Below are 915,335 nucleotides of genomic sequence, written 5' to 3' on the forward strand. Positions count from 1 at the left end.
ATCGCCATGGTGTCGATCCTTATTGGTAAGGAGTCAATTAACTAGCGTCAAATTTAAACACATGGCCATGTGATATCACAACGGGATTTTCTGCCCACGCACGAAGCCTGCGATCTTTTCTCTCCGCTGGCATCCAGCAGGAAATGAAAAGATCGCAGGCTTCAGGGGTCAACGTGATTCAATGTTGGGTCTTGTGATCCAGTGCGGCGTAGAAGTTGGCGCTCTGTTGCAGGTATTTCTCGGTGTAGCTTTGGGTGCGGTTTTTCTTGTCGCTGATTTCGATGCTGGCACTGGCTGGCAATGCCACGGTAGCAGAGATAGCGGAAGCGGCAATAACGGAGAAGAGATTCAGATTCATGGCGGTAGTCCTCGGATTCAGTTTGCTGATTTGCCCGGTGGGGCCGTGAAGCAAACTTACGCGCCGAGGCGCCTCGTCTTGAAATGCTTTGTAATACTAGCGACTATCAGTCTCTTTGATACAACGGCGAAGGCCCCGTGAATCGGGGCCTCCAGCTTACTGACGAACCATGAATTTCAAGTCGCTCGGCGCATCCATCGCCAGCTTCTGGACGGTTTTACCCAGCAGGCCGGTCTTCGGATCACGCTCGATGATGACGATCTGGTTGCTCTTCTGGTTGGCCACCAGGACAAATTTTTCACTCGGGTCGAGGCTGAATTCCCGAGGGTGGTCGCCCTCGACAGAGCGCCGCTGAAGCTCTTTCAGCGTGCCAGCCGCCGGGTCGATGGCAAACACCACCAGTTCGTTGGTGGTGCCCCGATTACTGACGTACAGGAACTTGCCGAACCTGGACGCATGCAGCGCTGCCGCCGCTTTACCCGGCTGGGGCTTGCCGACGGCGAGGTCGACCAGTTGACGCTGGGTAAGGCGACCATCCTGGTAATCGAACACCGCAACCTGGGCGGTCATCTCCATGGTCAGCCAGGCGTGCTTGCCATCGTTGCTGAACAGCAGGTGACGCGGCCCGCTGCCCGGCGGCAACTGCACGAATGCCGGATCGGCAGGCGTTAGCGGCAGCTCGGGGTTGGCTTTCGGGTCGTAGCGATAGACGAATACCTTGTCCGCCCCCAGGTCGTTGGCAAACACATACTTGCCGTCCGGCGAAGGCACCGCCGAATGCACGTGCCCCGACTTTTGCCGCTCAGGGTTGACCCGACTCGGCTGATGGCTGCCCGACTGCACCACCGGCGCCAGCTTGCCATCCGCCCCCACCGGCAGCACGACCAAGGTGCCGCCCGGGTTTTCCAGAACGGAGTAATTACTCACCAGCAGATGCTGGCCGTCATGGCTCAGGCTGGAATGAGTCGGCTCGTTGCCCAGGGACTGGACCTGATTGATCAGGCTCAGTTCATGGGTCTTGGGGTTAACGGCGTAACTGCTGACCTTGCCCACCGGGTCTTTCTGGCCCGGGCCGTTTTCGTTGACCACGAACAGCCGGCTCAGGTCCTTGGAAAGGGTCAACCAGGACGGGTTGTCCGTCTTGATCACCTGCAGTGGCTTGGCGTCGAGCTGGCCGGTCCGGCTGTCGAACTGCATGCGGTAGATGCCCTGGCTCTGGTCCGCCGTGTAGGAGCCCACCAGCAATTGATAGTGCTCGGTGGTTTCTGCCTGGACGCCCATGGCGCCCACGCTGCCGGCCATCAGCAATGGCCAGAAACTACGCATCTTCATGCTCGGAGTCCTCGTCGTCGTGGCCGCTGGTCGCCTCCACGCATTCCAGATGGTGATCGCCCGAATCACTGGTGATCACCCAATGTTTCGAGGCTGTGTCGAAAGTCGCGGCCTGCATCTGTGCCGGCGTGAAGCGCCAATGCTCGAGGGTGCGGCCGTTCATGCATTCGACGTGCAGTTGGTCCTGCTCGTCGAGGGAAAAATCGAAAGCGTGCAGCCCGTCGATGATCAGCATGTCGCAGTGTTCGAGGGCTTGCAGCAGAGTGTCGGTCGGGGCAGTCATGGCGATCAGTCAGTCATTGGGAAAGGCGGCATGATAACCCAATGTCAGAGTGGGGCTTGGGCCATAAGGTTCGAAAGCGGTGCTGGCCGACCTATCGCTTTCGCGAGCAGGCTCGCTCCCACAAAGAATTCATACCCACCAGAAATCCCCTGTGGGAGCGAGCCTGCTCGCGAAAGGCCGGCGCATTCAACATGAATGCAACGGCCTGTTCAGCTCCTCAGAGCGCCTCGCGCCCCGGCACGCCATCTACCAGCCGCAGGATCCCCAGCGGGTTGGCATTCTTCAACGGCTCTGGCAACAGGCTGTCGGGGTAGTTCTGGAAGCACACCGGACGCAGGAACCGATCGATCGCCAGCGTGCCGACCGAAGTGCCACGCGCATCGGACGTCGCCGGGTAAGGCCCGCCATGGACCATCGAATCGCAGACCTCCACACCGGTTGGATAACCGTTGAGCAAGATGCGGCCGACCTTCTGCTCCAGCAGCGGCGTCAGTTCGCCGAACCGTTCGAAGTCTGCCGGTTCGCCAATGATCGTGGCGGTGAGCTGGCCGTGCAGGCCATGCAGCGCAGCGCTCAATTGCGCCTGGTCCGCCACTTCGACAAACACCGTGGTCGGGCCGAAGACTTCTTCCTGCAACGCCTCGTCACCGTTGATCAACAGGCTGGCGTCAGCCTTGAACAATTGCGGTTGCGCCTGGTTGCCTTGCTGCTCGCGACCGGCCAGGTGTTCGATGCCTGGGTGGGCCAGCAATTTTTGCAGGCCTTTGCCATAGCTTTGCAGCGTGCCGGCATTGAGCATGGTTTGCGGCGCCTGGTCGCCGATCAGCGCAGCCACCTGCTGGGTGAAGGCAGTGAACTCAGGTGAGCGGAGACCGATCACCAGGCCAGGGTTGGTGCAGAACTGACCGCAGCCTTGCACCACCGAGGCGGTCAGGTCGCGAGCAACACTTTCGGCGCGCGCTTGCAACGCTTGCGGGAGGACGATCACCGGGTTGATGCTCGACATCTCGGCGAAGACCGGGATCGGCTGCGGCCGCGCGGCCGCCATGTCGCACAGGGCACGCCCGCCTTTCAGGGAACCGGTGAAGCCGACGGCCTGGATCGCCGGATGCTTGACCAGCCACTCGCCGACGCCACCGCCGTAGATCATGTTGAACACACCGGCCGGCATCGAAGTCTTTTCAGCCGCGCGAATGATCGCATCGGCCACATGCTCGGCGGTGGCCATGTGGCCACTGTGGGCCTTGAATACCACCGGGCAACCGGCGGCCAGCGCGGCAGCGGTGTCACCGCCAGCGGTGGAGAATGCCAAAGGGAAATTGCTGGCGCCAAACACGGCCACCGGACCGAGACCAATGCGGTACTGGCGCAGGTCCGGGCGCGGCAGCGGCGTACGCTCCGGCAAGGCCCGGTCGATGCGCGCGCCGTAGAAATCGCCACGGCGCAAGACCTTGGCGAACAGGCGCATCTGCCCGCTGGTGCGGCCGCGCTCGCCCTGGATCCGTGCGGCCGGCAATGCGGTTTCGCGGCAGACCACGGCGACGAACTCATCACCCAAGGCGTCCAGCTCATCGGCGATGGCATCGAGAAATTCGGCCCGGCGCGCCGCGCTCAGGCTGCGGTAGGTTGGATAAGCCGCCGCGGCGGCCTTGGCGGCGGCGTCGACTTCTTCCGCCGTGGCCTGGACGAAATCATGCGGCAAGGCCTCGCCGGTGCTGGCGTCGAAACTTTGCAGGCGAGTCTGGCCGGCCGCGCTGCGGGCGCCGCCGATGTAGTTGTGGCCAAGGATCTGGTTCATCGCAAGTCTCCTTTTAAAGTGTGCCGATAGTACCTGGGTTGAACACCGCGTCTACCGGGGCAATGCCGTTGATCAGCGGTGCGCCGAATTCGGCCTGGCTGATTTCGAACACGTCCCCCGGCTGGGTGCGGATGCCGTCGGCGAACGACAGCGTCGCGGTGCCGAAGAAGTGAACGTGCACGTCCCCGGGGCGCAGGAACTGACTGTACTTGAAATGGTGGAACTCGAGGTTCTCGAGGCTGTGGCACATGTTCGCCTCGCCGCTGAGGAATTCGTTCTGCCACAGCACTTCGCCGTTGCGCAGGATACGACTGGTCCCGGACAGATGTTGAGGCAGTTCGCCCACGCGAAGTTCCGGGCCGAAGCTGCAACTGCGCAGTTTCGAATGGGCCAGGTACAGATAATTCTTGCGTTCCATGACGTGATCGGAAAATTCGTTGCCCACCGCGAAGCCGAGCCGATATGGCTTGCCGTCGTGACCGATGACATACAGGCCGCTGATTTCCGGCTCCTCGCCAGCGTCTTCGGCAAAGGGCGGCAGCGGGAACGGATGGCCAGGACGGACGACGATGCTGCCGTCGCCCTTGTAGAACCATTCCGGCTGAACGCCAGCCTGCCCGGCGGCGGGTTTGCCGCCCTCCACGCCCCATTTGAAGATGCGCATGGTGTCGGTCATGGCGCTCTCGTCGCCAGCCTGTTGGTGCATCTTGTCCCGGGCCGAGGCGCTGCCCAGGTGAGTCAGGCCGGTACCGCTGACCAGCAGGTGCGCCGGGTCCGGGTGATCCAGCGGCGGCAGGATGCGCAATTCGCTCAGCAGTTGCGCATAGTCATGGCTCGCTCCCAGGCCCAGGCCGTCGACCTGTTGCTCAAGCTTGACGCCCGCCTCGATGGCGGCCAGCGCCAGGTCGCGCACCGTCGTGGCGCCCTGCACTTCGCGCACCTGCTCGCCGTCAACTACACCGACGCGGCGTTCGCCGTTACTCAATTCGAACTGAACTAAACGCATGGGTTTCTCCCTGTAAACAAAACTTGAATATGAACGCCGAATCGCTTTGCAGGCTTTTTGTGGCGAGGGAGCTTGCTCCCGCTGGGGGGCGAAGCCCCCCTACTTTCAAGCGCCGAATTCATTCAGGCAAAACACATCGCCCCTATTGCGACTGCTGCGCAGTCGAGCGGGAGCAAGCTCCCTCGCCACAAAAGCTGCAATAAATCAGCTACGCGTCGCCCCGCGGGCGCTTGCCGCGAACTGGTCAGCCGGTAACACGTGCTTGCGTTCGAGCAAGCGATAGACCACCCCGGTCAATACCAGCCCGAACACCATCACGCACGACAGGAAGTACAGCCCGGACGCCAGGTTACCGGTGTATTCCTTCAAGGCGCCGATCACGAACGGGCCGATGTAGCCGCCCAGGTTGCCTACCGAGTTGATCAAGGCAATGCCCGCCGCCGCGCTGGCACCGGCGAAGAACCGTCCCGGCAAGGTCCAGAACACCGCCGTGCAGGAAAACAGTGCAAACGCCACCAGGCACAACGCCGCCAGTTGCAGCACCGGCACGGTCAACCAGGCACTGAGGAACAGACCGATGGCGCCCAACACATACAGCACGGCCAGGTGACCGTAGCGGTCGTTCAGGCGGTCGGAGCTGCGAGGAATGATCAGCAGGCCAATGATGCCGAAGATATACGGCACGGAAGAGACAAAGCCGGTCACCAGGTCACTGCCGCCGAACTGCTTGATCAGCGTCGGCAGCCACAGCCCCAGGCCGTAGATACTCAGGGTCACCGGCAGGTAGAACAGCGCCAACAGCAGGACGCGCTTGTCCTTGAGCGCATGCAGCGGGTTGCCATGACGGGTCTGGCCGTATTCTTCCAGGTCCTTTTTCAGCTCACCGGTCAACCAGTCCTTCTCGGATTGGTCCATCCATTTGACCTGTTGCGGGCCGTCCGGCAGATAACGCAGCACCGGCCAGGTCAACAGCACCGCCGGCAGGCCGATGACGATGAACAACCACTGCCAGCCGTGCAAGCCGAGGATGCCGTCCATGCCCAGCAAGCCACCGGAAACGGGGCCGGTGATCATCATCGCAATGGGCTGGGAAAGAATGAACAGCCCGAGGATCTTGCCGCGATGGCGCACCGGGAACCACTGGGTGATGTAATACAGCACGCCCGGAAAGAACCCGGCTTCGGCCGCGCCCAGCAGAAAGCGCATCACGTAGAAACTATAGGGCCCCTGCACAAAAGCCATGCCGATGGTGATTGCGCCCCAGGTGATCATGATCCGGGCAAACCAGCGCCGCGCACCGAAGCGCTCCAGCATCAGGTTGCTGGGAATCTCCAGGAGGAAATAACCGATGAAGAACAGGCCCGCGCCGAGGCCGTAGGCGGCGTCGCCGATGCCGATGTCCGCGCCCATGTGCAGCTTGGCAAAGCCCACGGCGGAGCGATCCACGTACGCGATCAGGTAAAGCAGGATCAGGAAAGGAATCAGTTTGAGTGTGATGCGACGTATAAGCCGCAATTCCTGGCTCATGGGACCGGTCTCCGATTGTTGTTGTTATAGAACCTCGGGGGATTTCTCTCGCGACTGACCGCCAGGACAACCCCTCCGTTAAATCGGACTATATAGTAATACTATTTACCCAACAACACTTCCAAACGGCGTAAATTGCGCTTATGTTACGCTTCAGCTCGAACAATATAGTCATACAATAAGAGAATCGATCATGTCTGATAAGAAACCCTCCCTGCGCTCGGCCCAATGGTTTGGCACCGCCGACAAAAACGGCTTCATGTACCGCAGCTGGATGAAAAATCAGGGCATCGCCGACCACCAGTTCCATGGCAAGCCGATCATCGGTATCTGCAACACCTGGTCGGAGCTGACACCGTGCAACGCGCATTTCCGGCAGATCGCCGAGCACGTCAAGCGCGGCGTGATCGAGGCCGGGGGCTTTCCGGTGGAATTCCCGGTGTTCTCCAACGGCGAATCGAACCTGCGCCCCACCGCCATGCTGACCCGCAACCTGGCGAGCATGGACGTGGAAGAGGCGATTCGCGGCAACCCGATTGATGGCGTGGTATTGCTCACCGGTTGCGACAAGACCACTCCGGCCCTGCTGATGGGCGCCGCCAGTTGCGACGTGCCGGCCATCGTCGTCACCGGCGGGCCGATGCTCAACGGCAAGCACAAGGGCCAGGACATCGGCTCGGGCACCGTGGTCTGGCAGCTGAGCGAACAGGTCAAGGCCGGAACGATTACCATCGATGACTTCCTCGCGGCCGAGGGCGGCATGTCCCGCTCGGCCGGTACCTGCAACACCATGGGCACGGCGTCGACCATGGCCTGCATGGCCGAGGCGCTTGGCACTTCGCTGCCGCATAACGCGGCGATCCCGGCGGTGGATGCGCGCCGTTATGTGTTGGCGCACATGTCCGGCATGCGCGCCGTGGAAATGGTCCGCGAAGACCTGAAGCTGTCGAAGATCCTGACCAAGGAAGCTTTCGAAAACGCCATCCGCGTCAACGCCGCCATCGGCGGTTCGACCAACGCGGTGATTCACCTCAAGGCCATCGCCGGGCGCATCGGCGTGCAACTGGACCTGGACGACTGGACCCGCATCGGTCGCGGCATGCCGACCATCGTCGACCTGCAACCGTCCGGACGCTTCCTGATGGAAGAGTTCTACTACGCCGGCGGCCTGCCTGCCGTGCTGCGTCGCCTCGGCGAAGCCAATCTGATCCCCCACCCGAACGCACGGACGGTGAACGGCAAGAGCCTCGGCGAAAACACCAAGGACGCGCCGATCTACGGCCAGGACGAAGTCATTCGCACCCTGGACAACCCGATCCGCGCCGACGGCGGCATCTGCGTACTGCGCGGCAACCTGGCGCCATTGGGCGCAGTGCTCAAGCCGTCCGCGGCCACCGCCGAACTGATGCAGCATCGCGGTCGCGCGGTGGTGTTCGAGAACTTCGACGAGTACAAGGCGCGGATCAACGATCCGGAGCTCGACGTGGATGCCGACTCGATCCTGGTCATGAAGAACTGCGGGCCGAAGGGTTATCCGGGCATGGCCGAAGTCGGCAACATGGGCTTGCCAGCCAAACTGCTGGCCCAGGGCGTGACGGACATGGTGCGTATTTCCGACGCACGCATGAGCGGCACCGCCTACGGCACCGTGGTGCTGCATGTGGCACCGGAAGCGGCGGCCGGCGGGCCTTTGGCCGCAGTGAAAGAAGGTGACTGGATCGAACTCGATTGCGCCAGCGGCCGCCTGCACCTGGACATCCCCGACGCCGAACTCGCCGCGCGCCTGGCCGACCTGGCGCCACCGCAGCAATTGCTGGTCGGTGGCTACCGCCAGCTGTACATCGACCATGTGCTGCAAGCCGACCAGGGTTGCGACTTCGACTTCCTGGTGGGCTGCCGCGGCGCCGAGGTGCCGCGTCACTCCCATTGACGCCCCATCCCCTGTGGGAGCGAGCCTGCTCGCGAAAGCGTTGGACCAGCGGCATTCATGTCGCCTGACCCACCGCCTTCGCGAGCAGGCTCGCTCCCACAAGAAGCCTGCACTGACCTTAAGAAATCGCACTAGCGACCCGCCCTTGCCGCGCCTGCTATCATGCGCAGCACCCCTCGCACACAGGATCGCGCCGCTCCCCATGGATTACCGCAAACCCTCCGACCGCAAGAGCATGCACGCGCGCATCGTCCAGGAACTGGGCATGCAGATCGTCTCTGGCCGCTTCAAGCCCGACGACAAACTGCCCGCCGAAGCCTTGCTGTGCGAAGAATATGCCGTCAGCCGCCCGGTGCTGCGCGAAGCCACGCGCGTGCTGGTCGCCAAGGGCCTGGTGTATTCGCGGCCGCGAGTGGGCACGGTGGTCAAGCCGCGTCGGGAATGGCACATGCTCGACCCCGATGTGCTGCACTGGCTGATGCAGAGCAGCCCGCAGAACGAGTTCTTCGGACTGCTCACCAGCGTGCGCAGCATCATCGAGCCGGCCGCTGCCGCCCTCGCCGCGCAATTCGCCACCGACGCCGACATCGCCGCCATCAGCGAAGCCTACCAGCGCATGGAAGCTGCCCCGACCCCGGAAGCCCTCCTGCAACCGGACCTGGACTTTCACAGCCGCATAGCAGACGCCACCCACAACGACCTGCTCGCCAACCTGTGCAACATGCTGTCGGTGGCCATCGCCGAAGCGCTCAAGCACTCCAACCAACGACCCAACCTGCACGAGCTGGCGATGCCACGGCACAAGGCGATCCTCACCGCCATCGAGAACCGCGATGCCCTCGGCGCCCGCCATGCCACGCTAGTGCAACTGGATGACGCCCGCAGTGCGCTGAATGTCGTGCTGGGCAGCGATCCCGCCTGATTCACCGCCGATTTTACTGAAGCCCTTCACAAACCTGCACGCCTGGCGTTCAAGGGTGCGGTACCTATGTACCGCACGCCTGGGACAGTCATGGCGATACTGCGCTAGTCGTCATCCTGACGACCATGGGTTTATGAAAAGGAACTTCACATGGCATCGCCTTCCCCGGCTGACAACGCCAACACACAGGCACAGAACGTCAGCCTGCAATTTGCCGATCGACCCACCTTCGAGCAGGTTGTACTGAGCACGTTTCAGCAGGCTATTCGAAAGGAATACCCCTGGAATGCGCTCAACCTGTCCAAGGTGCTGTTGGCAACTCCCGACAGGGCCTCTAAAAGCTGGACGACTACCCGCCTCATGACGCTCGTCCTCGATTACCTGGCTACCGGCACGCCCATCGACTTCGAGGAGTGGAGCGAGCGTGGCTGTTTCCTTTCCGAAACGATGCCGCACCGTCTCAAGCTGGACGCGCAGGACATGCTCACGCTGAAAAAGCTGCTACTTGAACTGCCTTGGACAGTACCGATCGGATTCGAGGATGCGCTGGTCCGCTACTGGAATGCCGACATTGATCCCCATCAAGGCTCCAGCCGCTGGAACTGGCTCAGCGGTGCACTGCGAAACCTGTTGCAGACCCGTGGCTTGCAGCAACCAGGGCTCAGCGCCCCGGCACGTGAGATGCTCGACCAGATCACCCGCCGGCCTGTCAGCAAGCAACACTTGCGCGCTAACGGTCAGGCCAGCGTCTACGCCTACAGCCTGGAAAGCACGCTCGTTAAAGACGCTTCCCGTTCGGTCATATACGGTAGCGAGATTCTACTGACCCGCACCACCGAAGGTGGGACCCTCCTGCTGCTATGCAGCCCTGGCAGCGCCGTCAAACCCTTTGAATCGCTGGAAGACTTTCACCGTCACTGGAGTGAACTCATCGCCAGCCGGTACCTTGTCGACACCGTCACTTGCACACGCACCGAGATCGTTGGCAACGTGTTCGAGACCCAGGCAGCACTGATCCTGGAGCAACAGCTGGCCGACCTCCGGGCGGTGGAATTGCCTTCCCGCGTCGGCTCACAGCACCTGCGTGCGCTGTACCACGAACTGAGCGACCCGGCCCGCTACCTGCTTGACACCCCATACCCCTCTCCTCAGATGTCGAAGCTCATTGCACCGCTGGTGCCCGAATGGTTGAAGGAAGCGTCCGTTGTCGATCAGACCAGACACCAGCATTACTGCCTGGCGTTGGCCTGCGCCAAGAAACGCAGTCCAGGCCAAACCTTCCTCAGCGATATCGAGAATATCCACTCCTTCACGTCCCAAGCCCTGCTTGAGCGCATGGGTCGAACAAACGATAGCTCGTCGACCAAGGCCCAACCCTCCCGCTACAACCCCGACGACGTGCTACTGACTTTCACCGTGGCGGCGGGCCTCCCCGGTACGATCGGGATTGTCGAGAAAAAATCGATGAAACTGAGCGAACTGGCCATCCGCAATCTCGTCGCCCGCCCCAGTGGAGACCCGATCCTCAGCCATCGCCTGGGCCTGATCCTGCCCGAATGGTTGACCCCGGACTACATCACCCGCCAGGGCGGGTTGATTGAACAGGTCGACATCGGCACCGCCTACCCCCGATATCTGCAGCAAAAGCTGTTTGACGATTTGCCTACCCTGCGTCAACAGAGATTCGCCGACCAGGTCCCGGCAGAGCTGCTTCTCGAAGCGCTCAAGCAAAAGCTCGACCACCAGAACAGCATGACCCGTCAAGGCCTGGACCTTCTCGAAGCCGTCCTTCAAGCCGATGTCGAGGAACAACAGGTCGACGGTCGTCCGGTGGTGATTCGTCCCCTGGCCTTTCTGCGTAAGCCGAAGGCGCGACCTGATGTTGTGACGAATATGTTCATCATCGAACCGCAAGCCGTCGAAACGGGACCACACCTGCTGTATCGCCCGCTTCACTCGCCCTCGTTGATTGAGTTCCCGACACGCCAGGCGCTGTTGACTGCCATTGGCCTGGACGGCGAACTGCAGACCAGCGTCTTGACCTGGTTATCGGATACCGCACGTCCGGTGTACGCCAATGGAGGGTTCCTGGAGCCACATATCGTGCGCTTTCTTCCAGGCGATGAATTCGCCCCTTTCGAAAAGCCGACCCCGGCGACACTCGCAATCGGGGGTGACAACGACGAGTTGTTGCAATTCCTGCACAACGGCAAGCTGATGGAGTATCTCTACGGCAGTAACGCCCGAGCCCTGGTCGCCCAGGCCGACAGGGATTCGGTGTCCAACGCCGAGAGCCGCTGGGCTATCCTTCTCGAGGGAGGCGGGCTGCTGTTCAACACACTGTTGGTGCCTATCCTGCGCGGCCCATTGATAAGCGTCGCCTGGTTATGGAACGTGATCGCCGTCGCCGGGCAAGACATCCCGGCCATGCAGAGCGAAGATCCGACAACGCGGGAGCTCGCTACCGTCGACTTTCTCTTGAACTTCGCCATGCTCGGACATCAGGCGTTGTCCCTCGACGAGCCTGTTCGCAAGCCACTGCCCCACGAACTGGAAGACCAGGCGATGCGTGCGCCTGCGCCGCGCATCGTTCCCGAGCAATGGCCCAAGCCGGCCCTGCCAGACGTCATCGAAGGCCCCGTCTACCTGCCCGGGGAACACGCCCAAGCTGCTTTTGAGCACCTCGACTTCAGTTTCGCCAGCGCCCGTCGGCGCCTGACGCCGGAGCAACGCACCCGCCTGCAGCGCCTGACAGTGCAGCGTCCCGCAGTGATGCCCGCTGCCCTTCCCTCTGGCCCTTATACCGGCCTTTATCTGATCCATAAAAAATGGCATGTCGTGGTTGAGGGCGAGTTGTATCAAGTCGACACATGGGACAGCACCGTACAGATCGTCGACCCGCACGACCCGGCACGCAGGGGGCCGGCGCTAATATCGGACGGCCACGGCAACTGGTCCTTGGACCTGGGCCTGGGCCTGCGTGGCGGGATGCCGCCCAAGCGCGTGGACGAACAACGTCGTCTCAACGAAAAAAGAAAAGCGGAAATCGAGGCGGAAACCACGGAGTTCTTTGTAAAAATCAAAGAGCGGGGTGACAGACTGGACGTCATTGGCAACCTGCTGGAGGCCGAAGAGCTTCGCACGCCCCCTGATGAGGGGCGCATTGCGTTATTTCGCAATCGCTACTACTTGCTGCTCAAGGAAACGGCCGACGCCGGCCTGAAGTTACTGAGCAACGAACCCGAACTCATCAAGATGAATAAACCAATCACCCCCGACAACATTATCTCGATCACCGCGTCGTTGATCGAAAGTGGTCGCGTAGCCATTTCCCTCGTCCGAAAGGATATGCGAGCCCTGAGCGCCGCTCACTCTTCCTTCGTAGGGTCGTTGTCGCAAAAACTCCTGACGGCAATCGCTGATGATCCACAGGGCTATCTGAGGTTCGCCGCGCAGTTGTACGAGTTCAATACCCGCTCGATTTATTGGCTGGAGATGGAACACAGTTCGCTGGACACACTATTGAACCGGGGAATCAAGGGTCGGAAGGAGTACGATCGCCTGACCCGTGATCGCCCAGTGGCGAAAGCCGCTTCTTTGGCTACCAAAGCGTTTCAGGCGACCTTGGGCGCAATGCTGGCTTCGCGCGGCGAGAGCGAAACGAGCGAGCGCTTGCAAAGCATCAGCGGTCCGCTGATGGAACAAGTTCAATCCCACTCCACGCTATGGGCGTACGATTTTTCGGAACGGCTGGAAGTACTGGAGAGCCTGTCCGAACACTATGGCAAAGCCCTGGATGCCTTACAGATCGTAAAAACCCTTCACGCCGATGAGATGGACCTGCCTTATTTCGACAGGCTGGTGACGTTGGTCGAGGGCTTGTATCAGGAAGCCTCCCAGGAACTGGCCACGGAAATAAAACCCGAACCGAAACCGCGCGTGCGAGCGCCTAAACGCGCCGGGACACCTGCCGGGCGCCCTCGGAAACAAGTGATACGAACCCGCCACAACGGTGTACTTGTTGGCGACCTGAGACCTGCCGGAGAAACGGTATTGGTCGGAGGCGAGACCGCCGCCGGCACAACCTTGCAAATAGATGTCGTTGAACTGCGCTCCGAAAACGATAACCAGTTGCTGGGCACCTATTCTCGCCATGAAGATGCTTGGGATCTCGTTGAGGAACAGCGCCCGGCTCCTGCGCTTGAAACCCGACCAGTGCGCGAACTCAGAGGCACCGCACGAAAACTGCTCGGGCAACTGGAACAACTTCTGAAGAAGTCAAAAAGCTACAAGGATCGGTGCCGGTATCCGCAGGAAATCGAAGAGATCATGAGCAACGAGGCAAATCGCTTTCGCAAAATCGCCGAGAAGCTGGAACAAGCCGTCAAGGCATCCACAACGGCGCCCGATCCGCGAGACCAGACCTTGATCGAGGAACTGACAAAGGCCGCCACCCGCCTCGCAGCCCAGGGCGGCTACCTGCGCACCGAGCTGAGCCTGAAACTGCCGCCCACCGCCGGCAATCTCCAGTACCTGCTCGAGAAGGAACTAATACAAATTGCTCTGATCGATCGTCGCAAAGCCATGAGCGGAGTTCGCAAGGACTTCATCCAGGAATATGCAATCAACGACCGAAACGGCTTTACCCTCTGGTATGCCCATTTTCACTATGAAAAGGCCGACACCCCGAAAGCCGACTACAGCGTTGCTCACGTGAAAACCAACGAACAACGGAAGGAAAGCTACTATTCAATGCTGTCCAAAGCTGAAGGCCCCTACGCCGTCGTGAACGTGCATCGCGGCCAGATCGGCAAACCTCTGGCGCAACGCTGGTTCTTGCCCCTGGACCAATAATCGCTGAGCTATCGGCACGTTTGTCCGAAGCCGGATGCAAAAAGCCGCAACCTCAGGTTGCGGCTTTTTCGGTCCAGCGTCCGGTCAGTGAGCAAACAACGAATTGCCCTTCTGCCCCGCCAGCTTTTCCGGCTTGATCAGGAACCGCGCCAGCGCGGGCAGCAGCCACAGCGCGCCGAACATGTTCCACAACAGCATGAACGTCAGCATCAGGCCCATGTCCGCCTGGAACTTGATCGCCGAGAAGATCCAGGTGCAGACGCCGATGGCCAGGCACAAGCCGGTAAACAGCACCGCCTTGCCAGTGGATTTCAGCGTCTGGTAATACGCCTCCTGCAACGGCAACCCGGCCCGCAGGAAACTTTCCAGGCGGCTGTAGATGTAGATGCCGTAGTCCACGCCGATCCCTACGCCGAGGGCTACCACCGGCAGTGTCGCGACCTTCACGCCGATGCCCATGAACGCCATCAGCGCGTTGCCCAGCACCGAGGTCAGCACCAGTGGCAGGACGATGCACAGCGTCGCTGCCCAGGAACGGAAGGTGATCATGCACATCGTCGCCACGCAGATATACACGAGGATCAGGATGGTCAATTCCGACTCCTTGATCACCTCGTTGGTGGCCGCCTCGATCCCGGCGTTGCCGGCGGCGAGGATGAACTCCAGGCCATCGCGGTTGTGCTCCTTGGCGAAGTCCTGCACCGCCGTCACGGCGCGGTCGAGCGTCTCGGCCTTGTGGTCGTTGAGGAACACCAGCACCGGCGCCAGGGAACAGCTGTTGTTGTACAGGCCGTCGGCCCGGGCAATGGAGCTGTTCAGTACATCAGGGTTGCGCGACAGGGTTTCCCATTTCAGGTTGCCCTCGTTCATGCCCTTGATCATCTGCTTGGACACGGTCACCAGGGAAATCGCCGACTGCACGCCCTCGGTGTTCTGCATCTTCCACATCAGCTCGTCGATGGGCGCCATGGCTTCGTAGCGCGAACAGCCTTCGGCCTTGGTCTTGACCATCACCACCAGCACATCGGAGCTGGTGGAATAGTTGCTGATGATGAAGTTGTTGTCCTGGTTGTAGCGCGAGTCCGGACGCAGTTCCGGCGCGCCCTGGTCGAGGTCGCCGATCTTCAGGTTCTGGCTGTACCAGAGGCCGCCGCCAAAGGCGAGCACGGCCAGGGCAATCGATACCGGCGCGACCTTGGCGCTGGCAAAGTTCGACAGCAGGCGCCAGAACGGATGTTCGCGGGTCGCATCTTTCTTGCTGCGCTCGACCGCGCGCTTGCTGATACCGACGTAGGAAATCGCCACCGGCAGCAAGATCAGGTTGGTGAACACAATCACCGCCACGCCGATGGACGCGCCGATGGCCAGTTCGCGAATCACGCCGATGTCGATGATCAGCAAGGTGATGAAGCCGACGGCATCGGCCAGGATCGCGATCATCCCAGGCAGGAACAACTGGCGGAAGGTCCGCCGCGCCGCCGTCAAGGCGTTGTCCGCCTCGCTGGACTGCAAGGCGATGCCGTTGATTTTCTGTACGCCGTGGGAAATGCCGATGGCGAAGATCAGGAACGGCACCAGCATCGAATATGGATCCAGGCCGAAACCGGCCGCGTGCATCAGCCCCAGTTGCCAAACCACCGCCACCAGGGTGGTGCTCAATACCGCAACGGTGCTGCGCATGCAGTTGGTGAACCAGTACAGCAGGATCAGGGTGATGACGAAGGCGACGCCGAAGAACAGCACCACCATGACCAGGCCATCGATCAGGTCGCCAACTTTCTTGGCGAAGCCGACGATGTGAATCTGCACATTCGGGTTCTGCGCTTCGAACTTGTTGCGGATCTTGTCTTCAAGCTCGTGGGAAAACTTCCGATAATCGAGGGCGAGCAATTTGCCTTGGTCTTGCGGGTCGGGATAGGACTCCAGCAGCGGGATATCGATGATGCTCGATTTGAAATCGTTCGCCACCAGGCGCCCGACCTGGCCGGACTTGAGCACGTTGTTGCGCAGCAGGTCGAGGCTGTCGGCCGAACCGTTGTAACTCTGCGGGATCACCTCGCCACCGGCGAAGCCCTCCTCCGTCACTTCGGTCCAGCGCACGCTCGGGCTCCACAGCGACTTCAGGCCGGAGCGGTCGACGCCGGAGATGTAGAAGACCTCGTCGTGGATCTGGCGCAGGGTCTCCATGTACTCCTTGGAGAAAATATCCCCGTTGGTAGCTTCCACGGAAATCCGTACCGTGTTGCCCAGGTTCGCCAGGTCATTGCGGTGTTCGAGCATCTTCTCGATGAACGGATGCTCGAGGGGAATCATTTTTTCGAAACTGGTGGACGGCCGGATCAGCGTGGCCTGCCAGAACAGGAAAATGCTGACCAGCAGGCAAATGATGATCACTGCCGGGCGGTTGTTGAAAATCAGGCGCTCGAGGAACGTCGCCTTGTCTTGGTGATGACTGCTCATGGGGTCCGCCTTCTTGTTATTGTGCCCGTCTGACAGGCCCGGCTCATTTGCTCAGTTCGGCGCCAGTGGGCGTGGTAGCGCGTACGCCACCCTGTCCCGCCAGGATCAGGTTGCCGTTGCCCGCCGCCGTGACGGCCGCCACGGAAATGCGATCCGGACGGTTGAACACGCTGAAGGTCACGCCATCATCGGTGCTGCGAATCACGCTGCCGCCGTTGCCGACGATCACGATCGAGCCATCCGGCAACAGCGTCGCCCCCGACAAGCCGAATTCCAGCGCGCCACGGGCCGCCTTCAGCTCGACCTGCTCCCAGCTGTCGCCGAAATCCGTGGAGCGATAGAGATTGCCGCGCAGGCCGTAGGCCAACAGGGTCGAAGGCTGGGCGGTGCCGATGGCGCCGAACAGCGAGCCTTCGTACGGACCTTCGAGTTTTTCCCAGGTCTGCCCCCGGTCGGCGGAGCGGAACATGCTGCCGGCCTCGCCGACGATGAACAGCCCGGCGTCTTTTACCGCGGCGATAGCGTTGAGGTGATATTGGTCTTCATTCTCGAGCCGGTCGCTGGCCTGCTCCCAGTGCTTGCCGCCATCGGTGGTCGCGTACAGCGCACCGTAGGCGCCCACGGCCAGGCCATTGCTGGCGTCCTTGAACCAGACGTCGAGCAGCGGTGCTTCACGGGTGAGGTCTTCGAACTGCTTGGTCCAGGTGGTGCCGCCGTCCTCGCTGGCGAGGATCTGCGCGTCGTGCCCCACGGCCCAACCGTGCTTGTCGTCGACGAAGAAGACTGCGGTAAGCAGTTGGCGGGTCGGCACCTTGGCCTGGGTCCAGGATTTGCCCTGGTCATCGGAAAAGACGATATGCCCACGGTCGCCGACCGCGACCAGGCGCTGGCCGGCATGGACCACATCGAGCATGAGGGTTTTGCTGGCCTTGGCCGATTCGACGGAATAGATGACATCGGCCGTCGACGCTGCAACCGCCAGCACCGGCGCCGACAAAACGGCAGAGCCCAGCAGCGAGAGCGCCGAGACCAGCAGCGCAACTCTGCGCAGCACTGGCGGGCGGCAGCGGCCCACAGCCATCACAGGCTCACTCATAGACCTTTCCCCCATTTATTATTGTTATGGCTTGGTACGTTGCAGTCCTGAAGCATAGTCCTGAAACCTGCAATCTAGAGCCACTTCGCAAGCTGGACCTATCCTATCGGGCTTTCGAAAGGTCTGACAATCGACGCCACGTTATCTTTTGTTAACCGGGGGGATATCGGCCAAGGGTGAATCAGAAGACATTCGCGAGGGTGATGGATGTGGCGAGGGAGCTTGCTCCCGCTGGCCTGCGAAGCAGGCCTGATCTTGATTCGTTTCGCCAGTGAAGGCAGGTAAACCAAGAAAAGGGAGTCCTTCGGCCTCCAGCGGGAGCAAGCTCCCTCGCCACAAAAGGCAATGCGAAGCCTGGTCAAGCCAGGCTCTTGCTCACCACTTCAAACACATCGGCCGACAGCCCACCGGACGCCAGGATGCGCTCCAGCTCACCCTTCATCAGAGCCTGGCGGGCGCTGTCGTATTTGCGCCAGCGGGTCAGTGGCGCCAGTTGCCGCGAGGCGATCTGCGGGTTGAAGGCGTTGAGCTGGATCACCAGGTCCGCCAGGAAGCGATAACCGGAACCGTCGGCGGCGTGGAAGTTGATCAGGTTCTGCCCGGCGAACGCGCCGACCAGTGCCCGCACCTTGTTCGGGTTCTTGATGTTGAACGCCGGGTGCTCCATCAACGCCTTGACCCGCGCCAGCCCACCCGGCAGCGGGCTACCGGCCTGGACGCTGAACCATTGGTCCATGACCAGCGGGTTGCCCTTGAAGTTCTCCGCGAACACTTCCAGGGCCTTGGCCTTTTCGGTCTCGAACGGCGAGTTGACCAGCACCGCCAGCGCCGTGAGGCGCTCGGTCATGTTGTCGGCGGTGTCGAACTGTTCAAGCGTGGCGCTCAACACTTCGGGCTTGTCGGTCAGCATCAGGTAGGACAGCGCGATGTTCTGCAACGCACGCCGCGCGAAGTGCTCGGCCTCGGCCACGTACGGCGTGCGCCGGGACAGGTCGCGGTTGGCCTCGTAGCGCAGCCACAGGGCTTCGAACAGGTTTTCGGCCAACTGCCGACGAGCGAATTCGCGGGCGGCGTGGATCGCCTCGACGTCCGCCACGTCGCTGATTTCGGTCAGGTAGGCTTCGCTTGGCAGCGAGAGCATTTCCGCGACCATCGCCTGATCCAGGGATTCATCCGACAGCACGCTGCGCAAGGCGCTGACCAGCCGAGGGTCGAGCACCAGGCTTTCGCCTTTCTGGTGCTGGCCGATCAGTTCCTGCAAGACCTGCACCGACAATTGCTGGCCGGCGTCCCAACGGTTGAAGCCGTCGCTGTCGTGTTGCATGAGGAACATCAGCTGATCACGGTCGTACGGGAAGCTCAGCTTCACCGGCGCCGAGAAGCCGCGCAGCAACGAAGGCAGGGGCTTTTCAGCGATATCGACGAAGGTAAAGGTCTGCTCGACCTCGGTCACCGAGATCACCCGGGTCGTGCCACTCGCCGCCGCTTCGCCGCTCAGGCGCAGTGGAATTTCGGCGCCATTGCTGTCCAGCAGGCCCAACTCGACCGGAATCACGAAGGGCAGTTTCTCGGCCTTGTCCGGCGTCGGCGGGCAGCTCTGGCGGAACGTCAGGCTGTAAGTCTTCGCCGCGGCGTCGTAGGACTCGCTCACCGCCAGCCGTGGCGTACCGGCCTGGCTGTACCAGCGTTTGAACTGGCTCAGGTCGACGCCATTGGCATCCTCCATGGCCTTGATGAAATCGTCGCAGGTCACGGCCTGGCCATCGTGGCGCTCGAAGTACAGGTCGCTGCCCTTGCGGAAGCCTTCGGCGCCCAGCAGGGTATGGATCATGCCGACCACTTCCGAGCCCTTTTCGTACACAGTCAGGGTGTAGAAGTTGGAAATCTCGATGAAGCTGTCCGGGCGCACCGGGTGAGCCATTGGGCCGGCGTCTTCAGCGAACTGGTGGGTACGCAGGTACGCCACGTCCTGGATGCGCTTGACCGTGGCCGAGTTCATGTCCGCCGAGAACCCGGCGTCGCGGAACACCGTGAAGCCTTCCTTGAGCGACAGCTGGAACCAGTCGCGGCAGGTCACGCGGTTGCCCGACCAGTTATGGAAGTATTCGTGGGCGACGATCGCCTCGACCCGCTGGTGCGCGGCGTCGGTGGCGGTTTCGGCGCGGGCCAGTACGGCGCTGGAGTTGAAGATGTTGAGGCCCTTGTTCTCCATCGCGCCCATGTTGAAATCGTTGACCGCGACAATCATGAAGATGTCCAGGTCGTATTCGCGCCCGTACACCTCTTCGTCCCAGCGCATCGACTTCTTCAGGCTGGTCATGGCGTGCTGGCACTTGTCGATGTTTTCCGGCTCGACGTAAATGCGCAGCGCCACGGTGCGCTCGGTCATTGTGGTGAAGGTGTCTTCGACGCACCACAGGTCACCGGCCACCAGGGCGAACAGGTAGGCCGGCTTCTTGAACGGGTCTTCCCAGGTCGCCCAGTGCCGGCCGTCTTCCCCAGGGCCGCTGGCAATCGGGTTGCCGTTGGAGAGCAGCACCGGGTAGCTGTGCTGTTCGGCGACCACGGTGGTGGTGAACTTGCTCATCACGTCCGGGCGGTCGAGGTAATAGGTGATCTTGCGAAAGCCTTCGGCCTCGCACTGGGTGCAGAACATGCTGCCGGATTTGTACAGGCCTTCCAGGGCCGTGTTGGTTTCCGGATGGATGCGCACGGTGGTATCGACGGTGAACGCCTGGGCCTTGGGCTGCAAGGTCAGGTGGCTGTCATCCAGTTGGTAGTCGCCCTGCCCCAGGTCGGCGTCGTCGAGCTTGATCGAGAGCAATTCCAGCTGCTGGCCATCGAGCACCAGCGGCGGCAATCCGGCGCCGCGCTCGGGGTTGCGGCGCAGCACCAGTTGCGCATGGACCAGGCTGTGGTCCTCGAACAACTCGAAGGTCAGGTGCGTCTCGTCGATCAGGTATTCGGGCGCCTGATAGTCCTTCAGGTAGATCATCTTCGGTTGTTCGGTGCGCATGGGTCGAATCCTTCTACTGATGCACGGCGAGCTGGTAGGCCGTGTATTTACGAATATTGATCACGCCGGTGTCGAAAATCAGGTATTGGCCCTTGATTCCCAGCAGCGTGCCTTCGGCGATCGGGTCCTTGTCCAGGTTGAAGCTGACGATCTTCGCCGGGTACTGCTGCACCGGGTAACGGATCTCGATCGGTTCGACGTCCGCTATGGTCTGGATCGCCTGCAAGCCGAATCGTTCCTGCAAACCCTGCAGGCCCTGGGCGCAGCTTTCAAACAGTGAATCACGGATCTGCCGCAAGTCCACCGCCGCTGCGTCGCCCTTGAGCAAGGCGCGCCAGTTGGTCTTGTCCGCCACCTGGCTGCGGAACAGGTCTTCGACGAAACCCGACTGCTGGCGGGTGGCGACCCGCAGGATCGGCAGCGCCTGGCTTGCACCCTGGTCGAGCCAGCGGGTCGGCAGTTGCGTGGCGCGGGTGATGCCGACCTTAACGCCCGATGAGTTGGCCAGGTAGACCACATGATCGGTCATGCAGAACTGCTCGCCCCAGGCCGGGTCGCGACAGGTACCCGCCTCGAAATGGCAACGCTCGGGGCTCATGATGCAGAGGTCGCATTGGGCCAGTCTGGTCATGCAGGGGTAGCAATAACCCTGGCTGAAACTGGTCTTGGTCCGCCGTCCGCAATGGGTACAGTGGATCGCACCGAGGTATTCCAGGCGGATCCTGCTGCCGATCAACGGATTGACCGGCACCTCGACATCGCCCAGGCGAAAGGCGTATTGAACGGTCGGCCCGTCAAGGCGTGCCGACATCTTGCTGATTGCACCGCGGCCAATCTCGATCAATGGATGGCGTCCGACTTGAACAGGATATTCGGCACGACGGTGGCTTTCGACTGGCATTCCTGCGGGCCCATATAGCCGGTGCGCTCTTCTTCGGGCAGGTTCTGGATTTCCCAGGCGATCATCGCTTGCAGCGACAACTCGCGCTGCTCGGCGGTGAGCTTGTTGCCGTCGGCCCATTTACCGATTTCCACCGCCAGTTTCAGGCTGCGGTAGATGTCGGGGGTGATGTTGTTGATCATTTCGTTGAAGGAAGACATGGGTTCTCCGCGCAATTGCGCATTCTCAAAAGGCACAGGCGCCGATCAAAGGGCCATTTTACGGCGGGCGAACAGCCCGCCCAACAAGCCCGTGAAGCAGCCGACGAGCAGCCCGCCGACGTGGGCTGCGTTGGCGATCTCGCCGAAACCGATCAACGAAACCAGCCCGGACAGGCACAACAGCAACCACACCAGCATCATCACCAGCACCCCACGGGGCAAGTGATAGGCCGGGTTCGGTGCGAGCAGCTGGTAGATCCAGCAATGGCCCAGCAGGCCGTACAGCACTCCGGACAGCCCGCCGAACAGGGTCGCGCCGCTGAACAGGTACTGGGCGAAATTGGACACGAGGCTGAACAGCAGCGTCAGCCCCAGCAGGTTGATCCCGCCCTGGCGCGCTTCGATCCGGCGTCCCAGTTCCCAGTACCACATGCCATTCATGGCGATGTGCAGGAAGCCGAAGTGAACCAGCATTGGCGTCACCAGCCGCCACCACTGCCCCGCCGCGAGGCTGTCGGCCAACGGCGTGAACTGGATGTAGTCGCCGACGACGCGAAACTCGAGGAAGGTCAACCAGCGCAGGGTTTGAAGATTTTCCCCCAGCAGGGTCACGGCACTGACGATCAGGCTCAGCAGCAATATCAGGGCGGTCACCGGACTGCGGGCCAGTTGCTGGACGAACCCTGCCCGCCGGGACGTGCTGCCGGTGTCAGGCAGTTCCAGCTGTTGCTCGGGATCGCCGGCGGGAAAACGCTCGTACAACGAACGCACGTTTTCGCTGATTTCATCCGGCACCCAGAGCACCTGCTCGCCCGCCTCTTCGCTGACGCGATGAGGCACCTGCATGCGCTGCAGCAGCTTGACGAAACCGCTCAGGTCCACTGCCAGGGGCAGGCGCAGGACGGCGACGACGCTCATCGCCCCATCTCCGGCCGCTCGACATCGACCCAGACGAACTTGTGCGGGTCCAGACGGGTTTCCTGGTCGAGCCGATAGGCGACCAGCTTGCCGTAGAGCACCGCGCTGTAGTCCAGGCAGGCCAGGTTCGGGCGGATCGGCGCCGGTTTGCCGCTGCGCCAATAGTGGCCGACGAACAACATCGGCTCATCGACGCCATACCGCAGCAGGTTGTTTTTTTCGTCCGGTGACAACGGTGTGCGGGCCACCGGCTCCGGCAATGCGTCGGGCTGGAAGACGATGTCGCCGTAGGTCTGCGGGTTGTCTTCCCAGAATTTGGTGCGAAAGAACGCGCGGGTCAGGCCGTCGCCGCCCGTCAGGGTCATGCCATGGGGCAGGCGCATGTCGGTGCCGCGCAACAGGCGATCGAACACTGTGCAGGCAAAACTGCCCGATTCGGCCGAAGCCTGGAGAAAATGCTCGTCGATGCAGCCTTCCGGGAACAAGCCGCGCAATGGCTCGATCAGGCCGGCGTCCCAGCAGGCGTGGACGACCCGGAAGCGCCCGGCGTCGACAAACAGCGGCAGCTCGTAGAACCACTTGAGAAAATCACGCCATTCACCCGGGTGCTGATCGAACTGGGTCAGGGTTTCGTTGAGCAAGCGGGCATGGCGCGGCGTGTGTTCGCGCACGTAGCGCTGGCCGCTGCCCGGCAATGCCGGGGTGCTCCAGCCCAAGGCATTGAATTCGTGGTTGCCCATGATGCACAGCGCCTGGCCGGCCACGACCATGTCGTGGACGATGTGCAGCGCCTCGCGAATCCGCGGGCCCCGGTCGATGATGTCGCCGAGGAACACCGCCATGCGCGAAGGATGTCGCCAGGCCCCGGCCTGCTTGCGGTAACCGAGTCGGTCGAGCAGGTGTTCCAGGGTCAAGGCGCATCCGTGCACATCGCCGATCAGATCGTAACTGCGCGCGGGATCGAGCATCAGTCGCCTCCACCCCCCAAACGACTGCCCCAGCCGAGCTTGGTCCGGCAGACTTCGTAGTAGTTGTGATCCAGCGGATGGATCAGGCGCAGCTTTTGTGCCTTCTTGCTGACGGTGATGGTGTCACCCGGCGCGCAGGTGAAATGGTTCTGGCCGTCACAGGACACTTGCGGGTAGATCTGCATATCCTTGGACACGACGATTTTCAGCTCACTGTTGCCATCGACCACGATGGGTCGCCCAGACAAGGTATGGGGGTACATGGGCACAATCACAATAGCGTCGAGCTTGGGATGCATGATCGGGCCACCGGCCGACAGCGCGTAGGCGGTGGAACCGGTCGGGGTGGCGACGATCAGGCCGTCGGCCTTTTGGCTGCAGACAAACTGGCCGTCGATGTACAGCTCGAATTCGATCATGCGCGTGGATTTGCCAGGGTGCAGCACCACGTCGTTGAGCGCATCGCCCTGGCCGATGGCCTCGGCGTGACGGCGCACCTCGGCTTGCAGCAGGAAGCGGTTTTCCACCAGGTAATGGCCGTCCAGCACCTCGGCGACCTTGATCTCCAGCTCGTCAGGGCGGATATCGGTGAGGAAGCCCAGGCTGCCACGGTTGATCCCCAGCACCGGGATGTTGTGCCGCGCCAGGGCCCGGGCGGCGCCCAGCAGGCTGCCGTCGCCACCGACCACGATGACCATGTCGCAGACTTCGCCGAGCATCTTGCGCGACGACGTCTGCAGCCCGTGGCCCGGCAGCACTTCGGCGATGGTATCTTCGAGGATCACGTGCAGGTGCCGCTCCAGGAGGAAGCGCTTGAGACGGCGAACGGTGTCCAACACCTGGGAACTGCCCAGGCGACCGATGATGCCGATATTGCGAAATTGCTCCATGAGGCTCCTGCGAGGTCTGCGACGGGCGAAAAACCCGATTATGGGCGAAACCGCGCCGTAGACAAAATCCTTTAAGCCTTCAGCGCAACGGCTATGCTCGCAACATGATCCTGTTTCCCGAATTGCTCGACCTGCCCCGCCGCCTGCGCCATCCCGAAGTACGGGACCTGGCGTGGGTCATCGTCGCCCCGCCGATGCTCATCGACACGCCCTGGCCCCAGCGTCATCCGCTGGCGGGCAGCGGCTGGGTGCAGCAGCCCCATCGCCTGGAACACTGGTTGCGCGAACTGGACCGCGACAGCTATCCGTTGTTGCAGTGCCTGTCCCAGGGGCGCACGCGGCGCCTGGGGCTGTATTACGAAAGGCTCTGGCAATTTGCCGTGCAGCATGCGCCGGGCATCGAACTGATCGCGGCGAACCTGCCGATCCGGCGCGAGGGCCATACGCTGGGCGAATTGGACCTGCTGCTACTCGATAATGAAGGCGTGCATCACCTGGAGCTGGCGATCAAGTTGTACCTGGGCCCGCAACAAGGCAACGGGCGCGATACCGCGCAATGGCTTGGGCCCGGCTGCCATGACCGACTCGACCGCAAGCTGACGCATCTGCATGAGCACCAACTGCCGATCTCGGCACGCCCGGAAAGTCGCGAGGCCTTGGCAGCGCTGGGCATCGAATCGTTTCGCTCGCACCTTTGGCTCGGCGGCTATCTGCTCTATCCCTGGCCGGGCGAGGCCGAACCGCCGAGCGGTGCGCACCCCCGGCATTTGCGCGGCCGCTGGTTGCACCAGCGGGACTGGCCCGGATTCGTCACCCAGCGCCCGCCAGGGCGCTGGCAGCCCCTGCCCCGCGCGGCCTGGCTGGCCCCGGCCCATTACCCGGCTGACCAGGTCTGGACTGCCGGACAACTGGAGGCCTGGCGAACCGCCCTTGATCCCATGGCGCCGGCGCAACTGATGGTGCGCCTGACCGAAAATGCCGAGGGTGAATGGGAAGAAGCCGAGCGGGCGTTCCTGGTGGCGGATCTTTGGCCGGATGTGCCGGGTAATGGTTGAGGTTTGGGGGGGCTATCAGGGCCCCTTCGCGAGCAGGCTCGCTCCCACATCTGGAATGCATGTCCTTGGAGGAATCAATTCCCCTGTGGGGGCGAGCCTGCTCGCGAAGGCGTCGCCACGGCCTAGAGCGACAACCGCACCGCCAGCGCCGCCAACGTCACCAGCAACACCGGCACCGTCAGCACAATCCCGACCTTGAAGTAATAACCCCAACCGATGCGGATATCCTTGCGCGCCAGCACATGCAGCCAAAGCAAGGTTGCCAGGCTGCCGATCGGAGTGATTTTCGGCCCCAGGTCACTGCCGATGACGTTGGCGTAGATCATCGCCTCCTTGACCACGCCAGTGGCCTGGCTGGCATCGATGGACAAAGCGCCGATCAGCACCGTCGGCAGATTGTTCATCACCGATGAAAGCAGCGCGGTCAACAGCCCGGTCCCCATGGCCGCGCCCCACACCCCATAACCGGCGAAGCCATCGAGCCAGGCGGCGAGGTAGCCGGTGAGGCCGGCGTTGCGCAGGCCATAGACCACCAGGTACATGCCGAGGGAAAAGATCACGATCTGCCAGGGCGCTTCTTTCATCGCCTTGCGCGTGGAGATCTTGTGTCCTCGAGCCGCCACCGCCAACAGCAGTGCAGCGCAGACCGCCGAAATCGCGCTGATGGGGATGCCCAGCGGCTCCAGGGCAAAGCAGCCCAGCAAAAGGATCGCCAACACCACCCAACCGGCATAAAAAGTTGCCGTATCGTGGATGGCGCTTGCCGGGTCGTCCAGCTGCTGCGGGTCATAGTCGCGCGGGATATCGCGACGAAACAACCACAGCAGTATCGCCAGGCTGGCCGCAACGCTGACCAGGTTCACCGGCACCATGACCGAAGCGTAGCGGTTGAAGCCGATGCCGAAGAAATCCGCGGAAACGATGTTCACCAGGTTCGATACCACCAGAGGCAGGCTGGCGGTATCGGCGATGAAACCGGCGCCCATCACGAACGCCAGGGTCGCCGCCGGCGAGAACCGCAGGGCCAGCAACATGGAAATCACGATAGGCGTCAGGATCAGCGCCGCTCCGTCGTTGGCGAACAATGCCGAGACCAGCGCCCCGAGCAACACCATGAACGCAAACAGCTTGCGGCCGCTGCCTCGCCCCCAACGGGCCACATGCAACGCGGCCCAGGCAAAGAACCCGGCCTCGTCCAGCAACAGGCTGATGATGATCAACGCGACGAACGTACCGGTGGCATTCCAGATGATCTGCCACACCAGGGCAATGTCCCCGACCTGTACCACGCCGCTCAGCAAGGCCAACAGTGCACCAAGGGTGGCACTCCAGCCGACGCCCAACCCCTTGGGCTGCCAGATCACCAGCGTTATGGTCAGCAGGAAAATCAATGACGCGATGAGCATGCGTTACAGCCTTGAAAGAAAAAGAAAAAACCAGCAGCAGGACGCCACTGCGCCAGCGAACGGCGAAGATAGGGAGTTTCGGATATTCGGTAAAGCAGGAATTGAATGGCTTATGTGGTCATGGATGCACTTGTGGCGAGGGAGCAAGCTCCCTGGCCAGGGGTTTCACGGTGATATCAAACCTTCTTATGCTGCTCCACCCACTTGCCATAGGCATCGATGAACTTCTGCAAAAACGGCCGCACCGATTCCGACAGGTTGCCCGCCTCGTCGAACGCCGTTCCCGCACCGCTCAGGTAGGCTTCCGGTTGTTGCATGCAAGGCACGTCGAGAAAAACCAGGGATTGGCGCAAATGGTGGTTGGCGCCAAAACCGCCGATGGCGCCGGGTGAGGCGCTGATCACTGCGCCCGGCTTGCCGCTCAGGCAACTCTGACCGTAGGGGCGCGAGCCGACATCAATGGCATTCTTCAGCGGGGCCGGCACCGAGCGGTTGTATTCCGGTGTCACGAACAACAACGCATCCGCCGCGCCGACCTTCTGGCGAAACGCGGTATAGGCCGCCGGCGGCGAGACGTCGATGTCTTCGTTATAGAGCGGCAGCTCGCCGATTTCGACGATTTCCAGTTTCAGGTTGGACGGCGCCAGGTCCGCCAGGGCCAACGCGACCTTTCGGTTGATCGACGCTTTGCGCAGGCTGCCCACTAAAACCGCCACTGTGTAGACATTACTCATGAGAGGCTTCTCGACTATCGGCTCAAAGGGAGCCTGTAGTTATAGATGATCGGCACCACAATTGGACCAGTGGATCACCTAAAACCTGCCAACCGGACTATTTTTTTACTGTAGGAAAACTTACCGCACTTGACCAAGGTCTACAGAACCGCAAATCGAGTGATCTATTTTCAGAGGTTCCAAGCAATGGCAGCAGTACTTGTCGGACAATTTCATGCACGGGACGCCGAAGGTCGCGTCTATTCGGTGCATGAATTCCAAGAATCAGACCCGTCACAAGACGGCATTGGCAAGGATGTCATCACTTATAAGCTGGCCATTGGAGATCGGGTCAACAAAGTCGACGAGGACACGTTCCTCCTAGTGCAATCCGGCATCCACTTGACCCGCGAGCCTGAAACGCCACGGCAGCCTCAGGCGCCAGTCGAAACGCAGATCGCTCTATAACTGTTTGCATGAGCAGAAGTCGCACCCGTAATTGGGTTAGGATTCAGCCACTCAATGGCTTACCTGCCTAATACGGACCTCTTGCATGCGTTTACGCCACATCGAAGTGATCCAGGCGCTGCTGCAGACTGGCCACCTGGGTACCGCGGCCGAATGGCTGCAATTGCCGGTGGCCGAAGTCGAGTCGATCCTGCGCGATGCGGAGGCCCAGCTCGGTTTCATGCTGTTCGCCAGCGTGCGCGGACGCTTGCAGGCGACGCGCGAAACCCTGGACTTACGCGAAGGCATCACGCGGCTGTACGACACCCTCGAACCGATACAGCGAATGGCCGCCAGCCTGAAGCATTATCAGGCGCCGCCCCTGCGCATCATCTGCACCCCACCACTGGCCCAACAGCTGTTACCCCTGAGCATTGCCGCCCTGCGTCGGCGCCATCCGGATGCGCCGTGCACCCTGCTCAGCCAGCCGACCCGGGAAATCGTCAAGAGCCTGCTGCTGCGTGAAAGCGATTTGGGCCTGAGCCTGCACGATCCCGAACACCCCGACATCGATTGCCAGATGATCGCCCAAGGCAAACTGCAGCTGCTGGCGCCCCATGGCTGGCTGCAACCACGACAGAAATACGTGTCGGTTCAGGATCTTGCGGGCCAGTCGCTGGTCGGGCTGGAGGGGCATGATCCGCTGAGCCCGGCGTTCGACCACAAGCTTGGTGCACTGCGCCCGGCGCCGGTGGTGCAGATACGCGTGCAGACTCATCAGATGATGCGGGCAATGGTCGAGGCCGGCGAAGGCCTGGCGATTGTCGACCCGTTTACCGCCTCGGGGGCCAGGGGCGGCGACCTGGACATCTGTCCGGTATCGCCGGCCGTGCCCATCTGCCTCTATGCATTGAGCCTGAACGGTGCCACGCCTTCACCGGCGGTCCAGTCGTTGCTGGAACGGATCACGGAACAAGCCGAGGCGTTGCTGAACCACTGACCGTCATGCCCAGCGGATCGTCAAACAACCGGTACCAGAACAGCGCCACCTCGGCGGTGTGCCGGTCAATGCCGCGATAGCGCAGGTGATCGATGCCGCCGAGCACATAGCCGCAGCGCTCGTAAAGCCGGCAGGCGCCCAGGTTGTTGTTCTGGGTTTCCAGCATGATGCCCGGCAGTTTTTTCTTGCGGCTCCAGAACTGGGCCACATCGAGCAAGGCCTTGGCTACCCCATGCCGGCGAGCCGGGGCATGCACCGCCAGCTCGTCGATATGGGCATACCCGTTCCAATTGGTGCTGACGACCAGATGGCCGACCGGTTGATCGTCCAGGTAGGCCATGAAGATTTCGCTGTCCGGGGCATCGCGAAAACTGCCGAACTCTTCAGGGTCGATGCCGTAGCACTTGCGGTAGGGCACGATCGGCGTCACCGGCCACTGGCTCACCGGCCGGCCGATCTGCGCCGTGCCATAGACGCTGACTTCGAAACTGAAATCGCTGCCCCAGATATAAGCGGCGAAGCCGTCATCGGCGACGCGCACCGACAGGCCGGGGTGCTTGGGATTCATGACCGGTTGCATACTGGGGAAGGTCCTCATTCCTTGAGACAACCAACGGCGCGAAGCCATCCATTGCCCTTGCTTGTCGAATCTTCACACGTCACGCGGATAACCATGGCCTGCCTTTACTTCAAATTGGAAGGTATTGGCGATTGCGCCGAAAACTGCATGAGGAAAGCTCTTGTGGGAGCGAGCCTGCTCGCGAAGGCGTCGGCACATTCGACAGTTGCCAATTGACCCAGCGCTTTCGCGAGCAGGCTCGCTCCCACAGATATCTCATCAACTCGCGGCAGCCTGCGCCTCGACCAATTGCGTCCACAATGCCGGGGCACCGGCGGACTTGGCGATGGCTTCCAGACGCGCGGCATGTTCGGCCAGGTCGCTCTCGCTGGCGCGGATGATCCGGGCCGGCTTGCGGTCTGCCGGCAAACGCCGGATCTCGCTCGCCTGGTTACCCGAACCTTCGCCGGTGCCATTGCCGTCAGACGCATTGCCGGCCAGGGACAGACTGGTCTGACCGCCAGTCATGGTCAGGTAGACGTCGGCGAGGATCTCGGAGTCGAGCAAGGCGCCGTGCAGCTCACGACCGGAGTTGTCGACCCCGTAGCGCTTGCACAAGGCATCAAGGCTGTTGCGCTGGCCCGGATGCCGCTCCCGCGCCATCATCAAGGTATCGAGGATAGTGCAATGCCGGGTGATGTCGGCCCGGTCGTGCTGGCCCATCAGGGCGAATTCGTTGTTGATGAACCCGACGTCGAACGCCGCGTTATGGATGATCAACTGCGCGCCCTGGATGAATTCGAAGAACTCATCGGCTACCTCGGCGAAACGCGGCTTGCCCACCAGGAATTCGTTGGTGATGCCGTGCACGCCAATGGCACCCTCGTCGCTTTCGCGGTCCGGTTGCAGGTAAACGTGGAAATGACGACCGGTCAGGCGTCGACCAATCAGCTCGACACAGCCGATTTCGATAATCCGGTGACCGTCGGTCACCGGCATGCCGGTGGTTTCGGTATCCAGTACTACAGATCTGTTGGCCATCAGTGTTCAGCTCTCAAACGGGCAGTCTTGCAAAAGCGCGGATGTTAGCACGCTATTCGGTGGGATAAGCCCGGGACCGCTTTTGGATCAAGCCTGCTTGTACCCCCTCACCTCATCCACCCCACGATTGGCCAACTGGTCGGCCCGCTCGTTGCCGTGGTGGCCGATGTGCCCGCGCACCCATTTCCAGGTGACGTTGTGGCGGTTGACCTGCTCGTCCAGCAGCTTCCAGAGATCAGCGTTCTTGACCGGCTCCTTCGCCGCCGTTTTCCAGCCGCGCTTCTTCCAGTTGGCCATCCACTCGTTGATGCCTTTCATTACATACTGCGAGTCGGTTACCAGCAGCACATCACATGGCCGCTTGAGTTCTTCCAGGCCGCGAATGGCGCCCATCAGTTCCATGCGATTGTTGGTGGTATTGGCTTCGCCGCCCCAGAGCTCCTTTTCCACGCCCTTGCACACCAGCAACGCACCCCAGCCACCCGGGCCCGGATTGCCCTTGCAGGCGCCATCAGTGAAAAGTTCTACGCTATCGCTCATGCCAATCTATCCAGAAAAAATGCAAGGCCCACCGGCCGGGAACGCTCGACGCCCGAAGCCGAATGCCGGCCAGAACCATTGGAAATAAAATTTACGGCTCGATGTGACGCCGATTGACCTTGGCCATCGGCAAGGGAATCAGCTTGCCCACCGGCTCACGCCGCGCCTGGCGTACCGGGCGCAAGCCGACCACGATCTTGCGCGCCACCAACAGATAGAAGCCGCCGCCGGACAATTGCCAGTCACCGGCCTTGCGCTCCCAGCCGGCCAGACGGGCCTGCCACTTGGGCGACGCAAGCGGCGGACGATAGCACCCGAAGCGGCGTTTCTCCAGCGCGAAGCCCAGCAGGTTGAGCCAGTCGCCCACTCGCGAAGCCGAGATGCAACGGGCTTGGCGCAGCGCGTCGCCGGCGAATACATGACGCAGCCCCCAACTGCTCCAGGGGTTGATGCCGACAATCAACAAATGGCCACCGGGACGCACGCTGCTGGCGGCCTCGCGCAACAGGCCATGGGGCGACAGGCAGAAATCCAGGCCGTGCTGCATGACCACCACGTCGGCGGCATGCTCGCTCAACGGCCAGGCCTGCTCCTCGCAGACGATCTCCACGCCAGGCAACGGCGCGCCCAGGCGTACGTTGCGCTGCACCTGCGGCGCCGACGGTGGGGTCTGCGCCGAGGGGCCGTAATGCACCAGGTAGCCGCCGAAGAACCGGCCCAACTCGTCTTCGAGCATGCGCCGTTCTTCTTCCAGCAGGAATTGCCCGACAGGGCCGGACAGCCATTCACGGGCGGAACTGATCAATGCCAGCCATTCAGGATCAGCCTGAGCGAACGCTTCATCGGTCATTGCATTCTCCAACGCGCCAGGAAGTTCTAAGATGCGCCTTTGTTTTGAGCTTGGCGAATTCAGCGATGATACAGATCAGTGCCCTGCCCGCGTTTACCGATAACTACATCTGGTTGTTACAGGATCACTCGACCCGGCGCTGCGCCGTGGTCGACCCGGGCGACGCCGCCCCCGTACGGGCCTGGCTCGACGCCCATCCGGGCTGGGTCCTGAGCGACATCCTGGTCACTCATCACCACCATGACCATGTCGGCGGTGTCGCGGCGCTGAAAAGCGCGACGAACGCCACCGTCTACGGGCCGGCCAGCGAAAACATCCCGGCGCGGGACATCGCCCTGGAGGACAACGCCAAGGTCAACGTGCTGGGCCTGGACTTCGATATTCACGCCGTGCCCGGACACACCCTTGGGCATATCGCCTACTACCATCGCGGCCTGCTGTTCTGCGGCGACACGCTGTTCGCCGCCGGTTGCGGCCGGCTCTTCGAGGGCACGCCCGAACAGATGCACCACTCCTTGAGCCGCCTCGCCGCACTGCCCGACGATACGCTCGTCTACTGCACCCATGAATATACCCTGAGCAACCTGAAGTTTGCCGTCGCGGTCGAGCCGGCCAACCCGGACGTTGCCGCGCGCCTGGAGAAAGTCACCGAGCAGCGCGGCCAGGGCGTCATCACCCTGCCGTCGACCCTGGCTCTTGAAAAGCTCACCAATCCGTTTTTGCGCACCTCTGAAACATCCGTTAAAGAAAAAGCAGACGAACGGAACGGCCAGCGTAACCAGACGGCGAGTGAGGTTTTTGCGGCCTTGAGGGCCTGGAAAGATAAGTTCTAAGCCCGCTATCAATTGATACAAAAATTCTGAATGGTTGACCTGTTGGGGTGCGCTTCCTAGAATCGGCCGACATTTTTGCCCGGAACTTACTTCCAGCCAATGTCGTCATCTATCCGCAGGTCCGTCCAGTCAGACACATTGACCCGCTTGGCTCAAGCCATCGCGGTGGCTGTGTCCGCCACGCTGGCCGGCTGCCAGAGCACCAGCCAGGTGCCGCAGGCCGATGTCGCGCATACGCCGAATATCGCCGCGCGAGCCAAGCAAAAACCCGTCTGGCTGACGGAAAAACCCAGCCCGCAAGTGCCCCAGGACGTCTGGGAACGCATGCGCCAGGGCTTCCAGCTGCAGGAAACCGCCGGGGTCAACCCGCGCATCGAGCAGCAGCGCCTGTGGTTCGCCAGCAATCCGTCCTTCCTGGAAAACGCCGGCGAGCGCGGCAGCCTGTACATCCACTACATCGTCGAGCGTCTGGAAGAGCGCAACATGCCGCTGGAGCTGGCGCTGTTGCCGGTGATTGAAAGCGCCTACAACCCGATGGCCTATTCCCGCGCCAACGCGGTGGGCCTGTGGCAGTTCATCCCCTCCACCGGGCGTTATTTCAACCTGCGCCAGACGCGTTTCTACGACGGACGTCGCGACATCACTGCGTCGACCACGGCCGCCATGGATTACCTGACGCGCCTGCATGACATGTTCAATGGCGACTGGCTGCTGGCGCTGGCGGCCTACAACGCCGGTGAAGGCACGGTCAGCCGGGCCATCGAGCGCAACGAAAAGCTCGGCCTGCCCACCGACTACTGGAACCTGCCTCTGCCCAGCGAAACCCAGGCCTACGTGCCGAAGCTGCTGGCGCTGTCCCAAGTGGTACTGGCCCCCGATGCCTACGGCGTGAACCTCAACCCGATCGCCAACGAACCCTATTTCCAGGTCGTCGAGATCAACCAGCGCATGGACCTCTCCAAGGTCGCAGCGGTGGCGAACATCGACGAAGACGAGCTGTTCCAGCTCAACCCGGCGTTCAAGCAACGCACCACCGTCGACGGCCCACAACACCTGCTGGTCCCGACCTCCAAGGCACAGTTGCTGACCGCCAGCCTGTCAACCATGCGCCCGGAAGAACTGATCAGCCCGCGCTCGCTCAAGCCGGTCTTCGAAAACGCCGATGACAGCGAAGTGGAAGGTGTACGGCGCAGCTACCGGGTCAAGCGCGGCGACAACCTGGCCCAGATCGCCAAGGCCAACAACGTCCAGACCAAGGACCTGCAACGCTGGAACAAGCTCAGCGGCAACAAGCTCAAGGTCGGCCAGACCCTGGTCATGCAGGACGTCAAGGCCACCAAGGCAACCAAGGCCAGCGGCAAACGCATCAACACTGTCGTAGCCGCCAAGAGCAACGAACAGAAGAAGCAGACCCAATACAAGGTCAAGCAGGGCGACTCGCTTTACGTCGTTGCCAAGCGCTTCAACGTCGAAATGCAGCACCTCAAGCGTTGGAACCCGCGCATGGGCAAGGCGCTCAAGCCTGGACAGATGCTGACGGTCTATTCCCCACACTGACACCGGGGCTCTGGCGAGGAGCTTGTTGTGGCGAGGGAGCTTGCTCCCGCTGGGCTGCACAGCAGCCCCAAAAGCAGCGACTCAATTCACCTGTCACACCGAGGTGCCAGGTCACGGGTTGCTTCGCAACCCAGCGGGAGCAAGCTCCCTCGCCACAAAGGCACTCTCGCCATGGATCCAGGTAATCCAGCGCTTTGAGCCCCCGCCTTTTTCCTGCCGATACAAGCTGTTACTGTACAGGCCATAAAAGCCCAAGCCGCCTGGATCGGATCTCAGACTTGATACGTCCCCTCCTCCTGTTCCTGATCAGCCTGGCCTTGAGTTCCCCCGCCGGCGCCACCATCAGCGAAAGCCATGGCTATGCGCAATTCGGCACGCTCAAGTACCCGGCCAGATTCACCCACTTCGACTGGGTCAACCCGCAAGCGCCCAAGGGCGGCACCTTGCGGGTCATGGCATTTGGCACCTTCGACACACTCAATCCATATACCTTCAAGGGCAGCAGTCCGGTCTCAACGGCAAATTTCCTGCAATACGGCATCAATGAATTGAACGAGCCGTTGATGGTTGGCACCGGCCAGTACGCACCGTCCGGCGACGAACCGACGTCGAGCTACGGCTTGATCGCCCGATCCGTGGAATACAGCGAGGACCGTAGCTGGGTGGTGTTCAACCTGCGGCCGGAGGCGCGGTTCCATGACGGCGTGCCGATCACGGCTTATGACGTGGCGTTTTCCTACAGGACGCTGCTCAAGGAAGGTCATCCGCAATACCGCACCAACCTGCAGGAAGTGCTGCGGGTCGATATCCTCAATCCGCTGAAAATCCGCTTTGTCTTCAAGCGTGCGGGCAATCCCTTGCTGATCCTGCGCCTGGGGGAACTGCCGGTGCTGCCCCAGCACTACTGGAAAGACCGCGACTTCAAGGCGACCACCTTCGAGCCTCCCCTGGGCAGTGGCCCTTACCGCATCACCAAGGTGCAGCCCGGCCGCCAGTTGGTCTTCGAACGGGTCAAGGACTACTGGGGCAAGGACCTGCCGGTCAATCGCGGCAAATACAACTACGACCGCATGGTCGTCGAGTTCTACCGCGACAGCGAGGTGGCCTTCGAAGCGTTCAAGGCCGGTGAATTCGATATCTACATCGAACACCAGGCCAAGAACTGGGCCAACGGCTACAACTTCCCGGCGATCAACCGTGGCGATGTGATCAAGGCGCAGATTCCCCATCAGATTCCGACCCAGACCCAGGGCCTGTTCATGAACACCCGGCGCAGCACCTTCGCCGAGGTCAAGGTGCGCGAAGCCCTGGGATTGATGTTCGATTTCGAATGGACCAACCGCACGCTGTTCAGCGGTGCCTACAAACGCACACTCAGCTATTACCCCAACAGTGAATTTTCCGCCACGGGCCTGCCCGTGGGCCACGAATGGCTGCTGCTCAAGCCCTATCGCGAACAATTGCCGCCCCGGTTGCTGACCGAACCCTTCAGCCTGCCTCGCACCGACGGTCGCGGCGTTCCGCGCGAGACACTGCGCAAGGCCCTGGGCCTGTTGAAAGAAGCCGGATGGACCCTCCACGGCCAGCACTTGCTGAACGCCGACAAGCAGCCCTTGCGCTTCGAAATCCTGTTGGTGAACCCGAACCTGGAGCGCATCCTCCAGCCCTACGTCGAGAACCTCGCCAGCATCGGCGTCCAGGCCCGTCTACGCACGGTGGACCGCGCCCAGTACAAGCAGCGCCTGGACCAGTTCGATTTCGACATGATCCTGCTGACCCTGAGCCAGACCCTCAGCCCAGGCCTTGAGCAATGGCAGTATTTCCACTCCAGCCAGGTCGGGATCAAGGGCAGTAAAAACTATGCGGGCATCGCCAACCCCGTGGTCGACCACCTGCTGGAGAAGCTGCTCGCCGCCCAGACTCGCGACGAACAGGTCGCCGCCGGCAAGGCCCTGGACCGCGTGCTGCTATGGCAGCATTACTGCATTCCCAACTGGTATCTCAATTATCATCGCCTGGCGTACCGCAACCGGTTCGCCTTCGTCACTACGCCGCCCTACACCCTGGGCCTGAGCGCATGGTGGCTGAAATCTTCGGAGAAAGATCAATGAAGCCTTTACGCGCTCTGCTTCTGCAGGCCGGCGGTCTGTTATTCGCCGGACTGGCCTGTGCCGCGCCGCAGCACGCCTTGACGTTGTACAACGAGCCGCCAAAGTACCCAGCCGACTTCAAGCATTTCGATTATGTAAACCCGGATGCCCCCAAGGGCGGGATATTCCGTCAGGGCGGGTTTGGTGGCTTCGACAGCCTCAACCCGTTTATCAGCAAGGGCGTACCGGCCGAGGATATCGGCCTGATCTACGACACCCTGGCCAAGCAAGGCCTCGACGAGCCCTTTACCGAGTACGGCCTGATCGCCGAAAAGATCGAGAAGGCCCCGGACAATGGCTGGGTGCGCTTCTATCTGCGCCCCGAAGCCCGCTTCAACGACGGCCATCCGGTGCGCGCCGAAGACGTCGTGTTCAGCTTCGAGACCCTGACCAGGGACGGCGCACCGATGTTTCGCGGTTATTACAACGACGTCGCCGAAGTCGTCGCCGAGACGCCACTCAAGGTCCTGTTCAAGTTCAAGCACACCAATAACCGCGAGCTGCCGCTGATCCTCGGCCAATTGCCGGTATTGCCCAAGCACTGGTGGGCCAACCGCGACTTCAACAAGGGCAACCTGGAGATCCCCCTCGGCAGTGGCCCCTACCGGGTCACCGAAGTGAAGGCGGGGCGCTCGATCCGCTACGAGCGCGTCAAGGATTACTGGGGCAAGGACCTGGCGGTCAACCGCGGCTTCTACAATTTCGACGTACTGACCACCGATTACTACCGCGACAACACCGTGGCGGTAGAGGCGTTGAAAGCCGGGCAATTCGATTTCTGGCTGGAGATGGCTGCCAAGAACTGGGCCAACGCCTACAACATTCCCGCCGTCAGCGAAGGCCGCCTGATCAAGGAACAGATCCCCAACGGCAACCCCACCGGCATGCAGGGTTTTGTCTACAACCTGCGCCGCCCGATCTTCCAGGACGTGCGGGTGCGCCAGGCGTTGAGCCTGTTGCTGGACTTCGAATGGACCAACAAGCAGTTGTTCCACGGTGCCTACGCCCGCACCCGCAGCTATTTCGAGAACTCGGAAATGGCCGCGACCGGCCTGCCCGGCGAAGACGAATTGAAGATTCTCGAACCGCTGCGCGGCAAGATTCCCGAACAGGTTTTCAGCGAAACCTTCCAGCCGACGGTCTGCGATGGCAGCGGCATGATCCGCGACCAGCAGCGCAAGGCCTATCAATTGCTGCAGGAGGCCGGCTGGCGCATCGTCGACGACAAGATGGTCGACGCCCAGGGCAAACCGGTGGTGCTGGAATTCCTCCTGGCCCAGACCGAATTCGAGCGGGTGCTGCTGCCCTTCAAGCGCAACCTGAGCGACCTCGGCATCGAGCTGGTGATTCGCCGCGTCGACGTGTCCCAGTACATCAACCGCGTGCGCTCCCGGGACTTCGATCTGGTGGTGGGCAGCTTCCCGCAGTCCAGCTCGCCGGGTAACGAGCAGCGCGAGTTCTGGATGTCGGCTGCCGCGGACAAGCCTGGCAGCCGCAATACCATGGGCCTGAAGGACCCGGCCGTCGACCAGTTGGTGGAACAGTTGATCAACGCCGATTCGCGCAAAAGCCTGGTAGCCCATGCCCGGGCGCTGGACCGGGTGCTGCAGTGGGGCTACTACGTGATCCCCAACTGGCACATCAAGACCTGGCGCGTGGCCTACTGGAACCACATCGGTCACCCTGAAATCACCCCGACCTACGACATCGGCACTACCACGTGGTGGGTCAAACCGGACATCAAGCCGGCCGAAGAAGTGGAAAAACAAGTGATCGAGCAGCAAGTCGCCGCCCCTGTGAGCGTGGAGTAACCCGATGCTGGCTTATATTTTTCGGCGCCTGCTGCTCATCATCCCGACCCTGTTCGGCATCCTGCTGATCAACTTCGTGATCATCCAGGCCGCGCCCGGTGGGCCGGTGGAACAGATGATCGCCAAACTCGAAGGTTTCGAAGGCGCTACCAGCCGCATCGCCGGCGGCGGCGCGGAAGTGTCGGTGGCCGGCTCCTCCTACCGCGGCGCCCAAGGCCTGGATCCGGCACTGGTCAAGGAAATCGAGCGCATGTACGGGTTCGACAAGTCGGCCCCCGAACGCCTGTGGATCATGATCAAGAACTACGCCCGCCTGGACTTTGGCGACAGCTTTTTCCGCGACGCCAAGGTCATCGACCTGATCAAGGAAAAGATGCCGGTGTCGATCTCCCTCGGGCTGTGGAGCACGCTGATCATGTACCTGGTGTCGATCCCGCTGGGAATTGCCAAGGCCACGCGGCACGGCAGCCATTTCGACGTGTGGACCAGCTCGGCGATCATCATCGGCTACGCGATCCCGTCGTTCCTGTTCGCCATCCTGCTGATCGTGGTGTTTGCTGGCGGCAGCTATTTCGACTGGTTTCCGTTAAGGGGCCTGACGTCAAACAATTTCGAGGAACTGAGCCTGGGCGGCAAGATCCTCGATTATTTCTGGCACCTGGCCTTGCCTGTCACCGCCCTGGTGATCGGTAACTTCGCCACCATGACGCTGCTGACCAAGAACAGTTTCCTCGATGAAATCAACAAGCAGTACGTGGTCACCGCCAAGGCCAAGGGGCTGACGCGCAACCGGGTGCTCTACGGGCATGTATTTCGCAACGCCATGCTGCTGGTGATTGCCGGTTTCCCTTCGGCGTTCATCGGGATCTTCTTTACCGGCTCGCTGCTGGTGGAAGTGATCTTCTCCCTCGACGGCCTTGGCTTGATGAGCTTCGAAGCCGCCATCAACCGTGATTATCCGGTGGTCTTCGGCACACTGTTCATCTTTACCCTGCTGGGGCTGGTAGTGAAACTGATCGGCGACCTGACCTATACCTTCGTCGATCCGCGTATCGACTTCGAAAGCCGGGAGCATTGAGATGAACCTCTCCCCTCTCAATCGTCGCCGTTTCGAACTGTTCAAGGCCAACAAGCGTGGCTGGTGGTCGTTGTGGCTGTTTCTGTTCTTGTTCGTGCTCAGCCTGGGCGCCGAGCTTATTGCCAACGACAAGCCACTGCTGGTGCACTACGACGGCGGCTGGTACTTCCCGGCCCTGAAGCGTTACCCGGAAACGACGTTCGGCGGCGAATTCCCGTTGGAGGCCAACTACAAGAGCCCGTATATCCGCGAGTTGCTCGCCGCCAAGGACGCCTGGGTCGTGTGGGCACCGATTCCATTCAGCTACCAGAGCATCAATTACGACTTGAAGGTCCCGGCCCCGGCACCGCCCTCGTCGGTGAACTGGCTGGGCACCGATGACCAGGGCCGCGACGTGCTGGCGCGGGTCATCTATGGCTTTCGCATCTCGGTGCTGTTCGCGCTCACGCTGACGGTGCTCAGCTCGATCATCGGGGTGATTGCCGGTGCGTTGCAGGGCTTCTATGGCGGCTGGGTAGACCTGGCCGGCCAGCGTTTCCTGGAAATCTGGTCCGGGCTGCCGGTGCTCTATCTGCTGATCATTCTCGCCAGCTTCGTCCAGCCGAACTTCTGGTGGCTGCTGGGCATCATGTTGCTGTTTTCCTGGATGAGCCTGGTGGATGTGGTGCGCGCCGAGTTCCTGCGCGGGCGCAACCTCGAATACGTGCGCGCCGCGCGAGCGCTGGGCATGCAGAATGGCGCGATCATGTTCCGCCACATCCTGCCCAACGCCATGGTCTCGACCATGACCTTCATGCCGTTCATCCTCACCGGCGCCATCGGCACCCTCACCGCCCTGGATTTTCTCGGTTTCGGCCTGCCGGCCGGAGCACCATCCCTCGGCGAGCTGGTGGCCCAGGGCAAGTCCAATCTGCAGGCGCCCTGGCTGGGCATCAGCGCATTCGCCGTGCTGGCGATCATGCTGAGCCTGTTGGTGTTCATCGGCGAGTCCGCTCGCGATGCCTTCGATCCGAGGAAGTGAAATGAACCAGGACAATCTGATCGAAGTACGCGACCTGGCGGTGGAATTCATCGTTGGCGAACGCCGCCAGCGCGTGGTCGAGGGCATCAGCTTCGACATCAAGCGCGGCGAAACCCTCGCCCTGGTGGGTGAAAGCGGCTCGGGCAAGTCGGTGACGGCCCATTCGATCCTGCGCTTGCTGCCCTACCCGCTGGCCCACCACCCGACCGGGACCATCCAGTACGCCGGCCAGAATCTGCTGGGTCTCAAGGAAAAGACCATCCGCCATATCCGTGGCAACCGGATCGCGATGATCTTCCAGGAGCCGATGACTTCCCTGAACCCGCTGCACTGCATTGAAAAACAGCTCAATGAAGTGCTCGGCATCCACAAGGGCCTGACCGGCAAGGTCGCCACCCGTCGCTCCCTTGAGCTGCTGGAACTGGTCGGCATCCCCGAACCGCACAAACGGCTCAAGGCGTTGCCCCACGAACTGTCCGGTGGCCAGCGTCAGCGGGTGATGATCGCGATGGCCCTGGCCAACGAGCCGGAACTGCTGATAGCCGACGAACCGACCACCGCGCTGGACGTCACCGTGCAGTTGAAAATCCTCGATCTGCTCAAGGATTTGCAGGCGCGCCTGGGCATGTCGCTGCTGCTGATCAGCCACGATTTGAACCTGGTGCGAAGAATTGCGCATCGCGTATGTGTCATGCAGCGCGGTTGCATCGTCGAACAGGCATCGTGCGCAGAGTTGTTCCGCGCGCCGCAACATCCGTACACTCGGGAATTGCTGGCCGCCGAGCCCAGCGGCAACCCGGCGACCAACGTGGTCGGCCCGCCGCTGCTGGAGGTCGAGGACCTGAAAGTCTGGTTCCCGATCAAGAAAGGCCTGTTCAAGCGCACGACGGATTACATCAAGGCGGTGGACGGAATCCGCTTCAGCCTGCCCCAGGGCCAGACCCTGGGCATCGTCGGCGAGAGCGGTTCCGGCAAGTCCACGCTGGGGCTGGCGATCTTGCGGTTGATCGGCAGCCAGGGCGGGATCCGCTTCGAGGGCAAGCAGCTCGACAGCCTGTCGCAGCAGCAGGTCCGGCCGTTGCGCCGGGAGATGCAAGTGGTGTTTCAGGACCCGTTCGGCAGCCTGAGCCCGCGGATGTGTGTGAGCCAGATCGTCGGCGAAGGACTGCGGATTCACAAGATCGGCACCGAAGCCGAACAGGAACAAGCGATAATCGCGGCATTGAAGGAGGTAGGCCTGGACCCGGAAACCCGGAACCGCTACCCCCACGAATTTTCCGGAGGGCAACGGCAGCGCATCGCCATTGCCCGGGCCCTGGTGCTCAAGCCGGCGTTGATTCTGCTGGACGAACCAACGTCGGCCCTGGACCGTACCGTGCAACGCCAGGTGGTGGAGCTGTTGCGGTCATTGCAAACCAAGTACAACCTGACGTACCTGTTTATCAGCCATGACCTGGCTGTCGTCAAAGCGCTGAGCCACCAGTTGATGGTGGTCAAGCATGGCCAAGTGGTCGAACAAGGTGATGCCCGCAGCATATTCGCCGCGCCGCAACACCCCTATACACAGCAGTTGCTGGAGGCCGCTTTCCTGGCCCCGACAACTGCCGAATAACCTGAAAGAGGAGCAACACATGGGTTTTCTCGCCGGTAAGCGCGTACTGATCGTCGGTGTCGCCAGCAAGCTGTCCATCGCATCCGGCATCGCTGCCGCCATGCATCGCGAGGGCGCTGAGCTTGCCTTCACTTATCAGAACGACAAACTCAAGGGTCGTGTCGAAGAGTTCGCGCAAGGCTGGGGTTCGAGCCCTGAGCTGTGCTTCCCGTGCGACGTCGCCAGCGATGAAGAAATCGCCAAGGTCTTCGAAGAACTGAGCAAGAAGTGGGATGGCCTGGACTGCATCGTGCACTCCGTGGGCTTCGCCCCGGGCGACCAACTGGATGGCGATTTCACCGAAGCCACCACCCGTGAAGGTTTCCGCATTGCCCACGACATCAGCGCCTACAGCTTCGTGGCCCTGGCCAAGGCCGGTCGCGAGATGATGAAAGGCCGCAACGGCAGCCTGCTGACCCTGTCGTACCTGGGCGCCGAGCGCACCATGCCGAACTACAACGTCATGGGCATGGCCAAGGCCTCCCTGGAAGCTGGCGTTCGCTACCTGGCCGGCTCCCTGGGCCCGGACGGCACCCGCGTGAACTGCGTATCGGCCGGCCCGATCCGCACCCTCGCCGCTTCCGGCATCAAGAACTTCCGCAAGATGCTGGCCGCCAACGAAGCGCAAACCCCGCTGCGTCGCAACGTCACCATCGAAGAAGTCGGCAACGCCGGCGCCTTCCTGTGCTCGGACCTCGCGTCGGGCATCAGCGGTGAAATCATGTACGTGGATGGCGGCTTCAACACCACCGCCATGGGCAACATCGAAGAGTAAATCTTCGCGTTGCAATAAAACGCCGCTTGCCCTGGAAAGGCCAAGCGGCGTTTTTTATTGCGGCTTTGGGGGGATGGCCAACAACACGAAGGCAAAGGCGAGCAGGAACAACAACGCCGCTATTAATCCGGACACGGCGTCATACAGGTAGGCCAAGGAGACCAACACCCCCAGGAGCGACGTTAAAACAAGGGGAATATTGGCAAGCGCATACACGCTGATACGCAGTCTGAAAGACCGGCGCCTGAGAAACCGCTGGGCGATACTGCCTATTCCGGTCAGGGCCAATGATGCCGAGGTCAATATGATCAACAAGACCAGGTAGATCGAAACAGCGGGCACACCCCGGGTGTCGTTGAGATCTCCGGGATTCTCCACCACGCTGTCTACGGGAAAGAAAAACAGCAGTGCACAGGCCGCCAATAGGCAAAGGATAGCGGCGCCCAGTCTTTTCTCGCTGCGTATCATGGTGGGTCACCTTGAAAAATTGATCGGAAGCTCGCCGGTAATTCGTATTTCATAGTCCTGCGCTCGGGCAACGCGCCCCACTTGATGCAGTGCCGTGGTCGCTTTTTCATCAAATACCGAACGATGATTGCTGGCATTTGCATCATAACGATCCGAAAAAGCCTTGGCAGTCCCTGTAAACGACAGGCTACCTGAGGTGTTACGGATCACCTGACCGGTTATTTGAAGCGTGATGTTTCCAAGGTAGATCCTTGCGATATTCGAATCCTGAGCCGTGGAATAGGGAACCCTCATATTGACACTGGTTACCCCTACTCCCGCGGTATTGATAATCGCCATCAGGTCGGGAATCTTGTTCGGTGCTGGGCTGATTCCAATTCTGTCGAGTCGAACGCTTGCAGGTTTGCCCTTGCCAAGTAACCAATGACCGATAGCTTTGAAGGGTGTGAACACGCCTCCGGAAAACTCCTGCTCGACCGCCAGCTGTTCAATGGCAGTTATCTTGGTTCCTTCTTTAACTCCCAGCTTCCAAGCGTCTGCAGTGCCAAGCCCGGGATTCTTCAGCATTAACAGATCAGAACCATGGGCAACCTTCAAATCACCAATGATGAAGCCGTCCAAGCCATAACGAACCGGTCGATTATTGCGCATGGCTACGAGATGACGTCCAAGCATCTGAGGCCAATGACCCCGTTCGTAAGCCACGTTGCGCTCTTGGATCATTTTTCCAATCATCGCCAGCGGCGCAGGGAATGGGAGCCCCCTTCCACTTCCGCGTGACGTGCCAAATTCTTCGGGATAAACAAATGTCAGGGGCAATTCGTTATTCATAAGGGGTACCAGTCAGATGGAGGTAAGGCTGCGGTCATGGGTCTGCAAACATGATGCAAAGCTCATTCTGCGTACCTCCGCTCCCCCTTGTGCGGTACATATATATAGCGTCGCGTCGGCTACCTGCATCACTGCTGAATGCCTCCAAAGTGGAGCTGGACCATTCATCCCACAATGCATTTGCGCCATCCGAAGCATCCAGGAAAAACACAAAATCCTGTGGGAGCGAGCTTGCTCGCGATAGCGGTGCATCAGTCGACGGGGATGCTGAATGGGCTGTCCTCTTCGCGAGCAAGCTCGCTCCCACAATGGAGCTGCGCCACTAGGAGCATCCAGGCACAACACAAAATCCTGTGGGAGTGGGCTTGCTCACGAAAGCGGTGGATCAGTCGACGGGGATGCTGGATGGGCTGGCCTCTTCGCGGGCAAGCCCGCTCCCACAGTGGTTCTGCGCCATCCGGAGTGTCAGGCACAACTCGAGACCGTGTGGGAGCGAGCTTGCTCGCGAAGACGGTGGGTCAGTTGAGGGTGATGTCGGGGGGCAGCTCAATCAGTTTGGGCTATTGCGCCGCCCCTGCTTCTGCGCATACATCGCCGCATCCGCCTCTGCCAGCAGGCTGTCGATCGACTCATGCCGCTCGGGGTCATATTCGATCTGGCCCACGCTGAAATCGATGTCATAGCCGCGCTGCAACGTTATGTTGCGCTCGTCGAGCATTTCCCTGAGCCGTGCCATGATCGCCGTCGTCTCGACATGGGAAGCGCCGGTGAGCAGGGCGACGAACTCGTCGCCGCCCATGCGACCGATCACGTCGCTTTCACGAAAGGCAATGCGCAATACGTCGGCGAACGTCTTCAGCGCGCCGTCACCCTCGGCATGCCCGAAGCGATCGTTGATCGGCTTGAAGTCGTTGAGATCGAAAAACAGCAGTGTCGCCGGCCGCGAAAGACGGCTGCAGACACTCAGCGCGTGCTGGGCCAGCGTCATGAAACCGCGCCGATTGGACAGCAGCGTCAGTTCATCCATGCTGGCCATCTGCACGGCGACCAGCTCCTGCTCGGCCATGCTCGCCAGATCGCGCAGCAGCTCGCGTTCGTCGTCGTTGAGGGTGCGCGGCCGGGTGTCCAACAAGCACAGGGTGCCCATCTTGCTGCCATCATCCAGCCCCAGCGGATGCCCGGCATAGAAGCGGATGCCAGGTTGGCCCTTGACCAACGGATTATCGTGGAACCGCACGTCCTGTTCCGCGTCGCAAATCTCCAGGATCTCGTCCTGCAAGATCGCATGCCCGCAGAACGACACCTCGCGCGGGGTCTCACTGGCTTCCAGGCCGGCGCTTGACTTGAACCATTGCCGATTGGCATCCACCAGCGACACCAGGGCGATCGGCACGTTGAACAGACGCCGGGCAAGACGGGTAAGGCGGTCGAACCGCTCCTCGGGTGGGGTATCGAGCAGCTTGAGCGACTGCAATTGTTTGAGGCGAACGGCTTCGTTGTCAGGTTTGCCTGGCGCAAGCATCGGTAACTCCGTTGGCGGAACTCATCAGAGTCTAGCCCAGACCGGAACAAACTCGAACGGGCATTTTCCGGCACGGACGCATACACTCAGGCACAGCCAATAAAACAGGACATTGCCTGATGAAGCCCGCCAACCACGACGCCGCCCCACGCTTCTGGCGCGACGCGGCGCTGCCTTTCATCGAGGCCCGGGCCATCGCCGATGGGCGCAAGGTCTGTTATTCGCGGCATTCCCATGATCACTTTTCCATCGGCGCAATCACCGCCGGACGCAGCACCTACCTGCACGAACAATCGCGGTTCCAGGTCCAGAGCGGCACGGTAGTGCTGATGAATCCCGGCGACGTCCATGCTTGCAATCCGATCGACGATCAGCCCTGGTCTTATGTGATGCTGTATGTCGATACCCAATGGCTGGGGGATCTACAACGCCGTATCGGCTTTGACCCCTCGCTGGACTTCCAGGCATTCGGCACAACCCATAGCCGTGATGTCGCGCTTTTCTCCGGCCTGTGCGGGCTCTACGAAACGCTGGTGGCTGAACATATCGATACCAGTGGCAAGCAAGTCGCCGCCGAAGTGTTTTTCACCGATCTCCAGCATCGACTCAACCCGGCCGGACGCCCGGAGCGTGGCAGCCACCCGGCGCTGATGCGGGCGGCGCAGTTCATTCACGACCATTGCACCGAAGCCCTCAAGCTCGAGGATATCTGCGCCTTCGCGCAGCTTTCGCCATCCTATTTGAGCCGGGCTTTCAAGCGCCACTACGGCATGACACCGCATGCCTTCCTGATCAACCGGCGCATCCAGTTCGCCCGCCGTCAACTGCGCGAGGGCAAGCTGATTGCCGATGTGGCGCTGGACAGCGGGTTTGCCGATCAGGCGCACTTCCAACGGGCGTTCAAGCAACACCTGGCGGCTACCCCCGGGCAGTATCGCGGCTGATATAGCCACTTGACTCCGTGGCGAGGGAGCTTGCTCCCGCTGGGCTACGCAGTAGCCCCAAAACCTGGCGACTGCTGCGCAGTCGAGCGGGAGCAAGCTCCCTCGCCACAAAAGCTCTGCCAGTTGGACACCTCATCAGACTCAAGGCAACAACAGATACACCGCGCTCGCCACCAACAACGCCGCCATCAATCGATTGAACAGGCGCATGGTCGCCGGGTTACCCAGCCACGTGCGCAGAAAGCTGCCCGCATAGGCCCAGCAACCCACCGAGACGTAGCAGATGACCAGGTAGATCGCCGCGAACTGCCACACCAGCCGCGCCTCGCCGTCAGCCACGAAGGCGCCCATCCCCGCCACGCAAGCCAGCCACGCCTTGGGGTTGAGCCACTGCATCAACGCACCATGGAACATCGAAGGCGCGCGCCCCTCGTCCCGGTCACCCAGCTCGCCGTTGTCCACCGCCAGTTTCCAGGCCATGTACAACAGGAACGCCACGCCAGCCAGTTGCACCACACGCGTGAGCTCAGGCCAGCGCTGCAATACTTCATGCAACCCCAATCCCATCAAGACCAGCAGCAGGACGAACCCGAGGGTGGCGCCGGCGACATGGCGCAAGGTTGCGCGAAATCCATATCGGGCACCGGAGCTGAGGGCGACGATATTGACCGGGCCCGGAGTAATGGAAGCCACCAGGGCAAAGGTGGCCATGGAAAATATCAAGCTCATCACATATCTTCTTCAGTTCAGGAAAGAGGCCCCAAGGTAAAGGGGCCGCCTGCTCGGGTATTGAAGAAAACTGCCTTTGTCGTCGAGCACTTCCGCTTCATTTTTTTACGCAAATTTTACGCGGCAAGCGATTCACCAAATCGATACTGGGCAGCTCTTTGAATCAGGCGTCATCCATGTCTATAGCGGTTCTGCGTCTCATCGGTTTCATCCTCGGGATTTTCCTGATCACCCTTGCGATCAGCATGGCGATTCCGCTGTTTACGCTGCTGTTCTACGGGCGCAACGATGACTTGTCGGCATTTCTATGGTCGAGCCTGATCACCTTCGTCTGCGGTGTGGCACTGGTGGCCCGTGGAAGGCCGGACCACGTCCAGATGCGCCCCAGGGAAATGTACCTGCTCACCACCGCCAGTTGGGTAATTGTCTGCGCATTCGCCGCCCTGCCGATGGTGTTCATCCAGCACATCAGCTACACCGATGCATTTTTCGAGACCATGTCGGGCATCACCACCACCGGCTCGACCATCCTGACCGGGTTGGATAGCGCATCGCCCGGCCTGTTGATCTGGCGGTCGATGCTGCACTGGCTCGGCGGAATCGGCTTTATCGGCATGGCCGTGGCGGTCCTGCCGCTGCTGCGGGTCGGCGGCATGCGGCTGTTCCAGACCGAATCTTCGGACTGGTCGGAGAAAGTCACGCCGCGCTCTCACGTCGCGGCCAATTACATCCTGTGGATCTACATCGGCTTGACCGCTCTCTCGACGTTGGGGCTGTGGCTTGCGGGGATGACGCCTTTCGAAGCGATCAACCATGCGATGTCGCTGATTTCCACCGGAGGCTTTTCCACCTCCGATGCGTCCCTGGCGCACTGGCCCCAACCGGCGGTTCATTGGGTGTCAGTGGTCGTCATGATGGCCGGATCGCTGCCCTTCACGCTGTATGTCGCGACATTGCGGGGCCATCGGCGCGCCCTGCTCAAGGACCAGCAAGTCAGGGGCTTCATCGGCTTCCTGGTCGTTACATGGCTGCTGGTGGGTACCTGGCTGAGCCTTAACAGCGATCACGCGTGGTGGGACGCGGTCCGCATCGTGGCGGTCAACGTTACCTCTGTCGTCACGACCACTGGCGTGGCGCTGGGTGACTACACGCTGTGGGGCAGCTTTGCCCTGTTGCTGTTCTTTTACCTGACGTTCGTCGGCGGCTGTTCGGGATCAACGGCCGGGGGCTTGAAGATTTTTCGCTTTCAAGTCGCCAGGGTGCTGCTGATGGGCAGTTTGAAGCAGCTGATCCATCCCCGGGCGGTGATCCAGAAGAAATACAACAACCATCCCATCGACGAGGAAATCGTTCGTTCGCTGCTGACGTTCTCGTTCTTCTTCACCATCACGATCGGCGCCATCGCCCTGGGTCTGGCCCTGATCGGCCTGGACTGGACGACCGCCTTGACCGGTGCCGCCACTGCCGTCTGCAACGTGGGTCCGGGCTTGGGCAACATCATCGGCCCGGCCGGCAACTTCTCGACCTTGCCGGATGCGGCAAAATGGCTGCTGACCATCGGCATGCTGCTGGGACGGCTGGAAATCCTGACGGTGCTGGTGCTGTTCACGCCGGTGTTCTGGAAGTACTGACTCGTCGAACAGGACTGAACGGCAGACGAAAAAAATCGCGAGGCCCGGAAACAGGCCTCGCGATTTCATTCAAGCAATCAGCGGTCGTTCTTCATCGATGAACGGGTCGCGTTGCTCAAGCCCTTGGTGTTATGGGTGCCCGGCGTAGCGGCGGAAATCGCCGAGGCCTTGGTCAAGCCGCGAGTATCACGGTCCTTGGCAATGGCGGACGTCGCCGACGCCTTGCTGGCGCGATCGGTGCGGGTGGTGCCGGTGTGCTTACCGCTCAGGCCATGATCGCGAGTCCGAGTACCGGCGTGATCACTGGCCAGTCCTTTGCCGTGGCCGCTGGAGTCGCTGGACTTGCCACCGTTGCCATTGCCTTGCCCGCCGCCCACGCCGCCACCGTGGCCGCCGCCATTCCCTCCGCCATTGCCGCCACCGCCTCCATTACCGCCGCCACCGCCGTTGCCACCGCCCGCGGCATAGCTCGAACCGATAGGTGACAGGTCGGCAGGCAACAAAGCCGAGGCGCCGAGCGCCAAGGCACAGACAGCTACGGCGATGAGGGATTTCTTGTGTTTGGACATGATGTCTCCGAAAGACAAAAACAGCGGGTGAACCTCTAAGACTTGAAGGTTCAATTTTTGTTCGCGGGCGTCCGACCAAATGATCATGAATTCATTGTCGATTTTTCGGTGGAGTCGTCCCGGCCACGGTTCTATGCTCTGCCCATGAACCTACATCACTCGCTGCTTCCGCCCCACGCCGAGATGGTCCGCGCCATGCTCGAACGAGACACCACCTACGAGGGGGTGTTCTTCACCGCGGTCAAGACCACCGGTATTTTCTGCCGCCCCAGCTGCACGGCACGCAAGCCGAAGCCGGAGAACGTCGAGTTCTTTGCCCACGCCGACGAGGCGATGTCCGCCGGTTATCGGGCCTGCCTGCGTTGCAAGCCGCTGGATGCCGCCGCCATCGCCCCGGACTGGATCCAGGCATTGCTCAAAGCCGTCGACGCCGAGCCAGACCTGCGCTGGACCGACGCCCTGCTGCTGGAACAAGGCATCGAACCGCTGAAACTGCGCCGCTGGTTCAAACAGCATTTCGGCATGACCTTCCACGCCTACCTGCGCACTCGGCGCCTGGGCATCGCCCTGGGCGGGATAAAGGAAGGCGCCTCGATCGACAATGCGGCGTTCGACTCCGGCTATGAATCGCTGAGCGGGTTTCGTGATGCCTTCGTCAAATCCTTCCACATCACCCCCGGCCGCGCCGGCCTCAGCGAACCCTTGCTGTTTACTCGCCTGACCACGCCATTGGGGCCGATGCTGGCCATGGCCGAACGTCGCGGCCTGGTATTGCTGGAGTTTCTCGATCGCCCGGCCTTGACCAGGGAGCTGGAGGAACTGCAGCAACGCTACGGCTACACGGTTGCGCCGGGCCACAATGCGCATCTGCAACAGATCGAAAGCGAGCTGGCCGACTATTTCGCCGGCAAGCTCACGGTTTTCAACGTCCCGTTGCACATGCCTGGCAGCGCCTTCGCGGCCAGGGTCTGGGCCGAGCTGCAGAAAATCCCCTACGGCGAAACCCGCAGCTACGGCGTCGTCGCCAACGCACTGGGCAGCCCTGGCGCCAGCCGCGCCGTGGGCCTGGCCAATGGACAGAACCGCCTGGCCATCGTCATCCCTTGTCACCGGGTGATTGGGGCGGATGGCTCTTTGACCGGCTATGGCGGCGGTCAGCCGCGCAAGGCGTTTCTATTACGGTTGGAGCGAGCCGCGGTGCAGGTTTCGTTGCCTTTGGCGTTTTGACTGATGGCGGCGCCTTATCAGCAAGCGAGCACTTTCCTGGCAGGCCTGGACGAAGACTGGCGGCGCCATATCGAGTCGATCGGTCCTTGCCTTCTGCAACCCAAACCGGCCCGGGATCCGTATGAGGCGCTGATGCGGGCGATTGCCTATCAGCAACTGCACGCCAAGGCCGGGGATGCGATCATTGGCCGGCTGCTCGGGCTGTACCCATCGGGGACGTTTCCCGGGCCTGAGCAGATACTGGCAACTGATGCAGCGCAATTGCGCGGTTGTGGATTTTCAGCCAGCAAGATCGCCACTCTCCAGGGTATAGCCCAGGCCACGCTGGACGGCATCGTGCCGGATTACGCCACGGCGCAGGCCATGGACGATGAAGCACTGATCAAGCGCCTGGTCACCCTGCGCGGCGTCGGACGCTGGACCGTGGAGATGCTGTTGATCTATAGCCTGGAACGGCTGGATATCCTGCCTGCGGATGATTTTGGGGTTCGCGAGGGTTATCGGCGGCTCAAAGTGCTGGAAACCCAACCGAGCTCCAGACAGATGAGCGAAATCGGCCGGGCCTGGAGCCCTTGTCGGACGGTGGCGGCGTGGTACCTGTGGCGGGTGCCCAAGTGATGTTGGCTTGCAGGGATGCTTTCGCGAGCAGGCTCGCTCCCACAGGGGATTTGTGGACTTCCCGATTCCAATGTGGGAGCGAGCCTGCTCGCGAAGGCGTCCGCACATTCAACATAAAATCAACCGGCAAAAAACGCCGACCGTCTAGGCTGTACTGAACCATTTCCAATCCACCGGAGGTTCCCATGCACCTCGAAGGATCCTGCCACTGCGGCGCCGTGTCGTTCAGCCTGGACAGCAGTCACCCCTACCCTTACCAACGTTGCTACTGCTCGATCTGCCGCAAGACCCAGGGCGGCGGTGGTTTTGCGATCAACCTGGGGGGAGACGCCACGAGCCTGAAGGTGCAGGGTCGCAAGCACATCTCGATCTACCATGCGCGGCTCAAGGACGAGGGCGACAAACGCGCCCACCGCAGCAGCGCCGAGCGGCATTTCTGCTCGCTGTGCGGCTCGGGATTATGGTTGTTCAGCCCTGAATGGCCGGAATTGATCCACCCTTTCGCCTCAGCCATCGACACGCCGCTGCCGGTGCCGCCGGAACGTACCCATCTGATGCTGGGCTCCAAGGCGCCATGGGTCGAGGTCGAGGCGCGCTCGGGCGACCAGCAGTTCGACGTGTATCCCGAAGAATCGATTGCCCGATGGCATGAACGCCTGGGTTTGACCCTTTGAGATGCAGCGCGGCTTTGGGCCCTATCGCGAGCAAGCTCGCTCCCACAGGGGATTCGGGATGGATTCAGGATTTGTGTTCAAAGAGAGTCCAATGTGGGAGCGAGCTTGCTCGCGATGGCGCCGTCATGAACACCACAGTTCCTAAAGCGCAGGCACACCACTGTGGAAGCGAAACTCCACGTCCACTGATTCGATCAACTCGCGCTCCGCCTCGCGGACCCTCTCAATGACCTGGGCAATATCCTTGGCGTCGCCATACTGGTAGGCCAGTTTCAGGTAACCCTGAAAATGTCGGGCCTCGCTTTTCAGCAGGCCGAAATAGAACTTGCCCAGCTCCTCGTCCAGATGCGGCACCAGGGCCTCGAAACGCTCACAACTGCGGGCTTCGATAAAAGCGCCGACCACCAGGGTGTCCACCAGTTTCACCGGTTCGTGGCTGCGCACCACTTTACGCAGGCCCGAAGCGTAGCGCCCGGCGGAGAGCTGGCGCAGGGCGACCTTGCGTTTTTTCATCAAGCGCATGACCTGCTCGTGATGCACCAGTTCTTCCCGGGCCAGGCGCGACATCATATTGATCAGGTCGACATGGGAGTGATATTTGGCGATCAGACTCAAGGCAGTGCTGGCGGCCTTGAATTCACAGTTCTTGTGGTCGATCAGCAACGTTTCCTGGTCGGCCAGCGCCGCCTGGACCCAGGCATCGGGGGTGCGGCAGCCGAGGAATTCGTGGATTTCGGGAAGGATCATGAGACTCACGGGCAAAGGTAGTCGAGCGAAGGGCGCCGATTATACCGGCCTGCCCCCAGACCACCAGCCACCGGCGTTGATATGCATCAAGTCGACGAGCCGTCCAGAACAACTATAGTTGAGCAACGCCGTGCCTTTTCATTGCTGGAGACGCCGATCATGCAAGCCATTCGCAGCATCCTCGTGGTCATCGAACCCGAACATTCGGAAAGCCTGGCACTCAAGCGCGCCAAACTGATCGCCGGCGTGACCCAGGCCCATTTGCACTTGCTGGTCTGCGACAAACACCATGACCATGCCGGGATGCTCAGCGTCCTGAAGGCCGCACTGGCGGCCGACGGCTACAGCGTGACCACCGAGCAGGCCTGGAACGAAAGTCTCTACGAAACCATCATCGACGTGCAGCAGGCCGAAGGCTGTGGCTTGGTCATCAAGCAGCACTTCCCCGATAGCCCCTTGAAAAAAGCCCTGCTGACCCCGGCCGACTGGAAACTGCTGCGCCATTGCCCGACCCCGGTGCTGCTGGTCAAGACGTCGGGATCCTGGAAAGACCGGGTGATTCTGGCCGCCGTCGACGTGGGCAATGCCGATGGTGAGCACCGCCACCTGCACTCGACGATCATCGACCATGGCTACGACATCGCCCTCCTCGCCAAGGCGCACCTGCATGTCATCAGCGCCCACCCGTCGCCGATGCTCTCGTCCGCCGACCCGACCTACCAGCTCAAGGAAACCATCGAGGCGCGCTACCGTGAGCAATGCCGGGCGTTCCAGGCCGAATTCGACATTGATGACGAGCACCTGCATATCCAGGAAGGCCCGGCGGACGTCTTGATTCCATACATGGCCCACAAGCTCCAGGCCGCTGTCACCGTGATCGGCACCGTGGCCCGCTCGGGTTTGTCAGGGGTGCTGATCGGCAACACCGCCGAAGCCGTGCTCGATACGCTGGAAAGCGATGTGCTGGTGCTCAAGCCGCAGGAGGTGGAGGACCATCTGGTGGAGATGGCGGCAAAAGAATAAAAGGCTTGGGCGATCAAGCTCTTGTGGCGAGGGAGCTTGCTCCCGCTCGGCTGCGCAGCAGACACCTGGGTTTTTCAGGTTCAAAAATTATTCGGATCAAGAGCGAGGGTCGCGTCGCAACCCAGCGGGAGCAAGCTCCCTCGCCACAAGAGCTACTGGGTACAAAGCAACTTGCCACACATAGGGCCTGTCAGCCGCCAATCGCATCCTTCAAGAACCCCGGCGCGATGTAGCGCTGGTAATGCGCTTCGGATAGGAGGAAAAATTCCCGATCAATGGCATCGCGCAGGTCGGGCAGTTCCCAGTCGCGAAATTCCGGCAGCAGCACCATGCCGTACGCTTCCAGGTTATTGATCACCCGTGCGCCCCGGGCGATCAACTGATAGGCCCAGCAATATTCCGACTGGTGCGGCACGAAGCGGATCTTGCGCGATTCCAGTTGCTGGCGCAGCAGCTGCGGGTCGAAAACCTCCAGCTTGGCCACCATCACCTGCACCAGCAACTGCTCGAGCCGCAACCACACCGCGCGCTTTTCCTCTTCGTTGTAGCCGTTCCAGTGAATCACTTCGTGGTGGAACCGCTTGCAGCCACGGCACACCAGGTCACCGTAGACAGTGGAACAGAGGCCGACGCAGGGGGTCTTGATGAGCTGGTTGGGCATAAGGCAACGCACACGCAAAAACAGGACAGGCCGGCATGTTAGCCCTTTGTCTAAGATTGATCACCCCTCAAACTTCCAGGCTCAACTTACCTTTAATTTTTTTTTCCCGTAGAATCAGCCAGCCTTTTAAGGCGCCAATGTCCGTTAGAAGCTGTTTTCAAAGCGTCACGAGCACAGTCGTTCCTTCAGAGCGGTGTTGGCGAAGGGTCTTTCCAGCGGGGAAAGCCCAACGCCAACCCTCATCAGCTCCCGTTCTGCAGGCGTAAAACTTTGAAAGCAGCTTCTGTGAGGAACTCCGGCAATTCTGGCGTGGAGGCCCAAAAAGCCCCCTGACGCGCATGAGTGCCGTGAGTTTCTGGATGAGCGTCCCGGACACCCATTTGGGACCACTGATGAGGGTAATAACTGTGCTTGAAGCCTACCGCAAACATATCGAAGAGCGCGCAGCACTGGGTATCGTTCCCCAGCCGCTTAACGCCGAACAAACCGCAGGCCTGATCGAGCTGCTGAAGAATCCCCCGGCTGGCGAAGAAGCTTTCCTCGTTGACCTGATCACCAATCGCGTTCCGCCTGGAGTCGACGAAGCCGCCTACGTCAAGGCCGGTTTCCTGTCCGCCCTGGCCAAGGGCGAAGCCCAATCCCCTCTGATCGACAAGAAGCGCGCTGTAGAACTGCTCGGCACCATGCAGGGCGGCTACAACATCGTGACCCTGGTAGACCTGCTGGACGACGCCGAACTGGCCCCGGTCGCCGCCGAAGAACTCAAGCACACGCTGCTGATGTTCGATGCCTTCCACGATGTGGCGGAAAAAGCCAAGAACGGCAACGTCCACGCCAAGGCCGTCCTGCAATCCTGGGCCGATGGCGAGTGGTTCAAGAACCGCCCGGTGCTGGCCGACAAGATCAGCCTGCGGGTCTTCAAGGTCACCGGCGAAACCAACACCGACGACCTGTCCCCTGCCCCTGACGCCTGGTCCCGCCCGGACATCCCGCTGCACGCACTGGCCATGCTGAAAATGGCTCGCGACGGCATCGTGCCCGATGAGCAAGGCAAGACCGGCCCGATGAAGCAGATCGAAGAGATGCGTGGCCAAGGTTTCCCGATCGCCTACGTCGGTGACGTGGTCGGTACCGGTTCCTCGCGTAAATCCGCCACCAACTCGGTGCTGTGGTTCTTCGGCGACGACGTCCCGTATGTGCCGAACAAGCGCGCCGGTGGTTTCTGCTTCGGCAGCAAGATCGCGCCGATTTTCTACAACACAATGGAAGACGCCGGCGCCCTGCCGATCGAATTCGATGTGTCGAACATGCACATGGGCGACGTGATCGACCTGTACCCGCATGCTGGCAAAGTCTGCAAGCACGGCACCGATGAAGTCCTGACCACCTTCGAAATGAAGACCCCGGTCCTGCTTGACGAAGTCCGTGCCGGCGGCCGTATCCCGCTGATCATTGGCCGTGGCCTGACCGAAAAAGCCCGCGCCGAGCTGGGCCTGCCGCCTTCGGACCTGTTCAAGAAGCCTGAAGCGCCGGCCGAAAGCACCAAGGGCTTCACCCTGGCGCAGAAAATGGTCGGCAAGGCTTGCGGCGTGACCGGCGTTCGCCCGGGCACCTACTGCGAGCCGAAGATGACCACCGTCGGCTCCCAGGACACCACCGGTCCGATGACCCGTGACGAACTGAAAGACCTGGCGTGCCTGGGCTTCTCGACCGACCTGGTGATGCAGTCCTTCTGCCACACCGCGGCGTATCCGAAGCCGATCGACGTGACCACCCACCACACCCTGCCAGACTTCATCATGACCCGTGGCGGCGTGTCCCTGCGTCCGGGCGACGGCATCATCCACAGCTGGCTGAACCGCATGCTGCTGCCGGACACCGTCGGCACCGGTGGTGACTCTCACACCCGTTTCCCGATCGGCATCTCGTTCCCGGCCGGTTCCGGCCTGGTCGCCTTCGCCGCCGCCACCGGCGTGATGCCGCTGGACATGCCCGAGTCGATCCTGGTGCGTTTCAAGGGCAAGCTGCAACCGGGCGTCACCCTGCGTGACCTGGTCCATGCGATCCCTTACTACGCTATCCAGAAAGGCTTGTTGACTGTCGAGAAGAAAGGCAAGAAAAACGCCTTCTCCGGCCGCATCCTGGAAATCGAAGGCCTGGAAACCCTGACCGTCGAGCAGGCTTTCGAACTGTCCGATGCCTCGGCAGAACGTTCGGCCGCAGGTTGCACCATCAAGCTGTCCAAGGAATCGATTGCCGAGTACCTGAAGTCGAACATCACCCTGCTGCGCTGGATGATCGGCGAAGGCTACGGCGATGCCCGCACCCTGGAGCGTCGTGCCCAGGCGATGGAAGCCTGGCTGGCCAACCCGGAACTGCTGGAAGCCGACAAGGACGCCGAGTACGCGGAAATCATCGAAATCGACCTGGCCGACGTCAAGGAGCCTGTGCTCTGCGCGCCGAACGACCCGGACGATGCCCGCCTGCTCTCCAGCGTTGCTGGCGAGAAGATCGACGAAGTGTTCATCGGTTCCTGCATGACCAACATCGGTCACTTCCGCGCTGCCGGCAAGTTGCTCGACCAGGTCAAGGGTCAGCTGCCAACCCGTCTGTGGCTGTCGCCGCCGACCAAGATGGACGCTCACCAGCTCACCGAAGAAGGCTACTACGGCATCTACGGCAAGGCCGGTGCACGGATGGAAATGCCGGGCTGCTCGCTGTGCATGGGTAACCAGGCGCGCGTGGAACCGAACTCCACCGTGGTCTCCACTTCGACCCGTAACTTCCCGAACCGTCTGGGTGACGGCGCGAATGTCTACCTGGCTTCGGCTGAGCTGGCATCCGTGGCGTCGATCCTGGGTCGCCTGCCGACCGTCGAGGAGTACATGGAATACGCCGGCAAGATCGACAGCATGGCAGCGGACGTATACCGCTACCTGAGCTTCGACCAGATCGCCGAGTTCCGTGAAGCGGCTGCCAACGCCAACATCCCGGTCGTTCAAGCGTAAAGCTTAAAGCGCACCACTGAAACGCCGCCCTTCTTGCGAGGGGCGGCGTTTTTTTATGCCTTGGGATTTGATGCAAGCTGACAGACCGCTTTCGCGAGCAGGCTCGCTCCCACAGGGATTTTTGTGGCCGCTGCAATTTTGGCAGACAACCCAGAACCCATGTGGGAGCGAGCCTGCTCGCGAAGGCGGCGGCACAGCCAACATCCCTACCGACTGAACCACCGCTTGCGCGAGCAGGCTCGCTCCCACATAAACGCAGGTCAGGCCATGAGGGAATAGACCAACGCAGTGATCGCCACCAAGCCCACCGACACCACAAAGACATTCGACGCCTGACCACGATAGCGGGCCATGGCCGGGACTTTGCGGATGGCGTACATCGGCATCAAGAACAGGATGGCCGCGATGACCGGACCGCCCAGGGTTTCGATCATGCCGAGGATGCTCGGGTTGAGGGTGGCGACGATCCAGCACACCACCAGCATGAACGCTGCGGTCAGCCGATCGAGGGTCTTGGGTGCCGGGCGGCGGCCGCTCTTGACGACCAGGCCCTTGAGGCCCTCGCTGGCGCCGATGTAGTGCCCCAGGAACGACTTGGAGATCGCCACGAAGGCAATCAGCGGTGCCGCGAAGGCGATAGTCGGGTTGCTGAAATGGTTCGCCAGGTACGACAGGATCGACAGGTTCTGCGCCTTGGCCTCGGCCAGTTGTGCCGGGGACAGGGTCAGCACGCAACTGAACACGAAGAACAGCACCATCACCACCATCAGCACATGGGCACGCGACAGGATCTGCGCGCTGCGTTCCTCGGCGTTGGCACCGTAGCGACGCTTCTGGTCCACCGCGAATGCCGAGATGATCGGCGAATGGTTGAACGAGAAGACCATCACCGGAATCGCCAGCCACAAGGTGTGCAGCAGGGCCGAAGGTTCAGGCACCGTGGACGCCTTGGTGAGGATGCCGCCGTTCCAGTGCGGGATCAGGAACACCGCCAGGAACAGCAGCGCCACGATGAACGGGTAGACCATCAGGCTCATGGCCTTGACGATCGCTTGTTCGCCGCAGCGCACCACTGCCAGCAGACCGAGGATCAGCACCAGTGACAACACGGCCCGGGGCGGCGGCTGGATCTGCAACTGATGCTCCAGGAAACTGCCCACCGTATTGGTCAAGGCCACGCTGTAGATCAGCAGGATCGGGAAGATTGCAAAGAAGTACAACAGCGTGATCAACGCGCCGGCCTTGATACCGAAATGCTCTTCCACGACCTCGGTAATGTCCGCGCCGTCACGGCCGGACAACACGAAGCGGGTCAGCCCACGATGGGCGTAGAAGGTCATGGGAAACGCCAGCACAGCCAGGATCAGCAACGGCCAGAAACCACCGAGGCCGGCATTGATCGGCAGGAACAACGTGCCGGCACCGATGGCGGTGCCAAACAGGCCCAGCATCCAGGTCGTGTCATGGCGACTCCATTCGCCGAGGGTGGCGGGGGCTGTCGTTTCAAAGCGCTCTTCAACGCTGTTGGCCTGATCATTCATCCGGTCGGATCTCCGCATTCCGGTCATATGCACCCGGCCGGGACGAGTCGGAAAAATCCGACAGGCAGCGCCCCTGGCCGAAACAGGGGCGCGATTGTCCGGGATTCATGAACAGAAGCAAAGACTTAGCTGAGGAATGGTTATCCGGAGCAGATCATGGACAGAAAAATTGTCCCCCACATTCCTTGTGGGAGCGAGCCTGCTCGCGAAGAGGCCCTTCATGTAACACCTCACTGCCTGAACCAGCGTCTTCGCGAGCAGGCTCGCTCCCACAGGGAATGTGCCAGCCAAAAATGAAATACAAAAAGCCCAAGCTACACCTCCCTGCGGCCCCTACAATCAGGTTGAATATCAAAATCGCCCGCGCCCACAGGAGCACAGCATGACCGCAACCGTTCTGGTACTGGTTGAAACCGTCAACGAATACTTGCCGATTCTCGAACGCCAGGGCTATCACCTGGAACTGGCGCCTACGCCAGCCGAACGCAGGACGGCGATTTTCGAACACGGCGAACGGTTCAGCGCGGTGCTGACGCGCGGCCCCCTGGGTCTGACCGCCGAGGAAATCGACGCCCTGCCCAACCTGAGGATCATCTGCGTGATCGGCGCCGGTTATGAGCAAGTGGATCTGCAAGCCGCCCGCAACCGAGGCATCGTGGTCTCCAACGGCGCCGGGGTGAACGCCTCCTCGGTGGCCGACCATGCCATGGCCCTGCTGCTGGCGCTGGTGCGGGACGTGCCTCGGTCCGACGCCGCCCTGCGCCGTGGCGAGTGGCCGCGCCAGATGCGTCCCTCCCTGGCGGGCAAGCACCTGGGCGTGCTGGGACTCGGCGCCGTGGGCATGGCGATCGCCAAGCGTGCCGCCCTGGGTTTCGACATGAGCATCAGCTACCACAACCGGCGGGTTCGCAGCGATGTCCCGTATACCTTTTGCGCCACGCCAACGGAATTGGCCCGGGTCTCGGACTTCCTCATCGTTGCCACGCCTGGCGGCCTGGACACCCGGCAATTGATCACCCGACAAGTCCTGGATGCCCTCGGTCCCAATGGCTATCTGGTCAACATCGCCCGGGCCAGCGTAGTCGCCACCGCCGATCTCGTCAGCGCCCTTGAACAGCGGCGAATTGCCGGGGCGGCACTCGATGTGTTCGACCACGAACCGGAGGTGCCCGATGCCTTGAAAAGCCTGCCAAACGTGGTCCTGACGCCGCATGTGGCCGGGTTGTCGCCGGAAGCGAACCGGGCGATGGTGGAACTGGTGGGCCAGAACCTGACCGCGTTTTTTGCCGGCGAACCGGTATTGACCCCGGTGCCATTGCCTGACAGGCAACGTTGACTCGACCGATACGAACCCTGCATCCGTGGTGGCAGCTCATCAGGTCCGCTGATTACCCAGCAACACGCTGACCTATAAGACCCCGGCGTGCTTGTGACGCCTCCCAAGCGCCATTAGATTAGCCAATGATCGATGGCCTCCAAAATAAGCAGAAGGGATAAGCATGGCAGTTACTGATCAGTCCACCCGCGTGCGCGACGGTGAAGAACTCGATGCCAGCCTGATCGACCCGTACCTCAAGGCTCATATTCCTGGCCTGACCGGCACGCCGCTGATCAGCCAGTTTCCCGGCGGTGCGTCGAACCTGACCTACCTGCTGGAATACCCCGAGCAGGAGTTCGTGCTGCGGCGCCCGCCGTTCGGCCACAAGGCCAAGTCCGCCCACGACATGGGCCGTGAATTCCGCATCCTCAATCAACTGCGCGACGGCTTCCCGTACTGCCCCAAAGCCTACGTCCACTGCACTGACGAATCGGTGATGGGCGCCGAGTTCTACGTGATGGAACGAGTCAAGGGCATCATCCTGCGCTCCGAATTGCCGCCGGAGCTGGGTTTCGATGCAGCCCGCACCGAAGCCCTGTGCAAGAGTTTCATCGACCGGCTCGTCGAACTGCACCGTGTTGACTACACCGCCTGCGGCCTGGCCGACCTGGGCAAGCCCGAAGGCTACGTGGCCCGGCAGATCCGCGGCTGGAGCGACCGTTACGAAAAAGCGCTGACCCCCGATGCGCCGAAATGGACGGCGGTCAAGGCATGGCTCAACGACAAGATGCCCGCCGATCATCCGACCTCCAGCATCGTCCACAACGACTACCGCTTCGACAACGTCATCCTCGACCCGGACAACCCGATGCAGATCATCGGCGTGCTGGACTGGGAGCTGACCACCCTCGGCGACCCGTTGATGGACCTGGGCAACAGCCTCGCCTACTGGATCGAAGCCGACGACCCGGGGCCGGTACAACTGATGCGCCGCCAGCCCAGCCATGCGCCGGGCATGCTGACCCGCCGAGAGTTCGTCGACTACTACGCCGAGCGCGCCGGAGTCCGCATCGACAACTTCGACTTCTATTACACCTATGGGCTGTTCCGCCTGGCCGGTATCGTCCAGCAGATCTACTACCGCTTCTTCAATGGCCAGACCCAGGACAAACGCTTCGCGCAGTTCGTTCAGATGAACAAGCTGCTGGAGCAGATGAGCCTGCAAGTCATCAGCAAATCCACGCTCTGAGCGCACCTATAACAAGGAAACAGCATGTCCAAGACCCAGTTGTTCGACCTCGACGGCAAGATCGCTTTCGTTTCCGGCGCCAGCCGCGGCATCGGCGAAGCCATCGCCAAACTGCTGGCCCAGCAAGGCGCCCACGTGATCGTTTCGAGCCGCAAGCTCGACGGCTGCCAGCACGTCGCCGATGCGATCATCGCCGCTGGCGGCAAGGCCACCGCGATCGCTTGCCACATCGGCGAAATGGAGCAGATCAGCCAGGTGTTCGCCGGGATTCGCGAGCAGTTCGGGCGCCTGGACATCCTGGTGAACAATGCGGCCACCAACCCGCAGTTCTGCAATGTGCTGGATACTGACCTGGGCGCGTTCCAGAAAACCGTCGATGTGAACATCCGCGGCTATTTCTTCATGTCGGTGGAAGCCGGCAAGCTGATGCGCGAGAACGGCGGCGGCAGCATCATCAACGTGGCGTCGATCAATGGCATCTCGCCGGGCATTTTCCAGGGCATCTATTCGGTGACCAAGGCCGCGGTGATCAACATGACCAAGGTTTTTGCCAAGGAGTGCGCGCAGTTCGGCATCCGTTGCAATGCCCTGCTGCCGGGCCTGACCGATACCAAGTTCGCCTCGGCGCTGGTCAAGAACGACGCCATCCTGAAGACCGCCCTGGCGCAGATCCCCCTCAAGCGCGTGGCCGACCCGAGCGAAATGGCCGGCGCGGTGTTGTACCTGGCCAGCGATGCGTCGAGCTACACCACGGGCGTGGCGTTGAATGTGGATGGCGGGTTCTTGTCCTGAGGATATTTCCCTTGTGGGAGCGAGCCTGCTCGCGAAGGCGTCAGGTCAGTCGACCTCAATGTTGACTGAACTATCGTCTTCGCGAGCAGGCTCGCTCCCACAGGAATCAGTACCGAGAATAAAATGAATATTTATTCCAGTATTTGCAATTAGAGAATATTTATTCCATAAAGAGCCTTCTGAAAATAACAATTCAAAGGGCTCTTTCTCATGCGCGAACTCGGCATCGGTCTGATTGGCACCGGCTTCATGGGCCGTGCCCATGCTTTGGCATTCCATAACGCCAAGGCGGTGTTCGACCTTCCCCTGAACTTGAAACTGGCGGCCCTGGCCGACGCCGATCCGCTACGTGCGCGCCAATGTGCACAGAGTTGGGGCTTCGAGACGGCTCACAGCGACTGGCAACAACTGATCGACAACCCGAACGTCCAGTTGATCGCCATTACCACGCCCAACCATCTGCACTTTCCGATGGCCATGGCCGCGTTGGCGGCGGGCAAACCGGTCTATTGCGAAAAACCGCTGGCGGTCTCCCTGGAACAGGCCGAGCAGATGCACCAGGCGGCCAAGGCTGCTGGCGTGGTGACACGCGTCGGCTACAACTATCAGCACAACCCGATCATCCGGTTGGCGCGGGAAATGATCCAGCGCGGCGAGCTGGGGCAGATCGTCAGCTTCCAGGGGGAATTCAGCGAGGACTTCATGGCCGACCCGACCTCGCCATGGTCCTGGCGCTGCGAAGCCGAGCATGCCGGCGGCGCCCTGGCTGACTTGGGCAGTCATTTGCTGGCCATGGCTCGTTACCTGCTGGGCGCTGTCGATTCGGTGTGTGCCGACAGCCAGACCGTCCACAACCGGCGTCCGGCCAGCGCCGGCGCGATCGAACAACGGGTCATTGCGGTTGACGATCAGGTCCAGGCGCTGCTGCGCTTCACCAGCGGCGCCCGGGGCTCGGTGAGCAGCAGTTGGCTCAAGCACGGCTACAAGAACCACTTGAGCTTCGAGATCAGCGGCACCCTCGGGACGCTGGCCTTCGATCAGGAACGACTGAATGAACTGCACCTGTGCCGCGCCGGCCAGGCAGGTTTCCAACGACTATTGGCCGGCCCCGACCTGCCGGGCTACGCCGCCTTCAGCCCGGCGGCCGGGCACCAGCTGGGGTACAACGAATTGAAGACATTGGAAGTCCAGGAGCTGGTCATGGCCCTCGCGGGCGATGGCGGCAACGGGACGGATTTCGAAGAAGCCTGGGAAGTGGAACGACTGGCGGCGGCAATACGCGTGGCGGCGCGGGAGGAGCGTTGGGTACAAGTGCAGTCGCAATGAAACTCGCTTCTGTGGCGAGGGAGCTTGCTCCCGCTGGGTTGCGCAGCAACCCCAGAGAATTGGGAGGTAGTTGACCTGACACACCGAGGTGAATGGTTTTAGGGCTACTTCGTAGCCCAGCGGGAGCAAGCTCCCTCGCCACGGTGCTCAGTTTTGAGCTTTTAGTTCAACCAACCGCCCCGCCAGCGTCTTGGCCTGGCTCGCCACATCTGTCACCGCCGTGCTTTCCCACCACATCCCCCGCAATGGCGGGCCCATGGCGAACAGGCGCTCGGCGGGGTTGCCTTGGGCGTCCAACACCGCGCCATCTGCACGCGCGGCGATACCCAGTGCCAAGGGACCGGGCTGGACCAAGCCTCGTGCCAGCAACTGCTGCGGCAACGGTCGCGCAACCCGGCGCCAGTCGTATTCGATACCACTGGAGTTGATCAACGCGGCGCCCTGCACCACTTCCAGTCCAGCCTCGCCCCGTCGGCGAATGTTGATTGCCACTGATCCTTCGCCAGCCGATACCAGCCCCTTGTACGACGCCGCCTGAATCCGCAACCGCCCTTCCCCATGCAGACGCGCCACCAGTTCCGCGCTCAACGGTGGCGAACGATGGTGGTGGCTTTCCCACCACGGCCGCACATGCCGGACGAACTGTCGACGTTGCACGTCGCTGGCCTGGTTCCACAAACGCCCGATGTGCGCGCGAACGGTATCCAGTGGCGCCTGCCAATCAATCCCCTGGGCTTGCGCCTGACGGCATTGCTCGCGCAGCGCCCGCATCAGCTGCAATGGCGATCGCAGATCATGATCTTCAGCAAGGAAATCCACCCAGGCCGGTGGCTGGCGACGCACGTGAGGCAACAGGCCATGGCGGGAAAACACTTCGATCGGCCCACGGTGCCCGGCCTGCTCCAAAGACACCACGGCATCGACCATGGTCAGTCCCGAGCCAATGATCAGTACCGTGGACTGCGGATCAAGATGGCGCATCGCGGCCACATCCCAAGGATCGAGGGCTGCGGCGTTCAAGCCGCTGGATTCGGTCTGCGGGGTGCGCGCCGCCGGGAACATGCCGGTGGCCAGCACCGCAAAACGGCCATGCAAGACCTGGCCGTCGCCCAGCGTCGCCATCACGCCACCGTCGGCAAGCCGCAGGTCCACGGCTTCCCCGCGCACATGCTCGGCGGTCGAACCGTTCTGTGCGCCCGATTCGCGAGCTTCGGCCAGACGTTGCTGTACGTAGAGGCCAAACATTCCTCGGGGCGGAAACAGCTCGCTGATCGGCACGTGTTGCTGATCCGACTCGGGCCAGCCGCCGGCTTCGATGAACGTGGTGAGCCATTGGGTCAAATCGTCGGCGTTGTCCGGGTCGACACTCATGCGCGCCGCGTTACCGTTCAAGGTGTGGCCCAGCTCCACCGCGCTGTAGGCCTCGCCCCGGCCCAACTCGCTGCGCGGCTCGACAATCAACACCTCGCGTTGGCCTGGCAGGCGCAGCAGTTGCGCCGCCAACATGGCACCGCTCAGGCCACCGCCGATGATCAGGACATCGGCGGAACGGGGAATCGAGGTTGGCACGTCAGTCATCGAACGCTTCCGTCATGAAAACAGCGGTTATCGTTCGCAGCTAAAGGCCCTGACGGGGCGCCGAAGCAACGGAACGACGAGATGCTACCTTACTGCCATCGCCTGATGCTCCGGAAGCGTTCTTTGGTAGCACTCGCGGTGCAATGGAAGTTCAGATCACCACATTGCGCACGAACCGCGCCGCCACCAAATCGTTGTTGCGATAGGCATGGGGCTGGTTGCTGGCAAACATGAAAAATTCACCGGCCTCGATTCGACGCTCCTCGCTGCCCAGCAGTAGCGTCAAACAACCTTCGAATACATAAAGCTGCTCGCTCCAGCCGTCCGCGTCAGGCTCCGAGACATAATGCTCGCCGGGCTCCAGGCGCCATTCCCAAAGTTCCACTTCGCGGTTGGCGGTGGCCTTGGCCAACAATACGGCTTTGCTGCCTGGAATCACGCCGGCCCAGGCCAGCTCATTGATACGGCTCGGGTCGCGGGCATCCGGAGCCTGGATCAAATCGCTGAAGGCCACATCCAACGCTTCGGCGACACGGTCCAGGGTGGTCAGGCTGACATTTTTTTCGCCAGCTTCGATGGCGACCAGCATCCGTCGACTGACCCCGGACAGCTCGGCCAGCGCCGTCTGGCTGAGCTGCGCCGCATGCCTCAGACGGCGGACGTTCTGGCTGACATGTTGCAGGACGGAGGCCCGCTGGCTGTTTTCTTTGTGCACTATATTGCTCATCTGCCGGGGTTGCGCATTATACTGCCCAACTTCGGGCGCATTGTGCGTCCGCCTCAAGTAGCGCGCAAGGTCATGGCATCGTTGAACTCCCCGCAAGCGTCCACCCGTATCCCAAAATTCAGCAAGGCCGAGTGCGTGCTGGTGCTGATCACCATGATCTGGGGCGGAACGTTCCTTTTGGTGCAGCACGCCATGACCGTCAGCGGACCGATGTTCTTCGTAGGCTTGCGCTTCGCCGCGGCGGCCGCGTTTGTCGCATTGTTCTCCTGGCGGCACCTGCGGGACCTGACGCTGTTTGAGCTCAAGGCCGGCTGCTTCATCGGCGTGGCAATCATGCTCGGCTATGGCCTGCAAACCGTCGGCCTCCAAACCATTCCCAGCAGCCAGTCGGCCTTCATCACCGCCCTCTACGTACCCTTCGTGCCGTTGTTGCAATGGCTGGTGCTGGGCCGCCGGCCAGGGTTGATGCCGAGCATCGGGATCATGCTCGCGTTCACCGGGCTGATGCTGGTGTCCGGCCCGGCCGGCGCGTCACTGAATTTCAGTCCGGGGGAAATCGCCACCCTGATCAGCGCCATCGCGATCGCCGCCGAGATCATCCTGATCAGCGCCTATGCCGGCCAGGTGGATGTGCGCCGGGTGACCGTGGTGCAACTGGCAAGCACGGCGGTGCTGGCATTTTTGCTGGTGGTGCCGACCCGGGAAGTGATGCCCGGCTTTTCCTGGCTGCTGCTGATCAGCGCAGTAGGCTTGGGCGCGGCCAGCGCGGCGATCCAGGTGGCAATGAACTGGGCCCAGAAAAGCGTCTCGCCGACCCGCGCCACGCTGATCTATGCCGGCGAGCCGGTGTGGGCGGGTATTGCCGGGCGCCTGGCCGGCGAACGGTTGCCGGCGATCGCCCTGGTGGGCGCCGGGTTGATTGTGGCGGCGGTGATCGTCAGTGAGCTGAAGACTCGAAACAAAGGTGTTGTCGAGGTGGACAAGCTGTTTGAGCGGGAGCAGTGAGCCTTCGTAGCTTTTACCGGTCACAAGCGTGTGATGCCGGTCAACAACAAATATCGGCGAGCAAAAACTCTGTGGCGAGGGGATTTATCCCCGCTGGTCTGCGCAGCAGACCCAAAGCAGGAGACTCCATTGACCTGACGCACCACGTCGGCAGATTTCGGGGCCGCTACGCGACCCAGCGGGGATAAATCCCCTCGCCACAGGTTATAGGTAGAGCTAAAAAGTCAGGAAAATCCACCTACCTTGTAGGATTCTGCGACACCCTGGCGGTTGGTGATCCGGAATACGCCACGTATGATCCCGGACATCCCTTGCCGAATAGAAGCCTATGTCACTGATAGTTCTATTGCTTTTGCCCTTTATCGGCAGCTGTGTCGCGGCGCTGTTACCTCATAACGCCCGTAACGCCGAATCGCTGCTGGCCGGCTTCGTAGCCCTGGCCGGCACTGTTCAGGTGGCCTTGTGGTACCCGCAGATCGCCGATGGCGGCGTAATCCGTGAACAATATGATTGGCTGCCGAGCCTGGGCCTGAATTTCGTGCTGCGCCTGGATGGCTTTGCCTGGCTGTTTTCGTTATTGGTGCTGGGCATCGGCACGCTGGTGTCGTTGTACGCCCGCTATTACATGTCGCCGGACGATCCGGTGCCACGTTTCTTCGCATTTTTCCTGGCGTTCATGGGCGCGATGCTCGGGCTGGTGATCTCCGGCAACCTGATCCAGATGGTGTTCTTCTGGGAACTGACCAGTCTGTTCTCGTTCTTGCTGATCGGCTATTGGCATCACCGCGCCGACGCCCGACGCGGCGCCTACATGGCGTTGATGGTGACCGGTGCCGGCGGGCTGTGCCTGTTGGCCGGGGTGATGCTGCTCGGCCATGTGGTGGGCAGCTATGACCTGGACAGGGTCCTGGCCGCCGGCAGCCTGATTCGTGACCACGCCCTCTACCCCGTCCTGCTGCCGCTGATCCTGATCGGCGCCTTGAGCAAAAGTGCTCAGTTCCCCTTCCACTTCTGGCTTCCCCACGCCATGGCCGCACCCACACCGGTGTCGGCGTACCTGCACTCGGCAACCATGGTCAAGGCCGGTGTCTTCCTGTTGGCGCGGCTGTGGCCGTCATTGTCGGGCAGCGAGCAATGGTTCTATATCGTCGGCGGCGCGGGGGCCTGCACCCTGGTGCTGGGCGCCTACTGCGCGATGTTCCAGAACGACCTCAAGGGCCTGCTCGCCTACTCGACCATCAGCCACCTCGGGCTGATCACCCTGCTGCTGGGTCTCAACAGTCCGCTGGCGGCGGTGGCGGCGGTGTTTCATATCCTCAACCACGCCACGTTCAAGGCCTCGCTGTTCATGGCCGCCGGAATCATCGACCACGAAAGTGGCACGCGGGATATCCGCAGGCTCAGCGGCCTGGTGCGACTGATTCCGTTCACCGCCACCCTGGCGATGGTCGCCAGCGCGGCGATGGCCGGGGTGCCGTTGCTCAATGGTTTTCTGTCCAAGGAGATGTTCTTCGCCGAGACGGTATTTATCTCAGCCACCGCCTGGGTCGAACTGGCGTTGCCGATCATCGCCACCATCGCCGGCACCTTCAGCGTCGCCTACTCCCTGCGCTTTACCGTGGACGTGTTCTTCGGCCCCACCGCCACCGACCTGCCTCACACGCCCCATGAACCGCCACGCTGGATGCGCGCGCCGGTCGAGCTGCTGGTATTCACCTGCCTGCTGGTGGGGATTTTCCCGGCCCAGGTGGTCGGCTCGTTGCTGGCCGCCGCCGCACTCCCCGTGGTGGGCGGCCCGCTGCCCGAATACAGCCTGGCAATCTGGCACGGGCTGAACGCGCCCATGCTCATGAGCCTGGTGGCGATGGCCGCGGGCATCGTCCTGTACCTGCTGCTGCGCAAGCAATTCAAGCAAGGCCAAATCAAGCATCCGCCGCTGATCGGCCGCCTCAGCGGCAAGCGCCTGTTTGAACGCTGCCTGGTGCTGATGATGCGCCACGGTCGTCGGCTGGAGCGCAAGATCAGCACTCGGCGCCTGCAGGCGCAATTGTTCCTGCTGGTACTGGCGGCGCTCCTGGCCGGGTTGATCCCGATGTTGCACAGCACGCTGGTCTGGGGCGACCGGCCGAAGATTCCCGGCTCCGTGGTGTTCGTCACCCTGTGGGTACTGGCAATCGCCTGCGCCCTGGGCGCGGCCTGGCAAGCCAAGTATCACCGTCTCGCGGCGCTGACGATGGTCAGTGTCTGCGGCCTGATGACCTGCGTGACCTTCGTCTGGTTCTCGGCACCGGACCTGGCCTTGACGCAACTGGTGGTGGAGGTGGTCACCACGGTGCTGATCCTGCTGGGGCTGCGCTGGTTGCCCCGACGGATCGAGGACGTATCGCCCCGGCCCAACAGCGAACGGCGCGCGCGCATCCGACGCCTGCGGGACCTGCTGTTGTCCGGCGCGGTGGGCGGCGGCATGGCGCTGCTGTCCTATGCCATGCTGACGCGCCAGACCCCCAACGACATTTCCTCGTTCTACCTCAGCCGCGCGCTGCCTGAAGGCGGCGGCAGCAATGTGGTGAACGTCATGCTGGTGGACTTCCGCGGCTTCGACACCCTGGGGGAAATCACCGTGCTGGCGGCGGTGGCGCTGGCGGTGTTCGCCCTGCTGCGGCGCTTCCGTCCACCGAAGGAAAGCATGCAACTGCCGGCGCAACAACGCCTGCTGGCGCCGGACGTGGTTACCGACCTGGTCAACCCGCGCCACGCCAGCGATACCGCGCTGGGCTTCATGATGGTGCCGTCGGTGCTGGTTCGCCTGTTGCTGCCGATTGCCCTGGTGGTGTCGTTCTATCTGTTCATGCGCGGCCACAATCAACCCGGCGGCGGTTTCGTGGCCGGGCTGGTGATGTCGGTGGCGTTCATCCTGCAATACATGGTCGCCGGCACCCAGTGGGTCGAAGCGCAGATGAGCCTGCGACCGCTGCGCTGGATGGGCACCGGGCTGCTGTTCGCCAGCGCCACGGGGTTGGGCGCGCTGGCGGTGGGTTATCCGTTCCTGACCACGCATACCTGGCATTTCGAATTGCCGCTGCTGGGGGATATTCACCTGGCCAGCGCGCTGTTCTTCGACATCGGCGTCTATGCCGTGGTGGTCGGTTCGACCCTGCTGATTCTCACTGCCCTGGCCCACCAGTCAGTGCGCGCCCACAAGCCGGGCCTGCACGCCAAACCCGTCGCCCCTCTCAAAGGAGCCAACGCCTGATGGAAGAAGTCATCGCAATCGCAATCGGCGTATTGGCCGCCTCCGGTGTCTGGCTGGTGCTACGGCCGCGGACCTTTCAAGTGGTCATGGGCCTGTGCCTGCTGTCGTATGGCGTCAACCTGTTCATCTTCAGCATGGGCAGCCTGTTCATCGGCAAGGAGCCGATCATCAAGGACGGCGTACCCCAGGACCTGCTGCACTACACCGATCCGTTGCCCCAGGCCCTGGTGCTGACCGCCATTGTGATCAGCTTCGCCATGACTGCGTTGTTCCTGGTAGTCCTGCTCGCGTCCCGGGGCCTGACCGGCACCGACCATGTGGACGGTCGGGAGCCGAAGGAATGACGTTGACGCCACACTTGATCGCCGCGCCCATCCTGCTTCCGTTGCTGACCGCCGCGGTGATGCTGATGCTCGGCGAGAAGCACCGCCCGCTCAAGGCGCGGATCAATCTGTTCTCCAGCCTGCTGGGCCTGGGCATCGCCGTGCTGTTGTTGCGCTGGACCCAGGAGCAGGCGCTGCCCGCGTCCATTGGCGTCTATCTGCCCGGTAACTGGCAGGCGCCGTTCGGCATCGTGCTGGTGGTCGATCGCCTGTCGGCGCTGATGCTGGTGCTGACCGGGATCATCGGCGTCTGCGCGCTGCTGTTCGCCATGGCCCGTTGGGACCGGGCCGGGGCGAGTTTCCATGCGTTGTTCCAGATTCAGCTGATGGGGCTTTATGGGGCCTTCCTCACGGCGGACCTGTTCAACCTGTTCGTATTTTTCGAGGTGCTGCTGGCGGCGTCCTACGGCTTGATGTTGCATGGGTCGGGCCGGGCGCGGGTGTCGTCGGGGCTGCACTACATTTCTATCAACCTGCTGGCCTCGTCGCTGTTCCTGATTGGCGCGGCCCTGATCTACGGCGTCACCGGGACCCTGAACATGGCCGACCTGGCCCTGAAGGTGCCCCTGGTGCCGGAAGCCGACCGCGGCCTGCTGCACGCCGGCGCGGCGATCCTGGCGGTGGCGTTCCTGGCCAAGGCCGGCATGTGGCCGCTGAATTTCTGGCTGGTGCCGGCCTACAGTGCAGCCAGTGCGCCGGTGGCGGCACTGTTTGCGATCATGACCAAGGTCGGCGTCTACACCATCCTGCGGCTGTGGACCTTGCTGTTTTCCGGCCAGGCCGGCGCCTCGGCCTATTTTGGCGCTGACTGGCTGGTCTACGGCGGCCTGGCGACTATCGCCTGCGCGGCCATCGCCATCCTCGCCGCCCAACGCCTGGAGCGCATGGCCAGCCTGAGTATCCTGGTCTCGGCCGGCATCCTGCTGTCTGCCATCGGTTTTGCCCAGCCAAACCTGGTGGGGGCTGCGCTGTTCTATCTGGTGAGCTCGACCCTGGCGCTGTGCGCGCTGTTCTTGCTGGCCGAGTTGATCGAGCGTTCACGCTCGGCCAATGATCTGCCGCTGGAAGACGATCTCGACAGCCTGCCGCGCCCACTGGAATCGCTGCAGCCGCCCAAAGGCATCAACCTCGACGACGAACAGAAAGCCGTAGTCGGCCAAGTGATCCCCTGGACCATGGCCTTCCTCGGCCTGAGCTTCATCGCCTGTGCGCTGCTGATTATCGGCATGCCACCGCTTTCGGGCTTCATCGCAAAACTCGGGCTGCTCAACGCGTTGCTCAACCCCCAAGGACTCGGAGCAAGTACCGACACGCCCGTCTCTGCCGCCGCCTGGGGCCTGTTGGCGCTCTTGATCCTGTCCGGGCTCGCCGCGCTGACCGCCTTCTCACGCCTGGGCATCCAGCGCTTCTGGACGCCACAGGAGCGGCCGTCGCCACTGTTGCGGCCGTTCGAATGCGTGCCGATCATCGTGCTGCTCGGCCTCGGAATCGCCCTGACCTTCAAGGCCGAGCCGGTGCTGCGCTACACCCAGTCCGCCGCCGATGCGCTGAACACACCTGAACATTATGTGATGGCGGTGCTTGCCACCCGCGCCGTCCCCAACCCACAAGCCGACACCGAAGTGCAGGCGGTGCAACCATGAAGCGCCTGTTTCCCGCACCCTGGTTGTCGCTGGCGTTGTGGCTGCTCTGGCTGCTGTTGAACCTGTCCGTCAGCGCCGGCCATCTGCTGCTGGGCGCGGCGCTGGGCTTCCTGGCGCCATTGATGATGCGTCCACTGCGGCCGCGGCCCATTCGCATCCGCCGGCCCTGGGTCATGCTGCGGCTGTTCCTGCTGGTGGGGCGCGATGTGCTGGTATCCAACCTGGCCGTCGCCTGGGGCGTACTGAATGCCGGACGCCGCCCGCCTCGCTCGCTTTTCGTCAAGGTGCCGCTGGACCTGCACGATGCCAATGGCCTGGCGGTGCTGTCTATGATCACCACGGTGATTCCCGGGACGGTCTGGTCGGAGCTGGCGCTGGACCGCAGCATCCTGTTGATGCACGTATTCGATCTGGAGGACGAAGGCGCATTCATAGCGCACTTCAAGGCCACCTACGAGCGCCCGTTGATGGAGATTTTCGAATGAGCCCGTTGCTGTCCAATGCCATCCTGCTGAGCCTGTTCCTGTTCTCCCTGACCATGGTCCTGACGCTGGTGCGCCTGTTCAAAGGCCCCTCGGCACAGGACCGGGTCCTGGCCCTCGACTACCTGTACATCGTCGCGATGCTGATGATGCTGGTGCTGGGCATCCGTTATGCCAGCGACACCTACTTCGAGGCCGCGCTGCTGATCGCCCTGTTCGGTTTTGTCGGCTCGTTTGCCCTGGCCAAGTTCCTCTTGCGTGGCGAGGTGATCGAATGAACGTCGAGCTGTCGATGTGGGTGGAAATCTCAGTGGCGATCTTGCTGGTGGCCAGCAGCCTGTTCGCCCTGCTCGGGGCAATCGGGCTCGTACGGTTGAAGGATTATTTCCAGCGCATGCACCCCCTGCCCTGGCGTCGACGCTGGGCGCCTGGTGCGTTGCCCTTGCCTCGATCATCTACTTTTCCGCGATCAAGTCCGGGCCGGTGTTGCATGCGTGGTTGATACCGATCCTGCTGTCCATCACGGTGCCGGTGACCACCCTGCTGCTGGCCCGGGCGGCATTGTTCCGCAAGCGTATGGCCGGCGATGACGTGCCGGCGGAGGTAAGTAGCCGCAAGAACGACTGACAAACCGGCCTTTTTGTGGCGAGGGAGCTTGCTCCCGCTGGGGTGCGCAGCAGCCCCTGGATCTATCACCTCGGTGAGTCAGGCTGATTGGTGTTCAGTCTTTTTTGGGGCTGCTGCGCACCCCAGCGGGAGCAAGCTCCCTCGCCACGGGGTTGTGGTTGTATTCAAGCCCACGCCACCGTCAGCAACCCCGCCCCCAGCACGACACACAACGGCGAATAGACCCAGGTGTCGAGCCGGGCAAACGTCGAGCCCTTGACCTCCTTGAAGAAGCCCACCAGGTTCGACTCGCCAATGGCCCGGGCGAACATCAGCAAAGCAATCGCACTGATCAGCCATTGCAAGGCGCGATGAGTGACGGGCGGCGAAATCAGCCCGACCCGCAGGCACACCAGCAGCGCAATCATCAACAGCGCCAGGGCCACCAGCAGCGTCAGCCATCCCGACGGGTTGAACGCCGGTCGCAGCGTGTCGCCCTGCTTCACCGGAACCTGCGGTACCACCGCCAGGGCTGCCCAGCGCCCACCCAGGGCCCAATACAAATGAAACAAGCTGATGGTCGCAAACACTGCGACCAGCGACCGAGCCAATAAAAGCGTCATTCGCCAGCCTCCTGAAAAAGGTTGAACAATCATCCTAGCTTGAATCTGACATTTCGCTGGACGGGCACAGGTTGCCAGGTTCCAGCGAATGACGATTTGCCCGGGATCAACTGTTCAACAGGCTGGCATCACCAAGTTTTACAGCCCCGCCGCGACTTTGTCGGCGACGTCCTTGGGCAACCAGGCCTGCCAGACCTGTGGGTGGGCCTTGAGGAACGCCTCGGCGGCTTCGCGGGGCGGCGTGCGTTTCTCGCTCATGTCGGCCAGGGCCTTGTTCAGCGGCTCGATGGGCAGGTCGACCTTGCCGAAGAACTCGGCGATGTCCGGATGCTGCTTCTGGAACGGCACGGACACACCGATCGACAGCTTCGAGGCCAGGGAGCGAGTCGGTTTCGGATTCGGATTGTCGGCGTCGGTCAGAGTCTTCCAGGCCTCGGCATCGAATGGCGGTTCTTGCAGTTGCACCAGTTTGAAACGCCCCAGCAACGGCGTGGGCGACCAGTAGTAAAACAGGATCGGCTTGCCACGGCGGATCGAAGAAGTAATTTCCGCATCAAGCGCGGCCCCGGAACCGCTGCGGAAATTCACGTAGCTGTCGGAAAGACCATAAGCCTTGAGTTTCTGCTTGTTGACGACTTCGGACGTCCAGCCGATGGGGCTGTTGAGGAAGCGCCCCTTGTCGGGGCTTTCAGGATCCTTGAACACATGTTTGTAGCGCGCCAGGTCCTCGACGCTGCGCAGGTCCGGCGCGAGCGGCTTGATCCCCTTGGCCGGGTCGCCCTTGATGACGTATTCCGGCACCCACCAACCTTCGGTCGCGCCCTTGACCGTATCGCCCAGGGCAACCACCTTGCCCTCGGCCTCGGCCTTGACCCACACCGGGCTGCGCCCCGCCCACTCTTCACCGATCACCTGGATATCGTTGTTGGCCAGGGCGGTTTCCAGTGTAATGGTGGTGCCCGGTAACGTGTCGGTCGATAACCCGTAGCCTTTTTCGACGATGATCCGCAGGATGTCGGTGATCAGGCTGCCACTTTCCCAGTTCAGGTCGGCAAAGTGGATCGGCGCCGAAGCAGCAGCGGATGCCGGAAGTGGCGAAACCAACACAGCGAGGGTAGTGGCGCAGGCCGCCAGCCACTGTCGAACTCGTTTCATGCTTGATACCTCATGCCGGACACAGCAATAACCGAACGGCGTTGCGAAGCGAACGCAAGCCTGTGAATAGTTCAGTCATTTGACTGTAGCCAAGGTTCCAGCAACAGCCTTTTAAAAAACTGTCAAAGGTATGAGGAGGCCGAAAAAGATTCAGAGCCATGCGCCATTTCCCAATGGGCGCGGACTGACTATTCGCTGGCCTTGAACGTCACGAGTTCGCCCTTGCGCCATTTAGCGGCCTTGGCGGTGACCGCTTTCAGCGTCTTGGTCAAACCTTCCTGCAACTGTTCGTGGGCCGCGAAGACGGTCAACACGCTGTGGCCTTCCTTGAACAGAATTGCATGGCCATCGGCAGTCGTGACGAAGGCATAGTCACCGAGGCCATAGACCGTCAACTTGATTTCACGAAAACGGATTTCAAACTTGCCACCCTCGCGACTTGGCAATACCGCCGCGCGAAAATGATCACCGACCTTGAGTTCAAGCCGAGGTTTGTCATCAACCACCAGCGCCGATTCCGTATCGAGTTCGGCAACATAGATGCCTTCGGCGGTTTGTTCGGTGATATAGACAAAACGTGACTGGAATTGCTTGACCAGCTTTGCCCGAAGGTCACCCAGTACAAATAACGCGTGCATGTCGAGATTACTTACTGCCAAGGAAACATCCCCATCTTTGAATGACCCGCCCTGAAAGACGGACCACGAGAACCCGCAAGGTCGCAATGACCTGTAGTTGAATTCGAATTGAACGACGCGCCCAGACCCGAGCGAGAGAAGACTAATGGATTGCCACTCTCGCTGCCTTTCCCCGCGATCGTCAGAGGCTGAAGGAAAACGCCACTCTGCGCATCGGAAAAGGTGGGACTACTAACTTTAGGGAAATTTCTCAGTTAAAAAAGCATTTTTCTGACATCGAGGGCAAAAAAAATTGCTTTAGATAGGCACAGCCGTCCACACGGCGCCGTCGATTCTAGAGCAGCCGATGGCGCGCAGACTACTCGAAACAACCGGCAATTCGTCGGTAAACCATGAAAAGGAATTCCCATGGGTACTTCCCCAACGTTGCTCCGCCCCCTTGATTCGCGTATTGCCCAAGCATATGAGCGCCCTGGTGCCGAGAACCACCTCGCAACGGCCCAGATCCTGCCGCGATACCGAGTCGTCCTGGCCGGGACGTGTTTTTTCCATATCGAAGAAACGGCGACTGGACGTGTAAGAGGTTTCCGCGCCGATCATAACGAAGCCTGCTACCTGGCCAGGCGCCTCGAACAGAGCGCTTGCGTTTTATCCGCACCCCGTCCATGACTTAACTCAGCCGCCGACCGGCAACTGCTGCCATACTGGCCGCCCAGCGCAGGCCGCCATCGATTGGCGGCCTGCGCACAATAAAATGACTTTGAAGGGAAGGCGCGACGTGACGGAATTGGATATCGGCGAATTTTTCATCCGGGGCGAAGCCAGAGAGGTCGAAGGCGAGTTCCAGGCCGTCATTGTGATGCGCGCCAAATCACCTTCCAACGCTGTCACTTACCACCAGGTGGAGAAGGATCGCTGGTTCAAGACTACGGAGATTGCTGCCGAAGCCGCCAGGGATGCGGCAAAGGCATTGAAGCTCGCCGTGGATGAAGGTGCGTTGAAAGCTTGAAATCGATCGAACTCCTGACGACTGCCTGGCCTCAGATAAGGGAAGCAACCGAGGCGCCATGACGGCGGCAGTCCAGAGGAGTCCTGCAACATGGAACAACCATCACACGAGCTCAAAACCCTGTTTGATCAATTGGGCCTGCCTTCGGAAGGCAGTGCCATCGACGACTTCATCATGGCACACCCGCTGGATCCGAACACCAAATTGGTCGATGCGCCTTTCTGGTCGGACCAGCAAAGAGACCTGCTGCGCGAATGGCTACTCGCCGACGGTGAGGAAGCAGTGCTGGTGGATCAACTGAATGTGCGCTTGCACGACGGCAAGTAACCTCAAGACCACCGCTAACTGCTCTCGTGGCGAGGGAGCTTGCTCCCGCTGGCCTGCGCAGCAGGCCCATGATTTGCGACTGCTGCGCAGCCGAGCGGGAGCAAGCTCCCTCGCCACAAGAGCTCTTCCCACCGTAGCGTTGAGGCTCAGCGCGGCTTCTCGGGTTTGTAACCCAACCGCAACCCACCCCAATGACGCCCCTTGAGCATGATCGGCACCGACAGGTCATGCATCAGTTCCCCGGTGTCACGCGTATAGGTTTGCAGCAACACCGGCTGCTGGTGGCTGCCGCAGCGAATCCCGGTTCGATCGGAAAACTTGCGCTTGGTGCGGTTGCTCAGCGTGTCCACCTGGGGATCGCCGGTCAGCGGCTGGCAGAAGGCGTTGTTGTGGGTCGGCACATAGCCTTGCTGGGTACAGGCAATCGCAAACACCAGGCCTTCATGCCGGGCGAGTAGCGGTTCCTGGATGGCCGGCAGTACCTGATCGGTGTAGCGGTCAAAACGGGTCTGGAACTTGGCCGGGTGGGTATTGGGGATGGGCTGGTAGTTGCGGTCGAACAGGTCTTCGAGGCTGATACGGCCCTGATCGATATCCGCTTCGAACTGCGCGGCAATCCGGCTAGCGCCTTCGCGGGCCAGGTCATAGACCCGCTGGTGGTAATCATCGAGGCCCACCTCGGCCAAACGCTCGCTGATGGTTTCGGCCTGGCCTTCCATCTGTACGGCCGCCTCGGCCAGGCGCTGGGTCTGTTGATCGCTGATCGCCAGATCGCTGCGCATCTGCTCGATGGCATGGAACAGACTGTCGAGCTGCTCGCGGTTGGTATCGGTGCCTTGGGCGATGGCGCTGACCTGGGTTTCGACACCCGCGGCGAGCCGGGCAATGTTCTCCAGGTGTTGGCCGGTGTGCTCGACTTGCTGCACGCCGCTGTCCAGGTCGCCAGCCAGTTGCCGGATCTGTTCAACCACCTGCGCAGTGCGCTGCTGGATGTCCGCCACCATCACCCCGACCTCGCCGGTTGCCGCGGCGGTGCGCCCGGCCAGGCCGCGAACCTCGTCGGCCACCACCGCGAACCCGCGGCCATGCTCACCGGCCCGGGCCGCTTCGATGGCGGCATTGAGCGCCAACAGGTTGGTCTGGCTGGCGATCGATTGAATCACCAGGCTCACGCGCTGGATTTCGTCGCTGCGCACGCTCAGTGCTTCGATCAACTCACGGCTGTCATTGGCGCGCTGGCTGAGCTGATGCATGCGGCTGATGGATTCCACCAGTTCGCTGCGCCCGGCGACACTGCTGCGATGGGCCTCGCTGGCCGCGCCCAGCGCCTGCTGGCTGAGCTGCGAGGTGGCCTGCTCGGTCGCGATCATCGCCTCGGCATTGCTGACGATCTGCGCCGCGGCGCCCAGCTGCGACTGGACCTTGCCGGCCAATTGCTTGACCGAATAGGCCACCCCCGCCGCCGACAGAGCGTTATGGCTGGTGGTGTAGGAGAGATCGCGGGTCAGCTCGGCCAGGCTGTCGCTCGCCGCTGGCGCGGGAGTACTGGCCAGGCGTGAGCGCAGACGTGGCAACCAGACGATGAGCAGCGCCAGCGGCAGGCCCAGATACAACGACCAACCGCCCAATGTCATGCCGCAAAGCAGCAAAACCAGCGCGACGCTTTGCAAAGTCGGCGCAACCCAGCGCGCCGTGCCACCCGCCGCGGGCACCGAGGCCGACGCTGCCGCCGCCAGAGATCCGTCTGTCGCCATGTTTGTCACCCACATTTCTCATTGTTATGCACGCATTAAACGCCACTACAAGGCCATTATCCATGGTCCATTAGTCGTGTTTTTTGCATCAGCTCAATGAGCATAGGCGAACAGGCGAAAGCAAAAAGATCGCAGCCTCCGAAAGAAGGCTGCGATCTTTTTCTGGAACGGAATCAGGCCTGACGCTGGTGCTTGTCGATCTGTTCGTGACGTTCCTGGGCTTCGATGCAGTACTTGGTGGTCGGGCTGATCAGCAGGCGCTTGAGGCCGATCGGCTCGCCGCTGTCGTCGCACCAGCCGAAGCTTTGGTCGTTGATGCGGTCCAGGGCCTGCTCCAGTTGCGGCAGCATGCGTTGGTCGCGATCGATGGCGTTGACCAGCCAGGTGCGCTCTTCTTCCACGGAAGCGGCGTCCGCCGGGTCGGCCGGGGTGTCCAGGCTCTCAATGGCGATTCGGTTCTGTTCGATGCGCTCGTGGGTTTCGACCTTCATGTTCTGCAACAGCTTGGTGAAGTAAGCCAGTTGCTCGGCATTCATGTAGTCATCCGCCGGCATGGCCAGCAACTTTTCCTTTGTCATTGATATCTCTATAAAAAAACGTGCATTAAGGCGAATTATGGAGCGTCCCGCACCGGACTTGGTACGAAAGGCGCCTGCGTGACTTCTCGTACCCGTCCTGAGCCGCCACGCTCATCGGGAAGGCGCCGTTTATTCCAAGCGCCACCCGGCACTCAATTTACGAGGGGCGGCAGTCTAAGGCCGAGTTGGGGTGTCAGCAACCGAAAACATGGGGAAAATGTCCGACAACCGCTTCAAATGCTGCCTCGACAGGCTTCTACCGGCCATCGGAGTGCGTTTATAACAAGAAATTCGCTGCAATGGCTGTATTTAGAAGACAAATGGCAACGCCACGCGGGTCAGGCGTGGCGCTTTGTCGCATCGGCAGTGACCTAGCGCTTGAGTTTGCGCTTGTTGCGGTATTGGTCGATGACCACAGCGACCACGATGATCAGCCCCTTGATGATGTCCTGGATATAGGCGTCGACACCGACAAAGGTGAAGCCGCTGGCCATCACCCCGAGGATCAGCGCGCCGATCACCGTCCCGGTGATGCGCCCCACCCCGCCGGCCAGGCTGGTGCCGCCGATCACCGCCGCGGCAATCGCGTCCAGCTCATAGGACATGCCCATGCCCGCCTGCCCGGTCGCCGCACGCGCCGAAGCCACCACGCCGGCGAGTCCCGCCAGCAGCCCGGCGATGCTGTAGACAATCACCAGATGACGCTTGACGTTGATGCCCGAGGTCCGCGCCGCCTGCATGTTGCCGCCGATGGCGTAGGTGTATTTGCCGTACTTGGTGTAGCGCAAGGCAATGTGAAAGATCACCGCCACCACCAGGAAGATGATCACCGGCATCGCGCCATGACCGATGGCCGTATAGGAATCAGACAGCATGCTCACCGGCTGGCCTTCGGTGTAGTACCGCGCCAGGCCACGGGCCGAGACCATCATGCCGAGGGTGGCGATGAAGGGCGGGATGCCGGTAAGGGCGATGATGCTGCCGTTGATTGCCCCGGCCAGCAGCCCCACGCCAAGCCCCGCCACTACCGGGATCCACACCGGCAAGTCGGTCAGCGAGGGAAACACCGCCCGGGCGAAATCCGAAGTCTGGGCCAGGCTGGCGGCAATCATCGCCGACAACGCCAGTACCGAGCCGGATGACAGGTCGATGCCGGTGGTGATGATCACCTGGGTCACGCCGATGGCCAGCAGGCCGATGATCGACACCTGCAGGATCATCAGCACCAGGCGCTGCGAATTCATCAGGAAACTCTGGTCGCGCATGATCCAGCCGAACATCTCGAACACCAGCCCAATGCCGATCAGCACCAGGAAAATGCTCAGTTCCGTCGGCAACCGTCGACGCGTCCTGGCCGGTGCGGCCGCGGGTTTGTTTTCCAGTATCGCGTTCATAGCCATTTACCTTTGTTATCTGGGCGGACGGGCAATCAGGACAGGCCCGACGCCAGTTGCATGACTCGTTCCTGGGTCGCTTCGCTACGGTCGAGGGTGCCCATCAGGTCACCTTCGTGCATCACCATGACCCGGTCGCTCATGCCCAGCACTTCGGGCAGTTCCGAGGAAATCATGATGACCGCCATGCCTTCGCTGGCGAGGTAGGAAATGAGTCGGTAGATTTCCGCCTTGGCGCCAACATCGATACCGCGGGTCGGCTCGTCGAGGATCAGGATGCGCGGGTTGGTCATCAGCCAGCGGGCCAGCAACGCTTTCTGCTGGTTGCCGCCGGACAAGGTGTCGATGCACTGCTCGAGGGACGGCGTCTTGACCCGCAGTTTCTTGCACATTTCTTCGCACAGCGCGCGCAGGGCTTTTTGCTGGATGAAGCCGTTGCCGACGTAATGGGGCAACACCGCCATCTCCATGTTTTCCAGCACCGACAGGCAGGGAAACAGGCCGCTGAGCTTGCGGTCTTCGGTCAACAGGGCGAAGCCCTTCTCGATCGCCATGTGCGGATCGGTGATGCGCACCGGCTCGCCGTCCAGCAGCATCTCGCCACCGGTGGCCGGGGTCACGCCAAAGATCGCCTCGGCGACATTGGTCCGGCCCGAGCCCATCAACCCGGCGATGCCAAGGATCTCGCCGGCATGCAGGTCGAACGACACGCCTTTGAAGATACCGTCCAGGCTCAGGTCGCGTACCGACAGCACCTGATCGCCGATGGGCTTGTCCCGCTCGGGAAACAACTGGCTCAACTCGCGCCCGACCATCATCGAGATCAGGCTGTCGCCGTCCATGCTGTCGGCCCGTTGCAGACCGATGTAGGCACCGTCACGGAACACCGCCACCTCATCGGCGATGGCGAACACTTCATTCATCTTGTGGGTGATATAGATGATGCCCTTACCCTGGGCCTTGAGGTCGGCGATGATCGAAAACAGATGCGCGACTTCCGTCTCGGTGATGGCCGAGGTCGGTTCGTCCATGATCAGGATGTCCGAGTCATACGAAACGGCCTTGGCGATCTCCACCATCTGCCGCTCGGCGATGCTCAGGTTGCCCACCTGCTCCTCGGGGTCGAGCTTGATTCGCAAGCGCTCCAGCAAGCGCGCGGTGCAGCGGTGCATCTCACCGTGGTCGATCATGTGCAGGCCGTTGAGCTGCTCACGGCCGATCCAGATGTTCTCGGCGATGCTCATGTGCGGCATCAGGTTCAGTTCCTGGTGGATCATCGCGATCCCGGCCTGCAAGGCCGCCAGCGGGGTGTCGAACGTGATCGGCTTGCCGCGCAGGCGCAGCTCACCGGCATCCGGCTGGTAGATGCCGGCAATGATTTTCATCAGCGTGGATTTGCCTGCGCCGTTTTCGCCCATCAAGGCCAGCACCGAGCCGGGGCGCACCCGCAGTTGCACGTCGGACAGGGCCACCACGCCGGGAAAACCCTTGCTGACGTTGACGACTTCCAACAGGTACGGTTCGTCAGGTAATGCGCCCGGCTGGAAAGTCGCCGCCGGGGCGCTCGTAGCAGTCGCTGATGCGAACATGGTCAGGTACTCCCTCGGCAAGATCGGCGCGGCGACCTTGCCTGTTTATTGTTGTGATGGAACGGGTGGGACGTCACTTGAACTGATCGACGTTCTCCGGCGTGATCAGGCGATACGGCACCACGACGGATTGCATCTTCTCGCCCTTGGCCATTTTCACCGCCGTGTCGATGGAGCCATCGGCCTGGCCCTTGGCGTCCTGGAACACCGAGACCGCCATCTCGCCTTTCTTGATGGCGTTCAAGCCATCCGGCGTGCCATCGACCCCGGCAATCAGGACGCTGCCCTTCTCTTTGCCAGCGCCCTTGAGCGCCATGGCGGCGCCGATGGCCATCTCGTCGTTGTTGGACACCACGGCCTGGAAGTCGCGGCCCTGGGTCAGCCAGTCATTGACCAAGGTCATGCCCTTGTCCCGCGACCAGGTGCCGGTCTGTTCCTGTTCGATCTTGATGCCCGGGTACTTGGCCAGCACTTCCTTGACGCCCTTGGTGCGGTTGGTGGTGGAGTTGTTGGCCAGGTCGCCCAGCAAGATCACGATGTCGCCCTTGCCGCCCATCTTGTCGGCCAGGTATTGCATCTGCATGCGCCCGGCTTCCAGGTCATCGGAGGCCACGGTGACTACCCCTTCCGGCAACTCCAGATCGTCCGGGCGGCGGTTGACGTACACCAGCGGGATGCCCGCGGCCACCGCGGCCTTGGTGATGCGCTGGGTCGCGGCGGTGTCCACGGGGTTGACGATGAGCGCATCGACCTTCTGGCTGATGAAGCTTTCCACCTGGCTGAGCTGCTTGACCACGTCACTGCGTGCATCTTCGAATTGCAGGGTGACGCCGTCCGGCAGGGACTTGGCTTTCTTGTCCATGGATTCGCGCAGGTAGGTCAACCAGGTGTCATCGAACTGGGACATGCTGACGCCGATCTTCAGGTCCGCCAGGGCAACGCCGCTGGCGAACATCAACGACAGGGCCAGCGAGGCAATACGGGTCTTGGTCTTCATGAACGGTCTTTCTCCACATTTTTGTTGGTCTTATGGATAAGGCGTGACGGACTTCAGGAACGCGGCAAACGCACGATCGGTGCGCCGGGCATGCAGCACACCACGGCGCCCTTGCGCTGGATGCACAGGGATTCGAAAAAAGGAAGGATTGCGGACAGGCGCAAGGGCAGTGGCAGGTGAAACGCAGAGCGGTTGAAGGTTTTCATCGACGGTACCTGGCTGTGTTTCTTGTTTTTGTTTAGTTCGTCGTTCATTCAAGCCGAGCCTGGATAAACACGAACAGGGTTGTCGGTCACCTGGAATCGACTTTATTGGAAAATATTTTCCATATCAACTGATTTTAGAATTTTATTCGTTTTTTGTTCCATGACCAACGGGCGTGGATAAATACACCACGTTGCCCTGCTCCGCGCTTTGCCTTGCAGCGTCCAGGACACGGGTCGTGGCCAGGGCGTCGCGAGCGGCGACCGGCAGCGGCCCGTCGCCCTGCAAGGCGGCCTGGAGACGCTGGTAGAACGCCAGCCAGCAACCGCGTTCCGAGGCCACGCGCTCGCGCTCGGCACCGTGTTCGAACCAGCCCCAGCGCCGGTGCTCCTCGGCGCCCCAGCGCTCGCCTGCGATGGCCGGGCTCAATCCCGCCAACGCCTGGGCTTCCTGCCCATCGAGGCCTTCGACGGTATAGCAGCCTTCGCTGCCACTGACCCGAAAGCGTGGGCGCGGCGCGTCCTGCAGGCAACTGCCGCGCAAGTGCGACACGACGCCGTTGGCGTGGGCCAGCGACATGAAGAAGCCGTTGTCGTAGGCCTGGTCCGGCTGTCGATAATCCAGCTCGGCGTAAACCCGCAGCACCGGGCCAAACAATTGCAGTGCCTGGTCCACCAGATGGCTGCCCAGGTCCCGCAGGAATCCGCCGCCGCTGCCTTTTCCCACTGAGGTCGGCGAGTAACGCTCGATGCTGGATTCAAAGCGAATGACCTGCCCGAGGGCGCCGGACGCGAGCAATTTGCGTACCGTGAGGAAATCCGAATCCCAGCGCCGGTTCTGGTAGACGCTCAACGGCACGTTGCGCCTTTCGGCGGCCAGCACCATCGCTTCGGCCTGTGCGGCGTCTAGGGCAAAAGGCTTATCGCTGACCACCCCCACGCCGTGCTCGATGGCTTCCAGTACCAGCGCCGGACGCGCTTCCAGCGGCGTGGACACCACCACCGCATCGACGCCGGCCGCCACCAGTTGCGCAAGGCTGTCGAACGCTTGGGCCTGCGGATGCTCGCTTGCCAACTGCTGGCGCCGCTCGGCGGAGCGGGTTACCACGCCGACGAAGGTAGCCCCCGGCAGGCTGCTGATCAGCGGCGCATGGAAAAAACGCCCGCCCTTGCCGTAGCCTACTAATCCGATTCGCATGAAAGCCCCTTATGTAGATGCAACTCCTGTGGGAGCGAGCCTGCTCGCGAAAGCGGTGGATCAGACATATTAATGCAGGCAGACCCGACGCCTTCGCGAGCAGGCTCGCTCCCACAATTTGACCGAGTACCTTCAGCGTAAACGAGGTCGACTGTGGGAGCGGGCTTGCTCGCGAAGGCGGCGGTAATTTCAACATTGATGTCGACTGACAATACGCCTTCGCGAGCAAGCCCGCTCCCACGGGAAAATGGTGCTCAGCCGTAGAACCGTGGCCGTTCGGGCAGTTCGACCTTGACGATCTGCCCGCTCTGCTGCGCTTCGATACACGCGTCCGCCGCCACCGCCGCAGCGAACCCATCCCAGGCCGAGGGGCCGCCCACCTGGCCGGCGCGCACGCCGTCGATGAAGGCCTGCAGTTCGACGTCGTAAGCGCCGATGAACCGGTCTTTCCAGTCCATCAGGATCGCATTGGAAAGCTTGGCGCCGCTGCGCAGTTGCACCTGGGACGGTTCTGGCAGCCTGGCGATGCCGGTCTCCCCCACCACTTCGCACTGGATGTCGTAGCCGTATTGGCAATTGACGAACACTTCGACGTCGATGCGCGTGCCCTTGGCGGTTTCCAGCAGGACGATCTGTGGATCGCGCAAGTGCGCCAGGGCCTTGCTGGTCTTGCGTGGAAACACCACCTGCACCGAGACGTAATCGTCGGCCAACAGCCAGCGCAACACGTCCAGCTCGTGAATCAAGGTGTCGGTGATGGCCATGTCGGTCTTGTAGTTTTCGCCCACGCTGGGGTTGCGGTGGGCACAGTGCAGCATCAACGGCTCGCCGATCTGTCCGCTGTCGATCACCGCCTTGAGCGCCCGATAACCTTCGTCGTAGGGGCGCATGAACCCGACCTGTACCAGGCGCTTGCCGTGGGCCACTTCGGCCTCGACGATCCGGCGGCAACCTTCGGCGGTAACGGCCAACGGCTTCTCACAGAACACCGGCTTGCCGGCGGCGATGGCCGCCAGCACGAATTCTTCATGACTTGGCCCCCAGGACGTGACGAGGATCGCCTCGACGTCCGGCGCCTTGATCAGTGCATGGCCGTCGGGATAGACCTCGGCGGTCAACTTCAGGTCGGCCACCACTTTCGCCGCTTGCACCAGGTTGATGTCGGTCACCGCGACGACCTGGCTGTTGAGCAACGTCTGGCTGCAACGACGGATATGGTCCTGGCCGATGGCCCCGGTGCCGATGACGCCCAGCTTCAAAGACATGTGGAACTCCTTTCGTAGGGTTGGGGCAATCAGTATTGACGGGCCTTGGCCAGTCGTTCGTTGAGGGTCTTGGCGACGGCATCGGTACGGGCGCTGGTAGAGACTTGCGCCACGCCGACCCGCCACCACGACAGGTACTTGTGGATCATGGTCTTGGGCAGGACCTTGATGTCGATCAGCGTCGAGACCGTCTGGAGTCGGGCGTCGGCCAGCGCGGCGTGCAGTTCCTCCAGTGTCTTGACCTTATAGGTCTTGCAACCGTAGGCCGCCGCGCTCATGGCGAAATCCACCGGCACGAAGGCGCCGTCGAGCTTGCCCGTCTCGGGGTTGCGAAAGCGGAACTCGGTGCCGAAGCTGTCCATGCCGTGTTCCATCTGCAGGTTGTTGATGCATCCGAACGTCATGTTGTCCAGCAGCACCACATTGATCTTGCGGCGCTCCTGGATCGAGGTGGCAAGTTCGGAGTGCAGCATCATGTAGGAGCCATCGCCCACCAGCGCGTAGACCTCTTTGTCCGGCTCGGCGAGCTTCACGCCCAGGGCGGCATTGACCTCGTAGCCCATGCACGAATAGCCATATTCGACGTGGTAGGTGTTCACGCCCTTGCTGCGCCAGCTGCGCTGCAAATCACCCGGCAGGCTGCCGGCGGCGGCGACGATGACGGCATCATCGGCCAGGGTTTCGTTGAGGGTGCCGAGCACGCGGCTCTGGGTCAGGCAGGATCCGGTGAGCTCGATGAACTCGCGAAACACCGCCGGGTCCATGTGGTCGTTGATCTCGGGGACGAAGTCATCAGCCTGGAAATCGGCCTGGTAGACCCGGTCCACTTCCGCCTGCAACTGCGTCTTGGCATCGGCGATCTGCCCGCCCCATTCGGCGCGATAGGCGCCCATCGCGGCGGACAAAGCCTCAAGCCCCGAACGCGCATCGGCGAGCAGTTGCACACCGTCGAGCTTCAAGGCATCGCACGGGCTGATGTTGAGGTTGAGAAACTGCACCTCGGGATGCTGGAACAGCCATTTCGACGCCGTGGTGAAATCGCTGTAGCGGGTGCCAACGCCGATGATCAGGTCCGCTTCCTTGGCCAGCAGGTTCGCCGCCAGGCAACCGGTTTCGCCGACGCCGCCGACGTTCAATGGATGAGTGGAGACCACGGCGCTTTTGCCCGCCTGGGTTTCGGCGAAGGGGATGTCGAAACGCTCGGCAAAGGCCTGCAACGCGGCGTTGGCTCCTGAATACCTGACGCCACCACCGCAGATGATCAACGGCCGGCGCTTGCCCTTGAGCAGCGCCAAGGCATCGCCGAGCATCGCCTCGGTGGCCGGGCGACGGTCGATGCGGTGGACACGTTTTTGCAGGAAATAATCCGGGTAATCGTAGGCCTCGGCCTGTACATCCTGGGGTAGCGCCAGCGTCACCGCGCCGGTTTCGGCCGGGTCGGTGAGCACGCGCATCGCCTGGATCGCGGCGGTCATCAATTGCTCGGGGCGGTTGATCCGATCCCAGTACTTGCTCACGGCCTTGAACGCATCGTTGGTGCTGATGCTCAGGTCATGGAACTGCTCGATCTGCTGCAGCACCGGGTCGGGTTGGCGGCTGGCGTAGACATCGCCGGGCAACAGCAGCAAAGGAATGCGGTTGGCCGTCGCGGTGGCGGCGGCGGTCAGCATGTTCGCCGCACCGGGGCCGACCGACGAGCTACAGGCGTAGATCCTGCGCCGCAGGTGCTGCTTGGCAAAGCCGATGGCGGCATGGGCCATGCCCTGCTCGTTGCGGCCCTGATGGACCACCAGGTCGCCGCTGTCCTGCTCCAGCGCCTGGCCCAGGCCCAGCACGTTGCCGTGGCCGAAAATGGTAAACACCCCGGCGACGAACTTGCTCTGGACGCCATCGACCTCGATGTACTGGTTATCGAGGAATTTCACCAGGGCCTGGGCCATGGTCAGTCGTGTTGTGGTCATGCTTGCACCTTGTCTGGAATGCAAATCCGGAGAATTGCCCGATCCCCTGTGGGAGCGAGCCTGCTCGCGAAAGCGGCGTGTCAGGCGACATAAGTGTTGAATGTACTGCCGCCTTCGCGAGCAGGCTCGCTCCCACAAAGGGATCTTCATCAGGGTCGATAACGGGCTCAGGCCTGCGACGAGCCTTGCAGGTGGCTCATACTCGCCCCCAGCGCCTGGCGGATATCGGCCAGTTCATGGACGCTCTCGGCAAACGGCTCGAAGGACAGGTAACCCTCGTAGCCACCGGCCCGTAGCGCCTCGATCTGCTTGGCATTGCCAAGGATGTCAGCCTCGCCCACCAGCACCCGGTGGCCGTCGCGAATACTTGCCAACGGTGCCTGCGCATCCTCGACGCCGGAGATGTGCACCAGCCCGGTCAGCTCGGGAAAAAATTCCTCCTCGCCGGCCAGGTGATGGTGAAAGGTGTCATGCACCAGGCGGAACACATCCAGCCCGCCGATGGCCTTGATCGCCTCCACCGCCGCGCGTTTGCGCCGCAGCGAGCACTCTTCGAAACCCAGCGGCTCGATGAAGCCGTAGATGCCGAAGGCGCGCAGGATCGGCGCCAGCTCACTGAGCGCGGTGCGCAGCCCCGCCGCGCGTTCGGCGGCGTTGCGCGGGTCGGCGCGGTCGTTGAGCGGGCACATCACCAGCCCCTCGGCGCCGCACTCGCGGGCGTAATCAGCCAGGCGCACGGCCTGGGCGCGGCGCTCTTCATTCCATACGTCGAACGGGTACAGGGCGTTGATCGACAGCACCTTGACGCCGCGTTCGTCGCACAGCTCACGGACCCGGGCGGGCGGCATGCCGTCTTCGATCTCGACGCCCTTGAGGTCATTGCGGATCTCGATGGCATCGGTTTTCAACGCCAGCGCAAGATCGATGAAAGCGGGCAGCGACAGGCGCGGGGCAACCATTCGGTTCAAGGCAAAACGCAGGGGCTTGTTCATTGTTGTTCTCCCTCCGGCATTCATGGAAATGGGTTATTGAGCAGTGGGCATGCTGAATTCGGGACCCTTGGCGATGCTGTCCGGCCAGCGCTGCATCACGCTCTTGTAGCGACTGTAGAAGCGCAGGCCTTCCTCGCCATAAGCGTGGTGGTCACCGAACAGCGAGCGCTTCCAGCCGCCAAAGGAGTGCCAGGCCATGGGCACCGGAATCGGTACGTTGATACCGACCATGCCGACCTTGATGCTGCGGGCGAATGCCCGGGCGATGCCGCCGTCACGGGTAAAACACGACACGCCATTGCCGAATTCATGGGCGTTGATCAGCGCGACCGCCGTGGCGAAATCCGGCACACGAACGATCCCCAGTACCGGGCCGAAAATCTCCTGCTGGTAGATGCTCATCTCGGCAGTGACCTGGTCGAACAGCGTCGCCCCGACAAAGAACCCCTGCTCGGCCCCGGGCACCTTGAAGCCCCTCCCGTCGACGATCAGCCGCGCGCCCTCGGCTACGCCGGAATCGATGAAACCTTCAACCTTGGCCTTGTGCTCGGCAGTCACCAGCGGCCCCATGTCGGTGCCGGGCTGCTGGCCATTGCCGACCTTCAACTGGTCGATGCGTGGCAACAATCGCGCGATCAGCTCATCGCCGACGTCACCCACCGCCACGGCGATGGAGATCGCCATGCAGCGCTCACCGGCCGAGCCGTAAGCCGCTCCGATCAGCGCATCCGCCGCCTGGTCGAGGTCGGCGTCGGGCATGACGATCATGTGGTTTTTCGCCCCGCCCAGGGCCTGCACGCGCTTGCCGTTCGCGGTGCCCTGCTGGTGGATGTATTCGGCGATGGGCGTCGAGCCGACAAAGGAGATCGCCTCGATGTCCGGGTGCTGCAACAGCGCATCCACCGCCGTCTTGTCGCCCTGGACCACGTTGAACACGCCATCCGGCAACCCGGCCTCGGTCAATAACCGAGCCATCAGCAGACTGGCGGACGGGTCGCGCTCCGAAGGCTTGAGGATGAAGCAGTTGCCCGCCACCAGCGCCAGGGGAATCATCCACAGCGGCACCATCACCGGGAAGTTGAATGGCGTGACCCCGGCACAGACGCCCAAGGGCTGGCGCAGGTTCCAGTTGTCGATGCCACCGCCGATGTTGTCGCTGAAATCGGTCTTGAGCAGGCTCGGCGCACCGCAGGCGTACTCGACGATCTCGATGCCCCGGGTGACTTCGCCATGGGCATCGGAGAGTACCTTGCCGTGCTCGCGGCTGATGATCTGCGCCAACTCGTCGTGGTGGCGGTCAAGCAGCTCCTTGAACTTGAACATCACCCGGGAACGGCGCAACGACGACTGCTCGGACCAGCCGGGAAAGGCCGCCAGCGCCGAAGCCACCGCTGCCTCGACGGTACCCGGTTCGGCCAGCGCCACCCGGGCCTGCACCGCGCCGGTGGCGGGATTGAAGACGTTGCTGAACCGCGCGGAGTCGTTGCTGTGCACTTGACCGTTGATGTAATGGCCTATTACCGGGGTGTCGCTCATTGTCCTGGTCTCCGTTGGAATGTTCGAATTCAGAGGTCGAGCAGCCAGCTATGCTGCGGATCGTTATGGAATTGCCAGACCCGCTTCGGACCGGCCATGACGTTCAGGTAATACGACTCGTACCCGTAGGGCACGCTGACCGGGTGGTAACCCTTGGGCACCACGACCAGATCGCTGTTTTCCACGGCCATGGCCTGGTCGATGCTGCGATCGTCGGTGTAGACCCGCTGGAACACGAAGCCCTGGGAGGGGTTGACCTGGTGGTAATAGGTCTCTTCGAGAAAGCTCTGGTGCGGCAAATCGTCGGTGTCGTGCTTGTGCGGCGGATAACTGGACGAATGCCCCGACGGCGTGCGCACTTCCACCACCAGCAGCGAATGGGCCGGCTCGCTGTCCGGCAGGATGTCGCAGACGTAGCGGGTATTGGCGCCCTTGCCGCGCACGCTGCGCTTCATGCTCTCGGGACGGATCAGCCGTGGGCCGTACGCATTCGGCGCGCCGCCCGGCGCGGCGCACACCGCCACTTGCACATCGCTCAACGCGGTGATCTGGGCCTGGCTGCCGGGCGGCAGATACGCGGCGTAAGGGGATTTGTCCTCGAATACCGACTGGCGATCGCCGAGGTTGTCCCAATCGAAGGCGCCCTGCCCCGGTGCTTCGCCCTTGAGGTTGATGCGGCCGCTGAGCAGTACCACGCACAATTCCCGGTCTGCGGCGGCCACCGGCAGGCTTTCGCCAAGGCTCAAGCGGTAGGCGGCAAAACCGACGTATTCCAGCGCGTCGCGTGGCAGTTCAACCATGGTCCGGTCGCTGGGATTGCTCTTGATCAGCAGGCTCATGGCGCAGTTCTCTCCTGCAACAGGGCACGCAGGGTGTCGTAGCCTTTCTTGGCATAGATATAACTCGGCGCCACCGCCGGGTCCTGCTCGGCTTCCACCACCAGCCAGCCCTGATAATCGGCAGCCAGCAGGACATCGAGCAACGCGGCGAAGTCGATATCGCCATCTCCAGGCACGGTGAACGTGCCGTTGATGATGCAGTCGGGAAAGCTCCAGAGGTTGTTGCGCGCCAACTGCACCACGGGTTTGCGCACGTCCTTGAAGTGCACATGGCAGATGCGCTCGATGTGTTTGCGCAGCACCTGCAGCGGTTCGCCGCCGCCCATGTAGCAATGGCCCGAATCGAACAACAGGCCGACCTCGCTGCCGGTCAGCGCCATCAGCTTGTCGATGTCCGAAGGCGATTCAACGTAGGCGCCCATGTGGTGGTGGTAGGCCAGGCGCACGCCTTGAGACAAGGTGAAGCGGGCCAGCTCGGTGAGCTTGTCGGCATAGGCCTGCCAGGCCTCGTCAGTGTGAAAGCGTGGCCGCTCGATCAACGGAATGCGCTGGCCCTGGATCGAATCGGCCACTTCGCCATAGACCAGCACCGTTGCGCCGTTCTGCGCCAGCAGCTCGACATGGCTGGCGATGGCGTCGATCTCCTCGGCCGCCGAACGACGCGCCAAGCGACTGGAATACCAGCCGGAGACCAGCGCCAGGTCGTAAGGGCGCAACACGTCGCCGACGCCCTTGGCGTCCTTGGGAAACTTCCCATTGAGCTCGAAACCTTCATAGCCGATTTCCTTGCCTTCGCTCAACGCCGTGCTCAACGGCGTCTCGCCGCCCAACGATGGCAAGTCGTCGTTGCTCCAGGAAATCGGGTTGATGCCAATTCGAATAGCGGGCATGGCTGCACCTTTTGTTGTTTTACATAACCAGGGCGGCGAACCCCTGTGGGAGCGAGCCTGCTCGCGAAAGCGGTGGGTCAGTCACATCAATGCTGCAGACCCGGCGCCTTCGCGAGCAGGCTCGCTCCCACAGGCTCAGTGTTCACAATCTTTGACTTCCTTTAACTGCGCGCGGCGCGCCAGGCCTCGATCAATTCCACAAACCGGCCCTGCACATCCCGGATCAGCGTTTCATCATCGATCTCCCCGGCCAGCCAGGCGCGGCTCGGTTCCTGGAAGATCGTCCGGCCCACGGCAAACCCTCTGCAAGTGCTGCTCTGGCTGGCCTGGCGAAAGCCTTCGGCCAACGCGGCCGCAGGGGCGTTGAGGCCCAGCAGCACCACGCCACGGCAATACGGATCGCGCTGCTGGATCAGCTCATCAAGTTGTTTCCACTCATCGCAGGTCTGCGCCTCGATTTTCCACCACGCCGGGAAAATACCCAGGTTGTAGAGCCGCTTGAGCGCCCGATACAGCACGTCCGGATGGGCCGATGGATGATCCTTGGGCGGAATGACCTCCAGCAGCAATTCATGACCGCTGACCTGGGACGCCTTGTACAAGCCCAACAACTGCGCTTCCTGCTCCAGGCGCAGCAGCGGCTCATCGTCAGGATGAAATTGCACCAGGCATTTGATGATCTGCTCTTGTGGCCAGGCAATCAGGTTGCTGCCGATGGAACGGCCGTGTTCGAACGCCAGCGGCCGCGAGCCCTGCACTTCCACCGGCCGCGCGACCCACCAGCCGCGCCCGGTGGCCGCATTCAGGGAATCCTGGCCGAAACGCTGGTCGGCCAGCAGACCGACATCCGCCTCGATGCCCTGGCGTTGCAGGTCAGCCTCGACCCGCTCCACGGCCTGGATGAACAGTTGCTTGAGCTCGCCGATGCTGTCGAGGCCACGACCGCCCCGCTGGGCCAGTTCCACCAACTGCCAGCGATGGTCAAAGGCAAAGATGAACAGCTGTTTCCAGACCCTGCGCGGCACGCTGACCTGATGCAGCCGTTGCAGCACGACATCCTGGTCAGGGCGGGTGATCGGCACCGGGCTGGCAAACAGGTAATCGAGCTCGGCCCGGGTCGGCATCGCCGGGGCACAGGCATGACGCGACACCACCAACCCGCCACAGGCGTTGGCCAACTGGCAGCAGCGTTCATCACTGGCGTCTTCCAGCCAACCGGCGAGGAAACCCGACATGAACGCGTCGCCCGCGCCCAACACATTCAGCACCTCGACCCGCACGCCGGGGTAAATGGCGCCGTCTTCCAGGCGGTTCGGGATATCGCCATGGATCACCGTGCAACCTTGCGGGCCAAGCTTGACCACCAGGGTCGCCGCCGTCAGCGAGCGCACCGTACGCAGCGCGGTCAGCAGATCTTCGCTGCCACCGGCGATCAAAAACTCTTCTTCGGTGCCGACGATCAGGTCGAAACGCGCCAGGATGCCTTGTACGTGCTGGCTGACCTTGCGGTCGGCGACAAAACGGGTCTCGCCATCAGCCTTGGGCGCCAGGCCCCAGAGTACCGGGCGGTAATCGATATCGAGGATACGTTTGACCTGGTGCGTCTGCGCATAGTCCAGCGCCTGAATGCTGGCCTGGTAGACGCTGTCGGTGGAGAAGTGCGTGCCGGTGATCAACAGCGCCTTGCTCGAGGCGATGAAAGCTTCATCGATGTCCTCGGCCCGTAGCGCCATGTCCGCGCAATTTTCACGGTAGAACACCAGGGGAAAGGTCTCGCGGTCCTTGATGCCGAGCAACACCATGGCTGTCAGTCGCTCGGGGTCGACCTTGATGCCGCTGACGTCGCAGCCTTCGCGCATCAGGGACTCCACCAGAAAGCGCCCCATATGATCATCGCCCACCCGGCTCAGCATCGCCGACCGAAGCCCGAGACGGGCCGTGCCAAAGGCGATGTTGGCAGATGAGCCACCCAGGTACTTGGCGAAGCTCGAGACATCCTCAAGCCGCGCACCGACTTGCTGCGCGTAGAGATCGACGCCCAGGCGCCCCAGGCAGATCACATCCAATTGACGTCCACTGGCAAAACGAGTCTGGCCCATGCTGGCTCCTGTTATTTTTATCAGCCTGCGCTTGACGCCGGAACCGACGCCAACGCTTTGGTGAATGCAGACTAAAACGAGCGAACGGCAATAATCAATATTTTTTCCATAAATTTTTATAGTGGAATATTTTTTCCAATAGACTGTTACTTGGCCGGACCAGACGCGGTGCATCGTTTCAGCACGGCTCACAACTGCGCGCGCTCATGATTTTCCCCGCGGCTACGCTGTAGACTGCGACCAGCCAACCTATTGTCGAGGACCAACCCGTTTCCCAGGGCGTCCTATAAGAACAAGCCAGAAGGATTTTCTATGACCCGCCCCGATCTGCCGGTGCCGTCCGAGAGCGCGTCCGAACCCGCCCTCCCCAGCCCACCGATCAACGCCGAGCGGCTGCTGCAATTGATTACCGAGGAGTACGAAGGCCTGCCGCGCCAGCTCAAACGCATCGCCAGCTACATGAGCCAGCAAAGCGACCGGATCATGGTCGATCGCATCAGCGACATTGCCCGGGAGTGCGAAGTGCACCCCTCGGCCATCGTGCGTTTTTCCCAGCGCTTCGGCTTCAGCGGGTTCAGCGAAATGCAGGCGCTGTTTCGCGAGGCGTACACCCACAAGACCACGCCGGTGCAGAACTACCAGCAACGCATTCGCAGCATGATCGCCAACAAGTCGCAGAAGGCCAGCGCCGGCGATCTCGCGCGCGAATGCGTCAACGCCACCCTGTCGGGCATCGAGCGCCTGGGGTTGGAACTCGACGACGAGGCGTTCGAAAAAGCCGTCGACCTGGTGGTCAACGCCGATAACATCTACGTCGTTGGTGTGCGGCGCTCGTTCGCGGTGGCCGATTACCTGGTCTATAACCTTCAGCACACCAACAAGCGCATTCACCTTGTGTCGGGCCTGGGCGGCAGTTATCGCGAGCAGATGCGCAGCGTCCGGGCCAATGATCTGGTCATCGCCATCAGCTTTACCCCGTACGGCAAGGAAACCCAGCACTGCCTGCGCATCGCCCAGCATCACCAGGCCAAGACGCTGATCATCACCGACAGCAACCTGTCGCCCCTGGCCAAGCGGGCCAATGCGGTGCTGCTGGTGAACGAAGGCAGCTCGTTCGCCTTTCGCTCGTTGAGCGCCACCCTGTGCCTGTGCCAGGCGCTGTTCATCGCCGTGGCCTATCGGCTTGAACTCAAGGTTGATGAAATCCATGAACAGGTCGGATTCGAAGATTGAGCCCGACCTGAAATAAACCGCTGAAGGAGAAGCCATGAAGCTGATCGGCATGCTGGACTCGCCCTATGTGCGACGCGTCGCCATTTCCGCGAAACGCCTGGGGATCGCCCTGGAACACCAATCGGTTTCGGTGTTCAGGCATTTCGAGCAATTCCAGCGCATCAACCCGGTGGTCAAGGCCCCGACCCTGGTGCTGGATGATGGCTCGGTGTTGATGGACTCGACCTTGATCATCGATTACCTGGAAACCTTGGCCGGGCCCGGGAAGAGCCTGATGCCGAGCGATCCGGGGCAACGGTTGCAATCGTTGCAACTGATCGGGTTGGCATTGGCGGCGTGCGAAAAATCGGTGCAGATCTATTACGAACGCACTTTGCGCCCAGCGGAAATCCAGCATGAGCCGTGGCTCGCGCGAGTGTCGGGCCAGTTGCTGGCGGCATATGGCGAGTTGGAAAAGGCATTGGTGAAACAACCATTACCCACCGATGGCTCGCTCGACCAGGCCGGCATCAGCGTTGCGGTGGCGTGGACCTTCACCAACCTGTTGGTGGCCGACCAGGTGCAAGGCAAGGCCTTCCCACAGATCAGCGCGTTTACCGCTTATGCCGAAGGCCTGGAAGCGTTTGTCAGTACACCGGTGGTGGAATAACCTTCCACAGTACAAAACCTGTGGGAGCGAGCTTGCTCGCGATGGCGGCACCCCAGTCACCATCGATGTCGACTGTCCTGACGCTATCGCGAGCAAGCTCGCTCCCACAAGGGATTGTGGTGAACAAAAAAATCCTGTTCAACCGAAAAACACTGTGGGAGCGAGCCTGCTCGCGAAGGCGCCAGTGCATCGACATTCGCGTTGACTGGCACGCCGCTTTCGCGAGCAGGCTCGCTCCCACACAGGAATTGTGCTTGACGAAAAACCTGCGACCGACCAAAAAACAATGTGGGAGCGAGCTTGCTCGCGATGACGGCACACCAGTCACCATCGATGTCGACTGTCCTGACGCTATCGCGAGCAAGCTCGCTCCCACAAGGGATTGTGGTGAACAAAAAAATCCTGCTCAACCAAAAAACACTGTGGGAGCGAGCCTGCTCGCGAAGGCGCCAGTGCATCGACATTGGCGTTGACTGACACACCGCTTTCGCGAGCAGCCTCGCTCCCACACAGGAATCGTGCTTGACGAAAAACCTGCGACCGACCAAAAAACAATGTGGGTTCGACCCGGCTCTCAGGCCGGTTGCATTTTCCTCGGCTCTGCAACCGCCGCCACTTCAAACCGGTCCGCCAGGAACGGTGTGATGTCCAGCGGCAACGGCTCGTCGTTCACCAGTTTGTCCAGCAGCACCCCGGTGATGGCCGAGGTCAGGATGCCGGTGCGAAAATGCCCGCAGGCGTTGAGGTAGCCCTCCACGCCGCGCATCGGCCCGAGGATCGGCAATTCATCCGGTGAGCCGGGACGCAGGCCGGCCCAGGTGCGTTTCAGGTTGATGTCGGCCAGTTGCGGGATACACCGCACCGCGCCTTGCACCAACCCCTCGATTTCAGGGTAGGTGGTGGTCACGTCGAACCCTTTGTCTTCCGTGGTGCTGCCGATCAGGATCTCGCCGTTGTCCTTCTGCGCCACATAACAATCGCTGGTGGTCAGGCATCCTCTGAGGATTTTCGGCAGGCGCTCGGTCAGCAGGATCTGCCCCTTGACCGGCTTGACCGGAATCCGCACGCCCGTCGCCTGCTCGCTCAAGTCCGCCGCCCAGGCGCCGGCAGCATTGATCAACGTCCGGCAGTTGAACGTGCCGGCTTCGGCGGTTTTCACCCCTGTCACCCGACTGCCGTCACGTAATACGTCAGTCACGTTGGTATTGAAAAACAGATCAACGCCATTTTGCCGCGCGCCCTCGGTGTAGGCGTCGGCCAAGCGGAACGGGCTGACCTGGTGGTCGCAGAGAAACTCCAGCGCACCCAAGGCCTCATGGCTGACACTCGGCTCGGCCTCGCGCAACGCCGCCTGGTCGAGCCAGCGCACCTGATCAGCCAGGTGCGGAATGCAGGCGACAATGTGTTCGGCGTAGGAGCGGTCCTCATCGTCATAGATCACGAACTTGAGCCCGGTCTCTTCAAATTTGAAATCCATGCCGTGACGCTCGATCAGTTCCCTGTGCAACTGCGGATACATCGCGTTGGACTGCAAGGCGAAATCGAAAAACGAGTCGGGCAGGATATGCGGCGTGCTGGCATCCACCGCCACGGCGGCGCCTTGGGCCTGGCGCTTGCGGTTGGCCGACATCATGCGGAAAAAAATCACCCCACAGCCCAGCCCCACCGATTCGCCGATGGCCCACAGGCCGCCGGCCGACGCGCGGGTGGCGTTGCCTGGACGCTTGGCATCGATCAGGGCGATCTTCAGGTGCTTGCGCTTGGACAGTTGATAGGCGCACGACGCCCCGATCACCCCCCCACCGGCGATCACTACGTCATAGTGCCTGATCATGGGATACCGCCTCCGGGTCGTCGTTCTGGAACGCAGAGAAAGGAATCGGATCGATCGGAAAACGTGGCCGTAGCCAGCCCACATCGGTCCGTCCGGTAGCTTCGCGCAGGCGGTCGCTGCAGTAGCCGACACACAGGCGACCCTGGCAATCGCCCATGCTCACCCGGGTGCGCATTTTCAGGCTGGCCATGTCTTGCACGCCCTGTTCAAGGGCGCGGTCGATGTCCGCGCGGGTGGCGTGTTCGCAACGGCAGATCACCGTATCGGCGGCTGGCAGCGCGGTTTGCCCGGCGCCGCGCCGGGTGTAGCGATCAACGGCGGCGCGAAAACGAATGATCCGGTCCAATTGGGCCTGATAGCGCCTGCGGCGCTCCAGCGCCGTGGCCTCATCCAGGACATTACGCTGCAGCAGGACCGACAATGCCGCGATGCGCCCGCTCAACATGGCCGCTTCACCGCCGCGGATCCCGCCCATATCGCCCGCCAGGTGGATATGCGCTTCGCTGCTGCGCTGCCAGGCATCGGACACGGCGCGCAGGTAGCCGTCCTCGCTGAAGCCATGGTCAAGCCCCATCTGCTGGCTCAACTGCGTGCGCGGGATAAACCCGTAGCCGACCGCCAGCGTCTCGGCCGGCAGCTGTTCGGCCTGTCCAAGGTCCGGTTTCCAGTCGGCGGAGTAAGGCGCAACGGTCACGCTGCTCAGTTCACCCTCGCCCTCGGCGCGCACCACGCCCCAACCATAGCGCACCCGGATGCGGTGCCGCTTGAGGTACGCCAGCATGCCCAGGCCATCGAGAAACAATTGCGGTTTGTTCAATAACGCCAGGCTTTCCTTGGCGATCCTGCCGAAGGCACAGGCTTCGTAGACACCCGCCACGGTGACGCCCGAGGCGTGCAGCTGGCAGGCCACCAATGGCAGCAACGGGCCGGTGCCGGCAATCACCACCGGGCTCGGCGGCTTGACCACGCCACTCTTGATCTGCAACTGCAGGCCACCGAGCATCATCACCCCCGGAAGCGTCCAGCCGGGGAACGGCACACTGCGTTCATGACAACCGGCTGCCAGGATCAACTGGGAATAGGCCACTTCCCGCAAGCGCTCATCGCCGTCCAGCAGCATCAGGGCCCGGAACCCCTCGGCACCGATGACCCGACTGCCCAGTCGCACATCAATCAGGCCGGCGTTGCGCTGGAATTCCCCATGGAGCTTTGCCAGGGCCTCACTGTAGCGCGCCCCCAGGTAGTCCAGGCTCACGCCATCGCGCAACGGCCCGCGGTACACCACGCCGCCCAGGCGTGGCGCTTCTTCGAGCAGCGTGCAACGCAGACCATTGGCGGCCAGCTCGATGGCCGCCGCCATACCCGCCGGCCCGCCGCCGACAATCACCGGATCGAGGTTCATGGCGCCTCCGTTGCGGCGATGCGATTGGCCCGGGTTTCGATCTGCATGCCCGGTTGCACCAGCGTCTGGCAGGCCCGTCGCTTGTGGCGGCCATCGATCCTGACGAGGCAGCATTGGCAAATGCCCATGCCGCAGTAGGCACCGCTGACCTGGCCGTGGTCGTTGCGGGCCACCTGGCGTTGGCCCATGGCCTGGATGACGGTGAGTACGGTCTCACCCTCGGCGGCGTCGACAGTCTGGCCGTCCAGGCGAACGCTCATGTCGGCCCGTTTCAGCGGTTGAATATCGAATTTACGGCGTAGAACATTCTGGGAGTTGATCATGCGACTCATCCTTAAGGTTCAGTAGGTCTCGGCTCCTTGCGCCACTTGCCACCAGCTTCTCGTCAGTGCCCGCCAGCGACAGCGCGGCGGAACACAGCGAGGGACGCAGCATGATGGTGCGTGCCGGAATATGTTAGGGATTATTTGTGACGAAGTATTGATCCAGGCCAGGGAATGCATTTGCCGGCGCCCATGAACTTTTTTTCAGAAAGCCGACAGGTAATCTTTGGCAGAATGCTGCGCAATAGCTCCACTTCCCAACCGGTAACGCCCATGAACCGTATCCTGACCATCGAAGACGACGCCGTGACCGCCCGTGAAATCGTCGCCGAACTGACCCGCAACGGCCTGGACGTCGACTGGGTCGACAACGGCCGCGAGGGCCTGGAACGGGCTGTCAGCGGTGACTATGACCTGATCACTCTCGACCGCATGCTGCCTGAACTCGACGGCCTGGTGATCGTCACCCAGCTGCGCAGCATGGGCGTGGCCACGCCGATCCTGATGATCAGCGCCCTCTCCGATGTCGACGAGCGGGTGCGTGGCTTGCGGGCCGGTGGCGACGATTACCTGACCAAGCCGTTCGCCACCGACGAAATGGCCGCCCGGGTCGAAGTGCTCCTGCGCCGCAACAACGGCGCCCGCGAGCCGGAAACCGTGCTGCGGGTGGCGGACCTGGAGCTGAACCTGATCAGCCGCGAGGCCAGCCGCAACGGCCAGTTGCTGAGCCTGCTGCCCACCGAATACAAATTGCTGGAATTTCTGATGCGCAACAGTGGCCAGATCCTCTCGCGCATGATGATTTTCGAAGAAGTCTGGGGTTATCACTTCGATCCGGGCACCAACCTGATCGACGTCCACATCGGTCGCCTGCGCAAGAAGATCGATCCGCCGGGCCTGGAACCGCTGATTCGCACGGTACGAGGCTCCGGCTATGTCATTGCTGAACCCCGCTAAGGGCTGGCGCTCCTCCAGCAGCCGCCTGCTGGCGCTGTACAGTTCGCTGTTCGTGATCTGGAGCGCGATCCTGATGGGGGTCATGTATTACGAGGTGTTCGGCTACCTCGACAGCCTCGCCAAGCATTCCCTGATGCAGCGCCAGCACCTGTTCGCGCGCATCCATGGCGAACAACTGGAAGACGCGCTCATGGCCAGCCTGTCGCTGGATGAACGCGGCGTCGACGCCTACGGCCTGTTCGACCCGCAGCTGCGCCATCTGAGCGGGCCGATCCAGCACATCCCCGCCGACCTGCCGCTGGACGGCAAGATCCATATGCTCGGTGGCTGCGTCGACTCCGACGACCCGATGATCCCCTCCGACAGTTGCGACGCGGTCGCGACCCGGACCCAGGACGGCCGCTGGCTGGTGTTGGCGCGGGACAACGGCTCGCTGTTCGCCGTGACCCGCATCATCCTGCACGCGCTGCTCTGGGGGGTCTCGTTGACTATCCTGCCGGGCATCGCCGGCTGGCACCTGTTGCGACGTCGACCGCTGCGGCGTATCCGCGCCTTGCAGGCCAGCGCGGAAGCCATCGTCGCCGGCGACCTGACCCATCGCCTGCCGCTGTCGAGCCGTCGCGATGAACTGGACATGCTGGCAGCCATCGTCAATGCCATGCTCGATCGCATCGAACGGCTGATGAATGAGGTCAAGGGCGTCTGCGACAACATTGCCCATGACTTGCGCACCCCGCTGACGCGCCTGCGTGCCCAGCTCTATCGCATCCAGCAGGAAGCGGCGGACGGCTCCCCGGAGGCGTTGCAGATGGATCAGGTGATTGCCGAGACCGATACGCTGATGGCGCGGTTTCGCGGTCTGTTGCGGATTTCGGAACTGGAGGACCAGCAGCGCCGCTCCGGTTTCGTGCGTCTGGATCCGTTGCAGTTGTTGCAGGAACTGCATGACTTCTATCTGCCGCTGGCCGAAGAACGCGAGCTGGTGTTCAAGCTGGAAGTGCCCGACACCCTGCCCTTGCTCAACGGTGACCGGGCATTATTGTTCGAGGCGGTGTCGAACCTGTTGAGCAACTCGATCAAATTCACCCCATCGGGCGGCGAGGTGATCCTGCGGGGCGTCGACCAGGGCGACAGCAGCCGCATCGAAGTGCTCGACTCAGGCCCTGGCATTCCCGAGGCGGAACGCAAGGCGGTGTTCCGGCGCTTCTACCGCGCCGAGGGCAGCAGCCAGCACGGCGGCTTCGGCCTGGGCCTGTCGATCGTCGCGGCGATTGTCACGCTGCACGGGTTTACGCTGGAGGTGGATCGCAGCGAGCTGGGCGGGGCGCGGTTGGCGCTGGATTGTCGGGCGACGTTGCTTTGATTACGCAGTCCCATTGATGACGCGGTCTCCGTGGCGAGGGAGCTTGCTCCCGCTCGGCTGCGCAGCAGCCGCAAGCTGTTAAACGCGATGTGCCTGGGGACTGCCGATTCTACAGGTTTGGGATCGCTGCGCGATCCAGCGGGAGCAAACTCCCTCGCCACCGGGGATCGCGTCGGTCTTATGGATCAGGCCGGATCGCTGCGATGCAGCGGCGTGTTGTACAGCTCATAGCGCAGTTCATCGATCAGCTTGTTCAAGCCTTCCTCGGAGCGGATGCTGTCGACGCTCATGCCGCTCACCACCAGGTCGACCTCGCCGCTTTCCTGACGGTACAGGCGAATGGTCAGGGTGCCGTCGCCGTTGAGGCTGCATTCACAGGCCAGTGGCGCAAAGCTTTGCTCGAGACGGGTACGTAACGGAGCCAGATGGGTCATCTATGCACCTCAGCTTCGAAGGCGCAAATGACCGGTGGCCGGCCTCCTGGCTCCCATAGACGTCCTGTCGATCTCACACTTGAAGGGTTTGCTGCACATCGGGGCGTATTCCTTGACTGTTTCGTGGGGACGCGGCGTTCAACAGCAATGCCGCACCCCTCCAGCCTAAGGAGGTTATAGCCTGCGCAGAACCTGAATTTGCACCAGAATACCAGGTGCATTTGCACTGGCTATCATGGTGCCTTTATCCGCCATTCGTTCGCGAACAAGCCCCGCTCCCGCGCCCAGACAATCGCCTCGCTACGACTATGGACGTCGAGTTTCGAATACAGCGTCGCCACGTGATTGCGCACGGTGTTGGGGGCCAGCTTCAAGCGCGCGGCGATCTCCTTGTCCGCCAGACCCTCGCAAATCAGCCCCAGTACGTCACGTTCGCGGGCGGTCAGCTCGGTGAAAGAGGTCGTCGGGGTCTGCGCATTGATGCTCTTCACATTGGCCAGCTTTTCGATCAGGGTGCGGCTGAACCACGACGCGTCCTTCATCACCTCTTCGATGGCCGCTACCAGCTCCAGCTCCGAGCGCTTGCGTTCGGTGATATTCATCAGCACCAACAGGAAACACGGCTTGTCCTGGATGATGACGGTATCGGCCGCCACTTCGCAGTCGATCTGCTCCCCGCCTTTCTTGTGCACCTTGACGTCGACCCTGGACACGGTGGCAGTCTTTTCCAGGCGCCCGAACAACGTCGCGGCCGCTTCCTTCTCGAGGAAGCCGATCTCCTCCACGGTCTTGCCCAACAGCTCTTGGCTGGCATAACCCGTCGCCTGGAGGAAGGCCTCGTTGATTTCCGCCAGTTGCAGCTCGGCGCTACAGATCAGCGTCGGCACCGGTGACAGCCGGAACGACTTGGCAAAACGCTCCTCGCTCTGGCGCAGCGCCGTTTCGGCCTTGCGCCGCGGCTCCATGTCCATGAACGAAAACAGCATGCAGTCTTCATCGTGCAGGTCCAGCGGCTGGCCAGCGACGATCACCTGTTTGCTGGTGCCATCGGGCAAGCGCAGTTCGGCCTGCATCTGCGGGATTGTCGCGCCCTGCCCCAGGCGCTCGACGGCCAGGTCGCGCTTTTCGGCAGCCTCGAGCACATCCAGTTCATACACCGAACGCCCGATCACCTCTTCGCGGCTGTAGCCGGTCATTTCCAGGAAACCCGCGTTGACCTTGATATAGCGCAAATCGCTGAGACGGCAGATCACCGCTGGTGCCGGGTTGGCGCCGAAGGTTTTCTCGAAGCGCTGTTCGGCGCTGGCCCATTCCGTGGCATCGCTGAGAATCAGCACCAGGTATTCCGGCTCGTCGTTGCGGTCGGTCAGCACCATGCTGCGGATGCGGTGCACCCAGGTGCGGTCCGGATCGGCCACCGGCGTCACCTCCACCAGCACATCGCTGAATTCGTCGCCGCGGGCCACGCGGGCGATGGGATAGTTGTCTTCGGGCAGCGAATGGTTGTTGCGATAACGCAAATTGAAACGCCGGGCGTACTCCTTGGCGTTGGTGCCCAACTCGCCAAGCTCCTCGACTCCGTGCATGGTCAAGGCCGCTTCGTTGGCCCAGGCAATCGTCTGGTCGACTTCGATCAGCATCACGCCATCCGATAGCCCGGCGATGATCTGCAGCAGTTGGCGGCGATTGGTATCGGTGCTCGGGACTTCCAGATTCATTGGATCTCCGTGGGGGTCAGAAACGCATGGAGGTTACGACTCCTGCACGCGTGACGCGTTCCCTGTGCAGGAAACGGCTTTCTTCTGCGGGTCATTGCTGTTCGGCGGCCGTGTCGATGCTCACCACCACCGACATCCCTGGCCGCAGGCGTTCACTTTCGGGCTGGTCCGGATCCACGGTGATGCGAACCGGAACGCGCTGGGCAATCTTGACGAAATTGCCGGTGGCGTTGTCAGCCTGCAGCAGGCTGAACTCGGAACCGGTGGCCGGGGAAATGCGTTCGACATGCCCCTGGAAGCGGCGATGGCCGAGGGCATCCACGGTGAAGCTTGCCGGCTGACCGACCCGTACCTTGTCCATCTGGGTTTCCTTGAGGTTGGCGATCACCCACTTCTGGTTCGGCACCAGCGCCATCAACTGCGCTCCGGAATTGACGTAGGCGCCCAGACGCACGCCTATCTGCCCCAGCTGACCGTCCCGTGGCGCCAACACGCGCGTGTTGGACAGGTCGATGCGCGCCAGTTGCACCGCCGCCTCGGCGCTGGCGACAGCGGCTTCCAGGGAGCCGCGGTTGACGATGACGGTTTGCCGGTCCTGACGGGCAATTTCCAGGCTGGCCTGGGCCTGGGCGACGGCTGCGGTGGCTTGGGCGCTGGCGGCGCGACTGATATCCAGTTCACGCCTGGACACCGAACCGTCCTTTATCAACGCCTCGTTGCGGCGCAGGTCGGCGGCGGCTTTGTGGGCCTGGGCCTGGCTGTCGGCCAACGCGGCCTGGCGCAGCTTGATGCTCGCCTCGGCGCTGTTGCGCTGCTGTACGACGTTGGCCAGGGCCGCCTGTTGCACCGCCAGTTGCGCCAGCGCCTGGTCGAGCCGTTGCCGGTAGATGCGGTCATCCAGGCGCACCAGCAGATCGCCGGCCTTGACGAACTGGAAGTCCTGCACCGGGACTTCATGGACATAACCACTGAGCTGTGGCCCGATGATCGTCACCTGCCCGCGCACCAAGGCATTCTCGGTGGTTTCCACGGCGCTGCTGAACGGCGGCAATTGCCAGGCGTAAAGCACCACCAGCACGCCGACAATCGCCACTGCGGCGAATCCGAGGGATGAAAGCATCCGCACTCGCAGGGAGCGCGGTTTTGTCGCCGGAGCGGCAGGAGGCGCCTGGTCTTCCGGCGTATCGGCGATGGCGTTGGTGGTCGTGGTGGTCGGCTCGGTCATGAAGAGGTGGCACCGCTGGGTTGTGTCGAAGGGGCAGGCGCTGCGGCGGCGGGCTGGGTAGTGCTCATCAGCCACAGGGCACGAATGGAAATCCAGATCATGGTCAGCACGGCGATCACCGCGATCAGCATGAACACGTCGTTATAGGCGAGTATGTTGGCTTCGCGGGTAGCGGCCGTGGCGAGGCTGCGAAGGCCTTGCAGGTGACGCAGGCCCGGATCGGCGATCAGCGAACCCACCGCCGAACCGCCGCTGTCCACCCGCGCGGCGACGCGAGGATCGAACTGACTCAGGTTCTCCACCAGATGGCTGGAATGAAATTTCTCGCGCACCACCTGGAACGTGCCGAGCACCGCGGCCCCTACCAGGCCGCCGAGGCTCTGGCAGATCCCGAACAGCACGGAAAAACTCACCAGGTTTCGCGGGTTGGTCAGCACATTGCGCACGCCCAGGATCATCGTCGGCCCGAGAAAGAACGTGCTGCCGAATGCCAGCAGGAACTGGCTGAAATACATGTTTTGCGGACGGCTCAGGTTGTTCGAATAACTGTCCATCACCGACCCCGTGGCCATCAACGCCAGGGAAATGATCAGCGGCATGAACAGGTGCGCCGGGTTGATGGTCAGCGCGCTGGTCACCAGCCCGGCGATACTGCCGATCAGCATCACCACGTAAAGGCTGTGCATCTGCTGGCTGCTCATGTTCAGCGCTTGCAGGAAACCCACCGCCCCGGTGGATTGTTCCGAGGTCACCATGCGGATCAGAATCACCGCCAGGGCCAGACGGATCATCACCCCGCTGCCGAGCCAACGCGTCATCAACATCGGATTGCTGCGGTTGTGTTCGATCGCCAGGCCCGCCAGGATCAAGACGATGGAAGCCGCCGAGGCCACGCCGATCCATGGCGCTTCCAACCACCAGTCGATGCGCCCCAGCGACAACACCGCGCACAGCAAGGCGACGCCGCTGGCGAGCACGGTGAAGGTCAGGAAGTCGAGTTTTTCAAAGGTCTTGAAGCGATCACCCGGCGGCAACTTGAGCAGCAGCACGCAGCCCAGCGACAGCAGCGCCATGCCCAGCTCGAACAGGTACAAGCCGCGCCATTCGGCGATTTGCAGCAGGTCTTCAGAGAACAGCCGGGCCATTGGCAAGGCCAGTTGCGAAGTGCCCAGGCCCAACACCAGCGCCTTGAGCCGCCACTTGGCCGGGAAAGCCTGGACCATGTAATACAGGCCCAGGGAACTGAGGGCCGCACCCACCATGCCATGGGCCGCACGCACGGCGATCGCCGAGTTCAGGTCGTTGACGAACAGATGGCCGAAGGTCACCAGCGCATAGAGCGCCAGGAACACTTCGGTGAACGCGCGCAAGCCGAACTGCTGACGAAATTTCACCAGCAGCAGGTTCATCGAGACGTTGGTCATGACGTAGGCCGCGGGCAACCAGGCCATCTCCGCCGTGGTGGCGCCCAGGGACCCTTGCAGATAGGGCAGATTGGCGATCACCAGCGAATTGCCCAAACCCCCGGTCAACGCGACCAGCACGCCAACCAGCGCGTAGGCAAGCCGCTTGGGCGTGGGATGCAACGGCGTCGAGGGCGAACCGGGCAGCGTCGGCCGTTCGTGCGGCTGCCAGGCGCGCGGGGTGTAGTGATCCATTCAAAAACCTTGCGGGAACATAGCGACAATAGGTCGCTGGAAACTTTCCAGATGCCTGTTCGACGACAAGGAACGCCAAGAAGTGCCGCAGACACTTTCGTGGCGAGGGAGCTTGCTCCCGCTGGGCTGCGCAGCAGCCCCATCACTGAGAACTCGGTGCCGCTGATGCGGAATCTTCAAGAGGGGCTGCTACGCAGCCAGCGGGAGCAAGCTCCCTCGCCACGGATCGAGATGGTTCAGGCGTCGCTGCCAGAGCCTGCCGCTTTCGAGCGGGCGCGATCCTTGGCGGCCTTGGCCTCGGCGGCGAGGCACTCCAGGCAGAACTGCTCGGCGTAAGACATCAGGATTTCGGTAGTGTCGCCCTTGATCGTACGCGAGCCCGCAAGAATGTAGCGCATGCGTTTTTCAGTGACGCCGATGCGCAAGGCAATCCAGGCCGGCGTCTGGCCGATGCGGTCGACGAGTTTGTTGGCGTATTCGGTGGAGTGGTTGTAGCGCTCGGCATTGGGGAACATAGGGGGTCCATGGAGAGTTGAGGCAGAGCGGCAGGTTACTCCTTTTCGTGCGGTGGGCTTGTTTTTAACCCAACCTTGAGCCGCCTGCGAGCAGTCACAAGGTTGGATATGCCTGAATGCAGGGCTGCGACGCAAGGGTCTATGGGCCAACCCATCTATCCCTGACTGTCCCAGCTTGTCCGAGGACATTGACTTGGCAAAGGGTGATGTAATAACCCTGACCTGCCTCTAGATTTTTAAATGTGTATTGGGCATAGGTAATGGGAAGTAACGTTGATTCTACTGCTGAGCCAACAGGTTTGCCTTTGTTGTCAGCTTTATAAATACAGACTTCATAATTTACGCCGTGAGGCGTTCTTTTCGTCCAGCCGACCGTTATGCTGTCCTTCCCGCTGAAACCAGAGCGTTCCGAACCAACAAAACTTGGCGCACCAGGAACAGGGGCCGCACCTGTATTGCCAGAGAACAGCGCACTTTTCGACTTCAGCCCTGTACTATCTACCGCATAAACCGACCCTTTGAAAGCTCTATCAAAGCCCAGCTTAAAAGAAACGTGCGGCCACACCACATAGCTGTCCTGATGGTGTGCCGTTTTAGTTTCTCCGTTGACGACGGCGACATAATGGGAAACTGCAAAATTATCGGTAGACTTAAAGGACACGACCAAAGATCGACTGTCCGGGTAGTATTTACTCCCCACCACTGGCGTAGAGGGAGGGGTGAGTGATGCCTTTCTTATATTGGACTCGATGCAATTCTGTACGATATTTGTAACTTCAAAAAAATCGACATTGATAATATTGGCTTTTTTTAGCCACTCCGAATCTGCGGAGAACCACTCGTTAATGGCCGCTCCGATTTTTTCCGGGCCGTAGAGCTTGGAATACTTGACAACTTGCAGTGAGCGCAAATGATCCGGCGGGTAAAGGCTGTGTATTGTCTTCCCAATATATTCCCTTACCTCAGCCAAGCGGGGCAGGTCCTTACCGACCCAATCACTGCGGACATGCCCCCAGAACATAGGGCCGCTCACCTCTCCCCAAGCAAGTATGATATTTCTTCCAGGATACCGCAGATTTATTTCTTTAAGAGTCAGATCTTTGGCTGCGGGGGGAATCAATAGGTCAGACAAGCCATCCACGAGCTCACTTTTTATAGCCTCCCACCAAAACTCTCCAAGTTGTGAATCTGTGTGATTGAGATCAAAAATAATGATTTCATTATTTCGAGCACCCCCCTCGGTTAAAAACATTCGGCAATCGTAAATTAGATTTTTAGGGTTCTACTTGACTCGATAGGCCCGTGATAGAAGTTGAATGCAACGGCACCATGGTACCGGTGCATACGCAGGCGCAAGTCCAACACGCGAATACCACGCTTTAGCTGGTAATAGAAGGAGTCTTCTTGACAGGCAACCCATCCCTCTTCAAAGCCGCCCACTCCTTTTTTATCCACTCCCGCGTTATGCGCAGAAGGAAGTGCCAACTGGTGAAGTTTAAGAGTGCCGAGAACCTCCCTGTTGTCGGTCATCCAAGTGTCTGTTCTGTGGGCGAATGGTGCAATTGAATTTGACATGCTTATACCCTCTTTGCGGCGATTAAAGTTAGTCCTCCCTACTACAGACTCCCATAAAATTGGTAACTGCCGAGTGGACAAGCATCCAATCTAAGCGCAATGCCGCAGGAGCGATACCGTTAGACATAAGCTGATTTTATTTTAATATTCCAGAACTGATCGCGAGTTCATTAAGTGCGGGTATACATTTTCCAACAAGTGCATACGGTCGTTTTCCGCGAGATACAAACGCGGTGGCGAGGGAGCTTGCTCCCGCTGGCTGCGTAGCAGCCCTGGAAGATATGGCAATGAGGACATCGCCCGGCCATTCGACTAATGTCTTAGACCGGTCATCGCACAACCAGCTCGCTCAGCGGAGCCTTTCCAGGCCAAGGCAGCATGCCCTTAAACGTTGGAGACACCCATACCAACGGCTACCGGCAAGAAAAATCGCAGTAATGGCCAGTTGACAAGAATCACCCGCCACCAAATAATCCCTGCCATGTTGTACGACGACGTATAACAGATAAAAACAACAAAAAAGCAAGGGAGCGTCAGAGTGAGCACACGTGTCCGTTTTTCGCCCAAGAACCGTCCAACCCGTCCTTTTTCCCCATCGAATGTCGCCCTGGGCCTGATCAGTTGCAGCAGCCTGGCCATGTTCCTGCCCATGACTGCCAGCGCCGCAGGTTTTGTCGATGACGCCAAAGCCACGCTGAATCTGCGCAACGCCTATTTCAACCGCAACTTCGTCAACGACGCCGCCGCCCAAGGCAAAGCCGAGGAATGGACTCAAAGCTTCATCCTCGACGCCAAGTCCGGTTTCACCCAGGGCACGGTCGGTTTCGGCGTGGACGTGCTCGGCCTGTACTCGGTCAAGCTTGACGGCGGTCGTGGCACCGCCGGCACCCAGCTGCTGCCGGTGCACGACGACGGTCGTCCGGCCGATGACTTCGGCCGTTTGGGCGTGGCCCTCAAGGCCAAAGTCTCGAAGACTGAATTGAAAGTCGGCGAGTGGATGCCGGTGCTGCCGATCCTGCGTTCCGACGACGGCCGCTCCCTGCCGCAAACCTTCCAGGGCGGCCAGGTCACTTCCACTGAGATCAACGGCCTGAGCCTCTATGGCGGTCAGTTCCGTGGCAACAGCCCGCGCAACGACGCGAGCATGGAAGACATGTCGATGAACGGCCGCGGTGCCTTCACTTCCGACCGTTTCAACTTCGGCGGCGGCGAATACGCCTTCAACGAAAAACGCACCCAGGTCGGCGTCTGGTACGCGGAACTGTCCGACATCTACCAGCAGCAATATTTCAACCTGACCCACAGCCAACCCATGGGCGACTGGACCCTGGGCGCCAACCTGGGCTACTTCACCGGCAAGGAAGACGGCAGCGCCCTGGCCGGCGATCTCGACAACAAGACCGCGTTCGCCATGCTCTCCGCCAAGTACGGTGGCAACACCTTCTATGTCGGCCTGCAGAAAGTCGGCGGCGATGATGCCTGGATGCGCGTCAACGGCACCAGCGGCGGCACCCTGGCGAACGACAGCTACAACTCCAGCTATGACAACGCCAAGGAAAAATCCTGGCAGCTGCGCCATGACTTCAACTTCGCCGCTGTTGGCGTGCCGGGCCTGACCCTGATGAACCGCTACATCAGCGGTGACAACGTGCACACCGCCACCGTCGATGACGGCAAGGAATGGGGCCGCGAGACCGAGCTGGCGTACACCGTGCAGAGCGGTGCGCTGAAGAGCCTTAACGTAAAATGGCGTAACGCATCGATTCGTCGCGACTTCAGCACCAACGAATTCGACGAGAACCGGATCTTCATCAGCTACCCGATTTCGCTGCTGTAACGGAAGGATTCAGCCTGGGCGCATCCCATGGCAATCTACGGCAAGGACGCCGTTCCAGAGCGGTTCGTCGATCAAACGTTGACAAGGCAGCAGAAGGATAAGGATATTCGCCCTCGGTCGTACGACAACTTATAACAACTGTACCTCTCACTGTTTGCTCAGGTAATGCCATGACCACGACACAGATTCGCCACCCTTTCAATCGCTTGCTGTTGACCGGCGCCGCCGGCGGCCTTGGCAAAGTCTTGCGCGAACGCCTCAAGCCTTACGCCCGCCACATTCGCCTGTCGGACATCGCCAACATGGCGCCGGCCATCGATGAAAGCGAAGAAGTGGTGCCCTGCGACCTGTCGGATAAACAGGCCGTGCACCAACTAGTGGAAGGCGTCGACGCCATCCTGCATTTTGGCGGTGTGTCGGTGGAGCGTCCGTTCGAGGAGATCCTCGGCGCCAACATCAGCGGCGTATTCCATATTTATGAAGCCGCGCGCAAGCACGGCGTAAAGCGCGTGATCTTCGCCAGTTCCAACCACGTCATCGGTTTCTACAAGCAGGACCAGACCCTCGACGCCCTCTCCCCTCGCCGTCCGGATGGCTACTATGGTCTGTCCAAGTCCTACGGCGAAGACATGGCCAGTTTCTACTTCGATCGCTACGGCATCGAGACCGTGAGCATCCGCATCGGCTCGTCGTTCCCGGAGCCGCAGAACCGCCGGATGATGAGCACCTGGCTGAGCTTCGACGACCTCACCCAATTGATCGAATGCTCGCTCTACACGCCGAAAGTCGGCCACACCGTGGTCTACGGCATGTCCGCCAACCGCGACGTCTGGTGGGATAACAGCCAGGCCGCGCACCTGGGCTACCAGCCCAAGGACACTTCGGAAATCTTCCGCGCCAAGGTCGAAGCCCAGCCAATGCCGGCCGACGATGACCCGGCCAGGATCTATCAGGGCGGCGCCTTTGTTGCCGCTGGCCCGTTCGACAACTGATTCGCCTGTTTCATGGGATACACACGAACCAAGGAATCGCCATGCAAGCCGAATTGATTGTTGATGCACGCAACGCCGTCGGGGAAAGCCCTGTGTGGGTCCCCGAGGAGAACGCCTTGTACTGGGTGAACATCCCCAGCGGCGGTCTGCAACGCTGGAACGCCAGCAGCGGAAAAATCCAGGGCTGGGAAGCCCCCGAAATGCTCGCCTGTATCGCCCGTCACCAGGACGGTGGCTGGGTCGCGGGCATGGAAAGCGGTTTCTTCCGCCTGCACCCCAATGACGACGGCAGCCTGGACAGCGAACTGTGCGCCAGCGTCGAGCACAACCGCACCGACATGCGCCTCAACGATGGCCGCTGTGATCGCCAGGGCCGTTTCTGGGCCGGCAGCATGGTGCTGAACATGGGCGCCAACGCCGACGAAGGCCGGATGTACCGTTTTGACGCCGGGCAAAGCAGCCCGGTCGAGCCACAGCTCAGCGGTTTCATCGTACCCAACGGCCTAGGCTTCAGCCCCGACGGACGGACGATGTACCTCTCCGATTCGCACCCGTTGAGCCAGCAGATCTGGGCTTTCGACTACGACATCGACAGCGGCACCCCGTCCAACCGGCGCCTGTTCGTCGACATGATGCCGCTGGCCGGTCGCCCCGACGGCGCAGCAGTGGATGCCGAGGGTTGCTACTGGATTTGCGCCAATGACGCCGGGCTGATTCACCGCTTCACCCCGGACGGACGTCTCGACCGTTCGCTGGAAGTACCGGTGAAAAAACCGACCATGTGCGCCTTCGGCGGAAGCCAGCTCGATACCCTCTTCGTCACCTCGATCCGTCCGGGTGACGACAATGATCCGCAATCCCTGGCCGGCGGCGTGTTCGCCCTCAATCCCGGCGTCAAGGGCCTGGCTGAACCTGCTTTCGGAGGACGGAAACACTCCGCGAACTGATCTGCTTTGCCGCTTCACATCGATAGACATAAAAACAACAACACTGGAGATTGACCATGAATTTCAAACGCACGCTTCTGATCGCGGCCCTGCCCCTGGCCTTCCTGGCGCAGGCGGCACACGCACTCGATATCAAGATCGCCGACATCCACCCCAAGGGCTACCCGACCGTAGTCGCCGAGGAATCCATGGGTAAAACTCTCGAAGCAGAGAGCAAGGGCGAACTGAAGTTCAAGTTTTTCCCGGGTGGCGTACTGGGTTCCGAAAAAGAAGTCATCGAGCAGATGCAAGCCGGCGCGATCCAGATGTCCCGCGTCAGCCTGGGCATCGTCGGCCCTGTGGTGCCGGACGTGAACGTGTTCAACATGCCATTCATCTTCCGCGACCAGGCGCACATGCGCGCCGTCATCGACGGTGAGGTCGGCGATGCGATCCTCGACCGGATCACCAACTCCGAATTCGGCCTGGTGGCCCTGGCATGGATGGACGGCGGCACCCGCAACCTCTACACCAAGAAGCCGGTGCGCACGCCCGAAGACCTCAAGGGCATGAAAATCCGCGTCCAAGGCAACCCGATGTTCATTGAGATGATGAACGCCATGGGCGGCAACGGCATCGCGATGGACACTGGCGAGATCTTCAGCGCCTTGCAGACCGGCGTGATCGACGGCGCGGAAAACAACCCGCCGACCATGCTCGAGCACAACCACTACCAGAACGCCAAGTTCTACAGCCTGACCGGTCACCTGATCCTGCCTGAGCCGATCGTGATGTCGAAAATCACCTGGAACAAGCTCACCCCAGAGCAGCAGGACATGGTGAAAAAAGCGGCCAAGGCTGCCCAGGCTGAAGAGCGCGTGCTGTGGGACAAGAAGTCCGCCGCCAGTGAAGAAAAACTCAAGGCCGCCGGCGTCGAGTTCATCACCGTCGACAAGAAACCTTTCTACGACGCCACCGCGCCGGTCCGGGCCAAGTACGGTGCTCCGTATGCCGACCTGATCAAGCGCATCGAAGCTGTCCAGTAAGGCCTCTCAATCTGTATTCATGAAACGGCTGGGCGCGCCTGCGGTTAAAAGGCGCGCCCGGTTACGGTGGAACCCGATGAAGAATTTGCTGCTGCGTATCAACGACACGATTTACATGACTTGCATCTGGGTCGCCGGCCTGTCTGTCCTCGCCGTTGCGCTGATGATCCCTTGGGGCGTGTTCGCCCGCTACGTCCTCGGCACCGGCTCAAGCTGGCCGGAGCCCACCGCGATCTTGCTGATGATCGTATTTACCTTCATTGGTGCTGCTGCCAGCTACCGCTCCGGCTCGCACATGGCCGTGGACATGGTCACCAGCCGCATGCCCCCGCATTTGCAAACCCTGGCTTCGGTGTTCACCCAGCTGTTGATGGCGGCGGTATGCATTTTCATGACTGTCTGGGGTGCCAAGCTGTGCATGACCACCTGGAACCAGTTCATGAGCGCCATCCCTACCCTGCGCGTTGGCATCACTTACATGCCGATCCCGATCGGTGGGTTCCTGACCCTTATTTTTGTCCTGGAAAAACTCTTGCTGGGTGATCAAAGCAAGCGTCGGGTCGTGCAGTTCGACCTGGTTGAAGAAAACGAAGGTGCCGTTTAATGGACGCTCTGATTCTGCTGGGCAGTTTTTTGCTGTTGATCCTGATCGGCATGCCGGTCGCCTACGCGCTGGGCGCTGCCGCCCTGATCGGGGCATGGTGGATCGATATTCCGTTCCAGGCCATGATGATTCAGGTAACGGGCGGGGTGAACAAGTTCTCGCTGCTGGCCATTCCGTTCTTCGTCCTGGCCGGCGCGATCATGGCCGAGGGCGGCATGTCCCGCCGCTTGGTGGCATTCGCCAGTGTGTTGGTAGGCTTCGTGCGCGGTGGCCTGTCTTTGGTCAACCTCGTGGCCTCGAGTTTTTTTGGCGCGATCTCCGGCTCCTCGGTGGCCGATACCGCCTCGGTCGGCTCGGTGCTGATCCCGGAAATGACACGCCGGGGCTATCCGCGTGAATACGCCACCGCCGTCACTGTCAGTGGTTCGGTACAAGCGCTGCTGACACCGCCCAGCCACAACGCGGTGCTGTACTCCCTCGCCGCTGGCGGCACCGTCTCCATTGGTTCGCTGTTCATGGCCGGCATCGTCCCCGGCATCATGATGAACCTGTGCCTGATGGCGCTGTGCCTGGTTTTTGCGAAAAAGCGCAATTACCCCAAGGGCGAAGTGATTCCGCTCAAGCAAGCGTTGAAGATCTGCAAGGAAGCCATGTGGGGCATGATGACCCTGTTCATCATCCTTGGCGGCATTCTCTCGGGTGTGTTCACCGCCACCGAATCGGCCGCGATTGCCGTGGTGTGGGCGTTCTTCGTGACCATGTGCATCTATCGCGACTACAAGTGGAGCGAGTTGCCGAAACTGATGCACCGTACGGTACGCACCATCTCCATCGTGATGATCCTGATCGGCTTCGCCGCCAGCTTCGGCTACATCATGACGCTGATGGAGATTCCGGCGAAGATCACCACCGCGTTCCTGACACTGTCGGACAACCGCTACGTGATCCTGATGTGCATCAACGTGATGTTGCTGCTGTTGGGCACCGTGATGGACATGGCGCCGCTGATCCTGATCCTGACGCCGATCCTGATGCCGGTGATCGTCGGCATCGGCGTGGACCCGGTGCAGTTCGGCATGATCATGCTGGTGAACCTGGGTATCGGCCTGATCACACCGCCGGTGGGCGCGGTACTGTTCGTCGGTTCCGCCATCGGCAAGGTGAGCATCGAAAGCACCGTGAAGGCGCTGCTGCCGTTCTACGCCATGCTGTTCCTGGTGCTGATGCTGGTGACCTACGTTCCTGCCATTTCGCTGTGGCTGCCGAATCTGGTGTTGTAACCCCAACAGTGAACAAGCCCTCTTGTGGCGAGGGAGCTTGCTCCCGCTGGACTGCGCAGCAGGCCCCTGCGGTGTCAATCGGGGCGTCTGCTTCGCAGCCGAGCGGGAGCAAGCTCCCTCGCCACAAAAGCTTTCAGCCCTTACAAAAAAGACGCCGCCATGACACCACCTCTCCTTCATCTCGAAGACGAACTCACCCGCCTCACCCTGGCCCCGCACCTTGGCGCCAGTCTCGTTGAATGGACATTGCGCAGCACCGGAGCTCCGCTGCTGCGCCCGCCCGCACCGCAAGCACTGGAAAACCGCCTGCCGGGAAAGCTCGGCTGCTTTCCGTTGATCCCCTGGTCGAACAGGATCGCCCAAGGCGGTTTCGATTGCCCGGGCGGCTGGCTCGCCCTGGAAGCCAACAGCCCCAACGATCCCTTTCCGATCCATGGCAGCGCCTGGCAGCAGCCCTGGCAGATTACCGAACGAACTGATCAGGAAGTCTTGCTGCAGTTGGACAGCCAAACCCCGTTCGCTTATTGCGCCAGCCTGCGGATCCGCTTGAGCGGCGGCCAACTGCAAATCGCCCTGCACGTCACCCACATGGCCGAACAGGCTGCCTGGCATGGGTTGGGCTTGCATCCGTATTTGCCACGCACCGCCGGCACTCGCCTGCAAACCCGTGCCAGCGAAGTCTGGATGTGCGACGCCTCGAAACTGCCAACGGAACTGAGGGATATTCCCTCGGAGTGGGATTTCCAGCAACTTCGGTCATTGCCCGACACCCTCGTCGACAACGGCTTCGGCGGCTGGAACGGACGATGCCTGATCCAGCAACCGGACCTGGGTTATGAACTGGAATGTCGCGCCAGCGGCAGCGAATATTTCCTGTTGTACTGCCCCGTCGGTCTGGATTTCTTCTGCATCGAACCGGTCAGCCATCCGGTCAACGCGCATCACCTGCCAGGACGGCCGGGGTTGCGCTTGCTGGAGCAAGGGCAGTCGGTGGCGTTGGGGTTTTCGATGCAGTGCCGGGAGTTATAAGCACCACGCGATCTACGTGGCGAGGGAGCTTGCTCCCGCTGGCCCGGTCCGACGCCTCGGGCGAAGCAGGCCCATCCATTATCAAGCCTGGCGTCTGCTTCGCAGCCGAGCGGGAGCAAGCTCCCTCGCCACAAAAGCCTTCTCCTGCGCTAAGCCCGCAACAACATGAACCCCGCCACCGCCAGACACACCCCGGCAAACCCCACCTGCAACGCCCGCGCTGGAACCTTCGTCGAGAAGCGTCGCCCCAAAGTCATTCCGACGATGCTCGCCGCAATGAACGCCGCCCCTACCCGGTCGATGCTGACCCCGGCATGAAACGCGCCCACCACGCCGATCAACGAAATCAGGCTGATGACCATCAAGGAGGTGGCGACAATGCCGCGCATCTGCACGTCGGTCAGTTGCTTGAACGCCGGGACGATCAGGAAACCGCCACCCACCCCCAGCAGGCCCGAAACCATGCCCGTGACCGCGCCCAACGCCGACAGCGTGGCGGTGCAGCGGGCGGTCCAGGCCAGGCGCCCGGTCTGCTGATCCAGCATGCAGTTCTTCTGGCCCCAACTGGCCGCGCCGTGGTCGCTGGGTCCCGGCTGCGGGGTTTCTCGGCGCAGCATGCGCGCCGCCACCAGCACCATCAGCAGGCTGAACAGAATCATCAGGATTTTTTCTGAAAGCTGGTGGGCGAAATAGACACCCACCGGCGAGAACACCGCGCCCAGCAGCGCGATGAGCAAGGCCGCGCGGTAACGCACCAGCCCATGGCGCAACCCATCGATGGCGCCGACAGCTGCGGCGCTGCCCACCGCAAACAACGCCACCGGCGCGGCCTGGGTCATGCTCCAACCCAGGCCCAGCACCAACGCCGGCACGGCCAGAATTCCGCCGCCCGCCCCCGTCAGGCCAAGGATCAGGCCCATGATCACACCAAAAAAACTTGCCAGTAACATAACCGTCTCTCAAGCCGCGCACGCCTGTTGTCAGGCGTGATCGCATTTGCAGGACGCGGTGGCCCTCACTTAAGCTGCGGACCATATGTTGTAAGTCCCAAGCGTTGCAACTGGCTATTCATAGATTGGTCTATGACGAGGGAGCTTGCTCCCGCTGGGCCGCGTAGCAGCCCCTTTCATGAGTTCTTCCCGCACAGGTTCGTTGTCATGCCCGCGCAGATCCAAAGCTTCCTCGACCCCGCTTCAAAGACCTATACCTACGTGGTTTATGAACACGCTGGCGGGTCCTGTGCGGTGGTCGACCCGGTGCTCGACTACGACCCGGCGTCAGGCCGCAGCGGCACGGAGCAGGCCGATCGGGTGATCGCTTTCGTGGCTGAACACCAGTTGACGGTGCAATGGCTGCTGGAAACCCACGCCCATGCCGATCACTTGTCCGCCGCTCCTTACCTGCGGGGAAAACTGGGCGGCAAGATCGCCATCGGCGAATCCATCCATCAGGTACAGAGTGTCTTCAAGACGCTGTTCAATCTCGAAGCGCAATTTGCAGTGGATGGTTCACAGTTCGACCACCTGTTCGCGGCCGACGAATCTTTTTTTATCGGCAACCTCAAGGCCACCGCGCTGCACGTTCCCGGCCACACCCCGGCGGACATGGCCTACCTGATCGATGGCGATGTGATCCTGGTGGGTGACACGCTATTCATGCCTGACGTGGGCACTGCCCGCTGCGACTTCCCTGGCGGCAATGCCTGTCAGCTCTACGCTTCGATCCGCAAGCTGTTGGCCTTTCCTGCCGGCGTTCGACTCTACGTTTGCCACGATTACCCGCCGGAGGGCCGCGAGCCCCAGTGCATGAGCACCGTGGGCGAGCAGCGCCAGCACAACATCCATGTTCGCGACGGCATCGACGAGGCCGCGTTCGTGGCCATGCGCACCCAGCGCGACAAGACCCTGGGCATGCCGACGCTGCTGTTGCCGGCGATCCAGGTGAATGTGCGGGCGGGCCACCTGCCGCCGGCGGAGGGGAATGGCGTGACCTATCTGAAGATTCCGATCAATCAGCTTTAGCAGCTTGGGGCTGCTGCGCCCGAGGCGTCGGACCGGCCCAGCGGGAGCAAGCTCCCTCGCCACGGTGGTGGGTCTGCTGGTTGTCAGATGCTGAATGGGCCGACGCCTTCGCGAGCAGGCTCGCTCCCACAGGGATCGGCGGTTATCACAGTACCCGGCGACACCATAAATCCAATGTGGGAGCGAGCCTGCTCGCGAATGCGGTGCGTCTGCTTGCAGGATGTTGAATGTGACGGCCCCTTCGCGAGCAGGCTCGCTCCCACAGGAGGGGCGCAGCCTTTCAGGTGCCCAAGGTCAAGCCATTGGCTGGCAGCGGCAACGCGGTCTTGTAGCGCACCTGCTTGAGGGCGAAGCTTGAGCGGATGTTCGCCACGCCGGGGACTTTGGTCAGGAAATCCATCATGAACCGCTCCAGCGACTGGATGGTCGGCACCAGCACACGGATCAGGTAATCCGGGTCGCCCGCCATCAGGTAGCACTCCATCACTTCCGGCCGGTCGGAGATCGCCTCTTCGAAATGCTGCAGCGCCTCTTCCACCTGTTTCTCCAGGCTGACATGGATAAACACGTTGACGTGCAGGCCCAGCAGGTCGGCATCCAGCAGGGTGACCTGCTCGCGAATCACTCCCAGCTCCTCCATCGCCCGGACCCGATTGAAGCACGGCGTCGGCGACAGGTTGACCGAACGGGCAAGGTCGGCATTGGTGATGCGGGCGTTTTCCTGAAGGCTGTTGAGAATGCCGATGTCGGTGCGATCCAATTTGCGCATGAGACAAAATTTCCTGTTTCTTATCGTTGTGCAGATTTTTTATCTGCAAATCATCTAAACAGCAAGCCAACAGAGAAAAAAATTCTTCTACGTCGAGCCTATGATTGTTGTAGGACAATTTCCCACCTACCCAGGGAAATTCGTCAGCTAGCGCGCCCACTACAAGAAATTCACAAGATCGAGCGTAGAAAGCCATGAACCCAGCGTACGAACCGCTACGCCTGCACGTCCCCGAACCTTCGGGCCGTCCCGGCTGCAAGACCGACTTCTCCTACCTGCATCTGACGGATGCCGGCACGGTGCGCAAACCTCCCATCGACGTCGAACCCGCCGACACCGCCGACCTGGCGCGCAGCCTGATCCGCGTGCTCGACGACCAAGGCAACGCCTTGGGCGAGTGGGCCGAGAATGTCCCTGTCGAGATTCTGCGCAAGGGCATGCGCGCCATGCTCAAGACACGCATCTACGACAACCGCATGGTCGTCGCCCAGCGCCAGAAAAAGATGTCGTTCTACATGCAGAGCCTTGGCGAGGAAGCCATCGGCAGCGCCCAGGCCCTGGCCCTGAACATCGACGACATGTGCTTCCCGACCTACCGCCAGCAAAGCATCCTCATGGCCCGCGACGTGCCGCTGGTGGACCTGATCTGCCAACTGTTGTCCAACGAGCGCGATCCGCTCAAGGGCCGGCAGTTGCCGATCATGTATTCGGTCAAGGACGCCGGTTTCTTCACCATTTCCGGCAACCTCGCCACCCAGTTCATCCAGGGCGTGGGCTGGGGCATGGCCTCGGCGATCAAGGGCGACACCAAGATCGCCTCGGCCTGGATCGGCGACGGCGCCACCGCCGAATCGGACTTCCACACCGCCCTTACCTTCGCCCACGTCTACCGCGCCCCGGTGATCCTCAACGTGGTCAACAACCAGTGGGCGATTTCCACTTTCCAGGCGATTGCCGGCGGTGAAGCGACTACTTTCGCCGGACGCGGCGTTGGCTGCGGCATCGCCTCGCTGCGGGTCGATGGCAACGATTTCATCGCCGTCTACGCCGCGTCGCGCTGGGCCGCCGAACGGGCTCGCCGCAACCTCGGCCCGGCCCTGATCGAATGGGTCACCTACCGCGCCGGCCCGCACTCCACATCTGACGATCCTTCGAAATACCGCCCCGCCGATGACTGGAGCCACTTCCCGTTGGGCGACCCGATCGCGCGCCTCAAGCAGCACCTGGTGAAGATCGGCCAGTGGTCCGAAGAGGAACACGCCGCCGTCACCGCCGAACTCGAAGCCGAGGTGATCGCCGCGCAGAAAGAAGCCGAGCAGTACGGCACCCTCGCCGGCGGGCAGATTCCGAGCGCCGCGACCATGTTCGAGGACGTCTACAAAGAGATGCCGGAGCATTTGAAGCGCCAGCGTCAGCAGTTGGGGATCTGACATGAACGATCACAACAACAATATTGCGTTGGACACCGCCATGACCACTACCACCATGACCATGATCCAGGCGCTGCGCTCGGCCATGGACGTGATGCTCGAGCGCGACGACAACGTCGTAGTGTTCGGCCAGGACGTCGGTTATTTCGGCGGCGTGTTCCGCTGCACCGAAGGCCTGCAGAACAAGTACGGCACCTCGCGGGTATTCGACGCGCCGATTTCCGAAAGCGGCATCGTCGGCGTGGCCGTGGGCATGGGCGCCTATGGGCTGCGGCCGGTGGCCGAGATCCAGTTCGCCGACTACGTCTACCCGGCGTCGGACCAGATCATTTCCGAAGCCGCGCGCCTGCGCTATCGCTCGGCCGGCGAGTTCACCGCACCGATGACCCTGCGCATGCCCTGCGGCGGCGGCATCTATGGCGGCCAGACCCACAGTCAGAGCATCGAGGCGATGTTTACCCAGGTCTGCGGGCTGCGCACCGTCATGCCGTCCAACCCCTACGACGCCAAGGGCTTGCTGATCGCCTCCATCGAAAACGATGACCCGGTGATCTTCCTTGAACCCAAGCGCCTGTATAACGGCCCGTTCGACGGTCACCATGACCGCCCGGTAACGCCGTGGTCCAAACACCCGCAGGCGCAAGTGCCCGACGGCTACTACACCGTGCCGCTGGACGTCGCCGCCATCACCCGTCCGGGCAAGGACGTGACGGTGCTCACCTACGGCACCACGGTCTACGTCTCCCAGGTAGCAGCCGAAGAAACCGGGATCGACGCCGAAGTCATCGACCTGCGCAGCCTGTGGCCGCTGGACCTGGACACCATCGTCAAATCCGTGAAGAAGACCGGCCGTTGCGTGGTGGTCCACGAAGCCACCCGCACCTGCGGTTTCGGCGCCGAGCTGGTGTCGCTGGTGCAAGAACATTGCTTCCACCATCTGGAAGCGCCCATCGAGCGTGTCACCGGTTGGGACACCCCCTACCCGCACGCGCAGGAGTGGGCGTATTTCCCTGGGCCGTCCCGTGTGGGCGCGGCGTTGAAACGGGTCATGGAGGTCTGAATGGGCACGCACGTTATCAAGATGCCGGACATCGGCGAAGGCATCGCGGAAGTTGAATTGTCGGTGTGGCACGTCAAGGTTGGCGACATGGTGGTCGAGGACCAGGTGTTGGCCGATGTCATGACTGACAAGGCGATGGTGGATATCCCTTCGCCGGTGCATGGCCGGGTCATTGCCCTCGGTGGTGAGCCGGGTGAGGTCATGGCAGTGGGCAGCGAGCTGATCCGCATTGAAGTGGAAGGCGCCGGCAACCTGAAGGAATCGGCGCAATCGGCGGCACCGGTGGCCAAGCCTGAGCCCGTCGCGAAGCCTGAACAGGCTTCCAGACCCGAGCCTGTGACGGAAAAACCCGTCGCCGCTCCCCGCCCGGCCCAAGCGGCACAGGCGCCGGTGGCCCGTGAACCCGACGAGCGCCCGCTAGCCTCGCCGGCCGTGCGCAAACACGCGCTAGACCTGGGTATCCAGCTGCGTCTGGTCCAGGGCAGCGGCCCCGCCGGGCGAATTCTGCATGAAGACCTGGAGGCTTATCTGGCCCAGGGCCCGTCGTCCCAGGCCAAGGGCGGTTCGGGTTATGCCGAACGTCACGACGAACAGCAGATCCCGGTGATCGGCATGCGCCGCAAGATCGCCCAGCGCATGCAGGAAGCCACCCAGCGCGCCGCCCATTTCAGCTACGTCGAGGAAATCGACGTCACCGCCCTGGAAGAATTGCGTGTTCACCTGAATGAAAAACACGGCGCCAGTCGCGGCAAGTTGACGTTGCTGCCGTTCCTCGTGCGCGCCTTGGTCGTGGCGCTGCGGGATTTCCCGCAAATGAACGCCCGTTACGATGATGAAGCCCAGGTCATTCACCGCTCCGGCGCCGTGCATGTCGGCGTCGCCACTCAGAGCGACGTCGGCCTGATGGTGCCGGTGGTACGCCACGCCGAGGCCCGCAGCCTGTGGGACAGCGCGACGGAAATCTCGCGCCTGGCGACAGCGGCCCGCAACGGCAAGGCCAGTCGCGACGAATTGTCCGGCTCGACCATCACCCTGACCAGCCTTGGCGCGTTGGGGGGCATCGTCAGCACGCCGGTGCTGAACCTGCCTGAAGTGGCGATCGTCGGCGTCAACAAAATCGTCGAGCGGCCCGTGGTGATCAAGGGCCAGATCGTGATCCGCAAGATGATGAACCTCTCCAGTTCCTTCGATCACAGGGTGGTCGACGGCATGGACGCGGCGCAATTCATCCAGGCCCTGCGTGGCCTGCTCGAACAACCCGCCACTTTGTTTGTGGACTAATCATCAATGGAGCAGGCATGCAAACTTTGAACACCAAACTGCTGATCATCGGCGGCGGTCCTGGCGGTTACGTGGCGGCGATCCGCGCCGGCCAACTGGGCATTGAAACGATCCTGGTGGAAGGCCAGGCGTTGGGCGGGACTTGCCTGAACATCGGCTGCATTCCGTCCAAAGCGTTGATCCATGTCGCCGAGCAGTTCCACCAGACCCGCCATCACAGCCAGGGCTCGGCCTTGGGCATCACCGTGGCGGCGCCGAGCCTGGACATCGGCAAGAGTGTGGAATGGAAGGATGGCATCGTCGATCGCCTGACCACCGGCGTCGCGGCGTTGCTGAAAAAGCACAAGGTCCAGGTCATTCACGGCTGGGCCAAGGTGATCGATGGCAAGACCGTTGAAGTCGGTGACACCCGCATCCAGTGCGAACACCTGCTGCTGGCCACCGGTTCGAAAAGTGTCGAGCTGCCGATGCTGCCGATTGGCGGGCCGGTCATCTCGTCGACCGAAGCCCTCGCCCCCACCTCGGTGCCCAAGCATCTGGTGGTGGTCGGCGGCGGCTACATCGGCCTGGAGCTGGGAATCGCCTATCGCAAGCTCGGCGCCGACGTGAGCGTGGTCGAGGCCCAAGAGCGGGTCCTGCCGGCCTACGACGGCGAGCTGACGCAACCGGTGCACGAGGCGCTCAAGCAACTGGGCGTGAAGCTGTACCTCAAGCACAGCGTCGAAGGCTTCGATGCCCAGGCCAGCACCTTGCAAGTGCGCGATCCCAACGGCGACACGCTGAACCTGGAGACCGACCGCGTGCTGGTGGCGGTCGGACGCAAACCCAACACCCAGGGCTGGAACCTCGAAGCGCTGGACCTTGCGATGAACGGCTCGGCGCTGAAAATCGACAACCGGTGCCAGACCAGCATGCGCAATGTCTGGGCCATCGGTGACCTGAGCGGCGAACCGATGCTAGCCCACCGGGCCATGGCCCAGGGCGAAATGGTCGCCGAGCTGATTGCCGGCGAGCATCGGGAATTCAACCCGATGGCCATCGCGGCAGTGTGCTTCACCGATCCGGAGGTGGTCGTGGTCGGCAAGACGCCGGACGAGGCCAAGGCCGCCGAAGTCGATTGCATCGTGTCGAGCTTCCCGTTCGCCGCCAATGGCCGGGCCATGACTCTGGAATCGAAAAGCGGTTTCGTCCGGGTCGTGGCGCGCCGGGACAATCATCTGATTATCGGTTGGCAAGCGGTCGGTGTCGGCGTGTCGGAGCTGTCCACGGCGTTTGGCCAATCCCTGGAGATGGGCGCGCGGCTGGAAGACATCGCCGGCACCATCCACGCCCACCCGACGCTGGGCGAGGCCGTGCAGGAAGCGGCGTTGCGGGCATTGGGGCATGCGTTGCATCTCTAGACGTGTAGCGCATCTGTAGGCATGAGTTTCACCTGTGGCGAGGGAGCTTGCTCCCGCTGGGCCGCGAAGCGGCCCCCAATCCAAGCGACGGGATCATTCAGTCACACCGCGTTGACCGGATTACGACTGCTTCGCAGCCGAGCGGGAGCAAGCTCCCTCGCCACGGGGACTCGACAGAAAATCTGCCTGTTGCCTATCTCTCAGGCTGCGAAACACCCCCGGAATGAAGTATTGTTGTCCCCATTAAAAAACGTCAGAAGCCTTGAACCGTTTCGACGGTTGTCAGGAAATAGAGGGTGTCATGGGTAACGAGAGCATCAATTGGGACAAACTGGGCTTTGACTACATCAAGACCGACAAGCGCTATCTGTCGCACTGGCGCGACGGCGCCTGGGATGCGGGCACCCTGACCGACGACAATGTGCTGCACATTAGCGAGGGTTCCACTGCCCTGCACTACGGCCAGCAATGCTTCGAAGGCCTGAAGGCCTATCGTTGCAAGGACGGTTCGATCAACCTGTTCCGCCCGGACCAGAACGCCGCCCGCATGCAACGCAGCTGCGCGCGCCTGCTGATGCCACATGTCGACACCGAGCAGTTCGTCGAAGCCTGCAAGCAAGTGGTCCGCGCCAACGAGCGCTTCATCCCGCCGTATGGCACCGGCGGTGCGCTGTACCTGCGCCCGTTCGTGATCGGCGTGGGTGACAACATCGGCGTGCGCACCGCGCCCGAGTTTATCTTCTCGATTTTCTGCATCCCGGTCGGCGCTTATTTCAAGGGCGGCCTGACCCCGCACAACTTCCTGATCTCCAGCTTCGACCGCGCGGCCCCGCAAGGCACCGGCGCGGCCAAGGTCGGTGGCAACTACGCCGCCAGCCTGATGCCCGGCTCGCAGGCCAAGAAGGCCAGTTTCGCCGACTGCATCTACCTGGACCCGCTGACCCATTCGAAAATCGAGGAAGTCGGCTCGGCCAACTTCTTCGGCATCACCCACGACAACAAATTCATCACCCCCAACTCCCCTTCGGTATTGCCGGGCATCACCCGCCTGTCGCTGATCGAACTGGCCAAATCGCGCCTGGGCCTGGAAGTGATCGAAGGCGACGTGTTCATCGACAAGCTGTCGGAGTTCAAGGAAGCCGGCGCCTGCGGTACCGCAGCCGTGATCACGCCGATCGGTGGTATCAGCTACAAGGACAAGCTGCATGTGTTCCACAGCGAAACCGAAGTCGGCCCGATCACCCAGAAGCTCTACAAAGAGCTGACCGGCGTACAGACCGGCGACGTGGAAGCACCCGCGGGCTGGATCGTCAAAGTCTGACCCAGACACCTCGGTAGCAAAGGCTCGCTCCCACAGGGATTACCGGTGTCCAGAAATCCTGGATTCACCTCAAATCCACTGTGGGAGCGAGCCTGCTCGCGAAAGCGGTGGGTCAGCTTGCAGATATGTTCAATGTGCAGGCCCCTTCGCGAGCAGGCTCGCTCCCACAGGGATTGCCGGTGTCAGAAATCCTGGATTCACCTCAAATCCACTGTGGGAGCGAGCTTGCTCGCGATGGCGCCTGTGGGTACGACATCGACTTCCGCATTGACCCCGAACCGCCCCGCCATTTCCCTGCGTCCGCAGGCCGTCAATGTCAGGGCCCGGCTGTCCAGGTCCTGCCGTACCCATTTGCGCTTGATCGCCAGTTGCAGCAACGCCGCGCCCAAGGCACCGCCCAGATGCGGTCGGCGCATGCTCCAGTCCAGGCACGGGCAGGCGAACCGGCGTCGTTGAATCATCAGCGTAGAAACGTCCATGCCTAGCCCTTCAAACAGCACTTCGCCGGATTCACTGAGCCGATAGCCCCGCCCTTCCACCTCCACCAGCCACCCGGCTTCCAGCAAGCGATCATGCAGCCGCACCGCCAGCGTACCGGCCATGTGGTCGTAGCAAGTGCGGGCGAACTGCAGGCGATCCGGCGTGCGCGGCGTGAAGGTCGGCCTGGCGCCCTGGCCAATCATCATCAACGCCTCCAGAGCCTCGGCTACGCGCTGGTCGGCGAGGCTGTAGTAACGATGGCGCCCCTGGACGTGCAAACGCACCAAGGCGAGGTCCTTGAGCTTCGCCAAGTGCGCACTCGCGGTGGAAGCGCTGACCTCGGCAATCGCCGCCAACTCCGTGCTGGTGCGGGCGTGGCCGTCCATCAGCGCGCAGAGCATTCGGGTGCGGGCCGGTTCGGCAATCGCTGCGGCCACCTGGGACACGCCCATGTCATGGTGTTCTGCGTTCATATTTCGCTCCCGGACGAATCAAGCCATGCATCGACTGGAGATAGTAGCAACACTTTCTCCACCACGAACGAGGCTGCGCTTCATGGACCCGATCACTGCCGCGACTCACGCTGATCCCTACCCTTACTACGCCAGCCTGCGAGCCAACGGAGGATTCGGTTTCGACGCGCATCTGAAACTCTGGGTCGCCAGCAGCGCCGAGGCGGTGTGCGCGGTACTGCATCATCCCGATTGCCATGTGCGCCCTGCTGACGAGCCGGTGCCCAAGGCAATTGCCGATGGCCCCGCCGGCCAAGTGTTCGCACACCTGATGCGCATGAACGAAGGCGAACGGCAGCGCTGTCCGAGGGCGGCGATTGCGCCGCGGTTGCAGGACATCGATCCGCGCCAGGTCGAGGCATTGGTCAGGGCACGCTTGCTCAGGGAGGGCGCCGCAGGTCTGCACCAGGCGCAGTTCGTCGGACCGGCCAGCGTGGTGGCGGCATTGCTGGGTTTCAACCCGGCGGAGAGCCGCCTGATCAGCGAATTGACCGCAGACTTCGTCGCCTGCCTGTCACCCCTGAGCCAGGTGAAGCAGCTTGAAGCCGCGCACCGGGCCAGCGAGCAGTTGATGAGCCTTTTCCAGGAACGGATCGAGGCACAGGACATCCCCTTGTTGAGCCTCATGTGCCAGGGCTTCGAAGGCGCCGCCCCGGACAGCCGGATCGCCAACCTGATCGGCCTGCTCTCGCAAACCTACGAAGCCACGGCGGGCTTGATCGGCAATGGACTATTGGCGTTAGCTCGCGACCCCGCTTTACATCAGCAAGTTCGGGACGATCCCAAACAGATCGGCGCGTTGCTGGCTGAAGTGCAGCGCTTCGACCCGGCGGTGCAGAACACTCGACGCTTCATCGCCATGCCCTGCGAAATCCTTGGCACTGCGCTAGAACCGGGAGATGTGGTACTGGTCCTGCTGGCTTCAGCCAACCGCGACCCGCAGCTCAACCCGCAACCGGACGCCTTGCTGCTGGCTCGCGCCAACCGCCGCAGTTTCAGCTTTGGCAGCGGCCGCCATGAATGCCCTGGCCAAGACTTGGCCATGAACATCGCTCGGGCCACCGTGGAAACAATCCTTGAGCGCAATCCACGCCTGGATCGGTTGAGCTGGTGCTATCGCCCCTCGGTCAACGGGCGCATCCCGCTGTTCAGCAATCGGTGATAAAAAAAGGCGCCATCAATCGTCGCGGGTCAGCACTTCCAGCAGCTCGATTTCAAAAACCAGGTTGCTGTTGGGCTTGATGTGAGCGCCCATGGAGCGCTCACCATAGGCCAGATGGGCCGGCACCAGCAGCTTGCGCTTGCCGCCGACTTTCATCCCCATCAGGCCGATATCCCAGCCCTTGATCACGCGACCGGTGCCGATCACGCATTGAAAGGGCTTGCCACGACTGTAGGACGAATCGAACTCGGTGCCGTCCTCGAGGGTGCCGCGATATTGAGTGGTAATCAGCGCTCCTTTGACTACGCTTTTGCCGTCGCCCGGTTCCAGGTCGATGATTTGCAGCTCTTCATTCATGGCGTTATTCCCGTGTGATCCAGGCGCGGGTTTTCGCAGAAATCCGCGCGACAGGCAACCTTTTGCGGCAAAGGGGAACCGCAACGGCCACTTCGGTTCACATGGGTATCGACCCTGCATTTTCAGATAAGGACCTTCTGATGATCGACTCTCGTCCGCTCCACGGTTTCATTCCGCCTTATATCCTCAATCGCATCATTGCCCATGGCTCCGAACAGCAACGTTCCAGCGCCTTGGGCACCCTTACCCACGTCAAGAATCTGCGCCACAACCCTGGCCCGCCGAGCAATCCACCCGCCGCGGCGAAACTGCCCAGACCCGGCAAGGCCGGTCATCCACAGCGCAGCGTGCACGACGCGCAGAACACCATGGAGTTGCCCGGCCAGCCGGTACGCCTGGAAGGCCAGGCGGCCAGCGGCGACCCGGCGGTGGACGAAGCGTATGACGCCCTCGGCGCCACCTATGAGTTTTTCTGGAAAGTGCTCGGGCGCGATTCCATCGATAACAAGGGTTTTGCCCTGGTCGGCAGCGTGCATTACGGCCAAGGTTATGAAAATGCCTTCTGGAACGGCGCGCAGATGGTGTTCGGTGACGGTGATGGCGAGATCTTCCAGCGTTTCACCCGCTCCCTGGACGTGGTGGCCCATGAACTGGCCCATGGCGTCACCGAAAGCGAAGCCGGCCTGATCTATGCCAACCAGTCCGGGGCGTTGAACGAGTCGATCTCCGACGTGTTCGGCGTGTTGGTCAAGCAATTCGTATTGGGCCAGACCGCCGACCAGGCCGACTGGCTGATCGGCGCCGACCTGCTCACCGACAGGATCAACGGCGACGGCCTGCGCAGCATGTCCAACCCTGGCACCGCCTACGATGACCCGCTGCTGGGCAAGGACCCGCAACCCGGGCATATGCGCGAGTTCGTCATTACCCGTGAAGACAACGGCGGCGTGCACATCAATTCCGGCATTCCCAACCGGGCCTTTTATCTGGTGGCAACAACCCTGGGCGGATTTGCCTGGGAAAAGGCCGGGCGAATCTGGTATGACACTTTGTGCGACAGACAACTGGCCAACGACGCCTCCTTCAGTGCGTTCGCCCGCCTGACCGTCGAGCATGCCCGCCAGCGTTTCGGTGAGCGGGAAGTGCAAGCGGTGCAGGATGGCTGGGCGCAGGTAGGCGTCGACCTGAACGAGGAGAACGGATGAAAACCCTTCCAGACCTTGATGATAAAGCCGTGGTCAAGCTGTCACGCCAAGGTGGCGTGGCGGCCATCCATGCCCTGACCCGCCCCCGGGAAATAGAATTCGCCCAGTGCGATATCAACCAGCGCTCGCGTATCTGCTCGGTGCTGGAGGGCTGCCTGCCGCTCACGTCCTCCACGCCGGGTCGGGGCGACCAGCGGTATTTCCAGATCGAGGTACGTTATCGGGCGAACGACCAGGATGACGAGATGGTGCTGCAGGTGCCCGAGGACCGGGCACCTGGCGAGTTGGTCCACCTGTGGGACAAGGGCGAGGTACTCTGAGGGTCTAGCGCGTGGCGGGAACGATCTTGACGATGGCGCCGGACACGGTTTCGATCAGCAGGTACTTGTCGTCGATCTGCACCCATTGCTGCTCGTCGGTCGGCTGCTCGAGTTTCTTCTGCTTCCAGTCCTTCATGGCCCTGTCCGCGCGCTGATAGTCTGCCGGTACCCGGTCATTTTCCACCAGCCGGCGGCCATTGCTCGGCGAATGCTCAAGGGCGTCTCCGGTTTTCTCGACCGCTTGCGCAACGGGCCCAAAGGCTCCGAGGCCGGCGATCAGGACCAGTCTGGCGATCAAGGTTGGTTTACGCATAAAAAACTCCAGTTATTCAAGGTACTGAATCTGGGACTGCACTGGCGGCGAATCATTCCTTTTTCCATGAACCGCATCCCCGTGGCGAGGGAGCTTGCTCCCGCTGGGTTGCGTAGCAGCCCCAATCCAGACGGCGCGGTCGTTCAATGACATTGCATTTACCGCGCTTACGACTGCTGCGCCCGAGGCGTCGGACCGGCCGAGCGGGAGCAAGCTCCCTCGCCACGGGTCCGCCATGGCATAGTGGCGAACTCCTGGACCACGGACCTCGCCATGACCTCTTCTTCCCCCGCCCTCAAGGAAATCTTCAACGCCGCGCGCCTTGAACACATCGCCAGCGAAATGCGCGCGGTGTACCCGGCCTTCGATGCCAAGGCGTTCTTGAACCTGGCCAACGACGGATTGGCCGAATTGTCGGTCATGCAGCGCATGGCGCGGGTCAGCGAGTGCCTGCATGAGGTCCTGCCGCTGAGTTACGAAGCCTCGCTGGAGGTGCTGCGGGCCGTGGCCCCGCGTGTGAACAGCATGTTCGTCAGCATGTTCCTGCCGCACTATGTCGCCTCCTACGGTCGGCACACCTTCGAGCTGTCGATGGACGCGCTCAAGTATTTCACTCGGTTTGGCTCCGCTGAGTTTGCCGTGCGGCATTTCCTGCGCGACGACCTGACGCGCACCCTCGGGGTCATGCATGACTGGGCGCTGGACGCCAACGAGCACGTCCGCCGCCTGGCCAGCGAAGGCTGCCGGCCGCGCTTGCCTTGGTCGTTTCACCTGGAGCCGATCCAGGCCAACCCGGAACTCGCCGCCGGAATCCTTGATGCGCTCAAGGCCGACGACAGCCTGTACGTACGCAAATCCGTCGCCAATCACCTGAACGACGTGACCAAGCAGCATCCCGATTGGGTTCTGGAGCGGATCGAAGGCTGGCCATTGAATGATCGCCATAGCGCATGGATTGCCCGACACGCCCTGCGCAGCCTGATCAAGCAAGGCAATCTGCGGGCACTGGCGGTTATCGGCGCGGGCGCCAGGGCGCAGGTGGAAGTTTCCGAGCTGCAAGTGACGCCAGCGGTGATTCGCCTGGGCGAGCCCATCACCTTGTCGTTCAAGGTGCAGTCCACGGCCGGACAAAGCCAGCGCCTGGTGATCGATTACGCGATCGACTATGTGAAAGCATCCGGCGGCACGTCAGCCAAAGTGTTCAAGCTGAAGACCTTCGACCTGCCCGCCCTGGCTTCTGCCAGCCTCAGCCGTTCCCAGCAGATTCGCGAGCTGACCACCCGCCGGCACTACGCGGGCCGGCATGCGGTCCATCTGCTGATCAATGGCGAACGGCTGGGCAGTACCGCGTTCGACATCGTTCCCTGAGCGATCGCCTCAGGCCATCTCGACGCGTCGGGCCTGGCGGATGTTCTTCAGGAAGTGTTCGGCCGGCTGCGGGTGCCCCAGCAGATACCCCTGCAGCGAATCGCAACCCAACTGGGTGAGGAAGTCCTGTTGCACGTCGGTCTCCACGCCTTCGGCAACGATCCGCAGGCCCAGGGCCTGGCCGAGGGCGACGATGGCCGAGACGATGGCCGCGTCGTCACTGTCGTGCTCAAGGTCTCGTACGAAACCGCGATCAATCTTCAGTTCATTGGCCGGCAGGCGCTTGAGGTACATCAGGCTCGAATAACCGGTGCCGAAGTCGTCGATGGACAGGTCCACCCCCATGTCCGAGAGCTGTTGCAGTACCGTCATGCTCGCGTCCGCGTCGCTCATGGCGGTGGTCTCGGTGATTTCCAGGGTCAGGCTGTTGGCCGGCAGGTGGTGCGTCTCCAATGCCTTGGCCACGCTCTGCACCAGACCCGTATGGCAGAACTGCAACGCTGACAGGTTCACCGCGATACGCCAATCGGTGTAGCCCAACACGTACCATTCGCGCATCTGCCGGCAGGCTTCGTTCAGCACCCATTCGCCGATCGGGATGATCAGCCCGGTCTTTTCCGCCAGGTCGATGAAAGTGTCGGGCATCAGCAGGCCCTGGGTCGGATGGTTCCAGCGCAGCAGTGCTTCGGCGCCCACCGGGCGGCCTTTCGCTGCGTCGAACTTGGGCTGGTAATAAAGGCTGAACTGGCGCTGTTCGACCGCGATGCGCAAATCCTGCAGCAGTTGCAGTTGCCGGCGGGCGTTGCTGTTCATCGAGGCGTCGAAAAAGCTGTAGCCATTCTTGCCGGCACCCTTGGCGTGGTACATCGCCGCATCGGCATTCATCAGCAATTCATCGGCGCTCTGGCCATTGCCAGGGTACAGCGCGATACCGACGCTGGCGGAAATCTGCAGGTCATGGTCGGCGACCCGGAACGTGCGACCGATCAGCCCGACCTGACGCGCGGCCAGGCGCAAGGCGTCGTCCGGCTCGGCCAGTTGCACCAGCAGGACAAACTCGTCACCACCGATCCGCGCCAGGGTGTCCTGGCTGCGCAGGTCTTCACGCAGACGCAGCGCGACGTCCCGCAGCAACAAGTCACCCATGTGGTGGCCAAAGGCATCGTTGACCGGTTTGAAGCCGTCCAGATCGATGAACATCAGGGCGAAACAACCGCCCTGCTCTTGCACCAGGTGCATCGCCTGGCCGATGCGATCCGCCAGCAAGACCCGGTTGGGCAGGCCGGTCAGGGGGTCGTGCAGGGCCAGTTGGGTCAGTTCGCGATTGGCCTGGGTCAAGGACCTGGCCAGTTCCGCGGTACGGGCTTCCAGGCGCGCATCGAGGATCGAAGTCAGCAAGGCAATCGCCAGCACCGCCAAGGTGGTGATCAACACCAGGTTATCCAGGCCCTTACCGCTCAAACCGTCCAGGGAACCGCAGAAACTGCCTTCGCTGAACTGCGCCGCGGCCATGCCGGTGTAGTGCATGCCGACGATGGCAGCGCCCATCACCACGGCGGCACCGGCGCGAGCGAGACGTACATGAGGGGTGTTCTGGCGCAGGTGAAAGGCGATCCATAACGCCGCCGCGCACGCCACCACGGCTATTACCAACGAGGCGCCGAACAGCGTCGGGTCATAATCGATACCCGGCTGCATCCGCAAGGCCGCCATACCGGTGTAGTGCATGGCGCTGATGCCAGTGCCCATCACCAGCGCGCCGAACACCAGCTGCCAGGCCCGTAGTTGTGGCTGGCTGACCAGCCAGAGGGCAAAGCCGCTGGAAAGGATGGCGATCAGCAGCGACAACGCAGTAATCGCCACATCGTAGCCAAGCTCCACCGGCAAGCTGAACGCGAGCATGCCGATGAAATGCATGGACCAGATGCCCACCCCCATCGCCAAGGCACCGCCCGCCATCCAGAAGTGCACGGCCCGGCCCTGGGCAGTGGTAATGCGCCCGGTCAGGTCCAGCGCGGTGTAGGACGCCAGGATCGCGACAAACAGGGAAATCGAAACAAGGGCGGGGGAATAACTGCCGATGAGCATGGATTTTCTCGTGGCCAAAAGGCCGAACTGCATCCATGCCTGGTTGAAAAGTCGGCGATTGTACACAATTGGTACGGCAGTGCACGAACCAAACATCAAAAAGCCATCACCGGCGGAACATTTGCGACGAAAGACACTTCGCCATCGCGATCAAGCTCGTCCATACACAAATCCATGTGGGAGCGAGCCTGCTCGCGAAGCCGGCAGTCGCCGCAAATGAAGAACCCGAGCCTGAACTGCTTCGGCTAAGATCTGATTCATACTCCCCGGCATCCCCCCGCCACAGTGAGCTCCCATGCCCCGCCTCACCCGCACTCACCCGCGTCTTTCCTGCGCCACGGTCATCGGCCTGGCGGCGGGCCTGCTGATCCCTGCGGATTCGATCATCGGCAAGGTCCTGATCGGCTGGAACGTCGGGGTCTGGACCTACCTGGCGCTGATGTTCTGGCTGACGGTGCGAGCCAAGGCACCTGACGTCAAGCGCATCGCCGAAATCGAAGACGAGAACGCCGGGCTGGTCCTGCTGATGGTCTGCATCGCGGCCTTGGCGAGCCTGGCGACCATCACCTTCGAACTGGCCGGCAGCCGCGACCTGCAAACCGCAGGCAAGCTGCTGCATTACGGTTTCACTGCATTGACCGTGATTGGTTCATGGCTACTGATCGGGGTAATTTTCAGCGTGCACTACGCGCGCCTGTATTACACCTGGTCCGGCAAGGAGCCCGCCCTGCGTTTTGCCGAGGGACTGACCACGCCGAACTACTGGGACTTCCTGTACTTCTCTTTCACCATCGGCGTGGCGGTGCAGACTTCGGACGTGGGTGTTGCGACGCGGCAGCTGCGCAAGATCGTGTTGGCGCAGTCGCTGATCGGGTTTGTGTTCAACACCGCGATCCTGGGGTTTTCGATCAATATTGCGGCGGGGTTGTTTGGCTGAAGGGGCGCCACTTTGTGGCCCAGCGGGAGCAAGCTCCCTCGCCACAGGAGGTGATCAGCAGGTTGGGGGTAGCCAGAGCCGGAAGCGTGCCCCGCCCAGCGGCGAGGCTTCGACCGTCAGGGTGCCGCCCTGGGCTTGCAGGGCGCGGCGGCTGATCGCCAGGCCGAGGCCGAAGCCGCCCGTGGCGCGATCACGGCTGCGGTCCAGCCGGTAGAACGGCTCGAATACCCGCTCACGCTCGCTGTCGGGAATGCCGATGCCGTCATCGTCGACCCAGATTTCGCAGCCTTGCTCGCTGACCAGCACCCCCACCTGGATGCGCCTTTCGCAATAGCGCATCGCATTGCGCAGCAGGTTCTGCAAGGCCCGGGCGGTGAGGCGCGGGTCGAGCTCGAAACGCTCCAGCGCCCCGTGCAGCAAAACGTCGATCACCACCTCCGGCGCCGCCAGGTCCTCATCGAGGCTGCCGAGGATGCTGTCGATGAACTCGTCCAGCGGCACTTCGACCCGCTCCGGCAGGCGCTCGGGGTTCTGCAGGCGGCTATAGGACAACAGCTCCAGCACCAACTCATCCAACTCTCGAATGTGCGCCACCAACCCTTGCAGACGCTCGCGGCTGGGCGCCGGCAAATCCTCGGACAAGGCCAGTGCCAGGCCGAAATCGAGCCGGGTCAACGGCGTGCGCAGCTCATGGGAGACGGCATTGAGCAGATCGCGCTGCTGATTGAGCAGGTTCTCGATATCGCCCGCCATGGTGTCGAAAACATGGGCCAGGCTGCCGATGTTGGAGCGCGGCGCGATATGCGTGCGCTCACCCAGGTGGCCCTTGCCGAAACGCTCGGCGGTGCGCTTGAGCCGCTCCAGGTCGCGCCAGTGCGGCCGCAGCCAGAGCAGCAGACAGCCGAGCATCGTCGCGCCGATCAGCACGTTGATGCTCCAGTACAGCCAGCTGACATCCGCCGGATCCGGGGGAACGATCATCTTGACCGCGGTGCGCCCATCCAGCGGCGCGGCCGCCAGGGTTCGCCAACCCCAGTCGCCGATGCGCACCACATTCTCACCGCGCCGCAGACGCGCCTGCTCGGCGGCGGTGAAATCCGCATCATCGGTGGCGGCGAGCTCGATGCGCAGCGGCTCGAACTCCTTGTCCATCTGCGCTGCCAGCGCCGGCCATTGCGCGCTGGGCACGGCGCGAAACTGCTTGGCCATCAAGGTTTGCAGGCCACGGGAATAGTCCAGGTTGTAAGTCTGGAAGCGCTCATGGAACAGGCGGATCACCAGTTCCGGCATCAGGTAGATCGCCGCGCTGTAGGAGACGATGGTCACAAGATAGAGGCGAATCAGCAGTTTCCACATCGATCAGCATTCCCACTCGGAACGGCTGAACAGGTAACCCTTGCCCCACACGGTCTTGATCTTGCGCGCCTCGCCGGCGTTGTCGTCGAATTTGCGCCGCAGTTTGGAAATGGCCACGTCCACCGAGCGATCGGTGCCGTTGAATTCGATGCCGCGCAAGCGCTGCAAGATCTGGTCGCGGCTGAGCACCTCGCCGGAGTGCCGGGCCAGCACCACCAGCAGGTTGTACTCGCCGCTGGACAGCTCCACCGGTTGCCCGCGCCAGGTGACGGTGCGCTCGGACAGATCGATGCACAGGTTGCCCATGACGATGCGATCGTTGACCGTTTGCGGTTCGGTGAGGCTACTGCGCCGCAGCAGGGTGCGTACCCGCGCCAGCAATACCCGCGGCTCGCAGGGCTTGGTGACGTAGTCATCGGCGCCCATTTCCAGGCCCAGCACCTGGTCGTGGCTGTCGTCCCGAGCGGTGAGCATCAGGATCGGCAGGGTCGCCGAATCGGCGCGCAGCAGACGGCAGACCTGCAAGCCATCCAGGCCCGGCAGCATCAGGTCGAGGATCACCAGGTCCGGCGGATTGGCCCGTGCCCGCTCACGGACGTGATCGCCACGGTTGAGGACGCTGACCTGATAGCCGTTGCGCTCCAGGTAGCTGGAGATCAGTTCGCAAAGGGCGGCGTCGTCTTCGACGAGGAGGATGTTGGGCATGGGGTGGTCCAGAAAATACGGTGGCGCCTGGGCGGGACTCATCGCGAGCAGGCTCGCTCCCACAGGGTTTCGGTACGCAGCAAAAACCGTGTGGGAGCGAGCTTGCTCGCGATGGCGGTCCTACAGGCGCAAGAAATCTCAAGCCACCAAGGATATACGCCGGCGCCCGTGGTCGAGCAAAACCCTTACACAATTTCACACAGCTTCTACAAAACTTCACCAATCGACCTGCAGCAAGACCGCCGCACACTCGACGATCCGCCGGCACGCATCCGCCAATTGCACTTGGTCGACCACCAGGCCGATCCGGATATGCCCCGCCGCACTCGGCCCGAACGCCTCGCCCGCCAGCACCGATACGCCATAGCCGTCCAGCAGGCGCTCGGCAAATGCCTGGGCGGCGAGACCCGTCTGGCGCACGTCGACCATCACGAACATCCCGCCATCGGGCCGTACTGGCCTGAGGCCCGCACGCCCCTCCAGCGCCGCGCACACCAGGTTACGGCGCTGGCGATATTCCTCGCGCATCCGCGCCACTTCAGGCAGATCCCGCTCAAGGGCAACCTGGGCGGCGCGCTGGACGAAGTCCGGCAGGCCGAACAGCATGCACAGCGACAGGTTGGCCAGATGCGCGGCAAGGGACTCGGGGCCGATGGCCCAGCCGATGCGCCAGCCCGTCATGGCGTGGGATTTGGACAGGCTGTTGAGGGTGGCGGTGCGCTCGGCCATGCCCGGCAGGCTGGCCGGGCTGATATGTTCGCCGTCATAGAGCAAGTCGCTGTAGACCTCATCGCTGATCAGCCACAGGTCATGCTCGATGCACAGTTGCGCCAACGCTTGCCAGGTGGCCAGCGGCAGGCTGGCGCCGGAGGGATTGTTGGGGCTGTTGAGCAGCATCGCGCGGGTACGCGGCGTGATCAGCCGGGCCACGTCGGCCGGCTCTACCCGAAAAGCGTTTTCCGGACGCACCGCCACCGGGACCACTTTCGCCCCGCAGGCGCCAAAGACCGCTTCGTAAGTGACGTACATCGGTTCGGCGACAATCACCTCGTCGCCGGGGTCGAGCAGGCACTGCGCGACCGCGAAGACCGCACACTGGGCGCCGGGCAGCACCGTAACGTGCCCGGCGCCCACCGCTTGGCCGCAACGTTGCTGGTGGTGCCGGGCGATGCTGGCGCGCAAGGCATGCAGGCCACGGGTATCCGAATAATGCGTATCCCCCGCCCGCAGGCTGGCGACGGCGGCCTCGACAATGGCCGGTGGCGTGTCGAAATCCGGATCGCCCACCGACAGCAACAGCACCTCCCTGCCCTGTTCGCGCATGGCCAGCGCCCGGTCATGGATCTGCCAGGCGGCGGCGCCGTCGCCGGTGATGCGTTGGGTCAAGGCTGAAAAGCGCATGCATTGCTCCTGTTCGCGCGGTATCCAGCTTCAACCCTATCTCAAATAACGAAGCGCGCCACCGTCGCATTCAAACCCACCGCCAGGCGCGACAGTTCGTGAGTGGCGTCGCTGGTCTGTTGCGCGCCGCTGGCCGATTGGGTCGCCAGATCACGGATGTTCATCAGGTTGCGGTCCACTTCGCGGGAGACCTGGGCCTGCTCTTCGGATGCGCTGGCAATCACCAGGTTGCGCTCGTTGATCTGGTGGATCGACTGGGTGATCTGTTCCAGCGCCACACCGGCGCCACGGGCCAGCTCCAGGGTGCTTTGGGTGCGCTGGTTGCTTTGCTGCATCGACTGCACGGCCTGGCCGGTGCCGTTCTGGATGCCGGCGACCATTTTTTCGATCTCCTGGGTCGATTGCGCGGTGCGATGGGCCAAGGCACGGACTTCGTCGGCCACCACCGCGAAACCACGTCCGGCCTCCCCGGCCCTGGCGGCCTCGATGGCCGCGTTGAGGGCCAGCAGGTTGGTCTGTTCGGCGATGGCGCGGATCACGTCCAGCACCTTGCCGATGTCGCGGCCCTGGACTGCCAGGCCCTCGATCATCGCGGCGGTGGCTTGTACGTCGTGGGTCATAGTCTGGATCGCATCGACGGTCTCCACCACTCGCGTGCGCCCTTCCCGGGCCGCCTGGGTGGACTGGTTCGAGGCTTCGGAAGTGGACACCGCGTTGCGGGCAACCTCCTCGACCGCGGCGGTCATCTCATTGACGGCAGTGGCCGCCTGCTCGATTTCGCTGTGCTGCCGTTGCAAGCCACGGGAAGACTCCTGGGTGACGGCACTCAACTCTTCAGCGGCGGCGCCCAGCTGGGTGGCGGAACCGGCAATCTGCTCGATGGTCTGGCGCAGGCTGCCCTGCATGGCGCCCAAGGCCTGGAGCAATCGCGCAGGTTCGTCCTTGCCGTCGTCGACGATGACGGTGACCAGATTGCCGCTGGCAATGGTCCGGGCTGCTTCGAGCGCTCGGTTCAGCGGCGTGACGATGCTGCGGGTCAGGAGCAAGGCCAGCAACACGGTCGCCAGCGCGGCGATGACCGAGACGACGATGATGCCGGTGATGGCGCTGGTGTAATAGTCGCCAGCCTTGGCCGATGCTTCGCTGGCGCTGGTCACGTTGAACTCGATGAGTTTGTTGAGCTGTTCGCCCATCAGGTCGGTGCCTTCCTTGATCCGTGTATTGATATGGGCGCGCAGCTGATCAATCTTGTCCTGACGCGACAGCTGGAGCATTTCCTGCTGGGCCTCGAGATACTTTGCAAGCGTCGCGGAAAAAGTCTTGTACAGCTCGGCCTCTTGCGGGGTGGCCGGCAGCGCCGCATAGCTGTTATTGGCCTTGTGCAGTTTTTCCACCAGCACACCGATGCGCCCGTCGGCCTCTTTCAGGCTGGCCGGGTCACGGTTCACCAATATGCGAAACGAGAGGATGCGCATGCGCAGGACGCTTTCCATCACACTGGCCAGATGGCTGACGCTGGGCACCTGGGTCTGTTCCATGTCCACCGAGGCCTGGCGAATGACCGACATGCGATTGGCGGCGAACACGCCGAGGACGACGACAAGCAGTGCGATGACAGTGAAGCCGAGAAAGGCTCTGGGGGCGATATTCAAGCTGCGTAGGGACATGGGAAGACCTCGGATGGTGGTCGAGCGTCCATGCCGCCGGCGTATTGTTTGGGATAATTGTGGGTACGCCTGCCTCGTTATCGGCCCGACTTGAGGCTTTTGCAGGGGGAGATGGAAAATATTCCGTGATGTCAGCGGCGCGAAGCCGCGATTGACGCCCCGGCCTCGCCCATGGTCTCCTGTCGGCCTAGTTACGGGTGCCCTTCACAGGGTGAAACGGGAAACCGGTGAATCGTGTGCTTTACTCCAAGGCCACGTCAGTCCGGTGCTGCCCCCGCAACGGTAAGCGAGCGAAGCGTCGAATCCACTGTGCCTTGGCATGGGAAGGTGACGCTTGCAGGCAAGGCTTCGGCCCAGCCCCTCGCGAGCCCGGAGACCGGCCCATGACTCAAGCTCAACAAACCCGCGGTGGGCGGGCGCTGTTCGAATTCTGGCGAGCCCTCGCCCGGATTTTCATTGCGCTCGCTTCCCCGCCGACAAATCCGAGGGAAGCGCCATGTCGACCATCAGCAGCACCGCCCGTACTACCAGCAGCACTGTCACCCTGAGCCAGCGCCTGAGCGCGGCTGTCCTCGCCTCGATCCTCGGTGCGGGCCTGGTCTACTTCGCCGGTTTCTCCCACATCGAAGCGGTGCACAACGCGGCCCACGACACCCGGCATAGCGCCGCGTTCCCGTGCCACTGAGACCTGACGACATGATCAAGCGTATCGCTCGGACTGCCGGTTTCAGCGGGCTGCTGGCCGCCCTGCTGTTGACTCTTCTACAAAGCCTGTGGGTCGCGCCGCTGATTCAGCAAGCCGAAACCTACGAAAAGGCCCCCGCCAGCGAAATCCATGAACATGCCTCGGGCGCTGCCCACAGCCATGACGACGAAGCCTGGGAACCGCAAGACGGCTGGCAACGCCTGCTCGCCACCACGGGCGGCAACCTGGTGGTCGCGGTGGGTTTCGCCCTGATGCTGGCGGGCCTGTACACCTTGCGCGAGCCGACGCGTACGTCCCAGGGCTTGCTTTGGGGACTGGCCGGCTACGTCACCTTCGTCCTCGCGCCAACGCTTGGCCTGCCACCGGAGCTGCCTGGCACGGCGGCGGCTGAGCTGGCCCAGCGGCAGATGTGGTGGATCGGCACGGCGGCGTCCACGGCGGTCGGCATAGCCCTGATTGCCTTCGGCCGGCAGTGGCTGCTGAAGCTGCTGGGTGTTGCGACGTTGCTGGTGCCTCACGTCATCGGCGCGCCGCAGCCTGAAGTCCATTCGATGCTGGCCCCCGAGGCGCTGGAAAGCCAGTTCAAGGTCGCCGCGCAACTGACCAATGTCACGTTCTGGCTCGCCCTGGGCCTGATCAGCGCCTGGCTGTTTCGCCGTGGCGCCCAGGCTCGTCACGACGCATGAATAGCGGGCCGATCCTGGTGGTCGGCCTGGGCTGCCAACGCGGTTGCCCGGCCAGTGCATTGCGGGCATTGCTTGAGCAGACGCTGCTGGCCCATGGCATTGCGCTCGATAATGTACAGGCCTTGGCCAGTATCGATCTCAAGCACGACGAACCGGGCCTGCTGGAGCTGGCCGAGCAATTGGCGCTGCCACTGACCTGCTTCACTGCCGAGCAGTTGGCGGGTTATCAAACCCAGCTCAGCCAGCGTTCCCGGGTCGCCTTCGAGCGTACGGGCTGCCACGGCGTCGCCGAAAGCGTCGCCCTTGCCCTGGCCGATCAACTGGGCGATTCGCCCGCGAGACTGCTGATTACCCGCCAGAAAAGTGCGCAAGCCACTCTGGCATTGGCGGCAGCTTCGTAACCCTCGATAATCGCCGCCGGAATCATGAGCGATGCTCATGCAAGGCCCTTTTCTACAGGAACCGGTCATGACCGTTTACTTCATCGGTGCCGGCCCCGGCGACCCGGAACTGATCACCGTGAAAGGCCAGCGCCTGATCCACCGTTGCCCGGTGATCATCTACGCCGGCTCCCTGGTGCCGGCGGCCGTGCTTGAAGGCCACAGCGCCGAACAGGTGGTCAACAGCGCAGAGCTGCACCTGGAACAGATCGTCGAACTGATCAGGATCGCGCATCTGAACGGCCAGGACGTGGCCCGGGTGCACTCCGGCGATCCAAGTCTGTATGGCGCCATCGGCGAGCAGATCCGCTGCCTGCGGGAGCTGGACATCCCTTTCGAAATCGTTCCGGGCGTCACCGCCACCTCAGCCTGCGCGGCCCTGCTCGGCGCCGAGCTGACGCTACCGGACGTGTCCCAGAGCGTGATCCTGACCCGCTACGCGGACAAGACCGCGATGCCCGCCGGGGAAGAACTCGCCAGCCTGGCGCAGCATGGCGCAACCATGGCAATTCACCTGGGCGTCAATCACCTGGAAAAAATAGTCGCCGAACTGCTGCCCCACTACGGCGAGGATTGTCCGATCGCGGTGATTCACCGGGCCACTTGGCCGGATCAGGATTGGGTGGTGGGTACGCTGGAGGATATCGCCGGGAAGGTCCAAGCCAAGGGCTTTCGACGTACGGCGCTGATACTGGTGGGGCGTGTGTTGGGCAATGATGTGTTCAGCGAATCATCGCTGTATCGCGCCGGGCATGCGCATCTGTACAGGCCCTGACTCGTCGATATGGAGCGAGGTGGGAGCGAGCCTGCTCGCGAAAGCGGTGGATCAGCCGGCAACGATGTCGAATGTGCCGGCCCCTTCGCGAGCAGGCTCGCTCCCACGCGACTGGTGGTGCCCGCCGGAATCGTGACCCTGACCCGGATCCTGTGGGAGCGAGCTTGCTCGCGATGACCATGGCACACTCAACATCAACGCAAGCTGACCCACCGCTATCGCGAGCAAGCTCGCTCCCACAGGGATCGGCGGCGCCTCTAAGATGGCATGCTGGTCGCAGAAGCTTTTGTGGCGAGGGAGCTTGCTCCCGCTGGACCGCGTAGCGGTCCCCTGGCGACTCACGCGTCAATCACGGAAGGCGCGCGGGTTGCCTTGCGATTGCTACGCAATCGAGCGGGAGCAAGCTCCCTCGCCACAGTGTTCTGCACGCAGCTAGCACCTATCAGTAGTAGGCGTTTTCTTTCTGCGTGTGGTCGGTCACGTCGCGCACGCCCTTGAGTTCCGGGATGCGCTCGAGCAAGGTGCGCTCGATGCCTTCCTTCAGGGTCACGTCAGCCTGGCCGCAGCCCTGGCAACCGCCGCCGAACTGGAGCACGGCGATGCCGTCTTCCACCACGTCGATCAGCGACACCTGGCCGCCGTGGCTGGCCAGCCCCGGGTTGATCTCGGTTTGCAGGTAATAGTTGATGCGCTCGTTGACCGGACTGTCGGCGTTGACCATCGGTACCTTGGCGTTCGGCGCCTTGATGGTCAGCTGGCCGCCCATGCGGTCGGTGGCGTAGTCGACCACCGCATCGTCCAGGAAAGCTTCGCTGAACGAGTCGATGTACGCGGTGAAGCTCTTGAGCCCCAGCGCGGTGTCTTCGGGTTTTTCTTCTCCCGGCTTGCAGTAGGCAATGCACGTCTCTGCGTACTGGGTGCCGGGCTGGGTGATGAAGATGCGGATCCCGATACCCGGGGTGTTCTGCTTGGACAGCAGGTCGGCCAGGTAATCGTGGGCGGCATCGGTAATGGTAATGGCGGTCATGGAAACTCCTCGCAGGCTTGCCGGCAGTTTACGCCAATCATCGCGCCGGACAAAGTCCCAGTATTTTTGTCAGGAAAGCAGCCGACCGCGCAAGGGCGCGAAGCAGCAACTGCCGGGCGAGGTCGCGCTTGATCCGCGCCATCTTCGCTGCGCTCAAGCCGTAGGTGATGTAGGTCTTGTTCACGATCCCCCCTGCACCGGCCAGAGCCGGTAATGGATCGGGCCGGCACCGCTCGAAAACATGAGCGAAATTCATGCAAAAGCCCCGCGTGATCAAATCCTGCACAGGTTTGCTATCATTCCGGCCTTCGTAATGGTCTTTTTTCCAGGTAGTCCTATGTCTGATCGCAGCGCTCGCCTTTATCTTCTCCAGCAGGCCCTCAAGGAACGCATCCTGATCCTCGACGGCGGCATGGGCACGATGATCCAGAGCTACAAGCTGGAAGAGCAGGACTACCGTGGCAAACGCTTCGCCGACTGGCCGAGCGACGTCAAAGGCAACAACGATCTGCTCGTGCTGACCCGCCCCGACGTGATTGGCGCTATCGAAAAGGCCTACCTGGATGCCGGCGCCGACATCCTCGAAACCAACACCTTCAACGCCACCCAGGTGTCCCAGGCCGACTACGGCATGCAGGGCCTGGCCTACGAGCTGAACCTGGAAGGCGCGCGCCTGGCCCGCAAGGTGGCGGACGCCAAGACCCTCGAAACCCCGGACAAGCCGCGCTTCGTCGCTGGCGTGCTCGGCCCGACCAGCCGCACCTGCTCGCTGTCGCCGGATGTGAACAACCCCGGCTACCGCAACGTGACCTTCGACGAGCTGGTGGAGAACTACACCGAAGCCACCAAGGGCCTGATCGAAGGCGGCGCCGACCTGATCCTGATCGAGACCATTTTCGACACGCTCAATGCCAAGGCCGCGATCTTCGCCGTGCAAGGCGTCTATGAAGAGCTGGGCATCGAGTTGCCGATCATGATTTCCGGCACCATCACCGACGCCTCCGGCCGCACCCTCTCCGGCCAGACCACCGAAGCCTTCTGGAACTCGGTGGCCCACGCCAAGCCGATCTCCGTCGGCCTGAACTGCGCCCTCGGCGCCAGCGAACTGCGCCCGTACCTGGAAGAACTGTCAAACAAGGCCAGCACCCATGTATCGGCTCACCCCAACGCCGGCCTGCCCAACGAATTCGGCGAATACGACGAGCTGCCGGTGGACACCGCCAAGGTCATTGAAGAATTTGCCCAGAGCGGCTTCCTCAATATCGTCGGCGGTTGCTGCGGCACCACCCCGGCGCACATCGAAGCTATCGCCAAGGCCGTCGCTGGCTATGCTCCACGGCAGATTCCCGAGATTCCCCGGGCGTGCCGCCTGTCGGGCCTGGAACCGTTCACCATCGATCGCAACTCGCTGTTCGTCAACGTCGGCGAGCGGACCAACATCACCGGCTCCGCCAAATTCGCCCGGCTGATCCGCGAAGACAACTACACCGAAGCCCTGGAAGTGGCGCTGCAACAGGTCGAGGCCGGCGCCCAGGTGATCGACATCAACATGGACGAGGGCATGCTCGATTCGAAGAAGGCCATGGTGACCTTCCTCAATCTGATCGCCGGCGAACCGGATATTTCCCGCGTGCCGATCATGATCGACTCCTCCAAGTGGGAAGTCATCGAAGCTGGCCTCAAGTGCATCCAGGGCAAGGGCATCGTCAACTCCATCAGCATGAAGGAAGGCGTCGAGCAGTTCATCCATCACGCCAAGCTGTGCAAGCGCTACGGCGCCGCCGTGGTGGTGATGGCCTTCGACGAAGCCGGCCAGGCCGACACCGAGGCGCGCAAGAAGGAAATCTGCAAGCGCTCCTACGACATCTTGGTCAATGAAGTCGGCTTCCCGCCGGAAGACATCATCTTCGACCCGAACATCTTCGCCGTCGCCACCGGTATCGAAGAGCACAACAACTATGCCGTGGACTTCATCAACGCCTGCGCCTACATCCGCGATGAACTGCCCTACGCGCTGACCTCCGGTGGCGTGTCCAACGTGTCGTTCTCGTTCCGTGGCAACAACCCGGTGCGCGAGGCGATCCACTCGGTGTTCCTGCTGCATGCGATCCGCGCGGGCCTGACCATGGGCATCGTCAACGCCGGCCAACTGGAGATCTACGACCAGATCCCGGTGGAACTGCGCGACGCGGTGGAAGACGTGATCCTCAACCGTACACCCGAAGGCACCGACGCCCTCCTCGCGATCGCCGACAAGTACAAGGGCGACGGCAGTGTCAAGGAAGCGGAAACCGAAGAATGGCGCGGCTGGGAAGTGAACAAGCGCCTGGAGCACGCGCTGGTCAAGGGCATCACCACCCACATCGTCGAGGACACCGAGGAATCGCGCCTGTCCTTCGCCCGCCCGATCGAAGTGATCGAAGGCCCGCTGATGGCCGGCATGAACATCGTCGGCGACCTGTTTGGCGCCGGCAAGATGTTCCTGCCCCAGGTCGTCAAGTCCGCCCGCGTGATGAAGCAGGCCGTGGCGCACCTGATTCCGTTCATCGAAGCGGAAAAAGGCGACAAGCCAGAGGCCAAGGGCAAGATCCTGATGGCCACGGTCAAGGGCGACGTCCACGACATCGGCAAGAACATCGTCGGCGTGGTGCTGGGGTGCAACGGCTACGACGTGGTCGACCTCGGCGTGATGGTGCCGGCGGAGAAAATCCTTCAGGTGGCCAAAGATGAGAAGTGCGACATCATCGGCCTGTCTGGCCTGATCACACCGTCCCTGGATGAAATGGTGCATGTGGCGCGGGAGATGCAGCGCCAGGACTTCCACCTGCCGCTGATGATCGGTGGCGCCACGACCTCCAAGGCCCACACCGCCGTGAAGATCGAGCCCAAGTACAGCAATGATGCAGTGATCTACGTCACCGACGCCTCCCGCGCCGTGGGCGTGGCGACGCAGTTGCTGTCCAAGGAGCTCAAGCCGGCGTTCGTCGAGAAGACCCGCCTGGACTACATAGACGTGCGCGAGCGCACCTCCAGCCGCAGCGCCCGCACCGAGCGCCTGAGCTACCCGGCGGCCGTGGCGAAGAAGCCGCAGTTCGACTGGAGCAGCTACCAGCCGGTCAAGCCGACTTTCACCGGCGCACGGGTGCTGGACGATATCGACCTGAACGTCCTGGCCGAGTACATCGACTGGACGCCGTTTTTCATTTCCTGGGACCTGGCCGGCAAATACCCGCGCATCCTCACCGACGAAGTGGTCGGCGAAGCGGCCACCGCGCTGTACGCCGATGCCCGGGCGATGCTGCGCAAGCTGATCGACGAGAAACTCATCAGCGCTCGCGCCGTGTTCGGCTTCTGGCCGGCCAACCAGGTGCATGACGACGACCTGGAAGTCTATGGCGACGACGGCAAGCCACTGGCGCGCCTGCATCACCTGCGCCAGCAGATCATCAAGACCGACGGTAAGCCGAACTTCTCCCTGGCCGACTTCGTCGCACCCAAGGACAGCGGCGTGACCGACTATGTCGGTGGCTTCATCACCACCGCCGGCATCGGTGCCGAAGAAGTCGCCAAGGCCTACCAGAACGCCGGCGACGACTACAACTCGATCATGGTCAAGGCCCTGGCCGACCGATTGGCCGAAGCTTGCGCCGAATGGCTGCACCAGCAGGTGCGCAAGGAATATTGGGGCTATGCCAAGGATGAGCGCCTGGACAACGAGGCGCTGATCAAGGAGCAATACACCGGCATCCGCCCTGCCCCCGGTTACCCGGCCTGCCCGGATCACACCGAGAAAGCCACCCTGTTCCGCCTGCTCGACCCCGAGGCCAGCGAACTGAAAGCCGGACGCAGCGGCGTGTTCCTCACCGAACACTACGCGATGTTCCCGGCGGCGGCGGTCAGCGGTTGGTACTTCGCCCATCCCCAGGCGCAGTATTTCGCCGTGGGCAAGATCGACAAGGACCAGGTCCAGAGCTACACCGCGCGCAAGGGCCAGGACCTGAGCGTGACCGAACGCTGGCTGGCGCCGAACCTGGGCTACGACAACTGATCAGGCGCCACTGAAAAGATCGCAGCCGAGGCACGCTGCGATCTTTTCCCTGGGGTTGTCTATGCTTGTCCCAAACCCATGGCAGACGAGGGATTTATGGACGATCCAGTCGACAACAAGCCGCCGACTCTGTTGCAGATGATGCACAGCGTGCTGGCCGCCGCTTTCGGCGTGCAGAGCGGCAAGAACCGCGCCCGGGATTTCACCCACGGCAAGCCGAGTCACTTCGTGATACTGGGAATCGCGTTCACGGTGATCTTCGCCTTGACCCTGTTTGGCATCGTCAAGCTGGTGGTGCATCTGGCGGGGTTGTGACGCCCTCCAACATCACACACATACCCCTGTGGGAGCGAGCCCGCTCGCGAAAACGATAGTCCAGTCGATGATGATGTCGACTGACACATCGCTTTCGCGAGCAGGCTCGCTCCCACAATGGGTTATGCGTGGATTGGGAGGTTATTGATGACTGACCCAGAACACCGCCGTGCCCACCACCAGGATAATCAGGAACAGAATGGCCCAGGCATCAACGGTACTGTCGCTTTTCCTTGCTTTGGTCGGATTACTCATTGCATCGCCTCTTGTCGGTTTTGTAGGTGATTGCATAGGGACTCGACCACAGTTAAGACGATGATTGCCCGTACGACAAATGTGGGTTAGCCAATAATCGAAGGCATTAGTCGATTTGGTTCTTTACATATACTCAAACATCACTTTTGCGCATAACTCAAAACAGGTATCTTGCACCGGCTCCTCTAGGAGTGCGCGGCCGTGCGCGCAGAATTGCCGAGGCAGAACCCGATTTCAGCGAGCCAACCTGCAGCTGTTTCTGATCGGCCCAAGCCTGAGAACGAGACTTATATGTACGTATATGACGAGTATGATCAGCGGATCATCGAGGACCGCGTCAAGCAGTTCCGTGATCAGACCCGACGCTATCTGGCAGGCGAGCTGAGCGAAGAAGAATTCCGCCCTCTGCGCTTGCAGAATGGCCTGTATATCCAGCGCTTCGCCCCGATGCTGCGCGTGGCGGTGCCTTATGGCCAGCTGACCTCGCGCCAGGTGCGCAAGCTGGCCCAGATTGCCCGCGACTATGACAAGGGCTACGCCCACATCAGTACCCGGCAGAACGTCCAGTACAACTGGCCTGCCCTGGAAGACGTGCCCGAGATCCTGGCGGAACTGGCCACCGTGCAGATGCACGCGATCCAGACCAGCGGCAACTGCCTGCGCAACGTGACCACCGACCAGTTTGCCGGCGTCGCGGCCGACGAACTGATCGACCCGCGCCCATGGTGCGAGATCGTTCGCCAATGGACCACGTTCCACCCGGAATTCGCCTACCTGCCGCGCAAGTTCAAGATCGCCATCAATGGCTCGACCTCGGACCGCGCGGCCATCGAAGTCCATGACATCGGCCTCGAAGCGGTCTACAACGCCGCCGGCGAGCTGGGCTTCCGCGTGCTCGTGGGCGGTGGCCTGGGCCGTACGCCGGTGGTCGGCGCGTTCATCAACGAGTTCCTGCCATGGCAGGACCTGCTGAGCTACCTCGACGCCATCCTGCGGGTGTACAACCGCTACGGGCGTCGCGACAACAAATACAAGGCGCGGATCAAGATCCTGGTCAAGGCCCTGACGCCTGAAGTGTTCGCTGAAAAGGTCGAGGCCGAAATGGTCCACCTGCGTGGCGGCCAGACCACCCTGACCGAAGCCGAAGTCCATCGCGTGGCCAAGCATTTCGTCGACCCGGCCTACAAGGCCCTGGACAACCAGGACGCCGAACTGGCCGCCCTCGACAAGGAACACCCGGGCTTCGCGCGCTGGCGGACACGCAACACCCTCAAGCACAAGAAACCGGGCTACGTCGCAGTGACCCTGTCGCTGAAGCCGACCGGTGTCGCACCGGGCGATATCACCGACAAGCAGATGGACGCCGTTGCCGACCTGGCCGACCGCTACAGCTTTGGCCAGCTGCGCACGTCCCACGAGCAGAACATCATCCTGGCGGACGTTGAACAGAGCCAGTTGTTCACCCTGTGGGGCGAGCTGCGCGAGCAAGGCTTCGCCACGCCGAACATCGGCCTGCTGACCGACATGATCTGCTGCCCGGGCGGGGATTTCTGCTCGCTGGCGAACGCCAAGTCGATTCCGATCGCCGAGTCGATCCAGCGCCGCTTCGACGACCTCGACTACCTGTTCGACATCGGCGAGCTGGACCTGAACATTTCCGGCTGCATGAATGCCTGCGGTCACCACCACGTCGGTCACATCGGCATCCTCGGCGTGGACAAGAAAGGCGAGGAGTTCTACCAGGTCTCCCTCGGTGGCAGCGGCAGCCGCGACGCCAGCCTGGGCAAGATCCTCGGCCCGTCGTTTGCCCAGGATGACATGCCGGATGTGATCGAGAAGCTGATCGACGTGTACATCGAACAACGTACCGAAGACGAGCGTTTCATCGACACTTATCAACGTATCGGCATCGACCTCTTCAAGGAACGCGTCTATGCAGCGAATCATTAAGAACAACGAGGTCATCGACGAAACCTGGCACTTGCTGCCCAAGGACGCGACCTTCGATGGCATTTCCAACTGCGACGACCTGATCGTGCCCCTCGCCCTTTGGCGCGACCATGCCCATGCGCTCAAAGCCCGTGATGGCGGCCTGGGCGTGTGGCTGGATGCCGACGAAGAAGCGGAAGAAATCGGCGATGACGCCAATCAGCTCCAGGTCATCGCACTGAACTTCCCGGCCTTCACCGACGGGCGCAGCTACTCCAACGCGCGCCTGTTGCGCGAACGGTATGGCTTCAAGGGTGAATTGCGCGCCATTGGCGATGTGCTGCGCGACCAGTTGTTCTACATGCGCCGCTGCGGTTTTGACGCCTTTGCCCTGCGTGCCGACAAAGACCCCTATGAAGCCCTCGAAAGCCTCAAGGACTTTTCGGTGACCTACCAGGCGGCCACTGACGAACCGTTGCCGCTGTTTCGTCGTCGCTGATAGTTGAAGTATGAAAAAGCCCTGATCCGGGTGTACCGGGTCAGGGCTTTTTTGTTGCCGATTTTGAGCCCACCTCAAAACCACCGTGGGAGCGGGCTTGCTCGCGAAAGCGGTCTGACATCCAAGCATTTGTCGACTGATACGCCGCCTTCGCGAGCAAGCCCGCTCTCACACAAGCTCGCTCCCACAGGAGACAATGTTGGAGCGACTTCAGTGGACTACCAGAACCGCTGCTGCGTCAGGCGGCTCCACCAGCTCAGCAGCACCCGGTCCACCGAACCGCTGGCCGCCATGCCGATGCGCTCCTGCAGGCTTTTGCGTTCGGCATAGTGCAGGTGATAGAGCTCGGCACCCTTGGCCCGTTCGGCCAGGTATTCATCGCTGGTCTTGAGCTCGTCCACCAGGCGTTTCTCCAGCGCGGCGACACCGAGCCAGACCTCGCCGGTTGCCACTTCATCGATAGCCAGTTGCGGGCGGTAGTTGGACACGAAGTTCTTGAACAGCTCATGGGTGATGTCCAGGTCCTCCTGGAATTTTTCCCGGCCCTTCTCGGTATTCTCGCCAAACACCGTCAATGTGCGTTTGTACTCGCCGGCGGTCAGCACTTCGAAATCGATGTCGTGCTTCTTCAGCAGGCGATTGACGTTGGGCAATTGGGCCACGACGCCGATGGAGCCGAGGATCGCGAACGGGGCGCTGATGATCTTCTCGCCGATGCACGCCATCATGTAGCCGCCGCTGGCTGCAACCTTGTCGATGCACACCGTCAGCGGCACGCCGGCCTGACGGATCCGCGCCAGTTGCGACGAGGCCAGGCCGTAGCTGTGGACCATGCCGCCACCGCTTTCCAGGCGCAGGACTACTTCGTCCTTCGGGGTCGCCAGGGTCAGCAGCGCGGTAATTTCGTGACGCAGGCTCTCGGTGGCGGAAGCCTTGATATCGCCATCGAAGTCCAGCACGAATACCCGGGGCTTGGCCGCCGGTTTGTCTTTCTGTTTCTTCCCGGCTTTTTCAGCCTTGCCTTCGCTCTTGCGCAGCGCCTTGAGCTGGTCCTTGTCCAGCAGCGTCTGCTCCAGACGCTCACGCAAGCCCTTGTAGAAATCGTTGAGCTTGCTGACTTGCAACTGCCCGGCCGACTTGCGCCGTCCCTTGCTGCGCAACGCAGCAAAACTGGCCATGACCACCAGAATGGCGATCACCAGCGTCACCGTCTTGGCCAGAAAACCGGCGTATTCGACAAAAAACTCCACAGCGACTCCTTAAATGCAATGCGCCACTGAACGCAGGCGCGTAACGGTCCCAGCATACCCATGCGCCTGCCCCGCTGCCAGCCATGAAACCTGCTGTTACCGTAACGCGGGTGAGTCCGGACGGGCCTGTAACGGTCATTTCAAACGAGCGTATGTTTTTTCGTTGACAGCCCCCCGCCATCCTCATAACCTCGCCAAACCTTCAACGTACCGGGATGACGCGGACGTGGGCAGCATTTATCTGATACGACATGGCCAGGCCTCCTTTGGTGCGGATGACTACGATGTCCTTTCGCCCAATGGCATACGTCAGGCCCAAGTGCTCGGCGGCCACCTGGCGGAGCTCGGCGTCGTGTTCGATCGCTGCCTCTCGGGCGACCTGCGTCGCCAGCAGGACACCGCTATCGGCACGCTGGGCGCGATGTCCGCTGTCGGGCTGCCGGTTCCCGAGGTGGAAATCGACGCGGCGTTCAACGAATTCGATGCCGACGCGGTGATCCGCGCGCTGCTCCCGGACATGCTGCCCCAGGAGCCCGAAGCGCTGCACGTCCTGCGCAACGCGGCGCAGAACCGCGGAGAGTTCCAGCGCATTTTTGCCTTGATCGTCGAACGCTGGCTCAGCGGCCAGTATGACCCGCCCGGGCTGGAGAGCTGGCTGGGCTTTGTCGAGCGGGTCCAGGCCGGCCTGCACCGCATCCTCGAAAAGGCCGACAAGACCCACAGGATCGCCGTGTTCACCTCCGGCGGGACCATCACCGCCCTGCTTCACCTGATCACCCAGATGCCTGCCCGGCAAGCTTTCGAGCTGAACTGGCAGATCGTCAACACCTCGCTCAACCAACTGAAATTCAGAGGCCGCGAGGTGGCCCTGGCTTCCTTCAACAGTCATGCGCATCTGCAACTGCTGAAGACCCCGGACCTCATCACCTTCCGCTGAGGCCGGATTACTTGCAGACCCTTGCTGTACCACTCAAATAAGGATCGAAACAATGACCTCCGTAGCCGACGCCGTAAAAGCCATGCAAGCCAAGTTCAACCCAGCCGCCGCTGCCGGCCTGGACCTGGTATTTGGTTTCAATATCACTGACGAAGGCAAGCAGTACGCCCTGATCGTCAAGGATGGCACCTGCGACATCCAGGAAGGCGAGAACCCCGACGCCAACTGCACGCTGGTCCTGGACAGCCAAACCCTCAAGGACATCGTCAGCGGCGAAACCGACGGCATGCAAGCGTTCATGGGCGGCAAGCTGCGCGTTGAAGGCGACATGATGCTGTCGATGAAGCTGTCCGAGCTGTTCCCGTCCTGAGATCGGGTCGCGCCCTGGCTGTAACCAGATCCCGCCCTTGTGGCGGGATTTTTGTTTTTCGCGAGCAGGCTCGCTCCCACAGGGATGTGGATGGTATCGGATAGCTGGGCCAGCTCTTACAATGCCCGCTCCACCCGCTTCGGCCCGACCATGGACATCGACCTCGCCCGTACCTTCCTGGAAATCGTCCGCCACGGCAGCCTCGCCGCTGCGGCGCAAAAGCTCCACGTCACCCAGACGGCGATTACCGCCCGGGTACAAAAGCTCGAAAGCCAGCTCGGCTGCGCGCTGTTCGTGCGTAACCGTGCCGGCGCGCGGTTGACCGCCGACGGCGAAGCCTTCGTGGTCTACGCCAACCAGCTCGTACAGACGTGGGAGGCCGCCCGTCGGGACCTGCCGCTGCCCGAGGGTTATCGCAATGTCTTGCATCTCGGTGGCGAGGTCAGCTTGTGCAATCCCCTGATGCTTGCCTGGGCGGGTGAGCTGCGCCAGAAAATCCCCGGCCATGCCCTGCGCATGGACATCCGCGACGGTGAAAAGCTCTTGCAGCAACTGGAGCTGGGTCTGCTGGATGCGGCGGTGGTCTATCAGCCCGAGTACTGGCCACGATTGCAGGTGGAGCAGTTGCTGGAGGAAAAACTCATCCTGGTGCGCCTGGCCGCTCGCCCCGAGCCCTACGTGTACATCGACTGGAGCGCGGACTTCCGGCGCCAGCACGACACGGCGCTTCCGGACAAGGCCAAGGCCGCCGTGACCTTCAATCTCGGTCCACTGGCGCTGCAATATATTCTGGAAAACGGCGGTAGCGGCTACTTCCGCACCCGGGTCGTGCAGAGCTACCTGGACAGCGGCATTCTGGAGCGGGTGCCCAAGGCACCGGAGTTCAACTACCCGACCTACCTGGTGTATTCCAGGGACCGCGATTCGGCGGCATTGCAGCAGGCGTTCGAGGTGCTGCGGGGGATCGTCAAGGCTGGCAGCGACTGGTCCCAGCGCTGGGATCCGCTGGGTTGACAGATCAGGGTGGGGCCGCTTCGCGGCCCAGCGGGAGCAAGCTCCCTCGCCACACAAGCGCTTTTTGTCAGAAGGCCCTTTGCAGAACAAAGGGCCCATACAACCTGGTTGGACTACGCCCGCATCAATTCGGCGATCTTGTCCTTGGTCTGCAAGCGTTCTTTCTTGAGTGTCTCCAAAGCAGGATCGGACAGCGTGACGGGCGGCTTCTCGGCATTCACGACCTCGGCATCGATTCGCGCATATTTCTTGAGCAATTCGTCGAGCGTCGGATCCTCGCTACGCTTCTGCTGGATGTGGTCTTTTGTGCAATCAAGATCCTGGCAAAGATCATGGGACACCGGCATGGAGCACCTCCTTTGGTTGGTTCGGTGGCGAGTGCTTTTCATGGCACTGCCTGTCACCAGCATGGCCTTGCCGGTCGGCTTCTGTCGACCGCCAATCCGACCAGCGGTGACCGTTCGTCGTGCCGCGCCGCGCTCCGATCAAACCTTCGGCCCCTTCCCGCTCTCCATTGAACAGTGACCACAAGAACACTCGTACAACCTGTGTGGAGACTTACCTATGGACAGATTTACCCTGCGTCAACTCGGCCTGGCAGTTGCCTTGAGTACCAGCATGGGCATGGCATGGGCCGCGACGTCCAACGACTTTGTCGATAACGCGGCGGCCAATGGCATAGCGGAAATCGAAACCAGCAAACTGGCGCTGCAAAAAAGCCAATCGGCGGACATCAAGGAGTTCGCCAACAAGATGATCACCGACCACACCAAAGCCAACGAAGAGCTGAAGGCGCTGGCGCAAAAACACGACATCGAAGTACCGGATGACACCACGCTGATGAAAAAGGCCAAGGCCAAGATTCTCGATGTGCGTGACGAGTCCTTCGATCCAGCCTTCGCCAACAACCAGGTGATGGCCCATGAAGAAACCATCGCCCTGTTCAAGAAGGAAGCCGAGACCGTCACCGACGACAAGAAGCCCGGCAATACCGAACTCAAGGCGTTTGCCCAGAAAATGCTGCCCGACCTGCAGCACCACTTGGAAATGGCCAAGAAGCTCCAGGCCGCGCATCCTAGTAAATAACTCAAAGCGATGCATGAAAAAGCCCGACTCTCGAGTCGGGCTTTTTGTTGGCTAGCTGTCGGCGGTATCGATGTCGGCGTCGGTCTTGTCGCCGGGGCCAGGTCGATCCGGCTCTGGCTTGAAGCCAGGGCTGTAGGTGTTGTCGTTGTCCTGGTGATGTTGTTTCTGATCGACCTCGCTGGCAGCGCTGTGAGCCTGGTGCGTTCCAGCCGGACCGGCGGGCGGGTTGCCCGGCGCTTGGGGATCGACGGCCGGATCGTTACGCGAAGACTGGGTCTGCGTCTGGCCTTGTTGCTGGGTATTTGCAGGATCGCTCATTGGACACCTCGTTCATGACAGGGCCGGTTCAATCGACGGCCTTGGTTATTCGAAGGTGGCAAGGCGGCTGGGTTCCATTCTTTTGCAGCATGCTCAGCCGCCCAGTACCGACCTGACCATCCGTGTCAGCGCATCCGGGCTATAGGGTTTACTCAGCAGATGGGTGTCAGGGCTCAACTGATGATTGCGCGAGATGATGTCGCGGGTGTGCCCGGACGTGAACAACACCGGCACCGGCGGGGACTGGACTTTGGCCCAGGCGGCCAGGTCGGAGCTCTTGATCAGCCCGGGCATGACCACGTCGGTGAAGATCAGGTCGACCGAGATGCCCTCCAGCAACAATTTCATGGCCTCGTCGCCATTCGCCGCGGTCAGGGTCCGATAACCCGACAGCTCGAGCAATTCCACTGAGGCACTGCGCACGTCATCGTTGTCCTCGACCACCAGGACGGTTTCCTGCAAGCCCGACTGATTCGTGCGGTGGTGCGTCTGCTCCTCCGACTCGGGCCTATGGCTGCGCGGGAAGTACATGTGCACCTGGGTGCCTTCTCCCGGACGACTGGAAATCTCGATATGGCCGCCGCTCTGCTTGACGAACCCGAACACCATGCTCAAGCCGAGTCCGGTACCGTGGCCGTCGGTCTTGGTGGTAAAGAACGGCTCGAAAACCTGCTTGAGGACTTCAGGCGCCATGCCCGCGCCACAATCGGTCACCGACAGCCGTACGTAATCGCCAGCCGCAACACCTTTACCGGCGCATGATGACTCATCCAGTGCGATGTTCTCTCCGATCAGGCAGATGGTCCCTTCGCCGCCCATGGCATCGCGGGCGTTGATCGCCAGGTTCAACAGGGCGTTTTCCAATTGGTTGCGGTCGACATGGATGCACCAAGGCTCATCCGGCAACGCCACCTCGATCTGGATGGTTTCCCCCAGTGCCCGTTGCAACAACTCGCCCAGGCCATCGTAGATGCGCCGTGGATTGTAGACGGCCGGGGACAAGGGCTGGCGCCGGGCAAAAGCCAATAGTTGCGATGACAGCTTGGCGCCTCGCTCCACGGCTTCAATGGACGCCCCGACTCGCCGTTGCACGTTGGGATTGTCGGGTTCGTGGCGAGCCAGCAAATGCAGGTTTCCACCGATCACCTGGAGCAGATTGTTGAAGTCGTGGGCCACGCCCCCCGTAAGCCCGCCGATGGCCTCGAGCTTCTGCGATTGGCGCAACTGTTCTTCAGCCGCCAGCCGCGCCTGTACTTCATCGGCGACGCGTTGTTCCAGCTCGCGGGTGAACTTGAGCAACGACGCTTCGGCAGTCTTGCGCTCATTGATGTCAATCAGCACACCGGGAAAACGCAGGGGCTTGCCCAACGCATCGAACTCGCAGCGGCCGCTGGCCAGCACCCAGAGGTATTCGCCCTCACCACGGCGCACACGGTATTCGGCGCTGTAGGGCGCGCCCGTGCGCACCGTCAGGTCGACACGTTGCTCCACGTCGGCAAGATCATCCGGATGGATGCGCTGGCGGGCAATCTCGATGGGCAGTGCATCCAGCGAACATTCGGGCGGATAGCCGAACGTACGGGCGAAACGCTCGTCGCCGGACAGTGTGTCGGCCGGGATATCCCAGACAAACGAGCCCAGCAACGGCCCGGCCGAGAGCGCCAACTGAATACGCTCGTTGACCGCACGGTAGCTGCGTTCCGCCTCTTGTCGGGCCCGCTCGCTGAGCACCAGTTCGGTGGTTTCCACGACGATCGCCAGGACGCCAGCCGGCGAATGATCATCGTCGGGCACCGGGCTGTAATAGAGGTCCATCCAGACGTCTTCGGGCTTGCCGTCGCGCAGCAATACCAGTTCCTTGCTACGGTAGGACAAGGTGCCGCCAGCCAGGCACACGTCGAGTACATGGCGATTGAATTCAGCGACTTCCGGCCAACCCAGCTCCACCGCGCGCCCCAACAGGTACGGGTGACGGCCGCCGGCAAACTCGGCATAGGCATCGTTATAAATCATGAAGCCCTGGCGGCCCCACAACATGACCATCGGCAAGGGCGAAGCCAGCATCAACTGGACAGCGCTGCGCAGGCTGGCGGACCAGTGCTCGATCGCGCCCAGATCGGTGCGACTCCAATCGTAGGCCCGGATACGTCGGGCCATCTCACCGTCCCAACCGGGACACCCGTTACTCTGGGATAAGAACTTCATGGAACGACTCTCACCTCAAACTACCAGCAGGGAAGCGGCATACCACAAGTCCCTTGTGCTAGTGCTTCGAGCGCGGGGTTGGCAATTGGTTCATGCAGAAGCCTTTGCGCCGGTCCTGTCTGGTCCGGGGGACAGGGTGAACACCGTGGCGAGGGAGCTTGCTCCCGCTCGGCTGCGCAGCAGTCGTAAAAAACCCGCTGTTATCCAGATGTATCCTGCTGAATGGTTTTGGGGCTGCTGCGCAGCCCAGCGGGAGCAAGCTCCCTCGCCACAGGGTGCTGTTCAGCGGAAATCGCGGCTGCGCACATTGATGCCCGCCAGCAATCCAGTCAGGTCGCTCAGGCGCCCGGCGATCAGGTGCCGGACCTCGCCGACACTCTCCCAGCGCCCGTCCACCCGAAGCAATTGCGAACCCACCAGAACCTTGCGTTGACGCTCGGCCAGGTCGCGCCAGACCACCACGTTGAGGTTGCCGAATTCATCTTCCAGGGTGACGAAGGTCACGCCACTGGCCGTGCCCGGGCGCTGGCGGCCGGTGACCAGCCCGGCGACGCTGACGTTGCGACCGTGTTCCACCGCTTGCAATTCCCGCGAACTGCGGCAGCGCCGGGCGCGCAATTCGGGACGCAACAAGGCCAGCGGATGCGGCCCCAGCGTGGTGCCCAACGTGGCGTAGTCGGCGAACAGGTTCTCCCCCACCGTGGGCGTCGGCAAGACCACGGGCGGTTCCTCCTCGCTGGGCAAACCGGCGAACAGGCCCAGTTGTTTTTGCACCCCGGCGATTTCCCAGCGGGCACGGTGACGATCGCCGGCCATACCGCGCAACGCGCCGGCGTCGGCCAGTTGTTCCATGGCCCGGGCATCGAGTCGAGCCCGTTCGGCAAGGTCCGCCACATCGCTGAAAGGCCGCTGCCTGCGAGCCGTCTCGATACGGCGGGCATCGTCTTCACGAAAGCCCTTGATCAGGCGCAAGCCCATGCGGATCGCCGGCTGCCGACCCTCCAGGGGTTCGAGGCTGGATTCCCAGTCGCTGGCGCGCACGTCCGTCGCACGGATCTGCAAGTGATGCCGGCGGGCATCCTGGAGGATCTGGTCCGGGCTATAGAAACCCATGGGCCAACTGTTGATCAGGGCGCAGGCGAACGCCGCCGGCTCGTGGCATTTGAGCCAACTGCTGGCGTAGGTCAGCAAGGCGAAACTGGCGGCATGGGATTCCGGAAAGCCATAGTTGCCGAAGCCCTTGATCTGCTCGAAGATCTGCGCGGCGAACTCGGGCGTGTAGCCGTTGTTCTTCATACCTTCTGCCAGGCGCTCGCGATGCGGCTCAAGGCCGCCGTGGCGTTTCCACGCGGCCATCGAGCGACGCAACTGGTCCGCCTCGCCGGGCGTGTAGTCCGCCGCGACGATAGCGATCTGCATTACCTGTTCCTGGAACAACGGAATGCCCAAGGTGCGACCCAGCACTTTTTTCAGTTTTTCCGAAGGATAAGTGACGGGCTCTTCGCCATTTCGTCGCCGTAGATACGGATGCACCATGCCGCCCTGAATCGGTCCCGGCCGTACGATCGCCACCTCGATCACCAGGTCGTAATACTCCTTGGGCTTGAGCCGGGGCAACATCGCCATCTGCGCCCGGGATTCGATCTGGAACACGCCGATGGTGTCGGCGCGGCTGATCATCTCGAACGTCGCCCGATCGTCCTTGGGCAACGACGCCAGGGTATGCCGCACACCCCGGTAACGGGCGATAAGGTCGAAACAGCGGCGGATCGCGCTGAGCATGCCGAGGGCGAGGATGTCCACCTTGAGCAACCCGACCGCATCGAGGTCGTCCTTGTCCCACTGGATGATGGTGCGCTCGGCCATCGCGGCGTTTTCCACCGGCACCAGGGTGTCCAGCGGTTGCTGGGAAATCACGAAACCGCCGGGGTGTTGGGACAGGTGCCGGGGGAAGCCGATCAGTTGCCGGGTCAGGCTCAGCACCCGGCGCAACACCGGGCTGTCCGGGTCGAAACCGCCTTCGCGCAAGCGGTCCAGGGGCGGCGCTTCATCGCTCCAGCGCCCACAGCAATCGGCCAGCGCATTGACCTGGTCCGGCGGCAGGCCCAAGGCCTTGGCCACATCGCGCACCGCCCCGGCGCCGTGGTAACTGCTGACCACCGCCGTCAACGCCGCGCGATGCCGGCCGTAACGCTGGAACACATACTGCAAGACTTCTTCGCGGCGCTCGTGTTCGAAATCGACATCGATATCCGGCGGCTCATTGCGCTCGCGGGACAGGAAGCGTTCGAACAACATGTCCGTCCGGCTCGGATCGATTTCGGTGATGCCCAGGGCGTAGCACACCGCCGAGTTGGCTGCCGAGCCTCGACCCTGGCAAAGAATGTGGCGGCTGCGGGCGAAACTGACGATGTCTTGCACGGTGAGGAAATAGCTGTCGTAGCCCAGTTCGGCGATCAGCTTCAATTCCTTGTCGATCTGCACGCGCACCTTGTCTGTCACGCCGTTCTCCCAACGCTCGCGCAGGCCGCGCTCGGTCAATTCCCGCAGCCAGGACGCCGGATCGTGACCCTCGGGCACCAGCTCGCGGGGGTATTCGTAGCGCAACTGGCCGAGGTCGAACGTACAACGCCGGGCGATTTCCAGGGTTTCATCGAGCAAGGCACGCGGGTAGAGATCGGCCAGGGCCTGCAAGCTGCGCAGATGGCGTTCGCCGTTGGGGTGCAGGCGCTGGCCGGCCTCGGCCACGGTGACGTGGTGACGGATGGCGGTCATGGTGTCTTGCAAGGCGCGCCGACTTCGCACATGCATATGCACATCACCGGTGGCGACAGCGGGAAGGCCCAGGTGTCCGGCCAACGCGAGCAAGTCCGCCAGCCGCTGGCGATCGTCCTGGCCGCAATGCAACTGCACGGCCAGCCATAGTCGCGTTTTGAAGACCTGTTGGAGCCAGCGCCCCTGCTCCTCGGGCGCCTTGCCTTCGGGGATCCACAGCGCCAGCAAACCCGGCAGAGGTTCGTCGAAGTCTTCCCGGACGATGCGATAACAGCCTTTCTCGCTACGCCGCCGGGCGCGGGTGATCAGCCGGCACAAGGTCTGGTAGCCCTCGAGGTTCTCCACCAGCAGCACCAGTTTCGGGCCGTCCTCGACCTGGATTTCGCTGCCGACGATCAGTTGCAGTCCAAGCTCCCTGGCGGCCTGCCAGGCCCGGACGATCCCGGACAGGGTGCATTCATCGGTAATCGCCAGGGCCGCATAACCCTGCTCCTTGGCGCGGCGACACAATTCCAGGGCGCTGGAGGCGCCGCGCTGGAAACTGAAGTTCGACAGGCAATGCAGCTCGGCGTATTCGATGCTCATGCGAACCAGCCCTGGAGCCACAACGGCCCGCCCTCGCCCACCGGTCGGTAGGCCCAGCCGCGTTGCCCGGCGCGGGTTTCGATCAGGTAGTAATCGCGGCGCACGTCGGCTCCGTCCCACCAGCCGGACTCGATGCGCTCCGGCCCCATGAGGATTCGCGCCTGGCCCTCAGGTAACGCCTGGGGCTCGCCGAGCAGCCAGCCGGGACGCTGGATTTCCTCGCGCAGCGGGCATGCCTGTTGCCGCGGCTGGGGAATCATCTGCCAGGCGCACTCGGGTCGATGATCGTCTCCGAATCCCAGCCCCAGCACGGCGTCATCCCCCAGGCGCGCCCGCAGCCGTTCGCGCAGTTGTTCCCAGGGCAAGGACTGTTGAGGACGCTCGTCGAACAACTCCAGGCGCTGGGGCACGAAGCTCGGCAGGTTGTCGGCACACAAGCGAAAGCCGCGCACTGGCGCCTCGACCTGTACCTGTTCAAGACGACCACGGGCCAGTTCGAACAGCATCGAAGGCTCTCGCTCGGCGCTGAGCAGGCCGACCTTGATCACCGTGTCCGGCAGACCGGCGTGTTCCAGATGCAAGTCGAAGCGCTGCACACCGCTGTCGCGCCCACACAGGAAAGCCGACAGGTCACCGGTCAACCGGCGCAGCGGAAACAGCAACGCCTGGTGGGACTGCACGTCGTAATTGAGTTCGATGCGCACATCAAAACGGTCCGGGGGCAGGTAGAACGACAGCGCCAGGGTACGACTGCCCGTCAGCGCGTCGAGGTGCTTGAGCACATCGGCCTCGAAGCGCCGCGCCAGGGTGTGCCGAGGCAAGGCCCGGATCTGATCCAGGCGGCGCAGGCCCATGCGCGACAGTGCCGTGGCGACGTCGGCGGCCAGGCCGATGCGGTCCACCGGCATTTGCGCCAGGTACGCTTGCAAGGTTTCGCCATCGGGCACGACCAGGGCGTCATGGGCATTGGCCAACATCCGCGCCGCCACGGGGTTGGGGGCGGCGACGATGCGATGGCGGAAGCCCAGTTCAGTCAGCTCGGCCCGCAACCGAGCCTCGAACACCGGCCAGGGCCCGAACAGCCCCAGGCTCGATTCGATCTCGAACAGCACCGTGCGCGGGTAATGCACGCTGACCTGGGAACTGAAGCGGTAGGCCCAGGCCGCCAGGAATTGTTGCCAGTGCTCGATCTGCGCCGCGTCGTATTCGGCCGTGGCGAACCCTTTGCTCAGGGCCTGGGCGGCGGTCATGGTCTGGCCGGGCCGCAAGCCCAGGGCGCGCGCCGGCTCATTGACCGCTTGCAACACCCGGCGCTGGGCCGGACCGGTCAACAGCGCCAGGGGCTCGTCGGGATCGGGGCGCTGGCGCAGCGCGGCGTCCAGCGCCAATTGCGGGAAAAGGATACAGACCCAGCGCATCGCAACCTCAATGCCCCGTGTGCGTGGTGAACGCAATCGGCGCCGAACGGGCCAGGCCACCCCGGGACTTGAGCACCCGCAATTGTGCCGGGCGAGCATCGATGGCGATGCGCAAGGCCGCCGGGGATGGGTTGATCGCTTCCTGGATCGAGCGCCAGGCGAACGCCAGGGTCTGGCCGGTTTCCGCCGCGACCTGCAAGCGGCGCAAGGCCCGGTCATCCGCCTGGCGCGGCCAGCACAGCACCGCACCGCAACTGCCCGAACGCAGGCATTGCTCAGTGGCCCACAAGGCATCCCGCGGGTCGGCCTGGATGATCGACAACTGGCGCAGGTCCACCCCGGCATTTCGCCAGGCCTGGGGATAGGGTACGAACGGCGGCGCCACCAGCACGATGCGTTCCCCCGCCGCCGACAGCCGCGCCAGGGTCGGCCACACCAGTTGCAACTCGCCCACGCCCGGCGCGCCGATGAGGATTTCCGTCAACGCCGCGTCCGGCCAGCCACCACTGGGCAATGCCGCGTCCAATGCAGCATGACCGGTGGGCTGCGGGCTGGCGGCCGGCGGCGCAGGCCGGCCTCTCCAGACCTGGCCGCCATTGAACAGCGTGTCCAGCGCAACGACGGCGCCCATCAGCCTTGTCTCACCAGGCCACAGAACACGCCTTCGATCGCCAGGTCCTGGTCGGCTTCGACGATGATCGGCTGGTAGGCCGGGTTGCGTGGCAACAGGCGCACGCGCTCGCCGACTCGCTCGAAGCGCTTGATGGTCACTTCACCGTCCAGGCGCGCCACGACGATCTGCCCGTTGGCGGCCTGGGGCGTACGTTGTACACCGACCAGATCGCCATCGAGGATACCGTCCTCGATCATCGAATCGCCCTGGACCCGCAACAGGTAATCCGGCGCCTTGGTGAAAATCGCCGGGTCCAGCAACAAGCGGCTGTGGACCTCGGCATCGGCGCCAATCGGCAGGCCGGCGGCCACCCGACCCAACACCGGCACGTCCAGCAGCTCGGGGCGCGGCGGCTGGTTCAGCAGCCGGATGCCTCGGGCCTGGTGCGGATTGACTTCGATGAAACCGGCTTCGGTCAACGCCAGCACATGCTTGCGCGCCACGCTGCGGGAGGCGAAACCGAACGCCTCGCTGATTTCAGCGAGGCTGGGAGACTGGCCCTGCTCGGCGATGCGTTCGCGGATGAAGGTCAGGATGGCGGTACGGCGGGGAGTGAGAGTCGTCATGGAGTACATTTGTACTCCTGTCGGTTTTGCCTGACAAGCGCCGCCAGTCAGTTCATGCGGTGGCCTTGTTGGGGTGTATATCCATTTTTTGGTAACGGCTGCTTATGGTTCCGCCCTTACGGCGGGTCACTTTTATGAAGCGTAAAAGTAACCAAAACGCTTTTGCCCCACCACTCGGCACCTCGCCTGGGCTCGGTGTGCCCTCACTCCGGCATTGCTCCGTAGGCCCGCCGCGAGGCGGCCTTCGAGCCGACCTGGTTTGGTGGGTTTTGCATTTCCTCTGTGGGAGCGAGCCTGCTCGCGAAGGCGGTGGGACAGCTTGCATGGATGGCGAATTTGTTGTTTTCCCCAAAAAAAGGATAAACCCGTGGCGAGGGAGCTTGCTCCCGCTCGGCTGCGCAGCAGTCGTAAAAAACCTGCTGGTGTCCGGATGAATCCTGCTGAATGGTTTTGGGGCTGCTGCGCAGCCCAGCGGGAGCAAGCTCCCTCGCCACGGGGTTCATCGTCGTCTTTGAACAACATTCCTCCCGAGTAGGAGAATTTTTGCGAGGGCTTCAACACATTCAACATCCATGCGAGCAGTCCCACCGCCTTCGCGAGCAGGCTCGCTCCCACAGTTAGATCGGGGTATAGCTGAAGAGATGATCTTGATCTTGATCTTGATCTGGGGCGCCCCGTTAACCACGCTGGCCGAACGCAGGCATTGCGCAGTGGGCATCCCGGCATGGATGCCGGGATAGCCGCGCTGGGCCAAGGATGGCCCTTCGCGGCGGGCCCACGGAGCAATGCCGGAGTGAGGGCATGCCGAGCCTAAGCGAGGTGCCGAGTGGTGGGGCGAAGCGTTTTTGGTTACTTTTGGCGCTCTTCCAAAAGTGACCCGCTGTAAGAGCGGAACCATAAGCGGCCGTTACCGAAAAAACGGATATGTACCCAATCAGACCGCCTTCGCGAGCAGGCTCGCTCCCACAAAGAATCTCCTACAAAGAATCTGCGAACAGTTGGATTCAACTAAAAACCCGCCAGATAAGCCCAGGGAAAAATCCCCCGCTCGTGCCCATCACTGAACACCAGCTGAACCCCATACCCCTGGGCATTGACCTCAACCACACGCACCCAGGCATCGACCTGAACCGTCAACCCTTGCAGGCGAAACGCTCGGCATTGGGAACACGGACATTGCCTGCGTAGCTCAACATGGTCCAGCCGTTGCTCGCGACCATCGGGCCAACTCAGCCGCAACTGGCCCTTGTCCCGGGAATTGCCGATCGTCAACGGACTCATTGCAACTGGCCCAAGGCGATGCGCACGGCCTTGCGCACTTCAGGGTCGCCATCGTCCCGGGCTGCCTGCAAGGCGGGGATCGCTCCCGGATCGTTCAACTCGCCCAACGCCAACGCCGCTTCCTTGCGCAGATTGCTGATTCGATGGCCCAGGGTTTCGATCAGTGCCGGCAATGCCTGGACATAACGCAAGCGGCCAAGACTGCGGGTGGCGCGCAGGCGCACTTGCCAGTAATCATCATCCAGGGCATCGATCAGGGCCGGGCCGGCGTCGGCGTGACCCACTTTGCCCAGCGTGGTGGCGGCCTCTTCACGCACCGTCCAGGCCGGGTCGCGCAGGGCCTGGCGCAGCGCCGGCAAGACTTGCGCATCCGCAGCCAGGCCCAGGGCGCCGGTGGCCGCGCGGCGCACTTCGCTGTCCGGGTCGGCGCTGGCGAGCTGGGCCAGGGCCGGCAGAGCCTCAAGCTGCTTGAGCCAGCCCAGCACGCCAACCGCCTCGCGACGCACGCCGGCATCGGCGTCGACCAGGGCCGCGATCGCAGCCGGTGCGGCAGCGCCCAGGCGCAACTCGCGCAAGGCGCGGAACGCAGCGATGCGCACGCTGGCATCCGCGTGGGTGGTCCAAGGCAATATCACCTCCCCCGCCGCCTCGCTTTTGAGCAGGCTCAGGCTCTGGGCAGCCGCGGCCTGCACGGTCGGGGAGGTATCGGTCAGGGCCTGGCACAGGGCCGCGACCACCGGCGCGTCCTCCCAGGCTTCGAGCAAGCGCGCGGCTTCGGCCCGCACCTCGGCGCTGGGATCCTCGGCCAGACGGTCTACGAGCCACAGCAGGCCTTCGGGTTCCTCCAGGTCAGCCAGTTCGATCAGGGCGATGCGGCGCACCCCGGCGTCGTCGTCCGTCAGGCGTGGTTGCAGGGCAAGAATGTCATCGTTGTCGGTGTTTTCGAATAGAGAAGTCATAGGGCAAATCGCGGCAAGGAGGTTTCAGGAGGAAGCCCGAGGGGATTGAGGCGCGGCAATTGCCGGCCGTCTTCATGGCGCAGCAGCTCGAGGCAATGGCGTTTCAATCGGGAAAATTCAGGACGGATGACCAGGTCGGTGGTTCGTGGCCGGGGGAAATCCAGGCGCAAGTCCTCGATGATCCGGCCCGGGCGCGGGCTCATCACCAGCAAGCGATCAGCGAGGAACAACGCCTCGTCGATGTCGTGGGTGACGAAGACAACGGTGGTGCGGATGCGCGTCCAGATGTTCAGCAGCAGCTCCTGCATGTTCAACCGGGTCAACGCATCCAGCGCGCCGAAGGGCTCATCCATCAGCAACAGGCGCGGGCGGTTGACCAGCACCCGGGCGATCTCCACCCGTTGCTGCATGCCGCCAGACAATTGGTCCGGCCAGTGCCCGGCGAAACCTTCCAGGCCCACCAGGGCAAGGATTTCATCGGCGGCCCGGTGTCGTTCGGCCTTGCCCTGGCCGCGCATCTTCAGGCCGAAGGCGACGTTGTCGCGCACACTGCGCCACGGAAACAGGGTGTGCTGCTGGAACACCATGCCGCGCTGGGGCGACGGCCCGGCCACCGGCAGCGCATCGACATGCAGCGTGCCGGCACTGGGTCGCAGGTGCCCGGCGAGCGCGCCGAGCAACGTCGATTTGCCGCAGCCGGACGGCCCGAGGATGCAGACGAACTGGCCCGCCTCGATCTGGCAATCCAGCCCCTGCACTGCTTCGAAAGCCTGGGCGCCCTGGCCCAGGACAATGGATAACTGGCGGATATCGATCCGCCCTTCAGGGGTTTGCATTGCGCTCATCAGGCTTTTCCTCGGGGTCGGTGCCAAGGCGTGAACAGCCCGCCCAGGCGCTTGATCAACAAACTGCTGCCCATGCCCAGCACGCCGATCAGCAACATGCCGACGACAATGTCGGGGTAGTTCTGCACGGTGTAGGACGCCCAGGTGTAGTAGCCGATGCCGTACTGGCCGGCGATCATTTCCGCCGTCACCAGGCAGAACCAGGACGTGCCCATGCCGATAGCGAGGCCGGTGATGATGCTCGGCGCGGCGCCCGGCAGGATCACCTCCAGCAGGATCGCCCGGCGCCCTGCCCCCAGGCTTTTCGCCGATGCGACCAGGCGTCGGTCCACCCCTTCGACGCCGTGCACGGTGTTGAGCAGGATCGGGAACAGCGCACCGGTGAAGGTGATAAACACCATCGACAGTTCCGACGAGGGAAACATCAGGATCGCCAGCGGGATCCAGGCCACCGCCGGAACCGGCCGCAGCACTTCCAGCGGTGGCAGCAACAGGTCCTCGGCCCACCGGGAACGGCCGATGGCCAGGCCCAGCGCCACGCCCACCAGCAACGCCGCGCCATACCCGGCAAAGACCCGGCCCAGGCTGCTGCCCAAGTGCCGAACGAGATTGCCCGACTCGCCCAGGCCGAGCGCGGCCTCGATCACCGCCAGCGGGGCCGGGACGTTGGCGAAGGTCACCAGGCCGAGGTCCCAGTGGCCGTTGGCGGCGAGCTGCCAGAACAGCAGGCAGAGCAACAAGGAAGCGGCTCGCAGGAGCCAGCGTTTGGGTGATGGATGCACTGATTTCCCCTCAGTTATGGAGATCCCTTGTGGGAGCGAGCCTGCTCGCGAAAGCGCTGTATCAATCAAATCAATTTCAACTGATCTGACGCCTTCGCGAGCAGGCTCGCTCCCACAGGTTTGCTTTCGGTCGAGTCAGGTCAGCGGGCGGCGACTGCCTGGGTGGTGGCTTCGGTAAAATCCAGGACCTTGCCGCCCTCGGCCGTGGCAAATTGCTCAGCCTGCCCTTTCAACAGGAACGCGCTGAGTTGGCCCTTGGCATCGCTGGCGAACCACGCCTGCTCGGCCAGCAGCTTGATTCCGCTGTCGCTGGCCTGGGCGTAGACGGCGCGGATGCCCTTGCCTTCCTGTTTGAGATTCGCCAGCGCGGTGAAGGCCGATTGCGCCGAGGCGTAATGACGCACTGTCGGCTCGCCGCGTACCCAGATCTGCGCCACATGGCGGGGATCGGTAATGGGCTGGCCGGTCAAGGCATCGGGGTTGCCAAGGGGCGTCTGGGCGTAATTGCCCAGTTGCGCGGCGTAATCGAGGTTCGACGCCTTGAACGCGGCGCGGATGTACTGATCGTCGATGAAGGTGTTGAGGTCCAGGCCGCGATCAGCCTTTTTCAGCAATTTGAGGGTGTCGATCGCGGTGCCGACGGCTTGCCGGTATTCGGGTTTCCAGGTCAGGTCGCGGGTCTGTACGCCCAGCGGCCCGTGGAACAGGTAATTGACCTCGGCATCCACCCCGGTGACCTTGGCGATCAGCTCGCTATATTTCTCAGGCTCGGCGGCCAGCAACTGATTGGCCTCGATGGTCGCGCGCAAATAAGCGACGACGATTTCCGGGTACTTTCTGGCATAGGCCTGATCCACCAGCGCGCCGTGGAAAGTCGGCGTCCTGGCCTGGGCACCGTCGTAGATCTTGCGGGCGAAGCCGCGGCTGGGGAACAGTTCGGCGAACGGTACGAAATCGGCGTGGGCGTCGATCTTGCCAGCTTGCAGCGCCGAGCCGGCGACCTCCGGCGGCTGGGCGATGATGTTCACGTCCTTGAGCGGATCCCAGCCCTGGGCCGCGACGGCTCGCAGCAACATGCCATGGGCGGTGGAAGCAAACGGCACGGAAATCGTCTTGCCCTTGAGCTCGGCGAGGGACTGCACGCTCGAGGCGCTGGGCACGACAATGCCGTTGCCGCTGCCCTGGGTGCTGCCCGACAACACGCTGATGAACAGGCTGTGCTTGCCGGCCGTCTCGAACGCCACGCCGTTGAACGCCCCGGGGAAGTCGGCCATGGCGCCGAAGTCGAGTTTGCCGGCGACCATCTCGTTGGTCAGCGGCGCGCCGCTGGTGAAGTTTTTCCACTGGATGTCGTACTCGGCGTCCTTGTACGCACCGTCGTGGGGCAGGTATTTGTCCAGCAGGCCGAGCTCTCGGATCAACAACCCGCCGGCGGCGCAGTTGATGGTGGTGTCCTGGGTGCCGATGGCAATGCGGATGGTTTCTGCCTGGGCAGGCAAGGTCAATGAAGCCAGTACCAGACCGGCCAGCGCTGCACGCAATAACATGGGTGTGTCCCCTCGAATCATTGATTGGATGTTCGTCTCCGCCACGATCAGGGCGCGGTGGGAAACGAGGGGTGTTCCGGTTTTAGCGTCCGGAGTGGCCGGATGGCTTTTTTTGGGGCCTGCGGTGGCCTCTTCGCGAGCAGGCTCGCTCCCACATTGGACCGAGTCGCCGCTGAAAAACTGTGGGAGCGAGCCTGCTCGCGAAGGCGTCTACTCAATCACCGCAGCAAATAAGGAATCTCCACTTTCACCGCCCCCGTCGGGCAGTCCTTTTCACAGGGCATGCAATACCAGCATTCATCGAACGCCATGTAGGCCTTCTGGGTGGCCGGGTTGATCGCCAACAGGTCCATCGGGCAGACATCGACGCAGACCGTGCAGCCCTTGTGGGCGATGCATTTGTCCTCGTCCACGGTGACAGGGGCATTGGAGCGGAAGAAGATTTCCTGGGGTTGATAGGCCATGGGCATTCTCTCTGGGTGTAGGGCTCACGCCGCGTCGGCACCGAGCCGAAGCCGGTCGTAGGCCTGCAGTTCGTCGGCATCGAGGGCGATGATGTAGGGCTCGACGGCTTTTTTGAACGAGGTCATCGCGCCGTCCTCGCCTTTCTTCAAATGGCAATGGCAGAACCAGTCGCTGTCGTTGCGTTGCGGATGATCGACCCGGTAGTGGTACAACCCCCAACGGCTTTCGGCGCGAAACAGCGAGGCGCGGGCGGCCATCTCGGCGCAATCGCGGATTACGCTGACTTCCATGGCGCGCATCAGTTCGTGGGCGTTGTGGGCCTTGAGCTGATCAAGGTCGCGCTGGATATCGCTGAAGCGTTGCAGGCCGATCTGCATTTTTTTGCTGACCTTCGGCGGTTGCAGGTAATCGTTGACGAAGCGGCGCAACTTGTATTCCACCTGGGCCGGCGGCAGGCCATGCGCACGGTCGAGCGGCGCGTAGACGCGGTTTTGTTCCTGCTCGATCTGCTGAGTATCCAGTGCCGAAAAATCCTTGCCAGCGACAAAGTCCGCCGCGTTCTGGCCGGCAAACCAGCCGTAGGTGAACGCGCCGAGCATGTAGTTGTGCGGCACTGCCGCCATGTCGCCCGCCGAGTACAAACCCTTGACCGAGGTCTCGGCCCGCTCGTTGACCCACACTCCAGAAGCCGAATGACCGCTGCAGAAGCCGATCTCGGAAATGTGCATCTCCACCATCTGCGTGCGGTAATCGGTGCCCCGGTTGGCGTGGAACTGCCCGCGACTGGGGCGCTCGTTGCTGTGTAGGATTTCCTCGATGTTCTGGATGGTTTCCTCGGCCAGGTGATCGAGCTTGAGGAACACCGGACCGTTGCCGCCTTCGAGCTCCTGGTGGAACTCCCACATCATCTGCCCGCTCCAGTAGTCGCATTCGATAAAGCGCTCGCCCTTGTTGTTGGCGGTGTAGCCACCCAGCGGGCCGGTGACGTAAGCGCACGCCGGGCCGTTGTAATCCTTGATCAAGGGATTGATCTGGAAGCACTCCAGGTTCGCCAGCTCGGCCCCGGCGTGATAGGCCATCGCATAACCGTCGCCGGCATTGGTCGGGTTCTCATAGGTGCCCATCAGGTAGCCGGAGGCCGGCAACCCCAGGCGCCCCGCCGCGCCGCAGCAGAGGATGACGGCCTTGGCCTTGATCACATGGAAGTCGGCGGTGCGGCAGTCAAAACCCATCACACCGTTCACCGCGCCCTCCCCGTCGGTCAGCAACCGGGTGCAGACCAGCCGGTTGGTGATGCTGACTCGCGCCCGTTTCAACTGGCGATAGAGGACTTTCTTGATGTCGTGACCTTCCGGCATCGGCAGCACATAAGCGCCCATGTGGTGAACCTTTTTCACCGCGTAATCGCCGGTTTCGTCCTTCTCGAACTTCACGCCCCAGCGGTCCAATTGCTCGATCGTTTCGAAGCTGTGGGTGGCGTAGGCGTACACCGCCGCCTGGTTGACGATGCCGTCGTTGGCGATGGTGATTTCCTTGGTGTACTGCTCGGGCGTCGAATGGCCCGGGATAATCGCGTTGTTGAGCCCGTCCATGCCCATGCTGATGGCGCCGCTGCGCTTGACGTTGGCCTTGTCGACCAGCAACACGCGCAGGTCGCGGTTGCGCTCCTTGGCCTTGATCGCCGCCATGGGGCCGGCGGTGCCGCCGCCGATGACGACGATGTCATATTCCTGTTCGAGGATATTCCTGGAGCTCTGGGTCATGCCTGCGTCCCTTTTTGCCGGTCGATCCGCAAGCGATACTGGAAGGCATCGCCACGGTAGTAGAGGTATTCGAAGTCCAGCGGCTGGCCGCCGGCGTCATGGGTCAGCCGTTCGATGCGCATGACCGGCGAGCCGGGCTCGACGTCGAGTGCCTGGCACAAGTCGCTGTCGGCCAGCACCGCATCGATGGCAAGGTCGGCGTGACCGAGGGCCAGGCCACAATCGTTTTCCAGGATCAGGAAGATGTCGCGGGTCACCAGGTCGGCTTTTTCCAGACGCTCGCCGAGGGCCTTGGGCAGGTAGGTGATTTCCAGGGAAACCGGCTCGCGGTTGATCAGCCGCACCCGCTTGATCTGCGTTACCACGTCGCCTTCCGCCAGCTTCAGGCGCTCGGCCACCGACTTGTCCGCCGGGATGAACTTGAAACTGCGCAGGCGGTTGATCACCTCGTAGCCACGACCGGTCATGGACTCGGCCAGGCCCTGCAGCGTGCTGACGTTCTGGAAGGTCTTGGGCTTGGCGACGAACGTGCCTTTGCCATGGATCTTGAAAATCAGCCCTTCCTTTTGCAGGTCGCCCAAGGCCTGGCGCACGGTGATGCGGCTGACGCGAAACAGCGCGCCCAGCTCGCTTTCCGAGGGCATCTGGCTGCCTTGCGGGTATTCACCGTCAAGAATGCGCGCGCGCAGCACGTCGCGCAGTTGGGTGTGCAGCGGCACGCTGCTGAGGGAAAGAAGGTTGTCAGGCATGGGTAGCAGGTCACTTGTCATAACGAGTTATGACGTGATCTTAGGGAAAGCACTCGATGCTTGAGAAATACCGTTTGGACATAACCTTAGAGCCGGGTCAGGGCAACAGCAGCCCTTGCTCGCGCTCGCACAACTGCACCACGTAATCCCACAACACCCGCAACCGGACGGACTTGTGCAGCTCGCGGCGGGTGCTGATCCAATAGCTGCGGCGGATGGTTTCGTCCGGCAGCAGCGGCACCAGGGTCGGGTCGCTGCTGGCCATGTAGCACGGCAGCACGGCGATCCCCAAGCCCGAGCGAGCGGCCTGTTGCTGGGCAATGACGCTGGTGCTGTGGAACACCACGCGAGGGTTTCGGCAAAAGCTGTTGAGGAACATCAGCTCCTGGCTGAACAGCAGGTCATCGACGTAGCCGATCCAGGCATGGCGGGCCAGATCCTCGCGACTGCGTAACGGTGGCGAACGGTCCAGGTAAGCCTGGCTGGCGTAGAGCGCCAGGCTGTAGTCGGTGAGCTTGCGCGTCACCAGCAGGTCGGCCGCCGGGCGTTCGAGGTGAATGCTGATTTCCGCCTCGCGGTTGAGGATGCTGACAAACCGCGGCACGGCCACCAGTTCCACTTCAAGCCCCGGATAGCGCTGGAACAAGCCGTCCATGCGACTGGCGAGGAACATGATGCCCAGCCCTTCCGTCACGCCGAGGCGGATCTTGCCCAGCGGCGCGCTGGATTGAGTGATGTCTTCCTGGGCCAGCAACGCGACGTTTTCCATGGCCTCGGCATGCTTGAGCAGCGCTTCTCCGGCCGGAGTCAATTCATACCCTTGGGCGTGCTGGACAAACAACGCAGTGCCGAGGCTTTTCTCGATCGCTTCGATGTGACGCGCCACCGTGGCATGGGTGGTGTTGAGCCGTCGCGCGGCCGTCAGCAGGCGGCCGCTGCGTTGCAGTTCGAGGAAGTAGCGCAGGTCATTCCAGTCGAACATGAGCCATCCTTGAATCGCCTGAAGTCATGACTGTTCATAAACGCACAGCCGCTGCGCAAAAACTAACATTCTTTTGACGAAAACTAACAACTAGGATGAGTCCCACAAGAACAAAAAACGAGGTCGCGAATGCAACCTGTCGTCGATGAATACGATTACGTGATCGTGGGCGCCGGCCCTGCCGGCTGCCTGCTGGCGAACCGGCTTTCGGCCAATCCGCAACACCGGGTGCTGCTGCTCGAAGCCGGCGGGCGGGACAATTATCCGTGGATCCACATCCCGGTCGGCTACCTGTTCTGCATCGGTAACCCACGCACCGACTGGTGCTTCAAGACCGAAGCGCAACCCGGCCTGCAAGGGCGCGCCTTGAGTTATCCGCGCGGCAAGGTGTTGGGCGGCTGTTCGTCCATCAACGGCATGATCTACATGCGTGGCCAGGCGGCGGACTACGACGGCTGGGCCGCCGAAGGCAATGTCGGCTGGGGCTGGAAGGATGTGTTGCCGCTGTTCCGGCAGAGCGAAAATCACTTCGCGGGGGATTCCGAGCTTCACGGCGCAGCCGGCGAATGGCGAGTCGAACGCCAGCGCCTGTCATGGCCGATTCTCGATGCCTTCCGCACCGCCGCCGAACAGAGCGGCATCCCCAGCGTCGAGGATTTCAACGGTGGCGACAATGAAGGTTGCGGCTACTTCCAGGTCAACCAGAAAGCCGGGGTGCGCTGGAACGCGGCCAAGGCCTTCCTCAAACCGATTGGCAATCGCCCGAACCTCACGGTGCTGACCGACGTCGAGGTTGATCGGGTGTTGCTGCGTGACAACCGCGCCGACGCCGTCAGCGCCCGCTGGCAGGGCAAGAACATGAGCTTCAGGGCGCGCAAGGAAATCGTCCTGTGCGCCGGCGCCGTCGGCTCGCCGGGCATCTTGCAGCGCTCCGGGATCGGCCCGCGCAGCCTGTTGCAGCGTCTGGGCATCGGCGTGCTGCATGAACTGCCCGGCGTCGGTGGCAACTTGCAGGACCACTTGCAACTGCGGCTGATCTACCAGCTGGAAAACGCCCGCACCCTGAACCAGATCGCCGGCACCCTGTGGGGCAAGATGGGCATGGGCCTGCGTTACCTGTACGACCGCAGTGGCCCGCTGTCCATGGCCCCCAGCCAACTCGGCGCGTTCGCCCGCTCAGGATCGGAACAGGCCTCGGCCAACCTCGAATACCACGTCCAACCGTTGTCCCTGGAACGTTTCGGCGAACCGCTGCACAGCTTCCCGGCGTTCACCGCGTCGGTGTGTGACCTGCGCCCGATGAGCCGTGGCCGCGTGGACATCCGCTCGGCCGATCCTCATGAGGCGCCGTCGATCCAACCCAATTACCTGAGCCATCCCGAGGACCTGCGGGTCGCTGCCGACGCCATCCGCCTGACTCGACGGATTGTCGCCGCGCCGGCCCTGAGTGCTTTCAAACCGGTGGAATACCTGCCAGGCCCGAGCCTGCAGACCGAGGAAGAACTGCACCAGGCCGCCGCCCGCATCGGCACGACGATTTTTCATCCGGTGGGCACCTGTCGCATGGGCCAGGACGGCGATGCGGTGGTCGATGCACAACTGCGCGTCCATGGCATCAAGGGCCTGCGCATCGCCGACGCCTCGATCATGCCGCGCATCACCTCCGGCAACACCTGCTCGCCGACGCTGATGATCGCCGAGAAGGCCGCGCGGATAATGCTTGAGCCGGCCGCCGTGGGCGCTACGCTGCAGAAGGAGCCCGCCACGGTCTGAAAATCGCCGAGTTCCATGTGGGAGCGAGCCTGCTCGCGAAGGCGCTGTATCAGTCAACATTGTCATCAACTGATACACCGCCTTCGCGAGCAGGCTCGCTCCCACAGGTTGAAAGGAGTGTGATCCAAGGAAGTGTGTCAAATCAGGAGACGCCCCAACCCGGCGTCGACAGTGGAACAACAAAAACAATCACTGTGAGGGATACCGCTATGTCTGAACATGTTCAGCCCCTGGAAGCCACGCGCAGCGCAGGCACCAGCCAGGAAACCCAGAAAGTCATCTTCGCCTCGTCCTTGGGGACGGTGTTCGAGTGGTACGACTTTTTCCTCTACGGCGCCCTCGCGGCGGTGATCAGCAAGCAATTCTTCGCCGGGGTGAACGACACCACGGCGTTCATTTTCGCCCTGATGGCTTTCGCCGCCGGTTTCATCGTGCGGCCCTTCGGGGCGCTGGTGTTTGGGCGGCTGGGGGACATGATCGGGCGCAAGTACACGTTCCTGGCAACCATCGTGCTCATGGGCCTGGCGACCTTCTGCGTCGGCCTGCTGCCCAACTACGCGAGCATCGGCATCGCCGCGCCGATCATCCTGGTGGTATTGCGCATGCTCCAGGGCCTGGCCCTGGGCGGTGAATACGGTGGCGCGGCGACCTATGTGGCCGAGCATGCACCGATGGGCAAGCGCGGCTTTCATACCAGCTGGATTCAGTCCACCGCGACACTGGGCCTGTTGCTCTCGCTACTGGTGGTGCTCGGTTGCCGTTACTTCACCGGTGACCAGTTCGAAGTCTGGGGCTGGCGCATTCCGTTCCTGCTGTCGATCCTGCTGCTGGGCATCTCCACCTGGATCCGCCTGAGCCTGCACGAGTCGCCGGCCTTCCTGAAAATGAAAGAAGAAGGCAAGTGCTGCAAGGCGCCAATCCGCGAGTCCTTCGGCAAGTGGGAAAACCTGAAGGTGGTGCTGATCGCCCTGTTCAGCATCAATGCCGGGCAAGCGGTGACCTTCTACGCCGCGCAATTCTACGTGCTGTTCTTCCTCACCCAGTTTCTCAAGATGGACCCGGCCCTTGCCAATAGCCTGTTGATTGTCAGCGTGGTGATCGGCGCGCCGTTCTTCATCTTCTTTGGCTGGCTGTCGGACAAGATCGGGCGCAAACCGGTGCTGATGATCGGCCTGCTGCTGGCGACGGCGTTGTACTTTCCGATCTTCAAGACGCTCGCTCATTACGCCAACCCGGCCATCGACCTGGCGAGCCGCCAGGCGCCGATCACCGTCGTCGCCGACCCGGCCACCTGCACCTTCCAGTTCGACCCGGTGGGCAAGGCGCGTTTCGACAGCCCTTGCGACAAGGTCAAGACCTTCCTGGTCAAGCAAGGCCTGCCCTACACCAGCGTCGCGGCACCGGCCGGCAGCACCGTGCAGGTCAGCGTCGGCGACGTGAAACTTGAAGGCTACGACGAAGCCGCCCTGCGCGGCGCGGTAACCCTGGCGGGCTACCCGCAACAAGCCGACGCCCAGCAGATCAACCGGCCGATGATCGTCGCTCTGATCGTGGCGCTGATCATCATTTCGGCGATGTGCTACGGCCCGCTGGCGGCGCTGATGGTCGAACTGTTCCCGACCCGTATTCGCTACACCTCCATGTCCCTTCCGTACCACATTGGCAACGGCTGGTTCGGCGGTTTCCTGCCAACCGTGTCGTTCGCCCTGGTGGTCTACACCGGGGATATTTTCTACGGTCTGTGGTACCCGGTGGTAATCACCGGCGTGAGCCTGGTGGTGGGCATGATCTGCCTGCGGGAAACCCGCAACGTCGATCTGGATACCAACTGAAAACCGCCCGTGGCGAGGGGCAGGCCCCCTCGCCACGGCACTCAGAAGCGCGCCTTCACCGTCGCGGTGAAATTGCGCGGCTCACCGTAATAGTTACCGAAGCTTTCGGTGCCGATGGTGGTGTAGTAGCGCTTGTCGAACAGGTTGTTGCCGTTGAGCGCTACCGACCAGGTGTCATCGATGCGGTAGCCGATCCGACCGTTCCACACCGCATAGCCGGCCTGGGTGATCTTTTCACCGCTAAGCGGCGATACGCGGAAATTATCGCTCTGCGCATTGACCCCGGCGCCGACGCTGAACCGCTCGAAGGCGCCACCGAGGGCGTAATCGCCCCAAAGGCGCAGCACGTGGCGCGGCACATAGCTGTTGAACGAACCGCCATTGAGGCTGCTGTCGATGTCGTCCAGGGTCTTGGTCTGGGTGTAGGTATATCCGGCGAGCAGTTGCAGGCGCTCGATGACTTCGCCGCTGATCTCGGCCTCGAAGCCCTGGGCGCGGACCTTGCCAGCGTTCTCGTAGCAGTAGCCGTCCGATGAGGCGCAGGTGGAGTTGTAATCCGTCTGAGCCTGATCCTTCTGCACGGTGCGGAACAGGTTAAACGCCGTGTTCAGGCGCCCTTCGAACCACTCACCCTTGATCCCCAGTTCATAACTTTCGCCCACCAGCGGCTTGAGCGCCGAGCCGCTTTGCGAGCGGTAGTTGCCTTGGGGCGTGAAGATATCCGAATAACTGGCGTAGGCGGTCAGGTGTTCGTTGAGATCGAGCAACACGCCGGCAAATGGCGTGACCTGGCCGGTCTCGGTGCTCCTGGCGTGTTCCGTACCGCCGGTGAGAAATACCGAGTCGCTCTTGGAGCTGTACCAACTCACCCGACCGCCGACAACGAAGGTCAACGGATCCGCCAGCTTCAGGCGCAACGTGGAATACACGCCTTGCTGTTCGGTGAGGGTCTTGACCGGCCCGCCGCGGGTCGAATTATCAATGAAATAGCTGTCGTCCGGCTCCGGGATGTGCCGATCCGGGTCGAAGACGTTCTGCTTCTGCGGCAACAAGGCGACCGAATAGAAATCATCCTTGTCCGAACGACTGGCGTTGACTCCGAAGATCAATTCATGTTGCTGGCCGAAGGCGTCGAACTTGCCGTCCAGGTAGGCGTCGAGGCCGTAGTCGACCTGATCGTAGTCATACAGGCTGCCCAACAGATTGGTGGTAGAGCCCCCCGGCGTCACCGCACCCGATGCAAACGCGTATTTGGTGTCCTGGGTGTTTTTTGTGTAGACGCCTGCGACTTTCACGGCCCAGTCATCGTTGAGCTGATGCCGCAGGTCGCCGAAGACCGTGGTCCGTTGGCTGCGCCAGGTGTTCCACGACGGGTCCAGGCAAGTGGAACGGCCGAGTTTCAGGTCGCTGCCATTGCGGTAGCGTGGCAGCCCGCCCCAGCAAGGGCTCGCGTCGACATCCTCGTACGCCACGCCCAGGCCGAGCGTGGTGTCGGGTGCAAGGTCCATATCCAAGGCGCCGTAATAAACCTGATCCGTACGCCGGGCATCGTCGTAGAAGTAGCGCCGGCTCTGCTCGGCGATCACCGCCCTGCCCCGCACGGTGCCGGCCTCGTTCAACGGGCCACCGGTATCGACCTGCCCGCGATAATTGTCCCAGGTGCCGCCCGAGAGGCTGAGTTCAGTCTGCGCCGTGGCCTGGCCGCGCTTGCGGACGAAATTGACGCCACCGGACGTACCGCCGGATCCCTTCATCATGCCGGCAGCGCCGCGCAGGACTTCGACCCGGTCGTAATAGGCCATGTCACTGCTGAAGCTGTCGGCCTGGACATAGCTGTTGCCCATGTCCAGCGGCACGCCGTCGTACTGGTATTGGCCGGACATCCGGAACCCGCGGGAATAGAAATACTTGCCGCCCATGGTCGAGTCGTAGACGGTGATACCCGGGGTCTTTTCCATCACCTGCTCGATGGTGTTCAGGTTCTGATCGTCGAGCATCTTGCGGGTGATCACGGTGACCGATTGCGGCGTTTCGCGCAGCGAATGCTCGCCTTTGCCTATGGTCACCGCCCCAGTGGTATAGGACCCGCTGTTTTCGGTGGTTGCCGTGAGCAGTTGGCCGTCGATGGTCGTGGTGCCGAGCTCCAGCGCCGAGCCGGGCGCAGGTGCGGTACGCAGCCGGTAGGTCCCGTTGGCCTGGGGTTCGGCTTGCAGGCCGCTACTGCCGAGGATGCGCGCGAAACCTTCGGCCACGCCAAAGGAGCCTTTCAAGCCTGGCGACCGCAGCCCCTGCAGTTGTGCGGCATCGAACGAAATCGCGACGCCGGCAAGGCTGGAGAAACGCGTCAGCACATCCACCAGGGTGCCAGCGCCGATATCGTAGGCCTGCGCCGAGTGTTGTGGCACCGAAGCCTGCGCAACCGGACTGGCGTACGCCGCCCAGGCGCCGAAAGACGTGGCGGCCAAAAAACCGATTTTCATTGCGATTGCCAGACGACCTGGCGTGTTCACGCGAGACATTTGTCCCCTCCCCCCAAAACAGTCAAGAAAACTCACTGAGGGATGAGCCGAACGATGCCGAGGAAAAGTGCAAAGACATTTCAACCGGACCAACGTGAGCGCGTCGGCCTTGTCAGGCACGCGACACCTGGACCCAGAACCGGCTGTAGCGAGTCACGCGCAACGAGAAACCGGTTTCGAGTGCCGCCAGGGCAAGATCGGTATTGTCGATGGGAAAAACGCCGGAGACTTTCAAGTCGCCGATGGCCGGGTCGCAGCGCAATATTCCCGTGCGATAGCGGGAAAGCTCCACCAGCAAGGCCGACAGCGGGCGGTCGATGGCGATGATGCTGCCCTGTTGCCAGGCACCCACCGATACATCATTGGCGCGCAACGCACCCAGCGACCGACCGGTGAAGCCCAGGCGATCACCCGCGTCGACCCGCTGGGCTGGCCCGCCGCTGCGCAAACTGACTTGCACGGCCTTCTCCAGCACCGCCACCTCACCGCCGTCGTCCTGAGCGCGGACGATGAATCGCGTCCCCAGGGCCAGCACTTCGACTTGGCCAGTGACGACCTTGAATGGCCGCTGCAAGGGATCGACCCCGGTCGTTACGAGAATTTCGCCCCACAACAGCGTCAATGTCCGCTGGCGGCCATCGAAACGGACGTTTACCGAGGTGTCGGTGTTGAGCAGCAGCGTGCTGCCGTCCACCAACTGGAACTCACGCCGCTCGCCCACGCCGGTCCGGTAATCGCAAAGCAGGTTCTGTGCGGTCTCGCTGCGCCAGCCCAGCCATCCCAGGCAGCCGGCGGAGGTCAGCAGCAAGGCGCTGCGCAGCACCTCTCGACGAGGTCGGCCAGGGTGGGCACTCAAGGTTGGCGCAGCCAATGCGCCCGGCACGCTGGCCATCTGTTCCGATACCGCCGCCATGCGTTGCCAGGCCTGCTCGTTCAGCGGATCCGCGGCCAGCCAAGCCCGCCATCCGTCCCGCTCCGCATCAGTCGTCGTGCCGGAATGAAGCCGGGCATACCATTGCGCCGCGACACGGATGGCCTGCAATTGCTCGGGCGACACGTTCATGCGAGCTGCAACTGGATTTGCATCAGACAGCAGTGTTCCATGGCCTTGGCCATGTGGTTGTTGACCGTACGTACGCTGACGCCGAGGCGCTCGGCGATCTGAGGGTAGGTCAAGCCGTTGAACTGCGAGAGGATGAACGCCTGCTTGACCTTCGGCCCCAGGCCTTGCAGCAGCCGATCGATTTCCATCAGGGCCTGGAACAGGATCGCCTGCTCTTCCAGCGATGGCTGCTGCGCTTCAGGCATCGCGGCCAGCGCTTCGAGGTACGACTGCTCAAGGGAACGGCGGCGAAAGAGATCGACCAGCAGCCCTTTGGCGATCATCGACAGATAGGGCCGCGGCTCGCGGATATCCAGTGCCGAGCGCGCCTTGATCACCCGAACGAAGGTATCCTGGGCCAGGTCCGCCGCATCGAAGGTATTGCCGAGGCGCTTGCGCAGCCACCCCTGAAGCCAACCATGATGGTCGCAATACAGATCGTTGACGGCGCTGCGTAGGGACAGATCGTGGGCGGACATGACAATGGAATAATTCGCGACTGATAATGACTCGCATTGTCATCGTAGCGACCGCCGTATTGCAACCGGATGAGAGCGAAAAAACCTGCCGTGGCTTCAGCCTGATCAGTGAACCGAATGGCTTTTCACCGTACTCTCCACCAGATCGAGCATCTGTCCCAACGCCCATGGCTTGGCGATGAACGAGGCCTGGTGCTTGATCCCCGCGCTTTCCGGCGTCTCGAAGCCCGACATGATCAGCAGCGGTATCTGCGGCCAGCGGTCCCCGGTCAGGTTGGCCAGGTCCGCTCCGTCCATCGCCCCGGGCATGGTGATATCGGTCAGCAGCAGGTCCACATAGTCGGCGCTCTCCTCCAGGAACGTCAGCGCTGAATCCGCGCTTTCCCGAGGCTCGACGACAAACCCTTCCTCTTCCAGGATTTCGCACAGAAACTCCAGGATGGTCGGATCATCCTCAACGACGAGAATCAAACGTGTGGTCGCCTGTCCGTTGCCCTTCGGCATCGAATTCATGAAAGTGACTCTCCTTGATTCCATTAGCTTGCTTTGCGGTTTCAGCCGCTCTGCAAGTTATGAGCGACGCCCTTGCGAGAAATTCATTCTGCTTGTGCAGACAACCGCCGGGCGTTGCGCCAAACGGCCCGTTGCAACGCAGCGCAACGTTTTATCTGTATATCCATACAGATAAAGCTTGCCGCGACGCCGATCCCTGACCATGCTAGCGCCCCATGAAACCTGCTTAGGAAGAGGCGTTATGCGGCTGTACCTGTGTGAAAAACCGTCCCAGGCCAAGGATATCGCCGCGGTGCTGGGCGCCACGCGACGCGGCGACGGCTGCTGGCTGGGCGCAAACGTCACGGTCACCTGGTGCATCGGCCACCTCCTGGAGACGGCCCCGCCCGACGCCTACGATGCCCGCTACAAGCGCTGGGTACTGGCCGACCTGCCCATCGTGCCGGCGCAATGGAAGATGACCGTCAAACCGAAGACCGCCAGCCAGTACAAAGCGGTCAAGCGCTTGCTGGGCGAGGCAACGGAACTGATCATCGCCACCGACGCCGACCGCGAGGGCGAAATGATCGCCCGCGAACTGGTCGAGCATTGCCGCTATCGCGGGCCCATCCAGCGCCTGTGGCTGTCGGCGCTGGACGAAGCATCGATCCGCAAGGCCCTGGCCGCCCTCAAGCCCGGAGCGGAAACCTTCAACCTCTACCACTCGGCCCTGGGCCGCTCTCGGGCCGACTGGCTGATCGGCATGAACATGAGTCGCCTGTTCACGCTCCTTGGGCGTCAGTCCGGCTATCAGGGCGTGCTGCCGGTAGGCCGCGTGCAGACACCGACTTTGCGGCTGGTGGTAGACCGGGACCGTAGCATTGCCGATTTCGTCCCGGTCGCCTACTGGGCCATCGACGTGCGACTGAGCCACGCCGGCACGGCCTTCACCGCCCAGTGGCGCGCCGATCCGGATGCCTGCGACGACCAGGAGCGCTGCCTGAACCAGGCCCTCGCCCGCGATGCGGCGCAAGCCATGGGCAATGCCGCTACCGCCAGGGTGATCAAGGTCCGCACCGAACGGCTGCGTGAGGCCGCGCCGCTGCCGTTCGACCTGGGCACGCTGCAGGAGGTCTGCTCGAAGAAGCTCGGCCTTGGCGCTCAGGAAACCCTGGACATTGCCCAGTCGCTCTACGAAACCTACAAGCTCATCACCTATCCGCGCAGCGATTGCGGTTTCCTGCCCTTGAGCCAGCACGGCGAAGCACCCGCCATTCTCGCCGCCCTCGCCCAGGCCGACCCGGGGCTTGCGCCGCTGCGCGAGCACCTGCAACCGCAACGCAAATCCCGCGCCTGGAACGATGCCAAGGTCAGCGCGCACCACGGCATCATTCCCACGGCCGCGGCGAAGAACCTCGACAAGCTCGCCGGCAAGCAACGGGCCGTCTATACGCTGATTCGCGCGCGCTACCTGGCGCAATTCCTGCCCAACCATGAATACGACCGGACCCAGGCCGACTTCGATTGTGCCGGCCAGGCCCTGCGGGCCGTCGGCAAGCAGATCATCGAACCCGGCTGGAAACGCGCCCTGCCCGAAGCACTGGCACCCACACGCGGCCGCGAAGCCCCCGCGCCACAAACCCTGCCGCCGCTCGCCGAAGGCCGCGATTGCAATGTGGACGAGGTGATTCCCAAGGACCTGTGGACCCAGCCGCCCAAGCCGTTTACCGAGGGCGACCTGATCAAGGCGATGAAGAATGTCGCCAAGCTGGTGGAGGACCCGCTGCTCAAGCAGAAGCTCAAGGACACCACCGGCATCGGCACCGAAGCAACCCGAGCCTCGATCATCCAGGGTCTGCTCGATCGTGGTTACCTGGTGAAAAACGGCAAGGCCCTGTCCGCCACTCCAGCGGCGTTCAGCCTGATCGACGCGGTGCCTCGGGCGATCGCCGACCCCGGCACCACCGCCATCTGGGAACAGGCCCTGGACATGGTGCAGAGCGGTGAGATGAGCCTGGAAGAATTCGTCACGCGACAAGCCGCCTGGATGAGCAAGCACGTCGCCCGCTGCCAAGGCATGAGCCTGACCATCAACGGCCCGGCCAGCCCCGCCGGACGTGGCGCGGCGCCGTGGAAGAAAAAACGCAAGCCGGCCAAGCGCAAGGCCGACGGCGCACCGCGCAAAGCGGGCAAGGCCAAGGCCACCTGAACCCACTGAGTCCCTTCGTGGCGAGGGAGCTTGCTCCCGCTGGGCTGCGAAGCAGCCCCAAGTAACCTCACACGATATGCCTGACACAACGCATGCGCCTTTTTGGGGGCCGCTTCGCGCCCCAGCGGGAGCAAGCTCCCTCGCCACGGGAAACCAATCGCAGCTGGTTTTTCATACCCAAACCATTTTGTCCGACAATATGTAGTGACCAAAAATAATCACTACAAAACCGTTGACGCCTCCGATTTGCCCTTGCATGATGCAGACGTCTCCCCGATCGGGAGTACGGTAAATGTTTGAGCAAGCTCGTCTGACCGCCGAGCTGTTTTTTTCGATAAGGGACTGCCCACAAGGCAGATTGAAGGTGCTGACCTGGCAAGACCGTCCGGTAACAAGGACGAGAAACGCTGGCGATCAATCCTCATGACGCATGGGCTCGACTGTCGAAAGTCGACACTGACCTGAAGATTCCTCGCTGTTTCTCATCGTTGTAGCGCATTTGCGTAGCAGCCCTTCGATAACACTACACAACCGATGCACGACCCCGTCGGATTTGACGGACGAGCGCTGACGACCTGTTTTCGGTAGCAGGCAGGCAATTACCGAACAGCGAAGTTTTGCGAACCACCAGACAGATCAACCAAATGGTCAAGGGGCTTACACATGAATCTGAATAATCAACCATCTATTGATGAACTGGCTCGCATGTTCGCAGCACACAAGGACACCCTGGATAGCCATATCCTGTGGATCAGCAAGACTGGCCAGGTCCATATGGACTGCCTCTCGCCTTTCACCCAGGAAGAAGAATTCGAAAAAAGCCAGGAAGACCTGTGTGCCCGGCTGAAGATGTACCGTCGCGGCCAGGGCTACGTCGGCAAGAAAGCCGCCGCTGACAAGGACTTCATGGGCCGCGTGCTGCAAACGCTGACCCAGGCCTGGCAATCGGTGCAGAACTCTGCCGAGGTCCGGGTCATCGACCGCCTCTGCTGACATTCCACAAACACAAAGGGCCCGCTCCTGCATCAGGAGCGGGCCTTTTTTTGGCTTCTAGAAAACCGACCAGCCGATCCGTTGGCTGAGCAGTTCCAGCGCGGCCATGCCGGCCAGGGAGTTGCCGGCGGTATTGAGTTCCGGCGACCAGACGCAGACGCTGAACTGCCCGGGCACCACCGCCACAATCCCGCCGCCCACGCCGCTCTTGCCAGGCAGGCCAACGCGATAGGCGAAGTTGCCGGCCTCATCGTACAAGCCGCTGGTGGCCATGATGGAGTTGACTTGCTGGGTCTGGCGAGCGCTAAGGATCTGCTCACCGCTGTGCTTGCAAAAACCATCGTTGGCCAGGAAGCAGAACGCCCGAGCCAGGTCGATGCAGTTCATTCGCAGCGCGCAATGGCTGAAATAGCTGCGCAACACCGCTTCCACGTCGTTATGGAAATTGCCGAAGGACTGCATCAGATAAGCCATCGCCGCGTTGCGGGCGCGGTGCTGGTATTCCGACTCGGCAACCTTGCCGTCTACCATCACTTGGGGATTGCCCGACAACCGTCGGACGAAATCGCGCATCGACAACGCCGGAGCGGCGAAGCGTGACTGGTTGATATCGCAGATCACCAAGGCACCGGCGTTGATGAACGGATTACGCGGCCGCCCGCGCTCGAATTCCAGTTGCACCAGGGAATTGAAGGGCTGGCCAGAGGGCTCATGGCCCAAGCGCTCCCAGATGGCTTCGCCGGAATGCTCGATGGCCTGCACCAGGCTGAAAACCTTGGAAATACTCTGCACCGAGAACGGCGTCTCGGCATCGCCCGCGCAATAGATTTCGCCATCGTTGCTGTACACGGCAATGCCGAGTTGATTGGCCGCCACGGTGCCGAGGGCAGGAATATAGTCGGCCACCTTGCCCTGACCAATCAGGGGGCGAACCGCATCGAGGATCTCGTTCAACAGTGATTGCATGTGCGCAGGGGTCCGGTCATTCCCCGTTCGAGTGCGGGGATACAGACGCTAGACGCTGGTGGGTGGGGTCAGAGCACACTGAGTTGCCCGAAAAAAACCGTGGCCAGGAGCGTGGGCGCTTGTCGTGAAATCCTGCGGTCTATAGTCAAGGATCAACCCGCAGGAGGTAACCGATGCGCCAGATCATGCAAAAGGAACCCTGGTGGGCCGCGCCGCCCCGGCCTGGGCAGGATGAAAGTGAATTGGAATGGGGCTGGCTGGTGGTCTACAGCGAAGGCGAGCCGCGTTTCGAGTTCATCAAGGAGCGTCCCACGGACGAACAGATCCGTCAGCGCAAAGGCTGCCGGGTCACGCTCGGGTCCGAGTGACCGCGCTCATGGTTCGATGACAGGCAGGAACACCGGTCGGTTGCTCAGGTCTGCCGCCACCAGGCTATCGTCGATTTGCCCAGCCAGGTAGTACACCGCCGCCATGACGCCGCTGAGGGGATGCTTGAGCGATTTGAACCACGCTTCGTCGAACGCCGCGCTCAGGCTTTTACGGATCTGCGCTTCCATTTCCGGCCGTTCGCCCTCATGGATGATCGCCCGGATGCCCGCCACGCCTACCGAGATCAGCGCCCCTGCCGCCTTCCCGGCGACGGCCGCCGCCGCACCGGTCGCTCCTCGCGTGGCGAACTGCGCCTCGATTTTTTCACTGGTACGTTGCGCCACCGTGGCAATCACGGCGTCCGACGGACCGGAACCGGTGTCGGCGGCTTTGTCGACATGATCGATCAGCGCCGCATAGGCCGGCAGTGTATTGAGCGGTTCGGTGTGGACCATTTCGTACAACGTTGCGTTGCGCGTCGCTGGCGGTCCCAGGTTGATGGCCGTTATTGCGTGCAGACGTCGATTCATCAGTTCGGACGGGATTCGGTGCCGTTGCGCAATGACCTGGACCTGTTGGTTGAGCAGGCGCAGGTAATACCCCGTCGCGTTGGCCCGGATCGCCTCGGGATCGATTTCCACCGCCACCGGCTCCAGCACTTGCTCGCGATATTGTTCCTGCAGGTAACCCGCCAGGCGCCTGGACGACGAGTCCGCATCGCCCTTGGCGCTTGCCGAATACCAACTGACCTTTACGGCCAGCCACTCCTGGGTCCAGTAGCTGCTGAACCAAGGGATAAATGCAGCCTCGGTGCGCTGGTAGACCAGCACTCGCCAATGTTCCATCGATCCGCGCGCATAGAGTTCGGCTTGCTCGGTGGCGCTTTTCGACGCGGCGATGATCTGCCGGTCCGCCTGCCGCCAGGTGTCCGGCGCAATCACCACCGGGGCGACCTGTTGGCCGCGCTGCGACGTGGCGCACCCCGCCAGAACGAGCATCACGGCCAGCATCAGCGAACGCCGCACGATTGCGCCACCTTGGAATCTGTCATCCACGGAGCTGAGTATAGATCCATGGAAACAGAACCAGGCGGAACACCCAAAAACCGTGGCGAGGGAGCTTGCTCCCGCTGGGGCGCGTAGCGGCCCCTCGACCAGGCGATCCAATGAGTGAAATTGACCGGGTCGCCTGCATTGGGGTTGCTGCGCAACCCAGCGGGAGCAAGCTCCCTCGCCACGAGTCGCGGTCGTGTCAGTTAAAACCGGGTGAAGTGCTCGAATTGCCAAGCATCCGCCGCGCCGTCCTCGGACGGTTTATGCGAAGTGCCACTCGGCGTCCAGTCGGTGCGCTGCCCCACCAGAGTGCCGAGGTAGGGCCTGGCGACTTCCAGCACCCGCTCATGGTCCAGCTGTTCCGGCTCGACGATGCCGCGATCCGGATGCTCAACCGCCCAGACGATGCCAGACAGCACGCCTGCCGCCACCTGCAAGGTGGTGGCACTGTTGAAAGGCACCAGCGCGCGAGCTTCGTCAATGCTCAGCACCGAGCCAAACCAGTAGGCATTCAGCTCATGCCCCATGAACAACACCCCCAGCGCATCCGCACCGCCGCTGTCGATTTCGCCGTTGAGGATGCGCTGCCGGGCTTGGGTTTGCCAGCCGCGACCGATCAGCTCGTGGACCGAGAGCAAGGCGTCGTTGCAGGGGTGGTAGGCGTAATGCAGGGTCGGGCGATAGATCAGACGACGCTGGTCCTTCACGGTAAGCAGGTCGGCTGTGGAAGCGGTTTCATGATGGGTGATCATCAGCCCCAGGCATGGCCCGCCCAACGGCGTCCAGGTCTTGACCAGCACGCTGGCGCTCTGGCGTGCCAGGTAGATCGCATTGCGACTGCCGAAGCGATGGCGCCGGGCAGACGCTGGCCAGGTTCGCTCATGGCTGCCCCATGCCAGCTCCGCCGGTTGGCTGCCTTCACTGATGAAGCCCTCCACTGACCAGGTGTTGACGAACTCGTCGTCCTCCTTGGGTTGCCGGGAACGCTGGGTATCACGCTCGGCAAAATGGATCACCTTGATCCCCAATTCCATGCATAACCTGGCCCAATCGACACCGGCGCGGCGCTGAGGTATCGGATGCTCCAACTGCACCGCCAACTCCACCAGGCCGGCCTTCAGCAAGTGAGTGATCAAGCCCGGATTGGCCCCGTGAGCGACCACCGCCGTCGGCCCTCCGGCCAATTTCTTGCGCAGGCTCAGGACCTGATAACGCAGCGCGTAATTGGTGCGATGGGAAAAATCCAAGTGCGGATCGTCATATCCGCCGGCCCACGGTTCGACACAGGTATCCAGGTACAGGGCGCCCTTGGCGCAGGCATATTCGATAATGGCCAGGGAGCTGACTTCCACCGAAAGATTGACGATGAAGTCACCGGGTTTGACCCAGCGATCCAGCGTCTGCGCGAAGGTTTGCTCGGTCAATGCCTTGCGGACAAAACGGATCCCCCGATCCTTGAACCAGAGGTTCTGGTCGATCACCGGCGCGATCACGGTAATTTGCCTGACCTCGATATGGTCCTGCCCCAGTACCAATGGCAACGTGGCCCGGGCGATGGAGCCGAAGCCGATGAAGACCAGGTGGCCGCTGAACGGAACCTGATGGATCATGTGCCGCCTCCTTGAGGGTTTACCGCGCCTGGAAATAACCAAGGCTGCCGTGAATCCCGACAGATACGGCGCGGGTCTCCCCGCGCCGTATCATTGCCGATTTACGAGGTACCCAGGCCGCCAGACAGATCCGCGCCGGAATGCGCGTGCCCGGTGGCCGGCGCAGCGCTTGGCTCGTCACGGTGCTCGGTGGTCTTGCTCACCGTATCGCGGACCGTTTCGTAGCCGTCGCGGGCCTTTTGCTTGGCCTTGTCGGCCAAGCCGGCGCTGGTCTTGCCCATTACCCGCTGTTCGGTCGACGTGCTGGGTAGGGCTGCTCCGAGCATGGCGCCCAAGGCGATACCCGCTGCCGCCATCATCAGCGGTTGCTCCTTGAGCAGTCGGCTGAACTGATCGCCCAGATCCTGGGAACCGTGGGCCAGACGGTCGCCTGTCTGCGTGGCGCTATGCCGTGCATTACGGGCGCTCGCCCCCAGGCCATCAGCCAGATGCGACGCCTTGTCCTTGAGCTGATGAAACCCTTCGCGTAAGGAGTTGGTGGTGTCATGCAGATGACCGCGGGCGCTGTCCAGGCCACCGGACAGCCCCTCGCTCCAGCCATTGGTGTCCTGGTCGGGGCCAACGCGATAACCGACCCGGGGCGGGTGGTTCTGGCCGAGCATCAGCCAGCACAAGCCGACCGTGGTCAGCACGGTTGGCACCGGATTGTTGCGCACCGTCGTGCCCAGGTTGCCGAAAAATTCGGCGCCATTGCCTTTCACCATGCCCAAGGCCTGGTCAAGCATCTGCCCCGGCGTGAACTTGCTGCCCAAGGCATCGACGATGTGGCTGATATGGGCGCGCTGTTCGTCGATCTCGCGCTCGATGGTCTCCGGGCTCTTCTCCGCTTCAGTCTTCAATTCATCCTTCATGAGGCTTTCCTCCGCAGGGCTTCCTGGTCTTTGTGCATGGCATCGAGCGTTCGGTCAGGCTTGAAATGGGAAGGCTCGAATTGCTTCTTGCCGGACTGGACCATGACAAAACCGATGATCATCACCACCACGCCGACAATCAGCGCGGCCAGCCACGGCGCCATCATCGTGCTCAGGCCATACACCACTGCCATCAGGAGGATGATGAAGCCGGCCATCAGCACCATGGCGCCCCCGGCCACTGCGGCGATACCTGCCTTCAGGGTGTTGAGGCTCGCCTGGAATTCAGCCTTGGCCAGCGCCAGCTCCTTGGTAAAGAGCGAGGGGACTTCGTGGGTCAGTTGCCGCAGCAAGCCCATGACCGAGGCATCGTTTTCGGGCGTCGAGGCGCCGGCGGAACGCTGGATATCCGGGTCTGGTCGATTCATCACAATTCTCCTCTGGTATTGGCCGAGCCCGGCAACGAGCCGGTGGCGGAATCACTGGGATGGTCCTGAACGCTGGGTGAAGTCGGGGTTACGCCGGTGGCGAGGCCGCTGCTGGTCCCTGCCCCCGGACCGATAGGATCAGGCACAGGGTCAAAGGGGTGGGCGTCAAAGGGTTCGGCGTCGAAGGGCTGGGCGCCGAAACCTTCGGCGGCTGGATCCGACTCCGTGGAGGCAGGGCTTTGCACTTCGGTGGTGATCGGCGAGGTGCCAGCCTTGAGGAAACGCGACAGCCCAAACCCCACCGCAATACTGCCGGCGAGAAACAGGCCGGGGTTATCCCGCGCCAGGCGAGAGCCATCGTGCAGCAGCTCTTCAGCGCTCTTGTTGCGCAGTTTGCTGGCCAGGCCGCTCATGCTGTCGGCCATGTCCGCCAGATAATGCGACAAGCCAAGGGTGTCGTTGGCTTCAAGCTCGGACATCGCGGACTTCGCGCCACGCGCCAGTGCATCGATCTGGTCCGCCGCGGTATCGCGGTACTGGCCGAAATGCGCATCGGCCTTTTCGCGGGCGCTGCCGATGGCTTCGTTAACGTCCTCCTTGATGTGGTTCAGGGATTCTTCAGGTCGTCCCTGGTTTGCGTTACCGCTTTGTCGCTCGGTGTTGTTGTCCGGGATAGTCATGTCTGTCCATCGCCTCCGTGATGAAAAACTCAACATCAGGCAAGCGCCGAAACGTTGCCTGGATAAGTGCCTCTCAGAACAAGTGACGGGACGCGCGGGAGCGTAGTTCCAACGAGTTTTATTGTCAGACGCTGTGCGGTCGTTGGGGGCGTTTGGCTGGGTTTCGCTTAAAAAAAATCGGGCATTGGGTGAACACCAATGCCCGATTCAACACTGCACCCGTGGCGAGGGAGCTTGCTCCCGCTGGGTTGCGCAGCAGCCCTGAAAATTCCTGCGTCGACAAAAACCTGGGCCTGCTGCGCAGTCCAGCGGGAGCAAGCTCCCTCGCCACAAGAGCTCGTCAATTCAACCTCAGGTTTCCATCGTCGCCGCCTGGTTGCCGCCCTGCTCGGCGATTTTCGAAAGTTTCTCGTCGGTGGCTTTCTCTTCCTTGAGCGTCGCCAGCAACAAACCGACCACTTCATCGCCCAGGTTCAAGTGCTTGGCCATGGCGATCAGCGTGCCGTAGCTGGCGATTTCGTAGTGCTCGATCTTCTGCTGGGCACCGATCAGCCCTGCATCGAGCACTGCGCCTTTTTCGATTTCTTCGATCAGCTCCTTGGACTCTTCCACCAGCCCTTCCATGGCAATGCATTTCATGCGCTTGAGCTTGATACCCGCCACTTCGACAAGGGTGTCGATGCGTTCGATCTGGCCTTGGGTTTCTTCAAGGTGATCGTTGAAGGCTTGCGCCAGCAAGGGGTTGGTGGTGGCTCGGGCCATACGTGGCAGGGCACGAGTGATCTGCTTTTCGGCGCTGTAGACATCGGACAGTTCGTGAATGAACAGGTCCGTCACGGTTTTTCTGGCCATCTCGGCATCCTCCTTCGGGTTGAAGTGGTGAAGCGCCGCTTCACCTTCATCAACACTGACCCGGAGCAAAATGCGGATGTTCAAGAAAATCCGTGCACGCCTGGACAGAGGGTTTCGAGTGCGCTTTAACCCAGCGCGGTATCGAGGAACATCATCACCGCAAAGCCCATCATCAGGCCCAGGGTCGCGGGTGTCTCGTGACCGTTGCGATGGGTTTCCGGAATGACTTCATGGGACACCACGAAGATCATCGCCCCCGCCGCCAGCCCGAGGCTGATGGGGTAAGCCACGGCCACGCCCGAGGACATGCCCAGGCCGATCACCGCGCCCAGCGGTTCCATCAATCCCGAACCGACCGCGATAAGTGCGGCCCGCAGGGTGCTGATCCCGGTCACACGCAGCGCCATGGCAATGGCCAGGCCTTCGGGGATGTCCTGGATCGCGATAGCGGTGGTCAGGGGCAGACCGACCTTGAGATCGCCATTGGCAAAGCTGACGCCGATGGCCATGCCCTCCGGCAGGTTGTGCAGGGTGATCGCGAGGACGAACAACCATACCCGGTTGATGCGCTTGGCCTCGGGACCGCGGCGCCCACTCAGCTCATGTTCGTGGGGCACGAAGCGGTCGAGCCCGACCATCAGCGCGACGCCCAGCGCCAGGCCGATAACGACCACCAAGGCAGCAAGCAACTGGTTGCCGCAAATGATCTGCGCAGCCTCGATCCCCGGTAATATCAGCGAAAACGAGCTGGCCGCGAGCATCATCCCGGCAGCGAAACCGAGCATGATGTCCTGGGTCCGCGACGAGATATCGCGTAGCACCACCGCCATCATCGCCCCCAGCGCGGTAGCGGCAAAACCGGATAACCCACCCAACGCCGCATAGCCGAGGTGTTGACGATCTGCCCCCACCAGGGCGTTGTAGCCGCTATACAGCAGCAGTACGGCGACCAGTGCCAATCCCAGCCAGAAGCTCACGCCCAGCAGCAGGTTGTTTTGCACAGGATCAAGCCAGGTACGCCAGGGCGATCGGATCCGGGAGGTGGGCTGGTCCATCAAAGGTCCTTGTTGATTTGGCCGTGCAATACCCGACCGCCGAGCGCATTGGCAGAACGATCGGGCGGAATTTTCGGGCGGGGGGGCAAGGCCCCCTCGCCAACTTCTTACAGTTTGTCACCTTGCATCCCCGAACCCAAGTCGGCGCCCGTGGTGGGATTGCTTTCAGGATTGGACATCGTCCGCGCCTTCATGTCCATCAACAGTGCCTCGTCCTTTTCACTCAACTGCACGCTGGCCAGGCCATCGCCGCCGTCGACCGCTGGCGTCGGGTTCTCGACGTACTCCCAATCGTCGCCCTGGTTCCATGGACCGCGTACGGTAGGTTCACCCTGGGACATGTTGAAGTACACGTTGGTGAACTCCGGCATGCCTGGCAGTTTGCCTTGCGGGAAGTTGGGCTGGATGGAATGCAGGGCTTTTTCGAACGACAGCTGGTGGGCGATTTCCCGGGTCATCAAGAAGCCCAAGGCTTCTTTCACACCAGGATCGTCCGTGACGTTCATCAGCCGTTCATAAACGATCTTCGCCCGGGCCTCGGCGGCGATGTTCGAACGCATGTCCGCCGTCGGTTCGCCGATCGTATCGATGTAGGCGGCGGTCCATGGCACACCGGCCGAGTTGGTCAACGGCGAGCCGGCGCCATACAGCACGCTGGTGATGTGCGAGTCATTGCCGGCCCCGTTGATTTCCCGGTACAGCTGGCCCTCCTGCTCGACGCCTTCAGCCATCTTGCCCTTGGCACCCTTGTTCAGCATGACAATGATCGAACCGATCACCTCCAGATGGCTGAGCTCTTCGGTGGCAATGTCCATCAGCAGGTCCTTGCGGCCCGGATCATCTTCGGACAAGGCCTGGGTGAAATAGCGCGACGCCGCCGCCAACTCGCCCTGGGCGCCGCCAAACTGTTCAAGCAACAGATTGGCCAGTCCTGGATTGGGCTCAGCGACACGCACGGTATATTGCAGTCGTTTGTTATGTACGAACATGGTAAAACTCCTCGTTCAGGACACAGTTCATGAGAACACTGCCGGCGGCAGGCCCATGAAAGTCAGAAGAAGTTAAACGAATAAAATTTGTTTTTTATTCAAGGCAGAAGACGAATGGTAGTTGCAAGCGACCCAAACTCATCCAAGCCTTTATATATTGAATCATTCAACGAAGCCGGGCATGACATGACCGACATTGGATAAAACTGATGGTGAGGCCGGAACAGACCCCATGCCATCGGCATGGGGCCTGCAGAGACCACGGGGACATTACGATTTACGACCGCCACCGTGGCTGTTTTCACCGCCTTTCTTACCGGCTTCAGAAGCTTTTTCCCGGTCGTTGGCAAAGTTGCCACCCGACGCCTGGCCACCTTTGCGGCCTGCTTCAGAAGCCCGTTCAGGGTCATTGGCAAAGTTGCCACCCGAGGCTTGACCACCTTTGCGGCCGGCCTCTGCGGCACGTTCCGGATCGTTGGCAAAATTGCCACCCGACATATGGCCACCCTTACGGCCGGCCTCGGCTGCGCGTTCCGGATCGTTGGCGAAGTTGCCACCCGATGCCTGGCCGCCTTTCTTGCCGGCTTCCGATGCTTTCTCACGATCGTTAGCGAAATTGCCAGGGTTGTTATTGCCTGTATTTGCCATTTCATTCACCTCGTTAGTTGCTATTTGCGAACCCCGTTGGCTCGTACTTATTCGGAAAACCTGAACCGCTCAAGGTTTGAAGAAAGTTCTTCAAACGGCGACGAACGGTCATCGTCTTATTTATATACCGCTGCGCTTGGCATGTATTGAAATCGGCTATCGCACAAGCGGCGACCAATTAACAACAGCAAGTACCAAACAATGTAGGAGCGAGCCTGCTGGCGAAAGCCGTAGAAAGTTCAGCATTCATATCGAATGATAAATAGCATTCGCGAGCAGGCTCGCTCCCACAGGGGCCTACTCCAAACCTCAAAAACAGTGCGTGTCTTTCCACGCTGTCCGCCAAGGGCCGGATGGCGCCAGCACCCCATTGCACCGGTCTCGTCACCCAGGCCGCGCGCCGTTCCAGGAAGCCAAAACTCGCGAGCTGCCGGTGTTGTCTTGCACCACCGCACTGACCGGCTTGCGGTGTCCGGGCACCCTGTCGCCGATGCCCGGATAAAGCGATGTTCAGGGTGAAATCGGATCGCTGGCCGGGAACGTTTCCTCCAGCGCTTCATCCAGTTGGTTATTGGTAATGTCCCGCTCGCCGACCTTGCCACTTTGTTCACAATGACAATCCGCCGCCGGACATGGCTCGCCATTCGGGTGTTGCTCTGCGCAGGCCTGGCTGCAATAGGCCTCGCCGTCATGATTGAACACCCGCTCGGGATCTACCTCGCAATGGCAGCCGGGGCAGCCACACTGCAGTTCGCTCATGTTTGTCCTCCAGGGGTCCGGTGTCGTCAGGATCCCACCAGTAATTGAACTTCAAGGTTGGCCGCCGCGACGCCGTGCTTCGCTACATACACTTCGTCGGTCCAGCCTTTGGTCAGGTTGCGATAAGTCTGCGTGCCAAGGGCCGCTCCGCTGTTCCATTCAATGACATCGCCAATGTCGACATCATTGGCGGGCCCTAGCTCAAGCACCGTATGGCCGTCTTCTTCCGCCACATAGACGCCCACCCTGGCACTCTGTCGATTGATGGCTCTAACCTCACCGGTGGTCTGCTTCATACCTGTCCTCTTTGCGGTTGATGGCAGGTTTGGCGCGGCCGAACCGTGCCGGGCCGCGCCTCGCATTGCACCTCAGCGCTTGGCTTCGGTATGCGGATTGGCCGAACGCTCAAGGAACGCCTGGGTGATTTCCGGCAGATGATCGCGCAGCCATTCAGCCATGGCGATTTCCTGCGGCAGAATCTGCTCGCAGGCCTTTTGCGTTTCCACATCGCCGGCCACTTTCGCCGCTTCGATCAGCACCGTGTACGAAGCAATTTCCAGGTTCTCGAAGACGTAGCCACTCATGGCGCCCTTGACCACTTCGTCGCTCATCGCCATGCCACCCATGGCTTGACCGAACGCCATCAGCTTGCCGGCCATGTCCTTGAGCATCGACGGGCTACCGCCCAGGCGCTGGATGCATTGTTCCACCAGCTTCTGCTGGCCGAGCGTCTCTTCGATGTGCTGTTCGATCCGCGCCTTGAGCACGGGGTAGTGCTCCAGCCGCTCGGCCTGGGCCTTGAGCATTTTCTCCGCTTGCTGTTCCATGGCATGAGCGTCGTTGAGCCAATCCAGCAGGTTCTCTTTAGGGGTTGCCATTTACCTTCTCCTTAATCAGTGTTCATCGACGCACCGCAGTGCGAGAGCGCTGAAATACCGCACATAAGGTGGATGTCGCGCGCGCCGGGAAAGTTTGAACAATCACCTTCGGCGGGCGACGAAAGGCGCTTGGCGAAGCCGATGCTACCCTCAAGGAATCCAGGCCAGCGGAGTACACCCATGCCCGACGATCTACACCGTGACCCCGTCGAACAATTGCACGAATACCTGACCGGGCGGCGCTTCCTGGTGCTGACCGGAGCGGGCATCAGCACGCCGTCCGGCATACCCGATTACCGGGACAGCGACGGCGTGCGACGGGGCAGGCAACCGATGATGTACCAGGAGTTCCTCGCCAGGCCCGAAGCGCGACGGCGCTACTGGGCGCGAGCGATGCTGGGCTGGCCACGCTTGCGCCAGGCACGGCCGAACCAGGCCCATGACGCCTTGGCGGCGTTGCAGGGGCAGGCGCGCATCAGCGGCTTGATCACCCAGAATGTCGACGCCTTGCATGACCGCGCCGGCAGCCGCGATGTCATCGAGCTGCACGGCAGCCTGCATCGGGTGCTGTGCCTGGACTGCGGCCAGCCGAGCGAGCGGCAGCAGATCCAGTTATTGATGGAGGACCAGAACCCGTACCTGGCCGGTGTCGATGCGGTGCAAGCGCCCGACGGCGATACCTTGCTGGACCCGGCCTTCGAGGCCCGCTTTCAAATCCCCCGTTGCCCGCATTGCGATGGCGAACGCTTGAAACCCGACGTGGTGTTCTTTGGTGAAAACGTCGCCGCCGCTACCGCGACTCGCGCCACCGAGGCAGTCGGGCAAGCGGATGGATTGCTGGTGGTGGGTTCATCGCTGATGGCGTATTCGGCCTTTCGCCTGTGCCGGGCGATCAAGGATCAGGGCAAGCCGCTGCTGGCGATCAACCGCGGCAAGACCCGCGCCGATGAGCTGTTGGATCTGAAGGTTGAAGTGGCTTGCGAAGACTTGTTGCCATTGCTGATCTAAAGACCACGGTGCGCTCTGTGGGAGCGAGCCTGCTCGCGAATGGGGGCGGATCAGTTGCGTGATGTTGACTGAACCGCCGCTATTCGCGAGCAGGCTCGCTCCCACACGGGACCATGCTCATTTCGATATCACCTGCGCGCCCATATCCTGATCCCTGAGCGTATCGAACATCGCCTGGGCCGCCGCCGACAACTCATGACCCGGCTTGGTCAGCACGCCGATGGCCCGCTCTATTACCGGATCGCTGAGGATGATGCAGCGGGCACCCAGCTCGTGCATCTGGCCGACACACAGGGCCGGTACGGCGCTCACGCCCAGGCCGCTGGCAACCATCCGCCCGACTGTCGCCAATTGATGGCTTTCAAACTCGACCGGCAATTTCATGCCGCGAGCGTGCAGATGCTCTTCGAGCATCACCCGTACCGTCGAGGGTCGTTGCAAGGTGATGAACGGCTGCTCCAGCAGCATTTGCCAACGGATCTCGCCGAGCTTGGCCAGCGGCGAATCCAGCGGCACCACCGCGACGAAGCGATCCAGGTACAACGGCGTGAACGCCAGCGACGAACTTTGCATCGGCTCGAACGCAACGCCCAGTTCCACGTGACGATCACGGACCATTTCCAGCACCTGCTCATTGATCACGTCGTTGACTGTGACGTTGACATTCGGGAACCGGGCGCGGAAGGTCTTGAGGATCGGCGGCAGCAGGTTGCCGGCAAACGAGGGCATCGCCGCCAGCGTCACGCGGCCGCGCTGCAAGGTGAAGCGCTGGCGCATTTCATCCTCGGCGTTTTCCCAGTCGGCCACCAGGCGGCGTGCCAATGGCAGCAGCGATTCACCCTCGGGCGTCAACGCCACGTTACGGGTGTTACGACTGAACAGGCGACCGCCGAGCCCTTCTTCCAGGGCCTTGATCGTCAGGCTCAGGGCCGATTGGGACAGATGTAGCCGCTCGCCGGCGACGGCGAAGCTCAGGCTCTGGGCCACGGCGAGGAAGGCGCGGATTTGCTTGAGGGTCATGGTCTTGGCGCTCAGATATCAACTATTGAGTTTTATCAATCAATCACACGTAAAAATCAACTTAACAAATATATGACTTGGCGCAACACTGCATTTCATTGCGACCCCACTCAAGAATAAAAGAGGTGTCTATGGCAGGTTTCGACAAACGCGTGAGCTCCTATGAGGAAGCGCTTGAGGGCTTGAAGGACGGCATGACTGTCATTGCCGGCGGCTTCGGCTTGTGCGGTATCCCGGAAAACCTGATCGCCGAGATCAAGCGCAAGGGCACCCGCGATCTCACCGTGGTTTCCAACAACTGCGGCGTCGACGGTTTCGGCCTCGGCGTGCTGCTGGAAGACCGGCAGATCCGCAAGGTAGTCGCCTCCTACGTGGGCGAAAACGCCCTGTTCGAGCAGCAACTTTTGAGTGGCGAAATCGAAGTCGTGCTCACCCCTCAAGGCACCCTCGCGGAAAAAATGCGTGCGGGTGGCGCTGGCATCCCGGCCTTCTTCACCGCCACCGGCGTCGGCACGCCAGTGGCCGAAGGCAAGGAAGTGCGTGAGTTCCATGGCCGCCAGTACCTGATGGAAGAGTCCATCACCGGTGACTTTGCCATCGTCAAAGGCTGGAAGGCGGACCATTTCGGTAATGTGGTCTATCGCCATACCGCGCAGAACTTCAATCCGCTGGCCGCCACGGCGGGCAAGATCACCGTGGTCGAAGTCGAGGAAATCGTCGAGCCCGGCGTGTTGGACCCGGCGCACATCCATACGCCCGGCATCTACGTCGACCGGGTCATTTGCGGCACGTTCGAAAAGCGCATCGAACAGCGCACCGTGCGTAAGTGATCCCCTGCCCCCGGCCCGAATGAAGGAATAACACCATGGCACTTTCCCGCGAACAAATGGCTCAGCGCGTCGCCCGCGAAATGCAGGACGGCTACTACGTGAACCTCGGTATCGGCATCCCGACCCTGGTCGCCAACTACATTCCCGAAGGCATGGAAGTCATGCTGCAATCGGAAAACGGCTTGCTCGGCATGGGCGCGTTCCCCACCGAAGCCGAAGTCGATGCGGACATGATCAACGCCGGCAAACAGACGGTCACCGCGCGCATCGGCGCTTCGATCTTTTCTTCGGCCGAATCCTTCGCCATGATCCGTGGCGGCCACATCGACCTGACCGTACTCGGCGCGTTCGAAGTCGACGTCGAGGGCAACATCGCGTCGTGGATGATTCCCGGCAAGCTGGTCAAGGGCATGGGCGGCGCGATGGACCTGGTGGCCGGTGCCGAGAACATCATCGTCACCATGACCCATGCGTCCAAGGACGGTGAGTCGAAACTGCTGCCGCGCTGCAGCCTGCCGCTGACCGGCGCCGGTTGCATCAAGCGCGTACTGACTGACCTCGCCTACCTGGAAATCCAGGACGGCGCCTTTATTCTCAAGGAACGTGCCCCAGGCGTCAGCGTCGAGGAAATCGTCGCCAAGACCGCCGGCAAGCTGATCGTGCCGGACCACGTACCTGAAATGCAGTTCGCTGCCCAGTGAGGAGAGATTCGATGCAAGAAGTCGTGATTGTCGCCGCTACCCGTACCGCCATCGGCAGCTTCCAGGGCTCGCTGGCTGCCATTCCCGCGCCGGAACTTGGCGCCGCGGTGATCCGTCGCTTGCTGGAACAGACCGGTCTTTCCGGCGAGCAGGTCGATGAAGTGATCCTCGGCCAGGTATTGACTGCTGGTTCCGGACAGAACCCGGCGCGCCAGGCGTCGATCCTCGCCGGCCTGCCCCATGCCGTACCAGCACTGACCCTGAACAAGGTCTGCGGCTCGGGTCTCAAGGCGCTGCACCTGGGCGCCCAGGCGATTCGCTGCGGCGATGCCGAAGTCATCATCGCCGGCGGCATGGAGAACATGAGCCTGGCCCCGTACGTGTTGCCAGCGGCCCGCACCGGTTTGCGCATGGGTCACGCGAAGATGATCGACAGCATGATCACCGATGGCCTGTGGGACGCGTTCAACGATTACCACATGGGCATCACCGCCGAGAACCTGGTGGACAAATACGGCATCAGCCGCGAGGCGCAGGATGCTTTCGCCGCGGCGTCCCAACAGAAAGCCGTCGCCGCCATCGAAGGCGGTCGTTTCGCCGATGAGATCACGCCGATCCTGATTCCCCAGCGCAAGGGCGATCCGGTGGCCTTTGCTACTGACGAGCAGCCCCGCGCCGGTACTACCGCTGAATCCTTGGGCAAGCTCAAGCCGGCCTTCAAGAAAGACGGCAGCGTCACTGCGGGCAATGCGTCCTCGCTCAACGATGGCGCCGCCGCCGTGATCCTGATGAGCGCGGAAAAAGCCAAGGCGCTGGGCTTGCCGGTATTGGCAAAAATCAGTGCCTACGCCAACGCCGGTGTCGACCCGGCCATCATGGGCATCGGCCCGGTCTCGGCCACCCGTCGCTGCCTGGACAAGGCCGGCTGGTCGCTGGATCAACTTGACCTGATCGAAGCCAACGAAGCCTTCGCCGCCCAATCCCTGGCTGTCGCCAAGGAACTGCAATGGGATATGGACAAGGTCAACGTCAACGGCGGCGCCATTGCCCTGGGCCATCCGATCGGGGCATCGGGTTGCCGGGTGCTGGTGACGCTGTTGCATGAAATGATCAAGCGCGACGCCAGGAAAGGCCTCGCGACACTGTGCATCGGCGGTGGCCAGGGCGTGGCTCTCGCGCTGGAACGGGCGTAACCGGCAACAGGCAAAACGGTGGCTGCGCGGACCCACGATATCCGCGCGATCACTGGCAGCAGACCGGCGCAACTTTGGTTGCGCCGGTTTTTTTTGCCTGCACCGACCCCGTGGCGAGGGAGCTTGCTCCCGCTCGACTGCGCAGCAGTCGCAAAACCGGCTGACGCGATCAGACTGCGGGAATGCAAGGGGCCTGCTGCGCAGGCCAGCGGGAGCAAGCTCCCTCGCCACGGGGGATTCGCCATTGCGCCGAATTCGTCAGCGCCTGCAATCGAATGTGGGAGCGAGCCTGCTCGCGAAGGCGGTGGGTCAGTTTGCATTGATGTTGAATGTGCCGGCCTCTTCGCGAGCGGGCTCGCTCCCACACAGGTTCTCTGACAGCCGCGGAACTCGATAACACCCAAGATCCATGTGGGAGCGAGCCTGCTCGCGATGGCGACAGACCAGGCGACGCGGATCCTTCAGGTTCCTGCGCCAAACCGGTCGCGGCTGTTGGTCAGGTGCAGCCACATGGCGGCGCGGGCGGCGTCGGGGTCCTGGCGCTGGATGGCGTTGAAAATCGCCTCGTGCTCCAGGTTTGCAAACTGCGCCAGCTTGCCCAGGTCCGCCTGGCCGCGTTCGGCCATGTTCACCCGGGTGCGGGGGATCATCGCACTGCCCAGGTGCTGCATGATCTCGACAAAACAGCTGTTGTTCGTGGCCTCAGCAATCAACAAATGAAAACGCCGGTCAGCCTCGACGCAGCTGTCGTTGTTGTTGAGCAAGCGCTGATAATCATCCAGCGCCTGACGCATCTGCTGCAATTGCTCCTCACTGCGGCGCTGGGCCGCCAGCGCCGCGGCCTGGGTTTCCAGGCCCAGGCGCAATTCGAGAATCCCGCGCACGCCCGCAGCGGTATCGACGTTGAGCCTCAGCCCCTGCTCTCCCGTCTGCTCCAGCACAAAAGTGCCGATGCCATGGCGAGTCTCCACCAACCCCGAGGCCTGCAATTTGGAAATCGCCTCGCGCACCACCGTGCGGCTGACCCCATGCTCGCGCACGAAAGCACCCTCCGACGGCAGTTTCTCTCCAGGCTTCAACTGCCCCAGCAGGATGCTCTGGCTCAACTTCGCCACCAGGTCATGGGCCAGGTTGTGGGTGCGCTTGCGCAGAGGCGTTTGAGTGTCTTGCTGCATGTGCCACGGGTTCCTTGAAAACAGGCTCGTCGATCCTACCATCCGCCGCGTCGGAGTTGTTTGCGGATGCAGGCCAACTTGTATGACAACATCCAATATCACGCTGGCTTAATCCTGGAAAGCTCACCAGGCGTTTGGTGTCTCAACACATGACCAATCCGGCCACAACCTAATCATAGCCAACATACACAGTATAAGGATGGCCACATCCAATCCAATCGTGCTCAAAAACTGCTTGTCAGACAAAAAAATCAACTTGTATGATGTCTATCAACATCGGCACCTGCACGATGCCCCGCATAAAAATAAACAGTGGGAGAAAATCCAGTGAACTCATCCAGCCTCAAGGCAGATGCCGGCGCGGATCCGGTGCTGTCCTCGGCCATATCCAAGGTCAAGCGCCACATCCTGCCGCTGTTCGTCATCATGTTCATCGTCAACTACATCGACCGTGTGAATATCGGCTTCGTCCGTTCCCATATGGAGCACGACCTGGGCATCGGCGCAGCCGCCTATGGTTTTGGCGCCGGCCTGTTCTTCATCGGCTACGCGCTGTTCGAAGTCCCGTCCAACATCCTCCTGCAACGCATCGGCGCCCGTATCTGGCTGACACGCATCATGCTCACCTGGGGCCTGGTGGCGGCAGGCATGGCCTTCATCCAGAACGAAACCCACTTCTACATCCTGCGTTTCCTGCTGGGTGTGGCCGAAGCCGGTTTCTTTCCCGGCGTGATCTACTACTTCACGCGGTGGCTGCCCGGCGTCGAGCGCGGCAAGGCCATCGCGATTTTCCTCAGCGGCTCGGCGATCGCTTCGCTGATATCCGGCCCGCTGTCGGGGCTGCTTTTGCAGATCAACGGCATGGGCATGCATGGCTGGCAGTGGATGTACTTCATCGAGGGGATGTTTTCGGTCTGCCTCTGTGTGTTCGTCTGGTTCTGGCTGGACTCCAAGCCTCACGACGCCAAGTGGCTCAGTCGCGACGAGCAGGATGCGCTGGTCAAGGCCATCGACGATGAACAGGCGGCCCGTGAAGCGGCGACGCCGATCAAACTGTCGATCGGCCAATTGCTCAAGGACCGTCAGATCATCCTGTTCTGCCTGATCTATTTCTTTATCCAACTGACCATCTACGCGGCGACCTTCTGGCTGCCGAGCATTATCAAAAAGATGGGCGAGCTCAGCGACCTTCAGGTCGGCCTGTTCAATTCGATTCCCTGGTTGCTGTCGATCGTCGGCATGTACGCCTTCGCCTCGCTGTCGGCCAAATGGAAGTTCCAGCAGGCCTGGGTTGCCGCTGCCCTGTTGATCGCTGCGGCAGGCATGTTCATGTCCACCACCGGCGGGCCGATCTTCGCTTTCGTTGCGATCTGCTTCGCGGCCCTGGGTTTCAAGTCCGCCTCTTCGCTGTTCTGGCCGATCCCCCAGGCCTACCTGGACGCACGGATCGCCGCCGGTGTCATCGCGCTGATCAATTCGGTGGGCAACCTCGGCGGATTCGTCGCCCCGACTACTTTCGGCCTGCTTGAGCAGCACACCGGCTCGATCCAGGGCGGGCTCTATGGCCTGGCGGCCACGTCGATCATTGCCGCGATCATCGTGTTTGCCGCGCGCAATACGCCCAAGCCGAAAACCCTAAAGCCTTCCACCGACCCGGCTACCAGTCACGCCTGACCACAACAATAACTCAAGGATCCGTACACGATGACTACCCAAGAAACCAGCAAAGCCCCGATCATCACCAGCATGCAAGTAGTGCCCGTGGCTGGCCACGACGGCATGTTGCTCAACCTCAGCGGTGCCCATGGCCCGTTTTTCACCCGCAACATCGTGATTCTCAAGGACAACGCCGGGCATACTGGCGTGGGCGAAGTGCCCGGCGGTGAGCGCATTCGCCAGACACTCGAAGATGCTCGCTCACTGGTGGTCGGCAGCCCCATCGGCACCTACCAGAAAATCCTCAACAGCGTACGCCAGGCCTTTGCCGATCGTGACGCCGGCGGTCGCGGCCTGCAGACCTTCGACCTGCGTATCACCATCCACGCCGTCACCGGCCTGGAAGCTGCGTTGCTCGACCTGCTCGGCCAGCACCTGGATGTACCGGTCGCCGCCCTTCTCGGCGAAGGCCAGCAGCGCGATGAAGTGAAGATGCTCGGCTACCTGTTCTACGTCGGTGATCGCCAGCAGACCGACCTGCCCTACCGCAGCGAACCGCAGGCTGAAAATGACTGGTTCCGCGTACGCCACGAAAAAGCCCTGGATGCTGACGCGGTGGTACGTCTGGCCGAGGCGGCCCACGCGCACTATGGCTTCGAGGATTTCAAGCTCAAGGGCGGCGTGCTCAGGGGCGATGAAGAGATCGAAGCAGTGACGGCGTTGGCCGAGCGTTTCCCCCAGGCGCGCATCACCCTGGACCCGAACGGCGCCTGGTCACTCAAGGAGGCCATCCGCCTGTGCCGTGACCAGCACAAGGTGCTGGCCTATGCCGAAGACCCTTGCGGTGCCGAGAATGGTTATTCGGGTCGTGAAGTCATGGCTGAATTCCGTCGCGCCACAGGCCTCAAGACCGCCACCAACATGATTGCCACCGACTGGCGCGAAATGGGTCACGCGATTACGTTGCAGTCGGTCGACATTCCCTTGGCCGATCCACATTTCTGGACGATGCAGGGTTCGGTGCGGGTGGCGCAAATGTGCAATGAATGGGGCCTGACCTGGGGCTCCCACTCCAACAACCACTTCGATATTTCCCTGGCGATGTTCACCCACGTCGCGGCCGCCGCGCCGGGCGACATCACCGCCATAGACACTCACTGGATCTGGCAGGACGGCCAACGGCTGACCAAGGCGCCCTTGCAGATCCGCGGTGGCTGCGTGCAGGTGCCGAAGAAACCGGGGCTGGGGATCGAGCTGGACATGGACCAGTTGGCCAAGGCTCATGAGTTGTACAAAGGCATGGGACTTGGCGCGCGGGATGATTCGGTGGCGATGCAGTATCTGATCCCGGGCTGGACATTCAACAACAAGCAGCCGTGCCTGGTTCGCTGAGAAGTATAAAACCTTGTGGGAGCGAGCCTGCTCGCGATTGCGGTGGTTCAGTCACATCGATGTAGACTGACCCTCCGCTATCGCGAGCAGGCTCGCTCCCACAATGGCCCGGTGTAAATCTGGCTTGATTCCCACCGCTGTTCCCGTGGCGAGGGAGCTTGCTCCCGCTCGGTTGCGCAGCGACCGCAAAATCTTGGGGCCGCTGCGCCCGAAGCGTCGGACCGGCCCAGCGGGAGCAAGCTCCCTCGCCACGGTCATCACTGCGTTGATACCTCGGCGAGTAGTTATCCCTCCGGTCGCAGGATCAGCACCGCCAGCGGCGGCAGGTTCAGTTCCAGCGACAGCGCCTGGCCATGGCTGGGGATCGCCTCGGTGGAGGCACCGCCGCCGTTGCCATAGTTGGAACCGGCATAGGTGTCGGCATCGCTGTTGAGCAATTCCACCCAGCGTCCGCCAAACGGCACGCCGACCCGATACGCCTCGCGCGGCACCGGCGTGAAGTTGGCGACCACCAGTACCGGCCGGCCATCCTTGCTCCAGCGCAGCCATGCATAGACACTGTTGACCGCATCGTCACCAATCAGCCATTGGAAGCCTTGCGGCGCATCGTCCTGGTCGTGCAGCGCCGGTTCTTCGCGATAGAGCCGGTTCAGGTCGCTCACCAGCTTCTGCACGCCCCGGTGCTCGGGGTATTGCAGCAGATACCAGTCCAATTGCTGGTCATGGTTCCACTCGCGCCATTGGCCGAACTCGCAGCCCATGAACAACAGTTTCTTGCCAGGATGGCCCCACATGAAGCTCAGGTAGGCGCGCAGGTTGGCGAATTTCTGCCAGCGGTCACCAGGCATCTTGTCGATCAGCGAGCGTTTGCCGTGGACCACTTCGTCATGGGAAATCGGCAAGACAAAACGCTCGGACCAGGCGTAAACCAGGCCGAAGCTCAGTTCGTTGTGGTGATGAGCGCGGTACACCGGGTCCTGCTGGATGTAATGCAGCGAATCGTGCATCCAGCCCATGTTCCATTTGTAGGCGAAACCCAGGCCGCCCTGTTGCGTGCTCTGGCTGACACCCGGCCACGCCGTGGACTCCTCGGCAATCACCAGCGCGCCGGGCGTCTCCAGTGCAACCACGTCGTTGAGGTGGCGTAGGAAGTCGATGGCTTCCAGGTTCTCCCGTCCGCCGTGGCGGTTGGGTACCCACTCGCCGGCCTTGCGCGAATAGTCGCGATACAGCATCGAGGCCACCGCATCCACCCGCAGGCCGTCGACATGGAAATGCTTGAGCCAATGCAAGGCCGAGGCCAGCATGAACCCATGGACTTCGGTGCGCCCGAGGTTGTAGATCAGCGTGTCCCAATCCTGGTGGAAGCCTTCCAGCGGGTTGCCGTATTCATACAGCGCGGTCCCGTCGAACTGGGCCAAGCCGTGGGTATCGGTCGGGAAATGCGCCGGCACCCAATCGAGGATCACGCCGATATTGGCCTGGTGGCAGGCGTTGACGAACGCGGCGAAATCATCGGGCGAACCGAAACGCGCGGTTGGGGCAAATTGCGACAGCGGTTGATAGCCCCACGAGCCGCCAAACGGGTGTTCCATGATCGGCATCAGTTCGATGTGGGTGAAGCCCAGGTCCTTGACGTAGGGAATCAACCGCTCGGCCATTTCATGCCAGTTGTACTGCCGGGAAACCTCACCCGCCTCGTCGATTTCGCACTGCCAGGAACCGGCGTGCAACTCGTAGATCGACAGCGGCGCACCTGGTAGCTGACGCTCGCGTCGGCTTTGCATCCACTCGTCGTCTTGCCACTCGATTTTCAACGGCGCGGCGACCTTGGATGCCGTGTCCGGCGGCATCTGGGTGGCCAGGGCCACCGGGTCGGCCTTGAGCGGCAGGATACCGTGGGCGCCGAGGATTTCGTATTTGTAGCCTTCACCCGGACCGAGCCGCGGGATGAATATCTCCCACACGCCGGACGGATAACGGATGCGCATTGGATGCCGGCGCCCGTCCCAGACGTTGAAGTCCCCCACCACCGACACCCGACGCGCGTTCGGCGCCCAGACCGCGAAGCGCACACCGTCGACGCCATCGACCGTCTTCAGTTGCGCACCGAGGCACGCGCTGAGGTCGCGGTGATTGCCTTCGGCGAACAGGTAAAGATCCATCTCCCCCAGCAGCGGGCCGAAGCTGTAGGGGTCTTCGGCAACCTGCTCGCCGCCCGCCCAACGGGTGCGCAGCAGGTACGGCTGTGCGCGGTCGAAATGGCCGACGAACAGGCCCGGCGTTTCGGTGGCCTGCAATTCGCCCAGCTCCTCGCCGCCGTCACGGGCGAGCACATGCACGCTCAACGCACCGGGCAGGTACGCGCGGATAAATTGTCCGCCCGCCCCGTCGCCATGCGGGCCCAGGATCGAGAACGGATCTTGGTGTTCGGCGCGCACCAGCGCGTCGATGTCGTGGGGGGCCGGCAACAATGCCTCTTTGGCCTGCCCCTGGGTTTCCTTGTTCGAGACGCTCATGATTCTCTCCACTAAATCGGTCCGGCTAAATCGGAAAAGGGTTGCAGCCCACTCAACAGCCCGTACAGACCGTGCAACGGCACGGGCAGCCAGGCGGGGCGATTCTCGGCTTCATAAGCCACTTCATAGGCCGCCTTCTCCAGGCCGAACAACGCCAGCGCGGCGTCCTCGCCTTCAGCATCCTTCCATTCATGGGCAAGACTAGCTGCCGCTAGCCGATACGCCTCGACAAATGCCTGGCGGGCCTCAATCAAATAGCGGTCGGCAACCCGTTTGCGCGCCGCATCGGCGTCGGCCGTGGTGTCCACGGTGTGCAGTTGGACCGCCATCGCTGCCGCGTAATCGAAGGAACGCAGCACGCCGCTGACGTCCTTGTACGGGCTGTGCTTGCCACGCCGCTCATGCAACGGCCGCGCCGGCTCACCCTCGAAGTCGATCAGGTAGGCGTCGCCCTTGATCACCAGCACCTGCCCCAGGTGCAGGTCGCCATGCACGCGGATACGCAAGCCACCGGTGGCCTTGCCGGCCAGTTCCTGGACATGGGCGAGCACGGTTTTCCTGTGTTCCAGCAAGCGTGCGACCATGGCTTGGTCCGCCGGGTTCAATTGCCCCTGGTTCTGCTTGAGCAGACGCAAGGCGTTTTCCACCTGGGCGACAACGTCCTTGCCGATCGCCTGGGCCTCTTTGGCGCTGGTGGCCTGCGGCGCGAAGTCCGGGTTGTCGGTGGGCTGGGCAAGCACCTTGTGCATTTCCCCCAGACGCTGGCCGAGCATGCCGGCGAAGTCCTTCAGCTCGCCCAGGGCGTTGTAGTGCTGTTCCTGTTCGGACACCGCGTCCGCCAGTTCGTCGCGCAAGGCGCGCTCGAGGTTGTTCTGGGTCCATTCCCACGCATCACCCTGATTGCTCAGGTAACCCTGGGCGATCATCAGCAGCGCATCCTCGCCCCTCGCGTCGCGGCGAATCACCGAACCCAGCAGCGGCGAAATATTGCTGAAGCCGGCAGCGGTCAGGTAAGCACTCATCTCCAGTTCCGGATGCACGCCCGACGCCACCTTGCGGATGAGCTTGAGCACTAGGCTGCCGCCAACCACCACCGAACTGTTGGACTGCTCGGCGGACAGGTAGCGCACCTCCGGCTCGGCGCCAAGGTTCAGCGCCGCCAGGCCTGCGGTGGGTTCAAAACGCAACTCGCCATCGGCGCACGGCAATACCGTGTTGGCCTGGATGCCTTGCATCACGGCTCGCACGAAGCTCTCCAGGGTGAACGCATCGGTAATCAGCCCGACCTGACGCCCCCGGCGGACCCGCGATAAGGCCAGTTGCTGGGGCAGCGCCGGGCCCACCTGGTCCTCGGCCAACAGACCGAATGGCAGTTGATAGCGCAACGTCTGACCGGCGCTGGTCACGTCGATTTCGCTCAACAGCACAGGCCGTTGCGGATCACCGAAGCGCACGCCATAGACGATGTCGACTTTCTCGATGGCGCTGTCCTTGCCGGCGAACCAGCGACGGTTCTGCAGCCAGCTTGGCAGAATGCTCTGCTCCAACGTCGTGCGTGACGGCGCCTCAAGCAATTCTTCCAGGCGCTTTTTCAGTACCAGCGTGGTGAAGTCCGGCAGGCTCTGGGCAGGTTCCACATGCCAGCTCGGCATCTGGTTTTCCGCCGCCAGGGCGAACCAGTAGAAGCCGTACGGTGCCAGGGTCAGGAGGAAATTCAACTGGCCGATGGGCGGGAAGGCATTACCCCCGAGCATTTCCACCGGGACCATGCCGGCATAGGCCGACAGGTCCAGCTCCGCCGCCTGGGCGCTACGTGAAACGTTGGCGACGCAGAGAATGATTTCATGCTTGCCATCCGGGCCGGTGTACTCACGGGTGTAGGCAAGGATCCGGCGGTTGCTCGGCGACAGCATTTTCAGCGTGCCCCGGCCGAAAGCCTTGGACTGCTTGCGCACCGCGAGCATTCGACGGGTCCAGTTGAGCAGCGAATGCGGGTCGCCGGCCTGGGTCTCGACGTTCACCGAGAGGTAGCCGTACTGCGGATCCATGATCGGCGGCAGCACCAGACTCGCCGGGTCGGCGCGGGAGAAACCGCCGTTGCGGTCGATGGACCACTGCATCGGCGTGCGCACGCCGTCGCGGTCACCGAGGTAGATGTTGTCGCCCATGCCGATTTCATCGCCGTAGTACAAAGTCGGCGTACCGGGCATCGACAGCAGCAAACTGTTGAGCAGTTCCACACGGCGACGGTCGCGCTCCATCAGCGGCGCCAGGCGACGGCGAATGCCCAGGTTGATCCGCGCCCGGCGATCGGCCGCGTAGTAGTTCCACAGGTAGTCGCGCTCCTTGTCGGTGACCATTTCCAGGGTCAGCTCATCGTGGTTGCGCAAGAAAATCGCCCATTGGCAATTGGCCGGAATTTCCGGCGTCTGGCGCAGGATGTCGGTGATCGGGAAACGATCCTCCTGGGCCAGCGCCATGTACATGCGCGGCATCAACGGGAAGTGGAACGCCATGTGGCATTCGTCGCCATTGAGGCCTTGAGCGTCGACATCGCCAAAATACAGCTGGGTGTCTTCCGGCCACTGATTGGCCTCGGCCAGCAGCATGCGGTCGGGGTAATTGGCGTCGATCTCGGCGCGGATCAACTTGAGGACGTCATGAGTCTCGGGCAAATTTTCGTTGTTGGTGCCGTCGCGCTCGATCAGGTACGGAATCGCGTCCAGGCGCAGGCCATCGATGCCCATGTCGAGCCAGTAGCGCATCACCGACAGCACGGCCTTGATGACCTGCGGGTTGTCGAAGTTGAGGTCCGGCTGGTGGGAATAGAAGCGGTGCCAGAAGTACTGGCCGGCCACTGGATCCCAGGTCCAGTTGGACTTCTCGGTATCGAGGAAAATGATTCGCGTGCCGTCGTACTTGTGATCGTCATCCGACCAGACGTAGAAATCCCGCGCCTTCGAGCCCTTCTTGGCCTTGCGCGCGCGCTGGAACCAGGGATGCTGGTCCGAGGTGTGGTTGATGACCAGCTCGGTGATGACCCGCAGGTTGCGCTTGTGGGCCTCGGCAATGAAGCGCCGCGCATCGGCCATGGTGCCGTAGTCGGGGCTGACGCCACGGTACTCGGCGATGTCATAACCGTCATCGCGCCGGGGCGAAGGATAGAACGGCAGCAGCCAGATGGTGTTGACGCCCAGGTCGGCAATGTAGTCGAGCTTCTCGATCAGCCCAGGAAAGTCGCCGATCCCGTCGTTGTTGGAGTCGAAATAGGATTTGACGTGGACCTGATAGATGACCGCGTCCTTGTACCAGAGCGGGTCATTGATAAAGGTGGCAGACCGGGGTTTCTTGGCCATTTGCAACTCCTGAAAATTCGATAAAACCGCTGGACTGGCTGGCGATATCTACGTGGCGAGGGAGCTTGCTCCCGCTGGGCTGCGAAGCGGCCCCCTGAGATCACGACTGCTGCGCAGCCGAGCGGGAGCAAGCTCTCTCGCCACAAGAGCGATCACTGAAATCGCTTACACCTCACGCCACGCTGATCCGCCAGATCCCGAACGGCTGGTATGCCGGGTCGATCCGCATGAACTGGTACTTGCCGTACCAGGTCCAGCGGTGGCCGTTCATCAAATCCTCGCCCTGGGTCTGGGCATCGTCCGGCAGGCCCATTTCCCACAACGGCAATTCGAAATTGGCTTCCTGGACATTGCGCGGATCGAGGCTCACCGCCACCAGGATGAAGTTGCTGCCATCCGGCGTGCGCTTGCCGAAGTACAGGATGTTGTCGTTCCAGGCGTTGTAGATCTTCAGCCCCAGGTGCGTGTGCAGCGCCGGGTTCTGGCGGCGGATACGGTTGAGCTGAGCGATCTCGGCGATGATGTTGCCCGGCGCGGTGAAATCCCGTGGCCGAATCTCATACTTCTCCGAATCGAGGTATTCCTCCTTGCCTGGCACCGCTGCTGATTCGCAAAGCTCGAAGCCCGAATACATGCCCCACAGGCCCGACCCCATGGTCGCCAGCGCGGCGCGAATCAGAAAACCGGCGCGCCCCGACTCGTGGAGGAACGCCGGGTTGATATCCGGCGTATTGACGAAGAAATTCGGCCGGTAGCATTCGCGCAAAGGCGACTCATTGAGCTCAGTGAAATAGGTCGCCAGTTCGGCCTTGGTGTTGCGCCAGGTAAAATAGGTGTAGCTCTGGGAATAACCGACCTTGCCCAGCCGCGCCATCATCGCCGGTGTGGTGAAGGCTTCCGCCAGGAACATCACCTCTGGGTACTGCGCGCGCACATCGGCGATCAGCCACTGCCAGAACGGCAACGGCTTGGTGTGGGGATTGTCGACGCGGAATATCTTCACGCCCTCGTTGACCCAGCCCACCACGATGTCGCGCAGTTCGGTCCACAGGCTCGGTATCGCATCGGCGGCGTAGAAATCGACGTTGACGATGTCCTGGTATTTTTTCGGCGGGTTCTCCGCGTATTTGATCGTGCCGTCCGGCCGCCAGCTGAACCAGCCCGGATGCTGCTTGAGCCAGGGGTGGTCCTGGGAACACTGGATGGCGAAGTCGAGGGCGATTTCCAGGCCGTGATCGGCTGCGGCGGCCACCAGGCGGCGGAAATCCTCGCGAGTGCCCAACTGCGGGTGAATCGCCTCGTGCCCGCCCTCCTCGCTGCCAATGGCGTAAGGGCTGCCCGGATCGTCGGGGCCGGCGGTCAGGGAGTTGTTCGGACCTTTGCGGAAACTGCGCCCGATCGGGTGGATCGGCGGGAAGTACAGCACGTCGAAGCCCATGTCCTGGATCACCGCCAAGCGCGAATGCACGTCGTTGAATGTGCCGTGGCGGCTGGGATCATCGGTGATCGAGCGAGGGAACAACTCATACCAGCTGGCGAACTCGGCCCGTTCGCGTTCCACGTCAAGCGGATATTCAGGACTGACGCTCAGGTAAGGCCGATGGTCGGCCAGCGACATCAGGTCCGCACTGCGTGGTTCAAGGAACAGGGCGACCTGTTCTTCCGGTAACAGACTCGAAAGCTGCTGGTGCAACTCGGCCAGCTGTTCGCTCAATTCCCCATCGCTGCGCTCGGCAGCCTGTTGCACGTGATTGCGACCCTCCTGCAGCTCCAGGCTGATGGGGACCCCGGCGGCGAATTTTTTTTCCAGCTCGTAGCGGAAGCTGGCGAACTGATCAAACCAGGCCTCGATGCAAAACACGTAGCGGCCGACGGCCGGTAGGTTAAATTGACCGCGCCAGCTGTTGTTGCCCAGCTCGGTCATCACTTCGCTGTTCCAGATATCGTCTTCCAGCGCACGCCAGCGGATCCGCACAGCCAACTTATCGTGGCCATCGGCAAACACCTTGCTGGTCACCGTCACGTCCTGTCCCGCCAGGGCCTTGGCGGCAAACTGCCCGCCATCGATCACCGGCATGGTGTTTTCAATCGCAATACGTGGCAATAACAACGCCTGGGACAACGGCAGATGCGGGTTGTACGCCAGGTCATTTGGCTGTTCGGCAGTCATCGAGCATCGCTCCTTCTACGCCCCATGGACGCGCTTGTGGCGGTAAAGGCCCAATGGGTCCCTGATTTAACTCACTTAAGCTCCGAACCGGACCGGCGACCAAAAGTTCAGCACGATTTACTGGCCGGCACCGGGGAATCAAACCCGTCGGGCCATGGTCAACCAGACAAGCACGACTCAAGCCACATCCACCCCGGAGGCCCGATCGAATGACCATTCCCATCCCGGCCGAAACACCCGATCCGAACATCGACGACCCAATCCTGCCGCCACCCGGTCCGGATCCCGAGCCGATTCCAGAGAAAGACCCACCGCTGGACCCGCAACCGCCTCTGGGGGACCCGCCGAGCGAGGCGCCGCCGGAGCGGGTTTGACAAATTAGCTTAGCTATCCATCGGCGAGAGGCGAACGCCGCGTCAGCGAGCGCCCAACATGACCGTTCGTCGCCTCGCCTAATCAATCACGTAAAAAAATAATGTTTCACAAGTAAGAGTTTTCCTACCAGAAATCCAAGTAATAGACGCACAAATTAAATATCAAGAGTGTGCAATTGCTTGTATCTTCATAAAAAACCACAGCCGTACGTTTTTATTTCCTCTCCTTCGCCTTGAGCCTCCCAATATTTGCCACAAAAGCTCATCAGAAATTTCTCATGAGCATGAAGGATTCGTCCTACAAGATAAAAAAATCGAAATTGCAATATAACGACCCTTCCTTTAAATATTGAGCAGCCAATATTTTCGTTGGCTGTTTCACTCAAGGAAAGAGGCGCTCAACATGAAAATGACTAACAAGAAAACCGAAAAGCTGGGCGAAGTAATATTCGCCTTCACTGACGATTTTGGCAGTACACCACATACGCAAAGTGTAGGCGGCTCAGGCAGCGCTGGTGGTTGTGGCGGGAGCGGCGGCTGTGGAGGTGGAGGCGGATGTAGCGGTGGCAGCGGAGGTAGCGGGGGGTGCGGAGGTAATGCAGCAACTCAATCCGATAAGCACTAACTTTAAATAGGCACATGCCCGGGTCTTTGAGCGACCGCAACGCCAAAGACCCGTCTGAGAATCGATCATGAAATTAAGCCTGTATAACTACGAGCTGTTAAATTTCAACGGCGCGAACGCTATCATTTCGGAAAAGGGGGTTGCTCGCATCGACTCCCCCGCAATGTTCAAACTACTTAAAGAACTGAAGACGGTGGAGCACATCTCCAGAACCGAGCTCGACGATCTTTCTTCAAACCAAAATTTAGACCCAACGAATGCATATGAATTTCTAAAAACAGCCATCCGTATAGAGGAAGAGAAAGACATCCATCACTTTAACTCCACATTGATCGCCCACGACTGGGGAGAAACGTCTAACCTAGAAAAAATCCTATCCGGTGAAATCGAAAACTTGAAGGTATGCGACCTACAGAATTTCGCCCCCAGCAGCCTTAATGGGCACAGGCGTTACGTCATAATATTATGTTCACATTATAACTACACAGCCATAAAAAACCTGTATTTCAACATAGCAAAACAGTGGCCCACATCGGCAATCAGCGTCTGTTATGGAAACGCAGACCTATTCCATCTAAGCCAACCTTATATTCCGTCAATAGGAAACCCTTGCCATTTCTGCACGATCGACAAACTGATCAGCAATGAAATGCACTCAAGCTCAAACAACACATGGACAAAACTACTCGATTTTTGCAAAGCTCAAAGCATTGATTTGCCCAGCGCGAAACTAACCTTACTCCAAAAATCATTATTGTTAGGAGCGATCGCCAGGGCGATCCGCCTGGTTTCCGGTACAACCATGACTCGTAAGTACCAAGAGAACGTTCTGCGAGGGACAACAATCAATATTAGTGATGGTCAGATTACTCAAGTCTCGGCAACACATTGGCATTCATGCGACTGCTTGAGCATAGCCCAATGAAAAATATACCTCACGATTACTACCTTCGATTCTTGGATCCCTACGTTCACGATGAAGTGTTAGACTTCCACACAAAAGGAAACTATATCCTTCACCCAGCTTTTCAGCGGGCAACCCATTTGCACTCGCTCACCGAAAAACAATTATCAACTTTAACCGGAAATGAATTAAAGCTATACCCCGATATCAACCTCCAAATTGCTATAGGTCAGGGCAATAATAGTGACCCAGCCCTAACCAGAAACGAGTCAGCGGATTTTTTTTGTGAGACCGATATCGATTTTAAAACCGTAGAAAAACTTGTCACTCCCTTAACAGCCTTGCAAACCAACAATAGCAAACGTGGCTACCCTAGCGCCGGAGCATTATATCCCGTCGAAGTATTTGTCTGCTCACTGGGGCAGAACAACGGAGGCTGGCCCTGCACCGAAAAAATATTACACCTGTTACCTAGATCAAAAAAATTCGAAATCGTTTTGGGTACTGAAAATATAGACAACCTCAGAACAGCTATCTTGCCGGAAGGTAGCAACATTGGATCGCCTAGCATAGCCCTGATATATACCGTCTATTTGCCAAAGGTGTTATTCAAGTACCGTCATCGGGGTTACCGTCTGGCAACAATGGAAATAGGGTCCATCTACATGCTCATGGAGCTAAGCGCAAAATCCCTGAATTTGCGCTGCCGCCCTTGGTCAGCTTTCACCGATACGATGCTGTGCAAAGCGCTCAAGTTAAATCCAGCGCTCTTTGTTCCGATGTGCGTGCATTACATAGGACAGTCGAATGAACATTTACAATAGAGAACACCAACTCATTTCCGCTCAGCTCACCTACCAACCAGCCAACTTAACAAATTTTCCTTCTTCGGTGGAAATCTCTGACGCATGGAATCATGGCGGTTCGGGTGTGGGAAATGGCGCTAGAGCGCTTAGATCCGCGGTCGGTGAGTTTTACGAGCGCCGACACTTCTATAGAGACGTGGTTCCCGACCTTACCGGGGGCCTGGACTACTCCCTAGAGGAAGCAGAGATATTGAAATTCATTCAGGCATTTATCCAAACTCACAAGCAAAATGTTACTCAACCAAATCTCACCTCTCACCAATACAATTTAAGTCAGGTTTTCCGAGCATCAAATCTATCTTCTTGCCATATCCCCACCGCATGCATTGCATTGAGTACAACACGAACTGAAACAGAAAACTCTATATACCCTTTACGCGACACGTGTGGGTGTGCATTTGGCTGGCACCCGGAACAAGCCATATTTGGCTCAATCAAAGAATTTCTTGAGAGGCAATTTCTAACGAGGTTCTGGCTTACCGGTGACTGCATAAAAATAATAGAGACTTCGACAGCATCATCTGCTCTAGCAGGGACCTGTACTGAAATGCTATGCAAAGCCCTTATGCTCAGTGGTGAACTATCTTTTATTGACATATCGGATACTGAATATTCTGGCGTCTGCATCTTGGTGGTTTACGGGCATAAAAGTCCCCAGCACAATGTTCAATATTGCGCAGGAATGGCTTATGCGGCGACCCCAAAACTGGCAATGGAAAAATCCTTGCTGGAACTTTGGCAGACCTATAGATTCATCGACGCCTTTATCGCCACGGAACAAAAAATGGAGGAAATCCGTGACTCTTATCTCAAACATTTCCTGCAAATCAACAACTATAAAACATATAAAATCATCACTTCAGTGCGCTCCAGCGCTTCCGTACCGCCCGCCCCCTTTCAACAGCCGCTTTGCCTAAAATCCCTTTTAAAAGACCTTACCAAACATCAAGCGCTCGGCTATATATATTTAAAAATGATTCCAGTCGGGGATCACTTCGGATACTGCAGCAAGTTTATTTCGCCCGACTTTTTTATGCATATGAACAACTCTCAAAATATCAACCTCGACAATCTCTATTCACGGACTTTCCTCCATGAAATACAAAAAGATCGTAAAGCAAGAATGGTTCCTTTCCCATAGGAAAACACCGATGCGCAACCACATATACCTCCGATCAGCGATACTAGCTCGTCTTTTTTTAAAAGAGCAACTCAAGGAACCCACTGCCATTCTATGGACGATCATCTCTCCCAGCCTATTGTTCTACCTGCTTAACTACACAAAGAAATATGAACAAACTCAACATCTCGATTACGTAGCGGACAGTGCATGGTTTTACGCTTACGTTGCGGCAAGCGTCGGCCTGTTCGGTTTTTCGCTCTACATCATCGGCAGAAGAGAAAGCGGATTTATTCGCTCATTTATATACACTAGCCATTCAAAAATAATTTTTATGACAGGACAATTTCTGTCCTATTCCTGTATAGCACTTATTTATTGTTGTATTTTTTATGTAATAACGAAAAACCTGTGGAATAACTTGGATGTTTTCGAGCTATTCAACATTGTACTGAGATTCTATGCTTGCTTTTTGATCTTCTGCTCGCTAGGACTAGTACTAACTTTACTTCCAATAAATTTTACCAACTCGAATACGCTTTTTTCTGCCCTTTTATTTACCATGATTGCTTTAGGCGTTGCCAGCCCAAGCGCACCTGCAGAAGGTAACTCCATGCTCCAACTATTAAGCAGTCTAAATCCTTTGCATGTAGCCTACAAAATCATGCGTGATGGGCTTGGAGAGAACATCCACATATTGCTGATCTCCACTGCCATCCTGGTGTGCACATTTTTATTTTCCATGAAGTATCTGAGAATAAACCCAGTATGGAACCGTTATTAATGCGTTCATTAGAAGTCAAACAGCTTAATCTCAGCTTCCCTGACAAGGAACTGTTTCGTAACGCATCTCTGCGTATTGAAATGGGTTCCATTACTGGAATCCTTGGACCCAACGGATCCGGAAAAACTACATTATTTGACATTCTGTGCAAGGTTAAAAGTAGCCAACAATGGAAAATCAATAGCACTTTTCGGACTCAATTGTATTTATCTCAGATTATCACCACCCCTCCGGTGTTACGCATGCATGATATATTCACGATGGCTACGGTGCTCAGTTCTGATAGAAAACCCACCCAGCAATGTGCATTAAACAAAATCGAGAAGTGGTGCCCAGAGCTGACTGAGCGCTATAAGGAAATATGGAAAAAGAAATCTGCGATTTGCAGCTATGGAGAAAAGCGTTGGTTCTTTACCCTTTCGCTTTTGGCGCTAGAGCCAGAGCTGCTCATTCTCGATGAACCAACAGCCGGTATTGATCCAGAATTCCGCCATTACACATGGCAATGCTTAAAGCAAGCTGCGCAGGAGGGAGCAGCCATTGTCGTATCCTCACATAACATTGAGGAAGTCACGGCACACTGTGATGTCTTTTATATGATCAGTGGATGCCAATTCATAAAGTTCCACTCGGGGGAAGAGTTCACATCAGCGTTCACCGCCAACAGCCTGGACGAAGCTTTCATTAGGGCAGCTGTAATTAAAACCCCAGTTGCTACTTAGGCTCTTTTTCCAGAGCCCGAACAATCATCGGCATCACACTGAAAATCGCCAGCGCCAGCACCGTACTGAGCAACGCTGTCGCTTCCCGGCCCAATCCGGCGGCAACGCCGATGGCGGCGGTCATCCACAGGCCGGCGGCGGTGGTCAGGCCTTTTACGTGGCTTTCGTCGCCATTGTCGTTTTTCAGGATGGTGCCGGCGCCGAGGAAGCCGATGCCGGCGACGACGCCCTGGATCACCCGGCTCATCGCGTCGGCCTGGGAACCGGACATCTGCGGCACCAACACGAACAGCGCGGCGCCCAGCGCCACCAGCATATGGGTGCGCACGCCGGCGGCCTTGCCCTTGTGCTCACGCTCGAACCCGAGGATGCCCCCCAGCAGTGCAGCCATTACCAGGCGCACCGTCACCCGTGTCATCTGCTCGGTATCGGTGATGTCGGCGAATTCAGCTTGCAGGGTTATCCAGACTTCATCCCACCACGATTCCATGGACCTTCCTCTCTTCACTCGATAAATGATGGACCACAAGCGATGCGAGACGTGCGACCGACCGCTGATCAGCCGCAACGAACCCTGCCGGCGGCACGCCACCTAACGTTCAGACATTGAAGGAAGGAGCATCAACATGACTGTACGAATCGATGACAACCGGACCTGCCACTTCGACACCCCCAACGGCCAGGAACAGCGACCGGCGAGCGAGTTGACGATCATTACCGACCCGGACAAGGCCATGTCAGCCGTGGAGCTCAATGGCGGGCGGGTCTACCTGACCGAGGCGGAAGTGGATGCCCTGACCGTGGCCGGAGCGGCTGACGGACGGCAGAACCTGAAGGCGACTGACAGCGACTCAGTGATCTGACTCCACGTGGCGAGGGAGCTTGCTCCCTTGCCATAGGAGGGGGTTGTTCGGTCATCTCCGGGTGCATCAAAGTGTCGCAGGGCCGGGGCCGCGCGGTATCTGATCCGGTTTTTATCCCGCTACCTGAGTCTGTTATGCAAACAGTTCGATGGTCATAGTGCTCCGGCCAGATAGCGGCTGATGAGCGACCGACCATGAGCGAAAGAATCCCCGCCCAGTTGATACAGACCTTCGACCCCGCAGCCACGAGAATCAGGGCCAGGACTACCGACAACCTGATCCACACCCGTAGCTTCAGCGGTTTGTTTCGTACCCTGCGCATCAGCGGTGCCGGCGTCCTGTTCCTGCTGTTCTTCGGCACGGTTTGGCTGGACTGGAACGGTCGCCAGGCAGTGCTCTGGGATCTTTCCGAGAGCAAATTCCATATTTTCGGCGCGACCTTCTGGCCCCAGGACTTCATCCTGCTCTCGGCGTTGTTGATCATTGCCGCGTTCGGCCTGTTTGCGATTACCGTGTTCGCCGGGCGCGTGTGGTGCGGCTACACCTGTCCTCAAAGCTCATGGACCTGGATCTTCATGTGGGTCGAGAAGATCACCGAAGGTGAGCGCAACCAGCGGATCAAGCTGCAAGCCGCGCCGTGGGGCGTGAACAAACTGCTGCGACGCTCGGCCAAACATACGTTGTGGCTGGCCATCAGCCTGCTCACCGGCCTAACGTTCGTAGGCTACTTCACCCCGATCCGGCCGCTGGCGGAAGAGCTGCTGACCCTGCAAATGGCTGGCGTCAGTCTGTTCTGGGTGGTTTTTTTCACCGGGGCGACCTACCTCAACGCCGGCTGGCTGCGCGAAGCTGTGTGCATGCACATGTGCCCTTATGCGCGGTTCCAGAGCGTGATGTTCGATAAAGACACATTGACCATTTCCTACGACGTGGCCCGTGGCGAAATTCGCGGACCGCGCAAACGCGATGCGGTCCCGGCCAACATCGGGCTGGGCGACTGCATTGACTGCCAGATGTGCGTACAGGTCTGCCCGACCGGCATCGATATTCGCGACGGTCTGCAAATGGAATGCATCGGCTGCGCGGCCTGCATCGACGCCTGCGATTCGATCATGGACAAGATGGGCTACGCCCATGGCCTGATCAAATACACCTCCGAACGTCAGCTGCAAGGCGGCAAGACTCACCTGCTGAGACCACGGCTGGTCGGCTACACGGCGGTATTGATGGTCATGATCGCTGCGCTGGCCCTGGCACTGGTGGAGCGGCCAATGGTGTCGCTGGATGTGAGCAAGGACCGTGGCCTGTTCCGTGAGAACAGCCAGGGCCAGATCGAAAACATCTACAGCCTGAAGATCATCAACAAGACCCAGCAACGCCAGGCGTATCAATTATCGCTGGCGGACAGAGACGGTTTCGTCCTGCAAGGCAAGACCCAGTTGAGCCTGGCACCCGGGGAAATCGTCGACGTGCCGGTTTCGGTGGCGATGCTCAGCGAACGGCCCATGAGCGGGTCCCAGGAAATGACGTTCAAGGTTGCCGACAGTGATGAGCCAGACATTTACAGCGAAGCAAAAAGCCGTTTTGTAGCACCGATGAATCGGTGAAGCCTTAAGATGTGCCTTGTGATCGCGATGGCGGAACGCCAGACGACCTCAGCGTTGAATGTGCAGGCCTCATCGCGAGCAAGCTCGCTCCCACATTTAAAAACGCGAACCACGCGTTATTCCAAACCGGGCCTGCCATGAAACGCTACGAAAAATTCGCCGACGATATCGCCGAACTGATCCGCTCCGGCATGCTCGGGCCGGGCCAACGGGTGCCGTCGGTGCGCTACGCCAGCCAGACCTACGGCGTCAGTCCGTCCACCGTGTTCCAGGCTTATTACCTGCTGGAGCGACGTGGTCTGATCCGTGCCCGGCCGCGCTCCGGCTACTTCGTCAATCATCACGCGCCGAGCCCGTTCTGCGAGCCGGTCGCCAGCAGTCAGGTCCACGAATCCACCGAGGTCGACGTCAGCGAACTGGTATTTTCGGTGCTCGACTCGATCAAGGATCCGACGACCGTACCGTTCGGCTCGGCATTCCCCAGCCCGACGCTGTTTCCCCTGCAACGCCTGTCCCGCTCGTTGTCCAGCGCCACGCGGGACATGGATCCGCGCGTAGTGGTCACCGACATGTCGCCGGGCAACCCTCAACTGCGCCGCCAGATCGCCCTGCGCTATATGGTCGGCGGGCTGATGCTGCCCATGGAGGAACTGCTCGTCACCAACGGCGCCCTGGAAGCATTGAACCTGTGCCTGCAAGCCGTGACCGAGCCGGGCGACCTGGTGGCAATCGAGGCGCCCGCGTTCTATGCCAGCCTGCAAATGCTCGAACGGCTGAAACTCAAGGCGGTGGAAATCCCCGTCCACCCACGCGACGGCATTGATCTCGATGTGCTGGAACAGACGCTGGCGCGCCATCCGGTCAAGGCCTGCTGGTGCATGACCAGCTTCCAGAACCCGATTGGCGCGACCATGCCCGAAGCGCGCAAACAAGCCCTGGTCGAACTGTTGCGTCGCTACCAAGTGCCGTTGATCGAGGATGATGTCTATGCCGAACTCTACTACGGCCAGCAGGCTCCCAAGCCGGCGAAAGCGTTCGACACCGAAGGCCTGGTGATGCACTGCGGCTCATTCGCCAAGAGCCTGGCCCCGGGCTACCGCATCGGCTGGGTCGCCGCCGGGCGCTACGCCCGGAAGATCGAGCGACTCAAGCTGATGACTTCACTGTGCGCCTCGATGCCGGCCCAGGCCGCCATCGCCGATTACCTGCAGCATGGAGGCTACGACCGTCACCTGCGCAAGTTGCGCTACGCCCTGGAGGAACAGCAAAGCGCCATGCTCGCCGCCATAGCCCGGTACTTTCCGGCGCAGACTCGGGTGAGCCAGCCGGCGGGCGGGTACTTCTTGTGGCTGGAGCTGCCGGAGCAGATTGATTCGCTGAAACTGTTCCAGATGGCTCTGGCGCAAGGCATCAGTATCGCACCGGGGCCGATCTTTTCAGCGACCCGGCGCTTCAGGAACTGTATTCGCCTGAACTATGGCGGGCCCTGGACCGATGTGTCGGAAAAGGCCATGGAGACGTTGGGGCGGATTATCCGGTCGTTCTGAGTGCGATGTTGCCCTTAGGATTGCTATCGCGAGCAAGCTCGCTCCCACAGGGGATCGCATTCCAATGTGGGAGCGAGCTTGCTCGCGATGGCGCCAGAACAGGCAACCCAGGATCAGCGCCCGCCCCCCAGCTCCACAAACGTCCCGGTCGCATACGAAGCCTTGTCGGACAGCAGCCAGATAATCGCCTCGGCCACTTCGTCCGGACGTCCGCCCCGGGCCATGGGGATCGCCGATTCCAGCTTGCTGACCCGCTCCGGATCGCCGCTGAGGGCATGGAAATCGGTGTAGATGTAGCCCGGGCGGACCGCATTGACGCGAATACCTTCGCCAGCGAGCTCTTTGGAAATGCCGACGGTGAAGCTGTCCAATGCGCCCTTGGAAGCCGCGTAGTCGACATATTCACCCGGTGCGCCCAAGCGGGCGGCAACCGAGGAAACGTTGACGATGCTGCCGCCCTGCCCGCCATGCCGGGGCGACATGCGCAGCACCGCCTGCTTGGCGCACAACATCGGCCCGAGCACGTTGGTCTTCAGGATCTTGAGCATGCGGAACTCGGACATTTCATCGAGTCGGGACTTGTGGGCAACCGTACCGGCGTTGTTCACCAGGGCGGTGACGCGGCCCAGCTCGGTGTCCACGCGGTTGAACAGGCCGACCACTTCGTCCTCGATGCTCACGTCGGCCCGCACCGCAATGGCCTGCGCGCCCTTGGCACGGATCTGGGCGAGCACATCCTGGGCGGCGTTTTCATCCGACTGGTAGTTGATGCAGATCCGATAGCCCAGGTCGGCCGCCAACAACGCCGTGGCCGCCCCGATCCCACGCCCGCCACCGGTGATGACGATGACTTTATCCACGCTTGCTCTCCCGTTTCCAGGCAAATACGTCGGGCCCAAGGATAGCGTTGACTCGACGATTTGCACAACGCGACCGGCCTGCCGGGGCGGGACGCTGCTTAGCGGGCGAGAGCCCGCAGGTCCAGGCGCCCGTCCAACTGCGGCGGGCACCAGTAGTAACCACCGGTAATCGGCCGACTCATGCGATACAGGCCATCGGTAATACCGTCCTCCAGACCGCTCATGCGCCGCAATTGCGCCTCGAAGGCGTCCAGGGAAAAACCGAACGCCAGGAACATCAGGCCAGCGCGGTCACCTTCGATCCAGGGCATGGAACGGCGTACGACAAAAGCCTCCGGAGCAAAGCTTTCCTGGGCCGTGCGCTTGACGTGGGCAGACTCAGGCGCATCTTCGAGCTCTTCGTTATCGCTCAGGCGCCGGCCCATGATGTTGTCTCGCTCATGGGGCTGCATCGCGGCGAAACCGTCCAGGTCATGCTGCCATTGCTGGATCGCAGCAAAACTGCCACCGCGCAGCCCGTCGTTGCCCTTGGCCAGGGCGGCGGCCACGGCCGCTTCGTCGTGAGGGTTTTCGGTGCCATCTTCGTAGCCGGTCAGGTCGTGGCCGGTCATGTGCCGAAAGGTTTCGTTCATCTGTACCAGACGCAATGCCGGCGCCAATGCCGCTTCGATGGCGCGACTGCGGTGCATCAGCTCGCCCCGGTCCTCGCCGTGCAGCCAGCACCAGAGCGCGTGCTGGGTCGAAGGGTTGTCCACGCCGACGCCCGCCAGCGCCGGGAACGCGCGCAAGCCTTCGACCTTGGCGCCCAGCGCCTGGACCAGCGACTCGCCAAAGCCGACTACCACGCGGCCATCCAGTTGCAGCAACAGCTTGTCGATCGCAGCCGGCAGTGCCTCGACCGATTCCAGGGCAAAAAACAGATGACGGGCCTGAGGCGGAACAGGGGTGGCGAGAATGCCGGGCTGGTAGTAACTCATGGGAACTCCTTTGGAAAGAGCCGCGAGTTTACCCGGCGGCCGCCGCTTTGTGTGGTTTGGCTTGAGGCCGGTCGCGTCAGGCCGCCGGGCTTTTTGTAGGAATGCTCCCGCATCCTCGTGGGACCACTCTGAACCTGGCCTCTACTCGATGGCCTCGGATTGCCCGACAGCGGAAAACGTCCTAGATTGACCGCCCTCAAGGAGAGCTAACGAGAGCGGTCCAGATGCACATTGCCAAATCGATACTCGCCGGGACTTTTGCCCTGGCCTGCGGGACGACCCCGGGCTTCGCCCAGGAGCGCATTGAAGACACGGTCAATGCCGTTATCCAACCCTTGATGAAAGAGCAGGACATCGCGGGCATGGCCGTGGCGATCACGCACAACGGCCAACGCCGGTTCTTCAATTATGGCGTTGCCTCCAAAGACACCAGAAAAGCCGTCACCGAGCAGACCCTGTTCGAAGTCGGCTCGATCAGCAAGACCTTTACCGCGACACTCGGCGCCTACGCCCAGGCCCAGGGCAAACTGCAGCTGTCAGACCTCACCGGTCGCTACGCTCCCGAACTGCGCGGCAGTGCCCTTGAAAACGCCCGCCTGCTCGATCTCGCCACCTATAGCGCGGGCGGCCTGCCGTTGCAGTTTCCCGACGATGCCGACCATCCCGACCGGATGTTCGGCTACTACAAATCCTGGAAACCGCTCTACCCGGCCGGCACCCAGCGGCTCTATTCGAACCCGAGCATCGGCTTGTTCGGCTTCCTGGCGGCCCGCAGCCTGGGTCGACCCTTTGATGAGGTGATGGAACAGACGCTGATGCCCGGGCTGGGCCTCAAGCACAGCTACGTACAAGTGCCACACAATCAAATGGCAACCTACGCCCAAGGCTACGCCAAGGATGGCAAGCCTGTGCGGGTCGGGCCTGGCGCGCTGGCCTCTGAAGCCTATGGGTTGAAGATCAGCTCAGCGGACCTGATCCGGTTTGTCGAGGTTAATCTGCGACCCGGGAAACTGGACGCGGATCTGCAGCGAGCCGTTGCTACGACACACACAGGTTTATACAAGGTTGGAGGGATGCACCAGGGGCTGGGCTGGGAGTTCTACCTACCTCCGCTCACCCTTGATGGCTTGCTCGCCGGCAACAGTCCACAGATGGCTTTGACGCCGCAAAAGGCCGAGCCGCTCACCCCACCGCTCCCCACGCCCGACGGCGCCTGGATCAACAAGACAGGGTCGACTAACGGTTTCGGCGCATACGCAGCGTTCGTCGCTGGAGAGGACTTGGGAATCGTCATGCTGGCGAACAAGAACTACCCGATTGAAGAACGCGTGAGAGCCGCGCACCAAATCCTGATGGCATTAGAAGCGCGCTGAGATGCTTTTGTGGCGAGGGAGCTTGCTCCCGCTGGGTCGCGAAGCGGCCCCAAATCTTTCAGACGATGAGCCCGGAAAAAGCATAGGGCTGCTACGCAGCCCAGCGGGAGCAAGCTCCCTCGCCACAGGGGTATCGTTGCTTTCGGGAATCAGTCATCCAACGGTTTCGGCGCAGCCGCAGGCTTGGTCGCCTTGCCCGGCTTGGTGCCTTTGGCGTCCTTGGCCGGCTCGGGTTCCGGCGCTGGCGGTGGGGTGGGCGCCGTGGCTTGTTTTTCCGCCTCGGGCAGCTTGTCGACGGTATCGAACAGTTCCTTCAGTTCGATCGCGCCGGAATGCTCAAGCTTCTTTTCCCCGTCCTTGCCTACCAGGATGATCTTGGTCTGCGCTCCCGCTCCCAGCTTGAGGGAACGGATCAACGCCATGGTGCTTTGCGGGTCGAGGTCTTTGCCATCACGCTGGCCGATGGTATTGAGCACGGTATAGAGCACCATGTTGCGCTCCGAAAAACCCTGCTTGCCCGCCGGCTCGTCCAAGGCTTTCTTCAGGCTGACCCACGCAGGATCGACAGAACTGGGCGCAATGACAATCACAGGCCGGGACTTGCCCACCTCCGCTACCAGGGGTGAGTCGCCATCGGCGGCGAACAACGGGCCGGCGATGGCCAGCAAGGTAGCGAAGGTCAACGACCGAATAAGCATGCGCCTCTCCTTTTGATAATTACGCTGTACTGATTGCACATGGCGGCGATTGTTCCGCGAGAGTCGCCCGATACTGCTTTTGCCTGCCTGAAGCTTAGGCCAACGGACCCATAGCGCAACCACGGCAGGCCTGCTTCAGAGGCCAAACGGGAAGGTGTCTTCCTCGCGCTCCAGCGTGTGCGGCGTGGGCAACGGCGTGACGGCTTCGGTCTGCTCGAACCAGAGCCAGGCGTCGAACTGCTCGGCCAGTACCGCTTCGAAATAATGACTCTGGCGTTCGGTTTCAGGGCGGTAGATCACCCCGATGGCGCGTTCGAGCAACGGCTCGGACAGCACCTCCAACAACGCTTCGTCCGGGTCGGTCCGCCAGTCCGTAAGCGATGCGCGCACACCCGCGAGCGAAAACTCCCGCTCCCAACTGCCGGCCAGCGCCGGCACCACCTGCTTGATTTTCATCGGCGCGTCCCAATCGTCGGCCGCCGCCACGCTGCCACGGTCGGTCCCCATGCCCAGCAGCACCGCGCCACGGCCATAGGCCATTCGACACAACTGGCCGATGTTGAACTCACCCTCCCAGCCCATTCGTGTCGCGGCGGCGTTGCCGATGTGGGAGTTATGCGCCCAGACGATCGCTTTCGCATCGGGCCCGCGATGCTCCAGCAGGCTTTGCAAGGTGTCGAACATGTGCCGGTCGCGCAGGTTCCAGGATGACTTGCCGCCGCGATACATGGCGCGGTAGTACTGTTCGGCGGCGCGTACGACCCGGGCGTTCTGCACCGCGCTGAAGAAGCCCTCGTCATCCTCGATCAACGGATCAAGGCGCTCGGCGAGCAGCGTGTTGAGCTGTTCGACCACGGCGTCTTCGCATGTCGCCAGGTTGCCGCGCTCGGTGAAATGGCCATACAGCGCCGGGTCATCATGCCAGGGCGTCAGGCAGCCATAACGATGGCGGGCGTCACGGGCCAGGTGGGGATGGCTCTTGTCGAGGTAATCGAGTACCTCGTCGATGGAGTGGCGCAGACTGTAGACGTCCAAGCCGCGAAACTCCACGCGGCGAGCGTCAGGCTGGCCGAGGTTGTAGCGGCGCAACCAACGTACAAAGTCCTGGACGTCGGTGTTGCGCCACATCCAGCTGGGAAATCGGGCGAATGCCTGCTGCTTCCAGGCCGAGGGCCCCAGGTCGCGCACGCAGCGGTCGATTTGTCCAGCGTCGGGCCAGTCAGCCTCGACGGCAACAATGCCGAAGCCGTGATTCGCGATCAGGTGCCGGCTGATCGCAGCGCGGGTGCGGTAGAAATCATGGGTGCCGTGGCTGGCTTCGCCGATCAGCACGACCTTGGCGTCGGCGAAGCGATCAAACATTTCGCCAAAGCTCGGGCTGTCCTCGGCAGGCAGCGGTTCGGCGTGACGGCGCAGGATGTCGGCGATATCGGTGCGCGGTTCGGCGCGACGACGGCGCAGGCGTTGCAGCAGATCTCTGGCTGGGCTGTTCATGGATCGAGGCCTCATCAGTACCTGGTTTACAGGTATGACTATGCCGAGGCAGCCATGACTCCGACCAAATCAGAACGCGAGCTTGAAACCGATCATGGCCAACATCACCGCCAGGCAAGGGCGCAGGAGCTCGTCGGAAATGCGTCCCGACAAGTGGCTGCCCAGATAGATGCCCGGCAACGAACCAATCAGCAGAAAGCCGAGGATGTGCCAGTCCATGTTGCCCATGCTTGCATGGCCAAGGCCCGCGACCAGGGTCAACGGCACGGCATGGGCGATTTCGGTGCCGACCAGGCGCTTGGTGACCAGGAACGGATAGAGGATGAACAGCGCGACGGTGCCCAGGGCGCCGGCGCCGATGGAAGTCAATGCGACCATCGTGCCCAGCACCAGGCCGGTGATGACAGTCAACAGGTTGAGCCGCGAGCCACTGGGGTTGTAATGGCCACCGGCGCGGTCATGGGCAAACTGCAGCAGGCGCTTCTTGAACAGGATTGCCAGGGCGGTGGCGAACAGCACGAAGCCCAGGGCTTGCTTGATGACCGCGTTCATCGCGTCGGGAGAACTGTTCAGGCTGCTGAGAAACCACAGGGTCAGCCCAACCGCCGGCACACTGCCCAAAGTCAGCCAACCGGTGATGGCCCAGTCAATATTGCGGTTTTTCGCATGGACCAGCACGCCGCCGGATTTGGTAATCGCCGCGTACAGCAGGTCAGTCCCCACCGCCGTCGCGGGGTTGATGCCGAACCACAATAAAATGGGCGTCATCAGCGATCCGCCGCCGACGCCGGTCATCCCGACGATGAAACCGACCACCAGTCCCGCTACGACTAAACCGACATTACCGAAATCCATCAAACCCGTCTCAGCGCGACCGCATGAAAAATCTGGCCGCGAGCATAGCGATTTTTCTTATAACTCCCTATATCGATGTGATCTATGTTTATTCCATTTGCACGACGCAGCTACTGGACAGGCAGGAAATTGAGAAACAGCAGACTCTGCGCATAATTCAGGCCGATTCGCCGATAGCGCTCGTCCAGCATCTGGGTCAGCAGGTCGAGGCGCGCGACGATCTTACCGAACTCCACGGCAAAGCTCAGATTGCTGCCCTCCTCCGAGATTTCATTGGAGAACAGCATCGGCGTGCCGTCCTTGTTCTGCCGCTGGCCCAACAGCCACGTGGCTTTCTCGATGTTGCGCGCCGCGTTGCTGACGAAGCGCGGATCGATGGTGTCGGTCATGTAGAACTCGAGACGGTTGCCGTGAGCCGTCACCAGCATGCTGCCAATGGCATAGATGAACGCTCCGACCCGGTCACCGAGAAACTCGGGACTCATCGCGTAGCTCAGCGCTGCCAGGTCCTTCCTGTTGCCCAGGACCGGCAAGGGTTGCTGCTGTTCAATCGCCTCGCGCACCTGTTTCACGGCGATACGGGCATCGAGAAAGCCGGATTTGCGCAGTTCTTCCGGGTTGCGCAGGTAGAGCTTGTGCATCAGCAGGTAAAGGCTCTGCAGGTTGTCATGCATCGACAGCGTGGCCATGCGGTCGACGCTGGTCTGCAAGAACTCCTGGGGCCTGGCATTGCTGAACTGGGTAACCATGTCCTGGCCTTGCTGATGGCTGCATCCGCCGCTGAGCATCAGCAACAGGCTCGCCAGCAGCAAGCCGCAGCGACGTGGCAAGACCCTCACGGAATGTAAGACAGCGGCCATCGAATCTCGGTCTGGGCATGGGGAAACGGTGGGGAATCGCCGTTTCCTGGCCATGGATAGAGCGGCAAAAACCGTAAAAGTGCGGTAGCGGCCATGAAAGTGCACGTTTGGCCAAGGCTCGCCTCGCTCAATTAGTCTTACTTTTTAATTGATAAATCTCGATTTATAGCTATAAATCCCTTCCCCACCCTTAAATAGAAAGACTACTGAACAGAAAAACCTTCATCGCTGTCCGACAGGTAACGGACTCGACCACGTTAAAAACAACAACAAAACAACAGGAAAGGAAGGTCACACCATGCTTGAATCCAGACATCTGCTCACGGCCCTCGGAGTCTCTCTGATGATTGCCACCTCTGCCCAGGCCGCCGGCCTGACCAATGAACGCGTTGCCTTCGGCAAGACCAACGACGGCACGCCGGTTGAAAAATATGTACTGCGCAACAGCCACGGCGTCGAGGCGACCGTCATCACTTACGGCGGGATCCTCCAGTCACTGATCGTGCCGGACAAAAACGGCATGACTGCCGACATCGTGCTCGGCTTCGACGACGTGCAGGGCTACCAGAAGAACGGCAACGTGTATTTCGGCGCGACCATCGGTCGCTTCGGCAACCGTCTGGCCGGCGGTGCGTTCGAGCTGGATGGCAAACGCTACCAGGTGCCGCAGAACGACAAGGACAACTCCTTGCACGGTGGGCCGCAAGGCTTCGACAAGCGTGTCTGGAAGGCCGAGCCGAGCAACGGCAAGGACTCGGTAGGCGTGACCCTGACGTATGTGTCGGCGGACGGTGAAATGGGCTTTCCCGGCAACCTGAAGACCGACGTCACCTACAGCCTCAACGACCAGAACGAATTGCGCATCGACTACAAGGCCAGCACCGACAAGCCGACCGTGCTGAACCTGACCAACCACAGCTATTTCAACCTGGCCGGCGCCGGTAATGGCGACATCCTCAAGCAAGTCGCGACGCTGCACGCGTCCCACTACACACCGGTGACCGCCAAGCTGATCCCCACCGGCGAGCTGGCGCCAGTAGCCGGCACCCCGTTGGATTTCACCAAGCCCACGCCCATTGGCACGCATATCAAGGCGGATCATCCGCAGCTGAAATTTGCCGAACCAAAACAAGGCGGCTTCGATTTCAACTGGGTCCTCGACGCCAAGGGCGACGTGAGCAAACTCGCCGCCGACGTCCTGGATCCGCAGTCGGGCCGGCGCCTGCAGCTCTACACCAGCGAGCCGGGCGTGCAGTTCTACACCAGCAACTTCCTCGACGGCACGATCAAGGGCAAGCAAGGCAAGGTCTACCCGCACTGGAGCGCGTTTACCCTGGAAACCCAGCATTATCCCGATTCGCCAAACCAGCCGTCCTTCCCTACCACGCGACTTGATCCGGGCCAGACCTACACCCAGACCATGGTGCTGAAGTTCTCGGCCGAGTAATCCTGCCACCCACCGATCGTTCCCGCCTTATGCGCGGGAACGATCAAGGTTGGAACGCCTGGTCTATCCTGCTGCCACACGCTGTATCGACCAGCACGACAGGAGATGTGCATGAGAACTGTGGAATTGGCCGGCGTATCCGTACCGGTAATCGGCCAGGGCACCTGGCGGATGGGTGAGGAACCGTCCCATCACAAGAAAGAAGTAGCTGCCCTGCGCCTGGGCATCGAACTGGGCATGAGCCTGATCGACACGGCCGAAATGTATGCCGAGGGCGGCGCCGAGCAGGTCGTTGGCGAAGCGATCACCGGGCTACGCGACCAGGTGTTCCTGGTGAGCAAGGTCTACCCGCACAATGCCAGCCGCAAAGGCATTCCGTTGGCCTGCGAGCGCAGCTTGCGGCGCCTCGACACCGATTATATCGACCTCTATTTGCTGCACTGGCGCGGCCAGTACCCACTGGAGGAAACCGTCGAAGCGTTTGAGCGCCTGCGCGAAGAAGGCAAGATCGGCCGCTGGGGCGTGTCGAACTTTGACGTCGACGATCTGGAGGAGCTGGCCTCGCCGGTCTGCGCTACCAATCAAGTGTTGTACAACCTGCAAGAACGCGGCATCGAATTCGACCTACTGCCCTGGAGCCAGCATCAGCGCATGCCGGTCATGGCCTATTGTCCGGTCGGCCAGGGCGGGCATTTGCTCAAGGACCACACCCTGCAACAAATCGCCGAACGCCACCGCGCGACGCCGGCACAGATCGCCCTCGCCTGGCTGCTGCGCCGGGACAATGTCATTGCCATCCCCAAGGCCGTGCAAGCTGAACACGTGCGCCTGAACGCCGAAGCGGCGAATCTGCAGCTTGAGCCTCAGGATCTGGCGGCATTGGACCTGGTGTTCCCGCAGCCACAGGGCAAGCAGCGGTTGGCGATGGTTTAGTCCACTCGAACGCCGTGGTGATGAGCGCGCCCTTATTCCAGCGGCGCGCTCTGTGGCGAGGGAGTTTGCTCCCGCTCGGTTGCGCAGCAACCGCCAGAAACTCAGGGCCGCTACGCAGCCCAGCGGGAGCAAGCTCCCTCGCCACAAGCGCATCCCTGCGGCCAACAATGTCGATCAGAACAACCCCATCTGCCCACCGATCAACGTTGAAAAATCATCATCCACAAACGGCAGGATCGCATCCGCCACCGGCTGCAGCTGCTTCGTCACGTAGTGGTCATAGTCAATCGGCGCGCTACGGATTTCCAGCGGCTCGGGGCCGGCGACGGTGATGACGTAGCTGATCCAGCCGCCATTCTGGTATTGCCGTGGCCGGCCCTGGCGCTCGTTGAACTCGTCGGCCAGCCGCGCGGCCCGCACATGTGGCGGCACGTTGCGCTCGTAGTCGTCCAGCGGACGACGCAGGCGCTTGCGGTAGACCAGGCGTTCGTCGAACGCGCCGGCCAGGGTCTGCTGGACATAATCGCGGACGTAATCCTGATAGGGCTGGCGATGGAAGATCCGTCCATACAGTTCCTGCTGGAACTGTCGGGCCAGGGGCGACCAGTCGGTGCGCACGGTCTCCAGGCCCTTGTAGATGATTTCATCGCTGCCGTCGGCACGGGTCACCAAACCGGCGTAGCGCTTCTTGCTGCCCTCCTCCGCGCCGCGGATGGTCGGCATCAGGAAACGCTTGAAGTGGGTTTCGAATTGCAGCTCCAGCGCGCTTTCCAGTTCGAACTCTTCTCGTACGTGATCACGCCACCATTGGTTGACGTGAGCGACCAGCTCCCGGCCGATAGTCGCGGCTTCTTCCTGGCCGTGGGCGCGGCGTAACCAGACGAAGGTCGAATCGGTATCGCCATAGATCACCACATGGCCCCGCGCTTCGATCAGTTGCCGGGTACGCTGCATGATCTGGTGGCCGCGCAAGGTGATGGACGACGCCAGGCGCGAATCGAAGAAACGACAGCCACTGGAGCCAAGCACGCCGTAGAACGCGTTCATGATGATTTTCAGTGCCTGGGACAGCGGCGCGTTGTGTTCGCGCTTGGCGGTTTCCCGGCCGTCGGCAACCCGCGCCACGATGGCCGGCAGGGAATGCCGGGTGCGCGAGAACCGCGCCCCGCGAAAACCTGGCACCGACTCGGTGTCGTCCGGGTGGCGCAGGCCTTCGATCAAGCCCACCGGGTCGATGAGAAAGGTGCGGATGATCGACGGATACAGACTCTTGTAGTCCAGCACCAACACCGATTCGTAGAGCCCCGGCTGGGAATCCATCACAAACCCGCCAGGGCTGGCCTCCGGCGGGCGCTGGCCGAGGTTCGGCGCGACGAAACCCTGGCGATGCATCAGCGGCATGTACAGATGCGTGAATGCCGCCACCGAGCCGCCGCTGCGATCCGCCGGCAGGCCGGTGACGCTGGCCCGTTCCAGCAGGAACTTGAGCAGCTCGGTCTTGGCGAAGATACGCGTGACCAACTCGCAATCCTTGAGGTTGTAGCGAGCCAGGGCCGGTTTGTCCTCGGCGAACATGCGGTTGATTTCGTCCATGCGCTGGTACGGGTTGTCGATGGACTTGCCCTCGCCCAACAGGGTCTGGGCGACGTTTTCCAGGCTGAACGAAGGAAAACTCCAGGTCGCCGAGCGCAAGGACTCGATCCCATCGATGATCAACCGGCCAGCCGCCGAGGCAAAAAAATGGTTGTTGCGCGCGCCGTGCTCGCGCCATTGCATTTCTTCCCCGCCACGGCCAAGACGCAGCGGCACGGCCAGGCGGCGGGCGTGTTCATGCAACACGCGCAGATCGAACTGCACCAGGTTCCAGCCGATGATCGCGTCGGGATCGAAGCGGGCGAACCACTCGTTGAGTTTCTTCAACAGCGCCGCGCGGGACTCGCAGTATTCCAGCTGAAAATCCACTTCACGATCATCGCCATTGGGCGGCCCGAGCATATAGACCTGGCGCTCGCCGCAGCCCTCCAGGGCAATCGAATACAAATCGCCCTGGGCGGTGGTTTCGATGTCCAGGGACACCAGCCGCAGCGGTGGCCGGTAGTCGGGCGCGGGTTTCATCTGGGCATCCAGGAGCAAGCCATCGGCTGAGGGCGTGCCGCCGAACCAGACCGGTGCGGTGATGAAGCGCTCCATCAGGTAGCGTTCCGGCGGCCGGACGTCGGCCTCGAATACATCCACGCCAGCCCGCCGCAATGTCGTGTCCAGCCGCATCAGTTGCGCATGTTGCCGGCAATACAGGCCGAGCACCGGGCGGTGCTCGAAATCCAGCAGGTCCAGGGGCCGCAACTCGACATCCTTCTCGCCCTGCAACAGCGCCTCGACATGGCCACGCTGGATCTGCGGCACGAACGCCACCGACGTCTGCACCGGCAGGCGCACGCGCCGGGGACCGGCATCCGTCGCCAGCCAGAACTCGACTTCGGTGCCCGCCGGGGTATCGCGCCAATGCCGGGTCAGGACGAAGCCCTGCTGTAGATCCACCGCTGAAACCTCGAATTTTGCGTGTTACGCATTCTACCTGACCTGGGACTTCACCTGCCCTTGGATCTGCTTTCGTGGCGAGGGAGCTTGCTCCCGCTGGGTCGCGCAGCGGCCCCCCCTGTATCTGCCTGACACACTGGGTTGTCATGGCTTTTTTAGGGTCGCTACGCAGCCCAGCGGGAGCAAGCTCCCCCGCCACGACAGCGCGCCACAATAAAATCAGTGGTTTTTCACCATCCATGACGGTTTTGGACGGCTGACTGCCGCTTTACCGCTTGCTCTGCGCCGTTGGGTCTACGATTCTTGAACCACCCGCAAAAACAACACCCGAGGCTTCCCCATGAAAACCGTCGCGCAGTTGCTCCGGATAAAAGACGAGAAAAACCAGCAAGTGCACACCATTTCCCCGGATGACATGGTCTTGCAGGCCCTGATGCGCATGGCCGAGAAAAATGTCGGTGCCTTGCTGGTGGTCAAGAACGATGAAGTGCTGGGCATCATCAGCGAGCGTGACTATGCGCGCAAAATGGTCCTGCACGGACGCTCTTCGGTGGGCACGAAAGTCAGCGACATCATGGTTTCGCCCGTGATCACGATCGATCCACACCAGAACGTCGAGACCTGCCTGAGCATCATGACCGAGAAACACCTGCGGCATTTGCCCGTGGTGGAAAACGGCAAGCTGGTCGGCCTGTTGTCCATCGGTGACCTGGTCAAGGAAGCCATTGCCGAGCAGGCGGACCTGATCAGACAACTGGAGCAATACATTCGCGGCGAATGATTGGCTCGGGCGGGTTGCTCATTCTCGACTCACTTCTATATTGAAGGAGTTGCCCCCGCCGAGCATCCTCATGGCCGTTACCGACCGACTGATCATTTGTGAACATTGCGATGCAGTGTACGAGCCGGTTGCGCTCGCCCCGCATCAAAAAGCCTCGTGCGTGCAATGCCATGCAGTGATCCAGCGCTACAACGGCCTGACCATCGAACAGCGCCTGGCCCTGACCATCACGGCAGCGGTGCTGTGGGCCTTCGCCAATGTCTATCCGGTGATGAGCATCCGCCTCCAAGGCCTGAGCAACAGCGCGACCCTGTGGGATTCGGTCGTGGCCCTGAGCCAGGGGCCCATCACCTTCATCGCCCTGGTGGCCGCGGTCGCGATCATCATCGCTCCGGCGTTCCAGTTGGCGCTGCTGCTCTGGGTGCTGGGCTACGCCCATTCCAACCGGCGCGCCCCGGCCTTCAACCTGTGCATGCGCAGCCTGGAAACCCTGCGACCGTGGAGCATGCTGGAGGTGTGCTTGCTGGGAGCCCTGGTGGCTGTCATCAAGCTTGCCGGGTTGCTGGATGTGCTTCCCGGTATCGGTCTGTTCGCCCTGGCGGCCTTGAGTCTGTTGATGATCCGCATTGCCGGTCGCGATGTGCGCGACCTGTGGAACACCCTGTGAACGCCGCAACGCCGGGCAATCCGCCCCGCGCCAGCGATCTGAACCTGTGCCTGTGCCACAGCTGCGGCCTGGCTTGCGACATGACCGACGAACCTGACACCTGCCCACGCTGCGATGCCGCCCTGCACCGGCGCAAACCCGATACCCTGACTCGCACCTGGGCCTACATGCTGGCGGCACTGGTGTTCTACATCCCGGCCAACCTGCTCCCGGTCATGAACACCCAGATGCTCGGCGACGGTGCGGACAGCACCATTATCAGCGGCGTTCTCGAGTTCTGGCAGAGTGGTGCCTGGGACATCGCGCTGATCATCTTCATCGCCAGCATCGCGGTGCCGGGCATCAAGTTCGTCGTGCTGACGTTGCTGCTGGTGACCGTGCAACGGCGCAGTACCTGGGCCCAGGTGCAGCGCGCCAAGCTGTATCGGCTGGTCGAAGTCATCGGCTACTGGTCGATGCTTGACGTGCTGGTCGTGGCCCTGGTGGCGGCACTGGTCAAGTTCCAGGCCCTGAGCGACATCGAACCGCGACCGGGGATCCTGTTCTTCGGCCTCGTGGTGCTCTTTACCATGCTGTCGGCCATGAGTTTCGACCCGCGGCTGATCTGGGACACCCAACCATCCGAGGAGGTCATGGATGAAGTCACAAGCCACTGACGGACAACCCGCACCGGGCCGTGCCCATGTCTCCACCCGCCGCTGGACCGTGTCGCTGGTGTGGATCGTGCCGATCATCGCGGTGCTGGTGGGCGTGTCCCTGGTGGTCAATAACTGGCTGCAGGAAGGCCCGACCATCACCATCACCTTCAAGACAGGCGAAGGCCTGACCGCCAACAAGACCCCGGTCAAATACCGCAATGTGGTCATTGGCCAGGTCACCGACGTGCAACTGAGCGACGATCAGAAGAACGTGACCGCCACGGTCAAGCTCGCCAAGACCGCCGACACCTTCACTCATGAAGACTCGGTGTTCTGGGTGGTCCGGCCGCGGATTGGCGCGGGCGGGATCTCCGGGATCGACACCTTGCTGTCGGGGGACTTCATCGGCGCTGACGCCGGTCATTCGAAAGTGCGCGCCAAGTCGTTCACCGGCCTGGAGGCTCCGCCACCGATCACCTACGGCGAACCGGGCAAACGCTTTACCCTGCATTCACAGGACCTCGGTTCGCTGGACATCGGCTCGCCGGTGTACTTGCGCAAGATTCCGGTGGGCCAGGTGGTGTCCTACGCATTGGACGCCGATGGCAAAGGCGTCAATATCGAGGTGTTCATCAACGCGCCAAATGACGCCTACGTCACCGAGAACACCCGGTTCTGGAACGTCAGTGGCGTCGACGTGAACGTCGGCGCCAACGGTTTTGCGGTCAAGACCGAGTCGCTGTCCGCCCTGCTCGTCGGCGGCATTGCATTCCGGGCCCCGGAATACAGCCCCAACGACACGCCCGCGGCCGAGGACAAGGATTTCGAACTGTTCGCCGACCAGCAAAGCGCCCTGGCCCCGCCCAGTGGCAAGGCGCAGTACCTGGCCTTGCGCTTCGACCAGGCCTTGCGCGGATTGCGCGTCGGCGCCCCGGTGGAATTCCTCGGGATCGAGATCGGCCGGGTGGTCTCCATGAACCTGGACTTCGACGAAAAGCAGCGCACGTTCCCGGTCAACGTAGGAATCGTGATCTACCCGCAACTGCTCGGCAAGGCCCACGAGAAACTGCTCAAGTCATTGAACTACGACCCGGAAGACGAAGCCGCCGCCGCGCGCCTGGTCGGCAGCTTCGTCGAACGCGGCCTGCGCGCCCAGGCCCGCAGCGGCAACCTGCTGACCGGGCAGTTGTACATTTCGCTGGATTTCTACCCCAAGGCCGAGAAAGTCGCGTTCGACCTCGCCGCGCGCCCCCTGCGGATCCCGACTATCCCGGGCAGCCTCCAGCAGTTGCAGGAACAATTGCAGACGGTGGTCGAGCGCATCAACAAGCTGCCGCTGGAAAGCATCGCCAGCAACCTGGACGGTAACCTCGTGGAGCTGCGCAAGGGCCTGTCGCAATTCAACAGCAAGACCCTCCCGGGCGTGCAAAGCACCTTGCAGGACGTGAGCAAGACCTTGCAGTCGGCGAACTCGACCCTGGCGGAAGATTCGCCGCAGCGCGAACAATTGACCCAGACGCTGGATGACCTGGGCCGAATGTCGCGTTCGCTGCGCGAGCTGTCCGATTACCTGAGCCGACACCCCGAGTCGCTGCTTCGTGGCCGTCCGAAAGATGCTCCGGCGCAGAACCTTACCTTTCCGGTGAAAGAATGATCACAGGAGCACGCCCGATGCCGCTGATGCTGAAATGTTCGTTGATCGCCCTGGCGCTGCTGCTCGGTGCCTGTCGCAGCGATCCCATCCACTACCACACCCTGAGCCCGGTCCAGCCGGCTGGTCAGGCGCGTGCAGGGGTGGATATCCAGATCGAACAACTCAGCGTCCCGCCGCAAGTGGATCGCACCCAGATGGTGATTCGTCAGGGCGACAGCGGTCTGGCGATCCTGGAAACCGAATGGTGGGGCTCAAGCCTGGCGGATGAACTACGCAGCAGCCTGGACGAGCAATTGAGCAACCCCGGGGCCCCCAGGCGGCTGTTGCGGGTGGAGGTGCAACGCTTCGACTCGATCCCCGGCCGCTATGCGCGCATGGACGTGCAATGGCGCTTGCGTAGCCATGGCAACGAAGCTCAGGCCGTTACCTGCCGCAGCAGCCTGCAGACACCGGCTGGCGGCAGTATCGACGACCTGGTGAAAGGCCATCAGCAGAACGTTCGACAGCTTGCAGAACTCGTCCGCCAGGCCGCCTCGCGCAGTGCGTGTCCCTGATTCATTCGGGCCAGTGCAATGAAAGCACTGGCGCGACTCGCGGATGGCGGTCGATGCGCTCCAGCAGGGCGTAGAACTCAGGACGGGCACTGAGCATCGCTTCGCGGGTTTCGACCCACTTGGTAATCACCGCCGCCAGGATATCCAATGCACCGGGCTCGGCACCGCCGAGGAAAGGGCTCGCAGGAAACTGGTCGGCAAACAACGCCCAGTTGCGATACAGACGTTGCTTGGTGCCCGCCACCAATCGCTCCCGAGCAGCGTCGTCGGCGTCGGGCAGCCAGCGCTGCGGAAAATCGATGATGCCGATCGGTGTATAGCAATTGGCGGCGATATACACCAGGCCGCGTATGACCTGCGCACGCTGGGCCGGATCATCCGGCAGCAGTTTCGATTCCGGAAAAGACAGCCCCAAGTGAATCAGGATCGCCGCCGCCTCGGTGAGCACCGAGCCGTCCGGCAATTGCAGGGTCGGGACCTGCTTCTGTGGATTCAGGGCTTCGAGTTCCTTCGCCGCATCGTTGTCCTCGGTCGAATAGGTATCTACCCGGCGGTAAGGCACGCCGCAAAGATCCAAGGCGACCTCCACGGCAGAGGAACCGGATTGGCTGTGGCCGAATAACTGATACATGGACTGGCCTCCTTCAAAAAGGGATTCAGGTCGGTAGAGCGCACCGGTGCCCCAGTGTTCCATCAACCTGGCTGACACCAACCCGGCGAGCTATCACCGCCATCGATGTTCACCATCACGTCAATGAAGTTCTCACGATCGGTGCCCGGCGCAACAATGGCCCCACACAAACCAACGCACCCCGGAGCACACCATCATGAAACGCCAAATCATCCTCAGCCTCGCTTTCTCCGTTCTGGCAGCCAACGTATTCGCCGCCACTTCCCAGCCCGTCGTTGCCGAAGGCGGCTCTGACCGACTGATCGAAAACCGTGTTGCCGAAGGCGGTGCCGACCGTCTGCTGGAACGCCGCATCGCCGAAGGTGGCTCCGACAAGCTGATCGAAAACCGTGTTGCCGAAGGCGGAGCCGATCGTCTGCTGGAACGCCGCGTTGCCGAAGGTGGCTCCGACAAGCTGATCGAAAACCGTGTTGCCGAAGGCGGTGCCGACCGTCTGCTGGAACGCCGCGTCGCCGAAGGTGGCTCCGACAAGCTGATCGAAAACCGTGTTGCCGAAGGCGGTGCTGACCGTCTGCTGGAACGCCGCGTTGTCGAAGGTGGCTCCGATAATTTGGCCAAGAACCGCGCATGAATTGTTACCACCGCGCTGCAAGATCCTTCAAGCCATCACAGTAGAAGCCCGGCCTCATCCGCCGGGCTTTTTCATGGCCGAAGATTCAGCGCCCCGAAGCCCGCGTCATGCACCGCTGATACCGCTCGTCCACGCGCTTGGCAAACCATGCAGTGGTCAGCTTGCGAGTGATTTTCGGACTCTTGAGCACGATGCCCGGCAACACCGCCCGAGGCAGCGGCTTGCCCTCGGCCTTCTCGGCCAATTCGAACACCCGCTTGTAGAGCTTGCTGTCCTCGAACGCCAGGCTGTCGCCCAGTTCCAGCTGATCGCGGATGGTCGGGTTGCGCATGCCCAATGACTTGCCCAACGTGCGCACCGCCAGCTCCGTGCTGCCGGGCATGATCGAATCAGGCAGGATCAAATCACCGTCCAAGGCCAGCGTAATGCCCGAAGCGCGACTCACCGCATGCTGGAAGGCCGCGTTGCGACTGGCATACCAGCCAGCATTAAAATCGGCGAAACGGTACAGCGGCTCGGTATAACTGACGGGATACCCCAACAAATGCGCGATGCCGAAATACATCCCTCCGCGACGACTGAACACTTCCCGACGAATCGAGCCATCCGCCGTGTAGGGATAATCGCGCGCATTGGCCTGGGCAAAGGCGATGCTGACCTGCATCGGCCCGCCCGTATGCACCGGGTTGAAGCCATCGAACAGGGTTTTGCCGAGCGGCACCATGCCGATGAAATCATCAAAAATTGCGCTGAGTTCCTTCTCGCTGCGCGCCGCGTTGAGGCGGTCGCTGTAGCTTTTGCCATTGGACGAGCGCACCTGGAGGGCGCCGCTCACCAGAAACCCGGGGATGCGTAGCTTCGCCGCCCGGCGATCGATTTCCTGCCGGGCGATCTTGCCCAGCCCCGGCACCGCGGGATCGGCCTGGAAGGTCGACTCCTGCTCGGTCACCGCCAGCACCGAACAGATGTTCTGGGTCGTTGGCGGGATCTGCTGCGCCGCAAACGCCACGTAGATGTCCGTGGCCCAGCCCTCCCGATCGGCGGTCTTGGCCGGCAATAAGCGCACGATCTGCGCCTTGACTTCGGCAGGCTGGCGCTCAGGCTCCTGGGCCTGACGGCTGCCGCAGCCGGCCAGGGCCAGCAATGCGGCAAGAGTGATCATCAGTCGAGTGAAATGCATGGTGCTCCATCAGTTCCCTTGTTCGGGAGCAACCATACGATCAAAAACCTGTGGAGGCTACTGATGCAAAGCGAGCACAAACCTTGTGGGAGCGAGCTTGCTCGCGATGGCGGTGTGTCAATCACCCCAAATGCTCGATGATGGACCGCTATCGCGAGCAGGCTCGCTCCCACAGGAGTAGTGCTGGCTCAGATCCCGCTCAGCGCCAGATCCATCGCGAAGTAAGTGAAGATCAGGTCCGCCCCTGCCCGCTTGATCGCGCCGAGGCTTTCTCGCACGACTCGGGCTTCGTCGATGGCGCCGGCCTGTGCGGCGAACTTGATCATCGCGTACTCGCCGCTGACCTGGTAGGCCGACAATGGCAGGTTCGAGGCCTCGCGGATGTCGCGGATGATGTCGAGATAGGCCCCGGCCGGCTTGACCATCAGTGCATCGGCGCCCTCCTGCTCGTCGAGCAGCGACTCGCGCAGGGCTTCGCGGCGATTCATCGGGTTCATCTGGTAGCTCTTGCGGTCGCCTTTCAAGGCGCTGCCGCCGGCCTCGCGGAACGGCCCGTAGAGCGCGGAGGCGAACTTGGTGGAATAGGCCATGATCGCCGTCTGGCTGAAGCCCGCGTCATCGAGCGCCTTGCGAATGGCCTGGACTTGCCCGTCCATGGCCGCCGACGGCGCGATGACATCGGCACCGGCGCGTGCCGCCGCTACCGCTTGTTTGCCCAGGTTGATCAGGGTTCGGTCGTTATCGACTTCGTGACCGTGCAGCACGCCGCAGTGGCCATGATCGGTGTACTCACAAAAACAGGTATCGGACATCACGATCATTTCCGGCACGGCGTCCTTGCAGATTCCGGCCATGCGTGAAACCAGGCCACGCTCGCTCCACGTGTCGCTGCCGTCGCTGTCCAGATGATGGGACACACCAAAGGTCATCACCGCCTTGATACCGGCACGAGCATACCGCTCGATTTCCCCGGCCAGCTTCGATTCCGGGATACGCACCACGCCGGGCATGCTCTTGATCGGCACGAAATCGTCGATTTCCTCTTCGACGAAAATCGGCAGTACCAGATCATTCAAGGTCAACTCGGTTTCCTGGAACAGGTTGCGCAGGCTTGCATTGCGACGCAGACGGCGTGGGCGGGCTGCGGGGAACTGACTGGACATGGGACTCCGGAGGCGAAATGGAACACGAGACAAAGCTTATGCCCTGACCAGGCAGGGCACAAACGCCGACGCAGGAACAGAGTGTTACCGGTCAGGCAATAATCCACTCACGACGTCAGCGCGCCGTTGCTGCACGTCACCCGATTAGCGGGTCATTCCGGAATCTTCAAGCCACGCGCCACCGCCGGCCGCGCCAGGAAACGTTCCAGCACCCGCGTCACGTTCGGGAAGTTCTGGATACCCACCAGATCACCGGCCTCATAAAAACCAAGCAGGTTGCGCACCCATGGGAACGTGGCGATATCGGCGATGGTGTAGCGCTCGCCCATGATCCAGTCGCGTCCTTCCAGACGTCCGTCCAGCACCTTGAGCAGGCGCTTGCTTTCCTCGACGTATCGGTCGCGCGGCCGTTTGTCCTCGTAATCCTTGCCGGCGAACTTGTTGAAGAACCCCAGCTGACCGAACATCGGCCCGATGCCGCCCATCTGGAACATCAGCCACTGGATCGTCTCGTAGCGCGCCGCCGACTCCTGGGCGAGCAGCTGGCCGCTCTTGTCGGCCAGATAAATCAGGATCGCTCCCGATTCGAACAACGCCAACGGCCGATCTCCCGGCCCATGGGGGTCAAGAATCGCCGGGATCTTGTTGTTGGGATTGAGCGAGAGGAACTCGGGGGACAGTTGGTCATTGTTGCCAAAGTCCACCTTGTGCGGCTCGTAGGGCAGACCGATCTCCTCCAGCATGATCGACACCTTCACGCCGTTGGGGGTCGGCAGGGAATAGAGCTGGAGCCATTCAGGGAACTGGGCGGGCCATTTCTGGGTGATGGGGAAAGGGGTCAGGTCGGGCATGGCATGGGTTCCATGGATCAGTCGGAAAGCCCAAGCATAAATCAGCTGAGCAGGCTTTGGGGCCTTTGAACACAAGCCTTGGCTCTTGAGGGACAGCGCCTCTTTCTTAATTCCGCAACATCCTGTCGCTAACATTCGCTGCGTCCCTTGGCGGGACGCCGCTACAGTGCCCGGCATCAACCAGGATCGCCCCCAGGATCGAACCAAAGAAGCAGCGGGGACTCTGAGAGATGCCCCGAGCAATCGAAGCGGCCATAACGACAGGGAAAACACCCGGAGCCAGAGGCTTTGCGGTGCCGGGGTTTGTCAGCCTGAATCGAGAAGACAAAGACGTATATCGATGATCAACCCACTGAAGTTCGCCCAGTTGAAACGCCGTCCATGGCTACTGCTACCGACGCTGCTCGTGACCTGTGGGCTGGTGCTGTCGCTGGAATCCAGCGTCAGCAGTGCCCAGCCCGTCGACGGCGTGCAGACGCTGGTGTTCCTGCGCCACGCGGAAAAACCGGTCGGCGGCCTCGGCCAACTCAATTGCCAGGGGCTGAACCGCGCCATCGACCTGGCCACCCTGCTGCCAGAAAGATTCGGCGAAGCCGACTACGTGTTCGCGGCCAATCCGACCCGTAACGTCGAAGAGGGTGAGCTGGATAATTCCTACAGCTACATTCGCCCCTTGATGACAATCAGCCCCAGCGCCATCAAGCTCGGCCTGCCGGTAAACATCGAGTATTCAGCCAACGACACCAGTGACCTGGCTGATGAATTGATGCAGGACAAGTACCACAACTCCACTATCTACACGGCCTGGTCCCACGGCTACCTGCCGGAACTGATCAACAAGGTCGCGGGTGAAGCGGTGGGCAAGCGGCAGACCATCACCGATGACTGGGCATCGAGCGATTTCGACTCCCTGTATGTACTGACCCTGACCTGGCACAACGGCAAGGCCAGCCTCACCAGCCAAAGCTACAAGCAAGGCCTGGATAACGGGCAGAAGACCTGCCCGACGTAATCTGCCAAGGATTACTGTGGGAGCGAGCCTGCTCGCGATGGCGGCGTCACGGCCAAAGAAGATGTTGAATGTGCTGGCCTCTTCGCGAGCAGGCTCGCTCCCACAGGAAATCGATGGTGGACGCAGAATTTGTGAGCAGCCGCAGATCCATGTGGGAGCGAGCCTGCTCGCGAAGACGGCAGCACATCCAACATCCCCCAACTGACCCAGCGCTTTCGCGAGCAGGCTCGCTCCCACAGCAAATCGGTGGTGGACGCAGAATTTGTGAGCAGCCGCGAGCCCTTGTGGGAGCGAGCCTGCTCGCGAAAGCGGCGGGTCAGCCAATGAGGGGGTGACTGACCGGATGCCTTCGCGAGCAGGCTCGCTCCCACAGGTTGTGTGCCAAGACTTGAGTTTTATCCTTCCCGAGCGGCGCGTTCACGCAGATATTCCAATACCGCCGCCTGCTCCCCGACAAACTCTATGCGCCCGCCCTTCTTTTCCCGCTGGAATACATACATCGGGTCGTAGTACTCGCGCAGCAAGCCTTCGATCCAAGCGCGATGCAGGTCGACGGCGCCGCTGGCGGCCTGTTCGGCCAGGGCGGCGTCCATGATGTCCAGCAATCGCCGATGGCGATCGCCACCCAGGCGTTTGTGGATGTTGTCCAGGCTCGCCAGCAATCGTTCGCCAAACAGCGAAAATCCTTCGTCGCCATGGACCTCGACAAACTCGGCGCAGAGGTTGATCACGTAGTCGCGCAGGATCCGCTCGACCCGCCGCTCCAGGCGATCTTCCAGCCAGACCATCGGCACCTGTTGCATGCGCTGGTACAACGGCAACGGCAAGGCGCAGCTGCCGACCATGCGGCTTTCATCCTCCAGCACGAATTGCTCGATGCCGGCGGCACGCTTTTTCAGCACATCCACCGCCAGCAGGTTTTCGAAATCGATATTGGAAGGCTGCCCGGTCGCACGCTTGCCGAAGCTCGAACCGCGATGATTGGCATAGCCTTCCAGGTCCAGGCCGTTATTGAGTTGCGTCAACACCTCGGTCTTGCCGGTGCCGGTCATGCCGCCCAGCAAGACCAGGTCGCACTGAGCGACCGCCTGGTCGATGGTGCCCAACAGGAACGTACGCATCGCCTTGTAGCCCCCGCCGACTCGGGGGTATTCGATGCCCGCCTCGTCCTTGAGCCATTGCTGGACGATCTGTGAGCGCAAGCCACCGCGAAAGCAGTACAGCAGGCCATCAGGATGGGCCTGGGCAAATTCGGCCCAGGCCTGGATGCGTTGGGCCTTGGTCTCGCCGCTGACCAGTTGATGCCCCAGGACAATGGCGGCCTGCTGTCCCTGCTGCTTGTAGCAGGTCCCGACGCGTTGCCGCTCGATGTCGGTCATCAACGGCAGATTGACCACGCCGGGAAACGCGCCCTTGAGAAATTCCACCGGCGCGCGAGTGTCCATCATCGGGCGATCATTGAGGAAAATATCGCGGTAATCGGTGATGTCGTTGGGCATCAAGACACCTCGACCGCGTGGCTCTGTCGCTCGACCAGTTCACCAATCGGTTCCAGCGCCAGACCCAGTTCAACGGCGACACGCAGGAACTCGCTCTCCCCTTCGGGTGTGACGGCAATCAGCAGGCCGCCGCTGGTCTGCGGGTCGCACAGCACTCGCTTGTGCAGCTCCTGGACGCGACCGACCTTGCTGGCGTAGCTGTCATAGTTGCGCAATGTGCCGCCCGGTACGCAGCCTTGATCGAGGTAGTACTCGACGCCTGGCAGGCGCGGCACCGCGTCGTAGCGGATACGCGCGGTCAGTTGGCTGCCATCGGCCATTTCCACCAGGTGCCCGAGCAAGCCGAAACCGGTGACATCGGTCATCGCCGTCACGCCATCGAGCTTGCCGAAACGGCTGCCGGGCTTGTTCAGCGTGCACATCCAGTCTCGGGCCAGGCCCACGTCGGCGGCGCGCAGCTTGCCTTTCTTTTCCGCCGTCGTGAGGATGCCGATGCCCAGGGGTTTGGTCAGGTACAGCCGGCAGCCAGCGGTGGCGGTGTCGTTGCGTTTCATGTGGCGCTTTTGCACAAGGCCCGTCACTGCCAGACCGAAAATCGGCTCGGGCGCATCGATCGAGTGCCCGCCCGCCAGGGGGATGCCTGCCTCGTCGCACACCGAGCGGCCACCGCGAATCACCTCGCGCGCGATTTCCGGGGCCAGCACGTTGACTGGCCAGCCGAGGATCGCAATCGCCATCAGTGGATCACCGCCCATGGCATAGATATCACTGATGGCATTGGTCGCGGCGATGCGACCGAAGTCGAACGGATCGTCGACGATCGGCATGAAGAAATCGGTGGTCGAGACCACGCCGCGCTCCTCGTCGATGGCATAGACCGCCGCATCGTCCCGGGAAGCGTTCCCGACCCACAGGTTGGGATCAAGGTTTTGCGCACCGCTGCCGGCCAGGATCACTTCCAGCACCTGGGGCGAAATCTTGCAGCCGCAACCGGCACCGTGGCTGTACTGGGTCAGGCGAATCGGCTCGCTCATGGGCATACCTCTCGTAAGTCAAGGTGGCCGATTCTAGCAGCAACGCCAGCCGTTCACTGCCGGTCACGACCAGTCGGCACTCATCCGACGGAATTTTTCCGTTGCCAACAGACTCACTTGCACATTAGCCGAGCCTTCATCCGGGAGATTGCCGATGGACTTGAACCCACGCGTGGACACCCACCTCGATTACGGCCTCGACACGCTGTTCGGACGCGAAACCAAAAGCGTCGACTGCCAGTTCGATGTCAAGCGTCTCGACGACGGCGAGCCGCCATGGTTCGCCCTGCATGTACGCCCACCGCTGCCCGAAGACCTGGCAAAAGCCCAGATCGTGGTGTTCAGCGTAGAAGGCCGGCGCATCAGCGGCATTGTCCGACGTACCGAGCGCCTGGCCGATGACAGCCTGCAACTGGACGTCGAACCGGACTGAGCCGTTCAGGTCTGCCGCGTACTGCTGCGATACATGAACACCAGCGCCAGTGCCAGGCAGGCCATGGCCAACAAGCGGCTGGCGGACAGTTCGACAGGTGGATTGCCCAGCCAGCCGAAGTTGTCGATCAGCATGCCCATGGCAAGTTGCCCGACGATGACCGCGACGGTTGCCACGGCTGTGCCGACTCTCGGCACCGCGCCGACCATCACGATCATGTACACCACACCAAACAATGCGCCGCTGAGCTGCCATTTCGGCACGTCCAACAGGCTTACCGCATGGGCCGGCTCGAAAAACACGGTCAACAGACCGGTCACCACCGTGCCGACCGCAAAGGTCAGCAGACTGCTGCGCAGTACGCCGACCGTCTCGCCCAGACGCCCGTTGATGGCAGCCTGGACGCTCAATACCGCGCCGGCGGCGACAACCACCAGCAATAACAGGATCACGCTCATATCAACCTCGGGCAATCAGGACAAGGGCCACGACAATCAACGCCAACGCCAGCCAGCGCTCGCGGTTGACACGCTTGCGGCTCGCGCCGAACCAGCCGAAATGGTCGATCAGCACGCTTTTGCCGACCTGTCCGGAGAGAATCGCGATCATGGTCATGGCAATGCCGATGTGCGGGGTGGCGAGCGTCAGTACCACCACGTAAATCGGCCCCAGGAAGCCACCGATCAATTGCCAGCGCGGCAACTCATTCAGGGCCGGGCCTCGTTGCGGACCGCTGAGCAACAACAGCAGGAACAATAGAGCCGCGCCAACGCCAAAGATGCTCAACGTTGCCCACAGATGACCGACCTGGACACCGAGCGGCCCGAGCAGACCGGCCTCCACCGATAGCCCCATGCCCGCCAGGATCACCAGGGGTAGCAGGAGCCAGCGCAGGAAAGTCCGGGGTGGCGCGGCATCCGCTACCGCTGCGGCGGAGGGGGTGGATGTTGATTGCATGAGATAAACCTGCCTGAAAAGAAACGACGGGCATTATCGGCTGGCGCTGTTGTGCGATAAATGGGAGCATTCCGACAACTCTTTTGCGCAACACGCACAGCGGATTCCCATGCACGGTCTTGATGAACTGGGTTTCAAGGCACTCCGATTGTTCGTCGCGGTGCTCGATCACGGCAGTTTCTCGGAAGTCGCGCGGCGCGAGGGGTTGGCGCCCTCCTCGATTTCCCGGCAGATCCAACTGATGGAGCAGGCGCTGAACCAGCAGTTGCTGTATCGCCATACCCGCGCCGTTTCGCCCACCGAAGCCGGCCGCCTGCTCGGGCACCATGCACGCTTGCTGCTGGTGCAACTGGAGGAAGCCGAACAGGCCTTGCAGGAACAGCACAGCGAACCGGCCGGACTCGTGAGGATCAACGCCCCGGTAGTCTTCGGACAGCGCCACCTGACGCCCTGGCTGGGACAACTGTGCGAGCGCTACCCGAAGCTGCAGTTGGATCTCCAGCAGACCGACAGTTACGTCGACCCGCTGCAGGAAGGTGCCGATCTGCTCTTTCGCATCGGCCCTTTGCACGATTCGAGCATGCAGGCGCGGATCATCGCGCCGCACCGTTTCCAGATCGCGGCCAGCCCCGCCTACCTGGCCCACCACGGCGTTCCACAAAAACCCGACGACCTGGCGGCCCATCACTGCCTGGCCTACAAAGGCGTAGCCGGGCAACAGCGCTGGTTTTTCCGCAAGCCGGGTCAAGCCTGGATACGCTACAGCGTGAGCGGGCCGATCACCGGCAACCACGCCGACACCCTGACCCAGGCCGCCGAACAAGGCCTGGGCCTGGTGATGTTTCCGTCATGGCTGATCGGCGAAGCCGTGCGCAACGGCACGCTGGTACCGGTCCTGGGCGATTACGAAGCGTCCAACAGCCTAGAACCCCAGCAAATCGCCATCCTCTGGCCCGGCAGCCGACGCCTGTCAGTGAAAGTGCGCACGGTGATCGATTTTTTCCTCGAGTGTTTCGGCGAAGTGCCCTACTGGGACCGTCCTTGACCGCCGCGCGAGGCTCAGTCGCACCGTCCGGATCACCGCTGTCACAGGCAGACTTGCTCCAGCCCGTGATCAGCGGTGTGGAGTCAAACGCGCCAGCCATGGGATCATTCGCCTTCAAGCACGACCATCCGTGGAGAATTCAATGTCATCGCTGAGTAAACAGGCCGCTGTCCTGCTGCTGACGGCTATCACCAGCCTGGTCGCATTCCCGGCCCTTGCCGCCCAGCCCAAGAAACCCGCGGCGCAAGCGCCGGCCCAGAAGGTTTCGATGCTGGGCGGCAAGTTCAGCTTCACCCTCCAGGGCTTCACGGCGACGCCCTTGTCAGCAGGGGACGTGGCGCAGGGAACCGCCGGGGCGAGCGGTACGATGTACAGCAATGCCACCCGCAAAACGGTGGTGATCACGGCGGAGAACACCCTGGTTGACGGGGCAAATGTAAACGATAACGACGCAGCCTTCCTGGACACGACCTTCGCCGATTTCGCGGTCCAGAAGACCAAGGCCCTGCCGGATGCCAAAATCCTCGGGGAAAAGAGCCTGACCCTGAAAGCCACCGGCCTCGGCCTGCGCCAGCTCGACACCCGGGCCACCCAAGGTGGCGGGCCCACGTTGGACACTACCCTGATAGGGGCTTCCGGCACGCGCATGGCCGTGGTGCAGATCATCTCCAGGGCGAGCGACCAGGCCGGTCATGAGGCATTGGTCAAGCAGATCGCCAGCGGGAAGTGACGGGCCGGTGCGGTGTGCCTGGTGGGCCCCATTGCTGCATTCGCGAGCAGGCTCGCTCCCACAGAGAAATTTGGCATGCTCGAAAACAGAGGCTCACCGCCGTCGAACTGTAGGAGCAAACCCGCCCCCACAGGAATCCGGCTGGATCAAGGGTTGAGCCGCTCCAGCCAGGCCCGCAGGTCCTTCACTTCCTGCGCGCTGATGTTGTGACCAAGCCCCGGATATGCGTGGAATTCCGGTTCCAGGGCCAGGGTCTTGAGGAACGTGTCAGCGTCGGTGCCGTCGTGGTAGGGAATGATCGGGTCCGCCGTGCCGTGGCCGATGAACACCGCCAGATCCCGGCGCGATTCATCGGGCGTCAGTCCGGCGCGCAACACCGAAAGAACTCGCCCGCCCATCGCGGCAATGCCGCCGACGGCTTCGGGGTGTCTCAGGGCTACCTCGTAGCTCATCATCGCGCCTTGACTGAAACCCACCAGGTAGACGTTGCTCGCATCGGTCGGGTATTTGGCCCGAGCCTTCTCGATGAATTCCAGGAGCATCTGGCCGCTGGCCTTCAGGTCTGACGTGTCACCTTCATAGGCGCCCTCGCCTTTCCTGGCAAACCATTGGTAGCGCCCCGGCTCCATCGACTTGGGTGCCCGCACCGAAAGGTAGTTGTAGTGCTTGGGCAGTTCGTCGGCGAGCGTCAGCAGGTCTTCTTCATTGCTGCCCGAACCGTGCAGGAAAATCACCAGCGGCCGGTTCCTGGCCTGCTCATCGGCGCGGGCCAGGTAGTTGAGTGGCAAGTCGGTATGCAGCGACGGTTGGGCCTGCGCTCCGGCAGACACCAGCAGCAGAAACAGGGCGAACGCTTTGAACATCGGTCTTCCTCCAGCATTGGATAACCGCACGGTGACGACCGTGCGGTGAGGTAGACAGCACTTATCAGTCGTTGATCAATTTCCCCGCCCGAATCGGCTCACGTCCGGCGACTTTCGCCTGCCAGATGCCCGGCTGGGTATAGCGCCCGCGATCCAGGGCGAACAGTACGCCGCTGGTGCCGGCGCGGACCGTGGTCACTCGGTCGTTCAACGGATCGACCACTTCGAACAAAGCATCGCCCCGCTCCACCCACTCGCCAGCGTCGCGCAGGAAGCTCACCACGCCATGGTGCGGGGCAAACAGGTATTCGGTGCCTTCGAACGGAAAACCCTCGCAGCATTGCGCCGGCGCGGCCGGCCAGTCACCGCCGATGAGTCCCTGTTCGGCGAGAAATCCGAGGATGGCCTCGCAATTCGCCCGGGCCTGCTCCACCCGGGTGTCGCCCATGCTGCCCAGTTCCAGCGTCGTCGCCAGGTTGGCCGCCGGAATGGCCGCTTGCGGAAAGATCCTCGCCAGGCGCAACCAGGGCGTGGAACAGGACTCATCGAACGAGCTGCCGCCGGAATCTTCGCACAACAACGCCACACCGGCCCTCAGCCGCGCGGCCAGCGAGCGCCACTGCGGCCATTGTTGCGGCAACGCGTACAAGTGAATGGCGGCCTCGAAATCGCAGTGCAGGTCGAGAGTGATGTCGGCGTCGCAAGCATGGCGAAGCAACAGCCGATGCATGGCTTCGAGTTGCGAAGGTGGCGCGGGTAGTTCCTCGAGCACCTCGGCCATGGTTTGCCGGATCAAGGTGACGTTGGCAGCCGGATCGTCGCCCAGACGAGCCCCGATGCGCTGCGCCACCGGGGCACTGAGTTCGACGAAGGAACGGTTGAAATTTTTCCCGCTGCCCAGCTCGAAACGCCCCATGTGAGCACTCTGCAGATGCTGGTCCAGGCCGATGGGATTGGCCACCGGCACCAGTTCGATCACGCCTTTGAGCAGGCCGCGGGACTCAAGGTCGCTGAGCCGCTGTTTCAGTTCCCATGCCGTGCGCATGCCCGGCAGTTCATCGGCGTGCAGGCTGGCCTGGATGTAGGCCTTGCGCGGGCCATGGCCGAAACGAAACACGCTGAGCCGGCGCTCCGTGCCCAGGTGGCTCCACGGCAGGGTATGGTCGATGCGTTGCATTGGCACTCCAGATATCGGTTCTCGACAGGCTCAGGGTAAAACAATCGCCCATGAAAAAGGTGGCCGGCCGGGTCAGCGGCGGGCCACCTGTTTCCTTCAGCGATTAATGCCCATAGACGTCAAAGGCGAAGTATTTGTCCTGCACCTTTTTGTAGGTGCCATTGGCGCGGATTTCGCTGATGGCGGCGTTGAATTTGTCCGCCAGGGCCTTGTCACCCTTGCGCACCGCGATGCCGGCGCCGCCGCCGAAATACTTGGCGTCTTCATAGGTCGGCCCGACGAAGGCAAAGCCTTTGCCGGCGGCGGTTTTCAGGAAACCTTCGTCGAGGTTGACCGAGTCGGCCAGCATGGCGTCGAGGCGACCGGCGACCATGTCCAGGTTGGCTTCCTGCTGGGAGCTGTAGCGCACCAGGTTGATCCCCGCCGGGACCAGCACTTCGGTCGCGAAGCGGTCATGGGTACTGGCGCGCAACACGCCGACTTTCTTGCCCTTGAGTTCGGTCAGCGGGTCCTTGACGTCCGTACCTTCCTTCATCACGAAACGCGCCGGGGTGTGGTAGTACTTGATGGTGAAGTCGACGTTTTTCTTGCGGTCATCAGTGATGGTCATCGACGACAGGACCGCGTCGATCTTCCTCACCTTCAGTGCGGGAATCAGCCCGTCGAACTCTTGCTCGACCCAGGTGCATTTGACCTTCATCTGCGCGCACAGGGCGTCGCCGATATCCACATCGAAGCCGGTCAGCTTGCCATCAGGGGTTTTCATCGAAAAAGGTGGATAACCGGCCTCGATCCCGAGGCGGATCGGCTTGGCGTCTTCGGCCACGGCCGACAGGGAGAGTACGGACAGTGCCAGGGCACCGAACATGACAAGCTTCTTCATTTTTGCTCCTGAGTGCGCAGGTTTTTTTGATCGTTATGGGCAGATTCGGAAACAGCGTTCGGTCAGCGAGAACCGAAGTGAGCGGGAGTCTAGAGGGGCACTCGGGAGCGGAATTGCGTATAGGCGACAAATAGTTATAGAGATAGAGAGCATTTGCAAAACCGAAAGCAGTCAGCCCTTGTGGCGAGGGAGCTTGTTCTCACCCCAAGGAGGACGCACCGTTCAACAATCGCAGCTGACCGCCTGCTCCGTCACGCGCTCCACGGAACCGGTCAGGCGGAAACCTTCGTCGAGCCAGCCCATGACACCACCGATCATTTCCTTGACCGGGTACCCCAGGGTCGCCAGGCGCACCGCAGCCTTGTTGGCGCCGTTGCAATGCGGCCCCGCGCAATAGACCACGAACAGGGTGGCCTTAGGATAGGCCGCAAGCGCCTCGGCAGTCAGCGTGCGGGTCGGCAGGTTGATCGCCCCGGGCACGTGCCCGCGTGCATAGGCCTGCGGCCCGCGCACATCAACGAGGACAAAATCGATCTCACCGGCGTCTTGGCTGGCACGTACGTCGGAACAATCGGTTTCGAACATCAGGCGCCGGCTGAAATGCTGCAGGGCAATGTCGGACGGCGCAGCAGGCACTTCGCGAACAGGGCTGGTCATCATGGTTTACTCCAGGGACGGATAAGGGCTTGGAGAGACTTTATCCACCCGCCGCCAACCGCTACAGTGGCGTACAAGACACTCTGTGGGAATTTTCCGCCAAATGCAGCCTACCCCTGGCCTCGTCGCGATTCTCGCCTACGACGGACTGTGCACGTTCGAATTCGGCGTCGCCGTCGAGATATTCGGGCTGGCACGGCCCGAGTTTGATTTTCCCTGGTATGAACACCGCATCGTCGCTGTCGACGACGGCCCGATGCGCGCCATGGGCGGCTTCCAGGTATTGGCCGATGGCGGCATGGAGCTGCTCGACAGCGCGCGAACCATTATCGTGCCGGGCTGGCGCAGTCGCAGCGAACCGCCCTCCGATGCCCTGCTCCAGGCCTTGCGACGAGCCCATGCCCGTGGCGCTCGCCTGTTGTCGATCTGCTCGGGGGCTTTTGTCCTGGCGGCCACCGGGCTGCTTGACGGCTTGGGCGCCACCACGCATTGGCGCTACACCGACGAACTCGCCGACAGCTACCCGACCATCGAAGTCGATCCCGATGTACTTTATGTCGACTCCGGCCAGATCATTACCTCGGCTGGCAGCGCGGCCGGCATCGATGCCTGCCTGCACTTGGTGGCGCGGGATTTCGGCGCCCAGGTCGCCAATGCCGTGGCGCGCCGGCTGGTCATGCCGACCCAACGCACCGGTGGCCAGGCGCAGTTCATTCCCTCGCCGGTCAGCCGCACGCCGCGCAGCGATTTGTCCGGCGTCATGCAATGGGCCCGGGAACGTCTCCACGAGCCGCTGGGAGTGCGCGACCTGGCCAGTCACGCCGCCATGAGCGAACGGACCTTCCTGCGTCGCTTCACCCAGGCTTGCGGCCTGTCGCCCAAGGCCTGGCTGCAACATGAGCGCCTGGCACGGGCGCGGGAATTGCTGGAAAGCACGCAAGACAACACCGACAACATTGCCCAACTGTGTGGCTATCGTTCGGTGGAAAGTTTCCGGGTAGCGTTTCGCAACGTGGTGGGGCTGGCGCCGTCGGTGTACCGGGAGCGGTTTGGGCGAGGGTGACGACGCCTTCGAGGTTCTCCGTGGCGAGGGAGCTTGCTCCCGCTGGGTTGCGCAGCAACCCCGATGCACAAGATGGCTGATGTCTTGCGCCTGCTTCGCAGTCGAGCGGGAGCAAGCTCCCTCGCCACGGGTTGATCCGCACCATCAGGGTTTGCGCAACAAATACGTATCCATGATCCACCCGTTCGCCTGTCGCGCCGCCTTGCGGGTGCGTTCGATGTCGTCGGCCACGTCCCCCAGCCGTCCGGCAATGAGCAATTCATCCGCCATTCCCACGTAGGCGCCCCAATAGATCTGCGTATCAGGATCGTTGACCTGGCGATACGCATCCTCGGCATCAAGCATCACCACCGTGCTCGCGGCATCGCCAACCTGGCCCGCCGCCAGCCTGCGCCCCGTGGTGATCTCCAGCGAGCCGCCGATACTGTTCAACGGCACCTTGTGTCGCGCCGCGAGGGCCTGGACGCTGGTGATCCCCGGAACGACATCGAACTCGAAGACGCAGCGCCCCGAATCAAGGATCGCCTGCAGGATGCGCAGGGTGCTGTCGTACAGCGAAGGGTCGCCCCACACCAGGAAACCGCCACGCTGCCCGTCAGACAATTGCTCATTGATCAATCTTTCGAACGTTGCCTGCTTCGCCCGGTTAAGTGCCTCGACACTGGCCGTGTAGTCCAGATCCTCGCGCTGGCGCTCGGGACTGCCGGCTTCGACAAAGCGGTAGGTGCGATCAGTGATGTAGCGGCGACAGATGTCGCGACGCAGGTCCAACAGCGCGTCCTTACCGGGCCCTTTGTCCATCAGGAAAAACACATCGACCTGATTCAGGGCCTTCACCGCTTGCATCGTCAGGTGATCGGGATCACCGGCACCGATGCCTATCACCGACAATCTCTTCATGCTTGCGGCTCCCGGCCAGGCCCCTGGGTGCGAAATCGCCATACCCCGTTGAAACGCAACTCAGTGACGGAAAGCGATTCGATGTCGATCCGGTGGAACATGCCCAGCGGGCAACCCAGTACGTTCAGCAGGGCAGCGCGAATCACGAACGGATGGGTAACGGCCAGCCAGTGGCCCGGAGTGTGTTGCAGCGTCGTCAGCCAGTTGCCGACCCGGCGACATACCTCGCTGACGGACTCGCCGCCGTGGGGCGCGGCGTCCGGATCGTCATGCCAGGCTTGAAGGTATTCCGGCTCCGTCTTGAGCAACTCATCGACAGACATCCCGCGCCAACGCCCGAAATCACAATCAGCCAACGCCTGGACCACCTGCGGATCGTCGCCCAACAGCGCCGCGGTCTGGCGGGTGCGCAGCTCTGGCCCGCAAAGCAGGCGGCGGACGTTCCGGTATTCATGGCCGATCTCGGCACGCGTCGCCAGCCAGCCGGCGTCCAGCGGTTCGTCCAAGCCGAAACGTGCATCTTTCTGGGCGGCGGTGCGGGCATGGCAGATCAGGGTAAGGCGAGTGGCTTGCACATTGGATACTCAGTCTGTCGGACGGCTCAACACAGCAACCCTCCCGTATTTTCTTGTACAACACCTTATATGAAATCAAATAACCCGGACAAAAAGGCGGTATGTCTGACACAGACGGGAGCGATAGCTGACATACATTGGCGTTCCAACCAAACCCTTGCCCTACAAGGCCTCTACGTGACTTGAGGCTTTTTAAACGGAAAGTAAAAACCTCTGGACACGCGACACCTGCTACCCAAATACTATTTTCGGCGCTAGAAAAGAAACCAGCACTCATCCCGGCAAGGAGCACGGATGCCTCTCTTCAGAGACCCGATCACTGATCCGTGCCTGGCTATGATGCTATCGGTACACAAGGTCATATGTGCCCTGTATGGCCGGGCGCCGTCCGACGCCTTGCCCCAGGCGCTGTCACCAGCCGAACTTTGTGAGCACTATGCGTGAATCCATTGAATGTGCCGAATCGGGCCTCTATACCAAGCCTGCTTTCCGGTTGCTGCGTGAAGACTCCGAGCATCCATTGTTGCTGGTTTGCGAACATGCCAGCCGCTACATTCCTGATGCACTGAACGACCTGGGCCTGGATGAAACCGCCGCTCAGGAACATATTGCCTGGGACATCGGTGCGCTGGCCCTGGCCGAGCGGCTGTCCGAAACCCTCGGCGCGACCTTGCTGTCGGCCAACTATTCAAGGTTGTTGATCGACCTGAACCGTCCGCTTCACGTCGCCGACAGCATTCCGGCGCAAAGCGAGATCTACCAGATTCCTGGCAACCAGTCCTTGGATGACGCTACGCGCGCGTATCGCCAGCGGTGCCTCTTCCATCCATTCCATGATCAATTGCGCGCCTTGATCGACCAACGCCTGGCCGACAAGCGGACCGTGCGAGTGGTCGGCATCCACAGTTTCACCCCGGTGTTCTACGGCCAGCCGCGGGCCCTTGAGGCCGGGGTATTGTTTGGCGAAGCCCGGGAATATGCCCAGCGCATCGTCGACGGGTTAGCGCGCCATTCGCTGCGGGCCGCCGGCAATCAGCCCTATAAGGTCAGCCCGTTGAGTGACATGACGGTTCCAGTCCACGGCGACGGCCGCGGCCTGGATTCGGTGCTGATCGAAGTGCGCAACGACCTGTTGCGCAGTTCCGAATCGGTGCGGACCTGGAGCGCCTATCTCGCGCCGCTGCTGTAACGCGACCGTGTCAAATCTCTGCTACAAGCTTCAACGCGTGGACATCGACAGTGATCGTCAGGCCCGGCACCTCTCGGCGGGCTCTTTGAAACAGGAGTGTTATCCATGCTGGCTTTACGTCCAGTTCAGTTAACCGATTTGCCGCAGTTGCAGCAGCTGGCCCGCGACAGCCTGGTGGGCGTCACCTCGCTTCCCGACGACACGGATCGCCTGCGAGACAGAATCCTCAGCTCATGCGCCTCGTTCGAAACCGACGTGCAACGCCCCGGTGCGCAGAATTACTTTTTTGTCCTGCAGGACCTGGTGTCGAGCCGCCTGCTGGGCTGCTCGGAAATCGTTGCGGCCACCGGTTGCGACGAGCCGTTCTACAGCCTGCGCAACCGGCCGTTTTCCAGCGAGTCCCGGGAGTTGAACATCCAGCATGGCGTACCGGCACTGTCGCTGTGCCAGGACCTGAATGGCCAGACGCTGCTGCGCGGCTTTCATATCGACGCCGCATACGTGCACACGGCGCAATCGCAATTGTTGTCCCGCGCCCGGCTGATGTTTGTCGGCGCCCATCCCCAACGCTTTGCCGACTCGGTGATCACAGAGATCGTCGGGTACAGCAGCAAGGAAGGCCATTCGCCCTTCTGGGATGCCATCGGTCAGCACTTTTTCGACCTGTCCTACACCGAAGCCGAACGATTGTGCGGCCTGCAGAGTCGGACCTTTCTCGCCGACCTGATGCCGCAATACCCGATCTATGTCCCTATGTTGCCGCCTCAGGCCCAGGCTTGTATCGGCCGGATCCACCCCGACGGCCAGGAAGCCTTCGACATTCTCGAACGCGAGGGTTTCGAAACCAATAGCTACGTGGACATCTTTGACGGGGGGCCGACGATGCACGCCCGGGTCGCGAACATCCGCTCGATCATTCACAGTCGCTCGGCCGTCGTGCGTCCGAGCCAGCAGGTTGACGCCACGGGGCGCTACCTGGTGAGTAATGATGGCCTGGGTAATTACCGGGCCATCATCGCCGACCTGGACCTTGACGCCGAAGGCTTCGTGCGCCTGTCCCCTGACATGCTGGCAGCGCTTGAAGTTGCCGACGGTGACCGGGTCCGGGTGGTCAGCCTATGAACTGCAATCGATTGCGCATCGTGCGACAGCGTCCCGCCCGGCCTGTAGAAGGAGGCGCTTCGTGGTAGTCCGCCCGGTTGCCCTGACCGACTTACCCGCATTGATGGACCTCGCCCGTTGCGCCGGCCCTGGGTTCACCAGCCTGCCGGCCAACGAGGAGCGCCTGGCGCACCGGGTACGCTGGGCCCAGCGCACCTTCGCCGGACAGGTCGAACGGGCGGACGCCGACTATCTGTTCGTGCTTGAAGACGATGACCGTCAGGTAGTGGGTATCAGCGCTCTCACTGGCGCAATCGGACTGCGCGAGCCCTGGTACAACTATCGGCTCGGGGTCACGGTCAGCTCGGCGCCCGAGCTGGGCATCCAGCGGCATATTCCGACGCTGTTCCTCAGTAACGAGATGACCGGGCAGTCGGAAATCTGCTCGTTGTTTCTTCATCCCCAGCACCGTCGCGGCCATAACGGGCGCCTGCTGTCCCTGGCGCGCCTGCTGTTCGTGGCGGAGTTTTCCGGGCTGTTTGGCGATAAGCTGATCGCCGAATTACGCGGCCACGCCGATGAACAAGGTTGCTCGCCGTTCTGGGACAGCCTGGGACGACACTTTTTCCAGAAGGACTTCAGCCACGCCGACCAGTTGTCCAGCATGGGCAACAAATCCTTCATCGCCGAGCTGATGCCCCGCCAACCGCTGTACACCTGCCTGCTCACCGAACAGGCCCAGGCCGTGATCGGCAAGGCTCACCCCAACACCGAGCCGGCCTTGAAGATCCTTGGCGATGAGGGTTTTTCCCATAAAGGGTACGTGGATATCTTTGACGCCGGCCCGGTGATCGAAGCGCCGGTATCGAACATCCGCAGCGTCCGCGACAGCCAGTCGCTGACGCTGACCATAGGCACCCCGGACGAACGGGCGCCGGTCTGGCTGATTCATAACCGGCGCCTGGAAAACTGCCGCGTCACCAGCGCCCGGGGGCACCTGCACGGCCAGGGCCTGGTGGTCGATCGCCTGACCGCCAAACGCCTGCAAGTACAACCGGGCGACACGGTGCGCGCCGTGCCGCTGTTCAAACAGGATCGCCAGGCGGTGGCGGCATAGCGGCGCGGCGCCTGCCATATCTCACGGGATCGACTTCGGCCAGCCTGTCCCTGTAAATTCGTCATCATCCTTGGCCGTCCCGCGTGATAGCTTTCCATCCTTAGGCGTTGACACTTTTGCTCAAGCCCTTCCATTCCATTGGTGGAACTCATATGTCCAGGCTTTCCCATCAAGATTTGCGTCGAAATTTCCGCCAATTGCTGGCTTCCACAAATTGCTACCACACAGCGTCAGTGTTCGATCCGATGTCGGCGCGCATTGCCGCCGACCTGGGTTTCGAGGTAGGCATCCTTGGAGGCTCGGTAGCGTCACTGCAAGTATTGGGCGCGCCGGATTTTGCCCTGATCACCCTCAGCGAATTTGCCGAGCAGGCCACCCGCATCGGACGCGTCGCGCAACTACCGGTGATCGCCGACGCCGACCACGGCTACGGCAACGCACTGAACGTGATGCGTACCATCATCGAGCTCGAACGCGCCGGCGTGGCGGCGCTGACGATTGAAGACACCTTGCTGCCGGCACAATTTGGCCGCAAATCCACCGACCTGATCAGCGTGGCCGAAGGCGTCGGCAAGATTCGCGCGGCTCTGGAGGCGCGGGTCGACTCGGAAATGGCCATCGTCGCCCGCACGAACGCGGGGATTCTGCCGGTCCAGGAGATCATCAGTCGCACCCGGCAATACGAGCGCGCCGGCGCGGACGGCATTTGCATGGTAGGCGTGCAGGATTTCGAGCATCTGGAGCAGATCAGCGAGAACCTGAACGTACCGCTGATGCTCGTGACTTATGGCAACCCGCTGCTGCGCGACGATAAACGCCTGGCTGAACTGGGCGTGAGAATCACGATCGACGGCCACGGCGCGTATTTCGCCGCGATCAAGGCTACCTACGACAGCCTGCGGGAACAGCGTCAGATCTTCACCCAGGCGTCAGACCTCAGCGCCACGGAACTGACCCACACCTACACCCAGCCCGAGGAATATATCCGTTGGGCCGAGGAGTATATGAGCGTCAAGGAGTGAGCTGATTCATCGACCTGGAGGCCGCCATCGCGAGCAAGCTCGCTCCCACAGGGGCTTGCGGTGAGCGCCAATAATACGTCCACCGCACAAACTCTGTGGGAGCGAGCTTGCTCGCGATAACAGTCTCAGCGTGAACGAGCTTCAGCGCCCGCTACGCAACATCTCCTTGGGCACATACTTGCCGACCTCGAACTTGCCGATAGCCGCCCGATGGACCTCATCCGGACCATCGGCCAGGCGCAGCGTGCGCTGCATGGCATACATGTAGGCCAGCGGGAAATCGTTGGAAACCCCGGCCCCGCCGTGGATCTGGATCGCCCGATCAATGACTTTCAAGGCCACGTTCGGCGCGACGACCTTGATCTGGGCGATTTCGCTTTTGGCCACTTTATTGCCGACCGTGTCCATCATGTACGCCGCCTTCAAGGTCAGCAGGCGCGCCATGTCGATTTCCATTCGCGAGTCGGCGATCTTGTCGATGTTGCCACCCAGGCGCGCCAGCGCCTGGCCAAACGCGGTTCGACTGATGGCGCGCTGGCACATCAATTCCAAGGCACGCTCGGCCATGCCGATGGAGCGCATGCAGTGGTGAATCCGGCCCGGCCCGAGGCGACCCTGGGCAATTTCAAAGCCGCGTCCTTCGCCCAGCAAGACGTTTTCGTACGGCACCCGCACGTTATCGAACAGCACTTCGGCGTGGCCGTGAGGTGCATCGTCATAGCCGAACACCGGTAGCGGCCGGACGATTTTTACCCCGGGGGTGTCCACCGGCACCAGGATCATCGAGTGCTGGGCGTGACGAGGTGCGTCGGGATTGCTCAGGCCCATGAAGATCAGGATCTTGCAGCGTGGGTCGCAGGCGCCCGAGGTCCACCATTTCTTGCCGTTGATGACCCATTGATCGCCGTCACGCTCGGCACGGGCAGCCATGTTGGTGGCGTCCGACGAAGCAACGTCCGGTTCGGTCATGGCAAAGGCCGAACGAATCTCGCCCCGCAGCAGCGGTTCGAGCCAGCGCTGCTTTTGTTCCTCGTTGGCGTAACGCACCAGCACTTCCATGTTGCCGGTATCCGGCGCCGAACAGTTGAACGGCTCCGGGCCCAGCAGCGAACGCCCCATGATCTCCGCCAGCGGTGCATATTCCAGGTTGGTCAGGCCGGCCCCCAACTCGGACTCGGGCAGGAACAGATTCCACAACCCTTCGGCTTTGGCCTTGGCCTTGAGCTCCTCCATGATCGCAGTCGGCTGCCAACGGTCGCCTTCAGCCACTTGCCGTTCGAACACGGCCTCGGCCGGGTAGACATAGGCATCCATGAACGCCGTGACGCGCTCACGCAGTTCCTGAACCTTGGGGGAGTAGGCAAAATCCATGGGCAGCACCTTCTTGGCAGAGGTTGTTTTTAGGTCATGAAATCGATGCTAGTTCAGCTACGAAAATTTACCTAACCTATTCTCAGCGTGTATTAACATTCATCACCGATATATGGTTCACTGATTTGCATCGCCTTCCGGCACCTCACAACAAGCCCAAGAACAAGAGTGCAGCGCCATGAATCTGAGCAAGGTCGACCTCAACCTTTTCATTGTCTTTGATGCGATCTACACCGAAGCCAACCTGACCCGGGCCGGACAGATCGTCGGCATCACTCAACCGGCGGTGTCCAATGCCCTGGCGCGTTTGCGCGAGACGTTCAACGACCCGCTGTTCGTGCGTACTGCCCAAGGCATGGTGCCCACGCCGATGGCCCAGAATATTATCGGGCCGGTGCGCAACGCCCTGTCGCTGCTCCGGGTGTCGGTGCAGGAAAGCCGGATCTTCAACCCGCTGCAAGCCGTCAAGACCTATCGCATCAGCATGACCGACCTCACCGAGGGCGTGATCCTGCCGCCGCTGTTCCAGCGCCTGCGCCGCCTGGCGCCGACGGTGGCCATCGAGAGTTTCCTGTCCAAGCGTCGGGAAACCACCAAGGAGCTGGCCGCCGGGCGCCTGGATTTCGCGGTTGACGCTCCACTCAATACCGATCCGCAGGTGCGCCACGTCAAGCTGATGGAAGATCGCTACGTGTGTGCCATGCGCAAGGGCCACCCTTTGGCGGGCAAGGAAAAACTCAGCCTGGATGATTACCTGGCGCAGACCCATGTACATATCTCCAGCCGCCGCAACGGCCTCGGTTATGTCGACCTGGCATTGGGCAAGATGGGCATCCAGCGCAAGATCGCCCTGCGCTCGCAGCATTATCTGATGGCTTCCCAGGTGCTCCAGCAGACCGACATGGTCATGACCGTTCCCGAACGTTTCGCCCGTCGCCACGACCTGCATGCCTTCCTGTTGCCCGTCAACGATGTGCCGCCGGTGGAAACCCATCTCTACTGGCACGAAAGCACCGACCAGGACCCGGCCAACCGCTGGATGCGCGAGCAGATGATCGAGCTGTGCCAGCAGGTGACGGCGCATGAGAAGAAGCTTGATAAGGTTTAGCCCGTCCAATGTGGGAGCGAGCCTGCTCGCGATAGCGTCGGATCAGTCACTATTCATATTGGCTGGACTACTGCTTTCGCGAGCAGGCTCGCTCCCACAGGTTTCGTCGACAGCTCATTGCTTGACGTGAACGTCAACCTGCCATTAGCTTAGCGCCAACCCCTTTCGTTTCGAGCGCTTCCATGAGCAGCCAGACCTACAGCATCTCCGACCTCGCCCGCGAACTGGATATCACCACCCGCGCCATCCGCTTCTATGAAGAACAGGGTCTGTTGCGCCCGGAGCGCCGTGGTCAGGAACGTATCTACTCGCCGCGGGACAAGGTCAGCCTGAAACTGATCCTGCGGGGCAAGCGCATCGGTTTCTCTCTCGCCGAGTGCCGTGAGTTGATCGAACTCTACGACCCCAGCAGCGGCAATCAGAAACAACTGCACAGCATGCTGGCGAAAATCGCCGAACGGCGCGAACAGCTCGAACAGCAGTTGCTGGATATCGAACAGATGAAGCTGGAGCTCGACACCGCCGAAGAACGTTGCATCCAGGCGCTGGAGCAGACGATCAAAGGCGAGGAAGTCGTCCAGTAACACGACACGTCCCCTGTGGGAGCGAGCCTGCTCGCGATGGCGGTGTGTCAGTCAATATCAATGTTGTCGGTTATACCGCTATCGCGAGCAGGCTCGCTCCCACAAGGGTTCGTCATTGGTCCCGGATAGTTGGCAACTCACCACAGGTCAATCCCATGTCCCTCCCCTCCTTTGTACGTTTGATCGAAGTCGGCCCCCGCGACGGCCTGCAGAATGAATCCCAACCCATCAGCGTGGCGGACAAGGTGCGTCTGGTTGACGCCCTGAGCGATGCGGGCCTGGGTTACATCGAAGTCGGCAGTTTTGTCTCGCCCAAGTGGGTGCCGCAGATGGCCGGTTCGGCCGAGGTATTTGCGCAGATCCAGCGCAAGCCTGGCGTGACCTATGGCGCCCTGGCACCGAACCTGCGGGGTTTCGAGGACGCACTGGCGGCGGGGGTCAAGGAGGTCGCTGTATTCGCCGCGGCGTCCGAAGCGTTTTCCCAGCGCAACATCAATTGTTCGATCAAGGAAAGCCTGGAACGCTTCGCACCGATCATGGAGGCGGCGAAGCACAGCGGCGTCAGCGTGCGCGGCTATGTGTCCTGCGTGCTGGGCTGCCCCTATGAGGGCGAGGTCAAGCCCGAGCAGGTGGCGTGGGTCGCACGGGAGCTGTACGCCATGGGCTGTTACGAGGTGTCCCTCGGCGACACCATCGGCACCGGCACCGCCGGTGCAACGCGCAGGATGTTCGAGGTAGTCGGCGCGGACGTGCCCCGGGACAAACTGGCGGGACATTTCCATGACACCTATGGCCAGGCCATGGCCAACGTCTACGCCAGCTTGCTGGAAGGTATTGCCGTGTTCGACAGCTCAATCGCCGGCCTGGGCGGCTGCCCTTATGCCAAGGGCGCCAGCGGTAACGTCGCCACGGAAGACGTGCTGTACCTGCTCAACGGCCTCGGCATCGAGACCGGCATTAATCTGGATGCACTCATCGCCGCGGGCCGGCAGATCTGCGACGTGCTGGGTCGCTCGACCGGTTCGCGGGTGGCCAAGGCGCGCCTGGCGCGGTGAGGTGTTACCGCCCCGCTTGTAACGGGGGCGAAACGAGTAACACGGAAACAATTTGTCTGGAATCGTCGTACCGGGTTTTCAGCAAAAAAACCTAATCTATTGATTTAAAAGGTTTTTATAAAGTTGGCACGGCACCTGCTATATCTCCAGTACAACAAGAATAAAAAAAAGCGACAAACCCAATAAAAACAAGACGAAACGACTCTGACATAACAAAAACAACACGGCAGAGACGCAGCTAACAGATTTTTTTGGAGAAGATGTGCTTTTCAGGGTGCTTCCAGGAGCAACCCGCAACCGGGCAGAGAATAATAAAACTACCTCCAGGTAGCTCCCGAATCGGTTGGATCGCAAGGCGAAAAAGCAGATCAGCGCTCAAAAAAATACGTTTGCTCTTGATCCCGGATGGGGATCGCCAAAAACAGCGGTAAAGGGTCACGGCTGCCAAAAACAACAACAGGCCACCCCTCAATAATAAAAAAAGAGCACGCGACGACAAAATTAAAGGGGAGCTTCGGCTCCCCTTTGTGCTGTCTGGGGTTTGGGGTTTTCCTGTGGGAGCGGGCTTGCTCGCGAAAGCGGTGGGTCAGGTTGTCTTGATGTCGATTATGCTGCCGTCTTCGCGAGCAAGCCCGCTCCCACACAAGCCCGCTCCCACATGCCTGCCTCAGCCCTGGTGATTGCGCAGCTCTTCGATGCTGATTTCGCGCATGCGAAATTTCTGGATCTTGCCGGTAACCGTCATCGGGAACTGCTCGACAAATTTGAAATGACGCGGTGTCTTGAAGTGAGCGATGCGTTCCTTGCACCACGCTTGCAACTGCTCCTCGGTGACGCTGTGGCCGGGATGGAGTTTGATCCAGGCCACGATCTGTTCACCGTAGCGTGGGCATGGAATGCCGATCACCTGCACATCCGCCACGGCGGGATGGGTGAAAAAGAACTCCTCCAGTTCGCGGGGATAAACATTCTCACCGCCACGGATGATCATGTCCTTGTTCCGTCCGACGATACAGACGTAACCCTGCTCATCCATGCTCGCCAGGTCGCCGGTGTGCATCCAGCCCTGCGCATCGATCGCCTCGGCCGTGCCCTTGGGGTTGTTCCAGTAGCCGAGCATCACGCTGTAACCGCGCGTGCACAATTCGCCGATGGTGCCGCGAGGGACAACCTCGCCGTTCCCGTCGATGATCTTGCTCTCCAGCTGCGGCTGGGTACGCCCAACGGTCGTGACACGCAACTCCAGTTCATCCGTGGGACCGGTCTGCAACGACACCGGGCTGGTTTCCGTCATGCCGTAGGCAATCTGCACTTGGGCCATGTGCATCTCGCTGATGACCCGCCGCATCACCTCGATCGGACAGGTGGCTCCGGCCATGATCCCGGTGCGCAGGCTGGACAGGTCGAAATCCCCGCGCTGCGGCTGGTCCAGCATAGCGATGAACATGGTGGGGACCCCGTACAGCGCGGTGGCTCTTTCTTCAGCCACGGTCCGTAGCGTCAGCAACGGATCGAAGGCATCGTTGGGGTAGATCATGGTACTGCCGTGGGTCATGCACCCCAGGTTACCCATGACCATGCCGAAGCAGTGATACAACGGCACCGGGATCACCAGACGATCGCCGGCGGTCAGGCCGAGGCTTTCACCGACCATGTAACCGTTGTTGAGAATGTTCTGGTGACTGAGGGTCGCGCCCTTGGGAAATCCGGTGGTGCCGGAGGTGTACTGGATATTCACCGGCTGCTCGAAATGCAGGCTGCCCTGGCGCTCGGCCAATTGCCCAGGCGAAATGGCTGCACCGAGGTCGGCCAACTGCGACCAGGGCAGGAAGCCTGAAGGCGGCTGGGAATCGAGGCTGATCACGCCGCGCAGATCCGGCAAGCATTCGCTTCGCAGTTGGCCGATCGATTGCTCTGCCAGTTCCGGCGCCAATGCCTGCAACATGGCGTGGTAATCCGAAGTCTTGAAAGCCCCCGCACACACCAGCCAGCGGCATCCGGACTGTTTGAGCACGTACTCCAGTTCCGAGGCCCGATAGGCCGGGTTGATGTTGACGAGGATCACGCCGATCTTCGCGCTGGCAAACTGGGTAATGCACCACTGCGCGGAATTGGGTGCCCATATGCCCAGCCGATCGCCGGTTTCCAGGCCCAGCGCGAGCATGGCCCGGGCGTGCAGGTCGACCGCCGCGGCCAGTTCGCGCCAGCTGTAGCGCAATGATTGGTGGCGAGCCACCAGCGCTTCGCCGTCAGGACAGTCTGTCACCGTCTGGTCAAACGCCTCGCCGATGGTTTGGGCCAGCAAGGCCTTGGCCTGGGAACCGCGGGTATAGCTGAGTTGCGTATGCGAACCGGGTTGATCCATGACGCCCCCTGTTGTCTTTATTAATGGGTGTATCGGTGGAATCTCACGACTTCGAAAGCTGTTCAAGCGGCCTTACTCTGGCCCAAGTTGACGTTAACGTAAAGAGCGATTGACAGCCATGGGTCGCGCGCTTACGTTAACGTAAAGGTGAGAGCGCTCCCGCCGCTCCCCGCACCCGACAAAAATCCAAAAGGTGTCCCATGAGCTACCCATCCCTGAATTTTGCCCTCGGCGAAACTATCGATATGTTGCGCGACCAGGTGCAATCCTTCGTCAAGGCAGAGTTGGCGCCTCGTGCGGCGCAGATCGACATCGACAATCTGTTCCCCGCCGATATGTGGCGCAAGTTCGGCGACATGGGCCTGCTGGGCATCACCGTCCCGGAAGAATATGGCGGCGCTGGCCTGGGTTACCTGGCCCATGTGGTAGCGATGGAAGAAATCAGCCGCGGCTCGGCCTCGGTCGCCCTCTCCTACGGCGCCCACTCCAACCTGTGCGTCAACCAGATCAATCGCAACGGCAACCATGAGCAGAAAACCAAATACCTGCCCAAGCTGATCAGCGGCGAACACATCGGCGCCCTGGCCATGAGCGAACCGAACGCCGGCTCCGATGTGGTCTCGATGAAACTGCGCGCCGACAAACGCGGCGACCGCTACGTTCTCAACGGCAGCAAGACCTGGATCACCAACGGGCCTGACGCCAACACCTATGTGATCTACGCCAAGACCGACCTGGAAAAAGGCGCCCACGGCATTACCGCGTTCATAGTCGAACGCGACTGGAAAGGCTTCAGCCGCAGCAACAAGTTCGACAAGCTCGGCATGCGCGGCTCCAATACCTGCGAGCTGTTTTTCGACGACGTCGAGGTGCCGGAAGAAAACATCCTCGGCGCACTCAACGGTGGCGTGAAAGTCCTCATGAGCGGCCTCGACTACGAGCGCGTGGTCTTGTCCGGCGGCCCGACCGGGATCATGCAGGCCTGCATGGACCTGATCGTGCCCTATATCCATGATCGCAAGCAGTTCGGCCAGAGCATCGGCGAATTCCAGCTGATCCAGGGCAAGGTTGCGGATATGTACACCCAGCTCAACGCCAGCCGCGCCTACCTGTATGCGGTGGCCCAGGCCTGCGAGCGCGGCGAAACCACGCGCAAGGACGCCGCCGGGGTGATCCTCTACAGCGCCGAACGCGCGACGCAAATGGCCCTTGATGCCATCCAGATCCTGGGCGGCAATGGCTATATCAATGAGTTCCCGGCCGGGCGCCTGCTGCGTGACGCCAAGCTGTATGAAATCGGCGCCGGCACCAGTGAGATCCGACGGATGCTGATCGGCCGCGAACTGTTCAACGAAACCCGCTAACGGAGCTGACCATGGCCACGCTGCACACTCAGCTCAACCCACGCTCACCGGAATTCAGCGCCAACCGCGACGCGATGCTCGGCCAGGTCGAGGCCCTGCGTACTTTGCTCGCCCACGTCCAGCAAGGCGGCGGAGCCAAGGCCCAGGAACGGCATACCTCACGGGGCAAATTGTTGCCCAGGGAACGCATCAATCGCTTGCTTGACCCGGGTTCGCCGTTCCTGGAGATCAGTCCGCTGGCGGCTTACGAGGTGTACGGCGAAGACGTTCCGGCCGCCGGCGTGATCGCCGGGATCGGTCGAGTGGAAGGCATCGAATGCATGATTGTCGCCAACGACGCGACCGTCAAAGGTGGTTCGTATTACCCGCTGACGGTGAAAAAACACCTGCGCGCCCAGACCATCGCCCAACAGAACCGCCTGCCCTGCATCTACCTGGTGGATTCCGGCGGTGCCAACCTGCCGCGCCAGGACGAGGTGTTCCCCGACCGTGAGCACTTTGGCCGGATCTTCTTCAACCAGGCCAACATGAGTGCCCAGGGCATCCCGCAGATTGCCGTGGTCATGGGTTCCTGCACCGCTGGCGGCGCGTACGTGCCGGCGATGGCGGACGAGGCGATCATGGTCCGCCAGCAGGCAACGATTTTCCTCGCCGGCCCGCCGTTGGTAAAAGCGGCGACTGGAGAGGTGGTCAGTGCCGAGGACCTGGGCGGCGCCGACGTGCACTGCAAGATTTCCGGTGTCGCCGACCATTACGCCGACAGCGATGAACACGCCCTGGCGCTGGCCCGTCGCAGCGTGGCCAACCTCAACTGGCGCAAGCTCGGTGATGTGCAGCAACGCGCGCCCATCGCCCCGCTGTATTCGAGTGAGGAGCTGTACGGCGTGGTTTCGGCCGACGCGAAGCAGCCATTCGACGTGCGAGAAGTGATCGCACGTCTGGTGGACGGCTCGGTGTTCGACGAGTTCAAAGCACTGTTCGGAACGACCCTGGTGTGCGGTTTCGCCCACTTGCACGGTTACCCGGTGGCCATCCTGGCCAACAACGGCATCCTGTTCGCCGAGGCCGCACAAAAAGGCGCGCACTTCATCGAACTGGCCTGCCAGCGCGGCATACCGCTGTTGTTCCTGCAGAACATCACCGGCTTCATGGTCGGTCAGAAATACGAAGCCGGCGGCATCGCCAAACACGGCGCAAAACTTGTGACCGCGGTGGCCTGCGCCCGGGTGCCGAAATTCACCGTGATCATCGGCGGCAGTTTCGGCGCCGGTAACTACGGCATGTGCGGCCGCGCGTATGACCCGCGCTTTTTGTGGATGTGGCCGAATGCGCGGATCGGCGTGATGGGCGCCGAACAGGCGGCCGGCGTGCTGGTGCAGGTCAAGCGCGAACAGGCCGAACGCAGCGGCCAGCCGTTCAGCGCAGTTCAGGAGGCCGAGATCAAGCAACCGATCCTCGACCAGTACGAAGAACAGGGGCACCCCTACTATTCCAGCGCGCGGCTGTGGGATGACGGCGTCATTGACCCGGCGCAGACGCGCGATGTGCTGGGCCTGGCCTTGTCCGCGTCGTTGAACGCGCCCATCGAACCGAGCCGCTTCGGCGTGTTCAGGATGTAACCGGGGAACGCCCATGAATCATTACAACACGCTCCAATTGCAGATGGACCCGCGCGGCTTCGCCACCTTGTGGCTCGACCGCGAGTCGAAAAACAACGCGTTCAACGCCGAGATGATCCGCGAGCTGATCCTCGCCCTGGACCAGGTCGGCAGCGATCCGACCCTGCGCTTCCTGCTGATCCGTGGTCGTGGCAAACACTTCAGCGCCGGCGCCGACCTGGCCTGGATGCAGCAATCGGCCGAACTCGATTACCACACCAACCTCGACGACGCTCGGGAACTGGCGGAGCTGATGTACAACCTCGCCAAGCTGAAGATCCCGACGCTCGCCGTTGTCCAGGGCGCGGCATTCGGCGGCGCGCTGGGTTTGATCAGCGCCTGTGACATGGCCATCGGCGCCGATGATGCGCAGTTCTGCCTGTCCGAAGTACGCATCGGCCTGGCGCCGGCCGTGATCAGTCCATTCGTGGTGCAGGCCATCGGCGAACGGGCGGCACGGCGTTACGCCCTGACGGCTGAACGTTTCGGTGGGCAACGGGCGAAGGAAATCGGTTTGCTGGCGGACAGTTACCCGGCCGAGGCCCTGGATGATCAGCTCGGCAAGTGGATCGACAACCTGCTGCTCAACAGTCCGGCGGCCATGCGCGCCAGCAAGGAACTGCTGCGCGAAGTCGGCAACGGTGCGTTGACCCCGGCGTTGCGGCGCTACACCGAAAATGCCATCGCGCGGATACGGGTCAGCCCCGAGGGCCAGGAAGGCCTGCGGGCGTTCTTGCAAAAACGACCGCCGAGCTGGCAAACCGAGTCCAACAACAAGGAGCCGCGTCGATGAGCGCCCCTGCCCTCACTACCCTGTTGGTCGCCAACCGCGGCGAAATCGCCTGCCGCGTCATGCGCACAGCCAAGGCCATGGGCCTGACCACCGTTGCGGTGCACAGCGCCACCGACCGTGACGCGCGTCATAGCCGGGAAGCCGACGTGCGTGTCGATCTGGGCGGCAGCAAGGCCGCCGACAGCTATTTGCAAATCGACAAACTGATCGCCGCGGCGCAGGCCAGTGGCGCCCAAGCCATCCATCCGGGCTACGGTTTTCTTTCCGAGAATGCCGGGTTCGCCAGGGCTATCGAAGAAGCCGGGCTGATCTTTCTCGGTCCGCCCGCCTCGGCCATCGACGCCATGGGCAGCAAGTCCGCCGCCAAGGCCCTGATGGAGACGGCCGGCGTGCCGCTGGTACCCGGCTATCACGGTGAAACCCAGGATCTGGAGACCTTCCGCGCCGCCGCCGAGCGCATCGGTTATCCGGTGCTGCTCAAGGCCACGGCGGGCGGCGGCGGCAAGGGCATGAAGGTTGTCGAGGAAGTCAGCCAACTGGCCGAGGCATTGGCCTCTGCGCAGCGCGAAGCGCAATCGTCGTTCGGCGATGCGCGAATGCTGGTGGAAAAATACTTGCTCAAGCCACGCCACGTGGAAATCCAGGTGTTCGCCGACCGGCACGGCAACTGCCTGTATCTCAACGAACGCGACTGCTCGATCCAGCGTCGCCATCAGAAGGTCGTGGAGGAGGCACCGGCGCCGGGTCTGAGCCAGGAACTGCGCCGGGCGATGGGCGAAGCCGCCGTACGGGCGGCCAAGGCGATCGGCTATGTCGGCGCGGGTACGGTGGAGTTTCTGCTGGACTCGCGAGGCGAATTTTTCTTCATGGAAATGAATACCCGGCTGCAGGTCGAGCATCCGGTGACCGAAGCGATCACCGGGCTCGACCTGGTGGCCTGGCAGATCCGCGTCGCCCAGGGCGAGCCATTGCCGATCACCCAGGAGCAGGTGCCGCTGCTGGGTCATGCCATCGAAGTACGTCTGTACGCCGAAGATCCGGCCAATGATTTTCTTCCCGCCACGGGGCGCTTGTCGCTGTATCGCGAGTCGGCCGAAGGCCCAGGTCGCCGGGTAGACAGTGGTGTCGACGAAGGCGATGAGATCTCGCCCTTCTACGACCCGATGCTCGGCAAGTTAATTGCCTGGGGGGAAACCCGCGAACAGGCACGTTTGCGGTTGTTGGCCATGCTCGACGAGTTCGCCATTGGCGGGCTGAAAACCAACATCGGTTTTCTCCGCCGTATCATCGCTCACCCCGCCTTCGCGGCGGCGGAACTGGACACCGGTTTCATCCCGCGTTACCAGGCGCAATTGCTGCCGGAGCCCGGCGAACTGGATGACGATTTCTGGCGCGCTGCGGCCCAGGGTTTCGCCTTGAGCCTGACGCCACGTGTCCGCGCCGATGACAGCAACTCGCCATGGGCCGCTACCGCCGGGCTGCGCCTGGGGCTGCCAGCGGAAATCACCCTGCACCTGAGTTGCGATGGCCAGGACCGCGCCGTGACGCTGGATGTTGCTGGTCGCGGCGCCGAGCTCAGGGGCGAGCAGTTGATCATCGAGCACAACGGTGTGCGCCGCGAACATCGAGCCATTCGCCACGACGACAGCCTCTACTTGCAATGGAAGGGCGATCTGTATCGAGTCGACTCCTACGACCCGCTGGCGGCGGCCGAGGCCAGCCACAGCCAACAGGGCGGCCTGGTCGCCCCCATGAATGGAAGCATCGTTCGGGTGCTGGTGAGCGCTGGCCAGGCGGTGGAAGCCGGCGCGCAACTGGTGGTGCTGGAGGCGATGAAAATGGAGCACAGCATCCGCGCGCCCAAGGCTGGCGTGATCAAGGCGGTGTATTGCCAGGAGGGAGAGATGGTCAGCGAGGGCAGCGCGCTGGTGGAACTGGAAGAATAGCCATTCGGCCCGGTTTCCGGGCCGATCCAGTCAGAACCTGATGGTTGCCTGTACGACCACGCCGATGATGCGGCATTGGTCGGTAAACAGGGTTTTCGGATAAGTCGGATTGAGCGGAACCAGGTAACGCTGCCCGCTCTCTTCCATCAGCTTGCGGAAAGTCGCTTCGCTGCTACCTGGCAATCGGGCAATCACCAGTTTCCCGGGCACCGCTTCGATCGCCGGATCCACCAGGATCGACATGCCCTCGGGAATGCTCAAGCCGCTTGGCGCCGTCATCGCATCCCCCATCACCACCAGCCAGAACGCGTCGCCCCGTGCATGGTAATCCGTCAGCTCATAGCGCGGCTGGCCGTAGTCCGCGACATTCTCTTCGCGAACGAGACCGATGTCGCGCCAGTCACTGACCGGGTAGCGAAAGTACGGGTTGTACTTCTGCGCCAGGGCCATCCCCTCGTCGGTGGAAGTGTCCGGCTCGCGGATCACCATTGCCACCTCGAGGAACTCCAGCCCCAGCTCCTGCAGCACCCGGTTCATGTCTCCAAGACTGGGTTGTCGGCGCTTGGTCAGCCAATGGCCGACCCCACCCTGAGACATCCCCAGACGCTCTGCGAGCACCACTTGCGTGATGTGCTGCTCCTTCATCCTGGCCTTGACCAACTCTATCCATTTATCCATGAGCGGCACGATACGTGGCTGACGCCGTCCAGCAAAACACAAGTTGTAGTATTTAAATTATCGTCACAATTACGCCGAGTACTAAGCTGGGATCAGGATTTCCAAACCCGCACGGAGAAACTCGACATCATGGACAAGCCCAACAACGATGAGCCCGCAGCCCCCTCGAACAACCCATTTTTGTCGCTTCAGGATTGTCCGGCAGCCAAACGCGCCCTGGACCATTACCTGAAACCGGATATTGCCGACAACCCGGCGGAACATCGCTTCTTCGACGTCAACCGAAACATCAGTGGGGAGGAAGCCCTGGTTCATGCTTGCGACCTGCTACGTTGTGCAGCCGCTACCGCCCACGAATCCGCCAGCCGATTGAACGGCCCGAGCCGTGACCTGGCATTTTCGGTGGTGCATATGATCGACCTGGTCAAGGTCATGCTCGACCGGACCCTGGACGGCTATCCGGCACGCTAGTCGCAACGCTTGAATGACGCCGCGAACGCGGGCCACGAGAAATAATTTCCAATTGAGGCAATAAAAACATTTGACTTGCAAATGATAATGATTATTATTGCATCAGCTGATCGCGAGATCAGTCGATAGCCCAGAGGACCTTAGGTCGGACCTCTGGAATATCTCCTCATCAGGCTAATCACGGTTTTTGACCCGGCTTTTTGCCGGGTCTTTTTTTGCCGATTTTTCGGCTTATGGCTTCAGGCTAATGAAGTCTTTGGATGTTGCTGATTCGATGACGGCGATGATAGCAAACGCACTTCGCTCGCCAAAGCATCTGCGCTGCAACAGAGTGAATGAACGACAGGCAGCACTTGAGAATCATTCAGGGACTGTCTAATCTGCTTAAGCGTCCAGGGAGGGCGCCCCCTTCTTTTCATGGCGCTGATCGTCCCGGTTCGCCCGTCCTGCGTGTAAAGTAACGGCCACCAGATCCTCTACCGGAACCGTGACCGTGGCTAAATCTTCCTTTGATATCAGCGCCAACTTCGACAGTGGCAATATTGACGTCGTGGACATCAGCAACCCGTTGCAGTCGCTGCTGAAAATCAGGCCAGACACCCGTAGCGCGCATTTCCAATGGTTTCATTTCAAGGCCAGCGGCCTGCACGTCGGCCAGGAATATTCTTTCCGCCTGCTCAACGCCAGCCAATCGTCCTATAACAAGGCGTGGACAGGCTACCAAGCCGTAGCGTCCTACGATCATGTCAACTGGTTCCGTATTCCTACGCAATTCGAGGGCGACGCCCTGCGCTTTCATCTGGAAGCCGAACAGCCCCACGCCTGGTTTGCCTATTTCGAACCCTACAGCCGCGGCCGTCACGACTGGCTGATCGAACAGGCGCAGCACAAGGCCGGTACCGAACTGCTGGCGATCGGCAAAAGCGTCGAGGGCCGTGATCTTCAATTGCTGCGCAAAGGCAGCGGTGCCGAGGGCCGACGCAAGATCTGGATCATTGCGCAGCAGCACCCCGGCGAGCACATGGCCGAGTGGTTCATGGAGGGAGTAATCGAACGTCTCCAGCATCAGGACGACGCCCAGCTGAACCGTTTGCTCGCCAAGGCCGATCTGTACCTGGTGCCGAACATGAATCCGGATGGCGCGTTCCACGGGCACCTGCGCACCAACGCGATGGGCCAGGACCTCAACCGGGCCTGGCAGAGCGCCAGTCCGCAAATCAGTCCCGAGGTCCATTTCGTACAGCAGCAGATGGAAAAGTACGGCGTCGACCTGTTCCTTGATGTCCACGGTGACGAAGAGATACCCCACGTCTTCACTGCCGGTTGCGAAGGCAACCCGGGCTATACGCCGCGCATCGCCGGACTCGAAGAGCGCTTTCGCAGCCACCTCAAGCACCAGACCAAGGACTTCCAGACCGCCCATGGTTACACCCGCAACGAACCGGGCCAGGCCAACATGACCTTGGCCTGCAACGCGGTTGGGCAGAAATATGATTGCCTGTCCCTGACCCTGGAAATGCCGTTCAAGGACCACGACGACCACCCGAACCCACGCACGGGCTGGTCCGGCAAACGCTCAATGCAATTGGGCAAGGACGTGCTGAGCACGGTCGAGGACATCATCGACGAATTGCGCTGATATTCCCCGGCGCCCCGCTCCCCGTGGCGAGGGAGCTTGCTCCCGCTGGGTGGCGTAGCCACCCCGAATGGATTGATGCAGTTTTTCAGACATATCGCGTCAGCCGGTTTTACGACGGCTGCGCCGCCGAGCGGGAGCAAGCTCCCTCGCCACGGGTTATGCGTCAGTCCTTGCCGCGCAACATGCTGCCCAACACCTCATCCCGGCGCACCCACCCATGGAACAGCGCCGCCGCCAGATGCACCAGCACGGTCAGGAACAACAGATAGGCCAGGTAGCCATGGGCCTTGCGCAGCCACGCAAAAGTCTGGGCATCCGCTGGCAGGATGGAGGGCAACCGCAGCGATTCGCCAAGCATCACCGGGTCGCCTGCCGCCGAAATCATGCTCCAGCCCAACAGCGGCAAGATCAGCATCAAGGCGTACAGCAAGACATGCGAGGCCTTGGCCGCCAATACCTGCCACCCCGGCAGATCGGCTGGCAGCGGCGGCGTACGGCGGGTAAAGCGCACCACCAGGCGCACGATCACCAGCAACAGAATCGCGATGCCCAGAGGTTTGTGCAGTTGGAGCAACCATTCGTGGCGCTCGGACACCGAGGCGACCATGCCTGCGCCGATAAACAGCATGGCGATGATCATCAGGGCCATCAGCCAATGCAGCAGCCGAGCCAGCGGTGCGAAGTGTCGAGGGGCGTTCATTGACGGGACTCCTGGGTAGCGGGCAATTGGCTGACTTCGCTGGTGCGCCGCAGATAGGAACTGGCATAGGCTGCCGAGCGGGCGGCCAGCAGCGGATCATCCGAGCCTTCGATGCCACTGGGCAGGATCAGCGGGTCATAGTTGATGTCGCGGCAATCCCCGTTGTCCTGCGCCTGGGCGCGCTCCAGTACCAGGGTACCGGCGTTGAGCGCCTTGCGGTCGCCGGGCCAGGCCTTGCTGGCGTCGTTGACCGGGTCGCCCGGATTGGCCAGGGTAATGTGCAACTGCCAGCGCAGTGGCCCGGCAGCCAGGCGTTTCGTCAGGTCCTGTTCAAGGAAATCAGCGCCTTGGGGCGGCGCGGTCTGAGCCGCGTCCTGGCTCGTTGGTACTACCGCCCAGCGCACCGCCTGGCGCTCCCCCGAGGGGTTGACCAGATAGAACGCGTTAATCCCGTTATAAGTTTCGGTGGCATAGCTGGCCGAGGGTTTTGCGGTCTTGATCCATTGCAGGAACGGCATCGCCTCGGGATGCGCGGCAAAAAATGCCGGCACCGCCGCCGGGTTCGGTTTACCCGTGGCCGGATCCGGCGACTGGGCCTGTTGAAGCTGGAAGAACGCCTCGGGCGTCCCCACCGGGAAAACCGGCATGCTGTTCATGCCCGTGCGCCATTGCTGGCCATCGGACTGGGTAAAACGCAACGCCAGGCTGCGGATCGGCACGCTGCCATCGGGTGCGTAGGGGTTGCCGCTGGGCAGTGCAAAACGACCCACCACCGGCGTCCGCGCATCGTTGAACACCTGCGCGCTGGAGTAGGCTCGCGCCTCGCCGCTGTTCTCAAAATAGCCCGCAACGCAGACACCTTTGGAGTGATTGCGCCGAAAACCCGGATGAACCCCGTTATTGGTTTCCAGCACGTTGACCAAGGCCTTGGGCGTCAGTCGTTGCGGGTCCAGGGTACCGTTCACGTAAGCGAATGTCCCGGCCAGCGCGGCGACGACCGCGGCGATGCCGGTCAGGCGCAACGCCAGGCTGGCAGCGCTCAACGGCCGCCGACTCGATTCAGAAGAAGGGTCAACCATTTGCAGACTCCAGGGCACACGGCCATCTGTGGAAAGGACCTGTCAGACGAAAGCCCGACGGGTTTATTCCCACGTCGCGTATTTATTTTTCCTGCGCTGGAATAATCTCGTTCCCGGGTCGTCTTTCCAGTCCCAACTCAGCGATTGCCCAACGAAGCTGCCCGCCCATGAACGAACTCGACGACCAGTTGCGCCTGCTCATCCCACGGCTACGACGTTTTGCCGTGTCGCTGACCCGCAATCCCAGCAATGCCGATGATCTGGTGCAGGCATGCCTGGAACGGGCCTTGTCGAAATGGACCGACAAGCGCCCGGACGGCGACCTGCGGGCCTGGCTGTTTTCGATTCTCTACCGGCAGTTCCTCGATGCCCATCGCCGCTCCCGACGTTATGCGCGGATGCTCGAACTGTTCACCGGCCGCGACGATGCGCACCCTTCGGCCGAACGCAGTGTCATCGCCCAATCGTCACTCCAGGCCTTCGATCAACTGCCCACCGAGCAACGTGCGCTGCTGTTATGGGTCTCGGTGGAAGGCTTGAGCTACCAGCAAGTGGCCGACATCCTGGACGTGCCGACGGGCACCGTGATGTCGCGTCTGTCCCGTGCGCGCCAAGCGTTGCGTCAACTCAGCGAAGGCGAAATCGCCCGCCCTGCCCTGCGGATACTCAAATGATCAGCATGCCCCCCAGCGACAGCGACCTGCACGCCTATGTCGATCGCCAGCTCAGCGAAGACGACCAACGCCAGGTCCAGATCTACCTCGACAGCCATCCCGATGTCGCCGCGCGGGTCCGCGGATGGCAGCAAGACACCCAGCAATTGCGCGCGGCCATGAGCGCGGCCCTGCAGCAATCACCCAACCCTGGCCTGGATCCGGCGATCATCCGCCAACGCCTCAGACATCGGTCCCGACGCCAGCTGGCCAGTGCGGCGGTGCTGGTGCTGGCGGTCGGGGTCGGTGGATTCGGCGGATGGCAGGCCCGGCAGATGACCCTGCTCAGCGCCGCAGCGCCCATGGCTGATGCGCTGCAGGCCTACCGCTTGATTGCCCAGCAGGGCGTCCTGCCCGCCGACTACCAGACGGGCGACGAGCAAAGCATGCAAGGCTGGCTCGACCGCTACTTCACCCAGGCCGACCGCCTGCCGGATCTCTCGGCGGCGGGCTTCAAGCCGGTCAGCGGACGATTGCTCAGTACTGACCAAGGCGCCGCGGCGATGGTGGTCTATCAGGACCCGAGCGGCCTGAAGATCAGTTTCTACGTGCGCCCACCTGGCCCGAAAAATTACCTGCTGCCCCGTGGCAGCCGGCGCGACGGTGAATTGCAGGCCGAATACTGGTCCGGGCCGGGATACAACTATGCGATGGTCATCCCGAGTGATATGCCGGCGGCGCAGAAGCTCAAGCAAACCCTGAACTTCTGATCGCCACTGTCGCCTGCGGGCCCCCTGTGGCCCCCTTGGTGGGAGCGAGCCTGCTCGCGAAGACGGCGTATCTGCCCCGGTGATGTCGACTGGCACACCGCTTTCGCGAGCAGGCTCGCTCCCACAGAGAGTAGCGACGGCCAGCAAGCGCTGCTCACCCCTGCCTGAACACCTGCGAAGGCCTGCGCAGCAGCGGGTCGAACGGGTTGATGCGCGGACCGATCGCCGCGGCTTCGCGCTTGAGCATCTCCACCACCGTCGGCAGGCGATCCGGCCCGAGCCGGTCGCTGATGGTCGCCACGCTCAGCGCTGCGACGGCCCGGCCGTCACGATCGAGAATGGGCACCGCGACCCCGGCCATGCCTTGCAACACACCCGTGTTGCGTCCGGCGTAGCCCAGTGTCCGCACGTTCTCGACCTCGGTGCGCAGGAAGACTTCATCGTACAAATGAAAATCCTTGAGCCGCGGCAGGTTGTAATGGATCACCGTGTCGCGCTCCTCCTCTGGCAGGAATGCCAGGATCGCCAGGCTGCCCTGCCCCACGCCCAGTGCCACGCGGCCGCCGATGTCGCCGGTGAACGTGCGGATCGGAAACGGCCCCTCGCTGCGATCCAGGCAGATGGCATCGAAACCGCAACGCGCCAGCAGAAACAGCGAATCCCCCAGCGACGCCGACAGCCGCAACATGGCGGGCCTGGCCAGTTCACGCAGGTTACCGGTATTGCCGGCGCGGGCAGCCAGGGCAAAGAAGTCCAGGCTGAGCCGATAGCGTTTGCTGCGCGCATCCTGCTCGACCATGCCCTCGTCCATCAGGTTGCGCAGCAAGCGGTGCGTGGTCGGCTGGGACAGGCCGATGCGCTGGGCCAGTTGCGTCACGCGCTCACCGCCTTCAACGGTCTCGCCCAGGCTGCGCAGCACCGCAAACAGCCGTGAGACCGAGCCGACCCCAACTTCACCTTTTTCTGTGTTCCGCTCAGTGGAATCAGGCATGTCATTTCTCTTCAGATAATTTACTCACTGGATGAAACTGAAAATAGTCGTCGTCTCAGTGAAATAGTCCATTGAGCCCATCCTATTCTTCGTCCTACTCTGCGTCCATACAGGGGCGATTCGAACAACAGCGGCAGCCGAGTTGATCTCGAGCGCCAACGCACCCCGCGACATCCTTTCGTATCTGCCCATACAAAAAAGCGCGCCTCGCGGCGACGCATAACAATCTCAGGTGGAGCGCAGTCATGGCTTTCGTGCAACTTGAAAACTTGAGCAAACGTTATGGCGACCTCGACGCCGTGGTCGCCACCAACCTCTCGGTGGAAAAAGGCGAGTTCGTCTCCCTGCTGGGGCCATCAGGCTGCGGCAAGACCACGACCCTGCAAATGATCGCCGGCTTCGTCGAAGCCAGCAGCGGGCGCATCCTCCTCGACAGTCGCGACATCACTCACGCCAAGCCGGCCAGCCGGGGCCTGGGCGTGGTGTTCCAGAGCTATGCGCTGTTCCCCCACATGACCGTCAAGGACAACGTTGCCTTCGGCTTGCGTATGCGCAAAGTGCCGAGCACCGAATTGCAGACACGGGTCGATCGGGTACTCAAGCTGGTGCGCCTCGACCAGCACGCCGAGCGCTACCCGCGTGAACTCTCCGGCGGCCAGCGCCAGCGCGTGGCTTTGGCCCGGGCGCTGGTGATCGAACCGCCGGTGCTGCTACTCGACGAACCGTTGTCCAACCTCGACGCCAACCTGCGCGAGGAGATGCAGTTCGAGATCCGCCGCATCCAGCGCGAGGTCGGCATCACCACGCTGATGGTGACGCATGACCAGTCCGAGGCGCTGTCGATCAGCGACCGGGTGGTGGTGATGCAGGCCGGTCGGATCACCCAGATCGACGCGCCCTACACGCTTTATGAACACCCGCGCACCGAGTTCATTTCCGGTTTTGTCGGCAAAGCCAACCTGCTCCCGGGCCAGCGGGACAGCGCTGGCGTCGTGCAAGTCTGTGGCGCCGGTCAAGGCGAGCTGACCCTGAGCCTGCGCCCGGAGAAAATCGATCTGTGCGCCGCCGGCGCGGGGCGGCTGCAAGGCGCTGTCACCAGCCGTTTTTTCCTCGGCAGTCAATGGCTGTACGGCGTCGCCACCAACCTGGGCGAGCTCAGCGTGGTGCGCCGCAACGACGGCTCGGCGCCCCTGACCGAAGGCACCGCCGTCGGCCTGGACTGGGATCCGGCGCTGCTGCGGGTGCTCAGCGTGGACGAGGTGTCGGCATGAAGCTGATGGATACCATCAAGCGCGGCCGCCAGGGTTACCTGATGTCGGCCCCGGCCCTGGCCTTGTACCTGAGCCTGCTGGTCATTCCCCTCGGGTTGACGCTGGTGTTGTCGTTCAACGTCTTCGACTACGGCTCGGGCATCAACAGCGAGGCCTACACGTTCGAGCATTACACCAGCCTGCTGGGCGATCCGTACTTTTATGAAATCTTCCTGCGCACGTTGTGGATCAGCGCCCTGACCACCGTGCTCTGCGTGCTGATCGGCGTGCCCGAGGCCTACATTCTCAGCCGCATGGGCGCGCCTTGGCGCTCGATTTTCCTGATTCTGATCCTCACGCCGCTGTTGATCTCGGTGGTGGTGCGGGCCTTCGGCTGGAGCCTGCTGCTCGGCGCCGACGGCCTGGTCAACCAGACGTTGCAGGCCCTTGGCGGCTCGCCGATGAAGCTGCTCTACACGCCGTTTGCCGTGGTCATCGCCCTGGTCCACGTGATGTTGCCGTTCATGATCATTCCGGTGTGGACCTCGTTGCAGAAACTCGACCCGGCCGCCGAACAGGCCGCCCTGTCCCTGGGCGCGAGCCAGTTCACGGTGATCCGCAAGGTCGTGTTGCCGCAGATCATGCCCGGCGTACTGTCCGGCACCCTGATTGTGTTCGGCCTCGCCGCCAGTTCCTTCGCGATACCCGGCCTGCTCGGCGGGCGTCGCTTGAAGATGGTCGCCACGCTGATCTACGACCAGTACCTGTCGGAACTCAATTGGCCCATGGGCGCGGCCATTGCCGTCGCGCTGCTGCTGCTCAACCTGCTGATCATGCTCTCGTGGAACCGCATGATCGAAGGCCGCTACAAGAAATCATTGGGGTAATTCTTCATGTCCAGGAACGGTCCTTTCGCCCTGTTGTTTCACGCCCTGGTCGTGGTGTTCATGCTGGCGCCACTGGTGGTGGTCTGCCTGGTGGCCTTCACCCCGGAAAACACCCTGAGCCTGCCCACCACGGAGTTTTCCCTGCGCTGGTTCCGTGCCGTGTTCGAGCGCGCGGATTTTGTCGATGCGTTCTACAACAGCCTGGTCCTGGCGTTCTGCGCGGCGTCGCTGGCGACATTGATCGCGGTGCCGGCGGCGCTGGCAATCACCCGGCTGGAGTTTCCTGGCCGGGATTTTATCAATGGTCTGTTCCTGTCGCCGATCATCATTCCGCACCTGGTGCTGGGCGTCGCGTTACTGCGCCTGTTTGCGTTGATGGGCGTGAACGGCAGTTTTACCTGGCTGATCTTCGCCCACGTGCTGGTGATCACGCCATATGTGCTGCGCCTGGTGCTGGCGTCGGCCATCGGCCTGGACCGCAGCGCCGAACAGGCTGCGCAATCGCTGGGCGCGGGGCGCTTCACCCTGTTCCGGCAGATCACCTTGCCGATGATTCTGCCGGGCGTGGCCGGAGGCTGGTTGCTGGCGTTCATCAACAGCTTCGATGAAGTCACGCTGTCGATCTTCGTCACCTCGCCGGCCACGCAAACCCTGCCGGTGCGCATGTATGTGTACGCCACCGAATCCATCGACCCGATGATGGCGGCGGTGTCGGCGCTGGTTATCGGGCTGACTGCATTGACGATGATTTTGCTCGACCGGGTCTATGGCCTGGATCGGGTCCTGGTGGGCAAACAATGAGGGCGCCATGGCTCTGCTGAAACGACTGGCCGAGCGCGATCGCCCGGCCTTGGACTTCACGCTCGACGGCTTGCCTGCCAGCGGTCTGCTCGGCGATACCGTGCTGACCGCCGTGCTGACCTGCGCTGGGCACTTGCGCGGCAGCGACTTCAGCGCGGAGCCCCGGGCCGGTTTCTGCCTGATGGGCGCCTGCCAGGACTGCTGGGTCCGATTGGGCGACGGCCGCCGCGTGCGCGCCTGCTCGACGCTGCTCGAAGCCGGCCAGCAGATCAGCCGCGAACCGGGGCGCAAGGTATGAATGACTTTGACAGACGCGGCCTCTTCGCGAGCAGGCTCGCTCCCACAGAAGAGCCGGCATCATCACAACCCCATTGTGGGAGCGAGCCTGCTCGCGAAGGCGGCATCAGCCACTCCACCGATCTCCAAGCATCGCCAGCGAGGTGGCCATGAACCCCATAGCCATCATCGGCGCCGGCCCCGCCGGCATCCGCGCTGCGCAAACCCTGGTTGCCCATGGCGTGTACCCGGTCCTGCTGGACGAGGCGGCACGCGGCGGCGGGCAGATCTACCGGCGCCAGCCGGCCAACTTCACGCGCACGCCGAACCAGCTCTATGGCTTCGAAGCGCACAAGGCCAGCGCCCTGCACCAAACCGTGGATGAATTGCGCGAGCAGATCGACTATCGCCCCGACACGCTGGTGTGGAACGCCGAGGGCCGGCTGCTGGATACCTTGCATGAAGGCCGCGCCGCGCGCCTGGCGTATGCCAGCGTGATCGTCGCGACGGGCGCCACCGACCGGATCCTGCCGGTGCCTGGCTGGACGCTGCCGGGGGTGTACAGCCTGGGCGCGGCGCAAATCGCCCTGAAGTTCCAGGGCTGCGCCATCGGCCAGCGAGTGGTGTTCGCCGGCAGCGGGCCGTTGTTGTATCTGGTGGCGTATCAATACGCCAAGGCCGGCGCCAATGTCGTCGCGGTGCTCGACAGCTCCCCCTTGAGCGCCCAGGCCCGCGCCCTGCCCGGCCTGCTCGCACAACCGGCCACCCTCGCCAAAGGCCTCTATTACCGCGCCTGGCTCACAGCCCACGGCATCGCCGTGCAGCAAGGCGCCAGCCTTTCGCGCATCGACGGCGAACGCCGGGTGCAGTCGTTGTCATGGCAAAACGGAAAAGGCCAGCACCGGCTCGATTGCGATGCGGTCGCCTTCGCCCACGGCTTGCGCAGCGAAACCCAACTGGCCGACCTGCTCGGTTGTGAATTTGCCTGGAACCCGCTCAACCGAGCCTGGTTGCCGCAGCGCGACCGCGCCGGGCGCAGCAGCTCGCCAGGGGTCTACCTGGCCGGCGATGGCGCCGGGATCATGGGCGCCGATGCCGCCGAAATGGCCGGCGAACGGGCAGCCCTGGCATTGCTCGAAGATCTCGGCTACCAGGTCGACCCGCAACGCTGCGCCCAGCTGGAACAATCCCTCGAACGCATCGGCCGTTTCCGGCAAGGCCTGGAGCGCGCCTTTGCGTTTCCCGAGGACTGGGCGGACCGCGCCGCTGATGGGCTGATGATTTGCCGCTGCGAAGAAGTCAGCGTCGGTGACATCCGGCAGGTCGTGGGTGAGGGCCATTGGGAAATCAACCGGGTCAAGGCCCATTGCCGGGTCGGCATGGGCCGCTGCCAGGGGCGGATGTGCGGTGCCGCGGCGGCGGAAATCATCGCTCGGGAAAGTGGACGCAACGTTCAGGAAATCGGCCGTCTGCGGGCACAGGCGCCGATCAAGCCGGTACCGTTTGGCCTGGAGGTCGAGTCATGATCGAAGTGGATGCGCTGATCATCGGCGGCGGTATCGTCGGCGCCTCGGCGGCGTTGTTCCTGAGCCAGGCCGGGCGGAGCGTGGCGCTGCTGGAGCGGGACTTCTGCGGTTCGCATTCCAGTGGCGTGAACTACGGCGGCGTACGGCGCCAGGGGCGGCCATTGTCGCAACTGCCGTTGTCGCAACGCGCGCATGAGATCTGGGCGCGATTGCCGCAACTGATCGGCATCGACGGTGAGTATCAGCGTAGCGGTCATCTGAAGCTGGCCCGCAGCCTCGATGACCTGCGTGCGTTGCATGATTATGCCGCGAGCAGTCATGGCTTCGGCCTGGATCTGCAATTGCTGGATCGCGATGAACTGCGCAGGCGGTTTCCCTGGGTCGGCGACGTCGCGGTCGGCGCTTCGCTGTGCCCGGACGACGGTCACGCCAATCCGCGCCTGGTCTCGCCGGCATTTGCCCAGGCGGCCCGCAGGCATGGCGCAAAGGTTTACGAACAATGCCCGGTCAACCAGGTGACGCACGACGGCCAGCGCTTTGTCGTGCGCACCGAGACAGGCCTTGAGCTGCGCGCGCCGTGGCTGCTGAACTGCGCCGGGGCCTGGGCGAGTCGGTTCGCCGCGCAATTTGGCGAGGCCGTACCGATGCACGCCGGGCACCCGGCGATGCTGGTCACCGAGCCGCTGCCGGTGGTGATGGACGCCAGCACTGGCGTGGAAGGCGGCGGCATTTATGCGCGCCAGGTCGCCCGGGGCAATTGCGTGTTGGGTGGCGGCCAGGGTTTCGCCCTCGATGACGCCCGCGCCCGCCCCGGCCAGAGTGCTGTCATCGAGATCTTGCGCCAGGCCGTCGAACTCTACCCGTTCCTGGAGGGCGCCCAGGCGATTCGCACCTGGAGCGGCACCGAAGGTTACCTGCCCGATCGCCAACCGGTGATCGGCCCGAGCAGTACCCAATCCGGTCTGTTGCATGCGTTCGGCTTTGCCGGCGCCGGTTTCCAGATCGGCCCGGCGGTGGGCCAGGCGCTCACTGAGATCATCTGCTGCGGCGCCTCAACGACGCCGCTGGATGCGTTTTCCATCACCCGGTTTCACTCCATCTCCGTTGCTTGATAGAGGAAGGTCGCGCCAATGAATAACGTCAAACGCAGTGCACTGTTCGGTTTCTGCTCGCTGGGCTCCGCTTGCCTGGGCGCCCTGCTCCCGGTCACCCAGGCGTTGGCCGAGCCGACGCTTTACCTGGGCATGAACGGCGGCACCATGGAGCGGCTGTATGCCGACAAGGTCCTGCCGGCCTTCGAGAAAGCCAACAACGTCAAGGTGGTGATCGTGCCAGGCACCTCGGCCGACATCCTCGCCAAGGTCCAGGCCAGCAAGGGCAACCCGCAGATGCACGTGATGTTCCTCGACGATGGCATCATGTACCGCGCCATCGCCATGGGGCTGTGCGACAAGCTTGAAGACAGCCCGCCCCTGGCGCAGATTCCGGCCAAGGGCCGGATCAAGGACCAGGCCGTAGCTGTCAGCCTCGGGGTCACCGGGCTTGCTTACAACACGCGGCTGTTCAAGGAAAAAGGTTGGAACACACCAACCTCGTGGATGGACCTGGCCGACACGCGGTTCAAGGACAAGGTGGTGTTCCAGTCCATGGCGTCGTCGACCTTCGGCCTGCACGGTTTCCTGATGTTCAACCGGATCCAGGGCGGCAGCGAAACCGACGTCGAACCGGGTTTCAAGGCCTGGCCGAACACGATCGGGCGCAACGTGCTGGAGTACATTCCCAGCTCGGCAAAAATCTCCGAAATGCTGCAAACCGACGAAGCCGCGCTGTTCCCACTGACGCCGACCCAGGTGACCGCCTTGAAACTCAAGGGCATGCCAGTCGAGTATGCACAACCGAAGGAAGGCGCAGTGGTGCTCAACGTCGCGGAATGCGCGGTGGCCCACAACAGCGAACCCGAACTCGCGCAGAAACTTGCCGCGTTCCTGCTCACGCCTGAAGCCCAGGCCATTGCCCTGGAGGAAGGCGACCAGATCCCGTCCAACCCCAACACCCCGACCACTGACAAGACTCGTGGCCAGGTGGAAGCGATGAAGCAATACCTGGAAACCGCGATCGCGGTGGATTGGGACCAGGTCAATGAGCAACGTCCGGCCTGGAACGCGCGGTGGAATCGCAGCATCGAGCGCTAGGCAACAGGCGCCGGTCTTTTTGTTTATCATGCGGGTCAACAACGCCAACGAACTCGACGCTTGATCCCTGTGGCGAGGGAGCTTGCTCCCGCTGGGCTGCGAAGCAGACCCCGAATCTGGCACCTCGGTGTGTCAGGTTGATGGAGTTGCAGCTTTGGGGCTGCGCTGCAGCCCAGCGGGAGCAAGCTCCCTCGCCACAGGTTCGGTGCCGATTTCGATAGTTGCGCTCTTCTCAGCCTATATGCGACCCGCCCATGCACACCCTCACCCAACTGCGCACCGGCCAGCTGTCAGGCATTACCCGACTGAAGCTCTCGTGCGGCCTGACGGAGTTTCCCCGGGAAATTTTCAACCTGGCGGACTCCCTCGAAATTCTCGACCTGAGCGGCAACCAGCTCGATACGCTGCCCGACGACCTGTATCGGCTGCCACGCCTGCGCGTGCTGTTCTGCTCCGACAACTGCTTCACTGAATTGCCCGAATGCCTGGGACGCTGCAGCGCGTTGACCATGATCGGCTTCAAGGCCAACCGCATCGAGCACGTGACCGCTCAGGCTTTGCCGCCACTGCTGCGCTGGCTGATCCTGACCGATAACCGCGTCAGCCAGTTGCCGGATGAGCTGGGCCATCGCCCGCACCTGCAAAAGCTGATGCTGGCGGGCAATCGTCTTCAGCAACTGCCCGAGAGCCTCGCCCAGTGTCATCGCCTCGAATTGCTGCGCATCGCCGCCAATCAACTGACCGAATTGCCGTCCTGGTTGTTGGAGCTGCCGAGCCTCAGTTGGCTGGCCTACGCCGGGAATCCCTTGGAAGCCCAGGCCGAGGCCGCCGCGCTGCATGCCGCCACGCCTGTCGACTGGCCGCAACTGAGATTGCAACACACTCTCGGCGAAGGTGCTTCGGGGGTGATTCATCAAGCGCTGTGGCAAGCACCGGGCCGCCCCGCGCGAGACGTCGCGGTCAAGCTGTACAAAGGCCAGATGACCAGCGATGGCTCGCCGCTGCATGAAATGCATGCCTGCATCACAGCCGGCAAGCATCCGAACCTGATCGAAGTATTGGGCCAGGTCAGCGGTCATCCCGAGCAGCAGGTCGGGCTGGTGATGGCCCTGATCGGACCCGATTACCGCAACCTGGCCGGGCTGCCGAGCCTGGCGTCCTGCACCCGCGACGTCTACGACGACGAGCTGCGCCTGAGCGCAGCGGCGGCCTTGCGCATCGCCCAAGGCGTTGCGTCGGTGGCGGCGCACCTGCATCGCCAGGGCATCACCCATGGGGATCTGTACGGCCACAATATCCTCTGCAACGACCAGGGCGATTGCCTGCTCGGCGACTTCGGCGCGGCGTCTTTCCATGCCACGGCTGACACGCCGCAAACGCGCGCCCTGCAACGCATCGAGGTGCGGGCGTTCGGGATTCTGCTGGGGGAGTTGCTGGCGCGGATCGAGCCGGCGCTCGCGGATGAGACGCTTGAGCGGTTGCGACAGCTGGAGACGCGCTGCTGTCAGCCGGACGTACTGGCGCGGCCGGGGTTTGACGAGATAGCTGGCTTGTTCGACGACCGTGGCGAGGGAGCTGCCTCCCTCACCACAAGGTAAGTCGCTTAACCGGCCAGGCCGACAAACATGTCCTGCACATCGTCATGGTTGTCGAGGCCTTCCAGGAACGCCTCGACTTCGGCCATCTGCTCGTCGCTCAGGCCGCTGACCGGGTTTTTCGGCTGATAGCCCAATTTGGCCGACAGCACGGTGAAACCCTGCTCCGGCAACGCTTTCTGAACGGCGTCAAGGTCGGCAGGTTCGGTGATGAAAAGCGTCGCCCCGTCTTCGCCCGGCTCGAAATCCTGGGCACCGGCCTCGATGGCGGCCATTTCCGGATCGGCGTCAGGGCTGTCCGGCGCAGCTTCGATCATGCCGACATGGTTGAAATCCCAGGCGACCGAACCGGAAGCACCCAACTGGCCCTTGCGGAACGCGACACGGATTTCGGCGACGGTACGGTTGATGTTGTCGGTCACACACTCAACGATCAGCGGCACCTGATGGGGCGCGAACCCTTCGTAGGTCACGCGATGATACTGAACGGTTTCACCGAGCTGGCCGGAGCCTTTCTTGATCGCGCGCTCCAGGGTCTCGCGGGGCATCGAGGCCTTTTTCGCCTGCTCAACCACCAGGCGCAGGTGCGCATTGGTAGCGACATCGGCGCCGTTACGCGCTGCGATGGTGATCTCCTTCACCAGCTTGCCGAAAATCTTGCCTTTAGCGTTGGCAGCCGCTTCTTTGTGTTTAACCTTCCACTGTGCGCCCATTACTCACTCTCTTGTCTGACGCGCCGAGACATCTGCCGGCCGGCGCTGTGGCGCCAAGTTTATACGGCCTAAACCGGCTGATCGACCAAAAAATCGCGCTCGCCGGATCGACATTTTCGCAAACTGATGTAGGGGGTTTCTGAAAGTGTCATTCGGATACACCGTAGTGCACAGCGGTTTCGTACCCTCAGCGCCCTCTCCCTGCAAATACAGAGCTGCGATGCGCAACGATACGGATTATTCCTTCAGCCTCACACTCACAAAAAGCAACCTACGGCTTCATGTCCAGAGATTCAGCGGACGAGAAGCCCTCAACCAACCGTTTCGGTTCGACCTTGACTTGATCGGCCTGGCGCCTCCGATAAGCCTCGACATCATTCTCGGCCAACAGGCGTTTCTGCACCTGAGTGCCGAGTCGGGTGTGCATGGGATCGTCGACAGCGTCAGCCTGACCTCTCATTCCCAGCACCGCGTTGGCTATCGCCTGAGGCTGGTGCCTTACCTGCAGCGTCTGGAGCAAAGCCCTCGACGCCGAGTCTTTGGCCAACTCAGCCCAATCCAGCTGCTGCAACACTTACTGGAAGAACACGAATTGCCCGCCCACAGTTTCCGGTTTGAATTGCCGCACGGGCACTACCCGTGCCGGCCGTTCTGTGTCCAGTACGACGAAAGCGATCTCGAACTGTTGCAACGGCTGTGTGAGGAAGAAGGCATCCACTATCACTTCGAGCACGCCCCTACCGGCCATGTCCTGGTATTTGCAGAAGATGCGACAAGTTTCCCTGATCAGCCGTTCGGGTTGAACCTGCATCAGGAGGAAGGCCAACCGGCCATTGAGCGCCTGTACCAGCGCCATCACCTGACGCCACCTTTGTTGCCGGCCAACGCCAGGGATCGGGCGTTGGCCGGGGTTTCTGAAACCTCGGCAGCCAACCACCCTTTCACCCCCACGCTGGAGGCGGCCTGCACCAACGTTGCGCAAGCCCAACAGGCAGGTCGCCGTACCCTCGAGCGGCTGCGCTGCACGCAAAGGGAAATCCACGGCCAGAGCAGCCAACCGACCTTGCGCAGTGCCTCCATCGTGCAGATCGGTGGCCATCCGATATCTACGTTCAACGATCAATGGTTGATTACCGAGATCAAGCATCGCGGGCGACAGCCTTCGATCCTCGAAGCCCCGTCTTCCTCTCCTGCATCCCGACACTATCGCAATCGGTTCCTGGCCATTCCCTGGTCCACTGTGTTCAGGCCAGCCCTCAAGCACCCGAAGCCGCCCATCGCCGGCAGTCATCTTGCCTATGTGCACGGTCAGCATGGGCATGGCCAGGTTAACGTCAGCCTTTGGACCCGGGAGGGCGAAGTCATCACATTGCCTCTGTCGCGGTTGACCTTGCATGACTGCCAGGCGCCGCCGGCTGGCAGCCAGGTGCTGGTGACTTTTCTCGACGGCGATCCCGACAGGCCAGTGCTATGCCCCGGAGTATTCAGCCCCCCGGGACCCGGCGCCAGCGACATCGGCGGGCCAATCGTCGGCCCCTCAACGCCGCCCTGTCGTGATGCGGGGTTATTGCTGGACTGGCTGCTGAACCGCCCTGACCCCATCGCTTGAACGCCCGGATTATTGAGCGGCCGCCCCCCTTCGATGTGGACCACTCGAAGCGTCGGTACCGCCCGGCAAGGTTGCGAAATGATGTAAAGGCATCAATTGATTTTATGGTGATCTTTATCCAGCAAATCCCCGTCGGGATACAACACGCTGCCATCCGGATATTGAATTTCGCCACTGGCGAAAACAATAGTTCCATCAGGATGCTCCACTGTTCCGTCATCATACTGAATAATCCCATCCGGCCGCGTCACGGAAGTTTTTTCAGCATCGACCACACTGCCATCGGGTAAAGAAGTGGTTCCATTATTGTTCTTAATACTTCCGACCGCATCGACTAGATTTACAATAGCGACAGAAGCGTCAAGGAGATCCAAAACAGGCCAGGGGTTCAACGGAGGCGACGGCGGGAGCGTGGGCTTAGGCTTATTTTGTGGAGGAGTTGACGGCGCGTCGTTTGGTTTGGGCTTGGATACTGGTCGATTGCCCGGCTTATTTGGGGGTGTGACCGGTGGCTTGACCGGCTTTGGCGGTGCGACCGGCGGTTTGACCGGCTTTGGGGGGGTGGCCGGCGGCTTAATTGGCGGTTTGACCGGTGGCTTGACCGGCGGTTTGACCGGTGGCTTTACCGGCGGCTTGACCGGCGGTTTGACCGCTGGCTTTACCGGCGGTTTGACCGCTGGCTTTACCGGCGGCTTGACCGGCGGTTTGACCGCTGGCTTGACCGGCCTCGGCCTCGGCGGCCCGATTGCCATCAGTTTGCTCGCGATACCTTTATAACCGTAGCTGCCACAAAACTTATTCATCTTTTAATTCCTTTTAAAAATTAAGTACGATCCGGCCATGCTGAATCGTTAGTTCGCCAATCCAGCAAACTTGCGGACAACAGTAAATAGATCCCCCCCATCTTACAAATGATAAAAAGCGTACAAATATGAATCCAGCCAAAACCAGCAATACTCACCTGCATTGCTGGGTATAATGCCGGAACATAGTTGACGGTCGATTAATCGAACCCGCGGCGACCTTGCAAGCCGCCGGTGTGAACGAAAATCAAGCGAGTGCCGGCGACAAATGTCCCGGCTTCAATCCGGGCCCTGAGCAGCATCAGCGCCTTGCCCGTGTACAGCGGTTCCAGTTCGATAGCGCTGGTGGTTTCGATGAACTCGCTGAGTCCTGTATCCACCCGGGCAAAACCGCCACGACTGCCATCAAGCAACTCATAACGCGCATTGCCAATGCCCGCCTCCACCAGAATACTTTCAACATGTTGCAGCACCCCATGGTCTTCAGGCACCGCCAGGACACCATGAACCGGATGCTCGCCCGCTTCAGCCAGAACCAGCCCCGCCAGCGACGTCCCGGTGCCGCAGGCCAGCCACCAACCGTGATAATCCTCCCAACCCAACGTGGCCAATTGGCTGCGGGCGGCCGTTACCCAGGACATGCAGCCTTGCGCGCCGGGCAACCCCGAGCCCCCTTCAGCTACCGGCCATAAATGCGGGTACTTTGCCTGCCAGGGAGCCCAGAACCCCGGCTCATGCCGCTCTCGATACCCGCCGTAACCCAACCAGTGCAAGGTCATGCCGAACGTCTGTAGATCAAGCGTCGTAGGCGTCTCCCGGGGATGGCCGCGCAATAACCCCACCGTCTGGAAACCGAATCGCTGCCCCGCCGCAGCCAACGCATGCAAATGATTGGAATAGGCGCCGCCGAGGCTCATCACGCCCTCGGCGCCGTTGGCATGGGCAGCACGCAGATGATGAAGCAGCTTGAACCATTTATTGCCGCTGATGAGCGGATCGATACGGTCCAGGCGCAAGACCGCCACCTCGATACCGGCCCGCGCCAGCCAGTCGAGGTGAAGGGGTTCGAGGCGCGGTTGAGGATGCCAGTCGAGGGCAGACAAAAGCATTGCAGCAGACCGGATGGGAAGGTGCGGGGATCTTATCAGCTTGGTGGCGGCCGGTATGAGGATCCGGATACACCCCCGTCACCCTGTGGGAGCGAGCTTGCTCGCGATAGCGCCAGGTCAGTCGACACTCATGCAAATGACTGACCGCTATCGCGAGCAAGCTCGCTCCCACAAGGGCAAACCTTTCCCGGAAGGTTGAGCGCTACAACTGCGCCGCCAACCGCGAGCCCTGGTTGATGGCGCGCTTGGCATCCAGCTCCGCCGCCACATCCGCGCCGCCGATAAGGTGCACAGTCTGCCCCGCCGCCTCCAGGCCTTCCTGCAACTCGCGCAACGGATCCTGGCCGGCACAAATGACCACGTTGTCGACGGCCAGCACTTGTGGCTCGCCCGTTTCGCCGATGCGAATGTGCAGGCCTTCGTCATCGATCTTCAGGTATTCGACGCTGTTGAGCATCTGCACCTGTTTGTTCTTCAGGCCGGTGCGATGAATCCAGCCGGTGGTCTTGCCCAGCCCGTCACCGACCTTGGATTTCTTGCGCTGCAACAGGAACACCTGCCGCGCCGGTGCATAAGGTTCGGGCTTGACTCCAGCCACGCCGCCGCGAGCCTGCAGCTGGGTGTCGATGCCCCACTCCTTCCAGAACGCCTCACGGTCCTGGCTGGTGGCAACCCCCTGATGAACGAGAAACTCCGACACATCGAAACCGATCCCGCCGGCCCCGATCACGGCGACACTGCGGCCCACCGGCTTGCGTCCAAGGATCACGTCCAGGTAGCTCAGCACCTTGGGATGCTCGACACCCGGGATCGCCGGTACGCGCGGGGCGATGCCGGTGGCCAGGATGATCTCGTCAAAACCGCCGGCCACCAGTTGCGCCACATCGACCCGGGTATCGAGGCACAACTCGACGTGGGTAGTCTGCAGCTTGCGTTTGAAATAACGCAAGGTTTCGAAGAACTCCTCCTTGCCCGGAACGCGCTTGGCGACGTTGAACTGGCCGCCAATTTCGCTGGCCGAATCGAACAGCGTCACTTGATGACCGCGTTCGGCCGCCACCGTGGCCGCGGACAATCCGGCAGGACCGGCGCCCACCACGGCGATTTTCTTCACCTGGGTTACGGGCAGGTAATTGAGTTCGGTTTCATGGCAGGCCCGCGGATTTACCAGGCAACTGGTGAGCTTGCCCCCGAACGTATGGTCGAGGCAGGCCTGGTTGCAGCCGATGCAGGTGTTGATTTCGTCTGCGCGGCCAGCGGCGGCCTTGTTGACGAACTCCGGGTCCGCAAGGAACGGCCGCGCCATGGACACCATGTCGGCGTCGCCTTCGGCGAGGATCTGCTCGGCCACCTCAGGGGTGTTGATGCGGTTGGTGGTAATCAACGGAATACTCACCGAGCCGCGCAGCTTGGCGGTGACTTTACTGAACGCCGCCCGCGGGACCTTGGTGGCGATAGTGGGAATACGCGCCTCATGCCAACCGATACCGGTATTGATGATAGTTGCGCCGGCCTGTTCGATGGCCTTGGCCAACTGGACGATTTCATCCCAGGTGCTGCCACCTTCAACCAGGTCGAGCATGGACAGGCGAAAGATAATGATGAAATTCGGCCCCACCGCTTCGCGTACGCGGCGCACGATTTCCACCGGCAAACGCATGCGGTTTTCGTAGCTCCCACCCCAGCGGTCGGTACGGTGGTTGGTATGCGCAGCCAGGAACTGGTTGATGAAATAGCCTTCCGAGCCCATGATTTCGACACCGTCGTACTCGGCCTTTTGAGCCAATACCGAACAGGTGACAAAATCGCGGATCTGTTTCTCGATGCCCTCTTCGTCCAGCTCCTTGGGCTTGAACGGGTTGATCGGCGCCTGGATCGCGCTTGGCGCCACCTGCTTGGGGCTGTAGGCATAACGTCCCGCGTGGAGGATCTGCATGCAGATCTTGCCCCCCGCTTCGTGCACGGCCCGCGTGACGACCTGATGCTTGAGGGCCTCTTCCTCAGTGGTCAGCTTGGCCGCGCCGGAGTACACGCCACCTTCATCGTTCGGCCCGATTCCACCGGTGACCATCAGGCCGACCCCACCCCGGGCCCGCTCGGCGAAGTACGCCGCCATGCGCTCGAAGCCGCCGGGCTTTTCTTCAAGGCCGGTGTGCATCGATCCCATCAGGGTACGGTTGCGCAACGTGGTGAAACCCAGGTCCAACGGGGCCAGCAAATGCGGGTAATGAGGGGCGGTCATCGATAACTCCACGGGCGATCACGGAAAAATGCGGAAGCTCTGCGGCTTCCATCAGTCATGACCGACAGCGTAAGAGTCGGGATGCGAGCGCTCAATGGCCGTAACTGACAACTTGATGATCGAAATGCACAGAGCCCGCGCCGGCAGACGGTTCCCGAAGTGCACGCACGCGCCCTTTCGCTAAACCGTTGTTTTACCGTACCCTGCCGCGTGACTTCTGATGAAAATCACGAACCTGTACGCGGCCATCGACTGTCCCCATGCGCAAATTTCTGTACCTGCTGTTCTCACTGGCCCTGACGGCCGTCCTGATCACTTATGCACTGTGGACAGCAGACCGTCCGGCGGGCCATTACCTGTCAGACCTGCGGATCAACCTGGCGGTCGACCGGGGCACGCCGGCCGACCGAGGCAACCTGCTGGGCATCCAGCCGGAATTATTCCCCACCGACTACCAGAGCCCCGAACGCCTGCATCGCAAGCTGGCAGCGTACCTGCAGACTGCCCGCGACCAAGGGTTCGTCAACGAAAAAACCGTCGTGGTCCTGCCCGAGCATATCGGCACCTGGCTGATGGTCAGCGGCGAAAAGGACGAGGTGTACCAGGCCACTACCTTCAAACAGGCCATGAACTGGCTCGCCATCAGCAATCCGCTGGCCTTTATCCGCGCATTGGCGGACGCCCAGGGCGACAGCCGGCTGGACGATGCGTACCTGCGCATGAAGGCGGACAGCATGGCCCATGACTACCAGGCGCTGTTCGGTGGGCTGGCCAAGGAGTTCGGCGTAACGCTCGTGGCCGGCTCCATCGTACTGCCCGAGCCCAGCGTCAGCGAAGGCGAGCTGAAAATCGGTGGTGGCGCGTTGTACAACAGCAGCCTGGTGTTCGGTCGTGACGGCCGGCCGATCGGCCAACCACAACGCCAGCGACACCCGGTGTTTGACCAGCAGGACGTGCTTGGGGCCGAACGACCGGACGTCACCCATGTCATTGACACGCCGGCCGGGCGCCTGGGCGTGCTGATCGGCAGCGACAGTTGGTATCCGCTTCATTATCGACAACTCGACGAACAAGGGGCCCAACTGATCGCCGTGCCCGCCTTTGTCATCGGCCGCGACGCCTGGAACAAGCCTTGGGCCGGCTACAAAGGCCTGTCCACGCCAAGCGAAGTGAGCCTCAAGCCCGGTGAGGTGAGCGAGGGGCAGGCCTGGCGTCGGCTGACGTTGACCAGCCGGTTGCCCATCAGCCAGGCCCGCGGCGGCGTCAGCGTATTCTTGCGTGGGCAGTTCTGGGACAACGGCAGCGCTGGCCAGAGCTTCATCAGCCACAACGGCGAGCAATTCACCGATGGTGAAGCCCGTGGCGCACGCCTGCTGAACTTGTGGCTTTAGGTATGCAAAAGCCTATGCGCCTGGGTGACCTGTCCGTAGGTTTCGTCCATAGCCTGGCGGACGCAGTGGCCAGTCACGGCCATGACCCACAGCCATTGCTCGAACAATACGGCCTCGATGCCGCGCGCCTGGCTGAGCCCGGGGCGCGCCTGTCGATCCCGCGCTACATGCGCCTGGGCCATGCCGCCATCCAACTGACACAGGATCCGGCCTTGGGCCTGCGCATGGGCCAGCTCAGTCGCCTGAGCCAGGCCGGGCTGGCCGGCGTCACCGCGGCCCAGGCGCCCACCGTACGCGAAGCCGCACGCTGCATGATCCGCTTCGAGCCGCTGTACGGTTCCAACTACCGTGGGCAATCGAGTCTTCACGAGGACGCCCGGGGCGCGTGGCTGCGGTTCTACTCCATCAGCCCGTATAACGCCTACAACCGCTTCGTCGTGGACTCGATCATTGCCGGCTGGCTCCAGCAACTGTCCAGCGTCTGCGACGTGGTGTTGCGGGCCGAACGTATCGAAATCGAATTCGAGGAGCCAACTTACCTCGAAGCCTACCGTAGCCTCGGCGAAGGCCCGATCCAGTTCGCAGCCGAGCAGAACCAATTGCGCCTGGGGCTGGACAGCCTCGCCCTGCGCAACCCACAGCATTGCCCCAGCACCTGGCGCCATCTGGTTCAGTTATGTGAACGGGAACTGGAACAGCTGACTCGCACCCGCACCCTGCGCGAGCGCATCATTCAATTGCTGGGGCCGCTGCTCAACGGCGGACGGGAGCCGGATCTGGAAGAAGTGGCGATGCGCCTGAAGCTGCCAACCTGGACGCTGCGCCGCAAGCTGGCGGAAGAAGGTACGCAGTTCCGGGCGATCCTCAACGACACTCGCCGAGACCTCGCCATGACGTACATCCGCGACACGGAGCTGGCCTTTGGCGAAATCGCTTACCTGCTGGGGTTCGCCTCGGCCGAGGCATTCCAACGGGCTTTCAAGCGCTGGAACAACCAGACGCCGGGAGAGTTCCGGCGTAGCCGTAGAGCGACTTGAACACCAGGCTCCCGGCCTGCACTGTAATGTCTGCTACCTACAGTTCCGTGGCGTCTTCGGCAGGTTCCAGGGGGTCCAGTTCATAAGCCTGATATTCGAGCAGCTCTTCCTGATAATCGTCCATTGCCTGTCCTTCCCAATAATCTTTGAAACCGATGCCTGATGGCCTTGGAATCAGCATAAAGCTGCTTGATGAACAAAACATGAAGCCAAGGCTTCATGAATTAAACGTAGCACAGCATTGGGAATTTAATCAGCGCAGGTGTGGCAAGGCGTTACCGCCCCACCACAGGGTCAGGATGCAGGAAGCGGCTGGATCGGCTCGGTTGGCGCCGGCAAGGAACTGGGCGGTGGCGGAGTAATGCTCTCTGTCGACGGGGGTGCGTAGGACTCCGGCTCGCTGGGAGCGATTGGCGCAGGCTCGGCAGGCGGCGCGACCGGCTCGGAAGCGGCCGGCGCGGTTTCGACAGGTGCTGGAGCAGCCTCTTCGACCGGCGCAACGGGAGCAGGAGTCGGCTCGGGTGCCGGGATTGTCGCGGGCGCTGGAGTTGCGGCGGGAGCCAGGGCAGCCGGCTCCACCTTCGGCTCTGGAATGCCCAGTTCGGCTTTCGGTTTGTCGACGTTTCCAGCGGCTTTTTTCGCTTCGGGAGGCAGGAACACCTCCACCAGCGCAAAGAAACGCTCATAGAATTTGGCTGCGGACACCGTTTCGCTGGCGACCTTGACCATCGAATCGTCCGACGAGCCAATCGGCATCGACACCGACCCCAATACACCCACGCCCAGGCTGGCTGAGTTATTGGTCTTCTTCAGCGCATACCGGTCCTGTAGAGCGTTGGCAAAGATCGTGGCGCGGTGGCCCGGACCGCCATCTTCGGCACAGACCAGGTTGAAACTGATTTCCATGTGCGTGTCGCCAGTCTGCTGGAAACTCTTGTGGCCGCTGACGAGCTTCGGATCGCTGCTGGTGATGATGTACCCCTGGCTCAGCAGCGCACGACGTCCTGCTTCACAAGTCGCCACGTCAGTCACCGGATAGGTACGCGAGAACGTGCCCGAATCATCGAAGTTCTCGTGCTCGTAAATGGCCGCTTTCTTGGAAGAGCAACCGGTCGCGACGACCAGCAGCAATGCCAGCCCAACGGTGCGAATGTGAAATGATCTGAACATTGAACATCCTGAGGAAAACAGTCCGGGGCGTATTGTGCAACAGAATGCGGCCGGACAGCTTGGGTAATCTTGTCTCAAAGGGCTTACAAGTCTACGGGGGGATGCCAGCGGGAAAAAGAAGCAATCCTGATGAATCGACGAACATCGCCGTCCTGGCAATACACGGATACAAAAAGACCCCGGCCTTTCGGCCGGGGTCTTCAGGGTCACGCATCAAGTCAGAAGCGCTTGATGTCTGCCTCGCTTTCCAATTGCTTGCGATAAGCCGCGAAGTCCTGCTGGCCGACACGGGACGCCAGGTACCGACGGTATTCGGCCTTTTCTTCCTCGGTCGGAGCAGCACCTTCGTTGACGCCGTTCAAGCGCAGGACCGTCACGCCGCCGTCAGGCAGGGTCACGCTGGCGAACGTCGGCTTGTCCTTCGACTCAGGCTTGGACATGCGGAACAGCGCCTGCAGTACCGCAGGGTCGATACCTTCCTGGCTGCGGGTCGCCGCTTCGACGACTTTCCAGCCTTGACCGTTGACAGGCTTGTCCAGCGCCGTCTTGCCATCGCGCAGGCTGGCAATCAACTCATCGGCCTGAGTCTTGGCGGCAGCGCTGGCGTGTTCCTTGGCCAACTGGGCGCGGATCGGCCCGGCCACGTTTTCCAGCGGAAGCTGCTGAGGCTTGCGATGCTCCTTGGCACGCAGCACCACGACGGTTTCCGGATCCAGCTCGATGGCGGTACTGTTGGCCCCCTCCTCCAGCACTTCCGGGCTGAACGCAGCGGTGATCACGGCACGGTTGGCCGCGATCCCTTCGCCGCCTTCACGACCGAACGGTGCCGAGGTATGGACGGTCAGCTTAAGGTCCTGGGCTGGCTGGGCCAGGTCGGAAGCCTCGAACGAAGCGTCTTCCAGTTGCTTGGTCGCCTCGACGAACCGCTGCTCCACTTGCTGGGTCTTCAGGTCGCGGGTCAGCTTGTCCTTCAGGCTCGCAAAACTCGGAACCTCAGGCGCTTCGACTCCCAGCAGCTTGATCAGGTGCAGGCCGAAATCGGTTCGCACCGGTGCCGAGACCTGATCCTTGTTCAACGCATACAGCGCCTTTTCGAACTCCGGATCATAGACACCTGGACCGGCATAACCGAGATCGCCACCGTTGTTGGCTGAGCCCGGATCCTGGGAGAATTCCTTCGCCAGCGCCTCAAACGACTCGCCTTTGGCCAGTCGAGCCTGGATTTCCTCGATCTTGGCCTTGGCCTGGGCTTCGGTGACCTTGTCGTTCACTTCAATCAGGATGTGCGCAGCACGACGCTGTTCGGAAAGATTGGCGATCTCTTTCTGGTAAGCCGCCTGCAGATCTTCATCCTTGACGCTGACCTGATCGAAGAACGAAGCCTTCTTCAGCTCGAGATAGTCGATGACTACCTGATCAGGCGTCATGAACTCCTTGGCGTGCTGGTCGTAGTAAGCCTTGACCTCATCGTCGGTCAGCTTCACCGCCGCCGGATCCGCCTTGACGGTGAGCGTAGCGAAATCACGGGTCTGCTTTTCCAGGCGGGCGAATGCCAACACCTGGGCATCGGTGACAAAACCGCTGCCAGCGAGACCGGCACGCAATTGGCCAATGAGCATTTCCTGCGCCAGCATCTCGCGGAACTGCAGTCGGCCATAACCCAACTGGCGAATCACCTGGTCGAAACGCTCAGGACTGAATTTACCATCGACCTGGAATTCCGGCGTTTGCAGGATCACCTGGTCCAGCGCGGCTTCGGAGAAAGCGAATTTCGCATCGTCTGCGCCTTGCAGCAACAGCTTGCGATCGATCAGCCCTTTGAGCGCCGAGTCACGCAGCATCTTCTCGTCCAGCAGGGAGGCGTCGAAATCCTTGCCCAGCTGTTGCATGAGCTGACGGCGTTGCATATCGACCGCCTGGCTCAGCTCGTTCTGGCTGATTTTTTCGCCGTTGACCTTGGCCGCGTCATTGCTGTTGGTGGTGGCTTGAAAAATAGCTTCGAAACCGGTCAACGCCATCAATGCGACGATGATTCCGATGATGGTCTTGGCAATCCAGCCTTGTGAATTGTCCCTGATATTCTGCAGCATGCGTCCCCCAGAAACGGTTGAACTTCAAAATTAGGCAACCGTGGAGCGTGGGTAGAATCCGGATAGAAGAAAGGCGCATCCGAGGATGCGCCTTCTCGTAACTGGCGGAGCGGACCGGGCTCGAACCCGCGAGCCCTGGCGTGACAGCCCGTTTGTGCCGGCTGCATTACCGCTCCGCTGCCAAGCCAGGCATGACCCCGACCCGGATAAACTCAATGAAACCTTAGTTGACGGCTTCTTTCAGCGCTTTACCAGCTTTGAAGCCTGGCTTTTTGGCAGCCGCGATTTGCAGCGTCTTGCCAGTCTGCGGGTTGCGACCAACACGAGCTGGACGATCGGTAACGGAGAAAGTACCGAAACCCACCAGAACAACAGAGTCGCCAGCCTTGAGAGCGCCAGTGACGGATTCGATTACAGCGTCCAGCGCACGGCCAGCAGCAGCTTTCGGGATATCAGCGGATGCAGCGATAGCATCAATCAGTTCCGACTTGTTCACTCTAAGTCCCCTTATATCTATTTGAGATGATTCTAAGTTTTTTTGGTGAAAGCAAAAACGAGTGCTGAATGGCCTGCAGACACTTAAGAGCCGCTTTATAACAAGGGCTCTAAAAAACTGTCAAGGAAGCCCCCCAGGCAAATGCGTATTAATGCGTGCTAATTCTTTCCTTAGAGTCAGACTCTCGCTTTTCTTCCTTTGCGACAATCTCCGGAGCCACATCCGGCAAGGGCTCCGGCGCGTATTGCAGCGCAATTTGCAGGACTTCGTCAATCCATTTAACCGGTTTGATCTGAAGATCCTGCTTGATGTTGTCGGGAATTTCCTTGAGATCACGGACATTCTCTTCCGGAATGATCACAATCTTGATCCCGCCACGGTGAGCTGCCAGAAGTTTTTCTTTCAGGCCGCCAATCGCCAGGACCTGGCCACGCAGGGTGATTTCACCGGTCATGGCGACATCCGCACGCACCGGAATGCCGGTCAATGCAGAAACCAGGGCGGTGCACATGCCCACGCCGGCGCTCGGTCCATCCTTGGGTGTAGCCCCCTCCGGCATGTGGATATGCGTGTCCCGCTTCTCATGGAAATCCAGGGGAATGCCCAGGCTGCGCGCACGGCTGCGCACAACTGTCAGCGCCGCGGTGATCGACTCCACCATGACATCGCCAAGGGAACCGGTCTTGATCAATTGGCCCTTGCCCGGAACCACGGCGGCTTCAATGGTCAGCAACTCGCCGCCGACCTGCGTCCACGCGAGGCCGGTCACCTGACCGATCTGGTCCTGTTGCTCGGCGAGCCCGTAGCGGAACTTGCGCACACCGAGGAAGTGCTCCAGCAGGTCGGATGTCACCTTGACCGCGAAGCGTTTTTCCAGCGCGTGCTCCTTGACCGCCTTGCGGCAGACCTTGGCAATCTGCCGCTCGAGACCACGCACACCGGCTTCACGGGTGTAGTAACGAATGATGTCGCGAATCGCCTCCTCGTCAAATTCCAGCTCACCCTTTTTCAAGCCGTTGGCCTGGATCTGCTTGGGCGAAAGGTACTTGACGGCGATGTTGATCTTCTCGTCTTCGGTGTAGCCCGGCAGACGAATCACCTCCATCCGGTCCAGCAACGCTGGCGGGATATTCATTGAGTTGGAGGTGCACAGGAACATCACGTCGGAGAGGTCGTAGTCGACTTCCAGATAGTGATCGTTGAAATTGTGATTCTGCTCGGGATCGAGCACCTCAAGCAACGCAGACGCAGGATCACCACGCATATCGCTGCCCATCTTGTCGATTTCATCTAAAAGGAACAGCGGGTTGCGTACACCCACCTTCGTCATCTTTTGAATCAATCTTCCTGGCATGGAACCGATGTACGTGCGGCGATGCCCACGAATTTCCGCCTCGTCACGCACCCCGCCAAGCGCCATTCGCACAAATTTGCGGTTGGTGGCGTGGGCGATCGATTCCGCCAGGGAAGTCTTACCGACACCCGGAGGACCGACCAGGCACAGGACCGGGCCACGAATCTTCTTCACGCGTTTCTGCACGGCGAGGTATTCAAGGATGCGTTCCTTGACTTCTTCCAGGCCGTAATGGTCCGCATCGAGGATGTCCTCGGCACGCGCCAGGTCCAGGCGGACTTTGCTCTGGGCTTTCCACGGCACCTGGACCAGCCAGTCGATGTAGGAACGCACCACGGTGGCTTCGGCAGACATCGGCGACATCTGCTTGAGCTTGTTCAGCTCGGCCTGGGCCTTGGCGAGCGCATCCTTTGGCAGGCCAGCGGCATCGATGCGCTTCTTCAGCTCTTCGATTTCGTTGTGACCTTCGTCGCCATCGCCGAGCTCTTTCTGAATGGCCTTCATCTGCTCATTCAGATAGTACTCACGCTGACTGCGCTCCATCTGTTTCTTGACGCGACCACGAATGCGTTTTTCAACCTGCAGCAGGTCGATTTCGCCGTCGAGCAATGCCAGTACGTGCTCGACACGCGCCGACAACTCGATAATCTCGAGGATTTCCTGCTTCTGCTCGATCTTGAGGGCCATGTGGGCCGCCATCGTATCGACCAGGCGTCCTGGCTCGTCGATGCTGTTGAGCGACGACAGGACCTCGGCAGGCACCTTCTTGCCCAACTGCACATACTGTTCGAACTGCGACAGCAGGCTGCGGACAAAAACCTCCGACTCACGCTCCGGCGCCTCGACTTCGTCGATCAGCGACACCTCGGCACGGCAATGCCCGTCCACTTCGCTGAAACGCTCGACCGCCCCGCGCTGTTCGCCCTCGACCAGGACCTTGACGGTGCCGTCAGGAAGCTTGAGCAGTTGCAGGACCGTTGCAATCGTACCTACGCGATAAAGTGCGTCTTCACCGGGATCATCGTCGGCAGGGTTTCTCTGAGCGATCAGAAGAATCTGCTTATCACCCGTCATCGCGGCCTCGAGGGCTTCGATGGACTTCTCGCGCCCCACGAACAGCGGGATAACCATGTGCGGATATACCACGACATCGCGCAATGGCAGGAGAGGCAATTCGATGGTTGTCTTCATGATTTCGCCTCTACGGCGGCCGTAAGGCCGTGAACAGATGGAAGTAAGCTTGAAACCAAGATGGGGGCAGCCTTCAAAAAAAACAAGCGCTAAGACACGTCTAAAACGCGCTAATAGCAAAGGGGCCCGAAGGCCCCTCCTTTATTCCGACAGCGGGACACTTATGCGTCCGGCGCAGCCTTGGCAGCCGGCTCACTGTTTTCGTAGATATACAGTGGCTTGGACTTGCCTTCTATGACGCTTTCGTCGATGACGACTTTACTCACCTCGGATTGCGAGGGGATTTCGTACATCGTATCGAGCAATACGCCTTCGAGAATCGAACGCAACCCACGGGCACCGGTTTTACGCTCCAGGGCACGCTTGGCGACGGATTTCAGCGCGTCGGAACGGAATTCGAGGTCTACGCCTTCCATTTCGAACAGCTTGGCATATTGCTTGGTCAGGGCGTTTTTCGGCTCGGTCAGAATCTGCATCAACGCAGCTTCATCCAGCTCGTCCAGTGTCGCCAGGACCGGCAGACGACCGACGAATTCCGGAATCAAGCCGAACTTGACCAGATCGTCAGGCTCGACTTCACGCAGGGATTCACCGACCTTCTTGCCCTCTTCCTTGCTGCGAACCTCGGCGTTGAAGCCGATACCGCCACGGGTGGAACGGTTCTGGATGACCTTTTCCAGGCCGGAGAACGCACCACCGCAGATGAACAGGATGTTACGTGTGTCGACCTGCAGGAATTCCTGCTGCGGGTGCTTGCGACCGCCTTGTGGCGGAACGGAAGCGACCGTGCCTTCGATCAACTTGAGCAAGGCCTGCTGCACGCCCTCGCCGGAAACATCCCGGGTGATGGACGGGTTGTCGGACTTGCGGGAAATCTTGTCGATTTCATCGATGTAGACAATGCCCATCTGGGCCTTTTCCACGTCGTAGTCGCACTTCTGCAGCAGTTTCTGAATGATGTTCTCGACGTCCTCACCCACATAACCCGCCTCGGTGAGGGTGGTTGCGTCGGCGATGGTGAACGGAACGTTCAGCAAACGGGCCAGGGTTTCGGCAAGCAGGGTCTTACCCGAGCCTGTCGGGCCGATCAGCAGGATGTTGCTCTTGCCGAGTTCGACTTCGTCATTCTTCTTGTCACGCTGGTTCAGGCGCTTGTAGTGGTTGTACACCGCTACGGCCAGTACCTTTTTCGCGCGCTCCTGACCGATTACATACTGGTCAAGGATGCCGCTGATTTCTTTGGGCGAAGGCAACTTATGCGCGCTGCTTTCGGCCTGGGCTTCCTGCACCTCCTCGCGGATGATGTCATTGCACAGGTCGACGCACTCGTCGCAAATGAAGACCGAGGGGCCGGCAATCAATTTGCGTACTTCATGCTGGCTTTTGCCACAGAAGGAGCAATAGAGCAGTTTGCCGTTGTCCTCGCCGTTGCGGGTGTCAGTCATTCGATCGATCCAAATCCGATAGGCTTGCAACACAAGATGAAGGCAATTGCGGGCTTTTTCAAGCCCGCAGATGATCGGACCTGCCGATCAACCTTATTTTGAGCTGCTTATTTTAAGCGGGGCGCTGGCTGATCACTTCATCGATCAGACCATATTCACGTGCGGCTTCAGCGCTCATGAAATTGTCGCGATTGGTATCGCGCTCGATTTCTTCAAGCGTGCGCCCGCTGTGCTTGGCCATCAACGTGTTGAGGCGCTCGCGGATGAAGAGGATTTCCTTGGCATGGATTTCGATATCAGATGCCTGGCCCTGGAAACCGCCCAAAGGCTGGTGAATCATCACGCGGGAATTCGGCAGGCAGTAACGCTTGCCTTGGGCACCGGCGGTCAGCAAAAACGCACCCATGCTGCACGCCTGACCGATGCAGGTCGTCGAAACGTTAGGCTTGATGAACTGCATGGTGTCGTAGATCGACATTCCCGCCGTCACCGAACCGCCCGGGGAGTTGATATAGAGATGGATGTCCTTGTCCGGGTTTTCGGCTTCAAGGAACAGCAGTTGTGCACAGATCAGGTTGGCCATGTAGTCCTCTACCGGACCTACCAAAAAGATCACTCGCTCCTTGAGCAGACGCGAATAGATGTCATAGGCACGTTCGCCACGGGCGGACTGCTCGATAACCATAGGGACCAGGCCGCCTGCGGCCTGGATGTCAGAGCTCTGCTGATAAAAAGAATTGCGGGACATGTCTCGCAGTCACTCCCAAATAGTTATGTCTTGAATACGCATAAGCCAGCGCGAAGGCTGGCTTATGGTGTGTATTTCTTACCGCAGAACCATCAATCGGCTTGTGGAGCTTCCACCGGCTTGACCGCTTCTTCGTAAGAGACCGCTTTGTCGGTCACGCTAGCTTTCTGCAGAACAGTATCCACAACTTGCTCTTCCAGCACAACCGAACGGACTTCGTTCAGCTGCTGCTCGTTCTTGTAGTACCAGGACACTACCTGCTCAGGCTCTTGGTAAGCCGAGGCCATTTCCTGGATCAGCTCGCGAACGCGGGCTTCGTCAGGCTTGAGTTCGAACTGCTTGACCACTTCAGCGACGATCAGGCCCAGCACGACGCGGCGCTTGGCTTGCTCTTCGAAGAGTTCGGCGGGCAGTTGGTCAGGCTTGATGTTGCCACCGAACTGCTGAACGGCCTGCACGCGCAGACGGTTCACTTCGTTGTCCAGCAGAGCCTTCGGCACTTCGATCGGGTTGGAGGCCAGCAGACCGTCCATGACCTGGTTCTTGACCTTGGACTTGATGGCCTGACGCAGCTCGCGCTCCATGTTCTTGCGAACTTCGGCGCGGAAACCTTCCAGTCCGGTTTCCTTGATACCGAACTGGGCGAAGAACTCTTCGTTCAGCTCAGGCAGCTTAGGCTCGGAAATGCTGTTGACGGTCACGGTGAATTCGGCGGCTTTGCCGGCCAGATCCAGGTTCTGATAGTCCTCTGGGAAGGTCACGTTCAGAACGCGCTCTTCGCCAGCCTTGGCGCCAACCAGGCCGTCTTCGAAGCCCGGGATCATGCGACCGGAGCCCAGCACCAGCTGGGTAGCCTTGGCGGAACCGCCAGCGAACACTTCACCGTCGACCTTGCCGACGAAATCGATGTTCAGCTGGTCTTCGTTCTGGGCGGCACGATCAGTGGCTTCGAAACGGGTGTTCTGCTTGCGCAGGATGTCGAGCATCTTGTCCAGGTCGGCATCCGAAACGTCAGCGCTCAGGCGCTCGACGGCAATGGACTCGAAACCGGCGACGGTGAACTCGGGGAACACTTCAAACGTGGCAACGAACTCGAGGTCCTTGCCTTTTTCCAGCACTTTAGGCTCGACGGAGGGAGCGCCAGCCGGGTTCAGCTTCTGCTCGACCACCGCTTCGTAGAACGAAGACTGGATCACGTCGCCCACGGCTTCCTGGCGCGCATCAGCTTCGTAACGCTGACGGATCACGCTCATTGGCACTTTGCCTGGGCGGAAACCTGGGATTTTGGCCTTTTGGGCAGTCTGCTGCAGACGCTTGTTGACCTGAGTCTCGATACGCTCAGCTGGCACGGTGATGCTCATGCGGCGCTCAAGAGCAGAAGTATTTTCAACAGAAACTTGCATGGATATTCCTCGTTGCACAGACGTTGGCCGGGCGTTTCCGACCCCAGAATCAAGGGCATGCATTCTAGTAGGTCAAACTCAAGAAGTCACCCTACTGAAAACACGCAGGAAACAGACGCCGAATTTATAAGCAGGGCCATGGTTCATGCCCCGCCCGGTTTGCTAATACAGTCGATCACCGCCAAGGCTCTGCGCAGCACCTCCCTATATAGAAGCACCGCAACCGCGCGCTTGGCATGCGGCCTTTTATAAAAAGACCGACGGGCATGCCGAGTATCATCGCGAAACACAATCGCGAACACTGCCGCCGCGCGCGCCCCAAGGAGCGACGCCGACACGTAACCGGTGAAAACAAAAACGGCGCAGCCCCTTCTCAGGTTCTGCGCCGTTCTCTGCTAATTAAATAGCGACTTGTATGGTGCGGACGGAGAGACTCGAACTCTCACACCTTGCGGCGCTGGAACCTAAATCCAGTGTGTCTACCAATTCCACCACATCCGCGTATCAAGCTTTTAAAGCAAAGGCGCCAGATTGTTAGATCTGGCGCCTTTCTAGAATATGGGGTGGACGATGGGGATCGAACCCACGACAACGGGAGTCACAATCCCGTGCTCTACCAACTGAGCTACGCCCACCATATTGCCTTGTAGCGTTACTTGTGCCAAAGCTGCCTAATTGGCGCACCCGGCAGGACTCGAACCTGCGACCATCCGCTTAGAAGGCGGATGCTCTATCCAGCTGAGCTACGGGCGCCTTTTTAATCTGTATTCTTGGACGATTACAAACTAAGTGCTTTCAGTTTTGCCGAGTTTAAACTACCAACTCCGCTCAACCTTCTTAACCAGTGCTAGGCTGTGCCCGACAAGTGCGACGAATGTTATAGACGGCCCGATAGGTCGTCAACTCTTTTTTAAAAAAAATTCATTTAATTAAAGGGCTTAGGGGAATTTGCAGACCAAGCGCCTTTGCCCTCAAGCCTTGGCATGCGAGAATGCGTTCTCTTTTTTTCCCCTCTCGATGGTTAACCACGCGCAATGACTGCACAACTTATCGACGGCAAATCGATCGCCGCCAGCCTGCGCCAGCAGATCGCCCAACGAGTCACCGAGCGCCGCCAGCAAGGCCTGCGCACGCCCGGCCTTGCGGTGATCCTGGTCGGCAGCGATCCTGCCTCTCAGGTTTATGTCTCGCACAAGCGTAAAGACTGTGAAGAGGTCGGCTTCCTTTCCCAGGCCTACGACCTGCCTTCCGAAACCACTCAGCAAGCGCTGGCCGATCTGATCGACCGCCTCAATGACGATCCGAACATCGATGGCGTGCTGCTCCAGCTACCGCTGCCCGAACACCTTGACGCCTCTAAACTGCTGGAGCGTATCCGCCCGGACAAGGACGTCGACGGTTTCCATCCTTATAACGTCGGTCGCCTCGCTCAACGCATCCCATTGCTGCGCCCGTGCACGCCCAAGGGCATCATGACCTTGCTGGAAAGCACTGGCGTGGATCTTTACGGGCTCGATGCCGTGGTCGTGGGCGCCTCCAACATCGTCGGCCGGCCGATGGCCATGGAATTGCTGCTCGCTGGCTGTACCGTCACCGTGACCCATCGCTTCACCAAGGACCTGGCGGGCCACGTCGGTCGGGCTGACCTGGTGGTGGTGGCCGCCGGCAAGCCGGGCCTGGTCAAAGGCGAATGGATCAAGGAAGGCGCCATCGTCATCGACGTCGGCATCAACCGCCAGGACGACGGCAAGCTGGTGGGCGACGTGGTCTATGAGACCGCCCTGCCCCGCGCCGGCTGGATCACGCCGGTACCCGGCGGCGTAGGACCGATGACCCGGGCCTGCCTGTTGGAAAACACCCTTTATGCGGCCGAGACGCTGCATAGCTGAATTAGCCGTTTCAACTCAGCCACAAACCCTGTGGGAGCGAGCCTGCTCGCGATAGCTTGGGATCAGCCGACATCAATGCTGGCAGAGACACCGCTATCGCGAGCAGGCTCGCTCCCACAGTATTTTGTCATCTGATCCCTGATCGGCGAACGTTGGCCCGTGCAGCGCGCCCCCGAATCTGCCAATTTACAAATTTTTCAGATCCGATTCGCCAGAATCGCCTTCATTAAACTTTATTTATTGATGCGCCCGACGGCACAGGCATATAGCGCTGACGTCGCCCATACTCCTAAAATGCGGCGCTTTTTCAACAAGCCGCTGCTCGACAGCACCTTCAACTCCATCGAGTCTACTCGCGTGAAAATCCGTCTTTCGATCCTCAGCCTGTTGTTCCTTTTCACGGGCACCTTCATCACGCAGAACATCAGCGCGCAGGAAACCATTGCCCCGCCACGAGACACTTCAAAACTGCAGGTCGCCTCCGGCAGTGCGATCCTGCTGGATCTGCAGACGGACAAGGTGGTCTATTCGAGCAATCCGGACGTCGTGGTGCCGATCGCATCGGTGACCAAGTTGATGACCGGCCTGATCGTGCTGGACGCCAGGCAGAACCTGGACGAATACATTTCCATGACTATCGCCAACACGCCGGAAATGAAAGGTGTGTTTTCCCGGGTCAAGCTCAACAGCGAACTGTCACGCCGGGACACGCTGCTGATCGCCCTGATGTCGTCGGAGAACCGCGCCGCCGCCAGCCTCGCCCATCATTATCCGGGCGGCTACGCGGCGTTCATTGCGGCGATGAACGCCAAGGCCAAGGCGCTGGGCATGTCCAGCACCCACTATGTCGAGCCCACCGGCCTGTCCATTCACAACGTCTCGACCGCCAGGGACCTGACCAAGCTGTTGATCGCCGCTCGCAAGTATCCATTGCTGAGCGAATTGAGTACCACCAAGGAAAAGACCGTGACGTTCCGCAAGCCGGCCTACAGCCTGGGCTTTCGCAACACCGATCATCTGGTCCACAAGGCCAACTGGGACATTCAGTTGACCAAGACCGGCTTCACCAACCAGGCCGGTCATTGCCTGGTGCTGGTGACAAAAATGGGTAATCGCCCGATGGCGCTGGTGATTCTCGACGCGTTCGGCAAATACACTCATTTTGCCGATGCCAGCCGTATTCGCAGCTGGGTCGAGACAGGCAAAAGCGCCAGTGTCCCGGCCGTGGCCTTGCAATACAAGGCCGCCAAAAACCTCAAAAGCCGCCAGAGTGGCGTGGTAGAAGCGTCAAAATAATTCGGCCAGGCGCAAACAGATAGCCCCGACTCGTCGGGGCTATTTTCGTCAGGGCTTAAGGTTACCCAGTGGGTCATAGGCTCTCGAAGAAGGTGGTTCCTCATCCTCCTCGTCCCGGGGCGCCTTGGCCGGCCCTACCGGGTCCACTTGCGGATCGTCGAGATCCGGCGAGTCCGGATCGAACCCCAAGTCATCATCACCGGATGAATGCTCGGAAGAATGCGGCCCTGATGGTGTTTTCGACTGTGCCATGGTTGCCTCCTTGAATCATGGCCCGGAAATTCCAGGCCCTGACGATAAGAACCCGAGGCATGCGAGGTCGTGCCCGAAAGCTGACGAACGGGGACGCGACTCAGCGTGCGGAGCCCAGCGCCTTGGTGGCCCGCGCGGCGGCCTGTTCCTGCCCTGCCCCGGCCAACTCGTCAGCGGCCTTCAGCCAGCGCTGGGAGTCAACGTTGGCCGGAAGTTGCGTGGGTTGCTGGATCAACACCGCCCAACCGCCCGCGCCTTTGAACGCCGATTCGAATGCATCGAAACTCATCAACGACCGCCGGTTCATCCCCGACCGCAGCAGCACGGTACGTTTTTGTCGGTTGTAACCAGCCAGGATCGCGTAGCGTGGCCCGGACCAGAACGCCGAACCCTCGGTGTAGCGCAACAGCACGGGATAACCCGCCGCCACCTGTTCGAGCAACGCCGCGAGCTCCTTGTCGAGGGGATAGACGACCAGTCCGTATTCACGTGCCAGGGTTTGCAGACTCTGCTGCAAACGCGCCTCGCCACCGGGCAGGTGTAACGGTTTCTCCAGCAACCCGGGCGTGATGACCGTTCCTTGCAAGGTCAACAGGGCGGCCAATGATTGCGGCGCGCCCTGATACATCTCGCCGCGAAAGAACGGCACGCTGTTGAGTTCGACCCGCTCGGGCAGACGCTTTATCTGCGGCGATACGCCCCCCGCGCACCCCGCCAGGACGGCGGCACAGGTCAGCGCCACTACCAGTGATCGAAAAGATGAAATTACCGGCACCATTAATGACTCTCTTGTTCAGGCAGACCCGGCACCCGGGCCGGGCTTGGGCCGACGATCATAAAGTGCGCGCCCGCCTGGGTATAGCCACAAGCAAGAGTTTCACAACCGCGATAGAACGAACCGATCCGTCGCCACTGCCGGCGATCGACTGCTCGTAACACTCGAGCGGCTAGACTGTCCATTGTAATGAGTGCATTGCCCGAGTCCGGGCTGAAGGAGGCACAGATGAGCCTGACGACGACTATTCTGATGCTGATATTTGGCTGGCTGAGCGTAGCGACGGCCATGTTGTGGGGCGTACTGCGGATCGCCCGGCGCCATCATCACGCACCTTCCCCTCAAGCGAAACGGCCCTCCAAACCCGCCAGGCGCCACGCCACCGCACACTGACATTATCGCCGCGCATGAAAAAGCCGCCCGGGCCTTGGACCCGGGCGGCTTTTGTCTGCCTGGTATCAGGCTTTGTCGACGAGCGCTTTCTCCCTGGCGCGTCGGGACAACATGTTCAGCACCTCGATCGCCGCCGAGAAAGCCATGGCCGCGTAGATATAGCCCTTGGGCACATGGGCACCGAAACCTTCGGCGATCAGGGTCATGCCGATCATGATCAGGAAGCCCAGGGCTAACATGACCACGGTGGGGTTGTCATTGATGAACTTCGCCAACGGCTCGGCGGCCAGCAGCATCACCAGCACCGAAACCACCACGGCGATGATCATGATCGGCAAGTGTTCGGTCATACCCACCGCGGTAATGATGCTGTCGATGGAAAACACCAGGTCGAGCATCAGGATCTGACCGATCGCAGCAGCGAACCCGAGGGTCACGCCCGATGTGGCCGACTTGGGATCGTTCGGCGCCGGGTCCATGCTGTGATGGATCTCGGTGGTCGCCTTCCACAACAGGAACAGGCCACCGGCGATGAGGATCATGTCCTTCCAGGAAAAGGCCTGGCCAAGGATTTCGATGACGGGTTCCGTCAACTGGACAATGAACGCGATGGTGCTCAGCAGGCCCAGGCGCAGGATCAGCGCCATGCCGATACCGATCCGCCGCGCCTTGGCGCGATGCTGTTCGGGCAGCTTGTTGGTCAAGATCGAAATGAAGATCAGGTTGTCGATGCCAAGCACGATTTCCATGACGACCAAGGTGGCCAAGGCAATCCAGGCGGTGGGGCTGGCGGCAAGCTGTAACAGATAATCCATGGGTCAGTCCTGACTCGATATGACGGGGTTAGATGGTCTTGGTGGAGGATTCGGATTCTTCAGCGTCTTTCTCCGACTCTTTTTTGGGGCTTATCAGCCCACCGGTAGCCTCGCTGATGGCCTGTTCGGCAGCCTTGTGAGTATCGTCGATTGCCTGCTTGGCCGTTTCGACTGCTTGTTCCTTAAGTTGCTGGGCCAACTGCTGGGCGCTTTTTTCCGCTTGTTCACAACCCACGAGCGCTATCGATGACAGCGACAGGAAGGCTGCAAGACCCAAGGATTTATACGTCATGGACAGTGCCTCTTCAAAAAATGGACGGAGCACAAAGATGGCTCACCGATGGCCCGGCATTCTAGAGAGGCTGATACTTCAGGAAAATTCGTATTTTCAGCGGCTATACTTCGGTATTTACGAATCGGCGAAAACCATGCTCAATTATCGACAGCTGCATTATTTCTGGGTAGTGGCAAAAACCGGCAGCATCGTGCGCGCCTGTGAGCAATTGAACCTGACCCCGCAAACCATCAGCGGGCAGATATCCCTGTTCGAACAGACCTACAACATCAAATTGTTCCAGCGCGTCGGGCGCCAGTTGGAGCTGACAGAAGCCGGTCGCCAGACGTTGCCTTACGCCGAACACATGTTCCAACTCGGCGGCGAACTGGAATTGATATTGCGCGCCCAGCCCAACGAGCAGCAGACACTGTTTCGGGTCGGGGTGGCGGATGTCGTGCCCAAGTCCATCGTCTATCGGCTGCTGGCCCCGACCATGGAACTGAGCGAGCCACTGCGTATCACCTGTCGCGAGGACAAGCTCGAACGGCTGCTGGCGGACCTGGCAATCCAACGCCTGGACCTGGTGATTTCCGACAGCCCGATGCCGACTCACCTGGATATCAAGGGCTACAGCCAGAAGCTTGGAGAATGTGGGATCAGCTTTTTTGCCACCGCCGCGCTGGCCGATCGTCATGGGCAGAATTTTCCCCATGGCCTGCATGACGCCCCGCTGCTGATCCCGGGACCGGAAACCGTCGTACGCAGCCGCCTGCAACGCTGGTTCGCCGAACTGCAGATCCAGCCGCGGATTGTCGGCGAGTTCGACGACAGCGCGTTGATGCAGGCATTCGGCCAGTCAGGCAGCGGGATTTTTATCGGTCCCAGCGTGATTGCCGAAGAGGTCAAGCGGCAATATGGGGTGCAGGTCATCGGCCAGACCGAGGCAGTGAGCGAGTCGTTCTACGCCATTTCCGTGGAACGCAAGGTCAGCCACCCTGGCATCGTCGCAATTGCCGAAGGGGCACGCCGCGAGCTGTTCAGCGCCTAGCAATCAGCGCAGGCATTGCGCGGCTTGAACGTCATCAGCAACAGCGCCAGCAGGATCGATACCAGGATGAATCCGGCCGCGGCGAAACCGACGCTGCCCAGGCCCAGCGTATCGATGACTCGGCCGCCCACCAACGCCCCCAGGCCAATGCCCAGGTTGGCCCCGGCGATGTTCAGCGAAGCAGCAAACGCCGGCGCTTCAGGGGCCGCTTTCATCAGCCGCACATGGCTGACCAGGAACAGCGCCGCCTGGGTCACGCCCCAGATACCCATCGCGGCGGCCAACCCCAGTGTCGAATGAATGCTCGGCACCAGCGCCACCATGCCGCCGATCATGAACAGGCAGAACACCATTGAGGCGATCAGCGGATGCCGGTCTACCGCGCGACCACCCAGGGAGTTGCCGAGCAGGCCCACGGCCCCGAAGCCCATCAGGCACCAACCCACGAGCGTACCGTCGAACCCGGCCAGGCGTTCGAGGATATCCGCCAGATAGGTATAGGCGGTAAACATGCCGCTGAATACCAGGATCGACAGCAGCACATGCCCCTGCATCAGGGGGCTGCGCAGGATCTTGAATTGCGAGCGAAAGCTCACTTGATGCTGGTGCAGATTGGTTTTCGGCAGGTAGATAAACAGCAGCAGCGCCTTGGCAAACGCGATGACCGCCAGGATTGCAAAAGCGCTGCGCCAGCCGAATGCGTCGGAGATCAGGGTGCCGACCGGAATGCCGAATACCGTGGCGCAGACGATGCCGAAGCCGATCCGCGCGATGGCTCGCCCGGCAAACTGCGGCCCGACGATGTCCACCGCGGTTTCACTGGCCAACGCCCAGAATACCGGCAGGCCCAATGCCGGGACCAACCGGGCAATGGCCATGACCCAGATGTTCGGCGCCAGCGCCGCCAAAGTGTTGGCCAGGCCGAACATCACCAGCACGCTGATAAACAGCCGGCGCCGCTCGACACGGGCAAACCATGCGGTCAGGAACGGCCCGAACGCCGCGACAGTAAATGCGAACAAAGTCACCAGCAGTCCAGCCTGAGGGATGGTGACTTGCAGGTCCCGGGCGATGGCTGGCAACAGGCCGACAATGATGAATTCCGTGGTCAGCACCGTGAAGCCCGCGGCGGACAACAGGAAGATGGGCAACAGCATGCAGAACTCCAACAAAACGACGACACCAGCGTTAGCCCAAGGGCCCGCTGGAAAACAAATGAGGTGAGAGTGGCAAAGCCTAACAGATTGGGGCCGTTAGAAAAAAGCAGATAAACAGGCAGGTGACGGATCGTCACAGGTCCGTCAGATTTTTCGCCGGGCTGTGATAAAGTCCGCGGCCTGCAAATGCTCCACACTCTTTTCGGTCCCGATCATGCGGCCTGCCCGCTTGTTGTCCTGATTGACGGACCGTTGCACATAAAAAATCAGAGATACCGTCATGACTGCTGTGTCCTCTTCCCTTCTGCACCGCTTCAAACGCACCAGCCTGGTGACGCAAATTGTCATCGGCCTGATCGCCGGCATTGTCCTGGCGTGGCTGGCCCCTGACGTGGCGAAATCCACGGCGTTCATCGGCAAGGTCTTTGTGTCGGCGCTCAAGGCCGTGGCGCCGATCCTGGTGTTCGTGCTGGTCATGGCGTCGATCGCCAACCATAAGCATGGCCAGGAAACCCATATCCGCCCGATCCTCTTCCTTTATCTGCTGGGCACTTTCGCTGCGGCCGTGGTCGCGGTCATTGCCAGCACGCTGTTTCCCTCGAGCCTGGTGCTGAGCGCCCAGGACGTTGCCGTTACCGCGCCCGGCGGGATCAGTGAAGTGCTGCAGAGCCTGTTGCTCAGCGTGGTGGACAACCCCGTTCGAGCGCTGATGGACGGTAACTTCATCGGCATCCTGGCCTGGGCCATCGGCATGGGTATTGCCATTCGCCATGCCGGCGAAACCACGCGCACCGTACTCGAAGACTTGTCCAATGGCGTGACCGTGATTGTGCGGCTGGTCATCCGCTTCGCCCCGCTGGGTATTTTCGGCCTGGTAGCCTCGACCCTGGCCACCTCCGGCTTTGGTGCGCTGCTCGGTTACCTGCACCTGTTGACCGTGCTGATCGGCTGCATGCTGTTCGTGGCACTGGTGGTCAACCCGCTCATCGTGCTCTGGAAACTGCGTCGCAACCCCTTCCCGCTGGTGTTCACCTGCCTGCGTGAAAGCGGCATCACCGCGTTCTTCACGCGCAGCTCGGCGGCCAACATTCCCGTGAACCTGGAGCTGAGCAAGCGCCTCGGCCTGCACGAAGACACCTACTCGGTCTCGATCCCGCTGGGCGCCACCATCAACATGGCCGGGGCCGCCATTACGATCACCGTGTTGACGCTGGCGGCCGTACATACCCTGGGCATCGTGGTGGATGTGCCCACGGCCGTATTGCTCAGTGTCGTCGCCGCCATCTGCGCCTGCGGCGCGTCCGGGGTCGCCGGCGGTTCGCTGCTGTTGATTCCCCTGGCGTGCAGCCTGTTTGGCATCCCCAGCGAAATCGCCATGCAAGTGGTCGCGGTAGGGTTCATCATCGGCGTGCTGCAGGATTCAGCTGAAACCGCGCTCAACTCGTCCACGGATGTGCTGTTCACGGCGGCGGCTTGCCTGGGTGAAGAAGAGCGGGCGCGGCGTACTGCATAAACCGTGCGTCTTCATCGCGAGCAGGCTCGCTCCCACAAGGACCCTGCGCAATCATTGATTCCTGTGGGAGCGAGCCTGCTCGCGAAGCGGCGCAACAGGCGCTGATGACCTGACAGACAACCACAAAAAAGCCCGGAACGGCTCACACCGTCCCGGGCTTTTTCATGCTCGCGGGTTTAGAACGCGCCCATGTAATCGCGCTTGCCTACTTCCACGCCGTTGTGACGCAGCAGTGCATAAGTGGTGGTGACGTGGAAGAAGAACTGCGGCAGGCCGTAGGTCAGCAGGTAGGTTTGACCGCTGAAGCGTTTTTCCTTCGGGGTGCCCGGACGGGTGACAATTTCAATGCCTTCCTTGCCATCGATCTGCTCGGGGCTGATGCCGTCGATGAAGGCCAGCACCTTGGCGATCAGCGCTTGCAGCTCAGCGAAGGTGGTCTCGCTGTCGTCATATTTTGGCACTTCGATCTCGGCCAGGCGCGCGGACACGCCCTTGGCGAAGTCGACGGCGATCTGCACCTGACGCACCAGCGGGAACATGTCCGGGAACAGGCGTGCTTGCAGGAAAGCGTTCGGATCGATGTTTTTCGCGGTGGCGTGGGCTTCGGCCTTGTTCAGCACATCACCCAGGGCGTTGAGCATCTGTTTGAAAACCGGGACGGAGGCGGCGTACAGGGAAATAGTCATGGCGATCTCATGCGGGTGGTAGGAGGAAACAAATCAAACGTCGGCGATTATAGCCACGCCTTGTTGCGCTCCTTGTCTTTTATTACGCAAGGATTAGGCTAGGCGGCTTCCACGGCATAGGGAAACGCGCAATGAGCATCGAAGAACAAAGCCAGGCCGAAGAACCACGGCTCAACAGCACGGAAATCCGCATCCTTGGCGCCCTGATCGAAAAACAGGCCACCAACCCCGAGACCTACCCTCTCACCCTCAACGCGCTAGTGCTGGCCTGCAACCAGAAGACCAGCCGCGAACCGGTGACGAATCTCAGTCCGGGCCAGGTCGGCCAGAGCTTGCGGGCCCTGGAAGGCCGCGGTTTTACCCGGCTGGTCATGGGCAGCCGCGCCGACCGCTGGGAGCACCGGGTCGACAAAGCGCTGGAGCTGGTGCCGGCCCAGGTGATCCTGATGGGATTGCTGTTCCTGCGCGGCCCACAGACCGTCAATGAACTGCTGACCCGCAGCGGCCGCATGCATGATTTCGAAGACACCGAGCAGGTTGTGCATCAGCTTGAGCGCCTGATCGCCCGAGGCCTGGCGCTGCTGGTGCCGCGCCAGGCCGGCCAGCGTGAAGACCGCTACATGCATGCCATGGGCGACCCCGCGGACATCGAGGCCATCCTCGCCGCCCGCCAATACCCGGTAGAACGCGGTGGCGCCGGCAGCGGCGTGTCACTGGAACGCCTTGAAGAGCTCGAAGCCCGGATCGCCGCGCTGGAGGAGCGTCTGGCGCGCCTGGAGTAATCAGGACCGGGCGAAAGCCACGGCCTTGTCGAATTGCTCCAGGTTGGGCCGCACGCCCGTGTACAGCACAAACTGCTCCAAGGCCTGGATCGCGATCACCTCCAGCCCGGTGATGACCCGCTTGCCTTCTGCCCGGGCCCGGACGATCAACGGCGTTTCCGACGGAATCGCCACCACGTCGAATACCGTCTCGGCTGCCACGAGGGCATCGGGCTCGAACGCCAGGTGGCCCGCTTCAGGACCGCCGGCCATGCCGATCGGCGTCACGTTGATCAGCATTTGTGGCCGGCGATCGCCCAGCTCGGCTTGCCATTCGTATCCCAGGGAGTCGGCCAGGGCTCGGCCGGTGGTTTCGTTGCGGGCGACGATCAGGCCATTTTTATAGCCGCCATCGCGCAAGGCACTGGCGACCGCCTTGGCCATGCCGCCGCTGCCACGCAGGGCGAAAGTCGAATCCTTGGGTACGGCATGGGTCTGCAGCAATTGGGCGACGGCAATGTAGTCGGTGTTGTAGGCCTTCAGATGGCCGTCAGTGTTGACGATGGTGTTGATCGACTGGATCGCGGCGGCGGAAGGATCCAACTCATCGACCAGGGCGATGCAGGCCTCCTTGAACGGCATCGACACGCCGCACCCGCGGATGCCCAAGGCGCGAATGCCACGCACCGCACCCGGCAGGTCGCGACTGCTGAACGCCTTGTAGTAAAAATTCAGGCCCAGTTGTTCATAGAGATGATTATGAAAGCGCAGGCCGAAATTGCCAGGGCGCCCCGATAGTGAGATGCACAGCTGGGTATCTTTGTTGGGGTTCATCTGCATGCTCGTCTCCTTGAAACACTTTCGGATAAACGCGATCGCCGTACCGACCGGTCCTGTTCGATGCTCAGACCTCGGGCGCAGCGCAGCGACTCGCCATCCGCTGTAAAAAAATCAGCCACAGACCTTACACAATATTTACCCAACGGCGGTGCAAATCCTGGGAAAATCGCTGTCAGAGCAAGTATCCCCGCGCCCCTAATCGGGTCTGTCGCAGGCCACAGGCGCCGGGGCCGGAACGAGGAATCGCCATGAAACGCAAACTTCCCATTATCGCCCTGCTCGTGGGGGCACTCGCGGTCACCGGCCAGGCATCCGCCCATGGTCGCGGTGGTTGGGAGGGTCCCGCGGTGTTTGGTGCAATCGTCGGCTCGGCCATTGTCGGCTCCGCGCTCATCAGCCGCGACCGACCGGTTTATGTCCAGCAACCGGTGTATGTCCAGCCACAACCGGTCTACGTGCAACAACCTGTCTATGTGCAGCAACCGCCACCGGTCTATTACGCGCCGCAACCGGTATACATCGAGCGCCCGGTCTACTATCGCCCGGCGCCGGTGTATTACGGGCCACCACGGGGCTATTACGATGGCCCGCCGCGCGGCCATTACGGTCGCTGGTAATCCGTTCAGGGTCATAAAAAAGCAGCCGGTGATCGATGATCACCGGCTGCTTTTGTTTCCACTCCTTGGCGATCGCCAGATCAGACGTGCTCGCTGCTCTTCAGCCGCACCGGGCCGTGCTCTTCCGGCGAGTGGGCGGGTTCCGCCACCACTGGAATCTCGTTGCCGTCGCAGTCATGCAATTTTCCGTCGCTGAAATAATCGCCCTCACGCAGTGCAGCCAGGTCCTGGTAGCGCAGCACCCGCTCGGTACCGGCGGCAAAAACTGACTGCTGGTCGGAGTTGCCGGTGGTGAAATGGTTGAACGCCAGGTTCAGGATAATTGCCATGATTGCCGAAGAACTGATCCCCGAATGGAAGATCGTCGCGAACCAGCTGGGGAAATGGTCGTAGAAGTTCGGTGCGGCGATCGGGATCATGCCGAAGCCAATGGAAGTGGCGACGATGATCAGGTTGACGTTGTTGCGGTAGTCAACCTTCGACAGGGTTCGGATACCACTGGCGGCAACCGTACCGAACAGCACGATACCAGCACCACCGAGCACCGAGGTCGGCACGGCGGCGATCACCCGCCCCATGAATGGCAGCAGCCCGAGCACCACCAGGAATATCCCGCCAGTTGCCACGACAAAACGGCTCTTGATACCGGTCACCGCCACCAGCCCGACGTTCTGGGCAAAGGCACTCTGGGTGAAGGAGCCAAAGATCGGGGCGATCATGCTCGACAGCATATCGGCTCGCAGACCATTGCCCAGACGGCGGGAATCGACCTTGGTGTCGATGATTTCCCCCACCGCCAGGATGTCAGCGGAGGTTTCCACCAGCGTCACCATGATCACGATGCACATCGACAGGATCGCGGCGATATGGAAAGTCGGCATGCCGAAGTGGAACGGCGTTGGAAACCCGAACATCGGGCCTTCGCTGACGGACGAAAAATCCGCCATGCCGAGGAATACCGCGATGACGGTGCCGATGACCATCGCCAGCAGGATCGACAGGCGGGAAATCGTCGCACTGCCCATTTTGCTCAGTACCAGCACCAGTACCAGGGTCAGCGCAGCCAGGCCGATGTTCGCCATGCTGCCGAAATCCGCGGCGTGGCTGTTGCCGCCCATGGCCCAGCGCGCCGCCACCGGCATCAGCGTCAGGCCTATGGTGGTGATGACGATGCCGGTGACCAGCGGCGGGAAGAACCGGGTGATGCGCGAGAATACTGGAGTGATCAACAAGCCGATCAGGGACGCCGCGATTACCGCACCAAGGATGGCCTGGAAGCCCCCTTCCCCGCCGGTTCCAACGATCGCCACCATGGTCGCGACGCCGGAGAACGAAACGCCCTGCACCAGCGGCAACTGGCAGCCAAAGAACGGCAGGCCAAGCGTTTGCAGCAACGTCGCCAGCCCTCCCGCGAACAATGACGCGGCGATCAGCAGACCGATGTCCGCCGGCGACAAGCCGGCCGCCTGGCCGATGATCAAGGGCACCGCGACGATGCCGCCGTACATGGTCAACACATGTTGCAGGCCGTAAGCCATATTCGCGCCGACGCCAAGGTTTTCGTCCTCGGGCCGTGGGAGTGAAACATGGGGCGTTTTCATGGTTCGGGGGTTCCCTGTTTTTTGTTATGCGCACACTGTATTCAAAAGTCAGGACAAATGTCCATAGAATTGTATACAACTTGTTGCGCACGGATCACAGACCAGGTTGCAAATCCCGAACCAGATTGCATTCAACTTCGCGCTATCAGCCCTTCCAGCGCCGGCCGCAGCAGTTCCCGTGGCGGCACCCGCAGCCCGAACTCCGTTTCCAGCAGGTCGATCAACTCATCGGCGTCCATGATTGTGCGTCGCTCGCTTTCGTGCCCGATCCGGTGCACGGCGTAGCTGTTGCCGTTGAGGGTCTTGCGCAACCCGTCGCCCGTGCGGGCGACCATCAACCGGTCCTTGAACGGGGAATCCGGATGACTGCAGACGTACCAATTGCCGACGATGTAATCGATCTCTTCCTGGCGCTGCAGGTCGAACAGGTACATCGGCCGCCATTCGCCTCCTACGTTGGCGCGCAGCATGTAGCCGTCTTCAGTGGTCTCGATGCGGTATGGCTCGTGAGGAGTGGCCTGGACCTCGCGACAGTCCAGCAACAATGGCGCGGTCGGCACCATGCCACCGAAGCCGACGTCGGTTACATAGCGCACGCCGTCAAGCGTCACCAGGCTCAAGCGATGGGTGCGTGCGGTCCAGGCGCCTTCAGGTGCGTTCATCACTACTCGCCCGGTAATGCCGCGGGCCTCGAAGCCCAGGTCCTGCAAAAGGGCCAGGAATAGCTGATTGAGCTCGTAGCAATAACCGCCGCGCCCTTGCTCGAAGATTTTTCGTTCCACCGACTCAAGGTCGATCGGCACCGGCTGCCCCAGCAGCGTCGCAAGGGTTTCGAAGGGGAACTCGGCCGTATGACGCCACTGCAACTGGCGCAACGAATCGAGCGTCGGGGGTGGCGCCGTGTCGAAACCCAGGCGCCGCAGATAACGACCGCAATCACTCAGTCGAGCTTGGTTCATGGGGTGTCCTTTCCTGTTCAGGTGCAGGGCTTGTGCAGGCACCCCGCCGTTGGCACAGGTATAAGGCATTTCCCCTGGGTGGACAATGATCCGGCGGCTTCAACGGTGCTTGCGCGAAGACAGACGAATCCACGTCGGGGCATGGTCGCTGGGGTGTGGCTGGTTCCTGACCCAGGCATCCACCCCCGCCTCGCTCAGGTAGGCACTGGCGGCAGGGTTGAGCAACAGGTGGTCGATACGTAACCCGGAGTTTTTTTGCCAGTGCTGGCGGAAATAGTCCCAGAACGTATAGATCCGTTCTTGCGGGTAGAGATGTCGCAGCGCATCCGTCCAGCCCTGGTCCAGCAGGCGCTGGTATCGCTCGCGGCTTTCCGGCTGCAACAGGGCATCCTTGAGCCAGGAGCGTGGGTTGTAGATGTCGAAGTCAGTGGGCACCACGTTGTAGTCGCCCGCCAGCACCACCGGGTGATCGCTGGCTTGTAGTCCCTGGGCATAATCGATCAGCCGCTCGAACCATGCCAGCTTGTAGTCGAACTTCGGACCAGGCTGCGGATTGCCGTTGGGCAGATAAAGGCAACCTACCAGGACGCCATGCACGGCTGCCTCGATATACCGACTGTGACTGTCTTCCTCTCCGCCCGGCAGGCCGCGCCGACTCTCCAGCGGTTGCGCATCGCGGGCCAGGATCGCGACGCCATTCCAGGAAGCCTGGCCGTGCCAGATCGACCCGTACCCGGCCGACTCAAGCTCCGCCGCCGGGAAATCCTTATCGGCAGCCTTCAACTCCTGCAAGCAGACGATGTCGGGTTTCTCCCGCTCCAGCCACTCCAGCAGGTTGGGCAGCCGAGCCCGGATACCGTTGATATTGAAGGTCGCGATTCGCAGCTTTTTCATGGGCAGGCAACTCGAAAAACCAAAGTACTAGCTGTGACCGATGACAAGCCGCGGAGGTTGCAACAACCGCTCAGGAGCCGGTTTTCGACAGGGGCGGAGCGCTCTCCAGCAGATGCGCGAACGCCTGCTTGTCGATGGGGCGGCTGAGAAAATAGCCTTGCACCTCGTGGCATTCATCCGAACCCAGCGTGCCCAGTTGGGCCAGGGTTTCGACACCTTCGGCGGTGACTGTCAGGCCCATGGCCTTGCCCAGGTTGATGATCGCCTGGACCACGGCGCGGTCGTTGCTGCTGTTGCCCATGGAGGCGATGAAGCGCTTGTCGATCTTGATGCCATCAAACGGATAGGTGCGCAAATAACCGAGCGACGAATAGCCGGTACCAAAATCATCCATGTTCAGGCGCACCCCCAGCTCCTTGAGCGCATTCATGACCTGGAGCGCACCGTCTACATCGTTCAGCATGACGTTCTCGGTGATTTCCAGCTCCAGGCGACTCGCCGGGAAGTGGGTTTCGATCAATACCTGGCGCACGTCCTCGACCACATCGCTGCGTTCGAATTGCGCAGGCGAGAGGTTGACCGAAACCATCAGCTCGCCCGGCCAGGTCAACGCGGTTTCGCAGGCCTCGCGTAACACCCAACGCCCAAGCGGGACAATCAGGTCGGTTTGCTCGGCCAGCGGGATAAACGCGTCGGGCCCCAGCAAGCCTTGGGTCGGATGTTGCCAACGGACCAGCGCCTCGACAGCGACGATGGTCTTGCCATCCACGGTATAGCGAGGCTGAAAATGCAGGACGAATTCGTTTTTCTTCAATGCCTGGCGGAGGTCGCTTTCCAGCTGGCGACGATGCTGGATCTGATCGTTCATGTGCGAGGCGAAGTAGCACCAGGTCTTCTTGCCCTCGGATTTGGCCTGGTACAGGGCGATGTCGGCGCAACGGATCAACTCGCCCGGCACATAACCTTGGCGCCGGCTTACGGCAATGCCGATGCTGGCGCCAATGTGCAACGAATGGGTCTCGTAATGGATCGGTTGCTGCAGGCTGTCGATCAGCCGTGCGCAAAACCGGTCGATTTCGGTGGAGTGCTCCACTCCGCTGAGCACCACCACGAACTCATCCCCACCCAGGCGCGCCACCAGATCGTGCTCTCGGGTGCAGTCGCGCAGGCGCTGGGCCACTTCCAGCAGCACCGCATCGCCGGCCGGGTGGCCCAGTGAATCGTTGATCGGCTTGAAGTTATCCAGATCCACCATCAGCAAGGCCAGCGGTACGGAATGCTCCTTGGCAAGCAATGCATCGTCCAGGTGCCGGGCCAACTTGTTTCGATTCGGCAAGCCGGTCAGCGCATCGTGCATCGACAGATGCTGGACCTGGGCGTGGGCGGCCACTTCATCGGTGATGTCGCTGGCGGTGCCGCGATAGCCCGTTACCACGGCCTTGTCGTAGATCGGCCGCGCCGATACCCGACAAAATCGCAACTGTCCGGAATGGTCGCGGTAGGAACACCGCAGGTTGCTGGCATTCTGTTCTTCGACCAGTTTGCCCAGCCACAAGGCAATCGGCGTGGTGTCGCAATACAGCAACTGTTCGATGTCCTGTCCCAGCCATTGCTGATCGGAAAAACCGGTAACGGTGTTGAAGCGCCCCGACAGATAGGTGATGCGCTGCTGGCTGTCGATTTCCCATATCCAGTCCGACGCCGCCTCCGCCACGGCACGGAAGCGTTCTTCGCTCGCCTGGAGCGCCTGCTTTGAGGTTTCCAGGCTGTCGTAGCTGGCGTCCACCTGTCGAGCGGTACGCATGGCATAGCGGAAAAAATAAGCGGTGAGCAACGCCAGGATCAGCAACGCCCCGCCCAATGGCGGAACCAGGGACCACAACAATTGGTGGCCTGGCCGCTCCAGCCGGGATACCAGGCTGTAACCGGTGCTATCCAGCGGTACGGCTGGCTGACCGGGCGCCAGCGCCGTATCTTTCACCAGGTTCAATTCGTTCAGGCCGTAGCTCTTGCCTACCTTGCGAAGCTTGACCGGCGTCAGCTGGTCGACAAAAAGCAGCACCGACGTCCCCTTGGCCTCGACCTGAGGACGTTCGTCGTTGGGCAGGATCACCGAAGCCGTGACGATGGCCGGCCAGCCTTCGAACAAGGTGTAGCGGATCATGGGCCTGGTCAGGTCCGGTTGCGCCTGGAGCTGATCGACAAGGTCCCTCAGCGGTGTATCGATGTAGGCCGTCGCCTCTGCCTGGACATTTTGTCCCCGCACCACCGCATATTTGGTGCGTTCACGGTCGATGACGAACACCCCTTCGTATTCATCGTTGGTGAACAGGGTCTTGCCGATGTTCTGTTCGGCATAGGCCCATTGCACATCGACCTCGCCGTTAAGACGCTCATAGCCGGTAGTCCAGTAGGCGTAACTGGCCATGTAGTTTTTCGACGCGGTGATGCGATTCTCGAGCGCGCGCTCAATGTAGAAGTGGGTCTTGCCCACGTCGTCCGCGTCCAGCTTTTGCGCAATGTTGAACAGCGCGGCGACAGCCATCAGGACACCCATTACGAACAGCACGCCGACCGCCACCACCAGGCGACGGGTAATCGGCGTGTGACGCGTGACGTCAGGGGGGATATCGGCAGCGGTGTCCATTGACCTGCTCCTGTCCTACGGCGTTGGCTTCGCCGTGCAAACTTCACTGCATGAACTGCGTTTGACCCTTGGGTTTTCTTAACCTTAGCAGCCGCTGCCGCGTCAGTTGGCGAGCCTACAGAGTTTGACGAAAAGGGCTACGCGCCGCCTGTGGGTTGAACAATGGACCTCGATCCGCCGCCGATGATTCCGACGAATCTCAGCGATCGGAACGCTCCAGCGCATCGAACGAGTCTTCCCTGGACAACGCCGCGACACAGTTGCGACCGCTGTGTTTGGCCTGATACAGCGCCGCATCGGCTCGCTGGATGAAGACTTCCGTACTGTCCAGGCTGCTGGGCACGAAGGCATGGCAACCCAGGCTCACCGTCAGGTAGCCGGAGGGGGCAGCCGAATGGGTAATCTGCCTGTCGATGACGCGGCGGCGGATCTGTTCGGCCAATGCCATGGCGCCGTGCAGGTTGGTATCGGGCAGCAGGACAGCAAACTCTTCGCCACCAAAACGCACCGCCAGGTCGGCCTTGCGATGACAGCAGTCCTTGAGCACCTTCGCGACCTCCGCCAGGCAATGATCACCCGCGACATGCCCGTAGGTATCGTTGTAGCGCTTGAAAAAATCGATGTCGAGCATGATCAGGCTCAGGGGGCTGCGCTGGCGGGCGCCTCGGCCGAACTCGATGCCCAGGGCCCGCTCGAACAGCCGGCGGTTCGCCAGCCCGGTCAGGCTGTCATGAGTGGCGATCAGCTCCAGCGCTTGCTGGGCCTTGCGCAGGTCCGCTTCAATCCGCTCGCTGTTACGCACCTGATGCACGAAAACCCAGCCAAACAGACAGATACCCAGCACCACCAAGGCCACGATCAGGCTCGATTGCACCGCCCGGTCATACCAGCCCGCCAGGATCGCTGACTCGGACATCGCGGCAACGACCACCAGTGGGTAGGCTTGCAGATGCCGATGGCCATAGAGCCTGACGATATTATCGGTGTCGGAGCGGATCATCTCATCGCCGGAAGCCCCCACCACCGGATCGTGCTGGAAAATATGATGCCGCGCCATGGACGCACCAATCAGCGCCTCGTCGAAGGGCCGGCGCGCCAGCAAAGTCCCATCGGACAACGCCAGGGCCATCTCGCCTTGGTCATCGAGATTAAAACTCTTCAGGAACTGGTCGAAATACGACATTTTGATCCCGGCCATCAGCACGCCCTGGAAATTGCCTTTGCGGTCATTCAGCCGACGGGAAACGGGGATGATCCATTCGCCGTTCTGCCGGCTGCGGATCGCCGGGCCGATATGGGCGACGAGCGAGGCATTCTCCTGGTGAAACTGGAAATACTCGCGATCCGCGATACCGGATCCCCGGTGCAGCTTTTCAAACGAGGTGATGATCCACTGGCCGCTCTTGTCGAACAGAAACAGGCCATGCAGTTGTTCCAGAGATTGCACGCGCCGGGCGAATGTCTGTTGCAGGCGCGCGCGCACGGCCGGGCCGTAGCCATCGATCTGAATCCCGTCTGCCAGGCTGCCGAGCACGAGATCGGCCTGCAGGAAAGTATCCTGGGCCTGCTGGGCCATGGCACGGGTAAGGTTGGCCGAAGCAATCCGCGCCGACTCCAGGTCGTGACGACGAGATTGCTCCAGTTGCAGATAGAGCAAACCGCAGAGGCACAGGCAAACCGCCGCAATAAATGCCACCGCAGCCTTGAGCAATGGCAGGCGCTTGAGGGTGCCGCCGGGCGCATGGAGCGGATCGTTGATGGGGATAGGCAAGCGAATTCCTGAAGAGGGCAAAGCATGAGCAAAACGCTCAAAGCCCCCAATATTCGTGAGCTTAGCGTACCGCTTGGAGGCCGGCAATTTGCCAGTGGGGCGAAGTCGATGGATGGCGCAGTGGATCCAAAATCCCCCTCATCATCTGGCAATTCCGCCGCCCCTTGGCGCGTTTTTTTTACACGCGAACCTTACCGGGGGCTATCTAAAACGTGTCTCGCCCCATAACGTAGGTGGCCTTTATATCAAGGCCCCGCGGACCATGAGCACTCCGAACCCGAGCACTGTAGAACAGGTACAGACCAGACCGTCGACCGTCAGCCTGCGAGAGGCCTTCTGGTTCTGGCTGAAACTGGGTTTCATCAGCTTCGGCGGACCGGCGGGCCAGATCTCGATCATGCACCAGGAATTGGTGGAGCGTCGGCGCTGGATCTCCGAGCGTCGCTTCCTCCACGCCTTGAACTACTGCATGCTGCTGCCCGGCCCCGAGGCCCAGCAACTGGCGACGTACCTGGGCTGGCTGATGCATCGAACCTGGGGCGGAGTAATCGCCGGGGCGTTGTTCGTCCTGCCTTCGCTGTTCATTCTCATCACATTATCCTGGCTATACGTCGCCTTTGGCGAAGTGCCGGTGGTGGCCGGCATTTTTTATGGCATCAAGCCCGCTGTGACGGCGATCGTCGTGCATGCCGCGCACCGGATAGGCTCGCGCGCGCTCAAGAACAACTGGCTGTGGGCAATCGCCGCCGCGTCGTTTACGGCGATCTTCGCCTTCAACGTACCGTTCCCGCTAATCGTACTGGGGGCGGCGGTCGTCGGTTACTTCGGCGGTCGCTGGGCACCGGCAAAGTTCAGCCTGGGCGGCCACGATGCCAGGCACAAGTCGTTCGGCCCGGCCCTGATCGATGACGATACACCGACCCCGGAACACGCTCGTTTCAGTGCCACCCGCCTGGCCCGACTGCTGATCGTCGGGGCGCTGCTGTGGATTCTGCCGATAGGCCTGTTGACCGCGATGTTTGGTTGGGAAGGAACCTTGACGCAGATGGCCTGGTTCTTTACCAAGGCGGCACTGCTGACTTTCGGCGGCGCCTATGCGGTTCTGCCCTACGTGTATCAAGGCGCCGTCGGACATTTCGGCTGGCTGACACCGACCCAGATGATTGACGGCCTGGCCCTGGGCGAAACCACTCCGGGACCGCTGATCATGGTAGTCGCGTTCGTCGGTTTCGTCGGGGGTTTCGTGACGCAGGTGTTCGGCCCCGAACAGGCGTTTCTGGCGGGCGCGGTTGCGGCCACGCTGGTGACCTGGTTCACCTTCCTGCCCTCGTTCCTGTTCATCCTGGCCGGCGGTCCGCTGGTGGAATCGACCCATGACGAGTTGAAATTCACCGCGCCGCTCACAGCGATCACCGCGGCGGTGGTGGGGGTGATTCTCAACCTCGCCTGCTTCTTTGGTTATCACGTGCTCTGGCCCAAGGGCTTACACGCAGCACTGGACTGGCCATCGGCAATTCTTGCAGTCGCGGCGTTCATTGCACTGTTCCGCTATAAACGCGGCGTCATCCAGGTGTTGCTGGCCTGCGGCCTGGCCGGGCTGGCGGTGCATCTGCTGCGCTAAGAGAGACGCTTGAGTCAGATCAGCGGCCCATGCCCGGGGCCGCTGACGGCAAGAAAATTGAACGGGCCTCTGCCACCTGCGAACTAACCAAGTTCATGGCCCGGCCGGTGCGGCCAGGGCACAACCTGAACAGAAATGGCACAGGTGATCCATCCATGGACTCAAGCTCCCTCGATATTTTTACCGACACCCAGGTACTGGGCATTTCCATCGCCAATTGGCTGCTGGCAGTGAGCGTGATGACGGTGAGTTTCATCATCGCCAGGGCTGGCGTCGGTTTTCTGTTGAAAAACGTGCGTGCCCGGGCACAAAAACCCGACGCTTATGTCAGCCACATCGCCGTCGAAGTACTGTCCAGTACCAGCAATACCTTGTTATTGCTGGCCTCGATCCTGATCGGCGTTGGCGTACTGGACTTGCCGGAACGCTGGCTGAGTCGAGTCAGCAGCCTCTGGTTCGTGGTGGCGGCCCTGCAAGTGGGATTATGGGCAAACCGAGCGATCGCCCTGGCGTTGATGCATTATTTCGCCCGCCACAGCCACTCCGACATCCATCAGAAAAGCGCCTTAGCCACCCTGAGCCTGTGGGGCGCGAAAGTATTTCTCTGGGCGGTGGTGCTCTTGGCGATGCTTTCCAACCTGGGCGTGAACATCACGGCGTTCGTTGCCAGCCTCGGCGTGGGCGGCATCGCCGTGGCGCTCGCGGTGCAGAATATCCTCGGGGACCTGTTCGCTTCGCTGTCGATTGCCGTGGACAAACCTTTCGAAGTCGGCGACTTCATCGTCGTCGGCTCCCTGGCCGGGACCGTGGAACATGTCGGCCTGAAGACCACGCGAATCCGCAGCCTGGGTGGCGAGCAGATCGTCATGGCGAACGCCGGCATGATCAGCACCACCATCCAGAACTACAAACGCCTCCAGGAGCGCCGCATCGTCTTCGAATTCGCCCTGCCCCAGGAATGCTCGACAGAACAACTGCGGCAAGTGCCCGTCATCGTCGAGAAGATCATCAAGGCCCAGGAAAAGACCCGCTTTGACCGCGCGCATTTTCGTGGTTTCGGCGAAAGCGCGCTGGAATTCGAAACGGTCTATATCGTGCTGGACCCCAGCTACAACGTCTACATGGACATCCAGCAGGCAATCAACCTGGGCATGATGGAAGAGTTCGCCAGGATCGGCGTGCGCTTCGCGATGCCGTCGCGCGCCGTGCATGTGGCTTCGTTGCCGGATGCGGTGGAGCGGATGGCCAGCAGAGGCAACGAGAGGCCCCCCACGCAAAGCGCTCCCTCGTTTCGGGCGCAACACTGAGTCCACGCAGACGTTGGAGATTGCCGTTACAACTCACCAGATGAATAGGGGAGCTGCGTCCTATAGCATTGTCCGCCGGTAAGCCAATGGCGTACATTAGCTATGATTTTTATTGAAACCCCAATATTTACCCGGCGGGTCAGGGAGTTGACTGATGATCTATCCGAAAAACGAACAGCAAGACTTGACGGCTGATCAACGCAAGGCGTTGAAAATGATCGTCGAGCAATGGAGATAACCATGAGCAGATTTTTCGATGAGCTGATCGAAAGCGTGCAACAGATGGATGAGATTGTCCGAGGAGAGCGTCAGCCGTCCCGGGAATTCATCGTCGATGCGCTGCAGGTGAAGGAGATACGAAAAGCCACCGGCCTGACCCAAGCCAAGTTTGCAGCATTGATCGACGTTCAGTTGGGCACGCTACGCAATTGGGAGCAAGGGCGGCGCGAGCCAACCGGTCCCGCGAAAGCTCTGTTGCGCGCCATTCATAACGACCCTGAACACGTCATCAATGCCCTCGCCATATAGGTCACCAGATTCGAAAGGATACTCGCATATGGCTGCGAAACGCCCGAAATCAGCTCGCTGCGCAAAACGAAACCGCGCCATGACCCAGCGCAACTGAGCCCCCCACTCCATCAGCTACGCTCAACCTATCACCACGACAGGGAATCGACATGAGCAAGGCAGACGAACTCGCGGCGAAGCTGAGGCAGGCCCAACGAACCCCAGCCGACATCGACAACTGCGCCGACCTGGCCATCGAACACTGGCCCGGCCAGGTCTATGACTTGTACCGTCAGATCGAAACGTGGCTCGCGCCGGTGTGCGAGGCGGGCCTGGTTATCCGGCGCAATCCGACCCACGTCTTCGAGCGCCACTCCAGCGGTTCGACGTACAACTACGCCATTGACCAATTGGTGATCGAGGGCAACCACCGGCGCATCTCGCTCGATCCGATCGCCCGCTTCTCCACCAGCGCAGAGGGATGCATCGAAATCCATATGCAAGGCGTGAAGCACTGCATCCTGCGCACCGTGGGCACGCATGGCGAATCGCTTTGGCAGCTGCGGCCGGCCGGGCAACACACCGAACCCGTAGCGCTGAATGAAGATGCTCTTCTCTTGATCATCGAGGAAGGGTTGGGGCTTTAAAGCAAATGGGCGACCTATCGAGTCGCCCATTACTGAAGAGAGGAGGATCAGCCGGCAGCCGACTCAAATGCTGCATCGGGCCCGCTTTGCACGGGATTGCCAGGCGTAGCCGTATGCCGGCCGACCAGGACCGCCAAGGCGTTATCGATCTCGTCAGCCGCGCCTTGAGCGTGCTGGGCATCCGCCCAGCTCCAGTAGCGCTCGGACACCAGCCCGCCCACAGCCTGCGCGCAAAGTTCATCACAACTGACGCCCATCTTGCCCGCGGCCGCAATGACCGCCAGGAGCGCCTGCTCCAATTGGGAAATTCTTTCAGTAGACACAACTAACCAACTCGGTAGGTAACGAGCTTGAAGCTTACCAAGATATCAATATGCCACCAAACTGCAGGCGCCCAACGGTCTCGTCCAGCTTCGGTTGCCCGATAACATCAGGGATTTTTTTCCCCTGCTTATGGATCAACGAAGCCTGCATTGGTTTCGATCAGTTTGACTCTCGCACCGCGCCATATGTCGCGTCGCTCGACGCTTGCGAAGACTTGCGAGCCGCGGCACGGGCCGCCAGCATGGTCAGCACCGCCGCAACGACCAACACGGCCGCGCTGGTTTCAAACGTCGCCCGATAACCGCTCAGGTCGAACAGGACGCCACCCACCGTGGCACCAGACGCAATGGCGAGCTGGACGATCGCCACCATCAATCCGCCGCCGGCCTCGGCATTTTCCGGCAACGTCCTGGCCAGCCAGGTCCACCAGCCAACAGGCGCCGCCGTTGCCACCAGCCCCCAGACACCCAGCAGCACCGCGGTCATTACCACTGACCCGCCGAACGCAACCAGCGCAAGAGCGACTGCCGCCATCAACAACGGGATGACGATGAGGGTCCGATACAGGCCGTTCCTCAAGAACGAACCGATCAGGAAGGTTCCGAACAAACCGGCCAGGCCAATCACCAACAACATGAACGACAACAGCGACACGCTCACCTGCGTCACCGTTTCGAGGAAGGGACGCAGATAGGTGAACAACATGAACTGGCCCATGAAGAACGTGCTGACGGCCAGCATGCCCAACGCAACCGGCGCCTGGGTCATCAGTTTGAAAGGATTGCCGCTGTCCTGCTTCACCCGCGAGGGCAGCGAGGGCAGGCTCAACAGCAACCACGCCAGGGCGAGCGCGGCGACGGGGACGATGCAGAAGAACGCGCCACGCCAACCGATGATTGCGCCCAGGAAGCTGCCCAATGGCGCAGCGACTACCGTCGCCAAGGCATTGCCGCCGTTGACGATGGCCAATGCGCGGGGGACTTTGTCCTCCGGCACCAGGCGCATGGCCGTAGCCGCCGACAGCGACCAGAAGCCGCCAATCGCAACGCCGATCAAGGCGCGGCCGACCATGAACGTCACGTAGTCGGGGGCCAGCGCAGCCACTGTGCCGGAAACTATCATCAGCAGTGTCAATGCCGAGAGCAGCCATTTGCGGTCGACCCGGGCGGCAATCGAGGCGACGAACAGGCTGGTGACCAGGGCGAAGGCGCCGGAGACGGCGATGCCTTGGCCGGCCTGCCCTTCGCTGACATGAAGGTCCGCCGCTACCGGTGTCAGCAGGCTGACCGGCATGAATTCCGAGGCGACCAGCGCGAAGGCAGCCAACGACATGGCAAGCACCGCGCCCCACGCAGGCTTACCCCGCGGGGTGGGCGATAAAGTATGGGTCATGGGTAACAACCTGAAATTTATGGAAGGGTTAGAAACCCTTGGGCGAGCGAGCTCGTTCGCGATGACGGCGGCGCAATCCGCGCACAGGCGACTGGAACACCGCGATCGCGAGCAGGCCCGCTCCCGCATCAATCGGGCCTGAACGCTTTGAGACTTACATTCAACCGGCCAACGTAGCGTTGTCGATCACGAAGCGATACTTGACGTCGCCCTTGAGCATCCGCTCGTAGGACGCGTTGATCTGATCGGCACGAACCAGCTCGATCTCGGCAACGATGCCGTGCTCAGCGCAGAAATCCAGCATTTCCTGAGTTTCGGCAATCCCACCGATCATCGAGCCGGCAATGGTTCGACGCTTCAGGATCAAGTTGAAGACATTGGGCGACGAATGAGGCGTCGCCGGAGCGCCCACCAGGGTCATCGCGCCGTCGCGCTTGAGCAATACCAGGAAAACGTCGAGGTCGTGGGGCGCCGCCACGGTGTTGAGGATGAAGTCGAAGCTCTTGGCGTGGGCGGCCATTTCATCAGCATTGCGCGACACGATGACTTCATCGGCGCCCAACTGCCGGGCGGCCTCGCGCTTGGATTCCGAAGTGGTAAACGCCACGACGTGTGCGCCCATCGCGTGAGCGAGTTTGATGCCCATATGCCCCAGGCCACCGATCCCGACCACGCCAACTTTCTTGCCCGGCCCGGCGTTCCAGTGACGCAATGGCGAATAGGTGGTGATGCCCGCACAAAGCAGTGGCGCGACGGCGGCCAATTGCTCTTCGGGGTGACGGATGCGCAGCACATAACGCTCATGCACCACGATGTTCTGCGAGTAGCCACCCAGGGTCCAGCCCGGTTCATCCGGCGTCGGGAAGTTGTAGGTACCGATCATGCCGTCGCAGTAGTTTTCCAGGCCGCTTTGGCAGTCCTCGCAATGCTTGCAGCTGTCGACAATACAGCCGACGCCGACCAGATCCCCAGTCTTGAACGCGGAAACACGGGCGCCCACCGCCGACACGCGGCCGACGATTTCGTGGCCGGGGACGCAAGGGAACTGAGTGCCTGCCCACTCGGCGCGCACCTGGTGCAGGTCCGAGTGGCAGATCCCACAAAAGGCGATGTCGATTTGCACGTCATGCGCGCCGGGTGCGCGGCGATTGATTTGCATCGGTTCAAGGGGTTTGTCGCCCGCGTGGGCGCCGTAGGCTTGTACACGCATGAGATGACTCCTTGTTGAGTTGAATTCGACTGGCAGTTTCAGGGACCGGCGCCATTCGCCGGTAGAACATTTCGTTGAAGTTCTTGCCCGATCCTGTGAGCCTGCTTATTTGCCGTAGGCAGCGCTTCGCTTGGCGAGTTAAGGTTCTGCCTATAACTATCACCCCGACAGACAATCGACATGACCAGCCACGGCAAATCGCCGCAAAAGATGCTCGCGGACCTCATCGCTCCCCGGACCACAGAATCGGGAGACGTCGAAACGTCGATGCCCGGCCTCTGCCTCTTCCGGCGCGACGCCCCTGCCCCGCCCGCGACCTGCATGATCGAACCGAGCATCGTCCTCGTCGCCCAAGGGATGAAGCAGGTCTGGATTGGTGGCCAGGCGTATGGTTACGACACCGGGCGATTCCTGATGACTTCACTGGATATGCCGGCGAACTCCGAAGTGATGGTCGCGAGCCCGGAACAGCCATGCCTGGGCCTGGTCCTGAGGCTGGATTTGCGCATGGTTGCCGATCTGGTCGCCCAAGGCGGGCTGGCGCCGCGTCTTGAGCGCCCGGTCGGGATTGGTGCGGGCATCGGCACCAGCACAGCGGACTTCCTGGCGCCGTTCGTACGCCTGCTGGCATTGCTGGATGAACCCGAGGCGATCCCCATCCTGGCGCCGCTGATCCAGCGCGAGATCCATTACCGATTACTGATGAGCGACCAGGCGGCGCGGCTGCGCCAGATCGCGTCCGTCGACAGCCAGGGCTACCGGATCGCCAAGGCCATCGACTGGCTGAAGTTGAACTACGCCGCGCCAATCCGCGTGGATGACCTGGCGGCGCGGGTGCAGATGAGCGCCCCGACCTTTCACCATCACTTCCGCCAGCTCACGGCGATGAGCCCCCTGCAATATCAGAAGTGGCTGCGGCTAAACGAAGCAAAACGGCTGATGCTCAACGAACAGCTGGACGTGGCCAACGCCGCCTACCGAGTGGGTTACGAAAGCCCCTCGCAGTTCAGCCGCGAATACGCCCGCCTGTTCGGTGCGTCGCCCAAGCGGGACATTGCGGCGTTGCGCAGGCCGATTACATCCGGCAGATAAAGCCACGGATGAGCGCATGGACTGATCTTGAAATGAATGAATCTCAAAACCCTGAAACGAGGACACACACTTCGCCGTATGGTTGAGGCAGTCGCCTTGGCTGACCAGACGAAAGAGCTGACGCAGGGTCTTTTTTATACATATAGAATATGCATAATGAAAACATTCAGAGTTCAGTATGACCCGGCGAAAAACGTTGCGAACAAACGGAAACACAAAGTAAGCCTGGCGGACGCCGAAGCCGTATTTTATGACGATATGGCCCTTGAACGTGAGGACAACGATCATGATGAAAAACGGTGGATTATCATGGGGCAAGACGCAACTGGTCGTGTCCTCGTCATTGCGTACACCTACCGCGAGCCGGATTTCGTTCGCGTCATCAGCGCCCGCGTAGCATCCAAAAATGAACTTCATCAGTACCTGGGGGGTGACCTATGAAAGAAGAATATGATTTCAGCACCGCCAAGCGCGGGCCCGTTGCGAGCAGTAAAGGCAAGACTCGCATCACCATCATGCTTGACGACGACGTGATCGAAGCGGCTCGCGAGTGCGCCGAAAGCGCTGGCACTGGGTATCAAACCCTCATCAACAATCTGCTGCGTCAGGCCCTGGTGTCTGAAACTGCCCACAACCTGGCACCAGCAGCAGCTCGGAAGCGGGAGCGGACAGTCAAGCCCTATGCAAATGGTATCACCCGATCCGACGTGAAGGATCTGGAGAAAAGGCTAGCCGCCATGACTGATGAATTGCATAAGATGAAGGATGCACCTAAGCCCCGCAAAACCAAGGCATTAGTATGATCTAAGAAACACTGGTTCACTCGGAACAAGGCGCCGCCTTAAACCGGTGCCTCTACCACGCCCCCTACGACAATCCGCTTACCCATCTTCTCCCCCACCTCCGACGCCTGCCCATCCCTCTGCTTCCCCTGCCGCGCCTGCCCCACCAGTAAAGGAATCAATTCCCCCTCGGGCAAATGCTTCCAGAACCGCCCGGGCATGTGCTGGCGCAACGCGGTCGGGTTGAGCCTCGCCGGGTTGAAGATGTGCCTGTAATAGGTACGCCACAACTCGGCGCCGGGGTCTTCGGCGTGGCGGGCCCATTGTTGCCATTGCGCGGGGCAGTGGCGCTGGTAATCCAGCGATTGGCCGTCGAAACGAATACCGTCGCGAGGCGTTGCAATCAGCCAGCGTTGCCGACCAAGCCGCTCGGCAAAATGGCCGCTCGCGCTCTCAAGGATGTCGTGCGCCGGCTGGTGGAACGCCACCAGGTCCAACTGCAATTGTTCTGCCACGGCTGGCGGCAAGGGAATGAAGCGCACGAAGGCGTGCAAGTGATGAGCCTCGCGACTGACCTGCTTGATGCGCCGTTGCAACTCGCTGCCCAGGCGATCTCCCGCGAGCATGGCGGTGCGGTCGCCATGGGCTACGCGCCAGAGCACCTCGTACAACAGGTTCCAGCGCTGTTCGCCGTGATAACGACTGGCCTGTTGCAACTGGCTCAACAACGCTGCCGGGACGCGAGTGCGGAACGGACCCGGGCCTTGCGGCAAGGGCGTCGGCATTGCCAACAGATCGGCCATGGGGCCCTGGGCCCAAGTCACGTCACTGGGGTCTATTCCGTGACCAAGCAACGTCCGGGCTTGGTCGCGCCAGATGGCGAAATCGTCATCGCAATCCAGCGCGATCATCCCCACAGCCCCATTTGCACAGGCCTTTGCGGATCGCGCAAACGTGCCCGCAGCAAGCCGCTGCGCGTTTGCGCGTCAGCGGGCCGGTAATCGCTGGTCACAATGAACGGGCGGGCCTTTTCCAGCACGCAGCGCAACTGCACCAGATCGTCATACCGAATCCGCCGCTCCCTGCGCAGCGTCACCAGGCGCTGCACGCTACGCAGGCCTATCCCGGGAATGCGCGCCAGCAGCGCCGGCTCGGCACGGTTGAGGTCGAGTGGAAACACATCGCGATTAGCCAGCGCCCAGGCCAGCTTCGGGTCGATGTCCAGGTCCAGGTTGCTGGACGTGTTCAACAGTTCGCCCGCCTTGTAGCCGTAGCCACGCATCAGGAAGTCGGCTTGATACAGCCGATGCTCACGCAGCAACGGCGGCGCGGCGAGCGGCACACTGGCGGGGCTGTCGGGAATCGGACTGAAGGCGGAATAGTAGACCCGCCGCAAACCATAGCCCTGGTAGAGCGACTCGGCGTTGCTCAGGATGGCATGGTCGTCGGTGGCATCCGCTCCCACGATCACCTGGGTACTCTGCCCGGCCGGCGCAAAGCGCGGCGCCCGCGGCTCGCCAGCCACCGCCTGCTGACCGTCATGGATGGTGCCCATGGCCTGACGAATCGTGATCAATTGCTTTTCCGGCGCGAGGCGCTTGAGGCTCACCTCGGAGGACAGTTCGATGTTCACACTCAGGCGATCCGCTAGCCGACCCGCCTCCTCGATCAATAGCGGATCGGCATCGGGAATGGTCTTGAGGTGAATGTAGCCTCGGAATTGATGCTCCTCCCGCAGCAAGCGCGCCACGCGAACCAGTTGCTCCATGGTGTAATCGGCCGAGCGAATGATGCCGGAACTCAGGAACAGCCCGCTGATACAATTGCGACGATAGAAATCCAGCGTCAACCGCACCACTTCCTCCGGCGTAAAGCGCGCCCTCGGCACGTTGCTGGAACGACGGTTGACGCAATACTGGCAGTCGTACAGACAGAAATTGGTCAGCAGCACCTTGAGCAGCGAGACACAGCGCCCATCCGGCGTGTAGCTATGGCAGATCCCCATGCCATCCGTGGCCCCAAGCCCGTCGCGACCACGCGAACTGCGCTTGGGCGCCCCACTGCTGGCACACGACGCGTCATATTTGGCGGCGTCTGCAAGAATGCCGAGCTTGGCGATGAGCTGCATGGAGAATTCCCGAATACTGGATGCATGAACAGTATTTGGAGATACGCCGATATGCAAGCCCCGTTGGTCAATCCGTTTGCCGATGGAAGACTGAGCCCGACCGCGACATAGGCCTTGCCGGGGCGATGGGCTATAATTCGCCAACCAACGCGATTCGAGGTCCACCCCGATGGGCACTGTCAGCCTGGAAACAAAAAAGGCCTACGCGGCCAGGACTCGCCGGTCCAACTACGCGGCCAGCCTGCGCCTGGAAGGGTTCAAGGTGTCTGCGCAAGACAGCGAAGACAAGCTGCCTTCCCGTGAGGAAGTCCTGAAGACCTTCACCAAGACTCGAGCCTGATGCCCGACAAATACGGCGTCGGCGAAGACGCCTATTGTTATCCGGGCTCCACGGTCCTGCGCAATAAACTCGATATCCGCGATGAACAGACCTTGAGCGAAGCCGAACAACAGCTCTCGGCCATCGCTGCGAGCCATGTCGAATTCAACCCTCCTCCTTACAGCCTGCCTTATTTGCAGAATATTCATCGAGCGCTGTTCTCGGACCTGTTCGAATGGGCCGGAGCGCTGCGGACCGTTGGCATGGCCAAGCAAGCCACGCGTTTTTGCCAACCTGAATACATGGAAAAGGAAGCCAACAAGATATTCGCCAACCTGGCGGCGTCGAACTGGTTCGAGGGATTGAGCAGAACAGAGCTGATCATCGCCGTGGCAGATGCCTATTCCGATATCAACATCATCCACCCATTCCGCGAAGGCAACGGCCGCGCCCAGCGCATCCTGTTTGAACACCTCATCATGAATGCCGGATTCGAGATCAGTTGGTGGGGGATCGATAAGGACGAATGGATCGACGCCAATATCGCGGCTTATAACTGTGTGCTGGCCCCCATGGAGGCGGTTTTTGAGAAGTGCATTGGGGAAATGATTCAGACCTGAGCCGCGGACAGTTGCACTTCATCACTGATAAACTGCGCCGATCCGCCCTTCTGATCCAAATTCCCCAATGCCTTTACACGCCGCTCCGCTGTCCCGCCGCTTTTCTGTTGCGCCCATGATGGACTGGACTGACCCCCATTGCCGCTACTTCCTGCGCATCCTCTCCAAACATGCCCTGCTCTACACCGAGATGGTCACCACCGGCGCCCTGCTCAACGGTGATCACGAGCGTTTCCTGCGTCACCACGAAGCCGAGCACCCGCTGGCCCTGCAATTGGGCGGCAGTGTTCCCGCCGAATTGGCCGCCTGCGCGCGAATGGCCGAGGAACATGGCTACGATGAGGTCAACCTGAATGTAGGTTGTCCGAGCGACCGGGTGCAGAACAACATGATCGGCGCCTGCCTGATGGGCCATCCCGGGCTGGTGGCCGATTGTGTGAAGGCCATGCGTGATGCGGTATCGATTCCAGTGACGGTGAAGCACCGAATCGGAATAAATGGTCGAGACAGCTACGAACAATTGTGCGATTTCGTCGGGACAGTGCGTGAGGCCGGGTGCGGCAGTTTTACCGTGCATGCGCGAATCGCCATTCTGGAGGGGTTGTCGCCCAAGGAGAACCGCGACATTCCACCGCTACGTTATGACGTGGTGGCGCAGCTGAAAGCTGACTTCCCTGAGCTGGAAATCGTCCTCAACGGCGGCATCAAGACGCTGGAGGCGTGTCATGAACACCTGCGGACGTTCGACGGGGTGATGCTGGGACGCGAGGCATACCACAACCCTTATCTGCTGGCCGAAGTGGACCAGCAATTGTTCGGCAGCACTGCGCCGGTCATCAGCCGCGCCGAGGCCTTGGCGCAATTGCGGCCTTATATCGCCGCGCACTTGGCGGCTGGAGGCGCCATGCATCACATCACCCGGCATGTGCTGGGGCTGGGCACGGGATTTCCGGGGGCGCGGCGGTTCCGGCAGTTGTTGTCGGTGGACATTCACAAGACCAAGGATCCGTTGGCGCTCCTGGATCAGGCCGGGCAGTTGCTTGAAGGGCGCTAACCATCACTTGCTTTGAACCTGAGCGCTGTTTTGGCATCGTATCTACCGATAGTTGCCCCGGCCTTTCAAACAGCCGTTTCCGGGTTGTTGCCGCTGGGGCCATCGATACCTCTTCACGCCCTTGAGTGGCTGCCGGCCCTCGGGTAATGTCAACGGACCCATAGGACAGAGCACGCTCATGACTTCCAAGCTGGAACAACTCAAGCAGTTCACTACCGTCGTGGCCGATACCGGCGACTTCGAAGCCATCGCCCGCATCAAACCGGTGGACGCCACCACCAACCCTTCCCTGCTGCTCAAGGCTTCGGCCATTCACGGTTATGCCGAGCTGCTGAACGCCTGCGTGGCGGACTGCAAGGGCGACGTGGGCCTGGCCAGCGACCGTTTTGGTGTAGCGGTCGGGCAAGAAATCCTCAAGGTGATCCCGGGGCGCATCTCCACCGAAGTGGATGCACGCCTGTCGTTCGACACCGAGGCCATGTTGAAGCGCGCCCATCGCTTGGTCGACCTGTACGAAAAGGCCGGTGTGGGCCGGGATCGCGTGCTGATCAAGATCGCCTCCACCTGGGAAGGCATCCGCGCCGCCGAGCAACTGGAGCGCGAAGGCATCCAGTGCAACCTGACGCTGCTGTTCTCCTTCGCCCAGGCCGCGGCCTGCGCCGACGCCGGTGTGTTCCTGATTTCGCCATTCGTGGGCCGTATCTATGACTGGTACAAAAAGGCCAACGGCAATGACTACACCGGGGCCGACGATCCCGGCGTGCAGTCGGTGACGCGCATCTACAACTACTACAAGGCCAATGACTACAAGACCGTGGTCATGGGCGCCAGCTTCCGTAATCTCAACCAGATCGAGCAACTGGCCGGCTGCGACCGCTTGACCGTCAGCCCCGAACTGCTGGAAAAACTGGCCGCCGACGAGGGCAAGCTGGAACGCAAGCTGGCGCCTGGCCAGGCCGGGGAAGCGCGCCTGAGCCTCAATGAGGCGCAGTTCCGCTGGTTGTCCAACGAGGATGCCATGGCAACCGAGAAACTGGCTGAAGGCATTCGTCAGTTCGCTCGGGACCAGGAGAAGCTGGAAGCGTTGCTGCAAGCCAAGCTTTGAGCTGAACCGGCGGCATGCAAAAGGGCGAACCTGGATGGGTTCGCCCTTTTTTGTTCTGTTTGGCTCAAGAGATATGGCGGATCGATAAACGCCATTGCGAGCAAGCTCGCTCCCACAGTTTCTGACCGAGTCCAACCTTGATCCCTGTGGGAGCGAGCCTGCTCGCGAAGGCCTCAGCTCGGTCTACAACACCCAGGAATCAGGGCCGCTCCAACGCACTCACCAGGTCATGGAACGCTTCACGATTGGAGTCGTTCAGCCCCATGAGGATCTTGTGCGCTTCAAGCACCTTGATCCGCACGTCCTCTTCGGACTGGTCCTGATCAGGCAGATCATCCAGGCATTCCGGGCATGGCACCGGATCGCCGACGATGTTGAACACCTGATCGAAGCCCATCGACTGCAGCAAACGGGTAATGTCGTTGTGGGTGGTGACAACGGTCGGCAGCAGGCCGACCTTTTGCCGCGACAGGATCGACAATTTGGCCAGCAGGCCCAGGGTGGTGCTGTCGATGCTGCGGGTTTCGGTCAGGTCGATCACGATGGCGTTGAAGTTCAACGCGGTGAAGATCTTCTCGATTGTCGCATCCAGCGCCGAACACAAGGTCAGGCGCACTTCACCGACAAACTTCAGGACGAAGGTGCCGTCCTGCTCGGCGAACTGGATTCTACCGGTACTCATCAAAGATTCCTGCTCAACACTAACAGGGCGATATCATCCGGCATCTCCCCTAGCGTGGCTAATCCAAACACTTGCCGCAGGCCTTCCAGGCTGCCGCCCGCCGCGCTTACCCGTTCAGGCAAGGCCGCTTCTTTCTCTTTGAGTGTAGGTTCCGACAAAAGGTCCAGAATGCCATCAGACATCAGCGTCAGGCTGAAAGCCGGAGGCAGTTCCAGCACGTGATCTTCATAGGTGGCCTCGTTGAACAGGCCTACCGGCAAGCCACGCCCTTCCAGGTAACGAACACTGTCAGGTGTGTACAAAACGGGCAACGGCAGGTGACCGCCGATGCTATACGTCAACAAACCAGTCTCCTCGTCGATGACTCCACCGACCATCGTGACGTGTTTGCCCAGCTTACAACTGATCAGGCCTCGGTTGATATGCCCAAGGACCTCCGAGGGCTTGAATTCGGGCAACGTACCATTGCGCTTGGATTCGAACAGCAGGCGCGTGGTCATGAACTTCAGCAGTACGGTCACGAATGCCGACGAAGCACCGTGTCCGGAAACATCCGCCAGGTAGAAAGCCACTCGGCGCTCATCGACCCGGAAATAATCGACAAAATCACCCGACAGGTACAACGACGGGATGATCTGGTGGGCAAAACGGAAACCGTCGACGGTCCAAGGGCTGACCGGCAGCATGTTCATCTGCACCTGACGCCCGGCGTTCTGGTCTTCCTGCAACAGGTTCAGGCTGGCTTCCAGCTCACGGTTGGCCGTTTCCAGCTTCTCGCGATAGCGCTGGTTCTCGACCAACAGGCGCGAGCGGTCCAGGGCTCGACGCACCGAATGCTCGAGCACGGCAAGGTCTTCGAGGGGCTTGATCAGGTAATCCGCCGCGCCCAGGCGCAATGCCTCGACCGCGTCGTTCATCACCCCCGCGCCCGACACCACGATCACCGGAGTCTGTGACGACAGCTCGGTGACCTGGCGAATGAGTTCGAGTCCGCCCATCTGCGGCATGCGCAGGTCGCAGATGACCAGGTCGGGCTTGTCCTGCTCGAATACCTGAAGACCCTGCTGGCCGTTGCTGGCCTGCAGGACGCTGAAACCACTGTCTTCCAAGTAGGCTGCGAGGCTGGCTCGCACCACTTCGTCATCATCGATTATCAGCAGCGTGGCACTGGTTTTTGGCATGTGGGCAAACGGCGCCAGAATTAGGTTGGCGTAGGGGGCTGGGCAACTGGGCCTGGCACGCACTACTGGATTCGCTTTCTAGCCTCTCTGTCGTACAGGTTTCAGGCGTTTGCCCTACACGCATATACATCAGAGGTGCCCTTCTAAGGCGCAGACGGTACTCCCATCCGCGGGGCGTTTCAAGCTCATGCAGATAGCCCGCTCGAGCTCTTTATTTGTCAAAGCACAGAGAGTTATAAGAACCGAGCGAAGCGTAACTCAATGGAAGGTTGATTCCGGCTCTGGACAGAAGCCAAAGCACGAAAGGCGGCCTTTCGGGCCGCCTTTCACATTCAACCGGCCGAAATCAGAAATCGTCTTCGACCTGGCCATCCTTGACCTTGAATTCACGGTTCTGCAGGAAGGCGTTGCGCAGGAACACATACTTGTCGCCGCTGACCATTTTCTCGGCAGACAGCAGGCTGGCGCGGGTGTCGACGATGTTCAGGCCCCAGATGGAGTTACGCACCGAGACGTTGTCGATGTAGGGGTATGGCGTGGTGTAGCTGTCGACCAGCCTGGCTGGCGCATCACGCAGGGTGCTCGGCCCCAGCAGCGGCAGCATCAGGTAGGGTCCGCTGCCCAGCCCCCAGTATCCCAGGGTCTGGCCGAAATCTTCGTCGTTGCGCTGCAGCCCCATATGGGTGCCCACATCGAAGAAGCCCAGCAGGCCGAATGTCGTGTTGAAGATCAACCGGGCAGTATCGACCCCGGCGGCAGCCGGCTTGGCTTGCAGTACATCGTTGGCCAGGTTGCCGACGTCACCGATGTTGCGAAACATGTTGTGGATGCCGTCTTCGAGGAACTGCGGCGTCACGTACTGGTAACCCTGGGCCAGCGGCTTCAGTGCGTAGGTGTCGATGGTGTCGTTGAAGGTGAATATCGGACGGTTGACGCTTTCCCAAGGATCTTCTTCCGTGGCGGCGTGAGCGGCGAACGGCACCAGCAGGACGCTGGCAGATAGACACAGCTGAGCTAGACGATGGCTCCAGCGCATAGGGGAAAACTCCTTGGATTATTCAGGCAAGGGCGCCGAGCCCAGGCGGTAAGGTGGCTAGTATAAGGCGGAACGCGTGGATAGGCAGCACAGAAAAAGGAAGCTCTCCGTAGGAATTTTCCATACCGGCCGCCTTCATCCCACTGTAACCGGACTGTCATCGTGCCTCGTTAGGCTGCAGGTTATTTCAAGGACGTCCACATGCCCCGCGCCGAAGCCAAGCCCCTCCCCGCCCCCAGCCTGACGGCCGTCCTGTTTGGCCTCAGCGGATGCCTGGTTGATTTCGGCGCGCGCGCTCGCCAGCCAGGGATTACGCCGGCCGAGCACACGCAACCGACACCCGGCGCGTTGGAAAGCTTGCAACACTTGCGGCAACTCGACATTCCCTGCGCCTGGCTTGACGAATTGCCGCCCACCATCAGCCATGGATTGGCGGCCTCGCTGCCGGGCTGGGTCAAATCTCCGCAACTTCCTGCAACAAATAATCCGTGGCCAGCGCCCCATGCCTGTTGGCAAGCCCTTATGGCGTTGGATGTCAGGCAACTGGATGGCTGCGTATTGGTCAGCGGCGAACCGAAGCTGTTGCAGTCGGGGCTAAACGCCGGTCTATGGACCATCGGGCTGGCATCCTGCGGCTCGCTGTGCGGCCTTACGCCCGCCGAATGGCAAGCCTTGAGCCAGCAGGAACGGGAAATCAGACGCGCCAAGGCCACCGTGCAGCTGTTCGGCCTGGGGGTGCATTCGGTGATCGATCACCTGGGCGAACTCGATACCTGCCTGGCCGATATCAGCCTGCGTCGCCTCAAAGGCGAGAAGCCCTGACCAGGATCATGCAGGGCGCTTGAGTGTGGATTACTCTTAAGGCAAGCCATGGACTTTTGACGCAGCGTCGCGGTCCATGGCAGTGCCTATCAATAAAGGGAGTACGCCAATGCCTGCCCGCCGCGAATTGCAAGAACAACTGAATGCCCTGCGCGAGCAATTGGAACAGAACCCGCCGCTGTCTGAGTCAGAGCGCGAAAACCTGCACCAGTTGATGGCGCAGATCGACTCTGAGATCCAATTGGAAAACCAACTTCAGGACAACAACCTGGTCGACGGCGTGAACTTGGCCGTGGAACGTTTTGAGGTGGACCATCCGACGATCGCCGGAACACTGCGCAATATCGTCAACACCTTGGGCAGCATGGGGATCTAAGCCCGTCAAACGCAAAAAGCCCTGCTATCGCCAGCAGGGCTTTTTAGTAATCTGCATATTGAAATGCAATCCACTGTGGGAGCGAGCCTGCTCGCTCCCACAAGAGTCCTCCCACAAGGGCTCTTCCACAAGAACTCTTCAGCAAGAAACTTTATTGCCGAACCAGACGCTGGTTCGGCAGTTGCACATTTTCGGTGCTGCGGTACGGATTGATATCCAACCCACCCCGGCGCACATACCGCGCATACACCGTCAATTTCTCCGGCTTGAGCAAGCGTTGCAGGTCGAGGAAGATCCGCTCGACGCACTGCTCATGGAAGTCCGAATGCTGGCGGAAGCTGACGATGTAAGCCAGCAGGCTGGCGTGGTCCAGCGCCGCGCCGCGATACTCCACCGCCACGCTGCCCCAGTCCGGCTGGCTGGTTACCGGGCAGTTGGACTTGAGCAGATGGCTGTGCAGGCTTTCCTCGACGATACGCGATGCATCGCAACGCAGCAGCTCCGGACGCGGGTGCTCGTAGGAGTCGACAGTGATGTCCAGGTCGTCAACGCAGACACCGGGTAATGCAACGGTGCCTTCGCTCTCGACCTCCTTGAGGCTGCGAATCCGCACACCTACCGGCTTGCCCGCCGCGGCGGAAAGGTCCTGGCGCAGCGTGGCTTCCAGGCTCGCGCTGTCGTTGAACGCCGTCTGGTTCAAGGAGTTCAGGTACAGCTTGAAAGATTTGGATTCGATGATATTCGGCGAATCCGCCGGGATCGCGAATTCACCAATGGCGACAACCGGCTTGCCGGACGGCAGCAGCCATGACAGCTCGAAACAGTTCCAGAAATCCACGCCCTTGTACGGCAGGGTCTCGGCCGTCAGGCCCAGTTCCGCCCATTTCGCGGTTCGCGGGATCGGAAACAGCAGTGACGGCGTGTACGTGGCGATGTATTCGCTGGATTTGCCCAGCGGCGAGTGTTCGGCTGCGGGATGCATGACGGAAACCTGACTGAAGAATCAGCGGATTCTACCAGCCTTTCCGGTTTCCTTGAGCGCTTGCTCCGCCAACTGGCTTACAGTTGCATTACAACTTTGTCAGCTTGCCCCATGACACCATGCACCACGGTATAACGCCCACGTTCAAACACAGCCTTGAGCCCGACCATGAAACTGCTGATCGTCGAAGACCAACTGAAAACCGGCCAGTACCTGCGCCAAGGTTTGAGCGAAGCCGGGTTCAACGCCGATCTGGTGGCTGATGGCAGCACCGGCCAGCAACTGGCCGTGAGCGGTGAATACGCGCTGTTGATTCTTGACGTGATGCTACCCGGCCGCGATGGCTGGCAGATTCTGCAAGCGGTGCGCGGCGCCGGGCTGGACACGCCGGTGCTGTTTCTCACCGCGCGGGATGCGATAGAGGATCGTGTGCATGGCCTGGAACTGGGTGCCGATGATTACCTGATCAAGCCCTTCGCCTTTTCCGAACTGCTGGCCCGGGTGCGCAGCCTGCTGCGCCGAGGCAGTTCGGCGGCCCAGGAAACCAGCCTGCAACTGGCGGACCTGCGGCTGGACTTGATCCGGCGCCGGGTAGAACGCGGCGGCAAACGCATCGACCTGACCGCCAAGGAATTCGCCCTGCTGGAGATGCTGCTGCGGCGCCAAGGCGAGGTATTGCCAAAGTCGTTGATTGCCTCACAAGTCTGGGACATGAATTTCGACAGTGACACCAATGTCATCGAGGTGGCGATCCGGCGTCTGCGGATCAAGATCGACGACGAGTTTCCCGACAAGCTGATCCACACCGTGCGCGGCATGGGCTATGTCCTTGAAGAGCGCAACCTGTGAGTCGCCGATGGTCGCTGAGCAATCGGCTGGCGCTGCTTTTCGCCGCCTGCACCGCCATCGTGTCGTTGTTTGCCGGCGTGCTGTTCAGCCGCGGCAGCGAGGCGCACTTCATCGAACTGGACCAGCAGTTGCTCGAAGCCAAATTGACTGGCGTGCGCCGCGCCCTGCAAGATGGCCCCAACCCCGAGGCGCGCCTGGCGGACGAGTTGAGCCGCCAGCCGGACCTTGCCTTGCGCATCAAGGACCGCGATGGCGTGCGCTGGCATGACAGCTCGATCCGCCTGCCGGTCCAGGTGCCTGAACGGCCCGGCCTGTCGACCCTCAACGACACCGACAATGACTACCGCGTATTAAACGCGCCGCTGGATCCCAATCGTGCGGATTCGCCCCAACTGGCACTGCTGCTGGACATCACCCACCACCAGCATTTCCTGCAACGCATGCAACGTCTGATCTGGCTGACCGTCGGCCTCTCGGCGCTGGCGACCGCCCTGCTTGGCGCCTGGGCCGCCCGGCGTGGCTTGCGCCCCCTGCGCCGTATGGGCGCCATTGCCAGCAGCGTCTCGGCACGTTCGCTCAATGCTCGACTGCCAGAAGAACACATGCCCGCCGAACTGGCGGAACTGGCCCACAGCATCAACGACATGCTTGGACGCCTCGACGATGCCTTCCAGCGCCTCTCTGCCTTCTCCGCCGACATCGCCCATGAGCTGCGTACGCCGTTGTCGAATCTGCTGACCCATACCCAGGTCACTCTCACCCGCGAACGCTCGCTGGACGACTATCGCGAAGCCCTGCACAGCAATCTCGAAGAGCTGCAATGGATGGCGCAACTGGTCAACGACATGCTTTACCTGGCCAAGGCCGACCATGGCTTGCTGGCCGTCCAGCGCGAACCGCTGGAGCTGGCGCTGGAAACGGACCTGCTGCTGGAGTTTTTCGCGCCACTGGCCGAAGACGCCGAGGTAAAGCTGAGCCGCGAAGGGAACGGACGTATCGAGGGCGATCGCAGCATGCTGCGTCGCGCGCTGTCCAATCTGCTGGACAACGCCCTGCGCTTCAGCCCCGGTGGTGGCGAGGTGCGGATACGGATTGTCGACGGGCCGCAGACTGTGCGCATCGATGTGGAAAACAGTGGCGGGGAAATTCCGGCGGCGCTGCTGCCGCGCCTGTTCGACCGTTTTTACCGCGCCGACCCGGCTCGCCAGGAAGGCAGCAGTGAACACGCCGGGCTGGGGCTGGCCATTACCCGCTCCATCATCCGCGCCCATGGCGGGGATATCCGCTGTGAATCGGCCGATGGCTGGACGCGGTTCGTGATCGAGTTGCCCAAGGCCGGTCAGCCCTGACACAAAACCCTGTGGCGAGGGAGCTTGCTCCCGCTGGAGTGCGAAGCGCTCCCAAAAAATCTGCAAGTCTGCACATCATCCATAATAAGCCCGCCGCTTTTGGGGCTGCTGCGCAGCCCAGCGGGAGCAAGCTCCCTCGCCACGGGGGCTTCCCGCGTTATCAGGAATACCGCAACGCCTGCGCAGGTTCGATCTTCGCCGCGCGCCAGGCCGGGTATACGGTGGCGAGGAAGCTGAGGATGAACCCGGCGGAGCAGATCAGCAGCACGTCGCCACGCTGCAGTTCCGACGGCAGGTTGCTGACGAAGTACACATCGGAACTGAAAATGTGCTGGCCGCTGACCCTTTCCAGCCAACCCACCAGCGCGCTGACATTCAACGCCGCAATCACCCCCAGCACCCCGCCGATCAACGTGCCCACCACGCCGATCACCGTGCCCTGGACCATGAAGATTGCCATGATCTGTCGCGGCGTGGCGCCGATGGTACGCAGGATCGCGATGTCCGCGCCCTTGTCGTTCACCACCATGATCAACGTGGCGATGATGTTGAACGCCGCCACCGCGACGATCATCAACAGCAACAGGCCGATCATCGTTTTTTCCATTTTCATCGCACTGAACAGACTGCCCTGGGTGTGGGTCCAGTCGTCAGCCTTGTAGGCCGCGCCAAGCCCGCTGGCGATGTCACCGGAGACTTTCGGCGCCGCGTATAAATCTTTCACCGCCAGACGCACGCTCTGTACCTGGTTCGGTTGCCAATGCTGCATCTGCGCGGCGTCGGCCAAGTGAATCAGCGCCATGGAACCGTCCAGCTCGGCGCCGACTTTGAACACCCCCACCACATTCAGTCGTTGCATCCGCGGGGTGATGCCCCCCGGCGCGGTGCTGACTTCCGGCACGATCAAGGTGACCTTGTCGCCGACATTCAAGCGAAAGCGTCGGGCAGTGATCTCACCGATCACCACGCCGAACTCGCCGGGCTTCAAGGCATCGAGACGCCCCTGGACGATGTGCTGGGCGACAATCGACACTTTGCCTTCCTGGGCCGGATCGACGCCGCTGATCTGGATCGGCTGCATCGAACCTTTATGGCTCAGCATCCCTTCCATCTCGGTGAATGGCACCGCAGCCGTCACTTCAGGATTTTTTAATGCCGCGGCGGCCACCGGTTGCCAATCGTCGATCGGGTTGACGCCGACGATAGTCGCGTGGGGAACCATGCCGAGGATGCGCGAGCTCATTTCGCGCTGGAAGCCGTTCATCACCGACAGCACGACAATCATCGCCAACACGCCAAGGGCGAGGCCGATCATCGAGGTCATGGAAATGAACGAGACAAAACGATTGCGGCGCTTGGCGCGGGTATAGCGCGTGCCGATGAAAATCGATAACGGTCTGAACATTCGCTGGGCACCGTATGAAAATAAAAGACCCGGCGCCGTATCAGCTACCGGGTTTCGGTCGGTCAGATCGGCGTCAGGCAACCTTCCTGCAAATGCAGGACGCGGTCCATCTGCCGGGCCAGGTTCATGTCGTGGGTCACCACCAGGAACGCCGTGCGCATCGAGGTGCTGAGTTCCAGCATCAAGTCCTGGATGCCTTGCGCGGTGTGGGAGTCGAGGTTGCCGGTCGGCTCGTCGAGCATCACCAGCCCAGGCTTGTTGACCAGGGCCCGGGCAATCGCCACGCGCTGGCGCTCGCCGCCGGACAGCTCGGCCGGCTTGTGCTCCAGACGATGGCCCAGTCCCACGCGCTCCAGCAACGCCGTAGCTCGCTGGCGGGCTTCGGGAATTGCGGTGCGGCCGATCAACAGCGGCATGCAGACGTTTTCCAGCGCGGTGAACTCGGGCAGCAGATGGTGGAACTGGTAGACGAAGCCCAGGGAGCGGTTACGCAACAGGCCGCGGGCCTTTTCGTTCAGCGCCGAAAGCTCTTCGCCCGCCAGCCAGACGCTGCCAGCGGTCGGCGTATCGAGGCCACCGAGCAAATTCAACAAGGTACTTTTGCCGGAGCCGGAAGTCCCGACGATCGCCACGCGCTCACCGGGGTGCAGCTCCAGTTGCAGGCCCGACAACACCACCACCGATTCCGGGCCTTCCTCGTAGGACTTGCCCAGGTTGCGGCAGCTCAAGATTGCTTTTTCACTCATGCCCGACTCACTCATAACGTAACGCCTCCGCCGGCTGGGTGCGCGCGGCACGCCAGGCTGGATACAGGGTGGCGAGGAAACTCAGGATCAACGCGGCGCCGCAGACCATCAACACGTCATCGGCCTGCAACTGCGAGGGCAGGTAGTCAATGAAGTACACGTCGGCGTTGAGAAACTTGTGCCCGATCAGCCCTTCGAGGGCGGCAATCGCGGCGCTGACATTCAGTGCGGCGAACATCCCTACCAAGGCGCCTACAAACGTGCCGATGACGCCGATGACGGTGCCCTGGACCATGAAGATCCGCATGATCTGCCCCGGCGTGGCGCCGAGGGTGCGCAGGATGGCGATGTCGCCTTTCTTGTCGTTCACCACCATCACCAGCGTGGAAATGATGTTGAACGCCGCCACGGCGACGATCAGCAACAGGAGCAAGCCGATCATGGCTTTTTCCATGCGGATCGCCTGGTACAGGTTGCCGTGGGTGCGGGTCCAGTCGCGGGCGTAATAACGGTCTTCGCCGAGCTGCTGGGCGATGTTCCACGCCACGCGCGGCGCCTGGAACAGATCATCGAACTTCAACCGCAGGCCCTGGACCTGATCCGGCTTCCAGCGATGCAGACGCGCGAGATCCTGAAGGTTGGTCACCCCCAGGTAACCGTCCAGCTCGCCGGCGCCGACATGGAAGATGCCGACCACGGTGAAGCGCTTCATGCGCGGGAACATGCCGCCTGGAGTGACAGTGACTTCCGGCGCGACAAACGTCAGCTTGTCACCGATGGCCACGCCGAGCTTGGTCGCCGCCTTGTCGCCGATCACGATACCGAAGCTGCCCGGCGCGAGGTCGTCGAGTTTGCCCTGCCGCATGAAGTTGTCGATGATCGACACCTGCCGCTCCAGCCCGGGATCGATGCCATTGAGCAAGACCTTGGAGACCTTGCCGTCGTTGGTCAGCAACCCCTGCATCTGGGTGAAAGGCGCAACGGCCAACACCTGCGGGTTCTGCTTGACCTTGGCGGCCAGGCTTGGCCAGTCGCTGATGGCTTCGCCGGTTTCGAGGGTCGCGTGGGGCACCATGCCCAGCACGCGGGTGCGCATTTCATGGTCGAAGCCGTTCATGACCGACAGCACGACGATCATCACGACCACGCCGAGGGCCAGGCCGATGATGGACGTCAGGGAAATGAACGATACGAAATGATTGCGACGCTTTGCACGGGTATAACGCGTGCCGATGAATACGAAGAGAGGTCTGAACATGTCGGGGCTTGTTCGGAGGGAAAAGGAACGTCCTTGTGGCGGGGGTCACAAACCAGCTTTACACTCAGACCACCGCCGCTACCATGGGTTCGCCATGTCGACATTAGATGAAGAAGATCGCCGCGAATACTACCGTATCGAGGACACGATCGCACTGGAAATTCGGCCCCTGTCCATTCCTGAAGCAGCCAGCCAGGAAGTGTTGCAGGATGAGTCCCCACTGTTCAACCTGCTCAGCGAGCTGCACCTGAGCGAGTTCGAATCACAACACCTGTTGCGCCAGATCAGCGAGCGCGAGCGCAGCATCGCGGCCTACCTCAAGGCCATGAACAAACGCATCGACCTGCTCAGCCAGGTCATCGCCGTAACGGTGCTCGGCGAAATCGGCGATCCCCAGCCGGTGATCATTTCCGAAGGCGGCATCGATTTCCAATACCCCAGCGCCATTGCCGTCGGCGCGCACCTGTCGGTCAAGCTGGTGCTGATGCCCCAGGCCCTGGGGCTGTTGTTGCGCGCACGCGTCACCCATTGCGACCCCAAGGGCAACGGTTATGACGTAGGCACCGAGTTTGAGCACCCGACCGACGCCCAGCGCCAATTGCTGGCCCGCTACATCCTGCAGAAGCAGGCGCAGGAACGGCGCCTGGCCCGGGAACTGAACGAATCTGGCATCGATAAGGAATAACCGTGACCCTCATTTATGGCCACCGCGGCGCCAAGGGCGAAGCACCGGAAAACACCCTCACCGGTTTCCAGGAATGCCTCAAGCACGGCGTACGCCGTTGCGAGCTGGACCTGCACCTGTCCATGGACGGCGAGTTGATGGTGATCCATGACCCGACCCTCAAGCGCACCACCGATCGCCGGGGCAAGGTGGTCGAACACACCGCCGCTGAACTGGTGACTTATGACGCGCGCAAGGGTGGCCCGGGCTGGATCAAGCCGTGCCCGATTCCACGCCTGGAAGAGTTGTTCGAGAAGTGTGATTTCGAGCACTGGCAACTGGAGGTGAAAAGCGCCTCACGCACCCGCGCCGCCGCCACCGTACTGGGCATCCGTGAAATGGCCCAGCGCTTCGGCCTGCTGGACAAAATCACCATCACTTCCAGTTCCCGGGAAGTGCTCAAGGCCGCGCTGGATCTGACTCCGGACATTTCCCGTGGACTGGTCGCCGAATACGCCTGGCTCGACCCGTTGAAGGTCGCCCAGAGCTATGGCTGTGAGATTCTGGCGCTGAACTGGACCCTGTGCACGCCGGAACGCCTGATCAAGGCGCAGCGCCAGGGGTTGCATGTGTCGGTGTGGACCGTCAACGAGCCCGCGCTCATGCGCAGGCTCGCCGACTTTGGCGCTGACAGCCTGATTACAGACTTTCCCGGTTTGGCCACCGCCACCCTCGAGAATTGCTGAAATCGGTCTCCCCGGCCGGCTCAGGCCACCGGCCGGAGCCGCTCAAAAAAGCCGGTTGAGCCCGTCGTAGGCCGCTACCCGATAGGCTTCGGCCATGGTCGGGTAGTTGAACGTGGTGTTGACGAAGTACTTCAACGTGTTCAGCTCGCCCGGCTGGTTCATGATCGCCTGGCCGATGTGGACGATTTCCGAGGCCTGGTAGCCGAAGCAGTGCACGCCCAGCACCTCCAGGGTCTCGCGGTGGAACAGGATTTTCAGCATGCCTTGCGGCTCGCCGGCGATCTGCGCCCGCGCCATGCTCTTGAAGAAGGCCTTGCCGACCTCGTAAGGCACCTTGGCCTGGGTCAGCTCCTGCTCGTTCTTGCCGATCGAGCTGATCTCCGGAATGGTGTAGATGCCGGTCGGCACGTCATTGACGAAACGCCAGCTGCCGTTGTCGACGATGCTGCCGGCGGCCGAACGGCCCTGGTCGTGGGCGGCACTGGCCAGGCTCGGCCAGCCGATCACGTCACCGGCGCCATAGATGTTCGGCACGCAGGTGCGGTAGTTCTCGTCGACTTCGATCTGGCCGCGACTGTTGACCTTCACGCCGATGTTTTCCAGACCCAGGGTGTCGGTGTTGCCGGTGCGGCCGTTGCACCAGAGCAAGGCGTCGGCCTTGATCTTCTTGCCGGACTTGAGGTGCAGGATCACACCGTTGTCCACGCCTTCGACGCGCTCGTAATCCTCGTTGTGGCGCACGGTGATGTTGTTGTTGCTGAAGTGGTAGCTCAGGGCCTGGGAAATCTCCGAGTCCAGGAAGCTCAGCAACTGCCCACGGTTGTCCACCAGTTCCACCAGCACGCCCAGGCCGCTGAAGATCGAGGCGTATTCGCAACCGATCACGCCGGCACCGTAGACGATAAGTTTGCGCGGGGTATGCCCCAGGCTCAGGATCGTGTCGCTATCGTAGATACGTGCGTGGTTGAAATCGATGTCCGCCGGGCGATACGGACGCGAGCCAGTGGCGATGATGATGTGCTTGGCCACCAGTTTCTCGACTACGCCATTGCCGCAGACCACTTCGACCGTTTGCTCGTCGGCGAAGCTGCCAGTGCCGAAAAACACGTCCACACGGTTGCGGGCGTAATAGCCGGTACGCGAAGCCACTTGCTTGGAAATCACCTTCTCGGCGCTCTTGAGCACGTCCGGGAAGGAAAACCAGCGCGGCTCGCCGATTGCCCGGAACATCGGGTTGGTGTTGAACTGCATGATCTGCCGGACCGAGTGACGCAAGGCCTTGGACGGGATGGTACCCAAGTGGGTGCAGTTGCCGCCAACCTGCCGACGGCTGTCGACCATCGCCACCTTGCGCCCTGCCTTGGCGGCGTTCATTGCCGCACCTTCCCCCGCCGGGCCGGAACCCAGTACCACCACGTCGTAGTTGTAGACAGCCATGCGTACTCCTCAGAACAGGCCGCGATGCCACAGTTGGCACCGACGGCTAAATCATGCCGGCCGGCGGCATGAAGGAACAATTTGGGACCGGTTCACGCGCCCGGCCACAGTCTATAGAAGCGTCAACGCCGCGCACATTACCCCTTGGTCGCGTCGTAGGCTAGTTTTGCCTGCGCTATTTCGCCACAGGTGGGCTTTCATAACCCTGTCAGCATTGCGTGACAATCATCTCAAGTTCAACTGAATCATCGTGGCGAGGGAGCTTGCTCCCGCTGGGCTGCGCAGCGGCCCCTTTTGTGAGCGCTTCGCACTCAAGCGGGAGCAAGCTCCCTCGCCACGAGTACAGCGCTGAACAAGCTCATCGTCATCATTGGGTTTTTCCGCCGACCATCCGTTCAAACGCATCGTTTGTGCGTACGACGAAACGCTCTCCATCGCGCAGCACAAAAAATACTCCGATGCCGTGCTCCTGGGCATAGTCCCAACCCTCTTCGGGACCGAGAATCAGCAACAGCGTCGATAGTCCATCGGCCAACATCGCTGAAGGATGAATTACCGTGACCGACGCCAGGTTGTGTAGGACCGGCGCCCCGGTGCGCGCATCAAAGGTATGGGAGTAACGCTTGCCGCCCTGCTCGAAATATTTACGATAGTCGCCCGACGTTGAAACCCCGTAGCCGTTGACCTCGATGACACGCTCAGCCATTTGCCGATCGTTCCGAGGCTCTTCCAGGGCGATGCGCCAGGCCGATCCATCCGGCTTGTGCCCGACAGCCTTGAGTTCACCGGTGGCCTCGGCCAGATAGCTGTCGATGCCCAAAGCCTGGAGCTTCGCGGCGATGCGGTCGACGGCATAACCCGCCGCGATGCTGTTGAAATCGACTTCCACCGCGGCGTCCTTGCATAACCGATTGCCTTCGATCCGCAAGTAGCCATGGCCAACCTGTCGTCGCGCCAGGGCCAGGGCCTCGGCGCTGGGCACCGCCTCTCGCCGGGATTGCGGGCCGAAGCCCCACAGGTTCAGTAAAGGCTCCACCGTCAGATCGAACGCACCATGGCTTTGCGAAGATAGCTGCTCACCCACCCGGACAAGTTCAAGCACAGGTCCCGGCATGGTCAGGCAACTGCCGCCAGGCAGCGCATTGAAGCGCTCGATTTCCGAATCGCTGCGATAGGTGGAAAACAGCCGATCCACTTCGGCGAGAATTTTTCCTACCTCGGCCTGCACCACGTTCGGACCGGGCGTGGCGGCATGCCTGACGTACTGGACGGAATAACGGCTGCCCATGGTCGGGCCATCGAAGCGTTCCAGGGTATCGCCCTGGCCGCAGCCGGACACAACGCCGGCCAGCATCACAAGCCCAATCCATCGTCCAGTTAACAAATCTTCATCTCCCCACAAAACCACGCCGGCCATTATGGGCTCCAGCGCATGCAAAAAAACCCTGTGGGAGCGAGCCTGCTCGCGAAAGCAATGGACCGATCAACGTCAAGGTGCCTGACACACCACCTTCGCGAGCAGGCTCGCTCCCACATGGATTGCAGCGCTTTCATACAAGATTGCCAGAGTGAGTACCTACACATGCCTTCCAACACGAGCAACGGCAAGGCGATTTTTCGCGTTGTCAGCGGCAACTTCCTGGAGATGTTCGACTTCATGGTCTATGGCTTCTACGCCACGGCCATCGCCAAGACGTTCTTCCCGACCGACAGTGCCTTCGCCTCGCTGATGCTGTCACTGGCCACGTTCGGCGCCGGGTTCCTGATGCGTCCGCTGGGCGCGATCTTCCTTGGCGCCTACATCGACCGTCACGGCCGGCGCAAAGGCCTGATCATCACCCTCGCGATGATGGCCGCCGGCACGGTGCTGATCGCCTGTGTACCGGGTTACGCCACGTTGGGCGTGGCGGCGCCGCTGCTGGTATTGCTGGGCCGATTGCTGCAGGGCTTTTCCGCAGGCGTGGAACTCGGTGGGGTCTCGGTGTACCTGGCGGAAATCTCTACGCCGGGGCGCAAGGGCTTTTTTGTCAGTTGGCAGTCTGCCAGCCAACAGGCCGCCGTGGTCTTTGCCGGTCTGCTGGGGGTTGGCCTCAATCACTGGCTGAGCCCGCAGGAAATGGGCGAATGGGGCTGGCGCGTGCCGTTCCTGATCGGTTGCCTGATCGTACCGGTCATTTTTGTAATTCGCCGCTCGCTGGAAGAAACGCCGGAATTCCAGGCGAGGAAACACCGCCCTACCCTGTCGGAAATCGTCCGCTCCATTGGCCAGAACTTCGGCATTGTCCTGGCCGGCATGGCACTGGTGGTGATGACTACGGTGTCGTTCTACCTGATTACGGCCTACACGCCGACATTTGGCAAGGCTGAGCTCAACCTGTCGGAGCTGGATGCGCTGCTGGTCACAGTGTGTATCGGCTTGTCGAATTTCTTCTGGCTGCCGGTCATGGGCGCGCTTTCTGACAAGATCGGGCGCAAACCGCTGCTGCTGGCTGCGACAATCCTGGCGATCCTGACCGCCTACCCGGCGCTGTCCTGGCTGGTAGCGAACCCCAGCTTCAGCCATTTACTGATCGTCGAGCTGTGGTTGTCGTTCCTGTATGGATCGTACAACGGCGCCATGGTGGTCGCCCTGACGGAAATCATGCCGGTTGAAGTGCGTACTACTGGCTTTTCCCTGGCCTATAGCCTGGCGACGGCAACGTTCGGCGGGTTCACGCCGGCGGCCTGTACTTATCTGATCCATGTGCTGGATAACAAAGCGGCGCCGGGGATCTGGCTCAGTGGTGCGGCGGTGTTGGGGTTGATTGCGACCTTGGTACTGTTCAAGGGTAATCGGCATGAGCTGCGCACGGCGCAGGCCTCTGTAGTGGGTGGTGCCTGATAAATCATCATCGTCGGATCGCCGCCCGGAGCAAGCTCGCTCCCACAGTTGACCGAGTTGTTGCTGATGTATGCGGTCCAATGTGGGAGCGAGCCTGCTCGCGAAGAGGCCAGCCCCAAGCACCGCAAAAACCCAGCCCCAAAAAAACGCCCCGACAAGTCGGGGCGCTTTCATTTGCAGCTAAGGCTTAGCGCGGAAACGCAGGCGGATTCACATCAGCCATGTCTTCCATTACGCGAACTACCTGGCAGCTGTAGCCGAACTCGTTGTCATACCAGACGTACAGGACAACACGATTATCCTGGACGATGGTCGCTTCGGCGTCGACAACGCCAGCGTGGCGCGAACCGACGAAGTCAGTGGACACCACTTCCTGCGAGTTGACGAAGTCGATCTGCTTGTGCAGGTCGGAGTGCAGCGCCATGTAGCGCAGGTACTCGTTCATCTCTTCACGAGTGGCGGCTTTCTCAAGGTTCAGGTTGAGAATGGCCATCGACACGTTCGGCGTCGGCACACGGATCGCGTTGCCGGTCAGCTTGCCAGCGAGCTCAGGCAAGGCCTTGGCGGCAGCAGTGGCGGCACCGGTTTCGGTGATGACCATGTTCAACGCGGCGCTACGGCCACGGCGATCGCCCTTGTGGAAGTTGTCGATCAGGTTCTGGTCGTTGGTGTACGAGTGAACGGTTTCGACGTGACCGTTGATGATGCCGAACTTGTCATTCACGGCTTTGAGCACCGGCACGATGGCGTTGGTGGTGCAGGAAGCGGCGGAGATGATCTTGTCGTCAGCGGTGATTTCGGTGTGGTTGATACCGTGAACGATGTTCTTCAGCTTGCCCTTGCCAGGCGCAGTCAGGACAACGCGGTCGATACCCGGGCAGGCCAGGTGCTGGCCAAGGCCATCGGCATCACGCCATACACCGGTGTTATCCACCAGCAGGGCGTCCTTGATGCCGTACTGGGTGTAGTCCACCTCGGTCGGGTTCTTCGCGTAGATCACCTGGATCAGGTTACCGTTGGCGGTGATGGTGTTGTTTTCTTCGTCGATGGTAATGGTGCCGTTGAAGGAACCATGCACCGAGTCGCGGCGCAGCAGGCTGGCACGCTTGGTCAGGTCGTTCTCGGCGCCCTTGCGCACGACGATGGCGCGCAGGCGCAGGCCGTCGCCACCACCGGTTTTCTCGATCAGGATACGCGCCAGCAGACGGCCGATACGACCGAAGCCGTACAGGACCACGTCGGTACCTTTACGAGCCGAAGCGTTCTGCTGACCAACCACGTCAGCCATTTCTTCGCGCACGAACTGTTCGGCGCTACGGCCATTGGCTTCGTTACGGAATTTGAACGCCAGCTTGCCCAGGTCCACCGAGGCCGCGCCGAGCTTGAGCTCGCTCATCGCCTTGAGCAGGGGGAATGTTTCGTGGACGGAGAGTTCGCTGTCGTCGGAAGAACGGTGGCGAGCAAAGCGGTGGGCCTTGAGGATCGCGATGACAGACTGGTTGATCAGGCTGCGGCCATAGATCGAGCTCACCACGTTGTTATTGCGGTAGAGCTGACCGATGAGAGGGATCATCGCTTCTGCGAGTGCTTCACGATCAATCCATTCACCAAGACACTGGTCGGGCTTCTGAGTCACGGTAACCTTCCACATGTAGGGGCTGAAAAAAGGGGCTACATTATGCCGCCGAGTCATCGGCGGAGCAATGCGCGCCCGTCGCGCCGTGGTTTTGCGTTCCTGCAGCATAGTCCGCGACTGACAGCAGCCCCCTTCCCCCGCTACAATTGTCGACTTTGTCGCAACGCTGGAGCTCAACCTTCCGTGCCCGTTCTGCGTCTTCCGCTTCTCCCTGCCGCGGCAGGTAAACAGCACTGGGGCAACCTGCCCGGTGCCGCCCTGAGCCTGGCCATCGCCGAGGCTGCCAGCGCTGCAAAGCGCTTTACCCTGCTGCTGACCGCCGACAGCCAAAGCGCCGAACGGCTGGAACAGGAGCTGGCTTTCTTCGCCCCGGATTTGCCAGTGCTGCATTTCCCGGACTGGGAAACCCTGCCCTACGACCTTTTTTCGCCGCACCAGGACATCATTTCCCAGCGCATCGCCAGCCTTTACCGGCTGCCGGAGCTCAGTCATGGCGTTTTGGTAGTGCCGATTACCACAGCCCTACATCGCCTGGCGCCGACCCAATTCCTGCTGGGCAGCAGCCTGGTGCTGGACATCGGCCAGAAGCTCGACGTCGAGCAAATGCGCACCCGGCTTGAGGCCAGCGGCTACCGCTACGTCGATACCGTGTACGAGCACGGCGAGTTCACGGTCCGCGGCGCGTTGATCGACCTGTTCCCGATGGGCAGCAAACTGCCCTATCGCATCGACCTGTTCGATGACGAGATCGAGACCTTGCGCACCTTTGATCCGGAAAACCAGCGTTCCATCGACAAAGTGCAGTCGATCCGCCTGCTGCCGGCCAAGGAATTCCCCCTGCAAAAAGACGCGGTAACGCGTTTCAAGGCGCGGTTTCGCGAGCGCTTCGACGTGGATTTCCGACGCTGCCCGATCTTCCAGGACCTCAGCAGCGGCATCACCCCGGCCGGTATCGAGTATTACCTGCCGCTGTTCTTCGAAGAAACCTCCACCCTGTTCGATTACCTGCCCCAGGATACCCAGGTATTTTCCCTGCCCGGCATCGAGCAAGCGGCGGAAAACTTCTGGAATGACGTGCGCAACCGCTACGAAGAGCGGCGTGTCGACCCGTCCCGTCCTCTATTGCCGCCCGCCGAGTTGTTCCTGCCGGTTGAAGACTGCTTCGCCCGCCTCAAGAGCTGGCCGCGCGTGGTGGCGAGCCAACAGGACGTGGAAACCGGCGTCGGTCGCGAACGCTTCCCCGCCAGACCGCTGCCGGACCTGGCGATCGAAGCCAAGGCCACGCAACCGTTGGCGGCCCTGGCCGGTTTCCTCGACCAATTCCCTGGCCGCGTGCTGTTCACCGCCGAGTCCGCCGGCCGTCGCGAAGTATTGCTGGAGCTGCTCGAACGCCTGAAGCTGCGACCGAAGACTGTCGACAGCTGGTCGGATTTCGTCGCTGGCAAGGAGCGCCTGGCAATCACCATCGCGCCGCTCAATGACGGGCTGGTCCTGGATGATCCCGCCCTGGCACTGGTCGCCGAGAGCCCGTTGTTCGGCCAGCGGGTGATGCAGCGTCGCCGTCGCGAGAAGCGCGCCGACGCTGCCAACGACGCGGTCATCAAGAACCTCACCGAGTTGCGCGAGGGCGCGCCGGTGGTGCACATCGACCATGGCGTGGGCCGCTACCTGGGCCTGGCGACCCTGGAGATCGAAAACCAGGTCGCCGAATTCCTCACTCTGGAATACGCCGAGGGCGCCAAACTCTATGTGCCGGTGGCGAACCTGCACCTGATCGCCCGCTACACCGGCAGCGATGATGCGCTGGCGCCGCTGCATCGCCTGGGCTCGGAAACCTGGCAGAAAGCCAAGCGCAAGGCCGCCGAACAGGTGCGCGACGTGGCCGCCGAATTGCTTGACATCTACGCCCGTCGCGCCGCGCGCGAAGGCTACGCGTTCGCCGACCCGAAAGCCGATTACGAAACCTTCAGCGCCGGCTTCCCGTTCGAGGAAACCGTCGACCAGCAGACCACCATCGAAGCCGTGCGCGCCGACATGCTCGCGCCCAAACCGATGGACCGACTGGTCTGCGGCGACGTCGGCTTCGGCAAGACCGAAGTGGCGATGCGCGCCGCGTTCATCGCCGTGCATGGCGGCAAGCAGGTGGCGATCCTGGTGCCGACCACCCTGCTCGCCCAGCAGCACTACAACAGTTTCCGCGACCGCTTCGCCGACTGGCCGGTGACTGTGGAAGTGATGAGCCGATTCAAGTCGACCAAGGAAGTGAATGCCGCCGTGGCCGACCTGGCCGAGGGCAAGATCGACATCGTCATCGGCACGCACAAACTGCTCCAGGACGACGTGAAATTCAAAAGCCTCGGGCTGGTGATCATCGACGAAGAACACCGTTTCGGCGTGCGCCAGAAAGAACAGCTCAAGGCCCTGCGTAGCGAAGTCGACATCCTGACCCTGACGGCCACGCCGATCCCGCGCACGCTGAACATGGCGGTGTCGGGCATGCGTGACCTGTCGATCATCGCCACGCCGCCGGCCCGCCGCCTGTCGGTGCGTACGTTCGTGATGGAGCAGAACAAAAGCACGGTCAAGGAAGCGCTGCTGCGGGAGTTGCTGCGCGGCGGCCAAGTCTATTACTTGCACAACGACGTGAAGACCATCGAGAAATGTGCCGCCGACCTCGCCGAGCTGGTGCCGGAAGCCCGTATCGGCATCGGCCATGGACAGATGCGCGAGCGCGAACTCGAACAGGTGATGAGCGACTTCTATCATAAGCGTTTCAACGTGCTGATCGCCTCGACCATCATCGAGACCGGCATCGACGTGCCGAGCGCCAACACCATCATCATCGAGCGCGCCGACAAGTTCGGCCTGGCCCAGTTGCACCAGTTGCGCGGCCGGGTCGGCCGCAGCCACCACCAGGCCTATGCCTACCTGCTGACGCCGCCGCGCCAGCAGATCACCCCAGACGCGGAAAAGCGCCTGGAGGCCATCGCCAACACCCAGGACCTCGGCGCCGGCTTCGTGCTGGCCACCAATGACCTGGAAATCCGTGGTGCCGGCGAATTGCTCGGGGACGGCCAGAGCGGCCAGATCCAGGCCGTCGGCTTCACGCTGTACATGGAAATGCTCGAACGCGCGGTCAAGTCGATTCGCAAGGGCGAGCAACCGAACCTCGACCAGCCTCTGGGCGGCGGGCCGGAGATCAATCTGCGGGTGCCGGCGCTGATCCCGGAAGACTACCTGCCGGACGTCCATGCGCGGCTGATCCTCTACAAACGCATCGCCTCGGCCACCGACGAGGAAGGCCTGAAAGACTTGCAGGTGGAGATGATCGACCGCTTCGGGCTGCTGCCGGAGCCGACCAAGAACCTGGTGCGCACCACGCTGCTCAAGCTCAAGGCCGAGCAACTGGGCATCAAGAAAGTCGACGGTGGGCCCAACGGCGGCCGCATCGAATTCGAAGCCCAGACGCCGGTCGATCCGCTGGTACTGATCAAGCTGATCCAGGGCCAGCCCAAACGCTACAAGTTCGAAGGCGCCACGATGTTCAAGTTCATGGTGCCCATGGAACGCCCGGAAGAGCGTTTTAATACCGTGGAGGCGCTGTTCGAGCGCCTCACTCCGACCACTGCTTGAAGGACGCCCAATGCGCCTGTTTCGCTCCTTGACGTTGTTGATGACCCTGGTCGCCCCCCTGGCCTTCGCCGACGACCTGTATCAGGTGGAAATGATCCTGGTTCGCCAGAATGCCGAGCCGGCGATTCTCAGTCGCGCCGCGCCGGAAGACTGGGACGCCGGCGCACAACGCCTGCCCTCGGACAGCCAGCGCACGCCAGCATTGGGCAATATCGTCGAAAAACTCAACGCCAGCGGCCAATACAGCGTGCTGATGCACAAGGCCTGGCAACAGAACCTGGGCGAACAGGGCAGCAAGGTCGCCGTCAGCGACGGCACCGAACAGTTCGGCCAGTTTCCCATCGAGGGCACCCTGGAAATGAAACTGGGCCGCTTTACCGACGTCGACGCCGACTTCTGGGTCAACCAGATCGACGCCAATGGCCTGGTCACCGCCAGCGAACGCCTCAAGCAACAGAGCCACACCAAGAACGGCCAGCTGAATTTCCTCGATAACGGTCACCTCGGCCTGCTGATCAAGATCACCTCGCTGACCGCGCCCGCGCCACGCCAGGCGCCCGAAGCGATTCCGGACTGACCGGCGCGCCTATGCCCTCGCCCCTGAGCAAACCCCTGGCACCCTCCTGGGTCAATCGATTCAAGGAACAAAGCCTGGAGCGCGGACGCCGATACGCGCTGGAAAATCGCGTCAGGATCGTCGAGACCGGAGACAGCACCATCATCGCCAGCTGCGAAGGCTCTGGCGGCAGCGTCTATCGTCAGACCATTCGCCTCAAGGAGTCAGCCAAGGGCACGCTGATCCTGCTCGAAGCGGCCTGCTCCTGCCCGGTGCGCATCAACTGCAAACATTGCGCGGCGGTCTTGTTGCAGGTCCAGGAAACCCTGGCCTACCCAGCCGCCGAGAAAGACGCGCATCTGCTGGAAAAACTCCAGGCGGTGCTCGACAACCGCAGCCCCAAGGCCCCGCCGCAGGTGCTCGTGGAAAACGTGCAACCGGTGCCGCGCCTGTGGCTGGCGAGTATCGAGTTCAGCGCCTTCGAGCCGCGCAACGGCAAGATGCAGCGCTACATCCAGCACCGCGCTGCCCTGTCCTTCAGCTATCTGGACGAATACGTCAGCGGCCAGCGCAACACCGACGTACTGATTCGCCAGGAAACCCAGACGCTGCGAATCAAACGCCAGACCGATGTGGAACAGTCCTACCGCGAGCAACTGCGAATCCTCGGTTTCAAGGTCGCCACCCGGCAAAGCAAGGCGCTGCCGGAAAGCGCCGGCGAGCTTTACGAGATGGTGAACGACAGTGCCTGGTTGACCTTTACCCTCAATGACCTGCCAAGACTGCGCAACCAAGGCTGGGAGCTGCAGATCGACGAAGACTTCGGCTTCGACCTGACGGCCGTGGACGAGTGGTACGCCACCGTCGAGGAAACTCCGGAGCAAGACTGGTTCGATCTGGAACTGGGGATCATCGTCAACGGCGACCGCTTGAGCCTGCTGCCGATCCTGCTGAACCTGATGCGCTCGCACATCGAGCTGTTCAACCCGGAACGCCTGGCCCGGCGCCGCGACGACGAACTCATCCTGGTCAACCTGCCGCACCGTCCCAATTCGGAATTCGGCCCGCAGCAAGTCGCCCTGCCCTATGGACGCCTGAAGCCGGTGCTGGCGACCCTTGGCGAGTTTTACCTGCAAGAACCCGGCACCAGCAAACTGCGCCTGAACAGTGCGGACGCCCTGCGCCTGAACCCGCTGCAAGACATGCCGCTGCGCTGGGAAGGGGGCGAACACATCCGCGGCCTGGCCCAGCGGCTGCGCGACATCAAGGACTACACCGCGGCGGCACCGGAAGGCTTGAACGCAACGCTGCGGCCCTATCAGCTCGAAGGCCTGAGCTGGATGCAATCGCTACGACAACTGGAGGTTGGCGGCATTCTCGCGGATGACATGGGCCTAGGCAAAACCCTACAGACCCTGGCGCACATTCTCAGCGAAAAAAAACGCCGGCCGCCTCGACAGGCCGTGCATGGTGGTGATGCCGACGAGCCTGATTCCCAACTGGCTCGATGAAGCCAGCCACTTCACCCCGCAGCTCAAGGTATTGGCCTTGTACGGTGCCGGACGCAAGAAACATTTCGAGCGGTTGGCCGATTACGACCTGATCCTGACCACCTATGCATTGCTGCCCAAGGATGTCGAGCGCCTTAAAGCGCAACCGCTGCACGTATTGATCCTGGATGAAGCCCAGTACATCAAGAACCCCACCAGCAAGGCCGCCCAGGCCGCCCGTGAGCTCGATGCCCGACAGCGGTTGTGCCTGTCCGGGACACCGCTGGAAAATCACCTGGGTGAATTGTGGTCGCTGTTTCATTTCCTGTTGCCGGGCTGGCTCGGCGACATCAAGGATTTCAACCGCGACTACCGCGTGCCGATCGAAAAACGCGGGAGCGCCGTACGATTGCAGCACCTTAACGGTCGGATAAAACCGTTTCTGCTGCGCAGGACCAAGGAACAGGTCGCAACCGAATTGCCGCCCAAGACCGAGATCATCCATTGGGTCGAACTCAGCGACGCCCAACGGGATGTCTATGAAACCATGCGCCTGGCGATGGACAAGAAGGTGCGTGACGAAATCACCCGCAAAGGCGTGGCGCGCAGCCAGATCATCATCCTCGAGGCGCTGCTCAAGCTGCGCCAGGTGTGCTGCGACCTGCGCCTGATCAGCGACGCCGCCCTGCCAGCCCGAGGCAGCGCTTCGGGCAAGCTCGACAGCCTAATGGAGATGCTCGAGGAGTTGTTTGAAGAAGGTCGGCGGGTGCTGCTGTTTTCCCAGTTCACGTCCATGCTGGCGCTGATCGAAGACGAACTGAAAAAGCGCGGTGTGGAATACGCCATCCTGACCGGCCAGACCCGGGACCGACGCACTCCGGTGAAGGAATTCCAGAGCGGCAAGCGTCAGATCTTCCTGATCAGCCTGAAGGCCGGCGGCGTGGGTCTGAACCTGACGGAAGCGGACACGGTGATTCACTACGACCCGTGGTGGAACCCGGCCACCGAAAACCAGGCGACCGACCGCGCTTATCGCATCGGCCAGGAAAAGCCGGTGTTCGTCTACAAGCTGATAGCCCGGGGAACCGTGGAAGAAAAGATCCAACTGCTGCAGAAGGAAAAATCCGACCTCGCGGCCGGCGTGCTGGATGGGCGCGTAGCCGGGGACTGGAAACTGCAGAACGAAGACATCGAGGCGTTGTTCGCACCGCTGCCGGATAAGCTGGAGAAGCGCTGACACTCCCTCAACTCATCTTGTTGGGTGTCCATGAGCCTGGTGTTCACCGCAGATCCACTGTGGGAGCGAGCTTGCTCGCGATAGGGGTGGTTCAGTTGATGCAGATGTTGACTGTGCAGCCGTCATCGCGAGCAAGCTCGCTCCCACAGGGGATTTGCAGCACTCACAAAAACCAGAACCCACATCACTTCCAATGTGGGAGCGAGCCTGCTCGCGATGACTGACGATCAGGTGACATAACCAGTGAATGTGTCGGTGGATCAGGCCTTGGGCAACGGAGCAAACAACGCTTCGATGTCACTTTGCTCAAGCTTCCATCCGCCCGTTGTTCCGCCATCCAGAACCCCGCCTGTCAATGCAGCCTTACTCTCCTGAAGGGCCTGTATCTTCTCCTCCACCGTACCTCGGGCAATCAGCTTGTAAACGAAAACAGGCTTGTTTTGACCGATCCGATAAGCCCGGTCGGTCGCCTGATTTTCCACCGCCGGATTCCACCAAGGATCGAAGTGAATAACGGTATCGGCAGCCGTCAGATTGAGTCCCGTACCCCCTGCCTTAAGGCTGATCAGAAAAAGCGACACCTTGCCACTCTGAAAATCCCTCACCGGCGTACGGCGATCGACTGTACTTCCGGTCAACAACGAATAAGCAAGGCTGCGCTTTTGCAGTTCCTCCTCAATCAACGCCAGCATGGACGTGAACTGGGAAAACAACAGGATCTTGCGCCCTTCGCTGAGCAGCTCTTCGAGCATCTCCATCAAACTGACCAACTTGCTGCTGCCAGAGCGTGGTGTTTTGGTGGTCTGTGGGGTATTGAGCAGTCGCAGATCACAACAGACCTGGCGCAGCTTGAGTAACGCATCAAGGATGATGATCTGGCTACGAGCCACGCCGCTGCGAGCAATTTCGTCGCGGACTTTCTTGTCCATGGCCACGCGCACCGTTTCATAGACATCCCGCTGCCCGTCGCTGAGATCGACCCAATGGATGATTTCGGTCTTGGGCGGCAGCTCGGTCGCGACCTGTTCCTTTTTTCGGCGCAGCAAGAAAGGTTTTATGCGGGCAGTCAAATGCCGCATGCGCTCTTGATTGCCGTGTTTTTCGATGGGCGTGCGGTAGTCACGATTGAAGGTTTTGCTATCCCCCAACCAGCCGGGCAATAAAAAGTGAAACAACGACCAGAGTTCCCCCAAGTGATTTTCCAACGGCGTGCCGGACAGGCAAAGACGCTGCCGGGCGTCGAGGTCGCGAGCAGCCTGGGCGGCCTTGCTGGCAGGATTCTTGATGTTTTGTGCCTCATCAAGAATCAGCACACTCCAGGCCTGAGGCTTCAATACTTCCAGATCCCGCGGCAACAAGGCATAAGTGGTCAATATCAAATCGTACTGACCAAGGCTGGCAAAATCTTTTTGTCGGGCCGCACCATGAAGTGCCAGCACGCTGAGCTGTGGCGTAAAGCGTGCTGCTTCGTCGAGCCAGTTGGGAATCAGGCTGGTGGGCATGACCGCTAGCGCCGGGACATCGAGGCGCCCTGCTTGTTTCTCGCACAGCAAATGAGTCAGGGCCTGTAAAGTTTTGCCCAAGCCCATGTCATCACCCAGAACGCCGCCCACTTCCAGCTCGCGCAGGGTTTGCATCCAGTTAAGCCCTTCGAGTTGGTAGGGTCGCAGCACAGCCTTGAGCCCATCGGGCGCTGGGACATGCGCATGAGTCGCCTCATGCAATCTTTTGGCAAACGTGCGCAGCCTTTCTCCGCCCTGCCACACCAACGGCACGCCTTCGAGGGCATTGAGCCTGGCCGCATCAAAGGCGTTCAAACGTATCGAGTCACCCCGATGTTCTCTCATGTACAACTCGCCGAGGGTAGCCATCAACGGCTTGACGCGCCCATACGGCAACGCGACCCTCACGGAGGGGCCTGCCATGAATGTTCCACTGTTGAGATCAAGCAACAACAACTGTTCATCACTGCGCTGATCGAGATGGGCCGGCTCCATCATCTCGGGACTTGAGCGAAGCAGATAAAGCAAAATCGGCAGAAGACTGTGCCGCTTGCCATTCACGACAATACCCAACTGCAAATCAAACCAATCCCGCCCCGGAGACTCCTCGATGTCGGCGTACAACTGCTCCACGGGTTGCAGGTCGAAGTAAAAGTCATCTTCAATATCGACTTGCCAATGGGCGGCCCGCAATTGCGGCAAGCCTTTATCCATGAACGCCAACCAGGCAGCATCATCTGGCATCTGGAACAATTCACCCGCGCTACCTGCGAGTGCGAGGCTCTTGCGGTTGGCCTTTTTGAATCCTGCCTTGCGTAGAGTGGTGCGAAAGGCCTGTTCGAGATCCGGCTTGCGCCGGATGCGCAGAGTCTCGGTCCCGGACAGAATCGAGATCTCGGTGGGGGCTTTATCGTCGGCAGCATGACCATCGTAAACAAAGGTCAACGCCGCGCGATGTTCTGGCACCGATTTCCAGTGCCGAAGATTGAGTGCACTTCCCAACGTCAGCACCGCCCGTGGCTCGATATCGTCGATGATGCGTTCAGTGAGTTTTTTCGGAGGAGGGATTGTCAGGCCAGCAGCGCTGATCCGATGGCTGAAAAGCGCTGCCTGGTGAGCGGGCACCTCTGGCGCAAGGCTTAAATGGCAGGCCAGCTTGTCGTCCATTTCATAGGTGAGCCGGCCAAGCTCCTGGCGCGCCACATCCAGATAATGAAGCGGCTCAAGCACCAGAATCCTACCCGGCAGTTGATCGACACTTTGCCACTCAGGCCGGTAGTTACCGCTGGATTGCTCAGCCCAGGAAAACTGTACCGACTTCTGAGGCCCTGCCCGCAGCGGCTGCGGCGGTTCCAGCTCGAGAAACAGGCGGGAAGACTGCAAGGCAAGCGCAAGCACATCGGCGCCATTGCGTCCGTGCAGCGGATAGCTGTTCATCTGTCCGTGAAAACGTTGAGCGCTGATCAACAAGCGACCGATTTGCTGGTCAATGTCGAACAGGTAGTTCGGCAAACTGATCAGCATGTCCGCAAGTTGGTAAAACGCTTTCAGATCTCGCAAGGAACCATCACTGAGCTGACGCCCCTTGAAGAGTTCCAGCACCCATTGGCCGGTGTGCGTATTCTTGAGCTTGTAGAGAAGCCGGATATCCGTGTTCTTTTCGATCGCCGCCGAATCAGGTCCCTGCTCAGGTATATGCTCGATCCAGGCTTCAAGATCGCGGCTCAGACGCTCGCCGCCGGAGCCTGCCTGCAACAATTGCTCATTCCACATCAAGTGGAACATGACCGCCACACAATGTTTGCAGTCGCCGCCGCCTGGGCATGAGCATTCGTAACGAACATCGTCATAACCCCGGTGGCGAACGAGCTCGATCACCTGCTGGTAGACACTGGTACCGGCTCCTTCGCACTCAGCGTGAACCGCTCGTTTGTCTACCTGCAGTATCCGGACTCGTTCTTCCTCGGCATAGTCGAACCCGCGAGCGAGTGTACGATGACCGAACGAATCCGCCCATTCAGTCTCAAGGAGTTCTGCAATCGATTCAATCATGTCCAAGGACTTCATGAAAGATAATGAAACCGGGAATCGGAGCCTTCCGAAAACCGTGTATTGATGCTTTTGCCCGCCGGAGGACGCCCCTGCGCCAGTTTTTCTCCGGCTCCACTATCCAGCCATCAACACTCGCGCCAGGGTCGACTTCACCTTCCCCATCCCGTCATGCAGCGCCTGCTCGATCTCGGCCATGGTGATCACCGCCGTGGATTTGCCTGCCGCCGGATTGACCACCAGGGCGAGGCACGCATAGTCCAAATCCAGCTCACGAGCCAACGCCGCTTCCGGCATGCCCGTCATGCCGACGATGTCGCAGCCATCGCGTTCCAGGCGGGCGATTTCAGCCACCGTTTCCAGGCGCGGCCCCTGCGTGCAGGCATAGACGCCGTGGCTGCTGTAGCCGCAGCCCTCGGCGGCCAGGGCGGCAATCAACTTCTGGCGCAGCGTCTCCGTGTAGGGATAGCTGAAATCGATATGGGTAACCGCTTCCAGCTCATCGGCAAAATACGTGTGCTGGCGGCCACTGGTGTAATCGATCAACTGATGGGGCACGCAGAAATGTCCGGTGCCCATCGCCGCGTGGATCCCGCCCACGGCGTTGACCGCCAGGATGGCCTCGGCACCCGCCTGCTTCAGTGCCCGGAGATTGGCGCGATAGTTGACCTGGTGCGGCGGAAAACGATGAGGATGGCCATGACGGGCCAGGAACAGCACCTCACGCCCGGCATATTCGCCAATCTGCACGTCGGCCGATGGCGCGCCATAGGGCGTTTCCACCGCCAGGGATTGGCGAATGGTCAGGCCTTCCAGCTGGGTCAGGCCTGTGCCGCCGATAATTGCGTAAACGGTCATAACAAACGTCCTTAATCGATCAGTTGGGCGGCTTTCAGTGCGCCAATCGCTGTCAGCCAGCGTGGATCCTGGCGATACTCGGTACTGGCGAAGGCTTGGCCACGCATGCGGGCGATCCGCGCTGACGGCTTGATCTTCAAGCGTTGGGCGGCGCTCAATGCCAACTCTGCAGCAGCGCGGTCGTTGCACACCAACCCCATGTCGCAACCGGCGGTCAATGCGGCCTCGATACGACTCGCGGCATCACCCACCACATGGGCACCGGCCATTGACAGGTCATCACTGAAGATCACCCCGTCGAACTGCAACTCGCCCCGCAGGATGTCCTGCAACCAACGTCGGGAAAACCCGGCCGGGCTGGCATCGACCTGCGGATAGATCACATGGGCCGGCATCACGGCGGCAAGCTGCTTGCTCAGCCTGGCAAACGGCAGCAGATCGTTGGCGCGGATCTGTTCCAGGCTGCGCTCATCATTGGGAATGGCCACATGGGAATCCGCCTCGGCCCAGCCGTGGCCCGGGAAATGCTTGCCTGTGGCGGCCATTCCCGCGGCGTTCATGCCCCGGATAAAGGCACCGGCCAGCAACGCGGCGCGTTCGGGATCGCCCTCGAATGAACGACTGCCGACGACGGCGCTGCGCTGATAGTCGAGATCCAGCACCGGGGCGAAACTCAGATCAAGGCCCACCGCCAGCACCTCGGTGGCCATGATCCAGCCGCATTGTTCGGCCAGGTATTCGGCATTCGGGTTATCGGCAATGGCCCGCATCGCCGGCAGACGCACGAACCCCTGGCGCAGGCGCTGGACACGCCCCCCTTCCTGATCGACCGCCAGCAACAGGTCGGGACGAATGGCGCGGATCGCCGCACTCAGCTCGCGCACCTGGCGCGGATGCTCGATGTTGCGAGCGAAGATGATCAAGCCGCCCACTTCGGGCTGACGCAACAGATGGCGATCCTCGGCCGTCAGCCAGGTACCGGCGACGTCCACCATCAACGAGCCTTGCAGGCCAGCAGTCATAGCAATTCCTTAATAACGATGGATGCGCACGGCGACGCATGCACGATGACGCCGCCAGGCTCCAGGCCTGGCAGGTCGCGCATCGGCGATGATATTTGATACGAACTCAAAGGCAGAATCGGCATGGGCGGCTAGCTTAGCGGATGTAAGCAGCCGCGCCCACCCGTGGCCTTACGCCTTGGCGAGCGCCGGGGCGGATTTGCTGCGAGGACGCAACTGCGCTGTCGCCATTGCCTCATCGGTGACGCCGCTTTCGGCACGCATGCCAGCAGCCAGAAACGGCACCATCAGACGCATGACCTGTTCGATGGATGTATTCACGCCGAAATCGGTTTCGGCGATGGCCCGCAGCGCCTTGATCCCAGACATGCTGAACGCAGCGGCGCCCAGCATGAAGTGCACGCGCCAGAACAGTTCGATCGGTGGTATGCGTGGCGCGGCTTCATTGACCAGCAGCATGTAGCGACGGAACACCTTGCCGTACATGTCTTCCAGATAACGCCGCAGGTGACCCTGGCTTTGACTGAATGCCAGGCCCAAAAGGCGCATGAAAATGGAAAGATCATTGCCGCTGCGGGGCTGGACCACAAGGGCCTGCTCGACCAGGATCTCGAGCAGCTCTTCCAGGGTGGGCTTGACGTCAGGCTTGGCCTGGCGACGTTCCAGTTCACGGTCGAGGCTGATACAGAACGGCCCCAGGAAACGCGAGAAAACCGCCTGGATCAACGCCTTCTTGGAACCGAAGTGATAATTCACCGCAGCCAGGTTCACCCCGGCCTTGCTGGTGATCAGACGCAAAGAGGTTTCGGCAAAACCTTTTTCCGCGAACAACTGCTCGGCAGCATCGAGAATGCGTTCAACGGTTTCCGACTGGGCCATGGCTACTCCGCCTGACAAACACTTGTTTGAAACATACGTTTCAGCCCTGGGCTTGTCAAGCCTGCCGGGACGTTTTGCGAACGCTCGGTCAGCTATTTAACCACACCTTCATCCGGGCTGTAGCCCTGCCCTTCATAGCGGCCGAAACGACCGTCGAGCGGCGCACGAAAAAAGGGGCATTGCCAAGCGGCTCGCACTGTATATAATCCCAGTCACTGTATAAAAAGACAGAGCGATCGATATGCTAAAGCTGACGCCACGCCAAGCAGAGATTCTGGCCTTCATCAAACGTTGCCTCGAAGACAATGGCTACCCGCCAACCCGCGCGGAAATCGCTCAGGAATTGGGCTTCAAGTCGCCCAACGCGGCTGAAGAACACCTCAAGGCGCTAGCCCGCAAGGGCGCGATCGAGATGACACCCGGTGCCTCGAGAGGCATTCGGATCCCCGGCTTCGAAGCCAAGGCTGACGAAACCACGCTGCCAATCATCGGCCGTGTCGCCGCTGGCGCTCCGATCCTAGCCCAGCAGCACGTTGAAGAATCCTGCAACATCAACCCCTCGTTCTTTCACCCGAGGGCTGATTACCTTCTTCGCGTGCACGGTATGAGCATGAAGGATATCGGCATTTTCGACGGCGATCTGCTGGCTATCCACACCACCCGCGAGGCTCGCAACGGGCAGATCGTGGTGGCGCGCATCGGCGACGAAGTCACCGTCAAGCGGTTCAAGCGCGATGGCAGCAAGGTCTGGCTGATAGCCGAAAATCCCGAGTTCGCCCCCATCGAAGTGGACCTGAAAGATCAGGACCTGGTCATCGAAGGCTTGAGTGTCGGCGTCATTCGCCGCTAAAGGAGGCTTTATGCAATTCCCTCACACACCACAGCACACGCAACTTCCGCTGTTCGAGGCATTCATGGCCCAACCGCTGGTTCCAGTCCTGAAAGAGGTCATCGAATCGCCTTGGGGCATCGAGCCCGAGGCCTTCAGCGAATTGTCGTTGCGTGGTGCGGCCGGGAATTGCCTGAACCTGCTGGCACCTATTCTGCGGGAGTTGAGCCAGGACCAGGACGCTCGGTGGCTGACGCTGATCGCGCCACCCGCCAGCGTTACCCAGGCCTGGTTGCGGGATGCCGGTCTCAATCGCGAGCGGATCCTGTTATTGCAACCGCGCGGCACACAGAGCGCCCAACAATTGACGTGCGAAGCGTTGCGCCTGGGCCGCAGTCATACGGTGGTCAGCTGGCTCAACCCCCTGACCGCGACAGCTCGCCAACAGTTGATCAGCGCCGCACGCACCGGGGACGCACAAAGCCTGAATATTCGATTGGGCTAAGACAAACGCAGGGCTTCTCCAGGGCAGAGAAGCCAGAACAGCTACCAGATCTCAAAAGTCGCCGAACGGGATCAATGAAGAACCCGTGGCCCCTCTTCCTTGTTGAATTCGCCTTCAACCAGGCGGCCGGCCATTTGGACACCCACGCTCAGCATCGCCTTGGCGACCTCAACGTGTTGACCTTGCAGGAATACCTTGGCGTCCTCAGAGAAGTTCAGGGTAACCAGAGACCCCTCGTCTTCGGCCCGGCGCAGCTCGATGCGGCCATCAGGAAGCTCGACAATTTCTAGAAAGGACGTAGGCATAAAAGTCTGTTCTCCACGAAAGGCGGGGATTATATAGTCATCGGCCAGGCTTCGCTCGGGATCTTGACAAAGCGTCGTTAGCGAACGTTACGGGACGAACTGAACTCAGCACTCGTTCAACCCTTCGCGAAAGCGAATGGCGAGGTTCTTGAGATTCTGCCGCCAGCTCTCCAACTCTTCCCGATTCAGCTCTTGCTCTGGCTCTTCTTCATCAAGATTGACCGCCACGATCAGCGGCTGGGTCACGTCGCCCTTGGGCTTGCGCGGAGCCCGTGGTGGCTGGAACAGCGCCTGGTGGGCCGCCAGCAATCTGGCCAGCCAGGTTTCCGGGTTCTGCGCCAGTTCGACCATTTCGGCCAGCTCCGGAATTGCGATGGTTTCCAGCACCTCACGAGTCAACACCAGCTCGGCCCGTGACGCATTCGCCTGGGGCAAGCGATAAAAACCGGCGATTTCGTGGCACAGGCCCAACAACGCACCGTACAGATGAAACAACGCTGATTCGCGTCCCGCCTGGATCAGCGCAGGGGAATTCATTGCACGCCCATCCTCCGCCCGCGCAAGCGCTTCAAGCGAAAGGCCGGCGAAATAAATTTTCTGATTGGTGCGGGTATAGAGTTCGTGGGCCATGGCGGCATCTCCCCAACGAAATAAAAGCGTCACGCAGGTGCGACAGTGTCGTGGATCAACCGAGGCCACTGCAAGCCAAAAACAGCAAGGCCGCATGAAAACCTATAGGTTGTCATGCGGCCTTTTTTGCCTGAAGTGTGAGAGGACGACCACCTCGGCGAGTGAGAGCAAGCTCCTCGCCATCAAAGGCCCTCATGCCATGCCGATCAGCGCTTGTCTTCGACGGTCCACTTACCGCCGTCGTAAAACGCCTTCCAACCGGTAGGCTTGCCGTCAACCTCGGTCTGCACGTATTGCTCTTTGGTCTTGCGGCTATAGCGAATCACCGCCGGGCGGCCGTCCGGATCTTTCTGCGGTGCGTCGCAAAGGAAGTGATACTTCGGATCGATTTCGTCCTTGTGCGGAACGATCTCCATGACCAACGGCGCACGAGTTTCACGATTTTTCGGGAACTGGCTCGCCGCCAGGAACAGGCCAGAAGCACCGTCGCGCAAGATGTAGGTGTCATTGACCTTCTCGCACTTGAGCTCGGGCATCTTCACCGGGTCCATTTTTGGCGGTGCCGCATCGCCGCTCTTGAGTAGCTTGCGGGTGTTCTTGCAGGTCGGGTTTGTACAACCGAAGAACTTGCCGAAACGCCCGGTCTTCAGCTGCATCTCGCTGCCGCACTTGTCGCATTCCAGACTCGGACCTTCATAGCCCTTGATACGGTAGCTGCCCTCTTCGATCTCGTAACCGGCGCAATCCGGGTTGTTACCGCAGATGTGCAGCTTGCGCTTTTCATCCAGCAGATAGGCGTCCATTGCGGTGCTGCAGATCGGGCAACGATGCTTGCCGCGCAGCACCAGGGATTCCGATTCACCTTCGTCGTCCGCGGCGATTTCATCACCTGGCACCAGGTTGACCGTTGCCTTGCAGCGTTCCTTTGGCGGCAGGCTGTAGCCCGAGCAACCCAGGAATACACCGGTCGAAGCCGTGCGGATCTGCATCGGCCGCCCGCAAGTCAGGCACGGAATATCGGTCATTACCGGCTGGTTGGCGCGCATGCCGCTGTCAGGGCTTTCGGCTACTTCGAGTTTTTTCTTGAAGTCACCGTAGAACTCGTCGAGCACGTTTTTCCAGTCCCGCTCACCCTGGGCCACGTCATCGAGGTTCTCTTCCATGCCGGCGGTGAAGCCGTAGTCCATCAGGTTCGAGAAGCTCTCGGACAGGCGCTCGGTCACGATGTCGCCCATCTTCTCCGAATAGAAACGACGGTTGTGCAGCGCCACGTAGCCGCGGTCCTGGATCGTCGAAATGATAGCCGCATAAGTCGAAGGGCGACCGATGCCACGCTTTTCCATTTCCTTGACCAGGCTGGCTTCCGAATACCGCGCCGGCGGCTTGGTGAAGTGCTGGGTCGGATCCAGCTTGAGCAGTTTCATCACGTCGCCCTGGGCCATGTCAGGCAGGACGTCGTCATCCCCTGGCTTGGCGATCTGCGGCATGACACGGGTGTAGCCGTCGAACTTCAGGATACGGCCCTTGGCACGCAGCTCGAAGTCGCCAGCACCGACGCTGACGGTGGTCGACAGGTATTGGGCCGGCAGCATCTGGCAAGCCAGGAACTGGCGCCAGATCAGCTCGTAGAGACGCTCGGCGTCGCGCTCCATGCCAGACAGCTTGCTTGGCGTGGTGTTGGCGTCGGATGGACGAATCGCTTCGTGAGCTTCCTGGGCGCCTTCCTTGCTGCTGTAGACGTTTGGCGTTTCCGGCAGGTATTTCTTGCCGAACTCGCTTTCTATATAAGTGCGCGCCATCGCCACGGCATCGACCGAAAGGTTGGTCGAGTCGGTACGCATGTAGGTGATGTAGCCCGCTTCGTACAGACGCTGAGCCATCATCATGGTTTTTTTCACGCCGAAGCCCAGGCGGTTACTCGCGGCCTGCTGCAGCGTGGACGTGATGAACGGCGCCGAAGGCTTGCTGCTGGTGGGCTTGTCTTCACGCTTGACGATGCTGTAGCTAGAAGCCTTGAGCTTTTCCAGCGCGGCCATGGCCTGCGCTTCATTGAGCGGCTTGAAGGCCTCGCCTTTCTCGCGGGCCACTTCGAAGCGCACGGTGGCGCCCTTGGCGGTACCCAGATCAGCGTGGACTTCCCAATATTCTTCAGGGATGAACGCGCGGATTTCCCGCTCGCGCTCCACTACCAGTTTCACCGCGACCGATTGCACACGTCCGGCGGACAGGCCGCGAGCGATCTTGGCCCACAGCAATGGCGAGACCATGTAGCCCACCACGCGGTCAAGGAAACGTCGCGCCTGTTGGGCGTTGACCCGATCGATATCCAGCTCGCCCGGCTGGGAGAAGGCTTCCTGGATGGCCTTCTTGGTGATTTCGTTGAACACCACACGCTTGTAGCGGCTGTCATCACCACCGATGGCTTCGCGCAGGTGCCAGGCAATGGCTTCCCCTTCGCGGTCCAAGTCCGTCGCGAGATAGATGGTGTCGGCATCCTTGGCGAGCCGGCGCAGCTCTTCGATGACCTTTTCCTTGCCCGGGAGGATCTCGTACTTGGCTTTCCAGCCGTGTTCCGGATCAACCCCCATGCGCGAGACCAGCTGCTTGCGCGCCTTTTCCTTCGGCGACAACGCTGGCGCTTCGCCGGCGGCAGCCTTGCCGCGCTTGGCAGCAGGCTCTTTGCTGGCGCTAGCCGAACCGCTGGTGGGCAGGTCTCGGATATGGCCGATACTCGACTTCACCACGTATTGGTTACCCAGATACTTGTTGATGGTCTTGGCCTTAGCCGGGGATTCCACAATGACCAGCGATTTGCCCATGGATCAGAAAATTCCTGAATTCTAAAAAGTGAAAGGCGGTTGGCGCCTGACGCGGCACCGCTATATATAGTGGCTGCAAGGTGAGGTCAAGGGCAGGCTCGCCCTCATGTTGGCCTCAAGGCCTGGAAAAAATGCTCTCCTCGGCCTGCACCAAAGCAAAGCGTGGCACCTGTTCGCCGTCAACCTCGACGGACTCCTGGAACATGCTCAACGGACGCACCCAGAAACCGTAATCGCCATACAGGGCTTGATAGAAGACCACTTCTTCCTCGGTCTCGGAATGCCGCGCAATACTGAATACGCGGTACTGCGGGCCTTTGTAATGTTGGTAGAGCCCAGGTTGTATCGGCATGCTTTGGCCCTCGCTGAATCTTTCCAAAATAAAAACAAAATTTTTCTTGTTGAAAACCCAGAAAAACAAAAACCGGGGCACTTGGCCCCGGCTTCCATCCACGTGACGCTTAGATGCGCTCGAAGACGGTGGCGATGCCTTGGCCGAGGCCAATGCACATGGTGGACACCCCAAAAGTGCCGCCGTTCTGCTTCATGACGTTGAGCAGCGTGCCGGAGATACGCGCACCGGAGCAGCCAAACGGATGACCCAGGGCGATGGCGCCGCCGTGCAGGTTAACCTTCTCGTTCATCTTGTCGAGTATTTTCAGATCTTTCAGCACTGGCAGGGCCTGTGCGGCGAAAGCTTCGTTGAGCTCGAAGAAGTCGATGTCAGAGATGCTCAGGCCCGCGCGCTTCAAGGCTTTCTGCGTGGCCGGTACTGGACCATAGCCCATGATTGCGGGATCCACACCGGCGACGGCCATCGAACGAATCACCGCCATCGGCTGGATGCCCAGGTCCTGGGCACGCTGGGCCGACATCACGATCATGCACGAGGCACCATCAGTGATCTGCGATGAGGTACCGGCTGTCACGGTGCCGCCCTTTGGATTGAAGGCCGGCTTCAACGTCGCCAGGCTTTCCAGGGTGGTTTCCGGACGAATGGTCTCGTCATAGTCGAACAGCTTCAGGAAGCCGTTCTCGTCGTAACCCTGCATCGGGATGATTTCATCCTTGAACTTGCCTTCCACCGTCGCCTTGTGGGCGAGCTGGTGGGAGCGCACGCCAAAGGCATCCTGCTGTTCGCGGGTGATGCCGTGCATCTTGCCGAGCATTTCCGCGGTCAGGCCCATCATGCCCGAAGCTTTTGCTGCGTACAGCGACATGTGCGGATTCGGATCGACGCCGTGCATCATGCTCACGTGACCCATGTGCTCGACACCGCCGACGACGAATACATCACCGTTGCCGGTCATGATCGCCTGGGCGGCGGTGTGCAGCGCGCTCATGGACGAACCGCACAGGCGGCTGACGGTCTGGCCGGCCGCGGTGTGAGGGATCTGGGTCATCAGCGAAGCCATGCGGGCGATGTTCCAGCCCTGCTCCAGGGTCTGGTTCACACAGCCCCAGATCACGTCCTCGACCTCGTTGGGGTCGACCTTCGCGTTGCGCTCCAGCAGCTTGCTGATCAGGTGCGCCGACATGTCCTCGGCACGGGTGTTGCGGTGCATGCCGCCCTTGGAGCGGCCCATCGGCGTACGACCGAAGTCGACAATCACGACGTCTCTAGGATTCAAGCTCATAAATGTTCTCTCGCTCTAGTCGTTGGGCGCTTAACCGAAGAAACGCTGGCCGTTCTTGGCCATTTCACGCAGCTTCGCGGTCGGGTGGTACAGCGCGCCCAGATCAGCGTACTGGTCAGCCAGGGCAACGAACTCGGCGACACCGATCGAATCGATGTAGCGCAGCGCACCGCCACGGAATGGAGGGAAACCGATACCGTAGACCAGACCCATGTCGGCTTCGGCGGCGGTTTCGACAATGCCGTCTTCCAGGCAACGCACGGTTTCCAGGCACAGCGGGATCATCATCCAGTTGATGATGTCCTCGTCGGTGACTTCGCGCTGCTCGTAGACGATCGGCTTGAGCACTTCGAGCACCGACGAATCGGCGACTTTCTTCTGCTTGCCGCGCTTGTCGGTCTCGTAGGCGTAGAAGCCCTTGCCGTTCTTCTGGCCAAGGCGCTTGGCTTCATAGAGCACGTCGACAGCCGAACGGCTATCGTCCTTCATACGATCCGGGAAGCCTTCGGCCATGACATCGCGACCGTGGTGGCCGGTGTCGATGCCAACCACGTCCATCAGGTAAGCCGGGCCCATCGGCCAGCCGAATTTTTCCATGATCTTGTCGATGCGCACGAAGTCCACGCCGGCGCTGACCAGCTTGGCGAAACCGCCGAAATACGGGAACAGCACGCGGTTGACCAGAAAGCCCGGGCAGTCGTTGACCACGATCGGGTTCTTGCCCATTTTTTTCGCGTAGGCCACCGTGGTGGCGATCGCCTGCTCACTGGACTTCTCGCCACGGATGACTTCCACCAGCGGCATCATGTGCACCGGGTTGAAGAAGTGCATGCCGACGAAGTTTTCCGGACGTTTGAGGGCCTTGGCCAGCAGCGAGATGGAAATGGTCGAGGTGTTGGAGGCAAGGATCGTATCTTCCTTGACCTTGTCTTCGACTTCAGCCAGTACCGCCTGCTTGACCTTCGGGTTCTCGACAACGGCTTCGACCACCAGGTCGACATGGCCGAAATCGCCATAGGACAGCGTCGGGCGAATGCCGTTGAGCACTTCGGCCATCTTCGCGGCGGTCATGCGACCTTTGTCCACACGGCCGACCAGCAGCTTGGCAGCTTCGGCCAAGCCTTGTTCGATGCCATGTTCGTTGATGTCTTTCATCAGGATCGGCGTGCCCTTGGACGCCGACTGGTAGGCGATACCACCGCCCATGATGCCAGCACCCAACACAGCCGCCTGCTTCACGTCGCGAGCGATTTCGTCGTAGGCCTTGGCCTTTTTCTTCAGCTCCTGATCGTTGAGGAACAGGCCGATCAGGCTTTGCGCAGCCGAGGTCTTGGCCAGCTTGACGAAACCGGCGGCCTCGACTTCCAGGGCCTTGTCGCGACCGAAATTCGCGGCTTTCTGGATGGTCTTGATGGCTTCGACCGGCGCCGGGTAGTTCGGGCCAGCCTGACCGGCGACGAAGCCCTTGGCGGTTTCGAAGGCCATCATTTGTTCAATGGCGTTGAGCTTGAGCTTTTCCAGCTTCGGTTGGCGCTTGGCCTTGTAGTCGAACTCGCCGCTGATGGCGCGCTTGATCGTCTCAAGCGCCGCTTCCTGGAGCTTGCCAGGTTCGACCACGGCATCCACGGCGCCGACTTTCAGCGCGTCTTCGGCACGGTTTTCCTTGCCAGCGGCAATCCACTCGATGGCATTGTCGGCACCGATCAGGCGCGGCAGGCGCACGGTACCGCCGAAGCCCGGGTAGATGCCCAGCTTGACTTCCGGCAGGCCGATCTTGGCGGAGGTGGACATGACACGGTAATCGGCCGCCAGGCACATTTCCAGTCCGCCACCCAGGGCGATGCCGTTGATGGCCGCAACCGTTGGCACGCCAAGGTCTTCGAAATCGCTGAAGATACGGTTCGCTTCGAGGTTGCCTGCGATCAGTTCGGCATCGGGCAGCTTGAAGTTGTCGACGAATTCGGTGATGTCGGCGCCGACGATGAACACGTCCTTGCCGCTGCTGACGATCACACCCTTGATCGAAGCATCTGCCTTGATAGTGTCCACGGCCTGACGCAATTCGTTCAGGGTTAGACGGTTGAACTTGTTGACGGACTCACCCTTGAGATCGAACTTCAGTTCGACAATGCCACTTTCAAGAGCCTTAACCGTGATGGCTTTACCTTCGTAAATCATCAACTGATCTCCACGATATGGAAGCTGAACAGTACACGTTGAACGCTGACCGCTGGTTCGGCATGGACATTACCGTCGATGCTACGCCAATCCGCCAGGCACACCCGCCAACGCGATCGTCGGGTTCTGTAGGAACGTTCTGAAAATACAAACGCTCAATTCATACGCCCGTTTGATTTGGGTACGTCACCTTCACGGAATTTCCGTCAATTGTCAATCGCCCTAAACAAGCGCTTGAACGCGACTTTACGGTCATTTCCGTACCCTGCGGATCCGCAACACGACGCCGCATGGGCAGCCATTCATAGAATCAATAATTAGAAAAGTCGCCCTAATTCCGAGCGCGCCTTATTCAACCGGCTAAGCTGGTGACAAGACGTTTGAGCCGAATGAAGAAAGGACGTTCGAATGAACGTCCCGAGGAGATGGTTTACCGGCCTGCCTGGCCAACCCGCCCGATGAATCTGTCGGGCTTTTTTACGCCTCAAGCCAATGCGTTGAGCACTGCGGATATATCCTGCAAAACACTCGCCTCGCCCTTTTCGCCCCAGTACAAGGTAATCATCTGCTTGTCGGCTTCGATTTTGTACACGTTGGCGGGCAGCTTGTGGAAATGCGCCAGCAGCGACTCGTCCAGACAGGGCTCGCGCCACTGATTGACCCACACGCCAGGGGCGCTCTGCCAGTAGCTCCAGAGGGCCGGCTGCTTGCCACGTCGGGGCCGGTGGTACTGAGCGCAAGGGTTGGGCGGCGGCTGACTGAGCCAGTGCGGCCACTCCTGGGAAGCCAGTTGCATGGCCAGGCCGAGGCGTCGCGCCTCCATGCGCAGGGCCATGCGACCGCTCTGGACACGCGATGGCCGCAACCATGCCAAGGGGCTCAATACCACCAACAGGATTGACACCACTATCCAGACCGTCATATCTGTACTCCCGAATTCTGATGAGCCCGTTGACCCGCATCGCCGTCAATGCGCTTGAAACCAGCCATACTTACCGTATCGCCATTCTCTGGAGTGCTTTTCATGTACTACGAACACGTCCTGGTCGCCGTCGACCTTACTGAAGAATGCGATCCTGTCGTCAAGCGAGCCCTCGCTCTCTGCGAAGGCCGGGACAACAAACTGTCGCTGGTGCATATCGTCGAGCCGATGGCCATGGCCTTCGGCGGCGACGTCCCAATGGACCTTTCCCAGTTGCAACAGCAACAATTTGACCAGGCCAAGGAACGCCTTGATCGACTGATCGTGAAATACCCGGCATTAAAAAAGGAAAACAGCCACCTGACCTACGGCCAGCCGCGCCAGGAGATTCATCACCTGGCCAAGGAGCAGGGCTGCGACCTGATCGTTGTCGGCAGCCATGGCCGCCACGGCCTCGCGCTGCTGCTGGGCTCGACGGCCAACGACGTATTGCATGGCGCGCCATGCGACGTGTTGGCGGTGCATCTGGTCAAGCGCTCGTAAACGGCAAACCGGTGGGAGCGAGCCTGCTCGCGAAAGCGCCATGACAGCCGACGTTCAAGTCGCCTGATACACCGCTTTCGCGAGCAGGCTCGCTCCCACAATGGCAAGCGTTTCGAACAAAAACCCCGGTACTCATCGCTGAGTGCCGGGATTTTTTACGTCAACGGATCAGGCGTCCAGTTCAGCCCAGCGCTCGACCAGCGCATCCAGCTCGGCCTGCAACTGCTCCAGGTGGGCAATCACCTTGGCGGTTTCGGCCGCTGGTCGCTGGTAGAAACCGGCGTCAGCCATCTCGGCCTCCACCGCTGCAATCTGCTGCTCCTTCGCCTCGATATCGCCAGGTAATGCTTCCAGCTCACGCTGAAGTTTGTAGCTGAGCTTCTTTTTCGCAGGGGCAGGCGCGGCAGTGGCGGCAACCGGAGCCGGCTCAGCCTTGACGACCGCCGAATTCAGGTCGGCCTTGCCGGATTTGCTCTCGGTCACGCCCAGGAGACGTGGCGAGCCACCCTGGCGCAGCCAGTCCTGGTAACCACCAACGTACTCGCGAACCAGCCCTTCGCCTTCGAAAACCAGGGTGCTGGTGACCACGTTGTCGAGGAAGGCCCGGTCGTGGCTGACCATCAGCACGGTGCCGTTGAAGGTCAGCAACACCTCTTCCAGCAGTTCGAGGGTTTCCACGTCCAGGTCGTTGGTCGGTTCGTCGAGCACCAGCAGGTTCGCCGGCTTGCTGAACAGTTTGGCCAGCAACAGACGGGCGCGCTCGCCACCCGACAACGCCTTCACCGGGGTACGGGCGCGCTGCGGGCTGAACAGGAAATCGCCGAGGTAACTCAACACGTGGCGACTCTGGCCGTCGATATCGATGAAGTCGCGACCTTCGGCCACGTTGTCGATCACGGTTTTTTCCAGGTCCAGCTGGTGGCGCAACTGGTCGAAATAGGCGACATCGATTTTTGTCCCCTCTTCCACCTTGCCGCTGGTCGGCACCAGACCGCCAAGCATCAGCTTGAGCAAGGTCGTCTTGCCGGTACCGTTGGCGCCCAGCAGGCCGATCCGATCGCCGCGCTGCAGAACCATGGAGAAGTCCTTGACCAGGAACGGGCCACCCGGGTGGGCGAAGCTGACGTTCTCCAGCACCATGACCTGCTTGCCCGACTTGTCGGCGGTTTCCAGCTGGATATTCGCCTTGCCGGTGCGCTCGCGTCGCTCGCTACGCTCAACGCGCAGGGCCTTGAGGGCGCGTACGCGACCTTCGTTACGGGTGCGTCGGGCCTTGATGCCCTGGCGGATCCAGACTTCTTCCTGGGCCAGGCGCTTGTCGAACAGCGCATTGGCGGTTTCTTCCGCCGCCAGCACTGCTTCCTTGTGAACCAGGAAACTGGCGTAGTCGCCGTTCCAGTCGATCAGGCCGCCGCGATCCAGTTCGAGGATGCGGGTCGCCAGGTTCTGCAGGAAGGAACGGTCGTGAGTGATGAACAGCACCGCGCCCTGGAAATCCTTGAGGGCCTCTTCAAGCCAGGCGATGGCGCCGATGTCGAGGTGGTTGGTCGGCTCGTCGAGCAGCAGCAGGTCGGGTTCGGACACCAGGGCCTGGGCCAGCAGGACGCGGCGACGCCAGCCACCGGACAGCTCGGCCAGGGTCTTGTCGGCCGGCAGTTGCAAGCGGCTCAGCGTGCTGTCGACCAACTGCTGCAGGCGCCAGCCGTCACGGGCTTCGAGGTCGTGCTGGACATGCATCAGCTTGTCCAGGTCGGCATCGGTGACGATGTTCTGGCTCAGGTGATGATATTCGGCCAACAGCGCGCCGACACCGTCCAGGCCTTCGGCGACCACGTCGAATACCGTCCGCTCGTCGGCTACCGGCAGTTCCTGGGGCAATTCGCCGATCTTCAGGCCTGGCGCGCGCCAGACCGAGCCGTCGTCGGGCTTCTGGTCGCCCTTGACCAGCTTCATCATGCTGGACTTGCCAGTGCCGTTGCGGCCGATGATGCACACCCGCTCTCCACGGGCGATCTGCCAGGACACCTTGTCCAACAACGGCATCGCGCCGAAAGCAAGGGACACATCGCTGAATTTGAGCAGGGTCATGAGCTTCTCCAAAAACCGGGCGCGCATTCTACCTGAGAAGAGGCCTCAAAGGTCCGCCAATTTCGCCTTCGAAGCACTCTGCACAACAATTGTTGCGAACTTGCGCGAACGGCCCTGCAAAGCTTTCGCCGGTTGCTGGCAAAAGGCTAAGCTACAGGCAGTTACCCCGGGTTTCCCCCGGGCTTGTCTTGTTTTTTCTGCCCGGACGTATCATGCGCAGTCGCCTTTTCAGTGTCTTATCTTGTTTGTTTGTGTGTGCCACTGCCGTTCAGACCGCCCAGGCGGTGGATATTTCCACCCAGCGCCAGTATTACGATGAGGCCAAGCGCGCCCTGGCCAAAGGTGATTCCGGCCCCTATTTGCGCTACAGTCAGGCCCTGCGCGATTATCCGCTGGAGCCCTACCTCGCCTACGATGAGTTGACCGCTCGCCTGAAAAGCGCGAGCAATGCCGAGATCGAGAAATTCCTCGCCGAACATGGCGACCTGCCCCAGGCCAACTGGATGAAGCTGCGCTGGTTGCGCTGGCTGGCGGAGCGTGGCGACTGGGCAACCTTCGTCAAGTATTACGACCCCAAGCTCAACTTTACCGAACTCGATTGCCTCAACGCTCAATATCAACTGAGCCATGGCCTCAAGGCCGAAGGCTACGCCAACGCCGAGAAACTCTGGCTTACCGGCAAATCCCAGCCGGCGGCCTGCGATGCGCTGTTCGGCATGTGGGCGGCCCAAGGCCAACTGACTGAACAGAAACGCTGGGAGCGCGCCAAACTGGCCGCCCAGGCGCGTAACTATCCGCTGGCCAACAGCCTGGTGAGCGGCCTGACCACCCTGGCGCCTCGCGGCAGTCTGTTGATCGACGTGGCGCAGAAGCCCGAACTGCTCAACCAGCCTTCGCGCTTCGCGCCCGCCGATGAACCGATGTCCGATGTCGTGAGCCTCGGCTTGCGACGCCTGGCCCGCCAGGACCCGGAAAAAGCCATGGCGTTGCTGGACGGGTATGCCAGCACCATGCATTTCTCTCGAGACGAGAAAGTGGCAATCGCCCGGGAAATCGGTCTGACCCTGGCCAAACGCTTCGACAGCCGCGCCCTCGACGTGATGACCAAATACGACCCGGAGCTGCGCGATGACACTGTCTCGGAATGGCGTTTGCGCCTGCTGTTGCGCCTGGCCCGCTGGGAAGATGCCTATCAGTTGACCCGCCGCCTGCCCGAGTCGCTCGCCACCACCAACCGCTGGCGTTACTGGCAGGCCCGCAGCCTGGAGCTGGCTCAGCCACAGAATCCTCAAGCAGTGACGCTCTACAAGCAACTGGCCCGGGAGCGTGACTTCTACGGCTTCCTGGCGGCCGACCGCTCCCAGTCACCCTATTCGCTCAACAACAAGCCGCTGGTGATGAGCCAGGCGCTGATCAACAAAGTGCGCAACACCCCGGGCGTGCGCCGCGCGCTGGAGTTTCATGCTCGCGGACAGATCGTCGATGGCCGCCGCGAGTGGTATCACGTCAGCCGTCATTTCAGCCGGGACGAAATGGTTGCCCAGGCGAAACTGGCCTATGACCTGAAATGGTACTTCCCGGCCATCCGCACCATCAGCCAGGCCAAATACTGGGACGACCTGGATATCCGCTTCCCGATGGCCCACCGCGACACGCTGGTGCGCGAAGCCAGGATCCGCGGCCTGCATCCAAGCTGGGCGTTCGCCATCACCCGCCAGGAAAGCGCATTCATGGACGATGCCCGCTCCAGCGTCGGTGCCAGCGGCCTGATGCAGTTGATGCCAGGCACCGCCAAGGAAACCGCCCGCAAGTTCAACATTCCCCTGGCATCGCCCCAGCAAGTGTTCAACCCGGACAAGAACATCCAGCTCGGCGCGGCTTACCTGAGCCAGGTGCACAGCCAGTTCAACGGCAACCGGGTACTCGCCTCCGCCGCGTACAATGCCGGCCCCGGCCGTGTCCGCCAATGGCTGCGTGGCGCTGACCACCTGAGCTTCGACGTCTGGGTTGAAAGCATCCCTTTCGACGAAACCCGCCAGTACGTACAGAACGTGCTGTCCTACTCGGTGATCTACGGCCAGAAACTCAACTCGCCACAGCCGTTGGTGGACTGGCACGAGCGCTATTTCGATGATCAGTGAGTATTAGCGAGAAGCTGTTCCTGAGAAGAAAAAAATGCCCGCATCGAAAGATGCGGGCATTTTTTTTTGGTCGGTTACTTGGTCGGTTACTTGGTCGGTTACTTGGTCGGTTACTTGGTCGGTTACTTGGTCGGTGCTGGACCTTGTGGGAGCGAGCTTGCTCGCGATGCCGTCGGCACCTTCAACATGGATGCAAGCTGACCCACCGCTATCGCGAGCAAGCTCACTCCCACAAGGGATTCGTGTAGACGCTGCGCTCAGTCGGCTGCCGACTCCAAGCTAACGTTGAACTGCAACGCCGCCAACCGCGCATACAGCGCATTACTCGCCACCAACTCCTGATGAGTGCCCACGGCGACCACCCTGCCCTGGTCCATCACCGCGATCCGGTCGGCATTTTTCACCGTGGCCAGGCGGTGGGCGATGACCAGGGTGGTGCGGTTTTTCATCAGGCTGGGCAGGGCTTGCTGGATGAGGTGTTCGCTTTGTGCATCGAGCGCGCTGGTGGCTTCGTCCAACAGCAGGATCGGCGCGTCGATCAGCAGTGCCCGGGCGATGGCCAGGCGTTGGCGCTGGCCACCGGACAAACCCAGGCCGCCATCGCCCAGATGGGTCTGGTAGCCATCCGGCATTTTCTCGATGAAGTCATGGGCGTGAGCGATCCGCGCCGCTTCGCGCACCTGTTCGTCGGTGGCTTGCGGATTGCCGTAGCGAATATTTTCTTCCACCGTGCCGAAGAACAGTGCCGGGCTCTGCGAGACCAGGGCGAAGTGACGACGCAGGTCCAACGGGTCAAGCAAGGTCAGCGGCACACCATCGAGGTATATCTGCCCCTGCACTGGATCGTAGAACCGCAGCAGCAGGTCGTACACGGTGGATTTGCCCGCCCCGGACGGACCGACCAGCGCGACGGTTTCGCCAGCGTTGACGCTCAGGTCCAGGCCATCGACCGCATAGCTTTCCGGCCGCGACGGGTAGGAAAACCGTACACCTTCAAGGCGCAGGTCGCCCCTGACCCGCTGCGGCAACGTGACAAGGCCCGTCGCCGGCGGCTGGATGATGTTTTGCGAACGCAGCAACTCGGCAATTCGCTCAGCGGCGCCAGCCGCCCGTTGCAGCTCGCCGATCACTTCGCTGAGCGTACCGAAAGCGCTCCCGACAATCAGGCTGTAGAACACGAATGCCGCCAGCTCACCGCCGGAAATGCGCCCGGCGATCACGTCCATGCCACCGACCCAGAGCATTACGCCCACCGCACCCAGCACCAGAACGATCACCAGAGTAATCAACCAGGCACGCTGGGCGATGCGCTTGCGGGCAGTGTCGAAGGCCTGCTCCACGGTAGCAGCGAAACGGTGCTCGTCCTGGACCTGGTGGTTATAGGCCTGCACCGTCTTGATCTGGCCGAGGGTTTCGGAAACGTAACTGCCGACATCGGCGATGCGGTCCTGGCTTTCGCGGGAGAGGCTGCGCACTCGCCGGCCAAAGACCAGGATCGGCGCCAGCACCAGCGGCAGCGCAATCACCACGATGCTGGTGAGCTTGGGATTGGTGACGAACAGCAGCACGATACCTCCGACCACCATCAGCGCGTTGCGCAGAAACAGTGACAACGACGAACCGATCACCGATTGCAGCAGCGTGGTGTCGGCGGTCAGGCGTGACTGGATTTCCGAACTGCGGTTGTTTTCGTAGAACCCGGGATGCAGATACACCAGGTGGTTGAAAACCTGTCGGCGGATATCGGCCACCACCCGCTCGCCAATCCACGACACCAGGTAAAAACGGGCAAACGTACCGACCGCCAACCCCGCCACCAGGACCATGAACAACCCGATCGATTGATTGAGCAGATGCGGCGAGCGCGTCATGAAACCCTGGTCCACCAGCAACCGGATACCCTGCCCCATGGACAAGGTAATGCCGGCGGTGACGATCAGGGCCAGCAAAGCGCCAACGACCTGTTTGCGGTAAGGAGCGATGAAGCCGCTGGCCAGGCGTATGGCACGGCGTTGTCGGGAAGAAAGCATCGAGGGCATCCGATAATGCAACGGGAAAAGGAATCGGTCAGGAGCACCGAAACGCAGCGGAACCAATTTGAATCAGGATGAGTCAGGTTAGATATGACCGCCAAGATCAGGCTCTAGATGTTATCGGTCTAAAGTCTGGCTGGAAATGCGTCGGCGTTTCTGGTTGAGTGGAGCTGTCGCCGTGAACCTTCAAGGAGTGTCATGGCTCGGTCACCTGGCGACATTACTATAGGCACGCAACCTGATGAGGAGACAGGCCATGTCCTTGCAACACAGCAGCGAAGACAAGATTCAAGTGATCCGCACGCAACCGGACCAGTCCCTGGGCTGCTCGTTCATCGATGCCCAAGGGCGCGAAGTACCGATCACCGAAGACATGATCCAGAAAGCCTGCAGCGAACTGGAAAAACGACTGGTCAAACCTGCCGAACAAAAGTGATACAGCCCGTCTTCAACTGAACCCGACCTTGATGTCGGGTTTTTTATGCCTTTGATTTGCCGGCTTGCGGGGTGAAGGAGCTTGCTCCGGCTGGACAGTTGCAGTCGGCGACTGCTTCGCAGCCGAGCGGGAGCAAGCTCCCTCGCCACAAGGCGCTCTATGCTCAAGCAATGGTGGCGCCCAGGGCGGCCACGATATTTTCCAACGTCGGCGATTGCCCTTCGATCCGCACCTTCAAGCTGTCGATCTCCCGGCGTGGCGGATAATGCTTGCGCAAGGCATCAAAGGCGCTACGTTGCTCGCTGTCGGTGCCGATCAGGCTGCGGCGAAAGTCCGCATCGTCACGGCGCGGGTCGTACACGCTCCGGCACAACGCCGCCAGGGCCCAGGCCGGGTCGGTGGCGGCATCCAGCGTGAGGCCTGCGAGCCACGGACGAGGCAACAGCTCGGCCAGGCTGACTTCCACCGGCCGCTGCAGGAATCCGCACAAGGCTTCATAAATCTGCGCCGTGCCACGCTGGCGACCGTCAAGGCTATAGCCGGCGATGTGCGGCGTGGCGATCACGCAGAGGTCGGCCAGATCGACGTCGACTGTCGGCTCCCGCTCCCAGACATCCAGCACCGCTTGCAGATCTTCGCGCTCCAGCAGCACCTCGCGCAGCGCCGTGTTGTCGATGACCGGGCCGCGCGCGGCGTTGATCAACCAGGTCCCCGACTTGAGTTTGTTCAATCGTTGCTCGTCGAAAAGGTGCCAGGTCGGTTGCTCGCCGTCGCGGGTCAACGGTGTGTGCAGACTGATCACATCGCACTGCTCGATAATCTGCTCCAGGCTCAGGTAATCGCCGCCTTCGGCAGCCTGACGCGGCGGATCACAGACTTTCACGGCCCAGCCCAGGTCTTTGAGTACCTTGATCAATCGCCCGCCCACCTGCCCCGCGCCGACCACGCCAAAGGTGCGCTGCGCAAGATCCGCGCCTTCGATTTCCGCCAGGGTCATGAGACTGCCCAGCACATAATCCACCACACCGCGGGCGTTACAGCCCGGGGCACTGGCCCAGCGGATGCCGGCTTCGGCGAAATATTCCAGGTCCAGGTGATCGGTGCCGATGGTGCAGGTCCCGACAAAACGCACCTTGCTGCCTTCCAGCAGCGCCCGATTGACCTGGCTGACCGAACGCACCAGCAGCACGTCAGCCTGCTCGACCAGCGCCCGGTCGATGCCCCGCCCCGGCACCCGGCGGATTTCACCAAAACCTTGAAAAAACGCATCGAGCAGGGGAATGTTTTCGTCGGCAACGATCAGCATGGCAAAGCTCCTTTGGCGGGATGGGCAGTGTAGGCGTTCCGGTTGCTTCGCGCATTACCAGGAGCGAGCAGTACCATTGTGGCGAGGGAGCTTGCTCCCGCTGGCCTGCGAAGCGGGCCCAAATGCCAGCGACTGCTGCGCAGCCGAGCGGGAGCAAGCTCCCTCGCCACGAAAGCTGCCGTACTGCCCGATTACAAATCCCCAACACAGGTTTTTTCCTGACCGATGCGTCAAGGCGTAGAATTCGCCGCCTTGCGCTTAATATTTTCGGATGCTTGCCCTGTGAATCCTGTGATCGACACCGCCACCACTCTCTCCCGCCCGGCCCGGGTGCGCCTGGAGCTCAAGACGTTGCTGGCCCTGGCCCTGCCGATCATGGTGGCGCAATTGGCGACCACCGCCATGGGCTTTGTCGACGCGGTGATGGCCGGCCGGGTCGGGCCGCGGGATCTCGCGGCGGTGGCGCTGGGCAACTCGATCTGGGTTCCGGTATTCCTGTTGATGACCGGCACGCTGTTGGCTACCACGCCGAAGGTGGCCCAGCGTTTCGGTGCCGGTACGTTTGAACAGATCGGTCCATTGGTGCGTCAGGCATTGTGGCTGGCACTCGCGGTGGGGCTGATCGCAACGTTGGCGCTGCTCAGCGCCGAACCGATCCTGCATGTCATGAAAGTCGATCCCGAACTGATCGGCCCTTGCATGGAATACCTGCGCGGCATCGGCAGCGGCCTCCCGGCGGTGGCAATCTATTACGTGCTGCGCTGCTTCAGCGACGGCCTGGGGCGTACGCGACCGGCGATGGTGCTGGGGCTGTGCGGGCTGGCCCTGAACATTCCGCTCAACTACATCTTCATCTATGGACACCTGGGCGTCCCCGCCATGGGCGGTGTCGGCTGCGGCTGGGCCACGGCCATCGTGATGTGGTTCATGGCGGCGGGCATGGCCGCCTGGACACGCTGGGGCCCGATCTATCAATCGAGTCAGCTGTTCAGCCGCTTCGACTGGCCGCAATGGTCAGTCATCAAGCGCCTGCTGGGCATCGGCCTGCCGATCGGCATCGCGGTGTTTGCCGAATCGAGCATCTTCGCGGTCATCGCCCTGCTGATCGGCAGCCTCGGCGCCACGGTGGTGGCCGGACACCAGATCGCCCTGAATTTCAGCTCGCTGGTGTTCATGATCCCCTATTCCCTGGGCATGGCCGTGACCGTACGGGTTGGCCAGGCGCTGGGGCGTAGCCAGCCTCGGGAAGCGCGCTTTGCAGCGGGCGTCGGCATGGCCACGGCCCTGGCGTACGCCTGCCTGTCGGCGAGCCTGATGTTCGCGTTGCGCGGGCCTATCGCGGCGATCTATACCGCCGACCCCGTGGTGATCGAAGTGGCATCGATGCTGATCGTCTACGCGGCGCTGTTTCAGTTTTCCGATGCCATCCAGGTCACGGCGGCGGGCGCGTTGCGCGGTTACCAGGACACCCAGGTGACGATGATCCTGACGCTCTTCGCTTACTGGGGCATCGGCTTGCCGGTGGGTTACGCCCTGGGCCTGACCGACTGGCTCGGCACCGCCAGCGGCCCAAGCGGATTGTGGCAGGGTTTGATCGTGGGATTAAGCTGCGCGGCGTTGATGCTGTCAATCCGACTGACGCGCAGTGCCCGCGGGCAGATTCGCCTCAGTCGCTCGACGGGTTAAGCGAGCTTCTTGCGGATCCAGTAGCGGTAGGTGCCGTCCACTTCATCCTGGTTGACCAGTTCGTGATCGAGAAACACGCAAAACTTGGGGATATCACGGCGCGTCGACGGGTCGGTGGCAATGACTTTCAGCAGTCCGCCGGGGGCCAGGTCACGGATATGCTGATGCAGCATCATCACCGGCTCCGGACAGTTGAGGCCGGTGGCGTCCAGCGTGCCGTCGACCGGCGTTTCGTTCATTTCGCTCATGTTCTACTCCTGAAACTGGCCGCTATTGTCGCGCAATGTCGGCGCTCTTAACAAATGCGCATCCAATGTGGCGAGGGAGCTTGCTCCCGCTCGGCTGCGCAGCAGTCGTCGCTCTTGGAATCCGACAGGGCATTGGGGTCGCTTCGCAACCCAGCGGGAGCAAGCTCCCTCGCCACAAAGGCTAGCTCTTTGGCTTTAGCGAGACTTCGGCTTCTTGCTATCCAGCCGCCGCAGATGGCACGTCACTTCCTCACGGTCGTGATACAGCTGCTTGCAGCCAATCTCGACCTTGATACCCCGGGCCTTGAAACCCTCGGCGATGCGTTCGAGCAGACGCTTCACCTCGGCGTAACGCTGCTTCATCGGCAGTTTCAAGTTGACCACCGCTTCACGGCAATGTCCCTCGCCAATCCACTCTTCCAGCATCGCCGCATTGCGCGCGGGTTTTTCGACGATGTCACAGACCATCCAGTCCACCGGCTGCTTGGGCTTGAACGTGAAGCCGTCCGCCATCAAGTGCTGCACCAGGCCGGTGTCCATCAGGCTTTCAGCCATCGGACCGTTGTCGATGGCGGTCACCAGCATGCCCCGGTTGACCAATTGCCAGGTCCAGCCACCCGGCGCGGCGCCGAGGTCCACGCCGGTCATGTCGCCGTGCAGCCGCTCGTCCCATTGGTCACGGGGGATGAAATGGTGCCAGGCCTCTTCGAGTTTGAGGGTCGAGCGGCTCGGCGCTTCCCGAGGAAATTTAAGCCGCGGAATACCCATCGGCCACATTGCCGAATTGTCGGCTTCCGCCAGGCCAAGGAACACTTCGCGGCCACTCTTGAACGTCAGCAGCAGGCGCGGCTTGTGCGGGTCGTCCACCAGCTTGCCGGCGCCACTCAAGGCCTTGCGCAACGGACCTTCGAATTTCTTGCAGAAGTTCGACAGCTCTTTGCCGTCGTTGGTATCGACCACTTCCAGCCACAGGCTGCCGCACGTCGGGAAAGCCGCCAGATGGGCGAGGATGACGCTGATGCGGTCGGTCTCCGGCAACTCGATGAACGAGCCACGCGCCCACTGGCGCGGGAAAATCAGCTCGGCAAAGCGCTGTCCACGCATCAGCCGCTCGGCGCCGTCTTCTTCAGTGCAGACGAATTCGGCGCACGCGCTGGCCGGCTTGGCCTTGGCGTAGCCGGCCACGTCCAGCCGCGCGGCATGTTCGGCGATCTCGGAACAGACCTCGCCTTCGAAGCCCGGTCGGCAGTGCATAAAAAGCGTGTTCATTGAAACTCCGTAGCAAAGCCTGTCACGAAAACCGCCGCATGATAGCGGAGTTCGGAACCGCGAACCTGTCCATAGAGTCCAGTGATTAGTCATACGCTCAAAACAGGGCTAGGTTAAAGGCTCTGTCCGTTCCGTCAGTCCGTAGCCGTGCGGACTCAAAGGAGTGATTTCAATGCCGTCCCTCGATAGCCTGAAAACCCTTAAAACATTGCAAGTCGACGCCAGGACTTATCACTATTTCAGCTTGCCGGACGCCGCGCGAAGCCTCGGTGATCTGGATAAACTGCCGATGTCCCTCAAGGTGCTGCTGGAAAACCTGCTGCGCTGGGAGGATGAAAAAACCGTCACCGGCGCCGACCTCAAGGCCTTGGCCGGTTGGCTCAAGGAGCGCCGCTCCGACCGCGAAATCCAGTATCGCCCGGCACGGGTGCTGATGCAGGACTTTACCGGCGTGCCCGCCGTGGTCGACCTGGCCGCCATGCGCGCCGCCGTGGAAAAGGCCGGAGGCGATCCCCAGCGAATCAACCCGTTGTCACCGGTCGACCTGGTGATCGACCACTCGGTAATGGTGGACAAGTTCGCCAGCCGCCAGGCCTTCGAGCAGAACGTCGACATCGAAATGCAGCGCAACGGCGAACGTTATGCCTTCCTGCGCTGGGGCCAGAGTGCCTTCGACAACTTCAGCGTGGTGCCACCGGGCACCGGCATCTGCCATCAGGTGAACCTGGAATACCTGGGTCGCACCGTCTGGACCAAAGAGGAAGACGGCCGCACCTACGCCTTCCCCGACACGCTAGTCGGCACCGACTCTCACACCACCATGATCAATGGCCTCGGCGTGCTCGGCTGGGGCGTCGGCGGGATCGAGGCGGAAGCGGCGATGCTCGGCCAACCGGTATCGATGCTGATCCCCGAGGTTGTCGGTTTCAAGCTCACCGGCAAGCTGCGCGAAGGTATCACCGCGACCGACCTGGTGCTGACCGTCACGCAGATGCTGCGCAAGAAGGGTGTGGTGGGCAAATTCGTCGAGTTTTATGGCGACGGTCTCGCCGACCTGCCCCTGGCCGACCGCGCCACCATCGCCAACATGGCCCCGGAATACGGCGCCACGTGCGGTTTCTTCCCGGTGGACGATGTAACGCTGGATTACTTGCGCCTGTCCGGGCGCCCCGCAGAAACCGTGAAACTGGTGGAAGCCTATTGCAAGGCTCAGGGCCTGTGGCGCCTGCCTGGCCAGGAACCGGTGTTCACCGACACGCTGGAACTGGACATGGGCAGCGTCGAGGCCAGCCTCGCCGGCCCCAAGCGTCCCCAGGATCGGGTCTCGCTGCCGAATGTCGGCCAAGCCTTCAGTGATTTCCTCGGCTTGCAGATCAAACCCACCAGCAAGGACGAGGGCCGCCTGGAAAGCGAAGGCGGCGGAGGCGTCGCGGTAGGCAATGCCGATCAGGTAGGGGAAGCCGAGTACGAATTCGAAGGCCAGACCCATCGCCTGAAAAACGGCGCGGTGGTGATTGCCGCCATCACCTCTTGCACCAACACCTCCAACCCCAGCGTGATGATGGCCGCCGGGCTGGTGGCAAAAAAAGCCGTGGAAAAAGGCCTGACGCGCAAGCCCTGGGTCAAGAGCTCCCTGGCGCCTGGCTCCAAGGTGGTGACCGACTACTACAACGCCGCGGGCCTGACCGAGTATCTCGACAAGCTCGGCTTCGACCTGGTGGGCTACGGCTGCACAACCTGTATCGGCAACTCCGGCCCTCTGCCCGACCCCATCGAAAAAGCCATCCAGAAAGCCGACCTGACCGTGGCTTCGGTGCTGTCGGGTAACCGCAACTTCGAGGGCCGGGTGCATCCACTGGTGAAAACCAACTGGCTGGCCTCGCCGCCATTGGTGGTCGCCTACGCCCTGGCCGGCACCGTGCGCATCGATATCAGCAGCGAACCGCTGGGCAACGACCGGGACGGCAATCCGGTCTACCTGCGCGACATCTGGCCGAGCAGCAAGGAAGTAGCCGACGCCGTGGCCCAGGTCGACACCAGCATGTTCCACAAGGAATACGCCGCCGTGTTCGCCGGTGACGAACAGTGGCAAGCCATCGAAGTGCCGCAGGCGGCTACTTATGTATGGCAAGACGACTCGACCTACATCCAGCATCCGCCATTCTTCGACGACATCGGCGGGCCGCCACCGGTGGTCAGGAATGTCGAGGGCGCGCGCGTCCTTGCGCTGCTCGGAGACTCGGTGACCACCGACCATATCTCGCCAGCCGGCAATATCAAGACAGACAGCCCTGCCGGCCGTTACTTGCGCGAACAAGGCGTGGAACCGCGGGACTTCAACTCCTACGGCTCGCGACGGGGCAATCATCAGGTGATGATGCGCGGCACCTTCGCCAATATCCGTATCCGCAACGAGATGCTCGGCGGCGAAGAAGGCGGCAATACGATCTATATCCCCAACGGCGAAAGAATGTCGATCTACGATGCGGCCATGTTGTACCAGGCCACCGGCACGCCTCTGGTGGTCATTGCCGGGCAGGAATATGGCACCGGTTCGAGCCGGGACTGGGCGGCCAAGGGTACCAACCTGCTGGGCGTGAAGGCCGTGATCGCCGAAAGCTTCGAACGCATTCACCGCTCCAACCTGGTGGGTATGGGCGTGCTGCCGCTGCAATTCAAGCTCGATCAGAATCGCAAGAGCCTGAACCTCACTGGCAGGGAGACCCTTGATATCCTCGGGCTGAGCGATGCCGAGCTGACGCCGCGCATGAATCTGCCGGTGGTCATCACCCGCGAGGATGGCAGCCAGGAGCGGATTGAAGTGTTGTGCCGGATCGACACCTTGAACGAAGTGGAATATTTCAAGGCTGGCGGGATCCTGCATTTTGTCCTGCGGCAATTAATTGCAGGATAAAAAAAGAAGCGTCCTACGAAAACACCGCCTCTTGAGGGCGGTGTTTTCGTTTGGGTCTGCCTATAATCCCGCCGGCCCCGACAGCCTCGAATGTTTCCGCCCCAAAGGACTCCACATGCTCTCCCTACCCTGGCCGTACCTGGCCCTTCTCTCGATCGGTTATGGCCTGGCCCTCGCGTACGGCCATCTGGCCTGGACTGCCATCATCTCGGTCGCGCTACTGCTGTTCGCCGGGTACGCGGTTCGCCAGCGGCAGACGCCGGTCGGGCAGTTTCTCGGGCATTGCCTGTTCATCGTCCTGGCGGTCGCGTTGGCATTGCATTGGATGCCGGGTTTCTTCAACAGCCGGGCGATCGCGGCGCAACGCTTCAGCGATGACGCCGTGCGGTTTGCGATGTATCTGAACCAGGACAAGCCCCTGATCGGTTTCTGGCTGTTGCTGGCATGCCCCTGGATCGTTGGCCGCCGCTCGTTTCGTGGCGCTGTCTACGGCACGGCCCTGGGGCTTGCGCTAAGCGCGATAATGGCCTTGGGCGGGGCGATGTTGCTGGGCATGATCCATTGGGCACCGAAATGGCCGGACCAGGCCTGGATCTGGGTGCTCAACAATCTTTTGTTGGTGACCTTGGTCGAGGAAGCACTGTTTCGTGGCTACATCCAGGGCGGCCTGAGCCGACGCTTCAAACATCTGCGCCATGGCGACAACCTCGCATTGCTGCTGGCCTCGCTGCTGTTCGGCCTGGTGCATGCCGGTGCCGGCTGGCAGTGGGTATTGCTGTCGGGGCTGGCCGGGATCGGTTATGGCCTCGCCTATCGGTTTGGCGGCCTGGGCGCGGCGATTGCCACACATTTCGGCCTCAATCTGCTGCATTTCGCCCTGTTTACTTACCCGATGCTGGCGTGACGCCGCCGGGCAGAATTTTTTCAACAAAAAGCTGACGGTGCCGACAACCTTTCAAAGCCTTGCGGACTACACCACCATGCGTAACAACCAACCTATTACACAGCGCGAAAGGACCTTCCCGGCCCAGCAAAGATTGATTTCCACCACCAATACCAAGGGTGTGATCACCTACTGCAACGACGCGTTCGTTGAAATCAGCGGGTTCTCGAAGGAAGAGCTGATCCATGCACCGCACAACCTGGTACGCCATCCCGACGTTCCGTCGGCCGTGTTTGCCCACATGTGGGACACGCTGAAACAAGGCTTGCCATGGATGGGCATCGTCAAGAACCGCTGCCAGAACGGTGACCATTACTGGGTCAACGCCTACGTCACGCCTGTATTCGAAGGCAATCAGGTGGTCGGCTATGAATCGGTACGGGTCAAACCCAGCGCCGAGCAGATCTCCCGAGCCGAAGCGCTCTATCAACGCATCAACCAGGGCAAGGCCGCGGTACCCGGCAGCGACAAATGGCTGCCGATCCTGCAGGACTGGCTGCCATTCATCCTGGTCAGCCAGTTGAGCTTCGTCGTTGGCGCGTTCCTCAACTCTTCCTGGGGCTTCGCCCTGGCTGCGCTGCTGTCGGTGCCGTTGGGGTTGATGGGCCTGCAATGGCAGCAACGCGGGATCAAGCGCCTGCTGCGCCTGGCCGAACAGACCACTTCCGACCCGTTGATCGCGCGGATGTACACCGACAGCCGCGGTGTCCAGGCACGCCTGGAGATGTCGATTCTCAGCCAGGAAGCGCGCCTGAAGACCTGCCTGACCCGCCTGCAGGACACCGCCGAACATCTCAACGCGCAAGCGCGGCAATCCAATTCCCTGGCCCACGACAGTTCCACAGGCCTTGAGCGCCAGCGGGTGGAAACCGAACAGGTGGCCACCGCTGTCAACCAGATGGCCGCGACCACCCAGGAAGTCGCCAGCCACGTGCAGCGCACCGCCGATGCCACCCAGGAGGCCAATCGCCTGACCAGTCGCGGTCGTGACATTGCCGGAGAAACCCGTGAAGCCATCGAACGCCTGTCGGTGGTAGTGGGCGAGACCGGGCAGACCGTGACCCAGCTGGCCAAGGACAGCGACGAAATCGGTGGTGTGGTCGACGTGATCAAGGGCATTGCCGACCAGACCAACCTGCTGGCGCTCAACGCCGCCATTGAAGCGGCCCGCGCCGGTGAAATGGGTCGCGGCTTTGCCGTAGTGGCCGACGAAGTGCGGCAACTGGCCCAGCGTACCAGCGAATCCACCGGGCAGATCCATGCCCTGATCGCCAAGCTTCAACAGACCGCCAACAACGCCGTACAGACCATGGACGCTGGCCATCGCCAGGCCGAAGAAGGCGTGGCGCGGGTCATGGAAGCGGACCAGGCGCTCGTCGGGATCAGCGAAGCCGTGGCCCACATCACCGACATGACCACCCAGATCGCGGCTGCCACCGAGGAGCAGAGCTCGGTGGCTGAGGAGATCAGCCGCAACATCAGCAACATCTCGGAACTGGCCGACCAGACCTCGGGACAGGCCCACAGCTCGGCGCTGCTCAGCGAAGAACTGACTCGAACGGCCAATACCCAGTATTCGTTGGTGGAGCGGTTCAACCGCTGATTTCAGTGGCAAACTGAAAACCCGGACAGCGAAAGCTTCCGGGTTTTTTGTCGTCTGGCAGGCCACTATCGCGAGCAAGCTCGCTCCCACAGGGGTTCCCCGTGGTTCATTCAACCGGGTTCCAATGTGGGAGCGAGCTTGCTCGCGATGAGGCCGGGACAGGCTGCCAAGAACCTACCGGAGAAACTCGGCTACCTTGCGCGCCGCCGCCTCCAGATGCTGCTCGTGACTGAATCCCGAAGCCTTCAGCGGCTTCAAGTCATGATCCCCGGCCGCCAACCACAGCACTTCGATGCCAGGTGACAAGGCATAACCTTCGACCGCCTCGCGATTACCCAGCGCATCCCGCTCGCCCTGGACAATCAACGCCCGGGTGTTCAACGTCGCCAAATGTTCGACCCGCGGTTTCTCCGGTTTGCCCACGGCATAGAAGGGATACCCGAGGCACACCAGCGCATCGGCACCCAGCTCATCGGCCACTAGGCTTGCCATGCGCCCGCCCATGGATTTTCCGCCAATCGCCAGCCGCCCAGCGACATAGGGTCGCACCGTGGCGTAGACCTCACGCCAGCATTCCAGCAGCTTAGGCGCCGGGTTGGGTGGGCGCTTGCCGCCGTCCAGGCGCCGTTGGGCCATGTAGGGAAACTCGAAGCGCAACACATTGATGCCTTGTGCGGCAAGGCGCGCGGCCATTTCGTTCATGAAGCCGCTGTCCATCGGCGCACCCGCACCATGGGCCAAAATCAGCGTCGGCGATTCGGCACCCGCACCTGGTTTCGCCGCTGTCCACAACCAGCCGCGCTCGGTCACGCATCGCGCCCATTGATCCCCGTCAATACTGGCCTTGTGCTGTTTGTCCATGCTTGCCTCGCTTTCAGTCTGCCTATAACTCCAGGCGAAGATCGCTGCACTGCCCTGCGCAGGCGCACTTCGGCTGAACCGTGGATGGGGAACCATGAACACTTCTATCAGTACCGCCTACAACTACAAGGTGGTCCGCCAATTCGCCATTATGACGGTGGTGTGGGGCATCGTCGGCATGGGCCTCGGGGTTTTTCTCGCGGCCCAATTGGTCTGGCCACAGCTCAATTTCGATTTGCCCTGGACCAGCTTCGGCCGCCTGCGCCCACTGCACACCAACGCGGTGATTTTCGCCTTTGGCGGCTGCGCCCTGTTCGCCAGTTCGTTCTACTCGGTGCAACGCACCTGCCAGACCCAGCTGTTTGCGCCGAAACTCGCCGCGTTCTGCTTCTGGGGCTGGCAACTGGTGATCCTGCTGGCGGCCATCAGCCTGCCACTGGGCTACACCAGTTCCAAGGAATATGCCGAGCTCGAGTGGCCAATCGACATTCTCATCACCATTGTCTGGGTCGCCTACGCCATCGTGTTCTTTGGCACCGTCGCCAAGCGCAACACCAAACACATCTACGTCGGCAACTGGTTTTTCGGCGGTTTCATCCTGACCGTGGCGCTCCTGCACATCGTCAACAACCTGGAACTGCCGGTGAGTCTCACCAAATCCTACTCGGTGTATGCCGGCGCCACGGACGCGATGGTGCAATGGTGGTACGGGCACAACGCCGTGGGCTTTTTCCTCACCGCCGGTTTCCTCGGGATGATGTATTACTTCGTGCCGAAACAGGCCGAGCGCCCGGTGTATTCCTATCGCCTGTCCATCGTGCACTTCTGGGCGCTGATCACCCTGTACATCTGGGCCGGCCCGCACCATCTGCACTACACCGCGCTGCCGGACTGGGCACAGTCGCTGGGCATGGTGATGTCACTGATCCTGCTGGCGCCCAGTTGGGGCGGCATGATCAACGGCATGATGACCCTCTCGGGGGCCTGGCATAAATTGCGCAGCGACCCGATCCTGCGCTTTCTCGTGGTATCCCTCGCGTTCTACGGCATGTCGACCTTCGAAGGCCCGATGATGGCGATCAAGACCGTCAACGCCCTCTCCCATTACACCGACTGGACCATCGGCCACGTTCATGCCGGCGCGCTCGGCTGGGTGGCGATGATTTCCATCGGTGCGCTGTACCACATGATCCCGAAAGTCTTCGGCCGGGCGCAGATGCACAGCATCGGCCTGATCAACGCGCACTTCTGGCTCGCGACCATCGGTACCGTGCTGTACATCGCCTCGATGTGGGTCAACGGCATCGCCCAGGGCCTGATGTGGCGTGCGGTGAACGAGGACGGCACGCTTACCTACTCCTTCGTCGAAACCCTGGTGGCCAGCCACCCCGGCTTCATCGTGCGGTTGGCGGGTGGGGCGATCTTCCTCGCTGGCATGCTGCTGATGGCCTACAACACCTGGCGCACCGTGCGGGCCTACCAGCCTGCCGAAGCCGCCGCTGCCGCGCAGATGGCTTGAGGAGTCCGCCATGAAACACGAAACAATCGAAAAAAACGTCGGCCTGCTGATGCTGCTGATGGTCCTGGCCGTGAGTGTCGGCGGCCTGACCCAGATCGTGCCGCTGTTCTTCCAGGACGTGACCAACAAACCGGTGGACGGCATGAAGCCCTACACCGCCCTGCAGCTTGAAGGCCGCGATATCTATATCCGCGAAGGCTGCGTCGGCTGCCACTCGCAGATGATCCGTCCGTTCCGCGCCGAAACCGAACGTTACGGGCACTACTCCGTCGCCGGCGAAAGCGTCTGGGACCACCCCTTCCTGTGGGGCTCCAAGCGCACCGGACCGGACCTGGCCCGGGTCGGCGCGCGTTACTCCGATGACTGGCATCGCGCCCACCTGTACAACCCGCGCAACGTCGTCCCCGAGTCGAAAATGCCGGCCTACCCATGGCTGGTGACCCAGGCGGTCGACAGCAGCCACACCGAAGGCAAGCTGCGCGCCATGCGCACCCTCGGTGTGCCGTACACCGACGACGACATTGCAGGCGCGACAGCCTCGCTCAAGGGCAAGACCGAGATGGACGCACTGGTGGCCTACCTGCAAGTGCTCGGCACTGCCATCAAGAGCAAGAGGTAAGCGCGATGTTCCTTGAAATGAGCACTGGAATGATTCGCGGCCTGGGCACGGTCGTGGTGTTTGTGGCCTTCATCGGCCTGACCCTTTGGGTATTCAGCAGCAAGCGCGGCCCGGAATTCGCCCAGGCGCGCCTGCTGCCGTTCGCCGACGAGCCGCCCGCTGACGCTACCCCCCAAGACCCCGCACCAAGGAGTACCCGGTCATGAGCACTTTCTGGAGTACGTGGATCTGCGTACTGACCCTCGGCAGCCTCATCGGCCTGACCTGGTTGCTTATCGGCACCCGCAAGGGCGAGACCAAGGGCAGCGTCGACCAGACCATGGGCCACAGCTTCGACGGCATCGAGGAGTACGACAACCCCTTGCCGCAATGGTGGTTCCTGCTGTTTGCCGGCACCCTGGTGTTCTCCGTCGGCTACCTGATCCTGTATCCCGGCCTGGGCAACTGGAAAGGTATCCTGCCCGGCTATGAAAATGGCTGGACCGGCGCCCACGAATGGGAACGAGAAATGGCCAGGGCCGACGCCAGGTTCGGGCCGATCTTCGCCAAATTCGCCGCAATGCCGGTGGAAGAGGTCGCCAAGGACCCGCAAGCGTTGAAAATGGGGGGCCGCCTGTTCGCCTCCAACTGCTCGGTCTGCCATGGCTCGGACGCCAAGGGCGCCTTCGGCTTCCCGAACCTGGCCGACAGCAACTGGCGCTGGGGCGGCACTGCCGAGACCATCAAGGCAACCATCATGGGCGGTCGCATGGCGGCGATGCCGGCCTGGGGTGAAGTACTCGGAGATGCAGGGGTCAGGAACGTCGCCGCCTATGTGCGCCACGACCTGGCTGGCCTGCCTCTACCGGCCGACAGCGGTGCCGACCTGCAAGCCGGCCAGCAAGCCTTCAACACCACTTGCGTGGCTTGCCACGGCGCCAACGGCCAGGGCACCGAAGCCATGGGCGCGCCGAACCTGACGCAACCGGCCGGTTTCATCTACGGCACCAGCCTGGCCCAGTTGCAGCAGACCATCCGCCATGGCCGTCAGGGCCATATGCCGGCGCAGAATGAACTGCTCGGCAACGACAAGGTGCAACTGCTCGCCGCCTACGTCTACAGCCTTTCCCACGGCGCCGGTACCGAGCGCCTGCAAGCTGAACGCGAAGGCGAATAAATCCTGTCCGTTTGATCAGTCGCATTCATCCGGATGCGGCTGATCCATGTCATTGCGCGACGCATTGTCGCACCCTTCCAAGGTCTTCCTTTCGGTTCGCTGCAATCGCGTCTAAGCTTGCCCCAAAGCATGTGGGCGACTGCCGGGACCTGGTTGAGCCGACCCGATGTGTTTGCCGCTCGTTCGACAAAAACCCCGCGAAGTCAGGTAGATACCGACGGTTGCGAGGACACCTGGGCACCCCCCGAACGCAGCGTTTGAACACACCCCGTTACAACCGACCCGCCCCCCTCGCCTCGTACATTTGACGCGACAATTTGTCGGGGGCGATTTTTGTCCCTACGCGGCGCATGGAAAGGCCGCAGAATCAGCGTTGGAAAGCATTGACGCAGGTCATGGCGCGTTGCAATGACCCCCCGCTTTCTCCATACTTGCGGCCGATTTTTATCCTAATAAAATACCCAAACCGTGGAACCTTAGAATGAGCACAGCAATCAGTCCGACTGCTTATAACTATAAGGTAGTCCGCCAGTTCGCCATCATGACGGTGGTCTGGGGGATCCTTGGCATGGGGCTCGGTGTCTTCATCGCCTCGCAACTGGTCTGGCCGGAGTTGAACTTCGATCTGCCATGGACGACATTTGGACGCCTGCGCCCGCTGCACACCAACCTGGTGATCTTCGCCTTCGGTGGTTGTGCGTTGTTTGCCACCTCCTACTACGTCGTGCAGCGAACCTGCCAGACGCGACTGATTTCCGACAGCCTCGCCGCCTTCACCTTCTGGGGTTGGCAAGCGGTGATCGTCGGCGCGATCGTGACCTTGCCAATGGGTTTCACCACCACCAAGGAATACGCGGAACTGGAATGGCCCCTGGCTATTCTGCTCGCCATTGTCTGGGTGACCTACGGTCTGGTGTTCTTCGGCACCATCGTCAAGCGCAAGACCAAGCACATCTACGTCGGCAACTGGTTCTACGGTGCATTCATCGTCGTGACCGCCATGCTGCACATCGTCAACCACGCGTCGTTGCCGGTCAGCTTCTTCAAGTCCTACTCGGCCTACTCGGGCGCGACCGACGCGATGATCCAGTGGTGGTACGGCCACAACGCCGTGGGCTTCTTCCTGACCACCGGCTTCCTGGGGATGATGTACTACTTCGTGCCGAAACAGGCCGAGCGTCCGATCTATTCCTACCGCCTGTCCATCGTGCACTTCTGGGCGCTGATCACCCTGTACATCTGGGCCGGTCCGCACCACCTGCACTACACCGCGCTGCCGGACTGGGCGCAATCCCTGGGCATGGCAATGTCGATCATCCTGCTGGCGCCAAGCTGGGGCGGCATGATCAACGGCATGATGACCCTCTCGGGCGCCTGGCATAAGCTGCGCACCGACCCGATCCTGCGCTTTCTGGTGGTGTCCCTGGCGTTCTACGGCATGTCGACCTTCGAAGGTCCGATGATGGCGATCAAGACCGTCAATTCCCTGAGCCACTACACAGACTGGACCATTGGCCACGTACACGCCGGTGCGCTCGGCTGGGTCGCGATGATCTCCATCGGCGCCATCTACCACATGATCCCGAAACTGTTCGGTCGTGCGCAGATGCACAGCACCGGCCTGATCAACGCGCACTTCTGGCTCGCCACCATCGGTACCGTGCTCTACATCGCCTCGATGTGGGTCAACGGCATCACCCAGGGCCTGATGTGGCGCGCGATCAACGACGACGGCACCCTGACCTATTCGTTCGTCGAAGCACTGCAAGCCAGCCACCCCGGTTTCATCGTCCGTGCCCTGGGCGGCGCGTTCTTCGCCAGCGGCATGCTGCTGATGGCCTACAACGTGTATCGCACTGTTCGTGCCTCTGACCCGGTTGAAGCAGAAGCCGCCGCCAAGATCGCCGTAGTTGGAGCTCACTGATGAAGCACGAAGCAGTAGAGAAGAATATCGGCCTGCTGGCCTTCTTCATGGTCATCGCCGTCAGCATTGGCGGCCTGACCCAGATCGTTCCGCTGTTCTTCCAGGATGTCACCAACAAGCCGGTCGAAGGCATGAAGCCGCGCACCGCCCTTGAACTGGAAGGCCGCGACGTCTACATCGCCAACGGTTGTGTCGGCTGCCACTCGCAGATGATCCGTCCGTTCCGTGCTGAAACCGAACGCTACGGTCACTATTCCGTTGCTGGTGAAAGCGTCTGGGACCACCCGTTCCTGTGGGGCTCCAAGCGCACCGGTCCGGACCTGGCCCGCGTCGGTGGTCGCTACTCCGATGACTGGCAGCGTGCGCACTTGTACAACCCGCGCAACGTAGTGCCTGAATCGAAGATGCCGGCCTACCCGTTCCTCGTAGAAAACAAGCTCGACGGCAAAGACACCGCCAAGAAAATGGAAGTCCTGCGTGCGCTCGGCGTGCCCTACACCGACGAAGACATCGCCGGAGCAAGGGATGCCGTGAAAGGCAAGACTGAAATGGACGCGCTGGTGGCCTATCTGCAAGGCCTGGGCACCATCATCAAAAGCAAACGGTGATCTGGATGGATATCGGGATGATTCGTGGCCTGGGCACCGTCGTCGTGATGGTGGCCTTTATCGGCCTGGCCCTGTGGGTGTTCAGCCCCAAGCGCAAGTCGGAGTTCGAAGACGCGACCTTGCTGCCGTTCGCGGATGATCCCGAAGCCATCAAGCACGTCGAGCAAGCTTCTAGGAGTAACAAAGAATGACTACGTTCTGGAGTCTGTACGTCACAGTCCTCAGCCTGGGAACGATCTTCGCCCTGACCTGGCTGCTGCTGTCGACCCGCAAGGGCCAGCGCAGCGAAGCCACCGAGGAAACGGTTGGCCACTCCTTCGACGGGATCGAGGAGTACGACAACCCGCTGCCGAAATGGTGGTTCATGCTGTTCATCGGCACCATCGTGTTCGCCCTTGGTTACCTGGTGCTCTACCCTGGCCTGGGCAACTGGAAAGGCCTGCTGCCAGGCTATAACTACCTGGACACTGAAAAGCAGACATCTTTCGCCAATGGACAGACCGGCTGGACCGGCGTGCACGAGTGGGAAAAGGAGATGGCCCGCTCGGATGCCAGGTTCGGTCCGATCTTCGCCAAGTTTGCCTCCATGCCGATTGAAGAAGTCGCCAAGGACCCGCAGGCCCTGAAGATGGGTGGCCGCCTGTTTGCCTCCAACTGCTCGGTCTGCCACGGCTCCGATGCCAAGGGCGCCTACGGCTTTCCTAACCTGACCGACGCCGACTGGCGCTGGGGTGGCGAGCCGGAGACCATCAAGACCACTATCATGGGCGGTCGTCATGCCGTCATGCCGGGCTGGGCTGCCGTGGTTGGCGAACAAGGCGTCGCCGACGTGGCTGCCTATCTGGTAACCGGCCTGCACAGCCGCAAACTGCCGGAAGGCGCCAAGGCCGATCCGGCCAGCGGCCAGAAGCTGTTCGCTGCCAACTGCGTGGCCTGCCACGGCCCCGCCGGCAAAGGCACGCCCGCCATGGGCGCACCCGACCTGACGCACCCGGCCGGTTTCATCTACGGTTCGAGCTTCGCTCAGTTGCAGCAGACCATCCGTTACGGTCGCCAAGGCCAGATGCCGGCCCAGGCCGATCTGCAGGGCAACGACAAGGTCCACCTGCTGGCTGCCTATGTCTACAGCCTGTCCCACGGCGAAAAGGCTCCGGCTGCTGACGCTCAGTAAGGCAAGCAGCTGATACACGAAGGCCCCGCCAATCACATTGGCGGGGCCTTTTTTGTCCACTGGGAAACATGCTGCACCTGTTCACCCTTGCTTGCATCCGGCGCCGGTAGTAACGTGCCTACATTCACACTCAATGGGGGACGCCGCCGTGTCCATCACCACCATCTCCAGTCGCGAGTTCAACCACGACACAAGCGGTGCCAAAAAAGCTACCCGAGAAGGCCCGGTCATTATCACCGACCGTGGCAAGCCGGCCCACGTGCTGCTAAGCATTGAGGAGTACCAGAAACTGACCGGCGCTGGCACCAGCATCGTCGAGTTGCTGGTCATTCCCGATGCGCCGGATATCGACTTCGATCCCGAGCGCGCCGTCATCACGCCCCGCTCGGTGGACCTGTCCTGAATGTTCCTACTCGATACCAACGTCATCTCGGAGCTGCGCAAGCCCCAGGCCGATAAAAACGTACAAGCCTGGGCGCGCAGTGTCCCCGCTCCCAGCCTGTATGTTTCGGCCATCACCATATTGGAACTGGAAACCGGGGTCTTGCGCTTTGAGCGCAAGGACCCGGCGCAAGGCAGCCGTTTGCGTGCATGGCTGGATAACCACGTCATGCCCGCGTTTGCCGGCAGGATCCTCGCGGTCGACCGCGCCGTGGCCCTGCGCTGCGCCCGCCTGCATGTCCCGGACCGCAACAATGAGTGCGATGCGCTGATCGCCGCCACGGCGCTGGTCCATGGGCTGACCGTGGTGACCCGCAACGTGGCGGATTTCAGAAGCAGCGGCGTGGCGCTGATCAACCCATGGGTTAGCTAGCCAGGTAACAGATGCGTGCGCCGGAAACCATGACATGGCTATAGTCAATTGATCTGGGTCATGAGTTGTTACATCCGCTACACCATTCGGCGCCGACGCCCAACGCGACCAAAGGTCGCACGCTTGAGCCAGAGCGACAGGCGTATCATTGCGCCATTGCAACACCCTTTCTGACCGTGGTCGGCACGTACTGGCCTCGGCATTTTTCCACTGCCGTGGGATGCAATTGATGAGCAACCAGATTCCGGTACATGACGTTACCCCGCCTGCCAAGGACGCCAACAAAAGCGTCGACCTCTATGCCTCTCGGGAAAAAATCTACACCCGCGCCTTCACTGGCCTGTTTCGCAACCTGCGCATGGTCGGCGGCGCGGTTCTGTTCCTGCTGTATTTCGGTACCGTCTGGCTGAACTGGGGCGGTCATCAGGCCGTCTGGTGGAACCTGCCGGAACGCAAATTCTTTATTTTCGGCGCGACCTTCTGGCCACAGGACTTCATCCTGCTCTCGGGGCTGCTGATCATCGCGGCCTTCGGCCTGTTTTTCATTACGGTCTATGCCGGTCGGGTCTGGTGCGGCTATACCTGCCCACAAAGCGTATGGACGTGGATTTTCATGTGGTGCGAAAAGGTCACCGAAGGCGACCGCAACCAGCGCATCAAGCTCGACAAAACGCCCATGAGCGCCAACAAATTCCTACGCAAGTTCGCCAAGCACAGCCTGTGGCTGCTGATCGGTTTTGTCACCGGCATGACCTTCGTTGGCTACTTCACCCCGATCCGTGAGCTGGTCTTCGAGTTCTTCACCGGCCAGGCCGATGGCTGGTCGTATTTCTGGGTCGGTTTCTTTACCCTCGCCACCTATGGCAACGCCGGCTGGCTGCGTGAGCAAGTGTGCATCTACATGTGCCCGTACGCCCGCTTCCAGAGCGTGATGTTCGACAAGGACACCCTGATCGTCTCCTACGACCCGCGTCGCGGCGAAGCCCGGGGCCCGCGCAAGAAAGGCATCGACTACAAGGCCCTGGGCCTGGGGGACTGCATCGATTGCACCATGTGCGTCCAGGTCTGCCCTACCGGCATCGACATCCGCGACGGCCTGCAGATCGAATGCATCGGCTGCGCAGCCTGCATTGATGCCTGCGACAACATCATGGACAAGATGGATTATCCCCGCGGCCTGATCAGCTACACCACGGAACACAACCTCTCGGGGCAGAAAACCCATAAACTGCGCCCGCGCCTGATCGGTTATGCCCTGGTGCTGCTGGCAATGATCAGCCTGTTGGTGACCGCGTTCTTCATGCGCTCGCTGGTGGGTTTCGACGTCAGCAAGGACCGCGTGCTGTACCGCGAGAACGCCGAAGGCCGGATCGAGAACGTCTACAGCCTGAAGATAATGAACAAGGACCAGCGTGACCATACCTACGTGCTGGAAGCCACCGGTTTGCCGGATCTGAAGCTACAGGGTAAACGGGAGATCAAGGTCGCGGCCGGTGATATCTACAGCCAGCCGGTAGAGCTGTCCAGCGCACCCGAACAATTGCCGTCCAGCACCAATGAGGTGACCTTCATCCTCAAGGATGCCGATGACGACAGCGTCCATGTTGAAGCCAAGAGCCGGTTCATCGGCCCACAGACTCGTTGAGAGAAATGCACATGCCTGCAGCAACCGCCACCAGCCCTTGGTACAAGCACCTCTGGCCGTGGATCATCATCGGGATCCTCGCTTGCTCGGTGACGCTGAGCCTGACCATGGTGACCATCGCGGTGAAGAACCCGGACAACCTGGTCAATGACAACTATTACGAAGCCGGCAAGGGCATCAATCGCTCGCTGGAACGCGAACTGCTGGCCCAGACCCTGCAACTAGATGCCAACGTGCAACTGGACGACCTCACCGGTGAAGTGAGCCTGCGCCTGAACGGCAACAGCCGGCCCCAGACCGTGGAGCTGAGCCTGATCTCCCCAACGCAGCCGGAGAAAGACCGCAAGATCGTGTTGACCCGCAACGACAGCGAACCAGGACGCTACGTCGGCCAACTGGCGGACAAGATCGAAGGTCGGCGTTTTGTCGAATTGCTGGGTGTGGAACACGATCGGACCTGGCGCTTGTTCGAAGAAGAACAGATCACCCACGGCCAGGACATCCAGCTTGGCGACGAGCCGCTGCAAGGCGCTGAAGACCTGAAAAAGTAGACCGCTGTTGTGTGGCGAGGGAGCTTGCTCCCGCTGGGCCGCAAAGCGGCCCCGTTTTTTAATCCAGCATTCCTCAGGCGTATTGTTGTACTCAGACTGCGACTGCTTCGCAGCCGAGCGGGAGCAAGCTCCCTCGCCCCAAAAAGGTTTTCACGCGACAACATGACCACTCCACAGCCCTGCTACCACTGCGCCCTGCCCGTACCTCCCGGCAGTCGCTTCACCGCCGTTGTCCTCGGTGAGACCCGCGAGCTGTGTTGCCCCGGTTGCCAGGCGGTGGCCGAAGCGATCGTCGCCGGCGGCCTTGAGCATTATTACCAACACCGCAGCGAAGCGTCGGCCAACCCACAAACCCTGCCCGTTCAATTGACCGACGAACTGGCGTTATACGATCGCCCCGATGTGCAGCAATCGTTCGTCCGCCATGAAGGCGAGCTGGCCGAAACAACTCTGCTGATGGAAGGCATCAGTTGCGCCGCCTGCGGCTGGCTGATCGAAAAGCAATTGCGCAGCCTGCCGGCCGTGGCCGAGGCGCGGTTGAACCTGTCGAACCACCGCCTGCACTTACGCTGGGCCGACGCGCAACTGCCGCTGAGCACGCTGCTCGCCGAACTGCGCCAGATCGGCTATGCCGCCCACCCGTACCAGGCCGATCAGGCCAGCGAGCAGCTCGCCGCGCAAAACCGCCTGGCCCTGCGTCAATTGGGCGTGGCCGGGCTGCTGTGGTTCCAGGCGATGATGGCGACGATGGCGACCTGGCCCGAATTCAACATCGACCTGAGCCCGGAGATGCACACCATCCTGCGCTGGGTCGCACTGTTTCTCACCACGCCTATCGTGTTCTACAGTTGCGCGCCGTTTTTCAAAGGTGCGCTGCGAGATTTGCGCACCCGCCACCTGACCATGGACGTTTCGGTGTCCTTGGCCATCGGCAGCGCCTATATCGCCGGGATTTGGACCTCCATCACCGGGGTGGGCGAGCTGTACTTCGATGCGGTCGGCATGTTGGCCCTGTTCCTGCTCGCCGGCCGCTACCTGGAACGCCGGGCCCGGGAGCGCACCGCTGCGGCCACCGCCCAACTGGTCAACCTGCTGCCAGCGTCGTGCCTGCGCCTGGACGAGCGCGGCCAGAGCGAACGCATCCTGCTCAGCGAACTGCGCACCGGTGACCGGGTGCTGGTCCAACCCGGAGCGATCCTGCCCGCCGATGGCACGATTCTCGACGGCCAGTCCAGCGTCGACGAATCGCTGCTGACCGGTGAATACCTGCCGCAACCGCGCCAGGTAGGCGACGCGGTAACGGCAGGCACGCTCAACGTCGAAGGCGCCCTGACGGTCGAGGTACGGGCGTTGGGACAGGACACGCGGTTATCGGCCATCGTGCGCCTGCTGGAACGGGCCCAGGCCGAAAAGCCACGACTGGCGGAAATCGCCGACCGCGCCGCCCAATGGTTCCTGCTGTTCTCCCTGGTCGCAGCGGCGGCCATCGGCCTGTTGTGGTGGCAGCTGGATGCTTCACGTGCGTTCTGGATCGTCCTGGCGATGCTGGTCGCGACCTGTCCTTGCGCGCTGTCCCTGGCGACACCAACCGCTCTGACAGCTGCCACCGGAACCCTGCACAAACTCGGCCTGCTGCTGACGCGTGGTCATGTGCTGGAAGGCCTTAACCAGATCGACACGGTGATTTTCGACAAGACCGGCACCCTCACCGAAGGCCGCCTGGCGTTACGCGCCATCCGGCCATTGGCCGCCCTCGACGGTGATCAGTGCCTGGGCTTGGCCGCGGCCTTGGAAAACCGTTCGGAACACCCCATCGCCAGAGCTTTTGGTCGCGCACCATTGGCCGCCGAGCAGGTACAAAGCAGCCCAGGGCTGGGACTCGAAGGCCTGGTCGCCGAACAACGCCTGCGCATCGGCCAGCCCGGTTTTGTCTGCGAACTGAGCGGCTCGGCCGTACCGCCGATGCCGGACGAACCCGGACAATGGCTGTTGCTGGGCGACGATATCGGGCCACTGGCCTGGTTCGTCCTCGATGACCGCCTGCGCGCTGATGCGCCGGCGCTGCTCGCCGCCTGCAAGGCGCGGGGCTGGCGTACGCTATTGCTCTCCGGCGACAGCTCGCCGATGGTGGCCAGTGTCGCCGCCGAGCTGGGCATCGACGAGGCCCGCGGCGGCTTGCGTCCGGACGACAAGCTGGCCGTGCTCCAGCAGTTGCACCAGCAGGGTCGCAAGGTGCTGATGCTCGGTGATGGCGTGAATGACGTGCCGGTGCTGGCGGCGGCGGACATCAGTGTCGCCATGGGTTCGGCCACCGACCTTGCCAAGACCAGCGCCGACGCAGTGCTGCTGTCCAACCGCCTGGATGCCCTGATTCATGCATTCAGCCTGGCCCGGCGTACCCGCCGCGTGATCATAGAGAACCTGCTCTGGGCAGGGCTGTACAATGGCCTCATGTTGCCGTTCGCCGCCCTCGGCTGGATCACGCCGGTGTGGGCCGCGATCGGCATGTCCATCAGTTCGTTGACCGTGGTGCTGAATGCCTTGCGGCTGACCCGCCAACCGCAAGCGCAGGTTGGCGAAACCACGCCCGATACCCGTCCGCTGCCGGCCTGAGCCGCGCGGGCATGGAGTTCCGAGATGCCAGCTCTCTACGTGATGATCCCGGCCGCACTGTTGATCGTGGCCGTCGCCGTCTACATTTTCTTCTGGGCCGTGGACAGCGGCCAATACGATGACCTCGACGGTCCGGCCCATAGCATCCTGTTCGACGACCAGGACCCGAACCACAAGGCGGCCGTCGAGGAAGCCAGCAGCGCGGACCACAAACCGGACGACAAGGCGCCGCCCCATGCTTGACCTGGCGCCAATGCTGGTTTCCGCCGTCATCCTCGGCCTGCTCGGCGGCGGCCATTGCCTGGGCATGTGCGGTGGCCTAATGGGCGCCCTGACCCTGGCGATTCCCAAGGAGCAACGCAGCCGCCGCTTGCGACTATTGCTCGCGTACAACCTGGGACGCATCGTCAGCTACGCCGCGGCCGGCCTGCTGATCGGCCTGGCCGGCTGGGCCGTGGCGAACAGCCCGGCGGCGATGATCCTGCGCGTGCTGGCCGGTTTACTGATGATCGTCATGGGACTCTACCTGGCAGGCTGGTGGAGCGGCCTGACCCGTATCGAAAGCCTGGGCCGTGGTTTGTGGCGGCGTATCCAACCCATCGCCAACCGCCTGCTGCCGGTGTCGAGCCTGCCACGGGCCCTGCTGCTCGGCGCACTGTGGGGCTGGCTGCCCTGCGGATTGGTCTACAGCACCCTGCTGTGGTCCGCCAGCCAGGGTAACGCCCTGGACAGTGCACTGCTGATGCTCGCCTTCGGCCTGGGCACCTGGCCGGTCCTGCTCGCCACCGGCCTCGCGGCAGAGCGCGTCACGGCACTGCTGCGCAAACGCAGCGTGCGCATGGCCGGGGGGTTGCTGGTGATTGTCTTCGGCATCTGGACATTGCCGGGGCCGCATCAGCATTGGCTCATGGGGCATTGACCGAGCTCACAGACAATGGGGAATGCTCAGCAACCCTGTGGCGAGGGAGCTTGCTCCCGCTGGCCTGCAAAGCAGGCCCCAACGATCCCAGGCAGGACTCATTAGTTGACATTGCGTCTGCTGCGCAGCCGAGCGGGAGCAAGCTCCCTCGCCACGGGTTTTGAGTTGCCTGGGCTGGCATGATCACTGACTACCCCATGCCCCGTTGACGCAAATCAACACGCCCCTTCCCTTCGCCTCATAGACTTCAAGCATGCCAGCCTAACCGGGGAACGCCCGCATGCTCGACGCCATTCGTTGGGACTCAGACCTGATCCGCCGCTACGACCTGGCGGGACCGCGCTATACCTCGTACCCGACCGCGGCCCAGTTCGCCGGCCAGGTGGGCACGTTCGACCTGCTCCATGCCCTGCGCGACAGCCGCAAGGCCCGCAGGCCTTTGTCGCTTTATGTGCACGTGCCGTTTTGCGCGAACATTTGCTACTACTGCGCCTGCAACAAGGTCATCACCAAGGACCGCGGCCGCGCCCATGCCTACCTGCAACGCCTGGAGCAGGAAATCCAGCTGATCGGCTGCCACCTGGACCCGGCCCAGCGCGTGGAACAGTTGCACCTGGGCGGTGGCACGCCAACCTTCCTCAGTCACGACGAGCTGCGCCAGTTGATGGCCAGGCTGCGTGAGAGTTTCAACCTGATGGACGATGACTGCGGTGACTACGGCATCGAGATCGACCCGCGAGAGGCGGATTGGTCGACCATGGGTCTGCTGCGGGAATTGGGTTTCAACCGGGTCAGCATCGGCCTGCAAGACCTTGACCCTACCGTGCAGCGTGCCGTCAACCGCCTGCAGAGCCTGGATGAAACCCGTGCGGTGGTCGAAGCCGCCCGGACCCTGCAGTTTCGCTCGATCAACATCGACCTGATCTATGGCTTGCCCAAGCAGACCCCGGAAAACTTCGCCCGCACCGTCGAGGAAGTGATCAGCCTGCAACCGGACCGCCTCTCGGTGTTCAATTACGCCCACCTGCCGGAGCGCTTCATGCCGCAGCGGCGCATCAACAGCCAGGACCTGCCGAATCCAGTGCAGAAACTGGCCATGCTGCAAGGCACCATTGAACAGCTGACTGTCGCCGGTTATCGCTACATCGGCATGGACCACTTTGCCCTGCCCGATGACGAACTGGCGATCGCCCAGGAGGAAGCGACCTTGCAGCGCAACTTCCAGGGCTACACCACCCACGGCCATTGCGACCTGATCGGCCTCGGGGTCTCGGCCATCAGCCAGATCGGCGATTTGTACTGCCAGAACAGCAGTGACCTGAACCAATACCAGAACACCCTCGCCGACGGGCAATTGGCAACCAGCCGGGGCATTGTGTGCAATGCCGACGACAGGCTGCGACGCGCGGTGATCCAACAACTGATCTGCCATTTCAGCCTGGCATTCGCCGAGATCGAGCAAGTCTTCAATATCGATTTCCGGGGGTATTTCGGCTCTATATGGCCGCAACTACAGGCGATGGACGACGACGGGCTGGTTGAACTGACGGCTACGCACATCAAGGTACTCCCTGCCGGACGTCTGTTGGTGCGTTCGGTTTGCATGGTATTCGACGCGTATCTGCAGCAGCAGAATCGGCAGCGTTTCTCCCGCGTCATCTGAGCGCGACAATTTGACGGCAATACCACACTGGCCGGTGTTTGCGTGCTGAGTTACCCTTACGGCTTATGTGTGTTTTCCCACAAGGATTTAAGAAATGTCCGAGCCAGTCAAATCCCGCGCTCATAACCAGGCCCATTGCAAGGACTGCAGCCTGGCCCCTCTGTGCCTGCCACTTTCGTTGAATCTGGAGGACATGGACGCGCTGGACGACATCGTCAAACGAGGCCGCCCGTTGAAAAAAGGCGAGTTCCTGTTCCGCCAGGGCGATGCCTTCGATTCGGTCTACGCCGTGCGCTCGGGCGCCTTGAAGACCTTCAACCTGAGCGACGGTGGCGAAGAACAACTCACCGGTTTCCACTTGCCCAGCGAGCTGGTCGGGCTGTCGGGCATGGACACCGAGACCCATCCGGTCTCGGCCCAGGCGCTTGAGACGACCTCGGTGTGCGAAATTCCGTTTGATCACCTGGACGAACTGGCCTTGCAACTGCCGCAACTGCGCCGTCAATTGATGCGCGTGATGAGCCGGGAGATCCGCGACGACCAACAGATGATGCTGCTGCTCTCGAAGAAAACCGCCGACGAGCGCATCGCGACCTTCCTGGTCAACCTCTCGGCGCGTTTCCGCGCCCGTGGCTTTTCGGCCAATCAGTTTCGCCTGAGCATGTCGCGCAACGAGATCGGCAACTACCTGGGCCTGGCGGTGGAAACCGTGTCCCGGGTGTTTACCCGTTTCCAGCAGAGCAAACTGATCGCCGCCGAGGGCAAGGAAATCCATATCCTTGACCCGATCCAGCTCTGCGCCCTGGCCGGCGGCTCGGTCGAAGGCTGATGCGCCTGCGCGGCTGAGGCTTTTGCCGCCGCCGCGCTATACTGCCGCGTTTGCAGCCAGCCAGGACACCTCGACGATGGTCTTCGACTCCTTCGACATCAAATCCCTGATCCGCCCGGTAATCGACTTCCCCAAGCCAGGCGTGATCTTTCGCGACATCACCCCACTGTTCCAGTCCCCCACCGCGCTGCGGCTGGTCATGGACAGCTTCGCCCATCGCTACGTCGAGGCCAGCTTCACGCACATCGGCGCGATGGACGCGCGCGGCTTCCTGATCGGCTCGATCCTGGCCTATCAGTTGAACAAACCGCTGGTGCTGTTCCGCAAGCAAGGTAAATTGCCGGCCGACGTGTTGGCCGAGGGTTACCAGACCGAGTACGGCGAGGCTTTCCTGGAAGTACACGCCGACAGCCTGTGCGAGGGCGATTCGGTGGTGATGTTCGACGACCTGATCGCCACTGGCGGCACGCTGATTGCCGCCGCCAACCTGATCCGCCGCATGGGCGCCACGGTCCATGAAGCGGCCGCGATCATCGACTTGCCGGAATTGCTCGGTTCTCGGCGGCTGGAGGACATGGGAATACCGACGTTCTGCCTGACCCGGTTTTCGCTTAGCGAAAAATAATCCCCGCCAACAAAACATCTATCCCTTGTGGGAGCGAGCCTGCTCGCGAAGGCGCTGTGTCAGTACATGATTTTTCTACTGATCCACCGCTTTCGCGAGCAGGCTCGCTCCCACAGGGGATTTGTGTTGCGGCTATAAGGCGATCGGCTTGCGCCCGGCAAACGAATGCGCCAGCGTCCCGCCGTCCACCAATTCCAGCTCGCCACCCAATGGCACGCCATGGGCGATGCGGGAGGCAACCAGGCCCTTGTTGCCCAGCAACTGAGCGATGTAATGGGCGGTAGCTTCGCCTTCCACCGTCGGGTTCGTCGCGAGGATGACTTCGGTGAACGTGCCCGCCTCTTCGATGCGCGCCATCAGTTGTGGAATGCCGATGGCCTCCGGCCCCAGGCCGTCAAGCGGCGACAAGTGGCCCTTGAGTACAAAGTAGCGGCCACGGAAACCGGTCTGCTCCACCGCGTAGACATCCATCGGCCCCTCCACCACGCAGAGCAGGCTGTCGTCCCGGCGCGGGTCGGCACATTGCGGGCAGAGGTCGTCTTCGGTGAGGGTGCGGCATAAGCGGCAATGCCCTACCCCTTCCATGGCCTGGCTCAAGGCCTGGGCCAGGCGCGACCCGCCGCTGCGATCACGCTCAAGCAATTGCAACGCCATGCGCTGGGCAGTTTTCTGACCCACACCCGGCAAGGTTCGCAGGGCATCGATCAGTTGGCGGATCAAAGGGCTGAAGCTCATGGAGGAAACGTCCGACATAACAACGAGACGCGGTTTATACCCGCGCCTCCGTTTAGCGTCAAATACTCAATCCTTCGACACGCGTATCACCAATTTGCCGAAGTTGCGCCCTTCCAGCAGCCCGATGAAAGCCTGAGGCGCGTTCTCCAGGCCATCCACCACATCTTCGCGGAACTTGACCTTGCCATCGCGCACCCACGGCGCCATCGCGCTGATGAACTCCGGCTGGCGGTCGCCGTAGTCGTCGAACACGATGAAGCCCTGGATCCGCACGCGTTTGGTCAGCAACGTGCGCTGCAGTTGCGGCAAGCGATCCGGACCGCTTGGCGGCTGATGTTCGTTGTAGGACGCGATCAAGCCGCAAAGAGGAATGCGTGCCTTGGCGTTGAGCAACGGCACCACCGCGTCGAAGACCTTGCCACCGACGTTTTCGTAGTAGATGTCGATGCCCTGGTCGCAGGCCCGGGCCAGTTCGTCGGCGAAATTCGCACTCTTGTGATCGATGCAGGCGTCAAATCCCAACTCGTCGACCACGTATTTGCATTTTTCACTGCCACCGGCCACGCCCACCACCCGCAGCCCCTTGATCTTCGCCACCTGGCCGACCACCGAGCCCACGGCGCCCGATGCCGCCGCGACCACCAGGGTCTCGCCTGCCTTGGGTTGGCCGATGTCCATCAGTCCCATGTAGGCGGTCATGCCCGGCATGCCCAGTACGCCGAGCGCCATCGAGGGGCTGGGGAGTCCGGACGGGATGGGGATGACGTTGCGGCCATCGCTGATGCAGTGGCTCTGCCAGCCCGTAGCGCCGACCACCAGATCACCTTCCTGGAATTTCGGGTGCATCGAGCGCTCCACACGACTGACGGCGCCACCGGTCATCACTTCGTCGATTTGCACTGGCGCTGCGTAGGAAGGCGCGTCACTCATACGGCCACGCATGTAGGGATCGAGCGAAAGGTACAGCGTCTTTAGCAGGATCTGCCCGTCCGCCAGGTCCGGCAGCGTCACGTCTTCAAGACGAAAGTTTTCCGGGGTTGGCGCACCTTGGGGGCGCGAGGCCAGGACGATGCGCTGATTGGAAGTCAGTGACATGGAGGCGGTCTCCTTGTTCGGTGAGTGGACACGTATAGGGAGCAGACCATTGCCGAGGGGGCGGCGTTCGATGTTTGTCCAGTTGGTCCGCAGTGTGGCCTTCGCGAGCAGGCTCGCTCCCACATTTTTTTGATCGCAACCACCTATCCATGTGGGAGCGAGCCTGCTCGCGAAGGCGGCCTGGTATTCACGCAAAACATCCGGGCCACAAACAAAAATGCCAGGCGCGATGCCTGGCATTGTATGTAGCCCATCCCGAGCGGGATGGCGAATCAGAAAGGCAGCTTCATGCCCGGCGGCAGTTGCATGCCGGCGGTCATGCCGGACATCTTGTCCTGGCTGTTGGCTTCGATCTTGCGCACCGCGTCATTGACGGCGGCGGCAAACAGGGCCTCGAGCATTTCCTTGTCGTCTTCGCTCAAGCCCTCGACCACGCTCGGGTCGATGCTGACGCGCTTGATGTCGTGGCGACCGGTCATGACCACGGTCACCATGTCGCCGCCGGACTTGCCGGTGACTTCGGCGTTGGCCAGCTCTTCCTGCATCTTGGCCATTTTTTCCTGCATCTGCTGCGCCTGCTTCATCAGGCCGGCCATGCCACCTTTCATCATGGGAATCACCTCGAAAGTACTTGGATAAACACAGCGCCCGGCGTTCAGGCCGGCGCTTTCAATTATGAGCCCTGGGTAACCGGGGCCTCGACAGGTTCGATAGTATCGTGACGGACCACGGCGCCGAACTGTTGCATCATCTGCTGGATGAACGGATCGTTGTGTATCGAATCCTCGGCTTCGCGCTGGCGGTCGGCACGCCGGCGGGATGCGGCCTGGGCCGGGGTTTCCTGCTCGGGCTTGATCAGCTCGATGGTCAACGTCAGGGTGCGCTGGTGATATTGGTTCAGCGCATCGTTCAGGCGACGTTGCTGGGTCGCGTTGAACAGCGCGCTGTGGGCCGGGTCCAGGTGCAGCAGCCAATGGTCGCCGTCCACCGAAATCAAGGTGCAGTTGGCGGCGATGCTGCCGGTCATGCCACTGATCTGCAGCTTCGGGAACAACTCCAGCCATTGCAGCGCCAGCCCGGTGGCCGGCATTGCCGCCGGTTCCGGCTCGGGCTCCGGCGCCGGCTCGGCGGCGTGCTCGCTGGCCAGGTCGTCCAGATAGCTGTAGGCCGAGTCCATGTCCGGCTCGATGTAGTCCTCATCCAACGGTGGCTCATCGTCCAGGTCGATGCCCGGCGTGGCGACAGCAACGTCAGCCACTGTCGGCTCAGGCATCGGCGCGGCCACCCACTCGGGTGCATCGGGCACCACGCTGTCAGGCGTGGGCCTCGGCATCGGCGGCAGCTCAGGCTGCTCGGCGATGGTTTCCAGCACCGGTTCCACGGCAGGTTGCTGGACGATCTCCGGCTCGACCGGATCATTCCAGGGCAGGTCGATAATAGCTTCGGCGACCGGCTCGGATGGCGCCTCGACAGCCGGCTCAGGCTGCGCCTCGACGACCGGCTCGGGTGGAGCGACGACAGCTGTCGGCTCGGCTATGGGCGCCACCGCTGCCGGGGCAGAAGCCGCTGCCGACGCAACAACAGGCGTGGCAGCCACTGGCTTGGCGGAATCAGCTGTGGCTTGGCTGATCCCCACTGGCTTTAGCGCTTGTCTCGGCGCGTCCGGCGTATCGGCCGGCCGGAACGCGAGCATGCGCAGCAGGACCATTTCGAAGCCGCCGCGCGGATCCGGGGCCAAAGGCAGGTCGCGTCGACCGATCAGGCCCATCTGGTAATAGAACTGCACGTCTTCGGCCGGCAGCGCCTGGGCCAATGCCAGTACGCGATCGCGATCCCCGTGACCGTTATCGACACCCTCAGGCAAGGCCTGGGCGATGGCGACACGGTGCAGTACGTTGAGAATTTCCGAGAGTACGCCATTCCAGTCCGGCCCCTGTTCGGCCAGGTGACGCACCGCTTCAAGCAGCGCCTTTGCGTCACCTTCTATCAGCGCGTGCAACACGTCATAGACCTGGCCGTGATCGAGGGTACCGAGCATGGCGCGCACATCGGCAGCCATGACCTTGCCCTCACCAAAGGCGATCGCCTGGTCGGTCAGGCTCATGGCGTCGCGCATCGAACCATCGGCAGCGCGGCCCAGCAGCCAGAGCGCGTCGTCCTCGAAGGGTACGTTCTCGACGCCCAGGACGTGCGTCAGGTGCTCGACCACCCGTTCCGGCGTCATGTTCTTCAGAGAAAACTGCAGGCAGCGCGACAGAATCGTTGCCGGAAGTTTCTGCGGGTCGGTGGTGGCCAGGATGAATTTGACGTAGGGCGGCGGCTCTTCGAGGGTCTTGAGCAGCGCATTGAAGGAATGGCTGGAGAGCATGTGCACTTCGTCGATCAGGTAGACCTTGAAGCGCCCACGGCTCGGGGCGTATTGCACGTTGTCGAGCAGCTCGCGGGTGTCTTCGACCTTGGTGCGGCTGGCGGCGTCGATCTCGATCAGGTCGACGAAACGACCTTCGTCGATTTCCCGGCAGACCGAACATTCGCCGCAGGGCGTCGAGGTGATACCGGTTTCACAGTTCAGGCACTTGGCAATGATCCGCGCAATGGTCGTCTTGCCCACGCCACGGGTGCCGGTAAACAGGTAGGCATGGTGCAGCCGCTGGCTGTCCAAGGCATTGATCAGAGCCTTGAGCACATGGGTCTGGCCGACCATTTCGCGGAACGAGCGCGGACGCCATTTACGTGCAAGAACCTGATAACTCATCGAAAACCGTCGCAACGAAGGAACATAAGCGGCTAATGCTAGCGGAGCAGGGCCGAAATTGCATCCGGTGTGCTCGTCTAATCTGACTAAGCTTGAGTTGGGGCTCGGTTGTCGACGCGGTTTTGCACAGTCAGGAGAGTTTATGCGCTCAGCCATGGGGGCTTTGCTGTTGCTGGGTACAGGATGTTTCGCCGCCGAAGGGCCCCTGCGCTTCGCCATTACCGATGGCTGGGCCATGCCCATGGTACAGATCGAACGGGGCCGTCCGACCCAAGGCATTCTTCCGGACGTCATGACCAGCCTGGCAACTCAGGTCGGTATACCGGCACAGTTTCATGTCCTTGCCCGCGCGCGATTGGACAGCGCCATGGAACACGGCGAAATAGACATGCGATGTTACGTCTCGCCCGACTGGGTGAAGGATAAAGGGGGCGATTACCTTTGGAGCGTCCCGCTGTTCTTTCAGCGCGATGTGCTCGTTGGCTCGGCCAGCGCCCCCGCCCGAGTGACACCGGCAACACTCGCCCAGCAATCCATCGGCACAGTGCTCAGCTATCGCTACCCGACGCTGCAACCCTTGTTCGACAGCGGCCATCTGCGTCGTGACGACGCGCGCAGCCAGGACCAGGTGCTGGCGAAACTGCTGGCCGGCCGCTACCGCTATGCGGTCAGCAATCAATGGGCACTGGACTGGTTCAATCAACGGCATGGCGCCGACCGGCAACTGCATGAGGTTGCCGTCCTCCAGGAACAGCAACTGAGCTGTTATGTGCGCAATGACCCGGACATCCCGGCGCAACGCATTCTGCGCACCTTGTTAAAAATGAAAATGTCCGGGGAAATCGACGCGATCATCCAGCTTTATACCGGCCGCAACGAAGGGTCGCAGGCCGCCTCCCCCTGACTGTCCGGGTGGGCCTGCCACTGCGGCGGCGAGATGAAGTCCCTTACCCAACCCGGTATCTCGTCGGCCGGCATGGGCCGGGCGATGAAGTAACCTTGGGCCACTTCGCAGCCCAGGCGCAGCAACAATTGCCCATGTTCGAGACTGTCCAGGCCTTCCGCGACCACTTGCCGGCCGAACGCCCGGGCCAGGCCGATCACTGCCTCGGTCAGTGCCAAGTCGTCCCGGTCGTCGAGGATGTCGCGCACGAACGTCTTGTCGATCTTGATGGTTTGCGTGCGCAAGTGCTTGAGGTCATTGAGCGAGCAATAACCCGTACCGAAACCGCCCAATGAAAACCCTACACCCAAGGCCTGGCACGCTTGGAGGCAAGCACTGACATGGGCGAGATTCTCCACGGCGACCGACTCGACGATCTGCAGATCGAGCATCCGCGGCGGCACCGTCGGATGCCGTTCCAGCATGCGTTGCAGCCGCTCGACGAAATCCGCCCGCTGGAAATGCCGCGCCGAAATATTGATGCTCACCGGCCAGCCCTGCCCCGCCTGCTGCCATTGCTGAAGCAGGGTCAGGACCTGGCCCATGACCCATTCGCCGATCTCGACAATCAGGTCGGTCTCTTCTACCAGTGGCAGGAATTCGCGCGGCGGCACCAGGCCTCGTTGCGGATGCTTCCAGCGCAACAAGGCTTCGAGACCGACTACCGCGCCGTTGCGCATATTGACCTTGGGCTGGAAATGCAGCCTCAGCTCATCGCCGGCGAGCGCCTGCCGCACCCGATCGACAATCTGGTAAGTGGCCCGCACTTCCTTGTCCCGGGATACATCAAACAGATGGAAACGATTGCGGCCGCTCTGCTTGGCGACATACATCGCTTGATCGGCGTGGCGCAGCAACGTATCGGCGTCTTCGTTATCCCACGGTGACAAGGTGACGCCAATACTGGCGAAGACGTTGATACTCTTGCCGTCGATCGCATAGGGCATGGAAACCGCAATCAGGACCCGGTTCAATGCGGCATGCAGCTCGTCCATTCCAAGCACATGACGCAGCACCAGTACGAACTCGTCGCCAGCCAGGCGCGCCACCACATCCTCGCCGCGCACAATGCTGCGCAGCCGCCGGGCGACTTCCACCAGCAGCCGGTCACCGCTGGCATGGCCATAACCGTCGTTGACGGCCTTGAAGCCATCCAGATCGAGCATGCACACCGCCAGGGGCAGACTTTCCCCCCGCGAAAAGTCCAGGGCCTGGTCCAGCAGCTCGGACAGATAGGTGCGATTGGGCAGCCCGGTCAGCACGTCGTGCCCGACACGCCATTGCAACGAGTGCAACAACCGGCGCTTTTCGCTGACATCGAAGCGAATCGCCAGGTAGCGCTCGATATGCCCGCTCGTTTCGTCGGCTACCGGTACCAGGGTGGTATCGACCCAATGCAGCGTGCCGTCCTTGGACCGATTGCAGATTTCACCTTTCCAGACATTACCCAGGGCGATGGTGCGCCACATCGCACTGAAAAATTCGCTGGGGTGCTGCCCCGAGTTGAGCAACCGGTGGTTGGATCCCAGCAGCTCATCGCGTCGGTAGCCAAACAGGGCGCAGAATTGATCGTTGACGTAGGTGATGCGCCCGCTCAAATCGGTTTCGGAAAAGATCGCGGCGGCGTCAACAGCCCTGCGGTACTTCTTATCCATCGAAGCAGTCATCCATGAGTCAGGCTCGTTTGTCGCGCGCGGTTGCACCGCCCCCGGACGGGCGAAAATCAACTAGGCTCAAATACCTTGAGAAAGCTGGAGCACGGACGCTGGCGGTGCGACCTGCATGCTCCAGGCCCCGCCTTGTGTCGCTGCAAAGAAGCGCGAGCCCCGGTCTTTTCACACACCCGGCTTCTGAAGCAGGTCACCAAATCCCCATGCCAAAGGCCGATTCTACGAAACACATCACATTTTGCAAAGCAAGGTGATGGAACGCGCGGTTGCCTAATGCGAAAATCTATCGTTAAGTTCTTGATTCTGAATGGGAATTAAGCGATGCAAATTTCAAGTCTGGGCTCGGCCATCAGACGCTACCGCAAAGTAGCGGGGCTCACTCAGGCTGAACTCGGCGAAAAGACCGGTTTTGACCCCAAAACCATCAGCCGCTTCGAGACCGGCACCTACACTCCCAGCGTCGAAGCCTTGTTCCTGCTGGCCAACGCGCTGGACGTACAGCCCAAGGCTTTTTTCGCCGACATGGGCGAGGAAGATGAACAGCGGGCATACCTGTTCAATGTCATTCACAAAGCCACTTCGAAGGATCTCGGGAAGCTGATTGCCGCGGTTGAGCAGGCGTTGGCCAAGTCTTGAGGCGCCGTCACAGCCTCCGAAATGTATCCATCCGATCATGGAGCACACGAACAATCACAACCCCGTAGGTTGTGATTTTGAAGTAGATCATGTGCCGTTCGATACTACGCCGACGGTACCCAACTCGGATGTGGTCACATGCTGGAGCTGTTTCCGGCTGTTGCGCCAGTTCCTGAAACGCCGTTGAGATGACATCGATGTATCGATTGGCCTGCCCTACGCCCCAATGCCGGGCGGTATAGGTCCAGACTTTTTCAAGATCACGCTCGGCGGCCGGTGCAAGGCGATACTCAGCCATGCGCTTCCAGCATTCTCTTTTTGAATGCATCGGGATCGAATGATTGCGGATTTCCGCTGGACTCACCCTCTTTCAGGGCTGACCGGATAGCTTCGAGTTCGGCGCTACGCTCCTGCTCGCGCCGAATCAGATCGCGGATGTATTCGCTATCATTGGTGTAGTGACCCGCTTCGATCTGAGACTTGATCCAGCCGTCCTGCTGGTCGGTAACGGTGATGGTTTTTCGCACGGTACCCATGAATAGCCTCCGGGGAGAATGGCCGATTCAGGCGAAATTATCATACTATTGGTGCGATATCGAGATAGCCACGGGCTTATCCCAGCCCAAATCTGGACAATGGAAACCGCCGCCTGGATCAGACCTCGAACCGAGCAGTGAAGCAAAAAATAAGGGATTGGCAAACCTTGCGAACGAAGGCCTGGGGGCGTTATGGAGGCAACCCCACCAGCCACACCCCGGCACACAATGTTCCCGCTGTGGCTGCTTCCTTCCGGATCTGACCAGGTTCACGGGTAATCGTTGCGGGGGGACCGATGGGGTCACCATAACGACGCCCGCCTGACGGCGAGCCGCGCCATTGTACCTATCTGACAAGAAGTTACAACCGTTCGTGAGGGATTAAAAACTGATTAAGCTCAAGCACTTGCTTCGGCTGATCTGCACACATCAACCCGGATGCAGGCGGGCCGGACGCTTTCGCGAGCAGGCTCGCTCCCACAGAACAGATAAGGTATCCAAAGGTGGGAGCGAGCCTGCTCGCGAAGGCGTCGGTACATTCGAGATAGGGGCAGCCTCCTTCCACAGGCTACAACAGCACCTCATCCGCGCGACCACCCTCCTCCTGAATCACCAGATGGATGAAATGCAGCTTGGTGATCACCGCCGCCGGCACGACGAACGGGTAGAAATCCGGCTGGCCCATACTGCGCGAGAGCTCGTTAAGCATGCCGGCCAGTTCGATCCAGGCGTTGACGAATGACAGGAACGCCGCGCCGCCGGTGTGCTCGGGGTCGAACAGGGTTTCGGGGGGAAATGGCTGGTAGTCGAAATCCATTTCCCGCGCGCTCATGCCAAAGCCCAGCGCCGTATCCACCGCGTCCATCATGTGCAGGTAATGAGCCCAGGTTTCGGCCCAGTCCTCCCACGGATGCATGGTGGCGTAGGCGCTGACGTAACGGGACTGCCAGTCCACCGGCGCGCCTTGCTGGTAGTGCCGCTCCAAGGCTTCGGAATAGCTGGCGCGCTCGTCGCCGAACAGCTCGCGGAAGGGTTCCAGCCAATGGCTGTCGGCAATCAGGCGATCCCAGTAGTAATGACCCACCTCATGGCGAAAGTGTCCGAGCAAGGTGCGATACGGCTCGCGCATCTGCTGACGCACGTGTTCGCGGTGAGCATCGTCGGCCTCTTTGATATCGAGGGTGATGAGTCCACTGGCGTGCCCGGTCGTTGGCGGTTTGCCGTCGAGGTCGACGCCGATGAAATCGAAGGCCAGGCCAATATTCTCGTCGACGGCCTTCGGAATGACCGGCAAACCGAGGGTGATCAGTTGCGCTACCAGGCGACGCTTGGCGGTTTCGACCTTGCGCCAGCGCTCGGGATTTTCCGGGACCGACAGGTCGGGAATCGTGCGGTTCAGGCTGCAAGCGATGCACAGCGTGTCTTGCCCGTTGGCAGGCAGCAGCCAGTTACACGACGCCGGGGTATCGAGATTGGCGCAGCGACGAAACAGTCCCGCCTGCGGATCGACATCCAGGGTCCAGGTATCCGGTTGCGCGCCGGGTTGCAGGGACGACAGGCGGCTCTGCTCCGGCTGATAGCCCAGCGCCGCCAGGCAGGCCAGGCACTGGCTGTTGCGAAAGAACAATGACTGGCCGCAGCGACACGGCCAGATCTTGCTGTTGCGTGATCGGTCGCCCAGGAACGGCGCAGCGATGCGTGAGCTCAGTTGTTCGAAGAAGCGGTACATGGCGATCTCTCCCTGGAGCCTGCAAGACTAGATCACCCTGCGTGCATGATCGTTCCCACGTTCTGGCCATGGACCACAACCCGTGGCGAGGGAGCTTGCTCCCGCTCGGCGGCGCAGCCGTCGTAAACCGGCTGATGCGCTCCACCTGGAGGGTGCGTCGTTCCGGTTGGGGCGGCTGCGCCACCCAGCGGGAGCAAGCTCCCTCGCCACAAGAGCGGGGTGCCCACTCACACTGTGATGCCATGCCCCTTCAAGAAATCGACGAAGGCTTGTTCGTCGAGCACCTTGAGCCCCAGCTCATTGGCCTTGGCCAACTTCGAACCGGCGCCCGGCCCGGCCACAACGCAATGGGTCTTTGCCGACACGGAACCGGCCACCTTGGCGCCGAGGCTTTCCAGCTTGTCCTTGGCGACGTCGCGACTCATCAATTCCAGCGAGCCGGTCAGCACCCAGGTATGCCCCGCTTCAGGCAAACCCTCGACGACTTTTTTCTCGCTCTGCCAGTGCATGCCGAAATCGCGCAGTTGCTGCTCTGCGGCCACGGCCAGCTCGCGGTTGGCGGCGCTGGCGAAGTATTCCCGCACGGCGTTGGCCTGCTTTTCCGGCAATGCCTGGCGCATGTCCAGCCAGTCGGCATTCATGACCGCTTCGAGGGAGCCGAATTTGTCCGCCAGTTTTTGCGCCCCGCCCGGTCCGACCGAAGGGATGTGCAGCTTGTCGAGAAAGCCGCCCAGGGCGGTGCTGGCGGAAAACTCGGCGCCGAGTTCGCCCTGGTCCTGAATCTCCAGGCCATGATGCAGCAAATCCTTGATGACCTGCCGATTGTGCGGATCCTCAAAAAAGCTGTGGATCTCATGAGCGACTTCCAGGCCGACATCCGGCAAGTACGTCAGCACTTGGGGCAAGGCCGCCTGCACGCGCTCCAGCGAACCGAGGGAGCGGGCCAGGACCTTGGCGGTTTCCTCGCCCACGTCCGGAATGCCGAGGGCATAGATGAAGCGCGCCAGGCTCGGCTTCTTGCTATCGACGATAGCCGCCAGCAGGTTCCTGCTCGACAACTCGGCGAAACCTTCCAGATCGACCACTTGCTCGAATGTCAGCGCGTAGAGATCGGCTGGCGAGCCCACCAGGCCTTCATCCACCAACTGCTCGACGCTTTTTTCACCCAGGCCTTCGATGTCCATCGCCCGGCGCGAGACAAAGTGGATGATCGCCTGCTTGAGTTGCGCGCCGCAGGCCAGCCGACCGACGCAGCGGTACACCGCGCCTTCGCTGACGGTTTCGCGGCCCTTGCTGCGTTTGATCAGTTGCGTGCGCTCGACATGGGAACCGCAGACCGGACACTGCTCAGGCACCTGCACCGCCCGGGCGTTGTCCGGACGACGCTCGGTGATGACTTGCACCACCTGCGGAATGACGTCGCCGGCGCGGCGAATGATCACCGTATCGCCGATCATCAAGCCCAGCCGCGCCACTTCGTCCATGTTGTGCAGCGTGGCGTTGGCCACGGTCACGCCAGCCACCTTGACCGGTTTGAGCCGCGCCACGGGGGTGACGGCGCCGGTGCGGCCGACCTGGAACTCTACGTCCAGCAACTCGGTGAGTTCTTCGCTGGCGGGGAATTTATGCGCGATGGCCCAGCGCGGCTCCCGTGCCCGGAAACCCAGCTCGCGCTGCGAGGCGATGCTGTTGACCTTGAACACCACGCCGTCGATTTCGTAGGGCAGCGAATTGCGCCGCTCACCGATGTCGCGATAGTAGTCCAGGCATTCGTCGATGCCGTGGGCCAGCTTCAGCTCGCGGCTGACGGGCATGCCCCAGGCCTTGAGCTGCTTGAGGTTGCCGATGTGGGTATCGGCGATGTCCGAGGTCACCTGGCCGATACCATAGCAGCAGAACTCCAGGGGACGGTTGGCGGTGATCCTCGAATCCAGCTGGCGCAAGCTGCCCGCCGCGGCGTTGCGCGGGTTGGCGAAAGTCTTGCCGCCCGCCTCCAGTTGCGTAGCGTTGAGCCGCTCGAAACCGGCCTTGGACATGTACACCTCGCCACGCACTTCCAACACCGGTGGCCAGCCGCTGCCCTGCAGCTTGAGAGGAATATTGCGCACGGTGCGCACGTTGACACTGATGTCCTCGCCCGTGGTCCCGTCACCGCGCGTCGCGCCGCGCACCAGCATGCCGTCCTGATACAACAGGCTGACGGCCAGGCCATCGAGTTTCGGTTCGCAGCTGTACTCCACCGCCGCGCCAGCGCCGAGCAAATCGCCCGTGGGCAAGTCGAGGCCTTCGGTCACCCGGCGGTCGAACTCACGCATGGTGTTTTCATCGAAGGCGTTGCCCAGGCTGAGCATCGGGATTTCATGGCGCACCTGGCTGAACGCCGACAGCGCCACGCTGCCGACCCGTTGGGTCGGGGAATCGCTGGTCACCAGTTCCGGATGCTGCTCTTCCAGGGCCTTGAGTTCGTGGAACAGGCGATCGTACTCGGCGTCCGGGATGGTCGGTTCGTCAAGGACATGGTAGCGATAGTTATGCTGGTCCAGCTCGGAGCGCAGCTCCAGGATGCGGGTTTCGACGGCGTTCATGGGTGTTCTCTCATAAAGCAAAAGAGCAGCCTGGGCTGCTCATTTTTCAAGAATTTTTTGGGGAGGGCTTCGCCCTCCAGCGGGAGCAAGCTCCCTCGCCACAAAAAAAGCTCCTGGCCAAAGACTGACTTCAGCGCTTCTGGGTCAGTGCCCGGCGCTCGAACTCGACGATGCGCTGGCGGTAATGCTCGATGGTCTGGGCGGTCAGCACGCTGCGCTGGTCATCCTTCAATTCACCGTTGAGTTCCTGGGCCAGCTTGCGAGCCGCGGCCACCATCACATCGAAAGCCTGTTTTGGATGGCGCGGGCCTGGCAGCCCAAGGAAGAAGCTCACCGCCGGGGTACTGAAATGATCGATGTCGTCCAGATCGAACACGCCTGGCTTGACGGCGTTGGCCATGGAAAACAGCACCTCGCCATTGCCTGCCATGCTTTCGTGGCGATGGAAAATGTCCATTTCACCGAAACGCAGGCCACTTTCGAGGATGTTCTGCAGCAGCGCCGGGCCCTTGAAGCCGGCTGGATCGCGGCAGATCACGCTGATCACCAGCACTTCTTCAGCCTGGGCCTGGTCCTTGTCACCGTTGGAACCGGAGGCCTTGCTCTCGTCCGGGTAATCACCGTCGCGGCTGCTGAAGCCTGGACCGCCATCAAGATCCAGGTTCAGGTTCAGGTCGCCCTGGGATGGCTCACTGTTGCGTTTGCCGCGCTTGGAGCCCGACTCACGCGGCTCGCGCGCCGGCGCGCTCATGGACGGCAGGTCGTGTTCGTCCAGCTGCGGCTCCTTGTGGGTATCCAGCACCCGGGGCGGGCCCAGCAGTTCGGCACTGTCATCTTCATCCGGCAGGTTCGACAGGCTGCGATCCAGGCGAAACTTGAGTTTCCCCTTGCCGCCGCGCATGCGACGCCAGCCGTCGAAAAGAATACCGGCAATGACAATGATGCCGATGACGATCAGCCACTCGCGCAGACCGATTTCCATGTAATCCCGTGCCTCTATAAAAATGCTGATAAATAAGGGGCTTAGCTATTTGCAAACCGCTTTAAAACGTGGCGCCAACTCTATGTTCTGAATGGCGTTTTGCCCACGCACACGAAAAATTGACATTAAACTAGCACGACCAAAGACAACTTTACACCGTCTGTCGCATTGGCTTATGCCCAATCTGTGAATTGAGTGACAAGCCAAAAGGTTAAAAAGACCTACAACGCCCTACGCAAAGCGCCTACAGACATGCTTTACGCATCAACCATCGCCATGGCTTCTTCCACATCCACCGCCACCAGTCGCGAGCAACCCGGCTCGTGCATGGTGACGCCCATCAACTGATCGGCCATTTCCATGGCGATTTTGTTATGGGTGATGTAGATGAACTGCACCGTTTCAGACATTTCCTTTACCAGACGTGCGTAACGGCCCACGTTGGCGTCGTCCAGTGGCGCATCGACTTCGTCGAGCATGCAGAACGGCGCCGGATTCAACTTGAAAATGGCAAAAACCAGGGCCAATGCGGTCAGGGCCTTTTCGCCACCGGAAAGTAAATGAATGGTGCTGTTCTTCTTGCCGGGAGGACGCGCCATGATTGTCACCCCAGTATCGAGTAGATCTTCGCCCGTCAGTTCCAAATAGGCACTGCCGCCGCCGAAAACTTTCGGGAAAAGTGCCTGCAAACCGCCGTTGATCTGATCAAAGGTATCCTTGAAGCGATTGCGGGTTTCCTTGTCGATCTTGCGAATGACGTTTTCCAGGGTCTCCAGCGCCTCCACCAGGTCATCGTTCTGGGCGTCGAGGTAGCGCTTGCGCTCGGACTGCTGCTGATACTCATCGATGGCGGCCAGGTTGATCGCGCCCAGGCGCTGGATGCGCGCGGCGATGCGTTCGAGTTCTTCCTCGGCCTCTTTCTCGTTGGCACCTGCCATGAGGGTGGCGAGCACTCCGTTGAGGTCGTAGCCGTCCTCCAGCAACTGGTCCTGCAAGGCTTTGCGGCGGACCGTCAGGGCCTGCCATTCCATCCGCTGCTGCTCCATCTGGCCGCGAATCAGCTGGGATTGCTGCTCGGCCTGGCTGCGGCGCTTCTCCGCGTCGCGCAGTTCGCGGTCGGCGTCCTCCAGCGCGATCTGCGCGGTCTTGAGTTCTTCGTCGACGCTCATGCGTTTGTCGAGCAATTCCTCGAGTTTCAGCCGCAGCTCCTCCAGCGGCGCCTCGCCCTCCTCCAGGTTGAGGCTCAGCTGTTCGCGCTTTTCGGTGAGGCGTTCGGATTGCATTTCCAAACGTTCCAGCGCCTGGCGCGTGGAATCGTACTGGGCCTGGAGCGAGCCCAGGCGCACTGCCAGCTGATGGGCATGATCCTTGTGTTGGCGCGCTTCCTGGCGCACCCGATCGAGGCGTTCGCGCAGGCTGTCGCGCTGGGCCAGGAGCAATTCGCGTTGTTCGGTGTCCAGCGCCATGGCGTCGAGGGCTTCCTGCAATTGCAGGCGCGCCTCGCCGATCTGTTCGTGCTCCAGCGCTCGCTGTTCGCCCAACTCGGCCATTTCTTCATCGAGACGGGTGCGCCGCAGGGCCAGTTGTTCAACCTTGGCCTTGCCGGCGGACAGCTGCGCCTTGAGTTCGCCCTGCTGGCGCGCCTCGTCCTGCAACAAGCGGCGCAGGTGTTCGCGACCGTTTTCCTGCTGGCGCTGTTGCGCCCGCAGGTTCTGCAATTCGGTTTCCAGGGCTTCGACGCTGGCCTCGCGCTCTTCGCGCTCGGCGACCAGACGCTGGATTTCCTGGCCACGGGCGAGCATGCCGCTTTCGGCCTCGCCGGCCCGGCGCACCCGCAGGAAATGCCGGCCGACCCAGTACCCGTCACGACTGATCAGGCTCTCGCCGGCGGCCAATTGACCACGCAAGGCCAGCGCCTGCTCCAGGCTATCCACGGGTTTGACCTGACCCAACCAGGGCGACAAGTCAACCTGGGCCTCGACTTTGTCCAGCAGGCTTCCAGGGATCCGCACGCCATCGCCAGCCGGACTGAGCAGGCGCAAATCGCCTTGGGCAAACCCCGAGAGATCGAAGCCGGCGAAATCATCCACCAGCACCGCTTGCAGGTCGGCGCCCAGCACGGTTTCCACCGCCAGCTCCCAGCCCGCGTCGACTTTCAACCCCTCGGCCAGACGCGGGCGCTCGGCCAGATGCTGGTCGCGCAACCACTCGGCCGTGCCGGTGCCGGGGTCCAGCGCGGCCTGTTGCAACGCTTCCAGCGAGGCCAGGCGGCCGTTGAGGCGTTGCAGTTCGCCCTGGGCCTGCTGCTGGTTCTGCAAGGCCATTTGCAAGGCTTGGCGCAGTTGTTCCAGCCGCTCGACCTGGGCGTCCTCGCTGGCCTGCAAATCTTCCAGGGTCGCTTCGCTGGTGGCGAGCTGCTCGCTCAGGTCGAGGATCGCCGCGTCTTCCGGATCCGCAGCGAGCAACGCCCGCTCTTCAGCCAGGCGCCGTTGCCTTTCAGCCAAACGCTCCATGCTGGTTTCGAGCTGCTGGATGCGCGACTGCTGCACCTCGGCCTGGCGCCGCGGTTCGGCGGAAGTCAGGTTGAAACTGTCCCACTGCTCCTGCCAGCCGTGCATGGTCAGCTCGGCTTCTTCCAGGGCTGCCGCGGCCTCTTCGGCGGCGGCGCTGGTGATTTCCTGTTCCGGCACAAGACGGTCCAGTTCTTCGCCAAGGGTCAGCGCCAAGGTGCGATCGTGGCCCAGGTGGGATTCGGTTTCCAGGCGCGCGCGCTCGGCCTCTTTCAAATCGTCCTGCAACTGGCGCAAACGCTGCTGGCCGTGCTGGATACTCTGTTCGACCCGGGCAATGTCGCCGCCCACCGAATAGAAGCGCCCCTGCACCAGATTGAAGCGCTCGGACAGTTCGTGGTGCCCGTCGCGCAAGCGCTCGATCGCGGCATCGGCATTGCGCTGCTCGGCCACCAGTGCTTCGAAGCTGACTTCCTGGTTGCCGATGATCGCCTCACGCTGGCCGACCTGTTCGTTCAACGCCTGCCAGCGCAACGCTGACAGCTGGGCCTTGAGCTGGCGCTCTTCGCCCTTGTATTCCTGATACTTCTTGGCGGCCTCGGCCTGGCGATGCAGTCGTTCGAGCTGACGTTCGAGCTCCTCGCGCAGGTCGGTCAGGCGCGCAAGGTTCTCGTGGGTACGGCGGATGCGGTTTTCAGTTTCCCGGCGCCGCTCCTTGTACTTGGAGATGCCGGCGGCTTCCTCGATGAAATTACGCAGGTCTTCCGGCTTGGCCTCGATCAGCTTGGAGATCATGCCCTGCTCGATGATCGAGTAGCTGCGCGGGCCCAGGCCGGTGCCGAGGAAGATGTCAGTGATGTCGCGGCGACGGCATTTGGTGCCGTTGAGGAAATAGCTGTTCTGGCTGTCGCGGGTCACTTTGCGACGAATGGAGATTTCCGCGTAGGCCGCGTATTCACCGATCAAAGTGCCGTCGGAGTTATCGAACACCAGCTCGATACTGGCCTGGCTCACCGGCTTGCGACTGGTGGAGCCGTTGAAGATGACGTCGGTCATCGATTCGCCGCGCAGGTTCTTGGCCGAGCTTTCGCCCATCACCCAGCGCACGGCGTCGATGATGTTCGACTTGCCGCAGCCATTGGGCCCGACCACCGCCGCCATGTTACTGGGGAAGTTCACCGTGGTCGGGTCGACGAAGGATTTGAACCCCGCCAGCTTGATGCACTTGAGCCGCACGTCAGGCCGCCGTCAGGGCCGAAACCACCAGATCGCAACTGCGCTGGGCATAGGCCGTCAGCACGATGCGGATCTGCGGCAGATCGCGGGCCAGCACCGCTACAAGCAGACGCTGGAACAGGTCGAGGAATTCGCTCATTTCAGCCTTGCGCTGCTCAAGTGCCAGGAAGTAGGCGCGACTCATCGCCGGTTGCAGGTTCTCGACGGTCTCTTGCAGATACGGATTGTCGGCAAACGGATAGGCCGCGCGCATCACGCTGAAGCTTTCATCGACGAAGGTGCGGATGTCCTGGCGCTCGTAAGCTTGCTGGAGGCGTTGCTGGATCGCCACGAACGGGGCCATGTCGGCCTGTTCCTTCCAGCCATGAGCCACCGCGTTGCCCAGCAGGATGTAGAGCTCGCTCATCAACGCGCACAGGCTGCGCACCTTGTGTTCGGTAAGCTCGGTGACGTGGGCGCCACGGCGCGGCAGGATAGCGATCAGATGACGCCGCTCGAGGATCAGCAAAGCCTCGCGGACCGAGCCGCGACTGACATTGAGCGCCAGCGTGACCTTTTGCTCCTGGATGCGCTCTCCCGGTTTCATTTCGCCGCGAATGATGCGTTCGGCGAGGTAATGGGCGATTTGCTCGGCGAGGCTGTCCGGGGCCTTGAACGTCATGGTTGTCCTTCAAACTCTTCGATCTGCACAAGCGGCGCAGTGTAGCGCACTCGATACGTCATGGCGCAGGGCCTGCACCGGGTTTTTGGCACGATATAAGCAAAAAAAACTGTAGGAGCGGGCCTGCTCGCGAAAGCGCCATAGCAGCCGGCGAATGCTTCAACTGAACCGGCGCCTTCGCGAGCAGGCTCGCTCCCACAGAGGGACCATACTGAATACGTTGAGTATCGACAAAACAGCTTTTCTTGACCTTTAAGTCAGAAAATCGTTGACCGAAAAGTCAGAACTGCTAAATTCAGCCCACGTCGATACAACAATAATGAATCTGCGAGGCCTTCCGTGATCCAGTTTTTACTCAACCAGGAACTCCGTAGCGAGCACGCCCTGGACCCGAACCTGACCGTGCTCAACTATCTGCGCGAGCATGTTGGCAAACCCGGCACCAAGGAAGGCTGCGCCAGCGGCGACTGTGGCGCATGCACCGTGGTGGTGGGCGAACTGGAAACGGACGCGAACGGTAGCGAGCGCATCCGCTACCGCAGCCTCAATTCGTGCCTGACCTTCGTCTCGTCGCTGCACGGCAAGCAACTGATCAGTGTCGAAGACCTCAAGCACAATGGCCAGTTGCACAGCGTCCAGCAGGCGATGGTCGACTGCCACGGCTCGCAATGCGGTTTCTGCACCCCGGGCTTCGTCATGTCGCTGTTCGCCCTGCAAAAGAACAGCGAACAACCCGACGCCCACAAGGCCCACGAAGCCTTCGCCGGCAACCTGTGCCGCTGCACCGGCTACCGGCCGATCCTGGCGGCGGCCGACCAGGCCTGCTGCGGCAAACAACCGGACCAGTTCGACGCCCGCGAAGCCCAGACCATCGCCCGCCTGAAAGCCATCGCCCCGACCGAAACCGGCGAGCTCAACAGCGGTGACAAGCGTTGCCTGGTGCCGCTGACCGTGGCCGATCTGGCCGACCTCTACGACGCCTATCCGCAGGCGCGGCTACTGGCTGGCGGCACCGATCTGGCGCTGGAGGTCACGCAGTTTCACCGCACCCTGCCAGTGATGATCTACGTAGGTAACGTCGCCGAACTCAAGCGCATCGAGCGTTTTGATGACCGTTTGGAGATCGGCGCCGCCACCGCGCTTTCCGATTGCTACGAGGCATTAAAAGCCGAATACCCGGATTTCGGCGAACTGCTGCAGCGTTTCGCCTCGCTACAGATCCGCAACCAGGGCACATTGGGCGGCAACATCGGCAACGCCTCGCCCATTGGCGACTCCCCGCCCCTGCTGATCGCCCTCGGCGCGCAGATTGTGCTGTGCAAGGGCCAGACCCGCCGCACCCTGGCCCTGGAAGACTATTTCATCGACTACCGGGTAACCGCCCGCCAGGAAAGCGAATTCATCGAAAAGATCATCGTGCCCCGAGCCAGCGCCGAACAGACGTTCCGCGCCTACAAGGTTTCCAAGCGTCTGGACGATGACATTTCCGCAGTGTGCGCGGCGTTCAACCTGCGTCTTGAAAACGGTCTGGTCGAAGACGCGCGTGTCGCCTTCGGCGGCATGGCCGCAACACCCAAGCGTGCCAGGCACTGTGAAGCCGCACTGATCGGCGCGCCGTGGAACGACAGCACCCTCGAACGCGCCTGCGCGGCCTTGGCCGAGGATTTCACGCCGCTGTCGGACTTCCGCGCCAGCAAGGAATACCGTCTGCTCAGCGCCCGCAACCTGCTGCGCAAATACTTCATCGAGCTGCAAACGCCGCACATCGAGACTCGGGTGACCGCTTATGTCTAACCATCACGCCGTAGAGAAGACCCAGGCCGAACTGGCCGAGCTGTTCGCCCGCGACCTCACCACGGGCGTGGGCCGCAGTGTCAAGCATGACAGCGCTGCCAAACACGTGTCCGGCGAAGCCCAGTACATCGATGACCGGCTGGAATTTCCCAACCAGTTGCACGTCTATGCCCGGCTGTCGGATCGCGCCCATGCGCGAATCCTGCGTATCGACACCACGCCCTGCTACGCCTTCGAAGGGGTGCGCATCGCCATTACCCATCAGGACATACCAGGCCTGAAGGACATTGGCCCGTTGTTGCCCGGCGACCCGCTGCTGGCGATCGATGACGTGCAGTTCGTCGGCCAACCGGTACTCGCCGTGGCGGCCAAGGACCTGGAGACCGCACGCCAGGCAGCCATGGCCGCGATCATTGAATATGAAGACCTCGAACCGGTGCTGGATGTGGTCGAGGCGCTGCGCAAGCGGCACTTCGTGCTCGACAGTCACACCCACCAGCGCGGCGATTCGGCCACGGCGCTGGCCACCGCCGAACATCGCATCCAAGGCTCGCTGCACATCGGCGGCCAGGAACACTTTTACCTGGAAACCCAGATTTCCTCGGTGATGCCCACCGAAGACGGCGGCATGATCGTCTACTGCTCGACCCAGAACCCCACCGAAGTGCAGAAGCTGGTGGCCGAAGTGTTGGGCGTGTCGATGAACAAGGTCGTGGTGGACATGCGCCGCATGGGCGGCGGCTTTGGCGGCAAGGAAACCCAGGCCGCCAGCCCGGCCTGCCTGTGCGCCGTCATCGCGCACCTCACCGGCCAGCCGACCAAGATGCGCCTGCCCCGGGTGGAGGACATGCTGATGACCGGCAAGCGCCATCCTTTCTATATCGAATACGACGTGGGCTTCGACGACACCGGGCGCCTGCATGGCATCGCCCTGGAACTGGCCGGCAACTGCGGTTGCTCGCCGGACCTGTCGGCCTCGATTGTCGACCGGGCGATGTTCCATGCCGACAATGCCTACTACCTGGGCGATGCGACCATCAACGGCCATCGCTGCAAGACCAACACCGCGTCGAACACCGCTTACCGTGGTTTCGGCGGGCCCCAAGGCATGGTCGCCATCGAAGAGGTGATGGATGCCATCGCCCGGCGCCTGGGGCTCGACCCGCTGGCGGTACGCAAGGCCAACTACTACGGCAAGACCGAGCGCAACGTCACGCACTACTACCAGACCGTCGAGCACAACATGCTCGAGGAAATGACCGCTGAACTGGAAGAAAGCAGCCAGTACGCCGAGCGCCGCGAAGCGATCCGCCGCTACAACGCGGGCAGCCCGATCCTCAAGAAGGGCCTGGCGCTGACGCCGGTGAAGTTCGGCATTTCCTTCACCGCGAGTTTCCTCAATCAGGCCGGGGCGTTGATTCACGTCTACACCGACGGCAGCATCCACCTGAACCACGGCGGCACGGAAATGGGCCAAGGGCTCAATACCAAAGTCGCCCAGGTGGTGGCCGAGGTGTTCCAGGTGGAAATGGACCGCGTGCAGATCACCGCGACCAATACCGACAAGGTCCCGAACACCTCGCCCACCGCCGCGTCCAGCGGCGCCGACCTGAACGGCAAGGCCGCGCAGAATGCCGCAGAAACCATCAAGCAACGCCTGGTGGAATTCGCCGCGCGGCAATACAAGGTCAGCGAAGAAGACGTGGAATTCCACAACGGCCACGTGCGGGTGCGCGATCACATCCTGACCTTCAAAGCGCTGGTACAACAGGCCTACTTCGCCCAGGTCTCGCTGTCGAGCACCGGGTTCTACAAGACCCCGAAAATTTACTACGACCGCAGCCAGGCCCGCGGCCGGCCGTTCTATTACTACGCCTTCGGCGCCGCGTGTGCCGAGGTGATCGTCGACACCCTCACCGGCGAATACAAGATGCTGCGCACCGACATCCTCCACGACGTTGGCGCCTCGCTGAACCCGGCCATCGACATCGGCCAGGTCGAGGGCGGTTTCATCCAGGGCATGGGCTGGCTGACCATGGAAGAACTGGTGTGGAACGACAAGGGCAAGCTGATGACCAATGGCCCGGCCAGCTACAAGATCCCGGCCGTGGCCGACATGCCGTTGGACCTGCGGGTGCGACTGGTGGAAAACCGCAAGAACCCCGTAGACACGGTGTTCCATTCCAAGGCCGTGGGCGAGCCGCCGTTCATGCTCGGCATCGCCGCGTGGTGCGCCATCAAGGACGCCGTGGCGAGCCTGGGGGATTATCGGCAGCAACCGAAAATCGACGCGCCGGCGACGCCGGAGCGGGTGTTGTGGGGATGTGAGCAGATGCGTGGGTTGAGGGTGGTCAAGGCTGAGGAAGCTGAAGCCGAAGTGGCTTCGCTCTAGACCGCGGCGCGGCCAATCGCGAGCAAGCTCGCTCCCACAAGGGATTTGTGAACACCGATCCAATGTGGGAGCGAGCTTGCTCGCGATGAGGCCGGAACAGACAACAGAGATGTCGAGGTGAATATGTACAACTGGATCAGCGCCCTCGCCGACCTGCAAACCCGCGGCGAACCCTGCGTGCTGGTGACGATCATCGAGGAGCTCGGCTCCACCCCGCGCAACGCCGGCTCGAAGATGGTCATCAGCGCCCGCCAGACATTCGACACCATTGGCGGCGGTCATCTGGAATACAAGGCGATGGAGATTGCCCGGCAGATGCTTGCCAGCGGCCAGCAGAACACCCATCTAGAGCGCTTCAGCCTCGGCGCCAGCCTCGGCCAGTGCTGCGGTGGCGTTACCGTGTTGCTGTTCGAACCCATGGGCCAGGTCCAGGCGCAGATTGCCGTGTTCGGTGCCGGTCACGTCGGCCGCGCCCTGGTGCCGCTGCTGGCGAGCCTGCCTTGCCGGGTGCGCTGGATCGACTCGCGGGAAGCGGAATTTCCTGAGCAGTTGCCCCACGGCGTACAGAAAATCGTGACTGAAGACCCGCTGGACGAAGTCGATGAGCTGCCCGCCGGCAGCTACTGCATCGTCATGACCCACAATCACCAGCTCGATCTGGAACTGAGCGCCGCGATCCTCAAGCGCAACGACTTTGCCTACTTCGGCCTGATCGGCTCGAAGACCAAACGCGTCAAGTTCGAACATCGCCTGCGTGATCGCGGCTTCGACAGTGGCGCCCTGCAGCGTATGCGCTGCCCGATGGGCATCGGCGAAGTCAAAGGCAAGCTGCCCGTTGAAATCGCCATCTCCATCGCCGGCGAAATCATCGCCACCTACAACGCAGATTTCGGCCAGCACACCTCCCGCGCCGAACCCATCGCCAGGTTGCTGCCGGTTTCGCGCCGCAGCCAGCGTTAATCCCGTTATCGAGAATCCCCATGCCCCTGACACGCAAAGCCTACCGCGCCGCCCTGCTCCACAGCCTCGCCGATCCGGCCGAAGTCGGTATCGAGGCGTCCTATGAATATTTCGAGGATGGCCTGCTGGTAGTGGAAAATGGCCTGATCAGCGCTATCGGCCATGCCAGCGATCTGTTGCCGACCCTTCCAGCGGATATCGAGATCACGCACTACCAGGACGCCTTGATCACCCCCGGCTTCATCGACACCCATATCCACCTGCCGCAGACCGGCATGGTGGGCGCCTATGGCGAGCAGTTGCTGGATTGGCTCAACACCTACACGTTCCCCTGCGAAAGCCAGTTCGCCGACCCGGCCCACGCTGAGGCGGTGGCGGACATTTTCGTCAAGGAATTGCTGCGCAACGGCACCACCACAGCCCTGGTATTCGGCAGTGTGCACCCGCAATCGGTGAACGCATTTTTTGAGGTTGCCGAGAAACTCGACCTGCGGATGATCGCCGGCAAGGTCATGATGGACCGCAACGCGCCGGACTACCTGGTCGACACCGCCGAATCCAGCTACACCGAGAGCAAGGCGCTGATCGAACGCTGGCATGGCAAGGGTCGCCTGCATTACGCCGTGACCCCGCGCTTCGCGCCGACCAGCACGCCGGAGCAGCTGACCCTGGCCGGCCAGTTACTCGGCGAATACCCGGACCTGTACATGCAGACGCACATCAGCGAGAACCTGCAGGAAGTGCAATGGGTCAAGGAGCTGTTCCCCGAGCGCAAAGGCTACCTGGACGTATACGACCACTACCACTTGCTCGGCGAGCGCTCGGTGTTCGCCCATGGCGTGCATCTGTGCGACGAAGAATGCGCACGCCTGGCACAAACCGGTTCGGCCATCGCGTTCTGCCCGACCTCGAACCTGTTCCTGGGCAGCGGCCTGTTCAACCTGCCGATGGCCGAGAAGCACAAAGTCAATGTTGGCCTTGGCACCGACGTGGGCGGCGGAACCAGTTTTTCGCTGCTGCAAACCCTGAACGAAGCCTACAAGGTCATGCAGTTGCAAGGTGCGCGACTGAGCCCGTTCAAATCGCTGTACCTGGCCACCCTCGGCGGCGCCCGGGCCTTGCGCCTGGAAGACCGGATCGGCACGTTGCAGCCGGGCACGGACGCGGACTTCCTGGTGCTGGACTACAACGCCACGCCGCTGTTGAGCTATCGCCTGAAGCAGGCCAAGGACATGGCCGAGCGGTTGTTCGTACTGATGACCCTGGGGGATGACCGGACGGTGGCGCAGACTTATGCGGCAGGCCGGTTGGTGCACCAGCGCTAACTTTCAGCGCCTGCCAGACCGCTTTCGCGAGCAGGCTCGCTCCCACAGGGTTGCCTGACCCCAGAAGCCAGATTGGTGTCCAACTTTTTGGAGACAGTCGAGGGTCAGTGTGACCAACACAAATCCACTGTGGGAGCGAGCCTGCTCGCGAAGGGCGCGCCTCGGCATCGCTGACTCAACTCAATCAGAGCTTGGCCGTCGACCGCCCCGGCTTCTTGCTCTGCAACAGATGCGAGAACACTGCATGCAAATCGTCCGACGCGCTTTCTTCGTCGAGGTTGAGCTTGCTGTCGATGTGATCCATGTGATGCATCATCAGGTTCACCGCCAGGGCTGCGTCACGGGCCTCGATGGCGTCGATCAGCTGGGTGTGTTCGTCATAGGAACAGTGGGAACGGTTACCGCTTTCGTACTGGGCGATGATCAACGAAGTCTGTGATACCAGGCTGCGCTGAAAGCTGATCAGCGGCGCGTTTTTTGCCGCCTCGGCCAGCTTGAGGTGAAACTCGCCCGACAACCGGATGCCGGCGCCACGGTCCCCCCGGGAAAAACTGTCGCGCTCGTCGCTGACCATCTGCCGCAGCTCGGCAAGCTGTTCGGCGCTGGCGTGCTGTACCGCCAGCTCAGTGATTGCCTTCTCCACCATGCGCCGGGCAAAGAATACCTGGCGTGCCTCTTCGACACTCGGGCTGGCGACCACCGCACCGCGATTCGGGCGCAGCAGCACCACGCCTTCATGGGCCAGGCGCGACAGCGCGCGACGAATGATGGTGCGACTCACCCCGAAAATCTCCCCAAGCGCCTCTTCACTCAACTTCGTGCCAGGCGCCAGACGCTGTTCGAGGATGGCCTCGAAAATGTGCGCGTAGACAATATCGTCCTGGGTTCCGCTGCGGCCGGCTTTGCCTGCTCGCGGTTGTTTCTTGAGGGGTTGCAACTGTTCGTTCATGGGCACTCGAGTCGGGAGAACTGCGGCGATTTAACCGTGACTGTAATACGGCACAGCGGGTCGCTGGCAAGTATCGCGTAATAAACACGGCGATTGTACACAACCTCTGATGGCAACACGACTGTACGGCTCTTTGCGGGCATGGCTGTATTGCAATCGACAACTGCGTTGAGTTTAGGCTTGATCCGGCAATCCGTGGCTCCGCCAGTCCAGCCAATCTACAACAAGGACAACCGCTCACCATGACCGAAATCAGCACCGCGCCACTTCGCCCCCTGGCCGATACCTCGCCCTCGGCCATCGTCGCCGGTTTCATCGCCATGATGACCGGCTACACCAGCTCACTGGTACTGATGTTCCAGGCCGGGCAGGCGGCGGGGCTGACCAGCGGGCAGATTTCATCATGGATCTGGGCCATCTCCATCGGCATGGCGGTGTGCTCCATCGGCTTGTCGCTGCGCTACCGCACGCCAATCACCATTGCCTGGTCGACCCCCGGCGCAGCCTTGCTGATCACCAGCCTGGGCGGAGTGAGTTATGGCGAAGCCATCGGCGCGTACATCACCTGTGCGGTGCTGGTGACGATCTGTGGCCTGACCGGCAGCTTCGAGCGTCTGGTCAAGCGCATTCCGGCTTCGCTGGCGGCCGCGCTGCTGGCGGGAATCCTGTTCAAGATCGGCAGCGAGATCTTTGTCGCTGCGCAACATCGCACCGGCCTGGTGCTGGGGATGTTCTTTACCTATCTGATCGTCAAGCGCCTGTCGCCGCGTTATGCGGTATTGGCCGCGCTACTGGTCGGCACTGCCCTGTCGGGCTTGCTCGGGCTTCTCGACTTCAGCGGTTTCGCCCTGGAAGTGGCGACACCGGTCTGGACCACGCCAGAATTTTCCCTGGGGGCCACCATCAGCATCGGTATCCCGCTGTTCGTGGTGGCGATGACCTCGCAGAACATGCCTGGCATCGCCGTGCTGCGCGCCGACGGCTACAACGTACCGGCCTCGCCATTGATCACCAGCACCGGCGTTGCGTCGCTGTTGCTGGCGCCATTCGGTTCCCATGGTATCAACCTCGCCGCCATCAGCGCGGCGATCTGCACCGGGCCACATGCCCATGAAGATCGCGACAAGCGCTACACGGCAGCCGTCTGGTGCGGGATTTTCTACGGCTTTGCCGGGGTCTTCGGCGCCACGCTGGCGGCGCTGTTCGCTGCGCTGCCCAAGGAGTTGGTGCTGTCCATCGCGGCATTGGCGCTGTTCGGCTCGATCATCAATGGCCTGAGCATCGCCATGAGCGAAGCGAAGGAACGGGAAGCGGCGTTGATCACCTTCATGGTCACGGCGTCGGGGTTGACGCTGTTTTCCATCGGCTCGGCGTTCTGGGGGATTGTAGCGGGGGTGGTGACCTTGCTCATCCTGAACTGGCGGAGTGCCTGAATCTTGAAAGCTTCGCGAGCAGGCTCGCTCCCACAGGAGATGTGTGAACACCGACCCAATGTGGGAGCGAGCCTGCTCGCCAAAGCGGCCTGAAGGACAACAATTACCCAACCGACAGGCACAAAAAAACCGGCACCCAAACGGGTTGCCGGTTTTTTTCAGACCATCAAGCCTTGTTGATCGGCTTTTCCGGATACCAGACATCCATCAGCGGGCTGACTTCAACACCGGTCAGCTCAGGACGGGCCTTGAGCCAGGCTTCAACGGCAGCGCGCTGCTCTTCGGTCACCGAGCCACGCTTCTGCAGGCAGACCAGACCATAGTCGTCACCGCCGACATAGCCCAGGCCATTGGCTTCCATGGCTTCTTTCAGGAAAGCGTCGAGGAAAGCGTCAATAGCCTCATCGGCCAGATCTTCTTTGAAATCCAGGTTCAGTTCGAAACCCAGCTCTTGAAATTCATCCACGCACAGTTTTTTGCGCAGACGCTGGGAACGGTTAGTCGCCATTGGAACAATCCTCATAAGTAATAACGGCCGGCACTTTACCAGTTTGGTGCGTCGATTGCCCGACTGATCGGGCAAGTCCGCCTACCGCCGGTAAAAAAATACCGCTTCGCTGGGCTTGGGCACGGCACAAGCCGTTGCGCCTTGGGGCATAATGCCGACACTTTCATGACCGTTGAGGGCGTTCATTTTCATGTCCTCGTTCTTTTCCCCCTCGCCTGTAGGGTTTTATTTCACATGATCAAATCTTTGCGCCCATTGCTTCTGGCCAGCCTTCTTCTTCCTTTGGCCCTGCCTGTCTCCACCCAAGCCGCCACCATCAACACCGCCCTGTCGCCGAATGTGCAAAAGGCCCTGAAGAACAGCAAACTGCAAGACAACGCCCTGTCCCTGGTGATGGTACCGCTCAACGGCCCCGGCACCCCGACGCTGTATAACGCCGATGTCTCGGTGAACCCGGCGTCCACCATGAAGCTGGTGACAACCTACGCAGCCCTGGAAATGCTCGGGCCGAACCATCAGTGGAAAACCGAGTTCTACACCGACGGCACCCTCAGCGGGGGCATTCTCAACGGCAACCTGTACCTCAAGGGCGGCGGCGATCCCAAGCTGAACATGGAAAAGCTCTGGCTGCTGATGCGTGACCTGCGGGCCAACGGCGTGCAGCAGATCACCGGCGACCTGGTGCTGGACCGCAGCTTCTTCATCCAGCCGCAATTGCCCGAGTTCAACGACGACGGCAATGACGAAAACAAACCCTTCCTGGTCAAGCCCGATTCGCTGCTGGTCAACCTCAAGGCGCTGCGTTTCGTGGCGCGCAATGATGCTGGCCGGGTGCTGATATCGGTCGAACCGCCCATCGCCAGCATCCGCATCGAGAACGTGGTCAAGGCCGCCAACTCCAAGCAATGCACCGGTGGCGTGCGCTACAACCCGGTGGCCCAGGCGGACGGCAGCATGACCGTGACCGTCAGCGGCCAACTCGGCGAGGGTTGCAGCTCCCAGACCTACCTGTCGCTGCTCGACCATGCCACCTACACCGCTGGCGCCGTGCGAGCGATCTGGAAGGAGCTGGGCGGCAGCATCCAGGGCAGCGACCGCCTGGCCGCGACGCCGAAGAACGCCAAGCTGCTGGCCCGGGCGTTCTCCCCGGACCTGGCGGAGATCATCCGCGACATCAACAAATACAGTAACAACACCATGGCCCAGCAACTGTTCCTGAGCCTGGGCGCGGAGTTTCGCAACGAGGCCGACGGCGACGATGCCAAGGCTGCGCAGCGAGTGGTGCGCCAGTGGCTGGCCAAGAAAGGCATCACCGCGCCGCACCTGGTGATGGAAAACGGCTCCGGCCTGTCCCGCGCCGAACGGGTCAGCGCCCGGGAAATGGCGGCGATGCTGCAAGCGGCATGGCGCAGCCCGTATGCGGCGGAATTCATCAGTTCGATGCCCATCGCCGGTACTGACGGCACCATGCGCAAACGCCTCAAGACCACCGCCATGGCCGGCGAAGCGCACGTCAAGACCGGTACGTTGAACACAGTCCGCGCCATTGCCGGCTATAGCCGCGACATCAATGGCAATACCTGGGCGGTCGTGGCGATCCTCAACGATCCGAAGCCATGGGGCGCCTCCTCCGTGCTCGACCAGGTGCTGCTGGACTTGTATCGCCAGCCGAAACTGCCGCAGACGGCGTCGGTGCTCTGAGCCAGCCCCAACACCAGGCCGGATGTGTCTTGGGGTGAGGTTGGCTAGCCCAACTGCACCTCGACCCGATCCCGCCCGGCCTGCTTCGCCGCGTACACACCTGAGTCGGCGCGCAACAGCAGCGCGTCGGCACCTTCGCCAACGCGCCAGCTGGCGATGCCAAAACTGGCGGTGATGGTGCCGATGTCGTCGATCGGCGAACCCCGCAGGCCGTCCCATAACCCCAACGCCAGGGTGTAGGCACTTTCATTGTCCGTATCCGGGCAGAGCACCACGAACTCTTCGCCGCCCAACCGGCAGAATACGTCGGTGCGGCGCAGCCGTTGGGTGATGCGCTGGCAGACCGCCTGCAACACCCGATCACCCACCGCATGGCCATGCTGGTCGTTGATGCGCTTGAAGTGATCGATGTCGAGCATGATGACCGCCAGCTCGCCGGAGCCCCGTTCAACCCGGGCCATCTCCGAAGTCAGGCGCTCCTGGAAATAGCGTCGGTTGCGAATGCCGGTCAAGGCGTCGGTGATGGACAGTGCCCGCAGTTCTTCTTCCACGCGCTTGAGGTCGGAGATGTCCGAGACATAGCCGTGCCACAACACACCGCCGCCAGGCAATTGCTCGGGCGTGGCCTCTCCGCGTACCCAGCGCAGACCGCGCTGCGGAAGTTGCACCCGGTACTCTTCGCGCCACGGGCTCAATGTATCTGCCGAGATGCGGATCGAAGCACGCACCCGCGCGCTGTCCAGCGGATGGATGCGCGAAAACACCGCTTCGGCGTGCCGTACCAGCACGTCAGGCTCCAGTTCGTAGATGTCGCGGATGCCGTCGCTGGCATAGATCACGCTGAACTCACCGGTAAAGTCCATCTTGAACTGATAGATGCCGCCGGGGACATGGGCGCTGAGTTTTTTCAACAGCAGGTCCCGTGCGGCCAAGGCTTCGTGGACGCGCTTGCGTTCGGTGACGTCGATGCAGATTGCCAGGTGCCCGACCCACAACCCTTGGTCGTCGAGCACGGGCGTGGCCAGCATGTTGACCGTCAGGTGGCTGCCGTCGCGGCGCACCAGGGTCCACTCCCGAGCCTGTTGGCCGCCCTGCTCACCGCCTTCGAGCAGCATCGCATGGCACGTCGGGATTGGCTTGCCGAAACGCACGGCCAGCTGTGCGGCCCGATGCTGCAGCTCCCGCGGAACGTGAAGACTTTCCAGGGTCATGCTCTGCAGGACATCGCAACTGCGGTAGCCGAGCATCTGCTCGGCGCCGGCATTGAACGTGGTGATGACACCGCGCAGGTCGGTCGCGATGATCGCGACTTGCGTCGCGGCGTCGAGCACGCCCTTCAATTGGCCGTGGGTGCCGCGCAGTTCCGACTCCCGGGCATGCAGTTCCCGGGTGCGCTGTTCCACCAGCGCCAAGGCCCGCTGTCGCTGGCTGACCAACGTATACAGCAAGACGCTGAGCATCAGGCTGAGCAGCCCGCCCAACACCGTGACGCTCACGACGCTGGAATGATTGTTCGACAGGAACGCGAGACTGGGCCGCAACTCCACGCGGAAGTCATGATCGGCCAGGCGCAACATCCGGACCGCCGACAGCTCGCTTTTACCCGGTCGATTGGATGTTTCGAACAGGACTTCCCAAGGGGTATCGTGGGCGGAATCAATCACACGCATCGTCAGACTGTCATCCTCCGCCTCCGGCAGCCCATCGGCGACCAACTGGCGCATGCTGATGGCCGCCACCACGTAGCCGAACGGCTCACTGGCCAGAGGCTTGAGAACGGGCGCCGCCAGCATCACACCTCGGGCAAAGGCCGGATCGCTCCCGATCAGATCAATGGGCTCGGAAACTACCAGGGCGTTACGCTGGCGCGCCCGTTCCAGCGTGGCACGGCGCAGTGGATGCGAAAGCAGATCCAGGCCCAGCGGCGCGCCATAGGATGGCTGGCTCTGGATATACAGCAGCGGCGCGTATTCATTCCGCTCAGCGGCCTGGCGCAGGATTCCGGCCTCGTCTCGTTCACGAACGGTAAAGGTAGTGGATACTTCGGCTCGTGCCTGTTGCTCGAATGCCTGGCGCTCACCCCGCAGCACCCGTGGCGCCCAGGCAAAGGCCCGGGTACGCCGCAAGAGTGCTTCGGTATAGCCATGGAATTCGGCGCCAGACACTCCCGCGGAGTTGACAAAGAACCGCCTCAGACTGTCGAGACGTTGCTCCTGGTCCTGGAAACGCTCTTCGAGGCGGCTATAGCGTTCTTCGGCGAGCAATTCGAAGCGCTGGCGCAATTGCTGGTTGAACTGCTTCAACGTGCCCCAGGCCAACAAACCGGTCAGCAGCAGGCCTGCCATCAGGACGACGCAAGCCACGAGCCATGCTGAAACATCTTCGCTGATAAAGCCCAGGATCCTGGGACGCACCTGATGTAATGCCATAAACATGACTCAGAAAGGACCAGGCATTGGTCCAGCCCCGGTCACACACTAAGTTATAGCTATTTGCCATTACTTTTGCCAGTCCCAAAAACGCCTGCAGGCCTTGAATTTCAAGGCCTGCATGGATCCAATCGACCGCCGGTCAGCGCGCCATGATTTTCCAGGCGCGGTGAATCTTGCTGTTTCGGGCAAAATCCGGGTCGATGGTCCCGGCGGTGATTTCCTCCACGGCGTAACGCTCGCCCAGGTTGTCTTCGAGCTGGAACTTGCGGAAGTTGTTGGAAAAATACAGCACGCCACCCGGCGCCAGGCGCGCCATGGCCAGGTCCAACAGCTGGACGTGGTCGCGCTGCACGTCGAACACGCCTTCCATGCGCTTGGAGTTGGAGAACGTCGGCGGATCGATGAAGATCAGGTCGTACTCGTCGCGACTGGCTTCAAGCCAGGCCATGACATCGCCCTGCTCCAAGCGGTTCTTGTCGGAAAAACCGTTGAGCGACAGGTTGCGCCGCGCCCAGTCCAGATAGGTTTTCGACAAATCAACGCTGGTGGTGCTGCGCGCCCCGCCCTTGGCGGCATGGACGCTGGCGGTCGCGGTGTAGCAGAACAGGTTGAGGAAGCGCTTGCCGGCGGCCTCTTTCTGGATCCGCAAGCGCATTGGCCGGTGATCGAGGAACAACCCGGTGTCGAGGTAGTCGGTGAGGTTGACCAGCAGCTTCACGCCGCCCTCGTTGACCTCGGTGAACTTGCCCTGGGCGCTCTGGCGCTCGTACTGCTTGGTGCCGCTCTGGCGCTCGCGGCGCTTGATGACGACACGGCTCTTGTCGACATTCAAGGCTTGGGGAATGGCGGCCAGCGCATCGAACAACCGGGCCGAGGCCTTTTCCGGGTCGATGGACTTCGGCGCGACGTATTCCTGGACGTGCACCCAATCGTGGTACAGGTCGATGGCCATGGAATATTCCGGCATGTCGGCATCATAGACCCGGTAGCAGTCGACGCCTTCACGCTTGGCCCACTTGCTCAGCAGCTTGAGATTTTTCTGCAGGCGATTGGCGAACATCTGCCCGCCTTCGCTCAACCGCGCCTGCTCGACCACAGGGGCTGGCGCCGGGGCCGGTTTGATCGGGTTGCCATTCTTGTTGTACTGGCGCTCTTGCGGTACTTCAGGGGTTTGATCGTAGACAGCCTGTTCACGCTCGGCCTGGCGTTGTTCCGGGGTGCGACGCTCGCCGGTGACGAACTGATCCGGGAGCACCTTGATCAGCAGCAACTTGCACGGCAAGGCGCCGTTCCAGAACGAATACTGCTTGTGGCTGCGAATACCCATGCGCTTGCCCAGGTCCGGCGCGCCAGTGAACACCGCGGCCTCCCAGTTCAGGCAGGCCTGGCGCAGGCGTTCACCGAGATTCTGGTACAGATAGAGCAGGCTGGCTTCGTCGCCTAAACGCTCGCCGTACGGCGGGTTGCAGATCACCAGGCCCTTCTGGTTCTGGTCCGGGCGCGGCTCGAAGGTGGCGACTTCGCCCTGATAGATCTTGATCCACTCGCTCAGGCCCGCACGCTCGACGTTGTTGCGGCCCGGCTGGATCAGCCGTGGGTCAGCTTCGTAGCCGCGAATCCACAACGGTGGCTTGGCCAGCCCGGCGGCGGCGCGCTCGCTGGCTTCTTCGTGGAGTTTTTTCCATAACGCCGGCACGTGGCCGAGCCAGGCGGTAAAGCCCCATTGCTGGCGACGCAGGTTCGGCGCCATGTCGGCGGCGATCATTCCGGCTTCCACCAGGAACGTGCCGACGCCGCACATCGGGTCCGCCAGTGCCCCGCCTTCGGCGGCAATGCGTGGCCAACCGGCGCGAATCAGGATGGCGGCGGCGAGGTTTTCCTTCAGCGGGGCGGCGCCCTGCTGCAAGCGATAGCCACGTTGGTGCAGGCTATGGCCCGAAAGGTCGAGGGACAGGATTGCTTCGCCACGGTCCAGGCGCAGGTGGATGCGCAGGTCCGGGTTGAGCTTGTCGATGGATGGCCGCTCGCCCGACGGCGTGCGCAGCTTGTCGACAATGGCGTCCTTGACCTTCAAGGCGCCGAAATGCGTGTTGTCGATGCCCGAGCCGTGACCGCTGAACTCGACCGCCAAGGTACCATCGGCGAGCATGTGGTCTTGCCAGTCGACGTCCAGCACCCCGTGGTACAGGTCTTCAGCGTCTTTCATCGCGAAGCGCTTGAGCACCAGCAATACCCGGTTCGCCAGGCGCGACCACAGGCACAGGCGATAGGCCGTTTCCATGTCGGCGATGCCACGAACGGCCGAGGTGTGCTCGCGCGCCTCTTCAAGGCCAAGCCCGACGGCTTCCTCGAGAAGCAGGCCTTCGAGGCCCTTGGGGCAAGTGAGGAAGAGTTCGAAACGATCGGACATGGGATTCAGAGCCTTTGGCTAAGTGGGCCGGGCAACGCATTGCCGGGCCGGGTTCAATCAGGTGCTTTTCTCAAGAGCACCCGCGTGGCACGAACGTGTGCCGTTCCGTACTCGCCGCTCAGGTTCAAAGAGCTTAGATGCGAGGACAGATAGAAAATTCTGTGCAACAAATTGTGAAAAGTCGTCCCTTTCGTCGAATAGTACCCGAGTGCAACGGGGGGACATTCTCATTCGACATCGGCGACCGCCCTTCGGCGCAGGGCTGATCATACAGGGGTCTGACGCAAAAGCGGGCGCCGAACATGATGTTACTTATCGCACTAACATCTTTCTTGTTACGTGCTTATGACAAAACGATCATTCCATCCATGTGACGCTTTGGTTAGAACTCACCACAGGTTGACGTCGCAACGGCGTCAACACCCTTGGCTCGTCACGCCGGCAACGAGCCACCAACGGCAGAATGATTCTGCCCCGGCCTCGATAGAGGTCGACGCTAAGCAACAGTCAACAAGTGAGGGCAACACCCTATGAGAAGACTTAAGCGTGATCCGTTGGAAAGAGCATTTTTACGCGGTTACCAATATGGCGTTGGTGGTAAATCCCGTGAGCTTTGCCCCTTTACTCTACCGTCGGTACGTCAAGCCTGGATCAACGGCTGGCGAGAAGGACGCGGCGACAACTGGGACGGTATGACCGGCACTGCGGGTATCCACAGACTCAACGAACTTCACGCCGTCGGCTGACACAGGGCCCTGATAATCAAAAACCCGACAATCTGATATTCAAATCGTTTTAACCACGCACGTCCCATCCGGGCGGCGGGCTACGGCCCAGAGGGCTCCCTTGAGGAGCCCTTTTTAATGGGCATGACAAAACCCATGGGATCTGTTCGGTGACCAGCCTTGGGAATCAACCCAACGCGGCAATCGCATCCACCGACTCGCGAATCAACGTCGGGCCCTTGTAGATGAACCCGGAATAAACCTGCACCAGGCTCGCCCCTGCCGTGATTTTCTCGGCGGCATGCCGGCCTTCGGTAATACCGCCCGCCGCGATGATCGGCAAGCGTCCCGCCAATTCGCCGGCCAGCACTTTCACCGTGTGGGTGCTCTTGTCGCGCACCGGAGCGCCGGACAGGCCGCCCGCCTCGTCACCATGCTCCAGGCCTTCTACACCTTCGCGGCCCAGCGTGGTGTTGGTGGCGATCACCGCATCCATGCCGGTCTCGATCAAGGCCTGGGCCACTTGGACGGTTTCTTCGTCGCTCATGTCCGGGGCAATCTTGATGGCCAGCGGCACATGCCTGCCGTGCGTCACCGCCAGTTCCGCGCGACGTCGCGCCAGGTCGGCCAGCAGTTGCTTGAGCGAATCGCCGAACTGCAGGCTGCGCAGCCCTGGCGTGTTCGGCGAACTGACGTTGACGGTCACATAACTGGCGTGAGCGTAGACCTTGTCCAGGCAGATCAGGTAATCGTCGACGGCGCGCTCCACCGGCGTATCGAAGTTCTTGCCGATGTTGATCCCCAGCACACCCTTGTACCTGGCAGCAGCCACACGGGCCAACAAATGATCGACGCCCAGGTTGTTGAAGCCCATGCGGTTGATGATTGCCTCGGCCTGTGGCAAACGGAACAGCCGTGGCTTGGGATTGCCCGGCTGCGGACGCGGCGTCACGGTGCCGATTTCAACGAAGCCGAACCCCAGCTGGGCGAACCCGTCAATGGCCGCGCCATTCTTGTCCAGGCCGGCGGCCAGGCCGACCGGGTTGGGAAATTCCAAGCCCATGACTGTCACCGGCAATTTTGCCGGGGCCTTGCACAGCAACCCGTTGAGCCCCAAACGTCCACCCGCGCCGATCAGGTCCAGGGACAGATCATGGGAAGTTTCCGGGGAAAGTTTGAACAGCAGTTCACGGGCCAGGGTGTACATGGGCGGCTTTGACTCGGGCGACGAAATGAGGCGGCGATTATAGCCGGGCAACGGCAACGCAAGCGAGGCGCCCGCACAAAACAATAGCGCTGGCATATGCCTTGCACCCTTTTGGTCATCGGCGCCCATGCCAGTGACGGAATGAGCGCCACACTGATTTAAGGGACAACGGCGTCGTCGTCCGGCTTCCTCGGCCCGGAAGCGGCGCTTTTTTATGCGGAAGGTGATGCGCGATGAACGAAATTCCAGCCACCCCCCTGGCTTGGGTCAATGGCAGCGATGCCCCGGAAAAGAGCGCGGTCAACCTCGGCTTCATGGCCCTGAGCGACTGCGCCCCGGTGGTCGTGGCCGCCACCCAGGGCTTCGCCCAGCCCTACGGCTTGACGCTGAACCTCAAGCGCCAGGCCTCCTGGGCCAACCTGAGGGACAAGCTGGTCAGCGGTGAAATCGACGCGGCCCACAGCCTGTACGGCCTGATTTATGCCGTGCACCTGGGGATCGGCGGCGTCGCGCCGACCGACATGGCCGTGCTGATGGGGCTGAACCAGAACGGCCAGAGCATCAACCTGTCCCATGGTTTGCAGGCGCAAGGCGTGACCAGTCCTGAGGCACTGGAGCAGCATGTGCACCAAACTCGCCCGAAACTGACCTTCGCCCAGACCTTTCCCACCGGCACCCATGCCATGTGGCTCTATTACTGGCTCGCCGCCCAGGGCATCCATCCGTTGTCGGATGTCGACAGCGTAGTGGTGCCACCGCCGCAGATGATCGCGCACCTGCAAGCCGGGCGCATCGATGGTTTCTGCGTCGGCGAGCCCTGGTGCGCCAGTGCCGTGAAGCAGAACCTCGGCTTTACCCTGGCGACTACCCAGACCATCTGGCCCGACCACCCGGAGAAAGTCCTGGGTTGTACCCGCGCGTTTGTCGAGCAATACCCCAACACTGCCCGCGCGCTGGTGATGGCCATCCTCGAAGCCAGCCGCTTCATCGAACAAAGCACTGAAAACCGCCGCAGTACCGCGCAATTATTGAGCGCCCCGGAATATCTCGACGCTCCGCTCGATTGCATCGAGCCGCGCCTGCTCGGGATTTATGCCGATGGCCTGGGCAACAGCTGGCAGGATCCCCACGCCATGCGCTTTCATGGGGATGGCGAGGTGAACCTGCCGTACCTGTCCGACGGGATGTGGTTCATGACCCAGTTCCGGCGCTGGGGTCTGCTGCGCGAAGACCCGGACTACCTGGCCGTGGCCCGCCAGGTCCAACAGCTCAAGCTGTATCGTGAAGCCTGCGCGGCGCTGGGCGTGACGTCGCCTCGCCAGGACATGCGCAGCAGTCAACTGATCGACGGCACGACCTGGGACGGCTCGGACCCGGTCGGGTATGCCCGCAGCTTCAAACTGCACGCCTTGAGCGATGCGGCTCCCCTTCTCGCCAGCCGCTGACAGGAGCCTCGATTATGCTGCGTATCCTGCTGATCAACGACACCGCGAAAAAAGTCGGGCGTCTCAAGGCGGCCCTGATTGAAGCCGGATTCGAGGTGATCGACGAATCCGGTTTGACCATCGACCTGCCGGCGCGCGTCGAAACGGTGCGTCCGGACGTGATCCTGATCGATACCGAGTCACCCGGGCGCGACGTCATGGAGCAAGTGGTGCTGGTCAGTCGTGACCAGCCACGACCGATCGTCATGTTTACCGACGAGCACGACCCGGATGTGATGCGCCAGGCGATCAAGTCAGGCGTCAGCGCCTACATCGTCGAAGGCATCCATGCCGCACGCCTGCAACCGATCCTCGACGTGGCCATGGCCCGCTTCGAAAGCGACCAGGCCCTGCGCGCGCAACTCCTGGCCCGGGACCAGCAACTGGCCGAACGCAAGCGCATCGAACTGGCCAAGGGCATGCTGATGAAGATGAAGGACTGCAACGAGGAACAGGCCTACACCCTGATGCGCCGCCAGGCCATGAGCCGCCAGCAGAAGCTGATCCAGGTGGCGGAGCAGATCATTGCCATGAACGAGTTGCTCGGCTGAAAGCCTTGTAGCGCCTGGCCAGACGCCTTCGCGAGCAGGCTCGCTCCCACAGGTTCGGAGAACACTCTGATTCCATGTGGGTCTGGGTGAACACAGCATTTGTGCACCCCACCGATCGACTGTGGGAGCGAGCCTGCTCGCGAAGGTCTCCCCCGAACCTCGCAGGTTGGCACAGATCTCGCTTAAGCAACCCCACAGGTAACCAACGGCGGTTGCCCCACCTACGACAAAGACGTCGCACACCCTCCTCGCCTCTCTGGCGATCCGGGTTGCGGCGTTTTTTTGTTTTGGCCCCGCGGGGCCGGTGGTGCGACCACAGACGGCGCACTGCTCAAAGCACTGACTCATTTCTCGAGACTTTTACAGCTGAGGTGCGCGATGAATTCAAGCTTCTGGAAATCCGGCCACACCCCGACATTGTTCGCGGCCTTCCTCTATTTCGACCTGAGCTTCATGGTCTGGTACCTGCTCGGCCCATTGGCGGTACAGATCTCCGCCGACCTGCACCTGACCACCCAGCAACGCGGCCTGATGGTCGCGACGCCAATCCTCGCCGGCGCCGTGCTGCGCCTGTTCATGGGCCTGCTGGCCGACCGCATTTCACCGAAGACCGCCGGCATAGTCGGCCAGGTGATCGTGATCGGCGCGCTGTTCTGCGCCTGGAAGCTGGGCATCCACAGCTACGAACAAGCCTTGCTGCTGGGCCTGTTTCTGGGCGTGGCCGGCGCTTCGTTCGCCGTGGCCCTGCCGCTGGCTTCCCAGTGGTATCCACCACAGCACCAGGGCAAGGCCATGGGCATCGCCGGTGCCGGTAACTCGGGCACCGTGCTTGCCGCGTTGATCGCTCCGGTGATGGCGGTGGCCTTCGGCTGGACCAACGTGTTCGGCTTCGCGGTGATCCCGCTGGTGATTACCCTGGTCTTGTTCGCCTGGCTGGCCAAGAACGCACCGGAGCGGCCCAAGGCCAAATCCATGGCTGACTATCTCAAGGCCCTCGGTGACCGCGACAGCTGGTGGTTCATGTTCTTCTACAGCGTGACCTTCGGCGGCTTCATCGGCCTGGCCAGCGCCCTGCCCGGCTACTTCAACGACCAATATGGCCTGAGCCCGGTGACCGCCGGCTACTACACCGCGGCCTGCGTTTTCGGTGGCAGCCTGATGCGGCCCTTGGGTGGCGCGCTGGCGGACCGTTTCGGCGGCATCCGCACCCTGCTGGGCATGTACACCGTGGCGGCTGTCTGCATCGCCGCGGTCGGCTTCAACCTGCCGAGTTCCTACGCGGCGCTGGCCCTGTTCGTCTGCACCATGCTCGGCCTGGGTGCGGGCAACGGCGCGGTGTTCCAACTGGTGCCACAACGTTTCCGTCGCGAGATCGGCGTGATGACCGGGCTGATCGGCATGGCCGGCGGCATCGGCGGCTTCGCCCTGGCGGCGGGCATGGGCGCGATCAAGCAGAGCACCGGCAGCTACCAACTGGCGCTGTGGTTGTTCGCCAGCCTCGGTGTCCTGGCCTGGTTCGGCCTGCACGGGGTCAAGCGTCGCTGGAGGACCACCTGGGGTTCGGCAGCGGTCACCGCGGCTCGGGTATAACCTGCAACCATGAGCCTGCAACTGAGTTTTGCCGAAGCCAGCGCCACGGGTCCCCGAGAGGAAAACCAGGACGCCCTGCGCCTGGTCACTCCCGCCCCGGCCCTGGCCGCCAGCAAGGGTTACCTGTTCGCCATCGCCGACGGCGTGAGCCAATGCGCCGATGGCGGATTGGCCGCGCGTTCGACCTTGCAGGCACTCGCCTTGGACTATTACTCCACGCCGCAGACCTGGGGCGTGGCCCAGGCGCTGGACCGGCTGCTGCTGGCGCAGAATCGCTGGCTGCAAGCCAACGGCGGCGGCCAACCGCTGCTGACCACGGTCAGCGCGCTGGTCCTGCGGGGGCGGCGCTTCACCCTGGCGCACGTCGGCGATTGCCGGGTCTACCGGTGGCACGCCGACTATTTGCAACGGGTCAGCGAAGATCACGTCTGGGAACAACAGGGCATGCAACACGTGCTCAAGCGTGCCTTGGGGCTGGATCAGCATCTGATACTCGATTTCCTCGACGGTGAGCTGCGTGAAGATGAAACCTTCGTGCTGCTCAGCGATGGCGTCTGGGCGGTATTGGGAGACACGGCCATTGCCGGCATCCTGCGCGACCAGCCAGACCTGGATCGCGCGGCGCAGACGCTGGTCAACGCCGCGCACCTGGCCGGTAGCCAGGACAACGCCAGCGCGCTGTTGGTGCGGGTCGATGCGGTGGGCGAAGCGAGCATCGGCGACGCGCTGATCCAACTGCAACAGTGGCCGCTGCCCCCTGCACTGAAGGCGGGCCAGGTGTTCGAAGGCTGGCAGATAGAAAGCCTGCTCGGCCAGAGCCAGCAATCGTTGCTCTACCGGGTACACGATGGTCAGGGCCAACCCTGGCTGTTGAAAACCTTGCCCGTGCAGCTACGGGACGACACCCGCGCCGGCCAGGCGCTGTTGTCGGAGGAATGGTTTCTCAAGCGGGTCGCGGGTCGGCAGTTTCCGGAGGTGCATGGCGTCCCCCAGCGCCAACATCTGTACTACGTGATGCGTGAATACTCGGGCGTGACCCTGGCCGAGCTGTTCAACCAAAGCGGTCCGTTGCCCCTGGCTCAATGGCTGGAGCTGGCGCAGCGACTGGTGCGCGCGGTGGGCCTGTTGCATCGAAGACAGATCTACCACCGCGACATCAAGCCGGAGAACCTGCACCAGGGCGACGATGGGGAGTTGCGCTTGCTGGATTTTGGCCTGGCGTACTGCCCCGGTTTGTCCGAAGACCAGGCCAACGTCTTGCCTGGCACCCCCAGCTACATAGCGCCGGAAGCCTTCGGCGGCGCCGCGCCGACGGCGCAACAGGATTTGTATGCGGTCGGCGTGACCTTGTATTTCCTGCTGACCGGGCATTACCCCTACGGAGAAATCGAAGCGTTCCAGCGACCGCGCTTTGGTGTGCCCGTGAGCGCCAATCGTTATCGACCGGACCTGCCCGAATGGCTCGGGCAAAGCCTGGAACGCGCCGTGGCGGCAGACCCTGCGCAGCGCTTTGAAACGGCTGAAGAATGGCTGTTGCAGCTGGAACAGGGCGAGCGGCGAAGCTTGAGCGTAAGGCCCCGGCCATTGCTTGAGCGGGAGCCGCTGAAGGTCTGGCGGACGTTGGCGCTGGTGTCGTTGGTGGTGAATGTTGTGCTGCTGTTCCTGGTGTTTCACTCATAACCACCGTGGCGAGGGAGCTTGCTCCCGCTCGAGCGCGCAGCGGTCGCCGTTTTTTTGGGTCTGCTTCGCAGCCCAGCGGGAGCAAGCTCCCTCGCCACAAAAGCCTTCTCGCCAGCCCTGCCACGCTCCATTACCGGGCAACACGCTTTGATTCGGTGCAATAAATCCCCCCGCAACGCGGCCAATCCGCGCCTCCTCCAGTAAATCCAAGCCCTCGCGCCACTTGGCACAACCACTGCATAACCTCTTCCACCATACATAAAGCAACGCCTCCAACGATGAAGGCGGTGCTTCCCGAGAGAACGGGACCAGGACAAAGGCGTCCTCGCTAGTTTGCTAGCGAGACGCCTTTTTTTGTTTTCGAAAAAATTGCCGAGCCAGCCCGACCGCCGTGATGAAACGGGCCTGAGCTTGCGGAGAACCCTGATGAAAAAACTCAAACTGGTAATGATCGGCAACGGCATGGCCGGGGTTCGCACCCTCGAGGAACTGCTCAAACTGAGCAACGAGCTCTACGACATCACGGTCTTCGGCGCCGAGCCCCACACCAACTACAACCGCATCCTGCTCTCACCCGTGCTCGCCGGGGAACAGACATTCGAAGAAATCGTGCTCAACGACCTGAGCTGGTACCTGGACAACAACATCAAGCTGCTGCTCAACCGCAAGGTGGTGGAGATCGACCGGGTCAAGCGCCGGGTCATCGCCGAAGACGGCAGCGAAGCCGAATACGATCGCCTGCTCATCGCCACCGGCTCCACGCCGTTCATCCTGCCGATCCCTGGCAACACTCTGGATGGCGTGATCGGCTACCGCGACATCGCCGACACCCAGGCCATGATCAACACGGCCAAGACCCACAAGCACGCGGTGGTCATCGGTGGCGGCCTGCTCGGCCTGGAAGCCGCCAACGGCTTGAAACTGCGCGGCATGGACGTGACCGTGGTGCACATCGGCGAATGGCTGCTGGAACGCCAACTGGACAAGACCAGCGGCCAGCTGCTGCAAACCGCCCTGGAAAACCGTGGCCTGAAATTCCGCCTCAGCGAGCAGACCCAGGCCTTGCACGACGCCGGCAACGGCCGGGTCGGCTCGGTCCAGTTCAAGAACGGCGACATCATTCCCGCCGACCTGGTGGTGATGGCTGCCGGTATCCGGCCCAATACCGGACTGGCGGAAAAATCCGGCATTCCGTGCAACCGCGGAATCCTCGTCAACGACACGATGCAAACCTATGACCCGCGCATCTACGCCATCGGCGAGTGCGCCAACCATCGCGGCACCGCCTATGGCCTGGTGGCGCCGCTGTTCGAGCAAGCCAAGGTCTGCGCCAATCACCTCGCGCAACTGGGCTTCGCCACTTACAAGGGTTCGGTGACGTCGACCAAGTTGAAAGTCACCGGCATCGACCTGTTTTCCGCCGGCGACTTCATGGGCGGCGAAGGCACCGAGACCATCACCCTTTCCGATCCGATTGGCGGCGTCTACAAGAAATTGGTGATCAAGGATGACGTGTTGGTGGGTGCCTGCCTGTACGGTGATACCGCGGACGGCGGCTGGTATTTCCGGCAGATCCGTGAGAACCACGGCATCAGCGAGATCCGCGATCACTTGATGTTTGGCGAAAACGCTTTGGGCGACGTCGGCCATCAAGGCCAGGACAAAGCCATGAGCATGGCCGACACCGCTGAAGTCTGCGGCTGCAACGGCGTGTGCAAGGGCACCATCGTCAAGGCGATCCAGGAACACGGCCTGTTCAGCGTCGATGACGTGAAAAAGCACACCAAGGCCGCCAGCTCCTGCGGCTCCTGCGCCGGCCTGGTGGAACAGATCCTGATCAACACCGTCGGCGGCGCGGCGGACGTGAAGCCGAAAAGCGAAAAAGCCATCTGCGGTTGCAGCGACCTCAACCATGGGCAGATCCGCCAGGCGATCCGCGACCAGCACCTGCTGACCATCGCCGGGACCATGGGTTACTTGAACTGGCGCACCCCGAACGGCTGCGCCACCTGCCGTCCGGCCCTGAACTACTACCTGATTTCCACCTGGCCCGGCGAAGCCCAGGATGACCCGCAGTCGCGCCTGATCAACGAACGCGCTCACGCCAACATCCAGAAAGACGGCACCTACTCGGTGGTCCCACGGATGTGGGGCGGCGTGACCAACCCATCCGAGCTGCGCCGCATCGCCGACGTGGCCGACAAATACAACGTGCCCATGGTCAAGGTCACCGGCGGCCAGCGTATCGACCTGCTGGGCATCAGGAAGCAAGACCTGCCCGGCGTCTGGAAAGACCTCGACATGCCGTCCGGCCACGCCTATGGCAAATCCATTCGCACCGTGAAGACCTGCGTGGGCAGCGAGTTCTGCCGCTTCGGCACGCAGAACTCCACCCAATTGGGCATCGAGCTGGAACACGACCTGTTCAACATGTGGTCGCCGCACAAGGTGAAGCTGGCGGTCTCCGGTTGCCCACGCAACTGCTCGGAAGCGGGCATCAAGGACGTCGGCATCATCGGCGTAGATTCCGGCTGGGAGATGTACATCGGTGGCAACGGCGGGATCAAGACCGAAGTCGCCGAGTTTTTCGTCAAGCTCAAGACCGCCGAAGAAGTGCGCGAATACAACGGCGCCTTCCTGCAGCTGTACCGCGAAGAAGCCTTCTACCTCGAACGCACCGTGCACTACATGCAGCGTGTCGGCATGGAACACATCAAGAAAGCCGTGCTGGAAGACCCGGAGCGGCGCAAGGCCCTGCACGAGCGCTTGAAGTTTTCCCTGTCGCTGGAGCAGGACCCCTGGAAACAACGGCTGGAACAACCGCAGCTGAAAAAAGAGTTCGAGGTCATCCCCGTGAAGAACCTGGAGGTACTGGCATGAACTGGCTGGATATCTGCGCGCTGGAAGACATCAACGCCTTGGGCTCACGCATCATCAACGGGCCGAAAGGCGATATCGCGATTTTTCGCACCAGCGACGATGAAGTATTCGCACTCGACGACCGTTGCCCACACAAGGGCGGCCCGCTGTCCCAAGGCCTGATCTATGGCAAGCGCGTGGCCTGCCCGCTGCACAACTGGCAGATCGACCTGGAAACCGGCCAGGCCCAGGCCCCGGACGTGGGCTGCGCCCATCATCATTCGGCCCGCGTCGAGAACGGCCGGGTGATGCTGGCCTTGCGGGACGCAAGCTGATGAACCGCCAGACGACTGCCTCGACCTGCTGTTACTGCGGGGTCGGTTGCGGCGTGCTGATCGAACATGACGGCGAGCGCATTCTCGGCGTCAGTGGCGATCCCACCCATCCGGCCAACTTCGGCAAACTGTGCAGCAAGGGCTCGACCCTGCACTTGACCGGCGACCTCGCCGCGCGCGCCCTCTATCCCGAACTGCGGCTGGGCAAAGGCCTGGCCCGTGGCCGTACCGATTGGGACAGCGCCCTGGACCATGCCGCCAACGTCTTCGCCGACACGATTGTCGAGCACGGACCGGACAGCGTGGCCTTCTACATCTCCGGCCAACTGCTGACCGAGGATTACTACGCCTTCAACAAACTCGCCCGGGCGCTGGTCGGTACCAACAACATCGACAGCAATTCCCGGCTGTGCATGTCCTCCGCCGTGGTGGGCTACAAGCGCAGCCTGGGTGCCGACGCGCCACCGTGCAGCTACGAGGATCTGGAGCTGAGCGACTGCGTGATGATCGTCGGCAGTAACATGGCCTACGCCCATCCCATCCTGTTTCGTCGGCTCGAAGAAGCCAAATCCCGCCGGCCGCAGATGAAAGTCATCGTCATCGACCCTCGGCGCACCGACACCTGCGACCTGGCGGACCTGCACCTGGCGATCCTGCCTGGCACCGATGTCGCCTTGTTCCACGGGATCTTGCATCTGCTGCTGTGGGAAGACTGGGTCGACCGCAGCTTCATCAAGGCACACACCGAAGGCCTGGCTGACCTGAAGAACCTGGTGCGCGACTACACCCCCGCCATGGTTGCCCAGCTGTGCGGGATCAGCGTCGAGCAACTGCACCAATGCGCCGAGTGGGTCGGCACCTCGCCAAGTTTCCTCTCGTTGTGGTGCATGGGCTTAAACCAGTCGACTGCCGGCAGCGCAAAAAACAGCGCCCTGATCAATCTGCACCTGGCCACCGGCCAGATCGGCCGACCGGGCGCGGGACCGTTCTCGCTGACCGGCCAGCCCAACGCCATGGGCGGCCGCGAAACCGGCAGCCTGTCCAACCTGCTGCCAGGCCATCGCGAAGCCGGCAATCCGGAGCATCGCGCCGAGGTCGCCAGCTATTGGGGCGTTGAGCAACTGCCGAGCACCACAGGCTTGAGCGCTATCGAATTGTTCGAGCAGGTTCGCAGCGGCAAGATCAAGGCCCTGTGGATCGCCTGCACCAACCCGGCCCAGTCGATGCCGGACCAGGCCGCCGTGCGCGAAGCCCTGCAAGCTTGCCCGTTCGTGGTGTTGCAAGAGGCCTTCCGGACTACCGAAACCGCCACCTTTGCCGACCTGCTGCTGCCGGCGGCCAGTTGGGGCGAAAAAGAAGGCTCGGTCACCAACTCCGAACGACGCATTTCCCACGTTCGCCGGGCGATAAACGCACCGGGGGAAGCACGGCCGGACTGGGCGATCACGGTAGATTTCGCGCAACGACTGGAGAAACGCCTGCGCCCCGGCCAGCCCAGCCTATTCGCCTTTGAAACCCCGGCCCACTTGTTCGATGAATACAAGCAACTGACCCGTGGCCGCGACCTGGACCTGTCCGGCATCAGCCATGACGTGATCGACCGCCTCGGCCCTCAGCAATGGCCCTTCCCGGAGGGCGCCACGGTCGGAACGGCGCGCTTGTACGTGGATGGGGTTTTTCCGACTGACAGCGGCCGCGCCCGATTCGTGGCCGACCCTTATCGCGCAGCCAAGGAATTGCGCGACGCACGCTACCCCCTGACGCTGAACACCGGTCGGCTGCGCGACCAGTGGCACGGGATGAGCCGTACCGGTACCGCCGCGCAGTTGTTCGGCCATGTGAACGAAGCGGTGCTCAGCCTGCATCCCGACGAATTGCTTCGCCATCGCCTGCAGTCCGGCGATCTGGTCAGTCTGAAGGGCCGTCGCGGCAGCGTGATCGTGGCCGTGGACAGCGACGACAGCGTGCGCCCCGGCCAGGCCTTCCTGCCCATGCACTGGGGCGACCGGTTTCTAAAGGGCGGGGTCAACGTCCTGACTCAACCGGCATTCGACCCGTTGTCGAAACAGCCGGAACTCAAGCACAGCGGCGTACGCCTGGAACCGGTGAACCTGCCCTGGCAGCTTTTCGCTCTGGTTGAAGGCAATGTTCAACAGCATCTGGAGGCGTTGCGTCCGCTGTGTGAGGCGTTTTCCTACGTCAGCCTGAGCCTGACCGGCCGCGACCGTCCAGCGTTGCTGATACGCGCTGCCAGCGCCGTGGCGCCCGAACCGCAGCTTTTGCAGGCGATCGACGAACAGCTGGGGCTGATCGAAGGCCCGGTCCTGGCCTATGACGACCCGCGCCGCGCCATTGGCAAGCGGGTACGGATCGAAAACAGCCGCATCACCGCCATTCGCCTGGCCGGCGAAACCCTGGCCCGGCATTGGTTGCAAAACCTCTGGTTGGAAGGGCGCGCCGACGACCAGTTGCGGCGCTGGCTGCTGGCCCCCTTGAGCGCACCGCCGGGTAACACCGGCGCCGCCACGGCTGGTGGGAAGACGCTGTGCAATTGCATGAATGTCAGCCAGCGTGCGGTTTGCGCGGGCATCGAGCGCGGCCTGGATTTGCAGGGCCTGAAAAAAGAACTGGGCTGCGGCACGCAGTGCGGTTCCTGCGTACCGGAAATCAAGCGCCTGCTGGTTGCCACCGCGCAACCGGTCGCCGCGATCTCGTGAGGAAAACACTATGAACGCAAAAGTCTGGCTGGTAGGTGCGGGTCCTGGCGACCCTGAATTGCTGACCCTCAAAGCCGTGCGCGCCCTGGGCGAGGCCGACGTGGTGTTGATCGACGACCTGGTCAACGACGCGGTGCTGGAGCATTGCCCCAGTGCGCGCATCATCGCCGTCGGCAAGCGCGGCGGCTGCCGCTCCACTCCCCAGGCGTTTATCCACCGGCTGATGTTGCGTTATGCCCGCCAAGGCAAATGCGTGGTGCGCCTCAAAGGCGGCGACCCGTGCATCTTCGGCCGGGGCGGTGAAGAAGCACAGTGGCTGCGCGAGCACGGCGTCGAGGTGGAGCTGGTCAATGGCATCACCGCCGGTCTTGCGGGCGCGACCCAGTGCGACATCCCACTGACCCTGCGCGGGGTTGCCCGGGGCGTGACCCTGGTAACGGCTCACACCCAGGACGGCAGCAGCCTGAACTGGCAAGCCCTGGCGCAAAGTGGCACGACCCTGGTGGTGTACATGGGCGTGGCGAAACTGAGCGAGATCCGCGAGCAACTGCTGGCCGGCGGACTGGCAGCGGACACGCCGGTAGCGATGATCGAAAACGCCTCCCTGCCCCATCAACGTGACTGCCGCAGCGACCTGGCCTCGATGGAGACCGATGCCGTCGCGTTTCAACTCAAGAGCCCGGCGATCCTGGTGATTGGCGAGGTGGCCGGTGCAGCCGAACTGGCTGCCTCCCCGCCGGTCTTCGCCCAGGCATCAGCCCAGTAACAAACAACCCCTACCCAACGTGGGAGCGAGCCTGCTCGCGATGGCAATCTACCACCAACCTCTATGGTGACTGACACACCGCATTCGCGAGCAGGCTCGCTCCCACAGTTAGATCGGGGTGAAGCTGAAGAGACAGACCGCCTATCAGACCGCTTCGCTCTTGATCCTGATCCTGATCTTGATCTTGATCTTGATCTTGATCTGAGACGCCCCGTTAACCACGCTGGCCGAACGCAGGCATTGCGCAGTGGGCATCCCGGCATGGATGCCGGGATAGCCGCGCTGGGCCAGGGACGGCCCTTCGCGGCGGGCCCACGGAGCAATGCCGGAGTGAGGGCATGCCGAGCCTTGGCGAGGCACCGAGTGGTGGGGCAAAGCCTTTTTGGTTACTTTTTTGGCGTCTGAAAAAAGTGACCCGCCGTAAGGGCGGAACCCTAAGCCGCCGTCACCGCAGCAACGGATATGTACCCAGTCAACAAAACCCTGGGCCGACTGTCAGGCCGCCATCGCGAGCAAGCTCGCTCCCACAATAGAATCGGAGTACGACCGGTAAAGATATGCCGGTTGAAAAGCCGCATTCGCGAGCAGGCTCGCTCCCACAGTTAGATCGGGGTAAAGCTGAAGAGACAGGCCGCCTATCAAACCGCCTTGCTCTTGATCCTGATCCTGATCTTGATCTGAGGCGCCCCGTTAACCACGCTGGCCGAACGCAGGCATTGCGCAGTGGGCATCCCGGCATGGATGCCGGGATAGCCGCGCTGGGCCAGGGACGGCCCTTCGCGGCGGGCCCACGGAGCAATGCCGGAGTGAGGGCATGCCGAGCCTTGGCGAGGCACCGAGTGGTGGGGCAAATATACGGATCACCCACATGGGTTACAAAAAAGTGCACTCACATAGGTAACACCCGGAGTGTCACGTAGCCATCAATGGCATCTCTTACGTCAATCCGTCCAAGGATGATTGGGCCGAAGATAACATCCCAGATCCCGTCCTCTATTTGCTCCAGTCCAATGGTCTGGTGCTTGAGCACATAGCCGACGTAGATCCTTAGACCACGACGATTGACGATGCCCGAGCAGTCCGCTTGGAGGCTATCGATATGGCTCGGGTAGGTCATCTCAGGAAGCTTCTCAGGGTATTGGCGGGACGAAGGCTCATAGCAGGACGCGGGTGTCTTCTGCTTTAGAGCCTCGTGGAAACGCTCATAGTTGTAATGTTGCCTGAAACGATCAAAGTGCCGTTGTTGGGCCTCCCACGCTACCGCTGGTGGTGACGGAAGAGTACTTTTCAACGTTCGATGCATACGTTCATGCCGGCCATTTTGCTCCGGCCTGCCGGGTGCGATCCGCTCAGGAATGATCCCTAGACGCAACCACCAGATGGATAATTGGGAAAGGCCCGCACGCCCTTTGCTCGCAAACGGAACACCATTGTCGGTACGAATGCGCTCCGGCAGACCATGCTCACGAAACACCTGAGTAAACACCGCCTGGGTTTCCTGGAAGTTGGTGTTAGCCATGCTGTGGCAAGCGAGCAAGAAACGACTGGCATGGTCCATGATCGTCAATGGATAGCACCAGACACCCGCACCTGTCAGGAACTGGCCTTTGTAATCGGCGCTGAATAGCTGGTTGGGAGCCTCTGCTTTCTGCAGTGGTTTGGGATAAACCGCCACCCGTTGACGCAATCGGCGTGGTTTGACCAGCTCAGCTTTCTTTAGAATGTTGTAGATCGACGTCTTTGATGGCGGCGTCTGGTCAGGGAAACGCTCGAGCAAAGCCGCCTGAATTTTCTTGGGGCCAGGCTCTGTCTCACCCCGACCGCGTAATTCAATGATCGCCTCACGGACAGCCAGGGGCACTACCCATTCCTGGGTAAGCCGACGACGACTATGTTCTTCCAGTCCCGCCGGCCCTTCCTTCTCATACCGCTCGACCCATTTATAGCCAGTCTTGCGACTGATCTCGTAAGCCTGGCAAAGCGCACTGAAGCTTGGCGGGCCTTTGATGTAGTCCGCGATGAATAGCAGTTTCAGGTCCATAGGTTTCAGCTCTCGCCATGGCATGGTCAGATCCTCGAAAACCGACCCTGCCAGTTAAAAACTGTTACCTATGTGAGTGAACTGATTTGTAACCTATGTGGGTGAGTCATACCGGCTAAGCCTTTTTGGTTACTTTTTTGGCGTCTGAAAAAAGTGACCCGCCGTAAGGGCGGAACCCTAAGCCGCCGTCACCGCAGCAACGGATATGTACCCAGTCAACAAAACCCTGGGCCGACTGTCAGGCCGCCATCGCGAGCAAGCTCGCTCCCACAATGAGATTGGGGTACGACTGGGAGAGATAGGTCGGCTGTCAGGCCGCCTTCGCGAGCAGGCTCGCTCCCACAGGTTTTGTATTCCCGCTCCTTGGATAACCAAATCGCAGGCAAAGAAAAGCCCGGCCTGAGCCGGGCTTTTCCAAAGCTTTGGGCTAATTACTTAGCTTGGGCTTCAACCTGCGCTTCTACGCGACGGTTAACTGCACGACCAGCTTCAGTGGCGTTGTCGGCAACTGGGCGGGATTCGCCGTAGCCAACAGACTGAACGCGGGACGATTCAACACCGTACTGGTTGGTCAGAACCTGCTTGACGGCGTTTGCACGACGCTCGGACAGCTTCTGGTTGTAAGCGTCAGGACCGACGGAGTCAGTGTGACCTTCAACAGTGGTGCTGGTGGATGGGTACTGCTTCATGAAATCAGCCAGGTTCTTGATGTCGCCGTAGCTGTTTTCTTTAACGACCGACTTGTCGAAGTCGAACTTGACGTCCAGCTCAACACGTACGACTTCAGCAACAGCTGGGCAGCCATCAGCGTCAACGGTTACGTTGGCTGGGGTGTCAGGGCACTTGTCGACGTTGTCGCACACGCCATCGTTGTCGCTGTCGGAGCAGACTTCAGCAGGTGCTGGAACTGGAGCAGCGGCTGGCTTGGAACCGCCACCGAAGTTCACACCGATACCAACGCTAGGCGCCCACTCGGTGTCGCCCTGGTCGATGTTGTACTGAGCTTCAACGCCGGCACGGGCGTAGAAGTTGTCAGTGAAATACAGCTTGGCGCCGCCACCAACGTTGGCGAAGGTAGAACGGTTACGACCGTTGCTGCCATTCTGGTCGATGCTCTGGTCCGAGAAACCGGCAGAGACGTAAGGACGCAGCATGTCGCCTGGGTTGTTGAAGTGGTACAGAGCGTCCAGAGCGGTGTTGGCGCCCTTGACGTTAGTGCCGTCGTCGGTACGTGCATTGTGCACTTCGTCGTAGGCCAGACGCAGTTCAACGTCGTCGGTCAGGAAGTAACCAACCGAACCGCCGAACAGGTTGCCGTTGTTCTTGAAGTCGCGAGCGCTGTCGAACATTTCTTTCTTGGCGAAGCCTTCGATTTCAACTGCGCCTTGGCCTTGTGCCAGAGCGCCGAACGAAGTGGCAGCAATCAAAGAACCAATGGCAAAGCCCAAGGTGTTTTTCAGTTTCATCCGTTAAATCCCCATCTGGTGATTGTGAAGCAGTCCCGCAAACCGGGGGACAACTCGGCGGCAAGTCTATCAGAACTTGCCTACACGTAAGAGATATTTGCGCCGAACTAAGTTTCGGCAATGCCTGCAAATTTCTCACGCAGCTTATCGAGCGCGCGCTTGTAACGCATTTTTGTCGCGCTCAAACCCATATGCATTATGTCTGCGATCTCCTGGAATTCCAGTTCTGCGACAAATCGTAGCACCAGAATCTCCCGATCGATCGGGTTCACATAAACCAGCCAGCGGTCGAGCCCACCCTTTTCCTCGGGCTTGGGCGCCTTTTCTTCAGACGCTTCCTCGAGGGGGTCCAGGCTCAAAGCGTCCATCAAGCGACGCTTTCGCCGTTCCTTTCGATACTGCGTGATGCATTCGTTGTAGGTGATGCTGTACAGCCAGGTCTTGAACTTCGATTTCCCCTCGAAGTTCTTCAACCCGTAAAGCACCTTCAACATCACCTCCTGACAGACATCATCAGCATCGCGATCGTTCCCAAGATATCGTGCGCAAACGTTAAATAAAGTTCTCTGGTAACGGCGCATCAACTCTTCATAGGCGCGCGTGACGTGGAACAGCTCCGTATGCGCGCGCGCGACCAACTCCTCATCAGAGAGATCACGGGGGTCGTAGCGCGTGGATAGCGATTGGGGTTTGTTCAAAACAAGTCGGGCCGACAGTCTAGGTCAATGTGCGCCGCAACCCGCCGTGGCGGGCATTTTGCGGCGGCATACATTAGCAGGATTTGCCGGGTTAGCGGCTACTCACATGCTGCTCCAGCAGGATCCGATTAGACAGCGATACCAGTTCGCCCTCCTCGGTCAGCAATGTGGTTTTCACCGTGCCGATCTCTTCGATCTGGCCTTCGACCTCGCCAACACGCACTTGTTGCCCAACCTCATACAATTCACGCACATAGATTCCCGCAAGAATCTGACCGGCGATTTCCCGGCTCCCCAACCCCATTGCCAGCGCGACTGCCAGACCAACGGTAATCAGGACGATCACGATCACGTGGTTGAGCAGGTCCGTCTTGACCTCCAACTGGCTGATCGCAACCGAAATACTGATGATGATCACCAGGCCCTGGGCGATACGCCCAACGCCCGAGGCATAGTCCAGCCCGACGCCCTCGGCCGCGCCACGCACCAGCCCGTTGGCCAGTTGCGCCAGCAGTACGCCCACCAGCAGCACCAACGCCGCACCGAAGACCTTTGGCAGATAGAGCGCAAGCATGTCGAGCGTAGCCGAGACCCGCTCCAGCCCCAGGGACTCAGCCGCCGAAACCAGGAAAATAAGCAGGACGAACCAGTAGACAATCTTGCCCACCAGCGTCGAGATCGGAACCTGGATGCCGCCACGGGACAGCAACTTGGTCAGGCCGGTACCGCCCATCAGGCGGTCGAGGCCAAGTTTGGCGAGCAATTTGGAGAGCAGCGTGTCGAGGAGCTTGGCCACCACGAAACCCAGCAACAGCACCACCAGGGCGCCAAAGAGGTTGGGGATGAAGTTAGCCACCTTGGTCCACAACGCAGTCATTGCCGTGACGAGGCTCTGGGTCCAGAGATCAAGTTCCATATTCAGTCAGCCTTATCAGCGGTGCGAGTAACGGGTTTGCGACGGGAAACCGGCGAGACATGGGCCGACCCGTTGTTCAGGGCGATCATCAGCGCGGGCAGCCAGCGGCCCAGCAGGCTGAAAAGATCACCGGCGCCAACCTGACGGTTGGCGGTTTTGAGTACGCGTCCCAGGCATGCGTCGTCGTCCCGGCTGGACGGCGAAGCCTTGAGCATGTCGCGCAGAGACTGTTCAAACGGATCGTGCATACGCGCACCTCTCGTGATGTCTGTGGAAGACGCGATCAGATTTCGTCGGGTCACATGAAGCCTCGTCACACCCAGCGCAAACGGCGAAACAGCCACCACTGCCCCAGGGCCACGCACAGCATCAACAGGCAGGCAACGAGGAAACCGTAGGGGCTTTCCGAAAACGGAATGCCGCCGACATTGATCCCCAGCAGCCCGGTGAGAAAGCTCATCGGCAGGAAGATGCCGGTGATGATCCCGAAGCGATACATCGTACGGTTCATGCGCACCGAAAGACGCCGGTCCTCGGCCTCCAGCACAAGCCCCACGCGCTCCCGGGTCAATTCCAGCTCTTCCAGGTAACGGGTCAGGCTGTTGTTCAATTCATTCCAGTAGTCGCCGTCGTCCTCGACGAACCAGGGCAATTTGATCCGTGACATCTGGCCGAAGATATCCCGCTGCGGGGCCAGGAATCGCTTCAGTCCGGCCGCCCTTCGACGGATATGCAAAATGGCGTCGTGCTCGGGAGTGTACCGTTCGTCGGTATCGAGTTTTTCTTCCTCGCCGTCGACGATTTCCGAGAGACAGGTGACCAGGTCCTGGACTTTGTTGGTCAGGTATTGCGCCATATAAAGGATGAGTTCCGAAGCCGTCTTCGGCCCCTTGCCCTCGGCCAGTTCCGCCAGCAACTCATCGGTGGCGCGCAACGGGCGCAACCGCAGGGAAATCACCCGCTGGGCCGAGGCGAAGATGCGCACCGAGACCATGTCTTCCGGTTCCGCGCCCGGGTTGAGGTTGATCCCGCGAAGAAACAGCAGCAGCTCGGCATTGGGCAGCGGCAGCAGGCGCGGCCGGGTGTTCTCTTCCAGCAACAGGTCGCAATTGAATTCGCTCAGGCCGCTGGATTTGCGCAACCACGTGTGGGTTTGCGGATGACTGCGGTCCCAATGCAGCCACAGGCTTTCATGAGCCTGCAACTGCAAGTCGTCCAGTTCGGTCCGGGCTATCGAACGCGCGCCGCCTTTACCATCCAGCACCAGGGCATGCACCAATCCCCACTGCGCGTTTTCTTCCTCGAACATCCTCATCCCTTATGGCTGTAGCGCTTCATTCAGGCATTTTCAGCGGGCTCGGCGAAACAATCACGCCGTTGTTGTCCGCATAGACATACTCGCCCGGGCGAAACGTCACGCCAGCGAAGGTCACCGGTACATTAAGATCACCAATGCCGCGCTTGTCAGTCTTCATCGGGTGGCTGGCCAGGGCCTGGACCCCGAGGTCGGTCTGGGCAATGACGTCGACATCGCGGATGCAGCCGTAGATCACCAGCCCTTCCCAGCCATTCTTCGCCGCTTTCTCGGCCAGCATGTCACCCAACAGGGCCCGCCGCAGCGACCCGCCACCGTCGACGACCAGCACTTTGCCCTTGCCTTCGAGTTCAACCTGTTCCTTGACCAGTGAGTTGTCTTCGAAGCACTTGATGGTCACGATTTCACCACCAAAGGAGTCGCGGCCACCGAAATTGCTGAACATCGGTTCCAACACCTGCACCAGGTCCGGGTAGGTATCGCACAGGTCGGGCGTGAGGTAATGGTTCATCGGGCAGCTCCTGCAAGGGTTGGACGTCTGGCTGAATGAATAACCGTTTGTGACCGAAACAACGTAGCGCGTCATATCTTAGCCGCAAGCCGACCAGAGCGGAATGCCCTTGTCAGAGCCTTCCCCTCAAACCGCTTCGGCCAGGCGAGGCTGTTCTGCCGACAGCGGCGCGCGCTGATCTTCCAGCCAGCGCGCCACCAGCGGCCAGACCTCGGCTTGCGCGGCTTTGCTGACAAGCATTTCGACATGGCCGAAATCATCACCGAAGCCCTGCGCCCGGCCCAGGCAGACAAACTGCTTGCGCTCGGAACCGATCTGCTCGAAAAGTTTTCGACACGCCCAGGTCGGATCCTGCTGATCGCCGGCGGCACTCACCCCCAGTACCGGCACTTGCACGTCCGCCAGGCCGGCCCACCAGTTCTTCTCGGCATCGCCGAAACGCCCGAACAGGCCATACCAGCGCATGCTCTCCAGGGCCAGGCCGATAGGCTCGTCTTCCGGGCCGCGCTTGAGCCTTGGGCCGGACAATTGGGAAAAACGCTTGAGAATGAAGCGCCCGCTCCACTCCACCGGGGGGATTTTCAAGGGCCAGTACGTGCGGCTGACCTGGGTGCCGAAAAAAGCTGCCGACGCCACGGCGGGCTCGCCCAGGTAATGGCCGCCCAACGCTGCCGCCAGGGTGATACCACCCAGCGAATGGCCAATCCAGTGGGGCACTTGCCCGCTTTGCTCGCGCACAAAGGCGCCAATGGCCGGCAGATCGTAACGGGCGTAGTCCGCGACCCGGTTATTGCGATAACCCTGGTTGCGCTGGGATAACCCATGGCCACGCATCTCGGGAATCCAGACATCGAACCCCAGGCGCACCAGGTACGCTCCCAGCCCCAGGCCCTTGGGCGAATACCAGAAGCGCCGGTTGGAAAAACTGCCGTGGAGCAGGATCACCGGAACACCACGGACCTCGCCGGCATCGGCCATGCCCAGGCGGGTAACGGCCACTTCGACGCTGTAGTCCGGGCTGTTGCCAGGTTTCAGGCGATACACATCTTCGCTCAGATCACCGCGCCGCTCGGCGCTGATCAGGGCGACAGGAAATAGGTTGCTGCTGCTTTGCATGATCTTCTTGCACAAAAAAGGGCGGCGTCCTGGTGGAGCCCGCCCTGCTTCAAATCAAAAGGGACCCGGCTACTGCCAGTCGGCTAAGCGCCCCCCTGTGGGAGCGGGCTTGCTCGCGAAGACGGCGAAACAGTCAACATTGATGTTGTCTGACACACCGCTTTCGCGAGCAAGCCCGCTCCCACAGGTTCTGCGGTTTAACTGGCGGGCTTTAGTCGATCAGCTCCCTTCACTCAATCAGACCGCGGCCTGACCCTCAGCCAGGAAGAACCAGGTTTCCAGTACGGAGTCCGGGTTCAACGAAACGCTCTCGATGCCCTGCTCCATCAGCCACTTGGCCAGATCCGGGTGGTCGGAAGGGCCCTGGCCGCAGATGCCGATGTATTTACCGGCCTTGTTACAGGCGGCAATCGCATTGGCCAGCAGCTTCTTGACCGCCGGGTTACGCTCGTCGAACAGGTGGGCGATGATCCCGGAGTCGCGGTCCAGGCCCAGGGTCAACTGGGTCAGGTCGTTGGAACCGATGGAGAAACCGTCGAAGAACTCAAGGAACTCTTCGGCCAGGATCGCGTTGGATGGCAGCTCGCACATCATGATCACGCGCAAGCCGTTTTCGCCACGGGCCAGGCCGTTTTCCGCCAGCAGGTCGACCACCTGGCTCGCTTCGCCGAGGGTGCGCACGAACGGCACCATGATCTCGACGTTGGTCAGGCCCATCTCGTTACGCACGCGCTTCAGAGCCCGGCATTCGAGCTCGAAGCAGTCACGGAACGACTCGCTGATGTAGCGCGAAGCCCCGCGGAAGCCCAGCATCGGGTTCTCTTCTTCCGGCTCGTAGAGCTTGCCGCCGATCAGGTTGGCGTACTCGTTGGACTTGAAGTCCGACAGGCGCACGATGACTTTTTTCGGCGAGAACGCCGCCGCCAGGGTGCTGATGCCTTCCACCAGCTTCTCGACGTAGAAACCGACCGGATCGTCGTAGCCGGCAATGCGCTTGTCGACGCTGTCCTTGATTTCCTGCGGCAGGCCGTCGTAGTTCAGCAGCGCCTTGGGGTGCACACCGATCATGCGGTTGATGATGAACTCCAGGCGGGCCAGGCCCACGCCGGCATTCGGCAACTGCGCGAAGTCGAAGGCGCGGTCCGGGTTGCCGACGTTCATCATGATTTTGAACGGCAGCTCCGGCATGGCGTCCACGGAGTTTTTCTTGATGTCGAAGCCCAGCTCGCCTTCGAAGATGTAGCCGGTATCGCCTTCGGCGCAGGAAACGGTGACGCCCTGGCCGTCCTTGAGCAATTGGGTGGCGTTGCCGCAACCGACCACGGCCGGGATGCCCAGCTCACGGGCGATGATCGCCGCGTGGCAGGTACGCCCGCCGCGATTGGTGACGATGGCGCTGGCGCGCTTCATGACCGGTTCCCAGTCCGGGTCGGTCATGTCTGAAACCAGTACGTCGCCGGCCTGGACCTTGTCCATCTCCGAGACGTCCTTGATGATCCGCACCTTGCCCGCGCCGATGCGCTGGCCGATGGCCCGGCCTTCCACCAGCACGGTGCCGGTTTCCTTGAGCAGGTAGCGCTCCATGACGTTGGCCTGGGTGCGGCTCTTCACGGTTTCCGGGCGGGCCTGGACGATGTACAGCTTGCCGTCGTCACCGTCCTTGGCCCACTCGATGTCCATCGGGCACTTGTAGTGTTTCTCGATGGTCATCGCCTGCTTGGCCAGTTCACTGACTTCGGCGTCGGTCAGGCAGAAGCGCGCGCGATCAGCCTTGTCCACCTCGACGGTCTTGACCGAGCGACCGGCCTTGGCCTCGTCGCCGTAGATCATCTTGATCGCCTTGCTGCCGAGGTTGCGACGCAGGATGGCGGGGCGGCCGGCTTCCAGGGTGCCTTTGTGGACATAAAATTCGTCCGGGTTCACCGCGCCCTGCACGACGGTTTCACCCAGGCCGTAGGCGCCGGTGATGAACACCACGTCACGAAAGCCCGACTCGGTGTCGAGGGTGAACATCACACCGGCGGTGCCGGTTTCGGAGCGGACCATGCGCTGCACGCCGGCGGACAGGGCGACCAGCTTGTGGTCGAAGCCCTGGTGCACGCGATAGGAAATGGCACGGTCGTTGAAGAGGGAGGCGAAGACTTCCTTGGCCGCCCGGATGACGTTTTCCACGCCACGGATGTTCAGGAAGGTCTCCTGCTGACCGGCGAACGAGGCGTCCGGCAGGTCTTCAGCGGTGGCCGAGGAGCGGACGGCGACGGCGATGTCGGGATTGCCTTCGGACAGCTTGGCGAAAGCAGTACGGATCTCGGCGTTGAGTTTCTCGGGGAACTCGGCTTCCATGATCCATTGGCGGATCTGGGCGCCGGTCCTGGCCAGGGCATTGACGTCATCGACGTCGAGGGCGTCGAGCGCATCGTGGATCTGCTGGTTCAGGCCGCTCAGTTCCAGGAAATCACGATATGCCTGGGCGGTCGTGGCGAAGCCACCTGGCACCGAGACACCAGCGCCGGCGAGGTTACTGATCATCTCGCCCAGGGATGCGTTCTTGCCCCCCACATGCTCTACATCATGGACGCCGAGCTTATCGAGGGAAACTACGTACTCTACCAAGGTGATCTCTCCACTGACTGTGTTGGAAAAGCTCAAGTACCGGCAGCTCCAGGGAGCAATCGCCGGCGATATGGCCTGGACCTGGAAAATAAGTGAGAATGCGGGCCACGGGCGGCCGGCAAATCGCGCCTATCATATCCAAGAATCGTTACTAGCTCACTAGCTTAAGGCCCAAGGCGCAAATGAAACGATCCGCTTTCTTTATCTCCGACGGCACCGGCATCACGGCCGAAACGCTGGGCCAGAGCTTGTTGGCGCAGTTCGAAAACATAACCTTCACCAAGCTGACACGGCCGTATATAGACAGCGTCGACAAGGCGCGGGCCATGGTACAGCAAATCAATAAAGCCGCCGAAACCGACGGTTTTCGCCCGATCATCTTCGATACCATCGTCAATCAGGACATCCGTGAGATTCTCGCAACGTCCAATGGTTTCATGATCGACATTTTTTCCACGTTCCTGGCGCCCCTGGAGCAGGAACTGAGCGAACACTCCTCCTACTCGGTCGGCAAGTCCCATTCCATTGGCCACAACTCCAACTACATGGAGCGGATCGAGGCGGTCAACTTCGCCCTGGACAACGACGACGGCGCCCGCACGCATTATTACGACAAGGCCGACCTGATCCTAGTGGGTGTGTCGCGCTGTGGTAAGACGCCGACGTGTCTGTACATGGCGATGCAATTTGGGATCCGCGCGGCCAACTATCCGCTGACCGAAGACGACATGGAGCGGCTGCAACTGCCCAACGCCTTGCGCGCCCACCAGCACAAGCTGTTCGGCCTGACCATCGACCCGGACCGGCTCACCGCGATTCGCAACGAGCGCAAGCCCAACAGCCGCTATTCGAGCTATGCCCAGTGCGAATTCGAAGTGCGCGAAGTGGAAAACCTGTTCCGGCGGGAGAATATTCCCCACATCAACTCCACGCATTTTTCCGTGGAGGAGATTTCGGCGAAGATCCTGGTGGAGAAAGGGGTGGAGCGGCGGTTCAAGTAGACCGCTGGCACATCGTTACACCTGTGGGAGCGAGCCTGCTCGCGAAAGCAGTCTTCCAGTCCATCAATGGCTGGCAGAGAGAATGCCTTCGCGAGCAGGCTCGCTCCCACAGAGTCTTGGTCTACTGCGCTATCGTCGCCTGCTCTTCCATCTTCTTGCGCAAGCTCAACGGGCGCATGTCGGTCCAGACCTCTTCGATGTAGGCCAGGCACTCCTTCTTGAAGCCGCTCTTGCCCACGGTCCGCCAACCTTCCGGAACGGCCTTGTAGTCCGGCCAGATCGAATACTGCTCTTCGTGGTTGACCACGACCTGGAAGAGGATGTCCTCGCGGTCGAATACTGAAGTCATGGTGTTTCTCCGTCGTTGCTCAAGGTTCGCCGCGCCATGGGCGCAGCCAAGGTATGAAAAGGAACGTACCGGGCCGGATGAAAATTAGGCGTCGGCCACGGCAGCCTCCAGGGCGCGCCGGAACAGCTCGGCCACGCGGTCGATTTCCACCGCCGTAATGATCAGTGGCGGCAGGAAACGCACCACGCCACCCTGCCGTCCACCCAGCTCCAGGATCAGGCCGCGCTTGAGGCATTCACGCTGCAACCGCGGCGCCAGCCGTGCGTCCACCGGAGGATGGCCCAAGGCGTCCGGCTTGCCGGCCGGGTCCACCAGCTCGACGCCGAGCATCAGGCCGCGACCGCGGATGTCGCCCAATTGCGGAAAATCCCTCTGCAGGATATGCAGGTGCTCGCTCAAGCGCTCGCCCATGGCGGCGGCGTGGGCCGGCAGGTTGTGTTCGACCAGGTAGCGCATCACCGCGCTGCCCGCCGCCATCGCCATCTGGTTACCGCGGAAGGTCCCGGCATGGGCGCCCGGCAACCAGGTGTCGAGCCAATCGCGATACACCACCACCGCCAGTGGCAGGCTGCCGCCGATGGCCTTGGACAGCACCACCACATCCGGAATGATGCCGGCGTGCTCGAACGCGAACATCTTGCCGGTGCGACCGAAACCACTCTGGATTTCATCGACGATCAGCGCCACCCCGGCCTGCTCGGTGATTCGCCGCAAGCCGCGCAGCCAATCGAGATCGGCCGGTATGACCCCGCCCTCGCCCTGCACCACCTCGACGATCACCGCCGCCGGTAACTGCACCCCGGCCTCGGGATCGTTCAGCAGGTTTTCCAGGTAATGCAGATTGGCCTTTACCCCATCGACGCCACCGAGCCCGAACGGGCAGCGATAATCGTAGGGGTATGGCATGAACTGCACGCCGTTGCTGAGCAATGCCCCCAAGGGCTTCTTCGGCCCCAGGCTGCCCATCAGGCTCAGCGCGCCCTGGCTCATGCCGTGATATCCGCCCTGGAACGACAGTACGGTGCTACGCCCGGTGGCGGTGCGCACCAATTTGAGTGCCGCTTCCACCGCGTCGGTCCCCGTGGGCCCGCAGAACTGGATCTTCGCCTCGGCGGCGAGGCTCGCCGGCAACAGGCCGAACAGGTCCTGGACAAACCGGTCCTTGACCGGCGTGGTCAGGTCCAGGGTATGCAGGGGCAACTCGTCGGCGAGGACCTGCCGGATCGCCTCGATCACGACCGGGTGGTTGTGCCCGAGGGCCAGCGTGCCGGCGCCGGCCAGGCAATCGATGAAGGTCCGGCCTTCGACATCCTCGACGTACAGGCCCTTGGCGCGCTTGAGGGCCAGGGGAATCCGCCGTGGATAGCTGCGGGCATTGGATTCCTGCCGGCTCTGGCGGGCCAGCAACGGTGATTCGTTGAATTGATAGAGCGTCTCGCCCGACGCGGGACTGACCCGTGCTGGCGCTGCTTCGACAGAAGGATTGGCGACTGACATTTCTCGACCCCGCGATGAGTGACCAAACGGCACACCGGACAGGTGCGCACTCAAGGCGCACATGCAGGTTTCCTGTTGTGGAAACGCATCAGCGAGGCAAGGATTTACTATCACCCTATCCCGTGGCGAGGGAGCTTGCTCCCGCTGGGCTGCGCAGCAGCCCCCTCAAGCCAGAGCACGCGGTAGATCAGATTGACCGAGGTGAAAAGTTTGGGCCCGCTGCGCGGTCCAGCGGGAGCAAGCTCCCTCGCCACGAGATCTACTGGCCCGAAGAGACTTGCACTGGCACGGTCAGTTCGACCCGCAGCCCATCCGGGCGGCTGTCGAAATGCAGGCCGCAGCCGCAACGCTGGACGATCGCCTGGACGATCGCCAGGCCCAGACCGCAGCCGGTGCTGTGGCCGTTGCGCCAGAAGCGTTGGGTCAGGTGCTGGATATCGTCGGCGGCGATTCCGTCCCCATGATCACGTACCAGGAAACGCACGCGCTGGCCGATCATCTCCAGGCTCAGTTCGACCTCGGTATCGGCCGGGGCGTGGCGCAGGGCGTTCTCCAGCAGGTTGCGCAACGCGGCGATGGCCAGCACCGCCGGCATTTGCACCGGCGCATCGGACAGCGGCGGCGATAGGTGCAGCCTGATCCGCTGGGGCGCGCCGCCGGCCGCATCCTGGATCGCCAGTCGCGCGACCTGCTCGGCGTTGCATTGCACGCCATCATCAAACGAAAGGCTGCCCTCGACCCGCGCCAGCAGCAACAGTTGCTCAAGGGTACGGTGCAAGCGGTCGGCGCCCTCCTCTGCCCGGGCCAGGGACTGATCGCGCGCAGCCCCCTCGGTCATGCGCGCCACTTGCAGATGCGTCTTGATGGCCGTCAGCGGGCTGCGCAATTCATGGGCAGCGTCACCGGTCAACCGGCGCTCGCGCTCGATGGTCTTGCCGATACGCTGGAACAGCTGGTTCTGGGTTTCCAACAAGGGCCGCAGCTCGCTGGGCAGCGGATGGATCTGCAGGGGTTCGAGGGAGTCCGCGTTACGGCGCATCAACGCATCACGCATGCGATTGAGCGGCGCCAGGCCCTGTCCGATGCCCAGCCACAACAGGCACAGGCAACCGAGCAACGCCACGCCGACCGGCACCGACGCCGCCAGCAGCACCGACAGGTTCAACGCTTCGCGTTCGATCTGGCGATCGGCCGTGGTAATGCGCAAATCGCCTCGAACCAGGGTAAAGCTGCGCCATGGCGCACCGTCGATCATCTGATCATGGAAGCCTGTCTTCTCGGCTTCCAGGGCCTGTTCCGGGTTACCGTGGCTGCGCGCCAGGATCTCGCCGCGCAGGGAACTGACCTGGCAGGCCATGCCGCCCGGGATGCTCAACTGCTCCGAGCTCAAGTGCGTGCCTTCACCTTTGCTGGGCACCGGTGGCAACTGCTCCAGCAACCCGGCGACCATCCGCGCCGAAGCCACCAGGCGCTGGTCGAGGGAAAACATCATCTGGTTGCGCAGGTCGCTGAGCATCCAGGCCGCGGCCAGGGCCCAGATCAAGGTAAAGGCCGCGCCGAGCGTCAGGCTCAGCCGCAGTCGCAGGCTCATCACTTGGAGGATTCCCCGCCATCCGCCGGCCCCAGCCGATACCCCAGGCCACGCACGGTCTCGACAATGCCGTTGCCCAGCTTGCGGCGCAGATGGTGGATATGCACGTTCAAGGCGTTGCTTTCCAGTTCGTCGCTGAACCCGTAGACACTGTCCTTGAGTTGCTCAGTGGACAACACACGACCGCGACTGTGCAGCAGCGCCTGCAACAGCGACTGCTCGCGGCGCGAGAGGTCCACCGGCTGGCCGCCCAGGGTGGTTTCGCGGCTGCTGGGGTCGTAGGTCAGGCGACCGTGCTCGATCAGGTTGACGCTGCGCCCCGCCACGCGCCGCAGCAAGGTATGCAGGCGTGCCGCCAGTTCCCGCAGATCGAAGGGTTTGAGCAGATAATCATCGGCCCCGGCCTGCAGGCCGTCGACCCGATCGGTCACCGAGTCCCGCGCGGTGAGGATCAGCACCGGCGTCTCCAGGCCTTGCTGGCGCAATTGCTTGAGCAGCTTGAGACCATCTTCATCGGGCAGGCCAAGGTCGAGCACCATGACATCGAATTCGGCGACACCCAGCATCGCCCGCGCCGCCGAGGCGGTGGCGACATGTTCGACGGTCAGGCCTTGAGCCGTGAGCCCGGCGACAATGCCGCTGGCGATCAACTCGTCGTCTTCGCAGACCAGTACGCGCATGGTAAGCCCCGTGGAAAAAGGTACATTAGGCCGCCGGCCGATTAAGTCGACATTATGCGACGAGTACGCCAGGCATGGGGGATCTTCGCTGTAAACCGGCCGTCGCCGGGTTAATCGACGGTTAATCGCCAGCCACCAATGTGCATTCCACTTGCTTCGTTCTAAGGCTTTATCCATGCGTCGATTGTTTTTGCTGTGTCTACTGCTGATCTCGGGCCTGGCCCAGGCCGCCAATCCCTTCGAGACCAAACCCGACTTCCTGCCGGTGGAAAAGGCCTTCGTCTTTACCTCCGAACGCCTGGACTCGGGTGAGACCCAGTTGTTCTGGCAGATCGCCGACGGTTACTACCTGTATCAGCAACGGCTCAAATTCGACGGCCTGGCCGACGCGCAGAAGCCCAGGCTGCCCGAGGGCGAAGCTCACAGCGATGAGTTCTTCGGCGACCAGCAAGTCTATCGCCAGGCACTGGAGCTGAAGATTCCCGCCGGGGCCCCCGGCAAGATCAAGGTCGGTTTCCAGGGTTGTGCCGACGCGGGCCTCTGCTATCCGCCCCAGACCCAGGTGGTCGACCTGGGCGGCGACGCACCGGCCACGGCCAGTGGCGAGGCGCAGGACCAGGCCCTGGCCAGCGGCCTGCAACAGCGCGCGCTGGGCTGGAGCCTGCTGGTGTTCTTCGGCCTGGGGCTGCTGCTGGCGTTTACCCCGTGCTCGCTGCCGATGCTGCCGATCCTGGCGGGGCTGGTGGTGGGCAGCGGCGCCGGGCCCCGGCGCGGCCTGGCACTGGCCGGCAGTTATGTCATCAGCATGGCGCTGGTGTACGCCGCCATGGGCGTGCTTGCTGCGCTGTTGGGCGCCAATCTTCAGGCATTGCTCCAGCAACCCTGGCTGCTGGGCACTTTCGCCGCGGTATTCGTGGTGTTGGCGCTGCCGATGTTCGGTTTCTTCGAACTGCAACTGCCGGCCGCTCTGCGTGATCGATTGGAAAATGCCGGCCGCCAGCGCCGCGGCGGCAGCCTGGTGGGCGCGGGCGTTCTCGGGGCGTTGTCCGGCCTGCTGGTCGGCCCCTGCATGACCGCGCCCCTGGCCGGCGCGCTGCTGTACATCGCCCAGAGCGGCAACGCGCTGCATGGCGGGTTGATCCTGTTCACCATGGGTGTCGGCATGGGTCTGCCGCTGTTGCTGCTGGTGACGGTGGGCAATCGCTTCCTGCCCAAGCCCGGCGCCTGGATGAATCTGCTCAAGGGCGTGTTCGGTTTCCTGTTCCTGGGCACCGCGCTGCTGATGCTCCGCCCGGTCATCGATGGCTCATTGTGGATCGGACTGTGGGGCGCGTTACTGGTTGTCGCCGCCTATTGCGCCTGGCGCCAGACCCAGGGCTTCGGTCGCGCCGCCTATCTGTGGGGCAGCGTATCGCTGCTGTTCGGCCTGTGGGGTAGCGTGCTGGTGATTGGCGCGGCGGGCGGCAGCGACGATCTGTTCAGGCCGCTGCAGGTCTACAGCGGCGCCAGGGGCAGCGCCACCGTCAGCGCCCACGATGCCTTCGTCACGGTCAGCGAGCCCGCCGCCCTGCAGCGCGAACTGGACGCCGCCAAGGCGCAGGGCCAATGGGTGTTGCTCGATTACTACGCCGACTGGTGCGTGTCCTGCAAGATCATGGAAAAACAGGTGTTCGGCCGCGCCGAAGTGCTCGACGCCCTGAAAGGCGTGCGCCTGCTACGCCTGGACGTCACCGCTGACAACGCCGCCAGCCGAGAGCTGCTGGGTCGCTACAAAGTGCCGGGGCCGCCGAGCCTGTTGTGGATCGGTGCCGACGGTGAAGAGCGCCGCAGCCAGCGGATCACCGGAGAAGTGGACGCCGAGGCGTTCCTGGAACGTTGGAACATGACCCGGAACGCACGCTGATGCTGACGTTTACCCTGGGCACCTTTGCCATCGCCCTCAATCATCTGCTGCTGATCAGCGCACTGGCCTTGGCGACTTTCGTCGGCTGGCGCGTGGCCAAGCGCGGCGGCGAGAACCCCGAGTCGGTGCTGTTCGGGCTGTTCCTGCTGGGACTGCTTGCCGCGAGAATCGGCTTCGTCGCCGCGTACTGGAACCATTACCGGGACGACCTCTGGCAGATCGTCGATTTACGCGACGGCGGATTCCTGGCCTGGCCTGGCATCATCGCCCTGCTGGTCGCCGCGCTGCTCTGGGCGCGTCGCCGACCCGCCCTGCGCTGGCCCCTGGGCTTCAGCGTCGGCAGCGGTCTGCTGTTCTGGCTGGTGGCGACGATGTCGCTGACGATCTACGAGCAAGGCACCCGGCTGCCGGGGATCGAGCTGCGCAACGCTGAAGGCGAAACCGTGAACCTCGCCGACTACCAGGGCGGCCCCTTGGTGATCAACCTGTGGGCCACCTGGTGCCCGCCTTGCCGACGGGAAATGCCGGTCCTGGAAGAGGCGCAAAAACAGCGCCCGGACCTGACGTTCCTGTTCGTCAATCAGGCCGAAAGCATGCAAAGCGTCAGCACCTACCTCGCCACCCAGGGCCTGAGCCTGACCAACGTGCTGTTCGACGGCAGTGGACGCCTCGGCCAGGCCGTCGGCTCCATGGCCCTGCCCACGACCCTGTTCTACAGCGCCGAGGGTCGCCTGCTGGGCAGCCACCTGGGCGAACTGTCGGAAGCGAGCCTGGCCCGCGCCCTGGAAAATTTCGAAACGCCGGGTTCCACCACGGCGATCCACCCCGCGACAAGGAAATTGCCATGCCCCGCCTCCACCACCTGCTGACCCTGGCATTCGCCGGCGCACTGCTACAAGCGCCGCTGCTTCAGGCCGAAGAGCTACCCGCGGCGATCAGGAAGATCGAAGCCAAGGGCGCGAAGATCGTCGGCACCTTCGACGCACCGAACGGCTTGCGCGGCTACGCGGCGCAGTACCAGAGCCGCGGCATGACGCTCTATCTGACGCCGGACGGCCAGCATGTGCTGCTGGGCAACCTGTACGACGCCGATGGCAAGGACCTGAGCCTCGAACCCCTGAAAAAGCTGGTCTACGATCCGATGTCGAAGGAGATCTGGGCGAAAATGCAAGCCAGCAGCTGGATCGCCGACGGCAGCAAGGACGCACCGCGCACCGTGTACCTGTTCAGCGACCCGAACTGCCCGTACTGCAACATGTTCTGGGAGCAGGCGCGGCCGTGGGTCAATGCCGGCAAGGTGCAGTTGCGCCACATCATGGTGGGCATCATCCGCGAAGACAGCCCGGGGAAATCAGCCGCATTGCTGGCCGCCAAAGAGCCGGAAAAAGCCCTGGCGGACCACGAAAAGGCCGGCAAGGGCAGCCCGCTGAAACCGCTGAAAGAAATACCGCCAGCGATCCAGGCCAAACTGGACGCCAACCAGCAGTTGATGGACGAACTGGAGCTGTCCGCGACCCCGGCGATTTTCTACCTGGACGACCAGGGCGACCTGCAACAGCAGCAAGGCGCGCCCTCGCCGGACAAACTGGTGAAGATTCTCGGGCCGAAGTAAAACCCCGGCCACCTGTGGCGAGGGAGCTTGCTCCCGCTGGGTTGCGCAGCAGCCCCAAAAAAGCATAGGCAATCAATCTGAAGAACCGCAGCAAGAGAACCAGGGGCTGCTGCGCAGCCCAGCGGGAGCAAGCTCCCTCGCCACGGGTTTGAGCAGCAATCAATGCCTGTGTTTCAGGAACCCCAGCAACGCCTCGGTCACAAACGCCGGGTTCTCCAGGTTGGAAATATGCCCCGCCTCGGGAATCAGCAAATACTCGCATCCGATCAACTCAGCCATCTCCCGCGCCTCGGACGGTGGCCGTGGCTTGTCCTGGCCACCACACATCACCAGCGTGCGCTCGGCGTTCAACTCACGCAATTGCCCCAGGATGTCGTCCCGACCAAAGATGATCCGCCCCAGCGGTACGATGCTGTCGCGCAGGCGCTCGGCTGGCAACGCCGCCAAGGTGGCGCGAAACTGCTGGTAAAGCGCTGATTGCGGGTCGATGCCGGGCCGGAAAAAAATCGGCACGACGATATCCAGCAACGGCTCCGGGATGCCACCGCTGGCCTCGATCTTGTCGAACAGCGAAAAGTAGTACAGACGGGTCGGCTCCGGCTCGACGCCCACATAGGTGTCCATCAATACCAGCGACTGCACGCGTCCGGGCGCCGCCAGCGCCAGGCGAGCGCCCCACATGCCGCCCACTGACAGCCCCACCAGGCTGAAGCAATCGATGCCCAGTTGATCGAGCAACGCCAATGCCTGGCGAGCCAGATCGTTCAGCGAGGACGTATTCTCGGGCAAACGTCCGGACTGGCCGTGGCCCCACAGTTCAGGGACGATGACCCGATAGTGCTTCGACAAGGCGTCAATCTGCGGCGCCCACATGCTGTGGTCCCACAAATAGCTGCTGCCAAGCAGCACCACCGGGCCCTGGCCCTGGTCGAGGTAATGGAGCGGTTGTCCGTCGATCGTTGCGAAGGGCATGAGTGAATTCCTTGATTGAGTCCGGAAAAACCTTCGGGAGACTGGGCCGCGATGAGCGGGTCGTCAACTTTGGGTTTTGCGTTGTTTATGCAGGCGCCTTCGCGAGCAGGCTCGCTCCCACATGGATCATGTCCACCAATCCACTGTGGGAGCGAGCCTGCTCGCGAAAGGGTCCTTATAGACGCCGCAAAACTACATTCCTTCCAATTCCGCCATCAAATCATTCAGTCGATCGACTTTCTCCTCGGTGATTTCACTGGCCCCCAGCCCTGCGATGTATTCGGCCAGTTCCTGCACCGTGCTGCACTCGAACATGGCCCGGAGCGGCACGTTGCGCTGCAAGGCTTTTTGCACGCGCGAGGCGATCTGTGTGGCCAGCAATGAGTGTCCGCCCAGCTCGAAGAAATTGTCGCGTACGCCCACCCGCTCGACCTTCAGCACCTCGGCCCAGATGTCCGCCAGGTTCTGTTCCAGCTCGTTGGCCGGGGCCTGGTAGTCCTGGCTTTGCAACTGGCCGATCTCCAGGGCCGGCAAGGCCTTGCGATCGAGCTTGCCGTTGGCGTTCAGGGGCAGGCGGTCGAGCCACAGCCAGTGCAGCGGCACCATGTATTCCGGCAATTCGCTGCGCAGGCGCTGCTTGATGCGATCCAGGCGCTCGGTCGGGCTCAGCGTCGCGTCGGCGGCGACCAGATAACCCACCAGATGTCTGCCATTGGCGCCTTCCTGCACGCCCACTGCCGCATCGCGGACTTCGGGCTGTTCATACAGCCGCGCTTCGATTTCCCCAGTTCGATGCGATAGCCGCGAATCTTCACCTGGTGGTCGATGCGCCCGACATATTCCAACACCCCATCGCTGCGGCGGCGCGCCAGGTCACCGGTGCGGTACAGCCGGTCGCCCGGCGCCCCGAACGGATCGGGCACGAACACCGGCGCAGTGCGCAGCGGATCGCCGACATAACCGCGCCCGACCCCGATGCCGGCGACGCACAACTCGCCCACCGCACCCAGCGGCACCAGCTCCAGCGCACCGTCGAGCAGGTACAGGCGGTTATTGTCGGTCGGCGTGCCGATGGGCAGGTAGCTGCCGCGCGTCGAAGCCAGGTCGACCCGGAAGAACGCCACGTCATCGGAACATTCGGCCGGACCGTAGGCATTCACCAGGCCGATGTCCGGATAACGCAACAACCATTGATGGGCCAGTTCCGGCGGCATTGCCTCGCCGGTCGGAAGCATCCAGCGCAGGCCTTCCAAGCCGATGCGTTCCTCGGCGAGCATGCCCTGGATCAACGATGGCACGCTCTCCAGCACGCTGATGCCCTGGCGTTTTACGTGCTCCAGCAGCCCTTGCGGATCGTGGGCGATGGCATTGGGCACGATGTCCACCCGAGCACCGAACAGCGGCGCGGCAAGGAACTGCCACACGGAAATGTCGAAGCTCTGCGACGCCGTCTGGGCAATCACGTCCGTCTCGTCCAGCGCCAGGTAAGGCACTTTGCTGAGCTGGTTATTGAGCATGCCCCGCTGTTGCACCATGACGCCTTTGGGCAAGCCGGTGGAACCGGAGGTGTAGATCACGTAGGCCAGGTTGTCCGGCCCGCTGTAGAGGCGCGGATTGTCCCGCGACACATCGCTGGCCTGAACGGTCTCCCAGACCAGCAGCTTTGGCCGGCCGGCGCAGGCGAACTCTTCCAGCAAGGCCAGCGCCTGTTCATGACAGGCCTGGGTGCAGACCAGCAACGGCGTGCGGCTCAGTTCGATGATGCGGCTCAGGCGCTGGCTCGGCAGGCCCGGATCAAGCGGCAGGTAACCGCCGCCGGCCTTGAAGCTGCCGATGATCATGCCCAACAGGTCGAGATCGCGTTCGGCCAGCAGCGCCACCGGTTGATCGAGCCCGACGCCAGCGGCGACCAACGTGTGGCCGAGGCGATTGCTGCGCTCGTTCAGCTCGGTGTAAGTGCAGCGGTCCTCCAGGCAACTGGCGGCGATGCGTTGCGGATGGGCCGCCACCTGAGCCTCGAACAGCTCGACGTAACTGCGTTCCAGCGGATAGGCGCGCTCGCTCTGGTTGCAGCCTTCGATCAGGAAGTCCTGTTCCGCGCTGCCAATCAGCGGCAGCTCGGCCACATCACCGTGAAAACCTTCCATCAAGGCCAGCAGCAATCGCTTGAACTCGCCCAGCAGGCCCTGGACGGTGGACTCATCGAAATAGCGCTGGTCGTAAGACAGGTGCAGCCCCAAGTCATCGCCCGGATAACAGACCGCCGTCAGCGGGAAGTTGGTGTGGGTGCGGCCCGAGTCCGAGGTGGCATTGAGACTCTGGGCACGATCCAGCACCGAGACTTCCACCGGTGCGTTCTCGAACACGAAGAGGCTGTCGAACAGCGGCTGGCCCTTGGGCAGTTCGCTGACTTCCTGGATGCTCACCAGCGGCAGGTATTCGTATTCGCGCAATTGCATGTTGCTGTCCAGCAAGCCGTTGAGCCACTGACGCACGCTGCAACGCTGTTCATCGCCCGGGATCTGCACCCGCAGGGCCACGCTGTTGATGAACAAGCCCACGGTGCGTTGCATCTGCGGCAATTCCACCGGGCGCCCGGCCACGGTGACGCCGAAGAGTACGTCCCGATCGCCGCTGACCCGGCGCAGCACCAGGGCCCACGCGGCCTGGGCGAACGTATTCACGGTCAATTGATGGGCCTGGGCCAGTTCTCGCAGTCGCGCGCCGTCCCGAGCGTCGAGCCGGGTGTAGCAGTCACCGACGACCATGCCGCCACTGTCACCGGCGTGTTCGCGCAGGAACGGGCGATCGGCGGGGATCGGCGTGGTCCGCTCGAAGCCTTCCAGGTTCTGCTTCCACCATTGCCGGGCTTCAGCCAGGCCCTGGCGTTGCAACCAGCCGATGTAGTCGCGATAGCGCGGCGGCACGGCCAGCCGGGGCTCGCGATGTTCACCGAGGGCGGTGTAGATCTCGAAGAAATCATCCATCAGCAGTGAACGGCACCATGCATCGATCAGGATGTGGTGGTTGCTCATCATGAACCAGTAGCGCGCCGCGCCGACCCGGATCAATCGCAGGTGAAACGGTGCCTCGTTGAGCAGATCGAAACCGGCCTCGCGCTCGCGCTTGAGCAGCGCCTGGAGCTTGGGCTCCTGATCGTTCTCAGGCACATGCAGCCAGTCGAGGTATTCCACCGGCGTGCGCCCGGGCTTGTGGATGATCTGCAGCATGTCTTCGCCGACGTTCCAGCAGAACGAAGCGCGCAAGGCTTCGTGGCGGGCAATCACCGCCTGCCAGGCCTGGGCGAAACGCTGCGGGTCCAGTTCGCTGTTGATGCGGTAGCGGTCCTGCATGTAGTACAGGCCCGTGCCCGGTTCGAGCAGGGTGTGCAGCAACATGCCTTCCTGCATCGGCGTCAGCGGGTAGACATCCTCAATCTGCCCGGCCGGCACCGGCAGGTTGTCCAACTGCGCCTGGGTCAGTTTTGCCAGCGGGAAATCCGACGGCGTCAGGCCGCCCGCCTCGTCCGCCAGGCAATGTTCGATCAGCCGCTGCAACTCGTCGAGATAGGCCTCGGCCAGCGCGACGATGCTTTCACGGTCATGCCGCTCGGCGCTGAAGGTCCAGCGCAACAGCAGTTCGCCGCCGCTGACCTGACCGTCGACGCTCAGCTCGTTCGGCAGTGGCGCGTCAGGGTCATGAATGGCGCCAAGAGGCGCATCCAGCGGTTGGAACAACGCGTCCTGGCCGAGCGTATGGTCAAGCTGACCGAGGTAATTAAAAGTGATCGCCGCTTGCGGCAAACCGGCCATCGCCTGGCGTGTGCCGGTGTCCGCCAGATAACGCAGCACGCCGTAGCCGAGGCCCTTGTGGGGCACCGCGCGCAGTTGCTCCTTGATGGCTTTGATCGACGCGCCGACATCATCGGCCGCCGGGCTCAGGCGCAGCGGATAGACACTGGTGAACCAGCCCACGGTGCGCGTCAGATCGACGTCATCAAACAGCGCCTCGCGGCCATGGCCTTCGAGCTGGATCAGCGCCGATTGCTGATTGCCTTGGCGGCACAGCACGCGGGCGAGCGCCGTGAGCAGCAGGTCGTTGACCTGGGTGCGATAGGCGCTCGGTGCCTGCTGCAACAGTTGCCGGGTACGCTCGGCGTCCAGGCGCACGCTGACGCTTGTGGCGTGTCGCTCCTGCCGCCCGCCGCCAGGGTTCGCGCAAGGCAGCGTAACGTCCGGCCCGCTCAGTTGGTCGCGCCACCAGTTCAATTCCTCGCGCAGGGATTCGCTGCCGGCGTAGGCCTGCAACCGCGCAGCCCAGTCACGCAACGGGCTGGTCTTGGCCGGTAACCGCAGCGTTTGCCCGCCGGCAGATTGGCGGTAAGCCGTCTGCAGATCGTCCATCAATACCCGCCATGAAACCCCGTCCACCACCAGGTGATGAATGGCGATCAGCAGGCGCTGCCGACCGTCCGGCAAGTCCGCCAGCACGGCGCGCAGCAACGGCCCGCTCGACAGCTGGAAGCCAAGCTGCGCTTGGGCAAACAGCGCTTCGCAGGCTTGTGTGGACTCCACCGAAAGATGCTGCAGCAACGCCCCATCGAACAAGGGCTGGTGCTCGGCGCGCCAATGCCCGGTGGTATTGGCGAAGCCAAGGCGCAAGGCATCATGCTGCTGGAACACAGCGTGCAGCGCCTGCTCCAGAAGCTGTGGTTCGAGCAGCGTGGTCGGCTCCAGCAGCAACGCCTGGTTCCAGTGATGACGGTTGGGTATCTCGCTGGCGAAGAACCAGTGCTGGATCGGCGTAAGTCCCGACTCACCGCTCAGCAGCCCTTGCTCGACACTCACCTGCTCGCTGCGGGTGGCGATGGCGGCCAGGGCCTGCACCGTCTGATGCTGGAACAGATCCCGCGGCGTGAAGTGGATGCCCTGCTGCCGGGCACGGCTGACGACCTGGATCGACAGGATCGAATCGCCGCCCAGCTCGAAGAAGTTGTCGTTAAGGCCAACCTGCCCGACGTTCAGCACCTCGCACCAGATCGCTGCGAGCGCTTGTTCCAGGGCATTGCTCGGCGCCACGTAGTGCTGGCGATTGAGCTCCGGATCCGGCATCGGCAAGGCGCGGCGATCGAGTTTGCCGTTGGCGGTCAGCGGCATGCTCGCCAGCAGGATCAGGTGAGTCGGCACCATGTAGTCCGGCAATTGCTCCTTGAGGTGCTGCTTCAGCGCTTCGCGCAGGGCCGCTTGCGCCGTGGCGTCCTGTTCGGCGATGTCGCTGGCCAGATAAGCCGCCAACTGCTTGCCGCCCGGCATGTCGAGGGCCAGGACCACCGCTTCGCGCACGGCAGCGTGCTCCAGCAGGCGGTTTTCGATTTCCCCCAGTTCGATGCGGAAACCGCGAATCTTCACTTGATGATCGATTCGTCCCAGGTACTCCACTTGGCCGTCGGCACGCTGGCACACCAGGTCGCCGGTGCGGTACAGCCGACCGCCATCGGCGGCAAACGGATCGGCGACGAAGCGCTCGGCGGTCATGCCCGGACGCTGGTGATACCCCTGGGCCAGGCCGGCGCCACCAACGTACAGCTCACCCGTCGCGCCTGGCGGCACCAACGCCAGGTCCGCGTCGAGAATGTAGGCCCGTCGGGCGCCGATCACGCTGCCGATCGGTACACTGCCCGCGCCCTCCTCCAGTTGTTCCGGCGCCAGGCTCGCCAGTGGCATCACCACCGTCTCGGTCGGACCATAGGCGTTGAAAAACAGGCTCGGGCTGAACGCGGCGCGGATGCGCTGCAGGTGTTCGCCGGTCAACGCTTCGCCACCGGTGATGCACATGCGCACCGGCAACGTTTGCCCCTGGGTCGCCAGCCATTGCGCCAACTGGCTGCCATAACTCGGGGTAAAGCCAAGAATATTGATGCGGTGCTCACGGATCAGCCCGCAAATTTCCTGAGCATCCCACTGGCCCTGGGCGCGCAGCACCACGTGAGCGCCGCTGAGCAACGGCACCAGCAGGCGCTCGGTGGCCGCGTCGAAATTGATCGAATAGAAATGCAGCTCGCAGTCGTCCGGGCGCATGCCGAAACGGCGGATCACCGCCTGGCAATGCATGGCGATTTCACCGTGGGACACGACCACGCCCTTGGGCTTGCCGGTGGAGCCGGAGGTGTAGATCAGGTACGCCTGGTGCTGCGGCAGATTGATCAGCGATGGCGACTGGTCCGGGTACTGCGCCAACGCCTCGCTGTCGTCCTCCAGGCACCAGAGCTGCACGCCCGGCGGCAATGGGCCGAGGGCCTGGAACATGGTCCGGTCGCTGAGCAGCAGACCGACGCCACTGTCTTCGATCATGTAGTGCAAGCGGTCCAGCGGGTATTCCGGATCCAGCGGCACGTAGGCGCCACCGGCCTTAAGGATCGCCAGCAGGCCGATCACCATTTCCAGCGAGCGCTCCAGCGCCAGGCCCACCCGCACCTGCGGCCCGACGCCCCGCTCGCGCAGCATCCAGGCCAGGCGATTGGCGCGGCGTTCGAGTTCGGCATAGCTCAAAGTCTGCCCGGCGAACGTCAGCGCGGCTGCGTCGGGACGCGCCCGGGCCTGTTCTTCGAACAGCACGTGGAGGCATTGATCGAGGCGATGCTCACCGGGCTCGACGCCCAGGCTGTCGAGCATTTGCTGCTGCTCGCCGACGCCAAGCAACGGCAATTCGCTCAGCCGCCGAGCCGGATCGACCAGCAACGCCTCCAACAGGTTGCGCCAATGACCGGCCATGCGGGCGATGCGCGGCTCATCGAACAGATCGGTGCTGTAGGTCAGGCAGCAACCCAAGCGCTGGTCGAGGTCGGTGACTTCCAGGTTGAGGTCGAACTTGGTGGCGCGGGCGTCGTTGACCAAGTAGTCGACGCTCATGCCGGCCAACGTGCGGCTCTGTTGGAATTCCCAGCGCTGGACGTTGCACATCACCTGGAACAGCGGGTTGTACGCGGCACTGCGCGGCGGTTGCAGGGCTTCGACCAGATGATCGAAGGGCAAGTCCTGGTGGGACTGGCCTTCGATCACGGTGTGGCGCACCTGCTCGAACAGTTCGCCCACCGACATTTGCCCGTCGAGCTGGCAACGCAGCACCTGGGTATTGAGGAACGCGCCGATCAGCCCTTCGCTTTCCGGGCGGATGCGGTTGGCCACCGGCGCGCCGATGCGCAGGTCGGCCTGGCCGCTGTAGCGATAGAGCAGCACGGCCAGGGCGGCGGTCATGGTCATGAACAGGGTCAGGCCACGTTCGGCATTGAAGGCACGGACCCGCGCGGCCAACTCATCGCTGAGATCGAAACGGAACAGTTCGCCACGATGACTTTGCACCGGCGGACGCGGGCGATCGGCGGGCAGCTCCAGCAAGGGATGTTCGCGGCCCAGTTGGGCGGTCCAGTAGTCCAGCTGACGCTGGCGCTCGCCGGATTCCAGCCATTGGCGCTGCCAGACGCTGTAGTCGAGGTATTGCACCGGCAACGGCTCCAGCGGCGACTCGCGATCATCGACGAAGGCTTCATACAGCGCGCTCAGCTCACGGGCGAAAATATCCATCGCCCACCCTTCGGTGACGATGTGGTGCAAGGTCAGCACAAAGTAATGCTCATGCTCGGCGGTCTTGACCAGGCAGGCCCGCAGCAGCGGCCCGGTTTCCAGGTCGAAGGGTTCGTGGGCCTCGCTGTCGGCCAGTTGCCGGACCCGTTGCTGGCGCATGTCGGCGTCCAGCATCGAGAAATCCTTCCAGCCCATACGCAGGCCCGTCTCGCCGTGCACCTGTTGGCGAGGCACGCCATCAATGCTCGGGAACGTTGTGCGCAGGGTTTCATGGCGCAGGATCAAGGCCTGCAACGCCGCTTCAAAGCGTCCGACATCCAGCACCCCGCGCAACCGCGCCATGCCGCCGACGTTGTAGGCCGGGCTGTCCGGCTCCATTTGCCAGAGGAACCACATACGCTGTTGGGAATAGGACAGCGGCACCGGTTGGCTGCGGTCGACTTTCTCGATCGGCGGCTGGCGGTTGGTCTGGCCGCTTAGCTGAATCAACCGCACCTGCTCAGCGAAGGCGCCCAGCTCACTGGCCTCGAACAACGCGCGCAGCGGTAACTCGACATCGCAGGCCTGGCGGGTGCGGGAAATGATCTGGGTAGCCAGCAACGAATGGCCGCCCAAGGCGAAAAAGTCGTCGCGCAAGCCAACGCGCTCCAGACCCAGCACGTCGCGCCAGATGCCGGCGACCCGCTGTTCGAGGGCGCTGACCGGCTCGACGTGCTCGCGCACTTGCCACTGCGGCTCGGGCAAGGCGCGACGGTCGAGCTTGCCGCTCGGACTCAGGGGCATGACGTCCAGGCGCAACAATTGCGCAGGCACCATGTAGTCGGGCAATTCGCCGACGAGGGCGTTTTTCAAGCGAGCAGACTGGACGGTTTCATCTTCATCGACATCGACCGCGGTGTAGTAGCCGATCAATTGCGCACCGGCCGCGGTGTCACGTACCAGCACCGCCGCTTGGGCGACGCCCTGCTGGGCGAGCAGTCGCGCTTCGATTTCCTGCGGCTCGACCCGGAAACCACGCAGCTTGACCTGCTGGTCGAGGCGACCGAGGTATTCGATGACGCCGTCAGCGCCCCAGCGCGCCCGGTCGCCGGTGCGATACAGGCGCGCGCCGGCCGAACCCAGCGGGTCGGCGACAAACCGCTCGGCCGTCAGCCCCGGTCGTCCCACGTAACCCCGGGCCAGGCCGAGGCCACCGATGCACAATTCACCCGGCACACCGACCGGCACCGGATTGAGGTCACTGTCGAGGATGCGGCAGAGCACATTGGCCAGCGGACGACCGATCGGCGAGCGCTCGCCATCGGCTTCGCTGCAGTGCCAGTGCGTGACGTTGATAGCGGTTTCGGTCGGGCCGTAGCGGTTGTGCAACTGCGCCGCCGGCAGTTGCGCCAGCACCCGGTTGCGCAACTCGGCCGGCAACGCTTCGCCGCCGGAAAAGATCCGCCGCAGGCTTGTGCAGCGGGCGCTCAACGGCTCCTCGAGGAACAGGCTGAGCAGCGGCGGTACAAAATGCAGCGTGGTCACGCCAAACCGCTCGACCAACTGCGCGATACGGTGCGGGTCGCGGTGCTCGCCGGGGCCGGCCAGTACCAGTTGGCAGCCGTTGACCAGCGGCCAGAAGCACTCCCACACCGACACGTCGAAACTGATCGGCGCCTTTTGCATGAGCACGTCGGTTTCATCCAGCCCATAGGCGGCCTGCATCCATTGCAGGCGCTCGGCCAGGGCGGCATGGGTGTTGCCGACGCCCTTCGGCTGACCGGTCGAACCGGAGGTGTAGATCACGTACGCCAGATGCTCGCCATGCAAATGCAGCCCCGGCGGATTGCTCGGCCATTGCTCCAGATGCAGGGCGTCCATGGCGATGACGCTGACGCCTGCGCAGGCCGGCAAGCGGTCCAGCAAGGCGGTTTGGGTCAGCAGCAGATCGACGCCGCTGTCACCCAACATGTAGGCCAGGCGCTCGGCCGGATAATCGACATCCAGCGGCACATAGGCGCCCCCCGCCTTGATGATCGCCAACACGCCGATCAGCAACTGCGGCGAACGCTCGGCGGCAATCGCCACGCAGACGTCCGGGCCGACGCCTTTGTCCCGCAGGTAATGGGCCAGGCGATTGGCCTGGGTGTGCAGCTCGGCATAGTCCAGCGCACCACCGTCCCACTGCAACGCGGTACGTTGCGGGGTGCGGCGGGCCTGTTCGTTGAGCAGTTCCGGCAGCCACTGGCTGGCCGGCTCGCAAGGCGCCGAGCCCCATGGCAGCTGTTGCGCGGATTCAGCGTCGCTCAACAGCTGCACGTCGCCGATCGCCTGTTGCGGATTGCTGCAAACCGACCGAAGCAGGCTGCAAAAGTGTTCGGCCAAGCGGGCGATAGTCGTCGCCTCGAACAGCTCGTCAGCGTAATCGAACGACAGCGTCAGCCGTCCGTTGCGGTCCTCTTCGCTATGCAACTGCAAGTCGAACTTGGCTTCGCGGCTGTGCCACGGCAACTCATCGGCCAACAGCCCCGGCAGACGACGCAACGCGCCGAGGTCGCGCTGCTGATGGTTGAACATGACCTGGAACAGACCTTGGTCCCGCGCCTGTGGGTACGCTTCCAGCAGTTGTTCGAAAGGCAGGTCCTGATGCGCCTGGGCGCCCAGCGTGGCTTCCCGGGCCTGGGCCAGCAGCGCGGCGAATGGCTGGCGCGAATCGGTTTGCGCGCGCAGCACCTGGGTGTTGATGAAGAAGCCGATCAGGCCCTGGGTTTCGCGGCGCGGACGATTGGCGTTGGGCACGCCGATGCGGATGTCGGACTGGCCGGTGTAGCGCTGCAGCAACGCCTGGAATGCCGCCAGCAAGAACATGAACGGCGTGGCGTCATGAGCCAGGGCCGTCCGGCGCAGGGCATCGCCGAGGTCCTTGTCCAGGCGCAGGCTGTGGCGCGCGGCGCTGCGCTGATGCAGGGCGCTGCGCGGATGATCGGTGCTCAGCGCCAGGGTCGGATGCTCATCGCCCAGTTGCTGTTTCCAATAGGCCAGCTGGCGCTCGGCTTCACCTTGCCCGAGCCATTGGCGCTGCCAACTGCCGTAGTCGGCGTAGTGCAACGGCAACGGCGCCAACTCGGCGACCTGCCCCTGGGACGCCGCGGCGTAGAGCCGTGAGAACTCCTCGATCAGGACGTTCATCGACCAGCCATCGGCGATGATGTGGTGCATCGTCACCAACAGTTGATGGTCGTCCTGATCCAGGCGCAACAAGGTGACCCACAGCAGCGGACCCTTTTCCAGATCGAACTGGGTGGCGGCTTCGTCTTCGCGGATCTGCCGCGCCCGCGCTTCGCGCTGGTCAGCAAGCATGTCGCAAAGATCGATCACCTGAAGATTGAACTCGCCGGCCGGATCGATTTGCTGCAAGGCCACCCCATCGCGTTCCAGGAACCGCGTGCGCAGGGACTCATGGCGCTCGATCAATTGCTGGAAGCTGGCGCGCAAGGCGTTTTCGTCCAGCTCGCCGCGCAGGCGGATGGCGCCGGGAATATTGTAGGCACGGCTTGCCGGATCCAACTGCCAGGTCAGCCACAAGCGGTTTTGCGCCAACGATTGCGGCAGCGGCTCGTGGCGTGGCAACCGGCTGATGGCGCCCTGGGCCTGGCCGCCGTCCTGCTGCAGGTTCGCCACCGCCGCGGCAAAAGCGCCGAGCGTTGGGGCTTCGAAGAGCAGGCGCAGGTTGAGCTCCAGGCCGAGGGTTTCGCTCAGCCGCGCAATGACTTGGGTGGCGGCGATGGAATTGCCCCCCAGCAGGAAGAAATGATCGGCGCCCTGAACCTGGTCGACCTGTAACTGCTCGCACCAGATCTGGCCAATCAGCGTTTGCAGCTTCGATGAAGCGCCTGCCTCATGGGTTTGCTCCACCTCGACCGAGGGAAACAGCGCATAGCTGTCGAGGCTGCCGTCAGCCAGTCGTGACCGGCAGGCCGAGCGCTGCAGCTTGCCGCTCGAAGTCTTCGGCAAGGCCCCCGGGTTGAGCAGCACCACCACGCTCGGGGCTTGCTGGCAAGCATCGGCCACGGCCTGGCGAATCGCTTTGATCAAGGCCTCGGCCGGGAGGATTTTCTGCACACTGCGGCTGATTTCCGCGGCAATCCCGATCCCCTCTTCGCCGCCGTTGTCGACCGCGAATGCAGCGACCCGTCCCTTGCGCACCACCTCGACCTCGCGTTCTACGGCTTGCTCGATGTCCTGTGGATAAAGGTTATGCCCGCGCACGATGAGCAAATCCTTCAGGCGCCCCGTGATGAACAGCTCGCCTTCGCGCACGAAGCCAAGGTCGCCGGTGCGCAGCCAGGTGCGGCCGGCATGCTGGACGAATGTCCTGGCGCTGGCCTCGGGGTTGCGCCAGTAACCGTGGGCGATGCTCGGCCCGGCGGCCCAGACTTCGCCGACCTGATTGTCGGCCAGCGGCTGTAGCGTGGCGGGCTCGACGATCAGTATCGCGTGGTCCGGCTGGCTCACGCCGCAACTCATCACTGCGTTGCCCTGCCCCGGCTCGGCGCGGTTTTGCGCCAATGCCGCGTCATCCATTCGCATCGCGGGGATCCCTCGGCCACGCGGCGTGCCGGCGACGAACAGGGTGGCTTCGGCCAAGCCATAGGAAGCCATGAAACTGTCCGGCGTGAAGCCGCACGAGGCAAACTTTTCGGCGAAGCGCTCCAGGCTGTCGAGGCGAATCGGTTCGGAGCCGGAATAGGCCACGCGCCAATGGCTCAAGTCGAGGCGCTCCAGGGCCGACTCACTGACCCGCTCGCTGCACAGCCGGTAGGCGAAATCCGGGCCGCCGCTGATGGTGCCGCCGTACTCGCTGATCGCTTCCAGCCAACGCAACGGTCGGGCGAGGAAATACGCCGGCGACATCAGTACGCACGGCACTCCGCTGAAGATCGGTTGCAGCAAACCGCCGATCAGGCCCATGTCGTGATACAGCGGCAGCCAGCTGACAATGACGTCGTCGGGATTCACGTCAATGCCGAAGCCATGCCGGATCAGCGCTTCGTTGGCCAACAGGTTGCCGTGGCTCACCTGCACCCCCTTGGGCAACGCAGTGGAGCCGGAGGTGTATTGCAGGAAGGCGATGTCGTCGTCTTGCAGGTTCGGCGCCCGCCATTGGCCGGCGTGGGCCGGATCAAGGGTATCGACACAGAGTACCGGCGGTGCCGATTCGATGGCCTGCAGCGTGTCGCGCACCTCACTGCTGGTGAGCAACAGCCGCGGCTGGGCGTCGGCGATGATCGACAGCAGACGCTCCTGATGGTGGCGGCGGGTGGACTCGGGTGGGTAGGCCGGAACGGCGATCACGCCGGCGTACAGGCAACCGAAAAACGCCGCGACGTAATCCGGGCCGCTGGGGAATAGCAGTACGGCGCGATCACCCAGTTCCGCCTCGGCCTGCAAAGCGGCGGCGATGGTCCGGGCGCGCAAGTCCAGGTCGCGATAACTCAACACGACGCCCTGCTGCGGGGTGTCGGCAAGAAAGCGCAAGGCCACCCGGTCCGGCGTCAACGCGGCGCGGCGCTGGAGGGCATGGGCCAGGGTGGTGGGGAGTTCGAACGCGTCGGTCATGTGGGGTTCCTGCCTGGATTCGGCTTGCAAGTGGTCACCCTTGGGAACGGATTACACCGGCAAATAATTAGTCGCAGGCCTTGCCTCCGCGCATCCGGATGATCATCGGCCGGCGCCACGCCGCGGCAACGGGTCGCAGTTTCCAGGCTGGACTTCCGCCCATCAATAATTCTTCTTCTCAATTGACAACGATTATCATTAAGCCTAATTTGGCGCTCGACATGTAGGACGGATCCGATGCACGGGTCGTCCCGCTAACTATTTGCAGTAAGGTGAATTCCATGACGGAACAAGTATCCACAAGCAGGTGCGACTCACCGCTACTCCAGGCCTTCGTCGACAACCGGATGATCCTGGTCAAGATCGCAGCGCGTATCACCGGTTGCCGCTCCCGCGCGGAAGACGTGGTCCAAGATGCGTTTTTCCGGTTGCAATCGGCGCCCCAGATCACCTCGTCCTTCAAGGCTCAACTCAGCTACCTGTTCCAGATCGTGCGCAATCTGGCGATCGACCACTACCGCAAACAGGCGTTGGAACAGAAATATTCGGGGCCGGAAGAAGAAGGGTTGAACGTGGTGATCCAGGGTGCTTCGCCAGAAACGTCGCATATCAACTTTTCCACCCTCGAACACATTGCCGACGCGCTGACCGAGCTGCCCAGCCGAACCCGTTACGCCTTCGAGATGTACCGCCTGCACGGCGTACCGCAGAAAGACATCGCCAAGGAACTGGGCGTCTCGCCGACACTGGTGAACTTCATGATCCGCGACGCCCTGGTGCATTGCCGCAAGGTGTCAGGGGTGCGTGGGGATACGTTCGCCCGGCGGTGAAATCCGCGCAAAGGCTTCAGGCCAATCGCGAGCAGGCTCGCTCCCACAAAGATTCTGTCGTGTGAACAGGGCCTCCTGCAGAAAGGTACTGTTATGTGCAATAGGACCTGCTGTGGGAGCGAGCCTGCTCGCGAAGAGGGCCTACCGGTGACACAGCCTCACATCAACGAACACCGGTCAAAAAACCGCTCGCGCCCGAGAATCATCAGCGCCGCGCGCTTGTGCGGGAAATCGAATTCCTTCTCACAGTGAAAACACTGGTTATGCAGATGCCCGATCATCCGCGCATTGTCGGCCCGAGGCTCGGCCACCACGCGCTGGGTACGCGGATCGTCGAGAAACAGGTAATGCACCAGCGCCGATAGCCAGCTTGCGACCTTGTGCGGACCTCGATGCTGCTCTTCGCCCACCAGCATGTGGATGCCGCGGTCATAGGCGTGAGCGTCATAAAACGGTGCGATTCGATCCTCCTTGGCCCAATAGGCTTCGAAGTAGGCGAATGGGTGCTCATCGAAACAACCGATCAAGGTCAAGACCCGAGGGTCATGCTCAAGCCCGGTCAAGTACTCGCGGTGCTGTTCCAGGCTGCCCTCCTCCTGCCAGAAGCTCGCCACCCTGGGGCTGTTCTGCCAGCGGTTGAATCGCGTCAGGTCTTGCTCGATTTCAAGCGTGCGCAAAGACACCCAGGCCCCTAGCCGCGCGTCGAAACGGCGATACACCTCGCCGCGCGGCTTGATCGGGCGACGTGGATGGCGCTTGCCGTCGGTGACGATCATCTGTTGCGGATAACTGCCGCTGAACGACTCTCCCAGCCAGGGCTGCGGCAGTTGCCAGAACAGCGTGCGTTCGCAGATGTATTCGTCGCTGAGCTCCCCGCCCGTCAGCAAACCGCTGAGCAGGGCCTCACCGGGACGCTCATTGAGGTGCCAGACCAGGCGCTGACATTCGGGATCCCTGGCAAACAGCCAATAGCAGGCCGCCCAGAGTGCCGGGCCGACCGGCCGGTCGTTGTTTTCCTGCAAATGCACGTGCAACTGGGGACCGCGCTCCAGGCGCAGGCGGATCAGCGGCGCGCCTTCGAGCATCAGGCTCAGGTGGCGTTCGGTTTCATCGGCACCCAGGCTGCGCCCGCCGGGCAAGGGCAATAGGGTCGGCTGATTGAGGTTGGACATGGGAGCTCACGTTTTCGTCGGTGGTCAACGTGTGACGTGAGCCAGGCAGATAAATTTAAGGTCCGCTTTCAATGAGCGTGGGTCGGCACCAGCTCGATCCGGTAGGGCTGGAAGATTTCCAGCAACTGGCCGTCGTCCCGCAACTTCTGCAATATCTGGGCGAACGCTTGAGGAGAAATGGGCGCCTGGGGCCGAATCAGTGCGTAATGGTGGTAAATCTGGTCGATGCGTTCGGATACCAGCAACTGCGAGGCCACTTGCGGATTGCGCAACACGTAATCGCTGAGGTAGGAACGGGTCACCAGGGCAATGTCCGCGCGTGTGCGCAACACCATCTGCAGGTTGCTGTCGTGGGAATAGGTCAACGTGGCGTTGTATTGGCCGATGAGGAACTTCGGATCGGCGTTGAATTCGGCAAACGCATAGTGATAACCGCTGAACAGGGCCAGGCGCTTGCCCCTGAGATCGGCGAAATAGCTCTGCTGGCGATCCGGCTGGCGTTGGGCGACGAATATCTCCGCATCCTCCAGGCCCATGTCTACCGGAGTATGGGGCACATCCTGCCAACCCCAGTCGGGGTTCTCGAAAATCGCCATGTCGACCCGGCCCTGCTTGAAATCGTTGAACCGGCGCGGAATCGAAGTGGGTACCAGCACGAATTCATAATCGGCCTGTGACCGGTTCAGGGCTTCCACCAATTGCGGTAACAGACCGGTGTCGGCGCCGTTTTCGGGACGAACGGTATAGGGCGGGAAATGCGCCGCGCCGATCCGGACCACTTGTGCAGCTTCAGCTGACACGGTCAAGAACATGGCCAGGACGGCCAGCAAGGTACGTGAGGTCATCCCCATCGGCGAACACGTCAAGATAACCACTCCCCCAAAGTCCCCATCACTCTTCACGCTAGGCGGTTTCAGCCGCTTAGCCAGCCGCACGGTCAATTTAAAACAGCGGCTCGATCATTGTTCTTCTTTCATCCGGTCGCGCGGGGCAATTTAAGCTGGCCAAGGCAACCAAGCAAGCGCTCGGACAGCGAACAGTCATCTTCCATGCAGGACAACCTCCATCAGGCCGGTCTGGTCGCTCGCGCGTCATCAGGGACTAGGCGGATGCTTCGGGTTTGACTACGCTCAAACCCATCTGCACGCCGATACCGGGAACCTTGCAATGCCTTACTGGCTGGTGATTGATCTGGAAGCCACCACCGACGAAGGTGGCTGGCCGGTTACCGAAATGGAAATCATCGAAATCGGCGCCACCCTGGTGAATCGGGATGGGCGCGAGGTGGATCATTTCCAACGGTTTGTACGGCCGCTGAGGCGCCCGTTGCTGACCTCTTTCTGTCGCACGCTGACGCATATCAGCCAGGCCAATATTGACGGCGCCGCACCGCTGACCGAGGTCTGGCCGGCATTCGAACACTGGCTGGCGCCTTATCGAGCGAACCTCGAAGGCTGGGTCAGTTGGGGCGACTACGACCGCAAGCAATTGCTTCAGGAATGGCAAGGCCAGCACTTGCACAGCGCGCTCGGCCAGGTACCGCACATGAATCTCAAGCAGCGCTTTGCCAAGGCCCGTCGGCTGGAGCGACCGCTGGGGCTCAATGCGGCGTTGCAACTGGCCGGCCTGCAGTTCTGCGGCCAACAACACCGTGCATTGGAGGACGCCCGCAATACGGCGCGATTGTTGCCGCTGGTGCTGACCGGCTGAGCGCCCTGCCAGGCGCGACAGATGACGACTGTTGTGGCCTTGTGCATACTGGCCGGCCTTTTTCAGCCCTTTCTCGAGGAATCGCCCATGTTCAAAGTCAACGAGTACTTCGACGGCACCGTCAAGTCGATCGCCTTCGGTACCGCCGAAGGTCCAGCGACCATCGGCGTCATGGCACCGGGCGAATATGAGTTCGGCACCGCGCAGCGGGAAATCATGCATGTTGTTTCCGGCGCCCTGACCGTGAAACTGCCCGACAGCACCGATTGGGAAACCTTCGCCGCCGGTAGCCAGTTCAACGTCCCGGCCAACAGCAAGTTCCAGCTCAAGGTAGCCGTCGACACTGCTTACCTCTGCGAATATCGCGGCTGAGCCGTGGCGAGGGAGCTTGCTCCCGCTGGACGCGCCAGCGTCCCTTGCATGCGGGGGCTGCTGCGCAGCCAGCGGGAGCAAGCTCCCTCGCCACAAAAAGCGCCTGCATAAATAAAAATGCCCGTGTCCAGCGACACGGGCATTTTTTATTCAGGGATCTTCTATTCCAGCACTTCGACCGGCATGCCGACCTCAAGTCGGCCGTTGCCATCGTTGACCAGATTCTGGCCGAACATCGCACCATCCGGGGTAGAACGGTACTGCTGCAACGTGGCGAAAGGCTCGCGCTGCGGATCGCGTTCGCCGGTTTGCGGATCGACCGTGGTCATGATGCAGCGTGAACACGGCTTGACCACCCGGAACTCCACCTCGCCGATACGAATACGCTTCCAGCCGTCTTCGGCGAACGCCTCGCTGCCCTCGACCACCAGGTTGGGACGAAAGCGCAGCATTTCCAGCGAGCGGCCGACCCTGCCCGATAAATCCTCCAACGAGGCCTGGCCGATCAACAACAAAGGAAAACCGTCGGCGAAGGCCACCTTGTCATCATCCTTGCCGTAGCCGGCTGCCGTGGTGCGAGCCAATTCCACCGGCACATGGACCAGCCGGGTGCGATTGCCGATGAATTCACTGACCCAGGCAGCCGCCGCGTCACCGGCATCCGGCACACGCAGAGTATCGCGCCAGATGATCACGCCACGCCGTTGTTCTTCGAGAGAAGGCGGCAGCGGCACCTCGATGGCGCCGTAGCCCGGCGCGCTGAGTGTCAGTCCGCCCGCCGCGTTCCACAACGCCGAAAGCTGGCTCAGCTTTGCCACGGCCCGCTGGGTCAGGAAGCGCCCGCTGGCCTCATCCACCAGCATCCAGCGTCGATCACCGTCGAGCCCGAGCTTGTCCAGGCCGATGCCCTGCAGCGGCTGTCCCTTGCCGGACTTCAACGGATACCGATACAACGCGCTCAGCCGCAACATGATCAACTTTCCCTGATGACGAAAAAGCGCAACCTTATACGAGCGGGCCGGTGAAGCAAACCTCGATCCGCCTCAGCCGAGCATCAACCGCTGGCGCACCACGTCGACCAGCTTGTCCGGCTGGAATTTGGAAAGGAAGTTGTCGCAGCCAACCTTCTTGACCATCGAATCGTTGAAGCTGCCGGACAGCGAGGTATGCAGCACCACGTAGAGCCCACGCAGGCGTGGATCGTTGCGGATTTCCGTGGTCAGGCGGTAGCCGTCCATCTCGGGCATTTCCGCGTCGGTGAAAATCATCAGCAACTTGTCGGTCATCACTTCGCCGGTGTCGGCCCAGGCCTTGAGCATGTTCAGTGCCTTCAAGCCGTCGCTGGCGATGTGCATCTTCACGCCCAACTGGCCCAGGGTGTCACGCAACTGCGAGAGCGCGACGTTGGAGTCGTCCACCAGCAGGACTTCACGACCACGGGCTTGTTCCAGCACCGGATCCTCGAGCTTGTCCCGCGAGACCTTGGCGTTGTAGGGGACGATTTCGGCGAGGACTTTCTCCACGTCGATGATTTCCACCAATTGGTCGTCGACCTTGCTGATAGCCGTCAGGTAATGCTCGCGACCGGCACTGGTCGGAGGCGGCAGAATGGCTTCCCAGTTCATGTTGACGATGCGGTCCACGCCACCCACCAGGAACGCCTGTACCGAGCGGTTGTACTCGGTGACGATGATGGTGCTGTTAGGCCCCGGCACCAGCGGACGCATGCCGATGGCCTGGGAAAGATCGATCACCGGCAGCGTCTGACCGCGCAGGTTGACCACGCCACAGACGAACGGGTGGCGTTGGGGCATCAAGGTCAGCTTCGGCAGCTGCAATACTTCCTGGACCTTGAATACGTTGATGGCGAACAATTGGCGCCCCGCCAGGCGAAACATGAGAATTTCCAGGCGATTCTCACCCACCAGTTGGGTTCGTTGATCTACTGTGTCGAGAATGCCGGCCATCGATGACTCCTGGGCTTGTTCGGATGAATCTGTAAAGACGCTATCGGCGGTATGCGCCGGATCTTGACCCCGACATTAAATACCGCCGAGAGCATTGATGTCACATCGACATCATGCTTTACTGGCCTTCCGTTTACACCCGGTTTTTTCTGCTGCGCGACTTCGGTTGACGCGGTAAGTTCCCCTACCTAAGGGATTCCCCTAGGCACAATCAGGTCTAACCTGATATTCCCGCTATCCAATAGCCATTAATGTGACGCCATTCTCATTGCTGAACGGAGTCAGGCTTTTGTGCGCGACTGCAGAACAACGGATTTCCAGCCTTTCAACCGATTTCAGTGCAATCGTTTGCGAGGCCGAGATTGCTATCCGCAAGGCGCCTTCGTTCGTACCGGCCATGAGATCCAGCCGTTCGCCACACGCGATCTACTTTCGCCTGACATGATGTTGTGGAGATAAGCATGCCGAACGATCGCAACAATTGGAGCCAGCGCCTTCCCGAGTTCCTGATTGAAGCCGAGACACTCTTGGCCAAGTCGGAGGAATGCCTGAGCCATCTGGAGCTGATCAACAACGACAAGGATGCCATCGACTGCATGCTCAGCACGTTGCTGAAGCTGGCAAACAAGGCCGACGCTCTTGCACTGGAGGCGGTTTCGGAGTTTTCGCTGCATATCCATGGCTTGCTCAGCCATGCGCAAAATCACATGGAGCTGCATGACGAGGCGCTGGTCGCGCTGAAGGATTGCTTTACCCTGATGGCCTGGCAGCTGGAACTCGTCGACCACACCACCGGCAAACTGGGTCTGGACAACACTGAACAGGCCTCCCTGATCGAAGCATTTGCCTTCCAGGTAGGCCAGAGTCCCTGCGAGGCGTTGCCGACGCCGCGTCCGATGGCGTTGGTCCCTTATGCACAAAAACAGGCATGAGCTGGTAGCAGCCGAGCAACATCCTGTGCCTGGCCCGTCGTGCCTTGCTGCCGCCAGCCGGGCGCGACCAACGAAAACCGAAGTGGTACTATCTCGCGTCAGTCGCTGACGACAGCGGCGCAAGGGACCGCCCACTGAAGCCGTCCCCGACCTGAAACGTTTACCCGACCCGGCCCGTCAGATGCGCTGACCGGCCTGCCCGCAGCGAACATTCATTGGCTCCATCCGTTATGCACGCCAGCTTCAAGTCACTTATCACCTGGCCACCGTCCCGAAAAAACGCCCGCCGGTTCACGTTGCTGCTGTGCATCTGCTCGACCCTCGGTTGCCTGCTGGCCTACTTGTTGGCCCATCCGCTGCCGTTGGGCTTGCTGGTGCTCAATGGTGCGGCGCTGACCTGTGTCTGGGTCCACTATCGACTGTCGCGCAAGTCCATCAAGTTCCAGCCGCAGGAACTGGCTGACCGACTGCTGGAGGTCCAGGAAAACGAGCGTCATCGGCTCAGCCGCGAACTGCACGACGACATTGGCCAACTGCTGACCGCGGCAAAACTGCAGAGCGAATGGCTCAAGCGCCGCCTGCCGGAAGACTTGCAAGGCCAATGCAGCGTATTGAGCGACACCCTGGACGAAACCCTGAACAAAGTGCGTGATGTCTCGGCGATCCTCAATCCGAGGCAGTTGACCAGCCTCGGGCTCGAAGCCAGTCTTCGCGCTCATCTACTCAAGACATTGGCCAATACGCCGGTGAAATGGAGCCTCGATTGCCAGCAGCGCATGACCGGCATCCCGGACGAAATGACCGTCGCCGCCTTTCGGATCACCCAGGAAGCGGTCACCAACATGTTGCGCCACGCTCAGGCGAGCAATCTGCTGGTGCGCCTGCAACGGCTTCCTGAAGGACTGACGTTGCTGATCAGCGATGATGGCCAGGGATTCGTCCCGGCCAGCCACCCCGCCCGCGAAGGACAGCGCGGCATGGCCGGCATGTCGGAACGCGTCGAACAGTTGGGCGGCACCCTCAAAGTCACCAGCGAGGCCGGTAAAGGCACGCATATCGAAGCTCGTTTTCCCTGGGCACCTCGTGTCCTTGAGCGGGCCAGTAAGAATAAGGTTCTCCATTGACTTGTAATTTGCTTCTGGTAGACGATCACTCGCTGATCCGGGCCGGTGTACGCGCCCTGGTCCTGGATCTCCCTGGCTACGCCGTCGTCGGTGAAGCCAATGACGGCGCACAACTGCCGGAACTGGTAGAACGGCTCAACCCCGATATCGTGCTGCTGGACATCTCCATGAAGGACACCGGCGGCCTGGAAGCCTTGCAACAGCTCAGGAAAGTGCGCCCCCAGAGCAAGGTCCTGATCCTGTCCATGCACACCGACCCCGCGCTGATCATGCAGGCGCTGGAATCAGGAGCCCATGGCTACCTGCTCAAGGACACCACTGCCACCGAGCTGGCGCACGCCCTGGACGCGTTGCGCAACAACGAACGCTACCTGAGCCCGGCCATTGCCCATACCGTGATCAACCAGGCGCTGACCCGCGTTCAGAAACATCAGCCCGATCCAGCCCAGAACCACAACCTGACGGCGCGCCAGCTGGAGATCTTGCGGCTGATCGTTCGTGGCAAGTCCACCCGGGAAATCGCCAACGGCCTGAGCCTGAGCATCAAGACCGTGGAAACGCACCGGGCCCAGATCATGAAGCGCCTGCAGATCCATGACGTGGCCGGACTGGTACTGTTTGCGGTCCGCGAACAGATCATCAGCCTGGATGATTGAGCAGCGCCGCACCCTCCAGCAATGGCGAATCCGACGGCAGGTGCACCCGTAGCGCTTTCGGGCGCACGGTGAAACGTAGATCGTCGACCTGCAACGGCTCGCCATCCAGATTGATGTCCAGGCCCTGCGCCACCTTGATTTCCACCCAGGGCAAACGCGCTCGTACGAACATGTTGTCTATGCCCAGGCCACCGGCCAGCAGGTCCTTGAGCGTACTGACAACCTCTTGAGGCGCCGGGAGGATGCTGATATCGAGCAAACCGTCGTCGGCGAACGCCTGCGGACAGAGCAAATGCCCCCCACCCGCCTGCCGACCATTGCCGATGCCCAGCGCCAGCAAGTCGCCGCGCCAGTGAAAATCGGGGCCCTGCAGTTCGCCATAGGCTGCGCTCAACTCGCTGAAACGCGACAGGCCGGTAAACAGATAAGCGGCGCCCCCAAGGACTTTCTTCAAGTCCTCGGAGGTATTGGCGGTCACCTGGCTACCGAAGCCGCCCGTCGCCATGTTCAGAAAAATACAGCCGCCGACCTCGCCCACATCAATCGCCCTGGGCGTGACATCCAGCAGATCCAGGGCCTGGTCCGGCTCCAACGGGACGCCGGCCGCCCGGGCAAAATCGTTAGCAGTGCCCAGGGGGAGCAACACCAGGCTGGCATCGCCAGGCCGCTGGACCATCGCCTCGGCGATATCGCGCAGGGTTCCGTCACCGCCGCCGGCGATCAATCGGGTGTAACCGGCATCCAGTGCTTCGTCGACGCATCGCCGGGCATCCCCAGCTTCCCAGGTCAACCGTACCGCCAGGTCCCAGCCCTGTTTGCGCTTGAGCATCACTGCCGCGCGAACCTCTTCGTTGAGCGCTTGCTTGCCGTGCAGGATCAGTAGCGCCTTGCCTTTGCTCATCGTTGTCTCCGTCATTGGAAGGTTCAGGAAATGGGACCGCTCATTCAGCCGAAAAAGCCCGGCGCTGCTCAATTTATACAAAATAAGACCCAGCACCTCGAAGGAGGCGGCGGACTGCCTCTTCTCGGCAACCCTTCATTCAAGGACTTTTCCTACAAGATCTGGCGAATCAGCTCAATTGACCCTCCAGCCGTATTGGAACACCTTGGCATTCTGTTGCGCTGAATCGAAAAACACCCAATAGACAAGGATGAATAACCCATGGATGGATGCAAGGCCCGCAGGGCCAGGACCAATCATTTGAAGGCTCATGGACACCGCGGAGGAACGTCTCATGCCCGGCCATGAATTCAAATTGTCCCCCCGGCAATTTGGCCCGCTCAGGAGCGAGCGGGCCGATAAGCAGAACGAAGGCAAAAGTTGCATTAATCCCGTAGGAGGAATTGATTTGGAACCGCGCGTCGTTGAACTGGAAACTCACCTCAAATACATCCGCAGGGACATGGATGAAATCCGTACCGATGTGAAAGCGGTCCGACACCGGCTCGCCTATCTGGCCGGCGCAGCCGCAGTGGTGGTCGGCCTGCTGGGCTGGGTGGCGAACAGCCGCTTCGATCAGGTGGTGACGTTGCTGTCGCGATAAAGGCCGGCATAAGGCACGGTTACTCACTCGGGGCGGACAACGTTGCCAGGATTAATCCAGCACTTCGCTCAAGGGAATGAAGCTCACTTCATCACCCTGGACCAGTGTTCGCCCTTCGAGGACTTCGACCAACCCCTCGGCCCAGGCGGCGCTGCGCAGGACACCTGAGCTCTGGTTGCGGTAGATGATCGCCTGACCGTTTTCAATGCGACCTCGCAAGTACTCTCGGCGAGAGCCCGCCTTCGGCCAGGTGAAGCCTGCAGGTATCTTGAACTTGAGGGGCGCCACTGACTGAACGCCCTGGCGCCGCAGCAGATAAGGCCGAGCCAACAGTGCAAAGGTCACCAGCGTAGAAGCGGGATTTCCCGGCAGGCCTATTACCGGCAGGCCACGGAAGTGCCCGAACGTCAGCGGCTTTCCAGGCTTGATAGCGAGCTTCCAGAGCGTCAACTCGCCTTCTTCGTGCAATGCAACGCCGAGAAAATCCGCCTCCCCCACCGATACGCCGCCGGTGGAAAGGATCAGGTCGACATCCGACAGCCCGGCCAGACAGCGACGCGTAGCGGGCAAATCATCGGGCAGGATACCTGCGTCGACAACATCGCAACCCAGGCGCTGCAACCAGCTACAGAGCAGGACACGATTGCTGTTATAGATCTGGCCTGGACCCAGGTTCTGACCAGGCTCCACCAGTTCGTCACCGGTCGACAGCACCGCAACGCGTACTTTGCGCACCACTGGCAGCGATGCGCACCCCAGGGATGCCGCTAGACCCAACTCGATCGGACCCAGGCGGGTGCCGGCGTCGAGGACTCGCTCCCCGATGGTTGTTTCCTGCCCTTGAGGTCGAATGTTCTGTCCGCTGACCATGGGCTGGGTGAATCTTACCCGCTGATCATCGTCGACAATGGCGTTTTCCTGCATTTCGACGCAATCGGCACCCGGCGGGACCGGCGCACCCGTGAAGATACGCGCGCAGGTACCGGCGGCGAGAGCGTCTGGAGCCTGCCCGGCGAAAACCCGCTGACTGACGACCAACGCCTCGCCGCTCCAGTCATTCAGGCGCAAGGCGTAGCCGTCCATCGCACTGTTGGGCCAGGGCGGCAGGTCAAGTGTCGAGACCAGGTCCTCGGCCAATACTCGCCCCTGCGCCTCAGCCAGCGGCACGCGCTCATGCTGAGTGATGGGCGTGGCTGCCGCCATCTCGAGCAAACGCTCCAGCGCGACCTCGACGGCCATCAGGGCGCCGGCCTTGCCCGGTTTACCCACGAGATTCACAAGGGGCAGCCTGTTTCAGATGGGCGACGAAATTACACGGCCGATGGCGCGCGTCCAGTTGTTCGGCCAGGATCCCGTCCCATCCGGTACGCACCGCATTGGTCGAACCCGGCAAGCAACAGACCAACGTACCGTTGGCCAGGCCGGCCAGCGCCCGGGACTGAACGGTAGAAGTGCCAATGTCCGCCACGGATATCTGCCGGAACAATTCACCAAAACCATCGACCTGCTTGTCCAACAGGCACGTAACGGCCTCGGGCGTGCTGTCGCGACCGGTGAAACCGGTGCCACCGGTGATCAACACCACTTGCACCACGTCCTCGGCGATCCAGGTGGCGACTTGTGCGCGGATCTTGTACAGATCATCTTTAAGCAGTACCCGGGCCGCAAGGTTATGCCCAGCCTCCGTGAGGCGGTCGACAAAAACCTGTCCCGACGTGTCGGTTTCCAGAGTACGGGTATCACTGACAGTCAGCACCGCGATATTGAGCGGTACGAAAGGTACATCAGCCTTGGCTTTCATAGGCTCGTCCAGTTGTAGGGGAAACAGCCCGGTGTTATATCACAGCGCCCCATTTTTTCGCCTGTGCGGAGACACATCATGACCTCGAACGATCCCTTGCCAGCCTGCTCGATCCTGCTCTTGGCGGGTGGCCGCGGACAACGCATGGGAGGCCAGGACAAAGGCCTGCTGGAATGGCAAGGCGAACCGTTGATTGCCCACCTTCATCGGCGGACCCGGGCCCTGAGCGACGATCTGATCATCTCTTGCAACCGCAACCCGGAGCGCTACGCATTGTATGCCGATCAGTTGGTGCATGATGCCGAAGGGGATTTTCCCGGGCCATTGGCAGGCATCCGGGCGGGTCTCAAGGTGGCGCGACATGCGTATTTGCTGGTACTGCCTTGTGATGTCCCGCAAATCGACTCAAGCCTGCTCGACAGCATGCGCGAAACGGCAAGCCGCCATCCCGGCAAGCCGTTGATGGTGCGTCAGGGTGAGCATTGGGAGCCGTTGTTATGCATCATCCCACGGCTCCTGGCAGCAGACTTTGAAAGGGCCTGGGACGAAGGCGAACGCAGTCCCGGCCGCATCATGCGCAGACTGCACGCCGTCGCCTTGCAATGCCCGGCCAACGATGCCCGGCTGGCCAATCTCAATACGCCGGAACTGCTGGCCCGGCATACAGGCGTGTCAGATTGACACTAGCCAGGAACTAACATGCGATGTATACGTCTTACGGTCAGTAACTTGAAGAATCCATTTCGGAGAAACACCATGACTCAACGGACCCTCGCCACTTTCATGCTCGCGCTGGGCCTCGCCACTCTCGCCGGGTGTGCATCGCCAACAGTGATTACCCTGAATGACGGTCGCGAAATCCAGGCCGTCGACACGCCAAAATACGACGAAGACAGCGGCTTCTACGAATTCGAGCAACTGGACGGCAAGCAGACTCGCGTGAACAAGGACCAGGTTCGTACCGTTAAAGACCTGTGATCTTCAGCGTTACAGCCAGATAGAAAAAAGCCCGCAAGCATTGCGGGCTTTTTAATGCCTGGCGGAAAGTGCGATGGCTACCAGCGCAGGGCAATATCACTCTCGAAGACCCGCTCCTGACCCGTGATCGGATCGATGAAACCTAATCTCTTGGCCAACAGCTTGAGCGGGTTGGCATAGTCATCCTGGGCATCCCTAATCACATCGGGATAAAACGGATCGTTGCAGATGCCAGCCCCCAAGGCACTCATATGCACCCGCAGCTGGTGCTTTTTCCCGGTAACCGGATACAGGCCGTACCGCCACAGGTCGCCGTTCCTCTCAAGCACCTCCATGGCCGTCTCGGTATTGGGCTCGCCTGGCCCCTCCTGCATTCGGAAAAAAGGCTCGCCGTCGATCATCCGGCTTCTGTGCACACACGGAAAAGCCACTCCAGGCAGTGCGGGGGCAATGGCTTCATAACTTTTTTCGATTCGCCGCGTCGGAAACAACGATTGATAAGCCGAACGCGTCTGCGGATTGGCGGAGAACAAGACCAGCCCGGCCGTGTGCCGATCAATACGGTGCAAGGGCACCAGATGGGGGTTGTCCAGGCGCCGGATCAAACGGCGCAGCAATGTCTGCTCCACGTATTCCCCCGCCGGCGTGACAGGCAGGAAATGCGGTTTGTCCGCCACCACCAGATGCTCGTCGACGTAGAGAATCGACTCCACCACCGGGATCGGTTTTTCATCGGGCACTTCGCGAAAATAGTGGATCCGCATGCCTTCGCGATAGGGCAGGTCAACACCGATCGCCCGCCCCTCCCCGTCCAACACCCGCCCTCGGACAATCCGGTCCAGCCACTGCTCGCGGCTGATCGTGCTGAAATGCTCGCAAAGACATTCCAGCACCGTCTGCCAGGAGCCAGGCGGCAAGTACAGTGTGCTGGCCTGATGGTGGGCGGCGGAAAATGATGAACCGGACATTAAAAACTCTTGAGCGTTTACGGGGCCGGTATTATCCGCCACTCGCACAAGCCGGCACAGTGCTTATTGGCTCATGCGCGAATTGATGTCGGTTTTTCCGCTGCCTCGGTGAACTCCTTCAACCAGCGCAGCACCTCGACTGCCTCCCAACGTCCCGGGTCGTACAATGCATACAACAGCCCCTGGTAACCCACCACGTCCAATTGCTTGTGGTAACCGGCACGCTGGAACAACGCTTCGATCTCGGCAAAACAGGTGTTGAAATGCAGCTTGTTGAAGGGTGTCTTGCCTTCGGTTACCAGACCATCCAGGCGCAACTCCAGGACCGCCTCGCGCACAACGTCCGCGGACATCCTGTTCACGCTGTTTTTCAATTGTTCGACATTGACCAAGGGACGCACTCCGGATTGCTGTATGGGCATACAGTAACCGAAGAATGTCATTTCGCCAATGGCGGTGGATGGACTCAGGCGATGGAAGGTATCAACGCAGAAACGCCGCAACCCGATCAGGGTCATCGAAGGGCCAGTCCAGCTCCGCCCCTGTATCGATCCGACGGAGCACGGGGATGCGCAAGCCATAGGCTTCGGACAAGGCCTCGCTTTCGGCGATATCCACCAGTTCTACCAAGAGGCCATGCTCGACGAAAGGCATCAGCACGCCCTCGGCAACTTCACACAGGTGGCACCCCAGGGTGCCGAACAACTGGCATTCAGGCGGCATGGCAGGTAGACCCGAAAAAATAGACGATCATTCTAGGCTCGCTCCACGTGGCCGTCGAGCGGCGTACCGTGGCTCATCATGTTTCAGTAAAACGCTGACGCAAATCATTGAGCTCAAATGTCTTTTCGGCAATGCTCGACATATTTTCTCTCCTAAGCTGGATGTCAGCGTCTTGAAACGGAGTTCCTCTTGTTCGCCAACCTGCTGATCATCCTAGCCTCGTCCCTGGTAGTCATCGCCCTGTTCAGGCGATTGCGCCTGCCACCGGTACTCGGCTACCTCTGCGTCGGGCTGGCGGTCGGCCCCACAGCCCTGGACTGGGTAAACGACAGCGAGGAATTGCCGGATCTGGCCGAGCTCGGCGTGGTCTTCCTGTTGTTCTCGCTGGGGCTGGAATTCTCGTTGTCGAAGATGCTCGAACTGCGCAGGGTGGTGTTCGGCCTCGGCAGTTTGCAGGTGGTGTGTTCGGGGGTGCTGCTGGGGGGCGTGCTGGTGATCTGCGGTGCCCCGGCGCTGGCGGCACTGCTCCTGGGCGCCGGGCTGGCGCTGTCGTCCACGGCCATCGTCAGCAAGGAGCTGACCAGCCTGGGAGAAATTTTCAGTAGTCACGGCCAGAACGCTATCGGTGTGCTGCTGTTCCAGGATGTCGTTGCGGTATTACTGCTGACCCTGGTGCCGGTCTTTGCCGGCAGCAGCGAGTACGCCTGGTACTGGGCGCTCCCCGTGACCTTGGGCAAGACTCTGCTGCTGTTCGGCGGCCTGCTGCTTGCCAGCCGCTGGCTGCTGCCCCGACTGTTCCATGAAGTAGCCGCGTCCCGGTCCGCCGAACTGTTCGTGCTGCTGGCGCTGGTGATCGTACTGCTCACCGCATGGCTGACGCACCTGCTCGGCCTGTCACCGGCCCTGGGGGCATTCCTGGCCGGCATGCTGCTGGGAGAAAGCCATTACCGGCACCAGATCGAGGCCGATATACGTCCGTTCCGCGACATTCTTCTGGGGCTGTTTTTCGTCAGCATCGGCATGCTGATCGACCTTCGACTGTTCATCGACAATGGCCTGCAGATACTCGGGTTGACCCTCGGGTTGATGATCATCAAGGGCTGCGTGGTCGCCGCACTGGTCAAGTGGCGCGGCAGCGACGGCGAAACCGCGTGGCGCAGCGGGCTGGCCCTGGCTCAGGGTGGCGAGTTCTGTTTTGCCCTGATGGCATTGATGCAGCAGAACCGCCTGATGCCCGCCGACATCGGCGGCCTGCTGTTGGCCGCGACATTCTGCTCGATGCTGCTGACCCCGCTTTTGCTGCGTGCAGCGCCGGCGATTGCCGCGCGCCTGCACCGCAAACCCAACCAGGAAGCACAACTGGACCAGATCAGCGAGCTCAATGCAGGCTTGTCGGGTCATGTGGTGATCTGCGGGTATGGTCGGGTGGGCCAATCCATCGGGCGGTTCCTGCGCCGCGAAGGCCTGGCCTTTGTCGCCCTCGACGACGACCCGGTGATCATTCAGGAAGCCACGGTCGATGAGCGTTGCGTACATTACGGGGACTCACGCCGGGCAGACCTGCTGGCCGCCGTCGGACTGAGCCGCGCCCGGCTGCTGGTCATTGCGGTCGACAAGACCGACATCGCGCTGACCGTGCTCAGGGCAGCCCGACGCGTCAACCCGCAGGTACCGATTCTGGTGCGCACTCGGGACGACAGCCAACTGGCCGAACTGCAGGCCGCCGGAGCGACCGAAGTGGTCCCGGAACTGCTTGAGTCGAGCCTGATGCTCGCCTCTCACGCGCTGGTCATGCTCGGGCTGCCGGAGCAGCGTGTCCGGCATCATGTGGATCAGGTTCGTCACGAACGCTATGGCCTGCTGCACGGGTTCTACCCCGGCAACCAGGACAAGGAACCGTAGCGCAGTGTTCAGTCCTGACTGACGGCACCGATCTTGTGGACCGACAGATCGGCGCCGTAGTACTCCTCTTCCTGGGTCAGCCGCAGGCCCAGCACGAACTTGATCGCGCCATAAACCGCGAACCCGCCAACCAGGGCAATGACGACGCCCAACGCGGTGCCGACCAGTTGACTGACCAGGCTGACGCCGCCCAGGCCACCCAAGGCTTGCTGGCCGAAAATGCCGCAGGCAATGCCACCCCAGACGCCGCACAGGCCATGAAGGGGCCAGACCCCGAGCACGTCGTCGATTTTCCACTTGCCTTGGGCCGCGGTGAAACACCAGACAAACAGCCCGCCCGCGATGGCTCCGGTCGCCAGCGCACCCACCGGATGCATCAGGTCGGAACCGGCACAGACCGCCACCAACCCGGCCAACGGGCCGTTATGCAGGAAGCCGGGGTCGTTGCGCCCGATGATCAAGGCCGCCACGGTCCCGCCGACCATTGCCATCAACGAGTTGACCGCCACCAACCCACTGACTCCAGGCAACGTCTGGGCACTCATCACGTTGAAACCGAACCAGCCGACAATAAGAATCCACGAGCCCAACGCCAGGAACGGGATGCTCGAAGGCGCGAACGCCACCAGGCGCCCGTCCCGGTAGCGGCCATTGCGCGGTCCGAGCAACAGTACCGCGGCCAATGCCAGCCAGCCGCCCATGGCATGCACGACCACGGAGCCGGCAAAGCCATGGAAACTGGCGCCGAAACGGGCTTGCAGCCAGGCTTGCAGGCCGTAGTTGCCATTCCAGACCAGGCCTTCGAAAAACGGGTAGATGAACGCTACGATCAGCACCGTGGCGCACAACTGCGGTACGAACCGGGCACGCTCGGCGATTCCTCCGGAAATAATGGCCGGGATCGCGGCGGCAAAGGTCAGCAGGAAGAAAAACTTCACCAGGCTGTAGCCGTGATCGGCGCTGAGCACCGCCGCCGGCTGCAAAAATGTCACGCCGTAGGAAATCCAGTAGCCTATGAAGAAATAGGCCAGGGTCGACACTGCGAAATCGCTGAGAATCTTCGACAACGCATTGACCTGATTCTTTTGCCGGACGGTGCCTACTTCAAGGAACGCGAAGCCGGCGTGCATGGCCAGAACCATGACCGCACCGAGCAGGATGAACAGCGTGTTGGAGCTGTGGACCAGACTGTCCACGGCGCTTTGCAGATTTTCCATGGTGTTGGCAGACCTGAAGAAAGTTGAAAAGGCACCAAAGCGGTTCATTCGAGCGGCCGACGCACCAAGTTGAAACGCCGCACTCCCCTGCGAGCCGCTTTGGTGCACGAAAGCCGCTGTCGCGACGTTACGCAGCGAGGTGCTTCGCGGGTTTTGATTATTTGAGTTAAGGTTTTGCTGGCTTTTGCCCAGCTTCAGCGCACCGGCGCATGCTGACGCACCAGTACATGGCGGATGCCAGAGCAAAAGTTGTACCAGCAGTTTCACTGAACCTTCCGGCAAGGCTCATACTCGAACGCTTCAGACGTCACTTACGGAGATGCACCAATGGCCAGAACCCAGGCAAAGACTGCTCAAGAAACCTTGAAGGAAGACTTCCAGACGCTGGTCAAGGACACCGAACGGTTGCTGGACCACACGGCGACCCTGGCTGGTGATCAGGCTGACGAATTGCGCAGCCAGATCCACGAAACCCTTTTGCGCGCCCGTGAAACCCTCCAACTGACCGAAGACTCGGTACGCGAGCGCGGTCAGGCTGCAGTGATTGCCACCGAAGAATATGTGCAGGCCAATCCTTGGCAATCGGTCGGCATCGCTGCGGGCGTGGGCTTTTTGATCGGACTGCTGGCGACACGGCGCTAATGATGGGCATCGACGAATCCGGCTCGCCCGAATCGGGCACGAAGCCTACCGCTCGGCGCCTGGGCGCGGCATTCCTCGGCTTGCTGCACAGTCATGTCGAACTGTTCGGCATCGAATTGCAGGAGCAGAAGGCCCGCACCGTCAGCCTGTTGTTGTTTGCCGGGCTTGCGCTGGTTTTCGGTTTGCTGCTGCTGGTGGGGCTGTCCGCACTGGTGCTGATTCTGGTGTGGGATACCTATCGCCTCGCGGGAATCATCGGCCTCTGCCTGTTTTATCTGCTGGCGGCGTTGTTCTGCGGGCTTCGGCTCAAGGCAGCGATTTTCGATGAGTCCTCGCCTTTCCATGCCACCCTCGAAGAACTCGCCAACGACCGGGAGCGCCTGTTGCCATGAGTCGGCCCGATATTCCCCAAGCCCGTACCCGGCAGGAGATGCGCAAGGCGCTGGTGCGCCTGCGCATGGAGATGCACCGCCAGGAAATTCGCCAGGAAACCCGGCAACTGCTGCACCCGCTGCAACGGGTGCGCGGCTTTACGCAAAGCTGGCATGAGGGCTTCGGCCTGAAGCATGCGTCACTCTGGGGCGTGGCCGCCGTGTCCTTGCTCGGCTTCCTCGGCGGCAAGCGGACCCGAAGCGGACGCTCAGGTGGCTTCTCGCGACTGATCCGGCTGGCAACCGCGCTGCTACCGCTGATCAAGCTGGCCAAGACTGTACGCAAACCCTGACGGCCGTGTCCGCGAACCGACCCTGAACGGGCCTTTCCATTGGAACGGCCCGATTGAGCCGTCCGTGCGACACCCGGGTACAACAGGTCGATGCCTGCGGCCCTTGCAGGACGCGTCCCGAACCGGGAAGCTAGGGCATCGACTCACCAAACGGAGCAACTGGCCTTGGATTGGCACACCCTGCTGACTCGCGAACGCCTGGGAAAACCCCTGCACAGTCCGGAAGAACTGGGCCGCAGCCCTTTCCATAAAGACCACGACCGCATCATCTTTTCCGGTGCATTCCGTCGCCTCGGACGCAAGACCCAGGTGCATCCGGTCTCCAGCAACGATCATATCCACACGCGCCTGACCCATTCGCTTGAAGTCAGTTGCGTCGGGCGCTCCCTGGGCATGCGCGTGGGAGAAACCATCCGCGACGCCCTGCCAAACTGGTGTGAACCCAGCGACCTGGGCATGGTGGTGCAATCGGCCTGCCTGGCCCACGACATCGGCAACCCGCCGTTCGGCCACTCCGGTGAAGACGCCATCCGCTACTGGTTTCAACAGGCGGCCGGGCGAGGCTGGCTGGATGCCATGAGCGAGGCCGAGCGCAATGACTTTCTCAATTTCGAGGGTAATGCCCAAGGATTCCGGGTCCTCACGCAGCTCGAATACCATCAGTTCGACGGCGGCACCCGGCTGACCTACGCGACACTTGGCACTTACCTGAAATATCCCTGGACTGCCCGCCACGCCGACTCCTTGGGCTACAAGAAGCACAAGTTCGGCTGCTATCAGAGCGAACTGCCGTTGCTCGAGCAGATTGCCCACAAGCTCGGCCTGCCGCAAATCGAGGACCAGCGCTGGGCAAGGCATCCGCTGGTCTACCTAATGGAGGCCGCCGACGATATCTGCTACGCGCTCATCGACCTGGAAGACGGCGTGGAAATGGAGCTGCTGGAATACCCGCAGGTGGAATCGCTGCTGCTGGATCTGGTCGGCGATGACCTGCCGGAGACTTATCGTCAGCTTGGCCCGTTGGATTCCCGGCGGCGCAAACTGGCGATCCTGCGCGGCAAGGCCATCGAACACCTGACAAACGCCGCCGCCCGGGCGTTCGTCGAGCAGCAGGAGGCATTGCTGGCAGGCACGCTGCAGGGAGACCTGGTGGAACACATGCATGGCCCGGCCAAACGCTGCGTCTTGAACGCCAAGGACATGGCCCGCAAGAAGATATTCCAGGACAAGCGCAAGACCCTGCATGAAATCGGTGCCTACACCACGCTGGAAATTCTGCTCAACGGGTTCTGTGGTGCCGCCCTGGAACAACACGGCGGCCGTACACCCTCGTTCAAGAATCGGCGCATCCTCGATCTGCTGGGTAACAACGCGCCAGACCCTGACGGCCCCTTGCACAGCGCGTTCCTGCGAATGATCGATTTCATCGCCGGCATGACCGACAGCTATGCCAGCGAAATGGCACAGGAAATGACCGGTCGCACTCGTCAATGAGCTAAGCGCCGCCTTTATCGGCGGCTCACTCAACAACAGATAAACAAACTTTTCTCAAACTCGCTATCTCTACGAAATGAGCGAAACAAGCTACTGACGGACTATGCGCGCCTGATTAAAAGTTAAACATCTTGCCTCGAATAGAATATAAGACGCGCTCGTCCCACTCCATTCGCCTACCAATAACCTAAATACTTCGTGGTACCTTTCCTCTTTTCTTGTAGGAAACTTCCGAAACTGGAAATGTAGCCCCGTCTCCTCGTACGACCCTGACTTAACTGGGCTAAGGTGCGCGCTTTATTCAGTTCGCAGGGGATTTATTCATGAACTCCGTTTTCATTGTCGACGATCATCCGGTCATCCGCCTCGCCGTTCGAATGCTGCTGGAGCATGAAGGTTATAAAGTTGTAGGAGAAACCGACAACGGCGTCGACGCGATGCAAATGGTCCGTGAATGTATGCCGGACCTGGTCATACTGGACATCAGCATTCCCAAGCTTGATGGGTTGGAAATTCTTTCACGTTTCAACGCAATGACCGCCCCGATCAAGACGCTGGTGCTGACGGCGCAATCACCGACGCTGTTTGGCATCCGCTGCATGCAATCTGGTGCCTCCGGCTATGTGTGTAAACAGGAAGACCTCAGTGAATTGATCAGCGCAATTAAGGCCGTACTGTCCGGCTATAACTATTTCCCGAGCCAGGCGTTGACGCCCCTGCGTCATGATGATCCGCGCAGTATCGAGCTGGATCTTTTCAAAAGCGTCAACGATCGCGAATTGATGGTGCTGCAACTTTTCGCGCAGGGCCGTACCAACAAAGACATCGCCAAAGGCATGTTTCTCAGCAATAAAACCGTCAGCACGTATAAAAAACGCTTGATGCAGAAACTCAAGGTCAAGTCCCTGGTAGATCTGATCGAGATGGCCAAGCGCAACGCACTGGTTTGAGAAATAACAGCATGTACAGATGTCTACGCGAATTTCTTCTGCTGTCGTGCGCAGGACTCTATGTCGCGACTCTCATGGCCGCCCCGCAGTTGCCCGAGCGTTATACGCTGCTGAGTCGGGCAACGGCGGATCCCATGCAGATCAGACTCGACGCTCCCCATCGCGCCTGGCTGCAAGGTCGTCAGGAGCTGGTCCTGGGTACATCCGCACCGGATTATCCCCCGTTCGATCTTTCCACCAGTGGCCGCGATTATGAAGGCATGACTGCCGATTACGCGGGTGTCGTCGCCCAGGCGACCGGTTTGCCCATGAAGGTATTGCGCTTCAGTTCCCGTGGCGACGCGATTGCCGCGCTGGAAAGCGGGCAAATCGACTTGCTCGGCAGCGCCAACGGTTTCGAGGCCAGCAATCCGGGCATCGCCCTGTCGAAACCCTATGCAGTAGACCAGCCCGTCCTTGTTACCCGGACGGGCGACAGCCCGTCCCTGACCGAAGATCTCGAAGGGCTGCGGCTGAGCATGGCCTATCACTACCTGCCCCTGGATGAAATCAGAAAACTCTATCCCAAGGCGCAGATCACCACCTACACCTCTTACCAGAACGCCATCAATGCCGTCGCCTTCGGCCAGGCCGACGTATTTCTCGGCGACACCGTTTCTACCCACTATCTGATCAACAAGGGCTACCTGAGCAACGTCCGCATGGCCAGCTTCGGAAAACACGAAACCTACGGTTTCAGTTTCGCGGTCCGCCGGGATAATGCCCTGCTGCTGGAAATCCTGAACGCCACGCTGAGCCAGCTCCCGATTGCGGAGCAGACGGCGATCTCAAAACGCTGGAGTGCCGGCAGCGACCTGTACCTCACGGATCAGCGGATACAACTGACTGACCGCGAACAACGTTGGCTGACGAAGCATCCCGTCGTTCGCGTGGCTGCAAACGAAACGTTCGCGCCGTTTACGTTCTTCGATCCGGACGGTGATTTTCGCGGTATCAGCGCCGACCTGCTGGAACTGATCAGGCTGCGTACCGGCCTGCGCCTGGAGATCCAGCGGCGCCAGACTGACGGCGAAATGATCTCCGCGGTGGTGAAAGGCGAGGCCGACATGATTGCCGCGCTCCTGCCCAGCAGCGAACGGCAACAGTCCTTGAAGTTCAGCCGTCCCTACCTCGACAGCGCCTTTGTCCTGCTGACCCGCAAACAATCCGACACGCCCGCGACCCTCGATCAGCTCGCCGGCAAGCGTCTGGCAATCGCCGCGGGCAATCCCATCATCGACTGGCTGCGCAGCGAATATCCGCATATCCAACTGGTCGAGGCCGCCGACTCCCTGCGGGCCGTCGATATGCTCGCCCGGGGAGAGGCCGATGGCAGCGTCAGTTCGCTGGTCATGGCCAATTATTTCCTGTCTTCCCACACGCTGCGCGACACATTGCAGATCAGCAGCACCGTAGGCACCCGACAAGCCCTGTTCTCGTTGGCCAGCGCAACGAACTCACCAGAGTTGAGCTCGATCCTGGACAAGGCCCTGACCAGCATCGAACCCGCCGAACTGGGGGTCATCAACAACCGCTGGCGAGGGCATATCTCGGCGGCGGAGCTTACCTGGCGCACCTATCACCGGGTATTCCTGCAGTTTGTCGCAGGCGCTGGCCTGTTATTGCTGCTGTCCCTGGCGTGGAATGCCTACATGCAGCGGCAGATCAGGCAACGCCAGAAGGCGGAACTGGCGCTCAATGACCAGCTTGAATTCATGCATGCCCTGCTCAACGGCACCCCCCATCCGATCTATGTGAGGGACCGCCATGGGCTTCTGCAAAGCTGTAACGACAGTTACCTGGAATCGTTCAACGCAACACGCGAAGAAGTGATCGGCAAGGACGTCGCGGCGGTATCCATGAGCAATGTTTTCGAAGCGCAGGAATATCGGGCGGATTACCAACGTGTCATGGCCGAAGGCACCGCCTTGATCACCGACCGGCCACTGCAGATTGGCGCTCGGAAGCTGACGATCTATCACTGGATCCTCCCCTACCGTAACGCCGCGGGACACGTGCAAGGCATCATCGGTGGCTGGATCGACATCAGTGAACGGCGCCAGCTTGTCGAGGAACTGCATGCCGCCAAGGAACAGGCCGACGCCGCCAATCGCGCGAAAAGCACCTTCCTGGCGACCATGAGCCATGAAATCCGTACGCCTATGAACGCAGTAATCGGCATGCTGGAACTGGCCCTCAAGCATGCCGACAAGGGACAGGTCGACCGTTCGACCATAGCGGTCGCGTACGAATCGGCCTCAGGCATGCTGGAGCTGATCGGCGATATCCTGGACATTGCCCGCATCGAATCAGGCCACCTGACCCTGGCCCCCGAACGAGTGAATGTCAGCGCCTTGCTGCGCTCGGTGGTCAGGGTATTCGAGGGACTGGCCCGGCAAAAGAATCTGCTGTTGTCGCTGCAAGTAGATCCCGCCGACGACAAACACGACGTCCTGATAGACCCGTCGAGATTCAAGCAGGTGATCTCCAACCTGATCAGCAATGCCTTGAAATTTACCGAGCAGGGCGAGGTGAAGGTCCGCGCCAGGCTTTCCCGAATCGCTCACGAAAATACGTTGCGGATGCAGATAGAAGTCAGCGACAGCGGCATTGGCATCAGTCCGGTGGACATGCAGCGCCTGTTCGAACCGTTTGCCCAGGCCGACAACAGCAGCCGGATGGCCCGCAAAGGCGCGGGGCTGGGCCTGGTGATCAGCCGCCAGTTGTGCCAGATGATGGGCGGTGAGTTGTCCCTGGACAGCCAACCGGGCGTCGGTACCCAGGTCCGGCTTACCCTGGAGCCGAGCATCCTGCCCGAAACGACGATCGGCGTCCCGGCTGAGCCTGCGGTCGAAACGGCCACGGCCCGATTGAGCGTCCTGGTGGTGGATGATCACCCGGCCAATCGTTTATTGATGACGCAGCAACTGGAATACCTCGGTCATCGCCACTCCCTCGCCAACGATGGCGCGCAAGGGCTCAAGGCTTGGCATGAGGGTGATTTCGACCTGATCATCGCCGACTGCAACATGCCCGTCATGAGCGGTTACGAGCTTGCCAGGGCCATCCGCCGGTACGAGGCCGAACATCAACAGCCGCGCTGCACCATCCTCGGGTTCACCGCCAATGCGCAACCCGAGGAGAAGCAGCGCTGCAAGGAGGCCGGAATGGACGACTGCCTGTTCAAGCCGATCAACTTGAGCACCCTGAGCCAATGGATGAACACGATCAGGCCCGCGAGCCGCCCAGCCGTGTTCAATGTCCGGAGCCTGCACATGCTCACCGGCGGCGACCCGATCTCCGTCCGGCGGCTGCTGGCGGAACTGCTGAGCAGCAACCGTTCCGACCGCCAGGAGCTGCTCCAAGCCGCCCGTACCGGCCCTTCCCAAGCGCTCGCCGAAACGGCGCACAAGATAAAAGGTGTCGCCCGTATCGTGCAGGCAAATGTGCTGATCGAATTGTGCGAGGCTCTGGAAATCGCCTGTCATCAGGAGCAGGCACCCGGACAAATCGACGCCTGCGCGAAAGCGCTCCACCGGGCGATGACCGAACTGGAACAGGCGCTGGAAACGGAGATCGCCAAGGCAGGATAATCCAGTGTTTACTATGCTGTTGGCTCAGCAGTGCGTATCAGGGGGCGATCTCCCCCCGAACACTTGGAGTGACGGATATGCCCAGCGCACCGCGTCCGGAAAAACGCCGGTTTCCCCTGCACGTCCATATCAGCGTGATGTTTACCCTGCTCCTGCTGCTGACCGGCGTCGTGCTGGGCGTCTTCAACTACCGGCAAACCACCCAGATCATCCTGTCCAGCAGCGAAAAGCTGTTCAATCGAATTGAACAGGACGTACGCCTTGACCTGTACGACACCTACGAACCGATCCGTCATCTGCTGGGCCTGCTGGCCGATTACCCGGCGACGCGTGCGCCTGGGATGGCGCAACGGCTGGACCTGCTCGTGCCGTTCAGCCAGGCGCTGCGAGACAACCCGAACCTGGCGTCGCTGTACCTGGGTGACAGCAAGGGCGAGTTTTTCATGGTCCGGCCGTTGCGCACCGATGCCTTGAGGGCTGCGATGAAGGCACCGGTCGGCGCGCTGTATCAGGTCTGGACCGTGGAGCGCGCCGGCAACGAAGGCCTGGTTCGCTCGCAATCGTTGTTCTATGACCGGGACCTTAACCTTCTCAGCCGCCTGCAACATCCTGACGAAACCTACGATCCGCGCAGCCGGGGCTGGTTCCGTAGCGCCTTGAACAGCCATGAACAGATCACCACCGAACCCTACGTGTTCTTTTCCACCCGAAACATCGGCACCACCCTTGCGCGGCGCAGCGGCGCGCAGGCCGTCATCGGCGCTGACCTGACCCTCGCCGCCCTGTCCCAGACGTTGGCCAAGCACAAGGTGAGCGCCGGCACCGAAATTGTCCTGATCGACCCCCAAGGCAACGCGGTGGGCTATCCGGACAGCCCCCGGTTGATCGCCGACATTCAGTCGTCCCGCCTGATCAAGGCGCGTGACCTTGCCCCGGCCATCGCCGCTGCGCTCGATGACCACTCTGACACGCCACGCCTGGAAGCGGCCGGACGCCAATGGATCGTTTCCCGCAGCCACATGCAAGAGGGCGGGCCGCAGGGTCTGGAGTTGGCCTTGCTGGTGCCGGAGGATGAATTGCTCGCCGATGCCTATCGCCTGCGCTGGCAAGGCGCGCTGATCACCCTCGCCACGTTGCTGCTGTGCCTGCCCCTCGGCTGGCTGACCTCGCGAATCCTGGTCAAGCCCTTGCGCGCACTGGTCAAGGAAGCCGACGCCATTCGCAGCTTTGACTTCAACTACCCGGTGTCCCGCCGTTCTCCGGTGCTGGAGGTCGATCAACTGGGTGTTTCGATGGCCCGCATGAAAGAAACCCTGGCGAGTTTTTTCGAGATCACGGCCAGCCTGCGCGCTGAAACCCGCTTTGCCCCGCTATTGGAGCGGGTGTTGTTCGAGACGGTGAAAATCGGCCAGGCCCAGGCCGGCCTGATCTATCTGCGCGAACACGACGAGGAGCAAGTCAAGCCCTACGGGCTGGTGATCGATGGGACACCTCGGGACCTGCAAGCCTTCGCCCTGCGAGGCTACGCACTGAATGGCGCGGACAGCCCGCCGTGGTTACAGGAACTGGCCACCGCGGAGACCCTGGTGTCCTCGCTGGGCTTCGAGCAGGCTGCCGATTTGCGCAGCGTCCTGCTGGAACTGGATGCCCCGCGCGTGCACCTGATCGGCATCCGCTTGCGCAACCGCCATCAGGAAACCGTTGGCATCCTGTTGCTGTTGATCACAGACAGCGGCGCTGAAGCCGACCTGGAGAAACTCCAGCCGGACCGCATCGCCTTTCTCCAGGCCGTTTCCGGCACCGCGACGGTGAGCATCGAAAGCCAGCGCCTGCAAGCCAGGCAAAAGCAGCTGCTGGACTCATTCATCCAACTGCTCGCCGGGGCGATCGATGCCAAGAGCCCTTACACCGGCGGCCATTGCCAGCGAGTGCCAGCCCTGACGCTGATGCTCGCCCAGGCCGCGGCCGCCAGCCGGGCACCGGCGTTCGACGCCTACCGGCCAACGGACGATGAATGGGAAGCGCTGCACATCGCTGCCTGGCTGCATGACTGCGGCAAGGTCACCACACCCGAGTATGTGGTGGACAAGGCCACCAAGCTGGAAACCCTGAACGACCGGATCCATGAAATCCGTACCCGCTTCGAGGTACTCAAGCGCGACGCCTGGATCGATTACTGGCAGGCCCTGGCAACCGGTGGCGAGTCGTCAGCCCTGGCCCGCCAGCGCGACGCGACGCTGGCCGCCCTCGATGATGACTTTGCCTTTGTCGCACGCTGCAACCTGGGCTCCGAAGCCATGGCCGAGAGTGATTTGCAGCGTCTGCAACGCATCGCCCAGCGCACGTGGACGCGCACCCTGGATGATCGGCTGGGCGTTTCCTGGGAGGAAAGCCGACGCCAGGCGCGCACACCTTCGCCGACGCTTCCGGTGACTGAATCGCTGCTGGCGGACAAACCCGAGCATTTGATCGAGCGGCATGCAGCCGAGCTGATTCCGGCAGACAACCCATGGGGCTTCCAGCTCGATGTACCGCGCTGGAAATACAACCGCGGCGAACTCTACAACCTCAGCATCACGCGCGGCACACTGACCCGCGAAGAACGTTATGTGATCAACCACCACATGGTTCAGACGATCCTGATGCTCAGCCAGCTGCCCTTCCCCAGCCACCTGGAAAACGTTGCGGAAATCGCCGGCGGCCATCACGAGAAAATGGATGGCACCGGTTATCCGAAGCGACTCAAGCGCGAGCAGATGAGCCTGCCGGCTCGAATGATGGCGATTGCCGATATCTTCGAAGCGCTGACCGCAGCGGATCGCCCGTATAAAAAAGCCAAGAAGCTGAGCGAAGCCCTCGGCATCATGGCCACCATGTGCCGCGACGCCCACATCGATCCCGAGCTGTTCCAGCTGTTTGTCGACGAGCGAATCTACTTGCTTTATGCCGATGAGTTCCTGGACCCGAGCCAGATCGATGAGATCGACCCGGGCAGCCTGCTGGTCAATGCCGGGCTGAAGGCGTGATCAGCAATCGGTCAGCCGCAGGAAGATTGCCGCCAGTTGCTCGATGCCGGCCTGGTCGTGCTCGGTGAAGCGCGCCGGTTTCGGACTGTCCAGGTCCAGCACGCCGATCAGTCGTCCCTCCTTGACCAGCGGCACCACCAGTTCGCTGTTCGAGGCGCTGTCGCAGGCAATGTGCCCGGGAAACGCGTGGACATCTTCGACACGCTGGGTTTGGCGAGTCGCCGCCGCCGTGCCGCAGACACCACGACCGAAGGGAATGCGCACACAGGCAATCTGGCCCTGGAACGGCCCCAGCACCAATTCCTCGCTGCGGTTGAGGTAGAAACCGGCCCAGTTCAGACCCTCCAACTGACTGAACAGGAAAGCCGAGAATTGCGCGGCATTGGCGATGAAGTCGCGTTCATCCGCCAGCAACGATTGCAGCTGTGCCGACAACAGGCCGTAGCCTTCGAGGCCGTCACCGGTGTGGGTCAAATCGATCATGCCTTGTGCTCCAGGAGTTTGAGGCCCACCCAATAACGGGCAAATTGATAGGCGCAACGTCCGTTGCGGTTGCCACGTCCGGTTGCCCAGCGCACCGCCTGCACATCCAGTGCTTCGTCACGCTGCCAGTCGAGCCCGGCCTTGGCCGCCAGCTCGCCGATCCAATGCTCTACCACATCGAGGAAATGCTCCTGGGTAAATGGATAGAACGACAGCCACAACCCGAAGCGGTCGGACAAGGCGATCTTGTCTTCCACCGCCTCGCTGGGGTGCAGCTCGCCGTCGACCCGTTTCCAGTTCTCGTTGTCGCTTTCCTTTTCCGGTACCAGGTGACGGCGGTTCGAGGTGGCGTACAGCAGCACATTGTCCGGCGCCTGTTCCAGGGAACCGTCGAGCACACTCTTGAGCACGCGGTAGTCGCCTTCGCCGGACTCGAACGACAGGTCATCGCAGAACAGCACAAAACGCTGGGGCAGTTTTGCCACCTGCTCGACTACCCGGGGCAGATCGGCCAGGTGGTCACGCTCGATCTCGATCAAGCGCAGGCCCTGCCCGGCATGCTCAGCCAGCAAGGCCCGTACCAGCGACGACTTGCCGGTGCCGCGCGAGCCCCAGAGCAAAGCGTGGTTGGCCGGCATGCCATCGATGAACTGACGGGTGTTGCGGCCCAGTTGTTCAACCTGACGGTCGACACCGATCAGGTCCGACAGGCGCATGTCGAGGCTGACCGTCAACGGCATCAGGAAACCGCTGCGCCCGTCACGTTGCCAGCGCGCGGCCAGGGTCTGGTTCCAGTCGATGTCGGGCCGCGGGGCGGGCAACAAGGGCTCGATACGGGCAAGCACCGCATCGGCGCGCTCAAGAAAAGCATTCAATCGGGCGTCCACGTCTTTTCCTCGGACAAGTTCACGGTAATGATGACGCTACAGCGACGAAACGACGAGGCCAGCTGCGGGTCTGTTTCAGACAATGCAAACCGGCCGCACCGGTATTCGGAAATGATCAGCTATGCTTGACCGGCGAAGGGAAACGTAAGTGGTTCACCATCCCATGGACATCAGATTCACCCAACGGCTGTCGTACAAACAGGCTCGACTGACCGTCATGGTGGGTTTCGTGCTGGGCACCTTCCTAAGCCTGGTACAGATCGGCATCGATTATGCCAGCGAAGACGCGTCGATCAACCGTGAAATCCTCTCGTTGCTGGAAATCAGCCACAACCCGGCCTCGCGCATCGCCTATAACATCGATGCCGAGCTTGCCCAGGAACTGGCCCTGGGCCTGTTGCGCTCGCCGGCCATCGTCGGCGCCGAACTGATCGATAACAACAATACGGTGCTGGCCAGCGTCAAGCGACCCGAGCTGCAAAGCAGTTACCGATTTATCAGCGACTCGCTTTTTGGCGCCCAACGACAGTTCGAAGACCGGCTCTACCTGAATCATTCGCCGGGCGAGTCCCTCGGCGTGCTGCGACTGGATGTAGACACCTATGCGTTCGGCAGCCGTTTCCTGCGCCGGGCCGAGGTGACACTGCTCAACGGTTTCGCCCGCAGCCTGATCCTGACCGGCCTGCTGCTGGCGCTGTTCTATGTCATGCTGACCAAACCCTTGGTGCGGGTCATCCGCGAACTCAGCAGCCGCGACCCGGGCAGCAGCGAACAGCGCCCGCTGGAATGTCCTTCCGGCCACCAACACGACGAAATCGGCGTGCTGGTATCGGTCGCCAACCAGCAGTTCGAGAATGTCTCCACTGAAATCCAGCAACGGCGCGCGGCTGAAAATCGTCTGACCGATTACCTGGCGCAACTGGAGAATATCGTTTCGGCGCGCACGGCCGAGCTCAAGGCCATCAATGCCCGGCTCAGCCAGTCCAACGAGGAGCTGGATATTGCCCGGCGCACCGCCCTCGACATGGCTGACGCGCGCTCCGCGTTCCTGGCCAACATGAGCCATGAGATCCGCACCCCCCTCAATGGCTTGCTCGGGATGATCGCCCTGTCCCTGGATGGGCCGTTGACGGCCGAGCAACAGCAACAGCTGTCGATAGCGCATGACTCCGGCAAGGTATTGGTCGAACTGCTCAACGACATTCTCGATCTGTCCAAATTCGACGCCGGCCAACTGGAACTCGAACGTATCCCGTTCGACCTTGGCGCGCTGGTCGAAGACACCGCCAACCTGCTGTCGCAGAACGCGGCGCCAAGCGTCGAACTGGCGTGTCTGATCGACCCGCAGTTCCCGGCCCAGGTACTGGGCGACCCGACCCGCGTTCGCCAGATCGTCAGCAACCTGCTTTCCAACGCGTTGAAGTTCACCCGTTTCGGTCGGGTCGATGTGCGATTGAGTCACTATGAAGGCGGCGTGCGGGTCGAGGTCTGGGACACCGGCATCGGCATTCCCCAGGAGGACCAGGCGCGGATTCTCCAGCCGTTCACCCAGGCCGGCGCGGGCATTACCCGCCAGTTCGGCGGCACCGGGCTGGGCCTGGCACTGACCTACAACCTCTGCGAGGCGATGCAGGGCCGGTTGACGATCAGTTCCGAGGCGGGCTTCGGAAGCCAGTTCTGCGCCGAACTGCCGCTGCCCGCCCACAGCCCGGCCGCGCCCGTCGAGACCTTGCGGGGCAACGTGGTCGCCATCACCACCGCCAACAGCGGGCTGGCCGAATTGCTGGGCATGTTGCTGCCGGTCTGGGGACTGGACTACATACAGCGCACCGTGGACGACGGGTTGCTGGGGCTCAAGCCGGACATCCTGATCACCGATTGCCCGGAATGCCTGTTCAATTTACGCCCGACCTTCGACGCCCCGATCCTGCTCGTCACCGCCTATGGCAGTTTCATGCCCAGCGAAGAAGCCGCCGCCCTCGCGCCTTTGCTGCAGCAGGCCCGACCGCTGGCGCGCCACGCGCTTTATCAGATCCTGCGCCGGGCCCTGCAAAGCGAGGCGACGACCATCAACGACGCGCAGATCGAAGCACTGGCGCCCTCGCGGCGTGGCCGGGTGCTGCTGGTGGAGGACAACCCGGTCAACCAACTGGTGGCCAAGGGCATGCTGGTCAAGCTGGGCTGTGAAGTGGTGGTCGCGGCCCATGGCGCCGAAGCCCTGGATCAGCTCGAACAACAAACCTTCGACCTGGTCCTGATGGACTGCAACATGCCGGTCATGGATGGTTACGAAGCCAGCCGGCAGATTCGCCGCAGCGGCCGCTGGCCGGACCTGCCGATCGTCGCGCTGACGGCCAACGCGATGCCCGAGGAGCGCGAACGCTGCCGGGCCGCCGGCATGAGTGATTACCTGTCCAAGCCGTTCCGTCGCGAGGAACTGGCGGCATTGCTGGACCAGTGGGTGCCGACTACGTCAGCCCTTTGATCTGCTTGAGCAGGTGATCCAGGCCATCGCGCAACTCGCCCACGCGATCCAGATCGATCCCGCTGTCGCACAGCAGGCGCGCCTTGAGCGGGCCGACCTGCTCGCGCAAGGCGCGGCCCGCATCCGACAGGCTCAAATGTACCTCTCGCTCATCCTGGACCGAGCGTTGGCGGCGGATCAGACTCAGTTGCTCCAGGCGCTTGAGCAACGGCGTCAGCGTGCCGGAATCCAGCAGCAAACGCTCTCCAAGCGCCTTGACCGTGGGCTGCTCCGGGGTGTTGTCCTGCCATTCCCACAGCACCAGCATCGCCAGGTACTGCGGATAGGTCAGGCCAAGCTGATCGAGCATCGGCTTGTAGCCACGAATCACCGCCCGTGATGCGGCGTACAGCTTGAAGCACAACTGACTGTCGAGCTTCAGCGAATCGACTGACAGGTCGCTCATTTGAGCAGGGCTTCGATCTCGCCGGTGAGATCCTCGGGCTTGGTGGTCGGGGCGAAGCGCTTGACCACCTGGCCGTCCTTGCCAATCAGGAACTTGGTGAAATTCCACTTGACGCCCTTGGACCCCAGCACACCGGGCGCCCGTTGCTTGAGCTGGACAAATAGCGGATGGGCGTTTGCCCCGTTGACATCGATCTTCTTGAACAACGGAAAACTCACGCCGAAGTTGAGCTCGCAAAACTCGGAGATCGCCCCTTCGTTGCCTGGTTCCTGCTTGCCGAACTGGTTGCAAGGAAAGCCCAGCACCACCAGGCCCTGGTCCTTGTAGGATTGCCACAAAGCCTCAAGACCTTTGTACTGCGGGGTGAAGCCGCATTGGCTGGCGGTGTTGACCACCAGCACGGCCTTGCCGGCGAAATCGGCGAGCGTCTTCTGCTCGCCCTTGATGGTGGTGCAGGGAATGCTCAGCAGATTGTCGGTCATGGGACGGCTCCAGAGGGAAGTTGGATGCCGAAGATAGCGAGCAATTAAATTGTGTGCAATTTAATTGTCGTTAATGCGGAATCAAGGCTCCCGTGGCGAGGGAGCTTGCTCCCGCTCGGCGGCGCAGCCGTCGTAAGACCGGCTGGCACGATCAACCTGAAAAAACTGCGCCAGGTTGTTATGGGGCGGCTGCGCCACCCAGCGGGAGCAAGCTCCCTCGCCACGAAGGACTGCGCAACGCTTACTCGCGAGGGACCAGATCCAGGCACACCGAGTTGATGCAGTAACGCAGGCCAGTGGGCGGTGGGCCGTCGGGGAAGACATGGCCCAGATGCGCGTCGCATTTGGCGCAGACCACCTCGGTGCGAATCATGCCGTGGCTGACATCTCGCACCTCCACCACCGCGCTACCTTCGATCGGGGCGTAGAAACTCGGCCAGCCGCAGCCGGAATCGAATTTGGTCGTCGAATCGAACAACGGCTCGTTGCAGCAGATGCAGTGGTAGATGCCATCGGTCTTGGTCGCGTTGTACTTGCCGGAAAATGGGCGTTCGGTGCCTTTGAGGCGACAGACGTTGTACTGCTCCGGATCGAGCATCTCACGCCATTCTTCCAGGGTTTTCTGCAACTTTTCCATCGTCCTACCTCGGCAATTGAAAAAGCCCGATCCGACGCTTTTCCGCAGATCGGGCGGCACGTATGATTGCGCCTCGTCAGGCGCCAGTCTGGCAGTCACGTCATGCGCATTCAAATGGATTGTGGCGCATCTACCGCGTCCGGCCCGGGCACAGACGCAGGATCCCCAGTACGGTAGTTCATACGCCGCCTGGATCGTTCATTTTCGGGAACACATCGCCATGCAGGTCAGCAAATCGAACAAGCTCGCCAACGTCTGCTACGACATTCGCGGCCCGGTGCTCAAGCACGCCAAACGCCTGGAAGAGGAAGGCCATCGCATCCTCAAGCTGAACATCGGCAACCCGGCGCCCTTTGGTTTCGAAGCCCCCGATGAAATTCTCCAGGACGTCATCCGCAACCTGCCGACCGCGCAAGGCTACAGCGACTCCAAAGGCCTGTTCAGCGCCCGCAAGGCCGTGATGCAGTATTACCAGCAGAAGCAGGTCGAAGGCATCGGCATCGAGGACATCTACCTGGGCAACGGCGTGTCCGAGCTGATCGTGATGTCGATGCAGGCCTTGCTCAACAACGGCGACGAAGTGCTGGTGCCGGCGCCGGATTATCCGCTGTGGACCGCCGCCGTCAGCCTGTCCGGTGGCAACCCGGTGCATTACCTGTGCGACGAGCAGGCCAACTGGTTCCCTGACCTGGCGGACATCAAGGCCAAGATCACCCCGAATACCAAGGCCCTGGTGATCATCAACCCGAACAACCCGACCGGCGCGGTGTATTCCCGCGAGGTGCTGCTGGGCATGCTCGAACTGGCCCGCCAGCACAACCTGGTGGTGTTCTCCGACGAGATCTACGACAAGATCCTCTACGATGACGCCGTGCACGTCTGCACCGCCTCGCTGGCACCGGACCTGCTGTGCCTGACCTTCAACGGCCTCTCCAAGTCCTATCGTGTCGCCGGCTTCCGCTCCGGCTGGATCGCCATCTCCGGCCCCAAGCACCACGCCCAGAGCTACATCGAAGGCATCGACATGCTGGCCAACATGCGTCTGTGCGCCAACGTGCCGAGCCAGCATGCGATCCAGACGGCGTTGGGTGGCTACCAGAGCATCAACGACCTGGTCCTGCCCCAGGGCCGTTTGCTGGAACAGCGCAATCGCACCTGGGAACTGCTCAATGACATCCCCGGCGTCAGCTGCGTCAAGCCGATGGGTGCGCTGTATGCCTTCCCGCGAATCGACCCGAAGGTCTGCCCGATCCATAACGACGAGAAATTCGTACTCGACCTGCTGCTGTCGGAGAAATTGCTGGTCGTCCAGGGCACGGCGTTCAACTGGCCATGGCCGGACCATTTCCGCGTCGTGACCCTGCCGCGGGTTGACGACCTTGATCAGGCCATTGGCCGCATCGGCAATTTCCTCAAATCCTACCGTCAATGATCCAGACGGAGTGCGGGGCGTTTGCCTCGCGCTCTGTTTGATTCAGCAACATATCCATTTTCCTGCCTTCGCAGGTTTCTGGCGCGGGGACTCGTTGTCCGATGGACGACGAGACGCAACGTTCACGGGGCGCAGCGGCCACATTTCTTTTCCGGCGCAACTTTCAGAAAAGTCTTTCAAACAATGAGGACCGCTGTAGGACACAGTTTGAAATAGAAGGCGAGTTGAATAGCCTGCGGCAGCACCTTATATACCCCGCATAACGCTACATCTTTAGCATGAGGAGATTGCTACCACCATGATGCGCATCCTGCTGTTCTTGGCCACTAACCTGGCGGTCGTGCTGATTGCCAGCATCACCCTGAGCCTTTTCGGCTTCAACGGGTTCATGGCGGCCAACGGGGTTGATCTCAACCTCAATCAGCTGCTGATCTTCTGTGCGGTGTTCGGTTTTGCCGGTTCCCTCTTCTCGCTGTTCATCTCCAAATGGATGGCGAAGATGAGCACCGGCACCCAGATCATCAGCCAGCCGCGCACTCGTCACGAACAATGGCTGCTGCAGACCGTCGAGCAGCTGTCCCGTGAAGCCGGGATCAAGATGCCGGAAGTCGGGATCTTCCCGGCGTACGAAGCCAACGCCTTCGCCACCGGCTGGAACAAGAACGACGCCCTGGTCGCCGTCAGCCAGGGCCTGCTGGAACGGTTTTCGCCAGATGAAGTGAAAGCTGTGCTGGCCCACGAGATCGGCCACGTCGCCAACGGCGACATGGTGACTCTGGCGTTGATCCAGGGCGTGGTGAACACCTTCGTCATGTTCTTCGCCCGCATCATCGGCAACTTTGTCGACAAGGTGATTTTCAAGAACGAAGAAGGCCAGGGTATTGCCTACTACGTGGCGACCATCTTCGCCGAGCTGGTCCTGGGCATCCTTGCCAGTGCCATCGTCATGTGGTTCTCGCGCAAACGCGAGTTCCGCGCCGATGACGCCGGTGCGCGCCTGGCCGGCACCAGCGCCATGATTGGCGCCCTGCAGCGCCTGCGCGCCGAACAAGGCCTGCCGGTGCACATGCCCGACACCTTGAACGCCTTCGGCATCAACGGCGGCATCAAGCAGGGCCTGGCTCGCATGTTCATGAGCCACCCACCGCTGGAAGAGCGAATCGACGCACTGCGTCGTCGCGGCTAACCGCCAACTGATACAAGAAAGCCCGCAGCGATGCGGGCTTTCTTTTGCCTGCTAAGTCAAAAGCGGCAGCGGGCCCGTCCGGGACGGGGTCATTGAGCGCACCCCACGACTGGACACCAGATATACCCGCTCATCCAGCCGCTTCACGCCCGCCTGCAAGAACTTCCAACTCTCGCCCAGCACATCCTGCTCCTGCAGGACTTGCAATTGCCAAGCCCTGCCCAGCAACCGCTGCACCTCTTCATGTCCTACCGAGAACGGCGGCCCAGGCATCTCGTCCTGGTTGTAGTCCAGGGTAATCAGCAGCCCGACGCAGTCCGGCATTATGTTCTGCAGATGGGCCGCATAACGCTCGCGCATCAGTGCAGGCAGGGCGATCAGTGCCGCACGGTCATACAACGTCGCGCAATCCGCGACGTCCAAAGGCGTCAACGCAAAGACATCACCGCAGCGGATCTCGATGGCACCAGAACGAAATACCTTGAAGGCGCCCTCCTCACTCACGTTTGGCTCAAGCTGATGCTCCTGGAAAAAATCAGTGACGGCCTTTTCCGATAGCTCCACCCCCAGCACGGAAAAACCCTGTTGCGCCAACCACAGCAGATCCAGCGTCTTGCCGCACAAGGGCACCAATACTCGAGTTTCTTCAGGCAATCCCAACTGTGGCCAGAAACGCTGCAAGTAAGGGTTCACTTCCGGCAGATGAAAACCGATCTGGTTGGTTGACCAACGCTTGTGCCAAAACTCGGGGTCCATGGGAATCGCTCCATAAATTCGATCAAAACGGGTTAAAACTTATATTAGATTTCGATCGTTGACCTGACCGAAGATGAACCCATCTTAACGCTCAGGAGCCCGTCCATGCTGCCCAGCCTGTTTATCTCCCATGGTTCACCGATGCTTGCCCTGGAACCCGGCGAGAGCGGCCCGGCCTTGGCTCGCCTGGCCGCGCAAATGCCGAAGCCCAAGGCCATCGTGATTGTGTCCGCCCATTGGGAGAGCAATGAACTGCTGGTCAGCGCCAACCCGCGACCGCGTACATGGCATGACTTTGGTGGCTTCCCGAAAGCGTTGTACGAAGTGCAATATCCGGCGCCAGGCGATCCCCTGCTGGCAACGCAGGTCGCCGAACTGCTCAATGCAGCGCAATTGCCGGCACGCCTGGAGACAGGACGGCCATCGGACCATGGCGTCTGGGTGCCGCTGTTGTTGATGTACCCCGAGGCCGATATTCCCGTGGCACAGGTTTCCCTGCCCAGCCAGCGCGGCCCGACGCTGCAGACGCAGGTCGGCCGGGCTCTGGCAGGACTGCGCGAACAGGACATCCTGCTGATCGGTTCCGGCAGCATCACGCATAACCTGGGGGATCTGGACTGGAACGCCGGCCCTGACAGCATCGAGCCCTGGGCCAAGGCATTCCGCGATTGGATAGTGGCGCAACTGGCGGCCAACGACGAGTTCGCGTTGCATGATTACCGCCGCCAGGCCCCCAATGCGGTGCGTAGCCATCCCAGCGACGAGCACCTGCTGCCGCTGTATTTTGCCCGGGGTGCGGGTGGGAAATTCAGCATTGCCCATGAAGGGTTCACGATGGGAACGTTGGGGATGGACATTTATCGGTTTGATTGACCGGCAGACCGAGTCGCTCCAATCGCGAGCAAGCTCGCTCCCACAGGTTTTTTGGGTGCCGAAGATCCAGTGTGGGAGCGAGCTTGCTCGCGATTGGCTTCAACACCGCGCTCCCGGCAGGAACACCAAATGACAGGCAAAAAAAATCCCCGAACCAGTCGGGGATCTTTTATGCTCGATCAATCAGCCTGCGGGCCGATCAATCCTCGCGGTAACGACGCAGCTTGAGCTGCTTGCCAGCCACGCGAGTGTCCTTGAGCTTGGTCAGCAACTTCTCCAGGCCTTCTTCCGGCAGTTCCACCAGGCTGAAGCTGTCACGCACCTGGATGCGACCGATCGCTTCGCGGGCCAGGCCGCCTTCGTTGAGGATCGCGCCCAGCAGGTTCTTGGCGGCAATGCCGTCACGAGCACCCAGCGCGGTACGGCAGCGGGCACGGCCTTCGCCCAGCGGGATCGGCGCGCGACGCTCGCGATCACCACGGTCCGGACGATCACCGGTACGCTCGGGACGATCGCCACGCGGCGCGCTGTTCGGCACCAGTGGACGTTCCTTCTCGATCGCCGCCAGGGTCAGCGCCTGACCGTTGGTAGCCTTGCGCAGCAGGGCAGCGGCCAGGGCACGCGGGGTGCAACCGATGTCGGCGGTCAGGCGATCGAGCAGATCACCGTGGGTCGATTCGGCGTCAGCCACCAGCGGCGACAGGCTGTTGGTCAGTTTCTTGATGCGGGCATCGAGAACGGCCTGGGCGTCCGGTAGGCGAACTTCGGCGACCTTCTGACCGGTTACACGCTCGATCACTTGCAGCATGCGGCGCTCACGCGGAGTCACCAGCAGCAGCGCGCGACCTTCGCGACCGGCACGGCCGGTACGGCCGATACGGTGGACGTAGGATTCCGGATCGTACGGCATGTCCACGTTGAACACGTGGGTGATGCGCGGAACGTCCAGACCACGGGCAGCAACGTCGGTCGCCACAACGATGTCCAGACGGCCATCCTTGAGGGAATCGATCACGCGCTCGCGCTGGTTCTGGGCAATGTCACCGTTCAGCGCAGCGGCTTTGTAGCCTTTGGCTTCCAGGGCGCTGGCCAGGTCCAGGGTTGCTTGCTTGGTGCGCACGAACATGATCAGGGCGTCGAAGTCTTCCACTTCCAGCAAGCTGAGAACGGCGGAAGTCTTCTGGTCAGCGTGAACCAGCAGGTGAGCCTGCTCGATCGCGGTAACGGTCTGGGTCTTGGTCTGGATCTTCACGTGTTGCGGATCGCGCAGGTGGCGCTCGGCAATGGCACGGATCGATTGCGGCAGGGTGGCCGAGAACAAAACAGTCTGGCGAGTCGCTGGCAGGGCCTTGAAGATGACTTCCAGGTCATCCATGAAGCCCAGCTTGAGCATTTCGTCCGCTTCGTCGAGAACCAGGTGGTTCACGGTAGCGAGGACTTTCTCGTCACGACGCAGGTGGTCGCAGAGACGGCCCGGGGTGGCGACAACGATCTGCGCGCCATTACGGATTGCTTTCAGTTGTGGGCCCATCGGGGCGCCGCCGTAAACGGCCACAACGGTAACGCCAGGCATTTGCTTGGAGTAGGTTTCGAAAGCGGTTGCTACTTGCAGCGCCAACTCTCGGGTTGGCGCCAGGATCAGGGCTTGCGGCTCGCGCTTGGCAGGATCGATGCGATGCAGGATCGGCAGGGCGAACGCAGCGGTTTTACCCGTACCGGTTTGCGCCTGGCCAATCATGTCGTGGCCGGCCATGATGATCGGGATCGATTGCTGCTGAATAGCCGAAGGTTCTTCGTAGCCAGTCGCAATGACGGCAGCAAGAATGTTCGGGTTGAGATTAAAAGCGGCGAAGCCGCCGGTTTCCTGGGTCATGGGTCTGCCTCTAAGTGCATCCGCAAAGACCCATGCTCCAAAGCTGCGCATGCCGTGTTGAGACTCAAGAGTCGCCCTGGCTGCTTTGTCGGCGGGGATTTGCGAAAACGAATGAATGAAAAAGAACGTCGTGGAAGCATCCGTTGTGCGGACATGCAACCGAAGCTGACTTCGGAAAATTGCGCTACCGTGACGCGGCCCGGCTAAAGGCCGGCGCGCACTATACCGGAATTCGTTGAAAAAGGGAGATTTTTTTATCGACGAAGGGTGTGGTGGCGCGCTGTCCAGCAGGCGTCGAGGGCGTTAGCTAAAACGATTCATCTTTGGATGGCTAAGCCCTGTGATGAGCTCCCTGTGGCGAGGGAGCTTGCTCCCGCTCGGCTGCGAAGCAGACGCCTGGGTTGATATCTGGAATCGAAGGGGCCGCTTCGCGGCCCAGCGGGAGCAAGCTCCCTCGCCACGGGGGGAACCCATCCAAAGAACTCTTGCAGATCCTGATCAAGTCGCCGGGCGGATTGCCTTGATCAACGATTGCAACGAATAACCCAGCCGCGGCGCGAGCCCTTCGGCACGGGCCACCAGACCTTGCATGTCCAATGCCTGGTCCAGGTCCGCCGGCACGATCAGGATGACGTTGCCCTCCTTCACCGGCAACTCCCAGTAGTGCCGGTGATACAAGCCGCGCAAGAGCGCCGCGCCCAGCGGCTTGCCATCGTCGGTGGCCCACTGGTTGATCACCAGCCAGCCGCCGGGATTGAGGCGCTTCTGGCAGTTTTCCAGAAATCCCCAGGCCAGGTGACCGACGCCGGGACCGACATCGGTATAGAGGTCGACGAAAATCAGGTCCGCCGACTCCGCCGTTTCAAGCAGCTCCAAGGCATCACCGACACGAATGTACAGGCGCGGATCATCGTCCAGCCCGAGGTATTCGATGGCCAGGCGCGGCACGTCGGGGCGCAGTTCGATGGCCTCGACATCCTCCAGCGGCAGGAACTTGAGACAGGCCTGGGTCAGCGTACCGGCCCCCAGCCCGAGGAACAGCGCGCTCTCCGGTTGCTCGTGGCACAACGCACCGATGAGCATGGCGCGGGTGTAGTCATATTCGAGCCAGCTCGGATCAGCCGTGAACACGCAGCTCTGCTCGATCGCATCGCCAAATTCGAGAAACCGGTAATCGGCCACTTCGAGTACGCGGATCATGCCGAACTCGTCGTGCACCTCGGCGAGCAAATGCTCGACGCGCTCCTCTGTCATTTCTTCTCCTGATGTTGCCGTGCTGGCTCAAACCCGCGCAAACGGGGCAAAGGCGCGATTGTCGGCGAAGCGAGCGGAACAGGTCACGCACTAATTTGCTGATAACATGAGCGCCCGAGCGTAAATCACCTAGAGATCATGATGAGCCAACCCTGGAGCCCTGACAGCTGGCGCGCCCTGCCGATCCAGCAACAACCCCGCTACCCCGACGCGGCGCATCTGCTGCAGGTGGAGCAGACCCTGGCCAGCTATCCGCCCTTGGTGTTTGCCGGTGAAGCCCGGGAATTGCGTCGTCAGTTTGCCGAAGTCACCCAGGGTCGGGCCTTCCTGCTGCAGGGCGGCGATTGCGCCGAGAGCTTTGCCGAATTTTCCGCCGCCAAGATCCGCGACACCTTCAAGGTGCTGCTGCAAATGGCGATTGTCATGACCTTCGCCGCCGGTTGCCCGGTGGTCAAGGTCGGGCGCATGGCGGGCCAGTTCGCCAAACCGCGCTCGGCCAACGATGAGACGATCGATGGCGTGACACTACCGGCCTACCGGGGCGACATCGTCAACGGCATCGGCTTCGACGAGAAAAGTCGCGTGCCGGATCCGGAGCGGCTTTTGCAGTCCTATCATCAGTCCACCGCAACCCTCAACCTGCTGCGGGCGTTCGCCCAGGGCGGGTTCGCCGATCTGCACCAGGTGCACAAGTGGAACCTGGACTTCATCGCCAACTCGGCCCTGGCGGAAAAGTACAGCCACCTGGCCGACCGCATCGACGAAACCCTGGCGTTCATGCGCGCCTGCGGCATGGACAGCTCGCCGCAACTGCGCGAGACCAGTTTTTTCACCGCCCACGAAGCGTTGTTGCTCAACTATGAAGAAGCCTTCGTACGCCGTGACAGCCTGACCAACGATTATTACGACTGCTCGGCCCACATGCTGTGGATCGGCGATCGTACCCGCCAGCTGGACGGAGCGCATGTGGAGTTCCTGCGGGGGGTGAACAACCCGATCGGGGTCAAGGTCGGCCCGAGCATGAACCCTGACGACCTGATCCGCCTGATCGACGTGCTCAACCCGGATAACGACCCCGGTCGACTGAACCTGATCGCGCGGATGGGCGCCAACAAGGTCGCTGATCACCTGCCGCAACTGTTGCGCGCCGTGCAGCGTGAAGGCAAGCAGGTGCTCTGGAGTTCCGACCCGATGCACGGCAATACCATCAAGGCCAGCAGCGGCTACAAGACCCGGGATTTTGCGCAGATTCTTGGCGAGGTGAAGCAGTTCTTCCAGGTGCATGAAGCCGAAGGGACCTACGCCGGCGGGATTCATATCGAGATGACCGGGCAGAACGTCACCGAATGCATCGGCGGCGCCCGACCGATCACCGAGGATGGGCTGTCGGATCGTTACCACACGCACTGCGACCCGCGGATGAATGCCGATCAGTCGCTGGAGCTGGCGTTCTTGATTGCCGAGACGTTGAAGCAGGTTCGGCGGTGAGTCAGTAGGGGCTTCTTCGCTTGCTCAATCGCTTCGCGAGCAGGCTCGCTCCCACAGGTGACTGGCTGCGGACACAAAAGCCGTGGTCACCATAAATACCTTGTGGGAGCGAGCCTGCTCGCGAAGGGGCCAGCTCAGCCACCATCAACCCGCGCCAACGCCACCGCCAACCGCACCCCACCCTCCCGCTGGCAATTGAGCTGCACCCGCTCCAGTCCCAACCAGTCAGCCATGCGCCGCAGATTCATCGCCAGCGCCTGCATGCCCTCCTCGTCAAGACCAGGCTCTTCCTCGTGCACGGCATGCACGGCCAGCCGCCCCAAGGCCCGCTCCGCACGAAGATCGACCCGCGCCGCAATCCGCTCATTGTGCAAAAACGGCAAGACGTAATAGCCATACACGCGTTTGTGCACCGGCGTGTAGATTTCCAGGCGATAGCGGAAGTCGAACAAGCGCTCGGTGCGGCTGCGCTCCCAGACCAGCGAGTCGAATGGCGACAGCAAGGCACTGGCAGCGACCTTGCGGGGGATTTTCACGGTGGGTTGGCACCAGGCCGGCTGCTTCCAGCCCTGCACCTGACATCGCAACAACTCACCCGCCTCCTCCAACTCGGCCAGTCGAGCGCGGGTGTCGGCCGGATCCAGGCGGAAGTAATCACGCAGGTCCTTCTCGGTGCCGACGCCCAAGGCCTGCGCCGCATGCAGGAGCAACGCGCGTTGGGCCTGGGCTTCGTCCGGCTGCGGTTGGCGCAGGACCGACTCGGGCAGCACCCGCTCAGGCAGATCATAGAGCCGCTCGAACCCCCGCCGCCCGGCTACGGTGACTTTGCCCGCGGCGAACAGCCATTCCAGCGCATGTTTCTCGGCGCTCCAGTCCCACCAGGGACCGGCCTTCTCCTGACGGGTGGACAAGCTGCCGGCGCCAAGCGCGCCCTGTTCCTGAACCGCCTGAAGGACCCGATGAATCACGTCCTGCTGCTCACGACCAAACCGCGCCAACTGCTGGTAAATGCCTTCGCCACGGGCCGCCCGCGCCATGCGCCAACGCATCAGCGGATACATCGTAACCGGCAGCAACGAAGCTTCATGCCCCCAATACTCAAACAACGTGCGGCGGCGCCCCTGGCTCCAGGCTGCCTGATCGAGCAAGTCGCGATTGTAGTGACCAAGGCGGGAGAACAGCGGGAGGTAATGCGAGCGCACCAGCGCATTGACTGAATCGATCTGCACGACGCCGAGGCGCTCGATCAGACGGTTGAGGCGCGAGGGTTGCACCGAAGCTGGCGATGGCCGCCCATCGAATCCCTGGGCGGCCAACGCCAGGCGTCGGGCCTGTTTGAGGGTAAAGGATACAGTCGCGGGCATGGAGATCTCCTTGTCTGCTCGCAACCTACCTCACCATTAAGCGGTTTGTGTAGGGAAGGATGGCTCATTTGTGCATCGGGTCATCCCAGAATGGCCGAACCACTTCCTTTTCAACATCGGCACGGCTGACACCTATGTCCTTGAGCGCCTCATCGCTCATCGAGGCGAGCAGTTCACGCTCGTGGTGCAATTCGTACCAGCGGCTAAACTTGTGCAACAGCGCGCTGAGCGAAAAACCGTGGGATGAGAATTTATCAATCAGCAAATAACCTTTTTGACCTTTCATCGTGATGTCCTCCGTTGGGGATGGCTCTAGTCTCGCGCCAGGGATAAGATCAATCCAACGAATGTTTCTTATGCAATACATCTCGGAGATTGATCAATTGTCGAGTTACCCGAGCATTGATACGGAAGTGCTGCGGACCTTCGTCGCCATCGCCGACCAGGGCGGCTTCACTCGCGCAGGGGAGCTGGTCAACCGTACGCAATCGGCCGTCAGCATGCAGATGAAGCGCCTGGAAGAGGACGTCTTGCAGCGCCGCCTGTTCGAGCGCGACGGGCGGCAGGTCAAGCTCACCGCCGAGGGCCAGGTGTTGCTGGGTTATGCCCGGCGGATCCTCAAGCTGCACAGTGAAGTGTTCAACACGCTGCGCGAACCGCACATGGTCGGCACGGTCCGCATCGGCACGCCGGACGATTATGTGATGCGCTTTTTGCCGGGAATCCTGCAGCGCTTCGCCCAGTTCTATCCACTGATCGAAATCGAAGTGCACTGCGAATCGTCCAAGCAACTGCTGCTGCGCCAGGATCTCGACCTGTCCATCGTCACTCGCAAACCAGGCGACGAGATCGGTCAGTTGCTGCGCAAGGAACGTTTTGTCTGGGCCGAGGCGGCCTGCTTCAACACTCATGAACAAACACCGCTGCCGCTGGCGATGTTCAACAGTGATTGTTTCTGTCGGCAATGGGCGTGCAATGCGCTGGACGCCATGGGGCGTGATTATCGCGTGGCGTACAACAGCTCAAGCCTGTCGGCGATCATGGCGGTGGTCGGCGCGGGCCTGGCGATCACCGCGCAACTGGAGAGCCTGCTGACCCCGGACATGCGCGTCCTCGGCGAGGCCGAGAACCTGCCGGAGCTGCCCGAGGCCAGCATCATGTTGATCCGCAACCTGCACAATCCGTCGCCGATCACCGAGTGCCTGGCCGAACACATCGTCGAAGGTTTCAAACTTTAAGCAGGAGCAACACCGCGCACAGCACCAGGAAGCCGCAGAACAGCCCGCGCAGCAATCGCTCCGGCATCGCGTGGGCGACCTTCACCCCCCAACTGATGCTCATCAGCCCACCGACAGCCAGGGGCAGCCCGATCCACCAGTTCACCTCATGGTGAAACGCATAGGTGGCAAGGGTCACACCCGTGCTGGGCAAGGCCAGCGCCAGGGACAACCCTTGGGCGACGAGCTGGGAAGTGCCAAACACGCTGGTGAGTATTGGCGTGGCGACAACTGCTCCGCCCACCCCAAACAGACCGCCCATGGTGCCCGATGCCGCGCCCAGCACGGCGAGCCAAGGCCAGCCGTGGCGCATCCGCGCCGAAGCCGGCGCCGTCGCGGCGAACATGCGGATCAGGTTGTAGGCCGCCAGGACCACCAGGAACACCACAAAACCAATCCGCATGCTTTGCGCGTCAATGCCCACGGCCCAGATGGAGCCAAGCCACGCGAAGCAGAAGCCCATGGATGCCAGCGGCAGGACATGGCGCATTTCGATACGATTACGCTGGTGATAACGCCACAGCGCCAGCATCACGTTGGGGACGACCATCACCAATGCCGTACCTTGGGCGAGATGCTGATCCAGGCCGAACCATACACCCAGCACTGGAATCGCGATCAGCCCGCCACCAATGCCGAACAATCCCCCCAAAGTGCCCAGCGCGGCGCCCAACAGCAAATACAGCATGACCTCGATCACAGACGACTCTCCCCTTAATCAGGGCGCCTATCCTACCCAGTTGGCGGTCACCAGGAAACGTAACGGCTGATCAATACGTCAGAATTATCTGGTGCATTAAAGGCTTGTCCGCTAGATTCGTAACGATCATTGATGAAAGGTTTTGCCATGACTACCCAACACGACACCCCCGATCCTTGCGAAGCCCTGCTGCTGGAAAACCAGGTCTGCTTCGCCCTGCACTCCACGTCGCTGTTGATGACCAAGGTCTACAAGCCCCTGCTCCAGGCGTTGGGCCTGACCTATCCGCAGTACCTGGCGATGATGGTGTTGTGGGAGCAAGACGGGCTGACCGTCGGCGAAATCAGTAACCGCCTGCTCACCGACCCTGGCTCCCTGACCCCGCTGCTCAAGCGCCTGGAGGCCGAAGGCCTGTTGAGTCGCACCCGCAGCCGCGAAGATGAACGCGTGGTCATTGTCGAGCTGACCGAACAGGGCCGCGCCCTGCAGAAAAAGGCCCTCGACATCCCCCAATGCATCCTCGCCGCCAGCGGCCAGACGCTGGAACAACTGAAGAAACTGCAACATGACCTGCAGGAACTGCGCGGGCATTTGCAGGACAGCCTTTGATTTTCTGACGCAACCAATCCTGTGAGAGCGAGCCTGCTCGCGAAGGCGCCGGCACCTCCATTATCGCCGCCAACTGAACCACCGCTTTCGCGAGCAGGCTCGCTCCCACATTGACCTTTACTGGTCAAAAATCTGTGCATACCACCAATCCCACATTGAACACCAGTGGTCACAAAATCTAGTGCCCACCACCAATCCCCTGTGGGAGCGAGCTTGCTCGCGAAGGCGCCGGCCCCTCCGGCATCGCCGCCAACTGAACCACCGCTATCGCGAGCAAGCTCGCTCCCACATTGACCTTTACTGGTCACAATTTTAGTGCCCACCACCAATCCCCTGTGGGAGCGAGCCTGCTCGCGAAGGCGCCGGCACCTCCAACATCGCCGCCAACTGAACCACCGCTTTCGCGAGCAGGCTCGCTCCCACATTGACCTTTACTGGTCAAAAAATCCGTGACCACCACCAACCCCCTGTGGGAGCGAGCCTGCTCGCGAAGGCGCCGGCACCTCCATTATCGCCGCCAACTGAACCACCGCTTTCGCGAGCAGGCTCGCTGCCACATTGACCTTTGCTGGTCACAAAATCCGTGGCCACCACCAATCCCCTGTGGGAGCGAGCCTGCTCGCGAAGGCGCCGGCACCTCCAGCATCGCCGCCAACTGAACCACCGCTATCGCGAGCAAGCTCGCTGCCACATTGACCTTTGCTGGTCACAAAATCCGTGGCCACGACCAATCCCCTGTGGGAGCGAGCCTGCTCGCGAAGGCGCCGGCACCTCCAGCATCGCCGCCAACTGAACCACCGCTATCGCGAGCAGGCTCGCTCCCACATTGACCTTCATTGGTCAAAAAAACTGTGCATATCACCAATCCCATATTGAACACCAGTGATCACAATATCTTGTGCCCACCACCAATCCCCTGTGGGAGCGAGCTTGCTCGCGAAGGCGCCGGCACCTCCAGCATCGCGGCCAACTGAACCACCGCTTTCGCGAGCAGGCTCGCTCCCACATTGACCTTTACTGGTCACAAAATCCGTGGCCACCACCAACCCCCTGTGGGAGCGAGCCTGCTCGCGAAGGCGCCGGCCGGCCTGCCAGACCTCGCACATCAAAAAAATTCATCCCCCCTAAACCGCTCTAAACCAAGGCTTTCAGCCATCCAGGGTTGATCTGTTCAGACTCATCTCAAAAATTTATCTTGCGCGCAAAATACATGTGCATTACATTCTCTCCACACCTACTTAGCGCACAAGCATTTAGCGCAACAAACCAACCATAAAACGAGGCGTCCACCATGAAAACTCTCTACACCGCAATCGCAACCTCCACCGGCGGCCGTGACGGTCGTGCCATCTCCAGCGATAACATCCTCGACGTCAAACTTGCCACGCCCAAGGAACTCGGCGGTGCGGGCGGTGCTGCGACCAACCCAGAGCAACTGTTCGCCGCCGGCTACTCGGCCTGCTTCATCGGCGCGCTGAAATTTGTCGCCAGCCAGAGCAAACGCAAGATCCCGGACGACGCCTCGATCACTGCTCACGTCGGTATCGGCCAGATCCCCGGTGGTTTCGGTCTCGACATCGACCTGCACATCAGCCTGCCAGGTCTTGACCAGGCCGACGCCCAAAGCCTTGTGGAAGCCGCTCACCAGGTTTGCCCGTACTCCAACGCCACCCGCGGCAACGTTGATGTTCGCCTGCACGTAACCGTCTAAACCCCTACCCCGGACCGACCTTCAAGGAGATTCACATGAACACCCTCAGCAAAGCCCTGACCGGCACCCTTCTCGCCCTGAGCATCAGCAACGCCTTCGCCGACGGCATCGTCGAGCACAACACCCAGGCGTTCCTCGACGCACTGAATGCCGGCACCGGCAAACCGCTGGAGCAGTTGTCGCCAAAAGATGCCCGTGCCGTATTGGTCGGCGCCCAGGCGGGGGTGAAATTGACGCTGCCCAAGGCCGACGTCAGCGAGAAAACCATCCAGGTCGATGGCCAGTCGATCAGTCTGACCATCGTTCGTCCGGCCGGGGTCAAGGGTGAGCTGCCCGCGTTCATGTTCTTTCACGGCGGTGGCTGGGTACTGGGCGATTTCCCCACCCATGAACGACTGGTTCGGGATCTGGTGGCGGGTTCGGGTGCCGTTGCGGTGTTCGTCAACTACACACCATCGCCCGAGGCGCATTACCCGGTAGCGATCAACCAGGCCTACGCCGCGACAAAGTGGGTGGCCGAGAATGGCAAACAGATCAATGTCGATGGCAAGCGCCTGGCCGTAGCGGGCAACAGCGTCGGCGGCAACATGGCGGCGGTCGTCGCGCTGATGGCCAAGGACAAGGGTACGCCGGCGATCCGCTTCCAGGCATTGTTGTGGCCGGTGACCGACGCCAGCTTCGAGACGGCGTCCTACAACCAGTTCGCCGAAGGGCACTTCCTCAGCAAGAACATGATGAAGTGGTTCTGGGACAACTACACCACCGATGCCGGGCAGCGTAACGAGATCTATGCCTCGCCATTGCGGGCAACTACCGCACAACTCAAGGGCCTCCCGCCGGCGCTGGTGCAGACCGCCGAGGCTGATGTGCTGCGCGACGAAGGTGAAGCCTACGCGCGCAAACTGGATGCGGCGGGTGTACCAGTTACAGCCGTGCGCTACAACGGCATGATCCACGACTATGGCTTGCTTAACGTGGTGAGCCAGGTACCGGCGGTGCGTTCGGCGATGCTGCAGGCGTCCGAGGAACTCAAGCAACACCTGAAGTAATGGTGGAGCCACAGAGCCCGGATCGAAAGTAAAGGAAATAAAAAGCCCGACTCAATGGTCGGGCTTTTCTTTCATACAGAAGGCTTCGCTTATTTAGCGCGGCCTTTGTAGGAACCGCCTTCGCGGGTATCGATCTCGATTTTGTCGCCGATTTCGATGAAATCAGCAACTTGCAGCTCAGTACCGTTGCTCAGCTTGGCAGGCTTCATGACCTTGCCGGAAGTGTCGCCGCGAGCGGAACCTTCAGTGTAGTCAACTACACGCACGATAGTGGTCGGCAGTTCCACGGAAACCAGGCGCTCTTCGAAGAATACGGCTTCGCAGACGTCGGTCATGCCTTCTTCAACGAATGGCAGGACGCTTTCGATGTCTTCGGCGTTCAGTTCGTACATGGTGTAGTCAGTGGTGTCCATGAACGTGTAGGTATCGCCGCTGATGAAAGACAGGGTCGCCTCTTTACGGTCCAGGATCACGTCGTCCAGCTTGTCGTCCGCACCGTAGACGGTTTCGGTCTTGTAGCCGGTCAGCAGGTTTTTCAGCTTGGTCTTCATGATCGCGCTGTTACGACCCGACTTGGTGAATTCAGCTTTCTGAACCAGCCAAGGATCGTTGTCGATACGAATCACGGTACCGGGTTTGAGTTCTTTACCAGTTTTCATTGCGAATATCCGAATTTGGATGGGATTTACAAAAATCTAGGCCGCGTATCATATCCAATTTCGGTAAAACTTCACCAGCGCCGTGGCAAGATCGGCTCGAGAGGCCTGTTTCTGGCACCACGCCTGGGCATGTTCGGCGAGCACCTGGTGTTGCTCGCAGGCGGCGCTCCAGTGCTCTGCCACGCCTTGGCCGGCGTTCCAGGCCCGCCAGAGACCGCTGATCGCTTTTTCCGCAGCCTCCGGGAGCCCCTCGGTATACAAGCGGAGAAACGCCTCGAGTTTTTCCAGGTGGACGTCTTCTTCCTGTTGATAGATATGCCAGAGCAGCGGCCGGCCGGCCCACTGCGCGCGTACGAAGGAATCTTCGCCACGCACGGCGTTGAAATCACAGCACCACAACAGTTGGTCGTATTCATCCTGGCGCACGAAAGGCAGCACCTGCACGGTCAGGGCGCCACGGCGATGCACGGCACCGGCTTTCAGGCCGTCGATACCAACCCAACGCTGCACATCGGCGAGGATGCGGCTTTCCGGAACCAGCACATGCGACAGACGAGCATCCCTCGCCAGCGCATCAAACCAGCTGGCCAAACCGTCGTTCTCATAGGCAAACAGCGAAATCAGCCGCGCCCCGGACTCGCGCTCGACGCCCAATCCTTGCAGGAAAGCCCTTTGTGCCTCGCCATCCTGCTGAAATTCTCGACGACGCTCCAACAAACCGGCCTCACGCAGCAAGCCACCGGTGCCCTCCTGAAAGCCCGGAAAAAAGAAATATTTCTGCACATGTTTGTACTTCACCGACGGCAAACCGTGACAACCGATCACCCAGTCCTCGGCGCTCAGGTAATCGAGGTTCATCCACAAAGGCACCGCCGGACGCTCGGCCATCGCGTCCATGTAGGCGCTGGGCAACTGGCACGCGAATGCGGCGATCACTACATCGGCAGCTTCGGTGGGCTGCCAGTCCTTGGGCCAGTGACGCACTTGTACGCCTTGCTGCCATTGCTCGGTCAGCGTGACATCGATAGACGGACATAACCGCTCGAAGGCTCGCAGGTCGTCGACCCACAGCCGCACCGCGCATTGATGCTCGGCGACCAATTGCCGAGCCAGGCGCCAGGTGACGCCGATGTCGCCATAGTTATCGACGACGGTGCAAAAAATATCCCAACGCACAGTCATTCCCGACTCCCTGTGGCAAAGCCTGATTGTCCCGCATTAAAGCCGTGAAGCAGAAGGGCCGACGGCGATTAATCTTCATGCGACAATCAACGCATCCTCCATGTTCATCGCCAGGAAGCAGACATGCCCGACCACTCCTCTCCCCGCCTCACAACGTTGCAACTGACGCTGGGCATCGCCTTGGGTTTGTGGCTGGGATTCCTTGCCATCGTGCTGACGGGATGGCTGCTGTCCAGGTTTCTGTTCGATGAGCAACTGGCCCCGGTGGCCGCCGCGGTTCACCAATTGGCGCAGCCGCCCGCAGCACCGCCAGCCCCGGAGCCGACCCCAACGCCAACCCCAATGTTCGAGCAGTATCAACAGAACCTGCAGAAGAACGAGCAACGCCAGGCCCTCGACCAGGCCCGCAGCAACCCTCGCAACCTGTCCAACCCAAAGTGTCAATTCTGGCTCCAACAGGACCAGAACGCGCCTAGCGAGAAAAGCCGCGCCAATGTCCTGCAATTCTGCGAATGAACATGAACAAACAGACCGTCCACCAACTGATTCTCGACAAGCTCAAGATTGACCTCGATATCGCCGAACGCGCCGCGCAGACCGCCTACGAAACCGCGACCCACGAGGAAAATATCGCCGAAAACAAATACGACACCCTGGGCCTGGAGGCTTCGTACCTTGCGGCCGGGCAAGCCAGGCGCGTGGAGGAAATCCGCCAGGCACTGGTGCTCTGCCAGAACCTGGCGCTGAGACCTTACGATGAAGAACGCGGCATCCAGGTCGGCACATTGATCGGGCTGGAAGATGAGGAGGGTCGCCAGCAGTGGCTGTTCCTGGGACCCGACGCGGCGGGGCTGAAGGTCTCGCTGGTGGGGCAGCCGATTACCGTCATCACCCCTCGCTCACCACTGGGACGAGGCCTGTTGGGCAAATTCGAAGGGGATGAAGTGGAGATCGTCGTGGCAGGCGCCCGGCAACAGTTCGCTGTCACCGAGGCGATCTAGAGGTCTGCTTAATGCACCGGCAGTTCGACGCCGTCGAACAGTTCTTCGAGTTCCTGCTTGTTGTGGCACTGGATGGCCTTGGCCATGACTTCCCGAGTCAGGTGCGGGGCAAATTTCTCGATGAAATCGCACATGAATCCGCGCAGGAACGTACCGCGGCGGAAACCGATCTTGGTCACGCTGGATTCGAACAGCTCGCTGGCGTCCAGAACCACCAGGTCATTGTCGAGCTTGGTGTCGACCGCCATCTTCGCGACGATGCCCACGCCCAGTCCGAGGCGCACATAGGTCTTGATCACGTCGGCGTCGGCAGCGGTGAACACCACTTTCGGGGTCAGGCCGCGATGGCTGAAGGCTTCGTCGAGTTTTGAACGACCGGTGAAACCGAACACATAAGTCACGATCGGGTATTCGGCCAGCGCTTCGAGGGTCAGCTTCGGCAGCTTGGTCAGCGGGTGCCCCTGAGGCACGACCACGCAGCGGTTCCAGCGATAGCACGGCATCATCACCAGGTCCCCGAACAGCTCCAGGGCCTCGGTGGCAATGGCGAAATCGACGGTGCCGTCAGCGGCCATTTCGGCGATCTGCATCGGCGACCCCTGGTGCATGTGCAGCGCCACGTCCGGGTATTGCTTGATGAAATTGCTGATAACCGGCGGCAAGGCATAACGCGCCTGAGTGTGGGTGGTCGCGATGGACAGGGTGCCTTTTTTCTCGTTGGAGAATTCCTGGGCGATCTGCTTGATGCTTTCGACCTTGCGCAGGATCTCGCCGGCGGTGGTGATGATGCGTTCACCGGCGGGAGTGACGCGAGTCAGGTGCTTGCCGCTGCGGGCGAAGACTTCGACGCCCAGCTCGTCTTCCAGGAGGCGGATCTGCTTGCTGATGCCAGGTTGCGACGTGTAGAGGCTTTGAGCGGTTGCGGAAACGTTGAGGTCGTGGTGCGCCACTTCCCAGATGTAGCGCAGTTGTTGAAGCTTCATATGTATCCCTCAAAGCAGTTGGACGTCACGGGCATCAGCGACGGTGTATATAACTATATGAATGGTCGCACCAATAAATCTAGAACTTTTTATAAAAAGCCATCATTTAGCCTCAAGCTTCGCCCTGGCGCCTGCGCTGGACCAGCGGCACCAGGTAGACCGGCACGCGAGATAACTGCAATACCCGCGCGGCGGTCCTGCCCAACGGCGTCTCGCCGCTCGCCCCCTGGCAATGACTGCCTACGATCAGCAAATCGACGGAGAGTTTCGCAGCCTGTTCAAGAATGACCTGGGAGGGGTCGCCCTGGAACACCCGAACCGACTTGATCAATTTCAGGTCCTGCTGCCCCTCGCCCAACTCTTCGCGAAAATTGTCGAGGACGCGCTGCTCGATGTTAGCCATCACCGTACTCAGACCCTGGCGATGAAATTCGTTCAACGCCTGCTCATCGAGATAGCTCTGCAACACCGATTCGGCGAACAGCCCCATCGGCTCTACCGCATGCACCACATACAACTCGGCTTCAAACGTCCGTGCCAACGCCAAGGCATGCTGCATCACATACGGGGCATACAGCCCCAGGTCCGTGGCATACAGCATCGAACGAATCATGTGACCTCCTCGAGTGCCAGGATGGCGGAGATTGATTCAGCTTAGCAGCGCCCCGGGGAACGGGTGCTCAGGGCTTCACTTCGTTACTGATGCCGTGGGGCACATGCCCGGTGGCGACCACTTCCCGGGCAAGTTCGCAGTGCCCGGTCTGGTCGTCGAAAAACACGTCGGCGGCAAAGGCTTCGAGGAAGGCGGACTTGGTCAGGCCGCCGAGGAACAGCGACTCGTCCAGGCGGATGTCCCATTCGCGCAACGTGCGGATGACCCGCTCATGGGCCGGCGCCGAACGGGCGGTGACCAGCGCGGTCCGGATCGGGCAGGCGTCCTCCGGGAATTCGCGTTGCAGCGCATTGAGCGCCGCCAGGAACCCCTTGAACGGCCCTCCTCGCAGCGGCTCGCGCGCGGCCTGGCGTTCGCTGGCCTGGAACGCCTCCAGGCCACCAGCCTGATAGACACGCTCAGACTCGTCGGAAAACAACACCGCGTCGCCGTCAAAGGCAATGCGCAGCTCTTCGCTGGCGGCGCGGCTGGCACCGCCCGAAAGGATCGTCGCCGCGGCAAATCCGGCATCCAGGGCACTGCGTACATCTTCAGCGTGAGTGGACAGGAACAGATCGCAGCCGAACGCCTTGAGGTACGGGTATGGGCTGCGACCGCCGACAAACGCGGCACGGGAAATCGCCAGTCCATAGTGGTGAATCGAGTTGAATACCCGCAGGCCGGTGTCGGCGCTGTTACGCGAAACCAGGATGACCTCGACGCGGGCACGGCCCAGGTGCTCGTTGAGGTTGAGCAGTTTCTGCACGAGCGCGAAGGCATCCCCCGGCTCAAGGACTTCATCCTCGTGTTCGATCTGGTATTGCCGATAGGCTTCGACGCCCCCCGACAGGTAAACCTTGTGGCTTTCGCTCAGGTCGAACAGCGCTCGCGACGAAATCGCCAGCACCAGCCTGTCATCGATATTGTTTGCCATGCTTCCCCCGTTTCGTCCGATCAGCGGTTGCGTCGATCGATGAACGCCAGTGCCTGATACAAGGCTTCGATTTTCGGCAACTCGCACCCCGCCGCCCTGGCCCTCGCCAGTGGCCGAGCGTAGATCGCCTCCAGCTCCAACGGGCGCCGTTGGGAATAGTCGTGGTACATGCTGGGCCAATAGTCGGGCATTTTTCCGGTCATCGTGAACAGATATTCCGCGTAGCCTGGCGCGATCTCATGACCGCAGGCTTGTGCGCCACGCACCACTTCAGCCATCAGCGCCTGGATCAGTCCACGACTGTGGTCGTCGGCCATCAGCGGCGTGGTGCTCGCGCCGAGCAGAACCGAAAGGCCGTTATAGGGCACGTTCCACACCAGTTTCTGCCAGCGTGCCTGCCCGAGGTCTGGCATGGCCTGGGAATCCAGGCCCGCTGCCCGGAACAGCCCCGCTCCCTCCTCGACGATCGCCATGCGTGCGGCCTGATCCGTCCCTGGACCGCTGTGGTAACCGATGTTGATTGCCCCGAGCGCCTGGTGGGCAATGACGCCCGGGCCGAGCCGATTGACGCAGATCAGGCACAAGCCGCCAAGCAGGTGCAGTGAATCGGGTAACAGTGGTCGCAGTTCCTCTTCGACATCGAGACCATTCTGCAGCAACAGGACTTTCGCGCCGTCGGCCGCGGCCTGGATGATGGCTGGGGCCAGGTCGGCATTGCTGGTGGTCTTGGCACCGACCAGCAGCCAGTCGCAAGGCGGCATGTCGGCCGCCGAGCGATAGGCCTGGGCCGGCTGGAGCGCCAGCGCGCCATGCACCGCGCTGTCGACCCGCAGGCCAGCCTCGGCCACGGCGGCAAATTCGCTGCGCAGCAGAAAGTGAACGTCGTAGCCGGCACGAGCCAGCATCACGCCATAGAACCCGCCAATCGCGCCTGTGCCGATCACCCCGATCCTCGGTTTACCGCCTGCCTGCATCACACGACTCCTCTGGTGAACAATCCCTGCACACTATCAGCGCGAGCGGCCAGGCATGCAAACGTCCTTACACCCGGTTACCTATTCCTTCGCGGGCCGACCCGATCACGGTTACCCGGAAAATAGGGGAGTAAACCCGCCCCTGCCCATTGTCGAGCCACCTCTTAACGCGCTAAGGTTCGGCTCCCCGCCGCGCTTAAATCCGCTGTGCACCGCCGCGCGGGGATCGCTGGCGGCCGGCACCCGTGACCTGACGAGTAACACGATGGCTGATTTACCGATCAATGACCTTAACGTCGCCTCCAACGAGACCCTAATCACGCCTGACCAGCTCAAGCGCGATATCCCCCTGAGCGATGCTGCACTGCGCACCGTGACCAAGGGCCGGGAAGTCATCCGCAACATTCTCGACGGCACCGACCATCGCCTGTTCGTGGTCATCGGGCCATGCTCGATCCATGACATCAAGGCCGCCCATGAATATGCCGAGCGCCTGAAAGTGCTCGCGGCGGAACTCTCCGACACCTTGTACCTGGTGATGCGGGTGTATTTCGAAAAGCCCCGGACCACCGTCGGCTGGAAAGGCCTGATCAACGACCCTTACCTGGACGACTCCTTCAAGATCCAGGATGGCCTGCACATCGGTCGCCAGTTGCTGCTGGACCTGGCCGAAATGGGCTTGCCCACCGCCACCGAAGCCCTGGACCCGATCTCCCCGCAATACCTGCAGGACCTGATCAGCTGGTCGGCCATCGGCGCGCGCACCACCGAATCCCAGACCCACCGCGAAATGGCTTCCGGCCTGTCATCGGCAGTGGGCTTCAAGAACGGCACCGACGGCGGCCTCACCGTGGCGATCAACGCCTTGCAATCGGTGTCCAGTCCTCACCGTTTCCTGGGCATCAACCAGGAAGGCGGCGTTTCGATCGTCACCACCAAGGGCAACGCCTACGGCCACGTCGTGCTGCGTGGCGGCAACGGCAAGCCGAACTATGACTCGGTCAGCGTCGCGCTGTGCGAGCAGGCGCTGAACAAGGCGAACATCAAGCCGAACATCATGGTTGATTGCAGCCACGCCAACTCCAACAAGGATCCGGCATTGCAGCCGCTGGTGATGGAAAACGTCGCCAACCAGATCCTCGAGGGCAACCAGTCGATCATCGGTCTGATGGTCGAAAGCCACTTGAACTGGGGCTGCCAGGCGATTCCGAAGGACCTTGCCGATTTGCAGTACGGCGTCTCCATCACCGATGCGTGCATCGACTGGAGCGCCACCGAGAAGACCCTGCGCGGCATGCACGCCAAACTCAAGGACGTGCTGCCAAAGCGTCAGCGCAGCTGATCGGGCTTTATTCCAACTTCAACACATAAAAAAACGCCGGGCTTCTCAGTCCGGCGTTTTTTTATCGGGAATCATTGCGTCAGAGCTTCGCCGCGTGCCGCTGGTGCCGCTCCATGTAGCGCTCCACATAGGAGCAGGACGGGATCACCGTGTAGCCCATTTCTTCAGCGTACTTCAACGCCTCTTCGGTCAACTTCGCAGCAATTCCCCTGCCACGCAGCGCGTTAGGCACGAAGGTGCGATAGATGTCCAGGGTCTGTTTGCCCAGGTCCATGTAGGTCAGATAGGCACGATGACCGTCCACAATGGTCTCGAACTGATGACCAGCCTGGTCATGGTGGATGGAAACCGCCTCGCTCATCACTACTCCTCGCGGGTCTGAATGCCGACCCCTACCTTACCGATGTTTTTCCGGCGAAGGAACATCTACGCCACCCCGTGCCTGTCTGGTCACCGAGCGCAAAAAACCAATCGCTCAAACCCGAGCACGTCGTGAATAGTAGGCACCAATGACGCAAATGCTCAAGGCACGCCTGTCACCGAGGTGTTAAACCTCGACGGGTTTATCGATTGAGCGACACGGTCGCGCGGTAGTCGGCCAAGGCGCAATAGGTGAACATCGCCAGTTGTTGAGTCTTGGACGAGCGCCGATTGTTAAAGTCACCGTCACCGGCAATAAAAAGATGCCGGGACGATTGCACAAAAAATGAACAAGACTCTAAGGGAATCAATAAACAGCGACTTTAGCGCAGGCCTGTGAGTTGTCGCGTCAACGGAACTTTTCTTCATCGCCGTGCTCCATTCCGGGGCTTGGCGCCGGGTATTTTTCAAACACCGCTCGGAAAAGTTGCTTGAAAAAGAATCACCGCCTACAATTTTTTTGCTTCTTGCGCTACGTCAGTTTACTTACTACAAGTAATGAGTAGTATGTACGCCGGCTAACTCCTCACTCTGGGGAGACAGTCACTAAATAGAAAGTCCTTTGAAGGGGAACACGATGAACAACGTTCTGAAATTCTCTGCTCTGGCCCTGGCCGCAGTTCTGGCTACCGGTTGCAGCAGCGCATCGAAAGAAACCGAAGCACGTCTGACTGCCACCGAAGACGCAGCAGCTCGCGCCCAAGCTCGTGCAGACGAAGCCTACCGCAAAGCTGATGAAGCTCTGGCTGCTGCTCAAAAAGCACAACAGACTGCTGACGAAGCTAACGAGCGTGCTCTGCGCATGCTGGAAAAAGCTAGCCGCAAGTAATAGTCCTTCGGGATTGTTATCGAGCCGACCCATTACTGGGTCGGCTTTTTTATTGCCCGGCGTTTTCCCCGGCGATAAAAAACCCGCCGACATCCTTGGATGTGGGCGGGTCAGGTTGGCGCGTCGCCCTATTGCGTCAGGTCGATCGGCGCGCTCGATACCATCGGTGCCGAGGCACTCGGAACAGCGATTTCTATCGGCAGGCCGTCTTCAGCGGCCACCACGTCACGCACCACATCCCAGTTCATGCGCAAGTTGCTGGTGATGTCCTCACGCTTGAGCATCGCGTTGATGACCGCGGTGTGTTTGTCCACCACCGACGGGTTGCCCTTGTCGTCCAGCGGAGTGTGGGCTTCCAGGTAAACCTTGCCGCCACTCAGGCCCAGTTTGTACGGGTCGTTGATGATCCGGACCGAAGTCCCCACCGGCACCATGCCGGCCATCTCCAGCACGTTGTTGTTGAACATCCGGAAGCAGCCGTGGCTGGTACGCATGCCGATGCCGAATTTCTTGTTCGAGCCATGGATCAGGTAACCCGGCGTTCCCAGCGTGAACTTGAACGGGCCCAGCGGGTTATCGGGGCCGGCCGGAACCACATTCGGCAAGGGATCGCCGTCGGCGGCATGTTCAGCCTTGATCGAGGCCGGCGGGGTCCACGTCGGGTTTGGCGTCTTGGCGATGATGCTGGTGTGGGCGATGGGCGAGCCCCAACCTTCGCGACCGATTCCCAGCGGGAAGGTGTAAACCACGTTCCGCCCCTTGGGGAAATAATAGAGACGGTATTCCGCGAGGTTGATCACGATGCCTTCGCGCGGGCCCGGTGGCAGGATAAAACGGGTCGGCAAGACGATTTCAGTGCCAGCACCCGGCAACCACGGATCAACGCCCGGGTTGGCGGCGACCATCTCGGTGTAACCCAGGTCATAGGTGGTGCCCAGGTCAGCGAAGGTGTCTTCGTATTTGGCCTTGATGACCTGCACCTGGCCGATGATGTCTTCACCCGGTGGCGGCAGAGGCAGCTCCAATGCAGCAACGGGACCCGCCATACACAGGGCGGCAAGAGACAGGCAGCGGGCGACGGCAGGCAAGCGCGGCAACATCCGGGAAATCCTTCGCAGATCGAACAGAGGGTATGAAAACGCGATTGTACACTGCGTCCCGTTATTTCGGGGAGAGCGGCGCCGAAGCGTCCGATGTGTAGCATCCTGGACGGGAGCGCAATCCCGTGGGAGCGAGCCTGCTCGCGAATGCGATGGATCAGCTTGCATGGATGCCCGACGTGCGGCCGTCTTCGCGAGCAGGCTCGCTCCCACAAGGGCGTCGGATCAAGGGATCACAACTCGAACCGCAGCTCCGGCCAGATCGGCGAGGTACCGCGCTTCTGCGATTCCAGGATCGCCCGGCACAAGGAACAGAGGCGATGGTCCTGGAAAATCCTGCGGTCGACGGCCGACCAGCGTGGCTGCGCCGGCAAAAGACTGCCGCAAAGGGTCCGGTCGGCCGAGCCGCCGAGCTCCAGCTGCCGGGTCACCAGATGCACCCGCACTTCCTGGCAGGCGAACAGATCCAGCTGTTCGTCAGGCTCGATCAGTTGGTAGGCAAACAGGGACCAGGCGGGACGCGGCATCGGGGGCTCCAAATCGGGGGCGCCACATTAGCCGAAAGACCGCCTGTAGAAAAGCGTCAAAGCAGCGGTTTCAGCGTCGGCCAGACATTTTCCAGCAACTTGCCCTGGGCCGCGACGGACGGGTGCAATCCGTCGCCCTGCATCATTCCCTGAACGCCGCCGACATCCTTGAGGAAAAACGGCACCAGCGGGACGTTTTTCTCCTCGGCCAAGGTGCTGTAGACCTTCGAGAAAGCCTCGGTGTAGCGTCGCCCATAGTTCGGCGGCAACTGCATGCCCAGCAAAAGCACCTTGGCACCGCTGGCGCGGGAGCTGTCGATCATCGCTGCAAGGTTTTGTTGCAATTGTGTTGGCGGCTGTCCACGCAGGCCATCGTTGCCTCCCAACTCCAGGACCACCAGCTCCGGCTTATGGGCTGCAAGCAGCGTCGGCAGGCGCGCCAGGCCGCCTGCGCTGGTGTCGCCACTGATCGATGCATTGACCACTTTATCGTCGAAACCCTCGGCCTTGAGCCGTTGTTCCAGCAACGACACCCAGCCTTGGCGGGTATCCAGGCCGAAAGCCGCGCTGATACTATCGCCAACGATCAGGACTGTACCCGCCGCTGCGTTCTGGACCATGCACATCAAGGCCAGGCCGGCACTCAAAAACCACACTCGCATCGGATTCTCCATGGGCTCAAGCATTCTCACCGCGAAGGACCTTAGCAAAGTGGTTCCCAGCGCGGAAGGTGAACTGACCATCCTGCACGAACTCAGCCTGGAACTGAACAAGGGCGACAGCCTGGCCATCGTCGGCGCGTCCGGTTCCGGCAAATCCACGCTCCTTGGGCTGCTGGCCGGCCTCGACCTGCCCAGCAGCGGTGAAGTGACACTCGCAGGCCAAGCCCTCAGCGCACTGGACGAAGACCAGCGCGCCCGGGTTCGCGCCGAACACGTCGGTTTCGTTTTCCAGTCGTTCCAACTGCTCGACAGCCTCAACGCGCTGGAGAACGTCATGCTGCCGCTGGAACTGGATGGCCGCAAGGATGCCCGGGAGCGCGCTACACAACTGCTGCAACGGGTCGGCCTCGGCCAACGGCTGACGCATTCGCCACGCCAGCTCTCGGGCGGCGAACAACAACGCGTCGCGATTGCCCGCGCCTTTGCCGCCGAGCCGGACGTGCTGTTCGCCGACGAGCCGACCGGCAACCTCGACAGCCACACCGGCGAACGCATCAGCGATCTGCTGTTCGAGCTGAACAAGGAACGCGGCACCACCCTGGTGCTGGTGACCCATGACGAACGCCTGGCCCATCGCTGCCGGCGCCTGATCCGACTTGAAGCCGGCCTGATGGTCGCGCCCCTGGAGCCTTGATGGCACGCTTGCCCTTGTTGCGCCTGTTCAGCCTTGCCCTGCGCCAGTTGCTGCGCGATGCCCGCGCCGGCGAGTTGCGCGTGCTGTTCTTCGCCCTGCTGGTGGCCGTGGCGGCGAGCACCGCCATCGGTTACTTCGGCGCCCGCCTGAATGGCGCGATGATGATGCGCGCGACCGAATTTCTCGGCGCCGACCTGCTGCTCGAGGGCAGCTCCCCTGCCCGCCCGGAGCAGATCCGCAGCGGCACCGAACTGGGCCTGGAACATGCCCGGGTGGTGGAGTTTTCCAGCGTTGTCGCCACCGACAACGGTATCCAGCTGTCCAGCGTCAAGGCAGCCGATGACATCTATCCCTTGCGTGGGGAACTGAAAAGCGCCCCGGCGCCCTTCGCTCCGGAAGAGACCGGTGGACGACCAGCCCCCGGAGAGGCCTGGGTCGAAGCACGGCTGCTGACGGCGCTGGACCTGAAGATCGGTGACAGCATCGATGTCGGCAACAAGACCGTTCGCCTCAGCCGCGTGCTGACTTATGAGCCGGACCGCGCCGGTAATTTCTACAGCCTGACCCCGCGCGTCATGATCAACCTCAAGGACCTGGACGCCACGGGCGTGGTGCAACCCGGCAGCCGGGTCAGCTATCGCGACCTGTGGCGCGGCCCGGCGTCGGCGCTGCAAACCTATCGCGACCTGGTCAAGCCAGGTCTTGAGCCGAACCAGCGCCTGCAGGACGCTCGCGACGGCAATCGCCAGATCGGCGGCGCCTTGGGCAAGGCCGAGCGCTACCTGAACATGGCCAGCCTGGTGGCGGTGCTGCTGTCCGGCGTTGCCGTGGCCCTCTCCGCCAACCGTTTCGCCACTCGACGCTTCGATGCCAGTGCATTGCTGCGCTGCCTTGGCCTGTCGCGCCGGGAAACCATGGTGCTGTTCAGCCTGCAACTGGCCGTGCTGGGCCTGTTGGCGAGCATCAGCGGTGCGCTGCTGGGCTGGGTGGCCCAGTTGGGATTGTTTGCCTTGCTGCATGACTTGCTACCCACCGCCGTCCCCCCGGGTGGCCTGTTGCCGGCGGTCGCCGGGATCGGCACCGGGCTGGTGGCACTGGCGGGTTTTGCCTTGCCGCCGCTCGCCGCACTGGGCCGGGTCCCACCGTTGCGCGTGCTGCGTCGGGACATGTTGCCGATTCCCTCCAGTAGCTGGGTGGTCTACGGTGCGGCCCTCGGTGCGCTCGGGCTGATCATGTGGCGCCTGAGCCTGGACCTGGTGCTGACTTTCGCGCTGCTCGGTGGTGGGGTGATTGCCGCACTGGTGCTCGGCGGACTGCTGTTGCTGGTGCTGCAGAGCCTGCGTCGGATGCTGGCCCGGGCCTCGCTGCCCTGGCGGTTGGGACTCGGTCAGCTGTTGCGCCATCCCTTGGCGGCAGCCGGCCAGGCCCTGGCGTTTGGCCTGATCCTGTTGTCCATGGCCTTGATCGCGCTGCTGCGCGGCGAGTTGCTGGACACCTGGCAAAACCAGTTGCCGAAAAACGCTCCGAACTATTTCGCCCTGAACATCCTGCCCAATGACAAGCAGGCCTTCACCGACAAGCTGATGGCGTTGTCGGCGCAGTCGGCCCCGCTCTACCCCGTGGTACCGGGACGGCTGATCAGCATCAACGGCGAGCCGGCCAAGGAGTTCGTCACCAAGGATTCGGCCGGTGACCGTGCGCTGCAACGCGACTTGAGCCTGACCTGGGCGGCGGAGCTGCCGGCGGGCAACGTCGTCACGGCCGGGAACTGGTGGCCGCAACAGCCACCGGACGATATCCCGGGGGTTTCGGTGGAAGGCAAGGTGGCCGAGAACCTCAAGATCAAACTGGGCGACCGCCTGGTGTTCAACGTCGGCGGCCTCAACCGGGAAGCCAAGGTCACCAGCCTGCGGGAAATCAACTGGGACAATTTCCAGCCGAACTTCTTCATGATTTTCCAGCCCGGTACGCTGAAGGACCTGCCGGCGACCTACCTCACCAGTTTTTATCTGGCTCCCGGCCATGACCAACAGATCGTCGACCTGTCCCGCGCCTTCCCGGCCGTGACGATCCTGCAAGTCGAGGCGTTGCTCGAACAACTGCGCAGCATCCTGGCCCAGGTGACCCTGGCCGTGGAATACGTATTGCTGTTTGTGCTGGCGGCGGGGATGGCGGTGCTGTTCTCCGGCTTGCAGGCCACCCTCGACGAAAGGATCCGCCAAGGCGCGCTGCTGCGTGCCCTGGGCGCCGAGCGGCCGCTGTTGACCAAGGCCCGGCGCATCGAATTCGGCCTGTTGGGTGCGGTCAGCGGTTTGCTCGCGGCGCTGGGTTCGGAACTGGTCAGCCTGGTGCTCTACCGTTATGCCTTCGACTTGCCGTGGCATCCGCATCCATGGCTGCTGGTATTGCCGCTGGTGGGCGCGTTGCTGATCGGTGCGGCGGGCGTATTTGGCACTCGCCGAGCGCTCAACGCCAGCCCACTGACAGTGTTGCGCGAGGGTTGATAGACTTCGGGCCTCGCCATCACCAGAAGTTGCCATGAGCCGCTATCGTCCACCCCGTACCGCCGGCACCGCGCTGATCACCCCCGAGGGTGAAGCGCGGATGCGCGCTGAACTCCATGAACTGTGGCATGTCCGCCGCCCCCAGGTGACCCAGTCGGTCAGCGAAGCGGCGGCCCAGGGTGATCGCTCGGAAAATGCCGAATACACCTACGGCAAGAAAATGCTGAGGGAAATCGACAGTCGCGTGCGTTTCCTCACCAAACGCCTCGAAGCACTCAAGGTCGTCAGCGAAAAGCCCAGCGACCCGAACAAGGTGTATTTCGGCGCCTGGGTCACCGTTGAGGATGAGGACGGCAAGGAATCGCGCTATCGCATTGTCGGGCCTGACGAGCTGGACCTGAAGCAGAACCTGATCAGTATCGACTCGCCCCTGGCCCGCGCCCTGATTGGCAAGGCGCTGGACGCTGAAGTCAGGGTCCAGGCGCCAACCGGAGAAAAGCTCGTCTACATCGTCGATATCAGCTATCCGTAGCCCGACTCGCCTCAACGGCGAGTGATCAGCCCCTGCCGTGCAACACGGGTCAAGTGCCGGATCATTTCGGCAGCGTCCGCCGCCGTCGGTGACTGGATTACCGCCAGGTCGAAACTGTCATTGGCGAAACGCGCCAGCGATTCACCGTCTTCGACAAACTGGATCAGGAAGGCCGCGGGGCCATGGCTGCGTCGCGGCCAGCCGTCGAGATAACGCAACAGCGTAGGCTGATGGGTACCGCCCAGGAGAATTTTCGGATTGCGTTGCAGCAGGTTCGCCGTGATCGGCGCCAGGCGTACGAGGGGGCTGGGTGCGTTCATTGTGTCGTGTCTCTGCCTCAAAAGTCTGCATGGCAGGTGAGAGGCAACACCGAACCAGCGCTTTAGCGGTATTTCGAAGCCTTGTTTCACGGCTTCTGTCAGTGACTGGATGAGTCACCTGGCGCCCCGCAAGTAGCTGTTTAAATCGGCGCATGAGCGGCATCCTAGAGAAGCTGACTGGCCAGTGTCAAGAATCGACGCGCACAAAAAAGGCCCGTACTGGACGGGCCTTGTTGTCTTGGGCGAGTTATCGACGGGCGATGGCGTTGTCCGCTGACAGTTTGCCTGCACCTTCGATCAACACCGCGATACTGCCGGCCAGCAAAGCCAGGGCAAACTCATAACCGTTGTTGGCCATGAACAGACCGTTGCCGATGTGCACGGAGAAAATCGCCACCAGTGACAGGAAGGCCAGACCCAAAGCCGCCGGGCGCGTCAGCAGGCCGATGATCAAGGCCAGCCCGGCGAAAAACTCGGTGCCACCGGCCAGGGTTGCCATCAGGTAGCCAGGCGTCAGGCCGATGCTGTCCATCCATTGCGCCGTGCCCGCCAACCCGTAGCCGCCAAACAGCCCGAACAGTTTCTGCGAGCCATGGGCGGCAAAAATGACCCCGACGACGATGCGCAGGACAGTCAGGCCGTAGCCGGCGCGGGAAAACAGAACCTTGTTGATGAAAGTGCTCATGAGGTGCATTCCTTGGGAGATGTGTGTTGGGCGCCATATTAATCAAATAATCTTGAGTAAAAAGCGCAAAAAACCCACCAAACCAATCTATAAATTAGATTATTTAGTCGAAGCCACTTTCCACTCTTGCGGCTCCAGGGATTCACGCTCTCGATCAAACGCCAGGTAATACTTGTTCACGCTGTTAACGTAGCTGACGGCGCCCATTCCCACCTGCTCCATGGCTATTCGCTCGACCTGGAAAAACCACTGGTCAGGGTTCAAGCCTCGCCGCCGGGCCTCGGCACGCATGCCTTGGACGCGCTCCGGTCCCATGTTGTACGCAGCCAGGACAAACGCCATGCGTTCGCGCTCGTTGAGCTTGGGGCTGGAGAAGAACTTGCGGCGGATCATGGCCAGGTATTTGGCGCCGGCCTGCACATTGGCATCCAGGTCCTGGATGTTGTTGACCCCGACCCGCTGGGCCGCGGACGGCGTGATCTGCATCAGGCCGGTTGGGCCGCTGCCGCTGCGCGCGTTGGGTTGCAAGGCTGACTCCTTGAACGCCAGGGCCGCCAGGTTGAGCCAGTCCATGCCCTGGGCCTGGGCATGTTTTTGCAGCACCGGCCGAAGTTTTTCCAGGCGTTGGCGATTGGCCCGGGCCAGCGGATAGTGAACCTGGTACAAGCGTCGGTAGATACGCAGGAATGCAGCGTCCTGGTTGTCGGGGACTTTATAGGTGGTGAGGAATCGATCAATGCTCGCCCGCAGCATGGCGGCGTCGCGGCGGACGAACCAATACTCGTCGCTCGGCTCGCCGATGAGCACCTGGCGGTCGAAACGCAACTTGGGCAGGATCTTGCCCCAGCGTTCGGCGATGGGCTGTTCGACGATGGTGAGGTGGAAGATCCCACCCTGGACCATCTCCAACACGTCTTCCACCGCCAGGGTGGGATCGACCCATTCGATTTTCACCGGCGGCAACTTGAGCAACGCCAGCTTCTGGTTGATCTGGCTGACCGCATCCCCCGCCGCGCTGCCGTTGGGCAGCGCCAGGGTCTTGCCAGACAATTGCTCCACGCGCGAATAACGCTTTTCGCCCTTGATCCCCACCAGCAGCAACGGCACATCCGTGCGTATCGGCTCACTGGCGCTCACCGCATGGCCGGCTTGTGGCTCAAGCAATTCGCCTGGCGCCACCAGGTCCCCTTCCCCGCGCTGCAGTGCGCCGAGCAATTGATCCTTGGCCTTGGGAATGATTTTGAGGGTGATTTCCTGGCCATCCCGGGCATGACCATTGAGGTACTGTTCGAAGGCCCGCAAGCGATGGTATTCGACACCAATGGGCTGGCCCTGGACTTCACCGGAGCTGTTGCGGCTCTGGTTGACCAACACCTTCAGTACCCGGCTGCTGCGGATCTGCGCCAGGTCACGCACGGTGCCCGGCGCCACCACCTGCAACGGTCCGGGCAGGCGTGCTTCGGCCGCCATTGGCAACAGCAGCGAACAACAAAGCAGTAGCAATACCTGGGGACGAACCATCCACACTCCGGAAGGATGTTGCCGAGCCAACCCGGTGGCAAACCGTGGTTGATTCGGCAAAACAGAGCACCGTGGGGCGCTGAAAAGTGCGAAAGACTGGCACAGCGATGGCATTCCTACCACCCCGACCTGTCTCGTGGTCTCAACAGACAGCCGCAACTCATTGTAGTTCTTGGCTTTTCTTATAAATCTACAGCTCTGGTATGCTTTCCGGCCTTTGGGCCGAGGTAGCACCATGCAACTCATCGATATCGGCGTCAACCTGACCAATACCAGTTTCGCCGAAAAACACCAGGCGGTGCTTGAGCGCGCCTATGCCGCCGGGGTCTGCCAGTTGGTGCTGACCGGCACCAGCATCGAGGGCAGCGAACAGGCCTTCGAACTGTGCCAGCAGCTCGACGAAGACGGGACGCGACTGTTCTCCACCGCCGGCATCCACCCCCACAGCGCCAGCGACTGGACAACTGACAGCGCCAGGCATTTGCACGAGTTGCTCAAGCAGGACCGTGTGCGCGCAGTGGGTGAATGCGGGTTGGATTTCAATCGTGATTTCTCGCCCCGCCCGCTGCAGGAAAAAGTCCTCGAAGAACACCTCGCGCTCGCCGTGGAGTTGCAAATGCCGGTGTTTCTCCATGAGCGCGACGCCGACCAGCGACTGCTGGAGATTCTTCGGGATTTTCGCGACCGATTGCCCGCCGCTGTGGTGCATTGTTTTACCGGTGAGAAAAAAGCGCTGTTCAGTTACCTGGACCTGGACTTGCACATCGGCATCACCGGATGGATCTGCGATGAGCGCCGAGGCACACATCTGCATCCGTTGGTGCGGGAAATTCCCCGCGGCCGGCTCATGCTCGAAAGCGACGCCCCGTATCTGCTGCCCCGCACCCTGCGCCCCAAGCCCAAGAACGGTCGCAATGAGCCGGCCTATCTGACAGACGTATTGCGTGAAGTAGCCTTGCACCGGGGCGAAAGCGAGGAAGACCTTGCGGCCCACAGCACGGCGTGTGCCCGTGCGTTTTTCGGCTTGCCGGTGATTTCCTGACCGGAATGGGCCCCTGTGGGAGCGAGCCTGCTGGCGAAAGCGGTCTGTCAGTCAGATTATCTGCAGTAGATCAATCGCCTTCGCGAGCAGGCTCGCTCCCACAAGGGTTCCCTGGTATCCATTGACCCACATCAAAACCCCGCCCCCTGAATAGCAGCAGAATACTGGCACCTTGCCAAAACTGTTTCCGCTATCAGAGAAGACCTTCCATGGGTGCCTGGCTTAGCAATATCTCGCTGAAGTACAAATTCTGGGCGGTCAATGCGGTCGCCTTTGTCACCACATTGCTGTTGGTGCTTTATGCCATGCACCTTGAACAGCAGGTCCGAGGGGTCAGCCTGGGCCAGGTGTTCGGCGAACGCTTCAACCAGTATGCCGTGGCAGTATTCGTGCTGATGCTGGCGATGTTGGGAGCATCGCAGCTATTGATCCGCTTTCTCCTCAGTCAGCTCAACACGTTGAAAGACGTGATGCTGCATGTGGAGAAAAGTGGTGACCTGTCCGCCCGCGTGCCCTTGGCCTGCGAGGACGAAGTGGGCCAGATGGCCGCTGCGTTCAATGCCATGCAAGCTGGCTACCAGCGGGTGGTGGACACCGTTGCCAGCACTGCTCGGCAGCTGGATAGCGGTGCGACGCGCCTGGCTTCGAGCATGAACGATGTGCGCCAGGGTATGCTCGGCCAGCAGAGCGAAACGGATCAGGCCGCCACGGCCATCAATGAGATGACCGCCACGGTCTATCACATCGCCCAGCACGCCGGCGCCACCCGCGACCTGTCGAAAACCACGGATATCCTGGCGGGTAACGGACGGCAAGTGGTCAGTCGCGTGCAGCAATCGATCACCGGGCTGTCCACTGGCGTGCAGCAGACCGCCGAGATGATCCAGCGCCTGGCCGAAGACAGCCAGAAGATCAACGGTGTGGTCAACGTGATCCACAGCATCGCCGAGCAGACCAACCTGCTGGCACTCAACGCCGCCATCGAAGCGGCGCGAGCCGGCGAAATGGGCCGGGGTTTCGCAGTCGTGGCCGACGAGGTCCGCAACCTCGCCAAGCGGGTCCAGACCTCGACCGACGAGATTACCGCCATGGTGTCAGCCTTGCAGGCAGGCACTCGCGATGCGGTGGAGTTCATGCAGGAAAGCTCGCACAAGGCCGACGATTGCGTGCAACAGGCTTGCGAGGCCGGCGACGCGTTGCTGCAAATCACCGAGGCGGTGGCGCAGATGCGCGAGAGCAACACGCAGATCGCGGTCGCCGCCGAACAGCAAAGCCAGGTGGCCGAAGACATGAACCGCGCCGTAGTGAGCATCCGCGACGTGACCGAAAATACCGTGCGCCAGACCGTGGATTCGGCCACCACCAGCGATGAGCTGGCGACGCTGGCGGGTGAGTTGAACAAGGCGATTGGGCAGTTGAAGCTGTAATTCCGGATCTGCTGCACAGCTATTGTGGCGAAGGAGCTTGCTCCCGCTAGGCTGCGCAGCGGCCCCAGGATTTTACGGTCGCTGCGCAACCGAGCGGGAGCAAGCTCCCTCGCCACAAGAGCGGGTTCTCCTCACAAAGGAAGCCTTCATCATCAGGGCTGGCCCCATCCCAACAGCCTTATGCCTATGACGCCTATCGTTACGATAGCCAACCGTGATTCGCCGCCCTGCCTGGCCCGGCCTATTCTTGGGTTATTCGGATTTCACGGACTCAAGGACAAAGCATCATGGGCAAACGTCACCCCAACCTTCCGGCCTGGCAATGGCGCGCCTACCCCGAGAATCACCGCCACCCGACCAACCTGGTGTTGCATCTGATCGCGGTGCCGCTGTTCATTGTCGCGTTTCTGTTGATTGTCTCGGGCGGTTTCAGCCTGAGCCTGGGCGATGTCGCCATCGGCGTGATCGGTGTACTCGCCGCACTCGGATTGCAGCGCCATGGCCATGATCTTGAGGCGCAGGCCTCAGAACCTTTCAGCGATCGCAAGGACGCCATGTCGCGCCTGCTGGTGGAACAATTCCTGACCTTCCCACGCTTTTTCCTCAGCGGCGGATGGTGGCGCGCCTGGCGGGATCGCCACCGTCACTGAATCGCCGTAACGCCTCAGCCGAAAATCGTCACCGTCTGCCGGCTCATGGCGATCAAGCGGCCATCGGCGCTCCAGAACTTCGCCGCGACATGGCCATACCCATCCTGGGCGTGCTCGATCTCGGCCAGGTACTGGCACCAATCCAATGTCGTGAGCTCAAGCAATGGCTGGACGAACTCGATGGTCCAGGTCAGCGTGCTGCCCGGTGCCATTTGCGTCAGGTGAGGCAACAACGCCGGCGGCCAGGCGTCCACCAGCGCCAGGATATGGCCTTCGTTCAGCGACTCCTCTTTCACATCACCACGCAAGCGCACCCAGCCGCCCATGCTTCGGGATTTGTTACCGGAAAACGGCAGGCCGCCGACGCTCCAGCGCATCGCCAGATGCCGCATGAATTCCGGTGTCCCGCCTTTGATGTAGGGCAGTTCCTGGCATTGCTCGACGTCCTTGAACGGTGGCGCGGGATCAGCCTGTACCGCCACCACCGAGTTTCGCGATGCGCCAAAGCTGCCTTGTACCACGGTCACCACCTGGCCTTTCTGCACAGCGCGCCCCAGCACCTGGCTGACAGCCTTGCCCTCACGCAATATATCGACCTCGAAACTGACCGGGACATCCGGTTCGACCGGGCCGACAAAGGTGATCGCCAGCGAGCGCACCGGGCGATCGGCCGGAACCCGGGCACGCATCGCCTCGTATTGCAGCGCCGCCACCAGGCCGCCAAAACTGGCCCGGCCCTGACCCCACTCAGGTGGAATGGTGACGGCGCCTGGCTGATGACGCACGGCATCGATCAAATCGGAAAAGCGCATGGCAACCTCGAAAAGATGGGAAAACGATGATGGATATTAACTATCCCGAGCGGGCAGTACAGCGCTCATTCCGGCCAAAGAGGCTGACAGAAAAGCCGTGGGTTCTGAATACTCCTCAATTCCCTGTGGGAGCGAGCTCGTGTGGGAGCGGGCTTGCTCGCGAATGCGTTGGGCCAGTCACCACTGTGCTTGCTGATCCGCCGCTTTCGCGAGCAAGCCCGCTCCCACAAGGATTACGCAGGAGTCAGGATTTCTCGAAGCAGCTTACGAGGAGTTTTTCGAGTACCCGGTCGGACTTGGCCTCGGCCTTTTCCATGGTGATCCGCCAGACCGGTACGCAGGCCCGCAAGTCGGCTTCCTGCTCGGCACGCGCCAGCCATTGCCAGCAATCATGCCAATCGCCCAACGCGCCTTGGGCGGCCTTGAGTCGGGGCATAGCCGCTTCCGGCAGGCGGTCGAGTTCGGGATAGGCTTCGATGGCATAACGCACGCGCTTGATCAGCAGGCGCAGTCGGTGGCGGTCGTGAGCCGGATCGCGCAAGGCTTCGCCGAGCTTTTTCCATTGTTTGTCGAGGCGCTTTTCGACACGTTTGCGCAACCCTGCAAGCAGACCCTGGCGCTGGGCAGCGCGGATGAAGCGTGGGAACGCATCGAGGATCATCAGCAAATGCGCCAACTCCGGACTGCTGGCCACGGCGGGATAGGCCTCGGCCATTTGCAGCTGGCGTCGCTGCGCGGCCTCGGTCTTGCCGTGCTGCTGAAGATAAGCTGCCAGCACCTCACGGTCGCGCAAGGGGGTAGTCAGGCTGCCGACTGCCGATGCGGCTGTCTCCAACTGCTCGACGCCGGGCAACCCGCGCAGCGGACGAAGCAGGCTGCGCAGACGGCGGACGGTGGTCCGCAGGTCATGCAAAGCTTCGCTGTCGGTATGGGCATTCAAGCGGGCCTGACAGGCCAGCAGGCGGACTTCCAGGCCCAGGATCCGGGACACCAGCCGATCAATCATCGGGCGTACTCCGTACGCAGCTTCGAGTTTCGAGCCACAAGCCGCAAGAAAAAGCAGTTTCGCTTCTGCTTACAGCTTGCAGCTCGCCGCTGTGTTTATCGCCCCGCGCGGGATTCGCGAATGTAGAAACGCGCCTTCTCGGCTTTCTTGGCGCAGCCCTCGAAAGCTTCGAATTGCTGCTGGGTCTTGGCCCCGGTCAGCAATGAAAGAGCCTTGGAGTAGCTGACGGTGCCAGCGAAGCCTTCGGCCTTGGCCAGGTCAAGTTCGCGCCACGCGCTGTCGAGCTGGCTGCCGCAACTGTCGCGGTAAGCGGTCTTGCCGGCACAACCGGCCAGGGCCAGAACCATCAGGGACGCCACCAGGGGCAGGCAGATCCGGGCTTTCATCGATAACACCTCAAGTCAGGTCAACAGTCGTGCTGGTAAGACGGTTTCGCCGGCAAAAAGTGCCTCGGCGCGGCCGCTATATTCAAGTGGGCACGAGCATACGCAAATGCTGCTGCGACGTGTCAAAAAACGACGCCTGCGCCACAGCGATTGAGCCGGCCCGTCGATGAGTGCATTGTTGAGGTCTGTTCTACAAGAGGCCTGCTCATGACAAAACGTGTCGCATTGGTATTGGGCTCGGGCGGCGCCCGGGGCTATGCCCATATCGGAGTGATCGAGGAAATCGAACGACGCGGCTATGACATCGCCTGTATCGCCGGCTGTTCCATGGGGGCGGTCGTAGGCGGGATCTACGCGGCGGGCAAACTCGAAGACTATCGCAACTGGATCGAAAGCCTCGACTACCTGGATGTGCTACGGCTGGTGGATGTCAGCTTTCGCCTTGGGGCCATTCGCGGCGAAAAAGTCTTCGGGCAGATCCGCAAGATCGTCGGCGAGCTCAATATCGAAGACCTGCGCATTCCCTACACGGCGGTGGCCACCGACCTGACCAACCAGCAGGAAATCTGGTTCCAGGAAGGTTGCCTGCACCAGGCGATGCGCGCCTCGGCGGCGATTCCCAGCCTGTTCACCCCGGTGATGCAAGGCAACCGCATGCTGGTGGATGGCGGCTTGCTCAATCCGCTGCCGATCGTGCCGGTGGTGTCGAGCCATTGCGACCTGATTATCGCGGTCAACCTCAACGCCACCAACCAGAAGCAATACCGGTTGCCCGTGATCCAGCGCCCCGCCGCGTTCCGGCGACGCTTCGACACTCTGGTCAGTTCCCTCGGCTCAAGGCTGCCGTTTCGCCGCAAACAAGCCGAGCAACTGTTGCTGTTGGAACAGGAAGCGCTGAAGGCCGAGGCGGCCGATATCAACCCATGGCTCGATTCCGCCGAGCCGGAAGGCCAGCAACCGGCCGCCGCGCCGGAAATCGAAGGCGCGCCGAAATCCGCCACCGGCTCTTTCATCATCGATAACGTCGGACCGGCCTCGTTGCTCGATCTGATCAACCAGAGCTTCGAGGTGATGCAGACTTCGCTGGCCCAATACAAGATCGCCGGCTACCCGCCGGATGTGCTGATCAACGTGCCAAAACGGGTGTGCCGGTTCTTCGAGTTCTACAAGGCACCGGAGCTGATCGCGCTGGGACGGGAGATAGCCAGCGATACGCTGGATCGGTATGAGAGCGAGCAGAGCTAACAATCGCAAGACTCCCGTGGCGAGGGAGCTTGCTCCCGCTGGGCTGCGAAGCGGCCCTAAAACCTGAACACTCGGTGTGTCAGGCAAAAATCATGTCTGAAGTTTTTGGGGCTGCTTCGCAACCCAGCGGGAGCAAGCTCCCTCGCCACAACAGCACTTGGCTTGAAACTCAAGCTCCACCCTCCTCCAACAACCGATACCCCACGCCCGCCTCAGTCACGATGAACCGCGGCCGAGTCGGGTCGTCGGCGAGTTTGTGCCGCAGGTGACCGATGACGATGCGCAGGTAATGGCTGTCTTCGACGTGGGTCGGGCCCCAGATGTCCTTGAGCAATTGTTGCTGGGTGATGACCCGCCCTGGATGCCGCGCCAGTTGCGCCAGCACCGCGTATTCCTTGCGGGTCAGGGCCACTTCGGCGCCGTCCAGCAGGACCCGGCGGTAAGCCAGGTCGACCGTCAGCGGGCCGAACGTCAATGCCGCCGACGGTGCCTCGCCCGCCGGCGCCTGGCGCAGGAGCGCGCGCACCCGGGCGAGGAACTCCTGGATGCCGAAAGGCTTGGTCACGTAGTCATTCGCACCGTTGTCCAGTGCCTCGACCTTCTGCGCTTCGCTGGCGCGTACTGACAGGACCAGCACCGGCACGGCAGACCATTGGCGAAACTCGCGCAGTACCTGCTGGCCGTCCATGTCCGGCAGGCCAAGGTCGAGCACCAGAAGATCAGGCTTGTTCAACGCCGCCTGGGCCAGGCCCGCTGCGCCGGTCTCGGCTTCGAGCACCTTGTAGCCTTGCGAGGTCAGGCTGATCCGCAGGAACTTGCGGATCTGCGGTTCGTCATCGATGACCAAAAGGGTCGCGTTCTGGCTCATGGGGTCCGTTCATTTCCATCAAGTGGCGAGAGCATAACGCAGCGCCAGTCAGGCTTCATCGTCCATGCCCGGTTGTGCCTGCAAGGGCAGGTGCAAGGTGATGCAGGTGCCGCGCCCATCGAGCCCCTCGTCGACGCTGATCCGCCCGCCATGGGCGCCGACCATGCCCTGACAGATCGCCAGCCCCAGCCCGGTGCCCTGCCCGCCACGGTCGCCGCGCGCAGCGGTGTAGAACATGTCGAAGATTTTCTCACGCTCCGGCTCGGGAATTCCGGGCCCTTCATCGGCCACGGCGAAGCATATTTCATCGGTCGTCGCTGCGGCGCTCAACAGCAACCGACCATGGGCCGGCGAAAACCGCGCGGCGTTTTCCAGCACGTTGACCAGCGCCTGTTCGATCAGCGCCGCATGGACATACAACAGCGGCAATCCGGTTGGCACTTCGATGCTGACCGCCAGTGGCGCCAGTACCGCCCGCAACCGGTTCAACGCACTGGCAACGATGTCGGCCGGCGATACCCAATCGCGCGCCAGCTTCAGCGCACCGTGGCCGAGGCGGGTCATATCGAGCAGGTTCTGGATATAACGATCCAGGCGTTCGGCTTCGTCGCGGGTGCCTTCGAGCAATTCGCGACGGTCCTGCAGCGGGATCGCCTCGCCCAGCGCCAGCAGGCTGTCGATGCTGCCGCGCATGGAAGTCAAGGGCGTGCGCAAATCATGGGAGACGGAGGCCAACAAGGCGCTGCGCAATTGCTCGGTTTCGCCGTGCAGCCGCGCCGCTTCCAGGTCCTGCGCCAGCTGCGCCCGAGCCAGCGCCTGGGCCAGCGGCTGGCTGAGCGCCGCCAGCAAGCGGCGACGTTGACCGCTCAACGGCTTGCCGTCTTTCAGGCAGACTCCCAACAGGCCCAACGGGCCACCCTCGGACGACAAGGGCCACCACCACCAGCGCCCGGACGGCAGCGTCGCGGTGCCGGCGCCGGCCGGCTGATCGTGCTGCCAGGACCAGTCGGCGGCAGCGCGCTCGGCCTCGGTGAAGGTCAACGGTTCGGCCGTCTCGACGTGCCAGCCGTGCTGTGCGTCGCGCTTGAGCAGGCACAGTTGCAAATCGCCCTCGCTGTTGAGGTGCTGCACGGCGGCGCTGATTACCGCCTGGCGATCGGTCGCGGCCGTCAGTTTGCGCGACAGATCCAGCAGCTCAGCGGTTTCCTGCTGGGTGTCGCGCAGCGCCTGCAATTGCCGACGCTGGCGCGCCGCGAGGTTGCCGGTCAGGGCGGCCATCAAGAGGAAAAAAACCAGCGTCAGCACGTCTTCTTCGCGCTGGATCGTCAGCGAAAAATTCGGCGGGATGAACAGAAAGTCGTACGCCAGGAACGACAGCGCCGCACAGGCCAGCGCCGGGCCGAGGCTGCTGCGCACCGCCACCAGCAACACCGCCATCAGGAATACCAGGGAGATATTGGGCAACGCAAGCAACCCGGAAATCCCCCAGGCCAGGGCACTGGCGGCCAGCGTAGCCACCACCGCCAGCGCATAGTCGAACCCGGTCTGGACGGTGCCCGGACGCAGGCGGGGCGGCGGCGGTGTTTCATCGCCGTCCAGCACGTTGATCTCCAGCCCACGGGCATCGCGCAGCAATCGCGAAGCCAGGCCGCCGCCGAACAGGCGCCTGCGCAAACGCCGGCGGGACTGCCCCACCAGCACCAACGTGGCACGCCGTTGCATCGCGTGCTGGATAAGCGTCCTGGCGACCTCTCCCGCCCGCAGCAGCACCACCTCGCCGCCAAGGCGTTCCGCCAGTTGCTGGGCGCTCTGCAGACGCTGGCGCGAGGACTCGTCCCGTGCCGTGCCGTTGTCTACATGCACCACGCTCCAGGGCAGATGCCGGCGCTGGGCGACCCGGCTGGCGTGGCGCACCAGCCGTTCGGCCTGGTGATCAGCGTCCACGCCCACCAGCAACCGGCCCTGGACCGCCGGGGCCGACTGGCCCAGTTGTCGATAACCCTGGGCCAGGTCGTTGTCCACTTGCGCGGCAGCGGTCTGCATGGCCAGCTCACGCAGGGCGGTGAGATTGGTCTGGGTGAAAAACGCATCGATCGCCGCGCGGGCCTGTTCCGGCACATAGACCTTGCCGTCGCGCAGACGCTCCAGCAGTTCGCGCGGTGGCAGGTCGATCAGCAGCAGCTCATCGGCTTCCTGCAAGACCCAGTCCGGCAAAGTCTCGCGCACCTGCACTCCGGTGATGCCACGAACCTGATCGTTGAGGCTTTCCAGATGCTGGACGTTGACCGTGGTGAAGACGTCGATACCGGCGGCGAGCAGTTCCTGGATGTCTTGCCAGCGCTTGGCATGGCGGCTGCCGGGAGCGTTGCTGTGGGCCAGCTCGTCCACCAGCGCCAGGCTCGGGCGTGCGGCAAGCAGGCCGTCGAGATCCATCTCCTCGAGCATCACGCCGCGGTATTCCGAACGCACCATCGGCTGCTGCGCCAGGCCATTCAACAAGGCTTCGGTCTCGGCGCGCCCGTGGGTCTCGACGACCGCGGCGATGACGTTCGTTCCTTGGCGCAACCGGGTATGGGCCGCTTGCAGCATGGCGTAGGTCTTGCCCACGCCTGGGGCGGCGCCGAGGAAAACCTTGAGGCGGCCACGGTCGTTGCGTGGCAGGTTGGCTAACAGTGCATCGGCGCGGCCGGAGTCGCTCATGCTGGCTCTCTTTCAGATTTGATGAACACCCTGTGGGAGCGAGCAGGCTCGCTCCCACATGGGTTTACAGGTTTTCCAGGGCCAGGTTCAGCGCCAGCACATTCACCACCGGCGGGCCCACCAAGGGCTGCTCGGTGTTGTCGTCAAGCAACTGCTGCAACGTCGACACCGGCAAGTTGCGCGCCGTAGCGACACGCGCCAGTTGATAGGCAATCGCGGCCGGAGGCAAGTGCGGATCCAGGCCGCTGCCGGAAGTGCTCAGCAGCGCCAGGGGCACCGGTCCCTGGCCGGGCACTTGCAGCTTGCCGGCGTCATCGATGACCCGGGCGGCCAGCGCCGGGTTGCTCGGGGAAAAGTTGCTCGCGCCGCTGGCGGCCGTGGCGAAGGCGCCGGCCGAAGGGCGCGGATGAAACCAGGCATCGCCGGTGAAGTCCTGGGCGATCAATCGGGAACCGCGGACCTTGCCGTCGGCATCATGGATAAGACTGCCGTTGGCCTGCTCCGGAAAAGCGATTTGTGCCACGCCGGTGACGAACAACGGGTAGGCGACGCCGGTGATCAGGGTCATCAGCAATAACAGGCTCAGGGCCGGGCGAATCATGGTGAACATTTCAAATCCTCAGTTGAAAACACATCTGTGATGGATGTCTTCAGGCTCAAACCAACCCCAACCCCGTCAGCAACAGATCAATCGCCTTGATCCCCACGAACGGCACCGCGATCCCCCCGAGGCCGTAGATCAGCAGATTGCGTCGCAGCAACGCGGCCGCACTCGCCGCCTGCACTCGCACGCCACGCAAGGCCAGAGGGATCAGCACGACGATGATCAGGGCATTGAAGACGATGGCCGAGAGGATCGCGCTCTGTGGGCTGTTCAGGTGCATGACGTTCAACACGCCGAGCTGTGGATAAATCGAGGCGAACAGCGCCGGCAAAATCGCAAAGTACTTGGCGATGTCATTGGCGATGGAAAAAGTCGTCAGGGCCCCGCGGGTTACCAGCAATTCCTTGCCGATCTGGACCACGTCCAGCAACTTGGTCGGGTCGCTGTCGAGATCGACCATGTTGGCCGCCTCCCGCGCCGCCTGGGTGCCGTCGTTCATCGCCATGCCGACATCGGCCTGGGCCAGGGCCGGGGCGTCGTTGGCGCCGTCGCCGCACATGGCGACCAGCCGGCCGTCGTTCTGTTCGTGACGGATGCGCGCCAGTTTTTTCTCCGGCGTGGCCTCCGCCAGCACATCATCGACGCCCGCCTCGGCGGCAATCGCGGCAGCGGTCAGCGGGTTGTCACCGGTGACCATGACGGTGCGGATGCCCAGCTTGCGCAGTTCGGCAAAGCGCTCGCGGATCCCGGGCTTGACCACGTCCTTGAGGTGAATGGCACCGAGCAATCTGCCGTCCACGCAGACCAGCAACGGCGTGCCGCCGCTCTGGGCGATCTTGTCGATTTCCCGCGCCAGTACCGGCGGCAGCTCGTTGCGTGGCAGGCCGATGAAACTCAGCAAGGAATCCACCGCGCCCTTGCGATAGACGCGCCCCTGATGATCCACGCCGGACAACCGCGTCTCGGCGCTGAATGGCACCGCCGTCAGCGCGTCCAAAGCAGGCTCGGGTTGGGGATGCAAGCCGCGCAGATACTCGACGATGGATTTGCCTTCGGCCGTATCATCGGCCAACGAGGCGAACAACGCGCCTTCAGCCAGCTCCTTGGCGCTCACCCCAGGGGCGGCATAGATCGCCGCACAGCGACGGTTGCCAAAGGTGATGGTGCCGGTCTTGTCCAGCATCAGCACGTGGACATCGCCCGCCGCCTCCACCGCGCGGCCGGATTTGGCGATGACGTTCAGGCGCACCAGACGGTCCATCCCGGCGATGCCGATCGCCGACAGCAGCCCGCCGATGGTGGTGGGAATCAAGGTCACCAATAGTGCTACCAGAAACACCAGCGGCAGGCTGCCATTGGCGAAATGGGCGAACGGCTGCAGCGTCACCACCACCAGCAGGAAGATCAGCGTCAGGCCGATCAGCAGGATGTCCAGCGCCACTTCGTTCGGGGTTTTCTGGCGCTTGGCGCCTTCGACCAGGGCAATCATGCGGTCCAGGGTGGATTCGCCGGGATTGCTGGTAATGCGCACCAGCAACCAGTCGGAGACCAGCCGCGTATTGCCGGTGACCGCCGAGCGATCCCCGCCGGATTCGCGAATGACCGGTGCCGACTCCCCGGTGATCGCCGCTTCGTTGACCGCCGCGATGCCCTCGATCACCTCCCCGTCGCCAGGGATCATTTCCCCTGCCGCGACACGCACCACGTCACCCTTACGCAAACGGGTGGCGGGAATCACTTCAAAGCCGTCCGCCGTCTGGCGGCGAGCACTCAGGCCTTCGCTGCCGGCCTTGAGGCTGTCGGCACGGGCCTTGCCCCGACCTTCGGCCAAGGCTTCGGCGAAGTTGGCAAACAACACGGTGAACCACAGCCACAGGGCGATCTGCGCAGCGACGAAAGTCGGCACGGCGGCGTCGGGAACCAGGCACAGCACGGTGGTGAGGATCGCGGTCAGTTCCACCACCAGCATCACCGGCGCGCGGTGCAACTGACGCGGATCGAGCTTGACGAAAGCTTGCACCAGCGCCGGCCGCCACAGCGCCGACAGCTGGGTTTGCGGTTGTTCCGGCGCCTTGGCGACGACGGTTTTGCTCAATGGCATATTCATCATCTGTTCCTCAGAAACCCATGCTCAGGTGTTCGGCGATCGGCCCCAGGGCCAGGGTCGGCAAGAATGTCAGGCCACCCACGAGGAGGATGGTCACGGTCAGCAGGGTCACGAACAGCGGGCCGTGAGTCGGGAAGCTGTTCTGGCCGATCGGTGCGGTTTTCTTCAGCGCCAGGCTGCCGGCCAACGCCAGCACCGGCAGGATGTAGCCGAAACGGCCAATCAACATGCCCAGGCCCAGCATCAGGTTATGGAACGGCGTGTTGGCGCCGAAACCGGCAAACGCCGAACCGTTGTTCGCCCCAGCCGAGGTGTAGGCGTAGAGCAACTGACTGAAGCCATGAGCGCCAGGATTGCTCACCGCCGCGGCGGGCCCGGGCAGGCTTGCGGCAATCGCGCCGAGCACCAGCACACTCACCGGCATCACCAGCAGCGTCACCACCAGCAACTGCACTTCCCGGGCGCCGAGTTTCTTGCCCAGGTATTCCGGCGTACGACCGATCATCAACCCGGCCAGGAACACCGCGATCAACACGTTGAGCAGCATCCCGTAGAGCCCGGCGCCAACACCGCCGAAAATTACTTCGCCCAGCATCATGTTCACCAGCGCGACCATGCCGCTCAGCGGGTTGAGGCTGTCGTGCATCGCGTTGACCGAGCCGTTCGAGGCTGCCGTGGTGGTCACCGACCAGAGCACCGTGGCCGTGGTGCCGAAACGTGACTCCTTGCCTTCCAGCGGCGCGGCCTGTTCAACGGCCGCGTTATCAAAGGCCGGGTTGGGTTGGAATTCCGCCCACAGCGACGTCGCGCCGCCGATCAGGAACAGCGCCAGCATGCAGGCGATGATTGCCCGACTCTGGCGCAGGTCCTTGACGTAATGGCCGAACGTGAACACCAGCGCCGCCGGGATCAGGATGATCGACGCGACTTCAAACAGGTTGCTCCAGGCCGTCGGGTTCTCGAACGGGTGCGCCGAGTTGACACCAAAAAAACCACCGCCGTTGGTGCCCAGTTGCTTGATCGCAATCTGGCTGGCGGCCGGGCCCAATGGAATCACCTGGTCGACGCCCTGCATCGTCACCCCGTGCACATACTGCGCGAAGGTTTGCGGCACGCCCTGCCACACCAGAAACAGCGCCAGCAGCAGGCACAGCGGCAACAGTCCATAGAGGGTGGCACGGGTCATGTCGACCCAGAAATTGCCCAACGTCGCCGCGGACTTGCGCCCGATCCCACGACACAGCGCCACCAGCACGGCCAAGCCGGTGGCGGCGCTGACGAAGTTCTGCACCGTCAGACCGACCATCTGGCTCAAATAACTGAGGGACGCCTCGCCGCTGTAGGACTGCCAGTTGGTGTTGGTCACGAAGCTGACCGCCGTATTGAAGGCCTGGGTCCATTCCATGCCTGGCAGCTTTTCCGGGTTAAGTGGCAAATGCCCCTGCAACAACAGGATCGCAAACAACAGCACAAATCCCGCCAGATTGAACGCGAGCAAGGCCAGGGTGTACTTCTGCCAACTCTGCTCGGCAGTCGGATCAACGCCGGCCACCTTGTAACAACCGCGCTCCACCGGCCCAAGAATCGGCGACAGCCAGGTACGCTGGCCCTCCATAACCCGATAGTAAAACCGTCCCAGAAACGGCGCCGGAATCAGCACCAGAGCAAAAAAGCCGAGGATCAGCCCGAAGTCATAACCGTGCATAACCGCTCCTAGTTCCGATCCGCGCGCAACAGCGCAACCAGCAGATAAATGAACAGCGCCCCTGCCAGCAGCAGCGACACCCCGTCCAGAACACTCATGGGATTTCTCCGTGGTACGGCGTCGTGCCGTGTGTGGGGGGATTGTCTGCAGGGAGGGTGTAAAGGCGCGAGATCGAGGCAGGGGGTCGGGGATAAAGAATCTGTAAAAATCGACTTGATGGTTGGCTGGGCGGGCCCCTTCGCGAGCAGGCTCGCTCCCACAATGGCTCTGTTGCGAATAGAGATTTGCGTCTACCGAAGATCCCTGTGGGAGCGAGCTTGCTCGCGATGAGGCCCGCCCAGGCACCTACGCTCCGAACTGGGGCATAAATCCGGCCAATCCAGCAGTGAATATTCCCGATACGACACGATTTCGCCTATTACGACCGGTTCCAGCCCTGTGGCACGTCCACTGCACTGCCCTCTCCCCAGCGCTTTTGCTATTTATCGAGGGGAGCCACCGATGAACACACAACTCAAACCCACCCTGGGCACCCTGCACTTATGGGGCATCGCCGTTGGCCTGGTGATTTCCGGTGAGTATTTCGGCTGGAGTTACGGCTGGGGAGTCGCCGGAACGCTGGGCTTTCTGGTGACGTCGTTCATGGTCGCGGCCATGTACACCTGCTTCATCTTCAGTTTCACCGAGCTGACCACCGCCATTCCCCACGCTGGCGGACCGTTCGCTTACAGCCGTCGAGCCTTTGGCGAAAAAGGCGGCTTGATCGCCGGCCTGGCAACCCTGATCGAATTTGTCTTCGCACCACCGGCCATTGCCTTGGCCATCGGCGCCTACCTGAATGTGCAATTCCCGGCGCTCGACCCGAAACACGCTGCCGTCGGCGCCTACATCGTGTTCATGGGCCTGAACATCCTCGGGGTGAAACTGGCCGCGACCTTCGAGCTGATCGTCTGCGTACTTGCCGTCGCCGAGTTGCTGGTCTTCATGGGCGTGGTCGCGCCTGCGTTCAGTTTCAGTAGCTTCGCCTTGAACGGCTGGGCCGGTTCCGACGTGTTCGGTGCACCGGCCATTGCCGGAATGTTCGCCGCCATTCCCTTCGCGATCTGGTTCTTCCTCGCCATCGAAGGCGCGGCCATGGCCGCTGAAGAAGCCAAGGATCCGAAACGCACGATCCCCAAGGCCTATATCAGCGGCATCCTGACGTTGGTGTTCCTGGCCATGGGCGTGATGTTCTTCGCCGGTGGCGTCGGTGACTGGCGCACCCTGTCAAACATCAACGATCCCCTGCCGCAAGCCATGAAAACCGTGGTCGGTGAAAGCTCCGGCTGGTTGCACATGCTGGTCTGGATCGGCCTGTTCGGCCTGGTAGCCAGCTTCCACGGCATCATCCTCGGCTACTCACGCCAGTTCTTCGCCCTGGCCCGCGCCGGCTACCTCCCCTCTTCCCTGGCCAAACTGTCACGTTTCCAGACCCCGCACCGGGCCATCATCGCCGGCGGCCTGATCGGCATCGCGGCAATCTACAGCGACGGCCTGATCAACCTCGGCGGCATGACCCTGACCGCGGCGATGATTACCATGGCCGTGTTCGGCGCAATCGTCATGTACATCATGAGCATGCTCAGCCTGTTCAAACTGCGCAAAACCGAACCGAATCTCGAACGTACGTTCCGCGCGCCCGGCTATCCGATCGTACCGGGGATCGCCCTGGTGCTGGCGGTGGTGTGCCTGGTGGCGATGGCCTGGTTCAACACGCTGATCGGGCTGATCTTCCTGGGGTTCATGGCGGTGGGTTTCGTGTACTTCGTGATGACCGCACAGTTGCGTGCGGATGCCCCGGCCGACGCGATGTTGACCGGTTTATGAGACGGCGAATCCATTTCCAGCTCACAAACATTGGCAGCGCCTCTCTAAGCCTCTATTAAGGTCTAGTTCAACGCATACCAATACAACGACGTTCCGCATATGTGGGAGATCTCCCCCCCAATAGATAATTGATCCGCCTTACGTTATGTCCGACTTGACGTCGGACATAACCGGATGGGCCGGCCACTGAGGCTTAGCGAAATGTGTAGGCGGGACCGGCTTCGCACCGCTCAGAAATGGATAGTTCGGATCGCTCTTGTCCCAATAGCTACGCTGATATGCCGTCAGGTGCATGCCGGCCCCAGCGTAGCCTTCCCCCACCAAACGCGGCCGGTGTCACCACTTAGGCGGTTGCGAAGTTACACCCACCAAGCTATCGGGTCGGTGAGCATTTGCCCGCTGACTTGATCCATGGGCGCGCACGCATCGCAAGAACGTTTTTGGTCGGGCTCTTAAGTTTTCTCTGATCAAAAGGCACCCGCTCGTTGGCGGGGACGTTGCCATGTTTGGCGTGAGGGCTGGCTGAGCTGCCGCCGAATGATGGCGCGCGCGCAACCTACCGTTTAAACTTCGCGCCCCTCCACAAGCGGATTCACGAGCACCGGACGCATGATAAAAAATATTCAATACCTACGCTTCTTCGCTGCCTTCCTGGTCGTGCTCGCACACTCACACCTTCAGATTTACGGCGTGGATGCCCGTGAAACAAATCTTGGTGGTTTCGGAGTTGACATATTCTTCATAATCAGCGGTTTTATCATGCCGTTTATTATCTTTGGTGGGCTTTATACGCCTACTTCCACCGCAACAATGGGCGCCGGTGGCTTTATGTGGCGCCGTTTTACACGCATCTGGCCGATGTATTTCCTTACCATCATGATGGTTGTATTCCTATCTTGGCTGGTTTCCTCGGGGTGGATCGAGCATCCCACAAAGGATTTTGAATACTTCTTCAACCGGTATCGGATGGATCCCAAATGGCTCCTCCAGACCCTTTCGTTTACTCACTGGGACCGTCCTCCGGTGCTGGGTATTGGGTGGACACTACAAGTTGAGTTTTTATTTTATGCAGCCATCGCTGTAACCCTGATTCTTCGCGCTCGCTCGCTTGAGGCAATAGAGAGTGGACTATTGGCTTTCTTCTTCATCATATTGATCCTGTCTACTTGGTCGCCCATAGCAAGCTCCTTTTCGAACGCTATGATCGTGGAATTCATGCTCGGCATGTTTCTCTATCGCGTGATCTCCAAAGGCGCCTTGATCCCTAAATCGCTCGCTGTTGGCGTGGTGCTAATGACGTTACCTGCGTTTTTGATTATCGAATATCAGGGCCTTGTTAAGCTTGCTGGGTCTCTCTATCGCCCGATAGCATGGGGCTTGCCAGCCTTCTTCCTGGTTTGGGCCGCCCTAAGCCTCGAAGATGCAACACCGAGAATTAGGTGGTTGGAACTACTGGGCGACGCTTCATATAGCCTATATCTGGTACATGGGTTTGTGGCGCCAGTGTTCGTTTATATTTGGGTCAGCAATGGGCTTGTACCAGTAGTACCGGCATGGATCTATCTCGGCTTATATTTAACTGCCTGCCAGATAGCCGGGATAGCTGCACACTTATTTATTGAAAAGCCTATTACTCGGGCGATACGAAATCTTACGAGACTCCAATCATGACGCGTAACTTATTATTTTGGCTGGTGGCGGTGTCATCATCAGCAGCAGCGGATATCGGTCCCGATGGCGCACCCATCGATAAGGAATATCATGCATGCACCAACTTAGATTGCAGCGTGTACCCTTCGACAAAATTTCACTTGAAGGAAAAAGCTCTCTCTGGAAAAACCGTATACGGTGAGACTTTTTATGCTGAAAAAGGAATACCATCTTACAAAACTATTTTCACGCCTCAAAAAATAAATTATGTTTTCAACCCTTCAAATGGCAAAATTTATGCACCAGGCATTGATTATTTAGTAACAAGCGAAGGTTTAAAGCTAACGCCAAATTCATCCATACAGCAAGCTCCAGCAGGTTTTTCCTCGACCGCCACGCCGGAAGAAAAAAAAATTTACGGGGTTCGAGTCACAACTGAGTTTCAGCAGTACCAATACGCAGTCACTTATGAAAAGCAAGACAGATTTCAGCCGAATATCATCGGAAGTCTGGGAAGCATCCCTTTAACTCCCGGAACGCTTCCGCTGAAAGTTACATTTTTTGGAGACTCGATTACTCAAGGCGCTAACTCTACAGAGGGATACACCGCCCCATTCCAGCCAGGTTATGCAGGCCTTGTCATGTCATACCTAAACGTATTGAACCCAGGCATGTGGGAGTATCGAAATAATTCAGTAGGTGGGTGGAATACGCTTAACGCCGTGTCAGCTGTTGGTTACCGCGTCATGGATAAAAAAAGCGATTTGATAGTACTCGGGTTTGGAATGAATGATAGCAACTTCATTTCGCCAGGCGACTACAAAAACAATATAAATAAATTGATCTCCGACATAAGAACTAACCAGCCAAAGACTCCTATACTATTAGTGAGCGGAACAGCTGCCAATCCTAACAGCTCAATTCAGAACTCAGCATTTTTGAATGGCTATCGAGAGGTCCTTAAAGACGTCGTCAACGAAAACGAATTAGTGGCCGTAGCAGACATTACAAGCACTTGGCAGATGTTACTGAAACATAAAAACTACTACGACATTACCGGCAATGGTTTGAACCATCCAAACGACTTTGGACACCGCGTCATCGCTGAGTCTGTTCTAAGCGCAATCCTTGGGCCCCGCTATTGATCATACAGCTCTTAGGAAATCGAAGCATTCCCATAGAACGTGACGACCAGACCTAAAGTAACGTTAGCCGCGGTCGGGGTCGTCTATGCTGATCGTCACTTTGCAGTGCTGGTTAGATGCTGCATAACGGGCGTAACATGGAACCACTGCGAAGGGCCTCGTTCATAAGTGGTAGAGGCAACGACCGGTGAACCTTTCGCTTGGCCGTCGCCTCCTCAAGGAGAATTTTATGCCCTGGTATGCTTGGTTAATCCTGATCGTCGCCATCGGCTCGATCGTTGGCGGCCTGATGATGCTGCGTGACACCGCCAACAAAGTGGAACTGACGGATGCGCAACGCAAACGTGTTGCCGAGCGCAATGCGGAAATGGATGCGAAAGAGGCCAAGGATCGCTGATCACCTGTTTGACTCAGCACTTTGTGGCGAGGGGATTTATCCCCGCTGGGGCGCGCAGCGCCCCCCCTTTCAAAGCTAACCCCCTTGATCAGACACACTTGGTGGCAGGTTTTGGGGCTGCCGCGCAGCCCAGCGGGGATAAATCCCCTCGTCACACAGACCGAGCCCTGCCCACCGACTGCATCACTTCTCCCAATCCGCCTTGGCAATATGCAACCCATGCAGCCCCTTGTATGCCGCCCGCTCCGGCTGACTCCAGCCCTGCAGCAACGAATCCTCCAACCGATAAATCTCCACCCCCAGCGGACGACAGACGCTTAAAGGATCCTGCGCATCCGGCCCCCACATCGCCAACGACAGATCCCCCCCAGGACAAGTCGACAACGCACACAACAAATCAATCTCAGCGAAAAACTCCAGGTAATCACCCTTCTGAGCCGGACACGCCTTCATGAAATACATGTCGTCATGATTCAGCCCGGTGCATTGGAAGATATTCAGCACGTCGTGCACATCGAACTCGGTCAAACCATGAGGCAACACCGCCCGGGTCAGATTCGAGTGGCAATGATGGTGGAAATCCTCACCGGTCAGCATCTTGTTCACATAAGGATCACACCGCGTCCCCAGCAAATCATGCAGACGCCCGCCGTGCTCGTCGATGCCGTAGCCAGCCAGGCTATCATCCGTGATCGTCACCAGAGGCCGCAGGAACGGCAGGTTCGACCACAACCGGTCGTGGGTGCTGACATGAGCTCCCTGAAGTTGCCGAGTACGCGCAGCCCACAGGCGCTCCCGCGGATCGTGGGCATTCCAGACGTTGAAGTCCCCCACCTGCGGGCCCACTGGCGTGGTGACACGAAACACATGCCCGGCCGGCACATGCCAAGCGCGACCGGTACGGATCGGCACCTCGAACTGCTCGATCAGCGTGCGCTTGCCTTGCTCGGCGCGGATGCGCTCGTAGAAGGGTTTGTCTACTTGCAAGGCTGAGCCTCTGCTGGATTGGTAGGCGGCTGGGTAGTTTTTGTGCATGGCAAGGTCCTTTGATCAGTGAGGTGTGGCGCAAGCCAACAATTGGAGAAGCAAATGTTCGGAATCGTCGAGATAAAGGTTCATACCCTCCAACGCCGCGAGCTTGTTGCCTTCAGCCAACCAGCCATGGATCTGCCGATCTCGGGCGAGCCAAGACGCCTGGAAACGGGCCTCATCGGGAGCGGAACAAAACACCAGGCGCAGTTGGGCAACCACGTTGGTGAAAAACGCATCAAGCAAAGGACTGCGCATCAACCCGACGATGTGCTGATGGAAGGCCAAACCGTGGGTCCCAACGGCGCGCCAATCCTCACGCTCACGAGCCAGTTCAGCCGCTTCAAGGGCTTCGAGCATTCGGTCGGACTGGTAATCGCTCAAGGGTTTGCTGCCAACGATGGCCTGTAGCTCCAAGGTACGACGGACCTTGAACAGATCCCGCACGTCATCGACACCCAACCTGCGGACCATCACCCCTTTGTTACGTACGTAGCGGGTGAGCCCTTCCTGGCCTAGACGGTGCAAAGCTTCGCGAATGGTGTTGCGTGATGCGTTGTAAGCCAATACCAGATTGTTTTCTACCAGCGCCATGCCTGGGATCAGGCGACCGCCGATGATATCGGCGCGCAGTTCGAGGGTGATCTGGTCGGCCAAAGAAAGAGAGTTGGTCATGGGCAAACCTCGGATTGTTGAACAATCAGTTATCCGTAACCAACCATTTATCGTGCCAAGACCCAACAGACATAAAAAAGGCCAGTCGATTCGACCGGCCTCCTTCGTTACCTCAATTTACTTGCAGCTTGTCGCGGTTCCTGTCGAGAATCGCTTTCCCGATCCCCGTGACCTCTAGTAACTCTTCTACCGAAGAGAACGGCCCATTACTATCACGATATGCAACAATCGCCTCAGCCTTGCCCTTGCCTATTCCTGACAGCTCGCGCTGCAATGTAGCTGCATCTGCCCCGTTGAGATCTACCTTGGCGCTTTGCGTTGTGAGCGCTTGCTCCACCGCTGGGGGAGTGGCCAGCACAACAGGCTTGGCCGCCGGGGTAGCGATGACAGCGACCGAGGTGCTGGTGAGGAAGGCAAAGATAAGCGAGGAGAAATAGCCCGTACGCATAGTGACACTCCATGACATCGTTAAGAGAGAAGCAACTTTTCCGAAGCTGCTCCTCCAACGTTAGGCTATGGAGTGTGACTGTCAAAAATGTGTATGTTACCGACTATGTAATAATCAGGGTTCGAGACGGTGTTGCTGGTAGATCCAGTCAACGATCTCCCCATCCGGGGTGTAGCCATGGACGGTTTCGCGTAATAGCTGACGCACGCGCGCATAATCGTCGTTCTCTACCGCTAAAAGTAGCTCCTCAAGCTTGAGCTTCAGCATGTCCCATGGCAGATGATCTTCGTTAGCAGTCATAATCATCGGATGCTCAGTCGCGGCGACGTTATCGCCAATCAGCAGCTCCTCATACAACTTCTCACCAGGCCTAAGACCAGTGAACTCGATAGAAATATCGCCTTGTGGATTACGCTCCGAACGAATACTCAAACCCGATAGGTGAATCATCTTCTCCGCCAGTTCGACAATTCTTACGGGCTCGCCCATATCCAGCACAAATACATCCCCACCCCGCCCCATTGACCCAGCCTGGATAACCAACTGCGCAGCTTCCGGAATAGTCATGAAATAACGGGTGATCTTAGGATGAGTTACCGTTATTGGCCCGCCAGTTTTTATCTGTTTGTGGAACAAAGGAATTACTGATCCAGAGGAGCCCAATACGTTGCCAAACCGGACCATGGTGAAACGAGTTTTATTCACTCGAGACACATTGGAATTGTCGCCAAAAAGGACGGGCGCAAGCTCTTGGCTGAGGGCTTGCAAGGTGAGCTCCGCGAGCCGCTTGGTGCTGCCCATTACATTCGTAGGGCGAACAGCCTTGTCCGTGGAGATCAAAACGAAGTTCGATACGCCCGTCTTCAAAGCAGCTTGTGCAGTATTCAACGTCCCGATAACATTATTTAGAACACCTTCGGCAATGTTGTGTTCGACCATCGGAACATGTTTGTAAGCAGCAGCGTGATAGACCGTATCCACTCCCCAGGTCTTCATCACGTCCGTTAACTTTCCTTGGTCTCTTACTGTTCCAAGGATAGGTAGCAAGCGTACGGAGAGAGATTCTTGGACAATCCTTGGTTCCAGCTCCGATAAAATACTATACAAATTGAACTCGCTGTGCTCGAAAAGCAGTAAAGTCTTCGGTTTCAGCATCATTATCTGGCGGCAGAGCTCTGACCCAATTGACCCCCCTGCACCAGTCACGAGAACGGTTTGTCCAGCAATGCAATGCTCAAGAAGCTCGGATTGAGCCGGTACCGGATCGCGGCCCAAGAGATCGGCGATGTCGACCTCTTGTATGTCATCAACCTTTACCCTGCCACTAGCTAAATCCATGAAGCCTGGCACGCTGCGAACATGAAGAGGGAAGGACTCTAATAACGTCAATATTTCGCGACGTCGCGCTCGTGAAGATGACGGTATGGCTAAAAGGATCTCTTGAGCCCCGGTAGTATCAATCATTTTTTGAATATGGCCTGGCTTGTAGACTTGCAGCCCGGCAATAATGTGATCCGCGATACTATTATCGTCGTCAATAAACGCCACGGGACGCATTACCCGCCCCATGCGCAGGGCCGCAACAAGCTGATTTCCAGCCGCACCGGCACCGTATATGGCAACTTTGGGCAGGCCATTATCGCGGCTCGTAAAAGGGACATGCTGCGCGGCTGTGAACCAATCACCCAAAAAGTATTGACGCATCATTAGACGCAGCCCCCCGATCATAATTAAGCTCAACCACCAATAGTTGAAAATAATTGAACGAGGTACAACGGCCGTGTGGTTGCTGTACCAATAGACCAAGAGTGCCAATAATAACGCCGAGAGGCTAACAGCCTTACAAATAGCAATCAGCGCGTCGTTACCGAAAAAGCGCATGACCGCGCGATACATACCAAATCGTACAAAAATAGGCACAGCGACGATAGGGGCAGATATGAAAAGCCAAAAGTGTGTTTTAACTGGAGCCGCGGCTGTTTCAATACCGAGACGAACAATAAATGCCAGCCATAGAGCCAGCCAGACGAGAATTATATCTGCAGCGATCTGGATCACGCGCTTGTAGCGTCTTGGCAGACCAAGCATCGTCGTTCTTAAGTTGTCCCAAAAAGCTTCACGCACCTTGCCTGCTCCTAACACTGAAATTCCATGTCTATCGTAAGCAACTGTCAATCGAGTAGTCGTTGCAGAGTGCTATGGATCGAGGTCATTCTACTCCATTTGAAAATTAATCGGAAACGTCAGAAAGCCTCGGTTCGTCTGCCAGCCGTTTCAACGCCACACCCGCGGCGGAGTATTTTCAAATTCAAATAGCTAAAGCTAACAAGCGACATTTCGCTCAAAAGCTGAATGTCATAAAGTTTCCTTCTCACCAGCATGAAATCTCATAGCGAGTAAAACTAGCGGCGCGTAAGCAATTACAAGGCCCACCAAGCCGTCTAGATCAAGGGCCACAACAAACCAAGCCAAAGGCAAGAGCCAAAATGCATTGATCGCAAATACCGTTAGCGTTACGGGTGCGTGTCGTCCGGCTTGACGGGAAGCAAATTGATAAGCGTGACTGCGGTGCGCCTCATAGACTTTCTCACCGCGCATAAATCGACGGACTAGCGTCACGGTAGCATCGACGATAAATACCCCAAGCAAAATCAGCCACGCCCAGAAAAAAGGCGGATATACCCAAGCTGCTTGCAGCGCGAGTACGCCAAGGACTATCCCTAAAAAACCACTGCCTGCGTCCCCCATGAAAATCTTCGCAGGTGGAAAATTCCACACCAAGAAGCCAAGTGACGCGGAAGCAAGTAGCAAGGGAGCCCAGACCAAACTGTCATAACCGCTAAGTGTATACAATATACAAGCGCTTACGCAGACTTGTGCTGATTCAGTCGCAGCGAGACCGTCGATACCATCCATAAAATTATATAGATTGAGCATCCAGACTAAAAAAAACATGCCTAAAACATAACCGAACCACTGAAAATCAACACGGTAGCCAAAAATATCGAGGGGTGCGATCCCACCCATCCAATATAACGCCCACATTGCAGCTATGGAATGTCCCAACAATCGCCATCTGGCAGCAATATGTCCGTGATCATCCATAAAACCAATAATCGCAACAAGGGCTCCGGCGCCGAAAATTCCTAAAAGCGAAGCTGTGGATGTAAACTGCACAATAATAACAGGAAGAGCCAGAAGAAAAGACACAACAATAGAAACCCCGCCTCCCCTGGGAGTGGGAATTTTGTGTGAGCTGCGGCTGTTAGGAATATCTATAATGTTCTTTGACAGTGCATACCTCCGTAAAACGCCTGTCAAAAACAGCGCCAACAAAAAAAACACCAAAGCAAACAAAAAAATCATATCCTATTTCTTCCCTAGTTTTGATCCATTCACATATGACTGTCCAGCTTGGATCAATCCTTGCTGCGGTGACTCGAGAGGCTCCCAGCCCAGCAACTCCCGACCTTTACTGCTGTCCACAACAAGCGAGCCACATAACTGAGCTATGGTCGCTGATTTACCTGTAAGTGAGCCTATCAGATTCAAAAAAACGAGCGGTACGGGCAATAGCCAAGATCGCTTATTCATACCTTCGCTTAACAAATTTATAATATCAGGAAGCGATAGGGCCTCCCCGTCTGCAATTAGAAAAACCTCATTCGCTGCTCTGGGATGAACTGCTGCAAGTGCGATAAAACTACTTAGATTAGCCAGACTCACCATACTGCGAAAATTCCGTACACTACCAAAAGGAAGAGGGATGCCCAGTGAAACCAGTTTCAGAAGTCTATTAAAATTTCCAGGCGCATTGGCGCCATAGACAAGGGGCGGTCTTATAATAACCAGCTCGCTGTCGGATCCTTCAAAAATCTTTGCCAGCTCGTTTTCCGCTTCTAACTTAGAGATTGCATAATCAGCATGAGGGTTACACACGTCGTTTTCGGTAAAAGGCGTATTAAATGATTCTGCTCCATTAACACCTATCGAGCTTATAAAAACAAACCGTTTGATACCTGCCTCTAAACAGTCCCGAGCGAACTTGACTGTTAAATCCCTATTGATTGCACGAAAATCTTCCAATGGAGAACTAGAGGTATCATTCAACTGATGCGCCCGACCCGCAAGATGAATAACGCAATCAATTTCCTTAAATTCTAGAAGAGCGCGTGGAACTGCATCTAACGAGGCAACAACCACACGGACGTTCGGCAAAAAAGAATGCTCAGTCCGGACTACCGCAGTCACCTCGGTTCCCGCATCACTTAAAAAAGCACAAAGATGCTGCCCCACAAAACCGTTTGCGCCCGTAACTAGGATTTTTTTCATAGCTGGCTCGCTTCCATAATTTCGTCCATCCATCCTTCAAGCTTATAGCGCTGGTAAATAGGTGTTGGAACAGGCGAGTAAGGCTCAGTCAAAAAACTCAAAGGAATCTGCGGATCGAGCCTATCAATTACACATATATTCCTGATATCAAAAAAATCATAATGAATAACATCTTGATTCGTAGTGATAAGCTTTTTACGAGCCCCCAATGTTTCAAGCGTCCGCATCGTGAGCCCCGTCTGCTTAGGGTGCTCGATATCCAAAATGCAAATTGATGAATTGAAAACAGACTGTACCGTGCTCTTGTCAATTGAGTCATATTTGAAGTCTGAGACGCTTGCATTTTTGAACGACGAGTTTGTAAAGCGATACAACCAAAAAACCCATTTCGCTTGCAGGTAAAGATAAAAATAGGTTCTAGCACTTGCATCCAACGTACGCTTGACTTTTTGCACAATCGCAGAACGATCAGTGTGGGCTGTACCGATAAAACTAACATCCCAGCGGAGATGTTCTGCCGGGGGCCGCTCAAACCCTGCAGAGAAGAACAGCGGCCGAAAGTTAATAGAATATTTTTCCGCGTCTCTTTTATCAAACGTAAAAACACTATCGAAATATTTTAAATTGTCCACCGCCCACTTTCGATTCCCGAATGAATCCCACATATAGAGAATAAATTTAGCGCTAACATAACGGGACTTCCACTCGGAAAGCGTATGAGCAGAGAGCGTCTGGCCGTTGACTACAAAAATATAGTCATAAGCGTCAGAATTTAATTTCTGTAGCTCGCTGGCATAATATTTGTCAGCAGCCTTTATAATAAGTCCGCGACTGATACGTGTAATAGCCTTTAAAACAGGTGTATCAAAAGGCCTATCTAAGAGAAAATCAACACGCGCGCCTCGACGAATCAACTCATCCTGAATTTCATTTTCGTATCCGAAAAAACGCGGAGCTACGTATAGTATTTTCTTTCCTTGGAGAGAGTATTTCACAACTGAATTTTCCGATCGTTCAATATTTTCGCTGGAATACCACCAACAACTAAACTATCCGAAAAACTTTTTATAACCACCGCGTTGGCTGCTACTATTACGTCGTTGCCCAATGTGATACCTCCAAGCACCTTAGAACCAGCACCTAGTATAACGTTATCACCAACCAAGGGCCGATGTGCCGAATCATAAGTAAAATCCAGATCCTTAGCGCCTAGCGTCACCCCTTGATAGATCACCGCATTCGAACCTATTGAGATAGCGCCTATGACAGTGCCGTGAGTATGCGGAAAAAATAGCCCTGGTCCTATGCGGCACGCGACGGCGATCTCTATTCCAAAAAGCATGAAGTTCATCATTGAAAAAAACTTCGCCAGTCGCCGCCTGTTTTTTGCATTAGAGTAATATGAAAGACGATAAATTAAAACGGGCAAAAAACGTGGTGATAGCATGCTTAACCAGAATCCCACTCCACTTTGAGATCTATGGTGTCCAAAAAGAGCGTCTTGTCTAGCAACATCTGCTTTAAGTAGCTCTCGAATCTTCATTTTTTGCCCGTCGATCATATTCGATCCTTAATTCATCAGTTTTCTAGCACGCAACTCTTCGTTTGCCTGCTCCAACCTATCCTCTGGCAATGGTTGCTCATTAACCCAACTTGCGAACCTTTTCAGTCCAGCAGCCAAGCTGATTTTTGGAACCACCCCAAGCAAATCTTTCAACTTCCCTATATCCGCATAATTATGCCGAATATCTCCGATACGGTATTGGCCAGTTACGACCAAATTTGGCTCCTTGCCAAAAGCACGAGTTAACTCCTCGGCCACCGTTTTCACCGAAGTCGCAATACCGCTGCCGACATTGATTACATCAGACAACTGGCCCGGGAAGACTATTCCCTGTAGAAAGGCGTCAGTCACATCATCCACATGTACGAAATCCCTACTTTCCTTACCGTCTTCAAAAAGCGGCAAAGGACTATTGCGCCGAATCTTCGTAGAGAATATCGATAAAATTCCCGTATATGGATTATTGAGCGATTGCCTTTCACCGTAAACATTCTGAAGTCGGAAAATGACATAGTCCATTCCCAAGGCTTGACTTCCAATCCGAACTAAATCTTCTTGGGCATATTTAGTGGCAGCATAGATAGAAGCAGGCCGGATCAAGTCTTCTTCGGAAGTTGGAACCAAAATTAATTGATTTCCTGTACTTGCACATCTAGGTTCCCAGTGTTCCGAGGCAAGAGCCTCAGCGGTGCGCGGCGGCGGAGTCACCCGGCGGTTGTCCAAAGAAGGATTAAGGTATGCACCCTCCCCATAGACTGATCGACTGGACGCTAGCAGAATTCGTCTAACACGATGTTCTGTCGATTTTGAGAGAGCCTCAAAGAGAAGGGCGGTTCCTTGAGAATTAACCTCATTGTACTTAGCCACCTCATACATGGACTGACCTGTGCCAGTCTCAGCTGCTAGGTGAACCACCGTATCAACATTCGCGAGCGCTTTTACCCAATCGTCAAAGGAGGTAACACTGCCACGGATAAACTCGACACCCGCCTGTTCCAGCCACTCCAGTTCTCTAGGAAGAGCGCCATGTACCTGTACCGACAATGGATCGAGTATTTTAACCTTCATGCCCGAGGCCAAAATTTTGGGCACCAAATGCGATCCAATGAAACCCGCCCCACCAGTTATTAGCACAGTATGCTCTAGCATAAAACTTCCTCTACATCTGCATTTGAATAACGCAAACTTTATTTAACTTCCGATTTCTTTATCAAACTAGCCGAGTAATACAAATACAAAAGCAAGCATATTGCAAACTGAAACAAAGTAGGCAATAAAAAAAACATATCGTAAAAAACGGAGAATATGAGCACCTGAAAAGCTACGGTGTAGGCAAACAGCCCCCAGGGGCGGCCTCTCTTGGCTAGCAAATAGATATAGCAACAAACAATCTGAACCAGAGTTACTGCCACTACCCCGCCCAACGGACCAAAGTCCGAAACGGATCCCGCGTATATGGTGGACGTATTAAGGTTGGGATCAACGAATTTGAACAGATCGTTTCGAGGGTCCAATTCAAAATAACTACGCACCACCGAGGGAAGCATATTAGACATAGAATACGAAAAGCTCCCCGTCGGAATTATCGAATCTACATTATAAAAAAAGTTGCTCAAACCTGCCGTTAAATATACGTAGAACCAAAGAAAGCCACTTGGCAGCAACGCGAAAACATCCTTGGCATCATCGTTCACAATGTATGAAAATGGATTTTGTGTCTGCCTCATATCTCCGATCAGGCCGAAAATAACCACTACCAACAGCGCACCAATAAAAATCATAGCGACTTTCCGCAGTGTCATGCGTGTGAGAAGCAACCAAACACAGGTCATTTGGAGCAGACCACTCAACAGAATGCCCCTTCCTAACATTGCGACCGGCCAAAACAGCAATATTACTGCAAGAACGAACCATCTCTTTTGTTTCAGTTTTAACATTAGATACGCAGACATTGACAAGGATTGTAAATAAAACGCGTTCATCACCCCATGAAAGGATGGTATTCCGAACTCAGTGTAAAGTCTCACATCCCCCACGTATTTCCAATAAAGGGGAAAACCTCTGCCAACATAAATCTCTATCGCGGTGCCGATTAGCCAAATCAGGACACTGAATTTCAAAAATCGGCGCACAACTGACACATATAAATCTTCAGCAGCAGGGACGGGCTTCGCAACCCTACCGCCTCCTATGAACATATATATAATACCAATGCCCATCAAATTAACAAAAATAACGAAAATTCCGATGGTAGGAATAGGTACTAAATTTGATGTCAACCCAAGCAAGTATAGTAAAAGAACGAGCATCCAAGCTCCGACATAAATCACGACCGGGTTGATCATTAAACATTCCGCTTTAAGAAATTTTTCATAGTCACTAGCGGACCGCTGATCGTTGACAGCACAACCCGATTAGACAAAAGGCTGATAAGGGCTGTAGTAGCGATTCGCTTAGATCCGTCTGCATAACGTAATAGATAAGGTTGCAGCGCCTTGATTTTTTCCGGATTACGTTTGGTAACCTGACGGAAGAGTTCCCCTAAGACATACCTGTACCCACCACGCTGACACGCTTTTTGCAATTTCGCATCGTTAGGATAACGATCACTAATCACCTTAAGCGCTCTTAAAGACTCATCTAGAAGCTCGTAGGAGCGATCGCTAGCGCCAAAACCATGCTTGCGATAACGCCCATAGACCCCCTTTAACTCTTGGACCTTGCCATTCAGCGCTACTTCAATTGAAAAAATCCAGTCCGATACGACAGGAAAACTCGGGTCGAAACCATGGTTAGGGCACGCAGATCGCCTCACCATAACTGAGGACGCTCCGGGTATACCTCCCTTAGCGATAAGATCATATACGTCTTTGATCTCTTCGTTCTTGGTTGTATTCGTCGTAAATAAGACCTTTCCTGTTTGATGCTGGAAAATTTCAATAGGATGATAAGAAATTGAAACTTCCGGGTCGGAAAAAAGCGCGACCTGTGCCGATATTTTACCGGGAAGAAAAAGATCATCTCCTCCCAATACAGCAATTAGTTCGCCTGTACTGGCGAAAAACGCAACATTCGAATTCCCGGTAATGCCAAGGTTCGTTTTATTATAAACACCCACAACTTTACCAGGGTGTCTTTGCTCATACCCTTTAATAACAGCTGCCGTAGTGTCTGTAGAAGCATCATCTGCGACGACAATTTCTAAATTTGGGTAGTCCTGCATCAAGACACTATCAATCGTCTCAGAAATCAAATCCTCTTGATTATATGTAAATATAATTACTGAAACTTTTGGCTCATACATTAAAACCCCCAACTTTCTGATTGCTTTCTCTAAGAGTCGGATATGTCGCCCACCCAACCACTAACCAATAAATAACATATATAGCTGCGTGGGCAATAGCAACTCCATCGGCGCCCCACCAACCCGTGAACAAAAAGGTCAGTCCAACGAAACCCACCGCATAAATCAGTTCAGCAACAATATAAGGCTTGTACATGGCTTTACCCAACATCAAGTAAGCCAAGATCCACCCGCCTATTTTAAGAGTGTCTCCCAGCAACTGCCAGCCAAAATAGTCGCGTATGGGAGCAAATTCAGTGGTAAAGAGAGTCGCTATGACAAAATCCCGTAGGAAAAATATTACGACACTAGCCAACATAACAGCTGGCAGTATCAACTTGTAACTCTGCAAAATTTCCGCTCTCAGGTCTCTTGCGTTATTTATCTCAGAAAGACGAGGCAAAAAATAGACACTTAGCGTTGTCGTAACGAACATGAGATATGCGGCACTCAAGCGCCACATGGCTTCCCAATACCCGGCTTCTTTTACACCAAACTCCATACTCAAATGGTTTCGAATTACAATTTGCGCTAATGGAGCACAAATAGCCGACACTAACGTCATCAGCGCAAATTTTCCGAGATTAGCTGCTACTGTTTTGTCTATTGAGCCTATAAAATTCGCTAGTGAGAACCATTCAGCTCCTTTACAAACCATTATCGTAACAAAAAAAGCCATGGCTTGATATGTTGTTAGAGCAATCAGCGCACCGTACAGCCCATATAACATAGCTAGTACAGAAGTAATACATAAAGCTAATATGCTACCAGCAATATTCGCGACCACGTACCGCCTGATATCTTTCTTTCCATTCAGAATGGCTAAAAATAGGGAGTTCAGAGTTAGCATGAACAGCGTTGACGCTAAACAAAGAAACACAAACCTATACTCGACACTTCCCAGGAAATAGAGAGCAAGTTGCGAACTGCATAGTGCGACCACAACACCTGTTACTGCCGACCCCAAAATCGTAATCGAGCCAGCTGTGCGCCAAACAACGAGCAATTTATCCTCTTCGGAAAATTCAGCAGTGTATTTAGTAACACCGGTATTGATAGCGCCGCTCGCAAAAACGGTTAGCATTTGGATAGCATTTTGTAGCTGTCCTACAGCAGCGTAGCCTGAAGGGCCTACATAAATCGCAAGCACCTTATTTATTCCAAGCAACGTCAACATTTTCACTAGTACGGCGATTCCATTCAATAAACTAGTGCGTAATAGCGTCATCAGCAGCCGCGCCCAACAAAACTGTTACATAGCTCCACTACCCGATATGCTTCATCGACAGGCATCACCGGACTTATCGGTAAGCTTATGACCTCGTTATGTATTTTTTCAGTAAGGGGTAAGGATATGTGGCTATACTCCGAATAAGCCGCTTGTTTGTGAGGCGGGATTGGATAATGAATTAAAGTTTGAACTCCATTCTCGCCAAGATATGACTGCAATTCATTCCGCTGATGAGATCTGACTACAAAAAGATGCCAAACGTGTGACTGATTATTCAACACGTCGCTATTCTTTTCTGCGGGTAAAATCAGCGCGTCGTTTGATATATTCCTGATATAAATATCTGCAATTGTTCGCCTAGCCTTCGTTTGCAAATCCAAATATTTGAGCTTCACAGAAAGAGCTGCCGCTTGCATTTCATCTAATCGACTGTTTAATCCTTTATATATATTTAGATATTTTTCATGCGAACCGTAATTTCTTAGTGCCTTGATGCTTTCCACTAAGTCCAGATCATTCGTTGTAATTGCGCCGGCATCGCCCAGTGCACCAAGATTTTTACCAGGATAAAAACTAAACGCACCAGCGTCACCCCACGCTCCAGCATGGCGCCCGTCCAAGCTCGCCCCATGCGATTGCGCACAGTCTTCCAGCACAAGTAAGTTATGTCGCTTGGCGAGAGCCAGAATAGCTGGCATATCACATAGTTGCCCATACAAATGGACCGGCAGTATCGCTTTGGTACGAGCAGTTATAGCTTTCTCAGCATTTGCTACATTGATGTTGTAGGACGATTCGTCAGGCTCGACTAGCACTGGGGCAAGCTTATTTTCAGTTATTGCCAGAATACTAGCAATATAGGTATTCGCGGGAACGAGAACTTCATCACCATCCTGTAGGCGCCCCAGTAATTTCCAAGCTCTGAGTGTCAGAATCAGTGCGTCGAGTCCATTGGCGACCCCGAGAGTATTAGTCGCCCCCACATAGGAGCTGAAATCGTTTTCGAATTTTTCAAGTGCGCGACCCTGAATATACCATCCCGAGTCAATAACTTGAGTTGCAGCCTCTATCAACTCTTGACGGCACTGGGCGTTTATAGCTTGCAAATCTAAAAACTTGATCATCATACAACCCCTAGGAACTGAGACTCTTCTATGGAGAGATAATCACGTAGAGATTTATGTGTATAATCCCTCAATGACAAACTGCCCCCGCGACCGATCAACATATTAAACTGGTCGATATTATTATTTTTTATCGCCCAATCTTTGGCGTACATCAGGACAGTCGTACCCTTATAATTTCTTGCGTTAACATCCGCACCTTCATTCAATAAAAAATCTATTATATCTTGATGGCCATTATATGCTGCAACCATCAATAGAGTCCATGAATTATCATTGCGATCATTGATGTTAATTATGTTGTTTTTCAGTCGCTGTACGCCTTGTAAGTCACCCGCACTTACAGACTTAAAGATATCATCGCGTTTGTCTTTGAACAAACGCAGATCATAATCAATAGTTACAACAGTAGTAAATAATGCATTCGATTCGAGAACCGTCCCTGGTCGCCGAAGAGAACTTTGAGGAAGTATTTCAAAATTGCAATATACATCCCCATCCCACTTTGGCATCTGATAGTTTCGGAACGAAAAGGCTCTAATGAAACGACCCACTTGCCACGCAGTTTGATTGAAGTCAATCTTTAACGAAGAAAAATCGATTGTAGATTTTGAAAAATAGCTGGAGCCCTTCGACACCTGTGGCAGAGAGCTAACATTACCATGAAGTATTGACTCGATATTTTCGTCAAATAAAATAACTGCATTTTCAATATAATTCAAATACAGATCTTTGGATGAATCTGTATCTTTCAAATCGAAAAATCTCTGATCAATTATTTCCCCTGTGTCGATACCAGCGTCAATACGATGCAAGGTAACGGCGGACCTTTCATCTCCATTAAGAATCGGCCATACCGAAGTATACATTCCTTTGTAGCGCGGTAAAGCTGAGAAATGGATGTTAAATATTTTTGAAGGGTCCCTGAAATTTAGAGGTTTTACTATCCGATCGAATTCCAATGAGATAAAAATATCGGCAAGGCGTTCGGCATCACTTAGGGAGACTACATTAACGCCTAACTCTTCGCTTCGCTTCTTGAGTGACAGCTGCCATCCGTCCTTGCCATCATCAGTAGCATTAAGCACTACCGCTATATTGTCACGATCCAAGGAACCGTGTAACACGTTCAACGCATGAACAGCGATATTATTCTTACCGGCTATGACTATCATGATCCAGCGCTTCCAAAAATTTATTATAATCTCTTATATAATCCAGCTCATCGTAAAAATCACTTGCAAGAACCAAGAGCGTGCAATCAGGTGAGAAATGATGCATTTCATGCCAAATCATTTTTTCGATTACGATCACTTTATCCGGCGAGTCTAACCAAACGCTTTCTTTAGACCTTCCATCATCTAGCTTCATCATGCAACGCCCAGAGACGCATACCGCAACCTGGGTCAGCTCCTTATGAGCGTGAAATCCGCGTGATACTTCTTCTAGCGTCCCAGTTAAATAATAGACTCGCTTAATTTCAAAAGGTACATTTTTTTTGTTTTCTAGTACAGCCAACTGGCCGCGCTCGTCTCCGAGCATATTCACGTTTAAAAACTTTATCAAACTCATAATCGCCTCAGTTCAACTTAATCGTTCACTGACATTTTTTACCGCCATAAAACAAAGCCGCCCTGTTGACTGAAATTCATAGCTGCCAGCTGCCCCCAGATAACGCTATACATTGTCAACATTACAGGTCGCACTTATTCCTACTGACGCGATTCCTCTGCCAAGATCTTCAATAGATATTTACCGTATCCCGTCTTGGTTAGTTTTTCACCTTGCTGTTTAAGCTGGGACAAACCAATCCATTTATTATGAAATGCAATCTCTTCCAGACAAGCAACCTTCAACCCCTGCCGCTGTTCTATCGTCTGAACGAAATGGCTGGCTTCTAATAGGGATTCATGCGTACCCGTATCAAGCCAGGCAAAACCTCGCCCCAGTACTTCTACATTTAAGGTGTTTTGTTCAAGATACGCACGATTTATATCTGTTATCTCCAACTCTCCACGTTCGGAAGGTTTGATTTTCTTAGCGATATCTACAACTTGGTTGTCATAAAAATACAAACCTGTAACGGCATAATTGGACTTCGGCTTCTTGGGTTTCTCTTCAATACTTAATGCCCGTCCAACCGCATCAAATTCCACCACGCCAAAACGCTCTGGATCTGAAACATGATAACCAAATACAGTTGCACCGGAGCGTTGTGCCATCGCTGAATTCAGACTTTCAGAAAAATGATGGCCATAAAAAATATTGTCGCCTAGAATTAAACAGCAAGGGTCTTTACCGATAAAATCCTCGCCGATTATAAAGGCCTGCGCGAGGCCGTCTGGACTCGGTTGCTCGGCATAGCTCAAATTTATGCCGTATTGAGCACCGTCACCTAGCAACTTTCTAAAACAAGGCAAGTCATCTGGTGTTGATATGATCAGAATGTCTCTTATCCCAGCAAGCATAAGAACTGACAATGGATAAAATATCATTGGCTTATCAAAAATCGGGAGCATTTGTTTTGAAACGCCGAGAGTGAGAGGGTGAAGGCGTGTACCAGACCCCCCGGCGAGAATAATTCCTTTGCGATTTATAGTGGTCATTTTTCCAAAACTTCCTTTATCATTCGTGCCACTCCATCCTGCCAAGCAGGCAATTCCACGGAAAACGTCCTTCGCAGATTATCTGTACACAATCTTGAATTCAAAGGCCGCTGCGCTGGCGTGGGGTAGTGTTCAGTGGCCACAGGAGTAATTTTTACATCGCCGAAGTTTAGGTTGTGATGTCGCCCCAACTTTATTACCAAATTCGCATACTCGTACCAAGAAGCGAAACCCGACGCGGCCAAGTGATATGTCCCAAAGGCGCCACGCTTGTTTATCGATTGGCGAATCGCATGAGCTGTTACATCCGCGATCAAATCCGCCCCGGTAGGCGCTCCAACCTGATCATCAATTACGTGTAACTCAGAACGTTCGGAGGCCAATCTAAGCATCGTACGCGCGAAATTGGCTCCACGTGCGGCGTATACCCAACACGTGCGAAAAATCAGATGGTCGCATCCTGCGGCCTGAATTTCGAGCTCACCCAGAAGCTTGGTTTGGCCATAATAGTTTAGCGGAGCGACGGGATCTGTTTCCCGCCATGGACGCTCCCCACTCCCGTCAAAAACGTAATCGGTTGAGTAATGGACCAGCAGAGCACCTAACCTGGCGGATTCTTGGGCGAGAGTCTTTACCGCTTCGACATTAATCAAGGACGCATTGGCTTTATCAGACTCAGCCTTGTCCACTGCGGTATAAGCTGCGGCGTTGACAATTACATCGGGAGAGATAGCTCTGATAGTGCGAATAAGCAAATCGATCTTACTTAAATCGCCACGTAAGTCGCCTTCAAATTCCCTGCCAAGCGCGAATACTTTGCCCAGAGTTGCTAGCGAGCGCTGCAACTCCCATCCAATTTGACCGTTCTTCCCGAGCAGTAAAATTTTCATTTAACTTGCACGCTCTGTATAGTTATGCTCAATCCATTTCTGATAACTTCCAGTTAATATATGCTCAACCCACTCTTGATTATCCAGATACCAAGTAACGGTCTTTCGAATACCAGTCTCAAACGTCTCTGTAGGGACCCAGCCCAGTTCACTTTTAATTTTAGATGCATCGATTGCGTAGCGCCGATCATGTCCCGGTCGGTCTTGGACGTACGTCATCAGTTGCGCGTGGGGTACGTGAGGCGATGTGGGCCGCAACTCGTCGAGAAGCTGGCATAACGTATGCACAACTTCTAAATTAGTCTTCTCGTTATGCCCACCTATATTATAAGTTTCCCCTACTCGTCCCTCCAAAACGACTCTGTATAATGCTCGTGCGTGATCGTCAACATATAACCAATCACGCACCTGATCGCCTTTGCCATAGATAGGCAAAGGCTTCCCAGCCAAAGCGTTAAGTATTACAAGAGGTATAAGCTTCTCTGGAAAGTGGTATGGACCATAATTATTCGAGCAATTGGTTACTATTACGGGCAACTGATATGTGCGATGCCACGCCCGCACCAAATGGTCCGAACTTGCTTTACTTGCAGAATACGGGGAGCTCGGCTGGTAAGGTGTGCTCTCGGTGAAAAGCTCATCAGGGTTTTCCAAGTCGCCATATACTTCATCAGTAGAGATATGATGAAAGCGAAAAGCGCTTTTCCTTTCCTCAGACAATCCATTCCAGTAAGAACGGCTTGCCTCCAATAGAGTATATGTTCCGACAATATTAGTCGTGATGAAGTCTGATGGACCACTGATAGAGCGATCAACATGAGACTCGGCTGCCAAGTGCATCACAACATCGGGTTGATGAGCTGCAAAAATTCGGTCTATATGCTCGCGGTCACAAATGTCGACATGCTCGAACGTGTATCGTTGATTCGAGCTTACGTCTTTTAGAGATTCTAAGTTGCCTGCATAGGTCAACTTGTCTACGTTCACTACAGAACCCGATGTATGCGAAATGATATGACGTATGACCGCCGAGCCAATGAAACCTGCACCACCAGTAACGAGAATCTTCAAAATCTTATCCTTAAATTAGGTAGCTTGCTTATGCCTTCCATCCCTTAGCGTCACGAGACCCTATCGATGGCCAAAATGCACACTACAACACCTGTGAGCTCTTGAAATAGATCAGCCTGTGCTTTTCTAAAGACATATTACCAAATCCTCCTCTGTACAGCCGCAGGACGGCAGCAGGTATGGCCAGGGCTAGGTAGGACGTGAAGCCAGCCGTAGCCTATGCCGGGCCCTATCAGCGGTCCCGCAATCCGAGGCATCTGAGCCGTAACGATAGATTCCACCCGGGAAAAACATCAGCATTATCTCTTAACAAGCAATACAATGTTATGAGTTTTTTTACCGAACTGAACGGAATTCAGGCGTACGTATCGGACTATCCTACCTGAGCTCACCAAAAAGCATCCTGACGTCCTTCTCCCCACGAGCATGACAACTCAATTAGTGGCGTATCGCCATTAAAACAGCTAGCTCTGCATCGCACTTGAATGCCCCCTTCAGCCATGGTGAGTATCAGCGCTAAGAGCATCACTGCAATGTCATACATGTGGGATAGGCAAGCAAACCTAAAGACTAAGGCTTTGAACGCTACGCAGAACTGTGCCTGCAAGTAGTTAACTACGAGCACCAAGTAAACTTCATGGTATCGTTAACAACAGAACAGCATCGATGAATAGCAGAATGGAGGAAAAAGAATTTGGCTGCGACAAACTAAAAAGCTAGTGTTGATAGGCTAGCTATCGAATTCTAATCTCACGCCCTTAGGGCGCAAGACTGAATTTATTAGATAACCCTCAGAAGTACTGCCGAAATGCTAGCGTCGGCTTTGCTGCATCGCATAGGATCCGCCGGCAACTAAAAGACCGAGCATCAGGCCTAAAATCATACCCAATGCGATAATCAAACTTTTATTAGGCTTGATCGGACTATCCGGAACAATGACCGGACCATCTTGCCGATAAACCGAAATATCTGTTTGCTCAAGGTTAAGGGTGCTTAGGAAATTATGCTTAGCTTGTAGGGGACGAAGATTGGAAATAAATGGATCGTCAGAAACTCGAATCTTAAGATTATGTATTTCGGCTTCCAGAGCATCGCTCCCTCGCATGTAAAGAGCCTGCCCATTGATTCCGGTTGGCATTTCTGTTGGAGATTTTCCACTTATGATGACTGGTTTCTTGAGATCTACCGCCTGGGCAATGGCCAGCGCCTCACTTAAAACCTGTATATTATCTTCCCGCTGATTACGGGCCGTTTCCCGCAGGCGGTTGATCATTTGCTCTGTGTTGCGCGCGTTTACTTGCGCTTCACGCGTCACATCGCTGATCAATTCCTTCTTAGTAGCTGCCCCGGCATTGTCTACGTAGGTCCGGACCCAATCGGCTGCTTCAGTTGGGTTAGAGCCTCGGACAGTGATCACGAAGCTATACTGATCTTCCTTGCCCCTTGCCGAGATCGTCAATTGTCTGGAAAATCGTTGATATAGACGATCCTGAGAGCCTTTTCGCTCTTGATCATTTAAAGAGGGAAGGAATATGTCATTGAAAAAGGCTCGACGTAGAGATTCATTGGAAAGGTTACGTGAAAAAATCTCTGCTACATCCTTTACCCTATATGGCGGCAACTCTGTATTAGAATCTCTACCATAATTAAGTTCAGCAATATCATTTTGGGTAGGAGGAGCTGTATACAATTTAGCTTCGTACAATGGCTCCGAAGTGAATGCATAGATCGCAGCCGCAGACGTAACCAAGCTAGCTACACAGAGGATCAACCATTTCTTTTTCCATAGCGCCCTAACTAACGCAAAAACATCGATATCGTCATTCAGCGGCTGATTCGCCGTAGGTTGGTGCATGGAAAATACATCCTTGGGGTAGTGGTTTTCGCATCATTAAACAGCTCGCTATGCACTAACGACTGCTAAACAATACGCTTTGTGCATAATTCTAAAACGCTCTGTTAGTAAATTTCAATCGCTGCGCTTACGCATCACCACATACAAAGCCAAAAATGGCCCGAGCGCTAAACCGATCAGTGTACTAATGACGACAAATAACGATATTGGTAGCTGAGGTGTAGACCAACCAAAAAGGCTGACGCTGACTGGAGCTTGATTCTCCAATGTGAAAACTATGGTAGCCAAAGCTACCAATGTAGCTGACACGAACAGAATAATTTTCTTAAATTTCGTCATAACCCCGCTAACCGCCATTGACCCAGTCACACTTCCTCCTCCTCATTCACCCGATCCCTTAACTCCTTCCCCGGCTTGAAATGCGGAACAAACTTCCCATCCAGGCTAACCGACTGCCCGGTCTTGGGATTGCGCCCCACCCGCGGTGCGCGGTAATGCAGGGAAAAGCTGCCAAACCCGCGAATCTCAATCCGATCCCCGGTCGCGAGGCATTGGGACATTTGTTCAAGCATGGTCTTGATGGCCAGCTCCACATCCTTGGACGAGAGCAGTCCTTGATGGGTGACAATTCGTTCGATCAACTCCGACTTCGTCATGTTTTTCCCTTCTTTTTCAAGCAGCTAGGAAAATCGCTTCGAAGGTTTTAGCATGCCCGGAAGTATTTGAACAGCCCGGCTATTGACATATCTTCTGTACGTCGTAGGCGCCCTTTTTTCGTGCAGAGCAAAGAAATCTGTAAATCAGCGGCACATGACCAACATGGTACGGGTCACATAACCTGCCGGGTTGAAGCCAAAGGGGTATTGATCCTGGTCTTTTGCGTCGTCAGACCGGGTTATCACCTTGTAACCCGCGCCCTTGCACTCCTTGGCGGCCCGCTTCTGGCACTTCTCCCATCCGGAGCCCAACCCAGAGCAATCGATCTCGATGCCGCTGACACCGCGCACTGCGTGGGTCTTGGCGCTGGTAGCACAACCCGCCAGTATCAAAGCCATCGCGACCAATAAGAGCTTGTTCATTCAGATCCTTAGACAGGTCGACAGAGCACTTCCCAGGATATATTTGATTTACTTCATAAAAGAGACAGCGTCACGGGTCGGTTGGTTTCGCTATGCCTCGAAAGATCGTAGCGTTGAGCCACCCATGACGCTTAGCTGTGGAGAAATCGCAGGCACAAAAAAGGGCGACCGAAGTCGCCCTTTTTTATGGTCTGACAGAACTCAGTTCTGCTTTTCCATCTGTGCACGCAGCAGGTCGCCCAGAGTGGTAGGACCAGGAGCATCAGTAGCTGGCTTCTCGCGCAGGCTCTGGATTGCTTCTTTCTCTTCAGCATCGTCTTTCGACTTGATGGAGAGCTGGATTACGCGGCTCTTGCGGTCAACGCTGATGATCTTGGCTTCTACTTCTTCGCCTTCTTTCAGAACGTTACGCGCGTCTTCAACGCGGTCACGGCTGATTTCGGAGGCTTTCAGAGTCGCTTCGATATCGTCGGCCAGGGTGATGATGGCGCCTTTGGCGTCAACTTCTTTCACGATGCCCTTAACGATTGCGCCTTTGTCGTTCTCTTGAACGTACTCGGAGAACGGATCGCTTTCCAGTTGCTTGATACCCAGGGAGATGCGCTCGCGCTCTGGGTCAACCGACAGGATAACGGTGTCCAGCTCGTCGCCCTTCTTGAAGCGGCGTACGGCTTCTTCGCCCACTTCGTTCCAGGAGATGTCGGACAGGTGAACCAGGCCGTCGATGCCGCCGTCCAGACCAATGAAGATACCGAAATCGGTGATCGACTTGATGGTGCCGGAGATTTTATCGCCCTTGTTGAACTGGCCAGAGAAGTCTTCCCATGGGTTGGACTTGCACTGCTTGATGCCGAGGGAGATACGACGACGCTCTTCGTCGATGTCCAGAACCATGACTTCCACTTCGTCGCCGACTTGTACGACTTTCGAAGGGTGGATGTTCTTGTTGGTCCAGTCCATTTCGGAAACGTGTACCAGGCCTTCAACGCCTTCTTCCAGCTCAGCGAAGCAGCCGTAGTCGGTGAGGTTGGTAACACGAGCGGTAACGCGAGTGCCTTCTGGGTAACGGGCTTTGATAGCGACCCATGGATCTTCACCCAGTTGCTTGAGGCCCAGGGAAACACGATTGCGCTCGCGATCGTACTTCAGAACCTTGACATCGATCTCGTCGCCAACGTTGACGATTTCCGAAGGATGCTTGATACGCTTCCAGGCCATGTCGGTGATGTGCAGCAGGCCATCGACGCCACCCAGATCGACGAATGCGCCGTAATCGGTGAGGTTCTTGACGATACCCTTGACCTGCTGGCCTTCCTGCAGCGATTCCAGCAGAGCTTCACGCTCGGCAGAGTTCTCGGCTTCCAGGACACTGCGACGGGAAACGACAACGTTGTTGCGCTTCTGGTCCAGCTTGATGACCTTGAATTCCAGCTCTTTGCCTTCCAGGTGCGTGGTGTCGCGCACTGGACGGACGTCAACCAGGGAACCTGGCAGGAACGCACGGATGCCGTTAACGTCGACAGTGAAGCCGCCTTTAACCTTACCGTTGATAACGCCCTTGACCACTTCCTCAGCTGCGAAGGCCGCTTCCAGAACGATCCAGCATTCAGCACGCTTGGCTTTTTCACGGGACAGCTTGGTTTCACCAAAGCCATCTTCAACCGAGTCCAGCGCAACGTGAACTTCGTCACCGACGTTGATGTTCAGTTCGCCAGCGTCGTTGTAGAACTGCTCAAGCGGGATCAGCGCTTCAGACTTCAGACCAGCGTGAACGGTTACCCAGCGAGCCTGGTAATCGATATCAACGATAACGCCGGTGATGATGGAGCCTGCCTGAAGGTTCAGGGTTTTCAAGCTTTCTTCAAAGAGTTCCGCAAAGCTTTCGCTCATTTTAATTCCTGTTGATTAGGGCGAAGTAAACGCCCATCTCCACACCCCAGACGATGTGGGTTAGTTTCATATAAAAGAAGCGCCGCAGGACTATGACTGGTCCCCTGCGGAGCTTCCTGTCACCCGGCGATATCGCGAAGCGCGATCTCGCTCATGATGCGTTGCAACACCTGATCAATGGACAACTCCGTGGAATCCAGCTGAATCGCATCGGCCGCCGGCTTTAGCGGGGCTACTGCGCGCTGGGTATCACGCTCGTCGCGTGCACGGATCTCATCTAGCAGACTCGACAGACTAACATCCTCGCCTTTGCCCTTCAACTGCAAATATCGGCGGCGAGCCCGCTCCTCCGCGCTGGCGGTGAGGAATATCTTCAGCGGCGCATCCGGAAATACCACTGTGCCCATGTCGCGGCCATCGGCCACCAGTCCCGGCGGCTCCTGGAACGCCCGTTGACGCTGCAGCAGCGCTTCGCGCACCGCCGGCAGCGCGGCGACCTGGGAGGCCCCGGCACCAACGCTTTCGGTACGGATGACGTCACTGACTTCGTCACCTTCCAGGATGATGCGCTGCAACTGGCCATCGGTGGCCGCGATGAACTGCACGTCCAGATGGGCGGCCAGGGCCTTGAGCAGTTCCTCGTTGGTCAGGTCGACGCCATGGTTCTTGGCGGCGAAGGCCAGCAAGCGATAGAGGGCGCCGGAATCGAGCAGATTCCAGCCCAGTTGCTTGGCCAGCATGCCGGCGATGGTGCCCTTGCCCGAGCCGCTTGGGCCATCGATGGTGATGACCGGTGCCTTGATGTTCACGACTGTGCCTCTTGTGCTACTCGAATACCGAGCTGCGCGCACAACGCCAGGAAGTTCGGGAAAGACGTGGCGACGTTGGCGCAGTCATGGATGCGGATCGGCGCGCTGGCGCGCAGGGACGCAACACTGAATGCCATGGCGATGCGATGGTCGCCATGGCCATGGACTTCGCCACCGCCAATCTGGCCACCATCAATGATGATGCCGTCCGGCGTCGGTTCGCATTTGACGCCAAGGGCCAGCAGGCCGTCGGCCATCACCTGAATGCGATCCGACTCCTTGACCCGCAGCTCTTCGGCGCCGGTCAGCACTGTGCGGCCTTCTGCGCACGCCGCCGCCACGAACAGCACCGGGAACTCGTCGATCGCCAGGGGAACCAGCGCCTCGGGAATCTCGATGCCTTTGAGTTTAGCCGCTCTTACGTGTAAGTCTGCAACGGGCTCGCCACCCACTTCACGCTGGTTTTCCAGGGTGATGTCGGCGCCCATCAGGCGCAGGATGTCGATCACGCCGGTACGGGTCGGATTGATCCCGACGTGTTCGAGTACCAGGTCGGAGCCTTCAGCGATCGACGCGGCCACGAGGAAGAACGCCGACGAGGAAATATCGCCCGGCACTTCGATGTGAGTCGCGGTCAGCTTGCTGCCCGATTCGACAGACGCGGTAGCGCCGTCAACGCTGACCGGATAACCGAAGCCACGCAGCATGCGCTCGGTGTGGTCGCGGGTCGGCGCCGGCTCGGTGACGGTGGTCTTGCCTTCGGCATACAGACCGGCCAGCAGCAGGCAGGATTTAACCTGGGCGCTGGCCATCGGCATGGTGTAGGTCAGGCCCTTGAGCTTGTTGCCGCCGCGAATGGTCATCGGTGGACGACCGTCGGCCGCGGTTTCGATCACTGCGCCCATTTCCCGCAGCGGGTTGGCGACGCGGTTCATCGGGCGCTTGGACAGCGAGGCATCGCCGGTCAGGGTGCTGTCGAAATCCTGGGCGGCCAGCAGGCCGGACAACAGGCGCATCGACGTGCCGGAGTTGCCCAGGTAGATCGGGCCCGGAGCGGGCTTCAGACCGTGCAGGCCAACACCATGGATAGTCACGCGACCGTGGTGCGGCCCCTCGATGACCACGCCCATGTCGCGGAACGCTTGCAGCGTTGCCAGGGCATCTTCGCCCTCGAGGAAACCTTCCACCTCGGTCACGCCTTCAGCCAGGGAGCCGAGCATGATCGAGCGGTGGGAAATCGATTTATCGCCCGGTACACGAATCCGCCCACTCAGGGAGCCACCAGGTTGTGCCAGGAAAATCAGATCGTTGGAGTTCATAGCGTCCACATAGGCCCGACGGGCCAGGATTTTACTGAAATGCTCGCGGGCCACCCTGGCGCGTGTGAAAACGCCCAGCAATTGGTGCCCGTCCCCTGCATCGACCGCGTCGCGCAAGGCGTCGAGATCGCTGCGAAATGTATCGAGTGTGCGCAGGACAGCTTCGCGGTTGGCGAGGAAGATGTCGTGCCACATGACCGGGTCGCTACCCGCGATTCTCGTGAAATCGCGGAAACCGCCGGCAGCGTAACGGAAGATCTCAAGATTTTCATTGCGTTTGGCCAATGAATCCACCAGACCGAACGCCAACAGGTGCGGCAAATGGCTGGTAGCGGCCAATACTTCGTCGTGTCGCTCGACCTGCATGTGCTCGACATCGGCCCCCAGCTCGCGCCACAGACGGTCCACCACCGACAATGCCGCGGGATCGGTCTGGTCCAGCGGCGTCAAAATGACCTTATGACGACGGAACAGCTCGGCGTTGGATGCCTCTACCCCGCTCTGCTCGGAGCCGGCAATCGGATGACCGGGCACGAAGCGCGCCGGCATGCCGCCGAACGCCTCGGTCGCCGCCCGCACGACATTGCCCTTGGCGCTGCCGACATCGGTGAGAATCGCTTGCCCGAGGTCCATGCCGGCCAACCGGGCCAGCAGTTTCTCCATGGCCAGGATCGGCACAGCCAGCTGGATCACGTCAGCCCCTCTGCAGGCGACCAGCAGGTCATCCTCGCAGCGATCCACCACGCCCAGCTCGACGGCGAGCCTGCGCGATTGCGGATCGAGGTCGACCCCTACGACTTCCCGGCACAGCCCGCTTTCACGCAGGCCCTTGGCGAACGAACCGCCGATCAATCCCAGGCCGACCACCACCAGGCGACCGATCATAGGTGTCGCAGGTTGCAGCGAGGTGACATCAACCACGAGCCAGGACCTTGCTCAGCGCCTCCAGGAAACGGCTGTTTTCCGCCGGCAGGCCGACGGTGACCCGCAGGTGATTCGGCATGCCGTAATTGGCCACCGGACGGACGATCACGCCTTCGCGCAGCAAGCCCTGGAACACCGGCGCCGCGACGCAGCCCACGTCGACACAGATGAAATTGCCCTTGGAAGGAATCCAGCTCAGCCCCAGCTCACGGAAGCCGGCTTCCAGCTGCTGCATACCGGCCTCGTTCAAGCGGCGGCTCTCGGCCAGGTAGGCCTCGTCCTGCAAGGCGGCGCAGGCGGCGGCCAGGGCGAAGCTGTTGACGTTGAACGGTTGGCGCACGCGGTTCAGCACATCGGCCACCACTGCGGTGGAGAGGCCGTAACCGACCCGCAGCGACGCCAGGCCATAGGCCTTGGAGAACGTGCGCGACACCAGCAGGTTCGGGTACGCGGCGAGGAAGTCCAGGCCGTCGGGCAGGTCGCTGCCCTCGGCGTACTCGATGTAAGCCTCGTCCAGCACCACCAGCACGTGCTCGGGCACGTCCTGCAGGAAGTCGTCCAGGGCCTGGGCATCGAACCAGGTGCCGGTCGGATTGTTCGGGTTGGCGATGAAGACCACGCGGGTATTGGCGTCGATGGCGGCCAGCATGGCCGGCAGATCGTGCCCCCAATCCTTGGCCGGAACCACATGGGCATCGGCACCAACGGCTTGGGTGGCAATCGGATAGACCGCAAACGCATGCTCGCTGAACACAGCGTTGAGGCCCGGCGCCAGATAGGCACGAGCGACCAGCTCGAGAATGTCGTTGGAGCCGTTACCCAGGGTCACCTGGCTCAGCTCGACGCCGCAGCGCTCGGCCAGCAGGCTTTTCAAGGCAAAGCCATTACCGTCGGGGTAGCGGGTCAGCTCGGCCAGCTCGTCGCGGATCGCCGCCAATGCCTTGGGGCTCGCGCCCAGCGGGTTTTCGTTGCTCGCCAACTTGACGATGCTGGCCGGATCCAGATCCAGCTCGCGAGCCAGTTCGTCCACAGGCTTGCCTGGAACGTAAGGCGAAAGTTGTTGCACGCCTGGCTGCGCCAGTGCGAGGAAGTTGCCACTCATTGCTATCCGCCCTTAAAGAACTGCCTTGGGGTAGGAACCCAGCACTTTGAGTGCCACTGCTTCCTGACTGATTTTCTCCAGCACACCTTTGACCAGCGGATCGCGGTGGTGGCCGACAAAATCGATGAAGAACACGTAGGTCCATTTACCGCTGCGCGACGGACGGGTCTCGATCCGCGTCAGGTCGATCCCATTGTCGTGGAACGGCACCAGCAATTCGTGCAGCGCGCCCGGCTTGTTGCTCATGGAAACGATGATCGAGGTCTTGTCGTCGCCGGTCGGTGGGACTTCCTGGCTGCCGATCATCAGGAACCGGGTGGAGTTGTCCGGACGGTCCTCGATTTTCTCGGCCAGGCGCGTCAAGCCGTAGAGGCCTGCCGCCATATCCCCGGCGATGGCCGCCGAGTTCCACTCGCCCTTGACCCGCTTGGCCGCCTCGGCGTTGCTCGACACCGCCACTCGCTCGACATTCGGGTAATGCGCGTCCAGCCATTTGCGGCACTGGGCCAGGGACTGGGCGTGTGAATAGATGCGGCTGATGCTGTCGGTCTTGGTGCTCTCGCCCACCAGCAGGTGATGGTGGATCCGCAGCTCGACTTCGCCACAGATCACCATGTCGTGTTCGAGGAAGCTGTCCAGCGTGTGGTTGACCGCGCCTTCGGTGGAGTTTTCCACCGGCACCACACCGAAATTCACCGCGCCAGCGGCCACTTCGCGGAAGACTTCGTCGATGGCCGCCATCGGCTTGCTGATCACGGCGTGACCGAAATGCTTCATGGCGGCAGCCTGGGTGAAGGTGCCTTCCGGCCCCAGGTACGCGACTTTCAGCGGCTGTTCAAGGGCCAGGCACGAGGACATGATTTCGCGAAACAGCCGCGCCATCTCTTCGTTGCCCAGCGGACCCTTGTTGCGCTCCATGACGCGCTTGAGCACCTGGGCTTCGCGCTCCGGCCGGTAGAACACCGGTACTTCGCCTTCAGCCAGGGAGGCCATTTTCACCCGCGCGACTTCCTGGGCGCAGCGTGCACGCTCGCTGATCAGTTCCAGGACTTTTTCGTCGAGGGCGTCGATGCGCAGGCGCAGCGCCTTGAGTTCTTGCTCGGACATCAGCCGTGTTCCTTCTCGAACTCTGCCATGTAGGCGATCAGCGCGTTGACGGCGTTGATGTCTACGGCGTTGTAGATGGAGGCGCGCATGCCGCCGACCGAGCGGTGGCCCTTGAGGTTCAGCAGACCACGCTCATCGGCGCCGGCCAGGAATGGCTTGTCGAGACGGTCGTCCGCCAGGCGGAACGGCACGTTCATCCACGAGCGGTCGGACTTGTTGATCGGGTTGCTGTAGAGACCGCTGGCGTCGATGAAGTCATACAGCGTGCGCTGCTTCACTTCGTTGAGCTTGCCGATGGCTTCGACACCGCCCTGCTCTTTCAGCCACTCGAACACCAGGCCCGACAGGTACCAGGCCAGGGTCGGCGGGGTGTTGTACATCGAGCCGTTGTCGGCCGCGACCTTGTAGTTGAGCATGGTCGGGCACAGGGAACGGGCGCGACCGAGCAGGTCTTCGCGGATGATCGCGACCAGGATGCCGCTCGGGCCGATGTTTTTCTGGGCGCCGGCGTAGATCATGCCGAAACGGGAGATATCCACAGGACGCGAGAGGATGTCCGAGGACATGTCGGCCACCAGCGGCACGTCACCGGTTTCCGGGATCCAGTTGAATTCCAGGCCACCGATGGTTTCGTTCGGCGCGTAGTGCACGTAAGCCGCGTCCTTGGACAGGTTCCACTCGTTCTGGCCGGGGATCGCGAAATAGTCGTAAGGCTTGGCGGTGGCGGCAACGTTGACGTGGCCGTAGCGCGACGCTTCTTCGATGGCTTTCTGCGACCAGATACCGGTGTCGATGTAGTCGGCCTTGCCACTTTCCGGCAACAGGTTCAACGGAATCTGCGCGAACTGCTGGCTGGCGCCGCCCTGCAGGAACAGCACTTTGTAGTTGGACGGGATGTTCAGCAGATCGCGCAGGTCCTGCTCGGCCTTGGTCGCGATGGACACGAACTCATCGCTGCGATGGCTCATTTCCATGACGGACAGGCCCTTGCCATGCCAGTCGAGAAGTTCACCCTGGGCGCGCTTCAGGACCGCTTCAGGAAGCGCCGCCGGGCCGGCACAGAAGTTATAGGCTCTCTTGCTCACATCCAATCTCGCTCTGATCTGGTGGTCACTTAAATCTTCTGATTTGCACCGATCCCACAGGGCTACCGCTCACTCAAGGCATGGTTGAATCCGTGGCGAGGGAGCTTGCTCCCGCTGGGCTGCGCAGCGGCCCCTCTTTGTTGTGAGCGCTTCGCACTCAAGCGGGAGCAAGCTCCCTCGCCACGATAAATCAAACAAGCCTCAAGAGAGGGGCAGTCCCATAGGGAATGTGCAGTGTCGCAAATTTTCAAACGGAACAAACAACAAGGGGGCGAATCTTCATCCGCCCCCTGTGTGTCCGCTTAGTCCTGCGGTTCTTCTTCGTCTGCAGCGGCATCGAGCTGTTGATCGCCGACGGCGTCATCGACATCGGCACCGAGGGTGCCGTCGAACGCCACGCCTTCCTCGCCTTCCAGCTCCTCGCCTTCGACTTCCGACGGCTCCTGGACCCGTTCAAGCCCGACCAGCGTTTCGTCGCTGGCGAGTTTGATCAGCGTCACGCCCTGGGTGTTACGACCCAGGCTCGACACTTCGGCGACGCGCGTGCGCACCAGGGTGCCCTGGTCGGAGATCAGCATGATCTCTTCGCCATCGAGCACCTGGACCGCGCCGACCAGGCGGCCGTTACGCTCGTTGCTGACCATGGCGATCACGCCCTGGCCGCCACGCTTGTACTCGGGGAACTCACTGATGGCGGTACGCTTGCCGTAGCCCCGCGCGGAAGCGGTGAGGATCTGGCTGCCTTCTTCCGGAATCAGCATGGAAATCAGCTTCTGCCCTTCCGGCAGACGCATGCCGCGAACACCACGGGCGGTACGGCCCATGGCGCGGACGTCGGACTCCTTGAAGCGCGTGACCTTGCCGCCGTCGGAGAACAGCATGACTTCACGCTCACCGTCGGTGATGGCAGCGGAAATCAGCACGTCGCCTTCGTCCAGCTCCAGTGCGATCAGGCCGACGCTGCGCTGACGGCTGAAGGACTCCAGCGGGGTCTTCTTCACGGTGCCCTTGGCGGTCGCCATGAAGATAAAGTGACCTTCTGTGTATTCCTCCACCGGCAGCATGGTGGTGATGTATTCGTCACTGTCCAGCGGCAGCAGGTTGACCAGCGGACGACCACGGGCGGCGCGGGACGCTTCGGGGATTTCGTAGGTCTTGAGCCAGTACACCTTGCCCTTGCTGGAGAACAGCAGCAGCGTGGTGTGGCTGTTGGCGACCAGCAGGTGAGCGATGTAGTCCTCGTCCTTGACGCCGGTCGCCGACTTGCCCTTGCCGCCGCGACGCTGGGCCTGGTAGGCGGCCAGCGGCTGGGTCTTGGCGTAGCCGCCGTGGGAAATCGTCACCACGCGCTCTTCTTCCGGGATCATGTCGCCCAGGGTCAGGTCGAGGCGCGCATCGAGGATCTCGGTGCGGCGCACGTCGCCGTACTCGGCGCGGATCACTTCCAGTTCTTCGCGGATCACTTCCATCAGACGCGTGGCGCTGTTGAGGATGCGGATCAGCTCGCCGATCTGGTTGAGGATCTCCTGGTACTCGGCCAGCAGCTTCTCGTGCTCCAGACCGGTCAGGCGGTGCAGGCGCAGTTCCAGGATGGCTTGCGCCTGTTCCGGGGACAGGAAGTACTTGCCTTCGCGCAGGCCGTATTGCGGGTCGAGGTTTTCCGGACGGCACGAGTCGGCGCCGGCGCGCTCGACCATCGCCACCACCGCGGTGGATTCCCAAGGGGTGCTGATCAGCGCTTCCTTGGCTTCCGACGGGGTTGGCGAGGCCTTGATCAGGGCGATGACCGGGTCGATGTTCGACAGGGCAACGGCCTGGCCTTCAAGGATGTGGCCGCGTTCGCGAGCTTTACGCAGTTCGAATACGGTCCGCCGGGTGACCACTTCGCGACGGTGACGCACGAAGGCTTCCAGCAGGTCCTTGAGGTTCAGGATCCGCGGACGGCCGTCGATCAGCGCGACAATGTTGATGCCGAACACGCTTTGCAGCTGGGTCTGGGCGTAGAGGTTGTTGAGGATCACCTCCGGCACTTCGCCACGGCGCAGTTCGATCACGACGCGCATGCCGTCCTTGTCGGACTCGTCACGCAGCTCGGTGATGCCTTCGAGCTTCTTCTCTTTTACCAGCTCGGCGATTTTCTCGATCAGGCGGGCCTTGTTCAGCTGGTACGGCAGCTCGGTGATGACGATCTGCTGGCGGCCACCGACCTTGTCGATGTCCTCCACGGTCGAGCGGGCGCGCATGTAGATGCGGCCGCGACCGGTGCGATAGGCCTCGATGATACCGGCGCGACCGTTGATGATCGCCGCCGTCGGAAAATCGGGACCGGGGATGTATTGCATCAGCTCATCGACGGACAGCTCGGGGTTGTCGATGAGGGCCAGGCAACCGTCGATGACTTCACCGAGGTTGTGCGGCGGGATGTTGGTCGCCATGCCCACGGCGATACCGCTGGAGCCGTTGACGAGCAGGTTCGGGATACGCGTCGGCATGACCGCCGGGATCATCTCGGTGCCGTCGTAGTTCGGCACCCAGTCGACGGTTTCCTTGTGCAGGTCGGCCAGCAGTTCGTGGGCCAGCTTGGTCATGCGCACTTCGGTGTATCGCATGGCCGCGGCGTTGTCGCCGTCCACCGAACCGAAGTTGCCCTGGCCGTCCACCAGCAGGTAGCGCAGGGAGAATGGCTGGGCCATCCGAACGATGGTGTCGTACACGGCAGTGTCGCCGTGGGGGTGATACTTACCGATCACATCGCCGACGACACGGGCGGATTTCTTGTACGGCTTGTTGAAGTCGTTGCCCAGTTCGCTCATCGCGAACAGCACGCGCCGGTGCACGGGCTTCAAGCCATCGCGCGCATCCGGCAGCGCCCGCCCGACGATCACGCTCATCGCGTAGTCGAGGTAGGACTGTTTCAGCTCGTCTTCGATATTGACCGGGAGGATTTCTTTGGCCAGTTCGCCCATGAGAAGCCTGATTCCTTTTTCTGGTGAAACCTCGCTACATCCAGATGGGATGAACGAAGCTCGCCGCTGCAGGACAAGTGCCGTGCAGCGACTTACGACAAATCAACGAGTTATGCCATGGATCTGCGCAGTAAAGGCCACCTCGCGAGGCAGCCTTGGAAACCGCCGGATGTTATCACAAGAGCCGCCACGCACCTATCCCCCTGATGCGCATGGTGCGTAGTTAGTTGACCGATGACAGGCTGGAACGGGACGAGAGGGGCTCAGAGGCGCTGAAACGCAGATTTTGTGGCTGGATTTGGATTTTTTCTGACTTTGCCGGCCCTATCGCGAGCAAGCTCGCTCCTACAATGGAGCCATATCGCAATCAAATGTGGGAGCGAGCTTGCTCGCGATGGGGCCAGCTCAGGCGCCGAAAGCCTTCAATGCAACCGCTTGCGGCACATCAATTGGGCCATCTTCGCGGTATCCGGCCGCTCGACGATGCCCTTCTCCGTCACGATCGCATCGATCAGGTCCGCCGGGGTCACGTCGAACACCGGGTTGAACGCATCGGCATCCGCCCCGACCCGCTTGCCGCCGACTTCCAGCAGCTCGCGCCCGTCGCGCTCTTCGATCGGGATGTCATCACCGCTGGCCAGGTTCATGTCGATGGTCGAGCTCGGCGCCACCACCATGAAACGTACGCCGTGGTGCATGGCGCAGACCGCCAGCTGGTAGGTGCCGATCTTGTTCGCCACGTCGCCGTTGGCGGTGATGCGGTCGGCGCCGACGATGACCCAGGTCACGCCCTTGGTCTTCATGATGTGGGCAGCGGCGGAATCGGCGTTGAGCGTCACCGGAATGCCCTCGTTCGCCAGCTCCCATGCCGTCAACCGTGAACCCTGCAGCCATGGACGGGTTTCGTCGGCGTAGACCCGTTCGACCATGCCCTCCAGAAACGCCCCGCGAATTACCCCGAGGGCCGTTCCGAAGCCGCCAGTGGCCAGGGCCCCGGTGTTGCAATGGGTCAAGATGGCCTGGGCGTTGCCCTGATGCTTGCGGATCAGGTCGACGCCAAGCTGGGCCATGGTCAGGTTGGCTTCGCGGTCACTTTCATGGATCGCAATGGCCTCAGCCTCAAGCACCGCCAGCGGTTCGGCATGCTCCTTCAAGCGTCCCAACCGGTCGCGCATGCGATCCAGCGCCCAGAACAGATTGACCGCCGTCGGCCGGGAATCGGCCAGCAAGGCGAAATCCGCTTCCAGCGCCGCTTGCCAATCGCCGCCCTCGGCCATCCGCGCCCGCGCCGCCAGCACCACGCCATAAGCGGCGCTGATACCGATGGCCGGCGCACCGCGCACCACCATCGAACGAATGGCCTCGGCCACACCGGCCGCGCTGGTGTAGGCGATCCAGTTTTCCTCGAACGGCAAAACACGCTGATCCAGCAGGTAAAGAGCGCCATCGCGCCAATCGATGGCCTTCACCTTCTCCGCAGCCAACAGTCGATCGCGCATCCCTCACCCCGCACTCAAGAACAAAGCCGCCGATTATAGCGATCCCTCCGCGAAGACGCTCGGGTATACTTCGTCATCCTTTATAACCCATGGAACCGTTCCACGATGCCCAAGCCTGCCGTTGCGCTCGACTTATTATTGCTGCCGACCTGGTTGGTGCCTGTCGAACCCGCCGGTATCGTGCTCAAGGATCATGGCCTGGGCATTCGCGACGGTTGCATCGTGTTCATCGGGCCACGGGCCAAAGCCATGCAATGCGCTGCCACGGAGGTTCGCGAACTGCCCGGCATGCTGCTCAGTCCGGGCCTGGTCAATGCCCACGGTCACGCGGCAATGACATTGTTCCGTGGCCTGGCCGACGACCTGCCGCTGATGACCTGGCTCGAACAGCACATCTGGCCCGCCGAGGGTAAATGGGTCGACGAGGATTTTGTCCGCGACGGTACTGACCTGGCGATCGCCGAGCAGATCCAGGGCGGCATCACCTGTTTCTCCGACATGTACTTCTATCCCAAGGTGGCCAGCGAACGCGTGCATAACAGCGGCATCCGCGCGCAGATCGCCATTCCGATCCTCGACTTTCCGATCCCCGGCGCCGCCAGCGCCGACGAAGCCATTCGTCAGGGCATCGAATTGTTTGGCGACCTCAAGCACCATCCGCGGATCAAAGTCGCATTCGGCCCTCACGCCCCGTACACCGTCGGCGATGAGAACCTGGAAAAAATCCGCGTGATCGCCGAGGAACTGGACGCGGCCATCCACATGCATGTTCATGAAACCGCCTTCGAAGTGCAGCAGGCTGTGGATAACACCGGCGAGCGGCCGATGGCCCGGTTGGCGCGCGTTGGCCTGCTGGGGCCGCGCTTCCAGGCGGTGCACATGACCCAGGTCAGCGACGAGGACCAGGCGCTGCTGGTAGAACACAATTGCAGCGTGATCCATTGTCCGGAATCGAATCTGAAGCTGGCCAGCGGTTTCTGCCCGGTGGAACGCCTGTGGCAGGCCGGCGTCAACGTCGCGGTCGGCACGGACGGCGCGGCAAGCAACAATGACTTGGACCTGCTGGGCGAAACCCGCACCGCCGCCCTACTGGCGAAAGCCGTTGCCGGTTCGGCCACGGCCTTGGATGCCCATCGGGCCTTGCGCATGGCCACGCTCAATGGCGCCCGCGCGCTGGGCATCGAGTCGATCGTCGGCTCGCTGGAAGTGGGCAAGGCCGCCGACCTGGTGGCCTTCGACCTGTCCGGCCTGGCGCAACAACCGATCTATGACCCGGTTTCGCAGTTGATCTACGCCACCGGTCGCCATTGCGTGAAACACCTCTGGGTGGCCGGCAAGCCGTTGCTGGAGGATGGCCGCCTGACGCGCATGGACGAATCGCAGCTGATCGCCACGGCCCAGGACTGGGGCCGTCGGGTCAGCGGCCAGAACGAATAGCACAGCCCTTGAGCCACGGCTCGGGACCACCGATTTTTCAAGTTTTTCGAGGAACTGCACATGAGCAACGTCGACCACGCTGAAATTGCCAAGTTCGAGGCCCTGGCCCATCGCTGGTGGGACCGCGAAAGCGAATTCAAGCCGCTGCACGACATCAACCCGCTGCGCGTCAACTGGATCGACGAGCGCGTCGGCCTGGCCGGCAAGAAAGTCCTCGACGTCGGCTGTGGTGGCGGCATCCTCAGTGAAGCCATGGCCCTGCGCGGCGCTACCGTAATGGGCATCGACATGGGCGAGGCGCCGCTGGCAGTGGCGCAACTGCATCAGCTGGAGTCCGGCGTCAGCGTCGAATACCGGCAGATCACCGCCGAAGCCCTGGCCGAGGAAATGCCCGGCCAGTTCGACGTGGTCACCTGCCTGGAGATGCTCGAACACGTACCGGACCCGTCATCGGTGATCCGAGCCTGCTTCCAGATGGTCAAGCCTGGCGGCCAGGTGTTCTTCTCCACCATCAACCGCAACCCGAAGGCGTACCTGTTCGCGATCATCGGCGCCGAATACATCATGAAGCTGCTGCCACGCGGCACCCACGACTTCAAGAAATTCATCCGGCCTTCGGAGCTGGGCGCCTGGAGCCGCATGGCCGGGCTGACCGTCAAGGACATCATCGGCCTGACCTACAACCCGCTGACCAAGCACTACAAACTGGCCGCCGATGTGGACGTCAACTACATGATCCAGACCCTGCGCGAGGAATAAGTCGATGCGTCTCAAAGCGGTTCTCTTCGACATGGACGGCACGCTGCTCGACACCGCGCCAGACTTCATCGCCATCTGCCAGGCCATGCGCGCCGACCGTGGCCTGCCGCCGATGAACACCCAGCACATCCGCGACGAGATTTCCGGCGGCGCCCGGGCGATGGTCGCAGTGACGTTCTCCATGGACCCGGAATCGCCGGGTTTCGAGGAGCTGCGCCAGGAGTTCCTCGACCGCTATCTCAAGGGTTGCGCGGTCCACAGCCATCTGTTCGATGGGATGGCCGAAGTACTGGCCGATATCGAGGCGGCCAATCTCATCTGGGGCGTGGTCACCAACAAGCCGGTGCGCTTCGCCGAGCCGATCATGCAGCAGTTGGGCCTGGCCGAGCGGTCGAAAGTGCTGGTCTGCCCCGACCATGTGAAAAACAGCAAACCGGACCCCGAACCGCTGATTCTCGCTTGCAAGATGCTCGACCTCGATCCGGCCAGCGTGCTGTTCATCGGCGACGACCTACGGGACATCGAGTCCGGCCGCAGCGCCGGGACCAAGACCTGCGCGGTGACCTATGGCTACATCCACCCGGACGACAACCCCAAGCACTGGGGCGCGGATGTGGTAATCGACCATCCCCTGGCGCTGCGCGAAGTGCTGGATAACGCGTTGTGCAGTTGCTGACCTCGTTCGGCGAAATTGCTCTTGTGGCGAGGGAGCTTGCTCCCGCTGGACCGCGCAGCGGTCCCGAGTCTGGCGACGACTTCGTCGCCGAGCGGGAGCAAGCTCCCTCGCCACGAAAAGCTCACCTGCCATGACTACTCTGCGTGACAAGTACGTGCTGCCATTTGTTGAGGTTTTTTATGTTTGACTACTCCGCCCGCCCCGACCTGCTCGAGGGCCGGATCATCCTGGTCACCGGTGCCGGTCGCGGTATTGGCGCCGCTGCCGCCAAGGCCTATGCCGCCCATGGCGCCACCGTGTTGTTGCTGGGCAAGACCGAAGCCAACCTGACCCAGGTCTATGATGAAATCGAGGCGGCTGGTCATCCGCAGCCAGCGGTGATCCCCTTCAATCTCGAAACCGCCCTGCCCCATCAATACGATGAACTGGCGGCAATGATCGAGACCGAATTCGGTCATCTGGACGGCCTCCTGCACAACGCCTCGATCATCGGCCCGCGCACGCCGCTGGAACAGCTTTCCGGCGAGAACTTCATGCGGGTGATGCAAGTGAACGTCAACGCCATGTTCATGCTCACCAGCACTTTGCTGCCGTTGCTCAAACTGTCCAAGGATGCATCGGTGGTGTTCACGTCCAGCAGCGTCGGTCGCAAGGGCCGGGCCTATTGGGGCGCTTATGGCGTGTCCAAGTTCGCCACAGAGGGGCTTATGCAGACCCTGGCCGACGAAGTCGACACGGTAGCCCCGGTGCGCTCCAACAGCATCAACCCCGGCGCCACCCGCACCAGCATGCGCGCACAGGCCTATCCGGGAGAAAATCCGCTGAACAACCCGACGCCCGAAGAAATCCTGCCGGTGTACCTGTACCTCATGGGCCCGGACAGTACCGGCGTCAACGGCCAGGCTTTCAACGCGCAGTAAGCGCCAGACTCGACGTCGCGGCGGTTTGCCGTCGCGGCGTGCCTCTCCTTGATCCCCCGGCCAGGCGAAACGCCAAAGCCCTGCCGCCCGTTGCTCACGCTACGAGCCTGCAACTTATTGATTCGTCGACAAGTTTTATCACTGTGAACTGAATGGCACGACTTTCGCTCTAATCCATTCAAACACGCCGTGTCCGGCGAGTCGGGACATTGGGACGAGACCTCCGCCAGCACAGCGAAGCGGACTAGACTCAACTCAGTGTCCTTCGGGACTGATGGATCAGTACGACGCGCAGCCCAGAGCCGCTTCACCCTCGCCGGTCAGGACCGATTCAGTTCAGGGGCTCACGCCATATGAAAACGCCCACGCAGACCAATGCTATTGATTTCGACAGCGCCAAGTTGCAGCGCCTGGGCCTCGCCCAGCCGTCGGCGCTCGTGACGCGGCCGATCAGCCTGACGCAACTGCGCCAGCAATTAGGCCAGCAGTTGCAGACCAGCCTGGAGCCGCAAAGGATTCTCGGTTTGTTCTTCCGTGAAATCCAGCGGCTGGTGCCTCTGGACGCACTGGTTTACCAGCATAAACCCAGCGACCTGCGCCTGGAGTTTGGCCAGCGCGGGCACCACAACCTCAGCTACAACCTCAGCCATGAGGGCGAGCATCTGGGTGAGCTGGTGTTTCGGCGCAACCAGCGCTTCAGCAGCGCGGAACAGAGCGACCTGGAGTCAATCCTGTCGGCGCTGTTTTTCCCGCTGCGTAACGCATTGCTCTACCGCGCCGCCACGCAGAGCGCCCTGCGCGATCCACTGACCGGCACCGGCAACCGCATTGCCATGGACCAGACGCTGGAGCGGGAAATCGACATGGCCAGGCGGCACATGCAGCCGCTGTCGTTGCTGATGCTGGACATCGACCATTTCAAACGCATCAACGACAGCCATGGGCACGGGGTCGGCGACGAAGTACTCAAGGCCGTTGCCGACTCGATCAAGGGCCAGTTGCGCAATGTCGATATGGTGTTCAGATTCGGTGGTGAGGAATTCCTGATCCTGCTGGCCAACACCAGCCGGGAAGCGGCGGCCATGGTCGGTGAACGGCTGCGTTATGCCGCCCAGGCCCAGGATTATTTTGCCGACGGCACGAGGATCGAATTGACGGTGAGCCTGGGCTGCGCGACGTTGCTGCCGGGCGAGTCCGCTGAAAGTCTCCTGCGCCGGGCGGACAATGCGCTGTATGTAGCCAAGCGCGAGGGGCGGAACCGGTTGGCGATGGCGGGCTGAAACCAGGCTTCTCTACTGGCCGACACACCGCTTTCGCGAGCAGGCTCGCTCCCACCCAACTCTACAAAACAAATGTGGGAGCGAGCCTGCTCGCGAAGAGGCCGGACCAGTCAACGCAAGGTTGCCAGGCAGACCGCTTTCGCGAGCAAGCTCGCTCCCACAGGGTGAAGCTATCGGGTATCAGTTACTGGCCAGCGCCAGCCGCTCACGGCCTGCCGAGGCTTTTTCGCCAGCGCCCGAGTGTTCCAGCTGCATGCACCTTTCGAGAAACAGATACATGTAGTCGTAGCTCTTGCAAACGGCCTGGCGCAGTTCCATCTGCAACGCCTTGCTCGGGTTCATGCCCGCCAGCGTGCAGATGATTTCCAGCGCTTCCCACGGGTGGGCATCGTCATACTGGGCATGCATCTTCAGCCACTTCATGGCCCGCTTGCGGTCTTCCTCGGCGAATGCCGACGCATAGACACCGGTAGAGCAGACCAGTGCCGACCACTCCCCGGTCGCCCCCTCGATGGCGTAGTTGGTCGCGGCAATAGCCACGATCAGCGAGTCCGCCGAACTGGTGTGCCAGCACCAATGGCTCAACGCATGAAGCTCAGGCGGCACCTGCTGCGCCTGCAGGTCTTCGAGCGTCACGCCGTGAGCAGCGCTCCAGTTGACCCAATAATCGGCATGATTGAGCTCGACACGAATGTTGCGCATCAACCAACGACGCGCCATGTCCTCGCCGGGGTGGCGGGCGAAGCGGGTCTTGGTAAGGTTCTGTGCCATGTACAAGGCGAACTGTTCGACGACCGGCCAACCACCGATGAGGTAGTGGCGCATGGTCTTGGCGCTGAGCTTGTTGTCGCGCATGCGTTGATACAGTTCGTGTTCGACAACCCGGCGCTTGCTCTCGCTGCAGTCGGCAATGAGCTGCTGTGCCCATTGTGGATAACTGGCGGCGTCCATGAGCGGGCCTGTTCGGTTGAATGTGTCGATCACTGTCGGGCTCCTTCTGATTGTGATTTTTTCGGATCAACAAGAGGTTCAGCGAAACGTGCCGGGGGCCTTGAACAACAATGGCTGAGGCCTGGCCGGCCGGCATTGCAACGTGTCACAGGTAAACAGTTGTGGACGCTCGATGACATAACCCTGGGCGAAATCCACGCCGATTTCCAACAATGCCTGTTCGATCTGAGTCGTTTCCACGAACTCGGCAATGGTGCGCTTCCCCATGACATGGCCGATGTGATTGATCACCTCGACCATTGCCCGGTTAATCGGGTCGTCCAGCATATCCTTTACGAAACTCCCATCGATCTTCAGGAAGTCTACAGGTAAATGTTTCAAGTAAGCGAATGAAGACATTCCGGCACAAAAGTCATCCAGCGAGAAGTAACAACCCAAGCTCTTGAGTTCGTTTATAAAACGAATCGCGCTGCCCAGATTGGAAATGGCACTGGTCTCGGTGATTTCAAAACAAATCATTTCCGGGGGAATCGAGTAGGCAACGAACTGTTTACGCAGGAAATCCAGGAACGCCTGATCGCCAATGGTGGTGCCTGACAGGTTGATCGCACACATGGCCAACGGACCTTGCCGCGACTCATTCAGGCATTGGCGAATGATCTTGAACACATTCTCCACGACCCAACGGTCCAGCGAGGTCATCAAGCCGTAACGCTCCGCCGCCGGAATGAAGCTGTCCGGCAGGATCATTCGCCCTGCCTCGTCATGCAGGCGCAACAGGATCTCGATATGCCCGCCATCATGGTCACCCGGGCCCAACGCGGCGATTTCCTGGGCGTAGAGGCAGAAACGGTTTTCCTCCAGCGCCATGTGCAAGCGCTGCACCCAGGCCATTTCGCCAAAACGCAGGGACAACTCCGAGTCGTCGGCATGGTAGACCTGGACCCGGTTGCGCCCTTTCTCCTTGGCCATATAGCAGGCCATGTCGGCGGCACGCAATGAGGCTTCCAGCGTCGTCGGGCTTTGGGCGATGTGCACCAGGCCGATGCTAACGGTGGTCACGAATGGCCGGCCTTTCCAGACAAAATGCAGGTTCTGCACAGTCTGGCGCAGGCCCTCGGCGATCTTTTCCGCCGCCTCGGGCGAGCAGTTTTCCAGCAGGATGCCGAACTCGTCCCCGCCCAGCCGGGCAAGCGTGTCGTTTTCCCGCAACCCCGATTGCAGCAAGGCACAGATGTGTCGCAGCAACTCGTCGCCCGCCGCGTGGCCGCAGGTGTCGTTGACCAGCTTGAATTGGTCCAGGTCGAGAAACATCAACGCGTGGCGCCCGACCTGGCGCGTGAGGTTGTGCAGGGCCTGCTCGAGGCGGTATTCGAATTCCCGGCGGTTCGCCAGGCCGGTCAGGGCGTCGTGGGTAGCCTGCCATGACAGGTTGGCAATGTACTGGCGCTCCTGGGTCATGTCATGCAGCACCAGCACCGCGCCGCTGACTTTGCCGGCATGACGGATCGGCGCCCCCACCAGGGTCACCGACACCGTGCTGCCGTCAAGTCGCTGGATCAGCTTGGAATGCTCGCTGCCGCCGCCGAGTCGTCCGCTGAGTATGTGCTCGATCAAGGTCAGGCCTTCGGTCTGGGCATTGTCGTCGAGCAGGTTGAACAGCGCCGCCAGGGGCAGCCCGGTGGCGTGCTCGGCTTTCCAGTGGGTCATCGCTTCGGCAGCGGGATTCATGTACGCAATGGCGCCTTCGACATCGGTGGTGATCACGCCATCGCCAATCGATTGCAGGGTGATCTGCGCCCGCTCCTTCTCCAGTTGCAGCGCATTGGCGAAGACCTGCCGCTGTGCCAGTAACTTATGCGTGCGCAACAGCGCCAGCACGATCAATCCCAGCGCGGTGGCGAAATTGGTCACCAGCAACAGGCGCAGGATAAATCTCGATCCTTCGCCCAGCGCGTCGCTGAATGCCTTGGCGGCAGGGGTAACGGAATCGTTGATGGCGAAAATCTGCGCTTTCCAGCCGCGGACATCGGCCTCGGAGGCTTCTCCCACCGTGATGCTGCGATGCATCTGCCGGGCGACGTTATCCAGTTCGGTCAGGTAACCATCGCCAACCGTCCACAGATCGATGGCTTCTTCCAGATAACTGAAATGGCGAAAGTTGAGGTACAACCAGATCAGGCTGGCCACGTCGTCCGGATGATTGCCGCCCTGGAGAATCCCGACCCGCGCCGCTTCGAGATCCGGCGGCTGGCGATCCAGGGCCACGCGTAGATCGTGTCCCCCCTCGGGCACGGCGATGGCCTGCTGGTATTTGCGAAAAATCGCCTCGTCACGGCTGTCGGCGTAAAGATTGAGGTAATAGATAGCGTCCTTCTGGCCCTTGGACCAAAGGCTCTCCCCCGCCACGTAGCCGCGAACTGCGGACAGGACATAAAGGCTGACGCCTCCTAGCAATGCTTGAAATAGCACGACGGCGATAAAGGGCCAGACGATGCCCAACAACCGAGGCGTTCCGAGAGTCCGCTTTTGCTTCATGAGGTCCCTTGCACAGGCATTGCCAATAGAGCACCCGCGAGAATTCCGTTCCTGACTCAACAGCCTAGGCTAGTTTTCGACCCTTCGAAGGACTGGATGTTCGGATCGCCCGGCTCAGGATGGAGATTTGGAAAAATCGACGGATTTGGCTGATTTTTTTCCGATACTAAGCACAGAAAAGTGCACGAAACTCAAGGTCGCTGTATTTGTTGCAAATGACCGTAGAGCCGGGCGTAAAGGCCACCCTCGGCAATCAGCTGCAAGTGGTCGCCGTCTTCGGCGATCTGCCCGCCGTCGAACACCAATACCCGGTCAGCCTGTTTCACCGCCGACAACCGATGGGCGATGATCAACGTGGTGCGCCCGCTCAGGAACCGCGCCAACGCCTGGTGAAGGTTGTATTCCGTAGCCGCGTCCAGCGCGGACGTGGCTTCGTCGAGAATCACCACGCGCGGATCGGCCAGGACCATACGGGCGATCGCCAGTCGCTGGCGTTGCCCGCCCGACAGCCTCACACCGGAACGCCCGACGATGCTCTCCAGCCCCATGGGAAGCGCCCGTACGGTTTCGTCCAGTTGGGCAATCGCCAGGGCTCGCCAGCACGCCTCGTCGCTGCGCTCGCGGCCCATGGACAGATTGGCGCGCACCGTGTCGTTGAACAGCGCCGGATGTTGCAGGACCACCGCGACATTTTCGCGGATGATTTCCAGGCCGATCTCTTGTTGCGTTGCGCCGCCGAAGCGGATGCTGCCGGACTGTGGTGTGTAGAGCCCCAGCAGCAGTTGCACCAGGGTGCTTTTGCCACCCCCGCTGGCCCCGACGATGGCGACCTTTTCTCCCGGCGAAATGGACAGGTTCAATTGGTCGAGCACCTTTTCCTCGCCATAACCGAAGCTGAGCTCCTGGATGTCGATGCCCACGGTGTCGCGCCCCTTGAAGGGATCGACGCCACCGCTGTACTGGGGCTCATCGGCGCGGGCCAGCAGTTCGTTGATACGGTTCAATGCCCCACCCGCCGCGTAGTAGGCGTACTGCAAGTTAAGGAGTTGCTCGACCGGGCCGATCATGAACCACAGGTAGCTGAACACCGCGAGCATCTGGCCGATCGACAGATCGGAGAACAGCACGGTCAGCATGGCCGCCGCTCGAAAAATATCGATGCCGAACTGGAACAGCAAACCACTGGCGCGGTTCGAGGCGTCGGTTTTCCACTGCGAGCTTACCGCGTAGTCGCGCACTTCCCGGGCACGCGTGCCCAGGCGTCCAAGGAAAAACCCCTGGCGATTGCCGGCGCGCACTTCCTGGATCGCATCCAGGGTTTCGGTCAGGGCCTGGGTGAAGCGCGAGGTGCTGTCATTCTCCAGCTTCTTGAGGTGCTTGACCCGTTTGCCCAACTGCACCGTGGCGTAGATCACCAGCGGGTTGAACAGCAGGATCAGCAGCGCCAGTTCCCAATGCATCCATACCAGGATGCCCGCGGTGCCTACCAGGGTCAGCATCGCCACCAGGAACCGGCTCAGGGTTTCGCCAACAAATTTGTCGAGGGTGTCCAGGTCGGTGACCAGGTGCGTCGTCACCGTGCCGCTGCCCAGGCTTTCGTATTCGCCAAGGGAAATCCGCTTGAGGCGCTCGATCAACCGGATGCGGATGCGATAGACGATGTCCTTGGCGAGACTGGCGAACAGCCGCGCCTGCAACACGTTGAACAGCAAGGCGCCGCAGCGCAGGGCCAAGGTCACCAGCAACATCAATCCGATGTAGCCGGCAGCGCTCTGCCAAGCGCTCGGCAACGCCTGATTCATGACCTTCAATGCCGCGTCGCCGTGGCCCAGCAGCACTTCGTCCACCAGCAGCGGCAGCAACAACGGAATCGGCACGCTGCACAACGTCGCCAGCACGGCGACGCCGTTGGCGATCCACAGGGCTTTTTTGTGCGTAAGGGCCAGGCGACGGATTTCCGTCCAGCTCAACCGGTCGATGCGCCGCGAGGTCGATGCGTCATCTGCGGGCAGGTCAGGCACAGGCCGCACGCTCCAGCCAGCGCCCCAGCAATGGCGACAACTGGTCCAACGGTTGGTAGCCGTTGGTCAGCAAGGCCAACTGGCCGTCCCGTTCGGCCAGCATCGTAGGGAATCCGGCGATGCCAAGGTCTTGCACCCAGGTGAAGTCGGCGGCGGTGGCGGCATGCTGGTCGGCGCGGTCGAATGCCGCGGCAAACTCGATGCGTGGCAGCCCGGCCTGTTCGGCCAGTTCCACCAGGACGCTGGCGTGGGTCACGTCGCGGCCTTGCACATAAAACGCCTGCTGGATCAGCTTCAGTAACTGCCAGGCCAGGTCCGGCGCCAGGCTGCGGGCCGTCACCAAGGCGCGGCATGCGGGTTCGGTGTCGTAGACAAAACCGTCCGGCAACGCGCCTTCAAGCTTGAACGGCTGGCCGGTGGCTTGGGTAACGGCCTGCCAGTGTTCGAGAATGTAGCGTCGGGTCGTCGGCTCGAGAGCCGAACCGCTGCCGGTGCGCAAGCCGCCCGCCACCAGGTGCAACTCCACGCCAGCCGCCTGCGCCTGCTCGGCCAACGCTTCGGCCACTGGGGCGAAGCCCCAGCACCAGGAACACATCGGGTCCATCACATACAGCAGGCGCGACGCCATGGCTCAAGCCTCGGAAGATGATTGCTTGTAGTTGTAGCCGATCGGATGCGGCATGTTGCGCGCCTTGGCCAATTCGATCTGCTTTTGCCGGTCGATGGCGCTGCGGCGGGTCTTTTCGCTCAGCTTGTCCCAGCAATGCGGGCAACTGATGCCAGGCGAATAATGCTCCGAAGCACGATCCTCTGCGCTGATCGGGGTGCGACAGGCATGGCACTGATCGTAGTCGCCTTCGCTGAGATCGTGGCGCACGGTCACGCGGTTGTCGAAGACAAAGCAGTCGCCGCGCCATTTGGTCTCTTCCTGGGGCACCTCTTCGAGGTATTTGAGGATCCCGCCCTTGAGGTGGTAGACCTCTTCGAAACCCTCATTGAGCATGAAGCTCGAGGCTTTTTCACAGCGGATGCCGCCGGTGCAGAACATCGCGACTTTCTTGTGCCGGGCCGGGTCGAAGTTGGCTTTGATGTACTCGGGAAACTCACGGAAGCTGGCGGTTTTGGGATCGATAGCGCCTTCGAAGGTACCGATGGAGACTTCGTAATCGTTGCGCGTGTCGATCAGCAGCACTTCCGGATCGCTGATCAGCGCGTTCCAGTCTTGCGGTTCGACATAGGTGCCGACCCGCTTGTTCGGGTCCACGCCTTCTACGCCGAGGGTAACGATCTCTTTCTTGAGCTTGACCTTGGTGCGGTAGAACGGCTGCTCGTCGCAGTAGGACTCCTTGTGGTCGATGTCGTCCATGCGCGGATCGTTCTTGAGCCAGGCCATCAGCCCGTCGATGCCTTCGCGGGTGCCGGAAACGGTGCCGTTGATGCCTTCCTCGGCAATCAGCAAGGTTCCTTTGATGCCGTTGTCGAGCATCGCCTTGAGCAGGGGCTCACGCAGCTCGACGTAATCTTCCAGGGTGACGAACTTATACAGTGCCGCCACGACAATCGGTGGTGTCATGGGTATCTCTCCAGGTGGCTACCCTCGCAAAGGGTGAACCGGATGCGAAAAAAAACGCGCCGGGGTTAGCGGCGCGTTGCGGATTCTAGCAAAAAACATGTGGCTTTTGGAGCAAGAGCCTTTGTGGCGAGGGAGCTTGCTCCCGCTGGGGTGCGCAGCCCCCCCGAAAGCTGATCGGGATCAGCCTGACACACCGCATTGATTGGCTTTGGGGCCGCTTCGCAGCCCAGCGGGAGCAAGCTCCCTCGCCACGAAAAGCTCATTTGTCTTACATATCAGTGCTTACTGCCGCCGGCACAGGTCGGCGACGCCGGGGCTGCGTCGACCTGGGCCCATTCTTCAGGCGTGTAGGTGTGCAGCGCCAGCGCATGGAATTCGCCCATCAGCTCGCCCAACGTACCGTAGACCTTCTGGTGCCGCTTGACCCGATTGAGCCCCTCGAACTGCTGGCTGACCACCACTGCCTTGAAGTGGGTCTCAAGCCCACGGCTGTGCATGTGGCTTTCATCGAGCACTTGCAGGTGCTCGGGCTGCAGCAGCCCGAGGGTCGATTCAATGCGTTGTTGCATGCTCATGCCAGGGCTCCGCTTATGGCTTTTTCTTGGCCGGGGCGGCGGCTTTCGGCTCAAGCTCGGCGGTCATGTCGGCCAGCAGCTTGTTGACCACCGGCACCGCGCTTTCCAGCTTGGCCTGGGTCAGTTGCGCCGATTGCTGGGTCAGCTGCGGCATTTTTTCCAGGACCTTCTTGCCCAAGGGAGACTGATAGAAGGACACCAGGTCCTTGAGCTCCGATTCGCTGAAGTTGGAGGTGTAGAGCTTGACCATGTCCGGCTTGAGCTTGTTCCAGCCGATCGCCTGGTCCAGCGCGGCATTGGCCTTGGCCTGGTAGGTTTCCAGGGTGGCTTTTTTCGACTCGGGAGCCTTGGTCTGCTCAAAGCGCTGGGCAAACATCTGCTGTACTTGCATGTACACCGGGGTACCCAGCTTGTCAGCGTGCGCCAGGGTCAGGAACGCTTCGGCACTGGCGTTGTGGCTGGCGGTATCGGCAAGAACAGGGCCGCTGGCACACACCAGAGCAACTGCGGTACAGATGGCACGAAGACGGGTCATCGAGTTTCCTTTTCTAACAGGCGAGGTAAAACCCCAAGGGCGACCATTCTGCGCCTAAAAAACGCCGGGGCTCAACCCTGTACTTGGCTCGACTGATTGACGGGCCGAACCGGCCAGCCCTAGATTGAGGGAACCGGTGACGCCCGTCAGGGCCTAAACTGCGCATTCAGCCCTACAGGAGTTTGACCCGATGAGCCGTATCGAAACCGACAGCCTTGGCCAGGTTGAAGTCCCGGATGAAGCCTATTGGGGCGCCCAGACACAGCGCTCGATGATCAACTTTGCCATTGGCAACGAACGCATGCCGCTGTCGGTGCTGCATGCCCTGGCGCTGGTCAAGAAAGCCGCCGCGCGGGTCAACGACCGCAACGGTGACTTGCCCGCCGACATCGCCCGCCTGATCGAACAGGCGGCCGACGAGGTGCTGGCCGGCCAGCATGACGATCAGTTTCCCCTGGTGGTCTGGCAGACCGGCAGCGGGACCCAGAGCAATATGAACGTCAACGAGGTGATTGCCGGGCGCGCCAACGAGCTGGCGGGCAACCCCCGTGGCGGCAAGAGCCCGGTGCATCCCAACGACCATGTCAACCGGTCCCAGAGCTCCAACGACTGCTTCCCCACCGCCATGCACATCGCCGCCGCCCAGGCCGTGTACCAGCAATTGCTGCCGGCCATCAGCGAGTTGTCCGGCGGCCTCGCGGAACTGGCGGCGCGCCACATGAAACTGGTCAAGACCGGCCGCACCCACATGATGGATGCCACGCCGATCACGTTCGGCCAGGAACTGTCCGCTTTCATTGCCCAACTCGACTACGCCGAGCGGGCGATCCGCGCTTCGTTGCCGGCGGTCTGCGAGCTGGCCCAGGGCGGCACGGCGGTGGGCACCGGGCTCAATTCGCCGCACGGTTTCGGCGAAGCGATTGCCGCTGAACTCGCGGCGCTGTCCGGCCTGCCGTTTGTCACCGCGCCGAACAAGTTCGCCGCGCTGGCAGGTCATGAACCGCTGACCACATTGTCCGGCGCGTTGAAAACCCTGGCCGTGACGCTGATGAAAATCGCCAATGACCTGCGTCTGCTGGGCTCCGGGCCACGGGCGGGATTTGCCGAAGTGAAATTGCCGGCCAACGAACCGGGCAGCTCCATCATGCCTGGCAAGGTCAATCCGACCCAGTGTGAAGCCTTGTCGATGCTGGCGTGCCAGGTATTGGGCAATGACGTGGCGATCGGTTTTGCCGCCAGTCAGGGACACTTGCAGTTGAACGTGTTCAAGCCGGTGATCATCCACAACCTGCTGCAATCGATCCGCCTGCTGGCCGATGGCTGCAGCAACTTCCAGCAGCACTGCATCGCCGGCCTCGAACCGGATGCCGAGCAGATGGCCGCGCACCTGGAGCGTGGTCTGATGCTGGTGACGGCGCTGAATCCGCATATCGGCTACGACAAGTCGGCAGAGATCGCCAAGAAAGCCTACGGCGAAGGGCTGACGCTACGGGAGGCAGCGGTGCAGCTGGGGTATCTGACGGATGAAGAGTTCGACGCCTGGGTCAGGCCGGAGAACATGCTGGAAGCGGGTGGCCAGGGCTGAGTTTTCGATGGGCTGAGATACCGCTTCGCGAGCAGGCTCGCTCCCACAGGATTTGGGTTGGCTGCATTATTGTGCCGATTTGAAATCCATGTGGGAGCGAGCCTGCTCGCGAAGGCGATATGTCAGTCAACTCATTTGCCGGCTGACCACCGCTTCGCGAGCAAGCCCGCTCCCACAGGATTTGGGTTGGCTGCATTATTGTGCCGATTTGAAATCCATGTGGGAGCGAGCCTGCTCGCGAAAGCGATATGTCAGTCAACTCATTTGCCGGCTGACCACCGCTTTCGCGAGCAGGCTCGCTCCCACAGGATTTGGGTTGGCTGCATTATTGTGCCGATTTGAAATCCATGTGGGAGCGAGCCTGCTCGCGAAAGCGATATGTCAGTCAACTCATTTGCCGGCTGACCACCGCTTTCGCGAGCAAGCCCGCTCCCACAGGATTTGGGTTGGCTGCATTATTGTGCCGATTTGAAATCCATGTGGGAGCGAGCCTGCTCGCGAAGGCGATGTTTCAGTCAACTCGAGTGCCGGCTGATCCACCGCTTTCGCGAGCAGGCTCGCTCCCACAGGGGGGCTAACGCCCCAGCGCCAGGCGTTCGCGCCGGGCCCTGAGCCCGGCGATGAGCGATGGCCCCAGCGCCACCAGCGCCGACCCCAATACCACCAGCACTGCCCCACCGTAACCCAGCAGATTGATCTGCTCGGCGTGCACATAGTCGGGCCACCACCAGGCAGCCATCGCCACGGCCGCGAAGGTCACCAGCGGCGTGATCGCCAGCGTCGCGCTGACCCGCGAAGCCTCCCAATGCGCCAAAGCCTCGGCGAACGCGCCATAGGCAATCAGCGTATTGAGGCAGCAGGCCAACAATAGCCAGCCTTGCAGCGGGCTCAGTTGCAACGCTTCCAGTGGATGCACCCAGGGCGTGAGCAACAGCGCGCAGAACAGGTAGATCACCATCATCACCTGCAGTGAATTCCACACCGTCAGCAATTGCTTCTGGCCCAGGGCATAGAACGTCCAGACGGTCGAGGCCAGCAATACCAACAGAACGCCAGCGGTGTACTCGCTCAGGGATGTCAGCAATTCGACGAGGCGCTGATTGAAGAACAGCGCAAAACCGATCAGCAGCACCAGCAAACCAATGCCCTGCCCCACGCTGAAACGCTCCTTGAATACAAACAGGCTGGCGACCAGCAGCATGATCGGCCCCATCTGCACCACCAGTTGGGCGGTGCCGGGGCTCAGGCGGTTCAGGCCCATCAGGTACAGCACGTAGTTGCCCACCAGCCCCAGCACCGCCATGCCTACCAGCCAACCGCCACGGGGGCCGAGCACCTTGCGGCTAGGCAGGCGTCGGGTTGCCGCCAGGTAGATGAACAGCAGGCCACCGGACACCGTCAGCCGATACCAGGTCACCGTCACCGGATCCATCACCTGCAGCACTTGCTTGAGCTTGATCGGCAGGATTCCCCACAACAAGGCGGTCAGCAGGGCGAGGAACAGGCCGTAGACCCAGCGACCGGACGATATGTGCATGCAACCCTCGAAGCCAAGACATGAACGAGCATTCTAGGTCCGAATCGCTCGGCAACACAGGGACAGTTGGCGCTGCGACGCTGATGGAATTGTAAGGGTCGTAGCCGTCGATCGGCTGGACAGGCGCAAAACGGCGGCACCACATATGCTCAATTGAAACGACCACACAGCCCCCAATGGAGACCGAAATGCCTGGAACGCGCGCCGAAGATACAGATGCTCCCAAGACGATTTACCGCAGCAGCGATCGGATCGTCCGGGAAAATGGCAAGTTCTATTTCGATACGCGCGAAGGCACCCAGGAAGGTCCGTTCGAAAGCCGCGAGGCTGCGGAGCGGGAGATAGCGGCGTATATCCAGCGGATGCTGCAGCTGACCAAGGTTGCCAGCTAAGCAGAAAAACCCGTGGCGAGGGAGCTTGCTCCCGCTGGGCCGCGAAGCGGCCCCCTACGGTTTACCCCAGGAAAAAAGCGGCGACTGCTTCGCAGCCGAGCGGGAGCAAGCTCCCTCGCCACGAAAGGCTGCGTTTATCTGACCGCCTCGAACAACCCCGTTGCCCCCATCCCGCCGCCCACGCACATGGTCACGACGCCGTAGCGCAGGCTGCGCCGTTGCAGCTCCCGCACAAGATGTCCCACCTGCCGCGAGCCGGTCATGCCGAACGGGTGACCGATGGAAATCGAGCCGCCGTTGACGTTGTATTTCTCGTTATCGATCTCCAGTCGATTGCGGCTGTACAGGCACTGGGATGCAAACGCCTCGTTGAGCTCCCACAAATCGATATCGCCGATCTGCAAACCCTTGGCCTGGAGCAATCTGGGCACTGAGAACACCGGGCCGATGCCCATCTCGTCCGGCTCGCAGCCGGCCACGGTAAAGCCACGGAAAAATGCCTTGGGCTTGAGCCCCAACGCCAGGGCTTTTTCCAGGCTCATCACCAGGGTCATCGAGGCGCCGTCGGATAACTGTGAAGAGTTGCCCGCCGTCACCGAACCGTCTTCGGCGAACACCGGTTTCAGCCCGGCCAGGCTTTCGTAGGTGGTATCGGGGCGGTTGCAATCATCGCGATCAACCACCCCGTCAACGATCTGCACCGCACCGGTGGTCTTGTCCTCGACCCGGTATTTCACCGCCATCGGCACGATTTCATCGTCGAACAGCCCGGCTGCCTGGGCCCGGGCAGTGCGCTGCTGGCTCTGCAAGGCGTAGCGGTCCTGCTCCTCGCGGCTGACCTGGTAACGGCGCGCGACGATCTCGGCGGTCTGGCCCATGGGGAAGTAGATCCCTGGCACCTGCTCCTTGAGCAACGGGTTGATCAGGTTGTCAGTGTTGACGCTTTTCATCGTCAGGCTGATGGATTCCACGCCACCGGCGACGATGATCTCGCTGCAGCCGGAGGCGATCTGGTTGGCGGCGATGGCGATGGCTTGCAGGCCCGAGGAACAGAAGCGGTTCAGTGTCATCCCGGCCGTGCCGATGCCCAGCTGCGAGAGCACCGCCACGTTGCGCCCGATGTTGTAGCCTTGGGCGCCTTCGTTGGAACCGGCGCCGACGATGCAGTCCTCGACACTGGCCGGGTCGATATCATTTCGCGCCAGCAACGCGTTGACGCAATGGGCCGCCATGTCGTCCGGGCGGGTCATGTTGAACTTGCCGCGAAAGGACTTGGCCAGGCCGGTCCGTACGCTGTCGACGATCACCACTTCACGCATCGCGGATACCTCATTGTTGTTATCGGTTCAGGAGTGGATTCGAGGATAAATCCAGCCCATAACCGAACGCGACAATCATTCACCCCGCGTATGCGCCGCCATCGGCCTATTTCTTTTTGCGCGCCTGCCTGGCGGAGCGTTCGAACGCGGCCTCCAGCGCGTCGTTGAGCGTACGCAATACCTTGACCCGGGCCCAACGCTTGTCGTTCGCTTCGACCAGGGTCCACGGCGATATCTCGGTGCTGGTGCGATCGACCATGTCGCAGACCGCCGTCCGATAGGCATCCCACTTGTCACGGTTGCGCCAATCATCCTCGGTGATCTTGAAGCGCTTGAACGGGATTTCCTCGCGCTCCTGGAAGCGCTCCAGTTGGGTCTCCTTGTCAATGGCCAGCCAGAACTTCACCACCACCACGCCGGCATCGGCCAGTTGTTCTTCGAAGTCGTTGATTTCACCGTAGGCCCGCAGCCAGTCGGCACGGCTGCAAAAACCTTCGACCCGCTCCACCAGTACCCGCCCATACCAGGAGCGGTCGAACATGGTGAACTTGCCCCGCGCCGGAATGTGCCGCCAGAAACGCCACATGTAGGGGTGGGCGCGTTCTTCCTCGGTGGGCGCGGCAATCGGCACGATGCTGTACTGACGCGGGTCGAGCGCCGCCGCGACCCGACGGATCGCCCCGCCCTTGCCCGCCGCGTCGTTACCTTCGAACACCGCCACCAGGGCATGCCGGCGCATGCGCTTGTCCCGCAGCAGGCCGGCGAAGCGGGCCTGCTCGGTGATCAACTGCTCCTCATAATCGGCCTTGTCCAGGCGCAGCGTCATGTCGAGGCTGTCGAGCAAGGTTACTTGGTCGTCCAGTGCCGGCACTGCTGCCACGTTGACTTTTTCCGGGCTGATCTTCGGTCGGTCCAGGGCCTGGCGCAGGCCTTCGAGCAAAATCTGCCCGACCGCGAGGCTGCGATAACAGGCATCCACGCCTTCGATCACATGCCAGGGTGCGTAGTCGCGACTGGTGCGGCGCAGCACGCGCTCGCCGTATTTGACGAACTTGTCGTAGGTCTGGGACTGCTGCCAGTCCAAGGGGCTGATCCGCCAGCTGTGCAGCGGGTCGTCCTTGAGACTTTTCAGGCGGGCTTTCATCTGCTTCTTGGAGAGGTGGAACCAGAATTTGAAGATCAGCGCACCCTCATCGCAGAGCATCTTCTCCAGACGCTCGGCGCCGTTGATTGCCTGATCGAGCCGCGGGTCCTTGAACTCGCCATGCACCCGCCCCTGGAGCATCTGGCTGTACCAGTTGCCAAAAAAGATCCCCATCCGCCCCTTCGCTGGCAGCATCCGCCAATAGCGCCAGGCCGGCGGCCGCGCCAGTTCCTCGTCGGTCTGCTGGTCGAAGGTGCGCACCTCGATCAGCCGCGGATCCATCCATTCGTTGAGCAGCTTTATCGTCTCGCCTTTGCCCGCGCCTTCGATGCCGTTGATCAGGATGATGACCGGGAAGCGGCCTTGCTGATGCAACTCGTACTGAGCTTCGAGCAATGCTTCACGCAATGCCGGCACCTCGGCTTCATAGGTTTCTTTGTCGACGACGTGACCGATTTCAGCGGATTCGAACATGGACAGCTCCTTCCAGGAATGGGGCAAGACTAGCGGATTGGATACGCCGCTGCGCAGCAGATTCCCTTCAGACGTGCCCACGCTTGCCGTGGATCAGGCATTGCCGCGCTGATCGGCTAGAATGGCGACCTTGTTTTGACCGAGCCAGCCATGACGCCCATCCAGCACCACGCCCAACTCGACTGGGATGACCAGGGTCGCCCCCGCTCCCGGGTATTCGGCGACGTGTATTTCTCCGACCAGTCGGGCCTGGAAGAAACCCGCTACGTGTTCCTTGCGCAGAACAATCTGGCCGAGCGTTTCGCCGCGCTGGCGGAGCACGGACGGCTGGTGATCGGCGAAACCGGATTTGGCACCGGGCTGAATTTTCTCTGCGCCTGGCAGTTGTTCGAAGAATGCGCACCGGCCGGTGCGCGCTTGCATTTCCTCAGCGTCGAAAAATTTCCCCTGAGCCCCGAGGATCTGCGTCGGGCCCTTGCCCTGTGGCCGGAGCTCAAGTGCCAGGCTGATCAATTGCTTGAGCAGTACGTCGCGATTCACCAGGGTTTCCAGCGAATGACCCTGGCGGGCGGGCGAGTGACATTGACCCTGTTGATTGGCGATGCACTGGAGCAACTGCCGCAGCTGGACGGACAGATCGACGCCTGGTTCCTCGACGGTTTTGCCCCGGCGAAAAACCCGGATATGTGGACCGCCGAGCTGTTCGCCGAACTGGCGCGGCTGGCAGCGCCCGGCGCCACCCTCAGCACCTTTACCAGCACCGGTTGGGTGCGCAGGCTGCTCAATGCGGCGGGCTTCAAGATGAAGCGCACCCCGGGCATCGGCCACAAGTGGGAAATTCTCCGTGGGGTATTTCTCGGCTGGCCGGAGCAGGTGCCCAAACCCGCCCCGGCCAAGCCCTGGTATGCCCGCCCCGCCCCGCCGGCTGGCGAACGCCATGCGCTGGTGATCGGCGGCGGCCTGGCCGGTTGCGCCAGCGCGGCGAGTCTCGCGGCTCGCGGCTGGCGAGTGACCTTGCTGGAGCGTCACGCCGGGTTGGCCGAGGAAGCGTCCGGCAACCCCCAGGGCGTTCTGTACCTCAAGTTGTCGGCCCACGGCACGGCGTTGTCGCAGATGATCCTCAGCGGTTTCGGCTACACCCGGCGCTTGCTCGAAAACTTGCAACGGGGCCTCGACTGGGACGGATGCGGAGTCTTGCAGTTGGCCTTCAACGAGAAGGAAGGCCAACGCCAGCGCCAACTGGCCGAGGCGTTTCCAGCGGGTCTGCTGCGAATTGTCGATCGCGCCGAAGCCGAGGCGCAGTCCGGCATCGGCCTGGCCTGTGGCGGCCTGTTCTATCCCGAAGGCGGCTGGGTACATCCGCCAGCCCTGTGCCGCTGGCAAGCCTCGGCTGCTGCGATTACCGTGCAGCCACATCGCGAAGTGCTTGAACTGCGACGTGTCGACGGCCAATGGCAGGCCCGGAACGGCGAACGTTGCCTGGCCAGCGCCCCGGTGGCAATCCTCGCCAGCGCCGCCGAGATCAAACGCTTCGAACCGGCCGCCGGGTTACCCCTCAAGCGCATTCGCGGGCAAATCACGCGGCTGGCGCAAACCACCCGCAGCCAAAGCCTGGCGACAGTGGTCTGCGCCGAAGGCTACGTGGCGCCACCGCGAATGGGCGAGCACACCCTGGGCGCCAGTTTCGATTTTCACAGCGATGACCTGACCCCCACCGCCGCCGAGCACGCCGGCAACCTGCAGATGCTCGAAGAAATCTCCCACGATCTGGTGGACCGCCTGAATGCCGATACCCTCGATCCGCAGCGCCTCGAAGGCCGCGCGGCGTTCCGTTGCACCAGCCCGGATTACCTGCCGATTGTCGGACCGCTGGCTGACAGCCGGGCGTTCGTCGAAACCTACGCGGCCCTGGGCAAGGATGCGCGCCAAGTGCCGGACACGCCGTGTCCCTGGCTCGACGGCCTGTACGTCAACAGCGGGCATGGCTCCCGAGGCCTGATCACCGCGCCGCTGTCGGGCGAACTGATCGCCGCCTGGCTCGACAACGAACCGCTGCCACTGCCGCGAAGCGTCGCCGAGGCCTGCCACCCGAACCGGTTTGCCTTGCGGGCGGTGATTCGCGGCAAGGCCAATTAACGACTGGCCACCCTTTCCTCTGTGGGAGCGAGCCTGCTCGCGAAAGCGGTAGATCAGCCACCATCGGGGCGCCTGACACAACGCTTCGCGAGCAGGCTCGCTCCCACAGGATCCTCACTGGCCTGAATGACCGGCGATCCCCACCCGTCGGCTTATAACGCATCGATATAAAACTCAGAGCAATCCCTCCGGTCAGTTTCAGAGTACCCGCCATTTCGGTGTGTACGGCTTGACCCCTCCCCAACGGAAAAACCGGTAAGGACTTATGTGCGGATTAGCTGGAGAGTTACGTTTCGATCAACAACCTGCGGACCTTGCGGCCGTAGAGCGCATCACCCATCACCTGGCCCCTCGCGGCCCTGACGCGTGGGGCTTTCATAGCCAGGGGCCGATCGCCCTCGGCCACCGGCGCCTGAAAATCATGGACCTGTCCGATGGTTCGGCCCAGCCGATGATCGACAATCAGCTGGGCCTGTCCCTGGCATTCAACGGCGCGATCTACAACTACCCGGAACTGCGCAGCGAACTCGAAGGCCTGGGCTACACCTTCTACTCTGGCGGCGACACCGAAGTGTTGCTCAAGGGTTATCACGCCTGGGGCGAAGCCCTGCTGCCCAAACTCAATGGCATGTTCGCCTTCGCCATCTGGGAACGCGACGCCAAGCGGCTGTTCATTGCTCGCGACCGTCTCGGCGTCAAGCCGCTGTACCTGTCGCGTACCGGCCAGCGCCTGCGCTTTGCCTCGGCGCTGCCGGCCCTGCTCAAGGGTGGCGACATCAATCCGGTGCTTGACCCGATCGCCCTCAATCACTATCTGAATTTCCACGCGGTCGTCCCGGCGCCACGCACCTTGTTGGCGGGCATTGAAAAACTGCCACCGGCGACCTGGATGCGCATCGAAGCGGACGGTCGCACCGAGCAGAAAACCTGGTGGACGCTGCCCTACGGCCCACGGGCCGATGAACAGAACCTCAACCTGGAAGACTGGATCGATCGCGTGCTCGACAGCACCCGCGAAGCCGTCGCCATTCGCCAGCGCGCCGCCGTCGACGTGGGCGTGCTGCTCTCGGGCGGCGTCGATTCGAGCATGCTCGTCGGCCTGTTGCGCGAAGTGGGCGTGGAAGACCTGTCCACCTTCTCCATCGGCTTCCAGGACGCCGGCGGCGAGCGCGGTGACGAGTTCCAGTATTCGGACCTGATCGCCAAGCACTACGGCACCCGCCATCATCAGTTGCGCATCGATGAGAAAGAAATCATCGAACAACTGCCGGCTGCGTTTCGGGCCATGAGCGAGCCGATGGTCAGCCACGACTGCATCGCCTTCTACCTGCTGTCGCGGGAAGTCGCCAAGCACTGCAAGGTGGTGCAAAGCGGCCAGGGTGCTGACGAACTGTTCGCCGGTTACCACTGGTATCCGCAAGTGGACGGCGCCAGCGACCCGTACGCCGCCTATCGCGCCGCGTTCTTCGACCGCAGCTATGAAGAATATGCCGCGACCGTGCAGCCTGAATGGCTGACGGCCAACGACGCCGCCGGTGACTTCGTCAAGGAGCACTTCGCCCAGCCGGGCGCCGATGCGGCCGTCGACAAGGCCCTGCGCCTGGACAGCACCGTGATGCTGGTGGACGACCCGGTCAAGCGCGTCGACAACATGACCATGGCCTGGGGCCTGGAAGCGCGCACGCCATTCCTCGACTATCGGCTGGTGGAGCTTTCGGCACGGGTTCCGGCGAAGTTCAAGCTGCCCGATGGCGGCAAGCAGGTACTCAAGGAAGCGGCCCGCCGGGTGATTCCGAGCGAGGTCATCGACCGCAAGAAAGGTTATTTCCCGGTCCCGGGCCTCAAGCACTTGGAAGGCAACACCCTGGCCTGGGTTCGCGAACTGCTGCTGGACCCGAGCCAGGATCGCGGCTTGTTCAACCCGACCATGCTCGACCGTTTGCTGACCGACCCCAACGGCCAGCTCACGCCTTTGCGCGGCTCGCGGTTATGGCAATTGGCGGCGCTGAACCTGTGGCTCAGCGAGCAAGGAATCTGACTGATGAAACCCCACCCGACCCTTCACAACCAACGTCTCTTGCGTGGACAGCCACCGTCCTACGAACGCTTGCAGGCGCGCCTGGCCGAAGATGGCAGCGAACTGGGCGCCGCTCCGATCGCCGTGCATTGCGGCTGGGGCCGCTTGCTCATCGGCCATACCTTTCCGGACCCGGCGACTCTTGCCCAGGAGCTGCTCAACGAGCAGCCCGGCGAGCGCGACATCGCCTTGTACGTCGCCGCGCCCCAGCAAGTGCTGGGGCTGGAACCGGCGCATCTGTTCCTTGACCCGTCGGATACCCTGCGCCTGTGGTTCAGCGATTATCGCCAAGCCACGCGAGTGTTTCGCGGCTTCCGGATCCGCCGCGCCCAGAGCGACAGCGACTGGCAAGCCATCAACCAGCTCTACCAGGCTCGCGGCATGCTGCCCATCGATCCCGAGCGCCTGACCCCGCGTCACCAGGGCGGCCCGGTGTACTGGCTGGCCGAAGACGACGACACCGGCGCGGTGATCGGCAGCGTCATGGGCCTCAACCACCAGAAAGCGTTCAACGACCCGGAAAACGGCAGCAGCCTCTGGTGCCTGGCGGTGGACCCGCAATGTTCGCGGCCCGGCGTCGGCGAAGTGCTGGTGCGCCATCTCATCGAGCATTTCATGAGCCGTGGCTTGAGCTACCTGGACCTGTCGGTGCTGCACAACAATCGCCTGGCGAAAAATCTCTACGCCAAGCTCGGTTTCCGCAACCTTTCGACCTTCGCCATCAAGCGCAAGAACGGCATCAACCAGCCGCTGTTCCTCGGGCCCGGGCCCGAGGCCCAATTCAACCCGTACGCGCGGATCATCGTCGAGGAAGCGCACCGGCGGGGCATCGAAGTGCAAGTGGATGACGCCGAGGCGGGGCTGTTCACCCTGGTGCATGGCAGCCGGCGGGTTCGCTGCCGGGAATCGCTGAGCGACTTGACCAGTGCGATCAGCATGACCCTGTGTCAGAACAAGAGCCTGACCCACAAGGTGCTGAAAAATGCCGGTCTGAACCTGCCGGCGCAACAGCTGGCGGGCAATGCCGACGACAACCTGGCGTTTCTCGATGAACACGAGCGCGTGGTGGTCAAGCCGCTGGACGGCGAACAGGGCCAGGGCGTGGCGGTGGACCTGCGGACCATCGAGGAAGTCCAGAACGCCATCGAAACGGCCCGGCGCTTCGACAGCCGCGTGCTGCTGGAGAGCTTCCACGAAGGGCTCGACCTGCGCATCCTGGTGATCGGTTTTGAAGTGGTGGCGGCGGCGATCCGGCGCCCGGCGGAAGTGATCGGCGACGGCCAGCACACCATTGGCGCGCTGATCGAGGCGCAGAGCCGGCGGCGGCAGGCGGCTACCGGGGGTGAAAGCAAGATCCCGATGGATGCCGAGACCGAGCGAACGCTGAGCGCGGCCGGGTATGCCTATGACAGCGTGCTGCCGGCGGGTGAGCATCTGTTTGTCCGGCGCACCGCGAACCTGCATACCGGCGGCGTGCTGGAAGACGTCACCGCGATCCTCCATCCGACCCTGGCCGATGCAGCGGTGCGCGCCGCGCGGGCGCTGGACATCCCGATGGTCGGCCTCGACTTGCTGGTACCGGCGGCCGATCAACCGGAATATGTGTTCATCGAAGCCAACGAACGCGCCGGCCTGGCCAACCACGAACCGCAACCCACTGCCGAGCGCTTTGTGGATCTGTTGTTTCCCCATAGCCAGGTAGTGGTCTGACTCAAATCTTTCCGTGGCGAGGGAGCTTGCTCCCGCTCGGCCGCGAAGCGGTCGCTCAGGCCCCGAGGTCTGAAAAGAAGGACCGCTTCGCGGCCCAGCGGGAGCAAGCTCCCTCGCCACAAGGTTCCCCTATGCAAAACTTAACGTTCCGCGAGGAGTTTCCATGATCAGCAAAATTCCCGAACCGGATCTCGCATACCTACAGAAAGTCCTGTTGGAAATGCTCGCCATTCCCAGCCCGACCGGCTTCACCGATACCATCGTGCGGTACGTCGCCGAGCGACTCGAAGAACTGGGCATTCCTTTCGAAATGACCCGGCGCGGCACGATCCGCGCCACCCTCAAGGGCCGCAAGAGCAGCCCCGACCGGGCCGTATCGGCTCACCTGGACACCATCGGCGCCTCGGTTCGCGCCATCAAGGACAACGGCCGCCTGACGCTGGCGCCGGTGGGTTGCTGGTCGAGCCGCTTTGCCGAGGGCAGCCGGGTCAGCCTGTTTACCGACACCGGGGTGATCCGTGGCAGCGTGCTGCCGCTGATGGCTTCCGGGCACGCGTTCAACACCGCCGTGGATGAGATGCCCATCAGCTGGGACCACATCGAACTGCGCCTGGACGCCTACTGCGCCACCCGCGCCGATTGCGAAACGTTAGGGGTGGGCATCGGCGACTATGTGGCGTTCGACCCCTTGCCGGAGTTCACCGAAAGCGGCCATATCAGCGCCCGTCACCTGGATGACAAGGCCGGGGTCGCCGCGTTGCTGGCGGCGCTCAAGGCGATTGTCGACAGCGGCGAGGAACTGTTGATCGACTGCCACCCGCTGTTCACCATCACCGAGGAAACCGGCAGCGGCGCGGCGGCCGCGCTGCCTTGGGACGTCAGCGAATTCGTCGGGATAGACATTGCACCGGTCGCGCCAGGCCAGCACTCCAGCGAACATGCGGTAAGCGTGGCCATGCAGGACTCGGGAGGCCCGTACGACTACCATCTGTCGCGACATTTGCTGAAGCTGGCCAAGGAGCACGAACTGCCGGCGCGCCGCGACCTGTTTCGCTATTACTTCAGCGACGCCCATTCGGCGATTACCGCCGGGCACGACATCCGCACTGCCCTGCTCGCCTTCGGCTGCGACGCGACCCATGGTTACGAGCGCACCCACATCGACAGCCTGGCCGCGCTGAGCCGCCTGCTCGGTGCCTACATCCTGAGCCCTCCGGTATTTGCCAGCGACGCACAACCGGCCCAGGGATCACTGGATCGCTTCAGCCATCAGATCGAGCACGATGCGCAGATGGAAAGCGACACACGGGTGCCGTCGGTGGACAGCCTGATCGGGCACCGTTCGGATAGCTGAACCAAGCCCTTATCGATTCTTACGATGCTTTCGCGAGCAGGCTCGCTCCCACAAGGTAATTACGCCATCGAGGTGGGAGCGAGCCTGCTCGCGATGAGGCCCGCATGGCTCTACAGAACTCAGGCTAGCCGCAGCAGCGCATCCACCGTAGCATCCGCTCTATTGTTTTGCGGAGCCCCACCATGCTGATCCCCTACGACCAACTCGAAGTCGATACGCTCACCCGCCTGATCGAGGATTTCGTCACCCGTGACGGTACTGACAATGGCGACGATACCCCGCTGGAAACCCGCGTCCTGCGGGTCAGACAGGCCCTGACCAAAGGCCAGGCCATGATTGTCTTCGATCCCGAAAGCGAACAGTGCCAATTGATGCTCAAGCACGATGTGCCCAGACATCTGTTCGATTAACCGACCTTGCGGTCGGACCCGGCCTTTTTTCTCTGGATCCTGTCGTAGACCTCGGAACGATGAACCTCCACATGCCGAGGCGCTTCTACGCCAAAGCGCACGGTGCCGCCGCTGATCGACAGCACACGGACGGAAATCTCATCACCGATGGAAATCAACTCACCTACGGTACGGCTTAATACGAGCATGGTCTTGTCCTTAAGAGTGATTGGACATTGACCATGCACGGCCTGTTTTCCGAGCACAAGATACCGGCGGGAATTCAGTAAACCCCTACGAACAACTGTCCATTGGCTGAAGGAAACGTCCTGCAAAACCACGCCGAAACGGGAGTTTATGGCCCCGAAAAACGCGGACCGAACAGAATCACGCTGGCCCCCACGACACAGAGGGCCACGCCGATCCAGTCGGAACCCAGCGGCCGCACCCGTTCCACCACGGCCAGCCAGCCGATCGAGGCGATGATGTAAATGCCACCGTAGGCGGCGTAGGCACGACCGGCATAAGTGGCTTCGATGCGCGTCAGCAACAGGGCGAATAACGCAAGGCTGAGCAGCGCCGGCACGATCCACCAGGCACTCTTGCCCTGGCGCAACCACATCCAGAAGGCGTAGCAGCCAGCGATCTCGAACAGCGCGGCGAGAAAAAACCACAGGTAATTGAGCATTGCTATGTCCATCAGGAAGGCACGAATGGCGCCATCCTGAGGACACCCGGCAATCAGGTCAACTCAGGCCTGCCGTGCCTTGGCGCGCATCTTGTCGGCCATGGCGGTCATTTCGTCGTACAGCAGTTGTGGATTTTTCTGTTTGAGGGCCCAGGCCATGCGCCCCTGCTCGTGGGGCAGGATCATGAATTCACCCTGGGCGACATGCTGGTAGATGTAATCGGCAATGTCCGCCGCGGTGATCGGCGAGCTTTCCAGCAGTTTGCCCACCTGGGCCTTCATGGCCGGGGTCGGGCCACGGAACGAGTCCAGCAGGTTGGTCTGGAAGAACGACGGACATACCACATGTACGCCGATTTCCTGCTGGGCCAGCTCGACCAGCAGGCTTTCCGACAGCGCCACGACGCCGGCCTTGGCCACGTTGTAGTTGCTCATGGCAGGCCCCTGCATCAGCGCCGCCATGGAGGCGATGTTGATGATCTTGCCGCGGCTTTTTTCCAGCAGTGGCAGGAACGCCTTGCAGCCCTTGACCACCCCCATCAGGTTGATTGCGATCTGCCAGTCCCAATCCTCCAGCGAGAGCTCGCTGAAGAACCCGCCCGAAGCCACGCCAGCGTTATTGACGATGATGTCGATGCCGCCAAGCTTCTCCTCGCAGGCCTGGGCGAATGCGGTGAGCTGGCTGTAGTCGCGCACGTCACAGCGCTGGACGAAACCCTCGCCACCGGCATCGCGCACCAGCCTGAGGGTTTCCTGAAGGCCGGGCTCGCTGACATCGGACAGGGCCAGGCGCCAGCCTTCACGGGCCCAGCGCAGCGCGATTTCGCGGCCCAGGCCGGAGCCGGCACCGGTGATCATCATGCGATTTTGCATAGGGAAACAGCCTTGTTGTTCCGGGAGAGATGCGCCGAGTGTAGCGAAGGACCCGAACAGACCCATGCACCATCAGATTGCTGAATGGCGAGGGCAAACCGTGGAAGGTTGAGGTACCTGGGCGAGGGAGTGCTCTCGCTGGGCGGGCTGGCGTTCCAGCGCGGAGCGGCCCCCATGATGCCGCCTCGTTAACGGTGTCGGTTTCAGTAAAAGGGCCGCTACGCAGCCCAGCGGGAGCAAGCTCCCTCGCCACGGGGTTTCAGTGCTCTTGTGTTTTACGCTCAACAATAAAAACTTTTGAATTTTTTACAGGACGTTACGGTCGGACTTAATAAGCCGCCCGGATTCAATGCATGCGCGCTGGCAGTTGAAAGTTACATCACTCCAGAACTGACCAATAAGGAAATCAACAATGGGCACTATTCTTATCATCATCCTGATCCTCCTGCTGATCGGTGGCCTTCCGGTCTTCCCGCACTCCAGAAGTTGGGGTTATGGCCCGTCCGGTATCATCGGCGTTGTGCTGGTCGTGCTGTTGATCTTGTTGTTACTTGGCAAGATATAAAACACCAAGCGTAAAAAAAGAGGCCTTTGAGGCCTCTTTTTTTATACGTCGCGATTATCAGTCCGGCTTGCCGTCAACAACACCGGCGGTGTTATCCAGCAGGCTCTTGGTCGCGGTTTGCAGGAACGCCTCGAGCTTGAGTTTCATCTCTGCGGTGTCAGGTGCGTCCGGGATGATCTCGGCATGCGGATTGGCCCCCAGCCGATAGCGGAACAGCTTCGCTGGCATGGCCTTTTCTTCCGGCAGCACCAGAATCGTGTCGTCGCGAATGATCGCGGTGGTCTGGTCGCTGCCCGACGGCTTGATCACGCCAAACCCGGTGTCGCCTGACGGCAGGTTCAACAGGTCACGGCCCCAGCACTGGTTACGCACCTGCCCACCGAGCCGTCCCATGATGGTTGGAACGATATCGACCTGGGTGCCCACCGTGTGGCTGCGCTGACCGAATTTTTCCTGGATGCCCGGGCCGATCAGCAACATCGGCACGTTGAAGCGGCCAAGGTCCATTTCGGTGATCTGGCGCTCGTTGCCGAAGCCATGGTCGCCAACCACGACAAACAGGGTTTCCTTGAAGTAAGGCTCCTTGCGCGCCTTCTCGAAGAACTGCCCCAGCGCCCAATCGGAGTAACGCATGGCGGTCAAGTGTTCGTTCAGGCGACCACGGTCCGTGACCGGCTCGACCGGCAACGGCGTCGGCAGTGCGTAAGGCGTGTGGTTGGACAGGGTCTGCAACAACGCATAGAACGGCTTGCCGTTCTCCCGCGCCTTGAGCTCGATCAGGCCACGGTCGAACATGTCCTGGTCGGACACGCCCCAGGTCGGGTCGGAGAACACCGGGTTCACATAGTCATTGCGTCCGATGAACGTGGTCATGCCCTGGTTGCTGAAGAAACCCGACTGGTTGTCCCAGGCGAAATCGCCGTTGTAGACATACACATCGTCGTAGTCCCGGGCGCTGAGCAGTTGCGGCAGGCCCGAGAGCTTGTGACTGCCTTCCGGTGTCTGCATCAGATATTCAAAACCCGGCAGGTTCGGGAAACACGCCATGGTGGCAAACATGCCCTGGTGGGTGTGGGTGCCGTTGGAGAAGAAGCGGTCGAACAGCAGGCCTTCCTTGGACAGCTTGTCCAGGTATGGCGTGATGTTACCCGGCGCGCCCAAGGCGCCGACCGAGTGACCGGCCATGCTTTCCATCAGGATCACCACCACGTTCTTGATCGGCAGTGTCTTGTCGGCCGGCGGCGTGTAGTCGCGTCTTACCGCGGCAGTCCCGGCGTCGACGAGCTTGTCGTCGGGCATCACCAGCATGTCGCGCACGGTCTGCTGCGCCAGCGACGACTCGAGGGTGGCCTTCCAGACATTGTCACGGTGTTCAGACATCCGGCTCTTGGCCGCCGCCACCAGCGACAGAGTACCGTTGAGGCCCAACTGGTTGGCGAAGTTCGAATCGGTGGTATAGACGTCGCCCCAACGCAGGGGCGGGCCTTGGCGCAGCGTGCCACGGGCGGCAGCGACGGCCACCACCAGGCAGACCAGGAACACCGCGACGCGGCCATACCACGGGGCGATCTGGCGGGTGCCGATGCTGCCGCCACTGAACGGCCCGCGCGGCCGGGTAGCGCGATCAGCACCTTTGAAGGCCAGGGCCAGGATCAGCGTGCCGCCGGCCCAGGCCAGCAGGTAGCGCACCACCGGGAAACCGTACCAGAGCATGCTCATGACGGTTTTCGGGTCTTCCTGCACATATTGGAAGACCAGGCCGTTGAGGCGCTGGTGGAACTCGCGGTAGAAGTCCATTTCCATCAAGCCGAGAAACAGCGCGATGCTGGACGTGACGGTCAGCCAGAAACGAAAGAATCCACGTGCCGCCATCGCCCGTGCGCTGAACAGGGCCAGCAGCAGCGGGATGCACAGGTAGACCACCAGGCGCAGGTCGAAACGCAGGCCGTTGGCGAACGCTTCGACGAAGGTAGAGGCCGGTGTATCAAGGATCATCTCGCGGTTGTAGACCAGCAGCGCAACGCGCAGCAGGCTCAGCATGACCATCATCACCAACGCACAGAGCAACGTGTAGGCCAGATGCGATTTGACGGTCGGTTGCAGCAGGCGATGCGTGGTGCGCTGCTGACTCAGGGCGTCCGGGATTGCCATGTCGTTTGAGGACCTATTGGAGTTGGAGTGACAAATAGAACAACGGCGCGCCCTCTGTTGGCCAGATATCAGGCCCGGGGCTTGCGCAAGTGCGCGAATGTCGCACGAACGGCCATGGCATTGCCATTAAATAACCGCTGGCGACAGAGCGCGGGGGATTGTCGACAAGACTTAGTGAAAATTTCGTTCAATGAATATCTGGAAACACAAAAGCACCCCAGTGCCCTTGTGGCGAGGGAGCTTGCTCCCGCTGGGCTGCGAAGCGGCCCCCAACACACGCTGAGGCAACTGGGTGTGTCAGGTAGATCCAGGAGGGCCGCTTCGCGCCCCAGCGGGAGCAAGCTCCCTCGCCACAGAAGGATCTCGCCTCAATTGCGGGGCTTCAGTCGTTGCTCGGCTTGTTGATCGCCTGCAGCACATACTGCGGCATGGCGAACGCGCCCAGGTGGATCTCGGGGTTGTAGTAGCGCGTCACGATACCGCTGCCAATGAAGCGCTCGCGCAGGGTTTCGCGAGAAAGCTTGCGGTGAGCGGTATCAGTCGAGCCCCAGGCGAAGGTCATGGCGCCGCCGATGTAGGTCGGCACAGCGGCCTGGTAGAAATGCCAGTCGGCGAACAGGCCGTGCAAGCGTCCGGCGGTGGTCTGCACTTCGCCCAGTTGCATGAACGGCGTGCCGTTCTGGGTCACCAGGATCCCGCCTTCGTTCAGGCAGCGATGGCAAGCCTGGTAGAAGTTTTCCGAGAACAGCACTTCGCCCGGGCCGATCGGGTCGGTGGAATCGGAAATGATGACGTCGAATTTCTCCTGGGTGGTGGCGACGAAACGCATGCCATCGTCGATCACCAGGTTCAGCCGCGGGTCGTCGTAGGCACCCTTGGAGTGGTTGGGCAGGAACTCCTTGCACATGTCCACCACCGTGCCATCGATCTCGACCATGGTGATGTGTTCGATGCCAACGTGCTTGGTCACTTCACGGAGCATGCCGCCGTCACCGCCACCGATGATCAGCACGCGCTTGACGGCGCCATGAGCGAGGATGGGTACGTGGGTGAGCATCTCGTGATAGATGAATTCATCGGCTTCGGTGGTCTGGATGACACCATCCAGGGCCATGACCCGGCCCATGCGCGGGTTTTCGAAAATCACCAGGTGCTGGTGCTCGGTGCGCACTTCGTGCAGCAGCTTGTCCATGCGAAAACGCTGGCCATAGCCTTCGTAGAGGGTTTCCAGGTAGTCGCCGGTCGGGGTGGTCGTCATGGTCAGGTGCTCCGATCAATACGCGTTGGCCAGTTAAGGCTCGCAAAGGCGCGCATTCTACGACGCTGGGGATGACAGGTCGAACCTTCTACTGTCTGACGCCGCAACGCAACCTTCGTGGCGAGGGAGCTTGCTCCCGCTGGGCTGCGCAGCAGCCCCCGGAAGAACTGGGCAGGCCTGGCTGAAATACCGAGGAAAGCTCAGGGCTACTTCGTAGCCCAGCGGGAGCAAGCTCCCTCGCCACAAGGGCCGGCAATGGGCTTCAGTGAAACTTCTGTCCGAGCCCCGCCGGTACGCCTTCGATAGTGGTTTCTTCCCACGGGCCGTTCGGGCTGACGGAGCGGCTCCAGCCGTTGTTCCAACGATAATAGGTGCGCTGGCGATAGAACGTGTTGGGCTGCTTGTCCAGCACATAGACCCCGAGCTTGGCGTCCCAGTGGCTGTTGCCGCCTGGTGGTGGAGCGAAACTGGCGGAGGTGCGCGGCAGCGGCTTGGCCGGTTTGTTCGGGGTCACGGGTTTGCCGGGCGCGGTCGACGGGCCTGGTTTGGTGGTCGGCGTCGAAGGCGGAATCGGTGGCAATGGCGCCGAAGGCTCCGGTGGACGCTGGACCGCACAAGCGCTCAGGCCCAGGACGAGGGTGAGCAGGGTCATACGAGCGATGGCGGTCATGGTGCGAATTCCTGTCATTGGTCCGGACTGTCGATAATCAATTGTTGTAGCGCCGTGGTGCTGCTCGCCAGGGGCTGGCTGCGACCGATCCACTCGCCGGCGGTGGGTTGGCCGGCTCGGGAGATGCGCGCCACCAGTTGGACTTCAGGGAAGTTCGACAGTTTCAGCTGCGGCATCATCGCATCAGCGTCACCCAGCTCGACGCTGGCCGGCAGGTCGGCGACGGTCAGGCGCCTGGCCGCCAACGGCGCGGGCGGGCCGGACACGGCGCGAGCGAAAATGAACACGCTGTCGCCCGGCTGCACCTTGGCTTTTAGGGCCGGATCGAGCTCGACACGGACCTTGAGCAGCGCCGCAGGCTTGGCGGCCGGCGCTTGGGCAACCTTGCCGCCATTGGCTTGCAGCTTCTCGGTGGCGCGAGTGATGCCCCCCTGCAACGCCTCCCGCGACTTGTCGCCTTCGGGCAACTGCGCCAGCAGGCGGCCCCAATAATCGATCGCCTCCTGATAGCGCTCGCCTTCGAACGCGGCGATGCCCAACAGGCCGAGGCTGGTGACTTCCTTCGGATCGAGCTTCAGCGCCTCGTCGGTGAGGGCCTGGACCTTGTCCGACCATTTCTTGCCGTCGGCAAAATACTGCGCCTGGGCCCACTGTCCGAGCAGCTCGGGCTGGCGGCCGGCCAGTGCCACGGTGCGCTCGAAGATCTTTGCCGCATCCGCCGGCCGATCCTGCGCCATGTAGGTCCGCCCGAGGAAATACAAACCTTCGGCGGAATCCGGTTGTGCCACCACCGCGCGCTCCAGGCGCAAAGTCATTTCTTCCATGGACTTGGGCGCCTGGGCGAATTCACGGGTCAGCTCGACCTTGTCGCTTGCGCCGAAATGCAGGTACAGCGCCAGGCCCAATACCGGCACCAACACCGCCGCGAGCAGCGGCAACGGCTTGCCCAGTCGCGATTCGCGCGGCGCCTCGGCGCCCTCGGTGTCGGCGAGCAATTCACGGGCGGCCTCGGCGCGACCGGTGTCCAGTTGCGCGGCGTTGAGCACGCCCTCCTCCCGCTCGGCCTGCAGTTCGGCGACGCGCTCCTGGTACAGCGCCACGTTCAGCGCAGTACGGTCTTCTTCCAATTGGGCGCGGCGGCCACGCAACACGGGGATCAACAGAAAACTCAGGGCAACCAGGAGAAGCAGACCTGCGGCGAGCCAGAAATCAATCATGCTTGGTTTTATCCAACAGTTGGTCGAGGCGCTGGCGCTCTTCGACAGAAAGCGTGTCCGGGGCGGCAGTGCGCTGGACCCGGCGGCGACGCACGATCACCGCGATGACGACGAAACCACCGAGCAGCAGCCCGGCGGGGCCGAACCAGAGCAGCGCGGTCTTGGAAGACAGCGCCGGGTTGTAGCGCACGAACTCACCGTAGCGATCGACCATGAAGTCAATGATCTGCTGGTTGTCCTTGCCCTCGCCGAGCATGCGGAAGATCTCCTTGCGCAGGTCGGCGGCAATCGGCGCGTTGGAGTCGGCGATGTCCTGGTTCTGACACTTGGGGCAACGCAGTTCCTTGGTCAGTTCGCGAAACCGCTCGCGCTCGGCATCGTTGGCAAATTCGTAGGTGTCGATGGCGGCGTGAGCCACACCCGCCAGGCTCAAGCCGAGGATGGCGGCAATCAACCAGCGCTTCATGGCTTGGCCTCGTCCACCAGTGCCTGATATTTGCCGGCCAGCTTCTCGCGCCAGACCTGCTCGTCGATCACCCCGATGAACTTGTCGCGGATGATGCCCTTGGCGTCGATAAAGAAGGTTTCCGGCGCACCGTAGACGCCCAGGTTCAGGCCGAGGGTGCCCTCCTCGTCACGGATGTCCAGTTGATACGGGTTGTGGAACTCGGCAAGCCACTTCAAGGCATCGGCGTTGACGTCCTTGTAGTTGACGCCGTAGATCACCACGCCGTTCTGGGCCAGTTTGTTCAGCACCGGATGTTCGACCCGGCAGGAAATGCACCAGGTGCCCCACACGTTGACCAACGCCGGCTTGCCCAGCAGGTCGGCGCGAGTCAGGGTCTTGTCGCCTTGTACCGATGGCAGGGAGAACTCCGGAAACGGTTTGCCGATCATCGCCGAGGGCAATTCGGACGGGTTCAGGTAAAGCCCGCGGTACAAGAACACCGCCATCACCAGAAACAGTGCCAGCGGCAACACCATCAACCAACGTTTCATGCAGTGGCTCCCGTCACGCCCAGGGCTTCGCGCACCCGGGTTTTCACTTTGACCCGATAGCGTCGATCCAGCGCAGCCAACACGCCGCCCAGGCCGGTGAGCAAGCCACCGAACCAGATCCAGCGTACGAACGGCTTGACGTGGACGCGTACCGCCCAGGCGCCATCACCGAGGGGTTCGCCCAGCGCCACGTAGAGGTCGCGGGTGAAACCGGCGTCGATCCCGGCTTCGGTCATCACCGAGTTCTGTACGGTGTAGAGGCGTTTTTCCGGGTGCAGCACGGTGATCTCCTGGCCGTCGCGAATGACCCGCACGGTGCCCTTGTCGGACGTGAAGTTCGGACCTTCGAAATGCCTGGCGCCCTCGAAAACGAACTGATAACCGCCCAGGTCCATGGACTCGCCCGGTGCCAGGCGCAGGTCGCGTTCGGCGCTGTTCTGGCTGGACAGCACCACACCGAGGGCGCAGACGGCGATCCCCAGGTGGGCGAGCTGCATGCCCCAGTAACTGCGGGTCAGGGTCGGCAGACCTTTGACAAGGCCTTTATGGCGAGTCTTGTCGAAAATATCCCGCACGCCCGCCAGCAATACCCACGCCGCCAGCACGAATGTCGCCAGCACCGCCCAGTTGAAGTCGCCATAAGCGATGCCCGACACCACGGCCAGGGCGGCGGTGCCGAGCAGCACCGGCGTGAGCATGCCCAGCAGCCATTTGACCGGCGTGTCCTTCCAGCGCACCAGCATACCGATCGCCATCACCACCATCAGGATCGCCATCAACGGGATGAACAGTGCGTTGAAATACGGCGGGCCGACCGACAGCTTGGCGCCGGACAACGCATCGAGCGCCAGCGGATACAAGGTTCCGAGGAGGATCATCGACGCCGCCACCACCAGCACCAGGTTATTGCCCAGCAGCAGGGTTTCCCGGGACCAGAGGTTGAAGCCGACCTGGCTTTTCACCACGGGTGCACGCAGGGCGAACAGCGTCAGCGAACCGCCGACCACGAACAGCAGGAACATCAGGATGAATACGCCACGCTCGGGGTCCGAGGCGAAGGCATGCACCGAGGTCAGCACGCCGGAGCGCACCAGGAAGGTCCCGAGCAGGCTCAGCGAGAACGCCGCGATCGCCAGCAGCACGGTCCAGCTTTTGAACACACCGCGTTTTTCGGTGACGGCCAGGGAGTGGATCAGCGCCGTGCCGACCAGCCATGGCATGAAGGAGGCGTTCTCCACCGGGTCCCAGAACCACCAGCCGCCCCAGCCGAGTTCGTAATAGGCCCACCACGACCCGAGTGTGATGCCGATCCCGAGGAAGGCCCAGGCGACAATGGTCCATGGCCGCGACCAGCGCGCCCACGCGGCGTCGAGGCGACCACCGAGCAAAGCGGCGATGGCGAACGCGAAGGCCACGGAAAAGCCGACGTAGCCCATGTAGAGCATCGGCGGATGGACGATCAGACCGATGTCCTGAAGCAACGGGTTGAGGTCGCGGCCGTCCATCGGCACTTGCGGCAGGATGCGCTCGAACGGGTTTGACGTGAGGATGAGGAACAGCAGGAAACCGATGCTGATCATGCCCATCACCGCAAGCACCCGGGCCAGCATCACTTGCGGCAACTGTCGGGAGAACACTGACACCGCGAAGGTCCAGCCGGCAAGAATCAACGCCCAGAGCAGCAACGAACCTTCGTGGGCACCCCACACCGCGCTGAACTTGTAGTACCAGGGCAAGGCGCTGTTGGAGTTGCTGGCGACATAGGCCACGGAAAAATCGTCGGCCATGAACGCGTAGGTCAGGCAGCCGAACGCGAACAGCATGAATGCAAACTGCCCCCATGCCGCCGGCTGGGCGAGGCTCATCCACAAGCGGTCGCCACGCCAGGCACCAAGCAACGGCACAACCGCCTGGACCAGGGAAAAACACAGGGCCAGGATCATCGCCAGATGGCCCAGCTCAGGAATAAACAGACCGGCATTCATCGATCAACCCTCCTTCACGGGAGCGGGAGCGGGCGCCGACTGGCCGCTGTCTTTCAGGGCCTTGGTCACTTCCGGCGGCATGTATTTCTCATCGTGCTTGGCCAGCACTTCGTCGGCCACCACCACGCCATCGGCGTTGAGTTTGCCCAAGGCAACGATGCCCTGCCCTTCGCGGAACAGATCCGGGAGGATGCCGCGATAGGTGATGGTCACGGTCTTGTTGAAGTCGGTGACGTTGAACTTCACGTCCAGCGAATCACCGGAACGCATCAGCGAGCCCTGCTCCACCATGCCGCCAGCGCGGATGCGCGTATCCTTGGGCGCTTCGCCATTGGCGATCTGGGTCGGGGTGTAGAACAGGTTGATGTTCTGTTGCAAGGCGCTGAGAGCGAGGCCGACCGCCGCGCCGACGCCGACCAGGATCGCCAGGATGATGACAAGACGTTTTTTGCGCAGCGGATTCACTGACCGTTCTCCCGACGCAGACGACGCGCCTCTTGTTGCAGATACCGCTTGCGGGCCAGGATCGGCGCCGCCACGTTGAGGGCCAGCACCGCCAGGCAGATGCCATAGGCTGACCAGACATACAGGCCGTGATGGCCCATGGCGAGGAAGTCGCCGAATGACGCGAAACTCATCGAGCGGCCTCCAGGCTGTTCTGTACTTCGGCTTTCACCCAACTGGCGCGGGCTTCGCGCTTGAGTACTTCGAGGCGCATGCGCAGCAGCAACACCGCGCCGAAGAAGCAGTAGAAACCCAGCACGGTCAGCAGCAGCGGCAACCACATCTCGACCGGCATCGCCGGTTTTTCGGTGAGGGTGAAGGTCGCGCCCTGATGCAGGGTGTTCCACCATTCCACCGAGTATTTGATGATCGGGATGTTGATCACGCCGACAATCGCCAGCACCGCGCAGGCCTTGGCCGCGCTGTCACGATTGCTGATGGCGTTGCCCAGCGCAATAAGACCGAAGTACAGGAACAGCAGGATCAGCATCGACGTCAGTCGTGCATCCCAGACCCACCATGAACCCCAGGTCGGCTTGCCCCAGATTGCCCCGGTGACCAGCGCCACGGCGGTCATCCAGGCACCGATGGGCGCTGCGCATTGCAGCGCGACGTCGGCCAGCTTCATCTTCCACACCAGCCCGACCACACCGCAGATCGCCAGCATCACGTAGACCGACTGGGCGAGCATCGCCGCCGGAACATGGATATAGATAATGCGAAAGCTGTTGCCCTGCTGGTAGTCCGGCGGCGCGAAAGCCAGGCCCCAGACCAGGCCGATGCCGATCAGCAACAGGGCGGCGATACTCAACCAAGGCAGCATCTTGCCGCTGATGCCGTAGAACCACTTGGGTGAGCCGAGCTTATGAAACCAGGTCCAGTTCATTGCAGTTTCCATCACGGTTGCGGCTCGTCTTCACGAGCCGCCAGGTCAGCCTTCGCTTCCAGTGGAAGTGGTCAATTCCTGACCAGGCCGCATTATTATTCGCCGACGCTGATCTTCAGGCCAGCGGCTATTGCAAAGGGTGTCAGGGTTATCGCCAGGGCGGTCAGGCTCCCAAGCCACAGCAGATAACCGGTTGCCGGCAGGCCTTGCAGCGCCGCTTGCAAGGCGCCACTGCCGAGGATCAGTACCGGTATGTACAGCGGCAGGATCAGCAGCGCCAGCAACAAGCCGCCACGCTTGAGCCCTACCGTCAGCGCCGCACCCACCGCGCCGAGCAGGCTCAGCACCGGCGTGCCGAGCAACAGTGACAGCAGCAGCACCGGCATGCACGCGGCGGGCAAGCCCAGCATCATCGCAAGCAGCGGCGAGAGCAGCACCAGCGCCAGGCCGGAAAAAACCCAGTGTGCCAGTACCTTGGCCAAAACCAGAAGGGCCAGGGGGTGCGACGAAAGGACCCACTGTTCCAGGGAACCGTCTTCGAAATCACTGCGGAAAAGCCCGTCCAGCGAGAGCAGGACCGACAAAAGCGCGGCCACCCAGACCAGTCCCGGCGACAAGGTTTGCAACAATTGAGTCTCCGGACCGACCGCCAGAGGGAACAACGCGATGACGATCGCAAAAAACACCAGCGGATTGGCCAGTTCAGCCGGACGCCGACATAGCAGGCGCGCTTCACGGGCAAGCAACAGGCCAAAGACGCTCATACCGCCCAGTTCCCCAGGTCAATGCTGCGATAGCCGGCGGGCATCCGGGTCAACGTGTGATGGGTCGTCAACAGCACCATGCCGCCGCTCTCGCAATGCCGGGCCAGGTGTTCTTCGAGCTGCGCGACGCCCTGCTTGTCCAGTGCGGTGAAGGGTTCGTCGAGAATCCACAGCGGCGGGCTGTCCAGGTACAGACGGGCCAGGGCCACGCGGCGCTGCTGGCCGGCCGACAGTGTGTGGCTGGGCACATCCTCGAAACCCTTCAGACCTACCGCCGCCAGGGCCTGCCAGATCGCCTCGCGACCGGCCGGCCGGTGCAAGGCGCACAGCCAGCTGAGGTTTTCTTCCGGCGTCAGCAGATCCTTGATACCGGCGGCATGGCCGATCCAGAGCAGGTTGCGGGCCAGTTCGCTGCGCTGGCTGTCCAGGGGCTGGCCGTTGAGCAGCACCTGGCCCGCGGTGGGTTGCATCAACCCGGCCAGCAGGCGCAACAGGCTGGTCTTGCCGCTGCCGTTGGGGCCACTGACTTGCACCATATCGCCACGCGAGAGTCTCAATTCGAGATTTTCGAAAAGCAGCCGCAGGTCTCGCTCGCAGGCGAGGCCGATGGTTTGCAAGAGAGGACTGGTCAAGGGATCGCGGGCCTTATACGGTTCAAGTCGGCAGTGCAGCGGCCGTTAAAGTGATGCAGCATAGATGCATTGACGGCCCGTTCCACAGAGCTGCGTCAAACAATTGCAAGATTTTCGCCGCTCTCTGGAAGGCGGGCGGCATTATACATGTGAAGCCTCGCTCCAAAGAGCGCTGATTTCCCCAAGGTAAGACCGCAGATGACAGGCGACATGAACATCCCGCCGCTGCCCCAGCCCACGGCAACGACACGTATGCCGGCAGTGACTGGCGAGCTGCTCAAGTTGCTGGCGCCGGCCGAGGGGCTGATCGGCCCGGGCCAGACAGCCAAGGCCGAGGTGTTGTCACTCAAGCAGGCGGACCAGGCCTTCCAGCTGTTGCTCAAGCTGACCCTGGAAAGCGGCCGGCAGGCCACGGTGCAGGCCACCAGCGCCCAGCCGTTGCCGCAAGGCACCAGCCTGGCCGTGACCCAGCCGTCCGCCAGCAACCTGGCGATCACCGTGCAACAGGCGCTCGCGTCCAGTGTCGCCACCCTGACCCGCATCGACACTGCGCAATTGCCCGTGGGCACCTTGTTGCAGGGCAAAGTCCTGACCAGCCAGGCGCTGCCGCAGTTGCCAGGGCAAGCGGCGGTATTTCGCTCGCTGGTGAGTTTGCTCAACACCGTCCAGGCCGGCAGCACCCTGGACATCGACAGTCCCCAGCCCCTGCGCATCGGCACGTTGTTGAGCGCTCAGGTGCAGGATGCGCAGACCTTGAAATTCGTCCCCCTGAGCAACCGCCAGGAACAATTGGCGGTCAGCCAGCAACTGGTTACGCAGGTGAGCCGCCAGGGTTCGCTGGACAGCTTGCTCACCGCCCTGCAAAACCTTCCCGCCAGCGACGACGCCGGCCCCGAGCTGCGCGCGGCGGTAACGCGCCTGTTGGCCGGTCTGCCAGACGTCCAACAACTGAGCACACCCAAGGGCCTGGCCCAGGCCATGGTCGCCAGCGGCATGTTCCTGGAGAGCAAACTCCTCGCCGGGCAGCCGCCGAGCCTCGTCCCGGACATGAAAGGCGACCTGCTGAAACTGATCGCCCAACTGACACCGGCCCTGCCCGCTTCCACCAATCTCAGCGCCATCATCGCCGCCAACACCCTGGCCCAGGCGCTGCCCAACTTCGTGCGCAGTGCCTTGGGGATGCTTGGCCAGGTCAGCGCCAAGCCGCAACCCACGAGTTTTCCGCTGCCCTCACGCCTGCTCAAAGGCCAGGACGAAGAAGGCGATCTGGAGCACCTGTTGCGTCTGGCCGCAGCCGCTGTCTCGCGCCTGCAAAGCCACCAGTTATCGAGCCTGGAGCAGACCGGACTGACCGACGATGGCCGGCTGATGAGCACCTGGCAGTTGGAGATCCCGATGCGCAACCTGCAGGACATCGTGCCATTGCAGGTCAAGTTCCAACGCGAGGAAACCCCTGCCCGGGAGCAGCCGGACGAGCGCCGCGAACCACGCGAAGCGAAACAGCAATTGTGGAGGGTCGAGTTGGCGTTCGACATGGAGCCGCTGGGCCCGTTGCAGATTCAGGCCCAGTTGCTCGGCGGCAGCCTGTCCAGCCAGTTGTGGGCGCAAAGGCCGTACACGGCAAGCCTGATCGAAAGCAACCTGACCGCCCTGCGCGAGCGCCTGGTGACATGCGGGCTGAACGTCGGCGACCTGGATTGCCACCTCGGCACCCCGCCCCAGGGGCCCAAGACCCGACTGGATCAACGCTGGGTGGACGAAACCGCATGACAACCCATACCGAACCCCGCCAGGCCATCGCACTCAAGTACGACGGCCACCACGCCCCCACCCTCACCGCCAAGGGCGACGAAGCCCTGGCCGAGGAAATCCTGCGCATCGCCCGGGAAAGCGAAGTGCCGATCTATGAAAACGCCGAATTGGTGAAATTGCTGGCGCGGCTGGAGTTGGGCGACAGCATCCCCGAGGAGCTGTACCGCACAATCGCCGAGATCATTGCCTTTGCCTGGAACCTGAAGGGCAAATTCCCCCAAGGCTTCGACCCCCACGCGCCGGATGTCGAAAAGGACGTGACGGACCGCGGGGATGATTACTGACCAGCAACGACGCTACCCCCGTGGCGAGGGAGCTTGCTCCCGCTCGGCTGCGCAGCGGCCGCAAAAGCCTGGGGCCGCTGCGCGACCCAGCGGGAGCAAGCTCCCTCGCCACGGGGTCTGGGTAGGAATGACTATTTCTGAACGCCAGAAAAACCTGTGGGAGCGAGCCTGCTCGCGAAGGCGTCCGGTCAGTCAGCATTTTTATTGACTGTCGCGCCGCTTTCGCGAGCAGGCTCGCTCCCACACAGAAGTCGCGGGACACGGGAATGGTTACTGACCAGCCACGACGCTACCCCCGTGGCGAGGGAGCTTGCTCCCGCTCGGCTGCGCAGCGGCCGCAAAAAGCCTGGGGCCGCTGCGCGACCCAGCGGGAGCAAGCTCCCTCGCCACGGGGTCTGGGTAGGAATGACTATTTCTGAACATCAGAAAAACCTGTGGGAGCGAGCTTGCTCGCGAAGGCGTCGGGTCAGTCAACATCTTTATTGACTGTCACGCCGCTTTCGCGAGCAGGCTCGCTCCCACAGGGTTCAGGGGGAGAAATAGCTTCAGCCGCCCTTGTGCAACTTGCTCATCAATTCCGCTTCGGCCTGGGTCAGACCACACGCCTGGGTCAGTTCGTCGACGCTGGCGCCCATGCCGACCAGGCGGGCGGCCTGGGCGAAGGACAGGCTGGAGGGGTCGCGCTGTTCCAGCTGCGCCAGTTTGTCCGGCAATGGCCCGACCACGGCACGCAGCTCATGGAGCGCTTCGCCCATGCGCACGGTGCCGTTCTGATAGTCGTCGACGCGCTTGGCCAGGTCGCGGATGCGCTGATCGCGCAGCGCATCGCCCTGGGCCTGCTGAGCGGCGATTTGCCGCTGGCCGCGTATATAGGACACGAACATTGCCAGCGTGCCTGCCCAGAAAAGGAACAGGACAATGACTGCTACCTCAAGAATCAAATCAGATACTCTCCAGTTCCGACCACTCTTCTTCGCTCATCATCTTGTCCAGTTCAACCAGGATCAGCAACTCGTTGTTCTTGTTGCACACGCCCTGAATGAACTTGGCGGACTCTTCGTTACCGACGTTCGGCGCGGTTTCGATTTCCGACTGACGCAGGTAAACCACTTCGGCGACGCTGTCGACCATGATGCCAACCACTTGCTTGTCGGCTTCGATGATGACGATCCGGGTGTTGTCGCTGATCTCGGCGTTCATCAGGCCGAAGCGTTGACGGGTATCGATCACGGTGACCACGTTGCCACGCAGGTTGATGATCCCCAGCACATAGCTTGGCGCACCTGGAACCGGGGCGATTTCGGTGTAGCGCAGCACTTCCTGAACGCGCATCACGTTGATGCCGTAGGTTTCGTTATCGAGCTTGAAGGTCACCCATTGCAGAATCGGATCTTCAGAACCCTTTTGAGACGACGCCTTATCATTCATACCCTGACCCCTCGAAAAACCGCCTGTGGCGGTGTGTGTTCTGTCCGGCGGCGCCCTGCGCCCCCGGTTGTCTTATTTCGGTTTCTGGACCGGCTTGCTGCCGCCCAGGTGTTTTGCCCCGCCGCTGGCGATCAGCTCCGCCAGTTCGGAAACGTCCAGCAAGGCGCACATGTGTTCGATCACCGTACCGGCCAGCCATGGCCGTTGTCCTCGATGGCTGCGCCATTTGATTTCGTTCGGGTCCAGGCGCAGCGAACGGCTGACCTGATGCACCGCCAATCCCCACTCGTAGCCTTGCACTGAAATCACGTATTGCAGGCCCTGGCGAAAATCATCGCGATAACGGTCCGGCATGACCCAGCGCGCGGTGTCCAGCACCTTCAGGTTGCCGGCCTGGCTCGGCAGGATCCCGAGGAACCATTCCGGCTGGCCGAACAACGGCGTCAATTCCTGCCCCGCCAGGGAATAAATCGATCCCAGGCACACCAGCGGCACCGCCAGGGTCAACCCGGCCACATCGAACAACAGACACTCGAACGGCTCGGCGGCCCAGGCCGGACGGTCGTCGCCCTGCACCGGCGGCGGTGTGTTGCTCGGCGGCGGCAAGTGGATTTCGACTACCGGCGTCACCAGGCCCTGCAACAACGGTGCAACGGTCGAGACCGGCGCCAGGATCGGCGCGGGCGCTTCCATCACGGCCACCTTCGGCTTGACGAGCGGCGCCTCGACCGCTGCGGCAGTCATGGAAATCCGTGCATCACGGGCCTGCTCTTCGAGCACGGCCGCCTGGAACTCGTCCAGTACAGCTTCAGCTTCGGCTTCGACGACGGGCTCGGGCAACGCCTCGGCCGCGCTCGGCGGCGCTGGCAATTCTTCGGTCGCTTCCTGCAGGAGCCCGTCCAGGTAGGACTGCAAGGCCAGTTGCGGACGCGAGGTTGTCTTGATCGGGCGGTTCATGAGAACTGTGCGCCACTTGAAAAGGTTATCGGCATGGATACGTCAGGACTTGAGCGCCCGCAAGCAAGCACAACGGCTGTGGAAAACTTCGTCACTTCAAGCCACCTGCTGCGGAACGAGCTGCTGGGCCAGCAAATGCTTGAGAAGCGCGCGATAGGCCAGGATGCCACGGCTTTTGCCATCGAATTGCGAAGGGGTCACGCCGGCGCGGCTGGCATCGCGCAGACGCGTATCGACCGGGATATAACCTTGCCAGATGTCGTCCGGGTACATATCGCGCAGCACGCGCAGGGTACCGAGGGAAGCCTGGGTGCGACGGTCGAACAGGGTCGGCACGATGTTGAACGCCAGGGATTGCTTGCGCGAGCGGTTGACCATCGCCAGGGTGTTGACCATGCGCTCCAGGCCTTTGACAGCCAGGTGTTCGGTCTGCACCGGTATCACCAGTTGCTGGCTCGCGGCCAGGGCGTTGACCATCAGTAGCCCGAGCAATGGTGGGCTGTCGATGATTGCGTAATCGAAATCCTGCCACAGCTGCGCCAGACTCTTGGCGATCACCAGGCCCAGGCCGCCCTGCCCGGGCGACTGGCGCTCCAGGGTGGCCAGGGCCGTGCTCGATGGCAACAGGGAAATCCGCTCGTCACTGGTAGACAGCAACAACTGGCCCGGCAGGCCCTCGGGCACGCTGCCCTTGTGCAGGAACAAGTCGTAGTTGCTGTGCTCCAGGCTATCGGGATCGTAGCCGAAATAGCTGGTCATCGAGCCGTGGGGGTCCAGATCGACGATGACCACGCGCTTGCCCGCCTCGGCCAGCAAACCGGCTAAAGCGATGGAGGATGTGGTTTTGCCCACACCACCTTTTTGATTGGCGACTGCCCAGACTCTCATTCGGATCGTTCCTCCCGGTCGAAACGGGTTCGACCGAGAAATAGCTCGGTTATAAAGCCGGTGACGGAGAATTGACGGCGTTCTGTCTTTCCGGCGACTTGACCGGGGTCGGTGCAGTTTGTGTGCCAGCCCGCTTCAATGCCGCATCGGGTTTTGCATTGGCGGTGCCGGTACCGGTCAGGCTGCGCCGGACATCAAGGTTGCGCGACACCACGAGCACTACCCGCCGGTTGCGCGCGCGCCCTTCGGCGGTGGCGTTGTTGGCCACCGGCTGGAACTCGCCATACCCCACCGAGGCCAGGCGTCCGGGATTGACGCCCTGCATGGCAAGCATGCGCACGATGCTCGCCGAACGGGCTGACGACAGCTCCCAGTTGGTCGGGTACTGCGCGGTGCGGATCGGCTGGTCATCGGTGAAACCTTCGACGTGGATCGGGTTGTCGAACGGTTTCAGGATCGCCGCGACCTTATCGATGATATTGAACGCCATGTCGCTGGGCATCGCGTCGCCGCTACCGAACAGCAGGCTGGAGTTGAGCTCGATCTCGACCCACAACTCATTGCCGCGCACGGTCATCTGGTTGGAGCTGATCAGGTCGCCGAACGCCGCGCTGATGTCGTCGGCAATGCTTTTCAACGGATCGCTGCCACCGGCAATGCCAGCATCGACCTGCTCGCTGTCCTTGACCAACGGCTTGGCCGGGGTCGTCGTCTTCGGGCGTTCGTCGCCGATGGGAATCGGCTTGAGAGCACGGTCCGAATCAGTGAAAACGCCAATCAACGCTTCGGAAATGACCTTGTACTTGCCCTCGTTGACCGAGGAGATCGAATACATGACCACAAAAAAAGCGAACAGCAACGTGATGAAGTCGGCGTAGGAAACCAGCCAGCGTTCATGGTTGACGTGTTCTTCACGATGTCTGCGACGTGCCATGTTCCATGTCTCCCATCAGTCCATGAAGCCTTGAAGCTTCAATTCGATGGAGCGCGGGTTTTCACCTTCGGCGATCGACAGGATCCCTTCCAGCAGCATTTCGCGGTAGCGCGACTGGCGCATGGCGATGGACTTGAGCTTGGCCGCGATCGGCAGCAGCACCAGGTTGGCGCTCGCCACACCATAGATGGTAGCGACGAAGGCCACGGCAATGCCGCTGCCCAGCTGCGACGGGTCGGCCAGGTTGCCCATCACATGGATCAGGCCCATCACCGCACCGATGATGCCGATGGTCGGCGCATAGCCGCCCATGCTTTCGAAGACTTTCGCCGCTTCGATGTCGCGACTTTCCTGGGTGTAGAAATCCACCTCCAGGATGCTGCGGATCGCTTCCGGCTCGGCGCCGTCGACCAGCAACTGCAGACCCTTGCGCGAGTAGCTGTCGGGTTCGGCGTCGGCCACCCCTTCCAGACCCAGCAGACCTTCCTTGCGGGCGGTCAGGCTCCAGTTCACCACGCGGTCGATGCCGCCGGCCAGGTCGACCCGCGGCGGGAACAGAATCCACACCAATACCTGCATGGCGCGCTTGAAGGCGCTCATCGGCGACTGCAACAGCGCAGCGCCTACGGTGCCACCGATCACGATCAACGCGGCCGGGCCGTTGGCCAACGCGCCGAGATGACCGCCTTCCAGGTAATTGCCACCAATGATGGCGACGAACGCCATGATGATGCCGATCAGGCTGAGCACGTCCATTACAGGCACGCCTCGACCAGATGTTTACCCATGTCGTCCAGGCTGTAGACCGCGTCGGCCAGGTCGGCCTTGACGATTGCCATGGGCATGCCATAGATCACGCAACTGGCCTCGTCCTGGGCCCAGATCGCGCTGCCGCCCTGCTTGAGCAGGCGCGCGCCCTCGCGACCGTCGGCGCCCATGCCGGTGAGGACCACCGCCAGAACTTTGTCGCCGTAGGATTTCGCCGCGGAACCGAAGGTAATGTCCACGCAAGGCTTGTAGTTGAGACGCTCGTCACCTGGCAGGATTTTCACCGCGCCACGGCCGTCGATCATCATCTGCTTGCCACCCGGCGCCAACAGCGCCAGGCCCGGCCGCAGGATGTCGCCGTCCTCGGCTTCCTTGACGCTGATGCGGCAGAGTTTGTCCAGACGCTCGGCAAATGCCTTGGTAAATGCCGCGGGCATGTGCTGGATCAGCACGATGGGCGCCGGGAAATTCGCCGGCAGTTGGGTCAGGACCCGCTGCAGCGCCACCGGACCGCCGGTGGACGTACCGATGGCAACCAGTTTGTAGGCCTTGCGCTTGGGTGCTGGCGACGCTGCGCTGGCCGGTGCCGAGCGCGCCGGTGCAGGTGCCGGAGCACTGCGAACCGGGGCCGGATTGAAGCTGCTTGACGCGGATGCAGACGCGGGCGCGGACGTCGGCGCAACAACCGGCGCGGGCGCCGGTGCGCTGTAGGCACTGACCCGGCGATTGCTGCGGGAAATGCTGTGGACTTTCTCGCACAGCAACTGGCGGACCTTGTCCGGGTTGCGCGAGATGTCTTCGAAATTCTTCGGCAGGAAGTCGACCGCCCCGGCGTCCAGCGCATCGAGGGTGACACGGGCGCCTTCATGGGTCAGGGACGAGAACATCAATACCGGGGTCGGGCAGCGCTGCATGATATGCCGCACCGCCGTGATGCCGTCCATCATCGGCATCTCATAGTCCATGGTGATCACGTCCGGCTTGAGCGCCAGCGCCTGATCGATCGCCTCTTTGCCGTTGGTCGCCGTACCGACGACCTGAATGCTGGTGTCCGCCGAAAGAATTTCCGAGACGCGGCGGCGGAAGAACCCCGAATCGTCCACCACCAGGACTTTAACTACCATAAACACTCCGTTAGACGAGGCGCGGCGCCAGGCCGCACCCCTCCAGAATCAAATACGCCGGGCGGCGTAGCGCTTGAGCATGCTAGGCACATCGAGAATCAACGCGATGCGGCCGTCGCCGGTGATGGTGGCGCCGGACATGCCCGGGGTGCCTTGGAGCATCTTGCCCAACGGCTTGATGACCACTTCTTCCTGGCCCACCAGTTGGTCGACGACGAAGCCGATCCGCTGGGTGCCCACAGAAAGGATCACCACGTGGCCCTCGCCCTGCTCGACATGGGCGGCGGAGCTGACCAGCCAGCGCTTGAGGTAGAACAGCGGCAGCGCCTTGTCCCGCACGATGACCACTTCCTGGCCGTCGACCACGTTGGTGCGCGACAGGTCGAGGTGGAAGATCTCGTTGACGTTGACCAGCGGGAAGGCGAAGGCCTGGTTGCCCAGCATCACCATCAGGGTCGGCATGATCGCCAGGGTCAACGGGACCTTGATGACGATTTTCGAGCCCTGGCCCTTGGTCGAGTAGATGTTGATCGAGCCGTTGAGCTGGGAAATCTTGGTTTTCACCACGTCCATGCCCACGCCACGACCAGACACGTCGGAGATCTCGGTCTTGGTCGAGAAGCCCGGAGCGAAAATCAGATTGTAGCACTCGGTGTCGCTCAGGCGATCGGCCGCGTCCTTGTCCATCACGCCGCGTTTCACCGCGATCGCCCGGAGTACGTGCGGGTCCATGCCCTTGCCGTCGTCGGAGATCGACAGCAGGATGTGGTCGCCCTCCTGCTCGGCGGCCAGGATCACCTTGCCGCTGCGGACCTTGCCCGAGGCCTCGCGCTCTTCCGGCGACTCGATGCCATGGTCGACCGCGTTGCGAACCAAGTGGACCAGCGGGTCGGCCAGGGCCTCGACAAGGTTCTTGTCGAGGTCGGTCTCTTCACCCACCAGCTCCAGGTTGATTTCTTTCTTGAGCTGGCGAGCCAGGTCACGAACCAGGCGCGGGAAGCGCCCGAAGACTTTCTTGATCGGCTGCATCCGGGTCTTCATGACCGCGGTCTGCAGGTCAGCCGTGACCACGTCGAGGTTCGACACGGCCTTGGACATCGCTTCGTCCTGGCTGTTGAGGCCCAGGCGCACCAGGCGGTTACGCACCAGCACCAGTTCGCCGACCATGTTCATGATTTCGTCCAGGCGCGCGGTGTCGACCCGAACGGTGGTCTCGGCTTCGCTGGCCGGTTTCTCCGCAGGCGGCGCAGACGGCGCACGGGCTGGTGCCGGCGCTGCGGCGGCGGCAGGCTTGGGTGTCTCGGCCTTCGGCTCCGGTGCCTTGGCAGCGGGCTTGGGCGCGGCCTTGGCGGCCGGCGCAGCAGTGGCGGCGGCAGGCGCGGCGGTGGCCGTGCCGACTTCGCTGAACTTGCCCTTGCCGTGCAATTCGTCGAGCAGGGATTCGAATTCGTGGTCGCTGATCAGGTCGCCACCGGCGGCGGCCGCGGTTGGCTTGGCCGGGGCTGGCGCAGCAGCGATGGCCGAATCCAGCGCATCGACGGCAAAGGTGCCCTTGCCGTGCAACTGGTCGAGCAATGCTTCGAATTCGTCGTCGGTGATGTCGGAGTTATCCCCCGCAGCCTTTGGCGCGGCCGGGGCCGCCGGGGCGGCAACGGCATCAGGAGCGAACTGGCCCTTGCCGTGGAGCTGGTCGAGCAACGACTCGAACTCGGCGTCGGTGATTTCATCACCGCCGGCGGCAGCGGCTGGCGCAGCGGTTGCGGCGGGTGCGGCCGGAGCCTCGGCCTGTGCCTTGACGGCACTCAGCGAGTCCAGCAGCGATTCAAATTCGTGATCGGTAATGTCACCCGATTCCTCGGCAACCGGCTCTTCAGCCACAGCCTCGGCAACCGGCGCGGCTTCGTCAGCCGACTGCGGCTCGGCCAGCCGCGCCAACGCAGCGAGCAGCTCAGGCGTGGCGGGGGTGATCGGCGAACGCTCGCGCACTTCGCTGAACATGCTGTTGACCGCATCCAGCGCTTCGAGCACGACGTCCATCAATTCCGAGTCAACGCGACGCTCACCCTTGCGCAGGATGTCGAACACGTTTTCGGCAATGTGGCAGCACTCCACCAGCTCATTGAGCTGGAGGAAGCCGGCGCCTCCTTTTACAGTGTGGAAACCGCGAAAAATTGCATTGAGCAGATCCGCATCATCAGGTCGGCTTTCCAGCTCGACCAGCTGTTCGGACAGTTGCTCTAGAATCTCGCCGGCCTCAACCAGGAAATCCTGAAGGATCTCTTCATCGGCGCCGAAGCTCATTAATGGCTGCTCCTAAAATAGGGCTAAAACTCAAAATCCAAGGCTGGACAGCAAATCGTCCACATCGTCCTGACCGGACACAACGTCTTCTCTTTTATCGGCATGAATCTGCGGACCTTCACCCTGAGAGAGATGTTTTTGTGGATCTTTTTCAGCAAGCATCGCCTCACGGTCGTGTTCGATGCCGGCAAAGCGATCGACCTGGCTAGCCATGAGCACCAGTTTGAGCAAATTGCTTTCCACTTCGGTGACCAACTGGGTCACGCGCTTGATCACCTGGCCAGTCAGGTCCTGGTAGTCCTGGGCCAGCAGGATGTCATTGAGATTGCTCGCCACGGCGCGGTTTTCGCTGCTGCTGCGCGTCAGGAAACCGTCGACCCGACGGGCCAGCTCGCGAAACTCCTCGGCACCGACTTCGCGACGCATGAAGCGCCCCCAATCGGTACTCAACGCCTGGGCTTCCTCGCTCAGGCCGTTGACCAGCGGAGTAGCGCTTTCCACCAGGTCCATGGTGCGGTTGGCCGCGGCTTCGGTCAGCTTGACCACATACCCCAGGCGCTCGGTGGCGTCGGTGATCTGCGAGACTTCCTCGGCCTGTGGCATGTTCGGATCGATCTGGAAATTGACAATCGCGCTGTGCAGTTCACGGGTGAGCTTGCCGACTTCCTGGTACAGACCGCGGTCACGGGTCTGGTTGAGCTCATGAATCATTTGAACCGCGTCACCGAAGCGGCCCTTTTCAAGGCTGTCGACCAGTTCGCGGGCATGTTTTTTCAGGGTCGATTCGAAATCGCCCATTGAAGATTCGTTGTCCATAGCTCCCCCGTGGCGCCGTTAACCGATGCGTTCGAAGATTTTTTCGATCTTCTCTTTCAACGCCTGGGCCGTGAAGGGTTTGACCACATAGCCGTTTACACCGGCCTGGGCCGCTTCGATGATCTGCTCGCGCTTGGCTTCGGCGGTGACCATCAGCACCGGCAGGTGCTTGAGTTTTTCATCGGCGCGCACGTGGCGCAGCAAGTCGATACCGGTCATGCCGGGCATGTTCCAGTCAGTCACCAGAAAGTCGATGCTCCCGCTGTTGAGGACTGGAATGGCAGTGGTGCCATCGTCAGCCTCGACCGTGTTGGTGAACCCGAGGTCACGCAACAGGTTTTTTATGATCCGCCGCATCGTTGAGAAGTCATCAACGATGAGGATTTTCATGTTCTTGTCCAATTCGACCTCCAAGCAGTCTTAAACGCGCCCAGCACCTGGACGCGCCATTTCAATCAATCCGGCACAACACTCGACAACTGTATGGAGTCCCACGGATGGAGACTGGCCCGGCACATGCCATGCCAGCCCCGCTCGCAGCGTCCCCACACTGCCTGTCAGCGCGCTCGCCACTCCCCCAAACGCCCCCGCAAGCGGGCCGCGCACTGGCTGTGTAACTGGCTGACCCGCGATTCGCTGACCCCCAGGACCTCACCGATTTCCTTGAGGTTCAGCTCTTCGTCGTAGTACAGCGCCAAGACCAGTCGCTCACGCTCCGGCAAATTGGCAATCGCATCCGCCAGCGCGCTCTGGAAACGTTCGTCTTCCAGGTCACGCGACGGCTCCATGTGAGCACTCGCATTGTCCTCGTGCAGCCCTTCGTGCTCGCCGTCCTGCAAAAGGTCGTCGAAACTGAACAGGCGGCTGCCCAAGGTATCGTTCAAAATCCCGTAATAATCATCGAGACTCAACTGGAGTTCGGCCGCAACTTCGTGATCTTTAGCGTCACGCCCGGTTTTAGCTTCAATCGCACGGATCGCGTCACTGACCATACGGGTATTGCGGTGCACCGAACGCGGCGCCCAGTCGCCCTTGCGGACTTCATCGAGCATCGCTCCGCGAATCCGGATACCGGCATACGTCTCGAAACTGGCGCCCTTGCTCGCGTCGTATTTGTTCGACACTTCGAGCAGGCCGATCATACCCGCCTGGATCAAGTCTTCGACCTGAACACTGGCCGGCAAGCGTGCCAGCAAGTGATAGGCGATGCGCTTGACCAACGGCGCATAACGCTCGATCAGTTCGTACTGGGCGTCCCGTGCCGATTTTTTGTAGAGATGGTTGTAACCGCTGGCTGTCATAACACGGGCCCTGCCGTTTGTTGCACGAGACGCTCGACGAAAAATTCCAGATGCCCGCGAGGGTTGGCCGGCAGCGGCCAGGTATCGACCTTCTGGGCGATAGCCTTGAACGCCAGCGCGCATTTGGAACGTGGAAAAGCTTCATAGACGGCACGTTGCTTCTGGACAGCCTTGCGTACGCTTTCGTCGTAAGGCACTGCGCCGACATATTGTAGGGCGACGTCCAGGAAGCGATCCGTGACCTTCGTCAACTTGGCGAACAGGTTGCGTCCTTCCTGCGGACTCTGGGCCATGTTGGCCAGGACGCGGAAGCGGTTCATGCCATAGTCGCGGTTGAGCAGTTTGATCAGGGCGTAGGCATCGGTGATGGAGGTCGGTTCGTCGCAGACCACCAGCAGGACCTCCTGGGCGGCGCGGACAAAACTGACCACCGAGTCACCGATACCGGCGGCCGTGTCGATCACCAGCACATCGAGGTTGTCGCCGATGTCGCTGAAAGCCTGGATCAGGCCGGCGTGCTGCGCCGGGGTCAGGTGAACCATGCTCTGGGTACCGGAGGCGGCCGGCACGATGCGAATCCCGCCAGGTCCCTGCAGGAGCACGTCGCGCAGTTCGCAGCGGCCCTCGATCACGTCCGCCAGCGTGCGCTTGGGGGTGAGCCCCAGCAGCACGTCGACGTTCGCCAGGCCCAGGTCGGCGTCCAGCAGCATGACCCGTCGGCCAAGCTCTGCCAGAGCCAGGGACAAGTTCACTGACACGTTAGTCTTCCCGACGCCACCTTTGCCGCCGGTCACCGCGATCACCTGTACGGGATGCATGCTGCCCATGTTCGTTCTTTACCTTGTCTTACTTAGACGGAGGCCACATTACTGGCTGCGCGTTCGCATACGGAACAATGCATGGCAGACCATCGATGTAGGTACAAAAAATATTCATGATTACCTCAGCCGACCTGCTTGGTCGGGCTGTGGTAGATGTCAGCGAACATGTCAGCCATGGCTTCGTCGCTGGGTTCTTCCTGCATTTGCACACTCACGGCACGACTGACCAGTTGATGACGGCGCGGCAGATGCAAATCATCCGGGATCCGCGGCCCGTCGGTCAGGTAGGCCACCGGTAGTTCATGACCGATCGCCAGGCTCAACACCTCGCCCAGGCTTGCCGTTTCGTCCAGCTTGGTCAGGATGCAACCGGCCAGCCCGCAGCGTTTGTAGCTGTGGTATGCGGCGGTTAGAACCTGTTTCTGGCTGGTGGTTGCCAACACGAGATAATTTTTTGACTTGATGCCACGCCCGGCCAGGCTTTCCAGCTGCATGCGCAGGGCCGGATCGCTGGCTTGCAGGCCGGCGGTGTCGATCAGCACGACGCGCTTGCGCAGCAGTGGTTCCAGCGCCTGGGCCAGCGATTGGCCCGGATCAACATGGGTCACCGACACGTTGAGGATCCGGCCCAGGGTCTTGAGTTGCTCCTGGGCGCCGATGCGGAAACTGTCCATGCTCACCAGGGCGATACTCTGGGCGCCGTATTTGAGTACATAACGGGCGGCGAGCTTGGCCAGGGTGGTGGTCTTGCCCATGCCGGCCGGGCCGACCATGGCAATCACCCCGCCCTCTTCCAGCGGCTCGACTTCCGGCGTGGCGATCATCCGCGCCAGGTGCGCCAACAGCATGCGCCAAGCCTGGCGAGGTTCTTCGATATCGTTGACCAGTGCCAGCAGGTCGCGGGACAACGGGCCGGACAAGCCGATGCGTTGCAGGCGACGCCACAGGTTGGCCTGGGCCGGACGGCTGCCTTGCAGCTGGTTCCAGGCCAACGAGCCAAGCTGGACTTCCATCAGCTCACGCAGGCTGTTGAGTTCAAAGCGCATCGAGTCCAGGGCACGTGGGTCGACACCCGCGGCTGGCGCGGCTGGCGCCGGTGCCGGACGACGCGGCTCGGCCTGGGCTGGCTCGATCAGCGGTTCGGCAGCGGTCAGCGGCAGGCCGGCCGTCAGTGGCTGGCCGGCGAACAATTGACGATTGGTCCCCGCGCTGCCTTCGCCTTCGCTGCTGCGCAGGCTCAGTTCGGCCTGGGCGCTGGCGATGCGCGACTGGGTCTTGCGCAGCTCATCCTCAAGCTCCATGTTCGGAACCCGCGGGGCCAGCGCCGACAATTTGTAATCCAGGGCAGCCGTCAGCTCGACACCGCCGGCGATCCGGCGATTACCGATGATGGCTGCTTCAGCGCCCAGCTCGTCACGTACCAGCTTCATGGCCTGACGCATATCGGCGGCAAAAAAACGCTTCACTTGCATAAACCACTACCTCAGCCGTTGGGCCCTACTGTCGCAACGATGGTCACTTGCTTGTTGTCCGGTATTTCCTGGTACGCCAGCACATGCAGCCCCGGGACCGCGAGGCGACCGAACCGCGAGAGCATCGCGCGAATCGGACCGGCCACCAGCAGGATCACCGGTTGGCCTTGCATCTCTTGCCGCTGGGCTGCTTCGATCAACGAACGCTGCAGCTTCTCGGCCATGCTTGGCTCCAGCAGAACACCCTCTTCCGAGCCTTGTCCTGCCTTCTGCAGACTATTGAGCAATATCTGTTCCAACCTTGGCTCCAGAGTGATCACAGGCAGCTCAGACTCAGTGCCTACAATGCTTTGGACGATTGCGCGGGATACGCCGACCCGCACCGCAGCGACCAACGCGGCGGTATCTTGACTCTTCGAAGCGTTGTTGGCGATGGCTTCGGCGATACTGCGAATGTCGCGCACCGGGACCTGTTCGGCCAACAGCGCCTGCAACACCTTGAGCAACTGCGACAGCGACACCACGCCCGGCACCAGCTCCTCGGCCAGTTTTGGCGAGCCTTTGGCCAGTACTTGCAGCAATTGCTGGACTTCCTCGTGGCCGATCAGCTCGCTGGAGTGCTTATACAAAATCTGGTTCAAGTGGGTCGCCACCACGGTGCTGGCGTCTACCACGGTATAACCGAGCGATTGCGCCTGGGCCCGCTGGCTGATTTCGATCCACACCGCTTCCAGGCCGAAAGCCGGATCCTTGGCGGTAATACCGTTGAGCGAACCGTAGACCTGTCCTGGGTTGATCGCCAGCTCGCGGTCAGGATAGATCTCGGCTTCGGCCAGGATCACGCCCATGAGCGTCAGGCGATAGGCGCTTGGGGCCAGATCGAGGTTGTCGCGGATATGCACGGTGGGCATCAGGAAGCCCAGGTCCTGGGACAGCTTCTTGCGCACGCCCTTGATCCGGGCCAGCAGTTGACCACCCTGGTTGCGGTCGACCAGTGGGATCAGGCGGTAGCCGACTTCCAGGCCGATCATGTCGATCGGCGTCACATCGTCCCAACCCAACTCCTTGGTTTCCATGGCCCGCGCCGGCGATGGCAGCAGTTCCTGCTGACGCTTGACCTCTTCCAGCGCCTGGACCTTTTGCCCGTTCTGCTTTTTCCAGAACAGGTAGGCGCCACCGGCAGCCAGGGCAGCCATGCTCAGGAACGACACGTGGGGCATGCCCGGCACGATACCCATCACCGCCATCAGGCCGGCCGCCACGGCCAGGGCCTTGGGCGAAGCGAACATCTGGCGATTGATCTGCTTGCCCATGTCTTCGGAGCCCGAAGCACGGGTCACCATGATCGCGGCAGCTGTGGATAACAACAGTGATGGCAATTGCGCCACCAAACCGTCACCGATGGTCAGCAAGGCGTAAACCCTGCCAGCATCACCGAACGTCATACCATGCTGGAAGATACCGACGGCCATCCCGCCGATGAGGTTGATGAACAGGATCAGCAGGCCGGCGATGGCGTCGCCACGCACGAACTTGCTCGCACCGTCCATGGAACCGTAGAACTCGGCCTCCTGAGCCACGTCAAGACGACGAGCCTTGGCCTGGTTCTGATCGATCAGGCCGGCGTTGAGGTCGGCGTCGATCGCCATCTGCTTGCCGGGCATCGCATCGAGGGTGAAACGCGCGCTCACCTCGGAAATCCGCCCGGCACCCTTGGTCACCACAACGAAGTTGATGATCATCAGGATGGCGAAAACCACGATACCGACCACGTAGTTACCGCCGATCACCACTTCACCGAAGGCCTGGATCACCTTACCGGCGGCAGCGTGGCCGTCCTGGCCGTGGAGCATGACCACGCGAGTGGACGCCACGTTCAGCGCCAGGCGCATCAGCGTGGCGACCAGCAGGATGGTTGGAAACACCGCGAAATCCAGCGGCCGCAGAGCGTATACGCAGACCAGCAGTACCACGATGGACAGCGCAATGTTGAACGTGAAGAACACGTCGAGCAGGAACGGCGGTATCGGCAGCATCATCATGGCGAGCATGACCAGCAGCAACAGCGGCACACCCAGATTCCCCCGGCTGAGGTCGGCTACGTTGCTGCGTGCGGTGCTGAATAACTGAGAGCGATCCACCAATATTCCCCGTTCCTGTGAAGCAAACTTTTGACGCCCGGAGGGGGCGCAGACGGGGTATTGCAAGAAGCTTTCCAACTTTTGCAAAAGCTTGAAATAGAAAGGCCGAAGCGACTTCAACCCTGTGGGAGCGAGCCTGCTCGCGAATGCGGTTTGTCAGTCGGCGCCTGTATCGACTGGATCACCGCAATCGCGAGCAGGCTCGCTCCCACAGGGTGATGCGGTTCACTTGAGAAGAAGGGTACCCGTGGCGAGGGAGCTTGCTCCCGCTCGGCTGCGAAGCAGTCGCAAACCGGCGGGTGCGGCGTGTCTGATGCCCCGCATCTGGCGGGTTTTGGGGCCGCTTCGCGGCCCAGCGGGAGCAAGCTCCCTCGCCACGGGTTTGTCGATGCCCTAAGGGAATAGCATCGGCTGAATCAGGAGTCACGCCGCAAATCCGGCGGGATCGGCAGGTCCTTGAGCGGTTCGGGACGCTTGCCCTTGCCGGCGCGGTGCTGGCGGATCTGGTAGACGTAGGCCAGCACCTGGGCCACAGCCAGGTACAGACCTCCGGGAATTTCCTGATCGAGTTCGGTGGAGTAGTAGATCGAGCGCGCCAGCGCCGGCGATTCGAGCAGCATCACTTCGTTGGCAACGGCGATTTCGCGGATTTTCAACGCCAGGAAATCACTACCCTTGGCCAGCAGCACCGGCGCATTGCCTTTTTCAGGATCGTATTTGAGCGCCACCGCATAGTGGGTCGGGTTGGTAATGACCACGTCGGCGTCGGGAATCGCCGCCATCATGCGCCGCTGGGAGACCTCGCGCTGCAATTGGCGAATCCGCTGCTTGACCTCCGGCTTGCCCTCCGAGTCCTTGTGCTCGTCGCGCACTTCCTGCTTGGTCATCATCAGCTTCTGCTTGCTCTGATAGAGCTGGATCGGCACATCGATGGCAGCGATCAGGATCAGGCCGCAAGACATCCACAACGTGCTCCATCCCACCAGCTGCACGCTATGAATGATGGCCTGTTCCAGCGGTTGATGGGCGATGCGCAGCAGATCGTCGATGTCGCCCTCCAGCACCACCAACGCGACGGACAGGACCAGCAGGAACTTGCCAAAAGCCTTGAGCAGCTCCACCAGCGCCGTGGTGGAAAACATGCGCTTGATGCCGGCGGCCGGGTTCATCCGACTGAACTTGGGTGCCAGGCTGCCGGCGGCGAAGAGCCATCCACCCAGGGAAATCGGGCCGATGAATGCCGCCAACAATAAAAAAATCAGCACGGGCTGAATCGCCAGAAGCGCGATCTTGCCCGAATGCAGCAGGTACTGCGTCATGGCGCCAGGGGTCAGCAATACTTCCCGAGGCAAGGAAAAATTCAGGCGCATGATTTCCAGCAGTTCCAGCGCCAGCCCGCCGCCATAGATCAGTAAGCCGCCAGCGCCGGCAAGCATGATCGCCAGGGTGTTGAGCTCCTTGGAGCGGGCGATCTCGCCTTTCTCGCGGGACTCCCTGGTGCGTTTCTCCGTGGGGTCTTCTGTCTTGTCCTGACCGCTTTCGCTCTCAGCCATGGTTCAGCGCGCCTGTGCCATGTCGCGTAGCAGCTGCAAGGCCTGGGTGGCCAACGGCTGATACTGGTTGAGAATATCCCCCAGGCTGACCCAGAAGATCACCATGCCCAGCACCAGCGTGAGGGGGAAGCCGATGGAAAAAATGTTCAGTTGCGGCGCCGCGCGGGTCATCACGCCAAAAGCGATGTTGACCACCAGCAGCGCGGTAATGGCTGGCAATACCAGCAGCATCGCCGCCCCCAGGACCCAGCCGAGCTTGCCGGCGATGTCCCAGAAATGATTGACCAGCATCGCACTGCCCACCGGCATTGTGGTGAAGCTCTCGGTGAGCACTTCAAACACCACCAGATGCCCGTTCATGGCGAGGAACAGCAACGTCACCAGCATCGTCAGGAACTGCCCGATGACCGCGGTGTTGACGCCGTTGGTGGGGTCGATCATGGAGGCGAACGCCATGCCCATCTGGATCGAAATGATTTGCCCGGCCACCACGAACGCCTGGAAGAACAGCTGCAGTGAAAACCCCAGCAGGACACCAATGAGGATCTGCTCGGCCACCAGCATCAGCGCACTGAGGTCAAGGGCATTGACCGGCGGCATCGGCGGCAGTCCGGGCGCGATGACCACGGTGATTGCCACGGCCAGGTACAGGCGCACACGGCCTGGCACCAGGGTCGTGCCGAAGACCGGCATGCTCATCAGCACGGCGGTGACGCGAAACAGCGGCAGGATAAACGACGCCACCCAGCTGCTGATCTGGGTGTCCGTCAGTTCGAGCATCGACATCGGGTCAGCCGATCAACTGGGGAATACTGCCGTACAGCTGCAGGATGTATTCCATGAAGGTTTGCACCAGCCACGGGCCGGCGACGATCAGCGTCACCAGCATCACCAGCAGGCGCGGCAGGAAGCTCAGGGTCTGTTCGTTGATCTGCGTGGCGGCCTGGAACATCGCCACCAGCAAGCCCACCAGCAGGCTCGGAATTACCAGGATGGCAACCATCATGGTGGTCAGCCAGAGTGCTTCGCGGAACAGGTCTACCGCTACTTCAGGCGTCATATCGTGCTACCCGCGCAATTGGTCTAAACACCGCCGAAACTGCCCGCCAGCGTACCGATGATCAAGGCCCAGCCATCCACCAGCACGAACAGCATGATCTTGAACGGCAATGAAATGATCAGCGGCGACAGCATCATCATACCCATCGCCATGAGGATACTGGCGACCACCAGGTCAATGATCAGGAACGGGATGAAGATCATGAAACCGATCTGGAACGCCGTTTTCAGCTCGGACGTCACGAACGCTGGCACCAGGATGGTCAATGGGGCCTGGTCGGGGCTGGCGATGTCGGTGCGCTTGGACAGGCGCATGAACAGCTCCAGGTCGCTGCTGCGAGTCTGGGCGAGCATGAAATCCTTGATCGGCACCTGGGCCCTGGCCACCGCGTCCTGGGCGCTGAGGGTTTCGGCCAGGTAGGGTTGCAGCGCATCACGGTTCACCCGGTCGAAGACTGGCGCCATGATGAACATGGTCAGGAACAACGCCATGCCCGTGAGTATCTGGTTCGACGGCGTCTGCTGCAAACCCAGGGCCTGGCGCAGGATCGAAAAGACAATGATGATCCGGGTGAAACTGGTCATCAGCATGACGAACGCCGGGATGAAACTCAGCGCGGTCATGATCAGCAGGATCTGCAGGCTGACCGAATACTCCTGAGCCCCTTCGGCGTTGGTGCCCAACGTGATCGCCGGAATCGACAACGGGTCGGCGGCAAACGCCAACGGTGCAGCCAGCAACAGGGCCAGCGCCAACAGAATGCGCAACGGCATTACTTTTTATCCTTCTGATCTTTACCCAGCAGTTCCATGAGCCGCTGGGCAAATTCGGGGGTGGCCTGCTCGGTGGCGGGCACCTGCACCGGCTCCTTGAGAACGTGCAAAGCGGTGATCGTGCCAGGGCTCAGGCCGAGCAGGATCTGCTCGTTGCCAACTTGCACCAGCACCAGCCGATCCCGCGGGCCGAGCGCGCGGGAACTGATGATGTCGATGACCTGGCCTTTGCCGGCAGGCCCCGCCTGTTGCACGCGCCGCAGCATCCACGCGAGGAAAAAAATCAACCCGAGCACCACGAGCAGGCCCAGCACCAACTGCGCCAATTGCCCGGCCATGCTGCCGCCACTTGCCGGCGCAACCGCCGCCGTGGCCGCGGGCTCGGCCGCCAGCACGCTGAACGGCAGCATCAAGGCTGCGGCGAGAAAGCCTTTCATTCAGCGCAGCTTCTTGATGCGTTCGCTCGGGCTGATCACGTCCGTCAGGCGAATGCCGAACTTCTCGTTGACCACCACCACTTCGCCATGGGCGATCAGGGTACCGTTGACCAGTACGTCCAGCGGTTCACCGGCCAGGCGATCCAGCTCGATCACCGAGCCCTGGTTGAGCTGCAACAGGTTGCGGATGTTGATGTCGGTGCTGCCCACTTCCATGGAAATCGACACCGGGATGTCGAGAATCACGTCCAGGTTCGGCCCGTCGAGGGTGACTTGCTCATTGCTTTTCGGCACGCTGCCAAACTCTTCCATCTGCATGCGATTGGAAGCGTGGTTGCCGGTATCGGCGGCCAGCAGCGCATCGATATCGGCCTGCCCGGCGTCGCCGGTTTCTTCCAGGGCCGCAGCCCATTCATCGGCCAGCGCCTGGTCATCCTGGGTATTCATATCGTCAGCCATCATGTTTCCTCGGCGGGCAAGAATCGGTAAAAAACTAGAAATCCGTTACAAACTTAAGCGATTGACAGCACTCAGCGGCGTTCGATCGGCTCGATCACTTGCAACGCGAGGTTGCCTTTGTGAGAGCCCATCTTGACCTTGAAGGCCGGCACGCCATTGGCGCGCATGATCATGTCTTCCGGCATCTCGACGGGGATGATGTCCCCCGGCTGCATATGCAGGATGTCCCGCAGGCGCAGCTGGCGCCGGGCAACCGTCGCGCCGATCGGCACGTCGACGTCCAGCACGTCCTGGCGCAACGCATTGATCCAGCGCTCGTCCTGGTCGTCGAGGTCCGACTGGAAACCGGCGTCGAGCATTTCGCGCACCGGCTCGATCATCGAGTACGGCATGGTCACGTGCAGGTCGCCGCCGCCACCGTCGAGTTCGATGTGGAAAGTCGACACGACAATGGCTTCGCTCGGACCGACGATGTTGGCCATGGCCGGGTTCACTTCCGAGTTGATGTACTCGAAGTTGACTTCCATGATCGCCTGCCAGGCTTCCTTCAAGTCGATGAAAGCCTGCTCCAGCACCATGCGCACGACGCGCAGCTCGGTCGGCGTGAATTCGCGGCCTTCGATCTTGGCGTGACGGCCGTCACCGCCGAAGAAGTTATCCACCAGCTTGAACACCAGCTTGGCGTCAAGGATGAACAGTGCAGTGCCGCGCAACGGCTTGATCTTCACCAGGTTGAGACTGGTGGGCACGTACAGCGAGTGCACATATTCGCCGAATTTCATCACCTGCACGCCACCAACGGCCACGTCGGCCGAACGGCGCAGCATGTTGAACATGCTGATGCGGGTGTATCGGGCAAAACGCTCGTTGATCATTTCCAGGGTCGGCATGCGTCCGCGAACGATGCGATCCTGGCTGGTCAGGTCGTAGCTTTTGACGCTGCCCGGTTCAGCAGCGTTTTCGGTCTGCACCAGGCCGTCGTCGACACCATGCAACAGCGCGTCGATTTCGTCCTGGGACAACAAGTCCTGCACGGCCATGTCGTGTTCCTACTGCAATACGAAGTTAGTGAAGAGCAACTGTTCGATCACCACTTTGCCAAGCTCTTTCTGAGCCACTTCCTGAACGCTGGCCGTGGCTTTCTGACGCAGCATTTCCTGGCCGACCGGAGTGGCCAGGGTGTCGAAACTCTGTCCAGAGAACAGCATCACCAGATTATTGCGAATCAGCGGCATGTGCACCCGCAACGCTTCCAGGTCAGCCTGGTTGCGGCCCAGCAGGGTGATGCTCACCTGCATGTAGCGCTGGCGACCGTTCTGGGTGTAGTTGGCCACAAATGCGGGAGCCATCGGCTCGAAAATCGCCGGCTGCTTGCCCACCGGCGCGGTTTCCACCACTTCTGCCGGTTTGCTTTGAGCGCTGTGCATGAAATACCAGGTCGCCCCCACGGAAACACCCATCGCCAGGAGCAAACCCACCACGATCATGATGATCAGCTTGAGTTTGCCTTTGGTTGCGGGGTCTTTTACAGCTGCTGCTTCACTCTTCGCCATGCCAATAATCCGTCGCTAATCGGGGGTTTCACTGTTGCACGGCTTGGCTGGAGCAAGTGTTATGCCAGAAGCGCAAGGAAAGCGTCAGATGCATTCTCCGGAACACCGCAAATGAATGTGGGAGCGGGCTTGCTCGCGAAGGCGATGCATCAGTCACATATCGTTAACTGACACACAGCCTTCGCGAGCAAGCCCGCTCCCACATTGGGTACCGCGTTGGATCAGGCGTAGTAGTCGACCGCGCTGGTGCCGATGACGCTGGTAGTGTTGGCCGCCACTTCGGCAACGCTGGCCGGCAACTCTTCGTCTACCGAATCCACTCGGCCACCAGAGGAAGAGCTCGTGCGACCAGCCTGGGCCTGCTGCTGGGCTTGCTGTTCCTGACCCTGGGAGCCACGTGACTGATCCGACACGCTGACGTCGACCTGGCCCATACCCTGCTGGGCAAAGCTGTCGCGCAGGCGATGCATCTGGCCTTCGAGGGCTTCACGGACGCCTGAATGGGCGCTCATGAACGTGACCTGGGTCTGCTGGTCGGGGACCATGTTCACGCGAATATCCAGGCGCCCGAGCTCGGCCGGCTGCAGTTGGATATCAGCCGCCTTGAGATTGACGCTCGACAGGTACATCACCCGGTTGACCACTTCTTCGGTCCAGCCGCTCTGGTTCATGGCGATGGGCTGGTTGACCGGGACCGCGTTGGCGGTTTTTGGCGTAGCCGCCTGGGTCAATGCCGCCAGGCGGTTGGCGAAATCATCTACCCGCGTGTCGCTGGAGGCTGCGGTCAGATCCTTGAGGCCTTCGTTGAGCAAGCCACCGAACGCCTTCTCACCGCCCTGGCTGCCAGGACTGGTACTGTCCTGGTCGGCTTGTACATTGAGCATGCTCGCCATGCCGGCCGCGAAGGTCTGGGCCGACGTCGGCTCGCCATCGACGGACGCTGGCGCCGTTGCCTTGGGCTGCGCCTGGCTGGAAGCGGACACATGGCCGCTCTGCTCCATCGCCAGACGCAACGCCGGCAGGGCGTCAAGCGGATCGGCCTGGGGGTCGAATTCCGGATCGGTCACCGGGGCCGACGTGGCCGAAGCCACCACGGGCGCCGCGACTGCCGCGACGACTGGCGCCTCGGTTGTGTCAACCACAGGCGCGGGCAGCGCCTCGGCAACGACTTCAGGCACGATGACCCCGGGCAGCAAGGCCGGGTCGAGTGTCGGATCGACTGGGGCGGCGTCGGCTACAGGCGTCTCGGCCGTATCGCTATCGTCCTGCGTGGGCTTGTCGTCGGCCGTGGCCGGCTTGTCGGCGGGCAAGGGTTTGCCGCTATCGGCAACCGCCGGCTCAGGAGCGGCAGCCGTGTCGCTGCCTGCATCCTTTTTGACGGTGTTGTCGGAGGCCTTGTCGCGCACCGGCTTAATCGCCGGTTCAAGGGCCGTCGAGGGTTTGACGGGGGCCTGCTTGGCGAAGACCTGGGCGAAACTGGAGGCTTTATTCCCGGCGTCCGGGCCAGCTGCCAACGAATTGACGGTGGCCTGCGGCTTGGCCTGGGTAACGGCCTGAAGGAGTGTATTAGGCGTAACGGGCATGAAATGGTCTCCGCTGCACTGGGATCTTTGATGCAGTCGAGACAGGACAATGCAAGGGATGGGCCAACGCGCCGAACAACAACTTTTTAACAGTGAAAGCCTTCGCGCTCTTCCTTGCAAAGCTTTCGAACGTAGGTAAATTCGCTGTTGATCTCGCTGACCAGTTTCTCGATTCCACCCAGCGAGGGCTGCTTGGCGCGTTGTTCCAGCTCGCCGCACAGTTCAGCCAGGCGGATGGCGCCCATATTGCTGCTACTGCCCTTGAAACTGTGAGCGGTGGCGCTCAATTGCTCCGCATCCCTGGCCTCAAGCAACACACGCAGGCGTGCCTCGGAATCGTTGAGGAACGTATCCAGCAATTCCGGATACCCTTCCTCCATGACTTCCTTCAACGTGCTGAGCACGTCCCGATCCAGATGAATCTCGCTCACTTGTTCGCTCCTTGATCAAGAATGGCCCCGATTATGCCAGAGCCTCCCAGAAAAACTCCACGCGCGCACTACGACCATCGTCGGACCAACTGGCCTCGTGGCATAGCTGGCGCACCAGGCTCACACCGCGCCCGGATAACCGGTCACGATCCACAGGCCGGGCCAGCACCCGGCTGACATCGAACCCCTGGCCGCTGTCCTCGACCTCAATGACCAGGCGCCCACCCTCCCCTTGGGGAGTCACGTGCAGATGCACGCGGATATGGCCGCTGTCCAGCTCATCCAGACGGATGCCGCGCTCCGTATAATAGCGGGCAAACCCCGCCGCATCACGCTTGAGACTCGAATCGAGCCCCAGTACGCCGTGTTCCAGCGCGTTGGAATAAAGCTCCGTCAGGACACTGTACAAGGCGCCACTCTGGCCCCTGAGCCCATGGACCTCAAGCAATAACTGCAACAGGTAAGGCATCGGGTTGAAGCGCTTGAGCGTCTGCGCACGGAACTCGAAGCTCACCGACCAGTCCAGCGGGCTCGACTGGCCGCTATCGGAATAGACCGGTGGTGGCGGGCTGAGTTGCGTCGGCGCGACCAGCCGCACCTCGACCATGCTGAAGTCGTCGCGGGCCTCGCCGCGAAAATCACCGAGGGCCTGCTGGATATCTTCGAATAGACGGTCGGGCTCGCGGTTGGCCGCAAACACCTGCTGCAACCTTTCCACGCCAAACGGCTGATCATCGCGGTCGCTGGCTTCGATGACGCCGTCAGACAACAGGAATACCCGGTCACCCACCGACATCGGATGCACTTCAGTGCGATCATCAAACAGTTGCGGCGTGAGCACGCCCAACGGCAAGTGCCGCGCCGGCAACGGTGTACGCACGCCGCTGAGGCTGTCATGCAGGTAACCATCGGGCATGCCGCCGTTCCAGACTTCGACGGTGCAGCGCTGGAAGCTCAGGCACAGCAGCGTTGCGCAACAGAACATGTCCACTGGCAGGATGCGCTTGAGCTTGGCATTCATTTCTCGCAGGATCTGCGCCAGGCCGTAGCCTTTCGCGGTCATCCCGTAGAACACTTCAGCCAGTGGCATCGCCCCGACCGCCGCCGGCAAGCCGTGGCCGGTAAAATCCCCAAGCAGGATGTGCATGTCACCAGCCGGGTTGAAGGCGGCCAGCAGCAGATCGCCATTGAACAAGGCATAGGGCGATTGCAGGTAACGGATATTCGGCGCGCTCAGGCAACCGGAGTGGGCAATCTTGTCGAACACCGCCTTGGCAACCCGCTGCTCGTTAAGCAGGTAGTCGTGGTGCCGGGCGATCTGGTCACGTTGTTCGACCACCGTGGCCTGCAACCGACGCAAGCGGTCCATGGCCTTGATCTTGGCGGCCAGGATCACTTGGTTATAGGGCTTGGCGAGGAAATCATCACCACCAGCCTCCAGGCAACGGGCCAGCCCTTCGCTTTCAGTCAACGAGGTGAGGAAAATGATCGGAACCAGTTGGTCCCCGGCCAGTTGCTTGATCTGCTGCGCGGCTTCGAAGCCATCCATGACGGGCATCATCGCGTCCATCAGCACCAGGTGCGGACGCTGCTCCCGGTAGACTTCAACCGCCTCGGCGCCATCCGCTGCGGTGAGCACCTGATGGCCTTGACGGCGGACGATGGTCGACAACAGCAGTCGGTCAGCGGCACTGTCTTCGGCAATCAGGATCGTCAGCGGCTCCGGCGACGATTGCATGGTAATCAACTGATATCGAACAACTTGTCGAAATTGGAAATCGCGAGGATTTTCTTGACGTCGCTGCTGCTGTTGACCACACGGATATCCGACTCGTCGCCACCGGCATGATCGCGTAACAGCAGGAGCATGCCCAAGGCAGAGCTGTCGAGGTAGGTGGCTTCTTTCAAATCCACCACGATGGACTCAGGCTTCGTATTGAGCTTTTCGTAAGACTCACGAAATTCCTGGTGCCGGCCAAAATCGAATCGACCTTTGATCGAGATCGTCAGCTTTTGCCCATCTGGGGACACTTCAGTTACGACAGACATATTCACTTCCTTGTCGTGGACATATGTGTACAAGGTGTAGCATCAGGTAGAGGTCTGAGCAAGGAATCAAACCCTCCAACCGACAGAATTCCGCTTTCATGTTCAATACGGATCATGGCGCGGCAGACGCTGAGACAGTTCATCAAGCAACTTCTGCTCGCGCTTGTCTTCCAGCTGCCGAGCTTCATCGATATAACGCTGTACAAGTTTGCGCAGCCCTTCGACCCGGGCGAAGGCTTCCTGCCAGCTCTGGCGAGCCTTTTCCAGGTTGTTCTGGTGCCAGACGAGGCTTTGGCGCTGCTGATCGATCGCGGTGCCCAGCTGTGCGAGGAACCCCTGGTAGCCCAACAGCCATTGCCCGGAAACGCCATGACTGCCACGGGCAATCCACTGCTCCTGGTATTCGAGACGAAAATTCTCCAGGTCGGCCAGCTTGCTCTCGGCCACGACCACTTGTCCCTGGAAATAAGCCAGCCGCTGAACGGCGGTCTTCTCGGCTTTTTCCGCCATGTCCACCACCGGCGCCAGGCGCGCCGCACGACTCGTGGCCATAGGCGGTTATCCGCCCGCGACGGGGGCGAAGATGGTTTGCAGGTGCGCTTCGCTGGCGGCCATGCCGATGTTGTCGTTCAAGCCTTGGCGCAGGTAGACCGCCATGGCCGGATAAAGATTGATGGCCATGTCGGTTTCACGATCACCGCCAGGCACATAGGCGCCCACGCTGATCAGGTCGCGACTCTGCTGGTAACGTGACCAGTATTGCTTGAACTGCTGGGCGCGCTTCATGTGCTCGGCACTGATGACCGACGGCATGACCCGGCTGATCGACGCTTCGATATCAATCGCGGGATAATGCCCTTCTTCGGCCAGGCGCCGGGACAGCACGATGTGGCCGTCGAGCACGCCTCGGGCCGAGTCGGCAATCGGGTCTTGCTGATCGTCACCCTCGGACAGCACTGTGTAAAAAGCGGTGATGGAACCGCCGCCCTTCTCCGCGTTACCGGCCCGCTCCACCAGTTTCGGCAACTTGGCAAACACTGAAGGCGGATAACCCTTGGTGGCCGGCGGCTCGCCGATGGCCAGGGCGATTTCCCGCTGGGCCTGGGCGAAACGGGTCAGCGAATCCATCAGCAACAGGACGTTCTTGCCCTTGTCGCGGAAATACTCGGCGATACGTGTGCAATACATCGCGGCCCGCAGGCGCATCAGCGGCGCATCGTCCGCCGGCGACGCCACCACCACGGAACGCTTGAGCCCTTCTTCGCCGAGAATGTGCTCGATGAATTCCTTCACCTCGCGGCCCCGCTCGCCGATCAGCCCCACCACGATGATGTCGGCTTCGGTAAAGCGGGTCATCATGCCCAGCAACACACTCTTGCCCACCCCGGTACCGGCGAACAGGCCCAGGCGCTGACCGCGACCGACCGTCAACAACCCGTTGATGCAACGGATGCCGACGTCCAGCGGCACGCTGATGGGGTCGCGCTTGAGCGGGTTGATTGTCGGGCCGTCCATCGGCACCCAATCTTCAGCCTTCATGCCACCCTTGCCGTCCAGGGCCCGCCCGGCCCCGTCCAGCACTCGGCCGAGCATGCTCATGCCCATGGGCAGCCGACCGGTATCGGCCAGCGGAACCACACGGGCGCCAGGCGCGATGCCGGCGACACTGCCCACCGGCATCAGAAATACTTTGCTGCCGGAAAAGCCCATGACTTCGGCTTCGACCTGCACCGGGTGATAACTGTCATCGTTGATCACCATGCACCGGCTGCCCATGGCGGCGCGCAGGCCTTCCGCTTCTAGGGTCAGGCCAACCATGCGCAGCAGGCGCCCTTCCAGGATCGGCTGGCCGGCCAGCTCAGTGGCCTCGGCGTAGCTGCCCAGGCGCTTGCCGAAGCTGGTTCGGTCAAGGCGCATTACGGCCGTCCACTTCGGGAGCAATCAGTTCGGCCGCGTCCGGATCGGCGATGACGGCGGCCTCCGGTTCGTCCGGCAAGTCCAGGCTCAGGTCGGCCGGAGCCGGATGCAGGGCCTGCTCGTGCAATTGGTCGAACAGCTTGGCCATGACCTGGCTGATGCGTGTTTCGATTGTTGCATCAATGCGGCTGTGCTCGGTTTCCACCCGGCAACCGCCGGGCAGCAACGTCTCATCCTCGACGATGCGCCAGCTTTCCTCGTGACGCTCACGCAAGGCCTTGACCAGCTCGAAGTCCTGCGGATTGATGTACAGCCGCACGTTGCCCACGCCCAGCGGCAGAAGCTTGAGGGCCTCGCGCATGACGTGCTCGATCTGGCTCGAATCGATGGCCAGCTCGCGCTGGATCACTTGCCGGGTGATGTGCTGCACCAGCCCGACCAGGGATTTCTCGATCTGGGTGTCCTGCTCGGCGATGGGTTCGAACAGGTTCAGCATCAGCGATTCCAGCGCCCGCAGCTTGGCCGTCAGCGCCACGTCGGCTTCCTGGCGGACCTTGATCGTGGTGCTGTGGAAGCCTTCCTTTTCGCCGATGGCGAAGCCTTCGTTGTAGGCCTCCTGGCGAATGCTCTCGACTTCTTCGAGGGTCAGCGGCTGGACTTCCTCCAGCGGCACCTCTTCCATCTCCGGCAACTCTTCCACCGGTGCAGGCTCAGGCTCGGGCACGTGGGGATCGAAGCTGGGCAGCGACCAGACGTCGAAACCACCGACGTCGCGGGCGCGGATCAGGTCGCTGGGTGAATCATCGCTCTTGGCAGACATAACGACCTTAGATCATCTCTTCGCCGCCCTTGCCACCGAGCACGATTTCTCCGGCTTCGGCCATACGGCGGGCGATGGTGAGGATTTCCTTCTGTGCGGTTTCCACATCGCTGACGCGCACCGGGCCCTTGGCCTCGAGGTCGTCGCGCAACAGTTCGGCCGCCCGTTTGGACATGTTCTTGAAGATCTTCTCCTTGACGCCTTCGTCCGAACCCTTGAGGGCCAGCACCAGCACATCGGAGGACACTTCGCGCAACAGTGCCTGGATACCGCGGTCGTCGACATCGGCCAGGTTGTTGAACACGAACATGAGGTCTTCGATCTGACCGGACAGGTCTTCGTCGACTTCGCGGATCGAGTCCATCAGTTGACCTTCGATCGAACTGTCGAGGAAGTTCATGATGTCCGCCGCGCGCTTGATACCGCCCAGGGTGGTGCGCGAAGCATTGGAGTTGCCCGAGAACTGCTTCTCGAGAATCTGGTTCAATTCTTTCAGGGCCGCCGGCTGCACGGTATTCAACGACGAAACCCGCAGGATGATGTCGAGGCGCACTTTATGGTCGAAGTTGCCGAGCACCTCACCGGCCTGGTCCGGATCGAGGTACGCGACGACGATCGCCTGGATCTGCGGGTGCTCGTAACGGATCACGTCGGCGACTGCGCGCGGCTCCATCCACTTCAGGCTGTCCAGGCCGCTGGTGTTGCCACCCAGCAGAATCCGGTCGATCAGGCCATTGGCCTTGTCCTCGCCCAGGGCCTGGGTGAGCATCTTGCGCACGTAGTCGTCGGAACCGACGCCCAGGCTGGTCTGATCGCCGACGATGTCGACGAACTCGCTCATCACCTGCTCGACCTGCTCGCGGTGCACATTGCCCATCTGCGCCATGGCCACGCCGACGCGCTGGACCTCTTTGGGTCCCATGTGGCGCAGCACCTGGGCGGCGTCCGTCGAACCCAGGGACAGCAGCAGGATCGCGGCTTTGTCGACCCGGGACAATTTGGCAACAGCGGCTCGATTATCACTCATCTGCGTTAATCCACTCTTTCACGACCTGGGCCACACGACCCGGATCCTCTGCCACCAGACTCTTGATGGCGTTCAACTGAGCGTCATAGCCTTCGCTCGGGCTTGGCAGCAGAATGCTCTGCGGCCCGCCGAGGCTGACGCGATCGTTGGCCAATTCGCCATCCAGGCCGCCCATGCCTCCCAGCTCTACATCGCCCAAGCCTGCCAGCTGCTTGTTCTTGCCGCCACCGGTGATGTTGTTGAGCACCGGACGCAGCACTCCAAATACCAGTATCAGGATAAACAACACACCCAATACCTGCTTGACCACATCCCAGAACCAGGGTTGCGAATAAAACGGGATGTCGGCGATTTCTTCACCGCGCTCCAGGGAGAACGGTACGTTGATCACGCTGACGCTGTCGCCACGACTGGCGTCGAAACCGACGGCGTCCTGCACCAGGCGAGTGAAGCGCGCCAATTCGTCGGCGGTCCATGGCGCGCGGCTGGTTTCGCCGTTGGCCGGGTTGACCTTGACCTGATCGTCCACCACTACTGCGACAGACAGGCGATTCAAACGGCCCTGCTGCTGCTTGGTGTGGCTGATGGAACGGTCGAGCTCGAAGTTCTTGGTCGATTGCTGACGCTTGTCGGCCGGGTACGGCGCGAGCATCGGCTGGCCGGTGGCCGGGTCCATGATCTGCTGGCCATTGGCGTCGATCAGCGGCTGGCCTGGCTGCACCATGCCTGCGGCGGCGGTAGCGCCACCGGTGGTTTGCGGCGCGCTGGCCGGTGCTGGTGGCTGGTTGCTCAGGGCACCCGGTACACCTTGCGGGCCATTGCTGGCGGTCCGTTGCTCGTTCACCGACTGCTCGCTGCGCAACGCCGGTTGATCCGGGTTGAACTGCTCGGAAGTCGATTCGACGGCGCTGAAGTCCACGTCCGCCGAGACTTCGGCCTTGTAGCGGCCGTTGCCGAGGATCGGTTGCAGGATGTTGTGCACCCGCTGGGTAAACATGCCTTCCATGCGGCGGCTGTAATCGTATTGCTTGCCGGCCATGGTCAGTTCGGAATTTTCCGCCTGGTCGGACAACAGGTTGCCCTTCTGGTCGACCACGGTGATCTGCGACTTGCTCAACTCGGGAACGCTGGTCGCCACCAGGTTGATAATAGCAACGACCTGGCCTGGCTCAAGCGAGCGGCCGGAATACAATTCGACCAGAACCGAGGCACTCGGCTTGCGCTCGTCGCGCACGAACACCGAGCTTTTCGGAATCGCCAGGTGCACGCGGGCACCCTTGACGTTGTTGAGGCTGGAAATGGTCCGCGCCAATTCGCCTTCCAGGCCGCGACGATAACGAGTCGCTTCCATGAACTGGCTGGTGCCCAGGCCCTGGTCCTTGTCGAGGATCTCGAATCCGATGTTGCCATCGGTCGGCGTCACGCCAGCGGCAGCGAGCTTGAGGCGCGCGCGAGCGACGTCGTCGGCCTTGACCAGCAAGGCGCCGGAATTGGGTTCGACGGTATAAGGAATGTCGGCGGAAGCCAGGGTTTCCATGACTTGTTTGGCATCCATGCCCTCCAGGCTGCCGTACAGCGGACGGTAGTCCGGCTGCTGGGACCAGAGGACCACGGCAAAACCAATCGCCACGCTGGCAGCCAGGCCGACCAACAGGCCAACCTGACGCAGCATGGTCATCTCGGAGAGGTTTTCCAGGAAAGACAGACCGAACAACGGCGGTTTGCCGTCTACCGGAGTTGCCTTGGCTGGAACGTTATCAACGGCTGCTTCTGCCATGACTCAATAGTTTCCTTAGACCGGCATCTGCATGATGTCTTGATAGGCTTGAACCAGCTTGTTGCGAACCTGGGTCAACGCCTGAAACGAGACAGTGGCTTTCTGCGAAGAGATCATTACGTCCGTCAGGTCGACGCCACTTTTGCCAATCTCGAAAGCACTGGCCAACTGGTTCGAAGCCTGCTGGGTATCGTTCACTTTATTGACGGCCTGACCGAGCATGTCGGAAAAGCTGCTGCCGGCCACTTGGGGCACCGCGACCGATTTAGGCTGGGCCATGGCGTCCATCTGCATGGAGCGCATGTCCAGCATCAACCGATTAAATTCAATACCTTGGCTCATGATCTATTCTCTCTGGCGGCCCGCATTTTTTTGACACTTACTCAGCGGGTACATAGGTAGTAGCAACAAGGGTGCCAGCTCCGTGGCCGTCGGAAACAAATGCGCGCGCGGATCCTTCCAGGCTCCTCTGGGAGCGAGCCTGCTCGCGATAGCGGTGTGTCAGCCGGCGCCCACGTCGCGAGGACCATTGTCTTCGCGAGCAGGCCCGCTCCCACAGGGTTTGTTTAATGCTTCAACTGGCGAAGAGATAAGCCTCTACATCCATCCCGGCATCACGCATCTGCGCCAGTTTGTAGCGCAGGGTCCGCGGGCTGATACCGAGGCGCTCAGCCGCCTCCTTGCGTCGGCCGCGTTCGGCGCGCAGGGTGTCGATGATCATCTGGAATTCGCGACGGCGCAGGTCATCTTCCAGGGCGCCGGCGGTTTCCCCCATCACTTCCCCGGGAGGAATCTGCGCCGGGGCGGACTGCAACACCGGCAAAGGCGCGCAGGCCACCGGGCCGGCCAGGCAGAAATCTTCCGGCTGGATCAAGCCGCCCTGCTGCAGGATCAGCGCCCGCTGGATGGCGTTGTCCAGTTCACGGACATTGCCCGGCCAGGGATAGGCGATCAGGCAGGCCTGCGCCTCGGCGGACAACCGCGCCGCCGCGTGCTTCATTTTATTGACGTGTTTGGCCAGCAGGCGCTCGGCCAGCGGCAGGATATCGGCGGTGCGCTCACGAAGTGGACGCCAGGCCAGCGGAAAAACCGACAGTCGGTAATAAAGGTCTTCACGAAAGCGCCCCGCCGCTACTTCCCCGGCCAGGTCGCGGTTGGTCGTCGCCACCACGCGAATGTCCAGGCTGATGGGCTTGCGCGCGCCGACCCGCTCCACCTCCCGCTCCTGCAATACGCGCAGCAGCTTGGCTTGCAGGCCCAGCGGCATCTCGGAAATTTCATCCAGCAGAATGGTGCCGCCATCAGCCTGCTCGAACTTGCCAGGCTGGGCCGCGATAGCGCCGGTAAACGAACCTTTCTCGTGGCCGAACAGCGTCGCCTCGAGCATGTTGTCGGGAATCGCCGCACAGTTGATGGCAATGAACGGTTCGCTGGCGCGCCGGGATTGCTGATGGATATACCGGGCCAGGACTTCCTTGCCCGTGCCGGACTCGCCGGAAATCAACACGGTTGAATCGCTGCGGGCCACCCGCGCGGCCAACTCCAGCAACTGTGCACTGGCCGGCTCGATGGCCACCGGCCCCTCGCCCTCGACAGCAGGGCTGCCCAAGGCATGGCGAGCCACCAGGTCCAACAGGGCCTTGGGCTCGAACGGCTTGACCAGATAATCCGCCGCCCCTTGGCGCATGGCATCCACCGCCCGCTCGACGGCGCCGTGGGCGGTCATCAACAGGACTGGCAGTTGCGGCTGGCGTGCGCGCAGCAGGCCGAGCAATTGATGGCCGTCCATGCCCGGCATATTGACGTCACTGACCACCAGGCTGAATGGCTCACGGGCCACTGCGAGCAATGCCTCTTCCGCCGAACCGACAGCGGCATAATCATGCCCGGCCAACAGCAGCGTATCGGCGAGTGCTTCGCGTAGCGCGCGATCATCTTCAACCAGTAGAACCTTGGTCGCCATTTGCTCACTCCACCCCTGGCGCGCTGGAAAACAGCGGCAAGCACACCGTCGCGCACGTGCCGCGCCCCAGCCGCGAGCGCAGCCGCAATTCGCCCTGATGGGCACGCGCCACCGCCTTGACCACGGTCAGGCCCAGGCCGGTTCCAGTGGTCTTGGTGGTAAAGAATGGCTCGCCCAGACGTGCAAGCACGGACGGCTCGATACCACTGCCGCTGTCGCTGACACACAGGCGCAGGGTGTTGTCGCGGGTATACAGGTGCACTTTCAGACGGACATCAACGTCACTGGCCTGAATCGCGTTTTCAATAAGATTTAATACCGCGCCCACCAGCGTGTCACGGTTGCACAGCACCTCGCCCGCATGACTGTCGCACTGCCAGCGGATCGACACGCCCTGCACATGAGTCAGTGCTGCGGCCTGCAAAGACTGCAGCAGCACCTTGGGCGCGACGCGGTCGGTCAACGGCAACTCGCCACGGGCGAACACCAGCATGTCGCGCACCTGGTGTTCCAACTCATGCAAGCGCTCCTTCAAGCGGCCGGCAAAACGCTGCTGGGTCTCCATCGGCAGTTGCTGCTCGGTCAGATGACTGGCGTACAGCAAGGCGGCAGACAGCGGCGTACGGATCTGATGGGCCAGCGACGCGACCATCCGCCCAAGGGAAGACAGACGCTCGTGGCGGGCCAACTGGTCCTGCAAGTGACGGGTTTCGGTCAGGTCGTTGAGCAGCACCAACTGTCCGGGCTCGGCGTCCAGCGAACGGGTCGAAATGGACAACCGCCGACCATCCTTCAGGGAAACTTCGTGGCCGTCGTCTTCGCGAGGCGCGAAGCAGCGAGCGATGACGTGCCGCCAGAGCTGGCCTTCCAGAGGCAGGCCGAGCAGCTCGCACGCCGCCGGATTGGCTTCGCGCACAAAGCCGTGGGCATCGATGACAATGACGCCGCCGGGCAGGAGGTCGAGCAGATTCTGCAGCCGGTTGGCCAGGCGTTCTTTTTCCGCCAGTTCCTGCATGCGTTGGGCACTGACCACCGCCAGCTCACCCTTGAGCTCGGTAACCCGCGCTTCAAGCAGGCTATAGGAGTCGGTCAACTGGCTGGACATCTGGCTGAACAGCGAAAACGCCTGTTCAAGTCCAAGCCGGCCAGCCTGTTCGGCGGACGGCATATGTCCCGGCTCGGGGACAGAAGACATCAGGGCGGCTTGGGTCATCGTGCTCTCTCGCTTGGCTGACCGTCAGTTAAACGGAACGTTGCGAGAGCTGTAGCAATACCCGTGCCGAAAAAAAAACCGCCTGAAAATCAGGCGGTTGCAAAACAGGCGTCAATCATCCGCCTGTTCATCTCCTTCACGGCGGCTCATGCCGTACTTGCGCATCTTTTCCACCAAGGTGGTTCGACGAATGCGCAAGCGCTCTGCCGCGCGGGCGACGATGCCATTGGCGTCGTCCAGAGCCTGCTGGATAAGCCCTTGCTCCAGGCCGCCCAGGTAATCCTTGAGGTCCAGGCCTTCCGGCGGCAGCAAGGCATTGGTGGTGAAATCCGGCGTATGGCCGTTGATCGCCACCCGCTCTTCCAGGTCGCTGCGCAGGCTGTCGACCATCTGCTCGTCTTCGTCATCGACGTAGCGGAATTTCTTCGGCAGCTCATTCACGCCGATCACACCGTAGGGGTGCATGATCGCCATGCGTTCCACCAGGTTGGCCAGCTCGCGGACGTTGCCCGGCCAGCCGTGACGACAGAGGGACATGATCGCCGCCGAGTTGAAGCGGATCGAACCACGCTTCTCATGCTCCATGCGCGAGATCAGCTCGTTCATCAACAGCGGGATGTCTTCGACCCGCTCGCGCAGCGGCGCCATTTCGATCGGGAATACATTGAGACGGTAATAAAGGTCTTCGCGGAAGCTGCCGACCTCAATCATGGTCTCGAGGTTCTTGTGGGTCGCGGCGATGATCCGTACGTCGACGCTCTGGGTCTTGTTGCTGCCCACGCGCTCGAAGGTACGCTCCTGCAAGACGCGCAGCAGCTTGACCTGCATCGGCAGCGGCATGTCGCCGATTTCATCGAGGAACAGCGTGCCGCCATTGGCCAACTCGAAACGTCCGGCGCGGCTGGTGATTGCACCGGTGAACGCGCCTTTCTCATGACCGAACAATTCACTTTCGAGCAGCTCGGCAGGAATCGCCCCGCAATTGACCGGCACGAATGGCGCTTCGCGGCGCTTGGAATGGTAATGCAGGTTGCGCGCGACCACTTCCTTGCCGGTACCGGATTCGCCCAGGATCAGCACACTGGCGTCGGTATCGGCGACCTGCTGCATCATCTGGCGCACGTGCTGGATGGCACGGCTGGTGCCGACGAGGCTGCGGAAAAGGTTGGGTTCGCGATGCCGGCCGCGCTCACGTGCCTGGTCGTACATTTCGCGATAAACCTGGGCGCGGTGCAGCGAATCGAGCAATTTGCTGTAGCTCGGCGGCATTTCCAGGGTGGAAAGCACCCGGCGGCGCTGGTCTTCCGGCAGGTCGAGGGAAGAATTTTCGCCCATCAGCAAAACTGGAAGGAACTCATCCCAGGTCGAGAGTGTCTTTAGCAAGCCCAAAAGCGACGCGGGAGCATTTACCGTCCCGATAAGGACGCAAATGACTTCACGACTGGACGACAGAGAGCCGACAGCCTGCTGCCAATCATGGCTACCGCAGGGTAAATTTTCTTCGCCAAGAAAATTCAGGATCACCGCCAGGTCGCGGCGGCGGACGCTATCGTCATCGATCAGGAGAATTTTGGTTTCACGCCACATGCAATAGCAACTTCCCTAGTCAACTCAGTGCCCGGAATTTGGGGGCAAGCTAGACGCTTGCAGACTTGTCATGCCTGTAGACGCCTGAAATCTGTAAACAGCCACTAGTTAAGTCAAAAAATCGTGCACAGTCAAATTTATGGCGCACTTTGTTCGGATTAACTGAAAATTAAATCAGCCGAACAAGTGATAAACCTTCGCCGCGTTCTGTGCCTGATGAATCTGCGACATTTCGCTCACGATTGCCTGACGCTCGCCCGTCGCTGCTTCCAGCAACTGGCGATAAACCCCCAGCAGTTCTTCCAGATTATTACGCAACGCCGCCTCGTCCACCTCGGACTCGCTCAAGACGTCCTCCATGCAGGAACGACACGCCAGGTCCAGCTGACCGATAGCTTCCCAATTACGCTCAGCCAAGGCACCAACCAGGGCATCACGGGTTTGTTCGATTCGCTGCAGGACAAGACTCATGGGAGCGCTCCTTAGAATTGCGGACCAGGCGTGGCGATGGCATCCCAGCCTTCCTTGACCGTGCGAAGCAGATCGGCGACTTCGTCGAGGATCTTCGGATCGGTCTTGGCGTTGGCTTCGGCCAGGCGTTTCATCATGTAGGTGTAGAGCGCATCCAGCTCGGCGACCGACTCGGCCTGGTTTTCCAGGTCGAGGCCTTCACGCAGACCGCCAACGATACCGATGGCCTTGCCGATCAGAATGCCTTTGTTTGGAATATCCTTGCGCTCCATCGCACCTCTGGCTTGGGCGATACGATCCAGGCCGCCTTCCATGAGCATTTGCACAAGACGATGGGGACTTGCTTCGGAGGTTTGCGCCTGGGCGCCAATCTTCTGGTATTGGCGAAGGGCTAACATCGGATTCATGTTCTACCTCATCAAAAAAACTTCGGTTCGTATAAACAGCATATCGACGCTGCGTCAGAAAACTTTAGGTCGGAAAAGCCGAAAGCCCGGAACGTAGTCAACACGTTGCCGGGCTTTGTGCATCGGTCGACAATCAGCTGTTTTTCTGCTGTGCCGTCATCGCTTCGAACATGGAGGTGATGTTGTTAGCGGTGGCTTTCAACTTGCCGACCAGGGTGTCCATGTCGTTGTACTTTTTGGTCAGCACCTTGGTCAGGGTTTCGATCCGACGATCCAGTGCTTCCTGGTCCGCAGCCAGCTTTTTCTGGATAACAGTCAGGTTCTTGGAGCGAGCCGTCAGGATATTATCAATTGGCTTTCCCCCTGCATCCGTCTTGAGCTCGGTGTACGGTTGGATCGCTTTCTGCATGCGCTCCATCAAGCCGTTCTCGCCAGTGAACAGCGTTTGAACTTCCCCGCCCAACTGTTTTGTATTCAAAGCAGTTGAAAACTTGGCACTGTCGAAATCCAATGCACCGGTCGTCTGGTTGGTGGTAATCCCCAACTGGGACAAAACTGTCAGCTTGTCACCAGCACCCGTTTGGGACAATGGACCTCGGATAGCTTCCAACAGCGCGCGCGGCATGGCATCACCGGCCAATGCCGCCGGCACGGAATTACCGTCAGCGTCTGTCGTCGGTTTAGTCAGCGAGGTCACCGCCTTGGCAATGGCGTTATAAGCGTCGACGAATTTCTGGATCGAAGCCTTCAAGCCGTCCGCGTTGGTGGCAACGGTAACCGTTACCGCAGTGGCAGTAGGCGCAACCAATGTCATGCTTAAGCCAGTGACCGCATTGTCCAGCTTATTGGTCGGGCTCGTCATTGCCAGACCGTCAATTTCGAATTTCGCATCAGTGGCAAGAGACAGAGAGCCGGAAGATGCCGCTGTCGGCGGGTTGGCCATGAGCGCGGTGCCGTCAGCGGTCAGACTGGCAATACCGCTTAAAGACAGATCATTCCCTGCACCGGTCTTTGTAGAACCTACCACCAGACGCGAGCCAAAGCTGTCCGTCACGATGTTGGCGTTCACGCCGCTGGCTTGATATTTGGAGTTGATTGCATCCCTGACCGATTGCAAGGTGGAGCCAGACGGAACATCAACGGCGTAGGACGCGCCGCTTTGGCTGCTGATCGTCAGCGTACCCGCTTCCACTGCGCTCGTAGCTCCGCCGGCGAAAGCAGCCGTCGACACCTTCGAGGCAGTAGCCAGATTGGTGATCTTGACACTATAGGTACCACCGACCGCCGAGTTACTCGACGTCGCGGTCAATATCTTGGCATCGGAAGATGTAGCGGCAAAGCCGGTGAACTGAGGGTTAGTCGTACTCCCCAAAGCTTCGAGCGCGGACTGAAACGTAGCCAGCAGGGCCTTCAACGAACCGATACCGGAAATGTTCGACGTATTCGTCTTCGTGGCACGGTCGATCTGACCTTGCTTGGCCGCCTTGTCAGAATCCACCAGCGCCTTGACGATCGCACCGGTATCAAGGCCTGAGCCTAGACCCAGTCCCGGAAGAATTGGACTTGCCATGGTGATACTCCCTTCAGTGTGTCGCCGGCCTTTTGGCCAATACACCGCCCAAAAGAATAGAGCAACAAAATTCGTGCCAGCTGTCAGGCTTCAGCGCTGAACAACAAGCTGTTTGCATCATTCAAACTGTCGGCCAGTTTCAGAACTTCTTCGTTCGGGATCTGACGAATCACTTCACCGGAACCACTGGCAATCACTTTGACCACTACTTTGCCTGAAGGCTCATCAATAGAGAACTCCAGGTTGCGCTTGACCGACTGGACGAACTTCTCGATTTCCTGAACGGCCTTCTTGAGTTTGTCCTGCTCAGCAGCAGCGTCTTTAGGCGCCTGCTTGACCGGGGTCACGGTGGCAAGCTCGGCTTGAGGCTTCTCCACGGACTTGTCGGCCACGGTAGGTGCCGGCTTTGCCGCTGGATAAGACAAGTTCAGCTTCACGCTCATATCCATGTCCATCACCTCTTGAACGGAAAAAGCGAGAGAGCACGCAAGCGCACTCCCCCGCTAAAACTCATCCGGCTATTACTGAAGCAGCTTCAGTACAGCGGATGGCAGTTGGTTGGCCTGGGCCAGAACCGAGGTAGACGCTTGCTGCAGAGTCTGCTGCTTGGTCAGTTGTGCAGTTTCAGCAGCGAAGTCGGTATCTTGTACGCGACCCAGTGCAGCACTGGCGTTTTCGTTGATGTTCTGCAGGTTGGAGATGGTGCTGGTCATACGGTTTTGTGCAGCACCGAGGTCAGCACGGCTGGCGTTGATCTTGGCCAGAGCAGCGTCGATCTTGGTCAGCGCGTTGTTCATCGAAGCTTCAGCGGTAGCCGAATCAGTACCGGTGATCTGAACGGTGGCGGAGTCAACCGACAGGGAAGCTGCGTCGAAGCCGCTGTCCAGGGTCAGGGTGATCTGGTTGTCAGCACCGGTGTTGGAACCAACCTGGAAGGTCATGGTGCCAGCGGTACCGTCAATCAGGTTCTTGCCGTTCAGGTTGGTAGACTTGGCGATACGGGTCAATTCGTTCGACATCTGAGCAAATTCTTTGTTCAGAGCTTCACGGTCAGCAGTACCGTTGGAGTCGTTACGGGACTGAACAGCCAGCTCACGCATACGCTGCAGAATGTTCGTGGATTCCTGCATCGCGCCTTCAGCGGTCTGAGCGATGGAGATACCATCGTTGGCGTTCTTGATCGCAACAGTCTGACCGCGGATTTGCGAAGTCATACGAGTGGAGATTTGCAGGCCGGCGGCGTCGTCTTTGGCGCTGTTGATTTTCAGGCCGGACGACAGACGGGTCATCGAAGTGGACAGAGCATCGGAAGCCTTGTTCAGGTTCTTCTGAACGTTCAACGATGTGACGTTAGTGTTTACTGTTAAAGCCATGACGAATTCCTCGTTGGTTGGGTACTGCGGCTTCCGGCCCTGGCAACCGCCGGGTGTGGCCTAGAGAACCTTCGTAATAGTTATCGTCGTAATTGGAACTTGCTTTAGCAGAATTTTCAAAAATTTTGCCATCAGGGTGCCACCCCTCATAAATCAAGGACTTGGCTGCGGCTGGAGGGTGGAAAAATGACGTCAGGGAAACGCCGATGACGGAGCCGAAGGCGGAGGACAGCGTTGAGTGGAGCGAAAGAGGTTATTTCGGCCGACCGGCGGTCAACAATTGAGCCCATTCATACTCAAGATAATCGGCCAACGAAATCCAGTTCTGCGCCTGCTGATCAACCAGCATCAAGGCAAGCAGCCTGTTCCACGACGCAGGGACGTCGCCTGGCATCAATTCGACTAAAGGCTGCACCGATTCGATCAGTGCGACCATCGCCAGCCCCGCCTCGACATCTCGTCCAAGGCGAAACAGACGCGCGCACTCACGGGCATCATCGATTACTACTTGAAGCTCGGTCATCGCACATATTCCGGATCAAAATCGGTGCCCACAATCAACGCTCCGTCTCGACTGCTGTTATAGAACCGCACCTGGGGATGCCTGGCGATAAAACGCTCCAGCTCACAGAGGTAGCTGCGGAAGTTGAGCTGGGTCTTGACTCGTCGGCCGTGCCCATCAAGCACCCAGTGCCTGGACGCCTCTAACTGCGGCCCTAAGTCGCCATCGCCCCATCCTGCATGGGTCTTGTCATTGGGAAAGGCAAAATCAGCACCAAAAAGCGTAATGTGCGCAGCGCCCATTTGCACCGCCAGGTCGACCGCCGGATGAATCACGCTTCCGCCTACATGGAGTTCGGCCCGGTGCAGTTGCTCACGCATCTGGCTATAGACCGGGCTGGAGGAGTAAGCGACGTAGCGAGGCCCTTGCCACGCCTCAATCACCAAGGGGTCGGCCATCGGCAGATAAACCAGCGCGATGCCGTCGGTGTTTTCAGAGGGAAGATGACGCGCCGAGATACGCTGGTCGATGCTGACCACGATGTCGGGACGAATGCCGTGATCGATCAACGGCCGGTATGCCGTATCGACACAAATCAACAATGGTCGCTGGGCTTGCTCGCTCAGGTGACGCAGTCTTTCGAAATGCTGCTCAAGGCTGGGGCCGGTGGCCACGACAAGCGCCTTACGGCCCTTGAATGCGCCGAACAGCTCGACGACATCCCGATCCTCGCTCGCGAGACTGAAGGTCGATTGCAGGCGTTCAACAATCTCAGGGGACTGTGGATCGAACTCCCGATTGGTGAAAGCCAGATGGATTTCACTGATCAATCGATCACGAATCTTGGCATTGTAATCGTCGGCTAGCACCAGCTCGGCGGGCAGTGCAAAAAATGGCAACTGGATTTCCGCCAGGTCACCGGCATGAAGCAATACCACTCTCGGGTCGCACAGCCATGGCGATTGATCCAGCACCTGCAACACCAGGGCAAACACCGAACCATTGAGAATATGCACACACAACCTTTCGAGCCCCGCTCGCTCCAGCAAGCGGTTCTGCAGGTCGCCCAGCCCGGTGCCGTATACATGCACCACGGGAGCGTCCAGCGGAAGCGTGGCGGCTTGCAGGTCGGCCTCGGCAAGACGGTCGTGTCGACTGGTCAGTTGAATGCCATTGACACTCAGTGTCGACCCAAGACCCTCTACAAGATCAGCCTGCAATTCACTGACATCCTCAAGCAACAGACGCTCGGCCAAGGCCGGCCAACGATGCTGGATCACCTGGAGGTTGCGTTCAAAGTACTCGCTCATGGCGTCTCGCTTTTGCGTCAGGCAAAAAAATAGCGTTCAAGGTTACACCTTGGACGCTATTTTTGTGCCTGGGTTTTATGGGCTCACGGGCGATAGATGATCGCCGAACCCCATGACAGACCTACGCCGAAGCCACTCAACGCCACACGCTTCCATTCGGAGTTGAGCACGTGTCTCTCCAACAGCAGTGGAATGCTCGACGACACGGTGTTGCCGGTCTCGACCATGTCCTTAATGAACTTTTCCGGCTCGCCTTCGAAACGACGCGCCACGGCGTCGACAATCGCGGCGCTGCCCTGATGGATACAGAACGCATCAATGTCACTGGGTCGCAGGTCGGAGTCGGCGAGCAACTCGTGCAGATGTGCCGGCACCTTGAGCAAGGCGAAGTTGAACACCTGGCGACCGTTCATGAAGAATACGCCATCGCTAACCTTCAGGTGCGGCGCACCGGAACCGTCGGTGCCGAACTTGGCCTTGCCCAATTGCCACGGCGCATTTTCGCCCATCCACGTAGCGGTGGCGGCGTCGCCGAACAGCATCGTAGTGTTGCGGTCTTCCGGATCGACAATCTTCGAGTAAGGGTCGGCAGTCACCAGCAGGCCGTTCTTCAGGCCGGCGGCTTCCATGAAACCCTTGATGGCGTAGATACCGTAGACATAACCCGAGCAACCCAGGGAGATGTCGAACGCTGCCACACTGGTGGGCAGGCCGAGTTTGTCCTGGACGATTGCCGAGGTGTGGGGCAAGCCTTCTTCGTCACCGTTCTGGGTGACGACAATCAGCACGTCAATGGATTCGCGCTTCAGATCGGGATTATTGGCAAACAGCGCATTAGCTGCTTCGACGCACAGATCGGAGGTTTCCTGCCCGTCATCCTTGCGTGGCAAGAAGGCGGAACCAATCTTGCCAAGGATGAATTCTTCATCCTTTTCAAATTTTGCACCTTGTGCGTAATTGTCCACGCCGGCTACAGGAACGTAGCTCGCAATGCTCTTTATGCCAATCATTACGGCTTCCCAATCAAAAACAGCCCAATACCACCGCTCGCAAGGAATCGAGGGGCGCCGACAAATGGGAAGTGTAAAGGGCTATCACTGGTCCTGATAAGGCCCAGGCGCCATCTTCCCGGTCAATACAATACAGTGAAGATGCGCGTTATGACTCGCAGGTCACGCTAAATGCTGAATAGGCCCCATCAAAAAGCTATTCAACTAACAACCAGGACAGCGGAGTGCCACGCTTGATAGCCTGCCGAGCGCGACGGCCCATCAATGAATCCTGGTGTTTGGGCGCGAGTCCAAGGCCCGGGCGGATGGCACGGACGTTCTGCGACGTAAACGCTTCGCCGGGGGCCATGTCTTGCGTTACGTACAACGAACGACGGTAGACCAAAGATTTGCGCTCGGCCTCGGTCACGCCGTAAAGCACCTGCCCCATGGCCTGCCAGGCACGCTCGGTTTCGATCACCAGCGCTGCCAATTCTGCAGGTTCCAGGGAAAAACTGGCATCCACCCCGCCAGCGGCGCGATCAAGGGTGAAATGTTTTTCAACGACAGTCGCCCCTATCGCCACCGCAGCAACGGACACGCCGACTCCCATGGAGTGATCCGACAAGCCCACCTCGCAACCAAACAACTCCCGCAGATGGGGGATGGTGCGCACGTTGCTGTTGGCTGGTGTGGCGGGATACGTACTGGTGCATTTGAGCAACACCAGATCCTTGCAACCGGCCTCGCGGGCGGCACGCACGGTTTCATCGAGCTCAGCGATGCTCGCCATGCCGGTGGAAATGATCAGCGGTTTGCCCGTCGCAGCGACCCGACGAATCAGCGGCACGTCCGTGTTTTCAAAACTGGCGATCTTATAGGCGGGCACGTCCAGGCTTTCGAGGAAATCCACAGCGGTCTCGTCGAACGGCGTCGAGAACGCGAGCATGCCCAGCGCCTTGGCCCGGGCGAAAATCGGAGCGTGCCATTCCCAGGGCGTATGGGCCTTTTCGTACAAGTCATAGAGCGATGTACCCGCCCAAAGGCTGCTGGGGTCCTTGATGAAGAATTCCCCTTCGCTCAGATCCAGCGTCATGGTATCGGCAGTGTAGGTCTGCAGCTTCAAAGCGTGAGCGCCGGCATGGGCGGCGGCTTCGACGATCTGCAAGGCCACTTCCAGGGATTGGTTATGGTTGCCGCTCATCTCCGCAATGATGAAAGGCGGCGCGTCAGCCCCGATACTGCGCTGACCGATCTTGAAACTACTCATGAGGATGATCCTTCAATACGCGCGTGAACACGCATGTGCCTTGACTGAAACCGGCTTGGCGGAACAGGTCCAGAGACGCTTGGTTAGCGGGCAGAACCTGAGCGGTAAAGCGGCTCAATTGCGGCCAGTGGACGGTAGCAAACGCCTCACCATGGGCCAGCAATGCCCTGCCCCACCCCAGCCCCAGGCGGTTCTCGAATAAATAGATCGATACCAGCGCTTCGCTGCCTTGCAGGTCATAACGCAATACGCCGACAGGTCCGTCGGACGCATCGCCAACCAGCAATAAACGCTGTGGATTGACCAGGCTGCCTTGCAGCCATTGGCAATGGCGATCCCAGTCGACGGGTGAACGATCCAGCGATACACGGCGCACGGCGTCGGCATTACGCCCCTCGAAAAGCAGATGGGTGTCAGCTTGCGTGGCCGGTCGAACCTGCAGCAACGCGCCGGCCATGGCTACAGCGACCCTGGATGCGCCCAAGCCATCGACCAACTGCAGGGAACGCTGGGCCAAACTTTGGCGCAACCCTTGGTTGCCGACGAGGAACCCGATGGCTTGGCGCAACTGCTCCATCGTAACGTCCTCTTTGGGTCCCAGATAAACATGAGCCCCGAATGTCGCCATCACCTCGCTGTTGGCCTGCTGATTGTTCGATACCGCGATACAAATCGTGGGCAACCCCATGGCGGCCCGCTCCCAACTGGTTCCACCACCGGCACCAATGAACAGGTCGGCCTCCAGCATGAGCCGATGAAAATGACTGACGAAACTGTGCAATCGCCAATGGGGACGACTCGCCGCCATCCGTTGCATGCGAGCCCACGCCGGGTTATCCGCACCGGCAACAAAATCCACTTCCAGTCCAGGGTAATCCGCCAGCGCCAGCATTGCGTGATGAGTCTGCATCGCCGCATCAAAACCGCCGAAATTGACAAGCACGCGCCTGACCTTCGGTTTTATTTCGATCGCCCCGCAACGAAACTCATCGCGCAACAACGCGTAACGCGGTCCCAGCAGCGTACGGCAATGCTCGGGCAGCAACCCTTCATACGCAGCTTGGGTACCGGACAGATTCTGATTAAGCAGGAGGTTGACGCTATAAGTCCGGGTCGCCAGGTCATCCACCGCCATGATCCTTGGCGCAAGGCGCCGGGCAGCGGTCTGCCAATGATGATCCAGACCATAGTGGTCAACGATGATCCAGTCGAAACCGGGCCTATCGGCCAGCGCCTGCTCCAACGCCTCGATATCCGCTTGCCAGGGCAACAATGACTCGATGGACTGTTGCGGATCTTCTCCGGGATAAAAGTCCGGCAGGGAGAACGTCTCGAAGCCCTCGGCCTCCAAGGCGTGCAGACGATGCCCGATGAGCAACCGACAGGCGAACGCGACGTGCGCGCCCTGCCCGCGCAGGACTCGCGCCAAGGTCAGGCAACGGGCGATGTGCCCGCTGCCGATGCTGGGTGAAGCGTCGGCGCGGATCAGCACTCTCATCGCAATTCACCGCCTGCTTTCAAAGCGGCGTAGAGATACTCGGCGCGCTTCCAGTCTTCGGCTGTATCGATGTCTTGCACCAGATGACGAGGCAGCACTACCGGCAGGCTTTTCGGCGAAAACAATGCATCGCCACGCAACCAGGCGTCCCGGCGCCCCCAATAGAATTGGCCAGCATCCTGAAAAGCTTCGGCCAGGTCCTGGGAGCGGGTGTCGCGAAATTGCGGGTACAGAGGCGTCAACGCGCCCTGTTCGTCCAGTGTCAACGCACGTTGCACCGGAAAGCCAAAACCGGTCACGGAAAACGCGAACGACTTCTCGGGATGCTCGCGCAGTAAGTCTAAACCTTCACGTAGAAACCGCGGTTGCAACAAGGGGGCGGTGGCATAAATGCAACAGACAAAGTCGAACGAACGCGCACGCAATTCATTCAGGGCATGGACAATCACCGTCGCCGTTCCGGTGAAATCATCCGCTAACGCTGCCGGTCGCAGGAATGGCACCTGCGCACCGTGAGCCTTCGCCACTTCGGCGATTTCTTCGTCATCGGTGCTGATGAACACCGCGTCGAACAACGTCGACTCCAGCGCCGTGCGAATCGAGCGGACAACCATCGGCACGCCATCGAATGGCTTGAGGTTCTTGCGGGGAATGCGCTTGCTGCCGCCACGGGCAGGAATGATCGCGATTGCGCTCACGCGTCGTTACTCCTCAAGCAATCGTTTCAGTTGCCCAACCACATAGTCCTGCTGTTCGTCGCTGAGGGAAGGGAACATCGGTAGGCTGATGGCCTCGGCGTAATAACGTTCAGCCTGTGGATAATCACCTTGGGCAAATCCCAGATCGCGGTAATACGGTTGCAAATGGACCGGTATGTAATGCAGGTTCACGCCGATCTTGGCCGCGCGCAAGCCTTCGAAAACCTGACGATGACTGAGGGAAATCTCATCAAGTCGCAAGCGCACCACATACAAATGCCAGGCCGATTCGGCGTCGGCTTGCACGCCGGGCAAGGTCAGCGGCGAACCACCCAGCAACTGATTATAGCGCGCCGCCAAACCACGACGCCGGGCGACAAACCCATCGAGCTTGTCCAACTGGGAAAGCCCCAGGGCAGCTTGAAGATCCGTGATACGGTAATTGAAACCCAGCTCCACCTGCTGATAGTACCAGGGCCCATGGCTGGGCTCGCTCATCTGCGCGGCGTCACGGGTCATCCCATGGCTGCGCAGACGTTGCAGGCGCTGCGCCAGCTCCGGGCGATTGGTCAGGACCATCCCGCCTTCAGCGCTGGTAATGATTTTCACCGGATGGAAACTGAACACCGTCATGTCCGCGAATTCGCCACACCCCACTGGCCTGTCGGCATAAGACGCGCCCACGGCATGAGAGGCGTCCTCAATGACCGTGAAGCCGTATCGCTCGGACAGGCGAGAGATCTCACGCATGTCACAGCTTTGCCCGGAGAAGGCTACCGCCACCAAGACTTTTGGCAGGGTCCCGTCACACTCGGCCCTGTCGAGTTTTATGGCCAAGGCAACGGCATCGAGATTCCAGGTCAGCGGATCGATATCGACGAAATCCACCTGCGCGCCGCAATAACGGCCGCAATTGGCTGAGGCCAGAAAAGTGTTTGGCGTGGTCCACAAGCGATCCCCAGGCCCAAGCCCCGCAGCCAGGCAAGCGATGTGCAGCGCGGCGGTCGCGTTGCACACCGCCACGGCATAACCGGCCTGGCAGCGACGGGCCATGGCCTGTTCAAAACGTTCAATCGCCGGCCCTTGCGTCAGCCAATCGGACTGCAACACGGCGACGACGGCATCGATGTCAGCCTGATCGAGGCTTTGCCGACCGTAGGGAATCATACCGATAGCCGGGCGTGCAGATCGGCGATCTGTTCCACCGATAAAAAGTGAGGATTGGTGTCAGAACGATACTCGAAGTCCTCCGCGACGGGAGTGCCTCGTTCGCCCAGGTTGTCCATAGCGAAATCCACATCCACGTTGGTGAAGCGAATCGACGGCTGGATTGTGTAATGGTCTGTGAACTCGATCGTCATGCGTGCATCATCCAGCGGCACCATCAACTCATGTAGTTTTTCACCGGGGCGTATGCCCACGTTCTTGCGCGGCAAATGTCCAGCCATGCCCGACGCCAAATCGATGATGCGAATCGATGGAATCTTCGGCACGAACACTTCGCCGCCGTGCATGCGGGCGAAGCTGTCCAGCACGAATTGCACACCGTGATCGAGGGTGATCCAGAAGCGAGTCATACGTTCATCGGTAATTGGCAGCTCCGTCGCGCCCTCGGCGATGAGCTTGCTGAAGAACGGCACCACCGAACCCCGGGAGCCGGCAACATTGCCATAGCGCACGACGGCGAACCGGGTCTGCTGTTCACCCGCGATATTGTTGGCCGCAACGAACAATTTGTCCGACAGCAACTTGGTCGCGCCATACAGGTTGATTGGGCTGGCCGCTTTGTCAGTGGACAGTGCAACGACTTTTTTCACACCGTTCTCGATCGCCGCTGCGATGATATTTTCTGCGCCATTGACGTTGGTGCGAATGCATTCGGTGGGATTGTATTCAGCCGCGGGCACTTGTTTGAGCGCTGCTGCATGCACCACATAATCAATCCCGCGCATGGCCTGGCGCAGACGATCGGCGTCACGCACGTCTCCCAGGAAATAACGCATGCAGGGAGCATTGAAGGTTTGTTGCATCTCGTACTGCTTGAGCTCATCGCGGGAAAACACCACCACGCGCTTGGGCTGGTACTGCTCCAGCAACCGGCGGATGAAATTACGCCCGAACGAGCCGGTGCCGCCTGAGATGAAGATCGATTTACCGTTGAACATACCTTGAGTCCTTTGCCTGATTACCAGGCCTATGCGAGCAACCTTGTCCAATCCACTGCCGCAGCGGTGCCCAGCGCAAAGCCGGTTCCGGTCAAGGCCAGGTTTGGGTTACGCACCGCGTCATGGCTGAAGCGCGCCTCCCACTTGTTGCGCAAGACCTTGGTCGCCTCCGGTGCATCAGGGAACGTACCGGAGTGCAGCATTTGGGCCTGGGGAGTCCAGACGGTGAGATAACCCGCATCCGCCGCTTTCAGGCACAGGTCGACGTCGGCAAACGCTTCACCGAAATGTTCCTCGTCCAGGCCGCCAACGGCTTCGAACAAGTCTTTGCGGATCATCAGGCACGCGCCGGACACCGCCGAGTAGTTCTGTTCCGCCTGATGGCCGTTTAGATAGCCCTTGGCGTCCTTGCGTTCGCCAACGAACACCGAGGCCACCCTCCCATCGGGCTTCAGTACCAGCCCTGCCTGGGTAGTGATACCACGGTTATCCATTTGCTTACTGCCGACAATCCCCACCTCGGGCCGCTGGGCCTGATTGAGCAGGCTGTCGAGCCAGTTGGCATTGATCACCTGCACTTCGGCCGACAATAGCACCAGATACTCGCCCTTGGCTTGCGAGCTCGCCCAGTTGTACAGAGCCGACGCACTGAGGCGACTGTCGCTGCGCAGAACGCGGATCCGCTCGCCCTTGCCTTCCAGGCTATCGAGCCACTGAGCCAGTTCCTCGGATCGGCTGTGGTTATCGGCAACCAATATTTCGTGCCGATGGTAGCGGGTGCGTTGCAGCACGCTGACCAGCGCCTGCTGTACCTGCTCGAAATTGTCTCGACTTTCGAGAATGATCGACACCAGTGGCCGCTCGGCATGCTGGTAATCGATCTGGTATGTCAGCGGTAGCGCCGAGATGACCTGGGCGCGATAGCCGCGGGCGGCCAGGTGGCGCGTCAGTACCTGACGCTCCTGGGGCTTTTCCTCTTCCGGCGGGGCGTCGCAGATCAGCAACGGCTCGGCCAGGTGCGCCAGGCCGGCCAGCCCTGCGTCTTCAATCAGGCGCAACAGCAGATCCTGCTCCAGGGCCTGGGTGTATTCGGGCGTGAATCCTCGGGCCTGGGCCAGCACTTGGCGATTAATCAGCCAATGCCGCGCCATCAGCGAAGGCACCGATTGCAGGAAATCGAGATTGACGCCAGGGCGGAACACATCGATGAGGCTGCCATCAGCCTTACGCTGGATTTCATCCATGGCCACCGCGCGAACGCCGTCGGCATCGATCAGCTCGAGGCTCGCGCGCAACAGGCCACTCGGGGTGAACTGGTCACCGGCCTCGGCAAGCACCATCCAGTCAGCAGTCGATTGCCCGATGATCTGATTGACGCGCTCAACATAATTGGAGGTGCTGACTTTGACGAAGTGCACGGTGTCGCGCACGGTGGTGGTCGCCGGCAGGTCGCCGGTGGTGAAGACCACCACGTTGAACGCCTTGCAGTGGCCATTGACCAGACTGTCGAAGGTGGCCTGTAGCTTGAACATGTCAGCGTCCAGGTCCAGCAGCAGAATGCCAAAGCGCGGTCCGCCCTGATGCTCGACCAGATGGGCTGCAATGGATGTGAGCTGTTGGGCGTTGGGGCTGCGTGCTTCAAGCCAGCTCAACAGACGGCCGGAGTGCATGTTATCCAGCAACCGGCGATCCTGCTGGCCCGGCACCGAATCCAGCCGCTCGGCCCAGGCCTGCAATTTCACCGCTTCGTCTGGTTCGTCGCTGTTTTTCAACGACTCGGCCAGGCGCTTGACCACTGTGCGGTTGAATGCGTAAAGGCCCTGGGCCTCCCATAACCGGCTGCGTATCGTGCGCTCGTTGTCGTTAGGTTGCAGCCGCATCAGTTCATGCTGACGCAGCAGGATGCCTTCCAACTGCTGAAGCTGAAGGCGACCGGCCGGCATTGCATGCAGCAGGAACTCAAATTGAGTGAGCAGGTCGAAGACCCGCTGATTGTAGAACGGCATTTCGACAAATTGCTGTGGGCCAAACGAACGGACCGGCTCGCCCCCCGCCTCCAGCCATGTCGAGCGGATGATCTGCGTGCCTTTGAGTGAGCGCCCCTGCACCAGGCAGTCAGCCATGGCCGCGAAGCTGTCCAGGGCAATCTGCTTGACGCGCCCCGGCGCCTGCTCGCGCAGAGGCGTAGGGAGAGACGCCAGGAACTCGGCGAACTGCTCACGCTCGGCGACGCTTTTGGCGTCTTTGTAACTCAGCACCGTCAGCACGTTGGTGTTGTGTTCGGAACCGCCGTAGTTGAGTTCGCGGACGGCGAACGGAATCGGCAGGATCCGTGCCTTGGCGCAAGCCAACAGGTAAAAAGTATGGCCAATTTCCTGCCACTCGAAACTGGTCCCTGGCGGCAGCATGCCATACCACTGTTGCAGCAGGTCGGTACGGGTCACGGCGTAGAACGGCGGCAGGAACTGATCCATGAAGCGGATCACCCGGTCCTCGGCCAGTTCGCTGTCGTAGTCCTCATGCACTTTGCGGTCACGACGGAAGTAACAGACTTCTGTCGCGCAGGACAGATACATGATTCCGTAGCCGTGACAGAGGCCGTAATCCGGATTGGCTTCGAGAAACTCCACCGACTCGGTCAAGGCATCGTGCAGCAGGAAGTCATCGTCGGCAGCGAACACCATGTAGGGCGTCTTGACCTGATTGACGCCATATACCAGCTTGTCCTGCAGCCCCTTGTAAGTGAACTGGGGCAGGTGGCGGTAATCGACCGACGGAAATTCCCGGGCAATCTGTTCATCCCGTTCCACTGATGAATCCAGCACCAGAATCGAACACGGATAGCTGCTGTAATAATGCAACGTACGGTGCAGGAATGCGCTGCGGTTGTGGGAGATGACCACCACGGTGAACCGCTCGTTCAGCGGTGCCACCTTGTTTTGAATCGTATTTCGAACCTGCATATTTCCTAGTCCCCACAACCTGCCAGACGCCAATGACTTGAAACGGATGAATCAACGAACCCGGCGCAGATAGCCATCCGGTGCGACAGTGATCAGCAGCTTGTTCTGCAGTTGCTGATCGATTTCGAAGTCACCGTTTTCTTCAAGGTATTTCCATACTGCGGTTTTCGGATTGTCGCCCGGGCCCCATGGGCGATCCGGGAAGAAGTCAGCCGGCATGTCTTCCACCACCGTGTCCATCACTACGCAATAACTGCCCACCGAAACCAACGGCGCATACAGGCGCAGCTCTTCCAGCACATGGTCATGGGTATGGTTGGAATCGAGCACCAGGATGACCTTCTTGCCTTTGGCCGCTGCATGGACCTGCTCGGCGATGGCCGGATCGATGCTCGAACCTTCGATCATCGAGATGCGCTTGCTCATCGGGTGGCTCTCGATGGCTTCGCGGTTATGAGGACGGATATCCAGGTCAATGCCCAGCACTTCTCCATGGCCCTGCAGCTCCAGCAACGAGGCGTAATAAATGATCGAACCGCCGTGAGCGATGCCACATTCGATGATCAGGTCAGGCTTGATCTGCCAGATCAACTCCTGCATCGCCATCATGTCCTGGGGCAACTGGATGATCGGCCGGCCCATCCAGGAAAAATGGTAGCTGTACTTATGGCGCGCCGATTCGTTGAAAAACTCCTTGGCCAAGCCGACGAGTTTCTGGTCTTGGCCTTGACCGGCGATTTCGGTCTGGCATTGGGCTTCGAAAGCTTTATGGATAGTGTTGTCGGTCATGTTCGAATCTCGCGGTTATTGGAACGAAGCGCTGTCAACGGCATGGTAGACGTAGCGCCCACCGGTCATCCGTTTGATCTCTTCGAGGTAATTGGAATTCATTACGAACAGATTGGCGCCTTCGGGCAAGGTGTCCATCGCCTCTTGGGGGGAAGACACTCGCACGCCACTCAGCGGCAAGTAGCGCCCCTGCTTGGCCGGATTGATATCCACCACGCGATCCACTGCAACGCCCGCGCGTTGCAGCGCCAATGAATAAATCACGCCTTTGGAGGACGCGCCCCAGATCGCCGAACCTCGCTCAGGCGCGCCCCGAATGATCTGCACGGCACGGTTGAGGCTGGCGGTGAAGTTTTCCGGCAGCATCAGCGGCTGTGGTGCCTTGGCGGGCGTGCTGCGCAAAGTGGAAAGATCGGCAACGATGAAAAGGTATTGGCCGCCGAACAAATGTCCTGCCTCGTGCACCGTCCCGAACATTGCACGCAAATCGGCAAGACGGAAGTAATTCACATGCTCGTAGAACACGTCGAACCAGGCGTTGTGCTGAATAATCCAGTCGAAACACGGCACTTCGATATAAATCTGTCCGCCCTGGTTGGCAGCGGCGAGCTCGGCCAGAAAACCCACCGGATTAGTGATGTGCTCCAGTACATGGCGCAACACGATGGCGTCAGCCTCCACCCCCAATTCCCGACTGAAGGGCGCCTTGATCACATCAGGGTTGTCACCTTCATAGGAAGGATCGATCCCGGTGATGGAGTAGCCCAGGCCTCGCAGCATTTCGAGGAAATAACCTTTGCCACAACCAACTTCAATGAGGCTTTTGTCTGTGAAATGTTGCGCCAGAATCGCTTCGACGTCATTCAGGTGCTGTTGAAACTGCACTGAGTACGCCTGCTCGTTTTGATAGTCGACGTCATAACTGAGTTTGCTGGCGTCGAATGCCTGATTGAAGATCAGACCGCTCTGGCTGTCCTGCACCAGCACGATATCCGCGCTGGCCGATGCCTGAGCCTGTTCGGCAGTGGCAAATGTACGGTTCTGTAAGATCGGCAGTCCGCTCGCCCGATACAGTTCATGCTGCATGTTCTTCTCTCCTGAGCTGCGAAATCCGCTGCGCATCGCCCCAAAACGCCATGGGCTCATGACCCGAATACCCATAGTGGCCCAGGTTCAAGGCGATCGCCGACTGGCGCTCACGCACTCGCTGTTCCACCAGCGCCCGCACCGACACCGGATGGCCACTGCAACAGTTGATCACCCCATCGACATCGCGCCGGGTTATTAGCGAGGCCAATTGAGAAGCGGCTTGTTCGATCTCCAGGTAATCACGCAATTGGTCGCCCGCCGACATGTTGAACTGCGCATCACCTTCGTCGATCGCCCGATCGAGACTGGCCAACAGACTGTTAGGATTCTGTCCCGGGCCGTGCAAATAAAACAGGCGAGCCCACTGCAACGTAAATGCGCGTTCTCGCTGTAAGGCTTCAAGGAACCGATGCAAAGTATGCTTCGCCAGGCCATACGGCGTGCAGGGCTGTGCGATCACCGCCTCGCTCAATGGGCCACTTTGCAGTCCGTACTCGAAACAGGTACCGGTGACCAGAACATGGCTGACGCCGGCCTCGATCACGCGCTTGAGAAACGCGTAGTCCAAAGGCAAGGTTCGCTCGAAATGGAACAGCGCCTGATAGTTCGGCAGGCCAGGCCAAGCCAGATGAGCGATGGCATCGACTCCGTCGGTCAGCGCGCCCACATCCAGGTCCGGTGCATGGACGTCTGCTGTGCAAAACTCCACATCGTCAAACCACGGCATGGCACGCGCGCTTTCGACGTTTCGACCTGAAGCTCGAACGTTGAAGCCTTTGGCGAGTAAAGCACTGACCAGATGCCGACCGACAAAGCCGGTGGCTCCCGTGACCAGTACGGTCGAGGAGTGTCCCATTACAGCTGAACTCCACTGAAATCTTTGTCCAGCAACGGATGACTCGCATCTTTGGCCGACAGATTTTTAACCGGCAGCGGCCAGGAGATGGACAGTGCAGGGTCAATGACCGAGAGGCCGGCTTCATGATCCGGCGCGTAGTCAGCATCGGTTAGATACAACACTTCAGCGTCATCGGTCAGGGCTTGGAAACCATGGGCGAAACCGGCAGGAATCAGCAAACTACGTCCGTCATCGGCTCGCAGGTCCTCGGCATGCCACTGCAGGTAGGTTGGGGATTGCGGCCGCAAATCGACCACCACGTCCCATACCGCGCCCCGTACGCAAGTAATCAACTTGGACTCCGCGTATCCGGCCTTTTGGTAGTGCAGGCCGCGCACGCTACCTTTTTCGACCGTACGTGAATGATTGATCTGGCGAATAGCGAACGGTCTCCCCTGAAGCGTGAGGCGGGACTGACAGAACAACCGGGCAAATCGCCCCCGATCATCGCAGAAGACTTTTTGCCGGATCAGATACAAACCTTCCAGCGCTAACGCCTGAAGGGTGAAATCAGTCATAACCGCCCCCTGTAGAGATTCAATTGATTCAGCGTGATCGCACGCATGTCATCGCCGTTCTGCCAGGCCAGGTGCCAACCGAGGGTCTGGGCCAGGCACTGCTGCAACGACCAACGCGGCTGCCAGCCCAGCAATTGCCGGGCACGGCTGCTGTCCAGACGCAGCAGGCCTGCCTCATGCAGATCACTCGGTTCGATGCGCAAGCCAGGCGCTTGTGGCCAGCGCTCGGCCAGCAACTGGACGACATCACCGACACTGCACATGTCCGCTTCGCCGGGACCGAAGTTCCAGGCACCGGCAAATTCCGACCCCTGCTCATAGAGGGCAGCGGCCAACTGCAGATAACCGGCCAATGGCTCCAAGGCGTGTTGCCACGGGCGCACGGCGTGGGGATAACGCAGCGTCACCGGCTCGTCCGCCGACCAGGCCTTGAGCACGTCCGGAATCAGCCGCTCAGGGGCGAAATCGCCCCCACCCAATACGTTGCCAGCACGCGCCGTGGCCAGAGCCAGGCCATGTTCGGCGTAACGATCGGCGGAGAAAAACGAGGCGGCATAAGACTGCGCCAGCAACTCGCAGCAGGCCTTGCTGCTGCTGTAAGGATCGTGGCCGCCCAGGGCTTCGTTTTCGCGGTAGGGCCACAGCCATTCCTGATTGGCGTAGACCTTGTCGGTAGTGACCATGACACAGGCGCGCACGCCACCAATCTGACGGATCGCTTCGAGCAGGTTAAGGGTGCCCATGACATTGCTGGAATAGGTACCCAACGGATCGCGATACGCCTCACGTACCAGCGGTTGGGCTGCCAGGTGCAGGACAATCTGCGGTTGCACGTCAGCCAGCACTTCGAGCAAGGCACCGAGGTCACGCAGGTCAGCACGCCGATCGTCGATGCCCTCGCCCACCCGGGCCAACTCGAACAGGCTCGGTTTGGTGGCCGGGTCCAGGGAAAAACCGCTGACCTGGGCGCCCAGGCTTTGCAGCCACAGCGTCAGCCAACTGCCCTTGAAACCGGTATGACCGGTAACCAGCACCCGCTTACCGCGCCAGAATTCCGCGCTCAGTCCCATTGCTTCCATGGGGCCTCCCCGCTTTGCCACAGGGCTTCGAGGTGGTTTTTATCCCGCAGGGTGTCCATTGGATGCCAGAAACCGTCGTGCTGAAACGCCTGAAGCTGCTGCTCGGTCGCCAATGCCGCCAGCGGCTCGGCTTCCCAGGAAGTCTGGTCGTCAGCGATATAAGGCAGGACCTGCGGCGAGAGTACAAAGAAACCACCGTTGATCCAGCCACCGTCACCCCGAGGTTTTTCAGTAAAACCCAGGACCGTATCGCCATCGCGCTCCAGCGCGCCGTAGCGTCCCGGCGGCTGGACTGCGGTGACCGTGGCGAGCTTGCCGTGCGCCAGGTGAAAATCCACCAGTGCACCGATATTGAGGTCCGAAACACCATCGCCATAGGTGAAGCAGAACGCCTCTTCATTTTCCAGGTAACGGGCCGCCCGACGCAGCCGCCCGCCGGTCATGGTCTCTTCGCCCGTATCGATCAGGGTCACGCGCCACGGCTCGCTGTAGTTCTGGTGAACGTCCATGCGGTTGTTGCACATGTCGAAAGTGACATCGGAGGTGTGCAGGAAGTAGTTGGCGAAGAAATCCTTGATGGCGTAACCCTTGTAGCCCAAGCAAATGACGAAGTCGTGGATCCCGTGGGCGGAATACTGCTTCATGATGTGCCAAAGAATTGGCTTGCCACCGATTTCAATCATCGGCTTGGGCTTGAGGTGCGACTCCTCGCTGATGCGTGTGCCGAGACCACCTGCCAAGATAACTGCCTTCATCGTCTCCCCTCTTGTTCATCACCGGGCTCGGCCAAGCGTTGTTTTGCTTGCGGGCGCCGGGATTACACCTTCGATGCCGATCCGGGCGCTGCGACGGGGCCGCGAGCGCTCGTTTTATGGCGATATGAGGGGGACTTGCAGGAAACGCGCCAGATCGAAAGGCGGAGTTTTCGGGGGTAGAAGTCAGAAAGAGCACCGAGCCCTGCTTTTGTGGCGAGGGGATTTACCCGTCCCACCTATCAATCCGGTAACCATCCCCACAACCAATGCTGCAAATTATCGGCACTGAGCATGAAGTCACGAAGCACTGCTTCGCGCAGTTCATCGCCCATCCGATAACTGGCGTCAGGGTCGGCCAAGTGCATGCGGATCGCCGCGATCCACTCCTCGGTGCTGTTGCTGCGCACTTTGGTACAGGGCAGGAAACCGTCGTAGGCCTTGGTGTCGGTGCAGATTACCGGGTAGCCGCAGGCGCCGTACTCCAGCAAGCGCAGGTTGCTCTTGCAGTCGTTGAAGATGTGAAACTCCAGCGGCGCCAGTGCCAGGTCGAGGTTCAGACTGGCCAATTTGAACGGGTAGGTATTCAGGCCGACCGAACCGTGAAATTCATGAATGTAGGGGCGCAATACCTCAGGGCACATGCCGAAGAACACCCATTCCACTTCATTGGCCAGCTCGCGGACCACGTCGGCGATGATCTCCAGGTCGCCGCTGTGGCTGGTGCCACCGCCCCAGCCAACCCGAGGCCTGGAAGACGTGCTGCGGCGGCTGGTCAACCGGGCCCACGGCTCGGGTTGCAGCATGTTGGGCACCACGCGTATCTCGCTGTGCATACTGGACAGGGCATCGGCCAATGGTTGAGTGGTCACCACCACGCGATCACAGAGCCCGATGCCCTCGCGCAACATCTGCTCGGTATTGGCCGGCTTGTTGCGGGCATGGGTATTTTTCTTGGGTGCGCTGACGATGTAGTCGTCGAGCTCGAAAATTCGCAAAGCATTGGAATACTTCTTCATCCGCAGGATGTCGCCAGCGGAACCCTCGCTGTAGCGTCCCTGCAAAACGATAGTGTCTGGAGACAATCGCTCGATATCAACAGTGGAAGGCGACTCGTAGGCTACCCGGGCAATGACCCGTCCAGCCGCTTCCAGCTCGGCCAACGGGGCAGTGACACGATAGTGGCCCACCGCGGTTGCATTGACCGGCAGACCAAGCACCAGCGGCAAGGCACGAGTGCAGAACGGGTTCCAGTTGTTACGCAGCGAAGGTTCGAGGCTGAAACTGGAAACCCCCAGGCTCAAGGAAGGACTATAGGCCGGGTCTCGGGCGATCTGGGGCAACCACTTGCGATAGAATATTTCGCGCTCGCGCTCCAACCGTGTTGTTTCTTCAGGCTGACCCGATGACGGCGGAGCAACCTGCATGACGCTGGCATAAGGCGTCCAGACCACCAGGTAGCCATCCTTGCCCGCACGCAAGCACAAGTCGACATCGCTGAGGCCCAGCGTAAAAGTCGCATCATCCAGACCTCCAAGGTCTTCGAACACTTGCTTGCGCACCATCAGGCAATCGCTGCTGACCGAACTCCAGTTCTGGGTGACATGCAAGCGCTGCATGTAGCCTCGGGATGCTGCCGACTCACCCTGAAACGGTGTGCCCACCGGCCCGGCCAACCCAAGAATCTGTCCGCCACCGGCAATCGTGCCCTGGGGACTGAGTATTCTCGCTCCGACCACCGCGACTTCAGGCCGCTGGGCATGATTGAGCATTTCGTCCAGCCAATCAATTTCACCCATGACGATTTGTGGGCTGAGCAACAACAGGTACTCGCCTCGGGCCTGGCTCGCAGCGAAGTTGTGCACCGCCGCATCGCTATCCTCGCCAGCGTAACGCAGCACCCGCAACATGCTCGCGCCCAGCTGTGACATGTTTGCCAGCCAGTCAAGCATGGCCGGAGCCTGGACGCCGCTGTCCACAATCAGAATTTCGTAATGGGTGTAGGCGGTGCGCTCGATCAGGCTTTCGGTGCAGCGCTGCAATACTGCAAGCGAATCACCGGTGCGCAGGATGACCGATACGAGCGGGCGTGTGCTGTGTCGATAGTCGATGCGATTGATCAATGGCAACGTGTCCTGGCGAATCTCATGCACCATGCCAATACGGTCAAGGTGCGCGCTAACCATCGCGGCATTATTCTCAATGACCTCGGGCCAGGACAACCATTGGGCAAAGGTGAGGACGGACTCCACCTGAATTTCGGCGATGTGCTCGATAATCTGCGGACCGGCTTCTTCCACCAGGCGCCAGAGCAGATCATGAGGTGCCAGCTCACCACGTGCCGGATCGAAACCGCCTAGGGCCATGAAACGCTCACGCTCAAAGGCCAGGGTTCGGCCGACGTAGGGATAGGCGCGCATCAGGTCCAGGTTGAAGTCAGGTTTGAACACGGGCTCGCATGATTCTGCATCCATCAGCGCTCCTTCGTCGCTATAGACGCAAAGAACCCCTTGTATCCCTGCCACGCGTTCGGCCAGGATTAACAATGCTGAATCACGGAGGGTATCGCCAGCGCGCAGCAGGTAGAACCAATGTGCGCCCTCCAACTGCGGAACAATGGCATTGAGTTGCCGTGCCCAGTCGGCCTGATAGGGCAGCTGCAGTACACGGTCATTGACCTCGCAATGGGCATCGGACAATACCACCACGGCGTGCGCCGGATAGAGCTGGCCATCAATGCCGCGTAGCGTCGCCATCAACGCCACACTGTCCCCAACGCTGTCGATGACAATGGGTACGATGTTCGGACGCGACGGCCAACTGTCGATGCGCGCAGGCATGGTGCGCTGTTCGACCTCGCTGAACCGGCGGATCGACAGCCATTCGCGATAGAACTCGGCGTAGCTTTCACTCTGCGCCCCCACTCGGCCATTGACCACGGTGTTGCGATTGCCCAGCACCCGGGTCACACACAGTTCCTGCCAGGCGTGAGGTTGATCGGTGACACTGCTCAGATCCACATAGCGCACCCAGCCCGAGGCGGGCGCCGCCTCGCCGTTTCGCACGGCGAGCATCTGTGCCAACCACTCCCACTCCACCTTCGCCGCCTTGAGCATTTCCGGAGTCTTGCTCAGCCGCCCGGGATACAGACGCTCGACACTCAGGACCGTCCCCTGGGCGACCAGATTACCGCGGCGCATCAAACAGACGAACAAGGCAAAGTCGAGCGTGGCAACGAATCCAGCACCCTCCTGGATCAGGGCCGGCAACAGTTCCAGTACATCGGCCCGACGCATCAGGGTCGAACTGAAATTGCCGATGAAGTTGGTCGGTGTTTTCTCGAAAATCGCCAGCATGTCGTCGCCCTTGAGCAGGGCGTCATTTGGCGCGAAGCGGCAATTTTCGATGCGCGGCGGCAAAATAAAGTTTCCCGCATCGCACAACAATCGCAGGGCAAATACCACGCTGACGTCCGCATGATCCATCAGTACCTGAGCCTGCATCGCAATGCTCGGCGCAAACAGTCGATCGTCATCGCACAACACCTTGATGAATTCGCCCTGCGCCTCTTCGACACAGCGCAACAGGTTGCCTTGGAGCCCCAATCGTTGCGGGTTTTTCAGATAACGGACGGGATGGGCCGGCTGTGTAAAAGATCCAACGATGTGGCGAATTTCATCGCCAGGCGAATCGTCGCAAATAATGATTTCAATATTTTCGTAGGTCTGGGCCAAGGCACTGAGCAGTGCCTGGTCGAAAAACCGAGGGTTGTAGGCAGGGATAACGATACTGACGAGGGGAAGTAGCTTCACGGTTAAAACTCTCGAGCGGCGGGCTCCGGCCTTTTCAGGTCGGAGCCCCGAAACCGCTTAAAAAAGACGGTTGGCGGCTCGGTCGATACCGGCTCAGATCTTGTTGAACAGACCCAACTGCGCGATTTTGCTGAAGGCCAGTTGCGAGGCTTGCAGCATGGTGCTTTGCATCGTCAGGCGAATCAATACTTCGGCTGAATCGGAATCACGAATCGACGATTGGGTCTGGCTGTTGGCCAGGACCAGACTCTGGTTGGTGCCGCTTTGGGTATCCAGCGACTGACCCCGACCGCCGACCGAACTCCGGGCACTGGAGAGTTGATCGGTGCCGCTCGTCAGGTTGCCGATACCGGAAGCCAACGAAGCCTGAAATTTCTGTACCTCGAGAGGGTCACCATTGGTAGGGGTGTTCAACGCCTTCTTCAACTGGCTCACGGTGTCCAGGATATTCTGGGTTTCGTGGGTGTTGATTGCGACGCTGAACTGATCGTCCGCGGCGGGCGCGCCGTTCAAGGTGAAGCTCACGCCCGAAGCTGTTGCCACGTTACCGGCGAGGGTGCCGCTGGAAACCGGCCGGCTGTCAGCGGTCAGCGGCGCGGCATAAAGTTCGAAATCGGTAGCGCTGGTGAACTTCAGCACTGCCGAACCGGTAGGGAAACTGGCGTGGTAAGCCACCGGGTCGGTGATCTCACTGCCGGTGATCTGCACCGCTGTCGGGTTGCCGGGGCTGCGTGTCGGAACAAAGGTGTCCGGCTTGGCAGCCAGCGTGAAGGTGCGCCCTGGCAACACCGTGGCGGGGTCGTCACCCGTTTGCAGATTGATGTTCAGGGTCAGCTCCACGCCACGGAACTTGACTGCCTGACCACTTTTGCTGGCAGGGTCGAAACTGCCGCCCTGGCTGGCTTCCGCCGTCACGTCATTACCGAGCGAGTCGGTGATTTTCAGCTGCGTGCCGCTGACGAATTCCACGGTGTACGGCTCGCCGCTGCGAAACTTGCTGTTGTAGCTGACACTGGACGACACCTGGCCGTCGGACAGCACGACACGACCGTCATTGACCGTCGGCGCGGTCATGGTGACCTGGCTCCGGCTGGTATTGACGGCTTGCTGGAACACTTCCCAGCCGGTGCTGTTGGTGGCCATGGACATGGTATCGCCGATCGGCAGGTCGAGGGTGACCTGATCACCGTTATAGCTGTAGGTGCCATCGTCGTTGCGGGTGAACGGGATGGTGTCGCCCTTGGACCCGGCGAAGATGTACTTGCCGTTTTCGTCCTTGGAGTTCATCAGGCTCAGCAACTGCTCTTCGATCTGGCCCAGCTCCGAGGCAGTGGCTTGACGGTCAGCATCGGTGTAGCCGGCGTTACCGGCACTCACGGACAGTTCCCTGGCGCGCTGCAGCACGTTACCAATGCTCTCCATGACCGCTTCAGTAGTGCCCAGGGTCGCCCTGATGGTCTTGGTGTTGGTTTCGTACTGGTCGAGCAACGCCGCCTGGGTACCCAACTGCAGCAGACGCGAAGCGCCCACCGGATCATCGGCCGCGGTGTTCACGCGAACCTGGCTTGAGCTCTCTTCCATGGTCTTGAGGACTTTTGCGAAGTTCTTCTGATAGTTCGCAGCCGAGGTGTCATAAAACTGATTGGTGGAAATTCGCATGGGCTACGACTCCTTAAAGACTGTTGATCAAAGTGCTGAAGATTTCCTGCGCCGCCTTGATGATCTGCGAGGACGCGGTGTAGTACTGCTGGAACTTCACCAGGTTCCCGGTCTCTTCGTCCAGGTCCACGCCGGACAGCGAGTCGCGGGCGTCCGAGGCGTTTTTCAGGATCGCGCCAGTGGCGGCGCTGTCGAGCTTGCCCTGAGCGGCCTTGGCACCGACGCCTTCGACCAGCTTGCCGTAGGCATCGCTCAGGGAAATACCTTTGCTGTTGCTGTTAGTGTCGACGGTCTTGCCTGTCTGCAGGTCGGCCAGGGCGGTGCCGTTACGGTTGTCCAGGCTGCCGGGCTGGGTAAGCGTGACGTTGATGGCGGCACCTTTGGTCGGTGCGCCGGCGATGCTCATTTCAAAAGCGACCGTGCGTTGTACCGGCGGGGTCGCGCCATCCGTGATCGGGTTGCCATTGGCATCCTTGAGCGGAATGGTCAGGTTCAGGGTGTTGCTTTCGCCGGGCTTGATCGAACCGGTACTGATCTCGTTGCCCTGGGCATCGAGCAACTGATACGGCTGGCTGGTGCCATCGGCGGACGGATCACCGAACACCACCTTGACCGGCGTGGACGTCTTGATGCCATTCTGGATGATGCTGGTGGTGGCGGCGTCGTAGATGTCCAGCTTGGTCGTCAGGGTCGGCTGGCCGCTGGCCGGAATGCTCAGCGTGCCGCTGCCGCCGGGTGCGATGGCGGCGCCCAGCGGCGCGGCGATCGCCAGCCGCTTGGAGTCGGTCATCTCGGTCTTGATGCTGGCCGCCGCGTTGCGGGTCGGGGTCAGCTTGAACGAGTCGCCGGTTGCCGCCGTGCCGTTGACGAATTTCATCGAGAAACCGTCGATTTCCGGCGGGGGATTGGTCGTGGTGCTGAAGCTGCCCATCGACGTGCCGTCGGGCAGGCGCTGCACGGTGTAGTCGGTGCCGCTGGTGAAGGTGACCTTGTAGTCATTGGTGCTCAGCTTGCCGGTGTCCTTGATGGCCACTTCGAAGTTGCCGGACCCGGTGCTGTTGTTCAGCGATGCCACGCTGCGCTGGCTTACCTGCGCGGCGCTGTTGATATTGGAGAACAGGTTGGAGCCAAAATCACCGTTGCGGTCGATGCCCGAGGCCTGGATGGCATTCATCTGGTCGGCAACGACCAGGGCCACGCGCCCCAGCTCGTTCATGGCCGGGTCGAGCACGGTGCTGCGGTAGCGCATCAGGCCGCCGATCTCGCCGCCCGAGAGGACCTGAGTGAGGTCCATGACACTGGAACCACTGTTGAGCTGGATGCCCAGGCGCCCCGGATCGTTCTTGTCCGGCACGGTTTCCAGCTTGTTGACCGTGGTGCCCAGCACCAGGGGCTGGCCGGAGCCCAGGTAGATGTCCAGGCTGCTGCCATTTTCCACGACCTGGGTACCGGTCAGGCTGGAAATCTGCCGAATGACTTCGCCGCGGGTATCGAGCAAGTCGTTGGGTGCGCCACCGCTGTTGGAAACCTCGGCGATTTTCTTGTTCAACTGAGCCACGGTGTTAGCCAGGCTGTTGACCTGCTCGACCATGGTCTTGAGGTTGCCGTTGATGGTCTCGCTCTGTTTGTTCAGCTCGCTGGCGACGGAATTGAACCGGGCGCTCATGGCCTGGGCATCGCTGAGCAGCAACTGGCGGGACGCATCGTCGCCCGGCTTGGCGTTGACGTTCTGCACCGAGGCGAAGAACTTGGTCAGGGCGCCATTGAGACCGGTGCCGGTGTCCGACAACAGCGCATCGAGCGGGGAAATCTGCGACTGGTAGGCCGCCGCGTCACTGTTGAGCGAGGTGGTGGTCTTCAACTGCGCTTCGAGATAGGCGTTGTATACCCGCCGCACGTCGGCCAGGGTGGTGCCGGAACCGATGAACACGTTGCCGTATTGATTGGAAGCCTTGGTGCCCTGCACGGTCTGCTGGCGCGAATACCCATCGGTATCGACGTTGGCAATGTTGTTACCCGTGGTTAACAGGGCGAACTGACTGGCCGACAGGCCCGACATCCCTATGTTGAGCAGACTCATGGTTCAATCCTTATAAAATCGTGGTAGCGCTTGCCGAAGCGAAGTTTTGTGGACTCGTCATCTGCCGAGCTATCTGCGAAATCTTGCTGGCGTAGTTCGGGTCGGTGGCGTAACCGGCCTTCTGCAACTCGCGTACAAACTGTTCCGGGTTATCGGCCGACTTCAGCACAGCTTGATAGCGACTGTTGCTTTGCAGCAGATTGACCAGGTCATGGAAGCTGTCGCGGTACGACGCGTAGGAGCGGAACTCGGCGGTTTCCTTGACCATCTCACCGTTGCGGAATTCGCTGGTGATTGCCCGCGCCGAATCGCCCGTCCAGTTCTTGCTGGCCTTGATGCCGAACAGGTTGTGACTGCTGCTGCCATCAGGCTGACGCATGACCGATTTACCCCAACCGGTTTCCAGGGCGGCCTGGGCCACCAGGTAACGCGGATCGACACCGATGCGCTCGGCGGCTTCCTTGGCCATCGGCAACATCGCATTGACGAATTCATCAGCATCGCGGAACGCTTTGCGGGCCGGCGCCAGTGGCGGTTGTGCCACGGCGCGCCCATAAACCTGTACCTGCCCTTTGGCCTCGGAATCCTTGAGCGCGGCCAGCCAGTCACCATTGCCCAATTCGCCGGTGGCCGGCTTGACGGCGGCAACGGCGCGGTCAGGCAGGATGTTCTGTGCGGGCGCCTCGGTCGAGGCCGCAGCCGCAGGCACCAGCCCGGCGAGCAGGCGGTCGGCCAATTTCGGCGGCAGCGCCAGGCGACGCTGGTTGAGCAATTCCATATCGTTGCGGTGCACGCCCTCGCCTGCACCTTGCGGCGCGTTCACGGCCCGCGAAGCCCACAGCGGGCGCTGGCCATTGGTGCGCGACAAAGGCCCGTCGGTGGGCAGCGTTCCGGCGGCCACCGGCGTTACAACCGGCTTGGTCACCTTGTCCAGCGCCTCTTGCTGCTTGGCGGCGGACAACGTCGCCGCCTCACCTGGCGCCGTCGGTTTGTTCTTGGACATCTGGCGCAGCAGCACGTCGGCCAGGCCGATACCACCGCCCTCGCGGGACATCGAAACGGCCAGCTGCTGGTCGTACATTTCCTGATACTGCTTGGCTTCGGCAGTATTCATCGGATTGTCCTTGCCCATCGCTTCGGTGGCCGAACGCATGGACTTGAGCATCTCGCCAAGGAACAGCGACTCGAACTCCTGCGCCACCTTGCGCAGGTTGCCGTCGCTGTTCTTGTCGCCGACCTTGAGCTGGTTCAGGCGGTTGAGGTCCGAGTAGGACCCCGAATCGCCGCTGATCAAAGCGCCCTTGCGCATATCCATGGCTCGTTCCTTAAATCACGATCAGGTCGGCTTGCAACGCGCCGGCCTGCTTCAAGGCTTCGAGAATCGCCATCAGGTCGCCCGGTGCCGCGCCGACCTGGTTCACCGCCCGGACGATCTCATCCAGGGTGGTGCCCGGGCCGAACTTGAACATCGGCTTGGCTTCCTGTTCGGCATTGACCCGCGAGCGCGGAACCACGGCGGTCTGGCCGTTGGACAACGGCCCCGGCTGGCTGACGATCGGGTCTTCGGTGATGGTCACGGTCAGGCTGCCGTGGGTCACGGCGGCCGGCGAAACCTTGACGTTCTGGCCGATCACGATGGTGCCGGTGCGCGAGTTGATGATGACTTTCGCCACCGCCTGGCCCGGATCGACCTCAAGGTTTTCGAGGATCGACAGGTAGTCGACGCGCTGGCTCGGATCCAGTGGCGCGGTGACACGAATCGAGCCACCGTCGATGGCCTGGGCCACGCCTGGGCCGAGCATGTCGTTGATCTTGTCGACGATGCGCTTGGCCGTGGTGAAGTCGGAACGGTTGAGGTTCAAGGTCAGGCTGTTGCCCTGGTTGAAGCCGCTCGGCACCGCACGTTCAACCGACGCACCACCGGGAATACGGCCGGCCGACGGAACGTTGACGGTGATCTTCGAACCGTCGCGCCCCTCGGCATCGAACCCGCCCACCACCAGGTTGCCCTGGGCGATGGCGTAGACGTTGCCGTCGATACCCTTGAGCGGGGTCAGCAGCAAGGTGCCGCCGCGCAGGCTCTTGGAGTTACCGATGGACGACACGGTGATATCCACCTGCTGGCCAGGCTTGGCGAACGCCGGCAGATCGGCACTGATCGACACCGCCGCGACGTTCTTCAACTGCACGTTGCCGGAGCCGGCCGGCACCTTGATGCCGAACTGCGACAGCATGTTGTTGAAGGTCTGCAGGGTGAACGGAGTCTGAGTGGTCTGGTCACCGGTACCGTTCAGGCCCACGACCAGGCCGTAGCCGATCAACTGGTTGGAACGCACGCCGGAAATGCTGGCGATGTCCTTCAGGCGCTCGGCTTGAGCGGTGAAGGCTGCCGACATCACCAGGGCACCGATCAACAGCTGTTTAAGATTCAACTTGATCACCTAGAAAGGGAACTTCGGGCTGAGGAAGAAACGGTCGAACCAACCTGGCTGACTCGCATCGGCAAAGGCACCAGTGCCCGAATAGGTGATGCGCGCATCGGCCACGCGGGTCGACGGAACAGTGTTGTCGGTGGAGATGTCATCGGCGCGGACCATGCCAGCGATGCGCACTAGTTCGTCACCGGTATTGAGCGTCAGCCATTTCTCGCCGCGCACGGCGATGATGCCGTTGGGCAGTACATCGGCGACGGTCACGGTGATCGAACCGGTCAGGCTGTTGCTCTGGCCAGACTGGCTGTCGCCCTTGGAGGCGCGGTCGGAACCGTAGCCAGCGTTGAGGCTCAGGTCGCCGCCACCGATCGGGTTGTTGGTGGTCAGGCTGGAGCCGAACAACGACGTCAGGCCGACGCTGGTCTGGCTGGTCTTGTCGATCTGCGAGTTGGCGTTCTTGCTCGCCTGGGTCCGCTCGTTCAAGGTGATGGTGATGATGTCACCGACCCGGAAAGCCTTGCGGTCGCTGTACAGGTTCTGTTCGAAGCCAGCCTGGTAGATCGAGCCGTTATTGGCGGCAGCCGGCAACGGCGTGCGTGGCAACACCGGAGCGTAATACGGGTCATTGGGCTTGGGCGTTGGCGCGACACAGCCCGCCAGCGCGGTAACCCCACTCAATGCCAGAACAGATACAAAGCGATTCATGACCCTACCTCTTGGTGTTGCAGGCGACCCTGGGGCCGCCCTATCTACCTAATGACGGATTTAGCGACGTATTACAGGTTCTGCGTGACGAACGAGAGCATCTGGTCGGCGGTGGAGATCACCTTGGAGTTCATCTCGTAGGCACGCTGGGTGGTGATCATGTTGACCATCTCCTCGACGGTGCTCACGTTGGAGGTTTCCAGGGTGTTCTGCAGCGTGGTGCCGAAACCGTTCAGGCCCGGGGTGCCGACTTGCGGCGCGCCGCTGGCGGCGGTCTCCAGGAACAGGTTGTTACCCACCGCCTGCAGGCCGGCCGGGTTGATGAAGTCAGCGGTCTGCAGGTTACCGATCACCTGTGCGGCCGGGTTGCCCGCGATGGTGATGGACACGGTGCCGTCACGACCCACGGTGAATGTCTGCGCATCGTTCGGGATGACGATGGCCGGCTCCAGGGCGAAACCGCTGGCGTTGACGATCTGGCCGTTGGAGTCGAGGTGGAAGGTACCGTCACGGGTGTAGGACGTGGTGCCGTCCGGCTGCAGGATCTGGAAGAAACCGCGACCGTCGATGGCCATGTCCAGCGGCTGCTCGGTGGTTTGCAGGCTACCGGCGTTGAAGTTTTTCTGGGTGCCGACAATGCGCACACCGGTACCCACTTGCAGGCCCGACGGCAATTCGCTGTCCTGGGTCGACTGGGCGCCTGGCTGGCGTTTTACCTGGTAGAGCAGGTCCTGGAACTCGGCGCGATCACGTTTGAAACCCGTGGTCGAAACGTTCGCCAGGTTGTTGGAAATAGTGGAAAGGTTGGTGTCCTGGGCGGACAGACCTGTTTTGGCAACCCAAAGAGCCGGAAGCATTCGATTCTCCTCATACGCCTGTTTTTCGGCGCAGCGCTGTAATTAATGATTAGATCTGCAAGACCCGAGCCATGGCCTCATCGCCTTCTTTGGCGGTGGTCATCATCTTGACGTGAAGCTCGAACTGCTTGGCCAGGGCCAGCACCGAAGTCATCTCATCCACGGCATTGACGTTGCTCGCTTCCTGGAACCCCGACACCAACTGCACGTTGCCATCGATGGGCGCAGGCTGGCCGTCCTTGGAGCGGATCGAGCCGTCCAGGCCTTTAGTCATGGTCTTGAGGTCCGGGTTGACCAGCTTGATGCGGTCCACCTCAGCCATTACCCGTGGGCCTTCACCCATGGCGCGGATGCTGATGGTGCCGTCCTGGCCGATTTCGATTTTCTGCTCTGGCGGCACGGCAATCGGACCGCCGTTGCCCATCACCGGCATGCCGTTGCCGGCGCGCAGCACGCCAAGGGCGTCGACGTTGAGGCTGCCCGTGCGCACGTAGCTTTCGCCACCGTCGGGGTTCTGCACGGCCATCCAGCCCGGCCCGCTGACGGCCACGTCCAGTTCACGGCCGGTTTCAATCAGCGCACCCGGGGTGAAATCGGTAGCAGGCCGTTCGGACATGGCAAACGCCCGCGCCGGAAAGCTGTCGCCGAACACCGGCATCGAACGTGCCTGCTCCAGGTCTTTCTGAAAACCGTTGGTGGAGATGTTCGCCAGGTTGTTGGCATGGGCCCGCTGCGCCAGTGCGTTCTGGCTGGCGCCGGTCATTGCCACATAAAGGTACTTGTCCACTGTCGTTCCTCTGCATGCCGGACGTTTGCCGTCCACTGCTGTGTTGCAGAGCCTTAAGCAATTAGCAGACCAACTTTTTTTCTGACGGGCCCGGGCCCGGTAAACAAAGGGCTGGAGAATTGTGGAAGGGATACTGGAGCAAGACCGGAGACGAAAAACCGGCGGTGTCGTGCCGCTGCAAGGCAAAGGTTTACCCATCCGGCAATTGCATCACTTTCCTGTAGCGTGGGGCTTACGCTCCCGGCTCCTTGCCCACTTCATACTCACGCAATTTGTTGGCAATAGTCGTATGGGAAACCCCCAACCGCTTGCCCAGCTGGCGGCTGCTGGGGTGTTCGGAGTACAGGCGCTCCAGCACCGCTTTCTCGAAACGCCCGACGATCTCGTCCAGCCCACCCTCCAGGGAAAAGTCGCCAAGGGGTTGGCGCACGCCGTAGTCCGGCAGGCGGATGTGCTCGGCCTTGACCTTTCCGCCGTCGCACAGGGAAACGGCCTGGAACAGCACGTTTTCCAACTGCCGGACGTTGCCCGGCCAATGGTAGTGGCTGAGACGTTCCATCGCCGCCGGGGCAAGCCTTGGTAGCGGACAGCCGATCTGGCGGCTGGCCTGGTCGAGAAAATGCTCCACCAATGGCTCCAGCCCATCGAGGCATTCGCGCAACGGTGGGATATGCAAGGAAAGCACGTTCAAGCGGTGGTACAGATCCTGACGGAATTCCCCTCGGGCGCAGAGTTCGGACAAGTCGACCTGGGTCGCGCAGATCACCCTGACATCCAGGTAGACCTCTTCGTCACTGCCGACGCGACGAAAACATCCGTCCTGCAAAAAGCGCAGCAACTTCACTTGCAGCCGCGGGCTCATTTCCCCAACGCCGTCGAGGAACAGCGTGCCTCCCGCGGTCAGCTCCAACAGACCGAGCTTGCCTTCGGCCCGGGCGCCTTCAAAGGCCCCGGGGCCGTAGCCGAACAACTCGGTCTCGGCCATGGACTCCGGCAGCCCGGCGCAGTTGAGCGCCATCAGCGGTGACTGCCCGCGCGGACTGGCCAGGTGACAGGCGCGGGCCAGCAGTTCCTTGCCGGTGCCGGTCTCACCTTCTATAAGCAGCGGCGCGTCCAGCGGGGCCATGCGCCGTGCCTCGCGAACCACTGCCGCCATCACTTTCGAACTCTGGAAAATGCTGTCGAAGCCGCGCAGCTCCTGCTTGCGCACATTGTAGATACGCTCGCCGACCCGGTCGGCGCGGTGCAGGGTCAGCACCGCGCCGGCCATGGCTTCGCTGTCGTCGTGCTCCGACTGCAGCGGGGCGATGTCCGCCAGGAACACATCGCCCTTGACCTTGACCCGCAGCCCGTTGATACGCGACTGGCTGGCGCGCACCAGCTCCGGCAAGTCGAAGTCCTCGGCGTAGCGGGACAGCGGGATGCCGGGCACTTCGTCGACCCGCACTCCGAGCAACTGCGCCGCCGCCCGGTTGGCCGCGACAATAGAGCCGCCCATGTCGATGGACAGCACCGGAAACTCGAGGGCGCCGAGCAAGGCGTTGAGCTCCATGTGCCGACGCTCGCTGGGCATCAGCCCTACCCGCTTGACGCCGAATACCCCGGCGATCCCTTCGAACTTCGGACGCAACGCCTGGAACTGGATATTGATCAGGTTCGGACAGTGCAGGTAGATCGCATTGCCGTGCTCGCCCCCCACTTCGCCACGGGCGACGTTGATGCCGTATTCCACCAGCAGGTTGAGGATGTCCCGCAGGATGCCGATGCGATTCTGGCAATGGACTTTGATGCGCATAAGAGGGCCCAGGTGCATATGAGTAGAAAAGCGCGCCATTCCAGCCCCTCTGTGGCGAGGGAGCTTGCTCCCGCTGGGCTGCGCAGCAGACCCAAAACAGGGGCCGCTTCGCGCCCCAGCGGGAGCAAGCTCCCTCGCCACAAGCTTTTTCGGCGCAACAGCGCAAATAGTCGTCAAGATTATGTGACAGTTGTAGGACCTTTTACAGCCTGCTATCCCTTCAAAGCGGCGATACCCGCAAATACGTAACGAAAAGTTTACAGAATTGCCGCAGATAAGCCTTTCAATCTTGAATCGACCTGCTGCACCCGCTCCCGCTTCGAGTTATCTCTAATGCATCGCTGGACATAACAAAAAACAAGTCTTCCCTTGAGGGATATCAGCAGGAGAGCAGCATGAAGCAGACGCAATACGTGGCCCGCGAGCCCGATGCGCAAGGTTTTATCGACTACCCCGCCGAAGAACACGCGGTGTGGAACACGCTGATCACCCGCCAGTTGAAAGTCATTGAAGGCCGTGCGTGCCAGGAATACCTGGACGGCATCGACAAGCTTGGCCTGCCCCACGACCGCATCCCGCAACTGGGGGAAATCAACAAGGTGCTCGGCGCGACCACGGGCTGGCAAGTCGCCCGGGTACCGGCGCTGATTCCGTTCCAGACGTTCTTCGAACTGCTCGCCAGCAAACAGTTTCCGGTCGCGACGTTTATTCGTACCCGTGAAGAACTCGATTACCTGCAAGAGCCGGATATTTTCCACGAGATCTTCGGCCACTGTCCGCTGCTGACCAACCCGTGGTTCGCTGAATTTACCCACACCTACGGCAAACTTGGCCTACAGGCTTCCAAGGAAGAACGCGTTTACCTGGCGCGCCTCTACTGGATGACCATCGAGTTCGGCCTGGTAGACACCCCGCACGGTCGGCGCATCTACGGCGGCGGCATCCTGTCGTCCCCCAAGGAAACCGTTTATTGCCTGTCGGACGAGCCGGAGCATCAAGCCTTCGACCCGCTGGAGGCCATGCGCACGCCGTATCGCATCGACATCCTGCAGCCGGTGTATTTCGTCCTGCCCGAGCTCAAGCGCCTGTTCGACCTGGCCCACGAGGACATCATGGGCATGGTCGGGCGCGGCCGGGAACTGGGCCTGCACGCGCCGAAATTTCCACCGAAAGCGGCGTGAACCGCTACTTTTGCTTTCAATTGAGTCTGTTGCGCCAGGCGGCTTTGCTTTAGCGTGGACGCATCGACGTTTTCCAAATATTCGATCCGGGAACACACCATGAACACTCTGAACCAAGCCCATTGCGAAGCCTGCCGCGCCGATGCCCCGCAAGTCAGCGACGAAGAACTGCCGACCCTGATCAAGCAGATCCCCGACTGGAACATCGAAGTGCGCGACGGCGTGATGCAGCTGGAAAAGGTTTTCCTGTTCAAGAATTTCAAGCATGCCCTGGCGTTCACCAACGCGGTCGGCGAAATCTCCGAGGCTGAAGGGCATCACCCCGGCCTGCTCACCGAGTGGGGCAAAGTCACCGTGACCTGGTGGAGCCACTCCATCAAGGGCCTGCACCGCAACGACTTCATCATGGCCGCCCGTACCGACGACGTCGCCAAGACCGCCGAGGGCCGCAAGTAATGCATTTCGATGCCATCGGCCGCGTGCCCGGCGACCCGATCCTCGGCCTGATGGAGGCCTACGGGGCGGACAGCAATCCTGGCAAGTTCGACCTGGGCGTGGGTGTCTACAAGGATGCCCAGGGCCTGACGCCGATTCTCCAATCAGTGAAACAGGCCGAGCAGCAACTGGTGGACCGCCAGTTCACCAAGACTTACATCGGTGGCCATGGTGACGCCGCGTTCGGCCGGTTGATCAATGAACTGGTGCTCGGAGCAGACTCGCCGCTGCTCGCCGATAAACGCGCCGGCGCCACCCAGACGCCGGGCGGTACCGGCGCCCTGCGCTTGAGCGCCGACTTCATCGCCCAGTGCCTGCCGGGCCGTGGCGTCTGGCTGAGCAACCCGACCTGGCCAATCCACGAGACCATTTTCGCCGCCGCCGGCGTCAAGGCCAGCCACTACCCCTACGTCGGTGCCGACAACCGCCTGGATTTCGAGGCAATGCTGGCAACCCTGAGCCAGGTGCCAAAGGGTGACGTGGTACTGCTGCACGCCTGTTGCCACAACCCCACCGGTTTCGACCTGACCCATGAGCAATGGCGCCAGCTGCTCGACGTAATGCGCAGCCGCGACCTGCTGCCGCTGATCGACTTCGCCTACCAGGGCTTTGGCGACGGGCTGGAGCAGGACGCCTGGGCTGTGCGGTTGTTCGCCGAAGCGCTGCCCGAAGTACTGATCACCAGCTCATGCTCGAAGAACTTCGGTCTTTATCGCGACCGCACCGGTGCGCTGATCGTCTGCGCCCACGATGGTGAGAAACTGGTCGACATCCGCAGTCAACTGGCCAACATCGCTCGCAACCTGTGGTCGACGCCACCGGACCATGGTGCGGCGGTGGTTGCGACGATCCTTGGCAATCCGCAGTTGAAAGGCCTGTGGGCCGACGAAGTGGAAGCCATGCGCCTGCGCATCGCGCAGTTGCGCGGCGGATTGCTGGAAGCGCTCGAACCCCATGGTCTGCGCGAACGCTTCGCCCATATGGGGGTGCAACGCGGGATGTTTTCCTACACCGGACTCTCGCCGGAACAGGTCGGGCAACTACGCGAGCGCCATAGCGTCTACATGGTCGGCACCGGCCGGGCCAACGTGGCCGGCATCGACGCGACGCGCCTGGATGCGCTGGCGCTGGCGATTGCGGATGTTTGCCGTTAACCCAGCGGGCTATTGCCGTTGTGGCGAGGGAGCTTGCTCCCGCTCGGCGGCGCAGCCGTCGTAAATAGGCTAACGCGTTCCGTCTGAAGGATTGCGTTGGCGCCTTTTGGGGCTGCTGCGCAGCCCAGCGGGAGCAAGCTCCCTCGCCACGAAAGCAACGCCAGGGTTTATGCCTGTGGCCCGTTCCATTCCTGCACAAACTGCCCGATATCTTCCTGCGGCGCCGCGCGCGCCTCTTTCTGCGGTGTACCCAGGTAAAGGAAGCCGATCACCTCCTCCCCTTCTTCAAGCCCCAGCCCCCGCGCGACGTGGGGCGAATAGGCCAATTCCCCGGTACGCCACACCCCGCCAACGCCCTGGGCATAAGCGGCCAGTAAAATCCCATGGGCCGCGCAGCCGGCTGCCAGCAATTGCTCGGGCTTGGGAATCTTGAAATGGTCCTGCAAACGCGCGATCACCACCACGACCAAGGGCGCGCGCAGCGGGCCGTTGAGGGCCTTCTCCACCACGGCTTCCGGCACCAGCGGATCATTGAAGCGTGCCGCCTCGGCCAGCAGCTCACCCATGCGGTGACGTGCCTCGCCTTCGACGGTCAGGAAACGCCACGGGCGCAGTTGGCCATGATCCGGCGCACGCATCGCTGCGGCGAACATGACCTGGCGTTGTTCGGGCGTGGGCGCAGGGTCCACCAGACGCGGAACGGAAACACGGTTGAGCAAAGCGTCGAGAGCCTGCATCGGCGACCTCCTGGAAAAATGTTCGGCTATTCTAGTGGCTTGTGCCGCCAGTTCGTTAGTGCAAATTCAGTTGCAAGCAGCGCCGGGCGCCGGTTTACATGCCGCTTGTCACAGGTAGAATGGCGCCCTTTCCCCTATCAGCCCGAGCGGACTTCATGGCGTTGCCGACCCTGCGGATCATTGGTTTCATCATCGGCATCTTCCTGATCACCCTGGCGATCTTCATGATCGTGCCGATGGCCACGTTGCTGATCTACGAACGCACCAGCGACCTGCCATCATTCCTCTGGTCGAGCATGATTACCTTTGTCGCCGGCCTCGCGTTGATTCTTCCCGGACGCCCCGAGCACATCCATCTGCGCCCCCGGGACATGTACCTGCTGACGGTCAGCAGTTGGCTGGTGGTGTGTGTCTTTGCCGCGCTGCCGTTCTTGCTGACTCAGCACATCAGCTACACCGATTCTTTTTTCGAAAGCATGTCGGGCATCACCGCCACTGGCGCAACGGTCCTCAGCGGCCTGGACACGATGTCGCCGGGGATCCTGATGTGGCGCTCGCTGCTGCACTGGCTCGGCGGTATCGGCTTCATCGGCATGGCGGTGGCAATCCTGCCGTTGCTGCGCATCGGCGGCATGCGGCTGTTCCAGACCGAATCGTCCGATCGCTCGGAAAAAGTCATGCCGCGCTCGCACATGGTGGCGCGGCTGATCGTGGCTTCCTACGTCGGCATCACCATTCTCGGCACCCTGGCACTGTGGTGGGCCGGGATGAGTCTGTTCGATGCGATCAACCATTCGATGTCGGCCATTTCCACCGGGGGATTTTCCACCTCCGACCTGTCCCTGGCCAAATGGACGCAACCGGCCGTGCATTGGGTCGCCATTGTCATCATGATCCTCGGCAGCCTGCCGTTTGCCCTCTACGTCTCGACCCTGCGCGGCAATCGTCGGGCACTGATCAAGGACCAGCAAGTCCAGGGGCTGATCGGCGTGCTGCTGGTCACCTGGCTGGTGCTCGGCACCTGGTATTGGGCCACCACCGACCTGCATTGGCTCGACGCCCTGCGGCACGTGGCGCTGAACGTGACGTCCATCGTCACCACCACCGGTTTCGCCTTGGGCGACTACAGCCTGTGGGGCAATTTCTCGCTGATGTTGTTCTTCTACCTGGGTTTCGTCGGCGGCTGCTCGGGTTCGACCGCCGGCGGGATCAAGATTTTTCGCTTCCAGGTTGCCTACATCCTGCTTCGGGCCAACCTTAACCAACTGATTCACCCGCGCGCGGTGATCAAGCAGAAATACAACGGTCACCGCCTCGACGAAGAAATCGTCCGGTCGATCCTGACATTCTCGTTCTTCTTCGCCATCACCATCTGCGTGATCGCGCTGCTGCTGTCGCTGCTGGGCGTCGAATGGATGACGGCACTGACCGGCGCGGCCAGTACCGTGTCCGGTGTCGGCCCGGGGCTTGGCGAGACCATCGGCCCGGCCGGCAACTTCGCCCCGCTGCCGGATGCCGCCAAGTGGATTCTTTCCGGCGGCATGCTGCTCGGCCGGCTGGAGATCATCACGGTGTTCGTGCTGTGTATTCCGGCGTTCTGGCGTCACTGACCGGCGTCGCTACAGCCCGCGCCCGGTATTCGCCGGGCGTGGTCCCGAACCAGCGCCGAAAGGCCCGGAAAAAATTGCTCGGGTCGGCAAACCCCAACAGATAAGCCACTTCCAGCAGCGTCATGGTCGGCTGCGCCAGGTACTGCTCGGCCAGTTCGCGGCGCGTATCGTCCAGCAAGTTCTGGAAACTCGTGCCCTCATCCTGCAAGCGCCGCTGCAAGGTACGTTGCGACAAGTGCAGGGTCTGCGCGACCACGTCCCGCTTGGGCTCGCCCCGGGGCAGCAGCCGGCAGAGCACCTGCCGCGCCTGGTGGGTCACGCGGCTTCCGGAAAAACGCGCGAGGTATTCGCCGGCAAACCGATCGTGGAGCTGCGCCATGGCCTCGTTGGCCGTGGGCAGCGGCGCCTCCATGTCTTCCTGCTGGAAAATCAGCGCGTCGTAGGGAGCATCGAACACCAGTGGCGCGCCAAAAGCCTGTTGATACGGTGCCAGGTCAACGGGTTCGGAACCCTGGAACAGTACCTTTACCGGATGCAAGGTGCGTCCGGTCAACCAACTGCACAAGGACAGCGCGCAGGCCAGGGAGGCTTCGGCACTTTGCCGGGTCGGCGGAAGGTGATCGCCATGCACGGTGAGAATCAGCCCATAGCTCTCCTCCAGATGACGAAAACTCAAGTCGGCGCTTTCGGCAATGATCCGCTGGTAGCGCACCAGCCGCTGGAAGCCTTCGACCAGCGTGCGACTGGACATCAATGCGTAACCGACCACATGGAACGATGCCGGGCGTACCACCTTGCCCATGTTCAGGCCGATGGCGGGGTTGCCGGAGCGAGCCACCGCCAATTGCCAGAGCCGAGTCATCGAGTCCTGGGTAAAGCGCGCGTCGGGATCTTCCAGCGCAGCAAAATCCAGCGCCAGTTGCTTGAACAGCGCTCGACAGTCCAGGCCGTCCATTTCCAACGCCTTGACAATCCCCATCGCCCAGCTTGAAGAAGTCGTTCGTTCGCTCATGACGTTTTGCTTGCATGACGAGCCGCAGGGTACGGCTGGATTTGCGAAGGATACTAAAGTGGCGCTGATTGTCACTGGCTGTTGCGTTTGGTAGCTCTAGACTTCAAATATCAGAACAATAACCAAAGAGCCTGCATTCTTGGAAAACACCAAACGATTCAACACCTTCGCCGAGTTCTACCCGTATTACCTCAGCGAACACAGCAACAGCACCTGCCGGCGCCTGCACTTCATCGGCACCTCTCTGGTCATCCTGGTTTTCGCCCTGGCCCTCGTCGTCGGCGCCTGGTGGCTGTGGGTTGCGCTGCCGGTGGCCGGCTACGGCTTCGCCTGGGTCGGGCACTTCTTCTTCGAAAAAAACCGCCCTGCGACTTTCCAACATCCTCTCTACAGTCTGCTCGGCGACTTCGTCATGTACCGCGACATGCTGCTGGGCAAGGTGGCGTTCTAAGGAGATTGCCGATGACGTCTCACGCGCGCTTCACCCACATGCAGGACGGCAGCCGGGAAGACTGGGCAATCATCGCCGCCGACTTCAGCGCTTACGCGCGGCAGTTGCCGGGCCGGATTCTGACCCACCTGAGATTGCTCGATGGCGACTTCGGCGGTTTCCCCGTGGATCGCCTGACCCACTCCCTGCAAACCGCCACCCGTGCCTACCGCGACGGGCGAGACGAGGAGTACGTGGTCTGCGCCCTGCTCCACGATATTGGCGACACACTGGGTTCGTACAACCATCCGGACATCGCGGCGGCGATCCTCAAGCCGTTCGTCAGCGCCGAGAACCTGTGGATGGTGGAAAAACACGGGATATTCCAGGGCTACTACTTCTTCCATCACCTGGGCATGGACCGGCACCTGCGGGAGCAGTTTAGGGAGCACCCGCAGTACCAGGCGACGATCGATTTCTGTGCAGAATACGACGCCGCGGCGTTCGATCCCGAGTACGACACGCTGCCGCTGAGTTTTTTCGAGCCTATGCTGGAAAGGCTGTTTGCGGCACCGAAGCAATCGATCTACAAGGCGGCGATGGCTGAAACGTGAAGAACACACTTCCCTGTGGCGAGGGAGCTTGCTCCCGCTGGGCTGCGCAGCAGCCCCCTCTCGGTGTGCCTGAATGATCACGGATCCAGTGACTATTCTTAGGACTGCTTCGCAGCCCAGCGGGAGCAAGCTCCCTCGCCACAAAAGCTCCTCTGCACTAAACGTTTAAAGTTCAAGCAGGCTCAGTCACTTTCAACTCAGCCTTGACCAGCGCTTCGCGCGCCTGGGCGTCCGCCAGGCGATAGAGCTCGATCGAGCCGTCCCAATGCTCGATCAGCGCCGTGCACGACTCGACCCAATCGCCGCAGTTGAGGTACTCCACCCCGCCCACCGTGCGAATCTCGGCATGGTGGATGTGCCCGCACACCACGCCATGCAATTCACGCTTCACACATTCATGGGCGATGGCTTCTTCAAAGTCGCTGATGAAGCTGACGGCGGTCTTGACCTTGTGCTTGAGGTACGCCGACAGCGACCAGTAACCGTAGCCGTAACGGGCCCGCCAATGATTGAGCCAGCGATTGAGGGTCAGGGTGAATTCGTAGGCCGAATCCCCAAGAAAGGCCAACCAACGGTGATAACGGGTAATCACATCGAACTGGTCGCCATGGATCACCAGCAGGTGCCGACCATCGGCGGTGACATGCACCGCTTCGTCGACCAGTTGAATGTTGCCCAGGATCAGCTTCGAATAGCGTCGCAGGAATTCGTCATGGTTGCCGGTGACATAGATCACCTCGGTGCCGCGCTTGCTCATGGTCAGCAGGCGACGAATGACGTTGGTATGGGCCTGGGGCCAATACATGCCACTGCGCAGTTTCCAGCCGTCGATGATATCGCCCACCAGGTAGACCTTGTCGGCGTGATAGCCCTTGAGAAAGTGCGACAGGTGCTCGGCCTGGCAATCTCGCGTACCCAGGTGAACGTCGGAAATCCACAGGGTGCGGACACGCTGTTTGCGGCTGGGCCTGGCGAGCTCGGCGCTGGTCATTGGGCAACCCTCTGATCGTTTTCACCACAGTGCACCCCAGCGGTTAATGGCCCATGACAATAATGCGTCGGTTGCATGACAGCGCGAGGCGGCGCGCCCTCGGTGTAGACTGGCAGCCTGCCACGGGAGACCGCGATGAGACCGATCCTCACGCTACGCCACTACAGCCACGATCTGATTGTCCACAGCCACGACCATGCGCAGCTGGTGTTCGGCTTGTCCGGCGCGCTGGACTTCGAAGTCGAAGGGCGTGGCAGCCAGGTGGTGCAGCAGAGTTTCGTAGTGGTACCCGCTGGCGCCCATCACGCCTGCGGCAGTCCTCAGGGCAGCCGTTGCCTGGTGCTGGATGTGCCTGATGATGACTGGGTCGGGCAATGCCTGGGCGATCACGCCGATGCCAGCCGGCGCTTGCTCGACCGCAATATCCGCCTGCCCCTGGATACGGGGCAGAGCCAGTTGGTAAGTTGGCTCGCGGGCAGTCCGGTGGACGATCCGCTGATCGCCCAGCAAGGCGCGGTGCTGCTGTTGGCCAGCCTCAACGGCACCCGCCAGCAAACGAGCGGCAGCCGGCGCCTGCCCTATGCCGCGCTGGACGCTCATATCGACCAGCACGCGGCCTATCCGCTGCAAGTGGCGGACCTGGCGCGGGTCGCCGGGCTTTCCAGCGCGCGCCTGCATGCGCGCTTCGTCGCCGAACGCGGGCAGACGCCAATGGAATACATCCGCAGCCGCCGCCTGCACAAGGCCGTGGGACTGTTGCGAGACTCAAACCTGCCCATCGGCGAAATCGCCCATCAGGTTGGCTACAGTTCGCAAAGTGCCTTCGCGGCGGCGGTGCTGCGCGAGTTCGGTGTTTCGCCGGGCAAGCTTCGGCGCTAGATCCGCGCTAAAAATCGCTAGGTTCGCGACAGACAGAAGCGGCTGGCAAAGGGTTCAATAGCCGGACGCTCAACCGCTCAACAAGGATTGCAATGACTCCCCGTACCGCCCTCGGCGCGTTGCACATCGGCGCGCTCATGTTTGGCCTGACCGGCGTGTTCGGCAAACTGGCCGCCGCCTCGCCGGCGGTCATTGTGTTTGGCCGCGCGGTGTTCGCCGTGCTGGCCCTGGCGGTGTTTGCCCGGTTCGCCAGCCGCACCCGCTGGCAAAAACTGCGCGGCCGCGACGCTCGCCGGTTGCTGCTCGGCGGGCTGTTGCTGGCTGGACACTGGGTCAGCTTTTTCATCTCGGTAAAAGTCGCCGGGGTGGCCATCGCCACGCTGGGGTTCGCCAGTTTCCCGGCCTTCACCGTATTGCTCGAAGGGCTGATTTTCCGCGAGCGGATCCGTGCCAACGAAATTCTCCTGGTGGTGCTGGTGAGCGTCGGCCTGGTGCTGGTCACACCGGACTTTGACCTGGCCAGCGGCGCCACCACCGGTTTGCTCTGGGCCGTGGCTTCGGGACTGTTGTTCTCGCTGTTGTCGCTGACCAATCGCGCCGGCTCCGCGCACGTACCGCCGGTGCAGGCCGCGCTTTGCCAGAACGTGGTCGTGGGCTTATGCCTGTTGCCGATGGCCGCGCCACAACTGAGCGACGTGCGCCCCATCGACTGGTTGTGGATCGGCCTGCTCGGGGTGTTCTGCACCGGCCTGGCCCACAGCCTGTTCGTCGCCAGCCTCGCGGTGATCAAGGCGCGCACCGCGGCGGTAGTGTTCGCCATGGAACCGGTCTACGGCATTACCATTGCGTGGCTGCTGTTCGATGAAAACCCGACGCTGCGCATGCTGCTCGGTGGCGTGCTGATCATCGTTGCGATTGTGGTGTCGAGCCAGCTCGACGGCACGAAAAAATCCAGCGCCGGCGCCCAGGCCTCGTCTCACTGAGCCAGGTTACTGAAACGAGTCACTGAAGCCGGTCGTTGTGCCCCAGGTCGCGCTCCGGGTCGATCCGGTCGCGGACCCGCTGTTTGAGGACCTTGGCCTCGGGAAAACCGCCGTCAGCCTTGCGCTCCCAGACCTGCGTACCGTCACAGCTGATATGGAACACCCCGCCGGTGCCCGGCACCAGGGACACCTTGCCCAAATCGTCGCCAAACGTGCTGAGCAACTCCTGGGCCAGCCAAGCGGCGCGCAGCAACCATTGGCACTGCGTGCAGTAAGTGATGACGACTTCCGGTTTGTGAGCGGTCATTGCGGGTGAACTCCTGCGGTCAAAGGCCTCGTTATACTACCGCCTTTGACCGCCTGCCCCGAGATTGACGATGCGCCGCCTGCTGCCATGCCTGCTCCTGCTACTGCTGCCCCTGTTCGCCAACGCGGTCGAAGCGCCGCGACCGAAAATCGGCCTGGTACTTTCCGGCGGCGCGGCCCGTGGGCTGGCGCATATTGGCGTGCTCAAAGCCCTGGAAGAACAAGGCATCAAGATCGACGCGATCGCCGGCACCAGCATGGGCGCGGTGATCGGCGGCCTATACGCCTCCGGGTACAAGATCGACGAGCTGGAGAAGCTCGCCCTGGGCATCGACTGGCAGCAAGCGCTGTCCGACGCCCCGCCGCGCAAGGACGTGCCCTTCCGGCGCAAGCAGGACGATCGGGATTTCCTGGTCAAGCAGAAGCTGAGCTTTCGCGACGACGGCAGCCTCGGCCTGCCATTGGGCGTGATCCAGGGACAGAACCTGGCCCTACTCCTGGAAAGCCTGCTGGCCCACGCCAGCGATACCCGGGATTTCGACAAGCTGCCGATTCCCTTCCGCGCCGTGGCGACCGACATCGCCACTGGCGAAAAAGTCGTGTTCCGCAAGGGCCACCTGCCCAAGGTCATCCGTGCCAGCATGTCGATCCCGGCGGTGTTCGCCCCGGTGGAACTGGACGGGCGGCTGCTGGTGGACGGCGGCATGAGCGACAATATTCCCTTGGACGTGGCCCGGGAAATGGGCGTGGACATGGCCATCGTCGTCGATATCGGCACGCCGCTGCGTAACCGCAAGCAATTGGTCACGGTGGTGGATGTGCTGAATCAGTCGACCACTCTGATGACCCGCCGCAACTCGGAGGAACAACTGGCGACGCTGAAAAACAACGACGTGCTGATCCAGCCCGCCCTGGCGAGCTTTGGCTCCACCGATTTCGGCCGCGCCACGGAAATAATGGACGCTGGTTACCGCGCCACCCGGATACTCGAGGCGCGCCTGGCGCACCTGCGTCGCCCTGAACCGGCCGACGCCGAGCTGATGGCGGCGCGCACCCCCAGCGAACGCACGCCGGTCATCACCGCGATACGGGTGGAAAATGATTCGAAAGTCGGCGACGACGTGATCCGCTATTACGTTCGTCAACAGATCGGCGAGCCGTTGGACCTGGGTCGGCTGCAAACCGACATGGGCACCTTGTACGGCCTGGATTATTTCGAGCAGGTGCAATACCGCGTAGTACACAAGGGCGCGGACAACACCCTGGTGATCAGCGCCCGGGGCCGACGCACCGGCACGGACTACCTGCGCCTGGGCCTGAGCCTGTCGGACGACATGCGCGGCGACAGCGCTTTCAACCTCGGTGCCAGCTACCGGGTCAATGGTATCAATCGCCTCGGCGCCGAATGGCTGACACGGGCGCAGATCGGCGACAAGCAGGAGCTGTACAGCGAGTTCTACCAGCCGCTGGACGTCGGTTCGCGCTACTTCATCGCGCCCTACGGACAATTCGAATCGCGCAACGTCGAATCCATCCTCGATAACGACCCGGTCGCCCAGTATCGGGTCGAGCGCTACGGCTTCGGCCTGAACCTGGGCCGCCAGATCGGCAACAGCGGGGAAATCCGCTTCGGCGTCGGCCAGGCCTGGGGCAAAGCGGACGTGCGCATCGGCGATCACGACCAGCCCAGCGAAAACTTCAACGAAGGCTTCTACGAGCTCAAGTATTCATTCGACTCGCTGGACAATGTCTACTTCCCCCACGAAGGCGAAGACATCGGCTTGTCCTGGCGCCAGTATGAACCCGGATTAGGTTCCGACCAGCGTTATCGCCAGTGGGAATTCAGGTTGGACAAGGCCCTGAGCAGCGGCCCGGATACCTTCATCCTCGGCGGTCGTTATGGCCGGACCCTGGACACCGCCGAGGTCGTCACGTCGAGCTTCGTCCTCGGCGGCGCCCGACAGCTGTCGGGCTTTCGCGAAGACGGGATATCCGGCCAGAACATGAGCCTGATGCGCGCCGTGTACTACCGCAGGCTCACGCCGCGCGCCTACCTGCCGCTGGATTTCCCGCTGTATGTCGGCGGTTCGCTGGAGCGCGGCCGGGCCTGGAACAACGACAATGAATTCGACAGCGGCTACATCAACGCCGCCAGTATTTTCCTCGGATTCGACACGCCGCTGGGGCCACTCAACTTCAGTTACGGCTTCAACGACGATGATGAGCAGGCGGTGTATCTGAATCTGGGGCAGACGTTCTAGCGTCATGCACCAGCCCCCCTGTGGGAGCGAGCCTGCTCGCGAAGAGATGGTTCAGCCATGGAGATCCTGCCGCCATTTTCGCGAGCAGGCTCGCTCCCACAGGGGTAATCAACGAATCCCGGCCAGCAGCACCCGGGCCGTCTCCTTGAGCGGCTCGTCGCCCTCTTCCACCAGTTCCTCCAGCAGCGTAATAGCGCTCTTGAGGTCTCCCTCATCGATACGATTCTGGGCTTCTTCGAGCTTTTCGGAATGCTGCGAGGGTTGCGCCTCAAAGGACACCGGTTCGAGCGACAGGGAGTCGAATTCCGGTTCGGCGGTCAGCGGCTCCAGCTCCAGCGACTGCTCTTCGTCGGCAAACCCGTCGAGAAAATCATCGTCCAACGACTCGGTTTCCAGAGGCGCGCCCCATTGCAGGTCGGGCTCATCGAATCCCGAGAGCGACAAGGTGCCGGTTTCGAAGGATTCCAGGGTTTTCGGTTCAGCGGAGGCCTGCGGGGTGTCCGTCAGGTCCCAGCTGTTCTCCATGGACAAGCTATCGAGCTTCAGCTCGAACTCGTCGCTGGGGGGACTGGGCGGTTCGGGCTCTGGAATGCGTGCCTGGGGTTCTGTCGGCGCAGGCGCATCAAGCGGCGCATCACGCGGCGTATCAAGGGAGGTCTCAACGGGCGCGGTAACCATGGAGATCCTCGGGTAGCGCCCGCGGACTTCTTCCAGCGCCTGGCGATCGATACCCTGGGCCAGCAGGTGGTTCTCCTGGGCCTGGAAACCGATGACATCGCCCTGCTTGCCCAGCACGTCGAGCAACTTGAGGCCCAGGTCGGTACGCTCCGGCTCCGCCAGCAACGCGGCGCGCAACAAGCCCGCCGCTTCGGTGAAGCGGCCATAGGTCAGGTAGATTCCCACCCCTTCGAGCACATCGCCGAGAGGCGCATCGCCGTTGTTGAACGACGCGGCGACTTCAGGGCGTTCGGCGTGCGATTGCCCGTAGGTTTCGGGTTCGTCATCGTCCAGGATCAATTCGCGAGGCTCGGACATCGGCTGCGGATCCGCCAGATCCTGCTGTTGCCGACGGCGAAGAACCAACAACACGACGAGCAACCCCAGCAGCCCCACCAGCCCCGCTACCCACACCCAATCGATGCCCTCTGCCTCGTCGGCCGGCGCCGCCTCGACCACCGGAGTGGGCTCGACGTTTTCCGCTGGCGCCGCTGTCGCGGCAACGGCATCCGGCGGCTCCTGGGCCAGTTGCGCCTGCAACTCGCTGATCTGCTGGCGCTGGCCGGCGATTTCCGCGTCCTGGGCCTGAAGCCGGGCTTGAAGTTCGTCGATGGTTTTCTGTTGTTGCTGGTTTTGCAGCACCGAGGCGGCGAGTTGCTCGGCATTGCTGTCGGGGGCGACAGAGGCCGGCGTTGAAGGGGTTGCGGCGGGAGGCGGCAATATGGCCGAGTCGGGCAGCAACAGGCGCTGACCGATGGAAAGCCGCTCGCTGCCAGGGTTCAGCGCCTGGATGCCCTGCATGAGCTCATTGACAGAGGCATTGCTGCCGGCGTCATGCAGGCGTTTGGCGATGATCCAGGGGTTGTCGCCCTGCACGACGGTGTAGCGCTTGCCTTGTGTGGCCGGTGGCGGCTTGATCGCGGGTGTCGCTTCGGCCGCAGCGGAAGGCTCGTCCACGGCCGGCACAATCCCTGGCGTGCCCGGCGGATCGATCAGCACGGTGTATTCGCGCAGCACCCGGCCGTTAGGCTGGTTGAGCTGTACCAGGAAATTGAGGAAGGGTTCTTCCACCGGCTTGCTGGAAGTCACCCGGATGAAGCTGCGCTCGCCGCGCAACACCGGCGTGAAACGCAAGCTGTTGAGAAAAAACACCCGCTCCACCCCGGCGCGACTGAAATCGTCCGGACTCGCCAGGCTGGCCGACAAATCCCCCTCGCCCAGGCCGGCCGCATCGACCAAAGCAATATCGGCGCGCAACGGCTGGTTCAGCGCGGAATGAAGCGTGATCTCTCCCAGCCCCAGCGCCGACGCCAGGGCCGGAAAGCCCAGGGCACCCACGACTATCAACACGTTGACCCAGTTGCGCAACGTGGACTGCAGACTTTCAAGCATGGGCATCCCTTTCGATTACCAGAACCAACCTCGGCGCAAACGCTTCCATTAGGAGCGCTTACTACTGGTTATAGTTCGCTAACCGGCGAATCTCAAAAAGCTGGTGTCAGGGATGTGCCTCAGGATTTTTCCAGGTTGGCCAGGATTCTGCCGTGAACCCGCATGCACACCCGCATATCCTCTTCGTCAACGCCTTCAAACAACTCCCGACGCAGCTGCGTGGCAATGGTTTCGATCTGTTCAATCAGCGGTAAGGCCGGCGCGCAGAGCACGATTTTCTTGGCGCGGCGGTCCTCGGCCACGGCCTGGCGCTGCACCAGTCCCTGGGTTTCCAGGCTATCGAGCAAGCGGGCCAGGGTCGGGCCTTCAACGGCGACGCTCTGGGCCAGCTCACGCTGGGTCGGCGCCTGTTCGAAGCGGGCCAGGTGCAGCAGCACCAGCCAACGCGCCTGGGACAGGCCCAGCCCGGCGAGGCGACGGTCCAGCTCGGCTCGCCAGCCCCGGGACATTTGCGCCAACTGCATGCCAAAGCGGTGTTGATCGGTTAGAGGCATAAAAAACTCATCAGAATCTAAATAGAGAAATACTAATTATTAGTCAGCTAAGCATGAGCTTCGGATTCAAGCAAGGCTGGCACTGTAGTGAATCGTTAAAGGAGCGTAACTGCCTGATCAGACTTCAAATTCCGATTGCAGTGCAGCCCTTACGCAATACAGGACGCCTTCCGGAACGCGGCCTGCAAACAGCGCGGCAACGTCAGATACCGCGGGCAATTCACCCTCGCCGTCGAGAAACGCGTCCTGGATTTCGCCCATCAGTTCTTCGGGCAAATCCAGCGCCTGCTCCAGGGATAGCTGCTGTTGGCCGATCGCCTCGGCCAGCATCGTGTAGACATTCTTTTCCGAACACTGCAGTTGCCCGGCGATCTGTAGCGGGGTCATGCCGGCACGAGCCAGGGTGATGAGTTCGTGGCGTACATCGGCCACGGCTTTCGGCGCTTCGGCTTCACCGCCGAGCACCTGGAGGAAAGCCTCGCCGTAACGCTCCAGCTTGCGCGCGCCAACGCCACTGACCCGGGCCATTTCCGCCAGGGAAGTCGGTTGGCTGCGGAGCATTTCCAGCAACGTCGAGTCGGGGAAAATGACATAGGGCGGCACGCCATGCTCCTCCGCCAGCTTGCGCCGCAAGGCGCGCAAGGCCTCCCACTGATCGCGCTCCTCGCCACGCACCAGTTGGCTGGCCTGGCTCTTGCTGCTCTTGATCGCTGTTGCGGGCTTGAGGTCGCGACGCAGTTCCAGGCTGACCTCGCCTTTGAGCAAGGGCCGGCAGGTCGCGCTCAGGCGCAGGCCGCCATAACCCTCCAGGTCGATGTCGGCCAGGCCGCGCGCCACCAGTTGCCGGAACAGCGAGCGCCATTCGCTCTCGGTGCGGGCCTTGCCCACGCCGAACACCGAAAGGTGCTGATGGCCAAAGCTGCGGACCTTTTCGTTGTCCTTGCCCAGCAGCACGTCCACCAGATGCCCCACGCCATAACGCTGGCCCGTGCGATAGATGGCCGACAGCGCCTGGCGTGCCGGCTCGGTGGCGTCCCAGGTCTCCACGCCGTCGACGCAGTTGTCGCAGTGCCCGCAAGGCTCGGGCATGTCCTCATCGAAATAGGCCAGCAAGGTCTGGCGGCGGCAACGGGTCTCTTCGCAGAGCGACAGCATCGCGTCGAGCTTGTGTTGTTCCAGGCGTTTGTGGCGCTCATCGCCCTCGGAGTTCTGCAGCATCTGCTTGAGCATCACCACGTCCTGCAGGCCGTAGGCCATCCAGGCATCGGCCGGCAAACCGTCACGACCGGCACGGCCGGTTTCCTGGTAATAGGCCTCCAGGGACTTGGGCAGGTCCAAATGCGCGACGAACCGTACGTTGGGCTTGTCGATACCCATGCCGAACGCCACGGTGGCGACCATGATCAGGCCTTCCTCGTTGAGAAAGCGCTTCTGGTGGTAGGCCCGCAGATCGTTGGGCAGGCCGGCATGGTAGGGCAATGCCGGAAAACCTTGCTCGCTGAGGAACGCCGCCACCTCCTCGACTTTCTTGCGCGACAGGCAATAGACGATACCCGCGTCGCTGCGGCGCTCGGCGAGGAACGCCAGCAATTGCTTGCGCGGCTGTTCCTTGGGCACGATGCGGTAGAAAATGTTCGGGCGGTCGAAGCTGGAGAGGAACCGCTCGGCGTTCTGCAGGTGCAGGCGCTCGACGATTTCTTCGCGGGTACGTTTGTCGGCGGTGGCGGTCAGGGCGATGCGCGGTACGTCGGGAAACAGCTCGGCCAATTGTCCCAGCTGCAGATATTCGCGACGGAAATCGTGGCCCCATTGGGATACGCAGTGGGCTTCGTCGATGGCAAACAGGGCGATTTCCAGGCTCTGGAGAAAAGCCAGCATGCGCGGCTGCACGAGACGTTCAGGCGCCAGGTAAAGCATTTTCACTTCACCGCGCTTGATGCGTTCCGCCAGGTCCCGCTGCTGCTCGGCGCTCAGCGTGGAGTTCAACGCGGCGGCGGCAACGCCCAGTTCTTCGAGGGTCGCGACCTGGTCGTCCATCAAGGCGATCAGCGGCGACACCACCACCGCGAGGCCGTTGCGCAGCAGCGCGGGCACCTGGAAGCACAAGGACTTGCCGCCGCCGGTAGGCATGAGCACCAAGGCATCGCCACCGCTGGCCACGCGCTCAATGATGGCACCCTGGCGGCCACGAAAACTGTCGTAGCCGAAGATGTCCTTGAGGACGCGTTGAGCCTGTTCGAGCATAAAAACTCCAAAAATCACCGAAACATCCCTGCAAGGCTGGTCCAGAAACACAAACGCTGCACCGGCGAATCGTAAGTGCGCGTTTCGAACCGCCGGGATGCCGCAGGGCATCACAAAACGCGGCAGTATACCCGAGGGCTTCGTTGCGAAGGGGGTTGCTGACAGGAGGTTTCAGGGCAAATGCCGGACAAGCCCCACCCCGTGGCGAGGGAGCTTGCTCCCGCTGAGTGGCGAAGCCGCCCCAAAAAAACAGGGCCGCTGCGCGACCCAGCGGGAGCAAGCTCCCTCGCCACAGGGACTCTGTAGGCTCGAGACCAGGTGATGCATGACCGGCAAGAAAGCAAATCCACCACGCGGCTGGCCTGAGCGCTCAAGAAAGCCTAGAATTCCCGCATTGTTTATTCCCCAAGGTAGCCTGTAATGTCCTTCGCTGAGCAACTGACCCGCCTGCAAGTCTTCCTCGACGCCGATGAGCTGCACGAAGAAGCGCTGGATTACGTGGCCGCTCATGGCTACCTGACCGCCCTGTCGATCTGCTCCGAGCAGGTGCCGGAGCGTGAATGGATCGACGCCCTGTTCGCCGAAGAACCGCACTACAGCGACGAAGCCCAACGCGCCGAAATCGAAGCGACGCTGGTCGGCCTCAAGGCTCACATCGCCCGCCAACTGGCTTCCGATGAAGAATTCGAGCTGCCGTGCGAGCTGGACCTGGGCGACGATCCGGACGATTCGGAACTGCGCGGCTGGTGCATCGGCTTCATGGAAGGCGTGTTCCTGCGCGAAGCGGCCTGGTTCGAAACCGCCGAAGAGGAAGTCAGCGAAATGTTGTTGCCGATCATGGTCGGTTCCGGCCTGTTCGACGAGCAACCGGAGTTTTCCGACATTGCCGCCGACGCGAACCTGATGGACGACATGATCGTGCAAATCCCCGAAGCGCTGACCGCCTTGTACCTGCTGTGCAACGCCCCGGACGAGAAACCGGCGATCCTCAAGCCGCGCCACCACTGAGTCAGCGGGTGCCCGCGCCCCTCGGCAATCGCCCGCTGATCCTGCGCTACGCTCTGCTCGCCATCGGCTGGCTGAGTGTGGTGCTGGGGGTCATCGGCATCTTTATTCCCGTCCTACCTACCACCCCCTTCCTGTTATTGGCCGCGGCCTGCTTCGCCCGCAGTTCGCCCCGCTTCTACCGCTGGCTGGTGGAGCATCCGCGCCTCGGCCCCTGGATCGGCGACTACCTCAGCGGCAACGGCATCCCGCTCAAGGGCAAGGTCTGCGCCATCGGGTTGATGTGGGCGAGCATCCTGCTGTCGTGCTACCTGGTGCCCCTGCCATGGGCGCGGGTTTTCATGCTGACCAGCGCGGTGCTGGTGACGGTGTATATCCTCAGGCAGAAGACCCTGCGCAAACCTGATTGAAGGCCCTTGCTCCCGCTGGGAGGCGAAGCCGCCCTGAAATCAGCTGATGCGATTCCCCAGGCAGACCGCGCCTGCCGATTTTACGACTGCTGCGCAGCCGAGCGGGAGCAAGCTCCCTCGCCACGGGAACAGCGGTGCCTGGGTCCGGGAAAATTTTGTGCGGGCCAAAATGAAAAACCCGCCATCTCCAGAGCAGAGATGGCGGGTTTTGTCGTTTCAGCTCATCTCACACTGTGTCGACCTTCAACGAATGGTCGTTCAGCATGCCGTTGATGATGGTCGCGGTGTCCGCGCCGCCGATCATTCCGCCTGCGCCCGGCGTGACGCCGTAGTGACTGGCGAGGTTGACGCCGGCCAGGTCGATGGTCTGGTTCGGCGTGGCGCCGGCGGTGCTGCTGACGTCGATGCTGGTGATCAACGAGGCTCCACTGCCGGTCACGCTGAAGTGCAGATAGTCATCAAGCGACGCCGCGCTGCCGTTCTCGCCCAGCAGCAGTTGCGACAGGTCGAGTTTGTCGAGGCCCGGGGTGAAATCCGTGATGACGTCGTGACCGCTGTTGCCCGCTTGCCATTGGAACGTGTCGGCGCCGTTGCCACCGGTGAGGGTGTTGTTGCCCAGGCCGCCGATCAGCAGGTCATCGCCGTCACCGCCGTTGAGCACGTCATGGCCGAGGCCGCCGTCGATGCGATTGCTCAGGCTGTCGCCGGTCAGGTGGTCGTTGAAGTTCGAGCCGACCAGGTTCTCGATGCCAGCCAGGGTGTCGGTGCCGGCCCCCAGGGTGTTCTGTCCGGCCAGCAGGCCGAGATTTACCGTGACGCCGCCGGTGGCATGGGCATAACTGGCGGTGTCGTTGCCAGCGCCGCCGTCGAGCAGGTCGTTACCGGTACTGCTGTAGAGCAAGTCATCGCCAGCCCCGCCATGCAAGGTGTTGTTGCCCGCGCCGGTGCTGAGGATGTCGTTGCCGTCGCCGGCGTTGAGCACGTTGTTGCCATTGCCGGCCAGCAGTACATCGTCGCCCGTGGTCCCCGTCAGGGTGTGGCCCGCCTGGTAGCTGATGCCCACCCCGGCGGAGTCACTGCCGCCGTGGTTGTCGCTGGCAGTGTAGCTGCCGTGATAATCGGGAGTAGTGTCCTGGGCACCGGCGTAGTTGACGGTCAGGGTCAGTTGGTAATTTTCCGAGGCATTGGCGTTGCCATTGCCGGGGTTGGGAATGTTGGTGACATGGATCTGATAATTGCCATCCGCCGCCGCGGTGAACGAGGCGCCATCGTTGATTGCGATGAAGGGGCCGCCGTTAAGCGAATATTCCATGGCGATGCGACCGGCCGTGAGATTGTGATCCAGGGTCAGGGTTTCGCCTTGCTTGAGGCTGATGTTGATCCGGTCCTCATCGTTGGCGTTGTTGTTCGACACCGCTCCCAGCGCCCCGCTGACCACCAGCACTGCGGTCATGCTCGCGGTATTGGCGACGAAGGCACTGCGGTTGAGGCTGATCGACTGGGCGTTGTTGCCAGTGAAACTGGCGGTACCGGTGCTGCCGGTGAAATCCGCGCCCCTGGCCACCCAGCCGGTATTAAAACTGGTCGGCGATGCGGAGAGCGGGTCGCCGTTGGCGTCGCTGTCATTGCCCAGCAGCAGTTCACCCGGAACCACGATGTTGCCCGAGAGCACGTTGGTGATGACGTTGTCATCGACCGCCACCGGAGCGCTGTTGGGTTGGACTTTGATCACCAGGTTGGAGCCCGCCAGGTCACCATCGTTATCGCTGAGGGTGTAGCCGATGTTCTCGGTGATCAAGGTGCTGGTGGTGGTCTGGGAGGTGTAGCTGAACGCGCCGGTATCAAGATTCACCACGAGCATGCCGTCATGCCCGGTGGCGATGCTGACGGTGTTGGTCGCGGTGTTGAAGGTGCCGTGGTTGGCCCCGCCGCTGATGGTCAGCGCCCCCTGGCCACCGTTGGCATCGGGGTTGTAGCTGTAGGTCGTGCCGTCCACCACCAGGCTTTTGATAAACCCGCCGTCGGCGCCGAACGAGCCGCCTTCGCCGAACAGGCTGCCGGTAACCGGCACGCCTTGCACCGTGCCGGAAAGCACCGAATTGAGCTGGTTCAAGTCAGTCACCACCACCGCGTTGGTGTTGGTGTGGGTGCTGCCGTCGTAGGCCAGCGGGTCAAGATTGACGTTTCTGGCGCCGCTGCCCAGGCCGACGGCGTAATTCTTGATGCTGTTGGCGTCGAGGAAGGCCTTCCACGCGGCCTCGTCCGCCGGGCCGATATCGCCCTTGGTCGGCTTGCCGTCGGAGAAAAAATAGCCAACGTTCTGGGCGCCGGTCAGTTGCCCCGGTGTTGCGAACGCCGTCTTGGCCATCTCCACGGCCGCATCGTAATTGGTATCACCGTCCGCCTTCAGCGCGGCGATCAGTGTCTTGGCGGTTGCCACGTCCACCCACACGGCACTCTGGCCGGTGGCGCTGCCGCTGAAGGTCACAAGCTGGACTTTCACGTCGCCCATGTCGTCGTATTTGTCGAGCAAGGCGCTGATCGCCTGTTTGGCCAGGTCCATTCGCGAGAGGCCCGGCACACCGGAATCGTCTTTCATGCTGCCGGACACGTCGAGCACGATCAGCAGGTTCGAATCGATCTCCACCGCCGTGACCGAACGCTCGGACGCGACAGCCTTGGGCACATCGTCGACGATGCTGACCACCAGGTTGCCGGTGGTGCTGTTGCCCAGGGAATCGGTGGCCTGATAGGTGAAGCTTTCGGTCAATACGTTCGGGCCATTGTTGGCATGCGGCGTGGTATTCGCCGGCGAGGTCAGCGTATAGGTGTAAGAGCCATCGGCGTTGAGCAGCAACTGGCCGTGGGCGCCATTGGCGTCTCCCACCAAGGCAAATGTCACCGCGCCGGTTGCACCGCTGACCGAACCGACCAAGGTGCCGGTGGCGGTTTCGCCGGTGCTGCCCGGCTCGCTGCCGGTGGCGGTGCCGGGGGCCAGGTCCTGGCCATCCTGTTTCAGGTCCAGGGCTTTTTCGTAAACGGTGACGTCATGATCGGTTTCAGCGACCAGACAACTGTTGTGCACGTCGATGGTGATGGTCGTGGTGCTTTCATCCCCATCGGCATCGCGCACGGTGTAGGTGAATACATCGGTGGCACCCGGTACGCCAACGGAGTCCGGATTGCTGTGATAGACCGCGTTGCCATTGGCATCCAGGGTCAGGTAGCCGTAGGTGCCGTTGATCTGGGTGTTCAGGCCGCCGTTGGCCGGGCTTGACGTATCGTTGCCGGACCGCACGCCGATCACCACGCCACCATCGGCGCCGAGCACGTCGTTATCCAGCACGTTGCCGCTGACCGTCCCGCCCTCCACCACCGCCGCGGTATCACAGTGCGCCTTGGGCACATCGTCGACGATGTTGATGACGATGGTGCTGGTGACGCTGTTACCGAGTGAGTCCGTAGCTTGATACGTGAAGCTTTCGCTCAACACGTTCGGACCATCATTGGCGGCGGGCGTTGTCGTGGCGGGCGACGTCAGGGTGTAGGTGTACGAACCGTCCGGGTTGAGCAACAGTTGTCCATGGGCGCCAGTGGCATTGCCGATCAGGGCGAAGGTGACGGCGCCGACGGCACCGGTCACCGAGCCGACAAGGCTGCCGCTCGCGGTTTCACTGCTGGCATTCGGCGCACTGCCGGTGACGGTGCCGGGGGCCAGGTCCTGGCCATCCTGGTTGAGATCCAGGGCTTTTTCATAGACGCGGATTTCCTGGTCAGGGGTTGCGGCCAGGCAGCTGTTATCGATGTCGATGGTGATGGTCGTGGTGCTCTCGTCGCCATCGGCGTCGCGCACGGTGTAGGTGAACACATCGGTGGCGCCCGGTGCGCTGACGGCGTTCGGGTTGCTGTGGTAGACCGCGTTGCCGTTGGCGTCGAGGGTCAGGTAGCCGTAGGTGCCATTGATCTGGCTGTTGAGGCCGCCTACGGCGGAGGTCGAAGTATCGCTGCCGGCGCGTACGCCGATCACTGCGCCGCTGGCGGCAGGCCCGTCGGCGCCGCCCTCGTCGTTGTTCAGCACGTTGCCGCTGACCGTCGCGCCCTCTTCCACCGAGGCGGAGTCGGCGTGGGCCTTGGGCAAGTCATCGACAATGTTCACGTCCAGGTTGCCGGTGGCCGTGGTGCCGTTGTCATCGGTGACCACCACGCTGAACTGCTCGCCCAGGCTGTTGGCGCCGTTGGCATTTGCATGCGCTTCGTTGTCGAGCAAGGTGTAGCTGTAGCTGACCACGCCCGTGGCGGCGTTGAAGCCGGTGACGGTCAAGGTGTTGCCCAACGCGGTGGTGATCGATTGCGGGAAACCGGCGGCGACGCCACCGCTGACCACAGTGATGCCGCCGACGCTCAGGGTCTGCACGCCGTCCAGCGCGGTGATGGTGAAAGTGCCGCTCTGGGCCAGCGCCGAGGCGTCCGGGTTGCTGCCGTCGCCGAGGTTTTTCTCCTGCACCGTCAGCTCGCCGCCCTCGGTGTCGAGGCCGTTGATGATCACCGGGTCGTCGTTGTTGTGCACTTGCAGCACCAGGTTGGCGGTGCTGGTGTCGCCGTCGGCGTCGGTCAGGGTGTAGGTGAAGGTTTCGCTGCCATTGCCGCCGCCGTGCAGGCCTTTGAAATCGGTGTCGCCAGGGTTGAGCGTGTAGGTGTAGGAGCCGTCAGCGTTGAGCACCAGCGTGCCGTAGGTGCCGGTGAAGGTGCCGGGGGTAATCGGCCCGGACGCCACCTGATCGGCGCCTTGGCTGTCGTTGGGCAGCACGCTGCCGGTCAGGGTCAGGTTGTTTTCCGAGGCAGTACCGGCGTTGCTGTCGTCCACGGCCTGAGGCACGTCATCGACGATGTTCACGTCCAGGTTGCCGGTGGCCGTGGTGCCGTTGTCATCGGTGACCACCACGCTGAACTGCTCGCCCAGGCTGTTTGCGCCGTTGGCATTTGCATGCGCTTCGTTGTCGAGCAAGGTGTAGCTGTAGCTGACCACGCCCGTGGCGGCGTTGAAGCCGGTGACGGTCAAGGTGTTGCCCAACGCGGTGGTGATCGATTGCGGGAAACCGGCGGCGACGCCACCGCTGACCACAGTGATGCCGCCGACGCTCAGGGTTTGCACACCGTCCAGCGCGGTGATGGTGAACGTGCCGCTCTGGGTCAGCGCCGAGGCGTCCGGGTTGCTGCCGTCGCCGAGGTTTTTCTCCTGCACCGTCAGCTCGCCGCCCTCGGTGTCGAGGCCGTTGATGATCACCGGGTCGTCGTTGTTGTGCACTTGCAGCACCAGGTTGGCGGTGCTGGTGTCGCCGTCGGCGTCGGTCAGGGTGTAGGTAAAGGTTTCGCTGCCGTTGCCGCCGCCGTGCAACGCAACGAATTGCGGGTCGCTGGTATTCAGGGTGTAGGTGTACGTACCGTTGGGGTTGAGCACCAGCGTGCCGTAGGTACCGGTGAACGTGCCGCCGATGATCGGCCCGCTGTCGGGGCCGGTGGGTATGCGATCAGCGCCCTGGTCATCGTTGGGCAATACGTTGCCAGTGAGGGTGACTAGGGTCTCCGACGCGCTGCTGGCGTGGCTGTCGTCCACGGCTTGAGGCACGTCGTCGGTGATGTTGACGTCCAGGGTTCCGTTGGCCGTATCGCCGTCGGCGTCGACGGCCACGACCGGGAATTGCTCGCTGATGGTGTTGGTACCACCGCCCGCCGGATGGGTTTCGTTGTCGGTCAGGGTATAGGTGTAGCTCACCACGCCAGTGGCCGGGTCATAGCCGGTGATGGTCAGCGTGTTGCCCAGCGCCGAGGTGACGGACTGCGGGAAACCTGAAGCCACGCCGCCAGCGATCACGCTGATGCCGCCGATGCTCAGGCTGTTCAAGCCGTCGGGGGCGGAAATGCTGAAGGTGCCGCTTTGCACCAGCGCACCAGGATTGCTGGCGGTACCGTCGGCGAGGTTGGCCTCGTTGGTGCTCAGCTCTCCGCCGTCCACGGTCACGCCATCAAGGGTGACGGGGTTGTCCGGCGTTTCAGGAATGACCGGCGGCACGGTTCCATCGCCATCATCGCCATCATTGCCGTCCGGATCAGCCGCCAGCTCCAGTTGTGGAAACTCGGGAATCCCGTTGAACCCGGCGGTTGGGAAGCCAATCAGAGGATCAACCTCTCCTGCCACCTCCTCCAGCAGCACAAAGCTGTGCCCACCGCCCACTCCGCCCGGGTTGCCGCCCTCGGCGCCCGCCGCCGTGGCCTCGCCGGTCTGGGTCGGGTCGGCGCCGGCGGCGATGGCTTGCTGCAATTGCTGCACATCGGTCAGTTGCGCATTACTTGGCACTGGCGCTTCGGGCGTGTCGACAGGCGCTGCCTGGTTGGCGAGCAGCTGCGGGGTCAGGGTCAGGTCACTTTCGCGGCCCAAGGTCAGTTCCTGGCCGTTCTGCAAATGCACGGCTACTGCGCCCTCAGCGCCGGTGATCAGGTGCTCACCGGCGTACAACCGATCACCTTCGATCAACGGGCGCCGCAGCCCACCGGCGGCCTCTGCGAAAACCTGCCCTACGACCTTACTGACGGTACCGATGAGCGCTGCCATGTGCATTTCCTCCGTTGCCAACCGTAGTCGGCACCTGTGCTGGGTGAAGAAGCGAGACTCAGGCTGGCCGTCAGAATCTGGAAAATCTGCCAGCTTTCGCGAGATCGGAAGGTAGCGGATTTTCGCCACAACGACAAAAAACCGTCACGCATGCCGCCTCACTTTTAAATCTTTTTGCCCTTCTTCACATCGTTTCGAAATTTATCTGGAACTTTTTATTGACGTCTGTAATCCGTCAAGAGCCTTAAATACAAAGGCTTTCGCGTTGAACAATGTGCCGGTTTTTTCCTAGCTCATAAGTTTTTTTTGGAATAAGCGTTATGAGAAATTCTTCTTAGGCTTTTCCTGGAATGTTCTTAGCTGTGTTGTTACAAGGTTGAAACGGTTTTGATCTTTTACACGTCAATATTCTGGCGACAACGAAGCACAACAGACCTCAGGAGATGCATCCCATGCGCGTTCTTACCCCTCTCTGCAGCGCGGTTTTGCTGGCCATGGCCTGCTCTTCTCAAGCGCAGGCCATGTCCTTGACCGAAGCGATACAGAGCACCATCGCGACCCACCCGGAACTCGCACAGCGGGTGGACAGCCGTTTGTCGGCCAATGAAGACGTCAAGGTCGCCCGGGGCGGTTTTTTCCCGTCGGTGGATTTGAACGCCGGCTACGGTCGGGGCTACAGCGACAACACCAACACCCGGGCGCTGGGCAACCATCACACCAATATCCTCACCTACACCCAGTCGGAGCTGCGCCTGCGCCAGATGATCTTTGACGGGTTCAACACCGCCAACGAAGTGGAACGCACCAAGGGTGTGGTCAACTCCCGCGCCTATTACGCCCAGGGCACCGCGCAGGACCTGGCCCTGCGGACCATCGAGGTCTACCTGGAAGTGCTCAAGCGTCGCGAGCTGGTAACCCTGGCCAAGAACAACCTGCAGGCGCACCTGCGCGTCAACGACCAGATCGGCCTGCGCACCGAGCGTGGGGTGGGCAGCACGGCCGACTCCGACCAGTCCAATGCCCGTCGGGCCCTGGCGGAAAACAACTACGACACCGCTCAGGTCGACCTGGCCGATGCCGAGGCGAACTTCTACAGCGTGGTCGGGCGCATGCCCGATGAGCTGGAAGCCCCGCCCTCGACCAAGGGCGAAATCCCGGTCGACCTGCGCGAAGCCCAGCAGAGCATGGTGGATAACAACCCGTACCTGAAATCGGCCCAGGCCGACATCCAGTCCGCCGAAAGCCAGTATGAAGTGGCGAAATCGCCGTTCTACCCGCGCTTCGATGCGGAAGCGGCGGTGGGCGCCAACAACAACCTCGGCGGCGAAGAAGGCCACGACAACAACTGGCGGCTGGGCGTGGTGATGAACTACAACCTGTTGCGCGGTGGTAGCGACAAGGCCCGGCTGGCCTCCAACGCCCACCAGATCAACCAGGCCATGGACATCCGCAACAATGCCCTGCGCCAACTCAACGAAGACACGCGCCTGGCCTGGAACGCGATGCTCAACGCCCGCAAACAGACCCCGACGGCCCGTGAGTACGCCGACACCACCGCCCGCGTGCGTGCCGCTTATCAAGACCAGTTCGGCCTCGGCCAACGGACCCTGCTCGACTTGCTCGACAGCGAAAACGAGCTGTACAACGCCAACCGTCGCTACACCGAGGTGCGCTACACCGAGGAATACTCGATGTACCGCGTGCTGGCGAATATGGGCCTGTTGTTGAGCAAACAGCGGATCGTGCTGCCGGCCGACGCCGTCGCCCAGACCGAAGTCAAGAACCAGGCACGGCTGCCGGAACTGAAGTAGTCCATGGGAGCGATCGACATGACCCGCATGGAACCGGTAATCCCCGGCGCCGACCCGCGCCTGAACTTCGATGACCCGTTGCTGGACGGCTTGTTGATCCTCTGCAAACTCCATGGCGCGACTGTCAGCCGCGCCAGCCTCAGCGCCGGGTTGCCAATGGCGCACCAACGCCTGAGCCTGGACCTGCTGCCTCGCGCAGCGGCCCGGGCCAGTCTGCAGGCGCGGCTGCTGCGTCGCGACCTGGCGGACATTTCAGCGCTCAATCTGCCGGTGATGCTGATTCTGGCCGGAGGTCGCTGCGCGATATTGCGCCGCTGGGGTGACGACGGCCAGGCGCTGATCCTGCCCAGCGAAGCCGACGGCGGCGAACAATGGGTCAGCCGTCAGGAGCTGGCCGCCGACTACAGCGGCCAGGCCTTGTTCGCCCGACCGCGCCACGAACTGGAAGATTTGCGCGCGCCGCTGGTGCCGCGAGTCGAGGCCTGGTTTCGTGACACCTTGAAACTGTCGCGCTGGCTGTACAGCGACGCGATCCTGGCGAGCTTTCTAATCAACTTGCTGGGATTGATGGTGCCGCTGTTCGTAATGCAGACCTACGACCGCGTGGTGCCGAACCAGGCCACGTCGACATTGTGGGTGCTGGCCGTCGGGCTGCTGATCGGCACCGGGTTCGAACTGGTGTTGCGGGTCGTGCGGGCTCATCTGCTGGACAGCGCCGGCAAAAAGACCGATGTGATTCTCTCCGCCACGCTGTTCGAACGCATCACCGGCATGGCGATGAAAGCCAAACCGGTGACCATCGGCGGCTTCGCCCAGAGCATCCATGACTTCCAGGGCCTGCGGGAATTTCTTACCGCCGTGACCCTGACCAGCCTGATCGACTTGCCCTTTGCCGCGCTGATGCTGGTGGTGATCGGCCTGCTTGGCGGCTGGCTGGTGGTGATACCCGTGGTGGCGTTCCCGATCACCGTGGTTTTCGCCATGATCATCCAGGCGCGCCTGCGCGACACCGTGCAGAAAAGCCTGGCCCTCGGCGCCCAGCGCCAGGCCTTGCTGATCGAAACCCTCGGCGGCCTGGAAACCCTCAAGGCCTGCAGCGCCGAAAGCGAACGCCAGCATCAGTGGGAAAGCACTCATGGCGCCCTCACCCGCCTCGACAGCCACGCCCGCAACCTTTCGGCGCTGGCAACCAACGGCACGCTGTTCCTGCAACAACTGGCCGGCATGGCAACCATAGTTGCCGGCGTCTACAGCATCATTGCCGGCAACCTCAGCGTCGGCGCACTGGTGGCGACCTACATGCTCGGCAGCCGGGTCCTCGCGCCGCTGGGCCAGATCGCCGGGCTGATCACTCGCTACCAGCAAGCCCAGCTCACCATGCGCAGCACCGATGCCTTGATGGCCCTGCCCCAGGAGCGCGACGCCAGCCAGCGTCCGCTGGAGCGCACCCAATTGCAGGGCGCCCTGGATGTCAGCGGCGTGACCTTCCACTACGACGGCCAGAGTACTCCGGCGTTGGCAAACGTCAGTTTCAGCCTCAAGCCTGGCGAGCGCGTCGGGATCATCGGCCGCAGCGGCTCGGGCAAAAGCACCCTGGCGCGCCTGGTGATGGGTTTTTATGCCCCGCAGGAAGGTCAGTTGCTGCTCGATGGCCTGGACCTGCGGCAACTGGACGTCGCCGACCTGCGTCAACAGATCGGCTACGTTGCCCACGACCTGCCGCTGCTGGCCGGCAGCCTGCGCGACAACCTCACCCTTGGCGCCCGTTACATCAGCGACGGCCGCATGCTGGAGGTGGCGGAACTCACCGGCGTGACCGAACTGGCGCGCCAGCACCCGCAAGGCTTCGATCGCCCGGTCGGCGAGCGCGGCCAGCTGCTGTCCGGAGGTCAGCGCCAGGCCGTGCTGCTGGCCCGGGCCCTGCTGCTCGACCCGCCGATCCTCTTGCTCGATGAACCCACCAGCGCCATGGACAACAGCAGCGAAGACACCTTGCGGCAAAAACTTCACGCCCATGTGCAGGGCAAGACCGTGCTGCTGGTCACCCACCGTACCTCGATGCTGAGCCTGGTGGATCGCCTGGTGGTGCTGGAAAACGGACGGATCGTGGCGGACGGACCGAAGGACGCGGTGATCGATGCGCTGCGCAAAGGGCGGGTGGGGTCTGCTGCAGTATAAAAGTCACCAACTATTCCTCCCCACAAAAGCAGCACTCAGTAAATCTTAATTAACCAACGGGTACTGCCCCCATGCCAGCTCAAACACCTGATTCAGCCGCCCGAAGCTACTTCGGCAGTTTCAGCAAAAGCGCCGAAAGCGAGTTCATGCCGGAAACCGCCAGCGCGACATTGCAGGACTCGCCCCGGCGTTCGCGCGTGACGGTGTGGCTGGCCGCCGGGCTGATTGTCAGCGGGTTGGTCTGGGCCAAACTGGCCGTGCTGCAGGAAGTCACCACGGGCGAAGGCAAGGCGATCCCATCAAGCAAGATCCAGGTGATCCAGAACCTGGAAGGCGGCATCGTCACCGAGATCTTCGTGCGCGAAGGCCAGATGGTGAACAAGGGCGAGACCCTGCTGCGCCTGGATGACACGCGGTTCCTGTCAAACAAGGGCGAGAGCGAGGCCGATCGTTATGCCCTCACGGCCCAGGTCGAACGCCTGTCGGCCGAGGCTGAAGGGCGGCCGTTTGCGCTGTCGGCAGAGGTGACCGCCAAGGCCCCGCAAGTGGCCGAGGACGAACGTTCGTTGTATCAACAACGCCAGCGGCGCCTGGCCAGCGAGCAACGCACCCTCACCGAACAGCTGCGGCAGAAAACCCAGGAACTCGCCGAGTTTCGCTCCAAACAAGGCCAGTTCAGCTCGGCCCTGTCCTTGCTGCAGGAAGAAATGAACATGTCGGCGCCGCTGGTGCGCACCGGGGCGGTTTCACCGGTGGAAATCCTCCGGCTCAAGCGCAGCGCGGTGGAGGTGCGCGGCTCACTCAACGCCACCACCCTGGCGATCCCTCGGGCCGAGTCGGCGATCAACGAGATCAAGAGCAAGATCGACGAATCGGAGCAATCCTTCCGCTCCGACGCGGCCAAGGAGCTCAACGAGAAACGCACCGAGCTGTCGAAAATCACCGCCTCGAGTATCGCCATCGATGACCGGGTGACCCGCACCACCGTGGTCTCGCCGGTGCGTGGGGTGATCAAGCAGCTCAAGGTCAACACCATTGGCGGCGTGGTCCAGCCGGGCAGCGACATGGTCGAAATCGTCCCACTGGAGGACAACCTGCTGATCGAAGCCAAGGTCCGCCCACAAGACGTGGCCTTTCTCCACCCGGGCCAGAAAGCCATGGTCAAGTTCAGCGCCTACGACTACACGATCTATGGCGGCCTGAGCGCCAAGCTCGAACTGATCGGCGCCGACACCATCACCGATGACAAGGGCAACAGCTTCTACCTGATCCAGGTGCGCACCGATAAAAACCATTTGGGCGGCGATGCCAAACCGTTGCTGATCATCCCGGGGATGGTGGCGACGGTGGACATCATCACCGGGGAGAAAAGTGTACTGGATTACCTGCTCAAGCCGGTGTTGAAGGCGCGGACCGAGGCGATGCGTGAGCGCTGAGCCGGATTCCACTCAACCCGTGGCGAGGGAGCTTGCTCCCGCTGGGTTGCGTAGCAGCCCCGAGACCATTCACCTCGTTGGGTCAGGCAGACCGCGCCAGCGGGTTTTACGACGGCTGCGCCGCCGAGCGGGAGCAAGCTCCCTCGCCACAGGGTTCTTCTAACCTCCATGGTTTTTTTGGAAGATCTCCTCCCCCATCGCCGCGATCTGCCCCTCGATCAGCGCCTCGAACGGCCTCAGCAACGGCTCGAAACTTGTCGGTGCTTCGAGGGTTTGCAGTGCCTGGACAATCGCCTCCACCGTCGACAACGCGCCCGGCCCGGGCGCCTTGCGCAAGCGGTAACGGGACACGCCGCCGTCGGCCAGGGTGACCCTCGGCAGCGCCGCCAGCAACGGGTTCAGGTGCAGCAGCTTGCGCGCCTTGCGCCAGGTACCGTCGGGGACGACCAATAGCAGCGGGTCATCGCTGGGACCGTAGGCTTGCATCGGCTGCGCATCGTCGGCGGGAAACAACAACCGCGCCTGATAGCCCGGTTGATCGAGCAACCTGGGCAAATCCTCGAACACCTCGCCGACGATCAATTCGGCGTTGTTCAGGCCCAATGCCGCCAACCGCGCCGTGTTCAAGGCATGGTTCACCTCGCTGGGATGCTGCAACAGCAGAACACGGGTGCGGCTGTCGAGACTGGGGATCAATGGGCACAGGCAATGGCTTTGCGGACGGTGGCAACGCGGGCATAGAATTCTGGACATGGTCAGGCCTGGTTCAGTTGAGCTTTGAGCAGATCACGGAAGGTCTGGATCAGCGGCTCGCGGCTGCGGCCACGGCGCACGATCATCGAAAACGGCGCCTGATAACCAAAGGTCGCCGGCAGCAGCACGCGCAGATCGCCCTTGTCGACCCAGGCCTGGGCGTAGTGCTCGGGCAGATAACCGATGTAGGCACCTGACAGCACCAGAATCAGTTGCGCTTCCATACTTTCTACCGTCGCCGCGCTGTGCTTGAAGCCGTGGCGCGCCAGTTCGGCCTGGCTCCAGTAACCGCGCCCGACCATACGCTGCTGGGTAATGAGTTGTTCGGGGATGCGCCGTTCGTTGAATAACGGATGCCGGTTGCTGCAATACAACCAGTGCTGTTCGCGGTACAGCGGCATATAGACCAGCCCGCTCATGCGCGTGGAAAACGCGCCGATGGCCAGGTCCAGGCGATTGTCCTGCACGCCGAGTTGCAACTCGTAGGGGCTCATGACCGACAAGTGCAAATGCACCGCCGGGTGCTCCTGGCTGTAGGCGCCGATGGCTTCGGCGAACGGCAACGCCTTGTCGCTGACCGTCGAATCGATCACGCCCAGGTTCAGCGTACCGCGCAACTCGCCCTTGAGCGCCGCGGCGTATTGCTCGAAACCTTCGAGCTCGCCCAACAGGCGCAGGGTTTCCTGATGGAACAGCTCGCCTTTGCTGGTCAGGCTGAACCCGCCCCGCCCACGATGACAGAGCACCAGGCCCAGGGCCGATTCGAGTTGGCTCATGTAGGTGCTGATCGCCGACGTGGAAAGGTTGAGCTCGTGCTGGGCATTGGCAAACCCCTGGTGCCGGACCACGCTGACAAAAATGCGCAGCAGTTTCAGGTCGGGTAGAGCGTTGGCCATGGGGGTATCTCCAGATCACACATATACAGAGCCTGCCGTGCTTTTGTGGCGAGGGAGCTTGCTCCCGCTGGGCTGCGAAGCGGCCCCAAAACCATTCACCTTGATGTATCAGGCAGACCGCGTTGGCTGGTTTTGCGATGGCTGCGCCATCGAGCGGGAGCAAGCTCCCTCGCCACAGAGGTTAATCGTCTGCCCCAGGATTGCGCTGCTGCGGAGTCTATCGCCCCACTTACCATTAGTTTAGAAAAATCTGAACTAAGTATTTGCCGCCAGCGATTCTTCACGGCGAAGGCTTTTCGCAGAATCGGCCCCTGATAAATAAAACAAACGATGAGGCCCTACCCGTGGACAAGATTCTTCACCAACCACTGGGCGGCAACGAAATGCCGCGCTTCGGCGGCATCGCCACCATGATGCGCCTGCCCCATTTGCCCACCGCCGCCGGCCTGGACGCTGCCTTTGTCGGCGTGCCACTGGACATCGGCACCTCCCTGCGCGCCGGTACCCGCTTCGGGCCCCGCGAGATCCGCGCCGAATCCGTGATGATCCGTCCCTACAACATGGCCACCGGTGCCGCGCCGTTCGACTCGCTGTCGGTGGCGGACATTGGCGATGTGGCAATCAATACCTTCAACCTGCTGGACGCGGTGCGGATCATCGAAGAGTCGTACCACAAGATCCTCGAACACAACGTCATCCCCCTGACGCTGGGCGGCGACCACACCATCACCCTGCCGATCCTGCGGGCGATCCACAAAAAGCATGGCAAGGTCGGCCTCGTGCACATCGACGCCCACGCTGATGTGAACGATCACATGTTCGGCGAGAAAATCGCCCATGGCACCACCTTCCGCCGCGCCGTGGAAGAAGGCCTGCTCGACTGCGATCGCGTGGTGCAGATCGGCCTGCGCGCCCAGGGTTATACCGCCGAGGATTTCAACTGGAGCCGTAACCAGGGCTTCCGTGTGGTCCAGGCCGAAGAATGCTGGCACAAGTCTCTGGCCCCATTGATGGCCGAAGTGCGCGAGAAAGTCGGTGGCGGCCCGGTGTACCTGAGCTTCGACATCGACGGCATCGATCCGGCCTGGGCGCCAGGCACCGGCACCCCGGAAATCGGCGGCCTGACCACCATCCAGGCGATCGAGATCGTCCGTGGCTGCCAGGGCCTCGACCTGGTCGGTTGCGATCTGGTAGAAGTTTCGCCGCCGTACGACACCACCGGCAACACCTCGCTGCTGGGCGCCAACCTGCTGTACGAGATGCTCTGCGTACTGCCCGGCGTGGTCCATCGCTGAGGCGCCGCCATGAGCCATCCAGATCAGGTTCTCAAGGCCGCCGCCGAGCTGGTGTCGGCCTTTGCCCGTAATGACCGCGAGGCTTACTTCGGCGCTTTCAGCGCTGATGCGAGCTTCGTGTTCTACACGCTCGAACAGCCGCTGTTGTCACGCGAGGCCTACCAGGCCTTGTGGGACCGCTGGCGCGCCGAGGATGGCTTCGAGGTGCTGCGTTGCACCTCGAGCAACGCCTTCGTCAGCCTGCAAGGGGACGTGGCGATTTTCATCCATGACGTGGCCACCGAGCTGCGCATGCAAGGGGAGCTGCACTTTAGCCAGGAGCGCGAAACCATCGTGTTTCGCCAAGAACAACAAGGCCTATGGCTGGCCTGTCATGAACATTTGTCCGCAATGCCGGAAGGGCTGCCACCCCCTTAGCCAAGCAGGCGACGTTCACATCCGATGAACGCGCCTCGATGATCGGAGCAGATCATGAATAACAATAACGATAAAAGCCTTACGCAAATTGAAACCAACGGGGTCGAACAGATCCCCGACCACCAACGAACCGCCGGCCCAGGGGATCTGTTTCGACTGATCTTCGGCGGCGCCAACACCTTTGCCACCGCGGTGCTCGGCAGCTTTCCGGTGCTGTTCGGGCTGTCATTCCAGGCCGGCGTCTGGGCAATCGTGCTGGGGGTACTGGTCGGTTCGATCATCCTCGCGCCGATGGGCCTGTTCGGCCCGCTCAACGGCACCAACAACGCCGTGTCCTCGGGTGCGCATTTTGGCGTCCATGGGCGAATCGTCGGCTCCTTCCTGTCGCTGCTGACCGCCATCGCGTTCTTCTCGCTGTCGGTGTGGAGCTCGGGCGACGCGCTGATCGGCGGCGCCAAGCGACTGGTCGGCGTACCGGAAACCGACCTGAGCCTGGGCCTGGCCTACGGCCTGTTTGCCCTGCTGGTATTGACGGTGTGCATCTACGGCTTTCGCTTCATGCTGTGGGTCAACCGCATCGCCGTGTGGGCCGCCAGCCTGTTGTTCCTCTTGGGCATCTTCGCCTTCGCGCCGAGCTTCGACAGCCAGTTCGCCGGCACGGTCAGCCTCGGCCAGCCGGGCTTCTACGCCGCCTTCATCGGCGCGGCGCTGGTGGCCATGAGCAACCCGATTTCCTTCGGCGCGTTCCTCGGCGACTGGTCGCGCTACATCCCGCGCAACACGCCCAAGCCACGCATCATGCTGGCGGTCATCGCCGCTCAGTTGGCCACGCTGATACCGTTTCTGTTCGGCCTTGCCACCGCCACCATCGTCGCGATCAAGGCGCCGGACTACATCGCTGCGAACAACTACGTGGGCGGCCTGCTGGTGGTATCGCCGGGATGGTTCTTCCTGCCGGTGTGCCTGATCGCGGTGATCGGCGGCATGTCCACCGGCACCACCTCGCTGTATGGCACCGGGCTGGACATGTCCAGCGTGTTCCCTCGGCTGCTGTCGCGGGTCAAGGCGACGCTGCTGATCGGCGTGCTGTCGATTGCGTTCATCTTCATCGGGCGCTTCGCCGCGAACCTGGTGCAGAGCGTCTCGACCTTCGCCGTGCTGATCATCACCTGCACCACGCCGTGGATGGTGATCATGATCATCGGCCTGGTGGTGCGCCGCGGCTTCTACTGCCCGGACGACCTGCAAGTCTTCACTCGTGGCGAAACCGGCGGGCGCTACTGGTTCAGCCATGGCTGGAACTGGCGCGGCCTGGGGGCGTGGATTCCCAGCGCACTGGTGGGGCTGTGCTTCGTCAACCTGCCGGGGCAATTCGTCGGGCCGTTGGGAGAGCTGGCCGGTGGCATCGACATAAGCCTGCCGGTGACCCTGGGGCTGGCCTCGGTGGTGTACCTGCTGTTGCTCGGGCTGTTTCCGGAACCGGCGGCGGTGTATGGGCCGCAGGATCCGCGAAGCGCTGACCCGCTAAACCCGCCAGAACTGCGACAGGCCGCCTGACTGACCAATTCCCGTGGCTAGGGAGCTTGCTCCCGCTGGGTTGCGCAGCGACCCCAAGGTTTTCTGAATTGAAAGCGACGACTGCTGCGCAGTCGAGCGGGAGCAAGCTCCCTCGCCACGAAAGCCCGTTCGCAGTGAGGCTGCGGTGTCAGCGCCAATAGCCTCGCCCCATATAAAAAAGACCAACGGAGACACGCCATCATGGCCTTGGATTTAATCGTCGTTCTCATCTACGCCACCGGCATGATCGCCCTGGGCTGGTACGGCATGCGCCGCGCCAAGACCCGTGACGACTACCTCGTCGCCGGGCGCAACCTCGGTCCGGGTTTTTACCTGGGCACCATGGCCGCCACCGTACTGGGTGGCGCGTCGACTATCGGCACCGTGCGTCTGGGCTATGTCCACGGCATTTCCGGCTTCTGGTTGTGCGGCGCCATCGGCCTGGGCATCGTCGGGCTGAGCCTGTTCCTCGCCAAGCCGTTGCTCAAGCTGAGGATCTACACCGTGACCCAAGTGCTGGAGCGCCGCTACAACCCGGCCGCGCGCCACGCCAGCGCGGTGATCATGCTGGTCTATGCGCTGATGATCGGCGCCACCTCGACCATCGCCATCGGCACGGTCATGCAGGTGCTGTTCGGCCTGCCCTTCTGGGTTTCGATCCTGGTGGGCGGCGGCGTGGTGGTTCTTTATTCCACAATCGGCGGCATGTGGTCGCTGACCCTGACCGACATCGTCCAATTCCTGATCATGACCATCGGCCTGGTGTTCTTGCTGATGCCCATGTCGATCGTCGATGCCGGCGGTTGGGATGCAATGGTGGCGGCTTTGCCGGCGCGTTATTTCGATTTCACCGCCATCGGCTGGGACACCATCCTCACCTACTTCCTGATCTACTTCTTCGGCATCTTTATCGGCCAGGACATCTGGCAACGGGTGTTCACCGCCCGCAGCGAAGGCGTGGCGAAAGTCGCTGGCACCGCGGCCGGCCTGTATTGCGTGCTCTACGGCCTTGCCGGTGCGCTGATCGGGATGGCCGCCAAAGTCTTGCTGCCGGACCTGGAAAACGTCAACAACGCCTTCGCCAGCGTGGTACAGACCAGCCTGCCGAACGGCATTCGCGGCCTGGTGATCGCAGCCGCGTTGGCGGCATTGATGTCCACCGCCGCAGCAGGCCTGCTCGCAGCATCCACCACGGTGGTCCAGGACTTGCTGCCCCGCTTGCGCCAGGGCCGTGAAAGCGGCGACGGCGACGTTCACGAAAACCGTATCGCGACCCTGCTGCTGGGCGCTGTGGTATTGGCTATCGCCTTGGTCGTCAGCGACGTGATCAGCGCCCTGACACTGGCCTACAACCTGCTGGTCGGCGGCATGCTGATCCCGTTGATCGGGGCGATCTACTGGAAACGCGCAACCACCGCCGGCGCGATCACCAGCATGTCGCTGGGCTTCGTCACCGCGCTGTTCTTCATGTTCAAGGATGGCCTGGATGCGAACACGCCGATCTACTACAGCCTGAGCGTGGCGTTGGTGAGCTTCGTGGTGGTGAGCCTGCTGTCGCCACGGTCGGAGGTGGTGGCCAAGGCGGTTTGATCAGGTAGCAGAAGAGTTTTCTTCGAGGGGTATGGCGTCGGCGGCCATGCCCCTTTTTTGCCAAATCGATCCCCGTGGCGAGGGAGCTTGCTCCCGCTGGGCTGCGCAGCAGCCCCAAGATGCATCTATCACCACGGTGTGTCAGACGTGACGCCGGGGCCCGCTGCGCAGGCCAGCGGGAGCAAGCTCCCTCGCCACAGGAGGGCTCATGACACAAATAAAAAAGATCGCAGTCTCGGGCCGTTTCAATTGAAACGGCCCGAGACTGCGATCTCTCCAAAAAAGTGGGTTTACCGGCGGCGCGGCTGGCGGCGGCGTTGCTCGTCGTCGGTGCGGATCGGGATCGGCTGCATGGGCGGTTCGATCAGGCCGAGCGCGACACCCAAGTCGTGAAGCCAGTTCTGGATTTTCTCTTTCATCGTGGTGCCCCCTCAGGGTGGTGCGAGCGGCAGATTTCTGTGGCCCCTTCGCACTGATAATAGTCCGAAGTCCTACGCAATGCTCGTTACAGATTGCAATGATCTGTTACTGAATTGATCCAAATCCCACGCGGGGAGTTCAAGCAGATTGCGCCGTGATCATTGGCGCCCGCGGCCACGCTTGTTGCTGCAACTCGATCCAGGCGTTCAGGTTGGCGCCGACCATGCCTTTGCGCCACATCAACCAGGTCGTCGCGCTGGCAAACGGCTCGGCCAACGCATGCACATTTACCCGTTCCCGCCCCGGCAGGCTGGCGAGCATCGACTCGGACATCAGCGCCACTCCGGAGCCGGCAATCACACAGGCCAGCATCCCCTGGTACGACTCGATTTCCATCGCCCGGCCCATGGTCGCATGATCATGGGCGAACCAGGCTTCCAAGCGCATCCGGTAGGAACAGCCACGCCGGAAGGTGAACACTGCACGGCCTTGCACGTCCAGCGCGCTGCGCACCGGCGGGTGGTCGGCCTCGGTGATGAGCACCAGCCGCTCGTCGCACAACGGCACGCCATCCAACCCGGCCAACTCCAGCGGACCGTCCACCAGCGCCGCATCGAGGCGATTGGTGAGCAGACCTTCAAGCAATTCTCCACTCGGCCCCGATTGCACTTGCAGGTTCACCGCCGGGTAGGCCCGGTGGTAAGCCGCCAGCAAGTCCGGCAAGTGGGTCGCCGCTGTGCTGTACATCGTGCCCAACACAAAATCTCCGGCCGGCTGGCCGCCCTGCACCGCCGCATGGGCTTCGTCATGCAGGGCGAACAGCTTGGTCGCGTAGTCCAACAGGACTTTTCCCGCAGGCGACAATTGCAAACGCTGACGCTCGCGCAGGAAAAGGTCTACGCCAAGCTGCTCTTCGAGCTGCTTGAGCCGGGTCGAGAGGTTCGAGGGCACCCGGTGCAAGCGCTCGGCCGCCCGGGTGATGGAACCTTCCTCGGCCACGGCCTGGAAAATCCGTAACTGGCTGAACTCCACGACATTCTCCAAAAAAGAACAAGTTACTCACTATTATTCATTTTTAATGAAAGTCAATCGGTTCTAGCCTGACGGTCAATCACCTCGACGCCGGAGATCGACCATGTCGCCCTTGATTCGCCTGCTCGCCAGCTTCATTGCCTTGATGATGGCCATGGGCATCGGCCGCTTCGCCCTTACACCGCAGTTACCTCATTTGATCGGCGAAGGTCAGGTCGACTTGACCGCCGCCGGTCTGATTGCCGCCGCCAACTATCTGGGTTACTTCCTCGGCGCGCTGGACGCCATGTTCGCCCGTCGCGCCGAACAGGTGCAGCGACGGCTGTTGGGCGGCCTGTGGTTATGCGTGCTGCTGACGCTGGCGTCGTTCTGGGCCTGGGGCTTCTGGCCGCACCTGGCGCTGCGCTTTGGCACCGGCGTGGCGAGCGCCTGGGTGATGGTGATGATCACCGCGTTGAGCCAACCCCTGGCGGCGGCAGCGGGACGGCCTCGGCTGGGCGCGTTGGTCTTTGCCGGGCCGGGCATGGGGATTTTTCTTACGGGCTTGCTGGCCCTTGGCTCGAACCTGTTGGGCCAGACAGCCGCCACCTTGTGGCTGGTGTATGCCGGCGCGGCACTGCTGATGCTGCTGGTCATCCTGCCGGCCCTGCCGAAACCCGCGCCGGCGGCCACCCTCGCAGCGCCAGTCGTCGCTTCCGGCAGCAGCGGCATCGCCCGTCTTTGCGTGGTCTACGCCTTGTATGGCGTGGGCTACATCATTCCAGCGACGTTTCTGTCGCAGATGGCTTCGGCGCAATTTCACGGGCAATGGCAGGCCGACCTGTTCTGGCCCTGCTTCGGCCTGGCCGCCGCCACCGGTGTGCTGCTGGTGAGCCTGCGCCGGCCGAACCCGAACACCACCAGTCGCTGGCTGATGGCGACGTTGTGGCTGCAAGCCGCTGGCGTGTTTGCCTGCCTGCTGGGCAGCGGCACGGGCCTGGCCCTGGGCGTTTTCCTCTGTGGCGCGCCGTTCTTGGCCTGCATGCAACTGATGGTGATGCGTGCCCGGGAGCTGGCGCCCCACGCGACCCAGCGCAACATCGGCCTGCTGACCGCGTGTTTTGCCATCGGCCAGCTCAGCGGCCCCCTGCTGGCGGCGCTGAGCAGCCATTTCAGTGGCGGCCTGCAACCGGCACTGATCGTCGCCGGCAGCGGACTGCTGTTGGCCGGCGGACTGTTGCTGCGGCCCGCCAGACGTGGCGCGACGAGCCCCTGCGCGCAGACCGCCCTGCGCTGATCAGGCCTGGCCAGCCGGGTTGAGCGAGGTATTCAGTTGTAGGGCTGGCTCACGCCGCGCCAAGGCGAAATACAGCACCCCGCCGAGGAAACACCCGGTGAACCAGGCAAAGTTGGCCATCGGTTGCAGCAGCGGTGTGAAGGTGATTGCTACGCCCATCAGCGTCGCCGGAATCAACGCCTTGACCGCCGTCCAGTTGATGCCGCCGCTGTAGTAATAACGCCCGCTCGGCCCATCATTGAACAGCGCGTCGACGTCGATCTGCTGCTTTTTGATCAGGTAGTAATCCACCAGCAAGATGCCGAACAACGGGCCGATAAACGCCGCCAAGACGTCCAGGGTGTAGTGGATTACTTCAGGATTGTTGAACAGGTTCCACGGCGTGATGAAAATCGAGGCCACCGCCGCGATCATGCCGCCGGCGCGCCAACTGATCTTGCTCGGTGCCACGTTGGCGAAGTCGAAGGCCGGGGACACGAAGTTGGCGACAATATTGATGCCGATGGTCGCGGTCACAAAGGCAAAAGCCCCCAGCAACACCGCTACGTCGTTGTCGATGCGCGCCACGGTGGCGATCGGGTCATGGAGCATTTCGCCGAACACTGGCAACGTCCCGGACACAATCACCACGGTGACCAGCGAGAAGGCCAGGAAATTTACCGGCAGCCCCCAGAAATTGCCCCGACGCACGTCAGACATGCTCCGGCAGTACCGGCTGAAATCCCCGAAATTCAGGGTCGGGCCGGAAAAATACGAGACCACCAGGGCTGTTGCCACGATCACTTGGCCGAACGCCTGCCAGCCAGACAAGGATTTCTCCGCCAGGGTAAAACTGATGTTGCTCCAACCGGCCTTCCAGACGATCCAGCCGGCCAACAGGAACATCACCGCATACACCACCGGCCCGGCCCAGTCGATAAAACGCCGGATCGACTCCATGCCCGTCCAGAACACCAGCGCCTGGACAAACCACAACCCAAGGAAACCGAACCAGCCCAGGTAGGACAAACCGGCAAAATGCCGCGTTGCGTAGGCTTCCATCGAAGGAAAGAACCGCAGCACCACGATGATCAGTGCGCTGGACGCCAGATAGGTCTGGATGCCATACCAGGCCACCGCGATCAGGCCGCGGATCACCGCGGGGATATTCGCTCCGAACACGCCGAACGCCAGCCGGCATATCACCGGATAAGGCACCGCCGCCTGTTGGCTCGGCTTGGCGACCAGGTTGGCGATCAACTGCACAATGCAAATCCCGCCGAGCAGCGCAATGAGTACCTGCCAACTCGCCAGGCCCAGAGCGAACAGGCTGGCGGCAAACACATAGCCGCCGACGCTGTGCACGTCGCTCATCCAGAACGCAAAGATGTTGTACCAATTCCATTTCTGCGGCAGTGGCCCCAGGTCTTCGTTATAGAGACGGGGGCTGTAGCCGTTGGGCAATTGCTCGGACATTGCGGGGCTCCTTTTGAGTACCGCCGTGCCCCCGAATTTATTGTCCATCACACTGCGCACGGGAGCCGGCATGGTTTGTATACGGGTTTCTACGCAGAATGCGTGCCACAGGCGCGAGATCCGAGACAAACCGCGGTTTGCAGAGCAAGGGGAGGCCGAGCGAGCACAGGCATGCGCCCACGAACGGGGCGCGGGTGCATGCTTAGGGTGCAATTTTTTGTATACAGCGAAGATCACCGTGGCGAGGGAGCTTGCTCCCGCTGGGCTGCGAAGCGGCCCCAAATAATATCTTTATCGCCACGGTGGCTCAGGAAGGACGCCGGGGCCCGCTGCGCGGGCCAGCGGGAGCAAGCTCCCTCGCCACGAGATGAAAAGCCCATGAGATCAAGAGCCCAGAAGCCCACAGGCCACAGGCCCAGTAGTGCGATCAGGCCAACTCAATACGATCCGCATGAATGACAATCTGTCCATTCTTGTACAGCGCACCAATGGCCTTCTTGAAGTTGCCCTTGCTCACGCCAAACAGGCTGCTGATCAGCGCCGGGTCGCTCTTGTCGCTGACCGGCAGCGTGCCGTTGTTGTCGCGCAACTTGGCGAGGATCTTCGCATTGAGGCTGGTCGCCGCTTCCTGGCCGACTGGCTGCAAGCTCAGGCTGATCTTGCCGTCCGGGCGGATTTCCTTGATGAACCCCTTCTCCTGCATGCCGGCGCGCATGAACTTGAAGATTTCGTTCTTGTGGATCAAGCCCCAATGCTTGTTGTTGATGATTGCCTTGAAGCCCATGTCAGTGGCTTCGGCAACCAGCAGATCGACTTCCTGACCTGGCGTGTAGTTGGCCGGGGTCTTGTCCAGATAACGGTCCAGGCGCGCCGTGGCGGTGATGCGGCGGGTGTGTTTGTCGAGGTAGACGTGTACCACGCAGTATTCGCCGGCGGTCATCTGGCGTTTTTCTTCGGAGTACGGCAGCAGCAGATCCTTGGGCAGCCCCCAGTCCAGGAATACGCCGATACTGTTGACCTCGACCACTTTCAGGCTGGCGAACTCGCCTACCTGGACTTTCGGTTTTTCCGTGGTAGCGATCAGTTTGTCGTCGCTGTCCAGATAAATGAAAACATTGAGCCAGTCTTCATCTTCACTCGGAATATCCTTGGGGATATATCGGTTGGGCAGCAGGATTTCGCCGTCCGCGCCGCCATCCAGATATAAACCGAAGTTGGTATGTTTAACCACTTGCAAACTGTTGTAGCGCCCGACTAAAGCCATTTCCAGATACCCTCATTACGTGGGCGGCATTCTACCCGGTTTTGCCGCGTGATTCGTGGTCGCCGGTGCAGCCGTTGATTTTCCTGGGTTTTCAGCGAGGGAGCGGCCATTCGTCAGACGGCAGCGAGGGCGAATCGCCACATTTCGAGCCCGAACCACGTCAAAGGTTGTTATTTAAAACAGTGGCTTAGGGCGATAAACGTACATAAATCGGTAATATTTCCGGCCTCGCTGCGCTATATTCCGGAGGGATATTTACCAAGCAATTGTCAAGTATTTCCTGTACGATGCCTGGCCCAATTAATTATCCATAGGTTAATGGCCGTCATGCGCGTAAAAGCATCCAACAGCAAAGCAAAGCCAGCTCCAGCCGTTGAAACCAGCGAGTCGATCAACGACCAGATCGCTGCGTTCCTCAAGTCCGGCGGCGAAATCCAGCAGATTGCCAAAGGTGTCAGCGGCCAGACCTTCGGTCCGTCCAAGCAGATCAGCCTGGGCAAGAAGTAATCCCCGTTTCACCTGGTCCCAAAGCGCTTTGAATCTCGAAGCGCTTGGACTGGAATCTCCCCCGCTTGACCCCCTTCACGCATAAATCGACGAACGGCCATCGCTGCCGGGCATTCGCCGGTATGCTTGCACCTCTCTAGCTCAAGCGTTTCAGCTTGGTTACGATTCCCTGCTCCTCGCTATTCATGGAGTGAAGCATGCGCATTCCTGTTGTCTTGCTGACGTTCAGCCTGCTCGCTTGCCCCGCATCTTATGGGCAGGTGTTCCAGCGCGAGCTCGGCGACTTCGATCTCAAACTCGGCACCACACCCAGCCGCAGCATGGCCCAAGGCCTGGTCACGCCGTCGAGCACCGGCTCGTTCCACGGTGGCCTGGACCTGAGTCATGACAGCGGTTGGTACGTCGGCCAGTGGTCACCCAGCGCCGGCGTATCCGCCGACCTTGAGATCGATTCCTACATGGGTTTTAAACAACCCTTCGACCAGACCCTGGGCTACGAAGTCGGCTTGATCCACTACAGCTACCCTACCGTCGATACTCTCGACAGCCAGGAATTCTACGGCGGCCTGACCCTGCTCGGCAGCCGCTTCGGCGCCGCCTTGAGCAACGATCCGGACAAACAGAACAGCACCCTGTTCGCCGACCTGGGCGGCAACGTGCCGTTCGGCATTGGCATCAGCGCCAAATACACCACCCACCAGCTCAACTCGCCTGTTTCCGTGGATAACGGCTACGTCAGCAGCTTCAGTGACTGGTCGTTGAAAATCTCCCGCCCATGGAAAGGCATCGACCTGGACCTGATCTACAGCGACTCAAGCCTCAGCGGCAGCAGTTGCTCCGCCTACTCCGGCCACAACAGCGAATGCGACAGCTTGCTGACCCTCAAGATGGCCCATCCTTTTTACTAAGCGTTACTTATTAATCGGCTGAACTGCCGCGCGCCTGCCATGCTCAAACAAAGCACCTCCGCCTTCGCAAGGACTCGCTCATGTCGCGCTGGTTAACACGCACCGCCATGTTCATCGCCCTGCTGCTGACACTCACCGCTTGCAGCCGCGTCGGCCTGGCCTACCGCAACCTCGACCTGATCATCCCCTGGACCCTCAACGATTACCTGGAAATAAACGGCGAGCAGAAAGACTGGTTCAACGACCGCCTCAAGGAACACCTGAGCTGGCATTGCACCACTCAACTGCCGGGTTACCTGGATTGGCTCGATCGCCTCAAAACCATGGTGCAGACCGACCAGGTGACCGACGAAGCCCTGCAGCAACGCACCCGCGAAGCCAAGGCCGCCATCGCCGAAACCGCCCGGGAAATCACCCCATCGGCCACCGAACTGTTACAAGGCTTGAGCGATGACCAAGTGGCCGACATGGACGCCGCATTCATAAAGGATCAACGCAAACGCCAGCGGGACTACCTCAAGCCGACCTTGCAACAACAGATCAAGGAACGCGCCGAGCGCATGGAAAAACGCCTGAACGACTGGATCGGCCCGCTCAACGACGCCCAGCGCCAACGCGTACAAGCCTGGTCCACCGCGCTTGGCGACCAGAACCAGCAATGGATCGCTAACCGCGCCCACTGGCAGAACCAGTTCAGCGAAGCCGTCGCCCAGCGCCACAGCCCCGACTTCCCGAAACGCATCGAGCAATTACTGGTGAACCGCGAAAGCCTGTGGACGCCCGCCTACCGCGAGGCCTACAACAAAACCGAAGCCCAGGCCCGCAGCCTGTTGGTGGACCTCATGGTACAGAGCACCCCGACGCAGCGTGAACAGCTGTTGAAGAAGATTGACGGGGTGAAGAAGGATTTCAGCGATCTGAAGTGCCTGAAAGCAGCACGATCTTAAAGACCACTGAGATCCAATGTGGGAGCGAGCTTGCTCGCGATAGCGGTTCGACAGGCAACATATCTGTTGAAAGTTAGATCGCCATCGCGAGCAAGCTCGCTCCCACAGTGTTCAGTGAGCATATGTCAGGCAATCTGCGCCTTCGAAGCCAGATCATCAAAAGTAAACTCATCCAGCGCATCTTCCTGCTCATCCAGCACTTGGCGCGGATGATCATTGCCCGGAATGCTGCTGTCGATCAGGCTCAACAACCGCGAGCCACGTGGCGTCAGCACAAAATTCTCGCCATTGCCGCCCTCTTCCTCCGGCCGCGGCTCGATGTACCCCCGCTCCAGCAGCAGTTTTTCATACTCTCCGGCAACCGCTTTCAGATGATCGAGGTTCTCGATGTCCTCGCCCAGAGCCGCCTTTTCCGCCGCGTACTGCTCCGCATAGGGCCGAGGGGTAAAACTGTGGCCGGCGCCGTTTTGCACTTCGTGCAGCAACCGTTCGATCAAGTCCCAGTTATAAGTCGTCATCCTGGTCCATCCTCTAGAGAGTGAGATGCCTACTCAGTTTGTGACCGAGGCGGTGCGGCGCCGTTCAGCCGGGTTTACCGGCGGCGTCTTTCCCACGCCGACCAACGGTTTGTCGAATCCGCCGGCCGCCAAACGACTAGCCAGTGCAATCGTCGATCAATGAGTCTCTGAGGAGAAGCCCCATGAACATCGAGCACCATCAGGTCGTCTCGCGGGAAGCGTGGCTCGCCGCCCGCCGCGAACACCTCGCCCACGAGAAAGCGTTCACCCGCGAACGGGACAAACTCAGCGCCGAACGCCGCGCGCTGCCCTGGGTAAAAGTCGAAAAACCCTACCGCTTCCAAGGCCCCCACGGCGAACTGAGCCTGGCCGACCTGTTCGGCGGCCGCAGCCAACTGATCATCTACCACTTCATGTTCGGCCCCGGCTGGACCGAGGGCTGCCAGGGCTGCTCGTTCCTGTCCGACCACATCGACGGCGCCAACCAACACCTGGCCCACCACGACGTCGCCGTCGTCGCCGTCTCCCACGCCCCGTTCGCCGAATTCCAGCCGTTCAAACGGCGCATGGGCTGGGCCTTCGACTGGGTCTCATCGGCAGGCTGCGACTTCAACCACGACTTCGGCGTCAGCTTCAACGCCCAAGACAGCGCCGCCGGAACAGCGACCTACAACTACGAAAAAACCGACAGCGCCGAAAGCGAACTCCCAGGCCTGAGCGTCTTCTATCGCAACGAAGCCGGCGATATCTTCCACACCTACTCCACCTACGCCCGCGGCCTCGACATCCTGGTCGGCACCTACAACTACCTCGACCTCACGCCGAAAGGCCGCAACGAAGACGAAATCATGGACTGGGTGCGCCACCACGATAAATACCAGGAAGCCAAGCCCCACAGCTGCTGCCATGGCTGAAGCGCCAACCACCCGAAGTCGAGCACCGCCCCGTGGCGAGGGAGCTTGCTCCCGCTCGACTGCGCAGCAGGCGCCTGCTTTAAGCCGAAAGATGCCAAGCGAAACGCCCTACATGAAGCTCGGAAAACGGTGTCTTGTGGCGATGGAGAAGGTCGGCCTATAGTCCTTCGTCGCCCAAAAATAGCGACCGGGTTTGGCGACCCGAATCAACAGAGAGACTCATCAACCTCCGAGTCTCTTGCTATGACCAGATACATGCCCATCACCGGCGTCGACTGCACACCCGCCACCCTGCTCATCGACACCGAAGCCCCACTCGACGTTCTTTTCGAAACCGCCGACTACCGCATCCGTTGCGTAACCCAAGTGCTGGAAAATATCGCGTTCCGCTCAGAAATCAGCTCCGATACCGTCGTGCTATCCGACTTTTGCAAGCTGTTGACGATTTCTCTGCGCGATGGATGTGACGTGATGGATGTGATCGGAAGACGGTTGCGGGCGCAGGCTGCCGGATAACGAAAACGGGCGACCTTCGGGGTCGCCCGTTTCACATTATGGGCTCACGCTTGCTGCTAAATATGCAGCCTTGCTTTTTCTGTATTTTGTAGACTACATTTTATGAAGAAAATCGAATCCAGCAAATTCCGATCCTGGCTGAAAAAGCTTAAGGATGACACCGGTAGAGCTCGTATCACCTCACGGATCAATCGACTGATAGAGGGTTTACCCGGCGATGTCGCTCCAGTCGGCCATGGTATCAGTGAGCTACGAATTCACTATGGGCCTGGCTACAGGGTGTATTTCTACCGGCAGGGCGACATGTTGGTGATTCTGCTCTGCGGGGGTGACAAGGGCAGTCAGAGCCGCGACATTGAAACCGCCCACCAGATAATGCAGGCGTGGAGAGCACAAAATGACTGAGATTTTTACCGAATTCGACCCAGCAGAATACCTCTGCACTCCCGAGGCCATCGCGGAGTTCATAAGCGATGCCTTAGAAACCGGCGATGCAAGTTATATCGCCAAAGCGATGGGAGTCGTCGCACGAGCCAAGGGGATGACCGAATTGTCCAGGGAAACGGGCCTGTCGCGCGAACAGCTATACCGCTCCTTTAGCGAACATGGTAATCCCACTCTGAAAACAATGCTGGCGGTCATGAAGGCATTTGGCGTCGACATGACGGCTCGGCCACACACGCATACGGGGTCGTGAAAGAAAAAAGGAAACAGATTCGAGTGGCGCTTACTTAACGGCTAACTAGCTGATACGGATGCTCATGGCGCAATCAGCTCTGTTGGCCGACTGTCTGCCTCGCGAGCTGAGCTTCAAACATAGCCTTCAACTGTGCCTTGCGTTGAGGCAGTACGGGGTTCAGGAGCAAGAAGATCAAATGCTGAATCTGCTTGAGCTGATCGCCCAGAAACGTGTTGGAAGGCGTCCTGGCAGGGTTGAGCCGCGCGCCATAAAACGAAGACCCAAGCCTTACCCCATGCTGATGAAAACACGTCGATCAGCCAGGGCCGAGGTCAGGAAGAATGGTCACCCGAAGAAGGTTAAGTAAGCGCCATTCATATCTGTCCCTTTTTTCTTTTTTCCAGTCCCCTTTTTCCACCTTCAAAAAGGGGACCAAAAAGGGGACGGGGTATGACTCACCCACATAGGTTACAAATCAGTTCACTCACATAGGTAACAGTTTTTAACTGGCAGGGTCGGTTTTCGAGGATCTGACCATGCCATGGCGAGAGCTGAAACCTATGGACCTGAAACTGCTATTCATCGCGGACTACATCAAAGGCCCGCCAAGCTTCAGTGCGCTTTGCCAGGCTTACGAGATCAGTCGCAAGACTGGCTATAAATGGGTCGAGCGGTATGAGAAGGAAGGGCCGGCGGGACTGGAAGAACATAGTCGTCGTCGGCTTACCCAGGAATGGGTAGTGCCCCTGGCTGTCCGTGAGGCGATCATTGAATTACGCGGTCGGGGTGAGACAGAGCCTGGCCCCAAGAAAATTCAGGCGGCTTTGCTCGAGCGTTTCCCTGACCAGACGCCGCCATCAAAGACGTCGATCTACAACATTCTAAAGAAAGCTGAGCTGGTCAAACCACGCCGATTGCGTCAACGGGTGGCGGTTTATCCCAAACCACTGCAGAAAGCAGAGGCTCCCAACCAGCTATTCAGCGCCGATTACAAAGGCCAATTCCTGACAGGTGCGGGTGTCTGGTGCTATCCATTGACGATCATGGACCATGCCAGTCGTTTCTTGCTCGCTTGCCACAGCATGGCTAACACCAACTTCCAGGAAACCCAGGCGGTGTTTACTCAGGTGTTTCGTGAGCATGGTCTGCCGGAGCGCATTCGAGAAAAAAGCAGAAAAAAGGGGACAGATTTATTTTCCGATCAGCTTTGCCCCTACACAATCAACCAGGGCCTGATCACTCCGCTTCATCACACTGCAAAACAGATCGAGATGTGGAGCGCTCCGCTAGTCACGAGAAAAATAAATCTGCCCTCTTTCTCCTTTTTTTTATTACTCGAATTCTTTATTCTGCAATTCAGCTTTTAGAAAAAGCTGAGCACGTTCAGATAGCTCACTCCACTGATACATGTTTAGAACTACATTTTTCTTACTCGAATAAAAGTTAAATTCAATAACCCCCTTCTCAGATGTTCCAATATCCATAAACGGCTCACTCCCACCCTTAAAATACACACACAAATATGGAAAAAAATATTTATATCACCTACCTTCTCAAACTCTAGCTGCTTCATCATTGCACTCCGCGAAAGCCGATATTTTCGCAAAAGACGGCCAAAAAAAAAGGACCACCAAAAAAGCAAAACTGCGTTAAATAAATCCGTCCTCTTTTCTCCGGTCCCCTTTTCTCCGACAGTCCCCTTTGCACCATTTTATTCGTGCTCTCGCCTAGAGTATAAAAATCCACTAATCGAATCTAAATCTCGCTTAGCACCCTCCGCATGCACGCACTGGATATCAATTTTTTTGATCGCCTGCTCCTTCCCTCCCAGCGCATCTAAATTTGTAGCTACAACCTCTAGGCTCTCCAAATCAAAGTCTGTTGGCTGACGATCAAGATAGTATCGAATTAACACAGAACCACTATCATGATATCCGACGGCGATGGCTCTAATATTAGGGTATATCTCGCCAAGTAGCGCAACGCGGAAGCACGCCACGAGCCAATCCGGCAATTTTTTCGCGAATAGCATCTCAGTTCCTCGCATCTGGAACAATATGGGCACCATTTTTCCCAGAAAAAAGGGGACAGATTTATTTTCCGTTCTTCCCCCTTGGCCGCCCCTGACCTCGTTGTTCTACCCGAATACCAACAATTCGCTCTACCTCATCAACGAAGCGCCCTGTCCCGGTCAACTGACCTCGCTGCAATGCATCACGGATCAATCGGACCTGCTCTGTAGGTATGGCCTCATGCACGAAAGCCTTATATCTACGACGCCGCTCCACAGTCGTAGCGCCTAGAGCAACGAAGCAGGGATCGACATCCAGCCATCCGCTGTCAGGCCCATCACCCAACCGGCTTCCGTAGCTCGACCATTGGTAATCTGCTACGTCGGCCACCATTTGAGCGCGTACAGGATTCAATTCTATGTAACGACAACAGGCAAGGAGATAAGCATCTGACTGCACGACACTGGATTTGTAACGGCTTTCCCATAGCGTACCGGAGCGCCCTTCCAGCCGATTGCGGTAACGTGTGGCACGTGCCGCTAAAGCCTTCATCATCTGCCCCAACCCAGCGATCGACTCACCCGGGGCCAGCAGCAGATGGACATGATTGGTCATCAAACAATAGGCGTAGACCCTAACTCCAAAAGCATCCTTGAGCTCGCGCAGATCCGCCAGGTAGCGTTGATAATCCTCGGGAGCCGCAAAAACCACCTGACGGTTATGGCCGCGCTGCACGATATGGTGTGGATAATTCGGCAAAACAATACGTCCCATCCTGGGCATATTTGACCTCTCCTCCGTGGAAGCTTTCAGCGTAGCGCAGGTTCAGAAAATAAATCTGTCCCCTTTTCTCGATGCCCTGATCGCTCAGGCCACGACCAAGGCGAGCAGTGAAGGACGGGAGGTTTTGCAGTAAGCGGAAAAAACAACACCGGCGCAAGGCCGGTGTCAGATCAACTCGAAACTTCTACACATTAAGTGCACCGACTAAAAGCCAAGCGCAACGCAGCACCTACATCAGAAGGGCAACTACCACAGGGGATAATGACATAGTCACTCTCACTTACGCCCTTGCCACTCCAGGCTTCTAGCTTTTCGTGATGGCTAGGGCGAATAGTTATCTGTCCTCTCTTACTTTCGATACTGCATTTTTTCATATCTTTAAATAATGCACGCTTGGTCTTGTAGCCATAGCGTTCCAAAGTGCTGCCAACCCATTGATCATATCGTTGATTGGTCAGGTTGTAGTCGTAGAGTTCCATATCAAAAGTAGCTTCAGGATGAATCCAAACATCCTTTCGCGGCTCGGGAAGCACAAATCGGCTATGAGCCAAGGCGTCAAGCACAGCAAGGCCTAGCTCTTTATCGGCAGCGTCAGGGCTGAAAAAATGCTCCACACCTTGCGGATCTGCTTGGCTACTTCGATAGCCAGAAAAAGTTTTTACGAAAATAAAATCTTTATTAATTTTCGCATCTGCCCAAGCTGTTTTTACGACATCACTCATCTTAATCTACCTTGGTAATTTTCACCGTAACGCCTTTGCTCTGACCGTACTCAATAGCTCTATTAATTTGATCCCACTGAGCACTCGTCGTAGCCTTTGGAACTGCCACTTGCAATTCACGACTAGTAATTTGACTAGAGGATACTGTTATGTCTTTCAAACCGTACTCAGTAAACCCTGCGGCGGTATCAATATTTCCTTTGAGCGATGAATAAACCTGACTTGGATTGGCCATTTTAGCCGCAGTGGTCGTATCAAGTGTTTTTGCACTAGTCGCAACACCGGTCGCTCTATCAAAAAAATCAAACGTTTTGAAGTTTGGCGGTAGTCGAGAGCCAGCTGGCAGTTGCGTCCCAAGGTAATCCTCCCAAGGCATGCCCTGCCCTTGGATACCTTTACCCCACTCAATCCCAGTAGTAGCACGGTCTACCGCCCCGCCAGTTGCTTTGCACCCACCAGCACCGTATCAGCACCACCAGCCGCAGCAAGCCGCCTAGCCAGCAACGCCCTTAATACCGCAGGCGCCCCCGTAGCTGCAAGCGCAGCTTCCAGATCCCAAGTGACGCTTTTGATCCCACCGCCAACGATGGTTGAAACCCTTTGCACCAAATCGTTGAACTCGTCCCTGCTACTGGAAACCCCAGCAATTTCCCTCAAGTAAGCGGTAGCGCTCTCCTCGCCAAATTGCTTCTTCCAAGTTTCAGGGACCTTGCCAGTCTCGGTCCGGGACCACAAAGAATCCGTATTACAAAAAGGGGACAGATTTATTTTCCGTTCTTCCCCCTTGGCCGCCCCTGACCTCGTTGTTCTACCCGAATACCAACAATTCGCTCTACCTCATCAACGAAGCGCCCTGTCCCGGCCAACTGACCTCGCTGCAATGCATCACGGATCAATCGGACCTGCTCTGTAGGTATAGCTTCCCGCACGAAATCCTTATATCTACGACGCCGCTCCACAGTCGTAGCGCCTAGAGCAACGAAGCAGGGATCGACATCCAGCCATCCGCTGTCAGGCCCATCACCCAACCGGCTTCCGTAGCTCGACCATTGGTAATCTGCCACGTCGGCCACCATTTGAGCGCGTACAGGATTCAATTCTATGTAACGACAACAGGCAAGAAGATAAGCGTCTGATTGCACTACGCTGGATTTATAACGGCTTTCCCATAGGGTACCGGAGCGCCCTTCCAGCCGATTACGGTAACGCGTGGCACGTGCCGCTAAAGCCTTCATCATCTGCCCCAACCCAGCGATCGACTCACCCGGGGCCAGCAGCAGATGGACATGATTGGTCATCAAACAATAGGCGTAGACCCTAACCCCAAAAGCATCCTTGAGCTCGTGCAGATCCGCCAGGTAGCGTTGATAATCCTCGGGAGCCGCAAAAACCACCTGACGGTTATGGCCGCGCTGCACGATATGGTGTGGATAATTCGGCAAAACAATACGTCCCATCCTGGGCATATTTGATCTCTCCTCCGTGGAAGCTTTCAGCGTAGCAAAGGTTCAGAAAATAAATCTGTCCCCTTTTTCCCTTCAGCTTGAGTGCAAGAGGACTACAGGATAGATATAGGAAGGGTGCAGACAGGGTGCAAAACACCGGCGCAAGGCCGGTGCCAGATCAACTCAGGTCATTTAAAATTGGCTTACTTCAGACCTTACTTATAGAGAAAGTTCCTGACGCACTTTATCGACTGTTTTATCAATAATAAACTCAGGCCCGAATATAGTAAGACCTACGAATGTTTCTGACTCAATTTTAACTTTACCACCCATCAACTCAACCTCTGTGACTTCAATTTCTTGAGAGCCTCCAACCGCCCATGACTTATCAAGTCCTACAGCACCAAGCCTGACTAAAACAATGTGTAGGGCGTTACGCAACACCGCATCGTATTCATCACCCAGTACTATTGATGTAAATTCATCACTCATATTTAAAAACCTAAATCCTTCCCGCCTGAACGACTTGCAGACTCCGCAAAAAAAGGGGACAGATTTATTTTCCGATCAGTTTTGCCCCTACACAATCAACCAGGGCCTGATCACTCCGCATCACCACAGGCTCAGAAAATAAATCTGTCCCCTTTTCTCTGCTTTTCTCTAAAAACTAAATTACTATAACGTCACCAGAATCCAGATAAATCGAATAAGCTTCATAGCCACTTTCGCCATCTGCTTCAAGAACGATCAAGTCACCGGAGCTGAATGCTATTTCCAGCGTTGCGCCTTCAAACGCTTTAACCGAAACGACATCTTGGAGCAGTAAATCTAATAAGGGCGCACTCGTATACGAGTCTGAAAACTCTCGACACCCTAAGACACCGTCCACTTTATATGACAACCTTCCTTCTATACAGAACGAGACCTTATAGGGAGGTATACCGGGGACCGTCTGCGGACGTGCAAAATCTAGATTAGTGGTTGCCACCCCAAAACTAACCACCTCCAAGTAACACCCTGACAATAACAAAAAATCAAAATCATCTGGCAATGCGTACATACGTCACCTAACTAAACAGGTAATTTCAACGACGAACCGGCGGTAAAGTGTTGGAAGGGAGCGGAACATGTGTGTCGCCCTGACCTTTACCAGGTTTTCCCGTCGCGGGGTTCATTGGTTGTTTGCCGGCGTTTTGCCAACGCCAGTATCCGTTCTCATATCCAGGCACAGGCGATGAGCCAGGAGGCATGACTCGAATGTGCTCCCCTTTCGCAGGATCGGTCCCGGAAGGGTAATATATTTCTCCACCATTTTTCCCCGGACGACTGACCCAGCCAGATGGAATTACTGGCCCTTGAGGAGGATTAGTTATTTGCTCAAGGGTTTGTGGTGTCTTTGCTCCGCCCTTCGCAGCATCGCTGCCTACAACCCCAACCTTAATCCCGGTTGTACCACCCTTCCCCCCAGCAGTCGACGAGAACAGCCCCCGATCCTGACTCAGTCCATCCGACGCAAGCTCCGCCAGCCACGCAGCAGCATCGCCTTTATCGGTGCGCGTCTTCTCAATGATGCCGGTGTTGATGGCCCGCTCGTTGCTCCGAGCGATCTCCCAAAGTGCTGCCGAACGATCGAGCCCGGCGCTTCTGCCATCATGCAGCAACTTCTCATTGGCCGGAATCTCAGCCACCAGCTGCTTGGTCACTTGCAAGCAATCCGCCGGGTTAAGCTTGCAGTACTGGCCGAACTTTTCGTTTCGACTGGCGTCGAGGTTGTTGTAATGGTCCCTGACAGCTTGGCACTCCGCAGGGGAGGCGCAGGCGTTTAGCTTCTGTTCTCTTTCGACCAGCTCCGCGTGAAACAGATAGTTGAAGCTAGTCGCGTTCTCGGCGATCTTCGAGCCAGTATCCAGATCGCCTCCAACCGCGGCCGCCGCCAACAACCCCGTCAGCTGCGATAGCGCAACTTGCAGCTCCTCGTTCCCGTTTGCAATTTTGGTCATGCCGGGAATGAGCGCTTCATTCAAACCAGCGGCCACCGCCCCTGTCTTGAAATCACTCCCCGTTAGCTCAGCCAGCAACCCTCCCATGATCGCGTGTGCAACGATTTTCTGAAGGCCGCCATCGGGGAACTTGATGGTATCGCCAACCCATTTGAACCCAGTGGCCATCGCCACACTGCCGGCCTCCCCCAACAGTGCCGAACCCAGATTGTCGCCAAAACTGCCGCCACCGATTGCGGTTGAGATACCGCTAGAGAGCACCGCCCGGCCCCCCGCCCGGATAGCGATATCAGTGAAATTAGTACTGGTCAGCAGGTTGGCGAATTTTTGACCTTGCGATGCAGCGGCGAACCAATTGGCGTCTGCGTAATTAAGTACGCCAGCGGTGACCCCGGCTATAGCAGCCCCCTTCAGGCTATCCGAACTAAACGTTTCCTTAAGCGCAGCACCCAGGTCGCCTTTGTTGTTGATAGTGCTGGTCACCGCTGTAGTCGCCAGACTGGTAGCAACGACGCCGCCGGCACTAGCACTCACTATGCCCAGCCCTGCCGGCCCCATGACGACCGACATCAAAATGGCAATAATGAGTTGCGAAGCAGGCCCCAGCCCGGAATTGCTGTACTTGAACGACTCGTGAATCTCCTTCACTTGCCGCCAGTCGACGTCACCCCGCGCTTCTGCTTCTTTCAGCCAGGCCAGTTTCGGATCCGCTTTGACCATCGCATCGATGGATTGGCTGACCGTTTCCTGATTGACTTGCTTGACGTCGATTTGGAGGCCATCGACGGCGTTGATCATGATGTTGCCTTTGGCAATCATCTGCGTCTGACGCAACGTCTCGTCGGTATTGCCTTTCCCCTTCGACGATGTCCAGAAAGCATCACCATCACTTTTCAGATGGCTCTCGTCATGCAAATCCTTCAAAGCTTCGAAAGTAATCGAACCACCACTGTCGAGCGAAATATCCCCACCACTCTCCAGTTTCGCCACCTGATACCGCTGATCCCCCCCACTGACCAACGTCAAATCCCCCCCAGCGCTGATCTCGCTCCCGATGTTTTTCACATCCGTCACTTCATCGCGCTGAGTCTTCTTGCTCCCCCAACCGCCCTTCTTTTCCATGTCATACAGCGTGTAATCGGAGTTCTGTGCGGCCAGCAGTTGCAGTTTGTTCTGCGCCACCAGATACGCTTCGTTCGCGGCGCTGATGCGGCTGGCGATCAGGGTCATGTCGTTGCCGGCGCCCAGCACGACGTCGCCGCCGGCTTTCACGGTGGTGGCGACCTGGCTGACGTGGTCTTCCTTGCGGGTGACGCTTGAGCCTTTGTTGTACGAATGCACTTCATCCGCCGCCGACGCCAGGGTCATGTCGCCGCCGGCGCTCATGTCTACGTCGCGCTTGGCTTCGAGTTCGCTGGCGATGGCTGTCAAGTTGCGACCGGCCGTGACGTCCAAGTCCCGGCCTGCCGTCACTTCGGAAGCGAGCTGTTTGATCGCCGAGTCATCGTGATCGCCGTGGTCGGTGATGCGGTCGGCTTTCTGCGCCGAGACGATGTTGACGTCGCGGCCGGCTTCGAGGGTCAGGTCGTTGCCGCTGCGCACGACGCTGCCGATGGTGTTGAAGTCGCGTCCGGCGTCGATGCTCAGGTTGTTGCCGGCCTCGATCCGGGCGGCGCTGTCGGCAAAACCCATCGACCATGACCAGGCGCCGTTTTTGTCGTCGTAGTTGGTCACCGTGCGTTCGTTGACCACGTCGCCCCGCGCCGTGGTGAGCGACACATCGCGCCCGGCGATGATGCCGCCGGCCTTGTTGGTCAGGTCGTTGCCCGCCAGCAGGTCGAGGCGGTTGCCGGCCTCCATCAGGCCGCTGTTGGTCAGGTCGTTGGCGGCGGTGGCCGAGAGGTTGTTGCTGGCGCGCAGGGTGCCGGCGTTGCTCAGGTCCTTGCCGGCGATCAGCGTCACGTCCTGGCCCTGGATCAGCGCGCCGTTGGCGGCCAGGCGGTTGTTGGCGTTGGCCAGGTACAGGACCGGCGTGAGGACTTGCTCGCCATTGACCTCGACGTTTTCCATCCAGACGATGTCGTGGGTCAGGGCGGCGACTTGTTCGGAGGTGAGGCTGACGCCCACGGACAGGTCGAGCGCCTGCTTGCTGGCGAGGGCGTTGTTCATCAGGTACTTGAACATGCCCTCGTTGGAGGTCTGGCCTTCGAGGAAGCGTTGGCCGGTGCGGGCGATGACGGCTTGCTGCACCAGGCGCTGTTCATAGAGGCCATCGCCCAGGCGCTTGGCGCTCTGGTCGGGGTCGTAGCCGAGGCTCTGCAGCAGGTAGTCCGAGCTCATGAATTGCTTGAGTTCGGTGAGCGCCGGGTTGGTTTCGATCAGGTATTTGTGCGGGTTGGAGGTGACCGTCGCATTGGGCAGGGCTGCCACGCGCGCCACCGTCTGGCTGGCAACAGGCTTGGGAATTGCCACCGAAACATCTGTCGCACCAGCGCTTCCAATGCCGGTGCCTTCGTGGGTATGTCCAGGCAACTGAGGCATGCCAGTAGCGGGGTCCGCGGCGATTGCGGTGTGGATGGTTGAGGCGCCGACGGTAATGTCAGCACCTTCGCGAGCCAGTAATTGCAACTGCCGATCGGCCGCCGAAACCTGCCCGACGTCAGCAATCTGAAGGTTACGCCCGGTGAGGGCCGGTATATCGGCGGTCCGATCCGAGGCGCTCACGCTGGCGCCGCCTATCGTCCAGGTGGATGGCACCACCGGCGCCTGAGAGGCCGGCGCGCTGCTGCTGCCCTGCCCGCTCAAGCGGAACAGGCCATTCTGGCCTTGGGGCATGACAAAGCCCGGCAAAGCCAGCGGGTCGACCCGTTGCTGGGCCAGGTCAGGTGGAAGCTGGCTGTTGAGATGAACAATGAACGGCGTGGTTGCCCGCAGCGTGCCGGTGTCGTCGACCTTGCTGTCGCTGGTGAGAATTGGCGCGTTGACGGTTTGTACGCTGTTGTTCAATGACGTTGAGGCAATGATCGTGGTGCTGCCGCCGGACTGGATCACCGCGTTGACGCTTTTGCCGGTGCTGGCCGTCTGCGTTGCGGAGAAAACGCCGTACCGGGTGACTTCCACGGGCACGGGCATGTTTTTCGACGGGTCGTAATCCGGATTCAGCTCGGTGCTTAATCCGCTTTCCTGCTGGTAGAAGTAGCCGCCATCGGCCCGTCGGTACAGCGGCACGTATTTGGCGCTGTATTTGTTGTATTCATTGACCGCACCGCCCGGGCCGATCAGCCCCAGGTAGATGCTGCCCGGCTCCCTGTCGGCCGGGTTCCGGTAGTTGCTGCGGTAGGTGATGGTCTCGAGGTTGACGCCTTCGTTCTTGAACGTATCGACGGTGATGTTGATGTTCTTGGCTGCCGACACCGAGCTGTACTGGTTGAGGAAGTTCGAGCCGGTGACGGCCAGGTTGCCGCCGGACGTGATGAAGGCGGTCGGCGAATCCTTATCGAGCGTGGTTTCGTAGACTTCGTTGACGTAATACCAGACGTTCCACTCGTCCGAGCAGTGGGCGCAACTGTGAGTGATGTAGCCATTTACCCGTTGCTGCGTGTAACTCAGCTCATCTTTGCGGTTGGTGATGGAAGTGGCGAGCAAGCGCATGTCGCCGGCGCTTTCCAGGGTGCCGGAAATGTTTTCGATCACATCTGCCCGGGCGCCTGCCGCGTTTCGGGAGATGGTCAGGTCACCGAAGCTGTAGATGTCCGCGTAGTTGTTTTTCAGCGTATCGCTGCGCAGTTGCATGCCCGCGCCGCTGAAGATCAGGCCCCTGTCGTTGAGCAATTGCGTGGCATTGACGGTGAGGTCCTGGGCGCTGCCCAAAGTGCCGTAGTTGTTCAAGGACGACGTATTGAGCAGCAAGTCGTCATTGGCGGTCATGCGTCCACGGTTGATGATCGAGCCCGCCGTGATGTCGGTCGATCCGCCCCCGGTAATACGGCCGGCGTCAGGCAAGGACACACTGGCCGCTTTCAGCGAAAGGCGCCCCAGGCTGCTGACTCGGCCAACACCCGAATAGGTCCCGCCCAGGTTCAACTGCAGGTCGCCATCACTGGCGATCAAGCCGTTGTTCACCCAGTTCCCACCGGTACCGTCCAGCCGCGTCGAAGCCAGCAACTGCCCGGTTTCCGTCTGGGTGAAGTTGTTGACGTTCACGTTCAAGCGCCCGGCCTGGATGGCCGTGGTGTTGGTCCAGGTATCGGCGTTGAGCGTCAGGCCGCCGCGGGTGACGAGGGTGCCGCCGGCGCCGGTGACGTTCGGCAGGGAGATGTCGAACGTGCCGTCGCCCAGGTGCAGCAGCTGGCCGCCGCTGTTGAGAAAGCTGTTGGCGGCCAGGGTCAGGTTGGTGTTGGCCGTCTCCAGACTACCGTTGCGGTTATCGAAAAGACTGCCAATCTGGAAATCCGTCGTTCCGCTGGTACCCAGGGCGCGCAGTTTGCCGCCCTGGTTGTCTACGCTCACCGCGCGCACCGCCATCGTGCTGTCGCTTTCGAGGATGCCAGCGGTGTTGGTCAGCACCCCGCTCAAGCCCAGCTCGATACGGTTGCCGGCAATCTGACCAGCGCTGTTATCCAGGTTGGCGCCGCTAACATTGACCAGCCCGGTGGCATAGAGACCACCGTTGCGGTTGTTCAGGTCAGTCGTGTTGATGATGACGTCGCCCGCTTGAGCCGCGATCCGCCCGCCGTTGTTGTTCAGGCCGGCCAAGGCGCGGATGTTCAGGCGCTGGCCCTGGATCACGCCGCCCTTGTTGTTCACGTCCAGACCGTTGCGCAATATACCCACGGTGCGCGCTTCAATCGCGCCTTTAAGTGCGGCAAGGGTGCCGCCGCGGTTGTCGATGCTGGCGGCGCCGACACGGACGTCGCCGGTCTGGGCGATGAGCTTGCCGCCCTGGTTGTCGAGGTTGCCGCTCAGTTCGAGGTCCAGGCCGGTCTGGCCCTGCATCTCGCCCTTGCCGTTGGCAAGGCTTGCGGCATTCAGTTCGACATCAGCCGTCTGGCTGTAGATCAGGCCGTTGGTATGGTTCTGCACGGCACCGGTGGCGGTGATCGCCAGGGCATTTTTTGCGGCGATGGTGCCGGTGTTGCTGTTGTCCAGGGTACCGGTGAGCAGGGTCAGTTGATCCTGGCTGGCGATCTGGCCGCCCTGGTTGTTGATCGCGGTCGCGCCTTTTATGGTCAGCGGACCGGCGCTGGCAAGCTTGGCGCCGCTGTTGTCGAGCACGCCATTGAGGTTCAGGTTGACGGCTGCGTTGCCGATCAGGCTGCCCTGGCGGTTATTCAACCCGGCGGTGTCGACTGTCAGCGCCTGCTGAGCATTGACAGCGCCGCTGACGTTTGCCATGGAAGTGGCCTTGATAGTCAGGCCCGCGCCGCTGTCGATCAGGCCGCCCTGACCGTTATCGAGCGCGCCACTGAGGGTGAGGTTCTGCGCACCGCCGCTGCTGAGAATGCCCTTGGTGTTGTCCACCGAGACGGCCGTCACGCCCAGGCTGCCCTGGCTGACCAGCGCCCCGCCGTTGCCGTTGAGAAGGTTGCCCAGCAGGTTGAGGTTCACATTGCCGTTGCGGCTGGACAGCGTGCCGTTGTTGCGGTTATCCAGACTAGTACCGTTGGCCAACAGTCCTTGCCAGCCGGAGATCAAGCCGTTCTGGTTGACCAACGCCTGGCCGTCGAGGCCCAGGTTCTGGCTGCTGATCAGCTTGCCGCCGCTGTTATCCAGCGTCCGGCCTTTGAGGTTGAAACTCTGGCTGCTGGAGATTTCGCCGCCCTGGTTGGTCAGGTCGCGCAAGGCATTAAACGTCAGCGGACCTTTGCCGGTGATCAGGCCGTTGCGATTGTTCAGGTCGCCGTTGCCGAGGTTCAGGGTGACGGCTTTTTCGCCGAGCAGGCGGCCGCCGTCTTGGGTCAGCGATGCCAGGGTCAGGTTGATGTCGCCCTTGGCCGACACTTCGCCGCCATCGCTGGAATCCAGGGAGTCGGCGCCGAGCGTGAGGTCGCCTTGGGCATTGATCAGGCCGTTGGCGCTGTTGTCCAGGGCCATGGCGTTGAGGACCAACGCACCGCCGGCCAACACGCTGCCGCCCTGGTTGTTCAGGTCGCCACTGTTGAGGGTGAGCAGTTGCGCCGCGCTGATCAGGCCTTGGGCCTGGTTGTTCAGCTGTTGATCGACAGTCAGCTCAAGGCCGCCGCGGCTGGTGATCGTGCCGCCATTGTTGTTCAGGTTTTGCGCCTTCGCATCGACGCTGGCCGCACCGATCATGCCCTTGACGTTGTTCAGCGCCTGGGTGATGCGCAGGGTCAGGCTTTGGCTGCTCAGCAGCTTGCCGCTGTCGTTGGTGAGGTTTTGCGCCGTCAGGGTAAAAGCTTGCGCGCTGGAAATTTCACCGCCCTGGTTGTTCACACCGTTGAGGTTTTTCAACAGCAGGGCGCCCGGGGCGTTGATCAAGCCGCCCTGGTTGTTGAGCTGGCCGTTGTGCAGGTCCAGGCTCAGCGAGGTGTTGCTGAACAGTTGACCGCCCTGTTGGTCCAGGCCGGTGACCGACGCGGTCAACGCGCCTTGGCTGCCGATGCTGGCGCCGTCCTGATTGTTGACTTGGCCCGCGACGAGGTTCAGCGTGCCGCCGCTGTTGAGCCGGCCCTTCTGGCTATTGTCGAAAGCACCGGTGGTGACGTTTACCGCACCTTTACCGCTGATGTTGCCCTGCTGACGATTGTCCAGCGCCGCGCTGGTGAGCAGCAACGCGCCGTCGGTGAGCAGTTCGCCGCCCTGGTTGTCGACGCGACCCAGGCTGTGCACGGTCAGGTCCGCCGCGCTGGACAGGCTGCCGCCGGTGTTCGTCAGGTTGGCGGCGGTGACGTTCAGGGTGCCTTCGCTGCTGAGTTGGCCCTGGGTGTTGAGCAGGTCGCGGCTCAGGTTGATGCGCTGGTTGTGCTGGCTGACCAGGTAGCCGCCGCTGTTGTCGAGCGAGCCGCCGCTGAGCTCCAGTTCAGCCTTGGCGCTGAGCAGGCCTTTGGTGCGGTTGAGCAGTTTATCCACGGTCAGCTTCAGCGCTTGCCCGGCGAACACCTGGCCGCCGTCGCTGTTGTCGAGGTTCTGGCTGACCAGGGTGACGTCGGCGTTACCCGACAGCTCACCGCCACGGTTGTCCAGCTCATCCACGTCGAGATCGAGCGCTTTTGTCGCGCCGACCAGGCCGGCCTGACGGTTGTCGAGGCTGGAGGCCTTCAGCGTCAGGGCGTCGGTGCTGATCAACGTGCCTTGACGGTTATCCACCGTGTTGACGCTGACATCGAGCCCGGTCTTGCCGGCGATACTCCCGGCGCGGTTGTCCAAGCGATCAGCGACCAGCAACAGGGCGCCGTCGGCGATCAACGAGCCGCGCTGGTTGTCGAGCAAGGAGTCGACGGTCACATCGAGTCGGTCACGACTGCTGATCAAGCCGTCGCTGTTGTCCAGGCGGTTGCTGCGACTGTCCAGCGAGGCGGCGGAAATGGCGCCCCGGGCGTTGCTCAGCACTTGGGCAATTCTGAGCATCAGGCCTTGGTTGCTCAGCAGTTTGCCGCCGCTGTTATCGAAGTTTTCTGCCGCCAGCGTGAACGCCTGTTTGCTGGAAATTTCCCCGCCCTGGTTATTCACGTCCTTGAGGTTGCTCAGCAGCAACGCACCCGAGGCGTTGATCAAGCCGCCCTGGTTGTTCAACTGGCCCTGGTTCAGGTCCAGGCTGAGGCTGGTGTTACTGAAGAGTTCGCCGCCCTGTTGATCCAGGCCGGTGATCGACGCGGTTAAGGCTTGGCTGCTGGCAATACGGCCGGCGGCGTTGTTCACCTGCGTGGCGTTGAGCGTGAGGGTATTGCCCGAGGTCAGGAGCCCGTCCTGGCTGTTGTTGAAGGTCCCGGTGATGACCTGGGTCGCGGCCTTGCCCGAGATCAGGCCTTTCTGGCTGTTGTCCAGGCTGGCGCTTTTGAGGGTCAGTGCGGCGTCGGTGCTGATGGAGCCGCCCTGGTTGATCAACCCTGCACCGCTGACAATCGTCAACATCGCGGCGCTGCTCAGGCTGCCCGCGGTGTTGTCGAGGCTGCCCGCCTCGACAGTCAACTCGCCTTCGCTGCTGATCAGGCCTTTGTTGTTCAACAGTGCGTTATCGAGGGTGATCACCAGGCCGTTGAGGCTGTTGAGCAGGCCCTCGCTGTTGTCCAGCGAGCTGCCGCTCAAGGTCATATGGCCTTGGGCGTGGATCAGCCCTTTGCTCTGGTTGATCAGCTCGGCAACTTTCATCTCCAGGTCAGTGCCGACGATGAGCTTGCCGCCATTGCTGTTGTCCAGCCGCTGGCTGCCTATCGTTGCGCCAAGACCGGCGGACAATTCGCCCGCGCGGTTGTCGATCTGCCCAACCTGCAGATCCAGTGCTTTTGTGGTGCCGACCAAACCGCCGTTGCGGTTATCCAGCGTGTCGGCGCTCAGGCTGAGATTGCCTTGAGCGACCAGCGCACCGCCCTGCTGTTGCAGGGCGCCGATGTTGGCGGTGAGTTGGCCTTGGCTGGAGATCCGACCGAGGCCGTTCTGTACTTCACGGGCCTTCAAGGTCAGCGGGCCGACGCTTGTCAGCAACCCCGCGCTGTTGTCCAGACGCGCGCCGTCGAAGGTGACGCTGCTTTTGCCGGAAATGACCCCGGCCTCCCGGTTGTCCAGTTGATCGACCGTCAATTGCAAGGCCTTGTCGGCGCGCAGGCTCCCGCCACGGTTATCCACGGAATCGCTGTGCACGCTCAGCAGGTCAGAGCCGGCCAGACGACCGCCGCGGTTGTCGAGATGGCCGGTTTGCAGGTCAATCGCACCCTTGGCAACCACTTCGCCCTTGTTCTGATTGTCCAGTACACCGCTGATGCGTGCGGTCAGGCTGCCGTCGCTGATCAACTGGCCGCCGGCGCTGTTGTTCAGGCTGGCCGCCTTGATCGTCACAGCCTTGCCCGAGCCGAGCATGCCGTTGCGGTTGTCCAGCGCACCGCCCACGTCAACGTCCAAGGCGTTATCGCCGAGCACCTGGCCGTTGCTGTTATTCAAGGCCAACGCGTTGAGCCGGGTCAGGCCGGCGCTGGAAATTTCGCCATCGACGTTGGTCAATGTGCCGTCGATGTTTACCGTCAGGTCTGCATTGCTACTCAGGTTGCCGGCGCTGTTGTCCAGGCTGGCTGCGCGCACCTCAAGGCCGTTGGCTGAAATCAGGCCTTTGGCGTTATTCAACGCCTGGGCAACGACCAGGTTGAGATTCTGCCGGCTGATGATCGAGCCGGCGCGGTTGTCCAGGCTTGTGGCATTCAGGCTGAACGCCTGGTTGCTGGAGATTTCGCCGTCGCGGTTGTTTACGGCCGCCAGGTTTTCCAGCAGCAGGCTGCCGGGGGCATTGATCAGCCCGCCCTGGTTATTCAACTGCCCGTGGTTGAGGTCGAGCGCAACGCTGGTGTTGCTGAACAACTGGCCGCCTTGTTGATCCAGGCCGGTGACACTGGCGTCCAGCGCCTTGGCACTGGCGATGCGGCCGGCGGCGTTGTTCACCTGGCCGGCCTTCAGCAGCAGCGTGTCGCTGCTGATCACGCTGCCCTGCGCGTTGAGCAGTTGCCCCGCCAGGTTCAGGCTCAGCCCTTGTTGGGTCGAAAGCGAGCCCTGGCGGTTGTCCAGCGACGCGGCGCTCAATTGGGCGCTCTTGCTCGCCGTGAGGCGCCCGCCCTGGTTGTTTATCTGGCCGCTGGCGCTGATGTCGAGCATCTGCCCCGCCGCCGCCAGACCCGCGACGTTATCCAGCGAGGCAACGCGCAACGTGACGTTGCCCAGGCTGCTGAGCTCACCGGCGTTGTTGATCAACTGCCCGACATTGGCCGTCAGGTTGCCGTTGCTGCTGACAATGCCTTGGGTGTTGAGGAGTTTGTCGGCAGTAACGCCCAGCGCGCCGCTGCTCAGCACCCGACCCTTGTTCTGGTTGTCCAGCGTCCCGGCTTTTACCGTGGCGGTTTGCCCGGCGCTCAGGGTGCCGCCCTGGTTGTTCAGGGTTTGCGCAACGTTGGCGGTGAGGTTACGGCTGGCGACGATGCTCTTGCCGTTGTTGTTCAGGTTCTGCGCTGTAAGGCTCACATCTCCCGAAGCATTGCGCGTGGTGTCGGCATTCACTCCGGCTTCAATAATGCCGCTGTTGCTCAACTGCCCACCGGCATTCAACGTGATGCTGTCCCGCGCGGCGAGGGTTTGCTGATTGCTCAGGTCACCCTGAGTCTGCGCATTCAGCGTCGTGCCGGCATAAACCGGGCCCTGCGCATCAAGGCTCGCCGCCTTGACGTTGACCGCCCCGCTGGCCGAGGTATCGACCATGCTCAAATGCCCATTGGCATCGAGCTGAATATCCCCGCCACTGGCAATCAACTTGCCGTCCAGCTTCACCCCAACCCCAGCCTCGGTGCCGACCAGCTTGATCGCGCCGGCGTACATGCCACCCAACGCCGAGGAGTCGATCGCCAGTTCCGGCTTGGCGCTGCCGTCATCGGCGCGGGCGGTGGCGCTCAAGGTATCGGCGTTGACGTCGTTGCGACCGGCCACGATCGTCAGGTTCTTCGCCTGAATCTCGGCGTTGATCTTGGCGCTACGGGTGATGATTTCGAAGTGGTCGACGTTGCTGGCATTAAGACCGGCGCCTTCGATGGCGACGCTGCCCTGGTCCACTTGATAACGATCCAGCCGACCGTTTTCGACGATTGGTTTGCCGGTGCTCAAGGTCACTTTCGGGCTGTTGATAAAGCCGCAGCCGTTGCAGCTGATGCCGTAGGGGTTGGCGACGATGACGTGGGCCGATTGCCCGGCCACTTCGGTGTAGCCGCGCAACTGGCTGGGGCTGCCGCCGTTGACTTCGTTGAGGATGGTCGTGGCGGCCGCGCCTTGGAGGTTCGGGTTGCCGACGATGATCCCACCCAGTTGCGTGGATTGGGTGCGGGAGGTGGCGTTGTTGAGGATTACGCCGTTGCTGCCGACGTTGTAGTCCTTGAACTGGTTGTGGGACAGGCCGTTGGCATTGGGCTTGGCGATGTTGACGATGGGCACGCCGTTGCCGGCCCGGTCCAGGCCGGTGCCCGGGGCGCTGACCACGATACCTTCAGCCTGGGCCCACATCGGTTGCCAGAACATGACGTTGGCCAACAGGAACGCCAGGCCGCGCTTGGGCATCCCGAGAAACCGCTCGCGGTTTTCCAGGGCAGCAGAAGGTTGGCGGGCCAGGAAGGCGTATTGGCGGTCGTCCATGATCAGGTCTCGTTGCAGCAGATTAAATGGATACGTCTACGCGGAAGTAGATCGGCGCTTCGCGCTCGGTCAGGGCATCCGGACGTTCCAGGGAATGGGCGAAGGTGACGCTGGCGCTCAGGTGCTGGCCACGGGCGAACAGCTCCAGCGAGTTGCTCGACATACGCCCGTGCTGATCGTCGTTGTAGCGATCGCCACGGATCACGCCTTGGTCATAACCAAGGCTGGTGCCGTATTCGGCGAACACCGGGCGCAGCCATTCCAGCGTCACCGGGCGGCTCCAGCGCAGGTCGTTGCGCCAGTAGCCGCCGCTGTCGCCGGACAACGATTGGTCCTTGTAGCCACGAATCGACGACTGCCCGCCCAGGCTCATGCGTTGCGGGCTGAACAGCACGTCTTCGCTGCGCTGGCCGGTCATCAGGCTGCTGAAGCTGAACGACTCGCCCCACACCTTGAAGGGTTGCAGGTAGCTGGCGGTGGCCGTGTACTTGCGGTAACGCGCGTCGGCCTGGCCGGGGCCCGGGTCGTTATCACCCTGGGCATCGAAGGCACCGATGCCTTGCTGCACGCCCAGGTCCAGGTTGACGAAGGCGCTGCCGATCCGGCGGCCATGGTTGATGCCGAATTGGCCTTCGCTGAGGCGATTGCTGCTGACATCGAGCTTGCTGTCTTCGATGAAGTTGTTGGTGCGCAGGTACGCCAGGCCCGTGTTGAGGGAGGTCTTGCTGACGGCGTCACGGTGGATCACCCGTTCGACGCGCAACTGATGGTTCTGGCTGTCGCCGGTCTGCTTGAAGTTGAAGCCGTTGGCTGGGATCTGCGAGCGATATTCGCTCTGGCTGTAGGTGTAGCTGAAGTTCCACCAGCCCCAGGGCAGGTTGTAATAAAGCATGGCGTTGTTGGAGGTGTGCTGGTGGTCGGTCATCGCGTCGTGACCGCCGCGCAACATCAACTGGTCGGCCAACCCCAGCGGGCTGTCCCATTCAAAGCTGGTGCCCCACTGTTGCTCGCCGGTGCTGCGCTGGCCGTCGTTGCTGCGGGACAGGCCGGCACGCCAGGGCTTTTGCGGATCGTTGGTCACCTGAACTTCGCTGCCACCGACGTTCTGGCCGGGGGTCAGCTCCATTTTTGCCTGGTTCGAGGGCAGGCGATTGAGCTGGTCCACCAGTTGTTCGATTTCCCGCAGGTTGACCAACTCGCCGGTCTTGCCGGGAAACGCCATCGCCAACTCCAGCGGTGACAACCGGCTGTTCTCGGCGCCCTTCAGGCCTTCCAGACGCCCTTCCACCACCAACACACTCAAATGCCCGGCGGACAGATCCTGTTGCGGCAGGTAGGCGCGGCTGGTGACCAGGCCTTTCTCGATGTAATGGTCGGTGATGACTTTGAGCAGTTCGTTAAGCTGCGGCACGCCCAGGCATTGGCCGATGTAGGGCTTGAGCAACTGCTCGCGCTCGCTGGCGGACAGGCTGTCGGCGCCTTTGAGTTCGATGGTCTTGATCGTGAAACAGCGAGTCTCGGCGGGCGTCGTCGGCTGGGCCGGTTGCGCCTCCTTGCCTGGCAAGTCCTTGAGTTCCTCGAGACGCCGGCGTTGCTCTTCGAGCAAGCGGTTCTGGCGCTCCCGGATCAGGTCGGTGTCACCGGGCGTCGGCGCGGCGAGAGCAAGGGTAAGCGGAGAGAGGCACAGCAAAGCCAGGCACAACCTCGCCCAAGGGGCGGGTGAGAACATGTTCGATCCCTCGAATTCAGTGACATCAAAATAATGGCGCGATATTAATGAGCCATCATTTTGACGTCAACCAACCGTTCGAGCTTTCAGGTAAGCGCTGCGACCATTCATCCGAAATCAGACGATCCTGAAAATCGGGAAACCTCCTTGCCGGGAACTGCGCGAAATGAACTTTCCCTGGTAGCCCGGCCTCAACCGTTTACCTGCCCAACAAAGGAATACGAGGCCCGAGCCCATGAAAAACCTCATCCAACTCACCCTCGCCGCCACCCTCACCTGCGCCCTGCCGGCCTGGGCCACTTGCACGCCCGAGGAAGCGACCATCAAGCGCGAGCAACTGGCGGATAAGGTGACCAAGCTCACCGAACAGGATCCGGCCAAGGCCAAGGAAATGAATGAAGAATTGCAGGCGATGAACCTGGAAACGTCCAGCAAGGACGTACCGGACAAATGCCAACTGATCGATAAACGCCTGAAGGAGCTTGAAGAGGCGCAGAACAAGGCCGAGTAATCAGCCTGGCGCGGAAAGGACTGCCCAGGCCGGTCTGGCGTCGCCCGGTCAATTCGCCGCGAGGCCGAACGCAACCCCGGGCTGGGCCAACCTCAGGAACCGGATCAAGGCTTCGCGTTGCGCCAGGGCATCCTGTCGTCCCAGCTCGATCAGTTCGCTGCAATAACCTTTCTCGAATAACAGATAACTCAACACACTCGCACCGCTGGTCTTGGTTGCACCCGGCCCACGCAAAAATACCCGCAACGCTCGGGGCAGCTCCTGGCGATGCCGCGCGGCAATTTCGTCGATCGGCTGGCTTGGGGAAATCACCAGCACTTCCACCGGTGCCGCGCCGAGGGCGTGGGCCGGCACATCGTCTGGCAGCATGTGGCTGAATCTGTTCAGGCGCTCAAGCAGCTCGATGTCGCTTTCCAGGCTGTCGATGAACGTGCTGTTGAGCATGTGCCCGCCGATCTGCGCCAGGGTCGGTTGCAGGCCGGTGTAGCTGCGTTCCAGTGGATCCTGGGCCGACACGCCGCGCGGGTTGCCGCTGACGCCGATGACCAGCACGCGGTTGGCCCCCAGGTGCAGGGCCGGGCTGATGGGTGCCGATTGGCGCACCGCGCCGTCACCGAAATATTGCGGGCCGATCTTGACCGGCGCGAACAGCAAAGGGATCGCCGAGCTGGCGAGCAAATGTTCCACCGACAGCTGTGTAGGCACACCGATACGCCGATGACGCAGCCAGGCGTCGATGGTGCCGCGCCCCTGATAGAAGGTCACCGCCTGGCCGGATTCGTAGCCAAAGGCAGTAACCGCCACCGCGCGCAACTGGTGCTCGGCAATCGCCTGCTCGATACCTGCGGCATGAAATTGCGCCTGGAGCAGTTCGCGCAGCGGCGAACTGTCGATCAGCGCCACCGGCAGCTTGGCTCCCAGGCCAAGCAGGCTATGGCCGATGAACCGCGTCGCCTGACCCATGACCCCGCGCCAGTCGCTGCGCATCACCTGGTGGCTGCGCACGGCTTGCCAGAAGGCCGTCAGGCGCTCGATGGCGGTCTTGAAGTCCATCGCCCCGCTCGCCAGGCTGACCGCGTTGATCGCACCGGCCGAGGTGCCGACGATCACCGGGAACGGGTTCCGACCGCCGTCCGGCAGCAACTCGGCAATCGCTGCCAGTACACCGACCTGATACGCCGCTCGAGCCCCGCCGCCGGAAAGAATCAGACCTGTTACCGGTTCAGCTGGGGTCATCGCGATACTCCGTGTTCAGTCATGAGGCCTGGATGATCAACCGCGTTTATCGTACAGCTTCGGCTCACCGGGCGGCCGGGTCTTGAAGCGCCGGTGGGCCCAGAGGTATTGCTCGGGACACTGGCTTACCGAGTGTTCGACCCATTGGTTGATGCGCAGGCAATCAGCCTCTTCGGTCTCGCCGGGAAAATCCTCCAGCGGCGCCTGGATCACCAGACGATAGCCGCTGCCATCGGCCAGGCGCTCCTGAACGAACGGCACGACCAGTGCCTTGCCCAGGCGCGCGAACTTGCTGGTCGCGGTGACCGTGGCCGCCTGGATGCCGAACAGCGGCACGAACACGCTTTGCTTGGCGCCGTAGTCCTGGTCCGGTGCGTACCAGATTGCCCGGCCGGCGCGCAGCAACTTGAGCATGCCGCGCACGTCATCACGTTCTACCGCCAGGGAATCGAGGTTATGCCGTTCGCGGCCCCGGCGCTGGATATAGTCGAACAGCGGGTTCTTGTGCTCGCGATACATGCCGTCGATGGTGTGCTGCTGGCCGAGCAACGCCGCGCCGATTTCCAGCGTGGTGAAATGCAGCGCCATCAGGATCACGCCCTTGCCGTCGCGCTGGGCCTGCTTGAGATGTTCCAGGCCTTCGACATGGGCCAGCTTCGCCAGGCGCGAACGCGACCACCACCAGCTCATGGCCATTTCGAAGAAGGCGATACCGGTGGAGGCGAAGTTTTCCTTGAGCAGACGCTTGCGCTCAGCGGCGGATTTCTCGGGGAAACACAGCTCGAGATTGCGACTGGCGATGCGCCGTCGGTCGCCGGCCGCCCGGTACATCAATGCTCCCAAGGCGCGGCCGATCCGCAACAGCAGCGGATAAGGCAACTGGATGATCAGCCACAACAGCCCCAGGCCGCACCACAGCAGCCAGAAACGCGGATGAAAAAAAGCAGCTCGAAAACGCGGGCGATCCATTACAGCTTCCATTAATACCTGGGCCGCGCATTCTACATCGTTCGACCCGGCTTGCGGCTCGCGGGCGATCTCGTTATAAGTCTCGGCACTTTTAGTGACAAGCCGTTGTACGCCGACCATGAGCCAAACCGAACCGCTAGACCAAGATCCCGTGTTCCAGCTGAAGGGCAGCATGCTCGCCATTACGGTGCTGGAGCTGGCCCGTAACGACCTGGAAGGCCTTGACCGGCAACTGGCGGCGAAAGTCGCCCAGGCGCCGAATTTTTTCAGTAATGCCCCGCTGGTACTGGCGCTGGACAAGCTGCCGGCCGGTGAAGGCGCGGTAGACTTGCCGGGGCTGATGCGCGTTTGCCGCCAGCATGGGCTGCGCACCCTGGCGATCCGCGCCAGCCGCATCGAAGACATCGCCGCCGCCATCGCCGTGGACATTCCGGTGCTGCCACCCTCCGGCGCTCGTGAGCGCGTGCTGGAGCTGAGCCCGGCGGAACCGAAAAAACCGGAAAAACCGCCGGAGCCGACCATCAAGCCAACCCGTGTGATCACCTCGCCAGTGCGCGGCGGACAGCAGATCTACGCTCAGGGCGGCGACCTGGTCGTGGTGTCCTCGGTCAGCCCGGGTGCGGAACTTCTCGCCGATGGCAACATCCATGTATACGGCCCGATGCGCGGCCGCGCGCTGGCCGGTGTCAAGGGCGACACCAAGGCAAGGATCTTCTGTCAGCAGTTGAGCGCTGAACTGGTCTCCATCGCCGGGCAATACAAGGTTTCCGAGGACTTGCGGCGCGACCCGTTATGGGGCGCCGGGGTCCAGGTCAGCCTGTCGGGCGACGTGTTGAACATCATTCGGCTTTAACGGATACTGCCGCATTTTCCAAGCATCTCTAAAACCTAGCGAAAACGGCTTGAATGACGTAGGAAAAAGGACCAGGCAGTGTTTACCCAAGGTAGACCCCGCCCGCATCCGATTCCAGCCAAGCCTGTCCAGTTGCAGCAGTTTTCCAGAGATGTTTTTCAGGGGCTGACAAAGTCCTTTTTCCTTAGGGGTGAAACACCTTGGCCAAGATTCTCGTGGTTACATCCGGCAAGGGTGGTGTGGGTAAGACCACCACCAGCGCCGCTATCGGTACCGGCCTCGCCTTGCGCGGCCACAAAACAGTCATCGTCGACTTCGACGTCGGCCTGCGCAACCTCGACCTGATCATGGGTTGCGAGCGTCGCGTGGTCTATGACTTCGTCAACGTGGTCAATGGCGAAGCGAACCTGCAGCAAGCCCTGATCAAGGACAAGCGCCTTGAGAACCTCTACGTACTGGCCGCCAGCCAGACCCGCGACAAAGACGCGCTGACCCAGGAAGGCGTGGAAAAAGTCCTGATGCAACTCAAGGAAGACTTCGAATTCGTGGTCTGTGACTCCCCGGCCGGTATCGAGAAAGGTGCCCATCTGGCCATGTACTTCGCTGACGAAGCGATTGTCGTGACCAACCCGGAAGTCTCGTCGGTACGCGACTCCGACCGCATGCTCGGCCTGTTGGCGAGCAAATCCCGGCGTGCCGAGAACGGCGAGGAGCCGATCAAGGAACACCTGCTGCTGACCCGCTACAACCCGCAACGCGTCAGCGACGGCGAAATGCTCGGCGTCGAAGACGTCAAGGAAATCCTCGCGGTGACTCTGCTGGGTGTGATCCCGGAATCCCAGGCGGTACTCAAGGCTTCGAACTCCGGCGTGCCGGTGATCCTTGACGACCAGAGCGACGCCGGCCAGGCGTACAGCGATGCAGTCGATCGTCTGCTGGGCAAAACCGTCGAGCATCGATTCCTCGACGTCACGAAGAAAGGTTTCTTCGAGCGCCTGTTTGGAGGTAGGTAATGAACCTTTTTGACTTCTTTCGTGCCAACAAAAAGCCCAGTACCGCCTCGGTCGCGAAAGAGCGTCTACAGATCATCGTGGCGCACGAACGCGGCCAACGCAGTACCCCGGACTACCTGCCTGCCTTGCAGAAGGAACTGGTGGAAGTGATCCGCAAGTACGTCAATATCGGCAACGATGACGTGCATGTCGCGCTGGAAAGCCAGGGCAGCTGCTCGATCCTGGAACTCAATATCACCCTGCCGGATCGCTGATCGACCCAGCAGGTGCCACGGCGGCTCGGGCCTTTCTCCCCCTCACAGGACAAGGAGAAGGGTTCGAGCCGCCGTTGGCGTTTGTTACGAGACTGTTCAATGCCCCTGTCCAACATCCGCATCATCCACCAGGACGCCGCCGTACTGGTGGTCGACAAGCCGACCCTGCTGCTCTCCGTGCCTGGCCGGGCGGACGACAATAAAGATTGCCTGATCACCCGCCTGCAGGAAAACGGTTATCCGGAAGCGCGAATCGTGCACCGGCTGGATTGGGAAACGTCCGGCATCATCCTGCTGGCCCGTGACCCGGACACCCATCGCGAACTGTCCCGGCAATTTCATGATCGAGAAACCGAAAAAGCCTACACGGCATTGTGCTGGGGCCAACCGGAGCTGGACAGTGGCAGCATCGACCTGCCCTTGCGCTACGACCCGCCGACCAAGCCCCGCCATGTGGTCGATCACGAACAGGGCAAGCATGCCTTGACGTTCTGGCGCGTGCTGGAACGTTGCGGTGACTGGTGTCGGGTCGAATTGACACCGATCACCGGGCGCTCGCATCAATTGCGCGTGCACATGCTCTCCATCGGCCATCCGCTGCTGGGCGACGGGCTCTATGCCCACCCGCAAGCCCTCGCCGCCTGGCCAAGGCTGTGCCTGCACGCGAGCATGCTCAGCTTCACCCACCCGCAAAGCGGCGAGCGCCTGCGCTTCGAGTGCCCTGCATCGTTCTGAAAAACACCTCCGACACTGTGGCGAGGGAGCTTGCTCCCGCTGGGTTGCGTAGCGACCCCTTTTTGGGCCTGCTGCGCAGTCCAGCGGGAGCAAGCTCCCTCGCCACAGTTCCGCCTGGAATGCTCACCTACGCTGCTAATACGGTAAACTCCCGCCCATTGCTGTCTGGAGTTCTTTATGCGTGCACAGTTGAACCAGGGCCTGATCGATTTCCTCAAGGCCTCCCCTACCCCGTTCCATGCCACCGCCAGCCTTGCCCAGCGCCTGGAAGCGGCGGGTTACCAGCGTCTCGATGAACGCGAAACCTGGGCCACCGAGGCCAATGGTCGCTATTACGTCACGCGCAACGATTCCTCGATCATCGCCTTCAAGCTGGGCCGCAACTCACCGTTGCACGACGGCATCCGCCTGGTTGGCGCCCACACCGACAGCCCCTGCCTGCGGGTCAAGCCGCAGCCGGAACTGCAGCGCCACGGGTTCTGGCAACTGGGCGTCGAAGTCTATGGCGGCGCCCTGCTGGCGCCGTGGTTCGACCGCGACCTGTCCCTGGCTGGGCGGGTGACCTTCCGGCGCGACGGTAAGGTCGAGAGCCAGTTGATCGACTTCAAGGCGCCGATCGCCACGATCCCGAACCTGGCCATCCACCTCAACCGTGAAGCCAACCAGGGTTGGGCGATCAACCCGCAGAACGAACTGCCGCCGATCCTCGCGCAGTTCGCCGGTGACGAACGCGTCGATTTCCGCGCCGTGCTCACCGACCAACTGGCTCGGGAACACGGCTTGAACGCCGACGTGGTGCTTGACTACGAGTTGAGCTTCTATGACACCCAAAGCGCAGCGGTCATCGGCTTGCACGGTGACTTCATCACCGGTGCGCGCCTGGACAACCTGCTGTCGTGTTATGCCGGCCTGCAAGCCTTGCTGACCGCCGACACCGAAGAAACCTGCGTGCTGGTGTGCAACGACCACGAAGAAGTCGGCTCCACCTCGGCGTGTGGCGCCGATGGTCCGATGCTCGAACAGACCCTGCGCCGCCTGCTGCCCGAAGGCGAAGAGTTCGTACGCACGATTCAGAAATCCCTGCTGGTTTCGGCGGACAATGCCCACGGCGTACACCCCAACTATGCCGACAAGCACGACGCCAACCACGGCCCCAAGCTCAACGCCGGCCCGGTGATCAAGGTCAACAGCAACCAGCGCTACGCCACCAACAGCGAAACCGCCGGGTTCTTCCGTCATCTGTGCATGGCCGAGGAAGTGCCGGTGCAGAGCTTCGTGGTGCGCAGCGACATGGGTTGCGGCTCGACCATCGGCCCGATCACCGCCAGCCAGCTGGGCGTACGCACCGTCGACATCGGCCTGCCGACTTTCGCCATGCATTCGATCCGCGAGCTCTGCGGCAGCCACGACCTGGCGCACCTGGTGAAAGTGCTGAGCGCTTTCTACGCGTCTCGCGAATTGCCGTAAGCCTTTGTGTGGCGAGGGAGCTTGCTCCCGCTGGGTGGCGCAGCCGCCCCAGATCCGCGACTGAACGCGGATTTTGCCAGTGCTGCGCACTGGAGCGGGAGCAAGCTCCCTCGCCACAAGAGCATGCGTCACGGTGTGTGCATACCCGCCTTCCTCGCCAAACCCCAACTAGACTGACCTTATCCCTCCCGACAAGGCTGTCGCCATGATTTCCATGACCTCGTTCAACGCCATGCTGGTGCCCATCATCGCCGGCATGATCCTGCTCGCCATCGGCTTCAATTTCCGCGACAAGAACGTCGGGGTGTTTGCCATGTGGATCGGCATGTTGCTGATTCTCGTCACGGTACTGTTCAGGATCCTGGCCAAGCTCAACGACGTCTCCTGAACGCGCCTCAGGCCGACTGTTCCGGCACGTCCACCCCGACATGGATCGCATCGTGGCGCCAGAACTCCAGGTCGCAATCGATCAGCCGCTGATGCTGGTCGTAATTGACCCTGGCAATCCGCAGGCCGGGGCTGCCGACCGACACTTTCAGCGCCGCCGCGGCTTCCGGCTGTAGCGATGTCGGCACGATTTCGAATTTCACCCGGCCGTAGCGCAGGTCGTAGTGGCGAGCGTAAAGCTCGGTCATCGACTGGTTGAGATCGAATTCGAGGATGTCCGGGAAGTAGGCGGGATTCAGGTAGTGCTCGACGTACAGCACCAGGCGTTCGTCGATGCGCCGGGTGCGGCAGATCTGGATGACGCTGGACAGCGCCGGCAATTGCAGCCAGGCACAGACCGCCGCCGACGCGGGTTGCAGGCGGGCCGAGATTACCTGGGTCGACGGCACTCGTCCCTGGGCACTGACCATCGCGTGGAAATGACTGCGCTGCATCAGGTTGTAGGCCAGCCGTGGTGGCGACACGAACCAGCCCCGGCGCTCTTCCCGGTAGATCTGCCCCTGGGCTTCGAGCTGCAACAGCGCCTCGCGCACGGTAATCCGGGTGGTGCCGAACAGCTCGCTGAGCTTGCGCTCGGCCGGCAACTTGCTACCAGGCGCCAGCAAGCCGTGATCGAGCTGCTCCTGCAGGACCTGCCCGATGGTTGTCACCGCTTTGGTTGTCTCAACGCGCATCAACGTTACCTATCTGGACTAGACCAGCACTGTTTCGGGGCAGGATTCGATCACACATCAATCCACGGCTCATGCTTGCAAGCCTAGGCACTGCGCATGACTGATAGATGACACAACCGCTGAACGGTCAACACATCGGCTTGCAAATTAACGGCCAAGGCCTTGCAGATCAGCTGCTTACTCATGGTCTACGCTTATGACGCAGCGACGCTTCATGAGCCCGACGATTGCTGGCGAACCTTGCATCGACATCAAAATGTCATGGGACGCGCCTACATTGGCTCAGGTATTGCTGACCTAGACCAACACCATCGCAATCGCAGCGTTGAAAACGCCCATAGGAGCTTCGGATGAAACAGCTTTTCCTGGCATCACTGTTAGGCTCGACCATTGCCATGTGCACCGCCGCCATGGCCGCTGATACCGATCTGAAAACATTGGAAGCCGCTGCGAAAGCGGAAGGCGCCGTCAACAGCGTCGGCATGCCCGATGACTGGGCAAACTGGAAAGGCACCTGGGACGACCTGGCCAGACTCTATGGCTTGAAGCACATCGACACCGACATGAGCTCGGCCCAGGAAATCGCCAAGTTCGCCGCCGAGAAGGACAACGCCAGCGCCGACATCGGCGACGTCGGTGCCGCCTTCGGCCCGATCGCGGTCAAGCAGGGCGTGGTCCAGCCCTACAAACCAAGCACCTGGGAACAGATCCCGGACTGGGCCAAGGACAAGGACGGCAACTGGGCCCTGGCCTACACCGGCACCATTGCGTTCATCGTCAACAAGAAACTGCTGCACGGCTCCGAAGTGCCGACCAAATGGGCCGACCTGAAGACCGGCAAGTACAAAGTCTCGATTGGGGACGTGAGCACCGCCGCCCAGGCCGCCAACGGCGTGCTGGCTGCGGCCCTGGCCAACGGTGGCGACGAGAAGAACATTAAACCGGCCCTGTTGTTGTTCGCCGATATCGCCAAGCAAGGCCGCCTGTCCATGGCCAACCCGACCATCGCCACGATGGAAAAAGGTGAAGTCGAAGTCGGCGTGGTCTGGGACTTCAACGGCCTGAGCTACAAGGCCAAGATGGCCAGCCCGGATGACTACGTCGTGCTGATTCCGTCCGACGGCTCGGTGATCTCCGGCTACACCACCATCATCAATAAATACGCCAAGCACCCGAACGCCGCCAAGCTGACCCGAGAATACATCTTCAGCGACGCCGGCCAGATCAACCTGGCCAAGGGCAACGCCCGGCCGATCCGCGCCGAGCACCTGAAACTGCCGGAAGAAGTCCAGGCCAAGCTGCTGCCGAACGAGCAGTACAAAGGCGTGACGCCGATCAAGGATGCCGACGCGTGGGAGAAGACCTCCAAGGCGCTGCCGCAGCACTGGAATGAAGAAGTCATCGTCGAGATGAAGTGAGGCGCTAGCTCCCGCTTGGAGATCCGACAGAGATCCAATTGTGGGGGCAGGTCCTGTGGGAGCGAGCCTGCTCGCGAAGACGGTGGCACAGCCAACACCTGTGCCAATTGACCCGCCGCCTTCGCGAGCAGGCTCGCTCCCACAGGGGCCAGTTCCTACATCGGACCTGCGGAGAATTCGAGTTATCTGGTATCTGCCCGGAGTCCCGGTCCCCATGAAGCACAACGTCATCCTGGTGGTGCTCGACGGCCTCAACTACGAAGTCGCCCGGCATGCCATGGGACATTTGCAGGCGTATGTCGGCGCAGGACGCGCGGCGCTCTACACACTGGAATGTGAACTGCCCGCCCTGTCCCGCCCACTCTACGAATGCATCCTCACCGGCGTCGTGCCCATCGACAGCGGGATCGTGCACAACAATGTCTCGCGCCTGTCGAACCAGCGCAGCATTTTCCATTACGCCACCGACGCCGGCCTGAGTACGGCGGCCGCGGCCTATCACTGGGTCAGCGAGCTGTACAACGTGTCACCCTTCGTCGCCGGTCGTGATCGCCATACCGAAAACCCCGACCTGCCGATTCAATACGGACATTTCTACTGGAATGACCACTACCCCGATTCCCATCTGTTCGCCGACGCCGAACACCTGCGTCAACGCTACTTGCCGAATTTCCTGCTGGTGCACCCGATGAACATCGACGATGCCGGTCACAAGCACGGCCTCGACACCCCGCAGTACCGCAACAGCGCCCGCTCGGCGGACATCAACCTGGCGGTTTATCTGCAAGCCTGGCTCGACGCCGGTTATCAGGTGCTGGTGACTTCCGACCATGGCATGAACAACGACCGCTCCCACAACGGCCTGCTACCGGAAGAACGGGAAGTGCCGCTGTTTGTCCTCGGCGATGGCTTCAGCCTTGACGCCAACGCGGCCCCTCGGCAAACCGAACTGTGCGGCACCATTTGCCAACTGCTCGGGGTCGCCCACGACAAACCCTATTGCCAGGAGTTGCTCAAGTGAATGCCATGACGCGCGGCAAATGGCTGGCAGTGTTGTGCCTGGTGCCCTTCGCAATTTTTTTCATTGTGTTCCAGGTCGCCCCGCTGCTCTGGGTGCTGGTCAACAGCCTGGAATCGGAAGAGTTCGGCTGGGGCCTGGCCAACTTCAGCAAGATCTTCAGCTCGAAATTCTACCGACAGGCGATCCAGCACAGCCTGGAAATCAGTTTCTGGTCCAGCGTGTTCGGCATCATCATCGCCGTGCTCGGCAGCTACTCCCTGCGCCGCGTCGATTCGCGGCTGCGCAATTTCGTCAACGCCTTCGCCAACATGACCAGCAACTTCGCCGGCGTGCCCCTGGCCTTCGCGTTCATCATCCTGCTGGGGTTCAACGGCAGCATCACGATCATGCTCAAGCAAGCGGGGATCATCGAGGATTTCAATCTGTATTCGAAAACCGGGCTGATCATTCTCTACACCTATTTCCAGATTCCCCTGGGCGTGCTGCTGCTTTACCCGGCCTTCGACGCGCTGCGCGAAGACTGGCGTGAGTCGGCGTCCCTGTTGGGCGCCAGCGGCTGGCAGTTCTGGCGGCACATCGGCTTGCCGGTGCTGACCCCGGCGCTGCTCGGCACGTTCGTGATCCTGCTGGCCAATGCCCTCGGCGCCTATGCCACGGTCTATGCGCTGACCACCGGCAACTTCAACGTCCTGCCGATTCGCATCGCGGCGATGGTTTCCGGCGATATTTCCCTCGACCCGAACATGGCCAGCGCCCTGGCCGTGGTGCTGGTGGCGTTGATGACCCTGGTGACCGTCATCCATCAGTTGCTGCTCAAGAGGAGCTACCATGTCTCGCGCTGAATCGGGCCCGGCCGGGTTCTATCATCGAGCGGTGGTGTACCTGCTGTTCGCCATCCTGCTGCTACCCCTCGCCGGCACGCTCATCTACTCCATCGCCAGCAGTTGGTCGGCCACCGTGCTGCCCAGCGGCTTCACCTTCAAGTGGTACTTGCAGCTGTGGAGCGACCCGCGCTTTCTACACGCCTTCGGCCAATCGCTGATTGTCTGCGTGGGCGCGCTGGTGCTCTCGGTGGTGCTGATCCTGCCGCTGCTGTTCGTGGTGCATTACCACTTCCCAAAACTCGACGCGCTGATGAACATCCTCATCCTGCTGCCCTTCGCGGTGCCGCCGGTGGTGTCTTCGGTGGGGTTGTTGCAGCTCTATGGCTCCGGGCCGCTGGCGATGGTCGGCACACCGTGGATCCTGATTGGCTGCTACTTCACCGTCGCCTTGCCGTTCATGTACCGGGCGATTACCAACAACCTGCAAGCCATCAACCTGCGCGACCTGATGGACGCCGCCCAACTGCTCGGCGCCAGCACTTTCCAGGCCGCGTTGCTGGTCGTACTGCCGAACCTGCGCAAGGGCCTGATGGTGGCGCTGCTACTGTCCTTCTCGTTCCTGTTCGGCGAGTTCGTGTTTGCCAACATCCTCGTCGGCACCCGCTATGAAACCCTGCAGGTGTACCTGAACAACATGCGCAACAGCAGCGGCCATTTCACCAGTGCGCTGGTGATTTCCTACTTCTTCTTCGTACTGGTCCTGACCTGGGCGGCCAACATCTTGAACAAGGACAAAAGCCAATGAGCTACGTCAGCGTCCAACATTTGCAGAAAGGCTACGCCGGCACGCCGGTGTTCAGCGACATCAACTGCGAAATCCACAAGGGCGAATTCGTCACCCTGCTCGGCCCTTCCGGGTGCGGCAAGTCCACGCTGCTGCGCTGCATTGCCGGCCTGACAGCGGTGGATGCGGGCCAGATCCTGCTGGACGGCCAGGACATCGTGCCGCTGAGTCCGCAGAAGCGCGGGATCGGCATGGTCTTCCAGAGCTATGCGCTGTTCCCCAACATGACCGTGGAGCAGAACGTCGCCTTCGGCCTGCGCATGCAAAAGGTCGACGCTTCGGACAGTCGCCAGCGTGTGCTGGAAATTCTGCGACTGGTGGAGCTGCATGACTTTGCCGCCCGCTACCCGCATCAACTGTCCGGCGGCCAATGCCAGCGCGTGGCCCTGGCCCGCTCCCTGGTCACCCGGCCGCGCCTGTTGCTGCTGGACGAGCCGCTGTCGGCGCTGGACGCGCGGATTCGCAAGCACTTGCGCGAACAGATCCGTCAGATCCAGCGGGAACTGGGCCTGACCACCATCTTTGTCACACACGATCAGGAAGAAGCCCTGACCATGTCTGATCGGATTTTCCTGATGAATCAGGGAAAGATCGTACAGAGCGGCGATGCCGAGACCCTTTACACTGCCCCCGTCGATGTCTTTGCCGCCGGCTTCATCGGCAACTACAACCTGCTCGACGCCGACGCCGCGAGCAAGCTGCTGCAACGCCCGGTGAACGGTCGCATCGCCATTCGCCCGGAAGCCATCGAGCTGAGTCGCAACGGCGAACCCGACGCGCTGATCCGCAGCCACAGCCTGCTGGGCAACGTGATCCGCTACCGGGTCGAGGCCCGCGGCGTGGAATTGGTGGTGGATGTGCTCAACCGCTCGGCCGCCGACCTGCATCCCGATGGTGCACGGCTGGCACTTTCCATCGATCCATCGGCGCTGTGTGAGGTAGCCTGATGGTCTGGTTGATTTTGAAGATATCTTGAAAAGGGAAGCGCGTTGATGGCTCTGGCAATTTTTGATCTGGACGAAACCCTGATCCACGGCGACTGCGCCACCCTCTGGAGCGAGCAGATGGGGCGCCTGGGCTGGGTCGATCCCGAGTCGTTCATGCGCCGCAACAACGAACTGATGGACGCCTACAGCCACGGCAAGCTGCGCATGGAAGAGTACATGGACTTCAGCCTGGAACCGATGATCGGCCGCACGCCGGAAGAAATCGAACACCTGGTGGCACCGTGGGTGGAAGATTTCATCGAACCGATCATCTTCAGCGACGCCACCAAGGCCATCGCCGAGCACCGCAAGGCCGGTGACCGGATCCTGGTGATCTCGGCCTCGGGCACGCACCTGGTCAAGCCAATCGCCGAACGCCTGGGCATCGATGAGATCCTCGCGATCGAGCTGGACGTCGCCCATGGCGTGTACAGCGGCAAGACCGTGGGCACCCTGACCTATCGCGAAGGCAAGATCGCCCGACTGCTGGATTGGCTGGACGCCGAGGAAGAAAACCTGGAAGGCGCGAGTTTCTATTCCGACTCGCGCAATGACCTGCCGTTGCTGCTCAAGGTCGATCACCCGCACGTCGTGAACCCGGACCCGGTCCTGAAGGCCCACGCCGAATCGGCCGGCTGGCCGATTCATACCTGGAAGTGAAGCAGATCAACTCCACAATACCTAAGGCCATAATGGCTTGTGGCTGTTGTGGCTGTTGTGGCTGTTGTGGCGAGGGAGCTTGCTCCCGCTCGGCTGCGAAGCAGTCGTAAAGCTGGCTGACGCGATCCTTCCGAACAGTCGCGTCGTCCGGATTGGGGCGGCTTCGCCGCCCAGCGGGAGCAAGCTCCCTCGCCACAGGGGACCGACTCCCGATCAGCTCAGGCTGTCATTGATTACCAGCACCAATTTCCCGGACACCTGATTGGTCGCCAGCTCGGCAAACGCCGCCTCGGCATCACTGATCGCAAACGTCCTGGCCAATTGCGGGCTCAGGCGCTTGTCGGCGAACAACGGCCACACCTGCTGCCCCAACTCGGCGATCAGGTCGGCCTTGAACTGATCGTTGCGACTGCGCAAAGTCGAACCCAGCAACTGGATACGCTTGCCCAACACCTGGGCCAGATCGAGTTCGGTGGTGCGCCCGCCCATGAGCCCGATCAATACCCAGCGCCCGTCAACTGACAAAAGTTTCACGTTGAGGCTGGCGTAGTTGGCGCCGACCGGATCGAGGATCACGTCGAACGGCCCGAAGTCGTTCAGGCTGTTGATATCGTCGGTGCGCACCACGCCGCCCTGGGCACCAAGCGCTTCGCAATAGGCCAGCCGCTCGGCCGAACCGACGCTGACCCAGCACGGGTTGCCGAACGCCTTGCACAGCTGGATCGCGGCCGAACCGACGCCGCTGGCGCCGGCGTGCAGCAGCACTTTTTCACCCGGCCTGAGCCCGGCCAGCTGGAACAGATTCAGCCACGCGGTGGCGTAGACCTCAGGCAGCGCGGCGGCTTCGGCCAGTGACAGGCCTTCCGGCACAGGCAACACATGCCGACCATCGACCACCACTTCCTCGGCCATTGCGCCGCCGGCCAGCAATGCGCAAACCCGGTCGCCGACCTGCCAGGAGGAACCCGGCCCGACTTCACTGATCACCCCGGAACATTCCAGCCCCAACACCTGGCTGGCGCCGGGTGGCGGTGGATAATGCCCGGCTTTCTGCAACAAATCGGCCCGATTCAGGCCAGCGGCCGCTACACGGATGCGAACTTGCCCGGCATCACACGCCGGACTTGGCTCATCTGCCCATACCACTTGGCCTTCAACGCCTTGCAATGCTTTCACGGTGCCTCCATAGTGAGTCTCGACTGGGCCCGCTGCTGTAACAACGCCGGGCTTTCTTGCATTATGCGCCCGGGCCACATGGAACCGGCGACTTCAAAGACGGCCTAATATGCGTGATCAATTGTCCCTGCGTCGAATCAGCATGAAGCACTTTTTCCCCAGCACTGCACTTGCCCTCTTCATTGGCCTTGGCGCTTCAGCGCTCTCGAACACTGCGTTCGCGGCCAACAGCTGGGACAAGCTTCAGCCCGATCGCGACGAGGTGATCGCCAGCCTCAACGTGGTTGAGTTGCTCAAGCGCCATCACTACAGCAAGCCGCCACTCGATGACGCGCGCTCGGTCATCATCTATGACAGCTACCTGAAGCTGCTTGATCCGTCGCGCAGTTATTTCATGGCCAGCGACATCGCCGAATTCGACAAGTGGAAGACCCAGTTCGACGACTTCCTCAAGAGCGGCGACCTCAACGCCGGGTTCATTATCTACAAGCGCTACCTGGACCGCGTCAAGGCGCGTCTGGACTACGCCCTTGCCGAGTTGAACAAGGGCGTCGACAAGATCGACTTCAATGCCAAGGAAACCTTGCTGGTCGACCGCAAGGACGCCGCATGGCTCAAGAGCACCGCCGAACTCGACGACCTGTGGCGCAAACGCGTCAAGGACGAAGTGTTGCGCATGAAGATCGCCGGCAAGGATCCCAAGCAGATCCAGGAAACCCTGACCAAGCGCTACAAGAATCAACTCGCGCGCCTGGACCAGACCCGCGCCGAGGACGTCTTCCAGGCCTATATCAATACCTTCGCGATGTCCTACGACCCGCACACCAATTATCTGTCGCCGGATAACGCGGAAAACTTCGACATCAACATGAGCCTGTCCCTGGAAGGCATCGGCGCGGTACTGCAGAGCGATAACGATCAGGTCAAGATCGTGCGCCTGGTGCCGGCGGGCCCTGCGGACAAGACCAAGCAGGTCGCCCCGGCGGACAAGATCATCGGCGTGGCCCAGGGCAACAAGGAAATGGTCGACGTGGTCGGCTGGCGCCTGGACGAAGTGGTCAAGCTGATCCGCGGCCCGAAAGGTTCGGTGGTCCGCCTGGAAGTCATCCCGGCCAGCAATGCGCCGAACGACCAGACCAGCAAAGTCGTGTCCATCACCCGTGAAGCAGTGAAGCTGGAAGAACAGGCCGCGAAAAAATCGGTCCTCCAGCTCAAGCAGGACGGCAAGGACTACAAGCTCGGCATCATCGAGATTCCGGCTTTCTATCTGGACTTCAAGGCTTTCCGCGCCGGGGATCCGAACTACAAGAGCACCACGCGCGACGTCAAGAAACTGCTCACCGAACTGCAGAAGGAAAAGGTCGACGGCGTGGTCATCGACTTGCGCAACAACGGCGGCGGCTCGTTGCAGGAAGCCACCGAACTGACCAGCCTGTTCATCGACAAAGGCCCGACCGTGCTCGTGCGTAACGCCGATGGTCGGGTCGATGTGCTCGAAGACGAAAACCCCGGCGCGTTCTACAAGGGACCAATGGCCCTGCTGGTCAATCGCCTTTCGGCCTCGGCCTCGGAGATTTTCGCCGGCGCCATGCAGGACTACCACCGCGCGCTGATCATCGGTGGCCAGACCTTCGGCAAAGGCACCGTGCAGACCATCCAGCCACTGAACCACGGCGAACTGAAACTGACCCTGGCGAAGTTCTATCGGGTTTCCGGGCAGAGCACCCAGCATCAGGGCGTGCTGCCTGACATCGATTACCCGTCGATCATCGACACCAAGGAAATCGGTGAGAGCGCCCTGCCCGAAGCCATGCCGTGGGACACCATCCGACCTGCAATCAAGCCGGCCGTGGACCCGTTCAAGCCGTATCTGGCCCAGTTGAAATCCGAGCATGACGCCCGCACCGCCCAAGACGCGGAGTTTGTGTTCATTCGCGACAAGCTGGCCCTGGCGCAGAAGTTGATGATGGAAAAAACCGTCACCCTCAACGAAGCCGAGCGCCGCGCGCAGCATGCCGACATCGAAGCCAAGCAACTGGCCATGGAAAACCTGCGTCGCAAGGCCAAGGGCGAGGAGCCGCTCAAAGAGCTGAAGAAGGAAGACGAAGACCTGATCACCGAGCCGGAAAAAACCAAGCCGGAAGACGACGCTTATCTGAGCGAAACCGGTCGGATCCTGCTCGATTATCTCAAGCTCAATACGGCGGTCGCCAAACATTGAGGTGATGGCCTTTTAATGGTGGTGCTCGTCGGAGTGTCATCAAACTGACATCAGTCTGTCGTGAAATACAGGACCGGGCGCACCCCAGCAGGGGTTGTGCCCAGTCCTTTTTTTATCGCCAGAGATCGCCATGACCACGACAGAACAGCTGAGTGCCTTGAGCTCAATCCTGAGTCAAAGCGGTTTGCACAGCCTGTTCCAGCCGATCATCTGTCTTTCCGAACGACGCATCCTCGGCTACGAGGCCCTGACCCGCGGCCCGTCGAACAGCCCGCTGCACTCCCCCATCGCGTTATTGTCCGTGGCGCGCCAGGCCGGACGCCTCAGCGAACTGGAGCTGGCCTGCCGACGCAGCGCCTGCCAGCGCTTCAATGAACAGAAGCTGCCGGGCAAATTGTTCCTCAACGTCTCGCCAGAATCGCTGCTCGAATCGGCCCACCAGACCGGCCGCACCCTGCAGCTGTTACAGGATTTCGGCATTCCGCCCAGCCAGGTGGTTATCGAACTGACCGAACAAACGCCTATCGATGACTTCCAATTGCTGCAAACCGCCCTGCATCACTATCGAGCCATGGGTTTTTCCATTGCCCTGGATGACCTCGGTGCCGGGTATTCAAGCTTGCGGCTGTGGTCCGAATTGCGACCTGACTACGTGAAGATCGACCGGCATTTCATCGATGGCATTCACCAAGACGCACTCAAGCGTGAATTCGTCGGTTCCATTCTCAAGATCGCCCAGGCTTCACGGGCACAGGTGATCGCCGAAGGGATCGAACTGCCGGAAGAGCTCGCCGTGTTGATCGAAATGGGCGTAGACCTGGTCCAGGGCTACTTGCTCGCCCGGCCCCAAGAGCATCCATCCCAGGACGCCAAGGCCTTGATGCCCCGCCAGGACAGTGGCGTGGTGCCGCTGGGCGATGAAGTCAACGACCTCACTGCGCTGCTCAACGAACAACCGGCAGTCGCCCACGACACACCGACGGCAGCGGTACTGGAAGCGTTCCGGCGCCAGGCCAACCTCAATTCCCTGGCGGTGCTGGACGATCGCGACCAACCGTGCGGGATCGTCCATCGTCATTCGCTCTCGGATGCCCTGCTCAAGCCTTTCGCCACCGACCTGTTCGCTCGCAAGCCCATCAGCCGCCTGATGAGCGATGATTTCCTCGCGGTTGAACTGAGCCAGTCACTGCAACAAGTCAGCCGCCTCATCACCAGCCGCGCCCGCCAGCGCATCGAAGAAGACTTCATCATCACCCTCAACGGCGGCTACCTGGGCCTGGGCCGGGTGATCGATGTGCTCAAGCTCATCACCGAACTGAAGATCCAACAGGCGCGCTACGCCAACCCGCTGACTTTGCTGCCAGGCAACGTGCCCATCCAGCAGTGCCTTACACGCCTGCTGCAGCAGCGCCAGGAGTCGGTGATCTGCTACGTAGACATCGACAGTTTCAAACCCTTCAACGACATCTACGGCTACGGTCGCGGTGACGAAGTCCTGCTGTGCCTGGCCCAATGCCTGAACGAACGCATTGACCCCAGCCGCGACTTCGTCGGCCACATCGGCGGCGACGACTTCCTGCTGGTCCTCGGCCCGGACGATTGGCGCAAGCGCCTGACCCAACTGCTGAGCGACTTCCAGAACCACTGCCGCCGCTTCTACCGGCCCGAGCATCTGGAAGCCGGATGTTTTACCGCGTTGAACCGACAGGGCATACGACAGGACTTCGCCTTGCTGTCGTTGTCGATCGGGGTGGTGCATCTGCGCGCCGAGGCCTGTGCAGAGCTGGATGCCAGCCAGTTGGCGGAAATGGCTTCGCAGGCCAAGCACCATGCCAAGGAGATCGTCGGGGGGAGTTTGTATTTGATTAACGGGCTGGTTGAGCAGGCGCCCGTCGCGGAGCTGGGTTTCTCAGCGTGAGCTTCAGGTGAAAACCCTGTGGGTGATAATCACGCTGTGAGTGGTGATCATCCCGTGGCGAGGGAGCTTGCTCCCGCTGGGCTGCTTAGCAGACCCTCTGGGCAGCGCCTCGGTGTGCCTGCTTGATCGAGCAGACTGGTTTGGGGCGGCTTCGCCGCCCAGCGGGAGCAAGCTCCCTCGCCACGAAAAAAACGGTTTCAGGGTTCCTTGCTCTCGAGCGCCTTGAGCTTGATCTCGGCCAGCGGATGCCCGGCCTTCAGGGCCAAGGCCCACCAACGCGCCGCTTCGTCCGGATCCGGCGCCTTGGTGGTAGAGCCTGCCAGGCTGATGACGCCGACCTGGTAGGCGGCCTTGCCGTCACCAGCCAGTGCCGCCAGGCGGAGCAAGCGAATGCCTTCTTCCCGTGCGCCGAGCCCTTGGCCGCGAAACGTCAGGATATGCCCGTAGAAGCTCTGGGCGCCGACGTCACCCAGGTTCGCCATGCGCGCAAACTGGCCTTCAAGCCAGGCCCAGCCACGGGGCTGCCGAACCATCCATGACCAATGGAACAATCGGCGCGCCAGCCAATAACCGGCCCGGGCCTTGATCCGCCAGAGCACTCAGGCCTCCGCCGACTCGGGGTACTCGTATTCGAACACCCGGACCACTTCCGACGCATGCCAGGATGCAGCGGCGACGCCGTCGGAGGGGCCGGAAAAGCGCCCGAGGCGTTCAACACATTCGAAAAAACCGGTGCGTGGCAGGCGACTGGCCCCCTGGCTGATGACCAACGAACTGCGCAATGGCTGTTCGGCCCGGGCGTCCAGCGCCGCCAGGTGTTCGAGTGCGGCGGTCAATGTCTGCATGGCCGGGCTGGGCAGCTGCAGGCGCTCCAGCAAGGCGCGGTACGTCAATAAATGGCGCTGGCGACGCGCCTGGTCCAACTCACCCAACAACCCGTCCCAATGTTGCCGACTGATGCGTACACTCACGATTCATCCCTCCAACCCGGCACCGTCAGTTCCCAGGCCAGACTGCGCTTGATCGCGGCATCGGGCTGACGCTCGCCGCTTTCGATCATGGCCAGATAAGACGGGCTGATGCCTACCGTGCGGGCCAGCGCCTCGATGGCGATGCCCTTCCCTTCGCGCAAACTGCGTAGTTGATCCAGGCCAGGGAGAACCTGGCCGGGTGCCGCCGCATGGCGGACCGTGGCTTCTTGCGGTGCTTGATTGATGCCGGCTGCCTTTAGCAGCGCCTGGTACTGATCCCACGGCAAAACCGCGTACTCGGGCTCTCCGTCGCGCGTGATTATTTGAATATCCATGATTACCCCGTAGGACAACAACACTTAGCAAGTAAGCTTTTTCTTGGAAGTGTAATCCTAATAGCGGCCAAGGTCGCGGGGCGATCAAATCTCGCAGGGAAACGGGCCAGATCAGCTTTTTTTCGGCCCTTGCAACTGGAGTTGTTCCGGGGTGTCGGGAAGCCTTTCAACTCGCGCAAGCTTCTCCGGCGACTGCTGTTCGCGCCAGGCACGGAAGGCCCCCAGCTCGTCATCGAGGGTTTTCATGATCCAGGCCAGCACCGCGATGTCGTCGAACATGCCTAGCATGGGCAGCAAGTCAGGGATCGCATCGAGCGGGCTGAGGAAATACATGAGGCCCGCCACCACCGAGAGCATCGATTTGGCACTGACGGCGCGGTATTCGCCCCGCCAGTAAGCCAGGCATAGAGCCTGCAGCAGACGCAGGTCCTCCTTTAGCTTGCCGAGGCGCCCGCCCTCCCGGGCGCCCTTGCTGGCAACGGCGAACAGCAGCGTGGGCAGTCTGCCGCGGGCCAGGAGCCGTCCCGCCAGGGGAAGAAATCGCGCGAAATTCCACGGGGCCTTCATTTTTTCTCCCACTGAAATGTTATCCACACAAATTGTGGATAACCTTGTGAACAGAGCTGCATTTCAACGCTGCGCCCCCCGTTTCATAAGGGCCGGGCTTAGATCGGGCGTTTTTTACTCACATAAATAAACGGCAACCACCTACCCGACGGGTCGACCGCATCCAGCACAGCGCTGTACTGCCTATGACTGTAGCTTGCCCTGCGCGTTCGGTTTTTTTGCCGCGTCGAATGCCAGATACAAAAACGCCCCGCATGAGCGAGGCGTTTTTATCAAGACAGGCGCAATTACTTGGCTGCGCCTTCTTTTGCCGGATCCTTGATTGCCAGCAGTTCCAGGTCGAACACCAGGACCGAGTTGGCAGGGATCGCCGGGCTCGGGCTCTGGGCGCCGTAAGCCAGGTCGCTCGGGATGTACAGCTTGTACTTCTCGCCGACGTGCATCAATTGCAGGCCTTCGACCCAACCCGGGATCACACCGCTGACCGGCAGGTCAATCGGGCTGCCACGCTCCACGGAGCTGTCGAACACAGTGCCGTTGGTCAGCTTGCCGGTGTAGTGAACGGTCACCACGTCGGTCGGCTTAGGCTGCGCGCCGCTGGCCTTCTTGACCACTTCGTACTGCAGGCCGGAAGCGGTGGTGGTAACGCCGGCCTTCTTGCCGTTTTCCTCAAGGAATTTCTTGCCGGCGGCTGCCGACTCTTCACTCATCTTGGCCATGCGCTCTTCGGCACGTTTTTGCAGCGCGGCAAAGGCTTCGACCAGTTCTTCGTCTTTCAGCTTCTGTTCTTTCTTGCCGACGGCATCTTCGATGCCCTGGGCGACTGCTTTGGAGTCCAGGTCATCCATACCTTCCTGAGCCAGGCTTTTGCCCATGTTCAGGCCAATACCGTAGGAAGCTTTCTGCGCCGGGGTTTTCAGCTCTACGCTGGTCTGCGAGTCACAACCCGCGAGTACCAGGCCAACCAGGGCTACCGCCGCCGCCAACCGATGCTGTTTCATGCTATTTCCTTGTTCATGCGCCTAAAGGGCAATCGAGTAAAGCCGCGAGCTTATCAGGCGGCCACGACCAATGGCTACCGGCATGTGAGCCACAAAGCGATGATAAGTTCAGGTCGGCAAACGCTTTTTGATCCTCGGCAGATGAAGCATCTGTCATCTGTTTCAGACACGGCCAGATCGGCCGCTACTCGTAGCGCGGGGTAATGGCCACTTGCCGGCCAAGCGGCGCTGAGGCATAAGGGCATATTAAAAAAACAAGGACGTAAACCGTGCGCCTCCTCTCTCGCCTTTTATTGCTGATCCTCGCACTGGTCATCGTGGTCGTGGCCGTGGTGCTTTATTACGTGGCCAACCCGCGCCTGCCGGCCTACACGCCTGTCCAACAGGTGCACTACCTCGACCAATGGAGCGCCGCCGAGCGACAGACTTACTATTTCACGCCTCAGGGCACTCAGGTCAAAGGCCTGCGTTACGAGTGGTTCACCGCGCTTGAATTGCCGTTCTCGCAACAGCGCTTTGCTTCGCCGGAATACCTGGCGCGCTTCGGTTTTCTGGTCGATCCGGCGCAGAAAGCCACGCCACTGAACCCCGGCAACTTACCGGTGGGCTTCACCCGACACCAGAACGCCGGCAGTAACGAGCAATACCTCGACATTACCTGCGCCGCCTGCCACACCGGCGAATTGCATTTCAAGGGCCAGGCGATCCGGATCGATGGCGGCTCGGCCCAACACGTATTGCCATCGACTGTTCCGACATTGCGCGGCGGCAGTTTCGGACAGGCACTGGTGGCAAGTCTTGCCTCGACTTACTACAACCCATGGAAATTCGAACGCTTCGCCCGCCAGGTGCTGGGCAATGACTATGACGCTCGCCATGAAGAGTTGCGCAAGGCCTTCAAGGTTTCCCTGAATGCGTTCCTGCGCACCGCCTGGAACGACACCCACCGCGGCCTCTACCCCATCGAGGAAGGCCCGGGCCGTACCGACGCCTTTGGCCGTATCGCCAATGCCAGCTTCGGCGATGCCATTTCGGCAGAAAACTACCGGGTCGCCAACGCACCGGTGGATTACCCACAGCTGTGGGAAATGTGGACGTTCGACTGGGTACAGTGGAACGGTTCGGCGCAGCAGCCGATGGCCCGCAACGTCGGCGAGGCGCTGGGGGTTGGCGCCACGTTGAGTTTCTTCGATGCCCAGGGCAAGCCGCTGCAAGGCGATGCGCGCTACCCTTCCAGCGTGCGGGTGCGCGACCTGAACAAGATCGAAGAGACCTTGCAACTGCTCAAGCCACCCGTATGGCCGGAAGCGTTGCTGGGTTCGATTGACAAGCCCCTGGCGGCAAAGGGCAAGGCGTTGTTCGAAGAAAACTGCGCCGGCTGCCATGTGCCCAAAGTCGTCCAGGGCCCTGACCGGCCGGTGCAACAGTTGCATATGCTGCCAGTGAAGGTGATCGGCACGGACCCGGGCACCGCGAACAATATTGCCGATCACCGTTTCAACCTGACCAGCCTGCAATGGGACCCGGCCGAACTGGCGAAGCTGGAAGTGCAACTGCACCCTGCCCCGACAGAGCCGCTGGACCTCAGCCAGATCTCGGTCGCCAAGGGGCTGGCCTACGTCACCGCATTCGTCGAAAACCGCGCGTACCGGGATGCCGGCGTCACGCCGGTGGAACGTCCGGCACTCGACGGTTTCGGGCTGCCCATCGGCGTCCGTGAATTACGCGCCTACAAGGCCCGGCCATTGGCCGGCGTGTGGGCAACACCGCCGTTCCTGCACAACGGCTCGGTGCCGACGATCTATGAGTTGCTGTCGCCGCAGGCCGAGCGGGCGACCACCTTCTATAAGGGCAGCTTCGAATACGACCCGCGGCACCTGGGCTATCGCACCGAAGCGTTTGCCAATGCCTTCCTGTTCGACACCCGCATCACTGGCAACCATAACAGCGGCCATGAATTCCGCGCCGGCGAACGGGGCAATGGGGTCATTGGCCGTTTGCTGCAACCGCAGGAGCGCTGGGCGTTGCTGGAGTACTTGAAGGTGCTGGGCGGACCGCTGGAGTCGCAACTGTGATGATGAATCTTTCAGGTAAAAGGATCGCACCATGCTCATAAAGCTCTGGCTGCGCCTCGGCGCCTTTCTGGGCAAGACGCTCCTCTGGCTGCTGGGCATCGGCCTGCTCGGCTGGGCCCTGGCCACGGCCTGGTTCGCCTGGCAACACAGTGGGCCGGTCGCGGACAGGGAGCAGATACCGCCCGGTGAAAGCGCCATGACCCAGGACATCATCCAGACCGCCATCCGCATCGTCGACCAGCACCGCGACGGCACGCGCTACCTGCGCGATGCCCATGCCAAGGCCCATGGCTGCGTGATGGCCGAAGTCCAGGTGCCCGGCGATCTGCCGGCACCGTTGCGCCAGGGCGTATTCGCCGAACCGGGCAAGACCTGGCAGGCGACGATCCGCCTGTCCAACGGCAACGCTTATCCACAGTTCGACAGCCTGCGCGATGCACGTGGCATGGCCATCAAGCTGCTGGATGTGCCTGGCAAGCAATTGCTCGCTGACCGGCAATCGCAGGGCGAGCAGGACTTCGTGATGTTCAATCATCCGAACTTCTTTGTCAGCGATGTCGCCGAATACCGTCAGAACGTGGCGGCCCAGGCTGACGGAAAAAAGGCGATGGCTTTCTTTCCGAGCCTGGACCCACGCAGTTGGCAGATCCGTCATCTGTTCATCGCCCTGGCGACACTCTCCCCGCCTCCGGCGAGCCCGACCCAGACCACTTATTTCTCGGTATCGCCGTACAAGTTCGGCGCGGCCAATGCCAAGTTTCGCGTCGCGCCGGATCCGGACAACTGCCCAGCCTACACCCTGCCCAAGCAGAACCAGGACCTGCCAAATTTCTTGCGCAGCGCACTGACTCAGCAGTTATCCACAGACCGCGTGCCAGCCTGTTTTGTGCTACAGATCCAGCGTCAGGACCCGGGCAAATACATGCCGATCGAAGACACCAGTATCGAGTGGCAGGAAAGCGATGCGCCATTCGAGACGGTGGCGCGAATCAAGGTGCCGGCCCAGGATTTCGATACACCCAAGCTGAACCTGGCTTGCGACAACCTGTCGTTCAACCCGTGGTTTGGGCTCGAGGCGCATCGGCCTATTGGCGGTATCAACCGTTTGCGTAAAGCGGTGTATGAGGCGGTCAGCGATTATCGGCATAGTCGGAATGCTGAGCAGTAGGCTGTGGTGTGGTGTGTATATCCGTTTCTGCGGTGATACTCGCGAAGCGGCGTCATGGCTGATTAAGATGTCGCACGTGCCGGCCTCTTCGCGGGCAGGCCCGCTCCCACAATTAATGCTGTTCACTTAAGAAAAAACGACGGACCTGTGGCGAGGGAGCTTGCTCCCGCTCGGCTGCGAAGCAGTCGTATTTCGGCGGGTACGGTGTGTTTGATGCTGCGTATTCGGCAGGTTTTGGGGCCGCTACGCAGCCCAGCGGGAGCAAGCTCCCTCGCCACGGGAATGTCGATACCTTAAGTGAACTGCATTACGCTCCCAAAATGGGCTCTGCGTTCGACCCTGGATTTGCCTGAACAATATCGAAAGCAAAAAAAACGGCGCCTTCCCTCTCTTAAAGGAAAAGCGCCGCTTCTGGCGGGTACCTGGCGTTCAGCGTTCCAGATACCAAATATGGCGCAGCGGACGGGACTCGAACCCGCGACCCCCGGCGTGACAGGCCGGTATTCTAACCGACTGAACTACCGCTGCGCGTAACATTGAAAGTTTGGTGGGTGATGACGGGATCGAACCGCCGACATTCTGCTTGTAAGGCAGACGCTCTCCCGGCTGAGCTAATCACCCTGAACTTTCGATGCGGGGCGCATTCTCTCACAGTTTTTTATAACGTGCTGATTTAATTGATAAATCCAGCAAAAAAATGTGATTCACGCGCACCACAGAAACTCCAGACAGCAAAAAGCCCGCATTAGCGGGCTTTCTGTGGTGACCTGGCGTTCAGTGTTCCAGGTTACCGAATATGGCGCAGCGGACGGGACTCGAACCCGCGACCCCCGGCGTGACAGGCCGGTATTCTAACCGACTGAACTACCGCTGCGCATAACACTTGAAGCGAATGGTGGGTGATGACGGGATCGAACCGCCGACATTCTGCTTGTAAGGCAGACGCTCTCCCGGCTGAGCTAATCACCCTTCGCTTTCGGTGTGGCGCGCATTCTACGGAGCACTTCCTAAGGTGGCAAGCACTTTTTAATTTAATTTTTTCAGGCCTTCCAAAGGCTTAGCGAAGGGTTGGCCTATGGCGCCGCGAAGAGAATAATGCCCCCCTTTGTATAAAGGAGAGACTCACCCCATGTGGTTCAAGAACCTGCTTATCTATCGCCTGACCCAAGATCTGCCTGTTGATGCCGAGGCGTTGGAAACTGCACTGGCGAGCAAACTGGCACGCCCCTGTGCAAGCCAGGAGTTGACCACTTACGGTTTCGTCGCGCCATTTGGCAAAGGCGAAGACGCCCCCCTGGTGCATGTCAGCCAGGACTTTTTGCTGATTGCCGCACGCAAGGAAGAACGCATCCTGCCGGGCAGCGTCGTCCGTGACGCGGTCAAGGAAAAGGTCGAAGAGATCGAAGCCGAGCAGATGCGCAAGGTCTATAAGAAGGAACGGGACCAGATCAAGGATGAAATCATCCAGGCCTTCCTGCCTCGCGCCTTCATCCGCCGTTCGTCCACGTTCGCCGCGATCGCGCCGAAACAGGGCCTGATCCTGGTCAATTCGGCCAGCCCGAAACGCGCCGAAGACCTGCTTTCGACCCTGCGCGAAGTCATCGGCACGCTACCGGTGCGCCCGCTGACAGTGAAGACAGCTCCGACCGCGATCATGACCGACTGGGTCAAGACCCAGAAAGCCGCAGACGATTTCTTCGTGCTGGACGAATGCGAACTGCGCGATACCCATGAAGATGGCGGCATCGTCCGTTGCAAGCGCCAGGACCTGACCAGCGACGAAATCCAGCTGCACCTGAACACCGGCAAGGTGGTGACGCAACTGTCGCTGGCCTGGCAAGACAAGCTGTCCTTCGTGCTCGACGACAAAATGGTGGTCAAGCGCCTGAAGTTCGAAGACCTGCTGCAAGACCAGGCGGAACAGGACGGCGGCGACGAAGCCCTCGGCCAACTGGACGCCAGCTTCACCCTGATGATGCTGACGTTCGGCGAGTTCCTGCCGGCGCTGGTTGAAGCGCTGGGTGGTGAAGAGATTCCGCAGGGGATCTAAAAGTAGCGGATAGCCCCTGTGGGAGCGAGCTTGCTCGCGAAAGCGGTATGACAGCCACAGCGATGTTGACTGACACCCCGCTTTCGCGAGCAGGCTCGCTCCCACACGGGTATTCGGTGTTTTTTATAACAAGGATCAGATCATGCGTGCACTGGCTGCATTGAGCCGCTTCGTCGGCAATACGTTCGCTTACTGGGTGTTGCTGTTCGCCGTCGTGGCGTTCTTTCTGCCGACCTGGTTCATCGGTCTCAAAAGCGCCATTGTGCCGCTGCTGGGCCTGGTGATGTTCGGCATGGGCCTGGCACTGAAGCTGGAAGACTTTGCCGAAGTGGCTCGTCGCCCTGGACGGGTGGCCCTGGGGGTGATTGCCCAGTTCGTGATCATGCCGGGGACAGCATGGCTGCTTTGCCAGGTATTCAGCCTGCCGCCCGAAATCGCCGTCGGCGTGATTCTGGTGGGTTGCTGCCCGAGCGGCACGTCGTCCAACGTGATGACCTGGCTCGCCCGCGGCGACCTGGCCTTGGCCGTAGCGATATCCGCCATCACAACCCTGCTTGCCCCGCTGCTGACCCCGACGCTGATATGGCTGCTGGCCTCGGCCTGGCTGCCGGTGTCGTTCTCGGCATTGTTCTGGTCGATACTGCAAATTGTGTTGCTGCCCATCGCACTGGGTATTGTTGCCCAACGTTTGTTGGGTGCGCGGGTCCGTCATGCCGTAGAGGTGCTGCCGCTGGTATCGGTGGTCAGTATCGTGATCATCGTTGCGGCCGTGGTGGCAGCCAGCCAAGCGAAGATCGCTGAGTCCGGCCTGCTGATCATGGCGATCGTGATCCTGCATAACAGCTTCGGCTACCTGTTGGGGTATTTCACCGGTCGCCTTTTCGGGTTGCCGTTGGCCCAACGCAAGACGTTGTCGCTGGAAGTCGGCATGCAGAACTCCGGCCTCGGTGCGGCATTGGCCAGCGCACACTTTTCGCCGCTGGCGGCAGTGCCCAGCGCGCTGTTCAGCGTCTGGCACAACATTTCCGGCGCCCTGCTCTCGACCTGGTTCCGGCGCATGAGTGAAAAACAGGACCGCGAAGAGCTCGCCCGACAAACCGCGGACTGACCGAAGGACTTGACCGAATAGTCAGCATTGGGCACTCTTGCGCCCAATGCGGGGACGACCCCGCAATGCCATGAAGTTTTTATCCGGGGACGACCCCATCCATCGATGAGGTGTGTGATGTCCTGGATCATTCTGTTTTTCGCCGGCCTGTTCGAAGTCGGCTGGGCTGTCGGCCTGAAGTACACCGACGGCTTCAGCCGCCCGCTCCCTACCGCACTGACAATCGCCGCCATGGCGATCAGCCTCGGCCTGCTCGGCCTGGCGATGAAGGAGTTGCCGCTGGGCACTGCCTATGCCATCTGGACCGGGGTCGGTGCCGTCGGCACGGTGATCGCCGGGATCATCCTGTTTGGCGAGTCGATGGCGCTGATTCGGCTGGCCAGCGTTGCGCTGATCATAGCCGGGCTGGTCGGGCTCAAGGCCAGCGCTTAAGCCACTACACCTTCGCGAGCAGGCTCGCTCCCACATTCGACCGCATTCACTCGGTCAAGGGTGGGAGCGAGCCTGCTCGCGAAGAGGCCCACAAGATCACCTGTTATCTGACCGCCCCGCGCAACTCTCCGACCAACGCCTGCAACTTCGCCGGCTCCGCCGCCTCGACCGCCACCGCCGTCCCCGCCACCAGCGTCACCCGCGACCAGAACCGCCGAAACAGCCCCTTGCTCGGATCACGGCTGAAAAAGCTTCCCCACAAGCCCTGCAATGCCAAGGGAATCACCGGCACCGGGGTTTCCTGCAGGATGCGCGTCAGCCCGCTCTTGAACTCGTTGATCTCACCGTCGGCGGTCAACTTTCCTTCAGGGAAGATGCACACCAGCTCACCGTCCTTCAGGTATTGGGCGATGCGGCTGAAGGCTTTTTCATAGATGTGGATATCCTCCTGGCGCCCGGCAATCGGAATGGTCCCGGCGGTGCGGAAGATGAAGTTCAGGATCGGCAGGTTGTAAATCTTGTAGTACATCACAAAACGAATCGGCCGACGCACCGCGCCGCCAATCAGCAAGGCATCGACAAACGATACGTGATTGCACACCAGCAACGCTGCGCCCTCATCCGGGATCGTTTCCAGATTGCGATGCTCCACGCGGTACATGGAATGGCTGAGCAGCCAGATCATGAAACGCATGCTGAACTCGGGGACGATCTTGAAGATGTAGGCGTTGACGCCGATGTTCAGCAGCGACACCACCAGGAACAGCTGCGGGATCGACAGCTTGGCCAGGCTCAGCAGGACGATGGAAACGATCGCCGAGACCACCATGAACAAGGCGTTGAGGATGTTGTTGGCGGCGATCACTCGCGCCCGCTCGTTTTCAACGGTGCGCGACTGGATCAATGCATACAGCGGCACGATGTAGAAACCGCCAAAGATACCCAGCCCGAGGATATCGATCAGCACTAGCCAGGCGTGGCCGAAACCCAGAATTTGCAGCCAGCCATGGCCGTCGACGCTGGCGGGGATTCCACCGGAATGCCACCACAACAGCAAGCCGAACACCGTCAGCCCGAACGAACCGAACGGCACCAGGCCGATCTCCACTTTGCGCCCCGAGAGCCTTTCGCAGAGCATCGAGCCCAGGGCGATCCCCACCGAAAACACCGTCAGGATCAGCGTCACGACGGTTTCGTCGCCGCGCATCCACTCCTTGGCATAGGCCGGGATCTGGGTGAGATAGATCGCGCCGACAAACCAGAACCAGGAATTACCGACAATCGAGCGGGATACCGCCGGGGTCTGCCCGAGGCCCAGCTTCAGGGTCGCCCAGGACTGGCTGAAGATGTTCCAGTTCAAACGCATCTGCGGCGAAGCGGCCGCCGCCCGCGGAATGCCGCGGCTGGCCAGGTAACCGGCCACGGCAATGCCGACAATCGCCACCGAGACCACGGGCGCGTAATTGGCCGAGGACATCATCATCCCGGCGCCGATGGTGCCGGCGAGGATCGCCAGGAACGTCCCCATCTCCACCAGGCCGTTGCCGCCGACCAGCTCATCCTCGCGCAGGGCTTGCGGCAGGATCGAATATTTCACCGGCCCGAACAGCGCCGAGTGCGTGCCCATGGCGAACAGCGCCACCAGCATCAGCCACAGATGATCGAACAGGAAACCCACCGCGCCGACCGCCATGATCGCGATTTCGCCAAGCTTGATCAGGCGAATCAACGCATCCTTGGCGAATTTTTCGCCGAACTGTCCCGCCAGCGCCGAGAACAGGAAGAACGGCAGGATGAACAGCAGCGCGCACAGATTGACCCAGATCGAGCGATCACCCTCGATGGTCAATTTATAGAGGATGGCGAGGATCAGCGACTGCTTGAAGATATTGTCGTTGAACGCGCCGAGGGACTGCGTGATGAAGAACGGCAGGAAACGCCGCGTGCGAAGCAAGGTGAACTGCGAGGGGTGACTCATCTTCCATGTTCCTGAGTGGCTTGGACGCTTATTGGAATGACGCTTTTTCGATCCAGGCCACACATTACCTGTCTTTGACGATTATTTCCCCAGCCCCGCAATACAAGGCGACACGAACAACTCACCGTGCCAGGCGCCCAGCACCGTGCGCCGGGCGACGATCAGCCACATCACCGCCAGCATCACCACCAGTGCGCAACCCAGCAGGTTGAAAAATACCAGCCCCAGCACGCTCGCCAGTTTCAGCGTGGTCAGTGCGTACACACCCAAGGGAAAGGTGAAACCCCACCAGCCGAGATTGAACGGGATGCCTTCGCGCAGATAGCGCCCGGTGATCAACAGCGCCATCAACATCCACCACAAACCCAAGCCCCACAGGGTGATGCCGGCCACCAGCCCCAGCCCCGAGGCAACCTCGCCCACGCCCGGCAAGCCATTGGCGGCGAAAATCATCGGGGCCTCGCCACCCAGCAGCAACATGCCCAAGGCGCCCGTGCCGATGGGGCCGAGGGCCAGCCAGCTCGAGGCGGCCATGTTTTCATGCGGCAGTTTGTGCAGGGCCATGCGCAGCAGCAGGATGGTCAGAATGCTGAACGCCACCGGTAGCGAAAATGCCCACAGCACGTAGCTGGTGACCAACATGACCATTTGCGCATGGGCGTCGCCAAGGTGTGGCGCCAGTAGCCCGCCACTGGCAGCGGCAACCTCGGCGGCCACTACGGGCAACAGCCACACGGCGGTCATCTGGTCGATGCGGTGCTCCTGGCGGGTGAACATCAGGAACGGAATCAGCACGCCGCAGGCCAGCGACATCACCACGTCGATCCACCACAACACTTCTGCCACCGCCACCACGCCTTCCCCCCAGCGCGGCAACCCAAACACCAGAAAGCCGTTGATGATCGTCGCCAGGCCCATGGGAATGGTGCCGAAAAACATCGAGACCGTTGAATGGCCGAAAACTCGCCGGGCCTCGTTGAAAAAAAGCATCCAGCGAGCGCCGTACAGCCCGGTGAACAGTGCAAACAGGAAAATGTTGAACAACCACAGCCCTTCAGCAAATGCGTGCAATCCGGCATTGCCGCCTGGCACTTGCGCCAGGGCCAACGCCAGCACACCAGTCCCCATGGTGGCGGCGAACCAGTTCGGGGTGAATTGTCGGACGACCTCCAAGGGTCCGGCCAAGTGGCTCAGCGGGCGTAAACGGTTTTTCGCAGCGCAGCAAGTCATGGTCAATCCTCGTTATCGGATGAGGTAAAGCCATGCTAGAACCGAAAAGAATATCTATATAACGGGTAATTTCTCTATATCTATTCTGTTTTACAGATAAGCGCTCACGACTCCACCCTCTCCGCCAGCGGTTTTGCAGGCTGGCGCAGCAAGCCCGCCAGCGCACCGACTGCCATCACAATCAGCACGACGCCGTAGCCATCGGTGGTCGGAATCAGCCCGAAAATACGCGTGAGGTTTCCTGCCAACAACGAAGGCAGGCTGAAGGCCAGGTAACTGAGCACGTAGAACGCCGACATCAGGCCGGCCCGTTCGTGGGGCAAGGCCAGCGGCATGATGCTGCGCAGGGCGCCGAGGAATCCCGCGCCAAAACCGCTGCCAGTGATCAAGGTGCCAATGAAAAACCACGGCAGGCTGGCCGTGTGTACGGCCGTCAATACCAGGCCCAGGCCGAGCACCAATAGGCTGGCGCCAAGCCGCAGCATCGTTCTTGCTGCCCGGTTACGCAGCGTGTAGATCGACAAGGCACCACTGAGAGTGAGCACAGCCACCAGCGCGCCGCCAATCAGGTTCGATGTCGAACCGGTCGCGGCCCGCACCAGTGACGGCGCGAGGGACAAATAGAATCCCCCGACCGCCCAAGCCGCCAGGTCCAGAGGCAATATCAGCCACAAGGCGCGCCGGGCCTGGACAGGTACATGCAAAGTCGGGCGCAACGATCGCCACGCCCCGGGCTGCGGGCTGACGCTTTCCGCCAGGCGCCACAGGTAAATCGCCTGGAGGAGAAACAATGCCAGCAGCAGCCAATACGTCAATTGCAGCGGCATCGGCGCGAACTCAGCCAGCAGGCCGCAGCCCATCGCGCCACACGCCATGCCGAGCAATGGCGCCACGCTGGTGATCAGCGGCCCCTGCTGACGATCGAAGTCCAGCAACGCCGCCCCCAATACACTGGTGGCCATTCCGGTGGCAAAACCCTGAATCAAACGCGCACCGATCAACCAGGCGACGCTGTCGGCGTTGATAAACAGCAGCATCGCCAGCATGTTAAGCAGCAATGCCGCAAAGATCACTGGCTTGCGACCGAGGTAATCGGACAGCGAACCGACGACCAGCAAAGCCGCCAGCAGACTGAACGCGTACACGCCGAAGATCAGTGTCAGGATCGCCGGGGAAAACTGCATATGTTCCTGGTAGAGATGATACAACGGCGTCGGCGCGCTGGACGCCGCCAGGAAGCCGAGCAAGGTGAGCGCCAGAAATATCAGGCTGGCGCGGGTCGAAGCTGGACGAGACATGGGCACGCTCCACAAGGCATTCACAAAAGCTAATTTTTTGCTTTTGCGGAGTGTGCTACTGGCATGCGCTTAAAGCAAATTCTTTGTGTTAAGGTCCGATTCATGGCTATTAAAGAAGGTTTACGCCCTGGCGGCAGAAGCGCCCGGGTACAGGAGTCGATTCATTCGGCCGTTCGCGCGTTATTGCAGGAGCAGGATCGCGCCAGCCTGACCGTGCCGCAAATCGCCGCGCGTGCCGGGGTGACGCCATCCACCATTTATCGCCGTTGGGGCGACTTGCAAGCGTTGCTGGCGGATGTCGCCATCGCACGCATGCGCCCGGACGGCGAGCCGGCCAATACCGGCAGCCTGCGCGGCGACTTGCGTGCCTGGGCCGAGCAGTATCTGGACGAAATGAGTTCCGAGCCCGGCCGCAACATGATGCGCGATATCCAGGCCTGCGCCACGCCGGGCTATTGCGTGGGCATCATCAGCGGTCAGTTACAGATCATCCTGGACCGCTATCCCGATGAGCCGAATCCGGGCATCGAGCGGTTGGTGAATGTGATCGTGGCGCCGACGGTGTTTCGTATCCTGTTTGCCACTGCGCCGCTGGAGGTCGAGGAGTTGTATCGGTTGGTTGACATAGCGTTGGGTCAGTAGGGCCGCTTTCGCGAGCAGGCTCGCTCCCACCCGGGATCTCCAGCGGGCATAAGATTTGTGTGCCCCGCAGATCCACTATGGGAGCGAGCCTGCTCGCGAAGAGGCCCGAAAGAACACCCGATAACCCGAGCCCCCCACCCCAACCGCGACACCCCGCCACGCCCCGACCTTGGTCGACACTGACGAACCCGAGCGGGCATGCGAGACTGTCGTGCCGGGCCCGAGCCCGGGGATATTTGTCCGGGAGTTTCCATGTCGCTGTCCAGCGGGCTGATTGCCGTTGTCGCCCTGGCCTATATGGCCATCATGTTTGCCATCGCCTTCTACGGCGACCGACGCAGCACGCCGTTGCCGCCGCGCGTGCGGGCCTGGGTCTACAGCCTGTCGCTGGCGGTCTATTGCACCAGTTGGACCTTCTTTGGCGCCGTGGGCCAGGCCGCCGAACAGCTCTGGTCGTTCCTGCCGATCTACCTCGGGCCGATCCTGCTGCTGGTGTTCGCGCCGTGGGTCCTGCAGAAAATGGTGATGATCAGCAAGCAGGAGAACATCACCTCCATCGCCGACTTCATCGCCGCCCGCTACGGCAAGTCGCAGTCCCTGGCGATTGTGGTCGCCCTGATCTGCCTGGTCGGCGTGCTGCCCTACATCGCCTTGCAGCTCAAGGGCATCGTGCTCGGGGTGAATCTGCTGATCGGCGCCGGCGCCGACGCCATGGGCACCCGGGCCCAGGACACCGCCCTGATCGTCTCGCTGATCCTGGCGCTGTTCACCATCGTCTTCGGTACCCGCAACCTGGACGCCACCGAGCACCATCGCGGCATGGTCCTGGCGATTGCCTTCGAGTCGCTGGTCAAGCTGTTCGCCTTCCTGGCCGTCGGCGCGTTTGTCACGTTTGGCCTCTATGACGGTTTTGATGACCTGTTCAACCAGGCGATGCTGGCGCCCCGCCTGGAGCAATACTGGAAGGAAACCATCAACTGGCCGTCCATGGTCGTGCAAACCGGCGTGGCGATGATGGCGATCATCTGCCTGCCCCGGCAATTCCATGTGACCGTGGTCGAGAACATCGACCCGCAGGACCTGCGCCTGGCCAAGTGGGTGTTCCCCGCGTACCTGGCGCTGGCCGCGCTGTTCGTGGTGCCGATCGCCCTGGCCGGGCAGATGATGCTGCCCAGTTCGGTGCTGCCGGATTCGTTCGTCATCAGCCTGCCGCTGGCCCAGGCCCACCCGGCCCTGGCGGTGCTGGCGTTCATCGGCGGCGCGTCGGCCGCCACCGGCATGGTGATCGTGGCGAGTGTCGCCCTGTCGACCATGGTCTCCAACGACATGCTGCTGCCCTGGCTGTTGCGCCGCAACAACGCCGAGCGGCCCTTCGAGGTGTTCCGCCAGTGGATGCTGTCGGTACGCCGGGTGAGCATCGTCGTGATCCTGCTGCTGGCTTACGTCAGTTACCGGCTGCTGGGGTCGACGGCGAGCCTGGCGACCATCGGCCAGATCGCTTTCGCCGCCGTGACTCAACTGGCGCCCGCCATGCTCGGCGCGCTGTACTGGAAGCAGGCGAACCGACGCGGCGTATTCGCCGGCCTCGCCACGGGAATTTTCCTCTGGTTTTATACGCTGGTGCTGCCGATCGCCGCCCACAGCCTGGGCTGGTCACTGAGCAGTTTTCCCGGCCTTGCCTGGCTGCACGGCAACCCGCTAGACCTGCCGATTACTCCGCTGACGCAAGGGGTGGTCTTGTCCCTGGCCGGCAATTTCATCCTGTTCGCCTGGGTCTCGGTGTTGTCCCGCACCCGCGTGTCGGAGCACTGGCAGGCCGGGCGCTTCATCGGCCAGGAAATCAGCGCCCGCCCCAACCCTCGTTCGATGCTCGCGGTACAGATCGACGATCTGCTGCAACTGGCCGCCCGGTTCGTCGGCGAAGAGCGCGCGCGGCAGAGCTTCATCCGTTTCGCCTACCGCCAGGGCAAAGGTTTCAACCCGAGCCAGAACGCCGACAGCGAATGGATCGCCCACACCGAGCGCCTGCTGGCCGGTGTGCTGGGCGCCTCTTCGACGCGGGCGGTGGTGAAGGCAGCAATTGAAGGGCGGGAGATGCAACTGGAGGACGTCGTGCGGATCGCCGACGAAGCATCCGAGGTGCTGCAGTTCAATCGCGCGCTGCTGCAAGGCGCCATCGAAAACATCACCCAGGGCATCAGCGTCGTCGACCAATCCCTCAGGCTGGTGGCCTGGAACCGTCGCTACCTGGAGCTGTTCAATTACCCCGACGGCCTTATCAGTGTGGGCCGGCCGATCGCCGACATCATCCGCTACAACGCCGAACGCGGCCTCTGCGGGCCCGGCGAGGCCGAGGTCCATGTCGCCCGCCGCCTGCACTGGATGCGCCAGGGCCGCGCGCACACCTCGGAACGGCTGTTCCCCAACGGCCGGGTGATCGAGCTGATCGGCAACCCGATGCCCGGCGGCGGCTTTGTCATGAGCTTCACTGACATCACCGCGTTCCGCGAAGCCGCCCAAGCCTTGACCGAGGCCAACGAAGGGCTGGAGCAACGGGTGGCCGAGCGCACCCGGGAACTGTCGCAGCTGAACCTGGCGCTGACCGAGGCCAAGAGCACCGCAGAAGCCGCCTATCAGTCCAAGACCCGCTTCCTTGCCGCCGTCAGCCATGACCTGATGCAACCCCTGAATGCCGCGCGGCTGTTTTCTGCCGCGCTGTCCCACCAGCATGACAGCCTGCCCGGCGAAGCCCGGCAACTGGTGCAGCACCTGGACAGCTCGCTGCGTTCGGCGGAGGACCTGATCACCGACCTGCTCGACATCTCCCGCCTGGAGAACGGCAAGATCAACCCCGATCGCAAGCCCTTCGTGCTCAACGACCTGTTCGATACCCTGGGCGCCGAATTCACCGTGCTGGCCCAGGAGCAAGGGCTCAAGTTCCGCGTTCGTGGCTCGCGGCTGCGGGTCGACAGCGACATCAAGCTACTCCGGCGGATCTTGCAGAACTTCCTCACCAATGCCTTCCGCTACGCCAAAGGTCCCGTGCTGTTGGGCGTGCGCCGCCGCCAGGGCGAGCTGTGCCTGGAAGTCTGGGATCGTGGCCCGGGTATTGCCGAAGACAAACAGCAGGTCATTTTCGAAGAGTTCAAACGCCTCGACAGCCATCAGACCCGCGCCGAAAAAGGCCTCGGCCTGGGCCTGGCGATCGCCGATGGCCTGTGCCGCGTGCTTGACCACAGGTTGCGCGTGCGTTCCTGGCTGGGGCGCGGCAGCGTGTTCAGTGTCAGCGTGCCGTTGGCCAGCACCCAGGCCGCTGCTCCCAGTGCCGCGCCCGAACCCAACGGGCAATTGCCGAGCGGCGCCCAGGTGCTGTGTGTGGATAACGAAGACAGTATCCTGATCGGCATGAGCAGTTTGCTGACGCGCTGGGGGTGCCAGGTCTGGACCGCGCGCAACCGCGAAGAGTGCGAGCGCTGGCTCGCCCAGGGCGGGCGTCCGCAACTGGCCCTGGTGGATTTTCATCTGGACTACGGCGAGACGGGCACCGAGCTGATGGCCTGGCTGCGCACGCGCCTGGGCGAGCCGGTGCCGGGGGTGGTGATCAGTGCCGACGGCCGGCCGGAGACGGTGGCGCAAGTGCATGCGGCGGGGCTGGATTACCTGGCCAAACCGGTGAAGCCGGCGGCGTTGCGGGCGTTGTTGAGTCGGCATTTGCCGTTGTAATTCAGGAAGGGCAAACCCTCCGTGGCGAGGGAGCTTGCTCCCGCTTGAGTGCGCAGCACTCATAAAAGAGGGGCCGCTGCGCAGCCCAGCGGGAGCAAGCTCCCTCGCCACAGGGGTTCGGTTTCAGGCCTGGAGTTCTACTTCAGCCTTGGGTGTCCGTGCTGGGTTCTTCCGCCACCTCAGGCAACCCATCCACATCCGCCATCGCCCGTTCCAGCAGCTCCGTCGGCAGGCTTTTGCTCGCCCGGGCGCCGAGGAGTTTCAGTTGTTCGCTGCGGCTGATCAGGTTGCCGCGCCCTTCCGTCAGCTTGTTGCGCGCGGCGCTGTAGGCTTTGTCCAGTTGCTGCAGGCGATTGCCGATTTCATCGAGGTCCTGGATGAACAGCACGAACTTGTCGTACAGCCATCCGGCGCGCTCAGCAATTTCCCGGGCGTTCTGGCTCTGGCGTTCCTGTTTCCACAAGCTGTCGATGACCCGCAATGTCGCCAGCAAAGTCGTCGGGCTGACAATCACGATGTTGCGGTCAAAGGCTTCCTGGAACAGCGTCGGCTCGGCTTGCAGCGCGGCGGAAAACGCGGCCTCGATCGGCACGAACAGCAACACGAAATCCAGGCTGTGCAAACCGTCGAGGCGCTTGTAGTCCTTGCCGGCCAAGCCCTTGACGTGGGCTCGCAACGACACGACATGCTGCTTGAGGGCGAGCTGGCCGATGGCGTCATCTTCGGCGGCGACGTATTGCTGATAGGCCGTGAGGCTGACCTTCGAATCGACTACTACCTGTTTGTCGCCGGGCAGATAAATCAACACGTCCGGCTGGAAACGCTCACCGTCCGGGCCCTTGAGGCTGACCTGGGTCTGGTATTCACGGCCCTTCTCCAGACCTGCGTGTTCGAGCACCCGCTCGAGGATCAGTTCGCCCCAGTTGCCCTGGGTTTTCTGCCCCTTGAGGGCACGGGTAAGGTTGGTGGCTTCATCACTCAGGCGCAGGTTCAATTGCTGCAAGCGTTCAAGCTCCTTGCCCAAGGAAAACCGCTCGCGAGCCTCGGCCTGATAGCTTTCCTCGACGCGTTTCTCGAACGATTGGATGCGCTCCTTCAGCGGATCGAGCAGTTGTCCCAGGCGCTGCTGGCTGGTTTCGGCGAAGCGCTGTTCACGTTCGTCGAAGATTTTTCCGGCCAGCTCGGCGAACTGCGCCCGCAACTCGTCGCGCGAACCTTGCAAGTCATTGAGGCGCTGCTGATGGCTTTCCTGCTGCTCGCGCAGCTCGGCGTGCAACGAAGCCGCCTGGGCATCGAGCCGCCGCAGTTCCGCTTCCTTGTTGGCCCGTTCGAGATTCCAGGCGTGGGCCGCGTCCCGAGCATTGTCGCGCTCGATCTGCAGCAATTCGACTTCGCGACTGGCCGCCGCGAGCTCGGCCTGTTTGGCGGCATTGGCCTGGCTCAGGTCACTGATTTCGTCGCGGCAGGCATCCAGCTGGGCGTTCAACCCGTCGTGGGCCATGTGCGCGGTCGCCAGGCGCTCTTCCAGCAGGGCGAGTTCGGTCTGCGCCGCGCTGGCCTGGCGCTGCAGATGCCAGGCCAGCGCCAGCAACGGCAGCGCAGCGCCCGCCAGGCCAAGCAACAGGCTGGTCAAATCCATAGCCATGACAATTTCCGCGGATGAAATAAAGCCCGAAGGTTAACCAAGCAACCCGGCGTTGCCCAGCTCAGTCTTCGATTTCACCCAGCGCCTGGCGAGCGCGGTGGTCACCTGCCCGGGCAGCCTGGCGCAGCAGGTCCTGGCCAATACGCCGGTCTCGCGCGTTACCGCATTCGCGGCACATCAGCTGGCCGAGACGGCTCTGGGCCGCCACCACGCCTTCACGGGCCGGTTGCTTGAGCAGGCGACCGGCCAGGTGCTTGACGCTGGGGCTGTCGCCCAGGCGCGGGCTGTCGAGTAACCATTCGGCCACGCGCATCGAAATACGCTTGGGTGGGGTAACACCCTGGGGTGTGGAGGTAACAGGATTTGATACTGAGCGGAACTTCATAACGCACTACGGTGACAGGTCAGAAGGCGCGCCACTCTACTCCTTTTTTCGTACGGGTAAAGTCGAAAAAAACCGGCACGCCCGTCCTAGAGCAAGCGCTTGGGACAATCCACAGAAGCTGTGGATAACTCAGTGGACAACCTACCCTGAACTCGCCGCAAGCCCTGTGGAACGGGGCCTGCGCTCAAACTGACGATTTTTTCACCAGCTAAAAAAAGCGATGTTTTTCATTGACTTAAATTTTGGATGCAGGCACCCACCTCAGAATGTTCCTACATGACAGTTCGGTGACAAGCCTCGTCGCAAGTGTGCACAAGTAACACGCGAACGGTTATATCGCCGCGCTTTTTGAGGCATTCAGAGAGGTGGGACCTGGGGATAACCCGGGAGAGCGCCTTGGCTGATCGCCCGGGCTCGCCAGCCACGGAAGGCAGAGCGCGGCGTCCCGCTGGTCGGATTTGAATATTTATTGATCAATGGCCTTCCCTTCGGTAATCCGATCCGTTAGTATCCGCGGCGTTAGTACCAAGCTGAAAGTCAATTCCGGGTCGAACACATCTCCACGGTCAGCCACCCTCAAGGGCAGCCCCACCGATAAAAAGAGACCGACCCCCTCGATGGTTTCCAGGTAAATCTTGCGTCAGCACTGCCTTTGATCGAATGCAAAGGGTGCCTGCCAGGCTCGTTACTCTGACCGAACCAACCTGCAAAATTGATCAGGATCTTCACCCCGGGCCCAGAACCTTTGCCCTTGATGTGTTGCCTGCCCTCCTAAGTACCTACCTGCCAGCCCAAGCGCGCCTTTTTATAGCGCTCAAACTGGCTGCTTTGTTCCAGTCGGGTTCTTCGTTCGACCAATGGTGGTCGACGTTACTGGAACGTTTTAACGCGGCACGGTTCTTAACCGTGTCATTTGCAGGAACACCCATAACATGTCTACTCAAATCCATACCCAGGATGCCATCCGCACCCTGACCAACGCTTTTGCACCAATGAACTGCCTGATCATGGCCGCTCGCAAAGGCTGCTTCAGCTTCACGCTGGTCAACGAACACGGCATCGCCCGTCACAGCGAACGCCTGTATCCAGACCAGTACTCCAGCGCAGAACCGCTGCAGGCCGTGATCGAGCGTACCCGCCAGGCACTGGTTGCCTGAGACGCCCGGAAAGCTGAAACCGAAGACCCCGCCCCGAAAAGCGGGGTTTTTTATTGCCTGGCATTTCTCGATAAAGCGCAACGGCTTAAGTACAAAGCGCTATAACGGCCATAACCGTTCGATGAAGATGGTTTAAAAACAGTCCTTTACAGCAGGGATATGACACTACACTTCAAGTCAAGCGGCCTGATCCGCTTCCGGCGGAGCCTGAACCGATCCACTGCTGCCAAGCCCCACATCTTCAGGCTTCGCCCCTTTTCCCGTCTCGAGGGTTTTATGGGTATCGCTGCCAGCGAACTGTGTCGATACGTGATCCGTCCGACGCTCCTCTACCTGGGGAGTCACAGCACGACGGCGGAGACCTTGCTGCTGGGCATCGCCGCCAGCCAGTCCGGGCTTGGCGCGGCGTTGCACGATCGGCGCGGGCACGGCTTGTACCGCATCACCGAACCTCGCCACCGAGCCTTATGGGACGACTACCTGGCGCTGGACCCGGAGCGGGCCAGCCTGGTACGCGGCCTGGCGAGCCAGCATGCGTTCCTGAGCGGTCCCCATCTGGAACTGACCGTCAACCTGCGCTACGCCACGGCCATCGCCTGGCTGCTGGTGGAGGAACAGGCCACACCGCTGCCCGAGGCCGGCGACCTGTTGGGCATGGCGCGGATCTGGCGACAGACTTTTCACCCCCAGGGACGCCTGCGAGATTTCACCTGTGCCTGGCAAAACTGTGTTTCCCCACTGAATCAGGTCGCTTGCTGAATGGAAAATCAGAAAGTTCCTACAACTTCAGTGAATTTGGTCAGATTGTCCTACAAAACCCCTCTAAATCAAGCCATACAAGCTATAGCGCTTGAAGGAAAATGTTGGTAATTTTCGCGTCGGTGATCACCTGGAGTTCTAACAATGAAAAAAATGATGCTCAAAACCACCCTTGGCCTTGCCGTTACCTTGGCATCCACCCAACTTTTTGCCAGTGGTTTTGCCCTGAACGAACAAAGCATCAGTGGCATGGGCACTGGCTTCGCGGGTCGTTCTTCTTCTGCTGATGATGCAAGCACCGTGTTCGGCAACCCTGCCGGTATGTCGCGCCTCAAGCGCGAGCAAGTGACCGGCGGCTTCGCCGTGATCGACGCGTCCACCGATATCAACGATGCCAGCGGTACCCGCTCCGGCACCAACGATGGCGACATGGTTCCGTTCACCGGCGTTCCGATGGGCTATTACGTCAAGCCTATCGATGATAAATGGGCATTCGGCCTGGGTGTCTACGCCCCGTTCGGCCTGATCACCGATTATGAAAACAGCTTCCAGGGCCGCAACTTCGGCAGCAAGAGCGAAGTGAAGGTCGTGACCTTCCAGCCAACCATCAGCTATGCCTTCAACGACAAGGTGTCGATCGGTTTCGGCCCGACCATCAACCGTATCTCCGGCTCGCTGGAATCGGCACTGACCACACCGTTCTCGCCTAACGACGGCAACGTCAAGATCAAGGGCGATGACATCGGCTACGGCTACAACATCGGCTTGATGGTCCAGGCTACCGACAGCACCCGTGTCGGCCTGACCTACCACTCCAAGGTCAAGTACAAGCTCGAAGGCCACACCGAAGTGAGCCCGGGTGCCGGTACGCCTGGCTTCCTGTTGAGCCGTGCACGTTATGACGCTTCGCTGGACATCACCACGCCTGAATCGGTGGACTTCTCGGTTACCCAGGAAATCAATGACGCCTGGACCGTCTATGCAGGCAGCACCTGGACCCGCTGGAGCCGCCTGAAGGACATCACCGTAGATAACGACCTGACCGGCGGCGGTGCCCTGAACCCAGCCCTCTTCGGCACCATCACCGAAGAACAGAACTGGCACGACACCTGGGCCTACGCCATCGGTACGTCCTATCAGTTGAACAAACAGTGGGTACTGCGCACCGGCCTGACCTTCGACCAGTCGCCTGCCAACAACGAAGACCGCTCGCCACGCATCCCTACCGGCGACCGGACCATCTTCAGCCTGGGTGCCGGTTGGAGCCCGACCGACGACCTGACCATTGACGTGGCCTATTCCTACCTCAAGGAAGAAAAAGTCAACGTCAACCGCAGCAACGCCTTGGGTCAGGCCTACAACGCTGAATACGAAAACAGCGCCAACGGTTTTGGTGTGGGTGCAACCTACCGCTTCTGATGATTCACGGCGAAGCTGAACACTTCGCCAGCTGAAGCGAAAAAAAAAGCCCCGTGCTCTGCAAAGAGGCGGGGCTTTTTCGTGGCTGGCGGTCAGGGTTTCGAAGCGATGGCCGTTTCCACTGCCTTGATGAAGTCCGGGTCGTCAGGTTTGATCCGGCTGGAAAAACTGCCGACCACCCTGCCCTGGCGATCTACAACGTACTTGTAGAAATTCCATTTCGGCGCGCTGGACTGTTCGGCCAGGTGCCTGAACAAGGGGATCGCGTCCGCGCCGCGCACTGGCTGCGGCTCGGTCATGGTGAAGGTCACGCCGTAGTTGACGTAGCAGACCTTGGCCGTCTCCGCGCCATCCTTGGACTCCTGCTTGAAATCGTCGGAGGGTACGCCCAGCACTTCCAGCCCTTCGCTCTTGTAGCGCTGGTTCAACGCTTCGAGGCCTTTGAACTGCGGTGCAAAACCACAGAAGCTCGCAGTGTTGACCACCACCAGGGGCTTGCCAGCGAAGCGCTGGCACAGGTCGATGGTTTCCTTGGCCCGCAGCTTGGGCAGCGAGCCCTCCAGCAGCGGCGGGCAATCAGCCGCCCAAACTTGCCCGGCCGCAGCCAGCAACAGGGTGGGAACAGCAAGCCAGCGCATCAGCATGTCGGATTTTCCTTGAAAGCCTGTCAGACCAGGACGTTACTCCGCCCGCCCGACGCCGTCCATTATTCAGCAGTTACCCATGCCCAATTGCATCAACGCCAACCCGCCCTGGTGCCAGCCCCACCAGGCGAAGGCCAGCAACAGCGCGGCGCCGGCCGCGACCAACCACGGACCGACGCGACTCATGTGGCACCGGCCTGTGCTTGCAGCCGCGCCACCGGACGCTCGCGCACCGGCCAGTTCAATGCCGCCGCCAACAGGCTGAGCAGGATCGACACTTGCCAGATCAGGTCATAGCTGCCGGTGCGGTCGTACACCACCCCGCCCAGCCAGCCACCCAGGAACGAGCCCAACTGGTGGAACAGAAACACCATCCCACCAAGCATCGAGAGGTTTCGCACACCAAACAGCGTCGCAACCGTACCGTTGGTCAACGGCACCGTCGACAGCCACAAAAAGCCCATCGCCATGCCGAAGACATAGGCCGTCGTTGTGGTCACGGGGAGCCAGAGGAACAGGCCGATCACCACCGCCCGCGCCAGATACAACGCGGTCAGCAGCCGCGGCTTGGACATGCGTCCACCCAGCCAGCCGGCCGTGTAGGTACCGAAGATATTGAACAGCCCGACCAGCGCCAGCACCGTTGTGCCGACACTGGCCGGCAAATGCTGATCGACCAGGTAGGCCGGCAGGTGCACACCGATGAACACCACCTGGAAACCACAGACAAAAAAGCCCACGGCCAGCAGCCAGAACCCTGAATGACTGCAGGCCTCGCGCAACGCTTCGGACAGCGTCTGCTCATGCCCGGACAGCGGCGCCGGCGCGTCCTTGAGCATGCTCACCAGAGGCACGATCAGCGCCACCAACAAGCCCAGCGCCAGCAGCGCGGCGGACCAGCCGAGCCAGCCGATCAGGCCCAGCGTGCCCGGCAGCATGGCGAACTGGCCGAAGGAGCCGGCGGCGCTGGCGATGCCCATGCCCATGCTGCGCTTTTCCGCTGGCACGGCCCGCCCGACCACGCCGAGGATCACCGAGAACGAGGTGCCGGACAGGCCGATGCCGATCAACAGGCCGGCGCTCAACGACAGCGACCAAGGCGAGTCGGCCAAGCCCATCAGGAGCAGCCCGACGGCGTAGAGAATGCCACCGATCAGCACCACTTTCGCCGCGCCGAAGCGATCGGCCAGCGCACCGGTGAACGGCTGCGCCAGGCCCCAGATCAGGTTCTGCAAGGCAATCGCGAAGGCAAACACCTCGCGGCCCCAGCCGAAATCCGCGCTCATCGGCGCCAAAAACAGGCCAAAGCCATGTCGCACACCCAGCGATAACGCCAGGATCAGCGCGCTGCCCACCAGGACCCAACCACAGGTACGCCACATCGATGTCATTATTGTTCTCCGGTCGCGGGTATATACCCACTTATCAGCGGACGAACCGGCATCACGCCAGTTCATCCAGCAAGGCCAACAGGGTCGCACGCTTTTCCGCGCCCAGCTTGTCGATCAGTTTCTGTTGCGCCGTTTCCCAGGCCGGCTGCGCCGCCGCCAGTCGGGCACGTCCGGCCTCGGTGAGCTCGACGATACGGTTACGCAGATCCTCGCCCTCGGCCAGCTTCACCAGGCCCTCGCCTTCCAGCACCCGCAAGTTGCGCCCCAGCGTGCTGCGGTCCAGGCCCATGGCCTCGGCCAGGGAAGAAATGCTCGGCTGATCCAGGCGCGCCAGGTTGTTCAGCAGAGAATACTGGGCAACGTTGATCCCGAAGCCGTCGAGGGCGCCGTCGTAATACCTGCTGACGCCACGGGCGGCACGACGCAGGTTGATGCACAAACATTGAGAGGCAAGCATGGTGCGTGTATATACCCGTAATTGATTTAACACAAGTTTATTCAGGAAGTTTCCGACCCCGCGTAGGACGGCAAGCAAGTCGCAGCGATATGTCCTACGAGGTGCGTGGCCTTGTCCTGACAGCCTTTTCCCCAAGACCTGCTTAAAGTCCGCACCTGTCAATCCTGACAGGTTCCGCCGGGATTGAATCCCGATATAAGGAGATATCCCAGCCCTACCAAGGCCTGGGGGGCGCCGTGCAAGCAACACCAGGACTGCACGCGCCCACGCCATCAATGATGATGAATGGGAGATTCAATCATGTACCAAGCCAGCACTGTTTCAAGTCGTTCGCCAGCAGGCTCTACCCACCTGCGCGGCGCAGAAAGCAACGAAGCCCAAGCCGTGCGCCTGACGAACCGGGAGAAAGAATTCCTGCAATGGAGCGAGATCGGCAAATCTTCCTGGGAAATCGCCAGGATCGTCGACTGCAGCGAAGCCAACGTCAATTACCACTTCAATAACATCCGCCGGAAATTCGGCGTCAGCTCGCGACATCTCGCTGGGAAAATTGCCCGGGAGCAAGGCTTGATCTGATGCGGTGTCTCGACGGCGGTATGGATGTGAAGTAACCCTGTCGAGGTAACAATGCCCCTGAATGCCCCGTATTCAAGTTGCAACACGGCCAGCCCCGAAGCGTGGGGCAATGCACCCATGGCCAACAGGCCTCCGGTTGATCAATCGTTGCGTATCATCCTAGCCGACGATCACCCCGTGGTACTCATGGGCATGGAAATGGCGCTGTCGAACCCGGCCTTTTCAATAGTCGCCAAGGCCCACAACGCCGATGAACTGATCGAACACCTGAAGCGCACGCCATGCGACCTGGTGATCACTGACTACTCGATGCCCGACTGCCGCTTTCCCGACGGCCTGACCTTGATGGGTTATCTCAAGCGACACTATCGCCACTGCCCCTTGATGGTGATCACCATGTTGCGCAACCCCTCGGTGCTCAGAGCGTTGCTCAACGCCGGCGTAAATGGGTTGTTCGACAAGCGCAGCCCTCTGGGCAATCTCAAGCAAGCGGCCTTGGCAATCACTAGAGGGCACCGGCATGTATGCCCTGCGTTCAAGGGCATTCTTGAGGCCCAACCCTCGCCAGATACAGCATCCAGCGGCGCGTCAGCCAAGCTATCCAACCGGGAATTGGAGGTGGTGCGCTTGTTTGTCCGGGGCTTGTCGGGCAGAACAATTGCAGCGCAACTCAACCGCAGCGAGAAAACCATCAGCCGGCAAAAGCGCACCGCCATGGACAAGCTGGGGCTCGAGCATGACGGTGGGCTGGTGGAGTTTGCGCGGGTGAATGGGTTGGGCAACTACTAACGCCAGCCTGGCCCCTGCATTTGCCGGACGACTGTGAACGTTGATGGTCTTTCCTACTCTGTCACATTAATGCCTATCGTCGTCAGCTCGGCAATATTCCCGTCCAGATCCAATGAACGTAGCGAAAATGAATGCAAACCGGGGCTCAAACCACCGACCGTGTACCGAGCCCCCAACGTACTACCGACATGTTTTTGATTATTGTAAAGAAGATAGCCACGCGATTCGGAGCCCCCCTCCAGTTCATCCCAGACCAAAGTAACCGAACCAGGAGCTGAAGCAGTTACACGCAAACTTTCAGGAGAATAGTCGGTTGATAGCTGAGGTGTATGGACTAATACCGTAGGCTCGGAAAGATCCCCAGCCAATATTGTGTAGGCCATCACGGTAATAGTGTTGCTGACACCAGGAAGCAGATTTTTCAGCATCTTTGTTTTCAGCGGCCTTGAGACATCACTGTGGTACTCACCATTTACCGTAATCCTCATACCTACCGTGTCCCCCGTCTCATATTCCCATTGCAGCAGGGCAGAACTGGAAGTCTGCGGGTTCAGAGTGACTCGGGGCGCGGGGATCTCCTGACCCGACGCCGGCCCTTTGGTTTTGAACATGACTTCACGGGGAATTGATCTGTTACCTGCCGCATCCTCGGCCCGTACGACGAAGAGGTAGCGGCTACCTGTGCTGAGTTCCGTGTAGGTGCATTGCGTGTCCGCAACAACCCGCTCGACCATACCGTTGCCCCACCGGACGGTCCTATAGGAAACCCCGTCACGTGACGGAGCCCATGCAAGCGTAACCGACGTGTCGGTTAAATCAGTGATTATGGGTATGCCCGGAGCATCATCCCCTTGTACCTTGACAAGTCTGACCGCCGGTTCAGAGGCGTTACCATGGATATCCAACGCGCGCACGTGAAACAGGTGCAGACCGGCATATAGATGAGTGGCAGTGTATTGGGTAAGCGGGGTGTCGTCGCAATACTCATGATTATTGTAGATGACGTAACCATGCATACCGATATCATCGGTGGATGGCTCCCACTCCAAGGTGACCGAATAAAGGCCATTCTCGGATGCGCGCAGATCGCTTGACACGCTGGTCGGAGTGAGGCCTTTGGGCGCGTCGGTTGATGTGGCAGCCTCGGAGTAAACGATATCGTCCGTTATGGTCAAAAAACGTGGCACGCTGGGCGGAGTAAGGTCCTTGGGCACGTAGATAAATGTGGCAGCCTCGGAGATTCTTACTGCCAGGGTTGTGTAGGCAATGACCGTAATGGTGTATTCGCTCTCCACCACCAGCCCTTCCAGAAGCAAGGATTGCTTCGGAACGAATACATCGCTGTGGTAATCGCCGTTGATGGTGATTCTTGCCCCGGCCGCTGCCATTCCCTCAGCCTCGAACGTCCATTCCAACAGGACGGAAGTCGACGTCTGGGGGGTGTAAGTGACACGGGGCGCCAGAGGTTCCGGAGAAGATGACCCGGTGGTCTTGAACATGACCTCACTGGGAATGGATTCATTTCCCGCCGCATCCTGCGCACGCACGACGAAGAGGTAGCGTGAACCGCTATTCAAGTCGGTATAAGTGCATCTGGCGTCCGTAACCACAGTGGAGCCCCACAGTTCGCCCCCGCCCCAGCGGATGAGCCTGTAGCCGGTCACCGCCTTGTTGTGCCGAGGGTGCCCAGGACAGCGTCACTGAAGTATCGCCTATGGCATTGACCGTCGGAGTACCGGGCTGGCTTGGCGGTATGATTTCATCCACCGTGGCTTGCAACTTGCTGAACTCAGAATACACACCGTCAGCCTTGGCGCGAACCTGGAAATCGAAACGATACGGAGGGCCGGACGACCTCTCCGCAACCCTGAATTTGTAACTCAAGGCCAGGATATCCCTGGTGAACCCATGGCCATTGACGGTTCCCTCGTGAGCAGGAAGAGCCCAGTAGTTCGGGGCCCAGCTCAGTTTGCCGATTCCGTTACGTTGTCTGAAGCTCAATATCGGCGGACGCAACAGGGTTCTGAATGTCGCTGAGGCGGACTCCGACTCGGATTGGCTATGCTCATAGCCCGCACGAACCTCGACGCGATAATTGGTATGGTTACGTAGATGCAAAAGCGTGCATTCGAGCAAATCGGTTTGCACGACAACGGCGTCATTGAGGTAGACCTTGTAGAGAATCTTTCCGCCAATGCCTGTACTTGCGCCTGCTGATGCAGTCCACGTCATCTGTACCGATGAGTAGGTCAGATCCTTCAGCTCAAAATTCCGCGGCTTGCCGGGGGGTGGCAGTTTGCGCAGTCGGACAGGACTGGGGCCTGAAACATTCTCGCCGGCAGCTCTCGCACGCACGTAGATCAGGTACTCCTCGTCCAGGCTGAGCCCACTGATCTCGCAAGGCGGCCTTACGACATTGATCGTCGCAAAGTCCTGGCCAGAGACTTCATAACCCACCGCATCAGGACAGAGGGGGCACGTAGCATAGGGTTCATCCCAGGTCAGGAGCGCTGTCGTCACGCTGGAGCGATCTGCGCGCAGACTCCCTGGGCTACAGATTCGCGGGAAGGGAGCAGCCGCCGGCGGGAGCCCGTTTGCAGACTTTGAACTTGCCATACTGCTTCACTCCTTTTGCACCGTGTCGGCCATGGGCACACCGATGACCATCAAATCCGCCAGCAGCTCGATCATTACCTGGCAGTACCAAATGCATCCCGTCGTTCTGCGAGGCCAGAAGAACCGTGAGCGAAGTAAACGGGTTTTTTTTTTACCGCGATACTGTCAGAGTTGACAGGTACCAAGTCACGTTCAACTCCCTCCAAACACACCCAAGCCAAGCCCTCGCCACACCTTGCCGCCCCATCACAACCCGCAACAAACCGAGCCGCCCCCGGAAGGCCGACCACCGCCGGCCTTCCCGAAGACCTATGGCACGCCCCGGCCTACCCACCAAGGCCCCACCAGTTCCTCGGTAGCCTGCATGGCGACACGTTCGGCCTCGCTGGCCTTCACCGCACGAAATATCGCCCATGCCCGTCGATACTGGTCTTCGTTGAGCTGGACGGCGGCGTTGCCCCAGACCACGTCCGATGCCGCTTCCAGCGCCGGGCCAGGTAGCGCTTGGGGAGGAGCAAGCAGATAGTCGCGCAGCACCTGCGGCCAGTTGGACGTGTCGACCGGCGTGCTGGAAGCCTCGGTCAAGGTTTCGCCGAGCTCATCCCACTGTGTCTGGAAGTCGGCCCAACGCGCCGACATTTCCCTAAGGTAAGGGAACCAGTAAAGGTCACCGTACTGCGGGTTTTCCCATGTCGAGAATGCCCCCTGGGTTTCGAGCAGGCGCTGGACGAAGCGCTCTCGAGTAGCGTCATTGGCGATACGCACGTCATCCCATCTTTGCACATCACTCAGGTATTGCTGCCAGGCACCGAAGAGATCATGAATGAACGAGGCGAAGGGTGGCTGTTGGGGCTGAGCCATTGCGCGGCACCAGCTCAGGAAGATCGCGAGGTGCGTTTCCAGCTCGTCCAGGATCGGCGGCATCGCCTCATCCAGGATGGACAGGGGCAGATGCTGCAAACGCTGGCAAATGCGCTTTCGAAACGCATCAAAACGTTCATCGAAATCGGGAACAAGCCCTGCCAGCTGCGCCGTCTCTGCGTCCAGCTGGAAAAAGCGCCCGGCAATGGCCAGGGCGCGATCCCTCCCGCTATCGAGATCGGGACCGAAATCGTATCCCTCACTCTGCTTCACCGCATCGCTGAGCCAATCCAGGAATCGTCCATCGGCAGGATTCTGGCGCAGGGCTTCAAACCGGCGTTGCACCGTTTCATTACCCATCCAGATGTCCCGGCTATAGGCGAAGCTTTGCCCGGTGCCGCGCAGACGCTCGATCTGCTCTGCCGGCAGAGGATTGTCATCCAAGGCCACAACCATCCTCTCGCCCTCCCCAAGCGGGCGCGCCAGCGTCGGCAACAGGGCTTCAACACTGGTAATGCGATTGCCCGACAGGTCAACGGCGAGCAGCCCCAAGGGATCGCGTCGCAGCAGCGCGATGACGGCCAGGGGAACGCTCTCGATCCGTGCCAAGGAAAGATCCAGGTCGGTCAGCTGGGATAGTCCTGTCAGGTCCGGCAGTTCGCTGATGATATTTCCGCCCAAGTTCAGGCGCCGCAGATTGGCCAACTGGGCCACAAAAGCAGCACTTTGCGCGTCCAGGCGCAGTCGGCAATTCGTCAGGTCGAGCAACTGCAATCGAATCAAGCGCCCGATGGCCTGGAGTTGCGCTGGCGCGAACCCGTCATTGTCCAGCCACACCAACTCCTCCAGCCTGGGTAACCGGCCCAGCGCCTCAATGGCAGAGACGCCGCCGGGCCCCTCGGCGTCCATCGAGGTATCGATTCCTGACAAATCCATATGTTGGAGTTCAGAGCCCGCCCCCGCCGCGAGCAGTGGGGTAAACGTCTGGTCATCAAATACGATCGGGTTGCGGCCCAGGTGCAACAGTCGCAACCGCGGCATCTGCGCAATTGCCGGCGGGCAACGGGTCAGACGATTTTCACTGAGCCAGAGAGCCGCTACGCGAGGGAACAGATGCAGAAAGTGCGAAGGGTCTGGCGTCAGCCCCATATCACGCAATATCAGCAGCTCGACGTGGCTGAAATCAGCGTCGATGCTCGGCAGCACCCCGACCGTATCGCCCTCCACCGCCAAGGAGAAGACTTCCCGCACTTCACCTTCTTCAACCAAGGTGGATGTCCTTTCACGCCGCCAACATTTACGCAACTCCTTGCCAAAATGCTGACGTGCTTCCAATCGAACAGCCGGGTTGTCGTGTTCAATTTCATGATGCTTGCCCGCTGCCGTCTCCCAATTGCGCAGGCTCAAGTCGAGCCGGCTCCATTCAATCTCCTTGTCACTTACCAACAACTCGATGGCCCTGCCGCTACTGATGCTACGCGCCTGCAATTCAGCCTTTACGGCGGCGCTGATGTCTTGGTCGGGGTACAAGCTCCAGAGGCGTTCGTCCAGCGTGCGGCGCGCCGATACCAGCGCCGAACGGTCGATCATTGGATAGCCGCCCAGTAACCGCAGCTTCGGCGGTGTCAGCGCGAGCATGCCCAGGTGCAGGCGCAACGACGCACGGGAGTTCAATGCGCGCTCGAATAGGCGAGCACGCAGGTCACCTTGCCTTTTATTAGCCAGCTCCATGGGGTTGGGTTGGTTATCGAACAATATGCGCGACAGGGCGATTTCAAGGTTGGTCAGCGCGGTGAGTGCCTTGCCCGTCTCGTCAAATAACTGGTAATGCGCTCCGGAGCGGCGGATAGTCTTGAGCGGTCCCCGCTTGCCCACCCTCAGTGGACCACCGATAAATCCCTTGTCAAGAATGAGCTGGACTTGTACCTCTCCGTCCATGTTATGCAGTTCGGGGCCGAGCAAGGCCATGACCAGCCGGTCGCGGTCATTACTCGCTTCGGAGGCCAGCATGAACTCCAGCGCACGACAGATTCGCAGCTCCCGCAGGGCCTCGACCGTTCGCCTGGCGAGGCTGTTCGACACCCGGCCGGCCAGCAGCCCTTGCAGTTCCTCGCCGGTTACGCTTGCCAACAGCGAATCGAGCATGGGGCCTGGCAGACTCGGGAACAGGCGATGCATCAGTGCTGAGCCGGGACGGGTTTCAAGCGCGGTAAACGCGTCAAGATCGGCGAAGGCGTCGATCAGCGGATAGCCGTTGGTCTTCAGCCTGTCGGCGAGTCGGTCGGCGAGGCGTTGATGGACGATCGTCGGCTCCTGTGCTGATGCTCCCTCGCCCAAAAGTGCACGCATTTCGGTTGATCCAAGCTGTGCGAGCAACCGCTGCTGCCAACGACCGGCTCTGAAATCCGCCACGTCGAGAAGCAGCTCGGCGCCGGTTCCTGGCGAGGCGAAGGAGGTGCCTGCTTCGCCGCTATAACGAAACGCCCGCTGGGCTGGCCAGCCGGGCAGTTCCGTGAGCATTTGCACCATGCCCCGCGGCACACTTGGCAAAGCCTCGCCGGCGCGTAAACGGACCTCGGCCTCCAGCAACTGCTCGCGTGCTTCGAAGCGCCGGGCCATGTAAAGCAACTGCCCCGGCAATGGCGTGTCGTTCAGCGCCGCATAACGCAGTTGCTCATCAGTGATGCCTGTCGACCACTGGGCGCGTTGCAGGCTTATATCGGGCAACAAGCGAAACCCGGGAACGACTTCGCGCAGCAGGCGAAAGCCCGTCATGCACAAGGGGCTCTGATAAGCCCAGCGCCACCCTCTGGCTCGGCTCCACTCAAGCGCCGGCTCCATTCCACGATAATTCGCCGGCAACTTGAGGCGCAGCGAACGCTCATAGCCAACGACCTCGTAGAAGTGTTCACCGACCTTGATCCAGGCTCTGCCGGCGGCACGCCAGACGCCAAACTCGTCAGGCGCCAAGCCGGCCGGGGGTGAGCGTTTGGCGATGAAGCCCGTGGTGAGACCGTGCCACAGCCGTAGACTGTCATTGACCAAGGGCACGGGAAACATCTCGCTCACCAGGCTGTTAGCCGCGACATCGCCCGCGGCCTCCATGCCGGCGTCCAGCGCGGCATCGAACAGATGCCCAATCGCCTGGCGCAGGTGGCCCTCGCTCAGGTGCTGGATGCCCTCATAAACATCCTGGACGAGTTGCCCGATGCCGAGGACCGCCGCCGCGGATTCCACCACCTCGGCGCCAGCCACACAGATAAGGACCAAGGCAATGACTTCAATTTCAAGGTTCAGCCACCAGTCGGCGTTCTTTGGCAATGCGTTGCGCTCGATAAGAGCCACCGGCCTCGCGACCTCCGATGCACGTGTCATCACGCTGCTGCGCCAATTCTGATAAAGGCCGTGATAATAACCGTCAGGCACTCCGCCCGCGTTGAAGTCCCATTGCTCATCTTTCGCCCTGTGCTGCACAGCCTTGTCGAACCAGCCCCGGTCGCGCAACGGCATAAGGCTGCGCAGAAATGCGGCATCGTCCGTGCGGGTCAGGCGTGCGAACAGGTCCTTGGAGAAATCGAGCGAACTGGAATATTGCTTGAGCGGTGCGACAGGGTCGCCGGGAATATGAACCACTAACGGTATCGTCTCTACTGCGGTGCCAGGGTGCCGGGCCCAAAACACCCGTACGCCACGCAAAACCGCCGGGCGATTCGCGCCCTCCGTATGCTTTAACTCAAGACCGCTGATGTACACCGTCGTCAAGGCTTCCACGGGACGGGCGGCATCGAGTTGGATACGGACGTAAGCCAGGATGCGCTCGCCTTCGGTGTCCAGCAGGCCTTGCATTCGGGCCCGTTGCGCATCGTGCTGAAGCAGTGCCTGATAATAGTCGAGGTATTTTATTGCAAGACGCGGCACATCAACCGTTTTGCTCGGCCATGCAGGCATCTGACCCTGCAGCTCCGTTTGATAAGCAGCGCCGATGTCGAGTTCGCGGCACAGCCTCGCGAATTCACCAGGCTTTGTACGCGAGGCCCAGCCACTATCGGGACGAAGCTCAAAGTGGCTCCCCCTGGCAAATGCTGTCGCCTGGGTATCGGCTCGGGTGAAGTTGTACAGCGCCCAATCAAACAGCGAGTGTCTTTTGCGTTCATTGGGCCTGACCAGAAACGATGACTCCAAGTCAATCGACGCGCCAAACAACCGGTCCATCGCCGGTTGCAGGCGCGGTAACGCAAAATCGCGTATCGAGGGGATAGTCTTTATTGCATCGTTCAACCGATACCCGGTCGTGGCCAGGCTGAGGGCAGCCTCGCGCATTTTGGCCTGTTCGGCAGGACGTGCCTCAAGCAGCCAGGCGGGAAGCCGGCTGCGGATAAACGAGCGGTAAGCCAAGGTTGGCATCTGAAACCTCCATGATTGTGGAGGCCTCAGTTTGTGCAGGCGCCCGGCGGCCTTGGCGGTACATATATATAGGGCGGCTCACTCAGGCGGATGGAGTGCGTTGCCCTCCTCGGCGGTCAACTCGCTGATCAGCCGTTGCTGGTTCGCCTCGTGCACGCGAATCATCTCCTCCAGGTGGGCAGCGCGCTGCTCAGGGTTGTCAGCCGGATACACATCATCAATGTCCAATACCCGCTGCCGATACTCGGTTTCGAGGCGAGCGAAACGAGCGGCGTAACGTTCGCGCAGGTACTGGGTCCAGAATGGCTGGAGCTGGCCGTAGTTGAGCAGCCCTCCCAAGCGCTCCTCCTCCAGAACAACCTGTACCACCCTGGACAGCTCGCCGTGCCTGATCCGGGCAGCGCCGGCAAATGCCATGCTTCCAGGCGCGACAAGAAGGCCGAGGGGCTCGCGCGTGCCGATCAGGTAAGCCATGCGTACCTCGGCAACATCACGTCCCATGGCCTGCCGATTGGCAATGACCTCGACCGCATCGGCCCGATACTTGGCCCGTAGCCGCTGGTAGAACCAGGCCCCTCGTTGCTCTTCCGGCATGCCGGCCGGCAGCGCCTGATGAACCATGGCCTCGGTTTCGATCCGGGCAAACTCGACACGCAAGCCATCCACACAGGTTTCCCCCTGCGCGCGCATTCGCGCGCCCTCCTCGGCCATATCATTCAATCGGCGGCGCAACACCGCGTCGTTGCCGGCTTGTTCAAGGACCGTCCAGACCGAGCCGATCAGTTCAGGTCGGCGGGCAGCGTGGAAAAAATCGTTGGTTTGCCGCAGTTGATTGATCATGGTCATGAGGTTCGAAGCGCCTGCCCGCCCGATGTCTTGCCATAGTTGTCGGCGACGTGCCGCTTCGAGTTCATCGAGTCCTTCGAGCCATGGGTCGACATTGGGCGTAGGGATCGGTCCCGGTTGAGCGAAGTGATCGAGCTGCAAGCCATCCAGTTCGAAGGTAAAGCGAGGGACACCCGGCTGCACCGCGGCCATCGAATCGAGCAATCGCTGGGAAAGCTCGGGATCGAGCGGGTTGCCTGCCAGCACTACTTCGGTGGACGCCTGATGATTGCCTTCGTTGCTGAATACATCCTCCGGAATGTGGGTGAGGAGATTTTCGGACAGGTCGAGTTCTTCCAGGCTCGATAGCAAGTGTGCGTCTATCCAGCGGGGAAACTGTTCAATATGCATACGGCTGAGATAGAGGCCCGCGTTGGCACCGAAGCGATTGGCCAGGGCCGTTGTGTTGTCGATCGCTCCCAGGCGGTTACCGCCCAGATTGAGGTGCATGAGATTGGCGACCGAGGCGAACAGCTCGATTGCCGGCTGGTCGATTTCAATCCCCAGGTTCGTCAATTCCAGCCACATGAGTTCGGGGAGCGAGCGAATGGCTTCGGGGAGCCTGGCTATCGGGCTCGTCGGGCTGCTGATGATCAGGCTGCGCACGGCCTGGAAACGTTCGATGAGCTGCCCGAGCTCATGGTGACCAAGACCAGGCCGCCGTATCTCCAGGTCGTGCACCGCCTGGTAGGCCTGCGCTGGAAGATTGTCCGGCGGCAGTTCCGTCAATAACTCCAGCGCCAATGTCGCGCCCTGGCCGCTGCTGCGGTAGCGTTGATGGGCCTCGAACATCCGCGCACCGAGCCGTTCTCGCGCCACGCGAACGGTATCGGGCACGGGCGTGGTGGAGCTGCTCGCCTGCGCCCACTCGGTGAGGACCTGACGAATTCGTAGCGACTCCTCCTGCCAGGTCTGGACCTGCCGGCGCAACTCGCCAGGTAACGGCCTGTCGTCAATGAAAAACCGGTAGCGACGGTTCTCCCCGTTGGCGAAGAGGACCCTGGCCCGGACCTGTTGCGGCAGGGGATTGCCCTCCAGTCTCACCTCGGTGTGGCGGGCGGCACTGCTCGGGTTGGCCAGCAATCCCGCAGGTATGGCGTCGATCCGGTTATTGACCAGGGACAACTGCTCGGTCGCGCTGAAATCGACGATCGGGAAAACCTGAAGCCTGCAGCCGTCCAGAATGATCGAGCGCAGCCCGAAGTCGCTCAGGTCGAAAATCGCATTGTCCGGCGATGTCAGTCCCCTCGCGCCGGTCAGGTCAAGGATCTGCAACGTGGTAATCCGTCGAATCGCATTCAGATGACGGGCGGCGTCGTGCATGTTGAGCAGGCTCAGATGCAACAATTGCGGGACGTGCTGGGGAGGTGGGACAAAAAAACCCATGAGATCGGAGCAGTCGATTTCCAGGCGGGAAAGGTTATTGAACCTGCTCAGAGGTTCCCGGTTAAGCCAGCGTACCCCCGGCCCCAAACGCAAACCGTGCACGCTCGAATAAAAACAAGGCGGCAGGTCGGCTAGCGACTCGACAGGCACATTGCCGAGTTGCAAAACCGCCGGGGGCAGATTCAGCTCAGTTGCCCAGGCATCAGCCTGCCAGTGCGCCATCAGCGCTGTGTGCAGGTCCCGGTGCTCCTCAATGCGCGCGGGAGAGGTGACAGCCAGCATCCTTTGCCTTCGTTCGAGTGCTTCGTTCATGCGCGCACGCTGGAACCCCATTGTCGATAAGGTCTGGGCAATTGCCTCAGCGCTGCGGCCTTGTGCGCGCAGAGTGGCCAGTGCGGCCAGTGCTGCATCAGAACCGGAATCGCCAGGAACATGGAGCGCCCGCATGTGCTCCAGCAATCTAGCCTCAGGGAGCGGCTCTTCGAACCGGGACAAGGCTTGCTGCCAGTTCGGCACCCGGGTCGGCTGGATCGGATGCAGCGTAGCAAACGGAAAGTGCCGCATGGCCGCTTCGAAAGCCGATCGCCCGTATGCCGGGTCGTATATTCCAAACGAATCCGCCATGCCCATCTGTGGCAGCAGCGGGTACGCCGTTGTCGGTGCGAGCACATCATTGAACAATCCGGTGCCAGTCAGCCTGGAATGCTCGCGGTAGAAGTCCTGCAAGTGCTGGCGGGTGCCCCTGGGTGCGATGCTGTCGTAATGGGCCCGCCCGGCTTGATAGCGTTGCGTCATTTCCAGTGAAATCGCCTGCAGGATCCGGTTGTCCGGGCGACTGGCAAAATGGCTCGGCTCATAACCGGGGCCCAACGCGCTGCGGACCCAGTTGCCCAGCAACAGCCCGTCGTCAGTGGCGACGAGCTGCCCCGGTGGGATGGAGATCAGGATAGCGCTATCGACATCCAGGTATATACCACCATAGGCATTCAGCAATGGATAGCGCAGCACGTGCGAGGCGGCGGGATAATAAGGAAGCGCGGCACCGGTGATATGACGGTATTGCTCGCCCAGAGGGGTGCCGCTCAGGTTCTGGAAAAATAGTTCGTCGTTCAGGTTCCTGATCACCAGGTCGGGCACCAGCTCGCCCGCCTCCTCGGTGAGTCGCTGCAGTGCAGCGGGCTCCAGATCCACATGCAAGATACTTTGGAAGCTCGGAGCCTGGCGGGAGTTAAAGGCCATATTGACCAGGGCATCGCGCCCGAGCGGGTCCCGCCCTAACCAGAGATAGTGGATAACGGCCGGAACCGGTTCGAGCTGCATCGGCATCGCCGGCAGTGCAGGCAACTCGACGGTCCGCAGGTTGCCTGGGGGCGCCAGCAGCGCCGGCCGGTTGCGGAATTCGATGAGCGTACCGCGTTGCCATTCGCCTGCGGCGTTGCGCCAGAGCATGGCGCCGAGCTGACCGCCGCGCCTTTCTCGCCATCCACCTTCCGCGGCGTCATAAATGACCTGAACCGCGATGCGCACTTGAAAATCGGGGGCCGCACCTTCCACCCCATCCATGGGCAAGGTGACTAGACGCGGGATTGGAGGCTGCGCTGCGCCCGCCGGAAGCATCCCGCCAGCCAGCCCGCCCTGAGCCAGGCGCCATTGCTGCTCGGCCTTGGCATATTCCACCAGCGGACCGCTGTGCTCGCCACGGCTGATGCGCAGTTGCGCATTTGCGCTGCGGTGCACCTGATACAGGTTGCCCTGCATGGAAATGTATTCGGCGCCGCCCAGGCGATACAGGTGGTCCTGCAAAACCGCGCCGCTGATATCCACGTCCCGCGCATGCAGGTCGATCTGCTGGGCGATACTCAGCTTGCGATTGCCCCAGCTGAAATCCGCACGAAAATTCCCCGCTACCGTCTCGACGGGCCCGCGGGTGACCGCCGGCAGACCCAGCAGTCTTTGCGGGGCAAGGGCTGCACGCCTCACCCCGGTATAACGGACCTGTTCCTTTACCAAGGCGAAAGCGCTGCCCAACCGCCCATGAACCTGACGCAGGCGCCAGAGCGTTTCGTTCAACATCCTGACGCCCTTCCACCCGGCCCTGCCCACCAGCGCAAGCAGGCCCCACGGCAGCGGATTCAAGGCTTCCAGCGTTCCGATCAGCAGCACTTTGCTGAAGGCGGCGCCCGCCACGCCAGTCTTGGCCAGCCGCAAGGCGACTTTCGACACCCCCAGGCTGGTAGTGCGGGCGACCACCCGCCCCAACGTTACCGATGCCGTGTAACCGCTCCTGAACGCGCCATTGAACGGCAGCAGGAACGTGATGACTTCCAACGCCGCGAACAGCACCGTGGCGGTGCCGACCCGGTCGTGCTTGATGTCCAGATAAAGCGAGTAGAAAGGCACGATGAAGCTCAGCGGCAAATCAAGCCCTTCATGCCATCGTTGGTATTCGGCTTCCAAAGGCGTGCGCCGCCGGTAGAAGGGACGCAACTGGCGGACCACCTGGCCAAAATGATGCTCCTGCATCAACTTGCAGAATCCCTCGACAGCCTGGCGCTCCGGTATCACCTGTTGGTGACGGCGAGGCCGATAAGGATTGTCGAACAGATACGTCAGCTTGCCGCCTTGTTCCCTGGAAAGGCCCTCGCGACCTTCGATATAGGCCGTCATATCCAGCGCGGGGAGTCCGCTGAAGTCGTAGACCTCCTGCACCTTGCCCGGGTAATAAACCGTCGAGCCGTAATATTGGTGGACTCGAACGTCCGCACCGATTTCGAGAACAACCCTGCGAACCGTGCCGGAGGGGCAGAACAGTTCGTAGGCATAGCCGTCTCCCAGCGCAAGCACGCCGAAATGGCCCAGCCTGTTTGGCTTGCCTTCGGAATCCTTGAAGCTTACCGACACCAGTCGATCGGCAGCCAGCAGCTCCCGGCGCTGATGCGCGGGAAGATCAAGGATGGCGTCGATCATCTTCTCGCGCTGAGCGGCGTCGCTGGCCTGTTCAAAGCGGTCATAGGCCTTCTCGAATCGAGCGGACAATGCCGGACCACCGAGCTCCTTGCTCTGAAAGCCGAGTTCCTCGTCGTTCAGGCCACAGCCCTCCACATTGGTCATGTAGCGCTCGACGTTGGACATATAAGGTCCGTCCCACTCCTTGGAGATCCAGCTGCCGATCCACTTGCTCAACGTAATCAGGATACTGTCGAACCGGCGTTTCTCCTCCAGGCTCGTCAACCGCTGCTTGTCCTGATCGACGCCGGGCGCATCGATTTTCATCTGCGCCCGCGCCATTTCTTTCCGGTCCGGCGGCGGTTCAAGCAACGCGTTGAGGTTTTTCTCCCGCCGCTCGCTATCAGCATGGGTAAATTTAATGGCCTTTTGCGCATCGTCATCGGCGACTTCGTCGAGGCCACCGACATTCAACTGGCCTCGGCACATCGCGAAATAGATCGAGGCATCGTTGCGCAGCGCCGCACAGGCGGCTTGCTGAGCTTGCGTCAAGCTTTCCGTCAGGACATTCGCCCACAAGGCTTCGAGATCGGTGAAACGCTTGCGCCAGGCGAGCCCGGGAACCGTTGCCTGGGCCAGTGCCACGGCGTGACGGAAATCCACGGCCGTCTGTGTATGGCCATACAACAGGGTGGGAGGCAGCCCTCGGACCAGAAACGCCGGAGCATAGCGGCGCAGCAACATGACCGCCGCCAGGCTGCCAGCCCACTCTGAATGCCGGGCGAAATGATTACGCAGATGCCCCCACAGCGCGTCCAGCACCTGCTGCCAGGTACGGTCCCCCAAGGCTGGGTCGTAGAGATTGAAGCCGCACAGATAACCGGCGCGGTGTGTCTCGGGTGGGTACAGGTAATCGGTGAGGGCCGAGAGCGCGAGCGCCTGGCACCGCTCGGGGTCGGTATCGGCCGGCCATCCCGCCGGCTTGAGCAGCGCCTGTTGCAAGCGCTCGAAGGCCGGCGAATCGATAAGCGCGTCCAGCAGCGGATTGATCTCTTCGGCCAGCTTGTCGGGCGAAGCGCGGCTGTAGTCAAAAGCCCGGGGCGCCTCCAGCACGGTGCAAAGCGCCTCGACATCCGGCATGGCGGTGCCGCCGCCGATGTGCCGGTGCACCACAGTGCGGCGCCAATTCTGCGTGACGAGTTGGGCGTCGATCCAGTCGGCGCAGGAGAAACAACTGTCAATCACCGCGCCGAGGGGCAACAGTGCATTGGCGATCGCCAGCGTTTCGTGAGGCGTTGCTGGTTTGGCCGCGTCAAGCAACCCGGCCTGGAAATGGAAGACTTTGTGGCGCCCGCCCTGATCAGGCCAAGCCAGTTCGGCCGGACTCGCCTGTGCAGCCCAGAGTCGGCGGGCCAGGCATCTGGCCAGGCTTGGCGCTGCGTCGGCGCTCGTGGGGAAATGATCAGGCAAGGCCTCGAAAAGGCGGGCGGTTATTTTTGCGATCTCAGCCGTACCGAAATAAGCGGCGAGCCTGGCGGCATGAACATTGTCAGTGATGGGTTCAGCCTGGTGGTCGGCGACCTGTCCTGGGAAAACCTGCATCAGCGATACGGGCTCAGGTTGACCTTGCAGTGGCAATGCGACATCTGGGTGGACTTGCAGATGGCAGGCCTGAAGCAGCCGTTCAAGATCAAGCGTTTCGGCGGCACGCAACGTCCGTAACGCCAATGCCTCGGTTGACCAGGTGGTTTCGCTGGTCAATAACCGGTCGATACGTTGGCCCAACTCATCCAGGGAGCCGGTCTCAGGGACGTGTCGATAGGCCTGCTCCAGGTCACTGCGCAACCGCTGGAAATTGCTTTGCGCCAGGTGCTCGAATACATCGTCGCTCAGTTGGCGATAACGACACAGCTTCGTCGCGCCAGGATCATGGAACCCCACCTGCGCCCGCTCCCGGGCCTGGATGTAACCCAGCCAGGGCCGGAAGAGACCAGGGTCATTGAAGCGCCGCTCCAGCTCGACCCGCAGCGCGTTCAGGTGGGCAAACGGCTCGATGCCCAGATGAGGGGCAACCAGCATGACGGAGCTTTCCCTACGCGTGCCGATTACCAGCACGCCATGCAGTTGCTGGCGGCTGCCATCAGGCATCTCGATGTACAAGGCCGTTACATGGATTCGCCCCTCGGCCTCGACTGTCAGGTCCTCTCCATGGAGGACCGTGGCGCCGCGAATCTGCGACACCTCGCGCAAGGTCTGGAAATCTCCAGCCCCCACCACGCCATCGGCGCAGGCCAGGCGCGCCTGTAGCACAAAGCGTTGGCGGTAAGCTTCGGCCAGCGTGGCGAAATCGCCCTCAAGTACTTGCCCGTCGCCGAAGGCCTGGATGCGAGCGGCAAATGCGTTGAGCTGCGACCCTTTGACGATCAACCGAAACGCCAGCTGTCCAGGCCGCTTGTCGGTGAGCTCGTAGGAGTCGTCGGTATTGAAGACCCGGGCCTTGGCGAAACTGGCGTAGATGATTGACGCCAGAGTGTGCGGCTGCGCGTCAGCGGCAATGTGCTCCGTCACTGCCACTTGCTCGAAGTCTTCCAGGCTGTCGAGCCTGGCGAGCGGCGTAAAGGCTTGGGATATTTCCTCCTGGAGCAGGGCCAGCAACCCCGTCGCGGAGGTCAGTTGCTGGATTGGCGAAGGCCGTTTGCTCAGTGTCTCGACCCAGGCTTGTTGCTGGCTACGCAAGGAACTGTCGTCAGCGAGGCTGGCCAGCAGAGCCCAGGCGTGTTCGCTCAACGGTCGCCGGCTGTGCGCTTTCAACTGCTCGATCAGCGCCTGCCTGAATTCGGCTCGTGCCGGGGGATGGGGTGTTTCGACAGGGTATGCCAGTTCAGGTGCCAAGCCTTCCCAGGCCGCGAGACTCAATTCGCCAAGGACTTTGCGCACGGTAAAAGGATCGACGCCGTCCACCGCGACACCTTGCAGCCGGGCAACCTCCTGTCGCACCGCGGCCTGGGTGCCGAGAACGGTAATGAAGTGGCGGTCGGCCCAGCGCTCCGGGGCCACGTTGAAGGGAGCGAGCAATTCGACCAGTCGAGCCAGGAGGATCAGCGCTTGCTCCGCCATCGGCGGAAACTCGGCACGGGTAACGTTCGGCAAATGTCGCGCATAAAGATCGGCAACGATCTGGTCAAGGTGGACCTTGGATTGGGTGGTCGTCATGGGTATTCCAATTCGTGAATTCGAACCGATACCCTAAGCAGCGCCTGATCAGGCGAGGTGGTACTTATTTATAGGCTGATTGCGACTTCGTATCGGCAAAAAACCGGGGTAGACCTGCTGCTCATATAAGGTCTTCGCCAGACCCGTGGCGAGGGAGCTTGCTCCCGCTCGGCTGCGAAGCAGCCGTCAAGCGGCTGGTGCGGTGTGTCTGATGCTCCGCATGTGGCAGGTTTTGGGGCCGCTTCGCGACCCAGCGGGAGCAAGCTCCCTCGCCACGGGTCCGCCGTTTCCCTCAAGTAAAGAGCATCAGGGGTAGGCCTTGGTTTCCCGGGCTGTCACCCATGGCCGCGGAAAGGTCCTACAGGAATCCGGGAAGGATCCTATATGCATTGGGAAACAACTTGTCTTAACTGCGTGCGGTTCTTGAACGACAGCGACCCGCTTTCCGTAACACTCAACCGCGTCCCCAGACAAGCACAGGAGCACCGCAATGTCCCTCTCCGGTAAAACCTTGTTCATCACTGGCGCCAGCCGCGGCATCGGCCGCGAGATCGCCCTGCGCGCCGCCCTTGATGGCGCCAATATTGTCATCGCCTCCAAGAGTGCCGAGGCCCATCCAAAACTCCCCGGAACCATTTTCAGTGTGGCCGAAGAAGTCGAAGCCGCCGGCGGCAGGGCCTTGCCCCTGCAACTGGACGTGCGCGACGAGACGGAGGTAGGCGCGGCCATGGACAGGGCCGCCGAACACTTCGGCGGTATCGATGCCCTGGTCAACAACGCGGGAGCGATTCGGCTCATGGGCGTCGAGCACCTTGTGCCCAAACGCTTCGACCTGATGTATCAGATCAACACGCGTGCAGTGATGGTCTGCAGCCAGGCGGCCCTGCCCTACCTCAAGCGCAGCGGCGGCGGCCACATCCTCAACCTCTCGCCACCGCTGAGCCTGTCGTCCCGCTGGTTCGCCCAGCACGCACCCTACACCGTCACCAAGTACGGCATGAGCATGCTCACCCTCGGCATGAGCGATGAGTTCGAGAAATACGGCATCAGCGTCAACTCGTTGTGGCCGAAGACCATCATCGCCACCGCCGCCATCGAGTTCGAACTCGGCGGACGCCAGGCCTTCAAGCGCGCCCGAACCCCCGCGATCATGGCCGATGCCGCCCACGCCATTCTCTCCAGCAGCGGTCGCCACATCACCGGCCGCCTGCTGATTGATGAAGAGCTGCTGGCGGAACAGGGCCAGACCGAGTTCGGACAGTATCGCTACGACCCGCAAGGCGGCCCGCTGACACCCGACCTGTTTGTCGATTGATCTCGGCGCCGTCCTGTAATCAGCTCAATGCCCAACCCACCAGAACCGCCATCTCCAGCAGTTCCAGCAAGGCCCCCGCCGTGTCTCCGGTGCACCCGCCCAAGCGGCGCAGCATTATCCGGCGCAAGCCGATAAAGCCCAGCGCCGCGATCAGCAACGCCACCAGGCCGGCCCAGCCCGCCACCAGCCCGGAGGCCAGCGCAACGGCGCACAGCACCTGCCAACCGGCGCGGCGTGGCAGGTGGTCGGCGAGCGCCTGGCCCAAGCCACCGGCACGTACATAGGGCGTGGTGAGGAACAGCGCCAGCAACGCGCCACGCCCGAGTACCGGCACGATGAGCAGCGCCAAGGTCTGCTGCTGTTCGATCAGCGCCAGCAACGCGCTGAACTTGAGCAACAGCACCAGCACCAGGGTGATCACCGCGATCGGTCCGCTGCGCGGATCCTTCATGATCAGCAGCGTGCGTTCGCGATCACCGAAACCACCGAGCCAGGCGTCCGCGCTGTCCGCCAGGCCATCGAGGTGCAGGCCGCCACTGAGCAACACCCAGGCCATCAGCAGCAGCGCCGCATGCAGCAGCAACGGTGCGCCTGACAACCAGGCATCGAGCCCGCAGAGCAAGCCGCCGAACACCACCCCTACCAGCGGATAGAACAGCAGCGAACGACCTAGTTGCGCAGGTTCGGGCATGCCCGGCAAGCGCACCGGCAGGCTGCTGAGAAATTGCAGGGCGATCCAGAAAGGCAACATCTTCAGACCGCCTCTTCGAGGACTGGACCGGACGCCACCGAGAGAGAAAACAGCGCGCCGTGGGCGACTTCGACATTGAGCAATTGCTCGCGCGGCAGACCGCGGGCGCGAGCCAGCAGCAGCCGCATCACGCCGCCATGGCTGACCAGCAGGATGCGCTGCCCGGCGTAGGCTTGATGCAAGCGTTCGAGCGCCGCCAGCACTCGCGCCGAGAATTCGAGTACCGGCTCGCCTTCCGGCGGCGTGAAGCCGTAGGGATCGGCCCAGAACCGCCCCAGCGCCTCGGCGTCAGTCTCCATCAATGCCGCCGCGCTGCGGCCTTCCCAGGCGCCGAAATGCAATTCCTGCAGGTTCTTGTCCAGCTCCACCGGCAAGCCCAGTCGCGCGCCCAGCTGTTCGGCGAAACGCGCGCAGCGCTGCAAGGGCGAACTCACCAGCCGATCCCACGGCCCGCCCGCTGCGACTGCCGCGTGCATCTGTTCCCAGCCTCGTGGCGTCAGGGCGTCGTCGAGACTGCCGCGCAGCCCGCCGCCCAGTTCGGTCTCGCCATGGCGCAACAGGTCCAGGCGCAAGGTCATGCCGGGCGATCCGCCACGGCCGCTTCGGCGAAGGTCGCCATCTGCCCGTGGAGGTCACAGGCCAGGCGCAACAACGGCACCGCCAGCGCCGCCCCGCTGCCCTCGCCCAGGCGCAAGCCCAGGTCCAGTAGCGGTTCGGCAGCGAGGGTTTCCAGCACGTGGCGGTGTCCCGGTTCGGCGCCACGGTGGGCGAACAACAACCAGGGCCGGCACGCCGGATTGAGCCGCACCGCCACCAGGGCGGCGACGCTGCAGATGAAGCCATCCACCAGCACGGCGATGCCCTGCTGCGCACAGGCCAGATAGGCGCCGACCAACGCGGCGATTTCAAACCCGCCAAGGTTGCACAGCGTTTGCAGCGGGTCGCCGTTCGACCCACCGTGCACGGCCAGGGCTCGTTCGATGACCTGGACCTTGCGGCTGATACCCGCCGCATCCAGCCCGGTGCCCGGCCCGACCAGATGCGCCACCGGGCAATCGAGCAAGGCACAGGCCAGCGCGCTGGCCGCCGTGGTATTGCCGATGCCCATCTCGCCACCGATGAACAGTTGCGTGCCGCTGGCAGCGGCGCGCATGGCACTGTCGCGTCCGGCTTGCAGGGCCTGTTCGCCCTGGGCCAGGGTCATGGCCGGGCCTAGGAGGAAATTGGCGGTGCCCGGGCCGACCCGCAAATGCCGCACGCCGGGCAAGTCCAGCGAAGGCGTCACGGTGCCCAGGTCGACGACTTCCAGGCAAGCGTCCAACCGCCGAGCGAGCACGCTGATGGCCGCGCCGCCGCTGACAAAGTTGAGCAGCATCTGCCCGGTCACTTCCTGGGGATAGGCCGAGACGCCTTCGGCCACCACACCGTGATCGCCGGCAAAAATCGCGATCCACAATTGTTCAAGGCTCGGCTTGACCTGCCCTTGCAGGCCCGCCAGCTGCACCGCCACCGACTCCAGGCGCCCGAGGGAGCCGGCCGGTTTGGTCAGTTGTTGTTGCCGCGCCATCGCTTGCTCCAGCACTTGGCTATCAACAGGCTTGCACGGGTCCAGCCACCAGCGGTGATTCATAACGCAGTACCTTTGAGAGTCAGGGGCAGGCCGGCAACGGTCAGCACGACGCGCTGGCAACGTTCGGCCAAGGCTTGATGCAGCCAACCGGCTTCATCGACGTAACGGCGAGTCAGCTCGCCCAGCGGCACGACACCCAGGCCGGTCTCGTTGCTGACAAAAATGATTTCACCGGGCAGCGCGCCGATGCAGTCCAGCAGGGCTTCGCGCTCGGCAGCCAGTCGGTCGGCATCGTCGAGCATCAACAGGTTGGTCAGCCAGAGGGTCAGGCAATCTACCAGCAGGCAGCGCTCCCTCGCGGCGGTTTCGCGCAATACCTGTGCCAGCGCCAGCGGTTCCTCCACCAACGCCCAATCGGCCGGGCGCCGGGCGCGATGCTGGGCGACACGCTGGTTCATCTCGCCGTCCAGGGGTTGGCTGGTGGCGATGTAGGTCACCGGCAAGCCGGTGCCTGCCGCGAGTTTTTCAGCCAGGCGACTCTTGCCGGAGCGGGCGCCGCCGAGGATCAGTTGCAGCATGGGTCGTTCTCTTTCAAATAGGCGGTGTCGGTGCTGGCCCCTTCGCGAGCAGGCTCGCTCCCACAGGGATTATGTACACCGCAAGGCCCATGTGGGAGCGAGCCTGCTCGCGAAGGGGCCTTCTCAACCACCTCAAATCCCACAGAGTTCACGCAACACCCCGGTATCCAGATGCCGCTCCACCAGATCCGCCAACCGCTCGATATCCCGCTCGCGCAACCCGTGATAATCCACCGCCTGCACGTCCTGCATGCCCGCCCAGCGCAGCAACGCGCTGCTCGCCGCTGGCGTTTCAAACAGCCCATGCAGATAGGTGCCGAAAATCTGTCCGTCGAGGCTTCGGGCGCCGTCGCAACGGCCGCCGTCCAACGTCACCGCAGGGTTTTCCAGGGCCGGGCCAGTGGTCACACCCGCATGAATCTCGTAGCCGCTGACCTCGGCATCCTCCAGGGCCAACCGCCCGCGTACGTTGCGCAACTGCTTCTCATGCTCCAGCGTCGTCTCGAAGTCCAGCAGGCCCAGCCCGGCACTCGAACCGGCCGCGCCTTCCAGCCCGAGCGGATCGTGAACCTGGCGGCCAAGCATCTGCAAACCACCGCAGATGCCCAGCAACTTGCCGCCGTAGCGCAGGTGCCGATTGATTGCCGTCTCCCAGCCGTTGGCGCGCAGGTAGGCCAGGTCGCTGCGCACGCTTTTCGAACCGGGCAGGATGATCAGGTCGGCCGGCGGGATGGTCTGGCCGGGGCCGATGAATTGCAGGTCGACCTGCGGGTGCAGGCGCAGCGGATCGAAATCGGTATGGTTGCTGATGCGCGGCAGCACCGGCACCACAACCTTGAGTACCTGTTCGGCCTTGTCGGCCTGACGCTGATCGAGACCGTCCTCGGCTTCCAGGTGCAGGTCCAGCACATAGGGCAATACGCCAATCACCGGTTTGCCGGTGCGCGCTTCGAGCCAATCCAGGCCGGGTTGCAGCAACGCCAGGTCGCCACGAAAACGGTTGATGATGAAACCTTTTACCCGGGCCTGTTCGCTGGGCGAAAGCAACTCAAGGGTGCCGACCAGGTGGGCGAATACGCCGCCGCGATTGATGTCGGCGATCAGCAGCACCGGGCAATCGACGGCCTCGGCAAAGCCCATGTTGGCGATGTCGCCGGCACGCAGGTTGATCTCCGCCGGCGACCCCGCGCCCTCGACCATGACCACCGGATACGCCGCGCGCAAACGCTCATGGGAAGCCAGCACCGCTTGCATCGCGATGGCCTTGTAATCGTGATACGCCACGGCGTTCATGCTGGTCACGGCGCGGCCATGGATGATGACCTGGGCACCGGTGTCGCTGTTGGGCTTGAGCAGCACCGGGTTCATGTCGGTATGCGGTTCGAGGCCACAGGCCTGGGCCTGGACCGCCTGGGCCCGGCCGATTTCGCCGCCATCGGCGGTCACCGCGCTATTGAGCGCCATGTTCTGCGGCTTGAATGGCACCACGCTCACGCCCTGGCGCCTGACCCAGCGGCACAGCGCCGTGACCAGCGTGCTTTTGCCGGCATCGGAGGTGGTGCCCTGCACCATCAAGGTGGTCATTGAATGTCCTTGGCGTAGGCCTCGAAAGCCTGTTCGAGACGCAGGAATTCTGCGTCATTGGCCGGCAGCCCGAAGCGCAGACTGTTGGTGTTGATGAACAGCCGCAGGAGAATGCCGCGATGGGCCATGAATTCATAAAGGGCCCGGGCGTGCTCGGTAACCAGCCACTGGAACAACCCGCAACCGCCATCAGGCTTGAAACCGTAATGCTCGAGCAGCAGCGCCAGGCGCTCGCTGGTTTCTTCGCAACGCTGGCGCTGGCGGGCGTGGGCCTCGGTATCCAACAGGCACGCCTGGCCCAATATCCGCGTCGGCCCGCTGACGGCCCACGGCCCGACCTGTTCGGCGAGCAGCTTAAGCAAGCGTCGCTCGGCCAGGACGAACCCGAGGCGAACCCCGGCCAGGCCGAAAAACTTGCCGAACGAGCGCAGCACGATCAATCCGACCTGATGGGCGTAGGCGGCAAGGCTCAGGTGCGGCGTGATATCCATGAACGCTTCGTCCACCACCAGCCAGCCACCCCGCTGGGCCAGCCGCGCATGCCAATCCAGCAGGCGTTCGGGGTCCAGGCTCAGGCCGGTGGGATTGTTCGGGTTGACCACCACTAGTACGTCGAGGCTGTCGAGGAAGAAATCCACTTCCGCTTCCAGCACTTCGCGCACGATGTAGCCGCTGCGGCGCCAGGCTTCGGCGTGTTCGGCGTAACAGGGCGACAGGACCCCGACCTTGCCCGCTCGGCGCAGGCGCGGCAGCAGTTGGATGGCCATTTGCGAACCGGCCACCGGCAGCACATGCGTCGCTTCGTAATAGTCGCAAGCGGCCTGTTCCAGACCATCGTCGGTCTCGGGCAGGCGCGCCCAGGCGCGCATTGGAATCGCCGGGATCTCGAACGGCCAGGGCGCGAGGCCACTGGACAGGTCGAGCCAGTCAGCCTCGGCAATCCCGTATTGCCGGGCGGCGTTGCGCAGTCGTCCACCATGCTCAAGCATAAAACTCGGCTCCGAGGCAGAGAATCAGCAGCCATAACCATACGCCGCGTTGCACCAATTGCCAGCCTCGGTCAATCGAATCGGCACTCGCCGGCACGCCCTCGCCCAATGGCGGGCGTTGATGCAGTTCGCCGTGATACACCGCCGCGCCCCCCAGCTCCACACCCAGCGCGCCGGCACCGGCGGCCATCACCGGCCCGGCATTCGGGCTGTCCCAGGTCGGCCCCTGGCTGCGCCAGCATTTGAGTGCCAGGCGGGTCTTGCCGAGCACGGCGTAGGTCAACGCCACCAGGCGCGCGGGAATGTAGTTGAGCAGGTCGTCGATTTTCGCCGCCGCCCAGCCGAAACGCTCGAAGCGCTCGTTGCGATAGCCCCACATGGCGTCGAGGGTATTGCTCAACCGGTACAACACCACGCCAGGCGCGCCGGCCACGGCGAACCAGAACAGCGCGGCGAACACCGCGTCGCTGCCGTTTTCCAGGACCGACTCGGTGGCGGCGCGGGCGACGGCGGTTTCGTCCAGCTCGGCGGTTTCGCGACTGACCAGGTAACCGACGCGCCGGCGCGCCTCGTCCAGCTCACCGCTGCGCAGCGCCCGGGCCACCGGCTCGACATGCTCGCCGAGACTGCGCAGGCCGAGGGCGCAATACAGCGCCAGAATCTCCACCAGCCAGCCAATCATCGGTGCCCAGGACAGGGCCGTGGCGAGCAAGGTCAGCGGCACCACGGCGATCACCCACGCCGTCACTCCATGGCTGCGCCAGCCACGCCCGCCGGAGTTGAAACGTTGTTCGATGCGATCGGCAAAGCCGCCGAACGCCACCAGCGGATGCCAACGCCGGGGCTCACCCAGCAGCGCATCCAGCGCCACCGCGGCGGCACTGAGCAACGCTACGCTCATGGGCGCACTCCCCAGTGGTTTTCATACAGCAATTCAGTGAGCGGACGCGGTTGCGCCCAGCCTTCCAGGGCCAGCATCGGCGCTGGGTAGAAGCCTTTGACCGGCCCCAGGCACAGGACCGCCAACGGCTTGGCCCCGGCGGGCAGGCCCAGCAGGTCAGCCAGGGCCTGAGGCTCGAACAGCGACACCCAGCCCATCCCCAGCCCTTCGACGCGGGCCGCCAGCCACAGGTTCTGGATGGCGCAGGACAGCGAGGCCAGGTCCATTTCCGGCAAGGTCCGGCGACCGAATATGTGCCGCTCGCGGTCGTCCATCAACGCCGCCACGAGCACCTCGGCACAATCGCTGATGCCTTCGACCTTGAGCTGCATGAATTCATCGCTGCGCTCGCCCAAGGCTTCGGCGGTGCGGATGCGTTCCTCTTCCACCAGTCGCTGGATCTGCCCACGCAAGGCTCGGTCGCTGATACGGATGAAGCGCCACGGTTGCATCAGCCCGACGCTGGGCGCCTGGTGCGCGGCTTCCAGCAGACGGCGCAGCAACGCCGGCTCGACGGCGCCACCGCTGAAGTGGCGCATGTCGCGGCGTTCGGCGATGGCGCGATAGACGGCTTCGCGTTCGGCTGAAGAGAAAGCGTTGTCAGTCATGACGGCTTCGCGAGCAGGCTCGCTCCCACAGGGTTCAGGTGATCAAATGTGGGAGCGAGCCTACTCGCGAAGACGCCCCCAGGATCGGGCGCAAGCAACGCGGCAATCGCCCCGGGATTGGACGGAAAGTAAAAATGCACATAGGAAGCCGTCATCCGCCCCAGGCGGAAAACCGCCTCAGCCCCTCGCCCACCGTTCGGGCTGTGCCCACGGGCGATCGGCTCAAGTTCAGTGCTGGTCAAGGAGTGATGATAGGTATGCCCGCGCAGGGTGCCTTCCGGCAGCTCGACTGATTGCAACGCCAAGGCCGCAAGGCGCTTTTGCATCTGCGCTTCACCGCTCAACAGGCCGAGCAGCTCGGCGCGATTGCCCTCGACGTCGGTCAATGAATCGAGCAGGTAGAGCATGCCACCGCATTCGGCGAGCAGCGGTTTGCCGGCTGCGTGGTGGGCACGGATCGCCGTCAGCATCGGCACGTTCCGCGCCAGTGCAACGTGGTGCAGCTCCGGGTAACCGCCAGGCAGATACAGGCTGTCCGCCTCGGGCAGTTCGATGTCATGAATAGGGGAAAAGAAGGCCAGTTGCGCGCCCATGGCCCGCAGCAGGTCGAGGCTGGCGCCATAGGTGAAGGCAAACGCTTCGTCACGGGCGACGGCGATGCGCACACCGTCGAGCCACGGCTCAACGGTCGTCAGTTCGGGCGCGGCGAACTCGACCTGGGGCGGCAACGCCACTTCACAACTGCTGGCCAGTGCTTCGGCCGCTGCGTCGAGGCGAACGTCCAGGTCATTCAGTTCGCTGGCCTGGACCAGTCCGAGATGGCGGCTCGGCAACTCGATGCCGGTTTCCCGCGAGAGCGCGCCGTACCAGCGCAGGCCTTCGGTCAGGCTGCCTTCGAGCAATTGCGCGTGGCGCAGGGTGCCGACCCGGTTGGCCAGTACGCCAGCGAACGGCAAGTCCGGCTGATAACGGGCCAGGCCCAGGGCCAGGGCGCCGAACGTCTGGGCCATGGCGGTGCCGTCGATCACGGCCAGCACCGGCACGCCGAAGTGGCGCGCCAGGTCAGCGCTGGACGGGGTGCCGTCGAACAGCCCCATCACGCCTTCGATCAGGATCAGGTCCGCTTCGGCGGCGGCTTCCCACAACAGTCGGCGACTTTCCTGCTCGCCGACCATCCACATGTCCAGTTGATAGACCGGTGCGCCACTGGCGCGCTCAAGGATCATCGGATCAAGGAAATCAGGTCCGCATTTGAACACACGCACCTTGCGCCCCTGGTTGCGATGCAACCGTGCCAGTGCCGCAGTGACGGTGGTCTTGCCCTGGCCGGAAGCCGGCGCGGCAATCAACACCGCCGGACAGTGGCGGCTGGTCATCGAAGCATCATTCACAGTTCGACGCCTTTCTGCGCCTTGATGCCGGCCTGGAAGGCATGTTTGATCATGCCCATTTCGGTCACGGTATCGGCCAGCTCGATCATTTCCGGCTTGGCACCCCGGCCGGTAACCACCACGTGTTGCATCGGCGGACGGGCCTGCAGATCGCTCAACACCTGATCGAGATCGAGATAACCGTGCTTGAGAGCGATGTTCAGCTCATCAAGCACCACCAGGCCAATCGATGGATCGCCGAGCAGTTGCCGCGATACCGCCCAGGCCGCTTCGGCGGCGGCGATGTCGCGCTGACGATCCTGGGTTTCCCAAGTGAAGCCTTCGCCCATGACGTGAAAGCGCACCTGCTCCGGGAAGCGTCGGAAAAACAGCTCCTCGCCGGTGCTGTTGCGCCCTTTGATGAACTGCACCACGCCGCACTGCATGCCGTGGCCCATGGCACGGGCGAGCATGCCGAACGCCGAACTGCTCTTGCCCTTGCCGTTGCCGGTCAGCACCAGCAGCAGGCCACACTCGTTCGGTGAATTGGCGATGCGCTCGTCAATCACGGCTTTCTTGCGCAGCATGCGCGCCAGGTGGCGTTCGTCGCGATCGGGCGTATCGGTCATGAGGGGAGCTCTCCGTTGGGACTGGATAACGGCGGGCGGGCAGAAAAAAGGACGGCAGCGAGCCTGGCATCGCCCACCGTGATGCCGTTGGATGAATCAGGCCGGTCTCCGGGCTCATGAGCGGCGTGATGCCTGGCTGCGCGCCTTCCCATGTCTTGCGACACAGTGGCCTAGGCACAGCGTTGACTCATTTACCGTTGCGGGGGCAGCGCCGGGTTCGCGTTCGCTCACCGGCTTCCCTGTTTCACTCTGTCGGCCGCGACCGCGCCACAGAGCACCTGAAACAAGCCGCGAAGGTTAGAGGGTTGGGGATTGAGCGTCAATTAAAGCCGCCACCTGTATCCGCTCGTTGGCTGGCCCTGATCAATAAACTGACAGCGATCTTGTGTGAAGCTGCGGCAAGTGATATCAAATAGACACTACGACCCGATATCACAAGAACAAGAGGGCAAACGCATGCAAGGCATGATCATCAGCAATCCGAAGCTGGAGTTTCTACGCCCGGTGCTGGAACGCTGGTTCGACTGTATCGATCGCTACAACGCCGTGCGCGGCGATAACGACACCCCCTACTGGCATGATCAAAAAGCCAACCTCGGGTTGCTGTCTGCCGCTGCCTGGATGGCTGAGATGGTCACGCTGCAGAACGCAGCGACGCGCAAGCAGAACGAAGAAGGCGAACGCAACGTCAGCGCCGACCTGTTCATTGCCAGCGCCGATGAGCGCGCCTTTATCCAGGCCACCCAGCGCTGGCCGAAGGTCAACAACCTGAACCTGACCCAACCCTTGCTCGAAGCCGCCAGCGACGCCAAGCGCATCAGCTACGCCAGCGACCTGAAACTGGGCTGCCTGTTCGTTGCCCCGCAAAAAGCCCAGCAAAGCGCCACGCCAGAAGAGTTGCAGGACATGATCGACGACCTGCAGAAGGAGAACACCTGCGCCGTGGCCTGGTACTTCCCCTACGCCTATCGCAAATTGCGCAACGAGGCGGGCCAGTATCATCCGGGCATTGCGCTGCTGCTGAAACAGGCGCACGGCTGATTCATGGATCTGTGGGAAAACATGTGGGAGCGAGCCTGCTCGCGAAGACGGTGCAACAGTCGACATCGATGTTGCCGGATGTAGCGCTTTCGCGAGCAGGCTCGCTCCCACAAAGGAATCTGTTTGCCTGACTGTTGTTACCCACCGTTGAACCATCCCACGTCTACGCTCCTCTATGAGTAACCACATGCACTCATAGGGAAGCCCGCATGCTCAAGCCACCTCATCTGTTAATCATTGCCCTGGCTACGGGGCTTGTCGCGTGTGGCGAGTCTTCCACATTGCAGGTTTCCGACGGCACCGGCCCGTCGCCGAAACTGCCCGAGCCGAACAAGACTTTGATTCCCACGGTGAATATCGCCGAAGCGGTCGGCTGGCCGGACGGCGCCAAGCCAACCCCGGCCCAAGGCCTGCAAGTAGTCGCGTTTGCCGAAGGGCTGGATCATCCGCGTTGGCTTTACGTACTGCCCAATGGCGATGTGCTGGTGGCCGAAACCAACGCCCCGCCCAAGCCCGACGATACCCAGGGCATTCGTGGCTGGGTCATGAAAAAAGTCATGGGCCGGGCCGGTGCCGGCGTGCCCAGCCCCAACCGCATCACCCTGCTGCGAGACGCCAATCACGATGGCGTCGCCGAGACCCGGACGATTTTCCTGGAGAACCTCAATTCGCCGTTCGGCATGACCCTCGTCGGCAATGACCTGTATGTGGCCGACACCGACCGGTTGATCCGCTTCCCATACAAGGAAGGCGACACACAGATCAAGGCACAGCCAACCAAGGTGGTCGACTTGCCGGGTGGCACTTTGAACCACCACTGGACCAAAAACGTCATCGCCAGCCGGGACGGCAGCAAGCTGTATGTGACCACCGGTTCGAACAGCAACGTTGGCGAGAACGGCATGGAAGCGGAAGAAGGCCGGGCGGCGATCTGGGAAGTCGACCGGGCCACAGGCACCCATCGCATCTTCGCCGCGGGCCTGCGCAATCCCAATGGCCTGGCGTGGGAGCCACGCAGCGGTGCGTTGTGGACGGCGGTCAACGAACGGGACGAGATCGGCAGCGACCTGGTGCCGGACTACATCACGTCGGTCAGGGATGGCGGCTTCTATGGCTGGCCTTACAGTTATTACGGGCAGAACATCGACGTCCGGGTCGAGCCGCAAAACCCCGAGCTGGTGGCCAAGGCCATCGCCCCCGACTATGCGGTGGGCCCGCACACCGCCTCCCTGGGGCTGAGCTTCGCCGAGGGCAGCAAATTGCCCGCGCCGTTCACCGAAGGGGCTTTCATCGGGCAACACGGTTCCTGGAACCGCAAGCCCCACAGTGGCTACAAAGTGATTTTTGTTCCGTTCAGCGGCGGCAAACCGGTCGGCCAACCGGTGGATGTGTTGACCGGTTTCCTCAATGCAGACGAAAAAGCCCAGGGCCGGCCGGTGGGCGTGGTGGTCGACAAGCAAGGCGGGTTGTTGGTGGCGGATGATGTGGGGAACAAGATCTGGCGGGTGTCAAAAAACTAAAGCTGAAAACCCGTGGCGAGGGAGCTTGCTCCCGCTCGGTTGCGTAGCGACCGCTAAAAGCTTGGGGCTGCTGCGCAGCCCAGCGGGAGCAAGCTCCCTCGCCACAAGAGCCTACCCGGCAGAAATCAGGGATTACGCGCCAGGTGCTCCGGCTGTAGTACGCGCTTGGCGCCCAGGTAGGCTTTCTGCCAATAGGCCTTGGACAGACTGTCGAGCTTGACCGTCCCGCCCGTGGCCGGCGCATGGACGAAACGCCCCTCCCCGACATAGATTCCGGCATGGCTGACCTGGGAGCCGCCATTGGTGGCGAAGAACACCAGATCGCCGCTCTGCAACGCATCCTTGCCGACTTCCGGCGCGCGCATGCTGATCATTTCGCGCGTGGAGCGTGGCAGCGAGATGCCGGCGGCGTCACGGTACACATAGCCGATCAAGCCACTGCAATCAAAACCTGAATCCGGCGTGTTGCCGCCCCAGCGATAAGGCGTGCCAACCAGGCCCAACGCCCGGAACAGCACGTCTTCGGCGGCGGGAGAAAAAGTCTGGGAAGGTGCGAACACCACCGGAGCCCGCACTGGCGCGGGCGGCGGGGTGCGACTGGCGCACGCGCTGAGCAGTGCAGCAAGAAACATGAGAGCGAGGCGGGCCGACGTCGACATAGGCACAACAATCCTGATCTGGATGCGGCTATTTCTGCCGTGGAGATGGAAACAAGTCCGCCCGCGTAGTACGCAGGCGGATTGCCATCAATCAATGATCATGGATTCTAGCGGCTATGGGCCAAACTTCAAGTAAGACTTTAAGTTTGCCCTACAAACTGTGCGTTTACTTGCGAGCCGTCACTACAGTCGGTGCCATGGCGAGGGCACGCTTGGCTTCGATGAAGGTCTTGCTCCAGTAGCTGTCGCCCAGGCTGTCGATTCGCACCCCACCGCTGCGGCGGCTGCTGGAGTGGATGAACTGGTTGTCGCCCAGGTAGATACCGGCGTGGCTGACGCGACCGCGACGACCGTTGGTGCTGAAGAACAGCAGGTCACCGGGTTCGAGCTGGTTGCGAGCGACCAGCGGGGCCTTCACGTTGATCATCTCACGCGTGGAACGCGGCAGGGTCATGCCCGCTTCTTCGCGAAACAGGTAGCCGATGAAGCCGCTGCAGTCGAAGCCGGCTTCGGAGGTCCCGCCAAAACGATAACGTGTGCCGATCAACGACATGCCGCGCTCCAGGATGCTGTCTGCCAGCACTGGAAGCTGATAAGGCTTGCTGCCGGCGAAGTCTGCCAGCTCTTTGTCGGAGGCCATTTCTTCCTGGAACGCAACGGCGGAAGACTGGGCGGTAACGGTGTTATTGACCTGTGGTTGGGGCGCTTGCTGGGTCACTGGGGAGTGGGCAGCGCAACCGAACAACAGGGTAACGAGTGCGAGAGGCACGAGGGGTGCGAAGCGATTTAGCATGGGCACGACCGTGGCTGAGGTAGTAAAGATGGCGAGACTATGCCTTCTATCAACCTCATTTGCAAATTCAATCGATGCAAATGTGACTTCTTGATTTCTCGTTTACATCTAAGCGCTTAAGCCCGTATTGAGCGGCTTGCAGGCCTCCAGCCCAGTAAAACCGCGGGCTTCGTCGGGTCAAGAAGAGGCTTTAAGCCATCATCTCGCGACCGTTTTACCAGCCTAAAGTTTCTTTCAAAAAAGGAATGGTCAGCTTGCGCTGGGCCTGGAGTGAGGCCTGATCGAGACGTTCGAGCAATTCGAACAACGCGCTCATGCTGCGGGTGCCACGGGTGAGGATGAAATGCCCGACCTCGTCGGTCAGGTGCAGGCCGCGTCGAGATGCACGCAATTGCAACGCGCGAAGCTTGTCTTCGTCGGAAAGCGGGCGCATCTGGAAGATCAGCGCCAGGGTCAGGCGGGATTTCAAGTCGGCCAGCTTCACTGGCAACTCCCGTGGCGAGGTCGATGCGGCAATCAACAGGCGCCGGCCACTGTCGCGCAACCGGTTGAACAGATGGAACAACGCCTCTTCCCAATCGGCCTTGCCGGCCACTGCCTGGAGATCATCCAGGCAGACCAGTTCGTACTGCTCCAGGTTGTCGAGGATTTCCACGCCGCGATCCAGCAGCTCAGCCAGTGGCAGGTACACGGCAGGCTCACCCAACTGCTCGAAGCGCAAGCACGCCGCCTGTAACAGATGCGTGCGCCCTACCCCGTCCTTGCCCCACAGATAGATCAGGCTCTCGGTCCAGCCGGCGTCGGCTTCGCAAAGCCGCTCGACATAGCCGAGTGCAGCGGCATTGGCGCCTGGGTAGTAATTGATGAAGGTGGCGTCGTCACGCAGACGCACACCAAGGGGCAGCTGAATCGGTTTCATGCTGACTGAACGGTTCCAAGGGAACCATTAGTGGCCTCTGTGTAAAGTTTGCAAAGTTTATACCCGTGGCGCGGACCGCACAATGCGCCGGACCACGAGCAAAATCAAAGGTTTGCAGCAGCAAGGGCACGGAGCGTCAGTTTCCCTGACGCCGCGCCTGCCATTTGCCCTAGAGGTCGGGGTCCTCTGCGCCGCTATATATGTCGGAATCCTTGTACAGATCGTGCATATGACGCACCAGGACCATGATCACCGCCGCCACCGGCAGCGCCAGCAGGATCCCGGTGAAGCCGAACAACTCGCCACCCGCCAGGATCGCGAAGATCACCGCCACCGGGTGCAAGCCGATACGGTCTCCCACCAGCAACGGCGTCAGCACCATGCCCTCCAGCGCCTGCCCGACCATGAACACCGCGACGATGCCGACCATGGGATACAGGTCGCCGCCAAACTGGAACAGCCCGGCGATCAACGCCGCGCCAATCCCTATAACAAACCCCATGTAGGGCACGATGGCCGCCAACCCGGCGATCAGGCCGATCAACAGGCCCAGCTCCAACCCTACCAGCATCAGCCCCGCCGCGTAGATGAAACCCAACGCGACCATGACCAGCAACTGCCCCCTGACAAACGCCCCTAGCACTTCGTGGCATTCGCCAGTCAGCGTCATGATGCGCTCTTCGCGATGACGCGGCAGCAGGCTGCGGATCTTCGCCATCATCAGGTCCCAATCGCGCAGCAGATAAAAGGCCACCACGGGAATCAGCACCAGGTTCGCCAGCCAGCCGATCAGCGCCAGGCTCGAAGCCGTGGCCTGGCTCAATACCACGCCGACGATATCGGTGGTCTGCCCCATGTGCTCACTGATGGCGGCCTTGACCTTGTCGAACTTCCAGAAGCCGTCCGACAGGCCCAGCTTCGATTGCACCCAAGGCACTGCGGTGTGCTGCAGCCAATCGAGCATCTGCGGTGCCAGCTCGTACAGGCGCACCAGTTGCTTGGCCAGCATGGGTATCAGCACCAGCAGCAGAGCGCTGACGATCAAGGTAAACAACGCGAACACCGCCACCACGCCCCAGGTCCGGGACAGCCCGAGCTTTTCCAGGCGATCCACCACCGGATCGAACAGATAGGCCAGTAACAGCGCAACCAGGAACGGCGTGAGGATCGGGTGAAGCAAGTAGATAAATGCAATCAGCAGGGCGACCCCACCCAACCAGAACCAACGCCGCGTATCGCCCATGAACCACTCCTGCCCCTATAAAAGAAAGAAAACTACCAGCGGAATCGCAAGTTAGCCGCCGGCGACGGTGTCGGTGTCGCGACCGGAACCGTTCCGTCGGCGGCCGGCTGCGCCGCAGGCGCTTGCGCGACGGCTTCACCCGGCGGCAATTCCTGCAGTTTGGCCAGGGCCAGTTGTGCCTTCAATTGCTCGGCGCTGCCGTTGACCTTGTAGACGATCATGTCGCCCTCGACCCGCTGCACCTGGCCAGCGAACGGTTCGAGCAGACGCCCCAGCGCTGCATAACGTTCCAGATTCATGCCTTGGACTTCCAGTAACTGCTCGGTCGCCACGCCCGGCTTGGCCACGAAACGCGGCGCCAGGCGCTGGCTCACCGCCAACATCACGGCATCGGCCAGCGCAGCGGGATCGGCGCCCTGGGCGCTGCCCTGCTCGCGCTGGTCGCCCAGCCACAGGCGCCAGGTGGCCTGCCACTGACCTCCCTCCTCCTTGGCATGGACCGCCAGCAAGGCATCCGAGCCATACCGGTCCGACGCCTCACGCAACGGCGCAGGGTCGTTGCCTTGCAACGTCGGCGCGGTGGCGACAATCTGCTCGCTCAAGTCCGCCAACGGCAAGTGCAACGGCAAGCCCCGGTGTTGGGCCGCGCGGCGCAGAGGCGTGGCGCTGGCCTGGCCATCGCCGACCAGGCTGGAGCCTTCTGCCGAGTCATTCAGCCACCAGCCTAGAATCGATGGACGATTCGCGCCCCAGAGCGGCAGCCCCGCCGAACGCAATGCCCGGTCGGTGCTGGCGGGATCGAAGTCCACCTGCAGGCTTTCCGGAGGACCGGCCTCGTAGCCGTACTGCAGAATGATCTGCTGCGGGTCCTTGCGGATCGCCGCCAGGCCTGGATTCTGCGCGGCCTTGGCGTCGCCGGTCAGGCGCAGCACCAGGGTGTCCAACGCTCGCAACGTTGCCTGGTTACGCTCATCCGGCGCCTGGCTGCTGACCGGCTCGCGCACCTGATAAAGGTTATTGAGGGTTTCGGCATGGCTCGCCAGGCTGATCAGCGACAGGCAGCCCATGGACAAGAATTTGAGAAGACGCATGGAAGATTCCCGGACATAACGGCTGGCACCGGCCGTGTGGAGAAGATTGAGCATGGCTGTGACCACGGCACCGGGGAAAACATTCACCACCCGGCGCAGTTTTCTACTGTCATAACCATAGCCGCTTACCGCTACACCTTATACAGACGCGTCGCCCAGTACCAATACAAGAAATAACGGTTTTTTTTGGCGGATATGTCCCTGCCCGTCGGCGCGAGGATGGCCGCTGGTCCACAAGCCTGATAAAATCGCGCGCCTTCGCAGACCGGCAATGGCTGGGCACCCGGAATAATTCGTACAACGGTTATTCAATGGCCCCGGCGATCGGTCGTTACCCAGAAATCCCCCCTTTAAAGGCCTGGATCATGAGCAAGCAACCCTCCCTGAGCTACAAGGACGCCGGTGTAGACATCGACGCCGGTGAAGCATTGGTCGAACGCATCAAGAGCGTCGCCAAGCGCACCGCGCGCCCGGAAGTCATGGGCGGCCTGGGCGGTTTCGGCGCCCTCTGCGAGATCCCGGCCGGCTACAAGCAACCGGTCCTGGTCTCGGGTACCGACGGCGTCGGCACCAAGTTGCGCCTGGCCTTGAACCTGAACAAGCACGACAGCATCGGCATCGACCTGGTGGCCATGTGTGTGAATGACCTGGTGGTCTGCGGCGCCGAACCACTGTTCTTCCTCGACTACTACGCCACCGGCAAACTCAACGTCGACACCGCCGCCCAGGTCGTGACCGGCATCGGCGCCGGCTGTGAATTGTCCGGCTGCTCCCTGGTCGGCGGCGAAACCGCTGAAATGCCAGGCATGTACGAAGGCGAAGACTACGACCTGGCCGGTTTCTGCGTCGGCGTCGTGGAAAAGGCCGAGATCATCGACGGCTCGAAAGTCGCCGCCGGCGACGCCCTGCTCGCCCTGCCATCTTCCGGCCCGCACTCCAACGGCTACTCGCTGATCCGCAAGATCATCGAAGTCTCGGGCGCCGATATCGAGAACACCCAGCTCGACGGCCAGCCACTCGCCGACCTGCTGATGGCCCCGACGCGCATCTACGTCAAGCCCCTGCTCAAGCTGATCAAGGACACTGGCGCCGTCAAGGCCATGGCCCACATCACTGGCGGCGGTCTGCTGGACAATATCCCGCGCGTGCTGCCAAAAGGCGCCCAGGCCGTGGTCGACGTGGCGAGCTGGACCCGCCCGGCGGTGTTCGACTGGCTGCAGGAAAAAGGCAACGTCGATGAAACCGAAATGCACCGCGTGCTGAACTGCGGCGTGGGCATGGTCATCTGCGTGGCCCAGGAGCACGTCGAAACCGCGCTGAACGTCCTGCGCGACGCGGGCGAGCAGCCTTGGGTCATCGGCCAGATCGCCACCGCGGCCGAAGGCGCCGCACAGGTCGAGCTGAAAAACCTCAAGGCACACTGATGCCCGCAACCTGTGACGTCGTGGTGCTGTTGTCCGGCACCGGCAGTAACCTGCAGGCCCTGATCGATAGTACGCGGACCGGCGACAGCCCGGTCCGGGTCCGCGCGGTGATTTCCAACCGCGCCGATGCCTACGGCCTGCAACGTGCCAAGGAGGCGGGTATCGATACCCGCGTCCTCGATCACCAGGCGTTCGACGGCCGCGAGGCCTTCGATGCCGCGCTGATCGAACAGATCGACGCCTTCAATCCGCAACTGGTGGTCCTGGCCGGTTTCATGCGCATCCTCAGCGCCGGTTTTGTGCGTCACTACCAGGGCCGCCTGTTCAATATCCATCCGTCGCTGCTGCCCAAATACAAAGGGTTACACACTCACCAGCGTGCGCTGGAGGCCGGTGACACGGAGCATGGCTGCTCGGTTCACTTTGTCACCGAGGAACTCGATGGCGGACCACTGGTCGTACAGGCAGTAATACCGGTAGAGTTGCACGACACGCCGCAAAGCCTGGCGCAACGGGTCCACGCCCGCGAACACCAGATCTACCCGATGGCCGTGCGTTGGTTTGCCGAAGGCCGGCTGACACTCGACGATCGCGGAGCCTCACTGGACGGCCAGTTGCTCGCCGCCAGCGGCCATTTGATTCGATACTAGGAGATTTTATGCGTCGCGCCCTGCTCTTCGCTTGCGCTCTGCTTGCCCTGCCCCTGGCACAGGCCGCAGACCTTCAACCGTTCTCCGCCAGCTATACCGCCGACTGGAAACAGCTGCCCATGAGCGGCACCGCCGAGCGCAGCCTGACCAAGGAGGCCAACGGCACCTGGAAGCTGAGCTTCAAGGCATCGATGATGATCGCCAGCCTGACCGAAGAAAGCACCCTGACCCTGGACAAGGACACCCTGCTGCCGCAGTCCTATCACTTCGAGCGCGGCGGCCTGGGTAAAGCCAAGAAAGCAGACCTGGATTTCGACTGGAACGCCAAGATGGTCACCGGCACCGATCGCGGTGACGCGGTCAAGCTGCCATTGAACCGCGGCATGGTCGACAAATCCACGTACCAACTGGCCCTGCAGCACGACGTGGCGGCCGGTAAGAAAAGCATGAGTTATCAGGTCGTCGATGACGGTGAAATCGATACCTATGACTTCCGCGTGCTTGGTTCGGAAAAAGTCGACACCAAGGCCGGCCAGATCGACGCCATCAAGGTCGAGCGCGTGCGCGACCCGACACAAAGCAAGCGCATCACCGTGCTCTGGTTCGCCAAGGACTGGGATTACCTGCTGGTACGCCTGCAGCAAGTCGAGACCGACGGCAAGGAGTACAACATCATGCTGCAGGACGGTACGGTCAACGGCAAGGCTGTGAAAGGCAGCTGATCAGTGCCGAATGTTAAAAAGCCCCGCAGATGCGGGGCTTTTTGTTGCCCGAGTTTCAAGCCCACCACCTATACCTGTGGGAGCGAGCTTGCTCGCGATAGCGGTGGGTCAGCTTGCATCGATATTGAATGTGCGACCGCTATCGCGAGCAAGCTCGCTCCCACAGGGGTTTTGCTTTCACTCAAGGCTTGCCGCTACAACATGAAATTTTCTTCATGAACGCCACCTGCGACCAAACGCCGCGCCCTGCCTGGCCTGCACGAGGGCTACACGCTTCATGAAAACTTCTTAATCGCCCCGGCCATTTACTTAGCTCGCTATCCAAATCTATAACAAAACCCTGCACACGCCTTGCTGCAGATAACAGAGATTGGAGCTTGCAAGATGACTGTGAAAGTAACTGAACGCGACGACGCCCACATGTCCCACGAAGGTATTGCCGCCGGTATCCAGATCTGGGATGTGCATCAACAGGATCTGCTGGTGGGCATGTTCCATTCCGAGACGGACGCTCATAACTACAAGGCCGAGCTGGAACGTGAGGAGCGGCAGCGTTTGCGTGAGACCGTAGAATCCTGAACCACACAAAACACCTGTGGGAGCGGGCTTGCTCGCGAAGGCGGAGTGTCAGGTAACGATTATGTCGACTGATCCACCGCTTTCGCGAGCAAGCCCGCTCCCACACTAGGTTTTGCGTTTAGCTTGCTGCCCCGCTTACCACATCAAATCATCAGGAATCTGATACGCCGCGTACGGATCATCGGCATCCACTTCTTCGGTCTGGGTGTTGAGCTGGACGATGCGCTTGGGGTCGCGTTCCTGGATCTTCAGCGCCGCTTCGCGCGGGATCACTTCATAGCTCCCGGCATGATGGACGATCGCCAGGGAACCGCTGCTCAGCTTGTTACGCATCAGCGCATTGACCGAGATGCGCTTGACCTTCTTGTCGTCGACGAAGTTGTAGTAGTCATCGGTGGTCAGCTTCGGCAGGCGCGACACCTCGATCAATTGCTTGATCTGCGCGGCACGGGCCTTCTGCTCGGCCTTTTCCTGCTGCTGGCGGTTCAGTTCCTGGTCGCGCTTGACCTTCTCGGCCATGGCTTCCTGGGCCGCACGCTGCTGGGAGTCGTCCAGTTCGACCTGGCCTTTGTGGGCCAGGCGTTGCTGCTTCTGTTTCTCTTTGCCGACCTGCTTGGCCTGCTTTTGGTTGACCAGCCCTGCTTTGAGCAACTGGTCGCGAAGGGAAAGGCTCATGGTGCTTACTCACTTAGGCAACGGCCTCAGCCACAGCTGGGCAAATTCTTTTCCTGACGTTTGGCTTCGCCCCACAAGGCGTCCAACTCTTCGAGGGTGCAATCTTCCATGGGACGGTGGGTCTCGCGCAATGCCTGTTCGATAAATCGGAAACGTCTTTCAAACTTTGCGTTGGCGCCGCGCAGGGCCGTTTCGGGGTCCACCTTCAAGTGCCGAGCCAGGTTCACCACGCTGAACAGCAGGTCGCCCACCTCATCGCTGATGGCCGCGGTGTCATTGTCCGCCATGGCTTCGAGCACTTCGTCGAGCTCTTCACGGACCTTATCGAGCACCGGCAGCGGTCCCGGCCAATCGAAACCGACCTGGCCGGCACGCTTCTGCAACTTCGCCGACCGCGACAAGGCCGGCAATGCCGCCGGTACATCATCAAGCAGTGACAACTGCTCGGGCACCGAGGCCTTCTCGGCGCGCTCCTCTGCCTTGATTTCCTCCCAACGCTGCTTGACCTGCTCTTCGCTCAGGCGCGGGGTATCCACGGCTGCGTAAAGGTCACCGGTGGGAAACACATGGGGATGGCGGCGAATCAGCTTGCGGGTGATGCTATCGACCACGCCGGCGAATTCGAAACGGTTTTCTTCCCGGGCCAGCTGGCTGTAATACACCACCTGGAACAGTAAATCGCCCAATTCACCTTGAAGGTGATCGAAGTCGCCGCGCTCGATGGCGTCGGCCACTTCGTAGGCTTCCTCCAGGGTGTGAGGGACGATGGTTGCGTAGGTTTGCCTGATGTCCCACGGGCAGCCGTATTGCGGGTCGCGCAAGCGGTTCATCAGGTGGAGCAGGTCTTCAAGGCTGTACATCAATCATCCCACCACAAAAAATCCCTGTGGGAGCGAGCCTGCTCGCGAAAGCGGTACATCAGTCAAAACATACCAGCTGACACACCGCCTTCGCGAGCAGGCTCGCTCCCACATTTCTGGACTGTGCCTGACCTTCAGCCCGGTGTCCGATTACGCCGGGTCTCGATGATGTTCGGCAACTGGGAAATCCGCCCCAGCAACCGCCCCAGTGCATCCAGCCCCGGAATCTCGATGGTCAGGGACATCAGCGCGGTGTTGTCCTCCTTGTTCGAGCGGGTGTTGACCGCCAGCACGTTGATCCGCTCGTTGAGCAGCACCTGGGACACGTCACGCAGCAGGCCGGAACGGTCGTAGGCGCGGATGATGATGTCCACCGGGTAGGTGAGCACCGGCACCGGGCCCCAACTGACCTGGATGATCCGCTCCGGTTCGCGACCGGCCAGTTGCAGCACCGAGGCGCAATCCTGGCGGTGAATGCTCACGCCACGGCCCTGGGTGATGTAGCCGACGATCGCATCCCCCGGCAGCGGCTGGCAGCAGCCCGCCATCTGGGTCATCAGGTTGCCCACGCCCTGGATCTGGATGTCGCCGCGCTTGCCGGGCTTGTAGCCGGTGGCCTTGCGCGGGATCAGTTCCAGTTGCTCGTTGCCGCGTTCCGGCTCAACCAGTTGCTGGGCGAGGTTGACCAGTTGCGCCAGGCGCAGGTCGCCGGCGCCAAGGGCGGCGAACATATCCTCGGCGGTCTTCATGTTGGCTTTTTCAGCCAGTTTGTCGAAATCCACCTGCGGCAAGCCCAGGCGACTCAGCTCGCGCTCGAGCAGGGTCTTGCCGGCAGCGACGTTCTGGTCACGGGCCTGCAACTTGAACCAATGGACGATTTTAGCTCGCGCGCGCGAAGTGGTGATGTAGCCCAGGTTCGGGTTCAGCCAGTCGCGGCTCGGCGTGCCGTGCTTGCTGGTGATGATTTCGACCTGCTCGCCGGTCTGCAGGCTGTAGTTGAGCGGCACGATCCGCCCGTTGATCTTGGCGCCACGGCAGTTGTGACCGATCTCGGTGTGCACCCGGTAGGCGAAGTCCAGCGGCGTCGAGCCCTTGGGCAAGTCGATGGCGTGGCCGTCGGGCGTGAAGATGTAGACCCGGTCCGGCTCGATGTCGACCCGCAGCTGTTCCGCCAGGCCGCCGATGTCACCCAGTTCCTCGTGCCATTCCAGCACCTGGCGCAGCCAGGAGATTTTCTCTTCGTAATGGTTGGACCCGGACTTGACGTCGGTGCCCTTGTATTTCCAGTGGGCGCAAACCCCCAGCTCGGCTTCTTCGTGCATGGCATGGGTGCGGATCTGCACCTCCAGCACCTTGCCTTCCGGGCCGATGACCGCAGTGTGCAGCGAGCGGTAGCCGTTTTCCTTCGGGTTGGCGATGTAGTCGTCGAATTCCTTGGGAATGTGCCGCCACAAGGTGTGGACGATCCCCAGCGCGGTGTAGCAATCGCGCATTTCCGGAACCAGCACGCGCACGGCGCGAACGTCGTAGATCTGGCTGAATTCGAGGCCTTTGCGCTGCATTTTGCGCCAGATCGAATAGATGTGCTTGGCCCGGCCGCTGATATCGGCTTCTACGCCGGTGGCCTGCAATTCCTCACGCAACTGAGTCATGACATCGGTAATGAAGCGCTCGCGATCCAGCCGTCGTTCATGCAACAGCTTGGCGATCTGCTTGTACTGGTCAGGCTCCAGGTAGCGGAAGGACAAGTCCTCCAGCTCCCATTTGATGTGACCGATACCGAGACGGTGGGCCAGCGGCGCGTAGATGTCGAACACCTCACGGGCGACACGGTTGCGTTTTTCATCGTCGGCTGATTTCACGGCGCGGATCGCGCAGGTGCGCTCGGCCAGCTTGATCAGCGCGACACGCACGTCGTCGACCATGGCCACGAGCATCTTGCGCAGGTTTTCCACCTGGCCCTGGGTACCCAGGACCATGGACTGGCGCGGGCTGAGGCTGGCGCTGATGGCCGCCATGCGCAGAACGCCGTCGATCAGCTTGGCGACCACGGTGCCGAAACGCTGGTTGACCATCGGCAGCTGGATCTGCCCTTCACGCACGCCGCGGTACAGCACCGCGGCGACCAGCGAGTCCTGGTCGAGCTTGAGGTCGGCGAGGATTTCGGCGATCTCAAGGCCCGTCTGGAAACTCGAGGTGCCTTCGGACCACAGGTTCTTCGCCGCGTTGTGTTGCTGTTCTGCCTCGCGAGCGAACTCGCAGGCTTGCTTCAAGGCTTCGCGATCCAGTGCCGGATCGATACTGACCGCGTGATCGAGCCAAGCCTCGAGATTGATACTGCCGTCGGTGTTGATCGGCTGGTGTGCTCTCACCTGTACCATCTTTACTTACCTTCCCTATGACGCAGATTCAATGCGTCCACATCGCTGACCTTCGTTGCCCGTGTTTCCGCCCAGGGCTGTGGCGGGTCGGCACGAACGGGTCAGTCGGACAAGCCATCCTGGCTCGCTTCAAATAACGCCATGGCCTCGACATGCGCCGTCTGAGGAAACATATCGAGAATCCCGGCACGTTTTAACCGGTAGCCCTGCTTGATCAATTCGACCGTGTCCCGGGCCAAAGTTGCCGGGTTGCACGACACATAAACCAGCCGCCTGGCACCCAGCGAGGCCAGCTTGCGCACCACCTCGAAAGCACCATCACGGGGTGGGTCCAAGAGTACCGCAGAAAAGCCTTCGCCGATCCACTCGGCGCCCGCCAAAGGCTGGGATAAATCGGCCTGAAAAAAGGCAGTGTTATGCAAATTGTTGCTGAGGGCGTTCGCCGCCGCGCGCTCGACCATGGTCTGCACGCCCTCCACCGCCACGACCTCGCGCACCTGCCTGGCCAGTGGCAAGGCAAAGTTGCCCAGGCCACAGAACAGGTCCAGCACTCGCTCATCGGGTCGAGGCGCCAGCCATTGCAGCGCCTGGGCGACCATCGCCTCGTTGACGGCGGCGTTCACCTGAATGAAATCCCCCGGCCGGTAAGCCAGTTCCAGGTCCCAGCTTTCCAGGCGATAACCCAGGGCTTGGCCCGGATCGACCGGTTGCGGCTCGCCTTCGCCATGCAGCCACAACTGGGCTTCATGGAACGCGCAGAAATCCTTGAGGATCGTCAGGTCGGCTTCCGACAACGGCGCCATATGCCGCAGCAATAACGCCAGGGACGAGCCGGCGAACAACTCGACATGGCCGAGCGCCTGGGGTTTGCCCAAGCGACGGAGCATTTCCGGCAGGCGACTCATGATCGGCTGCAAGGGCTGTACCAGCACCGGACATTCACCGATGGCTACTATTTCCTGGCTGCCGACGGCACGGAAACCCACTTCAAGATTTTTTGCTTTCTGATCCCAACGCACCGCCACCCGGGCGCGACGTCGGTAGCCGAACTCCGGCCCGCTCAACGGCGCGGCCCACTCATCCGGCTCGACACCGGCCACGCGCGACAGTTGCTCGGCGAGCATGCGCTGTTTCAGGGCAAGCTGTTCGCCATGGGGCAAATGCTGGACGCTGCAACCGCCGCAGCGACCGGCATGCACGCAGGGCGCTGCACGACGCAGTTCGCTGGAGGAAAATACCCGTTCGGTGCGGGCCTCGACCACTTTGCCGTGGGCACCGAGCACCCGCGCCTCGACCTCTTCACCAGCCAGGGCGCCGATGACAAACCAGGTCCGCCCGTCGACAAACGCAATGCCCCGGCCATCGTTGGCCAGGCGTTCAATGGTCAGGCGCTGCTTCTTGCCGGTGGGCACTTGCGGGGCCCGGCTTCCGCCGCTGGGCTGGAAGCGCAAGCCTCTTTCTTGTTTGGCCATCAGTTGGGCGCGTCGAAGATGCCGGTCGACAGGTAACGGTCGCCACGGTCGCAGATGATCGCGACGATCACTGCATTTTCCACTTCCTTCGACAAACGCAGCATGCCCGCCACGGCACCGCCCGAAGACACGCCGCAGAAAATACCTTCTTCACGGGCCAGGCGACGGGTCACGTCTTCGGCTTCGCTCTGGGCCATGTCGATGATGCGATCCACGCGATCGGCCTGGTAGATCTTCGGCAGATATTCCTCGGGCCAGCGGCGAATGCCGGGGATGGCCGAGCCTTCCATCGGTTGCAGGCCGATGATCTGCACGTTCGGGTTCTGTTCTTTCAGGTAGCGTGAAGTACCCATGATGGTGCCGGTGGTTCCCATCGAGCTGACGAAATGGCTGATCGTGCCGTCGGTCTGGCGCCAGATCTCCGGGCCGGTGGTGGTGTAGTGGGCTTCTGGATTGTCGCCGTTGGCGAACTGATCGAGCACTTTGCCCCGGCCCTCGGCCTGCATGCGCTCAGCCAGGTCACGGGCGCCTTCCATGCCCTCTTCCTGGGTCACCAGGATCAGCTCGGCGCCATAGGCCGTCATCGCCGCCTTGCGCTCGGCGCTGGAGTTGTCGGGCATGATCAGGATCATCTTGTAGCCCTTGATCGCCGCCGCCATCGCCAGGGCGATGCCGGTGTTGCCGGAGGTCGCCTCGATCAGCGTATCGCCCGGGCGGATCTGGCCGCGCAATTCGCCACGGGTGATCATCGACAGCGCCGGCCGGTCCTTGACCGAACCCGCCGGGTTGTTGCCTTCGAGCTTGAGCAAAAGCGTATTGCTGGTCGCGCCAGGCAGGCGCTGCAAGCGAACCAGGGGGGTGTTGCCGACGCAATCGGCGATGGTTGGGTACTGCAAAGTCATGGCGTATTCGCAATCCGGGCTGCGGGGGCGCCTATCATACCGGCAAACCGGGCGAGGCCATATCACGCAAAGTGTGGTGGTTATGGCTTATGGGAATAAGCAGCTCCAGCCCAAACGCACTCACGTGGCGAGGGAGCTTGCTCCCGCTGGGTGACGAAGTCGCCCCAATTCGGGTTTGGTGGTGTCAGGCAGGTTGCAGGGGGCCGCTGCGCGCCCCAGCGGGAGCAAGCTCCCTCGCCACGGGGGCGGTGGCTGCTTGAGTGGCGACCAGACGCAGGTTCAACCGCAAGCCCTTCCTGCCGTTCTGCGCCCACAGCCGCCCACCCTGGCGCGCCAGCGCATTACGGGCAATGCTCAGCCCCAGCCCGAAACCGCCGTCTCCCGGGCGAGAGCCATCGAGACGGGTGAACGGGTCGAAAATACGCTCAAGATCCTGCTCGGCCACGCCACCGCCGTCGTCTTCAAGCCACAGCAGCCAGAAGCCGCCCTCACGTCGACCGTCCAGCCGCACCACGCCGCCGGGCGGCGAGTGCCGGATGGCGTTGCGCAGGATATTTTCCAAAGCCTGCGCCAAGGTATTGAGGTTGCCCTGGACCCAGCACTCGGCATCGACCGCGCATTGCAGTTGAGCGCTGGGCCAGCCGCTTTCGTAACAGGCGTTTTCCGTGAGCATTTCCCACAAGGCCTGAACCTGGATCGCCTCGACCGCCAACGGCGCGCGTTCGGTGTCGAGCCAGGCCAGTTGCAGGGTGTCCTCGATTAATCGCTGCATGCCTTCGACTTCCCGGGCGACGCGCTCGCGCAATTGGTCCAGGTCCTGCTCGCTGTCGCTGGCGACTTGCAGGCGACTCAGCGGCGTGCGCAGCTCATGGGACAGGTCGCGGAGCAGTTGTTGTTGCAGCGCGACGGTCGATTGCAACCGCTCGGACATGTGATCGAACGCGCGGCCCAGCTCGCCCAGTTCATCGGCACGCTCGGTGGTGCGGCTGGACAGGCGCACGCCCAACTGATCGGCCCGCCAGGCATTGGCCTGTTCGCGCAGTTGATTGAGCGGCACCACCAGCAGGCGATACAGCCCGACACAGAGCAACAGGGTGAACAGTCCGGGGATCACGCCGTTGGTCATCACACGCCAGAACAACTGGTACTGCCCCGGCAGGAAACGCTCGGGCAGTTCGATCACCAGGCTGCCGACGGACGGGTCGCCGGGGAACGGCACCCGCAGCCACGGTCGCCCCTTCTTGTGGATCGGCCAATCCAGACCACGGAGGAAGGTCAGCCGCTCGACCTCTTTCTCGGTCAACGGCTGCCCGCTCAACGATTGCAGGTCGGGGCCGATCACCCCCACCCAGCTTGCCTCGCGCGGCGGCATGCCTTGCAACCAGCGGTCCACCCCCACCTGTCGACCGGAACGCCAGGCGTGCTCGGCCTCGGCGGCGTAACGCGTGAGGGTGCCGCGGGCCTGGTCCGAGAGAAACTGGTTGCGCTCCTCCATATAACGGCCCCAGGACCAGCTCAGCCAGATCATCAGCAGACAGAACGCCACCAGCAGGCATGCCAGTTTCCAGAACAACGAGTGCCGCCCAGGCAGATCAGACCACTTCATCGACGGCACTCAACACGTAGCCCTTGCCCCACACCGTGCGCAGCTCCCGCGCGGTGTAGCCGATAGACTTGAGCTTGCGGCGGATCTGGCTGACATGCATGTCCAGGCTGCGATCATGCGGTGCATAGCCGCGCTGCAACACATGCTGATAGAGGAAGGCCTTGCTCAGGACTTCACTGTCGCTGCGGTGCAGGACGTCGAGCAAACGGTATTCGCTGCGCGTCAGCCCTGCCCATTGGCCCTGGACCTGTACATCGCTGCGTTGCTCATCAAAGTCCAGGTCCTGCGCCTGGGGCAGAGTCATCATTTGAGCCGGGCGCCGATCCAGCGCCACTCGGCGCAGGATGGCCTCGATGCGCACGCGCAACTCCGCCATGCTGAACGGTTTGGGCAGGTAATCGTCGGCGCCGAGGCGAAAGCCGCTGATGCGATCCGCTTCCGCGCCCAGGGCAGACATCAGCAACACCGGGGTCGAATGACTCAGGCGCAAACGGGTCAGCACCGCGAGGCCATCCAGCCCGGGCAGCAGGATGTCCATCAACACCACGTCGAACGCCTGCCGGCAGGCGATGTCCAGGCCATCGTGGCCGTTCTGGCACCAGGTCACTTCGAAGCCGCTGCGGGCCAGATGCTCATGGACATAAGCGCCCAGCACGGGGTCGTCTTCGATGGCAAGGATGCGCGGCGGTACAGCGGGGATGGGATTCATCAGTATCTGCAAACAATTCTCAGTTGAACGATTATTCAAGATCGGCTCCCGACAGGCAACCGCCGTGTATCGCCACGGCAGATGGCCAGTCGGTCGGGATGCGCGAGGACATGAATTTTACGAACAAGGCTCGCCTGCAAATCGCTACACTGCGCAGATGTTGCGCGCCGGATGCGCGCAAAGCTCAATCGGACCGCTGGATGCAGGAGACAAGTGTGCTCAAGAAACTGGGAATCAAAGGCCGTGTGCTGCTGCTCACCCTGCTGCCGACCACCTTGATGGCGCTGGTCCTGGGCGGTTATTTCACCTGGATGCAGCAATCGGACCTGCACGCTCAGTTGCTGCAACGCGGTGAAATGATCGCCGAACAACTGGCCCCGCTGGTCGCTCCGGCCATGAGCCGCCAGGACATCGAGCTGCTGGAACGCGTCGCCACCCAGTCCCTCGAGCAAGCCGACGTTCGCGCGGTGACCTTCCTCGCACCCGACCGCACACCGCTCGCCCATGCCGGCCCGACCATGCTCAACCGGGCGCCGGAGGGCAACAGCAGCCAACTGCTGCAACGCACCGGCAACGATGCCACACGCTATCTGCTGCCGGTGTTCGGCAAGCATCGCAACCTGGCTGGCGAACTGATTCCCGAAGAAGCCGATCGCCTGCTGGGCTGGGTCGAGCTGGAGCTGTCCCACAGCGGCATGTTGCTGCGCGGTTACCGCAGCCTGTTCGCCAGCCTGTTGCTGATCGCCGCCGGCCTGGGTTGCACCGCGCTGCTGGCCCTGCGCATGGGCCGCACCATCAATCGACCGCTGAGCCAGATCAAGCAGGCCGTGGCGCAGCTCAAGGACGGGCATCTGGAAACCCGCCTGCCACCGTTGGGCAGCCAGGAGCTGGATGAGCTGGCGTCGGGTATCAATCGCATGGCCGGTACCTTGCAGAATGCCCAGGAAGAATTGCAGCACAGCATCGACCAGGCCACCGAAGACGTGCGCCAGAACCTGGAAACCATCGAGATCCAGAACATCGAACTGGACCTGGCCCGCAAGGAAGCGCTCGAAGCGAGCCGGATCAAGTCCGAATTCCTCGCGAACATGAGTCATGAAATCCGCACGCCGCTCAACGGCATCCTCGGTTTCACCCATTTATTGCAGAAAAGCGAGCTGACCCCGCGCCAGCTCGACTATCTGGGCACCATCGAAAAATCCGCCGATAGCCTGCTCGGCATCATCAACGAGATTCTCGACTTCTCGAAGATCGAGGCCGGCAAGCTGGTGCTCGACAGCATCCCCTTCAATTTGCGGGACCTGCTGCAGGACACCCTGACCATCCTCGCCCCCGCCGCCCACGCCAAACAGCTGGAGCTGGTGAGCCTGGTCTACCGCGACACGCCGTTGTCGCTGGTGGGTGACCCGCTGCGGCTCAAGCAGATCCTCACCAACCTGGTGAGCAACGCCATCAAGTTCACCCGTGAAGGCACCATCGTCGCCCGCGCCATGCTCGAAGATGAGCACGAAGACAGCGTGCAGTTGCGCATCAGCATCCAGGACACCGGCATCGGCCTGTCCAGCCAGGACGTGCGGGCGCTGTTCCAGGCCTTCAGCCAGGCCGACAACTCCTTGTCCCGGCAGCCCGGCGGGACCGGTCTGGGCCTGGTGATTTCCAAGCGACTGGTGGAACAGATGGGCGGTGAGATCGGCGTCGACAGCACGCCGGGCGAAGGCTCGGAGTTCTGGATCAGCCTGCGCCTGCCCAAGACCCGTGACGACGCCGAAGACCTGCCCGGCCCGCCGCTGCTGGGGCGCCGCGTGGCGGTTCTGGAAAATCACGAGCTGGCCCGCCAGGCCTTGCAGCACCAGCTGGAAGACTGCGGTTTGCAGGTGACGCCGTTCAATACCCTGGAAAACCTGACCAACGGCGTCACCGTCGCCCACCAGACGGACCAGGCGATTGACCTGGCCGTACTCGGCATCACCAGCAACGACATGCCGCCGGAGCGTCTAAACCAGCACATCTGGGACCTCGAACACCTGGGCTGCAAGGTGCTGGTGCTGTGCCCCACCACCGAACAGACGCTGTTCCATCTCTCGGTGCCCAACCCTCACAGTCAGTTGCAGGCCAAGCCGGCCTGCACCCGCAAGCTGCGCCGGTCGCTTTCCGACCTGGTCAACCCGCGCCCGACCCGCAACGAACCCAATGAACCGGTGGCCAGCCGCGCGCCAAAAGTGTTGTGCGTGGACGACAACCCGGCCAACCTGCTGCTGGTGCAGACCCTGCTCGAAGACATGGGCGCCCGGGTGCTAGCGGTGGAAAGTGGTTACGCGGCGGTCAAGGCCGTGCAGAAGGAAACCTTCGACCTGGTCCTGATGGACGTACAGATGCCCGGCATGGATGGCCGCCAGAGCACCGAAGCGATCCGCCAATGGGAAAGCGAGCGGCATTGCACGCCACTGCCGATCGTCGCCCTCACCGCCCACGCCATGGCCAACGAGAAGCGGGCCCTGTTGCAAAGCGGCATGGACGACTACCTGACCAAGCCCATCAGCGAGCGGCAATTGGCCCAGGTCGTACTCAAGTGGACCGGCCTGGCGCTGCGCAACCAGACCCCGGATCGGGGCGCTGATGCCCAAGGCAGCAGCGAGCTGCTGGTGCTCGACCACGAGGAAGGCCTGCGCCTGGCCGCTGGCAAGGCCGATCTGGCGGCGGACATGCTGGCGATGCTGCTCGCCTCCCTTGAAGCCGACCGCGAAGCGATCCGCCAGGCCAGCGAGGCCAACGACCACAATGCCGTGATCGAACGGGTCCACCGCCTGCACGGGGCCACGCGCTATTGCGGCGTACCGCAACTGCGCGCGGCCTGCCAGCGCAGCGAAACCTTGCTCAAGCAGCAAGACCCGCGGGCTGCCGCGGCCCTGGAAGACCTGGACCGTGCCATCCACAGGCTGGCCAGCGAGGCGCGCATCAGCGCCTGACCCAGCGCAATGGTCACCGGCGCAATGGCTGTTAAGCTCGGTTCATCCCAGCGCCAGGAGGCCGCCATGCGTGCAATTCTATTCAGCAGCCAGACCTACGATCGTGACAGTTTCAGCAAGGCCGCCGTACCCGCCGGCCTTGAATTGCAATTCCAGCCGGCACGCCTGAGCCTGGACACCGTGGCCCTGGCCGAACGGTGCGAGGTGGTGTGCGCCTTCATCAACGACGACCTGAGCGCGCCGGTGCTGGAACGACTCGCGGCCGGCGGCACCCGGCTGATTGCCCTGCGCTCGGCCGGCTTCAACCATGTCGACCTGCCCGCCGCCAAGCGTCTGGGGCTGAGCATCGCCCGGGTGCCGGCCTACTCGCCCCATGCGGTGGCTGAACATGCGGTGGCATTGATCATGGCCTTGAACCGCTGCCTGCACCGCGCCTGCAACCGCACCCGGGACGGCAATTTCAGCCTGAATGGGTTGACTGGCTTCGACCTGGTGGGCAAGACCGTGGGCGTGGTCGGCACAGGACAGATCGGCGCGACCTTCGCCCGGATCATGGCCGGTTTCGGTTGCCAGTTGCTGGCCTACGACCCGTTCCCCAACCCTCAGGTCGAAGCCTTGGGGGCCCGCTACCTGCCTCTGGCCGATCTGCTGGCGCAGGCGCAGATCATCAGCCTGCACTGCCCGCTCAACGACCAGAGCCGACACCTGATCAATGCTCATTCCCTGGCAACCCTGCAACGCGGCGCCATGCTGATCAACACCGGACGCGGCGGCCTGGTGGATACGCCGGCACTGATCGAAGCGCTGAAAAGCGGCCAGCTGGGTTACCTGGGTCTGGATGTCTACGAGGAAGAGGCCGAATTGTTCTTCGAGGACCGCTCCGACCTGCCGTTGCAGGACGACGTGCTCGCGCGGCTGCTGACCTTTCCCAATGTCGTGGTGACCGCACACCAGGCGTTCCTGACTCGCGAAGCACTGGCCGCGATTGCCACCACCACCCTCGACAACATCGCCGCCTGGGCGGCTGGCGCTCCGCAGAACCTGGTGGATGGCTGACATATCCCCTGTGGGAGCGAGCCTGCTCGCGAAGACGGTGTGTCAGCCACACGTCGATCGACTGAGGCGCCGCTTTCGCGAGCAGGCTCGCTCCCACAGGGGGATTTCGTCGGCCCGCCCCGCTTGTAGGCGATGCCCAAGCCAGCCCCCGTGCTAGCATGTCGCGCCTATCTGGAGGACCCATGGCCGAACACGATTTTCGCTACACCCTGATGAACCCGCAGCACACCTTGACCGAGGTCCGCGCCCTGGCGCCGGGCCGTTACCAGGTCACCGGCAATGGCGGCTCGATCCAGGCCAACGATGTATTGCTCGTCACCCTCAAGGGCAGCAAGGACCTTTCCATGCGCCTGACCGTCGACACCGTTCGCCATCTGCTCAAGCCGATCGGCCAATGGACCGCCATGACCACCGGTCCGGTGTTCGGTGAACTGGCGATCCACACCTGGCAGGTCAAGTGCGACCAATGCGCCAAGGAACTGAGCTTCGAGTTCGCCGTCGATGCCAAGCTCGGCACCAAGGCCCAGAAACCGGCCGCCAGCGCACGCATTGCCGAGCTGGGCTGGACGACCGACGGGGAGAAACACCGGTGCCCGAAATGCCAGGAAGCCGCCTGATGAAACATCTGGTCCTGGCCACGCTGATGGGCGCCGGCCTGATGGGCTGCGCCGCCGATCCGGTGCAACTGCAACCCAACCGCAGCTACATCCTCGAATGGATCGGCGAGCGGCCGTTGATGGATTACAGCCACCTGACCATCACCCTCGACGATGACGGTCGTGCCTACGGCAATGCCGGCTGCAACCACTGGTTTTCGCCCTACACCCTGGAAGGTGACCGCTTGAGTTTCGGCAGGATCGGCAGCACCCGCAAACTCTGCGCCCCGGCGTTGATGGAGCAAGAGACGCGTTTCTTGCAGGCGCTGGAGAAGGTCGAACGCTGGGACGTGTCGCCCATCGGCCAGACCCGTTTCTGGCCGGCCCAGGGCAAGCCGTTGCGGTGGTGGTTGGAAGAGGGTTGAGGCCCAGGTCAACCCGCTTCTGCCTGTGGCGAGGGGATCTATCCCCTCGCCACAAAGTGCCTATTCCCAATCAGGCTATTTCAGCGCCTGCAACGCCTCCAGCCTGGCCATTACCGCCGCCGCCGTCTGCTCTCCCAGCAATTGTTCACGCACCTTGCCCTGGGTGTCGATGATGTACGTCACCGGTAGGCCTTCACTGCGCGGGACATCAAAGAACTCGGCCGGATCCCGGGCCAGTACGGTGAAGCGGATGCCCAGCTTCTCGCTGGCACTCTTGAGTTCTTCGCCTTGCACCTGATCGAAGTTGACCCCGAAGACACCTACGTTGCGTCCCTTGAGCTGTTCGGCCAAGGCATTAAATTCGGGGATTTCAGTGCGACACGGCGCGCACCACTCGGCCCAGTAGTTGAGCACCAGCCATTGTTTGTCCAGCCGCTGCGCGGCAATCGGCTGACCGTTCTGGTCCACGCCGTAATCGTTGCCGCAGCCGCCGAGCAATAAAAAGCCGATGAATGTCAGTGCCGCCGCCAATCGCCTTGCCATGTGCCGATCCTTGTCTGAATGTGGACAGCTGCGCGACCCATCAGGTGCTAGGGGCCTCGCAGCACAGTAGAATAGCCGCCACCTTACGCAAGATGCGACCCGCTCATGACTGATCTGACGCTTTATCACAACCCGCGCTGCTCGAAATCCCGCGGTGCGCTGGAACTGTTGCAAGCCCGTGGCCTGGCGCCAACCGTGGTCCGCTACCTCGAAACCCCGCTGGACGCTGCGCAGCTGGAGCGGCTGCTGGGCAAGCTCGGCATTGAGGCACGCCAGTTGTTGCGCACCGGCGAAGATGAATACAAGACCCTGGACCTGGCTGACGAAAGCCTGAGCCAGGCGCAGTTGATCGCCGCCATCGCCGCCCACCCGAAACTGATGGAACGGCCGATTCTCGAAGTCGGCGACAAAGCGGTGATCGGTCGCCCACCGGAGAAAATCCTGGAGATCCTGCCGTGAGCACGCCCTATATCCTGGTGCTGTATTACAGCCGCAGTGGCTCTACCAACGAAATGGCCCGCCAGATCGCCCGCGGCGTCGAGCAGGCCGGGCTTGAAGCCAGGTTGCGCACGGTGCCGGCGATTTCCACCGAGTGCGAGGCGGTGGCGCCGGATATCCCCGAACAGGGCCCGCTTTACGCCAGCCTCGATGATCTGAAGAACTGCGCCGGCCTGGCCCTGGGCAGTCCGACCCGCTTCGGCAACATGGCCGCGCCGCTCAAATACTTCCTCGACGGCACCAGCAACCTGTGGCTGACCGGCGCCCTGGTGGGCAAGCCGGCCGGGGTGTTCACCTCCACCGCGAGCCTGCATGGCGGCCAGGAAACCACGCTGTTGTCGATGATGCTGCCACTGCTGCACCACGGCATGCTGATCACCGGCCTGCCCTACAGCGAGTCGGCCCTGATCGACACCCAGGGCGGCGGCACACCCTACGGCCCGAGCCACCACGCCGGCGCCGACGGTAAAAGCGGCTTGAATGAACACGAAGTCGCCCTGTGCCGCGCCTTGGGCCTGCGCCTGGCAAAAACCGCTTTGTTGCTGGAGAACGGCCGTGGCTAAGAAGCCGAAGATCCTGCCGCCGATCGAGTGGCTGGAGCCGCGTGTGCACATCGCCCGTAACCTCAGCCTGCTGTGCTTTTTCGGCTTGGTGGGGCTGCTCAGCGGGTATTACCTGCTGATCGCCGACCTGCACGGCGCGCGCCCCTGGGTGATTCTGCTGATCGAACTGGTGCCACTGCTGATACTCGCGCCAGGCATGCTCAGCGGCAGCGCGCGCGGGCATTCGTGGATGTGCTTCGTGGTGAATCTGTATTTCATCAAGGGCGCGCTGGCGGCCTACGATCCGAACCGGCAATTATTCGGCCTGCTGGAGATGGCGGCGAGCGTGGCGCTGTTCTGCTCGGCATTGCTGTATGTGCGCTGGCGTTTCCAGTTGAACCGGCGTTTGGCTGGCGAGGGCGATATCTCCGTCGCCTGAGAAACCGCCTTCGCGAGCAGGCTCGCTCCCACAGGGGATTTGTGAACACCACAGATCCAGTGTGGGAGCGAGCCTGCTCGCGAAAGGAGGGACGCGGTCTCAATGATTCACGGTATAAGCCAGCATCATCGAGATCTGGCTCAGCGGCCGCCCGCCACTCTCTTCATGCCACTGGTTGAACGCATTCTGCACCGTCGCCAGGTCCCGCTGGCTGGTCGGGACTTTATCGATGATGTCCTGGGCGTTGAGCGCCGCTACGACGTCATAGCTGGGCACGAACGTATCCTTGCCCATCATCCGCAGGAAACGCGGCGCCGACAGGCCGCCCAACTGATGGCCGTGTTTTTTCAGGTAGGTCCACAAGCCGACGATATCGGTCACCGGCCAATCGGCGATCATCGCACCGAAGCTGCCCTTTTTATGGGCCACATCCAGCACCAGCTGCGCGTTGCGCGGCACGCTCTTGAGCTTGCCCAGGTGGCGGATGATCCGTGCATCCTGCATCAGCCGCTCCAGGTGCTCGGCGCTCATCAGCACAACCTTTTCCGGGGCGAACCTGAAAAACACCTCTTCGAACGCCGGCCATTTCGCATCGACCAGGCTGTGCTTGAGCCCGGCGCGAAATACTCGCAGCGCCATGGTCGAGAGGTAGCGATCATCGCTGATCTTGCGCAGTTGCGCCGGGGTCTTGGGTACAGGCAGGTGGGCTTCCAATTCAGCCGCCGAACCGAAACGGTTCAGACAATACTCGTGCAGCCACTTGTAATCGCGCATGCCCTCTCCTGGGATTGAAATGAAAACGGCGCTTGCAAGCGCCGTGAATGCAAGCTGTCGATAGCGTCAGAGATTCACCACATTGACGAACCGCGGCGTGGCGCTTTCGTCGATGCGCAGGTTGGCGAAGTCGAACAGGTTGCGGTCCGCCAGTTGCGACGGAATGACGTTTTGCAGGCCCCGAAAAATGCTCTCGGTACGGCCCGGGGTCTTGCGCTCCCATTCCTGGAGCATCTCCTTGACCACCTGGCGTTGCAGGTTTTCCTGGGAGCCGCACAGGTTGCAGGGAATGATCGGGAACTGCTTGAAATCCGAATAGGCCTGGATGTCCTTCTCGCTGCAATAGGCCAGCGGACGGATCACCACGTTGCGCCCGTCGTCGGCGCGCAGCTTGGGCGGCATGGCCTTGAGCGAGCCGTTGTAGAACATGTTGAGGAAGAAGGTCTCGACGATGTCGTCGCGGTGGTGACCCAGGGCCATCTTGGTCGCGCCGATCTGATCAGCGAAGGTATAGAGCGTTCCACGGCGCAGGCGCGAGCACAGCGAACAGGTGGTCTTGCCTTCGGGGATCAGTTCCTTGACCACCGAATAGGTGTCTTTCTCGACGATGTGATATTCAACGCCCAACGATTCGAGGTAGGCCGGCAGCACGTGCTCGGGAAAGCCCGGCTGCTTCTGGTCCATGTTCACGGCAACGATGTCGAACTTGATCGGCGCAACCTTCTGCAAATGCATAAGCACGTCGAGCAAGGTGTAACTGTCCTTGCCGCCGGACAGGCAGACCATGACCTTGTCGCCATCCTCGATCATGTTGAAATCGGCGACGGCCTCACCGGCCAGGCGGCGCAGGCGCTTTTGCAGTTTGTTCTGGTTGACCGTGAGAGTGCCCATGACGCGAAATCCGTGAGGTGTGACGAAAGGCCGGCATTTTACGCAAAAATCCCTCCCGTGGCACCGCCCTTCGTGGCGAGGGAGCTTGCTCCCGCTGGGTTGCGAAGCGACCCTCTGGGACTACCCTGTTGGCGTCTGCTTCGCAGCCGAGCGGGAGCAAGCTCCCTCGCCACGGGGCGGATTTGCCTGGCATAGCGTACAGCGCACAGATCAGGTCGCGATTAAGCCGCTTCGTTACAGCGCGATTTGCTCTAAGCCGCCCATCCCCCTGGCGGTCACTCCTTTCTATACTGCGGCATAAGGTCGCACACACTTACAGACCTTTACTTACTCGGCCCTTTGGCCCGTAGGCGCTCCGTTGGGGGGCGATGGCAATAACAAAGGAGTGACTGACTATGATCCATCATGTCGTGGGGCTCTTTACCCACCCTGATCAAGAATGGAAGGAAATCCGTGGCGATCAGGAGGAAAGCATCAGCCACATGTACCTCACCCACACGCTGATCCTCGCGGCTATCCCGGCGGTGTCGGCGTTCATCGGCACCACGCAGGTGGGATGGGTCATCGGCAATCGCCCACCGGTCATGCTCACCCTGGAAAGCGCGCTGTGGATGACCATCATGTCGTACCTCGCGATGTTGGGCGGCGTGGCGGTGATGGGCGCGTTCATCCACTGGATGGCCCGCACCTATGACGCCAACCCGAGCCTGGCCCGTTGTGTCGCGTTCGCCACCTACACCGCGACGCCGTTGTTCATTGGCGGGCTGGCAGCGCTCTACCCGCACATGTGGCTGGGGATGATCGTCGGCACCGCGGCGATCTGCTACACGGTCTACCTGTTGTACGTGGGTTTGCCGACGTTCATGAACATCCCGCAGGACGAAGGCTTCCTGTTTTCCAGCTCGGTGCTGGCCGTCGGCCTGGTCGTGCTGGTCGCCATCATGGCGTTCACGGTCATTGTCTGGGGATTGGGCGTGGGTCCGGTCTATACCAACTGAAGGCTTGCACAAGCCCTCCGAGAAAAAAGACGATCTGCCAACACAGGCCGCCGCAAGGCGGCCTTCCTTTGCCTGGCGCCGGCGAAACGACCGCTGGGCAGCTGGGCGATTCGCAACGGCCAGCGCTTGCGGCATACTCGGCTTTCTGGAGACCCGTAAAGCATGCTCGAGCAACTCAATACCCGCGTCGAAGAGTGTTACCAACAAGCCGAATCCTTTTTCAAACGTTCTTTCAAACGCCCGGTGGTCAGCCTCAAGTTGCGCGGCCAGAAGGCCGGTGTCGCACACCTTCATGAAAACCTGCTGCGTTTCAATCCCCAGCTGTACCGGGAAAACGCCGACGACTTCCTCAAGCAGACCGTTGCCCACGAAGTCGCGCACCTGATCGCCCATCAGTTGTTTGGCGACCGCATCCAGGCCCATGGCGAGGAATGGCAACTGATCATGCGCGGGGTCTACGAACTGCCGCCCAACCGTTGCCACACCTACGAGATAAAACGCCGCACCGCCACCCGCTACATCTACAAGTGCCCGTGCGACGGCAGCGACTTCCCCTTTACCGCACAGCGCCACAGCCTGGTCCGCCAGGGGCGGCGGTACTTGTGTCGAAGTTGTCGTAATACTTTGGTGTTCAGTGGAGAAACGCGAGTCGAGTAGCCTGGATTAGTCGTGTCTTGGCCGGCCTCATCGCGAGCAAGCTCGCTCCCACAGGGGATTTTGTGAACGCCGCAGATCCATTGTGGGAGCGAGCTTGCTCGCGATGAGGCCAGAAAGCACGCTACACAACCACCCGGTCATCCCGCAGCCGGGCAATCCGCTCATCACTGAACCCCAACTCCCGCAACACCTGCTCCGTATGCGCCCCCAGCCTCGCGCCTATATGCCGAGGCTCGGGCAAGCCTTCGGAAAACTTCAACGGGCACGCCATCTGCGCCTGGCTCGACCCGTCGCCACGGGGCACCTGGGTGACCAGATGCCTGGCCTTCAACTGCGGATGCTCAAGCGCTTCGTCCAGCTCCAGCACTGGTTCGACGCAGGCATCCACCTCGGCGAATAACGCGCAAAGGTCAGCAAAATCGCGCTTCTCGAATTCGGATCGCAATTGTTCTTTGAGCCGTTGCTGCTGCTCGGGCGCCAGGCCTTGGGCGGCGAGCTCCGGCCGCCCCAAGGCCGCGCACAGTGCCTGCATGAACCCTGGCTCGAGACTGCCCACCGACATCCAGCGACCATCCCGCGTGCGGTAGTAATCATAAAAACTGCCACCGTTCAACGCATGGTTTTCCCACCCCGGTTTCACACCGCAGGCCAGGTAACCGGCGCCGGCCAGTGCGTTCAGGCTGAAGACGCAGCCGGTCATGCTCACGTCCAGGTGCTGGCCCTGCCCGCTCTGCTGGCGAGCAATGACCGCCGCCAGCAGGCCGATCACCCCGTGCAGCGAACCGCCGGCGATGTCCGCCGCCTGGATACCCAGCGGCAGCGGCCCGCTGTCGGCCCGACCGGTGTGGCTCGCCAGCCCGGCCAGGGCCAGGTAGTTGATGTCATGGCCGGCGCGATCCTTGAACGGGCCGGTCTGGCCATAACCGGTGATCGACACGTAGATCAGCCGGGGATTGATCGCCTTCAAGGCTTCGTAACCCAGGCCCAGCCGCTCCATCACGCCGGGGCGGAACTGTTCCAGCAGGATGTCGTGGTCGTCCAGCAACCGCTTGATGATCTCCAGTGCCGCCGGCTGCTTGAGGTCCAGGGCCAGGCTGCGCTTGTTGCGGTTGAGGTAGGCATGGCTGGCCGAGGTGCCCTGGTCATGGGGCGGCAATATCCGCAGCAGGTCAGGACGCTCCGGCGATTCGATGCGCAGCACCTCGGCGCCCATGTCCGCCAGCAACAACGAGGCGAACGGGCCGGGCAGCAGGGTGGAAAAATCCAGAACCTTGAGCGATGCCAGTGGGCCTTGCATGGGCGATCTCCGCTTGAATGGTGCGTTCAAGACTAGGCAGGGGCTGGCGATGGGGCAATTACCGGGGATGTCGTTCGGGCTGACAAATCCGCTCAGCGCGAGGGCTGTCGTGGCGAGGGAGCTTGCTCCCGCTGGGTTGCGCAGCAGTCCCCTGCGTATGACCTGAAGCCATGCGGTGGCAGATATATTCTGGGGTTGCTGCGCAACCCAGCGGGAGCAAGCTCCCTCGCCACAGAGGCATGCCTGCTTCACATTCAAGAACCAACAAAAAACCCGCCGAAGCGGGTTTTTCATTGCAGCCTGAAGCTTACTTCACAGCGCCTGGAGCAGCGGATTCAGCCGCGACAATCTGCGCTTGCGCGATCTGCTCGTCATCTTCACGCACGTCGGAGATACCGCGACCACCGGAAGCCAGCTCGGTCTGCAACTGGTCTTCGTCCAGTTCCTTGACCCACTTGGCAACCACGATGGTAGCAACGGCGTTACCGACCAGGTTGGTCAGCGCGCGAGCTTCGGACATGAAGCGGTCGATGCCGAGGATCAGCGCCAGGCCGGCAACCGGCAGGTGGCCCACGGCCGACAGGGTGGCCGCCAGTACGATGAAGCCGCTACCGGTTACGCCGGCAGCACCTTTGGAGGACAACAGCAGCACCAGCAACAGGGTGATCTGATGCGTGATGTCCATCGGGGTGTCGGTGGCCTGAGCGATAAACACCGCAGCCATGGTCAGGTAGATCGAAGTACCGTCGAGGTTGAACGAGTAGCCAGTCGGGATTACCAGGCCCACCACGGACTTCTTGGCACCCAGGCGCTCCATCTTGATCAGCATGCGTGGCAGGGCCGATTCCGACGAGGAGGTGCCCAGTACGATCAGCAGTTCTTCACGGATGTAGCGGATCAGCTTGATCACGCTGAAGCCGTGGGCGCGGCAGATGGCGCCCAGCACCACCAGCACGAACACCACGCAGGTGATGTAGAAGCAGATCATCAACTGGCCCAGTTGCACCAGCGAACCGACACCGTAGGCGCCGATGGTGAAGGCCATGGCACCGAACGCACCGATCGGCGCGAGCTTCATGATCATGTTGATGATGATGAACATGACGTGAGCGAAGCGATCGATGAAGTCCAGCACCGGCTTGCCGTAGGCACCCAGGCGATGCAGGGCGAAACCGAAGAGCACCGAGAACATCAGCACTTGCAGGATGTCGCCATTGGCGAAGGCGCCGACGATGGTGTTCGGGATCACGTTGAGGATGAAGGCAACGATGCTCTGGTCTTTACCGGCATTGATGAAGCCGGCGATCTTGCTGGTGTCCAGGGTCGACACGTCGATGTGCATGCCGTTGCCCGGCTGCACGACGTTGACCACGACCAGGCCGATCAGCAGGGCAATGGTGGAAACGATTTCGAAATAGAGCAGTGCATAGCCGCCGGTCTTGCCGACCGACTTCATGTTCTGCATGCCGCCGATGCCGCTGACGACGGTACAGAAAATGATCGGGGCGATGACCATCTTGATCAGTTTGATGAACCCGTCACCGAACGGCTTGAGGGCAACGCCGGTCTGCGGGTAGAAGTGGCCGAGCAGAATGCCGATGGCAATGGCTACGATCACCTGGAAATACAGGGATTTGTACAGTGGCTGACGAGTCGTCATGGCAAACCTTCCTCAAGAGTCCCGTGTGACAACATCCACCTGTTGTCCACGACACCTCAATTGCGAACCCTCCTGCACTGGAGGGATTTGTTTTTTGTCGGCTGCACGCGGCAGACCTGTGTATGGCATCGCAAGGCCCGTGCCATTTTTACGAAACGTCCTACAAGTGCCGGGGCAGACGGCGTTTGCTTACTACCTGGAGATTAAACGCACGCCCAAACTTGGCGGTTTTCCGCCAACCTCTCGCGTCACGTTCCTGGATTTGGCGGATATCCGCCTTGTCGAGCCCCGACGCCCTGTTACCATTCGTCCGCTCAACGGACGGATTTGTGCCATGCGCCAACGCACCATCGCCAGCCACTTCGCCCGCGCCGCCCTGGGTGGCGCGCGTCGCCAGGGGTTCGACTACGTTCCCCTGCTGCAGCAACTGGGGATCAGCCCGGAGCTGCTGGACGAGCCGCGCGCGCGAATCGCCCCCGAGCAATTCGCCCGCCTGTTGCAGGCGCTGTGGGTCGCATTGACGGACGAATACCTGGGATTTGGCCGGGCACCGAGTAAACCCGGGACGTTCGCCATGATGTGCCACACGTTGATCCACTGTCGGACGCTGGGCAAGGCGCTGCAGCGCGGCCTGTTGTTCTACAGCCTGTTCCCCGACGCCCCGAGCCTGACCCTCGAAGCTGAAGGCGAACGGGTAAGGCTGAGCCTGGACGAGTCGACACTGCGTGATCCCGACCACTTCCTGGCCGAAAGCCTGCTGGTCATCTGGCATCGCCTCGGCAGTTGGCTGATCGGCCAGCGGATCGGCCTGGAACAAGCGACGTTCAGCTATGCCAGGCCAAGCCACGGCGCGGAGTACGACTTGCTGTTCCCCTGCCCCTTGGTCTTCGAGGCGCGAAGCAGCAGCTTGTTATTCCATGCCCGCTACCTGGAAATGCCGTTGCTGCAGGACGAGCGAACCCTCAAGCACTTTCTCGAACGCTCCCCCGCCGACCTGCTCTCGCGCCCGGACGATGGCCACAGCCTCACCAGCCAATTGCGGCGCCTGCTCAGCCGCGACACGGCGCGCTGGCCGGACCTGGACACGGTCGCGGCGCATCTGCATATCAGCTCGCAGACCCTGCGCCGGCATCTGCGTGAGGAAGGCACCAGCTTCCAGGAGCTCAAGGATCAGTTGCGGCGGGATATCGCCATCTACCACCTGGGCCGCGCGGACCTGTCGTTGCAGCAGATCGCCGAACAGCTGGGGTTCTCCGAACCGTCGGCGTTTCATCGGGCGTTCAAGAAGTGGACGGGGGTGACGCCGGGGGCTTATCGGGAGCAGGAGAACTGAGTGGTGACATCGAACTTCTGTGTATCTACTGGCTCCTGTGGCGAGGGAGCTTGCTCCCGCTGGGCTGCGAAGCGGCCCTAAAAACTTGCGAGCGCTGCGCACTCGAGCGGGAGCAAGCTCCCTCGCCACAGGGCCAGTGCAAACACCAAGGATCCCAGTCAAACCACCGAAAAATGAATCCGGAACGCCGCCCCGCCCAGCTCTGAATCTCCCAGCGTCAACCGGGCGCCATAGCTCTCGATGATGTCTTTTACCACCGCCAGGCCGATCCCCTGCCCCGGATGCTGGCGATCCAGCCGTTCACCCCGCTGCAGGATCCGTGCACGCTGGTCCGGTGGCACGCCCGGTCCATCGTCCTCGATGCTCAACTCCGTCCCGCCGAGCGTCTGGTGCACGCTCACCCGCACGTGCCCCAGGCACAGCCGATAGGCGTTTTCCAGCAGGTTGCCAAGCATCTCCAGCAAGGCGCCCTGCTCGATCGGCACCTGGCAATCCTCCGGCAGGTCGAATTCGACCTGCACGCGCTTGTCGCGATAGACCTTGTCGAGCGTGTCGCAGAGGCTCTGCAACACCGGGCGCAAGGGCACCTGATGGCGCACCAGGCCGCTTTTGCGCAGGCTGGCGCGCTGCAACTGGTAGCCGATCTGCTGGCTCATGCGCTCGATCTGGGTTTGCAGTACCCAGGCCTGCCCACGGTCCTCGGGACGCCGGGCCATGTCCTCGCTGACGCCTTGCAGCACCGCCAGCGGAGTCTTGAGGCTGTGCGCCAAGTCATCGAGGGAGTCCCGATAACGGCTGCGCTGCTCACGCTCGCTGTGCAGCAGGCGGTTGAGCGAGCCGGTCAGGCGCAGCAGCTCGCGGGGATGCGCGGTGCTGAGGCTTTCGCGGGTGCCGGTTTCGATCTCATCCAGCTCCTGGCTCAGACGGCGCAACGCCCGCAAGCCCCAGGTCAGGCCGATCCATAACAGCGCCAGCAGCACCGCCAGCGCGGCGCCGAACCCCAGGTAAAGGTTTTCTCGCAGGCCTTGCAGCGTCATTTCGTAATCGTGCACCGGCTGCAGGGTGACGATGCTGAACGCCGCGCTCTGGCCCCCGAGCAGCTTGACCTCGACGTCATAGACGAAAAACTCCTGGCCGTTGTCCTCGCGGATGCGTGCAAACTGGTTGCCCAGCCCGTCGTAGCGCGGCGCGTAATTGATGTGTTCTTCCTGGGTCGCCTTCGAACGCCAGACCAACCGTCCCTCGCGATCATAGATGTAGCCCAGCAGGCGGGCATCGGCGAGGTTGAAGCGCTCATCGGGCAATTGCGCCGGCATCTTCAGGCGATTGTTTTCGACCCGGGCGGCGGAGATCAGCGTGGTCACGTCCGAAGCCAGGCGCTGCTCGATGGATTCCTGCAAGGCCAGGCTGAAGGCGCCCTGCATCGCCGGCAGCAACGCCAGCATGAACAGCACCGCCAGGGTCATGGCGGCCAGCATCAACCGCAATCGCAGCGAACGAATCACTGGCAGCGCTCGTTGAACAGGTAACCCAGGCCACGCACGGTATCGATCGGCTTGAACCCGGCCGGGGCTTCCAGTTTGCGGCGCAGGCGCCCGACCAGCACTTCGATCACGTTGGGATCGCGCTCGTCGTCATCGGGATAAAGCTGCTCCATCAGGCGATCCTTGGCGACCACCTGCTGGTGATGGCGCATCAGGTACTCGAGGATGCGGTATTCGTAGGCGGTCAAGGCCAGCGGCTCGTCACCGAGGGACGCCTGCTTGCGGTTGAGGTCGAGCAACAACGGACCGGCCACGATGGTCGATTGGGTGAAACCGCTGGAGCGACGCAGCAGTGCATTCAGCCGGGCTTCGAGTTCTTCGAACTGAAACGGCTTCACCACGTAGTCATCGGCCCCGGCAGCCAGGCCTTCGACCTTGTCCTGCCAGTTGCCGCGGGCGGTCAGGATCAGGATCGGAAAGGTCTTGTCCTGCGAGCGCAACCGGCGAATCAGTTCCAGGCCGCTGATGCCCGGCAGGCCCAGGTCGATCACCGCCAGGTCGTGATTGAATTCGCCGACCTGGTACAAGGCCTCCTCGGCATTGGCCACGGCCTGGACCACATGGCCGCTGTCGGTGAGACGGGTTTGCAGGTGGTGGCGCAACAACGCTTCGTCTTCGACAACCAATAGTTTCATGGGCCTCTCCCAGGCGAATCAAACAACCAATTTCCAACCAAAGGCGCCGGATCGTACGCGCCGATCCGGCTTCACGTCATCATTGCCCTGCCGCCTAGAACGTATAGTTGGCGGACAGGTAGGTCTGGGCGCTGCTGGTCAGGTCCAGCGATCCCACCTTGGCGCCATCGCGCGGGCTCATCTCGGTGCTGGCATTGCTGCGCAGGTAACGGTAACCCAGTTCCACCGAGGTGTTTTGCGAAATCTGCTGCAGCACGCCGCCTTGCAGGCCAACGGCATAGCCGATATCGCTGTCGCGGCTGAAGCCTGGGGAATCCTGGGTCAACTTGGTCAGCCCCGCCGTGCCACCTCCGAACAATTTGGTGCTGGCGGTCACCGGATAGAACAGATCGTAGCTGCCCAGCAGGTTCTCCTGCCGCAGCTTGATTCCGTTGTGGGTGCCCGATACGTTGTCGTAGGTGGCGTAGTAGCGGCCCTGATCATTCTGCCGACCCAGGCGCAGGCCGTAGGTGGTGTCCTTGCCGATGATACCGTCGGCGTTCGGGTTGTTCAGCGCGCTGTCCAGGGCATTGGATTTCTTGACCTTGTCGCTGGTCTGGCCGAGGGTCAGGCCGGTGAAGTTGTCATCGGCATGGGCCAGGGCGCTGGCGCCCAGCACGGTGAAGGCCAGCAGCAGTTTTTTCATATGAGTCATGGTCAGGTTCCTTGTGATGCGGTGGTTGTGTGAAGTCGCAGCCACGATATCCAGGGGTCCCTGAACCCCTCTTGAACGTTCTCTGAACCTGGGCTGAATGAATCGGCTAGTCTGTTCCAACAAACTTTTAAGGAGATCGATCATGCGCAGGTTGCTTGCTGTTGTACTTCTGGCCTTGAGCGGCGCGAGCCACGCCGCCATTCAGACCCAGGAGATCCCCTACACCAGTGCCGACGGCACGAAGCTGATCGGCTACTACGCCTATGACGACGCGGTCAAAGGCCCGCGCCCCGGCGTGGTGGTGGTGCATGAATGGTGGGGCCTGAACGACTATGCCAAGCGCCGCGCCCGTGACCTCGCCGGCCTGGGCTACAGCGCCCTGGCCATCGACATGTACGGCGACGGCAAGAACACCGAGCATCCGAAGGACGCCCTGGCCTTCATGCAGGCCGCGCTCAAGGATGGCAAGGCGGCCAGCGCGCGCTTCCAGGCCGGCCTCGACCTGTTGAAGAAACAACCGCAGACCGACCCGGACAAACTCGCCGCCATCGGCTACTGCTTCGGCGGCAAGGTGGTGCTGGACGCGGCGCGCCAAGGCGTTCCACTGGCCGGCGTGGTGAGCTTCCACGGCGCGCTGGTCACCAACACGCCGGCCACCCCCGGCAGCGTCAAGGCCAGGATCCTGGTGGAGCACGGCGCGCTGGACAGCATGGTCACCGAGGACAACGTCACCGCATTCAAGAGCGAGATGGACAAGGCCGGCGCCGACTACAAGTTTGTCAGCCTGGAAGGCGCCAAGCACGGCTTCAGCAACCCCGACGCCGACCGCCTGGGCCATGGCGAACATGGTGGGCCGGACATCGCTTACAACAAGGAAGCTGACGAGAAGTCGTGGGCGGATATGCAGAAGTTCTTCAAGAAGATTTTCAACTGACGGCGGGTCTTTCAGCTGAAACCAACACCCGTGGCGAGGGAGCTTGCTCCCGCTCGGTTGCGCAGCGACCGCAAGATTTCAGGGCCGCTTCGCGCTGGAGCGCCAGCCCGCCCAGCGGGAGCAAGCTCCCTCGCCACAAAAGCCATCCCGCTCAAGCCACTCCCACTACCCAGGCGCAAGCCAACCCGGCAAAATGCCCGGCATGAACCCACTCCCTGCCCTGCCCGCCTGCTGTTCGCCCCTGGATGACCAATGGCTGCTGCCTGACGCCCTGCCCGATACGGTGCTGCTCAGTACTCGCTTCGATCCGCTGTTGCTTGTCGCTGACGATTTTCCCAACAGCGCCATCGAGCCTCCGGCGAGCATCCGGCGCTCGGTAGCCAAGCGTCAGGCGGAGTTTCTCGCCGGGCGGATCTGCGCCCGGGCGGCGTTGCTGCGGCTCGACGGTCAGGGCGACGTGCCGGCCATCGGCGAAGACCGCGCCCCGGTGTGGTCGGCCCATGTCAGCGGCTCGATCACCCACAGCACCGGCCGGGCCGCGGCAATCGTCGCGCAAAAACGGGATTGGCAAGGGCTGGGCATGGATCTGGAAAACCTCCTCGACCCCGAACGCGCCGAGCGCCTGGCCGGTGAAATCCTCACCCCGGCGGAACTGCTGCGCATGGCCACCGCGCCGCAGGATGACCGCGCATTGCTGGTCACCCTGACTTTTTCGATGAAAGAAAGCCTGTTCAAGGCGCTGTACCCCATCGTCGGGCAGCGTTTCTACTTCGAGCATGCCGAAATAGTCGAGTGGTCCCACTCCGGGCAAGCGCGGCTGCGGTTATTGACCGATCTGTCGACCGAGTGGCGCCATGGCAGTGAGCTGCAGGGGCAGTTTGGCGTGAAGGATGGGCAGTTGTTGAGCCTGGTGGGCGTCAAGGCCTGAGAGTTGTATTGGCCAGAATGCCGCCTTCGCGAGCAGGCTCGCTCCCACAGCTGGAATGCATTTCAAAATGTGGGAGGATGGGCAGCTGTTGAGCCTGGTGGGCGTCAAGGCCTGAGAGTTGTATTGGCCAGAACGCCGCCTTCGCGAGCAGGCTCGCTCCCACAGCTGGAATGCATTTCAAAATGTGGGAGGATGGGCAGCTGTTGAGCCTGATGGGCGTCAAGGCCTGAGAGTTGTATTGGCCAGAATGCCGCCTTCGCGAGCAGGCTCGCTCCCACAGCTGGAACGCATTTCAAAATATGGGAGGATGGGCAGCTGTTGAGCCTGGTGGGCGTCAAGGCCTGAGAGTTGTATTGGCCAGAATGCCGCCTTCGCGAGCAGGCTCGCTCCCACAGCTGGAATGCATTTCAAAATGTGGGAGGATGGGCAGTTGTTGAGCCTGGTGGGTGTCAAGGCCTGAGAGTTGTATTGGCAGGAATGCCGCCTTCGCGAGCAGGCTCGCTCCCACAGGTGGAATGCATTTCAAAATGTGGGAGCGAGCCTGCTCGCGAAGGGGCCGGCATGGACACCGCCTCTCTCAAGACCGATCCTGATGCCTCGGCCAGCTCAAGCTGAAACACGCCCCGCCCAAGCGCTTGCTCTTGCCGATCAGCGCCCGGCCGTCGTGCCAATGGATGATCCGCCGCACAATCGACAGCCCCAGCCCATGGCCGCCCGACGCGCGTGCGCGGCTGTCGTCCAGGCGCAGGAATGGCTTGAACACCCGCTCCCAGGCCGCCTCCGGTACGCCCGGGCCGTCATCCTCGACGTCGACCCGACAGCGCAACTGGCCGACCTGGTAACTGACGGTCACCTGGGATCTGGCGTGGCGCATGGCATTGCCTACCAGGTTCTGCAACGCCCGATGCAAAAAGCGTGGCTCGGCCTCGACCCAGGCGCCGTCGCAATCGGCGGCGGACAGGCACAGACCGCGCTCCACGGTAACCCCGGCGCGCAACGGGCCCAGTTCTTCGATGACCTGGTTGACCAACGCATCCAGGTCGACCCGTTGGAAATTCAACGCCGGCGACCCTTGCTCCAGCCGCGCATACGTGAGCATTTCATCTACCAGCCGATCCAGGTCTTCGATGTCGTGATCCATGCCGGCCAGGTACTTGTCCCGGGCCTCGGGCGTGCTGGCGCTGCCGAGCATTTCCAGGCCGAAGCGCAGGCGCGCCACCGGTGTACGCAGTTCATGGGACACCGCGCGCACCAACTCGCGCTGGATCGCCAACAACTGCTGCAAGTGCTCAGCCATGCCATTGAACGCTGCGGCCAGGCGCCCGACCGAGTCTGCGCCCCGAGCGGGTACGCGAGTCTCCAGGCTACCCTGGGCGATCTGGGTCGCGGCCGACTCCAGGCCACGCAGACGCCGCTCCAGCTGGCGCACCAGCAGATAGACAATCAGGCCGATCAGACTCAACCCGAGCGCGGCGATCAGCACCAGCCACTCGGGCGGGTACGGATTCATCTGGTACAGCGGGCCGATTTCCAGCACCCACGGCGTCCCCACCATGCCGGCGAACACCCGGATCGAGTCGGCGCCCTTGCCCAGGGCCATCACCGTGTCGCCCTCGGCCACCCGCCGGCGCTGGTCGTCGTCCATGTCCGCCTGCTCGACAGTCATCAGGCGCAGGTCGAAACCGAAGCCTTTTTCCTGCTTGAGTTGCGCCAGCCGCTCGGGTTGCTCGGCCACCGGATAGCGCACCAGTTCGTCGGCCAGCAGGTAAATGGTCGCCCGGGCCAGTTGCTCGCTGATCTGGCGAACCTCCCCGACCAGGGTCAACTGCTCGCCGTCGCTGACTAGCCGATAAACCTTCGCCGCATGCGGCCCGATCTGCTCCACCAGGACCTGCCCGCGCAATACCCGGGTGCGCTGGCCCAGGTCGAGGTCGGTCTGGCTGAACGTCTGCAACGCCAGCGGAATTCCCAGCAGGCGCTCCCACACCGCCAGGGCCCGGCGCCGTTCGGTGTCGTTCATCGGCCGCAGGTTGTCGGCCATCAAGGAAAACGTGCCATGGGCCAGGCGCTCGCGGTATTGCTCGCCGCGCGTCTGGTTGAGCAAGTGCAGCGCCAGCACGCCAAGCACCGCCACCAGCACCAGTGCCGCGCACATGCCGCCATAGATGCGCAGGAAGATGGAGTTCACGGGGTCGCGTCTACGCAGGCTTCAGGGACGAACAGGTAGCCTTTGCTGCGGATGGTCTTGATCAATCGAGGATGCTCCGGATCGTCGCCGATCTTCGGACGGATGCGCGAGATGCGCACGTCGATCGAGCGATCCTGGCCGTCGTAGCCGATACCGCGCAAGGCGGTGAAAATTTCCTCGCGGGACAGGATGCGCCCGGCGTTGGACACCAGCAGCCAGAGCAGGTCGAATTCGGCGCTGGTCAGCTCGATACCGTTGCCCTGCAACCAGGCTTCGCGCAAGGCGTTGTCCACCACCAACGGGCCGAACTCCAGGCGCCGCTGCTTCGGCGCCGCGGACGGCTCCGGCTCGCTGCGTCGCAACAGGGCCTGGATGCGGGCCAACAGGACGCGCGGGCGCACCGGCTTGCAGACATAGTCGTCGGCGCCCAGGTCCAGGCCCTGGATCTGGTCGGTGTCGTCAGCCCGCGCGGTGAGCATCAGGATCGGCCCGTCGTAGTGCTCGCGCGCCTTGCGACAGATGCTCAAGCCATCCTCACCTGGCAGCATCAGGTCGAGAATGACCAGGTCCGGCTGCTCGTCGATGATCCGCTGGGCCGCCACCGCGCCGTTGCCCTCGATGGCGACGCGCAGGCCGTTGCTTTCCAGGTATTCGCGGGTCAGCTCGGCCAGGCGCTGGTCATCCTCGACAATCAATATCTGCCAGGCTTCTTGTTCCACGGAGGGGCCTCGTCTTGTTGTAGCTATAAAAAGAAAGGATGAACGCTCACCCTGTGGCGAGGGAGCTTGCTCCCGCTCGGTTGCGCAGCGACCGTAAAACTCTGGGGCCGCTACGCAGCCCAGCGGGAGCAAGCTCCCTCGCCACAACAGTGCCCACTTGAAAGCCTGCGTCCTCCCATCTTTTTGTCATATCAAAGGAGGATCATCCCGCTCATGCACCGGCCGATTGTATAAACGGCGGCTGCATGGAAAACAAGCGGACAAATGCGTTCGGTCGAGCCGGATGTGTGTGGTAACGTGCGCGCCCGCAAAAACACCAAGCTGTTTTCGGCCGCTCGAAATCGTTGAAAAAAGGCTCGCTCCAGCAAGGTCGCGGCCTACAGAGCAGTTCCACGTTTCGCACACAAATTACGCACAGGCTTATCCACAGGTAGCACGTTGATTCATCCCCCAAAACGCATTATCTTGTAGCCCGCCGCGCAAAAAACCCTACATGTAGGGTTTCAGGCCAAAAACCAAACACAAGTCGGATAGAGAATTCAAGCGCTTTTCTTGCCTCTGTCTTGCTGCAACAGCGCATTTTTCCAAACCAGACCGCCCCTGCGGATGGCAACTGTTTCCAAGGTCGAAAACGACCGGAACGGTACGGGTGTTGCAGTCCTTTGCTGCCACCTGGCAAACCCGGTTTCGAGCCCAGGCTCGCGACCCGAGAACTTCGGATGGAAGCGGTGCCACCGGCCCGCTT

798 protein-coding genes, 7 tRNA genes, 1 other RNA gene, 6 pseudogenes and 2 riboswitches (1 of these 814 cut by a window edge) are annotated in these 915,335 nt (G+C 61.1%); of the genes and pseudogenes, 336 read left to right on the plus strand and 476 right to left on the minus strand.

The features are described from left to right. The 7 genes from M1E16_RS16600 to M1E16_RS16630 form a co-directional block, all read right to left on the minus strand. A protein-coding gene (locus tag M1E16_RS16600; RefSeq protein ID WP_305500469.1) for a hypothetical protein crosses the window boundary here: on the minus strand, positions 1–8 show its beginning. The gene continues 118 nt to the left of window position 1, outside the view; only the first 8 of its 126 coding nucleotides appear in the window; the start codon lies at positions 6–8; its stop codon lies beyond the left edge, outside the window. 170 nt (positions 9–178) lie between these two features. Beyond that, positions 179–358: a hypothetical protein gene (locus M1E16_RS16605; RefSeq protein ID WP_018611529.1), complete on the minus strand. Its 180-nt coding sequence runs from the start codon at positions 356–358 to the stop codon at positions 179–181. 156 nt (positions 359–514) lie between these two features. Further along, entirely contained in the window at positions 515–1,690 is a 1,176-nt protein-coding gene (locus M1E16_RS16610; protein ID WP_458127903.1) for a lactonase family protein, read from the minus strand. Continuing rightward, positions 1,677–1,973, minus strand: coding sequence for a DUF5629 family protein (locus tag M1E16_RS16615; RefSeq protein WP_434573631.1), 297 nt, complete (start codon positions 1,971–1,973; stop codon positions 1,677–1,679). The genes M1E16_RS16610 and M1E16_RS16615 overlap by 14 nt, the downstream gene beginning before the upstream one ends. Positions 1,974–2,190: 217 nt before the next feature. Then, positions 2,191–3,771: an aldehyde dehydrogenase (NADP(+)) gene (locus M1E16_RS16620; protein WP_458127904.1), complete on the minus strand. Its 1,581-nt coding sequence runs from the start codon at positions 3,769–3,771 to the stop codon at positions 2,191–2,193. A gap of 13 nt (positions 3,772–3,784) precedes the next feature. Next, positions 3,785–4,777 (minus strand): AraD1 family protein, encoded by a 993-nt coding sequence (araD1, locus tag M1E16_RS16625; protein WP_434630327.1) that lies wholly within the window; start codon positions 4,775–4,777, stop codon positions 3,785–3,787. A gap of 204 nt (positions 4,778–4,981) precedes the next feature. Continuing rightward, positions 4,982–6,304 (minus strand): MFS transporter, encoded by a 1,323-nt coding sequence (locus M1E16_RS16630; RefSeq protein WP_434573625.1) that lies wholly within the window; start codon positions 6,302–6,304, stop codon positions 4,982–4,984. A 193-nt stretch (positions 6,305–6,497) separates the two neighbouring features. On the opposite strand from M1E16_RS16630, the gene M1E16_RS16635 reads away from it, so the two are divergent. From M1E16_RS16635 to M1E16_RS16645, 3 genes are all read left to right on the plus strand, one after another. Further along, entirely contained in the window at positions 6,498–8,234 is a 1,737-nt protein-coding gene (locus M1E16_RS16635) for an IlvD/Edd family dehydratase (RefSeq protein ID WP_458127905.1), read from the plus strand. A 202-nt stretch (positions 8,235–8,436) separates the two neighbouring features. After that, positions 8,437–9,156: a FadR/GntR family transcriptional regulator gene (locus M1E16_RS16640; RefSeq protein ID WP_434573623.1), complete on the plus strand. Its 720-nt coding sequence runs from the start codon at positions 8,437–8,439 to the stop codon at positions 9,154–9,156. Positions 9,157–9,306: 150 nt separating this feature from the next. Next, on the plus strand, positions 9,307–14,010 hold the full coding sequence (locus M1E16_RS16645) for a dermonecrotic toxin domain-containing protein (protein ID WP_458127906.1): 4,704 nt from the start codon (positions 9,307–9,309) through the stop codon (positions 14,008–14,010). An 84-nt stretch (positions 14,011–14,094) separates the two neighbouring features. Here the strand turns inward: M1E16_RS16645 and M1E16_RS16650 are convergent, their stop codons facing one another. The 8 genes from M1E16_RS16650 to M1E16_RS16685 form a co-directional block, all read right to left on the minus strand. Then, entirely contained in the window at positions 14,095–16,470 is a 2,376-nt protein-coding gene (locus M1E16_RS16650) for an efflux RND transporter permease subunit (protein ID WP_434573619.1), read from the minus strand. 43 nt (positions 16,471–16,513) lie between these two features. After that, entirely contained in the window at positions 16,514–17,566 is a 1,053-nt protein-coding gene (locus M1E16_RS16655; RefSeq protein ID WP_458127907.1) for a WD40/YVTN/BNR-like repeat-containing protein, read from the minus strand. A 358-nt stretch (positions 17,567–17,924) separates the two neighbouring features. Then, entirely contained in the window at positions 17,925–20,582 is a 2,658-nt protein-coding gene (pepN, locus tag M1E16_RS16660) for an aminopeptidase N (RefSeq protein ID WP_458127908.1), read from the minus strand. Between the two features lie 13 nt (positions 20,583–20,595). Continuing rightward, complete coding sequence (locus tag M1E16_RS16665) at positions 20,596–21,426, minus strand: DUF2797 domain-containing protein (RefSeq protein ID WP_434601088.1); 831 nt, start codon at positions 21,424–21,426, stop codon at positions 20,596–20,598. Continuing rightward, a complete protein-coding gene (locus M1E16_RS16670; protein WP_305500450.1) occupies positions 21,423–21,683 on the minus strand; it encodes a YeaC family protein in 261 nt (86 codons plus the stop codon). Before M1E16_RS16670 ends, M1E16_RS16665 begins: the two co-directional genes overlap by 4 nt. 45 nt (positions 21,684–21,728) lie before the next feature. Beyond that, the gene (locus tag M1E16_RS16675) at positions 21,729–22,601 is read right to left on the minus strand and encodes a rhomboid family intramembrane serine protease (protein ID WP_434601090.1); all 873 of its coding nucleotides are present in this window, start codon (positions 22,599–22,601) and stop codon (positions 21,729–21,731) included. Further along, positions 22,598–23,572, minus strand: a complete 975-nt coding sequence (locus M1E16_RS16680; protein ID WP_434631272.1) for a metallophosphoesterase — start codon at positions 23,570–23,572, stop codon at positions 22,598–22,600. Before M1E16_RS16680 ends, M1E16_RS16675 begins: the two co-directional genes overlap by 4 nt. Then, complete coding sequence (locus M1E16_RS16685) at positions 23,569–24,459, minus strand: NAD(+) kinase (RefSeq protein ID WP_003180647.1); 891 nt, start codon at positions 24,457–24,459, stop codon at positions 23,569–23,571. The genes M1E16_RS16680 and M1E16_RS16685 overlap by 4 nt, the downstream gene beginning before the upstream one ends. 104 nt (positions 24,460–24,563) lie before the next feature. On the opposite strand from M1E16_RS16685, the gene M1E16_RS16690 reads away from it, so the two are divergent. Continuing rightward, a complete protein-coding gene (locus tag M1E16_RS16690; protein ID WP_458127909.1) occupies positions 24,564–25,514 on the plus strand; it encodes a DUF1853 family protein in 951 nt (316 codons plus the stop codon). Positions 25,515–25,636: 122 nt separating this feature from the next. Here the strand turns inward: M1E16_RS16690 and M1E16_RS16695 are convergent, their stop codons facing one another. After that, positions 25,637–26,920 carry an arsenic transporter gene (locus tag M1E16_RS16695; protein WP_458127910.1) on the minus strand — a complete coding sequence of 428 codons (1,284 nt, stop codon included), beginning with the start codon at positions 26,918–26,920 and terminating at the stop codon, positions 25,637–25,639. Positions 26,921–27,096: 176 nt separating this feature from the next. Continuing rightward, positions 27,097–27,654, minus strand: coding sequence for an NADPH-dependent FMN reductase (locus M1E16_RS16700; protein WP_305500446.1), 558 nt, complete (start codon positions 27,652–27,654; stop codon positions 27,097–27,099). 186 nt (positions 27,655–27,840) lie between these two features. On the opposite strand from M1E16_RS16700, the gene M1E16_RS16705 reads away from it, so the two are divergent. Then, positions 27,841–28,101, plus strand: a complete 261-nt coding sequence (locus M1E16_RS16705; protein ID WP_305500444.1) for a hypothetical protein — start codon at positions 27,841–27,843, stop codon at positions 28,099–28,101. Positions 28,102–28,186: 85 nt separating this feature from the next. Beyond that, positions 28,187–29,080: a LysR substrate-binding domain-containing protein gene (locus M1E16_RS16710; RefSeq protein ID WP_458127911.1), complete on the plus strand. Its 894-nt coding sequence runs from the start codon at positions 28,187–28,189 to the stop codon at positions 29,078–29,080. On the opposite strand, the gene M1E16_RS16715 is transcribed toward M1E16_RS16710, so the two are convergent. The 4 genes from M1E16_RS16715 to M1E16_RS16730 form a co-directional block, all read right to left on the minus strand. Next, positions 29,046–29,660, minus strand: a complete 615-nt coding sequence (locus M1E16_RS16715; protein WP_434573605.1) for a GNAT family N-acetyltransferase — start codon at positions 29,658–29,660, stop codon at positions 29,046–29,048. The two genes, M1E16_RS16710 and M1E16_RS16715, sit on opposite strands and share 35 nt — an antisense overlap. A gap of 258 nt (positions 29,661–29,918) precedes the next feature. Beyond that, entirely contained in the window at positions 29,919–30,680 is a 762-nt protein-coding gene (gene dnaQ / locus M1E16_RS16720) for a DNA polymerase III subunit epsilon (protein WP_434601099.1), read from the minus strand. Positions 30,681–30,767: 87 nt separating this feature from the next. Further along, positions 30,768–31,220, minus strand: coding sequence for a ribonuclease HI (gene rnhA / locus M1E16_RS16725; RefSeq protein WP_030142629.1), 453 nt, complete (start codon positions 31,218–31,220; stop codon positions 30,768–30,770). A gap of 91 nt (positions 31,221–31,311) precedes the next feature. Continuing rightward, positions 31,312–32,070, minus strand: a complete 759-nt coding sequence (locus M1E16_RS16730; protein ID WP_434630306.1) for a class I SAM-dependent methyltransferase — start codon at positions 32,068–32,070, stop codon at positions 31,312–31,314. Positions 32,071–32,135: 65 nt separating this feature from the next. Here M1E16_RS16730 and gloB point away from each other — a divergent pair, with 65 nt between their 5' ends. From gloB to fabI, 8 genes are all read left to right on the plus strand, one after another. Beyond that, on the plus strand, positions 32,136–32,903 hold the full coding sequence (gloB, locus tag M1E16_RS16735; RefSeq protein WP_458127912.1) for a hydroxyacylglutathione hydrolase: 768 nt from the start codon (positions 32,136–32,138) through the stop codon (positions 32,901–32,903). Positions 32,904–33,002: 99 nt separating this feature from the next. After that, positions 33,003–34,460, plus strand: a complete 1,458-nt coding sequence (locus M1E16_RS16740) for a transglycosylase SLT domain-containing protein (protein WP_434630302.1) — start codon at positions 33,003–33,005, stop codon at positions 34,458–34,460. 278 nt (positions 34,461–34,738) lie between these two features. Further along, a complete protein-coding gene (locus M1E16_RS16745) occupies positions 34,739–36,571 on the plus strand; it encodes an extracellular solute-binding protein (protein ID WP_434573597.1) in 1,833 nt (610 codons plus the stop codon). Beyond that, positions 36,568–38,421 carry an extracellular solute-binding protein gene (locus M1E16_RS16750; protein ID WP_458127913.1) on the plus strand — a complete coding sequence of 618 codons (1,854 nt, stop codon included), beginning with the start codon at positions 36,568–36,570 and terminating at the stop codon, positions 38,419–38,421. Before M1E16_RS16745 ends, M1E16_RS16750 begins: the two co-directional genes overlap by 4 nt. A gap of 4 nt (positions 38,422–38,425) precedes the next feature. After that, on the plus strand, positions 38,426–39,499 hold the full coding sequence (locus M1E16_RS16755; RefSeq protein WP_434601108.1) for a microcin C ABC transporter permease YejB: 1,074 nt from the start codon (positions 38,426–38,428) through the stop codon (positions 39,497–39,499). A gap of 1 nt (position 39,500) precedes the next feature. Then, positions 39,501–40,520: an ABC transporter permease gene (locus M1E16_RS16760; RefSeq protein WP_458127914.1), complete on the plus strand. Its 1,020-nt coding sequence runs from the start codon at positions 39,501–39,503 to the stop codon at positions 40,518–40,520. A 1-nt stretch (position 40,521) separates the two neighbouring features. Beyond that, positions 40,522–42,132 (plus strand): ABC transporter ATP-binding protein, encoded by a 1,611-nt coding sequence (locus tag M1E16_RS16765; protein ID WP_434601110.1) that lies wholly within the window; start codon positions 40,522–40,524, stop codon positions 42,130–42,132. A 19-nt stretch (positions 42,133–42,151) separates the two neighbouring features. Beyond that, complete coding sequence (gene fabI / locus M1E16_RS16770; RefSeq protein WP_003202751.1) at positions 42,152–42,946, plus strand: enoyl-ACP reductase FabI; 795 nt, start codon at positions 42,152–42,154, stop codon at positions 42,944–42,946. 54 nt (positions 42,947–43,000) lie between these two features. Here the strand turns inward: fabI and M1E16_RS16775 are convergent, their stop codons facing one another. The 3 genes from M1E16_RS16775 to M1E16_RS16785 all read right to left on the minus strand — a co-directional run bounded on the left by M1E16_RS16775 (position 43,001) and on the right by M1E16_RS16785 (position 45,767). After that, complete coding sequence (locus M1E16_RS16775) at positions 43,001–43,414, minus strand: hypothetical protein (protein ID WP_458127915.1); 414 nt, start codon at positions 43,412–43,414, stop codon at positions 43,001–43,003. Positions 43,415–43,420: 6 nt separating this feature from the next. Beyond that, positions 43,421–44,245, minus strand: coding sequence for a lipid II-degrading bacteriocin (locus M1E16_RS16780; RefSeq protein WP_434657135.1), 825 nt, complete (start codon positions 44,243–44,245; stop codon positions 43,421–43,423). Between the two features lie 550 nt (positions 44,246–44,795). Continuing rightward, positions 44,796–45,767 carry a sensor domain-containing diguanylate cyclase gene (locus M1E16_RS16785; protein ID WP_434601111.1) on the minus strand — a complete coding sequence of 324 codons (972 nt, stop codon included), beginning with the start codon at positions 45,765–45,767 and terminating at the stop codon, positions 44,796–44,798. Positions 45,768–45,886: 119 nt separating this feature from the next. On the opposite strand from M1E16_RS16785, the gene M1E16_RS16790 reads away from it, so the two are divergent. Next, a complete protein-coding gene (locus M1E16_RS16790) occupies positions 45,887–46,711 on the plus strand; it encodes an AraC family transcriptional regulator (RefSeq protein WP_458127916.1) in 825 nt (274 codons plus the stop codon). Positions 46,712–46,852: 141 nt separating this feature from the next. Here the strand turns inward: M1E16_RS16790 and M1E16_RS16795 are convergent, their stop codons facing one another. Further along, a complete protein-coding gene (locus M1E16_RS16795) occupies positions 46,853–47,440 on the minus strand; it encodes a LysE family translocator (protein ID WP_458127917.1) in 588 nt (195 codons plus the stop codon). 176 nt (positions 47,441–47,616) lie between these two features. On the opposite strand from M1E16_RS16795, the gene M1E16_RS16800 reads away from it, so the two are divergent. Next, a complete protein-coding gene (locus tag M1E16_RS16800; protein WP_458127918.1) occupies positions 47,617–49,071 on the plus strand; it encodes a TrkH family potassium uptake protein in 1,455 nt (484 codons plus the stop codon). Positions 49,072–49,148: 77 nt separating this feature from the next. Here M1E16_RS16800 and M1E16_RS16805 read toward each other — a convergent pair whose 3' ends face one another. Beyond that, positions 49,149–49,640, minus strand: coding sequence for a hypothetical protein (locus M1E16_RS16805; protein WP_458127919.1), 492 nt, complete (start codon positions 49,638–49,640; stop codon positions 49,149–49,151). A gap of 144 nt (positions 49,641–49,784) precedes the next feature. On the opposite strand from M1E16_RS16805, the gene M1E16_RS16810 reads away from it, so the two are divergent. The 3 genes from M1E16_RS16810 to M1E16_RS16820 all read left to right on the plus strand — a co-directional run bounded on the left by M1E16_RS16810 (position 49,785) and on the right by M1E16_RS16820 (position 52,159). Next, positions 49,785–50,867 (plus strand): bifunctional transcriptional activator/DNA repair enzyme AdaA, encoded by a 1,083-nt coding sequence (locus tag M1E16_RS16810; RefSeq protein ID WP_458127920.1) that lies wholly within the window; start codon positions 49,785–49,787, stop codon positions 50,865–50,867. A 3-nt stretch (positions 50,868–50,870) separates the two neighbouring features. Next, positions 50,871–51,485, plus strand: a complete 615-nt coding sequence (locus M1E16_RS16815; RefSeq protein ID WP_458127921.1) for a DNA-3-methyladenine glycosylase family protein — start codon at positions 50,871–50,873, stop codon at positions 51,483–51,485. 185 nt (positions 51,486–51,670) lie between these two features. Next, the gene (locus tag M1E16_RS16820; protein ID WP_434697465.1) at positions 51,671–52,159 is read left to right on the plus strand and encodes a GFA family protein; all 489 of its coding nucleotides are present in this window, start codon (positions 51,671–51,673) and stop codon (positions 52,157–52,159) included. 141 nt (positions 52,160–52,300) lie between these two features. On the opposite strand, the gene M1E16_RS16825 is transcribed toward M1E16_RS16820, so the two are convergent. Continuing rightward, complete coding sequence (locus M1E16_RS16825) at positions 52,301–52,906, minus strand: tRNA-(ms[2]io[6]A)-hydroxylase (RefSeq protein WP_434601118.1); 606 nt, start codon at positions 52,904–52,906, stop codon at positions 52,301–52,303. A gap of 159 nt (positions 52,907–53,065) precedes the next feature. On the opposite strand from M1E16_RS16825, the gene M1E16_RS16830 reads away from it, so the two are divergent. Further along, a complete protein-coding gene (locus tag M1E16_RS16830; protein WP_434573569.1) occupies positions 53,066–53,929 on the plus strand; it encodes a universal stress protein in 864 nt (287 codons plus the stop codon). Positions 53,930–54,119: 190 nt separating this feature from the next. Here M1E16_RS16830 and M1E16_RS16835 read toward each other — a convergent pair whose 3' ends face one another. Then, positions 54,120–54,590, minus strand: coding sequence for a DUF1289 domain-containing protein (locus M1E16_RS16835; protein WP_434573568.1), 471 nt, complete (start codon positions 54,588–54,590; stop codon positions 54,120–54,122). Between the two features lie 407 nt (positions 54,591–54,997). On the opposite strand from M1E16_RS16835, the gene acnB reads away from it, so the two are divergent. Further along, a complete protein-coding gene (gene acnB, locus M1E16_RS16840) occupies positions 54,998–57,598 on the plus strand; it encodes a bifunctional aconitate hydratase 2/2-methylisocitrate dehydratase (RefSeq protein WP_305501222.1) in 2,601 nt (866 codons plus the stop codon). A gap of 260 nt (positions 57,599–57,858) precedes the next feature. Here acnB and M1E16_RS16845 read toward each other — a convergent pair whose 3' ends face one another. Beyond that, positions 57,859–59,139: a serine/threonine transporter gene (locus M1E16_RS16845; protein WP_458127922.1), complete on the minus strand. Its 1,281-nt coding sequence runs from the start codon at positions 59,137–59,139 to the stop codon at positions 57,859–57,861. A 382-nt stretch (positions 59,140–59,521) separates the two neighbouring features. On the opposite strand from M1E16_RS16845, the gene M1E16_RS16850 reads away from it, so the two are divergent. The 4 genes from M1E16_RS16850 to M1E16_RS16865 all read left to right on the plus strand — a co-directional run bounded on the left by M1E16_RS16850 (position 59,522) and on the right by M1E16_RS16865 (position 63,824). After that, entirely contained in the window at positions 59,522–60,475 is a 954-nt protein-coding gene (locus tag M1E16_RS16850) for a 2-hydroxyacid dehydrogenase (protein WP_458127923.1), read from the plus strand. Between the two features lie 163 nt (positions 60,476–60,638). Then, positions 60,639–61,706 (plus strand): phosphotransferase family protein, encoded by a 1,068-nt coding sequence (locus tag M1E16_RS16855; RefSeq protein ID WP_458127924.1) that lies wholly within the window; start codon positions 60,639–60,641, stop codon positions 61,704–61,706. Between the two features lie 24 nt (positions 61,707–61,730). Continuing rightward, positions 61,731–62,498, plus strand: a complete 768-nt coding sequence (locus M1E16_RS16860) for an SDR family oxidoreductase (RefSeq protein WP_003180553.1) — start codon at positions 61,731–61,733, stop codon at positions 62,496–62,498. A gap of 210 nt (positions 62,499–62,708) precedes the next feature. Then, the gene (locus tag M1E16_RS16865) at positions 62,709–63,824 is read left to right on the plus strand and encodes a Gfo/Idh/MocA family protein (RefSeq protein ID WP_458127925.1); all 1,116 of its coding nucleotides are present in this window, start codon (positions 62,709–62,711) and stop codon (positions 63,822–63,824) included. A 147-nt stretch (positions 63,825–63,971) separates the two neighbouring features. Here the strand turns inward: M1E16_RS16865 and M1E16_RS16870 are convergent, their stop codons facing one another. Beyond that, the gene (locus tag M1E16_RS16870) at positions 63,972–65,402 is read right to left on the minus strand and encodes an FAD/NAD(P)-binding protein (RefSeq protein ID WP_458127926.1); all 1,431 of its coding nucleotides are present in this window, start codon (positions 65,400–65,402) and stop codon (positions 63,972–63,974) included. A 151-nt stretch (positions 65,403–65,553) separates the two neighbouring features. Continuing rightward, positions 65,554–66,117 (minus strand): helix-turn-helix domain-containing protein, encoded by a 564-nt coding sequence (locus tag M1E16_RS16875; protein WP_181290436.1) that lies wholly within the window; start codon positions 66,115–66,117, stop codon positions 65,554–65,556. Here M1E16_RS16875 and M1E16_RS16880 point away from each other — a divergent pair. The 7 genes and pseudogenes from M1E16_RS16880 (at position 66,112) to M1E16_RS16910 (ending at position 73,522) form a co-directional block, all read left to right on the plus strand. Beyond that, positions 66,112–67,134: a DMT family transporter gene (locus tag M1E16_RS16880; protein WP_458127927.1), complete on the plus strand. Its 1,023-nt coding sequence runs from the start codon at positions 66,112–66,114 to the stop codon at positions 67,132–67,134. The genes M1E16_RS16875 and M1E16_RS16880 overlap by 6 nt on opposite strands. Before the next feature lie 328 nt (positions 67,135–67,462). Beyond that, positions 67,463–70,387: a monovalent cation/H+ antiporter subunit A gene (locus M1E16_RS16885; protein ID WP_458127928.1), complete on the plus strand. Its 2,925-nt coding sequence runs from the start codon at positions 67,463–67,465 to the stop codon at positions 70,385–70,387. Continuing rightward, on the plus strand, positions 70,387–70,731 hold the full coding sequence (locus M1E16_RS16890) for a Na+/H+ antiporter subunit C (RefSeq protein WP_003202835.1): 345 nt from the start codon (positions 70,387–70,389) through the stop codon (positions 70,729–70,731). Before M1E16_RS16885 ends, M1E16_RS16890 begins: the two co-directional genes overlap by 1 nt. Continuing rightward, positions 70,728–72,413 carry a monovalent cation/H+ antiporter subunit D gene (locus tag M1E16_RS16895; RefSeq protein WP_458127929.1) on the plus strand — a complete coding sequence of 562 codons (1,686 nt, stop codon included), beginning with the start codon at positions 70,728–70,730 and terminating at the stop codon, positions 72,411–72,413. The genes M1E16_RS16890 and M1E16_RS16895 overlap by 4 nt, the downstream gene beginning before the upstream one ends. Continuing rightward, complete coding sequence (locus M1E16_RS16900; protein WP_434697456.1) at positions 72,410–72,898, plus strand: Na+/H+ antiporter subunit E; 489 nt, start codon at positions 72,410–72,412, stop codon at positions 72,896–72,898. The genes M1E16_RS16895 and M1E16_RS16900 overlap by 4 nt, the downstream gene beginning before the upstream one ends. Next, positions 72,895–73,173, plus strand: a complete 279-nt coding sequence (locus M1E16_RS16905; RefSeq protein WP_186615355.1) for a K+/H+ antiporter subunit F — start codon at positions 72,895–72,897, stop codon at positions 73,171–73,173. Before M1E16_RS16900 ends, M1E16_RS16905 begins: the two co-directional genes overlap by 4 nt. Then, a pseudogene (locus tag M1E16_RS16910) lies at positions 73,170–73,522 on the plus strand (Na+/H+ antiporter subunit G). The gene M1E16_RS16905 and the pseudogene M1E16_RS16910 overlap by 4 nt, the downstream one beginning before the upstream one ends. A 164-nt stretch (positions 73,523–73,686) precedes the next feature. Here M1E16_RS16910 and M1E16_RS16915 read toward each other — a convergent pair. The 3 genes from M1E16_RS16915 to M1E16_RS16925 all read right to left on the minus strand — a co-directional run bounded on the left by M1E16_RS16915 (position 73,687) and on the right by M1E16_RS16925 (position 75,917). After that, positions 73,687–74,124, minus strand: a complete 438-nt coding sequence (locus tag M1E16_RS16915; protein WP_305500389.1) for a DUF3995 domain-containing protein — start codon at positions 74,122–74,124, stop codon at positions 73,687–73,689. Positions 74,125–74,262: 138 nt separating this feature from the next. Continuing rightward, on the minus strand, positions 74,263–75,279 hold the full coding sequence (locus M1E16_RS16920; RefSeq protein WP_434630227.1) for an ABC transporter substrate-binding protein: 1,017 nt from the start codon (positions 75,277–75,279) through the stop codon (positions 74,263–74,265). A 188-nt stretch (positions 75,280–75,467) separates the two neighbouring features. Continuing rightward, positions 75,468–75,917: a hypothetical protein gene (locus M1E16_RS16925; protein ID WP_305500385.1), complete on the minus strand. Its 450-nt coding sequence runs from the start codon at positions 75,915–75,917 to the stop codon at positions 75,468–75,470. 778 nt (positions 75,918–76,695) lie between these two features. Between M1E16_RS16925 and M1E16_RS16930 the strand changes: the two genes are divergently transcribed. Together M1E16_RS16930 and M1E16_RS16935 are read left to right on the plus strand one after the other, a co-directional pair. Next, positions 76,696–76,926: a hypothetical protein gene (locus M1E16_RS16930; protein WP_434630225.1), complete on the plus strand. Its 231-nt coding sequence runs from the start codon at positions 76,696–76,698 to the stop codon at positions 76,924–76,926. 90 nt (positions 76,927–77,016) lie between these two features. Beyond that, positions 77,017–77,253 (plus strand): DUF2789 family protein, encoded by a 237-nt coding sequence (locus M1E16_RS16935; RefSeq protein WP_434573505.1) that lies wholly within the window; start codon positions 77,017–77,019, stop codon positions 77,251–77,253. Positions 77,254–77,399: 146 nt separating this feature from the next. Here the strand turns inward: M1E16_RS16935 and M1E16_RS16940 are convergent, their stop codons facing one another. From M1E16_RS16940 to M1E16_RS17005, 14 genes are all read right to left on the minus strand, one after another. Further along, entirely contained in the window at positions 77,400–79,007 is a 1,608-nt protein-coding gene (locus M1E16_RS16940) for a methyl-accepting chemotaxis protein (protein WP_458127930.1), read from the minus strand. A 173-nt stretch (positions 79,008–79,180) separates the two neighbouring features. Further along, positions 79,181–79,585, minus strand: a complete 405-nt coding sequence (locus M1E16_RS16945) for a TraR/DksA family transcriptional regulator (protein ID WP_434557518.1) — start codon at positions 79,583–79,585, stop codon at positions 79,181–79,183. Positions 79,586–79,956: 371 nt separating this feature from the next. After that, complete coding sequence (locus tag M1E16_RS16950) at positions 79,957–80,979, minus strand: ABC transporter permease (RefSeq protein ID WP_003180516.1); 1,023 nt, start codon at positions 80,977–80,979, stop codon at positions 79,957–79,959. 35 nt (positions 80,980–81,014) lie between these two features. Next, entirely contained in the window at positions 81,015–82,568 is a 1,554-nt protein-coding gene (locus M1E16_RS16955; RefSeq protein ID WP_458127931.1) for a sugar ABC transporter ATP-binding protein, read from the minus strand. Between the two features lie 73 nt (positions 82,569–82,641). Beyond that, positions 82,642–83,565, minus strand: coding sequence for a sugar ABC transporter substrate-binding protein (locus M1E16_RS16960; protein ID WP_458127932.1), 924 nt, complete (start codon positions 83,563–83,565; stop codon positions 82,642–82,644). Between the two features lie 53 nt (positions 83,566–83,618). Continuing rightward, positions 83,619–83,819 (minus strand): hypothetical protein, encoded by a 201-nt coding sequence (locus M1E16_RS16965; protein ID WP_434573496.1) that lies wholly within the window; start codon positions 83,817–83,819, stop codon positions 83,619–83,621. A 94-nt stretch (positions 83,820–83,913) separates the two neighbouring features. Next, positions 83,914–84,966, minus strand: a complete 1,053-nt coding sequence (locus M1E16_RS16970; RefSeq protein ID WP_458127933.1) for a Gfo/Idh/MocA family protein — start codon at positions 84,964–84,966, stop codon at positions 83,914–83,916. A 254-nt stretch (positions 84,967–85,220) separates the two neighbouring features. Continuing rightward, complete coding sequence (locus M1E16_RS16975; protein ID WP_458127934.1) at positions 85,221–86,231, minus strand: Gfo/Idh/MocA family protein; 1,011 nt, start codon at positions 86,229–86,231, stop codon at positions 85,221–85,223. 29 nt (positions 86,232–86,260) lie between these two features. Beyond that, positions 86,261–88,192: a 3D-(3,5/4)-trihydroxycyclohexane-1,2-dione acylhydrolase (decyclizing) gene (gene iolD, locus M1E16_RS16980; protein ID WP_458127935.1), complete on the minus strand. Its 1,932-nt coding sequence runs from the start codon at positions 88,190–88,192 to the stop codon at positions 86,261–86,263. A 167-nt stretch (positions 88,193–88,359) separates the two neighbouring features. Further along, on the minus strand, positions 88,360–89,184 hold the full coding sequence (locus M1E16_RS16985) for a TIM barrel protein (protein WP_458127936.1): 825 nt from the start codon (positions 89,182–89,184) through the stop codon (positions 88,360–88,362). A 33-nt stretch (positions 89,185–89,217) separates the two neighbouring features. Continuing rightward, a complete protein-coding gene (locus M1E16_RS16990; protein WP_458127937.1) occupies positions 89,218–90,720 on the minus strand; it encodes a CoA-acylating methylmalonate-semialdehyde dehydrogenase in 1,503 nt (500 codons plus the stop codon). Between the two features lie 29 nt (positions 90,721–90,749). Next, on the minus strand, positions 90,750–91,559 hold the full coding sequence (gene iolB, locus M1E16_RS16995; protein ID WP_434630206.1) for a 5-deoxy-glucuronate isomerase: 810 nt from the start codon (positions 91,557–91,559) through the stop codon (positions 90,750–90,752). Continuing rightward, a complete protein-coding gene (gene iolE / locus M1E16_RS17000; RefSeq protein WP_434601148.1) occupies positions 91,556–92,449 on the minus strand; it encodes a myo-inosose-2 dehydratase in 894 nt (297 codons plus the stop codon). Before iolE ends, iolB begins: the two co-directional genes overlap by 4 nt. Before the next feature lie 161 nt (positions 92,450–92,610). Further along, a complete protein-coding gene (locus M1E16_RS17005; protein WP_458127938.1) occupies positions 92,611–94,548 on the minus strand; it encodes a bifunctional 5-dehydro-2-deoxygluconokinase/5-dehydro-2-deoxyphosphogluconate aldolase in 1,938 nt (645 codons plus the stop codon). Positions 94,549–94,860: 312 nt separating this feature from the next. Between M1E16_RS17005 and M1E16_RS17010 the strand changes: the two genes are divergently transcribed. Further along, positions 94,861–95,781: a MurR/RpiR family transcriptional regulator gene (locus M1E16_RS17010; protein ID WP_305500359.1), complete on the plus strand. Its 921-nt coding sequence runs from the start codon at positions 94,861–94,863 to the stop codon at positions 95,779–95,781. Between the two features lie 34 nt (positions 95,782–95,815). Then, positions 95,816–96,430, plus strand: coding sequence for a glutathione S-transferase N-terminal domain-containing protein (locus M1E16_RS17015; RefSeq protein WP_458127939.1), 615 nt, complete (start codon positions 95,816–95,818; stop codon positions 96,428–96,430). Positions 96,431–97,004: 574 nt separating this feature from the next. On the opposite strand, the gene hcnC is transcribed toward M1E16_RS17015, so the two are convergent. Genes hcnC through hcnA form a run of 3 tightly spaced genes read right to left on the minus strand, consistent with a single transcriptional unit; the run spans position 97,005 to position 99,989 of the window. Further along, the gene (hcnC, locus tag M1E16_RS17020) at positions 97,005–98,264 is read right to left on the minus strand and encodes a cyanide-forming glycine dehydrogenase subunit HcnC (RefSeq protein ID WP_458127940.1); all 1,260 of its coding nucleotides are present in this window, start codon (positions 98,262–98,264) and stop codon (positions 97,005–97,007) included. After that, positions 98,248–99,666 carry a cyanide-forming glycine dehydrogenase subunit HcnB gene (gene hcnB, locus M1E16_RS17025; protein ID WP_458127941.1) on the minus strand — a complete coding sequence of 473 codons (1,419 nt, stop codon included), beginning with the start codon at positions 99,664–99,666 and terminating at the stop codon, positions 98,248–98,250. Before hcnB ends, hcnC begins: the two co-directional genes overlap by 17 nt. After that, positions 99,663–99,989, minus strand: a complete 327-nt coding sequence (gene hcnA / locus M1E16_RS17030) for a cyanide-forming glycine dehydrogenase subunit HcnA (protein WP_458127942.1) — start codon at positions 99,987–99,989, stop codon at positions 99,663–99,665. Before hcnA ends, hcnB begins: the two co-directional genes overlap by 4 nt. A gap of 273 nt (positions 99,990–100,262) precedes the next feature. Here hcnA and M1E16_RS17035 point away from each other — a divergent pair, with 273 nt between their 5' ends. Together M1E16_RS17035 and M1E16_RS17040 are read left to right on the plus strand one after the other, a co-directional pair. After that, positions 100,263–100,946, plus strand: coding sequence for a response regulator transcription factor (locus M1E16_RS17035; RefSeq protein WP_305500352.1), 684 nt, complete (start codon positions 100,263–100,265; stop codon positions 100,944–100,946). Next, on the plus strand, positions 100,924–102,309 hold the full coding sequence (locus M1E16_RS17040) for a sensor histidine kinase (RefSeq protein WP_458127943.1): 1,386 nt from the start codon (positions 100,924–100,926) through the stop codon (positions 102,307–102,309). The genes M1E16_RS17035 and M1E16_RS17040 overlap by 23 nt, the downstream gene beginning before the upstream one ends. A gap of 185 nt (positions 102,310–102,494) precedes the next feature. Here M1E16_RS17040 and M1E16_RS17045 read toward each other — a convergent pair whose 3' ends face one another. From M1E16_RS17045 to M1E16_RS17075, 7 genes are all read right to left on the minus strand, one after another. After that, positions 102,495–102,743, minus strand: a complete 249-nt coding sequence (locus M1E16_RS17045) for a DUF1652 domain-containing protein (RefSeq protein ID WP_305500349.1) — start codon at positions 102,741–102,743, stop codon at positions 102,495–102,497. 233 nt (positions 102,744–102,976) lie between these two features. Then, on the minus strand, positions 102,977–104,461 hold the full coding sequence (locus M1E16_RS17050; RefSeq protein ID WP_434630190.1) for a PAS domain S-box protein: 1,485 nt from the start codon (positions 104,459–104,461) through the stop codon (positions 102,977–102,979). Positions 104,462–104,552: 91 nt separating this feature from the next. Next, the gene (locus M1E16_RS17055; protein WP_434630188.1) at positions 104,553–105,686 is read right to left on the minus strand and encodes an HlyD family secretion protein; all 1,134 of its coding nucleotides are present in this window, start codon (positions 105,684–105,686) and stop codon (positions 104,553–104,555) included. Beyond that, positions 105,683–107,344, minus strand: coding sequence for an MFS transporter (locus M1E16_RS17060; RefSeq protein ID WP_434630186.1), 1,662 nt, complete (start codon positions 107,342–107,344; stop codon positions 105,683–105,685). Before M1E16_RS17060 ends, M1E16_RS17055 begins: the two co-directional genes overlap by 4 nt. Positions 107,345–107,580: 236 nt before the next feature. Further along, positions 107,581–107,859, minus strand: coding sequence for a hypothetical protein (locus M1E16_RS17065; RefSeq protein WP_434697442.1), 279 nt, complete (start codon positions 107,857–107,859; stop codon positions 107,581–107,583). Positions 107,860–107,998: 139 nt separating this feature from the next. Then, on the minus strand, positions 107,999–109,111 hold the full coding sequence (locus M1E16_RS17070) for a hypothetical protein (RefSeq protein WP_458127944.1): 1,113 nt from the start codon (positions 109,109–109,111) through the stop codon (positions 107,999–108,001). Positions 109,112–109,125: 14 nt separating this feature from the next. After that, complete coding sequence (locus M1E16_RS17075; RefSeq protein WP_458127945.1) at positions 109,126–109,434, minus strand: hypothetical protein; 309 nt, start codon at positions 109,432–109,434, stop codon at positions 109,126–109,128. Between the two features lie 538 nt (positions 109,435–109,972). Between M1E16_RS17075 and M1E16_RS17080 the strand changes: the two genes are divergently transcribed. The 7 genes from M1E16_RS17080 to M1E16_RS17110 all read left to right on the plus strand — a co-directional run bounded on the left by M1E16_RS17080 (position 109,973) and on the right by M1E16_RS17110 (position 117,148). Continuing rightward, positions 109,973–111,271, plus strand: coding sequence for an OprD family porin (locus M1E16_RS17080; protein ID WP_434630184.1), 1,299 nt, complete (start codon positions 109,973–109,975; stop codon positions 111,269–111,271). 170 nt (positions 111,272–111,441) lie between these two features. Further along, positions 111,442–112,263 carry an NAD-dependent epimerase/dehydratase family protein gene (locus tag M1E16_RS17085; protein WP_458127946.1) on the plus strand — a complete coding sequence of 274 codons (822 nt, stop codon included), beginning with the start codon at positions 111,442–111,444 and terminating at the stop codon, positions 112,261–112,263. A 41-nt stretch (positions 112,264–112,304) separates the two neighbouring features. Further along, positions 112,305–113,210 carry an SMP-30/gluconolactonase/LRE family protein gene (locus M1E16_RS17090; RefSeq protein ID WP_458127947.1) on the plus strand — a complete coding sequence of 302 codons (906 nt, stop codon included), beginning with the start codon at positions 112,305–112,307 and terminating at the stop codon, positions 113,208–113,210. Between the two features lie 56 nt (positions 113,211–113,266). Then, a complete protein-coding gene (locus M1E16_RS17095) occupies positions 113,267–114,235 on the plus strand; it encodes a TRAP transporter substrate-binding protein (RefSeq protein ID WP_434697439.1) in 969 nt (322 codons plus the stop codon). Positions 114,236–114,311: 76 nt separating this feature from the next. Then, complete coding sequence (locus M1E16_RS17100) at positions 114,312–114,839, plus strand: TRAP transporter small permease (protein ID WP_434573453.1); 528 nt, start codon at positions 114,312–114,314, stop codon at positions 114,837–114,839. Next, complete coding sequence (locus M1E16_RS17105; RefSeq protein WP_434672303.1) at positions 114,839–116,119, plus strand: TRAP transporter large permease; 1,281 nt, start codon at positions 114,839–114,841, stop codon at positions 116,117–116,119. The genes M1E16_RS17100 and M1E16_RS17105 overlap by 1 nt, the downstream gene beginning before the upstream one ends. 159 nt (positions 116,120–116,278) lie before the next feature. Next, positions 116,279–117,148 (plus strand): aldose 1-epimerase, encoded by an 870-nt coding sequence (locus M1E16_RS17110; RefSeq protein ID WP_458127948.1) that lies wholly within the window; start codon positions 116,279–116,281, stop codon positions 117,146–117,148. A gap of 149 nt (positions 117,149–117,297) precedes the next feature. Here the strand turns inward: M1E16_RS17110 and M1E16_RS17115 are convergent, their stop codons facing one another. Further along, positions 117,298–118,098, minus strand: coding sequence for a sulfite exporter TauE/SafE family protein (locus M1E16_RS17115; protein ID WP_458127949.1), 801 nt, complete (start codon positions 118,096–118,098; stop codon positions 117,298–117,300). 207 nt (positions 118,099–118,305) lie between these two features. Here M1E16_RS17115 and M1E16_RS17120 point away from each other — a divergent pair, with 207 nt between their 5' ends. Further along, a complete protein-coding gene (locus tag M1E16_RS17120) occupies positions 118,306–119,169 on the plus strand; it encodes an MBL fold metallo-hydrolase (protein WP_458127950.1) in 864 nt (287 codons plus the stop codon). 280 nt (positions 119,170–119,449) lie between these two features. Here the strand turns inward: M1E16_RS17120 and bkdR are convergent, their stop codons facing one another. Next, entirely contained in the window at positions 119,450–119,938 is a 489-nt protein-coding gene (gene bkdR / locus M1E16_RS17125) for a Bkd operon transcriptional regulator BkdR (RefSeq protein ID WP_003202929.1), read from the minus strand. 194 nt (positions 119,939–120,132) lie between these two features. On the opposite strand from bkdR, the gene M1E16_RS17130 reads away from it, so the two are divergent. The 5 genes from M1E16_RS17130 (at position 120,133) to M1E16_RS17150 (ending at position 126,430) form a co-directional block, all read left to right on the plus strand. After that, positions 120,133–121,368 (plus strand): 3-methyl-2-oxobutanoate dehydrogenase (2-methylpropanoyl-transferring) subunit alpha, encoded by a 1,236-nt coding sequence (locus M1E16_RS17130; RefSeq protein WP_305500323.1) that lies wholly within the window; start codon positions 120,133–120,135, stop codon positions 121,366–121,368. A gap of 1 nt (position 121,369) precedes the next feature. Next, entirely contained in the window at positions 121,370–122,428 is a 1,059-nt protein-coding gene (locus tag M1E16_RS17135) for an alpha-ketoacid dehydrogenase subunit beta (protein ID WP_305500321.1), read from the plus strand. Next, positions 122,429–123,709: a dihydrolipoamide acetyltransferase family protein gene (locus M1E16_RS17140; protein WP_458127951.1), complete on the plus strand. Its 1,281-nt coding sequence runs from the start codon at positions 122,429–122,431 to the stop codon at positions 123,707–123,709. Positions 123,710–123,726: 17 nt separating this feature from the next. Next, positions 123,727–125,109, plus strand: coding sequence for a dihydrolipoyl dehydrogenase (gene lpdA, locus M1E16_RS17145; RefSeq protein WP_458127952.1), 1,383 nt, complete (start codon positions 123,727–123,729; stop codon positions 125,107–125,109). Positions 125,110–125,410: 301 nt separating this feature from the next. Next, a complete protein-coding gene (locus tag M1E16_RS17150) occupies positions 125,411–126,430 on the plus strand; it encodes a branched-chain amino acid aminotransferase (RefSeq protein WP_305500317.1) in 1,020 nt (339 codons plus the stop codon). Positions 126,431–126,627: 197 nt separating this feature from the next. Here M1E16_RS17150 and M1E16_RS17155 read toward each other — a convergent pair whose 3' ends face one another. Beyond that, positions 126,628–127,383, minus strand: coding sequence for an ArsR/SmtB family transcription factor (locus M1E16_RS17155; RefSeq protein WP_458127953.1), 756 nt, complete (start codon positions 127,381–127,383; stop codon positions 126,628–126,630). A gap of 82 nt (positions 127,384–127,465) precedes the next feature. On the opposite strand from M1E16_RS17155, the gene M1E16_RS17160 reads away from it, so the two are divergent. Next, positions 127,466–128,584: a cytochrome P450 gene (locus M1E16_RS17160; RefSeq protein WP_458127954.1), complete on the plus strand. Its 1,119-nt coding sequence runs from the start codon at positions 127,466–127,468 to the stop codon at positions 128,582–128,584. 15 nt (positions 128,585–128,599) lie between these two features. Here the strand turns inward: M1E16_RS17160 and M1E16_RS17165 are convergent, their stop codons facing one another. Further along, positions 128,600–128,941: an FKBP-type peptidyl-prolyl cis-trans isomerase gene (locus M1E16_RS17165; RefSeq protein WP_434697428.1), complete on the minus strand. Its 342-nt coding sequence runs from the start codon at positions 128,939–128,941 to the stop codon at positions 128,600–128,602. A 140-nt stretch (positions 128,942–129,081) separates the two neighbouring features. On the opposite strand from M1E16_RS17165, the gene M1E16_RS17170 reads away from it, so the two are divergent. Then, positions 129,082–130,146 carry a M4 family metallopeptidase gene (locus M1E16_RS17170; protein WP_458127955.1) on the plus strand — a complete coding sequence of 355 codons (1,065 nt, stop codon included), beginning with the start codon at positions 129,082–129,084 and terminating at the stop codon, positions 130,144–130,146. Continuing rightward, complete coding sequence (locus M1E16_RS17175; RefSeq protein WP_305500309.1) at positions 130,143–130,466, plus strand: protealysin inhibitor emfourin; 324 nt, start codon at positions 130,143–130,145, stop codon at positions 130,464–130,466. The genes M1E16_RS17170 and M1E16_RS17175 overlap by 4 nt, the downstream gene beginning before the upstream one ends. A gap of 4 nt (positions 130,467–130,470) precedes the next feature. Here M1E16_RS17175 and M1E16_RS17180 read toward each other — a convergent pair whose 3' ends face one another. Next, the gene (locus M1E16_RS17180) at positions 130,471–130,779 is read right to left on the minus strand and encodes an RcnB family protein (RefSeq protein WP_458127956.1); all 309 of its coding nucleotides are present in this window, start codon (positions 130,777–130,779) and stop codon (positions 130,471–130,473) included. Positions 130,780–131,052: 273 nt separating this feature from the next. Between M1E16_RS17180 and M1E16_RS17185 the strand changes: the two genes are divergently transcribed. Next, on the plus strand, positions 131,053–132,147 hold the full coding sequence (locus M1E16_RS17185) for a DNA alkylation repair protein (protein WP_458127957.1): 1,095 nt from the start codon (positions 131,053–131,055) through the stop codon (positions 132,145–132,147). A 9-nt stretch (positions 132,148–132,156) separates the two neighbouring features. Here the strand turns inward: M1E16_RS17185 and M1E16_RS17190 are convergent, their stop codons facing one another. After that, positions 132,157–134,235 (minus strand): putative bifunctional diguanylate cyclase/phosphodiesterase, encoded by a 2,079-nt coding sequence (locus M1E16_RS17190; protein WP_458127958.1) that lies wholly within the window; start codon positions 134,233–134,235, stop codon positions 132,157–132,159. Positions 134,236–134,530: 295 nt separating this feature from the next. Between M1E16_RS17190 and M1E16_RS17195 the strand changes: the two genes are divergently transcribed. Then, positions 134,531–135,172 carry a DUF1345 domain-containing protein gene (locus M1E16_RS17195; RefSeq protein ID WP_305500305.1) on the plus strand — a complete coding sequence of 214 codons (642 nt, stop codon included), beginning with the start codon at positions 134,531–134,533 and terminating at the stop codon, positions 135,170–135,172. 54 nt (positions 135,173–135,226) lie between these two features. Here the strand turns inward: M1E16_RS17195 and M1E16_RS17200 are convergent, their stop codons facing one another. The 5 genes and pseudogenes from M1E16_RS17200 to M1E16_RS17220 form a co-directional block, all read right to left on the minus strand. Continuing rightward, a complete protein-coding gene (locus tag M1E16_RS17200) occupies positions 135,227–136,528 on the minus strand; it encodes an ATP-binding protein (RefSeq protein ID WP_458127959.1) in 1,302 nt (433 codons plus the stop codon). 3 nt (positions 136,529–136,531) lie between these two features. Next, a complete protein-coding gene (locus M1E16_RS17205; RefSeq protein WP_305500301.1) occupies positions 136,532–137,233 on the minus strand; it encodes a response regulator transcription factor in 702 nt (233 codons plus the stop codon). 216 nt (positions 137,234–137,449) lie between these two features. After that, positions 137,450–138,634 (minus strand): pyridoxal phosphate-dependent aminotransferase, encoded by a 1,185-nt coding sequence (locus M1E16_RS17210; protein WP_458127960.1) that lies wholly within the window; start codon positions 138,632–138,634, stop codon positions 137,450–137,452. 41 nt (positions 138,635–138,675) lie between these two features. Continuing rightward, complete coding sequence (locus tag M1E16_RS17215; protein WP_434700651.1) at positions 138,676–139,539, minus strand: methyl-accepting chemotaxis protein; 864 nt, start codon at positions 139,537–139,539, stop codon at positions 138,676–138,678. 39 nt (positions 139,540–139,578) lie between these two features. Next, a pseudogene (locus M1E16_RS17220) lies at positions 139,579–140,301 on the minus strand (MCP four helix bundle domain-containing protein); the annotation flags it as partial. 178 nt (positions 140,302–140,479) lie between these two features. Further along, positions 140,480–140,700, plus strand: a riboswitch (cobalamin riboswitch). Positions 140,701–140,797: 97 nt separating this feature from the next. Between M1E16_RS17220 and M1E16_RS17225 the strand changes: the two are divergent. From M1E16_RS17225 to cobM, 4 genes are all read left to right on the plus strand, one after another. After that, positions 140,798–140,986, plus strand: a complete 189-nt coding sequence (locus tag M1E16_RS17225) for a CbtB domain-containing protein (protein ID WP_420764493.1) — start codon at positions 140,798–140,800, stop codon at positions 140,984–140,986. Positions 140,987–140,997: 11 nt separating this feature from the next. Next, positions 140,998–141,693, plus strand: a complete 696-nt coding sequence (locus M1E16_RS17230; RefSeq protein WP_458127961.1) for a CbtA family protein — start codon at positions 140,998–141,000, stop codon at positions 141,691–141,693. Continuing rightward, positions 141,690–142,094, plus strand: a complete 405-nt coding sequence (locus M1E16_RS17235) for a cobalamin biosynthesis protein (RefSeq protein WP_458127962.1) — start codon at positions 141,690–141,692, stop codon at positions 142,092–142,094. Before M1E16_RS17230 ends, M1E16_RS17235 begins: the two co-directional genes overlap by 4 nt. Positions 142,095–142,161: 67 nt before the next feature. Next, positions 142,162–142,908: a precorrin-4 C(11)-methyltransferase gene (gene cobM / locus M1E16_RS17240; RefSeq protein ID WP_458127963.1), complete on the plus strand. Its 747-nt coding sequence runs from the start codon at positions 142,162–142,164 to the stop codon at positions 142,906–142,908. 442 nt (positions 142,909–143,350) lie between these two features. Here cobM and nfuA read toward each other — a convergent pair whose 3' ends face one another. Continuing rightward, positions 143,351–143,935 carry a Fe-S biogenesis protein NfuA gene (nfuA, locus tag M1E16_RS17245; RefSeq protein ID WP_003182850.1) on the minus strand — a complete coding sequence of 195 codons (585 nt, stop codon included), beginning with the start codon at positions 143,933–143,935 and terminating at the stop codon, positions 143,351–143,353. 37 nt (positions 143,936–143,972) lie between these two features. Next, positions 143,973–144,119: a hypothetical protein gene (locus tag M1E16_RS17250; protein ID WP_458127964.1), complete on the minus strand. Its 147-nt coding sequence runs from the start codon at positions 144,117–144,119 to the stop codon at positions 143,973–143,975. A 153-nt stretch (positions 144,120–144,272) separates the two neighbouring features. On the opposite strand from M1E16_RS17250, the gene metH reads away from it, so the two are divergent. From metH to M1E16_RS17270, 4 genes are all read left to right on the plus strand, one after another. Then, positions 144,273–147,983 (plus strand): methionine synthase, encoded by a 3,711-nt coding sequence (gene metH / locus M1E16_RS17255; RefSeq protein ID WP_458127965.1) that lies wholly within the window; start codon positions 144,273–144,275, stop codon positions 147,981–147,983. Between the two features lie 96 nt (positions 147,984–148,079). After that, positions 148,080–148,298 (plus strand): DUF2970 domain-containing protein, encoded by a 219-nt coding sequence (locus tag M1E16_RS17260; protein ID WP_024781254.1) that lies wholly within the window; start codon positions 148,080–148,082, stop codon positions 148,296–148,298. 546 nt (positions 148,299–148,844) lie between these two features. Beyond that, the gene (locus tag M1E16_RS17265) at positions 148,845–150,503 is read left to right on the plus strand and encodes a nitrite/sulfite reductase (RefSeq protein ID WP_434573404.1); all 1,659 of its coding nucleotides are present in this window, start codon (positions 148,845–148,847) and stop codon (positions 150,501–150,503) included. After that, a complete protein-coding gene (locus M1E16_RS17270; RefSeq protein WP_305500286.1) occupies positions 150,487–150,981 on the plus strand; it encodes a DUF934 domain-containing protein in 495 nt (164 codons plus the stop codon). The genes M1E16_RS17265 and M1E16_RS17270 overlap by 17 nt, the downstream gene beginning before the upstream one ends. Positions 150,982–151,199: 218 nt before the next feature. On the opposite strand, the gene sohB is transcribed toward M1E16_RS17270, so the two are convergent. Next, positions 151,200–152,231: a protease SohB gene (sohB, locus tag M1E16_RS17275; protein WP_305500284.1), complete on the minus strand. Its 1,032-nt coding sequence runs from the start codon at positions 152,229–152,231 to the stop codon at positions 151,200–151,202. 226 nt (positions 152,232–152,457) lie between these two features. Between sohB and M1E16_RS17280 the strand changes: the two genes are divergently transcribed. From M1E16_RS17280 to M1E16_RS17290, 3 genes are all read left to right on the plus strand, one after another. Next, a complete protein-coding gene (locus M1E16_RS17280) occupies positions 152,458–153,168 on the plus strand; it encodes a histidine phosphatase family protein (RefSeq protein WP_458127966.1) in 711 nt (236 codons plus the stop codon). A gap of 52 nt (positions 153,169–153,220) precedes the next feature. Further along, the gene (locus tag M1E16_RS17285; RefSeq protein WP_458127967.1) at positions 153,221–153,538 is read left to right on the plus strand and encodes an SCP2 sterol-binding domain-containing protein; all 318 of its coding nucleotides are present in this window, start codon (positions 153,221–153,223) and stop codon (positions 153,536–153,538) included. Between the two features lie 150 nt (positions 153,539–153,688). Further along, a complete protein-coding gene (locus M1E16_RS17290) occupies positions 153,689–154,552 on the plus strand; it encodes a LysR family transcriptional regulator (protein WP_305501220.1) in 864 nt (287 codons plus the stop codon). Positions 154,553–154,665: 113 nt separating this feature from the next. On the opposite strand, the gene M1E16_RS17295 is transcribed toward M1E16_RS17290, so the two are convergent. Continuing rightward, a complete protein-coding gene (locus M1E16_RS17295; protein WP_434573399.1) occupies positions 154,666–154,899 on the minus strand; it encodes a YdcH family protein in 234 nt (77 codons plus the stop codon). Between the two features lie 217 nt (positions 154,900–155,116). On the opposite strand from M1E16_RS17295, the gene M1E16_RS17300 reads away from it, so the two are divergent. After that, entirely contained in the window at positions 155,117–155,638 is a 522-nt protein-coding gene (locus M1E16_RS17300) for a DUF4142 domain-containing protein (protein ID WP_434573397.1), read from the plus strand. 51 nt (positions 155,639–155,689) lie between these two features. Here the strand turns inward: M1E16_RS17300 and M1E16_RS17305 are convergent, their stop codons facing one another. The 15 genes from M1E16_RS17305 to M1E16_RS17375 form a co-directional block, all read right to left on the minus strand. Then, the gene (locus M1E16_RS17305) at positions 155,690–155,956 is read right to left on the minus strand and encodes a hypothetical protein (protein ID WP_434573395.1); all 267 of its coding nucleotides are present in this window, start codon (positions 155,954–155,956) and stop codon (positions 155,690–155,692) included. A 93-nt stretch (positions 155,957–156,049) separates the two neighbouring features. Continuing rightward, complete coding sequence (locus M1E16_RS17310; RefSeq protein ID WP_458127968.1) at positions 156,050–158,161, minus strand: ATP-binding protein; 2,112 nt, start codon at positions 158,159–158,161, stop codon at positions 156,050–156,052. Positions 158,162–158,443: 282 nt separating this feature from the next. Then, positions 158,444–161,521, minus strand: a complete 3,078-nt coding sequence (locus M1E16_RS17315; RefSeq protein WP_458127969.1) for an error-prone DNA polymerase — start codon at positions 161,519–161,521, stop codon at positions 158,444–158,446. Continuing rightward, the gene (locus M1E16_RS17320; RefSeq protein WP_458127970.1) at positions 161,518–162,939 is read right to left on the minus strand and encodes a Y-family DNA polymerase; all 1,422 of its coding nucleotides are present in this window, start codon (positions 162,937–162,939) and stop codon (positions 161,518–161,520) included. The genes M1E16_RS17315 and M1E16_RS17320 overlap by 4 nt, the downstream gene beginning before the upstream one ends. A gap of 7 nt (positions 162,940–162,946) precedes the next feature. Continuing rightward, positions 162,947–163,570, minus strand: coding sequence for a translesion DNA synthesis-associated protein ImuA (gene imuA / locus M1E16_RS17325; RefSeq protein ID WP_434573376.1), 624 nt, complete (start codon positions 163,568–163,570; stop codon positions 162,947–162,949). Next, complete coding sequence (lexA, locus tag M1E16_RS17330; protein WP_030137954.1) at positions 163,570–164,187, minus strand: transcriptional repressor LexA; 618 nt, start codon at positions 164,185–164,187, stop codon at positions 163,570–163,572. Before lexA (M1E16_RS17330) ends, imuA begins: the two co-directional genes overlap by 1 nt. A gap of 999 nt (positions 164,188–165,186) precedes the next feature. Next, positions 165,187–165,459 (minus strand): DUF971 domain-containing protein, encoded by a 273-nt coding sequence (locus tag M1E16_RS17335; protein ID WP_458127971.1) that lies wholly within the window; start codon positions 165,457–165,459, stop codon positions 165,187–165,189. Continuing rightward, complete coding sequence (locus tag M1E16_RS17340; RefSeq protein WP_458127972.1) at positions 165,456–166,418, minus strand: HEAT repeat domain-containing protein; 963 nt, start codon at positions 166,416–166,418, stop codon at positions 165,456–165,458. The genes M1E16_RS17335 and M1E16_RS17340 overlap by 4 nt, the downstream gene beginning before the upstream one ends. After that, positions 166,415–167,263: an ABC transporter ATP-binding protein gene (locus M1E16_RS17345; protein WP_458127973.1), complete on the minus strand. Its 849-nt coding sequence runs from the start codon at positions 167,261–167,263 to the stop codon at positions 166,415–166,417. The genes M1E16_RS17340 and M1E16_RS17345 overlap by 4 nt, the downstream gene beginning before the upstream one ends. After that, a complete protein-coding gene (locus M1E16_RS17350; protein WP_458127974.1) occupies positions 167,263–168,045 on the minus strand; it encodes an ABC transporter permease in 783 nt (260 codons plus the stop codon). The genes M1E16_RS17345 and M1E16_RS17350 overlap by 1 nt, the downstream gene beginning before the upstream one ends. 140 nt (positions 168,046–168,185) lie before the next feature. Continuing rightward, a complete protein-coding gene (locus M1E16_RS17355) occupies positions 168,186–169,592 on the minus strand; it encodes an ABC transporter substrate-binding protein (RefSeq protein WP_434601191.1) in 1,407 nt (468 codons plus the stop codon). Between the two features lie 218 nt (positions 169,593–169,810). Next, positions 169,811–170,056, minus strand: a complete 246-nt coding sequence (locus M1E16_RS17360) for a 4Fe-4S dicluster domain-containing protein (RefSeq protein ID WP_003180418.1) — start codon at positions 170,054–170,056, stop codon at positions 169,811–169,813. Between the two features lie 24 nt (positions 170,057–170,080). Then, the gene (locus M1E16_RS17365; RefSeq protein ID WP_434656989.1) at positions 170,081–171,820 is read right to left on the minus strand and encodes a fumarate reductase/succinate dehydrogenase flavoprotein subunit; all 1,740 of its coding nucleotides are present in this window, start codon (positions 171,818–171,820) and stop codon (positions 170,081–170,083) included. After that, entirely contained in the window at positions 171,817–172,569 is a 753-nt protein-coding gene (locus M1E16_RS17370; RefSeq protein ID WP_305500258.1) for a GntR family transcriptional regulator, read from the minus strand. The genes M1E16_RS17365 and M1E16_RS17370 overlap by 4 nt, the downstream gene beginning before the upstream one ends. A 97-nt stretch (positions 172,570–172,666) precedes the next feature. Beyond that, positions 172,667–173,551, minus strand: a complete 885-nt coding sequence (locus tag M1E16_RS17375) for a LysR family transcriptional regulator (protein WP_305500256.1) — start codon at positions 173,549–173,551, stop codon at positions 172,667–172,669. Positions 173,552–173,680: 129 nt separating this feature from the next. Between M1E16_RS17375 and M1E16_RS17380 the strand changes: the two genes are divergently transcribed. Continuing rightward, a complete protein-coding gene (locus M1E16_RS17380) occupies positions 173,681–175,324 on the plus strand; it encodes a GMC family oxidoreductase (RefSeq protein ID WP_458127975.1) in 1,644 nt (547 codons plus the stop codon). Between the two features lie 209 nt (positions 175,325–175,533). Next, the gene (locus M1E16_RS17385; protein WP_458127976.1) at positions 175,534–177,156 is read left to right on the plus strand and encodes an MFS transporter; all 1,623 of its coding nucleotides are present in this window, start codon (positions 175,534–175,536) and stop codon (positions 177,154–177,156) included. Positions 177,157–177,197: 41 nt separating this feature from the next. Here the strand turns inward: M1E16_RS17385 and M1E16_RS17390 are convergent, their stop codons facing one another. The 4 genes from M1E16_RS17390 to M1E16_RS17405 form a co-directional block, all read right to left on the minus strand. Next, complete coding sequence (locus M1E16_RS17390; RefSeq protein ID WP_458127977.1) at positions 177,198–179,675, minus strand: TonB-dependent siderophore receptor; 2,478 nt, start codon at positions 179,673–179,675, stop codon at positions 177,198–177,200. Between the two features lie 112 nt (positions 179,676–179,787). Beyond that, complete coding sequence (locus M1E16_RS17395) at positions 179,788–180,738, minus strand: FecR domain-containing protein (RefSeq protein ID WP_434630106.1); 951 nt, start codon at positions 180,736–180,738, stop codon at positions 179,788–179,790. Then, positions 180,735–181,256, minus strand: coding sequence for a sigma-70 family RNA polymerase sigma factor (locus M1E16_RS17400; RefSeq protein WP_434630104.1), 522 nt, complete (start codon positions 181,254–181,256; stop codon positions 180,735–180,737). Before M1E16_RS17400 ends, M1E16_RS17395 begins: the two co-directional genes overlap by 4 nt. Before the next feature lie 105 nt (positions 181,257–181,361). Next, a complete protein-coding gene (locus M1E16_RS17405; RefSeq protein ID WP_305500247.1) occupies positions 181,362–181,769 on the minus strand; it encodes a response regulator in 408 nt (135 codons plus the stop codon). 241 nt (positions 181,770–182,010) lie between these two features. On the opposite strand from M1E16_RS17405, the gene M1E16_RS17410 reads away from it, so the two are divergent. Together M1E16_RS17410 and M1E16_RS17415 are read left to right on the plus strand one after the other, a co-directional pair. Then, a complete protein-coding gene (locus M1E16_RS17410) occupies positions 182,011–183,957 on the plus strand; it encodes a DNA topoisomerase III (protein ID WP_458127978.1) in 1,947 nt (648 codons plus the stop codon). Positions 183,958–184,620: 663 nt separating this feature from the next. Further along, a complete protein-coding gene (locus M1E16_RS17415) occupies positions 184,621–184,950 on the plus strand; it encodes a hypothetical protein (protein WP_305500244.1) in 330 nt (109 codons plus the stop codon). Positions 184,951–185,007: 57 nt separating this feature from the next. On the opposite strand, the gene glsB is transcribed toward M1E16_RS17415, so the two are convergent. Next, positions 185,008–185,916 (minus strand): glutaminase B, encoded by a 909-nt coding sequence (gene glsB, locus M1E16_RS17420; RefSeq protein WP_458127979.1) that lies wholly within the window; start codon positions 185,914–185,916, stop codon positions 185,008–185,010. Between the two features lie 173 nt (positions 185,917–186,089). Here glsB and M1E16_RS17425 point away from each other — a divergent pair, with 173 nt between their 5' ends. Continuing rightward, on the plus strand, positions 186,090–186,284 hold the full coding sequence (locus tag M1E16_RS17425; protein WP_434573346.1) for a hypothetical protein: 195 nt from the start codon (positions 186,090–186,092) through the stop codon (positions 186,282–186,284). Positions 186,285–186,290: 6 nt separating this feature from the next. Here the strand turns inward: M1E16_RS17425 and M1E16_RS17430 are convergent, their stop codons facing one another. From M1E16_RS17430 to M1E16_RS17485, 12 genes are all read right to left on the minus strand, one after another. Next, positions 186,291–187,310 (minus strand): hypothetical protein, encoded by a 1,020-nt coding sequence (locus M1E16_RS17430; protein WP_458127980.1) that lies wholly within the window; start codon positions 187,308–187,310, stop codon positions 186,291–186,293. Positions 187,311–187,540: 230 nt separating this feature from the next. Next, positions 187,541–188,947, minus strand: coding sequence for a saccharopine dehydrogenase C-terminal domain-containing protein (locus tag M1E16_RS17435; protein WP_458127981.1), 1,407 nt, complete (start codon positions 188,945–188,947; stop codon positions 187,541–187,543). 101 nt (positions 188,948–189,048) lie between these two features. Beyond that, a complete protein-coding gene (locus M1E16_RS17440) occupies positions 189,049–189,858 on the minus strand; it encodes a DUF3618 domain-containing protein (protein WP_434630095.1) in 810 nt (269 codons plus the stop codon). Continuing rightward, a complete protein-coding gene (locus tag M1E16_RS17445; RefSeq protein WP_434573341.1) occupies positions 189,855–190,286 on the minus strand; it encodes a phage holin family protein in 432 nt (143 codons plus the stop codon). Before M1E16_RS17445 ends, M1E16_RS17440 begins: the two co-directional genes overlap by 4 nt. Then, positions 190,286–190,966 carry a hypothetical protein gene (locus M1E16_RS17450; protein ID WP_458127982.1) on the minus strand — a complete coding sequence of 227 codons (681 nt, stop codon included), beginning with the start codon at positions 190,964–190,966 and terminating at the stop codon, positions 190,286–190,288. The genes M1E16_RS17445 and M1E16_RS17450 overlap by 1 nt, the downstream gene beginning before the upstream one ends. A 351-nt stretch (positions 190,967–191,317) precedes the next feature. After that, entirely contained in the window at positions 191,318–191,818 is a 501-nt protein-coding gene (locus tag M1E16_RS17455; protein WP_434601204.1) for a YciE/YciF ferroxidase family protein, read from the minus strand. A gap of 125 nt (positions 191,819–191,943) precedes the next feature. After that, positions 191,944–192,873: a ZIP family metal transporter gene (locus M1E16_RS17460; protein ID WP_434630091.1), complete on the minus strand. Its 930-nt coding sequence runs from the start codon at positions 192,871–192,873 to the stop codon at positions 191,944–191,946. A gap of 107 nt (positions 192,874–192,980) precedes the next feature. After that, positions 192,981–193,862 (minus strand): manganese catalase family protein, encoded by an 882-nt coding sequence (locus M1E16_RS17465; protein WP_434557679.1) that lies wholly within the window; start codon positions 193,860–193,862, stop codon positions 192,981–192,983. Between the two features lie 270 nt (positions 193,863–194,132). After that, positions 194,133–194,510, minus strand: coding sequence for a con-10 family general stress protein (locus tag M1E16_RS17470; RefSeq protein WP_039589227.1), 378 nt, complete (start codon positions 194,508–194,510; stop codon positions 194,133–194,135). A gap of 510 nt (positions 194,511–195,020) precedes the next feature. Beyond that, entirely contained in the window at positions 195,021–195,269 is a 249-nt protein-coding gene (locus tag M1E16_RS17475; RefSeq protein ID WP_305500228.1) for a metallothionein, read from the minus strand. Between the two features lie 26 nt (positions 195,270–195,295). Further along, a complete protein-coding gene (locus M1E16_RS17480; protein ID WP_434573334.1) occupies positions 195,296–195,565 on the minus strand; it encodes a hypothetical protein in 270 nt (89 codons plus the stop codon). 72 nt (positions 195,566–195,637) lie between these two features. After that, positions 195,638–196,147: a ferritin-like domain-containing protein gene (locus M1E16_RS17485; RefSeq protein ID WP_305500226.1), complete on the minus strand. Its 510-nt coding sequence runs from the start codon at positions 196,145–196,147 to the stop codon at positions 195,638–195,640. A gap of 180 nt (positions 196,148–196,327) precedes the next feature. Here M1E16_RS17485 and M1E16_RS17490 point away from each other — a divergent pair, with 180 nt between their 5' ends. Further along, positions 196,328–197,155, plus strand: coding sequence for an NAD-dependent protein deacetylase (locus M1E16_RS17490; RefSeq protein ID WP_458127983.1), 828 nt, complete (start codon positions 196,328–196,330; stop codon positions 197,153–197,155). A gap of 117 nt (positions 197,156–197,272) precedes the next feature. Here M1E16_RS17490 and M1E16_RS17495 read toward each other — a convergent pair whose 3' ends face one another. Beyond that, positions 197,273–198,175: a LysR substrate-binding domain-containing protein gene (locus M1E16_RS17495; protein WP_458127984.1), complete on the minus strand. Its 903-nt coding sequence runs from the start codon at positions 198,173–198,175 to the stop codon at positions 197,273–197,275. A gap of 131 nt (positions 198,176–198,306) precedes the next feature. On the opposite strand from M1E16_RS17495, the gene M1E16_RS17500 reads away from it, so the two are divergent. The 3 genes from M1E16_RS17500 to M1E16_RS17510 are packed head-to-tail and all read left to right on the plus strand — an operon-like array spanning position 198,307 to position 200,899. Further along, the gene (locus tag M1E16_RS17500; RefSeq protein WP_458127985.1) at positions 198,307–199,005 is read left to right on the plus strand and encodes a CoA transferase subunit A; all 699 of its coding nucleotides are present in this window, start codon (positions 198,307–198,309) and stop codon (positions 199,003–199,005) included. 35 nt (positions 199,006–199,040) lie between these two features. Then, positions 199,041–199,706 (plus strand): CoA transferase subunit B, encoded by a 666-nt coding sequence (locus M1E16_RS17505; protein WP_003180355.1) that lies wholly within the window; start codon positions 199,041–199,043, stop codon positions 199,704–199,706. 11 nt (positions 199,707–199,717) lie between these two features. Then, the gene (locus tag M1E16_RS17510; protein ID WP_458127986.1) at positions 199,718–200,899 is read left to right on the plus strand and encodes an acetyl-CoA C-acetyltransferase; all 1,182 of its coding nucleotides are present in this window, start codon (positions 199,718–199,720) and stop codon (positions 200,897–200,899) included. A 461-nt stretch (positions 200,900–201,360) separates the two neighbouring features. Here M1E16_RS17510 and M1E16_RS17515 read toward each other — a convergent pair whose 3' ends face one another. Then, positions 201,361–202,074, minus strand: coding sequence for a FadR/GntR family transcriptional regulator (locus M1E16_RS17515; RefSeq protein WP_458127987.1), 714 nt, complete (start codon positions 202,072–202,074; stop codon positions 201,361–201,363). A gap of 327 nt (positions 202,075–202,401) precedes the next feature. On the opposite strand from M1E16_RS17515, the gene M1E16_RS17520 reads away from it, so the two are divergent. Together M1E16_RS17520 and gudD are read left to right on the plus strand one after the other, a co-directional pair. Next, entirely contained in the window at positions 202,402–203,748 is a 1,347-nt protein-coding gene (locus M1E16_RS17520; protein ID WP_458127988.1) for an MFS transporter, read from the plus strand. Between the two features lie 30 nt (positions 203,749–203,778). Next, a complete protein-coding gene (gene gudD / locus M1E16_RS17525; protein WP_434630078.1) occupies positions 203,779–205,122 on the plus strand; it encodes a glucarate dehydratase in 1,344 nt (447 codons plus the stop codon). 284 nt (positions 205,123–205,406) lie between these two features. Here gudD and glgB read toward each other — a convergent pair whose 3' ends face one another. The 3 genes from glgB to M1E16_RS17540 form a co-directional block, all read right to left on the minus strand. After that, positions 205,407–207,641, minus strand: a complete 2,235-nt coding sequence (gene glgB, locus M1E16_RS17530) for a 1,4-alpha-glucan branching protein GlgB (RefSeq protein ID WP_458127989.1) — start codon at positions 207,639–207,641, stop codon at positions 205,407–205,409. A gap of 11 nt (positions 207,642–207,652) precedes the next feature. After that, on the minus strand, positions 207,653–210,997 hold the full coding sequence (gene treS / locus M1E16_RS17535) for a maltose alpha-D-glucosyltransferase (protein ID WP_458127990.1): 3,345 nt from the start codon (positions 210,995–210,997) through the stop codon (positions 207,653–207,655). Positions 210,998–211,169: 172 nt separating this feature from the next. Beyond that, entirely contained in the window at positions 211,170–213,167 is a 1,998-nt protein-coding gene (locus tag M1E16_RS17540; protein WP_458127991.1) for an alpha-1,4-glucan--maltose-1-phosphate maltosyltransferase, read from the minus strand. A gap of 209 nt (positions 213,168–213,376) precedes the next feature. Between M1E16_RS17540 and M1E16_RS17545 the strand changes: the two genes are divergently transcribed. From M1E16_RS17545 to M1E16_RS17570, 6 genes are all read left to right on the plus strand, one after another. After that, positions 213,377–213,541, plus strand: coding sequence for a hypothetical protein (locus M1E16_RS17545; protein WP_434630070.1), 165 nt, complete (start codon positions 213,377–213,379; stop codon positions 213,539–213,541). A gap of 692 nt (positions 213,542–214,233) precedes the next feature. Next, positions 214,234–215,091, plus strand: coding sequence for an McbB family protein (locus M1E16_RS17550; RefSeq protein WP_458127992.1), 858 nt, complete (start codon positions 214,234–214,236; stop codon positions 215,089–215,091). After that, positions 215,088–215,894, plus strand: coding sequence for a SagB/ThcOx family dehydrogenase (locus M1E16_RS17555; protein WP_458127993.1), 807 nt, complete (start codon positions 215,088–215,090; stop codon positions 215,892–215,894). Before M1E16_RS17550 ends, M1E16_RS17555 begins: the two co-directional genes overlap by 4 nt. Next, the gene (locus tag M1E16_RS17560; protein ID WP_458127994.1) at positions 215,878–217,077 is read left to right on the plus strand and encodes a YcaO-like family protein; all 1,200 of its coding nucleotides are present in this window, start codon (positions 215,878–215,880) and stop codon (positions 217,075–217,077) included. The genes M1E16_RS17555 and M1E16_RS17560 overlap by 17 nt, the downstream gene beginning before the upstream one ends. Further along, positions 217,031–217,840, plus strand: a complete 810-nt coding sequence (locus M1E16_RS17565) for an ABC transporter permease (RefSeq protein ID WP_458127995.1) — start codon at positions 217,031–217,033, stop codon at positions 217,838–217,840. The genes M1E16_RS17560 and M1E16_RS17565 overlap by 47 nt, the downstream gene beginning before the upstream one ends. Beyond that, positions 217,840–218,562 carry an ATP-binding cassette domain-containing protein gene (locus tag M1E16_RS17570; protein WP_458127996.1) on the plus strand — a complete coding sequence of 241 codons (723 nt, stop codon included), beginning with the start codon at positions 217,840–217,842 and terminating at the stop codon, positions 218,560–218,562. The genes M1E16_RS17565 and M1E16_RS17570 overlap by 1 nt, the downstream gene beginning before the upstream one ends. On the opposite strand, the gene M1E16_RS17575 is transcribed toward M1E16_RS17570, so the two are convergent. Continuing rightward, positions 218,555–219,052, minus strand: a complete 498-nt coding sequence (locus M1E16_RS17575; protein ID WP_458127997.1) for an MgtC/SapB family protein — start codon at positions 219,050–219,052, stop codon at positions 218,555–218,557. The genes M1E16_RS17570 and M1E16_RS17575 overlap by 8 nt on opposite strands. A gap of 136 nt (positions 219,053–219,188) precedes the next feature. Between M1E16_RS17575 and M1E16_RS17580 the strand changes: the two genes are divergently transcribed. From M1E16_RS17580 to mapR, 3 genes are all read left to right on the plus strand, one after another. Further along, positions 219,189–219,425: a DUF3203 family protein gene (locus M1E16_RS17580; protein ID WP_434656944.1), complete on the plus strand. Its 237-nt coding sequence runs from the start codon at positions 219,189–219,191 to the stop codon at positions 219,423–219,425. 194 nt (positions 219,426–219,619) lie between these two features. Next, positions 219,620–221,032 (plus strand): cytochrome c oxidase accessory protein CcoG, encoded by a 1,413-nt coding sequence (gene ccoG / locus M1E16_RS17585; RefSeq protein WP_458127998.1) that lies wholly within the window; start codon positions 219,620–219,622, stop codon positions 221,030–221,032. Between the two features lie 137 nt (positions 221,033–221,169). Continuing rightward, positions 221,170–222,579, plus strand: coding sequence for a GntR family transcriptional regulator MpaR (gene mapR / locus M1E16_RS17590; RefSeq protein ID WP_458127999.1), 1,410 nt, complete (start codon positions 221,170–221,172; stop codon positions 222,577–222,579). A 113-nt stretch (positions 222,580–222,692) separates the two neighbouring features. Here mapR and M1E16_RS17595 read toward each other — a convergent pair whose 3' ends face one another. Beyond that, positions 222,693–223,439 carry an SDR family oxidoreductase gene (locus M1E16_RS17595; RefSeq protein ID WP_458128000.1) on the minus strand — a complete coding sequence of 249 codons (747 nt, stop codon included), beginning with the start codon at positions 223,437–223,439 and terminating at the stop codon, positions 222,693–222,695. Between the two features lie 98 nt (positions 223,440–223,537). After that, a complete protein-coding gene (locus M1E16_RS17600) occupies positions 223,538–224,416 on the minus strand; it encodes a Dyp-type peroxidase (protein WP_458128001.1) in 879 nt (292 codons plus the stop codon). 224 nt (positions 224,417–224,640) lie between these two features. On the opposite strand from M1E16_RS17600, the gene ampC reads away from it, so the two are divergent. Then, complete coding sequence (gene ampC, locus M1E16_RS17605) at positions 224,641–225,789, plus strand: class C beta-lactamase (RefSeq protein ID WP_458128002.1); 1,149 nt, start codon at positions 224,641–224,643, stop codon at positions 225,787–225,789. 149 nt (positions 225,790–225,938) lie between these two features. Here ampC and M1E16_RS17610 read toward each other — a convergent pair whose 3' ends face one another. The 4 genes from M1E16_RS17610 to M1E16_RS17625 form a co-directional block, all read right to left on the minus strand. Further along, complete coding sequence (locus M1E16_RS17610) at positions 225,939–226,487, minus strand: DUF4174 domain-containing protein (protein WP_458128003.1); 549 nt, start codon at positions 226,485–226,487, stop codon at positions 225,939–225,941. Between the two features lie 135 nt (positions 226,488–226,622). After that, positions 226,623–227,981 carry an erythromycin esterase family protein gene (locus tag M1E16_RS17615; protein ID WP_458128004.1) on the minus strand — a complete coding sequence of 453 codons (1,359 nt, stop codon included), beginning with the start codon at positions 227,979–227,981 and terminating at the stop codon, positions 226,623–226,625. A 69-nt stretch (positions 227,982–228,050) separates the two neighbouring features. Beyond that, complete coding sequence (locus M1E16_RS17620; protein WP_045156451.1) at positions 228,051–228,836, minus strand: sulfite exporter TauE/SafE family protein; 786 nt, start codon at positions 228,834–228,836, stop codon at positions 228,051–228,053. Between the two features lie 110 nt (positions 228,837–228,946). After that, entirely contained in the window at positions 228,947–229,696 is a 750-nt protein-coding gene (locus M1E16_RS17625) for a hypothetical protein (protein ID WP_458128005.1), read from the minus strand. 298 nt (positions 229,697–229,994) lie between these two features. On the opposite strand from M1E16_RS17625, the gene M1E16_RS17630 reads away from it, so the two are divergent. Further along, positions 229,995–231,143: an aldose epimerase family protein gene (locus tag M1E16_RS17630; protein WP_458128006.1), complete on the plus strand. Its 1,149-nt coding sequence runs from the start codon at positions 229,995–229,997 to the stop codon at positions 231,141–231,143. A 111-nt stretch (positions 231,144–231,254) separates the two neighbouring features. Further along, positions 231,255–232,076 carry an aldo/keto reductase gene (locus M1E16_RS17635; RefSeq protein ID WP_434630054.1) on the plus strand — a complete coding sequence of 274 codons (822 nt, stop codon included), beginning with the start codon at positions 231,255–231,257 and terminating at the stop codon, positions 232,074–232,076. A gap of 174 nt (positions 232,077–232,250) precedes the next feature. On the opposite strand, the gene M1E16_RS17640 is transcribed toward M1E16_RS17635, so the two are convergent. After that, entirely contained in the window at positions 232,251–234,614 is a 2,364-nt protein-coding gene (locus M1E16_RS17640) for a DNA polymerase II (RefSeq protein ID WP_458128007.1), read from the minus strand. Between the two features lie 340 nt (positions 234,615–234,954). On the opposite strand from M1E16_RS17640, the gene M1E16_RS17645 reads away from it, so the two are divergent. From M1E16_RS17645 to M1E16_RS17665, 5 genes are all read left to right on the plus strand, one after another. Further along, entirely contained in the window at positions 234,955–235,395 is a 441-nt protein-coding gene (locus M1E16_RS17645; protein ID WP_305500192.1) for a CBS domain-containing protein, read from the plus strand. Between the two features lie 70 nt (positions 235,396–235,465). Then, the gene (locus tag M1E16_RS17650; RefSeq protein WP_434573292.1) at positions 235,466–236,062 is read left to right on the plus strand and encodes a paraquat-inducible protein A; all 597 of its coding nucleotides are present in this window, start codon (positions 235,466–235,468) and stop codon (positions 236,060–236,062) included. Then, the gene (locus M1E16_RS17655; RefSeq protein WP_305500190.1) at positions 236,059–236,718 is read left to right on the plus strand and encodes a paraquat-inducible protein A; all 660 of its coding nucleotides are present in this window, start codon (positions 236,059–236,061) and stop codon (positions 236,716–236,718) included. Before M1E16_RS17650 ends, M1E16_RS17655 begins: the two co-directional genes overlap by 4 nt. Beyond that, complete coding sequence (locus M1E16_RS17660; RefSeq protein ID WP_305500189.1) at positions 236,699–238,354, plus strand: PqiB family protein; 1,656 nt, start codon at positions 236,699–236,701, stop codon at positions 238,352–238,354. The genes M1E16_RS17655 and M1E16_RS17660 overlap by 20 nt, the downstream gene beginning before the upstream one ends. A gap of 17 nt (positions 238,355–238,371) precedes the next feature. Then, complete coding sequence (locus M1E16_RS17665; protein WP_434630046.1) at positions 238,372–238,908, plus strand: PqiC family protein; 537 nt, start codon at positions 238,372–238,374, stop codon at positions 238,906–238,908. Position 238,909: 1 nt separating this feature from the next. On the opposite strand, the gene M1E16_RS17670 is transcribed toward M1E16_RS17665, so the two are convergent. Beyond that, the gene (locus M1E16_RS17670) at positions 238,910–239,539 is read right to left on the minus strand and encodes a glutathione S-transferase family protein (protein ID WP_434630044.1); all 630 of its coding nucleotides are present in this window, start codon (positions 239,537–239,539) and stop codon (positions 238,910–238,912) included. A 196-nt stretch (positions 239,540–239,735) separates the two neighbouring features. On the opposite strand from M1E16_RS17670, the gene M1E16_RS17675 reads away from it, so the two are divergent. After that, the gene (locus M1E16_RS17675; RefSeq protein WP_458128008.1) at positions 239,736–240,170 is read left to right on the plus strand and encodes a phage infection protein; all 435 of its coding nucleotides are present in this window, start codon (positions 239,736–239,738) and stop codon (positions 240,168–240,170) included. A gap of 85 nt (positions 240,171–240,255) precedes the next feature. Here M1E16_RS17675 and M1E16_RS17680 read toward each other — a convergent pair whose 3' ends face one another. The 3 genes from M1E16_RS17680 to M1E16_RS17690 form a co-directional block, all read right to left on the minus strand. Continuing rightward, positions 240,256–241,350 (minus strand): DUF1615 domain-containing protein, encoded by a 1,095-nt coding sequence (locus M1E16_RS17680; RefSeq protein ID WP_434630040.1) that lies wholly within the window; start codon positions 241,348–241,350, stop codon positions 240,256–240,258. 188 nt (positions 241,351–241,538) lie between these two features. Continuing rightward, the gene (gene hemB, locus M1E16_RS17685) at positions 241,539–242,513 is read right to left on the minus strand and encodes a porphobilinogen synthase (protein ID WP_434656909.1); all 975 of its coding nucleotides are present in this window, start codon (positions 242,511–242,513) and stop codon (positions 241,539–241,541) included. Between the two features lie 152 nt (positions 242,514–242,665). Then, complete coding sequence (locus M1E16_RS17690; protein WP_434630036.1) at positions 242,666–243,364, minus strand: glutathione binding-like protein; 699 nt, start codon at positions 243,362–243,364, stop codon at positions 242,666–242,668. 340 nt (positions 243,365–243,704) lie between these two features. Here M1E16_RS17690 and M1E16_RS17695 point away from each other — a divergent pair, with 340 nt between their 5' ends. Continuing rightward, positions 243,705–244,376 (plus strand): histidine phosphatase family protein, encoded by a 672-nt coding sequence (locus tag M1E16_RS17695; protein ID WP_434573276.1) that lies wholly within the window; start codon positions 243,705–243,707, stop codon positions 244,374–244,376. 395 nt (positions 244,377–244,771) lie between these two features. On the opposite strand, the gene mnmH is transcribed toward M1E16_RS17695, so the two are convergent. Beyond that, positions 244,772–245,875, minus strand: a complete 1,104-nt coding sequence (gene mnmH, locus M1E16_RS17700) for a tRNA 2-selenouridine(34) synthase MnmH (RefSeq protein WP_458128009.1) — start codon at positions 245,873–245,875, stop codon at positions 244,772–244,774. Continuing rightward, positions 245,875–246,909, minus strand: coding sequence for a selenide, water dikinase SelD (gene selD / locus M1E16_RS17705; RefSeq protein WP_305500173.1), 1,035 nt, complete (start codon positions 246,907–246,909; stop codon positions 245,875–245,877). The genes mnmH and selD overlap by 1 nt, the downstream gene beginning before the upstream one ends. A 154-nt stretch (positions 246,910–247,063) precedes the next feature. On the opposite strand from selD, the gene M1E16_RS17710 reads away from it, so the two are divergent. Beyond that, the gene (locus tag M1E16_RS17710; protein WP_305500172.1) at positions 247,064–247,342 is read left to right on the plus strand and encodes a hypothetical protein; all 279 of its coding nucleotides are present in this window, start codon (positions 247,064–247,066) and stop codon (positions 247,340–247,342) included. A gap of 5 nt (positions 247,343–247,347) precedes the next feature. Here M1E16_RS17710 and M1E16_RS17715 read toward each other — a convergent pair whose 3' ends face one another. Both M1E16_RS17715 and M1E16_RS17720 read right to left on the minus strand, forming a co-directional pair. Beyond that, the gene (locus M1E16_RS17715) at positions 247,348–247,800 is read right to left on the minus strand and encodes a DMT family transporter (protein WP_458128010.1); all 453 of its coding nucleotides are present in this window, start codon (positions 247,798–247,800) and stop codon (positions 247,348–247,350) included. Between the two features lies 1 nt (position 247,801). Further along, positions 247,802–248,299, minus strand: a complete 498-nt coding sequence (locus M1E16_RS17720) for a DMT family transporter (protein WP_434630029.1) — start codon at positions 248,297–248,299, stop codon at positions 247,802–247,804. Between the two features lie 109 nt (positions 248,300–248,408). Here M1E16_RS17720 and M1E16_RS17725 point away from each other — a divergent pair, with 109 nt between their 5' ends. Both M1E16_RS17725 and M1E16_RS17730 read left to right on the plus strand, forming a co-directional pair. Continuing rightward, entirely contained in the window at positions 248,409–249,344 is a 936-nt protein-coding gene (locus M1E16_RS17725; RefSeq protein WP_458128011.1) for a LysR family transcriptional regulator, read from the plus strand. A 142-nt stretch (positions 249,345–249,486) separates the two neighbouring features. Continuing rightward, positions 249,487–250,074, plus strand: a complete 588-nt coding sequence (locus M1E16_RS17730) for a hypothetical protein (RefSeq protein ID WP_458128012.1) — start codon at positions 249,487–249,489, stop codon at positions 250,072–250,074. A gap of 146 nt (positions 250,075–250,220) precedes the next feature. On the opposite strand, the gene M1E16_RS17735 is transcribed toward M1E16_RS17730, so the two are convergent. The 4 genes from M1E16_RS17735 to M1E16_RS17750 form a co-directional block, all read right to left on the minus strand. Next, positions 250,221–250,937, minus strand: a complete 717-nt coding sequence (locus M1E16_RS17735) for an alpha/beta hydrolase (RefSeq protein WP_458128013.1) — start codon at positions 250,935–250,937, stop codon at positions 250,221–250,223. A 64-nt stretch (positions 250,938–251,001) separates the two neighbouring features. Continuing rightward, the gene (locus M1E16_RS17740; protein ID WP_458128014.1) at positions 251,002–252,114 is read right to left on the minus strand and encodes a succinylglutamate desuccinylase/aspartoacylase family protein; all 1,113 of its coding nucleotides are present in this window, start codon (positions 252,112–252,114) and stop codon (positions 251,002–251,004) included. A gap of 103 nt (positions 252,115–252,217) precedes the next feature. Next, positions 252,218–252,997, minus strand: coding sequence for an ABC transporter substrate-binding protein (locus M1E16_RS17745; protein ID WP_434573259.1), 780 nt, complete (start codon positions 252,995–252,997; stop codon positions 252,218–252,220). Between the two features lie 222 nt (positions 252,998–253,219). Next, positions 253,220–253,654: a rhodanese-like domain-containing protein gene (locus M1E16_RS17750; protein WP_458130340.1), complete on the minus strand. Its 435-nt coding sequence runs from the start codon at positions 253,652–253,654 to the stop codon at positions 253,220–253,222. Between the two features lie 103 nt (positions 253,655–253,757). Here M1E16_RS17750 and ftrA point away from each other — a divergent pair, with 103 nt between their 5' ends. After that, positions 253,758–254,717: a transcriptional regulator FtrA gene (ftrA, locus tag M1E16_RS17755; protein ID WP_434630012.1), complete on the plus strand. Its 960-nt coding sequence runs from the start codon at positions 253,758–253,760 to the stop codon at positions 254,715–254,717. A 144-nt stretch (positions 254,718–254,861) separates the two neighbouring features. Here the strand turns inward: ftrA and cobF are convergent, their stop codons facing one another. Both cobF and M1E16_RS17765 read right to left on the minus strand, forming a co-directional pair. After that, positions 254,862–255,617, minus strand: coding sequence for a precorrin-6A synthase (deacetylating) (gene cobF, locus M1E16_RS17760; protein ID WP_458128015.1), 756 nt, complete (start codon positions 255,615–255,617; stop codon positions 254,862–254,864). After that, positions 255,614–256,192: a histidine phosphatase family protein gene (locus M1E16_RS17765; RefSeq protein WP_458128016.1), complete on the minus strand. Its 579-nt coding sequence runs from the start codon at positions 256,190–256,192 to the stop codon at positions 255,614–255,616. The genes cobF and M1E16_RS17765 overlap by 4 nt, the downstream gene beginning before the upstream one ends. 436 nt (positions 256,193–256,628) lie before the next feature. On the opposite strand from M1E16_RS17765, the gene M1E16_RS17770 reads away from it, so the two are divergent. From M1E16_RS17770 to M1E16_RS17785, 4 genes are all read left to right on the plus strand, one after another. Beyond that, entirely contained in the window at positions 256,629–257,381 is a 753-nt protein-coding gene (locus M1E16_RS17770) for an N-formylglutamate amidohydrolase (RefSeq protein WP_434630007.1), read from the plus strand. A 105-nt stretch (positions 257,382–257,486) separates the two neighbouring features. After that, positions 257,487–258,503 carry an arginine N-succinyltransferase gene (locus M1E16_RS17775; RefSeq protein ID WP_458128017.1) on the plus strand — a complete coding sequence of 339 codons (1,017 nt, stop codon included), beginning with the start codon at positions 257,487–257,489 and terminating at the stop codon, positions 258,501–258,503. 61 nt (positions 258,504–258,564) lie between these two features. Continuing rightward, positions 258,565–259,599, plus strand: a complete 1,035-nt coding sequence (astA, locus tag M1E16_RS17780) for an arginine N-succinyltransferase (protein WP_458128018.1) — start codon at positions 258,565–258,567, stop codon at positions 259,597–259,599. Between the two features lie 152 nt (positions 259,600–259,751). Continuing rightward, the gene (locus M1E16_RS17785) at positions 259,752–260,621 is read left to right on the plus strand and encodes an isocitrate lyase/PEP mutase family protein (RefSeq protein WP_434601241.1); all 870 of its coding nucleotides are present in this window, start codon (positions 259,752–259,754) and stop codon (positions 260,619–260,621) included. Between the two features lie 141 nt (positions 260,622–260,762). Here the strand turns inward: M1E16_RS17785 and M1E16_RS17790 are convergent, their stop codons facing one another. Continuing rightward, on the minus strand, positions 260,763–261,992 hold the full coding sequence (locus tag M1E16_RS17790) for an acyl-CoA dehydrogenase (RefSeq protein WP_458128019.1): 1,230 nt from the start codon (positions 261,990–261,992) through the stop codon (positions 260,763–260,765). A 178-nt stretch (positions 261,993–262,170) separates the two neighbouring features. Between M1E16_RS17790 and M1E16_RS17795 the strand changes: the two genes are divergently transcribed. The 3 genes from M1E16_RS17795 to M1E16_RS17805 all read left to right on the plus strand — a co-directional run bounded on the left by M1E16_RS17795 (position 262,171) and on the right by M1E16_RS17805 (position 264,739). Further along, positions 262,171–263,100 (plus strand): LysR family transcriptional regulator, encoded by a 930-nt coding sequence (locus tag M1E16_RS17795; RefSeq protein WP_434573242.1) that lies wholly within the window; start codon positions 262,171–262,173, stop codon positions 263,098–263,100. A 182-nt stretch (positions 263,101–263,282) separates the two neighbouring features. Continuing rightward, on the plus strand, positions 263,283–263,684 hold the full coding sequence (locus M1E16_RS17800) for a MerR family transcriptional regulator (RefSeq protein WP_305500139.1): 402 nt from the start codon (positions 263,283–263,285) through the stop codon (positions 263,682–263,684). 155 nt (positions 263,685–263,839) lie between these two features. After that, entirely contained in the window at positions 263,840–264,739 is a 900-nt protein-coding gene (locus M1E16_RS17805; protein WP_458128020.1) for a hydroxymethylglutaryl-CoA lyase, read from the plus strand. A gap of 667 nt (positions 264,740–265,406) precedes the next feature. Here M1E16_RS17805 and M1E16_RS17810 read toward each other — a convergent pair. Then, positions 265,407–267,104 (minus strand): AMP-binding protein, encoded by a 1,698-nt coding sequence (locus M1E16_RS17810; protein ID WP_458128021.1) that lies wholly within the window; start codon positions 267,102–267,104, stop codon positions 265,407–265,409. A gap of 200 nt (positions 267,105–267,304) precedes the next feature. Here M1E16_RS17810 and M1E16_RS17815 point away from each other — a divergent pair, with 200 nt between their 5' ends. The 4 genes from M1E16_RS17815 to M1E16_RS17830 are packed head-to-tail and all read left to right on the plus strand — an operon-like array spanning position 267,305 to position 272,865. Continuing rightward, positions 267,305–268,468, plus strand: coding sequence for an isovaleryl-CoA dehydrogenase (locus tag M1E16_RS17815; protein WP_305500136.1), 1,164 nt, complete (start codon positions 267,305–267,307; stop codon positions 268,466–268,468). Positions 268,469–268,479: 11 nt separating this feature from the next. Further along, positions 268,480–270,087, plus strand: coding sequence for a carboxyl transferase domain-containing protein (locus M1E16_RS17820; RefSeq protein WP_458128022.1), 1,608 nt, complete (start codon positions 268,480–268,482; stop codon positions 270,085–270,087). A 13-nt stretch (positions 270,088–270,100) separates the two neighbouring features. After that, positions 270,101–270,919 carry a gamma-carboxygeranoyl-CoA hydratase gene (locus M1E16_RS17825; RefSeq protein WP_458128023.1) on the plus strand — a complete coding sequence of 273 codons (819 nt, stop codon included), beginning with the start codon at positions 270,101–270,103 and terminating at the stop codon, positions 270,917–270,919. Continuing rightward, positions 270,916–272,865 carry an acetyl/propionyl/methylcrotonyl-CoA carboxylase subunit alpha gene (locus M1E16_RS17830; RefSeq protein WP_458128024.1) on the plus strand — a complete coding sequence of 650 codons (1,950 nt, stop codon included), beginning with the start codon at positions 270,916–270,918 and terminating at the stop codon, positions 272,863–272,865. Before M1E16_RS17825 ends, M1E16_RS17830 begins: the two co-directional genes overlap by 4 nt. Positions 272,866–272,895: 30 nt before the next feature. On the opposite strand, the gene M1E16_RS17835 is transcribed toward M1E16_RS17830, so the two are convergent. Beyond that, on the minus strand, positions 272,896–273,543 hold the full coding sequence (locus tag M1E16_RS17835) for a LexA family protein (RefSeq protein WP_434573230.1): 648 nt from the start codon (positions 273,541–273,543) through the stop codon (positions 272,896–272,898). Positions 273,544–273,672: 129 nt separating this feature from the next. On the opposite strand from M1E16_RS17835, the gene M1E16_RS17840 reads away from it, so the two are divergent. Then, positions 273,673–274,014, plus strand: a complete 342-nt coding sequence (locus M1E16_RS17840; RefSeq protein WP_434629988.1) for a DUF6124 family protein — start codon at positions 273,673–273,675, stop codon at positions 274,012–274,014. A 487-nt stretch (positions 274,015–274,501) separates the two neighbouring features. Beyond that, on the plus strand, positions 274,502–275,653 hold the full coding sequence (locus tag M1E16_RS17845) for a M14 family metallopeptidase (RefSeq protein WP_458128025.1): 1,152 nt from the start codon (positions 274,502–274,504) through the stop codon (positions 275,651–275,653). A 163-nt stretch (positions 275,654–275,816) separates the two neighbouring features. Here the strand turns inward: M1E16_RS17845 and M1E16_RS17850 are convergent, their stop codons facing one another. Both M1E16_RS17850 and M1E16_RS17855 read right to left on the minus strand, forming a co-directional pair. After that, the gene (locus M1E16_RS17850; protein WP_458128026.1) at positions 275,817–276,353 is read right to left on the minus strand and encodes a cytochrome b; all 537 of its coding nucleotides are present in this window, start codon (positions 276,351–276,353) and stop codon (positions 275,817–275,819) included. Continuing rightward, complete coding sequence (locus M1E16_RS17855; RefSeq protein WP_458128027.1) at positions 276,350–277,432, minus strand: catalase family peroxidase; 1,083 nt, start codon at positions 277,430–277,432, stop codon at positions 276,350–276,352. Before M1E16_RS17855 ends, M1E16_RS17850 begins: the two co-directional genes overlap by 4 nt. Before the next feature lie 167 nt (positions 277,433–277,599). On the opposite strand from M1E16_RS17855, the gene M1E16_RS17860 reads away from it, so the two are divergent. Continuing rightward, complete coding sequence (locus tag M1E16_RS17860) at positions 277,600–278,106, plus strand: sigma-70 family RNA polymerase sigma factor (RefSeq protein ID WP_434573222.1); 507 nt, start codon at positions 277,600–277,602, stop codon at positions 278,104–278,106. Further along, on the plus strand, positions 278,103–278,855 hold the full coding sequence (locus tag M1E16_RS17865) for an anti-sigma factor family protein (protein ID WP_434697356.1): 753 nt from the start codon (positions 278,103–278,105) through the stop codon (positions 278,853–278,855). Before M1E16_RS17860 ends, M1E16_RS17865 begins: the two co-directional genes overlap by 4 nt. Positions 278,856–279,009: 154 nt before the next feature. Here M1E16_RS17865 and M1E16_RS17870 read toward each other — a convergent pair whose 3' ends face one another. Continuing rightward, complete coding sequence (locus tag M1E16_RS17870; RefSeq protein WP_458128028.1) at positions 279,010–279,846, minus strand: IclR family transcriptional regulator; 837 nt, start codon at positions 279,844–279,846, stop codon at positions 279,010–279,012. A gap of 245 nt (positions 279,847–280,091) precedes the next feature. Here M1E16_RS17870 and M1E16_RS17875 point away from each other — a divergent pair, with 245 nt between their 5' ends. The 8 genes from M1E16_RS17875 (at position 280,092) to M1E16_RS17910 (ending at position 288,376) form a co-directional block, all read left to right on the plus strand. Then, positions 280,092–281,117, plus strand: a complete 1,026-nt coding sequence (locus tag M1E16_RS17875) for an ABC transporter ATP-binding protein (protein WP_458128029.1) — start codon at positions 280,092–280,094, stop codon at positions 281,115–281,117. Beyond that, a complete protein-coding gene (locus M1E16_RS17880) occupies positions 281,114–281,983 on the plus strand; it encodes an ABC transporter permease (protein ID WP_458128030.1) in 870 nt (289 codons plus the stop codon). The genes M1E16_RS17875 and M1E16_RS17880 overlap by 4 nt, the downstream gene beginning before the upstream one ends. A gap of 6 nt (positions 281,984–281,989) precedes the next feature. Beyond that, positions 281,990–282,784 (plus strand): ABC transporter permease, encoded by a 795-nt coding sequence (locus tag M1E16_RS17885; RefSeq protein WP_458128031.1) that lies wholly within the window; start codon positions 281,990–281,992, stop codon positions 282,782–282,784. A 7-nt stretch (positions 282,785–282,791) separates the two neighbouring features. Next, positions 282,792–283,082: a (2Fe-2S)-binding protein gene (locus M1E16_RS17890; RefSeq protein ID WP_458128032.1), complete on the plus strand. Its 291-nt coding sequence runs from the start codon at positions 282,792–282,794 to the stop codon at positions 283,080–283,082. A gap of 148 nt (positions 283,083–283,230) precedes the next feature. Beyond that, positions 283,231–284,586, plus strand: coding sequence for an FAD-dependent oxidoreductase (locus M1E16_RS17895; protein ID WP_458128033.1), 1,356 nt, complete (start codon positions 283,231–283,233; stop codon positions 284,584–284,586). Further along, complete coding sequence (locus tag M1E16_RS17900; protein ID WP_434697351.1) at positions 284,583–285,698, plus strand: NAD(P)/FAD-dependent oxidoreductase; 1,116 nt, start codon at positions 284,583–284,585, stop codon at positions 285,696–285,698. The genes M1E16_RS17895 and M1E16_RS17900 overlap by 4 nt, the downstream gene beginning before the upstream one ends. A gap of 18 nt (positions 285,699–285,716) precedes the next feature. Beyond that, the gene (locus M1E16_RS17905) at positions 285,717–286,778 is read left to right on the plus strand and encodes an ABC transporter substrate-binding protein (RefSeq protein ID WP_458128034.1); all 1,062 of its coding nucleotides are present in this window, start codon (positions 285,717–285,719) and stop codon (positions 286,776–286,778) included. 254 nt (positions 286,779–287,032) lie between these two features. Further along, positions 287,033–288,376: a leucine-rich repeat-containing protein kinase family protein gene (locus M1E16_RS17910; protein WP_458128035.1), complete on the plus strand. Its 1,344-nt coding sequence runs from the start codon at positions 287,033–287,035 to the stop codon at positions 288,374–288,376. Positions 288,377–288,381: 5 nt separating this feature from the next. Here the strand turns inward: M1E16_RS17910 and M1E16_RS17915 are convergent, their stop codons facing one another. Continuing rightward, positions 288,382–289,086 (minus strand): YebC/PmpR family DNA-binding transcriptional regulator, encoded by a 705-nt coding sequence (locus tag M1E16_RS17915; protein WP_305500095.1) that lies wholly within the window; start codon positions 289,084–289,086, stop codon positions 288,382–288,384. A 220-nt stretch (positions 289,087–289,306) separates the two neighbouring features. Between M1E16_RS17915 and M1E16_RS17920 the strand changes: the two genes are divergently transcribed. Then, positions 289,307–290,695: a type VI secretion system Vgr family protein gene (locus M1E16_RS17920; RefSeq protein ID WP_458128036.1), complete on the plus strand. Its 1,389-nt coding sequence runs from the start codon at positions 289,307–289,309 to the stop codon at positions 290,693–290,695. 92 nt (positions 290,696–290,787) lie between these two features. Here the strand turns inward: M1E16_RS17920 and M1E16_RS17925 are convergent, their stop codons facing one another. From M1E16_RS17925 to M1E16_RS17935, 3 genes are all read right to left on the minus strand, one after another. Next, on the minus strand, positions 290,788–291,447 hold the full coding sequence (locus M1E16_RS17925) for a hypothetical protein (RefSeq protein WP_458130341.1): 660 nt from the start codon (positions 291,445–291,447) through the stop codon (positions 290,788–290,790). A 251-nt stretch (positions 291,448–291,698) separates the two neighbouring features. After that, positions 291,699–292,607 carry a 1-aminocyclopropane-1-carboxylate deaminase/D-cysteine desulfhydrase gene (locus tag M1E16_RS17930; protein ID WP_458128037.1) on the minus strand — a complete coding sequence of 303 codons (909 nt, stop codon included), beginning with the start codon at positions 292,605–292,607 and terminating at the stop codon, positions 291,699–291,701. A gap of 202 nt (positions 292,608–292,809) precedes the next feature. Further along, positions 292,810–294,849: an oxidoreductase gene (locus M1E16_RS17935; RefSeq protein WP_458128038.1), complete on the minus strand. Its 2,040-nt coding sequence runs from the start codon at positions 294,847–294,849 to the stop codon at positions 292,810–292,812. A gap of 260 nt (positions 294,850–295,109) precedes the next feature. On the opposite strand from M1E16_RS17935, the gene M1E16_RS17940 reads away from it, so the two are divergent. Continuing rightward, positions 295,110–296,240, plus strand: coding sequence for a carbon-nitrogen hydrolase family protein (locus tag M1E16_RS17940; RefSeq protein ID WP_458128039.1), 1,131 nt, complete (start codon positions 295,110–295,112; stop codon positions 296,238–296,240). Positions 296,241–296,242: 2 nt separating this feature from the next. Continuing rightward, on the plus strand, positions 296,243–297,277 hold the full coding sequence (locus M1E16_RS17945; RefSeq protein ID WP_434697344.1) for an AraC family transcriptional regulator: 1,035 nt from the start codon (positions 296,243–296,245) through the stop codon (positions 297,275–297,277). A 37-nt stretch (positions 297,278–297,314) separates the two neighbouring features. Here the strand turns inward: M1E16_RS17945 and M1E16_RS17950 are convergent, their stop codons facing one another. The 11 genes from M1E16_RS17950 to M1E16_RS18000 form a co-directional block, all read right to left on the minus strand. Beyond that, the gene (locus M1E16_RS17950) at positions 297,315–297,458 is read right to left on the minus strand and encodes a hypothetical protein (protein WP_458128040.1); all 144 of its coding nucleotides are present in this window, start codon (positions 297,456–297,458) and stop codon (positions 297,315–297,317) included. Positions 297,459–297,571: 113 nt separating this feature from the next. Next, positions 297,572–298,447, minus strand: coding sequence for a DUF2242 domain-containing protein (locus M1E16_RS17955; RefSeq protein WP_458128041.1), 876 nt, complete (start codon positions 298,445–298,447; stop codon positions 297,572–297,574). A 218-nt stretch (positions 298,448–298,665) separates the two neighbouring features. Beyond that, positions 298,666–300,537: a SurA N-terminal domain-containing protein gene (locus M1E16_RS17960; RefSeq protein ID WP_458128042.1), complete on the minus strand. Its 1,872-nt coding sequence runs from the start codon at positions 300,535–300,537 to the stop codon at positions 298,666–298,668. A 223-nt stretch (positions 300,538–300,760) separates the two neighbouring features. Next, positions 300,761–301,033 (minus strand): HU family DNA-binding protein, encoded by a 273-nt coding sequence (locus tag M1E16_RS17965; RefSeq protein WP_008077714.1) that lies wholly within the window; start codon positions 301,031–301,033, stop codon positions 300,761–300,763. Between the two features lie 148 nt (positions 301,034–301,181). After that, positions 301,182–303,578: an endopeptidase La gene (gene lon / locus M1E16_RS17970; RefSeq protein WP_305500081.1), complete on the minus strand. Its 2,397-nt coding sequence runs from the start codon at positions 303,576–303,578 to the stop codon at positions 301,182–301,184. 161 nt (positions 303,579–303,739) lie between these two features. Next, entirely contained in the window at positions 303,740–305,023 is a 1,284-nt protein-coding gene (gene clpX / locus M1E16_RS17975; protein ID WP_024778305.1) for an ATP-dependent Clp protease ATP-binding subunit ClpX, read from the minus strand. 112 nt (positions 305,024–305,135) lie between these two features. Further along, on the minus strand, positions 305,136–305,771 hold the full coding sequence (gene clpP, locus M1E16_RS17980; protein ID WP_030140021.1) for an ATP-dependent Clp endopeptidase proteolytic subunit ClpP: 636 nt from the start codon (positions 305,769–305,771) through the stop codon (positions 305,136–305,138). A gap of 92 nt (positions 305,772–305,863) precedes the next feature. Then, positions 305,864–307,174, minus strand: a complete 1,311-nt coding sequence (tig, locus tag M1E16_RS17985; RefSeq protein ID WP_434573186.1) for a trigger factor — start codon at positions 307,172–307,174, stop codon at positions 305,864–305,866. A gap of 416 nt (positions 307,175–307,590) precedes the next feature. Continuing rightward, positions 307,591–307,675: transfer RNA gene (locus tag M1E16_RS17990), tRNA-Leu, on the minus strand. A gap of 58 nt (positions 307,676–307,733) precedes the next feature. Next, positions 307,734–307,809: transfer RNA gene (locus M1E16_RS17995), tRNA-His, on the minus strand. Between the two features lie 41 nt (positions 307,810–307,850). Then, a tRNA-Arg gene (locus tag M1E16_RS18000) sits at positions 307,851–307,927 on the minus strand. A 281-nt stretch (positions 307,928–308,208) separates the two neighbouring features. On the opposite strand from M1E16_RS18000, the gene folD reads away from it, so the two are divergent. Together folD and pbpG are read left to right on the plus strand one after the other, a co-directional pair. After that, positions 308,209–309,063: a bifunctional methylenetetrahydrofolate dehydrogenase/methenyltetrahydrofolate cyclohydrolase FolD gene (gene folD, locus M1E16_RS18005; RefSeq protein WP_039589132.1), complete on the plus strand. Its 855-nt coding sequence runs from the start codon at positions 308,209–308,211 to the stop codon at positions 309,061–309,063. 357 nt (positions 309,064–309,420) lie between these two features. After that, positions 309,421–310,359 (plus strand): D-alanyl-D-alanine endopeptidase, encoded by a 939-nt coding sequence (pbpG, locus tag M1E16_RS18010; RefSeq protein WP_458128043.1) that lies wholly within the window; start codon positions 309,421–309,423, stop codon positions 310,357–310,359. 48 nt (positions 310,360–310,407) lie between these two features. Here the strand turns inward: pbpG and M1E16_RS18015 are convergent, their stop codons facing one another. From M1E16_RS18015 to M1E16_RS18030, 4 genes are all read right to left on the minus strand, one after another. Beyond that, positions 310,408–310,611 carry a DUF6021 family protein gene (locus M1E16_RS18015; RefSeq protein WP_305500075.1) on the minus strand — a complete coding sequence of 68 codons (204 nt, stop codon included), beginning with the start codon at positions 310,609–310,611 and terminating at the stop codon, positions 310,408–310,410. A 100-nt stretch (positions 310,612–310,711) separates the two neighbouring features. Beyond that, positions 310,712–311,389: a peptidase C39 family protein gene (locus M1E16_RS18020; RefSeq protein ID WP_458128044.1), complete on the minus strand. Its 678-nt coding sequence runs from the start codon at positions 311,387–311,389 to the stop codon at positions 310,712–310,714. A gap of 455 nt (positions 311,390–311,844) precedes the next feature. Further along, positions 311,845–312,594 (minus strand): TerC family protein, encoded by a 750-nt coding sequence (locus M1E16_RS18025; protein ID WP_434573180.1) that lies wholly within the window; start codon positions 312,592–312,594, stop codon positions 311,845–311,847. A gap of 28 nt (positions 312,595–312,622) precedes the next feature. Beyond that, positions 312,623–312,886, minus strand: a complete 264-nt coding sequence (locus tag M1E16_RS18030; RefSeq protein ID WP_458128045.1) for a hypothetical protein — start codon at positions 312,884–312,886, stop codon at positions 312,623–312,625. Between the two features lie 136 nt (positions 312,887–313,022). Here M1E16_RS18030 and nhaR point away from each other — a divergent pair, with 136 nt between their 5' ends. Beyond that, positions 313,023–313,919 (plus strand): transcriptional activator NhaR, encoded by an 897-nt coding sequence (gene nhaR / locus M1E16_RS18035; RefSeq protein ID WP_458128046.1) that lies wholly within the window; start codon positions 313,023–313,025, stop codon positions 313,917–313,919. Here the strand turns inward: nhaR and M1E16_RS18040 are convergent. Both M1E16_RS18040 and M1E16_RS18045 read right to left on the minus strand, forming a co-directional pair. Then, positions 313,916–315,076 (minus strand): MFS transporter, encoded by a 1,161-nt coding sequence (locus tag M1E16_RS18040; RefSeq protein ID WP_305500068.1) that lies wholly within the window; start codon positions 315,074–315,076, stop codon positions 313,916–313,918. The genes nhaR and M1E16_RS18040 overlap by 4 nt on opposite strands. Before the next feature lie 144 nt (positions 315,077–315,220). Next, on the minus strand, positions 315,221–315,358 hold the full coding sequence (locus M1E16_RS18045) for a hypothetical protein (protein ID WP_458128047.1): 138 nt from the start codon (positions 315,356–315,358) through the stop codon (positions 315,221–315,223). Between M1E16_RS18045 and sstT the strand changes: the two genes are divergently transcribed. Then, positions 315,357–316,589, plus strand: a complete 1,233-nt coding sequence (sstT, locus tag M1E16_RS18050; RefSeq protein WP_434601272.1) for a serine/threonine transporter SstT — start codon at positions 315,357–315,359, stop codon at positions 316,587–316,589. The genes M1E16_RS18045 and sstT overlap by 2 nt on opposite strands. Positions 316,590–316,765: 176 nt before the next feature. Here sstT and M1E16_RS18055 read toward each other — a convergent pair whose 3' ends face one another. Then, entirely contained in the window at positions 316,766–317,275 is a 510-nt protein-coding gene (locus tag M1E16_RS18055; RefSeq protein WP_458128048.1) for a DUF1993 domain-containing protein, read from the minus strand. A gap of 131 nt (positions 317,276–317,406) precedes the next feature. Between M1E16_RS18055 and M1E16_RS18060 the strand changes: the two genes are divergently transcribed. Then, positions 317,407–318,057, plus strand: a complete 651-nt coding sequence (locus M1E16_RS18060; protein WP_458128049.1) for a YceH family protein — start codon at positions 317,407–317,409, stop codon at positions 318,055–318,057. Here M1E16_RS18060 and M1E16_RS18065 read toward each other — a convergent pair whose 3' ends face one another. Next, positions 318,058–318,876 carry a shikimate 5-dehydrogenase gene (locus tag M1E16_RS18065; protein ID WP_458128050.1) on the minus strand — a complete coding sequence of 273 codons (819 nt, stop codon included), beginning with the start codon at positions 318,874–318,876 and terminating at the stop codon, positions 318,058–318,060. 248 nt (positions 318,877–319,124) lie between these two features. Between M1E16_RS18065 and M1E16_RS18070 the strand changes: the two genes are divergently transcribed. After that, a complete protein-coding gene (locus M1E16_RS18070; RefSeq protein WP_434629937.1) occupies positions 319,125–319,493 on the plus strand; it encodes a hypothetical protein in 369 nt (122 codons plus the stop codon). An 80-nt stretch (positions 319,494–319,573) separates the two neighbouring features. Here the strand turns inward: M1E16_RS18070 and M1E16_RS18075 are convergent, their stop codons facing one another. From M1E16_RS18075 to M1E16_RS18095, 5 genes are all read right to left on the minus strand, one after another. Then, a complete protein-coding gene (locus M1E16_RS18075) occupies positions 319,574–321,094 on the minus strand; it encodes a nucleobase:cation symporter-2 family protein (RefSeq protein WP_458128051.1) in 1,521 nt (506 codons plus the stop codon). A 131-nt stretch (positions 321,095–321,225) separates the two neighbouring features. Further along, the gene (locus M1E16_RS18080; protein ID WP_458128052.1) at positions 321,226–322,053 is read right to left on the minus strand and encodes an arylamine N-acetyltransferase family protein; all 828 of its coding nucleotides are present in this window, start codon (positions 322,051–322,053) and stop codon (positions 321,226–321,228) included. A gap of 99 nt (positions 322,054–322,152) precedes the next feature. Beyond that, positions 322,153–322,947 carry an exodeoxyribonuclease III gene (gene xth, locus M1E16_RS18085; protein WP_458128053.1) on the minus strand — a complete coding sequence of 265 codons (795 nt, stop codon included), beginning with the start codon at positions 322,945–322,947 and terminating at the stop codon, positions 322,153–322,155. A gap of 70 nt (positions 322,948–323,017) precedes the next feature. Further along, positions 323,018–325,594, minus strand: coding sequence for a bifunctional diguanylate cyclase/phosphodiesterase (locus M1E16_RS18090; protein ID WP_458128054.1), 2,577 nt, complete (start codon positions 325,592–325,594; stop codon positions 323,018–323,020). Positions 325,595–325,793: 199 nt separating this feature from the next. Beyond that, positions 325,794–327,365 (minus strand): diguanylate cyclase, encoded by a 1,572-nt coding sequence (locus M1E16_RS18095; RefSeq protein WP_458128055.1) that lies wholly within the window; start codon positions 327,363–327,365, stop codon positions 325,794–325,796. A 262-nt stretch (positions 327,366–327,627) separates the two neighbouring features. Between M1E16_RS18095 and chrA the strand changes: the two genes are divergently transcribed. From chrA to M1E16_RS18115, 4 genes are all read left to right on the plus strand, one after another. Beyond that, on the plus strand, positions 327,628–328,986 hold the full coding sequence (gene chrA, locus M1E16_RS18100) for a chromate efflux transporter (RefSeq protein WP_458128056.1): 1,359 nt from the start codon (positions 327,628–327,630) through the stop codon (positions 328,984–328,986). Between the two features lie 155 nt (positions 328,987–329,141). Beyond that, on the plus strand, positions 329,142–330,293 hold the full coding sequence (locus M1E16_RS18105; protein WP_458128057.1) for a mechanosensitive ion channel family protein: 1,152 nt from the start codon (positions 329,142–329,144) through the stop codon (positions 330,291–330,293). Between the two features lie 240 nt (positions 330,294–330,533). Beyond that, the gene (locus tag M1E16_RS18110) at positions 330,534–330,821 is read left to right on the plus strand and encodes a helix-turn-helix domain-containing protein (protein ID WP_458128058.1); all 288 of its coding nucleotides are present in this window, start codon (positions 330,534–330,536) and stop codon (positions 330,819–330,821) included. 149 nt (positions 330,822–330,970) lie between these two features. Then, positions 330,971–331,447 (plus strand): hypothetical protein, encoded by a 477-nt coding sequence (locus tag M1E16_RS18115; RefSeq protein WP_458128059.1) that lies wholly within the window; start codon positions 330,971–330,973, stop codon positions 331,445–331,447. Positions 331,448–331,494: 47 nt separating this feature from the next. Here M1E16_RS18115 and M1E16_RS18120 read toward each other — a convergent pair whose 3' ends face one another. Both M1E16_RS18120 and M1E16_RS18125 read right to left on the minus strand, forming a co-directional pair. Continuing rightward, a complete protein-coding gene (locus M1E16_RS18120) occupies positions 331,495–331,770 on the minus strand; it encodes a hypothetical protein (RefSeq protein ID WP_434697327.1) in 276 nt (91 codons plus the stop codon). A gap of 160 nt (positions 331,771–331,930) precedes the next feature. Beyond that, complete coding sequence (locus M1E16_RS18125) at positions 331,931–333,163, minus strand: MFS transporter (protein WP_458128060.1); 1,233 nt, start codon at positions 333,161–333,163, stop codon at positions 331,931–331,933. On the opposite strand from M1E16_RS18125, the gene M1E16_RS18130 reads away from it, so the two are divergent. After that, entirely contained in the window at positions 333,162–333,305 is a 144-nt protein-coding gene (locus M1E16_RS18130) for a hypothetical protein (protein WP_458128061.1), read from the plus strand. The genes M1E16_RS18125 and M1E16_RS18130 overlap by 2 nt on opposite strands. Positions 333,306–333,323: 18 nt before the next feature. On the opposite strand, the gene M1E16_RS18135 is transcribed toward M1E16_RS18130, so the two are convergent. After that, positions 333,324–334,373: an NAD(P)-dependent alcohol dehydrogenase gene (locus M1E16_RS18135; RefSeq protein ID WP_458128062.1), complete on the minus strand. Its 1,050-nt coding sequence runs from the start codon at positions 334,371–334,373 to the stop codon at positions 333,324–333,326. A gap of 180 nt (positions 334,374–334,553) precedes the next feature. On the opposite strand from M1E16_RS18135, the gene M1E16_RS18140 reads away from it, so the two are divergent. The 3 genes from M1E16_RS18140 (at position 334,554) to M1E16_RS18150 (ending at position 336,268) form a co-directional block, all read left to right on the plus strand. After that, positions 334,554–335,465 carry an AraC family transcriptional regulator gene (locus M1E16_RS18140; protein ID WP_434697325.1) on the plus strand — a complete coding sequence of 304 codons (912 nt, stop codon included), beginning with the start codon at positions 334,554–334,556 and terminating at the stop codon, positions 335,463–335,465. Positions 335,466–335,621: 156 nt separating this feature from the next. Beyond that, positions 335,622–335,906, plus strand: a complete 285-nt coding sequence (locus M1E16_RS18145) for a BrnT family toxin (protein ID WP_434697969.1) — start codon at positions 335,622–335,624, stop codon at positions 335,904–335,906. Continuing rightward, positions 335,903–336,268, plus strand: a complete 366-nt coding sequence (locus M1E16_RS18150; protein WP_458128063.1) for a BrnA antitoxin family protein — start codon at positions 335,903–335,905, stop codon at positions 336,266–336,268. The genes M1E16_RS18145 and M1E16_RS18150 overlap by 4 nt, the downstream gene beginning before the upstream one ends. A 38-nt stretch (positions 336,269–336,306) precedes the next feature. Here M1E16_RS18150 and M1E16_RS18155 read toward each other — a convergent pair whose 3' ends face one another. Together M1E16_RS18155 and M1E16_RS18160 are read right to left on the minus strand one after the other, a co-directional pair. Next, the gene (locus M1E16_RS18155; RefSeq protein WP_458128064.1) at positions 336,307–337,158 is read right to left on the minus strand and encodes a TIGR03915 family putative DNA repair protein; all 852 of its coding nucleotides are present in this window, start codon (positions 337,156–337,158) and stop codon (positions 336,307–336,309) included. Beyond that, entirely contained in the window at positions 337,155–338,375 is a 1,221-nt protein-coding gene (locus tag M1E16_RS18160; protein ID WP_434573140.1) for a putative DNA modification/repair radical SAM protein, read from the minus strand. The genes M1E16_RS18155 and M1E16_RS18160 overlap by 4 nt, the downstream gene beginning before the upstream one ends. Before the next feature lie 169 nt (positions 338,376–338,544). Between M1E16_RS18160 and M1E16_RS18165 the strand changes: the two genes are divergently transcribed. The 4 genes from M1E16_RS18165 (at position 338,545) to tal (ending at position 341,473) form a co-directional block, all read left to right on the plus strand. Then, a complete protein-coding gene (locus M1E16_RS18165) occupies positions 338,545–338,715 on the plus strand; it encodes a YhfG family protein (protein WP_434601288.1) in 171 nt (56 codons plus the stop codon). Continuing rightward, positions 338,715–339,314, plus strand: a complete 600-nt coding sequence (locus M1E16_RS18170) for a putative adenosine monophosphate-protein transferase Fic (protein ID WP_434697322.1) — start codon at positions 338,715–338,717, stop codon at positions 339,312–339,314. The genes M1E16_RS18165 and M1E16_RS18170 overlap by 1 nt, the downstream gene beginning before the upstream one ends. Before the next feature lie 67 nt (positions 339,315–339,381). Further along, positions 339,382–340,368 (plus strand): tRNA dihydrouridine(20/20a) synthase DusA, encoded by a 987-nt coding sequence (gene dusA / locus M1E16_RS18175; RefSeq protein ID WP_458128065.1) that lies wholly within the window; start codon positions 339,382–339,384, stop codon positions 340,366–340,368. Between the two features lie 178 nt (positions 340,369–340,546). Then, positions 340,547–341,473, plus strand: coding sequence for a transaldolase (gene tal / locus M1E16_RS18180; RefSeq protein WP_305500037.1), 927 nt, complete (start codon positions 340,547–340,549; stop codon positions 341,471–341,473). 199 nt (positions 341,474–341,672) lie between these two features. On the opposite strand, the gene rssC is transcribed toward tal, so the two are convergent. From rssC to M1E16_RS18195, 3 genes are all read right to left on the minus strand, one after another. After that, positions 341,673–342,155 (minus strand): anti-sigma factor antagonist RssC, encoded by a 483-nt coding sequence (gene rssC, locus M1E16_RS18185; protein WP_305500035.1) that lies wholly within the window; start codon positions 342,153–342,155, stop codon positions 341,673–341,675. Then, on the minus strand, positions 342,155–343,336 hold the full coding sequence (gene rssB, locus M1E16_RS18190; protein WP_434573055.1) for a two-component system response regulator RssB: 1,182 nt from the start codon (positions 343,334–343,336) through the stop codon (positions 342,155–342,157). The genes rssC and rssB overlap by 1 nt, the downstream gene beginning before the upstream one ends. 346 nt (positions 343,337–343,682) lie before the next feature. After that, the gene (locus M1E16_RS18195; RefSeq protein ID WP_458128066.1) at positions 343,683–344,372 is read right to left on the minus strand and encodes an MlaA family lipoprotein; all 690 of its coding nucleotides are present in this window, start codon (positions 344,370–344,372) and stop codon (positions 343,683–343,685) included. Between the two features lie 201 nt (positions 344,373–344,573). Between M1E16_RS18195 and M1E16_RS18200 the strand changes: the two genes are divergently transcribed. Together M1E16_RS18200 and M1E16_RS18205 are read left to right on the plus strand one after the other, a co-directional pair. Further along, positions 344,574–345,194: an HAD family phosphatase gene (locus tag M1E16_RS18200; RefSeq protein ID WP_458128067.1), complete on the plus strand. Its 621-nt coding sequence runs from the start codon at positions 344,574–344,576 to the stop codon at positions 345,192–345,194. A gap of 109 nt (positions 345,195–345,303) precedes the next feature. After that, entirely contained in the window at positions 345,304–345,570 is a 267-nt protein-coding gene (locus M1E16_RS18205; protein ID WP_434573051.1) for a DUF4404 family protein, read from the plus strand. 151 nt (positions 345,571–345,721) lie between these two features. Here M1E16_RS18205 and queF read toward each other — a convergent pair whose 3' ends face one another. After that, positions 345,722–346,552: an NADPH-dependent 7-cyano-7-deazaguanine reductase QueF gene (gene queF, locus M1E16_RS18210; protein WP_458128068.1), complete on the minus strand. Its 831-nt coding sequence runs from the start codon at positions 346,550–346,552 to the stop codon at positions 345,722–345,724. A 168-nt stretch (positions 346,553–346,720) separates the two neighbouring features. Between queF and M1E16_RS18215 the strand changes: the two genes are divergently transcribed. Then, positions 346,721–347,401, plus strand: coding sequence for a heavy metal response regulator transcription factor (locus M1E16_RS18215; protein WP_434629774.1), 681 nt, complete (start codon positions 346,721–346,723; stop codon positions 347,399–347,401). Then, positions 347,398–348,750: a heavy metal sensor histidine kinase gene (locus M1E16_RS18220; RefSeq protein ID WP_458128069.1), complete on the plus strand. Its 1,353-nt coding sequence runs from the start codon at positions 347,398–347,400 to the stop codon at positions 348,748–348,750. The genes M1E16_RS18215 and M1E16_RS18220 overlap by 4 nt, the downstream gene beginning before the upstream one ends. A gap of 160 nt (positions 348,751–348,910) precedes the next feature. Here M1E16_RS18220 and M1E16_RS18225 read toward each other — a convergent pair whose 3' ends face one another. The 3 genes from M1E16_RS18225 to M1E16_RS18235 all read right to left on the minus strand — a co-directional run bounded on the left by M1E16_RS18225 (position 348,911) and on the right by M1E16_RS18235 (position 352,159). Beyond that, positions 348,911–350,155 (minus strand): lipoprotein-releasing ABC transporter permease subunit, encoded by a 1,245-nt coding sequence (locus M1E16_RS18225; protein WP_434629769.1) that lies wholly within the window; start codon positions 350,153–350,155, stop codon positions 348,911–348,913. 62 nt (positions 350,156–350,217) lie between these two features. After that, positions 350,218–350,901, minus strand: a complete 684-nt coding sequence (gene lolD / locus M1E16_RS18230) for a lipoprotein-releasing ABC transporter ATP-binding protein LolD (RefSeq protein WP_162843734.1) — start codon at positions 350,899–350,901, stop codon at positions 350,218–350,220. Between the two features lie 7 nt (positions 350,902–350,908). Next, positions 350,909–352,159 (minus strand): lipoprotein-releasing ABC transporter permease subunit, encoded by a 1,251-nt coding sequence (locus M1E16_RS18235; protein ID WP_305500020.1) that lies wholly within the window; start codon positions 352,157–352,159, stop codon positions 350,909–350,911. Between the two features lie 94 nt (positions 352,160–352,253). Between M1E16_RS18235 and M1E16_RS18240 the strand changes: the two genes are divergently transcribed. Both M1E16_RS18240 and M1E16_RS18245 read left to right on the plus strand, forming a co-directional pair. Then, positions 352,254–352,844 carry a PilZ domain-containing protein gene (locus tag M1E16_RS18240; protein WP_305500019.1) on the plus strand — a complete coding sequence of 197 codons (591 nt, stop codon included), beginning with the start codon at positions 352,254–352,256 and terminating at the stop codon, positions 352,842–352,844. Between the two features lie 2 nt (positions 352,845–352,846). Beyond that, positions 352,847–353,569: a glycerophosphodiester phosphodiesterase gene (locus M1E16_RS18245; RefSeq protein WP_003199672.1), complete on the plus strand. Its 723-nt coding sequence runs from the start codon at positions 352,847–352,849 to the stop codon at positions 353,567–353,569. A 42-nt stretch (positions 353,570–353,611) separates the two neighbouring features. On the opposite strand, the gene sthA is transcribed toward M1E16_RS18245, so the two are convergent. Both sthA and M1E16_RS18255 read right to left on the minus strand, forming a co-directional pair. Then, complete coding sequence (sthA, locus tag M1E16_RS18250) at positions 353,612–355,006, minus strand: Si-specific NAD(P)(+) transhydrogenase (protein WP_245142796.1); 1,395 nt, start codon at positions 355,004–355,006, stop codon at positions 353,612–353,614. A 367-nt stretch (positions 355,007–355,373) separates the two neighbouring features. Then, on the minus strand, positions 355,374–356,360 hold the full coding sequence (locus M1E16_RS18255) for an FAD:protein FMN transferase (protein ID WP_458128070.1): 987 nt from the start codon (positions 356,358–356,360) through the stop codon (positions 355,374–355,376). Positions 356,361–356,588: 228 nt separating this feature from the next. On the opposite strand from M1E16_RS18255, the gene tcuC reads away from it, so the two are divergent. Continuing rightward, positions 356,589–357,887 (plus strand): tricarballylate/proton symporter TcuC, encoded by a 1,299-nt coding sequence (gene tcuC / locus M1E16_RS18260; RefSeq protein WP_458128071.1) that lies wholly within the window; start codon positions 356,589–356,591, stop codon positions 357,885–357,887. A gap of 187 nt (positions 357,888–358,074) precedes the next feature. On the opposite strand, the gene M1E16_RS18265 is transcribed toward tcuC, so the two are convergent. Then, positions 358,075–359,538, minus strand: a complete 1,464-nt coding sequence (locus tag M1E16_RS18265; protein ID WP_305500011.1) for a glyceraldehyde-3-phosphate dehydrogenase — start codon at positions 359,536–359,538, stop codon at positions 358,075–358,077. A gap of 168 nt (positions 359,539–359,706) precedes the next feature. Here M1E16_RS18265 and mfd point away from each other — a divergent pair, with 168 nt between their 5' ends. The 3 genes and pseudogenes from mfd to M1E16_RS18280 all read left to right on the plus strand — a co-directional run bounded on the left by mfd (position 359,707) and on the right by M1E16_RS18280 (position 366,439). After that, on the plus strand, positions 359,707–363,156 hold the full coding sequence (gene mfd, locus M1E16_RS18270; RefSeq protein ID WP_458128072.1) for a transcription-repair coupling factor: 3,450 nt from the start codon (positions 359,707–359,709) through the stop codon (positions 363,154–363,156). Between the two features lie 10 nt (positions 363,157–363,166). Continuing rightward, a complete protein-coding gene (locus tag M1E16_RS18275; RefSeq protein WP_458128073.1) occupies positions 363,167–363,733 on the plus strand; it encodes a CsiV family protein in 567 nt (188 codons plus the stop codon). Between the two features lie 11 nt (positions 363,734–363,744). Beyond that, positions 363,745–366,439 (plus strand): annotated as a pseudogene (locus M1E16_RS18280) (DEAD/DEAH box helicase). A 260-nt stretch (positions 366,440–366,699) separates the two neighbouring features. On the opposite strand, the gene M1E16_RS18285 reads toward M1E16_RS18280, so the two are convergent. From M1E16_RS18285 to M1E16_RS18300, 4 genes are all read right to left on the minus strand, one after another. After that, the gene (locus M1E16_RS18285; RefSeq protein ID WP_458128074.1) at positions 366,700–369,993 is read right to left on the minus strand and encodes a DEAD/DEAH box helicase; all 3,294 of its coding nucleotides are present in this window, start codon (positions 369,991–369,993) and stop codon (positions 366,700–366,702) included. Between the two features lie 114 nt (positions 369,994–370,107). Further along, positions 370,108–370,848, minus strand: a complete 741-nt coding sequence (locus M1E16_RS18290; RefSeq protein WP_458128075.1) for an S-methyl-5'-thioinosine phosphorylase — start codon at positions 370,846–370,848, stop codon at positions 370,108–370,110. 11 nt (positions 370,849–370,859) lie between these two features. Then, positions 370,860–371,870, minus strand: a complete 1,011-nt coding sequence (gene nagZ, locus M1E16_RS18295; protein WP_434697310.1) for a beta-N-acetylhexosaminidase — start codon at positions 371,868–371,870, stop codon at positions 370,860–370,862. Positions 371,871–372,041: 171 nt separating this feature from the next. After that, on the minus strand, positions 372,042–372,749 hold the full coding sequence (locus M1E16_RS18300) for a TetR/AcrR family transcriptional regulator (protein ID WP_434629744.1): 708 nt from the start codon (positions 372,747–372,749) through the stop codon (positions 372,042–372,044). 241 nt (positions 372,750–372,990) lie between these two features. On the opposite strand from M1E16_RS18300, the gene lexA (M1E16_RS18305) reads away from it, so the two are divergent. Both lexA (M1E16_RS18305) and sulA read left to right on the plus strand, forming a co-directional pair. Then, positions 372,991–373,599: a transcriptional repressor LexA gene (gene lexA / locus M1E16_RS18305; RefSeq protein ID WP_458128076.1), complete on the plus strand. Its 609-nt coding sequence runs from the start codon at positions 372,991–372,993 to the stop codon at positions 373,597–373,599. 10 nt (positions 373,600–373,609) lie between these two features. Continuing rightward, positions 373,610–374,083, plus strand: coding sequence for an SOS-induced cell division inhibitor SulA (gene sulA, locus M1E16_RS18310; RefSeq protein ID WP_053120724.1), 474 nt, complete (start codon positions 373,610–373,612; stop codon positions 374,081–374,083). A 71-nt stretch (positions 374,084–374,154) separates the two neighbouring features. Here sulA and M1E16_RS18315 read toward each other — a convergent pair whose 3' ends face one another. The 7 genes from M1E16_RS18315 to M1E16_RS18345 all read right to left on the minus strand — a co-directional run bounded on the left by M1E16_RS18315 (position 374,155) and on the right by M1E16_RS18345 (position 382,574). Next, entirely contained in the window at positions 374,155–374,388 is a 234-nt protein-coding gene (locus tag M1E16_RS18315) for a hypothetical protein (protein ID WP_003183419.1), read from the minus strand. A 105-nt stretch (positions 374,389–374,493) separates the two neighbouring features. Then, positions 374,494–375,018: a DUF6586 family protein gene (locus tag M1E16_RS18320; protein ID WP_305499996.1), complete on the minus strand. Its 525-nt coding sequence runs from the start codon at positions 375,016–375,018 to the stop codon at positions 374,494–374,496. Between the two features lie 206 nt (positions 375,019–375,224). Then, positions 375,225–377,837, minus strand: coding sequence for a type I DNA topoisomerase (gene topA, locus M1E16_RS18325; RefSeq protein WP_434697309.1), 2,613 nt, complete (start codon positions 377,835–377,837; stop codon positions 375,225–375,227). Positions 377,838–377,952: 115 nt separating this feature from the next. Then, positions 377,953–378,189 carry a DUF1653 domain-containing protein gene (locus M1E16_RS18330; RefSeq protein ID WP_072389007.1) on the minus strand — a complete coding sequence of 79 codons (237 nt, stop codon included), beginning with the start codon at positions 378,187–378,189 and terminating at the stop codon, positions 377,953–377,955. Positions 378,190–378,298: 109 nt separating this feature from the next. Further along, the gene (fadA, locus tag M1E16_RS18335) at positions 378,299–379,474 is read right to left on the minus strand and encodes an acetyl-CoA C-acyltransferase FadA (RefSeq protein WP_305499994.1); all 1,176 of its coding nucleotides are present in this window, start codon (positions 379,472–379,474) and stop codon (positions 378,299–378,301) included. Positions 379,475–379,504: 30 nt separating this feature from the next. Then, on the minus strand, positions 379,505–381,652 hold the full coding sequence (gene fadB, locus M1E16_RS18340) for a fatty acid oxidation complex subunit alpha FadB (protein ID WP_458128077.1): 2,148 nt from the start codon (positions 381,650–381,652) through the stop codon (positions 379,505–379,507). A gap of 484 nt (positions 381,653–382,136) precedes the next feature. Continuing rightward, on the minus strand, positions 382,137–382,574 hold the full coding sequence (locus M1E16_RS18345) for a hypothetical protein (RefSeq protein ID WP_305499990.1): 438 nt from the start codon (positions 382,572–382,574) through the stop codon (positions 382,137–382,139). A gap of 102 nt (positions 382,575–382,676) precedes the next feature. Between M1E16_RS18345 and M1E16_RS18350 the strand changes: the two genes are divergently transcribed. Further along, a complete protein-coding gene (locus tag M1E16_RS18350; RefSeq protein WP_305499988.1) occupies positions 382,677–383,117 on the plus strand; it encodes a universal stress protein in 441 nt (146 codons plus the stop codon). Between the two features lie 168 nt (positions 383,118–383,285). Here the strand turns inward: M1E16_RS18350 and M1E16_RS18355 are convergent, their stop codons facing one another. Beyond that, positions 383,286–385,205: an ATP-binding cassette domain-containing protein gene (locus tag M1E16_RS18355; protein WP_305499986.1), complete on the minus strand. Its 1,920-nt coding sequence runs from the start codon at positions 385,203–385,205 to the stop codon at positions 383,286–383,288. A 212-nt stretch (positions 385,206–385,417) separates the two neighbouring features. Between M1E16_RS18355 and M1E16_RS18360 the strand changes: the two genes are divergently transcribed. After that, positions 385,418–387,346, plus strand: a complete 1,929-nt coding sequence (locus M1E16_RS18360) for a transglycosylase SLT domain-containing protein (protein WP_458128078.1) — start codon at positions 385,418–385,420, stop codon at positions 387,344–387,346. A 257-nt stretch (positions 387,347–387,603) separates the two neighbouring features. Here M1E16_RS18360 and M1E16_RS18365 read toward each other — a convergent pair whose 3' ends face one another. Beyond that, on the minus strand, positions 387,604–389,385 hold the full coding sequence (locus M1E16_RS18365) for an ABC transporter transmembrane domain-containing protein (RefSeq protein WP_458128079.1): 1,782 nt from the start codon (positions 389,383–389,385) through the stop codon (positions 387,604–387,606). A 250-nt stretch (positions 389,386–389,635) separates the two neighbouring features. On the opposite strand from M1E16_RS18365, the gene M1E16_RS18370 reads away from it, so the two are divergent. Beyond that, a complete protein-coding gene (locus M1E16_RS18370) occupies positions 389,636–389,815 on the plus strand; it encodes a PA1571 family protein (protein ID WP_123341965.1) in 180 nt (59 codons plus the stop codon). A 163-nt stretch (positions 389,816–389,978) separates the two neighbouring features. Here M1E16_RS18370 and pdxB read toward each other — a convergent pair whose 3' ends face one another. After that, the gene (gene pdxB / locus M1E16_RS18375) at positions 389,979–391,121 is read right to left on the minus strand and encodes a 4-phosphoerythronate dehydrogenase PdxB (RefSeq protein WP_458128080.1); all 1,143 of its coding nucleotides are present in this window, start codon (positions 391,119–391,121) and stop codon (positions 389,979–389,981) included. Positions 391,122–391,403: 282 nt separating this feature from the next. Here pdxB and M1E16_RS18380 point away from each other — a divergent pair, with 282 nt between their 5' ends. Continuing rightward, complete coding sequence (locus M1E16_RS18380; RefSeq protein ID WP_434629716.1) at positions 391,404–392,807, plus strand: MATE family efflux transporter; 1,404 nt, start codon at positions 391,404–391,406, stop codon at positions 392,805–392,807. On the opposite strand, the gene tusA is transcribed toward M1E16_RS18380, so the two are convergent. Both tusA and rlmM read right to left on the minus strand, forming a co-directional pair. Beyond that, positions 392,804–393,055, minus strand: coding sequence for a sulfurtransferase TusA (gene tusA, locus M1E16_RS18385; protein WP_458128081.1), 252 nt, complete (start codon positions 393,053–393,055; stop codon positions 392,804–392,806). The two genes, M1E16_RS18380 and tusA, sit on opposite strands and share 4 nt — an antisense overlap. Before the next feature lie 195 nt (positions 393,056–393,250). Next, entirely contained in the window at positions 393,251–394,324 is a 1,074-nt protein-coding gene (rlmM, locus tag M1E16_RS18390) for a 23S rRNA (cytidine(2498)-2'-O)-methyltransferase RlmM (protein ID WP_458128082.1), read from the minus strand. Between the two features lie 172 nt (positions 394,325–394,496). On the opposite strand from rlmM, the gene acnA reads away from it, so the two are divergent. The 3 genes from acnA (at position 394,497) to M1E16_RS18405 (ending at position 399,784) form a co-directional block, all read left to right on the plus strand. Beyond that, positions 394,497–397,238, plus strand: coding sequence for an aconitate hydratase AcnA (acnA, locus tag M1E16_RS18395; protein ID WP_434698525.1), 2,742 nt, complete (start codon positions 394,497–394,499; stop codon positions 397,236–397,238). Positions 397,239–397,353: 115 nt separating this feature from the next. Further along, complete coding sequence (locus tag M1E16_RS18400; RefSeq protein ID WP_434698527.1) at positions 397,354–398,142, plus strand: CPBP family intramembrane glutamic endopeptidase; 789 nt, start codon at positions 397,354–397,356, stop codon at positions 398,140–398,142. Positions 398,143–398,218: 76 nt separating this feature from the next. Beyond that, positions 398,219–399,784: a methyl-accepting chemotaxis protein gene (locus M1E16_RS18405; RefSeq protein WP_434573002.1), complete on the plus strand. Its 1,566-nt coding sequence runs from the start codon at positions 398,219–398,221 to the stop codon at positions 399,782–399,784. Between the two features lie 174 nt (positions 399,785–399,958). On the opposite strand, the gene M1E16_RS18410 is transcribed toward M1E16_RS18405, so the two are convergent. After that, entirely contained in the window at positions 399,959–400,645 is a 687-nt protein-coding gene (locus M1E16_RS18410) for an alpha/beta family hydrolase (protein WP_458128083.1), read from the minus strand. Between the two features lie 94 nt (positions 400,646–400,739). Here M1E16_RS18410 and ccoN (M1E16_RS18415) point away from each other — a divergent pair, with 94 nt between their 5' ends. The 18 genes from ccoN (M1E16_RS18415) to M1E16_RS18500 all read left to right on the plus strand — a co-directional run bounded on the left by ccoN (M1E16_RS18415) (position 400,740) and on the right by M1E16_RS18500 (position 417,301). Then, on the plus strand, positions 400,740–402,164 hold the full coding sequence (ccoN, locus tag M1E16_RS18415; protein ID WP_305499963.1) for a cytochrome-c oxidase, cbb3-type subunit I: 1,425 nt from the start codon (positions 400,740–400,742) through the stop codon (positions 402,162–402,164). Between the two features lie 10 nt (positions 402,165–402,174). Continuing rightward, the gene (gene ccoO, locus M1E16_RS18420) at positions 402,175–402,783 is read left to right on the plus strand and encodes a cytochrome-c oxidase, cbb3-type subunit II (RefSeq protein ID WP_458128084.1); all 609 of its coding nucleotides are present in this window, start codon (positions 402,175–402,177) and stop codon (positions 402,781–402,783) included. A 5-nt stretch (positions 402,784–402,788) separates the two neighbouring features. Beyond that, positions 402,789–402,989: a cbb3-type cytochrome oxidase subunit 3 gene (locus M1E16_RS18425; protein WP_305499961.1), complete on the plus strand. Its 201-nt coding sequence runs from the start codon at positions 402,789–402,791 to the stop codon at positions 402,987–402,989. After that, on the plus strand, positions 402,986–403,939 hold the full coding sequence (gene ccoP, locus M1E16_RS18430; RefSeq protein ID WP_434698530.1) for a cytochrome-c oxidase, cbb3-type subunit III: 954 nt from the start codon (positions 402,986–402,988) through the stop codon (positions 403,937–403,939). The genes M1E16_RS18425 and ccoP (M1E16_RS18430) overlap by 4 nt, the downstream gene beginning before the upstream one ends. Positions 403,940–404,420: 481 nt before the next feature. Next, positions 404,421–405,863 (plus strand): cytochrome-c oxidase, cbb3-type subunit I, encoded by a 1,443-nt coding sequence (gene ccoN / locus M1E16_RS18435; RefSeq protein WP_186636610.1) that lies wholly within the window; start codon positions 404,421–404,423, stop codon positions 405,861–405,863. Next, on the plus strand, positions 405,863–406,471 hold the full coding sequence (gene ccoO, locus M1E16_RS18440) for a cytochrome-c oxidase, cbb3-type subunit II (RefSeq protein WP_305499959.1): 609 nt from the start codon (positions 405,863–405,865) through the stop codon (positions 406,469–406,471). Before ccoN (M1E16_RS18435) ends, ccoO (M1E16_RS18440) begins: the two co-directional genes overlap by 1 nt. A 5-nt stretch (positions 406,472–406,476) precedes the next feature. Then, the gene (locus M1E16_RS18445) at positions 406,477–406,662 is read left to right on the plus strand and encodes a CcoQ/FixQ family Cbb3-type cytochrome c oxidase assembly chaperone (RefSeq protein WP_003175465.1); all 186 of its coding nucleotides are present in this window, start codon (positions 406,477–406,479) and stop codon (positions 406,660–406,662) included. Then, a complete protein-coding gene (gene ccoP / locus M1E16_RS18450) occupies positions 406,659–407,642 on the plus strand; it encodes a cytochrome-c oxidase, cbb3-type subunit III (RefSeq protein WP_458128085.1) in 984 nt (327 codons plus the stop codon). The genes M1E16_RS18445 and ccoP (M1E16_RS18450) overlap by 4 nt, the downstream gene beginning before the upstream one ends. Before the next feature lie 133 nt (positions 407,643–407,775). Continuing rightward, on the plus strand, positions 407,776–408,045 hold the full coding sequence (locus tag M1E16_RS18455) for a type II toxin-antitoxin system Phd/YefM family antitoxin (RefSeq protein WP_458128086.1): 270 nt from the start codon (positions 407,776–407,778) through the stop codon (positions 408,043–408,045). Beyond that, the gene (locus M1E16_RS18460) at positions 408,046–408,456 is read left to right on the plus strand and encodes a PIN domain-containing protein (RefSeq protein ID WP_458128087.1); all 411 of its coding nucleotides are present in this window, start codon (positions 408,046–408,048) and stop codon (positions 408,454–408,456) included. It begins immediately after the preceding gene. Positions 408,457–408,685: 229 nt separating this feature from the next. After that, on the plus strand, positions 408,686–410,101 hold the full coding sequence (gene ccoG, locus M1E16_RS18465; RefSeq protein WP_434601329.1) for a cytochrome c oxidase accessory protein CcoG: 1,416 nt from the start codon (positions 408,686–408,688) through the stop codon (positions 410,099–410,101). An 11-nt stretch (positions 410,102–410,112) separates the two neighbouring features. Beyond that, positions 410,113–410,652 carry a FixH family protein gene (locus M1E16_RS18470; RefSeq protein WP_458128088.1) on the plus strand — a complete coding sequence of 180 codons (540 nt, stop codon included), beginning with the start codon at positions 410,113–410,115 and terminating at the stop codon, positions 410,650–410,652. Between the two features lie 162 nt (positions 410,653–410,814). Then, a complete protein-coding gene (locus M1E16_RS18475; protein WP_458128089.1) occupies positions 410,815–413,265 on the plus strand; it encodes a heavy metal translocating P-type ATPase in 2,451 nt (816 codons plus the stop codon). Positions 413,266–413,289: 24 nt separating this feature from the next. Further along, positions 413,290–413,508, plus strand: coding sequence for a cbb3-type cytochrome oxidase assembly protein CcoS (gene ccoS, locus M1E16_RS18480; RefSeq protein WP_434572984.1), 219 nt, complete (start codon positions 413,290–413,292; stop codon positions 413,506–413,508). Further along, entirely contained in the window at positions 413,501–414,184 is a 684-nt protein-coding gene (locus M1E16_RS18485; protein ID WP_434572982.1) for a sulfite exporter TauE/SafE family protein, read from the plus strand. Before ccoS ends, M1E16_RS18485 begins: the two co-directional genes overlap by 8 nt. 280 nt (positions 414,185–414,464) lie before the next feature. Continuing rightward, entirely contained in the window at positions 414,465–415,847 is a 1,383-nt protein-coding gene (gene hemN, locus M1E16_RS18490) for an oxygen-independent coproporphyrinogen III oxidase (protein ID WP_458128090.1), read from the plus strand. Positions 415,848–415,941: 94 nt separating this feature from the next. After that, a complete protein-coding gene (fnr, locus tag M1E16_RS18495; RefSeq protein ID WP_305499946.1) occupies positions 415,942–416,676 on the plus strand; it encodes a fumarate/nitrate reduction transcriptional regulator Fnr in 735 nt (244 codons plus the stop codon). 76 nt (positions 416,677–416,752) lie between these two features. After that, on the plus strand, positions 416,753–417,301 hold the full coding sequence (locus M1E16_RS18500) for an adenine phosphoribosyltransferase (protein WP_305499944.1): 549 nt from the start codon (positions 416,753–416,755) through the stop codon (positions 417,299–417,301). 132 nt (positions 417,302–417,433) lie between these two features. Here the strand turns inward: M1E16_RS18500 and recR are convergent, their stop codons facing one another. The 4 genes from recR to dnaX all read right to left on the minus strand — a co-directional run bounded on the left by recR (position 417,434) and on the right by dnaX (position 421,886). Next, positions 417,434–418,036 carry a recombination mediator RecR gene (gene recR, locus M1E16_RS18505; protein WP_305499942.1) on the minus strand — a complete coding sequence of 201 codons (603 nt, stop codon included), beginning with the start codon at positions 418,034–418,036 and terminating at the stop codon, positions 417,434–417,436. A 66-nt stretch (positions 418,037–418,102) separates the two neighbouring features. After that, entirely contained in the window at positions 418,103–419,131 is a 1,029-nt protein-coding gene (locus tag M1E16_RS18510) for an NADP-dependent oxidoreductase (protein WP_458128091.1), read from the minus strand. A gap of 272 nt (positions 419,132–419,403) precedes the next feature. After that, on the minus strand, positions 419,404–419,742 hold the full coding sequence (locus tag M1E16_RS18515) for a YbaB/EbfC family nucleoid-associated protein (protein WP_003183512.1): 339 nt from the start codon (positions 419,740–419,742) through the stop codon (positions 419,404–419,406). Between the two features lie 62 nt (positions 419,743–419,804). Next, a complete protein-coding gene (dnaX, locus tag M1E16_RS18520) occupies positions 419,805–421,886 on the minus strand; it encodes a DNA polymerase III subunit gamma/tau (protein WP_458128092.1) in 2,082 nt (693 codons plus the stop codon). A 142-nt stretch (positions 421,887–422,028) separates the two neighbouring features. Here dnaX and M1E16_RS18525 point away from each other — a divergent pair, with 142 nt between their 5' ends. Next, positions 422,029–422,790: a substrate-binding periplasmic protein gene (locus tag M1E16_RS18525; RefSeq protein WP_434629667.1), complete on the plus strand. Its 762-nt coding sequence runs from the start codon at positions 422,029–422,031 to the stop codon at positions 422,788–422,790. Here M1E16_RS18525 and M1E16_RS18530 read toward each other — a convergent pair. After that, on the minus strand, positions 422,748–424,484 hold the full coding sequence (locus M1E16_RS18530; RefSeq protein WP_458128093.1) for a putative bifunctional diguanylate cyclase/phosphodiesterase: 1,737 nt from the start codon (positions 424,482–424,484) through the stop codon (positions 422,748–422,750). The two genes, M1E16_RS18525 and M1E16_RS18530, sit on opposite strands and share 43 nt — an antisense overlap. Positions 424,485–424,820: 336 nt before the next feature. Here M1E16_RS18530 and M1E16_RS18535 point away from each other — a divergent pair, with 336 nt between their 5' ends. Further along, on the plus strand, positions 424,821–425,135 hold the full coding sequence (locus M1E16_RS18535) for a helix-turn-helix domain-containing protein (RefSeq protein WP_434572969.1): 315 nt from the start codon (positions 424,821–424,823) through the stop codon (positions 425,133–425,135). A gap of 7 nt (positions 425,136–425,142) precedes the next feature. Here the strand turns inward: M1E16_RS18535 and M1E16_RS18540 are convergent, their stop codons facing one another. The 8 genes from M1E16_RS18540 to M1E16_RS18575 all read right to left on the minus strand — a co-directional run bounded on the left by M1E16_RS18540 (position 425,143) and on the right by M1E16_RS18575 (position 435,374). Then, the gene (locus M1E16_RS18540; protein WP_458128094.1) at positions 425,143–425,433 is read right to left on the minus strand and encodes a type II toxin-antitoxin system RelE/ParE family toxin; all 291 of its coding nucleotides are present in this window, start codon (positions 425,431–425,433) and stop codon (positions 425,143–425,145) included. After that, positions 425,426–425,671, minus strand: a complete 246-nt coding sequence (locus M1E16_RS18545; protein ID WP_434572966.1) for a type II toxin-antitoxin system ParD family antitoxin — start codon at positions 425,669–425,671, stop codon at positions 425,426–425,428. Before M1E16_RS18545 ends, M1E16_RS18540 begins: the two co-directional genes overlap by 8 nt. Before the next feature lie 202 nt (positions 425,672–425,873). Further along, positions 425,874–425,970, minus strand: an RNA gene (ffs, locus tag M1E16_RS18550) — signal recognition particle sRNA small type. Between the two features lie 269 nt (positions 425,971–426,239). After that, positions 426,240–427,400: a zinc-binding metallopeptidase family protein gene (locus M1E16_RS18555; RefSeq protein ID WP_458128095.1), complete on the minus strand. Its 1,161-nt coding sequence runs from the start codon at positions 427,398–427,400 to the stop codon at positions 426,240–426,242. Positions 427,401–427,627: 227 nt separating this feature from the next. After that, on the minus strand, positions 427,628–429,985 hold the full coding sequence (gene ligA / locus M1E16_RS18560) for an NAD-dependent DNA ligase LigA (protein ID WP_458128096.1): 2,358 nt from the start codon (positions 429,983–429,985) through the stop codon (positions 427,628–427,630). A gap of 130 nt (positions 429,986–430,115) precedes the next feature. Next, entirely contained in the window at positions 430,116–430,967 is an 852-nt protein-coding gene (zipA, locus tag M1E16_RS18565; protein ID WP_458128097.1) for a cell division protein ZipA, read from the minus strand. Positions 430,968–431,224: 257 nt separating this feature from the next. Next, positions 431,225–434,713, minus strand: a complete 3,489-nt coding sequence (gene smc, locus M1E16_RS18570; protein ID WP_458128098.1) for a chromosome segregation protein SMC — start codon at positions 434,711–434,713, stop codon at positions 431,225–431,227. A 1-nt stretch (position 434,714) separates the two neighbouring features. Then, a complete protein-coding gene (locus M1E16_RS18575; protein WP_305499923.1) occupies positions 434,715–435,374 on the minus strand; it encodes a GntR family transcriptional regulator in 660 nt (219 codons plus the stop codon). Positions 435,375–435,713: 339 nt separating this feature from the next. On the opposite strand from M1E16_RS18575, the gene xdhA reads away from it, so the two are divergent. From xdhA to guaD, 4 genes are all read left to right on the plus strand, one after another. Then, complete coding sequence (xdhA, locus tag M1E16_RS18580) at positions 435,714–437,168, plus strand: xanthine dehydrogenase small subunit (RefSeq protein ID WP_458128099.1); 1,455 nt, start codon at positions 435,714–435,716, stop codon at positions 437,166–437,168. Beyond that, complete coding sequence (xdhB, locus tag M1E16_RS18585) at positions 437,161–439,560, plus strand: xanthine dehydrogenase molybdopterin binding subunit (RefSeq protein ID WP_458128100.1); 2,400 nt, start codon at positions 437,161–437,163, stop codon at positions 439,558–439,560. The genes xdhA and xdhB overlap by 8 nt, the downstream gene beginning before the upstream one ends. A gap of 123 nt (positions 439,561–439,683) precedes the next feature. Continuing rightward, positions 439,684–440,520 (plus strand): xanthine dehydrogenase accessory protein XdhC, encoded by an 837-nt coding sequence (gene xdhC, locus M1E16_RS18590; RefSeq protein ID WP_434601343.1) that lies wholly within the window; start codon positions 439,684–439,686, stop codon positions 440,518–440,520. 20 nt (positions 440,521–440,540) lie between these two features. Further along, on the plus strand, positions 440,541–441,845 hold the full coding sequence (gene guaD / locus M1E16_RS18595; protein ID WP_458128101.1) for a guanine deaminase: 1,305 nt from the start codon (positions 440,541–440,543) through the stop codon (positions 441,843–441,845). 184 nt (positions 441,846–442,029) lie between these two features. On the opposite strand, the gene M1E16_RS18600 is transcribed toward guaD, so the two are convergent. After that, the gene (locus tag M1E16_RS18600) at positions 442,030–442,794 is read right to left on the minus strand and encodes a GntR family transcriptional regulator (protein ID WP_305499918.1); all 765 of its coding nucleotides are present in this window, start codon (positions 442,792–442,794) and stop codon (positions 442,030–442,032) included. A 242-nt stretch (positions 442,795–443,036) separates the two neighbouring features. Here M1E16_RS18600 and M1E16_RS18605 point away from each other — a divergent pair, with 242 nt between their 5' ends. Then, positions 443,037–444,227, plus strand: a complete 1,191-nt coding sequence (locus M1E16_RS18605) for a benzoate/H(+) symporter BenE family transporter (RefSeq protein ID WP_434697267.1) — start codon at positions 443,037–443,039, stop codon at positions 444,225–444,227. A 166-nt stretch (positions 444,228–444,393) separates the two neighbouring features. On the opposite strand, the gene M1E16_RS18610 is transcribed toward M1E16_RS18605, so the two are convergent. Continuing rightward, positions 444,394–444,735: a YggL family protein gene (locus M1E16_RS18610; RefSeq protein WP_458128102.1), complete on the minus strand. Its 342-nt coding sequence runs from the start codon at positions 444,733–444,735 to the stop codon at positions 444,394–444,396. A 234-nt stretch (positions 444,736–444,969) separates the two neighbouring features. On the opposite strand from M1E16_RS18610, the gene dacB reads away from it, so the two are divergent. After that, on the plus strand, positions 444,970–446,436 hold the full coding sequence (dacB, locus tag M1E16_RS18615) for a D-alanyl-D-alanine carboxypeptidase/D-alanyl-D-alanine endopeptidase (RefSeq protein WP_434697266.1): 1,467 nt from the start codon (positions 444,970–444,972) through the stop codon (positions 446,434–446,436). Positions 446,437–446,480: 44 nt separating this feature from the next. On the opposite strand, the gene M1E16_RS18620 is transcribed toward dacB, so the two are convergent. Next, entirely contained in the window at positions 446,481–448,865 is a 2,385-nt protein-coding gene (locus M1E16_RS18620; RefSeq protein ID WP_458128103.1) for a sensor domain-containing diguanylate cyclase, read from the minus strand. Between the two features lie 142 nt (positions 448,866–449,007). Continuing rightward, positions 449,008–451,278 (minus strand): bifunctional 23S rRNA (guanine(2069)-N(7))-methyltransferase RlmK/23S rRNA (guanine(2445)-N(2))-methyltransferase RlmL, encoded by a 2,271-nt coding sequence (gene rlmKL, locus M1E16_RS18625; RefSeq protein ID WP_434672450.1) that lies wholly within the window; start codon positions 451,276–451,278, stop codon positions 449,008–449,010. Positions 451,279–451,808: 530 nt separating this feature from the next. Here rlmKL and rmf point away from each other — a divergent pair. Next, complete coding sequence (gene rmf, locus M1E16_RS18630) at positions 451,809–452,024, plus strand: ribosome modulation factor (protein WP_003223300.1); 216 nt, start codon at positions 451,809–451,811, stop codon at positions 452,022–452,024. Positions 452,025–452,190: 166 nt separating this feature from the next. Here the strand turns inward: rmf and M1E16_RS18635 are convergent, their stop codons facing one another. Then, positions 452,191–453,210 carry a quinone-dependent dihydroorotate dehydrogenase gene (locus M1E16_RS18635; RefSeq protein WP_434656661.1) on the minus strand — a complete coding sequence of 340 codons (1,020 nt, stop codon included), beginning with the start codon at positions 453,208–453,210 and terminating at the stop codon, positions 452,191–452,193. A gap of 233 nt (positions 453,211–453,443) precedes the next feature. On the opposite strand from M1E16_RS18635, the gene M1E16_RS18640 reads away from it, so the two are divergent. The 8 genes from M1E16_RS18640 to cobA all read left to right on the plus strand — a co-directional run bounded on the left by M1E16_RS18640 (position 453,444) and on the right by cobA (position 465,192). Further along, a complete protein-coding gene (locus M1E16_RS18640; RefSeq protein WP_434697262.1) occupies positions 453,444–454,655 on the plus strand; it encodes a CmpA/NrtA family ABC transporter substrate-binding protein in 1,212 nt (403 codons plus the stop codon). 14 nt (positions 454,656–454,669) lie between these two features. Continuing rightward, on the plus strand, positions 454,670–455,245 hold the full coding sequence (locus M1E16_RS18645) for an ANTAR domain-containing response regulator (protein ID WP_047737436.1): 576 nt from the start codon (positions 454,670–454,672) through the stop codon (positions 455,243–455,245). Between the two features lie 378 nt (positions 455,246–455,623). Then, positions 455,624–456,835, plus strand: a complete 1,212-nt coding sequence (locus M1E16_RS18650; protein WP_458128104.1) for a nitrate/nitrite transporter — start codon at positions 455,624–455,626, stop codon at positions 456,833–456,835. A gap of 9 nt (positions 456,836–456,844) precedes the next feature. After that, positions 456,845–458,515 carry a protein kinase domain-containing protein gene (locus M1E16_RS18655; protein ID WP_458128105.1) on the plus strand — a complete coding sequence of 557 codons (1,671 nt, stop codon included), beginning with the start codon at positions 456,845–456,847 and terminating at the stop codon, positions 458,513–458,515. 426 nt (positions 458,516–458,941) lie between these two features. After that, on the plus strand, positions 458,942–461,395 hold the full coding sequence (gene nirB / locus M1E16_RS18660; protein ID WP_434698552.1) for a nitrite reductase large subunit NirB: 2,454 nt from the start codon (positions 458,942–458,944) through the stop codon (positions 461,393–461,395). Then, positions 461,392–461,709 carry a nitrite reductase small subunit NirD gene (nirD, locus tag M1E16_RS18665; RefSeq protein ID WP_434697259.1) on the plus strand — a complete coding sequence of 106 codons (318 nt, stop codon included), beginning with the start codon at positions 461,392–461,394 and terminating at the stop codon, positions 461,707–461,709. The genes nirB and nirD overlap by 4 nt, the downstream gene beginning before the upstream one ends. Then, positions 461,709–464,426 (plus strand): nitrate reductase, encoded by a 2,718-nt coding sequence (locus M1E16_RS18670; protein WP_458128106.1) that lies wholly within the window; start codon positions 461,709–461,711, stop codon positions 464,424–464,426. Before nirD ends, M1E16_RS18670 begins: the two co-directional genes overlap by 1 nt. A gap of 10 nt (positions 464,427–464,436) precedes the next feature. Next, on the plus strand, positions 464,437–465,192 hold the full coding sequence (cobA, locus tag M1E16_RS18675) for a uroporphyrinogen-III C-methyltransferase (RefSeq protein WP_458128107.1): 756 nt from the start codon (positions 464,437–464,439) through the stop codon (positions 465,190–465,192). Positions 465,193–465,336: 144 nt separating this feature from the next. On the opposite strand, the gene M1E16_RS18680 is transcribed toward cobA, so the two are convergent. The 10 genes from M1E16_RS18680 to ppsA all read right to left on the minus strand — a co-directional run bounded on the left by M1E16_RS18680 (position 465,337) and on the right by ppsA (position 475,868). Further along, positions 465,337–465,567 (minus strand): nucleoid-structuring protein H-NS, encoded by a 231-nt coding sequence (locus tag M1E16_RS18680; protein WP_458130382.1) that lies wholly within the window; start codon positions 465,565–465,567, stop codon positions 465,337–465,339. 514 nt (positions 465,568–466,081) lie between these two features. Beyond that, positions 466,082–467,257 (minus strand): integrase core domain-containing protein, encoded by a 1,176-nt coding sequence (locus M1E16_RS18685; RefSeq protein ID WP_434623684.1) that lies wholly within the window; start codon positions 467,255–467,257, stop codon positions 466,082–466,084. 407 nt (positions 467,258–467,664) lie between these two features. After that, complete coding sequence (locus M1E16_RS18690) at positions 467,665–468,699, minus strand: OmpA family protein (RefSeq protein ID WP_058542369.1); 1,035 nt, start codon at positions 468,697–468,699, stop codon at positions 467,665–467,667. Positions 468,700–468,806: 107 nt separating this feature from the next. Then, on the minus strand, positions 468,807–469,397 hold the full coding sequence (gene sigX / locus M1E16_RS18695) for an RNA polymerase sigma factor SigX (RefSeq protein WP_025212681.1): 591 nt from the start codon (positions 469,395–469,397) through the stop codon (positions 468,807–468,809). A gap of 91 nt (positions 469,398–469,488) precedes the next feature. Continuing rightward, positions 469,489–470,313 (minus strand): mechanosensitive ion channel family protein, encoded by an 825-nt coding sequence (locus M1E16_RS18700; RefSeq protein ID WP_305499852.1) that lies wholly within the window; start codon positions 470,311–470,313, stop codon positions 469,489–469,491. Between the two features lie 2 nt (positions 470,314–470,315). After that, positions 470,316–470,561, minus strand: a complete 246-nt coding sequence (locus M1E16_RS18705; protein ID WP_014337331.1) for a hypothetical protein — start codon at positions 470,559–470,561, stop codon at positions 470,316–470,318. Positions 470,562–470,626: 65 nt separating this feature from the next. Then, positions 470,627–471,622, minus strand: coding sequence for a zinc transporter ZntB (locus tag M1E16_RS18710; RefSeq protein ID WP_434572885.1), 996 nt, complete (start codon positions 471,620–471,622; stop codon positions 470,627–470,629). A gap of 25 nt (positions 471,623–471,647) precedes the next feature. Beyond that, positions 471,648–472,139: a ribonuclease E activity regulator RraA gene (gene rraA / locus M1E16_RS18715; protein WP_305499847.1), complete on the minus strand. Its 492-nt coding sequence runs from the start codon at positions 472,137–472,139 to the stop codon at positions 471,648–471,650. Positions 472,140–472,265: 126 nt separating this feature from the next. Further along, on the minus strand, positions 472,266–473,255 hold the full coding sequence (locus M1E16_RS18720) for an alpha/beta fold hydrolase (RefSeq protein WP_458128108.1): 990 nt from the start codon (positions 473,253–473,255) through the stop codon (positions 472,266–472,268). A gap of 237 nt (positions 473,256–473,492) precedes the next feature. Beyond that, positions 473,493–475,868, minus strand: coding sequence for a phosphoenolpyruvate synthase (gene ppsA, locus M1E16_RS18725; RefSeq protein WP_434629532.1), 2,376 nt, complete (start codon positions 475,866–475,868; stop codon positions 473,493–473,495). 182 nt (positions 475,869–476,050) lie between these two features. Here ppsA and ppsR point away from each other — a divergent pair, with 182 nt between their 5' ends. Continuing rightward, positions 476,051–476,869, plus strand: coding sequence for a posphoenolpyruvate synthetase regulatory kinase/phosphorylase PpsR (gene ppsR / locus M1E16_RS18730; RefSeq protein WP_434572879.1), 819 nt, complete (start codon positions 476,051–476,053; stop codon positions 476,867–476,869). A gap of 121 nt (positions 476,870–476,990) precedes the next feature. Here the strand turns inward: ppsR and M1E16_RS18735 are convergent, their stop codons facing one another. From M1E16_RS18735 to M1E16_RS18750, 4 genes are all read right to left on the minus strand, one after another. Beyond that, complete coding sequence (locus M1E16_RS18735) at positions 476,991–477,218, minus strand: MbtH family protein (protein ID WP_434572877.1); 228 nt, start codon at positions 477,216–477,218, stop codon at positions 476,991–476,993. 84 nt (positions 477,219–477,302) lie between these two features. Continuing rightward, positions 477,303–478,715, minus strand: a complete 1,413-nt coding sequence (locus tag M1E16_RS18740; protein ID WP_458128109.1) for a diaminobutyrate--2-oxoglutarate transaminase — start codon at positions 478,713–478,715, stop codon at positions 477,303–477,305. Between the two features lie 259 nt (positions 478,716–478,974). Further along, positions 478,975–480,309: an ATP-binding protein gene (locus M1E16_RS18745; protein WP_458128110.1), complete on the minus strand. Its 1,335-nt coding sequence runs from the start codon at positions 480,307–480,309 to the stop codon at positions 478,975–478,977. Beyond that, the gene (locus M1E16_RS18750; RefSeq protein WP_305499838.1) at positions 480,306–480,986 is read right to left on the minus strand and encodes a response regulator; all 681 of its coding nucleotides are present in this window, start codon (positions 480,984–480,986) and stop codon (positions 480,306–480,308) included. The genes M1E16_RS18745 and M1E16_RS18750 overlap by 4 nt, the downstream gene beginning before the upstream one ends. Positions 480,987–481,161: 175 nt before the next feature. Between M1E16_RS18750 and dsbD the strand changes: the two genes are divergently transcribed. The 3 genes from dsbD to dsbG are packed head-to-tail and all read left to right on the plus strand — an operon-like array spanning position 481,162 to position 484,501. Continuing rightward, entirely contained in the window at positions 481,162–482,889 is a 1,728-nt protein-coding gene (gene dsbD / locus M1E16_RS18755; protein ID WP_458128111.1) for a protein-disulfide reductase DsbD, read from the plus strand. Then, on the plus strand, positions 482,889–483,758 hold the full coding sequence (locus M1E16_RS18760; protein WP_458128112.1) for a TlpA family protein disulfide reductase: 870 nt from the start codon (positions 482,889–482,891) through the stop codon (positions 483,756–483,758). The genes dsbD and M1E16_RS18760 overlap by 1 nt, the downstream gene beginning before the upstream one ends. Then, on the plus strand, positions 483,734–484,501 hold the full coding sequence (dsbG, locus tag M1E16_RS18765; RefSeq protein ID WP_434698556.1) for a thiol:disulfide interchange protein DsbG: 768 nt from the start codon (positions 483,734–483,736) through the stop codon (positions 484,499–484,501). Before M1E16_RS18760 ends, dsbG begins: the two co-directional genes overlap by 25 nt. Positions 484,502–484,660: 159 nt before the next feature. Here dsbG and M1E16_RS18770 read toward each other — a convergent pair whose 3' ends face one another. Together M1E16_RS18770 and M1E16_RS18775 are read right to left on the minus strand one after the other, a co-directional pair. Further along, entirely contained in the window at positions 484,661–485,473 is an 813-nt protein-coding gene (locus tag M1E16_RS18770; protein ID WP_458128113.1) for an alpha/beta fold hydrolase, read from the minus strand. Between the two features lie 192 nt (positions 485,474–485,665). Then, positions 485,666–498,651 (minus strand): annotated as a pseudogene (locus tag M1E16_RS18775) (non-ribosomal peptide synthetase). Between the two features lie 281 nt (positions 498,652–498,932). On the opposite strand from M1E16_RS18775, the gene M1E16_RS18780 reads away from it, so the two are divergent. Next, complete coding sequence (locus M1E16_RS18780) at positions 498,933–499,481, plus strand: RNA polymerase factor sigma-70 (protein WP_025212663.1); 549 nt, start codon at positions 498,933–498,935, stop codon at positions 499,479–499,481. Positions 499,482–499,639: 158 nt separating this feature from the next. Here M1E16_RS18780 and M1E16_RS18785 read toward each other — a convergent pair whose 3' ends face one another. After that, positions 499,640–500,653 (minus strand): GNAT family N-acetyltransferase, encoded by a 1,014-nt coding sequence (locus M1E16_RS18785; RefSeq protein ID WP_434697251.1) that lies wholly within the window; start codon positions 500,651–500,653, stop codon positions 499,640–499,642. A 68-nt stretch (positions 500,654–500,721) separates the two neighbouring features. Then, the gene (locus M1E16_RS18790; protein WP_434698560.1) at positions 500,722–501,498 is read right to left on the minus strand and encodes a substrate-binding periplasmic protein; all 777 of its coding nucleotides are present in this window, start codon (positions 501,496–501,498) and stop codon (positions 500,722–500,724) included. 322 nt (positions 501,499–501,820) lie between these two features. Between M1E16_RS18790 and M1E16_RS18795 the strand changes: the two genes are divergently transcribed. Together M1E16_RS18795 and ppnP are read left to right on the plus strand one after the other, a co-directional pair. Further along, a complete protein-coding gene (locus tag M1E16_RS18795; protein WP_305499825.1) occupies positions 501,821–502,363 on the plus strand; it encodes an exonuclease domain-containing protein in 543 nt (180 codons plus the stop codon). 87 nt (positions 502,364–502,450) lie between these two features. Further along, positions 502,451–502,735: a pyrimidine/purine nucleoside phosphorylase gene (gene ppnP / locus M1E16_RS18800; RefSeq protein WP_003183665.1), complete on the plus strand. Its 285-nt coding sequence runs from the start codon at positions 502,451–502,453 to the stop codon at positions 502,733–502,735. Positions 502,736–502,896: 161 nt separating this feature from the next. On the opposite strand, the gene M1E16_RS18805 is transcribed toward ppnP, so the two are convergent. After that, entirely contained in the window at positions 502,897–503,706 is an 810-nt protein-coding gene (locus M1E16_RS18805) for an MOSC domain-containing protein (protein ID WP_434629504.1), read from the minus strand. Positions 503,707–503,778: 72 nt separating this feature from the next. Continuing rightward, positions 503,779–504,702, minus strand: coding sequence for a chemotaxis protein CheV (locus tag M1E16_RS18810; protein ID WP_458128114.1), 924 nt, complete (start codon positions 504,700–504,702; stop codon positions 503,779–503,781). A 461-nt stretch (positions 504,703–505,163) separates the two neighbouring features. On the opposite strand from M1E16_RS18810, the gene M1E16_RS18815 reads away from it, so the two are divergent. The 3 genes from M1E16_RS18815 to M1E16_RS18825 all read left to right on the plus strand — a co-directional run bounded on the left by M1E16_RS18815 (position 505,164) and on the right by M1E16_RS18825 (position 507,414). Beyond that, complete coding sequence (locus M1E16_RS18815; RefSeq protein ID WP_458128115.1) at positions 505,164–505,634, plus strand: hypothetical protein; 471 nt, start codon at positions 505,164–505,166, stop codon at positions 505,632–505,634. Positions 505,635–505,864: 230 nt separating this feature from the next. Continuing rightward, positions 505,865–506,758, plus strand: coding sequence for a sensor histidine kinase (locus M1E16_RS18820; protein WP_458130342.1), 894 nt, complete (start codon positions 505,865–505,867; stop codon positions 506,756–506,758). Then, on the plus strand, positions 506,755–507,414 hold the full coding sequence (locus tag M1E16_RS18825) for a response regulator (protein ID WP_458128116.1): 660 nt from the start codon (positions 506,755–506,757) through the stop codon (positions 507,412–507,414). Before M1E16_RS18820 ends, M1E16_RS18825 begins: the two co-directional genes overlap by 4 nt. Here the strand turns inward: M1E16_RS18825 and yegS are convergent. Next, positions 507,398–508,315: a lipid kinase YegS gene (yegS, locus tag M1E16_RS18830; RefSeq protein ID WP_434697247.1), complete on the minus strand. Its 918-nt coding sequence runs from the start codon at positions 508,313–508,315 to the stop codon at positions 507,398–507,400. The two genes, M1E16_RS18825 and yegS, sit on opposite strands and share 17 nt — an antisense overlap. Positions 508,316–508,345: 30 nt before the next feature. On the opposite strand from yegS, the gene M1E16_RS18835 reads away from it, so the two are divergent. Continuing rightward, positions 508,346–508,540, plus strand: a complete 195-nt coding sequence (locus tag M1E16_RS18835) for a hypothetical protein (RefSeq protein ID WP_434601389.1) — start codon at positions 508,346–508,348, stop codon at positions 508,538–508,540. Positions 508,541–508,649: 109 nt separating this feature from the next. Further along, positions 508,650–508,958 (plus strand): hypothetical protein, encoded by a 309-nt coding sequence (locus M1E16_RS18840; protein ID WP_305499812.1) that lies wholly within the window; start codon positions 508,650–508,652, stop codon positions 508,956–508,958. A gap of 51 nt (positions 508,959–509,009) precedes the next feature. Here M1E16_RS18840 and M1E16_RS18845 read toward each other — a convergent pair whose 3' ends face one another. Beyond that, entirely contained in the window at positions 509,010–510,197 is a 1,188-nt protein-coding gene (locus tag M1E16_RS18845) for a molybdopterin molybdotransferase MoeA (RefSeq protein ID WP_458130343.1), read from the minus strand. 22 nt (positions 510,198–510,219) lie between these two features. After that, complete coding sequence (gene moaB / locus M1E16_RS18850) at positions 510,220–510,759, minus strand: molybdenum cofactor biosynthesis protein B (RefSeq protein ID WP_458128117.1); 540 nt, start codon at positions 510,757–510,759, stop codon at positions 510,220–510,222. Between the two features lie 78 nt (positions 510,760–510,837). Between moaB and mobA the strand changes: the two genes are divergently transcribed. Beyond that, positions 510,838–511,440: a molybdenum cofactor guanylyltransferase MobA gene (mobA, locus tag M1E16_RS18855; RefSeq protein ID WP_458128118.1), complete on the plus strand. Its 603-nt coding sequence runs from the start codon at positions 510,838–510,840 to the stop codon at positions 511,438–511,440. Between the two features lie 75 nt (positions 511,441–511,515). Beyond that, entirely contained in the window at positions 511,516–511,737 is a 222-nt protein-coding gene (locus M1E16_RS18860; RefSeq protein ID WP_025212647.1) for a YgdI/YgdR family lipoprotein, read from the plus strand. Positions 511,738–511,814: 77 nt separating this feature from the next. Here the strand turns inward: M1E16_RS18860 and M1E16_RS18865 are convergent, their stop codons facing one another. The 3 genes from M1E16_RS18865 to M1E16_RS18875 all read right to left on the minus strand — a co-directional run bounded on the left by M1E16_RS18865 (position 511,815) and on the right by M1E16_RS18875 (position 513,428). Beyond that, positions 511,815–512,705, minus strand: a complete 891-nt coding sequence (locus M1E16_RS18865; protein ID WP_434601390.1) for a pseudouridine synthase — start codon at positions 512,703–512,705, stop codon at positions 511,815–511,817. A 71-nt stretch (positions 512,706–512,776) separates the two neighbouring features. Next, entirely contained in the window at positions 512,777–513,097 is a 321-nt protein-coding gene (locus tag M1E16_RS18870; RefSeq protein ID WP_434572844.1) for a transcriptional regulator, read from the minus strand. 91 nt (positions 513,098–513,188) lie between these two features. Beyond that, on the minus strand, positions 513,189–513,428 hold the full coding sequence (locus M1E16_RS18875; protein ID WP_434574141.1) for a glutaredoxin family protein: 240 nt from the start codon (positions 513,426–513,428) through the stop codon (positions 513,189–513,191). A gap of 189 nt (positions 513,429–513,617) precedes the next feature. On the opposite strand from M1E16_RS18875, the gene M1E16_RS18880 reads away from it, so the two are divergent. Continuing rightward, the gene (locus M1E16_RS18880) at positions 513,618–515,330 is read left to right on the plus strand and encodes a cation:proton antiporter (protein WP_458128119.1); all 1,713 of its coding nucleotides are present in this window, start codon (positions 513,618–513,620) and stop codon (positions 515,328–515,330) included. An 8-nt stretch (positions 515,331–515,338) separates the two neighbouring features. On the opposite strand, the gene M1E16_RS18885 is transcribed toward M1E16_RS18880, so the two are convergent. After that, positions 515,339–516,547, minus strand: coding sequence for an ammonium transporter (locus tag M1E16_RS18885; RefSeq protein ID WP_458128120.1), 1,209 nt, complete (start codon positions 516,545–516,547; stop codon positions 515,339–515,341). Positions 516,548–516,874: 327 nt separating this feature from the next. Between M1E16_RS18885 and M1E16_RS18890 the strand changes: the two genes are divergently transcribed. From M1E16_RS18890 to M1E16_RS18920, 7 genes are all read left to right on the plus strand, one after another. Beyond that, entirely contained in the window at positions 516,875–517,189 is a 315-nt protein-coding gene (locus M1E16_RS18890) for a DUF883 family protein (protein ID WP_434572838.1), read from the plus strand. 2 nt (positions 517,190–517,191) lie between these two features. After that, a complete protein-coding gene (locus M1E16_RS18895; protein ID WP_305499799.1) occupies positions 517,192–517,581 on the plus strand; it encodes a phage holin family protein in 390 nt (129 codons plus the stop codon). Beyond that, positions 517,578–517,913, plus strand: a complete 336-nt coding sequence (locus M1E16_RS18900; protein WP_434572837.1) for a hypothetical protein — start codon at positions 517,578–517,580, stop codon at positions 517,911–517,913. The genes M1E16_RS18895 and M1E16_RS18900 overlap by 4 nt, the downstream gene beginning before the upstream one ends. A 165-nt stretch (positions 517,914–518,078) precedes the next feature. Beyond that, entirely contained in the window at positions 518,079–519,407 is a 1,329-nt protein-coding gene (locus M1E16_RS18905) for a deoxyguanosinetriphosphate triphosphohydrolase (protein ID WP_458128121.1), read from the plus strand. 323 nt (positions 519,408–519,730) lie between these two features. Next, positions 519,731–520,357, plus strand: coding sequence for a response regulator transcription factor (locus M1E16_RS18910; RefSeq protein WP_305499795.1), 627 nt, complete (start codon positions 519,731–519,733; stop codon positions 520,355–520,357). A gap of 74 nt (positions 520,358–520,431) precedes the next feature. Then, positions 520,432–523,989: a transporter substrate-binding domain-containing protein gene (locus tag M1E16_RS18915; RefSeq protein ID WP_458130344.1), complete on the plus strand. Its 3,558-nt coding sequence runs from the start codon at positions 520,432–520,434 to the stop codon at positions 523,987–523,989. A gap of 77 nt (positions 523,990–524,066) precedes the next feature. Continuing rightward, on the plus strand, positions 524,067–527,015 hold the full coding sequence (locus M1E16_RS18920; protein ID WP_458128122.1) for an HD domain-containing phosphohydrolase: 2,949 nt from the start codon (positions 524,067–524,069) through the stop codon (positions 527,013–527,015). On the opposite strand, the gene M1E16_RS18925 is transcribed toward M1E16_RS18920, so the two are convergent. Continuing rightward, a complete protein-coding gene (locus tag M1E16_RS18925; protein WP_434629478.1) occupies positions 527,016–527,498 on the minus strand; it encodes a GAF domain-containing protein in 483 nt (160 codons plus the stop codon). It abuts the gene before it with no gap. After that, entirely contained in the window at positions 527,495–528,385 is an 891-nt protein-coding gene (locus tag M1E16_RS18930) for an ATP-binding protein (RefSeq protein ID WP_434629475.1), read from the minus strand. The genes M1E16_RS18925 and M1E16_RS18930 overlap by 4 nt, the downstream gene beginning before the upstream one ends. A 163-nt stretch (positions 528,386–528,548) precedes the next feature. Between M1E16_RS18930 and M1E16_RS18935 the strand changes: the two genes are divergently transcribed. After that, complete coding sequence (locus M1E16_RS18935; protein ID WP_458128123.1) at positions 528,549–530,870, plus strand: response regulator; 2,322 nt, start codon at positions 528,549–528,551, stop codon at positions 530,868–530,870. On the opposite strand, the gene M1E16_RS18940 is transcribed toward M1E16_RS18935, so the two are convergent. The 3 genes from M1E16_RS18940 to msrB all read right to left on the minus strand — a co-directional run bounded on the left by M1E16_RS18940 (position 530,854) and on the right by msrB (position 532,434). After that, positions 530,854–531,315 (minus strand): MarR family winged helix-turn-helix transcriptional regulator, encoded by a 462-nt coding sequence (locus tag M1E16_RS18940; protein WP_434572825.1) that lies wholly within the window; start codon positions 531,313–531,315, stop codon positions 530,854–530,856. The two genes, M1E16_RS18935 and M1E16_RS18940, sit on opposite strands and share 17 nt — an antisense overlap. Next, the gene (locus M1E16_RS18945; protein WP_458128124.1) at positions 531,312–531,797 is read right to left on the minus strand and encodes a glutathione peroxidase; all 486 of its coding nucleotides are present in this window, start codon (positions 531,795–531,797) and stop codon (positions 531,312–531,314) included. The genes M1E16_RS18940 and M1E16_RS18945 overlap by 4 nt, the downstream gene beginning before the upstream one ends. Positions 531,798–532,038: 241 nt before the next feature. Next, the gene (gene msrB, locus M1E16_RS18950; protein WP_434601397.1) at positions 532,039–532,434 is read right to left on the minus strand and encodes a peptide-methionine (R)-S-oxide reductase MsrB; all 396 of its coding nucleotides are present in this window, start codon (positions 532,432–532,434) and stop codon (positions 532,039–532,041) included. 220 nt (positions 532,435–532,654) lie between these two features. Between msrB and M1E16_RS18955 the strand changes: the two genes are divergently transcribed. Beyond that, positions 532,655–533,866 carry a pyridoxal phosphate-dependent aminotransferase gene (locus M1E16_RS18955; RefSeq protein WP_018603142.1) on the plus strand — a complete coding sequence of 404 codons (1,212 nt, stop codon included), beginning with the start codon at positions 532,655–532,657 and terminating at the stop codon, positions 533,864–533,866. Between the two features lie 298 nt (positions 533,867–534,164). Further along, positions 534,165–535,052, plus strand: coding sequence for a protease HtpX (htpX, locus tag M1E16_RS18960; protein WP_003183732.1), 888 nt, complete (start codon positions 534,165–534,167; stop codon positions 535,050–535,052). Between the two features lie 51 nt (positions 535,053–535,103). On the opposite strand, the gene M1E16_RS18965 is transcribed toward htpX, so the two are convergent. After that, on the minus strand, positions 535,104–535,808 hold the full coding sequence (locus tag M1E16_RS18965) for a thiopurine S-methyltransferase (protein WP_458128125.1): 705 nt from the start codon (positions 535,806–535,808) through the stop codon (positions 535,104–535,106). A gap of 105 nt (positions 535,809–535,913) precedes the next feature. Between M1E16_RS18965 and M1E16_RS18970 the strand changes: the two genes are divergently transcribed. Continuing rightward, complete coding sequence (locus M1E16_RS18970) at positions 535,914–536,681, plus strand: DODA-type extradiol aromatic ring-opening family dioxygenase (protein WP_458128126.1); 768 nt, start codon at positions 535,914–535,916, stop codon at positions 536,679–536,681. Positions 536,682–536,880: 199 nt separating this feature from the next. Here the strand turns inward: M1E16_RS18970 and M1E16_RS18975 are convergent, their stop codons facing one another. Continuing rightward, complete coding sequence (locus tag M1E16_RS18975; RefSeq protein WP_305499776.1) at positions 536,881–538,554, minus strand: DEAD/DEAH box helicase; 1,674 nt, start codon at positions 538,552–538,554, stop codon at positions 536,881–536,883. Between the two features lie 498 nt (positions 538,555–539,052). Further along, positions 539,053–539,808: a spermidine synthase gene (locus M1E16_RS18980; RefSeq protein WP_458128127.1), complete on the minus strand. Its 756-nt coding sequence runs from the start codon at positions 539,806–539,808 to the stop codon at positions 539,053–539,055. A gap of 141 nt (positions 539,809–539,949) precedes the next feature. On the opposite strand from M1E16_RS18980, the gene M1E16_RS18985 reads away from it, so the two are divergent. Beyond that, a complete protein-coding gene (locus M1E16_RS18985) occupies positions 539,950–541,296 on the plus strand; it encodes a class II 3-deoxy-7-phosphoheptulonate synthase (RefSeq protein WP_305499772.1) in 1,347 nt (448 codons plus the stop codon). 134 nt (positions 541,297–541,430) lie between these two features. Here the strand turns inward: M1E16_RS18985 and M1E16_RS18990 are convergent, their stop codons facing one another. Both M1E16_RS18990 and M1E16_RS18995 read right to left on the minus strand, forming a co-directional pair. Next, positions 541,431–542,660 carry a winged helix-turn-helix domain-containing protein gene (locus M1E16_RS18990; RefSeq protein WP_458128128.1) on the minus strand — a complete coding sequence of 410 codons (1,230 nt, stop codon included), beginning with the start codon at positions 542,658–542,660 and terminating at the stop codon, positions 541,431–541,433. A gap of 64 nt (positions 542,661–542,724) precedes the next feature. Continuing rightward, positions 542,725–542,946, minus strand: a complete 222-nt coding sequence (locus tag M1E16_RS18995; protein ID WP_305499769.1) for a DUF1127 domain-containing protein — start codon at positions 542,944–542,946, stop codon at positions 542,725–542,727. Between the two features lie 97 nt (positions 542,947–543,043). Between M1E16_RS18995 and M1E16_RS19000 the strand changes: the two genes are divergently transcribed. Further along, a complete protein-coding gene (locus tag M1E16_RS19000) occupies positions 543,044–543,898 on the plus strand; it encodes a LysR substrate-binding domain-containing protein (RefSeq protein WP_420764840.1) in 855 nt (284 codons plus the stop codon). On the opposite strand, the gene M1E16_RS19005 is transcribed toward M1E16_RS19000, so the two are convergent. After that, complete coding sequence (locus tag M1E16_RS19005; RefSeq protein ID WP_458130345.1) at positions 543,888–544,625, minus strand: sulfite exporter TauE/SafE family protein; 738 nt, start codon at positions 544,623–544,625, stop codon at positions 543,888–543,890. The two genes, M1E16_RS19000 and M1E16_RS19005, sit on opposite strands and share 11 nt — an antisense overlap. Positions 544,626–544,784: 159 nt before the next feature. On the opposite strand from M1E16_RS19005, the gene M1E16_RS19010 reads away from it, so the two are divergent. From M1E16_RS19010 to M1E16_RS19020, 3 genes are all read left to right on the plus strand, one after another. After that, positions 544,785–545,246 carry a MarR family winged helix-turn-helix transcriptional regulator gene (locus M1E16_RS19010; protein WP_434572811.1) on the plus strand — a complete coding sequence of 154 codons (462 nt, stop codon included), beginning with the start codon at positions 544,785–544,787 and terminating at the stop codon, positions 545,244–545,246. A gap of 1,291 nt (positions 545,247–546,537) precedes the next feature. Next, on the plus strand, positions 546,538–546,957 hold the full coding sequence (locus M1E16_RS19015) for an organic hydroperoxide resistance protein (RefSeq protein ID WP_305499765.1): 420 nt from the start codon (positions 546,538–546,540) through the stop codon (positions 546,955–546,957). A gap of 35 nt (positions 546,958–546,992) precedes the next feature. Next, positions 546,993–548,006, plus strand: coding sequence for an alpha/beta hydrolase (locus tag M1E16_RS19020; protein ID WP_458128129.1), 1,014 nt, complete (start codon positions 546,993–546,995; stop codon positions 548,004–548,006). Between the two features lie 89 nt (positions 548,007–548,095). On the opposite strand, the gene M1E16_RS19025 is transcribed toward M1E16_RS19020, so the two are convergent. Both M1E16_RS19025 and earP read right to left on the minus strand, forming a co-directional pair. Continuing rightward, positions 548,096–548,665 carry an elongation factor P gene (locus M1E16_RS19025; protein WP_025113141.1) on the minus strand — a complete coding sequence of 190 codons (570 nt, stop codon included), beginning with the start codon at positions 548,663–548,665 and terminating at the stop codon, positions 548,096–548,098. Between the two features lie 48 nt (positions 548,666–548,713). After that, positions 548,714–549,847: an elongation factor P maturation arginine rhamnosyltransferase EarP gene (gene earP, locus M1E16_RS19030; protein WP_458128130.1), complete on the minus strand. Its 1,134-nt coding sequence runs from the start codon at positions 549,845–549,847 to the stop codon at positions 548,714–548,716. Positions 549,848–549,970: 123 nt separating this feature from the next. Here earP and M1E16_RS19035 point away from each other — a divergent pair, with 123 nt between their 5' ends. Both M1E16_RS19035 and M1E16_RS19040 read left to right on the plus strand, forming a co-directional pair. Continuing rightward, positions 549,971–550,363, plus strand: coding sequence for a hypothetical protein (locus tag M1E16_RS19035; RefSeq protein ID WP_305499758.1), 393 nt, complete (start codon positions 549,971–549,973; stop codon positions 550,361–550,363). 2 nt (positions 550,364–550,365) lie between these two features. Further along, positions 550,366–550,848: a GreA/GreB family elongation factor gene (locus M1E16_RS19040; protein WP_458128131.1), complete on the plus strand. Its 483-nt coding sequence runs from the start codon at positions 550,366–550,368 to the stop codon at positions 550,846–550,848. Between the two features lie 8 nt (positions 550,849–550,856). Here M1E16_RS19040 and cysB read toward each other — a convergent pair whose 3' ends face one another. From cysB to M1E16_RS19060, 4 genes are all read right to left on the minus strand, one after another. After that, positions 550,857–551,831: an HTH-type transcriptional regulator CysB gene (gene cysB / locus M1E16_RS19045; RefSeq protein ID WP_003183769.1), complete on the minus strand. Its 975-nt coding sequence runs from the start codon at positions 551,829–551,831 to the stop codon at positions 550,857–550,859. Between the two features lie 112 nt (positions 551,832–551,943). Beyond that, entirely contained in the window at positions 551,944–552,444 is a 501-nt protein-coding gene (locus M1E16_RS19050; RefSeq protein ID WP_305499752.1) for a universal stress protein, read from the minus strand. 67 nt (positions 552,445–552,511) lie between these two features. After that, positions 552,512–553,417 (minus strand): 5'-nucleotidase, encoded by a 906-nt coding sequence (locus M1E16_RS19055; RefSeq protein ID WP_434572801.1) that lies wholly within the window; start codon positions 553,415–553,417, stop codon positions 552,512–552,514. Positions 553,418–553,437: 20 nt separating this feature from the next. After that, positions 553,438–554,391 (minus strand): putative 2-dehydropantoate 2-reductase, encoded by a 954-nt coding sequence (locus M1E16_RS19060; RefSeq protein WP_434629436.1) that lies wholly within the window; start codon positions 554,389–554,391, stop codon positions 553,438–553,440. A 265-nt stretch (positions 554,392–554,656) separates the two neighbouring features. Between M1E16_RS19060 and M1E16_RS19065 the strand changes: the two genes are divergently transcribed. Next, entirely contained in the window at positions 554,657–555,733 is a 1,077-nt protein-coding gene (locus M1E16_RS19065) for a 3-deoxy-7-phosphoheptulonate synthase (RefSeq protein WP_458128132.1), read from the plus strand. Positions 555,734–555,812: 79 nt separating this feature from the next. Here the strand turns inward: M1E16_RS19065 and M1E16_RS19070 are convergent, their stop codons facing one another. Beyond that, positions 555,813–556,094, minus strand: a complete 282-nt coding sequence (locus M1E16_RS19070) for a GNAT family N-acetyltransferase (RefSeq protein ID WP_186610534.1) — start codon at positions 556,092–556,094, stop codon at positions 555,813–555,815. A gap of 636 nt (positions 556,095–556,730) precedes the next feature. On the opposite strand from M1E16_RS19070, the gene oprI reads away from it, so the two are divergent. Next, positions 556,731–556,982 (plus strand): outer membrane lipoprotei OprI, encoded by a 252-nt coding sequence (oprI, locus tag M1E16_RS19075; RefSeq protein WP_011335311.1) that lies wholly within the window; start codon positions 556,731–556,733, stop codon positions 556,980–556,982. A gap of 128 nt (positions 556,983–557,110) precedes the next feature. Here oprI and M1E16_RS19080 read toward each other — a convergent pair whose 3' ends face one another. The 3 genes from M1E16_RS19080 to M1E16_RS19090 all read right to left on the minus strand — a co-directional run bounded on the left by M1E16_RS19080 (position 557,111) and on the right by M1E16_RS19090 (position 559,271). Next, on the minus strand, positions 557,111–558,082 hold the full coding sequence (locus tag M1E16_RS19080; RefSeq protein ID WP_305499745.1) for a L,D-transpeptidase family protein: 972 nt from the start codon (positions 558,080–558,082) through the stop codon (positions 557,111–557,113). A 233-nt stretch (positions 558,083–558,315) separates the two neighbouring features. After that, a complete protein-coding gene (locus M1E16_RS19085) occupies positions 558,316–558,609 on the minus strand; it encodes a hypothetical protein (protein ID WP_024776677.1) in 294 nt (97 codons plus the stop codon). Positions 558,610–558,665: 56 nt separating this feature from the next. Further along, positions 558,666–559,271 (minus strand): arylesterase, encoded by a 606-nt coding sequence (locus M1E16_RS19090; protein WP_434629432.1) that lies wholly within the window; start codon positions 559,269–559,271, stop codon positions 558,666–558,668. 10 nt (positions 559,272–559,281) lie between these two features. Between M1E16_RS19090 and M1E16_RS19095 the strand changes: the two genes are divergently transcribed. Genes M1E16_RS19095 through greB form a run of 3 tightly spaced genes read left to right on the plus strand, consistent with a single transcriptional unit; the run spans position 559,282 to position 563,001 of the window. After that, the gene (locus M1E16_RS19095; protein WP_305499741.1) at positions 559,282–559,965 is read left to right on the plus strand and encodes an ABC transporter ATP-binding protein; all 684 of its coding nucleotides are present in this window, start codon (positions 559,282–559,284) and stop codon (positions 559,963–559,965) included. Continuing rightward, entirely contained in the window at positions 559,965–562,469 is a 2,505-nt protein-coding gene (locus M1E16_RS19100) for an ABC transporter permease (protein WP_458128133.1), read from the plus strand. The genes M1E16_RS19095 and M1E16_RS19100 overlap by 1 nt, the downstream gene beginning before the upstream one ends. Before the next feature lie 34 nt (positions 562,470–562,503). Next, positions 562,504–563,001: a transcription elongation factor GreB gene (greB, locus tag M1E16_RS19105; protein WP_305499739.1), complete on the plus strand. Its 498-nt coding sequence runs from the start codon at positions 562,504–562,506 to the stop codon at positions 562,999–563,001. An 11-nt stretch (positions 563,002–563,012) separates the two neighbouring features. Here the strand turns inward: greB and M1E16_RS19110 are convergent, their stop codons facing one another. The 3 genes from M1E16_RS19110 to M1E16_RS19120 form a co-directional block, all read right to left on the minus strand. Further along, positions 563,013–563,321 carry a class I SAM-dependent methyltransferase gene (locus tag M1E16_RS19110; protein ID WP_434656557.1) on the minus strand — a complete coding sequence of 103 codons (309 nt, stop codon included), beginning with the start codon at positions 563,319–563,321 and terminating at the stop codon, positions 563,013–563,015. Between the two features lie 247 nt (positions 563,322–563,568). Continuing rightward, positions 563,569–564,006 (minus strand): DoxX family protein, encoded by a 438-nt coding sequence (locus M1E16_RS19115; protein WP_434572789.1) that lies wholly within the window; start codon positions 564,004–564,006, stop codon positions 563,569–563,571. 99 nt (positions 564,007–564,105) lie between these two features. Then, positions 564,106–565,527, minus strand: a complete 1,422-nt coding sequence (locus M1E16_RS19120) for a transglycosylase SLT domain-containing protein (RefSeq protein WP_458128134.1) — start codon at positions 565,525–565,527, stop codon at positions 564,106–564,108. A gap of 235 nt (positions 565,528–565,762) precedes the next feature. Here M1E16_RS19120 and M1E16_RS19125 point away from each other — a divergent pair, with 235 nt between their 5' ends. The 3 genes from M1E16_RS19125 to M1E16_RS19135 all read left to right on the plus strand — a co-directional run bounded on the left by M1E16_RS19125 (position 565,763) and on the right by M1E16_RS19135 (position 568,646). Then, positions 565,763–566,569: a TatD family hydrolase gene (locus tag M1E16_RS19125; protein ID WP_458128135.1), complete on the plus strand. Its 807-nt coding sequence runs from the start codon at positions 565,763–565,765 to the stop codon at positions 566,567–566,569. 209 nt (positions 566,570–566,778) lie between these two features. Beyond that, positions 566,779–567,996, plus strand: a complete 1,218-nt coding sequence (locus M1E16_RS19130) for a methyl-accepting chemotaxis protein (RefSeq protein ID WP_434697225.1) — start codon at positions 566,779–566,781, stop codon at positions 567,994–567,996. Positions 567,997–568,283: 287 nt separating this feature from the next. Next, positions 568,284–568,646, plus strand: coding sequence for a terminase (locus M1E16_RS19135; protein WP_458128136.1), 363 nt, complete (start codon positions 568,284–568,286; stop codon positions 568,644–568,646). A gap of 14 nt (positions 568,647–568,660) precedes the next feature. Here M1E16_RS19135 and M1E16_RS19140 read toward each other — a convergent pair whose 3' ends face one another. From M1E16_RS19140 to M1E16_RS19150, 3 genes are all read right to left on the minus strand, one after another. Further along, entirely contained in the window at positions 568,661–569,458 is a 798-nt protein-coding gene (locus M1E16_RS19140; protein ID WP_434697223.1) for an acyl-CoA thioesterase, read from the minus strand. A 244-nt stretch (positions 569,459–569,702) separates the two neighbouring features. Further along, on the minus strand, positions 569,703–570,464 hold the full coding sequence (locus M1E16_RS19145) for a CHAD domain-containing protein (RefSeq protein ID WP_458128137.1): 762 nt from the start codon (positions 570,462–570,464) through the stop codon (positions 569,703–569,705). Between the two features lie 95 nt (positions 570,465–570,559). Continuing rightward, a complete protein-coding gene (locus M1E16_RS19150; RefSeq protein WP_014337256.1) occupies positions 570,560–570,850 on the minus strand; it encodes a hypothetical protein in 291 nt (96 codons plus the stop codon). Between the two features lie 207 nt (positions 570,851–571,057). On the opposite strand from M1E16_RS19150, the gene M1E16_RS19155 reads away from it, so the two are divergent. Next, positions 571,058–572,095 (plus strand): patatin-like phospholipase family protein, encoded by a 1,038-nt coding sequence (locus M1E16_RS19155; protein ID WP_305499728.1) that lies wholly within the window; start codon positions 571,058–571,060, stop codon positions 572,093–572,095. 169 nt (positions 572,096–572,264) lie between these two features. Here M1E16_RS19155 and M1E16_RS19160 read toward each other — a convergent pair whose 3' ends face one another. The 6 genes from M1E16_RS19160 to kdpF form a co-directional block, all read right to left on the minus strand. Continuing rightward, entirely contained in the window at positions 572,265–572,963 is a 699-nt protein-coding gene (locus M1E16_RS19160; RefSeq protein ID WP_434697221.1) for a response regulator, read from the minus strand. A gap of 48 nt (positions 572,964–573,011) precedes the next feature. Beyond that, positions 573,012–575,663, minus strand: a complete 2,652-nt coding sequence (locus M1E16_RS19165) for a DUF4118 domain-containing protein (protein WP_434697220.1) — start codon at positions 575,661–575,663, stop codon at positions 573,012–573,014. Between the two features lie 64 nt (positions 575,664–575,727). Continuing rightward, positions 575,728–576,273: a potassium-transporting ATPase subunit KdpC gene (kdpC, locus tag M1E16_RS19170; protein ID WP_458128138.1), complete on the minus strand. Its 546-nt coding sequence runs from the start codon at positions 576,271–576,273 to the stop codon at positions 575,728–575,730. Between the two features lie 46 nt (positions 576,274–576,319). Then, complete coding sequence (gene kdpB, locus M1E16_RS19175; protein ID WP_458128139.1) at positions 576,320–578,374, minus strand: potassium-transporting ATPase subunit KdpB; 2,055 nt, start codon at positions 578,372–578,374, stop codon at positions 576,320–576,322. A 10-nt stretch (positions 578,375–578,384) separates the two neighbouring features. Beyond that, the gene (gene kdpA, locus M1E16_RS19180; RefSeq protein WP_458128140.1) at positions 578,385–580,079 is read right to left on the minus strand and encodes a potassium-transporting ATPase subunit KdpA; all 1,695 of its coding nucleotides are present in this window, start codon (positions 580,077–580,079) and stop codon (positions 578,385–578,387) included. Between the two features lie 8 nt (positions 580,080–580,087). Then, positions 580,088–580,177, minus strand: a complete 90-nt coding sequence (gene kdpF, locus M1E16_RS19185; protein WP_032833236.1) for a K(+)-transporting ATPase subunit F — start codon at positions 580,175–580,177, stop codon at positions 580,088–580,090. Between the two features lie 403 nt (positions 580,178–580,580). On the opposite strand from kdpF, the gene eat reads away from it, so the two are divergent. The 4 genes from eat to M1E16_RS19205 all read left to right on the plus strand — a co-directional run bounded on the left by eat (position 580,581) and on the right by M1E16_RS19205 (position 585,137). Next, positions 580,581–581,945 carry an ethanolamine permease gene (gene eat / locus M1E16_RS19190; RefSeq protein WP_458128141.1) on the plus strand — a complete coding sequence of 455 codons (1,365 nt, stop codon included), beginning with the start codon at positions 580,581–580,583 and terminating at the stop codon, positions 581,943–581,945. A gap of 609 nt (positions 581,946–582,554) precedes the next feature. Then, on the plus strand, positions 582,555–583,616 hold the full coding sequence (locus M1E16_RS19195) for an acyltransferase family protein (protein ID WP_458128142.1): 1,062 nt from the start codon (positions 582,555–582,557) through the stop codon (positions 583,614–583,616). After that, complete coding sequence (locus M1E16_RS19200) at positions 583,613–584,740, plus strand: SGNH/GDSL hydrolase family protein (RefSeq protein WP_458128143.1); 1,128 nt, start codon at positions 583,613–583,615, stop codon at positions 584,738–584,740. The genes M1E16_RS19195 and M1E16_RS19200 overlap by 4 nt, the downstream gene beginning before the upstream one ends. Positions 584,741–584,969: 229 nt before the next feature. Next, complete coding sequence (locus M1E16_RS19205; protein ID WP_458128144.1) at positions 584,970–585,137, plus strand: DUF2897 family protein; 168 nt, start codon at positions 584,970–584,972, stop codon at positions 585,135–585,137. 183 nt (positions 585,138–585,320) lie between these two features. On the opposite strand, the gene M1E16_RS19210 is transcribed toward M1E16_RS19205, so the two are convergent. The 30 genes from M1E16_RS19210 to mtnA form a co-directional block, all read right to left on the minus strand. Next, the gene (locus M1E16_RS19210) at positions 585,321–586,172 is read right to left on the minus strand and encodes an urea carboxylase-associated family protein (protein ID WP_458128145.1); all 852 of its coding nucleotides are present in this window, start codon (positions 586,170–586,172) and stop codon (positions 585,321–585,323) included. A gap of 15 nt (positions 586,173–586,187) precedes the next feature. Beyond that, positions 586,188–586,841, minus strand: coding sequence for a GntR family transcriptional regulator (locus M1E16_RS19215; protein WP_458128146.1), 654 nt, complete (start codon positions 586,839–586,841; stop codon positions 586,188–586,190). Between the two features lie 112 nt (positions 586,842–586,953). Continuing rightward, positions 586,954–587,289 carry a ComEA family DNA-binding protein gene (locus M1E16_RS19220; RefSeq protein WP_458128147.1) on the minus strand — a complete coding sequence of 112 codons (336 nt, stop codon included), beginning with the start codon at positions 587,287–587,289 and terminating at the stop codon, positions 586,954–586,956. Between the two features lie 114 nt (positions 587,290–587,403). Next, positions 587,404–589,377 (minus strand): polysaccharide biosynthesis protein, encoded by a 1,974-nt coding sequence (locus M1E16_RS19225; protein ID WP_458130346.1) that lies wholly within the window; start codon positions 589,375–589,377, stop codon positions 587,404–587,406. Positions 589,378–589,644: 267 nt separating this feature from the next. Then, on the minus strand, positions 589,645–590,655 hold the full coding sequence (locus M1E16_RS19230; RefSeq protein ID WP_458128148.1) for an MraY family glycosyltransferase: 1,011 nt from the start codon (positions 590,653–590,655) through the stop codon (positions 589,645–589,647). A gap of 3 nt (positions 590,656–590,658) precedes the next feature. Continuing rightward, positions 590,659–591,621: an NAD-dependent epimerase/dehydratase family protein gene (locus M1E16_RS19235; RefSeq protein ID WP_458128149.1), complete on the minus strand. Its 963-nt coding sequence runs from the start codon at positions 591,619–591,621 to the stop codon at positions 590,659–590,661. Next, positions 591,618–592,616 carry a hypothetical protein gene (locus tag M1E16_RS19240; RefSeq protein ID WP_458128150.1) on the minus strand — a complete coding sequence of 333 codons (999 nt, stop codon included), beginning with the start codon at positions 592,614–592,616 and terminating at the stop codon, positions 591,618–591,620. The genes M1E16_RS19235 and M1E16_RS19240 overlap by 4 nt, the downstream gene beginning before the upstream one ends. Beyond that, positions 592,613–593,182, minus strand: coding sequence for a serine O-acetyltransferase (locus M1E16_RS19245; RefSeq protein ID WP_458128151.1), 570 nt, complete (start codon positions 593,180–593,182; stop codon positions 592,613–592,615). The genes M1E16_RS19240 and M1E16_RS19245 overlap by 4 nt, the downstream gene beginning before the upstream one ends. Positions 593,183–593,191: 9 nt before the next feature. Beyond that, complete coding sequence (locus M1E16_RS19250; RefSeq protein WP_458128152.1) at positions 593,192–594,334, minus strand: NAD-dependent epimerase/dehydratase family protein; 1,143 nt, start codon at positions 594,332–594,334, stop codon at positions 593,192–593,194. 38 nt (positions 594,335–594,372) lie between these two features. Then, a complete protein-coding gene (locus M1E16_RS19255; protein WP_458128153.1) occupies positions 594,373–595,530 on the minus strand; it encodes an O-antigen polymerase in 1,158 nt (385 codons plus the stop codon). Beyond that, positions 595,530–596,489, minus strand: coding sequence for a glycosyltransferase family 2 protein (locus tag M1E16_RS19260; protein ID WP_458128154.1), 960 nt, complete (start codon positions 596,487–596,489; stop codon positions 595,530–595,532). The genes M1E16_RS19255 and M1E16_RS19260 overlap by 1 nt, the downstream gene beginning before the upstream one ends. After that, a complete protein-coding gene (locus tag M1E16_RS19265) occupies positions 596,482–597,756 on the minus strand; it encodes an O-antigen translocase (RefSeq protein WP_458128155.1) in 1,275 nt (424 codons plus the stop codon). The genes M1E16_RS19260 and M1E16_RS19265 overlap by 8 nt, the downstream gene beginning before the upstream one ends. Further along, positions 597,756–598,883, minus strand: a complete 1,128-nt coding sequence (locus tag M1E16_RS19270; RefSeq protein ID WP_458130347.1) for a DegT/DnrJ/EryC1/StrS family aminotransferase — start codon at positions 598,881–598,883, stop codon at positions 597,756–597,758. Before M1E16_RS19270 ends, M1E16_RS19265 begins: the two co-directional genes overlap by 1 nt. After that, positions 598,883–600,058, minus strand: coding sequence for an ankyrin repeat domain-containing protein (locus M1E16_RS19275; RefSeq protein WP_458128156.1), 1,176 nt, complete (start codon positions 600,056–600,058; stop codon positions 598,883–598,885). Before M1E16_RS19275 ends, M1E16_RS19270 begins: the two co-directional genes overlap by 1 nt. Further along, positions 600,039–600,455, minus strand: coding sequence for a sugar 3,4-ketoisomerase (locus M1E16_RS19280; RefSeq protein WP_458128157.1), 417 nt, complete (start codon positions 600,453–600,455; stop codon positions 600,039–600,041). Before M1E16_RS19280 ends, M1E16_RS19275 begins: the two co-directional genes overlap by 20 nt. Positions 600,456–600,595: 140 nt before the next feature. Then, entirely contained in the window at positions 600,596–601,489 is an 894-nt protein-coding gene (gene rfbA, locus M1E16_RS19285; protein ID WP_458128158.1) for a glucose-1-phosphate thymidylyltransferase RfbA, read from the minus strand. After that, complete coding sequence (rfbD, locus tag M1E16_RS19290) at positions 601,486–602,379, minus strand: dTDP-4-dehydrorhamnose reductase (protein WP_458128159.1); 894 nt, start codon at positions 602,377–602,379, stop codon at positions 601,486–601,488. The genes rfbA and rfbD overlap by 4 nt, the downstream gene beginning before the upstream one ends. Next, positions 602,380–603,450 (minus strand): dTDP-glucose 4,6-dehydratase, encoded by a 1,071-nt coding sequence (rfbB, locus tag M1E16_RS19295; RefSeq protein ID WP_458128160.1) that lies wholly within the window; start codon positions 603,448–603,450, stop codon positions 602,380–602,382. It lies immediately after the preceding gene. 811 nt (positions 603,451–604,261) lie between these two features. Then, positions 604,262–605,305: an LPS O-antigen chain length determinant protein WzzB gene (locus M1E16_RS19300; protein ID WP_458128161.1), complete on the minus strand. Its 1,044-nt coding sequence runs from the start codon at positions 605,303–605,305 to the stop codon at positions 604,262–604,264. A 114-nt stretch (positions 605,306–605,419) separates the two neighbouring features. Continuing rightward, on the minus strand, positions 605,420–605,662 hold the full coding sequence (locus M1E16_RS19305) for a lipopolysaccharide assembly protein LapA domain-containing protein (protein WP_458130348.1): 243 nt from the start codon (positions 605,660–605,662) through the stop codon (positions 605,420–605,422). Positions 605,663–605,670: 8 nt separating this feature from the next. Next, entirely contained in the window at positions 605,671–605,961 is a 291-nt protein-coding gene (gene ihfB, locus M1E16_RS19310) for an integration host factor subunit beta (RefSeq protein ID WP_038634167.1), read from the minus strand. 144 nt (positions 605,962–606,105) lie between these two features. Continuing rightward, positions 606,106–606,384, minus strand: a complete 279-nt coding sequence (locus M1E16_RS19315; RefSeq protein ID WP_434601434.1) for a hypothetical protein — start codon at positions 606,382–606,384, stop codon at positions 606,106–606,108. A gap of 201 nt (positions 606,385–606,585) precedes the next feature. Further along, complete coding sequence (gene rpsA / locus M1E16_RS19320) at positions 606,586–608,274, minus strand: 30S ribosomal protein S1 (RefSeq protein WP_186704721.1); 1,689 nt, start codon at positions 608,272–608,274, stop codon at positions 606,586–606,588. Between the two features lie 119 nt (positions 608,275–608,393). Continuing rightward, the gene (cmk, locus tag M1E16_RS19325; RefSeq protein ID WP_434572729.1) at positions 608,394–609,083 is read right to left on the minus strand and encodes a (d)CMP kinase; all 690 of its coding nucleotides are present in this window, start codon (positions 609,081–609,083) and stop codon (positions 608,394–608,396) included. Further along, positions 609,080–611,287 (minus strand): bifunctional prephenate dehydrogenase/3-phosphoshikimate 1-carboxyvinyltransferase, encoded by a 2,208-nt coding sequence (locus tag M1E16_RS19330; RefSeq protein ID WP_458130349.1) that lies wholly within the window; start codon positions 611,285–611,287, stop codon positions 609,080–609,082. The genes cmk and M1E16_RS19330 overlap by 4 nt, the downstream gene beginning before the upstream one ends. A 28-nt stretch (positions 611,288–611,315) precedes the next feature. Then, positions 611,316–612,428, minus strand: coding sequence for a histidinol-phosphate transaminase (hisC, locus tag M1E16_RS19335; protein ID WP_434629318.1), 1,113 nt, complete (start codon positions 612,426–612,428; stop codon positions 611,316–611,318). Positions 612,429–612,440: 12 nt separating this feature from the next. Then, positions 612,441–613,535, minus strand: coding sequence for a prephenate dehydratase (gene pheA / locus M1E16_RS19340; RefSeq protein ID WP_305499689.1), 1,095 nt, complete (start codon positions 613,533–613,535; stop codon positions 612,441–612,443). Beyond that, positions 613,535–614,620, minus strand: a complete 1,086-nt coding sequence (gene serC / locus M1E16_RS19345; protein ID WP_305499688.1) for a 3-phosphoserine/phosphohydroxythreonine transaminase — start codon at positions 614,618–614,620, stop codon at positions 613,535–613,537. Before serC ends, pheA begins: the two co-directional genes overlap by 1 nt. A 302-nt stretch (positions 614,621–614,922) precedes the next feature. Then, positions 614,923–617,586 (minus strand): DNA gyrase subunit A, encoded by a 2,664-nt coding sequence (gene gyrA, locus M1E16_RS19350; protein WP_434656521.1) that lies wholly within the window; start codon positions 617,584–617,586, stop codon positions 614,923–614,925. Between the two features lie 422 nt (positions 617,587–618,008). Continuing rightward, on the minus strand, positions 618,009–619,085 hold the full coding sequence (gene mtnA / locus M1E16_RS19355; RefSeq protein WP_305499687.1) for an S-methyl-5-thioribose-1-phosphate isomerase: 1,077 nt from the start codon (positions 619,083–619,085) through the stop codon (positions 618,009–618,011). A gap of 105 nt (positions 619,086–619,190) precedes the next feature. Between mtnA and M1E16_RS19360 the strand changes: the two genes are divergently transcribed. From M1E16_RS19360 to M1E16_RS19380, 5 genes are all read left to right on the plus strand, one after another. After that, positions 619,191–620,522: a TRZ/ATZ family hydrolase gene (locus tag M1E16_RS19360; protein ID WP_458128162.1), complete on the plus strand. Its 1,332-nt coding sequence runs from the start codon at positions 619,191–619,193 to the stop codon at positions 620,520–620,522. A gap of 60 nt (positions 620,523–620,582) precedes the next feature. After that, on the plus strand, positions 620,583–621,281 hold the full coding sequence (ubiG, locus tag M1E16_RS19365; RefSeq protein ID WP_305499685.1) for a bifunctional 2-polyprenyl-6-hydroxyphenol methylase/3-demethylubiquinol 3-O-methyltransferase UbiG: 699 nt from the start codon (positions 620,583–620,585) through the stop codon (positions 621,279–621,281). 4 nt (positions 621,282–621,285) lie between these two features. Beyond that, complete coding sequence (mupP, locus tag M1E16_RS19370) at positions 621,286–621,957, plus strand: N-acetylmuramic acid 6-phosphate phosphatase MupP (protein WP_434601438.1); 672 nt, start codon at positions 621,286–621,288, stop codon at positions 621,955–621,957. A 179-nt stretch (positions 621,958–622,136) separates the two neighbouring features. After that, positions 622,137–622,877: a YciK family oxidoreductase gene (locus tag M1E16_RS19375; RefSeq protein ID WP_434572716.1), complete on the plus strand. Its 741-nt coding sequence runs from the start codon at positions 622,137–622,139 to the stop codon at positions 622,875–622,877. A gap of 353 nt (positions 622,878–623,230) precedes the next feature. Further along, positions 623,231–624,157: a GGDEF domain-containing protein gene (locus M1E16_RS19380; protein ID WP_458128163.1), complete on the plus strand. Its 927-nt coding sequence runs from the start codon at positions 623,231–623,233 to the stop codon at positions 624,155–624,157. Positions 624,158–624,337: 180 nt separating this feature from the next. Here M1E16_RS19380 and M1E16_RS19385 read toward each other — a convergent pair whose 3' ends face one another. The 7 genes from M1E16_RS19385 to M1E16_RS19415 form a co-directional block, all read right to left on the minus strand. After that, positions 624,338–625,108, minus strand: a complete 771-nt coding sequence (locus M1E16_RS19385; RefSeq protein ID WP_434605177.1) for a TenA family transcriptional regulator — start codon at positions 625,106–625,108, stop codon at positions 624,338–624,340. Between the two features lie 78 nt (positions 625,109–625,186). Beyond that, a complete protein-coding gene (locus M1E16_RS19390; protein ID WP_458128164.1) occupies positions 625,187–627,646 on the minus strand; it encodes an EAL domain-containing protein in 2,460 nt (819 codons plus the stop codon). 191 nt (positions 627,647–627,837) lie between these two features. Next, on the minus strand, positions 627,838–629,667 hold the full coding sequence (locus M1E16_RS19395; RefSeq protein WP_434656515.1) for an ABC transporter ATP-binding protein: 1,830 nt from the start codon (positions 629,665–629,667) through the stop codon (positions 627,838–627,840). Next, complete coding sequence (locus tag M1E16_RS19400) at positions 629,660–630,262, minus strand: DsbA family protein (RefSeq protein WP_458130350.1); 603 nt, start codon at positions 630,260–630,262, stop codon at positions 629,660–629,662. The genes M1E16_RS19395 and M1E16_RS19400 overlap by 8 nt, the downstream gene beginning before the upstream one ends. 36 nt (positions 630,263–630,298) lie before the next feature. After that, on the minus strand, positions 630,299–631,240 hold the full coding sequence (gene trhO / locus M1E16_RS19405) for an oxygen-dependent tRNA uridine(34) hydroxylase TrhO (RefSeq protein WP_434572706.1): 942 nt from the start codon (positions 631,238–631,240) through the stop codon (positions 630,299–630,301). Positions 631,241–631,515: 275 nt separating this feature from the next. Further along, the gene (locus M1E16_RS19410; RefSeq protein WP_434601443.1) at positions 631,516–631,815 is read right to left on the minus strand and encodes a BolA family protein; all 300 of its coding nucleotides are present in this window, start codon (positions 631,813–631,815) and stop codon (positions 631,516–631,518) included. 13 nt (positions 631,816–631,828) lie between these two features. Then, positions 631,829–632,350: a DUF2059 domain-containing protein gene (locus tag M1E16_RS19415; protein WP_030141033.1), complete on the minus strand. Its 522-nt coding sequence runs from the start codon at positions 632,348–632,350 to the stop codon at positions 631,829–631,831. 190 nt (positions 632,351–632,540) lie between these two features. On the opposite strand from M1E16_RS19415, the gene M1E16_RS19420 reads away from it, so the two are divergent. After that, positions 632,541–633,935: a class II fumarate hydratase gene (locus tag M1E16_RS19420; protein WP_305499673.1), complete on the plus strand. Its 1,395-nt coding sequence runs from the start codon at positions 632,541–632,543 to the stop codon at positions 633,933–633,935. A 574-nt stretch (positions 633,936–634,509) separates the two neighbouring features. Here the strand turns inward: M1E16_RS19420 and M1E16_RS19425 are convergent. Continuing rightward, on the minus strand, positions 634,510–635,472 hold the full coding sequence (locus M1E16_RS19425; RefSeq protein WP_458128165.1) for a DMT family transporter: 963 nt from the start codon (positions 635,470–635,472) through the stop codon (positions 634,510–634,512). A gap of 188 nt (positions 635,473–635,660) precedes the next feature. Here M1E16_RS19425 and M1E16_RS19430 point away from each other — a divergent pair, with 188 nt between their 5' ends. Continuing rightward, positions 635,661–635,864 carry a DUF6316 family protein gene (locus tag M1E16_RS19430; RefSeq protein ID WP_305499671.1) on the plus strand — a complete coding sequence of 68 codons (204 nt, stop codon included), beginning with the start codon at positions 635,661–635,663 and terminating at the stop codon, positions 635,862–635,864. Positions 635,865–635,998: 134 nt separating this feature from the next. On the opposite strand, the gene M1E16_RS19435 is transcribed toward M1E16_RS19430, so the two are convergent. Together M1E16_RS19435 and pap are read right to left on the minus strand one after the other, a co-directional pair. Further along, the gene (locus M1E16_RS19435; protein WP_458128166.1) at positions 635,999–637,183 is read right to left on the minus strand and encodes a thiolase family protein; all 1,185 of its coding nucleotides are present in this window, start codon (positions 637,181–637,183) and stop codon (positions 635,999–636,001) included. Positions 637,184–637,289: 106 nt separating this feature from the next. Next, positions 637,290–638,801: a polyphosphate:AMP phosphotransferase gene (gene pap, locus M1E16_RS19440; RefSeq protein WP_458128167.1), complete on the minus strand. Its 1,512-nt coding sequence runs from the start codon at positions 638,799–638,801 to the stop codon at positions 637,290–637,292. A 150-nt stretch (positions 638,802–638,951) separates the two neighbouring features. On the opposite strand from pap, the gene mnmC reads away from it, so the two are divergent. From mnmC to M1E16_RS19465, 5 genes are all read left to right on the plus strand, one after another. Next, positions 638,952–640,937, plus strand: coding sequence for a bifunctional tRNA (5-methylaminomethyl-2-thiouridine)(34)-methyltransferase MnmD/FAD-dependent 5-carboxymethylaminomethyl-2-thiouridine(34) oxidoreductase MnmC (mnmC, locus tag M1E16_RS19445; protein WP_458128168.1), 1,986 nt, complete (start codon positions 638,952–638,954; stop codon positions 640,935–640,937). A gap of 265 nt (positions 640,938–641,202) precedes the next feature. Next, on the plus strand, positions 641,203–642,975 hold the full coding sequence (locus M1E16_RS19450; protein ID WP_434572693.1) for an N-acetylglutaminylglutamine amidotransferase: 1,773 nt from the start codon (positions 641,203–641,205) through the stop codon (positions 642,973–642,975). Positions 642,976–642,978: 3 nt separating this feature from the next. Next, positions 642,979–644,724 carry an N-acetylglutaminylglutamine synthetase gene (ngg, locus tag M1E16_RS19455; protein WP_458128169.1) on the plus strand — a complete coding sequence of 582 codons (1,746 nt, stop codon included), beginning with the start codon at positions 642,979–642,981 and terminating at the stop codon, positions 644,722–644,724. Between the two features lie 163 nt (positions 644,725–644,887). Then, complete coding sequence (locus M1E16_RS19460) at positions 644,888–646,078, plus strand: osmoprotectant NAGGN system M42 family peptidase (protein WP_434629286.1); 1,191 nt, start codon at positions 644,888–644,890, stop codon at positions 646,076–646,078. 182 nt (positions 646,079–646,260) lie between these two features. After that, complete coding sequence (locus tag M1E16_RS19465; RefSeq protein ID WP_305499664.1) at positions 646,261–646,488, plus strand: YheU family protein; 228 nt, start codon at positions 646,261–646,263, stop codon at positions 646,486–646,488. Here M1E16_RS19465 and csrA read toward each other — a convergent pair. The 3 genes from csrA to M1E16_RS19480 form a co-directional block, all read right to left on the minus strand. Next, positions 646,485–646,676 carry a carbon storage regulator CsrA gene (gene csrA, locus M1E16_RS19470; protein WP_305499663.1) on the minus strand — a complete coding sequence of 64 codons (192 nt, stop codon included), beginning with the start codon at positions 646,674–646,676 and terminating at the stop codon, positions 646,485–646,487. The genes M1E16_RS19465 and csrA overlap by 4 nt on opposite strands. Before the next feature lie 146 nt (positions 646,677–646,822). Further along, entirely contained in the window at positions 646,823–647,155 is a 333-nt protein-coding gene (locus tag M1E16_RS19475; RefSeq protein ID WP_434629283.1) for a YnfA family protein, read from the minus strand. A gap of 63 nt (positions 647,156–647,218) precedes the next feature. After that, on the minus strand, positions 647,219–648,028 hold the full coding sequence (locus tag M1E16_RS19480; RefSeq protein WP_434697190.1) for an SDR family oxidoreductase: 810 nt from the start codon (positions 648,026–648,028) through the stop codon (positions 647,219–647,221). A gap of 412 nt (positions 648,029–648,440) precedes the next feature. Here M1E16_RS19480 and M1E16_RS19485 point away from each other — a divergent pair, with 412 nt between their 5' ends. Continuing rightward, positions 648,441–648,593, plus strand: coding sequence for a DUF3309 family protein (locus M1E16_RS19485; RefSeq protein ID WP_018606531.1), 153 nt, complete (start codon positions 648,441–648,443; stop codon positions 648,591–648,593). Between the two features lie 57 nt (positions 648,594–648,650). On the opposite strand, the gene M1E16_RS19490 is transcribed toward M1E16_RS19485, so the two are convergent. From M1E16_RS19490 to ccmA, 12 genes are all read right to left on the minus strand, one after another. Further along, on the minus strand, positions 648,651–650,744 hold the full coding sequence (locus tag M1E16_RS19490; protein ID WP_458128170.1) for an LTA synthase family protein: 2,094 nt from the start codon (positions 650,742–650,744) through the stop codon (positions 648,651–648,653). Positions 650,745–651,126: 382 nt separating this feature from the next. Then, entirely contained in the window at positions 651,127–652,002 is an 876-nt protein-coding gene (gene speE / locus M1E16_RS19495; RefSeq protein ID WP_305499658.1) for a polyamine aminopropyltransferase, read from the minus strand. A 262-nt stretch (positions 652,003–652,264) separates the two neighbouring features. Further along, positions 652,265–652,672: a hypothetical protein gene (locus M1E16_RS19500; protein WP_305499657.1), complete on the minus strand. Its 408-nt coding sequence runs from the start codon at positions 652,670–652,672 to the stop codon at positions 652,265–652,267. A gap of 14 nt (positions 652,673–652,686) precedes the next feature. Then, positions 652,687–653,889: a c-type cytochrome biogenesis protein CcmI gene (gene ccmI, locus M1E16_RS19505; RefSeq protein ID WP_458128171.1), complete on the minus strand. Its 1,203-nt coding sequence runs from the start codon at positions 653,887–653,889 to the stop codon at positions 652,687–652,689. Further along, entirely contained in the window at positions 653,882–654,355 is a 474-nt protein-coding gene (locus M1E16_RS19510; protein WP_434601454.1) for a cytochrome c-type biogenesis protein, read from the minus strand. The genes ccmI and M1E16_RS19510 overlap by 8 nt, the downstream gene beginning before the upstream one ends. Then, on the minus strand, positions 654,352–654,888 hold the full coding sequence (locus tag M1E16_RS19515) for a DsbE family thiol:disulfide interchange protein (RefSeq protein WP_095963989.1): 537 nt from the start codon (positions 654,886–654,888) through the stop codon (positions 654,352–654,354). Before M1E16_RS19515 ends, M1E16_RS19510 begins: the two co-directional genes overlap by 4 nt. Further along, on the minus strand, positions 654,885–656,873 hold the full coding sequence (locus M1E16_RS19520) for a heme lyase CcmF/NrfE family subunit (RefSeq protein ID WP_458128172.1): 1,989 nt from the start codon (positions 656,871–656,873) through the stop codon (positions 654,885–654,887). The genes M1E16_RS19515 and M1E16_RS19520 overlap by 4 nt, the downstream gene beginning before the upstream one ends. A 3-nt stretch (positions 656,874–656,876) precedes the next feature. After that, complete coding sequence (gene ccmE, locus M1E16_RS19525; RefSeq protein WP_458128173.1) at positions 656,877–657,338, minus strand: cytochrome c maturation protein CcmE; 462 nt, start codon at positions 657,336–657,338, stop codon at positions 656,877–656,879. Next, positions 657,335–657,511 carry a heme exporter protein CcmD gene (ccmD, locus tag M1E16_RS19530; RefSeq protein WP_007939192.1) on the minus strand — a complete coding sequence of 59 codons (177 nt, stop codon included), beginning with the start codon at positions 657,509–657,511 and terminating at the stop codon, positions 657,335–657,337. The genes ccmE and ccmD overlap by 4 nt, the downstream gene beginning before the upstream one ends. Continuing rightward, positions 657,508–658,263 carry a heme ABC transporter permease gene (locus tag M1E16_RS19535; protein WP_434656498.1) on the minus strand — a complete coding sequence of 252 codons (756 nt, stop codon included), beginning with the start codon at positions 658,261–658,263 and terminating at the stop codon, positions 657,508–657,510. The genes ccmD and M1E16_RS19535 overlap by 4 nt, the downstream gene beginning before the upstream one ends. Before the next feature lie 95 nt (positions 658,264–658,358). Then, the gene (gene ccmB, locus M1E16_RS19540) at positions 658,359–659,027 is read right to left on the minus strand and encodes a heme exporter protein CcmB (protein ID WP_434572671.1); all 669 of its coding nucleotides are present in this window, start codon (positions 659,025–659,027) and stop codon (positions 658,359–658,361) included. Then, positions 659,024–659,659 carry a cytochrome c biogenesis heme-transporting ATPase CcmA gene (gene ccmA / locus M1E16_RS19545; protein ID WP_434629265.1) on the minus strand — a complete coding sequence of 212 codons (636 nt, stop codon included), beginning with the start codon at positions 659,657–659,659 and terminating at the stop codon, positions 659,024–659,026. Before ccmA ends, ccmB begins: the two co-directional genes overlap by 4 nt. A gap of 198 nt (positions 659,660–659,857) precedes the next feature. Between ccmA and fliK the strand changes: the two genes are divergently transcribed. Together fliK and M1E16_RS19555 are read left to right on the plus strand one after the other, a co-directional pair. After that, entirely contained in the window at positions 659,858–661,429 is a 1,572-nt protein-coding gene (gene fliK, locus M1E16_RS19550) for a flagellar hook-length control protein FliK (protein WP_458128174.1), read from the plus strand. After that, on the plus strand, positions 661,426–661,755 hold the full coding sequence (locus M1E16_RS19555; protein WP_434629261.1) for an EscU/YscU/HrcU family type III secretion system export apparatus switch protein: 330 nt from the start codon (positions 661,426–661,428) through the stop codon (positions 661,753–661,755). Before fliK ends, M1E16_RS19555 begins: the two co-directional genes overlap by 4 nt. A 545-nt stretch (positions 661,756–662,300) precedes the next feature. Here M1E16_RS19555 and M1E16_RS19560 read toward each other — a convergent pair. The 64 genes from M1E16_RS19560 to M1E16_RS19875 all read right to left on the minus strand — a co-directional run bounded on the left by M1E16_RS19560 (position 662,301) and on the right by M1E16_RS19875 (position 731,376). After that, on the minus strand, positions 662,301–662,696 hold the full coding sequence (locus tag M1E16_RS19560) for a DUF2802 domain-containing protein (RefSeq protein ID WP_434601459.1): 396 nt from the start codon (positions 662,694–662,696) through the stop codon (positions 662,301–662,303). A 1-nt stretch (position 662,697) separates the two neighbouring features. After that, on the minus strand, positions 662,698–663,183 hold the full coding sequence (locus M1E16_RS19565; RefSeq protein WP_003199144.1) for a chemotaxis protein CheW: 486 nt from the start codon (positions 663,181–663,183) through the stop codon (positions 662,698–662,700). A gap of 72 nt (positions 663,184–663,255) precedes the next feature. Then, entirely contained in the window at positions 663,256–664,140 is an 885-nt protein-coding gene (locus tag M1E16_RS19570) for a CheW domain-containing protein (RefSeq protein ID WP_434572663.1), read from the minus strand. Between the two features lie 96 nt (positions 664,141–664,236). Further along, the gene (locus M1E16_RS19575) at positions 664,237–665,028 is read right to left on the minus strand and encodes a ParA family protein (RefSeq protein ID WP_305499638.1); all 792 of its coding nucleotides are present in this window, start codon (positions 665,026–665,028) and stop codon (positions 664,237–664,239) included. Between the two features lie 49 nt (positions 665,029–665,077). After that, positions 665,078–665,962 (minus strand): flagellar motor protein MotD, encoded by an 885-nt coding sequence (gene motD / locus M1E16_RS19580; protein WP_434572659.1) that lies wholly within the window; start codon positions 665,960–665,962, stop codon positions 665,078–665,080. 15 nt (positions 665,963–665,977) lie between these two features. Then, positions 665,978–666,718: a flagellar motor protein gene (locus M1E16_RS19585; protein ID WP_434572657.1), complete on the minus strand. Its 741-nt coding sequence runs from the start codon at positions 666,716–666,718 to the stop codon at positions 665,978–665,980. After that, positions 666,718–667,854: a protein-glutamate methylesterase/protein-glutamine glutaminase gene (locus M1E16_RS19590; protein WP_458128175.1), complete on the minus strand. Its 1,137-nt coding sequence runs from the start codon at positions 667,852–667,854 to the stop codon at positions 666,718–666,720. The genes M1E16_RS19585 and M1E16_RS19590 overlap by 1 nt, the downstream gene beginning before the upstream one ends. A gap of 48 nt (positions 667,855–667,902) precedes the next feature. Beyond that, positions 667,903–670,155, minus strand: coding sequence for a chemotaxis protein CheA (locus tag M1E16_RS19595; RefSeq protein ID WP_458128176.1), 2,253 nt, complete (start codon positions 670,153–670,155; stop codon positions 667,903–667,905). A 30-nt stretch (positions 670,156–670,185) separates the two neighbouring features. Beyond that, complete coding sequence (locus M1E16_RS19600; RefSeq protein WP_434629252.1) at positions 670,186–670,971, minus strand: protein phosphatase CheZ; 786 nt, start codon at positions 670,969–670,971, stop codon at positions 670,186–670,188. Between the two features lie 18 nt (positions 670,972–670,989). Beyond that, a complete protein-coding gene (locus tag M1E16_RS19605; RefSeq protein ID WP_003183998.1) occupies positions 670,990–671,361 on the minus strand; it encodes a chemotaxis response regulator CheY in 372 nt (123 codons plus the stop codon). Positions 671,362–671,528: 167 nt separating this feature from the next. After that, positions 671,529–672,272: an RNA polymerase sigma factor FliA gene (gene fliA / locus M1E16_RS19610; RefSeq protein ID WP_014337177.1), complete on the minus strand. Its 744-nt coding sequence runs from the start codon at positions 672,270–672,272 to the stop codon at positions 671,529–671,531. After that, entirely contained in the window at positions 672,269–673,099 is an 831-nt protein-coding gene (gene fleN / locus M1E16_RS19615) for a flagellar synthesis regulator FleN (protein ID WP_003184001.1), read from the minus strand. The genes fliA and fleN overlap by 4 nt, the downstream gene beginning before the upstream one ends. Positions 673,100–673,215: 116 nt before the next feature. Beyond that, on the minus strand, positions 673,216–674,565 hold the full coding sequence (gene flhF, locus M1E16_RS19620; RefSeq protein ID WP_458128177.1) for a flagellar biosynthesis protein FlhF: 1,350 nt from the start codon (positions 674,563–674,565) through the stop codon (positions 673,216–673,218). An 11-nt stretch (positions 674,566–674,576) separates the two neighbouring features. Beyond that, complete coding sequence (gene flhA / locus M1E16_RS19625; protein WP_434572646.1) at positions 674,577–676,706, minus strand: flagellar biosynthesis protein FlhA; 2,130 nt, start codon at positions 676,704–676,706, stop codon at positions 674,577–674,579. Between the two features lie 416 nt (positions 676,707–677,122). Then, the gene (flhB, locus tag M1E16_RS19630) at positions 677,123–678,259 is read right to left on the minus strand and encodes a flagellar biosynthesis protein FlhB (protein ID WP_434697176.1); all 1,137 of its coding nucleotides are present in this window, start codon (positions 678,257–678,259) and stop codon (positions 677,123–677,125) included. Positions 678,260–678,262: 3 nt separating this feature from the next. Then, positions 678,263–679,039 carry a flagellar biosynthetic protein FliR gene (gene fliR / locus M1E16_RS19635; protein ID WP_370871115.1) on the minus strand — a complete coding sequence of 259 codons (777 nt, stop codon included), beginning with the start codon at positions 679,037–679,039 and terminating at the stop codon, positions 678,263–678,265. A gap of 10 nt (positions 679,040–679,049) precedes the next feature. Beyond that, entirely contained in the window at positions 679,050–679,319 is a 270-nt protein-coding gene (fliQ, locus tag M1E16_RS19640) for a flagellar biosynthesis protein FliQ (protein WP_003184009.1), read from the minus strand. Positions 679,320–679,342: 23 nt separating this feature from the next. Then, positions 679,343–680,092 carry a flagellar type III secretion system pore protein FliP gene (fliP, locus tag M1E16_RS19645; RefSeq protein WP_434572641.1) on the minus strand — a complete coding sequence of 250 codons (750 nt, stop codon included), beginning with the start codon at positions 680,090–680,092 and terminating at the stop codon, positions 679,343–679,345. After that, positions 680,092–680,529 (minus strand): flagellar biosynthetic protein FliO, encoded by a 438-nt coding sequence (gene fliO, locus M1E16_RS19650; protein ID WP_305499621.1) that lies wholly within the window; start codon positions 680,527–680,529, stop codon positions 680,092–680,094. The genes fliP and fliO overlap by 1 nt, the downstream gene beginning before the upstream one ends. Further along, positions 680,530–680,988 carry a flagellar motor switch protein FliN gene (gene fliN / locus M1E16_RS19655; RefSeq protein WP_305499620.1) on the minus strand — a complete coding sequence of 153 codons (459 nt, stop codon included), beginning with the start codon at positions 680,986–680,988 and terminating at the stop codon, positions 680,530–680,532. Positions 680,989–681,059: 71 nt separating this feature from the next. Beyond that, the gene (fliM, locus tag M1E16_RS19660; RefSeq protein ID WP_053120288.1) at positions 681,060–682,028 is read right to left on the minus strand and encodes a flagellar motor switch protein FliM; all 969 of its coding nucleotides are present in this window, start codon (positions 682,026–682,028) and stop codon (positions 681,060–681,062) included. Positions 682,029–682,037: 9 nt separating this feature from the next. After that, positions 682,038–682,541, minus strand: coding sequence for a flagellar basal body-associated protein FliL (gene fliL, locus M1E16_RS19665; protein WP_434572638.1), 504 nt, complete (start codon positions 682,539–682,541; stop codon positions 682,038–682,040). Positions 682,542–682,762: 221 nt separating this feature from the next. Beyond that, positions 682,763–684,124, minus strand: a complete 1,362-nt coding sequence (locus M1E16_RS19670; RefSeq protein ID WP_458128178.1) for a flagellar hook-length control protein FliK — start codon at positions 684,122–684,124, stop codon at positions 682,763–682,765. 86 nt (positions 684,125–684,210) lie between these two features. Further along, complete coding sequence (locus M1E16_RS19675; RefSeq protein WP_434572634.1) at positions 684,211–684,555, minus strand: Hpt domain-containing protein; 345 nt, start codon at positions 684,553–684,555, stop codon at positions 684,211–684,213. A gap of 31 nt (positions 684,556–684,586) precedes the next feature. Next, positions 684,587–686,293, minus strand: a complete 1,707-nt coding sequence (locus tag M1E16_RS19680; RefSeq protein WP_458128179.1) for an ATP-binding SpoIIE family protein phosphatase — start codon at positions 686,291–686,293, stop codon at positions 684,587–684,589. A gap of 5 nt (positions 686,294–686,298) precedes the next feature. Next, positions 686,299–686,604: an STAS domain-containing protein gene (locus M1E16_RS19685; RefSeq protein WP_258648063.1), complete on the minus strand. Its 306-nt coding sequence runs from the start codon at positions 686,602–686,604 to the stop codon at positions 686,299–686,301. 102 nt (positions 686,605–686,706) lie between these two features. After that, positions 686,707–687,156, minus strand: coding sequence for a flagellar export protein FliJ (fliJ, locus tag M1E16_RS19690; protein ID WP_434629236.1), 450 nt, complete (start codon positions 687,154–687,156; stop codon positions 686,707–686,709). A gap of 6 nt (positions 687,157–687,162) precedes the next feature. After that, positions 687,163–688,521, minus strand: a complete 1,359-nt coding sequence (fliI, locus tag M1E16_RS19695) for a flagellar protein export ATPase FliI (RefSeq protein WP_434572630.1) — start codon at positions 688,519–688,521, stop codon at positions 687,163–687,165. Continuing rightward, entirely contained in the window at positions 688,511–689,341 is an 831-nt protein-coding gene (fliH, locus tag M1E16_RS19700; RefSeq protein ID WP_458128180.1) for a flagellar assembly protein FliH, read from the minus strand. The genes fliI and fliH overlap by 11 nt, the downstream gene beginning before the upstream one ends. 7 nt (positions 689,342–689,348) lie before the next feature. Then, positions 689,349–690,368, minus strand: a complete 1,020-nt coding sequence (gene fliG, locus M1E16_RS19705) for a flagellar motor switch protein FliG (RefSeq protein ID WP_007958288.1) — start codon at positions 690,366–690,368, stop codon at positions 689,349–689,351. Continuing rightward, complete coding sequence (fliF, locus tag M1E16_RS19710) at positions 690,361–692,145, minus strand: flagellar basal-body MS-ring/collar protein FliF (RefSeq protein ID WP_434629230.1); 1,785 nt, start codon at positions 692,143–692,145, stop codon at positions 690,361–690,363. Before fliF ends, fliG begins: the two co-directional genes overlap by 8 nt. Before the next feature lie 15 nt (positions 692,146–692,160). Further along, the gene (fliE, locus tag M1E16_RS19715; RefSeq protein WP_434697172.1) at positions 692,161–692,487 is read right to left on the minus strand and encodes a flagellar hook-basal body complex protein FliE; all 327 of its coding nucleotides are present in this window, start codon (positions 692,485–692,487) and stop codon (positions 692,161–692,163) included. A 232-nt stretch (positions 692,488–692,719) separates the two neighbouring features. Next, positions 692,720–694,108, minus strand: coding sequence for a sigma-54-dependent response regulator transcription factor FleR (gene fleR, locus M1E16_RS19720; RefSeq protein WP_305499601.1), 1,389 nt, complete (start codon positions 694,106–694,108; stop codon positions 692,720–692,722). Positions 694,109–694,112: 4 nt separating this feature from the next. Next, positions 694,113–695,321 (minus strand): sensor histidine kinase, encoded by a 1,209-nt coding sequence (locus M1E16_RS19725; RefSeq protein WP_434698609.1) that lies wholly within the window; start codon positions 695,319–695,321, stop codon positions 694,113–694,115. A gap of 111 nt (positions 695,322–695,432) precedes the next feature. After that, on the minus strand, positions 695,433–696,908 hold the full coding sequence (locus M1E16_RS19730) for a sigma-54 dependent transcriptional regulator (protein ID WP_305499600.1): 1,476 nt from the start codon (positions 696,906–696,908) through the stop codon (positions 695,433–695,435). Positions 696,909–697,082: 174 nt separating this feature from the next. Next, the gene (locus M1E16_RS19735) at positions 697,083–697,379 is read right to left on the minus strand and encodes a flagellar protein FliT (protein WP_305499599.1); all 297 of its coding nucleotides are present in this window, start codon (positions 697,377–697,379) and stop codon (positions 697,083–697,085) included. 11 nt (positions 697,380–697,390) lie between these two features. After that, a complete protein-coding gene (gene fliS, locus M1E16_RS19740; protein WP_305499598.1) occupies positions 697,391–697,786 on the minus strand; it encodes a flagellar export chaperone FliS in 396 nt (131 codons plus the stop codon). Between the two features lie 133 nt (positions 697,787–697,919). Then, entirely contained in the window at positions 697,920–699,356 is a 1,437-nt protein-coding gene (fliD, locus tag M1E16_RS19745) for a flagellar filament capping protein FliD (RefSeq protein ID WP_458128181.1), read from the minus strand. 83 nt (positions 699,357–699,439) lie between these two features. Beyond that, positions 699,440–699,805 (minus strand): flagellar protein FlaG, encoded by a 366-nt coding sequence (locus M1E16_RS19750; protein ID WP_458128182.1) that lies wholly within the window; start codon positions 699,803–699,805, stop codon positions 699,440–699,442. A 72-nt stretch (positions 699,806–699,877) separates the two neighbouring features. Beyond that, positions 699,878–700,729, minus strand: coding sequence for a flagellin domain-containing protein (locus M1E16_RS19755; protein WP_434629220.1), 852 nt, complete (start codon positions 700,727–700,729; stop codon positions 699,878–699,880). A 253-nt stretch (positions 700,730–700,982) separates the two neighbouring features. Then, positions 700,983–701,252, minus strand: coding sequence for a hypothetical protein (locus M1E16_RS19760; protein ID WP_305499592.1), 270 nt, complete (start codon positions 701,250–701,252; stop codon positions 700,983–700,985). Continuing rightward, entirely contained in the window at positions 701,249–702,541 is a 1,293-nt protein-coding gene (locus M1E16_RS19765) for a motility associated factor glycosyltransferase family protein (protein WP_458128183.1), read from the minus strand. Before M1E16_RS19765 ends, M1E16_RS19760 begins: the two co-directional genes overlap by 4 nt. A gap of 83 nt (positions 702,542–702,624) precedes the next feature. Further along, on the minus strand, positions 702,625–703,551 hold the full coding sequence (locus tag M1E16_RS19770) for a ketoacyl-ACP synthase III (protein ID WP_434629214.1): 927 nt from the start codon (positions 703,549–703,551) through the stop codon (positions 702,625–702,627). Positions 703,552–703,747: 196 nt separating this feature from the next. Beyond that, on the minus strand, positions 703,748–704,800 hold the full coding sequence (pseI, locus tag M1E16_RS19775) for a pseudaminic acid synthase (RefSeq protein WP_434629212.1): 1,053 nt from the start codon (positions 704,798–704,800) through the stop codon (positions 703,748–703,750). Then, a complete protein-coding gene (gene pseG, locus M1E16_RS19780; RefSeq protein WP_458128184.1) occupies positions 704,793–706,298 on the minus strand; it encodes a UDP-2,4-diacetamido-2,4,6-trideoxy-beta-L-altropyranose hydrolase in 1,506 nt (501 codons plus the stop codon). Before pseG ends, pseI begins: the two co-directional genes overlap by 8 nt. Further along, the gene (gene pseF, locus M1E16_RS19785) at positions 706,295–706,996 is read right to left on the minus strand and encodes a pseudaminic acid cytidylyltransferase (protein WP_458128185.1); all 702 of its coding nucleotides are present in this window, start codon (positions 706,994–706,996) and stop codon (positions 706,295–706,297) included. Before pseF ends, pseG begins: the two co-directional genes overlap by 4 nt. A 6-nt stretch (positions 706,997–707,002) precedes the next feature. After that, the gene (gene pseC, locus M1E16_RS19790; protein WP_458128186.1) at positions 707,003–708,163 is read right to left on the minus strand and encodes a UDP-4-amino-4,6-dideoxy-N-acetyl-beta-L-altrosamine transaminase; all 1,161 of its coding nucleotides are present in this window, start codon (positions 708,161–708,163) and stop codon (positions 707,003–707,005) included. Further along, on the minus strand, positions 708,160–709,161 hold the full coding sequence (pseB, locus tag M1E16_RS19795; protein ID WP_434698617.1) for a UDP-N-acetylglucosamine 4,6-dehydratase (inverting): 1,002 nt from the start codon (positions 709,159–709,161) through the stop codon (positions 708,160–708,162). The genes pseC and pseB overlap by 4 nt, the downstream gene beginning before the upstream one ends. Positions 709,162–709,190: 29 nt before the next feature. After that, the gene (locus M1E16_RS19800; protein ID WP_458128187.1) at positions 709,191–712,124 is read right to left on the minus strand and encodes a TIGR00180 family glycosyltransferase; all 2,934 of its coding nucleotides are present in this window, start codon (positions 712,122–712,124) and stop codon (positions 709,191–709,193) included. Positions 712,125–712,175: 51 nt separating this feature from the next. Next, positions 712,176–712,913, minus strand: a complete 738-nt coding sequence (locus tag M1E16_RS19805; RefSeq protein WP_434629200.1) for a cephalosporin hydroxylase family protein — start codon at positions 712,911–712,913, stop codon at positions 712,176–712,178. A gap of 15 nt (positions 712,914–712,928) precedes the next feature. Beyond that, positions 712,929–713,999 (minus strand): class I SAM-dependent methyltransferase, encoded by a 1,071-nt coding sequence (locus M1E16_RS19810; RefSeq protein ID WP_434631207.1) that lies wholly within the window; start codon positions 713,997–713,999, stop codon positions 712,929–712,931. Beyond that, positions 713,989–714,858 carry an NAD-dependent epimerase/dehydratase family protein gene (locus tag M1E16_RS19815; protein ID WP_434629198.1) on the minus strand — a complete coding sequence of 290 codons (870 nt, stop codon included), beginning with the start codon at positions 714,856–714,858 and terminating at the stop codon, positions 713,989–713,991. The genes M1E16_RS19810 and M1E16_RS19815 overlap by 11 nt, the downstream gene beginning before the upstream one ends. Beyond that, complete coding sequence (rfbC, locus tag M1E16_RS19820; protein WP_434629196.1) at positions 714,858–715,418, minus strand: dTDP-4-dehydrorhamnose 3,5-epimerase; 561 nt, start codon at positions 715,416–715,418, stop codon at positions 714,858–714,860. Before rfbC ends, M1E16_RS19815 begins: the two co-directional genes overlap by 1 nt. Next, positions 715,415–716,497: a CDP-glucose 4,6-dehydratase gene (gene rfbG / locus M1E16_RS19825; protein ID WP_458128188.1), complete on the minus strand. Its 1,083-nt coding sequence runs from the start codon at positions 716,495–716,497 to the stop codon at positions 715,415–715,417. Before rfbG ends, rfbC begins: the two co-directional genes overlap by 4 nt. After that, a complete protein-coding gene (rfbF, locus tag M1E16_RS19830) occupies positions 716,479–717,252 on the minus strand; it encodes a glucose-1-phosphate cytidylyltransferase (RefSeq protein WP_434698624.1) in 774 nt (257 codons plus the stop codon). Before rfbF ends, rfbG begins: the two co-directional genes overlap by 19 nt. Positions 717,253–717,491: 239 nt before the next feature. Beyond that, positions 717,492–721,061: a glycosyltransferase gene (locus M1E16_RS19835; RefSeq protein ID WP_458128189.1), complete on the minus strand. Its 3,570-nt coding sequence runs from the start codon at positions 721,059–721,061 to the stop codon at positions 717,492–717,494. 93 nt (positions 721,062–721,154) lie between these two features. Further along, positions 721,155–722,720 carry a flagellar hook-associated protein 3 gene (locus M1E16_RS19840; RefSeq protein WP_458128190.1) on the minus strand — a complete coding sequence of 522 codons (1,566 nt, stop codon included), beginning with the start codon at positions 722,718–722,720 and terminating at the stop codon, positions 721,155–721,157. A gap of 13 nt (positions 722,721–722,733) precedes the next feature. Then, positions 722,734–724,800, minus strand: coding sequence for a flagellar hook-associated protein FlgK (flgK, locus tag M1E16_RS19845; protein WP_458128191.1), 2,067 nt, complete (start codon positions 724,798–724,800; stop codon positions 722,734–722,736). Positions 724,801–724,810: 10 nt separating this feature from the next. Further along, the gene (flgJ, locus tag M1E16_RS19850) at positions 724,811–726,115 is read right to left on the minus strand and encodes a flagellar assembly peptidoglycan hydrolase FlgJ (RefSeq protein ID WP_434629186.1); all 1,305 of its coding nucleotides are present in this window, start codon (positions 726,113–726,115) and stop codon (positions 724,811–724,813) included. A 10-nt stretch (positions 726,116–726,125) separates the two neighbouring features. Then, positions 726,126–727,196, minus strand: coding sequence for a flagellar basal body P-ring protein FlgI (locus M1E16_RS19855; protein ID WP_161798353.1), 1,071 nt, complete (start codon positions 727,194–727,196; stop codon positions 726,126–726,128). A 45-nt stretch (positions 727,197–727,241) separates the two neighbouring features. Beyond that, entirely contained in the window at positions 727,242–727,937 is a 696-nt protein-coding gene (gene flgH / locus M1E16_RS19860; protein ID WP_434656453.1) for a flagellar basal body L-ring protein FlgH, read from the minus strand. Between the two features lie 71 nt (positions 727,938–728,008). Continuing rightward, on the minus strand, positions 728,009–728,794 hold the full coding sequence (gene flgG, locus M1E16_RS19865; RefSeq protein ID WP_434572605.1) for a flagellar basal-body rod protein FlgG: 786 nt from the start codon (positions 728,792–728,794) through the stop codon (positions 728,009–728,011). Positions 728,795–728,843: 49 nt separating this feature from the next. Then, complete coding sequence (locus M1E16_RS19870; protein ID WP_305499560.1) at positions 728,844–729,581, minus strand: flagellar basal body rod protein FlgF; 738 nt, start codon at positions 729,579–729,581, stop codon at positions 728,844–728,846. 232 nt (positions 729,582–729,813) lie between these two features. Continuing rightward, positions 729,814–731,376, minus strand: coding sequence for a sigma-54-dependent transcriptional regulator (locus tag M1E16_RS19875; protein ID WP_458128192.1), 1,563 nt, complete (start codon positions 731,374–731,376; stop codon positions 729,814–729,816). A 395-nt stretch (positions 731,377–731,771) separates the two neighbouring features. Between M1E16_RS19875 and phhA the strand changes: the two genes are divergently transcribed. The 3 genes from phhA (at position 731,772) to M1E16_RS19890 (ending at position 734,206) form a co-directional block, all read left to right on the plus strand. Further along, the gene (phhA, locus tag M1E16_RS19880) at positions 731,772–732,557 is read left to right on the plus strand and encodes a phenylalanine 4-monooxygenase (RefSeq protein ID WP_434697152.1); all 786 of its coding nucleotides are present in this window, start codon (positions 731,772–731,774) and stop codon (positions 732,555–732,557) included. Between the two features lie 99 nt (positions 732,558–732,656). Next, entirely contained in the window at positions 732,657–733,013 is a 357-nt protein-coding gene (locus M1E16_RS19885) for a 4a-hydroxytetrahydrobiopterin dehydratase (protein WP_458128193.1), read from the plus strand. After that, positions 733,013–734,206, plus strand: coding sequence for an amino acid aminotransferase (locus M1E16_RS19890; protein ID WP_458128194.1), 1,194 nt, complete (start codon positions 733,013–733,015; stop codon positions 734,204–734,206). The genes M1E16_RS19885 and M1E16_RS19890 overlap by 1 nt, the downstream gene beginning before the upstream one ends. A 167-nt stretch (positions 734,207–734,373) precedes the next feature. Here M1E16_RS19890 and M1E16_RS19895 read toward each other — a convergent pair whose 3' ends face one another. Next, complete coding sequence (locus M1E16_RS19895; protein ID WP_434697150.1) at positions 734,374–734,943, minus strand: NAD(P)H nitroreductase; 570 nt, start codon at positions 734,941–734,943, stop codon at positions 734,374–734,376. A gap of 155 nt (positions 734,944–735,098) precedes the next feature. Here M1E16_RS19895 and M1E16_RS19900 point away from each other — a divergent pair, with 155 nt between their 5' ends. Next, the gene (locus M1E16_RS19900; protein ID WP_434601487.1) at positions 735,099–736,553 is read left to right on the plus strand and encodes a TrkH family potassium uptake protein; all 1,455 of its coding nucleotides are present in this window, start codon (positions 735,099–735,101) and stop codon (positions 736,551–736,553) included. On the opposite strand, the gene M1E16_RS19905 is transcribed toward M1E16_RS19900, so the two are convergent. After that, entirely contained in the window at positions 736,510–737,565 is a 1,056-nt protein-coding gene (locus tag M1E16_RS19905) for an AraC family transcriptional regulator (protein WP_434629172.1), read from the minus strand. The two genes, M1E16_RS19900 and M1E16_RS19905, sit on opposite strands and share 44 nt — an antisense overlap. Before the next feature lie 139 nt (positions 737,566–737,704). Between M1E16_RS19905 and M1E16_RS19910 the strand changes: the two genes are divergently transcribed. Both M1E16_RS19910 and M1E16_RS19915 read left to right on the plus strand, forming a co-directional pair. Further along, entirely contained in the window at positions 737,705–738,016 is a 312-nt protein-coding gene (locus M1E16_RS19910) for an Mpo1-like protein (RefSeq protein ID WP_434572579.1), read from the plus strand. Between the two features lie 11 nt (positions 738,017–738,027). Continuing rightward, positions 738,028–738,609 (plus strand): HD domain-containing protein, encoded by a 582-nt coding sequence (locus M1E16_RS19915; protein WP_434572577.1) that lies wholly within the window; start codon positions 738,028–738,030, stop codon positions 738,607–738,609. Between the two features lie 172 nt (positions 738,610–738,781). On the opposite strand, the gene M1E16_RS19920 is transcribed toward M1E16_RS19915, so the two are convergent. After that, the gene (locus M1E16_RS19920; protein ID WP_434572576.1) at positions 738,782–739,600 is read right to left on the minus strand and encodes a UDP-2,3-diacylglucosamine diphosphatase; all 819 of its coding nucleotides are present in this window, start codon (positions 739,598–739,600) and stop codon (positions 738,782–738,784) included. A 135-nt stretch (positions 739,601–739,735) separates the two neighbouring features. Between M1E16_RS19920 and M1E16_RS19925 the strand changes: the two genes are divergently transcribed. Then, a complete protein-coding gene (locus M1E16_RS19925; protein WP_434656443.1) occupies positions 739,736–740,479 on the plus strand; it encodes a helix-turn-helix transcriptional regulator in 744 nt (247 codons plus the stop codon). Positions 740,480–740,571: 92 nt separating this feature from the next. Continuing rightward, complete coding sequence (locus M1E16_RS19930) at positions 740,572–741,462, plus strand: DMT family transporter (protein WP_305499541.1); 891 nt, start codon at positions 740,572–740,574, stop codon at positions 741,460–741,462. 19 nt (positions 741,463–741,481) lie between these two features. On the opposite strand, the gene M1E16_RS19935 is transcribed toward M1E16_RS19930, so the two are convergent. Next, positions 741,482–741,769, minus strand: coding sequence for a SelT/SelW/SelH family protein (locus M1E16_RS19935; RefSeq protein ID WP_458128195.1), 288 nt, complete (start codon positions 741,767–741,769; stop codon positions 741,482–741,484). A 70-nt stretch (positions 741,770–741,839) separates the two neighbouring features. On the opposite strand from M1E16_RS19935, the gene M1E16_RS19940 reads away from it, so the two are divergent. After that, on the plus strand, positions 741,840–744,029 hold the full coding sequence (locus M1E16_RS19940) for a patatin-like phospholipase family protein (protein ID WP_458128196.1): 2,190 nt from the start codon (positions 741,840–741,842) through the stop codon (positions 744,027–744,029). A 108-nt stretch (positions 744,030–744,137) separates the two neighbouring features. Here M1E16_RS19940 and M1E16_RS19945 read toward each other — a convergent pair whose 3' ends face one another. From M1E16_RS19945 to recQ, 3 genes are all read right to left on the minus strand, one after another. Next, positions 744,138–746,138 carry a FimV/HubP family polar landmark protein gene (locus tag M1E16_RS19945; protein WP_458128197.1) on the minus strand — a complete coding sequence of 667 codons (2,001 nt, stop codon included), beginning with the start codon at positions 746,136–746,138 and terminating at the stop codon, positions 744,138–744,140. 119 nt (positions 746,139–746,257) lie between these two features. Beyond that, positions 746,258–746,692 carry a MarR family transcriptional regulator gene (locus tag M1E16_RS19950; protein WP_305499533.1) on the minus strand — a complete coding sequence of 145 codons (435 nt, stop codon included), beginning with the start codon at positions 746,690–746,692 and terminating at the stop codon, positions 746,258–746,260. A 117-nt stretch (positions 746,693–746,809) separates the two neighbouring features. Then, the gene (gene recQ / locus M1E16_RS19955; protein ID WP_434629157.1) at positions 746,810–748,936 is read right to left on the minus strand and encodes a DNA helicase RecQ; all 2,127 of its coding nucleotides are present in this window, start codon (positions 748,934–748,936) and stop codon (positions 746,810–746,812) included. A gap of 420 nt (positions 748,937–749,356) precedes the next feature. Here recQ and M1E16_RS19960 point away from each other — a divergent pair, with 420 nt between their 5' ends. Further along, positions 749,357–749,944, plus strand: a complete 588-nt coding sequence (locus M1E16_RS19960; protein ID WP_434629155.1) for a UPF0149 family protein — start codon at positions 749,357–749,359, stop codon at positions 749,942–749,944. Between the two features lie 8 nt (positions 749,945–749,952). Beyond that, the gene (locus tag M1E16_RS19965) at positions 749,953–750,351 is read left to right on the plus strand and encodes a YbaN family protein (protein ID WP_458128198.1); all 399 of its coding nucleotides are present in this window, start codon (positions 749,953–749,955) and stop codon (positions 750,349–750,351) included. A gap of 226 nt (positions 750,352–750,577) precedes the next feature. On the opposite strand, the gene M1E16_RS19970 is transcribed toward M1E16_RS19965, so the two are convergent. Further along, entirely contained in the window at positions 750,578–756,961 is a 6,384-nt protein-coding gene (locus tag M1E16_RS19970) for a retention module-containing protein (protein ID WP_458128199.1), read from the minus strand. A gap of 452 nt (positions 756,962–757,413) precedes the next feature. On the opposite strand from M1E16_RS19970, the gene M1E16_RS19975 reads away from it, so the two are divergent. The 3 genes from M1E16_RS19975 to M1E16_RS19985 all read left to right on the plus strand — a co-directional run bounded on the left by M1E16_RS19975 (position 757,414) and on the right by M1E16_RS19985 (position 762,386). Next, complete coding sequence (locus M1E16_RS19975; RefSeq protein ID WP_305499524.1) at positions 757,414–758,772, plus strand: TolC family outer membrane protein; 1,359 nt, start codon at positions 757,414–757,416, stop codon at positions 758,770–758,772. A gap of 18 nt (positions 758,773–758,790) precedes the next feature. After that, a complete protein-coding gene (locus M1E16_RS19980; RefSeq protein ID WP_458128200.1) occupies positions 758,791–760,950 on the plus strand; it encodes a type I secretion system permease/ATPase in 2,160 nt (719 codons plus the stop codon). Positions 760,951–761,021: 71 nt separating this feature from the next. Continuing rightward, on the plus strand, positions 761,022–762,386 hold the full coding sequence (locus M1E16_RS19985) for an HlyD family type I secretion periplasmic adaptor subunit (RefSeq protein WP_458128201.1): 1,365 nt from the start codon (positions 761,022–761,024) through the stop codon (positions 762,384–762,386). Between the two features lie 159 nt (positions 762,387–762,545). Here M1E16_RS19985 and M1E16_RS19990 read toward each other — a convergent pair whose 3' ends face one another. Together M1E16_RS19990 and M1E16_RS19995 are read right to left on the minus strand one after the other, a co-directional pair. Beyond that, the gene (locus M1E16_RS19990) at positions 762,546–763,139 is read right to left on the minus strand and encodes a tRNA-uridine aminocarboxypropyltransferase (RefSeq protein WP_458128202.1); all 594 of its coding nucleotides are present in this window, start codon (positions 763,137–763,139) and stop codon (positions 762,546–762,548) included. A 2-nt stretch (positions 763,140–763,141) separates the two neighbouring features. Further along, complete coding sequence (locus M1E16_RS19995) at positions 763,142–764,035, minus strand: LysR family transcriptional regulator (protein ID WP_434572557.1); 894 nt, start codon at positions 764,033–764,035, stop codon at positions 763,142–763,144. 344 nt (positions 764,036–764,379) lie between these two features. Here M1E16_RS19995 and speB point away from each other — a divergent pair, with 344 nt between their 5' ends. From speB to M1E16_RS20015, 4 genes are all read left to right on the plus strand, one after another. Then, a complete protein-coding gene (speB, locus tag M1E16_RS20000; protein WP_045155351.1) occupies positions 764,380–765,330 on the plus strand; it encodes an agmatinase in 951 nt (316 codons plus the stop codon). 9 nt (positions 765,331–765,339) lie between these two features. After that, positions 765,340–765,747, plus strand: coding sequence for a YybH family protein (locus M1E16_RS20005; RefSeq protein WP_434697133.1), 408 nt, complete (start codon positions 765,340–765,342; stop codon positions 765,745–765,747). A 51-nt stretch (positions 765,748–765,798) separates the two neighbouring features. Beyond that, a complete protein-coding gene (locus M1E16_RS20010; RefSeq protein WP_458130351.1) occupies positions 765,799–767,304 on the plus strand; it encodes a purine-cytosine permease family protein in 1,506 nt (501 codons plus the stop codon). Positions 767,305–767,505: 201 nt separating this feature from the next. Next, positions 767,506–768,894 (plus strand): sodium:solute symporter family protein, encoded by a 1,389-nt coding sequence (locus tag M1E16_RS20015; RefSeq protein WP_434672549.1) that lies wholly within the window; start codon positions 767,506–767,508, stop codon positions 768,892–768,894. 290 nt (positions 768,895–769,184) lie between these two features. Here the strand turns inward: M1E16_RS20015 and M1E16_RS20020 are convergent, their stop codons facing one another. Both M1E16_RS20020 and ptrR read right to left on the minus strand, forming a co-directional pair. Continuing rightward, positions 769,185–769,313: a PA1414 family protein gene (locus tag M1E16_RS20020; protein ID WP_256222727.1), complete on the minus strand. Its 129-nt coding sequence runs from the start codon at positions 769,311–769,313 to the stop codon at positions 769,185–769,187. A 139-nt stretch (positions 769,314–769,452) separates the two neighbouring features. Continuing rightward, positions 769,453–770,346 (minus strand): putrescine utilization regulator PtrR, encoded by an 894-nt coding sequence (gene ptrR / locus M1E16_RS20025; protein WP_434697130.1) that lies wholly within the window; start codon positions 770,344–770,346, stop codon positions 769,453–769,455. Between the two features lie 103 nt (positions 770,347–770,449). On the opposite strand from ptrR, the gene M1E16_RS20030 reads away from it, so the two are divergent. Beyond that, positions 770,450–771,622, plus strand: a complete 1,173-nt coding sequence (locus M1E16_RS20030) for a YbfB/YjiJ family MFS transporter (protein WP_458128203.1) — start codon at positions 770,450–770,452, stop codon at positions 771,620–771,622. Here M1E16_RS20030 and M1E16_RS20035 read toward each other — a convergent pair whose 3' ends face one another. Continuing rightward, complete coding sequence (locus tag M1E16_RS20035) at positions 771,623–773,077, minus strand: NCS1 family nucleobase:cation symporter-1 (protein WP_458128204.1); 1,455 nt, start codon at positions 773,075–773,077, stop codon at positions 771,623–771,625. A gap of 427 nt (positions 773,078–773,504) precedes the next feature. Next, entirely contained in the window at positions 773,505–774,341 is an 837-nt protein-coding gene (locus M1E16_RS20040; protein WP_434572546.1) for a CvfB family protein, read from the minus strand. Positions 774,342–774,659: 318 nt separating this feature from the next. Between M1E16_RS20040 and M1E16_RS20045 the strand changes: the two genes are divergently transcribed. From M1E16_RS20045 to M1E16_RS20055, 3 genes are all read left to right on the plus strand, one after another. Continuing rightward, positions 774,660–774,848 carry a hypothetical protein gene (locus M1E16_RS20045; protein ID WP_018607615.1) on the plus strand — a complete coding sequence of 63 codons (189 nt, stop codon included), beginning with the start codon at positions 774,660–774,662 and terminating at the stop codon, positions 774,846–774,848. Positions 774,849–775,045: 197 nt separating this feature from the next. Continuing rightward, positions 775,046–775,756, plus strand: coding sequence for a TorF family putative porin (locus M1E16_RS20050; protein WP_434572544.1), 711 nt, complete (start codon positions 775,046–775,048; stop codon positions 775,754–775,756). A gap of 80 nt (positions 775,757–775,836) precedes the next feature. Further along, a complete protein-coding gene (locus M1E16_RS20055; RefSeq protein WP_458128205.1) occupies positions 775,837–776,703 on the plus strand; it encodes a DUF6279 family lipoprotein in 867 nt (288 codons plus the stop codon). A 125-nt stretch (positions 776,704–776,828) separates the two neighbouring features. Here the strand turns inward: M1E16_RS20055 and M1E16_RS20060 are convergent, their stop codons facing one another. After that, positions 776,829–777,221: a transcriptional regulator gene (locus M1E16_RS20060; RefSeq protein ID WP_305499510.1), complete on the minus strand. Its 393-nt coding sequence runs from the start codon at positions 777,219–777,221 to the stop codon at positions 776,829–776,831. Between the two features lie 25 nt (positions 777,222–777,246). On the opposite strand from M1E16_RS20060, the gene M1E16_RS20065 reads away from it, so the two are divergent. The 7 genes and pseudogenes from M1E16_RS20065 to M1E16_RS20095 all read left to right on the plus strand — a co-directional run. Continuing rightward, the gene (locus M1E16_RS20065; protein WP_458128206.1) at positions 777,247–777,384 is read left to right on the plus strand and encodes a hypothetical protein; all 138 of its coding nucleotides are present in this window, start codon (positions 777,247–777,249) and stop codon (positions 777,382–777,384) included. A 19-nt stretch (positions 777,385–777,403) separates the two neighbouring features. After that, a complete protein-coding gene (locus M1E16_RS20070; RefSeq protein WP_458128207.1) occupies positions 777,404–778,135 on the plus strand; it encodes a DUF899 domain-containing protein in 732 nt (243 codons plus the stop codon). Between the two features lie 243 nt (positions 778,136–778,378). Further along, positions 778,379–778,651, plus strand: a complete 273-nt coding sequence (locus M1E16_RS20075; protein WP_434601505.1) for a hypothetical protein — start codon at positions 778,379–778,381, stop codon at positions 778,649–778,651. 102 nt (positions 778,652–778,753) lie between these two features. Further along, positions 778,754–779,056 (plus strand): type II toxin-antitoxin system RelE/ParE family toxin, encoded by a 303-nt coding sequence (locus M1E16_RS20080; protein ID WP_434601506.1) that lies wholly within the window; start codon positions 778,754–778,756, stop codon positions 779,054–779,056. Continuing rightward, entirely contained in the window at positions 779,049–779,348 is a 300-nt protein-coding gene (locus tag M1E16_RS20085) for an addiction module antidote protein (protein WP_458128208.1), read from the plus strand. Before M1E16_RS20080 ends, M1E16_RS20085 begins: the two co-directional genes overlap by 8 nt. A gap of 49 nt (positions 779,349–779,397) precedes the next feature. Then, positions 779,398–779,697: pseudogene (locus M1E16_RS20090) on the plus strand (IS4 family transposase); the annotation flags it as partial. 169 nt (positions 779,698–779,866) lie between these two features. Then, positions 779,867–780,493: pseudogene (locus tag M1E16_RS20095) on the plus strand (helix-turn-helix domain-containing protein); the annotation flags it as partial. Between the two features lie 548 nt (positions 780,494–781,041). Here M1E16_RS20095 and M1E16_RS20100 read toward each other — a convergent pair. From M1E16_RS20100 to M1E16_RS20140, 9 genes are all read right to left on the minus strand, one after another. Further along, the gene (locus M1E16_RS20100) at positions 781,042–781,362 is read right to left on the minus strand and encodes a colicin (RefSeq protein ID WP_458128209.1); all 321 of its coding nucleotides are present in this window, start codon (positions 781,360–781,362) and stop codon (positions 781,042–781,044) included. Positions 781,363–781,423: 61 nt separating this feature from the next. Further along, entirely contained in the window at positions 781,424–782,125 is a 702-nt protein-coding gene (locus M1E16_RS20105) for a transposase (protein WP_434656419.1), read from the minus strand. A gap of 191 nt (positions 782,126–782,316) precedes the next feature. Beyond that, positions 782,317–782,847, minus strand: a complete 531-nt coding sequence (locus M1E16_RS20110; protein WP_458128210.1) for a contact-dependent growth inhibition system immunity protein — start codon at positions 782,845–782,847, stop codon at positions 782,317–782,319. Position 782,848: 1 nt separating this feature from the next. Next, the gene (locus M1E16_RS20115) at positions 782,849–783,223 is read right to left on the minus strand and encodes an endonuclease toxin domain-containing protein (RefSeq protein WP_434697117.1); all 375 of its coding nucleotides are present in this window, start codon (positions 783,221–783,223) and stop codon (positions 782,849–782,851) included. 388 nt (positions 783,224–783,611) lie between these two features. Then, positions 783,612–784,313, minus strand: a complete 702-nt coding sequence (locus tag M1E16_RS20120) for a transposase (protein WP_458128211.1) — start codon at positions 784,311–784,313, stop codon at positions 783,612–783,614. A 198-nt stretch (positions 784,314–784,511) separates the two neighbouring features. Continuing rightward, entirely contained in the window at positions 784,512–784,784 is a 273-nt protein-coding gene (locus M1E16_RS20125) for a hypothetical protein (protein ID WP_458128212.1), read from the minus strand. A gap of 175 nt (positions 784,785–784,959) precedes the next feature. Further along, positions 784,960–785,352, minus strand: coding sequence for a hypothetical protein (locus M1E16_RS20130; RefSeq protein ID WP_434672557.1), 393 nt, complete (start codon positions 785,350–785,352; stop codon positions 784,960–784,962). Between the two features lie 25 nt (positions 785,353–785,377). Further along, a complete protein-coding gene (locus tag M1E16_RS20135) occupies positions 785,378–797,626 on the minus strand; it encodes a two-partner secretion domain-containing protein (protein WP_458128213.1) in 12,249 nt (4,082 codons plus the stop codon). Positions 797,627–797,648: 22 nt separating this feature from the next. Beyond that, on the minus strand, positions 797,649–799,355 hold the full coding sequence (locus M1E16_RS20140; protein ID WP_458128214.1) for a ShlB/FhaC/HecB family hemolysin secretion/activation protein: 1,707 nt from the start codon (positions 799,353–799,355) through the stop codon (positions 797,649–797,651). Between the two features lie 235 nt (positions 799,356–799,590). On the opposite strand from M1E16_RS20140, the gene M1E16_RS20145 reads away from it, so the two are divergent. Next, a complete protein-coding gene (locus M1E16_RS20145; RefSeq protein ID WP_305499507.1) occupies positions 799,591–799,866 on the plus strand; it encodes a hypothetical protein in 276 nt (91 codons plus the stop codon). A gap of 48 nt (positions 799,867–799,914) precedes the next feature. On the opposite strand, the gene M1E16_RS20150 is transcribed toward M1E16_RS20145, so the two are convergent. Next, positions 799,915–801,102: a patatin-like phospholipase family protein gene (locus M1E16_RS20150; protein ID WP_458128215.1), complete on the minus strand. Its 1,188-nt coding sequence runs from the start codon at positions 801,100–801,102 to the stop codon at positions 799,915–799,917. A 36-nt stretch (positions 801,103–801,138) separates the two neighbouring features. Beyond that, on the minus strand, positions 801,139–802,071 hold the full coding sequence (locus M1E16_RS20155; RefSeq protein WP_458128216.1) for a lipid A biosynthesis lauroyl acyltransferase: 933 nt from the start codon (positions 802,069–802,071) through the stop codon (positions 801,139–801,141). A 118-nt stretch (positions 802,072–802,189) separates the two neighbouring features. Here M1E16_RS20155 and minC point away from each other — a divergent pair, with 118 nt between their 5' ends. The 6 genes from minC (at position 802,190) to M1E16_RS20185 (ending at position 806,781) form a co-directional block, all read left to right on the plus strand. Further along, complete coding sequence (gene minC / locus M1E16_RS20160; protein WP_458128217.1) at positions 802,190–802,924, plus strand: septum site-determining protein MinC; 735 nt, start codon at positions 802,190–802,192, stop codon at positions 802,922–802,924. A 200-nt stretch (positions 802,925–803,124) separates the two neighbouring features. Next, positions 803,125–803,937: a septum site-determining protein MinD gene (gene minD, locus M1E16_RS20165; RefSeq protein WP_042728954.1), complete on the plus strand. Its 813-nt coding sequence runs from the start codon at positions 803,125–803,127 to the stop codon at positions 803,935–803,937. After that, complete coding sequence (gene minE, locus M1E16_RS20170; protein ID WP_039594520.1) at positions 803,937–804,191, plus strand: cell division topological specificity factor MinE; 255 nt, start codon at positions 803,937–803,939, stop codon at positions 804,189–804,191. Before minD ends, minE begins: the two co-directional genes overlap by 1 nt. Before the next feature lie 99 nt (positions 804,192–804,290). After that, entirely contained in the window at positions 804,291–804,926 is a 636-nt protein-coding gene (locus tag M1E16_RS20175) for an RluA family pseudouridine synthase (RefSeq protein ID WP_458128218.1), read from the plus strand. A 177-nt stretch (positions 804,927–805,103) separates the two neighbouring features. Beyond that, positions 805,104–806,393 carry a M18 family aminopeptidase gene (locus M1E16_RS20180; protein WP_434572499.1) on the plus strand — a complete coding sequence of 430 codons (1,290 nt, stop codon included), beginning with the start codon at positions 805,104–805,106 and terminating at the stop codon, positions 806,391–806,393. Positions 806,394–806,598: 205 nt separating this feature from the next. Next, positions 806,599–806,781, plus strand: a complete 183-nt coding sequence (locus tag M1E16_RS20185) for a hypothetical protein (protein WP_305499501.1) — start codon at positions 806,599–806,601, stop codon at positions 806,779–806,781. A gap of 7 nt (positions 806,782–806,788) precedes the next feature. Here the strand turns inward: M1E16_RS20185 and M1E16_RS20190 are convergent, their stop codons facing one another. Then, positions 806,789–807,514 (minus strand): UTRA domain-containing protein, encoded by a 726-nt coding sequence (locus tag M1E16_RS20190; RefSeq protein ID WP_434629121.1) that lies wholly within the window; start codon positions 807,512–807,514, stop codon positions 806,789–806,791. A gap of 350 nt (positions 807,515–807,864) precedes the next feature. Here M1E16_RS20190 and M1E16_RS20195 point away from each other — a divergent pair, with 350 nt between their 5' ends. The 6 genes from M1E16_RS20195 (at position 807,865) to M1E16_RS20220 (ending at position 813,267) form a co-directional block, all read left to right on the plus strand. Next, complete coding sequence (locus M1E16_RS20195) at positions 807,865–808,932, plus strand: ABC transporter substrate-binding protein (RefSeq protein ID WP_434629119.1); 1,068 nt, start codon at positions 807,865–807,867, stop codon at positions 808,930–808,932. 214 nt (positions 808,933–809,146) lie between these two features. After that, positions 809,147–809,953, plus strand: coding sequence for an alkaline phosphatase family protein (locus M1E16_RS20200; protein ID WP_434572495.1), 807 nt, complete (start codon positions 809,147–809,149; stop codon positions 809,951–809,953). 5 nt (positions 809,954–809,958) lie between these two features. Beyond that, positions 809,959–810,795 (plus strand): ABC transporter permease, encoded by an 837-nt coding sequence (locus M1E16_RS20205; protein WP_434574130.1) that lies wholly within the window; start codon positions 809,959–809,961, stop codon positions 810,793–810,795. Beyond that, positions 810,782–811,582, plus strand: a complete 801-nt coding sequence (locus M1E16_RS20210; RefSeq protein ID WP_434572493.1) for an ABC transporter permease — start codon at positions 810,782–810,784, stop codon at positions 811,580–811,582. The genes M1E16_RS20205 and M1E16_RS20210 overlap by 14 nt, the downstream gene beginning before the upstream one ends. Further along, a complete protein-coding gene (locus M1E16_RS20215; protein WP_434601528.1) occupies positions 811,579–812,568 on the plus strand; it encodes an ABC transporter ATP-binding protein in 990 nt (329 codons plus the stop codon). Before M1E16_RS20210 ends, M1E16_RS20215 begins: the two co-directional genes overlap by 4 nt. Before the next feature lie 45 nt (positions 812,569–812,613). Then, positions 812,614–813,267 (plus strand): HAD family hydrolase, encoded by a 654-nt coding sequence (locus tag M1E16_RS20220; protein WP_434572490.1) that lies wholly within the window; start codon positions 812,614–812,616, stop codon positions 813,265–813,267. Positions 813,268–813,480: 213 nt separating this feature from the next. Here the strand turns inward: M1E16_RS20220 and M1E16_RS20225 are convergent, their stop codons facing one another. Further along, positions 813,481–814,443, minus strand: coding sequence for a zinc-binding dehydrogenase (locus tag M1E16_RS20225; RefSeq protein WP_458128219.1), 963 nt, complete (start codon positions 814,441–814,443; stop codon positions 813,481–813,483). A gap of 142 nt (positions 814,444–814,585) precedes the next feature. On the opposite strand from M1E16_RS20225, the gene M1E16_RS20230 reads away from it, so the two are divergent. Together M1E16_RS20230 and M1E16_RS20235 are read left to right on the plus strand one after the other, a co-directional pair. Next, a complete protein-coding gene (locus M1E16_RS20230; RefSeq protein WP_458130352.1) occupies positions 814,586–816,664 on the plus strand; it encodes a carboxy terminal-processing peptidase in 2,079 nt (692 codons plus the stop codon). 130 nt (positions 816,665–816,794) lie between these two features. Beyond that, a complete protein-coding gene (locus M1E16_RS20235; protein WP_434629110.1) occupies positions 816,795–818,582 on the plus strand; it encodes a bifunctional diguanylate cyclase/phosphodiesterase in 1,788 nt (595 codons plus the stop codon). Positions 818,583–818,779: 197 nt separating this feature from the next. Here the strand turns inward: M1E16_RS20235 and M1E16_RS20240 are convergent, their stop codons facing one another. The 5 genes from M1E16_RS20240 to M1E16_RS20260 form a co-directional block, all read right to left on the minus strand. Next, entirely contained in the window at positions 818,780–819,181 is a 402-nt protein-coding gene (locus M1E16_RS20240) for a sel1 repeat family protein (protein WP_458128220.1), read from the minus strand. Next, entirely contained in the window at positions 819,182–819,553 is a 372-nt protein-coding gene (locus M1E16_RS20245; protein ID WP_003179080.1) for a hypothetical protein, read from the minus strand. Continuing rightward, entirely contained in the window at positions 819,550–819,888 is a 339-nt protein-coding gene (locus M1E16_RS20250) for a helix-turn-helix domain-containing protein (RefSeq protein ID WP_305499486.1), read from the minus strand. Before M1E16_RS20250 ends, M1E16_RS20245 begins: the two co-directional genes overlap by 4 nt. Before the next feature lie 111 nt (positions 819,889–819,999). Then, positions 820,000–820,455: a YkvA family protein gene (locus M1E16_RS20255; RefSeq protein ID WP_434572484.1), complete on the minus strand. Its 456-nt coding sequence runs from the start codon at positions 820,453–820,455 to the stop codon at positions 820,000–820,002. A gap of 287 nt (positions 820,456–820,742) precedes the next feature. Continuing rightward, positions 820,743–821,456 carry an FKBP-type peptidyl-prolyl cis-trans isomerase gene (locus M1E16_RS20260; protein ID WP_305499483.1) on the minus strand — a complete coding sequence of 238 codons (714 nt, stop codon included), beginning with the start codon at positions 821,454–821,456 and terminating at the stop codon, positions 820,743–820,745. A 269-nt stretch (positions 821,457–821,725) separates the two neighbouring features. Between M1E16_RS20260 and M1E16_RS20265 the strand changes: the two genes are divergently transcribed. Further along, positions 821,726–823,531, plus strand: a complete 1,806-nt coding sequence (locus M1E16_RS20265) for a di-heme-cytochrome C peroxidase (RefSeq protein WP_458128221.1) — start codon at positions 821,726–821,728, stop codon at positions 823,529–823,531. 31 nt (positions 823,532–823,562) lie between these two features. Then, positions 823,563–824,699: a catalase family protein gene (locus M1E16_RS20270; protein ID WP_434697099.1), complete on the plus strand. Its 1,137-nt coding sequence runs from the start codon at positions 823,563–823,565 to the stop codon at positions 824,697–824,699. 451 nt (positions 824,700–825,150) lie between these two features. Here the strand turns inward: M1E16_RS20270 and M1E16_RS20275 are convergent. The 4 genes from M1E16_RS20275 to M1E16_RS20290 form a co-directional block, all read right to left on the minus strand. Continuing rightward, positions 825,151–825,227, minus strand: a tRNA-Asp gene (locus M1E16_RS20275). 17 nt (positions 825,228–825,244) lie between these two features. Next, positions 825,245–825,320, minus strand: a tRNA-Val gene (locus M1E16_RS20280). A gap of 176 nt (positions 825,321–825,496) precedes the next feature. Then, positions 825,497–825,573: transfer RNA gene (locus M1E16_RS20285), tRNA-Asp, on the minus strand. 19 nt (positions 825,574–825,592) lie between these two features. Then, positions 825,593–825,668 (minus strand) — tRNA-Val (locus M1E16_RS20290). Positions 825,669–825,828: 160 nt separating this feature from the next. On the opposite strand from M1E16_RS20290, the gene rdgC reads away from it, so the two are divergent. From rdgC to sugE, 3 genes are all read left to right on the plus strand, one after another. Further along, the gene (gene rdgC, locus M1E16_RS20295; protein ID WP_305499478.1) at positions 825,829–826,749 is read left to right on the plus strand and encodes a recombination-associated protein RdgC; all 921 of its coding nucleotides are present in this window, start codon (positions 825,829–825,831) and stop codon (positions 826,747–826,749) included. A 142-nt stretch (positions 826,750–826,891) separates the two neighbouring features. Next, positions 826,892–827,857 carry a bile acid:sodium symporter family protein gene (locus tag M1E16_RS20300; RefSeq protein ID WP_434601534.1) on the plus strand — a complete coding sequence of 322 codons (966 nt, stop codon included), beginning with the start codon at positions 826,892–826,894 and terminating at the stop codon, positions 827,855–827,857. A 117-nt stretch (positions 827,858–827,974) separates the two neighbouring features. Next, positions 827,975–828,289 (plus strand): quaternary ammonium compound efflux SMR transporter SugE, encoded by a 315-nt coding sequence (gene sugE / locus M1E16_RS20305; protein WP_458128222.1) that lies wholly within the window; start codon positions 827,975–827,977, stop codon positions 828,287–828,289. A 103-nt stretch (positions 828,290–828,392) separates the two neighbouring features. On the opposite strand, the gene M1E16_RS20310 is transcribed toward sugE, so the two are convergent. The 3 genes from M1E16_RS20310 to M1E16_RS20320 form a co-directional block, all read right to left on the minus strand. Beyond that, a complete protein-coding gene (locus tag M1E16_RS20310) occupies positions 828,393–830,267 on the minus strand; it encodes an MFS transporter (protein ID WP_458128223.1) in 1,875 nt (624 codons plus the stop codon). 81 nt (positions 830,268–830,348) lie between these two features. Continuing rightward, positions 830,349–831,497, minus strand: a complete 1,149-nt coding sequence (locus M1E16_RS20315) for a TDT family transporter (RefSeq protein ID WP_458128224.1) — start codon at positions 831,495–831,497, stop codon at positions 830,349–830,351. Between the two features lie 104 nt (positions 831,498–831,601). After that, a complete protein-coding gene (locus tag M1E16_RS20320; protein ID WP_458128225.1) occupies positions 831,602–832,795 on the minus strand; it encodes an MFS transporter in 1,194 nt (397 codons plus the stop codon). 102 nt (positions 832,796–832,897) lie between these two features. Here M1E16_RS20320 and M1E16_RS20325 point away from each other — a divergent pair, with 102 nt between their 5' ends. Then, positions 832,898–833,437: a TetR/AcrR family transcriptional regulator gene (locus tag M1E16_RS20325; RefSeq protein WP_305499468.1), complete on the plus strand. Its 540-nt coding sequence runs from the start codon at positions 832,898–832,900 to the stop codon at positions 833,435–833,437. A 252-nt stretch (positions 833,438–833,689) separates the two neighbouring features. Then, positions 833,690–837,160 carry a hybrid sensor histidine kinase/response regulator gene (locus M1E16_RS20330; RefSeq protein WP_458128226.1) on the plus strand — a complete coding sequence of 1,157 codons (3,471 nt, stop codon included), beginning with the start codon at positions 833,690–833,692 and terminating at the stop codon, positions 837,158–837,160. Positions 837,161–837,302: 142 nt separating this feature from the next. Here the strand turns inward: M1E16_RS20330 and rmuC are convergent, their stop codons facing one another. Both rmuC and M1E16_RS20340 read right to left on the minus strand, forming a co-directional pair. Beyond that, the gene (gene rmuC, locus M1E16_RS20335) at positions 837,303–838,691 is read right to left on the minus strand and encodes a DNA recombination protein RmuC (protein ID WP_434631194.1); all 1,389 of its coding nucleotides are present in this window, start codon (positions 838,689–838,691) and stop codon (positions 837,303–837,305) included. Positions 838,692–838,866: 175 nt separating this feature from the next. Beyond that, the gene (locus M1E16_RS20340; RefSeq protein WP_434572466.1) at positions 838,867–839,190 is read right to left on the minus strand and encodes an SEL1-like repeat protein; all 324 of its coding nucleotides are present in this window, start codon (positions 839,188–839,190) and stop codon (positions 838,867–838,869) included. A 932-nt stretch (positions 839,191–840,122) separates the two neighbouring features. Here M1E16_RS20340 and M1E16_RS20345 point away from each other — a divergent pair. The 3 genes from M1E16_RS20345 (at position 840,123) to M1E16_RS20355 (ending at position 842,525) form a co-directional block, all read left to right on the plus strand. After that, complete coding sequence (locus M1E16_RS20345) at positions 840,123–840,347, plus strand: hypothetical protein (protein ID WP_007898912.1); 225 nt, start codon at positions 840,123–840,125, stop codon at positions 840,345–840,347. Between the two features lie 276 nt (positions 840,348–840,623). Next, positions 840,624–841,106, plus strand: a complete 483-nt coding sequence (locus M1E16_RS20350) for a hypothetical protein (RefSeq protein ID WP_305499463.1) — start codon at positions 840,624–840,626, stop codon at positions 841,104–841,106. A 144-nt stretch (positions 841,107–841,250) separates the two neighbouring features. After that, the gene (locus tag M1E16_RS20355; protein WP_305499461.1) at positions 841,251–842,525 is read left to right on the plus strand and encodes an OmpP1/FadL family transporter; all 1,275 of its coding nucleotides are present in this window, start codon (positions 841,251–841,253) and stop codon (positions 842,523–842,525) included. Positions 842,526–842,617: 92 nt separating this feature from the next. On the opposite strand, the gene M1E16_RS20360 is transcribed toward M1E16_RS20355, so the two are convergent. The 3 genes from M1E16_RS20360 to M1E16_RS20370 form a co-directional block, all read right to left on the minus strand. Next, positions 842,618–843,169 carry a glutathione peroxidase gene (locus M1E16_RS20360; protein ID WP_458128227.1) on the minus strand — a complete coding sequence of 184 codons (552 nt, stop codon included), beginning with the start codon at positions 843,167–843,169 and terminating at the stop codon, positions 842,618–842,620. A 182-nt stretch (positions 843,170–843,351) separates the two neighbouring features. Then, positions 843,352–844,560, minus strand: a complete 1,209-nt coding sequence (locus M1E16_RS20365) for an MFS transporter (RefSeq protein ID WP_458128228.1) — start codon at positions 844,558–844,560, stop codon at positions 843,352–843,354. A 52-nt stretch (positions 844,561–844,612) separates the two neighbouring features. Further along, positions 844,613–845,017 (minus strand): MarR family winged helix-turn-helix transcriptional regulator, encoded by a 405-nt coding sequence (locus tag M1E16_RS20370; protein ID WP_434601539.1) that lies wholly within the window; start codon positions 845,015–845,017, stop codon positions 844,613–844,615. Positions 845,018–845,317: 300 nt separating this feature from the next. Between M1E16_RS20370 and M1E16_RS20375 the strand changes: the two genes are divergently transcribed. Both M1E16_RS20375 and M1E16_RS20380 read left to right on the plus strand, forming a co-directional pair. Further along, positions 845,318–845,593, plus strand: a complete 276-nt coding sequence (locus M1E16_RS20375) for a response regulator transcription factor (RefSeq protein WP_434601540.1) — start codon at positions 845,318–845,320, stop codon at positions 845,591–845,593. A gap of 51 nt (positions 845,594–845,644) precedes the next feature. Then, complete coding sequence (locus M1E16_RS20380) at positions 845,645–846,382, plus strand: response regulator (protein WP_458128229.1); 738 nt, start codon at positions 845,645–845,647, stop codon at positions 846,380–846,382. Positions 846,383–846,435: 53 nt separating this feature from the next. On the opposite strand, the gene M1E16_RS20385 is transcribed toward M1E16_RS20380, so the two are convergent. The 4 genes from M1E16_RS20385 to M1E16_RS20400 all read right to left on the minus strand — a co-directional run bounded on the left by M1E16_RS20385 (position 846,436) and on the right by M1E16_RS20400 (position 862,693). Next, positions 846,436–847,881 carry a fibronectin type III domain-containing protein gene (locus M1E16_RS20385; protein ID WP_458128230.1) on the minus strand — a complete coding sequence of 482 codons (1,446 nt, stop codon included), beginning with the start codon at positions 847,879–847,881 and terminating at the stop codon, positions 846,436–846,438. A 70-nt stretch (positions 847,882–847,951) separates the two neighbouring features. Then, on the minus strand, positions 847,952–848,902 hold the full coding sequence (locus tag M1E16_RS20390; protein ID WP_458128231.1) for a fibronectin type III domain-containing protein: 951 nt from the start codon (positions 848,900–848,902) through the stop codon (positions 847,952–847,954). Between the two features lie 405 nt (positions 848,903–849,307). After that, positions 849,308–854,263: a dermonecrotic toxin domain-containing protein gene (locus tag M1E16_RS20395; RefSeq protein ID WP_458128232.1), complete on the minus strand. Its 4,956-nt coding sequence runs from the start codon at positions 854,261–854,263 to the stop codon at positions 849,308–849,310. A gap of 78 nt (positions 854,264–854,341) precedes the next feature. Further along, positions 854,342–862,693: an NEL-type E3 ubiquitin ligase domain-containing protein gene (locus M1E16_RS20400; RefSeq protein ID WP_458128233.1), complete on the minus strand. Its 8,352-nt coding sequence runs from the start codon at positions 862,691–862,693 to the stop codon at positions 854,342–854,344. 490 nt (positions 862,694–863,183) lie between these two features. Between M1E16_RS20400 and M1E16_RS20405 the strand changes: the two genes are divergently transcribed. Further along, complete coding sequence (locus M1E16_RS20405; protein WP_458128234.1) at positions 863,184–864,008, plus strand: SDR family oxidoreductase; 825 nt, start codon at positions 863,184–863,186, stop codon at positions 864,006–864,008. A gap of 19 nt (positions 864,009–864,027) precedes the next feature. On the opposite strand, the gene M1E16_RS20410 is transcribed toward M1E16_RS20405, so the two are convergent. The 10 genes from M1E16_RS20410 to cobO all read right to left on the minus strand — a co-directional run bounded on the left by M1E16_RS20410 (position 864,028) and on the right by cobO (position 873,027). Further along, complete coding sequence (locus M1E16_RS20410) at positions 864,028–864,759, minus strand: adenosylcobinamide-GDP ribazoletransferase (RefSeq protein WP_458128235.1); 732 nt, start codon at positions 864,757–864,759, stop codon at positions 864,028–864,030. Positions 864,760–864,761: 2 nt separating this feature from the next. Then, positions 864,762–865,337: an alpha-ribazole phosphatase family protein gene (cobC, locus tag M1E16_RS20415; protein ID WP_458128236.1), complete on the minus strand. Its 576-nt coding sequence runs from the start codon at positions 865,335–865,337 to the stop codon at positions 864,762–864,764. Then, positions 865,334–866,389, minus strand: a complete 1,056-nt coding sequence (gene cobT / locus M1E16_RS20420; protein ID WP_458128237.1) for a nicotinate-nucleotide--dimethylbenzimidazole phosphoribosyltransferase — start codon at positions 866,387–866,389, stop codon at positions 865,334–865,336. Before cobT ends, cobC begins: the two co-directional genes overlap by 4 nt. Beyond that, complete coding sequence (gene cobU / locus M1E16_RS20425; RefSeq protein WP_458128238.1) at positions 866,386–866,907, minus strand: bifunctional adenosylcobinamide kinase/adenosylcobinamide-phosphate guanylyltransferase; 522 nt, start codon at positions 866,905–866,907, stop codon at positions 866,386–866,388. Before cobU ends, cobT begins: the two co-directional genes overlap by 4 nt. Positions 866,908–867,039: 132 nt before the next feature. Continuing rightward, positions 867,040–868,491, minus strand: a complete 1,452-nt coding sequence (locus M1E16_RS20430) for a cobyric acid synthase (RefSeq protein ID WP_458128239.1) — start codon at positions 868,489–868,491, stop codon at positions 867,040–867,042. Further along, positions 868,488–869,480 carry a threonine-phosphate decarboxylase CobD gene (cobD, locus tag M1E16_RS20435; RefSeq protein WP_458128240.1) on the minus strand — a complete coding sequence of 331 codons (993 nt, stop codon included), beginning with the start codon at positions 869,478–869,480 and terminating at the stop codon, positions 868,488–868,490. Before cobD ends, M1E16_RS20430 begins: the two co-directional genes overlap by 4 nt. Next, positions 869,473–870,381 (minus strand): adenosylcobinamide-phosphate synthase CbiB, encoded by a 909-nt coding sequence (cbiB, locus tag M1E16_RS20440; RefSeq protein WP_458128241.1) that lies wholly within the window; start codon positions 870,379–870,381, stop codon positions 869,473–869,475. Before cbiB ends, cobD begins: the two co-directional genes overlap by 8 nt. Next, positions 870,378–871,028 (minus strand): 5,6-dimethylbenzimidazole synthase, encoded by a 651-nt coding sequence (gene bluB / locus M1E16_RS20445; RefSeq protein WP_458128242.1) that lies wholly within the window; start codon positions 871,026–871,028, stop codon positions 870,378–870,380. The genes cbiB and bluB overlap by 4 nt, the downstream gene beginning before the upstream one ends. Continuing rightward, positions 871,025–872,404: a cobyrinate a,c-diamide synthase gene (locus M1E16_RS20450; RefSeq protein WP_458128243.1), complete on the minus strand. Its 1,380-nt coding sequence runs from the start codon at positions 872,402–872,404 to the stop codon at positions 871,025–871,027. Before M1E16_RS20450 ends, bluB begins: the two co-directional genes overlap by 4 nt. 11 nt (positions 872,405–872,415) lie before the next feature. Continuing rightward, a complete protein-coding gene (cobO, locus tag M1E16_RS20455; RefSeq protein WP_305499435.1) occupies positions 872,416–873,027 on the minus strand; it encodes a cob(I)yrinic acid a,c-diamide adenosyltransferase in 612 nt (203 codons plus the stop codon). A gap of 82 nt (positions 873,028–873,109) precedes the next feature. Then, a riboswitch (cobalamin riboswitch) is annotated at positions 873,110–873,324 on the minus strand. A gap of 159 nt (positions 873,325–873,483) precedes the next feature. On the opposite strand from cobO, the gene M1E16_RS20460 reads away from it, so the two are divergent. Then, a complete protein-coding gene (locus M1E16_RS20460; RefSeq protein WP_434629064.1) occupies positions 873,484–874,068 on the plus strand; it encodes a hypothetical protein in 585 nt (194 codons plus the stop codon). A gap of 209 nt (positions 874,069–874,277) precedes the next feature. Continuing rightward, on the plus strand, positions 874,278–875,588 hold the full coding sequence (locus tag M1E16_RS20465; RefSeq protein ID WP_458128244.1) for a PQQ-dependent sugar dehydrogenase: 1,311 nt from the start codon (positions 874,278–874,280) through the stop codon (positions 875,586–875,588). 125 nt (positions 875,589–875,713) lie between these two features. Here M1E16_RS20465 and M1E16_RS20470 read toward each other — a convergent pair whose 3' ends face one another. The 5 genes from M1E16_RS20470 to M1E16_RS20490 form a co-directional block, all read right to left on the minus strand. Next, entirely contained in the window at positions 875,714–876,247 is a 534-nt protein-coding gene (locus M1E16_RS20470) for a C40 family peptidase (RefSeq protein ID WP_434629060.1), read from the minus strand. A 166-nt stretch (positions 876,248–876,413) separates the two neighbouring features. Next, positions 876,414–877,040, minus strand: coding sequence for a C40 family peptidase (locus M1E16_RS20475; RefSeq protein ID WP_434572429.1), 627 nt, complete (start codon positions 877,038–877,040; stop codon positions 876,414–876,416). Positions 877,041–877,254: 214 nt separating this feature from the next. Continuing rightward, complete coding sequence (gene hda, locus M1E16_RS20480) at positions 877,255–877,959, minus strand: DnaA regulatory inactivator Hda (RefSeq protein ID WP_003178999.1); 705 nt, start codon at positions 877,957–877,959, stop codon at positions 877,255–877,257. 169 nt (positions 877,960–878,128) lie between these two features. After that, positions 878,129–879,202: an AI-2E family transporter gene (locus tag M1E16_RS20485; protein WP_305499429.1), complete on the minus strand. Its 1,074-nt coding sequence runs from the start codon at positions 879,200–879,202 to the stop codon at positions 878,129–878,131. A 32-nt stretch (positions 879,203–879,234) separates the two neighbouring features. Next, the gene (locus M1E16_RS20490) at positions 879,235–880,293 is read right to left on the minus strand and encodes a DUF2066 domain-containing protein (RefSeq protein WP_458128245.1); all 1,059 of its coding nucleotides are present in this window, start codon (positions 880,291–880,293) and stop codon (positions 879,235–879,237) included. Between the two features lie 365 nt (positions 880,294–880,658). Here M1E16_RS20490 and purM point away from each other — a divergent pair, with 365 nt between their 5' ends. The 4 genes from purM (at position 880,659) to M1E16_RS20510 (ending at position 883,668) form a co-directional block, all read left to right on the plus strand. Beyond that, on the plus strand, positions 880,659–881,717 hold the full coding sequence (gene purM, locus M1E16_RS20495) for a phosphoribosylformylglycinamidine cyclo-ligase (protein WP_434572426.1): 1,059 nt from the start codon (positions 880,659–880,661) through the stop codon (positions 881,715–881,717). Continuing rightward, a complete protein-coding gene (gene purN, locus M1E16_RS20500; RefSeq protein WP_458128246.1) occupies positions 881,717–882,367 on the plus strand; it encodes a phosphoribosylglycinamide formyltransferase in 651 nt (216 codons plus the stop codon). The genes purM and purN overlap by 1 nt, the downstream gene beginning before the upstream one ends. An 8-nt stretch (positions 882,368–882,375) precedes the next feature. Beyond that, positions 882,376–883,089, plus strand: a complete 714-nt coding sequence (locus M1E16_RS20505; protein ID WP_305499421.1) for a DUF3108 domain-containing protein — start codon at positions 882,376–882,378, stop codon at positions 883,087–883,089. A 384-nt stretch (positions 883,090–883,473) separates the two neighbouring features. Then, entirely contained in the window at positions 883,474–883,668 is a 195-nt protein-coding gene (locus M1E16_RS20510) for a hypothetical protein (protein WP_458128247.1), read from the plus strand. Between the two features lie 135 nt (positions 883,669–883,803). Here the strand turns inward: M1E16_RS20510 and M1E16_RS20515 are convergent, their stop codons facing one another. The 7 genes from M1E16_RS20515 to M1E16_RS20545 all read right to left on the minus strand — a co-directional run bounded on the left by M1E16_RS20515 (position 883,804) and on the right by M1E16_RS20545 (position 892,273). Continuing rightward, entirely contained in the window at positions 883,804–884,343 is a 540-nt protein-coding gene (locus M1E16_RS20515; RefSeq protein WP_305499418.1) for a DUF2058 domain-containing protein, read from the minus strand. Positions 884,344–884,369: 26 nt separating this feature from the next. After that, positions 884,370–885,203 (minus strand): nucleoside triphosphate pyrophosphohydrolase, encoded by an 834-nt coding sequence (gene mazG, locus M1E16_RS20520; RefSeq protein ID WP_434601574.1) that lies wholly within the window; start codon positions 885,201–885,203, stop codon positions 884,370–884,372. Between the two features lie 134 nt (positions 885,204–885,337). Next, entirely contained in the window at positions 885,338–887,584 is a 2,247-nt protein-coding gene (relA, locus tag M1E16_RS20525; protein ID WP_434601575.1) for a GTP diphosphokinase, read from the minus strand. A 101-nt stretch (positions 887,585–887,685) separates the two neighbouring features. After that, complete coding sequence (gene rlmD / locus M1E16_RS20530) at positions 887,686–889,056, minus strand: 23S rRNA (uracil(1939)-C(5))-methyltransferase RlmD (RefSeq protein WP_458128248.1); 1,371 nt, start codon at positions 889,054–889,056, stop codon at positions 887,686–887,688. Further along, a complete protein-coding gene (cysM, locus tag M1E16_RS20535) occupies positions 889,056–889,958 on the minus strand; it encodes a cysteine synthase CysM (RefSeq protein ID WP_305499413.1) in 903 nt (300 codons plus the stop codon). Before cysM ends, rlmD begins: the two co-directional genes overlap by 1 nt. A 184-nt stretch (positions 889,959–890,142) precedes the next feature. Continuing rightward, a complete protein-coding gene (locus M1E16_RS20540; RefSeq protein WP_458128249.1) occupies positions 890,143–891,564 on the minus strand; it encodes a histidine kinase sensor domain-containing protein in 1,422 nt (473 codons plus the stop codon). Beyond that, on the minus strand, positions 891,551–892,273 hold the full coding sequence (locus M1E16_RS20545) for a response regulator transcription factor (RefSeq protein ID WP_458128250.1): 723 nt from the start codon (positions 892,271–892,273) through the stop codon (positions 891,551–891,553). The genes M1E16_RS20540 and M1E16_RS20545 overlap by 14 nt, the downstream gene beginning before the upstream one ends. A gap of 215 nt (positions 892,274–892,488) precedes the next feature. Between M1E16_RS20545 and M1E16_RS20550 the strand changes: the two genes are divergently transcribed. From M1E16_RS20550 to M1E16_RS20565, 4 genes are all read left to right on the plus strand, one after another. Next, the gene (locus M1E16_RS20550; protein ID WP_458128251.1) at positions 892,489–895,239 is read left to right on the plus strand and encodes a response regulator; all 2,751 of its coding nucleotides are present in this window, start codon (positions 892,489–892,491) and stop codon (positions 895,237–895,239) included. Between the two features lie 66 nt (positions 895,240–895,305). Then, positions 895,306–896,295, plus strand: a complete 990-nt coding sequence (locus M1E16_RS20555) for a 2-hydroxyacid dehydrogenase (RefSeq protein ID WP_434629041.1) — start codon at positions 895,306–895,308, stop codon at positions 896,293–896,295. A 182-nt stretch (positions 896,296–896,477) separates the two neighbouring features. Further along, positions 896,478–896,912: a hypothetical protein gene (locus M1E16_RS20560; RefSeq protein ID WP_434572413.1), complete on the plus strand. Its 435-nt coding sequence runs from the start codon at positions 896,478–896,480 to the stop codon at positions 896,910–896,912. Further along, complete coding sequence (locus tag M1E16_RS20565; RefSeq protein ID WP_458128252.1) at positions 896,912–897,316, plus strand: META domain-containing protein; 405 nt, start codon at positions 896,912–896,914, stop codon at positions 897,314–897,316. Before M1E16_RS20560 ends, M1E16_RS20565 begins: the two co-directional genes overlap by 1 nt. A gap of 75 nt (positions 897,317–897,391) precedes the next feature. Here the strand turns inward: M1E16_RS20565 and M1E16_RS20570 are convergent, their stop codons facing one another. After that, positions 897,392–897,859 (minus strand): TlpA family protein disulfide reductase, encoded by a 468-nt coding sequence (locus M1E16_RS20570; protein ID WP_434601582.1) that lies wholly within the window; start codon positions 897,857–897,859, stop codon positions 897,392–897,394. A 105-nt stretch (positions 897,860–897,964) separates the two neighbouring features. Between M1E16_RS20570 and arsC the strand changes: the two genes are divergently transcribed. From arsC to M1E16_RS20585, 3 genes are read left to right on the plus strand one after another with little or no spacing between them, the layout of a single operon-like run. Then, positions 897,965–898,318, plus strand: a complete 354-nt coding sequence (gene arsC / locus M1E16_RS20575) for an arsenate reductase (glutaredoxin) (RefSeq protein WP_434629033.1) — start codon at positions 897,965–897,967, stop codon at positions 898,316–898,318. After that, entirely contained in the window at positions 898,315–898,920 is a 606-nt protein-coding gene (wrbA, locus tag M1E16_RS20580) for an NAD(P)H:quinone oxidoreductase (RefSeq protein ID WP_434572410.1), read from the plus strand. The genes arsC and wrbA overlap by 4 nt, the downstream gene beginning before the upstream one ends. Beyond that, positions 898,913–899,338 carry a DUF2069 domain-containing protein gene (locus M1E16_RS20585; RefSeq protein ID WP_458128253.1) on the plus strand — a complete coding sequence of 142 codons (426 nt, stop codon included), beginning with the start codon at positions 898,913–898,915 and terminating at the stop codon, positions 899,336–899,338. The genes wrbA and M1E16_RS20585 overlap by 8 nt, the downstream gene beginning before the upstream one ends. Positions 899,339–899,437: 99 nt before the next feature. On the opposite strand, the gene M1E16_RS20590 is transcribed toward M1E16_RS20585, so the two are convergent. Further along, entirely contained in the window at positions 899,438–900,112 is a 675-nt protein-coding gene (locus M1E16_RS20590) for a DNA-3-methyladenine glycosylase I (protein ID WP_458128254.1), read from the minus strand. Positions 900,113–900,178: 66 nt separating this feature from the next. Then, on the minus strand, positions 900,179–901,003 hold the full coding sequence (ttcA, locus tag M1E16_RS20595; protein WP_305499398.1) for a tRNA 2-thiocytidine(32) synthetase TtcA: 825 nt from the start codon (positions 901,001–901,003) through the stop codon (positions 900,179–900,181). Between the two features lie 395 nt (positions 901,004–901,398). Between ttcA and M1E16_RS20600 the strand changes: the two genes are divergently transcribed. Together M1E16_RS20600 and M1E16_RS20605 are read left to right on the plus strand one after the other, a co-directional pair. Further along, on the plus strand, positions 901,399–902,001 hold the full coding sequence (locus M1E16_RS20600; RefSeq protein ID WP_305499396.1) for a Yip1 family protein: 603 nt from the start codon (positions 901,399–901,401) through the stop codon (positions 901,999–902,001). A 162-nt stretch (positions 902,002–902,163) separates the two neighbouring features. After that, positions 902,164–902,658 carry a SprT family zinc-dependent metalloprotease gene (locus tag M1E16_RS20605; protein WP_458128255.1) on the plus strand — a complete coding sequence of 165 codons (495 nt, stop codon included), beginning with the start codon at positions 902,164–902,166 and terminating at the stop codon, positions 902,656–902,658. Between the two features lie 121 nt (positions 902,659–902,779). Here the strand turns inward: M1E16_RS20605 and M1E16_RS20610 are convergent, their stop codons facing one another. Both M1E16_RS20610 and M1E16_RS20615 read right to left on the minus strand, forming a co-directional pair. Further along, on the minus strand, positions 902,780–903,955 hold the full coding sequence (locus tag M1E16_RS20610) for a CaiB/BaiF CoA transferase family protein (protein WP_458128256.1): 1,176 nt from the start codon (positions 903,953–903,955) through the stop codon (positions 902,780–902,782). 307 nt (positions 903,956–904,262) lie between these two features. Beyond that, positions 904,263–905,615, minus strand: a complete 1,353-nt coding sequence (locus M1E16_RS20615) for a dicarboxylate/amino acid:cation symporter (RefSeq protein WP_305499392.1) — start codon at positions 905,613–905,615, stop codon at positions 904,263–904,265. 334 nt (positions 905,616–905,949) lie between these two features. Between M1E16_RS20615 and M1E16_RS20620 the strand changes: the two genes are divergently transcribed. Beyond that, positions 905,950–906,948, plus strand: a complete 999-nt coding sequence (locus M1E16_RS20620) for an AraC family transcriptional regulator (RefSeq protein ID WP_458128257.1) — start codon at positions 905,950–905,952, stop codon at positions 906,946–906,948. Between the two features lie 158 nt (positions 906,949–907,106). Here M1E16_RS20620 and M1E16_RS20625 read toward each other — a convergent pair whose 3' ends face one another. The 3 genes from M1E16_RS20625 to M1E16_RS20635 form a co-directional block, all read right to left on the minus strand. Beyond that, entirely contained in the window at positions 907,107–908,453 is a 1,347-nt protein-coding gene (locus M1E16_RS20625) for an ATP-binding protein (protein ID WP_434629018.1), read from the minus strand. Next, on the minus strand, positions 908,450–909,127 hold the full coding sequence (locus M1E16_RS20630; protein ID WP_434572398.1) for a response regulator: 678 nt from the start codon (positions 909,125–909,127) through the stop codon (positions 908,450–908,452). Before M1E16_RS20630 ends, M1E16_RS20625 begins: the two co-directional genes overlap by 4 nt. A gap of 94 nt (positions 909,128–909,221) precedes the next feature. Continuing rightward, a complete protein-coding gene (locus tag M1E16_RS20635) occupies positions 909,222–909,821 on the minus strand; it encodes a hypothetical protein (RefSeq protein WP_458128258.1) in 600 nt (199 codons plus the stop codon). A 142-nt stretch (positions 909,822–909,963) separates the two neighbouring features. Here M1E16_RS20635 and M1E16_RS20640 point away from each other — a divergent pair, with 142 nt between their 5' ends. Both M1E16_RS20640 and M1E16_RS20645 read left to right on the plus strand, forming a co-directional pair. After that, entirely contained in the window at positions 909,964–910,755 is a 792-nt protein-coding gene (locus M1E16_RS20640; protein WP_458128259.1) for a dienelactone hydrolase family protein, read from the plus strand. 202 nt (positions 910,756–910,957) lie between these two features. Continuing rightward, entirely contained in the window at positions 910,958–911,683 is a 726-nt protein-coding gene (locus tag M1E16_RS20645; RefSeq protein WP_458128260.1) for a 4'-phosphopantetheinyl transferase family protein, read from the plus strand. 577 nt (positions 911,684–912,260) lie between these two features. Here M1E16_RS20645 and M1E16_RS20650 read toward each other — a convergent pair. Next, on the minus strand, positions 912,261–913,871 hold the full coding sequence (locus tag M1E16_RS20650; protein WP_434629008.1) for an ATP-binding protein: 1,611 nt from the start codon (positions 913,869–913,871) through the stop codon (positions 912,261–912,263). Next, positions 913,868–914,590: a response regulator transcription factor gene (locus tag M1E16_RS20655; RefSeq protein WP_305499379.1), complete on the minus strand. Its 723-nt coding sequence runs from the start codon at positions 914,588–914,590 to the stop codon at positions 913,868–913,870. Before M1E16_RS20655 ends, M1E16_RS20650 begins: the two co-directional genes overlap by 4 nt. Positions 914,591–915,335 lie beyond the last annotated feature (745 nt).

Source organism: Pseudomonas sp. Z2-11, from assembly GCF_054161305.1.

What these genes read in the sequence shown, in the direction of transcription:
- M1E16_RS19425 (WP_458128165.1), bottom strand. Translation starts at nt 635,472, where the DNA reads ATGCACATATCGTCCGGTCGCTGGGTCTACGGCCTGTTCCTCGCCCTG.
- M1E16_RS20235 (WP_434629110.1), top strand. Translation starts at nt 816,795, where the DNA reads ATGACCACGACAGAACAGCTGAGTGCCTTGAGCTCAATCCTGAGTCAA.
- M1E16_RS20250 (WP_305499486.1), bottom strand. Translation starts at nt 819,888, where the DNA reads ATGGATATTCAAATAATCACGCGCGACGGAGAGCCCGAGTACGCGGTT.
- lon (WP_305500081.1), bottom strand. Translation starts at nt 303,578, where the DNA reads ATGAAGACAACCATCGAATTGCCTCTCCTGCCATTGCGCGATGTCGTG.
- M1E16_RS16900 (WP_434697456.1), top strand. Translation starts at nt 72,410, where the DNA reads ATGAAGCGCCTGTTTCCCGCACCCTGGTTGTCGCTGGCGTTGTGGCTG.
- M1E16_RS16895 (WP_458127929.1), top strand. Translation starts at nt 70,728, where the DNA reads ATGACGTTGACGCCACACTTGATCGCCGCGCCCATCCTGCTTCCGTTG.
- xth (WP_458128053.1), bottom strand. Translation starts at nt 322,947, where the DNA reads ATGAAAAAGCTGCGAATCGCGACCTTCAATATCAACGGTATCCGGGCT.
- sthA (WP_245142796.1), bottom strand. Translation starts at nt 355,006, where the DNA reads ATGGCTGTCTACAACTACGACGTGGTGGTACTGGGTTCCGGCCCGGCG.
- nirB (WP_434698552.1), top strand. Translation starts at nt 458,942, where the DNA reads ATGAAAAAACTCAAACTGGTAATGATCGGCAACGGCATGGCCGGGGTT.
- fliI (WP_434572630.1), bottom strand. Translation starts at nt 688,521, where the DNA reads ATGCGCCTTGACCGAACCAGCTTCGGCAAGCGCCTGGGCAGCTACGCC.
- M1E16_RS16670 (WP_305500450.1), bottom strand. Translation starts at nt 21,683, where the DNA reads ATGTCTTCCTTCAACGAAATGATCAACAACATCACCCCCGACATCTAC.
- M1E16_RS18535 (WP_434572969.1), top strand. Translation starts at nt 424,821, where the DNA reads ATGCAAATTTCAAGTCTGGGCTCGGCCATCAGACGCTACCGCAAAGTA.
- M1E16_RS17180 (WP_458127956.1), bottom strand. Translation starts at nt 130,779, where the DNA reads ATGCGTAAACCAACCTTGATCGCCAGACTGGTCCTGATCGCCGGCCTC.
- M1E16_RS17100 (WP_434573453.1), top strand. Translation starts at nt 114,312, where the DNA reads ATGAAGAATTTGCTGCTGCGTATCAACGACACGATTTACATGACTTGC.
- rfbD (WP_458128159.1), bottom strand. Translation starts at nt 602,379, where the DNA reads ATGAAAATTTTACTGCTCGGGAAGAACGGTCAAATTGGATGGGAGTTG.
- lpdA (WP_458127952.1), top strand. Translation starts at nt 123,727, where the DNA reads ATGCAAACTTTGAACACCAAACTGCTGATCATCGGCGGCGGTCCTGGC.
- M1E16_RS18620 (WP_458128103.1), bottom strand. Translation starts at nt 448,865, where the DNA reads ATGGCATTACATCAGGTGCGTCCCAGGATCCTGGGCTTTATCAGCGAA.
- flgK (WP_458128191.1), bottom strand. Translation starts at nt 724,800, where the DNA reads ATGAGTCTGCTCAACATAGGGATGTCGGGCCTGTCGGCCAGTCAGTTC.
- M1E16_RS18875 (WP_434574141.1), bottom strand. Translation starts at nt 513,428, where the DNA reads ATGCCGCCTGAATGCCAGTTGTTCGGCACCCTGGGGTGCCACCTGTGT.
- fliJ (WP_434629236.1), bottom strand. Translation starts at nt 687,156, where the DNA reads ATGGCCACGAGTCGTGCGGCGCGCCTGGCGCCGGTGGTGGACATGGCG.
- M1E16_RS19225 (WP_458130346.1), bottom strand. Translation starts at nt 589,377, where the DNA reads ATGCTTGGTCTGCCAAGACGCTACAAGCGCGTGATCCAGATCGCTGCA.
- M1E16_RS20375 (WP_434601540.1), top strand. Translation starts at nt 845,318, where the DNA reads ATGTACCAAGCCAGCACTGTTTCAAGTCGTTCGCCAGCAGGCTCTACC.
- rfbG (WP_458128188.1), bottom strand. Translation starts at nt 716,497, where the DNA reads ATGGAAGCAATGGGACTGAGCGCGGAATTCTGGCGCGGTAAGCGGGTG.
- M1E16_RS20470 (WP_434629060.1), bottom strand. Translation starts at nt 876,247, where the DNA reads ATGTCGACGTCGGCCCGCCTCGCTCTCATGTTTCTTGCTGCACTGCTC.
- M1E16_RS17195 (WP_305500305.1), top strand. Translation starts at nt 134,531, where the DNA reads ATGCCCCGCCTCACCCGCACTCACCCGCGTCTTTCCTGCGCCACGGTC.
- M1E16_RS17925 (WP_458130341.1), bottom strand. Translation starts at nt 291,447, where the DNA reads ATGGCAATCGGGCCGCCGAGGCCGAGGCCGGTCAAGCCAGCGGTCAAA.
- M1E16_RS20145 (WP_305499507.1), top strand. Translation starts at nt 799,591, where the DNA reads ATGAAAAACCTCATCCAACTCACCCTCGCCGCCACCCTCACCTGCGCC.
- M1E16_RS19130 (WP_434697225.1), top strand. Translation starts at nt 566,779, where the DNA reads ATGGGTGCCTGGCTTAGCAATATCTCGCTGAAGTACAAATTCTGGGCG.
- cobA (WP_458128107.1), top strand. Translation starts at nt 464,437, where the DNA reads ATGAACGCAAAAGTCTGGCTGGTAGGTGCGGGTCCTGGCGACCCTGAA.
- M1E16_RS16970 (WP_458127933.1), bottom strand. Translation starts at nt 84,966, where the DNA reads ATGCGAATCGGATTAGTAGGCTACGGCAAGGGCGGGCGTTTTTTCCAT.
- kdpA (WP_458128140.1), bottom strand. Translation starts at nt 580,079, where the DNA reads ATGCACGGTTATGACTTCGGGCTGATCCTCGGCTTTTTTGCTCTGGTG.
- M1E16_RS19890 (WP_458128194.1), top strand. Translation starts at nt 733,013, where the DNA reads ATGCATTTCGATGCCATCGGCCGCGTGCCCGGCGACCCGATCCTCGGC.
- hemN (WP_458128090.1), top strand. Translation starts at nt 414,465, where the DNA reads ATGCTCGACGCCATTCGTTGGGACTCAGACCTGATCCGCCGCTACGAC.
- M1E16_RS19195 (WP_458128142.1), top strand. Translation starts at nt 582,555, where the DNA reads ATGATAAAAAATATTCAATACCTACGCTTCTTCGCTGCCTTCCTGGTC.
- M1E16_RS17055 (WP_434630188.1), bottom strand. Translation starts at nt 105,686, where the DNA reads ATGACCGAGCCGACCACCACGACCACCAACGCCATCGCCGATACGCCG.
- purM (WP_434572426.1), top strand. Translation starts at nt 880,659, where the DNA reads ATGAGCAAGCAACCCTCCCTGAGCTACAAGGACGCCGGTGTAGACATC.
- M1E16_RS17890 (WP_458128032.1), top strand. Translation starts at nt 282,792, where the DNA reads ATGGCTCTGCTGAAACGACTGGCCGAGCGCGATCGCCCGGCCTTGGAC.
- M1E16_RS18865 (WP_434601390.1), bottom strand. Translation starts at nt 512,705, where the DNA reads ATGTCCGGTTCATCATTTTCCGCCGCCCACCATCAGGCCAGCACACTG.
- M1E16_RS19315 (WP_434601434.1), bottom strand. Translation starts at nt 606,384, where the DNA reads ATGAACAAGCTCTTATTGGTCGCGATGGCTTTGATACTGGCGGGTTGT.
- M1E16_RS16675 (WP_434601090.1), bottom strand. Translation starts at nt 22,601, where the DNA reads ATGAGCGTCGTCGCCGTCCTGCGCCTGCCCCTGGCAGTGGACCTGAGC.
- M1E16_RS19770 (WP_434629214.1), bottom strand. Translation starts at nt 703,551, where the DNA reads ATGATTGGCATAAAGAGCATTGCGAGCTACGTTCCTGTAGCCGGCGTG.
- M1E16_RS16775 (WP_458127915.1), bottom strand. Translation starts at nt 43,414, where the DNA reads ATGATACGCAGCGAGAAAAGACTGGGCGCCGCTATCCTTTGCCTATTG.
- M1E16_RS20385 (WP_458128230.1), bottom strand. Translation starts at nt 847,881, where the DNA reads ATGTTCAAGACCACCGGGTCATCTTCTCCGGAACCTCTGGCGCCCCGT.
- rssC (WP_305500035.1), bottom strand. Translation starts at nt 342,155, where the DNA reads ATGAGTACCGGTAGAATCCAGTTCGCCGAGCAGGACGGCACCTTCGTC.
- M1E16_RS20355 (WP_305499461.1), top strand. Translation starts at nt 841,251, where the DNA reads ATGAAAAAAATGATGCTCAAAACCACCCTTGGCCTTGCCGTTACCTTG.
- M1E16_RS17070 (WP_458127944.1), bottom strand. Translation starts at nt 109,111, where the DNA reads ATGTTTTTAACCGAGGGGGGTGCTCGAAATAATGAAATCATTATTTTT.
- M1E16_RS17320 (WP_458127970.1), bottom strand. Translation starts at nt 162,939, where the DNA reads ATGCGCTGGGTCTGTATCCTTTTCCCGCAATTGGCGCTGGACGCCGCG.
- M1E16_RS17375 (WP_305500256.1), bottom strand. Translation starts at nt 173,551, where the DNA reads ATGTTCGACTGGAATGACCTGCGCTACTTCCTCGAACTGCAACGCAGC.
- M1E16_RS16955 (WP_458127931.1), bottom strand. Translation starts at nt 82,568, where the DNA reads ATGTTCGCATCAGCGACTGCTACGAGCGCCCCGGCGGCGACTTTCCAG.
- M1E16_RS17045 (WP_305500349.1), bottom strand. Translation starts at nt 102,743, where the DNA reads ATGACCCATCTGGCTCCGTTACGTACCCGTCTCGAGCAAAGCTTTGCG.
- M1E16_RS17545 (WP_434630070.1), top strand. Translation starts at nt 213,377, where the DNA reads ATGACCATTCCCATCCCGGCCGAAACACCCGATCCGAACATCGACGAC.
- M1E16_RS17285 (WP_458127967.1), top strand. Translation starts at nt 153,221, where the DNA reads ATGACCTCCGTAGCCGACGCCGTAAAAGCCATGCAAGCCAAGTTCAAC.
- M1E16_RS16615 (WP_434573631.1), bottom strand. Translation starts at nt 1,973, where the DNA reads ATGACTGCCCCGACCGACACTCTGCTGCAAGCCCTCGAACACTGCGAC.
- cbiB (WP_458128241.1), bottom strand. Translation starts at nt 870,381, where the DNA reads ATGAGCGTAGCGTTGCTCAGTGCCGCCGCGGTGGCGCTGGATGCGCTG.
- bluB (WP_458128242.1), bottom strand. Translation starts at nt 871,028, where the DNA reads ATGACTGACAACGCTTTCTCTTCAGCCGAACGCGAAGCCGTCTATCGC.
- M1E16_RS18405 (WP_434573002.1), top strand. Translation starts at nt 398,219, where the DNA reads ATGCGTAACAACCAACCTATTACACAGCGCGAAAGGACCTTCCCGGCC.
- M1E16_RS19815 (WP_434629198.1), bottom strand. Translation starts at nt 714,858, where the DNA reads ATGGGACACTCCTCGACCGTACTGGTCACGGGAGCCACCGGCTTTGTC.
- M1E16_RS18290 (WP_458128075.1), bottom strand. Translation starts at nt 370,848, where the DNA reads ATGACCGTTTACGCAATTATCGGCGGCACAGGCCTGACCCAGCTGGAA.
- M1E16_RS18020 (WP_458128044.1), bottom strand. Translation starts at nt 311,389, where the DNA reads ATGGTGCCGGTAATTTCATCTTTTCGATCACTGGTAGTGGCGCTGACC.
- M1E16_RS18525 (WP_434629667.1), top strand. Translation starts at nt 422,029, where the DNA reads ATGCGCTCAGCCATGGGGGCTTTGCTGTTGCTGGGTACAGGATGTTTC.
- M1E16_RS19330 (WP_458130349.1), bottom strand. Translation starts at nt 611,287, where the DNA reads ATGATCGGTCGCCTGGTGGTGGTCGGCCTGGGATTGATCGGCGGTTCG.
- M1E16_RS18105 (WP_458128057.1), top strand. Translation starts at nt 329,142, where the DNA reads ATGGACTCAAGCTCCCTCGATATTTTTACCGACACCCAGGTACTGGGC.
- M1E16_RS17540 (WP_458127991.1), bottom strand. Translation starts at nt 213,167, where the DNA reads ATGACTGCCGAACAGCCAAATGACCTGGCGTACAACCCGCATCTGCCG.
- M1E16_RS17625 (WP_458128005.1), bottom strand. Translation starts at nt 229,696, where the DNA reads ATGGCCGCTGTCTTACATTCCGTGAGGGTCTTGCCACGTCGCTGCGGC.
- M1E16_RS17830 (WP_458128024.1), top strand. Translation starts at nt 270,916, where the DNA reads ATGAGCGCCCCTGCCCTCACTACCCTGTTGGTCGCCAACCGCGGCGAA.
- acnA (WP_434698525.1), top strand. Translation starts at nt 394,497, where the DNA reads ATGCCGTCCCTCGATAGCCTGAAAACCCTTAAAACATTGCAAGTCGAC.
- nhaR (WP_458128046.1), top strand. Translation starts at nt 313,023, where the DNA reads ATGCTCAATTATCGACAGCTGCATTATTTCTGGGTAGTGGCAAAAACC.
- M1E16_RS17085 (WP_458127946.1), top strand. Translation starts at nt 111,442, where the DNA reads ATGACCACGACACAGATTCGCCACCCTTTCAATCGCTTGCTGTTGACC.
- M1E16_RS19670 (WP_458128178.1), bottom strand. Translation starts at nt 684,124, where the DNA reads ATGCCCGTTACGCCTAATACACTCCTTCAGGCCGTTACCCAGGCCAAG.
- M1E16_RS16810 (WP_458127920.1), top strand. Translation starts at nt 49,785, where the DNA reads ATGAACCTACATCACTCGCTGCTTCCGCCCCACGCCGAGATGGTCCGC.
- M1E16_RS16620 (WP_458127904.1), bottom strand. Translation starts at nt 3,771, where the DNA reads ATGAACCAGATCCTTGGCCACAACTACATCGGCGGCGCCCGCAGCGCG.
- htpX (WP_003183732.1), top strand. Translation starts at nt 534,165, where the DNA reads ATGATGCGCATCCTGCTGTTCTTGGCCACTAACCTGGCGGTCGTGCTG.
- M1E16_RS20640 (WP_458128259.1), top strand. Translation starts at nt 909,964, where the DNA reads ATGCGCAGGTTGCTTGCTGTTGTACTTCTGGCCTTGAGCGGCGCGAGC.
- M1E16_RS17205 (WP_305500301.1), bottom strand. Translation starts at nt 137,233, where the DNA reads ATGCCCAACATCCTCCTCGTCGAAGACGACGCCGCCCTTTGCGAACTG.
- minE (WP_039594520.1), top strand. Translation starts at nt 803,937, where the DNA reads ATGAACCTTTTTGACTTCTTTCGTGCCAACAAAAAGCCCAGTACCGCC.
- M1E16_RS17930 (WP_458128037.1), bottom strand. Translation starts at nt 292,607, where the DNA reads ATGCTTTTGTCTGCCCTCGACTGGCATCCTCAACCGCGCCTCGAACCC.
- clpX (WP_024778305.1), bottom strand. Translation starts at nt 305,023, where the DNA reads ATGACTGACACCCGCAACGGCGAGGACAACGGCAAACTGCTCTATTGC.
- M1E16_RS18345 (WP_305499990.1), bottom strand. Translation starts at nt 382,574, where the DNA reads ATGACGGTCTGGATAGTGGTGTCAATCCTGTTGGTGGTATTGAGCCCC.
- M1E16_RS18750 (WP_305499838.1), bottom strand. Translation starts at nt 480,986, where the DNA reads ATGCGCGTACTGGTCTGCGAAGACGACGAGTTGATCGCCAGCGGCATT.
- M1E16_RS19230 (WP_458128148.1), bottom strand. Translation starts at nt 590,655, where the DNA reads ATGATTTTTTTGTTTGCTTTGGTGTTTTTTTTGTTGGCGCTGTTTTTG.
- M1E16_RS16985 (WP_458127936.1), bottom strand. Translation starts at nt 89,184, where the DNA reads ATGAACAAGCCCCTGCGTTTTGCCTTGAACCGAATGGTTGCCCCGCGC.
- M1E16_RS18700 (WP_305499852.1), bottom strand. Translation starts at nt 470,313, where the DNA reads ATGGAACTTGATCTCTGGACCCAGAGCCTCGTCACGGCAATGACTGCG.
- M1E16_RS19245 (WP_458128151.1), bottom strand. Translation starts at nt 593,182, where the DNA reads ATGATCGACGGGCAAAAAATGAAGATTCGAGAGCTACTTAAAGCAGAT.
- recR (WP_305499942.1), bottom strand. Translation starts at nt 418,036, where the DNA reads ATGAGCTTCAGCCCTTTGATCCGCCAACTGATCGATGCCCTGCGAACC.
- cobO (WP_305499435.1), bottom strand. Translation starts at nt 873,027, where the DNA reads ATGACCGATACGCCCGATCGCGACGAACGCCACCTGGCGCGCATGCTG.
- rraA (WP_305499847.1), bottom strand. Translation starts at nt 472,139, where the DNA reads ATGAACCATTACCTCACGCCCGACCTGTGCGATACCTACCCGGACCTG.
- M1E16_RS18080 (WP_458128052.1), bottom strand. Translation starts at nt 322,053, where the DNA reads ATGAACCAAGCTCGACTGAGTGATTGCGGTCGTTATCTGCGGCGCCTG.
- M1E16_RS18685 (WP_434623684.1), bottom strand. Translation starts at nt 467,257, where the DNA reads ATGCCATGGCGAGAGCTGAAACCTATGGACCTGAAACTGCTATTCATC.
- M1E16_RS18650 (WP_458128104.1), top strand. Translation starts at nt 455,624, where the DNA reads ATGAATTCAAGCTTCTGGAAATCCGGCCACACCCCGACATTGTTCGCG.
- M1E16_RS17300 (WP_434573397.1), top strand. Translation starts at nt 155,117, where the DNA reads ATGGACAGATTTACCCTGCGTCAACTCGGCCTGGCAGTTGCCTTGAGT.
- fabI (WP_003202751.1), top strand. Translation starts at nt 42,152, where the DNA reads ATGGGTTTTCTCGCCGGTAAGCGCGTACTGATCGTCGGTGTCGCCAGC.
- fliP (WP_434572641.1), bottom strand. Translation starts at nt 680,092, where the DNA reads ATGCCGTTGCGCATTCTGTTGGCGCTGGCCCTGTTGCTGGCTGCACCG.
- M1E16_RS18770 (WP_458128113.1), bottom strand. Translation starts at nt 485,473, where the DNA reads ATGCCCTTCGCAACGATCGACGGACAACCGCTCCATTACCTCGACCAG.
- M1E16_RS20155 (WP_458128216.1), bottom strand. Translation starts at nt 802,071, where the DNA reads ATGGATCGCCCGCGTTTTCGAGCTGCTTTTTTTCATCCGCGTTTCTGG.
- M1E16_RS16920 (WP_434630227.1), bottom strand. Translation starts at nt 75,279, where the DNA reads ATGAAACGAGTTCGACAGTGGCTGGCGGCCTGCGCCACTACCCTCGCT.
- M1E16_RS20350 (WP_305499463.1), top strand. Translation starts at nt 840,624, where the DNA reads ATGGGTATCGCTGCCAGCGAACTGTGTCGATACGTGATCCGTCCGACG.
- M1E16_RS20200 (WP_434572495.1), top strand. Translation starts at nt 809,147, where the DNA reads ATGAAGCACAACGTCATCCTGGTGGTGCTCGACGGCCTCAACTACGAA.
- speE (WP_305499658.1), bottom strand. Translation starts at nt 652,002, where the DNA reads ATGACGACCACCCCGACCGGCGACTACCTGGAAACCCTCTACGAAGGC.
- M1E16_RS17880 (WP_458128030.1), top strand. Translation starts at nt 281,114, where the DNA reads ATGAAGCTGATGGATACCATCAAGCGCGGCCGCCAGGGTTACCTGATG.
- M1E16_RS17050 (WP_434630190.1), bottom strand. Translation starts at nt 104,461, where the DNA reads ATGAATCTGGAAGTCCCGAGCACCGATACCAATCGCCGCCAACTGCTG.
- M1E16_RS18670 (WP_458128106.1), top strand. Translation starts at nt 461,709, where the DNA reads ATGAACCGCCAGACGACTGCCTCGACCTGCTGTTACTGCGGGGTCGGT.
- M1E16_RS19725 (WP_434698609.1), bottom strand. Translation starts at nt 695,321, where the DNA reads ATGACCCAAGCCGCCCTGATGTCTTCTGTCCCCGAGCCGGGACATATG.
- M1E16_RS20015 (WP_434672549.1), top strand. Translation starts at nt 767,506, where the DNA reads ATGGCCTTGGATTTAATCGTCGTTCTCATCTACGCCACCGGCATGATC.
- kdpF (WP_032833236.1), bottom strand. Translation starts at nt 580,177, where the DNA reads ATGAGTGTTCTGGACGGGGTGTCGCTGCTGCTGGCAGGGGCGCTGTTC.
- M1E16_RS20260 (WP_305499483.1), bottom strand. Translation starts at nt 821,456, where the DNA reads ATGAAACAGCATCGGTTGGCGGCGGCGGTAGCCCTGGTTGGCCTGGTA.
- M1E16_RS17745 (WP_434573259.1), bottom strand. Translation starts at nt 252,997, where the DNA reads ATGAAGAAGCTTGTCATGTTCGGTGCCCTGGCACTGTCCGTACTCTCC.
- M1E16_RS17150 (WP_305500317.1), top strand. Translation starts at nt 125,411, where the DNA reads ATGGGTAACGAGAGCATCAATTGGGACAAACTGGGCTTTGACTACATC.
- M1E16_RS20430 (WP_458128239.1), bottom strand. Translation starts at nt 868,491, where the DNA reads ATGACCACCTTGATGGTGCAGGGCACCACCTCCGATGCCGGCAAAAGC.
- M1E16_RS18785 (WP_434697251.1), bottom strand. Translation starts at nt 500,653, where the DNA reads ATGTCCAACCTCAATCAGCCGACCCTATTGCCCTTGCCCGGCGGGCGC.
- M1E16_RS18690 (WP_058542369.1), bottom strand. Translation starts at nt 468,699, where the DNA reads ATGAAACTGAAAAACACCTTGGGCTTTGCCATTGGTTCTTTGATTGCT.
- M1E16_RS17235 (WP_458127962.1), top strand. Translation starts at nt 141,690, where the DNA reads ATGAATAGCGGGCCGATCCTGGTGGTCGGCCTGGGCTGCCAACGCGGT.
- folD (WP_039589132.1), top strand. Translation starts at nt 308,209, where the DNA reads ATGACTGCACAACTTATCGACGGCAAATCGATCGCCGCCAGCCTGCGC.
- M1E16_RS18840 (WP_305499812.1), top strand. Translation starts at nt 508,650, where the DNA reads ATGCCCGGCCATGAATTCAAATTGTCCCCCCGGCAATTTGGCCCGCTC.
- M1E16_RS19055 (WP_434572801.1), bottom strand. Translation starts at nt 553,417, where the DNA reads ATGGCAAACAATATCGATGACAGGCTGGTGCTGGCGATTTCGTCGCGA.
- M1E16_RS17615 (WP_458128004.1), bottom strand. Translation starts at nt 227,981, where the DNA reads ATGAACAGCCCAGCCAGAGATCTGCTGCAACGCCTGCGCCGTCGTCGC.
- hda (WP_003178999.1), bottom strand. Translation starts at nt 877,959, where the DNA reads ATGAAACCGATTCAGCTGCCCCTTGGTGTGCGTCTGCGTGACGACGCC.
- M1E16_RS17200 (WP_458127959.1), bottom strand. Translation starts at nt 136,528, where the DNA reads ATGTGGAAACTGCTGATTCGCCTCTATCTTGTGACCATCGTCTCCTAC.
- M1E16_RS20460 (WP_434629064.1), top strand. Translation starts at nt 873,484, where the DNA reads ATGCAAGGCATGATCATCAGCAATCCGAAGCTGGAGTTTCTACGCCCG.
- mazG (WP_434601574.1), bottom strand. Translation starts at nt 885,203, where the DNA reads ATGTACAGCCTTGAAGACCTGCTCCACCTGATGAACCGCTTGCGCGAC.
- M1E16_RS18060 (WP_458128049.1), top strand. Translation starts at nt 317,407, where the DNA reads ATGAGCATCGAAGAACAAAGCCAGGCCGAAGAACCACGGCTCAACAGC.
- fliS (WP_305499598.1), bottom strand. Translation starts at nt 697,786, where the DNA reads ATGAATCCGATGTTAGCCCTTCGCCAATACCAGAAGATTGGCGCCCAG.
- queF (WP_458128068.1), bottom strand. Translation starts at nt 346,552, where the DNA reads ATGCATCCCGCAGCCGAACACTCGCCGCTGGGCAAATCCAGCGAATAC.
- M1E16_RS18070 (WP_434629937.1), top strand. Translation starts at nt 319,125, where the DNA reads ATGAAACGCAAACTTCCCATTATCGCCCTGCTCGTGGGGGCACTCGCG.
- M1E16_RS19570 (WP_434572663.1), bottom strand. Translation starts at nt 664,140, where the DNA reads ATGAACCGCCCGATCAAGACAACCTCGCGTCCGCAACTGGCCTTGCAG.
- M1E16_RS17175 (WP_305500309.1), top strand. Translation starts at nt 130,143, where the DNA reads ATGAAAACCCTTCCAGACCTTGATGATAAAGCCGTGGTCAAGCTGTCA.
- M1E16_RS18455 (WP_458128086.1), top strand. Translation starts at nt 407,776, where the DNA reads ATGGGGGACGCCGCCGTGTCCATCACCACCATCTCCAGTCGCGAGTTC.
- M1E16_RS17210 (WP_458127960.1), bottom strand. Translation starts at nt 138,634, where the DNA reads ATGCGCTTTTCAGCCTTGACCCAACGCATCACCGGCGACGGCGCCGCC.
- M1E16_RS17190 (WP_458127958.1), bottom strand. Translation starts at nt 134,235, where the DNA reads ATGCTCATCGGCAGTTATTCCCCCGCCCTTGTTTCGATTTCCCTGTTT.
- M1E16_RS19765 (WP_458128183.1), bottom strand. Translation starts at nt 702,541, where the DNA reads ATGAGCGAGTACTTTGAACGCAACCTCCAGGTGATCCAGCATCGTTGG.
- ihfB (WP_038634167.1), bottom strand. Translation starts at nt 605,961, where the DNA reads ATGACGAAGTCGGAGTTGATCGAACGAATTGTCACCCATCAAGGACTG.
- zipA (WP_458128097.1), bottom strand. Translation starts at nt 430,967, where the DNA reads ATGGAAATCGGTCTGCGCGAGTGGCTGATCGTCATCGGCATCATTGTC.
- M1E16_RS18885 (WP_458128120.1), bottom strand. Translation starts at nt 516,547, where the DNA reads ATGGAAAATCTGCAAAGCGCCGTGGACAGTCTGGTCCACAGCTCCAAC.
- M1E16_RS16645 (WP_458127906.1), top strand. Translation starts at nt 9,307, where the DNA reads ATGGCATCGCCTTCCCCGGCTGACAACGCCAACACACAGGCACAGAAC.
- M1E16_RS18985 (WP_305499772.1), top strand. Translation starts at nt 539,950, where the DNA reads ATGAGCCAACCCTGGAGCCCTGACAGCTGGCGCGCCCTGCCGATCCAG.
- M1E16_RS20345 (WP_007898912.1), top strand. Translation starts at nt 840,123, where the DNA reads ATGTCTACTCAAATCCATACCCAGGATGCCATCCGCACCCTGACCAAC.
- M1E16_RS19980 (WP_458128200.1), top strand. Translation starts at nt 758,791, where the DNA reads ATGACCCGCATGGAACCGGTAATCCCCGGCGCCGACCCGCGCCTGAAC.
- M1E16_RS18510 (WP_458128091.1), bottom strand. Translation starts at nt 419,131, where the DNA reads ATGTCACTGACTTCCAATCAGCGCATCGTCCTGGCCTCGCGCCCCCAA.
- lolD (WP_162843734.1), bottom strand. Translation starts at nt 350,901, where the DNA reads ATGAGTGAAAAAGCAATCTTGAGCTGCCGCAACCTGGGCAAGTCCTAC.
- M1E16_RS17645 (WP_305500192.1), top strand. Translation starts at nt 234,955, where the DNA reads ATGAAAACCGTCGCGCAGTTGCTCCGGATAAAAGACGAGAAAAACCAG.
- M1E16_RS19220 (WP_458128147.1), bottom strand. Translation starts at nt 587,289, where the DNA reads ATGCGTACGGGCTATTTCTCCTCGCTTATCTTTGCCTTCCTCACCAGC.
- M1E16_RS18740 (WP_458128109.1), bottom strand. Translation starts at nt 478,715, where the DNA reads ATGTCAGTCGCCAATCCTTCTGTCGAAGCAGCGCCAGCACGGGTCAGT.
- M1E16_RS17380 (WP_458127975.1), top strand. Translation starts at nt 173,681, where the DNA reads ATGCAACCTGTCGTCGATGAATACGATTACGTGATCGTGGGCGCCGGC.
- M1E16_RS19255 (WP_458128153.1), bottom strand. Translation starts at nt 595,530, where the DNA reads ATGATCAACCCGGTCGTGATTTATGTCGGAGCTTGGATGCTCGTTCTT.
- M1E16_RS19110 (WP_434656557.1), bottom strand. Translation starts at nt 563,321, where the DNA reads ATGAACGCACCCAGCCCCCTCGTACGCCTGGCGCCGATCACGGCGAAC.
- M1E16_RS18125 (WP_458128060.1), bottom strand. Translation starts at nt 333,163, where the DNA reads ATGACCCATACTTTATCGCCCACCCCGCGGGGTAAGCCTGCGTGGGGC.
- M1E16_RS19085 (WP_024776677.1), bottom strand. Translation starts at nt 558,609, where the DNA reads ATGCCGCGTCCCGCCTGGTCCCTGTTTGCCTACCAACTGATCGAGCCT.
- cobU (WP_458128238.1), bottom strand. Translation starts at nt 866,907, where the DNA reads ATGCTGCAACTGATCCTCGGCGGCGCCCGCTCCGGCAAGAGTCGCCTG.
- M1E16_RS17170 (WP_458127955.1), top strand. Translation starts at nt 129,082, where the DNA reads ATGATCGACTCTCGTCCGCTCCACGGTTTCATTCCGCCTTATATCCTC.
- M1E16_RS19685 (WP_258648063.1), bottom strand. Translation starts at nt 686,604, where the DNA reads ATGTCTGTCGTAACTGAAGTGTCCCCAGATGGGCAAAAGCTGACGATC.
- pseI (WP_434629212.1), bottom strand. Translation starts at nt 704,800, where the DNA reads ATGAGTAGTTTCAAGATCGGTCAGCGCAGTATCGGGGCTGACGCGCCG.
- M1E16_RS16940 (WP_458127930.1), bottom strand. Translation starts at nt 79,007, where the DNA reads ATGGCGACAGACGGATCTCTGGCGGCGGCAGCGTCGGCCTCGGTGCCC.
- M1E16_RS19020 (WP_458128129.1), top strand. Translation starts at nt 546,993, where the DNA reads ATGAACACCCTCAGCAAAGCCCTGACCGGCACCCTTCTCGCCCTGAGC.
- M1E16_RS19735 (WP_305499599.1), bottom strand. Translation starts at nt 697,379, where the DNA reads ATGAGTCTTGTCCTGCAGCGAATCGAACAAACCCGTGATGCCCTGGTT.
- M1E16_RS19510 (WP_434601454.1), bottom strand. Translation starts at nt 654,355, where the DNA reads ATGAAGCGCTGGTTGATTGCCGCCATCCTCGGCTTGAGCCTGGCGGGT.
- pepN (WP_458127908.1), bottom strand. Translation starts at nt 20,582, where the DNA reads ATGCGCACCGAACAACCGAAGATGATCTACCTGAAGGACTATCAGGCG.
- M1E16_RS16795 (WP_458127917.1), bottom strand. Translation starts at nt 47,440, where the DNA reads ATGAGCTTGATATTTTCCATGGCCACCTTTGCCCTGGTGGCTTCCATT.
- M1E16_RS16760 (WP_458127914.1), top strand. Translation starts at nt 39,501, where the DNA reads ATGAACCTCTCCCCTCTCAATCGTCGCCGTTTCGAACTGTTCAAGGCC.
- M1E16_RS17680 (WP_434630040.1), bottom strand. Translation starts at nt 241,350, where the DNA reads ATGCATTTCACTCGACTGATGATCACTCTTGCCGCATTGCTGGCCCTG.
- M1E16_RS17090 (WP_458127947.1), top strand. Translation starts at nt 112,305, where the DNA reads ATGCAAGCCGAATTGATTGTTGATGCACGCAACGCCGTCGGGGAAAGC.
- M1E16_RS17575 (WP_458127997.1), bottom strand. Translation starts at nt 219,052, where the DNA reads ATGGAATCGTGGTGGGATGAAGTCTGGATAACCCTGCAAGCTGAATTC.
- M1E16_RS16695 (WP_458127910.1), bottom strand. Translation starts at nt 26,920, where the DNA reads ATGCTCATCGCGTCATTGATTTTCCTGCTGACCATAACGCTGGTGATC.
- M1E16_RS20565 (WP_458128252.1), top strand. Translation starts at nt 896,912, where the DNA reads ATGAAACATCTGGTCCTGGCCACGCTGATGGGCGCCGGCCTGATGGGC.
- pheA (WP_305499689.1), bottom strand. Translation starts at nt 613,535, where the DNA reads ATGTCCGAGCAAGAACTCAAGGCGCTGCGCCTGCGCATCGACGCCCTC.
- ppsR (WP_434572879.1), top strand. Translation starts at nt 476,051, where the DNA reads ATGAAACGATCCGCTTTCTTTATCTCCGACGGCACCGGCATCACGGCC.
- M1E16_RS19920 (WP_434572576.1), bottom strand. Translation starts at nt 739,600, where the DNA reads ATGACCAGCGCCGAGCTCGCCAGGCCCAGCCGCAAACAGCGTGTCCGC.
- cobM (WP_458127963.1), top strand. Translation starts at nt 142,162, where the DNA reads ATGACCGTTTACTTCATCGGTGCCGGCCCCGGCGACCCGGAACTGATC.
- M1E16_RS17720 (WP_434630029.1), bottom strand. Translation starts at nt 248,299, where the DNA reads ATGCAATCAACATCCACCCCCTCCGCCGCAGCGGTAGCGGATGCCGCG.
- gudD (WP_434630078.1), top strand. Translation starts at nt 203,779, where the DNA reads ATGACTACCCAAGAAACCAGCAAAGCCCCGATCATCACCAGCATGCAA.
- M1E16_RS20330 (WP_458128226.1), top strand. Translation starts at nt 833,690, where the DNA reads ATGTCGCTGTCCAGCGGGCTGATTGCCGTTGTCGCCCTGGCCTATATG.
- M1E16_RS18835 (WP_434601389.1), top strand. Translation starts at nt 508,346, where the DNA reads ATGGGACCGCTCATTCAGCCGAAAAAGCCCGGCGCTGCTCAATTTATA.
- M1E16_RS20570 (WP_434601582.1), bottom strand. Translation starts at nt 897,859, where the DNA reads ATGGCAAGGCGATTGGCGGCGGCACTGACATTCATCGGCTTTTTATTG.
- M1E16_RS16715 (WP_434573605.1), bottom strand. Translation starts at nt 29,660, where the DNA reads ATGCAACCGGTCATGAATCCCAAGCACCCCGGCCTGTCGGTGCGCGTC.
- M1E16_RS17725 (WP_458128011.1), top strand. Translation starts at nt 248,409, where the DNA reads ATGCACGGTCTTGATGAACTGGGTTTCAAGGCACTCCGATTGTTCGTC.
- M1E16_RS17815 (WP_305500136.1), top strand. Translation starts at nt 267,305, where the DNA reads ATGAGCTACCCATCCCTGAATTTTGCCCTCGGCGAAACTATCGATATG.
- M1E16_RS17010 (WP_305500359.1), top strand. Translation starts at nt 94,861, where the DNA reads ATGACCCGCCCCGATCTGCCGGTGCCGTCCGAGAGCGCGTCCGAACCC.
- M1E16_RS17490 (WP_458127983.1), top strand. Translation starts at nt 196,328, where the DNA reads ATGCCCGACGATCTACACCGTGACCCCGTCGAACAATTGCACGAATAC.
- dsbD (WP_458128111.1), top strand. Translation starts at nt 481,162, where the DNA reads ATGCGTCGATTGTTTTTGCTGTGTCTACTGCTGATCTCGGGCCTGGCC.
- treS (WP_458127990.1), bottom strand. Translation starts at nt 210,997, where the DNA reads ATGGCCAAGAAACCCCGGTCTGCCACCTTTATCAATGACCCGCTCTGG.
- fliN (WP_305499620.1), bottom strand. Translation starts at nt 680,988, where the DNA reads ATGGCTGACGATATGAATACCCAGGATGACCAGGCGCTGGCCGATGAA.
- hemB (WP_434656909.1), bottom strand. Translation starts at nt 242,513, where the DNA reads ATGTCCAGTCAGTTCCCCGCAGCCCGCCCACGCCGTCTGCGTCGCAAT.
- M1E16_RS19900 (WP_434601487.1), top strand. Translation starts at nt 735,099, where the DNA reads ATGGCGTTGCCGACCCTGCGGATCATTGGTTTCATCATCGGCATCTTC.
- M1E16_RS16925 (WP_305500385.1), bottom strand. Translation starts at nt 75,917, where the DNA reads ATGCACGCGTTATTTGTACTGGGTGACCTTCGGGCAAAGCTGGTCAAG.
- M1E16_RS20645 (WP_458128260.1), top strand. Translation starts at nt 910,958, where the DNA reads ATGAACCCACTCCCTGCCCTGCCCGCCTGCTGTTCGCCCCTGGATGAC.
- dnaQ (WP_434601099.1), bottom strand. Translation starts at nt 30,680, where the DNA reads ATGGCCAACAGATCTGTAGTACTGGATACCGAAACCACCGGCATGCCG.
- greB (WP_305499739.1), top strand. Translation starts at nt 562,504, where the DNA reads ATGAGCCGCTATCGTCCACCCCGTACCGCCGGCACCGCGCTGATCACC.
- M1E16_RS18940 (WP_434572825.1), bottom strand. Translation starts at nt 531,315, where the DNA reads ATGAGCGACCTGTCAGTCGATTCGCTGAAGCTCGACAGTCAGTTGTGC.
- M1E16_RS16750 (WP_458127913.1), top strand. Translation starts at nt 36,568, where the DNA reads ATGAAGCCTTTACGCGCTCTGCTTCTGCAGGCCGGCGGTCTGTTATTC.
- M1E16_RS18710 (WP_434572885.1), bottom strand. Translation starts at nt 471,622, where the DNA reads ATGTTCGAGGAAGAAAACGCGCAGTGGGGATTGGTGCATGCCCTGGTG.
- M1E16_RS18370 (WP_123341965.1), top strand. Translation starts at nt 389,636, where the DNA reads ATGTCCTTGCAACACAGCAGCGAAGACAAGATTCAAGTGATCCGCACG.
- M1E16_RS18945 (WP_458128124.1), bottom strand. Translation starts at nt 531,797, where the DNA reads ATGACCGACAATCTGCTGAGCATTCCCTGCACCACCATCAAGGGCGAG.
- M1E16_RS20320 (WP_458128225.1), bottom strand. Translation starts at nt 832,795, where the DNA reads ATGTCTCGTCCAGCTTCGACCCGCGCCAGCCTGATATTTCTGGCGCTC.
- M1E16_RS18990 (WP_458128128.1), bottom strand. Translation starts at nt 542,660, where the DNA reads ATGCCCGCGACTGTATCCTTTACCCTCAAACAGGCCCGACGCCTGGCG.
- M1E16_RS19115 (WP_434572789.1), bottom strand. Translation starts at nt 564,006, where the DNA reads ATGAGCACTTTCATCAACAAGGTTCTGTTTTCCCGCGCCGGCTACGGC.
- M1E16_RS17905 (WP_458128034.1), top strand. Translation starts at nt 285,717, where the DNA reads ATGAATAACGTCAAACGCAGTGCACTGTTCGGTTTCTGCTCGCTGGGC.
- M1E16_RS19500 (WP_305499657.1), bottom strand. Translation starts at nt 652,672, where the DNA reads ATGACCGCCATCGCTCGTATGACCCTGCTCACCCTCGTCCTGGGCCTG.
- M1E16_RS17860 (WP_434573222.1), top strand. Translation starts at nt 277,600, where the DNA reads ATGAACGAACTCGACGACCAGTTGCGCCTGCTCATCCCACGGCTACGA.
- M1E16_RS16710 (WP_458127911.1), top strand. Translation starts at nt 28,187, where the DNA reads ATGCGTTTACGCCACATCGAAGTGATCCAGGCGCTGCTGCAGACTGGC.
- M1E16_RS20190 (WP_434629121.1), bottom strand. Translation starts at nt 807,514, where the DNA reads ATGCGCGTTGAGACAACCAAAGCGGTGACAACCATCGGGCAGGTCCTG.
- ligA (WP_458128096.1), bottom strand. Translation starts at nt 429,985, where the DNA reads ATGAACGCCGTCGAAACCCGCATCCTGGAGCTGCGCTCCGAGCTGGAC.
- M1E16_RS18970 (WP_458128126.1), top strand. Translation starts at nt 535,914, where the DNA reads ATGCTGCCCAGCCTGTTTATCTCCCATGGTTCACCGATGCTTGCCCTG.
- M1E16_RS17665 (WP_434630046.1), top strand. Translation starts at nt 238,372, where the DNA reads ATGCCGCTGATGCTGAAATGTTCGTTGATCGCCCTGGCGCTGCTGCTC.
- gloB (WP_458127912.1), top strand. Translation starts at nt 32,136, where the DNA reads ATGATACAGATCAGTGCCCTGCCCGCGTTTACCGATAACTACATCTGG.
- M1E16_RS18900 (WP_434572837.1), top strand. Translation starts at nt 517,578, where the DNA reads ATGAGTCGGCCCGATATTCCCCAAGCCCGTACCCGGCAGGAGATGCGC.
- M1E16_RS20465 (WP_458128244.1), top strand. Translation starts at nt 874,278, where the DNA reads ATGCTCAAGCCACCTCATCTGTTAATCATTGCCCTGGCTACGGGGCTT.
- hcnB (WP_458127941.1), bottom strand. Translation starts at nt 99,666, where the DNA reads ATGAACCTCGATCCGGTGATTGTCGGCGGCGGGCCGGCGGGTATGGCG.
- M1E16_RS18605 (WP_434697267.1), top strand. Translation starts at nt 443,037, where the DNA reads ATGACCGAAATCAGCACCGCGCCACTTCGCCCCCTGGCCGATACCTCG.
- tcuC (WP_458128071.1), top strand. Translation starts at nt 356,589, where the DNA reads ATGCCTTCCAACACGAGCAACGGCAAGGCGATTTTTCGCGTTGTCAGC.
- M1E16_RS17610 (WP_458128003.1), bottom strand. Translation starts at nt 226,487, where the DNA reads ATGCTTATTCGGTCGTTGACCTTCGCTACCTTGCTGGCCATCGCCGGC.
- M1E16_RS17785 (WP_434601241.1), top strand. Translation starts at nt 259,752, where the DNA reads ATGTCCAGGCTTTCCCATCAAGATTTGCGTCGAAATTTCCGCCAATTG.
- M1E16_RS19050 (WP_305499752.1), bottom strand. Translation starts at nt 552,444, where the DNA reads ATGATTCGTTCGATGCTGTATGCCACGGACCTGGGGCTGTATGCCCCG.
- pseC (WP_458128186.1), bottom strand. Translation starts at nt 708,163, where the DNA reads ATGATTCCCTACGGTCGGCAAAGCCTCGATCAGGCTGACATCGATGCC.
- M1E16_RS20485 (WP_305499429.1), bottom strand. Translation starts at nt 879,202, where the DNA reads ATGGGCGATACGCGGCGTTGGTTCTGGTTGGGTGGGGTCGCCCTGCTG.
- M1E16_RS19600 (WP_434629252.1), bottom strand. Translation starts at nt 670,971, where the DNA reads ATGGACAACGAATCTTCAATGGGCGATTTCGAATCGACCCTGAAAAAA.
- M1E16_RS19855 (WP_161798353.1), bottom strand. Translation starts at nt 727,196, where the DNA reads ATGTCGGCAGCCTTCACCGCTCAAGCCGAGCGCCTGAAGGACATCGCC.
- pseG (WP_458128184.1), bottom strand. Translation starts at nt 706,298, where the DNA reads ATGAGAGTGCTGATCCGCGCCGACGCTTCACCCAGCATCGGCAGCGGG.
- dacB (WP_434697266.1), top strand. Translation starts at nt 444,970, where the DNA reads ATGATCAAATCTTTGCGCCCATTGCTTCTGGCCAGCCTTCTTCTTCCT.
- M1E16_RS17485 (WP_305500226.1), bottom strand. Translation starts at nt 196,147, where the DNA reads ATGGCAACCCCTAAAGAGAACCTGCTGGATTGGCTCAACGACGCTCAT.
- M1E16_RS18965 (WP_458128125.1), bottom strand. Translation starts at nt 535,808, where the DNA reads ATGGACCCCGAGTTTTGGCACAAGCGTTGGTCAACCAACCAGATCGGT.
- M1E16_RS18975 (WP_305499776.1), bottom strand. Translation starts at nt 538,554, where the DNA reads ATGACCCAGGAAACCGGCGGCTTCGCCGCTTTTAATCTCAACCCGAAC.
- M1E16_RS20215 (WP_434601528.1), top strand. Translation starts at nt 811,579, where the DNA reads ATGAGCTACGTCAGCGTCCAACATTTGCAGAAAGGCTACGCCGGCACG.
- M1E16_RS19010 (WP_434572811.1), top strand. Translation starts at nt 544,785, where the DNA reads ATGACTACCCAACACGACACCCCCGATCCTTGCGAAGCCCTGCTGCTG.
- M1E16_RS16830 (WP_434573569.1), top strand. Translation starts at nt 53,066, where the DNA reads ATGCAAGCCATTCGCAGCATCCTCGTGGTCATCGAACCCGAACATTCG.
- iolE (WP_434601148.1), bottom strand. Translation starts at nt 92,449, where the DNA reads ATGCCCGCTATTCGAATTGGCATCAACCCGATTTCCTGGAGCAACGAC.
- M1E16_RS18055 (WP_458128048.1), bottom strand. Translation starts at nt 317,275, where the DNA reads ATGACTATTTCCCTGTACGCCGCCTCCGTCCCGGTTTTCAAACAGATG.
- M1E16_RS17450 (WP_458127982.1), bottom strand. Translation starts at nt 190,966, where the DNA reads ATGACTATCCCGGACAACAACACCGAGCGACAAAGCGGTAACGCAAAC.
- gyrA (WP_434656521.1), bottom strand. Translation starts at nt 617,586, where the DNA reads ATGGGCGAACTGGCCAAAGAAATCCTCCCGGTCAATATCGAAGACGAG.
- M1E16_RS20410 (WP_458128235.1), bottom strand. Translation starts at nt 864,759, where the DNA reads ATGTTGCCTTTCTGGATCGCCCTGCAATTTCTCAGCAGCCTGCCGGTG.
- M1E16_RS17295 (WP_434573399.1), bottom strand. Translation starts at nt 154,899, where the DNA reads ATGCCGGTGTCCCATGATCTTTGCCAGGATCTTGATTGCACAAAAGAC.
- M1E16_RS16975 (WP_458127934.1), bottom strand. Translation starts at nt 86,231, where the DNA reads ATGTCTTTGAAGCTGGGCGTCATCGGCACCGGGGCCATCGGCCAGGAC.
- M1E16_RS19460 (WP_434629286.1), top strand. Translation starts at nt 644,888, where the DNA reads ATGATCAGCAAAATTCCCGAACCGGATCTCGCATACCTACAGAAAGTC.
- M1E16_RS17950 (WP_458128040.1), bottom strand. Translation starts at nt 297,458, where the DNA reads ATGCTGATTCCAAGGCCATCAGGCATCGGTTTCAAAGATTATTGGGAA.
- M1E16_RS17510 (WP_458127986.1), top strand. Translation starts at nt 199,718, where the DNA reads ATGCAAGAAGTCGTGATTGTCGCCGCTACCCGTACCGCCATCGGCAGC.
- hisC (WP_434629318.1), bottom strand. Translation starts at nt 612,428, where the DNA reads ATGAGTGGCAACTTCCTCGCACTGGCGCAGCCAGGCGTGCAACAACTT.
- fadB (WP_458128077.1), bottom strand. Translation starts at nt 381,652, where the DNA reads ATGATTTACGAAGGTAAAGCCATCACGGTTAAGGCTCTTGAAAGTGGC.
- mnmH (WP_458128009.1), bottom strand. Translation starts at nt 245,875, where the DNA reads ATGCCCAACGACATCACCGATTACCGCGATATTTTCCTCAATGATCGC.
- M1E16_RS17365 (WP_434656989.1), bottom strand. Translation starts at nt 171,820, where the DNA reads ATGACCCAGAGCTCCAGGAATATCCTCGAACAGGAATATGACATCGTC.
- M1E16_RS20600 (WP_305499396.1), top strand. Translation starts at nt 901,399, where the DNA reads ATGATCCATCATGTCGTGGGGCTCTTTACCCACCCTGATCAAGAATGG.
- M1E16_RS17945 (WP_434697344.1), top strand. Translation starts at nt 296,243, where the DNA reads ATGCAAAAGCCTATGCGCCTGGGTGACCTGTCCGTAGGTTTCGTCCAT.
- M1E16_RS19565 (WP_003199144.1), bottom strand. Translation starts at nt 663,183, where the DNA reads ATGAATGATAAGGCGTCGTCTCAAAAGGGTTCTGAAGATCCGATTCTG.
- M1E16_RS17630 (WP_458128006.1), top strand. Translation starts at nt 229,995, where the DNA reads ATGCTTGAATCCAGACATCTGCTCACGGCCCTCGGAGTCTCTCTGATG.
- M1E16_RS16790 (WP_458127916.1), top strand. Translation starts at nt 45,887, where the DNA reads ATGAAGCCCGCCAACCACGACGCCGCCCCACGCTTCTGGCGCGACGCG.
- M1E16_RS19155 (WP_305499728.1), top strand. Translation starts at nt 571,058, where the DNA reads ATGACAAAACGTGTCGCATTGGTATTGGGCTCGGGCGGCGCCCGGGGC.
- tig (WP_434573186.1), bottom strand. Translation starts at nt 307,174, where the DNA reads ATGCAAGTTTCTGTTGAAAATACTTCTGCTCTTGAGCGCCGCATGAGC.
- M1E16_RS19730 (WP_305499600.1), bottom strand. Translation starts at nt 696,908, where the DNA reads ATGTGGCGTGAAACCAAAATTCTCCTGATCGATGACGATAGCGTCCGC.
- M1E16_RS19060 (WP_434629436.1), bottom strand. Translation starts at nt 554,391, where the DNA reads ATGCAGGCAGGCGGTAAACCGAGGATCGGGGTGATCGGCACAGGCGCG.
- tusA (WP_458128081.1), bottom strand. Translation starts at nt 393,055, where the DNA reads ATGAGCGAAATGAACGAAACGCCGGTCGACGGCACGCTGGACGCCACC.
- csrA (WP_305499663.1), bottom strand. Translation starts at nt 646,676, where the DNA reads ATGCTCGTATTAAGCCGTACCGTAGGTGAGTTGATTTCCATCGGTGAT.
- arsC (WP_434629033.1), top strand. Translation starts at nt 897,965, where the DNA reads ATGACTGATCTGACGCTTTATCACAACCCGCGCTGCTCGAAATCCCGC.
- M1E16_RS18995 (WP_305499769.1), bottom strand. Translation starts at nt 542,946, where the DNA reads ATGAAAGGTCAAAAAGGTTATTTGCTGATTGATAAATTCTCATCCCAC.
- selD (WP_305500173.1), bottom strand. Translation starts at nt 246,909, where the DNA reads ATGAGCGAGCCGATTCGCCTGACCCAGTACAGCCACGGTGCCGGTTGC.
- M1E16_RS19015 (WP_305499765.1), top strand. Translation starts at nt 546,538, where the DNA reads ATGAAAACTCTCTACACCGCAATCGCAACCTCCACCGGCGGCCGTGAC.
- M1E16_RS17935 (WP_458128038.1), bottom strand. Translation starts at nt 294,849, where the DNA reads ATGACCGCCCCTCATTACCCGCATTTGCTGGCCCCGTTGGACCTGGGT.
- M1E16_RS20205 (WP_434574130.1), top strand. Translation starts at nt 809,959, where the DNA reads ATGACGCGCGGCAAATGGCTGGCAGTGTTGTGCCTGGTGCCCTTCGCA.
- M1E16_RS17400 (WP_434630104.1), bottom strand. Translation starts at nt 181,256, where the DNA reads ATGTCCGCCCACGATCTGTCCCTACGCAGCGCCGTCAACGATCTGTAT.
- yegS (WP_434697247.1), bottom strand. Translation starts at nt 508,315, where the DNA reads ATGAGCAAAGGCAAGGCGCTACTGATCCTGCACGGCAAGCAAGCGCTC.
- M1E16_RS16845 (WP_458127922.1), bottom strand. Translation starts at nt 59,139, where the DNA reads ATGAATGATCAGGCCAACAGCGTTGAAGAGCGCTTTGAAACGACAGCC.
- fliL (WP_434572638.1), bottom strand. Translation starts at nt 682,541, where the DNA reads ATGGCGAAGAGTGAAGCAGCAGCTGTAAAAGACCCCGCAACCAAAGGC.
- M1E16_RS17360 (WP_003180418.1), bottom strand. Translation starts at nt 170,056, where the DNA reads ATGGCCTATCAACCCCAGGAAATCTTCTTCCGCTCCAATGCCCCTGTC.
- M1E16_RS20075 (WP_434601505.1), top strand. Translation starts at nt 778,379, where the DNA reads ATGACCAGATACATGCCCATCACCGGCGTCGACTGCACACCCGCCACC.
- M1E16_RS17505 (WP_003180355.1), top strand. Translation starts at nt 199,041, where the DNA reads ATGGCACTTTCCCGCGAACAAATGGCTCAGCGCGTCGCCCGCGAAATG.
- cobD (WP_458128240.1), bottom strand. Translation starts at nt 869,480, where the DNA reads ATGCTTGAGCATGGTGGACGACTGCGCAACGCCGCCCGGCAATACGGG.
- M1E16_RS20405 (WP_458128234.1), top strand. Translation starts at nt 863,184, where the DNA reads ATGTCCCTCTCCGGTAAAACCTTGTTCATCACTGGCGCCAGCCGCGGC.
- fliF (WP_434629230.1), bottom strand. Translation starts at nt 692,145, where the DNA reads ATGGCAGAAGCAGCCGTTGATAACGTTCCAGCCAAGGCAACTCCGGTA.
- M1E16_RS18030 (WP_458128045.1), bottom strand. Translation starts at nt 312,886, where the DNA reads ATGACGTATAAATCCTTGGGTCTTGCAGCCTTCCTGTCGCTGTCATCG.
- M1E16_RS17480 (WP_434573334.1), bottom strand. Translation starts at nt 195,565, where the DNA reads ATGAAGCAGACCACCGGTGAGGTTAGAGCCATCAATCGACAGAGTGCC.
- fliH (WP_458128180.1), bottom strand. Translation starts at nt 689,341, where the DNA reads ATGTCTGCCAAGAGCGATGATTCACCCAGCGACCTGATCCGCGCCCGC.
- M1E16_RS18115 (WP_458128059.1), top strand. Translation starts at nt 330,971, where the DNA reads ATGAGCAAGGCAGACGAACTCGCGGCGAAGCTGAGGCAGGCCCAACGA.
- M1E16_RS16700 (WP_305500446.1), bottom strand. Translation starts at nt 27,654, where the DNA reads ATGAGTAATGTCTACACAGTGGCGGTTTTAGTGGGCAGCCTGCGCAAA.
- M1E16_RS16905 (WP_186615355.1), top strand. Translation starts at nt 72,895, where the DNA reads ATGAGCCCGTTGCTGTCCAATGCCATCCTGCTGAGCCTGTTCCTGTTC.
- M1E16_RS20590 (WP_458128254.1), bottom strand. Translation starts at nt 900,112, where the DNA reads ATGCGCGATTACAAGTGGCTGCACGAGTATTGTCTGAACCGTTTCGGT.
- M1E16_RS17900 (WP_434697351.1), top strand. Translation starts at nt 284,583, where the DNA reads ATGATCGAAGTGGATGCGCTGATCATCGGCGGCGGTATCGTCGGCGCC.
- M1E16_RS17425 (WP_434573346.1), top strand. Translation starts at nt 186,090, where the DNA reads ATGCGCCAGATCATGCAAAAGGAACCCTGGTGGGCCGCGCCGCCCCGG.
- M1E16_RS17920 (WP_458128036.1), top strand. Translation starts at nt 289,307, where the DNA reads ATGCGCAACGATACGGATTATTCCTTCAGCCTCACACTCACAAAAAGC.
- M1E16_RS17495 (WP_458127984.1), bottom strand. Translation starts at nt 198,175, where the DNA reads ATGACCCTCAAGCAAATCCGCGCCTTCCTCGCCGTGGCCCAGAGCCTG.
- lexA (WP_458128076.1), top strand. Translation starts at nt 372,991, where the DNA reads ATGCTAAAGCTGACGCCACGCCAAGCAGAGATTCTGGCCTTCATCAAA.
- rpsA (WP_186704721.1), bottom strand. Translation starts at nt 608,274, where the DNA reads ATGAGCGAAAGCTTTGCGGAACTCTTTGAAGAAAGCTTGAAAACCCTG.
- ccoG (WP_458127998.1), top strand. Translation starts at nt 219,620, where the DNA reads ATGAGCGAAAGAATCCCCGCCCAGTTGATACAGACCTTCGACCCCGCA.
- M1E16_RS20100 (WP_458128209.1), bottom strand. Translation starts at nt 781,362, where the DNA reads ATGCTATTCGCGAAAAAATTGCCGGATTGGCTCGTGGCGTGCTTCCGC.
- M1E16_RS18935 (WP_458128123.1), top strand. Translation starts at nt 528,549, where the DNA reads ATGGACATCAGATTCACCCAACGGCTGTCGTACAAACAGGCTCGACTG.
- M1E16_RS17690 (WP_434630036.1), bottom strand. Translation starts at nt 243,364, where the DNA reads ATGCCCGACCTGACCCCTTTCCCCATCACCCAGAAATGGCCCGCCCAG.
- M1E16_RS19410 (WP_434601443.1), bottom strand. Translation starts at nt 631,815, where the DNA reads ATGAGCATGCAACAACGCATTGAATCGACCCTCGGGCTGCTGCAGCCC.
- M1E16_RS17795 (WP_434573242.1), top strand. Translation starts at nt 262,171, where the DNA reads ATGAATCTGAGCAAGGTCGACCTCAACCTTTTCATTGTCTTTGATGCG.
- M1E16_RS18645 (WP_047737436.1), top strand. Translation starts at nt 454,670, where the DNA reads ATGCTGCGTATCCTGCTGATCAACGACACCGCGAAAAAAGTCGGGCGT.
- M1E16_RS20120 (WP_458128211.1), bottom strand. Translation starts at nt 784,313, where the DNA reads ATGCCCAGGATGGGACGTATTGTTTTGCCGAATTATCCACACCATATC.
- M1E16_RS19465 (WP_305499664.1), top strand. Translation starts at nt 646,261, where the DNA reads ATGCTGATCCCCTACGACCAACTCGAAGTCGATACGCTCACCCGCCTG.
- M1E16_RS20545 (WP_458128250.1), bottom strand. Translation starts at nt 892,273, where the DNA reads ATGAATCCCATCCCCGCTGTACCGCCGCGCATCCTTGCCATCGAAGAC.
- M1E16_RS18410 (WP_458128083.1), bottom strand. Translation starts at nt 400,645, where the DNA reads ATGGACAAACAGCACAAGGCCAGTATTGACGGGGATCAATGGGCGCGA.
- M1E16_RS18795 (WP_305499825.1), top strand. Translation starts at nt 501,821, where the DNA reads ATGCCTTACTGGCTGGTGATTGATCTGGAAGCCACCACCGACGAAGGT.
- M1E16_RS16740 (WP_434630302.1), top strand. Translation starts at nt 33,003, where the DNA reads ATGTCGTCATCTATCCGCAGGTCCGTCCAGTCAGACACATTGACCCGC.
- M1E16_RS19480 (WP_434697190.1), bottom strand. Translation starts at nt 648,028, where the DNA reads ATGCAAAATCGCATGATGATCACCGGTGCCGGCTCCGGCCTGGGCCGC.
- M1E16_RS16630 (WP_434573625.1), bottom strand. Translation starts at nt 6,304, where the DNA reads ATGAGCCAGGAATTGCGGCTTATACGTCGCATCACACTCAAACTGATT.
- M1E16_RS20630 (WP_434572398.1), bottom strand. Translation starts at nt 909,127, where the DNA reads ATGAAACTATTGGTTGTCGAAGACGAAGCGTTGTTGCGCCACCACCTG.
- M1E16_RS20380 (WP_458128229.1), top strand. Translation starts at nt 845,645, where the DNA reads ATGCCCCTGAATGCCCCGTATTCAAGTTGCAACACGGCCAGCCCCGAA.
- M1E16_RS16650 (WP_434573619.1), bottom strand. Translation starts at nt 16,470, where the DNA reads ATGAGCAGTCATCACCAAGACAAGGCGACGTTCCTCGAGCGCCTGATT.
- M1E16_RS19755 (WP_434629220.1), bottom strand. Translation starts at nt 700,729, where the DNA reads ATGGCTTTAACAGTAAACACTAACGTCACATCGTTGAACGTTCAGAAG.
- M1E16_RS17910 (WP_458128035.1), top strand. Translation starts at nt 287,033, where the DNA reads ATGCACACCCTCACCCAACTGCGCACCGGCCAGCTGTCAGGCATTACC.
- M1E16_RS19210 (WP_458128145.1), bottom strand. Translation starts at nt 586,172, where the DNA reads ATGCACAAAAACTACCCAGCCGCCTACCAATCCAGCAGAGGCTCAGCC.
- M1E16_RS18955 (WP_018603142.1), top strand. Translation starts at nt 532,655, where the DNA reads ATGCAGGTCAGCAAATCGAACAAGCTCGCCAACGTCTGCTACGACATT.
- M1E16_RS18790 (WP_434698560.1), bottom strand. Translation starts at nt 501,498, where the DNA reads ATGACCTCACGTACCTTGCTGGCCGTCCTGGCCATGTTCTTGACCGTG.
- M1E16_RS16805 (WP_458127919.1), bottom strand. Translation starts at nt 49,640, where the DNA reads ATGTCCAAACACAAGAAATCCCTCATCGCCGTAGCTGTCTGTGCCTTG.
- M1E16_RS17560 (WP_458127994.1), top strand. Translation starts at nt 215,878, where the DNA reads ATGAACATTTACAATAGAGAACACCAACTCATTTCCGCTCAGCTCACC.
- rmf (WP_003223300.1), top strand. Translation starts at nt 451,809, where the DNA reads ATGAGAAGACTTAAGCGTGATCCGTTGGAAAGAGCATTTTTACGCGGT.
- mtnA (WP_305499687.1), bottom strand. Translation starts at nt 619,085, where the DNA reads ATGCGCGATCGACTGTTGGCTGCGGAGAAGGTGAAGGCCATCGATTGG.
- M1E16_RS20605 (WP_458128255.1), top strand. Translation starts at nt 902,164, where the DNA reads ATGCTCGAGCAACTCAATACCCGCGTCGAAGAGTGTTACCAACAAGCC.
- M1E16_RS18110 (WP_458128058.1), top strand. Translation starts at nt 330,534, where the DNA reads ATGAGCAGATTTTTCGATGAGCTGATCGAAAGCGTGCAACAGATGGAT.
- M1E16_RS18735 (WP_434572877.1), bottom strand. Translation starts at nt 477,218, where the DNA reads ATGACTTCAGTATTCGACCGCGAGGACATCCTCTTCCAGGTCGTGGTC.
- M1E16_RS18920 (WP_458128122.1), top strand. Translation starts at nt 524,067, where the DNA reads ATGCCCAGCGCACCGCGTCCGGAAAAACGCCGGTTTCCCCTGCACGTC.
- M1E16_RS18025 (WP_434573180.1), bottom strand. Translation starts at nt 312,594, where the DNA reads ATGGATTATCTGTTACAGCTTGCCGCCAGCCCCACCGCCTGGATTGCC.
- ppnP (WP_003183665.1), top strand. Translation starts at nt 502,451, where the DNA reads ATGTTCAAAGTCAACGAGTACTTCGACGGCACCGTCAAGTCGATCGCC.
- M1E16_RS17310 (WP_458127968.1), bottom strand. Translation starts at nt 158,161, where the DNA reads ATGAAGTTCTTATCCCAGAGTAACGGGTGTCCCGGTTGGGACGGTGAG.
- flgJ (WP_434629186.1), bottom strand. Translation starts at nt 726,115, where the DNA reads ATGGATATGCGCAAGGGCGCTTTGATCAGCGGCGATTCGGGGTCCTAC.
- M1E16_RS17460 (WP_434630091.1), bottom strand. Translation starts at nt 192,873, where the DNA reads ATGGACCAGCCCACCTCCCGGATCCGATCGCCCTGGCGTACCTGGCTT.
- M1E16_RS19935 (WP_458128195.1), bottom strand. Translation starts at nt 741,769, where the DNA reads ATGACCGCTCACAAACCGGAAGTCGTCATCACTTACTGCACGCAGTGC.
- M1E16_RS19070 (WP_186610534.1), bottom strand. Translation starts at nt 556,094, where the DNA reads ATGAGCGAGGCGGTTTCCATCCACCATGACCAGGCTGGTCATCAGTTC.
- M1E16_RS18285 (WP_458128074.1), bottom strand. Translation starts at nt 369,993, where the DNA reads ATGATTGAATCGATTGCAGAACTCCTTGAGACTGAATGGGCGGATTCG.
- M1E16_RS18075 (WP_458128051.1), bottom strand. Translation starts at nt 321,094, where the DNA reads ATGAAAACGCCCCATGTTTCACTCCCACGGCCCGAGGACGAAAACCTT.
- ccmD (WP_007939192.1), bottom strand. Translation starts at nt 657,511, where the DNA reads ATGAGTTTCGCGTCATTCGGCGACTTCCTCGCCATGGGCCATCACGGC.
- M1E16_RS16755 (WP_434601108.1), top strand. Translation starts at nt 38,426, where the DNA reads ATGCTGGCTTATATTTTTCGGCGCCTGCTGCTCATCATCCCGACCCTG.
- M1E16_RS17550 (WP_458127992.1), top strand. Translation starts at nt 214,234, where the DNA reads ATGAAATTAAGCCTGTATAACTACGAGCTGTTAAATTTCAACGGCGCG.
- M1E16_RS16915 (WP_305500389.1), bottom strand. Translation starts at nt 74,124, where the DNA reads ATGACGCTTTTATTGGCTCGGTCGCTGGTCGCAGTGTTTGCGACCATC.
- clpP (WP_030140021.1), bottom strand. Translation starts at nt 305,771, where the DNA reads ATGTCCCGCAATTCTTTTTATCAGCAGAGCTCTGACATCCAGGCCGCA.
- xdhC (WP_434601343.1), top strand. Translation starts at nt 439,684, where the DNA reads ATGTACAACTGGATCAGCGCCCTCGCCGACCTGCAAACCCGCGGCGAA.
- M1E16_RS16730 (WP_434630306.1), bottom strand. Translation starts at nt 32,070, where the DNA reads ATGACCGATGAAGCGTTCGCTCAGGCTGATCCTGAATGGCTGGCATTG.
- M1E16_RS20080 (WP_434601506.1), top strand. Translation starts at nt 778,754, where the DNA reads ATGAAGAAAATCGAATCCAGCAAATTCCGATCCTGGCTGAAAAAGCTT.
- M1E16_RS17270 (WP_305500286.1), top strand. Translation starts at nt 150,487, where the DNA reads ATGCAGCGAATCATTAAGAACAACGAGGTCATCGACGAAACCTGGCAC.
- M1E16_RS18195 (WP_458128066.1), bottom strand. Translation starts at nt 344,372, where the DNA reads ATGCGCTGGAGCCATCGTCTAGCTCAGCTGTGTCTATCTGCCAGCGTC.
- M1E16_RS17115 (WP_458127949.1), bottom strand. Translation starts at nt 118,098, where the DNA reads ATGTTACTGGCAAGTTTTTTTGGTGTGATCATGGGCCTGATCCTTGGC.
- M1E16_RS19975 (WP_305499524.1), top strand. Translation starts at nt 757,414, where the DNA reads ATGCGCGTTCTTACCCCTCTCTGCAGCGCGGTTTTGCTGGCCATGGCC.
- M1E16_RS17565 (WP_458127995.1), top strand. Translation starts at nt 217,031, where the DNA reads ATGAAATACAAAAAGATCGTAAAGCAAGAATGGTTCCTTTCCCATAGG.
- M1E16_RS18530 (WP_458128093.1), bottom strand. Translation starts at nt 424,484, where the DNA reads ATGGATAAGAAGTACCGCAGGGCTGTTGACGCCGCCGCGATCTTTTCC.
- M1E16_RS17715 (WP_458128010.1), bottom strand. Translation starts at nt 247,800, where the DNA reads ATGAGCGTGATCCTGTTATTGCTGGTGGTTGTCGCCGCCGGCGCGGTA.
- M1E16_RS17670 (WP_434630044.1), bottom strand. Translation starts at nt 239,539, where the DNA reads ATGTATCAGTTATTCGGCCACAGCCAATCCGGTTCCTCTGCCGTGGAG.
- M1E16_RS20085 (WP_458128208.1), top strand. Translation starts at nt 779,049, where the DNA reads ATGACTGAGATTTTTACCGAATTCGACCCAGCAGAATACCTCTGCACT.
- M1E16_RS18355 (WP_305499986.1), bottom strand. Translation starts at nt 385,205, where the DNA reads ATGACCCTGCTCAAATTCAGCGATGTGTCCCTTGCTTTCGGCGCGATG.
- xdhB (WP_458128100.1), top strand. Translation starts at nt 437,161, where the DNA reads ATGTCTAACCATCACGCCGTAGAGAAGACCCAGGCCGAACTGGCCGAG.
- M1E16_RS18705 (WP_014337331.1), bottom strand. Translation starts at nt 470,561, where the DNA reads ATGCACGATCCGTTTGAACAGTCTCTGCGCGACATGCTCAAGGCTTCG.
- M1E16_RS17110 (WP_458127948.1), top strand. Translation starts at nt 116,279, where the DNA reads ATGACACCACCTCTCCTTCATCTCGAAGACGAACTCACCCGCCTCACC.
- M1E16_RS19100 (WP_458128133.1), top strand. Translation starts at nt 559,965, where the DNA reads ATGGCACGCTTGCCCTTGTTGCGCCTGTTCAGCCTTGCCCTGCGCCAG.
- M1E16_RS18400 (WP_434698527.1), top strand. Translation starts at nt 397,354, where the DNA reads ATGCTCTCCCTACCCTGGCCGTACCTGGCCCTTCTCTCGATCGGTTAT.
- M1E16_RS20050 (WP_434572544.1), top strand. Translation starts at nt 775,046, where the DNA reads ATGCGCATTCCTGTTGTCTTGCTGACGTTCAGCCTGCTCGCTTGCCCC.
- M1E16_RS19840 (WP_458128190.1), bottom strand. Translation starts at nt 722,720, where the DNA reads ATGCGAATTTCCACCAATCAGTTTTATGACACCTCGGCTGCGAACTAT.
- cobF (WP_458128015.1), bottom strand. Translation starts at nt 255,617, where the DNA reads ATGAAGAGATTGTCGGTGATAGGCATCGGTGCCGGTGATCCCGATCAC.
- M1E16_RS17385 (WP_458127976.1), top strand. Translation starts at nt 175,534, where the DNA reads ATGTCTGAACATGTTCAGCCCCTGGAAGCCACGCGCAGCGCAGGCACC.
- M1E16_RS17340 (WP_458127972.1), bottom strand. Translation starts at nt 166,418, where the DNA reads ATGACTTCTCTATTCGAAAACACCGACAACGATGACATTCTTGCCCTG.
- M1E16_RS19305 (WP_458130348.1), bottom strand. Translation starts at nt 605,662, where the DNA reads ATGGCGGTTAGCGGGGTTATGACGAAATTTAAGAAAATTATTCTGTTC.
- M1E16_RS17345 (WP_458127973.1), bottom strand. Translation starts at nt 167,263, where the DNA reads ATGAGCGCAATGCAAACCCCTGAAGGGCGGATCGATATCCGCCAGTTA.
- ccoS (WP_434572984.1), top strand. Translation starts at nt 413,290, where the DNA reads ATGCCAGCTCTCTACGTGATGATCCCGGCCGCACTGTTGATCGTGGCC.
- M1E16_RS18170 (WP_434697322.1), top strand. Translation starts at nt 338,715, where the DNA reads ATGCCCGACAAATACGGCGTCGGCGAAGACGCCTATTGTTATCCGGGC.
- M1E16_RS20400 (WP_458128233.1), bottom strand. Translation starts at nt 862,693, where the DNA reads ATGACGACCACCCAATCCAAGGTCCACCTTGACCAGATCGTTGCCGAT.
- M1E16_RS18515 (WP_003183512.1), bottom strand. Translation starts at nt 419,742, where the DNA reads ATGATGAAAGGTGGCATGGCCGGCCTGATGAAGCAGGCGCAGCAGATG.
- M1E16_RS17500 (WP_458127985.1), top strand. Translation starts at nt 198,307, where the DNA reads ATGGCAGGTTTCGACAAACGCGTGAGCTCCTATGAGGAAGCGCTTGAG.
- M1E16_RS18265 (WP_305500011.1), bottom strand. Translation starts at nt 359,538, where the DNA reads ATGTGGAAGGTTACCGTGACTCAGAAGCCCGACCAGTGTCTTGGTGAA.
- M1E16_RS20185 (WP_305499501.1), top strand. Translation starts at nt 806,599, where the DNA reads ATGATTTCCATGACCTCGTTCAACGCCATGCTGGTGCCCATCATCGCC.
- pap (WP_458128167.1), bottom strand. Translation starts at nt 638,801, where the DNA reads ATGTTCGAATCCGCTGAAATCGGTCACGTCGTCGACAAAGAAACCTAT.
- M1E16_RS16860 (WP_003180553.1), top strand. Translation starts at nt 61,731, where the DNA reads ATGTCCAAGACCCAGTTGTTCGACCTCGACGGCAAGATCGCTTTCGTT.
- M1E16_RS19940 (WP_458128196.1), top strand. Translation starts at nt 741,840, where the DNA reads ATGCGCCGCCTGCTGCCATGCCTGCTCCTGCTACTGCTGCCCCTGTTC.
- M1E16_RS17885 (WP_458128031.1), top strand. Translation starts at nt 281,990, where the DNA reads ATGTCCAGGAACGGTCCTTTCGCCCTGTTGTTTCACGCCCTGGTCGTG.
- M1E16_RS16800 (WP_458127918.1), top strand. Translation starts at nt 47,617, where the DNA reads ATGTCTATAGCGGTTCTGCGTCTCATCGGTTTCATCCTCGGGATTTTC.
- M1E16_RS20615 (WP_305499392.1), bottom strand. Translation starts at nt 905,615, where the DNA reads ATGACGACTCGTCAGCCACTGTACAAATCCCTGTATTTCCAGGTGATC.
- glgB (WP_458127989.1), bottom strand. Translation starts at nt 207,641, where the DNA reads ATGAGCGTCTCGAACAAGGAAACCCAGGGGCAGGCCAAAGAGGCATTG.
- M1E16_RS20045 (WP_018607615.1), top strand. Translation starts at nt 774,660, where the DNA reads ATGGCCGTCATGCGCGTAAAAGCATCCAACAGCAAAGCAAAGCCAGCT.
- ccoN (WP_305499963.1), top strand. Translation starts at nt 400,740, where the DNA reads ATGAACACTTCTATCAGTACCGCCTACAACTACAAGGTGGTCCGCCAA.
- moaB (WP_458128117.1), bottom strand. Translation starts at nt 510,759, where the DNA reads ATGAAAGCCAAGGCTGATGTACCTTTCGTACCGCTCAATATCGCGGTG.
- M1E16_RS16865 (WP_458127925.1), top strand. Translation starts at nt 62,709, where the DNA reads ATGCGCGAACTCGGCATCGGTCTGATTGGCACCGGCTTCATGGGCCGT.
- M1E16_RS17835 (WP_434573230.1), bottom strand. Translation starts at nt 273,543, where the DNA reads ATGGATAAATGGATAGAGTTGGTCAAGGCCAGGATGAAGGAGCAGCAC.
- M1E16_RS16960 (WP_458127932.1), bottom strand. Translation starts at nt 83,565, where the DNA reads ATGAAGACCAAGACCCGTATTGCCTCGCTGGCCCTGTCGTTGATGTTC.
- M1E16_RS18365 (WP_458128079.1), bottom strand. Translation starts at nt 389,385, where the DNA reads ATGCCCTCGATGCTTTCTTCCCGACAACGCCGTGCCATACGCCTGGCC.
- kdpB (WP_458128139.1), bottom strand. Translation starts at nt 578,374, where the DNA reads ATGAATATGCCATTGAGCAAAACCGTCGTCGCCAAGGCGCCGGAACAA.
- M1E16_RS19300 (WP_458128161.1), bottom strand. Translation starts at nt 605,305, where the DNA reads ATGCACCAACCTACGGCGAATCAGCCGCTGAATGACGATATCGATGTT.
- M1E16_RS18915 (WP_458130344.1), top strand. Translation starts at nt 520,432, where the DNA reads ATGGCCGCCCCGCAGTTGCCCGAGCGTTATACGCTGCTGAGTCGGGCA.
- M1E16_RS19125 (WP_458128135.1), top strand. Translation starts at nt 565,763, where the DNA reads ATGCAACTCATCGATATCGGCGTCAACCTGACCAATACCAGTTTCGCC.
- M1E16_RS19080 (WP_305499745.1), bottom strand. Translation starts at nt 558,082, where the DNA reads ATGTTGCCGCGCTTGCCTGCCGTCGCCCGCTGCCTGTCTCTTGCCGCC.
- lexA (WP_030137954.1), bottom strand. Translation starts at nt 164,187, where the DNA reads ATGTACTCCATGACGACTCTCACTCCCCGCCGTACCGCCATCCTGACC.
- M1E16_RS19520 (WP_458128172.1), bottom strand. Translation starts at nt 656,873, where the DNA reads ATGAATGCCGGTCTGTTTATTCCTGAGCTGGGCCATCTGGCGATGATC.
- sulA (WP_053120724.1), top strand. Translation starts at nt 373,610, where the DNA reads ATGCAATTCCCTCACACACCACAGCACACGCAACTTCCGCTGTTCGAG.
- M1E16_RS20140 (WP_458128214.1), bottom strand. Translation starts at nt 799,355, where the DNA reads ATGTTCTCACCCGCCCCTTGGGCGAGGTTGTGCCTGGCTTTGCTGTGC.
- nirD (WP_434697259.1), top strand. Translation starts at nt 461,392, where the DNA reads ATGAACTGGCTGGATATCTGCGCGCTGGAAGACATCAACGCCTTGGGC.
- motD (WP_434572659.1), bottom strand. Translation starts at nt 665,962, where the DNA reads ATGGCACGTCGCAGACATCGTGAAGAACACGTCAACCATGAACGCTGG.
- rdgC (WP_305499478.1), top strand. Translation starts at nt 825,829, where the DNA reads ATGTGGTTCAAGAACCTGCTTATCTATCGCCTGACCCAAGATCTGCCT.
- M1E16_RS17650 (WP_434573292.1), top strand. Translation starts at nt 235,466, where the DNA reads ATGGCCGTTACCGACCGACTGATCATTTGTGAACATTGCGATGCAGTG.
- M1E16_RS18275 (WP_458128073.1), top strand. Translation starts at nt 363,167, where the DNA reads ATGCGCCTGTTTCGCTCCTTGACGTTGTTGATGACCCTGGTCGCCCCC.
- M1E16_RS20180 (WP_434572499.1), top strand. Translation starts at nt 805,104, where the DNA reads ATGCGTGCACAGTTGAACCAGGGCCTGATCGATTTCCTCAAGGCCTCC.
- M1E16_RS19950 (WP_305499533.1), bottom strand. Translation starts at nt 746,692, where the DNA reads ATGCCTCTAACCGATCAACACCGCTTTGGCATGCAGTTGGCGCAAATG.
- mupP (WP_434601438.1), top strand. Translation starts at nt 621,286, where the DNA reads ATGCGTCTCAAAGCGGTTCTCTTCGACATGGACGGCACGCTGCTCGAC.
- fliM (WP_053120288.1), bottom strand. Translation starts at nt 682,028, where the DNA reads ATGGCCGTGCAGGACTTGTTGTCCCAGGACGAAATCGACGCGCTGTTG.
- mapR (WP_458127999.1), top strand. Translation starts at nt 221,170, where the DNA reads ATGAAACGCTACGAAAAATTCGCCGACGATATCGCCGAACTGATCCGC.
- M1E16_RS17305 (WP_434573395.1), bottom strand. Translation starts at nt 155,956, where the DNA reads ATGAGCGATCCTGCAAATACCCAGCAACAAGGCCAGACGCAGACCCAG.
- M1E16_RS16870 (WP_458127926.1), bottom strand. Translation starts at nt 65,402, where the DNA reads ATGACTGACGTGCCAACCTCGATTCCCCGTTCCGCCGATGTCCTGATC.
- M1E16_RS17855 (WP_458128027.1), bottom strand. Translation starts at nt 277,432, where the DNA reads ATGGTTGACCCTTCTTCTGAATCGAGTCGGCGGCCGTTGAGCGCTGCC.
- M1E16_RS17730 (WP_458128012.1), top strand. Translation starts at nt 249,487, where the DNA reads ATGTCATCGCTGAGTAAACAGGCCGCTGTCCTGCTGCTGACGGCTATC.
- relA (WP_434601575.1), bottom strand. Translation starts at nt 887,584, where the DNA reads ATGGTACAGGTGAGAGCACACCAGCCGATCAACACCGACGGCAGTATC.
- M1E16_RS17260 (WP_024781254.1), top strand. Translation starts at nt 148,080, where the DNA reads ATGGACGATCCAGTCGACAACAAGCCGCCGACTCTGTTGCAGATGATG.
- M1E16_RS16935 (WP_434573505.1), top strand. Translation starts at nt 77,017, where the DNA reads ATGGAACAACCATCACACGAGCTCAAAACCCTGTTTGATCAATTGGGC.
- M1E16_RS17810 (WP_458128021.1), bottom strand. Translation starts at nt 267,104, where the DNA reads ATGGATCAACCCGGTTCGCATACGCAACTCAGCTATACCCGCGGTTCC.
- M1E16_RS20540 (WP_458128249.1), bottom strand. Translation starts at nt 891,564, where the DNA reads ATGAAGTGGTCTGATCTGCCTGGGCGGCACTCGTTGTTCTGGAAACTG.
- fliG (WP_007958288.1), bottom strand. Translation starts at nt 690,368, where the DNA reads ATGAGTGATAATCGAGCCGCTGTTGCCAAATTGTCCCGGGTCGACAAA.
- M1E16_RS17555 (WP_458127993.1), top strand. Translation starts at nt 215,088, where the DNA reads ATGAAAAATATACCTCACGATTACTACCTTCGATTCTTGGATCCCTAC.
- sugE (WP_458128222.1), top strand. Translation starts at nt 827,975, where the DNA reads ATGTCCTGGATCATTCTGTTTTTCGCCGGCCTGTTCGAAGTCGGCTGG.
- ccoP (WP_458128085.1), top strand. Translation starts at nt 406,659, where the DNA reads ATGACTACGTTCTGGAGTCTGTACGTCACAGTCCTCAGCCTGGGAACG.
- M1E16_RS16635 (WP_458127905.1), top strand. Translation starts at nt 6,498, where the DNA reads ATGTCTGATAAGAAACCCTCCCTGCGCTCGGCCCAATGGTTTGGCACC.
- ampC (WP_458128002.1), top strand. Translation starts at nt 224,641, where the DNA reads ATGCACATTGCCAAATCGATACTCGCCGGGACTTTTGCCCTGGCCTGC.
- M1E16_RS19990 (WP_458128202.1), bottom strand. Translation starts at nt 763,139, where the DNA reads ATGTCCAGAATTCTATGCCCGCGTTGCCACCGTCCGCAAAGCCATTGC.
- M1E16_RS18540 (WP_458128094.1), bottom strand. Translation starts at nt 425,433, where the DNA reads ATGGCTGAGTATCGCCTTGCACCGGCCGCCGAGCGTGATCTTGAAAAA.
- M1E16_RS20310 (WP_458128223.1), bottom strand. Translation starts at nt 830,267, where the DNA reads ATGAGTCACCCCTCGCAGTTCACCTTGCTTCGCACGCGGCGTTTCCTG.
- M1E16_RS17620 (WP_045156451.1), bottom strand. Translation starts at nt 228,836, where the DNA reads ATGGATTTCGGTAATGTCGGTTTAGTCGTAGCGGGACTGGTGGTCGGT.
- M1E16_RS18810 (WP_458128114.1), bottom strand. Translation starts at nt 504,702, where the DNA reads ATGGCCGGCATTCTCGACACAGTAGATCAACGAACCCAACTGGTGGGT.
- M1E16_RS17130 (WP_305500323.1), top strand. Translation starts at nt 120,133, where the DNA reads ATGAACCCAGCGTACGAACCGCTACGCCTGCACGTCCCCGAACCTTCG.
- M1E16_RS16705 (WP_305500444.1), top strand. Translation starts at nt 27,841, where the DNA reads ATGGCAGCAGTACTTGTCGGACAATTTCATGCACGGGACGCCGAAGGT.
- M1E16_RS20135 (WP_458128213.1), bottom strand. Translation starts at nt 797,626, where the DNA reads ATGGACGACCGCCAATACGCCTTCCTGGCCCGCCAACCTTCTGCTGCC.
- M1E16_RS20020 (WP_256222727.1), bottom strand. Translation starts at nt 769,313, where the DNA reads ATGAAAGAGAAAATCCAGAACTGGCTTCACGACTTGGGTGTCGCGCTC.
- M1E16_RS17040 (WP_458127943.1), top strand. Translation starts at nt 100,924, where the DNA reads ATGTCATTGCTGAACCCCGCTAAGGGCTGGCGCTCCTCCAGCAGCCGC.
- ubiG (WP_305499685.1), top strand. Translation starts at nt 620,583, where the DNA reads ATGAGCAACGTCGACCACGCTGAAATTGCCAAGTTCGAGGCCCTGGCC.
- M1E16_RS19025 (WP_025113141.1), bottom strand. Translation starts at nt 548,665, where the DNA reads ATGAAAACTGGTAAAGAACTCAAACCCGGTACCGTGATTCGTATCGAC.
- ccoO (WP_305499959.1), top strand. Translation starts at nt 405,863, where the DNA reads ATGAAGCACGAAGCAGTAGAGAAGAATATCGGCCTGCTGGCCTTCTTC.
- M1E16_RS19375 (WP_434572716.1), top strand. Translation starts at nt 622,137, where the DNA reads ATGTTTGACTACTCCGCCCGCCCCGACCTGCTCGAGGGCCGGATCATC.
- M1E16_RS17710 (WP_305500172.1), top strand. Translation starts at nt 247,064, where the DNA reads ATGGACTTGAACCCACGCGTGGACACCCACCTCGATTACGGCCTCGAC.
- flhB (WP_434697176.1), bottom strand. Translation starts at nt 678,259, where the DNA reads ATGGCTGAGAGCGAAAGCGGTCAGGACAAGACAGAAGACCCCACGGAG.
- M1E16_RS17095 (WP_434697439.1), top strand. Translation starts at nt 113,267, where the DNA reads ATGAATTTCAAACGCACGCTTCTGATCGCGGCCCTGCCCCTGGCCTTC.
- M1E16_RS17865 (WP_434697356.1), top strand. Translation starts at nt 278,103, where the DNA reads ATGATCAGCATGCCCCCCAGCGACAGCGACCTGCACGCCTATGTCGAT.
- M1E16_RS17895 (WP_458128033.1), top strand. Translation starts at nt 283,231, where the DNA reads ATGAACCCCATAGCCATCATCGGCGCCGGCCCCGCCGGCATCCGCGCT.
- M1E16_RS17410 (WP_458127978.1), top strand. Translation starts at nt 182,011, where the DNA reads ATGCGGCTGTACCTGTGTGAAAAACCGTCCCAGGCCAAGGATATCGCC.
- M1E16_RS19970 (WP_458128199.1), bottom strand. Translation starts at nt 756,961, where the DNA reads ATGGCAGCGCTCATCGGTACCGTCAGTAAGGTCGTAGGGCAGGTTTTC.
- nfuA (WP_003182850.1), bottom strand. Translation starts at nt 143,935, where the DNA reads ATGACCGCCATTACCATTACCGATGCCGCCCACGATTACCTGGCCGAC.
- M1E16_RS19385 (WP_434605177.1), bottom strand. Translation starts at nt 625,108, where the DNA reads ATGGACGCCGCCAGTTATCCACAATGGGCACAGCAGCTCATTGCCGAC.
- dusA (WP_458128065.1), top strand. Translation starts at nt 339,382, where the DNA reads ATGCCTTTACACGCCGCTCCGCTGTCCCGCCGCTTTTCTGTTGCGCCC.
- M1E16_RS19150 (WP_014337256.1), bottom strand. Translation starts at nt 570,850, where the DNA reads ATGAAAGCCCGGATCTGCCTGCCCCTGGTGGCGTCCCTGATGGTTCTG.
- rfbA (WP_458128158.1), bottom strand. Translation starts at nt 601,489, where the DNA reads ATGACCACTATAAATCGCAAAGGAATTATTCTCGCCGGGGGGTCTGGT.
- dnaX (WP_458128092.1), bottom strand. Translation starts at nt 421,886, where the DNA reads ATGAGTTATCAGGTTCTTGCACGTAAATGGCGTCCGCGCTCGTTCCGC.
- M1E16_RS17335 (WP_458127971.1), bottom strand. Translation starts at nt 165,459, where the DNA reads ATGAGTCCGTTGACGATCGGCAATTCCCGGGACAAGGGCCAGTTGCGG.
- pdxB (WP_458128080.1), bottom strand. Translation starts at nt 391,121, where the DNA reads ATGCTGATCGTTGCCGACGAAAACATTCCCCTGCTCGATGCGTTTTTT.
- M1E16_RS19270 (WP_458130347.1), bottom strand. Translation starts at nt 598,883, where the DNA reads ATGATCAAGTTTTTAGATTTGCAAGCTATAAACGCCCAGTGCCGTCAA.
- M1E16_RS20515 (WP_305499418.1), bottom strand. Translation starts at nt 884,343, where the DNA reads ATGAGCCTTTCCCTTCGCGACCAGTTGCTCAAAGCAGGGCTGGTCAAC.
- M1E16_RS20395 (WP_458128232.1), bottom strand. Translation starts at nt 854,263, where the DNA reads ATGCCAACCTTGGCTTACCGCTCGTTTATCCGCAGCCGGCTTCCCGCC.
- M1E16_RS16685 (WP_003180647.1), bottom strand. Translation starts at nt 24,459, where the DNA reads ATGGAGCAATTTCGCAATATCGGCATCATCGGTCGCCTGGGCAGTTCC.
- M1E16_RS18845 (WP_458130343.1), bottom strand. Translation starts at nt 510,197, where the DNA reads ATGGCCGTCGAGGTCGCGCTGGAGCGTTTGCTCGAGATGGCGGCAGCC.
- M1E16_RS18330 (WP_072389007.1), bottom strand. Translation starts at nt 378,189, where the DNA reads ATGCCGATACAACCTGGGCTCTACCAACATTACAAAGGCCCGCAGTAC.
- M1E16_RS19945 (WP_458128197.1), bottom strand. Translation starts at nt 746,138, where the DNA reads ATGCTTGAAAGTCTGCAGTCCACGTTGCGCAACTGGGTCAACGTGTTG.
- M1E16_RS17265 (WP_434573404.1), top strand. Translation starts at nt 148,845, where the DNA reads ATGTACGTATATGACGAGTATGATCAGCGGATCATCGAGGACCGCGTC.
- ccoN (WP_186636610.1), top strand. Translation starts at nt 404,421, where the DNA reads ATGAGCACAGCAATCAGTCCGACTGCTTATAACTATAAGGTAGTCCGC.
- rlmD (WP_458128248.1), bottom strand. Translation starts at nt 889,056, where the DNA reads ATGGCCAAACAAGAAAGAGGCTTGCGCTTCCAGCCCAGCGGCGGAAGC.
- M1E16_RS18890 (WP_434572838.1), top strand. Translation starts at nt 516,875, where the DNA reads ATGGCCAGAACCCAGGCAAAGACTGCTCAAGAAACCTTGAAGGAAGAC.
- M1E16_RS20070 (WP_458128207.1), top strand. Translation starts at nt 777,404, where the DNA reads ATGAACATCGAGCACCATCAGGTCGTCTCGCGGGAAGCGTGGCTCGCC.
- M1E16_RS20370 (WP_434601539.1), bottom strand. Translation starts at nt 845,017, where the DNA reads ATGCTTGCCTCTCAATGTTTGTGCATCAACCTGCGTCGTGCCGCCCGT.
- M1E16_RS19760 (WP_305499592.1), bottom strand. Translation starts at nt 701,252, where the DNA reads ATGACCGAGCTTCAAGTAGTAATCGATGATGCCCGTGAGTGCGCGCGT.
- M1E16_RS17035 (WP_305500352.1), top strand. Translation starts at nt 100,263, where the DNA reads ATGAACCGTATCCTGACCATCGAAGACGACGCCGTGACCGCCCGTGAA.
- M1E16_RS19275 (WP_458128156.1), bottom strand. Translation starts at nt 600,058, where the DNA reads ATGATAGTCATAGCCGGTAAGAATAATATCGCTGTTCATGCGTTGAAC.
- M1E16_RS19595 (WP_458128176.1), bottom strand. Translation starts at nt 670,155, where the DNA reads ATGAGCTTCGGCGCCGATGAAGAGATCCTTCAGGATTTCCTGGTTGAG.
- M1E16_RS16965 (WP_434573496.1), bottom strand. Translation starts at nt 83,819, where the DNA reads ATGAACGACGAACTAAACAAAAACAAGAAACACAGCCAGGTACCGTCG.
- M1E16_RS19515 (WP_095963989.1), bottom strand. Translation starts at nt 654,888, where the DNA reads ATGAAACGTTGGTTGATGGTGTTGCCGCTGGCACTGTTTCTGGTGATG.
- M1E16_RS18205 (WP_434573051.1), top strand. Translation starts at nt 345,304, where the DNA reads ATGCCTGCCCGCCGCGAATTGCAAGAACAACTGAATGCCCTGCGCGAG.
- M1E16_RS19895 (WP_434697150.1), bottom strand. Translation starts at nt 734,943, where the DNA reads ATGCAGGCTCTCGACGCTTTGCTCAACCGTGTTTCCGTTCCGCGTCTG.
- M1E16_RS19215 (WP_458128146.1), bottom strand. Translation starts at nt 586,841, where the DNA reads ATGACCAACTCTCTTTCTTTGGCCGACCAGATCACCCTCGAACTGCGC.
- M1E16_RS17770 (WP_434630007.1), top strand. Translation starts at nt 256,629, where the DNA reads ATGCGTGAATCCATTGAATGTGCCGAATCGGGCCTCTATACCAAGCCT.
- M1E16_RS17015 (WP_458127939.1), top strand. Translation starts at nt 95,816, where the DNA reads ATGAAGCTGATCGGCATGCTGGACTCGCCCTATGTGCGACGCGTCGCC.
- M1E16_RS17155 (WP_458127953.1), bottom strand. Translation starts at nt 127,383, where the DNA reads ATGAACGCAGAACACCATGACATGGGCGTGTCCCAGGTGGCCGCAGCG.
- cysB (WP_003183769.1), bottom strand. Translation starts at nt 551,831, where the DNA reads ATGAAGCTTCAACAACTGCGCTACATCTGGGAAGTGGCGCACCACGAC.
- M1E16_RS19915 (WP_434572577.1), top strand. Translation starts at nt 738,028, where the DNA reads ATGACGTCTCACGCGCGCTTCACCCACATGCAGGACGGCAGCCGGGAA.
- M1E16_RS19925 (WP_434656443.1), top strand. Translation starts at nt 739,736, where the DNA reads ATGAGACCGATCCTCACGCTACGCCACTACAGCCACGATCTGATTGTC.
- M1E16_RS18445 (WP_003175465.1), top strand. Translation starts at nt 406,477, where the DNA reads ATGGATATCGGGATGATTCGTGGCCTGGGCACCGTCGTCGTGATGGTG.
- M1E16_RS20065 (WP_458128206.1), top strand. Translation starts at nt 777,247, where the DNA reads ATGCCTACTCAGTTTGTGACCGAGGCGGTGCGGCGCCGTTCAGCCGGG.
- M1E16_RS19260 (WP_458128154.1), bottom strand. Translation starts at nt 596,489, where the DNA reads ATGTATGAGCCAAAAGTTTCAGTAATTATATTTACATATAATCAAGAG.
- M1E16_RS16945 (WP_434557518.1), bottom strand. Translation starts at nt 79,585, where the DNA reads ATGACAAAGGAAAAGTTGCTGGCCATGCCGGCGGATGACTACATGAAT.
- mobA (WP_458128118.1), top strand. Translation starts at nt 510,838, where the DNA reads ATGACCTCGAACGATCCCTTGCCAGCCTGCTCGATCCTGCTCTTGGCG.
- M1E16_RS17390 (WP_458127977.1), bottom strand. Translation starts at nt 179,675, where the DNA reads ATGTCTCGCGTGAACACGCCAGGTCGTCTGGCAATCGCAATGAAAATC.
- cobT (WP_458128237.1), bottom strand. Translation starts at nt 866,389, where the DNA reads ATGAATCACCGCTGGTGGCTGGACCCGTGCAAGCCTGTTGATAGCCAA.
- M1E16_RS18255 (WP_458128070.1), bottom strand. Translation starts at nt 356,360, where the DNA reads ATGCTGGCCGGCGTTGTGTCCGGCTGCGGCCAGGGCGATACCCTGGAA.
- M1E16_RS19490 (WP_458128170.1), bottom strand. Translation starts at nt 650,744, where the DNA reads ATGGCAATCCCGGACGCCCTGAGTCAGCAGCGCACCACGCATCGCCTG.
- M1E16_RS20510 (WP_458128247.1), top strand. Translation starts at nt 883,474, where the DNA reads ATGACTGTGAAAGTAACTGAACGCGACGACGCCCACATGTCCCACGAA.
- M1E16_RS18485 (WP_434572982.1), top strand. Translation starts at nt 413,501, where the DNA reads ATGCTTGACCTGGCGCCAATGCTGGTTTCCGCCGTCATCCTCGGCCTG.
- M1E16_RS19585 (WP_434572657.1), bottom strand. Translation starts at nt 666,718, where the DNA reads ATGGACGTGCTCAGCCTGATCGGCATCATCATGGCGTTCGTCGCCATC.
- M1E16_RS17370 (WP_305500258.1), bottom strand. Translation starts at nt 172,569, where the DNA reads ATGCCTGACAACCTTCTTTCCCTCAGCAGCGTGCCGCTGCACACCCAA.
- M1E16_RS17600 (WP_458128001.1), bottom strand. Translation starts at nt 224,416, where the DNA reads ATGAGTTACTACCAGCCCGGCATTCTCGCCACCCCTGTTCCGCCTCAG.
- M1E16_RS17750 (WP_458130340.1), bottom strand. Translation starts at nt 253,654, where the DNA reads ATGACCAGCCCTGTTCGCGAAGTGCCTGCTGCGCCGTCCGACATTGCC.
- M1E16_RS17215 (WP_434700651.1), bottom strand. Translation starts at nt 139,539, where the DNA reads ATGCAGGGCAGCCTGCGCCAGACCATCGAGCAGATTGCCGGTTCCGCC.
- M1E16_RS17470 (WP_039589227.1), bottom strand. Translation starts at nt 194,510, where the DNA reads ATGGCAAATACAGGCAATAACAACCCTGGCAATTTCGCTAACGATCGT.
- M1E16_RS17735 (WP_458128013.1), bottom strand. Translation starts at nt 250,937, where the DNA reads ATGTTCAAAGCGTTCGCCCTGTTTCTGCTGCTGGTGTCTGCCGGAGCG.
- M1E16_RS20505 (WP_305499421.1), top strand. Translation starts at nt 882,376, where the DNA reads ATGCGTCGCGCCCTGCTCTTCGCTTGCGCTCTGCTTGCCCTGCCCCTG.
- M1E16_RS16785 (WP_434601111.1), bottom strand. Translation starts at nt 45,767, where the DNA reads ATGCTTGCGCCAGGCAAACCTGACAACGAAGCCGTTCGCCTCAAACAA.
- M1E16_RS18820 (WP_458130342.1), top strand. Translation starts at nt 505,865, where the DNA reads ATGCACGCCAGCTTCAAGTCACTTATCACCTGGCCACCGTCCCGAAAA.
- M1E16_RS17005 (WP_458127938.1), bottom strand. Translation starts at nt 94,548, where the DNA reads ATGGGCCAGACTCGTTTTGCCAGTGGACGTCAATTGGATGTGATCTGC.
- hcnA (WP_458127942.1), bottom strand. Translation starts at nt 99,989, where the DNA reads ATGATCAACTCCCAGAATGTTCTACGCCGTAAATTCGATATTCAACCG.
- rssB (WP_434573055.1), bottom strand. Translation starts at nt 343,336, where the DNA reads ATGCCAAAAACCAGTGCCACGCTGCTGATAATCGATGATGACGAAGTG.
- M1E16_RS20255 (WP_434572484.1), bottom strand. Translation starts at nt 820,455, where the DNA reads ATGAAGGCCCCGTGGAATTTCGCGCGATTTCTTCCCCTGGCGGGACGG.
- phhA (WP_434697152.1), top strand. Translation starts at nt 731,772, where the DNA reads ATGAAGCAGACGCAATACGTGGCCCGCGAGCCCGATGCGCAAGGTTTT.
- M1E16_RS17435 (WP_458127981.1), bottom strand. Translation starts at nt 188,947, where the DNA reads ATGATCCATCAGGTTCCGTTCAGCGGCCACCTGGTCTTCATCGGCTTC.
- M1E16_RS19905 (WP_434629172.1), bottom strand. Translation starts at nt 737,565, where the DNA reads ATGAGCGAACGAACGACTTCTTCAAGCTGGGCGATGGGGATTGTCAAG.
- M1E16_RS20115 (WP_434697117.1), bottom strand. Translation starts at nt 783,223, where the DNA reads ATGCCTTGGGAGGATTACCTTGGGACGCAACTGCCAGCTGGCTCTCGA.
- M1E16_RS16655 (WP_458127907.1), bottom strand. Translation starts at nt 17,566, where the DNA reads ATGAGTGAGCCTGTGATGGCTGTGGGCCGCTGCCGCCCGCCAGTGCTG.
- fnr (WP_305499946.1), top strand. Translation starts at nt 415,942, where the DNA reads ATGTCCGAGCCAGTCAAATCCCGCGCTCATAACCAGGCCCATTGCAAG.
- ccmB (WP_434572671.1), bottom strand. Translation starts at nt 659,027, where the DNA reads ATGAGCGTCTTTGGCCTGTTGCTTGCCCGTGAAGCGCGCCTGCTATGT.
- M1E16_RS16820 (WP_434697465.1), top strand. Translation starts at nt 51,671, where the DNA reads ATGCACCTCGAAGGATCCTGCCACTGCGGCGCCGTGTCGTTCAGCCTG.
- guaD (WP_458128101.1), top strand. Translation starts at nt 440,541, where the DNA reads ATGCCCCTGACACGCAAAGCCTACCGCGCCGCCCTGCTCCACAGCCTC.
- M1E16_RS20125 (WP_458128212.1), bottom strand. Translation starts at nt 784,784, where the DNA reads ATGAGTGATGAATTTACATCAATAGTACTGGGTGATGAATACGATGCG.
- ccmI (WP_458128171.1), bottom strand. Translation starts at nt 653,889, where the DNA reads ATGATTGATTTCTGGCTCGCCGCAGGTCTGCTTCTCCTGGTTGCCCTG.
- ccoP (WP_434698530.1), top strand. Translation starts at nt 402,986, where the DNA reads ATGAGCACTTTCTGGAGTACGTGGATCTGCGTACTGACCCTCGGCAGC.
- imuA (WP_434573376.1), bottom strand. Translation starts at nt 163,570, where the DNA reads ATGGGCGCCGTCGTTGCGCTGGACACGCTGTTCAATGGCGGCCAGGTC.
- M1E16_RS18090 (WP_458128054.1), bottom strand. Translation starts at nt 325,594, where the DNA reads ATGGACACCGCTGCCGATATCCCCCCTGACGTCACGCGTCACACGCCG.
- M1E16_RS17515 (WP_458127987.1), bottom strand. Translation starts at nt 202,074, where the DNA reads ATGCAGCAAGACACTCAAACGCCTCTGCGCAAGCGCACCCACAACCTG.
- M1E16_RS16825 (WP_434601118.1), bottom strand. Translation starts at nt 52,906, where the DNA reads ATGATCCTTCCCGAAATCCACGAATTCCTCGGCTGCCGCACCCCCGAT.
- M1E16_RS20060 (WP_305499510.1), bottom strand. Translation starts at nt 777,221, where the DNA reads ATGACGACTTATAACTGGGACTTGATCGAACGGTTGCTGCACGAAGTG.
- M1E16_RS18140 (WP_434697325.1), top strand. Translation starts at nt 334,554, where the DNA reads ATGACCAGCCACGGCAAATCGCCGCAAAAGATGCTCGCGGACCTCATC.
- M1E16_RS18470 (WP_458128088.1), top strand. Translation starts at nt 410,113, where the DNA reads ATGCCTGCAGCAACCGCCACCAGCCCTTGGTACAAGCACCTCTGGCCG.
- M1E16_RS16890 (WP_003202835.1), top strand. Translation starts at nt 70,387, where the DNA reads ATGGAAGAAGTCATCGCAATCGCAATCGGCGTATTGGCCGCCTCCGGT.
- M1E16_RS17800 (WP_305500139.1), top strand. Translation starts at nt 263,283, where the DNA reads ATGAGCAGCCAGACCTACAGCATCTCCGACCTCGCCCGCGAACTGGAT.
- M1E16_RS17455 (WP_434601204.1), bottom strand. Translation starts at nt 191,818, where the DNA reads ATGGCCAGAAAAACCGTGACGGACCTGTTCATTCACGAACTGTCCGAT.
- M1E16_RS18545 (WP_434572966.1), bottom strand. Translation starts at nt 425,671, where the DNA reads ATGGGTACCGTGCGAAAAACCATCACCGTTACCGACCAGCAGGACGGC.
- araD1 (WP_434630327.1), bottom strand. Translation starts at nt 4,777, where the DNA reads ATGCGTTTAGTTCAGTTCGAATTGAGTAACGGCGAACGCCGCGTCGGT.
- M1E16_RS20150 (WP_458128215.1), bottom strand. Translation starts at nt 801,102, where the DNA reads ATGACCCCAGCTGAACCGGTAACAGGTCTGATTCTTTCCGGCGGCGGG.
- M1E16_RS17415 (WP_305500244.1), top strand. Translation starts at nt 184,621, where the DNA reads ATGAATCTGAATAATCAACCATCTATTGATGAACTGGCTCGCATGTTC.
- M1E16_RS20340 (WP_434572466.1), bottom strand. Translation starts at nt 839,190, where the DNA reads ATGAAGTTCCGCTCAGTATCAAATCCTGTTACCTCCACACCCCAGGGT.
- M1E16_RS16690 (WP_458127909.1), top strand. Translation starts at nt 24,564, where the DNA reads ATGATCCTGTTTCCCGAATTGCTCGACCTGCCCCGCCGCCTGCGCCAT.
- M1E16_RS17465 (WP_434557679.1), bottom strand. Translation starts at nt 193,862, where the DNA reads ATGTTCGTACATAACAAACGACTGCAATATACCGTGCGTGTCGCTGAG.
- M1E16_RS16610 (WP_458127903.1), bottom strand. Translation starts at nt 1,690, where the DNA reads ATGAAGATGCGTAGTTTCTGGCCATTGCTGATGGCCGGCAGCGTGGGC.
- M1E16_RS20620 (WP_458128257.1), top strand. Translation starts at nt 905,950, where the DNA reads ATGCGCCAACGCACCATCGCCAGCCACTTCGCCCGCGCCGCCCTGGGT.
- M1E16_RS18655 (WP_458128105.1), top strand. Translation starts at nt 456,845, where the DNA reads ATGAGCCTGCAACTGAGTTTTGCCGAAGCCAGCGCCACGGGTCCCCGA.
- M1E16_RS19415 (WP_030141033.1), bottom strand. Translation starts at nt 632,350, where the DNA reads ATGACCCGTCTTCGTGCCATCTGTACCGCAGTTGCTCTGGTGTGTGCC.
- M1E16_RS17120 (WP_458127950.1), top strand. Translation starts at nt 118,306, where the DNA reads ATGCCCGCGCAGATCCAAAGCTTCCTCGACCCCGCTTCAAAGACCTAT.
- msrB (WP_434601397.1), bottom strand. Translation starts at nt 532,434, where the DNA reads ATGGAAAAGTTGCAGAAAACCCTGGAAGAATGGCGTGAGATGCTCGAT.
- M1E16_RS17140 (WP_458127951.1), top strand. Translation starts at nt 122,429, where the DNA reads ATGGGCACGCACGTTATCAAGATGCCGGACATCGGCGAAGGCATCGCG.
- M1E16_RS19040 (WP_458128131.1), top strand. Translation starts at nt 550,366, where the DNA reads ATGAACAAACAGACCGTCCACCAACTGATTCTCGACAAGCTCAAGATT.
- M1E16_RS18160 (WP_434573140.1), bottom strand. Translation starts at nt 338,375, where the DNA reads ATGCAGCTCATCGCCAAGCTCGGCATTCTTGCAGACGCCGCCAAATAT.
- M1E16_RS18500 (WP_305499944.1), top strand. Translation starts at nt 416,753, where the DNA reads ATGGTCTTCGACTCCTTCGACATCAAATCCCTGATCCGCCCGGTAATC.
- M1E16_RS19145 (WP_458128137.1), bottom strand. Translation starts at nt 570,464, where the DNA reads ATGATTGATCGGCTGGTGTCCCGGATCCTGGGCCTGGAAGTCCGCCTG.
- M1E16_RS20450 (WP_458128243.1), bottom strand. Translation starts at nt 872,404, where the DNA reads ATGACCAGCCGCCACTGTCCGGCGGTGTTGATTGCCGCGCCGGCTTCC.
- M1E16_RS19250 (WP_458128152.1), bottom strand. Translation starts at nt 594,334, where the DNA reads ATGCTAGAGCATACTGTGCTAATAACTGGTGGGGCGGGTTTCATTGGA.
- earP (WP_458128130.1), bottom strand. Translation starts at nt 549,847, where the DNA reads ATGACTGTGCGTTGGGATATTTTTTGCACCGTCGTCGATAACTATGGC.
- M1E16_RS20055 (WP_458128205.1), top strand. Translation starts at nt 775,837, where the DNA reads ATGTCGCGCTGGTTAACACGCACCGCCATGTTCATCGCCCTGCTGCTG.
- M1E16_RS16855 (WP_458127924.1), top strand. Translation starts at nt 60,639, where the DNA reads ATGGCAGTTACTGATCAGTCCACCCGCGTGCGCGACGGTGAAGAACTC.
- M1E16_RS18600 (WP_305499918.1), bottom strand. Translation starts at nt 442,794, where the DNA reads ATGAACGAACAGTTGCAACCCCTCAAGAAACAACCGCGAGCAGGCAAA.
- M1E16_RS20210 (WP_434572493.1), top strand. Translation starts at nt 810,782, where the DNA reads ATGTCTCGCGCTGAATCGGGCCCGGCCGGGTTCTATCATCGAGCGGTG.
- fliD (WP_458128181.1), bottom strand. Translation starts at nt 699,356, where the DNA reads ATGGCAAGTCCAATTCTTCCGGGACTGGGTCTAGGCTCAGGCCTTGAT.
- M1E16_RS17355 (WP_434601191.1), bottom strand. Translation starts at nt 169,592, where the DNA reads ATGTTATTGCGTGCAGCGCTGGCCGGTCTGGTACTGGCTTCATTGACC.
- M1E16_RS17660 (WP_305500189.1), top strand. Translation starts at nt 236,699, where the DNA reads ATGAAGTCACAAGCCACTGACGGACAACCCGCACCGGGCCGTGCCCAT.
- M1E16_RS18155 (WP_458128064.1), bottom strand. Translation starts at nt 337,158, where the DNA reads ATGATCGCGCTGGATTGCGATGACGATTTCGCCATCTGGCGCGACCAA.
- M1E16_RS20130 (WP_434672557.1), bottom strand. Translation starts at nt 785,352, where the DNA reads ATGTACGCATTGCCAGATGATTTTGATTTTTTGTTATTGTCAGGGTGT.
- M1E16_RS20635 (WP_458128258.1), bottom strand. Translation starts at nt 909,821, where the DNA reads ATGACTCATATGAAAAAACTGCTGCTGGCCTTCACCGTGCTGGGCGCC.
- M1E16_RS16765 (WP_434601110.1), top strand. Translation starts at nt 40,522, where the DNA reads ATGAACCAGGACAATCTGATCGAAGTACGCGACCTGGCGGTGGAATTC.
- M1E16_RS19005 (WP_458130345.1), bottom strand. Translation starts at nt 544,625, where the DNA reads ATGCTGTATTTGCTGTTGGGCGCCGCGCTGGGCACTTTGGGGGGATTG.
- ttcA (WP_305499398.1), bottom strand. Translation starts at nt 901,003, where the DNA reads ATGGGCACTCTCACGGTCAACCAGAACAAACTGCAAAAGCGCCTGCGC.
- M1E16_RS17675 (WP_458128008.1), top strand. Translation starts at nt 239,736, where the DNA reads ATGAAACGCCAAATCATCCTCAGCCTCGCTTTCTCCGTTCTGGCAGCC.
- M1E16_RS17740 (WP_458128014.1), bottom strand. Translation starts at nt 252,114, where the DNA reads ATGCAACGCATCGACCATACCCTGCCGTGGAGCCACCTGGGCACGGAG.
- M1E16_RS20110 (WP_458128210.1), bottom strand. Translation starts at nt 782,847, where the DNA reads ATGAGTGATGTCGTAAAAACAGCTTGGGCAGATGCGAAAATTAATAAA.
- M1E16_RS18215 (WP_434629774.1), top strand. Translation starts at nt 346,721, where the DNA reads ATGAAACTGCTGATCGTCGAAGACCAACTGAAAACCGGCCAGTACCTG.
- M1E16_RS20040 (WP_434572546.1), bottom strand. Translation starts at nt 774,341, where the DNA reads ATGGCTTTAGTCGGGCGCTACAACAGTTTGCAAGTGGTTAAACATACC.
- M1E16_RS19165 (WP_434697220.1), bottom strand. Translation starts at nt 575,663, where the DNA reads ATGAGCGACTCCGGCCGCGCCGATGCACTGTTAGCCAACCTGCCACGC.
- M1E16_RS17230 (WP_458127961.1), top strand. Translation starts at nt 140,998, where the DNA reads ATGATCAAGCGTATCGCTCGGACTGCCGGTTTCAGCGGGCTGCTGGCC.
- M1E16_RS20030 (WP_458128203.1), top strand. Translation starts at nt 770,450, where the DNA reads ATGTCGCCCTTGATTCGCCTGCTCGCCAGCTTCATTGCCTTGATGATG.
- M1E16_RS20105 (WP_434656419.1), bottom strand. Translation starts at nt 782,125, where the DNA reads ATGCCCAGGATGGGACGTATTGTTTTGCCGAATTATCCACACCATATC.
- M1E16_RS19555 (WP_434629261.1), top strand. Translation starts at nt 661,426, where the DNA reads ATGACAACCCATACCGAACCCCGCCAGGCCATCGCACTCAAGTACGAC.
- nagZ (WP_434697310.1), bottom strand. Translation starts at nt 371,870, where the DNA reads ATGACTGCTGGCCTGCAAGGCTCGTTGATGGTGGACGTCGCCGGTACC.
- M1E16_RS20365 (WP_458128228.1), bottom strand. Translation starts at nt 844,560, where the DNA reads ATGACATCGATGTGGCGTACCTGTGGTTGGGTCCTGGTGGGCAGCGCG.
- M1E16_RS18130 (WP_458128061.1), top strand. Translation starts at nt 333,162, where the DNA reads ATGGGTAACAACCTGAAATTTATGGAAGGGTTAGAAACCCTTGGGCGA.
- M1E16_RS18860 (WP_025212647.1), top strand. Translation starts at nt 511,516, where the DNA reads ATGACTCAACGGACCCTCGCCACTTTCATGCTCGCGCTGGGCCTCGCC.
- M1E16_RS20610 (WP_458128256.1), bottom strand. Translation starts at nt 903,955, where the DNA reads ATGCAAGGCCCACTGGCATCGCTCAAGGTTCTGGATTTTTCCACCCTG.
- dsbG (WP_434698556.1), top strand. Translation starts at nt 483,734, where the DNA reads ATGCCCCGCCTCCACCACCTGCTGACCCTGGCATTCGCCGGCGCACTG.
- M1E16_RS19390 (WP_458128164.1), bottom strand. Translation starts at nt 627,646, where the DNA reads ATGAAGCAAAAGCGGACTCTCGGAACGCCTCGGTTGTTGGGCATCGTC.
- M1E16_RS17840 (WP_434629988.1), top strand. Translation starts at nt 273,673, where the DNA reads ATGGACAAGCCCAACAACGATGAGCCCGCAGCCCCCTCGAACAACCCA.
- M1E16_RS17060 (WP_434630186.1), bottom strand. Translation starts at nt 107,344, where the DNA reads ATGGATCACTACACCCCGCGCGCCTGGCAGCCGCACGAACGGCCGACG.
- M1E16_RS19680 (WP_458128179.1), bottom strand. Translation starts at nt 686,293, where the DNA reads ATGCAATCGTCGCCGGAGCCGCTGACGATCCTGATTGCCGAAGACAGT.
- M1E16_RS18225 (WP_434629769.1), bottom strand. Translation starts at nt 350,155, where the DNA reads ATGTTCAGACCGTTATCGATTTTCATCGGCACGCGCTATACCCGCGCC.
- iolD (WP_458127935.1), bottom strand. Translation starts at nt 88,192, where the DNA reads ATGACCACAACACGACTGACCATGGCCCAGGCCCTGGTGAAATTCCTC.
- M1E16_RS17635 (WP_434630054.1), top strand. Translation starts at nt 231,255, where the DNA reads ATGAGAACTGTGGAATTGGCCGGCGTATCCGTACCGGTAATCGGCCAG.
- M1E16_RS19265 (WP_458128155.1), bottom strand. Translation starts at nt 597,756, where the DNA reads ATGACGCTATTACGCACTAGTTTATTGAATGGAATCGCCGTACTAGTG.
- M1E16_RS19095 (WP_305499741.1), top strand. Translation starts at nt 559,282, where the DNA reads ATGGGCTCAAGCATTCTCACCGCGAAGGACCTTAGCAAAGTGGTTCCC.
- M1E16_RS17820 (WP_458128022.1), top strand. Translation starts at nt 268,480, where the DNA reads ATGGCCACGCTGCACACTCAGCTCAACCCACGCTCACCGGAATTCAGC.
- M1E16_RS18065 (WP_458128050.1), bottom strand. Translation starts at nt 318,876, where the DNA reads ATGCAGATGAACCCCAACAAAGATACCCAGCTGTGCATCTCACTATCG.
- M1E16_RS18320 (WP_305499996.1), bottom strand. Translation starts at nt 375,018, where the DNA reads ATGGCCCACGAACTCTATACCCGCACCAATCAGAAAATTTATTTCGCC.
- M1E16_RS17395 (WP_434630106.1), bottom strand. Translation starts at nt 180,738, where the DNA reads ATGAACGTGTCGCCCGAGCAATTGCAGGCCATCCGTGTCGCGGCGCAA.
- fliR (WP_370871115.1), bottom strand. Translation starts at nt 679,039, where the DNA reads ATGCTCGAACTGACGGACACCCAGATCAGCAGCTGGGTGGCGTCGTTT.
- M1E16_RS18805 (WP_434629504.1), bottom strand. Translation starts at nt 503,706, where the DNA reads ATGTTGCGGCTGAGCGCGTTGTATCGGTATCCGTTGAAGTCCGGCAAG.
- M1E16_RS18635 (WP_434656661.1), bottom strand. Translation starts at nt 453,210, where the DNA reads ATGTACACCCTGGCCCGTGAACTGCTGTTCAAACTTTCCCCGGAAACT.
- M1E16_RS16950 (WP_003180516.1), bottom strand. Translation starts at nt 80,979, where the DNA reads ATGAACGCGATACTGGAAAACAAACCCGCGGCCGCACCGGCCAGGACG.
- M1E16_RS19280 (WP_458128157.1), bottom strand. Translation starts at nt 600,455, where the DNA reads ATGAGTTTGATAAAGTTTTTAAACGTGAATATGCTCGGAGACGAGCGC.
- rlmKL (WP_434672450.1), bottom strand. Translation starts at nt 451,278, where the DNA reads ATGTCCGATCGTTTCGAACTCTTCCTCACTTGCCCCAAGGGCCTCGAA.
- M1E16_RS17790 (WP_458128019.1), bottom strand. Translation starts at nt 261,992, where the DNA reads ATGGATTTTGCCTACTCCCCCAAGGTTCAGGAACTGCGTGAGCGCGTC.
- M1E16_RS17105 (WP_434672303.1), top strand. Translation starts at nt 114,839, where the DNA reads ATGGACGCTCTGATTCTGCTGGGCAGTTTTTTGCTGTTGATCCTGATC.
- M1E16_RS18145 (WP_434697969.1), top strand. Translation starts at nt 335,622, where the DNA reads ATGAAAACATTCAGAGTTCAGTATGACCCGGCGAAAAACGTTGCGAAC.
- M1E16_RS20195 (WP_434629119.1), top strand. Translation starts at nt 807,865, where the DNA reads ATGAAACAGCTTTTCCTGGCATCACTGTTAGGCTCGACCATTGCCATG.
- M1E16_RS17405 (WP_305500247.1), bottom strand. Translation starts at nt 181,769, where the DNA reads ATGAATTCGATGCCGAAGGGCAACGGACAGGCGACCACACGTTTGATT.
- M1E16_RS19885 (WP_458128193.1), top strand. Translation starts at nt 732,657, where the DNA reads ATGAACACTCTGAACCAAGCCCATTGCGAAGCCTGCCGCGCCGATGCC.
- M1E16_RS20360 (WP_458128227.1), bottom strand. Translation starts at nt 843,169, where the DNA reads ATGCTGATGCGCTGGCTTGCTGTTCCCACCCTGTTGCTGGCTGCGGCC.
- M1E16_RS17225 (WP_420764493.1), top strand. Translation starts at nt 140,798, where the DNA reads ATGTCGACCATCAGCAGCACCGCCCGTACTACCAGCAGCACTGTCACC.
- M1E16_RS17875 (WP_458128029.1), top strand. Translation starts at nt 280,092, where the DNA reads ATGGCTTTCGTGCAACTTGAAAACTTGAGCAAACGTTATGGCGACCTC.
- tal (WP_305500037.1), top strand. Translation starts at nt 340,547, where the DNA reads ATGACTTCCAAGCTGGAACAACTCAAGCAGTTCACTACCGTCGTGGCC.
- M1E16_RS19535 (WP_434656498.1), bottom strand. Translation starts at nt 658,263, where the DNA reads ATGAACTGGACCTGGTTTCATAAGCTCGGCTCACCCAAGTGGTTCTAC.
- M1E16_RS19450 (WP_434572693.1), top strand. Translation starts at nt 641,203, where the DNA reads ATGTGCGGATTAGCTGGAGAGTTACGTTTCGATCAACAACCTGCGGAC.
- M1E16_RS17160 (WP_458127954.1), top strand. Translation starts at nt 127,466, where the DNA reads ATGGACCCGATCACTGCCGCGACTCACGCTGATCCCTACCCTTACTAC.
- fliO (WP_305499621.1), bottom strand. Translation starts at nt 680,529, where the DNA reads ATGAAAGGCTTTCTCGCCGCAGCCTTGATGCTGCCGTTCAGCGTGCTG.
- M1E16_RS16815 (WP_458127921.1), top strand. Translation starts at nt 50,871, where the DNA reads ATGGCGGCGCCTTATCAGCAAGCGAGCACTTTCCTGGCAGGCCTGGAC.
- ccoO (WP_458128084.1), top strand. Translation starts at nt 402,175, where the DNA reads ATGAAACACGAAACAATCGAAAAAAACGTCGGCCTGCTGATGCTGCTG.
- M1E16_RS18015 (WP_305500075.1), bottom strand. Translation starts at nt 310,611, where the DNA reads ATGGCACAGTCGAAAACACCATCAGGGCCGCATTCTTCCGAGCATTCA.
- M1E16_RS17315 (WP_458127969.1), bottom strand. Translation starts at nt 161,521, where the DNA reads ATGAGCATCGAATACGCCGAGCTGCATTGCCTGTCGAACTTCAGTTTC.
- M1E16_RS19360 (WP_458128162.1), top strand. Translation starts at nt 619,191, where the DNA reads ATGCCCAAGCCTGCCGTTGCGCTCGACTTATTATTGCTGCCGACCTGG.
- purN (WP_458128246.1), top strand. Translation starts at nt 881,717, where the DNA reads ATGCCCGCAACCTGTGACGTCGTGGTGCTGTTGTCCGGCACCGGCAGT.
- M1E16_RS17135 (WP_305500321.1), top strand. Translation starts at nt 121,370, where the DNA reads ATGAACGATCACAACAACAATATTGCGTTGGACACCGCCATGACCACT.
- M1E16_RS17570 (WP_458127996.1), top strand. Translation starts at nt 217,840, where the DNA reads ATGCGTTCATTAGAAGTCAAACAGCTTAATCTCAGCTTCCCTGACAAG.
- M1E16_RS19960 (WP_434629155.1), top strand. Translation starts at nt 749,357, where the DNA reads ATGTCCTTCGCTGAGCAACTGACCCGCCTGCAAGTCTTCCTCGACGCC.
- M1E16_RS18980 (WP_458128127.1), bottom strand. Translation starts at nt 539,808, where the DNA reads ATGACAGAGGAGCGCGTCGAGCATTTGCTCGCCGAGGTGCACGACGAG.
- M1E16_RS16990 (WP_458127937.1), bottom strand. Translation starts at nt 90,720, where the DNA reads ATGAGCGACACCCCGGTAATAGGCCATTACATCAACGGTCAAGTGCAC.
- M1E16_RS19235 (WP_458128149.1), bottom strand. Translation starts at nt 591,621, where the DNA reads ATGAAAAAAATCCTAGTTACGGGCGCAAACGGTTTTGTGGGGCAGCAT.
- M1E16_RS18575 (WP_305499923.1), bottom strand. Translation starts at nt 435,374, where the DNA reads ATGACGTTCAAGGCCCCGGACAGCCTCGCCGAGCAAATCGCCCATTAC.
- rfbC (WP_434629196.1), bottom strand. Translation starts at nt 715,418, where the DNA reads ATGACTGATTTCACCCTTCAGGCGTTAGCGCTGGAAGGTTTGTATCTG.
- M1E16_RS19575 (WP_305499638.1), bottom strand. Translation starts at nt 665,028, where the DNA reads ATGAGAGTCTGGGCAGTCGCCAATCAAAAAGGTGGTGTGGGCAAAACC.
- M1E16_RS18135 (WP_458128062.1), bottom strand. Translation starts at nt 334,373, where the DNA reads ATGCGTGTACAAGCCTACGGCGCCCACGCGGGCGACAAACCCCTTGAA.
- fliQ (WP_003184009.1), bottom strand. Translation starts at nt 679,319, where the DNA reads ATGACGCCTGAAGTAGCGGTAGACCTGTTCCGCGAAGCACTCTGGCTG.
- M1E16_RS19160 (WP_434697221.1), bottom strand. Translation starts at nt 572,963, where the DNA reads ATGAGCCAGAACGCGACCCTTTTGGTCATCGATGACGAACCGCAGATC.
- pseB (WP_434698617.1), bottom strand. Translation starts at nt 709,161, where the DNA reads ATGTTCAACGGTAAATCGATCTTCATCTCAGGCGGCACCGGCTCGTTC.
- M1E16_RS19090 (WP_434629432.1), bottom strand. Translation starts at nt 559,271, where the DNA reads ATGCGAGTGTGGTTTTTGAGTGCCGGCCTGGCCTTGATGTGCATGGTC.
- M1E16_RS16605 (WP_018611529.1), bottom strand. Translation starts at nt 358, where the DNA reads ATGAATCTGAATCTCTTCTCCGTTATTGCCGCTTCCGCTATCTCTGCT.
- M1E16_RS19205 (WP_458128144.1), top strand. Translation starts at nt 584,970, where the DNA reads ATGCCCTGGTATGCTTGGTTAATCCTGATCGTCGCCATCGGCTCGATC.
- M1E16_RS20220 (WP_434572490.1), top strand. Translation starts at nt 812,614, where the DNA reads ATGGCTCTGGCAATTTTTGATCTGGACGAAACCCTGATCCACGGCGAC.
- M1E16_RS19800 (WP_458128187.1), bottom strand. Translation starts at nt 712,124, where the DNA reads ATGCAGGTTCGAAATACGATTCAAAACAAGGTGGCACCGCTGAACGAG.
- M1E16_RS17960 (WP_458128042.1), bottom strand. Translation starts at nt 300,537, where the DNA reads ATGCTGCAGAATATCAGGGACAATTCACAAGGCTGGATTGCCAAGACC.
- M1E16_RS19420 (WP_305499673.1), top strand. Translation starts at nt 632,541, where the DNA reads ATGAGCCGTATCGAAACCGACAGCCTTGGCCAGGTTGAAGTCCCGGAT.
- M1E16_RS19140 (WP_434697223.1), bottom strand. Translation starts at nt 569,458, where the DNA reads ATGCGCTTTTCCGATTTGATCGATGCCGTGCGTCATCAGCCAGGCGCC.
- M1E16_RS20555 (WP_434629041.1), top strand. Translation starts at nt 895,306, where the DNA reads ATGCGTGCAATTCTATTCAGCAGCCAGACCTACGATCGTGACAGTTTC.
- eat (WP_458128141.1), top strand. Translation starts at nt 580,581, where the DNA reads ATGAACACACAACTCAAACCCACCCTGGGCACCCTGCACTTATGGGGC.
- fliA (WP_014337177.1), bottom strand. Translation starts at nt 672,272, where the DNA reads ATGACAGCCAGCGGTTACAACCATCTCTACAAAAAATCGGCACGGGAC.
- flgG (WP_434572605.1), bottom strand. Translation starts at nt 728,794, where the DNA reads ATGCTTCCGGCTCTTTGGGTTGCCAAAACAGGTCTGTCCGCCCAGGAC.
- M1E16_RS18475 (WP_458128089.1), top strand. Translation starts at nt 410,815, where the DNA reads ATGACCACTCCACAGCCCTGCTACCACTGCGCCCTGCCCGTACCTCCC.
- flgH (WP_434656453.1), bottom strand. Translation starts at nt 727,937, where the DNA reads ATGAATCGCTTTGTATCTGTTCTGGCATTGAGTGGGGTTACCGCGCTG.
- ngg (WP_458128169.1), top strand. Translation starts at nt 642,979, where the DNA reads ATGAAACCCCACCCGACCCTTCACAACCAACGTCTCTTGCGTGGACAG.
- M1E16_RS20175 (WP_458128218.1), top strand. Translation starts at nt 804,291, where the DNA reads ATGCCCCTGTCCAACATCCGCATCATCCACCAGGACGCCGCCGTACTG.
- M1E16_RS19875 (WP_458128192.1), bottom strand. Translation starts at nt 731,376, where the DNA reads ATGCGCATCAAAGTCCATTGCCAGAATCGCATCGGCATCCTGCGGGAC.
- M1E16_RS17775 (WP_458128017.1), top strand. Translation starts at nt 257,487, where the DNA reads ATGCTGGCTTTACGTCCAGTTCAGTTAACCGATTTGCCGCAGTTGCAG.
- rlmM (WP_458128082.1), bottom strand. Translation starts at nt 394,324, where the DNA reads ATGAACACGCTTTTTATGCACTGCCGACCGGGCTTCGAAGGCGAGGTC.
- topA (WP_434697309.1), bottom strand. Translation starts at nt 377,837, where the DNA reads ATGGGCAAATCGCTGGTCATTGTGGAATCCCCGGCTAAGGCCAAGACC.
- oprI (WP_011335311.1), top strand. Translation starts at nt 556,731, where the DNA reads ATGAACAACGTTCTGAAATTCTCTGCTCTGGCCCTGGCCGCAGTTCTG.
- M1E16_RS18045 (WP_458128047.1), bottom strand. Translation starts at nt 315,358, where the DNA reads ATGACGGTATCTCTGATTTTTTATGTGCAACGGTCCGTCAATCAGGAC.
- M1E16_RS16640 (WP_434573623.1), top strand. Translation starts at nt 8,437, where the DNA reads ATGGATTACCGCAAACCCTCCGACCGCAAGAGCATGCACGCGCGCATC.
- M1E16_RS18555 (WP_458128095.1), bottom strand. Translation starts at nt 427,400, where the DNA reads ATGTACCGCTTCTTCGAACAACTGAGCTCACGCATCGCTGCGCCGTTC.
- M1E16_RS18780 (WP_025212663.1), top strand. Translation starts at nt 498,933, where the DNA reads ATGACGGAACAAGTATCCACAAGCAGGTGCGACTCACCGCTACTCCAG.
- M1E16_RS17445 (WP_434573341.1), bottom strand. Translation starts at nt 190,286, where the DNA reads ATGAATCGACCAGACCCGGATATCCAGCGTTCCGCCGGCGCCTCGACG.
- M1E16_RS19805 (WP_434629200.1), bottom strand. Translation starts at nt 712,913, where the DNA reads ATGACCGACAACACTATCCATAAAGCTTTCGAAGCCCAATGCCAGACC.
- bkdR (WP_003202929.1), bottom strand. Translation starts at nt 119,938, where the DNA reads ATGCGCAAATTGGATCGCACCGACATCGGCATTCTCAACAGCCTTCAG.
- M1E16_RS16780 (WP_434657135.1), bottom strand. Translation starts at nt 44,245, where the DNA reads ATGAATAACGAATTGCCCCTGACATTTGTTTATCCCGAAGAATTTGGC.
- cysM (WP_305499413.1), bottom strand. Translation starts at nt 889,958, where the DNA reads ATGACTTTGCAGTACCCAACCATCGCCGATTGCGTCGGCAACACCCCC.
- M1E16_RS18895 (WP_305499799.1), top strand. Translation starts at nt 517,192, where the DNA reads ATGGGCATCGACGAATCCGGCTCGCCCGAATCGGGCACGAAGCCTACC.
- iolB (WP_434630206.1), bottom strand. Translation starts at nt 91,559, where the DNA reads ATGAGCCTGCTGATCAAGAGCAATCCCAGCGACCGGACCATGGTTGAA.
- M1E16_RS18360 (WP_458128078.1), top strand. Translation starts at nt 385,418, where the DNA reads ATGCGCAGTCGCCTTTTCAGTGTCTTATCTTGTTTGTTTGTGTGTGCC.
- M1E16_RS19435 (WP_458128166.1), bottom strand. Translation starts at nt 637,183, where the DNA reads ATGCGTGAAGTGGTGATCGTCGACAGCGTACGGACCGGCCTGGCCAAG.
- M1E16_RS16835 (WP_434573568.1), bottom strand. Translation starts at nt 54,590, where the DNA reads ATGCCCAACCAGCTCATCAAGACCCCCTGCGTCGGCCTCTGTTCCACT.
- trhO (WP_434572706.1), bottom strand. Translation starts at nt 631,240, where the DNA reads ATGACACCACCGATTGTCGTGGCGGCACTGTATAAGTTCGTCACCCTG.
- M1E16_RS18460 (WP_458128087.1), top strand. Translation starts at nt 408,046, where the DNA reads ATGTTCCTACTCGATACCAACGTCATCTCGGAGCTGCGCAAGCCCCAG.
- M1E16_RS18425 (WP_305499961.1), top strand. Translation starts at nt 402,789, where the DNA reads ATGTTCCTTGAAATGAGCACTGGAATGATTCGCGGCCTGGGCACGGTC.
- M1E16_RS20315 (WP_458128224.1), bottom strand. Translation starts at nt 831,497, where the DNA reads ATGACTTGCTGCGCTGCGAAAAACCGTTTACGCCCGCTGAGCCACTTG.
- M1E16_RS18720 (WP_458128108.1), bottom strand. Translation starts at nt 473,255, where the DNA reads ATGCAAAGCAGCAGCAACCTATTTCCTGTCGCCCTGATCAGCGCCGAG.
- M1E16_RS18240 (WP_305500019.1), top strand. Translation starts at nt 352,254, where the DNA reads ATGTCGACATTAGATGAAGAAGATCGCCGCGAATACTACCGTATCGAG.
- M1E16_RS19985 (WP_458128201.1), top strand. Translation starts at nt 761,022, where the DNA reads ATGCCAGCTCAAACACCTGATTCAGCCGCCCGAAGCTACTTCGGCAGT.
- M1E16_RS19810 (WP_434631207.1), bottom strand. Translation starts at nt 713,999, where the DNA reads ATGCAGCATGAACTGTATCGGGCGAGCGGACTGCCGATCTTACAGAAC.
- M1E16_RS17915 (WP_305500095.1), bottom strand. Translation starts at nt 289,086, where the DNA reads ATGGGCGCACAGTGGAAGGTTAAACACAAAGAAGCGGCTGCCAACGCT.
- M1E16_RS20325 (WP_305499468.1), top strand. Translation starts at nt 832,898, where the DNA reads ATGGCTATTAAAGAAGGTTTACGCCCTGGCGGCAGAAGCGCCCGGGTA.
- M1E16_RS20490 (WP_458128245.1), bottom strand. Translation starts at nt 880,293, where the DNA reads ATGCGTCTTCTCAAATTCTTGTCCATGGGCTGCCTGTCGCTGATCAGC.
- M1E16_RS19485 (WP_018606531.1), top strand. Translation starts at nt 648,441, where the DNA reads ATGGGCACTATTCTTATCATCATCCTGATCCTCCTGCTGATCGGTGGC.
- M1E16_RS17940 (WP_458128039.1), top strand. Translation starts at nt 295,110, where the DNA reads ATGCGCAAATTTCTGTACCTGCTGTTCTCACTGGCCCTGACGGCCGTC.
- M1E16_RS17185 (WP_458127957.1), top strand. Translation starts at nt 131,053, where the DNA reads ATGACCTCTTCTTCCCCCGCCCTCAAGGAAATCTTCAACGCCGCGCGC.
- M1E16_RS18815 (WP_458128115.1), top strand. Translation starts at nt 505,164, where the DNA reads ATGCCGAACGATCGCAACAATTGGAGCCAGCGCCTTCCCGAGTTCCTG.
- M1E16_RS19995 (WP_434572557.1), bottom strand. Translation starts at nt 764,035, where the DNA reads ATGGCCAACGCTCTACCCGACCTGAAACTGCTGCGCATTTTTGTCAGC.
- chrA (WP_458128056.1), top strand. Translation starts at nt 327,628, where the DNA reads ATGAGCACTCCGAACCCGAGCACTGTAGAACAGGTACAGACCAGACCG.
- M1E16_RS19930 (WP_305499541.1), top strand. Translation starts at nt 740,572, where the DNA reads ATGACTCCCCGTACCGCCCTCGGCGCGTTGCACATCGGCGCGCTCATG.
- glsB (WP_458127979.1), bottom strand. Translation starts at nt 185,916, where the DNA reads ATGCAATCACTGTTGAACGAGATCCTCGATGCGGTTCGCCCCCTGATT.
- hcnC (WP_458127940.1), bottom strand. Translation starts at nt 98,264, where the DNA reads ATGATCAGGCACTATGACGTAGTGATCGCCGGTGGGGGGGTGATCGGG.
- recQ (WP_434629157.1), bottom strand. Translation starts at nt 748,936, where the DNA reads ATGCTCGAACAGGCTCAACGCGTCCTCAAGGACATCTTCGGCTACGAC.
- M1E16_RS18200 (WP_458128067.1), top strand. Translation starts at nt 344,574, where the DNA reads ATGCCCCGCGCCGAAGCCAAGCCCCTCCCCGCCCCCAGCCTGACGGCC.
- M1E16_RS20005 (WP_434697133.1), top strand. Translation starts at nt 765,340, where the DNA reads ATGAGCCATCCAGATCAGGTTCTCAAGGCCGCCGCCGAGCTGGTGTCG.
- M1E16_RS20300 (WP_434601534.1), top strand. Translation starts at nt 826,892, where the DNA reads ATGCGTGCACTGGCTGCATTGAGCCGCTTCGTCGGCAATACGTTCGCT.
- M1E16_RS17850 (WP_458128026.1), bottom strand. Translation starts at nt 276,353, where the DNA reads ATGAACGCCCCTCGACACTTCGCACCGCTGGCTCGGCTGCTGCATTGG.
- M1E16_RS20560 (WP_434572413.1), top strand. Translation starts at nt 896,478, where the DNA reads ATGGCCGAACACGATTTTCGCTACACCCTGATGAACCCGCAGCACACC.
- M1E16_RS17870 (WP_458128028.1), bottom strand. Translation starts at nt 279,846, where the DNA reads ATGCCTGATTCCACTGAGCGGAACACAGAAAAAGGTGAAGTTGGGGTC.
- fadA (WP_305499994.1), bottom strand. Translation starts at nt 379,474, where the DNA reads ATGAGCTTGAATCCTAGAGACGTCGTGATTGTCGACTTCGGTCGTACG.
- M1E16_RS17695 (WP_434573276.1), top strand. Translation starts at nt 243,705, where the DNA reads ATGATCAACCCACTGAAGTTCGCCCAGTTGAAACGCCGTCCATGGCTA.
- ftrA (WP_434630012.1), top strand. Translation starts at nt 253,758, where the DNA reads ATGCAGCCTACCCCTGGCCTCGTCGCGATTCTCGCCTACGACGGACTG.
- M1E16_RS19750 (WP_458128182.1), bottom strand. Translation starts at nt 699,805, where the DNA reads ATGGATATGAGCGTGAAGCTGAACTTGTCTTATCCAGCGGCAAAGCCG.
- M1E16_RS18610 (WP_458128102.1), bottom strand. Translation starts at nt 444,735, where the DNA reads ATGGCGACTAACCGTTCCCAGCGTCTGCGCAAAAAACTGTGCGTGGAT.
- fleR (WP_305499601.1), bottom strand. Translation starts at nt 694,108, where the DNA reads ATGGCGACCAAGGTTCTACTGGTTGAAGATGATCGCGCGCTACGCGAA.
- M1E16_RS19065 (WP_458128132.1), top strand. Translation starts at nt 554,657, where the DNA reads ATGGCTGATTTACCGATCAATGACCTTAACGTCGCCTCCAACGAGACC.
- M1E16_RS20230 (WP_458130352.1), top strand. Translation starts at nt 814,586, where the DNA reads ATGAAGCACTTTTTCCCCAGCACTGCACTTGCCCTCTTCATTGGCCTT.
- kdpC (WP_458128138.1), bottom strand. Translation starts at nt 576,273, where the DNA reads ATGTTCACCATGATTCGCCCGGCCCTGAGCCTGTTATTGCTGATGACC.
- M1E16_RS18925 (WP_434629478.1), bottom strand. Translation starts at nt 527,498, where the DNA reads ATGATCGATTTGACCCACACCGGTGACGGCCTCGAAGGCTACGGCCTG.
- metH (WP_458127965.1), top strand. Translation starts at nt 144,273, where the DNA reads ATGTCTGATCGCAGCGCTCGCCTTTATCTTCTCCAGCAGGCCCTCAAG.
- M1E16_RS19135 (WP_458128136.1), top strand. Translation starts at nt 568,284, where the DNA reads ATGGGCAAACGTCACCCCAACCTTCCGGCCTGGCAATGGCGCGCCTAC.
- mnmC (WP_458128168.1), top strand. Translation starts at nt 638,952, where the DNA reads ATGACGCCCATCCAGCACCACGCCCAACTCGACTGGGATGACCAGGGT.
- M1E16_RS18910 (WP_305499795.1), top strand. Translation starts at nt 519,731, where the DNA reads ATGAACTCCGTTTTCATTGTCGACGATCATCCGGTCATCCGCCTCGCC.
- M1E16_RS17475 (WP_305500228.1), bottom strand. Translation starts at nt 195,269, where the DNA reads ATGAGCGAACTGCAGTGTGGCTGCCCCGGCTGCCATTGCGAGGTAGAT.
- M1E16_RS19380 (WP_458128163.1), top strand. Translation starts at nt 623,231, where the DNA reads ATGAAAACGCCCACGCAGACCAATGCTATTGATTTCGACAGCGCCAAG.
- M1E16_RS20035 (WP_458128204.1), bottom strand. Translation starts at nt 773,077, where the DNA reads ATGTCCGAGCAATTGCCCAACGGCTACAGCCCCCGTCTCTATAACGAA.
- flhF (WP_458128177.1), bottom strand. Translation starts at nt 674,565, where the DNA reads ATGCAAGTGAAGCGTTTTTTTGCCGCCGATATGCGTCAGGCCATGAAG.
- M1E16_RS18235 (WP_305500020.1), bottom strand. Translation starts at nt 352,159, where the DNA reads ATGTTCAGACCTCTCTTCGTATTCATCGGCACGCGTTATACCCGTGCA.
- M1E16_RS18150 (WP_458128063.1), top strand. Translation starts at nt 335,903, where the DNA reads ATGAAAGAAGAATATGATTTCAGCACCGCCAAGCGCGGGCCCGTTGCG.
- rnhA (WP_030142629.1), bottom strand. Translation starts at nt 31,220, where the DNA reads ATGAGCGATAGCGTAGAACTTTTCACTGATGGCGCCTGCAAGGGCAAT.
- M1E16_RS19400 (WP_458130350.1), bottom strand. Translation starts at nt 630,262, where the DNA reads ATGTGTTCCTGGTGCTGGGGCTTCGCCCCAGTGGCCGAAGCGTTGGCC.
- M1E16_RS19430 (WP_305499671.1), top strand. Translation starts at nt 635,661, where the DNA reads ATGCCTGGAACGCGCGCCGAAGATACAGATGCTCCCAAGACGATTTAC.
- M1E16_RS16850 (WP_458127923.1), top strand. Translation starts at nt 59,522, where the DNA reads ATGACCGCAACCGTTCTGGTACTGGTTGAAACCGTCAACGAATACTTG.
- minC (WP_458128217.1), top strand. Translation starts at nt 802,190, where the DNA reads ATGAGCCAAACCGAACCGCTAGACCAAGATCCCGTGTTCCAGCTGAAG.
- cobC (WP_458128236.1), bottom strand. Translation starts at nt 865,337, where the DNA reads ATGACCTTGCGCCTGGACCTGTTGCGCCATGGCGAGACCGAACTGGGC.
- M1E16_RS19605 (WP_003183998.1), bottom strand. Translation starts at nt 671,361, where the DNA reads ATGAAAATCCTCATCGTTGATGACTTCTCAACGATGCGGCGGATCATA.
- rfbF (WP_434698624.1), bottom strand. Translation starts at nt 717,252, where the DNA reads ATGAAGGCAGTTATCTTGGCAGGTGGTCTCGGCACACGCATCAGCGAG.
- M1E16_RS16885 (WP_458127928.1), top strand. Translation starts at nt 67,463, where the DNA reads ATGTCACTGATAGTTCTATTGCTTTTGCCCTTTATCGGCAGCTGTGTC.
- M1E16_RS17580 (WP_434656944.1), top strand. Translation starts at nt 219,189, where the DNA reads ATGACTGTACGAATCGATGACAACCGGACCTGCCACTTCGACACCCCC.
- M1E16_RS18040 (WP_305500068.1), bottom strand. Translation starts at nt 315,076, where the DNA reads ATGCTGTTGCCCATCTTCCTGTTGTCCGCCGCGGGCTTCACGGTGCTG.
- M1E16_RS17825 (WP_458128023.1), top strand. Translation starts at nt 270,101, where the DNA reads ATGAATCATTACAACACGCTCCAATTGCAGATGGACCCGCGCGGCTTC.
- M1E16_RS20475 (WP_434572429.1), bottom strand. Translation starts at nt 877,040, where the DNA reads ATGCTAAATCGCTTCGCACCCCTCGTGCCTCTCGCACTCGTTACCCTG.
- M1E16_RS17805 (WP_458128020.1), top strand. Translation starts at nt 263,840, where the DNA reads ATGTCCCTCCCCTCCTTTGTACGTTTGATCGAAGTCGGCCCCCGCGAC.
- fliK (WP_458128174.1), top strand. Translation starts at nt 659,858, where the DNA reads ATGACAGGCGACATGAACATCCCGCCGCTGCCCCAGCCCACGGCAACG.
- fliE (WP_434697172.1), bottom strand. Translation starts at nt 692,487, where the DNA reads ATGAGCCAAGGTATTGAATTTAATCGGTTGATGCTGGACATGCGCTCC.
- ccoG (WP_434601329.1), top strand. Translation starts at nt 408,686, where the DNA reads ATGAGCAACCAGATTCCGGTACATGACGTTACCCCGCCTGCCAAGGAC.
- M1E16_RS18165 (WP_434601288.1), top strand. Translation starts at nt 338,545, where the DNA reads ATGGGCACTGTCAGCCTGGAAACAAAAAAGGCCTACGCGGCCAGGACT.
- M1E16_RS17290 (WP_305501220.1), top strand. Translation starts at nt 153,689, where the DNA reads ATGGACATCGACCTCGCCCGTACCTTCCTGGAAATCGTCCGCCACGGC.
- M1E16_RS18640 (WP_434697262.1), top strand. Translation starts at nt 453,444, where the DNA reads ATGAACGAAATTCCAGCCACCCCCCTGGCTTGGGTCAATGGCAGCGAT.
- M1E16_RS17955 (WP_458128041.1), bottom strand. Translation starts at nt 298,447, where the DNA reads ATGTTCAGATCATTTCACATTCGCACCGTTGGGCTGGCATTGCTGCTG.
- M1E16_RS18315 (WP_003183419.1), bottom strand. Translation starts at nt 374,388, where the DNA reads ATGCCTACGTCCTTTCTAGAAATTGTCGAGCTTCCTGATGGCCGCATC.
- M1E16_RS18350 (WP_305499988.1), top strand. Translation starts at nt 382,677, where the DNA reads ATGTACTACGAACACGTCCTGGTCGCCGTCGACCTTACTGAAGAATGC.
- M1E16_RS19590 (WP_458128175.1), bottom strand. Translation starts at nt 667,854, where the DNA reads ATGGTAGTTAAAGTCCTGGTGGTGGACGATTCGGGGTTCTTCCGCCGC.
- M1E16_RS17065 (WP_434697442.1), bottom strand. Translation starts at nt 107,859, where the DNA reads ATGTTCCCCAATGCCGAGCGCTACAACCACTCCACCGAATACGCCAAC.
- M1E16_RS18760 (WP_458128112.1), top strand. Translation starts at nt 482,889, where the DNA reads ATGCTGACGTTTACCCTGGGCACCTTTGCCATCGCCCTCAATCATCTG.
- fleN (WP_003184001.1), bottom strand. Translation starts at nt 673,099, where the DNA reads ATGGGCAGCATGCATCCCGTACAGGTGATCGCGGTGACCGGCGGCAAA.
- M1E16_RS17075 (WP_458127945.1), bottom strand. Translation starts at nt 109,434, where the DNA reads ATGTCAAATTCAATTGCACCATTCGCCCACAGAACAGACACTTGGATG.
- M1E16_RS19120 (WP_458128134.1), bottom strand. Translation starts at nt 565,527, where the DNA reads ATGGTTCGTCCCCAGGTATTGCTACTGCTTTGTTGTTCGCTGCTGTTG.
- M1E16_RS19200 (WP_458128143.1), top strand. Translation starts at nt 583,613, where the DNA reads ATGACGCGTAACTTATTATTTTGGCTGGTGGCGGTGTCATCATCAGCA.
- M1E16_RS18300 (WP_434629744.1), bottom strand. Translation starts at nt 372,749, where the DNA reads ATGGCCCAGTCGGAAACCGTTGAACGCATTCTCGATGCTGCCGAGCAG.
- M1E16_RS19475 (WP_434629283.1), bottom strand. Translation starts at nt 647,155, where the DNA reads ATGCTCAATTACCTGTGGTTTTTTCTCGCCGCGCTGTTCGAGATCGCT.
- sstT (WP_434601272.1), top strand. Translation starts at nt 315,357, where the DNA reads ATGACTGCTGTGTCCTCTTCCCTTCTGCACCGCTTCAAACGCACCAGC.
- M1E16_RS20270 (WP_434697099.1), top strand. Translation starts at nt 823,563, where the DNA reads ATGCTCATAAAGCTCTGGCTGCGCCTCGGCGCCTTTCTGGGCAAGACG.
- M1E16_RS17165 (WP_434697428.1), bottom strand. Translation starts at nt 128,941, where the DNA reads ATGAATGAAGAGCTGCAAATCATCGACCTGGAACCGGGCGACGGCAAA.
- M1E16_RS17440 (WP_434630095.1), bottom strand. Translation starts at nt 189,858, where the DNA reads ATGAAGGATGAATTGAAGACTGAAGCGGAGAAGAGCCCGGAGACCATC.
- M1E16_RS19035 (WP_305499758.1), top strand. Translation starts at nt 549,971, where the DNA reads ATGCCCGACCACTCCTCTCCCCGCCTCACAACGTTGCAACTGACGCTG.